At 66.0% G+C, this 902268-nt stretch carries 844 protein-coding genes, 15 tRNA genes, 2 other RNA genes and 4 pseudogenes (2 of these 865 running past the window's edge); 486 read left to right on the top strand and 379 right to left on the bottom strand.

Features of this window, described 5'->3' with window-relative positions; translation table 11 throughout:
• On the bottom strand, window positions 1-384 hold the beginning of the coding sequence (locus BR78_RS0104895) for a DUF3089 domain-containing protein (protein WP_029935321.1). Its footprint begins 720 nt before the window's first position; the window shows 384 of its 1104 coding nt (coding positions 1-384); it begins with the start codon at window positions 382-384; its stop codon lies beyond the left edge, outside the window.
• 242 nt (window positions 385-626) lie between these two features.
• On the opposite strand from BR78_RS0104895, the gene BR78_RS0104890 reads away from it, so the two are divergent.
• The 6 genes from BR78_RS0104890 (at window position 627) to BR78_RS0104865 (ending at window position 7810) form a co-directional block, all read left to right on the top strand.
• Window positions 627-2387, top strand: coding sequence for a DUF4153 domain-containing protein (locus BR78_RS0104890; RefSeq protein WP_231478156.1), 1761 nt, complete (start codon window positions 627-629; stop codon window positions 2385-2387).
• Between the two features lie 42 nt (window positions 2388-2429).
• Complete coding sequence (gene gatC / locus BR78_RS0104885; RefSeq protein ID WP_029935318.1) at window positions 2430-2717, top strand: Asp-tRNA(Asn)/Glu-tRNA(Gln) amidotransferase subunit GatC; 288 nt, start codon at window positions 2430-2432, stop codon at window positions 2715-2717.
• Entirely contained in the window at window positions 2714-4198 is a 1485-nt protein-coding gene (gene gatA / locus BR78_RS0104880; RefSeq protein ID WP_029935316.1) for an Asp-tRNA(Asn)/Glu-tRNA(Gln) amidotransferase subunit GatA, read from the top strand. The genes gatC and gatA overlap by 4 nt, the downstream gene beginning before the upstream one ends.
• A gap of 85 nt (window positions 4199-4283) precedes the next feature.
• Window positions 4284-5789, top strand: coding sequence for an Asp-tRNA(Asn)/Glu-tRNA(Gln) amidotransferase subunit GatB (gatB, locus tag BR78_RS0104875; RefSeq protein WP_029935314.1), 1506 nt, complete (start codon window positions 4284-4286; stop codon window positions 5787-5789).
• A gap of 98 nt (window positions 5790-5887) precedes the next feature.
• On the top strand, window positions 5888-7138 hold the full coding sequence (locus BR78_RS0104870; RefSeq protein WP_029935312.1) for a hypothetical protein: 1251 nt from the start codon (window positions 5888-5890) through the stop codon (window positions 7136-7138).
• A 66-nt stretch (window positions 7139-7204) separates the two neighbouring features.
• Entirely contained in the window at window positions 7205-7810 is a 606-nt protein-coding gene (locus BR78_RS0104865) for a peptidylprolyl isomerase (RefSeq protein WP_029935310.1), read from the top strand.
• Between the two features lie 42 nt (window positions 7811-7852).
• Here BR78_RS0104865 and BR78_RS0104860 read toward each other — a convergent pair whose 3' ends face one another.
• The 4 genes from BR78_RS0104860 to BR78_RS21585 form a co-directional block, all read right to left on the bottom strand.
• Window positions 7853-8509, bottom strand: coding sequence for a hypothetical protein (locus BR78_RS0104860; RefSeq protein WP_029935308.1), 657 nt, complete (start codon window positions 8507-8509; stop codon window positions 7853-7855).
• 38 nt (window positions 8510-8547) lie between these two features.
• Window positions 8548-9201 (bottom strand): hypothetical protein, encoded by a 654-nt coding sequence (locus tag BR78_RS0104855; RefSeq protein WP_231478154.1) that lies wholly within the window; start codon window positions 9199-9201, stop codon window positions 8548-8550.
• Between the two features lie 169 nt (window positions 9202-9370).
• Entirely contained in the window at window positions 9371-9643 is a 273-nt protein-coding gene (locus BR78_RS0104850; protein ID WP_051683188.1) for a DUF6894 family protein, read from the bottom strand.
• 93 nt (window positions 9644-9736) lie between these two features.
• A complete protein-coding gene (locus BR78_RS21585; RefSeq protein ID WP_156022218.1) occupies window positions 9737-9922 on the bottom strand; it encodes a hypothetical protein in 186 nt (61 codons plus the stop codon).
• 109 nt (window positions 9923-10031) lie between these two features.
• On the opposite strand from BR78_RS21585, the gene BR78_RS0104845 reads away from it, so the two are divergent.
• From BR78_RS0104845 to BR78_RS0104835, 3 genes are all read left to right on the top strand, one after another.
• Window positions 10032-10116 (top strand) — tRNA-Leu (locus BR78_RS0104845).
• Between the two features lie 62 nt (window positions 10117-10178).
• Complete coding sequence (gene tig, locus BR78_RS0104840; protein WP_029935302.1) at window positions 10179-11828, top strand: trigger factor; 1650 nt, start codon at window positions 10179-10181, stop codon at window positions 11826-11828.
• A 250-nt stretch (window positions 11829-12078) separates the two neighbouring features.
• Window positions 12079-13014, top strand: a complete 936-nt coding sequence (locus BR78_RS0104835; protein ID WP_029935300.1) for a glycosyltransferase family 2 protein — start codon at window positions 12079-12081, stop codon at window positions 13012-13014.
• On the opposite strand, the gene BR78_RS0104830 is transcribed toward BR78_RS0104835, so the two are convergent.
• On the bottom strand, window positions 12975-14288 hold the full coding sequence (locus BR78_RS0104830; protein ID WP_029935298.1) for a hypothetical protein: 1314 nt from the start codon (window positions 14286-14288) through the stop codon (window positions 12975-12977). The two genes, BR78_RS0104835 and BR78_RS0104830, sit on opposite strands and share 40 nt — an antisense overlap.
• Window positions 14289-14322: 34 nt before the next feature.
• Window positions 14323-15351, bottom strand: a complete 1029-nt coding sequence (locus BR78_RS0104825) for an SDR family oxidoreductase (RefSeq protein ID WP_029935296.1) — start codon at window positions 15349-15351, stop codon at window positions 14323-14325.
• A 413-nt stretch (window positions 15352-15764) separates the two neighbouring features.
• On the opposite strand from BR78_RS0104825, the gene BR78_RS0104820 reads away from it, so the two are divergent.
• The 3 genes from BR78_RS0104820 to BR78_RS0104810 all read left to right on the top strand — a co-directional run bounded on the left by BR78_RS0104820 (window position 15765) and on the right by BR78_RS0104810 (window position 18530).
• Window positions 15765-16397 (top strand): ATP-dependent Clp protease proteolytic subunit, encoded by a 633-nt coding sequence (locus BR78_RS0104820; protein ID WP_197021274.1) that lies wholly within the window; start codon window positions 15765-15767, stop codon window positions 16395-16397.
• 147 nt (window positions 16398-16544) lie between these two features.
• Window positions 16545-17810 carry an ATP-dependent Clp protease ATP-binding subunit ClpX gene (gene clpX / locus BR78_RS0104815; RefSeq protein ID WP_029935292.1) on the top strand — a complete coding sequence of 422 codons (1266 nt, stop codon included), beginning with the start codon at window positions 16545-16547 and terminating at the stop codon, window positions 17808-17810.
• Between the two features lie 120 nt (window positions 17811-17930).
• Window positions 17931-18530 (top strand): hypothetical protein, encoded by a 600-nt coding sequence (locus tag BR78_RS0104810; protein WP_029935290.1) that lies wholly within the window; start codon window positions 17931-17933, stop codon window positions 18528-18530.
• Between the two features lie 51 nt (window positions 18531-18581).
• Here the strand turns inward: BR78_RS0104810 and BR78_RS0104805 are convergent, their stop codons facing one another.
• Complete coding sequence (locus BR78_RS0104805; RefSeq protein WP_029935288.1) at window positions 18582-20309, bottom strand: M1 family metallopeptidase; 1728 nt, start codon at window positions 20307-20309, stop codon at window positions 18582-18584.
• 222 nt (window positions 20310-20531) lie between these two features.
• Here BR78_RS0104805 and lon point away from each other — a divergent pair, with 222 nt between their 5' ends.
• From lon to BR78_RS0104790, 3 genes are all read left to right on the top strand, one after another.
• Complete coding sequence (gene lon / locus BR78_RS0104800; RefSeq protein ID WP_029935286.1) at window positions 20532-22928, top strand: endopeptidase La; 2397 nt, start codon at window positions 20532-20534, stop codon at window positions 22926-22928.
• 133 nt (window positions 22929-23061) lie between these two features.
• A complete protein-coding gene (locus BR78_RS0104795; protein WP_029935284.1) occupies window positions 23062-23334 on the top strand; it encodes an HU family DNA-binding protein in 273 nt (90 codons plus the stop codon).
• Between the two features lie 87 nt (window positions 23335-23421).
• Window positions 23422-23496, top strand: a tRNA-Val gene (locus BR78_RS0104790).
• Between the two features lie 46 nt (window positions 23497-23542).
• Here BR78_RS0104790 and bla read toward each other — a convergent pair.
• Window positions 23543-24445: a subclass B3 metallo-beta-lactamase gene (bla, locus tag BR78_RS0104785; RefSeq protein WP_029935282.1), complete on the bottom strand. Its 903-nt coding sequence runs from the start codon at window positions 24443-24445 to the stop codon at window positions 23543-23545.
• A 196-nt stretch (window positions 24446-24641) separates the two neighbouring features.
• On the opposite strand from bla, the gene BR78_RS0104780 reads away from it, so the two are divergent.
• The 3 genes from BR78_RS0104780 to BR78_RS0104770 all read left to right on the top strand — a co-directional run bounded on the left by BR78_RS0104780 (window position 24642) and on the right by BR78_RS0104770 (window position 30110).
• The gene (locus BR78_RS0104780; protein ID WP_029935280.1) at window positions 24642-25523 is read left to right on the top strand and encodes a DMT family transporter; all 882 of its coding nucleotides are present in this window, start codon (window positions 24642-24644) and stop codon (window positions 25521-25523) included.
• A 230-nt stretch (window positions 25524-25753) separates the two neighbouring features.
• On the top strand, window positions 25754-27337 hold the full coding sequence (locus BR78_RS0104775; RefSeq protein ID WP_029935278.1) for a hypothetical protein: 1584 nt from the start codon (window positions 25754-25756) through the stop codon (window positions 27335-27337).
• Between the two features lie 82 nt (window positions 27338-27419).
• Window positions 27420-30110 (top strand): TonB-dependent receptor domain-containing protein, encoded by a 2691-nt coding sequence (locus BR78_RS0104770; protein WP_029935276.1) that lies wholly within the window; start codon window positions 27420-27422, stop codon window positions 30108-30110.
• A gap of 60 nt (window positions 30111-30170) precedes the next feature.
• Here the strand turns inward: BR78_RS0104770 and BR78_RS0104765 are convergent, their stop codons facing one another.
• Window positions 30171-30851, bottom strand: a complete 681-nt coding sequence (locus BR78_RS0104765) for a prolyl hydroxylase family protein (protein ID WP_029935275.1) — start codon at window positions 30849-30851, stop codon at window positions 30171-30173.
• 112 nt (window positions 30852-30963) lie between these two features.
• Between BR78_RS0104765 and BR78_RS21580 the strand changes: the two genes are divergently transcribed.
• The 5 genes from BR78_RS21580 (at window position 30964) to BR78_RS0104740 (ending at window position 34587) form a co-directional block, all read left to right on the top strand.
• Window positions 30964-31695, top strand: a complete 732-nt coding sequence (locus BR78_RS21580; RefSeq protein WP_029935273.1) for an ATPase, T2SS/T4P/T4SS family — start codon at window positions 30964-30966, stop codon at window positions 31693-31695.
• Window positions 31696-31711: 16 nt separating this feature from the next.
• Window positions 31712-31788: transfer RNA gene (locus BR78_RS0104755), tRNA-His, on the top strand.
• Between the two features lie 24 nt (window positions 31789-31812).
• Window positions 31813-32865 (top strand): Glu/Leu/Phe/Val family dehydrogenase, encoded by a 1053-nt coding sequence (locus tag BR78_RS0104750; RefSeq protein WP_037565959.1) that lies wholly within the window; start codon window positions 31813-31815, stop codon window positions 32863-32865.
• 409 nt (window positions 32866-33274) lie between these two features.
• A complete protein-coding gene (locus tag BR78_RS0104745; protein WP_029935269.1) occupies window positions 33275-33733 on the top strand; it encodes a carboxymuconolactone decarboxylase family protein in 459 nt (152 codons plus the stop codon).
• Window positions 33730-34587, top strand: a complete 858-nt coding sequence (locus tag BR78_RS0104740) for a sigma-70 family RNA polymerase sigma factor (protein WP_029935267.1) — start codon at window positions 33730-33732, stop codon at window positions 34585-34587. The genes BR78_RS0104745 and BR78_RS0104740 overlap by 4 nt, the downstream gene beginning before the upstream one ends.
• 61 nt (window positions 34588-34648) lie before the next feature.
• On the opposite strand, the gene BR78_RS0104735 is transcribed toward BR78_RS0104740, so the two are convergent.
• The 3 genes from BR78_RS0104735 to BR78_RS0104725 form a co-directional block, all read right to left on the bottom strand.
• Window positions 34649-35143, bottom strand: a complete 495-nt coding sequence (locus BR78_RS0104735) for a hypothetical protein (RefSeq protein ID WP_156022217.1) — start codon at window positions 35141-35143, stop codon at window positions 34649-34651.
• A gap of 177 nt (window positions 35144-35320) precedes the next feature.
• Window positions 35321-35497 carry a hypothetical protein gene (locus BR78_RS0104730; RefSeq protein ID WP_156022216.1) on the bottom strand — a complete coding sequence of 59 codons (177 nt, stop codon included), beginning with the start codon at window positions 35495-35497 and terminating at the stop codon, window positions 35321-35323.
• A gap of 101 nt (window positions 35498-35598) precedes the next feature.
• Window positions 35599-36429: an alpha/beta fold hydrolase gene (locus BR78_RS0104725; protein ID WP_029935261.1), complete on the bottom strand. Its 831-nt coding sequence runs from the start codon at window positions 36427-36429 to the stop codon at window positions 35599-35601.
• A gap of 217 nt (window positions 36430-36646) precedes the next feature.
• Between BR78_RS0104725 and ccmC the strand changes: the two genes are divergently transcribed.
• The 7 genes from ccmC (at window position 36647) to BR78_RS0104690 (ending at window position 41565) form a co-directional block, all read left to right on the top strand.
• Window positions 36647-37366, top strand: coding sequence for a heme ABC transporter permease CcmC (ccmC, locus tag BR78_RS0104720; protein ID WP_029935259.1), 720 nt, complete (start codon window positions 36647-36649; stop codon window positions 37364-37366).
• Window positions 37363-37494: a heme exporter protein CcmD gene (ccmD, locus tag BR78_RS21575; protein ID WP_156022215.1), complete on the top strand. Its 132-nt coding sequence runs from the start codon at window positions 37363-37365 to the stop codon at window positions 37492-37494. The genes ccmC and ccmD overlap by 4 nt, the downstream gene beginning before the upstream one ends.
• On the top strand, window positions 37491-37922 hold the full coding sequence (gene ccmE / locus BR78_RS0104710) for a cytochrome c maturation protein CcmE (protein WP_029935258.1): 432 nt from the start codon (window positions 37491-37493) through the stop codon (window positions 37920-37922). The genes ccmD and ccmE overlap by 4 nt, the downstream gene beginning before the upstream one ends.
• Window positions 37923-37935: 13 nt before the next feature.
• On the top strand, window positions 37936-39870 hold the full coding sequence (locus BR78_RS0104705; protein ID WP_029935256.1) for a heme lyase CcmF/NrfE family subunit: 1935 nt from the start codon (window positions 37936-37938) through the stop codon (window positions 39868-39870).
• Window positions 39867-40391 carry a DsbE family thiol:disulfide interchange protein gene (locus BR78_RS0104700; RefSeq protein ID WP_029935254.1) on the top strand — a complete coding sequence of 175 codons (525 nt, stop codon included), beginning with the start codon at window positions 39867-39869 and terminating at the stop codon, window positions 40389-40391. Before BR78_RS0104705 ends, BR78_RS0104700 begins: the two co-directional genes overlap by 4 nt.
• Window positions 40392-40516: 125 nt before the next feature.
• A complete protein-coding gene (locus tag BR78_RS0104695; protein ID WP_029935252.1) occupies window positions 40517-40915 on the top strand; it encodes a cytochrome c-type biogenesis protein in 399 nt (132 codons plus the stop codon).
• On the top strand, window positions 40915-41565 hold the full coding sequence (locus BR78_RS0104690) for a tetratricopeptide repeat protein (RefSeq protein WP_029935251.1): 651 nt from the start codon (window positions 40915-40917) through the stop codon (window positions 41563-41565). Before BR78_RS0104695 ends, BR78_RS0104690 begins: the two co-directional genes overlap by 1 nt.
• Window positions 41566-41603: 38 nt before the next feature.
• Here the strand turns inward: BR78_RS0104690 and ald are convergent, their stop codons facing one another.
• Entirely contained in the window at window positions 41604-42710 is a 1107-nt protein-coding gene (gene ald / locus BR78_RS0104685; RefSeq protein WP_029935249.1) for an alanine dehydrogenase, read from the bottom strand.
• A 137-nt stretch (window positions 42711-42847) separates the two neighbouring features.
• Between ald and BR78_RS0104680 the strand changes: the two genes are divergently transcribed.
• The 5 genes from BR78_RS0104680 (at window position 42848) to BR78_RS0104660 (ending at window position 46977) form a co-directional block, all read left to right on the top strand.
• Window positions 42848-43315: an Lrp/AsnC family transcriptional regulator gene (locus BR78_RS0104680; protein WP_029935247.1), complete on the top strand. Its 468-nt coding sequence runs from the start codon at window positions 42848-42850 to the stop codon at window positions 43313-43315.
• A 174-nt stretch (window positions 43316-43489) separates the two neighbouring features.
• On the top strand, window positions 43490-45415 hold the full coding sequence (locus tag BR78_RS0104675; RefSeq protein WP_029935245.1) for a potassium transporter Kup: 1926 nt from the start codon (window positions 43490-43492) through the stop codon (window positions 45413-45415).
• Window positions 45412-45921: a 2'-5' RNA ligase family protein gene (locus BR78_RS0104670; protein WP_029935243.1), complete on the top strand. Its 510-nt coding sequence runs from the start codon at window positions 45412-45414 to the stop codon at window positions 45919-45921. The genes BR78_RS0104675 and BR78_RS0104670 overlap by 4 nt, the downstream gene beginning before the upstream one ends.
• Before the next feature lie 55 nt (window positions 45922-45976).
• Window positions 45977-46053 (top strand) — tRNA-Met (locus BR78_RS0104665).
• A gap of 459 nt (window positions 46054-46512) precedes the next feature.
• Window positions 46513-46977: a hypothetical protein gene (locus BR78_RS0104660; RefSeq protein WP_029935241.1), complete on the top strand. Its 465-nt coding sequence runs from the start codon at window positions 46513-46515 to the stop codon at window positions 46975-46977.
• Window positions 46978-47193: 216 nt separating this feature from the next.
• Here the strand turns inward: BR78_RS0104660 and BR78_RS0104655 are convergent, their stop codons facing one another.
• The 11 genes from BR78_RS0104655 to BR78_RS0104605 form a co-directional block, all read right to left on the bottom strand.
• Entirely contained in the window at window positions 47194-47826 is a 633-nt protein-coding gene (locus BR78_RS0104655) for a hypothetical protein (protein WP_029935239.1), read from the bottom strand.
• 58 nt (window positions 47827-47884) lie between these two features.
• Window positions 47885-48883, bottom strand: a complete 999-nt coding sequence (locus tag BR78_RS0104650; protein ID WP_029935237.1) for a sterol desaturase family protein — start codon at window positions 48881-48883, stop codon at window positions 47885-47887.
• A gap of 128 nt (window positions 48884-49011) precedes the next feature.
• A complete protein-coding gene (locus tag BR78_RS0104645; RefSeq protein WP_029935235.1) occupies window positions 49012-49344 on the bottom strand; it encodes a 2Fe-2S iron-sulfur cluster-binding protein in 333 nt (110 codons plus the stop codon).
• A 77-nt stretch (window positions 49345-49421) separates the two neighbouring features.
• Complete coding sequence (gene atzF, locus BR78_RS0104640; RefSeq protein ID WP_029935233.1) at window positions 49422-51173, bottom strand: allophanate hydrolase; 1752 nt, start codon at window positions 51171-51173, stop codon at window positions 49422-49424.
• Window positions 51170-54769 carry an urea carboxylase gene (uca, locus tag BR78_RS0104635; protein WP_029935231.1) on the bottom strand — a complete coding sequence of 1200 codons (3600 nt, stop codon included), beginning with the start codon at window positions 54767-54769 and terminating at the stop codon, window positions 51170-51172. The genes atzF and uca overlap by 4 nt, the downstream gene beginning before the upstream one ends.
• Complete coding sequence (locus tag BR78_RS0104630; protein ID WP_029935229.1) at window positions 54766-55401, bottom strand: urea amidolyase associated protein UAAP2; 636 nt, start codon at window positions 55399-55401, stop codon at window positions 54766-54768. Before BR78_RS0104630 ends, uca begins: the two co-directional genes overlap by 4 nt.
• Window positions 55401-56222 carry an urea amidolyase associated protein UAAP1 gene (locus BR78_RS0104625; RefSeq protein WP_029935227.1) on the bottom strand — a complete coding sequence of 274 codons (822 nt, stop codon included), beginning with the start codon at window positions 56220-56222 and terminating at the stop codon, window positions 55401-55403. The genes BR78_RS0104630 and BR78_RS0104625 overlap by 1 nt, the downstream gene beginning before the upstream one ends.
• Complete coding sequence (locus BR78_RS0104620; protein WP_051683187.1) at window positions 56219-56662, bottom strand: CopG family ribbon-helix-helix protein; 444 nt, start codon at window positions 56660-56662, stop codon at window positions 56219-56221. Before BR78_RS0104620 ends, BR78_RS0104625 begins: the two co-directional genes overlap by 4 nt.
• Before the next feature lie 43 nt (window positions 56663-56705).
• Window positions 56706-57503 carry an ABC transporter ATP-binding protein gene (locus tag BR78_RS0104615; RefSeq protein WP_037565955.1) on the bottom strand — a complete coding sequence of 266 codons (798 nt, stop codon included), beginning with the start codon at window positions 57501-57503 and terminating at the stop codon, window positions 56706-56708.
• Window positions 57500-58315, bottom strand: coding sequence for an ABC transporter permease (locus tag BR78_RS0104610; RefSeq protein ID WP_029935222.1), 816 nt, complete (start codon window positions 58313-58315; stop codon window positions 57500-57502). Before BR78_RS0104610 ends, BR78_RS0104615 begins: the two co-directional genes overlap by 4 nt.
• A gap of 13 nt (window positions 58316-58328) precedes the next feature.
• Window positions 58329-59414 carry a putative urea ABC transporter substrate-binding protein gene (locus BR78_RS0104605; protein ID WP_029728740.1) on the bottom strand — a complete coding sequence of 362 codons (1086 nt, stop codon included), beginning with the start codon at window positions 59412-59414 and terminating at the stop codon, window positions 58329-58331.
• A gap of 263 nt (window positions 59415-59677) precedes the next feature.
• On the opposite strand from BR78_RS0104605, the gene BR78_RS0104600 reads away from it, so the two are divergent.
• The 3 genes from BR78_RS0104600 to BR78_RS0104590 are packed head-to-tail and all read left to right on the top strand — an operon-like array spanning window position 59678 to window position 63746.
• A complete protein-coding gene (locus BR78_RS0104600; protein ID WP_037565953.1) occupies window positions 59678-61237 on the top strand; it encodes an ATP-binding response regulator in 1560 nt (519 codons plus the stop codon).
• A complete protein-coding gene (locus tag BR78_RS0104595) occupies window positions 61227-62153 on the top strand; it encodes a response regulator transcription factor (RefSeq protein WP_029935220.1) in 927 nt (308 codons plus the stop codon). The genes BR78_RS0104600 and BR78_RS0104595 overlap by 11 nt, the downstream gene beginning before the upstream one ends.
• Before the next feature lie 3 nt (window positions 62154-62156).
• Entirely contained in the window at window positions 62157-63746 is a 1590-nt protein-coding gene (locus BR78_RS0104590) for a tetratricopeptide repeat-containing sulfotransferase family protein (RefSeq protein ID WP_029935218.1), read from the top strand.
• Window positions 63747-63813: 67 nt separating this feature from the next.
• On the opposite strand, the gene BR78_RS0104585 is transcribed toward BR78_RS0104590, so the two are convergent.
• Together BR78_RS0104585 and BR78_RS0104580 are read right to left on the bottom strand one after the other, a co-directional pair.
• Window positions 63814-64155 (bottom strand): UrcA family protein, encoded by a 342-nt coding sequence (locus tag BR78_RS0104585; RefSeq protein WP_231478152.1) that lies wholly within the window; start codon window positions 64153-64155, stop codon window positions 63814-63816.
• Window positions 64156-64252: 97 nt separating this feature from the next.
• Complete coding sequence (locus BR78_RS0104580; RefSeq protein ID WP_029935214.1) at window positions 64253-64588, bottom strand: hypothetical protein; 336 nt, start codon at window positions 64586-64588, stop codon at window positions 64253-64255.
• Window positions 64589-64866: 278 nt separating this feature from the next.
• Here BR78_RS0104580 and BR78_RS0104575 point away from each other — a divergent pair, with 278 nt between their 5' ends.
• The 3 genes from BR78_RS0104575 to BR78_RS0104565 all read left to right on the top strand — a co-directional run bounded on the left by BR78_RS0104575 (window position 64867) and on the right by BR78_RS0104565 (window position 69360).
• Window positions 64867-67302: a TonB-dependent receptor gene (locus tag BR78_RS0104575; protein ID WP_029935211.1), complete on the top strand. Its 2436-nt coding sequence runs from the start codon at window positions 64867-64869 to the stop codon at window positions 67300-67302.
• Window positions 67303-67476: 174 nt separating this feature from the next.
• On the top strand, window positions 67477-68343 hold the full coding sequence (locus tag BR78_RS0104570; RefSeq protein ID WP_029935208.1) for a sterol desaturase family protein: 867 nt from the start codon (window positions 67477-67479) through the stop codon (window positions 68341-68343).
• Between the two features lie 75 nt (window positions 68344-68418).
• Window positions 68419-69360, top strand: coding sequence for a Vgb family protein (locus BR78_RS0104565; protein ID WP_051683245.1), 942 nt, complete (start codon window positions 68419-68421; stop codon window positions 69358-69360).
• Window positions 69361-69638: 278 nt separating this feature from the next.
• Here the strand turns inward: BR78_RS0104565 and BR78_RS0104560 are convergent, their stop codons facing one another.
• Window positions 69639-70811 (bottom strand): alpha/beta hydrolase-fold protein, encoded by a 1173-nt coding sequence (locus BR78_RS0104560; protein ID WP_029728554.1) that lies wholly within the window; start codon window positions 70809-70811, stop codon window positions 69639-69641.
• Between the two features lie 320 nt (window positions 70812-71131).
• On the opposite strand from BR78_RS0104560, the gene BR78_RS0104555 reads away from it, so the two are divergent.
• Together BR78_RS0104555 and BR78_RS0104550 are read left to right on the top strand one after the other, a co-directional pair.
• A complete protein-coding gene (locus BR78_RS0104555) occupies window positions 71132-73147 on the top strand; it encodes a beta-L-arabinofuranosidase domain-containing protein (RefSeq protein WP_231478150.1) in 2016 nt (671 codons plus the stop codon).
• 253 nt (window positions 73148-73400) lie between these two features.
• A complete protein-coding gene (locus BR78_RS0104550) occupies window positions 73401-73937 on the top strand; it encodes a DUF1697 domain-containing protein (protein ID WP_029935201.1) in 537 nt (178 codons plus the stop codon).
• A gap of 53 nt (window positions 73938-73990) precedes the next feature.
• Here BR78_RS0104550 and BR78_RS0104545 read toward each other — a convergent pair whose 3' ends face one another.
• Both BR78_RS0104545 and BR78_RS0104540 read right to left on the bottom strand, forming a co-directional pair.
• Entirely contained in the window at window positions 73991-75238 is a 1248-nt protein-coding gene (locus BR78_RS0104545; protein WP_029728557.1) for a YdcF family protein, read from the bottom strand.
• Window position 75239: 1 nt separating this feature from the next.
• A complete protein-coding gene (locus tag BR78_RS0104540; RefSeq protein WP_197021273.1) occupies window positions 75240-77699 on the bottom strand; it encodes a TonB-dependent receptor in 2460 nt (819 codons plus the stop codon).
• A gap of 316 nt (window positions 77700-78015) precedes the next feature.
• Between BR78_RS0104540 and BR78_RS0104535 the strand changes: the two genes are divergently transcribed.
• From BR78_RS0104535 to BR78_RS0104525, 3 genes are all read left to right on the top strand, one after another.
• Window positions 78016-78231 carry a hypothetical protein gene (locus tag BR78_RS0104535; RefSeq protein ID WP_029728559.1) on the top strand — a complete coding sequence of 72 codons (216 nt, stop codon included), beginning with the start codon at window positions 78016-78018 and terminating at the stop codon, window positions 78229-78231.
• 108 nt (window positions 78232-78339) lie between these two features.
• Window positions 78340-79209 (top strand): alpha/beta fold hydrolase, encoded by an 870-nt coding sequence (locus tag BR78_RS0104530; protein WP_029728560.1) that lies wholly within the window; start codon window positions 78340-78342, stop codon window positions 79207-79209.
• A 31-nt stretch (window positions 79210-79240) separates the two neighbouring features.
• Window positions 79241-80128 (top strand): alpha/beta fold hydrolase, encoded by an 888-nt coding sequence (locus BR78_RS0104525; protein WP_029728561.1) that lies wholly within the window; start codon window positions 79241-79243, stop codon window positions 80126-80128.
• An 87-nt stretch (window positions 80129-80215) separates the two neighbouring features.
• On the opposite strand, the gene BR78_RS0104520 is transcribed toward BR78_RS0104525, so the two are convergent.
• Both BR78_RS0104520 and BR78_RS0104510 read right to left on the bottom strand, forming a co-directional pair.
• Window positions 80216-82996 (bottom strand): TonB-dependent receptor, encoded by a 2781-nt coding sequence (locus tag BR78_RS0104520; protein WP_029728562.1) that lies wholly within the window; start codon window positions 82994-82996, stop codon window positions 80216-80218.
• Window positions 82997-83333: 337 nt separating this feature from the next.
• The gene (locus BR78_RS0104510) at window positions 83334-84071 is read right to left on the bottom strand and encodes a GntR family transcriptional regulator (protein ID WP_029728563.1); all 738 of its coding nucleotides are present in this window, start codon (window positions 84069-84071) and stop codon (window positions 83334-83336) included.
• 251 nt (window positions 84072-84322) lie between these two features.
• Between BR78_RS0104510 and BR78_RS0104505 the strand changes: the two genes are divergently transcribed.
• The 6 genes from BR78_RS0104505 to trxB all read left to right on the top strand — a co-directional run bounded on the left by BR78_RS0104505 (window position 84323) and on the right by trxB (window position 98342).
• On the top strand, window positions 84323-86653 hold the full coding sequence (locus BR78_RS0104505) for a beta-N-acetylhexosaminidase (RefSeq protein ID WP_029728564.1): 2331 nt from the start codon (window positions 84323-84325) through the stop codon (window positions 86651-86653).
• Window positions 86650-89244: a beta-mannosidase gene (locus BR78_RS0104500; RefSeq protein WP_029728565.1), complete on the top strand. Its 2595-nt coding sequence runs from the start codon at window positions 86650-86652 to the stop codon at window positions 89242-89244. Before BR78_RS0104505 ends, BR78_RS0104500 begins: the two co-directional genes overlap by 4 nt.
• Window positions 89241-91802, top strand: a complete 2562-nt coding sequence (locus BR78_RS0104495; protein ID WP_029728566.1) for a glycoside hydrolase family 3 C-terminal domain-containing protein — start codon at window positions 89241-89243, stop codon at window positions 91800-91802. Before BR78_RS0104500 ends, BR78_RS0104495 begins: the two co-directional genes overlap by 4 nt.
• Before the next feature lie 40 nt (window positions 91803-91842).
• Window positions 91843-93762 carry an alpha-L-fucosidase gene (locus tag BR78_RS0104490; RefSeq protein WP_029728621.1) on the top strand — a complete coding sequence of 640 codons (1920 nt, stop codon included), beginning with the start codon at window positions 91843-91845 and terminating at the stop codon, window positions 93760-93762.
• A 394-nt stretch (window positions 93763-94156) separates the two neighbouring features.
• On the top strand, window positions 94157-97189 hold the full coding sequence (locus BR78_RS0104485) for a TonB-dependent receptor domain-containing protein (RefSeq protein ID WP_231478148.1): 3033 nt from the start codon (window positions 94157-94159) through the stop codon (window positions 97187-97189).
• A 181-nt stretch (window positions 97190-97370) separates the two neighbouring features.
• Entirely contained in the window at window positions 97371-98342 is a 972-nt protein-coding gene (gene trxB, locus BR78_RS0104480; RefSeq protein ID WP_025587477.1) for a thioredoxin-disulfide reductase, read from the top strand.
• Between the two features lie 80 nt (window positions 98343-98422).
• On the opposite strand, the gene BR78_RS0104475 is transcribed toward trxB, so the two are convergent.
• The 3 genes from BR78_RS0104475 to BR78_RS0104465 are packed head-to-tail and all read right to left on the bottom strand — an operon-like array spanning window position 98423 to window position 100208.
• Entirely contained in the window at window positions 98423-99211 is a 789-nt protein-coding gene (locus BR78_RS0104475) for a hydrolase 1, exosortase A system-associated (protein ID WP_029728623.1), read from the bottom strand.
• Window positions 99199-99939 carry a hypothetical protein gene (locus tag BR78_RS0104470; protein ID WP_025587475.1) on the bottom strand — a complete coding sequence of 247 codons (741 nt, stop codon included), beginning with the start codon at window positions 99937-99939 and terminating at the stop codon, window positions 99199-99201. Before BR78_RS0104470 ends, BR78_RS0104475 begins: the two co-directional genes overlap by 13 nt.
• On the bottom strand, window positions 99936-100208 hold the full coding sequence (locus tag BR78_RS0104465) for an acyl carrier protein (protein ID WP_025587474.1): 273 nt from the start codon (window positions 100206-100208) through the stop codon (window positions 99936-99938). The genes BR78_RS0104470 and BR78_RS0104465 overlap by 4 nt, the downstream gene beginning before the upstream one ends.
• Window positions 100209-100283: 75 nt before the next feature.
• Between BR78_RS0104465 and BR78_RS0104460 the strand changes: the two genes are divergently transcribed.
• The 13 genes from BR78_RS0104460 (at window position 100284) to BR78_RS0104400 (ending at window position 116194) form a co-directional block, all read left to right on the top strand.
• Window positions 100284-101780, top strand: a complete 1497-nt coding sequence (locus BR78_RS0104460) for an acyl-CoA ligase (AMP-forming), exosortase A system-associated (protein ID WP_025587472.1) — start codon at window positions 100284-100286, stop codon at window positions 101778-101780.
• Window positions 101781-101940: 160 nt separating this feature from the next.
• Window positions 101941-103137, top strand: coding sequence for a pyridoxal-dependent decarboxylase, exosortase A system-associated (locus BR78_RS0104455; RefSeq protein ID WP_037565943.1), 1197 nt, complete (start codon window positions 101941-101943; stop codon window positions 103135-103137).
• 101 nt (window positions 103138-103238) lie between these two features.
• Window positions 103239-103880, top strand: a complete 642-nt coding sequence (locus BR78_RS0104450; RefSeq protein ID WP_025587448.1) for an XrtA/PEP-CTERM system exopolysaccharide export protein — start codon at window positions 103239-103241, stop codon at window positions 103878-103880.
• Between the two features lie 10 nt (window positions 103881-103890).
• Window positions 103891-105402, top strand: coding sequence for an XrtA system polysaccharide chain length determinant (locus BR78_RS0104445; RefSeq protein WP_025587449.1), 1512 nt, complete (start codon window positions 103891-103893; stop codon window positions 105400-105402).
• Window position 105403: 1 nt separating this feature from the next.
• Window positions 105404-106411: an AAA family ATPase gene (locus BR78_RS0104440; protein WP_025587451.1), complete on the top strand. Its 1008-nt coding sequence runs from the start codon at window positions 105404-105406 to the stop codon at window positions 106409-106411.
• On the top strand, window positions 106408-108009 hold the full coding sequence (locus tag BR78_RS0104435; RefSeq protein ID WP_025587453.1) for a hypothetical protein: 1602 nt from the start codon (window positions 106408-106410) through the stop codon (window positions 108007-108009). Before BR78_RS0104440 ends, BR78_RS0104435 begins: the two co-directional genes overlap by 4 nt.
• Window positions 108010-108023: 14 nt before the next feature.
• Window positions 108024-109151 carry an AAA family ATPase gene (locus BR78_RS0104430; RefSeq protein WP_025587455.1) on the top strand — a complete coding sequence of 376 codons (1128 nt, stop codon included), beginning with the start codon at window positions 108024-108026 and terminating at the stop codon, window positions 109149-109151.
• Between the two features lie 5 nt (window positions 109152-109156).
• Window positions 109157-109999 (top strand): XrtA system polysaccharide deacetylase, encoded by an 843-nt coding sequence (locus BR78_RS0104425; RefSeq protein ID WP_025587457.1) that lies wholly within the window; start codon window positions 109157-109159, stop codon window positions 109997-109999.
• Window positions 109996-111060, top strand: a complete 1065-nt coding sequence (locus tag BR78_RS0104420; RefSeq protein ID WP_025587459.1) for a FemAB family XrtA/PEP-CTERM system-associated protein — start codon at window positions 109996-109998, stop codon at window positions 111058-111060. Before BR78_RS0104425 ends, BR78_RS0104420 begins: the two co-directional genes overlap by 4 nt.
• The gene (locus tag BR78_RS0104415; RefSeq protein ID WP_025587461.1) at window positions 111060-112259 is read left to right on the top strand and encodes a TIGR03087 family PEP-CTERM/XrtA system glycosyltransferase; all 1200 of its coding nucleotides are present in this window, start codon (window positions 111060-111062) and stop codon (window positions 112257-112259) included. Before BR78_RS0104420 ends, BR78_RS0104415 begins: the two co-directional genes overlap by 1 nt.
• A complete protein-coding gene (gene xrtA, locus BR78_RS0104410) occupies window positions 112256-113791 on the top strand; it encodes an exosortase A (RefSeq protein WP_025587463.1) in 1536 nt (511 codons plus the stop codon). Before BR78_RS0104415 ends, xrtA begins: the two co-directional genes overlap by 4 nt.
• Before the next feature lie 3 nt (window positions 113792-113794).
• Entirely contained in the window at window positions 113795-115687 is a 1893-nt protein-coding gene (locus tag BR78_RS0104405; RefSeq protein ID WP_025587465.1) for an XrtA/PEP-CTERM system amidotransferase, read from the top strand.
• Between the two features lie 222 nt (window positions 115688-115909).
• Complete coding sequence (locus BR78_RS0104400; protein WP_025587467.1) at window positions 115910-116194, top strand: antitoxin Xre/MbcA/ParS toxin-binding domain-containing protein; 285 nt, start codon at window positions 115910-115912, stop codon at window positions 116192-116194.
• A gap of 12 nt (window positions 116195-116206) precedes the next feature.
• Here BR78_RS0104400 and BR78_RS0104395 read toward each other — a convergent pair whose 3' ends face one another.
• The 5 genes from BR78_RS0104395 to BR78_RS0104375 all read right to left on the bottom strand — a co-directional run bounded on the left by BR78_RS0104395 (window position 116207) and on the right by BR78_RS0104375 (window position 122106).
• Window positions 116207-116635 (bottom strand): MAPEG family protein, encoded by a 429-nt coding sequence (locus BR78_RS0104395; RefSeq protein WP_029935183.1) that lies wholly within the window; start codon window positions 116633-116635, stop codon window positions 116207-116209.
• A gap of 62 nt (window positions 116636-116697) precedes the next feature.
• Window positions 116698-117681, bottom strand: coding sequence for an alpha/beta hydrolase (locus BR78_RS0104390; protein WP_029935181.1), 984 nt, complete (start codon window positions 117679-117681; stop codon window positions 116698-116700).
• 104 nt (window positions 117682-117785) lie between these two features.
• Complete coding sequence (locus BR78_RS0104385) at window positions 117786-119408, bottom strand: SEL1-like repeat protein (protein WP_029935178.1); 1623 nt, start codon at window positions 119406-119408, stop codon at window positions 117786-117788.
• Between the two features lie 129 nt (window positions 119409-119537).
• A complete protein-coding gene (locus tag BR78_RS0104380; RefSeq protein ID WP_029935176.1) occupies window positions 119538-120617 on the bottom strand; it encodes a 1,9-bis(guanidino)-5-aza-nonane synthase in 1080 nt (359 codons plus the stop codon).
• A gap of 262 nt (window positions 120618-120879) precedes the next feature.
• The gene (locus BR78_RS0104375; protein ID WP_029935174.1) at window positions 120880-122106 is read right to left on the bottom strand and encodes a type III PLP-dependent enzyme; all 1227 of its coding nucleotides are present in this window, start codon (window positions 122104-122106) and stop codon (window positions 120880-120882) included.
• Window positions 122107-122258: 152 nt separating this feature from the next.
• Here BR78_RS0104375 and BR78_RS0104370 point away from each other — a divergent pair, with 152 nt between their 5' ends.
• Genes BR78_RS0104370 through BR78_RS21570 form a run of 3 tightly spaced genes read left to right on the top strand, consistent with a single transcriptional unit; the run spans window position 122259 to window position 123573 of the window.
• The gene (locus BR78_RS0104370) at window positions 122259-123227 is read left to right on the top strand and encodes a threonine ammonia-lyase (protein WP_029935172.1); all 969 of its coding nucleotides are present in this window, start codon (window positions 122259-122261) and stop codon (window positions 123225-123227) included.
• Entirely contained in the window at window positions 123227-123406 is a 180-nt protein-coding gene (locus BR78_RS0104365; protein ID WP_029728626.1) for a hypothetical protein, read from the top strand. Before BR78_RS0104370 ends, BR78_RS0104365 begins: the two co-directional genes overlap by 1 nt.
• On the top strand, window positions 123406-123573 hold the full coding sequence (locus BR78_RS21570; protein WP_029728627.1) for a hypothetical protein: 168 nt from the start codon (window positions 123406-123408) through the stop codon (window positions 123571-123573). Before BR78_RS0104365 ends, BR78_RS21570 begins: the two co-directional genes overlap by 1 nt.
• 152 nt (window positions 123574-123725) lie before the next feature.
• Here the strand turns inward: BR78_RS21570 and BR78_RS0104355 are convergent, their stop codons facing one another.
• Window positions 123726-124382: an alpha/beta hydrolase gene (locus BR78_RS0104355; RefSeq protein WP_029728628.1), complete on the bottom strand. Its 657-nt coding sequence runs from the start codon at window positions 124380-124382 to the stop codon at window positions 123726-123728.
• 91 nt (window positions 124383-124473) lie between these two features.
• On the opposite strand from BR78_RS0104355, the gene BR78_RS0104350 reads away from it, so the two are divergent.
• From BR78_RS0104350 to BR78_RS0104315, 9 genes are all read left to right on the top strand, one after another.
• Window positions 124474-125550: a cysteine desulfurase family protein gene (locus tag BR78_RS0104350; RefSeq protein ID WP_029728629.1), complete on the top strand. Its 1077-nt coding sequence runs from the start codon at window positions 124474-124476 to the stop codon at window positions 125548-125550.
• The gene (locus tag BR78_RS0104345) at window positions 125547-126638 is read left to right on the top strand and encodes a cysteine desulfurase family protein (protein ID WP_029728630.1); all 1092 of its coding nucleotides are present in this window, start codon (window positions 125547-125549) and stop codon (window positions 126636-126638) included. Before BR78_RS0104350 ends, BR78_RS0104345 begins: the two co-directional genes overlap by 4 nt.
• Complete coding sequence (locus tag BR78_RS0104340) at window positions 126635-126970, top strand: 2Fe-2S iron-sulfur cluster-binding protein (protein WP_029728631.1); 336 nt, start codon at window positions 126635-126637, stop codon at window positions 126968-126970. The genes BR78_RS0104345 and BR78_RS0104340 overlap by 4 nt, the downstream gene beginning before the upstream one ends.
• Window positions 126971-127024: 54 nt before the next feature.
• The gene (locus BR78_RS20825; RefSeq protein WP_029935170.1) at window positions 127025-127450 is read left to right on the top strand and encodes a low affinity iron permease family protein; all 426 of its coding nucleotides are present in this window, start codon (window positions 127025-127027) and stop codon (window positions 127448-127450) included.
• A 78-nt stretch (window positions 127451-127528) separates the two neighbouring features.
• Window positions 127529-127801 (top strand): hypothetical protein, encoded by a 273-nt coding sequence (locus tag BR78_RS0104330; protein ID WP_029728633.1) that lies wholly within the window; start codon window positions 127529-127531, stop codon window positions 127799-127801.
• A 65-nt stretch (window positions 127802-127866) separates the two neighbouring features.
• Window positions 127867-127964: signal recognition particle sRNA small type (gene ffs, locus BR78_RS21235), an RNA gene on the top strand.
• A gap of 42 nt (window positions 127965-128006) precedes the next feature.
• Window positions 128007-129629 (top strand): DNA polymerase III subunit gamma/tau, encoded by a 1623-nt coding sequence (locus tag BR78_RS0104325; RefSeq protein ID WP_029728634.1) that lies wholly within the window; start codon window positions 128007-128009, stop codon window positions 129627-129629.
• The gene (locus BR78_RS0104320; RefSeq protein ID WP_029728635.1) at window positions 129626-129949 is read left to right on the top strand and encodes a YbaB/EbfC family nucleoid-associated protein; all 324 of its coding nucleotides are present in this window, start codon (window positions 129626-129628) and stop codon (window positions 129947-129949) included. Before BR78_RS0104325 ends, BR78_RS0104320 begins: the two co-directional genes overlap by 4 nt.
• Before the next feature lie 66 nt (window positions 129950-130015).
• On the top strand, window positions 130016-130327 hold the full coding sequence (locus BR78_RS0104315; RefSeq protein ID WP_049811806.1) for a hypothetical protein: 312 nt from the start codon (window positions 130016-130018) through the stop codon (window positions 130325-130327).
• Here the strand turns inward: BR78_RS0104315 and mtgA are convergent, their stop codons facing one another.
• Genes mtgA through BR78_RS0104300 form a run of 3 tightly spaced genes read right to left on the bottom strand, consistent with a single transcriptional unit; the run spans window position 130328 to window position 133068 of the window.
• A complete protein-coding gene (gene mtgA / locus BR78_RS0104310) occupies window positions 130328-131110 on the bottom strand; it encodes a monofunctional biosynthetic peptidoglycan transglycosylase (protein ID WP_081855601.1) in 783 nt (260 codons plus the stop codon).
• A 47-nt stretch (window positions 131111-131157) separates the two neighbouring features.
• A complete protein-coding gene (gene rpoH, locus BR78_RS0104305) occupies window positions 131158-132063 on the bottom strand; it encodes an RNA polymerase sigma factor RpoH (protein ID WP_029728638.1) in 906 nt (301 codons plus the stop codon).
• Window positions 132064-132114: 51 nt separating this feature from the next.
• Window positions 132115-133068 (bottom strand): RluA family pseudouridine synthase, encoded by a 954-nt coding sequence (locus tag BR78_RS0104300; protein ID WP_029728639.1) that lies wholly within the window; start codon window positions 133066-133068, stop codon window positions 132115-132117.
• 100 nt (window positions 133069-133168) lie between these two features.
• On the opposite strand from BR78_RS0104300, the gene BR78_RS0104295 reads away from it, so the two are divergent.
• From BR78_RS0104295 to BR78_RS0104285, 3 genes are all read left to right on the top strand, one after another.
• Window positions 133169-133492 carry a M67 family metallopeptidase gene (locus tag BR78_RS0104295; protein ID WP_331280228.1) on the top strand — a complete coding sequence of 108 codons (324 nt, stop codon included), beginning with the start codon at window positions 133169-133171 and terminating at the stop codon, window positions 133490-133492.
• Between the two features lie 112 nt (window positions 133493-133604).
• Complete coding sequence (locus BR78_RS21565; protein WP_156022210.1) at window positions 133605-133751, top strand: lmo0937 family membrane protein; 147 nt, start codon at window positions 133605-133607, stop codon at window positions 133749-133751.
• Between the two features lie 75 nt (window positions 133752-133826).
• Window positions 133827-134471, top strand: a complete 645-nt coding sequence (locus tag BR78_RS0104285; protein WP_029728641.1) for a histidine phosphotransferase family protein — start codon at window positions 133827-133829, stop codon at window positions 134469-134471.
• 162 nt (window positions 134472-134633) lie between these two features.
• On the opposite strand, the gene BR78_RS0104280 is transcribed toward BR78_RS0104285, so the two are convergent.
• Window positions 134634-135815, bottom strand: coding sequence for a serine hydrolase domain-containing protein (locus BR78_RS0104280; RefSeq protein ID WP_197021272.1), 1182 nt, complete (start codon window positions 135813-135815; stop codon window positions 134634-134636).
• A 223-nt stretch (window positions 135816-136038) separates the two neighbouring features.
• A tRNA-Arg gene (locus BR78_RS0104275) sits at window positions 136039-136115 on the bottom strand.
• Window positions 136116-136173: 58 nt separating this feature from the next.
• Between BR78_RS0104275 and BR78_RS0104270 the strand changes: the two genes are divergently transcribed.
• The 4 genes from BR78_RS0104270 (at window position 136174) to BR78_RS0104255 (ending at window position 138901) form a co-directional block, all read left to right on the top strand.
• Entirely contained in the window at window positions 136174-136923 is a 750-nt protein-coding gene (locus BR78_RS0104270; RefSeq protein WP_029728643.1) for a queuosine precursor transporter, read from the top strand.
• Complete coding sequence (locus BR78_RS0104265) at window positions 136923-137252, top strand: hypothetical protein (protein WP_029935165.1); 330 nt, start codon at window positions 136923-136925, stop codon at window positions 137250-137252. The genes BR78_RS0104270 and BR78_RS0104265 overlap by 1 nt, the downstream gene beginning before the upstream one ends.
• Before the next feature lie 71 nt (window positions 137253-137323).
• Window positions 137324-138151: an alpha/beta hydrolase gene (locus tag BR78_RS0104260; protein WP_197021271.1), complete on the top strand. Its 828-nt coding sequence runs from the start codon at window positions 137324-137326 to the stop codon at window positions 138149-138151.
• A 102-nt stretch (window positions 138152-138253) separates the two neighbouring features.
• On the top strand, window positions 138254-138901 hold the full coding sequence (locus BR78_RS0104255) for a glutathione S-transferase family protein (protein WP_029728679.1): 648 nt from the start codon (window positions 138254-138256) through the stop codon (window positions 138899-138901).
• Between the two features lie 27 nt (window positions 138902-138928).
• On the opposite strand, the gene purQ is transcribed toward BR78_RS0104255, so the two are convergent.
• The 6 genes from purQ to BR78_RS0104225 form a co-directional block, all read right to left on the bottom strand.
• Window positions 138929-139594, bottom strand: coding sequence for a phosphoribosylformylglycinamidine synthase subunit PurQ (purQ, locus tag BR78_RS0104250; protein WP_029728680.1), 666 nt, complete (start codon window positions 139592-139594; stop codon window positions 138929-138931).
• The gene (gene purS, locus BR78_RS0104245) at window positions 139591-139821 is read right to left on the bottom strand and encodes a phosphoribosylformylglycinamidine synthase subunit PurS (protein WP_029728681.1); all 231 of its coding nucleotides are present in this window, start codon (window positions 139819-139821) and stop codon (window positions 139591-139593) included. Before purS ends, purQ begins: the two co-directional genes overlap by 4 nt.
• A gap of 54 nt (window positions 139822-139875) precedes the next feature.
• On the bottom strand, window positions 139876-140655 hold the full coding sequence (purC, locus tag BR78_RS0104240; RefSeq protein ID WP_029728682.1) for a phosphoribosylaminoimidazolesuccinocarboxamide synthase: 780 nt from the start codon (window positions 140653-140655) through the stop codon (window positions 139876-139878).
• 179 nt (window positions 140656-140834) lie between these two features.
• Window positions 140835-141749: a DUF4349 domain-containing protein gene (locus BR78_RS0104235; RefSeq protein WP_049811815.1), complete on the bottom strand. Its 915-nt coding sequence runs from the start codon at window positions 141747-141749 to the stop codon at window positions 140835-140837.
• Window positions 141750-141872: 123 nt separating this feature from the next.
• Complete coding sequence (locus BR78_RS21560; protein ID WP_156022208.1) at window positions 141873-142022, bottom strand: hypothetical protein; 150 nt, start codon at window positions 142020-142022, stop codon at window positions 141873-141875.
• 106 nt (window positions 142023-142128) lie between these two features.
• Window positions 142129-142458 carry a UrcA family protein gene (locus BR78_RS0104225; protein ID WP_029728684.1) on the bottom strand — a complete coding sequence of 110 codons (330 nt, stop codon included), beginning with the start codon at window positions 142456-142458 and terminating at the stop codon, window positions 142129-142131.
• Window positions 142459-142574: 116 nt separating this feature from the next.
• Here BR78_RS0104225 and BR78_RS0104220 point away from each other — a divergent pair, with 116 nt between their 5' ends.
• The 3 genes from BR78_RS0104220 (at window position 142575) to BR78_RS0104210 (ending at window position 147590) form a co-directional block, all read left to right on the top strand.
• Complete coding sequence (locus BR78_RS0104220) at window positions 142575-143504, top strand: LysR substrate-binding domain-containing protein (RefSeq protein ID WP_029728685.1); 930 nt, start codon at window positions 142575-142577, stop codon at window positions 143502-143504.
• A gap of 67 nt (window positions 143505-143571) precedes the next feature.
• Entirely contained in the window at window positions 143572-145812 is a 2241-nt protein-coding gene (parC, locus tag BR78_RS0104215; RefSeq protein ID WP_029728686.1) for a DNA topoisomerase IV subunit A, read from the top strand.
• Between the two features lie 62 nt (window positions 145813-145874).
• Window positions 145875-147590: a putative bifunctional diguanylate cyclase/phosphodiesterase gene (locus BR78_RS0104210; RefSeq protein WP_443027666.1), complete on the top strand. Its 1716-nt coding sequence runs from the start codon at window positions 145875-145877 to the stop codon at window positions 147588-147590.
• Here BR78_RS0104210 and BR78_RS0104205 read toward each other — a convergent pair.
• Genes BR78_RS0104205 through BR78_RS0104190 form a run of 4 tightly spaced genes read right to left on the bottom strand, consistent with a single transcriptional unit; the run spans window position 147560 to window position 150450 of the window.
• A complete protein-coding gene (locus tag BR78_RS0104205) occupies window positions 147560-148750 on the bottom strand; it encodes a CCA tRNA nucleotidyltransferase (protein ID WP_029935161.1) in 1191 nt (396 codons plus the stop codon). The genes BR78_RS0104210 and BR78_RS0104205 overlap by 31 nt on opposite strands.
• Window positions 148738-149334, bottom strand: coding sequence for a CoA pyrophosphatase (locus tag BR78_RS0104200; RefSeq protein ID WP_029935159.1), 597 nt, complete (start codon window positions 149332-149334; stop codon window positions 148738-148740). The genes BR78_RS0104205 and BR78_RS0104200 overlap by 13 nt, the downstream gene beginning before the upstream one ends.
• The gene (locus BR78_RS0104195) at window positions 149331-149897 is read right to left on the bottom strand and encodes a DUF1285 domain-containing protein (RefSeq protein ID WP_029935157.1); all 567 of its coding nucleotides are present in this window, start codon (window positions 149895-149897) and stop codon (window positions 149331-149333) included. Before BR78_RS0104195 ends, BR78_RS0104200 begins: the two co-directional genes overlap by 4 nt.
• 31 nt (window positions 149898-149928) lie before the next feature.
• Entirely contained in the window at window positions 149929-150450 is a 522-nt protein-coding gene (locus BR78_RS0104190) for a GNAT family N-acetyltransferase (protein ID WP_029935155.1), read from the bottom strand.
• 141 nt (window positions 150451-150591) lie between these two features.
• On the opposite strand from BR78_RS0104190, the gene BR78_RS0104185 reads away from it, so the two are divergent.
• Complete coding sequence (locus BR78_RS0104185) at window positions 150592-150963, top strand: dihydroneopterin aldolase (protein ID WP_029935153.1); 372 nt, start codon at window positions 150592-150594, stop codon at window positions 150961-150963.
• 7 nt (window positions 150964-150970) lie between these two features.
• Here the strand turns inward: BR78_RS0104185 and BR78_RS0104180 are convergent, their stop codons facing one another.
• The gene (locus tag BR78_RS0104180; RefSeq protein WP_231478146.1) at window positions 150971-151627 is read right to left on the bottom strand and encodes a hypothetical protein; all 657 of its coding nucleotides are present in this window, start codon (window positions 151625-151627) and stop codon (window positions 150971-150973) included.
• Between the two features lie 402 nt (window positions 151628-152029).
• Here BR78_RS0104180 and BR78_RS0104175 point away from each other — a divergent pair, with 402 nt between their 5' ends.
• The 5 genes from BR78_RS0104175 to BR78_RS0104155 all read left to right on the top strand — a co-directional run bounded on the left by BR78_RS0104175 (window position 152030) and on the right by BR78_RS0104155 (window position 155124).
• Window positions 152030-152707 carry a TonB family protein gene (locus BR78_RS0104175; protein WP_029935149.1) on the top strand — a complete coding sequence of 226 codons (678 nt, stop codon included), beginning with the start codon at window positions 152030-152032 and terminating at the stop codon, window positions 152705-152707.
• A gap of 77 nt (window positions 152708-152784) precedes the next feature.
• Complete coding sequence (locus tag BR78_RS0104170; protein WP_029935146.1) at window positions 152785-153576, top strand: MotA/TolQ/ExbB proton channel family protein; 792 nt, start codon at window positions 152785-152787, stop codon at window positions 153574-153576.
• Window positions 153577-153665: 89 nt separating this feature from the next.
• Window positions 153666-154145, top strand: coding sequence for an ExbD/TolR family protein (locus tag BR78_RS0104165; RefSeq protein WP_029935144.1), 480 nt, complete (start codon window positions 153666-153668; stop codon window positions 154143-154145).
• 26 nt (window positions 154146-154171) lie between these two features.
• Window positions 154172-154597: an ExbD/TolR family protein gene (locus tag BR78_RS0104160; RefSeq protein ID WP_029935141.1), complete on the top strand. Its 426-nt coding sequence runs from the start codon at window positions 154172-154174 to the stop codon at window positions 154595-154597.
• 173 nt (window positions 154598-154770) lie between these two features.
• Window positions 154771-155124 carry a tetratricopeptide repeat protein gene (locus BR78_RS0104155; RefSeq protein ID WP_029935139.1) on the top strand — a complete coding sequence of 118 codons (354 nt, stop codon included), beginning with the start codon at window positions 154771-154773 and terminating at the stop codon, window positions 155122-155124.
• A gap of 184 nt (window positions 155125-155308) precedes the next feature.
• On the opposite strand, the gene dcd is transcribed toward BR78_RS0104155, so the two are convergent.
• The 5 genes from dcd to BR78_RS0104130 form a co-directional block, all read right to left on the bottom strand.
• The gene (gene dcd / locus BR78_RS0104150) at window positions 155309-155863 is read right to left on the bottom strand and encodes a dCTP deaminase (protein ID WP_029935137.1); all 555 of its coding nucleotides are present in this window, start codon (window positions 155861-155863) and stop codon (window positions 155309-155311) included.
• Between the two features lie 228 nt (window positions 155864-156091).
• Window positions 156092-158047, bottom strand: coding sequence for a sialate O-acetylesterase (locus BR78_RS0104145; RefSeq protein ID WP_029935136.1), 1956 nt, complete (start codon window positions 158045-158047; stop codon window positions 156092-156094).
• A 56-nt stretch (window positions 158048-158103) separates the two neighbouring features.
• On the bottom strand, window positions 158104-158544 hold the full coding sequence (locus tag BR78_RS0104140) for a cytidine deaminase (RefSeq protein ID WP_029935133.1): 441 nt from the start codon (window positions 158542-158544) through the stop codon (window positions 158104-158106).
• 20 nt (window positions 158545-158564) lie between these two features.
• Window positions 158565-159233: a hypothetical protein gene (locus tag BR78_RS0104135; protein WP_156022207.1), complete on the bottom strand. Its 669-nt coding sequence runs from the start codon at window positions 159231-159233 to the stop codon at window positions 158565-158567.
• Window positions 159230-159712, bottom strand: a complete 483-nt coding sequence (locus BR78_RS0104130) for a UPF0262 family protein (RefSeq protein ID WP_029935128.1) — start codon at window positions 159710-159712, stop codon at window positions 159230-159232. The genes BR78_RS0104135 and BR78_RS0104130 overlap by 4 nt, the downstream gene beginning before the upstream one ends.
• 81 nt (window positions 159713-159793) lie before the next feature.
• Between BR78_RS0104130 and BR78_RS0104125 the strand changes: the two genes are divergently transcribed.
• Window positions 159794-161290 (top strand): replicative DNA helicase, encoded by a 1497-nt coding sequence (locus BR78_RS0104125; RefSeq protein WP_029935126.1) that lies wholly within the window; start codon window positions 159794-159796, stop codon window positions 161288-161290.
• A gap of 251 nt (window positions 161291-161541) precedes the next feature.
• Here BR78_RS0104125 and BR78_RS0104120 read toward each other — a convergent pair whose 3' ends face one another.
• On the bottom strand, window positions 161542-164046 hold the full coding sequence (locus tag BR78_RS0104120; protein WP_029935125.1) for a calcium-binding protein: 2505 nt from the start codon (window positions 164044-164046) through the stop codon (window positions 161542-161544).
• Window positions 164047-164299: 253 nt separating this feature from the next.
• Between BR78_RS0104120 and BR78_RS0104110 the strand changes: the two genes are divergently transcribed.
• Both BR78_RS0104110 and BR78_RS20820 read left to right on the top strand, forming a co-directional pair.
• Window positions 164300-165577 (top strand): Hsp70 family protein, encoded by a 1278-nt coding sequence (locus tag BR78_RS0104110; RefSeq protein ID WP_029935123.1) that lies wholly within the window; start codon window positions 164300-164302, stop codon window positions 165575-165577.
• A gap of 124 nt (window positions 165578-165701) precedes the next feature.
• Window positions 165702-166559, top strand: coding sequence for a DUF1521 domain-containing protein (locus tag BR78_RS20820; protein ID WP_051683185.1), 858 nt, complete (start codon window positions 165702-165704; stop codon window positions 166557-166559).
• Between the two features lie 55 nt (window positions 166560-166614).
• Here the strand turns inward: BR78_RS20820 and BR78_RS0104100 are convergent, their stop codons facing one another.
• The 10 genes from BR78_RS0104100 to BR78_RS0104055 form a co-directional block, all read right to left on the bottom strand.
• Window positions 166615-167394: a phosphoadenylyl-sulfate reductase gene (locus BR78_RS0104100; RefSeq protein WP_029935118.1), complete on the bottom strand. Its 780-nt coding sequence runs from the start codon at window positions 167392-167394 to the stop codon at window positions 166615-166617.
• Entirely contained in the window at window positions 167387-167815 is a 429-nt protein-coding gene (locus tag BR78_RS0104095; RefSeq protein WP_029935116.1) for a DUF934 domain-containing protein, read from the bottom strand. The genes BR78_RS0104100 and BR78_RS0104095 overlap by 8 nt, the downstream gene beginning before the upstream one ends.
• A 120-nt stretch (window positions 167816-167935) precedes the next feature.
• A complete protein-coding gene (locus tag BR78_RS0104090; RefSeq protein ID WP_029935115.1) occupies window positions 167936-169570 on the bottom strand; it encodes a nitrite/sulfite reductase in 1635 nt (544 codons plus the stop codon).
• Between the two features lies 1 nt (window position 169571).
• Window positions 169572-169868, bottom strand: a complete 297-nt coding sequence (locus BR78_RS0104085; protein ID WP_029724791.1) for a DUF2849 domain-containing protein — start codon at window positions 169866-169868, stop codon at window positions 169572-169574.
• On the bottom strand, window positions 169865-170650 hold the full coding sequence (gene cobA / locus BR78_RS0104080; RefSeq protein WP_029935112.1) for a uroporphyrinogen-III C-methyltransferase: 786 nt from the start codon (window positions 170648-170650) through the stop codon (window positions 169865-169867). Before cobA (BR78_RS0104080) ends, BR78_RS0104085 begins: the two co-directional genes overlap by 4 nt.
• Window positions 170651-170860: 210 nt before the next feature.
• A complete protein-coding gene (locus BR78_RS0104075; RefSeq protein ID WP_029935109.1) occupies window positions 170861-172198 on the bottom strand; it encodes a glycoside hydrolase 5 family protein in 1338 nt (445 codons plus the stop codon).
• 117 nt (window positions 172199-172315) lie between these two features.
• Entirely contained in the window at window positions 172316-172618 is a 303-nt protein-coding gene (locus tag BR78_RS0104070) for a TFIIB-type zinc ribbon-containing protein (RefSeq protein WP_029935108.1), read from the bottom strand.
• Between the two features lie 4 nt (window positions 172619-172622).
• Complete coding sequence (locus BR78_RS0104065) at window positions 172623-173258, bottom strand: Bax inhibitor-1/YccA family protein (protein ID WP_081855670.1); 636 nt, start codon at window positions 173256-173258, stop codon at window positions 172623-172625.
• A gap of 90 nt (window positions 173259-173348) precedes the next feature.
• Window positions 173349-173564, bottom strand: coding sequence for a YdcH family protein (locus BR78_RS20355; RefSeq protein WP_231478144.1), 216 nt, complete (start codon window positions 173562-173564; stop codon window positions 173349-173351).
• 241 nt (window positions 173565-173805) lie between these two features.
• Window positions 173806-174006 carry a hypothetical protein gene (locus BR78_RS0104055; protein ID WP_029935104.1) on the bottom strand — a complete coding sequence of 67 codons (201 nt, stop codon included), beginning with the start codon at window positions 174004-174006 and terminating at the stop codon, window positions 173806-173808.
• A 129-nt stretch (window positions 174007-174135) separates the two neighbouring features.
• On the opposite strand from BR78_RS0104055, the gene BR78_RS0104050 reads away from it, so the two are divergent.
• From BR78_RS0104050 to BR78_RS21555, 4 genes are read left to right on the top strand one after another with little or no spacing between them, the layout of a single operon-like run.
• Window positions 174136-174435: an ArsR/SmtB family transcription factor gene (locus BR78_RS0104050; protein WP_231478142.1), complete on the top strand. Its 300-nt coding sequence runs from the start codon at window positions 174136-174138 to the stop codon at window positions 174433-174435.
• Entirely contained in the window at window positions 174432-174902 is a 471-nt protein-coding gene (locus BR78_RS0104045; protein ID WP_029935100.1) for an SRPBCC family protein, read from the top strand. Before BR78_RS0104050 ends, BR78_RS0104045 begins: the two co-directional genes overlap by 4 nt.
• Window positions 174903-174904: 2 nt before the next feature.
• Complete coding sequence (locus BR78_RS0104040; RefSeq protein WP_029935098.1) at window positions 174905-175660, top strand: DUF899 domain-containing protein; 756 nt, start codon at window positions 174905-174907, stop codon at window positions 175658-175660.
• Window positions 175657-175920, top strand: a complete 264-nt coding sequence (locus BR78_RS21555) for a hypothetical protein (protein WP_197021270.1) — start codon at window positions 175657-175659, stop codon at window positions 175918-175920. The genes BR78_RS0104040 and BR78_RS21555 overlap by 4 nt, the downstream gene beginning before the upstream one ends.
• Here BR78_RS21555 and astD read toward each other — a convergent pair.
• Window positions 175851-177266: a succinylglutamate-semialdehyde dehydrogenase gene (gene astD, locus BR78_RS0104035; protein ID WP_029935095.1), complete on the bottom strand. Its 1416-nt coding sequence runs from the start codon at window positions 177264-177266 to the stop codon at window positions 175851-175853. The genes BR78_RS21555 and astD overlap by 70 nt on opposite strands.
• Window positions 177267-177323: 57 nt before the next feature.
• On the bottom strand, window positions 177324-178676 hold the full coding sequence (locus BR78_RS0104030; RefSeq protein ID WP_029935093.1) for a protein adenylyltransferase SelO family protein: 1353 nt from the start codon (window positions 178674-178676) through the stop codon (window positions 177324-177326).
• Window positions 178677-178694: 18 nt separating this feature from the next.
• Here BR78_RS0104030 and BR78_RS0104025 point away from each other — a divergent pair, with 18 nt between their 5' ends.
• The 4 genes from BR78_RS0104025 to BR78_RS0104010 all read left to right on the top strand — a co-directional run bounded on the left by BR78_RS0104025 (window position 178695) and on the right by BR78_RS0104010 (window position 183124).
• Window positions 178695-179558 (top strand): alpha/beta fold hydrolase, encoded by an 864-nt coding sequence (locus tag BR78_RS0104025; RefSeq protein WP_029724441.1) that lies wholly within the window; start codon window positions 178695-178697, stop codon window positions 179556-179558.
• Between the two features lie 157 nt (window positions 179559-179715).
• Window positions 179716-180849, top strand: coding sequence for a glycosyltransferase family 4 protein (locus tag BR78_RS0104020; RefSeq protein WP_029935088.1), 1134 nt, complete (start codon window positions 179716-179718; stop codon window positions 180847-180849).
• A 66-nt stretch (window positions 180850-180915) separates the two neighbouring features.
• Window positions 180916-182319: an NAD(P)H-dependent flavin oxidoreductase gene (locus tag BR78_RS0104015; protein ID WP_029935086.1), complete on the top strand. Its 1404-nt coding sequence runs from the start codon at window positions 180916-180918 to the stop codon at window positions 182317-182319.
• A 109-nt stretch (window positions 182320-182428) separates the two neighbouring features.
• Window positions 182429-183124, top strand: coding sequence for a glutamine amidotransferase (locus BR78_RS0104010; RefSeq protein WP_029935084.1), 696 nt, complete (start codon window positions 182429-182431; stop codon window positions 183122-183124).
• A gap of 7 nt (window positions 183125-183131) precedes the next feature.
• Here BR78_RS0104010 and BR78_RS0104005 read toward each other — a convergent pair whose 3' ends face one another.
• On the bottom strand, window positions 183132-183563 hold the full coding sequence (locus BR78_RS0104005) for a DUF6766 family protein (protein ID WP_037565932.1): 432 nt from the start codon (window positions 183561-183563) through the stop codon (window positions 183132-183134).
• Window positions 183564-183624: 61 nt separating this feature from the next.
• The gene (locus BR78_RS0104000; RefSeq protein ID WP_029935078.1) at window positions 183625-184623 is read right to left on the bottom strand and encodes a 2-hydroxyacid dehydrogenase; all 999 of its coding nucleotides are present in this window, start codon (window positions 184621-184623) and stop codon (window positions 183625-183627) included.
• 93 nt (window positions 184624-184716) lie between these two features.
• Between BR78_RS0104000 and BR78_RS0103995 the strand changes: the two genes are divergently transcribed.
• Together BR78_RS0103995 and BR78_RS0103990 are read left to right on the top strand one after the other, a co-directional pair.
• Window positions 184717-185193 carry an SH3 domain-containing protein gene (locus tag BR78_RS0103995; protein WP_029724448.1) on the top strand — a complete coding sequence of 159 codons (477 nt, stop codon included), beginning with the start codon at window positions 184717-184719 and terminating at the stop codon, window positions 185191-185193.
• Window position 185194: 1 nt separating this feature from the next.
• Window positions 185195-185914 (top strand): class I SAM-dependent methyltransferase, encoded by a 720-nt coding sequence (locus BR78_RS0103990; RefSeq protein WP_029724449.1) that lies wholly within the window; start codon window positions 185195-185197, stop codon window positions 185912-185914.
• A gap of 1 nt (window position 185915) precedes the next feature.
• On the opposite strand, the gene BR78_RS0103985 is transcribed toward BR78_RS0103990, so the two are convergent.
• Complete coding sequence (locus BR78_RS0103985) at window positions 185916-187103, bottom strand: acetyl-CoA C-acyltransferase (RefSeq protein ID WP_029935077.1); 1188 nt, start codon at window positions 187101-187103, stop codon at window positions 185916-185918.
• Window positions 187104-187189: 86 nt separating this feature from the next.
• Here BR78_RS0103985 and BR78_RS0103980 point away from each other — a divergent pair, with 86 nt between their 5' ends.
• The 3 genes from BR78_RS0103980 (at window position 187190) to BR78_RS0103970 (ending at window position 189715) form a co-directional block, all read left to right on the top strand.
• Window positions 187190-187450: a hypothetical protein gene (locus BR78_RS0103980; protein ID WP_029724451.1), complete on the top strand. Its 261-nt coding sequence runs from the start codon at window positions 187190-187192 to the stop codon at window positions 187448-187450.
• A complete protein-coding gene (locus tag BR78_RS0103975) occupies window positions 187440-188198 on the top strand; it encodes a prepilin peptidase (protein ID WP_029724452.1) in 759 nt (252 codons plus the stop codon). Before BR78_RS0103980 ends, BR78_RS0103975 begins: the two co-directional genes overlap by 11 nt.
• Before the next feature lie 110 nt (window positions 188199-188308).
• Window positions 188309-189715, top strand: a complete 1407-nt coding sequence (locus BR78_RS0103970; RefSeq protein ID WP_029935076.1) for a coniferyl aldehyde dehydrogenase — start codon at window positions 188309-188311, stop codon at window positions 189713-189715.
• A 59-nt stretch (window positions 189716-189774) separates the two neighbouring features.
• Here BR78_RS0103970 and BR78_RS21550 read toward each other — a convergent pair whose 3' ends face one another.
• Entirely contained in the window at window positions 189775-190044 is a 270-nt protein-coding gene (locus BR78_RS21550; protein ID WP_156022206.1) for a hypothetical protein, read from the bottom strand.
• A gap of 19 nt (window positions 190045-190063) precedes the next feature.
• On the opposite strand from BR78_RS21550, the gene BR78_RS0103960 reads away from it, so the two are divergent.
• From BR78_RS0103960 to BR78_RS0103940, 5 genes are all read left to right on the top strand, one after another.
• Window positions 190064-190519, top strand: coding sequence for a MarR family winged helix-turn-helix transcriptional regulator (locus BR78_RS0103960; RefSeq protein WP_029935075.1), 456 nt, complete (start codon window positions 190064-190066; stop codon window positions 190517-190519).
• Between the two features lie 66 nt (window positions 190520-190585).
• Complete coding sequence (locus BR78_RS0103955; RefSeq protein ID WP_029935074.1) at window positions 190586-192664, top strand: malate synthase G; 2079 nt, start codon at window positions 190586-190588, stop codon at window positions 192662-192664.
• A gap of 105 nt (window positions 192665-192769) precedes the next feature.
• Complete coding sequence (locus BR78_RS0103950; protein WP_231478139.1) at window positions 192770-194914, top strand: autotransporter assembly complex protein TamA; 2145 nt, start codon at window positions 192770-192772, stop codon at window positions 194912-194914.
• Complete coding sequence (locus BR78_RS0103945; RefSeq protein ID WP_029935070.1) at window positions 194914-199152, top strand: translocation/assembly module TamB domain-containing protein; 4239 nt, start codon at window positions 194914-194916, stop codon at window positions 199150-199152. The genes BR78_RS0103950 and BR78_RS0103945 overlap by 1 nt, the downstream gene beginning before the upstream one ends.
• A 49-nt stretch (window positions 199153-199201) precedes the next feature.
• Complete coding sequence (locus BR78_RS0103940; RefSeq protein ID WP_029935068.1) at window positions 199202-200665, top strand: flavin-containing monooxygenase; 1464 nt, start codon at window positions 199202-199204, stop codon at window positions 200663-200665.
• Here BR78_RS0103940 and BR78_RS0103935 read toward each other — a convergent pair.
• From BR78_RS0103935 to BR78_RS0103905, 7 genes are read right to left on the bottom strand one after another with little or no spacing between them, the layout of a single operon-like run.
• Entirely contained in the window at window positions 200662-201876 is a 1215-nt protein-coding gene (locus BR78_RS0103935) for a flavin monoamine oxidase family protein (protein ID WP_029935067.1), read from the bottom strand. The genes BR78_RS0103940 and BR78_RS0103935 overlap by 4 nt on opposite strands.
• The gene (locus BR78_RS0103930) at window positions 201873-202328 is read right to left on the bottom strand and encodes a MaoC family dehydratase (RefSeq protein WP_029935066.1); all 456 of its coding nucleotides are present in this window, start codon (window positions 202326-202328) and stop codon (window positions 201873-201875) included. Before BR78_RS0103930 ends, BR78_RS0103935 begins: the two co-directional genes overlap by 4 nt.
• Window positions 202329-202330: 2 nt before the next feature.
• Window positions 202331-202831: a GNAT family N-acetyltransferase gene (locus tag BR78_RS0103925; protein WP_231478138.1), complete on the bottom strand. Its 501-nt coding sequence runs from the start codon at window positions 202829-202831 to the stop codon at window positions 202331-202333.
• Window positions 202832-202885: 54 nt separating this feature from the next.
• A complete protein-coding gene (locus BR78_RS0103920; protein WP_029935064.1) occupies window positions 202886-204841 on the bottom strand; it encodes an acetyl/propionyl/methylcrotonyl-CoA carboxylase subunit alpha in 1956 nt (651 codons plus the stop codon).
• Window positions 204838-205239: a hypothetical protein gene (locus tag BR78_RS0103915; protein ID WP_029728764.1), complete on the bottom strand. Its 402-nt coding sequence runs from the start codon at window positions 205237-205239 to the stop codon at window positions 204838-204840. The genes BR78_RS0103920 and BR78_RS0103915 overlap by 4 nt, the downstream gene beginning before the upstream one ends.
• A complete protein-coding gene (locus BR78_RS0103910; protein ID WP_029728766.1) occupies window positions 205236-205544 on the bottom strand; it encodes a DUF3088 family protein in 309 nt (102 codons plus the stop codon). The genes BR78_RS0103915 and BR78_RS0103910 overlap by 4 nt, the downstream gene beginning before the upstream one ends.
• Window positions 205541-206020: a hypothetical protein gene (locus BR78_RS0103905; protein WP_029935062.1), complete on the bottom strand. Its 480-nt coding sequence runs from the start codon at window positions 206018-206020 to the stop codon at window positions 205541-205543. The genes BR78_RS0103910 and BR78_RS0103905 overlap by 4 nt, the downstream gene beginning before the upstream one ends.
• Window positions 206021-206097: 77 nt before the next feature.
• On the opposite strand from BR78_RS0103905, the gene BR78_RS0103900 reads away from it, so the two are divergent.
• Entirely contained in the window at window positions 206098-206529 is a 432-nt protein-coding gene (locus tag BR78_RS0103900) for a DUF559 domain-containing protein (RefSeq protein ID WP_029935060.1), read from the top strand.
• 14 nt (window positions 206530-206543) lie between these two features.
• On the opposite strand, the gene BR78_RS0103895 is transcribed toward BR78_RS0103900, so the two are convergent.
• The gene (locus BR78_RS0103895; protein ID WP_029935058.1) at window positions 206544-208181 is read right to left on the bottom strand and encodes a carboxyl transferase domain-containing protein; all 1638 of its coding nucleotides are present in this window, start codon (window positions 208179-208181) and stop codon (window positions 206544-206546) included.
• A gap of 126 nt (window positions 208182-208307) precedes the next feature.
• Between BR78_RS0103895 and BR78_RS0103890 the strand changes: the two genes are divergently transcribed.
• The 4 genes from BR78_RS0103890 to BR78_RS0103875 all read left to right on the top strand — a co-directional run bounded on the left by BR78_RS0103890 (window position 208308) and on the right by BR78_RS0103875 (window position 212563).
• Window positions 208308-210380 (top strand): M13 family metallopeptidase, encoded by a 2073-nt coding sequence (locus BR78_RS0103890; protein ID WP_197021269.1) that lies wholly within the window; start codon window positions 208308-208310, stop codon window positions 210378-210380.
• Window positions 210381-210401: 21 nt separating this feature from the next.
• A complete protein-coding gene (locus BR78_RS0103885) occupies window positions 210402-211577 on the top strand; it encodes an SGNH/GDSL hydrolase family protein (RefSeq protein WP_037565926.1) in 1176 nt (391 codons plus the stop codon).
• Between the two features lie 124 nt (window positions 211578-211701).
• On the top strand, window positions 211702-212007 hold the full coding sequence (locus BR78_RS0103880) for a hypothetical protein (RefSeq protein WP_156022205.1): 306 nt from the start codon (window positions 211702-211704) through the stop codon (window positions 212005-212007).
• Window positions 212008-212011: 4 nt separating this feature from the next.
• Complete coding sequence (locus tag BR78_RS0103875) at window positions 212012-212563, top strand: hypothetical protein (RefSeq protein WP_029935050.1); 552 nt, start codon at window positions 212012-212014, stop codon at window positions 212561-212563.
• 1 nt (window position 212564) lies between these two features.
• Here the strand turns inward: BR78_RS0103875 and BR78_RS0103870 are convergent, their stop codons facing one another.
• From BR78_RS0103870 to BR78_RS0103840, 6 genes are all read right to left on the bottom strand, one after another.
• Window positions 212565-213713 (bottom strand): isovaleryl-CoA dehydrogenase, encoded by a 1149-nt coding sequence (locus BR78_RS0103870; RefSeq protein ID WP_029935048.1) that lies wholly within the window; start codon window positions 213711-213713, stop codon window positions 212565-212567.
• A gap of 10 nt (window positions 213714-213723) precedes the next feature.
• Window positions 213724-214077 (bottom strand): Rieske (2Fe-2S) protein, encoded by a 354-nt coding sequence (locus BR78_RS0103865; protein ID WP_029935046.1) that lies wholly within the window; start codon window positions 214075-214077, stop codon window positions 213724-213726.
• A 131-nt stretch (window positions 214078-214208) separates the two neighbouring features.
• Window positions 214209-215486 carry a homogentisate 1,2-dioxygenase gene (gene hmgA, locus BR78_RS0103855; RefSeq protein ID WP_029935044.1) on the bottom strand — a complete coding sequence of 426 codons (1278 nt, stop codon included), beginning with the start codon at window positions 215484-215486 and terminating at the stop codon, window positions 214209-214211.
• A gap of 121 nt (window positions 215487-215607) precedes the next feature.
• Window positions 215608-216645 carry a 4-hydroxyphenylpyruvate dioxygenase gene (gene hppD / locus BR78_RS0103850; RefSeq protein WP_029935042.1) on the bottom strand — a complete coding sequence of 346 codons (1038 nt, stop codon included), beginning with the start codon at window positions 216643-216645 and terminating at the stop codon, window positions 215608-215610.
• Window positions 216646-216708: 63 nt separating this feature from the next.
• Complete coding sequence (locus tag BR78_RS0103845) at window positions 216709-218055, bottom strand: FAD/NAD(P)-binding protein (RefSeq protein WP_029935041.1); 1347 nt, start codon at window positions 218053-218055, stop codon at window positions 216709-216711.
• A 15-nt stretch (window positions 218056-218070) separates the two neighbouring features.
• Window positions 218071-218337 (bottom strand): DUF6356 family protein, encoded by a 267-nt coding sequence (locus tag BR78_RS0103840; protein ID WP_029935040.1) that lies wholly within the window; start codon window positions 218335-218337, stop codon window positions 218071-218073.
• Window positions 218338-218439: 102 nt separating this feature from the next.
• Between BR78_RS0103840 and BR78_RS0103835 the strand changes: the two genes are divergently transcribed.
• From BR78_RS0103835 to mobA (BR78_RS0103790), 10 genes are all read left to right on the top strand, one after another.
• On the top strand, window positions 218440-220113 hold the full coding sequence (locus BR78_RS0103835; RefSeq protein WP_029935039.1) for an MFS transporter: 1674 nt from the start codon (window positions 218440-218442) through the stop codon (window positions 220111-220113).
• A gap of 53 nt (window positions 220114-220166) precedes the next feature.
• On the top strand, window positions 220167-220748 hold the full coding sequence (locus BR78_RS0103830) for an ANTAR domain-containing response regulator (RefSeq protein WP_029935038.1): 582 nt from the start codon (window positions 220167-220169) through the stop codon (window positions 220746-220748).
• A complete protein-coding gene (locus BR78_RS0103825; protein WP_029935037.1) occupies window positions 220745-221950 on the top strand; it encodes a CmpA/NrtA family ABC transporter substrate-binding protein in 1206 nt (401 codons plus the stop codon). Before BR78_RS0103830 ends, BR78_RS0103825 begins: the two co-directional genes overlap by 4 nt.
• 227 nt (window positions 221951-222177) lie before the next feature.
• A complete protein-coding gene (locus BR78_RS0103820; protein WP_051683242.1) occupies window positions 222178-223434 on the top strand; it encodes a nitrate/nitrite transporter in 1257 nt (418 codons plus the stop codon).
• Window positions 223435-223483: 49 nt separating this feature from the next.
• Window positions 223484-224683, top strand: a complete 1200-nt coding sequence (locus BR78_RS0103815) for an alginate export family protein (RefSeq protein ID WP_029935025.1) — start codon at window positions 223484-223486, stop codon at window positions 224681-224683.
• A gap of 226 nt (window positions 224684-224909) precedes the next feature.
• The gene (gene nirB, locus BR78_RS0103810; protein WP_029935023.1) at window positions 224910-227420 is read left to right on the top strand and encodes a nitrite reductase large subunit NirB; all 2511 of its coding nucleotides are present in this window, start codon (window positions 224910-224912) and stop codon (window positions 227418-227420) included.
• On the top strand, window positions 227417-227755 hold the full coding sequence (gene nirD / locus BR78_RS0103805; protein ID WP_029935022.1) for a nitrite reductase small subunit NirD: 339 nt from the start codon (window positions 227417-227419) through the stop codon (window positions 227753-227755). The genes nirB and nirD overlap by 4 nt, the downstream gene beginning before the upstream one ends.
• A gap of 157 nt (window positions 227756-227912) precedes the next feature.
• On the top strand, window positions 227913-230501 hold the full coding sequence (locus BR78_RS0103800) for a nitrate reductase (RefSeq protein WP_029935017.1): 2589 nt from the start codon (window positions 227913-227915) through the stop codon (window positions 230499-230501).
• On the top strand, window positions 230494-231273 hold the full coding sequence (gene cobA / locus BR78_RS0103795) for a uroporphyrinogen-III C-methyltransferase (protein WP_029935016.1): 780 nt from the start codon (window positions 230494-230496) through the stop codon (window positions 231271-231273). Before BR78_RS0103800 ends, cobA (BR78_RS0103795) begins: the two co-directional genes overlap by 8 nt.
• Window positions 231273-231788: a molybdenum cofactor guanylyltransferase gene (gene mobA / locus BR78_RS0103790; protein ID WP_037565924.1), complete on the top strand. Its 516-nt coding sequence runs from the start codon at window positions 231273-231275 to the stop codon at window positions 231786-231788. The genes cobA (BR78_RS0103795) and mobA (BR78_RS0103790) overlap by 1 nt, the downstream gene beginning before the upstream one ends.
• Here the strand turns inward: mobA (BR78_RS0103790) and BR78_RS0103785 are convergent.
• Entirely contained in the window at window positions 231785-232615 is an 831-nt protein-coding gene (locus BR78_RS0103785) for a LytTR family DNA-binding domain-containing protein (protein WP_029935014.1), read from the bottom strand. The two genes, mobA (BR78_RS0103790) and BR78_RS0103785, sit on opposite strands and share 4 nt — an antisense overlap.
• A gap of 140 nt (window positions 232616-232755) precedes the next feature.
• Between BR78_RS0103785 and BR78_RS0103780 the strand changes: the two genes are divergently transcribed.
• Window positions 232756-234684, top strand: a complete 1929-nt coding sequence (locus BR78_RS0103780) for a TonB-dependent receptor (protein ID WP_081855596.1) — start codon at window positions 232756-232758, stop codon at window positions 234682-234684.
• Window positions 234685-234687: 3 nt separating this feature from the next.
• On the opposite strand, the gene BR78_RS0103775 is transcribed toward BR78_RS0103780, so the two are convergent.
• A complete protein-coding gene (locus tag BR78_RS0103775; protein ID WP_029935012.1) occupies window positions 234688-235122 on the bottom strand; it encodes a GFA family protein in 435 nt (144 codons plus the stop codon).
• The gene (gene argJ, locus BR78_RS0103770; protein ID WP_029935011.1) at window positions 235103-236326 is read right to left on the bottom strand and encodes a bifunctional glutamate N-acetyltransferase/amino-acid acetyltransferase ArgJ; all 1224 of its coding nucleotides are present in this window, start codon (window positions 236324-236326) and stop codon (window positions 235103-235105) included. The genes BR78_RS0103775 and argJ overlap by 20 nt, the downstream gene beginning before the upstream one ends.
• Before the next feature lie 85 nt (window positions 236327-236411).
• Between argJ and BR78_RS21225 the strand changes: the two genes are divergently transcribed.
• The 3 genes from BR78_RS21225 to secA all read left to right on the top strand — a co-directional run bounded on the left by BR78_RS21225 (window position 236412) and on the right by secA (window position 240340).
• Complete coding sequence (locus BR78_RS21225) at window positions 236412-237041, top strand: energy transducer TonB (protein WP_197021267.1); 630 nt, start codon at window positions 236412-236414, stop codon at window positions 237039-237041.
• Between the two features lie 180 nt (window positions 237042-237221).
• The gene (locus BR78_RS20815; protein ID WP_029935010.1) at window positions 237222-237482 is read left to right on the top strand and encodes a hypothetical protein; all 261 of its coding nucleotides are present in this window, start codon (window positions 237222-237224) and stop codon (window positions 237480-237482) included.
• Between the two features lie 113 nt (window positions 237483-237595).
• Complete coding sequence (secA, locus tag BR78_RS0103755; RefSeq protein ID WP_029935009.1) at window positions 237596-240340, top strand: preprotein translocase subunit SecA; 2745 nt, start codon at window positions 237596-237598, stop codon at window positions 240338-240340.
• A gap of 163 nt (window positions 240341-240503) precedes the next feature.
• On the opposite strand, the gene BR78_RS0103750 is transcribed toward secA, so the two are convergent.
• From BR78_RS0103750 to BR78_RS0103740, 3 genes are all read right to left on the bottom strand, one after another.
• On the bottom strand, window positions 240504-241097 hold the full coding sequence (locus BR78_RS0103750) for a CC0125/CC1285 family lipoprotein (RefSeq protein WP_037565918.1): 594 nt from the start codon (window positions 241095-241097) through the stop codon (window positions 240504-240506).
• A 132-nt stretch (window positions 241098-241229) separates the two neighbouring features.
• Window positions 241230-241751: a phosphoribosyltransferase gene (locus tag BR78_RS0103745; RefSeq protein ID WP_029728618.1), complete on the bottom strand. Its 522-nt coding sequence runs from the start codon at window positions 241749-241751 to the stop codon at window positions 241230-241232.
• On the bottom strand, window positions 241748-242764 hold the full coding sequence (locus BR78_RS0103740) for an adenosine deaminase (protein ID WP_029728617.1): 1017 nt from the start codon (window positions 242762-242764) through the stop codon (window positions 241748-241750). The genes BR78_RS0103745 and BR78_RS0103740 overlap by 4 nt, the downstream gene beginning before the upstream one ends.
• 81 nt (window positions 242765-242845) lie before the next feature.
• On the opposite strand from BR78_RS0103740, the gene BR78_RS0103735 reads away from it, so the two are divergent.
• On the top strand, window positions 242846-243058 hold the full coding sequence (locus tag BR78_RS0103735) for a KTSC domain-containing protein (protein ID WP_231478135.1): 213 nt from the start codon (window positions 242846-242848) through the stop codon (window positions 243056-243058).
• Here BR78_RS0103735 and BR78_RS20345 read toward each other — a convergent pair.
• Window positions 243038-243225: pseudogene (locus tag BR78_RS20345) on the bottom strand (YjbQ family protein); the annotation flags it as partial. The gene BR78_RS0103735 and the pseudogene BR78_RS20345 overlap by 21 nt on opposite strands.
• Before the next feature lie 129 nt (window positions 243226-243354).
• Here BR78_RS20345 and BR78_RS0103725 point away from each other — a divergent pair.
• A complete protein-coding gene (locus BR78_RS0103725) occupies window positions 243355-243756 on the top strand; it encodes a hypothetical protein (RefSeq protein WP_029728615.1) in 402 nt (133 codons plus the stop codon).
• Between the two features lie 107 nt (window positions 243757-243863).
• On the opposite strand, the gene BR78_RS0103720 is transcribed toward BR78_RS0103725, so the two are convergent.
• The 3 genes from BR78_RS0103720 to moaA form a co-directional block, all read right to left on the bottom strand.
• Window positions 243864-243938: transfer RNA gene (locus tag BR78_RS0103720), tRNA-Asn, on the bottom strand.
• Between the two features lie 286 nt (window positions 243939-244224).
• On the bottom strand, window positions 244225-244992 hold the full coding sequence (locus BR78_RS0103715; RefSeq protein WP_029728614.1) for an NAD kinase: 768 nt from the start codon (window positions 244990-244992) through the stop codon (window positions 244225-244227).
• Window positions 244989-246002 (bottom strand): GTP 3',8-cyclase MoaA, encoded by a 1014-nt coding sequence (gene moaA, locus BR78_RS0103710; RefSeq protein WP_029728613.1) that lies wholly within the window; start codon window positions 246000-246002, stop codon window positions 244989-244991. The genes BR78_RS0103715 and moaA overlap by 4 nt, the downstream gene beginning before the upstream one ends.
• 81 nt (window positions 246003-246083) lie before the next feature.
• On the opposite strand from moaA, the gene BR78_RS0103705 reads away from it, so the two are divergent.
• Together BR78_RS0103705 and BR78_RS0103700 are read left to right on the top strand one after the other, a co-directional pair.
• On the top strand, window positions 246084-248066 hold the full coding sequence (locus BR78_RS0103705; protein ID WP_037565914.1) for a putative bifunctional diguanylate cyclase/phosphodiesterase: 1983 nt from the start codon (window positions 246084-246086) through the stop codon (window positions 248064-248066).
• Complete coding sequence (locus BR78_RS0103700; protein ID WP_029728611.1) at window positions 248063-248464, top strand: hypothetical protein; 402 nt, start codon at window positions 248063-248065, stop codon at window positions 248462-248464. The genes BR78_RS0103705 and BR78_RS0103700 overlap by 4 nt, the downstream gene beginning before the upstream one ends.
• 150 nt (window positions 248465-248614) lie before the next feature.
• Here the strand turns inward: BR78_RS0103700 and mfd are convergent, their stop codons facing one another.
• Both mfd and BR78_RS0103690 read right to left on the bottom strand, forming a co-directional pair.
• Entirely contained in the window at window positions 248615-252073 is a 3459-nt protein-coding gene (gene mfd / locus BR78_RS0103695) for a transcription-repair coupling factor (RefSeq protein WP_029728610.1), read from the bottom strand.
• A gap of 124 nt (window positions 252074-252197) precedes the next feature.
• Window positions 252198-252464 (bottom strand): FAD assembly factor SdhE, encoded by a 267-nt coding sequence (locus BR78_RS0103690; protein ID WP_029935004.1) that lies wholly within the window; start codon window positions 252462-252464, stop codon window positions 252198-252200.
• A 71-nt stretch (window positions 252465-252535) separates the two neighbouring features.
• Between BR78_RS0103690 and recG the strand changes: the two genes are divergently transcribed.
• On the top strand, window positions 252536-254596 hold the full coding sequence (gene recG / locus BR78_RS0103685) for an ATP-dependent DNA helicase RecG (protein WP_029728606.1): 2061 nt from the start codon (window positions 252536-252538) through the stop codon (window positions 254594-254596).
• Between the two features lie 89 nt (window positions 254597-254685).
• Here the strand turns inward: recG and BR78_RS0103680 are convergent, their stop codons facing one another.
• Entirely contained in the window at window positions 254686-255009 is a 324-nt protein-coding gene (locus BR78_RS0103680) for a PilZ domain-containing protein (protein ID WP_029728607.1), read from the bottom strand.
• A gap of 97 nt (window positions 255010-255106) precedes the next feature.
• Window positions 255107-256333, bottom strand: a complete 1227-nt coding sequence (tyrS, locus tag BR78_RS0103675) for a tyrosine--tRNA ligase (RefSeq protein WP_029728608.1) — start codon at window positions 256331-256333, stop codon at window positions 255107-255109.
• 62 nt (window positions 256334-256395) lie between these two features.
• On the opposite strand from tyrS, the gene BR78_RS0103670 reads away from it, so the two are divergent.
• Genes BR78_RS0103670 through BR78_RS0103650 form a run of 5 tightly spaced genes read left to right on the top strand, consistent with a single transcriptional unit; the run spans window position 256396 to window position 261858 of the window.
• Window positions 256396-256905: a DOMON-like domain-containing protein gene (locus tag BR78_RS0103670; RefSeq protein WP_231478133.1), complete on the top strand. Its 510-nt coding sequence runs from the start codon at window positions 256396-256398 to the stop codon at window positions 256903-256905.
• Window positions 256902-258098: an exo-beta-N-acetylmuramidase NamZ family protein gene (locus BR78_RS0103665; RefSeq protein WP_029935000.1), complete on the top strand. Its 1197-nt coding sequence runs from the start codon at window positions 256902-256904 to the stop codon at window positions 258096-258098. The genes BR78_RS0103670 and BR78_RS0103665 overlap by 4 nt, the downstream gene beginning before the upstream one ends.
• Window positions 258099-258134: 36 nt before the next feature.
• Window positions 258135-259310: a hypothetical protein gene (locus BR78_RS0103660; RefSeq protein WP_029934998.1), complete on the top strand. Its 1176-nt coding sequence runs from the start codon at window positions 258135-258137 to the stop codon at window positions 259308-259310.
• 35 nt (window positions 259311-259345) lie between these two features.
• A complete protein-coding gene (locus tag BR78_RS0103655; protein ID WP_029934997.1) occupies window positions 259346-260464 on the top strand; it encodes a DUF2336 domain-containing protein in 1119 nt (372 codons plus the stop codon).
• Window positions 260461-261858: a PAS domain-containing sensor histidine kinase gene (locus BR78_RS0103650; protein WP_029934994.1), complete on the top strand. Its 1398-nt coding sequence runs from the start codon at window positions 260461-260463 to the stop codon at window positions 261856-261858. Before BR78_RS0103655 ends, BR78_RS0103650 begins: the two co-directional genes overlap by 4 nt.
• A 39-nt stretch (window positions 261859-261897) precedes the next feature.
• On the opposite strand, the gene BR78_RS0103645 is transcribed toward BR78_RS0103650, so the two are convergent.
• Window positions 261898-262218: a hypothetical protein gene (locus BR78_RS0103645; RefSeq protein ID WP_029934992.1), complete on the bottom strand. Its 321-nt coding sequence runs from the start codon at window positions 262216-262218 to the stop codon at window positions 261898-261900.
• A gap of 151 nt (window positions 262219-262369) precedes the next feature.
• On the opposite strand from BR78_RS0103645, the gene BR78_RS0103640 reads away from it, so the two are divergent.
• Window positions 262370-263257 (top strand): LysR family transcriptional regulator, encoded by an 888-nt coding sequence (locus tag BR78_RS0103640; protein ID WP_029934990.1) that lies wholly within the window; start codon window positions 262370-262372, stop codon window positions 263255-263257.
• A gap of 3 nt (window positions 263258-263260) precedes the next feature.
• Here the strand turns inward: BR78_RS0103640 and BR78_RS0103635 are convergent, their stop codons facing one another.
• A complete protein-coding gene (locus BR78_RS0103635) occupies window positions 263261-264544 on the bottom strand; it encodes a citrate synthase (RefSeq protein ID WP_029934989.1) in 1284 nt (427 codons plus the stop codon).
• 25 nt (window positions 264545-264569) lie between these two features.
• The gene (gene gltX, locus BR78_RS0103630; RefSeq protein WP_029934987.1) at window positions 264570-266000 is read right to left on the bottom strand and encodes a glutamate--tRNA ligase; all 1431 of its coding nucleotides are present in this window, start codon (window positions 265998-266000) and stop codon (window positions 264570-264572) included.
• A 79-nt stretch (window positions 266001-266079) separates the two neighbouring features.
• Between gltX and BR78_RS0103625 the strand changes: the two genes are divergently transcribed.
• The gene (locus tag BR78_RS0103625) at window positions 266080-268209 is read left to right on the top strand and encodes a ComEC/Rec2 family competence protein (protein WP_029934985.1); all 2130 of its coding nucleotides are present in this window, start codon (window positions 266080-266082) and stop codon (window positions 268207-268209) included.
• 146 nt (window positions 268210-268355) lie between these two features.
• Here BR78_RS0103625 and lexA read toward each other — a convergent pair whose 3' ends face one another.
• The 7 genes from lexA to trpD all read right to left on the bottom strand — a co-directional run bounded on the left by lexA (window position 268356) and on the right by trpD (window position 274560).
• Window positions 268356-269045 carry a transcriptional repressor LexA gene (lexA, locus tag BR78_RS0103620; RefSeq protein ID WP_029934983.1) on the bottom strand — a complete coding sequence of 230 codons (690 nt, stop codon included), beginning with the start codon at window positions 269043-269045 and terminating at the stop codon, window positions 268356-268358.
• A 56-nt stretch (window positions 269046-269101) separates the two neighbouring features.
• On the bottom strand, window positions 269102-270286 hold the full coding sequence (locus BR78_RS0103615; protein WP_029934982.1) for a molybdopterin molybdotransferase MoeA: 1185 nt from the start codon (window positions 270284-270286) through the stop codon (window positions 269102-269104).
• Between the two features lie 279 nt (window positions 270287-270565).
• Window positions 270566-271234 (bottom strand): hypothetical protein, encoded by a 669-nt coding sequence (locus BR78_RS0103610; protein WP_443027665.1) that lies wholly within the window; start codon window positions 271232-271234, stop codon window positions 270566-270568.
• Window positions 271235-271281: 47 nt separating this feature from the next.
• A complete protein-coding gene (locus BR78_RS0103605; protein WP_029934980.1) occupies window positions 271282-272235 on the bottom strand; it encodes a PilZ domain-containing protein in 954 nt (317 codons plus the stop codon).
• A gap of 98 nt (window positions 272236-272333) precedes the next feature.
• Complete coding sequence (gene moaC / locus BR78_RS0103600; protein ID WP_029934979.1) at window positions 272334-272801, bottom strand: cyclic pyranopterin monophosphate synthase MoaC; 468 nt, start codon at window positions 272799-272801, stop codon at window positions 272334-272336.
• Entirely contained in the window at window positions 272798-273568 is a 771-nt protein-coding gene (trpC, locus tag BR78_RS0103595) for an indole-3-glycerol phosphate synthase TrpC (RefSeq protein ID WP_029934973.1), read from the bottom strand. Before trpC ends, moaC begins: the two co-directional genes overlap by 4 nt.
• Window positions 273565-274560, bottom strand: coding sequence for an anthranilate phosphoribosyltransferase (gene trpD / locus BR78_RS0103590; protein ID WP_029934972.1), 996 nt, complete (start codon window positions 274558-274560; stop codon window positions 273565-273567). The genes trpC and trpD overlap by 4 nt, the downstream gene beginning before the upstream one ends.
• A gap of 214 nt (window positions 274561-274774) precedes the next feature.
• Between trpD and BR78_RS0103585 the strand changes: the two genes are divergently transcribed.
• On the top strand, window positions 274775-275623 hold the full coding sequence (locus tag BR78_RS0103585) for an AraC family transcriptional regulator (RefSeq protein ID WP_231478131.1): 849 nt from the start codon (window positions 274775-274777) through the stop codon (window positions 275621-275623).
• 29 nt (window positions 275624-275652) lie between these two features.
• On the opposite strand, the gene BR78_RS0103580 is transcribed toward BR78_RS0103585, so the two are convergent.
• Window positions 275653-276237, bottom strand: coding sequence for an anthranilate synthase component II (locus BR78_RS0103580; protein WP_029934970.1), 585 nt, complete (start codon window positions 276235-276237; stop codon window positions 275653-275655).
• Window positions 276238-276361: 124 nt separating this feature from the next.
• Here BR78_RS0103580 and BR78_RS0103575 point away from each other — a divergent pair, with 124 nt between their 5' ends.
• Window positions 276362-276769 (top strand): hypothetical protein, encoded by a 408-nt coding sequence (locus tag BR78_RS0103575; RefSeq protein ID WP_029934969.1) that lies wholly within the window; start codon window positions 276362-276364, stop codon window positions 276767-276769.
• A gap of 148 nt (window positions 276770-276917) precedes the next feature.
• Here the strand turns inward: BR78_RS0103575 and trpE are convergent, their stop codons facing one another.
• Both trpE and BR78_RS0103565 read right to left on the bottom strand, forming a co-directional pair.
• Entirely contained in the window at window positions 276918-278423 is a 1506-nt protein-coding gene (trpE, locus tag BR78_RS0103570) for an anthranilate synthase component I (RefSeq protein ID WP_029934968.1), read from the bottom strand.
• Window positions 278420-280372, bottom strand: coding sequence for a peptidylprolyl isomerase (locus BR78_RS0103565; RefSeq protein ID WP_029934967.1), 1953 nt, complete (start codon window positions 280370-280372; stop codon window positions 278420-278422). The genes trpE and BR78_RS0103565 overlap by 4 nt, the downstream gene beginning before the upstream one ends.
• Before the next feature lie 115 nt (window positions 280373-280487).
• On the opposite strand from BR78_RS0103565, the gene tpiA reads away from it, so the two are divergent.
• On the top strand, window positions 280488-281240 hold the full coding sequence (gene tpiA, locus BR78_RS0103560; RefSeq protein WP_029934966.1) for a triose-phosphate isomerase: 753 nt from the start codon (window positions 280488-280490) through the stop codon (window positions 281238-281240).
• A 21-nt stretch (window positions 281241-281261) separates the two neighbouring features.
• On the opposite strand, the gene BR78_RS0103555 is transcribed toward tpiA, so the two are convergent.
• Together BR78_RS0103555 and BR78_RS0103550 are read right to left on the bottom strand one after the other, a co-directional pair.
• Window positions 281262-282623 (bottom strand): MFS transporter, encoded by a 1362-nt coding sequence (locus BR78_RS0103555; protein WP_081855595.1) that lies wholly within the window; start codon window positions 282621-282623, stop codon window positions 281262-281264.
• Between the two features lie 42 nt (window positions 282624-282665).
• Window positions 282666-284060 (bottom strand): leucyl aminopeptidase family protein, encoded by a 1395-nt coding sequence (locus tag BR78_RS0103550; protein ID WP_029934963.1) that lies wholly within the window; start codon window positions 284058-284060, stop codon window positions 282666-282668.
• 237 nt (window positions 284061-284297) lie between these two features.
• On the opposite strand from BR78_RS0103550, the gene BR78_RS0103545 reads away from it, so the two are divergent.
• Window positions 284298-286652, top strand: a complete 2355-nt coding sequence (locus BR78_RS0103545) for a membrane-bound PQQ-dependent dehydrogenase, glucose/quinate/shikimate family (protein WP_029934962.1) — start codon at window positions 284298-284300, stop codon at window positions 286650-286652.
• Here BR78_RS0103545 and BR78_RS0103540 read toward each other — a convergent pair.
• Complete coding sequence (locus BR78_RS0103540) at window positions 286637-287545, bottom strand: LysR family transcriptional regulator (RefSeq protein ID WP_029934960.1); 909 nt, start codon at window positions 287543-287545, stop codon at window positions 286637-286639. The genes BR78_RS0103545 and BR78_RS0103540 overlap by 16 nt on opposite strands.
• Window positions 287546-287642: 97 nt before the next feature.
• Between BR78_RS0103540 and BR78_RS0103535 the strand changes: the two genes are divergently transcribed.
• Complete coding sequence (locus BR78_RS0103535) at window positions 287643-288506, top strand: aldo/keto reductase family oxidoreductase (protein ID WP_081855665.1); 864 nt, start codon at window positions 287643-287645, stop codon at window positions 288504-288506.
• Window positions 288507-288508: 2 nt separating this feature from the next.
• Here the strand turns inward: BR78_RS0103535 and BR78_RS0103530 are convergent, their stop codons facing one another.
• From BR78_RS0103530 to rimO, 4 genes are all read right to left on the bottom strand, one after another.
• A complete protein-coding gene (locus BR78_RS0103530) occupies window positions 288509-289345 on the bottom strand; it encodes a hypothetical protein (protein ID WP_156022202.1) in 837 nt (278 codons plus the stop codon).
• A 68-nt stretch (window positions 289346-289413) separates the two neighbouring features.
• The gene (locus BR78_RS0103525) at window positions 289414-290808 is read right to left on the bottom strand and encodes a serine hydrolase domain-containing protein (protein ID WP_029934956.1); all 1395 of its coding nucleotides are present in this window, start codon (window positions 290806-290808) and stop codon (window positions 289414-289416) included.
• A 103-nt stretch (window positions 290809-290911) separates the two neighbouring features.
• On the bottom strand, window positions 290912-291592 hold the full coding sequence (locus tag BR78_RS0103520; RefSeq protein WP_029934955.1) for a hypothetical protein: 681 nt from the start codon (window positions 291590-291592) through the stop codon (window positions 290912-290914).
• Window positions 291593-291669: 77 nt separating this feature from the next.
• Window positions 291670-292998 carry a 30S ribosomal protein S12 methylthiotransferase RimO gene (gene rimO / locus BR78_RS0103515; protein ID WP_029934954.1) on the bottom strand — a complete coding sequence of 443 codons (1329 nt, stop codon included), beginning with the start codon at window positions 292996-292998 and terminating at the stop codon, window positions 291670-291672.
• Window positions 292999-293086: 88 nt separating this feature from the next.
• Between rimO and BR78_RS0103510 the strand changes: the two genes are divergently transcribed.
• On the top strand, window positions 293087-293491 hold the full coding sequence (locus BR78_RS0103510) for a DUF1761 domain-containing protein (protein ID WP_029724116.1): 405 nt from the start codon (window positions 293087-293089) through the stop codon (window positions 293489-293491).
• Here the strand turns inward: BR78_RS0103510 and BR78_RS0103505 are convergent.
• Window positions 293488-293853 (bottom strand): DMT family protein, encoded by a 366-nt coding sequence (locus BR78_RS0103505; protein ID WP_029724115.1) that lies wholly within the window; start codon window positions 293851-293853, stop codon window positions 293488-293490. The two genes, BR78_RS0103510 and BR78_RS0103505, sit on opposite strands and share 4 nt — an antisense overlap.
• A 36-nt stretch (window positions 293854-293889) precedes the next feature.
• Between BR78_RS0103505 and BR78_RS0103500 the strand changes: the two genes are divergently transcribed.
• On the top strand, window positions 293890-294654 hold the full coding sequence (locus BR78_RS0103500; protein WP_029724114.1) for an AAC(3) family N-acetyltransferase: 765 nt from the start codon (window positions 293890-293892) through the stop codon (window positions 294652-294654).
• Here BR78_RS0103500 and BR78_RS0103495 read toward each other — a convergent pair.
• The 4 genes from BR78_RS0103495 to serS are packed head-to-tail and all read right to left on the bottom strand — an operon-like array spanning window position 294644 to window position 298805.
• On the bottom strand, window positions 294644-295645 hold the full coding sequence (locus BR78_RS0103495) for a potassium channel family protein (RefSeq protein WP_443027664.1): 1002 nt from the start codon (window positions 295643-295645) through the stop codon (window positions 294644-294646). The two genes, BR78_RS0103500 and BR78_RS0103495, sit on opposite strands and share 11 nt — an antisense overlap.
• Before the next feature lie 12 nt (window positions 295646-295657).
• A complete protein-coding gene (locus tag BR78_RS0103490; RefSeq protein WP_029934953.1) occupies window positions 295658-296719 on the bottom strand; it encodes a M23 family metallopeptidase in 1062 nt (353 codons plus the stop codon).
• A gap of 47 nt (window positions 296720-296766) precedes the next feature.
• A complete protein-coding gene (gene surE, locus BR78_RS0103485; protein ID WP_029934952.1) occupies window positions 296767-297531 on the bottom strand; it encodes a 5'/3'-nucleotidase SurE in 765 nt (254 codons plus the stop codon).
• Window positions 297531-298805 carry a serine--tRNA ligase gene (gene serS, locus BR78_RS0103480; RefSeq protein ID WP_029934951.1) on the bottom strand — a complete coding sequence of 425 codons (1275 nt, stop codon included), beginning with the start codon at window positions 298803-298805 and terminating at the stop codon, window positions 297531-297533. The genes surE and serS overlap by 1 nt, the downstream gene beginning before the upstream one ends.
• A gap of 88 nt (window positions 298806-298893) precedes the next feature.
• Here serS and BR78_RS0103475 point away from each other — a divergent pair, with 88 nt between their 5' ends.
• From BR78_RS0103475 to BR78_RS0103455, 4 genes are all read left to right on the top strand, one after another.
• Window positions 298894-299352 (top strand): host attachment family protein, encoded by a 459-nt coding sequence (locus BR78_RS0103475; protein ID WP_029934950.1) that lies wholly within the window; start codon window positions 298894-298896, stop codon window positions 299350-299352.
• Window positions 299353-299573: 221 nt separating this feature from the next.
• Window positions 299574-299966 (top strand): hypothetical protein, encoded by a 393-nt coding sequence (locus tag BR78_RS20340; RefSeq protein WP_231478129.1) that lies wholly within the window; start codon window positions 299574-299576, stop codon window positions 299964-299966.
• A gap of 751 nt (window positions 299967-300717) precedes the next feature.
• On the top strand, window positions 300718-301185 hold the full coding sequence (gene dksA, locus BR78_RS0103460; protein ID WP_029724107.1) for an RNA polymerase-binding protein DksA: 468 nt from the start codon (window positions 300718-300720) through the stop codon (window positions 301183-301185).
• Window positions 301186-301294: 109 nt separating this feature from the next.
• Window positions 301295-301672 carry a PilZ domain-containing protein gene (locus BR78_RS0103455; protein WP_029724106.1) on the top strand — a complete coding sequence of 126 codons (378 nt, stop codon included), beginning with the start codon at window positions 301295-301297 and terminating at the stop codon, window positions 301670-301672.
• 120 nt (window positions 301673-301792) lie between these two features.
• On the opposite strand, the gene BR78_RS21220 is transcribed toward BR78_RS0103455, so the two are convergent.
• The gene (locus BR78_RS21220) at window positions 301793-301945 is read right to left on the bottom strand and encodes a YdcH family protein (RefSeq protein WP_081855594.1); all 153 of its coding nucleotides are present in this window, start codon (window positions 301943-301945) and stop codon (window positions 301793-301795) included.
• A gap of 169 nt (window positions 301946-302114) precedes the next feature.
• Here BR78_RS21220 and BR78_RS0103445 point away from each other — a divergent pair, with 169 nt between their 5' ends.
• Window positions 302115-302312 (top strand): YdcH family protein, encoded by a 198-nt coding sequence (locus BR78_RS0103445; protein ID WP_029724105.1) that lies wholly within the window; start codon window positions 302115-302117, stop codon window positions 302310-302312.
• 74 nt (window positions 302313-302386) lie between these two features.
• The gene (locus BR78_RS0103440) at window positions 302387-302845 is read left to right on the top strand and encodes a DUF1465 family protein (protein ID WP_029724104.1); all 459 of its coding nucleotides are present in this window, start codon (window positions 302387-302389) and stop codon (window positions 302843-302845) included.
• Window positions 302846-302957: 112 nt separating this feature from the next.
• Here the strand turns inward: BR78_RS0103440 and BR78_RS0103435 are convergent, their stop codons facing one another.
• From BR78_RS0103435 to trhO, 7 genes are all read right to left on the bottom strand, one after another.
• Complete coding sequence (locus BR78_RS0103435) at window positions 302958-303899, bottom strand: NAD(P)H-dependent flavin oxidoreductase (RefSeq protein ID WP_029724103.1); 942 nt, start codon at window positions 303897-303899, stop codon at window positions 302958-302960.
• An 84-nt stretch (window positions 303900-303983) separates the two neighbouring features.
• Window positions 303984-304508 (bottom strand): gamma carbonic anhydrase family protein, encoded by a 525-nt coding sequence (locus tag BR78_RS0103430; protein WP_029724102.1) that lies wholly within the window; start codon window positions 304506-304508, stop codon window positions 303984-303986.
• Between the two features lie 5 nt (window positions 304509-304513).
• Window positions 304514-304735, bottom strand: coding sequence for a hypothetical protein (locus tag BR78_RS0103425; RefSeq protein WP_029724101.1), 222 nt, complete (start codon window positions 304733-304735; stop codon window positions 304514-304516).
• A gap of 161 nt (window positions 304736-304896) precedes the next feature.
• Complete coding sequence (locus tag BR78_RS0103420; protein WP_029724100.1) at window positions 304897-306333, bottom strand: efflux transporter outer membrane subunit; 1437 nt, start codon at window positions 306331-306333, stop codon at window positions 304897-304899.
• Window positions 306330-309521 carry an efflux RND transporter permease subunit gene (locus tag BR78_RS0103415; RefSeq protein ID WP_029724099.1) on the bottom strand — a complete coding sequence of 1064 codons (3192 nt, stop codon included), beginning with the start codon at window positions 309519-309521 and terminating at the stop codon, window positions 306330-306332. The genes BR78_RS0103420 and BR78_RS0103415 overlap by 4 nt, the downstream gene beginning before the upstream one ends.
• Before the next feature lie 10 nt (window positions 309522-309531).
• Entirely contained in the window at window positions 309532-310683 is a 1152-nt protein-coding gene (locus tag BR78_RS0103410; RefSeq protein ID WP_231478128.1) for an efflux RND transporter periplasmic adaptor subunit, read from the bottom strand.
• A 327-nt stretch (window positions 310684-311010) separates the two neighbouring features.
• Entirely contained in the window at window positions 311011-311967 is a 957-nt protein-coding gene (trhO, locus tag BR78_RS0103405; protein ID WP_029934942.1) for an oxygen-dependent tRNA uridine(34) hydroxylase TrhO, read from the bottom strand.
• 287 nt (window positions 311968-312254) lie between these two features.
• Here trhO and BR78_RS0103400 point away from each other — a divergent pair, with 287 nt between their 5' ends.
• A complete protein-coding gene (locus BR78_RS0103400; protein WP_231478127.1) occupies window positions 312255-312884 on the top strand; it encodes a Crp/Fnr family transcriptional regulator in 630 nt (209 codons plus the stop codon).
• A gap of 9 nt (window positions 312885-312893) precedes the next feature.
• On the opposite strand, the gene BR78_RS0103395 is transcribed toward BR78_RS0103400, so the two are convergent.
• The 4 genes from BR78_RS0103395 to BR78_RS22105 form a co-directional block, all read right to left on the bottom strand.
• Window positions 312894-313628, bottom strand: a complete 735-nt coding sequence (locus BR78_RS0103395; RefSeq protein ID WP_037565910.1) for a prolyl hydroxylase family protein — start codon at window positions 313626-313628, stop codon at window positions 312894-312896.
• Between the two features lie 118 nt (window positions 313629-313746).
• Complete coding sequence (locus tag BR78_RS0103390) at window positions 313747-314691, bottom strand: RcnB family protein (protein WP_029724094.1); 945 nt, start codon at window positions 314689-314691, stop codon at window positions 313747-313749.
• Between the two features lie 120 nt (window positions 314692-314811).
• Window positions 314812-315315: a (2Fe-2S)-binding protein gene (locus tag BR78_RS0103385; protein ID WP_029934939.1), complete on the bottom strand. Its 504-nt coding sequence runs from the start codon at window positions 315313-315315 to the stop codon at window positions 314812-314814.
• A complete protein-coding gene (locus BR78_RS22105; protein WP_231478125.1) occupies window positions 315312-315497 on the bottom strand; it encodes a hypothetical protein in 186 nt (61 codons plus the stop codon). The genes BR78_RS0103385 and BR78_RS22105 overlap by 4 nt, the downstream gene beginning before the upstream one ends.
• Before the next feature lie 48 nt (window positions 315498-315545).
• Here BR78_RS22105 and BR78_RS0103380 point away from each other — a divergent pair, with 48 nt between their 5' ends.
• On the top strand, window positions 315546-316346 hold the full coding sequence (locus BR78_RS0103380; protein WP_029934937.1) for a DODA-type extradiol aromatic ring-opening family dioxygenase: 801 nt from the start codon (window positions 315546-315548) through the stop codon (window positions 316344-316346).
• Window positions 316347-316461: 115 nt separating this feature from the next.
• On the opposite strand, the gene BR78_RS0103375 is transcribed toward BR78_RS0103380, so the two are convergent.
• Window positions 316462-317235 (bottom strand): class II aldolase/adducin family protein, encoded by a 774-nt coding sequence (locus BR78_RS0103375; protein WP_029724091.1) that lies wholly within the window; start codon window positions 317233-317235, stop codon window positions 316462-316464.
• 144 nt (window positions 317236-317379) lie between these two features.
• Here BR78_RS0103375 and BR78_RS0103370 point away from each other — a divergent pair, with 144 nt between their 5' ends.
• The gene (locus BR78_RS0103370; protein ID WP_029934935.1) at window positions 317380-318303 is read left to right on the top strand and encodes a DUF3829 domain-containing protein; all 924 of its coding nucleotides are present in this window, start codon (window positions 317380-317382) and stop codon (window positions 318301-318303) included.
• 52 nt (window positions 318304-318355) lie between these two features.
• Here the strand turns inward: BR78_RS0103370 and BR78_RS0103365 are convergent, their stop codons facing one another.
• A complete protein-coding gene (locus tag BR78_RS0103365; RefSeq protein WP_029724089.1) occupies window positions 318356-319762 on the bottom strand; it encodes a helix-turn-helix domain-containing protein in 1407 nt (468 codons plus the stop codon).
• Window positions 319763-320028: 266 nt separating this feature from the next.
• Here BR78_RS0103365 and BR78_RS0103355 point away from each other — a divergent pair, with 266 nt between their 5' ends.
• From BR78_RS0103355 to BR78_RS0103320, 8 genes are all read left to right on the top strand, one after another.
• Window positions 320029-321555, top strand: coding sequence for an acyl-CoA carboxylase subunit beta (locus BR78_RS0103355; RefSeq protein ID WP_029934934.1), 1527 nt, complete (start codon window positions 320029-320031; stop codon window positions 321553-321555).
• 40 nt (window positions 321556-321595) lie between these two features.
• Window positions 321596-322129, top strand: a complete 534-nt coding sequence (locus BR78_RS0103350) for a hypothetical protein (RefSeq protein WP_029934932.1) — start codon at window positions 321596-321598, stop codon at window positions 322127-322129.
• Complete coding sequence (gene mce / locus BR78_RS0103345; RefSeq protein ID WP_029934931.1) at window positions 322126-322545, top strand: methylmalonyl-CoA epimerase; 420 nt, start codon at window positions 322126-322128, stop codon at window positions 322543-322545. The genes BR78_RS0103350 and mce overlap by 4 nt, the downstream gene beginning before the upstream one ends.
• Window positions 322542-323312 carry an enoyl-CoA hydratase-related protein gene (locus BR78_RS0103340; RefSeq protein ID WP_029934929.1) on the top strand — a complete coding sequence of 257 codons (771 nt, stop codon included), beginning with the start codon at window positions 322542-322544 and terminating at the stop codon, window positions 323310-323312. Before mce ends, BR78_RS0103340 begins: the two co-directional genes overlap by 4 nt.
• Window positions 323309-325441 (top strand): methylmalonyl-CoA mutase, encoded by a 2133-nt coding sequence (gene scpA / locus BR78_RS0103335; protein WP_029934927.1) that lies wholly within the window; start codon window positions 323309-323311, stop codon window positions 325439-325441. Before BR78_RS0103340 ends, scpA begins: the two co-directional genes overlap by 4 nt.
• On the top strand, window positions 325438-325785 hold the full coding sequence (locus tag BR78_RS0103330) for a hypothetical protein (RefSeq protein ID WP_029934925.1): 348 nt from the start codon (window positions 325438-325440) through the stop codon (window positions 325783-325785). The genes scpA and BR78_RS0103330 overlap by 4 nt, the downstream gene beginning before the upstream one ends.
• A complete protein-coding gene (gene bioB / locus BR78_RS0103325; RefSeq protein WP_029724082.1) occupies window positions 325782-326774 on the top strand; it encodes a biotin synthase BioB in 993 nt (330 codons plus the stop codon). The genes BR78_RS0103330 and bioB overlap by 4 nt, the downstream gene beginning before the upstream one ends.
• Window positions 326775-327150: 376 nt before the next feature.
• Window positions 327151-329157 (top strand): acetyl-CoA carboxylase biotin carboxylase subunit, encoded by a 2007-nt coding sequence (locus BR78_RS0103320; RefSeq protein WP_029934923.1) that lies wholly within the window; start codon window positions 327151-327153, stop codon window positions 329155-329157.
• Window positions 329158-329201: 44 nt separating this feature from the next.
• Here the strand turns inward: BR78_RS0103320 and BR78_RS0103315 are convergent, their stop codons facing one another.
• Entirely contained in the window at window positions 329202-330815 is a 1614-nt protein-coding gene (locus BR78_RS0103315) for an alpha-L-fucosidase (protein ID WP_029934922.1), read from the bottom strand.
• A gap of 214 nt (window positions 330816-331029) precedes the next feature.
• On the opposite strand from BR78_RS0103315, the gene BR78_RS0103310 reads away from it, so the two are divergent.
• Complete coding sequence (locus BR78_RS0103310; protein ID WP_081855591.1) at window positions 331030-331977, top strand: helix-turn-helix domain-containing protein; 948 nt, start codon at window positions 331030-331032, stop codon at window positions 331975-331977.
• 5 nt (window positions 331978-331982) lie between these two features.
• Here BR78_RS0103310 and BR78_RS0103305 read toward each other — a convergent pair whose 3' ends face one another.
• Together BR78_RS0103305 and BR78_RS0103300 are read right to left on the bottom strand one after the other, a co-directional pair.
• Window positions 331983-332996 carry an inorganic phosphate transporter gene (locus BR78_RS0103305; RefSeq protein WP_029724078.1) on the bottom strand — a complete coding sequence of 338 codons (1014 nt, stop codon included), beginning with the start codon at window positions 332994-332996 and terminating at the stop codon, window positions 331983-331985.
• A 10-nt stretch (window positions 332997-333006) separates the two neighbouring features.
• Complete coding sequence (locus tag BR78_RS0103300; RefSeq protein WP_197021266.1) at window positions 333007-334158, bottom strand: DUF47 family protein; 1152 nt, start codon at window positions 334156-334158, stop codon at window positions 333007-333009.
• 108 nt (window positions 334159-334266) lie between these two features.
• On the opposite strand from BR78_RS0103300, the gene BR78_RS0103295 reads away from it, so the two are divergent.
• The 4 genes from BR78_RS0103295 to BR78_RS0103280 all read left to right on the top strand — a co-directional run bounded on the left by BR78_RS0103295 (window position 334267) and on the right by BR78_RS0103280 (window position 336241).
• The gene (locus tag BR78_RS0103295; RefSeq protein ID WP_029724076.1) at window positions 334267-334668 is read left to right on the top strand and encodes a hypothetical protein; all 402 of its coding nucleotides are present in this window, start codon (window positions 334267-334269) and stop codon (window positions 334666-334668) included.
• Between the two features lie 386 nt (window positions 334669-335054).
• Complete coding sequence (locus tag BR78_RS0103290; RefSeq protein WP_029934918.1) at window positions 335055-335300, top strand: hypothetical protein; 246 nt, start codon at window positions 335055-335057, stop codon at window positions 335298-335300.
• 2 nt (window positions 335301-335302) lie between these two features.
• Window positions 335303-335737, top strand: a complete 435-nt coding sequence (locus tag BR78_RS0103285; RefSeq protein ID WP_025560319.1) for a CBS domain-containing protein — start codon at window positions 335303-335305, stop codon at window positions 335735-335737.
• Window positions 335738-335764: 27 nt separating this feature from the next.
• On the top strand, window positions 335765-336241 hold the full coding sequence (locus BR78_RS0103280; protein ID WP_025560320.1) for an aminoacyl-tRNA deacylase: 477 nt from the start codon (window positions 335765-335767) through the stop codon (window positions 336239-336241).
• Between the two features lie 63 nt (window positions 336242-336304).
• Here BR78_RS0103280 and BR78_RS22100 read toward each other — a convergent pair whose 3' ends face one another.
• On the bottom strand, window positions 336305-336526 hold the full coding sequence (locus BR78_RS22100) for a hypothetical protein (RefSeq protein WP_231478123.1): 222 nt from the start codon (window positions 336524-336526) through the stop codon (window positions 336305-336307).
• Between BR78_RS22100 and BR78_RS0103275 the strand changes: the two genes are divergently transcribed.
• From BR78_RS0103275 to BR78_RS0103265, 3 genes are all read left to right on the top strand, one after another.
• Window positions 336504-336872, top strand: a complete 369-nt coding sequence (locus BR78_RS0103275) for a YciI family protein (protein ID WP_025560322.1) — start codon at window positions 336504-336506, stop codon at window positions 336870-336872. The two genes, BR78_RS22100 and BR78_RS0103275, sit on opposite strands and share 23 nt — an antisense overlap.
• A 114-nt stretch (window positions 336873-336986) precedes the next feature.
• On the top strand, window positions 336987-338261 hold the full coding sequence (locus tag BR78_RS0103270) for an RNA polymerase sigma factor (protein WP_025560324.1): 1275 nt from the start codon (window positions 336987-336989) through the stop codon (window positions 338259-338261).
• On the top strand, window positions 338261-339664 hold the full coding sequence (locus BR78_RS0103265; RefSeq protein WP_025560325.1) for a hypothetical protein: 1404 nt from the start codon (window positions 338261-338263) through the stop codon (window positions 339662-339664). Before BR78_RS0103270 ends, BR78_RS0103265 begins: the two co-directional genes overlap by 1 nt.
• 202 nt (window positions 339665-339866) lie before the next feature.
• Here the strand turns inward: BR78_RS0103265 and virB11 are convergent, their stop codons facing one another.
• Genes virB11 through BR78_RS0103225 form a run of 8 tightly spaced genes read right to left on the bottom strand, consistent with a single transcriptional unit; the run spans window position 339867 to window position 347600 of the window.
• Window positions 339867-340859: a P-type DNA transfer ATPase VirB11 gene (virB11, locus tag BR78_RS0103260; protein WP_025560326.1), complete on the bottom strand. Its 993-nt coding sequence runs from the start codon at window positions 340857-340859 to the stop codon at window positions 339867-339869.
• A complete protein-coding gene (locus tag BR78_RS20805) occupies window positions 340856-341941 on the bottom strand; it encodes a TrbI/VirB10 family protein (RefSeq protein WP_029934914.1) in 1086 nt (361 codons plus the stop codon). The genes virB11 and BR78_RS20805 overlap by 4 nt, the downstream gene beginning before the upstream one ends.
• Complete coding sequence (locus BR78_RS0103250; RefSeq protein WP_051683181.1) at window positions 341941-342636, bottom strand: TrbG/VirB9 family P-type conjugative transfer protein; 696 nt, start codon at window positions 342634-342636, stop codon at window positions 341941-341943. The genes BR78_RS20805 and BR78_RS0103250 overlap by 1 nt, the downstream gene beginning before the upstream one ends.
• Window positions 342633-343430, bottom strand: coding sequence for a virB8 family protein (locus BR78_RS0103245; protein WP_025560318.1), 798 nt, complete (start codon window positions 343428-343430; stop codon window positions 342633-342635). The genes BR78_RS0103250 and BR78_RS0103245 overlap by 4 nt, the downstream gene beginning before the upstream one ends.
• Window positions 343427-344662, bottom strand: coding sequence for a type IV secretion system protein (locus tag BR78_RS0103240; protein WP_025560317.1), 1236 nt, complete (start codon window positions 344660-344662; stop codon window positions 343427-343429). Before BR78_RS0103240 ends, BR78_RS0103245 begins: the two co-directional genes overlap by 4 nt.
• Window positions 344659-347013: a VirB4 family type IV secretion/conjugal transfer ATPase gene (locus tag BR78_RS0103235; protein ID WP_029724066.1), complete on the bottom strand. Its 2355-nt coding sequence runs from the start codon at window positions 347011-347013 to the stop codon at window positions 344659-344661. Before BR78_RS0103235 ends, BR78_RS0103240 begins: the two co-directional genes overlap by 4 nt.
• The gene (locus tag BR78_RS0103230) at window positions 346992-347276 is read right to left on the bottom strand and encodes a type IV secretion system protein VirB3 (RefSeq protein WP_025560314.1); all 285 of its coding nucleotides are present in this window, start codon (window positions 347274-347276) and stop codon (window positions 346992-346994) included. Before BR78_RS0103230 ends, BR78_RS0103235 begins: the two co-directional genes overlap by 22 nt.
• Before the next feature lie 3 nt (window positions 347277-347279).
• The gene (locus BR78_RS0103225; protein WP_025560313.1) at window positions 347280-347600 is read right to left on the bottom strand and encodes a TrbC/VirB2 family protein; all 321 of its coding nucleotides are present in this window, start codon (window positions 347598-347600) and stop codon (window positions 347280-347282) included.
• 202 nt (window positions 347601-347802) lie between these two features.
• On the opposite strand from BR78_RS0103225, the gene BR78_RS0103220 reads away from it, so the two are divergent.
• Window positions 347803-348027 carry a hypothetical protein gene (locus BR78_RS0103220; protein WP_025560312.1) on the top strand — a complete coding sequence of 75 codons (225 nt, stop codon included), beginning with the start codon at window positions 347803-347805 and terminating at the stop codon, window positions 348025-348027.
• 88 nt (window positions 348028-348115) lie between these two features.
• Here BR78_RS0103220 and BR78_RS0103215 read toward each other — a convergent pair whose 3' ends face one another.
• The 3 genes from BR78_RS0103215 to BR78_RS0103205 form a co-directional block, all read right to left on the bottom strand.
• Complete coding sequence (locus BR78_RS0103215) at window positions 348116-349477, bottom strand: peptide MFS transporter (RefSeq protein WP_025560311.1); 1362 nt, start codon at window positions 349475-349477, stop codon at window positions 348116-348118.
• Between the two features lie 198 nt (window positions 349478-349675).
• The gene (locus BR78_RS0103210; protein ID WP_025560309.1) at window positions 349676-352417 is read right to left on the bottom strand and encodes a DUF5695 domain-containing protein; all 2742 of its coding nucleotides are present in this window, start codon (window positions 352415-352417) and stop codon (window positions 349676-349678) included.
• Window positions 352418-352425: 8 nt separating this feature from the next.
• Entirely contained in the window at window positions 352426-354786 is a 2361-nt protein-coding gene (locus BR78_RS0103205; RefSeq protein ID WP_025560308.1) for a S9 family peptidase, read from the bottom strand.
• Window positions 354787-354948: 162 nt separating this feature from the next.
• Between BR78_RS0103205 and BR78_RS0103200 the strand changes: the two genes are divergently transcribed.
• The 6 genes from BR78_RS0103200 to BR78_RS0103175 all read left to right on the top strand — a co-directional run bounded on the left by BR78_RS0103200 (window position 354949) and on the right by BR78_RS0103175 (window position 363323).
• Complete coding sequence (locus tag BR78_RS0103200) at window positions 354949-355659, top strand: FadR/GntR family transcriptional regulator (protein WP_025560307.1); 711 nt, start codon at window positions 354949-354951, stop codon at window positions 355657-355659.
• Window positions 355660-355753: 94 nt separating this feature from the next.
• Window positions 355754-358132 (top strand): glycoside hydrolase family 127 protein, encoded by a 2379-nt coding sequence (locus BR78_RS0103195; protein WP_331280226.1) that lies wholly within the window; start codon window positions 355754-355756, stop codon window positions 358130-358132.
• A 23-nt stretch (window positions 358133-358155) separates the two neighbouring features.
• Window positions 358156-359151 carry an Ldh family oxidoreductase gene (locus BR78_RS0103190; RefSeq protein ID WP_029725187.1) on the top strand — a complete coding sequence of 332 codons (996 nt, stop codon included), beginning with the start codon at window positions 358156-358158 and terminating at the stop codon, window positions 359149-359151.
• Window positions 359152-359198: 47 nt separating this feature from the next.
• Window positions 359199-360905, top strand: coding sequence for a DUF885 domain-containing protein (locus BR78_RS0103185; protein WP_029934910.1), 1707 nt, complete (start codon window positions 359199-359201; stop codon window positions 360903-360905).
• Between the two features lies 1 nt (window position 360906).
• Window positions 360907-362460: a family 43 glycosylhydrolase gene (locus BR78_RS0103180; RefSeq protein ID WP_025560303.1), complete on the top strand. Its 1554-nt coding sequence runs from the start codon at window positions 360907-360909 to the stop codon at window positions 362458-362460.
• Between the two features lie 332 nt (window positions 362461-362792).
• A complete protein-coding gene (locus tag BR78_RS0103175) occupies window positions 362793-363323 on the top strand; it encodes a dihydrofolate reductase family protein (RefSeq protein WP_197021265.1) in 531 nt (176 codons plus the stop codon).
• Between the two features lie 353 nt (window positions 363324-363676).
• On the opposite strand, the gene BR78_RS0103170 is transcribed toward BR78_RS0103175, so the two are convergent.
• From BR78_RS0103170 to BR78_RS0103160, 3 genes are read right to left on the bottom strand one after another with little or no spacing between them, the layout of a single operon-like run.
• Window positions 363677-364552 (bottom strand): hypothetical protein, encoded by an 876-nt coding sequence (locus tag BR78_RS0103170; RefSeq protein ID WP_029934908.1) that lies wholly within the window; start codon window positions 364550-364552, stop codon window positions 363677-363679.
• Window positions 364549-365727, bottom strand: a complete 1179-nt coding sequence (locus BR78_RS0103165; protein WP_025560300.1) for a M24 family metallopeptidase — start codon at window positions 365725-365727, stop codon at window positions 364549-364551. The genes BR78_RS0103170 and BR78_RS0103165 overlap by 4 nt, the downstream gene beginning before the upstream one ends.
• Window positions 365724-366953 (bottom strand): NAD(P)/FAD-dependent oxidoreductase, encoded by a 1230-nt coding sequence (locus BR78_RS0103160; RefSeq protein WP_025560299.1) that lies wholly within the window; start codon window positions 366951-366953, stop codon window positions 365724-365726. The genes BR78_RS0103165 and BR78_RS0103160 overlap by 4 nt, the downstream gene beginning before the upstream one ends.
• Before the next feature lie 71 nt (window positions 366954-367024).
• Here BR78_RS0103160 and BR78_RS0103155 point away from each other — a divergent pair, with 71 nt between their 5' ends.
• The 5 genes from BR78_RS0103155 to BR78_RS0103135 all read left to right on the top strand — a co-directional run bounded on the left by BR78_RS0103155 (window position 367025) and on the right by BR78_RS0103135 (window position 372655).
• Window positions 367025-367939 carry a dihydrodipicolinate synthase family protein gene (locus BR78_RS0103155; protein WP_025560298.1) on the top strand — a complete coding sequence of 305 codons (915 nt, stop codon included), beginning with the start codon at window positions 367025-367027 and terminating at the stop codon, window positions 367937-367939.
• 8 nt (window positions 367940-367947) lie between these two features.
• On the top strand, window positions 367948-368946 hold the full coding sequence (locus BR78_RS0103150; protein ID WP_025560297.1) for a 4-hydroxyproline epimerase: 999 nt from the start codon (window positions 367948-367950) through the stop codon (window positions 368944-368946).
• A 61-nt stretch (window positions 368947-369007) separates the two neighbouring features.
• Window positions 369008-369658: a GntR family transcriptional regulator gene (locus BR78_RS0103145; RefSeq protein ID WP_025560296.1), complete on the top strand. Its 651-nt coding sequence runs from the start codon at window positions 369008-369010 to the stop codon at window positions 369656-369658.
• A gap of 27 nt (window positions 369659-369685) precedes the next feature.
• Window positions 369686-371101 (top strand): amino acid permease, encoded by a 1416-nt coding sequence (locus BR78_RS0103140; protein WP_025560295.1) that lies wholly within the window; start codon window positions 369686-369688, stop codon window positions 371099-371101.
• Between the two features lie 48 nt (window positions 371102-371149).
• Window positions 371150-372655 (top strand): glycoside hydrolase family 27 protein, encoded by a 1506-nt coding sequence (locus tag BR78_RS0103135; RefSeq protein ID WP_025560294.1) that lies wholly within the window; start codon window positions 371150-371152, stop codon window positions 372653-372655.
• Between the two features lie 148 nt (window positions 372656-372803).
• Here the strand turns inward: BR78_RS0103135 and BR78_RS0103130 are convergent, their stop codons facing one another.
• On the bottom strand, window positions 372804-375608 hold the full coding sequence (locus BR78_RS0103130) for a TonB-dependent receptor (RefSeq protein WP_025560293.1): 2805 nt from the start codon (window positions 375606-375608) through the stop codon (window positions 372804-372806).
• Window positions 375609-375923: 315 nt separating this feature from the next.
• Here BR78_RS0103130 and BR78_RS0103125 point away from each other — a divergent pair, with 315 nt between their 5' ends.
• Window positions 375924-378830, top strand: a complete 2907-nt coding sequence (locus BR78_RS0103125) for a TonB-dependent receptor domain-containing protein (protein ID WP_029725177.1) — start codon at window positions 375924-375926, stop codon at window positions 378828-378830.
• A gap of 58 nt (window positions 378831-378888) precedes the next feature.
• Here the strand turns inward: BR78_RS0103125 and BR78_RS0103120 are convergent, their stop codons facing one another.
• From BR78_RS0103120 to BR78_RS0103110, 3 genes are read right to left on the bottom strand one after another with little or no spacing between them, the layout of a single operon-like run.
• On the bottom strand, window positions 378889-379695 hold the full coding sequence (locus tag BR78_RS0103120; protein ID WP_025560291.1) for a protein-L-isoaspartate(D-aspartate) O-methyltransferase: 807 nt from the start codon (window positions 379693-379695) through the stop codon (window positions 378889-378891).
• 4 nt (window positions 379696-379699) lie between these two features.
• Window positions 379700-379975 (bottom strand): DUF3175 domain-containing protein, encoded by a 276-nt coding sequence (locus BR78_RS0103115; RefSeq protein ID WP_025560290.1) that lies wholly within the window; start codon window positions 379973-379975, stop codon window positions 379700-379702.
• On the bottom strand, window positions 379975-380268 hold the full coding sequence (locus BR78_RS0103110) for a hypothetical protein (RefSeq protein WP_025560289.1): 294 nt from the start codon (window positions 380266-380268) through the stop codon (window positions 379975-379977). Before BR78_RS0103110 ends, BR78_RS0103115 begins: the two co-directional genes overlap by 1 nt.
• Before the next feature lie 353 nt (window positions 380269-380621).
• Between BR78_RS0103110 and BR78_RS20800 the strand changes: the two genes are divergently transcribed.
• The 4 genes from BR78_RS20800 to BR78_RS22095 all read left to right on the top strand — a co-directional run bounded on the left by BR78_RS20800 (window position 380622) and on the right by BR78_RS22095 (window position 386249).
• A complete protein-coding gene (locus tag BR78_RS20800) occupies window positions 380622-383918 on the top strand; it encodes a hybrid sensor histidine kinase/response regulator (protein WP_025560288.1) in 3297 nt (1098 codons plus the stop codon).
• Between the two features lie 546 nt (window positions 383919-384464).
• Complete coding sequence (locus BR78_RS0103100) at window positions 384465-384884, top strand: DUF4383 domain-containing protein (protein ID WP_025560287.1); 420 nt, start codon at window positions 384465-384467, stop codon at window positions 384882-384884.
• Window positions 384881-385957, top strand: coding sequence for a hypothetical protein (locus BR78_RS0103095; protein WP_029934907.1), 1077 nt, complete (start codon window positions 384881-384883; stop codon window positions 385955-385957). The genes BR78_RS0103100 and BR78_RS0103095 overlap by 4 nt, the downstream gene beginning before the upstream one ends.
• On the top strand, window positions 385941-386249 hold the full coding sequence (locus BR78_RS22095; RefSeq protein WP_049811504.1) for a hypothetical protein: 309 nt from the start codon (window positions 385941-385943) through the stop codon (window positions 386247-386249). Before BR78_RS0103095 ends, BR78_RS22095 begins: the two co-directional genes overlap by 17 nt.
• Window positions 386250-386253: 4 nt before the next feature.
• On the opposite strand, the gene BR78_RS0103085 is transcribed toward BR78_RS22095, so the two are convergent.
• Together BR78_RS0103085 and BR78_RS0103080 are read right to left on the bottom strand one after the other, a co-directional pair.
• Window positions 386254-387831 (bottom strand): FAD-binding oxidoreductase, encoded by a 1578-nt coding sequence (locus tag BR78_RS0103085; protein WP_029725172.1) that lies wholly within the window; start codon window positions 387829-387831, stop codon window positions 386254-386256.
• Window positions 387828-388808, bottom strand: a complete 981-nt coding sequence (locus tag BR78_RS0103080; RefSeq protein ID WP_081855589.1) for an alpha/beta fold hydrolase — start codon at window positions 388806-388808, stop codon at window positions 387828-387830. The genes BR78_RS0103085 and BR78_RS0103080 overlap by 4 nt, the downstream gene beginning before the upstream one ends.
• 996 nt (window positions 388809-389804) lie before the next feature.
• Between BR78_RS0103080 and BR78_RS0103075 the strand changes: the two genes are divergently transcribed.
• The 3 genes from BR78_RS0103075 (at window position 389805) to adhP (ending at window position 393780) form a co-directional block, all read left to right on the top strand.
• Window positions 389805-391115 carry a tyrosine-type recombinase/integrase gene (locus BR78_RS0103075; protein ID WP_029934904.1) on the top strand — a complete coding sequence of 437 codons (1311 nt, stop codon included), beginning with the start codon at window positions 389805-389807 and terminating at the stop codon, window positions 391113-391115.
• A gap of 178 nt (window positions 391116-391293) precedes the next feature.
• Window positions 391294-392685 carry an NAD-dependent succinate-semialdehyde dehydrogenase gene (locus tag BR78_RS0103070; RefSeq protein ID WP_029934903.1) on the top strand — a complete coding sequence of 464 codons (1392 nt, stop codon included), beginning with the start codon at window positions 391294-391296 and terminating at the stop codon, window positions 392683-392685.
• Between the two features lie 27 nt (window positions 392686-392712).
• The gene (adhP, locus tag BR78_RS0103065) at window positions 392713-393780 is read left to right on the top strand and encodes an alcohol dehydrogenase AdhP (protein WP_029934902.1); all 1068 of its coding nucleotides are present in this window, start codon (window positions 392713-392715) and stop codon (window positions 393778-393780) included.
• 95 nt (window positions 393781-393875) lie between these two features.
• Here adhP and BR78_RS0103060 read toward each other — a convergent pair whose 3' ends face one another.
• From BR78_RS0103060 to BR78_RS0103045, 4 genes are all read right to left on the bottom strand, one after another.
• Window positions 393876-394070 carry a hypothetical protein gene (locus BR78_RS0103060; RefSeq protein ID WP_231478121.1) on the bottom strand — a complete coding sequence of 65 codons (195 nt, stop codon included), beginning with the start codon at window positions 394068-394070 and terminating at the stop codon, window positions 393876-393878.
• Window positions 394071-394277: 207 nt separating this feature from the next.
• Window positions 394278-395078 carry a universal stress protein gene (locus tag BR78_RS0103055; protein ID WP_029934898.1) on the bottom strand — a complete coding sequence of 267 codons (801 nt, stop codon included), beginning with the start codon at window positions 395076-395078 and terminating at the stop codon, window positions 394278-394280.
• Between the two features lie 201 nt (window positions 395079-395279).
• Entirely contained in the window at window positions 395280-396092 is an 813-nt protein-coding gene (locus tag BR78_RS0103050; protein ID WP_029934896.1) for a universal stress protein, read from the bottom strand.
• A gap of 293 nt (window positions 396093-396385) precedes the next feature.
• Window positions 396386-396595, bottom strand: a complete 210-nt coding sequence (locus BR78_RS0103045) for a hypothetical protein (RefSeq protein WP_029934893.1) — start codon at window positions 396593-396595, stop codon at window positions 396386-396388.
• A 132-nt stretch (window positions 396596-396727) separates the two neighbouring features.
• On the opposite strand from BR78_RS0103045, the gene BR78_RS0103040 reads away from it, so the two are divergent.
• The 7 genes from BR78_RS0103040 to BR78_RS0103005 all read left to right on the top strand — a co-directional run bounded on the left by BR78_RS0103040 (window position 396728) and on the right by BR78_RS0103005 (window position 405460).
• Entirely contained in the window at window positions 396728-399382 is a 2655-nt protein-coding gene (locus tag BR78_RS0103040; protein WP_029934891.1) for a bifunctional acetate--CoA ligase family protein/GNAT family N-acetyltransferase, read from the top strand.
• Window positions 399379-400362: an NAD(P)H-dependent oxidoreductase gene (locus tag BR78_RS0103030; RefSeq protein WP_231478120.1), complete on the top strand. Its 984-nt coding sequence runs from the start codon at window positions 399379-399381 to the stop codon at window positions 400360-400362. Before BR78_RS0103040 ends, BR78_RS0103030 begins: the two co-directional genes overlap by 4 nt.
• Window positions 400363-400445: 83 nt before the next feature.
• Window positions 400446-400796: a response regulator gene (locus BR78_RS0103025; protein ID WP_051683179.1), complete on the top strand. Its 351-nt coding sequence runs from the start codon at window positions 400446-400448 to the stop codon at window positions 400794-400796.
• 54 nt (window positions 400797-400850) lie between these two features.
• On the top strand, window positions 400851-402749 hold the full coding sequence (locus tag BR78_RS0103020) for a PAS domain S-box protein (RefSeq protein ID WP_231478119.1): 1899 nt from the start codon (window positions 400851-400853) through the stop codon (window positions 402747-402749).
• Window positions 402746-403369: a response regulator transcription factor gene (locus BR78_RS0103015; RefSeq protein ID WP_029934880.1), complete on the top strand. Its 624-nt coding sequence runs from the start codon at window positions 402746-402748 to the stop codon at window positions 403367-403369. Before BR78_RS0103020 ends, BR78_RS0103015 begins: the two co-directional genes overlap by 4 nt.
• Window positions 403370-403426: 57 nt before the next feature.
• Entirely contained in the window at window positions 403427-404002 is a 576-nt protein-coding gene (locus tag BR78_RS0103010) for an NAD(P)H-dependent oxidoreductase (protein ID WP_029934878.1), read from the top strand.
• Window positions 404003-404203: 201 nt separating this feature from the next.
• The gene (locus tag BR78_RS0103005) at window positions 404204-405460 is read left to right on the top strand and encodes an MgtC/SapB family protein (RefSeq protein WP_029934876.1); all 1257 of its coding nucleotides are present in this window, start codon (window positions 404204-404206) and stop codon (window positions 405458-405460) included.
• A gap of 184 nt (window positions 405461-405644) precedes the next feature.
• Here BR78_RS0103005 and BR78_RS0103000 read toward each other — a convergent pair whose 3' ends face one another.
• Entirely contained in the window at window positions 405645-406253 is a 609-nt protein-coding gene (locus BR78_RS0103000; RefSeq protein ID WP_156022200.1) for a hypothetical protein, read from the bottom strand.
• A 269-nt stretch (window positions 406254-406522) separates the two neighbouring features.
• Here BR78_RS0103000 and BR78_RS0102995 point away from each other — a divergent pair, with 269 nt between their 5' ends.
• The gene (locus tag BR78_RS0102995) at window positions 406523-407326 is read left to right on the top strand and encodes a universal stress protein (RefSeq protein WP_029934873.1); all 804 of its coding nucleotides are present in this window, start codon (window positions 406523-406525) and stop codon (window positions 407324-407326) included.
• Window positions 407327-407515: 189 nt separating this feature from the next.
• On the top strand, window positions 407516-408445 hold the full coding sequence (locus BR78_RS0102990; protein WP_037565905.1) for a L,D-transpeptidase: 930 nt from the start codon (window positions 407516-407518) through the stop codon (window positions 408443-408445).
• Window positions 408446-408516: 71 nt separating this feature from the next.
• On the opposite strand, the gene BR78_RS0102985 is transcribed toward BR78_RS0102990, so the two are convergent.
• The 3 genes from BR78_RS0102985 to BR78_RS0102975 all read right to left on the bottom strand — a co-directional run bounded on the left by BR78_RS0102985 (window position 408517) and on the right by BR78_RS0102975 (window position 411161).
• On the bottom strand, window positions 408517-408690 hold the full coding sequence (locus tag BR78_RS0102985; RefSeq protein ID WP_156022199.1) for a hypothetical protein: 174 nt from the start codon (window positions 408688-408690) through the stop codon (window positions 408517-408519).
• Window positions 408691-408857: 167 nt separating this feature from the next.
• Complete coding sequence (locus tag BR78_RS0102980; RefSeq protein ID WP_037565903.1) at window positions 408858-410426, bottom strand: MBL fold metallo-hydrolase; 1569 nt, start codon at window positions 410424-410426, stop codon at window positions 408858-408860.
• 33 nt (window positions 410427-410459) lie between these two features.
• A complete protein-coding gene (locus BR78_RS0102975) occupies window positions 410460-411161 on the bottom strand; it encodes a VIT1/CCC1 transporter family protein (RefSeq protein WP_029934865.1) in 702 nt (233 codons plus the stop codon).
• Between the two features lie 58 nt (window positions 411162-411219).
• Here BR78_RS0102975 and BR78_RS0102970 point away from each other — a divergent pair, with 58 nt between their 5' ends.
• Both BR78_RS0102970 and BR78_RS0102965 read left to right on the top strand, forming a co-directional pair.
• Complete coding sequence (locus BR78_RS0102970; protein ID WP_081855588.1) at window positions 411220-411720, top strand: universal stress protein; 501 nt, start codon at window positions 411220-411222, stop codon at window positions 411718-411720.
• A gap of 40 nt (window positions 411721-411760) precedes the next feature.
• Window positions 411761-414325: a cation-translocating P-type ATPase gene (locus BR78_RS0102965; protein WP_029934861.1), complete on the top strand. Its 2565-nt coding sequence runs from the start codon at window positions 411761-411763 to the stop codon at window positions 414323-414325.
• Window positions 414326-414372: 47 nt separating this feature from the next.
• Here the strand turns inward: BR78_RS0102965 and BR78_RS0102960 are convergent, their stop codons facing one another.
• On the bottom strand, window positions 414373-414744 hold the full coding sequence (locus BR78_RS0102960) for a hypothetical protein (protein WP_029934860.1): 372 nt from the start codon (window positions 414742-414744) through the stop codon (window positions 414373-414375).
• Window positions 414745-414826: 82 nt separating this feature from the next.
• Window positions 414827-415300 carry a potassium channel family protein gene (locus BR78_RS0102955; protein ID WP_029934859.1) on the bottom strand — a complete coding sequence of 158 codons (474 nt, stop codon included), beginning with the start codon at window positions 415298-415300 and terminating at the stop codon, window positions 414827-414829.
• Between the two features lie 23 nt (window positions 415301-415323).
• Between BR78_RS0102955 and BR78_RS21210 the strand changes: the two genes are divergently transcribed.
• The 12 genes from BR78_RS21210 to ccoS all read left to right on the top strand — a co-directional run bounded on the left by BR78_RS21210 (window position 415324) and on the right by ccoS (window position 426332).
• Entirely contained in the window at window positions 415324-415998 is a 675-nt protein-coding gene (locus BR78_RS21210; RefSeq protein ID WP_081855587.1) for a DUF998 domain-containing protein, read from the top strand.
• The gene (locus BR78_RS22090) at window positions 415986-416162 is read left to right on the top strand and encodes a hypothetical protein (protein WP_231478109.1); all 177 of its coding nucleotides are present in this window, start codon (window positions 415986-415988) and stop codon (window positions 416160-416162) included. Before BR78_RS21210 ends, BR78_RS22090 begins: the two co-directional genes overlap by 13 nt.
• Before the next feature lie 242 nt (window positions 416163-416404).
• The gene (locus BR78_RS0102945) at window positions 416405-417064 is read left to right on the top strand and encodes an OmpW/AlkL family protein (RefSeq protein WP_029934858.1); all 660 of its coding nucleotides are present in this window, start codon (window positions 416405-416407) and stop codon (window positions 417062-417064) included.
• A gap of 134 nt (window positions 417065-417198) precedes the next feature.
• Window positions 417199-418470 (top strand): 5-aminolevulinate synthase, encoded by a 1272-nt coding sequence (hemA, locus tag BR78_RS0102940; RefSeq protein WP_081855586.1) that lies wholly within the window; start codon window positions 417199-417201, stop codon window positions 418468-418470.
• 72 nt (window positions 418471-418542) lie between these two features.
• Window positions 418543-420249, top strand: coding sequence for a cytochrome-c oxidase, cbb3-type subunit I (gene ccoN / locus BR78_RS0102935; RefSeq protein WP_051683175.1), 1707 nt, complete (start codon window positions 418543-418545; stop codon window positions 420247-420249).
• A 13-nt stretch (window positions 420250-420262) separates the two neighbouring features.
• A complete protein-coding gene (ccoO, locus tag BR78_RS0102930; RefSeq protein ID WP_029934852.1) occupies window positions 420263-420997 on the top strand; it encodes a cytochrome-c oxidase, cbb3-type subunit II in 735 nt (244 codons plus the stop codon).
• Window positions 420994-421158: a cbb3-type cytochrome c oxidase subunit 3 gene (locus tag BR78_RS0102925; protein WP_029934851.1), complete on the top strand. Its 165-nt coding sequence runs from the start codon at window positions 420994-420996 to the stop codon at window positions 421156-421158. Before ccoO ends, BR78_RS0102925 begins: the two co-directional genes overlap by 4 nt.
• The gene (ccoP, locus tag BR78_RS0102920) at window positions 421151-422086 is read left to right on the top strand and encodes a cytochrome-c oxidase, cbb3-type subunit III (RefSeq protein ID WP_029934847.1); all 936 of its coding nucleotides are present in this window, start codon (window positions 421151-421153) and stop codon (window positions 422084-422086) included. Before BR78_RS0102925 ends, ccoP begins: the two co-directional genes overlap by 8 nt.
• Window positions 422087-422093: 7 nt before the next feature.
• On the top strand, window positions 422094-423563 hold the full coding sequence (gene ccoG / locus BR78_RS0102915; RefSeq protein ID WP_029934845.1) for a cytochrome c oxidase accessory protein CcoG: 1470 nt from the start codon (window positions 422094-422096) through the stop codon (window positions 423561-423563).
• The gene (locus BR78_RS0102910) at window positions 423560-424018 is read left to right on the top strand and encodes a FixH family protein (protein WP_029934844.1); all 459 of its coding nucleotides are present in this window, start codon (window positions 423560-423562) and stop codon (window positions 424016-424018) included. Before ccoG ends, BR78_RS0102910 begins: the two co-directional genes overlap by 4 nt.
• Window positions 424015-426162 (top strand): heavy metal translocating P-type ATPase, encoded by a 2148-nt coding sequence (locus BR78_RS0102905; RefSeq protein ID WP_029934841.1) that lies wholly within the window; start codon window positions 424015-424017, stop codon window positions 426160-426162. The genes BR78_RS0102910 and BR78_RS0102905 overlap by 4 nt, the downstream gene beginning before the upstream one ends.
• Window positions 426159-426332 (top strand): cbb3-type cytochrome oxidase assembly protein CcoS, encoded by a 174-nt coding sequence (gene ccoS, locus BR78_RS0102900; RefSeq protein WP_025560204.1) that lies wholly within the window; start codon window positions 426159-426161, stop codon window positions 426330-426332. Before BR78_RS0102905 ends, ccoS begins: the two co-directional genes overlap by 4 nt.
• A 272-nt stretch (window positions 426333-426604) precedes the next feature.
• On the opposite strand, the gene BR78_RS0102895 is transcribed toward ccoS, so the two are convergent.
• Entirely contained in the window at window positions 426605-427141 is a 537-nt protein-coding gene (locus tag BR78_RS0102895; protein WP_156022198.1) for a hypothetical protein, read from the bottom strand.
• A 694-nt stretch (window positions 427142-427835) separates the two neighbouring features.
• Here BR78_RS0102895 and BR78_RS0102890 point away from each other — a divergent pair.
• From BR78_RS0102890 to BR78_RS0102830, 13 genes are all read left to right on the top strand, one after another.
• The gene (locus BR78_RS0102890) at window positions 427836-429071 is read left to right on the top strand and encodes an NnrS family protein (RefSeq protein ID WP_197021263.1); all 1236 of its coding nucleotides are present in this window, start codon (window positions 427836-427838) and stop codon (window positions 429069-429071) included.
• Window positions 429072-429237: 166 nt separating this feature from the next.
• On the top strand, window positions 429238-429867 hold the full coding sequence (mobA, locus tag BR78_RS0102885; RefSeq protein ID WP_197021262.1) for a molybdenum cofactor guanylyltransferase: 630 nt from the start codon (window positions 429238-429240) through the stop codon (window positions 429865-429867).
• A gap of 130 nt (window positions 429868-429997) precedes the next feature.
• Window positions 429998-432682 (top strand): nitrate/nitrite transporter, encoded by a 2685-nt coding sequence (locus BR78_RS0102880; protein ID WP_197021261.1) that lies wholly within the window; start codon window positions 429998-430000, stop codon window positions 432680-432682.
• A gap of 14 nt (window positions 432683-432696) precedes the next feature.
• Window positions 432697-436479 carry a nitrate reductase subunit alpha gene (locus BR78_RS0102875; RefSeq protein ID WP_051683172.1) on the top strand — a complete coding sequence of 1261 codons (3783 nt, stop codon included), beginning with the start codon at window positions 432697-432699 and terminating at the stop codon, window positions 436477-436479.
• Window positions 436476-438002 (top strand): nitrate reductase subunit beta, encoded by a 1527-nt coding sequence (gene narH, locus BR78_RS0102870; protein WP_029934827.1) that lies wholly within the window; start codon window positions 436476-436478, stop codon window positions 438000-438002. Before BR78_RS0102875 ends, narH begins: the two co-directional genes overlap by 4 nt.
• Before the next feature lie 11 nt (window positions 438003-438013).
• Window positions 438014-438712: a nitrate reductase molybdenum cofactor assembly chaperone gene (narJ, locus tag BR78_RS0102865; protein ID WP_029934824.1), complete on the top strand. Its 699-nt coding sequence runs from the start codon at window positions 438014-438016 to the stop codon at window positions 438710-438712.
• Entirely contained in the window at window positions 438709-439506 is a 798-nt protein-coding gene (gene narI, locus BR78_RS0102860) for a respiratory nitrate reductase subunit gamma (protein ID WP_051683171.1), read from the top strand. Before narJ ends, narI begins: the two co-directional genes overlap by 4 nt.
• Complete coding sequence (locus BR78_RS0102855; protein ID WP_051683170.1) at window positions 439503-440414, top strand: peptidylprolyl isomerase; 912 nt, start codon at window positions 439503-439505, stop codon at window positions 440412-440414. Before narI ends, BR78_RS0102855 begins: the two co-directional genes overlap by 4 nt.
• Entirely contained in the window at window positions 440414-440734 is a 321-nt protein-coding gene (locus BR78_RS0102850; RefSeq protein ID WP_029934819.1) for a hypothetical protein, read from the top strand. The genes BR78_RS0102855 and BR78_RS0102850 overlap by 1 nt, the downstream gene beginning before the upstream one ends.
• A gap of 12 nt (window positions 440735-440746) precedes the next feature.
• The gene (locus tag BR78_RS0102845; RefSeq protein ID WP_029934816.1) at window positions 440747-440956 is read left to right on the top strand and encodes a hypothetical protein; all 210 of its coding nucleotides are present in this window, start codon (window positions 440747-440749) and stop codon (window positions 440954-440956) included.
• Window positions 440957-441156: 200 nt separating this feature from the next.
• A complete protein-coding gene (gene ubiM / locus BR78_RS0102840) occupies window positions 441157-442326 on the top strand; it encodes a 5-demethoxyubiquinol-8 5-hydroxylase UbiM (RefSeq protein WP_029934814.1) in 1170 nt (389 codons plus the stop codon).
• A gap of 489 nt (window positions 442327-442815) precedes the next feature.
• On the top strand, window positions 442816-445089 hold the full coding sequence (locus tag BR78_RS0102835; protein ID WP_029934812.1) for a nitric-oxide reductase large subunit: 2274 nt from the start codon (window positions 442816-442818) through the stop codon (window positions 445087-445089).
• Window positions 445090-445153: 64 nt separating this feature from the next.
• The gene (locus BR78_RS0102830) at window positions 445154-446353 is read left to right on the top strand and encodes an NnrS family protein (protein WP_037565902.1); all 1200 of its coding nucleotides are present in this window, start codon (window positions 445154-445156) and stop codon (window positions 446351-446353) included.
• 2 nt (window positions 446354-446355) lie between these two features.
• Here the strand turns inward: BR78_RS0102830 and BR78_RS20330 are convergent.
• Window positions 446356-447110: pseudogene (locus BR78_RS20330) on the bottom strand (NnrU family protein).
• A gap of 306 nt (window positions 447111-447416) precedes the next feature.
• Between BR78_RS20330 and BR78_RS0102820 the strand changes: the two are divergent.
• Window positions 447417-448043: a NifU family protein gene (locus BR78_RS0102820; RefSeq protein WP_051683169.1), complete on the top strand. Its 627-nt coding sequence runs from the start codon at window positions 447417-447419 to the stop codon at window positions 448041-448043.
• Here BR78_RS0102820 and fixJ (BR78_RS0102815) read toward each other — a convergent pair.
• Window positions 448036-448647: a response regulator FixJ gene (gene fixJ, locus BR78_RS0102815; protein WP_029934800.1), complete on the bottom strand. Its 612-nt coding sequence runs from the start codon at window positions 448645-448647 to the stop codon at window positions 448036-448038. The genes BR78_RS0102820 and fixJ (BR78_RS0102815) overlap by 8 nt on opposite strands.
• The gene (locus tag BR78_RS0102810) at window positions 448637-450385 is read right to left on the bottom strand and encodes a PAS domain S-box protein (RefSeq protein ID WP_443027663.1); all 1749 of its coding nucleotides are present in this window, start codon (window positions 450383-450385) and stop codon (window positions 448637-448639) included. Before BR78_RS0102810 ends, fixJ (BR78_RS0102815) begins: the two co-directional genes overlap by 11 nt.
• On the opposite strand from BR78_RS0102810, the gene BR78_RS0102805 reads away from it, so the two are divergent.
• Complete coding sequence (locus BR78_RS0102805; RefSeq protein WP_029934790.1) at window positions 450379-450759, top strand: response regulator transcription factor; 381 nt, start codon at window positions 450379-450381, stop codon at window positions 450757-450759. The genes BR78_RS0102810 and BR78_RS0102805 overlap by 7 nt on opposite strands.
• Before the next feature lie 2 nt (window positions 450760-450761).
• Here the strand turns inward: BR78_RS0102805 and BR78_RS0102800 are convergent, their stop codons facing one another.
• The gene (locus BR78_RS0102800) at window positions 450762-451259 is read right to left on the bottom strand and encodes a hypothetical protein (RefSeq protein ID WP_029934789.1); all 498 of its coding nucleotides are present in this window, start codon (window positions 451257-451259) and stop codon (window positions 450762-450764) included.
• 98 nt (window positions 451260-451357) lie between these two features.
• Between BR78_RS0102800 and BR78_RS0102795 the strand changes: the two genes are divergently transcribed.
• On the top strand, window positions 451358-452092 hold the full coding sequence (locus BR78_RS0102795) for a Crp/Fnr family transcriptional regulator (protein WP_029934788.1): 735 nt from the start codon (window positions 451358-451360) through the stop codon (window positions 452090-452092).
• A 32-nt stretch (window positions 452093-452124) separates the two neighbouring features.
• Window positions 452125-453255 carry a copper-containing nitrite reductase gene (gene nirK, locus BR78_RS0102790; RefSeq protein WP_197021259.1) on the top strand — a complete coding sequence of 377 codons (1131 nt, stop codon included), beginning with the start codon at window positions 452125-452127 and terminating at the stop codon, window positions 453253-453255.
• A 675-nt stretch (window positions 453256-453930) separates the two neighbouring features.
• Here nirK and BR78_RS0102785 read toward each other — a convergent pair.
• Window positions 453931-454407, bottom strand: coding sequence for a pseudoazurin (locus BR78_RS0102785; RefSeq protein WP_029934786.1), 477 nt, complete (start codon window positions 454405-454407; stop codon window positions 453931-453933).
• Between the two features lie 186 nt (window positions 454408-454593).
• Here BR78_RS0102785 and BR78_RS0102780 point away from each other — a divergent pair, with 186 nt between their 5' ends.
• Both BR78_RS0102780 and BR78_RS0102775 read left to right on the top strand, forming a co-directional pair.
• A complete protein-coding gene (locus BR78_RS0102780; protein ID WP_029934782.1) occupies window positions 454594-456807 on the top strand; it encodes an adenosylcobalamin-dependent ribonucleoside-diphosphate reductase in 2214 nt (737 codons plus the stop codon).
• On the top strand, window positions 456783-458192 hold the full coding sequence (locus tag BR78_RS0102775; protein ID WP_081855582.1) for an alginate export family protein: 1410 nt from the start codon (window positions 456783-456785) through the stop codon (window positions 458190-458192). Before BR78_RS0102780 ends, BR78_RS0102775 begins: the two co-directional genes overlap by 25 nt.
• A gap of 204 nt (window positions 458193-458396) precedes the next feature.
• Here BR78_RS0102775 and BR78_RS0102770 read toward each other — a convergent pair whose 3' ends face one another.
• Window positions 458397-459266 (bottom strand): MBL fold metallo-hydrolase, encoded by an 870-nt coding sequence (locus BR78_RS0102770; protein ID WP_029934780.1) that lies wholly within the window; start codon window positions 459264-459266, stop codon window positions 458397-458399.
• Window positions 459267-459337: 71 nt separating this feature from the next.
• On the opposite strand from BR78_RS0102770, the gene BR78_RS0102765 reads away from it, so the two are divergent.
• The 3 genes from BR78_RS0102765 to BR78_RS0102755 are packed head-to-tail and all read left to right on the top strand — an operon-like array spanning window position 459338 to window position 460962.
• Window positions 459338-459652, top strand: a complete 315-nt coding sequence (locus BR78_RS0102765) for an ArsR/SmtB family transcription factor (protein ID WP_029934778.1) — start codon at window positions 459338-459340, stop codon at window positions 459650-459652.
• A 4-nt stretch (window positions 459653-459656) separates the two neighbouring features.
• Window positions 459657-460175 (top strand): rhodanese-like domain-containing protein, encoded by a 519-nt coding sequence (locus BR78_RS0102760; RefSeq protein ID WP_029934775.1) that lies wholly within the window; start codon window positions 459657-459659, stop codon window positions 460173-460175.
• 7 nt (window positions 460176-460182) lie between these two features.
• Window positions 460183-460962 carry a sulfite exporter TauE/SafE family protein gene (locus BR78_RS0102755; RefSeq protein ID WP_029934773.1) on the top strand — a complete coding sequence of 260 codons (780 nt, stop codon included), beginning with the start codon at window positions 460183-460185 and terminating at the stop codon, window positions 460960-460962.
• A 138-nt stretch (window positions 460963-461100) separates the two neighbouring features.
• On the opposite strand, the gene hemN is transcribed toward BR78_RS0102755, so the two are convergent.
• A complete protein-coding gene (hemN, locus tag BR78_RS0102750) occupies window positions 461101-462453 on the bottom strand; it encodes an oxygen-independent coproporphyrinogen III oxidase (RefSeq protein ID WP_029934772.1) in 1353 nt (450 codons plus the stop codon).
• Window positions 462454-462715: 262 nt separating this feature from the next.
• Between hemN and BR78_RS0102745 the strand changes: the two genes are divergently transcribed.
• The 3 genes from BR78_RS0102745 (at window position 462716) to BR78_RS21205 (ending at window position 466027) form a co-directional block, all read left to right on the top strand.
• On the top strand, window positions 462716-463126 hold the full coding sequence (locus tag BR78_RS0102745) for a hypothetical protein (protein WP_029934771.1): 411 nt from the start codon (window positions 462716-462718) through the stop codon (window positions 463124-463126).
• Between the two features lie 102 nt (window positions 463127-463228).
• Window positions 463229-465361, top strand: coding sequence for a TonB-dependent receptor plug domain-containing protein (locus tag BR78_RS0102740; RefSeq protein ID WP_037565899.1), 2133 nt, complete (start codon window positions 463229-463231; stop codon window positions 465359-465361).
• Between the two features lie 3 nt (window positions 465362-465364).
• Window positions 465365-466027, top strand: a complete 663-nt coding sequence (locus BR78_RS21205) for an energy transducer TonB family protein (protein ID WP_231478104.1) — start codon at window positions 465365-465367, stop codon at window positions 466025-466027.
• Window positions 466028-466200: 173 nt separating this feature from the next.
• Here the strand turns inward: BR78_RS21205 and BR78_RS0102730 are convergent, their stop codons facing one another.
• The 3 genes from BR78_RS0102730 to BR78_RS0102720 all read right to left on the bottom strand — a co-directional run bounded on the left by BR78_RS0102730 (window position 466201) and on the right by BR78_RS0102720 (window position 468790).
• Window positions 466201-466722: a helix-turn-helix transcriptional regulator gene (locus BR78_RS0102730; protein WP_029934767.1), complete on the bottom strand. Its 522-nt coding sequence runs from the start codon at window positions 466720-466722 to the stop codon at window positions 466201-466203.
• The gene (locus BR78_RS0102725; RefSeq protein ID WP_029934765.1) at window positions 466719-467363 is read right to left on the bottom strand and encodes a cytochrome b/b6 domain-containing protein; all 645 of its coding nucleotides are present in this window, start codon (window positions 467361-467363) and stop codon (window positions 466719-466721) included. The genes BR78_RS0102730 and BR78_RS0102725 overlap by 4 nt, the downstream gene beginning before the upstream one ends.
• 329 nt (window positions 467364-467692) lie before the next feature.
• On the bottom strand, window positions 467693-468790 hold the full coding sequence (locus tag BR78_RS0102720; RefSeq protein ID WP_231478102.1) for a fatty acid desaturase family protein: 1098 nt from the start codon (window positions 468788-468790) through the stop codon (window positions 467693-467695).
• A gap of 516 nt (window positions 468791-469306) precedes the next feature.
• On the opposite strand from BR78_RS0102720, the gene pdxH reads away from it, so the two are divergent.
• Window positions 469307-469882 carry a pyridoxamine 5'-phosphate oxidase gene (pdxH, locus tag BR78_RS0102715; RefSeq protein ID WP_029934761.1) on the top strand — a complete coding sequence of 192 codons (576 nt, stop codon included), beginning with the start codon at window positions 469307-469309 and terminating at the stop codon, window positions 469880-469882.
• A gap of 330 nt (window positions 469883-470212) precedes the next feature.
• Complete coding sequence (hemC, locus tag BR78_RS0102710; protein WP_029934759.1) at window positions 470213-471136, top strand: hydroxymethylbilane synthase; 924 nt, start codon at window positions 470213-470215, stop codon at window positions 471134-471136.
• Window positions 471137-471274: 138 nt separating this feature from the next.
• On the opposite strand, the gene BR78_RS0102705 is transcribed toward hemC, so the two are convergent.
• Together BR78_RS0102705 and BR78_RS21535 are read right to left on the bottom strand one after the other, a co-directional pair.
• Complete coding sequence (locus BR78_RS0102705; protein ID WP_197021257.1) at window positions 471275-471526, bottom strand: hypothetical protein; 252 nt, start codon at window positions 471524-471526, stop codon at window positions 471275-471277.
• On the bottom strand, window positions 471523-471660 hold the full coding sequence (locus tag BR78_RS21535; protein WP_156022195.1) for a hypothetical protein: 138 nt from the start codon (window positions 471658-471660) through the stop codon (window positions 471523-471525). Before BR78_RS21535 ends, BR78_RS0102705 begins: the two co-directional genes overlap by 4 nt.
• A gap of 1089 nt (window positions 471661-472749) precedes the next feature.
• On the opposite strand from BR78_RS21535, the gene BR78_RS0102690 reads away from it, so the two are divergent.
• From BR78_RS0102690 to BR78_RS0102665, 4 genes are all read left to right on the top strand, one after another.
• The gene (locus tag BR78_RS0102690; RefSeq protein ID WP_231478100.1) at window positions 472750-474462 is read left to right on the top strand and encodes a SulP family inorganic anion transporter; all 1713 of its coding nucleotides are present in this window, start codon (window positions 472750-472752) and stop codon (window positions 474460-474462) included.
• Window positions 474455-474907 (top strand): response regulator transcription factor, encoded by a 453-nt coding sequence (locus BR78_RS0102685; protein WP_051683167.1) that lies wholly within the window; start codon window positions 474455-474457, stop codon window positions 474905-474907. Before BR78_RS0102690 ends, BR78_RS0102685 begins: the two co-directional genes overlap by 8 nt.
• Before the next feature lie 1033 nt (window positions 474908-475940).
• The gene (locus BR78_RS0102670) at window positions 475941-476267 is read left to right on the top strand and encodes a helix-turn-helix domain-containing protein (protein ID WP_029934741.1); all 327 of its coding nucleotides are present in this window, start codon (window positions 475941-475943) and stop codon (window positions 476265-476267) included.
• 267 nt (window positions 476268-476534) lie between these two features.
• Window positions 476535-477431, top strand: coding sequence for a hypothetical protein (locus tag BR78_RS0102665; RefSeq protein WP_081855580.1), 897 nt, complete (start codon window positions 476535-476537; stop codon window positions 477429-477431).
• A 120-nt stretch (window positions 477432-477551) separates the two neighbouring features.
• On the opposite strand, the gene BR78_RS22295 is transcribed toward BR78_RS0102665, so the two are convergent.
• Entirely contained in the window at window positions 477552-477686 is a 135-nt protein-coding gene (locus tag BR78_RS22295; RefSeq protein WP_269320198.1) for a hypothetical protein, read from the bottom strand.
• A gap of 410 nt (window positions 477687-478096) precedes the next feature.
• Complete coding sequence (locus BR78_RS0102650; RefSeq protein WP_029934737.1) at window positions 478097-478579, bottom strand: NUDIX domain-containing protein; 483 nt, start codon at window positions 478577-478579, stop codon at window positions 478097-478099.
• A gap of 913 nt (window positions 478580-479492) precedes the next feature.
• Here BR78_RS0102650 and BR78_RS0102640 point away from each other — a divergent pair.
• Together BR78_RS0102640 and BR78_RS0102635 are read left to right on the top strand one after the other, a co-directional pair.
• On the top strand, window positions 479493-481241 hold the full coding sequence (locus BR78_RS0102640) for a sensor histidine kinase (RefSeq protein ID WP_197021256.1): 1749 nt from the start codon (window positions 479493-479495) through the stop codon (window positions 481239-481241).
• Complete coding sequence (locus BR78_RS0102635; protein ID WP_051683165.1) at window positions 481238-483427, top strand: putative bifunctional diguanylate cyclase/phosphodiesterase; 2190 nt, start codon at window positions 481238-481240, stop codon at window positions 483425-483427. Before BR78_RS0102640 ends, BR78_RS0102635 begins: the two co-directional genes overlap by 4 nt.
• 141 nt (window positions 483428-483568) lie before the next feature.
• Here BR78_RS0102635 and BR78_RS0102630 read toward each other — a convergent pair whose 3' ends face one another.
• On the bottom strand, window positions 483569-483982 hold the full coding sequence (locus BR78_RS0102630) for a response regulator (RefSeq protein ID WP_051683164.1): 414 nt from the start codon (window positions 483980-483982) through the stop codon (window positions 483569-483571).
• Window positions 483983-484614: 632 nt separating this feature from the next.
• Window positions 484615-485514 carry a hypothetical protein gene (locus BR78_RS0102625; RefSeq protein ID WP_051683163.1) on the bottom strand — a complete coding sequence of 300 codons (900 nt, stop codon included), beginning with the start codon at window positions 485512-485514 and terminating at the stop codon, window positions 484615-484617.
• A gap of 114 nt (window positions 485515-485628) precedes the next feature.
• On the opposite strand from BR78_RS0102625, the gene BR78_RS20785 reads away from it, so the two are divergent.
• Window positions 485629-488370, top strand: a complete 2742-nt coding sequence (locus BR78_RS20785; protein WP_051683162.1) for a YadA-like family protein — start codon at window positions 485629-485631, stop codon at window positions 488368-488370.
• A gap of 392 nt (window positions 488371-488762) precedes the next feature.
• On the opposite strand, the gene BR78_RS0102615 is transcribed toward BR78_RS20785, so the two are convergent.
• Genes BR78_RS0102615 through BR78_RS0102605 form a run of 3 tightly spaced genes read right to left on the bottom strand, consistent with a single transcriptional unit; the run spans window position 488763 to window position 491105 of the window.
• Window positions 488763-488990: a hypothetical protein gene (locus tag BR78_RS0102615; protein ID WP_029934723.1), complete on the bottom strand. Its 228-nt coding sequence runs from the start codon at window positions 488988-488990 to the stop codon at window positions 488763-488765.
• Window positions 488987-490432: a radical SAM protein gene (locus BR78_RS0102610; protein ID WP_029934721.1), complete on the bottom strand. Its 1446-nt coding sequence runs from the start codon at window positions 490430-490432 to the stop codon at window positions 488987-488989. The genes BR78_RS0102615 and BR78_RS0102610 overlap by 4 nt, the downstream gene beginning before the upstream one ends.
• The gene (locus tag BR78_RS0102605; RefSeq protein WP_029934719.1) at window positions 490383-491105 is read right to left on the bottom strand and encodes a prolipoprotein diacylglyceryl transferase family protein; all 723 of its coding nucleotides are present in this window, start codon (window positions 491103-491105) and stop codon (window positions 490383-490385) included. Before BR78_RS0102605 ends, BR78_RS0102610 begins: the two co-directional genes overlap by 50 nt.
• Window positions 491106-491234: 129 nt before the next feature.
• On the opposite strand from BR78_RS0102605, the gene BR78_RS0102600 reads away from it, so the two are divergent.
• The 5 genes from BR78_RS0102600 to BR78_RS0102580 are packed head-to-tail and all read left to right on the top strand — an operon-like array spanning window position 491235 to window position 493924.
• Window positions 491235-491576: an ArsR/SmtB family transcription factor gene (locus tag BR78_RS0102600; RefSeq protein WP_029934717.1), complete on the top strand. Its 342-nt coding sequence runs from the start codon at window positions 491235-491237 to the stop codon at window positions 491574-491576.
• Window positions 491573-491977: an arsenate reductase (glutaredoxin) gene (gene arsC, locus BR78_RS0102595; RefSeq protein WP_029934713.1), complete on the top strand. Its 405-nt coding sequence runs from the start codon at window positions 491573-491575 to the stop codon at window positions 491975-491977. Before BR78_RS0102600 ends, arsC begins: the two co-directional genes overlap by 4 nt.
• Window positions 491974-492480, top strand: a complete 507-nt coding sequence (locus tag BR78_RS0102590; RefSeq protein ID WP_029934711.1) for a GNAT family N-acetyltransferase — start codon at window positions 491974-491976, stop codon at window positions 492478-492480. Before arsC ends, BR78_RS0102590 begins: the two co-directional genes overlap by 4 nt.
• Window positions 492477-493211: an arsenical resistance protein ArsH gene (gene arsH / locus BR78_RS0102585; protein WP_029934702.1), complete on the top strand. Its 735-nt coding sequence runs from the start codon at window positions 492477-492479 to the stop codon at window positions 493209-493211. The genes BR78_RS0102590 and arsH overlap by 4 nt, the downstream gene beginning before the upstream one ends.
• Window positions 493208-493924: an aquaporin gene (locus BR78_RS0102580; RefSeq protein ID WP_269320197.1), complete on the top strand. Its 717-nt coding sequence runs from the start codon at window positions 493208-493210 to the stop codon at window positions 493922-493924. Before arsH ends, BR78_RS0102580 begins: the two co-directional genes overlap by 4 nt.
• A 65-nt stretch (window positions 493925-493989) precedes the next feature.
• On the opposite strand, the gene BR78_RS20320 is transcribed toward BR78_RS0102580, so the two are convergent.
• Window positions 493990-498486: an autotransporter domain-containing protein gene (locus BR78_RS20320; RefSeq protein ID WP_037565894.1), complete on the bottom strand. Its 4497-nt coding sequence runs from the start codon at window positions 498484-498486 to the stop codon at window positions 493990-493992.
• A gap of 123 nt (window positions 498487-498609) precedes the next feature.
• On the opposite strand from BR78_RS20320, the gene BR78_RS21530 reads away from it, so the two are divergent.
• Window positions 498610-499215 carry a hypothetical protein gene (locus BR78_RS21530; protein WP_156022194.1) on the top strand — a complete coding sequence of 202 codons (606 nt, stop codon included), beginning with the start codon at window positions 498610-498612 and terminating at the stop codon, window positions 499213-499215.
• Here BR78_RS21530 and BR78_RS21525 read toward each other — a convergent pair.
• The 5 genes from BR78_RS21525 to BR78_RS21910 are packed head-to-tail and all read right to left on the bottom strand — an operon-like array spanning window position 499212 to window position 501675.
• On the bottom strand, window positions 499212-499670 hold the full coding sequence (locus BR78_RS21525; protein ID WP_156022193.1) for a hypothetical protein: 459 nt from the start codon (window positions 499668-499670) through the stop codon (window positions 499212-499214). The two genes, BR78_RS21530 and BR78_RS21525, sit on opposite strands and share 4 nt — an antisense overlap.
• Before the next feature lie 10 nt (window positions 499671-499680).
• A complete protein-coding gene (locus tag BR78_RS0102560) occupies window positions 499681-500061 on the bottom strand; it encodes a hypothetical protein (RefSeq protein WP_029934695.1) in 381 nt (126 codons plus the stop codon).
• Between the two features lie 32 nt (window positions 500062-500093).
• Complete coding sequence (locus tag BR78_RS0102555; RefSeq protein ID WP_029934693.1) at window positions 500094-500594, bottom strand: hypothetical protein; 501 nt, start codon at window positions 500592-500594, stop codon at window positions 500094-500096.
• An 11-nt stretch (window positions 500595-500605) separates the two neighbouring features.
• Window positions 500606-501316 carry a hypothetical protein gene (locus BR78_RS0102550; RefSeq protein WP_156022192.1) on the bottom strand — a complete coding sequence of 237 codons (711 nt, stop codon included), beginning with the start codon at window positions 501314-501316 and terminating at the stop codon, window positions 500606-500608.
• Window positions 501313-501675, bottom strand: coding sequence for a LuxR C-terminal-related transcriptional regulator (locus tag BR78_RS21910; protein ID WP_029934689.1), 363 nt, complete (start codon window positions 501673-501675; stop codon window positions 501313-501315). Before BR78_RS21910 ends, BR78_RS0102550 begins: the two co-directional genes overlap by 4 nt.
• Window positions 501676-501967: 292 nt before the next feature.
• Between BR78_RS21910 and BR78_RS21905 the strand changes: the two genes are divergently transcribed.
• Window positions 501968-502504, top strand: coding sequence for an ECF-type sigma factor (locus BR78_RS21905; RefSeq protein ID WP_037566106.1), 537 nt, complete (start codon window positions 501968-501970; stop codon window positions 502502-502504).
• Here the strand turns inward: BR78_RS21905 and BR78_RS20780 are convergent.
• Window positions 502501-504951 (bottom strand): serine/threonine-protein kinase, encoded by a 2451-nt coding sequence (locus tag BR78_RS20780; RefSeq protein ID WP_029934685.1) that lies wholly within the window; start codon window positions 504949-504951, stop codon window positions 502501-502503. The two genes, BR78_RS21905 and BR78_RS20780, sit on opposite strands and share 4 nt — an antisense overlap.
• A gap of 346 nt (window positions 504952-505297) precedes the next feature.
• Here BR78_RS20780 and BR78_RS0102530 point away from each other — a divergent pair, with 346 nt between their 5' ends.
• The 3 genes from BR78_RS0102530 to BR78_RS0102520 all read left to right on the top strand — a co-directional run bounded on the left by BR78_RS0102530 (window position 505298) and on the right by BR78_RS0102520 (window position 511151).
• Complete coding sequence (locus tag BR78_RS0102530) at window positions 505298-506434, top strand: LacI family DNA-binding transcriptional regulator (RefSeq protein ID WP_231478094.1); 1137 nt, start codon at window positions 505298-505300, stop codon at window positions 506432-506434.
• 198 nt (window positions 506435-506632) lie between these two features.
• The gene (locus BR78_RS0102525; RefSeq protein ID WP_156022190.1) at window positions 506633-509500 is read left to right on the top strand and encodes a TonB-dependent receptor; all 2868 of its coding nucleotides are present in this window, start codon (window positions 506633-506635) and stop codon (window positions 509498-509500) included.
• A 151-nt stretch (window positions 509501-509651) separates the two neighbouring features.
• Entirely contained in the window at window positions 509652-511151 is a 1500-nt protein-coding gene (locus BR78_RS0102520) for a tryptophan halogenase family protein (protein ID WP_029934678.1), read from the top strand.
• On the opposite strand, the gene BR78_RS0102515 is transcribed toward BR78_RS0102520, so the two are convergent.
• Window positions 511148-512119, bottom strand: coding sequence for a cupin-like domain-containing protein (locus tag BR78_RS0102515; protein WP_029934675.1), 972 nt, complete (start codon window positions 512117-512119; stop codon window positions 511148-511150). The two genes, BR78_RS0102520 and BR78_RS0102515, sit on opposite strands and share 4 nt — an antisense overlap.
• A gap of 27 nt (window positions 512120-512146) precedes the next feature.
• On the opposite strand from BR78_RS0102515, the gene BR78_RS0102510 reads away from it, so the two are divergent.
• The 3 genes from BR78_RS0102510 to BR78_RS0102500 are packed head-to-tail and all read left to right on the top strand — an operon-like array spanning window position 512147 to window position 515486.
• On the top strand, window positions 512147-512824 hold the full coding sequence (locus tag BR78_RS0102510) for a DUF6445 family protein (RefSeq protein ID WP_029934673.1): 678 nt from the start codon (window positions 512147-512149) through the stop codon (window positions 512822-512824).
• An 11-nt stretch (window positions 512825-512835) separates the two neighbouring features.
• Complete coding sequence (locus tag BR78_RS0102505; RefSeq protein WP_029934671.1) at window positions 512836-514257, top strand: glycoside hydrolase family 30 protein; 1422 nt, start codon at window positions 512836-512838, stop codon at window positions 514255-514257.
• The gene (locus BR78_RS0102500; RefSeq protein ID WP_029934669.1) at window positions 514254-515486 is read left to right on the top strand and encodes an MFS transporter; all 1233 of its coding nucleotides are present in this window, start codon (window positions 514254-514256) and stop codon (window positions 515484-515486) included. The genes BR78_RS0102505 and BR78_RS0102500 overlap by 4 nt, the downstream gene beginning before the upstream one ends.
• A 188-nt stretch (window positions 515487-515674) precedes the next feature.
• Here BR78_RS0102500 and BR78_RS0102495 read toward each other — a convergent pair whose 3' ends face one another.
• The 4 genes from BR78_RS0102495 to BR78_RS0102480 are packed head-to-tail and all read right to left on the bottom strand — an operon-like array spanning window position 515675 to window position 519128.
• Window positions 515675-516451, bottom strand: coding sequence for an alpha/beta fold hydrolase (locus BR78_RS0102495; RefSeq protein ID WP_029934668.1), 777 nt, complete (start codon window positions 516449-516451; stop codon window positions 515675-515677).
• Between the two features lie 22 nt (window positions 516452-516473).
• Window positions 516474-516884 (bottom strand): putative quinol monooxygenase, encoded by a 411-nt coding sequence (locus BR78_RS0102490; protein ID WP_029934667.1) that lies wholly within the window; start codon window positions 516882-516884, stop codon window positions 516474-516476.
• A 27-nt stretch (window positions 516885-516911) separates the two neighbouring features.
• Window positions 516912-518279 carry an 8'-apo-carotenoid 13,14-cleaving dioxygenase gene (locus BR78_RS0102485; protein WP_051683160.1) on the bottom strand — a complete coding sequence of 456 codons (1368 nt, stop codon included), beginning with the start codon at window positions 518277-518279 and terminating at the stop codon, window positions 516912-516914.
• A 24-nt stretch (window positions 518280-518303) separates the two neighbouring features.
• Complete coding sequence (locus BR78_RS0102480; RefSeq protein ID WP_029934653.1) at window positions 518304-519128, bottom strand: VOC family protein; 825 nt, start codon at window positions 519126-519128, stop codon at window positions 518304-518306.
• Between the two features lie 630 nt (window positions 519129-519758).
• Between BR78_RS0102480 and BR78_RS0102470 the strand changes: the two genes are divergently transcribed.
• Entirely contained in the window at window positions 519759-522848 is a 3090-nt protein-coding gene (locus tag BR78_RS0102470) for a sensor histidine kinase (protein WP_156022189.1), read from the top strand.
• Entirely contained in the window at window positions 522845-523477 is a 633-nt protein-coding gene (locus BR78_RS0102465; protein WP_029934649.1) for a response regulator, read from the top strand. Before BR78_RS0102470 ends, BR78_RS0102465 begins: the two co-directional genes overlap by 4 nt.
• A gap of 146 nt (window positions 523478-523623) precedes the next feature.
• Here BR78_RS0102465 and BR78_RS20310 read toward each other — a convergent pair whose 3' ends face one another.
• Window positions 523624-524274 carry a TetR/AcrR family transcriptional regulator gene (locus BR78_RS20310; protein ID WP_081855577.1) on the bottom strand — a complete coding sequence of 217 codons (651 nt, stop codon included), beginning with the start codon at window positions 524272-524274 and terminating at the stop codon, window positions 523624-523626.
• A 101-nt stretch (window positions 524275-524375) separates the two neighbouring features.
• Between BR78_RS20310 and BR78_RS0102455 the strand changes: the two genes are divergently transcribed.
• The 10 genes and pseudogenes from BR78_RS0102455 (at window position 524376) to BR78_RS0102410 (ending at window position 532114) form a co-directional block, all read left to right on the top strand.
• On the top strand, window positions 524376-525401 hold the full coding sequence (locus BR78_RS0102455) for an SDR family oxidoreductase (protein ID WP_029934642.1): 1026 nt from the start codon (window positions 524376-524378) through the stop codon (window positions 525399-525401).
• The gene (locus tag BR78_RS0102450) at window positions 525402-525746 is read left to right on the top strand and encodes a hypothetical protein (protein WP_029934636.1); all 345 of its coding nucleotides are present in this window, start codon (window positions 525402-525404) and stop codon (window positions 525744-525746) included.
• 493 nt (window positions 525747-526239) lie between these two features.
• Window positions 526240-526875 carry a universal stress protein gene (locus BR78_RS20305; protein ID WP_231478089.1) on the top strand — a complete coding sequence of 212 codons (636 nt, stop codon included), beginning with the start codon at window positions 526240-526242 and terminating at the stop codon, window positions 526873-526875.
• A gap of 661 nt (window positions 526876-527536) precedes the next feature.
• Window positions 527537-527676, top strand: a pseudogene (locus BR78_RS22085) (zinc-dependent alcohol dehydrogenase); the annotation flags it as partial.
• Between the two features lie 134 nt (window positions 527677-527810).
• Window positions 527811-528188 (top strand): response regulator, encoded by a 378-nt coding sequence (locus BR78_RS0102435; RefSeq protein ID WP_029934626.1) that lies wholly within the window; start codon window positions 527811-527813, stop codon window positions 528186-528188.
• Window positions 528189-528371: 183 nt separating this feature from the next.
• Window positions 528372-530237: a PAS domain S-box protein gene (locus tag BR78_RS0102430; protein ID WP_029934624.1), complete on the top strand. Its 1866-nt coding sequence runs from the start codon at window positions 528372-528374 to the stop codon at window positions 530235-530237.
• Window positions 530234-530857 (top strand): response regulator FixJ, encoded by a 624-nt coding sequence (fixJ, locus tag BR78_RS0102425; protein ID WP_029934622.1) that lies wholly within the window; start codon window positions 530234-530236, stop codon window positions 530855-530857. The genes BR78_RS0102430 and fixJ (BR78_RS0102425) overlap by 4 nt, the downstream gene beginning before the upstream one ends.
• A gap of 53 nt (window positions 530858-530910) precedes the next feature.
• The gene (locus BR78_RS0102420) at window positions 530911-531195 is read left to right on the top strand and encodes a hypothetical protein (protein WP_029934619.1); all 285 of its coding nucleotides are present in this window, start codon (window positions 530911-530913) and stop codon (window positions 531193-531195) included.
• Window positions 531196-531293: 98 nt separating this feature from the next.
• Window positions 531294-531437, top strand: coding sequence for a hypothetical protein (locus BR78_RS21900; RefSeq protein WP_197021253.1), 144 nt, complete (start codon window positions 531294-531296; stop codon window positions 531435-531437).
• Window positions 531438-531448: 11 nt separating this feature from the next.
• Window positions 531449-532114, top strand: a complete 666-nt coding sequence (locus tag BR78_RS0102410) for an NAD(P)H-dependent oxidoreductase (RefSeq protein ID WP_029934617.1) — start codon at window positions 531449-531451, stop codon at window positions 532112-532114.
• A 72-nt stretch (window positions 532115-532186) separates the two neighbouring features.
• Here BR78_RS0102410 and BR78_RS0102405 read toward each other — a convergent pair whose 3' ends face one another.
• Window positions 532187-532534 (bottom strand): hypothetical protein, encoded by a 348-nt coding sequence (locus BR78_RS0102405; RefSeq protein ID WP_029934616.1) that lies wholly within the window; start codon window positions 532532-532534, stop codon window positions 532187-532189.
• Window positions 532535-532722: 188 nt separating this feature from the next.
• Window positions 532723-533385 carry an ATP-binding protein gene (locus tag BR78_RS0102400; RefSeq protein ID WP_029934614.1) on the bottom strand — a complete coding sequence of 221 codons (663 nt, stop codon included), beginning with the start codon at window positions 533383-533385 and terminating at the stop codon, window positions 532723-532725.
• Between the two features lie 150 nt (window positions 533386-533535).
• On the opposite strand from BR78_RS0102400, the gene BR78_RS20775 reads away from it, so the two are divergent.
• A complete protein-coding gene (locus BR78_RS20775) occupies window positions 533536-534084 on the top strand; it encodes a CC0125/CC1285 family lipoprotein (protein WP_051683159.1) in 549 nt (182 codons plus the stop codon).
• On the opposite strand, the gene BR78_RS0102390 is transcribed toward BR78_RS20775, so the two are convergent.
• The gene (locus tag BR78_RS0102390; protein ID WP_443027662.1) at window positions 534081-535103 is read right to left on the bottom strand and encodes a zinc-dependent alcohol dehydrogenase family protein; all 1023 of its coding nucleotides are present in this window, start codon (window positions 535101-535103) and stop codon (window positions 534081-534083) included. The two genes, BR78_RS20775 and BR78_RS0102390, sit on opposite strands and share 4 nt — an antisense overlap.
• Before the next feature lie 176 nt (window positions 535104-535279).
• Between BR78_RS0102390 and BR78_RS22080 the strand changes: the two are divergent.
• The 5 genes and pseudogenes from BR78_RS22080 to BR78_RS0102365 all read left to right on the top strand — a co-directional run bounded on the left by BR78_RS22080 (window position 535280) and on the right by BR78_RS0102365 (window position 540167).
• Window positions 535280-535985: pseudogene (locus tag BR78_RS22080) on the top strand (lysylphosphatidylglycerol synthase domain-containing protein).
• 66 nt (window positions 535986-536051) lie between these two features.
• The gene (locus BR78_RS0102380) at window positions 536052-536279 is read left to right on the top strand and encodes a hypothetical protein (protein ID WP_029934606.1); all 228 of its coding nucleotides are present in this window, start codon (window positions 536052-536054) and stop codon (window positions 536277-536279) included.
• Between the two features lie 42 nt (window positions 536280-536321).
• Entirely contained in the window at window positions 536322-536792 is a 471-nt protein-coding gene (locus BR78_RS0102375) for an Hsp20/alpha crystallin family protein (protein WP_037565892.1), read from the top strand.
• A gap of 110 nt (window positions 536793-536902) precedes the next feature.
• Window positions 536903-539482 carry a magnesium-translocating P-type ATPase gene (gene mgtA, locus BR78_RS0102370; RefSeq protein ID WP_231478088.1) on the top strand — a complete coding sequence of 860 codons (2580 nt, stop codon included), beginning with the start codon at window positions 536903-536905 and terminating at the stop codon, window positions 539480-539482.
• A 34-nt stretch (window positions 539483-539516) separates the two neighbouring features.
• Window positions 539517-540167 carry a BON domain-containing protein gene (locus BR78_RS0102365; RefSeq protein WP_029934600.1) on the top strand — a complete coding sequence of 217 codons (651 nt, stop codon included), beginning with the start codon at window positions 539517-539519 and terminating at the stop codon, window positions 540165-540167.
• Between the two features lie 73 nt (window positions 540168-540240).
• On the opposite strand, the gene BR78_RS0102360 is transcribed toward BR78_RS0102365, so the two are convergent.
• Window positions 540241-541065, bottom strand: a complete 825-nt coding sequence (locus BR78_RS0102360) for a universal stress protein (RefSeq protein WP_029934598.1) — start codon at window positions 541063-541065, stop codon at window positions 540241-540243.
• Window positions 541066-541249: 184 nt separating this feature from the next.
• On the opposite strand from BR78_RS0102360, the gene BR78_RS21895 reads away from it, so the two are divergent.
• Together BR78_RS21895 and BR78_RS0102350 are read left to right on the top strand one after the other, a co-directional pair.
• Window positions 541250-541615, top strand: coding sequence for a host attachment protein (locus BR78_RS21895; RefSeq protein WP_029934597.1), 366 nt, complete (start codon window positions 541250-541252; stop codon window positions 541613-541615).
• A 1-nt stretch (window position 541616) separates the two neighbouring features.
• Entirely contained in the window at window positions 541617-542564 is a 948-nt protein-coding gene (locus BR78_RS0102350) for a L,D-transpeptidase family protein (protein ID WP_037565891.1), read from the top strand.
• A gap of 1 nt (window position 542565) precedes the next feature.
• Here the strand turns inward: BR78_RS0102350 and BR78_RS0102345 are convergent, their stop codons facing one another.
• Both BR78_RS0102345 and ppsA read right to left on the bottom strand, forming a co-directional pair.
• Window positions 542566-543531: a 1-phosphofructokinase family hexose kinase gene (locus BR78_RS0102345; RefSeq protein WP_037565889.1), complete on the bottom strand. Its 966-nt coding sequence runs from the start codon at window positions 543529-543531 to the stop codon at window positions 542566-542568.
• Between the two features lies 1 nt (window position 543532).
• Window positions 543533-545977 (bottom strand): phosphoenolpyruvate synthase, encoded by a 2445-nt coding sequence (gene ppsA / locus BR78_RS0102340; protein WP_081855573.1) that lies wholly within the window; start codon window positions 545975-545977, stop codon window positions 543533-543535.
• Between the two features lie 136 nt (window positions 545978-546113).
• On the opposite strand from ppsA, the gene BR78_RS21520 reads away from it, so the two are divergent.
• Genes BR78_RS21520 through BR78_RS0102320 form a run of 4 tightly spaced genes read left to right on the top strand, consistent with a single transcriptional unit; the run spans window position 546114 to window position 551677 of the window.
• The gene (locus BR78_RS21520) at window positions 546114-547352 is read left to right on the top strand and encodes a glycosyltransferase family 4 protein (protein ID WP_197021251.1); all 1239 of its coding nucleotides are present in this window, start codon (window positions 546114-546116) and stop codon (window positions 547350-547352) included.
• A 10-nt stretch (window positions 547353-547362) separates the two neighbouring features.
• Complete coding sequence (locus BR78_RS0102330) at window positions 547363-548097, top strand: ABC transporter ATP-binding protein (protein ID WP_037565887.1); 735 nt, start codon at window positions 547363-547365, stop codon at window positions 548095-548097.
• 14 nt (window positions 548098-548111) lie between these two features.
• A complete protein-coding gene (locus BR78_RS0102325; protein ID WP_029934580.1) occupies window positions 548112-550466 on the top strand; it encodes an ABC transporter permease in 2355 nt (784 codons plus the stop codon).
• A 2-nt stretch (window positions 550467-550468) separates the two neighbouring features.
• Window positions 550469-551677: an efflux RND transporter periplasmic adaptor subunit gene (locus tag BR78_RS0102320; protein ID WP_029934578.1), complete on the top strand. Its 1209-nt coding sequence runs from the start codon at window positions 550469-550471 to the stop codon at window positions 551675-551677.
• Here BR78_RS0102320 and BR78_RS21515 read toward each other — a convergent pair.
• From BR78_RS21515 to BR78_RS20295, 3 genes are all read right to left on the bottom strand, one after another.
• Window positions 551674-551841, bottom strand: a complete 168-nt coding sequence (locus BR78_RS21515; RefSeq protein ID WP_156022184.1) for a hypothetical protein — start codon at window positions 551839-551841, stop codon at window positions 551674-551676. The genes BR78_RS0102320 and BR78_RS21515 overlap by 4 nt on opposite strands.
• A gap of 79 nt (window positions 551842-551920) precedes the next feature.
• Window positions 551921-553486 (bottom strand): MBL fold metallo-hydrolase, encoded by a 1566-nt coding sequence (locus BR78_RS20300; RefSeq protein ID WP_197021250.1) that lies wholly within the window; start codon window positions 553484-553486, stop codon window positions 551921-551923.
• 69 nt (window positions 553487-553555) lie between these two features.
• Window positions 553556-554086, bottom strand: coding sequence for an NUDIX domain-containing protein (locus BR78_RS20295; protein ID WP_231478081.1), 531 nt, complete (start codon window positions 554084-554086; stop codon window positions 553556-553558).
• A 246-nt stretch (window positions 554087-554332) separates the two neighbouring features.
• Here BR78_RS20295 and BR78_RS0102300 point away from each other — a divergent pair, with 246 nt between their 5' ends.
• From BR78_RS0102300 to BR78_RS0102285, 4 genes are all read left to right on the top strand, one after another.
• A complete protein-coding gene (locus BR78_RS0102300) occupies window positions 554333-554578 on the top strand; it encodes a hypothetical protein (RefSeq protein WP_029934576.1) in 246 nt (81 codons plus the stop codon).
• A 199-nt stretch (window positions 554579-554777) separates the two neighbouring features.
• Window positions 554778-554912: a hypothetical protein gene (locus tag BR78_RS22290; protein WP_269320196.1), complete on the top strand. Its 135-nt coding sequence runs from the start codon at window positions 554778-554780 to the stop codon at window positions 554910-554912.
• A 49-nt stretch (window positions 554913-554961) separates the two neighbouring features.
• Complete coding sequence (locus BR78_RS0102290) at window positions 554962-556242, top strand: glycoside hydrolase family 130 protein (RefSeq protein ID WP_051683155.1); 1281 nt, start codon at window positions 554962-554964, stop codon at window positions 556240-556242.
• A gap of 253 nt (window positions 556243-556495) precedes the next feature.
• Complete coding sequence (locus tag BR78_RS0102285) at window positions 556496-558220, top strand: bifunctional aminoglycoside phosphotransferase/ATP-binding protein (protein WP_231478080.1); 1725 nt, start codon at window positions 556496-556498, stop codon at window positions 558218-558220.
• A gap of 41 nt (window positions 558221-558261) precedes the next feature.
• Here BR78_RS0102285 and BR78_RS0102280 read toward each other — a convergent pair whose 3' ends face one another.
• The 4 genes from BR78_RS0102280 to BR78_RS0102265 all read right to left on the bottom strand — a co-directional run bounded on the left by BR78_RS0102280 (window position 558262) and on the right by BR78_RS0102265 (window position 562754).
• A complete protein-coding gene (locus BR78_RS0102280; RefSeq protein ID WP_029934572.1) occupies window positions 558262-558690 on the bottom strand; it encodes a universal stress protein in 429 nt (142 codons plus the stop codon).
• 278 nt (window positions 558691-558968) lie between these two features.
• A complete protein-coding gene (locus tag BR78_RS20770) occupies window positions 558969-561068 on the bottom strand; it encodes an ATP-binding protein (RefSeq protein ID WP_231478079.1) in 2100 nt (699 codons plus the stop codon).
• A gap of 222 nt (window positions 561069-561290) precedes the next feature.
• The gene (locus tag BR78_RS22075; protein WP_231478078.1) at window positions 561291-561857 is read right to left on the bottom strand and encodes a thermonuclease family protein; all 567 of its coding nucleotides are present in this window, start codon (window positions 561855-561857) and stop codon (window positions 561291-561293) included.
• 267 nt (window positions 561858-562124) lie between these two features.
• Window positions 562125-562754 carry a hypothetical protein gene (locus BR78_RS0102265; RefSeq protein WP_156022183.1) on the bottom strand — a complete coding sequence of 210 codons (630 nt, stop codon included), beginning with the start codon at window positions 562752-562754 and terminating at the stop codon, window positions 562125-562127.
• Between the two features lie 163 nt (window positions 562755-562917).
• Here BR78_RS0102265 and BR78_RS0102255 point away from each other — a divergent pair, with 163 nt between their 5' ends.
• The 16 genes from BR78_RS0102255 to BR78_RS20765 all read left to right on the top strand — a co-directional run bounded on the left by BR78_RS0102255 (window position 562918) and on the right by BR78_RS20765 (window position 577695).
• Entirely contained in the window at window positions 562918-563166 is a 249-nt protein-coding gene (locus BR78_RS0102255; protein WP_029934565.1) for a hypothetical protein, read from the top strand.
• Window positions 563163-564575: a radical SAM protein gene (locus BR78_RS0102250; RefSeq protein WP_029934562.1), complete on the top strand. Its 1413-nt coding sequence runs from the start codon at window positions 563163-563165 to the stop codon at window positions 564573-564575. Before BR78_RS0102255 ends, BR78_RS0102250 begins: the two co-directional genes overlap by 4 nt.
• Complete coding sequence (gene hxsC / locus BR78_RS0102245; RefSeq protein ID WP_029934560.1) at window positions 564572-565654, top strand: His-Xaa-Ser system radical SAM maturase HxsC; 1083 nt, start codon at window positions 564572-564574, stop codon at window positions 565652-565654. Before BR78_RS0102250 ends, hxsC begins: the two co-directional genes overlap by 4 nt.
• A complete protein-coding gene (locus BR78_RS0102240; RefSeq protein ID WP_029934558.1) occupies window positions 565651-566274 on the top strand; it encodes a peptidoglycan-binding protein in 624 nt (207 codons plus the stop codon). Before hxsC ends, BR78_RS0102240 begins: the two co-directional genes overlap by 4 nt.
• A gap of 356 nt (window positions 566275-566630) precedes the next feature.
• The gene (locus BR78_RS0102235) at window positions 566631-567038 is read left to right on the top strand and encodes a hypothetical protein (RefSeq protein WP_156022182.1); all 408 of its coding nucleotides are present in this window, start codon (window positions 566631-566633) and stop codon (window positions 567036-567038) included.
• 57 nt (window positions 567039-567095) lie between these two features.
• Complete coding sequence (locus BR78_RS0102230; protein ID WP_029934556.1) at window positions 567096-567584, top strand: helix-turn-helix domain-containing protein; 489 nt, start codon at window positions 567096-567098, stop codon at window positions 567582-567584.
• 4 nt (window positions 567585-567588) lie between these two features.
• Window positions 567589-569454, top strand: a complete 1866-nt coding sequence (locus BR78_RS0102225; RefSeq protein ID WP_029934555.1) for a ParA family protein — start codon at window positions 567589-567591, stop codon at window positions 569452-569454.
• A gap of 372 nt (window positions 569455-569826) precedes the next feature.
• On the top strand, window positions 569827-570729 hold the full coding sequence (locus BR78_RS0102220) for an AAA family ATPase (protein WP_037565884.1): 903 nt from the start codon (window positions 569827-569829) through the stop codon (window positions 570727-570729).
• Entirely contained in the window at window positions 570726-571217 is a 492-nt protein-coding gene (locus BR78_RS0102215) for a hypothetical protein (RefSeq protein ID WP_029934551.1), read from the top strand. The genes BR78_RS0102220 and BR78_RS0102215 overlap by 4 nt, the downstream gene beginning before the upstream one ends.
• Window positions 571217-571714 (top strand): hypothetical protein, encoded by a 498-nt coding sequence (locus tag BR78_RS0102210; protein WP_029934549.1) that lies wholly within the window; start codon window positions 571217-571219, stop codon window positions 571712-571714. The genes BR78_RS0102215 and BR78_RS0102210 overlap by 1 nt, the downstream gene beginning before the upstream one ends.
• Window positions 571714-572613 carry a CBASS oligonucleotide cyclase gene (locus tag BR78_RS0102205; RefSeq protein ID WP_029934544.1) on the top strand — a complete coding sequence of 300 codons (900 nt, stop codon included), beginning with the start codon at window positions 571714-571716 and terminating at the stop codon, window positions 572611-572613. The genes BR78_RS0102210 and BR78_RS0102205 overlap by 1 nt, the downstream gene beginning before the upstream one ends.
• 34 nt (window positions 572614-572647) lie before the next feature.
• Complete coding sequence (locus BR78_RS0102200) at window positions 572648-573349, top strand: DUF6602 domain-containing protein (RefSeq protein ID WP_269320203.1); 702 nt, start codon at window positions 572648-572650, stop codon at window positions 573347-573349.
• A 106-nt stretch (window positions 573350-573455) separates the two neighbouring features.
• A complete protein-coding gene (locus BR78_RS0102195; protein ID WP_029934542.1) occupies window positions 573456-574100 on the top strand; it encodes a hypothetical protein in 645 nt (214 codons plus the stop codon).
• Window positions 574101-574793: 693 nt separating this feature from the next.
• On the top strand, window positions 574794-575720 hold the full coding sequence (locus BR78_RS0102190; protein ID WP_029934541.1) for a HEPN domain-containing protein: 927 nt from the start codon (window positions 574794-574796) through the stop codon (window positions 575718-575720).
• A 413-nt stretch (window positions 575721-576133) separates the two neighbouring features.
• Window positions 576134-576697, top strand: coding sequence for an RNA polymerase sigma factor (locus BR78_RS0102185; protein ID WP_231478077.1), 564 nt, complete (start codon window positions 576134-576136; stop codon window positions 576695-576697).
• Window positions 576697-577695 carry a FecR family protein gene (locus BR78_RS20765; protein WP_051683152.1) on the top strand — a complete coding sequence of 333 codons (999 nt, stop codon included), beginning with the start codon at window positions 576697-576699 and terminating at the stop codon, window positions 577693-577695. Before BR78_RS0102185 ends, BR78_RS20765 begins: the two co-directional genes overlap by 1 nt.
• Here BR78_RS20765 and BR78_RS0102175 read toward each other — a convergent pair.
• Window positions 577686-579164, bottom strand: coding sequence for a hypothetical protein (locus tag BR78_RS0102175; RefSeq protein WP_231478076.1), 1479 nt, complete (start codon window positions 579162-579164; stop codon window positions 577686-577688). The two genes, BR78_RS20765 and BR78_RS0102175, sit on opposite strands and share 10 nt — an antisense overlap.
• Before the next feature lie 47 nt (window positions 579165-579211).
• On the opposite strand from BR78_RS0102175, the gene BR78_RS0102170 reads away from it, so the two are divergent.
• Complete coding sequence (locus BR78_RS0102170; protein WP_051683151.1) at window positions 579212-582148, top strand: TonB-dependent receptor; 2937 nt, start codon at window positions 579212-579214, stop codon at window positions 582146-582148.
• Complete coding sequence (locus BR78_RS0102165) at window positions 582142-584256, top strand: Atxe2 family lasso peptide isopeptidase (RefSeq protein ID WP_156022180.1); 2115 nt, start codon at window positions 582142-582144, stop codon at window positions 584254-584256. The genes BR78_RS0102170 and BR78_RS0102165 overlap by 7 nt, the downstream gene beginning before the upstream one ends.
• On the opposite strand, the gene BR78_RS20290 is transcribed toward BR78_RS0102165, so the two are convergent.
• From BR78_RS20290 to BR78_RS0102130, 7 genes are all read right to left on the bottom strand, one after another.
• Window positions 584227-585972 carry an asparagine synthase-related protein gene (locus BR78_RS20290; RefSeq protein ID WP_037565880.1) on the bottom strand — a complete coding sequence of 582 codons (1746 nt, stop codon included), beginning with the start codon at window positions 585970-585972 and terminating at the stop codon, window positions 584227-584229. The genes BR78_RS0102165 and BR78_RS20290 overlap by 30 nt on opposite strands.
• A complete protein-coding gene (locus tag BR78_RS21505) occupies window positions 585969-586673 on the bottom strand; it encodes a lasso peptide biosynthesis B2 protein (protein ID WP_231478075.1) in 705 nt (234 codons plus the stop codon). Before BR78_RS21505 ends, BR78_RS20290 begins: the two co-directional genes overlap by 4 nt.
• Window positions 586670-586795, bottom strand: coding sequence for a benenodin family lasso peptide (locus BR78_RS21500; RefSeq protein ID WP_156022179.1), 126 nt, complete (start codon window positions 586793-586795; stop codon window positions 586670-586672). The genes BR78_RS21505 and BR78_RS21500 overlap by 4 nt, the downstream gene beginning before the upstream one ends.
• A gap of 119 nt (window positions 586796-586914) precedes the next feature.
• Complete coding sequence (locus tag BR78_RS0102145; protein ID WP_037565879.1) at window positions 586915-587508, bottom strand: GntR family transcriptional regulator; 594 nt, start codon at window positions 587506-587508, stop codon at window positions 586915-586917.
• Between the two features lie 8 nt (window positions 587509-587516).
• Window positions 587517-588404: a phytanoyl-CoA dioxygenase family protein gene (locus BR78_RS0102140; RefSeq protein ID WP_029934524.1), complete on the bottom strand. Its 888-nt coding sequence runs from the start codon at window positions 588402-588404 to the stop codon at window positions 587517-587519.
• Window positions 588405-588415: 11 nt separating this feature from the next.
• Window positions 588416-589027, bottom strand: coding sequence for an acyl-homoserine-lactone synthase (locus tag BR78_RS0102135; protein ID WP_037565877.1), 612 nt, complete (start codon window positions 589025-589027; stop codon window positions 588416-588418).
• A 75-nt stretch (window positions 589028-589102) separates the two neighbouring features.
• Window positions 589103-589849 carry a LuxR family transcriptional regulator gene (locus BR78_RS0102130; RefSeq protein ID WP_029934520.1) on the bottom strand — a complete coding sequence of 249 codons (747 nt, stop codon included), beginning with the start codon at window positions 589847-589849 and terminating at the stop codon, window positions 589103-589105.
• A gap of 315 nt (window positions 589850-590164) precedes the next feature.
• Here BR78_RS0102130 and BR78_RS21890 point away from each other — a divergent pair, with 315 nt between their 5' ends.
• From BR78_RS21890 to BR78_RS0102070, 12 genes are all read left to right on the top strand, one after another.
• On the top strand, window positions 590165-590422 hold the full coding sequence (locus BR78_RS21890; RefSeq protein ID WP_197021249.1) for a transcriptional regulator domain-containing protein: 258 nt from the start codon (window positions 590165-590167) through the stop codon (window positions 590420-590422).
• Window positions 590423-590453: 31 nt separating this feature from the next.
• A complete protein-coding gene (locus BR78_RS0102120) occupies window positions 590454-590951 on the top strand; it encodes a DNA -binding domain-containing protein (protein ID WP_051683149.1) in 498 nt (165 codons plus the stop codon).
• 117 nt (window positions 590952-591068) lie between these two features.
• The gene (locus tag BR78_RS0102115; RefSeq protein WP_029934515.1) at window positions 591069-592007 is read left to right on the top strand and encodes an ArdC family protein; all 939 of its coding nucleotides are present in this window, start codon (window positions 591069-591071) and stop codon (window positions 592005-592007) included.
• A 50-nt stretch (window positions 592008-592057) separates the two neighbouring features.
• Window positions 592058-594100 (top strand): ParB/RepB/Spo0J family partition protein, encoded by a 2043-nt coding sequence (locus BR78_RS0102110; RefSeq protein ID WP_029934513.1) that lies wholly within the window; start codon window positions 592058-592060, stop codon window positions 594098-594100.
• A 231-nt stretch (window positions 594101-594331) separates the two neighbouring features.
• Complete coding sequence (locus BR78_RS0102105) at window positions 594332-595261, top strand: DUF2493 domain-containing protein (RefSeq protein ID WP_029934511.1); 930 nt, start codon at window positions 594332-594334, stop codon at window positions 595259-595261.
• A gap of 360 nt (window positions 595262-595621) precedes the next feature.
• Entirely contained in the window at window positions 595622-595945 is a 324-nt protein-coding gene (locus tag BR78_RS0102100) for a DUF736 domain-containing protein (RefSeq protein ID WP_029934509.1), read from the top strand.
• A gap of 154 nt (window positions 595946-596099) precedes the next feature.
• A complete protein-coding gene (locus BR78_RS0102095) occupies window positions 596100-596324 on the top strand; it encodes a helix-turn-helix domain-containing protein (protein ID WP_029934507.1) in 225 nt (74 codons plus the stop codon).
• Window positions 596317-596820, top strand: a complete 504-nt coding sequence (locus BR78_RS0102090; RefSeq protein WP_037565876.1) for a S26 family signal peptidase — start codon at window positions 596317-596319, stop codon at window positions 596818-596820. The genes BR78_RS0102095 and BR78_RS0102090 overlap by 8 nt, the downstream gene beginning before the upstream one ends.
• Window positions 596808-597389: a lytic transglycosylase domain-containing protein gene (locus tag BR78_RS0102085; protein ID WP_081855565.1), complete on the top strand. Its 582-nt coding sequence runs from the start codon at window positions 596808-596810 to the stop codon at window positions 597387-597389. The genes BR78_RS0102090 and BR78_RS0102085 overlap by 13 nt, the downstream gene beginning before the upstream one ends.
• A 220-nt stretch (window positions 597390-597609) precedes the next feature.
• Entirely contained in the window at window positions 597610-597969 is a 360-nt protein-coding gene (locus tag BR78_RS20760) for a hypothetical protein (protein ID WP_051683147.1), read from the top strand.
• A gap of 311 nt (window positions 597970-598280) precedes the next feature.
• A complete protein-coding gene (rlxS, locus tag BR78_RS0102075) occupies window positions 598281-600251 on the top strand; it encodes a relaxase/mobilization nuclease RlxS (RefSeq protein WP_029934499.1) in 1971 nt (656 codons plus the stop codon).
• Window positions 600252-600488: 237 nt separating this feature from the next.
• On the top strand, window positions 600489-601178 hold the full coding sequence (locus BR78_RS0102070; RefSeq protein WP_029934497.1) for an alternative oxidase: 690 nt from the start codon (window positions 600489-600491) through the stop codon (window positions 601176-601178).
• 369 nt (window positions 601179-601547) lie between these two features.
• Here BR78_RS0102070 and BR78_RS0102065 read toward each other — a convergent pair whose 3' ends face one another.
• A complete protein-coding gene (locus tag BR78_RS0102065) occupies window positions 601548-602921 on the bottom strand; it encodes a methyl-accepting chemotaxis protein (RefSeq protein ID WP_231478074.1) in 1374 nt (457 codons plus the stop codon).
• A gap of 574 nt (window positions 602922-603495) precedes the next feature.
• Window positions 603496-604155 (bottom strand): hypothetical protein, encoded by a 660-nt coding sequence (locus BR78_RS0102060; RefSeq protein WP_156022177.1) that lies wholly within the window; start codon window positions 604153-604155, stop codon window positions 603496-603498.
• Between the two features lie 270 nt (window positions 604156-604425).
• On the opposite strand from BR78_RS0102060, the gene BR78_RS0102055 reads away from it, so the two are divergent.
• From BR78_RS0102055 to BR78_RS22070, 13 genes are all read left to right on the top strand, one after another.
• Complete coding sequence (locus BR78_RS0102055) at window positions 604426-606459, top strand: conjugal transfer protein TraG (protein ID WP_029934490.1); 2034 nt, start codon at window positions 604426-604428, stop codon at window positions 606457-606459.
• A gap of 1 nt (window position 606460) precedes the next feature.
• Window positions 606461-606862, top strand: a complete 402-nt coding sequence (locus BR78_RS0102050) for a CopG family transcriptional regulator (RefSeq protein WP_029934488.1) — start codon at window positions 606461-606463, stop codon at window positions 606860-606862.
• Window positions 606859-607839, top strand: coding sequence for a P-type conjugative transfer ATPase TrbB (gene trbB, locus BR78_RS0102045; protein ID WP_029934486.1), 981 nt, complete (start codon window positions 606859-606861; stop codon window positions 607837-607839). Before BR78_RS0102050 ends, trbB begins: the two co-directional genes overlap by 4 nt.
• A gap of 3 nt (window positions 607840-607842) precedes the next feature.
• The gene (locus tag BR78_RS0102040; RefSeq protein ID WP_029934484.1) at window positions 607843-608172 is read left to right on the top strand and encodes a TrbC/VirB2 family protein; all 330 of its coding nucleotides are present in this window, start codon (window positions 607843-607845) and stop codon (window positions 608170-608172) included.
• Complete coding sequence (locus tag BR78_RS0102035; RefSeq protein ID WP_029934482.1) at window positions 608169-608441, top strand: VirB3 family type IV secretion system protein; 273 nt, start codon at window positions 608169-608171, stop codon at window positions 608439-608441. Before BR78_RS0102040 ends, BR78_RS0102035 begins: the two co-directional genes overlap by 4 nt.
• Window positions 608435-610870 carry a conjugal transfer protein TrbE gene (gene trbE, locus BR78_RS0102030; RefSeq protein ID WP_029934480.1) on the top strand — a complete coding sequence of 812 codons (2436 nt, stop codon included), beginning with the start codon at window positions 608435-608437 and terminating at the stop codon, window positions 610868-610870. Before BR78_RS0102035 ends, trbE begins: the two co-directional genes overlap by 7 nt.
• Window positions 610871-610875: 5 nt before the next feature.
• A complete protein-coding gene (gene trbJ, locus BR78_RS0102025; RefSeq protein ID WP_029934478.1) occupies window positions 610876-611601 on the top strand; it encodes a P-type conjugative transfer protein TrbJ in 726 nt (241 codons plus the stop codon).
• A 105-nt stretch (window positions 611602-611706) separates the two neighbouring features.
• On the top strand, window positions 611707-613014 hold the full coding sequence (trbL, locus tag BR78_RS0102020) for a P-type conjugative transfer protein TrbL (RefSeq protein ID WP_029934476.1): 1308 nt from the start codon (window positions 611707-611709) through the stop codon (window positions 613012-613014).
• A complete protein-coding gene (gene trbF / locus BR78_RS0102015) occupies window positions 613011-613775 on the top strand; it encodes a conjugal transfer protein TrbF (RefSeq protein ID WP_037565872.1) in 765 nt (254 codons plus the stop codon). The genes trbL and trbF overlap by 4 nt, the downstream gene beginning before the upstream one ends.
• Complete coding sequence (trbG, locus tag BR78_RS0102010) at window positions 613772-614719, top strand: P-type conjugative transfer protein TrbG (protein WP_037565870.1); 948 nt, start codon at window positions 613772-613774, stop codon at window positions 614717-614719. The genes trbF and trbG overlap by 4 nt, the downstream gene beginning before the upstream one ends.
• Entirely contained in the window at window positions 614712-615923 is a 1212-nt protein-coding gene (locus tag BR78_RS0102005) for a TrbI/VirB10 family protein (protein ID WP_029934471.1), read from the top strand. The genes trbG and BR78_RS0102005 overlap by 8 nt, the downstream gene beginning before the upstream one ends.
• Window positions 615920-616129, top strand: a complete 210-nt coding sequence (locus BR78_RS0102000; RefSeq protein WP_029934470.1) for a DUF2274 domain-containing protein — start codon at window positions 615920-615922, stop codon at window positions 616127-616129. The genes BR78_RS0102005 and BR78_RS0102000 overlap by 4 nt, the downstream gene beginning before the upstream one ends.
• Window positions 616130-616140: 11 nt before the next feature.
• Window positions 616141-616353 carry an AlpA family phage regulatory protein gene (locus tag BR78_RS22070; protein WP_081855564.1) on the top strand — a complete coding sequence of 71 codons (213 nt, stop codon included), beginning with the start codon at window positions 616141-616143 and terminating at the stop codon, window positions 616351-616353.
• Between the two features lie 338 nt (window positions 616354-616691).
• Here the strand turns inward: BR78_RS22070 and BR78_RS0101990 are convergent.
• The 7 genes from BR78_RS0101990 to BR78_RS0101960 form a co-directional block, all read right to left on the bottom strand.
• A tRNA-Glu gene (locus BR78_RS0101990) sits at window positions 616692-616766 on the bottom strand.
• Window positions 616767-616810: 44 nt separating this feature from the next.
• A complete protein-coding gene (locus BR78_RS0101985) occupies window positions 616811-618136 on the bottom strand; it encodes a PepSY-associated TM helix domain-containing protein (protein ID WP_029934469.1) in 1326 nt (441 codons plus the stop codon).
• Entirely contained in the window at window positions 618136-620106 is a 1971-nt protein-coding gene (locus BR78_RS0101980) for a TonB-dependent receptor family protein (protein WP_025561035.1), read from the bottom strand. Before BR78_RS0101980 ends, BR78_RS0101985 begins: the two co-directional genes overlap by 1 nt.
• A gap of 50 nt (window positions 620107-620156) precedes the next feature.
• Entirely contained in the window at window positions 620157-620570 is a 414-nt protein-coding gene (locus tag BR78_RS0101975) for a hypothetical protein (RefSeq protein ID WP_025561034.1), read from the bottom strand.
• Between the two features lie 54 nt (window positions 620571-620624).
• Window positions 620625-620972 carry a DUF952 domain-containing protein gene (locus tag BR78_RS0101970; RefSeq protein WP_025561033.1) on the bottom strand — a complete coding sequence of 116 codons (348 nt, stop codon included), beginning with the start codon at window positions 620970-620972 and terminating at the stop codon, window positions 620625-620627.
• Window positions 620973-621136: 164 nt separating this feature from the next.
• The gene (gene gyrA, locus BR78_RS0101965; protein ID WP_025561032.1) at window positions 621137-623881 is read right to left on the bottom strand and encodes a DNA gyrase subunit A; all 2745 of its coding nucleotides are present in this window, start codon (window positions 623879-623881) and stop codon (window positions 621137-621139) included.
• 109 nt (window positions 623882-623990) lie between these two features.
• Entirely contained in the window at window positions 623991-624593 is a 603-nt protein-coding gene (locus BR78_RS0101960; RefSeq protein ID WP_025561031.1) for a hypothetical protein, read from the bottom strand.
• A 202-nt stretch (window positions 624594-624795) separates the two neighbouring features.
• On the opposite strand from BR78_RS0101960, the gene BR78_RS0101955 reads away from it, so the two are divergent.
• The gene (locus BR78_RS0101955; RefSeq protein WP_025561030.1) at window positions 624796-626052 is read left to right on the top strand and encodes a hypothetical protein; all 1257 of its coding nucleotides are present in this window, start codon (window positions 624796-624798) and stop codon (window positions 626050-626052) included.
• 51 nt (window positions 626053-626103) lie between these two features.
• Here the strand turns inward: BR78_RS0101955 and BR78_RS0101950 are convergent, their stop codons facing one another.
• The gene (locus BR78_RS0101950; protein ID WP_025495035.1) at window positions 626104-626571 is read right to left on the bottom strand and encodes an Lrp/AsnC family transcriptional regulator; all 468 of its coding nucleotides are present in this window, start codon (window positions 626569-626571) and stop codon (window positions 626104-626106) included.
• Between the two features lie 181 nt (window positions 626572-626752).
• Here BR78_RS0101950 and BR78_RS0101945 point away from each other — a divergent pair, with 181 nt between their 5' ends.
• The 4 genes from BR78_RS0101945 (at window position 626753) to BR78_RS0101930 (ending at window position 629753) form a co-directional block, all read left to right on the top strand.
• Window positions 626753-628477, top strand: coding sequence for a sensor histidine kinase (locus BR78_RS0101945; RefSeq protein WP_025560574.1), 1725 nt, complete (start codon window positions 626753-626755; stop codon window positions 628475-628477).
• Window positions 628478-628484: 7 nt separating this feature from the next.
• Window positions 628485-629543, top strand: coding sequence for a polysaccharide deacetylase family protein (locus tag BR78_RS20755; RefSeq protein ID WP_025560572.1), 1059 nt, complete (start codon window positions 628485-628487; stop codon window positions 629541-629543).
• Window positions 629534-629609: transfer RNA gene (locus tag BR78_RS0101935), tRNA-Ile, on the top strand. Before BR78_RS20755 ends, BR78_RS0101935 begins: the two co-directional genes overlap by 10 nt.
• Before the next feature lie 67 nt (window positions 629610-629676).
• Window positions 629677-629753: transfer RNA gene (locus BR78_RS0101930), tRNA-Pro, on the top strand.
• A 259-nt stretch (window positions 629754-630012) separates the two neighbouring features.
• Here BR78_RS0101930 and BR78_RS0101925 read toward each other — a convergent pair.
• The 3 genes from BR78_RS0101925 to BR78_RS0101915 form a co-directional block, all read right to left on the bottom strand.
• Complete coding sequence (locus BR78_RS0101925; protein ID WP_025560571.1) at window positions 630013-631338, bottom strand: dicarboxylate/amino acid:cation symporter; 1326 nt, start codon at window positions 631336-631338, stop codon at window positions 630013-630015.
• 122 nt (window positions 631339-631460) lie between these two features.
• On the bottom strand, window positions 631461-631694 hold the full coding sequence (locus tag BR78_RS0101920) for a hypothetical protein (RefSeq protein ID WP_025560570.1): 234 nt from the start codon (window positions 631692-631694) through the stop codon (window positions 631461-631463).
• A gap of 172 nt (window positions 631695-631866) precedes the next feature.
• Window positions 631867-633240: a M28 family peptidase gene (locus BR78_RS0101915; protein WP_025560569.1), complete on the bottom strand. Its 1374-nt coding sequence runs from the start codon at window positions 633238-633240 to the stop codon at window positions 631867-631869.
• A 150-nt stretch (window positions 633241-633390) separates the two neighbouring features.
• Between BR78_RS0101915 and ettA the strand changes: the two genes are divergently transcribed.
• Together ettA and BR78_RS0101905 are read left to right on the top strand one after the other, a co-directional pair.
• Window positions 633391-635070 (top strand): energy-dependent translational throttle protein EttA, encoded by a 1680-nt coding sequence (ettA, locus tag BR78_RS0101910; protein WP_029934468.1) that lies wholly within the window; start codon window positions 633391-633393, stop codon window positions 635068-635070.
• A 25-nt stretch (window positions 635071-635095) separates the two neighbouring features.
• A complete protein-coding gene (locus BR78_RS0101905) occupies window positions 635096-635542 on the top strand; it encodes a hypothetical protein (RefSeq protein WP_025560567.1) in 447 nt (148 codons plus the stop codon).
• 82 nt (window positions 635543-635624) lie between these two features.
• On the opposite strand, the gene BR78_RS0101900 is transcribed toward BR78_RS0101905, so the two are convergent.
• On the bottom strand, window positions 635625-636425 hold the full coding sequence (locus tag BR78_RS0101900) for a transporter (RefSeq protein WP_029934466.1): 801 nt from the start codon (window positions 636423-636425) through the stop codon (window positions 635625-635627).
• Window positions 636426-636519: 94 nt separating this feature from the next.
• Here BR78_RS0101900 and BR78_RS0101895 point away from each other — a divergent pair, with 94 nt between their 5' ends.
• Window positions 636520-636984 carry a GNAT family N-acetyltransferase gene (locus BR78_RS0101895; protein WP_156022175.1) on the top strand — a complete coding sequence of 155 codons (465 nt, stop codon included), beginning with the start codon at window positions 636520-636522 and terminating at the stop codon, window positions 636982-636984.
• A gap of 41 nt (window positions 636985-637025) precedes the next feature.
• The gene (locus tag BR78_RS0101890) at window positions 637026-637673 is read left to right on the top strand and encodes a DUF3108 domain-containing protein (protein ID WP_025560563.1); all 648 of its coding nucleotides are present in this window, start codon (window positions 637026-637028) and stop codon (window positions 637671-637673) included.
• 60 nt (window positions 637674-637733) lie between these two features.
• Here BR78_RS0101890 and BR78_RS0101885 read toward each other — a convergent pair whose 3' ends face one another.
• From BR78_RS0101885 to BR78_RS0101870, 4 genes are all read right to left on the bottom strand, one after another.
• Window positions 637734-638120, bottom strand: coding sequence for a DoxX family protein (locus BR78_RS0101885; protein WP_025560562.1), 387 nt, complete (start codon window positions 638118-638120; stop codon window positions 637734-637736).
• A 114-nt stretch (window positions 638121-638234) separates the two neighbouring features.
• Window positions 638235-638513 carry an acylphosphatase gene (locus BR78_RS0101880; protein WP_025560561.1) on the bottom strand — a complete coding sequence of 93 codons (279 nt, stop codon included), beginning with the start codon at window positions 638511-638513 and terminating at the stop codon, window positions 638235-638237.
• Between the two features lie 109 nt (window positions 638514-638622).
• Window positions 638623-639099 (bottom strand): transcription elongation factor GreB, encoded by a 477-nt coding sequence (gene greB / locus BR78_RS0101875; RefSeq protein ID WP_025560560.1) that lies wholly within the window; start codon window positions 639097-639099, stop codon window positions 638623-638625.
• A gap of 32 nt (window positions 639100-639131) precedes the next feature.
• The gene (locus BR78_RS0101870; RefSeq protein WP_025560559.1) at window positions 639132-641138 is read right to left on the bottom strand and encodes a lytic transglycosylase domain-containing protein; all 2007 of its coding nucleotides are present in this window, start codon (window positions 641136-641138) and stop codon (window positions 639132-639134) included.
• Window positions 641139-641209: 71 nt separating this feature from the next.
• Between BR78_RS0101870 and dapA the strand changes: the two genes are divergently transcribed.
• The 7 genes from dapA (at window position 641210) to BR78_RS0101835 (ending at window position 650764) form a co-directional block, all read left to right on the top strand.
• The gene (gene dapA, locus BR78_RS0101865; protein ID WP_025560558.1) at window positions 641210-642091 is read left to right on the top strand and encodes a 4-hydroxy-tetrahydrodipicolinate synthase; all 882 of its coding nucleotides are present in this window, start codon (window positions 641210-641212) and stop codon (window positions 642089-642091) included.
• Between the two features lie 206 nt (window positions 642092-642297).
• Window positions 642298-644610: a TonB-dependent receptor gene (locus tag BR78_RS0101860; RefSeq protein WP_025560556.1), complete on the top strand. Its 2313-nt coding sequence runs from the start codon at window positions 642298-642300 to the stop codon at window positions 644608-644610.
• Between the two features lie 113 nt (window positions 644611-644723).
• Window positions 644724-645203: an SsrA-binding protein SmpB gene (gene smpB / locus BR78_RS0101855; protein ID WP_025495069.1), complete on the top strand. Its 480-nt coding sequence runs from the start codon at window positions 644724-644726 to the stop codon at window positions 645201-645203.
• Window positions 645196-645768, top strand: a complete 573-nt coding sequence (locus BR78_RS0101850; protein ID WP_025560554.1) for a DUF2062 domain-containing protein — start codon at window positions 645196-645198, stop codon at window positions 645766-645768. The genes smpB and BR78_RS0101850 overlap by 8 nt, the downstream gene beginning before the upstream one ends.
• A gap of 43 nt (window positions 645769-645811) precedes the next feature.
• Window positions 645812-647899 carry a M13 family metallopeptidase gene (locus BR78_RS0101845; RefSeq protein ID WP_025560553.1) on the top strand — a complete coding sequence of 696 codons (2088 nt, stop codon included), beginning with the start codon at window positions 645812-645814 and terminating at the stop codon, window positions 647897-647899.
• A gap of 90 nt (window positions 647900-647989) precedes the next feature.
• Window positions 647990-650371, top strand: coding sequence for a response regulator (locus tag BR78_RS0101840; RefSeq protein WP_025560552.1), 2382 nt, complete (start codon window positions 647990-647992; stop codon window positions 650369-650371).
• A gap of 39 nt (window positions 650372-650410) precedes the next feature.
• Entirely contained in the window at window positions 650411-650764 is a 354-nt protein-coding gene (locus BR78_RS0101835) for a response regulator (RefSeq protein WP_025560551.1), read from the top strand.
• Window positions 650765-650922: 158 nt separating this feature from the next.
• Here BR78_RS0101835 and BR78_RS0101830 read toward each other — a convergent pair whose 3' ends face one another.
• Window positions 650923-651546, bottom strand: coding sequence for a GyrI-like domain-containing protein (locus BR78_RS0101830; protein WP_025560550.1), 624 nt, complete (start codon window positions 651544-651546; stop codon window positions 650923-650925).
• 2 nt (window positions 651547-651548) lie between these two features.
• Window positions 651549-652265 (bottom strand): MOSC domain-containing protein, encoded by a 717-nt coding sequence (locus BR78_RS0101825; protein WP_025560549.1) that lies wholly within the window; start codon window positions 652263-652265, stop codon window positions 651549-651551.
• Window positions 652266-652285: 20 nt separating this feature from the next.
• Between BR78_RS0101825 and BR78_RS0101820 the strand changes: the two genes are divergently transcribed.
• From BR78_RS0101820 to BR78_RS0101795, 6 genes are all read left to right on the top strand, one after another.
• Window positions 652286-653074 (top strand): enoyl-CoA hydratase/isomerase family protein, encoded by a 789-nt coding sequence (locus BR78_RS0101820; protein WP_231478072.1) that lies wholly within the window; start codon window positions 652286-652288, stop codon window positions 653072-653074.
• Window positions 653071-653805: an N-formylglutamate amidohydrolase gene (locus BR78_RS0101815; protein ID WP_025560547.1), complete on the top strand. Its 735-nt coding sequence runs from the start codon at window positions 653071-653073 to the stop codon at window positions 653803-653805. Before BR78_RS0101820 ends, BR78_RS0101815 begins: the two co-directional genes overlap by 4 nt.
• 11 nt (window positions 653806-653816) lie before the next feature.
• Entirely contained in the window at window positions 653817-655538 is a 1722-nt protein-coding gene (gene ilvD, locus BR78_RS0101810) for a dihydroxy-acid dehydratase (RefSeq protein ID WP_025560546.1), read from the top strand.
• A 75-nt stretch (window positions 655539-655613) separates the two neighbouring features.
• Window positions 655614-656081 (top strand): hypothetical protein, encoded by a 468-nt coding sequence (locus BR78_RS21885; RefSeq protein WP_197021248.1) that lies wholly within the window; start codon window positions 655614-655616, stop codon window positions 656079-656081.
• On the top strand, window positions 656078-657484 hold the full coding sequence (locus BR78_RS0101800) for a bifunctional ADP-dependent NAD(P)H-hydrate dehydratase/NAD(P)H-hydrate epimerase (protein ID WP_025560544.1): 1407 nt from the start codon (window positions 656078-656080) through the stop codon (window positions 657482-657484). The genes BR78_RS21885 and BR78_RS0101800 overlap by 4 nt, the downstream gene beginning before the upstream one ends.
• Window positions 657475-658671: a class I SAM-dependent RNA methyltransferase gene (locus BR78_RS0101795; protein WP_029725311.1), complete on the top strand. Its 1197-nt coding sequence runs from the start codon at window positions 657475-657477 to the stop codon at window positions 658669-658671. The genes BR78_RS0101800 and BR78_RS0101795 overlap by 10 nt, the downstream gene beginning before the upstream one ends.
• Here the strand turns inward: BR78_RS0101795 and truA are convergent.
• Window positions 658661-659407 carry a tRNA pseudouridine(38-40) synthase TruA gene (truA, locus tag BR78_RS0101790; RefSeq protein WP_025560542.1) on the bottom strand — a complete coding sequence of 249 codons (747 nt, stop codon included), beginning with the start codon at window positions 659405-659407 and terminating at the stop codon, window positions 658661-658663. The two genes, BR78_RS0101795 and truA, sit on opposite strands and share 11 nt — an antisense overlap.
• Complete coding sequence (gene fmt / locus BR78_RS0101785) at window positions 659404-660303, bottom strand: methionyl-tRNA formyltransferase (protein ID WP_025560541.1); 900 nt, start codon at window positions 660301-660303, stop codon at window positions 659404-659406. The genes truA and fmt overlap by 4 nt, the downstream gene beginning before the upstream one ends.
• 52 nt (window positions 660304-660355) lie before the next feature.
• Between fmt and recR the strand changes: the two genes are divergently transcribed.
• The 4 genes from recR (at window position 660356) to BR78_RS0101765 (ending at window position 663719) form a co-directional block, all read left to right on the top strand.
• Window positions 660356-660952, top strand: a complete 597-nt coding sequence (gene recR, locus BR78_RS0101780; protein WP_025560540.1) for a recombination mediator RecR — start codon at window positions 660356-660358, stop codon at window positions 660950-660952.
• 45 nt (window positions 660953-660997) lie between these two features.
• Window positions 660998-661525: a peptide deformylase gene (gene def, locus BR78_RS0101775; protein ID WP_025560539.1), complete on the top strand. Its 528-nt coding sequence runs from the start codon at window positions 660998-661000 to the stop codon at window positions 661523-661525.
• 173 nt (window positions 661526-661698) lie between these two features.
• Window positions 661699-662964: a DNA recombination protein RmuC gene (locus BR78_RS0101770; protein WP_025560538.1), complete on the top strand. Its 1266-nt coding sequence runs from the start codon at window positions 661699-661701 to the stop codon at window positions 662962-662964.
• Between the two features lie 56 nt (window positions 662965-663020).
• The gene (locus tag BR78_RS0101765) at window positions 663021-663719 is read left to right on the top strand and encodes a tetratricopeptide repeat protein (protein ID WP_025560537.1); all 699 of its coding nucleotides are present in this window, start codon (window positions 663021-663023) and stop codon (window positions 663717-663719) included.
• A 6-nt stretch (window positions 663720-663725) separates the two neighbouring features.
• Here BR78_RS0101765 and BR78_RS0101760 read toward each other — a convergent pair whose 3' ends face one another.
• The 8 genes from BR78_RS0101760 to BR78_RS0101725 form a co-directional block, all read right to left on the bottom strand.
• Complete coding sequence (locus BR78_RS0101760; RefSeq protein ID WP_025560536.1) at window positions 663726-664430, bottom strand: META domain-containing protein; 705 nt, start codon at window positions 664428-664430, stop codon at window positions 663726-663728.
• Between the two features lie 215 nt (window positions 664431-664645).
• Complete coding sequence (locus BR78_RS0101755) at window positions 664646-665449, bottom strand: TrmH family RNA methyltransferase (protein WP_025560535.1); 804 nt, start codon at window positions 665447-665449, stop codon at window positions 664646-664648.
• 107 nt (window positions 665450-665556) lie between these two features.
• Window positions 665557-665829, bottom strand: coding sequence for an HPr family phosphocarrier protein (locus BR78_RS0101750; protein WP_029934460.1), 273 nt, complete (start codon window positions 665827-665829; stop codon window positions 665557-665559).
• Complete coding sequence (locus BR78_RS0101745) at window positions 665826-666233, bottom strand: PTS sugar transporter subunit IIA (RefSeq protein WP_029934455.1); 408 nt, start codon at window positions 666231-666233, stop codon at window positions 665826-665828. The genes BR78_RS0101750 and BR78_RS0101745 overlap by 4 nt, the downstream gene beginning before the upstream one ends.
• Window position 666234: 1 nt before the next feature.
• The gene (gene rapZ / locus BR78_RS0101740) at window positions 666235-667167 is read right to left on the bottom strand and encodes an RNase adapter RapZ (RefSeq protein ID WP_029934454.1); all 933 of its coding nucleotides are present in this window, start codon (window positions 667165-667167) and stop codon (window positions 666235-666237) included.
• Window positions 667164-667607, bottom strand: coding sequence for an HPr kinase/phosphorylase (locus BR78_RS0101735; protein WP_029934453.1), 444 nt, complete (start codon window positions 667605-667607; stop codon window positions 667164-667166). The genes rapZ and BR78_RS0101735 overlap by 4 nt, the downstream gene beginning before the upstream one ends.
• Window positions 667607-669181, bottom strand: coding sequence for a sensor histidine kinase (locus BR78_RS0101730; RefSeq protein ID WP_029934452.1), 1575 nt, complete (start codon window positions 669179-669181; stop codon window positions 667607-667609). Before BR78_RS0101730 ends, BR78_RS0101735 begins: the two co-directional genes overlap by 1 nt.
• Window positions 669150-669860, bottom strand: a complete 711-nt coding sequence (locus BR78_RS0101725) for a response regulator transcription factor (protein ID WP_025560903.1) — start codon at window positions 669858-669860, stop codon at window positions 669150-669152. The genes BR78_RS0101730 and BR78_RS0101725 overlap by 32 nt, the downstream gene beginning before the upstream one ends.
• A gap of 194 nt (window positions 669861-670054) precedes the next feature.
• On the opposite strand from BR78_RS0101725, the gene BR78_RS0101720 reads away from it, so the two are divergent.
• From BR78_RS0101720 to BR78_RS0101710, 3 genes are read left to right on the top strand one after another with little or no spacing between them, the layout of a single operon-like run.
• Entirely contained in the window at window positions 670055-671668 is a 1614-nt protein-coding gene (locus tag BR78_RS0101720) for a phosphoenolpyruvate carboxykinase (protein ID WP_025560904.1), read from the top strand.
• A gap of 39 nt (window positions 671669-671707) precedes the next feature.
• On the top strand, window positions 671708-672160 hold the full coding sequence (locus tag BR78_RS0101715; protein WP_025560906.1) for a hypothetical protein: 453 nt from the start codon (window positions 671708-671710) through the stop codon (window positions 672158-672160).
• A gap of 34 nt (window positions 672161-672194) precedes the next feature.
• Entirely contained in the window at window positions 672195-672548 is a 354-nt protein-coding gene (locus BR78_RS0101710) for a hypothetical protein (RefSeq protein ID WP_025560907.1), read from the top strand.
• A 16-nt stretch (window positions 672549-672564) separates the two neighbouring features.
• Here the strand turns inward: BR78_RS0101710 and BR78_RS0101705 are convergent, their stop codons facing one another.
• The 4 genes from BR78_RS0101705 to BR78_RS0101690 all read right to left on the bottom strand — a co-directional run bounded on the left by BR78_RS0101705 (window position 672565) and on the right by BR78_RS0101690 (window position 677128).
• Window positions 672565-673674 carry a GGDEF domain-containing protein gene (locus BR78_RS0101705; protein ID WP_231478071.1) on the bottom strand — a complete coding sequence of 370 codons (1110 nt, stop codon included), beginning with the start codon at window positions 673672-673674 and terminating at the stop codon, window positions 672565-672567.
• A 174-nt stretch (window positions 673675-673848) separates the two neighbouring features.
• Window positions 673849-675669 (bottom strand): DUF885 domain-containing protein, encoded by a 1821-nt coding sequence (locus BR78_RS0101700; protein WP_025560910.1) that lies wholly within the window; start codon window positions 675667-675669, stop codon window positions 673849-673851.
• A 16-nt stretch (window positions 675670-675685) separates the two neighbouring features.
• Window positions 675686-676135: an NfeD family protein gene (locus BR78_RS0101695; protein WP_025560911.1), complete on the bottom strand. Its 450-nt coding sequence runs from the start codon at window positions 676133-676135 to the stop codon at window positions 675686-675688.
• Between the two features lie 3 nt (window positions 676136-676138).
• Window positions 676139-677128, bottom strand: a complete 990-nt coding sequence (locus BR78_RS0101690; RefSeq protein WP_029725481.1) for an SPFH domain-containing protein — start codon at window positions 677126-677128, stop codon at window positions 676139-676141.
• Window positions 677129-677178: 50 nt separating this feature from the next.
• Between BR78_RS0101690 and BR78_RS0101685 the strand changes: the two genes are divergently transcribed.
• The 6 genes from BR78_RS0101685 (at window position 677179) to BR78_RS0101655 (ending at window position 682067) form a co-directional block, all read left to right on the top strand.
• Window positions 677179-677991 (top strand): HpcH/HpaI aldolase/citrate lyase family protein, encoded by an 813-nt coding sequence (locus tag BR78_RS0101685; protein WP_025560913.1) that lies wholly within the window; start codon window positions 677179-677181, stop codon window positions 677989-677991.
• Window positions 677992-678105: 114 nt separating this feature from the next.
• Window positions 678106-678453 (top strand): hypothetical protein, encoded by a 348-nt coding sequence (locus BR78_RS0101680; protein WP_025560914.1) that lies wholly within the window; start codon window positions 678106-678108, stop codon window positions 678451-678453.
• 85 nt (window positions 678454-678538) lie between these two features.
• On the top strand, window positions 678539-678661 hold the full coding sequence (locus BR78_RS22285) for a hypothetical protein (protein ID WP_269320195.1): 123 nt from the start codon (window positions 678539-678541) through the stop codon (window positions 678659-678661).
• A 63-nt stretch (window positions 678662-678724) separates the two neighbouring features.
• Window positions 678725-680182, top strand: coding sequence for an IMP dehydrogenase (guaB, locus tag BR78_RS0101670; protein ID WP_025560915.1), 1458 nt, complete (start codon window positions 678725-678727; stop codon window positions 680180-680182).
• Between the two features lie 161 nt (window positions 680183-680343).
• Window positions 680344-681528, top strand: coding sequence for an RsmB/NOP family class I SAM-dependent RNA methyltransferase (locus tag BR78_RS0101660; RefSeq protein ID WP_029934445.1), 1185 nt, complete (start codon window positions 680344-680346; stop codon window positions 681526-681528).
• Window positions 681529-681560: 32 nt separating this feature from the next.
• A complete protein-coding gene (locus BR78_RS0101655; RefSeq protein ID WP_029724178.1) occupies window positions 681561-682067 on the top strand; it encodes a tetratricopeptide repeat protein in 507 nt (168 codons plus the stop codon).
• Between the two features lie 157 nt (window positions 682068-682224).
• On the opposite strand, the gene rsmA is transcribed toward BR78_RS0101655, so the two are convergent.
• The 4 genes from rsmA to BR78_RS0101635 form a co-directional block, all read right to left on the bottom strand.
• Window positions 682225-683040, bottom strand: a complete 816-nt coding sequence (rsmA, locus tag BR78_RS0101650; protein ID WP_029934443.1) for a 16S rRNA (adenine(1518)-N(6)/adenine(1519)-N(6))-dimethyltransferase RsmA — start codon at window positions 683038-683040, stop codon at window positions 682225-682227.
• Window positions 683037-684041: a 4-hydroxythreonine-4-phosphate dehydrogenase PdxA gene (pdxA, locus tag BR78_RS0101645; protein ID WP_029724180.1), complete on the bottom strand. Its 1005-nt coding sequence runs from the start codon at window positions 684039-684041 to the stop codon at window positions 683037-683039. Before pdxA ends, rsmA begins: the two co-directional genes overlap by 4 nt.
• A gap of 16 nt (window positions 684042-684057) precedes the next feature.
• Window positions 684058-685362 (bottom strand): peptidylprolyl isomerase, encoded by a 1305-nt coding sequence (locus BR78_RS0101640; protein WP_231478070.1) that lies wholly within the window; start codon window positions 685360-685362, stop codon window positions 684058-684060.
• 155 nt (window positions 685363-685517) lie between these two features.
• On the bottom strand, window positions 685518-687833 hold the full coding sequence (locus BR78_RS0101635; protein ID WP_029934440.1) for an LPS-assembly protein LptD: 2316 nt from the start codon (window positions 687831-687833) through the stop codon (window positions 685518-685520).
• Between the two features lie 114 nt (window positions 687834-687947).
• On the opposite strand from BR78_RS0101635, the gene BR78_RS0101630 reads away from it, so the two are divergent.
• On the top strand, window positions 687948-688388 hold the full coding sequence (locus BR78_RS0101630) for a DNA polymerase III subunit chi (protein ID WP_029724183.1): 441 nt from the start codon (window positions 687948-687950) through the stop codon (window positions 688386-688388).
• Window positions 688389-688594: 206 nt separating this feature from the next.
• Window positions 688595-689017, top strand: coding sequence for a nucleoside-diphosphate kinase (gene ndk, locus BR78_RS0101625; protein WP_029724184.1), 423 nt, complete (start codon window positions 688595-688597; stop codon window positions 689015-689017).
• A 187-nt stretch (window positions 689018-689204) separates the two neighbouring features.
• On the opposite strand, the gene BR78_RS20750 is transcribed toward ndk, so the two are convergent.
• From BR78_RS20750 to BR78_RS0101590, 7 genes are all read right to left on the bottom strand, one after another.
• Entirely contained in the window at window positions 689205-690500 is a 1296-nt protein-coding gene (locus BR78_RS20750; RefSeq protein WP_051683145.1) for a M10 family metallopeptidase C-terminal domain-containing protein, read from the bottom strand.
• 162 nt (window positions 690501-690662) lie between these two features.
• Complete coding sequence (locus BR78_RS0101615) at window positions 690663-691979, bottom strand: sensor histidine kinase (RefSeq protein ID WP_029934438.1); 1317 nt, start codon at window positions 691977-691979, stop codon at window positions 690663-690665.
• 187 nt (window positions 691980-692166) lie between these two features.
• Entirely contained in the window at window positions 692167-692886 is a 720-nt protein-coding gene (locus BR78_RS0101610; RefSeq protein ID WP_029724187.1) for a response regulator, read from the bottom strand.
• Window positions 692887-692964: 78 nt separating this feature from the next.
• On the bottom strand, window positions 692965-693429 hold the full coding sequence (locus BR78_RS0101605) for an EF-hand domain-containing protein (protein WP_051683144.1): 465 nt from the start codon (window positions 693427-693429) through the stop codon (window positions 692965-692967).
• Between the two features lie 210 nt (window positions 693430-693639).
• Entirely contained in the window at window positions 693640-694413 is a 774-nt protein-coding gene (locus BR78_RS0101600) for a thioesterase family protein (RefSeq protein ID WP_029934436.1), read from the bottom strand.
• Window positions 694410-695894 carry a class I adenylate-forming enzyme family protein gene (locus BR78_RS0101595; protein WP_051683143.1) on the bottom strand — a complete coding sequence of 495 codons (1485 nt, stop codon included), beginning with the start codon at window positions 695892-695894 and terminating at the stop codon, window positions 694410-694412. The genes BR78_RS0101600 and BR78_RS0101595 overlap by 4 nt, the downstream gene beginning before the upstream one ends.
• 67 nt (window positions 695895-695961) lie before the next feature.
• Window positions 695962-697179 carry an MFS transporter gene (locus BR78_RS0101590; protein ID WP_197021247.1) on the bottom strand — a complete coding sequence of 406 codons (1218 nt, stop codon included), beginning with the start codon at window positions 697177-697179 and terminating at the stop codon, window positions 695962-695964.
• Between the two features lie 189 nt (window positions 697180-697368).
• Here BR78_RS0101590 and BR78_RS0101585 point away from each other — a divergent pair, with 189 nt between their 5' ends.
• The 3 genes from BR78_RS0101585 to BR78_RS0101575 all read left to right on the top strand — a co-directional run bounded on the left by BR78_RS0101585 (window position 697369) and on the right by BR78_RS0101575 (window position 702981).
• Window positions 697369-698589, top strand: a complete 1221-nt coding sequence (locus BR78_RS0101585; protein WP_029934424.1) for an acyl-CoA dehydrogenase family protein — start codon at window positions 697369-697371, stop codon at window positions 698587-698589.
• Between the two features lie 129 nt (window positions 698590-698718).
• Window positions 698719-699789 carry an acyl-CoA dehydrogenase family protein gene (locus tag BR78_RS0101580; RefSeq protein WP_029934422.1) on the top strand — a complete coding sequence of 357 codons (1071 nt, stop codon included), beginning with the start codon at window positions 698719-698721 and terminating at the stop codon, window positions 699787-699789.
• A 453-nt stretch (window positions 699790-700242) separates the two neighbouring features.
• Complete coding sequence (locus BR78_RS0101575; RefSeq protein WP_037566075.1) at window positions 700243-702981, top strand: TonB-dependent receptor domain-containing protein; 2739 nt, start codon at window positions 700243-700245, stop codon at window positions 702979-702981.
• 64 nt (window positions 702982-703045) lie between these two features.
• On the opposite strand, the gene BR78_RS0101570 is transcribed toward BR78_RS0101575, so the two are convergent.
• On the bottom strand, window positions 703046-704284 hold the full coding sequence (locus tag BR78_RS0101570) for a TetR/AcrR family transcriptional regulator (RefSeq protein WP_029934417.1): 1239 nt from the start codon (window positions 704282-704284) through the stop codon (window positions 703046-703048).
• 143 nt (window positions 704285-704427) lie between these two features.
• Here BR78_RS0101570 and BR78_RS0101565 point away from each other — a divergent pair, with 143 nt between their 5' ends.
• The 5 genes from BR78_RS0101565 (at window position 704428) to BR78_RS0101545 (ending at window position 709765) form a co-directional block, all read left to right on the top strand.
• Window positions 704428-705711, top strand: a complete 1284-nt coding sequence (locus BR78_RS0101565) for an acyl-CoA dehydrogenase family protein (RefSeq protein ID WP_029934416.1) — start codon at window positions 704428-704430, stop codon at window positions 705709-705711.
• A gap of 142 nt (window positions 705712-705853) precedes the next feature.
• On the top strand, window positions 705854-706939 hold the full coding sequence (locus BR78_RS0101560; RefSeq protein ID WP_029934414.1) for a Zn-dependent alcohol dehydrogenase: 1086 nt from the start codon (window positions 705854-705856) through the stop codon (window positions 706937-706939).
• Window positions 706936-707952, top strand: coding sequence for a phosphotransferase family protein (locus tag BR78_RS0101555; RefSeq protein WP_029934412.1), 1017 nt, complete (start codon window positions 706936-706938; stop codon window positions 707950-707952). Before BR78_RS0101560 ends, BR78_RS0101555 begins: the two co-directional genes overlap by 4 nt.
• A gap of 133 nt (window positions 707953-708085) precedes the next feature.
• Entirely contained in the window at window positions 708086-708853 is a 768-nt protein-coding gene (locus BR78_RS0101550; RefSeq protein ID WP_029934410.1) for an SDR family oxidoreductase, read from the top strand.
• A 126-nt stretch (window positions 708854-708979) separates the two neighbouring features.
• On the top strand, window positions 708980-709765 hold the full coding sequence (locus BR78_RS0101545; protein WP_029934409.1) for an SDR family NAD(P)-dependent oxidoreductase: 786 nt from the start codon (window positions 708980-708982) through the stop codon (window positions 709763-709765).
• Here the strand turns inward: BR78_RS0101545 and BR78_RS0101540 are convergent.
• The 6 genes from BR78_RS0101540 to BR78_RS0101515 form a co-directional block, all read right to left on the bottom strand.
• Entirely contained in the window at window positions 709762-710655 is an 894-nt protein-coding gene (locus BR78_RS0101540; RefSeq protein WP_029934408.1) for a PhzF family phenazine biosynthesis protein, read from the bottom strand. The two genes, BR78_RS0101545 and BR78_RS0101540, sit on opposite strands and share 4 nt — an antisense overlap.
• 14 nt (window positions 710656-710669) lie before the next feature.
• Window positions 710670-711554: an acyl-CoA thioesterase gene (locus BR78_RS0101535; protein WP_029724202.1), complete on the bottom strand. Its 885-nt coding sequence runs from the start codon at window positions 711552-711554 to the stop codon at window positions 710670-710672.
• The gene (locus BR78_RS0101530; protein ID WP_029934407.1) at window positions 711554-712663 is read right to left on the bottom strand and encodes an acyl-CoA dehydrogenase family protein; all 1110 of its coding nucleotides are present in this window, start codon (window positions 712661-712663) and stop codon (window positions 711554-711556) included. Before BR78_RS0101530 ends, BR78_RS0101535 begins: the two co-directional genes overlap by 1 nt.
• A gap of 123 nt (window positions 712664-712786) precedes the next feature.
• A complete protein-coding gene (locus BR78_RS0101525; RefSeq protein ID WP_029724204.1) occupies window positions 712787-713944 on the bottom strand; it encodes an acyl-CoA dehydrogenase family protein in 1158 nt (385 codons plus the stop codon).
• Between the two features lie 131 nt (window positions 713945-714075).
• Entirely contained in the window at window positions 714076-716103 is a 2028-nt protein-coding gene (locus BR78_RS0101520) for a 3-hydroxyacyl-CoA dehydrogenase NAD-binding domain-containing protein (protein ID WP_037565866.1), read from the bottom strand.
• 29 nt (window positions 716104-716132) lie between these two features.
• A complete protein-coding gene (locus BR78_RS0101515) occupies window positions 716133-717356 on the bottom strand; it encodes a serine hydrolase domain-containing protein (protein WP_029934405.1) in 1224 nt (407 codons plus the stop codon).
• A gap of 206 nt (window positions 717357-717562) precedes the next feature.
• Here BR78_RS0101515 and BR78_RS0101510 point away from each other — a divergent pair, with 206 nt between their 5' ends.
• Window positions 717563-719266 carry a class I adenylate-forming enzyme family protein gene (locus tag BR78_RS0101510; protein WP_231478191.1) on the top strand — a complete coding sequence of 568 codons (1704 nt, stop codon included), beginning with the start codon at window positions 717563-717565 and terminating at the stop codon, window positions 719264-719266.
• A gap of 128 nt (window positions 719267-719394) precedes the next feature.
• Here BR78_RS0101510 and BR78_RS0101505 read toward each other — a convergent pair whose 3' ends face one another.
• Window positions 719395-719682 (bottom strand): GIY-YIG nuclease family protein, encoded by a 288-nt coding sequence (locus BR78_RS0101505; RefSeq protein WP_029934404.1) that lies wholly within the window; start codon window positions 719680-719682, stop codon window positions 719395-719397.
• Window positions 719683-719684: 2 nt separating this feature from the next.
• Window positions 719685-721193, bottom strand: coding sequence for a glycerol kinase (locus BR78_RS0101500; protein WP_051683142.1), 1509 nt, complete (start codon window positions 721191-721193; stop codon window positions 719685-719687).
• Between the two features lie 225 nt (window positions 721194-721418).
• On the opposite strand from BR78_RS0101500, the gene BR78_RS0101495 reads away from it, so the two are divergent.
• From BR78_RS0101495 to BR78_RS0101485, 3 genes are all read left to right on the top strand, one after another.
• Window positions 721419-722525 carry an AI-2E family transporter gene (locus BR78_RS0101495; protein ID WP_231478190.1) on the top strand — a complete coding sequence of 369 codons (1107 nt, stop codon included), beginning with the start codon at window positions 721419-721421 and terminating at the stop codon, window positions 722523-722525.
• Window positions 722526-722568: 43 nt separating this feature from the next.
• Window positions 722569-722645, top strand: a tRNA-Asp gene (locus BR78_RS0101490).
• 81 nt (window positions 722646-722726) lie between these two features.
• Window positions 722727-722803, top strand: a tRNA-Asp gene (locus BR78_RS0101485).
• Between the two features lie 16 nt (window positions 722804-722819).
• On the opposite strand, the gene BR78_RS0101480 is transcribed toward BR78_RS0101485, so the two are convergent.
• From BR78_RS0101480 to BR78_RS0101460, 6 genes are all read right to left on the bottom strand, one after another.
• Complete coding sequence (locus tag BR78_RS0101480; protein ID WP_051683141.1) at window positions 722820-723245, bottom strand: DoxX family protein; 426 nt, start codon at window positions 723243-723245, stop codon at window positions 722820-722822.
• Window positions 723246-723302: 57 nt separating this feature from the next.
• A complete protein-coding gene (locus BR78_RS22065) occupies window positions 723303-723536 on the bottom strand; it encodes a DUF2842 domain-containing protein (RefSeq protein ID WP_037565859.1) in 234 nt (77 codons plus the stop codon).
• Window positions 723518-724072: a 5-formyltetrahydrofolate cyclo-ligase gene (locus BR78_RS0101470; RefSeq protein WP_029934397.1), complete on the bottom strand. Its 555-nt coding sequence runs from the start codon at window positions 724070-724072 to the stop codon at window positions 723518-723520. Before BR78_RS0101470 ends, BR78_RS22065 begins: the two co-directional genes overlap by 19 nt.
• Before the next feature lie 16 nt (window positions 724073-724088).
• Window positions 724089-724244: non-coding RNA, 6S RNA (gene ssrS / locus BR78_RS22360), on the bottom strand.
• A 56-nt stretch (window positions 724245-724300) separates the two neighbouring features.
• The gene (locus BR78_RS0101465) at window positions 724301-724603 is read right to left on the bottom strand and encodes a cell division protein ZapA (RefSeq protein ID WP_029724255.1); all 303 of its coding nucleotides are present in this window, start codon (window positions 724601-724603) and stop codon (window positions 724301-724303) included.
• Window positions 724603-724791, bottom strand: coding sequence for a hypothetical protein (locus tag BR78_RS0101460; RefSeq protein WP_029724254.1), 189 nt, complete (start codon window positions 724789-724791; stop codon window positions 724603-724605). Before BR78_RS0101460 ends, BR78_RS0101465 begins: the two co-directional genes overlap by 1 nt.
• A gap of 214 nt (window positions 724792-725005) precedes the next feature.
• Between BR78_RS0101460 and tkt the strand changes: the two genes are divergently transcribed.
• The 7 genes from tkt to BR78_RS20280 all read left to right on the top strand — a co-directional run bounded on the left by tkt (window position 725006) and on the right by BR78_RS20280 (window position 732651).
• Window positions 725006-726913 (top strand): transketolase, encoded by a 1908-nt coding sequence (gene tkt / locus BR78_RS0101455; RefSeq protein WP_231478189.1) that lies wholly within the window; start codon window positions 725006-725008, stop codon window positions 726911-726913.
• Window positions 726914-726962: 49 nt separating this feature from the next.
• Window positions 726963-727970 carry a type I glyceraldehyde-3-phosphate dehydrogenase gene (gene gap / locus BR78_RS0101450; protein ID WP_029934395.1) on the top strand — a complete coding sequence of 336 codons (1008 nt, stop codon included), beginning with the start codon at window positions 726963-726965 and terminating at the stop codon, window positions 727968-727970.
• 103 nt (window positions 727971-728073) lie between these two features.
• Window positions 728074-729264, top strand: a complete 1191-nt coding sequence (locus BR78_RS0101445; RefSeq protein ID WP_029934394.1) for a phosphoglycerate kinase — start codon at window positions 728074-728076, stop codon at window positions 729262-729264.
• Window positions 729265-729442: 178 nt separating this feature from the next.
• Window positions 729443-729510 (top strand) — tRNA-Ile (locus BR78_RS0101440).
• A 565-nt stretch (window positions 729511-730075) separates the two neighbouring features.
• Window positions 730076-731218, top strand: coding sequence for a slipin family protein (locus tag BR78_RS0101435; protein ID WP_037565855.1), 1143 nt, complete (start codon window positions 730076-730078; stop codon window positions 731216-731218).
• A 138-nt stretch (window positions 731219-731356) separates the two neighbouring features.
• Window positions 731357-732271 carry a class I fructose-bisphosphate aldolase gene (locus BR78_RS0101430; protein WP_029934391.1) on the top strand — a complete coding sequence of 305 codons (915 nt, stop codon included), beginning with the start codon at window positions 731357-731359 and terminating at the stop codon, window positions 732269-732271.
• Window positions 732268-732651 carry a putative quinol monooxygenase gene (locus BR78_RS20280; protein ID WP_029934386.1) on the top strand — a complete coding sequence of 128 codons (384 nt, stop codon included), beginning with the start codon at window positions 732268-732270 and terminating at the stop codon, window positions 732649-732651. The genes BR78_RS0101430 and BR78_RS20280 overlap by 4 nt, the downstream gene beginning before the upstream one ends.
• Window positions 732652-732655: 4 nt before the next feature.
• On the opposite strand, the gene BR78_RS0101420 is transcribed toward BR78_RS20280, so the two are convergent.
• A complete protein-coding gene (locus BR78_RS0101420; RefSeq protein ID WP_029724247.1) occupies window positions 732656-732874 on the bottom strand; it encodes a hypothetical protein in 219 nt (72 codons plus the stop codon).
• Window positions 732875-732989: 115 nt separating this feature from the next.
• Here BR78_RS0101420 and BR78_RS0101415 point away from each other — a divergent pair, with 115 nt between their 5' ends.
• The 28 genes from BR78_RS0101415 to BR78_RS0101275 all read left to right on the top strand — a co-directional run bounded on the left by BR78_RS0101415 (window position 732990) and on the right by BR78_RS0101275 (window position 757161).
• The gene (locus tag BR78_RS0101415) at window positions 732990-733664 is read left to right on the top strand and encodes an O-methyltransferase (protein WP_029728648.1); all 675 of its coding nucleotides are present in this window, start codon (window positions 732990-732992) and stop codon (window positions 733662-733664) included.
• Window positions 733665-733703: 39 nt separating this feature from the next.
• Complete coding sequence (gene thiE / locus BR78_RS0101410; RefSeq protein WP_029724245.1) at window positions 733704-734393, top strand: thiamine phosphate synthase; 690 nt, start codon at window positions 733704-733706, stop codon at window positions 734391-734393.
• A gap of 110 nt (window positions 734394-734503) precedes the next feature.
• Complete coding sequence (locus BR78_RS0101405) at window positions 734504-735517, top strand: L,D-transpeptidase family protein (RefSeq protein ID WP_443027661.1); 1014 nt, start codon at window positions 734504-734506, stop codon at window positions 735515-735517.
• Between the two features lie 6 nt (window positions 735518-735523).
• The gene (locus BR78_RS0101400; RefSeq protein WP_231478069.1) at window positions 735524-736126 is read left to right on the top strand and encodes a M23 family metallopeptidase; all 603 of its coding nucleotides are present in this window, start codon (window positions 735524-735526) and stop codon (window positions 736124-736126) included.
• A gap of 26 nt (window positions 736127-736152) precedes the next feature.
• Window positions 736153-736629: a GFA family protein gene (locus BR78_RS0101395; RefSeq protein ID WP_029724242.1), complete on the top strand. Its 477-nt coding sequence runs from the start codon at window positions 736153-736155 to the stop codon at window positions 736627-736629.
• A gap of 53 nt (window positions 736630-736682) precedes the next feature.
• Window positions 736683-737246 carry an elongation factor P gene (efp, locus tag BR78_RS0101390; protein ID WP_029724241.1) on the top strand — a complete coding sequence of 188 codons (564 nt, stop codon included), beginning with the start codon at window positions 736683-736685 and terminating at the stop codon, window positions 737244-737246.
• 123 nt (window positions 737247-737369) lie between these two features.
• A complete protein-coding gene (locus BR78_RS0101385) occupies window positions 737370-738191 on the top strand; it encodes an inositol monophosphatase family protein (RefSeq protein WP_029724240.1) in 822 nt (273 codons plus the stop codon).
• A 112-nt stretch (window positions 738192-738303) separates the two neighbouring features.
• Window positions 738304-738678 (top strand): NADH-quinone oxidoreductase subunit A, encoded by a 375-nt coding sequence (locus BR78_RS0101380; protein ID WP_029724239.1) that lies wholly within the window; start codon window positions 738304-738306, stop codon window positions 738676-738678.
• Entirely contained in the window at window positions 738669-739205 is a 537-nt protein-coding gene (locus BR78_RS0101375) for a NuoB/complex I 20 kDa subunit family protein (RefSeq protein ID WP_029724238.1), read from the top strand. Before BR78_RS0101380 ends, BR78_RS0101375 begins: the two co-directional genes overlap by 10 nt.
• The gene (locus BR78_RS0101370) at window positions 739202-740104 is read left to right on the top strand and encodes an NADH-quinone oxidoreductase subunit C (RefSeq protein WP_049811811.1); all 903 of its coding nucleotides are present in this window, start codon (window positions 739202-739204) and stop codon (window positions 740102-740104) included. Before BR78_RS0101375 ends, BR78_RS0101370 begins: the two co-directional genes overlap by 4 nt.
• Window positions 740097-741332, top strand: coding sequence for an NADH-quinone oxidoreductase subunit D (locus BR78_RS0101365; protein ID WP_029728651.1), 1236 nt, complete (start codon window positions 740097-740099; stop codon window positions 741330-741332). Before BR78_RS0101370 ends, BR78_RS0101365 begins: the two co-directional genes overlap by 8 nt.
• Window positions 741329-741538, top strand: coding sequence for a hypothetical protein (locus BR78_RS0101360; protein WP_029728652.1), 210 nt, complete (start codon window positions 741329-741331; stop codon window positions 741536-741538). The genes BR78_RS0101365 and BR78_RS0101360 overlap by 4 nt, the downstream gene beginning before the upstream one ends.
• Entirely contained in the window at window positions 741531-741890 is a 360-nt protein-coding gene (locus tag BR78_RS0101355; RefSeq protein WP_029728653.1) for a nuclear transport factor 2 family protein, read from the top strand. Before BR78_RS0101360 ends, BR78_RS0101355 begins: the two co-directional genes overlap by 8 nt.
• Window positions 741890-742561: a complex I 24 kDa subunit family protein gene (locus tag BR78_RS0101350; RefSeq protein ID WP_029728654.1), complete on the top strand. Its 672-nt coding sequence runs from the start codon at window positions 741890-741892 to the stop codon at window positions 742559-742561. Before BR78_RS0101355 ends, BR78_RS0101350 begins: the two co-directional genes overlap by 1 nt.
• Window positions 742558-742731 (top strand): hypothetical protein, encoded by a 174-nt coding sequence (locus BR78_RS0101345; RefSeq protein WP_156022173.1) that lies wholly within the window; start codon window positions 742558-742560, stop codon window positions 742729-742731. Before BR78_RS0101350 ends, BR78_RS0101345 begins: the two co-directional genes overlap by 4 nt.
• Before the next feature lies 1 nt (window position 742732).
• Entirely contained in the window at window positions 742733-744037 is a 1305-nt protein-coding gene (gene nuoF / locus BR78_RS0101340) for an NADH-quinone oxidoreductase subunit NuoF (protein WP_029728655.1), read from the top strand.
• Window positions 744037-746052, top strand: a complete 2016-nt coding sequence (gene nuoG / locus BR78_RS0101335; RefSeq protein ID WP_029934383.1) for an NADH-quinone oxidoreductase subunit NuoG — start codon at window positions 744037-744039, stop codon at window positions 746050-746052. Before nuoF ends, nuoG begins: the two co-directional genes overlap by 1 nt.
• Window positions 746049-747119, top strand: coding sequence for an NADH-quinone oxidoreductase subunit NuoH (gene nuoH, locus BR78_RS0101330; RefSeq protein WP_029934382.1), 1071 nt, complete (start codon window positions 746049-746051; stop codon window positions 747117-747119). Before nuoG ends, nuoH begins: the two co-directional genes overlap by 4 nt.
• Window positions 747116-747601: an NADH-quinone oxidoreductase subunit NuoI gene (gene nuoI / locus BR78_RS0101325; RefSeq protein ID WP_029934381.1), complete on the top strand. Its 486-nt coding sequence runs from the start codon at window positions 747116-747118 to the stop codon at window positions 747599-747601. The genes nuoH and nuoI overlap by 4 nt, the downstream gene beginning before the upstream one ends.
• A gap of 33 nt (window positions 747602-747634) precedes the next feature.
• The gene (locus BR78_RS0101320) at window positions 747635-748246 is read left to right on the top strand and encodes an NADH-quinone oxidoreductase subunit J (protein ID WP_029934380.1); all 612 of its coding nucleotides are present in this window, start codon (window positions 747635-747637) and stop codon (window positions 748244-748246) included.
• 106 nt (window positions 748247-748352) lie between these two features.
• Window positions 748353-748658, top strand: a complete 306-nt coding sequence (nuoK, locus tag BR78_RS0101310) for an NADH-quinone oxidoreductase subunit NuoK (protein ID WP_029724228.1) — start codon at window positions 748353-748355, stop codon at window positions 748656-748658.
• Window positions 748658-750748 carry an NADH-quinone oxidoreductase subunit L gene (gene nuoL / locus BR78_RS0101305; protein ID WP_029724227.1) on the top strand — a complete coding sequence of 697 codons (2091 nt, stop codon included), beginning with the start codon at window positions 748658-748660 and terminating at the stop codon, window positions 750746-750748. The genes nuoK and nuoL overlap by 1 nt, the downstream gene beginning before the upstream one ends.
• Window positions 750745-752322, top strand: a complete 1578-nt coding sequence (locus tag BR78_RS0101300; RefSeq protein WP_029934378.1) for an NADH-quinone oxidoreductase subunit M — start codon at window positions 750745-750747, stop codon at window positions 752320-752322. The genes nuoL and BR78_RS0101300 overlap by 4 nt, the downstream gene beginning before the upstream one ends.
• Window positions 752322-753767: an NADH-quinone oxidoreductase subunit NuoN gene (gene nuoN, locus BR78_RS0101295; RefSeq protein WP_029724225.1), complete on the top strand. Its 1446-nt coding sequence runs from the start codon at window positions 752322-752324 to the stop codon at window positions 753765-753767. The genes BR78_RS0101300 and nuoN overlap by 1 nt, the downstream gene beginning before the upstream one ends.
• Window positions 753768-753814: 47 nt before the next feature.
• Entirely contained in the window at window positions 753815-754465 is a 651-nt protein-coding gene (locus BR78_RS0101290) for a biotin--[acetyl-CoA-carboxylase] ligase (protein ID WP_029934375.1), read from the top strand.
• Window positions 754466-754476: 11 nt separating this feature from the next.
• The gene (locus tag BR78_RS0101285; protein ID WP_029934373.1) at window positions 754477-755259 is read left to right on the top strand and encodes a type III pantothenate kinase; all 783 of its coding nucleotides are present in this window, start codon (window positions 754477-754479) and stop codon (window positions 755257-755259) included.
• Window positions 755260-756894, top strand: coding sequence for a ribonuclease J (locus tag BR78_RS0101280; RefSeq protein WP_029934367.1), 1635 nt, complete (start codon window positions 755260-755262; stop codon window positions 756892-756894). It abuts the gene before it with no gap.
• A 3-nt stretch (window positions 756895-756897) separates the two neighbouring features.
• Entirely contained in the window at window positions 756898-757161 is a 264-nt protein-coding gene (locus tag BR78_RS0101275) for a DUF1467 family protein (RefSeq protein WP_029934365.1), read from the top strand.
• A gap of 359 nt (window positions 757162-757520) precedes the next feature.
• On the opposite strand, the gene BR78_RS0101270 is transcribed toward BR78_RS0101275, so the two are convergent.
• Entirely contained in the window at window positions 757521-759812 is a 2292-nt protein-coding gene (locus tag BR78_RS0101270) for a hypothetical protein (protein WP_081855559.1), read from the bottom strand.
• An 80-nt stretch (window positions 759813-759892) separates the two neighbouring features.
• On the opposite strand from BR78_RS0101270, the gene BR78_RS0101265 reads away from it, so the two are divergent.
• A complete protein-coding gene (locus BR78_RS0101265) occupies window positions 759893-760186 on the top strand; it encodes an Hpt domain-containing protein (protein WP_029934361.1) in 294 nt (97 codons plus the stop codon).
• A 341-nt stretch (window positions 760187-760527) separates the two neighbouring features.
• Here BR78_RS0101265 and BR78_RS0101260 read toward each other — a convergent pair whose 3' ends face one another.
• The 8 genes from BR78_RS0101260 to manD form a co-directional block, all read right to left on the bottom strand.
• Window positions 760528-761706, bottom strand: a complete 1179-nt coding sequence (locus BR78_RS0101260) for a vWA domain-containing protein (protein WP_029934359.1) — start codon at window positions 761704-761706, stop codon at window positions 760528-760530.
• A 9-nt stretch (window positions 761707-761715) separates the two neighbouring features.
• The gene (locus BR78_RS0101255; RefSeq protein ID WP_029934358.1) at window positions 761716-763113 is read right to left on the bottom strand and encodes a hypothetical protein; all 1398 of its coding nucleotides are present in this window, start codon (window positions 763111-763113) and stop codon (window positions 761716-761718) included.
• Window positions 763114-763150: 37 nt separating this feature from the next.
• Window positions 763151-763723 carry a CHAP domain-containing protein gene (locus BR78_RS0101250; protein WP_029934357.1) on the bottom strand — a complete coding sequence of 191 codons (573 nt, stop codon included), beginning with the start codon at window positions 763721-763723 and terminating at the stop codon, window positions 763151-763153.
• 60 nt (window positions 763724-763783) lie between these two features.
• Window positions 763784-764632, bottom strand: coding sequence for a DUF817 domain-containing protein (locus BR78_RS0101245; protein WP_029934356.1), 849 nt, complete (start codon window positions 764630-764632; stop codon window positions 763784-763786).
• A gap of 5 nt (window positions 764633-764637) precedes the next feature.
• The gene (locus BR78_RS0101240; protein ID WP_029724214.1) at window positions 764638-765063 is read right to left on the bottom strand and encodes a GFA family protein; all 426 of its coding nucleotides are present in this window, start codon (window positions 765061-765063) and stop codon (window positions 764638-764640) included.
• Complete coding sequence (locus BR78_RS0101235) at window positions 765060-765905, bottom strand: AAA family ATPase (protein ID WP_029934355.1); 846 nt, start codon at window positions 765903-765905, stop codon at window positions 765060-765062. The genes BR78_RS0101240 and BR78_RS0101235 overlap by 4 nt, the downstream gene beginning before the upstream one ends.
• Before the next feature lie 39 nt (window positions 765906-765944).
• On the bottom strand, window positions 765945-766610 hold the full coding sequence (locus BR78_RS0101230) for a DUF6975 family protein (RefSeq protein WP_051683140.1): 666 nt from the start codon (window positions 766608-766610) through the stop codon (window positions 765945-765947).
• A 226-nt stretch (window positions 766611-766836) separates the two neighbouring features.
• A complete protein-coding gene (gene manD / locus BR78_RS0101225) occupies window positions 766837-768048 on the bottom strand; it encodes a D-mannonate dehydratase ManD (protein ID WP_029934352.1) in 1212 nt (403 codons plus the stop codon).
• A gap of 77 nt (window positions 768049-768125) precedes the next feature.
• Here manD and BR78_RS0101220 point away from each other — a divergent pair, with 77 nt between their 5' ends.
• Window positions 768126-768896 carry a FadR/GntR family transcriptional regulator gene (locus BR78_RS0101220; protein WP_029934346.1) on the top strand — a complete coding sequence of 257 codons (771 nt, stop codon included), beginning with the start codon at window positions 768126-768128 and terminating at the stop codon, window positions 768894-768896.
• Window positions 768897-768946: 50 nt separating this feature from the next.
• Here BR78_RS0101220 and BR78_RS0101215 read toward each other — a convergent pair.
• Window positions 768947-769036 (bottom strand) — tRNA-Ser (locus tag BR78_RS0101215).
• A 124-nt stretch (window positions 769037-769160) separates the two neighbouring features.
• Here BR78_RS0101215 and BR78_RS0101210 point away from each other — a divergent pair.
• The 8 genes from BR78_RS0101210 (at window position 769161) to BR78_RS0101175 (ending at window position 777612) form a co-directional block, all read left to right on the top strand.
• Window positions 769161-770189 carry a lytic murein transglycosylase gene (locus BR78_RS0101210; RefSeq protein WP_029934345.1) on the top strand — a complete coding sequence of 343 codons (1029 nt, stop codon included), beginning with the start codon at window positions 769161-769163 and terminating at the stop codon, window positions 770187-770189.
• A complete protein-coding gene (locus tag BR78_RS0101205) occupies window positions 770173-771168 on the top strand; it encodes an SPOR domain-containing protein (protein WP_049811769.1) in 996 nt (331 codons plus the stop codon). Before BR78_RS0101210 ends, BR78_RS0101205 begins: the two co-directional genes overlap by 17 nt.
• Window positions 771169-771191: 23 nt before the next feature.
• On the top strand, window positions 771192-772352 hold the full coding sequence (locus BR78_RS0101200; RefSeq protein WP_029724818.1) for a D-alanyl-D-alanine carboxypeptidase family protein: 1161 nt from the start codon (window positions 771192-771194) through the stop codon (window positions 772350-772352).
• A 68-nt stretch (window positions 772353-772420) separates the two neighbouring features.
• The gene (locus BR78_RS0101195) at window positions 772421-773395 is read left to right on the top strand and encodes an AAA family ATPase (protein ID WP_029934344.1); all 975 of its coding nucleotides are present in this window, start codon (window positions 772421-772423) and stop codon (window positions 773393-773395) included.
• A gap of 39 nt (window positions 773396-773434) precedes the next feature.
• Window positions 773435-773860 carry a MerR family transcriptional regulator gene (locus BR78_RS0101190; RefSeq protein ID WP_029724880.1) on the top strand — a complete coding sequence of 142 codons (426 nt, stop codon included), beginning with the start codon at window positions 773435-773437 and terminating at the stop codon, window positions 773858-773860.
• A 10-nt stretch (window positions 773861-773870) separates the two neighbouring features.
• Window positions 773871-775673 (top strand): acyl-CoA dehydrogenase C-terminal domain-containing protein, encoded by a 1803-nt coding sequence (locus tag BR78_RS0101185; protein ID WP_029934343.1) that lies wholly within the window; start codon window positions 773871-773873, stop codon window positions 775671-775673.
• A 41-nt stretch (window positions 775674-775714) separates the two neighbouring features.
• On the top strand, window positions 775715-776191 hold the full coding sequence (locus BR78_RS0101180; protein ID WP_029724498.1) for a PH domain-containing protein: 477 nt from the start codon (window positions 775715-775717) through the stop codon (window positions 776189-776191).
• The gene (locus tag BR78_RS0101175; protein ID WP_025561124.1) at window positions 776188-777612 is read left to right on the top strand and encodes a PH domain-containing protein; all 1425 of its coding nucleotides are present in this window, start codon (window positions 776188-776190) and stop codon (window positions 777610-777612) included. The genes BR78_RS0101180 and BR78_RS0101175 overlap by 4 nt, the downstream gene beginning before the upstream one ends.
• A gap of 1 nt (window position 777613) precedes the next feature.
• On the opposite strand, the gene BR78_RS0101170 is transcribed toward BR78_RS0101175, so the two are convergent.
• The 4 genes from BR78_RS0101170 to BR78_RS0101155 all read right to left on the bottom strand — a co-directional run bounded on the left by BR78_RS0101170 (window position 777614) and on the right by BR78_RS0101155 (window position 782026).
• Window positions 777614-779026: a cell wall hydrolase gene (locus BR78_RS0101170; protein WP_049811599.1), complete on the bottom strand. Its 1413-nt coding sequence runs from the start codon at window positions 779024-779026 to the stop codon at window positions 777614-777616.
• A 189-nt stretch (window positions 779027-779215) separates the two neighbouring features.
• A complete protein-coding gene (gene cysK / locus BR78_RS0101165) occupies window positions 779216-780136 on the bottom strand; it encodes a cysteine synthase A (protein ID WP_025561122.1) in 921 nt (306 codons plus the stop codon).
• A complete protein-coding gene (locus BR78_RS0101160) occupies window positions 780133-781455 on the bottom strand; it encodes an MFS transporter (RefSeq protein ID WP_025561121.1) in 1323 nt (440 codons plus the stop codon). The genes cysK and BR78_RS0101160 overlap by 4 nt, the downstream gene beginning before the upstream one ends.
• Window positions 781456-781522: 67 nt before the next feature.
• The gene (locus BR78_RS0101155) at window positions 781523-782026 is read right to left on the bottom strand and encodes a hypothetical protein (RefSeq protein ID WP_029934342.1); all 504 of its coding nucleotides are present in this window, start codon (window positions 782024-782026) and stop codon (window positions 781523-781525) included.
• Window positions 782027-782200: 174 nt separating this feature from the next.
• On the opposite strand from BR78_RS0101155, the gene BR78_RS0101150 reads away from it, so the two are divergent.
• Window positions 782201-782545 carry a hypothetical protein gene (locus tag BR78_RS0101150; protein WP_025561155.1) on the top strand — a complete coding sequence of 115 codons (345 nt, stop codon included), beginning with the start codon at window positions 782201-782203 and terminating at the stop codon, window positions 782543-782545.
• Window positions 782546-782561: 16 nt separating this feature from the next.
• On the opposite strand, the gene BR78_RS0101145 is transcribed toward BR78_RS0101150, so the two are convergent.
• The 5 genes from BR78_RS0101145 to BR78_RS20745 form a co-directional block, all read right to left on the bottom strand.
• The gene (locus BR78_RS0101145; protein WP_025561154.1) at window positions 782562-783077 is read right to left on the bottom strand and encodes a glycine zipper 2TM domain-containing protein; all 516 of its coding nucleotides are present in this window, start codon (window positions 783075-783077) and stop codon (window positions 782562-782564) included.
• A gap of 135 nt (window positions 783078-783212) precedes the next feature.
• On the bottom strand, window positions 783213-783638 hold the full coding sequence (locus tag BR78_RS0101140) for a hypothetical protein (protein ID WP_025561153.1): 426 nt from the start codon (window positions 783636-783638) through the stop codon (window positions 783213-783215).
• The gene (locus tag BR78_RS0101135) at window positions 783638-784036 is read right to left on the bottom strand and encodes a hypothetical protein (protein ID WP_025561152.1); all 399 of its coding nucleotides are present in this window, start codon (window positions 784034-784036) and stop codon (window positions 783638-783640) included. Before BR78_RS0101135 ends, BR78_RS0101140 begins: the two co-directional genes overlap by 1 nt.
• 77 nt (window positions 784037-784113) lie before the next feature.
• Window positions 784114-784557 carry a hypothetical protein gene (locus BR78_RS0101130; protein WP_025561151.1) on the bottom strand — a complete coding sequence of 148 codons (444 nt, stop codon included), beginning with the start codon at window positions 784555-784557 and terminating at the stop codon, window positions 784114-784116.
• A gap of 70 nt (window positions 784558-784627) precedes the next feature.
• Complete coding sequence (locus BR78_RS20745) at window positions 784628-785017, bottom strand: STAS/SEC14 domain-containing protein (protein WP_025561149.1); 390 nt, start codon at window positions 785015-785017, stop codon at window positions 784628-784630.
• Between the two features lie 96 nt (window positions 785018-785113).
• Here BR78_RS20745 and BR78_RS0101120 point away from each other — a divergent pair, with 96 nt between their 5' ends.
• A complete protein-coding gene (locus BR78_RS0101120; protein WP_025561148.1) occupies window positions 785114-785746 on the top strand; it encodes a hypothetical protein in 633 nt (210 codons plus the stop codon).
• Window positions 785746-786816, top strand: coding sequence for a helix-turn-helix domain-containing protein (locus tag BR78_RS21160; RefSeq protein ID WP_025561147.1), 1071 nt, complete (start codon window positions 785746-785748; stop codon window positions 786814-786816). The genes BR78_RS0101120 and BR78_RS21160 overlap by 1 nt, the downstream gene beginning before the upstream one ends.
• Window positions 786817-786827: 11 nt before the next feature.
• Here the strand turns inward: BR78_RS21160 and BR78_RS0101110 are convergent, their stop codons facing one another.
• Window positions 786828-789140 carry an ATP-dependent helicase gene (locus BR78_RS0101110; protein ID WP_029934341.1) on the bottom strand — a complete coding sequence of 771 codons (2313 nt, stop codon included), beginning with the start codon at window positions 789138-789140 and terminating at the stop codon, window positions 786828-786830.
• A gap of 72 nt (window positions 789141-789212) precedes the next feature.
• Between BR78_RS0101110 and BR78_RS0101105 the strand changes: the two genes are divergently transcribed.
• The 4 genes from BR78_RS0101105 to BR78_RS21490 all read left to right on the top strand — a co-directional run bounded on the left by BR78_RS0101105 (window position 789213) and on the right by BR78_RS21490 (window position 792132).
• A complete protein-coding gene (locus BR78_RS0101105) occupies window positions 789213-789398 on the top strand; it encodes a hypothetical protein (RefSeq protein ID WP_025561129.1) in 186 nt (61 codons plus the stop codon).
• A 75-nt stretch (window positions 789399-789473) separates the two neighbouring features.
• On the top strand, window positions 789474-791114 hold the full coding sequence (locus BR78_RS0101100) for an inorganic phosphate transporter (protein ID WP_025561130.1): 1641 nt from the start codon (window positions 789474-789476) through the stop codon (window positions 791112-791114).
• A 68-nt stretch (window positions 791115-791182) separates the two neighbouring features.
• On the top strand, window positions 791183-791800 hold the full coding sequence (locus BR78_RS0101095) for a DNA-3-methyladenine glycosylase I (protein ID WP_025561131.1): 618 nt from the start codon (window positions 791183-791185) through the stop codon (window positions 791798-791800).
• Complete coding sequence (locus tag BR78_RS21490) at window positions 791797-792132, top strand: hypothetical protein (RefSeq protein WP_156022171.1); 336 nt, start codon at window positions 791797-791799, stop codon at window positions 792130-792132. The genes BR78_RS0101095 and BR78_RS21490 overlap by 4 nt, the downstream gene beginning before the upstream one ends.
• A gap of 7 nt (window positions 792133-792139) precedes the next feature.
• Here the strand turns inward: BR78_RS21490 and BR78_RS0101085 are convergent, their stop codons facing one another.
• A complete protein-coding gene (locus BR78_RS0101085; protein ID WP_231478068.1) occupies window positions 792140-792289 on the bottom strand; it encodes a hypothetical protein in 150 nt (49 codons plus the stop codon).
• Window positions 792290-792451: 162 nt separating this feature from the next.
• On the opposite strand from BR78_RS0101085, the gene BR78_RS0101080 reads away from it, so the two are divergent.
• Window positions 792452-793723 carry an MFS transporter gene (locus tag BR78_RS0101080; protein WP_025561135.1) on the top strand — a complete coding sequence of 424 codons (1272 nt, stop codon included), beginning with the start codon at window positions 792452-792454 and terminating at the stop codon, window positions 793721-793723.
• A gap of 105 nt (window positions 793724-793828) precedes the next feature.
• On the opposite strand, the gene rsmD is transcribed toward BR78_RS0101080, so the two are convergent.
• Together rsmD and BR78_RS0101070 are read right to left on the bottom strand one after the other, a co-directional pair.
• Window positions 793829-794368 (bottom strand): 16S rRNA (guanine(966)-N(2))-methyltransferase RsmD, encoded by a 540-nt coding sequence (gene rsmD, locus BR78_RS0101075; RefSeq protein WP_029934332.1) that lies wholly within the window; start codon window positions 794366-794368, stop codon window positions 793829-793831.
• The gene (locus BR78_RS0101070) at window positions 794368-795678 is read right to left on the bottom strand and encodes a pseudouridine synthase (RefSeq protein ID WP_025560770.1); all 1311 of its coding nucleotides are present in this window, start codon (window positions 795676-795678) and stop codon (window positions 794368-794370) included. The genes rsmD and BR78_RS0101070 overlap by 1 nt, the downstream gene beginning before the upstream one ends.
• Window positions 795679-795797: 119 nt before the next feature.
• Between BR78_RS0101070 and BR78_RS0101065 the strand changes: the two genes are divergently transcribed.
• Window positions 795798-796226, top strand: a complete 429-nt coding sequence (locus BR78_RS0101065) for a response regulator (protein WP_025560771.1) — start codon at window positions 795798-795800, stop codon at window positions 796224-796226.
• Between the two features lie 9 nt (window positions 796227-796235).
• On the opposite strand, the gene BR78_RS21485 is transcribed toward BR78_RS0101065, so the two are convergent.
• Window positions 796236-796394: a hypothetical protein gene (locus BR78_RS21485; RefSeq protein WP_156022170.1), complete on the bottom strand. Its 159-nt coding sequence runs from the start codon at window positions 796392-796394 to the stop codon at window positions 796236-796238.
• A gap of 107 nt (window positions 796395-796501) precedes the next feature.
• On the bottom strand, window positions 796502-797650 hold the full coding sequence (locus BR78_RS0101055) for an aromatic ring-hydroxylating oxygenase subunit alpha (RefSeq protein WP_025560772.1): 1149 nt from the start codon (window positions 797648-797650) through the stop codon (window positions 796502-796504).
• Window positions 797651-797707: 57 nt separating this feature from the next.
• On the opposite strand from BR78_RS0101055, the gene BR78_RS0101050 reads away from it, so the two are divergent.
• The 4 genes from BR78_RS0101050 to BR78_RS0101035 all read left to right on the top strand — a co-directional run bounded on the left by BR78_RS0101050 (window position 797708) and on the right by BR78_RS0101035 (window position 801593).
• Window positions 797708-799069 (top strand): AmpG family muropeptide MFS transporter, encoded by a 1362-nt coding sequence (locus tag BR78_RS0101050; RefSeq protein WP_025560774.1) that lies wholly within the window; start codon window positions 797708-797710, stop codon window positions 799067-799069.
• On the top strand, window positions 799069-799830 hold the full coding sequence (locus BR78_RS0101045) for a tetratricopeptide repeat protein (protein WP_025560775.1): 762 nt from the start codon (window positions 799069-799071) through the stop codon (window positions 799828-799830). Before BR78_RS0101050 ends, BR78_RS0101045 begins: the two co-directional genes overlap by 1 nt.
• Complete coding sequence (locus BR78_RS0101040) at window positions 799827-800327, top strand: DUF2939 domain-containing protein (protein WP_025560776.1); 501 nt, start codon at window positions 799827-799829, stop codon at window positions 800325-800327. The genes BR78_RS0101045 and BR78_RS0101040 overlap by 4 nt, the downstream gene beginning before the upstream one ends.
• Window positions 800328-800501: 174 nt before the next feature.
• Complete coding sequence (locus BR78_RS0101035) at window positions 800502-801593, top strand: serine hydrolase domain-containing protein (RefSeq protein ID WP_025560777.1); 1092 nt, start codon at window positions 800502-800504, stop codon at window positions 801591-801593.
• A 13-nt stretch (window positions 801594-801606) separates the two neighbouring features.
• Here BR78_RS0101035 and BR78_RS0101030 read toward each other — a convergent pair whose 3' ends face one another.
• The 15 genes from BR78_RS0101030 to purM form a co-directional block, all read right to left on the bottom strand.
• On the bottom strand, window positions 801607-802047 hold the full coding sequence (locus tag BR78_RS0101030) for a DUF6628 family protein (protein ID WP_025560779.1): 441 nt from the start codon (window positions 802045-802047) through the stop codon (window positions 801607-801609).
• Between the two features lie 71 nt (window positions 802048-802118).
• Entirely contained in the window at window positions 802119-803438 is a 1320-nt protein-coding gene (locus BR78_RS0101025) for a bifunctional folylpolyglutamate synthase/dihydrofolate synthase (RefSeq protein WP_025560780.1), read from the bottom strand.
• A gap of 173 nt (window positions 803439-803611) precedes the next feature.
• On the bottom strand, window positions 803612-804472 hold the full coding sequence (accD, locus tag BR78_RS0101020) for an acetyl-CoA carboxylase, carboxyltransferase subunit beta (protein WP_025560781.1): 861 nt from the start codon (window positions 804470-804472) through the stop codon (window positions 803612-803614).
• Window positions 804469-805275: a tryptophan synthase subunit alpha gene (trpA, locus tag BR78_RS0101015; RefSeq protein ID WP_025560782.1), complete on the bottom strand. Its 807-nt coding sequence runs from the start codon at window positions 805273-805275 to the stop codon at window positions 804469-804471. The genes accD and trpA overlap by 4 nt, the downstream gene beginning before the upstream one ends.
• Window positions 805272-806516, bottom strand: coding sequence for a tryptophan synthase subunit beta (gene trpB / locus BR78_RS0101010; RefSeq protein WP_025560783.1), 1245 nt, complete (start codon window positions 806514-806516; stop codon window positions 805272-805274). The genes trpA and trpB overlap by 4 nt, the downstream gene beginning before the upstream one ends.
• A gap of 87 nt (window positions 806517-806603) precedes the next feature.
• Window positions 806604-807245: a phosphoribosylanthranilate isomerase gene (locus tag BR78_RS0101005; protein ID WP_025560784.1), complete on the bottom strand. Its 642-nt coding sequence runs from the start codon at window positions 807243-807245 to the stop codon at window positions 806604-806606.
• Window positions 807245-807754 carry a GNAT family N-acetyltransferase gene (locus BR78_RS0101000; protein WP_025560785.1) on the bottom strand — a complete coding sequence of 170 codons (510 nt, stop codon included), beginning with the start codon at window positions 807752-807754 and terminating at the stop codon, window positions 807245-807247. Before BR78_RS0101000 ends, BR78_RS0101005 begins: the two co-directional genes overlap by 1 nt.
• Window positions 807755-807799: 45 nt before the next feature.
• Window positions 807800-808492 carry a lysozyme inhibitor LprI family protein gene (locus tag BR78_RS20735; protein WP_025560786.1) on the bottom strand — a complete coding sequence of 231 codons (693 nt, stop codon included), beginning with the start codon at window positions 808490-808492 and terminating at the stop codon, window positions 807800-807802.
• A gap of 23 nt (window positions 808493-808515) precedes the next feature.
• Window positions 808516-809190: an orotidine-5'-phosphate decarboxylase gene (pyrF, locus tag BR78_RS0100990; RefSeq protein WP_025560787.1), complete on the bottom strand. Its 675-nt coding sequence runs from the start codon at window positions 809188-809190 to the stop codon at window positions 808516-808518.
• The gene (locus BR78_RS0100985) at window positions 809187-809510 is read right to left on the bottom strand and encodes a DUF1049 domain-containing protein (RefSeq protein WP_025560788.1); all 324 of its coding nucleotides are present in this window, start codon (window positions 809508-809510) and stop codon (window positions 809187-809189) included. The genes pyrF and BR78_RS0100985 overlap by 4 nt, the downstream gene beginning before the upstream one ends.
• Window positions 809511-809730: 220 nt before the next feature.
• Window positions 809731-812019: a patatin-like protein gene (locus tag BR78_RS0100980; protein ID WP_025560789.1), complete on the bottom strand. Its 2289-nt coding sequence runs from the start codon at window positions 812017-812019 to the stop codon at window positions 809731-809733.
• Entirely contained in the window at window positions 812016-812714 is a 699-nt protein-coding gene (locus BR78_RS0100975) for an endonuclease/exonuclease/phosphatase family protein (protein ID WP_025560790.1), read from the bottom strand. Before BR78_RS0100975 ends, BR78_RS0100980 begins: the two co-directional genes overlap by 4 nt.
• A gap of 101 nt (window positions 812715-812815) precedes the next feature.
• Entirely contained in the window at window positions 812816-813175 is a 360-nt protein-coding gene (locus tag BR78_RS0100970; protein WP_231478067.1) for an MmcQ/YjbR family DNA-binding protein, read from the bottom strand.
• On the bottom strand, window positions 813172-813744 hold the full coding sequence (gene purN, locus BR78_RS0100965) for a phosphoribosylglycinamide formyltransferase (protein WP_025560894.1): 573 nt from the start codon (window positions 813742-813744) through the stop codon (window positions 813172-813174). The genes BR78_RS0100970 and purN overlap by 4 nt, the downstream gene beginning before the upstream one ends.
• Entirely contained in the window at window positions 813737-814831 is a 1095-nt protein-coding gene (gene purM, locus BR78_RS0100960; RefSeq protein WP_025560896.1) for a phosphoribosylformylglycinamidine cyclo-ligase, read from the bottom strand. Before purM ends, purN begins: the two co-directional genes overlap by 8 nt.
• Window positions 814832-814894: 63 nt before the next feature.
• Here purM and BR78_RS0100955 point away from each other — a divergent pair, with 63 nt between their 5' ends.
• Genes BR78_RS0100955 through BR78_RS0100940 form a run of 4 tightly spaced genes read left to right on the top strand, consistent with a single transcriptional unit; the run spans window position 814895 to window position 820457 of the window.
• A complete protein-coding gene (locus tag BR78_RS0100955) occupies window positions 814895-816172 on the top strand; it encodes a hypothetical protein (RefSeq protein WP_025560897.1) in 1278 nt (425 codons plus the stop codon).
• Complete coding sequence (locus BR78_RS0100950; protein WP_025560898.1) at window positions 816169-816774, top strand: chromosomal replication initiator protein DnaA; 606 nt, start codon at window positions 816169-816171, stop codon at window positions 816772-816774. Before BR78_RS0100955 ends, BR78_RS0100950 begins: the two co-directional genes overlap by 4 nt.
• Before the next feature lie 46 nt (window positions 816775-816820).
• The gene (locus tag BR78_RS0100945) at window positions 816821-818962 is read left to right on the top strand and encodes an RNA degradosome polyphosphate kinase (protein WP_231478186.1); all 2142 of its coding nucleotides are present in this window, start codon (window positions 816821-816823) and stop codon (window positions 818960-818962) included.
• A gap of 4 nt (window positions 818963-818966) precedes the next feature.
• Complete coding sequence (locus BR78_RS0100940; protein ID WP_025560900.1) at window positions 818967-820457, top strand: Ppx/GppA phosphatase family protein; 1491 nt, start codon at window positions 818967-818969, stop codon at window positions 820455-820457.
• A gap of 162 nt (window positions 820458-820619) precedes the next feature.
• On the opposite strand, the gene BR78_RS0100935 is transcribed toward BR78_RS0100940, so the two are convergent.
• Both BR78_RS0100935 and rnd read right to left on the bottom strand, forming a co-directional pair.
• Complete coding sequence (locus BR78_RS0100935; protein ID WP_029934326.1) at window positions 820620-820913, bottom strand: I78 family peptidase inhibitor; 294 nt, start codon at window positions 820911-820913, stop codon at window positions 820620-820622.
• Window positions 820910-822082 carry a ribonuclease D gene (rnd, locus tag BR78_RS0100930; protein ID WP_025560798.1) on the bottom strand — a complete coding sequence of 391 codons (1173 nt, stop codon included), beginning with the start codon at window positions 822080-822082 and terminating at the stop codon, window positions 820910-820912. The genes BR78_RS0100935 and rnd overlap by 4 nt, the downstream gene beginning before the upstream one ends.
• A gap of 94 nt (window positions 822083-822176) precedes the next feature.
• Here rnd and aspS point away from each other — a divergent pair, with 94 nt between their 5' ends.
• Window positions 822177-824015, top strand: a complete 1839-nt coding sequence (gene aspS, locus BR78_RS0100925; RefSeq protein WP_025560797.1) for an aspartate--tRNA ligase — start codon at window positions 822177-822179, stop codon at window positions 824013-824015.
• Between the two features lie 7 nt (window positions 824016-824022).
• Here the strand turns inward: aspS and BR78_RS22060 are convergent, their stop codons facing one another.
• On the bottom strand, window positions 824023-824187 hold the full coding sequence (locus tag BR78_RS22060; protein WP_231478066.1) for a DUF805 domain-containing protein: 165 nt from the start codon (window positions 824185-824187) through the stop codon (window positions 824023-824025).
• Window positions 824188-824307: 120 nt separating this feature from the next.
• Between BR78_RS22060 and BR78_RS0100915 the strand changes: the two genes are divergently transcribed.
• Complete coding sequence (locus BR78_RS0100915; protein WP_025560795.1) at window positions 824308-825081, top strand: polyphosphate kinase 2 family protein; 774 nt, start codon at window positions 824308-824310, stop codon at window positions 825079-825081.
• Here the strand turns inward: BR78_RS0100915 and BR78_RS0100910 are convergent.
• Together BR78_RS0100910 and BR78_RS0100905 are read right to left on the bottom strand one after the other, a co-directional pair.
• Complete coding sequence (locus tag BR78_RS0100910) at window positions 825078-825353, bottom strand: hypothetical protein (RefSeq protein WP_029934321.1); 276 nt, start codon at window positions 825351-825353, stop codon at window positions 825078-825080. The genes BR78_RS0100915 and BR78_RS0100910 overlap by 4 nt on opposite strands.
• Before the next feature lie 39 nt (window positions 825354-825392).
• Window positions 825393-826022: a carbonic anhydrase gene (locus tag BR78_RS0100905; RefSeq protein ID WP_029934319.1), complete on the bottom strand. Its 630-nt coding sequence runs from the start codon at window positions 826020-826022 to the stop codon at window positions 825393-825395.
• Between the two features lie 116 nt (window positions 826023-826138).
• Here BR78_RS0100905 and lipA point away from each other — a divergent pair, with 116 nt between their 5' ends.
• Together lipA and BR78_RS0100895 are read left to right on the top strand one after the other, a co-directional pair.
• Entirely contained in the window at window positions 826139-827071 is a 933-nt protein-coding gene (gene lipA / locus BR78_RS0100900) for a lipoyl synthase (RefSeq protein WP_029934318.1), read from the top strand.
• Window positions 827071-827568: a type II toxin-antitoxin system RatA family toxin gene (locus BR78_RS0100895; protein ID WP_029934315.1), complete on the top strand. Its 498-nt coding sequence runs from the start codon at window positions 827071-827073 to the stop codon at window positions 827566-827568. The genes lipA and BR78_RS0100895 overlap by 1 nt, the downstream gene beginning before the upstream one ends.
• On the opposite strand, the gene BR78_RS0100890 is transcribed toward BR78_RS0100895, so the two are convergent.
• Together BR78_RS0100890 and BR78_RS0100885 are read right to left on the bottom strand one after the other, a co-directional pair.
• A complete protein-coding gene (locus BR78_RS0100890) occupies window positions 827493-828029 on the bottom strand; it encodes a CinA family protein (RefSeq protein ID WP_029934313.1) in 537 nt (178 codons plus the stop codon). The genes BR78_RS0100895 and BR78_RS0100890 overlap by 76 nt on opposite strands.
• Window positions 828030-828067: 38 nt before the next feature.
• Window positions 828068-829210 (bottom strand): bifunctional 2-C-methyl-D-erythritol 4-phosphate cytidylyltransferase/2-C-methyl-D-erythritol 2,4-cyclodiphosphate synthase, encoded by a 1143-nt coding sequence (locus BR78_RS0100885; RefSeq protein WP_029934311.1) that lies wholly within the window; start codon window positions 829208-829210, stop codon window positions 828068-828070.
• A gap of 83 nt (window positions 829211-829293) precedes the next feature.
• Between BR78_RS0100885 and dusB the strand changes: the two genes are divergently transcribed.
• The 8 genes from dusB to BR78_RS0100845 all read left to right on the top strand — a co-directional run bounded on the left by dusB (window position 829294) and on the right by BR78_RS0100845 (window position 838891).
• Window positions 829294-830292, top strand: coding sequence for a tRNA dihydrouridine synthase DusB (gene dusB, locus BR78_RS0100880; protein ID WP_029934309.1), 999 nt, complete (start codon window positions 829294-829296; stop codon window positions 830290-830292).
• Window positions 830268-831365 (top strand): two-component system sensor histidine kinase NtrB, encoded by a 1098-nt coding sequence (locus BR78_RS0100875; protein WP_029934307.1) that lies wholly within the window; start codon window positions 830268-830270, stop codon window positions 831363-831365. The genes dusB and BR78_RS0100875 overlap by 25 nt, the downstream gene beginning before the upstream one ends.
• Window positions 831362-832804: a nitrogen regulation protein NR(I) gene (gene ntrC, locus BR78_RS0100870; protein WP_029934306.1), complete on the top strand. Its 1443-nt coding sequence runs from the start codon at window positions 831362-831364 to the stop codon at window positions 832802-832804. Before BR78_RS0100875 ends, ntrC begins: the two co-directional genes overlap by 4 nt.
• 70 nt (window positions 832805-832874) lie before the next feature.
• Window positions 832875-835130 (top strand): HAMP domain-containing histidine kinase, encoded by a 2256-nt coding sequence (locus BR78_RS0100865; protein ID WP_029934305.1) that lies wholly within the window; start codon window positions 832875-832877, stop codon window positions 835128-835130.
• Complete coding sequence (gene ntrX, locus BR78_RS0100860; protein ID WP_029934304.1) at window positions 835127-836506, top strand: nitrogen assimilation response regulator NtrX; 1380 nt, start codon at window positions 835127-835129, stop codon at window positions 836504-836506. The genes BR78_RS0100865 and ntrX overlap by 4 nt, the downstream gene beginning before the upstream one ends.
• 120 nt (window positions 836507-836626) lie before the next feature.
• The gene (gene hfq, locus BR78_RS0100855; protein ID WP_029934303.1) at window positions 836627-837118 is read left to right on the top strand and encodes an RNA chaperone Hfq; all 492 of its coding nucleotides are present in this window, start codon (window positions 836627-836629) and stop codon (window positions 837116-837118) included.
• 6 nt (window positions 837119-837124) lie between these two features.
• On the top strand, window positions 837125-838417 hold the full coding sequence (gene hflX, locus BR78_RS0100850) for a GTPase HflX (protein ID WP_029934289.1): 1293 nt from the start codon (window positions 837125-837127) through the stop codon (window positions 838415-838417).
• Window positions 838418-838498: 81 nt separating this feature from the next.
• Window positions 838499-838891: a hypothetical protein gene (locus BR78_RS0100845; protein ID WP_029934288.1), complete on the top strand. Its 393-nt coding sequence runs from the start codon at window positions 838499-838501 to the stop codon at window positions 838889-838891.
• Window positions 838892-839235: 344 nt separating this feature from the next.
• On the opposite strand, the gene mazG is transcribed toward BR78_RS0100845, so the two are convergent.
• Window positions 839236-840000 carry a nucleoside triphosphate pyrophosphohydrolase gene (gene mazG / locus BR78_RS0100840; RefSeq protein WP_029934287.1) on the bottom strand — a complete coding sequence of 255 codons (765 nt, stop codon included), beginning with the start codon at window positions 839998-840000 and terminating at the stop codon, window positions 839236-839238.
• Window positions 840001-840126: 126 nt separating this feature from the next.
• Window positions 840127-840477: a DUF3147 family protein gene (locus tag BR78_RS0100835; protein WP_029934286.1), complete on the bottom strand. Its 351-nt coding sequence runs from the start codon at window positions 840475-840477 to the stop codon at window positions 840127-840129.
• Between the two features lie 239 nt (window positions 840478-840716).
• On the opposite strand from BR78_RS0100835, the gene BR78_RS0100830 reads away from it, so the two are divergent.
• From BR78_RS0100830 to BR78_RS0100820, 3 genes are read left to right on the top strand one after another with little or no spacing between them, the layout of a single operon-like run.
• The gene (locus BR78_RS0100830; protein ID WP_029934285.1) at window positions 840717-841553 is read left to right on the top strand and encodes a chromate resistance protein ChrB domain-containing protein; all 837 of its coding nucleotides are present in this window, start codon (window positions 840717-840719) and stop codon (window positions 841551-841553) included.
• Window positions 841554-841564: 11 nt separating this feature from the next.
• Window positions 841565-842956, top strand: coding sequence for a chromate efflux transporter (gene chrA / locus BR78_RS0100825; RefSeq protein WP_029934273.1), 1392 nt, complete (start codon window positions 841565-841567; stop codon window positions 842954-842956).
• A gap of 29 nt (window positions 842957-842985) precedes the next feature.
• Window positions 842986-843693 carry a superoxide dismutase gene (locus BR78_RS0100820; protein ID WP_081855558.1) on the top strand — a complete coding sequence of 236 codons (708 nt, stop codon included), beginning with the start codon at window positions 842986-842988 and terminating at the stop codon, window positions 843691-843693.
• Window positions 843694-843795: 102 nt separating this feature from the next.
• On the opposite strand, the gene BR78_RS0100815 is transcribed toward BR78_RS0100820, so the two are convergent.
• The 7 genes from BR78_RS0100815 to BR78_RS0100785 all read right to left on the bottom strand — a co-directional run bounded on the left by BR78_RS0100815 (window position 843796) and on the right by BR78_RS0100785 (window position 849141).
• The gene (locus BR78_RS0100815) at window positions 843796-844485 is read right to left on the bottom strand and encodes a retropepsin-like aspartic protease family protein (RefSeq protein ID WP_231478065.1); all 690 of its coding nucleotides are present in this window, start codon (window positions 844483-844485) and stop codon (window positions 843796-843798) included.
• Window positions 844482-845249, bottom strand: coding sequence for an MBL fold metallo-hydrolase (locus tag BR78_RS0100810; protein ID WP_029934267.1), 768 nt, complete (start codon window positions 845247-845249; stop codon window positions 844482-844484). Before BR78_RS0100810 ends, BR78_RS0100815 begins: the two co-directional genes overlap by 4 nt.
• Window positions 845250-845538: 289 nt before the next feature.
• A complete protein-coding gene (locus BR78_RS0100805; protein WP_029934266.1) occupies window positions 845539-846318 on the bottom strand; it encodes a TatD family hydrolase in 780 nt (259 codons plus the stop codon).
• The gene (gene metG / locus BR78_RS0100800) at window positions 846315-847817 is read right to left on the bottom strand and encodes a methionine--tRNA ligase (protein ID WP_029934264.1); all 1503 of its coding nucleotides are present in this window, start codon (window positions 847815-847817) and stop codon (window positions 846315-846317) included. Before metG ends, BR78_RS0100805 begins: the two co-directional genes overlap by 4 nt.
• A gap of 52 nt (window positions 847818-847869) precedes the next feature.
• Window positions 847870-848361, bottom strand: coding sequence for a hypothetical protein (locus BR78_RS0100795; RefSeq protein ID WP_029934262.1), 492 nt, complete (start codon window positions 848359-848361; stop codon window positions 847870-847872).
• On the bottom strand, window positions 848358-848720 hold the full coding sequence (hisI, locus tag BR78_RS0100790; RefSeq protein WP_029724645.1) for a phosphoribosyl-AMP cyclohydrolase: 363 nt from the start codon (window positions 848718-848720) through the stop codon (window positions 848358-848360). Before hisI ends, BR78_RS0100795 begins: the two co-directional genes overlap by 4 nt.
• Window positions 848721-848892: 172 nt before the next feature.
• Window positions 848893-849141, bottom strand: a complete 249-nt coding sequence (locus tag BR78_RS0100785; RefSeq protein WP_029934260.1) for a DUF7218 family protein — start codon at window positions 849139-849141, stop codon at window positions 848893-848895.
• Between the two features lie 129 nt (window positions 849142-849270).
• Here BR78_RS0100785 and purF point away from each other — a divergent pair, with 129 nt between their 5' ends.
• Window positions 849271-850728: an amidophosphoribosyltransferase gene (purF, locus tag BR78_RS0100780; protein WP_029724647.1), complete on the top strand. Its 1458-nt coding sequence runs from the start codon at window positions 849271-849273 to the stop codon at window positions 850726-850728.
• Window positions 850729-850749: 21 nt separating this feature from the next.
• Window positions 850750-851460 carry an SDR family NAD(P)-dependent oxidoreductase gene (locus BR78_RS0100775; protein ID WP_025561279.1) on the top strand — a complete coding sequence of 237 codons (711 nt, stop codon included), beginning with the start codon at window positions 850750-850752 and terminating at the stop codon, window positions 851458-851460.
• A gap of 68 nt (window positions 851461-851528) precedes the next feature.
• On the opposite strand, the gene BR78_RS0100770 is transcribed toward BR78_RS0100775, so the two are convergent.
• The 4 genes from BR78_RS0100770 to BR78_RS0100755 are packed head-to-tail and all read right to left on the bottom strand — an operon-like array spanning window position 851529 to window position 856936.
• The gene (locus BR78_RS0100770) at window positions 851529-852680 is read right to left on the bottom strand and encodes a serine hydrolase domain-containing protein (protein ID WP_231478064.1); all 1152 of its coding nucleotides are present in this window, start codon (window positions 852678-852680) and stop codon (window positions 851529-851531) included.
• A complete protein-coding gene (locus tag BR78_RS0100765) occupies window positions 852680-853918 on the bottom strand; it encodes an SAM-dependent methyltransferase (RefSeq protein WP_029934255.1) in 1239 nt (412 codons plus the stop codon). Before BR78_RS0100765 ends, BR78_RS0100770 begins: the two co-directional genes overlap by 1 nt.
• A gap of 43 nt (window positions 853919-853961) precedes the next feature.
• Complete coding sequence (locus BR78_RS0100760) at window positions 853962-854996, bottom strand: 2-oxoacid:ferredoxin oxidoreductase subunit beta (protein WP_025560956.1); 1035 nt, start codon at window positions 854994-854996, stop codon at window positions 853962-853964.
• A complete protein-coding gene (locus BR78_RS0100755; protein WP_025560957.1) occupies window positions 854993-856936 on the bottom strand; it encodes a 2-oxoacid:acceptor oxidoreductase subunit alpha in 1944 nt (647 codons plus the stop codon). Before BR78_RS0100755 ends, BR78_RS0100760 begins: the two co-directional genes overlap by 4 nt.
• A 176-nt stretch (window positions 856937-857112) precedes the next feature.
• On the opposite strand from BR78_RS0100755, the gene BR78_RS0100750 reads away from it, so the two are divergent.
• The 7 genes from BR78_RS0100750 to BR78_RS0100720 all read left to right on the top strand — a co-directional run bounded on the left by BR78_RS0100750 (window position 857113) and on the right by BR78_RS0100720 (window position 864196).
• A complete protein-coding gene (locus BR78_RS0100750; protein WP_025560958.1) occupies window positions 857113-857607 on the top strand; it encodes an RNA pyrophosphohydrolase in 495 nt (164 codons plus the stop codon).
• A gap of 59 nt (window positions 857608-857666) precedes the next feature.
• Complete coding sequence (locus tag BR78_RS0100745; RefSeq protein WP_025560959.1) at window positions 857667-858560, top strand: DUF481 domain-containing protein; 894 nt, start codon at window positions 857667-857669, stop codon at window positions 858558-858560.
• Between the two features lie 225 nt (window positions 858561-858785).
• The gene (locus BR78_RS0100740; RefSeq protein WP_025560960.1) at window positions 858786-859994 is read left to right on the top strand and encodes a hydrolase; all 1209 of its coding nucleotides are present in this window, start codon (window positions 858786-858788) and stop codon (window positions 859992-859994) included.
• Complete coding sequence (locus BR78_RS0100735; RefSeq protein ID WP_025560961.1) at window positions 859991-861001, top strand: arginine N-succinyltransferase; 1011 nt, start codon at window positions 859991-859993, stop codon at window positions 860999-861001. The genes BR78_RS0100740 and BR78_RS0100735 overlap by 4 nt, the downstream gene beginning before the upstream one ends.
• A gap of 5 nt (window positions 861002-861006) precedes the next feature.
• Window positions 861007-862260, top strand: a complete 1254-nt coding sequence (locus tag BR78_RS0100730) for an N-succinylarginine dihydrolase (RefSeq protein WP_025560962.1) — start codon at window positions 861007-861009, stop codon at window positions 862258-862260.
• Between the two features lie 65 nt (window positions 862261-862325).
• Window positions 862326-862538, top strand: coding sequence for a hypothetical protein (locus BR78_RS0100725; RefSeq protein WP_025560963.1), 213 nt, complete (start codon window positions 862326-862328; stop codon window positions 862536-862538).
• A gap of 89 nt (window positions 862539-862627) precedes the next feature.
• Complete coding sequence (locus tag BR78_RS0100720) at window positions 862628-864196, top strand: pectate lyase (RefSeq protein ID WP_025560964.1); 1569 nt, start codon at window positions 862628-862630, stop codon at window positions 864194-864196.
• Between the two features lie 40 nt (window positions 864197-864236).
• On the opposite strand, the gene BR78_RS0100715 is transcribed toward BR78_RS0100720, so the two are convergent.
• Complete coding sequence (locus BR78_RS0100715) at window positions 864237-864935, bottom strand: hypothetical protein (protein WP_051683138.1); 699 nt, start codon at window positions 864933-864935, stop codon at window positions 864237-864239.
• Window positions 864936-865048: 113 nt separating this feature from the next.
• Window positions 865049-865125: transfer RNA gene (locus tag BR78_RS0100710), tRNA-Arg, on the bottom strand.
• Window positions 865126-865208: 83 nt separating this feature from the next.
• On the opposite strand from BR78_RS0100710, the gene BR78_RS0100705 reads away from it, so the two are divergent.
• Window positions 865209-865700 (top strand): hypothetical protein, encoded by a 492-nt coding sequence (locus BR78_RS0100705; RefSeq protein WP_025561239.1) that lies wholly within the window; start codon window positions 865209-865211, stop codon window positions 865698-865700.
• Here the strand turns inward: BR78_RS0100705 and BR78_RS0100700 are convergent.
• The 11 genes from BR78_RS0100700 to BR78_RS0100650 form a co-directional block, all read right to left on the bottom strand.
• A complete protein-coding gene (locus BR78_RS0100700; protein ID WP_037565849.1) occupies window positions 865697-867931 on the bottom strand; it encodes a fused MFS/spermidine synthase in 2235 nt (744 codons plus the stop codon). The genes BR78_RS0100705 and BR78_RS0100700 overlap by 4 nt on opposite strands.
• A 40-nt stretch (window positions 867932-867971) precedes the next feature.
• Window positions 867972-868511 (bottom strand): GNAT family N-acetyltransferase, encoded by a 540-nt coding sequence (locus BR78_RS0100695; RefSeq protein ID WP_029934243.1) that lies wholly within the window; start codon window positions 868509-868511, stop codon window positions 867972-867974.
• Window positions 868508-869044 (bottom strand): GNAT family N-acetyltransferase, encoded by a 537-nt coding sequence (locus tag BR78_RS0100690; protein ID WP_025561285.1) that lies wholly within the window; start codon window positions 869042-869044, stop codon window positions 868508-868510. The genes BR78_RS0100695 and BR78_RS0100690 overlap by 4 nt, the downstream gene beginning before the upstream one ends.
• Window positions 869041-870027 carry a porphobilinogen synthase gene (hemB, locus tag BR78_RS0100685; protein ID WP_025561284.1) on the bottom strand — a complete coding sequence of 329 codons (987 nt, stop codon included), beginning with the start codon at window positions 870025-870027 and terminating at the stop codon, window positions 869041-869043. The genes BR78_RS0100690 and hemB overlap by 4 nt, the downstream gene beginning before the upstream one ends.
• 18 nt (window positions 870028-870045) lie before the next feature.
• Complete coding sequence (locus BR78_RS0100680) at window positions 870046-871488, bottom strand: MATE family efflux transporter (protein ID WP_029934240.1); 1443 nt, start codon at window positions 871486-871488, stop codon at window positions 870046-870048.
• Between the two features lie 164 nt (window positions 871489-871652).
• Window positions 871653-874595, bottom strand: coding sequence for a valine--tRNA ligase (locus tag BR78_RS0100675; RefSeq protein ID WP_029934238.1), 2943 nt, complete (start codon window positions 874593-874595; stop codon window positions 871653-871655).
• Window positions 874596-874681: 86 nt separating this feature from the next.
• Entirely contained in the window at window positions 874682-875284 is a 603-nt protein-coding gene (locus BR78_RS0100670) for a hypothetical protein (protein ID WP_025561058.1), read from the bottom strand.
• A gap of 173 nt (window positions 875285-875457) precedes the next feature.
• Entirely contained in the window at window positions 875458-877488 is a 2031-nt protein-coding gene (locus BR78_RS0100665; protein WP_029725543.1) for a S9 family peptidase, read from the bottom strand.
• Window positions 877489-877544: 56 nt separating this feature from the next.
• Window positions 877545-878018 carry a DUF2497 domain-containing protein gene (locus BR78_RS0100660; protein WP_025561057.1) on the bottom strand — a complete coding sequence of 158 codons (474 nt, stop codon included), beginning with the start codon at window positions 878016-878018 and terminating at the stop codon, window positions 877545-877547.
• Between the two features lie 35 nt (window positions 878019-878053).
• Entirely contained in the window at window positions 878054-879640 is a 1587-nt protein-coding gene (locus tag BR78_RS0100655; RefSeq protein WP_029934234.1) for a TolC family outer membrane protein, read from the bottom strand.
• 14 nt (window positions 879641-879654) lie between these two features.
• Window positions 879655-880338, bottom strand: a complete 684-nt coding sequence (locus BR78_RS0100650) for a protein-L-isoaspartate O-methyltransferase family protein (RefSeq protein WP_029934232.1) — start codon at window positions 880336-880338, stop codon at window positions 879655-879657.
• Between the two features lie 162 nt (window positions 880339-880500).
• Here BR78_RS0100650 and BR78_RS0100645 point away from each other — a divergent pair.
• Window positions 880501-880574 (top strand) — tRNA-Cys (locus tag BR78_RS0100645).
• A gap of 77 nt (window positions 880575-880651) precedes the next feature.
• On the opposite strand, the gene BR78_RS0100640 is transcribed toward BR78_RS0100645, so the two are convergent.
• On the bottom strand, window positions 880652-881050 hold the full coding sequence (locus BR78_RS0100640; RefSeq protein ID WP_025561264.1) for a glycine zipper 2TM domain-containing protein: 399 nt from the start codon (window positions 881048-881050) through the stop codon (window positions 880652-880654).
• 222 nt (window positions 881051-881272) lie between these two features.
• On the opposite strand from BR78_RS0100640, the gene BR78_RS20275 reads away from it, so the two are divergent.
• The 5 genes from BR78_RS20275 (at window position 881273) to BR78_RS0100615 (ending at window position 885088) form a co-directional block, all read left to right on the top strand.
• Window positions 881273-881500: a hypothetical protein gene (locus tag BR78_RS20275; RefSeq protein WP_025561263.1), complete on the top strand. Its 228-nt coding sequence runs from the start codon at window positions 881273-881275 to the stop codon at window positions 881498-881500.
• Between the two features lie 75 nt (window positions 881501-881575).
• The gene (locus BR78_RS0100630; RefSeq protein WP_025561262.1) at window positions 881576-881851 is read left to right on the top strand and encodes a hypothetical protein; all 276 of its coding nucleotides are present in this window, start codon (window positions 881576-881578) and stop codon (window positions 881849-881851) included.
• Window positions 881852-882042: 191 nt separating this feature from the next.
• Window positions 882043-883482: a cysteine--tRNA ligase gene (cysS, locus tag BR78_RS0100625; protein WP_029934230.1), complete on the top strand. Its 1440-nt coding sequence runs from the start codon at window positions 882043-882045 to the stop codon at window positions 883480-883482.
• 218 nt (window positions 883483-883700) lie between these two features.
• Window positions 883701-884153, top strand: a complete 453-nt coding sequence (locus tag BR78_RS0100620) for a TM2 domain-containing protein (protein WP_025561254.1) — start codon at window positions 883701-883703, stop codon at window positions 884151-884153.
• Window positions 884153-885088, top strand: a complete 936-nt coding sequence (locus BR78_RS0100615; protein ID WP_025561255.1) for a D-2-hydroxyacid dehydrogenase — start codon at window positions 884153-884155, stop codon at window positions 885086-885088. Before BR78_RS0100620 ends, BR78_RS0100615 begins: the two co-directional genes overlap by 1 nt.
• Before the next feature lie 20 nt (window positions 885089-885108).
• Here the strand turns inward: BR78_RS0100615 and BR78_RS0100610 are convergent, their stop codons facing one another.
• Entirely contained in the window at window positions 885109-885432 is a 324-nt protein-coding gene (locus tag BR78_RS0100610) for a hypothetical protein (protein ID WP_029934225.1), read from the bottom strand.
• 124 nt (window positions 885433-885556) lie between these two features.
• Here BR78_RS0100610 and BR78_RS0100605 point away from each other — a divergent pair, with 124 nt between their 5' ends.
• Window positions 885557-887140, top strand: a complete 1584-nt coding sequence (locus tag BR78_RS0100605; RefSeq protein WP_029934223.1) for a class II 3-deoxy-7-phosphoheptulonate synthase — start codon at window positions 885557-885559, stop codon at window positions 887138-887140.
• A gap of 81 nt (window positions 887141-887221) precedes the next feature.
• On the opposite strand, the gene BR78_RS21480 is transcribed toward BR78_RS0100605, so the two are convergent.
• Window positions 887222-890521, bottom strand: coding sequence for a metallophosphoesterase (locus tag BR78_RS21480; RefSeq protein ID WP_156022169.1), 3300 nt, complete (start codon window positions 890519-890521; stop codon window positions 887222-887224).
• Between the two features lie 76 nt (window positions 890522-890597).
• Here BR78_RS21480 and BR78_RS21155 point away from each other — a divergent pair, with 76 nt between their 5' ends.
• Window positions 890598-891386, top strand: a complete 789-nt coding sequence (locus BR78_RS21155) for a hypothetical protein (protein WP_081855556.1) — start codon at window positions 890598-890600, stop codon at window positions 891384-891386.
• A 231-nt stretch (window positions 891387-891617) separates the two neighbouring features.
• Here the strand turns inward: BR78_RS21155 and BR78_RS0100590 are convergent, their stop codons facing one another.
• The 3 genes from BR78_RS0100590 to BR78_RS0100580 are packed head-to-tail and all read right to left on the bottom strand — an operon-like array spanning window position 891618 to window position 893073.
• Entirely contained in the window at window positions 891618-892007 is a 390-nt protein-coding gene (locus BR78_RS0100590) for a VOC family protein (protein WP_029934217.1), read from the bottom strand.
• An 11-nt stretch (window positions 892008-892018) separates the two neighbouring features.
• A complete protein-coding gene (locus BR78_RS0100585) occupies window positions 892019-892450 on the bottom strand; it encodes a DUF488 domain-containing protein (RefSeq protein ID WP_029934216.1) in 432 nt (143 codons plus the stop codon).
• Complete coding sequence (locus BR78_RS0100580) at window positions 892447-893073, bottom strand: lysoplasmalogenase family protein (protein WP_029934215.1); 627 nt, start codon at window positions 893071-893073, stop codon at window positions 892447-892449. The genes BR78_RS0100585 and BR78_RS0100580 overlap by 4 nt, the downstream gene beginning before the upstream one ends.
• Before the next feature lie 62 nt (window positions 893074-893135).
• Between BR78_RS0100580 and trmFO the strand changes: the two genes are divergently transcribed.
• Window positions 893136-894461, top strand: coding sequence for a methylenetetrahydrofolate--tRNA-(uracil(54)-C(5))-methyltransferase (FADH(2)-oxidizing) TrmFO (gene trmFO / locus BR78_RS0100575; RefSeq protein WP_029934214.1), 1326 nt, complete (start codon window positions 893136-893138; stop codon window positions 894459-894461).
• Here trmFO and BR78_RS0100570 read toward each other — a convergent pair.
• Both BR78_RS0100570 and BR78_RS0100565 read right to left on the bottom strand, forming a co-directional pair.
• On the bottom strand, window positions 894458-894934 hold the full coding sequence (locus tag BR78_RS0100570) for a histidine kinase (protein WP_029934213.1): 477 nt from the start codon (window positions 894932-894934) through the stop codon (window positions 894458-894460). The genes trmFO and BR78_RS0100570 overlap by 4 nt on opposite strands.
• Window positions 894935-894996: 62 nt before the next feature.
• On the bottom strand, window positions 894997-895671 hold the full coding sequence (locus BR78_RS0100565; RefSeq protein ID WP_029934212.1) for a squalene/phytoene synthase family protein: 675 nt from the start codon (window positions 895669-895671) through the stop codon (window positions 894997-894999).
• Window positions 895672-895773: 102 nt separating this feature from the next.
• Here BR78_RS0100565 and BR78_RS22055 point away from each other — a divergent pair, with 102 nt between their 5' ends.
• Genes BR78_RS22055 through BR78_RS0100550 form a run of 3 tightly spaced genes read left to right on the top strand, consistent with a single transcriptional unit; the run spans window position 895774 to window position 899245 of the window.
• Window positions 895774-897903 (top strand): TadE/TadG family type IV pilus assembly protein, encoded by a 2130-nt coding sequence (locus tag BR78_RS22055; RefSeq protein WP_051683137.1) that lies wholly within the window; start codon window positions 895774-895776, stop codon window positions 897901-897903.
• Entirely contained in the window at window positions 897900-898526 is a 627-nt protein-coding gene (locus tag BR78_RS22050; RefSeq protein WP_029724714.1) for a TadE/TadG family type IV pilus assembly protein, read from the top strand. Before BR78_RS22055 ends, BR78_RS22050 begins: the two co-directional genes overlap by 4 nt.
• Window positions 898523-899245: a TadE/TadG family type IV pilus assembly protein gene (locus BR78_RS0100550; protein WP_156022168.1), complete on the top strand. Its 723-nt coding sequence runs from the start codon at window positions 898523-898525 to the stop codon at window positions 899243-899245. Before BR78_RS22050 ends, BR78_RS0100550 begins: the two co-directional genes overlap by 4 nt.
• A 39-nt stretch (window positions 899246-899284) precedes the next feature.
• On the opposite strand, the gene BR78_RS0100545 is transcribed toward BR78_RS0100550, so the two are convergent.
• From BR78_RS0100545 to BR78_RS0100535, 3 genes are all read right to left on the bottom strand, one after another.
• On the bottom strand, window positions 899285-900697 hold the full coding sequence (locus tag BR78_RS0100545) for a pyruvate dehydrogenase complex E1 component subunit beta (RefSeq protein WP_029934206.1): 1413 nt from the start codon (window positions 900695-900697) through the stop codon (window positions 899285-899287).
• Window position 900698: 1 nt separating this feature from the next.
• Window positions 900699-901748 carry a pyruvate dehydrogenase (acetyl-transferring) E1 component subunit alpha gene (gene pdhA, locus BR78_RS0100540; protein WP_029934203.1) on the bottom strand — a complete coding sequence of 350 codons (1050 nt, stop codon included), beginning with the start codon at window positions 901746-901748 and terminating at the stop codon, window positions 900699-900701.
• Window positions 901749-901952: 204 nt separating this feature from the next.
• Window positions 901953-902268, bottom strand: the 3' portion of a protein-coding gene (locus tag BR78_RS0100535; protein ID WP_029724718.1) for an FtsB family cell division protein. It continues 2 nt past the right edge of the window; the window shows 316 of its 318 coding nt (coding positions 3-318); only part of the start codon is in view: it crosses the right edge, with 1 base visible at window position 902268; the stop codon is at window positions 901953-901955.

Raw genomic sequence — 902268 nt, 5'->3', positions numbered from 1 at the left:
GCCGACCGAGTTGAACGCGCTCGCCTGACCGCGCAGAAACAGAGCGGCGCGGTTGTTGGCGTCCATATTGTCGAGCGGGGCATTCCACGTCTTGGTGTCGAGGAACGAAGTGGGGTGGACGAAGAACACCGCGGCCTCGGGCTTTTCCGCGGGTTTGAAGCCTTCGGGAGTCCAGAGCGCGGGATTGCCGGGCTTGTCGGGGCGGGCGATCCACATATCGGCGCGGGCATAGGCAGCGCGATCGGGCGGCGGCAGCGCGACGGCATCGCCGGCCGGCACCATGAACTGGCGCATCAGCTGGACGCCATAGAAGCGATAGGCAAAGGCGGCGGCGAGCGCGAGCACGATCAGGACTGCGACGACATACAGGAACTTCCGGGCCAAGCGCACTCTCCATTGTGCGATGCAACATAAACGGGTGGCGTTGCAATCGCGTTCCCGTGGCGCACGCTTGTGCAGGATGCAACTGCGTTGACGGATGGCCGCAGCCGAAGAATGGTCCGGCCGGGGGAACGGATCGGCGATGCTCAGGAAAAGCTCAGCATTCGATCATGCCGCGGGGGCCGGTTTCCGCCTAGTCGCGCGCTTCAACAGGACGGAGATCGGCAATGCAGGGGGATGAAGCGATGACGGAGGCTAGCTGGGCAATGCGGCCGCTGATCCTCGGGGGGATCGGGCTTGCTGCCGGATTCGTGGTGCATCTCATCATCGGCGCCGGCTTCCACAACAATCTTTCGACGATGCAGGCCAGTTCGGCGACCGGCGTGGTGCTCGCGGCTGGGCTGACCGGCTTCACGCTCGAACGGCGGCTATGGTGGTGGTCGCTGCTGTTCGCGGTCGGGCTCGCCTTGGTCGGCGCGCTGGTGGTGGCGTGGAACGGCACGCCCGAGGACTGGAGCGTCGGCGAAGGCTGGCGGATGATCAGCCTGCTGCTCGCAGTGGCGGTCGCGGCGCCCTTGTTCCAGGCGGCGCGCGACGAGGGGACGCGGCGCTTTCCCTATCAATCGGTGCACGATCATGCCTGGACCAATGTGGTGCTGTGGTGCGCGTGCTGGGTCTTCGTGGCGATCGTCTTCGCGCTGGCGTGGCTGCTGGCGCTGCTATTCGACCTGATCAAGATCGATTTCCTCAAGGAGCTGCTCGAAAAGGACTGGTTTTGGCGTTCGCTGATCGGGCTCGCCTTCGGCGCCGCGCTGGGGCTGCTGCGCGAGCATGACGGCGTGGTGCGGCTGCTCCAGCGCGTGGTGGCGATGGTGCTGGCGGTGCTCGCGCCGGTGCTCGCGGTCGGGCTGGTGCTGTTCGTCCTGGCGCTGCCCATCACCGGACTGAACGCATTGTGGGAGGCGACCAAATCGACCACGCCGATCCTGCTGTTCTGCGTGGTCGGCGCGCTGATCCTCGCCAACGCAGTGATCGGCAACGCACCCGATCAGGAGCGGCGCTTCCCGCTGCTGCGCTACGGCGCGATGGGGCTGGCGGCAGTGATGCTGCCGCTGGCGGTGCTCGCGGCGGTCGCGATCGGGCTGCGTATCGGGCAATATGGCTTCACGCCCGAACGGCTATGGGCGGTGGTGTTCGTCGCGCTCGCCTGCCTGTGGGGAGCGGCCTATCTGGTGGCGCTGGTGCTGGGACGGCTCGACTGGGCGGCGCGGGTGCGGCCGATGAATCTGGTGCTCGCCTTCTTGGTGTGCGGCGTCGCGCTGGTCCTGGCGACGCCGCTGGTGAGCTTCAACGCGATCTCCACGCGTGACCAGCTCGCTCGGCTCGAATCGGGCAAGGTGACGCCCGATCAATTTGATTGGCGCGCTCTGGCGTTCGACTTCGGCGCGCCGGGGCGGGCGGCACTCAAGAAGCTGCAGACATCGGCGAATCCGGCCATCAAGACTCGCGCCAACGAAGTCGCCAAGGCCGAGCGGCGCTGGGACGTCAAGGACGCCAGCGAGGAAACCAGGAAACGCACCGAGGTGGCTGCCAACACGCGGACGCTGCAGCCGGGCCGCGCACTTCCCGGGGGACTGCTCGACGCGATCGGGGAGAGCTATAATTGCACGCGCCAGGAGAAATGCGGCGTGCTGCTGACCAGCGAAACCGAAGCGCTCGTGTTCACGGACTCCTGTTTTGCGGCGCCGGGTCCGGCCCCGACGCCCTCCGCGACGGCAGGAGGCAAGGGGCCGCTCCCGCCGCTCTTGCGTTTTGGTTGCCGGAATGGTGACCGTTATCATCTCGAAGACGGCAGGTGGAAGCAGGGGCCGGCCCCGCGGGCGGCGACGGAGGAAGACCTCAAGACAATTGCGGCCGGCTATGCCGCGCGCAATGTGGAGATCCGGGAAGTGCCACGCCGGCAGGTCTATGTCGGCGGCGTGCCGGTTGGCGATCCGTTCGAATAGCAATGCTTGAAGGGCAGGGGCGCGGATGCTAGCCGCGCCCTCATGTCCGTAGACACTGCAACCGTGAAGAAGGTGGCCAGCCTCGCCCGGATCGCGATCAGCGATGCCGATGCCGAGCGCCTTGCGCCAGAGCTCAACAACATCCTCGGCTGGATCGAGCAATTGGGCGAGGTCGATACGTCGGCCGTCGAGCCGATGACCGCCGTGATCCCCAACACGCTCCGGCTTCGCGAAGACGTAGTCACCGAGGGCCGGCAGCGCGACGCCGTCCTCCAGAACGCGCCGCAGGGCGAGCACGGCTTTTTCACCGTGCCGAAGGTGGTCGAATGAGCGACATCACCGATCTGGGGATCGCGCAGCTGCGCGACGGCGTCCGTGCAGGGACCTTCTCGGCGCGCGAAGTCGCCGATGCGTTCGTGGTCAAGGTGAGCAAGGCCAAGGCGCTCAACGCATTCATCGTCGAAACGCCGGACCACGCCATTGCCTCTGCCAAGGAAGCCGATGCCGCGCGCGCGGCGGGCGAGACGCTCAAGCCGCTCGCCGGCGTACCGATCGGCATGAAGGACCTGTTCGCCACCAAAGGCGTGCAGACCACTGCCGCGAGCCACATCCTCGAAGGCTTCAAGCCGGTCTATGAATCGACCGTGTCGCAGCGGCTTTGGGATGCCGGCGCGGGCATGCTCGGCAAGCTCAACATGGACCAGTTCGCGATGGGCTCGTCCAACGAGACCAGCTATTTCGGCAACGTGATCTCGCCGTGGCGGCGCGGGGGCGGGGACAATGCCCCGCTGGCGCCGGGCGGCTCCTCGGGTGGCAGTTCGGCGGCGATCGCTGCGCGGGTGGTGCCCGGCGCGACGGGTACCGATACCGGCGGCTCGATCCGTCAACCCGCGGCGTTCACCGGCATCAGCGGCATCAAGCCGACCTATGGCCGCTGCTCGCGCTGGGGCGTGGTGGCGTTCGCCTCGTCGCTCGATCAGGCCGGGCCGATGGCGCGGTCGGTGCAGGATTGCGCGATCCTGCTCGAGAGCATGGCGGGGTTCGATCCCAAGGATTCGACGTCGCTCGAATTGCCGGTGCCGAAATGGGAGGCGAACCTCTCGGGAAGCCTGCGCGGCAAGAAGATCGGTATTCCCAGGGAATATCGCGTCGACGGCATGCCGCCCGAGATCGAGGCGCTATGGCAGCAGGGCATCGACTGGGTGAAGGACGCCGGCGCCGAAGTGGTCGAGGTGTCGCTCCCGCACACCAAATACGCACTCCCGGCTTATTACATCATCGCGCCGGCCGAAGCCTCGTCCAACCTCGCCCGCTACGACGGTGTCCGTTACGGCCTGCGCGAGCTGGCCGAGGGGCAGAATCTTCAGGACATGTACGCCGCGACCCGCGCCGCCGGCTTCGGCGACGAGGTCAAGCGCCGCATCCTGATCGGCACCTATGTGCTCTCGGCGGGCTTTTACGACGCTTATTACACCCAGGCGCAGAAGGTCCGCACGCTGATCGCGCGCGACTTCGAGAACGCATGGATGGAATGCGACCTGCTGCTCACGCCGACCGCTCCGAGCGCCGCGTTCGCGCTGGGCGAGAAATCGGCCGATCCGCTGGCGATGTACTTGAACGACGTATTCACCGTGCCGAGCTCGCTTGCCGGGCTTCCGGCGATGAGCGTGCCGGGCGGGCTCGACAAAGGCGGGCTGCCGCTGGGCCTCCAGATCATCGGCAAGCCGCTCGACGAGCAAGGCGTACTCGACGCCGGGCTGGCGATCGAGCAGCGTGCCGGGTTCACGGCACGGCCGGAGAGCTGGTGGTAGGTGTTGCAGTGCTCCTGCGAAAGCAGGAGCCTAGGGGTGCTTGGCACTGGGTTCCTGCTTTCGCAGGAACACTGGGAAAGTTGATATGACCGAAACTAGTTACCGCATTCAGGGCGACACCGGCGAATGGGAGGTCGTGATCGGCCTCGAGGTGCACGCGCAGGTGACCTCCAACGCCAAGCTCTTCTCGGGCGCGGCCACAGAGTTCGGTGCCGAGCCCAACAGCCAGGTGTCGCTGATCGACGCCGCGATGCCCGGCATGCTGCCTACGCCCAACAAGGAGTGCATCCGCCAGGCGGTGCGCACCGGCATGGCGCTGGGCGCGGTGATCAACAAATATTCGCGGTTCGACCGGAAGAATTATTTCTACGCCGATCTGCCGCAGGGCTATCAGATCAGCCAGCTCTACCATCCGATCGTCGGTGAGGGGCGGATCGAGATCAGCCTCGACGAGAAGGACCCCGAGGCCTTCACCAAGGAAATCGGGATCGAGCGCATCCATGTCGAGCAGGATGCCGGCAAATTGATGCACGACCAGCATCCGACGCGGAGCTATGTCGATCTCAATCGCGCGGGCGTCGCGCTGATGGAGATCGTCAGCCGGCCGGACATGCGTTCGCCTGCCGAGGCGGGGGCTTACGTCAAGAAGCTGCGCTCGATTCTGAGGTACGTCGGCTCGTGCGACGGCAATATGGAAGAAGGATCGATGCGCGCCGACGTCAATGTCAGCGTGCGCAAACCGGGCGACGAGTTCGGCACGCGGACCGAGACCAAGAACGTCAATTCGGTACGCTTCGTGATGGCGGCGATCGAATATGAGGCGCGTCGTCAGGTCGAAGTGCTCGAGAGCGGGGGGCGGATCGTCCAGGAGACGCGGCTGTTCGATCCCGATCGCGGCGAGACGCGCTCGATGCGCTCGAAGGAAGACGCACACGATTATCGCTATTTCCCCGATCCCGATCTGCTGCCGTTGGTGCTCGACGACGCGTTCCTCGACGCATGCAAGGCGAGCCTGCCCGAACTGCCCGACGCCAAGCGCCGCCGCTACGAGAGCGATCTCGGGCTGAGCGCATACAATGCCGCGGTGCTGACGGCCGATGCCGAGACCGCGCGCTGGTTCGAGGCGCTGCTGGCCGAATCGGCGCGTGTGCAGGCCAAAGGCGAGCAGGAAGTCGCGCGGCCCGCGGCCAACTGGCTGATCTCGGACCTGTACGGGGCGCTCAATCGCCTCGGCAAGGAGCTTGGCGAGAGCCCGGTGAGCCCGGTGCAGGGCGCCGAATTGCTGGCACTGGTGGCCGACGGTACGATCTCGGGACCGCTCGCCAAGCAGGTGTTCGAGATCATGCTCGAGACCGGCGACAGCGCGCCGAAGATCGTCGAGGATCGCGGACTCAAGCAGACCAGCGACACCGGCGCGATCGAGGCTGTGATCGCTGAAGTGCTGGCGAAGAATCCTGGCCAGCTCGAACAGTATCGCGGCGGCAAGGAGGCCCTGTTCGGCTTCTTCGTCGGCCAGACGATGAAGGCGATGGGCGGCAAGGCCAACCCCGCGGTGGTCAACGAACTGCTCAAGAAGGCGCTGGCGGGCTAGGGCTCCGCGGGACTCGCCCCCGCGAAGCACTTTTCATTTCGGCACCGTTCCCATATCTTCGTGACTGCGCATGTGCGCAGACCGGGGGGAGGGGTTTGATGGCAGCTTTGGCGGAGGCGGAAGACGCCGCGGAATCGATCGGCAGCAATCTTGCCGAGGCTGTGGTCGGGCCGGTCGCGAGCTTCGCTTTCGGCCAGCTCCTTTCGGCGACCGGGATCACCACCGACAGCCAGGCGCAAATGAGCGCGCAGCTCGATGCGATCATCTCCGCCATCGCGACGCTGCAGACGACGATCGACGCGTTTCGGACCGCATTCGACAGCGCCATCACCCAGGTGAATTACGATGTGGTTGCGCAGCCGCTCGACGACCTGATCGCGACGAACGCAACGCTGGGCGGTCTGTTCAAGGATCTCGCCGACCGCGACCCCGGCGATACGGACGGCATCGCCAATACCAAGAAGCTGATCCGGGCCGAGATGGACAAGTCGATCGCCGACGCGCCTGCCACCTGGAACAACGCGCTGGCCGGTGCGGCGGGCACCACTTCGGTGCTGGTGGCCTGGAATCGCGTCGTGCACACGCATTATGAATTCTTCGGCCCGGATGCCGCCGGCGCGATCCAGAAGCATTGGGCCTATCTCGACAGCCAGCAGGCACAAGCGGTGATGCACTGCGTCGAATATCTCAACGACCAGGGGGATCACGATGGAGCGCTGCGGACGCTGGCCGACTGGCAAACCAACCGCACCGCCCAGCTCGGCTTGCTGCGCGGGATGCGCGACGCGGTGGACAATTTCCAGTGGGCGAATCCGACCGACAAGACGGTCTCGACGGTCTCGACACCGGTCAAGTCGCTGCCGCCCAATGTGGTGATCACCACCGTGCCCGACGGCGTCAGGATGTTCTGCCTGATCATCAGCGCATGGGTCCAGCACGGCGACAGTGACGATGTCAGCACCTTCAACGGCGGGCTGCCGCCGCTCGAAAGTGCCGTGCATTGGCAGACCGGCTGCTGGAACTGGAGCGTCATGCCCATTCCCGAATTGATCGACGCCCTGAATCACTTCGGGGGAAACGTCGGCGGCGGCGGTGCGGATTATTTCGCGGATGCCCTGAAGCAACATGGCTTCACTGTTCCCGACGGGGTGCGCCTCTGGTCCGACGTCACTCGCGACGCCTACGGCAATCCCCAGAATCAGGACGGCTATTACGGCACCCGGTCGATATTCGTCGACGGCGACAGCTGGTGGAACCCGTCGACCAATTGGGGCGACAATGCCTGCATCTTGTTCCAGCGGAGCCTAGATAGCGGCGAGGCCGACAATTATTGGTATGCCAACGCCTGACCCGGCGTTGCTTTCGCGTGATCTCGGCCTAGCATGTGGACAATTCGTCGCGAGGCAACGAAATCCATGCGCCACCTGGTCCTGATGCTCTTCTGTTTCCTCGCGTTGCCCTCCCTCGCGCAAGTCACGCCTGCGCCGGCGGCCAATCCGCGCGTGGTGCTGGAGACGAGCGCGGGGCGAGTGGTGATCGAGATCTATGCCGACAAGGCGCCGGTCACCGCGCGCAACTTCCTGCGTTATGTCGACCAGAAAAAGCTCGACGGGATCCTTTTCTACCGCACCGTGAAGGTTGCGGACCATTTCGGCTTCGTCCAGCTGGGCGTGCAGAACGCGCCCGCGAAAATGCTGCCGCCGATCAAGCACGAGCCGACCAGCCAGACCGGGATCAAGCATCTCGACGGCACGCTTTCGATGCCGCGGCTCGCGCCGGGCAGCGCGCGCGGCGAATTCACGATCATGGTCGGCGATCAGCCTTCGTTCGATGCAGATCCGACGCGCCCGGGCGACAATCTCGGCTATGCCGCCTTCGCGCGCGTCACGGAGGGAATGGACGTGATCCTCAAGATCTTCGACGCGCCGACCTCGCCGACCAAGACGCTTCAGGGCAGTTTCAAGGGCGAGGTTCCGGAAGCGCCGGTGAAGGTACTGAGCGCGCGGCGGGTGACCGCCTAAGCCGATTGCGGGGCGCCCGCGACGGGAGCGCCCCGCCGACCCTCAGGCGCGCTTTTTGGTGGTCATGGATTTGCGAGCGTTGCGCGCATATTCCTCGAAATTGCGCTTGAACACACCGACCAGCTCATCGAGCGCGGCGATCGAATCCTCACCTTCCTTGGGCGGGAACAGCTTGAGGCCGTTGCCGCCCCACGCCTTATATTCATAATCGATCTTCTGATCGTTGCCGAACTCGCGGAGCATGAACAGCGTCTTCAGCGAGCGGCCGTACATGATATGCTTCGAGTAGAAGACGTCGGCGACGATCAGCTCGGAATAGCAATTCGCGGTCGAATCCGAGCGCCGCGCCTTCACCTTGTTCATCGTCTTGCGCTCGATCGGAGTCTCGTGACGGACTACGACGGTGCCGGGCTTCAGATTGATCAATGCCTGAAGGTCCAGCGCCTGCAGTGCGTCGAGCTGCGAAGGGCTGTCCAGCGCGCTGGCGAGTTGCGCCTTGTTGCCGGCGTCCTTCTTGGCGCTCAGCGCCGCTCCGACGAGGCCGCCGAGCAATCCGGTGGTCGTAGAGTTCATCCGCTCGGCGGGCCAGATGTGAAGTTCGCAGGGCACTGCGGCGGTATCCTGCGCGGCCGCGCCGGGCGCGGCGAGCAATGCGGCGCCGCCGGCGAGCGTCGCTGTGAGATGGGCAAGCTTGATCATGATGAATCCCCCGTTGAAAAAATCGTGTGGTCGCGCGTCTACTTGCCGCGCTTGGCCTTGGCGGGCTTGTTCAGCGCCTCGGCGAAGCGCGTGAGATTTTCGACATAGGCGCTTTTCAGGTCGTTGCTCGCCGCCTCGCGATCGACGCCTTCCTTGGGCGGGAAGAGCCTGAGCGGCGTCTTCACCCAGCTGCCGAAGACTCGCACCGGCGTTGCGGCGGGTGCGACGCCGTCGCCGAAATCGCGGTAGCGAAGCGAGCTTTTGAGATAGCTGCCGTGGAAGACGTCCTGCTGCAGGAACACGTCGTCGACGATCAGCTCGGCATAGCATTGCGCGCCGTCGGTGGTGAGCCGTCCGGGCGTGGTGCGGATTTCGCGGCTGGTGAGCGGCTCGGCGTGGACGATCAGCCGGTAGCTGTCGCGACCGATGATTCCCTGCGGTTGGGCGCGGTCGAGCAATGCCGTTTGCGAGGCGGCACCAAGCGGGTCGGGCGGCACCTCCGGATAGCCATCGCGCCCGGTCACCGCGCCGTTGACGATGCCCCCGTGGATCCAGCCCTGATAGACCGAATTGAGCGGGCCGCTCGGCCAGACATGAAGCTCGCATCCGCCCGGAGGCGCTTCCTGCGCGCGCGCCGCGTTCGCAGAAAAGCTCGCGGCAACGACCGCGAGCAACAATACCCGTCGAAACACCCTGTTTGCCTCCCCCAAGGCTTGCCCCGCCGCGACTATATCCAGCCGGTCGAGTGAAGCAATCCCAGAGATGTCATGAGGCCGCGCTCACCGCGCGCGCTTGTCGAGATAGCGGGAGGCGGGGCCGAAATTCGGCGATGCGTCGCAGCCCAGCTCAGGTGCTTTTCTATCATGTGCCTTCGTGCCCCTGCACCGAGTCGTCCAGCTTGAGTTCGACGGCATCGCGGAACGGCAGCGTCGTGACGATGGAGCCCTGTTGATCGGCGATATCGATGCGCTCCTGCAGGTCGATCAGCCCGGCCGATCGGATTTCGTCGCTGAGGATCGAGCGGAAGCTTTCCTTGGCGCGCTCGCGAGCGGCATCCAGATCAGGAAAGTCCTCGCCCTCACGATCGGGAGTGACGCCGTAGCCGTTGATCAGGTTCAGATAATAATGCGCCATCGACCCGCTCTGCCCCTCGTTGCTGTGTGCGGTCGTGGTTCTTCACTTCGCCTGCGGTTTCACTGATGCCGTCTGCCACGCCCGTCGGCGCCACTAGGCCATCGGTTGCCCGGGAGCGACGTTCGGATCGCCACCGGGCTGGGGTGCGGGCACGTCGATATCGGGGGCAGGTGGGTGATATTCGGGGGGCGGAGTGGTCGGCTGGCCCGGCTGCGGCGTGCCGGGATTCTCCGAAGGCGCGGGCTCAGGCGTGGCGGGGATGGGGGGCTCGACGGGCATCAGGACTCTCCTTGTCTCGTGTTGAACGCGGGGCGCGGCGACGCAGTTGCTTCGCGGCTTGCCCCGGGGCCCATGACTGCTATAGAGCCCGCCGACCGGCGGTGCCCCTGCGGGCGTGGCGGAACTGGTAGACGCGCCAGATTTAGGTTCTGGTATCGAAAGGTGTGGGGGTTCGAGTCCCTTCGCCCGCACCAGCACCGCCGCTCTTGATCAGCGTCCCGGCGCCGCGATCCCATTCTAGTTGGAAGCCTGAAGAATGCAGACTGTCGAGACGTTGAACGAAGGCCTCAAGCGGGCTTACACGCTCAAGATCACTGCCAAGGACATCGACAAGAAGGTCGATGCCGAAGTGAAGCGGGTCGCCCCGCAGGTCCGCATGCCCGGCTTCCGCCCCGGCAAAGTGCCTGCCAACCTCGTGCGCAAGATGCACGGCGAGGCGATCGCGCAGGACGCGCTCAACACTTCGATTCAGGAAGGCGTGCAGAAGCTGCTCGTCGACCACAAGCTCCGCCCGGCGATGCAGCCGGCGGTGAGCCTCGAGGGCGATTATGCTCCGGGCGGCGATGCCGAGATCAAGATCGAGCTCGAAGTGCTTCCCGACGTGCCGACTCCGTCGATCGACGGCCTGAAGCTCGAGCGCCTCACCGTTCCGGTCGATGACGTCGCGATCGACGAGCAGCTCCAGCAGCTCGCCAGCAACCAGAAGGGCTGGGACGACGCGCCCGCCAAGCACAAGGCCGCCGAGGGCGACCAGGTGACGATGGACTTCGTCGGCAAGACCGCGGACGGCGTCGCCTTCGAGGGCGGCACCGGCGAGGGCATGGCGGTCGAGATCGGCTCGGGCCGCCTGATCCCCGGCTTCGAGGACCAGCTGATCGGGGTGAAGACCGGCGACGAGAAGACGATCAACGTCACCTTCCCCGAGGATTACGGCTCGAAAGATCTCGCCGGCAAGCCCGCGACCTTCGATCTCAAGATCACCGCGGTGAAGACCGCCGGCGAGACCAAGATCGACGACGATTTCGCCAAGCAGCTCGGCCTGCAGGATCTCGAGCAGCTCAAAGGCCTGCTCAAGGGCCAGATCGAGCAGCAGCTCAATGGCCTCACCCGCACCTACATGAAGCGCAAGCTGCTCGATCAGCTCGCCGCCGGCCATGATTTCCCCGTGCCGCCCTCGATGGTCGATGCCGAGTTCCAGCAGATCTGGCACCAGCTCGTCCACGAGACCGAGCATGAGGCCGATCCGGCCGCGGCGCTCGCCGAGCTCGAAGCCGAGCGCGACGATTACTTCAAGATCGCCGAGCGCCGCGTGCGCCTGGGTCTGCTGCTCTCCGAAATCGGCACCGCCAACGGCGTCGAAGTCTCGCAGCAGGAAATGAGCCGCCTGATTGCGCAGGCCGCGCAGCAATACGGCCCTGAGGATCGTCAGCGCTTCATCCAGTATGTCCAGCAGGAGCCGATGGCGGCCGCCCAGCTGCGCGCGCCCTTGTTCGAGGACAAGGTCGTCGACTTCCTGTTCGACAAGGCCGAGGTTAGCGACCGCGAAGTGACTCGCGAGGAGCTGGAAGCCGCGATCGAGAGCGACGAGGGCTTCGATACCGGCACGCACCACCACGATCACGACAACCACAAGCCCAAGGCCAAGAAGGCCGCCGCCAAGAAGCCGGCCAAGGCAGAGAAAGCCGCTGAAGAGCCCAAGGCCGAGGAACCGGCGAAGAAGGCAGCAGCCAAGCCGAAGAAGGTCGAGAAGGCCGATATCGAGCCTACAGCGCCCGGCGACGATCTCGTCGAGGCCGAGCCGGTGAAGAAGGCGGCGACGAAGAAGGCGCCGGCAGCGAAGGCCGAGAAGGCGGAGGAGGCTCCGGCCAAGAAGCCTGCCGCCAAGAAGGCACCCGCGAAGAAGTAAGTCCGATCGCGGCTTTCGTTTGACCCATTGTCACCCCGGCCTTGTGCCGGGGTCCACGGTGCCTCCAGGATCGGACTAGGGGCTCGATCGCTTCCATCGGCCTTGCGGTGGACCCCGGCACAAGGCCGGGGTGACGAAATTGAGAGAGCCCGTTATTCGTTGCGGATAGCGGGCTTTTCTTTGGCGTCTCGCCGCGCGCCCCGACCACAAAATTATCGAACTCGTATCGTTTCGGCTCTAAGGCAGCAGCATGACCGAGCCGCGCATTGCCGTCCTTCTCCCCTGCTACAACGAGGAAGCCGCGATCGCGCAGACGGTCGCGAGCTTCCGCGAGGCGTTTCCGGGCGCCACTATCTATGTCTACGACAATAACAGTCGCGATCGCACGATCGAAGTCGCGCGCGCAGCCGGCGCGATCGTCCGTAGCGAGCGGATGCAGGGCAAGGGCAATGTCGTCCGGCGGATGTTCGCCGATGTCGACGCCGATATCTATGTGATGGCCGATGGCGACGCGACCTATGATGCGAGCGTCGCGCCGCTGATGGTCGATCGGCTGGTCGGCGAGGGCCTCGACATGATCGTCGGGACGCGAGTGCACGAGGCGGCGGAGGCCTATCGCCGCGGGCATGTGCTCGGCAATCGCGCGATGACCTGGCTCTTGGCGCAATTGTTCGGACGCAGCTTCACCGACATCTTCTCGGGTTATCGGGTGTTCTCGCGGCGCTTCGTGAAGAGCTTCCCGGTGCTCTCGGCGGGATTCGAGATCGAGACCGAGATCAGTGTCCATGCACTCGAACTCAAGATGCCGGTGGGCGAGGTCGAGGCGCGCTATTTCGCGCGGCCCGAGGGTTCGGCTTCGAAGCTCAACACGTATCGCGACGGCTTTCGTATCGCGAAGACGATCGCGGTGCTCTACCGGATCGAGCGGCCGATGCTGTTCTTCGGCTTCATCGCCACGGTGTTCGCGATGATGTCGGTGCTGCTCGCGGTGCCGCTGGCGATCACCTGGTTCGAGACCGGACTGGTACCGCGCTTCCCGACCGCGGTTCTCGCGACCGGACTGATGATCCTCGCCTTCCTCAACCTGTTCACCGGGTTGATCCTCGACACCGTGGTGCGCGGACGTCGCGAGATGCGGCGACTGGCCTATCTGGCGGTGCCGGGACCGACTCTTCCCACGACATAACGTCCGGCAAGCAGCAGCGCCTCGACCGCGAGGAAGGCGAGCATTCCGTACACCAGGTAGGAATAACGGGGGAGCGGCTGGACGATCGCATAGGGCAGGGCCGCGCCGATTATGTAGGCCGCAAGCCATCCATAGCCGCGCCGGCGCCGAAAGGTCGCGGCGCCGAGTCCGAGCAGGCCGAAAAGGCTCACCAGCGACAGCAGGATCGAGGGGGCGTGGCGCCATTCCTCCCAGCCGGTGAAGTAGAACTGCCACGGCGAGGGGAAGAAGAACTGGCGGAGATGACGCGCGCTGAGCCTTGCGAAGTCGAGCGGATGCGCGACGATCCATCGCTCCGTCTCGGCGGCGAGACGACGCGAATAGGCGATTTCGCCCCCGTCGCGGGCGAGTTGGGCACGGGCTCCGGGGCTGTGATACGGATGAATCATCAGCATGCGCTCGACAAAGGTTTCGGCGGGCCTGTCGCCGGGGACGGCGGCGAGATGATTGGCGATCGCGATCTCCAGCCCGAAATTGCTGCGGAGTGGCACCGGCTCGCCGAGCATCGCGGCATTGCGCATCGCCCAGGGCACGACCAGCAGGGCGAGCGCGGCTGCGCATAGCCCGCCGAACTGAACCGCCCTGGCCAGGCCGAGCCTGTGCAGCGCGAACAGCCCCCAGCAGGCATAGATTCCCAGACCCGCCGCGGGGCTGACGAAGAAGGTCAGCGCGGCGAGCGCGGCCGCGAGCAGCAACGCACGCTTTTCGATACGGGCCCGCACGTTGAGCGCAAGCAACAGATTGAGGTTGAGCGCGGCGAGTGTCACGGCCGCGGCGCCCTCCCAATAGCGGAAGTCGATCGTCTCCTGCGGCTGAAACACCGGCACGAGACAGAGCAAGGCGAGTCCCCAGCGCACTGCCGCCGCGTCCATTTCGAGACGCAGGAAAAGCCGGCGCAGCAGCAGATAGCTCGCGAAGGTCTGGAGCAGCGACCAGCCGAGCAGCGCCAGATTGGCGGGAACGCTCAGCGGCCCGAACAGCCAGAAGATGAAGCCCGCGATGCCGGGGAGGAGCGGCAGCAAGTGCGCGGTCGGACCATAGCCTTCGTAATAGGCATCCGCGAATGTGCCGGTGCGCGCGATCGCGAGCGCGATCCGCGTGGCTTCGCCGCCGCCGTAGAAGCCAGTCAGCCCGTCGTCCCCAGCGTGGAGCAGCAGCAGACGGAGCGCCACTCCGCCGAGCAGCAGCAACAGCATGAAACGCCGTTCGTCGGAAATCGAAGATCGCGTTCCCATCGCGTCTGGATAGCGGGAGAGGGTGGAAAATGCCTTAGCGCCCGATCAACCCCAATGCGATGAGGCTCTCGGCGCTGGCGACGATCGCTTCCTCGCGGGATCGCGGCGTCCAGCCGAGCATGCGGCGCGCCTTCTCGTTGCTTGCGCTCGCCTCGATCCCCAGCCGCGGCACCGCCTCGCGCGCCAGCGGATTGAAGATCGCGAGCAGGCGGATCAGCCAATCGGGAAGCTCGCGTTTCGGCACCTTGGCAGCGGCGGGCCCCAGTCGCTCGCGGAGAACCATCGCCATCTGATGGAACGACATCGCCTCACCTTCGACGGCGAGGAAGCGTTCGCCGGCCGCAGCCGGATCGGTCATCGCGCGCAAATGGAGATCGGCGACGTCGCGGACGTCTACGACGCCGAGATAGAGCCGCGGAGTGCCGGGCATCTTGCCCTCGAGCATCGTCTTCACGAGAAAGATCGTGGTCGAGAGATCGCCATTCAGCGCCGGGCCGAAAATGCCGACCGGATTGACTACCGCCAGCTCCATGCCGTTGCCTTCGCGGGCAATGAAATCCCATGCCGCGCGCTCGGCAAGGGTCTTGGATTTCATATAGGGTTGCACCGCCGGTCCCTCCGGATCGGTCCAGTCGGCCTCGGTATAGGGGGTGTCGCGCTGGCCATGGCCATAGCCGATCGCGGCAAAGGACGAAGTGATCACGACTCGCTTGACGCCCGAGTCGCACGCAGCGCCCAGCACGCGCAAGGTGCCCTCGCGCGCGGGACGGATCAGTTCGTTCTCGTCTTTGGGCTGCGCCTGCGGGAAGGGCGAGGCGACATGGTGGACGTACTCGCAGCCTGCCACCGCCTCGGCCCAGCCGCCGTCCTTTTCCAGATCGGCGGAAAAGAAGGTGAGCCGGTCACCCGGATCCGCGCCCGCCGCGCCGAGCGTCGCCCGCACTTCGGGTTCGCGTGAAAGGTCGCGGACGGTGGTGCGCACTTCGTGCCCCGCCTCCAGCAGCTTGAGAATCACATGGGTGCCGACAAAGCCGGAGCCGCCGGTGACGAGAACCTTGCTCATGCGAAACGATGTGGGCGTAGTGGACCCGCCTTGCAATGTAGGATTTGGCGTGTTGCGGTTCCGCTGGCGCCAGACGCGGAGAAAGCGGGCCCAGCGCCGTCGCGATGGCGGCGCGCGGAAGGAGCCGGACCGACGCGTGATCGGCGCGAATAGGATGCGAAGCGGCCGCACAGGTGTCGCGTACCTGGCGCGTCACGGGTGCGTTGCTGAGGAGCGGCAGCGTAGCGCAGGAGAGGAGTGGAGCTGAAGGTGTTCGAAAACACCGCTACCGGGTCAACTTCGTCAGCCGGCATGCCCGTTCAAAGCGGCGCGTCCCTGCGTTCCCCCCTTGCGCCGCGCAGCCCGAGCGCCGATGTTGGGGTCCTGGGCAACCATCCAAGAGAAAATCCCGCATGCATCCGCTTTCCGGTCAGATGACCATTGATCCCGTTACCGGCGGTCTCGTCCCCATCGTTATCGAACAGTCGAGCCGCGGCGAGCGCAGCTTCGACATCTTCTCGCGCCTGCTGCGCGAGCGCATCATCTTCGTGACCGGCGGCGTCGAGGACCATATGGCCTCGCTGATCACTGCCCAGCTGCTCTTCCTTGAGTCCGAGAACCCGAAGAAGGACATCTGGATGTACATCAATTCGCCCGGCGGCGTGGTGACGGCCGGCATGGCGATCCACGACACGATGCAATATATCCGTCCGCGCGTCGGCACGGTCTGCATCGGCCAGGCGGCGTCGATGGGCAGCTTCCTGCTTGCATCTGGTGAGCCGGGTCTCCGCGTCGCGCTGACCAATGCGCGCATCATGGTGCATCAGCCCTCGGGCGGCGCGCAGGGCATGGCCTCGGACATCGAGATCCAGGCTAAGGAGATTCTCCGTATTCGCCAGCGGATGAATGACCTGTATGCCAAGTATACGGGCCAGCCGCTTGAGCGGATCGAGCGCGCGATGGATCGCGATACCTTCCTCGAAGCCAATGAGGCCAAGGAGTTCGGGATCGTCGACGAAGTGTACGACAAGCGGCCGCAGCCGACCGAAGAAGCAGCAGCTGCTTAAGATTATTGCATTATAAGCCGTGCGCGGGCGAGTCCCGCGGACGGACCGAACCGCCGGCGGGCGGTCGGAATATGGATTGCCGGACGGGAACCCGCGTGTAGGATGGCGGGTAGTGGCTACGCGTCCGGCGCGTAAAGGATGGATTGAATGACCAAGCTCAGCGGCGGCGACTCCAAGAGCACGCTTTATTGCTCGTTCTGCGGCAAGTCGCAGCACGAGGTGCGCAAGCTCATCGCCGGACCGACCGTGTTCATCTGCGACGAGTGCGTCGAGCTCTGCAACGACATCATCCGCGAAGAGACCAAGTCGGCCCTCGTCTCGAAGAAGGACGGCGGTGTCCCCACGCCGCAGGAAATCTGCGACGTGCTCGACGATTACGTGATCGGCCAGAAGCAGGCCAAACGCGTGCTCTCGGTCGCGGTGCACAACCATTACAAGCGGCTCAACCACGGCGCCAAGGGCGCCGATGTCGAGCTCGCCAAGTCGAACATCCTGCTCGTCGGTCCCACCGGCTGCGGCAAGACCTTGCTCGCCCAGACGCTGGCGCGCATCCTCGACGTGCCGTTCACCATGGCCGATGCGACGACGCTCACCGAAGCCGGCTATGTCGGCGAGGATGTCGAGAACATCATCCTCAAGCTGCTCCAGGCCTCGGACTATAATGTCGAGCGGGCGCAGCGCGGTATTGTGTACATCGACGAGATCGACAAGATCAGCCGCAAGGCCGAGAATCCCTCGATCACCCGCGACGTGTCGGGCGAGGGTGTCCAGCAGGCTTTGCTCAAGCTGATGGAAGGAACGACTGCCTCGGTCCCGCCGCAGGGTGGGCGCAAGCATCCGCAGCAGGAGTTCCTCCAGGTCGACACGACCAACATCCTGTTCATTTGCGGCGGCGCTTTTTCGGGCCTCGAGAAGATCATCGGCGATCGCCTGCAGGGCAAGTCGATCGGCTTCGGCGCCTATGTCGCGGCGCCCGAAGAGCGGCGTACGGGTGAAGTGCTGCGCCAGACCGAGCCCGAGGATCTGCTCAAGTTCGGTCTGATCCCCGAATTCGTCGGCCGCTTGCCCGTGATCGCGACGCTCGAGGATCTCGACATCGATGCCTTGGTCAAGATCCTGACCGAGCCGAAGAACGCCCTGGTCAAGCAGTATCAGAAGCTGTTCGACATGGAGGGCGTCAAGCTCGGCTTCAACGACGACGCGCTCATCGCGGTCGCCAAGAAGGCGATCGACCGCAAGACCGGCGCACGCGGGCTCCGCTCGATCCTCGAGGCGATCCTGCTCGACACGATGTTCGATCTGCCCGGAATGGACGGCGTCGACGAGGTGATGATCGACAAGGACGTGGTCGAGGGCCGCAAGGATCCGGTCCGCATCTACGCCAAGAAGGAAAAGACCGGCAGCGCCGCCTGACCTTTTGTTGCCAAAACACTGCACAAGCGGCCGGAAAGACGTCTTTCCGGCCGCTTTTGTTTGACCGACTCGCCCGCGAGGCGCACCATCCCCTCAGTAGAAGAGATGGAGAGGTGACATATGTCCGATGTAGCCATCCTCGATGACGAAGATCCTCGCGAGTATCATTCGCCGTTCGATCTGGCGCTCAACCCGGCCGCGCTCGAAACCTTCAAATGGCTGGTACTTGGGCATGTCTTGTACGCAATTGGCCTGGCGCTGGTGGTCTATTTCCACATCGACAACGGCGCGGTCTGGATCACGCCGCTGTTCGGCCTGCCCTTCGTATGGCGCGAGCGGCAGCATCGGTTCGCGGTCAAGGCGCTGGTGTTCTTCCTTGGCTTCACGCTGATGCACTATGTCGCGCTGATGACCGTCAGCGGGATGCGCGGCGACGAGGTGGGCTTCCTGCGCGGGTTCGTCGGCGGTGCCGTCGGCGGCGGCGGCGCGCTCTTGCTCTGCGCGATCTTCGGGCTGCTTCGCAAGGGATCGAGCCTCACTTTCGAGGCATTCGGCACGGTGCTGCTCGGTGCGGTGGGCAGCTTCTGCCTGTATCTGTACCTCACCACGGGCGCGACCGGTGATTCGTCCGCCAGCGACATCATCCAGCCGCTCAAGATCTACACGCCGTGGCAGATTGCCTTTGCCTATGTCCTGGCGAGGGTCCTCCGCCCAGTCTAGACGCGGGCACGAACCGCGCGCCGCAATGTGGCGGCGCGCGTCGGTTGAGGGTCATTGCTCGCCTTGCCTAGGATGCGCCTGCGCGGCCTCGACCGCTTCGGACCGCTTCAGGATGCGCGAGGCCGGATCGACCACGACATGCGCGTCCGCCGGGATCGCGATGCTGCCCTTGCCGCCGTCCATCGTCACCGTCTCGACCTTGTCATCGACCTGGACTTCGACTGGAAGCGGGAAGGGCTTGCCGCCGGGCGTTTTCCAGCGAAGCTTGAGCTGGTCGCCCTCGCGCGTCTCGATCAGTTCGGGGAGCGCGGCCTGGCGCAGATAGACGTCGAAGAACCAGGTCATGTCCTTGCCGGTCACCTGGTTCACGATCGTGATATATTCGGGCGTGGTGGCGAAGCGCGGCTGGAAATTGCCCGGCCTGGGATCGGGGCGGCCATAGACGAGGCGGCGCGTTACTTCCCAGAAGGCCTTGTCGCCGATCGTGTTCCGCAGCGTATGGAGCACCCAGGCGCCCTTGACGTAGATGTCGCCGCCGGGACCGCCTTTCTCCTCCTCATAGACCTCCTCCTCGGTCAGGATCCGGCCGGAGACGATGGGAGCCTTGTTCTCGATCTGGTTGCGGAATTTCTCCATCATCACCGCATAGCGCGCCTCACCCTCGCGCCAGCGGCCGTAGAGCGGCTGCATGTACTGGCCATAGCCCTCGTGGAGCCAGTAATCGTCCCAATTCGCGGCCGACATCTGGTTGCCGAACCATTCGTGCGCGAGCTCGTGCTGGAACAGCCAGTCGAAACCGGTCGCATCCTTGGCGTAATTGTTGCCGTAGGCGTTGATCGTCTGGTGCTCCATGCCGAGATGCGGTGTCTCGACCACGCCGAGCTTCTCGTCCGACCAGGGATAGGGGCCGACATTGGCTTCGAAGAAATCGAGCGTCGGTGCGAATTCGGCGAACAGGCCCTGCGCCTTCGCCTCGCGGCCCGGCAGATGCCAATAGTAGAGCGGGATCGTGCCGCCGAAGCGGCTTTTGTAGATGCCCTTGATCTCGACATAGGGCGCGACGTTGAGCACCACCGAATACGGGTTCGGGCTGCGTGCGCGCCAATGCCACGTCGTGCGGCCGTCCGGCAGCGTATCGATCTTTTGCAACACGCCGTTGGAGGGCGCCGAAAGACCTTTGGGCACGGTGATGTGGAGATCGACCTTGGCGGGCTCGCCGGCCGGGAAATCGAGGCACGGCCAGAACAGATCGCAGCCATAGCCTTCGGCGGTGGTCGCGATCCACGGCTTGCCCTCGGGAGTCTTCGCCCAGACGATGCCGTCGTCCCACGGCGCGCGCACCGCGACGTGGGGCGTGCCGCCATAGGTGATCCTGACCACCGCGCTGCTGCCGGCGGCGAGCGTGGAGGGCAAGGCGATCGTCAGCCGGCCCTCGGGATTGGACCAGCTCGTGCGGGCCAGAGGCTGGCCGTCGACGCTGATCGCGCTGACCGGCAAATTCTTGTCGAGATCGATCAGCAGGCGGCGCTGCGGCGCGGACGTGGCGAGCGTCAGCGTGGCGACGCCCTGCAGCGTCTGCGTATCGGGAAACACTTCGATCGCCAGATCGATATGCTCGAGGCGCAGGGCGGCCCGTTCGGGATCGATCGGGCCGCCCGAGGTCTGGGTGAGGGCAGTGATCGGCGGTTCGCCCGGTTTGACCTGCGCGAGGGCAGGCGAGGTCGCAAGCGCGAGGGCGGAAGCGGCGAGCAGCAGGCGAATGCGGATAGGTCTCTCCATCAGGCGCGCTCGACGGCGAATCCGCCGCCTCTAGCGTAGAATTGGGTTTGCCGTGGGCGGGTATAGCCAAAGCGCCGGCGTGCGCCACGCTGCGCCGTTTCAGCCGGGCCGCGCGGTGCTGGCAGCGGCAGTCCACAGGCAATCAATGTGCGGTGATTGATGCGGCTGGCGCAGGCACCATATATAGTGGAAAGTAAGGGCCGCTCGGGCCCAGGAGTATTCATGAAGCAGTCCTATCCCGTCCTGCCGCTTCGCGACATCGTCGTCTTCCCGCACATGATCGTGCCGCTGTTCGTCGGTCGCGACAAGTCGGTCGCCGCGCTCGAAGCCGCGATGGCCGACGACAAGGAGATTTTTCTCGTAGCCCAGCTCGATCCTGCCGAGGACGATCCCGGCCGCGAGGATCTTTACGACACCGGCGTCTCGGCAGAGGTGCTCCAGTTGCTCAAGCTTCCCGACGGCACCGTCCGTGTGCTCGTCGCAGGCAAGGAGCGGGGCACGCTCGAGACCGTCGACGAATCGGGCGCCTTCCTCACCGCTACCGTCTCGCCGGCCGAGGAGGCCGATGTCGAGGGTGCCGAGGTGCAGGCGCTGATGCGCTCGGTGGTCGATCAGTTCGAGAATTACGCCAAGCTCAATCGCAAACTGCCCGCCGAGACCGCGGTTCAGCTCGCCGAGCTCGACGACGCCTCGCGCCTCGCCGACGCGGTCGCCGCCAACATCGCGGTCAAGGTCGCCGACAAGCAGTCGCTGCTCGTCGAGAAGGACCCCCAGAAGCGCCTCGAGATGGTGTTCGCCTTCATGGAGGGCGAATTGGGCGTGCTGCAGGTCGAGAAGAAGATCCGCAGCCGCGTGAAGCGCCAGATGGAGAAGACCCAGCGCGAATATTATCTCAACGAGCAGCTGAAAGCGATCCAGCGCGAGTTGGGTAACGAAGGCGACGAGGGCGATGGCGACGAGGTCGCCGAGCTGACCCAGAAGATCGCGACGCTAAAGCTCTCCAAGGAAGCGCGCACCAAGGCCACTGCCGAGCTCAAGAAGCTCAAGACCATGGCGCCGATGAGCGCCGAGGCGACTGTGGTGCGCAATTATCTCGATGTGCTGCTGGGTCTGCCCTGGGGCAAGAAGTCGAAGCTCAAGAAAGACATCGCCGAGGCGCAGGGCGTGCTCGATCAGGACCATTATGCGCTCGAAAAGGTTAAGGACCGGATCGTCGAATATCTCGCGGTCCAGGCGCGCACCAATAAGCTCAAGGGGCCGATCCTCTGCCTCGTCGGGCCTCCCGGCGTCGGCAAGACCAGCCTGGGCAAGAGCATCGCCAAGGCGACGGGTCGCGAGTTCATCCGCCAATCGCTAGGCGGCGTGCGCGACGAGGCCGAGATCCGCGGCCACCGCCGCACTTATATCGGCTCGCTGCCGGGCAAGATCGTGACGAACCTGCGCAAGGCTGGCGCCTCGAACCCACTGTTCCTGCTCGACGAGATCGACAAGCTCGGCCAGGATTTCCGCGGCGATCCCGCCTCGGCGCTGCTCGAGGTGCTCGACCCCGAGCAGAACAACAAGTTCAACGACCATTATCTGGAGATCGACATCGATCTCTCGGACGTGATGTTCGTGTGCACGGCGAACTCGCTCAACCTGCCCCAGCCGCTGCTCGACCGCATGGAGATCATCCGGCTCGAAGGCTATACCGAGGACGAGAAGCTCGAGATCGCCGAGCGGCATCTGATCGCGAAGCAGATCGAGGCGCACGGGCTCAAGGAAGGCGAGTTCACGCTCACCACCGAGGGGCTGCGCGAGCTGATCCAGAAATATACGCGCGAGGCGGGCGTCCGGACGCTCGAGCGCGAGATCGCCAAGCTGGCACGGAAAGCGCTCCGGAAGATCCTCGAGGGCAAAGAGACCAGCGTCACGATCACGCCGGAGAACCTTCACGAATATGCCGGGGTGCAGAAATATCGCCACGGCCTGTCGGAAGAGGAGCATCAGATCGGCGCGGTCACCGGGCTCGCCTGGACCGAGGTCGGCGGCGAGCTGCTGACGATCGAGAGCGTCACCGTGCAGGGCAAGGGCGCGATCAAGACGACGGGCAAGCTGGGCGACGTGATGAAGGAGAGCGTGGAGACTGCGTTCAGCTTCGTCCGTGCGCGCGCCCCGACCTATGGCATCAAGCCGAGCCTGTTCCAGCGCAAGGACGTCCACGTCCACTTGCCCGAAGGCGCGGTCCCCAAGGACGGTCCATCGGCGGGTATCGGCCTGGTCACTGCGATCGTCTCGACGATGACCGGGGTTCCGGTGCGCAAGGACATTGCCATGACGGGCGAAGTCACTTTGCGCGGCCGGGTGCTGCCGATCGGCGGGCTGAAGGAGAAACTGCTCGCCGCGCTGCGCGGCGGCATCAAGACCGTGCTGATCCCGGGCGAGAACGAGAAGGACCTCGCCGAGATCCCCGCGAACATCCGCGAGGGGCTGGAGATCGTTCCCGTCACCCATGTCGACGAAGTGCTGCGGCTCGCGCTGACCGAGCCGCTCACGGCGATCGACTGGACCGACGCGGACGAGCTGGCGGCGCAACCGCCGGCGCATGTTCCAGGGATCGGCGACGCCGTTCATCATTGAACAGGCGTAACTTTTGGGGCGAAAACCGCCGCTGAGGATTTGACAGCGGCGGCGGTCGCGTGCTGACTGGCGCGCTCGGCTTGCCGCCGCGACTCATTTTTTCGATGCACTCACTCAGGGGGAAACCACCAGCATGAACAAGCAAGAGCTGATCGGGACGGTCGCCGACACCTCCGGCCTAGGCAAGGGCGACGCCACCAAGGCCGTCGAGGCAGTGTTCGATGCGATCTCGGCCGCGCTCAAGAAGGGCGACGAAGTTCGCCTCGTCGGCTTCGGCACCTTCTCGGTCAGCAAGCGCAAGGCCTCGACCGGCCGCAATCCGCGCACCGGCGAGGAAATGACGATCAAGGCGTCGAACCAGCCCAAGTTCAAGGCCGGCAAGGGCCTCAAGGATTCGGTCAACTGATCTGACGGGAAAGCAGGGCCTGGGGGCTGGACAAGCGCACCCCGCACCGCCTAAAGGCCCGCTTCCCGTTTTGGCCGAATGGCCAATGGGCGCGTAGCTCAGTGGTAGAGCACTGTGTTCACACCGCAGGGGTCGCAAGTTCAATCCTTGCCGCGCCCACCATGTAGAGAAGCCCGCCGGTCCCCGTGACCGGCGGGTTTTTTCGTGTCTATTTCGCCGGTGAGGCACGCTCCTGCGCCAGCCGTTCGTCGAGCGCCGCTGCGAAATCCTGGACATAGGCCCGACACGCACTCGGATCGATGAACGGATTGGGTTTCGATCCCTGGTCGAAGCGCCGGCGTTTCTCGGCTCCTCCCGACTGGCTCGGGTGCGCGGTGATCAGGATGTCGCAGGGCATGCGACGCACCGCCGCGAATGTCCGGCGGAACGACGCGACCAGCCACGCATGGTGGGGATTGGAAAAGCGATAGGCCGGCGGTGCCGCGGGATTGAGACTCGCGGCGAAGACGATCGTGCGGCACTGGCGGCCTTCGCAGCTTTGCCACGTCCAGCTCGTGCTTCCCCGGGTGTGGCCGGGCGTGGCCCTGGCGGTGACCGCCACCGCGCCCAACCTGATCCGCTCGCCGTCACGAACCGTACGCAGCCGCGACACGGCGGGGAAGGGCTCCAGCCAGCTCGCTTGTGCGTCCAACGGGTCGGTGCCGCCGCGCAGCACCGTCGCGGCGGCCGTGCCTGCAACAACGGTGGCCCGGCTGTCGCGCGCGAGGGCGGCGATGCCGCCGGCGTGATCGTAATGCGGTTCGGTGCTCAGAATGTACTTCACGTCCTCGATCCGGAAGCCGAGCCTGCGGATGTTCGCCTCGATCAACCGAACGCCCTGCGGCACCGCGCCGTCGATCAGGATCAGCCCGGCCCCGGTGTCGATCAGCCCGACATTGAGTCCCTCGAAGCCGACCAGGTAGAAATTGCCGAACACGCGGATCGGTGCCTCCGGTCCCAGCCATTTTGCGGCGCTTTCGGGAGCGATCGGGCGGAGCAACGGATCGTCGGCCTGTTGTGCGGGTGCCGCTGACGACAGCAGCATGGCGGCGAGCGCGGCTCGAATGGACATGTCATGATCTCCCTTTGCGCCGCAGGAATGATCGCAGCGGGGGCGGCGGCGCAAACCACCATTTCTCGCAGGAACCATTAGCCTGGCTCATGGCTCACCAGCGCAAGGTTCAAGGCGATTCGTGACAAGGTGGGGCGGTGGGTTGATGCTGCGATGCAGCGCATCTAAACCGCGAATCCTAGGTGGGAGGGACATCATGTTGTGGGCTGGCGCGACGATCGCGGCGGCGGCGTTTCAGGTCGGCCGCAACGCGCTCCAGCGGGGAATGATGTCACGCACCGGCCCATGGGGAGCGACTTTGGTCCGCTTCCTGTTCGGTCTACCGTTCTCGCTCGTCTTCGTGGCGGTCGCGTTCGCCTTTGCTCCCGATGTCGCGCCGCGCTTCGGCGCCGCCTTCTGGTGGCCGGCACTCAGCGGGGCACTAGCGCAGGTGCTGGCAACCGCAGCCTTACTCCTCGCCATGCACTATGCCGGCTTTGCGGTCGGGACGGCACTGCAGCAGAGTTCGGTACCGCTCGCCGCGATCGCGGGACTGCTCGTGTTCGGCGACAATCTCTCGCCGCTCGGCTGGTCAGGGGTAACACTCACTACCTTGGGCCTCGCGATCCTGGTCTGGCCGCGCCGGACCGGCGGACAGAAGCCGGTGCTGGGTGTAGGGCTCGGTGTCGCCTCGGGATTGCTCTTCGGGTTTGCGCTCAACGCCTTTCGCCACGCCGGGCTGCGGCTCGAGCCGCAGCACCCCTTCTTCGCGGCGATGGCGAGCGTTGCGATCGTGCAGGCCGTACAAGCCGGCACACTGATCCTTTATCTGCTCTGGCGCGATCGGCCCGCGCTTGTCGCAGTGATCACCGGCTGGCGCGTATCCTTCGGAGCGGGACTGTTCGGCGCGCTTGCCTCCTCGGGCTGGTTCTTCGCGCTCAACCTCGCTCCGGCGGCAGCCGTCCGCGCGTTGGGCGTGATCGAGATGCCGATCGCCGCACTTGCCGGTCACCGGCTGTTCCGCGAAGGACTCGGCTTTCGTCAGATGCTCGGCATAGTCGTCGTGACCATCGGGGTGGCAATGACCGCGCGGTTTTGATCGTGCCGGCGATGCAAGATTTCGCCTCGGGCCCGCCAGCGCACGCTCGTTGCGAGCCTGCAATAACGTAACTCGACTGTCATTTTAATGTCGCGCAAGTGTCTCCAAAATCTCGCCAACGAGTCACGCAAGCCTCCTAGCGCAGCGTTCGTGATCGACAGGGGGAACCGAGTCGATCCCGTCCATTCGCCCACACGCGCAACCCGGCATTCCGCCGGAACGGAGACTTTATGGCCCGCTTCCAACGCCTCAGCCTTATCCTGATGACCAGCTGTGCGGGGCTCGCCCTGTCGGCCTGTGACGGCGCCAACGACATCGCCTCGCCGGGGACCGGCGGTAACGTGATCATCAACAATCCCCCGCCGACTCCGGCACCGACTCCGACTCCGACGCCTACCGCCACGCTCGTAACGCCGGCCACGGGGTGCCCGACGATCGCGGATCCCCAGGGGTTGACCGATTCGGGCACGATCACCGGTCCGACCGGAACGTGGCGGGTCTGCACGCTGCCGGCGCGGATCAATGTCACCACCAATCTGCCGAAGGTCGCTGGCCTGCTCTATCGCCTCGGCGGCCGCGTTGACGTGGGCTCGGATCTCGGCGCCGCGGCGGTCGCCGGCGAGCGTAGCGTGACGCTGAACATCGAGCCGGGCGTGATCGTATTCGGCGGAACCGGTGTTTCGTGGCTCGCGGTCAATCGTGGCAACAAGATCAACGCCGCCGGCACGGCGACTGCGCCGATCATCTTCACCAGCCGTGACAACATCCTCGGCCTCAACACCGACAGCTCGTCGGGCCAGTGGGGCGGCGTGGTGCTGATGGGCCGCGCACAGATCACCGATTGCGCCGCACCGGGCGCGACGCCGGGCACGGTCGGCTGCGAGCGCCAGACTGAAGGCGCAGTCGATCCCGCACTGTACGGCGGCGCGACCAACACCGACAATAGCGGCCGCCTGAGCTATGTTCAGATCCGCTATTCGGGTTACGTCCTCTCGGCCGATGCCGAACTCCAGTCGCTGACCACCGAAGGCGTCGGCACGGGCACGCAGCTCGATCACATCATGTCGTTCAACAGCTCGGACGACGGTGCGGAGTTCTTCGGCGGTAACGTGAACATGAAGTATTTCGTGTCGGTTGGTGCCGAGGACGACAATCTCGATACCGATACCGGCGTGAAGGCGAACTTCCAGTATGTGCTGGCAGTCCAGCGTTCGGGCATCGGCGACGCCATGATCGAGGCCGATACCGACAATGCATTCGACGCGCAGAACCCGCGCCAGAATACCCGCGTCTCGAACGCGACCTTCATCCAGCGCTCGACCACCGGCGCCGATCTCGCTGCGATCCTGTTGCGCGGCGGCACCGACTATACGCTGGTCAACTCGGCTGTGGTCAGCCCGGACCTACCCTGCTTGCGCATCAGCCGCGCCAACACGATCCAGGCCGCCAATGCAGCTACGGACGAAGCCGGCCCGCCGATCTTCCGCTCGGTGGTGATGCAGTGCGCCACGACAAAATATCTCGGCGCGAACGGCGTTACCGCCACCGACGTGCAGACTGTCTTCGGAAGCGGCGCCAACGGCAACAACGACGCCTATACGCCGTCGTTCACCGGCGGCTTCCTCAACGGCGCCAACGAGAGCGCGGTGGCGGCCTTCAACGCAAGCACGCTTGGCGCGTTCTTCGAGGCCACCACCTTCATCGGTGCGGCACGCGCGACCGACACGTGGTTCCAGGGCTGGACCTGCAACAGCGCCACGGCCACGTTCGGCACCGGCAACAGCGGCGCCTGCACGTCGATCCCGACCACCTGACGCACGCATAATATGCATGGGGGCGGGACCTGGCTCGGGCTGGTGTCCCGCCCCTTTCCGATATGAAGATGGGGATATTGCAATGATGAAGCCGCTTCGGCTCGCCCGGCTGCTGGTTCTCTCGACGGCGCTCGTTGCGCCGGCTGTCGCGCGCGCGCAATCGACTCCGGCGGATCCGGCGGGCGGATCGGGCGCGCAGAATGTCGGCGATGCCGAGGTCACGGCCGATCCCCAATCGGCAACTGCGGCACCGGAGCAGCAGGTTGAGGAAACGCCGGAAATCTCGGTCCCAGGCGACGAGATCGTCGTCGTCGGCCGGCACCGTTCTGATGTCCAGCAGTCCGCGGCGCAGGTCGTGTCGGTGCTGTCGAGCGCCGACATCGCGCGGACCGGCGAGGGCGACATCGCGGGTGCGCTGAGCCGCGTGACCGGGCTCAGCGTCGTCGGCAATGGCTTCGTCTATGTCCGCGGTCTCGGCGACCGCTATTCGCTGGCGCTGCTCAACGGCTCGCCGCTGCCGAGCCCGGAGCCGCTGCGCCGCGTGGTGCCGCTCGACATCTTCCCGACCAACGTGATCGCCTCGTCGCTGGTCCAGAAGAGCTATTCGGCCAATTTCCCCGGTGAGTTTGGCGGCGGCGTCATCAACCTCACGACACGTGCGGTGCCGACGGAGAGCTTCCTCAATATTAGCGGCGGAGTGGGCGGCGATACGCGGACCACAGGGCAGCTCGGCTATGTCTATTCGGGCGGGGGCCACGACTGGACCGGCTTCGACGACGGTACCCGGCGGACGCCACCGGCCCTCCAATCGTTTCTCGCCAGCGGCAACCGGATCAGCGACCTGCCCCTTGCGCAGCGCCAGGACGTGGCGGCCCAATTGGTCAATGCGAACACTGCATTGCTGCAGAGCAACGACAAAATTCCGGTCAACTGGTCCGCAGGTATCACCGGCGGCACTGCCTTCGACCTGGGCGGCGCGCGGCTGGGCGTAATCGCCACTGGCGCCTATTCGAGCAAGTGGCGCACCCGCGACACGACGCAGCAGGCGACCGATTCGAGCGATCTCTCGACCAAGCGCTTCGATTACGAGCGTGTGATCACCGATAATCGCGTCGTGGTGAATGGCCTGCTCGGCCTCGGCCTCGAATTCGGCGAGCAGACACTGCGCTGGACCAACCTCTACATCCGCGACACGCTGAAACAGGCGCGGCTGGCGAGCGGGACCGATTTCACTTCGGGCGAACGCAAGCGGATGCTCCAGGACACCGCTTGGTATGAGCGCCAGCTGATCGACAGCCAGTTCGTCGGCGAGTTCAAGGTCGGCGACATGTCGATCGACACCCGGCTGGCTTACGCCAATTCGAAGCGGCGGGCACCGTTCGAGACCTCGATCGGCTATGTCCTGCGCGAGACCGGCCCCTTTGCCGGAAACTATCTCAACCGGTTGAACGCGGGTCTCGGCTCGGCGGACGTCACCTTCTCGCGGCTTAATGAGAATCTGTGGTCGGGTGGGATCGACTTCTCATATCGCGCTTCGCCCAATCTGACGGTGACCGGTGGCTATGCTTATTCGGACACCGACCGGACCTCGTCGCGCCGCGAGTTCCAGTTCCTCGCGCCCAGCACGCTGCCCGAGGGCGTCAGCATGCTGCGGCCGGACAATCTGCTCGGCGGCGCGATCATCCGCAATTTCGGGGTCGACCTCATCGAGACCACCGAAGGCGATCCCGCATTCAAGGCCAGTCTCACCAGCCACGCTTATTACCTCAAGGCGCGCGCCCAGTTTCTCGACAGCCTGAGCCTTGAACTTGGGGCCCGGTTCGAGACGGCAAAGCAGGCTGTCGCTCCGCTGCAGGTGTTCAATACGCCGAGCAATTCGGGTGCATCGAACAAGATCGACCGCGATTACTGGCTGCCCGCGGCGACGCTGACCTGGGAACTCCAGCCGCAGATGCAGGTGCGGCTGAGCGCCTCGAAGACGATCGCGCGCCCGCAGTTCCGCGAATTGCTGTTCCAGCAATATTATGATCCGGAGAGCAATCGGCTGTTCCGCGGCAATCCCTCGCTGCAGGATAGCCAGCTCTATAATCTCGAGGCGCGGTACGAATGGTATTTTGCGCGCGATCAGCGGATCGCGGTCGCGGGCTTCTTCAAGCGGCTCGACAAGCCGATCGAAGCCTATGGCAGCTTCATCGCCGAGGATCCCTTCACGAGCTATGCCAACGCCCCGCGCGCGAATCTCTATGGCGCCGAGGTGGAAGCGCAGAAGTATTTCGACGTCTGGGGTTCACGCCGCGCGGTGGTGATCGCCAACTACACCTATTCGAAGTCGAAGGTGCAGGTGCGCCCCGGCGACACCACGACGATCTACACGGGCAACGCCGCGAGCAACGTCCAACCGGCGTCGAACTATTTCCTCGATGGCCGGCCGCTGACCGGCCAATCCGACCACCTCGGCAATCTGGAACTGGGTCTGGAGGATCAGGACAGGCTTTCGCAGCAGACGCTGATGCTTACCTATGCCAGCAAGCGGCTCACCAGTCGCGGTCCGGGCCTGCTGCCGGACATCTACGAATATCCCGGGCTGCACCTCGATTTCGTGGCGCGGCAGGGGATCAAGATCGCGGGGGTGAACATGGAAGCCAAACTCGAGATCCGCAACATCACCGGCACCAAATATCAGGAATATCAGGAGAGCGGCGACAACCGCATCTACTATAACCTGTACAATGTCGGCACGAGCGGCACGCTGGGGCTGAGCATCAACTTCTGATCGGTTAAAAAGGGGGAGAGGCCTCCGGCCGGGCGAAAGCCCGACGGGGCCTTTTCTGCGTCACCAGCCCCAGGGGCGTTCGCGGAACCATTGGGTGATGACGTATTTGGTGCCTGCGCGGACCTTCATCGCGTGATGGATGGTCGAGGGATTGGGCGTCCCGTTGGCGCGCAGATTGTTCCAGGCGAGCACTTTGCCGACCTCGGGTTCGACCATCTTGTCGATCGCTTTGAATCGCGTCACGCCGCCAGCCTTGACCTGGTTCAGATAGAGCATCACCGTCCAGGTGCGCTGGCCCGAGACGCTGCAGAATTTCTCGAAGTCGGCGCCTGAGGGCTCGAAATAATCGGTGTGCGCCTTGAACTCCTGGCCGACCTCGTAACGCTGGCCCTGCATCGGCTCGGCATGTGCGGGATCGAGCCCGGTCAGTGCGATGATCCGGCGCTTCAATTCGATCACCAGCGGATCGTCGGCATCGAGATCGCAGGTCTCGCTGGTGCGGAAGGCATAATCGCCATTGGCGTCGGCGAGCGTCGAGGGGCGCCGTTTCGAATCGATCTGGAGCATCAGAAGCCGGCACATCTCGGGATCGATGAACTTCTTGCCGATGAACATCGCGACCTTGGGGTTGGGCACGCGCTGGACGCCGGGCTGGCGCAGGATGTGCTCGATCACGGGCTCGGACGGGTGGCCGGCGCCGAAATTGGGGACGGCGGGCGAAGTCTCGGTGAGGGTCTGCATCGCTGGCGATTCTGCCAAATTCGACGGCATTTCGCCAGTATCGTGCGTCCGCATCGCCTGTCGTAACAAAAGCGCAAGCAAGTCGTCACATATCGCAGGCACTCGACGGCGCATGGCCCTCGACGCGCAGCTCGAAGCCGAATTGCCGCGTTTCGCGGATCCCCATGCATTGGACGCGCTGGGGGTACCCGCGCGGCTCGCCGCAGCGATCGAGCGTGCGGCCGATCGGCTGACCGGCATGATCGCGATCGCCGGGCCCCGTGCCGAAGAAACCGCCGCGGCGCTGCATCGCCGGTTCGGAATTCCGCTGGGCGGTGTGATAGCAGACCGCGCCGCCGCCAATCTGGCGGTCGAATCCGCCGACCGGGGACTGGTGATCGCCTGTTTCGACGGCGGCGACGCAGTTGGCACCATTCTGACGCTCCGGCGACTGGCGAGCGACCGCTTCGCTCTGGCCGCGGCGCTGCGCCTCGTCATCGCCCAGCGAATCGCGCCCGGGCTGTGCCGCAGCTGCCGGCAGCCCGAACAGGCATTCGGATCGACCGCGGCGCTGCTGGGGCTCGATCCCGGCGCGATCCTGTGGTCGGCGCCCGGATGCGAGGCGTGCGGCGAGAGCGGGCGGGGGGCGGCGGTCCGAATCTTCGAGGGCGTCGAAGTCGATCCGGCGATGCGGCGGCTGATCTATGACGGTGCCGACGCGCCGCTGCTCGCTCGCCACGCCTATCTTTCGGCGCCCAATTTCGCCTCTGCTGCAAGGGCATTGGCGCGGGACGGCATGATCGCGCCCGAGGAAGCCGTCGGCGCATCGCGCAATGATCTTGCGCTTCGCGAAAGCCCTCGCTAAGCGGCCAACCTTCACGGCGACCGTAGTTCAATTGGTTAGAGCGCCGGCTTGTGATGCCGGAAGTTGCGGGTTCAAGTCCCGTCGGTCGCCCCATTCTCCATGGTCCGGAACTTTCCCTTGAAAACCGACTGGGGCTTCCCCGATTTCGACGAGCATGAGGGCATCCACCTCTTCACCGACCACGCTTCGGGGCTGAGCGCGATCATCGCGATCCACTCGACCGCGCTCGGACCGGCGGCGGGCGGGGTGCGCTTCTGGCATTATGCCAATTCGGACGCGGCGATCACCGACGCGCTGCGGCTTTCGCGGGGGATGAGCTACAAGAACGCGATGGCGAACCTGCCGATGGGCGGGGGCAAGGGCGTGATCCTCGCCGCCGAACCCGGCGCGACGGTGACCACTGCCCAGCTCGAGGCGTTCGGCCGCGCGGTCGAATCGCTGCAGGGCAAATACGTGACCGCCGAGGATGTCGGCATGTCCGAAGCGCGGATGAAGATCGTCGCGACCCAGACGAAGCACGTCTCGGGCCTGCCCGTGGCGGCGGGCAGCGCGGGCGGCGATCCCGGGCCGGTGACTGCGCGCGGCGTCTATCTGGGCGTCAAGGCGGCGGCGAAGCGTGGGCTGGGTGTTGATTCGATGAACGGCGTTCGCGTCGCGATCCAGGGCGTGGGCTCGGTCGGCGGCGGGCTTGCCCGGCTGCTGGCGAAGGACAACGCGAAGCTGGTGCTCGCCGACGTCAATGCCGAGCGTGCCAGGGCACTGGCGGCCGAACTGGGCGCCGAGACAGTCGATGCCGGCGACATCCTGACGCTCGATACCGATCTGTTCAGCCCCAATGCGCTGGGCGCGATCCTGACCGAGCAATCGATCCCGCGGATCAAGGCCAAGGTCGTCGCCGGCGGCGCGAACAACCAGCTCGCGACGCGCGTGGACGGGGCACGGCTGCACGACCGCGGCATCCTCTATGCGCCCGATTACGTGATCAACGCGGGCGGCATCATCAATGTCGGGCTGGAGTATCTCGGACAGGGCAACATGGCCGAGGTCCAGAGCCGGGTGGACAGAATCCCCGAGCGGCTGATCGAAGTGTGGGACGAGAGCGACCGCACCGGCGATCCCGAGAGCGAAGTCGCCGACCGCATTGCGCAGCGGCTGATCGGGCGCGGGTGATTCGCCTAGGCTTTGTAGGATTTGGCGCGCTTAACTTCGCACTTTTCCCGCGAATTGACTAAGAAAGTTGCGCGCGGGCGTAAGGATGTTGCGTGAGTACCGGGGGCGGTTTTGGACTTCACAGGTTCAAAGAGCGCCTCGGGCGTAGCCGGTGAAATCCAACATTTGAAGCCTGTCCATTTCCCCTCCCCGCAAGGGAGGGGCTAGGGGTGGGTTAGATAAAGGTCGGGCTCGATGCCCGGCCTTTTCTACATTCCATGCGGGTCGCTGGGCTCCCCCGGCCTTCGCCGGGGTCGCACCCACCCCCGACCCCTCCCTTGCAGGGAGGGGAGAAGAAAAAATCGCACCCCCCATGTCACATCCGCCGGCGCTGTCTCGTCATGTCTCCGTAACCCCAAGGAGACTGACCATGACTGCACGAATCGACCCCTTCGCCGCCGCGCCCGTCCAGATGAAGCTGTGGCTCGACGCGTCCCTCAAGATCGCACCGGCGATCGAGCATTCGCTGCTCGAACTGATCAAGATCCGCGCCTCGCAGATCAACGGCTGCGCGAACTGCCTCAACATGCACACCGCCGATGCGCGCAAGGCCGGCGAGACCGAGCAGCGCATCTATCTGCTGAGCGCATGGCACGAGGCGCCGGTCTATTCGGCGCGCGAGCGTGCCGCGCTGGCATGGACCGACGCGCTGACTCTGGTATCCACCGCCCGGGCGCCGCAGGAAGTGTATGAGGCCTTCGCCGCCGAGTTCACGCCGGAGGAGCAGGTGCAAGTGACGCTGATGATCAACGCGATCAACGGGTGGAACCGCCTCGCGGTCGGCTTCGACCTGTTTCACGATGCCAAGTCCACGGCGCAGGCCGCGTGACGGACGACGCGGCAGCAAGCTTCGATCCGCTGCGTCCGCGGCTGACCCGCATCGCCTATCGCATGCTGGGTTCGGTCGCGGACGCGGAGGACGTGGTGCAGGATGCGTTCGTCCGCTGGATGGGCGCGGACCGTACCGCGATCCGCGAGCCCGAGGCGTTCCTGCGCCGCGTGGTGACGCGGCTATGCCTCGACCAGCTCAAATCGGCGCGGGTGCAGCGCGAGACCTATGTGGGCCCGTGGCTGCCCGAGCCGGTGGTCGAGGAGGAAGACGAAGCCGACGACGTCACGCTGCCGCTGATGCTCGCGCTGGAGCGGCTCTCGCCGCTCGAGCGCGCGGCGTTCCTGCTCCACGACGTGTTCGGGCTGGGTTTCGACGAGATCGCCGAGACGATCGGGCGTGATCCCGCCGCGACGCGCCAGCTCGCCAGCCGGGCCCGGACGCATGTCCGCGCGGCGCGGCCGCGCTTCGAAATGCCCAAGGAACGCGGGCTGGAGATCGCCGCGGCCTTTTTCCAGGCATCGCGGAACGGCGATATGGCGGGGCTGCGTTCGCTGCTCGCGGACGATGTCGCGGTACATTCGGACGGTGGCGGCAAGGTCCATGCCGGGCTGCGTCCGATCTTCGGCATCGAGGACGTGACGAAGCTGCACGCCTCACTGACGCGTATCTTCGCGAAGGATATGTCGCAGGTGCTGCGCTGGGGGATGATCAACGGCCTGCCCGGGTTCGTCACGGTCGAAGCGGGGGGGCTGCTCCAGACGACCGCACTGGCGATCGAGGACGGCAAGATCGTCGGCATCTACATCATGCGCAACCCGGACAAATTGCGGCATCTGGGGGCGGTGCATTAGGGCCAAGGCACGTCCGCTATTGATGGATAGCGGACGTTTTCTCGTGCGCTGCCGTCAATGGCTAATGCATCGCGGCCGGCTGGTGATTCCCTTTCGCCGCGGCACGAAAGAAAGCCGCCGACATCAGCCAAAGCGCCGTGAAGAAACCGCCGAATGATAAAGCCCTCAACGAGCCATCCGGCGTGTTCGCGACCGACGGCGCGGTCGCTATGGCGATGCCGACCAATGCCTGCATGATCGCAACGCCGAGCATGGTGCGCGCCATGCCTTCGGCCCGAAACCAGGCGGCGAACCCGCCTATTGCTGCCGCCATGATCACTGCGAAAGAGCCGATGCCGGTGCCGTCATCGCGAACGATCGTGGTCCACACGGTCAGGAACGAGGACAAAAGCGCGACGGCTGCTCCCGTGCGATAGGCCAGACTTCCGCTCGCTCTTGCGGCGAGCTCATACAGCAGCAGGACTCCGCCGATCATTATACCGGCAAAGACGAAGCTGCCGATGGTCCAGTGCCATTCGTCGCTGATCTGCATCATCACCAGCGGCGTGAGCAGCAACGCCGAAGCCCCGGTCCAACGCGCGATCCGCCAATAGTCCCAAGCGCCTGCGCCGGCTCGTTCGCTCGATCCAATCATGTGCTCGCCTCCTGTTGGAATCACCCACTTGTCCTGGCAGGAGTCCGGATGAGCGGCATGAGCAGCGGGTGAGGAAGAAGTGAGCAGTTCGCTACCAACTCATTGCGGCTCGGTCGGCACCATATGTTCCGCGGCGTCGAGCTGGGCGCAGATTATGTGTGCCTGGAAGCGCTGAAGCTGGGTGCGAACCTGATCGATCGTCGCGAGGAGCTCGGCGAGATCGAGCGACATCGCAGTGAGGGCGGCCGCCGCGCGTGGATCGGGAGTGTCGATCATGTTGAGGTTCCTGATGGGCATCGCGCTACAACGCGCACAGTTCCGGCAGGATGCGTTCGATATCGAAACCCCTCCCCGCGGCGCGGGAAGGGGTGCACGATTCAGCCGCGTACGAAGGCGAGCAAGTCGGCGTTGATGATGTCGGCATGGGTAGTGGCCATGCCGTGGGGCAGGCCGGGATAGGTCTTGATCGAGCCATGCTTGAGCAGCTTGATCCCGATCAACGCCGCGTCGGCGATGGGAACGATCTGGTCGTCCTCGCCGTGGAGGAGCAGGACGGGGACGTCGATCTTCTTCAGATCTTCCGTGAAGTCCGTCTCCGAAAAGGCTTTGACGCAATCGTAATGCGCCTTGATGCCGCCCATCATCCCCTGGCGCCACCAATTATAGATCACGCCCTGATCGATCTTCGCGCCTTCGCGGTTATAGCCGTAAAAGGGGCCGGTCGGGAGATCGATGTAGAATTGCGCGCGATTGTTCGCCACGCCCGCGCGGATTCCGTCGAAGACTTCGATCGGCAGCCCGCCGGGATTGGCCTCGGACTTGAGCATGACGGGCGGGACCGCGCCGATCAGCACCGCCTTGGCGACCCGGCCGGCTTCGGCGCGCGCGACATAATGCGCGACTTCGCCGCCGCCGGTCGAATGGCCGATATGGATCGCGCCCTTGAGATCGAGCGCCGCGGCGAGCGCGATCACGTCGGCGGCATAGGTGTCCATCTCGTTGCCGGTGTCGGTCTGGGTCGAGCGGCCATGCCCGCGGCGATCGTGCGCGATCACGCGATAGCCGTGCTCGAGGAAGAACATCATCTGATTGTCCCAGTCGTCCGCCGAGAGCGGCCAGCCGTGATGGAAGACCAGGGGCTGGGCGTCCTTCGAGCCCCAGTCCTTGTAGAAGATCTCCGTGCCGTCGCTGGTGGTGATGAAAGGCATGGCCTTGGTCCTATGCTGGAGGTGCAGCCGGGCTAGGGCTGGCGGAGGTCCGTGCGCATCACCTGGATGCGAACCGCGCCAAGTCCTTACGGTCCCGTGACGAAAGCATGATGACAGTGATGACGGGGTGCAAGCGCAGAACTTGCAACCGGGCGTTTGCCGCGAACATCCCGGCGTAGATTCCGCGAGCGAAGGCGGCTATTGGCGAACGAACACCGTGATCCACGCTCTCGCCAATCCCACGCGCTTCCTCAAGCTCGCGCGCCCGCTGACGCCGGTCCTGTTCTGGGCCGGGGTGGCGCTGGCGCTGTTCGGCATATGGGGCGGATTGACCCAGACGCCGGCGGACTATCTCCAGAAGGAGAGCGTACGCATCCTCTACATTCACGTCCCCGCCGCGTGGCTGGGGATGGCGGGATGGAGCGGCGTGGCGTTCGCGAGCCTCGGCTATCTGATCTGGCGGCATCCGCTGGCACATATCGCCGCGCGCGCGACTGCGCCGGCGGGAGCGGTGTTCGCGGCTTTGTGCCTGATCACCGGTTCGATCTGGGGGCGGCCGACCTGGGGAACCTGGTGGGAATGGGACGGGCGGCTGACGAGCATGCTGCTGCTGTTCTTCGTCTACATCGCCTATATCGCGCTGGCCCGCGCCGATGCCGAGCGCGGCGGCGACGGACGCGTGCCGGCCTTGTTCGGGGTGGCGGGATCGGTGCTGCTGCCGATCGTGCGCTATTCGGTGGTGTGGTGGAACACATTGCACCAGGGGCAGAGCATCGGGCTGACCAGCTCGTCGATCGATTCCTCGATGCTGTGGCCGCTCTTCTTCACGATTGGCGGATTCACCTTGTTCTTCATGGGCGTCGTGCTGATGCGGATGCGGGCGATGCTCGCGACGCAGAAGGTCGAGGCGCGGATGCGGCGGATGGCGGCGCAATGAACCATTGGGCGTTCATCACCGCGGCCTATGCCGTGACTCTGCTCGGCACCGGCGGGCTGGCGCTATGGGCATGGCGCTCGATGCGCAGCGCCGAGGCGGCGGCGGATTCGCTGAGGCGGGAGCGATGAAGCCCAAGCATCAGCGGCTCGTGCTGGGGCTGCTCGCATTGGGCGCGGTGGCCGGTGCGGCGGGGCTCGCGCTGTCGGCGCTGCAGGACCAGGCCGCGTTCTTCTATGCGCCCGGCGACGTTGCGGGCAAGCCGGTGCCGACCGACAAGGCAGTGCGGCTGGGCGGCATGGTCGAGGCCGGGTCGATCGTGCGGAAGCCTGACGGCGTTTCGATGACGTTCGTGGTGACCGACGGCAAGGCCAAGGTGCCGGTGGCGTTCCGCGGCGTGGCGCCCGATCTGTTCAAGGAAGGATCGGGAGTCGTCGCCGAAGGGCGGTTCAACGCCGACGGCAGCTTCACTGCCGACAATCTACTGGCCAAGCACGACGAGCGCTACATGCCGCCGCAAGTCGCCGGCAAGATGCACAAGACCGAGACGCTGAAATAATGACGGGCTCCAAATGATCGCCGAGGCGGGACTTGCGGCCCTGTGGTTGGCGGCGGCGTTCGCGCTCGTCCAGCTGATGCTCGCCTGGGGCGCGGCGAAGCATCGCGAGAACGCCAATGTCGGCGCGCTGATGGTGGCGCTGCGGCGGACCGCTCTCGTGCAGGGTCTGCTGACGCTGCTCTCGTTCGGGTTGCTGATCGCATTGTTCGCGCGAAGCGACATGTCGGTGGTGCTGGTCGCGGAGAACAGCCACTCGCTCAAGCCGATGATCTACAAGGTGGCGGGCGCATGGGGGAACCATGAAGGCTCGATGCTGCTCTGGGTGACCGTACTCGCCATGGCAGGCGCGGGGGTCGCGGCATTCGAGCGGCGGCTGGCGGGCGGTACGCTGGCGGCGACCTTGGGTGCGCAGGCGGCGATCGGGCTGGGTTTCTATGCTTTCCTCGCCTTCGCATCGAACCCGTTCGTGCGGCTGAACCCGGCGGCCCCGGACGGGCAGGGGCTGAACCCGCTGCTGCAGGACCCGGGTTTGGCGTTCCATCCGCCGACCTTGTATCTCGGCTATGTCGGGCTCTCGGTGGCGTTCAGCTTCGCGGTGGGGGCGCTGTTGATGCGCGACGTCGGACCCGCCTTTGCCAAGGCGATGCGGCCTTGGGTGCTGGGCGCGTGGATCTTCCTGACGATCGGGATCACCGCAGGGTCCTACTGGGCCTATTACGAGCTCGGCTGGGGCGGCTGGTGGTTCTGGGACCCGGTCGAGAACGCGTCGCTGATGCCGTGGCTGGCGGCGACCGCCTTGCTCCATTCGGTGACCGTGCTGGCGACGCGCGACGGGCTGCGCGCATGGACGCTGATGTTGGCGCTGGTGGCGTTCGCGATGTCGATGATCGGGACGTTCCTGGTGCGATCGGGCATCCTGGTCAGCGTCCATGCCTTTGCCGTCGATCCGACGCGGGGCACGTTCATCCTTGCCTTGCTGGGCATCTATATCGGCGGCGCGCTGGCGCTGTTCGGCGCGCGGGTGGGGACGGTGACTCAGGGCTCGACCTTCCAGCTGGTCAGCCGCGAGGGCGCGCTGGTGCTCAACAACCTACTGCTCTCAGTGATCCTCGGCGTAGTGTTCATCGGCACGCTTTATCCGCTCGCGGCGCAGGCGGCGGGGGTGCAGCTCTCGATCGGGGCGCCGTTCTTCAACAAGGCGCTGGTGCCCGTGGCGCTTGCGCTGGTCGCGGCGACGGTGGCGGGGCCGCTGCTGCGGTGGCGGCGCGACAACCTGAATACGCTGGCGAAGCGCGTATTGGTGCCGACTGCGGCGGCGGGCGCGGCATTCGCATTGATCTTCGCGCTTTCGGGCGGGGCGCATTTCGTGCCGGTGCTCGGCATCGCCTTTGCCGTCGGGCTGGGCGTGGCGAGCGTAGTGCCGGTGGTTCGGCGCAACCTGCGCCGGACGCCGCTGCATGTCTGGGGCATGGTGATCGCGCATCTCGGCGTGGCGGTGAGCATCGCCGGCATGGCGGCGGACAGCGCGTTCAAGACCGAGCGGCTGGCGGCGATCGCGGTGGGGCAGAACGTCACCGTCGGGCCGTTCCGGGTGACGCTCGCCGATGTGCACCCGACGGTGGGGCCGAACTGGTCGGCACTCGAGGCGCGGCTGCAGGTGCGGCGCGGCGAGGGCGCGATGTTCGAGCTGTTCCCGCAGCAGCGCTTCTTCAGCACGCCACCGACCAACACCAACGAGGCGGCGATCAGCACGATGCTCGACGGGCAGCTCTACACCGTGCTGGGGCAAGGCGACGAACAGGGGCGCTGGCAGATCCGATTGTGGTGGAAGCCGTTCGTGACGCTGATCTGGCTGGGCGGCGGGCTGATCGCGCTAGGCGGCGCGCTGGCGCTGATCGGGCGGATTCGGCGCGAGCGACGGGCCGATGAGGCGGAGGCATACGCATGAGGCGGGTGCTGATCTGGGCGCCGTTGGTGCTGTTCGCCTTGGTGTTCGGGCTGGTCGCGAGCGGTCTGCTCAAGCCGGGCGACCGGACGGTGCATTCGGCAATGGTGGGCAAACCGCTGCCTGTGCTGACCCTGCCGGCGCTGCTTCCGGGCAAGCCGGGGGTGACCTCGACCGAGCTCAAGGGCAAGCCGCGGCTGCTCAATGTCTTCGCGAGCTGGTGCATTCCCTGCATCGCCGAGGCGCCGCAGTTGATGAAGCTCAAGCAAGCGGGGGTGGAGATCGACGCGATTGCGATTCGCGACACGCGGGAGGCGGTCCAGGCGTTCCTCGCACGCAACGGCGACCCCTATGCGCGGATCGGCGACGATCAGGCGAGCCGCGCACAGCTGGCGCTGGGTTCGTCGGGCGTACCTGAGACCTTCGTGATCGATGCCCAGGGGCGGATCGCGTACCAGCATATCGGCGATATTCGCGAAGAGCATGTGGCGGAGTTGCTGGCCCAGCTGGAGAAGGCGAAGTGAGGCTGCCTCATTCCCTCCGTCATCCCGGACTTGTTCCGGGATCCACGGTGCGGCGTGCGATGGCTTCTCTTGCTTTGGCCGTCGCCAAGCCGCGTGGTGGACCCCGGCACAAGGCCGGGGTGACGATGGTTTTTGTGCTGGCGTTGCTGCTGAGCGGGCCGTCCTTCGCCGATTCGAACCTCCCGCCGGCCGAGCTCGCCTACACCCAGCTTGCCGACCCCGCGCAGGAGGCGAAGGCCAAGGCGCTGATGGATACGCTGCGCTGCCTCGTCTGCCAGGGCCAGTCGATCGCCGACAGCGACGCCGAGATGGCGGGGGACATGCGCGCGCTGGTGCGGCAGCGGATCGCGGCGGGGGAGAGCCCCGGCGAGGTCCGGAAGTGGCTGGTGCAGCGCTATGGCGACTATGTGACCTATGATCCGCCGCTGAGCTGGATCACCGCGCCCTTGTGGCTCGCGCCGCTGGTGCTGCTCGGTCTGGGAGTGTTGATCGCCCGGCGCAATTTCGCGAGGCGTAAGCAGTGATGGGTTGGGCAATCCTCGCCGCGATAGCGTTGGGCGCGGCGTTGCTGTTGTGGCTGACCGGTTTTCCCCGGAAACTGTGGACCGTCGCGGCGACGGCGCTGACGCTCGGGGCAGCCGGCTATGCCTGGCAAGGCAGCCCGGGACTGGCCGGGCACCCCGTTTCCGCGGTTCAGGAAAGGGGGGAGGTCGATCCCAACGTCGTCGCGATCCGCGACGGGATGTTCGGGCGCTTCAACTTCACCTGGGGCTCGTTCGCGCGCGCCGACGCGATGACGCGCGCCGGGGCGCCCGACACCGCGGCGCGGGCGATGATCCTGACCGTACGGCAGGCGCCGGGCGACGTGGGTGCCTGGACATGGCTGGGCATCAAGCTCGCAGAGAATGATGGCAACCAGGTCTCGCCCGCTTCGAAATTCGCGTTCGACCGCGCGGCGCAGCTCGCCCCGCAGCATCCCGGGCCGCCCTTCTTCCATGGCCTTGCGCTGATCCGCGAAGGCAAGTTCGCCGAGGCGCGGCCGTTCTGGGCCAAAGCGGTGGAGCTGACCCCCGCGAAAGCGAGCTATCGGGGCCAGCTGGTGGGGCGGCTGTTTCTGCTCGACCGGTTTTTGGAGGCGAAGGCGGCCGAGGACCGAGGGCCCGCGCAGCCTTAACCCTGACTCCCCTCCCTGAAAGGGAGGGGATTTAGAAGTCAGCCAGCCCAGGCCTGGTACGGCAGGTCGAGATCGTCGGCAACGGCCTTGAACGCGATCTTGCCCTTGTAGACGTTGAGGCCGTTGGCGAGGTGCTTGTCGGCCTGCATCGCGCCCTCGGCACCGAGGTTCGCCAGCTTGAGTACGAAGGGCAGCGTCGCATTGTTGAGCGCGAAGGCCGAGGTGCGGGCGACGGCGCCCGGCATGTTGGCGACGCAATAATGGATGATGCCGTCGACTTCGTAGACCGGGTTGTCGTGGGTGGTGGCATGGCTGGTCTCGAAGCAGCCGCCCTGATCGATCGCGATGTCGACCAGCACCGAACCGCGCATCATCGTCTTGAGCATGTCTTTGGTGACCAGCTTGGGTGCCGCCGCGCCGGGGACGAGCACTGCGCCGATTACGACCTGCGAGGTTTTCACCGCCTCGGCGATCGCTGCCTTGCTGGCATAGGCGGTCTTGATCTGGCTACCGAAATGCATGTCGAGCTCGGCGAGGCGCTCGTTGCTGATGTCGTAGATCGTCACGTCGGCGCGCTGGCCGGTCGCCATCTGCGCGGCATTGATGCCGGAGACGCCGCCGCCGAGGATCGCGACCTTGCAAGGGGCGACGCCCGGCACGCCGCCGAGGAGTTCGCCGCGGCCGCCTTGTTCCTTCTCGAGATAGTGCGAGGCGACCTGGATCGACATGCGGCCGGCGACTTCGCTCATCGGCTTGAGCAGAGGCAGTGCGCCCGAGTTGGAGGTCACCGTCTCATAGGCGATGCAGGTGGCGCCGGACTGCATCAGGCCCTCGGCCTGCGGCTTGTCGGCGGCGAGATGGAGATAGGTGAAGAGCACATGACGCGGCTCGAGCAGCGCTATTTCCTGCGGCTGGGGCTCCTTGACCTTCACGATCATGTCCGAGCCAGCGAACACCGCCGCGGCGTCGGGAGCGATCTTCGCGCCGACCCTGGTGTAGGCTTCATCGGCGAAGTCGATGCCCATTCCGGCCTGCGTCTCGACCAGCACTTCATGGCCGGCATGGACCAGCTCGGCGACCGAGGCGGGCGTCAGGCCGACGCGATATTCGTGATTCTTGATTTCCTTGGGCACACCAATGCGCATGACATCTCTCCAGACTCGCTGTGTGGCGCGATAGTATCGCATGTCACGGGTGCGAATCTCTGCAAAATTCGGCACGTAATGTTGGCTTTGCGCAAGAATGTGCGGTATCAGGCATGAAAACGGGATTTTCATGCGCCATGGACCGTATCGATACCGTGATTCTGAAGCTGCTCTCCGCGGATGCGCGCGCGCCGGTAAGCCAGATCGCCGCGCAGGCGGGGCTGTCGCAATCGGCGTGCACGCGGCGGATCCAGGCGCTCGAGGGATCGGGGCACATCACCGGCTATGGTGCCAGATTGGGACATAGGCGGCTCGGCTTCCGGATCACCGCTTTGGTCGACATCACGCTGGGCACCCAGATCGAGGAGGATCTCGCCCGATTCGAGCGCGCGGTGGCGGAGATCGACGGAGTCGTCGAATGTGCACTGGTATCGGGCGGGCAGGACTACCGGCTCAAGATACTCGCACAGGATCTCGATGATTATGAACGGCTTCACCGCGAACATCTGGGGCGGCTGCCCGGCGTAGTGACGATCAACTCGAGTTTCGTGCTGCGCGCGGTGCCGACTCGTAGCGAGGCCGACGCGCTGTTCGCCGGCGCCTGACCGGGAACCGAGCGGGCCCTTGCGCGTCTGCATCAGGGTAACCATCTGTGCGGGTCGGGCCCGTTGCCAGCTTATGCTGCACGTGCTAACCGCCCGCGCACTTTTTCAGAACGAGAACACAGGTCGCATGACCAGGTCCGTTTCCCTTTTCGCGCGAACACCGCGACAGTGAACATCAACGCAAGCGGGCAGGCGGAAACGCTCCCGGCTCCGGACGAAGCGCACGGCGCGCATGCTCATGCCGCGGACGCGACCTGGAAGCTCGCGCTCGGCGCGATCGGCATCGTCTTCGGCGATATCGGCACCAGCCCTCTCTACGCCTTCCGCGAGACCTTCGCCGGCCACCACAAGCTCGATCTCGATACGATCCACATCATGGGCGTGATCAGCCTGATGTTCTGGTCGATGATGGCGGTGGTGACGCTCAAATACGTCACGATCATCATGCGCGCCGACAACAAGGGCGAGGGCGGGAGCCTGGCGTTGCTCGCCTTGATCTCGCGCAGCGCCAACCAGAAGCGCTGGACGCAGGGCATCGTGCTGCTCGGCGTGTTCGCCACTGCGCTCTTTTACGGCGATTCGATGATCACCCCGGCGGTCTCGGTGCTGTCGGCGGTGGAGGGCATCGCCATTGCCGCGCCGGGCTTCGCCAACCTCGTGATCCCGATCGCAGTGGTGATCCTGGTGATGCTGTTCTCGATCCAGCGCACCGGCACGGCGCGGGTGGGGGCGTTCTTCGGCCCGATCATGATGCTCTATTTCCTGGTCATCGCGACCCTGGGAATATTGAGCTTCGTCCAGACGCCGGAAATCCTCTGGGCGCTGTCGCCGACCCATGCGGTCCAGTTCTTCCTGCTCGATCCGGTGCGGGCATTCCTGGCGCTGGGTTCGGTCGTGCTGGCGGTGACGGGCGCGGAGGCGCTGTATGCCGATATGGGGCATTTCGGCCGCAAGCCGATCCGCGTCTCGTGGCTCTGGTTCGTGCTTCCGGCGCTGATCCTCAATTACATGGGGCAGGGTGCGCTGCTGATGCGCGACGGGGCGCCGGCGCTCACCAGTCCCTTCTACATGCTCGCCCCCGATGGGCTCCAGTTGCCGCTGGTGGTCCTGGCGACGATGGCGGCGATCATCGCGTCGCAGGCAGTGATCTCGGGCGCCTTCTCGGTCACCCAGCAGGCGATCCAGCTCGGCTTCGTGCCGCGGCTCCGCATCGAGCACACCAGCGCCTCCACCGCCGGGCAGATCTACATCCCGACGATCAACTGGGCGCTGATGGCGATGGTGATCCTGCTGGTGCTGTCGTTCCAGACCTCGTCGAACCTGACTGCGGCCTATGGCATCGCAGTCACCGGCGCGATGTTGATCGACAATTGCCTGCTCGCCGTGGTGCTGTTCGCATTGTGGCAATGGAAGAAGCGCTACGCGATCCCCTTGCTCGCCTTGTTCTTCGCCGTCGACCTGGCCTATTTCGCGGCGAACCTGACCAAGGTTCCCGACGGTGGCTGGTTCCCCCTGCTGGTGGGCTTCATCGTCTTCACGTTGCTCACCACCTGGGCCAAGGGCCGCAAGCTGATGATCGAGCGGCTGCGCGAGAGCGCGATGCCGATCAAGATCTTCATCGAATCGGCCGCGATCGCCGCCACCCGCGTGCCCGGGACCGCGGTGTTCATGACCTCGACGCCGGACGGCGTGCCGCATGCGCTGCTCCACAACCTCAAGCACAACAAGGTGCTGCACGAGCGGGTGATCCTGCTCACCGTGAAGATCGCCGACGTACCCTATGTGCCCGACGAGAAGCGCATGAAGATCGACGATCTCGGCAAGGGCTTCCACCGGATGATCCTGTTCTACGGCTTCATGCAGGAGGCCGATGTGCCCGCCGCATTGAAGCAGGTCAGCGCCTGCGGGGCCGAGTTCAGGATGATGGACACCAGCTTCTTCCTCGCGCGGCAGACCCTGCTGCCTTCGTCGCGGCCGGGGATGATGATCTGGCGCGAGAAACTGTTCGCGTGGATGCTGCGCAACGCCGAAAGCGCGATGGAATTCTTCCGCCTGCCGACCAATCGCGTGGTCGAGCTGGGGAGCCAGGTCGAGATCTGAGCGGCAACGCCCCCCTTATCGTCACCGCGCTGTTCGGGCGGCAGGACCAGGCATGGTTCGACGTGCTGCGCCGTGAGCATTATCCCCCCGAGCGCAACGTGCTTCCCGCGCATCTGACGCTGTTCCACCATCTGCCGCCGAGCGTGGCCGAGGAGCTCAAGCAGCGGCTCGGCGCGGAGACGCGGGGAATCCGCGCGCCGCGCGCGAAAGTCACGGGGCTGATGTCGCTCGGCGGGGGCGTGGCCTATCGGATCGAGGCGCCCGAGCTGGTGGCTATTCGAGAGGGACTATCGCAGGCATTCGCGGGAATGCTGATGCCGCAGGACGCGGGGCGCTGGCGGCCGCATGTGACGGTGCAGAACAAGGTACGGCCTTCGCTGGCCAAGGTCGTTCTGGGGGCATTGTCGCGCGATTTCCGGCCGCGCGAGGTCGAGATCGCGGGGTTGGCGAGCTGGTGGTATCGCGGCGGGCCGTGGGAACCGCATTCGCGGCATATGTTCGCTTGACCAGCGCACAGGGCCGACTTATGTCGCGCCCTCGCTTCACAGCGAGCCCCGCTGGGGCGGAGTAGCTCAGTTGGTTAGAGCACGGGAATCATAATCCTGGGGTCGGGGGTTCAAGTCCCTCCTCCGCTACCATTTCAGTTAAGTCATTGAAATTAATGACTTTTCTGAGGTGAGGGCTACCACGTCGGCCTCGTCTCGTAAATTAAGCCTCTGAAATATAGGGACTTTAGCCCGGAATCCGAGATCGATCGATACTTCGGAGCGAAGCCGGAGACGAGTTTCGAGGATGCGCTAGACTGGATAAGGTGGCCAAGAAGGCGAAGTTCACTAAAGCTGATTTCGACGTATCAGGAACACAGCGCCGGTTCGTCTATTTTGAGAGCGAGGCGCCCAAGGCAAATCCACCTCGGCTAGATTTCGCGAACGGGCAACTCGAAGCTTCAACGGGCGTAGCGCTTCATGGCGGGGAAGTTCGATAATTTCCGCTTCACTACGATCCTGCCTTATCCGACGCTCCGTTTCATGTTGTCCTTCGCTCGCGCTGCTGGTCGCAGCAGCGGCGTTCTTCCATGTCAGCGAAGGAGTTACATCATGAGTGACGACCCAACTGCCGATCGACCGGTGTCGATGAGCGATACACCGCCAAGCGATCAACCGACCAGCCAGGGCTCGAACTTCACGTGCGACGATCCTGGCCAGGAGACCGGCTCGGCAAACGGCCCAGCCCTTGCGCCGGAAGGCGGCTGGCTGGCGATCAATGGCGCCACCGATCTGTCGACCTGCATTGTCGGCCCTTCGGGCGCGAGCGTCTCGCAAATCTATGTGAGCAACCAGCCGACCCAGGACGATCCCTACAAAAAATACCAATATTGCGTCTGGGCCTATGGCCAGGGTCCCGCAGGGTTCGAGTCGGGCAGGCTCTGGCTCACCTTTACCGACGAGAGCGGAGCCAGTTACGATCTGAGCCTCTTCTCCTCCGATCCGGCCTGGCATTTCGTCGATTATGATTCGGACTCGCCCGGCATCACCCAAGTTTCGTGGCACTGGACGTACTGAGGCAGAAGCCTGTTGGACCGGCGGCGTGTCCACCTGCGCCGCCGGCAGGATGCGCCCGTCAGTCCGGCAGTGATGCTCGCGAAATACCGGGCAACATGAAGATCGATCGTGCTCTGGTCGTTCCCGGCAGACGGGTAGTCGTGCTGGTAGCCAGCTTGCGGTCGCTGATCCTCGCCACCACGTGCGGCTGGAGATCCCGAAGCGGGGCGAGCAGGATTATGAGCCCAGCAGGCTTTTCCTAAACAGCGCCTTGATCAGCCTGTCTTCAAAAATTCGCCCTATGGCATAGAGGACGGCGAACATCGCCGCGAAAATATAGGCGGCGGTGGGCGAGGGATTTTTACCTTTCTCGTCCTTGCCCTTGTCCTCTTTTTTGGGCTTTTCGGGTGCGGGCGCGCCCAGAGCCTTGTCTATCGGATTCATCGGCACGACGGTGTCCGTTTTGGCGGACTTTTTCGATGCGTCTGAAGCTTTCCCAGACTTGCCTGCGGCCGCGGTTGAAGGCTTTTCGAACTTGTTGATGGCCATCGTAAGCTGAGCAAAGCCCAGAAACAGCAGCGGCGCCAGAAAGCAGAACATCAGAATCCGGCTGCTTAGCTGATAACGCAGGACGGAGCCGCCTGCGCTCTCTTCGATCTGCAAGACGCCCGCATCGAAAACAGACATCTTGTCCTGGGCGGCCTGGTCCTTCTTGCGGAAAGTCAGCGTGTCGTTCTGCCGTTCGTGGCTGGTGCCAGGCTGGCGGAATAGGGGGGCGAGCTTGTCAAAGGCATCATCGCCCGATTGCCCGGGAGCGAGCGCCAGCTTGCCCCTGACGTGCCAGATCCAGTCGATGAAACGCGGACTCACATCATCTCCTTTGAGAGCATGACGAATGACTGGAGGGGGCGGGAGCAGAGCAGCTCGCTCACTCGGCCGGCACCGCCGCCGTCGACCGGCCAAATCGTTCCTTGCCAAATCGCTCCTTGAGCGTCTTCCAGCCCTCGGTGAAGGGATAGGTCATCGTCTCGCGGATCGACATGCGGCGACCACCTTCCATCCCCAGCAGTTCCGCTTCGCCGTCGACACATGTGCCGAACATGCGATCGATGATGATCCAGCTATTGGCATAATTGCTGCGGCTGGCTTCATAGTCCTGCGAGTGGTGCAGGCTGTGATGCTCGGTGGTGTTGAACAGGAAGCGCCACCAGCGCGGAGAGTTGAAACGGACATTGATGTGCTGGTACGTGCCGACCGCCAGACCGATGGAGCCGGCGAGCAGGGCGGCGCGCGGCAGGAAATCGAAGAATCCGCCGATGCCGAGTCCGATCAGGAATAGTTCGACCGGATTGCCGACTGCGCCTTTGTTGATGTTCAACTGAGTGATGTAGTGATGCGGCGCGTGGGTCAGCCACAACGGGTGCCAGTTATGCATCCCGCGATGCATCCAATATTGCCCGAAATCGAAAATGAACGAGATCAGGAAGGCCTGCACCAGCAGCGGCAGCCCGATGAACCACGCGAACTTGTCCCAGTCGAAGGAGTGCTGGATGGCTTCGATCGCGGCACCATCGCCGATATAGCCATCGACCAGGCGGAGCACCGTGTAGCCGAGCCCGACATAGAACAGGTCGGTGACCAATTCCTTCCAGGTCAGGCGCCAGCTCGCATAGCGCGGGTTCACCCATTCGAGCCCCAGCAGCAGCACCTTGAAGCCGATGCCGATGCCGATGGCGGTCGATGCCTTGGCGATGGAATTGGGCGCGTAGTACCAGAAGGCGATCAGCGCGAACAGCATCGTGGGCTGGAACCAGGTGAAGACAAATTGCTTCAAGGGGCCGCCCTCGACCCTGGGGATGTTCTCCCAGCCCACGGTTACCGGCGCCTGTGCTCCGATCACTCTCTTGCCGACGCGAATTCCGTCCATCTTGTCCCCGCGATCCGAGTGTCGGCTCTGGAATACCGGGAACCCCGCAGCGGCGGCATACGTCATCGGACGTATAAGCTCCCTGCCAAAGCCGGGGAGCGCCACCTAAGGGACGCATCGCGGCGCGATCACTCTTGCTGCGGAGCGATCGTCAGCCGGATTCCGCTCAGCGCCGCCGACGCCGGTATCTGGCACGACAGGCGCGAACCGGCCGCGCGATGCTCCGATCCGTCGAGCAGATCGTCTTCGTCCTGCGACATGGGGGGCAGCACCGCGGCGAAATCCGCATCGACATGGACGTGGCAGCTGGCGCAGGAGCAGCAGCCGCCACAGTAGGCCGGGATGTCGTCGATCCCGGACGAGCGGATGATCTCCATGAGCGACGTGCCGATGGCGCCATCGATCGTGCGGGTCTCGCCCGCGAGATCGACGACATGCAGCTGGATCGTCGCTTCGGTCATGCTCTCATTACTCCGTGCATGGGCGCGCGCTCCGGCCGGAACGCCGCCGGTTGATGTTTGGTACGTCCGGGGTTCGGCTATCGCTGGAGGTAGCGCCGCCATCCGCCGAGCGAAGTGATGTCCTCGGCATCGACGATCGCGCGAGGTTCCGCGACGAACCCCTTGACCAGGCTGCCGTCCTCCAGCGTCACCGTGCCGATCGCGAGGGGAGGAGGGACTTCGGCGACGAAGCTGCCGAACGCTGCCATGTCGAGCTCATAGATCTCGAGCGCGATCGGGGCGCCATCGCCGCTGTGCACGAGCGCGGGCTTGGGCGGCACGCTGTCCGCCATCGCATAGAGACGATAAGCGGGAGCAGTGCGGGCCTCGCCGACGAAGCGCGCGTTGCGGGAAGTCAGCTGCCAATGCAACGGCATGTCCTTCAGATGCGCACCGACAACGGCCAGTTTCACGGTTTCCATCCGTCCCTCCAGGTCGAGCGGCGGCAGAAGTGCCGGCGCGGGGAAAAGAGTTGTCGCCAGGTCGATCAGGCTGCGGTCGCAGCCGGCTGGGCCCATCAGCGTGACGCCGAAGCCGACGCCGCTGTGATACCGACCCGTCGGGACCGCGATCGCGGCCATGTCGAGCAGATTGACGAAATTGGTATAGGCACCGAGGCTCGCGTTGAGCGCGATCGGCGCGGCGAGCATCTCGGCCACGCGATAGCTGGTCGGGGCCGTCGGCAAGGCGAGCAGGTCGACGCTCGTCCACATTTCCTCCGCCGCGCGGGCGAGCTCGGCGAGACGATAGCTTGCCGTGAAGGCATCGACTGCGCTGTAGGCTCGGCCTTCCTCGACGATGCCGCGGACGACCGGATGGATCGCATCCGGGTCGTCACGAAGCAGGTCCCGGAGCGCGGCGGTCCGCTCGGCGACCCAGGGGCCGTTGTAGAGGAGCCGCGCCGCTTCGTTGAGCGGCGCCATGTCGATCTCCACCAGCTCGGCATCGAGGCCGGCCAGCGCCGCGTCGTAGAGGAAGCCGGATTCGATATCGCCGAACCAGGGGCGCTGGTCGACGCGCGGGACGCCGATACGGCGATGCGCGCGCGCTACGTCGTCGAACGGGCGCGAGAAGCTGTCCTCGCGATCGAAACCGGCGACGATGTGGTCGACGAGCCCGGCATCCTCGGCCGTGCCGGCGAAGACGGTGATGCAGTCGAGCGTCCGGCAGGCGGGGACGAGCCCGCGGCTGCTCCACCGCCCGCGGGTCGGCTTGAAGCCGACCAGGTGGTTGAAGGCGGCGGGCACGCGGCCAGATCCTGCGGTGTCGGTGCCGAGCGCGAAGGCGACCAGCCCGGCGGCCACCGCGACCGCCGAGCCGGAGCTCGATCCGCCGCTCACCCAGGCCCGGTTATAGGCGTTGCGTGGGACCCCGTAGGGACTGCGGGTGCCGTTGAGGCCGGTCGCGAATTGATCGAGATTGGTCTTGCCGACGGGGATGGCTCCGGCGGCGACAAGGCGTTCGACCACGGTCGCCGGCCGGGACGGCGTGTAGGCGAAGGCGGGACAGGCGGCCGTCGTATCGAGGCCGACGACGTCGATATTGTCCTTTACCGCGAACGGCACGCCGGCAAGCGGCAGCGTGTCACCGCCGGCGATCCGCACGTCGACCGCGGCGGCGGCCGAGCGGAGCGCGGCGGCATCGAAGCGGGATATCCAGACCGCGGGCTGGACGGCGTCGTAGCGGTCGAGGCGCCGGATGACGTCTTCCATCACCTCGGCGGCGGTGCGGCGACGCGACCGCACGTCGGCAGCTACGGCTGCGGCGGACAGGCGGTCGAGCGCAGTCATGCGCGGATCAGCGCCAGCATCGGCGTACCGGGCGTGACGCTTTGCCGTTCGGCGACATACAGGGCCGCCACCGTCCCGGCGGCAGGGCTCTCGAGCGGAAACTCCATCTTCATCGCTTCCATCACCGCGATGGTCTCGCCCGCGGCGACGACGTCGCCGGGCGCTTTCAACAGCTTCCAGACGCTGCCGCCAAAGGGCGACTCGACCAGCTCCGCGCCTTCGGGAAGCGCGATCGCATCGGCGGGTTTGTCATCGACCTCCTCGGTCAGGCTCGCGACACGATCGAACTCGCCACGCTGCTCCCATTCGGCGCGCTCGGCAGCGAAGGCGGCGTTGCGGCGCGTTTCGAATGCCGCGATCGACTCGGCATTCTCGGCAAGGAAAGCGCGATAGTCGGCGAGCCGGAATTCGGTTTCCTCGATCTCGATCGTGCGGCGGCCGAGCGGAAAGTCGCGGCGCCATTCGATGAGTTCCTCGTGGCTCACCGGGAAGAATCGGATCTGGTCGAAGAAGCGCAGCAGCCAGGGCTTGCCGTCGGTGAAGACGCCGTCTTGCCGCCAGGTGTTCCACACCTGGATGGTGCGGCCGAACAGCTGATAGCCGCCCGGGCCCTCCATCCCGTAGATGCACATATAGGCGCCGCCGATGCCGACGACATTGGGGGGCGTCCAGGTGCGCGCCGGATTGTATTTGGTCGTCACCAGCCGATGGCGCGGATCGATCGGCGTCGCGACCGGCGCGCCCAGATAGACGTCGCCGAGCCCGTAGACGAGGTAGCTGGCGCCGAAGACCGTGCGATAGACGTCGTCCGCGCTTTCGAGCCCGTTGGCGCGCCGGATGAACTCGATATTGTCCGGGCACCATGGCGCATCGTCGCGCACCACGGCCATGTAGCGCTCGATCGTCTGGTGGATCGCGGGATCGTCCCAGCTCAGCGGGAGATGCACGATGCGCGAGGGGATCGCGAAGTCGTCGAGTTCGCCGAGCTGATCCTCGATGACGATCAGCCGGTCGAGCAGCGCGTCTTCCTTGATGCGGACGCCGTCAAAATGGACCTGGAAGGAGCGGATGCCGGGGACGATGTCGAGGATGCCGGGCAGCTCCAGCGCGGCAAGCGCCGTCGTGGCGGCATGGACCCGCAGGCGCAGCTCGAGATCCAGGGTGATCGGGCCATATTCGACGAGCAGGTTGCGGTCACCCTGCCGGCGATACAGGACGCGCGGGCTGCGCCCCTGCGGCGCGCGCTCGGCCAGGACCGCATCCGATCCGCCGCCGGCGGTCTTCACCGAGGGACGGGCGGGACGGCCCTCGATCCATTCCTCCTCGGCCGCGCTCGCTGCATCTGCATCGGCGAGGCTGACGTCCTCGAACCGGATGCGGTCGCCCGGTGCGAGCTGGCCGACCTTCCAGAGATCGGCGGCGATCACCACGAACGGGCAGACGAACCCCCCGAGCGAAGGGCCGTCCGGGCCGAGGATGATCGGCATGTCGCCGGTGAAGTCGAGCGCACCGATCGCATAGGGATTGTCGTGGATGTTGGACGGATGAAGCCCTGCCTCGCCGCCGTCCCGGCGCGCCCAGTGCGGTTTCGGCCCGACGAGCCGAACACCGGTACGGTTGCTGTTATAATGGACGCGCCAGTCGGCCGTCAGGAACGTCTCGATATCCTCGGGGGCGAAGAAATCGGGCGCGCCATGCGGACCATAGAGCACGCGGATCGTCCAATCCGGACCGAAGGCCGGCTGTTCGATCACCCGCGGGCCGGGGATCACGGCGGGCGGATGCGGCGCCAGGTGCAGCGTGTCGCCTGCGAGCAGGCGGCGGCCGCCATGCCCGCCGAACTCGCCGAGATCGAAGGTGCTGCCGCTGCCGAGATAGGCGGGAATGTCGAGGCCGCCGGCGAACAGGATGTAGCCGCGCATGCCGCCGCCATTCACGCGGCCGAGGGCGAGCAACTGGCCTTCGGCGACCGCGACAGGCTGGTTGCGCGGCACCGGCTTGCCGTCAAGCGTGGCACCGAACTCGGCGCCGGTGAGGCAGATGCGCGTCGCCGTGTTGAACTGGAGCGTAGGGCCCGTCACCGTGACCTCCAGCCCGGCGGCCGCGGCATCGTTCCCCAGCAGCGCATTGCCGAGCCGGAAAGCGCGGGCGTCCATCGGTCCGGAAGGGGGCACGCCGACATCCCACAGCCCGATCCGTCCCGGAAAATCCTGCACGGTCGTGAGCGTGCCGGCAGAGCGCACGGAGACGCTGTGCGGATGATGCTCGACATGTTCGAGCGAGCGCGTGGAGACGTCGCCCGAAGTGAAATCGTCGGCGCGCGTCACGTCGCGCAGCCAGCGCAGGTTCGTCTCGATACCGGCCAGGCGGGTCGCGTCGAGCGCTGCCTGCATCGCCGCGACCGCGGCGTCGCGATCCTTCCCGCGCACGATCAGCTTGGCGATCATCGGGTCGTAGAAAGGCGAGACCTTCGAACCGCTCTCGACCCAGGTCTCGATCCGCGCCTCGGGCGGGAAGGCGACTTCGGTGAGCAGGCCAGAGGCGGGCCGGAAGTCGAGCGCCGGATCCTCGGCGTAGAGCCGTGCCTGGATCGACCAGCCGCGCGGGGCCGGAACGGGTGCATCGAGAAAGGCGTAGTCGCCCGCGGCACCGCGTATCATCCATTCGACGAGGTCGATGCCGGTCACTTCCTCGGTCACGCCATGCTCGACCTGGAGCCGCGTGTTGACCTCGAGGAAGAACCAGTCCTGCCGCTCGGCGTCGTAGAGGAATTCGACGGTGCCGGCCGAGCGATACCGGGCGGCCGCTCCCAGCCGCACCGCCGCATCGATCAGCGCGGCGCGGACGGGTTCGGGAAGATTGGGGGCCGGGGCTTCCTCGATCACCTTCTGGTTGCGGCGCTGGAGCGAGCAGTCGCGCTCGCCGAGCGCGGCGACGCGCCCGGTGCCGTCGCCGAAGATCTGCACCTCGACATGCCGGGCGCGGGGCACGAAGCGCTCGAGGAAGAGGCCGGCGTCGCCGAAATTTCCGGCGCCGAGCCGTGCCACCGCGGCATAGCCGTCGCGCACGGCCGCAGGGTCGGCGCACACGCGCATGCCGATACCGCCGCCACCGGCGGTCGCCTTGAGCATCACCGGATAGCCGATCCGCGCCGCCGCTTCGATCGCAGCCTCCGCGTCCGCCAGCAGCCCGGTGCCCGGCGCCAGCGGCACGCCCTCGGCCTCGGCGAGCGCGCGCGCGCTGTGCTTCAGGCCGAACGCCCGGATGTTGTCGGGCGTCGGCCCGATGAAGGCGATGCCGGCAGCCGCGCAGGCTTCTGCGAAGTCGACATTCTCCGAGAGAAACCCGTAACCCGGATGGATGGCGTCGGCGCCGGTCTCGCGCGCGGCGGCGAGAATGCGCGCGGTGTCGAGATAGCTTTCGGCGGCCGGGCCGGGGCCGATCCGCACGGCCACATCGGCTTCGGCGACATGGCGCGACGCTTCGTCGGCATCGGAGAAGACGGCAACCGAGCGAATGCCCATGCGCCGCAGCGTGCGGATGATCCGGCACGCGATCGCCCCGCGATTGGCGATCAGTACGGTGCCGAAGCTCATGCCGTCACGATCATGCGGACGGGCGTGGGATTGAAGCCGTTGCAGGGATTGTTGATCTGCGGACAGTTCGAGACGACGACAGTCACGTTCATCTCGGCGCGAAGGTCGACGGAAAGGCCCGGCGCCGAGATGCCGTCGACAATGCCGAGCGCGCCGTCCGGCGTAACGGGCACGTTCATGAAGAAATTGACGTTCGAGACCATGTCGCGCTTGCCGCGGCCGTCGCGCAGATTGGCCTCGAGGAAATTGTCGACGCAGCTGTGCTGCGCCTTGGTGTGATGGCCGTAGCGCAGGCTGTTGGACTCGCACGAGCAGGCCCCGCCGATCGTGTCGTGATACTCGACCGACGTGCCCGTGATCGTCATCATCGGCCGGCCCTCGCTGGACCGTAGCACGCTACCGGTCCGCAGGAAGATGTTGGCCTGCGCCGCGACCGTGTCCTGCGCGCTGTAGCGCTCGGCATCGTCGTCGGTGGCGTAGAGCAGGAAATCGACCGCCTGATTGCCCTCGAGGTCGATGATGCGGAGCGTCTCCCCGGCGCGCACGCGATGCATCCAGGGAGCGCGGGCAGCCACGATCTCGTCGTGGACCACCTGGCCGGCGAGGCCGGCGAAATGCGGATCGTTTTCCATCAGCGGCGGTACAGATCTTCGGTGTTGAGGAAGGCGCGGCGCCGTTCGGGCGTCGCGGTGCGGATCGGGTCGTCCGTCCCGGTGACGGGCCCGCGCCAGGCGGTGACGCGCAGCGGCGCGATGCTCCACGGCCGGTCGTCGAGAACATGCGGGCAGTTGGCGAGGACCAGGATCAGATCCATCTCCGCGCGCAGGACCAGCGAGCGCCCCGGCGTGAAGGGACCGAGATTTGGCACGATCGCTCCGTCGGCGGCGATCCGCACGCCCTTGAAAAGATTGATGCAGGGATGGACGTCGCGCCGACCCAGCCCATGTTTGGCGGCCCCGAGGAGCAGCCGATCGCGCGCATTGGGATGGGCGCCCGAGTTGCGGCCATCGCCATAGTGGCGCTGGTTCGAGGCTTCGTTGGAGGCTCCGCAAAAGGCATCATGGGTGCCGGCGTCATCCTGCTCGATACTGGCGAGGACGCGCCCCATGTCCGACAGCAGCAGACTGCCCGCCGACGGATAGGCGTCCCACTGGACCTTGACGGTATCGGCGATGTTGAGCCGTTCGGCCGGGTTGGCGGCGTTGAACAGCAGCAGCGATGTGCAGGCGTCGCCCTGGAGATCGATCAGGCGCAGTCGCGTGCCCCGCAGGAGAAGGCGGGAGGCATAGCCGCCGCCGGTGATCGTCTCTTCCCAGAGCAGGTCGTCGGATGTGACGCCCGGGGGCAGATCGTCGGCACGCGGCGGCAGGATCGGCATCGCCTCGACGACGGTACCGTCCATGGCGCGGGCGTGCGCGCGCGCGGCGCCCGGATCGGCAAGTGTCGCGCTCATGCCGTCTTGCCCCCTGTCTGCAGTGCGGCGCGTTCCTGCTCATGGAGCGGAGGCAGGAGTGCCGTGGTGGTGAAGAGCCGGAGCTGCTGCACGCCGCGCACCTTGCGCAGTGCATCGCAAAGGTCACGCAGCCGGACTGCCGGGCCCTGCACGAGCAGTACCTCGAGCGACTGGTCGTCCTCGAGGAAGACGTGCTGCGAGGAGATCACTTCCTTGAGATACTCGGCCTGGGTCTGCGCGAGCTGGTGGCGCACGCGCCCCATGTCGCCGCGATAGACCAGAGTGATCGTGCCGGCGAGCATGTCCTCGGGCCGTATGGCGGCGCCGTGCTCGGCGAGCTCGTTGCGGATCAGCTCGGCGATGAGCTGGGAACGCGACGGCAGGCCGCGTTCCTCCACCATCACATCAAGCTGGCGGGAGAGCTCGGCCGGCAGGCTCATGCTGAGCCGGGCCAAACTGGAGGGGGGAGCGTCGTTCACGGCATCACACCTGAAAGTTATTACTGATTCTGTCAATCGTAATACTGGACACCGAAACCTCGGGCGTGTCCAGCGGCAGCTTGTTCTTGAGCGGCAAGTCGTAGACCGCAGTCGCGCCGAAGCGGTGCGGTGCGTGCGGATCGACGCGGCGCTTGTCGAAAGCCAACACGCGCGTTCCGAGCTTGAAAGCTTCGATGATGTCGTGCGTCACCATCAGGACCGTGAGCCCGCGTTCCTCCCACAGTCGCAGGATGAGCCGGTGCATGTCCTGCCGGATGCCGGGATCGAGCGCGCCGAAGGGCTCGTCGAGCAGCAGCACGCGGGGGCGCGCCATCAATGCCTGGGCGATGGCAAGCCGTTGCTGCATGCCGCCCGAAAGCTGTGACGGATACAAATGGAGCGAATCGCCGAGACCGACTTCGGTCAGCATCGCCTCGGCTTCCTCGGTCGCGCGGCGCCGGGCGGCGCCGAAAAGACGCGCGGTGAAGGGCGCCTTCGCGCATTCCAGGCCGAACATCGCGTTGCGTAGCGCCGTCAGGTGCGGGAACACCGAATAACGCTGGAAGACCACGCCGCGATCGGGTCCGCATTCGGGAGGGAGGGGCGTCCCATCGAGCAGGATGTGGCCACGGCTGGGGGTTTCCTGACCCAGCGCAAGGCGCAGGAAACTGCTCTTGCCCGCGCCGGACGGGCCGACGATGGAGACGAAACTGTGCTCGGCGATGCCGAGATTCACGCGCTCGAGCACGATCTTCTCGCCATATTCGAGCCAGACATTGTCGAAGGCGAGGAGATCGCTCATCGCTGGGCCTGATGTGCCCATGCGAAGGCGCGGCGGCTCAGCTGCAGGAGCGCCATATCCATCACGATCGCGAGCAGTGAAATCCATGCGACATAGGGAATGATGATATCCATCGAGAGATAGCGGCGGACGAGGAAGATCCGGTATCCAAGCCCGATGTCGGAGGCGATCGCCTCCGCCGAGATGAGGTAGACCCAGGCCGGACATAGCGACAGGCGAAGCCCGGTGATCAGGCGCGGCAGTGCCTGCGGGAAGGCGACGCGCAGCGCGAGCTGCCAGCTGCTCGCACCCAATGTCTGTGCCTTGATCGACTGTTCCTGGGGGAGCGCCTGGACGTGGTCGGCGAGGTCGCGGATCAGGAACGGCGCGACGCCGACCACGATCAGCGCGACTTTCGCCGTCTCGCCAAGCCCGAAAACGATGAAGAGGATCGGCAGGAGGGCGATCGGCGGGATCACCGCGACGGTGGTGACGAAGGCGCCGAAAGTCGCGCGCGCCGCCGGCAGGACGCCCAATATCATGCCGACGAGCAGCGCCGAGAGCGCGCAGATGCCGAGCCCGAGACAAAGCCGCTCGAGGCTCACGATCGTATCCGCCCAGAAGATGATCCGACCGCTCAGCGGATCGGCCTCGAAGAGCAGCCCGCGCATCGCGTCCACCATCGCCGTGGGCGTGGGCAGTACCTTGTCCGAGGCATTGGCCGCGTGGCGAGTTGCGGAAGCGATCAAATAGGCGATCAGGGCCATTAGCAGCGGCAAGGTGCCGAGCAGAATTGCGCTGCGGCGGCTTGGCCTGACATTCACCCAGCGCATCGGAACGATCTCCTCAGAGCTTGCCCGCCGCAGCCTGTTCCATGAAACTCGGATCGAAGCGCAGCTTCACGTTTTTCGGGTCGCCGAGCGTCTTTCCGCCTGGAAGGCCGATACCGACCGCGTCGGCCGATTTCGCGCCCGAGCCGAACAGGCCCTTCGCAAAGCTGAAGTCACGCACCTTGATCATCGTATTGGCGAGCGCGGGCGCGTTGAGGGCGGCCACGGCGGTCTGCGGCGTGCCGTAGAGGTGGGTGGTGGCGAGCTGCGCATCGAACGCCTGCGGAGTCGATCCGGCCATCTTCGCCATTTCGGCACGAGCCGCGGCGCCGGCGGCATCCTTTCGCTGCATGAGCGTGATCGTCTCGTACCAGATACCGGCCAGCGCCTTGCCGAGATTGGGATTGGCCTTGAGCGTGGCGGTGTCGACCGCGAGCAGATCGAGGATTTCGGCGGGCACCTGATGCGAATCGAACACCAGCTTCGCGTTCGGCATTTTGGCGAGTTCGGTGAGCTGCGGGTTCCAGGTGACCGCGGCGGTCGTGGCGGGATTGGCGAAGGCCCCGACGATATCGGCGTCGGACGTGTTCACGGTCTTCACGTCGGAAAGCTGGAGCCCCGCCGTGGAAAGCGCGCGTGCCAGCAGATAGTGCGACACCGACAGTTCGACGAGATAGACGGTGCGCCCCTTGATGTCGGCCAGGCTCGACGCGTTCTTCAGGACGATACCGTCATTGCCGTCCGAATAGTCGCCGAGGATGATCGCACTCGTATCCTTGCCGCCGGCGGCGGGGATGGTGAGGGCATCCATATTGGTGACGGTGACGCCGTCGAGCTTGCCGGCGTTGAACTGGTTCACCGACTCGACATAGTCGTTGACCTGCACGAAGTTGATTTTGACGCCGTATTTGTCGGCCCACTTCTTTACGATGCCGGCTTTCTGGGCATAGGGCCACGGCATCCAGCCGGCATAGATCGACCATCCGATCGAAAAGTCATGTCGCGGCGCAGCATTTTGTTGTGCACCGCCACCGCATGAGGTGGTGAGAAGCATGGCTGCGGTTGCAACCGCCAAACCTGTTTTTGACATCCAGTTTGCCATGGCTTTTCCCCTTGCTTCGCGCCGTGCGCCCTGAAACCGTGGGTGCACACTGCCTCCGATATTACGTTTGCGCAATCCGGTAATAAAATATATATCGAGCCCATGGGACCTGCTACTTCATTTTGTGATGCTGCAATGCGTCATTTGGTCACTATCCAGACTGCCCTCATGGCCCGTTCGGTTCCCGGTATCCGGTCGGGAATCGGCACTCCGCCGGAGCCTCGGCTAGCGGACCTGCGGCGGCACCGGGTATAGGCTGCGCGATGGCACATGCCTCCCGAGGGATACTGTTAGGTGCGGCGGTCATCGTCGTCGGTCTGATCGGGACGTTGTTCATCATGGCGCGCGATGCGCGCCGAAAAGCGCGGCGGGAACGGCTGTACCAGACACAGATTCTGCAGGATGAGATCGCCGCTCACCGGCTGACCCATGATGAACTCGCACGCGCCAAGGGGGCCGCAGAGGCCGCCAATGCCGCCAAGACCCGCTATCTGGTCGCGGTGAGTCACGAAATCCGTTCGCCGCTCAATGCCATCTATGGCTACGCCCAGCTTCTCGAACGCGAAGACGCCATCCCGCCAGTCGAGGCAGGCAGTGTGATCCGGCGCTCTGCGGAGCATCTCACCAATCTCGTCGAAGGTCTCCTGGATATATCGCGGATCGAAAGCGGCGTGCTCAAGCTGCGGCAGGATGTGGTTCGCCTTCCTGCTCTTCTCGATCAGGTCGTGGACATGTTCCGCCTGCAGGCAGCGGCCAAGGGTCTTTCGCTCGAATATAAGGTCGAAGGCCGATTGCCGCCGTTCGTTCGCACCGATGAGAAACGGCTGCGGCAGGTCCTCATCAACCTGCTGTCCAACGCCATCAAATATACCGACAAGGGCGGCGCGACGCTGACGATCCGATATCGCAGCCAAATGGCCCAGATCGATGTCACCGACACCGGCATCGGAATCGCGCCCGAGGATCTGGAGAGGATTTTCGAGCCGTTCGAGCGCGGCAGTTTGCCCGATTCAGCGATGCAGCCCGGGATCGGCCTCGGCCTGGCCATTACCCGTGTGCTCGCGCGGATACTCGGCGGGGAGGTGACGGTGTCGAGCGAAGTCGGCCGCGGCAGCAGCTTTCGGCTCCAGATATTACTGCCCGAACCGATGGTCGCCCCAACCTGGGCGCCGGCCTATGAGCGCGTGACCGGTCATAGCGGAGATCGCAAGACGATCCTCGTCATAGACGACGATCCTTCCCAGCTCATCGTCGTGCAGCGCCTGCTGCTGCCGCTGAACTTCGTCGTTTTCGCAGCAACGAGCGGCGCCGAAGGGCTTGCGCTGGCCGAAAGCTGCGCTCCGGATCTGGTCTTGCTCGACATCCAGATGCCGGGCTGCACCGGATGGGAGATCGCTGCGCAGTTGCGCGCGGCCTTCGGCCGGTCGCTGCGGATCGTCATGGTTTCCGCCAATGCCCATGAGTATCGCGCGGGCGGCGACGGCCAGAGCCACCATGATGCCTTTCTTTCCAAACCGGTCGATCTCGACGCGCTGCTGGATATGGTCGGCCGGCAGCTCGGCGTCGATTGGATCGTCTCCGGTGACGGTGAGGTCGAGCACGCGGCGGGCCCATCTTCCGATGCGCTTCCCCCGGCTGCCGAACCCTATCTCGTGAGCCTGCGGCACCATGTCAAAACAGGGCATATCCGCGGCATCGAAAAGCTCCTCGTCGAGCTCGAGGCCGAAGTGCCGGACAGTGCCGGGACGGTTGCCGAAATGCGGCGACATCTGGACGATTTCGATCTGCGCGGCCTTGCCCGGAGGCTCGGCAATGGCGACTAATCCGGGGAGCGGAACGCGCGCGACGATCCTTGTCGTCGACGATACGCCAGAATCGCTCCGCTTTCTGACCAGCACGCTCGAGCATGCCGGAATGACCGTCCTGATTGCAGTCGACGGGCTCGCCGCGCTCGATCTGCTCGAACATGTCACGCCGGATCTGGTGCTGATGGATGCCGTGATGCCTGGACTGGACGGCTTCAAGACCACGCGCCGGATCAAGTCGGACAGCCGCTTCCGCCACCTGCCGGTGATCTTCATGACCGGACTGACCGAGACCGAGCACGTCGTGCATGGACTGGAGGCGGGTGGGGTCGATTATGTCCACAAGCCGATCGTGGTCGACGAATTGCTGGCGCGCGTATCCGTGCACCTCGCCAATGCCCGCGTCGCGCAGGGCAGCCAGCTCGCGCTCGACACCGCCGGCCGACCGTCCTTCGCGATCGACGATGCCGGGGCGACCATCTGGCTGACGCCCCTGGCGACTGCCACGATCGAGCGGCTGTTTCCCGGCTGGGCGTCGCGCGACGGCCGGTTGCCCGGACAGCTTGCCGCGGTGGTCGAGCACTTGCAGCAACCTGGTGTGCCGCCCGGCGCCCAGGCGTCGCTCAAAGTCGCCGAGAGTGCCGTGGAATGCACGTTCCTCCGCCAGAGCGGCGCCGACCAATGGCTGTTCAGGCTGACCGAGCGTCGCGAAGGGGACGCCGAGCGGCTTCTCGCCGAGCGCCATGGCCTGACGTCGCGCGAGGCCGAGGTCCTGGTCTGGATCAGCCGCGGCAAGCAGAATCGCGAGATCAGCGAAATCCTGCACATCAGCCCGCGTACCGTGAACAAGCATCTGGAGCAGATCTTCGTGAAAATGGGTGTCGAGAATCGTGCCTCTGCCACGGCGATCGCCGTCGCCACGCTCTCGCAATAGGCCATGACAGGAACGCCGCAGAGCATAAGGGAACCCCTGAGCGCAGCAGGGCGAGCCGTGCTGGAGGGTGGTGATTTTGCCGGGGTGCGCCGCCTGGCGGCGGTCCGCATGGCGGAGGCCTCCGGCAAGGCGGAAGCATATTTCCTGCTCGGCATCGCGGATGCCGAGGCTGGCCAGGTGCGGGACGGGATCCGCCAGATCGAACAGGCAGTGGCGATCGCGCCGTACGGCGAGTATCGCGCGCAACTCGCACGTCTCTATACGATGGTGCGCCGAGACGGCGATGCCGCCGCCACGCTCCGCGCCGCCGAGGCCGCGCCGCCTGCGGATGCGCTCGGGCGCGACACGATGGGATGCGTCTATGCGCGGCTGGGCGATCACGACGCGGCGCTTCCGCATTTCGTTGCGGCGGTCGATCTCGCGCCGGAGAACGACCAGTTCCGCTACAATCATGCGGCCACACTGAGCTTCCTCGGCCGCACCGAGGAAGCCGAAGCGGTGCTCGAGGTGATCCTCGGCCGCGCGCCGAACGATGCGAGAGCCCATCATCTGCTGGCCGGCCTGCGGAAACAGACCCCCGCACGCAACCATGTGGAGCGGCTTCGCACCGTGCACGACGGCTCGTCGCCGGGGCGTGACCGTCTGCTGACGGGCTATGCGCTGGTGAAGGAACTCGAGGACATCGGGGATGCGGAAGAGGCGCTCGAGTGCCTTGTCGCGATCAACGCCGCGCATCATGCCACGCTCGATTATGATTTCGCGCGCGACGCCGCGATCTTCGATGCGGTCGAAGTGGCATGGCCGCTTGTCATGCGGGCACCGGCCGGGGAGGGGGCAACCGAAGCGCCGATCCTCGTGATCGGCATGCCGCGCACCGGCACGACTTTGGTTGACCGCATCCTGGCATCGCACCCCGGGGTCGAGAGTGTCGGCGAGCTTCAGGCGCTGCCGCTCGCGTTCAAGGCCGCGGCACAGACGCGCAGCCGCAACGTCCTCGATCCCGAGACGATCCTGGCCGCGGCTGGCCACGACGCGAGCGCGATCGGCCGCAACTATCTGGCGCGCACGGCCCATCACCGGCGGACTCCCGCGCTGCGCTTCGTCGACAAGTTCCCGGGCAATTTCTTCTACGCGGGGATCGCCGCCCGCGCACTGCCGAACGCGGCGATCGTCTGTCTGCGGCGGAACCCGATGGATACGGTTCTCGCCAACTTCCGCAATTTGTTCGCGATCGGATCGCGTTACTATGACTATAGTTACGATCTTCTCGACATCGCCGCTTATTATGCGCGGTTCGATCGGCTGATGGCGTTCTGGCGCAAGGCGCTGCCGGGCCGTATCCTCGAGCTCAGCTACGAAGAACTGGTCGAGGATCAGGAGGGGGAGACCCGCCGGCTATTGGCCCATTGCGGGCTCGACTGGGCCGACGAATGCCTGAATTTTCACGCCTATTCCGGTGCCGTGTCGACTCCGAGCGCCGCGCAGGTCCGTCGTCCGATCTATCGGGATTCCGTGGCGCGCTGGCGGAAACATGCGGCGGTGCTGGCGCCGGTGCGCGCGTGGCTGGAGGCGCAAGGTATCGCCGTCGACTGAGCGGCTCACGGGTGACCGGGCCGGCGCCCGCGATCAGGCACCGGACCCGAACTCTACCGAAGCCGCCTCAGCGCGACGCCAGCTGGTTTGCCTTGGCATTGTTGGCGGCCGTCGCAGCGGCAATACGCGAGCGAATATTGGCGATCACGTCCGCATGGCAGGCTCGCGCCTGGGCTCCGAGTGCGAGATGGATGGAACTCATCCCCTCGCCGCAAACCCTGTTTGCCGCCCGATCCATTCGGATCGCGAGACGCTGCTGACCCTCGACGCTGGTAAGATCGAGCCCCCGCAAGTCGAGCACTGCGCTGTCTGCCGAAAAGGGATTTTCACGGGGTGCCGCGAAGGCAGGCGCCGCCACCATCAGCGCGGCGAGCGCCACTATGCCGATCTTCATCATCATCTCCTGCATCTGCTCTTCCTGGCGCTCTTCGGCGATCAGGTGACGACCAATTAGTGCCGGCCGGCAGTTATTGCAAGTATAATGCCTAGTATTACTAAATAGAAGATCAGTATGCGCTTACTATCAGGCTGGCGAGTTCGCGTCGCTCGCCCAATGCGCCTGGCGGCAGCACGACGATTTCGGTGCTTTCGCCCCCGGTCCGCGCATCGTCCAGCGTCACCGTCAGCGTGCCGTCATGGACGCTTGCCCAGTCGCGCGCCGTCGCCAGCAGCACTGTCGCGCGCCAGGAGCGGTTGCCTTCGACCACGAGGGGTTGGCCCGCGATCCGGACTACCACCGCGGCATGGGGACGACGACCGGAGATGCGGAGGCAGGTCGCATCGCCGCAATGGACAAGGCGTGCCTTCGGTGCGGCGGCGGCACTGTCTGGAATCGCAGTCATTGCGAGACCCAGGAACAAGCAGAGGGTTTCCGATGCGGGCCGGATCCGGGCGGAAGCAACCATCGCAGCCCGATACCGGGCCGGGCGTCGGGGCGGTATGGGCAGTTTGACGTAGAGCGTGCCGCTCGCGGATCGGCTTACGTCAAACGCCCCATGTCATGGGGGCGTTATTATCGTTTAGCGTATTCGTAATACGCGGAGGCTCAAAGCAAGCCGACGCACGGGAAGGGTGTCGAGAGGAGGCGCTCGGGATCACAAAAAAGCCAAGGGGACAGAAGATGAGCCGACTTTCTCGCAGGGGGTTGCTGTGCGCGACCGCGCTCATGAGCGTTGCGGGCACTCCGGCGCTGGCGCAGGAAGCGTCCGCTCCGGAACAGGAGGCATCTTCGGGCTCCTCTACTGCCGGTTCGAACGAGATCGTGGTGACCGGCAGCCGCCGGCGGACCACGCTCCAGGATGCCCCGATCAACATCAGCGCGGTATCCGGAGAGGCGATCGAGAGCCTGCGGCTCGACGACATCCGCGCGCTCGGCAACTTCACGCCGGGCGTCACGATCGCGGATACCGGCCCGGCATCGACGGGCGAGATCATTCTGCGCGGCATTTCGTCCGGCGACACCAGCGTCAATGGAGCCAATTCCAACAACGCGGTCGGCGTCTATCTCGGTGAGGTTCCGCTCTATCTGGACTTCAAGCTGATCGACATCAGCCGCGTGGAAGTGCTGCAAGGGCCGCAGGGCACGCTCTATGGCCTCGGCACGCTCGCGGGCGCGGTGCGCTATATTCCCAACCGGCCCGATACGGATCGCTTCTCGGTCGACGTGCATGGCCGCGGCTATGCCCAATCGCATTCGGATGATTTCAGCGGCATCGGCGATATCGCCGTCAACCTGCCGATCTTGAAGGATCATATCGCGTTTCGGACCGCGACGGGCTATTACAGCAACGCTGGCTTCATCGATTACAATTATCTGCTGAAGCAGCCCGGCGCCTCCGATCCCCAGCCGGTCCGGGCGTCGGGCGGCTCGACCGGCTCCCTTGGCGGCCCTGCCGACTATCTTGCCAATTTCAAGCGCGCCGAAGATGTGAACTATGAGCACACCTTCACCACGCGCAACCAACTGCTGCTCGAATATAACCCCAATATCAGGGCGTATCTCACCTACGCCCATCAGAGCACCAAGAGCGGCGGGCGTCAGGCCAATGGCGCCGGTGTGCTCGGCACCGGGAAATATGAAGGGCCTTGGCGCTACCTCGAGCCGTTCGATCGCAAGTCGGATCTCTTCTCGGCCGAGATTTACGTCAATCTTTTCAACATTGCGCAGCTTGTCAGCACCACGGCATACACGAAGCAGAACATCCAGAATACGGACGACAATACCGATCTGCTTCTCGATCTTAACTATGGTTATGAAGCATTTCCCGAGTTTTCCTCCTACGCGAACAACGATCGGAACTATAAGCAGCTCAATCAGGAGATACGGCTCGTCTCGACCCATGGCGGCCCTTTCAACTGGGTCATCGGTGGATTCTACAACCGCCTTGAATTTGACTCGAGCCGGCACGAATACACGCCGGGGTTCGCGCAATGGCCTGGATATTGGGGCGTCAATCGCCCGGACAATCTCGAATATATCTCGCAGGTCAATACCAAGGATGTTGAGAAGGCGGTTTATGGCGAGGGTACCTTGCACTTGACCAGCAAGTGGCAAGTGACGGGCGGCATCCGCTACTTCAAATATGACTCGAATGTCTCGGGCGGTTCCGCGCTGCCACTGCTGGGGAGCGGGGTCGATCCCTATCCGTCGACGACGATCCGCCCGAACCGGATCCGCAAGGGCGCGACCGGCAAGGACGGCGTGGTCTGGAAGGCGAACACTTCCTACAAGTTCAGCGACGATCTGCTGGCCTATTTCACTTACTCGACCGGCTACCGCATCGGCGGCGTCAACCGAGTGGTGCCCTGTATCCTGCCATTGCCGCCCGGCCAGAATCTCTGCGCGCTGCCCAATGAGCTGATCTATGGGCCGGACAAGACACGCAACGCCGAACTGGGCGTGCGCGCCAGCCTGTTCGACAAGCGGCTCCAGTTGACGCTCGACGGCTATCATATCAACTGGAACGGCGTGCAGGTGCCGAGCCAGACGGTGAACGGCGCGATCGGCATCACGGTGAACGGCGCCAAGGCCGTCTCGCAGGGTTTCGATTTCCAGGGCACGCTCAAGATCACGCCGAACCTGACCCTGCTCGGCACCTATTCCTATGTCGATGCGCATCTGACCGAGGATGTGGCGGGGCTGGTGGTCAGCCAGGGCGTTCGTTACGACGCCTCCGCGGGTGACAGGCTGCCCGGATCGGCAAAGCATTCGGCCAGCGGCCAGCTCATCTACAGCTATCCGCTGGGCGACGGGCGCAGGATCGAGGCGAGCTGGGCCACCGTCTATCGCGGCGACATCTATTCGCGCGTGGGGCTGCGCGGCAATGGCGAGAAGATCCCGGGCTACGTCACGCACAGCGCGTCGCTGAACTACATCAGTGAGCGCTTCGAGATCGGGCTGTTCGCAGACAATATCTTCGACAAATATGCAGTGACTGCGATCAGCAACGACATCTCGTCCTACAATCAGGTCCGCACCGATGTGGTCGAACGCTACTACGCCCGCGGGGTGCTGACGCCGCGTCGCGTGGGTGTCGACTTCCGCATTCACTATTGATCGACCGAGGCCGGCCCGTGCCCGTCGAAAGCAACCTGCTTGCGATCGACGGACGGGTTGGCCCCATCGCCGGGGCGCGCGCCGCTACGTTATTCGGCCACCTGCGCCTCCCGAGACGCCATCCTAAAGCGGTGCCGGGAGCCCTCCTTTCGCTGACGTGACCGGAGCAAGTCTATGAAGAAGATCCTGTTCAGCTACGTGCAGCCCGCGATGGTCGCGGCAATCCTGGTCTTCTGGGCATTCGTTCCCAAGGCATGGGTCGAAAACGCCGGGACGCTCACCATAGGCATAGCGCTCACGACGCTGTTCGTTCTGGGGCTCGAATGGCTCAACGAACGGCATGCCAGCTGGCGCCTGACGAAGAAGGAGTTCTTCACCGACCTCTTCTACATGGTGTTGAGCATGACGGTGATTGCGTGGGTTACCGCCCGACTGGCCGAAGAGCCGTTGATCGCAGCAAAGCACGCGCTGGGCATCACCACCGAATGGGCCATGCATCTGCCCTTCGTCGTGCAGGTGGTGCTGGTCGTCTTCCTGGTCGAGTTCGGCCAGTATTGGATGCACCGGCTGATGCACAATTACACGCCGTTCTGGCTGACGCACGCGCCGCACCATCACATCACCCAGCTGAACGCTATGAAAGGTGCGGTCGGCAATCCGATCGAATTGTTCCTGATCAGCCTCAGCGTGGTCGCATTGTTCGATCTGCCGCTGAACGCCTTGTTCTGTGCCTTCCACATCCTCTCCGTGGTATCGACGTTCGCGCATGCGAATACGCGGTGCGATCCGCCCCGGTGGTACGCGTTATTCTTCACGACGATCCGGAACCATAGCCTGCACCATTCGGTGGGGTATGAGGAAACGCGCTGCAACTATGCGAACTCGCTGATCCTGCTCGATCGCGTCTTCGGCACCTATCGCGACGGAGAGGCTGAGCTGGTGGGCCAGGACGAACGCCGGCGCCTGTCGATCCTGGAGCAGATGCTCTTCCCGTTCCAGTCGATGATCGCGAAGATCAGGGCGGGGCGAGGTTATGCCTGACTGCGCCCAACCGGGCCGATACGGATGGATGTCGCCCTCCGCTATTTTTGGATATCGATCTGGAGACGTTTCCTGATGATCATCGGGTGTTTGAACAGGAATTCGCTTCTCCTGGCGATCGCAGGGAGTCTTGCGCTGATATCCTCGGCCGTTTCCGCCCAGGAGGAGCGGGTGCTCACCGTTCCGGGATTCGCCGATTTCCTCGCGGTGGACGGATCGTCGGTCTGGATCACCAACGAGGGGCGGGTCGAGCGCTGGTCGAAGAAGCGCAAACTAGCGGAAGTCGCCATGTCGCGCCCTTGCGGCGCCATGGCGGTCGCGTTCGGCTCCTTGTGGGTCGCCGATTGCAAGGACGGGACCCTCAACCGGATCGACCTCAAGACGGCGCGGAAAACTGCCGTGATCGCCACCGGCATCGCCAATCCCAAGGGCGAGCTGAATGTCGTGGCTGGCGCCGGATCGGTCTGGGTGGCGAGTGACGACAAGGGCGTCGTCGCTCGCGTGGATCCGGCGAGCAACGGCGTGACGAACGCGATCCAGGTCGATCCCGGCACCTATTATCTGGCATTCGGTCTCGGATCGTTATGGGCCGTCAGTGCCGACCACCAGAGCCTGCAGAAGATCGACCCGCAGACCAATACGGTCGTCGGGCGGACCGCGCTGGGCCGGGAGCCCGGCTTCCTCGTCGCCGGCGAGGGTGCTGTTTGGGTTCAGGAGCAGGGAGACGGGACATTGGCCCGGATCAACCCCGAGACCGGAGATGTCTCCGGCCGCGTAAAGGTCGACGAAACGTTGAAATATGGGGATATCGATGCGGGCGGCGGCAAGATCTGGCTGCGCACGACCGCGGGCCAGACGTTCGTGGTGATCGATGCTGAAACCCTTGCTATCCGCGCGCGGGTCGGAAAGACGACCGGCAGCGGCGCCCTGCGATATACGCGGAAAGGTGTATGGACGACGTCGCACGACGTCCACACATTGTCCTGGTGGAGGAAGCCTGCCCGTATCGGGAACTGACACGCCTGGGATCAGGCTGCAGGTGTGGATCCACAGCCAATTGAGCGCGCCCCTCAGCCGAGAGCGCACGCCGATCGCTCCGCGCAGCTTCAATCTCCGAAATCGAGCACTACCTTGTGCCTACCGATCTGCGCACGGCTGCCCCCATGGTGATAGCGGAACGGCTGTTACCCACGCCTCCCAGAGAGCCGCCGCCGGATCATCTCGGCAACGAACGCCTCTTCCTGCCTCGCCGCGGAGCGATGTGGTGCGGTTTACGGATGCCCTCTGACGTTGCGTCAGTCTGTGAACAGCATCGGCGCCAACTCGCGCAAGCTTCGCCGCCATGACTGAAACTCATGCCCCGTGTCGGGCGACACATAGAAGGCGCTTTTGATACCGGCATTCCTGAGCGCCTCGGCATTCGCGCGCGGATCGACGCGGGGGCCGCCGGGAGGGCCGGCGCGGCCACCTTCGAGCTCGCGGCTGCCGAAGCTTACGAATGTCAGCTTGACCTTCTCCCTGTATCCCGGGGCCGCATTCACATCGTCCAACGACACGGTTCCGCCGCTCAGCAGGCCGATATACGCGAACTTGTCGAGGTTCTTCAGCGTGATCAGCCTGGTTTCGAACCCGCCCATCGAGAGGCCTGCCATGGCCCGGTGACGCTGATCGGGAAGGGTGCGGAACTGGCTGTCGACATAGGGGATCAGCTCGTCGAGGAGCACCGTCTGGAACGGCTTGATGTCGAAGCTGGCGAGTCCGCCGGGACCGCCCGGCCGCACGTCGTTGGTCATGCCGTAGGTCATGACGATGATGAACGGCCGTGCCTTCCCGGCGGCGATCAGATTGTCCATGATCAGATTGGCATGCCCCTGATTGGTCCAGGCCGTTTCGTCTTCGCCCCAGCCGTGCTGCAGGTACAGGACCGGATATCGGTCTCGCGGGTTCTTGCCGTAGCCAGGTGGCGTATAGACGAACGCTCGGCGGGGAGCGCCAGTGCTGGGCGAAGGGAACAGAATCTGCTCGACACGGCCGTGTGGGACGTCCTTGAGCGCATAGAAATCCGCGTCGTGCGCTGGAATCTCGATGCCGCTTTCCCACCGCCTCGATCCGAAGAAGTTCAGCGTGCCGGGATCGTTGAACGTGCCGCCGTCGACGGTCAGGCGATAATAATGGAACCCCTCGTCCAGCGGCCCCTCGGTCGTGCCCGTCCAGCTTCCGTCGCCAGCCTTGGTCAGGACCGTGCCGCCCCTGCCGCCGAGGCCCAGGCTCACCTTCACGCTTGTTGCGTCGGGTGCGACGATGCGGAAGCGGGCATAGCCTTGCGAATTGACCTGCGGATATTGCTGGCCCGGCTGGTTCAGCGAGGACGGCTTGAAATCTTCAGCGATCGCAGGAGGGGGCGTCTGCGATACCGCCGGTTGCGCTGTCAGGATGGCCGCAAGCAATGCGGCGAAAGCGATCTTCACGGTATTTCCTCCCCTAAAGCGCCGCCGGCGAGGCCGGTCAGAAACCTCAGATATTAGCGCTAACATTAGGCCCGGTTAGTTCGATAGAATCAAGCTGTTCGCTCTTGGAGCCGCCATCGTAGTCAACGATCGAGCAAGTCTTGCTCCACTTGCTCACACATGGTTGCTGCACTGACCGACGATGGCTCAAGCTTGGGCGCGAGCGGTTGTTCGCTCCAAGGCGGCCGGCTGAACGCGGCCGGCCAACAGGAGCGATACCTCCACTTTCTTCAAGCCACGCTACAACCCGTGCAAACAATTTTTCGCCAGCGAAAACAATTTTGGATTTCGCATCGCGTGTTATCTACATCCAGAAACTGCATCAGCGGGTGTCCGGCTCGAACGAGGAAAGAGGAATAGGCATGGATGGCCTTCGTACTGCAGTCAGGCGGCGTGAACTCACCCGCTGGCTCGCGATCTCCCCGTTCGCAGTCTGCGCAGGCACGGCCTCTGCACAGGATCAGGTCTGGAGTTACGACACGTCTCCGGTGTTCGGCGAACTCGGTAGGACGTCCCTACGCCCCGTAACGCCCAGTGCCCGCGGCTTTTCACTGGCGGAAGTGCACCTGCTCAACGGAGCGCTGCTCGACGCCCAGCGCGCGAACGTCGCCTATATGAAGCGGATCGATATCGACCGCCTCCTTCACACGTTCCGACTGAACGCCGGTCTGCCGAGCGACGCCAAGCCGCTTGGGGGATGGGAAGCCCCGGAGATCGAACTGAGAGGCCACTTTGCCGGCCACTATCTGTCGGCTTGCGCCCTGGGCTACGCCTCCACCGGCGATACCGAGTTGAAACGGCGCGGCGACGCGATCGTGGAGGAACTCGCCATCTGCCAGCGTGCCCTCGACGCAGGTGGGTATCTCAGCGCGTTTCCCACCGAGTTGTTCGACCGTCTGGCCAGCGGCAAATGGGTGTGGGCGCCGTTCTATACGCTCCACAAGATCATGGCCGGACTGCTCGACATGCATGACCTGGCCGGCAATCGAGCGGCCCTTCAAGTGCTGCTGGGGATGGCGACCTGGACCGACACCTGGACGGCAGCGCGCGACGAGGCCGCCATGCTACGGGTGATCAACCAGGAATTCGGCGGGATGAACGATATTCTCTATCGCCTCGCCGCGGTTACCCAGGATGCACGCTGGATCGCGGTGGGCGATCGTTTCACGAAGAAAAGCGTGTTCGAGCCGCTGTTTCACCGCAAGGATACGCTGCGGGGACTGCACATGAACGAGCATGTCGCACAAATCCTCGGCGCCGCCTCGCGTTTCGACACAACCGGCGACGTCCGCTTTCGCCAGGTGGCCGACTTCTTCTGGGACACGGTCGTCGAAGGACGGACCTATGCCACGGGCGGGTCGAGCAACAAGGAGCACTGGATTGTCGATTCGAACCGTCTGGGGTTCGAAGCGATGAAGGGCGACAACCATCAGGAATGCTGCTGCGCCTACAACATGATGAAGCTGACGGCGCAGCGCTTTGCCTGGCGGCCGGACGTTGCGCTGATCGACTATTATGAGCGCAACTTGCTCAATCACCGATTGGGGATGATCGATCCCAAAACGGGCATGACGGGGTATTTCCTGTCGCTCACGCCCGGTGCGTGGAAGACCAGGGGCACGGAAGATACGACCTTCTGGTGCTGCAACGGAACTGCGCTGGAGGAATTCAACAAGCTGACGTCGATGGTTTACGCCCAGGATGACGACGGCATCTTCGTGAACCTGTTCGTGCCCACGCGCCTCGAGACGAAATCGGGGATCAGACTACGCCAGGAAACGAGCTTCCCCGCGCAATCGCGAACGCGGCTGGTGGTGGAAGCCGGGAACCGGAGGGAATGGACCTTGCGCCTGCGCATTCCCGGCTGGGCCAGCAAAGACCCACGCGTGCTGATCAACGGCAAGCCGGCGGGCACCCCGGAGCCGGGCAGCTATCTGGCAATGCGCCGCAGGTGGAAGCGGGGTGACGTCGTCGATCTTGAGTTGCCGATGCGGATGACGCTCGAGAGGTTCAACGATCGCCCCGGCGTGGGCGCTCTGGTCTATGGTCCCGTGGTGCTGGCCCAGCAGTTGGCAATGGGATCGATGCCCCCGGCGCTGCTGACGACACAGGGGCCCGAGATGGCGAAGGTGTCACCGGTCGCGGTAACCGCCTTACCCGCAGACATAGCCGACCGGCTTCGGCCTGAACCTGCGTCTCCGCTGACCTTCACCGCTGACGTGAATGGACGGAATCTGCTGTTCAAACCGATCAGTGACAGCTGGGAACGGTACGCGGTTTACGCGCCGGTTGCCTGAGCCTTTGGACCGCCAGCTTCGCTGGTCCCAGTTCAGCAGGCCACGCTATGCGGTGGCCAGGTTAAAGGCACCAGAGCCCGTGATTTAGAACGTGGTGATCCGCGAGGGCAATGACGATAGCAAGGTTGCCTCGAGTCCGACGATCAGTCCCAGTCCGACGGCGATGTCGCACGTCGGGCGCGATCCCGTGGCGGCCGATGGTTCCCTTTCCGGCCCTTGGTCGATACCATCGTGGGAACCAGCGAGGGACTTCATGAACCGCTTCGTCGCCCTTATCCGAGCCATCGGCCCCGCGACGCATGCGAAGATGTCGATGCGGGATTTGACCGACGCGTGCCGGCACGCCGGCTTTGCCGATGCGAGAAGCTGGATCACCACCGGGAATCTCGTGCTGGCGACGGAGAAGACCGCGAAAGAAGCGGAGGTGATGGTTGGCGACGCGCTGCGGAGTTTCGGGCTCGCCAACGAAGTCGTGATCCGCACGCCGGACGAGCTCGCTGCCATTGTCCGGGCAGATCCCTTCCCGGACGCCGTGCGCGATCGCCCGAGCGAGCTGGCCGTGTGCTTCGTCAAGGATCCCGGCCGCGGATTCGACTGCCTCAATCCGCCCACGGGGCACGAAAGGCTCGCTCGTGTCGGCGGCGATCTGGTGGTGGACTATGTCGGACAGATTTCGAAATCGAAGCTGCTGCCAGCCGTGATCGAACGCCGGACCGGCGCCCGCCTTACCTTTCGCAACTGGAATACGCTCACCCGTCTCGCCGGAATGGCCACCGAACCGGCACGCTGACCTCGCCTCAAAGGCATCGGCACCATCAACCGCCGGGCGGGCCGATGATCGTTTCACGGATCGAGCGGATCGGTAGCTTCGACGTGGAATGCAATCCGCGCGGGCGTGAAGCGCAGACTGAACCGGTCGGGGCCTGGCGCAAGGCGGCCCGGCTCGACGCCCATTTCGCTGAGGTTGCGCCGGGCGAGTTCGGGGCCGCCGATATACTGGATCGTGCGGTGGTCCGAGACGACCAGCGCCGGCCGGTCGACGGGGAATCCGGCGGCCAGAAGCAGGCGGGCACAATTGCGCAGGTTGGTCGTGGTGTGGCGCGCGTGCGGCTCGATCAGGATGCGGTCGGCCGGAATGCCGTGCTCGGTGACGAGCAGCCGCTTCATTTCGACCGCTTCGTTGAACGGCGTGCGGTTGGGGTGGACGTTGCCGCCCGACACGATGATGAACGGCGCGAGCCCGCGCGCGAACATGTCGGCGGCGATCCGCATGCGGATTTGCCCCATGACGCCGGTGCGCGACTGGGCATCCTCGGGTCCGTGTCCGAACACCAGCAGCGCAGTATAGGGGCTTGCCCGCCAGTCGGTCCCGGCGACTGCACGCAAGGTCGCGGCGTTCTCGCCGCTCAGCAACGGACGATACCTGCCCGCCTCGGTGCGCTCGTTCATCTGGAGCAGCCCGACCGCGTAACGTAGCGACGGATCGAAGAAGAGATCGTCATCATGCCCCATTGCCGTTGTGGCGACGCCGTGCGCGGTCAGCACGTCGGCATATTCGGGTTTGGCGGTGTCGAAGATGATCGCATCGATCTTCGGATAGCGCGGGGCGGTTCCCTTGGCGTAGACTGCGATCACGCGATTGATGGCCGCGGTCGCCTCGCCCCATGCAGTGGCGATGAGATCCGCGTCGGCCAATGTCTCGTGTCGGGCAAAACGACCCGAAGGCCGCATCTGCCCGCCGACGAGCGCCGCGCCGAGGCGGCGATCGCGCATCAACAACCGCAGCCGGGCCTCAACCGCGGCGATGTCGGCATCGGTCCAGACCCAGGCATCGGCAAGGCATTGCGGCGAAGGGGTGCATGTGTCCAGCGGCACGCGCGCGACGCGGTCCGCAGCGAGCTTGCGAAGGACGGTGTCGCCGCGCAGCGCCTGCCCCCAGCCATCCGCCGCCCGCAGCATCGCGAAGAGCGGGAAGACCCGCGTCTCCAGTGAGTCCGCGAACGGCGCCGTGTAGCCTCGGGGATCTTGTGCGCACGCCGCCGCGGGCACGAAGGCCAACGCGACGGCGAGAGCGATGGCGGCGTGGCGCAAGCTACCAGCTCCGGCTCAGGATGAAGCGGAAGTTGCGGCCGAACAGCGGACGGCCATAGATCGCATCGGTCGCGCCCTGGCCGGCGAGCTGGTCTGTACGCGGATTGCCTTCGGTAAGGCCCTTTGCGTTGGTGAGATTGTCGCCGACCACTTGAAAGCGCCATGGTCCGTAGGTCACCGACGCGTTCGCGCCGAACGTCTGATAGGCCGGCAGCGCCGTCAGGTTGAACAGGTCGACATAGCGACGACCGACCCATTCGTAGCGGCCGGCGATCTCGAGCTCGCCCTCGCCGACGGGGAAGTGGACGGCGGGGCGGAGATTGCCGAAGAATTTCGGCTCGCGAATGATCTGGTTGCCGTTGACCGCGCTGGGATCCGCGCCCGACGTGTTTTCGAGGTTGCGATATTGCGGATCGGCGACGGTGATCGATCCGGTCAGCTCGAACCAGCGCAGTGGCGCGATCTTGCCATCGACCTCGACGCCCTTGACGATCGCCTCGCCGACGAACGGCACCGATTGATCGTTGCGCCCGGTCACCGGGTTGAACGCGACGAACGAGGCGTTGAACGGATCGAACTTGGTGTAGAAGCCCGTGACGTAGAGGTAATTGCGTCCGAAGCTCGCCTTGACGCCGGCTTCATATTGCCGCGCCTTGGTCTTGATGATCGTCGGGGCGGTGCTCGTCGTCACGCCGAGCTGCGGCGGCACCTCGAGATTGGAGACGCGGCCATAGGCGCCGAGATTATCGGTGAAATCATAGTTGAGGCCGACCGTCCAATTGGTAGTCGACGGCTTCAATTCGCGCGATACGAACGCGCCGGTGAAGGCGCGGGTGGCATTGTCGGCCAGCGTGGTCGCGTCGCCGAGATCGGCCTGGGTCGAAAGCAAGGCATAGCCGTCATAGTCGTACCATTCCTTGCGAACGCCCGCGTCAAGCCGCAACCCGCCGGTGATATCCCACGTATCGTTGGCATAGACCGCGACCATCTTCGCGTTGCCCTCGCCCTGGTTGAGCGTGGTGGTATAGCGCAGCACGCCGTTTTGGGTCACCGAGCCGAGCACCGCGCCGGTGGCCGAATAGGCGACGAGATCGATCGTTCGCGGCTTGCTGTGCACTTCGATCAGCATGTCCTGATAGACCTGCCGGCTGCTCACGCCATAAGCCGAGCCGTAGATTCCGGCGCGGATATCGTGCGTGCCGAAACCGGTCTCGAACTTGCGGGTGACGCTGAGGTCGGCCTGGCTCGAATAGAAATCGGCGTCGATCGCGCGATACTGGCCCGACATGACCAGCCCCGAGTCCGCGGCCGGGTCATAGGCCGTCGCGCCGTTGCTGCCCGCGATCGCATAACCCAGCCGCGAGACGCCGGCGCCGAACGCCGTGCGCGCCGCAGCGAGATAGCCCGCGGCGAAGGTGGTCGCGTCGGCCGGATTGGTGGTCGAGTAGAAGGCGTCGAAGCTGCTCTTGCCCTTGGTGAGGCCGAGCTTGCCGGAAACCAGCCAGCCGTTGAAATCGGCCTCCCAGTCCACGGCGCCGTTGAAGAAGCGCATATGGCGGCCGTCGGCGAGATCGCGGTTCAGGGTCTGCATCGCGCCCGCGCCGTCGCGATACCGGATGTTGACGTCGCGCAGCGCCGGCGAGTTCAGCGTGCCGGTGTGATAGTCGATGTAGCGATCGAGCGAGACCGATGGGTTGCGCGGATCGGCCACCGGGATCGGCAAGTAGAACAGATTGTGGTCGTTGACGTACATCGCCGAGATCTTGACGAAGCCATTGCCGAAATCGTGCTTCAGATTGGCGCGGATCTGCCCGCCTTTGTCGCTGGGGAAGCCGCTGTCGCGATAGCCGTCATGCTGGCGCAGGAAGCCGCCCACAGCGAACGTCGTCTGGTCGTCGATCGGGCCCGACTGCATCAGATCGAGCCGGTACAGGCCGGTGTCGCCGAGCGTCAGTTGCGCACGGCCGCGTGCTTCGGGCCCGCCGGTCACGGTGATGTTGTTGGCGATCGCCGCGGCGCTGCTCGCATAGATCGGCGCCGGGCCACCGCGGACGATCTCGACCCGCTCGGTCATCAGGTCGTAGCGGTTCATGCCCTCGCCGGAGTTGAAGAACACGCCGTCGATCTCGTGATACAGCGGCAGGCCGTCCTGCTGGAAGATGAGATAACCGCGGTCGGTCGGGATGCCGCGGACGCGCGTGATGTTCTGCACCTCGCCCCCCGTCGCCTCGACCTGGATGCCAGGAACGGTGCCGAGCAGGTCGGCGAAGTTCTTGGGCGCGATCTTTTCGACGTCTTCCCGGCTCAGGGAATTGATCGCGTAGGAGACGTCGAAGCGGCGCTGGGCGCGCGCGGTGCCGGTAACGACGATGTCGTCGGGCGAATCCACATCGGCTTCGGGCTCCGCCGCAGACGCGGCCGGCTGCGCCGCCTCCTGCGCGGCCGCGAGGCCGGGTAGCATGCAAGCCAGCGCGCATGCGGATGCGAGAAGCGACACTGCGTAAGTCTTTTTGCCCGAGACGTGCATTTTTCTTCGACCCCTTCTTAGGATCGGCTGCGGCTAGGGGGCCTTCACTACGGCGCGATGACATCGTGGACCCGAGCAAGGTTTTCCTCGGCGGTACGATGGAGGGAGCGGTCCGTTCCGCCGCATCGGCGCTCCGAAGTCTGGAGCTCGACGGATCGGCCGCGCACTTCGCCGCGAAACCTCCGCGCGCGTCCTTTGACTGTCACACGCACAGACTATGTTCCGGAGAGTGTTGGAGAGGGCGTTGGTGATGAGTGCTTTCAATCCGCTGTTCGCAGCGGAAGTAATCGACTGCGTAGCCCAAGGCCGCGCACCAACGGTACATGAGCTCTATGCGGTCGCGGAGCGCATCCGCCATGATGCCGGAATGCGGCCGATCTTCGGCTGGGATGGCGCTTCGAGCGGCCAGGAGGAATGCCTCCTCATTCGCGCCGCCCATGCCGCGCTATGCGGCACCACGCCCTAGCGGCAATCCCGGTTTTCGGCGTGGGCGGGTATTGGACGGACCCGCTCTTCACACGGAACAGGCGTCTGCGCTCGCCGTTGTTCCCGCCGGATGCAGCCAGGAGCCGTGATGCCTGTTCCCGTATTCCATTGCAGAACGAACGTCGGCGGCGTGGACGTTTTCTATCGCGAAGCCGGGCCGGCCAATGCCCCGGTCGTGTTGCTTCCCCACGGCTATCCCTGCTCCTCATACGAATTCAGGGACTATATGCGCCATCTGGGCGAAGACTGGCGGCTGCTCGCGCCGGACTTCCCGGGCAGTGGCCATAGCGCCACGCCCGAAGCGTTCGCTTATGATTTCGACGGCTTCGCGTCGTTTCTGGAGGCGTTTGCCGATACGCTGGGGGTGGGGCGTTTTGCGCTCTATCTCCACGACTTCGGCTCGCAGATCGGCCTTCGGCTCGCGATCCGCGATCCCCGCCGCGTCGCCGCGATCATCATCCAGAACGGCGATATCTATGAAGATGTGCTCGGGGCCAAATATGCCGGGCTCAGGGACATCTGGAAAATGGAGCGGCCGGAAGGGCTCCGCAAATTGCGCGAGTCCATCTCGAAGGATCATTTCAGAGACGAGTTTCTGAACGACGTCCATCCCGAGCTGGCCCAGCGGATACCGCCCGATCTTTGGGAGCTGCACTGGGCGCTGATGACGGAGCGGCGCCAGGAGATTGCCGCGGCCATCATCTACGACCTCAAGGACAATCTTGCGTGGTTTCCCCGTTATCAGGCCTTCTTGCGAGAGCATTCGCCGCCGGCGCTGATCCTGTGGGGCCCACAGGACGGCTACATGCCGGAGGAATCGGCGCGCGCCTATCTGCGCGACTTGCCCGACGCGGAACTCCACCTGCTCGATGCCGGGCATTGGCTGCTCGAGACCAGTCTGGAAGAGGCGGTCGATCTCACACGCGATTTCCTGAAGCGCGTCCACGATCGTGTCTGAGCCGAGGCAAGGGATCGAGAGGAGTCAGAACATGCACCCGGCGACCCGCCAACGACTTCGCCTTGCCGGCGGTACGGACCTGGCCTTTATCACGGCAGGTGACCCATCCAGCCCGGCGGTGCTGCTCCTGCACGGTTTTCCGGGATCGGCGGACTATTTCCGGGCGGTCGTGCCCGAACTGTCGCGGATCGCCTATGTGATCGCGCCGGATCTGCCTGGCTTCGGCGAATCGGACGTTCTGCCCGCACCTTCGTTTCCGGCCTTTGGCCAGGCCATTTCGGAGTTGCTGGACCGGCTCGCGGTCGGGCCGCGCTACATCTACCTTCATGATTTCGGCGCCCCGGTGGGGTTCCACATCGCTCTGCAGGCACCGGAACAGGTCCTCGGCCATATCATCCAGAATGCCAATGCGCATCGAACCGGGCTCGGGCCGCCTTGGGCCCCGGCGATGGACTATTGGTCGCATCCAGACCCGGAAAACGAGGCGGCTGCGACTGCGCATCTGACATTCGAGGGCGTACGCAACGGGTATCTCGGCGGGATGCCGCCGGACGTGGCGGCGCGTATCGCGCCCGAGATATGGGAGGAGGACTGGCGCGTGATGCAGCTGCCGGGCCGGATGGAAACGCAGCGGGCGTTGGTTGCGGACTATGGGAACTATGTTGCCGGGTTCGATGCCATCGCCCGATATCTTGCGCGCCGGCAGCCGCCTTCGTTGATGTTCTGGGCCCGCCACGATCCCTTCTTCGATCTCGCCGAGATCCAATCCTGGATGCAGGTGTTGCCGAGGATGGAAGCCCATGTCCTCGATGCCGGCCACAAGCTGCTCGAAACGCACGCGGCCGCCGCGGTACCGCTCATGGTCGACTTCATCCGGCAAACGCGACGGAGAGGCGAGCGAACGCAGGCGGGTGCGTGACGGCGCCTGCGCGCTCTCGGCCAGACCCGCCGTTTGGCGGAGTCACCTCCACCATCCGGCGGCGCGGCAGCCCGCATGCAGCTCGCGCTACATGCGGAAGGACAGGCTGCCCACGAAAGTACGCCCGTTCTTGTAGAAGGCCGAGGGCCGATCGGGCGTGCCGCTATATTGCAGATAGGTCTCGTCGAGCAGGTTCTGCGCCTGGACGCTGATCGTGACATTGTCGGTCAGCTTGAACGCGGCCGAGGCATCGAGCTGATTGTACGGCGCGACCATTTCCTGCGAGCCGAGGCGCCCGATCGTCCGGAAATAGGAAGAGCGATAGCTATAGCTCAGGCGCGCCTGGAACGGCCCCTTCTCGAAATAGGGAATGATGTTGACGGTGTGCTTCGAGAGATAGGGGAGGTTGAGGATCTCGGTCGTGTCGAGCGTCGTCGAGGTGCTGCTGTCCTGGTAGGCATAGTTCGCCTGGATGCCGAACCCGCCCCAGATCTCCGCCTGGCCGTGCACGAGTACGCCGTTGACCTTCGCCTTGCCGCCGTTGACCGGCTGCGACACGCTGTAGCGGTTTTCGAGCTGGCCGGTCAGCGAGTTGTAGAGCGTGACGCCTTCGCGGCGGGTGTTGACGATGTAGTTGGAAATTTCGCGGCGATAAAGCTCGAGCGAAAGCAACGCGCCGGGCGCCGGATAATATTCCGCCGTGACTTCGAAATTGGTCGATTCATACGGCTTCAGATTGGGATTGCCGCCGCCGGCATCGTAGGTGACGTCGTTCTGTGTGATCGAGGCGGCCAGATCCTGGTAGCGCGGCCGCGAGATCACCTTGGCCACCGCCCCGCGGAAGATCAGCTTGGGGTTGACCTCATAGGCGACGTTGAACGACGGTAGGAACTTCAGATAGTCGTTCGCAGTGCTGGTCGGCACGGGGCGCGGATTGGGATCGGTCAGCGTCGGCAGCGCCAGCGCATATTGCGAGAGGTTTTTGGTGTAGACGAGCCGTCCGCCGATATTGCCGCGCAGGCCCCCGCTCTCGAAGTTGAACTGGACGTAGCTCGCCGCGACCGTTTCCTTGACGCGGGTGGAGGCGCCCACCTTGTCCACGAGTGGCGAATTGATCGCATCGGCGAGGATGTCGATGACCGATTGCTCGGGCAGGTTCAGATATTGCGTCGCGCTGCCGCTGCCCCCCGTGCCGCTGAAGACGCCGTCGGGAGTCACCAGTGTCTCGACACCGAGCTCCGAACCGAGCCGCGACTGCTGGAGATACGTGTTCACGCCGCGCGCATCGACGCGGTTGATATGGTGGGTGAAGCGGCCGCCGATCAGCACTTGCGTGAAGAAGCCGCCGACGGGAACGGTCGCATCGAAACCCGCGAATATGTCGCTGTCGGTGGTGACGCTGTAATCGAGGCCGCCGATCTGCGCGGCGATCAGCGGCGACCCGTTCACCATCACCGGGTTGCCCTCGATCGTCGCGGGATTGTTGTTCGGGTTGGTGAAATAATTGGCCGGATTGGTGAGGTCGCCGACGAAATTCACATCCGCCGTGGTGGGGCTGATCGAATAGCTGAACGGCAGCCGGGTCTGTACGTTGAAGAGATATTCGGGATTCCGCCCGCCCGTCGCCTTGCTCCAGCCGCCGGCGAAGGACAGCTTGGCACCGTCGTCACCTTCCCAGTCGGCGAAGAAGTTGAGATTGTCGGTCTTGAGCTTCGTATGGCGAACGAGCGTATCGAGCTGTGCGCTCTGGCCGGTGGCGGCGCCGAAGCTGGCATCGGTCACCACGCCGTTCGAAATGGTCGCCGATTGGAGCACGTCGCCGGTCCACGCGCCGGGGATCGTGTACATCGACTGGCTGTAATTGTTGTAATTGCCTTCGATGTGCGTGCCGTTGAGCGTCAGCGTCAGGTCGCTCGACGGGCGCAGCTGGACGGTGCCGGCGACGCTGGCGCGTTTGCGCTGCTGCTGGAAATAGGCATAGTTGATGCCGAAGGGCGATGCCGCCTTGTCGAGATCGGCGAGCGTGCCGCCGGTGATCACCGCGCCCGGGTTCTTGAGCACGCGCTGGCCCGCGGCGTTCGTCGTCATGAACGGACTGCCGGAGCCGTCGGCATTGTCATAGCCGAAGAACTCGACGCCCGAGCGCACGAGATTCTGCTTGTCGTAAGTGGCTGCGATCAGGACGCCGAAGGTCTCGGCGTCGTTCTTCCAGCTGTAAAGGCCGGAGCCGCGGATGTTCCCCTTCTCGGCGCGATCATTGTACGAATAGCCACCCGAGGCGAAGATGGAGTTGGCTTTCAGCTCGAGCGGGCGGCGCGTGCGGACGATCACGGTGCCGCCGAGGCTGCCTTCCTCGATCCGCGCCTCGGGCGACTTGTAGACTTCGAGCCTGTCGACCAATTCGGGGGCGAGCAGCGAATAGTTGAAAGTGCGGCTGCTGGGATCATTGTCGTTCCCGCCCCAATCGGCCGAGGCGAGGCCGTGGCCGTCGAGCAACATGCGGTTGAGCGCGGGATCGGTGCCGAGGATCGCGACCTTCTCGCCCTCGCCGAAGCGGCGGTCGATGGAGACGCCGGGAATGTGCGACAGCGACTCGGCGACATTGCGGTCGGGGAACTTGCCGATATCCTCTGAGGAGATCGCATCCACCACGGCATTCGCATTGCGCTTGATCTCGAGCGCCTGGCGAAGGCTGCTGGCATAGCCGGTGACGACGATCTCCTCGCCGGCGGCATCGGGTCCGGCCTGGGCGGTGGTTTCGCTTGGCGCTGTCGTCGTGGGCGGCGCGGCGGGGGTCTGTTGCGCCTGCGCACTCGCGGCGAAGCCGGTCAGAGCGGAGGTCAGGAGGATCGTCTGTCGCAAACGCATCACAATATTCCCCTAAAAAACACGGACCTCGGACGTAATTGGAGGTCCAACTCCCGGTTGCCGATCGCATCGGCCTTGCCGCTTGCCACGATCCGGTTCGGGATCGCGAAAGCGTACCAATCGACATAACCAAAGCATACCATTTGGGCGACCAGGTGCCTTTTCCGTATGTCGCGATAATCGGGCCCTCTGTCGTGTTTTTGCGGCGTTGTGTCGCCTTCTGCATCGAAACGGAGAGAGGGTGGCACGCGATTGGGCCGTAAGAAGGTGCGACTTGAGAGCGAATGGTATAGTACCAAATCGACCAAGGTTGGCGGGCAGCGCCACGCCGCTGGATTTAGATGTCGCTGAGCTCCGCGACGAAATCATAGGCGTCGCCCCGATAATAAGAGCGAGTGACTTCGGCGGCGCGGCCGTCACGCAGAAACGCGCGCCGCTCGATCAGCAGGCCGGGGTGACCAGGATCCACGCCCAGCATCCGGGCATGTTCGCCACCGAACGGCACTGCCCGGAGCCGCTGCAGCGCGCGCACCGGGCGATTGCCGGCTTTTTCGAGCGCGTCGTACAACGAGTCCTGCACGACATCGACCGATGCTAGGCAGTAGCCGGCGATGGTCGAGAATTCGAGCGCCATCGGCTCGTCATCGGCATAGCGGATTCGCGCGAAGCGGAGCACCGGGGCGCCGGGCGACAAGCCCAGCATCATTGCTTCTTCCGGGTTCACCTTGCCGGGTGCGCGGGAAATCCAGCTGCTGCTGGCCTTGCGGCCGCGCGCGGCCATGTCTTCGGTGAACGAGGAGAGCTTGGAGAAGCTTTTTTCGACGCGCCCGGTGACGAACGTCCCCGCGCCGCGACGTCGAGTAAGCAAACCTTCCTCGACGAGCCCGACGATCGCCTTGCGGACCGTGATGCGCGCCACATTATATTCGACGGCAAGATCGCGTTCGGGCGGGATCGCATCCCCCGGAGCGAGGACATCGGAGCTGATCGCGTCACGGATGAGCTGCTGAAGCTGGAGGTAGAGCGGAGATGGGTTGTCTTCGCGGAAACGCCCGATCTGATCCGAGAATGCCATCAATCTTCCCCCACGGCGCCCCCGCGGCTCCCGCCCCTGGTCGCCGCGACGCTAACGCAACGCGCCCGCTCGAGCAATGGGATGGGTGTGGATTCATATTGGTATTCCTCTTTCCATTCTGGGGATATGGGGTCGCGATCGGACTTTCGTGGTCCAGGAAGGAGTGGGGCGGAAGGTGGCTATTGTGCCGCAGGACCCATATTGGTTACATCACCGGATCGCGCCTTCAGGGCGCCAGCGGGAGAAGCGTGATGCGGGTTGTTGGGGTGCTGCAGCTGCGCCGTGTCGGTTGGGCGGTGTTGCTGTTTGGTTCCCCTCTACTGGCGCAGTCCGCCGATCCGCTTCCGCTGACCCCGCTTCCCCAATCGATCGTGCAGGGGGCCGGCAGTATCACGGTGCGCGACGGGACCGTGATCGGCGTGGTGCCGGGCGACGCCGGTGCCGCCGCGGCGGCGCGCGTGCTGGCGGCGCATGTCAAGGTCGAGCGTGGGCTCACGCTGGCCACGCGTGAGGGCGAGGGTGCGATCGCCCTCGTTCGCGACGCATCGGTGCAAGGGGAGGAGGCTTATCGCGTCGTGGTGGACCCCCAGGGCATCCGCATAAGCGCTTCGGGCGATCGCGGTTTGCTGTACGGCGCGATGACAATTGCCCAGCTGCTCAGCCCCGATCGAGCTTTCGGCAAACCGGTCAAGGTGCCGGCGGTGACGATCGAGGATGCGCCGCGTTTCGGCTGGCGCGGGCTGATGCTCGATCCGGTACGTCACTTTCAGCCGATCGCATCGATCTACGCCGTGGTCGACCAGATGGTGTCGGTGAAGCTCAACACGTTGCACCTGCACCTCACCGACGACCAGGGCTGGCGCTTCGAGGTCAAGCGCTATCCCAAGCTTACCGAGATCGGCGGGTGGCGCACCCCCCCGTCGACCGGCGGCGCACCGGGAGCCAAGGTCGGCGGTTTCTATACGCAGGAACAATTGAAGGCGCTGGTGGCCTATGCCGCCGAGCGCGGCATCACGATCGTCCCCGAGATCGATCTGCCCGGCCACGCACAGGCGCTCGTCGCCGCCTATCCCGAATTCGGGGTGTTCGGCGATCGGCCCGAAGTTTCACACGATTGGGGCGTGAATCCCTATCTGTTCGATCCCGGCCCCAGGGGCGTCGCCTTCGTCAAGGAAGTGCTCGACGAAGTGATGGCGGTGTTCCCCGGCACGTACATCCATCTCGGGGGGGATGAGGCCGTCAAGGATCAGTGGGAGCGCTCTCCGCGTGTCCAGGCGCAGATCAAGGCACTGGGGCTCAAGGACGAGAACCAGCTGCAGAGCTGGATGATCGACGAATTCGGCAGCTATCTGGCGAGCAAGGGCCGCCGCCTGATCGGCTGGGACGAGATCCTCGAAGGTGGGTTGCCGCCTTCGGCCTCGGTGATGTCGTGGCGCGGCGAGAAGGGCGCGGTCGATGCCGCGAACCAGAATCACGACGTGGTGCTGAGCCCTGCGCCTACTTTGTATCTCGACAGCCTGCAGAGTGATCGCAGCGACGAGCCGCCCGGGCGGCTTTCGATCCAGACGCTCGCCGACGTCTATAAATACGAACCGATGCCCGCGGGCATCGATGCCGAGAAGGCGAAGCATGTGCTCGGCGCGCAGGGCAATGCGTGGAGCGAATATCTGGCGACTCCGTATCAGGTGCAGCACATGATCTTCCCGCGCGCCGCCGCGATTGCCGAGATCACCTGGTCAGCCAAAGAGAAACGCGATTTTATAGGCTTCCTCACACGGCTCGATCCGCAGGTCCAGCGCTGGCGCCGCTCGGGGGTAGAGGTCGCCGACAGCGCTTTTGCTGTTGGTTTCCATCTTCAGAGCACGCGGGGCGACGCGCTGCGCGCCAACCGGGCAAGCGTCGCGCTCGCGACGCAGGCGCCATATGGCACGATCCGCTACACGCTCGACGGCAAGGTCCCGACCGCGAAATCGCCGGTGTACAGAGCGCCGCTGTCGCTGAAACCGGGGGTGACGATTCAGGCCGCCGCATTCGATGCCGCGGGCAATCCGACTGCTCGGCCGCGTAGCTTCGACACCAGCCGCGCGGCACTGCTCACGCGGACCAGCTCTGAGCTGGTCGCCTGTCCGCGCGGCGCGTTCGGCCTGCGTGTACCGCTGACGTCGGAGGCGACGGAGAATGCGCCTGTGTTCAACGTCAATCTGTTCGACACGTGCAGCGCCTATCCGGCGGCTCCGCTCGACATGGCGAAGAGCTTCACGATCGACGTGGCGCGGCTGGCGCGGCATTACGGCCTCGCGCACGAAGCCAAGGCGTTGCGCGCGCATTTCAACGTGACCACGCATGGCGAGCTGGTGATCTCCGCACGCTGTATCGCTGCGGCTAAGGACAAGACGATCGAGCCGCTCGTCGTTGCCAGTTTCCCGCTGCCTGATCCGGAAACCGCCCCGACGCGGTTCAGCTTCTCGGGCACGTTGCCGGCGATGCAGGGGGACGCGGATTTGTGCTTCCAGTTCACTTCGCCGCTTTCGGATCCCTTCTACGCGGTCGAACGCGCCACACTGAGTGAGGCCGCGAAGTGAAAGCGCGCGCAATAGCACTGCTGCCCGCACTTCTTGCAAGCGTCTGCGCGGTTGCCGCGCCGCGTGAAACGGCAAAGCTCGACGGTGCGTGGGAAGCGCGGATCGATCCCGCCGACGCCGAGAATGCGAGGAAGCACCCGAAGGAGGCCCAGTGGTTCCCCGCGCATGTGCCGGGTAGCGTCCAGCAAGATCTGATCGCCGCGGGCGGCGTCCCCGATCCGTTCAAGGGGATCAACGAAGCGCCGATCCAATGGGCGGGGCTGACCAATTGGCAGTTCCGCAAGGTGATCGACGTGACTCCGGCTATGCTCGCGCGTGATCATGTCGACTTGGTGTTCGACGGGCTCGACACCTTCGCGAGCGTGACGGTGAACGGCAAGCACTTGCTGACTGCCGACAACGCCCATCGCCGGTGGCGCGTTGATGCGAAGACGGCACTGAAGCCAGGTCGCAACGAGCTGATCGTCCGCATCGCCTCACCGATCCGTACGCTCCAGCCGATGGTGCTGGCCGAGGCCAACCCGCTGCCCGGCGAATATGATTCTGCGTTCGGCGACGAGCCCAAGGGCAAGCAGACCTCGCCGTACATCCGGAAGCCCAAATATCACTACAGCTGGGACTGGGGTCCGCGGCTGGTGAATATCGGCGTATGGAGACCAGCGCGGATCGAGGCATGGGATGAAGCGCGGATCGATGGCTTCCGCGTCGATCAGGAAGCGCTCAACGATAGTGAGGCGCGGCTGGTCGCCCGCTGGCGGATCGTCGCCGGCGGTGTGGCCAACGTGACGCTGCGCGCGCGGGTCACCGGCCCCGACGGCAAGCAGGTCGAGATCAGCCGGGCCGCCAGCCTCGTCGCCGGCGAGAATTGGGTCAGCGCGCCGCTGACAATCGAGAAGCCGCAGCGTTGGTGGCCCGTCGGCTATGGCGCGCAGCCGCTCTATTCGGTCGAGGCGACGCTCGATGCCGGCGGCACGACCGAAGACCGGGTGACCCAGCGGATCGGGCTGCGCACCGCCGAATTCATCCGCAAGGACGGCAGTTTCGGTTTCAGGATCAACGGGGTGCCGATCTTCGCCAAGGGCGCGAACCTGATCCCGTTCGACAATTTCCCGTCGCGCGTCGGCGAGCCGCAGATGCGCCAGATCCTGACCAGCGCGCGCGACGCCAACATGAACATGATCCGCGTCTGGGGCGGCGGCTATTATCTCGACGATGCCTTCTACGCGCTCGCCGATGAGATGGGTCTGATGATCTGGCAGGACTTCATGTTCGGGGGATCGGTGACGCCGCCCGATGCAGCGTTCCGCGAGAACGTCCGGGTGGAGGCCGAGGAACAGGTCGAGCGGCTCCAGCCGCACCCCTCATTGGTCGGCTGGTCGGGCGGCAACGAAGTGCTGTCGGGTTGGGAGAACTGGTCCGATCGCAAGGCGTTCAAGACGCGAATCGGCGCCGACGCGCAGGAGCGGATCGGCACCAGCATGGCAGTGCTGTTCGATCGCGTGTTGCGCGACGCGGTGGTGGCGCGCGCGCCGGGGACGCCTTATTGGCCGGGCTCGCCTTCGAGCGACTATGAGGGCCCGACCGATACCGACAAGGACGGCGACCGGCATTTCTGGGATGTGTGGTCGGGATCGAAGCCGGTCGAGCGCTATCTGGATTCGTGCCCGCGCTTCATGTCCGAATATGGCTTTCAGGGAGTGCCCGATCTGTCGACGATCCGGGGCTTCGCGGGCAAGGGCCCGCTCGCGATCGACAGCCCGGTGCTCAAGGCGCACCAGAAGTTCCTCGCCGGCGAAGGCAATGCGCGCCTCCAGCTCTATCTCGATCAAAGGTTGCGCAAGCCGAAGGATTTCGCCGACCTTGTCTATCTGACGCAGGTCAACCAGGCGCAAGCGATCGATATGGCGGCGCGGCATCACCGCGGATGCCGTCCGGTGACCTTGGGCTCGCTTTACTGGCAGCTCAACGACACGTGGCCGGCGATCTCGTGGGCTAGCGTCGACTACAACGGCCAGTGGAAACTGCTGCACTACGCCGCGCGGCGTTTCTTCGCCCCGCAGGCCATCGTCGCCGAGCATAAGGACGGCGCCATGCGCATCGCGCTCGTGTCGGACGCGACCTTGCCGATCGCCGCCGAGTGGCGCGTCCGCGCGTTCGACATGGCGGGCAAACCGCTCGGCACGAAAGGCGCGGCGGTAACGCTCGAGCCGCTGGGGGCGCAGGAAGTGGCCAGCATCGCTGATGCCGAATTGTTCAACGGTGCCGAAACCACGGCCAGCTTCGCGGTTGCCGAATTGCTGATCGACGGGCGCAGCGTCTCACGCACGATCGTAGAGCGTGCCTTGCCCAGGGACATGGCCTATCCCGCCCCCGGATTGACCACGCGCTGGGAAGGCAAACGGGTGACGATTGCCGCGTCCGCCCTTGCGCGCGCCGTGATGCTCGATTTCGGCGATATCGCCGCGCAGCCGAGCGACGATGGCTTCGACTTGTTGCCCGGCGAAAGCTTGACGATCGACATACGCTCCGATGCTTCTGCCGCAGCGCTGAAGCACGCGCTGACGCTTCGAACCTTGGGACCGCAGCGATGATCCTCCCGTTCCTGCTCGCTGGTACCGAGCCCGATCCCGATGCGGTGGCCAAAGCGATCGCCACAATGACCGTCGAGGAGAAAGCGGCGCAGCTCCAAAGCACTGCGCCTGCCGACGCCGAGGCCGAAATCCCGGCCTATGATTGGTGGAACGAGGGCCTGCACGGCCTTGCGCGCAACGGCTATGCCACCGTGTTTCCGCAGGCGATCGGCCTAGCGGCGACATGGGATACCGCGCTGATGCAGCGCGTCGGCGACGTCGTGGCGACCGAGGCGCGGGCGAAGTTCAACGCGCGGCCAATCGGTGCCGACCGGCGGATTTACGAGGGGCTGACGATCTGGTCTCCCAACATCAACATCTTCCGCGATCCGCGCTGGGGGCGCGGACAGGAGACATATGGCGAGGATCCGTATCTGACGGGGCATCTCGGAATCGCCTTCATCCAGGGACTGCAGGGCCCCGATCCGGCGCACCCCAAGGTGATCGCCACGCCCAAGCATTTCGCGGTGCACAGCGGTCCAGAGGCCGGGCGCGACGGCTTTGACGTCGATCCGAGCCCGCAGGATCTGGAATCGACTTATCTGCCGGCGTTTCGCCTAGCAGTGACCGAGGGGAGGGCGCGGTCGGTGATGTGCGCGTATAATTCGATCCACGGCGTTCCGGTCTGCGCGCTGCCGTCGCTGATGATCGAGCGACTGCGCGGCGATTGGGGTTTTCGCGGCCTCACCGTCTCGGATTGCGACGCCGTCGCCAATATCCATCTGTTCCACCACTATCGGCTCGACGGCGCGGCCGCCGCGGCCGCGGCGCTCAAAGGCGGCAACGACCTCAATTGCGGATCGGCCTATGCCGCTTTGCCGCAAGCGGTAAAGCGCGGGCTGGTAACCGAGGCCGAGATCGACACTGCGCTGACTCGCGCGCTTTCGGCCCGCGCTGCGCTCGGCACCTTATTCGGCGCGGAAAGTCCGTGGAACCGGATCGCGCCGAGCGAAGTAGGTACACCCGCGCACCGCGCGCTGGCGCTGGAGGCGGCGCGCAAGGCGATCGTGCTGCTCAAGAACGATGCGAGCCGGCTTCCGCTCGCCAAGGGCAGTCGCATCGCAGTGATCGGCGCCGATGCCGATGACCTCAATGTGCTCGAAGCCAATTATCACGGCACCGCGGCCGATCCGGTGACACCGCTGGAGGGCATCCGCCGCCAGTTCGGCACGGCAAATGTGCGATATGCCCAAGGATCGTTGCTCGCCGATGGCGCGTCAGTAATGGTACCCGAGACGGCGTTCTCGGCGGAGGGCAGGCCCGGGCTGAAGGCCGAATATTTCGCGAGCCCCACGGTGACGGGCGCGCCCGCAATGGTGCGGCAGGATCGCCGGATCGATTTCAACTACACGCGCGCCGCGCCCTTGCCCGAGCTCGATGCCAAAGGCTTCGCGGTACGCTGGACGGGCGCGCTCGTGCCGCCCGGCCCGGGCCGCTACACGCTGGCGATCGACATCCCGGCGTGTTGGAAGGACTGTACGCGGCACGATGCCGTGCGGCTGTGGATCGACGGCAAGCCGCTCCATCAGGGGCCCCTCGGCAAGGCGCGTGTCGAAATCCCCTTCGTCAGCGATGGGCGTCATCACGATTTCCGGCTCGAGCTCGATCATTATGGCGAGGACGAAGGCATCCGACTGCTTTGGCTTCCCCCGGCGGAACCCCTCCTCGAACAGGCAGTCGCGGCGGCACGGGATTCGGACGTGGTGGTCGCCGTGCTTGGTCTGTCACCCGATCTCGAAGGCGAGGCGCTGCAGGTCAGCGTACCCGGCTTCGTCGGCGGCGACCGGACCGACATCGCATTGCCGCATGCGCAGCAGCGGCTGCTCCAGGCGCTCCGCGACACCGGCAAGCCGGTGGTGCTGGTGCTGACGAGCGGCAGCGCGGTGGCAGTGGATCCGGCGATGGCCGACGCGATCCTCGCCGCATGGTATCCAGGCGAGGCGGGCGGCACTGCGATCGCCGAGACGCTGGCCGGGCTCAACAACCCTTCGGGGCGCCTGCCGGTCACCTTCTACAAGGCCACATCGGATCTGCCGGCCTTCGTCGATTACGGGATGAAGGAGCGCACCTATCGCTTCTTCACCGGCACGCCGCTCTGGGGTTTCGGCCATGGATTGAGCTATACCAGCTTTGCCTATGCCGGGCTGGAAGCGAAGGGTGCGAGCACGGCCGCGCCGGTGGAGATACGCGTGACGGTGCGCAACAGTGGCGCGCGCGCGGGCGAGGAGGTCGTGCAGGCCTATCTGGTGCCGCCGGCGGAGAAGGGGGCGACGTTCACCGCACCGGTGCTCCAGCGCCAGCTGGTCGGCTTCCGTCGCGTGGCTCTCGCTCCGGGCAAGGCGCAGACGGTCCGTTTCTCCCTCGATCCACGCAGCATCAGCACGGTCGCGCGCGACGGAACGCGTCGTGTCGTGCCCGGTGCCTATCGGCTCTGGGTGGGCGGCGGCCAGCCCGGCGACGCGCCCGGCCAATGGGCCGACTTCACGCTGAGCGGAGACGCGCTGGAACTGCCGAAATAGTGAATCGGCCGAAATCTGCCCGATACTGAAGAGGATCCGCATGACCGAGCTTTCTCGTCGCAGCCTGATCGCCACCAGCCTGGCGGCGAGCGCGATCCCCTCGATCCCGGCATTGGCGCGGGCCGGCGCGGCGCCAAAGCCTTATGGCGCCGTACCGAGCCCGCGGCAGTGGCGCTGGCACGGCCGCGAACAATATGCCTTCGTGCATTTCTCGATCAACACCTTCACCGACAAGGAATGGGGCTTTGGCGATGAAGACCCCAAGCTGTTCAATCCGAGCGATTTCGATGCCGACCAGATCGTAGCGGCGGCCAAAGCGGGCGGGCTCGGGGGAGTGATCCTCACTGCCAAGCATCACGACGGCTTCTGCCTGTGGCCGACCAGGCGCACCGAGCATTGCATCCGCAACAGCCCCTACAAGGGCGGCAAGGGCGACATCGTCCGCGAGCTGGCCGATGCCTGCCGCCGGGCGAAGCTCCCCTTCGGCGTCTATCTGTCACCCTGGGACCGCAACCATGCCGAATATGGCCGCCCTGCCTATGTCGAATATTACCGCGCGCAGCTGACCGAATTGTGCACGCGCTACGGCGAACTGTTCGAGGTCTGGTTCGACGGGGCCAATGGCGGCGACGGCTATTATGGCGGCGCGCGCGAGGCACGGAAGATCGATGCGCCGCGTTACTATGACTGGCCATCGATCGTCGCGTTGGTCCACAAGCTCCAGCCCAACGCCTGCACCTTCGATCCGCTGGGCGCGGATATCCGCTGGGTGGGCAATGAGGACGGCGTAGCGGGCGACCCGTGCTGGCCGACCATGCCGAACAAACCCTATGACCAGAAGGAAGGCAATTCGGGGGTGCGCGGCGGCGCGCTATGGTGGCCCGCAGAGACCGACGTATCGATCCGCCCGGGCTGGTTCTACCACGCCGACGAGGATTCGAAGGTGAAGAGCCCAGAACGACTGGTCCGGCTGTACGACGAGTCGGTGGGGCGGGGGACCAACCTCAATCTCAACATTCCCCCCGATCGTCGTGGCCGGATCCCCGATCAGGACGTCAAGATCCTGAAATCCTTCGGAGATGCGATCCGCGCGACTTTCGCGCGCGATCTCGCGCAGGGCGCAGTCGCGCATGCCAGCCACAGCCGCGGCTCAGGCTTCGAGCCGGCGCGCGTGCTCGACGGCAACCGCGAGAGCTATTGGGCGGCTCCCGACGGCGTGACGGATCCGACGCTGACCCTCGACCTGAAGCTGGGCACGCGCTTCGACGTGATCCGTCTGCGCGAGTATCTGCCGCTGGGCATTCGCGTGACGCGCTTCGCCGTGGACGCGGAGATCGACGGCAAGTGGCGGACGCTGGCGGAGCGTGCGTGTATTTCGGCGCAACGCGTCATCCGGCTCGGTACGCCGATCGCACCGCGTCGCGTGCGGCTGCGCGTGCTGGAGGCGCCGGTTTCCCCGGCGATCAGCGAGTTCGCGCTGTTCCGGGCAGTCGCGCCGGAGCCGGTGCCGACGATCGTGTCGACCGATCCCAGCGTTCTCGACGTGACCCGATGGACGATCGTATCGGCTAGCGCGCCCGGCGCGGAGAGGCTGCTCGATAACGAGGCGGCGAGCATCTGGGTCCAGCCACGCCCGACGCGGGCGACGCCAGCCCGCGTGACCGTCGATCTGGGCGCCGATACGATTCTGGCGGGATTCAGCCTCACCCCTTCGCGCCAGGTGATGACGGATGCGGCCCCGCCCAAAGGGTATATCGCCGAAACGAGTCGCGATGGCACCAATTGGGAACCTGGCGCGAGCGGCGAATTCTCGAATATTGCCTATGCGTTGTCGACGCAGCGGATCGCCTTTGCCAGGGCGCGGGCCGCTCGATTCCTGCGATTGACCTTTGCCGAACCGGCGGTGCCGGCCGCACGGCTGGCGATAGCCGGCATCGGTGGGTTCATCGCCCCTCGCTGATTTCCTCGGCCGGCACTGTTTGTGAGGGGGCTTCGAGATGTCGAGGCCGCCTGCGGCTGCGCGCATGCATAATCCATCGTGCGGATAGGCGCCCAATATTGCCCTTGGTACGCTTATTCCGCCGAAAGCATAGCACCAAAGCGCTTTTTGGTATTGAAATGTCATTTCATATATGACAACTTTATTATGTTGCTGGCGCGTGCACATCGTGGCGCAATCACTCAAGGCTCGGGAAAGCCACGGTGGCTGCGGCAGGCTCGCGCCGGCGCCTGATCGATAGGTTCGGATCCGGCTGCAGATGGCCGAAGCAGAGGCCTTGCGGTTGGCGCCGAAAACGGCGTGCCGCGAGGAGCCAACGCATATCGACAGCCGATCAACATAAAGGGGTCACCGGATGTCACGTTTGAATCGATTGCTACTGAGCACGACCTGCTTTGCGGGTATGTTCGCGGCGCCTGCGATGGCGCAGGAAGCCGACACTCCGACCAGTGCCGCGGCCGCGCAGGACGAGAATGCAGGCGAGGTGCAAAGCGGGGACATTATCGTCACCGGCAGCCGCATCACGCGTCCCAACATGACGGCCGCGGCGCCGATCACCTCGGTCACTTCCGAATCGATCCGCGCCCAGGCGGCGGTGAACATCGAGGAAGTGCTCAACCGCATTCCGCAGATCGCGCCCGACAGCCAGCAGAATTATCAGGATTCGGACGGCCGCCAGCGCGTCAAGCTGCGCAATCTCGGCTTCGAGCGTACGCTGACCCTGATCGACGGCAAGCGCGTCGGCACGATGAACGGCGTCGACGTCAACATGATCCCGACCGCGCTGATACAGCGCGTCGACGTACTGACCGGCGGCGCCTCGGCGGTGTACGGTTCGGACGCGGTCGCCGGTGTCGTCAACTTCATCATGAAGAACGATTTCGAGGGCATCCAGCTCAACGCGAACTACAATTTCTACGCGCACGACAATCAGCCGGGCCTCGTTTCGCAGGTCGCCAGCCGATACGGCTTCGGGCAGCCCAGCCACGGCCTTGCCGTCGATGGCGGCCGCGTCGACCTGTCGTTGACTGCGGGCACCAAGCTGTTCGACGACCGCTTCCGCGTCTCCGGCTATGTCAATTATCGCAAGGGCGAACTCGTGCCCAACGAGGCACGCGAGACTGCGGGTTGCCAGCTGATCGAGAACGTCAAGGACGGCCCGCTGGCTTGCTCGACCTCGACCTACAGCTATCATGGTTACGTGTCGCCGCGGACGGGCGCCAATAACGGCAACCAATATGTCAACAATCCGGACGGCAGCCGCACTTTCGTCCCCTTTTCGGATGCAGTCGCAGCCAATCCCTATAGCGACTATTCCTTCCAGCGCGGGAACGAGCGCTGGAATGCCGGTGGCTTCGCGTCGTTCGAGATCTCGGACGCGGCGGAGCTCTATGCCAGCGGCATGTGGTTCCACGACAAGTCGGCCAATGGCTTCCCCGCGCGCATCTACAGCTACACTGCCTTCGGCTCCGCGCCCTATCAGGTGAACTGCAACAACCCGTTCCTCTCCGCCTCGCAGGCGCAGGTGATCTGCGGTGCGCAGGCCGGAACCAATGCAATGGTGCCGATCGAGCTGCGCTATCGCTTCAGCGGCGTGCCGGACCTCGAGGACCGCTATCTGAACGAGGGGCTGCGTATCACCGGCGGCGTCCGCGGCGATTTCGCCGAGGGCTGGAGCTATGATGTCGGCGGCGTCTATGCGCGCAACCAGCAGGACTGGAGCTGGTCGTTCCCGTCCGTCGATCGCGTCAACAACGCACTGAATGTCGTCAGCGTGGGCGGCGTGCCGACCTGCGCCTCGGGCGCGGCCGATGGCTGCCTTCCGCTCGATCCGTTCAGCTCGCGCTCGACCGTCAACAATAGCGCCGTGTTCGATTATCTGGTCCGTGACAGCTACGGCACCCAGAGCACGGTCAACAAGCTCTACAACGTCCTCGCGACGGTGCAGGGCGACCTCGGCACCTATGGCATCAAGAGCCCATGGGCGGAGCAGGGCGTGGCGATCGCGTTCGGCGCGGAATTCCGCGAAGACCGGCTCGAGGGCACTGCCGACCAGCTGTGGCGCGACAATATGGGCGGAACCGATCAGAGCCTTTCGCAGCATGTCTGGGAAGGCAATGTCGAGCTCCAGGTGCCGATCGCGCAGCACAAGCCGTTCGCCGACCTGCTGCAGTTCAACGGCGCGTATCGCCTCTCCAAATACAGCAGCAACCCGGAAAAGTTCTCGACCTGGAAGGCGGAAGCTCTGTGGGCGCCGATCCCGGACATCACCTTCCGCGGCTCGATCAACCGCGCCCAGCGCGCCCCAACCGTGGTCGAGGCGTATCAGGGCAGCAACATCAGCTACGACCGCATCACGACCGCGTATAACGACATCTGCGCACCCACGCGCGTGGGGACCACGACCGACCCGAATACGGGTCAGCAGGTTCCGGTCTATGGTGCTCCTCAGGCGTCGCAAGCGGTGTGCGCCGCTACGGGGCTGGCTGCCAACCTCTATGGCAGCCCCACGCTGCTGTGCCCGACCGACGTCGGATGCACGGTGCGCCGGGGCGGCTTCACCGTCGATCCGGAAACGGCCTATACCAAGACCTTCGGCGTCGTGCTGCGGCCGCGGTTCCTGCCGGGTCTGACGCTGTCGGCCGACCGCTTCATGATCGATCTGAACGACTCGATCGGCTATAACGACTACGATTATTTCTCGAACGGGTGCCTTGCCACCGGCAACGACTTCTTCTGCCGGATGTTCGTGCGCAACGCCAATGGCACGCTGTACAGCGCGCCGGCCGGCAATCCGTCCACCGGCTATCTCCGGGGCGGCACGACCAATTACTATAAGAGCAAGTCGCACGGCTGGGACTTCCAGGGCCAGTACGCGCTTCCGCTGGGCGGCGCGGGCCGGCTCGACTTCGACTTCATGGGCTCGCTGACCACCCTCGCGGGCGGCCAGGATTCGCCGATCCTGCCGAAGTATAATTGCGCCGGCTATTATGGCGGCGGCTGCGGCCAGCTGATCCCGAAATGGACCCATGCGCTCCGTACCACCTACACCACTGCCGACCAGTTCTTCAGCGCGTCGGTGAATTGGCGCCATCTGGGGCCGCTCACCAATGTGACGAACTCGGGCGATCCGGCGCTTGGCTGGACCGCGGCGGGCGAGCGGGCGACTTTCTACCGGATCGATCCCTACGACTATATCGACCTGGCGCTCAGCTTCCGTGTGAACAAGGCCTATTCGTTCCGGATCTCGGCGAACAACCTGTTTGACAAGACGCCGCCGATCCTGCCGAATTCGTACAATTACGGCCTGTCGCGCAGCAACACGCTGTCGGCGCGGTACGACTCGCTCGGCCGCCAGATCGCAGTGGGAGCGACGCTCAACTTCTAACGAACCCCAGGGGTCTCCCCCGATGGGCCCACCCCTTCCCCCGGGGGTGGGCCCTTTTTTATCGAGGGGCAGGCTTCACTCATCCACAGATTTGATTTGTCGGCGGGTGGGGAAGCGCAACCCATGTTGCGTCGGACGATGCCGACCCCCTAGATGCGGCAATACAGATTCTGGACACGACATGACCGCTACCCATTCGACTCGCATGCTCATCCTCGGCTCGGGGCCCGCCGGGCTCTCCGCCGCCATCTACGGTGCGCGTGCCGGCCTCGCGCCGATCGTGGTGCAGGGCATCCAGCCCGGCGGCCAATTGATGACCACCACCGATGTCGAGAATTATCCCGGCTTCCGTGAAGTGATCCAGGGCCCGTGGCTGATGCAGGAGATGCAGGCGCAGGCCGAACATGTCGGCGCGCAGATGCTGTGGGACACGATCGTCGAGGTGGATGTCAGCCAGCGGCCGTTCCGCATGGTGGGCGACAGCGGCACCGTCTATATCGGCGACACTCTCGTGATCGCCACCGGTGCGCAGGCCAAGTGGCTCGGGCTCGATTCGGAAGAGCTGTTGAAGGGCAAGGGCGTCAGTGCCTGCGCGACCTGCGACGGCTTCTTCTTCCGAGGCAAGAAGGTCGCGGTGATCGGCGGCGGCAACACTGCGGTCGAAGAGGCGCTCTACCTCACCAATCATAGCCACGACGTGACCTTGATCCACCGTCGCGACAGCCTGCGCGCCGAGAAGATCCTCCAGCAGCGGCTGTTCGCCAACGACAAGATCACGACCCTCTGGAACAAGAAGGTCGAGCGCTTCATCGATGGCGGCGGCGTTGCGGGCCTCGTCGGCATCGAGCTCAAGGACATGGTGACCGGCGAGGTCTCGACGCTCGAGGTGGACGGCGGGTTCGTCGCGATCGGGCATCATCCGGCGACCGAGCTGTTCCGCGGCCATATCGCGCTCGACGATGATGGCTATATCACCGTCGACAAGGGCACGACGCGGACCAACGTCCCCGGTGTGTTCGCGTGCGGCGACGTGATGGACAAGCATTACCGCCAGGCGATCACCGCGGCGGGCACCGGGTGCATGGCTGCGCTCGACGCCGAGCGCTTCCTCGCCGAGAGCGATTTCGAGCAGGTGGCCGAAGCTGCGGAGTGAGCCGAAAGGTTAGTAAAGGTTAGGCGAAAAACACTTCGGCAGCACCCGACGGTCCCACAGCCAAATGTTGAGATAGAAAATCAGAGAGCGGCGATAACCCGCTCGAATACCCAGTTTTTGTCGTCGATCGAGGCAAAGCTGTGGCTGGCGCTGTCGCGTTCCTCGATCCGCGCCTTTGCGCGCGCGGCGCCGAAGGCGGGCCCGCGCCAAGCGTCGTGGAAGGCGAGGGCGGTGTTGTCGCCCGTTGCCAGAAGGATGGTGACCGGCACCTCCGTCTGCGCGAGCGCGGCGGCAAGGCGGATGGGAAGGCCGTCGGGCTGCTGAAGTCGGTTGGCAGAAGCCTTGATCAAGCCACTGATCAACTTGCGAACATTCACGCCACCGCGCAGGAGCCTCAACCACTCCCGCGGGTCGCGCAGGCGCTCGGCGTACCGCGCCCGGATGGCGGCGGCGGGGGGCAGGTCGTCGGTCGGCTCGATCAGCCAGGGGTTGGCGAGAAGCAGCGCGTCCACGCCGGCCGCGGAGTGGAAGAATGCGAGCGCGGTGGCGGCATCGCAATTACCATAAGCGACGACGCGGGTGACGCCGGTCTGCGCGCGGAACGTCGCCGCAGCGGCGGCGAGGTCTTCGGCGCTGCTCTCGAAGCCCTGATTCTCGCCGGTCGAGTCGCCGATGCCGCGACGATCGTAGCGGAACACCGGGTGTCCGGCCTCGGCGACACGCGCGGCGAGTTGCGCCATGCCGCGATGCGCGCCGATGCGGATCTCATTGCCGCCCGAGACGATCAGCAGCCCGGTGGAGCCGGGGGCTTCGTCGAGCGTGCCGAACAGCGTCTCGCCGGCGCAGGGAAATTCGATCAGCCTTCGCATGCGCGCACCCATGCGGCGATGTCGTCGGCGAGCAAGGTCGCGAGCGCGGGATCGTTGTCGGGCTCGGCGCGGCGCCATAGCGGAGCGCCCGGCAGTCTGAGATCGGCGGGCTTTGGGTCACTTTCGAGCCGAACGGTGCGATGGGGGATTTCCGGCGCGTCGTCGCTGGAGAATGGCGTCTTGACCGTCAACTCGGTGAGGATGTCGGTGGAGATGAGATTGCCTGCGATCTCGATTGGTGGGTCTTCGGCGTCCTCGGGGAGGTTGCCATCGAAGAACCAGCAATCGCCGAGCCGCCGGGATGGGCCGATCTCGGCCTGTTTGATGCGGGTGAGTTCGCGGAGCAATTGCGCCCCTTCGACTGGTGCGAAATGCCAGCGGCCGAACATCAGGCCCAGCGCATCCAGCAATGTGCCGCTCCGGATCGAAGCCGCATAGGCTCGCCGCCCTTCCCGGTCGAAAACCTCGACGGCCGATGCATAGGCGTCTTGCATCTTCAGGATCGAAAGCGCGCGCAACGGCACGAGGCTTTCGCCCTGACCGGGAAGATCCGGCAGCGCGCTGGCTATCCCGCGCTCCGCAAGCGCGCGCAGGATCGTCACGACGAACGCCCGCGTACGATTGGCTTCCTCGAACAAGGGAAGCGCCGCGACTACGACCGGGCCGGTATCGGGACCGAAGCGAAGCATCGCCTCGCGCCCGCCGGCCCAGTCATAATGGTCGATCAACCGAGCGCCTTGTCGGCGGCGAAGCGAGCGAGGGCGCCGAAGGTCTCGAGCATCTCGCCATCGACTTCGTCGTCTTCGATCAGGATGCCGAGCCGGTCCTCGATCTCGGTGAGCACGCCCGCCACCGCAAGCGAATCGAGCTCGGGCAGCGCGCCGAACAGGGGCGTGTCCTCGTGGAATGCGCGGGCGCGTTCCTCGCTCAATCCCAACACGTCGCGCAGCACCCCGCGCACGGCGTCTTCAACCTCTGCGAACCCTTCGCGCTGCAATGCATATCCCCTGCGAGCGATTTTTCGCCTCCGTAAGGCTTGGCGGGTGCGCTGCCAAGGCTAAGGTCGGACGCGATGGTCCAGCTCGATCCCGTTCCGAAACCGATAGACGCGCTGCCGATGCGCGGCGCAGCGGAGGCCGTGGCGCTCGAGGATCGGGCGGGAACGCTCAGCTATGCCGAGCTGGAGGCGCGTGTCGGCGGTATTGCCCACGCGCTGGCGGGGCAGGGGCTGACGGCGGGGGATCGCGTCGCGACCTGGCTGCCCAAGACGCGGACGGCGTGCCTGATGCCGCTGGCGGCGCCGCGTGCGGGGCTGGTGCATGTGCCGATCAACCCGATGCTCAAGCGTGCGCAGGTGGCGCATATCCTCGCCGATAGCGGTGCGCGGATATTGGTGACCCAGGCGGCGCGGACCGCGGCGCTGGAGCCGGGCGACGTGCCTGCCGACTGCCGGATCGTCCCCGAGGAGGCGCTTGGCTCGGGCGATGTGCTGCCGCCCTCGAACGCCGATCCCGCTTCGTTGGCGGCGATCCTCTATACCTCGGGGTCGACCGGCAGGCCCAAGGGTGTGATGCTCAGCCACGCCAATTTATGGCTCGGTGCCATCAGCGTGGCGCATTATCTTAATATCAAATCTGAGGATCGTGTACTCGGCGTGCTGCCGCTTAGCTTCGATTACGGGCAGAACCAGCTCTTCTCGACCTGGGCCGCAGGCGGTCGGCTGATCCCGCTCGATTATCTGACCGCGCGCGACGTAGTGAAGGCCGTCGAGCGCCATGACGTCACCAGCCTCGCTGGCGTGCCGCCGCTATGGGTGCAATTGCTCGAGGCGGAATGGCCGGCGGACACCGCGGCTCGGTTGAAGCGGCTGACCAATTCGGGAGGGGCGCTGACGCCGCGGCTGGTGCGCGGGCTGCGCGCGCGTTTTCCCGAAGCCGATCTCTATCCGATGTACGGGCTGACCGAGGCGTTTCGCTCGACGTTTCTGGAGCCTGCGCTGGTCGATGCGCATCCGGAGTCGATCGGGCGGGCTATCCCCTTTGCCGAGATACTCGTGGTGCGGCCCGACGGCAGCCGTGCCGCGCCCGGCGAGACGGGCGAGCTGGTGCATGCGGGGCCGCTGGTGGCGCAGGGCTATTGGCAAGATGAGGAGCGCACCGCGCAGCGCTTCCGTCCGGCGCCCGAATTCGCCACAAGCGGGGGCATGGCGGTGTGGTCGGGGGACAATGTGGTGGAGGATGCGGACGGGCTGCTCCGCTTCGTCGGGCGCGACGACGAGATGATCAAGAGCGCCGGCAACCGGATCAGCCCCACCGAGATCGAGGATGCGGTGCTGAGCGGTGGCGAAGTGGCCGAGGCGGCGGCGTTCGGTGTCGCGGACGAGCGGCTGGGGCAGGCGATCGTGGTGGTGGTGCGCGGGGATGGCAGTCGCGAACACGATCTGCGCGAGCGGCTGCGGCGGGAATTGCCGAGCTTCATGCAGCCGGCGCGGTATGACTGGCGGGAGGAATTGCCGCGCAATGCCAATGGGAAATTGGATCGAACTGCGCTGAAGGCGGCGTTGCAATGATCGGGGCGGATCATGTGCTTTCTCCCCTCCCTGCAAGGGAGGGGATCAAGGGGTGGGTACACGGAAGCGAGGCTCGATGCCTCGTTTCCGTGTTCATTGCTGAACGCGCGGCTGCGCCGCGCACCCACCCCCGGCCCCTCCCTTGCAGGGAGGGGAGAGAATGAACCCCAAGGCCTTCGGCCCGATCCCGCCCGAGTTCCGGGACCTCGACGCGCTGCCCTGGCTAGACGAGACGACGCCCGCCTATGTCTACGACTTCCGCATCGTCGCGGCGCGCGCCGCGCGGTTGCGGGCAGCGCTGCCGCCGGGCGTGGCGGTGCATTATGCGATCAAGGCCAATCCCTTGCCGGCGCTGCTCAAGGCGATCGCGCCGCTCGTCGATGGGCTTGACGTCGCCTCGGCAGGCGAGATGGACCGCGCACTCGACGTCATGGCAGCAAGCGCGATCAGCTTTGCCGGGCCCGGCAAGCGCGATGCCGAGATCGAGCTGGCGATCCGCGCAGGGGTGACGCTCAACGTCGAGTCGGAGGCCGAAGGACAACGTGCGCTGGCGATCGGCGGGATGCTGGGCATGCGACCAAGGTTGGCGGTGCGCGTGAACCCCGATTTCGAGCTGCGCGGCTCGGGGATGAAGATGGGCGGGCGCGCCTCGCCCTTCGGGATCGAGGCGCAGCACGTCGCGGGATTGGTGAAGCGGCTGATCCTGGGCGGTGCCGAGTGGCGCGGGCTGCACATCTTCGCCGGATCGCAGTCGCTCGATACGCAAGCGGTGATCGAGACGCAGGCCGCGACGGTGGCGCTGGCGGCGCGGATCGCCGAGGAGGCGCACCGCGCGCCGCCTTTGGTCAATCTCGGCGGCGGGTTCGGCATCCCCTATTTCCCGGGCGACGTGGCGCTGGATATAGAGGCCATTGGCGCGGCGCTGGCGGGAGAAATCGGGAAGCTGCGCACCAGCTACGCAATCGAGCTGGGGCGCTGGCTGGTGGGCGAGGCGGGGGTGTACCTCGCGCGCGTGGTCGATCGGAAGGTGAGCCAGGGGGAGACCTTCCTGATCGTCGAGGGGGGGCTCAACCATCATCTCGCCGCCACCGGCAATTTCGGCACGGTGGTCCGCCGCAACTATCCGGTAGCGGTCGCGCACCGGATGCAGGACCCGGCGGAGGAGACCGTGACGATCGTCGGCCCCCTCTGCACGCCGCTCGACCGGCTGGCCGACCGGGTGGCGCTGCCCAAGGCGGCGGTGGGTGACGTCATCGCGATCTTCGCCTCCGGCGCCTATGGCGCCACCGCCAGCCCCGCGGCGTTCCTCGGCCATCCCCCGGTGCGCGAGCTGCTGGTCGGGACCGACCACCCCTAACGCTATCTTTACCTCTGAAGACCATAGCTTGCCCTGATCCAGACGGGGGAGCGGCCGAGACGTTGGCCGTGTTCGACCCTGTCGGGGGAGGGAGCTCGAGCATGTTTTTCACGTCGTTTGGCAGGATTTTGGCGGGACTTGGCGTCACTGCCGCTTTGCTGTCCGGGTGCTCCGGGGGGAGCCGACCCGAACTGCCGCCTGCGGGCGCCGTCGCAGGACGCGAGGCGCCGAGCGAGGAATATGTCATCGGTCCGATGGACCAACTCAACGTCTTCGTGTGGCGCAATCCCGAGCTTTCGGCAAAGGTGCAGGTGCGCCCCGACGGCCGCATCACCACGCCACTGATCAGCGACATGCCCGCCGTGGGCAAGACTCCGGCGATGCTCGCGGACGACCTCAAATATGCGTTGGGCGAATATATCAAGGATCCGATCGTATCGGTGATCGTCGAGAATTTCTCGGGCACGTATAGCCAGCAGGTCCGCGTCGTCGGCGCGACCGAAAAGCCGGCGTCGATCCCCTATCGCGCCAACATGACCGCGCTCGACGCGATGATCGCGGTGGGGGGCCTGAGCGAATTCGCCGCGGGCAACCGCGCGCGTCTCGTCCGCTACGACCAGCAGACCGGCAAGCAGCGCGAATACAAGATCCGTCTGGGCGACTTGCTCAAGAACGGGGATATCTCGGCGAACGTCCGCCTCGAACCGGGTGATGTGCTGATCATCCCCGAAAGCATGTTCTGAGGGCGCGGGCATGGGCAGTCTTTTCGACGAACTGCGCGTGGCGCTCCACGCGGTATGGATGCGGCGCTGGATCGCGCTGGCGGTGGCCTGGGGGCTGTGCCTCGCGGGCTGGCTGGTCGTGTCGCAAATGCCGAGCAGCTATGAATCGCGGGCGCGGATCTTCGTCCAGCTGCGGCAAATCCTGCCGACCGACGGGGGCGCTTCGGCGGCCGCGCAGCAGCGCGACATCGATCGCGTCCGCCAGACGCTGACTTCGGCGGTCAATCTCGACAAGGTCGTGCGCGGCACCGATCTCGCCAAGACCGTGTCGAGCGACCGGGATGTCGCCGATCGGATCGCGGGGCTGCAAAAGGCGATCAAGCTCACCGCGCAGCAGGACAATCTGTTCGAGATCGCCGTCACCGCGCCGAGCGGCAAGATGGCGCAGCAGATCGCGCAGAAGCTGATCGACATCTTCGTCGAGGAGAATCTCGCCGACGGACGCGATGCCAGCGGGCAATCCTTGCGCTTCCTCGACCAGCAGCTCGACGTGCGCCAGAAGGCACTGCAGGAAGCCGAGGCCAAGAAGGCCGATTTCGCGGCGCGCTATCTCGGTTCGCTGCCGGGTACCGGCTCGCTCAACGACCGCATCGGCGCCGCGCGCACGCAGCTTTCGCAGATCGAGTCGGACCTTGCGGCCGCGCAGAGTGGTCTCAGCGCGGTCAACGGCCAGATGGCGGGCACGCCGATGAACGTCGCAGGCCAGGGCGCCGCGGTCACCGGACCGGCGCGCGCGCGGCTCCAGGCGATCCAGGGCCAGCTCGCCGAAGGCCGCAGCCGCGGCTGGACCGACAGCCATCCCGACATGATCGCACTCAACAACCAGCTCGCTGCGGCACAGGCGGCGGCGCGCGCCGAGCCTGCCGTGAGCGGTGCGGCGGGGGCCAATAACCCGCTCTATCTCAGCCTCAAATCGATGCAGGCCGACAAGGCCTCGACGGTGGCGGCTCTCACCCAGCGCAAGAGCCAGATCGAAAGCGATCTCGCCCAGTTCGAGGCCAAGATGGCGGAAGCCCCGGGCGTCGCCGCCGAGCAGGGCCAGATCGACCGCGAATACCAGGTCCTCAAGGACCAGTATGACAAGCTTCTCTCGGACCGCGAGCAGGTGCGCATCCGCAGCCAGGCGCAGACCGAGACCGATGCGGTCAAGTTCAACGTCGTCGATCCGCCGACGCTGCCGCGCGCGCCGACTGCGCCCAACCGGCCGTTGTTGCTGATCGCGGTGTTGATCGCCGGCTTGGGCGGCGGCGTGGCCGCGGCCTTCGGGCTGGGCAAGCTGACCACGACCTTCTCGACCGCGTCGCGGCTGGAGAAAGCGAGCGGGATGCCGGTGATCGGATCGATCGCAGAGGTGCTGACCGCCGCGCAGATCGAACTGCGCCGCAAGCGACTGACGCTCTTCGCGGGGGGACTGGCGGGGCTGGTCGTCGCGTTCGTCGGGCTGCTCGGCGTCGAGTTCCTCCAGCGTGGCATGGGGGCCTGAGATGAACGACGAAACTCCGCGCCGCTATCGCGGCTCGCTGCTCGAACGGGCGGCGGAGCAATACGGCTTCTCGCGGCCGGTCATAGTGCCCGCGCCGATTTCGACGCCGGACGAAGAGCCGCTGACGCTGACCGTCCGCATGCCCGAGCCCGCGCCCGAGATGCCGGCGGTCGAACCGCGAGCGCCGCAGCTGCGTCGCGGTTTCGCGCCCGAGACGGTTGCCGAAGTCGAAGCGCCTGCGCCCCGGCCTGCACCGCGCACCGGCCGCCGGACCGCATCGATCGATCGGGTCGCGCTCCGCGAGGGCGGAATGCTCGTCCCCGGCGGACAGATCACTGCGATGGCGGAAGAATTCCGCATGGTGAAGCGCCAGCTACTGCTCACTGCACGCGCGGTGGCGGCGAAGGACGGTGTCAGCGCGGCCGATCGTGCGCGGATGATCCTCGTCTGCTCGGCGCAGCCCGACGAGGGCAAGACCTTCTGCGCGATCAACCTCGCACTTTCGATGGCGGCCGAGAAGGACATGGAGATCCTGCTGGTCGACGCCGATTTCGCCAAACCCGACGTGCTCGACCGGCTGGGACTGCGCGAGGGCCCCGGCCTGCTCGATGCGCTGGCGGGCACGGCGGACGTCGAGGACTGCATCGTCGATACCGATGTGCCGCAACTGTCGGTGCTCCCGGCGGGCACCAAGACCAACAGCGATACCGAGCTTCTGGCGAGCGATCGCGCCCGCGCGATCCTCGACGGGCTGGCCAAGGCCAATCCGCGCCGCATCGTGATCTTCGATTCGCCGCCCGCGCTGGCCGCGTCGCCCGCGGCGGTGCTCGCGGCGCAGGCCGGGCAGGTGATGCTCGTCGTCCGTGCCGATCGCACCAGCGAAAGCGACCTGCGCGAGGCAGTCAGCGTCCTCGACGGCTGCGAGCACATCCAGCTGCTGCTCAATTCGGTTTCGTTCCAGCCCGGCGGTCGCCGGTTCGGAAACTATTATGGGGAGGCGGGCGAGTGAGCCGGCTCATCATCACAGCCGCGGTCGCATTCGTCTGCGCGGCCACGCCGGCTACTGCCCAGCGCACGCGTGTGTCGCCTTATATCGAGGCGAGCCAGGTGCTCGTCTCGGATCTGAGCAATGGCGGCGACGTGCTGACCTATTCGACGGTCGGCGCCGGGATCGACGCGCAGGTGACTACCCGCCGCGTGGAAGTGCAGGTCAGCTACCAGTACGAACACCGCTTCGCCTATGACAAGGATCTGGCGGACGACTCGATGCACAGCGGCCTTGTCCAGGCGCGTGCGAAGATCACCCCCGAATTGACGCTCGAAGGCGGTGCCATCGCGACGCGTGGGCGTTCCGACATCCGCGGCGACGCCCTGGGCACTGCGCAGGGCAATGTCAGCAACAGCAGCCAGGTCTATTCGGTCTATGCCGGGCCGAGCCTCGCCACGCATGTCGGCAAGGTGTTCGCCAATGCCGCCTATCGCTTCGGCTACACCAAGGTCGAGACGCCCAATGGCGGCACCGGCGTTCCGGCCGGATCGCCGCCGCTCGATCGCTATGACGATTCGAAGGTTCATGTCGCCACCGCGAGTGTAGGCGTGAAATCGGGCAACGGACTGCCGGTGGGCGTCACGGCGAGCGGATCGTTCACGCGCGAGGATGCCGGGCAGCTCGACCAGCGCTTTGAAGGCAAGTTCGCTCGTGGTGACGTGGTGCTCCCGGTCGGGCGCGGCATCGCGCTCGCAGCGGGCGTGGGATATGAGAAGATCGAAGTCAGCCAGCGCGACGCGTTGCTGGCCGGCGGTTTGCCGGTGATCGACCGCAACGGCCGCTTCGTCACCGACCCGTCCTCGCCCCGCCGGATCGCCTATGATTTCGACGGCACCTTCTGGGATGCGGGCGTGATCTGGCGTCCCAGCCGCCGCACCTTCCTCGAGGCGCGTGTCGGCCGCCGCTACGGCTCGATGAGCTATACCGGTTCGGCGAGCTATCAGATCGGCCCCGGCAGCGGCGTGCAGATCGGCGTATACGACAGCGTCGAGACCTTCGGGCAGCAGCTCAACGGCTCGCTGACGCGGCTCCCGACCAGCTTCGTGAACACCACCGATCCGTTCGGCAACCAGTTCAGCGGCTGCATCTTCGGTACCACCGGTGCCGCGGCGGGCGGCTGCCTCAATCAGGTGTTCGCATCGACCGTCACTTCGGCATATCGTTCGCGCGGCGTGACCGGCGTCGCCGTACTCAACCGTGGCAGCACGCGGATCGGCGTGGGTGGCGGCTATGCCCGGCGCACCTTCCTCACGCCCCAGAGCGTGGGCGGGGTGAGCATCGACGGCACGTCGGACGAGAGCATCTATGCGCAGCTCTTCGCCTCGGGCGATGTCGGCCGCAACGGCTCGATCAGCACGAGCGTGTTCGGCAGCTGGTACAATAGCGATCTCGCCGGGGCCCAGGGCATTTTGGGCTATGGCGCGAACACCGCTTACACGCACATGTTCGGACCGCTCGGCGCGACTGCGTCGCTCGGGTTGTTCGGTTTCGACAGGGAAGGCGACTCCAACGCGACTGCGCAGGCGCAGGCGCTGGTGGGGCTGCGCTACGGATTCTAGAGCCGAGGCAAGCAATGTACGACGACCATTATGGACTGAGCGGCAGGCCGTTCCAGCTTACGCCGGACCCGCGCTTCTGGTTCGACACCGCGACGCATCGCAAGGCGATGGCCTATCTCGGCTATGGGCTGAGCCAGGGCGAGGGCTTCGTGGTGATCACCGGCGATCCCGGCGTGGGCAAGACCACGCTGATGGGTCATCTGCTCGGCGAGATCGACGAAGAGCGGCTCAACGTCATCAAGATCGTCTCGACCCAGCTGCGCCCCGAGGATCTGCTCCAGACCGTCTGCGCCGGGCTCGAGATCGATGCGAACGGCGCGAGCAAGTCGGCGATGCTGGCTGCGATCGAGCATGGCCTGCATGGCGTGGCGCGCGATGGCCGCCGCACCTTGCTGATCATCGACGAGGCGCAGGCACTGCCGGCGGAAAGCCTGGAGGAGCTGCGCATGCTCTCCAATTTCCAGGCGGGCGGCTATGCGCTGCTCCAGATCTTCCTGCTCGGCCAGCCCGAATTCCGGCTGACGCTGCACGACGGCAAGCTCGAGCAATTGCGCCAGCGCGTGATCGCGATGCACCATCTGGCGCCGATGGATGCCGATGAAGTCGAGCCTTATCTGCTCCATCGCCTGTCGTGCGTCGGGTGGCGCGGCAAGCCGCGTTTCACCAACGACGCGCTGGCGGCGATCCATCGCTGGTCGGGCGGCATTCCGCGCCGGGTGAACCAGCTCGTCGGCCGGGTGATGCTGTTCGGCGCGATCGAGCAGATCGACACCTTCGGCGCGCCCGAGCTGGCGGCAGTGATCGCCGATCTCGACAATGACGGTCCGGCACCGGTCGCGCGCGTCCGCAGCGATGCGTTCGTCGAGCCGCTCGAACTGCGCGACATCGCGCCGATGCCGATGGGCACGCCGACGCCGTCGGAGCCCGTCGAGGCGCGGCCGCTTCGTGCCGAAACGGTCGTAGAGACTGTGGCGCCCGTCGCCGAAGCGTCGCTCGATCGCCGCATCGCCGAGCTCGAGAAGCAGCTCCAGGAGCAGGATGCGGCGCTGCGTCGCGTCCTGACCCTGTTGGTCGACTGGGTCGAGAGCGGCGACGGCGATCGCCGCCCGGACCTGTCGAGCCTGCGCGGGCACGCGGCCTGACGAGCATGGTCGTCAACGGCCTTTCGGTAGATGTCGAGGACTGGTTTCAGGTCGGGGCGTTCGAGAAGACGATCGCGCGCGACGACTGGGATGGGCTCGAACATCGCGTCGAGGCGAACACCGATCGGGTGCTCGCATTGTTCGACGCGGCCGGAGTGCATGCGACCTTCTTCACGCTCGGCTGGGTGGCGAAACGCTATCCGGCGCTGATCCGCCGCATCGCCGATGCGGGGCACGAAGTCGCCAGCCATGGCTGGGCGCACCAGCGTGTCTTCACGATGGAGCCCAAGCAATTCCGCGCCGACCTTGCCGATGCGCGGGCGGCGCTGGAGGACGCCAGCGGCGCCGAGGTGATGGGCTATCGCGCGCCGAGCTTCTCGATCGATCGGCGCACGCCCTGGGCGCACGCCGAGCTGGCCGAGGCTGGCTATCGTTACTCCTCGAGCATCGCACCGATCCGGCACGATCATTATGGCTGGCCCGAAGCGCCGCGCCGCGCGTTTCGGCCGATCGCAGATGCGGGGCTGATCGAACTGCCGATCACCATCGCCAAGGTCGCGGGACGCGAGATCACGGCGGGGGGCGGGTTCTTCCGGCTGCTGCCCAATGGTGTGACCGACCGCGCGGTGCGCACCGCCAATGCGGGAGGTACCGCCGCGATCTTCTATTTCCATCCCTGGGAAGTCGATCCCGGCCAGCCGCGCGTCGCGAACGCGCCGCTCAAGTCGAGGCTGCGGCATTATGCCCGGCTCGGGGCGATGGCGGGCAAGCTCCGACGGTTGATCGCGACTCATGATTGGGGGCGGATGGATGCGATCGCCGCGCGCGAGGCGGAGCGGCTGCAATGAACGCGCCGCTGCTGACGCGCCCGCTGGGGTTGCGCGCCGCCGACCTGGGCGATGCCATCGAGCGCGCGCGGGTCGCTGCCTGGGTGCGCGATCACCCGGAAGCTACGCCCTTCCATCTGCCGGCGTGGAGCGTGGCGGTGGCGCGGGGTTGCCGGCAGAAGAGCCATTATCTCGTCGCCGAGCGCGGCAATGGCGACATTGCCGGGGTGCTGCCGCTGACCGAGATGCACTCGCCCTTGTTCGGGCGGGCGCTGGTTTCGGCGGGGTTCGGGGTCGGCGGGGGCATCCTTGCCGACACTGCCGCGACGGTGCGCGAACTGGCGGAGGCGGCATGGACGCTCGCCGGGCGGTTGAGCTGCCCGAGTGTCGAGCTGCGCGGCGGAGCGCTGCCCGGGCCGGACTGGCATGTCGACGACACGACCTATCTCGGCTTCGTGCGCGATTTGGCGGAGGATGACGAAGCCGAACTGCTCGCGATCCCGCGCAAACAGCGCGCCGAGGTGCGGCGGTCGTTCACCAACGATCTGGAGATCGTCACCGGGGAGGACGCGACGACGCACTACCGGCTCTATGCGGAGTCGGTGCGCAATCTCGGCACGCCGGTATTTCCGCGCACGCTGTTCTCCGAGGTCCTCAACGAATTCGGTCCCTCGGCGGACATACTCACCGTGCGCCACCAGGGTGCGGGCGTTGCCAGCGTGCTGAGTCTCTACTGGAAGGGCGTCGTCCATCCCTATTGGGGTGGAGGCGGCGACGCGGCGCGGGCGCTGCGGGCCAACGACGCCATGTATTTCGGGCTGATGCGGCACGCGCGCGCGCGCGGCTGCACGCGTTTCGATTTCGGGCGGTCCAAGGCCGGGACCGGCGCCGCGGCGTTCAAGAAGAACTGGGGATTCGAGCCGGAGCCGCTGACCTATTTCTCGCGCACTGCCGGCGGCGCGGTGCCCCGGAAAGTGAACCCGCTCGATCCCAAATACAGCCTTCAGGTAAAGGCGTGGAAGCGCATGCCGCTCTGGCTCGCCAACCGCGTCGGCCCGTGGATCGCGCAGGGGCTCGGCTGATGGGCGACGTGCTATTCCTGGCGCATCGCGTGCCTTATCCGCCCGATCGCGGCGACAAGATCCGCAGCTTCCACATGCTCCGCCATCTGGCGCGGCACCGGCGCGTGCATCTCGCCGCCTTCGCCGATGACCCGCGGGACATGGATCGGCCCGAACTGGCCGCATTCACCGCCAGCCGGGCGATCGTGCGGCGGAGGAAGTCGCAGGCAGTGGCGGGGGTTCAGGCGCTGGCGTCGGGGCGGCCGCTGTCGCTCACGGCGTTCGACGACGCGGGGATGCGCCGCGCGGTCGCGGACATGCTGGCGCGCGAGGATGTGGAGACGATCTTCGTCTTCTCGAGCCAGATGGCGCAATATCTGCCGGCCGAGACGCATGCCCGGGTGATCATGGATTTCGTCGACATGGATTCGGCCAAATTCGCTGCCTATGCCAAGGCTGCGAAGGGCCCGATGCGCTGGATGCTGGCGCGCGAGGCGCGGCTGTTGATGGCCTATGAAAGCATCGTCGCGACGCGCGCCGATGCCAGCTTGTTCGTGAGCGAGGCCGAGGCCGGCCTGTTTCGGCAGTCCACGGGCGCCGAGCGGGTGCAGGCGATCGAGAACGGCATCGACACCGCGCATTTCGATCCGGCGGCGGATTTCGCGCGCGTGGATGCGGGTGCAGCATTGATCGTCTTCACCGGCCAGATGGACTATCGCCCCAATGTCGAGGCCGTGACCTGGTTTGCCGAGAATATCCTGCCGCGGGTGCGCGCGACGCATCCCCATGCCCGTTTCGCGATCGTCGGCCGTAACCCCAGCGAGGCGGTCAAGACACTGACGAAGCGCGGCGATGTGATCGTGACCGGTGAAGTCGAGGATGTTCGGGGATGGCTCGCCGCGGCCGCCGTAGTGGTGGCGCCGCTCAAATTGGCGCGCGGCATCCAGAACAAGGTGCTCGAGGCGATGGCGATGGCACGGCCGGTGGTCGCTTCGAGCGCCGCGGCGGAAGGCATCGATCACAAGGGAACGATCGCGGCCGGCACCAGTGCCGAAGACATCGCGAATGCCGTGACGATGCTGCTGTCGGACCGGCGGGGCGCCGCCGAGCTCGGGATCGACGCCCGGGCGCAGGTAATGGCGCGATATGGCTGGGATGCACGGCTGGCGCCGCTCGATGATCTCGTCGGTCTGCCGGCACATCTCGGGCGGGCAGCATGACCGTCGCGATGCCCCGGATCGATTTTGCGCGGGCCGAAGCGTGTTTCGACGCACGCTGGAAGCGGCATGCGGCGATTCTCGCCGGAACATGGGCAGTGCTCCTGCTGCTGTTCCGCCGCGACGCAGTCGATCTTGCGACGATCTACTGGACCAATACCACTTTCGGGCACTGCCTGTTCATCGCCCCCGTGATCGGCTGGCTGGTCTGGCAACGCCGGCGCGAGCTCGCGATGGTACGGCCGCAAGGCTGGTGGCCGGGGCTGGCGCTGGTCGGCGCGGGCGGGCTGGGCTGGCTGCTCGGCGACGCCGCGGGCGTCGCGTTGTTCCGCCATGCCGGGCTGGTCCTGATGCTTCAGGGAGCCGCGGTGAGCGTGCTCGGGCCCAATGTGGGCCGGGCGCTGCTCTTTCCGCTGGCCTACATGCTCTTCCTCGTGCCGTTCGGCGATTTCCTCGAAGGGCCGCTGCAGGACATCACCGTCGCTATGGTGATGCCGCTGCTCCATTTGTTCGGCGTGCCCGCGAGCGTCGACGGGGTGCTGATCACTACGTCGAACGGCTATTTCGAAGTCGCGGAGGCGTGTTCGGGCGCCAAGTTCGTGATTGCGATGGTCGCGTTCGGCGTGCTGGTCGCCAATGTCTGCTACGTTTCGTGGACCCGCCGTGCGGCGTTCCTCGCGATGGCACTGGTCGTGCCGGTGATCGCCAACGGGCTTCGCGCTTTCGGGACGATCTATGCGGCGTGGTGGACCTCGGTCGAGGCGGCGACGGGGATGGACCATATCGTCTATGGCTGGGTGTTCTTCGCGGCAGTGATGGCGGCGGTGCTGGCGATCGGCTGGAAATGGTTCGATCGCGATCCCGATGCGGCATGGTTCGATCCCATGCGGCTGCAGGGGGCCGCGGGCGGGCGGGCCGAAGCATCCGTGACGGCATTGCTGGCGCTGATGGTCGCGAGCCTGTTCCTCGGCTGGTCGAGCCTCATCGCGGCACGCGCGGCGCCGCTGCCGGCCAAGGTCGAGCTGCCGCAGGTCGCCGGCTGGCATCGCATTGGGCCGAGCACCGTTGCGCCCTGGTCACCCCATTATCCCGGTGCCGATCATTTCCTGATCGGTCATTATGCCGACGGGCGCGGCAGGACGGTCGATCTCGCCGTGGCCGTCTATGCCAGCCAGCACGAAGGCAAGGAACTGGTCGGCTTCGGCATCGGCGCGATCCGCGAGAATGATCGCTGGGTGCGCATCGCCGATCTTCCGGACCTGTCGGGCGGCCATGCGCTGCGCATGACGGGGCCCGGGCGGGTGGAACGCGCGACGGTTAGTTGGTACCGCGTCGGCGATACGCTGACCGGGAGCGACAGCCACGTGAAATTCGAGACGTTGAAGACCAAGTTGCTGGGGGGCAATCAGGCCGCGGTGGCCGTCCTGGTGTCGGCCGAGCAGGGGCCGGATCAAGGCGCGCAGGCAGCGATCGAGGACTTTGTCGGCGCGCTCGGCCCTGTCGACGCGTTCGCCGACAGCATGGCCGGTCGCTAAGCGATGTGCGGCATTGCGGGGCTTTATTACCCCGCCATAGCGAAACCCGTGGATCCTGCCCGCATCGTGGCGATGCGCGACGCGCTGGCGCATCGCGGGCCCGACGGAGCGGGTGTGTGGACCGCGCCGGGCGTGGGACTAGGGCATCGGCGGCTGTCGATCATCGATCTCGAAGGCGGCGTCCAGCCGATGGCGACGCCGGACCAGGGCGTGGTCGTCACGTATAATGGCGAGATCTACAATTTCCGCGAAGTGCGCGCCGAGCTGGAGGCGAAGGGCGCGCGGTTCCAGACGGAGAGCGATACCGAGGTGCTGCTCCACGGCTGGCGGGCCTGGGGTCCGGGGATGCTCGAGAAGCTCAACGGGATGTTCGCCTTCGCCTTGTACGACGCAGAGAAGCAAAGCCTTTTCCTCGCGCGCGACCGGTTCGGCGTCAAACCTCTGGTTTACACCAAGCTCGCCGATGGCGGGGTAGCGTTCGCCTCTGAAATCAAGGGATTGCTCGCCCATCCGCTGTTTCGTCGGCGGCCCGATTTCCGCGCGGTCGAGGACTATCTCGGACTCGGCTATGTGCCCGATGACGCGTCACTGCTCGTCGGCGTCAAGAAGCTGCCTGCGGGGCACTTCCTGTTGCTCCAGCGCGGCAAGCGTATGCCGCAGCCGGTGCGCTGGTGGGATCTGGATTTCTCCAACCGCGCAACCGGAAAAACGCGCGATCTGGAGGCGGAGCTGGTCGAGCGGATGCGCGCGGCGGTGCGCGCGCGGATGATCGCGGACGTGCCGCTGGGGGCGTTCCTCTCGGGCGGGGTCGACAGCAGCGCGGTGGTCGCGCTGATGGCCGAGGCGAGCAAGGCCGCGGTCAAGACGTGCACGATCGGCTTCGACGAGGCCGGGCATGACGAGAGCGATTACGCCAGACGCATTTCGGAACGCTTTGCGACCGCGCATCGATCGAAAATCGTCGGTTCGGACGATTTCGCGCTCATCGACACGCTGGTCGCGGCGTTCGACGAGCCTTTTGCCGACGCATCGGCGCTGCCGACCTATCGAGTGTGCGAGCTCGCGCGCGAGACAGTGACGGTGGCGCTTTCGGGCGATGGCGCGGACGAGGCGTTCGCCGGGTATCGGCGTTACAAATTCTTCGCGGCCGAAGAGCGTGCGCGGGGCCTGTTTCCCGAGAAGTTCCGGGCGAACCTGTTCGGGACGCTGGGGCGGTTCTACCCCAAGGCCGATTGGGCGCCGCGGGCATTCCGCGCGAAGACCACCTTGCTCGCGCTCGCCGAGAATGGCGAGTTCGCTTACTCCAGGGCGGTAGGCGTCACTAGCCCCGAGCTGCGCGACCGGCTCTATACCAGCGCGGCGAAGCACACCCTCGCCGGGCATTCCGCCGAGCAGCGTTATGTCGACGCGATGCGGCGGGCGCCGGCGCGCGACGCACTCGACCGCGCGCAATATGCCGATATCCAGCACTGGCTGCCGGGGGACATTCTGACGAAGGTCGACCGCACCAGCATGGCGGTGAGCCTCGAGGCACGCGAGCCTTTGCTCGACTATCGGCTCGTCGAATTCGCGGCGACCCTGCCGCCGTCGCTCCGGATCAAGGCGGGGCAGGGCAAATGGCTGATGAAGAAGGCGCTCGAGCCGTGGCTGCCCAAGGACATTCTCTATCGGCCCAAAATGGGGTTCGTTACGCCGATCAGCGCGTGGTTCCGCAAGGCGCTGGCCGACGAGGCAGCAGCGCTGGCGCAGTCGCGCGTGCTGACGGGGACCGGCTGGTTCGAACCCGCGGCGATCGAGAAGCTGGCGGCCGACCACAAGGCCGGTCGCGCCGAGCACGGGCGGACCTTGTGGCAGCTGCTGATGCTGGAACGGAGCCTCGCGCGGCTGTTCGGCTGAAGTCCGCGACCGTCGGGAACGCGGAGGCCGGGGTTTCGCTGGCGCCTGCCGCTCCCCATATGACATCGATCGCTGGCAAGCAGTCCGTAGGCGCCAGCGGCTGAGAGACGATCGTGCTCCCGCTTACACAGAGCGGAGTCGTCTCATGGAACCTCACCACCTTTTGGCCCGGCACCACGAGAGACCTCTCGCGCCGTTTCATGACCCGAGAGGAAACCGCCGATGAGTGACGAGCCAGCTACCGGTCCGGATGGCGCCCCCAGTGAACGCAGGACCACCCCTTTCCGCAAGAAGTTTTCCAGCGTGCGTTTGCCCGCCGACAGCGCGGAACGGCAGGGCCGTGTCACCATGCTGGCATGGCGCCTGCTGGGCGGGCGCGACGAAGCGATGGCGTTCCTGAACAACCATGACGAAATGCTGGGAGGGCGTCCGCTGGACCTTGCGGTCGCCAGTGTCGAAGGCTGCGAGGCCGTCGAACGCGCGATCGCCGCGAAAGCGGGGGGCTGACACCCGCTTGACCTAGTGCAGCAGTGCGATTCCCGCATGCAGCGTCAGCGCGACGAGCGCGAACGTCGACAGCACGAAGAGGCCGAAACGCACCGCCACCTTGTTGAAGGTCGCCTGGACGAGGCTGTGAAGGATGCGCAAGCCGACATAGGCCCAGGCGATCCATGCATTGATGCCGTCGCCGCCGCCGAGCAGCGCCAGCGCGAGGCAGATCGCATAGAACAGCGTCGGCTGTTCCATCAGATGGATGTAATTGTGCGCGGGCCATTGCACGCGCTCGTCGACCATGCCGTCGAGGATGCCGGGGCGCCCGCCCCGCGCCTTCGACATGTCGATCCCGGCCTTTTTGAGCGCGGGCAGGCGGATCGCCATCATCCAGACGAGCATGACGAGCGACCAGGCGACGAGCGCCACGACAGGCGCCAGAATCTGGCTGTGCATTTTTCGGGTCCCCTCCGATTGTGATCCGAGGCTGCCGCAACCGGTTCGCGAATGCAACCGATCTAGTGCTTGGCTGTCCAGCGCGCGAAAAGGTCGGGCCAGAGGCGGCCGGGGAAATCGACCGGCAAGTGCAGCGCGCCGAAGCCGTGGCCGCCTTTTTCGAAGATATGTGCCTCGACCGGCACATTCGCGGCGCGGCATTTCTCGATCGTCACCAGGCTCTGTGCCACCGGCACGGTGCCGTCGTCCACAGCGTGGACAAGGAAGATCGGGGGTGTCCCGGAGGTGATCCGATCACTGGTTTCATAGCGGGCGAGGAGCGCGGGATCCTTGCTGTCGCCCAGCAGCATTCCGGACGAGCGGCTGTTGAGGCCCGCGGTGCTGAACGACACGACCGGGTAGACTAGCCCCGCAAAAGAGGGGCGTGCGCTCTGCCGGTCGACAGCGTCGATTGACGCATAAACGGGATCGGCATGCCCGACCGCGAGCGACGCGCCGAGATGGCCGCCGGCGGAGAAGCCGCAAATGCCGAGCTTCGCGGGGTCGATGCCGTACTTCGCCGCATTCGCGCGGATCAGCCGCATCGCACGCTGAGCGTCCTGCAGCGGCACATCGGCGCGATTGGCCCAGCCTTCGCCGGGCAGGCGATAGGCGAGGACGAAGACGGTGATGCCGTGCGGGGTGAGCGCCTTGGCGACATCGATGCCCTCATTCTCGACCGAAACGAAATTGTAGCCGCCGCCCGGGATCGAGAGGACCGCCCGGCCATCGGGTTTGGCCGGGCGATAGACGCCGACCATCGGTTCCGAGACACCGCGCAGCCAGAGCTCCTTGAAGCCACCGTTGATGGTGAAGTCGTTGGTCGGTAGCGGGCTGGGTGCCCCCGGCGGGGTACCGGGCCAGAGCTTGAAATGTTCGCGCGGGGGCCATGCGGCGGTGCCGGTGCCGAGAACATAGGGAGCCGGCGCATTCTGCGCGCGGGCGACGGCGGGAGCCAGCGTAAGCGCGGCGGCACTTCCGATCAGCGTGCGGCGGTCGATCGGCATGGCGGCATCCTCCCTGTTTTCGGGCGAACCTAGCGTGTCGGGCGTGACGGGCAAGGCGGTTGCGGCGAGCAGCTTAATCCTCCCCCTGACGGGGGAGGATTCGCTTAATCGCTCTTTTTCTCCAGCGCCGCGATGGCGCGGGGTGCGGTCTTGTGGCCTTGCAGCGCGGCGCGGCGGAGCAACGCGAGCGCCTTGGTCACGTCCTTGTCGCCGCCTTCGCCCTTGGCGAGCATCGCGGCGAGGTTGAACATGCCATCGGGATCGTCGCCGGCAGCACCGGCCTCGAACCACTTCCGGGCCATCGCCAGATCCCTGGGCACCATTTTGCCTTCGTAGAAATAGGTGCCCATCGCGACCTTGGCGGCGGCGTTTCCGCCCAGCGCGGCGGTCTTGTAGAAGCCCATCGCCAGCTCGGGATCGGCCTTGACCTCTTCACCGAGATCATAAGCGCGTGCCAGCGCATAGAGCGCGCCGGCATGGCCGTTGCGCGCCGCGGCCTGATACCAGCCGAGCGCGGCCTTGCGGTCCTGCGGCACGCCGTCCTCGCCCTCCCACAGGATGTCGGCGAGCGCGGCCTGCGCGCCAGGGTGATTGAGCTTGGCGGCCTGCCTGTACCACGAGACTGCCTTGGCCCCGTCGCGCGGTGTGCCCAGGCCTTCATTGTAGATGTCGCCGAGCTTCTTCGCACCGGGGACATGGCCGACCTTGAAAGCGCGTTCATACCATTCACGGGCTTCTGCCGTGTTTTTGGCCACGGGGCCGAAGCCGTTCATGTAGATATTGGCGAGAATCACCGCCGCCTCGCCCACGGCAGTGTTGCGATCGGGCTGGCGTGGATCGAACATCGGGGTTTCGTTCTGCGGATTGAAGGGCGCGGTCGCGGCCTTTTTGAGCCATTTGACGCCTTCCACCGGATCCGATTGCGGCCCCAGCCCCTGGAGCGTGATCTTGCCGACGAACAACGCTGCCTCGTCGCCGCCCTCGCGCATCTGGAGCTTGTTGGCGGCCTTGCGGAACCAGTCGAGCGCCTCGGCATAGCGCCCCTGATCGAACAGCGCGAAGCCCATCGGTAGCGTCCGATCGCGGCTGGCGATGAACGACCGCGCCTCGAGATAGCGCGCGTTCGCCGCCGCGACGCGCCATTCCGGGCTGGTCATCAGCGCGCCTCTTTCCGAATCGCCGCTGTTCGCCGCGATGAACCCGGTGTTGCCTCCGCTCGCGCTGGTGTCGCCGGCGCCGCGCGCATAGGCGCCGCGGCATGCTCCGATCGCGGATGCGAGGCTGTTCTGGTCGAGCGAGGCGGCAGTCCCTCCGTCTGCGGGAGTCTCGTCCAGGGAGCTCGGGCCGAAGCTGGTCGCCACATCGCTGCCTGCTACGTCGCGCACGCCGAAGCGCGATTTGGCAAGGTCCGGCAATGGCGAGCCGGGAGGCACCGAAGGCGGCGCGTTATAATCAGGGCTCCGGGTAGGCCTGGTCGGCAGATAGGCGCGGCTGGCCATCCCGGAAGCGCGCAGGAACGGATCGCGCGCGAGCACTTCGCAGGTGGAGGAGCGGGGGGCCTCGGCAGCGGGCATGCGCTGGCCGGTGACCCTGAGCTGGTCCTGATCGCCGGGCGTTTCGGATTGCGCCGGTGGTGGAGGCGCAGTCTGGGCATGGCCCTGCCCCGCGACCAGCAAGGCGCTTCCGAGCAACATCGTCCAGGGCCGATTCTGGCGGGCCAGCGTCATGAAGCACTCTCCCCGGTACTTGTTCTGCGGGAGGGCTATCATGGACCCGTCGGGGACGGAATAGAGCGGCCACACGGCAAAGCGGCCGGGGATCGCTCCCCGGCCGCTTCGTTTTTCCTTTGGGTCGGATCAGGCGAAGAGCTTCGCCCAGCCGCGCTTGGCGCGGTCCTTCCAGTGGCCGCGGTGATAGGCGTCCGAGGCGAGGAGCGGCATCACGCTGCCCGCTTCGGCGAAGACCATCTGCTCGATGCCGGTGTTGACCTTGCCCCAGCTCGCGGCTTCCTGCAGCGTCGAAGACGAGCAGGCGCCGTCGCGGACGTCGGCGACGGTGATCTGGACCGCGTATTTGTGCACCGCAACGTCTTCGTGGCCGAGGATCTCGGCGCAGACGACGGTGTCCTGGATGAAGTTCTTCGGCACGCCGCCGCCGATCATCAGCAGGCCGGTGGTGCCGGCCGCGATCTTGATGTCGGTCAGCTCACGGAAGTCGGCGACTGCGTCGATCATCACATAGGGCTTGCCCGCCTTGGCGGAATCGACCTGGTGCTTGACGAGACCGAAGCCGGCCGAACTGTCGACGAACGCCGGGCAGAAGATCGGCACGTCATGCTCGTAGGCGAGCTTGACGAGGCTGTTGTCCTTCTTGCCGTGCTCGACGAGATACTTGCCCATCTCGCGGATGAAGGCGCGCGACGAATAGGCGCCGGGCTCGAGTGATTCCGCGATCTCGAAGATCGTGTGATCGACGTTCTGGAGGTCTTCCTCGTCGATATACGTGTCGTAGATGCGGTCGATATAGAGCGAGCGCAGCGTATCGTCGTCGGGGATCTCGAGCGCCTGATAGTGCTTGTGACCAAGGCCTTCGAAGAAATCCATGTCGACGATGGTGGCGCCGGTGGCGACGATGCCGTCGACCATGTTGTTGCGCACCAGCTCGGCATAGAGGTCCATGCAGCCACCGGCCGAAGTCGAGCCCGCGATCACGAGGAAGATCGTGCAATCCTTGTCGGCCAGCATCTGGTTGTAGATGTTGGTCGCGCGGCCGAGGTCGCGGCTGGTGAAGCTCATGTCCGCCATCGCGTCGACGATCGGGCGCGCGTCGAACTTGGTGATGTCGATATGCTTGACCTGCTTCGACAGCAGCTCCGCCTTGCGGGTGTCGTTGATCGGCGGGTTCGCCGCGGCGGTCTTGGTGAGAGTGTCGGTCATGGGGATCTCCCAATCTTCATGGCCGTCGTCATTCAAAGGGGACGCGGAAACCCGTAAATCCCCCTCCCGCTTGCGGGAGGGAGTAGTTGCATTCTTCGGGTCGAAATGCCCCCCGGGCATTTCTCAATCATGCCGGGGGCATGATTGACCCGGAGAATTCAACCACTGGGAGGGTGCGACGTGGCGATACCATCCCCAACAGACCCTCCCCCGACCCCTCCCGCAAGCGGGAGGGGAGAAGAGGGCCGTTATGCCTTGGCAGTTACAGCTTGACGACGTTCGAGGGACGCGCGCGTTCCTCGGCCGGCTCGAGATAGAGCGAGGTCATCGGTTCGTCGTCGACGATCACCGTCTCGCCCGATCCGAAGCCGTTGAACGCCGTGCGCATGGCCGAGCCATAGGCGCCGAGCATGCCGATCTCGATATAGTCGCCCGCGCGGATATCCGCCGGCAGCGGGAACGGACCCGCCATGTGATCCATATCGTCGCAGGTCGGACCGTAGAAGCTGAACTCGACGTCGCGGGCGTTCGAATCCGGCTCGCGGAGGAGACGGACGGGGAAGCGCCAGCCGATATGCGCGGCATCGAACAGCGCACCGTACGCGCCGTCGTTGATGTAGAGCTCGTCGCCGCGGCGCCGTTCGACGCGTACGATGATCGAGCTGTACTCGGCGCAGAGCGCGCGGCCCGGCTCGGCCCAGAGCTCGGCCGAATAGGAAATCGGCAGGCTCTCGAACGCGCGGTGGATCGTCGCGAAATAATGCTCGAGCGGCGGTGGTTCCATGCCGGGGTATGACGAGGGGAACCCGCCGCCGACATCGATCACGTCGACGGTGACCGCCGCCTCGACGATCGCGGCGCGGACGCGCTCCATCGCATTGGCATAGGCCTCGGGCGACATTGCCTGGCTGCCGACATGGAAGCAGATGCCCAGGGCATCCGCGACCTGGCGGGCGGCCATCAGCAATTCCTTCGACTCGCCGGGGCCCGCACCGAACTTCGAGGCGAGGCTGAGCTTCGAATGATCCGACGAGACGCGCAGCCGCACGCAGAGCGTCAGGTCCTCGGCGCCCTTCGTGGCGGCGACGATCTTGTCGAGCTCTTCGAGGCTGTCGAGGCTGAAGACGCGGACGCCGTGCGTGAAATACGCCTCGGCGATCGCTTCCTCGGCCTTGACTGGGTGCATGAAGCAGAGCGTCGCATCGGGCAGCGTCAATGCGACGAGACGCACCTCGGCGATCGACGCGACGTCGTAATGCGTGACGCCGCTATCCCACAGGATCTGCAGCAGATCCGGCGAGGGATTGGCCTTCACGGCATACATCGAGCGGCCCGGGAACTTCTCGACGAAGAAGCGGGCGGCACGCGATGCGGCGTGCGGACGAGTCAGCGTTACCGGCTGAACCGGTCGCTGGCTGGCGATGTCGATACCGCGAAGTGCGGTCGATTGGGCCGACGCTAGCCCCAGCGCGCTATGGTGCTTGTGCAATTCAAGGGACCTCCAAATGCCTTGCGGCAAACATTGACGAAAAGCTGCCTTGCGGTTGGAAGTCCCATGGGGCAGCGGAAGGCGGCATTTAGGGACGAGGTCCCCCCATGTAAAGTGATTCGATATCCGGAAATGTACGGCGGGGATAAACTGTGACGATTGTACGACAGCCTACCCGGGCGGGGGTTCGCGACGCTGCGGCTAAGATTGCAGCAATCCTGCCGCAAACGCCTCTGCTGACAGCGGAAATTCGCGGGGTTCCGGTTTGCTTCAAGGCTGAATCGCTGCAGCCGATCGGCGCGTTCAAGATCCGCGGCGCGTGGCATCGGCTGACCGCGCTGGACGCGGAGGCGCGCGAGCGCGGCGTGGTGGCGTTCTCGTCGGGCAATCACGCACAGGGAATCGCCTGGGCGGCGAAGAGACTCGGCATTCCGGCGGTGATCGTGATGCCGGCTGACGCGCCGAAGGTGAAGCTCGACGCGACGCTGGCGATGGGCGCGGAGGTCGTGAAGTATGACCGCGCGACCGAGAGCCGCGAGAAGATCGCCGCGCATCTGGCGCATGCGCGCGGCGCGGCTTTGGTGCCGAGTTTCGACGACCCCTGGATCATCGAGGGCCAGGGCAGCGCCGGCATCGAGTCGATGACCCAGATGATCGAGATGAAGCTACCAGATCCGTCGAATGTGGTGGTGCCGTGCGGCGGCGGCGGGCTCGCGGCGGGGCTGGCTCTGGCGCTGCCCGATGCGGAAATAACCGTCGTGGAGCCCGAGGGCTGGGATGACATGCGCCGCAGCCTCGAAGCCGGGTGGATCGAGCCGGTGGGCGATAATCCGCCGCCGACGGCGTGCGATGCGCTGCAGACATATCAAGTGTCGCCGTTGACCTTCGACGTGCTCAGTCGGCGGGGCGCGACGGGCGTCGCGGTGAGCGAGGCCGAGATCCGGCATGCGCAGCGCTGGGCGGCGGCGAAGCTGCGGCTGGTGCTGGAACCGGGCGGATCGGTAGCGCTGGCGGCCTTGCTGGCGGGCAAGGTCGAGGCGAAGCCGGGATTGCTGGTGGTCCTCTCGGGCGGCAATGCCGATCCGGACGCCTATGCGGCGGTGCTGGGATCGAAGAACTGATGAAGGACAGACGGTTCGGGACGGTCGTCGCCAATGTGTTGAGCGTCGGCACGCGGGGGCTCGGCCTCTTCCTCTGGTATTTCCTGCGATTGATCTATCGCGGCGAGCCGAAGGTGATTGCGGGCTTTGCCGGCGTCGGATTGGCGATCGCCGCGCTTGTCTGGCTGATCGTCCGATGATGGATCCGCAACTCAATCCGCTGCTGCTGAGCATCGCGGTGATAGCGATGTTCGCATTGGTCTGGGGCGGTGTGCGCACCTGGCGCGGCGGGGATCGAACCAAGGGCGTGCTGATGGTGATCTGTGCGTTGGTGCTGCTGGGCAATCTGCTGATCTGGTCGCTATAGCTACCGGGACTCCTCTCCCGGCAAGGGAGGGGTTGGGGTTGGGTGCGAGCCGGAGGCGAGCTCTGCGGCGTCGATGAAAAAAAGGCCGGGATCGACCCGGCCTTTTTTCAACCCGCCCCTTGATTCCCTCCCTGCAGGGAGGGGAAGAAGCCTCAGCGGATCGGCGAGTTCGGATCGAGCCGCATGTCGAGATAGCGGTCCACCGAACCCATCAATTGCTCCATCTCGTGCTCGAAGAAATGGTTCGCGCCCGGGATCGTGTCGTGGTGGATCGTGATGTGCTTCTGCGTGCGCAGCTTGTCGACGAGCTTCTGCGTCGCGAGCGGCGTGGCGACTTCGTCGGCCTCTCCCTGGATGATGATGCCCGAGGAGGGGCAGGGCGCGAGGAAGCTGAAATCATACATGTTCGCCGGCGGCGCGACCGAGATGAAGCCGCGGATCTCCGGACGGCGCATCAGCAGCTGCATGCCGATCCATGCGCCGAAGCTGACGCCGGCGATCCAGGTGGTCGAGGCTTCGGGGTGGAAGCTCTGCACCCAGTCGAGCGCCGAGGCCGCGTCGCTGAGCTCACCGATGCCGTTGTCGAACGTGCCCTGGCTCTTGCCGACGCCGCGAAAGTTGAAACGCAGGGTCGCGAAGCCGCGGCGCTGGAAGGTCTTGTAGAGCTCCTGGACGATGCGGTTGTTCATCGTTCCGCCCGCATTGGGGTGCGGATGAAGGATCATCGCCACGGGCGCGCGCGGACGCGGAGCGGGGGCGAAACGGCCTTCGAGACGGCCTTCGGGACCGGGGAAAATGACTTCGGGCAATGTGGCCTGCCTTGAATTGGGTGCGCGCAGTGGAGCGCGGGGAGTTGGGCGCTATATAGGCAGCGCCCCCTCTTGCGCAATTGGAAGCAACTTGGCCGACCGTATCTATCTGGACCACGCCGCGACGACGCCGATGACCGAAGCTGCGAAGGCTGCGGTTGTCGAGGGGATGGCGCGCTGGGCGAACCCCTCCTCGCCGCATGCCGAAGGGCGGGCGGCGCGGGCGGCGCTGGAGGCGGCACGGGCGAAGATCGCCGCGGCCTATGGCTGGGCGCACGAGCTGGTGCTGACCTCGGGGGCGAGCGAATCACTGCACCTGGCGCTGACGCGATCCATGGCCGAACGCCGGCTGATCACCGCTGTGGAGCATGATTCGGTGCTTCGGCATTCGGAAGGAGCGAAGGTGCTGCCGGTGGATGCGAACGGCATTCTCGATCTGGAGGCGCTAAGGGGCGTGTTGGCAGGTGAGAGTCGCACCATGCTCTGCGCGCAATGGGCGAACAGCGAGACCGGCGTGCGCCAGCCGATCGCGGCGATTGCGGAGGTCGTCCATGATGCGGGCGGCATATTGCTCGTCGACGCCGCGCAGATGCCGGCGCGGGCCGACGACGCAGTGTTGCGGCATGCCGATCTGGTCGCAATATCGGCGCACAAGCGCGGCGGGCCGCCGGGGATCGGGGCGCTGCTGGTGCGCGACTTCGCTACGCTGCTGCCGATGGGCGGGCAGGAGAAGGGGTATCGCGCGGGTACCGAGAATTTGCCGGGCGCGCTCGGCTATGCCGCGGCGGTGAGCGAGGCCGAGGATCTCGCGCGGATGGCGCGGCTTCGTGCGGGACTGGAGGCGGCGATCCGCGACGCCGGTGGCGAAGTGGTGGGCGAGGCGAGCCCGCGCACGCCGCTGATCGGTGCCTATCGCATGCCGGGGGTGTCGTCGGCGGCGCAGCTCATCCGGTTCGATCTGGGCGGGATCTCGGTTTCGGCCGGAAGCGCCTGCTCGTCGGGAAGCATGCGGCCGAGCCATGTGCTGGGCGCGATGGGCTGGCAGGAACCCGAACTGCGCGAAGTGGTACGAGTGAGCTTCGGACGTTCGACAAGCGAGGCGGAAGTGGCGCGCTTCGCCGAGCTCTGGCGCAAGACCGCCGACGAAACACGGGTACGAGCGGCATGACCTATCTCGATTATCAGGCGACCACGCCGCTCGCGCCCGAGGCGCTCGCCGCGATGCTGCCCTGGCTGGAGAGCCAGTACGCCAACCCCCACTCCGCGCACCCGCCCGGACGCGCGGCGAAGGCTGCAGTGGAAGTGGCGCGCGGCGAAGTCGCCGGACTGATGCCCGAAGGCGGCACGGTCAACTTCACCAGCGGCGCGACCGAAGCGCTCAACTGGGCGATCAAGGGCACGACCGGGCCGATCGTCACGCTAGCGACCGAACATGCCGCGGTGCTCGACACGGTCGAGGCCGAGGCACGCAAGGGGCGTGCGGTCACCGTGCTGCCGGTGGGCAGCGACGGGCTGGTCGATTTTGCGGCGGCGCGCGCGGTGATCCGCCCCGGCACGGGGCTGGTCGCGGTCATGCTGGTCAACAACGAGATCGGCACGATCCAGCCGGTCGAGCGATTGGCCGAGCTGGCCAGGGCCGCCGGCGCGCGGTTCCTGTGCGATGCGGTGCAGGGTTATGGCCGCGTGCTGATCCCCGAAGGCTGCGATCTGGTCGCGGTGTCGGCGCACAAGGTTCATGGGCCCAAGGGAGTCGGTGCGCTGTGGATCCGCGAGGGCGTGACGCTCGAACCGCTGTTGCACGGGGGCGGGCAGGAGCCGGGTGGGCGCTCGGGGACGCTGTCGCCGGCATTGTGTGCCGGGTTCGGCGCCGCGGCGCGGCTCGCCAAGCAGCGGTTCGGCGCGGATCACGCCCATGCCGAGCAGCTTTTCCGGGCGGCACTGGCCCATCTCGGCGGCGACTGGACGCTCAATGGTTCGCGCGACGAGCGCTATCACGGCAATCTCAATATCCGGCGTGAAGGCCTGAACGTCGCGCGGCTGATGTCCGACCTGCGCGACATCGCCTTTTCGGCCGGGTCGGCCTGCGCGAGCGGGTCGGGGCGGCCGAGCCATGTGCTGCGCGCGATCGGACTGAGCGACGCGGAGGCGCGGTCGAGCATAAGGCTGGGGCTCGGGCGGTATACGACCGAGGAGGAACTGCTGGCGGCGCTCGACCGGATCACCGCCGCGGCGCGCGGCCAGAAGGTGGCGGCATGATCCGGGTGCGATTCGTCGCCGCCGATGGCACGGAGGGCCGGGAGGTCGAGGCCGAAGAGGGCGCGGTGCTGCTCGAAGTGGCGCAGAATGCAGGCCAGCCATTGGAAGGCACGTGCGAGGGGCAGATGTCGTGCTCGACTTGCCACGTCGTCGTCGATGCAAAAGATTACGCCAGGCTGCCGCGCGCGAGCGAAGAGGAAGAGGACATGCTCGACCTCGCCATCGGCGCGACGCGGACCAGCCGGCTGGCGTGTCAGATCGTGCTGACGCGGGATCTCGACGGACTGACGGTGCGGATGCCGCCCGAGCATCGCGACATGCAGGGACGCTGAGCGGACGATCGGTCCGTGTTGGAACGACGGGCGGCGGCCAGTCGTTTCGCTCCGATGACACGCCCCGGACTCCGGCAGACGCTGTACAATCTGGGCGGTCGCATATGCGATATCGGAGCGAACATAGCAGGCCACCCGGCGGCATTGGTCGGGGTGATCGTTTTCTGCATCGCCTGGTTTCTGTTGCCGCTCGGCGACAAAGCGACCGCCGTGCTGACCCTGGTGCTTTCGGTGCTCGCGATCACGCTCACCCAGATGGTGCTCAACCAGCAGAAACGGCACGAAATCGCGCTGCACCTCAAGATCGACGAATTGATCCACGCGATGAAAGGCGCACGCGACGAAGTGATGGGAATCGAGACCGCCAGCGAGTCCGAACTCGAAGCGTTGCGCATCACCGGCGACAAGGCTGAAGAGGTCCTCGCCAAGCGCCGCGGCAAGCCCGTGGTCACCACCGATTCGAACAGTCGCGGGGCTTGAGCGCGACGCGGAACAACGTCGCCGTTTCGGGATTGTAATGGCCTTGGGGTTCCCGCCCCGAGGTCAGGAGAGAGCCATATGAAAATTCTCACTCTAGTCGCAGCAGCCGCCGCCGCAGTTCTGGCGGTCCCGACGGCATCTGCCGCTACCGCCCCCGCACCCGGCGTCATATCGGTCGCCAGCTTTGCCGCCAGCGCGCCCGCCGTGCAGAGCGGGCGCTGGGAGCGCGAGCGCCGTTACGAGCGCCGCACCAACCGGCATCGCCGCGTCTATTGGCGGACGCACTGCACGCGCAAATGGCGCAACGGCCACCGCATCCGCGTCTGCCGCAAGGTACGCTATTGGCGCTGAACCTTTGGCGGGAGCGCCCAGGCGCTCCCGCACTTGCCTAAGCCACCGACTTTGCCCATATGCGCCGCGGGAGTCGGGCGGACGATGCCGTCGCCAACCCGGTCAGATCCGGAAGGAAGCAGCCGTAACGATTTCGTGTCGGGTCGTTCCGGCTCCCACCATTCCTTGAAGACGCAGAGCCCTCGGCCCGCTAGTCTGCCGCGCAATGTCTGATTCCTTCCTCGGCCTCGACGAACCGCCCCAGCCCAAGCAGGAGGCGTATCGCGTCCTCGCGCGCAAATATCGGCCGCAGACCTTTTCCGAGCTGATCGGGCAGGATGCGATGGTCACGACGCTCGGCAACGCGATTCGGCGCGACCGGCTGGCGCACGCATTCCTGCTCACCGGCGTCCGCGGGGTCGGCAAGACCTCGACCGCGCGGCTGATCGCCAAGGCATTGAACTGCATCGGGCCGGATGGGCAGGGCGGGCCGACGATCGATCCGTGCGGCATCTGCGAGCCGTGCCGCGCGATCGCCGAGGGGCGTCATATCGACGTGATCGAGATGGACGCCGCGAGCCATACCGGCATCGACGACATCCGCGAGATCATCGAGGCGTCGCGCTATTCGGCGGTCTCGGCGCGCTACAAGATCTACATCATCGACGAAGTCCACATGCTATCCAAGGCCGCGTTCAACGGCCTGCTCAAGACGCTCGAGGAGCCGCCGGCGCATGTGAAGTTCCTGTTCGCCACCACCGAAGTGAACAAGGTGCCGGTGACGGTGCTGTCGCGCTGCCAGCGTTTCGATCTTCGGCGGATCCCGGCGGAGAAACTGGCCGAGCATTTCGCGCGCGTCTCGGCGGCCGAGGGTGTGGAGGCCGAACCCGATGCGCTGGCGCTGATCGCGCGGGCAGCGGAGGGATCGGCGCGCGACGGCCTCTCGATCCTCGACCAGGCGATCGCCCATGCCGGGCTCGAAGGCCGCGGAGTGCGCGCAGAGGCAGTGCGCCAGATGCTGGGGCTTTCGGACCGCGGCGCGATCCGGACATTGTTCGGGCTGCTGCTCGCCGGCGACGCAGCGAGCGCGCTGGCGGCGCTGCGCGGGCAATATGACCTGGGCGTCGATCCGCAGGCGGTGTTGCGCACATTGCTCGAAACCGTCCACGGCGTGACCTTAGCCAAGCTCGGCACCGAGGCGACCGCCGGGCAATCTGCCGAAGAGCTCAAGGCGTTGCAGGACTGGGCGGCGGGGCTGTCCTTTCCGACTCTGCACCGGCTCTGGCAATTGCTGCTGCGCGGGCATGATGAAGTCGCCAAGGCGGCGCTGCCGATCGAGGCCTGCGAGATGGCGCTGCTGCGGGTGATCCACGCCTCACAATTGCCCGACCCGGGCGAACTGGCGCGACAATTGGCGAATGGAAGCGTCAGCGTATCCACACCCGCCGCCGCGACGGCGAAACCGGCTGAGCCGGCGATGCCCTCGAGCATCTCCGAGCTTGCCGCGCATCTGGAAGCGGGCAAGCGCTTCCAGCTTGCGCAGCAAGTGCGCGACTATTTGCGGCCGGTGCGGTTCGAGGGATCCGAATTCGAATTCGGCGCAGCGCGCGAGCTGCCGCACGACTTCATCCGCGAACTGGGCGCGGCGCTCCGCGAGACGACAGGGGTCAATTGGCGCCTGAAGTGCGTTGAAGACGCAGGCGCGCCGACCATCCGCGAGGAGCAGGCCGCGAACGAGGCCGCCGAACGCGCGGCGGTGCTCAATTCGCCCGTGGTCGCCGCCGCGATGCAGGCCTTTCCCGATGCCGAGCTGATCGGCTGGAACAATGTACGGAGTAATCAGGCATGAAGAGCCTCGAAGACATCATGGCGATGGCGCAGAACGTCCAGGACGAGCTGACCAAGGCGCAGGCGACACTCGATACGATCGAAGTCGAGGGCGTGTCGGGCGGCGGACTGGTCAAGGTGAAGGCGAGCGCCAAGGGGCGGATCATTGGCGTCGACATCGACGAATCGCTGCTGGCGCCCTCCGAGAAGGGCATGCTCGAGGATCTGGTCGCGGCGGCCTTCAATGACGCGCGCGCCAAGGCCGATGCGGCGTCTCAAGCGGAAATGTCCAAGATGAGCAGCGGGTTGCCGTTGCCGCCGGGGTTCAAGCTGCCCTTCTAAGTCGGGCCGAAGCGGAACAATCGCGTCCTCTTGCCGGTTTTTGGTGGGTCAAGAGGAGTGAGAGCCATGGTCGATCGAGTTGTTGAGCGTACCGATGGTACGACTTCGGAACGCGTCACCGAAACGGCGAGCGCACCCGGCGGCACCACGGTGATCGAGCGGCGCGGCAGCGGGGCCGGCCTGATTATCGGGCTGGCGGTTCTGGTGCTGGTGGTGATCGGCGCGCTGTTCCTGATCAATCAGAACAATCGCGAGAATGTGAAGACCGACGCGATCACCGAGGCCGCGAAGGACGTCGGCGGCGCGGCCAAGGATGTCGGCAGTGCTGCGAAGGATGCCGGCGGCGCCGCGAAGGATGCCGCCAAGAAGGCCGAATAGTCAGCGCAGGCAGGCGTCGAGCCCGTCTCCCGCTACGACGCCGATCCGCCGATTGATCGAATTGCCATAGCGCCGCGTGAAGCCCCTCGGGTCGATCGCGGCGCGTTTTTTCGGCAAGGGCAGCACCGCGGCGATCAGCGCCGCCTCGCGGTCGCTCAACTGCGAGGCGTCGTGCTTGAAATAACGCATCGCGCCGGCGTTGACCCCGTAAGTGCCGATCCCCGTCTCGGCGACGTTGAGATAGACTTCCATGATCCGGCGTTTGCCCCAGATGTGCTCGATGAGCAGCGTGAAATACGCCTCGAGGCCCTTGCGGAAAAAGCCGCCGCCTTGCCACAGGAAGACGTTCTTCGCGGTCTGCTGGCTGATCGTCGAGCCGCCGCGAATGCGCTTCTTGCCGGTGGCGTTGCGCGCGGCCGCGGCGGCGATCGCCTTATAGTCGAAGCCTCCATGCTGGCAGAAGCGCGAATCCTCGGCGGCGATCGCGGCCCGCGCCATGCTCGGATCGATGCGGTCGAGGCTCATCCAGCTTTTGGTGACGCCGTGACCGCCCACGGCATCGCCGATCATCGTGAAGGTGATCGGCGGGTTGATGAAGCGGAGCGCCGCGACCCAGAGCAGCGAGCCGATGAAGAAGGCGAGCACCGCCTTGACGATCCAGCCGAGGATGCGGCGCTTGAACGGCCTGCGGGCGCGCGGCGGCGCAGGCTCCGGCGCGTCGATGCGCGTCGTTACCTGCGGCGCCGGTGTATGCGCCAGATCGTCGTGCCGTTCGTCACTCATGCGGGCACGATTGGCGGCGCCGGTCGCTCAACGCAACCGCTTCGTCGTCAATAGGCCGCGAGCAGCCTTTTCTCGCCCGCGAGACGCATCATCGCCTTTTGCAGCTTCTCGAAGGCCCGGACCTCGATCTGGCGGACGCGCTCGCGCGACACGCCATAGACCTGGCTGAGCTCCTCGAGCGTCTTGGGATCGTCGGTCAGGCGACGCTCGGTGAGGATGTGCTTCTCGCGCTCGTTGAGGTCGTCCATCGCGTCCACGAGCATCTCGTGGCGGACATCGGCCTCCTGCGCCTCGGCCACGGCCTCGTCCTGGAGCGGGCCGTCATCCTGCAGCCAATCCTGCCACTGGCTCTCGCCATCCTCGCGCATCGGCACGTTGAGCGACGTGTCGCCGCCCATCGCCATGCGGCGGTTCATCGAGGTGACCTCCTCCTCGGTCACGCCCAGATCGGTGGCGATCTTGGCGAGATGCTCAGGGGAAAGGTCGCCATCCTCGAATGCGTCGAGCTTGGCCTTCATCCGGCGCAGGTTGAAGAACAGCTTCTTCTGCGCCGCCGTGGTGCCCATCTTCACGAGCGACCAGCTGCGCAGGATGAATTCCTGGATCGACGCGCGGATCCACCACATGGCATAGGTCGCCAGGCGGAAACCCCGGTCGGGCTCGAACTTCTTCACGCCCTGCATCAGGCCGATATTGCCCTCCGAGATCAGCTCGGACACGGGCAGGCCATAGCCGCGATAGCCCATGGCGATCTTGGCCACGAGTCGCAGGTGCGACGTGACGAGCTGCGCGGCCGCATCGGGGTCGCCATGCTCCTGGAAGCGCTTGGCGAGCATATATTCCTGCTCGGGCGCGAGGATGGGGAACTTCTTGATCTCGGACAGATAGCGGTTGAGGCTCGCCTCTCCGCCGAGCGCAGGAATCGTCGCGGGGACGTTGCTGCCATTTGCCATGATCAATCTCCCTTCACTGGGCGCAGCACCACATGGGTTGCGCCGCGAAAATCATACGATGAGCTTATTGAACAGTTCCTGCATGTCCGCAGGCATTTCGCTATCGAACGCCAAAGCGTGGCTTGTCACGGGGTGAATGAACCCGAGATGCGCCGCATGCAAGGCCTGCCGCCGGAAATTCAAGGTTGCCAAAAGAGCACGATGGGCGGGGCGGGTGCTCCCATAGACCGGATCGCCCAACAGCGGATGACCGATCGAAGCCATGTGCACACGGACCTGATGCGTCCGGCCAGTTTCGAGGCGGCATTCGACCAGGGCTGCTTCGCGAAGTTGACGAAGTTTACGCCAATGCGTGATCGCGTGCTTTCCCGAACCTTCGCGGACGACTGCCATTTTCTTCCGATTCGTGGACGATCGCCCTAGGAAAGTGGAAATCGTACCCTCCGAAGTTGACACTTTTCCCGCGACGATTGCCTTGTAGCGCCGGTCGATCGTATGCGCCTTGAATTGACGGGCCAGCCCCTCGTGTGCGCGATCGGTCTTGGCGGCGACCATCAGCCCTGACGTATCCTTGTCGATCCGATGGACGATCCCCGGACGCGCGACTCCGCCGATCCCCGAAAGCTGGCCGGCGCAATGGTGGAGCAGCGCGTTGACCAGGGTGCCGTCGAGATTGCCCGCCGCCGGATGGACGACGAGCCCCGCGGGCTTGTCGATCACGATCAGGTGTTCGTCCTCGAAGGCGATGTCGAGCGCGATGTCCTGCGCTTCGTTGTGCGCCGGGGTCGGATCGGGCACCGCGATGCTGAACAGCGCGCCGCCCGGGGTCTTTCTGGCGGGATCGCGGGCGAGGCCTTCGGGGCCGGTGACCGCACCGCTCGAGATCAGCGCCTTGAGGCGTTCGCGCGATAGGGTGGGAATGGCGTCGGCAAGCGCACGGTCGAGCCGCCAGCCGTCCGCGGCCTGTGCAATCCGCGCTTCGAGTGTAGTAACCCCCCGTCCCATTCTGTAGGTGTAAATGGGGATGAGAATACGCGTTTCAAGATCTGTACTGATCGGTATCCAACACATTTCCGCGGATGCCCACCCGCGCGAGGCCTGCGGATTGCTGTTCGGCGGCGCCGACGCGATCACGGATTGGCAAGCGGTTGAAAATGTAGCGGAAGAACCCGAGCGGCGCTTCGAAATCGCGCCCGGCGCGCTGTTCGCAGCGCTCCGCGCGGAGCGCGCCGGTGGGCCCGAAATCGTCGGTTACTGGCACTCGCATCCCAGTGGCGACGCGACCCCTTCGATCACCGACGCGGCAATGGCCCAGCCCGACGGCAAACTGTGGTTGATCGTGGCGCGGGAAGACGCGACGCTGTGGCGAGCGGAGGACCCGGCGCCGTTGCACGGCCGCTTCAGGCGGGTGGAGTTGAGCCTCGGCTGAAGGAATCGCCCGGGCTTCCTCGTCGCCTGCTCCTTTCGGGCAGGGTCGCCGGTGGCGTGGAACGTTTCGCCCCCGTGCCACGTTTGCTCTTGATAACATAAGGAGTTCTCGGATGCTCTGGACCATCGTCGTCATCCTGCTCGTGCTCTGGCTGCTGGGGTTCACCCTGCACATCGGCGCCGGCCTGATCCATATCCTGCTCGTCGTCGCGCTCGTCGTCGGGCTGATTCAGCTCTTCTCGGGGCGTCGCGTCGTCTAGGGCGGTGTACGGGCGCAGCTTGCAGCGGCAACGCGGCTGCGCCAAAGAGGCGCTGGGGTAACCGGAGCCATTTCCTTGAACATCAGCCCGACCGACTTTGCGAGCCTTTTGTGTTCAAGGCTTTGTCACGACCTGCTCAGTCCGGTCGGCGCGCTCAACAATGGTCTCGAACTGCTCGCCGACGAGCATGATCCGGAGATGCGCGCGCGCTGCCTCGAGCTGTTGAGCGAGAGCGCCAAGGCGTCGGCCAACAAGCTCAAATTCTTCCGCCTGGCGTTCGGTGCGGCTGGAGGCTTTGGCGAAACCGTCGACACGCGCGAGGCGCAGGCGGCGATCGAAGGACTGTTCGGCGACAATCACCGCGTGACGATCGGCTGGATGGTCGAGGATCCGGTGCTGCCCAAACAGGCGATCAAGGTGCTGCTCAATCTCGCATTGATCGGTGGCGACGCGCTGATCCGCGGCGGCCAGCTCGATATCGGCGCGGAGATCGTCGACGGCTCGATCGAGATCGTCGTGCGTGCCGACGGGCCTCGTATCGTGCTCGATTCGGAGCTGCGCGGGGCGCTGGCGGGCGGACAGGAAGACATGCCGGTCACGCCGCGCGCCGCGGCGGCGTTCCTGGCGCATGCGCTGGTGACGCAGGGCGAAGGGACGCTGCAGGTGAGCCCGCCGGATTCCGAAGTGCTGCTGTTCGGGGCGAGCTTCCGCGTCGGGTGACACCGTGCGGCTCGACTTCTTGGCAAGCCGTTGAAAATTGGCGCGCCGCGCAGGACAAACATAACGAACACGTGTCGCCCCCCCAATGCTCCTCCAGGAGCGCTCGCAGCCGCGGCAATCAGTGCCGGCTATGCTGTTCCAATTGCGAGCGCCAGCGCGCTCCTAAGCGGAGATCGGGGGATTCTCATTTGCGAAAAACGAGAACTGGTCGCGACCGGTAATCGCGCGCACCATGCGCTGATAGACGCCGAAACCAGCGCCATCGTTGGTCATGATCACCAGCGCGTCGCCTGTGGCCGGCTCAGTGCCGCAATAGGTGGCGCAGCGCCCGTCATTGTTGCCTTCGTGACCCACGCGACGTCCATTCGTCCCTTCCTCGATCTCGACACCCAGGCCCCACCAGTGAGGAACACCTTCGCGTACCGCAACTGCCGGCGTGGTCATCTCCGCTCGGGTAGTCTCCTTCAGCTCCCAGGGCGCGCGATCACGCCGGGGAGAGAGAAGCGTCATGAACCGGGCAAGGTCGGGCGCGCTTAGAACCAGGCTCGCTGAGGCGTTGGCGAACAGCACCCGTTTGGGAGGCGGCGATTTGGGATCGTTAGCGGCGCCAGCTCGGATCCAATCCGCCTGTGTCCAATCCTGCACGGGCTTGCCCCACTCCCGAGCCAACCCTCCGATGAATACGGACCAGTCGCGCCATCCCTGTCTTTTTGCCACCCGCCCACCAACGTGCCCCCAGGAAACGTTGGTGTCCTCCGTGTAAGCAGCGAAGGTCGAGCGCGTCATGCCCGCCGGTGCAAACAACATCCTACGCGCCAGCGCATCGAGCCCCAGGCCGGTGAGATGCTCAGCCACCAGCTGCAGCCAGAAGAGGCCTTCGCCGGAATAACCGAAGTGCGTGCCGGGCGTGAACCGCGGCACCAGGGAGGCCGGCTTGCTGTCTTCGCCCCAGTTGGGAAGGCCGGAGGTGTGGGTCAGCACATGACGCGCCGTGATCGTCGCGAGCGCCGCGTCGTCAGGCAGGTAGTTCGGACGCAGATAGTCGACGAGCGGCTTGTCGAGATCGAGGGTGCCGCGATCGGCGAGTTGCAGAGCGATGTACGCGAACACCGCTTTACTGATCGAGGCCGCCTCGAACATGGTGTCCTGGTTCAAAGGCTCGCCGCCTTCGATTTTGGTGACGCCCAAGGCGCGGACCCAGGCGGTCTTGCCACCCTGAACCAGGACGGCGCACAGGCCAGGAACACAGGCAGCGGCCATCAATGTTTTCAGATCGGCGTCAAATCCAGCGGGAACGGACCAATCGCGCACAGGCGGCCGAGCGCTTGCGGTGCCGGCCAGCATGAGTCCGGCTGCCCCTATCGCCCCGCCCAGGACAATCCGGCGGGTTGGACCGCAAGAAGAGACCATTGCTATTCCCCCACATGCCAAGAAAAGACGCAAACCCATTGTCTGGTGGAGGAGGTTAGCTGCATCGCGCCTGGTCGTCACTCCCGGCGTCAACTGCGCCGGCGGCAACGGGGCCGAAGCGTCTGATCGCCCGGAAGCGCCGGGATGAAGGAAATATTGGCGCGCCCGGTTGGATTCGAACCAACGACCACAGGCTTAGAAGGCATGTGCTCTATCCAGCTGAGCTACGGGCGCGCGCGGAGGCTCACCTAGCGCGGATTGCGCCACAGCGGAACCGCCATATAGTCGCGGCATGACTCAGGGGGACAAGGGGCCGGCGCCGATCGCCGCACGCGACATCGCCGGCGGGCATTTCCGCTATTTCGACTTCGTGATGGCCGCCTTCGTCACGATCCTTTTGCTCTCCAACGTGCTGGGCGCGGGCAAGGTCTCGCAGATCTGGCTGCCATTCTATGACGATTACTGGCCGTTCGGGGCCGGCATCCTGTTCTTCCCCGTCTCCTATGTCATCGGCGACGTGCTGACCGAAGTCTATGGCTATGCCCGCGCGCGGCGGGTGATCTGGGCCGGGACCGTCGCGGTGCTGTTCATGGCATTGATGTCGTGGGTCGTGGTGGCGCTGCCGCCCGCGCCGAGCTGGGGCAATCAGGCGGCCTATGAGACGATCTTCGGCCAGGTGCCGCGGATCGTGCTCGCTTCGGTCTGCGCCTTCTGGGCGGGCGAGTTCGTCAATTCCTATGTGCTGGCGCGGATGAAATTGTGGACCAGCGGCCGGATGCTCTGGACGCGCACGATCGGATCGACGATCGCGGGGCAGGGGATAGACAGCCTGATCTTCTATCCGCTCGCCTTCCTGTGGGCCGAGGGCTGGACCACGCAATTGGTGATCCAGGTGCTGTTCACCCAATGGGCACTCAAGGTGGCGTGGGAGGCGATCCTGACGCCGGTCACCTATGCCGTGGTGGGCTTCCTCAAGCGGCGCGAGGGCGTCGACGTCTATGACGAGGGGACCGACTTCACCCCCTTCGCCACCCGCGTCTGATGAGCCCGCTCCAGGCGACCAAATTCTGGCTGATCGACCATGTCGGCCTCGCCAAGGATGCGCTCCACGTTCATGTCGGGCTGCTGTTGTTCGTCGGCAGCGCATTGCTCTTCCGCTGGCCGGTCCGGAGCTGGAAGCCCTGGGCGGTGGCGCTGGCGGGCGCGTTGATCGGCGAAGCATGGGATCTGCGCGACAGCCTGGTCTACCACACCCGAATCGCGCTCTGGGGCAATTTCCACGACGTCTGGAACACGATGCTGTGGCCGAGCGCGCTGCTGCTGCTCGCGCGAACCACGCAATTATTTGGAAAGCCGGCACAACCTCGCTGATGCAATCGTCGCACTTGCGCAAAGATGCACATGCGTAACAATCTCGCCGGGAACAGGCGAGGAGAATGAAGGTGGCGGCGACCGAAGCGACGTTCGAGGGAAGCGGCGGGCTCAACATCTTCTACCGCGCCTGGGAGCCGGCGGACGCGCCGCGCGCCGTCGTCGTGATCTGCCACGGCGTCAATTCGCATGGCGGCCAGTATTTCTGGGCGGCGGAGCAGCTGGTGGCGAGCGGCTATGCGGTGTTCGCGCTCGATCTGCGCGGGCGCGGCCGTTCCGACGGCGAACGCTTCTATGTCGAGGATGTCGCCGATTATGTCTCGGATGTCGCCGGGACGATCGCGATTGCCAAGGCGCGTCATCCGGGGCTCAAGCTCTTCCTGCTCGGACACAGTGCGGGCGGCGTGACTTCGGCGAGCTATGTGCTCGATCACCAGGCCGAGATCGATGGTTTCATCTGCGAGAGCTTCGCCTTTCAGGTGCCCGCGCCGGGCTTCGCGCTCGCGGCGATCAAGGGGCTGAGCCACATCGCACCGCGGCTGGGCGTGCTCAAGCTCAAGAACGAGGATTTCTCACGCGATCCCGAATGGGTAGCGACGCTCAATGCCGATCCGTACATCAAGGACGAGACCCAGCCCGCCGCCACGGTGGCGGCCTTGGTCCGCGCCGACGAGCGGATGCGCGTCGAATTCCCGACGGTCACGCTGCCGGTGCTGATCATGCACGGCACCGCTGACAAGGCGACCGTGTGCCATGGCAGTGAGTTCTTCTTTGAGACCGCCGGATCGGCGGACAAGACGCTCAAGCTGTACAAGGACCATTATCACGACCTGCTCGCCGATCTGGGCAAGGAGGAAGTGATGGGCGACATCAAGGCGTGGCTGGAGGCGCATCTCTAGGCGGCTTCGTCAATATATTTCGAAGAGCCTGTCGATTTCCGGCTCTCTCCTTCGTCGTCTCCTGTGGCACCAAAGCCAATGGGACGAGCAAGGAGAGGGCATATGACCATCACCATCACCGCTTTTGAACGATCGCCTGACGGGGGCAAGGGACTGGCGCGCGACACGCGGGTGCGCTGGGCGCTCGAGGAAGCCGGCCAGCCGTACGAGGTTCGCCTGGTTTCGTTCGCCGGGATGAAGGCGCCCGCGCATCTCGCGCTCCATCCGTTCGGCCAGATTCCCACCTATGAGGAAGGCGACCTCACGCTGTTCGAGACCGGCGCGATTGTCTTCCACATCGCGGAGCGGTCCACGGGCCTGCTGCCCGAGGAGACGAACGCCCGGGCGCGCGCCATCATGTGGATGTTTGCCGCAGTCAACACGATAGAGCCGCCGATCCTCGACCTCCAGACGGCCAGATTCGCAGAAGGCGACAAGCCCTGGAGCGAGGAAAGGCTGCCATTGGTCATGGACCGTATCCGCGCCCGGCTGGAACCGCTGGCCACGCGCTTGGGCGACGCAGATTGGCTCGACGGTGCGTTCAGCGCGGGCGACCTGATGATGGTATCGGTGCTGCTCCGATTGAGAATGTCGGGCATCCTCGACGAATATCCGAACCTCGCCGCTTATGTCGCGCGTGGCGAAGCCCGTCCGGCTTATGGCCGCGCTTTCGCCGCGCAACTGGCGATCAACGCCCCGACACCCGCCTGATATTGTCCGGTGCGGGGTCGCCGGCGTTCAGGCGACTGCTTCGAGCAGTCCCTCGAACAGCCGGCGGCCATCGGTGCCGCCGTGCGCGGCTTCGATGCGGCGCTCGGGGTGGGGCATCATGCCGAGCACGTTGCCGCTCTTGTTGAGCAGCCCGGCGATGTTGCGCGCCGAGCCGTTGACGTCCTCGGCATAGCGGAAGGCGACGCGGCCCTCGCCTTCGATCCGGTCGAGCGTCTCGGCGTCGGCGAAGTAATTGCCGTCGTGATGCGCCACGGGGACGGTGATCGTCTCGCCGCTCTGATAGCCGCTGGTGAAGATCGACTGGCTGTTGTCCACCGTCAGCGCGACGTTGCGGCAGACGAAGTTGAGCCCCGAATTGCGCATCAGCGCGCCGGGGAGCAGCCCGGTTTCGGTGAGGACCTGGAAGCCGTTGCAGATGCCGATCACCGGTACGCCGCGCTCGGCGGCCTCGACCACGGCGCGGACCACCGGCGAGCGCGCCGCGATCGCGCCGCAGCGCAGGTAATCGCCATAGGAGAAGCCGCCGGGCAAAGCGATCAGGCCGATGCCCGAAGGAAGTTCGCTCTCGCCGTGCCACACCATGTGCGGGGCGGTCCCGGTCACGTCTTCCAGCGCAGTCGCGATGTCGCGATCGCAGTTGGAGCCGGGAAAGACGATGACCGCGGTCTTCATGCCCGTTCGACCCGATAATTCTCGATTACGGTGTTGGCGAGCAGCTTGCGGCACATCTCGTCGATCGCCTGGTCGCTGGTGTCGTCGGCGACTTCGAGCTCGAAGATCTTGCCCGCGCGGACGTCGTCGACGCCATTGAAACCGAGGCCGCCGAGCGCGTGCTGGATGGCTTTGCCCTGGGGGTCGAGGACGCCGTTCTTGAGCGTCACGATGATGCGGAGCTTCATGGCCGCGCCTATGGCCTCCCACGCGCCGTGCTGCAACCCGAAAGCTTGCGGAGCTTACTTGCCCCGGCGCTTGCGGTGGCTCTCGAGATCGAGCACCGCCGATTCCGCACCCTCCGGAAACAGGCCGAGCCGGCGCGCGACTTCCTGATAGGCCTCGACTTCGCCGCCCAGGTCGCGGCGGAAGCGATCCTTGTCGAGCTTCTCGTTGGTGGCGATGTCCCACAGGCGGCAGCCGTCGGGGCTGATCTCGTCGGCGAGGATGATCCGGGCATAGTCATTGTCCCAGATGCGGCCGAATTCGAGCTTGAAGTCGACGAGGCGGATGCCGATCCCGGCGAACAGCCCGGAGAGGAAGTCGTTCACCCGGATCGCCATGTCGGCCATGTCGTGCAGCTCTTCCTGCGCGGCCCAGCCGAAGGCGAGGATATGCTCGTCGGTGACCATCGGATCGCCAAGCGCATCGTCCTTGAAATAATATTCGACGATCGTGCGCGGCAGCGGCGTGCCTTCCTCGATGCCGAGACGCTTGGCGAGGCTGCCGGCGACGACGTTGCGCACCACCACTTCGATGGGGACGATCTCGACCTGGCGGATCAACTGCTCGCGCATGTTGAGACGGCGAATGAAGTGCGTGGGGATGCCGATTCCGCCGAGCAGGGTGAAGACGTGCTCGGAAATGCGGTTGTTGAGCACGCCCTTGCCGTTGATCGTGCCCTTTTTCTGCGCGTTGAACGCAGTCGCGTCGTCCTTGAAATACTGGATGAGCGTGCCGGGCTCGGGACCCTCGTAGAGGATCTTTGCCTTGCCTTCGTAGATCTGCCGGCGGCGTGCCATCTTGGCTCTTACCCCTGAAAAGCGTGGCCCCGGCGGCACGGAAAAGGACCGCACGGCAGCCGGGGCTCTGGAAGGCTCGGGCCTATACTGGATGCGGTGTTGCGGTGCAATCGCGCTTCGCCGAGTAACGGTTGTACCAGCGGCGGACATCGGCCCCGGCGAAGCGCGACTGTGGCGCGTCAACCTTCCACGGCAGCCGTCCGCGGCTTGCGGAACTGGCGGATCAGCAGCACCGGCAGGCCGATGAGGAGGAGCCAGGGCAGCAGATAGATCGCCAGCGACAGGACGAAACGCAGCCCGATCAGGAACACCGCGCCCGAACCCTGCACTGCCTCGCCGAGCTGCGCACCGACGCCTTCGGTCGTCGCCGAGGGAGCGATCGCGCCGTAATGGATGTCGAATTCCGACATCGCGACGCGACCCTGCAGCTCGCCCAGCCAGCTTTTGGCCTGGTCGAGCTCTTCCTGTGCCTGGGTGACGCTGCGCTCGGCTTCGAGCAGGTCGGCGGGTTTGCCCTGTCGCTTGCGCAACATCTCGGTGAGCCGCGCGACGAGCAATTCGCGCTGACGCACCCGCGCCTCGGTGTCGACGATCTGCTTCGAGACTTCGTCGGTCGCGATCTTCGCATTCTCGGTGCGACCGCCGGCTTCGGTGACGTCGTGTTCGAGGAGTATCTGGAAGCGGCGGGCCTCGGAGGTGGCGACGCGGAGCTTGAGCGTCGCCCGATTCGATTGCTCGTCGCCGATGCCGCGCTCCAGTCCGAGCAACTGGCACCGTGCCGGTCCCATTTCCTCGCACATGTCGCGGTGCGCGTCCTGCGTCGCAGCGATCTTGTCGCCGGGCAGCAGATAGGTGAGCGCATAGGCGTAAGCGAGCTTGGGGATCGTGATCGGCACTTTGGCCGGAGTGTCGGATTTCGCGGCGCCGGGGTTGCCGGAGCCGGCGACCACAGTGTCGGTCATCGCGCGCTCCGCCGGAGCGGTTTCCCCTGGCGCGAATGCCGTGACGGTCGAGTCCGGTTTGGCGGGATCAGAGGTTTCGGCAGAGCAGGCGGCGAGCGTCGCGGTTGCGGCGACGAGAGTGATAAAGCGCATGGGCATATCTCCTGCAACGAGGAGGATATGACATCACATGACTGGGAGAGACGTCAAGCCACAATCTTGCCATATTTATGGCGAGATTGTGGCGAAGGCGTCTGTGGGCCGGGGGAGCTGAAATCATGGGCGCATGTAGCGCCAGGGAGCGTCGTATTCGATCGCGTTCAGGCGCTTGAATGCGTGCATGATTCCTTTGAAAAGTTGCGCGAGGCCGACACTCACATGGCGATGCTGATCGGCCCAGACGGCGCTGTCATAGTCGTTCGACATGATGCTTCTCCTTTGGCGATGGCAGCGAAATTTCCGCTTAACCATCAGTCAGGCTTGTAAAAAAGCGAGCGGCGGCGCGCCGCTCGCAAGGGAACCGCCGGCGAGGTTATCGGGAGTCGGCGGTAACGGTGGATGCACTGGCGCGGGCGATCGCACGGGGGCGCTGCAGTTGGACGCGCGCCGCGGTGTCTGTGTGGCACCGCAGGCTCGCGGTGGACCTGATGAGCTGTCCGGTCGAATTCGCCGGCGGGCATACCTTCTCGACCGCGGCGTCGAGGCGGCGATCGAAGATCCGGCGATCCGCGGGTCGGGCGAGGTCGAGGTCGCTATGCACGACCCGCACAACCGGCGCGGACTGGCTCGATCGTGCATCCGCACCGGACAAAGCGGAAGCCGCGGCGGTAGCGGCAAGAGATAAGGCGATCAGGGCGTTCATGGCTCGTATCCTTGGTTTCGTGCCGTCTGCGGCAGCCCCGTCCATGTGCGCCCGGCAGGGCCGCGGCGCCAACAAATCGTTGGACTCGAGAAATAAGTTGGCCTTATGAATTGGGCATGCGCCAGATTCCCCCGCTCGCCGCCGTGCGCGTCTTCGAGGCCGCCGCTCGGCATGGCAATTTCACGCGCGCCGCCGAGGAGCTCGGAATGACGCAGGCCGCGGTCAGCTATCAGATCAAGCTGCTCGAGGAGCGGCTGGGGGCACCGCTGTTCGCACGCAGCGGTCGTGCGGTCGTGCTCAGCGACCTTGGCCGCCGGATCGCGCCGCAGATCACCGGCGCGTTCGACACGCTGGGCGATGCCTTCGCTTCGGTGCGGATCGAGTCCGAGAGCGTGATGACGGTCGCGGCGCCGCGCACCCTGGCCACCAACTGGCTGGCGGGACGGCTGGGCTCGTTCCAGCTTTCGCGTCCCGGGCTGGCGGTACGGCTGCTCGTGAGCGACGAAATGGTCGATCTCAATGCAGGCGACGCCGATGTCGCGCTCCGCGGCGCCCCGGGACCGATGCCCGGTCTATGCGCGCATTTTCTGATGCGGATGCCGGTTGCGCCGCTGGCGAGTCCGGCGTTTCTCGCGAAGCACCCGCCGCTCGAGGCCCCCGCCGATCTGCTGGGCTTGCCGCGAATCTCGCCCGAGGACGATTGGTGGGACCTCTGGTTCTGCCGGGCACTGGACGAAGACGTCGATCGCGCGCAGGCGTCCGGCATCCGGTTCGATTCGCAGGTGCTCGACGGCAACGCGGCGATCGCGGGGGGCGGCGTCGCGATCCTCAGTCCGCCGATGTGGCAACCGGCGATCGATGCGGGGCTGCTGGTCCAGCCGCTCCCGCATCACACCTATTACCGCAACAGCTTCTGGCTGATGTATGCCGAGAGCAAGCGCAATCTACCCAAGGTCCGGGCCTTTCGCGATTGGCTGCTCGCCGAGATCGCGGCGTTGGCGCACGAGGATATCCTCGGCACGTTCGTTCCGCCGGAAACGGGCTGACGCTGACGGGAACGCCTTGTGAACACCGGCTTGGCCTTGCGGGGCACTCCCTGCTATCCGGGTCGAGATGAGCCTCGACACCGAAATTCTCGAACCCTCCGGTCCCACCGACGTCCCCTTCGATAGCGCGCTGTCCGAGCGCTATCTGGTCTATGCGCTGTCGACGATCACTGCGCGCTCGCTGCCGGATGTCCGCGACGGACTGAAGCCGGTGCATCGCCGGCTCCTCTGGGCGATGCGGCTGCTGAAGCTCGATCCGGCGAGTGGCTACAAGAAGTGCGCGCGCGTCGTCGGCGACGTGATCGGCAAATATCATCCGCACGGCGATCAGTCGGTCTATGACGCGATGGTTCGCCTCGCGCAGACCTTCGCGCTCAGATATCCGCTGGTCGACGGGCAGGGCAATTTCGGCAATATCGACGGCGATAACGCCGCGGCCTATCGCTACACCGAGGCGCGGCTGACCCAGGTCGCGATCGACCTGATGGCCGGGCTCGACGAGAATTCGGTCGATTTCCGCCTGACCTATAATGGCGAGGAGGAAGAGCCCGAGCTGTTCCCCGGGCTGTTCCCCAATCTGCTGGCCAATGGCGCCGCGGGCATCGCGGTGGGCATGGCGACGAGCATCCCGCCGCACAATGCCGCCGAGATCATGAACGCCGCGGTCGCGCTGATCGACAATCCGCAGGCCAACGTGCTCGACCATGTCAGCGGACCGGATTTCCCGACCGGCGGCGTCGTCGTCGACAGCCCGGCGGCGATCGCCGAGAGCTATGCCACCGGGCGCGGCAGCTTCCGGGTGCGGGCGAAGATCGAGAAGGTCGTCGAGAAGGGCGGGGGCTGGCATCTCGTCGTCTCCGAGATCCCGTACGGTGTCCAGAAGGGCAAATTGATCGAGGGGATCGCCGAACTCATCAACGAGAAGAAGCTGCCGATCCTCGGCGACGTCCGCGACGAATCGGCCGACGATGTCCGCATCGTGCTGGAACCGCGCAGCCGCACCATCGATGCCGATACGCTGATGGAGAGCCTCTACCGGCTTTCCGACCTCGAAGTGCGCGTGCCGCTCAACCTCAACGTGCTCGACAAGCATCGCACGCCGCGGGTGATGAGCCTGCACGAGGCGATCGCCGCCTGGGTCGAGCACCAGTTCGTGGTGCTGCGCCGCCGTTCCGAGCATCGCCTCAGCAAGATCGCCGACCGGCTGGAACTGGTCGGCGGCTATATCATCGCCTTCCTCAACCTCGATCGGGTGATCGAGATCATCCGTACCGAGGATGAGCCCAAACCGGTGATGATGGCCGAGTTCCAGCTCACCGACCGCCAGGCCGAGGCGATCCTCAACATGCGGCTGCGCTCGCTGCGCCGGCTGGAGGAGATGGAACTGCGCCGCGAGCAGGAGGCGCTGCAGAAGGAACAGGCCGAGCTCGAGCTTCTGCTCTCGTCCGACGCGCGCCAGCGCACCCGGATGAAGCGCGATCTCGGCAAGATGATCGAACGTTATGGGCTCGATACGCCGCTGGGCGCGCGCCGCACTGCGATTCGCGAGGCCGGCCCGACGCGCGAGATCCCGCTCGAGGCGATGATCGAGCGCGAGCCGATCACCGTTATTCTCTCCCAGCGCGGCTGGATCCGGGCGATGCGCGGGCATGTCGAGCTGGCGTCGGCGGAGACGCTCAAGTTCAAGGAAGGCGACGGCCCGCTCTTCGCCTTCCATGCCCAGACCACCGACAAATTGCTGCTCGCGACCGACAATGGCCGGTTCTACACGTTGGGCGGCGACAAATTGCCCGGCGGGCGCGGCTTCGGCGAGCCGGTGCGGCTGATGGTCGATCTCGACGGCGAGCGGCAGATCGTCGCGCTGCTGCCGGCGAGTGCGTCGGCCAGGCTGCTGGTGGCGGCGACCGACGGGCGCGGCTTCGTGGTCAACGCCGCCGACGTCGTCGCCGAGACGCGCAAGGGCAAGCAGGTGGTGACGCCGCGGGCGGGCGCGCAGCTCAAGCTGGTCCGCCCGATCGCGCCGGGCGACGATGCGGTCGCGGCGATCGGCGACAATCGCAAGATGCTGGTCTTCCCGCTGGCCGAGGTCGCCGAGCTGGCGCGCGGGCAGGGCGTGCAGCTCCAGCGCTACCGCGACGGCGGCCTCTCCGATGCCAAGACCTTCCGCATGGAGGAGGGGCTGAGCTGGCCGATGGGCGGCGACAGCGGCCGTACGCGCAGCGAGACCGATCTGTCGGCCTGGCGCGCAGCGCGCGGCGCGGCGGGGCGGATGGCGCCCAATGGCTTCCCGCGCGACAACCGCTTCTAGATACGCGCGAAAAGCCTTTCGCTTCAGCCGGCCTTAACCAATTCCGGTTAGCCCCGCTTGCGATGGGATTCGGTAAGCTCAAGCCAGTTTCGGCCGTGCCTGTGGAGCTTGCTCCCCAGGGTGCGCTGGCGTGCGCCGACGACTTGCTCGAAACCGGGCTGATGCTCGACCTGCTGCCGGTGCCGGCCGTGACGGTCGCTCTCGAAGGCGGCAGGTTCCAGTTCAGCGCGCTCAATCGCCCCTTCCGCATGGCCGGGCTCGGCACTGTCGCCAGCGAATCGCCGCTGATCCGCCTGCTCGGCACCCAGCTTCGCCACTTCCTCGAATCGGACGAGGCTCGCCACGAAATCGCATGGCAGTTCGGCGAGGAAGTGGATTGCCGCTATTTCCGCGTCCTCTTCGCGCGCCACGACGGGCACCGCCGTACGCCGCGCTGCCTGGTCACGCTGGTCGATCAGACCTCAGAGTTGCGGACCGAGCACAGCCTGCGCCGCGAGATGGCGACCGACAGCCTTACCGGCCTGCCGAATCGCGCCGGCTTCAGCGACGAGCTCGAAACGCTCATCACCGCCGACAATGGCGAGGGTTTCGCGGTGCTCGTGGTCAATCTCGATCGCTTCAGCCGGGTCAATGCCTGCATGGGCGGCCTTGCCGGCGACGAACTGCTGATCTCGGTCGCGCGCCGCCTCAAGGGCGCGCTGCGCAGCCGCGACATCCTGTCGCGCATGGGCGGCGACGAGTTCGGCGTGCTGCTGCTGCTCGACGACGGGCCAGGCGACGCGCTGCACGTCGCCAAGCGCATCCAGGCGGCGCTCGCCACGCCGTTCAGGCTTTCGAGTTTCGAGATTCGCGTCGATTGCTCGATCGGCATCGCATTGGGTGCCGACAACAAGGGCGAACCCGAGGACCTGATCCGCCACGCCCAATTCGCGGTGAAGCGCGCCAAGACCAGCGGGCGGACCGAAGTCTATCACACACGCGCGTTCGACATCGCCCGCGAGCAGTTCAGCATCGAGACCGAGCTGCGCCGCGCGATCGAGAATGGCCAGATGACTTTGGCCTATCAGCCGATCTGCGACCTGGGTTCAGGCAAGGTCACTTCGTTCGAGGCGCTGGCGCGCTGGACCAACGAGAACGGTGTCGCGATCTCGCCTGACGAGTTCATTCCCGTTGCCGAGGAATCGGGGCTGATCATCCCGCTCGGCCGTTGGGCGATGGAGGAGGCGGCGCGGACGCTGGCGGCATGGGATGCCGCGGCGGGCGGCGACTGCGGCGTGAAGGTCGCCGTCAACCTGTCGGCGATCCAGCTCCAGCGCGACCGGATCCCGGAGATGGTCCAGGCCGCGCTCGAGCAATATGGCGTGTCGGGCACGCGCCTGACGCTGGAGCTCACCGAAAGCGCGATCGTCAGCGATCCGGACCGGATCAGCCGGACGATGATGGCGCTCAAGGATCTGGGTGCCACGCTGGCGATGGACGATTTCGGCACGGGCTATTCCAACCTCGCTTATCTCCAGAAGTTGCCGATCGACCTGCTCAAGATCGACCGCAGCTTCATCTCGGGCATGCTCGCCGATCGCGACAAGATCGCGATCGTGCGCGCGATCCTCAGCCTGGCGCAGGCGCTGGGCATGCAGACCACCGCGGAGGGGATCGAGACCAACGAGCTCGCCCAGACGCTCGCCGCGCTCGGCTGCACCTATGGGCAGGGCTATCTCTACGCGCGCGCGTTGCCGCCGGCCGAGGCCTATTCGCTGCTGGTCGCCAACCGGACCTGAGCGACTATCTCGTCGGCGAGCGCATTGACGCGTTCCTCGCCGGGAAAGCCTTCCGCGATCCAGCGATCCTCGACCGCGCGCAGTGCACGGGCGACGTCCGGGCCCTTGGCGAGGCCGCGTGCGACCAGTGCGCCGCCGCTCAGCGGAAGGCGCGGCGCTTCCCAGGACCTGATCTCCTCGATCTCGGCGAGGTCGCGGTCCGACAAGAGCAGCCGGTCGAGCGCAATCTCCCTGCCGAGCCGGTAAGCGAGGGGCTTTGGCGCGTCCAATGGCTCGCCCGTCGCCGCGACGAGACGCTTGCGCTCGGCGTTCGAAAGCTTGAGCCGCGCGCCGATCTGATCGGCGGACGCACCGTCGCGTGGCAGCACCGCCGCCAGCCGCCGGATCGGATCCGGCGCGATTCCCGTGGCGGTTTCGCGCTTGGCGACGTGCGCGAGCAAGTCCGCCGAAGTGATTTCGGGGAGGACCGGCTCGAATATGCCGCGCTCGATCATCAACCGCACGACTCGCACGGCGTCCTTCGTCACCAGCAACTTGAGCAGTTCGTCGCGGATCCGCTCGCGCGACAGCGCCATCAGGTCCTTCGCCCGGACCGTGCAGGCATCGAGCCCGGCAGGATCGGCCTGATCGCCGAATCGGGCGAGAAAACGGAAGAAGCGCAGGATTCGCAGATGATCCTCGGCAATTCGTTTGAACGGATCGCCGATGAAACGGACATGGCGCGCCTCGAGGTCGGCGAGTCCGCCGAAATAATCGAACATCTCGCCGGTTCGCGGATCGGCGTAGAGCGCATTCATCGTGAAGTCGCGGCGCGCGGCGTCCTCGCGCCAATCGTCGGTGAACGCCACGGTGGCGCGGCGCCCGTCGGTCGAGACGTCGCGGCGCAGCGTGGTGACTTCCACTTGCCCGCTTTCCAGCACCGCGGTGATCGTGCCGTGCTCGATGCCGGTGGGGATCGCCTTGATCCCGGCCGCCCTGAGCAGTTCCACCACGCGTTGGGGGGCGAGCGGCGTAGCGAGATCCACGTCCGAGACGGGAATCCCCAGCAGCGTGTCGCGTACCGAGCCGCCGACGAAGCGCGCATCGCCCAGCACTTCGACCAGCCGATCGAGTCCGAGCCGGTGCCGCCACTCGGCGTGCGGGAGCGTCATGCCGTCCATCGCAGCCTGCGCGAGAGATTGACGATCATTGCCGCGGTTGCCCCCCAAATTCGGCGTTCGTTCCAGAGTATCTCATAATAACGCCGCTCCTGGCCCTGATATTGCGCGGTCGCCTCGACATGATTGGCGGTGTCGAGCAGGAAGACGAGCGGGACCTCGAAGACGGCGGCAACTTCAGCCTCGGCGGGCACCAGCATCAGATCGGGCGGCACGACGCCCACGACTGGTGTGACTTCGTAGCCCGTCACCGTTCGGTACAGATCCGCAGTGCCGACGATCTCGACGGCGGAGGGGGGAAGGGCGATTTCCTCCTCGGCTTCGCGCAATGCGGCACCGACCGGGCCCTCGTCGCCGGGATCGATCCGGCCGCCGGGAAAGGCGACCTGCCCAGGGTGACGACGCATTGTCTCGGTGCGCTGGGTGAGGATGATTCCCGGCTCGGCGCGATCGGTGATTGCGATGAGCACCGCGGCGGGGTTGCCGGCGATGGCGGGGTCGAAATCGAAATGGTCGCCGGGGAGGAAGACGGTTTCCTCGCCGTGGGGAGCGTCGAGCGCGGCGCGCAGCCGCTCGGCGAGAGTCATGCCTGCACCTCCAGCGCGAAGAAGGCGCCGTTGCTCCATACGCCATGGGGTTCGCGGTTGTTGGCGAGCGCGATCCCGGCGAGCTCGTAATATACCGGGCGTGCGATCAGCGCCTCCAGTCCGCCGCGGACGTGGAGATAGGGGCGGGGGCCGTCCTCGCGTTCGTCGAATCGCAAGGGTTGGTCCGGGCCGGCAGTGACGAGGTCGCCGGTGTTGAGCCGGAAGGCCAGCTTCATCGCTTCGCCTTCGCCGTCGACCTTCATTTCGACTGCGATGAAGGGAGCGTCCTCGACTTCGATGTCGAGCTTCTCGACCGGCGTGACCAGCACGAAGCGGCCGTCGCCCTCGCGGCGCAGGATGGTCGAGAACAGCCGCACCATCGGCGCGCGGCCGATCGGCGAGCCCTGATGGAACCAGGTGCCGTCGCGGGCGATGCGCATCTCGCTGTCGCCGCAATGCCCAGGATTCCAGCTCTCGACAGGCGGAAGGCGATTCTCCTCGGCCAGCCGTGCGATCTCCGCGAGGGAGAGGCTGGCGAAATCCGGAAGCGGCGGTGCGGGCATCCAAGCTCGTTAGGCGAGCCCGTGCGTGCCCTCAAGCAGCTTGGCCGACGCGTGGGCCCAGCGCGCCCGCACAATCGGGCGCCTTGTCGCCGCGCGCGAGCAGCCGGTGCGGCTCGAAAGGGCCGGGCAGGCGCCAGCCGGCGGTGCGCTCGGCGGTGAAGCCGAAAAAGCGGCCATAATATTCGGGATCGCCGACCAGCATCAGCGAATCGCAGCCCTTGGCGGGACAATCCGAAATCGCCTCGAGCATCCGTTCCATCAGCGCACGGCCTATACCGCCCTGCTGGTGATCGGGCTCGACCGCGACAGGGCCGACCATCACCAACGGGACGATTTCGCCGTCGTCGCAGGCGAGTTCGACCGGCCAGCACTGGATCGTCCCGAGCAGCGCACCGTCGGCATCGAGCGCGGCAAAGCTCAGCTCAGGGACGGGAAGGGTACCGCTGCGAATCCGGTACGCGGTGCGCGTGCGTCGGTCCGGGCCGAAGGCGCGATCGAGCAGCGCCTCCACGGCCTCGGGTTCGACAGCAGCCAGCGGCACCAATGCGATCACGTCCATTCCCTGCAAGAAGCATCCGGCGACCTGCCGGGGTCGCGCGCTTTAGCGCCGCTGCGCGCGCACGCAAGGATTAATGGTATGGCGCCGGACACGTCCCATCACTAAGGGAGCGCGGTTTCCACGAAAGGCCGTTAATTGCGCGATTTGCTACAGCTCCAGGTGCACGACCTCGAAGTAGAGGTGCTGACCGGCATCTATTCCGAAGAGACGCATCTGCCGCAGCCGCTGCGGATCTCGGTCACCGCCGACATCGACATGCCCGAGCGCTTCGCCCCGGACACGCCGCTGAGCGCTTCCAAAAGCTATATCGATCTCAAGCATGCCGCGACCACGGCACTGCCTCGGGACGTGCACTTCACGCTGATCGAAGCGGTGGCCGAGCATGTCTGCGAGACCCTGTTCGTCTCGGACAAGCGAGTGCAGCGCGTCGAGGTCAGCATCGTCAAGCTTGCAATCGCCGAGCAGGGCGAATCGATCGGCATCACGATGGTGCGCCACCGGCGCTAGCCGAAGTTCAGGCGCAGGGGCCCAGCGCGCGCAGGACGAGTCCATAGTCTTGCCGCGCAGTCGCCGCATTGGCGGGATCGTCCGATTCGATGCTGCCGGCCGGCAACTCGCGCGGCAGCCCGCAGGCGAGGCGATACCAGAGCAAGGTGTTCGGTCGGGGCGGGCCAGCCGATTCGTCGACAATGTCCCCCAACGAGACAGACCATCGCGGCTGTTCGCCCGGACGGCGCAGAATCTGGAGCGAAACCGGCGCGCCGTTGGCGGTCTGCAGGAACACCTGGGTTTCGCCTTCGCCGGGGAGCGAGCCGGGGACGTGGAACGCATTGCCTACCCCGGTGATCGCCGGCGGCGCGTCTCCGGCGATCGTCTCGCGCACGATTCCGCGCACCAGAGTGTCGAGTTCGGGTGAAAAAGCGCGCTGACCGTCGAGGTTGGCGAGCTGGACCTGATCGGGCCGATTGGCGACTGCGCGGGCGAAAAGGAGCACGCGTTGCTTCTTGAGCTTGGGCTCGCGTCCGCGCTGGTCGAGCGGCAGGTCGACGACGTACCCGATTCTCGGCGCCACCCCGCCGGAGCCCCGAATCAGGGCCGTGACATCGGCCTCGACGTAGAATCTGGCCCGCCCCGGGACGACATTTGCGGCTTCGGGTCCTTTGATTCTCACAGCGCTGCGAATGCGCGCGTCGAGGATCAAAGGTGCGCCCAGAACTAGCCCCGCAACAGTGGCATAGCTGGGCAATACAGCAGCCGGAGATGCTTGGTTTTGCGTGGTTTGCGGGGCGGATTGGGCAGGCGCGGTTAAGGATAACGCGCAACAAAAAGCCATCAGGGATACGCGGATCATAGTCTTCCGTTACCGGATCGCCGCGTTCTTATACAGAAATAATTCCGTCATGGAGCGCCCGTAGGCACCGATTGTCCGACAAAGCGTTTGCGTACCCCGAATGCCCGCGATAGAGACTCGCGCTCTGCCGCACCGACGCAAGCAAGCGAACGGCGGACGAGCTTGTGCGCGGAACATTCCGGAGCCCAGGGTCGCATAAGATTAGAGGAGTGACGTTGCCGAATGGCTTACGCTGACCGGAATGTAAGTGGCAGCCGGTTCGTTGCGATCGTAGTCGTCGCAATAATCGTGGCTGGCATGGGATATGCCTTCGTCACGGGCTTGGCATACCAATATATCAAAAAGAAGGCGGAAGAGCTGAAGACCTTCGAGGTCGAAGAGCCACCGCCCCCGCCCGAGGAGGTTCCGCCGCCGCCGCCGCCGCCGGACAGCCCCGTGCCGCCGCCCCCGACTCAAGTCGTGGTGCCGCCGGCCCAGGTGCAGGTCCAGGTGCCGTCGCCGCCTATGGCTACCACCAATATCATTCCACCACCGCCGCCGATCACGCCGCCGGCTCCGCCTGCGCCTCCCGCGCCGCCGCAGCCGCCGGCACCGCCGCGCATCGCAAAGCCGCTCAAGCCCCGCACGCCTCCGGGCAGCTGGGTGACCAACGACGATTATCCGGCAGCAGCCATCCGCGCCGAACAGCAGGGAACGACGGGCTTCCGCCTTTCGGTCGATGCAGGTGGCAAGGTGACTGACTGCCAGGTGACATCGTCCAGCGGTTCGTCGACTCTCGACAGCACCGCCTGCTCGCTGCTGCGGCGCCGCGCGCGCTTCACGCCTGCAGAGGATGCGAGCGGGAACAAGATCCCGGCGACGTTTGCCAGCCGTTTCCGCTGGGAACTGCCGAAGAACTGATTGAGTGGCCGGCGCGCCGCTCCCCGGCGCGCCGGAGTGTGGAACAAGCGCTATCTATTTAGAGGAAAGAACCGACAATGCTCACCACCATTCTCGCCGCTGCGGCGCCCAAGGGCGACAATCCGTACGGCCTGCTCCCCGCGCTCCGTGAGGGCGGCCTTATCTCTCAGACGGTGTTCGGCATCCTGGTGCTGATGCTCTTCGTCTCGCTCTACATCCTGTTCACCAAGCTGTTCGAGCAGCAGAAGATCATGAACCAGGCCAAGCGGGTCCGCGCCGGCTTCTGGTCGTCGAACAGCCTGCGCGAAGGCGCGGCGAAGCTCGAGAAGAACTCGGCCTATCGCCAGATCGTCGACGACGGCCTGCAGGCGCAGGAGCAGTACAAGGAGCTCACCGATCCTGTCGAGGCCCATGACTGGCTGCACGGCTCGCTCGCCCGCTCGGAAGCGACGATCAACTCGTCGCTCGCCGGCGGCCTCGCGTTCCTCGCGACGACCGGCGCCACCGCGCCGTTCATCGGTCTGTTCGGTACCGTCATCGGCATCTACCGCGCACTGATCAAGATCGGTGCGGCGGGTCAGGCTTCGATCGACGCCGTCGCCGGCCCGGTCGGTGAAGCGCTGATCATGACCGCGCTCGGTCTGGTCGTCGCGGTTCCCGCCGTGCTCGCGTACAACTTCCTGCAGCGCCGCAACAAGGCGATCGCGGAGAACCTGAACGCGTTCTCGAACGACGTTCTGGGCTTCCTGGCATCTGACGGCCGCGTCCGTCCCGAAGTCAAGAAGGTCGGCGCTCCGGCAACCGGCGCCAAGCCGGCCGGCACCACCACGACCGCCGGCCAGGCCGGTGGCGTGCAGACCCGCGCATAAGCTGAAAGCATCGGGCCGCGCGCTCCGGCGTGCGGCCCTTCGCCGCAGGGTTCGCCCCGCGGCGAGTTAGAAGGATAGGATAACGCCCAATGGCGATGAGCGTAGGCGACAGCGGCGATGAAGCACCGATGTCGGACATCAACACCACGCCCCTCGTGGACGTGATGCTGGTGCTCCTGATCATCTTCCTGATCGCCGTCCCGGTGGTGATCCAGACGATCGATCTCGCACTTCCCAAGGTGCAGTTCGAACCGACCACCACCAAACCCGAAAATGTCGCGCTTTCGGTGACCGGTGCCGGCGGCCAGTGCCAGGTCTATTGGGGCATGACCCCGGTGGGCCACCAGGAGCTGCTCGACCGTGCGGTCGAGAAGCTGAAGAAGGAAATCGAGCGCCAGGGTGGCCCCAATGCCGCCGGTCTCGAGCTTCCCGAAGTGCACATCCGCGGCGACGTGAACACGCCGTATCGTTGCATCGGCGCCACGATCTACACGATGCAGATGGCTGGCTTCGTGAAGGTGGGCTTCATCTCGGAACCCCCCGCGGGCTCCGGTACCGTCCGCCTGTGACGCGCACCGTTTAAGGAGTTACTTCAATGGCAATGAGCGGTGGCCGCGACGACGGCGAACCGATGATGGAAATGAACACGACGCCGTTGATCGACGTCATGCTCGTGCTCCTCATCATGTTCATCATCACCATCCCGATCCAGACGCACGCAGTGAAGGTCGATCTTCCGCAGAACAGCAATCAGTCCGCGCCTCCGGTGGAGCCGCAGAAGAACAAGCTGTACATCGACGCGAACGGCAATGTGTTCTGGAACAGCGTGCAGATCGACGATGTGACGCTGCGTCAGTATCTCGATGCTTCGCTCCAGCAGGATCCGGAGCCCGAACTGCACTTCCAGCCCGATCCGCAGGCTCGCTACGACGTGGTCGATCGCGTGCTCGCGATCGTGAAGCGCGCGAATGTGAGCAAGCTCGGCTTCGTCGGCAACGAGCAGTATCGCAACGACTTCTAAAAGGCCGCGCTTCGGCGCTGCCCTGGAAACTTGGAAAGGCGGTCCTTTGGGGCCGCCTTTCTTTTTGCGCGTGCATTATACGCAATTGATGGAGTGCAACGAAAGTGTCATACAAGAGTCATTAAGATGTCACGGAATAGTAACCGTGGTGCAATGATCCTTGGAGGGATGCTATGCGTATTGGTTTCTATCTCCTTGCCGCGGCGCCACTTCTCGCGGCTTTGCCGGTCCAGGCGCAGGAAAACCCTGTCGGCAGCACCCAGATCGCCCAAGGCGATTATGCGCAGGCCGAGTCGAAGCTTCTCGCCGAGTTGCGCATCCATCCCGGGCGTCCCGAGCTGCTGCTCAACCTTGCCGCGGTCTATGCCAAGACCGGTCGCGCGGGCGAGGCGCGCAACCTATACACCAAGGTATTGAGCAGGGACGATGTGCTGATGGACGTGAGCGCCGATCAGACCGCCGGCTCGCATGCGCTAGCGCAACGCGGCCTGCGCCGGCTCGACGCGGTGCAGTTCAGCGCCCGCTGATTGACTGCGACGATTGTCGCTCTTGTTGGTGCGAGACAGCTTGCGTCCAACCACAACCGTCACCCCGGCCTTGTGCCGGGGTCCACGATGCATCAACGGTGGCCTTCGGCCTCTGGCCTGATGCCCGTCTCCCGGTGGATCCGGCACGAGGCCGGATGACGCCTCCTAGATCAAACGAGTACGTTCACAGCCGCGGCAACGTCACGCCGCGTTGGCCCATATATTTGCCCGCGCGATCGGCATAGCTCGTCTCACAGGGCTGATCGCCCTTGAGGAAGAGGAACTGACACGCGCCCTCATTGGCGTAGATCTTCGCCGGCAGTGGCGTCGTGTTCGAGAATTCGAGCGTGACATGCCCCTCCCACTCGGGCTCGAGCGGGGTCACGTTCACGATGATCCCGCAGCGCGCATAGGTCGACTTGCCGAGGCAGATGACCAGCACGTCGCGCGGAATTCGGAAATATTCGACGGTGCGCGCGAGCGCGAAGCTGTTCGGCGGGATGATGCAGACGTCGGTCTTGCGATCGACGAAGCTGTTCGCGGCGAAGTCCTTGGGATCGACCACGGCACTGTCGACATTGGTGAAGATCTTGAACTCGTCGGCGACGCGCGCGTCATAGCCGTAGGACGACAGGCCGTAGCTGATGCACCCCTCGCGCCGCTGCGCCTCGACGAACGGCTCGATCATGCCGGTGGCGAGGGCGTGTTCGCGAATCCAGCGGTCGGAAAGAATGCTCATGAATCCCCCTGAGGTGTTGCGTCCGGTTTCGCGAGAAGCACGGCGCTTCGCAAGGGGCTGGGCTGCATCGACCTGCAAATTCCTCTCCCTGCAACGGAGGGGTTAGGGGTGGGTAAGGAAAGGCCGGCTCGATGCCCGGTCTTTCCTTCATTCCATGCATCTCGATGGGCTCGCTGCGCTCGCACCCACCCCCAGCCCCTCCCTTGCAGGGAGGGGAGTGAGTTGACTCTACCGCACCGGCAATTCGAACGGCGTCGCGGGAAGGCCGGTGCCGTCGTAGAGATTGCAGATCGGGCTGTCGCCCCAGCAGAAACGCACGCGATCGGCAGCGCCGGTGCCCACCGCGACCAAAACGTCGCTTCCCGCGAGCGTGGCGGTGGCGAAACGGCAGCTGCCGGAAGCGGTGCCGCAGAGTTCGAAGCCGATCGGCTGCGCGGCGCTATACGTCACCAGCCCCTTGTCGGCGCCGGTGAAGCGGACGCGCACGACTGCGCCCTCGAACCGTGCCTCGACCGGCCAGGGGCCCGAGGGCGAGGCCTTGCCGCCATAGGTCAGCGCTTCGGCGCCGCGGGCGAGGCGGTGGCCGACATCGAGCTTGTTGGCCGGATGGATGTCGACGACGTCGCCGAGATCGACCGTCACTGCCAGTGCAGCATGCGCATCGGCGGCGACGGCACGGCGCTGCTCGTCACGGATTTGCGAGAAGCCGCTCTCGACCGGCTTGGGCACGCGCGGCCCCCAGCCCGAGAGCTGGGCGATGAGGAAGGGCAGGTCCGGTTTGCCGAACTGGCCGCGCCAGGCGACCATCATGCTGCCGAGCTTCTCCGCATAGCCATCCGGCGAACCGGCATTCGCCTCGCCCTGGTACCAGGCCGCGCCACGCAGGCCATAGGGTCCGATCGGCGCGATCATCGCATTGTAGATGCCCGAGAAGCCGGCGATCGCCTCCCACGGCGCATGCGGCGGACCGTCTATTCCCGCCGGTGCCTTGCGCCAGCGCCAGCCTTCGGGCCCCGCCAGCGGCACGCTGCTGCCGTCAGCGAAGCGGATCGCGCGCTGGTCGGCGGTGCCGGTGAGGCCGCCTTCGCCCCAGGTGTCGAGCACGCCCACCGCGATCACGTTCCGGCCCGCCTTGAGCGTACCCGGTGCGAGTGGATAGAGGCGCGGCACGCCCCAGGCGTACGTCACGCCCACCGGTACGCCGTTGACGAAGCTCGCGTCCATGTCGTCGGCGGGGCCGAGCGCGAGCGTGGCGCCCTTGGCCGTTTGCTCGGGTGTCAGCGTCACTTCGGTGCGGTACCAGAGCAGGCCGTTATACTCGGCCAGATCGGCGACGCCCCATTTCTCCCAAGCATCGAACGAAGGCAAAACGCGCCACTCGCCGGGTGCATCGGCCTGCCACGGCTCGGTACCGGCAGCATCGCCCGATTTGCCGCGATACCATGCCATCCAGCGCTCGCCGAACAACCTGCTCGCCGCGGCAGGATCGGCGCGATACCTGCCGAGAAGCGCAAGGTCCTGCGCCGCGGCCGGATCCTTTGCCAGCGCGCTTTCGGGACGCCAGGCGTCGATCGCAGTGCCGCCCCAGCTAGCGTCGATCAGCCCCATCGCCACTTTTTGCGTCGCGCGCAGATCGCGTGCCATGAAATAGCAAGCTGCGGAGAATTCGCGCACGGTGTCAGGCGTGGCCCGCTGCCACTGGACCGGCGTGGGGAACTGGCGCTCGGGGCTGAGGCTGGTCTTCTTTTCGATCGTCATCAGGCGAAGATCGGGATCGTTCGCCTTGCCGATCTCGCCCGCCGCGCCCAGCACGCCGCTGACCGGATATTCCATGTTCGACTGGCCCGAGCAGAGCCAGACGTCGCCGATCATGATGTCCTCGGCGCGCTGATTCTTGCCGCCGCGCGTGGCAGCGGAGAGCGTGTAGGGGCCGCCCGCAGGCATCGGCGGCAAGTCAGTGCGCCAATGCCCCTCCTTGTCGGCCCGCGTCAGCACCTTCCGGCCCCCGAGCGCCACTTCCACGCGTTCGCCGGCCGCCGCATCGCCCCACACCGCGATCGGCCGGTCGCGCTGGAGCACACCATGATCCTGGAACATCGGATGGAGGAGCGGTGCATCCTGCGCGAATGCGGGCGTGGCAAGCAGGATCGGCAGCGCGAGCGCGCTCCGGTACGTCGTCTTCATGGCGTCTCCTCCGTTAGCGCTACCAAAGCAGCCGGCGAAACCCTTGGCAACCCGGCTCAGGCGAGCCCGAGATCGGCGGGGCCGAAGGCGTGGGGGAGGAGTTCGGAAAGCTTGTAGATGGCGATCTCGTCGCCCGCCGCGCTCCCGCAATAGACGGGAATGTCGCGTCCGCCCACCTGCGCTGCTTCGTTGATCACCTGGCGGCAGCGGCCGCAGGGGCTCACCGGTGCAGTGTCGGCATGGCCCATCCGGCCGCCGATCACACCGATCGCCACTACGTCGCGGAAGCGGCCCTGGGCGTTGACCGTCGCCAGCGCCACCGTTTCGGCGCAGAGCGACAGGCCATAGCTGGCATTCTCGAAATTGGCGCCGGTGACGATGCTGCCGTCGCCGAGCAGCACCGCTGCGCCGACCGCGAAGTTCGAATAAGGTGCATAGGCATTCTTCGCCGCTTCGCGGGCGGCGATGATCAATGTGCGTGCGGTTTCGTCGTTCATTATATCGGTCTTTTCGATTGCTAGAATTCACCGGGCGGGGCGAGGACACCATTCGGCAACAGCGCGACGTCTCCCTTGCGGGTGCGCACGATCAGATGCTGCTCGCGAGTCAGGAGAAGTTCTTCGGGACTCGCGGGAAGCGGGATGCTGCCGACGCGCTTTTCGGCGCGAAGATCCACTTCCCATAACGCCCCCTCATCCAGGGTCAGATGGTGCAACCCGGAAACCACGTAAAGACGTCCGCGCCAGGTGAAGCCGCCGCGCACATTTCCCTGCGCGAGGATGGTTCGCCTCGCGGGCGTGACGAGGTAGAGGCTGCCACCCCATTCGCCGCCATCGGTGCCGACGATCCAGCCGCCCGACCAGGGAGCGAGCAACGAGACCGTGCCACCGCCTTCGCCGATCGGCAGTATCGCGGCGTCGGGGATCGGACCCTTCGGAGCGGGCAGAGCGATGCGACGCGCGCTTCCGTACACGACCGGCAGCGGGTCGAGCGGAGAAGCGGGCGTCAGGGCTTCGTCGGCCACTTCACCGCTCCACTTCGATTGCGGCCCGGCAAGCTGGTTCGCTGCTGAGGTTGTGGCACTCGTCAGCACGAGAGCCGCCGCTATCGATAGAGCCTTCATCGTCGTCGAATAGCAGGCGATCCGCAGTTCGGGAACGCGGCGCGGGGACCGAAGCGTGGTCACCCCTTGATGTGGAGCACGCAGATCAGCGTGAAGAGGCGGCGGGCAGTGTCGAAGTCGACCTGGATCTTGCCCTCGAGCCGCTCCATCAGCAGTTCGGCCGACTGGTTGTGGACGCCGCGGCGGGCCATGTCGATCGTCTCGATCTGCGCGGGCGAGGCATTGCGGATCGCCTGGTAATAGCTGTCGCAGATCGCGAAATAGTCGCGGATCGGGCGGCGGAAGCGGGCGAGGCCGAGGACGAGCGTCTCGAGGTGCGAATCGTCGGCGCGGTGAATTTCCAGCGCGAGCCGGCCTTCCTCGACGCGGAGATGCAGCTTGTAGGGCCCTTCATAGCCGTCGGGATGCTTGCGCTGGGGGGCGAAGCGGTTTTCCTCGAGCAGGTCGAAGATCGCGATGCGGCGTTCCTGCTCGATATCGGCCGAGCGCCACAGGATCGTGCGCTCGTCGAGCGTTACGTCTATGATGCGCGGATCGGCCATTGACGGCTCCTATCCGCTCATGCCCGTTATTCACAAGCGTGACGGTTGAAGCCGGAGGCTGCGTACGCGACTAGAGATCAAATGGCACAACCGATTCCCTTCCCCGCTCCCGAAACTCCCGAGGGCGTCAGCCTGCCCCAGAATATCGAGGCCGAGGCGGCGCTGCTCGGCGCGATGATGATCGACAATCGCGTCGCGGAGGACGTGCTCCAGAAGATCCGGCCGGAACATTTCTTCGAGCCGCTGCACGGGCGGATCTACGAGGCGATCGCCGCGATGGTCGGCGACAACCGGCTGGCGACGCCGGTGACTCTCAGGCCGCTGTTCGCCGCCGATCCGGCGATGAAGGAAGTCGGCGGCCCGGCCTATCTGGCCCAGCTCACCGGCAACCCGGCGAGCCTGATCGGCGCGCGCTCGTTCGCCGACCAGATCTACGACCTCGCGATGCTGCGCGCGCTGGTGACGGTGGGGCGGGATCTCGTCGACGGCGCGCTCGACACCAGCCAGGACATCAACCCGGCCAAGCAGATCGAGCAGGCCGAGATGAAGCTCTACGAAGTCGCCGAAAAGGGCGATTCGGACGCGGGGCTCAAATCGTTCACTCGCGCCGCGACGCTGGCGGTGCGGCAGGCCGAGAAGGCGATGAACTCGGGTGGCGGCATCTCGGGCGTCACGACGGGCCTCACCGATCTCAACGCCTCGACCGGCGGGTTCAACCGATCGGACCTGCTGATCCTCGCCGGACGCCCGGGCATGGGCAAGACCTCGCTCGCGACCAACATCGCGTTCAACGCCGCCAAGCGCTGGGCCGACGATCTCGAGGCGGGGATCCCCGAGGAGAAGTCGATCGGCGCGCCGGTGGCGTTCTTCAGCCTCGAAATGTCGGCCGACCAGCTGGCGATGCGTATCCTTTCCGAGCAGGCGGAGGTCGTCTCGGAGAAGCTCCGCACCGGGCAGATCAGCCATGCCGAATTCCAGAAATTCGCGCGCGCCGCGGGCGATCTCGAGCGGCTGCCCTTGTTCATCGACGATACGCCGGGCCTGACCATCGCGGCCTTGCGCACGCGCGCCCGAAGGATGAAGCGCCAGCACAAGATCGGCATGGTGATCGTCGACTATCTCCAGCTGCTGACCGGCAGCGCCAAGGCGTCGGGCGACGGCCGCGTGCAGGAAATCTCGGAGATCAGCCGCGGCCTCAAGACCTTGGCGAAGGAACTCAACGTGCCGGTGCTGGCGCTCTCGCAGCTGAGCCGCGCAGTGGAGAGCCGCGAGGACAAGCGCCCGCAGCTTTCGGACCTTCGTGAATCGGGATCGATCGAGCAGGACGCGGATATCGTGCTGTTCGTCTATCGCGACGAATATTATCACGATTTCAAGGCGCCTACCAAGGTACCCGACGGCACCGAGACCGCCGAGGAGCGGATGGCGTATGAGGCGTGGCAGGCCAAACAGCTCGAAGTGGCGAACAAGGCGACGGTGATCATCGCCAAGCAGCGCCACGGCGCGACGGGATCGGTGCACATGCGCTTCGACCGGCAGTTCACCAAGTTCAGCGACTTGGCGCACGAGGCATATTGAGGGACGAGTCGCGGGGCCGCTTGTTGGATTTCGCGCGCTTAACTTCGCACTTTTCCCGCGGATTCGCTCATAAAATTGCGCGGGTTGGAAATTTGCTTGCGCGCGCGGCGGCTGGGATCGACCGAGTCAAAGAGCGCGACCGGCATGCCGGACCGGGCGCTCAGCCAATCATGCGAAATCCTACATTACAAGCGACGTAAGCACTTCGCGACGGCCGGCAGTCAGCGCTGCCGGCCGTCCGTAGTGGCGTGTCAGAACAGGAAGTCCGATGCGTCGAGCGATCCGAGCTGGAGGCCCTGAAGGGTGAGATAGTTCGATGCGTCGAGCTGGATGCGGACGTCGCCTCCGACCTGGCTCGAATGCGCGAGAAGGTCGGCAAAGCCAGTGAACATCCCCGCGCCGAACTGGATCCGGTCGCCGCTGGCGGCGCCGTTGCCGTTGAAGTCGGTGATGATGTCGGCGCCGAACCCGGCGACGAAGGTGAACAGGTCCTCGCCGCCCGCGCCGGTCAGCACGTTCGCGCCGCTATTGCCTTCGATGAAATCGTTGAAGATCGATCCCTTCACATTCTCGATGCCGATGTAGCGGTCGCCTTCAGCGAAATTCCAGAAACCGACGCCGGCCCGAAGGCTTACCGCGACCCCGCCATAATCGCCGCTGAAATCGATGGTGTCGGTGCCGTTGCCGCCATCGAGCGTGTCGGCACCGATCCAGCCGCCGAGATTGTCATCGCCGTCATTGCCGAACAGGATGTTGTTGCCCGCGTCGCCATAGATGAGGTCGTTCCCCCACGAACCGCGAACATTCTCGATGCCCGTAAAGCTGTCGCCCTCGGCAGTGTTCCAGAAACCCTGGCCGGTGCCGAGATGCACCCAGATGCCGCCGAAAGACCCGTTATAGTCGATCGTGTCCTGCCCGCTGCCGCCTTCGAGGACGTCGGCGCCGGCACCCCCGCCGAGATAGTCGTTGCCGTTGCCGCCGTAGAGGAAATTGACCCCGGCATCGCCGTACAGCAGGTCGTTGAAGGCGGAGCCGCGCACGTCCTCGATACCAGTCAGAACGTCACCTTCGGCATCGTTCCAGAAGCCCTGCCCAACCGCCAGATTCACCCATACCGCGCCGGGCGTTGTTTTGCTGTTTTCGTTCAGGCTGTAATCGGCGATGTCGTGGCCGCTGCCGCCATCCAGGACATCGGCGCCTCCACCTCCGTCAAACACGTCGTTGCCGTCGCCACCGGACAGGATATTGGCGTTTACGTCTCCGGACATCAGGTCATTGAAGGAAGTGCCCACGGCATTTTCGATCGACGACACCAAAGTCTGGTCCAGCCCGTCATTCCTTGTAACCACGCCGCGACCAAGCATGATGCGAACGCCCATCGCGTTCCCCGCATAGGTTGCGGTGTCATTGCCCGCGCCGCCGCTCAGCGAGTCCAGATTGGCCCCGCCATGAAGGATGTCGTCTCCCCCTTCGCCAAAGAGGAAGTTTGCCCCGTCGCCGCCCCAAATCTCGTCATTGCCGTCCCCGCCGGCGAGCCGGTTGTCGCCATTGTCGCCGACGATGAGATCGTCGAAAGCGGATCCGTAGACATTCTCGAATTCGCTCACCGTATCGCCCGCCGCATCGCTCCACTGACCAATACCGGTGCTCAGGTCGATCCATATGCCGCCGGACGAGCCCCGATAGCTGAGCCAGTCTCCGCCGGTGCCGCCGATGAGGACGTCCGCTCCGCCGCCGCCTTCGATCGTGTCTATCCCGTCGCGACCTTCGATGCGGTTGACGCCGGCATCTCCGGTGAGCTCGTCCTGATGCGAGGAGCCGATGAGGTTCTCGATGTTAACGAGGTAGTCGCCGAGCGCCGCGCTGTAGCCAATTCCGGTCGCCAGACTGACGAACACGCCGCGCAGGCCGCCGGCCCCGGCGGCATGGCCGGTATAGTCGGCGGTATCGACGCCATCGCCGCCATCGAGGATATCCCCGCCGGCGCCGCCGCGCAGGAGGTCGTTGCCTGCCCCGCCGGTGAGACGGTTGGCCGCCGCGTCACCGAAAAGCTGATCGTTCCCGCTGGTGCCGATCACGCTTTCGATGCTGGTCAGTTGGTCACCCTGGGCGGCGCCCCCTTGGCCGACGCCGGTGGCCAAATCGACCGAGACCGCGTCGGTGCCACCGCTATAATCGGTAGTGTCGGTGCCGTCGCCGCCCTGCAGGGTGTCCGCCCCCGCGAGACCGCGCAGGACATCGTCGCCCGCAGTCCCCGTCAGGACATTGTCGCCGGCGTCCCCTTCGATGATGTTCTGCGACGCGTCTAAGGTGATGGCGACCGAGCGGGTCAGCACCGTCTGATCGGGCAAAGTCAGAGTGATGGTCGCCGCACGCGGCGCGTTGTCCGGGGTACTGGATGTGTTCACGAACGAGATGGCGCGAACAAGGGCCTGCACGGCGGCCGGCGACACCAGGTTCGTGCCGGTGGTGAACTGAATGGTGGAGCCTGAAAAGGCGCCGATATAGGTCCCGTTGAACCGCACCTCGCCATTGGTGTCCGAGAGCCGGACCACCGTGATCCCGCCCTGCGCGACAAGGGTGAAAAAGTCTCCTGCGCGACCGTCCACCAGCGAGAAGCTCAGCGAGCCTCCGCGAAAATCGCTGACCAGATTGGCCACCACCGTGTCCGGCGCGACCGAGGTGGCAAGATTGCCGATCCTGTAGGAGAAGGCGGCATCCTCTCCGCTGGCGCCACCGTTTAGGTCAAAGGCCATGAGATATCCTCCCAGAAGGTCGCAATAGGGTCTTTCGCCAGCTCGACTTTCAGCCGGAACCGCCGATCGACTTGGTCGCGCGTTTATTCGAACCGCATCGTGTAAGTGATTGATACGAGGAAGCGGTTGTCGTCCGCAAGCAATTGCGGAGACGTCGCGGCCGCCGCTTTGTCCCCTGAGCGGACAGGCGCCCCTTGCGCAGCGCCGGGATAGCCGGCCATAGGCGCCGCCTCGCTATCGATAGGACCTGGACGTGACCGCAACTGCCCTCGGGCTCGACTTCGGCACCACCAACAGCGTCGTCGCGCTCGCTGCCGCGGGCGAGGCGCCGGAGATGGTCGCGTTCGCAGGCCCCGAAGGCGTCAGCGCGGTGTTTCGCTCGGCCTTGTGCTTCTGGGAAGATGGCGGCGTAAAGGTCGAGGCGGGGCCCTGGGCGATCGCCGAATATCTCGAATATCCCGAGGGGAGCCGCTTTCTCCAATCATTCAAATCGGTCGCGGCGAGCAGTGCGTTCGAGCATGCTTCGGTGTTCGACAAGAGGCTGCGGTTCGAGGAACTGGGGCGGACCTTCCTCGCGAAGCTGGCGGCACATTCGGGCGGCAAGCTCGGCGCGCGGCCCGAGCGGATCGTGGTGGGGCGGCCGATCGAATATGCCGGGAGCCGGCCCGATCCGGTGCTGGCGCGTCAACGTTATGACGCGATGTTCGCGGGGTTCGGCGCGGAAGTCCATTATGTCTACGAGCCGATCGGCGCGGCGTTCAGCTACGCGAAGCGGCTGAGCGATCCGGCGACGTTGCTCGTCGCCGATTTCGGCGGCGGGACCAGTGACTTCTCGGTGGTGCGAGTCGATGCGCCGGGCGCGGCGCGGCGCTGCACCGCTCTGGGGCACGCCGGGATCGGCATCGCCGGCGACCGCTTCGATTACCGGATCATCGATCAACTGGTGCTTCCTTTGCTCGGCAAGGGCGGCAGCTATCGATCGTTCGACAAGATGCTCGAGATCCCGCCCGGCTATTTCGCCGATTTCGGCGACTGGTCGCGACTGGCGCTGATGCGCAACCGGCGGACATTGGAGGCGCTGCACAAGCTCCAGCGCTCTGCCGAGGACCCCGCCGCGATCGCGCGGATGATCGCGATCATCGAGAACGAGCTCGGCTACCGGCTGTACGACGCGGTGGGCAGGCTCAAGCGCGCATTGTCGAACGTGGCGCAGGCCGAATTCAGGTTCGAGGGCGGCGGCGTGAAACTCGCCACCGACGTGCGGCGCACCGATTTCGAGGCGTGGATCGCCCCCGACCTTGCCCGGATCGAGACGACCGTCGACCGGGCGCTCGCCATATCCGGAGTGACCGAGGCGAGCATCGATCGGGTGTTCCTGACCGGAGGTTCGTCGCTGATCCCCGCGGTGCGGGCGATCTTCGCGCGGCGCTTCGGCGAGGGGCGGATCGGGGACGGAGGCGAACTCACTTCGATCGCGCACGGACTGGCGATGGTGGCGCAGGAAGAAGACCTCGCCGCCTGGGCCAGCTGAGCGACGGGACGGGGCGGATGCGCGGCTAATCGAAGCGACTAGCGCGTCTAGTCGGAATGCGGAGCGCGCGGATCGGAGCGCGGGCGTAACGTCGCTCCTGTTCACCACCCACAGGGGACGCGACATGACCGCTATCGCTGCGAACACTGCTTTCTCGGGCGCATTCCAGGCGCTCGCCGCCGGATCGGCCTCGGCCAATTTCGTGCTCGCGGCGGGGATCGCGGGCAAATTGCTCAACCCCCTCGGCGCCGGACCCTTCGCCTCGTCCTGCTTCCCGCGCGGCTGGAATGTCGACGCGCGCTGCGGCGGCGAGACCCAGGCCAGCTGGACGGTGAAGACCGGCAGCGAGGGCAAGGCATCCATCGATCTGGGCGACGGCTACAGCCTGCAGCTCAACGAGAATAACAGCGAGATGACGATCACCAACGCCAATACCGGCGAGACCACCCGGATCTGGGGCGATCCGCATGTCGATGTGAACGGCCAGCACGTCTACGACTTCTGGGGGACGACCACCTTCACGCTCGACAACGGCACCAAGATCACGATCAACACCGAGCAGGGCCAGGGCAATCCGAACGTCTATTTCGCCAGCTCGGTGGCGATCACCAAGGGCGATCAGGCGATCGAAGTGACGGGGCTCAGCCAGCAGAAGCTGGGTGATCTCGAGATCAGCATGGGCAGCAACGGCCGCGCGCTCGATCGCGCCAACGCCGACGGCTTCGTGCTCCACGAGAATGACAGCGGCGCCGGCTGGCGCTCGGCCTATACCGGCGAGGTCGCGACGCAGGCCGATCTCAACCTGACCAAGCCGGGGCAGATCTTCGGCCCGGGATCGTCGGACGGCGAGACGCTCGCCGGGCTGAGCTTCCTGCTCGGCGCGTTCCTTGGCGGGGCGATGCTGTTCGGCAGCCTGGGTGTCGAAGCGCGCGGCGAGGGCGGGCGCAACTCGATCCTGCCGCGACTGCCGATCCTGTTCTGAGATTGGCTGGAGAGGATCGCCGGGGTCGCCGCAGAGCGGTTCCCGGCGATGTCGTTCAGAACGAAGGCTGGTCCACGTCGCCGTCGTTGACCGGCGTGTGGATGCCGCATTCGGTCTTGTCCCAGCCGCGCCAGCGGCCGGCGCGAGGGTCTTCGCCGGGCTTGACCACGCTGGTGCATGGCGCGCAGCCGATCGACAGATAGCCCTTCTCCACCAACGGATGGACGGGCAGATCGTGCTCCGCGAAATAGGCGTCGAGATCGGCGCGAGTCCAGTCGGCAAGCGGGTTGACCTTGAGCCGGCCGGAGGCGTCGGAGGTGTCGATCTCGAAGCGCGGCAAGGCGTTGCGGGTCTTCGCCTGGAACGCCTTGCGGCCGGTGATCGTCGCGTCGAACGCCGCGAGCCCTTTGGCGAGCGGCACGACCTTGCGGATCTCGCAGCAGCCGTCGGGGTCGAACGACCAGCGCAGTTCGTTGGCGTCCCGCGCGGCGAGCACTTCCGGATCGGGCCGGAGGTTGCGGAAGTCCTTGAGGCCGAGCCGGGCGACGAGCTGGTCGCGATAGGCGAGCGTCTCGGGGAAATGCCGGCCGGTCTCGAGGAAGAGCACGGGCACCGAAGGATCGATCGAGGCGACGAGATGGAGCAAGGCCGCGGATTCGGCGCCGAAGGACGAGACCACTGCGAGATCGCCGACCATATGGTCGCCGATCACCGCACGCAGCATCTCGTCGGTCGAGCTGCCGCGGAACATGTTGTTCAGGCGGATCGCATCCTGCTCGGTAAAGCGCGGGGCGAGGTCCAGCCGATCGATTTTCCGCGCCGTTGCCTCAGCCATGGCGGAGTTTCCAGACGGGGACGGCACCGTCCGCGGCGGTCTGATAGACATAGTCGTAGCGATTGAGCGTCGCGGCGAGCACGGCTTCGTCGATCGGGGCGGCGGGTGCGAAGCTGTCGAAGCCGCAACGGAGCATGAACAGCATCTGGTCGACCAGCACGTCGCCGGAGGCGCGCATCTCGCCCTTGTAGCCCGCCTCGCGCAGGATCTGCGCGCTCGAATAACCGCGGCCGTCGCGGAAGCGCGGGAAATCGATCTCGACGAGAGCGATGCGATCGAGATGCGGCAGGAGCGCGCGCGCGTCCTCGCCCGCTTCGATGCGGACCGCGGTGGCGTTCGACTGGCCGAGGAACGAGTCCAGCGTGACCGCCGGCTCCTCGTGGATCTCGTCATCGCGGAAGCGGAGGAGGGTGTCGGTCATGCCGCGTCTCCCCACCGTTCGTTTCGAGCGAAGTCGAGAAACCGAGAGGAAGGATTGCCTGGCCGTTTCTCGACTACGCTCGAAACGAACGGAGCGGGGGCGACCAAATGGCAGGTTGAATCAACCATAGAGCGCCTCCTTGAACGGCTCCATGCCGATGCGGCGATAAGTGTCGAGGAAGCGTTCTCCCTCCTCGCGGCGGGCGAGATAGACAGCGGTCGCCTTCTCGACGGCGTTGACGATGCCGTCCTCGTCGAAGCCGGGGCCGGTGATCTTGCCGAGGCTGGCATCCTCCGCGCCCGATCCGCCGAGCAGGAGCTGGTAATTCTCGGTGCCTTTCCGATCGACGCCGAGGATGCCGATATGGCCGGCATGGTGGTGTCCGCAGGCGTTGATGCAGCCGCTGATCTTGAGCTTCAGTTCGCCGAGATCGCGCTGGCGGCCGAGATCGGCGAAGCGCGTCGCGATCTTCTGCGCGACGGGGATCGAGCGCGCATTGGCGAGGCTGCAATAATCGAGCCCGGGGCAGGCGATGATGTCGCTGATCAGGTCGAGATTGGCTTCGGCCAGTCCGGCGTCGCGGAGATGCTCCCACACCGCACGGAGATCGGCTTTCCGAACGTGCGGCAGGACGATGTTCTGCGCGTGCGTCACGCGCAGCTCGTCGAAGCTGTATTTTTGGGCGAGGTCGGCCATCAGATCGATCTGGTCGGCGCTGGCGTCGCCCGGGATGCCGCCGATCGGCTTCAGGCTGATGTTGACGATCGCATAGCCCGGCGCCTTGTGCGCCTTGACGTTCTGATCGAGCCAGACGGCGAAATCGGGATCGGTGCGGTCGACGGTGTCGGCCAAGCCGGCCTCGAACGGCGGCGGCGCGAAATATTCGGCGATCCGATCGAGTTCCTTGCGGGGAACGTCCGTGCCGTTGGGCAGGATCGCCTGCCACTCGGCCTCGACCTGGCGCGTGAATTCCTCCTGGCCCAGATCGTGGACGAGGATCTTGATGCGCTGCTTGTGGATGTTGTCGCGGCGCGCCCAGCGGTTCCACACGCGCAGCGCGGCCTCGAGATAGCTGAACAGATTGTCCGCGGGCAGGAACGGGCGGATCAGCGGCGCGACGAAGGGCGTGCGGCCCATGCCGCCGCCGATATAGACTTCGAAGCCGATCTCGCCGGCATCGTTGGTGACGAGCTTGAGCCCGACATCGTGGAGGCGGATCGCGGCGCGGTCTTCCTCGGCGGCGGTCACCGCGATCTTGAACTTCCGCGGCAGATAGCTGAATTCGGGATGGAAGGTCGTCGCTTGACGGAGCAATTCGGCCCAGGGCCGCGGATCGGCGACTTCGTCGGCAGCGGCGCCGGCATATTGATCCGACGAGAGGTTGCGGATCGATTCGCCGCTCGTCTGGATCGCGTGCATCTCGACCGTCGCCAGCTCGGCGAGGATATCGGGCGCTTCCTCCAGCTTGATCCAGTTGTACTGGACGTTCTGCCGCGTGGTGAAATGGCCGTAGCCGCGATCATATTTGCGCGCGATATGGCCGAGCATCCGCATCTGACGGCTGTCGAGCGTGCCATAGGGAATGGCGACGCGCAGCATATAGGCGTGGAGCTGGAGATAGAGGCCGTTCTTGAGCCGCAGCGGCTTGAACTGGTCTTCGGTCAGTGCGCCCGAGAGGCGCCGCGCGGCCTGATCGCGGAATTCCTCGACGCGGGCGTCGACGATCGCCTGATCGTATCTGTCGTATTTGTACATGTCAGATCACCCAGCTGCCGGCATCGGGGTCGGCGGGTTTGAGCGTGAGATCGAGGCGCACGGTGGGGCCGAGCGCGCGGATGCGGTCCTTGATATGCGCCGGGCGCGGTCCTTCGGGGGTCGACACCGCATCGATCACATAAGCGGCGTTGACGCGGCGGGCGCCGATTTCCTCGGTGGCGATCGCCTCGCCGGTCTCGTCGACATCGACTGCGTCCTCGACATGGCGCGACCAGCCGGTGCCGGTCCACCACGTCACGTCGCCCGTGGCGAGATCGTTTCCGGTGAGCAGCTTCATGCGAGCGCCTCCGCAGTCTTGGCCCATGCGGCGAGCTTGTCCTCGGCATCGGCGAGCATCACGACTTCGCCGACGACGATGATCGCCGGGCTCCGCACCTTCTCGCGCGCGACCATCGGGCCGAGATCGGCGAGCAAGGTGCGCAGCGCCCGGCTTCCTTCGAGCGTGCCGCGCTCGAGCACTGCGACGGGCATGTCGGGGGCGACGCCGTCGGCCATCAATTTGTCGGCGATGTCGGGGCAGGTCGCGACGCCCATGTAGATGACGAGCGTGCGGCCCTTGCCGGCGAGGCCCGACCAATCCTGTTCGCTGAGGCCCTTGCATTGGCCGGCGACGAAGCTGACCGCGCTCGACCAGTCGCGATGGGTGAGGGGGAGCATCGCCTCGGCGGCGGCGCCCAATGCGGCGGAGATGCCGGGGATGACTTCGACCGGCAGGCCGGCGGCGCGCACGGCTTCGACTTCCTCGCCGCCGCGGCCGAAGATGAACGGGTCGCCGCCCTTTAGCCGCACGACGATCGCGCCGGTCTTCACATGCGCGATGATGAGGGCGTTGATCGCTTCCTGCGACAGCGTGTGGCGCGCGCGCTGCTTGGCGACCGAGATGCGGTGCGCCCGCGGAGCGAGATCGAGCACGCGCGGATCGACGAGCCCGTCATGGACCAGCACGTCGGCCTGCTTCAGCGCCTCGACGGCACGCACGGTGAGCAGCCCGGGATCGCCCGGACCGGCGCCGACGAGAATGACGCGCCCACGCGCGGAAGGATCGAGCAGAGATGCCATGGGAGGCAAATGGGCCGTGCGGGCCGGAGCGGCAACGGAGGCTTGTTTGGGACGCGAGTAGGGAAGCTTTCGCGAGCAACGATATCCTCCCCCGCCAGGGGGAGGTGGCAGCCGCAGGCTGACGGAGGGGGAGGATGCCAGAACGGACCGGCGTGCTTCCTCCCCCTCCGTCGCTTTCAGCGACACCTCCCCCTGGCGGGGGAGGCTGAATTATGCGGCGATCGGCTCGCCCACGCTGGCCAGCGCTTTCGCATGCGCGGTGATCACACCCCGCGTGCTCGCGTCGGTATCGAACACGCCGTACCAGCCCTGCGGCTCATGCGGGGGATCGCCGAGCCAGGCAGTGTCGCCCGAGCGGAAGCGGTGGTCGCCATGGAGCGCGCGGCCGGCACCGTTCCACGCCCAGAAGTTCGAACCGGCGATCGGGCCGCCGGTGCGCGCGCTGTTGAGCACTGCGTCGTAGATTTGCTGGTAATACAGGTCCTTGAAGTGTGTGCTTGCCTCTGGATCATAGCCACCGCCGTCGCGCGGATAGCCGAATTCCTCGATCACCAGCGGCTTGCCCAGCGCCTTCGCCAGCGCCTGATGCTGCTGGAGATATTCGGCGACCTTGGCCGTGGCGGCGGCATGCGTGCCGGGAATGTCCTTCGCGTCGACCCAGCTCCAGTTGAGCGGCCAGATATGGGCAGTGAGATAGTCGATCTCGGGAACGCCATGCGCCTTCCGGAAGATGTCGGCGCTGCCGACGCTGCCCATCAGTCCCTCGCTGCCGGTGGAGACGAGGTGGTTGCGGTCGATCGACTTGATCAGGCGGGCACTGCCCTGGACCCATGCATGATAAGCGGAGAGCAAAGGCGTCGCGGTGGCGAGGTCGCCGGCGGGGCGCGGCTCGTTGGCGAGCTGCCACGCCACGATCGTCGGGTCGTCGCGATAGGCGGTGCCGGTGATTGCATTGGTGCGGCCGACGATCTTTCGCACCCACGCATGATTGAGCGCGACTGCTCTGGGATTGGCGTAGAATTGGGCGACGGCGTTGGGGAAGGCGGGCCAGGGATGCGCGGGATCGTTGACGTCCATGTACTTGCCGGTGACGTAATAGAGATAGGTCATCATCCCGCCCGACCATTCCCAGAAATTGGTCAAATAGAGCACGGCCTTCATGTTCCGCTTCGCCATCTCGGCGAGGCAGAAATCGAGCCCGTCGAGCAATGCCGGATCGGCGGAATCGGGCCCGGCGCCGTGGAAGGCGGGCTTAACCGAGTTCTTGAGCGGCGAATCCTCGGCCGAGGCGGCGATGCGCAGGTTGGTGACGCCGGTCGCGGCGAGCGTGTCGAGCTCGCGCTTGAGCCGCTCGCGATCACCATAGGGAGCGTCGGCACCGAGCCAGGCGGCGTACCAGAGGTTGGCACCTGCGAAGCGATAGGGCTTGCCCCCGAGCATCAGCCGCGTGCCTTCCCGCCGGACGAAAGCGGGGGCAGCGCGGACCGGGAGTATGGCGGTCGTCGTAAGTGCCGCGGCGCCGCCGAGCATCGTTCTGCGCGTGACCATTGCTCGCTCTCCCGATCGTTGGAGCGTGACGATAGCGACGGCGGCCGGGCAAAGAAACGCCCGCCGCCGACGGATCGGCGACGGGCGAAGGTTGAAGGCTGTCCGGGGTAAGGGGGCCTAGTCGAACAGCTCTTCGAGGAAAGACTTGCGCTTCTTGTGCGGATAATGGCCGCCATGGTGGCGCTGGCGGTCGTCGTAGCGCGGACGCTCGTCCGACCAAGGCGTTGCCTGCGGCGCGGGCTGCGATTGCTGGGGCAGCACCGGCGCCGCCGACGTGGCGTTGCGCTCGATGATCTTGTCGAGCTCGCCGCGATCCAGCCACACGCCGCGGCAGCTGGGGCAATGATCGATCTCGATCCCCGAGCGCTCGATCGGCACCAATTTGGTGCCGTCGACGGGGCAAGTGAAGTTGCCGCTCATGCTGTTACTCCCGTTCGCCCATCAGCCCCAGCAGCAGCTGGAACATGTTGATGAGGTTCAGATACAGCGACAGCGCCCCCATGATTGCGAGCTTCTCGGCGGCCTGGCTGTTGCCGTAGACGAGATATTCGCTCTTCAGGCGCTGCGTGTCCCAAGCGGTAAGACCCGCGAACACCACGACGCCGACGACCGACAGTGCCATCTGGAGCAGGCTCGAGCCGAGGAACAGGTTGACCAGGCTCGCGCCGATCACTGCGATCAGGCCGACGAACAGGAAGGTCCCCATGCCGGTCAGGTCGCGATTGGTGGTATAGCCCCACAGGCTGAGGCCCGCGAACATCGCCGAAGCCGTGAAGAACGCCATCGCGATGCTGGTGCCGGTGAAGACGAGGAAGATGCTCGCCATCGACACGCCCATGATCGCGGCGAACGCGAAAAAGGCCGTGCGCGCGCCTGCCGTCGTCATCCGCTCGATCCGGAAGGTGAAAAAGAACACGAAGGCGAGCGGCGCCAGCATCGCCACCCACTTCAGCGGGGTGCCGAAGATCAAGGCGACGAGCGGCGGCGAACTGGCGACGAGGAGCGCGATCACGCCGGTGATGGCGAGGCCCAGCCCCATGTTGCGGTAGATCCCGAGCATGTGCCGGCGCAGGCCCTCATCGTAGCGGACCTGCGCGGCACTGGCGGCGCTGCGGTTGAAGGCGGAAAGATTGTCCACTGGTGGTTTCTCCTAGGCGTGGCGCGCGCGGCGGATCGCGCCGCGGGCGAGGCGGCGCATCTCGGCCGCGTCGGGGAAATGGCGGAACAGCCGGTCCTTGATCGCGAGCCGCTCCTTCTTGAGCCGGCTCAGGCGCAGGGGATCGGGAAACCGGCGAGCGAGCTCGCGGCGAATTTCGCGGTTGAGGATGCGGTGCGCGGCGATCAGCCGCTCGATCAGGGTATTCACATGCCACTCCATCGACAGTTACATCGATCGAGCCGGTCTCTCGGTGAGGGGTGGTGACGGACAGCCGCCAAACCTGCACCGAGCTAGCTCGATGCGGTCCGACATCACGGGGCTTCAGGTGAAGCCGCCGCCAGAGGGGCCCGGTCCCGCAAGACCAATCTAGGAGGACGGGGTTAGGGTTTCAATGCGCGGCGGCGCGGTCGATTGTAACGAAGTGTTGCTGGCGCCGGGCGGAAGGCCGCTATTTCTTCGGCGTGACCCAGACCGATACCGGCACCACGACCTTGCCGGGCGCCGGCTTGCCGATATCGACGCGATCCGCGGTGACGAGTTCGCCGCTCTCCAGCGTGAACGAGGCCCAGGGCTTGGGCATGCGGCCGAAGGTCAGCTTCTGAATCGGCTGGCCGGTGGTGGAATTCATGATCGTGGCGGTGACTGGCATGCGCGGCCGATAGCCCACCCAGGACACGACTGTCCACGCGCGTCGTGCGACGATACAATTAGCATTGACTAATTGATTAGCGAATCCTAATTGATTCGCATGATCCAGCCCAGCCCTATCGATTCCGTCATGCGCGCGCTCGCCGATCCAACGCGGCGCGCCGTGTTCGAGCGGATTGCCCGCGCGAAGGAAATCAACGTCGCCGAGCTGACCCGGTCGAGCGGCGTGACCCAGGGTGCAGTCTCGCAGCATCTCAAGTCGCTGAAGCTGGCAGGCCTCGTCGCCGAGCGGCCGCAGGGGCGGAACGTCTATTATCGCGCCAAGCCCGAAGGCCTGGCCCCGCTGTTCGACTGGCTGGACCATTACGAGGTCTTCTGGCGCGAACGCCTCGATACGCTGCGTAACCTTTTGAAGGAGATCGATCCATGAACGACGCCGCATTGCAGACCCGCGCCCGCGAGATCGTGGTCGACGAGGTGTTTCCCCACGCTCCTGAGACGATCTGGAAGACGTTGACCTCGGGCGAGTTGATGGCGCGCTGGCTCGGCATGGTGCCGAGCGACTTCGTGCCCGTGGCGGGCAACCGCTTCACGTATCAGACGACGCCGGCGGGCGAATGGGATGGCACGATTCACTGCCAGGTGCTGGAGGTGATCCCCAACGAACGCTTCGCTTATTCGTGGAAGGGCGGTCATGAGGGCAACGCGGGTTACGGCTCGCTGCTCGATACCGTGGTTACCTATACGCTGGAGGCGGCGGAGGGCGGCACGCGGCTGCACGTGGTCCATTCGGGCTTTGTCCTGCCGCGCAACGATACCGCCTATCGCAATATGAGCAACGGCTGGAGCACGGTCATCTCGCGTATCGCGGCGGTCACCGGCGAGCAGGAGCAGTGAGCATGCAGGAATTGCCGAAGAACCATCCCCCCGTGGTCGCACCGGAGGCATGGGAAGCCGCTCGCGCGGACCTGCTCGTCAAGGAGAAGGCGCAGACCCGTGCCCGCGACGCGCTGGCCGCCGAGCGGCGGCGGATGCCGTGGATGGCGGTCGACAAGGACTATGCGTTCGAGGGGCCGAACGGCAAGGTGAGCCTGCTCGATCTGTTCGCGGGCCGACGCCAGCTGATCGTCTATCGCGCGTTCTTCGAGCCCGGCGTGTTCGGCTGGCCCGATCATGCCTGCCGCGGCTGCTCGCTCGGCGCGGATCAGGTATCCAATCTCGCGCATCTGAACGCGCGCGACACCACGCTCGTCTACGCCTCGCGCGCGCCGCAGGCGGATATCGCGCGGCTCAAGGCGCGGATGGGCTGGGAGATGCCGTGGGTGACCTTGACCGATGACTTCGACAAGGATTTCGGCGTCGACGAGTGGCACGGCCACAATGTCTTCATCCGCGACGGCGAGCGCATCTACCGCACCTACTTCATCAATAATCGCGGCGACGAGGCGATGGGGACGGTATGGAACTATCTCGATCTGACTCCGCTCGGCCGGCAGGAGGTGTGGGAGGATTCGCCCGAAGGCTATCCGCAGACGTCGACGTACAAATGGTGGAACTGGCACGATAATTACGAAGCCGAGGCCGCGCCGGATCCCAAATGGGTCGAAGTGTCGGATGCCGGCGAGGCTGCGTTCCGCGCCGAAAAGACGTCATGATCGCGAGCCGGGCGGCCGACGCGCTCGCGCTGGCGGCGGCGCCGGGCTTTGCATTGATGGCGTTGCTCACAGCGCAGGGCGGCGGCGCGGCGGACATGCTCTGTGCGGCGGCGTCGCCCTTTGGCGGGATGGTGCCGATGTATCTGCTGATGAGCGTCGTCCACGCGGGCCCATGGCTGCGACGGTTCGCTCAGGCGTCGCGCAGCCCCAGCCCGATGGCGGCGCGCGCCTGTTCGGATTCCGACGAAACCACCGGATAAGCGCAATAGTCAGCGGCGTAATAGGCGCTGGGACGATGGTTGCCCGACCAGCCGACTCCCCCGAACGGCGCCGATGAGGACGCGCCGTTGGTCGGGCGGTTCCAGTTGACGATGCCGGCGCGGATATTTGCCCAGAACTGGTCGTAGAGCCGGGGATTCTGGCTGACCAGCGATGCCGACAGGCCGTAGCGCGTCTCGTTGGCCTCGGCGATCGCTTCCTCGAAGGTCGCCTTGCGGTAGATCTGGAGGACTGGGCCGAACAGCTCGACATCGGGCTTGTCGTTGGCCTGGGTCATGTCGATCAGGCCGGGCGTGATGAACGGCCGTCCCTCGATCGGGCGTTCCATGTGCTTGAGCGGGCGCCCGCCCATCGTCGAGAGCGCCAGGAAGCTTTCGGTCAGCATGTCGGCGGCGTCGTTGTCGATCACCGGGCCCATGAACGGAGCCGGATCGTCGTGCGGCTCGCCGATGATCAGCCGGCCGATCAGCTTGTTGATCTCGACCATCAGGGGATCGAACAGATTCTGGTCGACGATCAGCCGGCGCGCGGCGGTGCAGCGTTGGCCGGCGGTGGTGAAGGCCGACTGGATGACGAGCACCGCGGCCGAATAGAGATCGGGGGTGTCCCACACGACGATGGGATTGTTGCCGCCCATCTCGAGCGCGAGGATCTTCTCGGGCCGCGTCGCGAACTGGCGATTGAGCGCGATGCCGGTATTGGCCGAGCCGGTGAACAGGAGCCCATCGATATCGGGATGCGCAGCGAGTGCCTTGCCTTCGTCGGGTCCGCCGATCAGCAGGCGGATACAGCCTTCCGGGATGCCGGCGGCATGAAAGCAATCGACGAGGAACGCGCCGCTCGCAGGGGTCTTCTCGGAAGGCTTGAACACCACCGCATTGCCCGCGAGCAATGCCGGGACGATGTGGCCGTTGGGTAGGTGCGCGGGGAAATTATAGGGTCCGAGCACCGCGAGCACGCCGTGCGGCTTGTGGCGCAGCGCCAGCCGCGTGTTCATCGGCGCCTCGATCCGGCGCTGGCCGGTGCGCTCCGAATAAGCGGAGACCGAGATATCGACCTTGCCAATCACTGTCTCGACCTCGGTGCGTGCCTCCCATAGCGGCTTGCCGGTCTCGCGCGCCAGCAGATCGGTGAAGGCATCGGCCTTTTGCCGCACGACATTGGCGAAACGGCGCAGCGCCTCGATTCGGTAGGCGAGCGGGCGCGCGGCCCATTCGGCCCAGCTGCGGCGGGCGTGCGCGACTTCGACGTCGACGTCGCCGATCTTCTGGCGCCAGAGCACGGCACCCGTTGCCGGCTCGGTCGAGATGATTTCCGTTGCCGGCATTATGTTCTGCTTGCGTCCCCGGAAGAATGGCAATGCTCTTGCCCGAAATTGCCGACCCTAGGCAAGCGCTTCGCCCATTCGCCTGATCGCAGCGACCTTGGTTTCGAGCGGCGACCAGTCGTCGCGCTGGGCGATCGCGGCCCAGATGGCCTCGACTTCGTCGATCAGCATTGCGCAGGAAGCGGGATCCGACCAGTAAGCATGGTCGCGGGGCTTGCGTGCTTCGTAATGGGCGAGCTGCGCGCGGAGATCGGCGAAGGGTTCGCCGTAGCGCTCCGGGAGCGTGCCGCCGAACCCGTCGAAGAAGAAGCGGTCGATCGGCGCTTCGCTGGCGACCAATGCGGCCTCGATGGCACCGACTAGCGGGCGGTCGTGTTCCGGTCCGCGCGGCACCACGCCGAGCCGCCAGAGCATCGCGCCGGCCACCTCGCGCTGGAACGTTTCGGGGAACACTTCCATGGCTTCGATCAGCGGCTCTTCCTCGGCGATCAGGCGGAGCGAGCTGGCGAGCTGCATCACGTCCCAATAGATCGCTTCGGGCTGGCGGCCGAAGGCATAGAGACCGCTTTGGTCGAAATAGGCCGCGGTGAAGCCCGGCGCCCAACTCGGGGCGAAGCGCCAGGGACCATAGTCGAAGCTTTCGCCGGTGACGTTGATGTTGTCGCTGTTGAGCACGCCGTGGACGAATCCCGCGGCCATGAATTGCCCCGCCATGCGCGCCGTGCGGGCGGCGACGTGCGCGAGGAGGCGTTGGGGCGCGTCGTCGCCGGGCTCTTCGCCGTAATAGTGCCGCAGGACATAGCCGGTCAGACGCAGCAGGTTTTCGGTGTCCTGCGAGTGCGCAAGCCGCTGGAAGGTGCCGATGCGGATATGGCCGTGGTTGAGCCGGACCAGTACCGCCGAGCGAGTGGGGGAGGGCTCGTCGCCGCGATGCAGTTCTTCGCCGGTCTCGATCAGCGAGAAGGTGCGCGAGGTCTCGACGCCGAGAGCTTCGAGCATCTCCGTGGCGAGGATTTCGCGGACGCCGCCCTTCAGCGTCAGGCGGCCGTCGCCGAATCGGCTGTACGGCGTCTGGCCCGATCCCTTGGTACCGAGGTCCATCAGGCGGCCGCGGTCGTCGGTCATCTGGGCGAACAGGAAACCGCGGCCGTCGCCGATCTCGGGATTGTACACGCGGAACTGATGGCCGTGATAGCGCAGCGCCAGCGGCTGCTGCAGTGCGCCCGGCAACGGCTCGAACCGGCCGAAATGCGCGATCCATTGTTCGTCGCTGAGCCCGTCGAGCCCGACTTCGGCCGCCGCGCGATCGTTGCGGAAGCGCAGGATCGTCTGGGGGAAGCGGGCGGCGGTGACGGGATCGTAGAAGGCGTCGCCGAGTTCGAGGATCGCCTGTTGCGGAGTGAAGGCCATGCGGCGATATGGGGAGCAATGGGTGAGCGGCGCAACTACAGCGATGGCTATTGGTGGTCGAAAGACGGCCTGAGGCTGCATTATCGCGACTATCCCGGCGCCGACGACAAGCCGCCGGTGCTCTGTTTCCCCGGGCTGACCCGCAATGCACGCGATTATGCACCGCTGGCGGAGCGGATTGCGGGCGAGCGGCGCGTGATCCTCGTCGAGTTCCGCGGGCGCGGCGAGAGCGCCTATGCCAAGGATCCGATGTCCTATGTCCCGTTGACCTATCTGCAGGATGTCGAGGCGCTGCTGGACGAGCTGGGCATAACGCGCTTCGTCGCGGTGGGAACATCGCTGGGCGGCATCGTCACGATGCTGCTGGCGGCCACGGACGGCGGCAAGCTTGCGGGCGTGGTGCTCAACGACGTCGGTCCCGAGCTCGAACCCGGCGGGCTGGCGCGGATCCGCACTTATGTCGGCAAGGCGGTGTGGCACCCGACCTGGATGCACGCCGCGCGGGCGGTGGCCGAGAGCAACGCCGATGTGTACCCCGATTACGGCATCGAGGACTGGCTGCGCATGGCGAAGCGGCTGTACCGAGTGAACAGCTCGGGGCGGATCGTGCTCGATTACGACATGAAGATCGCCGAGCCTTTCCGCGTGCCGGGCAACGAGGCGGGTCCGGATATGTGGCCCACGATCGACGCGCTGAAGGGCAAGCCGGTGCTGATCGTGCGCGGCGAGCGCTCCGACATCCTCAGCGCCGAAACCGCGGCGAAGATGGTCGCGCGGGTGCCGGGCGCAAAGCTGGTGACGGTCGCCGGCGTGGGCCACGCCCCGACGCTCGACGAGCCCGAAGTGGTGACGGCGATCGGGCGGCTGCTGGCGAAGGCGTGAATCCCCCTCCCGCCTGCGGGAGGGGCTAGGGGAGGGTGAGTGGGGTGAAGGCGCTGATCGACAGCGTATTGCGCTGAACCCTCACCCCGGCCCTCTCCCGCAAGCGGGAGAGGGAGCGTGACGGACGCGGCCTGGAGCGTTAAGGCCAGCCCCCGACATGCCCATCCACATCCTCCACCTCCATTCGACCTTCAATCTCGGCGGCAAGGAATCGCGCGCCGTACGCCTGATGAACGCGTTCGGCGACAAAGCACGGCACACGATCGTCTCGGCGATGCCCGATCAGCTCGGCGCGCGCGATGCGATCGCCAAGGGGATCAAATACGAGATCGCGCAGAACCCGCCGCCGCTCTCGGGCCGCCCCTCGGTCAAGCGCTATGAGGAGATCGCGCGGTTCCTGCGGCGCTTCGATCTGGTGTTGACCTATAATTGGGGCGCGATCGACGGCGTGATGGCGGCGCGGGTGTTCGGCAAGGGATTGCCCCCGATCGTCCACCACGAAGACGGGTTCAACCAGGACGAGGCCGAGCGGCTCAATCCGGTGCGCAACATGTATCGCCGCATCGCGCTTCCGGCGGCCAATGCGCTGGTGGTGCCTAGCCAGGTGCTGGAGAAGGTGGCGCTCAAGCATTGGCACCAGCCGCCGGATCGCGTCCACCGCATCGCCAATGGCGTGGCGACGATGCGCTACGCGGACAAGCCCGATGCGAAATTGATCCCGCAGCTCCAGAACAGGCGCGAAGGCGAAGTGTTCATCGGCTGCGTCGCGGGCCTGCGCCCGGTAAAGGATCTGCCGCTGCTGGTGCGCGCCGTCGCGGGGGTGAACGCGCGGTTCAAGCTGGTGATCCTCGGCGAAGGCCCCGAGCGGCAGAACATCCTCGACGCCGCCGAGGCGATGGCGATCGAGGATCAGGTGATCCTGCCCGGTTTCCTGCCCGAACCGCATCGCTACATGGGGCTGTTCGATATCTTCGCGATGTCTTCGAAGAGCGAGCAGGCGCCGATTTCGGTGATCGAGGCGATGGCGGCGGGGTTGCCGGTGGTATCGACCCGGGTGGGCGACATTCCGGTGATGGTATCGCCCGAAAACGTGCCGTTTTTGGCCCCCCGGCACCATGAAGTCGATCTGCGCGACCGGATCGACACGCTGGCCAGAAACCCGGAATCGATGCATTATATCGGTGAGCAGAACCGTGCGCGCGCCCGTGCGTTGTTCGATGAAGCCGCAATGATCGCGTCCTATGCGCGGCTCTATGGTGCGGCAATGGGACGCCCTGACGCGCTGCAATAACGATTGCGGCTCGCTTGTTGGGGTGGTTGGCGCTAGCAAGCGCCGGAGTTTTAACCGGAGGCACATTTGTTCAAGGGTCTGACGCCTATCAGCTATAACGGCCGGGAAGTGTGGCCGTTGGTCGAAGGGGGCAAGGGTGTCGCGGCCACGAACCATGCGAGCGCAGGCGCCTGGGCGGCGGCCGGCGGCATCGGCACGGTCAGTGCGGTCAATGCCGACAGCTACGATGCCGAGGGGAAGATCATCCCGCAGGTCTACCGCGCGCTGACCCGGCGCGAGCGCCACGAGGAACTGGTCCAGTACGCGATCGAAGGCGCAGTGGAGCAGGTCAAGCGGGCGTTCGAGATCGCCGGCGGCAAGGGCGCGGTGAACATCAACGTGCTGTGGGAGATGGGCGGCGCGCAGCGCGTGCTCCACGGGGTGCTCGAACGGACCAAGGGGATGGTCGCGGGCGTTACCTGCGGTGCGGGCATGCCGTACAAGCTCAGTGAGATCGCGGCTTCGTACAACGTCTCCTATCTGCCGATCGTCAGCTCGGGCCGCGCCTTTCGCGCGCTGTGGAAGCGGGCCTATTCGAAGGCCTCGGAATGGCTGGCGGCAGTGGTCTATGAGGATCCGTGGCTCGCGGGCGGGCATAACGGCCTGTCCAATGCCGAAGATCCCCTGGTGCCGCAGGATCCCTATCCGCGCGTCCGTGACCTGCGCGCGACGATGCGCGAGGGCGGCATCTCGGACGACGTGCCGATCGTGATGGCCGGCGGCGTCTGGTATCTGCGCGACTGGAACGACTGGATCGACAATCCCGAGCTCGGCAAGATCGCATTCCAGTTCGGCACGCGGCCGCTCCTCACCCAGGAAAGCCCGATCCCCGAGGGCTGGAAGAACGAGCTGATGAAGCTGGAGGAGGGCGACATCCTGCTCCACCGCTTCTCGCCGACCGGTTTCTATTCGAGCGCGGTGCGCAATCCGTTCCTGCGCAGCCTCGAAGCGCGCAGCGAGCGCCAGATCGCCTATTCGACCGAGCATGCCGGGGATCACACCTTCCAGCTCGACGTGGGCGTGAAGGGCAAGAATTTCTGGGTGACGCGCAACGACTTGCTGCGCGCGCGCGAATGGTTCGGGCTCGGCTTCACCTCGGCGCTCAAGACCCCGGACAACACGCTCGTCTTCGTCAGCGAGGAAGAGAAGGGCGTGATCCGCAAGGACCAGGCCGATTGCATGGGTTGCCTCAGCCAGTGCCAGTTCTCGTCCTGGGCGGATACCGAGACCAATTCGACCGGACGGTTGGCCGATCCGCGCAGCTTCTGCATCCAGAAGACGCTGCAGGACATCGCGCATGGCGGACCTACCGACGAGAACCTCATGTTCGCGGGCCACGGCGCCTACAACTTCAAGCGCGATCCCTTCTATTCGAACGGGTTCGTGCCGACGGTGAAGCAGCTCGTCGACCGGATCCTGACCGGGGATTGATCTGGTCTTCGGACGTGGTGGCGAGCAGGTCGGTCCGGCATGGGCCGGCTTGCGCACAGCCAAGAAAAGCTGGGGTCGCGGCCAGCGTCGGCCCGTTTAGGCTGGCGCCATGAAGACCGGTCTGATCATCCGCCACACCCCTTACGAGGGCATTGCAGGATTCCGCGAGCCGATCGAGGCGGCGGGCTATGTCCTCGATCGCGTCGACGTCACCGATCCGGGCTTCTCCAGCCTCGATTTCGATGCTCCCGACCTGTTGCTGATGATGGGCGGGCCGATGGGTGTCTATGAGCGCGAGGCGCATCCCTGGATCGCGCATGAACTCGAGCGGCTTGCCGAGCGAATCGCGCGCGGGCTGCCGACCTTGGGGGTCTGCCTGGGCGCGCAGATGATCGCGGCAGCGATGGGTGCGGAAGTGCGGCCGGGTCCGGTGAAGGAGATCGGCTTCGCGCCGGTGACGCTCAGCGATCCGGGCGCGGATTCGCCGCTCCGCCACGTCGCCGGGGTGTCGATGCTGCATTGGCACGGCGACACGTTTGATCTGCCGGATGGCGTCGAGCTTCTCGCCTCGACGCCGTCTTATGCGCATCAGGCCTTCCGCCGCGGTCCGGAACTGCTCGCGCTCCAATTCCATGCCGAGATGGGCGAGGATCCGCGCTTCGAGGCGTGGATCGAAAATGGCCCGGCCTTTATCGCCGAGGCCGGCACGTCGCCCGAGCGCCTGCGCGGCGAGCATGACGTCCATGGCCGCGCGGCGGTGGCCGCTGGCAAGGCGATGATCAGGGAGTGGCTGCGCGGCCTCTGACGGTGGCTCAGGCAGCGTCTTCCTTCCCGCTGTCCACCACCGGATCCGCGCCGTGCCCGTGCGGCTTGGCGTGGCCATGGGTGCGCAGATAGCGATCGTCGAGTTCGTCGATGATCTCCTGGCCGCGGTCCACGCCGGCCTGGAGGCGGAGCAGCGAGTCGATCTTCGCTTCCATTCGGTCGTCATTCTCCTTCGACGAGGGCGATCCGACATAGAGGAAATAGGCCAGGCCCACGACCTGCCAGAGCAACTGCAGGAACTCGGACTGCCAGTTCTCGAAGGTGTCGCGGAGCATTTCATGGAGATAGCCCGAAGTTTCGACGGCCTGCCCGTGCTGGCGGGCTTCGTCGACATAGCTGCTCCAGCCAAACCACCAGTGCAGTGCGAACGACACGAGGAAGAAACCCAATGTAAGCCACGCATAGCTGTATTTCTTCATCGCGGTTCTCCTTTGCGGCGGAAAACCGGTTCGGAAGCAATGGGTTCCGCAGAACGCTAGTCTAGAGCCAACCGTCGAGCACCTGATCGGGCGGACGGTGCCCGTCGACCCAGGATCGGATATTGGCGATGACCTTGAGCCCCATCGCCTCACGGCCCTCGAAAGTCGCGGAGCCGAGATGGGGGAGCAGCACGACATTGTCGAGCGCGATGAGCCGCGGATCGACGGCGGGTTCGTTCACATAGACGTCGAGCCCTGCGCCGGCGATGCGGCCCTGGGTCAGCGCTACCACCAATGCTTCGGGATCGACGATCTCGCCCCGCGCGGTGTTGATTAGCCACCCCTGCGGCCCGAGCAGGTCGAGCCGCCGCGCGTCGATCAGCCCGCCGGTGTTCTCGGTGTGTGGCGCGTGGATGGTGAGGATGTCGACTGTTCGCAGCATCGCATCGAGATCGGCGTGCCACGTCGCGCCGAGCTGGGCCTCGGCGACCTCGGGGATGCGGTGGCGGTTGTGATAATGGATCGTCAGCCCGAAGGCGCGGGCACGCTGCGCCACCGCCTGCCCGATACGGCCCATACCGAGGATGCCGAGCTTCTTGCCGCCGATGCGGTGACCACGCATGCCGGTCGGGCGCCAGCCGGTCCATTCGCCCGATCGGACGAGCTTGTCGCCCTCGATCAGCCGGCGCGGCGCGGCGAGGATCAGCGCCATCGCCATGTCTGCGGTATCCTCGGTCAGCACGCCGGGCGTGTTGGTCACGGTGATGCCGCGCTCGCGCGCTGCCTTCAGGTCGATATGGCCGAAGCCGGCGCCGTAATTGGCGATCAGGCGGAGACGATCGGGGGCGGCGGCGATCAGCTCCGCATCGATCCGGTCGGTCACCGTTGGTACGAAGACATCGGCATCGGCCATTGCCGCGCCCAGCGTGGCACGGTCCATCGGACGATCGTCGGCATTGAGCACGGCCTCGAACAATTCGGCCATGCGCGCCTCGATTGCCTGCGGCAATGCGCGGGTGACGGTCACCCGGGGACGGGAAGGGCGCGCGGGCTGTGCCATTCAGGGCGGATTGGCTGGTGCCGAGGCCTCAGTCAACGGGTTGAAGCGTGGTATCCGCTCGCACTATCAGGGAACAGGACGAAGGGGGATCGAATGCGGCTTGCAACCTGGCTGGTGCTGAGCGTCGTGGCGCTGGGGCTGGCCGTGCCCGTCGCGGCGCAACGCAAGCCGCCTTATTGGGTGTCGATCGACGTCGACAAGGCCCATCTGCGCACCGGCCCGGGGCGCAACTATCCGGTAAGCTGGCTCTACAAGCGGCGTGATCTGCCGCTCAAGGTGCTCGATATCTACGGCGAGTGGCGCAAGGTCGAGGATCCGGGCGGCACGCAGGGCTGGATGCTGCGCAACTTCCTCGACGAGCGGCGCACCGCGATCGTGGTGGGTGGAGTCACCGAACTGCGCTCCGCACCACAGCTCGATGCGCATATCAACTGGCGGGTCGAGCCCGGCGTCGTCGGGGCGATCAGCAAATGCGCGGATAACTGGTGCCGCTTCGATGTGGGCGGCCGCACCGGTTATGTCGAACAGTCGCACATCTGGGGCGTCGAGCCCGGCGAAGTGCTGCGCTGAAGTGAGCCGCGACATCTATGACCCCGCCTTCGTCAAAGGCGTGTTCGATCGCTGTTCGGGCAAATATATCGCGTTCAGCTGGATTTGCTCAATGGGCTTCACCGAGCGATGGCGGCGGCAATGCGTCGCCGCGCTGCCGGAGCCGCCGGGCCCGAGCGGCTACGATCTGATGGCTGGGACGGGCGAGGTTTGGCCGCATCTCCTCAAGCGTTTCCCTGAAGTCGGCCCGATCACAGCTGTCGACATTTCCTCCGGCATGCATGCCCGCGCGATCGAGCGATTGCACCGGCACCGCGCGCATCATATCGGGTTCATCGAAGACGATGTTCTGGCGAGCGATTTGCCCGATGACAGTGCGGACTTTGTGATCTCGACCTTCGGGTTGAAGACCTTCGATGCCGGTCAGCATATGCGGCTCGCCGCCTTGATCGCGCGAGTGCTGCGGCCGGGCGGCAGCTTTGCGATGATCGAGGCGTCGGATCCCAGGGGCTGGTGGCTCCGGCCGCTCTATCTGCTCCACCTCAAGACGATATTGCCGCTTGTCGAACGGCTATTGCTTCGCGGCGCCCAGGATTTCGCGCTGATCGGCACCTACAGCACGCGTTTCGGGGATGCCTCGGGCATTGCCGAGATGCTGCGCGCCGAAGGGCTAGAGGTAGTCTTCAGCAAGCATTTCTTTGGCTGCGCGACCAGTGTGAGTGGTCGGAAGCCCGAAGCCTGATCTAGTCGAGCAGCTCCACTGCCATCGCGGTCGCTTCGCCGCCGCCGATGCAGAGCGAGGCGAGGCCGCGCTTCTGGCCGTTGGTCTCGAGCGCCGAAAGCAAGGTGGCAAGCACGCGCGCCCCGCTGGCACCGATCGGGTGACCGAGCGCACAGGCGCCGCCATGCACATTGAGCACGTCGTGGGAGATGCCGAGATCGTGCATCGCGATCATCGCGACGCAGGCGAACGCCTCGTTGACTTCGAACAAGTCGACGTCACCGATCTGCCATCCCGCCTTTTCCAGCGCCTTGCGCATCGCGAACACCGGGGCAGTGGTGAAGCGGGCGGGGGCGTGGGCGTGGGCGGCATGAGCGACAACGCGCGCTACCGGATTGAGGCCGAGCCGGTCGGCGACGTGCATCCGCGTCATCACCAGCGCCGCGGCGCCATCCGATATCGACGAGGCGTTGGCGGCGGTGATCGTGCCGTCCTTCGAGAAAGCCGGCTTGAGCGTCGGGATTTTCGCAAGGTCGCCCTTCGCTGGCTGCTCGTCGAAAGTAACTGTGATAACGCCCTTGCGGCCCTTGACCTCGACGGGGACGATTTCGCGGTCGAACGCGCCCGATTGCTGCGCCTTCTGCGCGCGTTGAAGCGAGGCGATCGCGAATTCGTCCTGCGCTGCCCGTGTGAACTGATATTCCTGCGCGGTTTCCTCGGCGAAGCTGCCCATCAGCCGGCCCGGCTCATAGGCATCCTCTAGCCCGTCCAGATACATATGGTCCTTGAGCACGTCGTGGCCGATTCGCGCACCGGCGCGGTGACGCAGCGAGAGATAGGGCGCGTTGGTCATGCTCTCCATCCCGCCCGCGACGAGCAGGTCGACCGAGCCCGCGGCGAGCGCGTCGGCGGCCATGATCGCCGCTTGCATCCCCGATCCGCACATCTTGTTGATCGTCGTCGCCTCGATATGATGTGGCAGTCCTGCCTTGAGCGCGGCCTGGCGGGCGGGCGCCTGGCCGAGGCCCGCAGGGAGGACGCAGCCCATGTAGATCCGCTCGATCGCATCGCCCTTCAGCCCCGCGCGCTCGACTGCCGCGCCGACTGCGGTGGCGCCGAGGTCGGTCGCGCCGGCGTCGGTCAGGCAACCCTGGAAGCTGCCCATCGGCGTGCGGGCATAGGAGGCGATGACGATATCGTCGGCGGACATTGTTTTCCTCTCGATTGTTGAGGGCGATCTAGTGATCCGTGCGACGGTTTGCAAAAGCCGTCGCCCTGCCCCAGGAAAGCTCCCGAATGACGCTCGTCGACATCCTCAAATGGGCAGCTTCGATCAGCGGCATCATCGCCTGTTTCATGGTCTCGCTCGATCTCGGCCGGCGCGTGACGGGCTGGGGCTTCGCGCTCTTCGTCGCTTCCAGCATCTGCTGGATCAGCGGCGCCTTCCTCTCCGACGACGAGCCACTCTGGACGCAGAACCTCGTATTGTTCTGCATCAACGTGTTCGGCGTCTATCGTTACCTGATCCGCAAGCGGCCGCCACGCGATGCCGATTGACGCCTGGCTGTGGCCGGTATTGCTCGGCGTGCTGGGGCTCGTCTTCGGCAGCTTCATCGCCACCGTGGCGATTCGCTGGCCGAAAGGCCGGTCAACGCTGCGGGGACGGTCGGAATGCGACGGGTGTGGCAAGGCACTGGGCGGAACGGAACTGGTGCCGGTGGCGAGCTTCGTACTCCAGCGCGGGCGGTGCCGGGGGTGCGGTGCGCCCATCCATCCCAGCCATCTGATTACCGAACTGCTCGGGCTGGCGATCGGGGTCGCCGCGGGAGTCGCCATGCCGGGCCCGGGCGGGGTGGCCGGTGCGGTGTTCGGATGGCTGCTGCTCGCGCTCGCGGCACTGGACCTTGCGGCATTCTGGCTGCCCAACCTCCTCACCGGATCGCTGGCCGCCGCGGGGCTGGCGACAGGAGCGCTCGGCATCCCGCCGGCGATGGACGCGCGGCTGATCGGCGGTATCGGTGGTTACGCCGCGCTGGCCGCGGTCGCGGCGGCGTATCGGCTGATCCGAGGGCGGCAGGGGCTGGGCGGCGGCGATCCTAAATTGTTCGGGGCGATCGGCTGCTGGCTCGGCTGGCAGGCGCTGCCGATGGTGCTGCTCGCCGGAGCGTCGATCGGGCTGGCGGCGGTGCTCGGCTTCGTCAGTGCGGGACGCAAGGTCACCGGGACAGACCGGATGCCGTTCGGGGTGATGCTGGCCGCCGCCGCATGGTTGGTGTGGCTTAGCCAAATGCTGAGTCAGGCATAACGCACGAATCCGTGTTCCTGCGAAAGCAGGAATCCAGGGTGACGAAGCGATGCGCCTGTGACTCTGGGCTCCTGCTTGCGCAGGAGCCCGGTTCGGATCACACAAATGCGATGAAGAACATTCTCGAACGTCAGCGTGCGGCCTTCTTGGCCGAGCTCCCTGTTTCGGTCGAGACGCGCAAGGATCGGCTCAGGCGCGCGATCGCGATGATCGCCGACAATGCCGGCCGCTTCTGCGACGCGCTCTCCGAGGATTTCGGGCATCGCAGCCGCGAACAATCGATGATCACCGACATCGCCGCATCAGTGGGGCCGCTCAAACATGCGCTCAAGCATGTCGGGCGCTGGTCGCGGAGCGAGCGCAAGCCGGCGATGTTCCCGCTGGGACTGCTCGGTGGGCGCGCGTGGATCGAATATCAGCCCAAGGGCGTGGTCGGCATCATCGCACCTTGGAATTTCCCGGTGAACCTCGTGATGAGCCCGCTCGCCGGAGTGCTCGCCGCGGGCAACCGCGCTATGGTCAAGACCAGCGAGTTCACCCCGGTGGTGGCCGCTCTGTTCGAGGAACTGGCGCCGCGCTATTTCGCGCCCGAGGAACTTGCCTTCGTCAGCGGCGGACCGGAGATAGGCAAGGCTTTCGCCGAGCTTCCGTTCGACCATCTGCTGTTCACCGGCGCGACCGGGATCGCGAAGCACATCCTCCATGCCGCCGCGGACAATCTCGTGCCGGTGACGCTCGAGCTGGGCGGCAAATCGCCAGTGGTGGTCGGGCGTTCGGCGAACGTCGCACAGGCGGCCGAGCGCGTGGTGATGGGCAAGATGCTCAACGCCGGGCAGATCTGCCTCGCGCCCGATTACATGCTGGTCCCCGAGGAGAAGGAGGCGGAGGTCATCGCCGGGCTGACCGGCGCGGCTTCGGCGATGTACCCGACCCTGCTCGACAATCGGGATTATACGGCGGTGATCAACGACCGGCACCATGCGCGGCTCCACGACTGGATCGAGGATGCGCGGGCCAAGGGGGCGGAGGTGATCGCGGTCAATCCGGCGAATGAGGATTTCGCGAGCTCGAACAGCCGGAAAATGCCGCTCCACATCATCCGCGGAGCTACCGACGACATGACGGTGATGCAGGAGGAGATATTCGGGCCGGTCCTGCCGATGCGCAGCTACGCCCATATCGACGACGCGATCGCCGAAGTGAACCGGCGCGACCGGCCGCTGGCACTCTATTATTTCGGCAGCGACGTGGCGGAGCGGCGGCATGTGCTGGATCGCACGATCTCGGGCGGCGTGACGCTCGACGACGTGATTTTCCATGTCAGCCAGGAGGAATTGCCCTTCGGCGGTATCGGCCCGTCGGGGACGGGTGCCTATCACGGCGAAGCGGGTTTCCGGACCTTCAGCCACGCGCGCAGCATCTACAAGCAGGCACGGCTCGACGTGGCGAAGCTGGCGGGGATGAAGCCGCCCTACGGCAAGGCGACGCAAGCCACGATCAAGCGGCAGATGAAATGATCGATGCAATCCTTTCCGGATTGGGCGGTCCACCGGAGCCCTTTCGGTGGATCGCGGCCCTAGTCCTCGTCGGGCTCATCGTCGCCTACGGGCTTTTCGAATTTGTCGTCGGCCTGGGCGCTCGCAAGCCATGGCACCGGCTCCAGCGCCGGGACGACGAGTAAAAAAAAGGCCGCCCCGAAGGACGGCCGTTTGAAAGTTTTAGGAGAGGATGCCTGAAAGGCCTGATCTTTCTGCAGTGCAGCGGGTGATGTTGCAAGTGCGAAATGATACCGGTACCATTGCAGAAAATGCAATCGGCCAACGTTGTCACTTGCAGCAAACGGCATATGGCAGCACGGTGCGGCTATGGCGAAGAAGCTGAAGCTCGACGAATTCCTGCCCTATCGTCTCTCGATCGCGTCCAACACCGTGTCGGACGCGGTGGCGACTGCGTATCGCACTCTATTTGGACTGCGTATTCCCGAATGGCGGCTGGTGGCGGTGCTCGCCGAAGGCGGCGCGATGAGCCAGCAGGCGCTCTGCGGCCGGACGCGGATGGACAAGGTGACCGTAAGTCGCGCGGCGATTGCGCTGGCCGAGCGCGGATTGATCCAGCGCGGCGCCAATCCCGAAGACCAGCGCTCGCACCTGTTGACGCTCTCGCAACAGGGCTGGGCGTTGTATGAACAGGTGGCGCCCAAGGCGCTGGAGTTCGAGGCGCGGATCTTCGCGACGCTTTCGGATCAGGAGCGCGAGCAATTGCGCGCGATGCTCGAACGGATCGAGGCGGCGGCGATCGCGCTCGATCGCGGGGTTGATTAGCGGCCGCGCGCCGGATACTCCGCGCATGCCCTCCCCAGGCACCGTGACGTTGCTGGAGGAGTTTTCATGTCTGCTTATCTCGATCGCGCCGGTCTGAAGGTCGCCGAAGTGCTCGCGCGCTTCGTCGAGACGCGCGTGCTGCCGGGGCTGGCGATCGAGGCGGATGCGTTCTGGGCGAGCGCGGCGGCGATTTTCGCGCGTTTTGCGCCGGAGAATCGCGCCTTGCTGGCGAAGCGCGATGCTCTGCAGGCCCAGATCGATTCATGGTGTGCGGCGGACCCGCGCCGCGCCGCCGATCCGGCCGCGCAGGAGGCGTTCCTGCGCGAGATCGGTTATCTCGTTCCCGAACCGGCGCCCTTCACGATCGGCACGCGGAACGTCGACGACGAGATCGCGCGGATGGCGGGGCCGCAGCTGGTGGTGCCTGCGCTCAACGCGCGCTTCGTGCTCAACGCCGCCAATGCGCGCTGGGGCAGCCTGTACGATGCGCTCTACGGCACCGATGCGCTTCCGGGCGCCGCCAAGCCCGGCGGATACGATCCCGAACGTGGGACGGAGGTGATCGCCAAAGCAAAGGCGTTTCTCGATGAGGCCGTGCCGCTCGCGATCGATTGGGCGGATGTCGTCTCGTTAGAAGAGATCGACCTGTTTCTGTGCGAACCGGAGAAGCTGATTCGGCGATCGAACAATGGTTTCCTCTTTCGGAATAACGGTCTCCATATCGAAGTGGTGGTCGATCGCATGCATCCGATCGGCCGCGACGATCCGGCGGGGATTGCCGACGTGCGGCTCGAATCGGCACTCACCACGATCGTCGACCTTGAAGATTCGGTCGCGGCGGTCGATGCCGAGGACAAGGTCGCAGCTTATGCCAATTGGCTCGGGCTGATGCAGGGCGATCTGGAAGAGCGGTTCGACAAGAACGGGCGGAGCGTCACGCGCCAATTGAACCCCGACCGTGGCGACCTGCCCGGACGATCGCTGCTGTTCGTTCGCAATGTCGGACATTTGATGACGACCCCCGCCGTGTTGCTCGCGGACGGACAGGAGGCGCCCGAGGGCATTCTCGACGCGATCGTCACCAGCCTGATCGCGCTCTACGATCTGCGCGGGCTCGGGCGTTTCCGCAATAGCCGCGCGGGCTCGATCTACATCGTCAAACCCAAGATGCATGGTCCGGAGGAATGCGCCTTCACGGACCGGCTGTTCGACGCGGTCGAGGATCTCCTCGGTCTCCCGCGCCATACGATCAAGGTGGGTGTGATGGACGAAGAGCGTCGGACCTCGGCAAATCTCGCGGCGTGCATCCACGCGGTGAAGGACCGCATCGCCTTCATCAACACCGGCTTCCTCGATCGTACGGGCGACGAGATCCACACCAGCATGCGCGCCGGGCCGATGGTGCCCAAGGCCGAGATGAAAGCGTCGGCCTGGATCAAGGCTTATGAGGACCGCAACGTCCGTATCGGCCTCGCTTGCGGGCTCTCGGGCAAGGCGCAGATCGGCAAGGGGATGTGGGCAGCGCCGGACCGGATGGCCGACATGCTCGCGCAAAAGAGCGTCCATCCTCAGGCCGGCGCGAACACTGCCTGGGTACCGTCGCCTACCGCGGCGACGCTGCACGCGCTCCATTACCACCGCACCGACGTGTTCGCCCGTCAGCGCGAAATCGCGGCGGAACCGGTCCCGGGTCTCGCGCCGCTGCTGACGATCCCGGTCGCGCAGGGCCGCAACTGGTCGCCCGAGGAGGTCGCGCATGAACTCGACAATAATGCCCAGGGCATCCTCGGCTATGTCGTGCGCTGGATCGATCAGGGGGTGGGGTGCTCCAAGGTCCCCGATATCGACGATGTCGGGCTGATGGAGGATCGCGCCACCCTGCGCATCTCATCGCAGCACATCGCCAACTGGCTGCTCCACAATGTGGCGAGTGCCGGCGATGTCGAGGCGGCGCTCCGGCGGATGGCGGTGAAGGTCGACGCGCAGAACGCCGGAGACCCGCTGTACCGCCCGATGGCGGGGCGCGAGGACGAGAGCCTCGCCTTCCAGGCCGCCCGCGCACTGGTCTTCGAAGGCGTGGCTCAGCCCAACGGCTATACCGAGCCGCTGCTCCATCACTTCCGCGCCCGTGCAAAGCACGGCTAGCCGCTGAATTTGCTCGCAAATCGCGCTTGGGGGGAGCCAAAGCCCCAATCGGTCGTTACGGAGGCGAGAGAGAGGGGCCGGGGTTCGCGGCTCCCGAGGAGGCGCGTGCGTAAAGGGGTTAGAGCGGTGTGGGTTGCCGCGCTGGCAGGGACAGCGCTCCTGCCGGCCGTGGCGTGCGCGCAAATCGCCAATCCCACGCCGGGGCAGGGTGCGCCGGTCTCGCCGCCGCGCGATACCACCGGGACCACGCCGCAGGATGGGACGATCGTCCCCGACGCCGAATTCGAGGCGGCACTGCCGAAGCTGAGCGACGACATCAACGCGCCGCTCGAGCCGATGAAGGACTTCAACAAGCCCGTGCCGGTGCAGCAGCCGACGCCGGGTGCGGTCACCGATCAGATCGAGAGCTTTCCGCCGCCGGCCGCAGAGGCGCCCGAATTCGCCCAGCCGCTGACGCCGCTCGCCGAGTTCAAGGTGGAACCGGTCAAGATCGAAGGCCTGGACGACGAGAAGGTCACTACGATTCGCTACACGACCGCAGTCGAGGGGCTCGATGCGATCGGGCTCAAGGACCGGTTCCGTGATCTTTCCGCGCTCGAGGACGGCGACGGCAAGGCCGCCAATGCCGCGATGGTCGCGGCACGAGCGCGGGAGGACGAACTGCTCGCGGTGCGGCTGATGAAGTCGCTGGGCTATTATGACGGAACCGCGATCTCGACGATCGAGCAGAACCCCAAAAATTCGGGCAATGTCCGCGCGACGATCACCGCGACGCCCGGCGAACTCTATCGTCTGAACAACATCGAGATCGTCAGCGGGCCCACCGTTCCCCCCGGGCTGCTCGACCGCGAGCTCAACCTCAATCCCGGCGATCCGATCCAGGCGGAGCGCGTGCAGGGTGCGGAGGCGAATGTGAGCCTGAGGCTGCCGCAGCAGGGCTATCCCTTCGTCAAGCTCGGCGACCGCGACATCCTGCTCGATGAGGAGACGCATCGCGGCGATTATACGTTGCCGGTCGATCTGGGGCCCCGCGCCGTGTTCGGCGAGATCGTCACCACGGGACGGCGCCCGGTGTTCGATGTGGAGCACATCAACATCCTGCGGCGCTACAAGCCGGGCAAGATCTATGACAGCCGCCAGGTCGACGATCTGCGCGACGCGCTGATCGCGACCAGCCTGTTCTCGGTGGTGTCGGTCGAGCCGGTGAAGACCGGCAAGCCGGGGCCGGACGGCACGGAAATAGTGAATTTGCAGGTGCGGCAGAATGCGGGGCGTCCGCGCACGCTCGCCGCTGAAATAGGCTACAGCACCGGCCAGGGCCTTCGCGCGGAGGGGACATGGACTCACCGCAACCTGTTCCCGCCCGAAGGCGCGCTGATCGCCAGCGCAGTGGCGGGGACGCAGGAACAGGGGCTTACCGGCACTTTCCGCCGTTCGAACGCGGGCCTGCGCGACCGGACCTTCCAGATCCAGGCGGGGATCAACCATTTGGATTATGCCGCGTTCGAATCCTACACCGGATCGGTCGCGGTGCGCTGGTCACGCGATTCGACGCCGATCTGGCAGAAGCGCTGGACCTATTTCTATGGCGGCGAACTCGTCGGCTCGAACGAGGACCAGTATAATTACAATAAGGCCGCGCGCGATCGCGGTACCTGGCTGATCGCCGCGTTGCCGACCTTTGTCGGCTATGACGCGTCGGACAATCTGCTCAACCCCACGCGCGGTTTCCGCCTCAAGGCCAATGTCAGCCCCGAGACATCGGTGCGCGGCGCGGCGCGGCCCTATGCGCGGCTGATGCTGGAGGGCACGGTCTACCGGCCGGTTTCGTCGAGCATCGTCGTCGCGGCGCGCGCGCGCGTCGGCTCGATACCGGGAATCGCGCGCAACGATCTGCCACCGTCGCGGCGTTATTATGCCGGCGGCGGCGGATCGGTGCGCGGCTTCGGCTATCAGGAACTCGGCCCGCGCTCGCCCGACGGCCGGCCGGTGGGCGGGCGCAGCCTCAACGAATTCGCGCTCGAGGCACGCTATCGCTTCGGCAATTACGGGATCGTGCCCTTCATCGATGCCGGGCAGGTCTATGAAGGGCTCTATCCGACGCTGCAGAACATGCGCTTCGGCGCCGGCATCGGCGGGCGGGTCTACACCAATTTCGGACCGTTGCGCGTCGACGTGGCGACGCCGATCAACCGCAAGCCGGGCGAATCGAAGATCGCGCTCTACATCTCGATCGGACAGGCCTTCTGATGGCGACCGAACCGCCCGAGGTCCCCGATCCCGACACGGCCGAGGCGCCGGTCGAGCGGATCGTGGAACGCCGGCCGGCGTGGCAACGCGTCGTCAAATGGGGAGCGATCGCGCTCGGGGTGGTGGTGCTGGCGCTGGGCGTGCTCGTCATCGGGATCAACACCCAGCCCGGGCGCGACTTCGTCACCAGGCAGATCAACCGGCTCGAACTCGCCTCGGGGCTCAACTTCCGGATCGGACGGATCGAGGGATCTCTCTTCGGCGCGATGGTCCTGCGCGACGTCCAGGTCCGCGACACCAGAGGCGTGTTCGCCACTTCGCCCCAGATCGCCGTCGACTGGCGGCCGTTCGCCTATCTACGCGATCATGTCGACATCCGCAGCCTTACCAGTCCCGAGGTGCGGCTGCTGCGGATGCCCGCGCTCAAGCCCTCGACCGATCCCAAGGCGCCTTTGCTGCCCGATCTCGACATCGATATCGCGAAGCTGGACGTCGCCCGGATCGACATCGATCCCGCGGTCAGCGGGCAACGCCATCTCGGGCGCCTGCGCGGCAGCGCACACATCAGCGGCGGCCGTGCGCAGATCGTTGCCGACGCCGCGACCATCGCCGCTCCGGGCGTGGCGGGCGGCGACACGGTCGCGCTCAGGCTCGACGCGGTGCCCGAGCAGAACAAGCTCGACATCGACATGCGCATGAATGCGCCGGTGAAGGGCTTCATCACCGGCCTGGCCGGGCTGGACCGGCCGTTGACGTTCAATCTGGGCGGGCGCGGGAGCTGGCGGAACTGGCGCGGGCAGGCCGCCGGGGCGCTGGGCGGGCAGAAGATCGCTGACTTGACGGTCGCTGCGCAGAACGGGCGCTTCCAGCTTCGTGGGCCGACCTGGCCGGGCGTGTACATGCAGGGTCCAGTCGAGCGGCTGGCATCGCCGCGGCTCGACGTGGCGCTCGACGCGGTCTGGGCCGATCGCACCGCGAACGGAGTGCTCAAGCTGCGATCGAGCGCCTTGTCGGTCGAGGCGAAGGGGCTGGTCGATCTCGGCCACAATCGCTTCGGCAACCTCAACGTCGATGCGATGCTGCTCACGCCCGGGGCGATCGCGCCCAATCTGCGCGGCCGATCGGTGCGCGCCGCGCTGGCGCTGGACGGGCCGTTCAACCGGCCGGTGGTCGACTACAAGATCACCGCGGCGGCGCTCGGCTTCGGCGAGACCGTGGTCGAAGGGCTTTATGCCGAGGGCAAAGCGCGCGTCGACGCCGATCGCATCCTCGTTCCGGTGCGCGCGCGCGCCGCGCGAGTGTCCGGCCTCAACGCGGCGGTTGGCGGATTGGTGACCAACCTGTCCGTCGCGGGAGACCTCGCCATCTCGGGCGACCAGATCCTGTCGGACAATCTGCGCCTGCGCTCGGATCGCGTCGATGCGACTGCGATCATCGCCGCCGACATGGGCAAGGGCCGCTACACCGGCGCCATCAAGGGCCGGATCAACAATTATGCGGTCAACGGCGTCGGGATCGTCGATCTCAAGACCGACGCCGAGCTCTTCGCGGCGCGTGACGGCGGCTGGGGCATTCGCGGGCATGTCGCTGCCGAAACGCGGCGGCTCACCAATTCCGGCGTGCGCAATTTCCTCGGCGGCAATGCGGTCGCCTCGGCGCGTGTCACGCTCGGACCCACGGGAGTGATCGCGGTCGAGGACATCCGCATGCGCGCGCCGCAGTTCCGGATCCTGCGCGGATCGGGACGCTATGATCCGGCCGGACCGATCCTGATCAACGCCGACGGTGTCTCCAACGCTTATGGTCCTTTGAGCGCGCGCGTGTCCGGCACGCTCAATGCGCCACTGATTCTGTTGCGCGCGAAGAAGCCGGGGCTGGGCGTCGGGCTGGTCGATCTCGAGGCGCGGATACGCGGCCGCGGCAATGCATATGCAGTCATCGCGAGCGGCGGCACCAATTACGGTCCGTTCAATGCCAATGTCCTGGTCCGCAACGGGCGGACGCTCGCCATCGACATCGAGAGCGCGCGCTTCGCCGGCATGGATATCACCGGTAACGTCCAGCAGACGGCGGCGGGACCTTTTTCAGGCCAGTTGCGCTTCCAGGGCTCGGGCGTAACCGGCAATGCCCAGCTCGCCGCGCAGGGCCGGTACCAGGCGGCGCAGATCGAGGCGCGCGCGCTCAACGCAGTGATTCCCGGCAATGCCGAGCTCACCATCGGGCGGGCGCTGATCTCCGCCAATGTCGTATTGACCGAAACACCGCAGATCGTCGCTGACGTTCAGGTCGCAAATCTCCGCAGCGGCCAGTTCGTCCTCAAGACCGCGCGTGCCAAGGTGAACTATCAGGGCGGCAGCGGCACGGCGCAGGCAGTCGCGACCGGATCCTCCGGTGTTCCCTTCCAGATCGCGGCCAACGCCCGGCTCTCGCCCCAGCAATGGCTGGTGGCCCTGCAGGGGCAGGGGAGCGGCATCCGGTTCCACACCGTAAATCCCGCGCGTGTCGCTATTGCGGGTGATACCTATCGGCTGCTGCCGACGCAGGTCGATTTCGATCAGGGCAGCCTGCGGCTGGCCGGCACTTATGGCGACGGCCTTGCGCTCCAGGCGCGGCTCGACAAGCTCGACCTGGCTTTCGTCAATGGATTCATGCCCGGCATCGGCCTGGGCGGGACGGCGACGGGAAGCCTCGACTTCGCCCAGGCCAGGCCCGATGCGTTCCCGAATGCCGATGCGCGGCTCGAGATCGACGATTTCACCCGTTCGAGCCTTGCCACCGTATCGACGCCGGTCGATGTCAGCCTCGTCGCAAAATTGCTTCCCGATGGCGGCGATGCGCGCGCGCTGATCAAGCGTGGGACCACGACGATCGGCCGAGTCGTCGCCACGCTACGGCCGCTGGGGCCGGGTGCCGGCAGCTGGACCGAGCGACTGATGGGTGCGCCGCTCTCAGGCGGGATTCGCTATAACGGCCCGGCGGCTGTGCCCTTCTCGCTGGCGGGGCTCAGCAACCAGCATCTGACGGGCTCGATCGGCATCGCTGCTGACTTCTCGGGACGGGTACACGAACCGGATCTCACCGGCGTCGTGCGCGGCGAGAATCTGGCCTATGGCAACGAGACTTACGGCACACGGATCACCAACATGCGGATTGTCGGCCGCTTCTCCGACGACGAGCTGATCCTTGACGAAGCCAACGGGCGCGCGGGCGAGGGGACAGTCACCGCGCAGGGCCGCATCGGCCTCTCCGCGGCCAACGGCTATCCGATGAGCCTGACCGCAGACTTCAAGAACGCCCAACTCGCCAAGAGCGATGCGTTGGGGGCGACCGCGACGGGGCGCATCACCATCACCAGGAACGCGCAGGTCGCCAAGATCGAGGGGCGGCTGGAAATTCCCGAAGCGCGTTACGAGATCATCCGTCAGGGCGCGGCCGAAATTCCCGAACTGACCGGGATCCGGCGGCGCAGCGAGCTGGTCGCGAACGGTCCGGTCAGGCCCGCCACGCCTGTCCGGGCGGGCAACGTCTTCGATCTCGACTTGCGCCTCGTCGCCGACAACCGCCTGTTCGTATCGGGCATGGGCCTCGAATCCGAATGGAGCGCACGGGTCTTCGTGCGCGGCACCACCGCGGCACCCGAGATTCGCGGAACGATGGAGATCGTCCGCGGCACCTACAGCTTCGCCAGCCGCCGGTTCGAGGTGACGCGCGGCAATATCCGCTTCCAGGGCGCGCAGCTCTTCAACCCCAGCATCGATGTCGAGGCGAGCACCACCGCCGAGGGGATCACCGCGATCATCGACATCTCGGGCACCGCGCAGCAGCCGCGGATCGCCTTCACTTCCTCGCCCAGCCTGCCGCAGGAAGAAGTGCTGTCGCGGCTGTTCTTCGGCACCAATGTGACCAATCTCTCCGCGACCGAGGCGATCCAGCTCGCCGCGGCGGTCAATTCGCTCAGCGGCTCGGGCGGCGGGCTCAATCCGCTCGGCAAGCTCCGCTCGGCGACGGGGATTGATCGGCTGCGCGTCCTCGGCGCCGATGATACCAGCGGGCGTGGCACTTCGCTCGCGGCGGGCAAGTACATCACCAGAGACATCTACATCGAGATCATCACCGATGCCCGCGGCTTCACTGCCACCCAGCTCGAGATCGCGCTCACCCGTTCGCTGAGCCTGCTCTCGCAGACCGCCTCGTTCGGCGGCTCGAGCGTCAGCCTGCGCTACTCGCGCGACTATTGACGCTACCCCCGGGTTACTTACAGTGCTGTAAGCAGCCCGGGAGAGGCGAATGACCGAACATTTCGACGTCGTGGTGGTGGGGGCCGGGATATCCGGCATCGGCGCGGGGTATCACCTGCAGGCCAACAGCCCCGATCGCAGCTATGTGATCCTCGAAGGACGCGATCGGTTGGGCGGGACGTGGGACCTGTTCCGCTATCCCGGCATCCGCTCGGATTCGGACATGTACACGCTGGGTTTCTCGTTCAAACCGTGGACCGATGCGAAGGCGATCGCCGACGGCCCCTCGATCTTGCGCTATCTCGACGAGACGGCGCGCGAATACGGCGTGGACCGGCACATCCGTTACCGCCACCGCGTCAGGCGCGCCGACTGGTCGAGCGACGAGGCGCTATGGACCGTGGTCGCGGACGTCGACGGCGCCGAAGTTACCTTCACCTGCGCCTTCCTGTTCATGGCCACGGGTTATTACAATTACGCGCAGGGCTATACGCCCGATTTTGCTGGGTTCGCGGATTTCAAGGGACGGATCATCCACCCGCAATTCTGGGCCGACGATGTGGACTATGCCGGCAAGCGCATCGTCGTGATCGGCAGCGGCGCGACCGCGGTGACTTTGGTGCCCGAGCTGGCGAAGCAGGCCGCGCACGTGACGATGCTCCAGCGCTCGCCCACCTATATCGTCGCGCGCCCATCCGAGGATAAAGTCGCCAACTGGCTGCGAAGCAAGCTTCCCGCCCGGGCCGCTTACGGCATCACCCGCTGGAAGAACGTGCTCCTCCAGCAATATTTCTTCCGGGCGATGCGCAAGCATCCGGACAAGGCGAAGAAGGCGCTCGTCGACATGGTGCGGCAGGAATTGCCCGGGCACGACGTCGATACGCACTTCACCCCGCGCTACAATCCCTGGGACCAGCGGCTCTGCCTCGTTCCCGATGCCGACCTGTTCGCGTCGCTGCGTGAGGGCAAAGCGAGCGTCGTCACCGATACGATCGACCGCTTCACTGCGAACGGCGTTCGGCTGGCCTCGGGCGAAGAGCTGGAGGCGGACCTCGTCGTCACCGCGACGGGGCTCGAGATCCAGCTGCTCGGCGGCATGCCGGTGACGATCGACGGCACGCTGTTCGAGCCGGCGAAGCACATGACCTACAAGGGCATGATGTTTTCCGACGTGCCCAATTTCGCGATCTCGTTCGGCTACACCAATGCGAGCTGGACGCTGAAGGCGGATCTGACCGCCAATTACGTGACCCGACTGCTCAACGCGATGAAGAAGCGCGGAATGCGGCAAGTCACGCCGCGGCTGAAGGAACCGGTGGAGGCGATACCTTTCCTCGAATTCACGTCGGGCTATGTCCAGCGCGCCGCGCCGCAACTGCCGCGCCAGGGCAAGCGGGCGCCGTGGCGGCTGCACCAGAACTACACGCTCGACGTGATGGCGCTGAAGTTCGGCGGGATCGATCAGGAGATGGAATTCTCCAATCCCGTGCTCGCGGGCCGCCGCGCCGCCTAGCCGAGCAACGCCTGCGCGGCGGCGACGCCGGTATTGTAGGCGCCGTGGACCGTCGAGAATTCGCCGTGCGAACACGCCTCGCCGGCGAAACGGATCCGCGGATCGATCGGCGTGGAGAGGACATGGCGCGCATCGGCCTTGCCCGGCAGCGCATGGCTGTAGCCGCCGAGGATATGATCGGCGCGGCCCCAGGCCGAGCCCGCGACGAAGCGCAGTTTCCTGCGCCAGTTGCTGCCGAGTAACCCGCAGAGCTCGCCCAGCGCGAACGCCGCGGCGCCATCGAGGCCTTCCCTCTCCAGCGCCCGCGCGCCTTCGCCGCCGAGCATGCATTCGACCACCGGGCGGCCAAAGGCGCGCAGCGTGTAGGTGCCGGTGGTCGCGCTGCGCGGATTGCCGAGCAGGTGCGCGTTCGCGTCGATTTCCTCGCCGTCGTCGAGCGTGAAGAAGAGCTTGTCGGCGAGGCCGAGCGGGAGTTCGGACGCGGCGTGGAGGATCGCGTCATGGCCGGGCAACCGGATCGCGCCGCTGGCGAGGACGTTGGTTGAGACCGTGACGATCGCGGCATTCGCCCCGATCGCGCCGCGCGGCGTCTCGATGCGAAGCTGTTTGCCCGACCCGTCTATTCCAGTGACCGGTGTGGCGAGCGCTATCGGCAGTCCCGCCGCGTGCGAGGCGACGAGCGCGCCATAGCCCTCCGCCACGCGCCAGTCGGTGTTGACCGACGCCTCGTCATAAGCGAGCCAGTCGGTGACCGACATCTCCCGCATCGGTACGCCGTTGATGAACCCCGACAGCGCGTCGAGATAAGGCGACCATTCGCTGTCGACCGGGATCAGGTCGGTGGCGCGGTCGCTCGACGGCGGAGTCCGCATCGCCTCCATGAAGGCAGCGAATGCGCTCCACGCCGCATTCTGCTCCTCGGGCGAGAACCCCAATGCGCGCCATTGCTCGCCCCAGCGCGGGCGCGAGCGATCGACGGTGAAGCCGCGCGCCTCGGCGATGGCGACCCACGGGTTTTTGGGCGCCGAATGCAGCCAGCCCGCGCCGAGATCGAGCGGCAGGCCGGCGACATGCACCGTATGCGCACGCCCGCCGAGCCGATCGCCGGCTTCGAGCAGCAGCACGTCCCTGCCGGCATCTGCGAGCGTGCGCATCGCCCCGGCTCCGGCCGCGCCGCCACCGATCACGACGATGTCGGCTTCGTGCCTCACGCCGCCGCACGGCTCCGCAGCAATGCCGAGCGCAGGCATTCGCAGACCAGTTCATCGCGCTGGTTGTGCATCTGGTGCCGCCAGGTGACGATCCCCTGGCCGGGCCGCGACTTGCTCGGCCGCAGCTCGGTCACTTCGGAAGAGGCGTGCAGCGTGTCGCCGAGGAAGACGGGCTTGGGCATCACCAGTCTGTCGTAACCGAGATTGGCGACGAGCGTTCCCGCAGTGGTGTCGCCCACCGTGATCCCGACCATCAGGCTGAAGGTGAAGGTGCCGTTGACGAGGATCTGCCCGAACTCGCTCGCCTTCGCCGCCTCGGCATCGATGTGGAGCGGCTGGGTGTTGTGCGTGAGCGTGGAGAAGAGGAGATTGTCGGTCTCGGTCACGGTGCGGCGCAGATCGTGCTCGATCCGGTCACCGACCTGCCATTCGTCGAAGAAGCGTCCGGCCATGTTCAGTCCCTCAGATGGAGTTTCATGCCAACATGGCTCTGGACGAAGCCGAGCCGCGCGTAGAAGCGGTGCGCCGCGGTGCGCGTCGCAGTGGAAGTGAGCTGGACCAGCTTGCAATCGCGCGCCCGGCATTGCTCGATAGCCCACAGGATCATCGCCTCGCCGAGCCGCTGGCCGCGCAGGTCGCCGGCGATCCGCACCGCTTCGATGAGTCCGCGCCACGATCCACGGAAGGACAGGCCGGGAAGAAAGCTCAGCTGCATCGTTCCGACGAGACGCCCGTCGCGTTCGGCGGCGACGAGGATCTGGTTGGGATCCGCGTCGATCGCCTCGAACGCGGTGACATAGCGCGGGTCGAGCGGCTCGCTGGGGTCCTCGCGATGGCGCGCGGTCTCGTCGTCCCAGAGCAGCGCGACGATGCCGGGCAGATCGTCGCGCGTCGCCGGGCGCATTGCCAGGCCAGCCGTCATTCCATTCCCGTCATGCTGAACTTGTTTCAGCATCCAACTCTCCATCTGGGTGGCGTCGCTTGCTGCACTATGGACCCTGAAACAAGTTCAGGGTGACGGATTGTTTCGGGCAGCGCGCTCCACCTTCACCAGTAGCGTGCCTTCGCTCACCTGTGCGTCCGCCGTGGCGTTGAGCTCGGCAATGATACCATCGAACGGCGCGACGAGGCCGTGCTCCATCTTCATCGCCTCGAGCGTGACGAGGCGCTGACCCTTGACCACCGTATCGCCCGCCGAAGCTTCAATGGCGGTGATGCGGCCGGGCATCGGGGCTAGGATCGCGCCGTCGGCAACACTTGCGCCCGCAGCCCCATCGGTGCGCTCGCGACGGAACAGGAAACTTTCTCCCATGTCCGTCACCAGTATCTGATCGCCCTTGATGATGGTCGACAATCTCGCCGACTTCTCGACGGGACGATGAAGCACATAGCTTTGACCGTCATGGCGCAGCCCGATCCGCATGCGTGGCGAAGCATTGGCGCGGAACCCGGCAAGGCTGCGCCACGCTGAGCCGGGATAAGGCCGGGGCTCCCGACGACTCTCGTAGCGCCAGAGCTGGACGGATTCGGCATCGCCCATCTCGTCATACAGCACCGCCATCGCGGCGGATTCGACCACAGCCTGGGAAGGTGTCCCCGGTCCGGTCAGGGCAGTCTCGTGCCGGCCGATAAAGCCTGTATCGAGATCGCCGTCCAGGAAATCGGGGGCCGAAAGGCAGCGCGCGAGGAAGGCCGCATTGGTCTTCACCGGCGCTATGATGGTGTTGTGGCAAGCCGTGCGCAGGGTTCGCGCGGCACTAGCGCGGGAGCCGCCATGGCTCACGATCTTGGCGATCATCGGATCATAGAAAGGAGAAATTTCGCCGCCAAGCGCGACGCCCGTTTCGATCCGGACGAGATGCTCCTCGCCGATATCGAAAAAATCGAGCCGACCAACGCTGGGTAGAAAATCCTTGGCCGGATCCTCGGCGTACAACCGCGCTTCCATCGCCCAGCCGTTGATCGAGAGTTCGTCCTGCCGCTTCGGCAATACCTCGCCAGACGCGACGCGCAATTGCCATTCGACCAGATCCTGCCCGGTGATCTCCTCGGTCACCGGATGCTCGACCTGCAGCCTTGTGTTCATCTCCATGAACCAGATGCGGTCGGCGCGCAGGCCTTCGCTGGCGTCGGCGATGAATTCGATCGTTCCGGCGCCGACATAGTCGACTGCCTTTGCCGCGCGCACCGCAGCCGCGCAGATCGCCTCGCGCGTCGCTTCGTCCATGCCGGGGGCAGGGGCTTCCTCGATCACTTTCTGGTGGCGGCGCTGGAGCGAGCAGTCGCGCTCGAACAGGTGGACGACATTGCCGTGGCTGTCGCCGAACACCTGCACTTCGATGTGGCGCGGCGACAGGATGTACTTCTCGAGCAGCACGCGATCGTCGCCGAACGACGAGGCGGCCTCGCGCTGGCAACTGGCGAGCGCGTCGTCGAAATCCGCGGCCGCATCGACGCGGCGCATGCCCTTGCCGCCGCCGCCCGCCACTGCCTTGATCAGCACCGGATAGCCGATCGCGTCGGCTTCGGACCTGAGCCGTTCGGGCGACTGGTCTTCGCCGAGATAGCCCGGCGTCACCGGCACCCCGGCGGCGATCATCCGCGCCTTGGCGGCATCCTTGAGGCCCATTGCGCGGATGCTTTCGGGCCTGGGGCCGACCCAGACCAGCCCTGCATCGATCACCGCCTGCGCGAAATCGGCATTTTCCGAGAGGAAGCCATAGCCGGGATGGATGGCCTCGGCGCCCGTAGCCTTCGCCGCGGCGATGATCTTCTCAGCCACCAGATAGCTCTCGCGCGCCGGCGAGGGGCCGATATGCACGGCCTGGTCGGCCTGCCGCACGTGCAGGGCCTTCGCGTCGGCATCCGAATAGACCGCGACCGTGCGGATGCCCATTGCCCGCGCGGTGCGGACGATGCGGCAGGCGATCTCGCCGCGATTGGCGATGAGAAGCGATTTAATCATTCGGGAAGCCCTAGCGTGGAGTTCATCGAGCGCCACCGAACGAAGTCGGGAAATGCCTTGCGCGCGGAGAATGCGGCAAAAAGGTCCGTAGCCTGCTTCAGGAGAATCCATTCATCCGCTCGAAGCACGATCTCGCCGGCTTTCGAGCGGATCTTCGCGCCGTCCGCATAGGGGCGGCGCCCGGATTCGGTGTGTGCACGCCAATGGCGGAGCGGCGAAACCTCGCGCTTTTCCACCACGCACCATGGGCGGCCGCCGGCGACCTGGAGGTAATTGCCCGCTTCGTCGGTGAGTGAAGCGAAGCTGAGACCGGGCGACGCGAGCGAAGTCACCAGATCGCGAATCTGGGCCTCGCTCGGCTGCGCGATCGGCGCCCTGCCTTCGCCTTCGAGGATCATGGATGCCGCTCCGGAAAGCCATTGCGCTCGGCGAGCGTGGCGAGCAACGCCTCGATTTCGTTGACGAAACCGCCCTCCCACACCAGCGCCGGCAGGTTCTGGTTCGCCTCGCCGATCGCCGCGATAACTGCCGCGCGTGGGCGCGGCCATGGCACGCGGACCACGTCGATACTGGCGGCGCGATCGGGAAAGGCCGCGAGCAGGCCTTCGATCGTCATGCAGTCCTTGCAATAGAAGACGCGTTCACCGCCCAGCGCGGGATCGGCGAATTCGTGCTCGAGCAGAAAGAGCGTGTCGCGGCTCATTGGCCGGGGCACCCCGTGGTGCGGCGCGACCAGGTAACGTTCAACACCTTCCACGCATCGTTCTCGCGGACGAGGTCGAAGTGGTTGACGCCGCAATGGACCACCTTGCCGTCGACCAGGAAGACATAGTCGCCCCAGGCCATCGCGATGTCGCCATCGACTTCGATCGCCGGACTGGGCATCCGTTCCTCGAAGCGCTCCGCACCCGGCTTAAGCGCGGCGGCAAAATCGGCCCAGCTGCGGCTGTTCACCATGGGCGTGCCGTCGGGCTTGTTGCCGGCGGCCGTGGCACGCCCCTCGGCGCGGACGAAGGGCAGCGCTGCCTGTCCGTCGCGCGCGGCGATCGCGGCGAACAGCCCGTTGATCGGGGCGAGCACCGCGGCCTCCTCGGAAGCGGGCGGGGGCAGGGCCGTGCCCTTCACGATCGGCGCGACGGGAGTGGTCTGGAGTGCGAGAAGAACGGGGAGAAGGATCATGGCTGGGCTCTTTCAATTCCTCCCCGAGCTTGTCTCGGGGAGGGGGACCATGCGAAGCTTGGTGGAGGGCAGGAGCGATGTTCAAGGATCGATCGCCAAGGGGAAATCGTCACGCCGTCCGGCAGAGTCGGGCGCGACGCCGCGCGATGAGCCTGCCGGAAGTGCTCCTCTGGCAAGTGCTCCGTACAAGACCAGGCGGCCTCAAGTTTCGACACGAGCATCCGACTGGTGGTTACAGTCTCGATTTTTACTGCAGCGATGCGTGCTTGGCGATCGAGGTTGATGGCGAAGCGCATGCGCGCGGCGATCGGCCGGACCGGGATTTGCGCCGCGACAGCTGGCTGGCCGCAAGCGGGATATCGACGTTCCGGGTGCCCGCTGCCGAAGTGCTTCGCGATCTCGACGGGGTCGTGCGCGGGATAGTGGCGGGGGCGCGTTCGCACCTGCCCCTCCACCACCCGGCTGCGCCGGGCGGTCCCCCTCCCCGAGACAAGCTCGGGGAGGAATAAGACACGCCCGGCCATCACATCCGGAACACGCCGAATGCCGGCCGGTCCGGGATCGGCGCATTGAGCGTCGCGGCCAGTGCCAGCCCGAGCACGTCCCGCGTCTGCGCCGGATCGATGATGCCGTCGTCCCATAGCCGCGCGGTGGCGTGCCACGGATTGCCTTCGTCTTCGTAGCGCTGGCGGATCGGCGCCTTGAACGCCTCGGCTTCCTCGGGCGTCCATTTCTCGGCATCGCGGTGCACCGTCGCCAGCACGCTCGCCGCCTGCTCGCCGCCCATCACCGAGATGCGGCTATTGGGCCAGGAGAAGAGGAAGCGTGGCGAATAAGCCCGCCCGCACATCCCGTAATTGCCCGCGCCGAAGCTGCCGCCGATCAGCACGGTGATCTTGGGCACCGTGGCGGTGGCGACCGCGGTGACGAGCTTTGCGCCATGTTTCGCAATGCCTTCGGCCTCGTATTTGCCACCGACCATGAATCCCGAGATGTTCTGGAGGAACAGCAGGGGAATGCGCCGCTGGCAGGCGAGCTCGATGAAATGCGCGCCCTTCTGGGCGCTTTCCGAGAACAGGATGCCGTTATTGGCGATGATCCCGACCGGCATGCCCCAGATATGCGCGAAGCCGCAGACCAGCGAGGTGCCGTAGAGCGCCTTGAACTCGTGGAACTCGCTGCCGTCGACGATCCGCGCGATCACTTCGTGCACGTCATACGGCGCGCGGACGTCCTCGGGGACGATGCCGTAGAGTTCTTCCACGTCATATTTTGGTGGTCTCGGCTCCTTGGTCCCGTTCGTGTCGAGCGAAGTCGAGACACGCTTCTCGACGTCGCTCGAAGCGAACGGAGAGGAGAGGTGCGAAACGATATCGCGGACGATCGTCAGCGCATGCTCGTCATTCTCGGCGACATGATCGACCACTCCGGACTTGCGCCCGTGCAGGTCGCCGCCGCCGAGATCCTCGGCACTGATCACTTCGCCCGTTGCCGCCTTCACCAGCGGCGGGCCGGCGAGGAAGATCGTTCCCTGGTTGCGGACGATCACGCTCTCGTCGCTCATCGCGGGGACATAGGCGCCGCCGGCGGTGCAGCTGCCCATCACGCAGGCGATCTGCGGAATGCCCTGCGCCGACATGTTCGCCTGATTGAAGAAGATACGCCCGAAATGGTCGCGGTCGGGGAACACCTCGGCCTGATGCGGCAGGTTCGCGCCGCCCGAATCGACGAGATAGATGCAGGGCAGGCGGTTGGCCTCGGCGATCTCCTGCGCACGGAGATGCTTCTTGACCGTCATCGGGTAATAGGTCCCGCCCTTCACCGTCGCGTCGTTGCAGACGATCATGCAGGTGCGACCCGAGACGCGGCCGATTCCCGCGATCATCCCCGCGCCGGGGACCTCGCCTTCGTACATGTCGCACGCAGCGAGCTGGCCGATCTCGAGAAACGGGCTGCCCGGATCGAGCAACCGTTCGACGCGTTCGCGTGGCAGGAGTTTACCGCGGCTGGTGTGGCGTTCGCGTGAACTCTCGGAGCCGCCCAGCGCCGCTTTCGCGACATCGGTGCGCAGCCGCTCGGCCAGCGCACGGTTGTGCGCGGCGCGGGCGCGAAATTCCTCTCCCTCGGGCGATACCTTGCTGTCGAGCACCGGAGCGCTCATTAGGGCATCCTTCCTGTCCTAGTTTTTCCCTGCCTACACCGCGTGTCGCTGCTTGGGAAGACTGGCGCGCGCGTTCGTGCGAGAGTAGCACGCTGCACGAACGGACTTGAAAGGGAGAGCCCGAACGTGACGACTCGCGCAGCGTTGTTAGCCCTGCTTCTGGCAACCGCGGCCTGCACGCCCGGAACCCCGGCCGACAACGGCACCGCGGCCACCGCGGGCACCGGCATCGGAATAGACGTCGCGGGGCTGAACAAGGGTGTGAACCCCGGCGACGACTTCGAAGAGCACGCCAATGGCGGATGGCGCGCGAAGACCGAGATTCCGGCCGACCGCTCGAGCGTCGGCGCATTCCTCGAGGTCTACAACAAGGCCGAGGCGAACAACGTCGCGATCATCCAGGCCGCGCTCAAGGCCAATGCCGCACCGGGCACCGATCAGCGCCGGATCGCCGATTGGTACAGCGCCTTCACCGATACCGCCACGATCGAGAAGCACGCGCTTTCGCCGCTGGGCGCGGAGATGGACGGGATCGCCGCGCTCGCGGACAAGAAGGCACTGTCGGCGATGCTCGGCGCCAATATCCGCGCCGATGTCGATCCGCTCAACGCGACCAACTTCCAGACCGGGAATCTGTTCGGGCTGTTCATCAGCCAAGCGCTGGACCGGCCCGACACCAATGTGCCCTATGTGCTGCAGGGCGGGCTCGGGCTGCCCGATCGCGATTACTATCTCTCCGACAAGCCGGAGATGGCGACGATCCGCAATCAGTATCGCGCCTATATCGGCAAGCTGCTGAGCCTCGCCAACATCACCGAGCCCGATGCCCGGGCGCAGCGCGTGTTCGACCTTGAGACCAAGATCGCGCAGGCGCATACCGACATCGTCACCAGCCAGGACATCCATAAGGCCAATAATCCGTGGAAGAAGGCGGACTTCGCGAGGAAGGCGCCGGGGATCGACTGGGACGCCTTCTGGTCCGCCGCGAGTCTCGGGCAACAGCAGGATTTCATCGTCTGGCATCCGCAGACCACTGCGGCGCTGGCGAAGCTCGTCGCAAGCGAGCCGCTCCAGGCGTGGCAGGACTGGCTCACCTTCCACCGTATCGACGACGTCAGCGCGGTGCTGCCCGCGGCATTCGATCAAGCACATTTCGAGTTCTTCAATCACACGCTGAACGGCCAGCAAAAGCCCCGCCCGCGCGACAAGCGCGCGATCGGCAGCGTCAACAACTGGCTCGGCGACGCGGTGGGCCAGCTCTACGTGAAGGACTATTTCCCCGCCTCGTCCAAGGCGGACATCCAGCATATGGTGAAGGGCATCCTCGCCGCGTTCGACAAGCGCGTCGCCGCACTGCCCTGGATGGCGGAGACGACAAAGGCGGAGGCGCGCAAGAAGATCGCGGGCATGCAGGTCGGGATTGGCTATCCCGAGACGTGGCGCAATTATGCCGGCCTCGAGGTCAAGGCCGACGATCCGGTCGGCAATCTGCGCCGCGCCGAACTCGCCGAATATCGCCACCAGCTCGCCAAGATCGGCAAGACGCCCGATCGCGGCGAATGGTGGATGACGCCGCAGACGGTCAACGCCGTCAACCTGCCGCTGCAGAACGCACTCAACTTCCCCGCCGCGATCCTGCAGGCGCCTTTCTACGATCCCGGTGCAGATGCCGCCGCCAATTACGGCGCGATCGGAGCGGTGATCGGGCACGAGATCAGCCACGGTTTCGACGATCTCGGCGCCAATTTCGACGCTACCGGGCGGCTGCGCAACTGGTGGACCCCTGCCGACATGGCGCGTTTCAAGGCAAGCGGGCAGGCGCTGGTCAAGCAGTTCAATGCCTATGAAGTGCTGCCGGGCGTGTTCATCAACGGCCAGCAGACCTTGAGCGAGAACATCGCCGACGTCGCCGGGCTCACCGCGGCCTATGAGGCGTATCACGCCTCGCTGGCCGGCAAGGAAGCGCCGGTGATCGGTGGGCTCACCGGCGATCAGCGCTTCTTCCTCGCTTACGCACAGGCGTGGCGCGAGAAGTCGCGCGAACAGACGCTGCGTGCACGCATCGCCACCGATGCCCATGCCCCGGCGCGCTGGCGTGCCCAGACGGTACGCAACCTCGACGCCTGGTATCCTGCCTTCAAGGTGCAGGAGGGGCAGAAACTGTTCCTCAAGCCCGAACAGCGCGTGAAGGTCTGGTAACAAGAAAAACGGGAGAGTGTGATGCGGGGGATGCGGTTTTTCGTCGCGGCTGCGGCACTGTTGCTGGTCGCGGCGGCGCCGGGCGGGGAGCGCTGGACGCGCGCCTGGACCGCCAGCATGTGGCAGGTTCAGGGCGATCAGGCGAAGACGCTCGAGAACGTCACGATCCGATCGGCGGTTCGCGTCGGTGCAGGCGGCCCGCAGCTCCGCCTGCGGCTCGCCAATGATTATGGCCCCGCGCTGACGATCGGCGCGGCGACGGTACGGCTCCCTGGTGGGCAGGCAGTGCGCGTGACGTTCGGAGGGACGGCGTCGGTGCGCGTGCCCGAGAGTGCGCCCCTGGTGAGCGATCCGATCGCGTTGCCGGTCAAGGCGTTCGACGTGGTGGAGGTTTCGCTGTTCTTCCCCGAGGCGACGCAGTTCAACACCGTTCACGATGTCGGCGGCCAGAAGACGCTGGTTTCGGCCGCGGGCGATCACACCACCGAGGATTTCGCGCCCGCCGAGCAATGGCGGCTGCGTCCGCTGATCGCCGGCCTCGACGTGCTGGGGGCGAAGCAGCGCCCGGTGGTCGTCGCATACGGCGATTCGATCACCGACAATGTCGGCTGCGCCAATGATGCGATGCCGCGTTGCCGCTGGGGCGACGTGCTCGGCCGGCGCTTCGCCGCAGCCGGGATGCCGCACGTCGTGATCACCCAGGCGATCTCGGGCAACCGCATCCTAGCCAACGGCACCGGCCCGAGCGCGCTGTCGCGCTTCGATCGCGACGTGCTGTCGGTGCCCGGCGTCAGCCATGTCGTGCTGCTCGAAGGGATCAACGACATCGGCAATTCGGGCCGCCCGGTGAACGGCGTCGCGCGCCCGGCGATCACCGCCGACCAGCTCATTGCCGGCTACAGGCAACTCGCGGTTCGCGCGCACGAGCGCGGGATCAAGATCTACGCGATGACGATCCTGCCTTATGAAGGCGCGGGCTATTCGACCCCTACGGGCGAAGCGATGCGCGTGCAGGTCAATAACTGGATCCGGACGTCGAAGGACTTCGACGCAGTGATCGACATGGAAAAGGTCGTCGCCGATCCCGCCAATCCGAAGCGACTCGCGGCGAACCTGCAGGGCGGCGACAATCTCCACCCCGACGGCCGCGGCGAGACCGCGATGGCCGAGGCGATTCCGTTGCACCTGTTTCGCTGAGGTAAATAGTTCTCAAGTCGATCGACGCAGATTGCCGCGTGCTTGATAATGTTGCGCGGCAGGCATACTAGTTCAACTACGAGAAGGGGGCCAAACAGGGGCCCCGGAGTCATGGGAGGTCCTTATGGCACGCTCCGTTGCTTTGCTTTTCGTTGTCTCGATGCTGCCGGTTTCTGCCCTCGCGACGGAGACATGCCCGCCGAAACCAAATAAGCCCTGCTTGAATGCGCCTCCGCCAAAGGGGCCGAGGACGGGTCCGGTCATTATTCCTACGGTCGATCAGTTCGCAAGCCGGGCCGAATTCCGCGCGAAGCTCCGCGAATATCAGGCCCGCAGCACCGCCGACTTGAAGGCGGGAAATATCAATAAAGCGACGCATGACAGTGAGATGCGCGCGATAGGCAATGCGCTGGGCCGGTCCGGAAACTGACGGTGTGTCTTCCGTCTACTTCCCGCTGATCCGCGAATTCTACGCAAGCGTTGCGTTCGGACTGGTCACGCTCGTGGCGCCGGCGCTGTTCGTCGCGGTCACGCTGGCAGCCGCGATGGCTTGGCTGGTGCGCGCGGCGGGCGCGCGCACCGGCTTCCTGCTTTCGTTCGTCTTCATTCTCGCCTTCGCGCTAGTCGGCGTGGTTTCCGGAGCGGTGGCGGGATGGACGCTGGAGGGGATCGTCGGCGCGGTGCTCGCCGCGGTGCTCGGCATGGTATCTTCGCTGCTGGCTTATCTCTTCGGCAAGGAAACGCTCAGGGCATGGCGCCCGGTTATCCCGCTGGCGATCGCCGCGTTGCTGATCTCGACTCTCGTCGGGCTGGTGCTCGGCGGATCGCGCCGAAGCCAGGTGATGAACCAGGCAGATTCGATCGCGCGCGAAAAGGCCGAGTTCGAGCGTGTCTATCTGCCCGTGGAGGCGCAGCGGCGCTCCGCGATCATGAAGCGGTGCATCGACGAGAGCGCGAACGCCACCGAGGCGGCGGACTGCGGCTAGCTCAGCCCCCCACCAATTCCCGTCCGATCAGCATTCGCCGGATCTCATTCGTCCCCGCGCCGATATCGAGCAATTTGGCGTCGCGCGCGAAGCGTTCGACTGGCCAGTCCTTGGTATAGCCGGCACCGCCCAGCGCCTGGATCGCCTCGAGCGATACTTTCACGGCGTTCTCCGATGCGAGCAGGATCGCCCCTGCGGCATCGAACCGCGTCGTTCGCCCCGCGTCGCAATTCCTCGCCACGGTGTAGACATACGCCCGCGCCGAATTGAGCGCGACATACATGTCCGCCACCTTCGCCTGCATCAGCTGGAAATGCCCGATCGGCTGGCCGAATTGCTTCCGCTCGCGCAGATAGGGGAGCACTACGTCGAGGCACGCCTGCATGATCCCGAGCTGGATCCCGGCGAGCACGGTGCGCTCATAGTCGAGTCCCGACATCAGCACCCCGACGCCGCCGTTGAGCGGCCCCATCACTTGCTCCTCGGAGACTTCGCAATCGTTGAACACGAGCTCGGCGGTGGGCGAACCGCGCATCCCCATCTTGTCGATCTTCTGGCCGATCGAGAAGCCGGGCATGTCCTTCTCGATCAGGAAAGTGGTGATCCCGCGGCTGCCTTCGCCGGTCTTCGCATAGACTACGAGAGTATCCGCGTAAGCCGCGTTGGTGATCCAGAATTTGGTGCCGTTGAGCACATAGCCGTTGGCGGTCTTCTCGGCGCGCAACTTCATCGAGACGACGTCCGAGCCGGCGCCCGCTTCGGACATTGCGAGGCTGCCGACATGTTCGCCCGAGATCAGTTTCGGGAGGTATTTGGCCTTCTGCTCGGGGCTCGCCCAGCGGCTGATCTGGTTGACGCAGAGATTGGAGTGCGCGCCGTAGGAAAGCCCGATCGAGGCCGAGGCGCGGCTGACTTCCTCACAGGCGACGACGTGTTCCAGATAGCCGAGTCCGAGCCCGCCATATTCCTCGTCGACGGTGATGCCGTGCAGCCCCAGCTCGCCCATCGCGGGCCACAGTTCGCGCGGAAACCAGTCCTCGGCATCGATCTTCGCGGCGAGCGGCTCGATCCGCTCCTTCGCGAAGCGCGCGGTGGTGTCGCGGATCATATCGGCGGTTTCGCCGAGGCCGAAATCGAGCGTGGGTTCCATCATCTTCCTCTCAGGCAGTCACGATCATGCCGTCGCGTACTGCTATCGGCCACGGCATTAGCTTGGCACCGACGCAAGGGCCACCCACGCATGTGCCGTCCTCGATCCGATACAGCGCGCCGTGCCAGCTGCACTGGATATGGCTGGCGTCAGGCGTGAGATACGCGTCGAGCTTCTGGGCGAGCGGCAAGGCCATATGCGCGCAGCTATCGACATAGCCGTGGAAAGCATCGCCCTTGCGCACGACGAAGCCGTGGAAGCGCCCGGCGCGCAATTCGAGCACGAAGTTGCGGGCGGTATCCTGGGGGATGAGGGCGAGAGGGCCCAGCGTGACGCCAGCGGGTGTGGTGGTGAGGCGATCCATTCAGATCCTCCCCGGAACGGGGAGGGGGACCATGGGCAGCATGGTGGAGGGGGCCTGCCGCAAAGGGTATCCCATGAGGAGAGCCCCCTCCGTCAGCGCATTGCGCTGCCACCTCCCCGCGCCGGGGAGGATCAAGGCAACACCGCTTTCGGAAATCCCTTCCAGGCTGCGTCGTAATCCGGCTGCGCCCGCTCCAGCGCGAACCGGGTGGGCCGATACGGCCAGCACGTTTCGACCATGAACGCCATCGTCCCCTCGATCTTGTGCGGTTTGAGGTCGGCGTTCGACGCACCCTCCCAGCTCGCCAGATCGGGCCCGTGCCCCGACATCAGATTGTGCAGCGAGAGCCCGCCCGGCGCAAAGCCTTCCGCCTTGGCGTCGTATGCGCCGGTGATCAGCCCCATCGCTTCGCTCATCACGTTGCGGTGGAACCAGGGTGGCCGGAACGTGTCCTCGGCCACCATCCAGCGCGGCGGGAAGATCACGAAATCGGCATTTGCGCGCCCCGGCATGTCGCTGGGCGAGGTGAGCACAGTGAAGATCGACGGATCGGGATGGTCGAAGCTCACCGTGTTGATCGTGTTGAACCGCGCGAGATCGTAGCGCCACGGGGCGAGATTGCCGTGCCACGCTACCACATCGAGCGGACTGTGATCGAGCGTCGTGGTCCACAGGCTGCCGAGATATTTCTGAACCACCTCCGTAGCCTCGTCGCGGTCCTCGAACCACGCGGAAGGAGTCTCGAAGTCGCGCGAGTTGGCGAGTCCATTGGCGCCGACCGGCCCGAGATCGGGCAGCCGGAACAGCGCACCGTGGTTCTCGGCGACATAGCCGCGCGCCTCGCCATCGGGTAGTAGCGCACGGAACTTCACGCCGCGGGGGATCAAAGCGATCTGGCCGGGTGCGATGTCGATGCGGCCCAACTCGGTGAGCAGCGTCAGCCGGCCTTCCTGGGGAATGAACAGCAATTCCCCATCGGCATCGACGAAGACCCGACCGGTCATGTCCTTGTTGGCGGCGTAGAGATGCACCGCGACGCCTTCGAGATCGGCGGCGTCGCGATTGGCCAGCATCGTCGTCATGCCGTCGATCAGGTCGGTCGGTTCGGCAGGGCCGGGGATGGGGTCCCAGCGCAGGCGATTGGGGGGCAGGGGCGCCTGCACGGTGCCGGGGGCGAAATTTGCCGCGCCTTCATAGCGCACGAAGGGAGGATGTTCGGCGGTCGGCCGCAGGCGATAGAGCCACGAACGCCGGTTCTCGTGCCGCGGCGCCGTGAAGGCGGTTCCCGAAATCTGTTCGGCATAGAGACCGAAGGCGGGTTTCTGCGGGCTGTTCCGCCCAACCGGCAGTGCGCCGGGCACGCCCTCGGTCGAGACATGGTTGCCGAAGCCGGGGAAGTAATCGGTCATGCAGGCTCCTCGGATTTGGGTGACCCTATCCCCATCCGTCATCCCGGCGAAAGCCGGGATCGCAGGCGAGAGGAACCTGCCGCACGAGACCCCGGCTTCCGGCGGGGTGACGGCTGGCGGCTCAAGCGTCGACCTTGATCACCCCACGCCGGATCTGATCCAGCTCGATGCTCTCGAACAGCGCCTGGAAATTGCCGTTGCCGAAGCCTTCATTGCCCTTGCGCTGGATGATCTCGAAGAAGATCGGGCCGAACATGTTCTCGGTGAAGATCTGCAGCAATATGCCCTCGTCGCCGACATTGCCGTCGATCAGGATGCGGTTCTTGCGCAGCCGTTCGAGGTCCTCGCCGTGGCCGGGGACACGCTTGTCGACCAGCTCGTAATAGGTCTCGATCGTGTCCTGCAGCTTCACCCCACGGGCGCGGAGGCGTTCGACGGTGTCGAAGATGTCCGGCGTGGTCAGTGCGAGGTGCTGGATGCCTTCGCCATGATATTCGCGGATGAATTCCTCGATCTGGCTCTTGTCGTCCTGGCTTTCGTTGAGCGGGATGCGGATGGCCTTGTCGGGGGCGATCATCGCCTGGCTGAACAGTCCGGTCGCCTGGCCCTTGATGTCGAAATACTTCTGCTCCTCGAAGCCAAACAGCGTCTTGTAAAACTCGCTCCACACCCGCATCTGGCCGCGGCGGACATTGTGGGTGAGGTGATCGAGCAGGTCGAGCCCGACATTGTTCTTCGCCTCGGCTTCCTGCCAGCCGGGGATCTCGGCCCAATCGGCGTAGAGGTCGATGCCGTCTTGAATGAAATAGAGATACGAGCCGCCGATGCCCTCGATGACGGTATCATCCTCGATGGTGGGCTTGGCGCCGTTCTCCAGCGCCCATTTCATCGCGGCTTCGGGATCGGCGACGCGGAACGCCATCGCGCTGGCCGAGGCGCCGTGCTCATTGCGGAACTGCGCGACGCGGCCGTCGGCATCGCGGTTGAGCATCAAATTGATGCGGCCCTGCTTGTAGCGCGTGATGTTCTTGGTGAGGTGCCGGTGCGTCGGCACGAAGCCGAGCTGCTCGAACTGGCGCGCCATCGCAAGCGGATCGGGCGAAGTGAATTCGACGAACTCGAAGCCGTTGAGGCCCAAGGGATTTGCAGGATCGGTCATGGCGCCGAAATACCCGCGCCGCAAGATAGTGTCAATTGATACTAACTGCGCTTGAGCACGGGACTAGAGCCCTTCGCCGCCAACCCAGTGCGCGTTGGAGAGGCGGCGGGCGACATTCCATGTCTGGGTGCGGATGTCGGGTACTGCGACAATCTCCCAGAATGCCCCTCGCGTCATCGGGCCGAGCGCATAGAGATCGGGGTTGGGCCTGCCGCCGGCGTCGATCGTCTGCCCCTGATTGTCGACGTCGATGCCGAGATGCGCCGCGTCGGGCCGGATCAGCCCTCGCGCGGCAAGCTTCTGGAGCAGCGGCTCTTCGGTGCGGGCGAGATCGCCCAGGGGACCGGTGCAATTGACGATGCGCTGGGCGAGCAAAGTCTCGATCGTATCCGCGCCGCGACGGCGGAGCTGGACATGGATGCCGTCGGCCTGCTCGTCGAATCCGAGCGTCTTGCCGGCGATCACTTCGAGCTGGCCGCGTTCGATCACCGCCATCAACCGGGCATGGACTTCGGGCGCGAGACGGTGGCGATGGACGTCCCACCATGGGCGCAGATGGCGGAGGAAGCGGGCGCGCTCGGCCTCGCTGGCATTGCCCCACATCGCCTGCGTGAAGGGTCGGAGCTCGTCGACCGCATTGCGCCAGCCGATCGCCTCGCCGCGGTCGCGCACGGTCTGGAGGAGGCGTGAGGCGGTGGTCGCGGGGCGCTCGTCGATCTTCTGCCAGTCGCTGGCCGGGGCATGGGCACGCGGCAGCAATCCACGCCGCGAGAGCGCGACGATTCTGCCCTTGAAGCCACGCGCATCGAGCAGCAGAACGACGTCGATCATGGTGAGGCCGGTGCCGATCACCAATACCGTGTCGTCGGGGCCGAGATTTTCGGGGACCGATGCGTGCCACGGATCACCCTTGTAGCGGTGCGTCGACAGTTTTTCGGGATCGAGCCCCGGCGGATCATGGGGCGGCAGATTGCCGACAGCGAGGACTGCCGCATCGGCTTCGAGCACGCAGTCGCGAAGCTGGACGGTGACGCCGCCGTTGAGATCGAGATCCTGGACCTCGTCCCGCACCAGCGTGAGCCGCCCGCTCGGATCCTTGAGCGCGGCTTCGAGCAGCTCGCGCAGATATTCGCCATAAGTGACGCGCGGGATGAAGGCGGCAGGCGCGTCCTGCACGCCGCGCGCTTCGAGCCAGCGGACGAAATGCGAGGGATCGTCCGGAAACGCACTCATGTTCGCGGCGCGGACGTTGAGGACGTGGCTCGGATGCGCCGCGCCGTAAGCGAGGCCGGTGCCCGCCACCGGCGCGCGCTCGATCAGCGTGGCGCGCGGGCCTTCGTGGCGGAGCAGGTTGATCGCCTGCAGCGTGCCCGAAAAGCCCGCGCCGATGATGGCGACGTGCTCGATCATGCCCCGCGCTCCCGCTCAGATTTCGTATTCGATCTGCCACTCGGGCTGCTGGAACGCCGGGCGCTCCTGCGAGAAAGCGGGCTGGCGCGCCTTCATCTGGCTGTAGAGTTTCTTGACCGTATCGCTCGCGGTACGGGCGAACAGGAAGGGCAACACCGCGTGCACCACGCAGGCCGCGCCCCCGAAGATCATGCTGAAGCCGAAGCGCGACGCGGTGGCGGCGTGCTCGCCATAGCTCTCGCCGACGCTGCGCGGGTGAGAGAGGAAGAAACGGTCGATCATGGCCGCTGCTTAGGCCGATGCGCCGCCGCTGTGAAGCGCAAGGGGCTTGCGGCCGCGTCGGCATGCGGTCAGTTAGCGATAACAGAACAAGGGGAGCGATTCATGGCCGAAGCAGCGGGGCAGCCCGACCACCACCAGGCGACGCAGAACGAGAAACTGGTGATCGCGGCATCGTCGCTGGGCACGGTGTTCGAATGGTATGATTTCTACCTCTACGGGCTCCTCGCCACCATCATCTCCGCCAAGTTCTTCTCGGGCGTCAACGAGACCACCGGGTTCATCTTCGCACTCGCCGCCTTCGCCGCGGGCTTCGCGGTGCGGCCGTTCGGGGCACTCGTGTTCGGCCGAATCGGCGATCTCGTCGGCCGGAAGAACACCTTCCTCGTCACCATGGCGATCATGGGCCTCTCGACCTTCACCGTCGGCCTGCTGCCCAGCTACGCCTCGATCGGCGTCGCCGCGCCGGTGATCCTGATCGTGCTGCGACTGGCGCAGGGCCTTGCGCTGGGCGGCGAATATGGCGGCGCCGCGACCTATGTCGCCGAGCATGCCCCCAACGACAAGCGCGGGCTCTATACCAGCTGGATCCAGACCACGGCGACGCTCGGGCTGTTCGCAGCCCTGCTCGTCGTGATCGGCACTCGCTCGATCATCGGCGAGGAAGCGTTCGGCGACTGGGGCTGGCGCGTGCCGTTCATCGTCTCGATCATCCTGCTCGGCGTTTCGCTGTGGATCCGGCTCCAGCTCAACGAGAGCCCGGTGTTCCAGAAGATGAAGGACGAAGGCACCACGTCCAAGGCGCCACTGACCGAGGCGTTCGGCCAATGGGGCAACCTCCGCGTCGTGCTGATCGCCTTGTTCGGCGCGGTCGTGGGGCAGGCGGTGGTCTGGTACACCGGCCAGTTCTACGCTTTGTTCTTCCTTGAGAAGACGCTGAAGGTCGATGGCTGGACGACCAACATCCTGATCGCGATCGCGCTGGCGATCGGCACGCCCTTCTTCGTCTTCTTCGGCTGGCTGAGCGACCGGATCGGGCGCAAGCCGATCATCCTCGCGGGCTGCGCGATCGCGGCGGCAAGCTATTTCCCGCTGTTCGGCATGCTCACCGAAGCCGCCAACCCGGCGCTTGCGCATGCACAGCGCGACGCGCCGGTGACCGTCACCGCCGATCCCGCCGAATGCTCGTTCCAGTTCGATCCGATCGGCAAGAACAAGTTCGATCGCTCGAGCTGCGACATCGCCAAGGCGTTCCTCGCCAAGCAGGGCATCGGCTATCGCAATGTCGAGGCGCCGGCGGGCACGACCGCCATGGTGCAGATCGGCGCGCAGCGGATTCCCGTCTATGATCCGCGCAAGGAAGTGCTGACCGAAGGCGCCGTCGCGACGATCGGCATCGCCGATTTCCAGGATGCGGCCAAGGCGGCGCTGGCGGAAGCCGGCTATCCGGCGAAAGCCGATCCCGCCGCGATCAACAAGCCGATGGTCGTGGCGGTGCTGACTGCGCTCGTGCTGCTGGTGACGATGGTCTACGGCCCGATCGCGGCGATGCTCGTCGAACTCTTCCCCAGCCGCATCCGCTACACGTCTATGTCGCTGCCATATCATATCGGCAATGGCTGGTTCGGCGGCTTCCTGCCGGCGACCGCGTTCGCGATGGTCGCGGCGACCGGGGACATTTACTACGGTCTCTGGTATCCTGTGGTCGCGGCGATCGTGACGCTGTTGGTGGGCCTCTTCCTGCTCCCCGAGACTCACAAGCGCTCGATCGACGATTGACCGGCGTCGCCGCGCGCCTGCATTAGGCGCGCGGCTCTTGGGAAAGTGCGTTCTTGCGGATCGTGATCGTCGACGACAGCGGCTTGCGCGCGACCGTGCTCGAGGAAGGGCTTCGGGACGCGGGCTATGACGATTTGCATGTCGTGCCGCCGCAGGGCGCCTTCGTGGCGAAGATCGAGCGGATGGCGCCCGACGTGGTGCTGATGGATCTCGGCAGCCCGAGCCGCGACACGCTGGAGGAGATGCTCGCGGTCAGCCGTGCGCTGGCCCGGCCGATCGCGATGTTCGTCGATCAGTCCGACGATGCGATGATCGGCGCGGCGATCGATGCCGGGGTATCGGCCTATGTCGTCGATGGGCTGCGCAAGGATCGCGTGAAGCCGATCCTCGATCTCGCGATCCGGCGCTTCAATGCCTTTGCCCGGATGCAGAGCGAGCTCGACGAGGCACGGACCGCGCTGGCCGATCGCAAGACGATTGATCGCGCCAAGGCGATATTGATGCAGACGCGCGGGCTGTCCGAGCCCGAAGCCTATACGCTACTGCGCTCGACCGCGATGAGCCAGAGCAAGCGCATCGCCGAGGTGGCCGAGGCACTGATCACCGCCCACAGCCTGCTCGGGGGGCAGCCATGACGCCGCTATCGATTGCCTTCCTCCCGCTCACCGACAGCGCGCCGCTGGTCGCCGCGCGGGCGAAGGGCTTTGCCGAAGCGCAGGGGATCGACCTCAGCCTGGTGCGCACCACGTCCTGGGCGACCCTGCGGGATCGGCTGGTCTACGGGCAGGTGCAGGCGGCACACATGCTCGCGCCGCTCGCCATCGCCGTGAATCTCGGCCTCAGCCAGCATCCCGCGGCCCTCTCGGCGCCGTTCAAGCTCAACGTCAACGGCAACGCACTGGTGATGACGCCCGAATTCGCGCTGGCGCTCGATCCGGAGCCTGCGACGCGCGTGCAGGATCCGGTGGCGACGGCGCACGACTTTGCCAATGCGATCGGGCTCTACCGGCGCAAGCCGGTGATCGGGGTGGTCCATCGCTTCTCCAGCCATGCGCTGATGCTGCGCTATTGGCTTGCTTATGCCGGCGTGGATCCCGACCGCGACGTGAGCCTGCGCGTGCTGCCGCCTTCGTTCATGGTCGAGGCGTTGCGGCTGGGCGAGATAGACGGATTCATCGCCGGCGAGCCGTGGAACAGCGTCGCGGTGGCCGAGGGCGTGGGCGAAATCATCGCCGCAGGCGTGAACATCTGGCGGCGCGGCGTCGAGAAGGTGCTCGCGATGCGTACCGACTGGATGGAGAACAATGCCGAAACGGTCGATCGGCTGCTGGTCGCGGTATCGCATGCCGCGGCGTGGTGCGACGATCCGGCGAATCGCGAGGAACTGGCGCAATTGCTCGAGCGGCCGGAACATGTCGGTCAGCCGGCCGAATGGATCATGACTGCGCTGAGCGGCCGGTTTGTGCTGCGCCGCGGCAACGCGCCGGTCGAGATTCCCGACTTCCTGTTGTTTCACCGCGAGGCCGCGGGCTTTCCGTGGCGGAGCCAGGCGCTGTGGATCTATTCGCAGCTCGTGCGCTGGGGGATGGTCAAGTCCGACGCCGCCATCGAGCGCCAGGCCGCAAACGTATTCCGGCCCGACATCTACCGCCGCGCGCTGGGCGGAGCGGGGCTGCCGATGCCCGGAGCGAGCATGAAGGTTGAAGGCGCGCTGGCAGCGCCGCTGCCGGTGGGTGCCCATCAGGGGGCGCTCACGCTCGGTCCGGACCGCTTCTTCGATGGCGCGGTGTTCGATCCAGACGATATCGGCGGATACCTTGCTGCACTTGCGCGCTAATCACAGATAAGTTTTTTGCACTTGCGAAATGTTTCTGGATGATGAACGTATGAACCGACACGCGATGTAGCGCGTCCATGGAGGGCTGGCCCAGCGCCGGGACGGCCTTCCCCAATATCATCAGCAAAGCCGCTGTCCGGTCCCTGCATGTGCATGAGGCCGGAGGCGGCTTTTTTCGTGCCCGCAAGGGCATTTGGGGAGTTCGGGCGATGAAGATTGCAGAACTGATGCGCGAAGGTTTCGATTATGCCGGGGGTGGCGCGGACGTGGATCCGCGGCCGGCCCGGGCGAAGTCGAGCTTCTGGGAATCGGGACACACGCCGACGTTGATCGCGGCGTTCCTTTATTTCGATCTGGCGTTCATGGTCTGGGTGCTGCTCGGGCCGCTCGCGCCGGAGATCGCCAAGACGCTGCACCTGACTGCGGCGCAAAAGGGACTGATGGTGGCGACGCCGACCTTGGCGGGGGCCCTGCTGCGCGTCGTCAACGGGCTGCTGGTCGATCGGATCGGACCCAAGCGCGCCGGGGCGATCAGCCAGGTCATCGTCATCGTCGGCCTGTTCGTCGCCTGGGTCATGGGCGTGAACAGCTTCGCCGGCACGCTAGCACTGGGCGTGATCCTCGGTTTCGCCGGGGCCAGCTTCGCGATCGCCTTGCCGCTGGCCAGCCGCTGGTACCCGCCGGAGCATCAGGGCAAGGCGATGGGCCTCGCCGGCATGGGCAATTCGGGCACCGTGCTCGCCGCCTTGTTCGCGCCGACGCTCGCCAAGCTCTTCGGGTGGAATTCGGTGCTGGGGCTGGCCTGCATTCCGCTGGCGATCGTCTTCGTCGCATACATGTTCATGGCGAAGGATGCGCCCAATGCGCCCGCGCCCAAGAACCTGACGGCCTATTTCCAGCCGCTCAAGACGCCCGACGCATGGTGGCTGATGGGCTTCTACGCGGTGACCTTCGGCGGGTTCGTCGGGCTGGCGGCGTCGCTGCCGATCTACTTCACCGACCGGTTCGGGCTGACCACGATCACTGCGGGCTATTGCACTGCGGCCTGCGTGTTCGCCGGATCGCTGGTGCGGCCGCTGGGCGGCGCGCTGGCCGACCGGATCGGCGGCGTGAAGGCGCTGTCGGCCGTGTTCGTCGTCGCGGCGCTTGCGCTGGCGGGGGTTAGCGCGGCGCCCACGGTGGCGAGCGCACTTGCCCTGTTCGTCCTCGCGATGCTCGCGCTCGGCACGGGCAACGGATCGGTGTTCCAGCTCGTCCCCCAGCGCTTCCAGGCCGAGATCGGCGTGATGACCGGGCTCGTCGGCATGGCCGGCGGCATCGGCGGCTTCTATCTCGCCTCGTCGCTGGGCTTCGCCAAGCAGCTCACCGGAAGCTTCTCTGCGGGGTTCCTGATCTTCGCAGGGCTGGCACTGGTGGCGCTGGCCGGACTGATCCTGGTCAAGGCGCGCTGGCGCTCGACCTGGACCAGCGGCGCGCGTATCTGAAACTGTGAGGGACGGGGGCCTGGCCTCCGTCCCGCATAAGGGGACCGACATGAAATTCACGTTGTTTACGGCGACCGCTTTGGTCGCCGCGGGGCCCGCTTGTGCCCAGGAGATCAAGCCGCTCGCCGAGGCGCGTGCCCGCTACGAGCATGTCGAGCAGGACGGGCTCGCCCAGGATGCCGAGGCACTCACGGTGCGGGTGCGTGCGGGCGTGCAAGCCTCGACCGGGCCGTGGACCGCACTGGTCGAAGCGCAGGGCACAATGGCAGTGATCGACGATTATTATGACGGGCTCCACGGCGCCGCGACGCGGCCGCTGGTGGCGGATCCGGAAAATATCGCGCTCTACCGCGCCCAGCTCCAGTACAAGACCAAGGCGTTCGCGGTCACGGCCGGGCGGCAGCGGATCGCACTCGACGACGAGCGCTTCGTCGGGAACGGCCCTTTCCGCCAGAATGCCCAGACCTTCGATGCGGTGCGGCTGGAACTGACGCCGCTCAAGGGGCTCAAGGCCGATGTCAGCTATGCCTGGGACGTGCGGACGATCTGGGGCGTCGAGGGCATCGGCGCGCGCCAACCGGGTATCGGGGGCGACAATATCTTCGCCAATCTGTCGTACGCGACGCCGGTCGGGACCCTCACCGGCTTTGCCTATCTGATCGATCAGGACGAGGCCGTGGTGCAGGGCTATCGGCTGTCGAACCAGAGCTATGGCGTGCGGCTGGCAGGCGCGCAGAAGCTGTCGGCGGCGGCGAAGCTATCGTACCAGGCGAGCTACGCGACCCAGTCCGAATATGGCCGCAATCCCAACGATTATCGCGCGGACTATTATCTGCTCGATGCCGGGCTGGAAGTGTCGGGGGCCAAATTGGGTGCGGGCTATGAAGTCCTCGGCGCCGACAAGGGCGTGGCGTTGACCTCGTTCCAGTTCCCGCTCGGCACCAATTTCAAGTTCCAGGGCTGGGCCGACAAGCTGCTGACCACTCCGCCGGACGGCGTGCGCGATCTCTACGGCAGCCTGGGCTATGGGTGGAAGGCGGCGGGGCCGTTCAAGGGCGTGTCGCTGCAGGCGGTCTATCATCGCTTCGAGAGCGACCGGCTGATGCGCCATTATGGCAACGAGCTCGATCTGCTCGCCAGCGGCAAATTGGGCAAGACGACGCTGTCGGTGCGCTACGCCGATTACAATGCGGACCTGTTCGCCACCGATACGCGCAGGCTGTGGTTGCAGCTCGATTGGGCGCTTTAATGCTGCAATGCAAAATTCGCACTTGAACTCGTTCGCGCGAATCAGCATCATGGCGCTGATCGGGCAAGGGCGCCCGAACGAGACATAGCTGCCGCTCCCAAGGTCGGGAACCGGTGGTGCATCGATCGGCAATTGCCGGTCAGGGTGAATTGGCAAGGCCGCCATGCAGGCGTCGGAACTCTCCGACGGCCCGCATGGCGGCCTTTTTGCGTTCTGGAGTTTGGGCATGGAGCTGATTGGCGAAGGCTGGACCGGCGAGGCGGCGGAAGGGGCACCCGAAGTGCCCGTGCGGCGCGAGCATCTGGTGGTGGTCGGCAACGGCATGGCGGGATGCCGTGCGGTCGAGGAACTGCTGGCGCGTGACCCGAACCGCTATCGGGTGACGATCTTCGGCGCCGAACCGCATGTGAACTACAACCGGATCATGCTGTCGCCGGTGCTCGCGGGCGAGAAGACCTTCGAAGAGATCGTGATCAACGGCCATGACTGGTACCGCGACAACGGCATCGAGCTGATCTCCAGCGACCCCGTGACGGCGATCGACCGCATCGGCAAGACAGTCACTTCGCGGAGCGGCCGCACGCTCGGCTTTGACAAATTGCTGATCGCCACCGGCTCCGATCCCTTCATCATCCCGGTGCCCGGCAAGGACCTGCCCGGCGTGATCAGCTTCCGCGACATGAGCGACGTCGACGCGATGCTGGCTGCGGCCGACAAGGGCGGCGACGCCGTGGTGATCGGCGGCGGCCTGCTCGGGCTAGAAGCCGCGCACGGGCTCAGCCTGCGCGGCATGAAGGTCACCGTGCTCCATTTGATGCCGACCTTGATGGAGCGCCAGCTCGACGAAGCGGCGGGATGGCTGCTCAAGTCGGCGCTCGAAGCGCGCGGCCAGACGATCCTCACCGGGGCAGACACTGCCGAGATCCTCGGCACCGACGCAGTCGAAGGCGTCAAGCTCAAGGACGGCCGGGTGATCCCGGCCAGCCTCGTGGTCATGGCGGTCGGCATCCGCCCGAACACCGCTTTGGCCCGCGAAGCCGGTCTCGCGGTCGGCCGCGGCATCCAGGTCGACGATCACATGGTGACCAGCGACGCCAATGTCCTCGCGGTCGGCGAATGCGTCGAGCATGCCGGGCAGGTCTATGGCCTCGTCGCGCCGCTCTGGGAGATGTGCCGCGCGCTCGCCGACGGGCTGGTCGAGAAGCATAGCGGCTACAAGGGCTCGGTCACGTCGACCAAGCTCAAGGTCTCGGGGATCGACGTCTTCTCGGCGGGCGATTTCTCGGGCCGCGACGGCGCCGAGGACATCGTCCTGCGCGACGCCAGCCGCGGCGTGTACAAGCGCGTGGTCGTCAAGGACGACCGCATCGTCGGCGCCGTGCTCTACGGCGATACCGCCGACGGCAGCTGGTATTTCGACTTGCTCAAGAAGCAGGAGGACGTCTCGCAGCTCCGCGACGTGCTGATCTTCGGCCAGGCCTTCGCCTCCGGAGGTGGGCAGGCGGACCCTAAGGCGGCCGTTGCGGCGCTCTCGGATGATGCCGAGATCTGCGGCTGCAACGGCGTCTCCAAGGGGCAGGTGGTCGCCTGCATCGAAAAGGGCGCATGCAGCCTCGATGCGGTGCGCACCGGCTGCAAGGCCTCGGCGAGCTGCGGCTCGTGCACCGGGCTGGTCGAGAATCTCCTCGCGCTGACGCTCGGCGACGAAGTCCAGGCCGGGCCGAAGACGATGTGCAAGTGCACGAGCTTCGGCCATGACGACGTCCGCCGCGAGATCGTCGCGCAGGGCATGCGCTCGATCCCCGAAGTGATGCAGAAGCTGCACTGGTCGACGCCCGACGGGTGCTCTTCGTGCCGGCCGGCGCTCAATTACTATCTGCTCTGCGCATTGCCGGGCGAATATGTCGACGACCAGCAGAGCCGCTTCGTCAACGAGCGCATGCACGCCAACATCCAGAAGGACGGCACCTATTCGGTCGTCCCGCGGATGTGGGGCGGGCTGACCAACCCCACCGAGCTGCGCGCGATCGCCGACGTGGTCGAGAAATACAATGCGCCGATGGTCAAGGTGACCGGCGGCCAGCGGCTCGACATTTTCGGGATCAAGAAGGAGGATCTGCCCGCGGTCTGGGCCGATCTCAACGCCGCCGGGATGGTCTCGGGCCATGCCTATGGCAAGGCGTTGCGCACCGTGAAGACCTGCGTCGGCTCCGAATGGTGCCGCTTCGGCACGCAGGATTCGACCGGCCTCGGCGTCAAGCTTGAGCGCGGCTTCTGGGGCAGCTGGATGCCGCACAAGTTCAAGATGGCGGTCTCGGGCTGTCCGCGGAACTGCGCCGAGGCGACGATCAAGGATTTCGGCGTGGTCTGCGTCGATTCGGGCTACGAACTCCATGTCGGCGGAAACGGCGGCATCCATGTCCGCGCGACCGACCTGCTGGTGAAGGTCGCGACCGAGGAGGAGGCGATGCATTACGCCGCCGCCTTCGTGCAGCTCTACCGCGAGGAAGCGCGCTATCTCGAGCGCACCGCGCCGTGGATCGAGCGGGTCGGGCTCCAGTACGTCAAGGACCGCATCGTCGAGGATGCCGAGCTCCGCGACGCGCTCGCCGCGCGCTTCTGGTACTCGCAGACCTTCAGCCAGGACGATCCCTGGGCCGAGCGCGCCTCGGGCGAGGAACGCGAACAACATGCGCACATGGCCGCATTCAAACCCCGTCTGGAGGAAATCGCATGATCGGCGAGTGGCTCGATATCGGCTGGCTGAACGAAATCCCCGTGCGCGGCAGCCGCACCGTGCCCGTCGACGGCGGCGAGGAGATCGCGGTGTTCCGCACCGGCGACAATCAGGTGTTCGCATTGGTCAATCGCTGCCCGCACAAGGGCGGCCCGCTGAGCCAGGGCATCGTCCATGGCCACAGCGTCGCCTGCCCGCTGCACAATTGGAACATCGCGCTGAAGACCGGCGAGGCGCAGGGCAACGACAAGGGCTGCACCCCGGTGATCCCGGTCAAGATCAACGCCGGCCGCGTGCTGATCTGCCGCGCGGGTGCGTTGAAGGCGGCGGCGTGAGGGTTTTCATTCTTGCTCCCCTCCCTTTTAGGGAGGGGCTGGGGGTGGGTGGCGAGCGTAGCGAGCCCCCCACGCTATCGGTATGCGCGTCGGACGGGGCATCGAGCCCCGCCCGACGCCACCCACCCCTAACCCCTCCCTTGCAGGGAGGGGAATAATGACGGCGATCCGCACCACCTGCGCTTATTGCGGCGTCGGCTGCGGCATTCTCGCGACGCGCACCGGTGAACGTTCGGTCGAGATCAAGGGCGATCCCGAGCATCCCGCCAATTACGGTCGGCTCTGTTCGAAGGGCACGCATCTCGGTGAGACGGTCGGCCTCGAGGGGCGGCTGCTTCACCCGATGATCGGCAATCGCCGGGCAAGCTGGGACAAGGCTCTCGATCTGGTGGCGAAGCGCTTCCGCCAGACGATCGCCGAGCATGGGCCGGACAGCGTCGCATTCTATGTCTCGGGCCAATTGCTCACCGAGGACTATTATGTCGCCAACAAGCTGATGAAGGGCTTCATCGGCTCAGCGAACATCGACACAAATTCGCGGCTGTGCATGTCGAGCGCCGTGACCGGGCACATGCGCGCGTTCGGCGAAGACGTGGTGCCGGCAAGCTATGACGATTTCGACGCAGCCGATCTGTTCGTGCTCGTGGGTTCGAACACCGCCTGGTGCCATCCCGTGGTCTATCAGCGCATCCGCGCGCGCTGCGATGCGGGCGCGAAGCTGGTGGTGATCGATCCGCGGCGTACCGAGACCGCCGACGAAGCGGACCTCCATCTGGCGATCAAGCCGGGTAGCGACGTCGCGCTGATGAACGGCCTGCTCGCGCATTGCCGCACCAACGGACTGATCGACGAAGCTTACCTGTCCCGCAGCGTCAGCGTACCCGACGACTTCTGGGACAAGGTTGGAGAGGGGAGCGACCTGTGGTCGGTGGCGCGGGCTTGTGACTTGCCGCCCGCCGACCTCAGGCGCTTCTTCGAATTGTTCGCCGCGCATCCACGCACGGTGACTCTGTTCAGCCAGGGCGTGAACCAGTCGCTGCGCGGCACCGATCAGGTCAATGCGATCGTCAACGTGCATCTCGCCACCGGCCGGATCGGCAAGGCCGGCGCGGCGCCGTTCTCGATCACCGGCCAGCCCAATGCGATGGGCGGGCGCGAAGTCGGCGGGCTCGCCTCGACGCTGGCGGCGCATATGGATTTCGCGGCCGAGAACGTCGCGCGCGTCGAGCGCTTCTGGGCGGCCCCGAGCATGGCCTGCAAGCCGGGCCTCAAGGCAGTCGACCTGTTCCGCGCCGTCGGCGAGGGCCGAATCAAGGCGCTCTGGGTGATGGCGACCAACCCGGCGGTGTCGATGCCCGACGCGGGGCGGGTGCGCGAGGCGCTGGCGGCGTGCCCCTTCGTCGTCGTCTCCGACGTGATCGCCGAGACCGACACGAGCAAATTCGCCCATGTCCGGCTGCCCGCCGCCGCCTGGGGCGAGAAGGACGGTACGGTCACCAATTCGGAGCGGCGGATCAGCCGGCAGCGGGCGGTGCTCGACTTGCCGGGAGAGGCGAAGCCCGATTGGTGGATCGTCAAGGAGGTCGGCCGGCGGATGGGCTGGCGGACCGCGTTCGCTTATGACCGGCCCGCCGAGATATTCCGCGAGCATGCCCGGCTCTCGACGTATCAGAATGACGGCGCGCGGCTCTTCGCGCTGCCGGGGCAGGCGGCGCTCGGCAACGCGGCCTATGACGCGCTCGAGCCGTTCCGCTGGGGCGGCGAGCCCTTTGCCGACGGTCGCTTTCCCACTGCGGACGGCAAGGCGCGGCTGGTGCCGGTTCGGCAGGGGCCGGTGGCCGAACCGCTGGCCAAATGGCCGCTGACGCTCAACACCGGGCGCTATCGCGACCATTGGCACACGATGACGCGCACCGGATTGAGCCCGAAACTCGCCCGGCACCGCGACGAGCCGCTGGTCGAGGTGCATCCTGACGATGCCGCGGAGCTGGGCCTCGCCGATCGCGGACTGGCGCGCGTGTCGACTCCGCAGGGCGACAGCGTGTTCCGCGTCACGCTCAGCACCGGCCAGCGGCGTGGCGAGCTGTTCGTGCCGATCCACTGGACCGACCGGCAATCGACCGGCGGGCGCACCGGGCTGCTGCCGCGGCCGCTGGTCGATCCGCATTCGGGGCAGCCCGGGTTCAAGTCGACTCCGGCCGCGATCGCGCCGGTGGCGGTCGAATGGCGCGGCTTCCTGCTCGCGGCAGGCGAAATCAAGCAGCCCGAGTGCCTGTGGGCGACGCGGGTGCAGGTCGCCGGGGGCGTGCTCTACGAAATCGCGGGTACCGGCGATCCGGCGCAGCTCGACGCGCTGCTGCCCAAGGGCGAGCGGGTCGAGGCAGTGGATCGCGCGCGCGGCTCGCGGCGGGTGGCCGTGCTGAAGGACGGGAAGCTCGCGGCGGCGCTGTTCGTCACGCGCGAGGGGCTGTTGCCGTCGCGCGAGTGGCTGATCGCGCAGATCGGCGAGGCCGCGAGCCCCGCCGTGCTGGCGGGCGCACCCCCGGGCGCGCGCGAGGATCGCGGGCCGATCGTCTGCCTGTGCTTCGACGTGGGACTCAAGACGATCGTCAGCGCCGTCGCCAGCCAGCAGCTGACCAGCGTCGAGGCAGTCGGCGCGGCATTGTCGGCCGGCACCAATTGCGGCTCGTGCCGCCCGGCGATCCGCCGGTTGATCGAGCAGAACAGGAGCGTCGCCAATGCATGAGGATGGCATCGGGCTGGGCGAGGTCTGGCTGGTCGGCGCGGGGCCGGGCGATCCCGATCTGCTCACGCGCAAGGCCGAGCGGTTGCTGCGCGCGGCGAGCGTGGTGTTCTACGACGCGCTGGTGGGCGAGGGCGTGCTGGCACTGATCCCCGATCATGTGCGCAAGGTGCCGGTTGGCAAGCGTTCCGGCCGGCATTCGAAGGACCAGGGCACGATCGACGCATTGCTCGTCGAGGCGGCACTGGCGGGCGAACGCGTGGTGCGGCTGAAGGGCGGCGATCCGTCGATGTTCGGGCGTTCGATGGAGGAAGTGGCGGCGCTCGCGGAAATCGGCGTGCGCGCGCATATTTGCCCGGGCGTCACCGCGGCCAGCGCGGCTGCCGCTTCGGCGGGCATTTCGCTGTCGTTGCGCGGACTGGCGCGGCGGGTGCAGTTCGTCACGGCGCATGCCCGCGCCGGCGAACCGCTCGATCTCGACTGGGCGCAGCTCGCCCACCCGGCCTGCACCACGGCATTCTACATGGGGCGATCGGCGGCGAGCGACATCAGCCGCGAGCTGATCGCGCATGGGCTCGATCCCAAGACGCCGGTGCTGATCGCCTGCGACGTCAGCCTGGCGAGCGAGCGCTGCCTGCGCACCCGGCTCGATCTGCTGCCGCTGGCGGTGCGGAGCGTGGCCGAGAACAAGCCGACCCTGATCCTCGTCGGTGAAGCGGTCCGCCAGAACGACGCGGCCGAGATCGCGCAGATCGCGGCGCAGGCGCACCGTTGATGCGCGTGCTCGGCGCGATCCTCGCCGGCGGCAAGTCGCGGCGGTTCGGTACCGACAAGGCGCTTGCGCTGCACGAGGGACGCTGCCTGATGGGGCATTGCATCGAGGCTTTGCGCGAACAAGTGGACGATCTCGTCGTCTGCGGGCGCGCGTGGCCAGGACTGGTATCGCTGCCGGATCGCCCCGTCGCCGATGCGGGACCGCTGGGCGGGCTGAACGCCGCTTTGCATTATCCAGGGTTTGATGCGGTGCTGTGCGTGCCGGTAGATGTTCATCCCTTGCCAGGGGACCTGCGACATATGCTGGAAGGCGGCGAGGCCAGGGTGCTGGCGTCGCAGCATGCGATCGGGTTTTGGCCGAGGCGGCTCGGGTCGGTGTTGGATGCGCATTTGGAGCGGGGCCATCGCGCGATCGGCGGCTGGATCGCGCATACCGGCGCGATCCGCCTGCCCGATGCGGCGCTGGCGCTGGTCAACATCAACACGCGCGCCGATCTATCGGCTCTCGCCGCCTAGATCCCGCGCGTCAGCGCGTCGATCGCATCCACATAGCGCCGCCCGACCGGCACCGTGTTGCCGCAGGAGAGGTGGATCAGCGCGCGGCCGGCACCGTCACGACAGACCTGGCGGACGTTGCGCGCGTTGATCACGGTCTGGCGGTGGACGCGAATAAAGCCCTGCGGCGCGAGGCGATCGGATAGCTCGCTAAGCGTCGCGCGGACGAGATGCGCGCGACCATGCGCGACGATCTCGCTGTAATTGCCCGCCGAGCGGATCAGCACGACATCGTCGGCACGAATACGGAGCAGCGGCGATTCGGGGAAATCGAGCCACTCGCCGGGCGCGGCCGGCGTCGGCGGGGCGAAGCTTGGCTCGAATCGCGGTGCGCGTGGCAGCCGCGCGAGATGCTGCTCCCATGCCAGCAGCACCAGCAGCATCGTGGTGCCGAACATCGCCACGCGGGGCAGGAAGCCCGAGAAATCCGGGGTCGGCGGAAGCCCGCAGCCCGGATCGACCGGGGCGGCGAGGATCTGAGTCGAAAGCGCATCGACGATCGCCACCGGGACAAAGGCGAGCGCGACCAGCAGCAGGCGCGAACGCTGGGGCGCCAGCATCATCTCGCGCAGCCGGTCGCGGAACACCCAGCCCAGGGTGATCAGCGCGCCCCAGATCAGCGTGACGGTGATATCGCCTTCGGGATTCGGCGCGGCCGAGCGGTGCGCCGGCACGCTTTCGTCGCCGCGCACGCCATAGCCGAGCAGGAACGCGAGGCCGGCCAGCACGGCGGCGCCGGTGCCGGAGATTTGAAGATCCGAAATCGACTCGCGGGGCCTCGTCGCCATGCGCGCACGATAGCGCGTGCATGCGCGCGCGCGAACATCCGTTCGTCACGCCTGCGTGACGTTCGTCCCAATCCGCTCCCGGAGGTGCCGCGCCCGGGGGCATCCGATCGGCCGAGGGGCGAACGAAAGGACTATGGACGATGCGTATTTCCCTCTGTTGTCTGTCGTTGCTCGCCACTCCCCAGGCCTTTGCCCAGCAGGCTCCGGCGCCGCAGGGCCGCGATGTCGTCCGCGCTGCCGATGACGCGTTCGGGCGCCGCGTGGGAGTAGAGGATGTCGGGCTCTACAGCGAGGCCGAAGTGCGCGGCTTCGATCTGCAGAGCGCGGGCAATTACCGTATCGAGGACCATTATTTCGTCCGCGCGACCGGGCTGCCGCTGACGCTGATCGACGGTACCGCGATCCGGGTGGGCGCCAACGGCCTGCGCACCGATTTCGCCGCGCCGTCGGGTGTGGTGCAATATGACCTGCCCGATGCCGCGCCGGGCACGCAGGGACGGATCGAGGCGGGCTGGCTGGGCGGCAGCGGGCCCGTGCTCGACGCGCGCTTGGCCACGGCCACGCCGGACGGCCGCCTTGGGATCGTCGGAAGCGTCAGGCTCAATTTCCTGCAGGACTATACCGACGGCACCGGTGGCGATTTCTTCACGGTGGGAATCGTCCCGCGCTGGTCGCCGCTGCCGGGCGTGAAGCTGACCGCGCTCTATGGCCGCACGTGGTTCGAACGCGGCGGCGATACGGTGTTCGCCACCGCCGACAATATGCCCCCTCCGCAAGTGGTGCGCGGCCCCGAACGCTCGCAGCCCTGGATGGAGCAACGCACCGAGACGACGCAGGCCGGGCTGATCGCCGACGTGGAGGCAGGAAGCGGCTGGCGGTTCGGTGCGTCGGCCTTCCTGTCGCGCGCCGACGACCAGCGGACCTATTTCAATCTGGTCCGCTTCCCCGCCGATGGCGGGCCGGCCGAGGCGATCTCGCAGGCGTTCGGCGACGAGCGCTTCCAGTCGATCTCGGGCGAAGTCACCGCGGCGAAGAGCTTCGCCACCGGTGCGCTGAACCACCGGGTGATCGCAATGGCGCGTCTGCGCGACAGCCGGGCGCGGACCGCACCCGGCACCGCGCTGCCGACGGTGCTCTATCCCGATGTCGATGCGCCGGTGGCGATACCGCGCCCCGATTTCGCAATCGATCCCCGGCGCAAGCGCGACACGGTGCGCCAATATGCGGGCGGGATCGGATATCGCCTGTCGATCGGCAGCGCTGCCGAGCTGCGCGCCGACGTCCAGCGCGCCGAATATACCAAGACGGTGCGCGCGCTCGAAGGCACCGAGCGGCGCGAGACGTCCCGGCCGTGGCTCTACAGCGGCTCGGTCACCGGCGGGATCACCTCGCAGCTGACGGCGTTCGCCAGCTATGCGCGCGGGCTCGAGGAAGCGGGCGTCGCCCCCGGCAATGCCGTCAATCGCGGCGAGGTGCTCCCCGCGGCGATCTCGCGCCAGGCGGAGCTGGGGGTCAAATATGTCATCCCGGGCGGCCCCGCGCTGATCGCCGGACTGTTCGACATTTCCAAGCCGCTGCCGGGCCTCACCGCCGACGGCATCTATGGCTATGTCGGCGAAGTGCGGCATCGCGGCGTCGAGCTTTCGCTGGCCGGCCCGATCACCGATCGGCTGAGCGCAGTACTGGGCGCGACCTATCTCGATGCCGAGATCAATGGCGAGCTGGTCGACAGCGGCGCGATCGGCGCGCACCCGATCGGCCGTCCGGACAAGATCGCGCTCGCCAATCTGACCTGGCGGGTGCCGGGGATCGAGGGATTGACGCTCGACGGCGGAGTCACTTTCCGCGGCGAACGCTACGCCAATCGCGCCAACAGCGCGACGCTGCCGAGCTACGCGGTCTTCCAGGCCGGGCTGCGCCAGCGCTTCGAAGTGGACGGCACGCCGCTGACGGTGCGCGCACGCGTGACCAATCTGTTCGACAAATTCGTGTGGAACGCGAGCAATGCCGGGCTCTTCACGACCAACAACAAGCGCGTGCTGACGCTGACTCTCACTGGGGAGATTTGAACGCTAGAGCCCGCGCGTACCCGGCCGGAACCGGTCATGGCGGGGGAGGTCGTCGCCTGCCTCCGCCCAGCCTACACGGCTGGCATAGAAGATATGGAAGCCCGGCATCACTGCGTCCGGCGCGTCGAGCGTCGCGATGCTGAAGTCGACGGTCTCGGGCTGGTGATCGACCTGCATCAGGAAGGGCGTGCCGCAGCGTGTGCAGAAGCGGCGGTGGCCGAAGTCGCTCGACGCGATCTTGCCGACCAGTCCGGCCCCTCGCGTGAAGACGAAATCGGCGACCGGCACGGTGGCGAAGGCCATCGCCGGGCTGCCGGAATTCAACTGGCAGGTGCGGCAATGGCACCAGCCGCCGTCGAACGGTTCGGACTTGAGCTGGTAGCGAACCGCCCCGCACAAGCACCCGCCTTCCATCGCGTCAGCTCCGATAATCGGCATTGATCGAGATATAGCCGTGCGTCAGGTCGCAGGTCCACACCGTGGCGCGGCCCTCGCCCAAGCCGAGATCGACGCCGATCTCGATTTCCTGGCCCTTGAGGTGCGCGGCGACCGGCGCCTCGTCATATCCGGCGACCGCGAGGCCGTCGCGGGCGACCTGGGTGGCGCCGAAGCGGATCGCCAGCCTGTCACGCTCGGCGGGTTCGCCGGCCTTGCCCACCGCCATCACCACGCGGCCCCAATTGGCGTCCTCGCCGGCCACCGCTGTCTTCACCAGCGGCGAATTGGCGATCGACATGGCGATGCGATGGGCGCTGCGATCGGACTCGGCGCCCTCCACAGTGATCTCGATCAATTTCTGCGCGCCTTCGCCGTCGCGCACGACGAGCTGGGCGAGCTGATGGCAGAGATCGGCGAGCGCGGCCCGGAAGGCATCGGCGCCTGCGTCCTCATCTTGCGCCAGCGGCGCGTTGCCCGCCTTGCCAGTGGCGAAAGCGAGGATCGTGTCGCTGGTCGACGTGTCGCCGTCGACGGTGATGCACGAGAAAGTCCTGGTGTTCGCGTCGTTTAGCGCGCGTTGCAGAAATTCAGGCGCAACCGCGGCGTCGGTGAAGACGAAGCCGAGCATCGTCGCCATGTCCGGCGCGATCATCCCCGAGCCCTTGATGATGCCGACCAGGTTGACGGTGCGCCCGTCGACCACCGCGCTGGTCATCGCCGCCTTGGCGAAGGTGTCGGTGGTCATGATCGTCTCGGCCGCGGCTTCCCAGCTGCACGGCTCGGCGGTGAAGGCGGCGGCTAGGCCGGCCTCGCTCTTGTCGATCGGCAGCGGCACGCCGATCACGCCGGTCGAGGCGAGGAAGACGTCCGAGGGATCGCAGCCGAGATGCCGGGCGGTGCGCGCGGCGAGGTTCTCGACTGCGGCGCGCCCGCGATCGCCGGTAAAGGCGTTCGAGTTGCCGGCATTGACCACCAGCGCGCGCGCCTGTCCCAATACCAGCGCCTTGCGGCACCATTCCACCTCGGGCGAAGGGCAGCGGCTCTGGGTGAGCACCCCGGCGACGCTGGTGCCTTCGTCGAGCGTGACGAAGGTCAGGTCACAGCGGTCCCAGGTCTTGTAGCGCGCGCGGGCGATACGCGGCGTGACGCCGGGGATGACCGGGAGGTCGGGGAAGGCGACAGGGGCGAGGGGAGAGCGTTCCATAAGCCTGCCATACAATGCTTGCTTCGCCACGCAATGCGAGGCCATCATGGAAAGGTGGGGACGGGGGACGACCATGGGGCCAGTGATGCTGTTGTTCGCGATTGGATTTCTTCAATCGACGGAGGTGCCCAAAGGCCCTTTGGCGACCCCGCTGAAGCCCAAGAGCCCACCGGGTAGTTGGGCCACAAATGACGACTACCCCTCTGAGGCAATTCGGAAAGAGCAATACGGTACACTGCACTTCACGTTGACGATCGATGCCACCGGTAGGCCAGATAGCTGCCATATTACCTGGACCTCAGGATTCGCGGAGCTAGATCAATATAGTTGTGCGATTTTCCTCAAGCGCGCCAAGTTCTATCCGGCGCGCGATGGTGCGGGAAAGCCGATTCGTGCGACTTTTTCGAGCACCTTCAGGTGGGAAATTCCCGGTGCACCGAAAGCACGGGATGTGCCGGGAATCGACTTGGTGGTGGAGGTGGCCAAGCTGCCGACTGGGTATGCAAGACCCGCGCTGACGCGCGTGCATTTCGCGAGGTCAGGCAAACCCGATTCCTGTCGTGTGGAGGCGAGCAGCGGCAACGCCGCGATCGACAAAGTGGCGTGCGAGCAAGTGATGTCTCAGTCGCCCGCGCCGAACGAACGCATCAATGGGGGCGGCATGCCCGATACGCGCATGGTGCAGGTAACGTTCGAGCCGACGGGTGCGAAGTGATCGGGACGGTCGATGAACAGCTGCAAGCGCTACGTCTGTCGCTCTGTCCGGGGGTGACGGCGAAGAGCCGAGGGTAGCGGGCTCAAGTGGAAACATTTCTGCCTCGCCAGCGCGCATTCCCCATTGGACGAACGGCACCCGGCACACTATGTCGCACGCTTCTGCCCTGAGAGAGCCGAATTGAACCTGTTGCTTCTCCTCACTGCGCTGCTCGCGAGCCTGACCGGCAACGGTTCGGGCGATCGCGTGGTGCGCCAAGTGCAGGGCGTGGCGGTGGTGCAGGCGGCGCAGGCGGCGGAGGCGGTGGCGAGCCGCACGCAGCGGGCGATCCCCGCAGTGCCGGCGCCGCGGCGCGTCGAAGCGCAACGGACCATCTGGCCGCAAAGCGAAAGCACACCGCTTCCCGCAACCTATCTGCCCTTCGAGCGTCGGCTCGAGTGAGGCTGTGCGCGGCGCGCTGAGGCGGCCGCCCTTTTTCGTTTTCGCATGACGCGGGTGCCCGGAGGACCGGCTGCGCTCGCCCGACAACCATCTTATTACGACAGGAATTCACCATGCTCGGCGGCCTTGCCAAGACCCTTTTCGGCTCCTCGAACGAACGCTACGTCAAATCGCTCGGGGCGATCGTCCAGAAGATCAACGCGTTCGAACCCGCCATCTCGGCGATGGACGACGCCACCCTCGCCAACCAGACGGTGTTGTTCCGCGAGCGGCTGGCGAACGGCGAGAAGCTCGACAGCATTCTCCCCGAGGCCTTCGCCACGGTGCGCGAGGCGGCCAGGCGCACACTCGGCCAGCGTCATTATGACGTGCAGATGATCGGCGGCATCGTGCTCCACCGCGGCGAGATCGCCGAGATGCGCACCGGCGAAGGCAAGACCTTGGTCGCGACGCTGGCGACCTATCTCAACGCGCTGCCGGCCGAGGGCGTCCACGTCATCACCGTCAACGATTATCTCGCCAAGCGCGACGCCGAATGGATGGCGCAGGTCTATGGCTTTCTCGGCCTCACCACCGGCGTGATCATCCCGAACCTGACCGATCAGGAGCGCCGCGACGCCTATGCCGCGGACATCACCTACGGCACGAACAACGAATTCGGCTTCGATTACCTGCGCGACAACATGAAGTATGACCGCGCATCGATGGTGCAGCGGCCGTTCGCCATGGCCATCGTCGACGAAGTCGATTCGGTGCTGATCGACGAAGCGCGCACGCCGCTGATCATCTCGGGGCCCACCGACGATCGCAGCGAGCTCTATATGGGCGTCGACGCGATCGTGAAGCAGCTCGTGCCCGTAGATTACGAAAAGGACGAGAAGCAGCGCACCGTGGTGCTGACCGAGGACGGCACCGAGAAGGTCGAGCGGATGCTCGAAAATGCCGGCCTGCTCCAGGGCGCCAATCTCTACGATTTCGAGAACACCCAGGTGGTCCACCACCTGAACCAGGCGCTGCGCGCGAACGTGATGTTCAAGCGCGACATCGATTACATCGTGAAGGAAGGCAAGGTCATCATCATCGATGAGTTTACCGGCCGCATGATGGACGGCCGGCGCTGGTCGGATGGCCTGCACCAGGCGGTGGAAGCCAAGGAAGGCGTCCAGATCGAGCCGGAGAACCAGACGCTCGCCTCGATCACCTTCCAGAACTATTTCCGCATGTACCCCAAGCTCTCGGGCATGACCGGCACCGCGGCCACCGAGGCGGCGGAATTCTACGACATCTACAAGATGAACGTCGTCACCATCCCGACCAATCTGCCGGTCGCCCGAGTCGACGAGGAAGACGAGTTCTACAAGACCACCGAAGAGAAGTTCGGCGCGATCGCCAAGAAGATCCGCGAGCATTCGGCCAAGGGCCAGCCGGTGCTGGTCGGCACCGTCTCGATCGAGAAGAGCGAATTGCTCTCCGAGTTCCTCAAGAAGGAAGGCGTCGAGCACGCCGTCCTGAACGCGCGCCACCACGAGCTGGAAGCGGGCATCGTCGCGCAGGCGGGCCGGCTGGGCGCCGTGACGATCGCCACCAACATGGCGGGCCGCGGCACCGACATTCAGCTGGGCGGCAACCTCGAATTCCGCATCCATGACGAGCTGGAAGGCATGGAAGAGGGCCCGCAGCGCGATGCCGCGATCGAGCAGATCAAGGCCGAGATCGCCGCCGAGAAGGCGCGCGTGATCGAGGCCGGCGGGCTGTTCGTGCTCGGCACCGAGCGCCACGAGAGCCGCCGCATCGACAATCAGCTGCGCGGCCGTTCGGGCCGTCAGGGCGATCCGGGCCTCAGCCGCTTCTATCTGAGCCTCGACGACGATCTGCTGCGCATCTTCGGTTCGAACACCTTGTTCGCCAAGATGATGCGCAACAATATCGAGGACGGCGAGGCGATCGGCTCGAAATGGCTGTCGAAGGCGATCGAGACCGCGCAGAAGAAGGTCGAGGCCCGCAACTACGACATCCGCAAGCAGGTCGTCGAATATGACGACGTGATGAACGATCAGCGCAAGGTCATCTACGAGCAGCGTGCCGACATCATGGATGCGGACACGGTGGGCGAAGTCGTGACCGACATGCGGCTGGAGACAGTCAATTCGATCGTCGGCGAGGCATGCCCGCCCAACTCCTATCCCGAGCAATGGGACGTCGCCGGGTTGAAGGAGAAAGTCTCGTCGATGCTCGCGATCGAAGCCCCGGTCGACGAGTGGATCCGCACCGAGGACGCGATCGGGCCCGAGCTGGTCGAGGAGCGCATCCGCGAGATGGCCGACGAGCACGTCAATTCCAAGGCGGCCGAGCTCGATTCCGAGACCTGGACCCAGATCGAGAAGTCGATCCTGCTCCAGAATCTCGACCATCACTGGAAGGAGCATCTCGCGATGCTCGATGCGCTGCGTCAGGTCGTCCATCTGCGCGCCTACGCCCAGAAGACCCCGCTCAACGAGTATAAGCACGAAGCCTTTGCGATGTTCGAGCGGATGCTCGCGAACATCCGCGAGGACGTGACCCGCACGCTCGCTTTCGCGCAGTTCCGCATGGCGCCCCCACAGGACCTGCCCGAGCTTCCGGACTTTCTGACCACGCACATCGATCCGCTGACCGGTCTCGACAATAGCGGCGATTATGACGGCGGCGCGGCGGGCATGGTGTTCAATCAGCTGCCGCCGCTGAGCATCCCGCAGCCCTCGGGCGAGGATCTCGGCACCGATCCGGCGCAATGGGAAGGACTGGTCAGCCGCAACGCGCCGTGCCCGTGCGGTTCAGGACTCAAGTACAAGCACTGCCACGGCGCCCTGACGGCGTAAAAAAGGAAAGCCCCTCCCTGCTTGCAGGGAGGGGTATGGGGTGGGTGCGCGCGTCTGCGCGCCTAAAAGAATCGTCTCGCTGAAAAGCAACAGTTGCGGCATCGAGCCGCGCCTGTTGCTAAACCACCCCTAGCCCCTCCCTGGAAGGGAGGGGGATAAGAGGTCAGCGCGTTTCGGGCATCCTGATCTGGGGGCCGAGGCGGTCGAGCACTTCGCGCGCGTCGAAGGCGCGGACATTGGTGCTCGGCTTGGGGCCGCGGCCGGTCACGATCTCGGCCATCGCCTCATATTGGCGGACGGTGCGATAGTCCCAGTCGCGGTCGCGCCAGAAGGGGTCGTCCCAGAACGGATCGTAGCTGCGCCAGCCCCAGCGCGGTCCGCGATAGAAGCGCCACGACGGGCTCCAATAGCCCCAGGGTCCCGGGCCGTAATATGGGCCCGGCGTGCGATAGGTGTCCGTCTTGGTCTCGGTGTCGCGCGTGACGAGGATGAAATGATCGAAGCCGCGCTGCACGGTGAGTTCGGCCGCGCGATAGAGCAGATAGCGCTCCACCGTCTCGCGCGAGGTGAGGCTGTTGCCCGCGAAGCTGACGCGGAAGCGGTTGCTCTCGATCTGCTCGTCCGAGAAGCCCATCCGCGACGAGGCGGTGGCGGGCTGATAGGGCGTCGCGGTCATGCACCCCGCGAGCGCGGCGCTGCCCGCGAGCGCTGCTGCCAGCGCCAGGATGCGCGGGCGTCTGGTTATGCTATTTAGCATGGTTCCTCCGGTAGTTACGGCGAGGGGCGGAGATGCCGATCGCAAGTCGAACGCGCACGGGACGGGAAAGGCTCCGCGGTGAAGACACGATGAATCGTGCGCCTTGGGCGATTGACGGAGGCTGAACGGCGGTCAGGCGATCCGCTCCGGGATTTCCATCGCCGCCTCGGTGAGTTTGGCGCGCGGCGCCATCGCCTCCCAGGGGAAGATGAACCAGTCCTTGGTCACGCTGCGGTCGATCGTGCGATGGCGATACTCGACGCGCTGGGCGGAGACCTTGTTGTCGATCAGCACGGCGAAGCGGATATTCGCGTCGATCGCGCCCTGCACGGCGAGCGCGGCGCGGATCGCGCCGATCGTGCGCCCGCTGTCGTTGATGTCCTCGACGAACAGGAGTTGGTCTCCGGCGCGGGTGCGTTCGGCGAGAACCGCGACGAGCGCCGCGCCGAACGAGGCGATGCCGGCCGAATGGTCGATCGAGACGAGCTGGATATCCATGCGGTGCGAGAGATACACGCCCGGCGCCAGCCCGCCGCGGCCGATGCCGACGAGCAAAGCGGGGCGCCAGCCCTCGGCCTCCATCGCGGCGGCGAGTGCCTCGATGCCCTCGACCATGTCGTCATGGCTGTAGGGGGAAAAGGTGATTTCGGTCACGTATGCGCGTCCACATAGGCGTCGAGCGCGGCGAGATGCGCCGCGACGGCATCGTCAGGCAAGAAAGAACCGAGGAAACTGTTGCGGGCGAGCGTGACGAGATCGTCGCGGTCGAGTTCGCGGCCCTTCGCGATCGCGCGATAATTGTCGCCGATATAGCCGCCGAAATAGGCCGGGTCGTCCGAATTGACCGTCGCGCGCAGGCCCAGGCGGAGCATGCGGTCGATGGGGTGCACGTGGATCGAGGCGACGTTGCAGAGCTTGACGTTCGACAGCGGGCAGACAGTGAGCGTCATGCCCGAGCGTGCAAGCCGGGCGACCAGGGCCGGGTCCTCGAGGCTGCGATTGCCGTGGTCGAGCCGATCGACATGGAGCAGGTCGAGCGCCTCGTGGACATATTCAGGCGGACCTTCCTCACCGGCATGTGCGACGCGCCTGAGACCCATCGCGGCGGCGGCCGCGAAAACGCGCTCGAACTTGGACGGAGGATGGCCAATCTCGGACGAATCGAGCCCGACCGCATCGATCCGGTCGATCCAGGGCTGGGCCTGGCTGAGCGTCTTGAACGCATCCTCCTCGTCGAGATGGCGCAGGAAGCAGAGGATCAGCTTCGACGTGAGGCCGTGCTTCGCCTCCGCCTCGGCCATGCCCGCGAGCAGGCCGTTGGCGACCACGCCGAAGGGGATGCCGCGATGCGTGTGGGTCTGGGGATCGAAGAAGATCTCGGCGTGGACGACGCAGTCGGCAGCGGCACGATCGAAATAAGCGAGCGCGAGGTCGCGAAAGTCCTCCTCGGTGCGCAGCACATCGGCGCCGGCATAATAGATGTCGAGGAAGTCCTGGAGGTTCGAGAAATCGTAGGCGGCCCGCACCTCTTCCACGGACGCATAGGGGATCGCGACATTGTTGCGGCGGGCGAACTCGAACATCTGCTCGGGCTCCAAGCTGCCTTCGATATGAAGGTGCAGCTCGGCCTTGGGCAGACCGGCGATGAAGGCGTCGAGATCGCTCATCGCCCGAGCATCGCAGGGGCGGGGGAGCGGCGCAAGGGACATGGGAGCGCGATCGCGCGTTGTTGCACCATGCCCTCGAGCGTGATCCGCGGATGGAAATATGACGAGGACGAGCAGCGGCTCGACATCCTTTTCGTCAGCGGCAAGCGCTACAGCTATCATGACGTGCCGCCGCGGGTTGCGCAGGGGATGCGCGAGGCATTCTCGAAGGGGAGCTATTTCAACCGCCGCATCCGCGATCACTTCGCGTTCACCGAGCATGGGGCGCGGGCGTCACTCGCCGATCAGGTTTAACGCGATCTGGCGCCGATGCAGGCGGCGGCGGTGTTCGAACAAATAGATGCCTGCCATGTGCCGAGCTCGAGACGGCCGCCGATCAGCGGAATCGCGAGCTGGAGGCCCGTGAGCGTCGCGCGGAGATGCGCGGGCACGTCGTCGGGGCCTTCGTCGTCATGCGCATATCAGTGGGGCTGTGTCGGCACCGATTCACGCGTCACGGGCTGGCGATTTCTTCGCGACGCGAAGGTCGTGCTATCGAAGCGCGATCTGGGCGAACGCTGTTCGGATCTAAAACTGCTGGGGTGATGAGAATGCCGACTGGGGACCGCGACGAATTCAACCTGCAAGAAGCATTCGAATATGCGCGGTCCACCATCCAGACATTGATTGCAATCAACGGAGGTGCGGCAGCGGCGATTATCGCCTTCTACGGGCAAGCCCTCTCCGCCGGCAAAGCGTCTGGCGCGGCGAAGGGCATGCTCGCGGATGCCTTGACGGCGTTCACTCTCGGCGTCGTGTTCGCGACACTTACATTGATCCTCGGTTATCTCACGCAGCGATTTTGGGGCGCGAACCATCCTTCCGACGCCGACACGGCGATTCGCGAGGGGGCGGCGAATGCGTTTAATGTTGTGGCGATTGCATGCGCGCTACTCGCCCTGGCCGCATTTATCGCGGGCTGCTTCTCGGCAAGGAACGCCTTCTTGCTCTGACGTTGGTCGACATGAACGAACCGCGAATGTCTAAACGCAAGTCTAAATGCGCCGTAGCCTGATGGCTGCAGACGCGCAAAAACTCCAGCTTTTCTGAGGCCTTGAAGTGGCTCCCCGGGCCTGATTCGAACAGGCGACCATTCGATTAACAGTCGAACGCTCTACCGCTGAGCTACCGGGGAATACCGTCTTCTTAGCGACCATGGCCGCTGCGGAGGCGCGCCTATAGCAGCGGGATTCGCGGAAAGGCAAGCCTTCTCGCGCGGCGGTCGTACAAGCATTGCAATGTAGGATTTCGAGTGCTTCAAAAGAGGTGCCGGGAGTGCTCCTCCCGGCTGCTCTTTGAATAGCCGGTATATTCGGACTCTCGATCCGATATCAGCTAAGTCGTTGAAATTGCTCGATTGTATCGGCGGCGAAAAGCGCGATTCCGCCTAACCTTTCCTAACCTTTGAACGCGCGCCGCAATCAGGCGATGAATTGTTCCATCGTTATGCGGTCGTCCAGGGCATGCTCGGGATCGAACAGCAGCGTGAGGTCGCGCATATGGTCGATTGCGACATCGACGCGAGCGACTTCGCGGACTTCGCGCTGATCGGCGACGGCGCTGACGGGACGCTTGTCGGCCTCCAGCACCTTGATGCCGATGCGGGTCTTCTCGGGAAGGATCGCCCCGCGCCAGCGCCGCGGCCGGAAGGGGCTGATCGGGGTGAGCGCGAGCAGCGCCGAGCCGAGCGGCAGGATCGGGCCGTTGGCGGATAGGTTGTACGCGGTCGAGCCCGCGGGAGTAGCCACCAGCATGCCGTCCGCGATCAGCTCTTCCAGCACGACGCGGTCGTTGACCGTGACTTCGAGCTTGGCGGTCTGGCGCGTCTCGCGGAGCAAGGAGACTTCGTTGATCGCGGGCAGCACGCATTGTTCGCCGCCGACCGTGGTCGCGGTCATGCTGAGCGGTGAGACCCGGAAGGGCTTGGCACGGGCGAGGCGCTCTTCGAGGCGCTCCAGCCGCCAATCGTTCATCAGGAAGCCGATCGTGCCGAGGTTCATCCCGAACACGGGAAGGATGCGGCGGCGCTCGAGCATCGCGTGGAGCGTCTGGAGCATGAAGCCGTCGCCGCCGAGCGCCACGACCTGCTCGGCCTGATCGAGCGGGACCCATTCATAGGCTGCGCGGAGTTCGTCCGCGGCGATTTGTGCCGGGGGCGTCGGCGAGGCGACGAGCGCGCGTGCGATCATCCGCCGGTGACGCTCATGTGACGCGCAACGGCAGGCGCCGAACCCGGGGCGATGCGGAAATCATGCGCGGCGGGCTTCAGGTCGAGCGCTTCGCTGATGCGTGCATCGACTTCGGCGAGCCCGCCGGTGCGGATCGCCTCGCGCAGATCGACCGAATCTTCATGGCCGAGGCACATGTGGAGCTTGCCGTCGGTGGAGAGGCGGACGCGGTTGCAGGTCGCGCAGAAATTGCCGGTGAGCGGCGAGATCAGGCCGAGCCGGGTGCTCGTTCCAGCGAGCCGCCAATAGCGCGCGGGGCCGCCGGTCTGGTAATCGTCGGGAGCCAGATCGAAGCGGTCGCGCAGGTCGGCGAGCACGCGCGGGAGCGGCAGGAAGCGATCGGCGCGGTCCTCGTCGATCTGGCCGAGCGGCATCGTCTCGATCAGCGTGAGGTCGTGGCCCTGCGCGCCCGCCCAGGCGAGCATCGGCGCGATCTCGTCCTCGTTGAGGCCCTTGAGCGCCACCATGTTGATCTTGACGCGCAGGCCCGCCGCCTTCGCCGCCGCGATTCCGCCCAGCACCTTGGCGACATTGCCGTGGCGCGTGATGTAGCGGAACCGCTCGGCGTCGCGGCTGTCGAGGCTGACGTTGATTCGCCGCATGCCCGCCGCGAACAGGTCCTCGGCATGCTGGGCGAGTCGAGTGCCGTTGGTGGTAAGGGTCAGCTCGTCGAGTCCGTCGCCGACCTGACGGCCAAGGCGGTGCGCCAGCTCGATCATGTCGCGGCGGACCAGCGGCTCGCCGCCGCTCAGCCGGATCTTGCGCACCCCGCGTGCGACGAAGCGCTCGGCGATCAGCGCGATCTCCTCGAGCCTGAGCAGTTCCGCGCGGGGCAGGAAGGTCATTTCCTCGGCCATGCAATAGCGGCAGCGAAGATCGCAGCGATCGGTGACCGAGATGCGCAGATAGGTGATCGCGCGGCCGTGGCGATCCACCAGCTTTTGGTCACGAGTGGCGAGGGCGCTTGCCATGACGCCCGGGGTAAGGCCTTGCACGCAGGCAAACAACCCTTGCGATGGCGGCGGGCACAGGTTCCCGCTATCGAGGGGCGAATGGATGACAATTTCACGATCGCCGACGCCGCCACCGCCACCGATACGCCGGTGTTCGTGCTTTCCTTCCGGCAGCGCGACGAAGTGGCGGCAGCCGCGGCCGGCGGAGGCTGGCGCGTCGTCGCGGCGCGGCGCCCCGACGGCCTCGAGCAGCGTTTCCTCGCGAGCGGGGCCAATGTCGCGGTTATCGATGCGCGCGGGGCGATGAGCGAAGGGCTCGACGCGACGAAGGCGCTGGGCCGGGTGATCGAGGCGCATGGCGGGGCGATGCTGATCCTTGTCTCGCAGAGCGACACGGTGCACATGCGGCATTTCTACGATGCGGGGGCGACGCATTTCCTTGGCAGCCCGATGTCGTCGGCGGCGATGGCGCATGCGATTCGCTTCGCGCAGCGCCATGTCGAGCGGCTTGCGCGGTCGAGCGGGCAGGGCACGGGTGCCGCCGAGCCGCTGGGATGGCGATTCGACCCCGAAATGCGATCGCTGCAGCTGACCCCCGGATTGGCCAATCTGCTCGGACTGAGCGAGGCGCCGGGGCTGCTCTCGGTCATGCGGCGCCTCGATGCCGACGACCGGAGCCTCGTCAAGGCGGCGCTGAAGCGACTGGACAGGCATCAGGGCTCGACTGCCTTCGCGCATGATCTGGGCGGCGTGGGGCGTGTGGTGCAGCACCTGCAGTTCGATTCGAAGAGCGGCGCGCTCCATGCGTTGGTCGAGGCGCTGGGAATCGCACCGGACGCCAGCGTTGCGGTGCGCGACGCGCTCACCGGCGCGCGCGATGCCACCAGCGCCCGGCGCTGGATCGATCGCGAGCTGGCGGAAGGCAAGTCGGTCGGCGCGATCCTGATCGGCCTCAATCGATTCGAGACCGTCAACACCGCTTATGGCCGCGAAGCGGGCGATGCCCTGCTGCGCGGCGTTTCGCGCAGGGTCGCCGAAGTGGCGCGCGAGCTGCTCGGGCGCGAGGCGATCGTCGCGCGGATCGGCGGATCGGAATTCCTGGTCGCGAGCCATGATGCAGGCGGCACGCGCCTCGCCGAGGCCGAGGCACGGCTGGAGGAGGCACTGAGCCGGCCGTTCGTGGCGGGCGGCGAGATCGCGCATCTGGGCGCGCGGATGGTCAGCGTGGCGAGTATCGCGGGTGACTCGGCGGGAAGCCTGTTGCGGCGCACAAGCGAGGCGCTGCTGGGCGACGCGGTTCCCGCCGAGCCAAACGCTCCGCCGATCGAGGAACTCGCCAACGATCTGCATCGCGCGCTCGAACGCAGCGAGATCGGCGTGCGCTTCCAGCCGCAGGTGGCCATCGCTTCGGGGCAGATAGTGGGTGTCGAAGCCCTGGCGCGCTGGCAGCACCCGCAGCTCGGCGAGATCGGAGCCGAGACGTTGTTCATGGCGGCGGAGCGCGCGGGGCTGGAGGCGCAGCTGAGCGATCATGTCCAGCGGCGTGCGCTCACGGGCGCCTCGCAATGGCCGTCGAAGCTGGGCAAGCTGCGGCTGTCGATCAACGTGACCGCGACCGATATCGCGCGCGCCGGATTCGCCGACAGCCTGCTCGGCCGAGTCGATGCCAGCGGTTTTCCCCGCGCGCGCCTGACGGTGGAGATCACCGAGAGTGGGATCATGGCCGATCTGACCGAGGCGGCGCGATTGCTCTCGCAGCTTCGTGCGGCGGGATGCCGGGTGGCGATCGACGATTTCGGCACGGGCTATTCCAGCCTTGCCTATCTGAAGGCACTGCCGCTCGACTATCTCAAGATCGACAAGCGCCTGAGCCACGACATCACCGGCGCCCATCGCGATCGGGTGGTGGTGCGCGGGGTGATCGACATGGCCCGGTCGCTGGGACTCGCGGTGGTTGCCGAGGGGGTCGAGACCGACGCGCAGCTCGATCTGCTGGCCAAGGAGGGGTGCCAGTATTTCCAGGGCTATCTGTGCGCCGAGCCGCTCGACGTGCCCGCGCTCGCCAACCTGGTGCAGGGATGAGCGATCCGCAGGACCTGACCGGCGTCTGGTATGGCCGCTATACGGCGGATCAAGACCATCAGGACAATGGCTTCATCGCGCTGCTGGAGGAATTGCACGGCGCGGTGACCGGTACGATCAGCGAACCCGACGAAGGCAGTGGCGGCATCCGGCGCGCGAGCGTGCGCGGCGCGCGCGATGGCGCGAGCCTGAGCTTCACCAAGCAATATGACGGCAGCGGCGGCTGGACCCATAGCGTCGATTATGCCGGGAACATCGATGCCGACGGCACGCTGGTGATGGGCGGCTGGGTGGTCGAGGGGTTCACCGGCGCGTTCGACATGACCCGCGAGAAATTCGATGCGGAGGCGCTGGAGAGCGAGGAGGACGTGGCGATCGTGATTGGCCGCCGAGCCTAAGGGCTCGAGGGGCGAGCTCGACCAGATTCGTCACCCCGGCCTTGTGCCGGGGTCCACTAAGCCTCCCGGAAATGCCTTGAAGCTCTTGCTCGGCCGTCGCCTCCTGGTGGACCCCGGCACAAGGCCGGGCGACGAGTGGTGGAACACTACTCAGCCCGCCGCCTTGGCGAGCCCTCGCGACAATTGCAGCGCGCCGTGGAGCCGCGCTGAGGGATTGGCCCAGGCGCGAGTGATCACCAGCTTCATGTCGGGGCGCAGCTTGGCGGTGCCGTCGAGCTTGTCGACATAGGCCAGCAGCCCGGCGACATTGGGGAACTTGTCGTCGTGGAAGCTGACCAATGCGCCCTTGGGACCGACATCGATCTTGGCGATGCAGGCCTTTTTCGCGTTGAGCTTGGCCTCGATCAGGCGGAGCAGATTGTCGGTCGGCTCGGGGAGCTTGCCGAAGCGATCGATCAGCTCGGCGGCGAATTCCTCGATGCCCTGCTTGTCCTCGACGTCGTTGAGGCGGCGATAGAGGCCCATGCGCAGATCGAGATCGGGGACATATTCCTCGGGGATCATGATCGGCGCGTCGACGGTGATCGAGGGCGACAGATCCTTGGGACGGATGTCGTCGCGCAGGCCGCCCGCCTTGGCGTCCATGATCGCTTCTTCCAGCATCGACTGGTAGAGTTCGTAGCCGACTTCCTTGATGTGCCCCGATTGCTCGTCGCCGAGCAGATTGCCCGCGCCGCGGATGTCGAGATCGTGGGACGCGAGCTGGAAGCCCGCACCCAGGGATTCGAGATCGGAGAGCACTTTGAGCCGCTTGCTCGCCGCTTCGGTCATCTGGCGCTCGGGCGGAGTGGTCATATAGGCATAGGCGCGGGTCTTGGCACGGCCGACGCGTCCGCGGATCTGGTAGAGCTGGGCGAGGCCGAACTTGTCGGCGCGGTTGACGATCAGCGTGTTCGCCGACGGGATGTCGAGCCCGGATTCGATGATGGTGGTCGAGACGAGCAGATCGTAGCGGCGGTCGTAGAAGGCCGACATCCGCTCCTCGACTTCGGTCGGCGCCATCTGGCCGTGCGCGATGACGTAGCTGATCTCGGGCACCTCCTCGCGGAGGAACTTCTCGATATCGGGGAGATCCGAAATGCGCGGCGTGACGAAATAGGCCTGGCCGCCGCGATAATGCTCGCGGAGCAGCGCCTCGCGCAGCACGACCGGGTCCCAGGGCATGACATAGGTGCGCACCGCGAGGCGATCGACCGGCGGAGTCTGGATCACCGAGAGCTCGCGCAGCCCCGACATCGCCATCTGCAGCGTGCGCGGGATCGGCGTGGCGGTGAGGGTCAGGACGTGGACGTCCGCCTTCATCGCCTTGAGCCGTTCCTTGTGCGTGACGCCGAAACGCTGCTCCTCGTCGACGATGACGAGGCCGAGGCGCTTGAAGTCGATCGTCTTGGCGAGGATCGCGTGGGTGCCGATGACGATGTCGATCTTGCCCTCGGCGACGCCTTCCTTGACCGATTTGGCCTCGGCGGCGGGAACGAGGCGCGAGAGCCGGCCGATCTCGATCGGGAAGCCCTGGAAACGCTCGACGAAATTGCGGTGGTGCTGGCGGGCGAGCAACGTGGTCGGACAGACCACTGCGACCTGCATCCCGGCCATCGCCGCGACGAAGGCGGCGCGCAGCGCGACTTCGGTCTTGCCGAAGCCGACATCGCCGACGATGAGCCGGTCCATCGGGCGCCCCGCGGCGAGGTCCTCCAGCACGTCGTTGATCGCGCGGTCCTGGTCGTCGGTCTCTTCATAGGGGAAGCGATCGACGAAGGCGGGGTAGCCACCATGATCGGGCTCGGCGACTTCAGCGGGGCGCGTGGCGCGCTTGGCGGCGGTGGCGATGAGTTCGCCTGCGATCTCGCGGATCCGCTCCTTCATGCGGCTCTTGCGGCGCTGCCACGCCTCGCCGCCGAGGCGGTCGAGCGTCGCGCCTTCCTCGCCCGATCCGTAGCGGCTCAGCACTTCGAGATTTTCGACCGGGACGTAGAGCTTGTCGCCGCCGGCATAAGAGAGCGCGACGCAATCGTGCGGCGCCTTCTGGACGGGAATCTGGGTCAATCCCTCGTAGCGGCCGATGCCGTGCTCGATATGCACGACGAGATCGCCCGGCGAGAGCGTGGCGAGCTCCTGGAGAAACGCATCCGTATTCTTGCGCCGCTTCGAACGCCGGATCAGGCGATCGCCGAGCATGTCCTGTTCGGTGAGGATCGCCACGTCGGGCGCCGTGAAGCCGTGATCGAGCGGGAGGACGATGAGGGCGATGCCCTTGTCGGCCGCGCCCAGTGCCTCCTGCCAGCTTTCGGCATTGTGGGCGCCCTTGAGCCCATGATCGGCGAGCAGTCCGGAGAGCCGCTCGCGCGCGCCGTTCGAGTAGCTGGCGAGGATCGGCTTGCGACCGTCTTTCCGCACCTTCGCGAGGTGGGCGACCACTGCTTCGTAAAGATTCGTGCCCCCTGCACGTTCGGGGGTGAAGTCGCGGGGCCCGTCGACGTGAAAGTCGAGGACAGTCGCCGATTCAGGTTCGTGGAAGGGCGTGGCGATGTGCACCGGGCCGTGATCGAGCGCTTTCGCCCATTCGTCGGGCGAGAGATAGAGCGCGTCGGTGGCGAGCGGGCGATAGCTGCCGGGCGCGGCCGATTCGGCGCGGACGCGGTTTTCCTGATAGTCCGCGATCGCCTCGAAACGCTGCTCGGCGGCACCGCCGGTGGCCGAATCGCGCACGAGCACGGCCTCGTCGGGCAAATGATCGAACAGCGTCTCCAGCCGCTCTTCGAACAGCGGGAGCCAATGCTCCATGCCGGCGAGGCGACGGCCGTCGCTGATCGCCTGGTAGAGCGGATCGCTCGTGGCATTGGCGCCGAACTTCTCGCGATAGCGGCTGCGGAAGCGCTTGATCGATTCCTCGTCGAGCAAGGCTTCGGAAGCGGGCAGCAGGACGAAACCATCGACGCGGCCCGTGGTGCGCTGGTCCTCGGGCGAGAAGGTGCGGACGGACTCGATCTCGTCGCCGAAGAAATCGAGACGGAGCGCCTGTTCGGCACCGCTCGGGAAGAGATCGACTAGTCCGCCACGGACGGCGAACTCGCCGGCGTCGTTGACCGTATCGACGCGGACATAGCCATTGGCCTGAAGCAGGGTGGAAAGCTTGTCGAGGCCGATCCGCTCGCCCGGGGCGAGTCGCGCGACGAGTTGACGGATGCGGAAGGGGGTAAGCGCGCGCTGGGTGGCCGCATTGACGGTGGTAATCAGCAGGCGCGGCTTATCGGCCTTGGTTTGGAGCGCGTGAAGCGTGGCGAGGCGCTCGGACATGACGCGCAGCGTGGGGCTGGCGCGGTCATAGGGGAGGCAATCCCAGGCCGGATAGCTGAGGATGTCGAGCTCGGGAGCGAAGAACAATACGGTCGAGGCGATCGCGCGCATCGCCGCCTCGTCGGGGGCGATGAACACCGCCGTGCTTCCGGCGCGCGCGAGGTCGGCCAGCATCCAGGGGAGGAAGCCGGTCGGGGCGCCTGAGAGCGTGAGGGGACGCGTGGCAGTGAGGATCTTCTTCAGTTCGGGCATTCTTGTCTCTGCTCCCTCTCCCCTTCGGGGGAGAGGGCTGGGGAGAGGGGCAGGGCGGAGAGGAAGGAGCATGCGGATGTGCCCCTCTCCCCGACCCTCTCCCCGCAAGCGGGGAGAGGGAGATTTATCTCGAAATCGGTACGTAGTTCAGGGTCTTGAGCGCGTTCATTATCGTGCCCTGGTAGCGTTCTGGGACGGCGGCGGTTCCCATCGCCCAAGCCATGATGTCGACATCCTGCTCCTCGAGCATGGCCTCGAACAGATCGATCTCGGCGTCGTTCCAGCCTTCGGCATGGGCATCGAAGAATCCGCCGATCAGCAGATCGGCTTCCTTGACGCCGCGATGCCAGGCGCGGAAGCGCAGGCGCTTGAGGCGATGTTCGCGATCCACAGAATCTCCAACGCAAATCGGCCGGCGGCGCTTTGAGCGACCGTCGGCTTCGGTGTAGGGCGGAGATAGACATGCGGCCGGACATTCTCAATCCACTGTTCGCGGAAGTCACCGCGCTGAAGGGCATCGGCCCCGGGCTGGCAAAGCCGTTGGAGCGGCTCGGGCTGGCGCGTGCGGTGGACGTCGCTTTCCATTTGCCGACCGGGTTCATCGATCGGGTGCCGCGCGAGGAACTCGACGCGGCGGACGCGGGGCGGATCATCGCGATCACGCTGACCGCAGTGAACTACCGCTTCGGCGGAAGTGCGCGGGCACCGGCGCGGGTACAGGCGGTTGACGCAAGGGGCAATTATGTCAGCCTCGTATTCTTCGGCGGCAATTCGGGTTGGGCGAAGAAGCTGCTGCCATTGAACGAGCCGCGTTTCGTCTCGGGCAAGCTCGAGACCTATGGGCAGGAATTGCAGATCGTCCATCCGGATCTCGTGCTGCCGCCCGAGGAGGCGCAGTCAGTCGGGCGCGAGGCGGTATATCCCTGCTCCGAGGGAATCACCTCGAAGCGGATCGCTGCGCTGGCGGCACAGGCACTCGAACGGGCGCCCGAATTGTCCGAATGGATCGAGCCGAGCCTCAAGGCGCAAAAGGGCTGGCCGGGCTGGCGCGAGGCGCTGGTGGCGATCCACGCCGATCCGGCCGACGCCAAGGCGCGCGAGCGACTCGCTTATGACGAGATTTTCGCCAACCAGCTCGCACTGATGCTGGTGCGCGGCGAGGCGCGGGCCAAGCGGGGGCGGCCGCTGGCGGGGGACGGGCGTCTGCGCGACAGGCTGCAGCTTCCTTATACCCCGACCGGCGCGCAATCGCGGACGATCCGTGAGATCGAAGGCGACATGGCGCAGTCTCAACCGATGCTGCGGTTGCTTCAGGGCGATGTCGGTTCGGGCAAGACCCTGGTCGCGACCATGGCGCTGCTGATCGCTGCCGAAGCAGGCGCACAGGGAGCGATGCTGGCGCCTACGGAGATTCTCGCTCGCCAGCATTTCGAGACGCTTACGCGAATGCTTTCAGGGCTGGATGTAAGAGTCGCGATCCTCACCGGGCGCGACAAGGGCAAGGCGCGAGAGGCGACGCTGATGGGGCTCGCCGACGGCTCGATCGACATATTGGTCGGCACGCATGCGATCTTTCAGGAAGGCGTGCGCTACAAGGATCTCGGGCTCGTGGTGGTCGACGAGCAGCATCGCTTCGGGGTCGCCGAACGGCTCATGCTCCAGTCCAAGGCCCAGGTGCCGCCGCATCTGCTGGTGATGACCGCGACGCCGATCCCGCGCACGCTCCAACTCGCGACGCATGGCGAGATGGACGTAAGCCGGCTCGACGAGATGCCGCCGGGCCGCGAGCCGATCGAGACCAGCGTGATCTCGGAGGATCGCCTGAACGAGATCGTCGAGGCGCTTGGCCGGCATCTTGGTTCGGGCAAGCAGGCATATTGGGTGTGTCCGTTGGTCGAGGAGAGCGAGAAGGTCGATCTCGCCGCCGCCGAGGAGCGCGCGGCGCAGCTTCACGCGCGTTTCGGCGATAGGGTGGGGCTGGTCCATGGGCGGATGAAGGGACCCGAGAAGGATGCCGTCATGGCGCGGTTCGCGAGCGGGGCGATCGGCGTTCTGGTGGCGACGACAGTGATCGAGGTCGGCGTGGACGTGCCCAATGCGACACTCATCGTGATCGAGCACGCCGATCGCTTCGGGCTGGCGCAGCTCCATCAATTGCGCGGGCGGGTGGGGCGGGGGGGCGGCAAGTCCCATTGCGTGCTGCTGCGCGGGGCCGGGCTGAGCGAAACTTCGCGCGCGCGGCTGGCGCTGATGCGCGATACCAATGACGGATTCCTGATCGCCGAGCGTGATCTCGAACTGCGCGGCGGCGGCGAATTGCTCGGCACGCGGCAGTCCGGCGAGGCGCAGTTCCGGCTGGCAACGCCCGAGATGATGCAGGCGTTGATGGTCGCGGCCAATGCTGACGCGAGGTTGCTGGTGGATCAGGACCGCGGACTCAAAACCGCGCGGGGCGAGGCGGCGCGGACAGCGCTCTATCTGTTCGAACGCGATGCCGCGGTGACGCTGCTGCGGGCCGGGTAGCTGTCAGTGCTCCTGCGAAAGCAGGAGCCCGGAGTCACAGGCGCATCGCTTGCCGCCCTGGGCTCCTGCTTTCGCAGGAGCACTGCGTATCACTTGCCCTTCAGCATGGTGGCGATGAGTTCGTAGTAAGTCGCGAGATCGATCGCTGGTTCGAACTGGCAGCCGAGCCGCCCGCCCAGCCACCAGCGGACTTCCGCGACGACGGCCCCCGCACCGGGAAGCACGACGCGAAGGCGGTCTCCGGTCTCGAACGGCGTCTCGCAGCGCGCCATCAGTCCGTGCGGCGAGATGTTCACGATCAGGAAAGTGAGCTGCCGCGCATCGGGGCCGAACGCCCGCGCACGATAATGCACGTCGTCGCGCATTGCCTGCCGGTCGTCGGCGATAGCCAGATTGCCGATGCTGAAACTCACGGGCGCCTCGCTCAAACCTTGAGGTACGGCTTCCCTGATATCGCTCTAGCGTGAATTCCGTTCAAACGAAGCTGCTTAACATAGACTTACGTGCCGATCAGGCAGGCACCAGAAGTCCGTGGCGCTTCTTGCCGAAGCTGACTTTCACTTGCCCGGCCACGGCGACCACGGCCATCGGATCGCCTACCGGCTGATCGTCGATCTTGATCGCGCCCTCGGCGATTTTCCGTCGGGCCTCACCCTTGGAAGGGCATAGCGCCAGGCCGACCAGCGCATCGACGATGTTGATGCTGCCCCCGGGCACCGTGAAGCTCGGCAGCGCCTCGCCGGCGGCGCCTTCCTCGAACGTGCGGCGCGCGGTTTCTGCGGCTTCCTCGGCAGCGGTCGCGCCGCGGCACATAGCGGTGGCGAGGTTGGCGAGGATCTTCTTGGCCTCGTTGATCTCGGCACCTGCGAGCCCCTCCAGCCGGACGATCTCCTCGAGCGGCAGATCGGTGAACAGCCGCAGGAAGCGGCCGACATCGCGATCGTCAGTGTTCCGCCAGAACTGCCAGTAATCGTAATGCGAGAGCTGATCAGGGTTGAGCCACACCGCGCCCGACATGGTCTTGCCCATCTTCCCGCCGTCCGCGGTAGTGATCAGCGGGGTGGTGACGCCATAGACCTCGGTGCCGTCGACGCGGCGCGAGAGCTCGATGCCGTTGACGATGTTCCCCCATTGATCCGAGCCGCCCATCTGCAGGCGGCACGCGGCACGGCGCGACAGCTCGAGGAAGTCGTAGGCCTGGAGGATCATGTAGTTGAATTCGAGGAACGACAGCGACTGCTCGCGGTCGAGCCGCAGCTTGACCGAGTCGAAGCTGAGCATCCGGTTGACCGAGAAATGCTGGCCGTAGTCGCGCAGGAAAGGAAGATATTCGAGCGCGTCGAGCCATTCGGCATTGTCGACCATCACTGCGTCGGTGGGCCCGTCGCCGAAGGTAAGGAAGTTCTCGAACACCGTCTTGATCGAGGCTATGTTGCCGGCGATCGTTTCGACCGTCATCAGCTTGCGGGCCTCGTCCTTGAAGCTGGGGTCGCCGACCTTGCCGGTGCCGCCGCCCATGAGGACGATGGGCTTGTGGCCCGCCTGCTGGAGCCGGCGAAGCAGCATGATCTGGACGAGGCTGCCGACATGGAGCGACGGCGCGGTGGGGTCGAAGCCGATATAGCCGGGAACGACCTGGCGCGCGGCAAGGGCATCCAGACCCTCGGGGTCGGTAACCTGGTGGATATAGCCGCGCGAAGAGAGCAGGCGGAGCAGATCGGACTGGAATTCGGTCATGATGCCGCGCCGCCTAGCATGGAGGAAGTGCCTTGGGGAGAGGATTGGGCAATGGGACGCTGGTGCCGCATCCCGATTTCGCGCCGGTCTCGGTGCGCGGTATCGAGGTGATGCTGGCGTGCGGTGGCGATGGCCGGTGGCTTGTCGAATATCGCGTCGAGGGCGCCGACGATCTGATCGCGCCACCGCCCGCGCGCCCGCAGCGTACGGACGAACTATGGAAGCACAGCTGTTTCGAACTGTTCGTCCGACCTGATCGCGGCAGCGGCTATTACGAATTCAATTTCTCGCCTTCGGGCGAATGGGCTGCCTATCGCTTCAGCGATTATCGCGCGGGCATGGTCGAGCTGCCGCTGATAACACCGGCGATCGAATGGTGGGGCGGCGAGATGCGCGCGGCGGTGGACCTGTCCGATCTTCCCGACGATGACTGGTGCGTCGGCATCACCGCAGTGATCGAGGAAGCGGGCGGCAAGCGCTCCTTCTGGTCGCTCGCGCACCCGCCGGGGAAGCCCGACTTCCACCATGAGGCTTGCTTCGCCTTCGAAGTCCCGGCAGCGATGCGCGCATGAAATTCGGCATCGATCGGCTGCTCGCCGACCCTGAACTCCGCAAGCCCCTCGAAGGCAAGCGCGTCGCATTGCTCGCGCATCCGGCTTCGGTCACCGCGCACCTGACGCATTCGCTCGACGCGCTGGTCGCGACGGGGCTCAACGTTTCGGCGGTGTTCGGGCCGCAGCACGGGGTGCGCGGCGATCTCCAGGACAATATGATGGAGTCGCCGGACTATACCGATCCGACCTACGGCATGCCGGTATTCAGCCTCTATGGAGAGGTGCGCCGCCCGACCGGCCAGTCGATGGGGACGTTCGATGTCATCCTGATCGATCTGCAGGATGTCGGCTGCCGGATCTACACCTTCGTGACGACCCTGCTCTACGTGCTCGAGGCCGCGGCGCAGCACGAGAAGCAAGTGTGGGTGCTCGATCGGCCCAACCCGGCGGGGCGGCCGGTGGAGGGACTGACCCTGTTGCCCGGCTGGGAGAGCTTTGTCGGGGCGGGACCGATGCCGATGCGGCATGGAATGACGCTGGGCGAGATGGGGTCCTGGTTCATCCATCACTTTGGCCTGGACGTGGACTATACCGTGATAGGGATGGAAGGGTGGCAACCCGAGACGGGGCCAGGCTTCGGCTGGCCGCCGGAGAGGCCGTGGATCAATCCGAGTCCCAATGCGGCGAATGTGAACATGGCGCGGGCTTATGCCGGAACAGTGATGCTCGAGGGCACCAATTTGTCCGAAGGGAGGGGCACGACGCGGCCGTTGGAGCTGTTCGGCGCTCCCGACGTGGATTCACGCGCGATTATCGCCGAGATGCGTCGACTGGCGCCGGATTGGCTCTCGGGATGCACGCTGCGCGACATCTGGTTCCAGCCGACGTTCCACAAGCATGTCGGGCAGCTCTGCTCGGGCGTGTTCATTCATGCCGAAGGGCCGCAATACGATCACGAGGCGTTCAGGCCCTGGCGGGTGCAGGCCCTGGGCTTCAAGGCGATCCGGACGCTCCGTCCGTCCTATGATCTGTGGCGCGATTTTCCATACGAATATGTCTTCGACAAGCTGGCGATCGATGTGATCAACGGCGGGCCCGGCCTGCGGGAGTGGGTCGACGATGCCGGTGCGAAGGCGAGTGACCTCGACACGATCACGCTGCCCGACGAAGCGGCCTGGATCGAGGCGCGGCGGCCGTTCCTACTGTATTGATTGCGTAAGGCAGGACGAGGGCTTAACGACCGCATCATGCTGGCGGGGCTGATTTTTGCGATCGAGGAGGCGAGCGACCGGCCGGGTACGCTCGTCGCGACGCTGCCATTCGGCGGCATGACGCTGCTCGAATATCAAGTGCGGCTGCTTTCGGGCGCGGGCGCGCAGCACGTTCTGGTGGCGGTCGGCAAGATGACGCCGGCGTTGCTCTCCGCAGTTCACCGCGCGAGCCGGCGTGATCTCTTCGTCGAGATCGTCCGATCGGCCGAGGAAGCGGCCGAGAAGATCGGCGAAGAGGCGCGGGTGCTGGTGATGGCCGACGGGCTGGTCACCACCGATCCGGTGATGGATCGGATGGGCAATGACGGTCCCGAGGCGCTGCTCGTCACCGACGATGCCGATTCTCCTGCCGCGATCGAGCGGCTCGACATGCGCGATTGCTGGGCGGGGGTGGCGCGGATCTCGATCGGCCAGCTCAGGCAAATCGCGCAGATGCCCGACGATTACGATTTCCAGTCGGCGTTGCTGCGCGTAGCGGCGCAATCGGGCGCTGACCATGTCCCGCTGACGGCGAGTTGGCTGCGCAGCGGTCACGCCGTCGAGCACAGCGCCGCGGGGCTGGCGGCGCGCAACACCGGGATCATGGCGGCGCTGACCGAGCGGCGGACCGACTGGGCGGATCGCTGGGTATTCACTCGGATCGCGCGGATGGTGCTGCCCGAGCTGGTCTCGCGCAACGTGCCCGGCTGGGGTTTGATCGGTGTGGCAGGCGTGCTCGCTTTGCTGTCGTTCGCAGCGCTCGCATATAATTGGGAGGGCACGGGGCTGCTCGTTTCGCTGCTCTCCGCGGCAAGCTTCGCGACGAGCGGCGCGATGGCGGCATTGCGCGGTGAGGAGCGACGCGCCCGGGCAATTGAATGGGCGCTGTTGGGGCTGTTCGGTGGAGTCGCGCTCGGCTGCGGCTGGATGGAGCGTGTGCGGCTCGACACGACCACGCCCTTGGTGCTGGCTACGGTGGCGCTGGCGGCGCAATTCCTGATCGAACGCGCGCCGTCGCGGCATCGGCGCTGGTGGGCGAGCCCGTCGGCGCATCTGCTGCTACTGACGCCGTTTGCGCTGGCCGGACTGATCCAGTTCGGGCTGGGCGCGGCGACGCTTTATGCTTTCATTACGCTGGCCGCGGCGGTTGAGGGTACCCGGGAAAAAGCTTAGCTTCGCTTTAATCACATTCCGCTAGTCAGAGGTCGATGTCGGATAACCCCGTCGACATAACCCACGGCGCCACCAGCGGCGCTCCTGAGCTGCTCGCGCGCGCGGCGGCTGCGGAGACGCGCGTCCATGACGGGCTGTCAGTAGCGATCGATGACTTCTTCCTGTCCGATGAGGGACGGCTCGACGAACGAACCCGCGCGGCGCTGTCGTTGCTGCTGCGGGCACTGGTCGAGACCGTCGAAGCCGAGATCCGCGAGAATGGCGCACGGCTGTTGAGCGAACGTGGGGAAGTCAAGCTCGCCGCGACGATCCTGCGGACCGAGGCGAGTGTCTGCGATCGGCTGTTCCGCTCGGGACTGCTGCGCGATCCGGCGCTGATGACCGAGCTCATGGCACGGGTGCGCCAGGACGCGATCGCCGCGGCGTTGCCGCTCAATGCGCCCGACGATCCCGAACGCCCCAGCCTGGTCAATCGATTCGTCCAGCACCCGGATCGCGCGCTGGCGAGCGGCGCGATGGCGGTGCTGATCGCCGAAAGCCGGCGGCGCGGCGATCCCGATGCGGGACAATTGACTCAGACCGACCTGCCCGCCGAGTTGCACTTCCGACTGGTCTGGTGGGTGGCGGCCGCCCTGCGCGAGCGCGTGAGCGAGGCAGCCGACGGCGCGCTGCCGGTGCTTGACCGGGCATTGTCCGACGCGGCGCAACGCAGCCTCGTCGCCTATGACGAGGGTGATCGGCTGGAAGCGGCGGCGATGCGCTTCGCCGCGGCGATCGATGCCCGGTCAGACGAACTGCCACGAATGCTGGTCGAGGCGCTGGGCGACCGGCGCATCGTCCTGTTCATCGCATTGCTCGCTCATGCATTGGGGGTGAGCTACCCGCTTGCCCGGGAGATCGTGCTCGAATCGAGCGCAGACCGGTTGTGGCTGGCGCTCCGCGCGCTCGACCTGAGTCGCGAAACCATTGCGCAGATCGGTTTCGCATTGTGCGAGGCGGACCCGCGCCGCGACGTCGAGCGCTTTGCCGATCGGCTCGACACGATCATTGCCGTTACCGGTGCCGACGCCCGCGATGCGATCGCACCATTCCGGCTCGATCCGGACTATCGGGCAGCGTTGCTGGCGCTGGCCCGCACGAGTGGCGCGGCATGAACGCGATCGATCGCTCACTCCCCGTTTCCTGCGGAAGGCTCGACCGTGAAGGCCGGCTGATCGACGCAGAGTCGCGGCTGGCCGAACTGAACCTTCGCGCCGGCGGTGAGCCGGGCGCACCGCTCGCGGTACCGCAGATCGCCACGCTGGCGCGGCTCGCGCAACGGCTGGGCATCGCCATTTCGCGCAACGTAGTCGCAGCGGACGGCGAGGATGATCTCGATCTGTGGGTTCGCGCCGAGCCCGAGGACGGCGGGGTGCGGCTCGAAGTGAGCGGATGGCGCCAGCGCCCGGCATGGCGCGCGATCGGTAACGAACTGGAGCGCGATGGCGACTTCTTCCGCTCGGCCGCCGACTGGTTGTGGGAGACAGACGCATCGCTGCGCATCACTTTCCTCTCGATCGAGGCCGGTGAGCGCTACGGATTCGATTCAAGCGAGATGCTCGGCCATCCGCTGACGCGCCTCTTTCATCTGGAACAGGACGAGAGCGGCAACCTGCCGATCCTCGACGCCGTGGCGGCGCAGGCACAGTTCGACGGACAGAAGGCCGAGATTCGCGGCACCGGGCGGATGGTGCGGCTCGCGGCGACGCCGCGTAGCGATCCCGGCGGACGTTTCGCCGGATTCGTCGGCGCCGCGCACATGCTCGAGGCGCCGCTGCCGCCCGAGCCGGGCCCCGACACGCCTTTGCCGGCGCCCGCGGCGGCCTTCGGCGGCTTTCCCGATTCGTTCAGCCAACGGCTCGATCGCGCGTTGCGCGGGCCGCTCGGCAAGATCATCGCCAATGCCGACAGCATCAGCGCGCAACTGGATGGACCGCTCAAGCCCGATTATGCCGAATATGCCAGCGATATCGCCAACGCCGGGCGGCATCTGCTGGGACTGGTCGAGGATCTGGTCGATCTGCAGGCGATCGAGCGCGAAGACTTCGCGATACTGATCGAACCGATCGACCTTGCCGATGTCGCGCGGCGCGCGGCGGGGCTGCTCGGGGTGCGGGCGGCGCAATCCGACGTACGGATCGACAAGCCGGCGACGGACGAGGGATTGCCGGTGACCGGCGAATTCCGTCGCGCGCTGCAGGTGATGGTCAATCTGATCGGCAATGCGGTGCGGTATTCGCCGCCGGGCGGGATGGTGTGGATCCGGCTCGAGCGCGAAGGCGGCATGGGCTGCGTGATCGTCGCCGATCAGGGCAAGGGCATCGCGCCGGAGGATCACGCGCGGATATTCGAGAAGTTCGGGCGCGTCGACGACAGCGAGCCGGGCGGATCGGGCCTCGGGTTGTACATCGCGCGGCGGCTCGCCCGGGCGATGGGCGGCGACATCATCGTCGATAGCGCACCCGGAATGGGCGCGCGGTTCGTGTTCAGGCTTCCCATGCGGAAGTGAGCGGGGCGCCCGCCGGGCTGGCCGGCGCCCCGTTCCCGTTTAGCGACGGCGGCAGACCGTCACGCGGCCCTGATAGCGCCGCCATTCGGTCCAGCAGACGCGCGAGCGGTGCCCGCGATAATAGCGTCCGCGGTCATAGCCACGGCCCCGATCCCAGCGGTCCCAGCGATCCCGATCGCCGCGATAGCGCCGGTAGTCCCGATAGCGCCGGTCGTCGCGATAGCCGTAGCCGTAGCCGTAATCCTGCACGGCGGCGCTGGCGCCGATCAAGGTGACCGGTGCCGCGCTGGCGGTCGTGGTGGCACCGGCGACGCCCGTGAACGCGAGCGCGGCGGCGGCGATGATCCTGACAATCTTCATCATGCTCTCCTGTCAATTCTCCCGCAGTGAAGGGAGAATAGGATCGCTGAGGCTTCGCTTTGCTGAATCACTTTGTAGTCTCCGGTACAGATTCGAGCGGCCTAGCGCTCGGGAACTGGCTTCAGCCATTAGAAAAGCTTATGCGAATGCGATGGTCCGCCCGCATTTGCCGCTCAATGCCCTGCGCGCGTTCGAGGCTTCCGCGCGGCATCTCTCTTTCACCCGCGCCGCGATCGAATTGTGCGTCACCCAGGCCGCGGTCAGTCATCAGGTGAAGGCACTGGAGACGCGACTGGGCGTGCAGTTATTTCGACGGCTGCCGCGCGGGCTCGCGCTCACCGACGAGGGCGTGGCCCTCCAGCCGGTGCTTGCCGAAAGCTTCGACCGGATGGCCGAACTGGTCGAGGGGATCGCCAGCGGCGAGGCCACGCAATTGCTGTCGGTGGCGGCAGTGGGGACCTTCGCGACGGGATGGCTGCTGCCGCGCCTGCCGGCGTTTCGCGCAGCGCATCCACGGATCGATCTGCGACTGTTCACCAACAATAACCGAGTCGATCTGGCCGGCGAGGGGCTCGATTTCGCGATCCGCTTCGGCGACGGCGCGTGGCACGCAACCGAGGCAGTGCCGCTGATGGAGGCACCGCTGACCCCCTTGTGCATCCCGGCGATGGCGCGGGAGCTTGGCGAACCGCGCGATCTGTTGGGAATGCCGCTGCTACGCTCGTATCGCGCCGATGAATGGACGCGCTGGTTCGAGGGCTTCGGAATCGCCGCGCCCACGCTCAAGGGGCCGGTGTTTGATTCGTCGCTGGCGATGGCCGAGGCGGCGATGCAGGGCGCGGGGGTGGCGCTGGCGCCCGCCTCGATGCTGGGGCGGCTCGTCGACCACGGCGCATTGATGCGACCGTTCGCGCTGGAAGTGGCGACGGGACGTTACTGGCTGACCTGGCTCAAGTCGCGAACGCCGAGTCCGGCGATGACGGCGTTTCGCGACTGGATAAGCGAGCAAATCCCCCTCCCTGGGAAGGAGGGGAGTTGACGGTCAGCGCTTGTCGACGGCGACGTAGTCGCGCTGGGTGGGGCCGGTGTAAAGCTGACGCGGGCGGCCGATCTTCTGCTCGGGATCCGAGATCATCTCGTTCCACTGCGCGACCCAGCCGACGGTGCGGGCGAGTGCGAACAGCGCCGTGAACATCGTCGTCGGGAAGCCGATCGCCGACAGGATCACGCCCGAATAGAAATCGACGTTCGGGAACAGCTTCTTCTCGATGAAGTATGGATCCTTGAGCGCCATTTCCTCGAGCTGGAGCGCGACCTCGAACACCGGGTCCGAAACGTTCAGTTCCTTGAACACTTCGCGCACGGTCTTCTGCATCACGGTCGCGCGCGGGTCGTAGTTCTTGTAGACGCGGTGGCCGAAGCCCATCAGGCGGAACGGATCGTTCTTGTCCTTGGCGCGTGCGATGAACTCGGGGATGCGCTCGGGACGGCCGATCTCGTGGAGCATGTTGAGCGCCGCCTCGTTGGCGCCGCCATGCGCGGGGCCCCACAGGCAGGCGATGCCCGCCGCGATGCACGCGAACGGGTTGGCACCCGACGAGCCGGCGAGACGCACGGTCGAGGTCGAGGCGTTCTGCTCATGATCGGCGTGGAGAATGAAAATGCGATCGAGCGCCTTCTCTACCACCGGGTTCACGACATATTCCTCGGCAGGGACGCCGAAGGTCATGCGCAGGAAATTGCCCGTGTAGGACAAGGAGTTGTCCGGATAGAGGAAGGGCTGGCCGACGCTGTACTTGTACGCCATCGCCGCGATCGTCGGCATTTTGGCGATCAGCCGGTGCGACGCGATCATGCGCTGCTTGGGATCGGTGATGTCGGTCGAATCGTGATAGAAGGCCGACAGCGCGCCGGCGACGCCGCACATCACCGCCATCGGATGCGCGTCGCGGCGGAAGCCGCGATAGAAGGTCGCGAGCTGCTCGTGCAGCATCGTGTGGCGGGTGATCGTGTTGTTGAAGCTGGCGAGCTCATCCTTGCCCGGCAGTTCGCCGTTGAGCAGCAGATACGCCACTTCCATGAAGCTCGAATGCTCGGCGAGCTGGCCGATCGGATAGCCGCGATGGAGCAGCACGCCCTCGTCGCCGTCGATATAGGTCAGGCCCGATTCGCACGAGGCGGTCGATGTGAACCCGGGATCGTAGGTGAACATGCCCGTCTGGGCATAGAGCTTGCGGATGTCGACGACGTCCGGGCCGACGCTGCCCGTGAGGATCGGGTATTCAACGTCTTTACCCGGAACCTGAAGCTTCGCGGTATCGCTCATACACGTCGTCCTTGTCTGGCCCGGATCAGGCGGGCTTGGTCATTTGATCGGCGATGCGGGCCAGGCTTTCCTCCCGCCCCAGCAATGCCAGAACGTCGAAGATGCCCGGAGAGGTTCGTCGCCCGGTGAGTGCGGCGCGCAAAGGCTGCGCGACGGCGCCGAGCTTGACCCCCGCATCGTCGGCGACGGTCCGTACCGCCGCTTCGAGCGCCTCCGTATCCCAGCTTCCGGCCGCGTCAAGCGAACTGTGCACTGCAGCGAGGAGCGCAGGGGCGTCGCCTTGCAGCAAGGCAGCCGCGCCATCGTCGAGATCGAGCGGACGTGTCCGGAAAAGGAACATTGCGCCGTCGGCGATCTCATTGAGATTCGCGGCGCGCGGCTTGAGCGAAGGCATCGCCGCCGTGAGGAGCGTCGATTGCGCTTCGGTGACTTCAAACGGCAGCCGCTTCGCGACCAGCTCGGCGAGGCGGGCATCGTCCGAGGCGCGGATATAATGGCCGTTGAGATTCTCGAGTTTCTTGAGGTCGAAGCGCGAAGGGCTCTTGCCGACTCCGGCGAGATCGAACCACTCGATCGCTTGCTCGCGGCTGATGATCTCGTCGTCGCCGTGTCCCCAACCGAGGCGGAGGAGATAATTGGACACCGCTTCGGGCAGCAGGCCGAGTTCGTCGCGATAGGCGTCGACGCCGAGCGCACCGTGGCGTTTCGAGAGCTTGGCGCCGTCCGCGCCGTGGATCAGCGGGATATGGGCGTAGGTCGGCTCGGGCCAGCCCATCGCGCGATAAATCGGCAACTGGCGGAAGGCGTTGTTGAGGTGATCGTCGCCGCGGATCACGTGCGTCACGCCCATGTCGTGATCGTCGACCACCACTGCGAGCATATAGGTCGGCGTGCCGTCCGAGCGGAGCAGGACCATGTCGTCGAGCTCGCTGTTGTTCACCGTGACCGGCCCCTGGACCTGATCATCGATCGTGACACTGCCTTCGCGTGGCGCCTTGAGACGGACGACGAAGGGCGCGCCGTCGGGCGCTTCGCTCGCATCGCGATCGCGCCAGCGGCCGTCATAGCGCAAGGGCTGCTTGTTGGCGCGCTGCGCGGCGCGCATCGTCTCGAGCTCTTCGGCGGTCGCGAAGCATTTATAGGCATGCCCATTCGCGAGCATCTCGCGCGCCACTTCGGCGTGACGGTTCGCGCGTGCGAACTGGTAGACCTCGTCGCCGTCCCAATCGAGATCGAGCCAGCGCATCCCGTCGAGGATCGCGGCGATCGCCGGTTCGGTGGAGCGCGCACGATCGGTATCTTCGATGCGCAGCAGGAACTTGCCGCCGTGATGGCGCGCGAACAGCAGGTTGAACAACGCGGTGCGCGCACCGCCAATATGGAGGAACCCGGTGGGGGAAGGCGCGAAGCGCGTTACGACAGCCTTGGCGGCGCCGGTATCAGATGTTGCGCTCAACCGCGCTTGCTCCCAGAGTTGAAAATCGATGGCCAGCTCAGCCGCCGAGGCCCCTAGCACGGGGTTGCCCGCCCTTCAAATGGGGGCGAGGGCGGCGCTTCGCCATGGTGTCGGCCCTATCGAGCGCTGGCTGGAGGCGGAGCGCGAGCAACTCGCATTGTGGCTGCCGGTGATGCTGGGGGCGGGAATCACCGCCTGGTTCGTGCTCCCCGACGCCGCGCGCTGGATCGGCTTCATCCTCGGCAACGTCGCACTGACGCTAGCGGCTATAGCGTTGCCGGGCGGAGGCAGGGTGCCGCGCGCGATCGCGATCGCCGGGTTGGCTCTCGCCGTCGGGTGCGCATCGATATGGTGGCGGGCCGAGCGCGTTGCCGCGCCCGTACTTGCGCGACCGGCGGTGGTGGCATTTGCGGGGCGCGTGGAGCACGTGGAACAATTGCCCGCGCGCGACATGGTGCGGGTGACCTTGGCGCCGCTCGATCACGCTGATCTTCCACCCAGGGTGCGCATCAATCTCCCTGCCGGAGACGCTCCGAAAGGGCTGGCGCGAGGTGCGATCATCAGGTTGCGCGCGCGTCTGATGCCACCGCCGGCGGCAGCGGTGCCCGGAGCATATGATTTCGCGCGCGTCGCCTGGTTCAGCGGGCTCGGTGCCACAGGCAAGGGATTCGCGCCGGTGGCGGTCGTCACGCCCGCCGCGGCGCCCGGAGAGGACCTGCGGGCGCGGCTTTCGGGACATATTCAATCGCGCATTGCGGGGAGTGGCGGCGGGATCGCGAGCGCGCTGGCGACTGGAGATCAGGGCGCGATTGCGGAAGAGGATTCAGAGGCAATGCGTCGCTCCGGCCTCGCGCATCTGCTCTCGGTGAGCGGCCTGCACGTCACTGCGGTGACTGCGGCGGCGATGTTGCTGGTGCTACGGCTGCTCGCGCTCAGCCCGACGCTGGCGTTGCGCTGGCGGCTGCCATTGGTGGCGGCCGGTGCGGGGGCGCTGGCGGCGATCGGCTATACCTTGCTCACCGGCGCGGAAGTGCCGACGATCCGTTCCTGCGTGGCGGCATTGCTGGTGCTGCTCGCGCTGAGCCTGGGGCGCGAGGCGATTACATTGCGGCTGGTGGCGGCCGGCGCTTTCCTCGTGCTGGTGTTCTGGCCCGAAGCGTTGGCGGGGCCCAGCTTTCAGCTCAGCTTTGCGGCGGTGACGGCGATCGTCGCGCTGCATGAGAGCCCGCGGGTGCGCGGCTGGTTCAAGCGGCGCGAGGAAACGCGGCGGCGGCGATTGCTGCGCGGACTCGGCTCGCTGCTGCTCACCGGGATAGCGGTCGAGCTGGCGCTGATGCCCATCGGGTTGTTTCATTTCCACAAGGCAGGCATTTACGGCGCGCTCGCCAACATCGTCGCGATCCCGCTGACCACTTTTGTGATCATGCCGCTCGAAGCACTGGCGCTGGTGCTGGACATGGCGGGGATCGGCGCGCCGGCGTGGTGGCTCACTGCCCGAGCACTGGATTTCCTCCTGTGGCTGGCGCATCTCACCGCCTCGGCACCGGGCGCGGTGGCGGCGCTGCCGGCAATGCCGGGCGGGGCTTACGCGCTGATCGTCACCGGCGGCCTGTGGGTTGCCCTCTGGCGGACGCGCGTGCGCTGGGCGGGTGCAGTGCCCTTCGCGCTGGGATTGGGCTGGGCATTGCTGACTCCACCGCCCGACTTGCTCGTCACCGGAGATGGCCGGCATCTCGCGATCCGGATGGCGAGCGGAGAAATGGCACTGCTGCGTGATCGAGCGGGCGACTACACCCGCGCGATGCTCGGCGAGAATAGCGGGGCGGAGGAGACCCAGCTTGCCTTGCTTTCCGACGTTCCGGGTGCGCGGTGCAGTCCCGACCTCTGCCTCGTCGAATTGGCTGCCGGCGAGCGCCGATGGCGGGTGCTGGCGACGCGGAGCGGTTATCTGGTGCCGTGGCGCGAGATGATCGCGGCCTGCCGTGTCGCGGATGTCGTCGTGAGCGAGCGTCGCCTGCCGCCGGGCTGCGCGCCGCGCTGGCTGAAGCTCGACCGCGACATGCTGATGAAGACCGGCGGCGTGGCGATCAATTTCGACGATGCCGATATCCGGACTGTCCGCGGCAAAGGCAAGCATCCCTGGCTCGATCCGCTGACGGTGCAGCCGCCATATGCGGCACGTCAAGGTGATCGAATTGCGATCCAATAGCGCAGGTCGCATCGATGCAACCTCCTTCCTAGGTTCGCCTGACGGGGTCTCAGCGGCAGGAATTCGCCGAGACGCTGATGCTCAAACTTCCTGCTCCAGCAGGTTGTTTATGTCGACGCGCTCAAGCGGAATGACCAGCCGACCCCTCAATAGCGCCGCAGCAGCCCTGCCAGCCGGCCCTGCACGCGCACCTGATTCGGGCGGTAGCGCTGGGCGCTATAGTCGCGATTGGCGGGGTCGAGGCGGATCATCGCGCCTTCCTTGCGGAAATATTTGAGCGTCGCTTCGGCATCGTCGATCAGCGCGACCACGATCTCGCCGTCACGCGCCACTTCGGTGCGGCGGATGAGGGCATAGTCGCCGTCGAGGATACCGGCTTCGACCATCGAATCGCCGGCGACCTCGAGCGCGTAATGCTCGCCCGAGCCGAGCAAGGCGGCGGGAACGGGAAGCATCGTCGCGCCTTCCAGCGCCTCTATCGGCGTACCCGCCGCAATCCGGCCGTGGAGCGGGATTTCGACCACGTCGTTGGCGGGGCTGGGGAGCGCCGGCTTTTGCGAAGTTGACGAAGTTGACGGTTCTATCGCGCGAGTCTTGGCCGGACCCTTCTTCGCGTCGCCGCGCTCCGGGATCCGCAGCACTTCGAGTGCGCGGGCGCGATTGGGCAGGCGGCGGATGAATTCGCGTTCCTCCAGCGCGCTGATCAGACGGTGCACGCCCGACTTCGACTTGAGATCGAGCGCCTCCTTCATCTCCTCGAACGAAGGCGAAACGCCGGTCTCGGCCAAACGATCGGCAATGAAGCAAATGAGCTCGTGCTGCTTGCGCGTGAGCATGCAATCCTCCTGTCCAGAACAGACAAGGAACGTTTACGCAATGTTCCGGCAGCTTGTCAAGCGAGGTCGAGGATTTCCACCGAGTCGCCCGCCTGTGCCGCGGGAGCATGGGGTTCGCGGAGGATCAGGCAGCCGGCCCGGGCGAGCGTGCCGAGCATCGAGCTGTCCTGGATGGTCGAGGCCCATGCCCGGCCGTCGCGTATTTCGGCACGCAGATAGTCGGTACGCTCGCCATTGGCGGCGAGCGGCTCGCCAAGGATCGCGGGCCGGGTCGCAGGGAGCGGATCGCGAGCGCCCGACAAATGCGCGACGAGCGGGCGAACGAACAGCAAGGTCGTCACGAAGGCGGAGATCGGGTTGCCGGGAAGCCCGAGCACCATCGCCTTGCCGAGCCGGCCCGCCATCAACGGCTTGCCGGGGCGCAGCGCGATTTTCCAGAAGTCGATCGTCGCGCCGGCCGCCTCGAGCGCGGGTCGGACGAGATCATGGTCACCCACCGATGCGCCGCCGCTGGTGACGAGCAGGTCGGCGTCGAGGCTGCGGAACGCAGCTTCGAGCACGTCGTGGCGATCGGGGAGGATGCCGAGATCTATCAGCTCGACGGGAAGGCCGGCGAGCTGGGCGGCGAGCATCAGGCGATTGGTTTCGGGAAGCTGCGCCGCGCCTATGGCGGACCCAGGAGGCACGAGCTCGTCACCTGTGGCGGCGATCGCGATGCGAACCTTGCGGCGGACATCGAGCGCACCATGGCCGGCAGTACCGGCGAGTGCGAGACGGGCGGGCGTGAGACGGTCGCCGACGCGAAGGAGCAGATCGCCCTCGGCGAAGTCGAGCCCGCGAACGCGGACGTTGCGGCCATGCGTGCGAGGGCCTTCGCCGGCCAGCGTGAGCGTGGCGCCATCGCGCCCGGCTTCTTCCTGGACCAACACGGTGTCGGTGCCCACGGGCAGAGGGGCGCCGGTGAAGATGCGGACCGCCTCGCCGGGTAGGACGGTGCCGGCGAAGGCGCGTCCGGCGGCGCTCTCGCCGATCACGCGCCAGGGACCGGGGAGGTCGACGAAGCGGATCGCATAACCGTCCATCGCCGAAAGGTCGGCGCTGGGCTGGGTGCGGAGGGCGTGGACGTCGGTGGCCACCCAGCGTCCGGCCGCGGCGGCGAGCGGGACGCGCTCGACTTCCACAAGCGAAGCCAGTGCGAACAGGCGCGATTGGGCCTCGGCGAGGGGGAGAAGTGCAGACATCGATAATAGCCATGTGCCGGGAAGCGGGCGGGGCGCAAGTCGGAGTTCGCGGGCGGCGTGCGTGATGTTGTTGAATCGACCGCTATAGTCGAGAGCCGTGCCATGCCCCCCGCAGATCTGCGCTCACAGCGCTCAAGCCTCTGCGTAACCCTTGAGCCCCCCGGGTGGGCCCCGGCACCAACCTGTCCCGAGCGCCTGCCTTGCAGGCAGTCGAAGGGGCCGGCGCGACGGTTGCGGATAGGGTCAACCGCATTCCCCGGCGCTGAATGTCGATTGGCCCTATTTCGAAGGGATCAACTCGCGCCAACGGGAGTCCAGCCTGGCCTGCGCGTTGTCGCTCTTGACCCGTGAGACGAGGGAAATGCCGCGCAGCTTGACGCTGTGGCCCGCGAGCAAACGGCCTGAAATCGTGTACCCGATATCATAAAGCGCCACATCCTGATGCGCCTCGCCGTCGACCAGAAAGCGGGTGGTGACCACGACCGGCAATCGCTCGTCGCCGCGGCTATTGTCCGGAAGATGCGCCGCCTCGCGCGTTTTCTTGAGGGCGCCCTCGAACCATCCGGCTTCGATTCGGGGCTCGCCGGTGGTTTCCGCAGGCGCGATATCCAGCGCGGTCGGGAACAATATCTTCTGGCTCTGGACAGATTGCTCGGCGGCGGCGGGCTTCAGCACCAGCGCACGTTCTCCACTATCGGCTGCCAGAAGCACCAGCGTAGCAGCGCGGGCGGAGGCCCGTTGCGCATCGGCGTTCTTCACCGCCTTGCTGTCGCTTCGCTCGCTCCAGCTATTCCACAGCGTCAGCGCCGAGATGATGATGGCTACTACCGCCAGCACTTCGCCCAGCGTTATCCACCGTCGCCGAATGGCTGCCGCCTCTGCGGCGCGCTCCTCTGTGTTCACATCGGCGTTAGCCGGCGTTGTCGGACGGGGAAGATCTTCGCTCACCGAAGTCGTTCCATCACCTGCGGCGTGAACCGTCAAGCGCGATACTCTCAGCCTGCGGACTTGCCGCCGGTGACCAGAGTCAGATCGTGCGGGCGGAGCGGAAGGCGGAACTCGCAGAGGATGCGGTTATGCGCGATCTCGATCACGTTTGCCGGGCCGCCGCCGATCTCGGGGAGCGAGACCCAGAGCTGGGCGCCGGTAGCGAAGGCGGCGCGGGTCTCGAGCTCGACAAGGTGCGCGGTGATGCCGCGGACGCGCGCATTCCACCAGCGGACGCCCTCACGGACGCTCGCCGGCGCGTCGAGGCGAATCGCGTGCTTGTCGGGAATCATCCCTTCGCCGGCGACGTCGAGCGGGGCGCGCTCGCCACCGGAATGCGCACGCTGGAGGTGACGAAACCACGGCATCAGCGTCTGCCAGCCGAGACCTTCGTCGAAGGCGATGCCGGCCTGGCCGTCCTGCGTCCAGCGGACGGTGCCGTCGAGCGGGCGAAGCGCGTCGAAGGTGAGCTGGACGGAGTCGCCCACGGCGAGCTCGAGCTTCGTGTCGATGCCGACGCCGCCCTGCGAGATGTTGCGCGTGCGGGCGTGCTCGACCTTGTTGCCGCTGCGGATCGACACGAGCTGGCGGATCTCGACGCGCGGCATGGCACGGCGCTCGGCGGGGAGGCTGGCGAGCGTTCGGGCGAGCGTGCTGATGATGTCCACGGGCTCGTCGAATACGAAGCCGGCCTCACCTTCGGCGCACCAATCGACCTTGCCGGCGACCGACTGGCCGCTCGCCATTTCGAGGTGCATCGGCTCGTCCTTCGCAAGCTGGGCGCCGAGCTGGAGCGTGGCACCGGCGGACGAGAGCCGTTCGAGCGAGCAAGGGAAGCGTTCGCAATCGCTGACGAGGAACGCTGCGTCGAAAGCGGCCTGCGCATCGGGCTGGCTGAGCACAGCGCGGGGCGGATCGGCGGAGAGCGAGAAGACGGTCGCGGACCTGAGTGCCTGAATCATTACTGTTTTTCCCACCCCGGTCGCGTGGGAAGACATTGCTTAAAGGGGTTGAAAGCCGGGTTAAGACACGCGGTTGTAGAATCCCTAACGGCGGATCCTCAGGCCGACCAATCGCCTGATTTGCCGCCCTTTTTCGAGAGCAGGCGGATATCGCCGATCACCATCGCCTTATCGAGTGCCTTGGCCATGTCGTAGAGCGTGAGCAATGCCACGCTGGCGGCGGTGAGGGCTTCCATCTCGACTCCGGTCTTGCCTTCGGTCGCGGCGGTGGCAGTGACGGTGACGCCGGTCTCGTCGAGGGCGAGATCCACCGCGACCCGAGTGAGCGGGAGCGGATGGCAGAGCGGAATCAACTCGGCGGTCTTCTTGGCCGCCATGATCCCGGCGATCCGCGCGGTGGCGAGGACGTCGCCTTTCTTGACGCTACCCGTGCGGATCGCAGCGGCCGCCTCGGGCGACATATCGACGCGGCCGGTGGCGACTGCCTCGCGCGCAGTGACGGGTTTGCCGGCGACATCGACCATCCGGGCAGCGCCGGTTTCGTCGAGATGCGTGAGGTCGGTCATCCGACCAGCGCCCGCGTCGCGGCTTCGACATCGTGCTGGCGCATCAGCGATTCGCCGATCAGGAAGCAGCGGATATCGTGTTCGGCCATCGCGTCGAGATCGGCGCGGTTGGTGAGGCCGCTCTCGGCGACGAAGGTGCAGTCTCTCGGAGCATGGCGGACGAGTTCATAGGTTTTCTGAAGATCGACTTCGAAGGTCTTCAGGTTACGATTGTTGACCCCGATAAGCCGCGACTTGAGCCGGAGCGCGCGTTCGAGCTCGTCGGCGTCATGGACTTCGACGAGCACGTCCATGCCCTGCTCGATCGCGGCGGATTCGATCTCGGCCATCGGACCGTCGTCGAGCGCGGCGACGATGATCAGGATCGCATCGGCGCCGATGCTGCGCGATTCGGCGACCTGCCACGGATCGACCATGAAATCCTTGCGGATCACCGGCAGGTCGCACGCGGCGCGGGCGGCGATCAGATAGTCTTCATGCCCCTGGAAATATTCCTGGTCGGTGAGCACCGAGAGGCAGGCGGCACCGCCGGCCTGATAAGCGCGGGCATGCGCGGGGGGATCGAAATCGGGGCGGATCAGGCCTTTGGAGGGGCTCGCTTTCTTGATCTCGGCGATCAGGCCATAGCCGCCGGCGGAAACCTTGGCGTCGAGCGCGGCCTTGAACCCGCGCGGGGGCGTGGGCTCGGCGTGGCGGGCGGGTGCGGTGCGGCGGGCGGCGACCTCGGCACGCTTGGTTTCGAGGATCTTGTCGAGGATCGTGCTCATGCGAAGGCGATCCAGCAATCGAGCAGCGCGTTGGCGAGCCCGGCGTCGATCGCCTCGGCGGCTTCCTCGACTCCGTCGACGAGTTTGTCGGCGCGGCCGGCGACCATCAACGCCGCGGCGGCGTTGAGCAGGACGGCGTCGCGATAGGCGCCGGTCTCGCCGAGCAGGAGGCGGCGCAGCGCGAGGGCATTATATTCGGGATCACCGCCGCGGATCGCCGCGAGCGGGTGGCGAGACAGGCCAGCATCCTCGGGAGTGATGCGCGTGGGCAAATTCGCGCAGCCGACATTGACGACGATGCTCGCGCCGGCCGTGGAAAGCTCGTCGAGGCTTTCCTCGCCCGAGACCACCGCGGCGGCCTCCGAACCGAGCTGGGTCAGCGCCTCGGCATAGATCGGCGCGTAATCGGGACGGGCGATGCCGATCAATTGGCGGGTGACGTGCGCTGGATTGGCGAGCGGGCCCATCAGGTTGAAGATCGTGCGGCGGCCGATCCGGCGGCGCAGCGGGCCGATCCGCGCCAAAGCGGGATGGTGATGCTGGGCGAAGAGGAAGGCGATGCCGAGCTCGTGCAGGCTCTCCTCGGCGCGCGCCGCGGCGCGATCGAGGTTGAGGCCCAATGCTTCGAGCGTGTCGGCGGCGCCCGCCTTGGACGAAGCGGCGCGGTTGCCGTGCTTGGCGACGGGAACGCCGCAGGCCGCGACGACGAGGCTGACCGCGGTCGAGACGTTGAGCGTATGGTGGCCGTCGCCGCCGGTGCCGCAGACGTCGATCGCGCCTTTGGGGGCAGTGATCGGGACAAGCCGTTCGCGCATCGCCCGCGCGGCCTCGGCGATCTCGATGCTGGTCTCGCCGCGGATGCTGAGTGCGATGAGGAAGGCTTCGATCGCCTCTTCGGAAACGGTGCCGTCGAGGATATCGGCGAACGCCTGTGCGGCGCTTTCGCGCGCGAGCGGCGAGGAAGGATCGGGAAGGAGCGTCGAGACAGTCACCACGCCTCTATCCCGACGGCGTGCGGCTGAGTCGAGCAAATCCTGATGGGGTGGGCCCAAGCGTGGCTGTGCAGGGAGTCGGAAAACCCAATACGGCCGATCGATCGCAACAACCGCAAGATCGGTCGAGCACGTCACGGCCGGGAACGGCTAGCTGGTGGCGCCACGGAGGAAGAGACACATGAAGGCGGCGCCTCGGAACTATCAGGCCCGAATGCAGCGCGTGCTGGATTATATCGACCAGCATCTCGACGGCGATCTGGACCTGGAAACGGTGAGCCGGGTCGCCGCCTTCTCGAAGTTCCATTTCCACCGGCAGTTTTCGGCGACCTTCGGATTGTCGGTACATCGCTATGTCCAGCTTGCCCGGTTGAAGCGTGCTTCGCACCGGCTGGCGAAGGACGCCCAGAGCGTCACCGAAATAGCGATGGATGCCGGTTACGACGCACCGGACGCCTTCGCCCGCGCCTTTCGGCAGAGGTTCGGGCAATCGCCGTCGTCATTCCGGAAATCGCCCGACTGGGCACCGTGGCTTGCGGCCTTCGGGCCATTGGACAATGCCAGGAGCAAGCTGATGCAGATTACCTATGAGCAAGACGACGTGATGATCCGTGACGTGCCGCCGACGGCGGTGGCGATCATGGAGCATCGCGGCGACCGGGCGACGCTCGGGGATACGATCCAGCGGTTCATCGCGTGGCGCAAGGCTGCCGGCCTGTCACCCGAGACGAGCCCGACCTTCAACATCTTCCGTTCGGAGAGGATTCCCGCGAACCCGGCCGATTACAGCATGGACCTGTGCATCGGCACCGACCGGCCGATCGACCCCGACGACGCGCAGATGAAGGCGGGCACGATCCCCGGCGGGCGCTGCGCGGTGTTGCGTGTCGTCCACGACACCCACAATCTGGAGCCCGCCGCGCTCTATCTCTATCGCGACTGGCTTCCTGCCAGCGGCGAGGAGGCGCGCGACTTTCCGATCTATTGCCGGCGACACTTCTCGTTCTTCCCGAACGCGCCGGCGCATGAAGTGGTCGTCGAACTGTTTCTGCCGCTGAAATAGAGCCTTTAGCGGCTGGCAGCCGCGACCCGCTATGCCAGCGCCTTGGCCTCGATTCCCGCCAGCCGCATGAAGTTCGCCAGCATCGCATGGCCATGCTCGGTGGCGATGCTCTCGGGATGGAACTGGACGCCGTGGATCGGCAGATCGCGGTGGCGGAAGCCCATCACCGAGGCATCGTCGGCAGTCGCGTTGACGATCAGGTCGTCGGGAATGTCCGTGACGATCAGCGAGTGATAGCGCGTCGCGATGAAGGGCGAGGGCAGGCCGGCGAACAGGCCGGTGCCGTCATGTTCGACCGGACAGGTCTTGCCGTGCATCAGCCCGCCGCGCACCACTTGGCCGCCGAAATGCTGGCCGATCGCCTGATGGCCGAGGCAGACGCCGAGCAACGGCTTCTTCAGATCGGCACAGGCGGCGACGAGATCGAGGCTGATTCCGGCCTCGTTGGGGGTGCAGGGACCTGGAGAGATCAGGAAGGCCTGGGCATTGCTGGCGATGGCGTCGCGCGCGGTCAGCGCGTCGTTGCGGACCACCTGCACTTCGGCGCCGAGCTCCATCAGGTAATGGACGAGGTTCCAGGTGAAGCTGTCATAATTGTCGAGGACGAGGATCATGCAGGTCCGGTTAAGGCGTTTTGCGCTTTCTCACAATTGTCTTGGCCCGGAATTGCCTTGGCGCGGCCATAGTGCGGCGGCAACGCTGGCGGCACTGGGGCGTTGACCCGTCGAAGGAGCTTGCATGATTTCCAGTCTGTTGTTCGCCGCGTTGATGGCGAGTCCGGCTCCGGCGCGAGTCAGCGGGCCGCAGGACGGACCGCCCAAGCGCGTCCGCTCGATCCTGCTCTACGGCGACGAGCAATGCCCCAAGACCGAGGATCCGGACGAGATCGTCGTGTGCGCCAATGCGGGGGAATCGCCCTATCGCATCCCCAAGCGCTTCCGCGACCAGCCCAAGGAAGGCCCGACCTCGAACGCGTGGACCAACCGAGTTGAGGCAGTCGAGCAATTCAACCGTGCCGGGCTGCCGAACAGCTGTTCGCCGGTAGGCACGGGTGGCCAGACGGGCTGCACCCGCGCGGCGATCCGGCAATGGTATCAGGAGCGGCTCGACGCCAAGGCGAAGGCCGCGCGAGAGACGGCGCCTTGAACATCCTCTCCCTCTCCCCTTGTGGGAGAGGGAAGGGGCCCGCTCGCGTAGCGAGTGGGAAGGGTGAGGGGGACGTGAGTCTCACTCCCCCTCACCCTTCCGCCGACTAAAGTCGGCTCCCTCCCTCTCCCACAAGGGGAGAGGGTCTTTATTGCCCGAAGCCGGGTTCGCTGGCCCTCGCGACCGCTTCGCGGGCGGCGGCGAAGAGGGCGCCTGCCTTGGCTTCGCATTCGCGCTGCTCATATGCGGGGTCCGAATCCGCGACGATGCCGGCGCCGGCCTGGACATGCATCACGCCGTCCTTCACCAAAGCGGTCCTGAGCACGATGCAGCTGTCCATCGAGCCGTCGGGCGAGAAATAGCCGACGCCGCCCGCATAGGGCCCGCGCGTCTCGGGTTCGAGTTCGGCGATGATCTGGCAGGCGCGGACCTTGGGCGCGCCGCTGACCGTGCCTGCGGGGAAACCGGCGAACAACGCGTCGAGCGCGTCGCTACCTGCCTTGAGCCGGCCGACCACGTTCGAGACGATGTGCATGACGTGGCTATAGAATTCGACGGTGTAGCTGTCGGTGACGCGGACGCTTCCCGCCTCCGCCGCGCGGCCGACATCGTTGCGGCCGAGATCGAGCAGCATGAGGTGTTCGGCGCGCTCCTTGGGATCGGCAAGCAGGCTGGCGCGGTTTGCCTCGTCCTCGGCTGCGGTCTTGCCGCGAGGGCGGGTGCCGGCGATCGGGCGGATCGTCACTTCGCCGTCGCGCGCGCGGACGAGGATCTCGGGGCTCGATCCTGTCAGCGCGAAGCCGGGCAGATCGAGATGATAGAGGAAGGGCGACGGGTTCACCCGGCGCAGCGCGCGATAGAGCTCGAACGGCGGCAGTGCGAACGGCGTGGTGAAGCGCTGGGCGAGCACGACCTGGAAGATGTCGCCGGCGGCGATGTAATCCTTGGCGCGTGCGACCATCTCGCCATAGCGGCCAGGTTCGAGCACCGGCGTGAGCGCGACTTCGGGCAGGTCGGCGCGGACGGGGGCGGGCAGCGGGGCGCTCGCCAGCCGTGCGGCGGAGGCGTCGATGCGATCGGCGGCGGCTTCGAGCAGCACTTCCGGATCGCGGGACGCATCGGGCCAGACCGGCGCGACGAGGAACAAAGTGTCGGCGAGGCGATCGAAGATCAGGATCACCGTGGGGCGCACGAACATCATGTCGGGGACGCCGATCGGGTTCGCCGGCGGGCGCGGTAGCTTCTCGACCAGTCCGACGGTCTCGTAGCTGAAATAGCCTACGAGGCAGGCGAGCGCGCGTGGCAGCTCGGCTGGGACATCCATGCGGCAGCGCTCGACAAGGCTTCGCAGCGCTTCCAGCGCGGGCTCGGCACAGGGCGCAAACGCCTCGCGGTCAGTCAGCCAGTGCGGGTTGATCACGGCTTCGCCACCCGTGGCGCGGAAGACCAGATCGGGGGCGAGCCCGATCAGGCTGTGGCGGCCGCGGACCGATCCGCCTTCGACCGATTCGAGCAGGAAATCGCCGCGGCCGGGCTCGATCAGCTTGAGCGCTGCCGCGACCGGGGTTTCGGTATCGGCAACCTGCCGGCGCCAGAGCAGGGCCGGGCGCCCGGCGGCGAGCGCCGACCGGGCGGCTTCGACGCCTTGGGTCACGATCCGCTGGCCGTCCCCGTGCGGGCCAGATCGGCGCGCAGCTGCTGGATCGCCTTTTCGTTGCGCGTCACCTTCATCTGATTGCGCACCGACTCGATGAACTGGCGGGCGAGTTCGCCACCGATCTGCGGGGCGATGTCGCCGCGCACGCGGGCCATGGCGGCCTGATCGCCGGCGGCGCTGTGCTGTTCGACCTGGGCGAGATAGACGACGTAATAGCCTTCGCGATTGGGGCCTTCGACCAGTTTGGCCTTTTTGGGCGCCATGCTGAACGCCATCTGGAGATAGGGCGCCAACTGGCGATTGAGCACTTCCGCGCGCTTGAAGTCGAAATCCTTGGGCGGCGGGCCCTTGGTGACACCGGCCTCGGTCAGCGCCTGCCGCATCGGCACGCCCTTTTCGAGCTGGGCGACCACGGCGGTCGCGACGGTGCGCGCCTTTTGCAGCGCCTGCTCGACCAGATAATCCTTTACGACGCTCGCGCGGATCTGGGCGAGCGGGCGCGCCGCAGCGGGCACGATCCGCTCGAGGCCGACCAGTGCGAAGCTGCCGTCGGGGCCGAGCGGCACGATCTGCGGTTCGTCGCCGGCCTGCTCGATGCCGAAGCCGGCGCGCATGACGGGGACGAGCAGCGGATCGGGCTTGTAGTTGGGATCGTCGGGATTGGTGCCGGCGGGGGTGAGCGCGGGGGTACGTTCGGCGACGAGCTTGGCGTCGGCGACTGCCTCGTCGAAGGTCTTGCCGTCGCCGATGCCGTCGTCGAGCGACTGGCGCAGCTGGGCGAGCGTGTCGGCGAGCTTGCGCGCGCCGATCTCGGCGGCGAGCTCGGTGCGGGCCTGATCGAGCGTCTTCGCAGCGATCGGCTCAATCTTCTCGACCTGGAGCAGGTGCCAGCCGAGCGGCGAGCGGACCGGCCCGACCACTGCGCCTTGCGCTGCGGCAAAGGCGGCGCCGGCGACTGCGGGCGCGGTCTGGCCGGCCAAAGCGGGTTTCTCGACGCCGTCGAAGCTGGTGGTCTCGAGACCCGCGGCGGCCGCGGCGGCGGCGAGCGTCTTGCCGCCCTTCACTTCGCCGGCGATGCGATTGGCGGTCGCCTGATCGAGGATCACGAGCTGGCGGATGTTGCGCTTCTCGGTTGCCGCGAAGCGATTGCCTGCCTTCTTGTAGGCATCGGCGATCTCGGCCTCGGTCGCGGCAGTGCGGGCCTTCAGCGCGTCGGGCTTGACCGTCGCGAAGCGGACGATGCGGCGCTCGGGCACCATGTAGCGTGCGCGCTTCGAATTGTAGAAAGTGGTCAGCGTCTTGTCGTCGGGGTCGGCGCCGGGATCCATCGCGATCGTCGGCACAAGGCCGACCGTGCCCATGCGCCGTTCGAGCAGCAGCGAGGCATAAGGCAGGACCACGCCGTCGGGAATCTGGCTGCCCAATGTCGCGCGGTTCAGCATCCAGTTGCTGTAACGCGTATTGGCGATGTCTTCGCGAAAGGCGATTGGCGAGATGCGGTTCTGCGACAGCAGATCCTCGAACTGCTTCTGGCTGAACTTGCCGTCGAGCCCGTAGAATGCCGGGTTGCTGGCGATCTCGCCGTCGACCAGCTTCTTGCTGACCTGCATCCCCGAATCCTGTGCGAACTGGACCATCGCGGCGCTGTTGATGATCTCGTCGAGCGCCATCTCGAAGCCGCCCTGCGCGAGGAACTGCTCCATCGTCACATTCTGCCCTCCGCGCTGGAGATTGCGCAGATAGATGTCGATCCGCTGGCGGACCTCGCGATCGGTGATCTTGTGATTGCCTACCTGGGCGACCACCGAGCCGCCGCTGCCGCCGGCCGAGGAGCGCACGCCGGTGATGTCGCCGGCGGCGAAGGCCAGCGCGATGATCGCCAGGAAAACGAACACCGCGATCAGGCCGAAGCGCGACTTGGTGAAGCGGCGGAAGAAACTGAGCATGAAGAGCCGTTCGAAAGAGGAAGTCCGGGGTGCTTTAGGGCGGCAGATCGCGGCCATCAAGCTTGTGCCGCACGGCGGGCTTGCTATCGGCGATGCAGCAACGAGGGAGAAGGACATGCGCCGCAAGCTGGTCGCCGGGAACTGGAAGATGCACGGGCTCAAGTCCCAGCTCGGCGAGATCGCGGCGATCGCGGCGGCGGCGCGAGAGAATCCGCGGGTGGACGTCGCCCTGTGCGTGCCGTTCACGCTGATCGAGCCGGCCGTCGCGGTGGCCGGCGCGATGCCGATCGGTGCACAGGACGTGCACGAGGCCGACAGGGGCGCGCATACCGGCTGCATTTCGGCCGAGATGCTGCTCGAATGCGGCGCCACGCTGACCATCGTCGGCCATTCGGAGCGGCGCGCCGACCAGCATGAGACCAGCCATGACGCCTGGGCCAAGGCGGCCGCAGCGCGGCGGCAAGGGCTCAAGGTGATCCTGTGCTGCGGCGAAACCGAGGCTGAGCACGATGCCGGCCGGGCCGAGCGGATCGTCCAGTCGCAGATTGAGAAGTCGTTGCCCGAAGGCGCGCATGGCGACTGGCTGACGCTCGCTTATGAGCCGCGCTGGGCGATCGGCACCGGCAAGACCCCGACGCTCGAGGAAATCGCCTCGATGCACGCGATCGCGCGCGCCAAGCTGCGCACGATGGTGGGCGACGCGGCCGACGGGATCCGCATCCTCTACGGCGGATCGGTGACGGGCGCGAATGCGGCGGACATCCTCGCGGTCGACAATGTCGACGGCGCGCTGGTCGGCGGCGCGAGTCTCACCGCCGGGAAGTTCGTGCCGATCATCGAGGCTGCGGCGGCAGTGAGCCGAGGTTGAGCTGTTCGTCGGGGAACAAGATTAATGTTTGGCAGACTGCCCGCCGAGAGTGAGGAAGGCAGTGCCGCTCGACAGCAGCGCCATCACGGCGCCGACCAACGCGCCGCCGTGGAAAGCTGCGATCAACGCAGGTCCGGCGCTGGCGATCACCGCGCCCGCAATCGCCGTGGCGATCAGGCCGCCGGTGCGTGCGATCGCGCTGTTGAAGCCCGAGGCGGTGCCGCCATGCGTGTCGTCGACCGAGGCGAGCACTGCGGTGGTGAGCGGGGCGGCGACGCTCGACATGCCGATCGCGATGACGAGGCAGCCGGGGAAGACCGAAGTCCAATAGGATGCGTCCTCGTCGACCAGGACGAGCAATGCGAAGCCGATGGCGACGACGAACGCGCCGATGGTGAGCGGCCAGCGCGGCCCCACCTGCGCCGTCACGCGCCCCATCACTCGCGACGCCAGCCCCATGCCGAGCGGCATCGGCAGCAAAGCGAGCCCGGCTTGCAGCGCGGTGTAGCCCGCCGCCTCGATCAGCACGAAGGGAAGCAGCAGCAATACTCCGCCCAGCGCGCCGTAGAGCAGGAAGGTGAGCAGGGTCAGCCCGGCAAAGGCGCGCGAGCCGAACATCGCGACGGGCATCATCGCGCGGGCGCCGCGGTGATGCTCGATCCACAGGAACAGCCCCGTGGCGAGCAGGCCGGCGGCGAGGCCGATCGCCACGGTGGCGTCGAAGGTGTGATGGCTCGACCAGAGCGTGAGCGCCCAGGTGAGCGCGCCGAGCGCGACCGTGGCGGCAAAGGCGCCCGGCAAGTCGAGCGGCAGCTCGCCCTCGGCGCTTTCCTCGACATATAGCAGCGCGATCAGGATCGCGGCGGCGGCCACCGGCACGTTGACGTAGAAGATCGCACGCCAGCCGATCGCGTCGACCAGCCAGCCGCCAAGCGGCGGGCCGACCGCGCCGGCGATCGCGCCGACTCCGGCCCAGGTGCCGATCGCCTTGCCGCGCGCTTCACCGGTGAACGAATGGCCGAGCGTCGCGAGGCTGTTGGGGAGCAGGATCGCCGCGCCGATGCCCTGCGCCGCGCGGGCGACGAGGAGCACGGTCAGGTCGCTCGCGAGTGCGCAGGCGATCGAGGCGAGGGTGAAGATCGCGATGCCGATGACGAGCAGTTTCCGCCGTCCGAAATGGTCGCCCGCCGCGCCGCCGATCAGCAACAATGCCGAGAGCGGCAGCAGATAGGCGTTGATCGTCCATTGCAGTTCGGCGGGCGTCGCGTGGAGATCCGCGCCGATCGCCGGCAGCGCGACGTTGGTGACCGAACCGTCGATAAAGGCGAGGCTCGACGCGAGAATGCACGCGACGAGAGTGAGCCTGGGGTGGGCGGCCTGCATGCGGCTGGCGATAGCAGAGGCATGCGGCGACGGGGAGGGGGCTCAGCCGGCGTAGCGGTCCTTCAGTACCTTCCACGTCGCGCGCAGGCTGACTGCCTCGGCGCCCTTCGGCCGGCCGGGCTTGGCCGAGCCGTTCCAGCAGAAGATGTCGAAATGCGCCCATTGCGCCTTTTCGGGCGCGAATTCCTTGAGGAACAAGGCGGCCGTGATCGCGCCACCGAAGGGGCCCTCGGCCGCATTGACCAGATCGGCGACGTCGGACTTGAGCAGATCCTTGTACGGATCGTAGAGTGGCATGCGCCACATCGGATCCGCCTCGGCCTCGGCGGCGGCGAGCAGTTCCGAGGCGAGCGTGTCGTCATTGGCGAACAGGGCCTGCAGGTCGGCGCCGAGCGCGACGCGGGCAGCACCGGTGAGCGTCGCGAAGTCGAAGACGAGCTCGGGATTGCTCTCGGCCGCCTTGGTGAGCGCATCGCCGAGGATCAGCCGGCCTTCGGCATCGGTGTTGCTGTTCTCGACCGACAGGCCTTTGCGGGAGATCATGATGTCGCCGGGGCGCGTGGCCTCACCGTTGATCGAATTCTCGACCGCGGGGACGAGCATGTGGAGGCGGACGGGCAGGCGGTTCTGCATCACCAATTCGGCGAGCGCGAGCGCGTGCGCGGCACCGCCCATGTCCTTCTTCATCAGCCGCATGCCGGCGGCGGTCTTGATGTCGAGCCCGCCGGTATCGAAGCACACGCCCTTGCCGATGATCGCGATGCGCGGATGATCGGGATTGCCCCATTCGAGCTCGATCAGCCGCGGCTCGCGGCCCTCGCCGGCGGCCTTGCCGACCGCCCAGAGCATGCCATAGCCCTTCTCGACTTCCTTGCCCTTCACGACGGTGAGCGTCGCGCCATATTCCTTGGCCAGATCGGCGGCGGCGGCCTCGAGATCGGCGGGCCCCATGTCGTTGGCGCCGGTGTTGATCCGGTCGCGCAACTTGAAGGTGACACCGGCGAGGCGCAGCGCCTCTTCCATCTTCGCGGGATCGGCGGTGAGCAAGATGCGCGGGCCAAGCGCCTTGTCGTCCTTCTTCTTGTAGCGATCGAATTTGTACTGGGCGGTCAGCCAGCCGAGCAGCGCCTTGCCGGGCTCGCGGCCGTCGACGCGATAGGTGCCCTCGGGCAACGTGTCGGCGAGTTTGGCGAGGCACCAGGGCGTGAGCCGCTCGACATTGGCGACCACGGTGACGACCGACCAGTCCTCGGGCCCGTCACCGGGCAGGATCGCGCTCGAATAGCCGGTGGGCACCAGTTTCTGCGCCTGCGCGGCAATGCGGTGGCGCGGCGGCTGCGCGGCGAGCCAGGCATCGAAGCCCTTGGCGTCGATCAGATGGATAGTGCGCGCGGGCTGGCCGCGATCGGGCTGAACAAGCGTGTTGAGATCAGGCATGGCCAGTGATCTAGGGGCGCAAGGCCGCCGCGCCTAGCCCCGGATTCAAGATGAATTTTTGTTCATTTCGGAACCGGTCTCCCGTCCGGCTGGTTAGCCCAGGGTCCTGACGCCCCAGCCTCAAGGGAGCGCCCCGTTCACGGGAGACTGCGTGTGACCGATGCTCGTGGCGATGCCGACGATCAGCCTCCGGTACGGAGCGAACCCCTTGCCAGCAGACGGCGTTGGGGTAGCTGGCTGTCGATAATCGCGGGCGTGCTCCTCGCTCTGATCGGGCTGATCCTCACTATCGGCGGGGCGTGGCTCGCGGTGCTTGGCGGGTCGCTTTATTACCTGCTGGCGGGCGTGGCGATGGTGGTGGCAGGCGTGCTGCTGATCCGCGGACGGATGCTCGGCGGCTGGGTCTATCTTGCGATCGTCGTGCTCAGCGCGCTCTGGGCGTGGTGGGAAGTCGGAGCCAATGCCTGGGCGCAGGTGCCGCGGGTGATCGCGCCGGTAGTACTGCTGCTCGAAGTGATACTGGCGATGGCGACGTTGAGCCGGCGGCAGGATCGCTGGCGGCTGGCGCTGATCGGCGTGGTCGCGGCCCTGGTGCTCACCACGGTCGATTTCTGGGTGGCGGCGGCGAACCAGCCCAACCCCGTGTTGGCGGCCTTGCCCGTAGCGGGCACGCGCGGGATGGGCGACCCCTCGAGTCAGCAGACCGGCGCCGACTGGCCGGCTTATGGCGGCACCACCAGCGCGCGGCGCTATTCGCCGCTGACCCAAATCAACGCGGAGAATGTCGGCAAGCTCCGGCGCGTCTGGACGATCCACACCGGCGATCTCCCATCCTCGCCGCAGATCCAGGGCACCTATGGCGCCGAGAATACGCCGCTCAAGGTGCGCGACAGCCTGTATCTGTGCACGCCCAAGAACATCCTGATCGCGCTCGATCCGGCGACTGGGAGGGAGAAATGGCGCTACGATCCCAAGGTGCCGGACAATGCGATCCCCTATACCGCCGCTTGCCGGGGCGTGGTGCATTATGCGGTGCCCGGAATGGCGGCGGACCAGCCCTGCGCCACGCGGATCATCGAGGGGACGCTCGATGCCCGGCTGATCGCCGTCGATGCGCGCTCTGGGCGGCTATGCGCCGATTTCGGCACCAATGGGCAAGTCGATACCAAGGTCGGGATGGGCAAGGTTCCCGACGGCTTCGTCTCGATCAATTCGCCGCCGACCCTGGTGCGCGGGATCCTCGTCACCGGACACCAGGTGCTCGACGGGCAGGATCGCTGGGCGCCTTCGGGGGTGATCCAGGGGTTCGACGCGCGCACGGGCCAATTGCGCTGGGCGTGGGACATGATGCGCCCGGAATGGAACGGCGCGCCGCCTGCCGGGCAGGAATGGTCGCGCGGGACGCCGAACATGTGGACGATGGCGAGCGGCGACGAGCAGCTCGGCCTCGTCTATCTGCCGATGGGGAACGCCGCGGCGGACTATTATTCTTCGCTGCGCCGCCCGCAGGAAAACGAGTTCGCCACTTCGCTGGTCGCGCTCGACGTCACTACCGGCAAGCCGCGCTGGCGCTTCCAGGCGGTGCGCAAGGACGTGTGGGACTATGATTTCGGCGCGCAGGCGACCCTGGTCGATTACAAGGGCGCGCCGGCCTTAGTGCTGCCCTCCAAGCAGGGCGACATCTATGTGCTCGACCGGCGGACCGGGCGGCCGCTGACGCCGATCGGCGAGATGAAAGTGCCCGGGGGCGGGGTTGAGCCCGAGCAGCGCGCGGCGACCCAGCCGGTGTCTTTATGGCATACGCTGCGCAAGCCCGACCTCACCGAGCGCGACATGTGGGGCATGTCGCCGATCGACCAGATGATCTGCCGGATCCAGTTCCGCAGGGCGAGCTATCAGGGGTTCTTCACCCCGCCCGTGACGAAGGGACATTCGATCGAATATCCCGGCTATAATGGCGGGACCGATTGGGGCGGTGTCGCCGTCGATCCGGCGCGCGGAGTGATCGTCGCCAACTACAACGACATGCCCAATTACGTCCGGCTGGTGCCGCGTGCCGAGGCCGACAAGCTCGGCTGGGCGCCGCGTGATCAGGCGCGCGGGAGGATCGGCGGCGCGGAGGGCGCGGGCGATCCGCAGGCCAACACGCCTTATGCGATCAGCGTCAATGCCGGCTGGCGGCTGCCCTTCACCGGTATGCTATGCAAGCAGCCGCCTTATGGCGGGATCCGCGCGATCGACATGGCGACGGGCAAGACGATCTGGGACCGCGCTTTCGGCGAGGCACGGACCAACGGGCCGTTCGGTATTCCCTCGATGCTGCCGATCACCATCGGCACGCCCAACAATGGCGGCGCGGTGGTGACCGCGAGCGGGCTCGTGTTCATCGCGGCGGCGACCGACAATCTGATCCGCGCGATCGACCTCAATACCGGCAAGACGGTGTGGAAGGACGTGCTGCCCGGCGGCGGGCAGGCGACGCCGATGACCTATGAGATGAACGGCAAGCAGTATCTCGTCCTCTATGCCGGCGGACACCATTTCATGGAGACGCCGGTGAGCGACGAAGTGGTGGCCTATGCGCTGCCGTGAGCCGGATGCGCCTTCACATAGTCGATGAAGGCACGCAGCGGCGCGGGGACGAGACGGCGGCCGGGATAATAGAGAAAGGGGCCGGGAAAGCTTTCCCACCAATCCTCGAGCACCGGGACGAGCGCGCCGCTATGGAAATGGGGGCGCAGCACGCCCTCGAACGAGGTGACGATCCCGGCTCCGGCGATCGCTGTGTCGATCAAAAGGTCGAACGCAGTGCTGAGACTGACGACCAAGGGGCCGTTGGGCTCGACGCGAACCGCCTCGCCGTCGCGGACGAATTCCCAGGCATGCAGGCCGCGATTGGCGAAGCGGCCGCGCAGGCATGCGTGCTGGAGCAAGTCGCTCGGGTGCCCGGGCGTACCGCGGCGCGCGAGATAGTCGGCTGAAGCACCTGCGGCGAAGCGCTGGACCCGCGGCCCGATCGGCACCGCGATCATGTCCTGCTCGAGCCTTTCGTCATAGCGGATGCCGGCGTCGCACCCCGAGGCGAGCAGATCGACGAAATTGTCCTCGGCGATGATCTCGAGCTGGATCTCGGGATAAGCAGCGAGGAAACCGGGCACGATCAGGGGAAGCACCAGCCGCGCCGCGATCACCGGCACGTTGAGCTTGAGCGTGCCGGCCGGCCGGTCTCGAAAGAGATTGACCACGTCGAGCGCGGCCTCGACTTCGTCGAGCGCGGGGCCGAGCCGCTCGAGCAAGCGGCTACCTGCTTCGGTCGGCGCGACGCTGCGGGTGGTGCGATTGAGCAGGCGGACGCCGAGCCGCGTCTCGAGCCTGCGTACCGCATCGCTGAGCCCCGATGCGCTGGCGCCGGTGGCGCGGGCAGCGTCGCGAAAACCCTTCGCGCGCGCTACTGCGAGGAAGGCGTCAAGGTCGCCGAGATCCATTGTGCGAAATTCCGTACAGCCTGTACCGATTGTGCCGGATTATCGCGCGACGATGCAAGGCTTAGATAAGCGGGGTCTCGATACAGGAGTGCAGATGATGTCCGATTTTCCGATGACCTGGCAACTGGGCGACCGCAGCGTGAACCGCGTCGGCTATGGCGCGATGCAGCTTGCCGGGCCCGGCGTGTTCGGCCCGCCCAGGGACCGCGATCAGGCGATTGCGGTGTTGCGCGAGGCAGTGGCCTCAGGCGTCAATCACATCGACACCTGCGACTATTATGGGCCGCACGTCGTAAACCAGATCATCCGAGAGGCGCTGTACCCCTATCCCGGTGACCTGATGCTCGTGACCAAGGTCGGCGCGAAGCGGGACGAGGCCGGCGCGTGGCTGCCGGCGTTCACGCCCGACGAGATCGAGGCCGCAGTGCACGACAATCTGCGCAACCTCGGGCTCGAGGTGATCCACGCGGTCAACCTTCGCGTGATGGGCGATGGCGGGCATGGGCTCAGCGAAGGCACGATCGCCCCGCAGTTCGAGCGGCTGGCGCGGCTGCGCGAACAGGGGCTGATCCGCCACCTCGGGATCAGCAACGCCACTGCGACGCAGATCGAGGAGGCGCGGGGGATCGCACCCGTGGTCTGCGTGCAGAATCACTATAATCTCGCGCACCGCGACGACGATGCGGTGATCGATTCACTGGCGGAGGCGCGGATCGCTTACGTGCCTTTCTTCCCGCTCGGCGGCTTCTCGCCGCTCCAGTCGGGCACGCTCGACACGGTGGCGCAGCAACTCGGGGCGACGCCGATGCAGGTCGCGCTGGCCTGGCTGCTCCAGCGTTCGCCGAACATCCTGCTGATCCCGGGCACGTCTTCGCTCGGGCACCTGCGCGAGAATCTGGCGGTTCGCGAACTGGTATTGCCGGACGACGCCGTGGCGACCCTCAACGGGATCGCAGGCTGAGGTCAGTCGACTGGCTTTACCTTGGGCGCGCACATTGCCAGCGCGCGATCGATGATGTGGACGAGGCGACGGCGGCCTTCGGCAAGGCCGTCGGCTCCGTCGCCGCGGTCGAGCGTCTCGAAGTTGAGATAGTCGAGCCCGTGCAACACCGCGTAGTTGGAGAGCGATCGATCGCTTTCCACGACGCGTTCCTGGACGACGTTGAAGTCGGCGGCGATCATTTCGTCGCGGCAGAAAGCGGCCGAGGGGTTGTCGCTGGTGCGGAAGGTGGCGAAGGCGACGGTATCGTCGTCGTCCCACGGCCAGGCGCGGCCGAGCGAAGGGCTGGGGCGCAGCATATCGTCGCAATAGCGGATCGAAATCACCCCGCTGCCGGGCGGATCGGACTTGTTGCAGCGCGATTCGCCGGTGTCGAAGCCGCGCGCATTGGTGTGGAGCGCGATGATCGGCATGCCGGGCGTCAGGTCGGCGAGAATGCGGCGGGCATAGCCGGGCAAAGCGGTATCGAAGTTGCGGTTGGGATCGACCGGACGGCCGTAATCGACTGCCCGATTCATCCGGGCGCCGTCATCGGCGATGCCGGCATCGACTGCGATCAGCGTGCCGCCATATTTCCGGACTGCCTCCAGCCCGGCCTCGAATCCGGCATTTTCATTGTCGTGCGGCACGAACCAGAGCGGGCCGCGGCGGTGACCCGCGTTTTCGATACGCCAGAGCCGCCACGCCGCACGCTCCTCGCGGAACTCGATGCGGCTGACATCGAGGCCCCGCCACTCAGCGGGATCGCGGTGGCGGGCGAAATCATCGTCCTGAACCGCCAGCGGGTCGACGCTGGTCACTTGCGTTGCGGAATCGCTCGGGCTGGCCAGGCTCAACCAGGCGATGCCCGAGAGGAGCGCGGCACGAATCAACGCGGCTGGACCAGGAACTGCTCGAATTTCCCCTGTGCGCCCGGCTCGGCATAAGTGATCGCGATCAGCCGCTTGCCGTCATAGACGATCTCGTAGTTGCGGTTGACGAAGCCGCCGCGCAGCCGCGGCTTGCCGAGCGGCGTGAAGCGTGCCGGATCGCCGAGCGGGGCGAGGCTGTCGTGATAGTCGGCAGTCGCCTGGGGCGTGAAATAGTAATTGGCGTCTTCGGTGAGCAACGCGCGGTCAAGCTTGCCGGTGCGCAACTGGTCGAACAGGTTCCGGGCGAGCGCGTCGCGCTGCTGATCGAGGCTGGCCACGGGCTGCGGCGGGGTGATCGGGTAGAAGAGATTGGTGATGTCGGTCGTGATATCGCCTGGCGCGCCGCCGAAATCGGCGTTGACCAGAGCGACCACTGCGAAGCGCTTTTCGGGCAGCACGAAATTCTCCGATAGGAAGCCGACGGCCTCGCCGCCATGCTCGACCACCGGCGTTCCTTCGCGCCTCCCCAATGCCACGCCGAGGCCGTAATGCGTGCCGCTGCCGTCGGCGAGCTTCACTTCGGTCTCCTGTGCCGCCCAATCTTCCGGCGAGAGGATTTTCCGGTCGATCCGGGCGATGTCCCATTTGGCGAGGTCGCTGGCCGACATGGCCAGTTCGCCCGCCGCCCAGAGCCATCCGTGCGCGGCGGGCTTTGCCGGACGCACGGGGCCGAGCGCGAAGCGGTGCGTGCCCTGCGGAAAGCCCTTTCCGACGGCATAATCCTGATCCATCGCCTGCATGCCGAGCGGCTTGAGGATCTTCTTCTGGAGATAATCGAGCAGCTTCATGCCCGAAGCCTTCTCAATGATCATGCCGGCGACGACATAGCCGGTGTTCGAATATTGCCACGCGGTCCCAGGTTCGAAATCAAGCGGCTTCTTCGCCCAGCGATCGAGGATCTGCTGCGGCGTGACCGGCTTCTCCATCGCCGCGAAATCATAGTCCTGCGGCCAGTAATCCTGAATGCCGGCAGTGTGGCTGAGCAGCTGGCGGACGCTGATCCGCTCGGCGCCGGTGATGCCGGGCACCCATTTCGAGACCTTGTCGTCGAGGCTGAGCTTGCCTTCATCCTCGAGCAGCAGGAGCGCGGCGGCGGTGAATTGCTTGGAGACCGAGGCGATCTGGTATTTGGCGTCGGCGCTGGTGGCCTTCATCCCCGGGCCTTGATCGCCATAGGCTTTGGCGAAGACGATCTTGCCGTCGCGGACGATCGCGACCGAGGCGGAGGGGACGCCCGATGATTTCAGCGCATCGGCGACGATCGTATCGACCTTGGTGGTTTCGGCGGGGGTGAGCTGCTGGGCGGCAGCCGGGGTGGCGACGAGCAGGGCGGCGAGCAGGGTGCGGAACATCGGGCCTCCGGAATGGACCGCCCGAGCTTAGGCCAGCCTTTCGGCGGCGTCATCCCGGCCGCTCTTTCGATGATGACCGGCAGCCTTGCCCACGGGGCATGGCTCAGGGGGCGAGCGGCTCACCCGGGAGCAGTGCGAGGCGCGGGGCATAGGTCCATGCCTCCGAACGAACGGCGCGCGCGAATGCGAGTGCGGGGTGATCGGCGCCGAGCAAAGCGGCGAGATCGGGCTTCGTATCGGCGGTCGCGACAGGAGCGATGAGCAGATAGGGCGTGGGCGTCTCGCCGATGCCGCGATACCAGCTCGCACCGGTGATCGGCCGGGCGAGCAATGCGGCCTCGAATCGCTTTGCGTCGGTCACGGCGATCGCGTGAACCTGCACGAGCGCTTGTGGCTTTCGCTGTTCGAGCGGCTGGGCCTGGCTGGCCTCGCGCCACAGCTCCCAGCCTTCGTTGCCGATCGCCGCGGCATAGGCCGCCGCGTTGGCGCGGAAGTCGGCGCCGTCTTCCTCGACGCGAGGGCGATTCGCGAGGCGCTCGGGCGTGGTGCCGAACGTGCCGTCGACAAAGGCGCCCGCGCGATCGCCGGCTGTCACGTACCAGGCGTACCAGACGAGCTTGTCGCCGATCCGGGCATGCCATTCGAGATGCTTGCGATACCCCGCCTCGAAGGCCGGCTTGTCGCTGAGCCTATAGGCATAGAGATGCGCGGTGCCGCCAGACTGCGCGGCCGCGGGAAGCGGCGCGGCGAGCATCGTGAGCGCGAGGAACAAGAGAGGACGCATCTGGATTCTCCTTCGCGCGGAGATCTAGGTCGAGATGCTCTGGAAAACAGCCCTCCGTGCCGATGAAGGGCGGAAAATCAGGCGAGCGGCACGCCGTAGAGATCGTGCTCGTCGGCATCCTCGATCGAGACGCTGACGATGTCGCCCTGCTTGAGATGTCCCGCGTCGCGCAGGAAGACCTCGCCGTCGATCTCGGGGGCGTCGGCCTGGCTACGGCCGGTCGCGCCGTCCTCGCCGACTTCGTCGATGATCACCTCGAGCGTGCGGCCGACCTTGGCCTGGAGCTTGGCGGCGGAGATCGCCGCGGTCTTCTCCATCACCCGGGCGTAGCGCTCTTCCTTGACCTCTTCGGGCACCGGATCGGGCAGGCTGTTCGCCGATGCGCCCTCGACCGGCTCGAAGCGGAAGGCGCCGACGCGGTCGAGCTGGGCCTCGTCGAGCCAGTCGAGGAGATACTGGAAATCCTCCTCGGTCTCGCCGGGGAAGCCGACGACGAAGGTCGAACGGACCGTGATGTCCGGCGCGATTGCGCGCCAGCCGCGCAGCCGCTCGAGCACCTTCGCCTCGTTGGCGGGGCGGCGCATGCGGCGGAGAACGGCGGGCGAGGCATGCTGGAACGGGATGTCGAGATAGGGGAGCACCAGCCCCTCGGCCATCAAAGGGATGACCTGATCGACATGCGGATAGGGGTAGACGTAATGGAGACGCACCCAGGGCGCGATCTTGCCGAGCTCGCGGGCGAGATCGGTCATGTGGGGGACGATTTCCTGCCCCTTCCACATCCGCGGCTCCTTGCGGATGTCGACGCCGTACGCAGACGTGTCCTGGCTGATGACCAGCAGTTCCTTCGTCCCCGCGTCGACGAGCTTCTCCGCCTCGCGCAGGATCGCGTCGGGGCGGCGGCTGACGAGATCGCCGCGCAGGCTGGGAATGATGCAGAAGGCGCAGCGATGGTTGCAGCCCTCGGAAATCTTCAGATAGCTGTAGTGGCGCGGCGTAAGCTTGAGCCCGGCATCGGGGACGAGGTTGACGTAGGGCGAGGGCGGCATCGGCGCTGCATCGTGGACCGCGCCGACGACTTCCTCGTACTGGTGCGCGCCGGTGACCGCGAGGACGTTGGGGAAGCGCGCGCGAATGACTTCTGCTTCCTTGCCCATGCAGCCGGTGACGATGACGCGGCCGTTCTCCGCGATCGCCTCGCCGATCGCTTCGAGCGACTCTTCCTTGGCTGAATCGAGAAAGCCGCAGGTGTTGACCAATACGATGTCGGCGCCCTGATAATCGGGGGACATCGCATAACCGTCGCTGCGCAGCTTGGTGAGGATGCGTTCGCTGTCGACGAGGTTCTTCGGACAGCCGAGCGACACCATCCCTATGCGAGGGGACTCAGGGAGTTTGGTTGCCATGATTGGCGGGCGACATAGGCTTTTTCGCGCAAATTGCTAGCCGGGGGTTTCCGAAGTACCTTCACGTTCCTGCAGGACAGGGGAGGGGATGATGCATTTTCATTGGATTGCGATCGTGCTGGCGGCGCTTGCTGGCTTCCTGGTGGGCGGACTCTGGTATGGGCCGTTGTTCGGAAAAGCGTGGATGAAAGCGCGCGGGATCACGCCGGAGAGCGCGGCCGGCGCCAACATGGCGCTGATCTTCGGCACGACCTTCGTGCTCAATCTGGTCGCGGCGTTCATGCTCGACCATCTCTATCAGACCTATGACGCGCCATTGGGGCTGCATTATTCGCTGGTGGTCGCGGCGATCATCGGCGTCGGCTTCGTCGCGACCTCGTTCGGCGTGAACTATCTGTTCTCGCGCCAGCCGCGGTCGCTGTTCTTCATCGACGCGGGCTATTGGATCACGGTCTATCTGGTGATGGGGGCGATCTTCGGTCTGCTGGCCTAGGTTGCGATCACCGGCGCCCGGAACAGGAAGAACGCCCCGGCCGCGATCAGCGCGAAGCCGATCAGATGGTTCACCGTGATCTTCTGACCGAGATAGAGGATCGAGAAGGCCGCGAACACCGCGAGGGTGATCACTTCCTGCATCCCCTTGAGCTGCGCCGCCGAATAGACATTGCTGCCCCAGCGATTGGCGGGGACGGCGAGGAGATATTCGGGAAGCGCGATCAGCCAGCTCACCAGGATCACGAGGATCAGCGGCACGGCTTTGAAGCGGAGATGGCCGTACCAGGCGAAGGTCATGAAGATATTCGAGACGATCAGCATGAGGATCGGCAGGATGTTGGCGAAGAGATTTGCTGGCATGGCGGAACCATCGCCGCGGCAGAATGAGGGTCAAGCATGAAAGTGACGAGTCAGGCCGAATTGGTAGCCCAGCTTCGCGCGCTCGGGGTTCGCGAGGGCGGTGTGCTGCTGGTGCATTCGAGCTTCCGTGCGGTGCGGCCGGTGGAGGGCGGACCACTGGGCCTGATTGCGGCGCTGCGCGCGGCGCTGGGGCCGGAAGGGACCCTGGCAATGCCCTCGGCTACCGGCGAGGACGATCTGCCTTTCGATCCCGCCACGACGGCCAATCGCGAGGATCTGGGGATCGTGCCGTCGCTGTTCTGGCAGCAGCCCGGGGTGGTGCGCAGCGCGCATTTCGATGCGGTGGCGGCGATCGGGCCCGAGGCCGAGTGGATCACGGGCGGCCCGTTCGTGTTGCCGCCCGCGGCGCCAGGAAGCGCGATCGACCGAATCCGCGAGGCGGGCGGCCAGATCCTGCTGCTCGGCGTGGGTCACGATGCCAATACGATGCTGCATCTGGCCGAATTGCTGGGCGGCGCGCCCTATCGCAGCGACTATCACTATACCCGCGCCGACGGCGTGCGCGTGGACTATGGCGAGAATGACAGCTGCTGCGAGAAATTCGCGCTCGCCGACGACTGGCTTCGCGCCGAGGGGCTCCAGTGCGAGGGGCGGATCGGCAACGCGGATTCCCGGCTGTTCGACGTGGAGGATCTGATCCGGGTGGCGGTGCCGCGCGTGCAGGCGGACCCTTTGGTCTTTCTGCATGGCTCCGAAGGCTGCGAGGAATGCGACGAGGCGCGGGAGAGCCTTAGCCGGTGATGATCTCGACGATCTGATCGCCGGCCATCAACGCCGCCGCTTCGGGCGCCTTGTGGCCATGGGCGACTCCATTGCGATAGATGCGCAGGCCGAGGCCGGTCTGGATCGCGGCGAGCGGCTTGCCGACTTCCTCGCCGCGCACTGGCCGCTCGGACAGCTCGACCTCGCCGTGGAACGAGGCGAGGTCCATCAGATATTCGGACAGATGCGGGCCCTGGCACGAGCTGGCGAGCAATAGCCCGGCGAAGCTGACCGGATTGACCACGGTGGTGGCACCGGCAGCGCGCGCGGGCAGCTCGTTATCTTCGTTGCGGACGATCACGCTGATCGGGATCGCGGGGGCGAGGTGACGGGCCGTGAGGGTGATCAGAATCGAGGTGTCGTCGCGGCCCGCGCATACGATCAGCGACTCGGCGCTTTCGATCCGGACGTCCTTGAGGATCTGGTCGCGCGTCGCATCGCCCTGGAGGACGATGCAGCCGCATGCCTTCGCGCCGGCTAGATTGCTCTCGCTGGTGTCGATCACGACGATGTGGCCCGGGTCGGTGCCGCGTGCGATCAGTTCGTCGACGGTTTCCGACCCGGTGGTGCCGTAGCCGGCGACGATGATGTGCCCGGAAAGGGTCCGCTGGATCACTGCCATACGCCATTTGTCCCAAGTGCGCTTGAGCACGAAATTATAGGCGGTGCCGAGGAAGAGCAGCACCACGAAGACGCGGATCGGCGTGACCACGAACGCGTCGAACATCCGCGCCGAATTGCTGACCGGCACGATGTCGCCATAGCCCGTCGTCGTGACCGAGATCGAAGTGAAATAGAGAATGTCGAGGAAGCTGACGTGACCGTCGGCAGTGTCCTTCAGCCCATCGCGTTCGATCCAGTGGACTCCCACGGCGAGCGAAAGCAACCCCAGCACGGCCAGCACCCGCCACGCGATCGACACCCAGACCGGGAGGCTCGACTTGCGCTTGAGCGTCGCGGGCGGGAGCATGGCCATTCGGGGCTAGCGCGCGGGCAGCCTCGATACCGGATCGACCGGCGTGCGCCCCTGGCGGATTTCGAAATGGAGTTCGGGTCGGTCGGCGAATCCCGAATTGCCGGAGAGCGCAATCATCTGGCCTTTCTTCACCGATTGGCCTCGCTGCACAAGCAATTGTCCGGCATGGCCATAGACCGTGGTGGTGGCATTGCCGTGCTTGACAATGACGAGGCCGCCGAGCGCCGGGACGTCGCTGCCGACATAGGCCACCACGCCGTCGGCGGCGGCAAGGACGGGCGTGTCGAGCGGGACGGCGATCTTGATGCCGTCGTTCCGCTCACCGCTCTTGCCGGGGCCGAAGCGCTTCACGATCGAGCCCTTTACCGGCCAGGCGAACAGGCTTGCCACACGCGTGACCGGCGTCGCGACCGGCGTGGTCGCAGGGAGCACGCGTGCCGAGGAGGCGGTCGGTTTGGCGGGCTTGGCATTGGCCGCCAGCGCGGGTTCGCCGCCGGTAAGGATGTCGTCGATGTCGAGATGGAAGCGTGCCGCGCGTTCCTCGATCGTCTCGGGGCGTGCGCTCGGGATCAACAGCCGCTGGCCGGTGCGCAGGATATAGGGTTCCTCGAGCGCATTGGCCGACACGACGTTCGACCATTGCACGCCGTAGGCGCGGGCGATCGCGATGCCGGTCTCGCCGCCGCGGACGAGGTGATAGCGGCCGCCGGGGATGCTGAGCCGTTGGCCCGGCTGGATGACGAAGGGGGCGGCGAGGTTGTTGGCACGGGCGATCGCCTCGGAGCCGGCACCGGTTTTGGCCGCGATCGAACGAAGCGAATCGCCCGATTGCACGACATAAGTCGAACTCGTCACCTGCCGCGCATCGGCGGTGACGCGACGCGCCTCCCAGGCAGGAGGTGGCGCGGGCAGCGCGCGCACGTCCTGATCGAGCGAACGGCGCTCGAATTGCTCCTGTGGCCGATTTTGCTCCGGCGCATCATAACTGCGCGCTTCGCGCCCGGCCTCAGCCGGTATGCAGCCCGACATCAATATGACGCCGAACAGCAGTGCCCCCATCCGGTGCATTGCGAACCCCCTCACCCCTGAAAATTTAATAAGGGAAACAGGGATGCTTAACAATAGACTGACTTGAGACTTTCCAGCGAGTTGCGGTGAGTGAGATCGAGGTGCAGCGGCGTCACCGTGATCCAGCCCTGCTCGATCGCCTCCAGATCGGTGTCCGGATCCGGCGTGTGTGGCAGCCGGCTCATCGCGAGCCAGTAATAAGGAAAGCCGCGCGGATCGACGCGCTTGTCGAGCCCGACCCGGCCATAATCGCGCAGGCCCTGCGCGACGGGCTTGATACCCCTTACCGCTTCGGGCGGGACCGGCGGGAAGTTGATGTTGACCAGGGTCCGCGGCGCCCAGGGCGCGTCGAGCAGCGGCTTGAGCGCGCGTTCGCCCCATGCCTCGGCAGTGTCGAACGGTACCTGATCGCCCATGCCGGTGTGCTCGTAGCGCTGGCTGAGCGCGACCGAACGGATGCCCGCCAGCGCGCCTTCCATCGCAGCCGAGACGGTGCCCGAATAGCTCACATCCTCGCCGAGATTGCCGCCACGGTTGACGCCCGAGAGGATGAGATCGGGCGGCGAATCCTTCATCGCCTCGGCGAGCGCGAACATCACGCAATCGGTGGGGGTGCCGCGTACGGCATAGCGGCCGTCGCCCATGCGGCGGACGCGGAACGGCTCGGTCAGGGTGAGGGAGCGGCTCTTGCCCGATTGCTCTTCGGCAGGGGCGACGATCGTGATGTCGTCGGAGATCGTCCGCGCGATGCGTTCGAGGACGCCAAGGCCGCGCGCGTGGATGCCGTCGTCGTTGGTGAGCAGGATGCGCATCAGCGCAGCGGTTCGAGTCGGTTGAGGCCGCCGAGATAGGGCTGGAGTGCTTCGGGCACCGCCACGGCGCCGTCCTCCTGCTGGTAGTTCTCGATCACGGCGACCAGCGTCCGGCCGACGGCGAGGCCCGAGCCGTTGAGCGTGTGGACGAAGCGTGTCGCCTTCTCGCTCTCGGGGCGATAGCGCGCGTTCATCCGGCGGGCCTGGAAATCGGTGCAGGTCGAGACGCTGGAGATTTCGCGATAGCGCGCCTGGCCGGGAAGCCACACTTCGAGGTCGTAGGTGCGCGCGGCCGAGAAGCCCATGTCGCCGGTGCAGAGCTTCATGCGGCGGAAGGCGAGGCCGAGCTTTGTCAGGATGTCTTCCGCGCAGGCGGTCATCCGCTCGTGCTCGTCCTCGGACTGGTCGGGCGTGGTGATCGAGACCATCTCGACCTTCTCGAACTGGTGCTGGCGGATATAGCCGCGCGTGTCGCGCCCCGCGGAACCGGCTTCCGAGCGGAAACAGGGTGAGAGCGCCGTGAAGCGCAGCGGCAGCATCTCCTCGGGCAGGATCTGCTCGCGCACCGTGTTGGTGAGGCTGACCTCCGAGGTCGGGATCAGCCAGCGGCCGTCGGTGGTCTGGAAGCTGTCCTCGGCGAACTTGGGGAGCTGGCCGGTGCCGAACATGGTTTCGTCGCGGACGAGCAGGGGGACGACCGCTTCCTCGAAGCCGTGCTCGCGGGTGAGCGTGTCGAGCATGAACTGGCCGAGGGCGCGGTGGAGCCGGGCGGCGCTGCCGCGCACGAAGGTGAAGCGTGAGCCCGACAGCAGCGCGCCGGTCTCGAAGTCGAGCCCGAACGCGGGGCCGATCGCGTCATGTTCCTTCGCTTCGAAGGTGAAGGAGGGCGGCGTGCCGCGCTCGTGGATCAGTGCGTTGTCTTCCTCGTCGGCGCCCTTGGGCACGTCGGCGAGTGGTAAATTGGGGATCGCAGCCAGCGCGCCTGTAAGCTCGGCGCCGACCGCTTTCTCCTCGGCGTCGATCGCCGGCATGCGCTCCTTGAGCGCGGCAACTTCTGCCATCAGGTCGGTGGGATCGTCGCGGCGTGCCTTGGCGGCACCGATTGCCTTGGAGACTTCGTTGCGGCGCGCCTGCGCCACCTGCGCCTCGGTGATCAGCGCGCGGCGGCGCTCGTCGAGCGCCAGCAGCTCGGCCGAACGCGGCGCCAGCCCGCGCTTCGCCAGTCCGGCGTCGAAGGCCTCGGGATTTTCGCGGATGAACCGGATGTCGTGCATGGCCGGGCGTATGGCTGCGCGCGGTGGCCTGCGCAACCCTGAGCCACGCGGCTGCGTTGGACAAGCGACGAAAACGAAGGAGAAGACGATGCTGGTTCCGCACGATACGGTCGTGGTGGTCGCGGATGGCCGGAAGATGCTGTTCCTCAGGAATGAAGGCGATGCCACCATTCCCAACCTGCGGGTCGAGAAGAAGGTCATCGACAAACATAATCTCGATCACAACGAGCAGGCGACCGACCTGGCTGGCGGATCGATGGGAACCCGCACCGCGGGCGCGCAATGGGGCGCGGGGAACATGGGCGAAGTCGATTTCCACCAACTCGAAGAGGATCGTTTCGCCGCGGAGACCGCCGAATTGCTCAAGAAGCGCGCGCTCAACAACGATTTCGAATCGCTGATCGTCATCGCGCCGCCCAAGACTCTGGGCGAGCTCCGCAAGCATTATCACAAGGAAGTGAGCGGCCGGCTGAAGGCGGAGATCGACAAGGACCTGACCGGGCACACCGTGCCGCAGATCGAGGAAGTGCTGCTCAAGATGGAGTAAAGGCCAAGGTGCCAACCCGTCACCCCCGCCCGTTCTGGCGGGGGGTGACGGGTTATGCTACAGCCGCGTCCTTCTTCTTGGCCAGACGCTTGCGCGCCACCAGCGCGGCGGCGGCGCCGCCGAAGAGGAGGATCATCGGCGGGGCGGGGACCGGCTCGGGGCCTCCCGATGAACCGGTCGAACCGCTCGAGCCGTGATGGCCGCTCGAACCGCCGCAATGCTTGCCCCATTTGCAGCCCCAGCCGCTCGAATTGCTCCAGCCGCTCGACGTGCTCCAATTGCCGCTCGACGACGTGCTCGACGATGTCGAGGAGGACGTGGACGAAGAGGTCGACGAGGAAGTCGAAGATGAGGTCGACGAGCTGACGCCGCTCGAAGTCGAGGTGGACGAACCGCCGGTGGACGTCGAGGTCGACGAGCCGCCGGTGGAGGTGGAGGTAGACGAGCCACCGGTCGAGGTGGACGAACCGCCGGTCGAGGTGGACGAGCCCCCCGACGAAGTGCTCGTGCCGCCGCTCGAAATCTCGATGTTGATTCCGCTGCTGCTGCCCGAACTGCTGCCGGAGCTGCCGAAGAAGCCACCGGCGAAGAAGCCGCCGCCGAAGCCGCCATAGCCGCCCGAACCACCGACCACGCCTGCCGCCGCGCTGCTTGCGGCCGCGACCGCGGGCATTTCACGCGGGGGAAGGGGGATGGGCGCGCTTTGCGCCACGACGACGACTTGAGGCGCTGCCTGAGTCGTGGTGGTCGTGGTCACGCGGCGAACGAGCTTTTTGCGCACGACGCCGGCGACCGGCCCCTTGCGGACGACTCGCTTCTTCGCGACCGTATATTGCTTGACCACGCTGGGCTGCGTCACGCGCTCTACGGCATAGACGCCGCCGCCACCGATGACTGCGCCGCCACAGGCACATGCGCAGAGTTTCGCCAAGGCCATGCGAACCGACATGATGTCCCACTCTTCCTGTTGCTGGCGCTCGCTCCCCACGGGACCGTCAGCAGCTTGTGCGCCCTCAATGACCAGGAAACGCAAAACAAACTATTAAGCGCAAGCGCGTCGAGGGCCGTTTACCGTGTTCCTGGACGTTTTTTCACCGTCACGACGCAGAGCTTATGGTTAATGTGCGGTTTCGGTACGGAATGCCGGAGCGCCGACGCCATACTCGTGAATGGAGATGGTTAAATTTGCCGAACGCGCGACTGTTGTTCAGCTGTTGCTAATTTCCTCCAAGTTACCGGGGATTAGGCAAAACGGCTGTCATAATAGCGCGCTTGTCTATGCCTTCGCGCGCAAGTATAGGGCATCCGGGCAAAAGGCAGTCGTCCAGCGGCTTGGCCACTGGGTGACCGGTGTGGAGAGTGGGGATGGCTACAGTATTGGATCGCTCCGACGAACCTGGGAAACACTTCCCGCCGGCGGCGAATGACGGTGACGACGGATACCGGCCGCACAACGACGAACCTTTCATGAATCCGCGGCAGCAGGAATATTTCCGCGAGAAGCTTATTGCCTGGAAGGACGCGATCTATCGCGAGGCCGCGGGCACGCTCAACCAGCTCCAGACCGACTCGCTGCGCGAAGCCGATCTCACCGATCGGGCGTCGAGCGAGACCGATTGGTCGATCGAATTGCGCACCCGTGATCGTCAGCGCAAGCTGATCGCCAAGATCGATGCGGCGATGCGCCGGATCGACGAAGGCGAGTATGGCTATTGCGAAGTGACCGGCGAGCCGATCTCGCTCGCCCGCCTCGAAGCGCGGCCGATTGCGACCATGACCGTAGAGGCGCAGGAGCGTCACGAGCGGAACGAGAAGGTTTCGCGCGACGAATAGCGGTTTCGAGGGGCGCGCGATTTTTGGTCGGCGCCCCTCAAATTTACGCTTTCGTCAGGGATTGATGCTCTAATTGCGCCAGATCAATTTTGGCGTTCGAGCAGCACCCATGGACCAATTCTCTACCGAAACCGTGAACGCGCTCTCGGCCGATGATTTCACCGGCCAGCGTACCGGCTCGCGCGACAGCCTGTTGCTGACCGCGCAATTCCGCGTCTTTGGCGACGACAAGGTCGTGCAGGCGCGCGTGCGCAATCTCTCGTCCGGTGGTCTGATGGCCGAATATGCGGCCCCCGTCGAAGCCGGTACGCCGGTCGAGATCGAAGTGCGCGGCGTGGGCTGGGTGAAGGGCCGGATCGCCTGGGCGACCGACGGCCGTGTCGGCGTCGCCTTCGACATCGAGATCGATCCGATGCTGGCGCGCAAGCCGGTGGGCAAGGGCACACAAAGTCGGCAATTCGCCAAACCGATCATAACGCGCCGCTGAGGCGTGATTCCGACTGCGATATCTCCGTGTATCTGACGCGTTGCCCAGCGTATCATGCTCGATATCGGGGAGACGCGGCCCCGAGGCCACAGCTCCCCGACAAGATATCGCGTCTCCGCGTTAGCGGCTGAGCTCCTCCTTGACGCGCAACTTCCGTTTCTTCAATTCCGCGATCAGCATCTGATCGGGAAGCGGCCGCTGCGACTCGACGGCGATCCGTTGATCCAGTGTCGAATGCTTGGCGTTGAGTGCCGCGAAATGCGCGTTCTGCATGGAAGCGTTCCTCCTTCGATTGGCGCCGGGGTCAACCAATAAATCACCTTTGCAGCCGCTTGTCGCCCCCCCTATTGAGCGCAATCGACAGCTTGCGGAAAAGGCGCGATGGTTCGTGGCGAGCTTTCGCGATCCGGTGCGGCGCGTATGCGTAAAAAGGGGGGCGGGAATGGACGAGAGCGAGACCCGGCGGCGGCTCGAGGCGCTACGCACCGAGCATCGCGACCTCGACATGGCGATCGACGCGCTGCGCGGCACCGGCTCGGCCGACCAACTCCAACTCGCCCGGCTGAAAAAGCGCAAGCTGCGGCTGCGCGACGAGATCACGCAGCTCGAAGATCAGCTGGTTCCCGACATCATCGCCTGAGCCTCCCGCGCCGGGACCAAGTGCCGCAATATTAAGCATTCAACTGTTGCGCCCATTATGGCACTCCATGCGGGATGACGCCGCAGGCAACCTCGACGATCCATCGCAAGCTGGTCGACTCACTCTATGTCGAGGCGATGCTGCTGGCGGATGAGGCGCGCGCCTATTTCGATGTGCTGGGGCGCGCCGAGCGCGACTCGCTCGAAGCATTGAGCCGCGTCACCTTCTCGTGCGAGTCGCTCAAGGTGACGACGCGGCTGATGCACATTATCGCCTGGCTGCTGACGCAGCGTGCGGTCGAGGCGGGCGAGCTCACGCCGGTCGAAGCCCTGTCGCCGTCGCGGCGGCTGGGCGAGGCGCCCGAGACCGATGCCGCCATCCTGGAGACGATGCCGGCACAGGCGCGTGCGATCATCGCGACCAGTATCGAATTGCATCGCCGCGTCGCGCGACTCGACGCCTCGCTCGACGAACCGGCCGCGGATGCGAGCCCCGCGCGCCGGATGCTCGAGAGACTATCGGCTTCCTTTTAAAGCAATTGCAGAGCACCGCGTGCTCCTGCGAAAGCAGGAGCCCAGAGTTGCGGGCGAGTCGCTTGCCGCCCTAGGCTCCTGCTTTCGCAGGAGCGCGTTCAGCGAACCCAGATCAGCGAAGCGCCGCCTTGGCCGCCGCGTACTCCGTCTTCAGCCGCTCGATCTTGACCGCGGCGGATTCCACCGCGGTCACTGCGCCGATCCCCTGGCCCGATCCCCAGATCTCCTTCCACGCCTTGGCGCCACCGAAGTTCATCGCGGTTGGATCGCTCTCGGGAAGCTTGTCGGGATCAAGTCCCGCCGCGACGATCGAACTGCGCAGATAGTTGCCGTGCACGCCGGTGAAGAGGTTGGAATAGACGATGTCGGCCGCCCGGCCCTCGACGATGCCCTGCTTGTACGCATCGATGGCATTGGCTTCGTCGGTGGCGATGAAAGGCGAGCCGATATAGGCAAGGTCGGCCCCCATCACCTGCGCGGCCAGCACCGCACGGCCGGTGGCGATCGCGCCCGACAGGATCAGCGGTCCGTCGAACCATTCGCGGACTTCCTGGACGAAGGCGAAGGGATTGAGCACGCCTGCGTGGCCGCCCGCGCCGGTGGCGACGAGGATCAGCCCGTCGGCGCCCTTCTCGATGGCCTTGTGCGCGAACCGGTCATCGATGACGTCGTGGAGCGTGATTCCGCCCCAGCCATGGACCGCATCGTTGAGCTCGGGCCGCGCTCCCAGCGAAGTGATGACGATTGGGACTTTCCATTTGGCGCAGGTGTGGAGATCGGCCTCCAGCCGGTCGTTCGAGCGATGGACGATCTGGTTGACGGCGAAAGGAGCGGAGGGCGCGTCGGGATTGGCGCGGTCCCATGCGGCAAGCTCCTCGGTGATGCGGTGCAGCCATTCGTCGAGCAGGCTCTGCGGGCGCGCGTTGAGCGCGGGGAACGAACCGACGATCCCCGCCTTGCACTGCGCGATCACCAGATCGGGCACCGAGATGATGAAAAGCGGCGAGCCTATGACGGGAAGCCGGAGGCGATCGAACAGCGGGGGAAGGGCCATGGACCAGTTTTGTAGCGCAACTCGAATGCCTGTCTATCCCACCGTCGGCGACGCTACGGCATGGCCGGGCGGTCGGGGACGGGATCAGTCGACTCGGCGAAGACCCTGCGCATAATCGCGCTGCTTTGCCGCGTAGAGCGCCGCCGAGGCTTTGAGCATCGCCTTCTGCATGTCGTCGAGGGGGCGGGTCGCTCTGGCGGGCGAACCGACGATCAGATGGCCCGGTGGGAAGGTCTTGCCTTCGGTTATGAGTGCGCCGGCGCCGACCAGGCAGTCCTCACCGATGACGGCGCGATTGAGGATCGTGGCACCCATGCCGATCAGCGTGCGGTTGCCGATCGTGCAGCCGTGGAGGATCGCGTGATGGCCGACAGTAACGTCCTCGCCCAAAGTGCATGGCGCGCCGGGATCCGAATGCAGCACCGCGCCATCCTGAACGTTGGTCCGCGCCCCGATCAGGATCGGGGTGTTGTCGGCACGGATCACGGCGCCGAACCAGACGCTGGCCAGTTCGGCGAGCTGTACGTCTCCGATCAGGTCGGCGCTCGGCGCGACCCAGGCATCGGGAGCGATTCGTGGCTGGAGGCCGCCGATTCCGTAGAGGGGCATCGCCCCTAGAAGAGCGGGGCGGCGGGCAGCTGCATCTGGAGCCCCAATGCCACCGCGAGGGCGACCGCGCCCATCAGGATCGCGAGCGTGGAGGATAGCGAGAACAGGCCCCAGCCGACCATCGTCACCATCTGGGAATTCGGCCGCTGCTCACGCCGGTTGCGTTGCATCGCGAAGAGCACGAACATCGCCAGCATCGCGTAAATGAAGATAAAGAACTCGACCACCGCGCCATACCCACCCGCAAAGATCCCCGCCCGCGTTGTTAGCGAGACAAGGTTAACGCTTCAATGCCGGGATTCTGCGGATCGCCGCATTGCAGCAATGACTGGCCTCGCGCGTGACGGCACCGCGATCACGGTGCGGCGGCCATGACGCCCAACTGGAACTAGTTGGCGACAGGCTCGCGCCGCGCCGGCTGCGGTGCCGTCTCCCAGCCGCCGCCGAGTGCGTTGAACAAGGCGACCTGTGCCTCGGCCAGCGCGGCGTTCGATTGCGCCAGCGAGGCGCGGGCGGTCGCCCGGTCGCGCTCGGCATCGATGCGCTGGAGCAAAGTGTCGCGGCCTGCGGTGAAGCGCAACCCGGCGATGCGGGCGGCGTTGCTCGCAGCGGTCTCGGCGCGGCGGAGCGCGACATTGCGCTCGATCTCGCCCGAATAGCGCGCGAGCGCCTGCTCGACCTCGCGCAGCGCGGTGAGCACGGTGCCGTCGAACGTCGCGAGCGAGCCTTCCGAAGTCGCTTCGGCCTGGCGCAGGCGGCTGCGTGCCTGCCCCATATTGGGGAAGCTCCAGCTGATCAGCGGCCCGAGCGAGAAGCCGAACGAGTCGGACTTGGCGACGTCGCCGATATTCTGCGCGCCGAGCGTGACCGAGCCGAGCAGGCGGATCGACGGATAGAGCGCGGCGGTCGCGACGCCGACCCGGGCGGTGTCGGCGGCGAGGGTGCGTTCGGCCTGACGAACATCGGGACGACGGGCGAGCAAAGCGGCACCGTCGCCGACCGGGATCAGCCCGCTGACCTGCGGCGGCACGGTGCATTGCGCCGCGGCGGCATCGGTCTCGGCCGGCGGACGGCCGGTGAGGGTGGCAAGCGCATAGAGCGCGGCGCGGCGTTCGGCCTCGAACTGCGGAACCTGCGAGCGCGCGCTTTCGGAGAGCACCAGCGCCTGATCGACATCGCGCTGGGTACCGCGCCCGGCCTCGAGCAGGCGCCGGGTGAGGCTGAGCGTCTGGTCCTGAAGCTGCACCGTCTCGCGCGCCACCGCGGCTTGCGCGGCGAAGCTGCATGCCTGGGCATAGGTGCGCGCGGTTTCGGCGGCGATGGCGATGCGCGCGGCGTCGAGCCCGGCCTGCGCCGCGGCCAGATCGCCCCGCGCCGCCTCGATCGAGCGTGATACCTGGCCGAACAGATCGACCTGATAGCCCGCGTCGAGCCCGACCTGGAAGAAGTCGAATTCGCTGCTCTGCACGCCGGGGAAGTTGACTGCGTTTCCGCCCTGGCGCTGGCGCGTGTAGCGGGCGCTGAGATCGGTGGTCGGCAGCCGCTGGTTGCGCGCTTCCGACAGCAAGGCGCGGGCGCGGCGCAGATTGGCCGCCGCTACGCGGATGTCGGTATTGTGCGCCAGCGCGTCGACCACGAGGCGGTCGAGCACCGGATCGCGGAACAGATGCCACCATTCGCCCTCGACGGCACTCGTCGAGACCTTTGTCACGCCGGGATCGACGAACGCCCCCGCCGCGGTCGGCGGCGTTGCGGGACGCTCATAGTTCGGGCCGACCGCGCAAGCCGAAAGCAGGCCCGCGGCGAGGATCGTCAGGCGCTTCATGCCGTGGCCTCCGTTGCAGGCGCTTCGGGCTTCTTGCGGCTCAGGCGTGCGCGCTGCTTCTCCGTCCAGCTCGCGAGCTTGCGGACCATGACATAGAAAGCCGGAGTGAAGAGCAGGCCGAAGAAGGTCACGCCGATCATCCCGAAGAACACCGCGACGCCCAGCGCCTGGCGGAGCTCGGCCGCCGCTCCGGTCGCGATCACCAGCGGCAGCACGCCGAGGATGAACGCGATCGAAGTCATGATGATAGGCCGCATGCGCTGATGCGCCGCCTGCTCGGCCGCCGCACGCGGTTCGAGACCTTGATCTTCCTCGCCCTGCCGCGCAAACTCGACGATCAGGATCGCGTTCTTCGCGGCGAGGCCGATCAGCACGACCAGGCCGATCTGCGTCAGGATATTATTGTCCATTCCCATCAGGTTCACGCCGAGGATAGCGGCGAGCAGGCACATCGGCACGATCAGGATCACCGCCAGCGGCAGCACGAGGCTCTCGTAGAGCGCGGCGAGCAACAGGAAGACGAACACCACGGCGAGGCCAAAGGCGATCAGGCCGGTATTGCCCGCCTGACGCTGCTCGAACGCAAGCTCGGTCCATTCGAAGCCCATTCCCTTGGGCAATGTCCTGGCGGCGAGCGCCTCCATCGAGTCGAGCGACTGGCCGGTCGAGAAACCGGGCTTGGTGTCGCCCATCAATTCGGCGGCTGGATAGAGATTGTAGCGCACCACGCGATACGGTCCGGCATCGTTCTTCAACGCCATCACCGCGCTCATCGGCACCATCTTGCCGGCGGCCGAGCGCGTCTTCAGCGTCTGGATGTCCGAGGCGTCGTTGCGATAGGCTGCGTCGGCCTGCGCCGTCACGCGGAAGGTGCGGCCCAGATAGTTGAAGTCGTTCACATAGGCCGAGCCCAGATAGGAACCGAGCGTCGAGTAGATGTTCGAGACGGGAACGCCCATCCGCTCGGCGCGGTCGCGGTCGACCTCGGCGGTGAGGCGCGGGGTGCCGACGTTGAACAACGAGAAGGCACCGGCGACTCCCTCCGCCTGGTTCGCGCCCATCATCATCGCGAAGCTCGCCTGCGCCAGCGCCTGGTAACCCTGGCCGCTGCGGTCCTGGATCATCATCTTGAAGCCGCCGCCGGTGCCGATGCCCGGAACGGGCGGCGGGGCGATCACCATGATGTCGCCGCCCTTGATCCCGGCCAGCGCCGGATACAGCGCTTGCTGGATTTCGTCGGCGCTCTGCTTGCGATTGGCATGCGGCTTCAGCGCGAAGAACACCACGCCTGCATTCGGTGCGGTCGAGAAGCTGGCGCCGTCGAGGCCGGCGAACCCGATCGAGGTCTGGACGCCGGGGAGCTTCATCGATTCCTTGATCGTTTCGCGCACCACGGCATCGGTGCGCTGCAGCGACGATCCGGGCGGCAGCGAGACCACGCCGATCAGATAGCCCTGATCCTGCGGCGGGATGAAGCCGCTCGGCGTGGCGGTGAACCGCCAGCCCACGACGAAGATCAGCGCGACATAAACCACGCCGACAATCACCAACATGCGCACCAGCCGTGCGGTGAGGCGGCTATATCTGTGCGAGAGCCAGGTGAATCCGGCATTGAACTTCTTGCCCGCGCGCCCGGGGAGCCCGAGCAATCCCGGCCGCGGTGCCTTGTCGTGCTCCGGCTTCTTGAGCACCAGGGCGCACAAGGCGGGCGACAGCGTCAGCGAGACGAATGCCGAGAAGACCGTCGCCGAGGCGATGGTGATCGCGAACTGCTGGTAGAAGGCACCCGAGATGCCGGGGATGAACATCGTCGGGATGAACACCCCGACGAGCACGAGCGAGATCGCGATGATCGCGCCGGACACTTCGTCCATCGTCTTGTGCGCCGCCTCGCGCGGGCCGATGTCTTCCTCTTCCATCAGGCGTTCGACATTCTCGACGACGACGATCGCGTCGTCGACGACGATGCCGATCGCGAGGACGAGGCCGAACAGCGACAGCGTGTTGAGCGAGTAGCCGAAGGCGAACAGAACCGCGAAGGCGCCGACCAGCGATACCGGGATCGCGATGATCGGGATCAGCGCGGTGCGCCAACTTTGGAGGAAGACCAGCACCACCAGCACCACGAGGATCAGCGCCTCGATCAGCGTGTGCTCGACTGCGCTGATCGATTCCGAGATGTACTCGGTGGGGTTGTAGTCGATCGAATATTTCATCCCCGCGGGGAAGCTCTGGGCGAGCGTATCGAGCTCTTTCTTCACGGCGTCCGCAGTGGCGAGCGCGTTCGATCCGGGCATCTGGAAGATGCCCATGCCGACGGCGCTCTTGCCGCCGAGATAGCCGTTGAAGCTATAGTCCTGCGCGCCGAGCTCGATCCGGGCGACGTCGCGCAGATAGGTCAGCCGACCCTCGGTATCGCGCTTGACCACGACCTTGCCGAATTCCTCGGGCGTGCTCAACCGGCCTTTGGCCTGGACGCCCAGCTCGAAGGCGGGGCTCGCCTTGCCATAAGGCGGCTGGCCGACGGCGCCGGCGGCGACCTGGAGGTTCTGGCCGCGGATGGCGTTGACCACTTCGTCCACGGTCATGTCGCGTGCTGCGGCAAGGCCGGGATCGATCCACACGCGCATATTGTAGTCGCGGCCGCCGAACGCCTGTGCCTGGCCGACGCCGGGCACGCGCGCGATCCGGTCGAGTACCTGCAGCGTCACATAGTTCGAGATATACGGGATCTCGAGGCTGTTGTCGGGCGAAGTGAAGAACACCACCATCAGGAAGTCGGGCGAGTTCTTGTTCACCGTGATGCCCAGACGGCGCACGTCCTCGGGCAGGCGCGGCTCGGCCTGCTGGACGCGGTTCTGCACCAGCACCTGCGCCTGATCGACGTTGGTGCCCTGATTGAACGCGATCGTGATCTGCGTCTGGCCGTTGCCGGTCGACGACGAGGTCATGTAGATCATGTTCTCGACGCCGTTGATCGCCTGTTCGAGCGGCGCAGCGACTGTCTCCGCCAACGTCTCAGCGCTCGCGCCCGGATACGTCGCGGTGACCACCACGGTGGGCGGCGCGATGCTCGGATATTGCGCGATCGGCAGCGAGGGATAGGCGATCGCGCCGACGATCACGATCAGGATCGACAGCACCGCCGCGAAGATCGGCCGCTCGATGAAAAAATGGGGGAATTTCATGGCGGAGACCTTAGCGGACAGTCGCCTGGCCCGAGGCCGGCTCCTGCGTCGGAGCGGTCGGCGCGGCTTGCTTGGTCGGATCGGCCTTGATCACGCCTTTGACCGGCTGGACAGGCGCGCCGGGCTGCAGACGACCGACGCCGGTGATGACCACGCGGTCGGTCGGTGCGAGACCGTCGCGGACGATGCGCAGGCCCTCCACCGTCGCACCGACTTCCACCGGACGCGGCACCGCCTTGTTGTCGTTGCCGACGACATAGACGAGCCGGCGGGTCTGATCGGTAACGATCGCCTCGTCGGGGATCAGCATCGCCTTGTAGGTGCCCGAGCCGAGCAGCCGGGCACGGCCGAACATGCCGGGCGTCAGGAAGCGCGTCGGGTTCTGCACCACAGCGTGGGCGCGGATCGTACCCGAATCGGGATCGACGGCATTGTCGAGGAACTCCATCCGACCGTTCCAGCGATATTCGCTCTCGTCGGCGAGCTGGATCTGGACCGGGTTGGCGGTGGTGCGCGAGGAGCCGCGCTCGCCGCGCTGATCCTGCCGCAGATTCTTGAGGTAGAAGCTCTCGGCGCCTTCGAACTCGAACCAGATCGGATCGAGCGACACGATGCGCGTGAGGATGGTCTGGCCGTCGGCGACCGAGTCGCCGATGCTCACCTTGCGGTCCGACATGCGGCCGCTAAACGGCGCGCGCACGGTGGTGAAGCTCAAATTGAGCTCGGCGTTGGTGATCGCGGCGCGGGCAGCGGCGAGATCAGCCGCGGCGGTGCGCTCGGCCGCGATGTTCGCCTCGAGTTCCTCGGTGCTGACGGCCTGCGCGGTTGCCAGCTTGCGGCTGCGCGCGGTGACCTGTCGGGCGTTCGACAGCGCTGCATTGGCGCGCGTCGCCTGCGCCTGTGCCTGTGCGAGCGCGGCGCGATAGGGGCGCGGATCGATCGTAAAGAGCGGCGCGCCCTGACGTACGTCCTGTCCGTCGCGGAAATGGATCGCAGTCACCACGCCGTTGACGCGCGGCCGGACCTCGACGTCCTGCGGCGCGACGAAGCGGCCGGTATAGTCGTCCCAGTCGACCACCTCGCGCTGGACCGGAGTCGCGACGGTTACCTGCGGTGGGGGTGGGGCAGGCGGGGCCTGTTCTCCACCGCATCCGGCAAGCAACAACAATCCTGCTAATACGTGCGCGCGCCTCACAGACGTCCCCTTTCTGCGGCGCAGCAATTAACGTTGTCAGCGGGGGTTGCAAGCAGATTCGTACCTATCGGTAGGAATTGTCTGAGATGAGCGTCCGCGGTGGAAAGGTCAGGCCCGGCGAACGCGCATGCGATTTTCGCCGACACCGAAAGCGTGACTCTCGATACCATCGATTTTCCCCAATCGGACCGCGAGGAATTGCGATCCTCACAGCATCAGACGCCGCGGCGACACAAAATCCGCACGCAGCCGAGACAAATTATTTTGTTCTGTTTCGGCGGAAGGGACTCGCCTTCAATCGGCGGAAGATACCGGCAGAACTGCGCCGACATGCGCCTCGCCGCGCGCTTCGGCGAGCAGCGCCTGGCGATGGCGCTCGGCATAGCGTTCGCGCTGCGCGTCGCTGCGTTCGTCATGGCAGGCGGGGCAGGCGACGCCTTCGACATATAGAGGCGAGCCTTGCGCTTCCTCGCTGACCGGCATGCGGCACGCACGGCAGAGCGCATGGGTACCGAGCTCGAGCCCGTGCGCCACCGATACGCGCTCGTCGAACACGAAGCATTCGCCCTGCCAGCGGCTCTCTTCAGCGGCGACGTTTTCGAGATAGGCGAGGATGCCGCCCTTCAGATGATAGACCTCGTCCAGACCTTCGGCCTTGAGAAACGCGGTCGCCTTCTCGCAGCGTATTCCGCCGGTACAGAACATCGCGATCTTCGGCTGCTTGCCTTCCTCGTGCCATTGGTCGCGATGTGTGCGTACCCATTCGGGAAAGTCGCGAAAGGTTGGCGTGCCCGGATCGATCGCGCCCGCGAAAGTGCCCAAAGCGACTTCATAGTCGTTGCGCGTGTCGATCACGATTGTTTCGGGATCGTCGATCAGCGCGTTCCAGTCCTGCGGCGCGACATAGGCGCCGACATCGACCAGCGGATTGATCTCCGGCTCGCCCATCGTCACGATCTCGCGTTTGATGCGCACCTTCATCCGGTGGAACGGCAGGGTCGCCGCGCGCGATTTCTTGACGTCGAGCGCCGCACAGCCGGGAAGGGTGCGAATAAGGGCGAGAACCCGATCGATCGCCGCGTCCGATCCGGCGATCGTCCCGTTGATTCCTTCCGGTGCCAGCAACAGCGTGCCCTTCACGCCCTGCGCGCGGCAGGCCTCGGCAAGCGAGGACTGGATCGCCGCGCAATCGTCGAAGCGCGTGAACTGGTACAGGGCGGCGACACAGATGGGCAGGGCGGCTTCGATCACGATCACTTTCCGGGTTGCGGCTGGGGCAATGGCCGGCGCGCCCCTAGCAGAAGCGCGCGCGTCCGTCATGCGGCGAGGCAAAAGGGCCGGTGCAGGCCGGGAAGTTTGATCGGGATCAACACGGGAAACTAAACTGCATTTGCGCCGTTTGACTGCTCCGGAAAATGTCAAAAGGAGCAATTCGCTTGCAGTCCTCTGGTATAGATCCCCTGGCGGGACTGATCAGGAAGCTCACATCGCTGAATGCGCTGGGCGACGAAGAAATTGCGGGTATTCGATCGCTGCCATTGAGGGCGCAACGCTTCAAGGCCGGTGCGACTATTGTCAGCAACGGCCAGCTGATCTCGGAATGCTGCCTGCTGGTGGAGGGTTATGCCTGCCGCCATAAGCTGGCGAGCGATGGCGGTCGCCAGATCGTCTCCTTCCACGTGGCGGGGGACATTCTCGATATCCAGCATCTGTTGTTCGAAAAGGCCGATCACAACGTCCAGGTGATCGCCGACGCCCAGGTGCTGTTCTTCCCGATGCGCGACTTCCGCCGGCTGATCCAGGAGCGGCCCGAGATCGGCAAGGCGCTGTGGCGCGATTGCCTTGTCGATGCGTCGATCTTCCGCGAATGGGTACTCAATGTCGGACGCCGCGACGCCAAGATGCGGATCGCGCACATGCTCTGCGAATTCGCTTTCCGGCACGAGGCCGCAGGGCTGGGCTCGCCCGATCGCTTCACTCTGCCGATGACGCAGGAGGATATCGGCGACGCCACCGGCCTGACTTCGGTGCACGTCAACCGTATGCTGCGCGCGCTGACCGAGGAAGGCGTGATCGCGCGGACCGGCCGCGAGATCCGCATCGCCGACTGGGAACGGATGAAGCAGGTCGCCGATTTCGAGCCCGACTATCTCCACCTTGCGGCATAGGCGGCCGCGTCAGGTTCCGGCGTTCTCGATTCCGCCGGCGATATAGGTCTGGACGTAATCCTTGATCCACGCCTCTTCGCGGAACCATTTGGTGACGATGTACTTCATCCCCTCCAGCACGCGCATGCCCTCGTGGAGCGTGTCGTAATTCGGGGTGCCGTCTGGGGTCATGTTGTTCCAGACGACGAGCAGCCCGCGCTTCGGCTTGAAGCGGATGCCGGCGCGCGGAAACCAGGTGGCGCCGCCTTCGGGCACGTCGTTGAGATAGGCCATGGCGGTCCAGGTGCGCTGGCCGCCGGTCTCCTTCATCTTGGGCCAATAGGCGCTCGATTCATGGAAATAGTCGCAATGCGCGCGGAACTGCTGGTTCACTGCATAACGCTGGCCCTGGAGCGTCTCGGCATTCTCCTCGGGAATGCCGAGCAGGTTCGCGATGCGCTGGTCGATCGCGAGGATATCGGGCGACCAGCGATACAGGTCCGAGCTGTGGCTGGTGCGGTATTCGGGATCTTCGCTCACCGCGAGCAGGGTCGACGGGCGCGAATTGGAGTCGATCAGGGCGATGAGCGCGTCGCATTCGGCGTCGCTCAGAAAATGGGGCACGGTGTACATCTGCGCCGTCTCGACCTTGGCGCGCCTGACGTCCGGGTTCGCTTCCAGCCGCGCCGAGACGTCGCGCCCGATCTTCGCGCGCGCCGGCGACGGGCCGCCCGAAACCCTGCCTTCGTTCTTGTTCTTGCTCACGGAGTGCGAAATCGCGCGGAGCGGCGCGATTTGCAAGCCGCTTGAACGACAGCTTGAACAACAAGGGACCCGGCATCGCTGCCGGGCCCCAGGACCTCCGATAAGGCTGCGGGCGTCCTTACCAGAAGATGTCGTAGATCACGTCGACCACTTCGCCGCTGTAGATGTCGACGAGCAGCGCATCGTTGTAATAGCGCACCCAGCGATAGGGGCCGTCGACCTCAGGCAGGCGATAATAGAACGGATCGTTGATCCAGTAGTTCGACGAGAACAGGATCGAATTCAGCGTGAAGCCGATCCCGAACCGGCGATAGCCGTACCCCCAGCCGCTCGGTGCGTAATAACGCGGCAGGCGATAGATGTTGCGGTTGCTGCTGCGATAGCCGCGCCAATCGTAGCGGCGGTCATTGCGCCACCTGCTGTTCCAGCTCCCGCGGTCGCGGTCATTGTTCCAGCCGCGGTTGCTGTCGTAGCGATTGCGGTCGCCGCTCCAGTTACGCGTCCGGTCGCGGTCGTTCCAGTCGCGGTTACCGCGGTCATACCGGCTGCGGTCGCGATTGCCGTCGCTCCAGCGACTGCGATCACGGTCGCCGTCGTTCCAGCGGCTGCGATCGCCGTCGCGGAACTGCTGGCGCTGCCGGTCGAACTGCTGCTGCCGGTCCACGTCCGGACGGCGCGTGCCGCCGTTCCACTGGCTGCGGTCGCCGGTCCAGCGGCTACGATCGCCGCTGTTGTTCCACCGGCTGCGGTCGCCGCGATCGCCGCCCCAGCGCTCGCGCTGCTGCGGGACCGCTTGCTGCTGTTGCTGCTGGGCCTCCGGGCGGCTCCAATTGCCGCGCTGACGCTCACCGCCGTTCCACTGGCGCTGCGGCCGCGCCTCCGGCGTTTCCTGGCGCTGCTGCTGGCGCCATTCGGCGCGGTTCTGGCGAACCTCGGACGATGGACTGCCGGAACTGTTCGCCGAGCGGTCGCGGCCGCCCCAACGCCCCCGGTCCTGCGCGAGCGCTGCCGGCGGGACCAGAGCCGTTGCGGCGATGATCGCCGCTAGCAAGGTCTTCTTCATCTCAACTTGTCTCCGTCGAGACCGGCAAGAGGCCGGGCTACAAGATAGGATTGGATTAGACTTCGCCGGATGAGCGGTTGCTGAATTGCAGAGAAAGGCGATTGAAAGAATTAAGAAAGATCATTCAGGCGCGGGTGTCTCCGGTTCGGGTCCGTTTGCCAGTGGGGCATCGCCACGCGCCAGTCGGGCGGCATCGGTGATCGCGCCGATCAGCCGCGGATAGATGCCGCAGCGGCAGATGTTCGGAATCGCCTCCTTGATGTCGCCCTCGCTCGGGTTGCGGTTGTTGCGCAGCAACACCGACGCCGCCATCACCACGCCGGGAATGCAAAAGCCGCACTGGACGATATTGGTGGCGAGCAGCGCCTGTTGCACCGGATGGCTGCGATCCTTCGAAAGGCCCTCGATCGTAGTGACGAAAGTCCCCTCGAGCGCGCCGATCGTCTCCTGACAGGCGAGCCGCAACCCGCCGTCGACATCCACGGCACATGCTCCGCAATCGCCGGTGCCGCAGCCATATTTGGTACCGGTCAGGTTGGAGGCATCGCGCAGCGCCCAGAGCAAGGGCGTGCGCGGATCCATCTTGTACTCGACCGGCTGGTTGTTGACGGTGAAGCGAGTCATTGCAGCGATGTAGCCGGAAACGGGGCGTTTCCGAAACCGGCATTGTCGCGGCCCGCTGTCCCGCCAATGTTGGATTTACCGGGCTTAACTTCGCACTTTTCCCGCGAATCGTGAACAAAAGTTGCTCGTCGATGGAATCTTGTTTCGTGCTTCGGTTTTTGGCTCGCGATGAATTCGGGCATGCCATGCGAGAACAATAGCAGAACATCGCTCTGTAGGAAAGCTTCATGATGACCTTGCCGACCTTCTTCCTCCCGCATGGCGGCGGACCCTGTTTCTTCATGGACCCCGATGGCGGCCCCGCCGATCCGATGTGGCAGCCGATGCAGGTCTATCTCGCCAGCCGCATCGACGGCCTGCCCGAGCGGCCCAGGGCGATCCTGCTGATCTCCGGCCATTGGGAGGAGGACCGGGTCACCGTCCATAGCGGCGGCGGCCAGCCTTTGCTGTTCGACTATTACGGTTTCCCCGAGCATACTTATCGCCTGCACTGGGACGCGCCGGGTTCTCCCGAAGTGGCGGCCCGCGCCAGGGCGTTGATCGAAGGCGCGGGTTTCCCCGTCGACGAGGAAAGCGAGCGCGGTTGGGACCACGGCGTGTTCATCCCGATGATGGTCACCGTCCCCGGCGCCGATATCCCGCTGGTCCAGCTTTCGCTGCGCAAGGACCTCGATCCCGCCGCGCACATCGCGATCGGCCGCGCGCTGGCCCCCTTGCGCGACGAAGGCGTGCTCATCGTCGGTTCGGGCATGAGCTTCCACAACCTCCGCGCACGCGGCCCGCAGGTGACGCCCGTGGCGGACGAATGGGATGCGGCCCTGGTCGATGCCGTGACCGATCCCGATCCTGCCCGCCGCGCGGAACGTGTCGCCGCGTGGGACAAGCTCCCCCATGCCCTTTTCGCCCATCCGCGAGAGGAGCACCTCCTGCCGCTTATGGTGGCGCTCGGCGCGGGCGGGGAGGGGCCCGCGGTGGCTGATTATCGCGACCACGTGATGGGCTGGGCGGTTAGCGGATTTCGGTTCGGCTAGTTCCACGGGCGCGTCAAAACGCGACTTGTACTCCTGCGAAAGCAGGAGCCCAGAGTGGCGAAGGATGTCGCTTGTGATCCTGGGCTCCTGCTTTCGCAGGAGCACTGGAGTGCGATTACTCCCGCCAGCTCCGGTCCGTCCGGTCGACCAGCCGCACCATCGCCGCGAAGTCCGCCGCGCCCGGGCCGCCGGGGACCTGCGCCATGTGCAGGTCGCGCTGGTGCACCGCGACGACTTCGTCGGACACCGTCAGCGGCTCGCCCATCCCCAGCGTCGCCACCTGGATCTCGCAGGCGCGCTGGAGCGACCAGTGCTTGATGAACGCCTCGGGCAAGGTCCGCCCCATCACCAGGATGCCGTGGTTGCGCAGCAGCATCACGCGCTTGTCGCCCAGATTGGCGAGGAGGCGCTCACCTTCCTCGTCGCGGACCGTCACGCCTTCGAAGTCGTGATAGGCGATCTGACCCGCGAAATTGCAGGCATAGAAATTGGTGGGGCGAAGGCCGCCCTCGACCGAGCTCACTGCCATGCCGGCCGTCGTGTGGGTGTGCATGATGCAATGCGCATCGGGGAGATGGCGGTGGAACAATGCGTGCTGGACGAAGCCCGCCCGGTTCACCGGATAGGGAGAGTCGCCGAGCTTGTTGCCGTCGATGTCGATCTTGACGAGGTTCGAGGCCTTCACTTCGCTGAAATGCAGCCCGAACGGATTGATCAGGAACGCGCCGTCCTGATCGGGCAGCTTCACGGTGATGTGGTTGTAGATCATCTCGGACCAGCCGAGCATGTCGAACACGCGGTAGCAGGCGGCGAGCTGCTGGCGCGCCTCCCATTCGGCATCGCTGACGCCGAGGGGGTTGCCGGCGTCTTGCTGAAGCGCAGTGGCCATCGATCCTCTCCTGTCTTTGGTTGCAATATGCCACGCATCCGGGGTTCGCGGCAACGGCGCACCCGTCGGCATCGATCCGGATCAAAATTGCCGCGAGTGCGTTACGCGTTCGCAACGACTGAGGGGATCTACCGAATGCGAGGGATGAAGCTGCGCCAGGGTGTCGCCCTGGCGGGATTGTTCATGCTGGGGGCCTGCGGCGGCTCGGGCTCGGGCGGCAGCGGAAACGGGTCGCTGGAGGCAGTGGCGACTTCGCCCGCCACGGCGGCCAAATTGAGCGCCTATACCCAGGCGTATAACGCGTTGCTCGAAACCTATGGGCTGCCGGCGACGGCGAAGGCCTACAAGGAGGCGCGCGTGGCCAGCCAGTCGCCGAGCGAAACCATCACCATCAGCGATGGCTGGCTCGAAAACGAAGCGGACAAGCTGAAGGCGGCGCGCGCGCTGCCCGGCGCGCTGGGCCCGGTCGACGCGGCAGCGGAGAAGCTGGATACTGCGCTGCAAAAGGTGCTGGCGCGGCTGAAGCCGCTTTATGCCTATTACAATACCAAGGCCTATCGCGCGGACGGGCTGAAACGCGGCAAGGCCGAAGACGCCCAGATGACGGCCGAATTCGACGCGGCGTTGGCGGCGATGGACGAGTTCAACGCCGCGTTGACCAAACAGCGCCGCGCCGGCGCCGAAGCGGAACTCGCCACGCTCAAGCAGAGCGGCGACACCGTCGCCTATAACACCAAGCTGGCGATGCAGCAGGCCGAAGATCTCGTCGGCCTGTTCGACAAGCCCGAGGACCTTCGCGATCCGGCGGTGTTCGCCAAAGGCGATGCGCTGGCCGGATCGCTGGAGAAACTGCTCGCCGATCAGCAGAAGGCGATCGCCGACGCCAAGGCCAAGGCGAAGGAACCGGTGGAGACGAGCCGCCTCAGCATCTCGGGGTTGGTGGTCGACATGTTGGGATCGATGATCGGCCAATATCGCCAGGTGAAGCAGTCGCATTCCGCCAACGACGCGGAGGCGATGGTCGATTCCTATAACCGGGCCGTGGGTCTGGCGAACGACATGCCTTGAGGCGTGGGGTGTGGGTGTTGCCCGTTCCCCTCCCTGCAAGGGAGGGGAGAGGCTAGCGGAACGCGTACGGGACGACGCTCCGCCGATCGGCATCGATCTCGATCACCGATCCTGCCGGCGGGAAGGCGCGTTGGTCGCAATCCGTCCGTGGGCAGATGCGGCACGAAGCGCCGATCGGCGTCGCCGCACCGCCCAGCCGGAGATCATCGGCATAGACGAAATCCGCCGCGTGCGTTTCCTCGCAGCCCAGCGCCACGGCATAGCGGCGGGCAGGACGCGCGTAGCTGCCCGATGGCTTGACCAGCCCCTTCGCCATCGAGACGTAGCGCGTCCCGTCGGGCATCTCCGCCAGTTGCACGAGGATGCGATCGGGGATCGCCACTGCCTCGTGCACCACCCAGAGCGGGCACGCGCCACCCAATGCCGCGAACTGGAGCCGCGTCGCCGAGTGGCGCTTGGTGATGTTGCCCGCCATGTCGACCCGGCAGAAGAAGAAGGGCAGGCCGGCGGCACCGGGCCGCTGGAGTGTCGAGAGGCGGTGGCATGCCTGTTCGAAGCTCACGCCGAAGCGCTGGCGCAGCCGATCGATATCGTGCCGGACCTCGCGCGCCCGGGCGCGGAAGCTGCCATACGGCATCAGCAGCGCACCGGCGGCGTAATTGGCCAGGCCGACGCTGAGCAATTCGCGCGAGGCCTGGCTCGCCAGCCCCGCTTCGGCGACGACATGGTGCATCTCGTTGGCGAATTCGTAGCGGACCAGCCGGTGCGCGAGCAGGAAGGCGCGGCTTTCCGGCGGGAGGCCGGAGTTGAGCGCCAGCGTACGCGCGGATTCGTCGAAGCGGCTGAGCTGGCTGCCGTCGCTGTCCTCGCCGATCACGCGGACGCCGTGCCAGCGGCGGAGGCGATCCTCGAGTGCCTGGCTCACCGGACCTTCGTCGAGCGCGTCGGCGAGCGCCTCGGCCGAGCGGTCGATCGCGTCGATGTAGTTGCCTTCCGCCTGGAACCAGTCGCGGACTTCCTCCCAGGGGAGCGGCGCAGCGTCGCTCGATCCGGTATCGAAGCGGTCGTCGAGGACGCGGAGCTGTTCCTGACTGCGGCGCCAGGCTTCGTGCACCGCGACGAGCCGGCGGGCGAGCAGGGGTTGCTGCTCCAGCCCGCGGCGAACGTCGGTTTCGCTCAGGGGATGCGCGGCGATGCTGGTGTCGGTTGCTGCGTCGATCGTGCGCAGCAGCGTCGAGGTTTCGGCCTCGGCGCCGATATCGGCCGCTTCCATCGGGAATTCGCGGGCGAGCGCGAGCAGCACGACATCGGTGATCGGCCGGCCGTTATTCTCGATTTGCGACAAATAAGGGACCGAGATACCCAGCCGGCCCGCCATCGCCGACTGGCTCAGGCCGATGCGGCGGCGCAGATCGCGTAAGCGGAAGCCTTCGAACAGCCGGCGGCGGGGAGTGCCCACTAGATTCCCCTCCCTGCAAGGGAGGGGTTAGGGGTGGGTGCGAGCGAGGCGAGCCCATCGACGCAGCTCGTAGGGCGCGACCCTGCGGGCCGCGCACCCACCCCCATCCCCTCCCTTCCAGGGAGGGGCGTGCTCTGAGGCGGGCGATGCGTGCCTATCATAGGCTGCAGCATATTCTGCAAACCCCTCCCCCGCAACTTTGCAACATTGCATTTGCGTGTTCGCGCATGCCCTGTGCAGAAGGCGCCACCTCTCGGGAGCCTGCAATGTCGTCGACGATCGAGGAATTAGAGCGCCGCCGCGCCGCCGCTCGCCTGGGCGGCGGGCAGAAGCGCATCGACGCGCAGCATGCCAAGGGCAAGCTCACCGCGCGCGAGCGAGTCGAGGTTTTGCTCGACCAGGGATCGTTCGAGGAGCTCGACATGTATGTCGAGCACAACGCCGTCGATTTCGGCATGGCGGACCAGATCGTCCCCGGCGACGGCGTCGTCACCGGCAGCGGCACGATCAACGGCCGCCTCGTCTTCGTGTTCAGCCAGGACTTCACGGTGTTCGGCGGCTCGCTCTCCGAGCGCCACGCGCAGAAGATCTGCAAGATCATGGACATGGCGATGAAGGTCGGCGCGCCGGTGATCGGCCTCAACGACAGCGGCGGCGCGCGCATCCAGGAAGGCGTCGCCAGCCTCGCCGGCTATGCCGAAGTGTTCCAGCGCAACGTGCTGGCCAGCGGCGTGGTGCCGCAGTTGAGCCTGATCATGGGCCCCTGCGCAGGCGGGGCCGTCTATTCTCCCGCGATGACCGACTTCATCTTCATGGTGAAGGATTCGTCGTACATGTTCGTCACCGGCCCAGATGTAGTGAAGACCGTTACCAACGAGATCGTCACGCAGGAGGAACTGGGTGGAGCGGTGACGCATACCACGAAGTCGGGGGTCGCCGATGTGGCCTTCGACAACGACATCGAGGCGCTGCTCGCGGCCCGCGACTTCGTGGACTTCTTGCCCGCATCGAACCGCGAGGATGTTCCCGAGCGGCCGTGCGACGATCCGTGGGACCGGCTCGAGCCCAGCCTCGACACGCTGATCCCGCCCAGCGCCAACCAGCCCTATGACATGCACGAGTGCGTGCGGAAGGTGCTCGACGAAGGCGAGTTCTTCGAAATCCAGCCGACGCATGCCGCCAATATCCTGATCGGCTTCGGCCGGATCGAGGGGCGCACGGTGGGCGTGGTCGCCAACCAGCCGATGGTGCTGGCCGGGGTGCTCGACATCAATTCGTCGAAGAAGGCGGCGCGCTTCGTGCGCTTCTGCGATGCATTCGACATACCGATCCTGACTTTTGTCGATGTCCCCGGCTTCCTGCCGGGCGTCGGGCAGGAGCATTCGGGGATCATCAAGCACGGTGCGAAGCTGCTCTTCGCTTATGCCGAGGCGACGGTGCCCAAGATCACCGTGATCACCCGCAAAGCCTATGGCGGGGCGTACGACGTGATGGCGTCGAAGCATCTTCGCGGCGACTTGAACTATGCCTGGCCTACCGCAGAGATCGCGGTGATGGGCGCGAAAGGCGCGGTCGAGATCATCTTCCGCGGCAAGACGCCAGAGGAAATCGCCGAGCGCACGGCGGAGTATGAGGCGCGCTTCGCCAATCCGTTCGTGGCGGCGTCGAAGGGCTTTATCGACGAAGTGATCCTGCCGCATTCCACGCGCCGCCGGATCGCGCTGGGGCTTCGCAAGCTGCGCAACAAGCAGCTTGAGAACCCGTGGAAGAAGCACGACAACATCCCGCTGTGAACGGCGCCGCGGCGGTGGCCGACTGCATGCAAGGATAGAGATGATCAGCTTCCTTTTCGCGCTGGCCTTCGGTGCCCAGACTGCCCCCGCGCCCGCTCCGGCAGCCGCTCCCGCCGCACCTGCGCCGGGCGTCTGGACTTTCCGCGAGAGCGCCGATCCGGCCCAGCCGAAAAGCTCGACCGCGGCCGTGCGCGCCGCCGACGGTTCGCGGCTGCTGTTTCGCTGCGACACCGTCAACGTACCGATCGTCTCGGTGCAGTTCATGCCCAAGCCCGCTGTCGCGGCCGGCGATGCGCGGATCGTCACGCTGACCCTCGACGAGGGAATGGCGGACATGACGTCGTGGCTGTTCCCCGGCAAAGGCGCCTATAACGGCGAGACCGCCGAAGTCTTCCTGATCGCCGAGGAGATCGCCAAGGCGAAGAAGGTGCGCCTCAGTTTTGCGGAGGGCGAGACGATGATCGAGCGGGAGTTTGCGGGCCCCGGCGGCGACGCGATGTTCCGCAAGGTCTACGCGACCTGCGGCATGCCCTATTCGATGCCGTCGGTCACTCCGGCGCCGAAGACACAATGAAGCTCGGCCGCCTCAACCATGTCGGCATCGCGACGCCTTCGATCGAGGCGTCGATCGCCTTTTATCGCGATATGATGGGTGCGGAGGTGATCCGCGCGCCCTTCGATTTGCCCGCTCAGGGCGTGAAAGTGTGCTTTGTCGATACGCCCAACACCCAGATCGAGCTGATCGAGCCGCTGGGGGAGGGGTCGCCGATCCACGGCTTTCTCGCGAAGAACCCGGCGGGCGGGCAGCATCATCTGTGCTACGAAGTGCCTGACATCCACGAAGCCAAAGCATGGTTCGAGGCGAAGGGCGCCAAGGTGCTCGGCGAGCCGCGCATCGGGGCGCACGGCACACCGATCTTCTTCGTGCACCCGAAGGACATGGGCGGCGTGCTCACCGAGATCATGGAGACGCCGAGGGACGGACATTGAGCGACGACACGATCCTCTACGCGCTCGACGGCGATGTCGCGGTGCTCCGGCTCAATCGTCCCGATGAGCTCAATGCCGTCACGCTCGACATGCTCGATCTGCTCGCCGCGTCGCTGCGCCGGGCAGTCGATGACGGCGCCCGCGCGATGTTGCTCACCGGCGAGGGGCGGGCCTTTTGCGCGGGAGCCTCGCTCAAGGAAGGCGCGGGCGGCGATCCGGGGGACAGGCTGCGCAACCATTACAACCCGGTCCAGCAGACCATGGCCGATCTGCCGATCCCGATCGTGACGGCGATGAACGGCCCCGCGGCGGGGGCGGGAGCGTCGCTGGCGCTGGGCGGCGACATCGTGATCGGTGCGCGCTCGTCCTATCTGTTGCTCGCTTTCGCCAATATCGGGCTGGTTCCTGATGCCGGCGCGACCTGGCTGATCGCCAAGGCTGCCGGAAGAGCGAAGGTGCTCGAAATGGCTCTGCTCGGCGAGCGCCTTTCGGCGCACGATGCGCAAGCGGCGGGATTGCTCACGCATGTGGTGGACGATGGTGTCGTGTTCGACACGGCGATGACCTATGCTCGCCGCCTCGCCGCGATGCCGACGGTCGCGCTCGGGCTGATCCGCAAGCAGGTCAAGGCGGCGCTGAGCGGTACACTCGAGGAGACGCTCGCGCTGGAGGCCGAGCACCAGTCGGTCGCGGCCAGGTCGCAGGATTTTCAGGAGGGCGTCGCGGCGTTCCTCCAGAAGCGCAAGCCGGAGTTCAAGGGCAAGTGAGCGACAAGCCGTCTCTGGATGTCTGGGCGAAGCTCGCCGCCAAGGAAGTGAAGGACGCCGATCTCACCTGGCACACGCCCGAGGGGATCGCAGTCAAGCCGCTATACACCGCCGCCGACGCGCCTGATCCCGGGCTGCCGGGCTTCGCGCCGTTCACGCGCGGGGTAAAGGCGACGATGTATGCCGGACGTCCCTGGACGATCCGCCAATATGCCGGCTTCTCGACCGCCGAGGAATCGAACGCCTTTTACCGCCGCAACCTCGCGGCGGGGCAGAAGGGCCTGTCGATCGCCTTCGATCTCGCCACGCACCGCGGCTATGACAGCGATCACCCGCGCGTCACCGGCGACGTCGGCAAAGCGGGGGTGGCGATCGACACGCTCGCCGACATGCAGATCCTGTTCGACGGCATCCCGCTCGATCAGATGTCGGTCAGCATGACGATGAACGGCGCGGTACTGCCGTGCCTCGCTTTCTACATCGTCGCGGCGGAAGAGCAGGGTGTGCGGCAGGACCAGCTCACCGGGACCATCCAGAACGACATCCTCAAGGAGTTCATGGTCCGCAACACCTACATCTATCCGCCCGAGCCCTCGATGCGGATCGTCGCGGACATCATCGCCTATACCGCCGAGCACATGCCGCGGTTCAACTCGATCTCGATCTCGGGCTATCACATGCACGAGGCGGGGGCGACGGCGGTGCAGGAGCTGGCGTTCACGCTCGCCGACGGCATGGCCTATGTCCGTGCCGCGATCGCCCGCGGGCTGAGCATCGACGAATTTGCCGGAAGGCTCTCCTTCTTCTTCGGCATCGGCATGAACTTTTTCATGGAAGTCGCCAAATTGCGCGCGGCGCGGCTGTTGTGGAGCCGGATCATCGCGGGCTTCGGCGGCAGCGCGCGTTCGCAGATGCTGCGCACGCACTGCCAGACTTCCGGGGTCAGCCTGCAGGAGCAGGACCCGTACAACAACGTCGTCCGCACCACGATCGAGGCGATGGCGGCGACCTTCGGCGGCACCCAGTCGCTCCACACCAACAGCCTCGACGAGGCAGTGGCGCTGCCGACCGACTTCTCCGCCCGCATCGCGCGCAACACCCAGCTGATCCTCCAGGAAGAGACGGGGATGACGCATGTCGTCGATCCGCTGGGCGGCAGTTATTATGTCGAGGCACTGACCAACGAGCTCTCCACCAAGGCGTGGGAGCTGATCGAGCAGGTCGAGGCACTTGGCGGCATGACCCATGCGGTCGAGAGCGGCATGCCCAAGGAGCATATCGAACGCGCCGCCGCCGCCCGCCAGGCCCGGGTCGACCGCGGCGAAGACGTCATCGTCGGCGTGAACAAGTATCGGCTCGCCGAGGAGTCCCCGATCGACATCCTCGACATCGACAACGCCCGCGTCCGCGCCGATCAGATCCGCCGTATCGAGAAGACCCGCGCCGATCGCGATGCGGGCAAGGCGGAGGAGGCGCTGGGCAACCTCCGCCGCGGCGCGACGGGGAACGAGAACTTGCTCGCGCTCTGCGTCGAGGCCGCGCGGGCGCGGTGCACGCTGGGCGAGATGTCGGCGGCGATGGAAGTCGCGTTCGGGCGGCATGCCGTGGGCGTCACGCCGATCAAGGGCGTCTATGGCCCCGCGCATGCCGAGGACAAAGGTTGGCTGCGCGCCGAGGAAGGGGTCGCCGCCTTCGAGCGCCGCCAGGGCCGCAAGCCGCGTGTGCTCGTCGCCAAGATGGGGCAAGACGGGCACGACCGCGGCGCCAATGTCGTCGCCAGCGCCTTTGCCGATCTCGGTTTCGACGTGGTTTCGGGGCCGCTGTTCCAGACCCCGGCCGAGACCTGCGCGCTGGCGCTCGAGAAGCAGGTCGACGTAGTCGGCGCGTCGAGCCTCGCCGCGGGACACAAGACGCTGATCCCCGAGCTGGTGGATGCGCTCAAGCAAGCGGGCCGTGCCGATATCAAGGTCGTCGCGGGGGGCGTGATCCCGCCGCAGGATTATGAATTCCTCCGCGCGCACGGCGTGCAGGCGATCTTCGGTCCCGGCACCAACCTTGTCAGCGCCGCCACGGAAGTGCTCAAGCTGCTCGGACACAATTTGCCCCCGATCGAAGAGGCTGCCGAATGACGGACGAAGACGAGCAGATGGCGCTCGACACGGGCGGCGGCGAGGCGCTGCTCTACGACTATTTCAAGCATCTCACCCAGCTGTCCCTGTTCTCGTTGGGCGGGGTGCTGGCGCTCGCCGGTTCGTCGCGTGACGGGCGGGCCCTGCTGATTGCGGCGCTGGTGGTGATCGGTTCGTCGGCGCTGATTTCATTCAGCGGCGCCGGCGAGATCGTTCGCACCCGCTTCCACGGCAAGCCGATCGCCAAATATCTCGATTTCTACCGCATCTCCGCGCCGCTTCTGCTCTCGCTGGGACTCGGTATCTTCCTCTATCTGTTCATCAAGACGTTGGGACCCGCATGACCCGTACCGACTGGACCCGCGACGAGATCGCTGCGCTGTTCGACCTGCCATTCGGCGAACTCGTCTTCCGCGCGCAGACCGTGCACCGCGAGCATCACGCGCCGGATCAGGTGCAGATGTCGACTTTGCTGTCGATCAAGACCGGCGGCTGCCCCGAGGATTGCGGCTATTGCAACCAGTCGGTGCATGCCGAGACCGGGCTCAAGGCGACGAAGCTGATGGACGTCCGCGCGGTGCTGCAGGCGGCGGCGCAGGCCAAGGACAACGGGTCGAGCCGCTTCTGCATGGGCGCCGCGTGGCGCAACCCCAAGGACCGCGACATGCCCGCCATCGTCGAGATGGTGCGCGGCGTCCGCCAGATGGGCATGGAAACCTGCATGACGCTCGGCATGCTGACCGAGAAGCAGGCGGCGATGCTCGCCGATGCGGGGCTCGATTACTACAACCACAATATCGACACTTCGCCCGAGCGCTATGGCGACGTGATCACGACGCGGAGCTTCGAGGAGAGGCTCGATACGCTGGAGCATGTCCGCGAGGCGGGGATCAACGTGTGCTGCGGCGGGATCGTCGGGATGGGCGAGACGCGCGGCGATCGCGTGGGCTTCATCCACGCGCTCGCCACGCTGCCGCGGCATCCGGAGAGCGTGCCGGTCAATGCGCTGGTGCCGGTGAAGGGCACCGTGCTGGGCGATATGCTCGCCGATACGCCGCTCGCCAAGATCGACGATATCGAGTTCGTGCGGACCGTCGCGGTGGCGCGGATCACGATGCCCGAGAGCATGGTTCGGCTGTCGGCGGGGCGCGAGAGCATGAGCGACTCGACACAGGCTTTGTGCTTCATGGCGGGCGCCAATTCGATCTTCACCGGCGATCGGCTGCTCACCACGGGCAATCGCGGCGATGACGCCGATGCTGCGCTGTTCGCCAAGCTCGGGCTTACACGGGCGGGGGGCGAGGCGAAGATTGCGTTCGAGGCAGCGGAGTGAGGCACGCGTTCGGCCAACCATTGCTATTGGTGGTGGCCGCAGTGGCTATCGCGACGCCGTTGAGCAGCGCGCGAGCATGCTCGATCATATGGAATGAGCGAGACGCCATTCGCCGCAGCGACGCGGTGGTCTGGGGAAATTATGTGCCGGGCGCAGAGCCGGGCTTAGGAACAATCGAAGTAACCCGGCGGGAGAAGGGGCCTAGAGAAAAAATCCTGCCGGTCTCTTGGGATGTAAGCTGGGTGAATGACGGGGCCAACTGCCCCGTCTGGCAGCCAAATGCGCAATACACGCACGGCAGATTCTTCCTCGTGAAGGCAGCCAATGGGACTTTCACGGTCGATGCTCAAACACCCGCCAAGAGGGCAAGCCGCTGATGTTCAAGAAGATCCTGGTCGCCAATCGCGGTGAGATTGCGTGCCGTGTGATGCGCACCGCCAAGAAGATGGGGATCGCCACCGTCGCTGTCTATTCGGACGCGGATGCGCGCGCCCCGCATGTGCTCATGGCCGACGAGGCGGTGCGGCTCGGGCCGGCGCCGGCGGCGGAGTCCTATCTCAAGGCGGAGCTGATCCTGCTGGCGGCGAAGGAGACCGGCGCCGACTGCATCCATCCGGGCTATGGCTTCCTCTCCGAACGCGAGAGCTTCGCGCGCGCCTGCGCCGAGGCGGGGATCGCGTTCGTCGGGCCGCCGCCCAATGCGATCGCGGCGATGGGCGACAAGATCGAGTCCAAGAAGCTGGCGAAGCAGGCGGGGGTGAACGTCGTCCCCGGCTATGTCGGCGAGATCGACGATACCGAGCATGCGGTGCGGATCGCCTCCGAGATCGGCTATCCGGTGATGATGAAGGCCTCGGCCGGCGGCGGCGGCAAGGGGATGCGGCTGGCCTATAGCGAGCAGGACGTCCGCGAAGGCTTCGAAGCGACCAAGCGCGAGGGGCTGGCGAGCTTCGGCGACGACCGCGTGTTCATCGAGAAGTTCATCGAGAGTCCGCGCCACATCGAGATCCAGGTGCTCGGCGACCAGCACGGCAACATCGTCTATCTCGGCGAGCGCGAATGCTCGATCCAGCGGCGGCACCAGAAAGTGGTCGAGGAGGCGCCGTCGCCCTTCGTGACGCCCGAGATGCGCAAGGCGATGGGCGAACAGGCCGTCGCGCTGGCGCGGGCGGTGGGCTATTATTCCGCGGGCACTGTCGAGCTGATCGTCAGCGGCACCGATACGACCGGCGCCGGTTTCTACTTTCTCGAGATGAACACCCGGCTCCAGGTCGAGCATCCGGTGACCGAGGAGATCACCGGGCTCGATCTGGTCGAGCAGATGATCCGTGTCGCTTTTGGCGAGAAGCTGGCTTTCGCGCAGGACGATGTGACGCTCACCGGCTGGGCGATCGAGAACCGCGTCTATGCCGAGGATCCCTATCGCGGCTTCCTGCCTTCGACCGGCCGGCTGGTGCGCTATCGCCCGCCGGTCGAGATGCGCGACGAGGACGGGGTGACCCGGGTCGATGACGGGGTGACCGAGGGCAGCGAGATCTCGATGTTCTATGATCCGATGATCGCCAAACTGGTCACCTGGGCACCCACGCGTGCGGCGGCGGCGGACCGGCAGGTGGCAGCGCTCGATCGCTTCCGGATCGACGGGATCGGCCACAATATCGATTTCCTCTCGGCAATCATGCAGCATCCGCGCTTCCGCGAGGGTGCGCTGACCACCGGCTTCATCGCCGAGGAATATCCCGAGGGTTTCGAAGGCGCGCCGGCCTCGCCCGGGCTGCGGCGCAAGCTGGCGGCAGTGGGGGTGGCGATCGACATCGAGCGCGCCAGCCGCGCGTCGCAGATCAGCGGGCAGCTCAACGGGCGTATCAGCGGCCAAGGCGATCGCGTGGTGACGATCGACGGCGAACGTTTCGCGCTGTCGCTGGAGAGCCTTGGCGGTGTCCAGCTCGTCCGCGGCGCGGGCGATCCGATGGAATTGATCGGACATTGGCGCCCGGGCGAGCCGTTGTTCGCGGTGCGCATCGACGACGAGCCACTCACCGTCGGCGTCGAGCGCAAAAGCGGGGCCTGGCGGCTGACCGCGCATGGCGCGTCGCACCGCGTCGAGGTGCTGCCGCCGCATGTCGCGCAATACCGGCATCACATGATCGAGAAGATTCCGCCCGATCTTTCGAAATTCCTGCTCGCGCCGATGCCGGGACTGCTCACCCGGCTCCACGTGGCGCCCGGCGACAAGGTGGAAGCCGGGCAGCCGCTCGCGGTGGTCGAGGCGATGAAGATGGAGAACATCCTCCGCGCCGAGCGGGCAGGGGTGGTGAAAGCCGCCAATTTCGGGCCCGGCGAGAGCCTCGCGGTCGACGCGGCGATCCTCGAGTTCGAATAGGTTTCGCGCGCTCTGTGCTCCGGCGAAGGCCGGAGCGCGAGTAGCTAGATCAACCCGCGGCCATCGATGCGGAGGACGGGAACGAAATCGTCGGGACCGCCGCGCGGTAAAGTCACCATCAGACCCGCTTCGCTTCGTTCGAACTTCACGCGTCCGCCACCGACCAGCTCCACCCGCTCGATCGCGGCATCCGGCAGCGCCGCCTTGCCCAGCGCGACGATCGTCACCGGCTGTTCGGGCCAGGCGAGCAACGCCGCATAGAGCGCGCCCTTCCGCGTGGTGAAGCGCACGTCCCCGGCAGTGAATTCGACCTTGCCTTCGTTGAACATGCCGCCGCCGACCTTGGTCGGGCCCTCGCCATAGATCCGCCACGGGCGCGAGCCGAAGATCGCTGCGTCGCCGTTGCGCTGCATCCAGCGCGTGATCCCGGCGACGATCTTCTCCTCCTCGCTATCGATCGTCCCGTCGCCGCGGACGGGGATCGACAGCAACAAATTGCCGTTCTTGGAGACGACGTCGCACAGCCGCTGAATGACCTTAAGCGCGGGCACGTACGATTTCTGCTCGTAGCGCGCGCGGTTGTAATGCCAGTCGCCGATGCAGGTGCAGGTCTGCCACGGCTCCTCGCGCAGCCGATCGCTGAAGCCGCGCTCGACATCGTCGACCAGCGCGGTGCGCTGATCGGCCGTGAGCTGCTTGGCGGTGGCGACGACCTCGACGCGGCCGTCGCGGGCGATGCTCTGCCGGTAATAATGCGCGAGCGCCTCGAGCCCGACATTGCCGAAAGGCAGGCCGAAATCGTCGAAATAGACCATGTCGGGCCGGTATTTCTCGACCAGGTCCTGCTGGCGGAGCAGCCATTTGGCGACATGGTGCGGGTTCTGGGGCGGGGCGGACTCCATCCACTGGCCGCTATTGGCGTCGTGCCAGTCGCGCATCGCCTTCGCGCTCTTGATCCCGTCGGGCGGGACCATCGCGGGACCGGTATAGAGCTCCTGCGGATCGAGCCCCTCCCACCATTTGCCTGCGCCATCCGCCTTGGTCAGCTTGAAGGCGTCGTAACGCTCGCCTGCCCGTGGACCTTCGGCGTCATAGCCATAAGCGGTCTGCCACCAGTGCCACGCATGCGCACTGTGATTGGAGACGGCGAAGCGCAGCCCGTTGGCGCGCGCGACCTTCTCCCAGGTGCCGATGATGTCGCGCTTCGGTCCGACGCGCAGCGTGTTCCACGCGTGATATTTGCTGTCCCAGGTGTCGAGATTGTCATGGTGGTTGGCGAGCGCCATGAAATAACGCGCGCCCGCAGCCTTGTAGAGCTTGACCAGATGCTCGGGGTCCCAATTCTCGGCCTTCCACGCATTCTCGATCTCGAGGAAGCCGCGGTCGGCGGGGTGACCGTAATGCTTGAGGTGGTGCTCGTAGACCGGGTTCCCCTGAAGATACATCTGGCGGCCGTACCAGTCGCCGAACTCGGGGACGCATTGCGCGCTCCAATGCGCCCAGATCCCGAACTTGGCGTCGCGGAACCAGTCGGGTACGCGGAAGGCGGCGACGAGACCGGCCCAGTCGGACGAGACCTCGGCGCCGGCGGGAGGGGCCAGGCTGGCAGCGCCCGCGCCCGCGAAGCTTCCGAGCGCCTGTCTCCGCGTAAGCCGCATATCCCTCACCTTTTTATGTATAAAAATCGTTTTCTAACGATATCGAAGGCGCGGTGCAGAGACAAGGTCTCGCGCACGTTCCGCGCCCGAGTGGTCCGCACCTAGGGGTTTCTGCCATGTTTCCACGGTTGGGGGTTTAATATAAAGGGCCCGTTAAGTAGCCGGAATCGCGTGCGTTCCTCGCAAGCATTCCTGCAATATCCGGAGCGCGTCTATGGGGGGCAGGCGGGGCATAGAGCCCGTGCGTTACTCGACTGCGGGGATAGCCCCCGCCGAACGTCATGAAACATGGTCGGATCGCGGGTGGCCCAGCGTCGCCGCATTGTTCGATTCCACGCCGATCGGGCCGTTCTCGACCTCGGCGGAGAACGTCTATCTCGACGGGATCGCGGTCTCCTATTCGACGGGCACCGCGCGCCTTCTCGAGCGGACGCCCGATCGCATCGCAGCGGATCGCATCGACATTCTCGGCGTGGGCGTGTTGCTGGAAGGCGAGATGCATGGCGTGGCCCGACTGCGCGAGTTCGAGGCGCGATCCGGCGAGATATTGCTGTTCGACATCGCCCAGCCGATCACGATGACCATGTCGATCGCCCGGTCGATCCAGCTGGCGATCCCACGCGCGATTGCCGAAGCGGAGCTGGGACCGGTGTCGGATCTGCACGGGCTCGTCATCGGACGCGAAGAGGCGGCCTTGTTCTACGCGCATCTGGTCAAGCTGAGCGAGGCGCTCCAGGCGATTGCCAGCGAGGATGCGCCGCGGCTTGCCCGGACACTGCTCGACCTGCTCGTGGTGGCGGTGCATGCCGCGGCGCATGCCGATCGTGATGCGCGGCCGCCCAGGGTCGGCATGGCGGCGCGGGCGCAAAGCGAGATCCGCGCCAATCTCGAATCCTCGTCGCTCAACGTCGCCAGCCTTTGCCGACGACTGAAGGTCTCGCGAAGCACGCTGCACCGGCTGTTCGAGGGCGAGGGCGGAGTGCAGACCTATATCCGCAACTGCCGGCTCGACGCCGCCAGGATCGCGCTGCTCGATTCCACCAATGACGAACGGATCGGGGCGATCGCCGAACGGCTCGGCTTCAGCGACGCCGCGCATTTCAGCCGGCTGTTCCGTGCGCGTTTCGGCGAGACCCCCAGCCAGTGCCGGGGCGGGCGCTAGGAGGGCTAGAAGAGCCGGGTCAGCGCGTAGAAGCCAGCGCCGACAAGCGCCGAGGCGGGTATCGTGATCACCCAGGCCATGACCACGCTCTGCGCTACGCCCCAGCGCACCGCCGATGCGCGGCGCGCCGTGCCGGCGCCGATGATCGAGCCGGTGATGGTGTGCGTCGTCGACACCGGGATCCCGAGCGCCGATGCCGAGAACAGGACGATCGAGCCCGCCAGCGACGCGCTGAATCCCTGGTGCTGCGACAGCTTGGTGATGCGCGAGCCCATCGTCTCGATGATCTTCCAGCCGCCGGTCATCGTGCCGAGCGCGATCGCGATATAGCAGCTGATCGCCACCCAATGGGGGACGTGGAACTCGCCGGTCAGATTGCCCGTGGAGTAAAGCAGCACGGTGATGATGCCCATCGTCTTCTGCGCGTCGTTGAGGCCATGGCTCAGCGAATAGGCGGCGGAGGAGAGGAGATGCAGCCCGCGGAAGCTGCGTTCGGCCGTGCGCGCGGTGGCGCGATGCAGCAGCCACGAGCTGACGAGCATGACGAGCATCGCCAGCAGCATGCCGAGCGTCGGCGACAATACGATCGCGAGAAGAGTCTTGTTGAGCCCGCCCCAATGGATGCCGGTCAGCCCGCCATGCGCCACGCCCGCCCCGATCAGGCCGCCGATCAACGCATGGCTGCTCGACGAGGGAATGCCCTTCATCCAGGTCAGCACGTTCCAGAACATCGCGCCGCCGAGCGCGCCGAAGATGACGGCGGGGGTGACGATGTCCTTGTCGACCAGCCCCTTGCCGATCGTCTCGGCGACTGCGTGCAGCGCGGGAAAGGCGATCGTCAGGAAATAGGCGGCGAAGTTGAATACCGCCGCGAACAGCACCGCCCGAACGGGTGACAACAGCCGCGTCGCGACTACGGTCGCGATCGAATTCGCGGCATCGTGCAGTCCGTTGAGGAAGTCGAACGCCAGCGCGACGGCGATCAGGCCGACGAGCAAGGGGAAAGCGAGTTCGTGCATGCCGCGGCGATCAGGCGTGATCGATGACGATGCCGTCGATCTCGTTCGCGACATCCTCGAACGCGTCGACGATCCGCTCGAGATGCTTGTAGATCTCGCGATCGACGACGAACTTCAGCGTATCGCTGGCGCCATATTCCTTGAAGGTTCGCTTCAGCCCTGCGGCGTGGATCTCGTCGGCATGGCCTTCCATCCTGACGAGGCGTTCGGTGAGCTCGTGCAGGCGGGCGCTGTTCTGCGCCACGTTGCGAAGCAGCGGCATCGCCTCCGCAGTGAGGCGCGCGGCATCGACGATGATGCCGGCCATGTCCTTCATCTCGGGCTGGAAGTTCTCGACTTCGTAGAGCGCGATCGCATTCACGGTGGCCTGCATCTCGTCGATCGAATCGTCGAGCGCGCCGATCAGGCTGGTGATCGCGCCGCGATCGAACGGCGTCAGGAAGGTTTTCCGCACGGTCTGGAGCACTTCGCGCGTGATATTGTCGGCGTCGTGCTCGCGCTCGATCACTTCGCGAATATGCTCCCTGCCGGCCGGCCCGCCTTCGAGCAGCCGCGCCAATGCGTCGGCCGCGGCCATCACGGTGACCGCATGCGCTTCGAACAGCTCGAAGAAGTTGCCGGTGCGGGGCAACAGGCGCTGGAACCAGGCAAACATCGGACCTAACCTCGATTTTTCGGCTACGGCGCCTAGCACGCCGATGCGCTGGGTTGCAGCTTTGAACTCGGACGCCCCGAACGAACGGATGAGATCGCGCAGATCGGGCTCTTCGACGGCGTCCGCCGCTTCCGAAAGCGTGAACCACCGCCGCTCGCGCTCCTGCTGTTCCTTCCAGCTGGGAAGCTCGCGCGTGACTGCGAGCGGGAAGACGTCGACGTCCATCATCAGCGATGCGCCGCTGCCGCGCCGCTTGCGATAGCGATACGAACCGAGCGGCGTCGGGCATACCGGGCCGACCACGCCGGCCTCTTCCTCGGCCTCCTGCGCGGCGGCGACATGCGGTGCCGCGCCCGACATTGCGTTGCCCTTGGGTATCACCCATCGGCCTGTGCCGCGCGAAGTGACCAAGAGGATGCGGACCGCGGCATCGGTTGCCGGGTCTTCGTTGCGATAGGGCAGGGCGGCGATCTGGCGAATGACGGAGTTCCGGGGCTGGCGGCACATCCGGCCGGTTCGCCGCAATGGCTCCAATCGTCTCGCAATTCAAGCGGGACCACGATATGCCCGACACGCTTCAGCCCCTGTTAAGACGCAGCGTTCCACAACCCGGCCATGAGCAAGCTCCTCACGATCCTGTTCCTCGGTGCTGCGACGATTGCCGCACCCGCCATCGCCGGCCAACGTCAGACCCCGGAGATGAAGCTCCAGAAGGTGCTGGACGGGCGCGTCGCGGGCAAGCCTGTCGACTGCATCAGCCTTTCTTCGGTGGGCAGCAGCCAGATCATCGAGGGCAAGGCGATCGTGTACCACGCCGGCGGGCGCCTCTACGTCAATGAACCGCGCTCAGGTGCGGACCAGCTCGACGACGATGTCATATTGGTAACGCGCACCTCCGGCTCGCAGCTGTGCAGCATCGACACAGTGAATCTCATCGATTCGGCCAGTCGCTTTCCGCGCGGCTTCGTGCAGCTCGGCAAGTTCGTGCCTTATACCCGGGTCAAGCGGGCCAACTGACTCGCCGGGATATCGGGCCACTCGACTCAAGTGGCGCGCGAGAATGCCGGCGCGCCGTCCAGATGCAGGTAAGCCTCGTCGCTTCTCAGCGGCGAGGCTCCCTGAAGGTTCCATCCGGTCGGTTGTCCGATCGGCCTAAGCCTTCAATCCCACTCATCTTGCGATCAAGTGGGTAATATCAACGTATCAATCCGCACAAGGTTCCATGACGGATTGTCAATGGCGGTCTCGTATCGGCTCCCGATTGGTCGAATCCGGCCTCGCTCCGTCCCATCGGGGGGAACCTGAGGGCACGCGGAACGTAACACTATTGCCGGGCTGACGCCCGTCGGGCGTCGTCTGTGCGAGCGTCGGCATCGGCGCCGCAACCGGCAGGCAGGCCGATCATGGAAAATCCAGCAAAGCCGCAACGAAGCCTCGCATTCCTTCTGCAGCGCGCGATCGAGGAGCGTCACGCGGCGGCGAATGCGCGTTGCCACGAAGCCCGGCTCGCCCACCGTGAACTCGCGCGCCGATACGTCGAGGAGGCGAGAGAGCTCGGCTCCAGCGAAACCGCTCAGCCGAGCCCGCTCGACCCGGCGATTCGTCCGGAGGTCAGCGATCCGCCGGCGACCAGGCACAGGAGTATTTGAAGATGCGTATACGCGACTGCATGATCCGCGAAGTGCGGATCGCCGATCCCGACGAGACGCTTCGCGAAGCGGCGTTGGCGATGGCCGACATCGACGCGGGCTTCCTGCCCGTGAGCGAGCATGACCGCATGATCGGAGTCGTCACCGATCGCGACATCGCCATCCGCGGCGTCGCCAAAGGCCTGTCCCCCGAGACTCGCATCCGCGAAGTGATGAGCGGCGAGATTCGCTATTGCTTCGACGACGACGACGCGGCGGATGTGCTCGACAATATGGCCGAGCTCCAGGTGCGCCGCCTGCCGGTTGTCGATCGAGGCAAGCGCCTGGTCGGCGTGGTGTCGATCACCGATCTCGCCGGATATGGCGAGCGGGCCCATGCCGGCGAGGCATTGAGCGAAATCGCACGGCCGAGCCCGGTCCATTCGCAGACGGTGTGACGCATCGCAAACCGAGAGGATTCCGCCATGACCATCGCACCCAAGCTCCGGCATTTCCTCGACAGCCAGCACGCGGTTTACGAGCTGACCGAGCATTCGCCGACGCTGTCCTCGACCGAGACTGCCAGGGCCGCGCACATTCCGCCGAGCTGCATGGCCAAGGCAGTCCTGCTCGACATGCCCGATCAGGAGCCTCTGCTGGCCGTCTTGCCCGCCGACCGCCGGATCGACATCGCGGATCTCCGCACCGAGCTCGACGGCAAAGCGCGACTTGCCGACGAGAAGCAGGTGGTCGAGATCTTCGACGATTGCATGCCGGGTGCGGTGCCGCCGCTGGGGTCCGGTTATGGCGTCGACATGATCGTCGACGACGATCTCGCCCGCGAGCCCGACATTTTCTTCGAAGCCGGCGACCATCGCTCGCTCGTGCACATGGAGCAGGCCGAGTTCCGCCGGCTCACCCGCAGCGCGCGCCATGGAAGCTTCGGCATGCTGGACGAATGAGCGGTCGATATTGCCGGCTACACCGGTGATCAGCACGATCGGTTTCGGCGTCTCGCGCAACGATCATTCTCGCGGCTCGGCCGATCGAACATGGAGCCAGCCGACTTCAACCTGCGCAATGCCCGCGGTGTTCTGCCTTCGCTTGGCCGAGCCGCGTTCAATCTGCCCCGTCAAAAAAAATTTCAGTGCATTGTCGATTCGCGACGACCCGGTTCGTCGTTTCGATGCCAGCAGGTAAGGCTGGCGCAAAAGGAGACGAACAATGCGTGTGATGGTGTTGGTCAAGGCGACCGAAGAGAGCGAAGAGGGCTTCGTTTCGACACCCGAAACGACGGCGATGATGGAGGCGATGGGCAAATTCAATGACGAACTGCGCAACGCCGGCATCCTGCTCGCCGCCGACGGCCTAAAGCCCTCCTCGGAAGGCAAGCGCATTGCTTTCGACGGCCCCGGTCGCACGGTCATCGACGGACCTTTCGCCGAGACGCGCGAGCTCGTCGCCGGCTTTTGGCTCTGGGAAGTCAAGGACATGGACGAGGCGGTCGCCTGGGTGAAGCGCTGCCCCAATCCGATGTCGGGACCGAGCGAGATCGAGATCCGGCCGCTGTACGAGATGGCTGACTGGCAATGAGGATCCGGGGGCCGGCGGTTGCGGAAATCGTGACCGTACCGGCAGCCCGGCGGCAATCGAGATTGTCGACCGCAGCCTGCTTGCCTGGCCTGTCGCTTCGGCCGACAAGGCGGCATGGCAGGAGGCGAAACGCAACAGACGATCGAAGCGGTTTTCCGCATCGAACGGGCCAGGCTCATCGCGGGCCTGGCCCGGATGGTGCGCGATATGGATCGTGCGGAAGAGCTGGCGCAGGATGCCCTGGTCATCGCTCTCTCCGAATGGCCCGGGACCGGCGTTCCCGCCAATCCCGGCGCGTGGCTGATGACCGCCGCCAAACGGCGGGCCATCGACGCGATCCGTCGCGACAAGATGCGCGCGCGCAAGCACGAGGAGATCGCGCGAGAGCTGGACGGCGAGGCCGACGATGCGGGCGTGATCGCGGCCATGGACGACGATCCCGGCGATGAGCTGCTGGGCCTCATCTTCACGGCGTGTCACCCGATACTTTCGGCCGATGCCCGCGCGGCGCTCACGCTGCGTGTCATCGGCGGCCTGACGACCGACGAGATCGCGCGCGCCTTCCTGTCGAACGAGACCGCGATCGCGCAGCGTATCGTCCGCGCGAAGAAGACGATCGGAAAGGCCGGGCTCGCCTTCGAAGTGCCGCGCGGCGCCGAACGTGCGGCGCGGCTCTCGTCGGTCCTCGAGGTCGTCTATCTCATCTTCAACGAAGGCTATGCCGCGACGGCCGGCGAGGACCTTGTTCGGCCGGGTCTGTGCCGCGAGGCGCAACGGCTGGGCCGCATGCTGGCGGTGCTGATGCCCGAGGACCCGGAAGTATCGGGTCTGCTGGCCCTGATGGAAATCCAGGCATCGCGCCTGCCGGCACGCACCGGGCCGGACGGTGCGCTCGTGCCGCTCACCGAGCAGAATCGCGCGCGCTGGGACCCGTTGCTGATCCGCCGGGGGCTCGACGCATTGGCCCGTGCGGAAACCCTCGGGGGCGCGGACGGTCCCTATGCGCTGCAGGCCGCGCTGGCTGCATGTCATGCGCGCGCGCGAACCGCCGCCGATACCGATTGGCCGCGCATCGCAGCGCTCTATGATCGGCTGCGCATGGTGATGCCCTCGCCGGTGGTGGATCTCAACCGGGCGGTTGCCCACAGCATGGCCTTCGGGCCCGAAGCGGGCCTGCGGCTGGTGGACGAGATTGCCGATGCCGCCGCCCTGCGCAATTATGCGCCCTTGCCCGCGGCCAAGGGCGACTTCTTGTTTCGGGCGGGGCGGCTGGCCGAGGCGCGATCCGAATTCGAGGCCGCGGCCAGGCTGACCCGCAATACGCGCGAAGCGGACTTCCTCCTTGCCCGCGCGGATGCCTGTGATGGCGCCGTGGCTCGCGTCGAATAATGACGCGCCGCTTCGGACTCGCGGCGGCGTTGCTCTGCGCGGTCGTATTGCTCTTCTTCTGGCCGGGTGTCGCGCATTATGACAGCGTGGCGCAATATCAGCAGGTCGTCTCCGGCGCATATTATGACTGGCATCCGCCGGCGATGGCGCGGCTCTGGTCGCTGTTCCATGCGCTCGGCTGGGCAGGGCAGGGGCCGATGTTTCTGCTCCAGACCGTGCTTTACTGGACCGGCCTCGGCCTGCTTGCGGCGGCGCTCGCCCGCAGTGGCGCGCGAGTCGCCGCGATGGCGGTGCTCGCGCTCGGCCTGTGGCCGCCCGTCCTGGGCTGGCAGGCAGTGGTCGTAAAGGACGGGCAGATGGCCGCCGCTTTGCTCGCCGCGACCGGCCTGGTCGCATGGCGACGGCTGCAGACGAAGCCGCTCGGGCAGGCCGGAACCGCGGCGGTGCTCGTGCTGCTCGTGTATGCGGTGCTCGTCCGGTCGAATGCCATCTTCGCGGTGGCGCCGCTCGCCGTTGGACTGTTGGCACCGTGGCGCTGGCGCGACTGGCGGTCGCGCGTCTTGCTGATCGGCGCGGCGACGCTGGCCACGCTCGCATTGTTATCCCCCATCAACCATGGCGTGCTCGGTGCCGAGGGGAGCGGCGTCGAGGCGACCCAGCCGATCTTCGACCTGGCCGGCATCGCGCACCGCGCCGGGCCGGATGCGGTGCCGTTGCTGCCGCCGGAGACGTGGCGGCAACTCGAAGCGCAGCGCTGCTTCTCTTCGATCCTGTGGGACATATTTTCGATCGGCAAGCGCTGCGATTTCATTCAGGACGGCCTCACCGGCCGGCCTCGCCGTGAGATCTTCTCAGCCTGGACGCGCGCGATAAGTGAGCATCCCGGCGCGTATCTGTCGCACCGGCTCGCGCACTGGAACGCGACGATGCGCTGGTTCGTCCCCTGGCACTTCCCGCAAGCGGTGCCGCAAGCCGAATCGCTGCCGAACACATTCGGGCTGGGTTCGCCTGGGCATCGGGTCGCGGGCTATGACCGGTTCGCCGGCTGGCTGGTGAACAGTCCCGCGGGCGCACCGATTCTCGCTTTGGCCGTGGCGCTGGCGGTGCTGGCGCTGGCGCGGCCCGCGCAAAGCGCCGCGCATGGTCTCGCGGTCCCGCTCGCGCTGTCGGCGGCGGCGATGGAACTGAGCTTTCTGGTCGTCAGTATCGCGATCGACTGGCGCTACCATCTCTGGTCGATGCTCGCGGCCTGGCTGTCCGCCATCCTGCTCGTCACCGAGCCGTTGCCCCGGCGCCGCGCACGGATCGCGCTGGCGGGGCTGGCGTTGATCGCGCTCACCACTCTCGGCGCGCGGCTGATGCTGCCGCCGGTCGGCGACGACTATGAAGCATTGATTCGCTGAGACAGCACCGCGATGCCTAGAAAGGGCCCACCGAGCAGCCGCAACAATGCGAGCAGTTCCGGAGCGGCGTCCATCGGTACGGCACCCCGGCCGAACTGCTGTGGAAAGAACGTCCGACACCTTTCCACTCCTGCCGCCACAGGAGAAGACGGCGAGCTTGACAGGCGGCCTCGCCGCCATCTCCGGTCGAGCATCGGCATTATTAGGCCAGCATCACCTCGGCGACGCGGCGCTGCCCGCCGGTGCGCGCGAGATGGACGAACACGTCCACGGTATTGCGGACATAATGGCGGACATCCTCGCGCCCGAGCTGGGTGCCGGCCTGAAGCACCAGCAATACGATCTGCTCGATAGCGCGCTCGGCCGAATCGGCATGGACCGACGTCATCGATCCCGGATGCCCGGTGTTGATCGCACGGAGGAACGCATAGGCCTCCTCGCCACGCAGCTCGCCCAGGATGATGCGATCGGGGCGCATGCGCAGCGAGGCGGCGAGGAGATCGGTCGCGCTCACGCGCGCCTCGCCCAGGCTCCCGCGCACTGCGAGCAGCCCGACGAGATTGTCGTGATGCTGGTGGAGCTCGGGCGTGTCTTCGATTAGGATCAACCGTTCCTCCGCGGGGATTTCGCGGATCAGCGCATTGAGGAACGTGGTCTTGCCGGTCGAGGTGCCGCCCGAGACGAGGATGTTCCTGCGCGCCCGCACCGCCGCGGAGAGCATGCCCGCGATGTCGCCGGAGTCGAGCATCGTCGCCAATCGGGCACCGGTCTCATCGCGTTCGGGGCGACGATGCAACGTCGCGTCGAAGGCACCTGCCGCGACATAATCGCCGAGCGACAGATCGGACGAGACGTGCTTGCGGATCGCGATCGCCATTGGCCCGCGCGTCGCGGGTGGCGCTATCACCTGCACCCGCGCGCCATCGGGCAGGCTCGCGGAGAGCAGGGGATGCTCGCGGCTGATCCCCTGGTGGGAGAGCGCGGCGATCTGGCGCGAGAGCCGTTCGAGCGTGGCGGCGTCGAGCGCGGGAGCGTCGTGCCGCTCGATCGTGCCGCCCAGCGTCTCCGTCCAGATCTCCTGCGGGCGATTGACATAGATGTCGGTCACGTCGGGCCGCGCGAGCATGCCGGTCAGCGGCGCCAGATAGGAGCGGAGATAGACCTGCCCCTCGCGCTCCGCCGCGGCGCCGCTCATCGCGCCTCGACGCCAGTGAAATCGAGGTCACGCGCGACGAAGATCGAGATGCTGGTCGCCGCCTTGACCTTGAGCGTCGGCCGGATCTGGTTGGGGATGCGGGTGATGCCTCCCTGTGATTGCGGTATGATCACCACCCCGGAGTCGACCGAGCGCGAGGCGAGGTTGACGCCGACATCGAGCGCCGATTGTAGGATGGCGCCGGCGAATCGCTCGAAGAAATGGCTGTTGACGCTGGCCCGGATACCGCCCCCGCCAAGCGTATCGCTGGCCGGCGAGCCGATTGCGATCGTCGCGCCATCGGGACGGATCAACCGGATCCAGTTGACCAGCATGCGGTTCTGGCCGGGTTCGGCATCCGAACGATATTCGCCGATCAGCCGGCTGCCGCGCGGGATCAGTATCCGGCTGCCGTCGAACCCGCGCACGTCACGCGACACGATCGCACGGGCGAGGCCGGGCCTGGTCGAATCGAGCGCGGTTTCGAGTACCGCGGGGATGAGCGTGCCCTGCGGCACCGTCGTCGCCTTGTTGGCGAGCACGCCCGCGCCCGTACGTGCGCCGGCGATGTTCGCGTTCGGTCCACCCAGCGGCGAGGCTGGGACGACGACACCATTTTGCCCGTTCGGCGTCGTCGCCTGGGGCGCGGAGCCGGTGGTGTCGATCACGAGCGCGGGCTCGGAAGTCGTGCGCGAGGGCGGCATCGGCGGCAGCGGCTGTTGCGGCACCGGCTGGGGAACGTAGACGACCTGTGGCGGAGGCGGCCGATAGGCGGGCGTTGCCGGCGCAGGCGCCGGCACTTCGCGGATCACGACTGCGGGAGGCGGGGCGGGTTCGGGCGGCACATAAAGCGACGGCGGCGGCGCGGGCGTCGTCACGAGATCCGCCGGGCGCGGGCGCACCGCCGGTGCGGTCAGCGCGCGCCGCCGCGCGTCGAGCACCGCGAACAGCAGCAGTCCGATCAGCGCGACGCCGAGCAGCAGCGCCCAGGCCGGCGGGCCGGATCGCGGCCGTGCGACCATGGGGAGAACCGTGGCTTCGCTGGTCGTGCGCGGATCGATCGAGGACGGCGCCGTCGCCATCAGCGACCTCCCTCGGAAACGCGTTGCGCCGTCGCGCTGTGGCGGTCGATGCGGAAGACGAGCTTCGCCTGGATGCTGTCGACCACCATCCATCCGTCGCGCATCATGCCGTTGACCAGCGTCTCCTTGCCCTGATCGTTGACCGCATAGATCGCCGGCAGCGTGCGTCCAGGCGGCCACTCGATATAAGTGTGGACGCCGTCGTCGTGCATGCCGCTGGGAAGGAGTTCCCGCGCGCCGCGCATCTTGTAGCGGCCGAGTTCGGCGCCGGATGCCGTTTCGGCCGGCACCGCGGCCGGCGAGGGGTAATGGAAGCGCAAGGCATAAGGCATGTCGGGTTGCGGCCCGGGCAGCGGCACCAGTTCGAACGAATAATGCCGCGCGTCGGTGACCACGGTCATGTTGGTCGTCACGTCCGATCGGACCGCCTTTACGAACAGCCGGTCGCCCCGGCGGTTCGCCGTCACTTGCCACGCGCCGCTGTCGCCGATCGCGACATTCTCGATATGCTCGTCGGGTGCCAGCTCGACCGTGACCTGGTAGCCCGGCGCGGCTTGGAGCGTGAACACTTGATCGGGGGTGTATTCGATCGACTGGAAGCGCGGATTGGGCGGGGCGGGCAGCGGTGGCGGCGCGGCCTGGGCGCAGGCGAACGACGGGGCGAGCAGCAGGACGGCGGCGGACAATATCTTCACAGCTCGACCTCGGGCTGGGCTGGCTGCGGTGCCGGACGCGGTGTCGCGGGCGCGGTGGGGACGAGCACCGGGACCGTCGCCTGCGGCGTCGAAACCGGAGTCGGCTCCGGCGGCGGCGCTGCCTCGGCATTTCGCTGATAGCGCGTCACTTCGAAGCCCAGCGGATTGACGAAACGGTCCTCGAGGCTCATCGGCTCGCCCGAATAGCGAAAGCGGATGACCGATACCCAGGCGCGCGGCGGTTCGGTGCGGCCGCCCGCGTCGCGCCGGATGGTGTCGAAACGGACCAACGCCGCATTCTGCCCCAGCGGCGACACGCTCTTCACCCGCGTCTCGATCACCGTCGTCCGCGGAAGCTGCGCCAACGGGCTGTCGGGGTTCGCCGCCTGGACGCTCGCAATATACGCCGTCCGGGCATCGCCTTGCGACCAGAGCGATACTTTCCGGTAATTGGCCTGCACTGCCGAGATATCGAAGCTCTCGCGCGCGATGACATATTGGACGAGGAAGGACTGGGTCAGCGCGGTATTGCCGCTCACCTGCTGGGCATCGAGCGGCTTGAGCGCCTGGACGAAACCGGTCTGTCGGTCGACGAGCAAGGTGTAGGGCTCGACGGTCTTGAGCGGAGTCAGCAGCATCAGCGCGAGCGCCAGCATCGCCGCCACCGCGACAGCGACGCTCGCGACGATCCACGCGGTGCGCCGCGACGCGCGCAGCGCGGTCTGCTGGTCTTCCGCCCAGCTCCCCGCCTCGCGATAATAGGCGTCGAGCGCCTCGCGCGATTTGTTCTTCATCCGTTATCCCTTCGGCCGGCGCTGGCGGACACGCGGCCTTGCGCGCGGCGGCGGTGGCTCTGCCCGAGCGGCGCCGGAGCGGGCGGCGGCATGTCGCGGCCGGATTCTCTGACGACGGTGGTCCTGGACGAACCCGATGCGGCGATCGCCTGCTGCGCCGCCGCCTCGCGCCGCTGCACATGCGTCACCGCTTCGGCCACGGCCGCGGCGCGCGAAAGCTGCGCTGCGGGTACATGTGTCTCGCGCGGCGGCCGGATCGACGGCGCGAAGGCCTCGCCGTCGCGCCATCCGGCGATCATCCGGGCCGGAGCGACGCGCCAGGCGGACGGTAGCCGGAAGCCGAGTACGAGCCGTGCCGCCATGCCGAGTCCGGCGAGCAGCGCCAGCGCGAAAGCCAGCGCAACCACCAGCAATTCGGTGGCCGCGCCGCCGCCGATCGACAGCTGCGCCTCGCGGCGGGCGATCAGATCGGCCAACCACGGCTCGAGCAGCGCCAATTCGACGCCGAGCAACACCGTCACGGCGATCGCGCCGATTGCCGCGGCGGCAAGCGCGCGAATCCAGCCTTCGAACAGGCTCCGCGTGCCTTCGAACAACAGGAACGCGATGAACAACGGTCCAAGCGCGAGTAGCAGCCCGGCGACCAGCCGGACCGAGGCGAAGCCGGCGATCGTCGCGGTGAGGAACACCAGCCGCGCCGTGCCCAGCGCGAAGGATCCGAAGATGTTCGGCGGCTCCTGCGGCACGGGCGTGACCACTTCACGCCCGTCAACGCCGGTGCGGACCGCTGCGGCGGGGCCGTTACCGAGCCGTCCCAGCTCGATCAGCGCGTCGTCCACCAGCTCCAGCCTCTCGCCGATGCCCCCGGTGGCGCCCGGCAACCCGGCCGGAGCGCCGATATTGGCGACTAGTTCGGCGGGTCCATGAAAGGCGACGTCATAGGCTAGCGTCCGATAGGCGGTCCAGCTGGTTGCCAGCGCAAGGACGATGCCGATCTTGACTAAGGCGAGCACGCCATCGCGCACTCCCGGCACTTCGCCGAATAGCATGCGATAGCCGAAAAAGGCGACGAACAGGGTCAGCGAGCCGGTGAGCAGCAGCGACAGCGGCGATCCCGGCGCGGAGAGCGCCAGATAGCCCTGGCTCCCGAGCGTCTGTGCCTGACAATCGACGAACGCCAGCACGCTCTGCAGGAACGCGCCGTCGGTGATGCCGGGGCAGGCGATGGTCATGCGACCTCCAGCAGCCGGGGCAGCCACTCCGCGGGATCGTCGCCGCTGGTGGCGCGGATCTCGTCGAGCAGCCGCACGGTGCGCTCGCGACCCGAGAGAATGGTCAGCATGTCGCGCTCGCCGGTCAGGTTGAGGCGGGCGACGACGCTCTCGTTGCCGTGCTTGATCAGGAAGCAATGCGCGTTGTCGGGCAAAGTGCGGATCAGCTCGAATTCGTGCGGTGTCAGCCCGAAACCATCGATGTAATCGGCGGCGCGTGCCTTGGGATTGGCCATGAAGATCTGCGTCGCCGCCTGCTCGATGATCGCGCTGGCGATGCGGCTCTCCAGCGCGTCTTGCGCACTCTGCGTGGCGAAGCCGACGATGCCGTTCCGCTTGCGGATCGTCTTCTCCCAATCCTTGATCCGCCGCACGAAGACGTCGTCGTCGAGCGCCTTCCAACCCTCGTCCACCACGATGATCGCGGCGGTGCCGTCGAGCCGCTCCTCGACGCGGTGGAACAGATACATCATCGCCGGGGTGCGCATCGCCGGATCGTCGAGGATCTGGGTCATGTCGAAGCCGACCGTCGCCGCGGTCAGGTCGGTCTCATCGCGCGCATTGTCGAACAGCCAGGCGCGCTCGCCTTCGCCCCACCAGGGCCGTAGCCGCGCCCACAGGTCCGCCGCGTGCGGCCGATGGCCGCCGCGGAAGAGTTCGGCAAGGTGGCGCAGGCGGCGCTGCTCGATCGGCTGATCGAAATTGGCATCGATCGAGTCCTTGATCCGGGCAACCTCCTCGATGTCGGCGCCGCCGGCGAGCAATGCGATCCAGTCGATCAGGAACTGGCGGTTGGTGGCGGTGTCGTCGATCTGAAGCGGATTCAGGCCCGACGGCGTGCCCGGGCGCAGCAAATCATAGCGTCCGCCGATCGCGCGAAGGAACAGCTCGGCGCCACGATCCTTGTCGAAGAAGATGATCCGCGGCGAGAATTTGCGCGCCTGGGCGAGCAAGAAGTTGAGCACTACTGTCTTGCCCGAACCGGATGGTCCTATGACCGTGAAATTGCCGAGATCGCCCTGGTGGAAGTTGAAATAATAGGGGCCCGCCGCAGTGGTCTCGAACAGGGTGACGGCATCGCCCCAATGATTTCCGAAGGCGCGGCCCTGCGGAAGGTTGTGTCCGCTCGCGAACCCGGCGAAGTTGCTGGTCGAGACTAGCCCACGGCGCGCGATATATTTGAAATTGCCGGGGAATTGCGCCCAGAATGCGGGCTCGAGCGCAATCTCCTCGCGCACTGCGATGATCCCCATGTCGGCGAGCACCGCCTGTGCCTCGGCCACGCCTTCGTCGACCTCGGCGGGGGTCGCGCCACGCACCGCGATCGTCATGTGATGCTCGCCGAAACCCGCGCGCCCCGCCGCGACATCGTCCTTGGCGCTCGACAGGTCGGTGCGCAGGCTCACCGCTTCGTCCTCGGCCGAGCGCATCCGCCGCAGCGCTAGGTTCATCTTCGACAATGCCGCCTGCCGCTCGACGAAGCCGAAGCTTTGCGCGATGGTCAGCTCGAACGGCAGCCGTAGCAATTCGTCGAGCATGCCGGGTGCGGTCTGGCCGGGATAGTCCTTGATCGAGATCAGACCAGTGAAGCTGCGCGGCAGGGCTCCCGTCGGGCCCAGCTCGATCGTCTCCTGCCCGAAACTGACGCGACGATAGGGAAGATAGGCGCCGAGATCCTGCATCGGCAGCAGCACCGGCCGCACTTCGCCATTGTACAGCGACGATAGGAATTCGAGCGGCTCGGAGCAGCTGCCCTGGGGCGTCTGATACACGCCGAGCAGTCGCGGTTCGTAGCTGCCGAGCGCGGCGAGCAGCGCGTCGCGGGCAACGTCGAGCTGGCGCAGCTCATGCCCGCTATCGGCCTCTGCCACGCTGCCGCGCAGTCGATCGAGCAGGCCGATCCGTCCCTGGAGGGGGCGGCGAACGAGCGTCAGGAACAGGTCGTTGACGTAGAGCCGCTTCTGCGCGAGCCGCGCCTTCCACGACGCGTCCAGCTGCTGCGAGAAAGCGTCCGGAAATTCGGCGGCGAGTTCCGCATCCACTTGTCGCCGGACGACGTGATTGTAGATCGCGAAGCGCGAAGACCCGATCGACTGGAGCATCGCGTCGCGGAGCCGCTTGCGATAGTTTATCTCCTCCGTGTCGGCGGTCTCGAACAACAGGCCGCGCAAGTGGAGCACCTGCATCAGTAGCCCGTCGCGGGTTTCGATCGTATGATCGTCGACGTGACGTGCATAAGGGAGATGCCGGCCGGCTGGCGCCTCGCGCCGCACGACTTCCGGATCGCGGGTCAGGGCCGGTAGGAGTTGCATCGCCAGATCGCATGGTTGCGGACGCGCGGGCATCGCCCGATCCGGGTGAGCCAAAGATCGAAGAAGCGCGGCTCGCGCAGGCAAAGGATTACCCCGGCGAAGTGAATGACCAGCGCCACCGCGATCGCCCAGGGAGATTTGAAGATCAGAAACAGTTCGGTGGCGATCACCGCATTGGCGATGAAATAGCTGTAGGTGACGCCGGCGAACATCTGCGGGCGGGTGAGCGCGACGAACAATTGGTCCCGTTCAAGACCATTCATGGCTTATTGCCCCAACTGGGCGGTGGACTGGATCCCGGCGACGATGCTGGCCGCACCGAACAGGATGAAGCAGCCGAGGATCACCGTGGCGCCATAACGCCAGTTGATCCGGCCGGTGAGCATCAGCAGCCCCACCGAAGCGACCGCGATCACCGCGACGACTGTGGCTATCGTGCCGAGCAACGTCCCCTCGAGCCAGCGAACCGCGGAGACGATCACGCCCGATCCGGCGGGATCCGCCAGCGTATCCTGTGCCGCCGCGACGCCGGCCCAGCCCACCGCAAGCAGGATTGCTGCCCGTACTGTCCAGCGGATCCAACGCATCTGTGCAGCCCCTCGTATTAATCCCGGCCATTTGTGCGTCATGAGAGCGCCCTTGCCAAGCCGCATGTAAGTCCCGCCCTCGCGCGGCGCGAGGTGTGTGGCTCGAATTGCTCGAATTGCCCGAATTGCCCGAATTGCGCCGCTGCGCTTGGAAACGGTCGTCACGACGACATCGAACGCGGCCTATATATAGGCGGTGACAGTGAAACCGCTGGCATTTCCTGCCGCCGCCATTGCCGACCAGCCCGGCCCGAGCCACTCGCAGGATCGGCAGGCGTTCGAAGCTGTCAAGATCGGCTTCTACCGATGCGAACATTGGTCGGACGGCGGTTCGATGGAGGAAGCAATCAGGAGGCTGGCCTACTCATGGGGTTGCCTGCTGGTGGCTATCCTGCTGCTTGTGCTGCTCTGGCTGCTGCTGCGTTGACATGTCGCCATGCCGGGTCCGAACGCGCGCCCGGTGCCGAATTGACCGCCGCTCGACCGCGACGCTGTGTTTCTCGACGCCATCCGCGTTAGCGCATTGCGACAGGATCGAGCAGATGCTGCATTGGCTTGCGGATCAGAAAGATCAGCAGCGCGCCGGCAAAGGCGATCGCGGCATCGAGCATCCAGAATGCGGCGTTGCTCATCTGGTCATAGAAGCTGCCGACCCAGCCCATCATCGTCGAGCCGACGAACAGCGACAGAAACGCCGCGCCCATCAGAGTCGAATTGACCTTCGCCGGGGCCGCCTGCGAGATCAATGCGAGCAGGATCGGCCAGAACCACATGAACGCGACGCCCATGCCGGCATAACCGGCGAGCGCCCAGAGCACCGATACCGCGCCATTCGAAGAGACGGCGCAGCCGGCGGCGAACAGCAACGCCGCAGCGCCGACAATCGCCGACCCGATCGCGATCTTGGTGATGTTGCCGGGTTCGCTTCCGCGCCGTGCCTGCCAGGTCCAGAGCGCCACCAGCGGGGCCGCGATGACGATGCTGGAAAAGGCGTCGATCGAATTGAACCAGCTCGCCGGCACCGTTCCGAACGGTGATTGGAGGTCGACATGCTGATCGACCCAGACCACGCCGATGTTCCAGATCATCGGATAGGCGATGTTCGCGGGAACGGTGAGCGCGATCAGCGCGAGCAATGCCCCTGTTTTGCGTCGCTCATCGGCTGTCATCGGGGGCAGAGCCGCACGATCGACGCGTTTCGGCCGGGGATCCGGCAAATGACGCTGGCCGGCAAGGTAGATGAGCAATGCGATCAGCATCACCGCTGCAGCGAGCGCGAAGCCCGCATGCCATCCGAACAGCGCCGCGACGCTTCCAGTCGCCACCGGGCCGAGTACCGACCCGACATTGATCCCGGTCGAGAACAGGGTGAACCCGCGCGCGCGCAGCGATTCCGCCTCGGGCGGATAGAGGGCTCCGACCTGCGCCGAGATATTGCCCTTGAGACAGCCCGAACCGAGGATCAGCATCACCAGCGCCATCAGGAAGGTCGTGTAGAATGACATCGCCAAATGGCCCGCGCTCATCAGCAAGGCGCCGAGGATCACGGTGCGCCGCGCGCCCAGCCAGCGATCGGCGAGCAGCCCGCCGAGGATGGGAGTGAAATAGACCAGGCCGCTATACCAGCCGAAGATCAGCGAGGCGAAGGCCTGGTTCGATATCGCCCCGCGGAACTCGAAGAGATGGCGCAGTTGCGCGAGCCCGAAGACCTGCGCCGCATGGTCGGGCAGCAGCAATTGCTTGACCAGATAGAGCGCTAGAAGCCCGGTCATCCCGTAATAAGAGAAGCGCTCGGCCAGTTCTGTCGCCGCGAGAAAGGCGAGCCCCTTCGGGTGGGCAGCGAGTCCGCCGCGCTTCGCGGCCGTGGCGTCACTCATCGTTTCCACCTCATTTGCGCCATGCGAGTTCCGGCGTGGTAGTGATTTCGGTCGGCACCTGTGTCAGCTCGGCACTGCGTTTGGGATCGCTCGTGGCGACCTGATCGACGAATCCCGAGAAGACACCGCGCGCGAATGATAGGCTGCGCTGTTCGACGGGTGTCCCATTTGTCGGTGGCCGAAGCGCGAAGACGCATTTCAGCGCGGGCTGAGTTTGACGATGGTCGGGGCGTTGCCGAGCGCGATGGTATAGCCGTCGCGCTCCTGCGTGCCCGTGGAGGGGGCGAGCGGATGGGCGCCTTGTGTCGTCATCTCGATTCGAAGCCGGGCTGTGGGCGTGGTCGCGGCCGCTGGATCCAGCGTCAACGTGATCGCGCCGTTGACCGGCGTGTACGTCACATTAGCGATCTTGCCTGCGTCGAGCGTGATCCACGCGCCTGCGGGAGCGACGAACATCCGCGATCGGGCGCCGTCCTTCGGCCGTACCTGCACGCCGTCCTTGCCGAGCGTCACGTCACCGCCGAAGCCGAGCCAGCCGAAGGTCGGGTCGTTGACGAGATAGGTCGCCGCGGTCAGCGCGTGGCCGTAAAACCCCATGCCGTAATCGCCGGTATAGGGATCCCATTTCATCATGTCGGGCCAGGCGTGGAACGCGGCGGACGAGAAGCCCTCCTGATCGATGTTGGTGATGCCGCCCATCATCCCGCCATACGCGACGCGCAGCAGATGCAGGTCGCTGGGGTTCTGGCGATAGGCGTCGAACAACGGGACTGCGTTCAGGGCCGAGCCGTAGTGGTGGATCTGGCGCTCGATCCGCGGATATTTGCCGCCATAGAGGAAGTCCCAGTAACGGCGGGCATTGCCGTTATAGCCCCAGCTCGGGATCGTCGGATCATAGCCGAGGATCACTTCGCGAGTGATTTCGGCCTGCGGCTGGTATCCGAAATAGCGCATCCACGCATAGACTTCGGGCTGGCCGGTCGAATCCCACGGCATCTCCGATCCGAACGGAAATTTGAGCGTGCGCCAGTGATCGGCGCGCTTCTTCATCAGCTTTTCCATTTCATCGGCTTCGGCGGTGAGGCCTTCGCGCTTCAAGTCCTTGAGGATGTCGACGAACACGTCGCCCTCCATCAGCCCGAACTCGGCATAATAAGGCGCATCGCGCATCATCGCGACGGTAGTGACGTAGGCCTTGTCGAGATACCAGCGCCAGTCATGGCGCTTGACCAGCCCCGGATGGTTGCGCGCGGTGCGATAGAGCACCCAATGGCCGATCGCGACGTGCGGGTAATTATAGGCGCGGCCGAGATCGCGCGCGTCCTTTTCCTTCCACGAGGTCCACGACTTCCATTTGTCGGCGTCCTTGTAGAGGTTCGGGAACTTGACCGGGTCGTAATAGAACAGGCTCTTCTTGACCGCGCCGGCCTGCGGGCCGTCGGCGACCTGGAGGTTGCCGACTACCGTTTCGGTCACCAGCCGTTCGATCTTCGCGACCTCGGCCGGATCCGGATTGTCGAGCTGCTTCATCGTCGCCGCGACCCAAGCGCCGCCGCCGCCTTCGTCACTCATCCCGGCGATCCACACGCGCGGCTCGACATCGACGATCTTCTTCGCCTCGATGTCGTATGTGAGGATAGCGGGTGAGCGGCCGAACGGGTCGTCCTTGCCTTCGAACCACTGCCTGGTCGTCGAAAAGCGGCCGAGATCGGCCATGGCCTGCTCGAGCGGCTTGGTCACGAAATAGCTGACCGTCTGTACCTGCCCGTCGGCATAAGTGAGGGTGAGGCGCGCCTGACCCCATTGCTTGCCGCGCACCGCTAGCCTGACCCAGCCCTTCTGGCTGCCGGCGGGCGTCGCCTCGACTGCGCCGACGGGCCAACTCTCGATCTTGCGGATTGCGCTCGGCGCTTTGACGAACAGGGTCGCCGATTGGTCAGCGGGGACGACATAGCCGGGTATGCCCACCGCGACCGGACGCTTGTTGGCGATCAGCGTGCTTTCGATCGCCCGGATCGACGGCGTCTGGGTCATCCGGACGCCGACTTCGATCGTCTGGCCCGGCTCGAGGGTGCGGCCGGTGGGCGCGTTCCACTGCTCGCCGGCATCCTTCCACTCGCGCCCGGCATAGCCGATGCTGTGGACGGTCCAGTCGTAAAAGCCCTCGGAGGTCTGGCCGCGCTGGCTCTTGTCGGTAAAGATCGAGTCCTTCGCCTCCCGCGGGTTCTTGAGCGGTGCGTAGGCCTCGAGCGGGCTGCCTTTCTCGGGAAGCACCAGCAGTGCCGGCCCCTGGCCGTTAAGGCGCGTGACCTGCAGATAGCCGGCGTCCCGGCCGATATAGGGGTCGACAAAGCTCGCCTCGGCATGCGCCTGATCGAGATTGCGGTCGGTGATGATGTTGTCGAACACCATCGGCATGCCGAGTGCGCCGATCTCGAACGGCTGTTTGGTCGTATTGGTGATGCGGAAGCGCAGCCCGAGCAACCCGGCTTCGTCGACCCAGCGGCGCTCGACCCTGAAAGGCGCGTCGCTGCCCATGCTTGCAGTGATGTCGGCCGCGGCGATCACCTTGCCCGTGGCGGGCAACAGCCGGATCGGTTTCCGCGCGTGCGCCGAAGCGAAGTCGCGCCATTCGCCGCCGGGCGCGCGGATGCGAAGGTTGAGGTCGCCGATATGGTTGTAGCCGTCGCCGGCGCGCTCGGGCTCGCGCGCGGTCGGCACGAAGCTGAACGCGGGCTCGGCGGCGGGCGAGAGGCGCGCGAGCGTCTGGGTGTCGCTGCGCAGGGCAATCTCGAAACTACCGACCTTGTGGGCATCGGTCTGGATGGGCGCGTAGACCGGCTTTGGCTGCTCCTGCGCCATCAGCGCCGGGACGCAGACCGCGGACGAGATGCCGGCGAGGAGCAGGGCCGCGGGGCCGAAGGTACGCGCGTTCAGCATGATGTCTCTCATTTCGTGGTGGCGCCAACGGCAGGCATGGCAGGTGCGGGGTCGGGGAGGGGCAGCACCGGGGGCTTCTCGTCGAGCAGATGGCGCGTGAAATAGTCGCGCAGCTTGCGCCAGAAGAAGGGCTGCGCGACCCTGTGCGTGGTATTCGGCAGGATCACGACATCGACGTCCCGGCCCGCGGTGATCAGCGCGTTGGCGAGGCGCATGCTCTCGGTCACTGGGACATTGTCGTCGATGTCGCCATGGATGAGCAGCAATTTGCCCTGCAGGTTCTTCGCCACTGACATGTTCGAGTTGCGCTCCCACACCGCTTCGTCGGGGTTCCCCATCGAGACTTCGGGCCACCACGCCTTGTCGAGCCGCAGGTCGTGGTTACCTGACGAGGCGACCGCGACCTTGAAGAACCCCGGTCGGCGCAGCACGAAACGCGCGGCGTCGTAACCACCCGCCGAGCCGCCATAGACGCCCACCCGGTCAGCATCGATATACGGGTAGCGGGCGGCCATCTGACGGATCATCGCGATATGGTCGTCTAGCCCGACCTCGCCGAGATTTTGGTATGCGGGAAGGCGGAAAGCCTGACCGCGGCGCGAGGTGCCGCGGCCGTCAATACTGACGACGATCGCGCCCAATTGCGCGACACTCCCGGCACCCGCCGTGATAGCGCCGTTCCAGCTGGTCGGCACGTTGGTGGTGGTCGGGCCGGTATAGACTGCATCAATGATCGGGTAACGCGCCTTGGGGTCGAAATTGGCAGGGCGCCAGATCATCCCGTGGAGCGGCGTCTTGCCGTCCGCGGCGACGCCGGTGAACGGCTCGGGCGGGGTATATCCGGTTGCGAGCAGCGCGCCGGCATCGGCGCGCGCAAGCTCGATGACGATGCGGCCGTCGCGCGCGTCGCGGACCACGGTGCGGGTCGGTACGGTCGGGCTCGACATCGCATCGATGAACCATTTGCCGTCGAATGACACCTCGATCTCATGATCGAGCGGCTCGGGCGTGAGCAGCATCGGCTGCTTGCCGTCGAGCGTCACTCGATACAGCGCGCGGTAATAAGGATTGCGGTCGCGCTCGCGCCCAACGCCGGTGAGCAGCAGGGTGCGATCCGCCGCGTCGACATGCGCGATATCGAGCACTTCCCAGTCGCCGCGGGTGAGCGGGATTCCGCCATCAGGGTCGTCGGGGCGAATGAAATAGAGTTGCGCCCAGCCCGAACGTTCGGACACGTCGAGCTCACCGCCGAGCTCCGGCGCCGGGCGCAGGAAGCTCGAAGTCACCGTGACGATCGGCTTGACCGCTTCGCGCGCAGTAACAGTCGATTTGCCGGTCTGCGGATCGGCCTGGTAGACGACGAGTTGCCGATAGCCGCGCTCGGTCCACTGAATCCGCGCCTTGCCGCCCGACCAGCCGAGATCGGGATCGGCGGGATAGAGCAGCGATTCGCTCGGCACGTCGAGCGTCACGATCGTCGCGCGCTTGCGCTTCAGTGCCTCCTCGACATCCACGGCGAAGCGCGTCGCCTGCGGCAGTTTCGCGGCGCCGGCGAGCGGGTACACATATTGAAAGCTGCGTGGATAATAGCTTCCCGGCGGATTTTCCTGCGTGATCGAAAGCCGTTCGACGCCGCGCGTGTCCAGCCGCCAGCTGAGGATGCGGCGGCTGTCGGGCGACCATATCACCGATACCGGCATCTTCGGCTCCTCGGTTCCCGCCTTTAGGATGTCGGCGAGCTGGGGAATGCCGCGGCCATAAGGCTGCTCGCGCGTGCCGTCGCGGGTGAGCGCGACCTCGCGTCCCGATTTCCGCTCGCGCGCGAACAGATTATAGTCGCGTGCGACGATCTCGAAGCGGCCATCGGGCGAGACCGCACCTTCGCCGTCAGGGGCGCCCTTCTTCGCCTCCACCAGCGCGCCCGCGCCGTTCAGCGTCCATTGCTTGTCCGCGACTCCGAAAGTGAGCGTGCCGTCTTTGGCGCTGTAATCGGGATCGTCGAGGCGCAGAGCGGCCGCATCGACTTCCTTGCTCGTCGCCTGCGCGAGCAATCGGGCCAGCTGCACTTCGTCGACAATCGAGCGCGATTGGCCGGTGACGAGGTCGAGATAACGGATCTGGCGTTTGCCCGCGCTGCCCAGCCGGTAGAGGATGCCCGTTCCGTCGCGGGTGAAGGCCGCGCGCAGATCGGCGTTGACGATCAATTTGTCGAGTTCGGGGCGCAAATAGCGGTCGGCACGTGCATAGCGGTCGGCAATCGTCGGTGCTGGCGACGTCGTCGGGCCGGCATTCGCGAGGAGCAAGAGCGGCGCCAGCGCGCGCGCGGCGCGGACCGACCCGTGGTGTCTCGAATCTCGACTGCGTTGCATCTGCGCCTCCCCCGGAAGGACATATCCACGGCAACGCGGTAGCTCAACAAAATTATACAGTATATTGTATGACGGATTGTATTTACATGGGCATGCGATAGCGTTGTCGGCGGAGAGGGAGCGGGATTGGCTGATTACGGCACCCATATCAGGAAGGGTTCGATGCTGCAGAGCAGCAGCGCCCAACGCCTCAAAGGGTCGCTCGCACAGCAGCTTGCCGTGATGATCCTGTCCGGCGAGCTGCCCGAGGGGCACATCTTCCCGAGCGAACTCGATTATTCCGAACAGATCGGCATTTCGCGTCCGGCGTTGCGTGAGGCATTCCGGATGCTCGCGGCCAAGGGGCTGGTCGATAGTCGGCCCAAGGCGGGAACGCGTGTCGCGCCGCGGCGCCAATGGAGCCTGCTCGATCCCGATCTGCTCGCCTGGCAATTCGAGTCCGAGCCGAGCCTCAAATTCGTGGTGGACCTTTTCGAGCTGCGGATGGTGGTGGAGCCGAGTGCTGCGGCATTCGCCGCCCAGCGGCGCAGCGAGGCGCAATTGTCGGCGATGCGCGAGGCCCTGGATGAGATGGCCCGGCACGGACTGGCAACCGAGGCGGGACGCTTTGCCGACCAGCGCTTCCACATGATCATGATGGAAGCGACACAGAACGATGCGATGATCGCGCTGGCGAGCTCGATCCTCGCGGCGATCGCCTGGACGACGATCTACAAGCAACGCAAGCGCGCGCTGCCGCGCGACCCGATCCCCGATCACCGCGCTTTGCTCGACGCGATCGCCGCGAGCGATGTCGAAGCCGCGCGCACGGCGATGACCGAGCTGGTCGGCCTGGCGCTCGCCGATACCGAAGTCTCGCTTCTCGACGACTGAGCCTTGCCGCCATTTCTGCGCTGCTCGTCACCCATTCGAGGATTGACGCTCCAGATCGTCAACAGTAATCGTATACGGTATTCAGGAGATTGAGATGCAGGACATGCGCGCTTCCCGCCGGGAATTGATGTTCGGAGCCGCAGCGCTGGCGATGGCGTCGCAGGCGGGGATCGCGCGCGCCGCCGGGGCGTTCGCGCCGAAGGGCGTCAAGCCGCTGCCGCTCGCCTCGGTCCGGCTGCGCCCTTCCGACTATGCCACCGCGGTCGAGGTCAACCGCAAGTATCTCCACCGGCTCAGCCCCGATCGGCTTCTGCATAACTTTCGCAAATATGCCGGGCTCGAGCCCAAGGCGCCGATCTATGGCGGATGGGAGAGCGATACGATCGCCGGTCACACGCTCGGCCATTACATGACCGCTCTGGTGCTGATGTGGCAGCAGACCGGCGATGCCGAGATGCGCACCCGCGCCGATTACATCGTCGACGAGCTCGCCGAGGCGCAGGCCAAGCGCGGCACCGGCTATGTCGGCGCGCTGGGCCGCAAGCGGAAGGACGGGACCGTCGTCGATGGCGAGGAGATATTCGGCGAGGTGATGAAGGGCGAGATCAAGTCCGGCGGGTTCGATCTCAACGGCTCGTGGTCGCCACTCTACACCGTGCACAAATTGTTCGCGGGGCTGCTCGACGTCCATGGCGCGTGGGGCAACAAGAAGGCGCTGGCGGTGGTCGAAGGGCTGGGCGGCTATTTCGAGCGGGTGTTCGCCGCGCTCACCCCGGCGCAGGTGCAGGAAGTGCTGGGCTGCGAATATGGCGGGCTCAACGAGAGCTATGCCGAGATGCACCAGCGTACCGGCAATCCGCGCTGGCTCAAGATGGCCGAGACGCTCTACGACAACCGCGTGCTCGATCCGCTGAGCAACCGCGAGGACAAGCTCGCCAATTTCCACGCCAACACGCAGGTGCCCAAGCTGATCGGGCTGGCGCGCATCTACGACATCACCGGCAACGAGAAGCGCCGGACCGCAGCGACCTTCTTCTGGGAGCGGGTGACCCAGCACCACAGCTACGTCATCGGCGGCAATGCCGACCGCGAATATTTCTTCACGCCCGATACCGTCGCCGATCACATCACCGAGCAGACCTGCGAGCATTGCAACACCTACAATATGCTCAAGCTGACCCGGCACCTTTATGGATGGCAGCCCGACGGCGCGCTGTTCGATTTTTACGAGCGTGCGCACCTCAACCATGTGATGTCGGCGCAGGACCCGGCGACCGGCGGCTTCACCTACATGACCCCGCTGATGACCGGCAGCGAACGCGGCTATTCGACGGTGGACGACGACGCCTTCTGGTGCTGCGTCGGCAGCGGCATGGAGGTTCATTCCAAGCACGGCGAGTCGATCTTCTGGGAAGACGATGCCGGCGGGCTGATCGTCAATCTCTACATCCCTGCCGACGCCAGCTGGGCGAAGCGCAATGCGGCGCTGACGCTGGAGACCAACTATCCGTTCGCGCCGGAATCGACGCTCACCTTCACCAAGGTCAAAGCGGGGCGTTTCCCGGTCGCGCTGCGCGTCCCGGGATGGGGGGCGGGCAAGGCGGTGGTCACCGTCAATGGCCAGCCGGCCACGCCCGTGTTCGAGCGCGGCTATGCCGTGGTCGACCGGCGCTGGAAGACGGGCGACACGGTGGCGATCGCGCTGCCGCTCGAGCTTCGCATCGAATCCGCACCGGGCGACGAGAACACCGTCGCCGTGCTGAGCGGCCCGATGGTGCTCGCGGCGGATCTCGGGTCGAAAGACGTGAAATGGGAGCAGGCCGATCCGGCATTGGTCGGCGCCGATCTGCTCGCGGGCTTCACTCCGAGCGACCCGCCGAAGGGCATTTACGCCACGCGTGGTGTGGTGCGGCCCGCCGATCTGCAGTTCGTACCCTTCTATCGCCAGTACAACCGGCGCAGCGCGACCTATTTCAAGCGCTTCTCGGAAAGCGCCTGGGCGGCCGAGGAGAAGGCGTTCCTCGCCGAGCAGGCGCGGCTGAAGGACATCGCCGCGCGTTCGGTCGACGTGATGTTCCTCGGCGAGATGCAGCCCGAGCGCGACCACAACCTCACCTCGGACATCTCCTATCCGGTCACCTATCGCGGCCGGCAGGGGCGCGATGCGCGTTCGGGCGGGTTCATCGAATTCACGCTCAAGCCCAAGGACGGCCCGCTGATCCTGCAGGCGACCTATTGGGGCGGCGAACGCAAGCGCGACTTCGACATCCTGGTCGACAATGTGAAGGTCGCCACGCAGACGCTCGACAATGACAAGCCGGGCAAGTTCTTCGACGTGGAATATCCGCTTCCCGAAGCGTTGACCAAGGGCAAGAAGGAAGTGCGGGTGCGGATCGTGCCGCATGACCGCAGCACCGCCGGTCCGATCTTCGGCGTCCGCCTGTTCACTGCGAAGCCGGGCGCGAAGATTTGAGCGAGGCCGCGGCCGGCGTTGCGATGACGCTCGACGAATTGCGCGAACTTGCCCGCGCCAAGCTGCGGGCGGCAGGGCTGGCCGGCGATCACGCCGACGCTGTGGCGGAGACGATGGTCGCGGGCGAGCGCGACGGCTGTGCGAGCCATGGCATCTACCGGCTGCTCGTCGCCGATCGCAGCATCCGCGCGGGCGTGGTGGCGCCTGATGCAGTGCCGGTGGTCTCCGAGCCGAAGGCGGGGCTGGTGCAGGTCGACGGCGGCGGCGGGTTCGCGCAGCTTGCCTTCGCGCGTGGGATGCCGGTGCTCGTCGAAAAGGCGCGGACGAACGGCATCGCGGCGCTGGCGCTCAACAATGTCGTCCATTTCGCGGCGCTGTGGCCCGAGGTCGAGGCGTTGGCGGAGCAGGGGCTGGTGGCGCTGGCCTTCACGCCGAGCCATGCCTGGGTCGCGCCCGCGGGCGGAACGAAACCCGTGTTCGGGACCAATCCGATCGCGTTCGGTTGGCCGCGCCCGGGGCGTGAACCTTTCGTGTTCGATTTCGCGACCAGCGCCGTGGCGCGCGGCGAGATAGAGCTGCATCGCCGCGAGGGCCGGGCGATCCCCGACGATTGGGGCTATGACGCCGAGGGGCGCAGCACCACCGATGCCGAGGCGGTGCTGAACGGCGCGATGCGCACCTTTGGCGGGCACAAGGGTTCGGCATTGGCGGCGATGGTCGAATTGCTCGCCGGGCCACTGATCGGCGATATGACAAGCGCGGAGTCGATCGCCGTCGACAAGGGCCGTGGCGGCTCGCCGATCGGGGGTGAGCTGATCGTCGCGTTCGATCCGGCGGGCTTTCTGGGCGGCGCGGTGCAGGCGCATCTCGAACGCGCCGAGGCGATGTTCGCGGCGATCGAGGGGCAGGGCGCGCGGCTGCCGTCGCAGCGGCGTTACGCCGCGCGGGTGCGCAGTCTCGCCGAGGGCGTGACCATCCCCGCGGCGCTGTACGCGGACATCATGGCGATCGGAGGGTGAGCGTGCAGGCTTGGCGCAAGGCAGGGATTTTGCTGGTAGGCGCGGCGATGCTGACGGCGGCGGCGCCGTTGCCTGGACCCGATGCGCAGCTTCGGAAACTGTACACCGAAGAATATGCGTGGCGGCAGCGCCAGCAGGCGCCGAATGAGGATAGCCCCAAGGACCAGAAGCTCGGGCTTCCCGACATCGGCCCCGCCGCGCAGGCCGAAAGGCTGGCGCGCTGGACGGCGACGCTCTCTGCTCTGGGCAAGATCGATCCGGCAAAGCTCTCGCCCGCCGAGCGAGTCAATTACGCGGTGTTCAAGGGACAGATCGAGGCGCTGCTGAACGAGCAGCAATATCGCGACTACGAGAAGCCGCTCAACGCCGACAGCAGCTTCTGGGGCGACCTCGCCGAATCCGCACGCGGCGATTTCGTGCGCGAGAAGGATTATCGCCGTTACCTGGCGACGCTGCGCGATATCCCGCGGTACTTCGACCAGCAGATCGTCAATATGCGCGCGGGGCTCAAGCGCGGCTTCACGCCGTCTCGGATCACGTTACAGGGCCGCGATGCGGGGGTGGCCAAGGTCGCCGAGGCGAAGTCGCCGGCGGATTCGCCGTTCTTCGCGCCCTTCTCCAAATTCCCGGCGGGCATGCCGGCGGCGACCCAGGCAAAGCTGCGCGCCGAGGGCGAGGCGGCGATCCGCGAGGCAGTGGTGCCCGCGCATGCGAAGCTGCTGCGCTTCCTGCGCGACGAATATATTCCCGGCGCGCGGACGGCGCTCGCGGCATATGACCTTCCCGACGGGCGGGCCTATTACCAGTCCAAGGTCGCCGAATACACCACGCTCGACCAGACCCCCGAGCAGGTCCATGCGATCGGCCTCGCCGAAGTCGCCAAGATCCGTGCCCGGATGCACGACGTGATGCAGCAGGTCGGATTCAAGGGCGATCTTGCCGCCTTCCTCAAGTTCCTGCGCACCGATCCGCAATTCTACGCGAAGACGCCGCAGGCTCTGCTCGATCGCGGGGCGTGGATCGCCAAGACCTTCGACGGCAAGGCCTCGAAATATTTCGGCCGGTTGCCGCGCAGCCGCTTCGCGATCATTCCGGTGCCCGACGACATCGCGCCCTTCTACACCGGCGGGCGCGGCGGGCCCGGCGTGTATCTGATCAACACGTACAATCTGCCGGCGCGGCCGCTCTACTCGCTGCCAGCGCTGACGCTACACGAGAGCGCGCCGGGGCATGCCTTCCAGATGCCGCTCGCGGCGGAGAACAAGGACCTGCCGGCATTTCGGCGCGACACCTATCTCTCGGTCTATGGTGAGGGCTGGGCGCTTTATTGCGAGGCGCTGGGCGAAGAGATGGGAATGTACCAGACGCCGTACGAGGTGTTCGGCATGCTTTCCTACCAGATGTGGCGCGCAGCACGGCTGGTGGTCGACACCGGCATCCATGCGCAGGGCTGGAGCCGCGAACAGGCACAGCAATTCCTCCACGACAATACCGCGCTGGCCGATCACGAGATCGAGACCGAAGTCGATCGCTACATCGCCTGGCCGGGGCAGGCGCTGAGCTATTACACCGGCGAGCTCGCGATCCTGAAAGCACGCGCCCGCGCCGAAAAGGCACTCGGCGCGAAGTTCAACATCCGTGCCTTCCACGACGCGGTGCTCGCGCTGGGATCGGTGCCGATTCCCGAGATCAACCGCCGCGTCGACCAGCTCATCGCCGAGGGCGGCAAGGGCCCTTACCCGGACGAGGAATGACATGAAGCGACTGGTTGCCCTCGCGCCGCTGCTGGCGGCGCTTCCCGGCGCGGCCTGCGCGCAGACCGCGTCCGAGACGGTGATCGCGAAGGGCAACCCGATCCTCGCCGACGGCCGTTTCTACACGACGGATCCGGCGCCGCTGGTCGATGGCGACACGCTCTACATCCTCACCGGGCGCGACATGGCCGAGCCCGAGGTCAACGACTTCATCATGCCCGAATGGCAGCTGCTGTCGACGCGCGATCCGGCGTCGCGGAAATGGCGGCATACCCCCGGCTTCATCCGGCCCGAGAATGTCTTCGCCTGGGCCGAGCCGGCGCGGGCCTATGCCGGGCAGATCGTCAAAGGGCCCGACGGGCGATTCTATTTCTATGCGCCGGTGCTCGAGAAGAACAGCGACGCTAAGGACCGCTTCGCGATCGGCGTCGCGGTGGCGGATCGTCCGACCGGGCCGTGGAAGGATGCCCACCCGTCGGGGCCGATCATCTCGCAAAAGCTGCCCGTTGCGAACAATATCCAGAATATCGATCCGACCGTGCTGCTCGACGACGATGGCCGGGTCTACATCTATTGGGGCACGTTCGGTCAGTTGCGCGGGATGGAACTCGAACGCGACATGATCACGCCCAAGGGACCGGAGAAGCGGATCGAGGGGCTGACCGGCTTCTTCGAGGCACCGTGGATCCTGAAGCGCAAGCTTGTCTATTACATGCTCTACGCCGGCAACAAGGCCGGCCCGGACAGCGCCTGCACGCCGGCGGTCTATCACGCCTGCCAGGCCTGGGGCACCGCGACTTCGCCGCTGGGGCCGTGGACCTATCGCGGAGTCGCGCTGCGCCCGGTCTCCTCGACGACCTCGCATGCCGGTGCCGTCGAATTTAAAGGCAAGTGGTACATGGTGTATCACACCGCCGACGCAGTGGGCGGCGGGCATTTCCGGCGCAGCGTGGCGATCGATGAAATGCAGTGGGACGACAGCGTCTCGCCCGCCGCGATCCGACCGGTGGTGCCGACCCGCGCACCGCAGCCCGCGCCAAAGCCGACGCGCAACATCGCGGGCTCGGCTTCGGCGGTGTCATCGAACGTCGTGCCGGTGCAATATTGGATCGCCGCGCTCAACGACGGCAAGGTCCGCGCCAACCCGCTGCCGCCGGAAATGTGGGGCACGTGGAACGGCAACAACCCGAAGCAGCCCTGGGTCGAATATCGCTGGGCGAAGCCGGTGACGGTCGACGGGTCGCGCGTCTATTTCTTCGCCGACCAGCCCGCCGGATCGGGGATCGGCGTCGCGCCGCCCGCGGCGTGGCGCCTCGAATATTGGGATGGTGCGTGGAAGCCGGTGGCCGGGACAAGCGGCTACGGCACGACGCCCGGCGCATTCGAGGAAGTCCGCTTCGCGCCGGTGACGACGCGCTGCCTGCGCATGGTATTCGACGCTTCGGGTAGCGGCCCCTATGCGGGGGTGGGCGTGCAGGAATGGGAAGTGCTCGCGCCGCGGCCCCGCGTGCCGGCGGCGGCAGGTGTTGCAGCCCCTGCCTGCGGGAAGAACTAGGGCGTATCGGGGTGGGTGCGCGCGTCGGCGCGCCCAAAAGAATCTCTGACCTGCCAGCAAAATGGCACCCGCTGGGGCATCGAGGCCGGTGCCACCCATCCCTGGCCCCTCCTAGAACGGAGGGGCGTTGAAAGTCGGTCCGTCATAGTATTGGGGTGACTGGCTTGGCCGTTGGTGCCGTCCGCTACGGAGCCGCGAAGATCGAAAAGCCGCCATGAGACGATTGAGGGGTTCTCAGTTTTCGATCCGTTGCGGATACTGAAGAAGACTGCGAAAGTCGCCCTGGAAGCTCTGTTTCAGAGGGTGTCAGGATGTCCATATCGGTACTCGACATGTCTATGTCCCTCGATGGCTATATCGCCGATGAGAACGACTATCTCGGGGGTGAGGACGGGGAGCGGCTGCACGACTGGGCCAAGACTGGCGACCTCGCGCGAGAGCTGGAGAATGAGATGGGCAAAGCCGGTGCCGTCCTTGCTGGTCGGCGGACGGCCGAGCTGATGGATCATTGGGGCGGTAGTCATAACGGCGCGCCCATTTTCGTCCCGAGCCACCGGCCGCCCGGCCCTGCCGCTCGTTGGGGCTACCCGCTGGTTACCTATGTCAACGACGGGATCGCCAGCGCGATGGAACAGGCGAAGGCCGCAGCCGGCGATCGGGAGGTGCAGGTCCGCGGTGGATACACTGCACAGCGGGCGCTTGAGGCTGGAGTGCTGGATGAGCTGAGAATCCACCACATACCAGTGCTGCTTGGACGCGGCCGCCGCATGTTCGACATATTGCCTCGGGAGATTGAGCTGGAAATTATCGGCGTCGTAGACACGCCGCACGCAACACATATCCGATACCGAGTTCGCAAATAGCCCCGTGCGAAGTCCGAAACCGACGCATCGCGGACATTCGCCATCACGAAATTCAAGGGACACCAGGTTGACACTGCCCCGTTTGATGCGCCCCGCTGCGCGACATCGAAGCGACCGCACGCGCGCCGTGTGAATCTCCTGGATCTGGTATGGATCCGTCCGACAATGTCAAAGAACCGGTTGCGAGACCGCCCACCCTGGGTGGAGAGCTCGACAACCTTTAAATTCAGTCATCCCGACTCCTTCGACTGCCTGCAAGGCAGGCGCTCAGGCCGGGCTGACGAGGGAATGAGGCAAGCAGACGAAATCCTACATTTCAAGACCCGAAACCGCGCCACATATTGCGCGCACGTTCAGCAAATCTCGGCAGTGCTCGTCGGGATCGGCCCCGGCGGCACGCGTGCCGGGTGCTTGTAGAAGGGGTCGCCGGGCAGGCGATGCCGCTCGCCATAGACAGCACGCAGCACCGCGGCGAGCGCCGGGTCGTGCCGGCGCAGATCGGTATCGGACAAGATGCGTACACCATCGACCACCGCGAGCTTGTTCGAGTTGAACCAGAATTGCGTGCCCTCGGCCCAATATTCCTGGACCGTGGTCGCGCCATATTCGCCGGTCCACAGGCCCTTGTCCTTCGCCGCGGCATAGGCCAGCTCGACCTGCGCGTAGAGCTCGGGATCAACCGCCTGCACGGCGTAGAGGATCGCATGCGAGAATTCGTGGACGAGGATCGTCTCGCCATAATATTTGGTGCCTGGGATCGCGAGCAGGTTCTCGGTCGCGGCGCTGGTCAGCAACCCGCCCATGCCGCGCGCGCGGCGGCCCCAATATTCGCGGTCGGTCAGCCGGCCGATCCGCATGTCATAGAGTTTGCGCTCGCACCGGGTGAGGCGGGGATCGTCGATCGCCGGCTTCTTCCAGTCGCGTTGTTCGGGGACGTCGGTAGTGAGTTCGTCGACTCCCATGACCATCACGCGCTGCCCGGCCCGCACCAGTTCGCGGGCGAGATCGGGACGGCGCGTGAGCATCGCCACTATCATCCGCCGCGCGACCTGCAGCGCCGCGTCGGGCACCGCTCGCGATGAGGATATCGGGACGCCGTTCGCGTCGATCGATTTGACGTAGAACGGGTCGAGCTTGAGCATCGCAGGCGGCGCGTCGATCGGCGCAGGCTTGCCCGCGCAACCGGCGAGCGAAGCGGCGGCCGCCAGCAGGGGAAGCGCACGCCTCATGCGAAGGGCTGGTCGAGCGAATGCTGCGGCTCGGTGAACCAGGCGGCGCCGGTCTCGGTCACATGCATATGGTCCTCCAGCCGGATGCCGAAGCGCTCGGGCACGACGATCATCGGTTCGTTCGAGAAGCACATGCCCGGCGCCAGCGGCGTGTGGTCACCGCGGACGAGATAGGCGGGTTCGTGGATCGCGAGGCCGATGCCGTGTCCGGTGCGGTGCGGAAGGCCGGGCAGGCGATAATCGGGACCGAGGCCGGCGCGTTCGAGCACGCGCCGCGCGGCGGCATCGACGCTCTCGCATGGCGCGCCCGGTTCGACAGCGTCGAAGGCGGCGGCCTGCGCTTCCTTCTCCAGCGCCCAGAGCGTGCGGATCTCGTCATCGACCGCGCCGAACGCATAGGTGCGGGTGATGTCCGAATGATAGCCGTCGACCGTGCATCCGGTATCGATCAGCACCAATTGGCCTTCCTCGAGCTGCTGGTCGCCGGGCAGGCCGTGCGGATAGGCAGTTGCGGTTCCGAACTGCACCGCACAAAATGTCGACCCCGCAGCACCCAGCGCGCGGTGCGCATCGTCGATGAAGCGCTTGACCGTGCTTGCGCACATGCCGGGCGCGAGGACGCCCGCCGCACGGCGGTGGACCTCGAGCGTCATCTGCTTGGCCTGTTGCATCAGCGCGAGTTCGGTCGCGGACTTCACCATGCGCAAACCGTCGATCACCAAAGCGCCGGAGACCGGTCGGAACGATGCGCGCAGCGGCTCGGACCAATGGAACGGCAGCAGTGGATCGAGCGCGAGCACGGCATTCGCCGCCAGCGCGTCTCCGATCAGCGCGAGCGGGCTCTCGTCCTCCTCCCACAGCAGCAATTCGGCATCGATCGCCAGTTCGGCCTCCAGTGATCCGCGCTCGAAAGCGGGGCAGAGGATCCACGGCTTGCCGCTGACGGGCAGCAGCATGGCCACCAGCCGCTCGGTCGGCGACCAGCCGATCCCGGTGAAATAGCGCAGGCTCGGCCCGGCATTGACCAGCAGGGCGTCGGCGCCGATCGCCGCCAGCCGCGCGCGGGCGCGTTCCAGCCGCGCGTTGCGCTCCTCTTTGCCGATAGGCGGGGCAGGGGAAGGCCATTGCTCCAGCGCGGCGAGTTCCGCCGCGATAGTCGAGCCGCCGATGGTCATGCGCGTCCTCCTTTGCCGCCGAATCGCTCGAGATCGAACGGCGTCAGATCGATGTGGGGATGGGTTTCGTTCGCCAGCGCCGCCACCAGTTCGGCAGTGATCGGTGCGAGCGTCAGGCCCAGATGCTGATGCCCGAAGGCGTAAAGCAGATTGGCCGCGCGGCGCGAGCGGCCGATTGCCGGCAGATAGTCGGGCAGGGTAGGGCGGGCGCCCATCCAGCGCGTGAAGGGCGGCCGCATCGGCAGGCCGAGTTCGGTGACACGGTGCTCCAGCCGTTCCCATTTGCGCGGGTCGGGCGGCGCGTCCGGCCGCCCCAGCTCGACGAAGCTCGCGGCCTGGACCGTGTCGGCATAACGCGTGACGATCATCGATCGATCCTCGAACACGATCGGGGGCAAGTCGGCGGGCCAGTGATCCGCGACGGCGCGGATATGATAGCCGCGCTCGGCGACGATCGGCGCGTGGTGTCCGGCGCGCTCGACCAGAGGCTTGCTGTGCACACCGGCGGTGACGAGCACCAGATCGGCTTCATGCCCGGGCACCCGCGCTTGCCCCTGTTCAAGGATCAGCGTGCCGGTCTCGCGCAGGATCTGGCCGCCTTGCTGGAGGATGTCGTTCTCGAGTGCGGCGGCGAGCAGATCGAGGTCGCTGATCTGGCCGGTCCCGGTGAAACGCAGCGCACCCGCGATCGGCGCAGGGATGACTGCGCGTATCCGGGCGATGTCTTGCGGGGCAGCGTCGTCCACCCGTGCCGTCCCGATGTCGGCGCTTAGCCACACCGCTTTGCCGGCCGCTGCCTGGGCCGTGTCGCCCCATATGACGAAATGACCTTCCGTCTTCACCAGCTGCCCGGCCCAGGGCGCGCGCTGCCACGCCGGGAGCGCCTCGGCGAGGAGCGCGCGCAATGCATCGCCGCCGGCACGAAAGCGATCGGGCCGTGCAGCAGCGAGGAAGCGCAACGCGAACGGAAGCCAAGTGCGCACGCCGTGTACCGGCAGGTCGAGCGCACCGCCTGCGGCGAAGCGCCGGCGCCAAGCCGAGCGCAGGCTCGCCATCGATGCCAGCGGCGCGACCTGCTCGGTTGCGATATGCCCGGCATTTCCCCACGACGCAGCATTGCGCATCGTACTGGATTCCAGCACGATAACCGCGTGCCCTGCGCGCAACAGCGCGGACGCGCAGGATAGCCCGACCACGCCGCCGCCAATGATCGTTATTCGCCTCAACCGGTTATCCTCTATTGCAACGCAAAAATCAGTATCGTATACGTTATTCGACTTCAAGAACGGGGTATATGATGACGATCGGTTGGAAGGGCGTTTTTCCCGCGGTGACGACTCAGCTGAGGGAGGACCTGTCGATCGACCTGACCGACACGCAGCGCGTAGTGGACGATTTGATCCGTGACGGCGTCACCGGCGTGATCGCGCTGGGAACGGTGGGCGAGAACAACTCGCTCGATTTCGGTGAGAAGGTCAGCGTGCTCTCCGCGATCGTCGAGGTGGTCAATGGCCGGGTCCCGGTGATCACCGGCGTATCCGAATATGACACGCGCCGCGCGGTTCGCTATGCCCAGGCGGCCGAGACGGCTGGCGCGGACGGCCTGATGCTGCTGCCCCCGATGGTCTATGTGCCCAAGCCGCACGAGATGGTCGCCCATTTCAAGGGCGTTGCGGACCAGACCGGGCTGCCGATCATGCTCTACAACAATCCGCCCGCCTATCGCTCGGTGATCGATAACGAAGTCCTCGAGGCGCTCAAGCCGGTGAAAAACATCGTCGCGGTCAAGGAATCGGCTCCGGACACGCGCCGCTTCACCGATTTCCGCAATGATTTCGGCGGTCGCTACGTGCTGTTCGCCGGCCTTGACGATGTCGCGCTGGAAGGCCTTTTCCTCGGCGCGCAGGGCTGGGTGTCGGGCCTCACCAATGCCTTCCCCAAGGAATCGGTCGAGCTCGTCGCGGCATTCGAGCGGGGCGATCATGCCAAGGCGCTCGAAATCTATCGCTGGTTCATGCCGTTGCTCCATCTCGATGCCGAGCATGACCTCGTCCAGTCGATCAAGCTCGCCGAGCAAGTGATGGGCCGCGGCTCCGAGCGCGTGCTGCCGCCGCGCTATCCGCTGGAAGGCGCACGCCGCGCCGAAGTGATCGCCATGGTCGAGAAGGCGGCGGCGACGCGACCCAGCCTGACCGTCGCCAAGGCCGCCTGACGCGCAAGATGCGGCACACCTTCTTCTGCATCGACGGCCACACCGCCGGCAATCCGGTTCGCCTGGTGGCTGGCGGTGCGCCCTTGCTCAAGGGTGCGTCGATGTCGGAGAGGCGGCAGGATTTCCTCGCCCGCTTCGATTGGATCCGCACCGGGCTGTGCTTCGAGCCGCGCGGGCACGACATGATGTCGGGCGGGTTCCTCTATCCGCCGACACAGCCCGATGCGGACGTCGGCATCCTGTTCATCGAGACCTCCGGATGCCTGCCGATGTGCGGCCACGGTACGATCGGCATGGTCACCTTCGGGCTCGAACACGGGCTGATCCAGCCGGCCGAGCCCGGAAAGCTCCGGATCGAAGTGCCCGCCGGCGTGATCGACGTGGCCTATATGCGTGAAGGCGATAAGGTCACCGCGGTGCGCATCACCAACGTGCCCGCTTATGTCGCGGCGCGCGGAATCCAGGTTGATGTCGAAGGCATCGGCCCGCTGTCGATCGATGTCGCTTACGGCGGCAATTATTACGCGATCATCGAGCCTCAGGGCGGCTATACCGGGCTCGACGATCTCGGCGCGTCGCGCCTGATCGACCTCAGCGGGCGCATTCGCGAAGCGGTGCGCGAAAAGTTCGAGCCGGTGCATCCGCTCGACTCCACGATCCGCGGTGTCAGTCACGTCCTCTGGGCGGACAAGCCGCGCGGGGACGGCGCCGACGGGCGCAACGCGGTGTTCTATGGCGACAAGGCGATCGATCGCAGTCCGTGCGGCACTGGGACTTCAGCGCGCCTCGCGCATCTCGCCGCGGCAGACAAACTCGCGGTCGGTGATCGCTTCGTCCATGAAAGCTATATCGGCAGCCGCTTCGTCGGCCGCGTCGAGGCGGAGACGCGTCTCGGCAATCAGCCGGCAATCATCCCGTCGGTGGAAGGGTCTGCGATCGCAACGGGCTTCAACACGATATGGATTGATCGTGCTGATCCATTCTGGGAAGGGTTTCAGGTTAAGTAATGCATCTGATTCCGCGCCGTTCATTCGAACACGGGCGCTCCCATTTGAAGGAGAGACGGTCATGAGTATCGTCGTACGTACGTTGGCCGAGCGCGTCTTCGAGATCGTGCGCGAGCAGATCGTGACCGGACAACTGCCCGACAATTTGCCGATCCGTCAGGATGCGCTGGCTACCGAGCTCGGCGTGAGCAAGATTCCTCTGCGTGAGGCGTTGGCGCGGCTCGAGCACGAAGGGTTGCTGACTAGCCACGCCAATCGCGGTTATTTCGTCCAGCCTATGTCGGCGGGACAGGTCGACGAGATCTATGTACTCCGGCTCGCCATCGAGCCGCCGGCCGCGGTGTATGCCGCCGAACGCGCGACCGATGCAGATCGGGCCGCCGCGATCCGTGCCTTCGAGGAGCTCGACGGCGCCGCGGCCAGCAACCTGGCTGAAGTCGCTGTGCGCAATCGTGATTTCCATACCGCATTGGTGCGGCCAGGTGGCCGTTTGCTGACCACTCAATTGGTCGAGCGACTGTCGATCCTCGCTGAACGCTATGTAGTTGCGCATCTGCAGCCCGCGGGACGCGAATCCCGCGCGCATACCGAGCATCAGGACTTGCTCGATGCCTGGTTGGCGCGTGACGGCGCCAAGCTGACCACGCTGCTCACCGGTCATATTCAGGGCACGCTCGACGATCTTCGTCAGCAATTCGGCTCAACGGCCTAGTCGACCAAAAACTCAGGGGGAAGCTGCATGTTCGGTCCGCGTAAATCGCTTGATTCAGTCACTAAGCACGCGGAGGGCCATGCACTCGCCAAGACGCTCAGCTGGCCGCATCTGATAGCCCTCGGCGTGGGTGCGATCGTCGGCACCGGCATCTACACTCTCACCGGCGTCGGCGCCGAACGCGCCGGGCCGGCGGTGATCCTCGCCTTTGCCATCGCCGGCGCGGTCTGCGCCTGCGCGGCGCTCGCTTATGCCGAATTGGCGACGATGATCCCCGCCGCGGGGAGCGCGTACACCTTCAGCTACGCTGCACTGGGCGAGAAGATCGCCTGGGTGGTCGGCTGGAGCCTCGTACTCGAATATTCGCTCGCATGCTCGACTGTCGCGGTCGGCTGGTCGGGCTATCTGGTCGGCTGGCTGCAGGCGGCGGGCGTGCACCTGCCGCCCGAGCTTCTCGCTGGGCCGCATGCGGGTGGGATCATCAATCTGCCTGCCGTGACCGTCGCGCTGAGCGTGATGGGGATGCTCGTCGCCGGCACCCGCGAGAGCGCCACACTCAACATCGTCCTCGTCGTCATCAAGCTGGTCGCACTAGGTGTGTTTGTTGCCTTCGCGCTCCCCGCGTTCGACGGCAGCAACCTCGAGCCTTTCATGCCCTATGGCTTCGGCTCGACCGAGGTCGGCGGAGAAAAGCGCGGGGTGATGGCCGCCGCGGCGATCGTCTTCTTCGCATTTTACGGGTTCGACGCAGTCGCCACGTCGGCCGAGGAGGCGAAGCGTCCCGGTCGTGACCTGACCATCGGCATCGTGGGTTCGATGCTGGTCTGCACGATCATCTACATGGCGGTGGCAATCGCCGCTGTGGGCGCGCTGCCGTACCAGCAGCTTGCCAATTCTGCCGAGCCGTTGGCACTCGTGCTGCGCACGCTGGGGCAGCCGGTGGCCGGGCATCTCATAGCGCTGGCCGCGGTGATCGCGCTGCCTTCGGTAATTCTCGTCATGATGTACGGCCAGAGCCGGATCTTCTTCGTAATGGCGCGTGACGGGCTGCTCCCGCGCAGCCTTGCCAAGGTCTCCCCACGCACCGGCGCGCCGACCCGGATCACGTTGATCACGGGCGCGGTAATCGCGGCAGTCGCCGGCTTCTTCCGCCTCGACGAGATCGCCGAACTCGCCAATGCCGGGACATTGCTCGCTTTCGTCGCGGTTGGGGCGTGCCTGATGGTGTTGCGGAAGCGCGCGCCCGATGCGCCGCGGCTGTTCCGTTGCCCCGCGCCTTATGTGGTCGGGACGCTGGCGATCCTCGGCTGCCTCTATCTGCTGTTCAGCCTGCCATCGGCGACGATCCTGCGCTTCATCGTCTGGAACCTGATCGGGTTGGCCGTCTACTTCGCTTATGGCTGGCGGCACAGCGAAGTGAAGCAGCGGGCACTGCCCGCCTGACCTGAGTTTCGAGTCTTAATTACTGTCCTAACGACAAGGAGTAGCCCCGTGCGACACCTGCTGACGGCGCTTGCCCTCACGACATCGCTCACCGGAACGGCGCTCGCCCAGACGCGCTTCGACGGCGTCTGGCTGTTCGACGATGCCGGACCCAATCCGGGCATCACCATGTTGCAGGTCGCCAGCGATGGCGACCGCATCACCGGCGCGGTGACCACGCAATGGTATGGTCCGGTGACGATGCAGAATGCGCGGCTCGACAAGGGCGTGCTCACCTTCGACGTGCGCAATCTCAACGACCGCGAGCATCCCACCCGCACGTGGACCGTGAAGCAGACGCCGAAGGGCGTGCGGCTCGAAGGGCAGATGTGGTTCTCCAAAATCGACGCGACGGGCCACCGCGGCACGGCGAAGCAGGCCGAGGCGCGCGCATTCCGTTTTCAGACGCTGCCGGCCTGGGCGGTGGTCGAGCAAGCGCCGCTCGCGCCCAAGCCGCCGATGGGATGGAGCAGCTGGAACAAGTTCGCCGACAAGATCGATGACAAGACGATCCGCGCGATGGCCGACGCGATGGTCTCCACCGGGCTGCGCGACGCCGGATATGTCTATGTCAACATCGACGATGGCTGGCAGGGGAAGCGCGGCCCCGACGGGCGCATCCGCCCCAATGCCAATTTCCCCGACATGAAGGCCCTCGCCGATTACGTACATTCGAAGGGGCTCAAGCTCGGCATCTACAGCTCGCAGGGGCCGCGCACCTGTGCCGGGTTCGAGGGCAGCTACGGTCATGTCCGGCAGGACGCGCAGACCTTTGCGGACTGGGGTATCGACTATCTCAAATACGATCTCTGCTCGGGCGAATATTTCTACGCTGATGCCGATACGGTGAAGCGCAGCTATGCCGAGATGGGTGCGGCGCTGAGGGCGACCGGACGGCCGATCGTCTATTCGCTGTGCGAATATGGCCGGTTCGACGTCGGCGCCTGGGGCCGGCAGGTCGGCGGCCATCTGTGGCGCACGACCGGCGACATCACCGACGATTATGCGACGATGGCGCGGATCGGCTTCGACAAGAACGGCAATCCCGAGCACACTGGCCCGAACGGCTTCAACGATCCCGACATGCTCGAAGTAGGCAATGGCGGCATGTCCGAAGTCGAATACACCACGCACATGACGCTGTGGGCGATGTCGGCCGCGCCGCTGCTGATGGGGCATGATCTGCGCCAGACGCCGCCCGCAATGCTCCGTCTGCTCGAGAACCGTGACGTGATCGCCGTCGATCAGGATGCGAAGGGCGTGCAGGGCAAGGCCGTGCGCAAGGATGGCGCGCTCGAGATCTGGTCCAAGCCGCTCGCCGATGGCTCGGTGGCGCTGGCGCTGTTCAACCGCGGCGACAGTGCCGCCAGGATGGATGCGCGTGCCGCGGATGCCGGCTTCGACGCGATCACCGCCGCGCGCGATTTGTGGCGCGGGAAGCCGGTGGCGGCCGATGCGCTGACGTTCGACGTACCGGCGCACGGCGCGGTGATGCTGCGCGTCAAGGGCAGGTAAAGGGGCTGCGGACGCTCCTCCAACGCCCAGCCGGGCAGTATGACGACGACCGATGGCGTGCCGCGCGCATCACGAACTCCCCTTCACAGAAAAAACGGGCCGCGGCATACGCCGCGGCCCGTCAAAAGTGAGAGGAGCGGGGAGCCCTCTAGAAACGGAAGCGTGCGCTGGTCTGGATCGTGCGCGCCTGGACCCGGACACCCACCGGGAGCGCGTCATAGGCGCCGAAATAGGAGTCGGCGTTGTCGTGCAGCAAATTGGTACCTTCGACACTCAATGTCAGGAACTTGAACGGCGTAAAGTTGATTGCCGCGTCGAGGCGCGAAGTCGCCTTGGTGTAGATCGAATAGCCCGGGTTCACATAATCGATATAGGTCTTGTACTTCGAGCGATAATTATAGGCGACGCGGGCACTGAACGTCGGCGTATCGTAGAGGAGCGCCACGTTGCCGGTATATTTGGACGTATAGGGCGCATCATATAGCCCCTTTACGTTCAGATCATCATCCCCATAAGCGAGATGGAGCGACGCTTCCGGGATATAGGTGAAATTCGCGTTGATGCCGAAATGCTTCGCAAAGCCGGGCAGGAAGTCGAAGAACGTATTCACCTGTCCTTCGAAGCCGAAGATCTTTCCCGGACCTGCGTTGCGCGGCTTGCCGACAATATACAGGCCGTCGGCGGCGAGTGGGTTGGGCGCCAGCCCGGGAACCGCCTCACGCTGTTCGGTGTAGAAGATGAAGCCGGTCTGGTTCTTCAGGAAGGTGCCGAGCGAGACCATGCCGCCCTTGCCCCAATAATATTCGAGCGAGGCATCGTAATTGTTTTCCTGGATCGCCTTGAGGTCCGGGTTGCCCGCATAGACCCGTCCCTGCGTCGCGGCATCGAGGATGTTCAGGGCCGAGCGCATGTCATAGAATTGCGGGCGCTGGACATTGTGCGTGTAGGAAAGGCGCAACTGCACCTTCGGCGTGAAATGCAGGATCGCCGTCGCGCTGGGCAGCAGGTCGACATAATTCGCCTTGCTGCCGGTCGGCATGTAAGCGACGCCCTGCGCATAATCAGGCGTGCCGTTCGGCAGGAATGCCTTCCACGCATAGCGTGAGCTTACCGCCGTGCCCCATGTGTTGGCATAGCGCAGGCCGATAGTGCCATCGACCGGGAAGGACGCATCGAAGCCGTAGTTGAGCTGGCCATAGGCGGCGAAGGTGCGTTCATGCTCCTTGAAGCTCTCGCCGGGATCGGTGGTCGCGGGCTGGGCAAGGGTCCAGTCGCGGCCGGTGAGGTCGGCCCCGTTGTTGATGATGTAATCCCGCATGGCAGTGAAGTTGTCGTACAGGCTGGCGCCGTCGAGATGGTACCAGGTCGGTGCGCCCTCGATGTCCGGAGTCGTCGAAGCGACGCTGATGCCGGTGGCGGCGCTCACCGCATTCATCGTCGGCGCGGTTGCCGTCGTGAAGTAGAAGGCATCGCGATAGCCGTAATCCCGCGCCATCGTGTGCTTCGTGAAGCGCGCGCCAAACTGCGCCGAACGCAGCAGGCCCGTGGCGCTGGTCTGAACGGTGATTTTGAGTTCCGACGCAAACAGCGTGTCATTGTTGGTGCCACGCTGATCGTGGATCTGGTAAAGTTTGTGACTGGCCGGATTGCCGATGTCGATGCCGGGGAAGGTGACGAAGGGGCCGCCGCCGGGAACGTTGGGCGAATTGAAATCGACATTCGCCACGGTCCCGCCGGTAAGACGGTTCTGACTCTGGACGAAATATTGGTTCATGTCGGACCAGTTATACTGCGTACCGAAATGGATCTGCACCTTGTCCGAGTTCCAATGGGTCTCGAAATTGGTGTTGTAGGTATCGCTCTTGGTCTTCTGATAGATGTTTAGCGGGCCACCCGGGACGCCTTGACCGCCAGTATTGGTGATCGTCACCGAGCGGATCGTTCCATCGGGGTTCACGATAGCGTCGCTGAACGAGCCCTGGTCGTTGTTGGTCTGGATGCGGAGATTGTTACGCTCGTCGTCCGAGCGCACCCCGAGATAGGAACCTTCGACCACGAAATCGAGATGCTCGTTCGCGCGCCACTGCCATGAAGCATTGAGCGACGGGCGCTTGATCGATCCCGATTCCACACCGTAGTTGATGGCATAGGGAATGAGTGTTTCCCGTAGAGGCGCCGGCAGCGTCAGGTTCGCGGGACTGCCGACAAAGAAGCCGATCTGCTGCGGCGATTCGCTGACGACGTAATTCTCGAAATAATTGTTCTTGGTGTAGGAGCCGTTGAGCAGGAAGCCCATTTCGCCGATCGGCGTGTCGAAACGTTCGGCGAGCAGCAGGCTGGCATATGGGCTTTTGGTATCGCCGAGATCCGAGAAGGTCTCGCGGAAGCTGCCGGCGACCGTCAGGCCCTTTCGCAGATCGAGCGGGCGGCGCAGCTCGACATTGACCGTGCCGGCGATGCCGCCCTCGACCTGGTCGGCGCTGCGGGTCTTGTAGACCTCGACAGACTTGAGCAGCTCCGCGGGGATGTCGGCAAGGTTGAGCGCACGCGAACCGGCAGCGCCGGCCTCGTTGCCATTGACCGTGGTTTGGACGTCGCCGAGACCGCGGATCGTGACGGCCTGGCCTTCGCCATGCGCACGATCGATCTGCACCCCGGCCACGCGCGCCAGAGCCTCGGGGACGTTGTTGTCGGGCAGCTTGCCGACGTCTTCTGAAACGACCGAATCGACGATCTGCTTGGCGTTCCGCTTCTTCTCGTTCGCCGAGTCGACGCTGCCGCGGATGCCGACCACGAGGATCTGGTCCTGCGAAGATTCTGCCGTCCCGGCCTCGTCCTGCGCCTGAACCTCCTGCGCCATTACCTGTGTCGCGGCCAGTGCGCCTGCCGAGACGGTGGCCAATGCCAGCGCCCGCGCGACGCCGCGAAAATTCATGCCGACCCGAATCTTCATCGTGTTTCTCCCCCTCTGCCGTTCTCGGCTATACTATATAATGTATACCATATGACCGAGTTTGCCGCTGTCAAGAGACTGAAACAGTCCTTCGGCGGCTGAGTGAGACAGGCGAAGTTCGAAGGCCGGGCTCCATTGGGCAGAGCTGATGGACTCTCCTGCGCGCTTCAAAGGAGATGGACCGCCCCTGTCCGCAGGGCGATGCCGAGCCGAGGTGAGCTGTGTCTCGCTCGTTACAATCTCGTTGCAAAACCCTTCGATCGCTGACATTGTATACCGTACACGATATCAAATATATGATGAAGGGGACGAGATATGCGGAAGCATTGTACATTGCTGGTCGGTAGCGCCGTGGCAGCCTTGGTCGCCTATAGCTCGTCAGCGGCGGCCCAGGGCGTCGACGAAGGCGCATCCCCTCAGGAGGCATCCCAGACCGAAATCACGGTCACCGGCACCCGGATCCAGCAACCGGGCCTGATCAGCACCAGTCCCGTCACCACGATCGACTCGGGCGAGATCCGCCTCCAGGGCGCGACGAACATCGAGAATGTGCTCAATCGGCTGCCCCAGGTCACCGCGGACGCCAACGAGAACGTCTCCAACGGGTCCGACGGCACCGCGCGAGTCAATCTGCGCAATCTCGGCAGCAACCGGAACCTGGTCCTGGTCAACGGCCAGCGCCTGCTGCCGATCCAGGCCACCGATGTGAACTTCCTGCCTTCGTTTCTGGTCGATCGCGTCGACGTGGTCACCGGCGGCGCCTCGGCGGTCTATGGTTCGGACGCGATTTCGGGGGTAGTAAACTTCGTGCTGCGCAAGGACCTGAACGGCGTGCTCGCCGACGTCCAGTACGGCTTCTCCAATCATCACAACGACGACGCGGCGCGCCGCGCCCTGATCTCCGCCAGTGGCTATCAGAACGCCTTGTCCTCACCGATCGACGGACAGCGCTTCGACGCAAATATCGCAGTCGGCAAGAACTTCGCGGACGGGCGCGGCAACATCATGGCCTATTTCGGCTATCGCGAAGTGCAGCCGATCACCCAGGCCGACCGCGACGTCTCCGCCTGCGCGCTCGATCCGACCAACAACAATACCGCATTCACCTGCGGCGGCTCGTCGAACAACGAGTTCGGGCTGTTCCAGCCGCTGACCGGCCCCAATGCCGGAGTCGCCTTCAACAACACCCGCGACGGCGCCAAGACCTGGGTGCCGTATAACAGCAGCTTCCGCTACAATTACGCGCCGCTCAACTATTTCCAGCGCAACGACAAACGCTACACCGCCGGCGCCTTTGCGCGGTTCGAGGCCGATCCCGCGGCCGAAGTCTATGCCAGCTTCATGTTCATGGACGACCGCACCAATTCGCAGGTCGCGCCTTCCGCGCTGTTCCAGGGCACGACCTATACGGTCAATTGCAACAATCCCCTGATGAGCGCGCAGCAGGGGCAATTGCTGTGCGGTGCGGCTTACGGCACTGCGGTGTCGCAGGACCTGTTCATCGGCTACCGCCCGGTGGCGGCGCCGGCCCGGCCGCGGCGCGACGACCTGCGCCACACCGATTTCCGCGTCACCGGCGGCGTCCGCGGAGAGATCGCGCGCGGTATCAGCTATGACGTAAACGGCCTGTTCTCGCGCGTGCTGTTCAACGAGAATTACCAGAACGACATCGATCCGGTGCGCGCCAATCGCGGGCTCCAGGTCGTCAATGTCGGCGGGGTGCCGACCTGCAAATCAGTGATCGATGGCACCGACAAGGCATGCGTGCCGCTCAATGTGTTCCAATATGCCGGCCTGTCCGCCGAATCGCTCGATTATATCTATTCGCCGACCTTCACGCGCGGGATGGACAAGGAGACGGTTCTCAGCGGCACGATGACCGCCGATCTCACCAGTTACGGCGTCAAGAGCCCCTGGGCCGATCAGGGCGTGGGCGCGGTGTTCGGCGTCGAGCATCGCCGCGAGAGCCTGGTCTTCCATGCCGACGCGCTCGCGCAGCAAAAGGGCACGCTCGAGGCGCGGGGGGCGTTCAACGTCACCGAGTTCTTCACCGAAATCCGCATGCCGATCTTCGAGAACCGCCCCTTCGCCGAGGAACTGACGCTGACCGGTGGCTACCGCTATTCGAAGTACAGCACCCGCGACGAAGGCATATCGACTTACAAGGGCGAGGTGGCCTGGGCGCCGATCCGCGACATTCGCTTCCGCGCCGGCTACAATCGCGCGATCCGTGCGCCCAACATCTCGGAATTGTTCGCGGCGCAGGGGCTGGGCAACATCTCGGCGCAGGATCCGTGTTCGGGGGCAACCCCCAGTGCCACCGCGGCGCAGTGCGCGGCCACGGGGGTGAGCGCGGCGCAATACGGCCACATCATCGAGTGTCCGAGCGAAGTTTGTGTGGCGCAGGGGGGCGGCAATCCGGCACTGCGTCCTGAACAGGCTGACACCTACACCGCGGGTGTCGTGCTCGCGCCGCGATTCCTCAAGCGCTTCTCGCTGTCGATCGACTATTTCGACATCAAGGTGCGCGACTACATCTCGTCGATCCCGGGATCGCTGACGATCAGCCAATGCATTGCCACCGGCGATCCGTTCTTCTGCTCGCTGTTCCACCGCGACCCGCGCACCGGCGTGCTGTTCGGCGAGCAGGGCTACGTCGTTTCGACCACTCAGAATACCGGATCGCTCAAGACATCGGGCGTGGACGTCGGCGCCAATTATGCGTTCGATACCGGGATCGGCGGGTTCAGCGCGTCCTTCATCGGAACCTGGCTCAAGGAGCTCCGCAACGAGCCCCTGCCGGGCCTCGGCAGCTATGACTGCGTCGGATTGTTCGGCCCCACCTGCGGCCAGCCGAGCCCCGAATGGCGGCATCAGGCGCGTATCAGCTGGTCGGACACCACCGACATCGCCTCGGTCTCGCTCAACTGGCGCTATATCGGCGGAACCAAGCTGACCAGCAACACCGACGATCCGTTCCTCGCCGGCCCCGCCTACATCCTCAACGCGAGCCTGCCGGCGTACAGCTATTTCGACCTGACGATGACGGCGAAGGTCCAGCAGAACGTCACCTTCCGCGTCGGCGTGAACAATCTGCTCGACAAGGATCCGCCGGCGATCGCGCAGGGACTGCTCTACAGCTTCGGCAACGGCAACACCTATCCGGGAACCTATGACGTGGCGGGCCGGACCTTCTTCATCGGCCTCAATGCGGAGTTCTGATATCTTGCTCCATTAGAAGCACCTGTTGCGCCCGAGGCCGCTGTTATGGCATTGCCGCTCAGCTGTCGGGGCGCGACGGATTGACGCGCTTGACTTGCATCGGGCCGTCCGCCGGCTTCGGCTTCGGCTCGACGAGTGCGTCGCTGCCCGCGCCCACGGCCCAACCGTGTGCGCCGATCAGCGGCACGAAACGGACCTCGCCCAGATCGTCCTGGTCGAAGATTTCATCGCCGAGCCTCGTCACGCGCACCAGCCGTTGCGAATCCGCCGGCCCGACCGGCATTACCAGCCGCCCGCCGATCGTAAGCTGGCGGCACAGTGGCTCGGGGATAGATGGGGCCCCGGCGGCGATCAGAATCGCGTCGAACGGCGCAGCCTCAGGCCAGCCATTGGTGCCGTCGCCATGGAGGATCTCGACATTGCCATAGCCGAGCGCCGCCATCCGCTCGCGTGCCAGATCTGCAAGCTCCGAATGACGTTCGATCGCATGGACCGTGCCGGCGATGCGGCTCATCACCGCGGCGGCATAGCCCGATCCCGCGCCGATCTCGAGCACATGGTCGCCGGGCTTGACGGCTGCCGCCTCGATCATATGCGCGACGATGAATGGCTGAGAAATGGTCTGGCCGGCCTCGATCGGGAGTGGCGTGTCCTCATAGGCGAATTCGCCCAGCGGCTCGGGGACAAAATATTCACGCGGAACTTCACGCATTGCGTCCAGCACATGCGCGTCACCCACGCCGCGCGCGACGATCTGGGTATCCACCATGACCCGGCGGAGGCTCGATGTCGCCGACATCGCCTGCTCCTGATCGAGATAGCGCCGAGTCAACGCGTGACGGAGCGAATGGTGGCCGCCTGCCACCTGCCTATTTCTCGCCGAACAGCGCCCGCAACTCGCTTTTGGCATCCTCGAGGACCTTGCGCCGCTTCTCGCCGAGATTGTCGCCCGCCCGATTGATGTAGAAGGTCAGCATGTTCATGGCCGATTGTAGCGGCGTGCCCTTGCGGCGCTTGCTGTGCTCGGCCGAGCGCTTGAGCGATTTCGCGATCTCCTTCGGATCGTCCCTGGTAAAGACAGATTCCTCGAGATCGAGCGCATTCGAATGTGCGGTAACGTCTTGCGACCATTTCCGGGCCGGCATCAGCCGTTGCCGTGCTTGCGGCGCGTTACCCAGCCCTTGCGCGCCGCTGCCGAACGTTGCTCGGGCGAGCCGGACCTTTGCGCCCGTCCGCCCCGTGAGGACGAGACATGCGTGTCCTTCTTGCCGCGGCCCGAGCCTGACTTGTTCCCGCCGCCGGATTCCTTGTTCACCGTCGCCCAGGCGCGGCGCTGGGCCTCGCCCTTGGGAACGCCGCGGTCCTCATAGCCTTCCTCGATATGCTCGGCCTTGCGCTTCTGCTTGTCGGTATAGCTGCTCTTGTCGCCCTGGGGCATTGTCCATCTCCGTTGACCCGGCCTGGCGGGAACGAGCGGGCGGTGTCATGGTTTCAACGGCCAGGCTGGCCAATGCCGTCAATCCCCTCGATCAGGTGGAATTCCATTGCCTGTCATTCGCTTCCAACGCGGCAACTTCGCAACCCGATCGGCATTGATCGAATAGACTTCCTTCCGTCGATTGATTTTTATGAATGCCGCAAAGGATAGGGAAATTGCATGCAAATCATCGAGACTATCGGCGCTCACCACATCTCAATAGTTCGCGCAACGACTGGGCTCTTGTCTTGCGGTCACGAGATTGGCGGCCTAAGCTCATAGGATAGGGGAGTTCTGGCCTGGGGAGGGGCCGAATGATGAGTAGCGCGGACACGTCCATCCGGGCGCCGATCGTCCTCAGCTTCGCCGCCAATCTTGCAATCGCGCTGCTCGTTCTGATCCTGAGCGGCGGTGCGATGCTGCATTTCAATGCGGCGGGTCCCTCGCTGCACACCGTGCTCGACACCAGCGTCGCTCTGACCGGCGTGCTGGTCGCATTGCTCTTCTGGGACATGAGCCGCCGCACCGATGACAGCTGGCCGCTATTCCTTGCAATCTCCTTTGCCTTCCTGGTGCTGGGCGAAGCGCTGCATGTCATGGCCGTGCTCGGCTGGCTCGGCGGTGGGGCCGGAGCGGATGTACAATTTCGCGCCGGAACCTGGGGCCCGGCGGGGCACTTGCTGCCGCTTGGGGTCGGCGCCGCACTCCTTCTACGGCATCGGCCCCGGTCTTTTTCCTGGCTGTTTGCAGCCGGGCTGGCCGTGCTCGCCGTCCTTCTGGCAGCATTCTTTCTGGTCGCTCCGCGCTACGTTGCGCCCGGCTTTCTCTGGGTCACGCGGCCGACGCTCATCCTCGTGCCGCTCCTCTGGGCGGCGGTCGGTTGGGCCTATTGGCGGCAGCGCGACGAAACCGAAGTCGCTCGTGCGGTCGTCCCGAGCGCAGTGATCCTGATGATCGCGCACGGCGTGATGCTCTATTCGCGCGCGCCGAGCGACGCGACAGCGCTGGTTGCGCACCTCGGCAAGCTGGTCGGCGAAGCGTTACTGCTGTTCAATCTGATGCAGATCGGCGCCGCGGACACGGTCCGACGGCGGCAGGCTGAGCGGGAGTTGCTGGCGATCAATCGCGATCTCGACGCGCGGGTCGCGGCGCGCGAGGCCGAGCAGCGGCAGAGCGTGCGGTTGATCGAGGCGATCGTCGAGAACAGCCCGGCAGTGATCTACGTGAAGGATCTCGCGGGCCATTATCTCATGATCAATCAGCGCTACGCGGACATCTTCGGTTTCGAGCGCGCGGCGGTGGTCGGCAAGACCGATCATGATCTTTTCCCGCCAATGATCGCGAACGGTTTCCGCGCGATGGATGAGCGTGTGGCAAAGGTCGACCACGCACTGACCGAGGAGGAAGTCGCGCCGCAGACTGACGGTCTGCACAATTATATCTCGGTGAAATCGCCGCTGCGGGATGAAACCGGCCGGGTTTACGCCATATTCGGCATCTCGACCGACGTCACCGAGCAACGGCGCGCCGAAGCTGCCCTGTATGCGAGCGAGCAGCGCAACCGGCTGATCGTCGAATCGGCGCTCGATGCAGTGGTGACGATGGACAGCGAAGGTCTCATCACCGGTTGGAGCCCGCAGGCGGAAGGGACATTCGGCTGGAGCCATGCCGAGGTGATGGGGCGGCCGGTCCACGAGACGATCATGCCGGAACGGTATCGCGACGCGCATAAGAACGGGCTGGCGCGCTATCTTGCCAACGGTGACGCGCGGGTACTGAACAAGCGTCTCGAGCTGACGGCGCTCCGGCGGGATGGGGAGGAGTTTGCGATCGAGCTGTCGATCACGCCGATCCGGATGGGTGAGGCGGTGACCTTCAGTGCCTTCGTTCGCGACATCACCGATCGCAAGCTCGCGGAAACGAAGCTGCAAGCGCAACGCGACCGGCTCCACTTGCTGGAACAGGTCACGCGCGCGATCGGCCAGCGTCAGGACGTGCAGAGCATCTTCCAGGTCGTTGTGCGCACGCTCGAGGACCGGATGCCCGCCGATTTCGTGTGCATCTGCAACTATGACCGCGTCGACCATCTGCTCGATGTCGCGCATGTCGGCGTGCGCAGTGCGCCCTTGGGCCAGGAACTCGGCATCGTCGAGAAGGCGCGGGTGTCGATCGACCGCAACGGGCTCTCGCGCTGCATCGCCGGCGAACTCGTTTACGAGTCCGATATCGCGGCGGTGGACTTCCCCTTCCCGGCGCGGCTCGCGCGCGAAGGGCTTCGTTCGCTGGTCATCTCGCCCTTGATGATCGAGGATGAGGTGTTCGGCGTGCTGATCGTGGCGCGGCTCGACACCGAGGCCTTTGTCAGCGCGGACTGCGAGTTCCTGCGGCAAGTGGGCGAACATGTCGCACTCGCGGCGCGTCAGGCGCAGCTTCGCGATCGCCTGCAACGGGCCTATGACGATCTCAAGCACACGCAGCAGGCCGTGCTCGAGCAGGAGCGGCTCCGTGCGATCGGCCAGATGGCAAGCGGCATCGCGCACGACATCAACAACGCGATCTCGCCGGTCGGTGTCTATACGCAATCACTGCTCGAACGCGAACTCGACCTGCCCCAGGAGGTCGGCGATTATCTGGAGCTGGTGGGGCGTGTCGTTCGAGACATTGCCGCGACCGTCGGGCGAATGCGCGATTTCTACCGGAACGATGGCGACGCAGAGCTCGAGCCGCTCGATTTGAACGATTTGGTGCCGCAGGTGGTCGAACTCACGCGCGCGCGCTGGAGCGACATGCCGCAGCGGCGCGGACAGGTTATCAAGGTATCGACCGAATTGGAGGCCGATCTGCCACAGGTGATGGGCAACGCGGCGGAACTGCGCGAAGCGGCGACCAACCTCATCTTCAACGCCGTCGATGCCTTGCCCGAAGGGGGAACCATCACGATCCGGACACAGTCACTGCCCCCTGAACGCGGCGGCAAGGTCCGCGTGCGGTTCGAAATCGGTGACACCGGCGCCGGAATGGACGCGGCAACGCGCGAGCGCTGTCTCGACCCTTTCTTCACCACCAAGGGCGAGCGCGGCACGGGACTCGGACTCGCGATGGTCCAAGGCGCGGCGCAGCGCCATGACGCGCGGCTCGACATCGACAGTGCGCCCGGCAAGGGCACGCGCATGCGGTTGGAGTTCGCGGCCAGCAAGGCGCGGAGCCGCCGCGTGCGGGCGGCGGCGACTTCCGAAGTGCGCCCGCTGCGCCTGTTGCTGGTTGACGACGATCCGGCGGTGCTCGCGTCGACCGAGATCGTGCTCAAGCTCAATGGCCACACGATCACTGCCGCCGACGGGGGACAGGCCGGTATCGATGCGCTGCGCGCCGCGCACGCGACGGGCGACAAATATGATGTCGTGATCACCGATCTCGGCATGCCTTATGTCGATGGCAATCAGGTCGCGCAGACAGTCAAGGAGCTGTTTCCGGAAACGCCCGTGATCCTACTCACAGGCTGGGGACGACAGATGGCGACCGGGGGCGAGGCACCCGCCCATGTCGATTTCATGCTGCCCAAGCCGCTCGAACTCGGCGAGCTGCGGCATGTATTCGCTCAGCTGGACTGACGCGGTTGGTGGTTGCGCACATGGCTGCGCAGCTTCGGATCGTTGGGAGCGGTGAACGGCATGGCACTACGAAACGGTGCACGAAACGCCGACAACACTCAGCGATCTCACAGCACACGCAACGGTCAAAGGGGCTCCAATATTCAAGATCGCGTTGCAAAGGTGATCCACCCTGTCTGCTCACCCTCATCACTGCCGGTTGCGTCGCCTCATGCTTCCCATTTCTTCTGCCCTGACAGCTCAGCCTATAACACACATGTAAGTGTTAATCATTATTTAACTTAAATGTTCGATTGTCATGGTGAGATTATCTTACTTTTATCTCTATTGCACCTCGACATGGCGCGGTGGCTTGGCGCCCTCCTTGCCGTCGTGCGGCAGCGAAGCCATGGAGCCCGAAAGCTGCCGTAGATTCAATTTTCGGCAGGTGCGTCTGAGCATCGGCATTCCGGTCGCGACCAGTCGGCCGGAGAAACGCCTTCTTCGGCAGGAAGTATGTTCTCCGAACGCGTTTTGCTTTAGATCGCGGCTGACGAGGGGGAACGCATGGATCGCTTAAGACTGTTCGGCTGGGCATATTTCCTGATGTTCGTCGCGGTAGTGCTGGTGGGCTATGTCCCGGGCTTCCATGATGCCGAGGGCAATCTGTTCGGATTGTTCAAGCTCGATTTCTATGACGACAGCCTGCATCTCGCATCGGGCATCTGGGCCGGTGTCGCGGCGTGGCGTTCGCGCGAAGCGGCAAGAATCTATTTCAGGATTTTTGGGCCGCTCTACTTCCTAGACGGCGTGCTGGGCCTGATCACGGGCAGCGGCTATCTCGATGGCGGCATCTTCCTGTACGGGCCACTCGACCTGTCCATGACCGTTCGCTTCTTCGCCAACCTGCCGCACCTGCTGATTGGCGGCTTCGCGATCTGGGTCGGGTACCGGCACGCCGCGCAAGGACGCGCGGTCCCGGCGTGAAGCGCCGCTGGCGCGTCGCCATCGGGCTGGCGGCGATCGTCGCGGCCACCGTCCTGATTCCGGTGGTCTATATCGAGGGCGGCTGCCGGGCACCCTTGCCGGGCGCCAGCGCCGGCACGCCCTACCGGTCGATTCTCGAACCGCGCGAGCGCCGACCCGAGGGGCGCACCTGGCTCACTTATCCCGAGTGGCACATCGTCTATGAAGCGGACAGCTATGCCCGCCATCTGAGCGTCGGTGCGCGGCCGAGCCGCTTCGCATTCGGAAGCCAGATCGCTAGTTTCTGGTCGAGCTATTGCACCGTAAATCGGCTGACCCGCGGCAGCGCGTCCGGTGGCGACGCCAAGGTGATGATCTACACGATCGGAATCAGTTACTCGGTCGAGCTTGGCGTCAAGGCGGCCTATGAGAACACGATCGGCCGCCTGTCTGAATGGCTCGGCGGGTGGCACAGCGCCGACGATCGTTACGCGGCCGCGGTGCAGACCCGCTACGGCGCGTTCATGCATGAAACTCCCTGGTACCGCTTCCCCTTCGGCGAAGCGCTCGCGGGCGTCTGGCGGACGCAGGAGCCAAACGCCTGGGGACGGCATTGGGAACGCCGGTTCGCCTCGAGCCTCGAGTTCGGCGTGAAGGCGGGCTATGCGAAGCTGATCGACGCGGCGAGTGGCGCGACGCTGGGTCGAGATGAACTGACCTTGCGGCTGGTCGCGCGCGGCAACCCTGCGCAGCTGACCGCAATCGACCGGCGGCTGAAAGTGGTGCGCGTGCCCGGTGCCGGCCTGGCCGTGCTGGAGGCGCCGCGTTATGCGCAATTCACCGATATCGTCGCGCGCATGGCGACGGCCGGCGCCAGGCTGGTGGAGATCGCCGGCAACGATGATATTTTCGTCACGCTCCTGCAGCGGAATGGGACGCCGGCGCCCGGCCCCGGGACAGTTCTGATGACGATGCCGGCGGCGCAGGCCGGGTGGCAGCGCGTGGGCGTGTCGGTGAAGGTTACACAATTGCTCGATCTGATTCGCACGGCGGCTGCGAGTGGCGCCGTGCTCGAGCATGTCTACGACTACTAGGCGCATCCTCCGCTTCGTCGCCCGGACGGCGGCGGTGCTCGCGGGTTGGGCGATCCTATTGCTGGCGATGCCATTCGTCGGGCCGAGTGGCCGCGATGTCGCCGTGATCGGCGATCGCGAACGCGCGATCCGCGCCGTTGCAGCGGCAGGGGGGCAGATCGTCAGCTTGCGTGGCCGCGTCACGCTCGCACGATCGTCGCATGCGGGCTTCGCTGCGGCGCTTTACCGGCGCGGCGCGCCCCTTGTGCTGGAGGGACGGATCGGCGCCGGTTGCGCTGCCGTGTTGCGCTAGCCGTTCAGCCCAGCGCCGGCGCGTAGCGAGCGTACCAGGTGTTGCTGAACAGGCCGTCCGGATCCCATTGTCGTTTGGCCGCGAAGAAGCCGCGGATTTCAGGATAGGCGCGGACGAGCTGCTGCGGCGTGTAATGGAGTTGGTAGGGGAGGAAGAAGCGGCCGCCTTCCCGCGCAGTGAGATCGATCAGGTCGCTCGTCAGACTGCGCATCCGTTCGGTGCCCGCCGCGTCGGTTGATTGGGTGATGTAGAGCACGACCGAGAATGCGGGTTTCGGCGCGTAGGAGAGCGCATTCGCCTCGACGCCGACGGCACGGATGGAGGCATTGACCAAATTGACTTTCTGCTCGCGAAAGAGAGCGCGCATGCCGTCGATGAAGGGCACGATGCGATCGCGCGGCACGAAATATTCGTGGAGAATGTCGGTTTCGGCGGGCAGGCTGTTGCGCAGATAGGCGACGCTGTCGTGCATCGGATCGTTCCTCGATACGAGGCAGGCTTCGCCGTCGCCCATCGCCTGGGCTCGCGTCACGGTGCAGCTTTCGAAGCGATGCTCCAAATTCTTCTCGGACCACCATTTCAGCGACTTGAAACTGTCACCCCGCTTGGAGAGATTGATCGTCAGGCGCCGGAGCTTTGTTGAGGCGACTTCGCTGAGCGGTGCCCGCGGGAGCAACTGATCCGCCGCGACCCGGCGGTAGCGGTAGACGATCGCTTCGCGCAGCAGCGAGCCCGGTGCGGTGGACAGGTGGACATAGCTGAGCCCGATCGCCGGATCGCCGGCGATTGCCGCAAAGGTCTCGGGAAAGGCCCGATAGTCGATCAGCGAGCGTTCCGAACGATAGATGTCATTGGGCACCACATCGAGCGTGGCGGAGAGGATGACGCCGAACAGGCCGTAGCCGCCGACCACATGGGCGAAGAGCTCAGGGTTCTCCGTGCGCGACGCCGTGATCACCCGTCCATCGGCGAGCATCAGCCGGATGCTGCGGAGTGATCCCATCACTGCGCCTGCCTGGTGGTCCATGCCATGCGCATTGACCGAGATCGACCCGCCCACGCTGAAGATGTCGGTCGACTGCATCGCTTTGACCGCAAAGTCCGGGTGGATGGCGCGCTGGATGTCGTGCCAGGTGGCGCCGGCATCGACCGTGACGGTGCGGCCGCCTCTATCGAGGCGAATGCCGCGCATTCCGCGCATGTCGAGCACCAGCCCGCCCTTTCGGAAAGCCTGCCCGCCCATGCTATGCTTCACACCAGCCGCGGAGACGGTGAGCCCATGCGCGCGCGCATAGGTCAAAGCCGTACGAACATCGGCTTCGTCCCGCACCGCCACGACGCCGGCCACGGTCGTGCGGCTGAGGCAACTCGCATCGTTCACGGTGCCGCCGCGCTGCGCCCAGTTAGGCTGGGCGGCGCTCGCTGCGTGCGAAGGGAGCGCGCCGAGATCCGGCAATACGCTGCCGCAATCCTTGGGCCCGATCGGGTCCGCAGCGAGCGGCAGGGTGTAGAGCGTCGTACCGCCTGCGGCCGCGGCGAGTGCGATAAGGGAGACGCCGATCAGCCATTTTTTGCGCGTCATGGTTGCCCCTCAATGGCTGCATCAAGTGCAGCGAGAAAATGGCCAGGATCCTCGATGTGCGGAATGTGCCCGACTCCGGGAAGGCGGATGAAATGAGCGGCGCGCGTGAGGCGCGACAGCGTTTCACCCTGCGAGATCGGGGTGGTCTGATCCGCTTCGCCCCAGATCAGGGATACGGGCGTGCGCATTGCAGCGACGGCCGCCGAGCGCCGGCTGGCGGCACCGTCATCGGTGTTGAATAGTTCGGGGAGCCATGCCGCGTAGGCCGGTGTAGTGCCGGGCCGGCGCATCGGCCGGCGCAGCGTCTCGAGCCAGCGATCGCCCGCTTGCTTGCGCGCCAGCAACGAGCTGAGCATCGGGCGAAGCGCCCATGGATTGGTGAAGCCCGTAGCCACGGCGAGTTCGGCGAGCGGCGGCTGGCGAAGGCCCCAGCTCGCCGGACGCGGCGCCGCATCGAAAGTGCCCAGCGCCGCGTCAACAAGCACAAGCTGGCGCATTTGCGCGGGATGGCGAAGCGCCGCCTCCAACACAGGGCCCGCACCATAGCTGTGCCCGACCGCTATTGCGGGCGCGTTTGGGGCTATGGCCTTCAGCACGGCGGAAAGCCGTTCGGCCTGGTCCACGCGATCGTAGCGCCGCAGTGGATCATGGGCGGAAAAGCCGAACGGCGGAAGATCGACCGCTATCACGCGATAACCGCGTCCGGCGAGGTGCTGCGCGACCTCGCTCCAGAAGCCGCTCCATCCCGCCGTGCCGCCGACCAGCAGAACCGGGCGGCCGCGCGGTGGGCCCGACGTCTGGATCGCGATCGTGCCGAGCGCGGTCGGGATCCACCGAGTGGCGGCAGGCGGGTCATCGACGCGTTCGCGATAGTCAGCCGCGCCTCGCAGCGCCGCGAGCAGCACAATGACGCTTGTGAGCGAGCCGATCAGGCTTAGCCTGAGAATGCTTGTCTTGTTTCTTTTGAATGCCCCCATGACGACTGCATAGCGAGCGGGAATTGCCGCGTCATTGTTTTGGCGGTGCCCGCTGACAGGCGGCGGCCAGCCTCCCGACCAGCCTAGTCATCCTTGGAGGGCACCTTTGCTCCCCGAGAACCCGGACAGGCAACATCCCAGGATGCGAGAGCGTCCCACCGTTCAGACGAGCGTCCGCTTGGCCAATCCTCTGCTCCAAAGCTGCCGGACCGCTTGCGGCCCAAAAGCCGTCACCAGGCAATTCAGATGAGCGAGTTCGTCGCGTTTAGCGGCGTTATCGCCTGCTCAAGACCTGTCACAACATGCCGTTAAAGCCGCGAAAATATGCGGGGCAAAATGTGGACGCGCTTCTGACCCGATCGTCCAGAATGGCGCGGTTGCGCCATTTTTCCGCTTTTAGGACGGTGCCCATTACGATCCCAAGCGACGCAATTTAGCCATGCTGGCCTGAGGCCGCTTCACATTCCGGGAGCCGCTTCCGTATTCCCGTCGCGAGCACCACCGTTGATCGCCTAAACATCGAAGAATCACATCTCGGCGCTCGATGATCAGCTGTCAGAGCACACCTAGCGCGCCGCCGCAGCCCTTGGCGGGCAGTTTGGCGATGACATCGCGGCGTTTCTCGGCCGCGAAATAGCGGCACAGTTGCGGGCCACCCTCGGCGTCGTTCTCGACCAGTAGATATCGCCCGACGGCCCGATCGTCAGCGTGGGAAGCGAGGCGACACCTGCGCCAATCGTCCAGCCATGTCCGACGGAATCCGAGGAGCTATTCCGGCCAGATGGCGAGATTTCATTTCAACATCAACGGCTAAGCCATTGAAAACGCTGGTGACCCCTACGAGAATCGAACTCGTGTTTTCGCCGTGAGAGAGATGCCTGAAAACGTCCTCGGAGACACTCGGAACGACGTTAAACCAATAACTTAGATGATCTTCTTCCTTGCAGATCTGACTGTGTCCGGCTAGTCTTATTAGACGAATTGGACGCCTGGCCCATGTCGCGCACCGTCGTCGAGAGCAGGATCCAGGACCGCACCGCCCGCGGTAACCTGGCCGTGCGCAACAAGCCCTATTGGCGGCAACTGAGCGAGGGCGCGCATATCGGCTACCGCAAGGGCGCCCGCAAAGGCACCTGGTTCGCCCGCTACTTCGATGTCCCGCTCGGCGCCTATGTGACCAGCGCGATCGGCGAGGCGGACGACCGGTGCGAAGCCGATGACGTCGAGGTCTTCACCTACAAACAGGCGTTCGACCGGGCACTGCGCTGGATCGAGCTCCAGACGCGGAACAGCGGCGCGCCGGCCGCAGTCGGCAGCGACCCCGACATGACCGTGGCGCAGGCGGTCCAGGCCTATATCGCACTGCGCGATGCGCGCAGTTCGTCGCGGGCGGGCAGAGCGATCAAGTCCGACGCCTCCTCGAGCCTCACGCGCTATGTGCTCGAGGACAAGAGGCTGCCGATCGTCCGGCTCGCGGCACTGGTCGAGGCCGATTTGCGCGGCTGGCAGCTGCGCTGCACGCGCAAGAAGCCCTCCAGCCTTCAGCGCGTCGTCAACGACTTCAAGGCAGCGCTCAATCATGCCTTCGCGATGCATCGCCGCGTGTTGCCCGCGGACCTCCCGACGGTGATCAAGTTCGGATTGAAGCTCGACGCGCCCGAGCTGCTGACGACCGCCGCCCGCGACAACCAGATCCTCAGCGACGACGAGGTCCGCGCGATCGTCGCCGCAGCCATCGCGCTCGACGAGGATTTCGGGCGGCTGGTGGTGCTGCTCGCCGCCACGGGCGCGCGCTTCTCGCAGATCGCGCGGATGACCGTCGCCGACGTCCAGCTCGGCCAGTCGCGCCTCATGCTCCCGCAATCGTTCAAGGGCCGCAAGCGCACCCTGAGCTATATCCGGGTGCCCGTCGGCGCGGACACGATCGCCGCGATCGAACCCGTCACCCGCGGTCGCAGTCCGTCCGCGCCGCTACTCGAACATTGGCGGCGGCGCCAGGTCGGGCCGATGCAGTGGGAGCAGGTGGATCGCGGTCCCTGGGCTTCGTCCTCGGCGATGCTACGGCCATTCCACCAGGCAGTCGCCGATGCAGGTCTCTCCAGCGCGATCATCCCCTATGCGCTGAGGCATTCGTCGATCGTGCGGGGCCTGCGCGCCGGTCTGCCGATCCGGCTGGTGGCAGCGCTCCACGACACCTCCGTCGCCATGATCGAGCGGCATTATTCGCGCTACATCACCGAAGGGCTCGACGAGCTCGTCGCCCGTGCGGTGGTGCCGATCGTCGGGAGCTACGCCAAAGCGGCGTGAGCAGGCCTGCCCGGATATCGGGCCGCGCCGCGCCGCGCCTGGGGCCGCCAGGATATCTTCTCATCGTCATGCCGGCCGATGGCGGGCAGGTCCGTAAAAACCACAATACAGGCCCTTGCCGGTTTGGGCGCACATGGCCGCCGACTTCCCCATTCACACGCGGGAAAAGGAGTGAGGCATGGCTTTCGCGACCACCAATCCCTATACCGGCGAGGTCCTCGAGACCTTTCCCACCGCCACCGACGACGAGATCCGCGAGGCGATCGGCCGCGCGGACGCGGCGTTCCTGGCATGGCGCGAGACCACGTTCGCCGAGCGCGCGCGGGTGATGCAATCGGCTGCCGACATTCTGCGCCGCGACATCGAGACCTATGCCCCGCTGCTCACGCTCGAAATGGGCAAGCTGCTGGGCGAGGCCAAAGCGGAGGTCGAGCTCTCCGCCGCGATCTTCGAATATTATGCCCGCAACGCAGAGGCGCTGCTCGCCTCCGAAAAGTTGCCGGTTGCCGATCCTGCCGAAGGCGAGGCGATGCTGGTATGCGATCCGCTCGGCGTGCTGCTCGCGGTCGAGCCGTGGAATTTCCCTTATTATCAGATCGCCCGGATCATCGCGCCCCAGCTGTCGGCCGGCAATACGATGCTGCTCAAGCACGCGGCCAACGTGCCGCAATGCGCGGCCGCCGTCGAGAAGCTGATGCTGGAGGCCGGCCTCCCCGAAGGTGCGTTCATCAACCTCTATGCCGCGCATGGCCAGGTCGAGCTGATCCTGAACGATCCGCGTGTTCACGGGGTGGCACTCACCGGCTCCGAGGCGGCCGGTGCCCAGGTGGCGGCGATCGCCGGCAAGGCGCTCAAGAAGTCGACCATGGAGCTGGGCGGCGCCGACGCCTTCATCGTGCTCGCCGATGCCGACCTCGACAAGACCGTGAAATGGGCGGTGTTCGGCCGTCACTGGAATGGCGGACAGGTCTGCGTCTCGTCCAAGCGGATGATCGTGGCGGACGAGATCTATGACGCGTTCCTCGAGCGCTACACCAAGGGCGTCGCCGGGTTGCGCATGGGCGATCCCTTCGATCCGGAGACGACGCTCGCGCCGCTCTCGTCGCAAAAGGCGGCCGATGATCTCAAGGACATGGTCGGCCGGGCCGTCGAGCATGGTGCTACCGCAACGCCCGTCGGTCCGGACGCGCCGAACCAGGGAGCGTTTGTCCAGCCCGTGATCCTCACCGATGTCGGCGAGGACAATCCGGCGCGTTACTGGGAGTTTTTCGGTCCCGTCTCGATGCTGTTCCGCGCGAAGGACGAGGCGGATGCGATCCGCATCGCCAATGATTCACCCTTCGGTCTGGGCGGCTCGGTGTTCACCCGCGACACGAAGCGGGGCGCCGATGTCGCGCGCAAGATCTCGACCGGCATGGTCTTCGTCAATCATCCGACGATGGTGAAGGCCGACCTGCCCTTCGGTGGCGTCCGCCGCTCCGGCTATGGCCGCGAGCTGCTCGGCCTGGGGATCAAGGAATTCGTCAACCACAAGCTGATCGATGTCGTCGACATCGACGCCGCGTTCTGACGCGCCACGAGGGAAGGAAATCTCGTCATGCTCAAGACCATGAAGGCGGCCGTCGTCCGCGAATTCGGCAAGCCGCTCGTCATCGAGGAAGTCGCGGTGCCCGAGGTCGGGCCCGGCCAGATCCTGGTGAAGGTCGCCGCCGCCGGCGTCTGCCACACCGATCTCCATGCCGCCGAGGGCGACTGGCCGGTGAAGCCGAAGCCACCCTTCATCCCCGGCCATGAGGGCGTCGGCCATGTCGCCGCGGTGGGGCAGGGCGTCACGCATGTGAAGGAGGGTGACCGCGTCGGCGTGCCCTGGCTCTACACCGCCTGCGGCCACTGTGTGCATTGTCTCGGCGGCTGGGAGACTTTGTGCGAGAGCCAGCAGAACACCGGCTATTCGGTGAATGGCAGCTTCGCCGAATATGTGCTCGCCGATCCCAACTATGTCGGCCACTTGCCCGCCAATATCGGCTTCGTCGAGATCGCACCGGTGCTCTGCGCCGGCGTGACGGTCTACAAGGGTCTCAAGGTCACCGACACCAAACCCGGTGACTGGGTGGCGATCTCCGGAATCGGCGGGCTGGGGCACATGGCCGTGCAATATGCCAGGGCGATGGGGCTCAACATCGTCGCGGTGGATATCGACGATGCCAAGCTCGATCTCGCCCGCAGGCTCGGCGCGCAGCTCACCGTCAACGCGCTCGACACCGATCCAGCCGCCTTCATCCGCAAGGAGATTGGCGGCGCACAAGGCGTGCTCGTGACCGCCGTCTCGAACAAGGCATTCCAGCAGGCGATGGGGATGGTCCGCCGCGGCGGTACCGTGTCGCTCAACGGCCTGCCGCCGGGCGACTTTCCGCTGTCGATCTTCGATACGGTGCTCAACGGCATCACCGTGCGCGGCTCGATCGTCGGGACCCGGCTCGACCTTCAGGAAGCGCTCGATTTTGCTGCGCAAGGGAAGGTCCACGCAACCGTGGCCACCGAAACGCTCGAGGACATCAATAATGTGTTCGCGCGGATGCACCGGGGCGAGATCGAAGGCCGCATCGTGCTGGACTTCGAGAATGCGCCGGTCTCGCAACCCGGGAAGCAGGCCGTGGCGGCCTGACCTGGTTCAGGCCCTGATGGAGCGCCGGCCATTCTACCTGGAAGAAGCAGCGACGGCTCGCCGGCTCGCGTAGTGCCGCCGCTTTCCGCGTGGCGTCAGCGCACCCGCTTTCTCGTGACCGTCCGCGACGCGCCGCAGATCGCGCAGATATCGCTCTGCCGTTCGAAGCCGTCGCCGCCGGCGAGCTCGCGCGCCGTCTGATTTGCCTGGCCCGGGGTGAGGTTCAATTTTTCCGCGATGCACCCGTCGCAAATCGGCTCCGGGGCGAGCCGTTCGATCAGGCCGCGCACGCGTAGCAATATCGTAGCTTCCCCCTGCATCCAGCACCTATGCGAGGTCCACGCGGAAGGGGCAACCTTCCCGAAAGGGAGGGCCGCCGGTTGCGAGGCCCTCGTTCCATTTTTCCGGAGCGCATTGCTCAGACATGACCGATCCGATCCGGCGTGGGCGAAGCAACGAGGGCCGCGGTCGGGTCCGGGTGGTCAACCGTGCGGCAATCAGTGCGCGAGGAACAGCGGGACCGGGCTTTCGTGGAGCATGCGCCGCGTGACGCCGCCCAGCACGGCCTCGATGAACGGGCTGCGACCAAATCCGCCCATTACGAGATAGGCCGCGCCGTTCGCTTCGATCTGCTCGAGCAGGATCGTGCTGGGTATGTCCAGTGCATATCCGATCGGGTGCACGACGGGTTTGACGCCGTGGCGGGAGAGATAGGCAGCGGCCTCCTCCACCGGAGTCTTGATGGAGCCGTCCTCGCATACCACGATCGTGACTGTGCTCGCGAGCTGGAGCAACGGCACCGCGGCGCGCAAGGCCTTTTCAGCTTCGACTGATCCGTCCCAGGCGATCATCGCCTGCCCACAGGCATCGAACCGCTGACACGCGCGCGGCACCGCAAGGATCGGACGCCCTGACTTGATCAAGACCTCGGTCGCCACCTCCTCCATGTCCGGATAGGCATCCTTGATGTCGCGGTTGAGGACGATCAGATCGGCGAGTCCTGCGGCCTCGCGAACGCTTGGACTGAGGAAACCGGTCGTCTGGATCCAGTCATAGGCGACACCCTCCACCTTGAGGCGCTTCTCCATCCGCGCGCGGTTCGCCGCTTCGCTCACCTGCTCGTCGCCGAGCAGCAGGGCTGCACCGCCGAGCGTCGCATAGTCGTCGACGGTGACCGGTTTGACGGCAACGTCGATGCAGGTGAGGTGGCCATCGAGCGCGCGGGTCACGTCCAGGGCGGCCTGGAAGCGGGCTTCCTGGCCAACGTCGTCATGCATGAGCACCAGAATGTTTTTCATCATTGCCTCCGTGCAAACTCGTCAGGCCCGCGAAATTATGGCGCGCTCGCACCCGCACCCATTCGCAATTGTCCGTAGTGAGGCGACGGCAGGTCGCGCGATACGACCGCGCCGCGGTTTGATGTGCGGCTGCCGTCGCCGCGCCCTGCCGACGGATGCGCTTCAGGTGCGCGGGCCGATCCCGTGTCAGATTTGCGCCGCTCAGTGGCTGAGCATCACCGGGACGGTAATGTCGTCAAGGAGATGGCGCGTCACGCCGCCGAAGAAGATCTCGCGAAATCGCGAGTGCCCGAAGCCTCCGGCCACGAGCAAATCCGCCTTGCCACGCACTGCGTATCCGCAAATCACCTCGGCGTCGTCCATGCCCTCGAATGAGACGCGATGAAGCTCGGGCATCAGGCCGTGACGGCTCAAATGCCGGCACACTTCTTCGCCAGCATCGGATTGGGCATCCTGATCGACGATGACGACATCGACCTTCGCACCTTGTTCGGCGATCGCGACAAGATCGTGCACGGCGCGGTTCGCCTCGGGCGACGGTTTCCATCCCAGCACGGCGTGCCTGACCGGCGCAAGGTCCATGTCGGGCGGCAGAATCACCGTCGGTGTGCCAGAGGCAAGGATCGAGGTTTCCAGCACGCGTCGACGCAACCATGGCGAGTCCCAGGCTTCCGAGGTCGCAACCAGGACGAGGTCGGCCAGTTGACGCCTGCGCCGCATGTCTCCCGCGAGCCATGCGACGTCGTCGTGAAGGCCGAATACCGACACCTGCGCGTGCGCGTCCGCGATCAGCGCCTCAATTGCTGCCACTTTGGCGCTGTCATCGCGGGCCAGCGCTTCCTCGGGCAGATACATCCCGCCGGCCGGAAGAAGCATCTCGGCAACGTACGGGCTTGGCGTGAGTGCCGCGATCTCGACATGGGCGCCGCGTGCCGCTGCGAACGCGAGAACCCGGTCCAGGAACGGTCTGGCCGTGGTTGCATTGTCAACCATCGCAAGAAGATCACGGATCATGAATGTCTCCATCTACCCGACGATTTCCGAGGATTATGCGCGGCTGCGGATGTGGCGCATTTGTGGAATCCCCGTACGGGGCCGGTGCTCCGGCGTGCAGACTGGCCGCTACAGATGTTTGAGAGCTAGCCTGCCGCATAGCTGCGTTCGCGGCCCGGCACGATGCCGGTGATTGCAAAGCGGTGCTATCCGGGCCCGCGAGCCGGAGCAGGGACGGCATATCAGGCACATTCGCACCGGCCCGCCAGCCGGTCGCGGCCCGGTCGATCCAGAGTGGTTTCCTCCGCTCGCCGTCAGGCAAACAGCGCAGGTTCGCCCTCGTCCGCGATCGGAGCCGGCACGGGCAGGTCGTGATGGCCCGGCGCCCGGTGATGATGCGAATGCCAGGCCGTGAGCGCCCATGCCCACCACAATCCGCTCATCGCCACGGGCCATTCGACTGCCCATCTGGCCATCTCGCTCCACGGCTCCGTCGCGCTGGCGACCGGGTAATCTTCGGCCATGATTTTCCTCCTGGGTCCGATGGTCCAGCGGTAGGCGGGACCGCGCGCACGCAGAATTGTGGGAATCCCTAATCGGAAGTTCTCCCGCCCGTCGGCAGATGGGCGAGGATCGTCCCTGTTGAGGAGTCCATCATGTCCGTGCGCAATCTCGAATTGCTGCTCCGCCCCCGCAGCGTTGCCGTGATCGGCGCTTCGTCCCGTCCGGGCGCACTTGGCCAGCGCGTGCTTGAGAACATCATCGACTCCGGCTTCGACGGGGCGATCTTCGCAGTCAATCCGAAACGCGTCGAGCTGGACGACGAATGGTGGGTGGTCTCGGTCGCGGATCTGCCGATGGCGCCCGACCTGGCAATCGTCGTAACACCTGCCGCGGCCGTGCCGGAGGTCATCGCCGAGCTCGGCGCCCGGGGCACCCGGCTCGCCGTCGTCCTGTCCGCCGGCTTTCACGATGCGCAGCTCCGCCAGCGGATGCTGGACGCTGCCCGGCCGCATCTGTTGCGGGTCGTGGGGCCGAACTGCCTGGGCGTGGTGCTGCCCCATGCCCGGCTCAATGCGACCTTTGCCCATCGCAATCCCAACCCGGGCGGGCTCGCCCTGATTTCGCAAAGCGGCGCCCTGGTGACTTCGATGATCGACTGGGCCCAAAGTCGCGCGGTCGGTTTCTCCGGCATCGTCTCGGTGGGCGACATGGCGGATGTCGATCTCGGCGATCTGATCGACCTGTTCGCGGCCGATCCGCACACCAGGACCATCGCACTCTATGTCGAGGGCATCACGCAGACCGCGAAGTTCATGTCGGCGGCGCGCGCCGCTGCCCGGACGAAGCCGGTCATCGTGCTCAAGGCCGGACGCTCCAATGCGGCTGCGGCTGCGGCGGTATCGCACACCGCGGCGCTGGCAGGGGCCTATGACGTGCATCAGGCCGCATTCCGCCGCGCCGGGCTGGTCAGCGTCGAAAGTCTCACCCAGTTGTTCGATGCCGCCCAGGTGCTCGCGGATCGCCCGCCACTCGAGGGCCGCCGCCTCGCCATCGTCAGCAATGGTGGAGGCCCCGGCATCCTCGCAACCGACGTCCTCCAGGCCACCGGAGGCGTGCTCGCGAACCTCGCTCCGGATACCATCGCGGTTCTGGATTCGGCCCTCCCGGCAGGCTGGTCTCGTGCGAATCCCGTCGACGTGGTGGGCGACGCAAAAGCGGAACGCTTCGCCGCCGCCGTGCGGACGGTGGCGCGCGATCCGAATGTCGATGCGCTGCTCGTCATCCACTGCCCGACGGCGCTCGCCTCGGGTGCCGAGATCGCCAGAGGAGTCGCTGCAGAACTCGCGGCGTCCGATTTCCCCCGCGAGAAGCCATTGCTCGCCTGCTGGCTCGGCGCGGGCAATGCGGACGCGGCACGGCCGCTCCTGAGCGCGCCCGGGACGCCGGTGTTCGACAATCTCGACGATGCAGTACGCGGCTTCGGCTATCTCATCGCCGCCGACGAGGCGCGTGTATCGCTGCTGCGCGCGCCGGCCGAGAGCGTCGCCGGAGGCTTCGATATCGCGCGCGCCCGGAAAATGATCGAAGCCGCGCGCGGCGAAGGGCGCACCTTGCTCACGTCGATCGAAGCCAAGTCCATTCTCGATTGCTTCGGCATACCGGTTGCGCGGTCGCGCTTCGCCGCCAGCGTCGCCGACGTCGAGGCAGCGTGCGCCGGGCTGCCCCCACCCTATGCAGTGAAGGTCGTCAGCCCGGCGATCGTCCACAAATCGGACCTCGGGGGTGTCGTCCTGGGCGTGCAGTATCCGCAAGCCGCAGCCGCGGCGGCGCTCGAGATACGCGAGGAGCTCGGTCGCTCCCTGCCTGGTGCAGCGATCACCGGATTCGAGATCGAGGAAATGGTCAGCATGCCGCATGGGCGTGAATTGTTTGTCGGGCTCGCCGACGACGCGCAATTCGGCCCCGTGATTGCCGTCGGCGCCGGCGGAGTCGATATCGAGCTGATCGGCGACCGCGTGCTGGGGCTTCCGCCGCTGGACGCCGCGCTTGCCAGGGACATGCTCGATCGTACGAGGATCGCGCGGCTCCTCGCGGCGCATCGGGGACAGGAAGCGGCGGACATCGACGCCGTGCTTGCAGTGCTCGAGGCGGTTTCGGCGCTATGCGTGGAATTTCCCGACATTGCCGAGCTGGATGTAAACCCGCTGCTGGTCGCATCCGAAGGCGTGGTTGCGCTCGACGCGCGCATCCGGATCACGCCTCAGCCGGCATCGTCGCGCATGGTGCTGCGTGCGGTGCCGGCCAAATGGTCGGCCGATCTCGCCACGCGCGACGGCGTGAAACTCCATGTCCGCCCGGTGCTGCCAAGCGACGAATGGGAACTCGCCGAGTTCTTCCAGCACGTCACGGCCGAGGACAAGCGGTTCCGCTTCCTCAGCGCGATTCAGGAGGTCGGGCATGACCGGCTCGCCGCGATGACGCAGGTCGATTACGATCGCTCGATCAATTTCCTCGCCTTTGCGGGTGATGGGACGCTGGTCGCCACCGCCATGATTGCCGCCGCAGGTGACAAGTCCCGCGCAGAGTTCGCGATCTCGGTTCATGCAGGATGGAAGGGCAGGGGCATCAGCTGGACATTGACCGAACACGTCCTGCGCTATGCCAAAGCGAACGGTATCCGCGTGCTCGAATCCCTCGAAAGCCGCGAGAACCATGCGGCGATCGCCCTCGAACGCGAATTCGGGTTCAGCACGGTTCCCTGTGACGACAGTCCTTCCGAAATGATTGCGCGCAAGGAGCTCGCTTGAGCCTGACCACGTCCAATCGGCAGGTCCCTGCGCGCGGCGATCATCGCGCGGCGGATGCCGTGCGCACCATCCTTTCGGCAGGACTCCGTAAACATCCCAATGTCGGTGAGGTTCGTCCCGGCCGAAAAGCGGGAAAAGAGGACATCGGAGGTGGAGATGAACAACGCGCTCATGCAGCTTCCGGAAGACCGCTGTGCGGCGGAGCGCAAGTTGCGCGTCCTTGTCGGCAGTTTGGGTCTGTGCGTGATCTTTCTGACCGCGATGGCCGGCGCAGTGCTTGCGGGACCGGGTTGATGGAGCCGCTTTCGCAACCCGCGCCATTCGTGCAGCCCCATCACCTCGTGGTGCTCGGCCATCCAGACCCAGGGAGCTTCACCGCCACGGTCGCGCAGGCCTATTGTGATGCGGTTCGGGCATGCGGGCATGAATGTGTGCTCCGCGATCTCTATGCTCTCAACTTCGATCCGCTTCTTGCAGCGGACGAACGTCCGGCAGGCGGATCCTTCAGGCCTTCTCCGGACATTGCGGAGGATCTCGAACTGCTCCGCGAGGCCGACGTGATCACCCTGGTGTATCCGATCTGGTTCGGCATGCCGCCGGCGATCATCAAGGGCTATATCGACCGGGTCCTCGGAGCGGGCTTCAGCGCGGCTGCCATCAAGCAGGGCGCGGTGAACCCCTTGCTCGCCGGAAAGCGATTGATGCTCTTCACTTCCTCGGCATCGACACGTCCCTGGCTCGAGGAGCAGGGCCAGTGGCTCGCGCTCCGACAGGCCTTCGAAACCTATCTCGAAAACATCTTTTCGCTCAGGGACTGTGGTCACACCCATTTCGATTCGATCGTTCCCGGCGTGAAGCCGCATTTCGTCGAAGAATGCCTTGCAGTCGTCGGCGAACGGGCGCGGGCGGTCTCGGCGGAAGTGCTCAGCGAGAAGCGTGCCCAACAGTCGCGGACGATCAGGCGGAGCGGCGCAGAGTGACCCAGATTCCGCAAGGGGTCCGCGACTCCGAAAGCAAGGCGCTATCGACAGTGACATCCACAATGCGAGACGACTCGCGTCCCATGGTGCTTCTTGTCGAGGACGAAGATGGCGTGCGCCGCTCCCTGCAGCTTCTCCTTGCCGGCAAAGGATATCGCGTGAAGGCGTTCTCCGCGGCGGAAGCGGCCATTGCCGACCCGGCCTCTCGCGATGCCGCGATTCTGATCGCGGACTATCGTCTGCGCGATAGCGATGGGGTCCGCCTGCTGACGGCGCTCCGCCAGCGCGGTTGGCATGGACGCGCCATTCTTGTGACGGGATTTGGTTCGAAGGAGATCGACCGCGCCGCACATGCTGCCGGGTTTGAAGCAGTGATTGCCAAACCGATGCGTCATCAGGAGCTGCTCGCGGCGCTTCGCTTGCCAACGGCCTGACGCGCCGCGTAACATGCGTAACGATGTCTGCATTCGCCGTATAAGCGCTCGCCAGTGACCGACACCGGCAGAGCCGAATTGGCGGCAGACCCGCGCCCTGGGCCGGAAAAGCGCATCGCGCGCTTTGGCCTGGCCGTACTCGCCGTGGCGACCGCGTTTGCGGCCCGGCTGGCGCTGGATCCATGGCTGGATGGCCGCACGCTCTATTTGCTGTTCACCGCCGCGGTAGTGGTCGTTGCGGTGTTTGCCGGCGCCTGGCCTGCCATCGTCGCCGTTGTGCTCGCGATACTTGCCGTCCAGACGCTCGGCGGGCCCGGCGGTACGATCGAGGTCATTGAGCTTATCGCCTTTGTCGCCACGTCCGCCGTGCTCATCTGGGCGGGCCATCAGATCAGCGGATTGCGCGCAATCTCGGGTCGGAGCGAGCGCACGGCGGAATTGAGGACCACCGAGGCGCAGAATCTGGCCGATGAGCTCAATCTGTTGATCGACGGTGCCGAGGGCTATGCGATCTACATGCTCGATCCCCATGGTCGCGTAGCGTTGTGGAACAAGAGCGCGGAACAGCTGAAGGGCTGGGCCACCGAGGAGATACTCGGGAAGCCGAGCGATCTCTTCTATCCTCCGGCGGCGCGGGAGAGCGGCAAGCCTGCGCAAGACCTCGAGATCGCGCGCACCGCCGGGCGGTTCGAGGAGGAAGACTGGCGCGTCCGCAAGGACGGCTCCGAGTTCCTGGCCCATGTCACGATTACGGCGCTGCACGGCGCCACGGGGGAACTGCGGGGCTTCGGAAAGGTCATCCGGGACGTCACCGAACAGCGCGCCTGGGAGCGGCAGTTGTCGGCGAGCGCAAACCAGTTCCGCTCGATCCTCGCAACTGTTCCCGACGCGATGATCGTGATCAACGACGCTGGCAAGATCCTGTCGTTCAGCGCCGCGGCGGAGCGCCTGTTCGGTTTCACCGAAGCGGAAGTGCGCGGCCGAAATGTCAGCATGCTGATGCCGTCGCCCGATCGCGAGCGGCACGACGGCTATCTCGACCGGTATCTCTCTACCGGAGAACGTCGCATCATCGGCACCGGTCGCGTCGTGGTCGGCGAGCGACGTGATGGTTCCACATTTCCCATGGAACTCGCGGTCGGCGAGGCGCTCACCGAGGGCGACCGCATCTTCACCGGCTTCATTCGCGATCTGTCCGAGAAACAGGCCGCCGACGAGCATATCGAGGCCTTGCGGGCCGACCTGATCCATGTTGCGCGCGTGAGTGCCATGGGTACCATGGCATCGACGCTGGCGCACGAGCTGAACCAACCGATCACCGCGGTCGCCAATTACGTGCGCGGCGTTCGCGACCTTCTTCTGCAGCCTCACGAGCAGGATTTTCCTATGATCATCGACGCGCTCGACGACGCCAAGAACGAGGCGCTTCGGGCAGGACATATCGTTCGCCGGCTGAGGGAATTCGTTTCGCGCGGCGAGGTCGAGAAGAGCGTGGAAGATCTGCCGGAGCTGATCGACGAAGCTTCCAAGCTCGCTCTGATCGGGGCAGCGGAGAAGGGCGTGAAGGTCAGCTTCGCGATCGATCCGCGCACGACGCCGGTGCTCGTCGACAAGGTGCAGATCCAGCAGGTGCTGGTCAATCTGATGCGCAATGCCGTCGAGGCGATGGAGCGCGCCAAGGTGCGTGAGCTCTCCGTGACCAGCATGCCCGCAGCGCAGGGCATGGCGCAGGTGAGCGTCGCGGACACCGGTCCCGGCGTCGCAGACGATATCGTCGAGAATCTTTTCAGCGCCTTCAACAGCTCCAAGAGCGAGGGCATGGGGCTTGGCCTATCGATCTGCCGGACGATCGTGGAGGCCAATGGCGGGCGGATCTGGATGGAGCCGCGCAACGGCGGCGGCGCGCTGTTTCACTTCACGATCCCGCTTGCGAAGCCGGAGGAGAACCAATGACCGAAACCAGGCTGATCCACATCGTCGACGACGAGGATTCCGTCCGGCGATCCGCCAGCTTCATGCTGAAAACATCGGGTTTCACGGTCCAGACCTGGCCTTCAGGCGTGGCGTTTCTAAAGGAGGTCCGTCATGTCGAGGCGGGCTGCATCCTGCTCGACGTTCGCATGCCGGAGATGGATGGTCTGACGGTCCAGCAGACGCTGCACGAGCGCGGCGTGACCATGCCGGTCATCATTCTGACCGGACACGGCGACATCTCGATCGCGGTTCGCGCGATGAAGGCCGGCGCCGTCGACTTCATCGAGAAGCCATTCGAAAAAGAAGTCCTTCTGGCTGCGATCGACGCCGCTTTCGAACGCCTTCACGCCAGCGGCGAGGTGAGCGCACGCGCCGAAGAGGCCGCCGTGGTGCTTGGAGCACTAAGCCCGCGCGAGCGCGAGGTGCTGGAAGGTCTCGCCCAGGGGCTGCCAAACAAGACGATCGCCTACGACCTCGGCATCTCCGCCCGCACGGTGGAGGTCCATCGCGCCAACGTGATGACCAAGCTGGGTGCACGCAGTCTTTCCGATGCGCTGCGGATCGCTTTTGCCGCCGGCCTTGGAGCTGAAAAGCCCTAGGCGGGTTCGCACATCTACGTATGGAGCTGCCCTCGATGCCTCAGCAGGTTGCGCAGCATGCGCAAGAATATCCTGATCATCGACGGCCATCCCGATCCCGACCGCGGGCGCTTCATTCACGCCTTGGCCGATGCATATGCCTCCGGCGCTGCCGACCGCGGGCACGATGTGCAGCGGGTCGAGGTCGCGGCGCTCGATTTCCCGATCCTTCGATCACGTGGCGATTGGACCAATGGCACTCCCGTCCTGGCCATTCGGGATGCGCAGGAAGCGATCCGCTGGGCAAACCACATCGTCTTTTTCTATCCATTGTGGCTCGGCGACGTGCCGGCTCTGCTGAAGGCGTTTCTGGAGCAAGTAGCCCGTCCGGGTTTCGCGCTGGAGCAGGGTACCATGCCGAAGCCGCTGCTCGGAGGCCGCTCTGCGAGGCTCGTGGTGACGATGGGAATGCCCGCCTTCTTCTATCGCTTCTATTTCGGCGCCCACAGCGTGAAGAGCTTCGAGCGCAACATCTTGAAGCTGGCCGGAATCAAGCCTGTGGAGCACACGCTGATCGGCGGCGTCGAGGGCGATGGCGAGATGCGCGAGAAGTGGCTCGATACGATGCTGAACCTCGGAATGGCTGCCGCTTGATCTTCGGCACCGGCGTAGCCGCGCGCGCTCGCGAGTTTCTGCACTCCGCAGACGCGTCGCTGTGCGACCCGGCCAAAGGCCCCGTTCACGCCCGCCGGGCGCGCCAATGGCCAGGAACCGGCGTGCAGCATATGAGTCGGTGCCGCCACCAGTTCGCCCGCCCGGACACCGTTGCGTCCCATCAGCGGAGGATCGCCTGAGATGTTCCCGCTGCCCTCCTTCCTGCCGGGTATGGCCCTGGCCGTCGCCATCGGTCTGCTGATCGGCTTCGAGCGTGGCTGGCAACAGCGCGACGAGGCACCGGGGCAGCGCGTGGCAGGTGTCCGGACCTTCGCGATGCTCGGCCTGCTCGGCGGTCTTGCGGGCGTTGCGGTATCCGGGCCCGTTCAGTGGATCGCGGTGCTGGCCAGCGGCGGCGCGGCGGGCGCGCTGTTGGTCGCCCACGCGATCGAGATGCGACAGGAGCGCACCGTCAGCGCGACCGGGGCCATCGCGGCGCTCACGACCATGTTGCTGGGGTCGCTCGCATCGACGGGGCATCACGCGCTCGCCGCGGCCGCAGCGGCCGCGCTCGTCGCACTCCTCGCTGCCCGCAAGCCGCTCCACGCGCTTCTCCAGCAAAGCTCCGAGGAGGACGTGCAGGCGCTGATCCGTCTCGGGCTGGTGATTTTTCTCGTTCTGCCGCTTCTGCCGGACGTCGGATTGGGCCCCTATGGCAGTCTCAACCCCAGACGATTGTGGTTCGTCGTCGTGGTGATCGCCGCCATCTCCTTTGGTGGCTATGTCCTGACGCGATGGCTCGGCGACAAGCATGGGGGGCTTTTCGCGGCGGGCGTCGGCGCGCTGGTTTCGTCCACGGCCGTCACCCTGGCCTGCGCCCATGCGATCCGGCGCCGGGAGGGAGACGCCAATCAGGCAGGGATTGCGCTGGCGTCGGCCATAATGCTCATCCGGACGGTGATTCTTGTCGTCCTGTTGGCGCCAGGCGCACTCCGAACCGTGTTGTTTCTCGTCGGTCCGGCCCTGCTGGTATCGGTGATCGCCGCGATCATCCTCGTCTCGATCGCCGCGACGTCCGAAAGCGTCACCGCCAGGGCATCGCAGCGGCCGCCAGGACTTGCCACTGCGCTCTTCTTCGCGGCGCTTGTCGCGGCTGTCACACTCGCGGCCGCCTGGCTCGATCATCAGGTCGGCCGGAGTGGTGCCGCGGCGGCCATCGTGATCGGGGGCATGGTCGATGTCGATTCGGCGATAGCGGCGATCGGCGGGCTTCCCGCTGGCGCATTGTCACCCCGGCTCGCTGCGCTGGCGATCGCCGCGCCGGTTGCGTTCAACACGCTGCTCAAGCTCGGGCTGACGCTTGGGATCGCGGGTTGGCGATCCGCCCCATGGGCGGCGCTGGCCCTGCTCCTGCCGAGCCTGGTAATCGGAATCTGCGCGCTGGCCGTTCTGGCCTAGATGTCCGGATCCGACGATGGCTGCTCCTGCGGCGCCTCATCGGGCCGGTAGCTCGGGTCCGGTGGACAATTGAACTCCGGTGTGCCGCGGGTTGGCTGCTCGACCGGACAATCGATCCGCGGCGCTTCCGCAGGAGCGTGGGGATCGATCGTGTCGGGTGCGGGTCCCAAGGGTTTGTGCGGCATCATTCGTCTCCGTGGAAATGAAACGCCAGCAGGAGCATGGCGGCAGGAAAGAGGATCAGCCACGGCGCGGCGAGCCAGATCAGCGCCGGCCAGAAGAGCTGCAGAAAGATGGGGATCGCGAGCAACCCGTTGAGAGTGAGCAGCAGGCGGAGTCGCCCGTCGAAGCTGGGCGCAAGCAACAGCATCGCGAGGCTCATATAGATATAGCCGAGCAGGTCGATGACGGTCATCGGTTGCCGGAACGAACAGCAACCGACGATTTCGAAGCCGGTCCCGGTGCCTGACAGCTCGCGGGGCAGGACCACGCCGAGCTGGCTGACGTACACGACGCTCACCAGACCCGCATAGAGCAGCGCGAAGGAGAGTGCGGAGAACCGCCAGATCCGTTGCGATGGGGAGGCGTGCACACATGCCGCGACGAGTGCCAGCACGAAGCACGGCGCCAAGACCAGCGAAGGCGCGAAGATCAGGAAGCGGTCGAGCGGCGTCGGCAGCATCCCGGCAACCTGCAGGATCTGCGCTACCCCATAGGCAATGCTCGCCGCACAGGCGGCACCCGCCGATATCTTGCCGAATTGCGACATCACTTTCTCCAGCGTGCCGGACATGGATGCGCGGCGCGGCGGAAAGGATCGATTGGGAAAGTTACGAACCTCCGCGAGTTCATCGGCATCGCGTGGGGGATCGGGGACATCCGTAGGTACTGGAGCGCGGGCTCGAGTCCGAGATGCCTCATTCTCCATCGCGACCGATCGAGCATTGGGACCAGCCGCGCCTGAGCCAGGCCATCATCCCACGCCGCGCGCGTCCGTAACATTCCGCATGTCGCGTGCCGGCCGGCGCCCATAGCCTCGCCACATTTCCAAGGGAGGCGACGATGAAGAATGTGCTCGTTCTGATGCATCACGATACCGGCCAGGAAGCGCGTTTCCAGGCGGCTCTCGATCTCGCGCGTGCCCTCGATGGGCACCTGACCTGCGTCGACGTGGCGGTCGTGCCGGTTCTCGCGGCGGACTTCGCGATGAGCGGGGCCGCAGACGTTCTGGCCGCGGACGAACAGGACCGCGAACGGCGCAATCGCGCGCACATGGAGCCGCGCCTCGCAAGGGAGGAGGTACCCTTTACCTGGCATGACACGACAGGGTTCCTGAGCCCTTGCATGCGCGAGGCAGCCGGGCTCGCAGATCTCATCGTGCTCAACCGGGAACTCGGGCAGGTCGCATATCCCGACATGCGCGCGCTCGTAGGCGAGGTCGTGATCAAATCCGGGCGGGCCGTCGTGGCTGTCCCCGAAAGCGCGAGAGGCTTTGATGCATTCGGTCATGCGCTGATCGCCTGGGACGGCTCACCCGAGGCGGAAGCGGCACTTCGGGCCGCTGTACCGCTCCTCCGGAAGGCGAGCGCCGTCACGATCCTCGAGGTCGCAGACGGCTCGGTAAAGCAGCCGGCAGAGGAAGCCGCCGCCTATCTGTCGCGCCACGACATCAGGCCTGTCGTTCGTCGCGAGAGTGCGATGGTCGACATTCCGAGCACGGTCATCCTCGATGTCATCGATGAAGTCGAGGCAGCCTATCTGGTGATGGGTGGCTTCGGTCACAGCCGCTTCGTCGAGGCCGTTTTCGGGGGAGTCAGCAAGCGCATGCTCGACGAGTGCCCGGTCCCCCTGTTTCTGGCGCATTGAACGTCCGGGACGCAAGTCGGATGAGCGCCCGATTCCGGTCCGGCCGAAGGCCGCCGGGACCCGTGCCGCCTCCCGCCCCGGACCGGTGTCCGGCGCGTCGTTTTACCATGAAGGACTGAATTGATGCTGCCCTCGGGTCCACGTCATCCTCTCGCGAGAGCGCGGCCATCGTCAGGGCGCAAAGCGTTCATGGCCGCGCTGCTCGCCGTCTCGACGGTGAGTGGTGCCGCAGCGCAGGTGTCGCTTCACGAGGGCACCGTTATGGAAGCAGTCGCGCGGCTAAAGCCCGGCGAGTTTCTTTGGGCGCCCGAGATTGCGCCGGAGGGCCCCGTGTTGCTCATCGTCAACCGCGCTACCCAGCGCGCGATCCTCTACCGAAACGGCGTGCCGATCGCGATTTCGACGGTTTCGACGGGCCGCGATGGCTACCAGACGCCAACCGGGATTTTCACGATTCTGCAGAAGCACGCGCGCCATTTCTCGACGATCTACGACAATGCGCCCATGCCCTATATGCAGCGTCTCACCTGGCAGGGGGTTGCGCTCCACGCCGGCGAACTCCCCGGCTATCCCGCCTCGCATGGCTGCATCCGCCTGCCGCTCGAGTTTGCCCGGCTTCTGTACGGCGTCACGCGCCTGGGGATGACGGTGATCGTTACTGACCGCGCGGCCGTGCCACGGCTGGCGCCGACCGCGAACCTCCTCGGCGCTGACGAGGGCGCGGCGTCGGAAGCCCCGGAGTGGCACCCCGAGCGCGCGTCCGAAGGTCCATTGTCGATCGTCGTCAGCGGTGGCGATCGCCGCGTTGTCGTGCTGCGCAACGGCGAGGTGATCGGCTCGGCGCCGGTGGTGATCCGCGGCGCCGTCGCGGGAACGACGGCCTATGTACTACGCGCGGTCGATGCCGGCGGCTATCACTGGTTTACGGTGATGCTTCCGGGGCGGACGCCCTCCGGTGCGCCCGTCGCTGACCTTGGGGATCGCTTCAGCGCCGACCCCGATTTCCGCAGACGCGTCGCCGGGTTGCTCGTACCGGGCACCACCGTGATCGTGACCGCGGACTCGCTGCGCAGCGGCGCAAGCCCGATTGCGCTGATCGAGAGCGAAGCGCCACGCTAAAGCTGCCGGTTCCGGCGGTGACGGCACGGCAGCGCCGCTGCGGAGAGGCGAGGATGCGCGCGACCGCCGATTCAAGGCTGCGACATTGCGATAACCAGCACCCAGAAGTCGTCGAGCAGGACCGCCGCGACACGAACCAGCATCCACAGCAGGACCAGAAAGAACACCCATGCGAACGCGGCGACGAGCCGGTTTGGATGCGTCAGCCCCTTGCGAAGATGGTGATGGGGGGATCGGATGCGCATGGTCTCGCCTGCGTCACCTGCCGCCGGCTCGCGGGCCGGCATGGCGGATCCGGCGGTGCCGGTCCCTGGCAAAGGCATCGAGTGCGTACATGGGCATCTCCTCGATTCGCCACTCGGGCGAGCATGGGGAGGATTCGCGTTCCGGGGAACTTTTTCGCCTGGGAAGGTTACGGATGCCCGGACGCCTCCTGTCCGCGAATGGCCCGCTCCGCTGCCTCGATCGCGCGCCGGCGCGCCGCGTCCGACGGCAATGCGCGCAGCCTGTATTCGAGCGACGACACGAAGGCTCCATAACGGTTGCGCCAGTCTTGCGGCGCCACCAGATCGGCCGCCTGGGGCCGGGGCTCGCCGATACGCCGTGCCGGCGAACCTTTGTCGAGGCGGAATCGTTCGCCGAGCATCGGCACGAGTGGCTTCGGCAGACCCGGAATCTCGCTCGCATCGGCGGCGAGCCGGTCGAGCGCGGGGATTTCGCCGTGGTCGAGGAACAGGCTGCCGGCCACCGGCGCACGCCTTTCCAGCCATCGCAACAGGCCGGCACGGTCGGCGTGCGCCGAATAGGCATCCACCGACATGATCTCGGCGCGAACCCGGATGTCGTACCCCATTATCCGGACGGTCTCCGACCCCGATTGAAGTACCGCGCCCAGGGTGCCGCGCGCCTGGTAGCCGACCAGCAGCACGGTCGAATTGGCGCGTGGCAGGTTGCGCACCAGATGGTGGCGGATACGCCCCCCGGTGCACATCCCCGAGCCGGCGAGGATGATTGCGCCGGAGACGCGGTTGAGCGCCCTGGACTCGTCGACGGTAGAGGTGAACTGGACATGGGGATCGTCGAACGGGGAAGGGCTCTCGCCGTCGTCATATCGCCGATAGGCGCGAGTCACGCGGTCAGCCAGCGGCGAGTCGACGAATACCGGGCTCGGCCGAAGGCGCCCCGATGCGAAAAGCGCGACAAGGTCGCCGAGGACTGCCTGGGTACGTTCCAGAGCAAAGGCCGGGATCAGCAGATTGCCACCTTTTGCCAATGCCGGCTCGACGCAGGTGGCCAAAATCTCGCGACGTTCGGCGAGCGAATAGAGTTGCCGGTCCCTGTCGCCATAGGTGGCTTCGCAGATCAGATGATCCCACCTTTCCGGGGGCGCCTGCGGCTCGATGGCGTCCGCGGCCGCCGTGCCGATATCGCCGGAAAACAGAAGATGCTGCCCGCCGGCCCGGACCTCGACCGACGCCGAACCAAGGATGTGATGCGCATCGCTGAACCGTAATTCCACGCCCGGTGCGATTTTCGACCACAGACCGTAGCGTAGTGTCTCGACTTGCTCGACCGTCCGCTCGACGTCACGATCGTCGTAAAGCGGTTCGAACGCCGTCAGCCCGGCGCGATCAGGCCGGCGGTTGCGCCGTTCTGCATCGCTGGCCTGAAGTCGGGCGGAGTCGGCGAGCAGCGGCGCGAGCAGCTGGCCCGTGGGCGGCGTGCACCAGATTTTCGCCCGACAGCCGTTTCGTGCCAGTACCGGCAGTCGCCCCGAATGGTCGAGATGGGCGTGGGTGAGTATGATGACGTCGACCTTGCGCGGGTCGAACGGCAAAGGCTCGTGATTGAGCGCCTCGAGACTGCGCGATCCCTGGAACAGGCCGCAATCGACAAGAATGCGCTGCGCGCCCGCGCGCAGTTCCATGCAGGACCCTGTCACGGTGCCTGCCGCGCCGTGGAAAGTGAGTTCAAGCGTCATGATTGCCTTTCCGGGTATGGGCGAGTGGATGCTCTAGATGCTCGTGCCGAACAGCAGCCCCACACCGGCAGTGAGAGCCATGGCGAAAGCGCCCCAGAAGGTAACGCGTACGATCGACCGCGCCGGCTTCGCGCCACCGGCGAGCGCGCCGAGCCCGCCGAGCACCGCGAGGCACAGCAGCGACGTGAGGGCAACGCTCGCCGCCAGCATTGCGGATGGCGCCAGCAGCACCGAGAGTAAAGGTGCTGCCGCGCCGATACTGAACGTCGCTGCGGAGGCGAACGCCGCTTGGAGCGGACGCGCAGTCGAGATTTCGGAGATCCCGAGCTCGTCGCGCGCATGGGCGCCAAGCGCGTCGCTGACCATCAGCTGATCCGCGACCTTGAGGGCGAGCCTGCGATCCAGCCCGCGACGCTCATAAATCCCCGCAAGCTCTTCCCGCTCCAGCTCCGGCTGCTCCGCGAGCTCGCGGGTCTCACGGGCAAGGTCGGCCTTTTCGGTGTCGGATTGCGAGCTGACCGAGACATATTCGCCTGCCGCCATCGACATCGCGCCAGCGGCAAGTGCTGCCACGCCGGCGAGGAGCACCTGCTCCTTCGCCGCGCCGGATGCGGCGATGCCGACGATCAGGCTGCCCGTCGACACGATCCCGTCATTGGCGCCGAGTACCGCCGCGCGAAGCCATCCGATCCGCGAGACTGCGTGCCGCTCAATATGCCGCTTCAATCTGGTCATCGGCGCATCATGCCATCGCATGCTGCAGGAGTGACTACGTAACCTACCGAGGGGCGGCATGGCGCAGCGGCGCTACGACGGCCCGGTGACTCCCGGGGGCATCAGGCCGCCGACGGAAGCAATTGGGGAGAGCGCCATGTATCGCAGCATCCTGGTACCGGTCGATCTCGACCAGCCCAGCTCGTGGCAGAAATCATTGCCGACGGCGGTGACACTCTGTCGGCACTTTGACGCCGCGCTCGCGCTCGTCACGGTCGTTCCCGACTGGAACCTCATGCTGGAGGCGCAATGGTCGCCGATCACGTTTCAGGAATTCGTGGACGTCGCCGCGGCACGGCTCGCCTCGCTCGCGGGCTCGGTCACCGACATCACCGGTGTCGATCATCATGTCGCGACCGGCAGTGTCTATCGCGGCGTTCTTGCGGTGGCCGAACGGATCGGGGCCGACCTCGTCATACTCTCCTCGCATCGCCCGCAGATGAAGGATTATCTTCTGGGGGCGAATGCGGATCGGGTCGTTCGCCATGCGCGCTGCTCGGTGTTTGTCGTACGCGATTGAACGGGCCGTCGCACGGGCAAGCAGGAAGGACGATGTAGCTATGAAGAGTGCCGCAAAGAGCCCGGCGCCGCATCCCGGGCTCAGCGCGCGCAACGCCTCGCTGCGGCTCGCAGCCGAGGGCCCTAACGAGCTACCCCGCCAGGGCGGACGCACGTTCCTGGCGATCGTCCTCGAGGTGTTGCGCGAGCCCATGCTGGCACTGCTCGTAGCGGGCGGCATCGTCTATCTGGCCCTCGGCGACCTTGCGGAAGCGCTGATCCTGATCGCGCTTGCCGGCTTCTCGGTGCTGATCACCGTGGTCCAGGAGTCGCGCAGCGAACGCGCGCTGGAGGCGCTGCGCGACCTGGCGAGTCCGCGCGCGTTGGTGGTGCGCGATGGCGAGCGGAAGCGCATTCCGGGGCGCGAGGTGGTGCGCGGCGACCTGGTGGTGCTTGCCGAGGGAGATCGGGTCCCGGCCGATGGCTGGGTGCTCGAAAATGACAGTTTGTACCTCGACGAATCGCTGCTGACCGGCGAATCGGTTCCTGTTCAGAAATCCGGGCTCGCCGTCGACCCGCCGGCCGGGCTCCCCCGGCCGGGCGGCGGTGCGCTTCCTTATGTCTTCTCGGGCACGCTGGTGGCCCGTGGCAGCGGGCTCTGCCTCGTCGCGGCGACGGGCCTGCGAAGCGAGATCGGCCGGATCGGCCAGTCGCTGGCCGGCCTCGAGACTGCCGCACCCCGGCTCTATCGCCAGACCCGGCGCCTCGTGCTGGCCTTCGCGGCCGGGGGTGCCGCGGCTAGCCTGCTCGCCGTCCTGCTCTATGGGCTGTTGCGCGATGCCTGGCTCGAGGGCGCGCTTGCGGGGATTGCGCTCGGCATGTCGATGCTGCCCGAGGAATTTCCCGTCGTCCTGACCGTGTTCATGGCGATGGGGGCGATGCGCATGTCGCGGGTTCGCGTGCTCGCCCGGCGCGCCGCGGCGATCGAAACGCTGGGCTCGGCGACGGTGCTGTGCACCGACAAGACGGGGACGCTCACCCAGAACCGCATGACCGTCGTCGAGCTTCGATTGCCCGACGGCAGCAAATTCGAGGGAGGCGGCGAGACCGCCTTGTCGGGGGATTTCTGGCAGCTCGCCGAGCTCGGCATTCTCGCCAGTGTGCCGCAACCGTTCGATCCGATGGAGATCGCCTTTCATGACCTTGCCGGCCGCGACGGGACGGCCGACCTGCCGCGCCGCCAGGAGCCAGGCTGGGACCTGCGCCACCGCTATCCGCTCGATCCGGGCCTGCTCGCGGTCTCGCATGTCTGGACCACAGGCGAGCCCGACGGAGATCAGGTGGTCGCCACCAAAGGGGCTCCGGAGGCGATCGCCGAGCTGTGCAACCTCGACCTCGCCGCGCGCGCCGGGATCGAGGTCGCAGTCGATGAGATGGCCTCGCAAGGACTGCGCGTGCTTGGGGTCGCCGAAGCGCAGTGGCACGGGGCGGGGCTGCCCGACACCCAGCGCGGCTTCACCTTCGCGTTCCGCGGATTGGTCGGGCTGCAGGATCCGCTCCGTCCCTCGGTCCCGGATGCCGTCCGGCAGTGCCGCAACGCCGGCATCCGCGTGGTGATGATCACCGGCGACTATCCCGAGACTGCCCGCGCGATCGCTGCACGTGCCGGGATCGATGGGGGCGAGGTCGTGACCGGCGCGATGCTCGCGTCGATGAGCGACGCGGCGCTTGCGGCAAAGGTCATGGAGATCACGATCTTCGCGCGGATCATGCCGGAACAAAAGCTGCGGATCGTCGAGGCGCTCAAGGCTCGCGGCGAGATCGTCGGGATGACCGGCGATGGAGTGAATGATGCGCCGTCGCTCAAAGCTGCGCATATCGGGATCGCCATGGGTGGCCGTGGCACCGACGTCGCGCGCGAGGCTTCGTCGATCGTGCTGCTCGACGACGATTTCGGCTCGATCGTCACGGCGATCCGGGTCGGGCGGCGGATCTACGACAATCTCAGAAAGGCGATGGGTTTCATCGTCGCCGTGCATGTGCCGGTCGCGGGATTGGCGTTGATGCCTCTGCTGTTCGGCCTGCCGGTTCTCCTCGCCCCCATACATATCGCGTTGCTCGAGATGATCATCGATCCCGTTTGCTCGCTTGTGTTCGAGGCCGAGACCGAGGAAGCCGATGTCATGCGCCGGCCGCCGCGTGCGCCGACCAGCGCGCTGCTGTCCGGTGACCTGATCATATGGTCCGCAGGACAGGGCCTGTTCGCTTTTGCTTCGGTCGGAGGTCTGGTTCTCTGGTCATTCTTCAATGGAACCGGAGAGCTGGCATTGCGGTCGACGATGTTCTTCGCGCTGGTCGGCGCAGTTCTTGCCCTGGTGCTCGTCAATCGGTCCTTCTCCGCGTCGATCGCGAGTGCGGTGCTGCGCCCGAACGCCGCTTTCGCCACGGTAGTCGCGGTGATCTTCCTCGTGCTTGCGCTGGCGCAGTTCGTACCGGCCGTGAGCGCGGTGCTCCGCTTTGCGCCGCTCGGCGCGGGGCAGGGAGTGGCCGCCGTGCTTGCCGCGGTGTTCGTGCTCCTGTTGCTCGAAGCGATCAAGCGGCGCCGGCGGATCAACTGGACTGCGTGACCCGGGAGTATCTTCTCCCGACTCCGGCTCGGCCAGTCCCGCGATATTCAGATCAGATCGAGCGCCGCGCGCGATACGATTTCGAACGCGAGCGGAGTGCCGTCGCGCTCGGTGACCGTCACATATTCGCCCTCCCGGAGCGGATGCGTCTCGAGGTGGAACAGCGGCTCGTCATCCGCGTCGCCCGGCGCGTAGGAGAAAGTCCAGCCCTTTCGCTTGTGGACCAGATAGCCGGTCATTTCAGGTGCATCGGGCCAGGAGCGCAGCACGGTCGCACGGTCCGGCCTTCCGGCAAGCGCCTCCCCGTCTATGATGTCATGGACGTCGAGCGGCACGCATAGCAGATAGCAATGCTCGCGTGAGCCATCGGGGAAATCGCGCGTGCGCGCAAGGTCGAGGCGGATCATGTACCAAGTCATGACCAGATAATCTGCAGTCCGAGTGCGGCCGGGCCATCGGTTATGGTACGTAGCGGTAACGACACGGTCTGGCGTCGCTCTCTCATGCCGGGCCTCGCGCCTGATCGCCTTCGGGGCCTGCTTCCATTTCGATCTCGAGCAGGCGAATGCGACTGACGACGGCCACGAAGAAGGCGGTGGACCAGCCGAGCAGGATCACCCCGTTGGCGCCTTCGATGGCGCCAAGCACGCGCCAGCCGGGCGCCAGCACGATATCGCCATAGCCGATGGTCGCGTAGGTGGATGTCGAGAAGTAGAGCGCCTCCTCGAGGCTGCGCAGCGCCCCGCCGACGACATAGAGTGCCGCATAGGCCCAGATCTCGATTGCATGCAGTACGAACAATCCGAACGCTGCCGTGACGATGCCGATGCCGTCATGGAGATGGACGTTGACGCGCCGGCGCTGGGACCGGTGGCGGCGCAAAAGCATCAGCATCAGCGTCAAGCCCGCGAGATGGATGCCGATCGTCGCGGCCGCCATGATGCTGGCGAGGAAGAGCTGGGCAAGAAGGGACATAGCGCGAATATGCGTGTCGGTGCATGCCTGCCCATGCGGCGTTCTACGTAGCGAGAGAGAAGAACACTTGCGGCATGGGCGCGCAGCCGCTCCCCGGATCCGGCGCCATGGTGAGCGCCATGGTCGCCGTGACGGATATCGCTCTCCGTGCCGCCTGCTGGCATTCGTACATCTACGCAATGCACATGCCGGATGCCCGGTGCAGCAGGGGTGCGCCTCACGCCCCGGAGCCGAAGATGCCGAGAAGATCGTTGCCCGGTTGCGGCGTTCTGTCGTCGCTGGTCTATGTGGTTGCCGACATTCTAGGCGCTTCCAGCTGGGAGGGCTATGGTTACGCTTCGCAATCGATCAGCGAACTGAGCGCGATCGGCGCGCCCTCGCGATCGCTCGTGCTGCCGCTGGCGCTTGCATATGATGCATTGCTGCTTGCCTTCGGGCTCGGCGTTTGCGCATCCACCGGGCGTGCGCGCGCGCTGCGGGTCACGGGCGCGTCATTGATTGCCGTCGCGGTCTTCGGCCTGATCGCAAGCTTGTGGTTCCCGATGCACCTGCGCGGCGGCGAGCAGAACCTCTCCGACGGAATGCACATTGCCCTGACCGCGATGACGGTATCGTGCATCGTCCTCGCATGGCCTCCGCAGCAAATACGGCCGGCAGGCGCTTCCGCGTCTACACCCTTGTCACCTTGCTGCTGGTGATGGGGTTCGGGGCGTTGGCGGCGCTCGATGGGCCTCGTGTTGCCGAAGATCTTCCAACGCCCATGCTGGGGATCAACGAGCGCATCAGTGTCGGGGCCTATCTGCTATGGGTGATCGTGCTTGCGCTGGCGCTGCCACGTCCCGGGCACGAACGCGCCCGGTAAGCCCCAACCACGCGCGCGCGATTGAATCGCTGCCCGTTCACGTCGGATCTGGCTTTTGCGCCGGAGCGGAAGGCGTGCGCGACCCGCATGGGGCAATGCCGTCGAAGGCAAAAGCGCCGGGGAACTGACATCGCCCGTTGGTCCCCGTCCATTCGAGAAACCCCGTAGGGGAAGATGCGTAGAGCCGCGTTCGCGAGGGTCGCATAGGGGCCAGCCCGCCAAACAACATAACGGAGTTGGTCATGAAATTTGTCGTAGCAACAGGCGTTCTGGCAGTGACGATTGCGGCGGCCGTGCCGGCGCGGGCGCAGGTGGAGGCCGGCGACGTGCTGGTCCGTGCGCGCGCGATTCTCGTCTCCCCGACCGAGGAATCGGGTCCGGTCGCGCCGGGGTTTCCCACCGGTTCTGTGGGTGTTTCGGACCGGGCCGCGCCCGAGCTCGACTTCACCTACATGCTGGCCGACCATATCGGTGCCGAGCTCATCCTTGCAACGACCAAGCACGATATCAGCGGCCGCGGCGCGCTGTCGGCGCTCGGCGATGTCGCCAGCACGCGCGTGTTGCCGCCGACGCTGACGCTGCAATATCATTTCGCGCCCAGGTCGCACGTCCGCCCTTATGTCGGTGCCGGAATCAACTACACCACTTTCTATTCGTCCGATGCCAGCCGTTCGCTCGAGGCGGCGATCGGCAAGACCGATGTCAGCCTGAAGGACAGCTTCGGCTACGCGTTGCAGGCGGGCGTGGACGTCGATCTCGGACGCCGCATATTCCTCAACTTCGACGTCAAATATCTCGACATCGACACCAGCGCGCGTCTGACCACCGGCGCGGCGGTCAACCGTGTCGACGTCAGTCTCGATCCCATCGTGCCCGCGATCGGCATCGGCATGCGCTTCTAGGCGGAGGGCCCGGGGGCCGGGGCGGGGCCGAGGCGCCTCCGCCCCGGTCGCCTCCGGCAACTTCCATACGGGAACTCCACAATAACCCTGCGCGCCGGGGTTTCCTATCGCCGGAGCGAACGGGAGGGCATCACGTGCAGTACGACCAGCTATTTCGAGACGCGATCGACCGGGTCCATGCCGAGGGCCGCTACCGCGTGTTCATCGACGTTTTGCGCAACAAGGGCGCCTATCCCAATGCGCGCTGCTTTGCCGGGCATAACGGCCCGAAGCCGATCGTCGTGTGGTGCTCGAACGACTATCTCGCGATGGGCCAGCACCCCAAGGTGATCGCGGCGATGGAGGAAGCGCTCCACGACGTCGGCGCGGGCTCGGGCGGCACGCGCAACATCGGGGGCAATACGCATTACCATATCGAGCTCGAGCGCGAGCTGGCCGACCTGCACGGCAAGGAAGGCGCTTTGCTCTTCACGTCGGGCTATGTCTCGAACGAAGCGACGCTCTCGACGCTCGCCAAACTGATGCCGGGCTGCATCGTCTATTCGGACGAGCTCAACCACGCTTCGATGATCGCGGGCATCCGCAATTCGGGCTGCGAGAAGCGGGTGTTCCGGCACAACGATCTCGCACATCTCGAAGAATTGCTCGCCGCTGACGATCCCGGCGCGCCCAAGCTTATCGCGTTCGAGAGCGTCTATTCGATGGATGCCGATATCGCGCCCATCGCCGAGATCTGCGACCTCGCCGACAAATACAACGCGTTGACCTATCTCGACGAGGTCCATGCCGTGGGCATGTACGGCGCGCGGGGCGGCGGCATCTCCGAACGCGACGCGGTCGCCGACCGCATCACCATCATCGAAGGCACGCTGGGCAAGGCATTCGGCGTGATGGGAGGATACATCGCTGCCGATCAGGTGATCGTCGACGTGATCCGCAGCTATGCGCCGGGCTTCATCTTCACCACGTCGCTGTCGCCGGTTCTGGTCGCGGGGGCGCTGGCGAGCGTGAAGCATCTCAAGGCATCCACCGCCGAGCGCGAGGGGCAGCAGGAGGCAGCCGCGAAGCTCAAGGCGCTGATGACCGAGGCCGGTCTGCCGGTGCTCCCCTCGACCACGCACATCGTGCCGTTGATGGTCGGCGATCCGGTCAAAGCCAAGAAGATCAGCGACGTGCTGCTCGCCGAATACGGCGTCTACGTCCAGCCGATCAATTATCCCACAGTGCCGCGCGGCACCGAGCGGTTGCGCTTCACCCCCGGCCCCGCGCATGACGAGGCGATGATGCGCGAACTGGTCGGCGCGCTGGTCGAGATATGGGGCCGGCTGGAGCGCCCCCTTTCGACGGGCGCGCCGCACCGGCCGACCTGGCCTCCCACGCCGGCCGACCAGCGTATCGCCGCCTGAACGGCACTGTCTCAACCCCGCACAGCCTGCCGGACGGCCCCGCGAGAGGCTCGCCGCTCAGTGGAGTAGAATATGGAAGACGACATCCTCTTACGCAGCGGTGCCTGGCTGTTCGTGGCGATCGCGGCCGTGTTCGCCGCCGCCGCCGCCGCCGATACTGCCTTCGCGATCCATATGGGCGTCGCGGCGGCGGCAGCGACGCTCACCGCATTCGTGTCGATGCGCGGGATCAGCCTCCTGCCGACGCGTTCGGCAGATGCGCGCGCGCTCGAGCGCTATGACGACGAAGTCATTCGCTGGGGCGTGATCGCAACCGTATTCTGGGGCGTCGTCGGCTTCCTCGTCGGGATCGTGATCGCCGCGCAACTGAGCTTTCCGTTGCTCAACCTGCCGACCGAATATACGACGTTCGGCCGTTTGCGGCCGCTCCATACGTCGGCGGTGATCTTCGCCTTTGGCGGCAATGCGCTGATCGCGACGAGTTTCTACGTCGTCCAGCGCACCTGCCGCGCCCGGCTGGCGCTCCCCGGCCTCGCCCGCTTCGTCTTCTGGGGATACCAGCTGTTCATCGTGCTCGCCGCGACCGGCTATGTGCTCGGCGTGACCGAGGGCCGCGAATATGCCGAGCCCGAATGGTATGTCGATATCTGGCTGACCATCGTCTGGGTCGCCTATCTGGCAGTGTTCGTCGGGACGATCCTCAAGCGGTCCGAGCCGCACATCTACGTCGCCAACTGGTTCTATCTCGGCTTCATCGTCACCGTGGCGATGCTGCACATCGTCAACAACCTGTCGCTGCCGGTTTCCTGGGTCGGCTCCAAATCCTATTCGCTGTTCTCGGGCGTCCAGGATGCGCTGACCCAGTGGTGGTACGGCCACAATGCGGTCGGCTTCTTCCTCACCGCCGGCTTCCTCGGCATGATGTATTATTTCGTGCCCAAGCAGGCCGAGCGACCGATCTACAGCTATCGGCTGTCGATCCTCCACTTCTGGTCGCTGATCTTCCTCTACATCTGGGCCGGTCCGCACCATCTTCACTACACCGCGTTGCCCGACTGGGCACAGACGCTCGGCATGGTGTTCTCGGTGATGCTGTGGATGCCGAGCTGGGGCGGCATGATCAACGGGCTGATGACGCTCAACGGCGCGTGGGACAAGGTCCGCACCGACCCGATCATCCGCCTGATGGTCTTCGCGCTCGCCTTTTACGGGATGAGCACGTTCGAAGGCCCGATGATGTCGCTGAAGAGCGTCAACTCGCTCTCGCACTACACCAACTGGACGATCGGCCATGTCCATTCCGGCGCGCTCGGCTGGAACGGCATGATCACCTTTGCGGCGATCTACTATATGACGCCGCGCCTCTGGGGCCGCACCCGTCTGTACTCGCTTCGGATGGTCAACTGGCACTTCTGGTGCGCGACGCTGGGCATCGTGCTCTATGCCTCCTCGATGTGGGTGGCGGGCATCACCCAGGGGCTGATGTGGCGCGAATATGGCGACGACGGCTATCTCGTCTACTCATTCGCCGAAGTCGTCCAGGCGATGCATCCCTATTATGTGATCCGCGTCGCGGGCGGCCTGCTCTACTTCGCCGGCGCGCTGTTCATGGTGTGGAACGTCTGGATGACGATTGCGGGCAAGCTCCGCCAGGAGGCGCCGATGGCCGACGCCGCCTTCGATCCGGAACGCGACCGTCCGCTTCCCGCCCGCGGCGCCGCGAGCGCCTTCCCGCAACCTGCGCTCGCCGACGGTCCCGTGTCCGTCGCGGCCGAATAAGGAGCTGTGACCGATGGCAAGCATCGTTCAAGGCCATAAGAAGATCGAGCGCAACGTCACGCTGCTGGCAGCGCTCGCTTTGGTCACGGTCGCGATCGGCGGCATCGTCGAGATCGCGCCGCTCTTCTGGATCCAGTCCACGGTCGAGAAGGTAGAGGGCGTCCGGCCCTATACCCCGCTCGAGCTCGCGGGGCGGAACATCTACATCCGTGAGGGTTGCTATAGCTGCCACAGCCAGATGGTTCGGCCGTTCCGCGACGAAACCGAGCGCTATGGCCATTACAGCCTCGCCGCCGAGAGCATGTTCGACCACCCCTTCCAGTGGGGTTCGGAACGTACCGGTCCCGATCTGGCGCGCGTCGGTGCCCGTTATTCGGACGAATGGCACGTCCAGCATCTCAAGGACCCGCGCGCGGTCGTGCCTGAATCGATCATGCCCCCTTATGCCTTCCTCGCGCAGCGCGATCTCAAGGGAGGCGACATGGCGGCGCATCTGAAGGCGCTGCGCGCCGAGGGAGTACCCTATACTGACGAGGATATCGCCAAGGCCGCGCAGGACGTGCAAACCCAAGGCTTTGGCGATGGCGACACTGCGGATCTCGCCCGCCGCTATCCCAAGGCGCAGTCGCGCGACTTCGACGGCGATCGCGGCCGGCTGACCGAGATGGACGCGCTCGTCGCCTATCTGCAGGGGCTCGGCACCCAGGTCGACTTTCCCGCCGCAGCGGCACGCGAGCGCGCGAAATGAGCTACGACGAGCTTCGCCACGTCGCTGACAGCTGGGGACTGGTCGTCATGGCCGTCGTCTTCCTGGCGCTCGTCGCCTGGCCCTTCCTTCCCGGTTCGGCGCGCGGAAACGACCGCGCCGCCGCCAGCATCTTAGAAGACGAGGATAGCATCGATGGCTGAGAACAAGCGCATCGACGAGAAGACCGGCACCTCCACGGTGGGGCACGAATGGGACGGCATCGAAGAGCTCGATACGCCGATGCCGCGCTGGTGGCTGTGGACCTTCTATGCGACGATCCTGTTCGCGATCGTCTATTGCATAGCCTTCCCGGCGTGGCCGATGATCCGCGGCGCGACTGAAGGGACGCTCGGATGGACGAGCAGGGGGCAACTCAAGACCGAGCTCGCCGCCGAACGCGAACGCCGCGCACCGGTGATGCGCGCGCTCGCCGCGACCCCGATCGAGCAGCTTGCGGGCAATCCGCAGCTGTTCACCGCCGCGGTCGAAGGGGGACGATCGGCCTTCAAGGTGCATTGCGCGGCCTGCCATGGCGCGGGCGCGGCGGGCAGCAAGGGCTACCCCAATCTCAACGACGACGATTGGCTCTGGGGCGGCGACCTCGCGGCGATTCAACAAACGCTCGAGCACGGTATCCGCCAGCCGGGAGATGACGCGACGCGCCAGTCGCAGATGCCGGCGTTCGGACGCGACCAGATGCTGAAGGCAGAGGAAATCGAGGACACGGTTTCCTATGTCCGTTTCCTCTCGGGGCAGGAGCGTCCGAACGCCTCCTCTCAGCGGGGCGCGAAGCTGTTCGCCGACAATTGTGCGGCGTGCCACGGGACCGGCGGGCGCGGCAATCGGGAGATCGGGGCACCCAACCTCGCCGACCATATCTGGCTCTATGGCGGAGATCGCGCAGCGCTGACCGACACGATCACCAACGCCCATGGCGGGATCATGCCCGCCTGGGGCAAGCAGCTCGACCCCGTGACGATCAAGATGCTCGCTGCCTATGTCCACGCACTTGGTGGCGGCGAAGCGGGCGGCGCACCCAGGCCTGCGACAGACGCGGTGCCGGCCGCTGGCGCGGCCACTGCGAAGTGATCATGCCGTGAACGCTCCCACAGAAGTTGGTTCTTCGCGCTTGTTCGAGGCGCGGCGCAAGGTGCTGCCCAAGGCAGTCAAGGGGCCGTTCCGCCGCTTCAAATGGGCGGTGATGGTACTCACGCTGCTGATCTACTACGCGACGCCGTGGCTGCGCTGGGACCGCGGCGCCTGGGCGCCCGACCAGGCCGTGCTGGTCGATCTCGCCCATCGCCGCTTCTACTTCTTCTCAATCGAGATCTGGCCGCACGAATTCTATTATGTCGCCGGCTTGCTGGTGATGGCGGCGATCGGCCTGTTCCTCGTCACCTCGGCGGTGGGCCGCGCATGGTGCGGCTATGCCTGCCCGCAGACGGTCTGGACCGATTTGTTCCAGCATGTCGAGCGGCTGGTGGAAGGCGATCGCAACGCCCAGCTCCGCCTTCTGGCGGCGCCATGGGGCCCGAACAAGCTCGCCCGCCGGGCAACCAAGCATGCGATCTGGATCATGATCGCAGTCCTCACGGGCGGCGCATGGATCTTCTATTTCGCCGACGCGCCGACGCTGGCGCGCCAGATCGCTGAGGGCACGGCGCCACTCGTCGCCTATACCACCGTCGCGATTCTTGCGGCCGCCACCTATGTGCTTGGCGGCCTGATGCGCGAGCAGGTGTGCCAGTTCATGTGCCCGTGGCCGCGGATCCAGACGGCGATGATGGATGAGCGCTCGCTTACCATCACGTACAAATTCTGGCGCGGTGAACCGCGCACGCGCGGGCTCAAGCGCAGCAAGGCCGCGGAAACGCATCCGGTCGAACTGCTGCAGACCGGCGACTGCATCGATTGCAACGCTTGTGTCGCGGTCTGTCCCACCGGCATCGACATTCGTGAGGGGCCGCAGATCGGGTGCATCACTTGCGGCCTCTGTATCGACGCCTGCGACGACGTGATGATACGCGTCGGCCGCGAGCCCAAGCTGATCGCATACGCCACTGAACTCGATGCGCGTGCCGAGCAGGCTGGCGAGGCGCCGGTGCCGCCGCTGCGCCGGCTGCTGCGCGCGCGGACACTCGTCTATTTCACGGTGTGGTGCGCCATCGGCGTCGGCATGCTCGTGATGCTCGAAGGCCGTACGCGGCTCGAACTCTCGGTGCTTCAGGCCCGCAATCCCCTGTGGGTGCGGCTCAGCGACGGCACGATCCGCAACACCTATCAGATCAGGATCCGCAACCTCGAGGCGCGCCCGCGCGAGGTGGAACTGACCATGTCCGGCGTGGCTGGCACGATGTGGCCGGAGAGCGTGGATCGCAAGGACGCCGGCCGGAGCGTGCGGTTCCGCGTCGATGCCGACAAGGTCGCCAAGGAGCGGCTTTTCGTCGCTGCGCCCGAAGCCGGCCCGCAGCGCAGTGACATACGCTTTACGATACGCGCGCTCGACGGGGAGGGTGAAAGCGCCTCGACCGCGAACGCCTTTGAACGCCCGGAGGCGGGACGATGACGCGACGTTTTACCGGCTGGCACATGGCCGCCATTCTCATCGGGTTCTTCGGCGTGGTGATCGCCGTCAATTTCGTCATGGCGACAAGCGCCGTGCGCACTTTTGGCGGCGCAGTCGTCGACAATAGCTATGTCGCGAGCCAGCGCTTCAATGGCTGGCTCGGCGAAGCCCGTGCCCAGGAGGCGCTGGGCTGGCGGCTCGAAGCGCAGGGAGCGGAGAGCGGCGCGTTGGTCGTCCGTCTGAGCGGGGAGGGCGGGCCGATCGAGGGTGCGGTGGTGACGGTCGAGGCCGAACACCCGCTAGGCCGTTTGCCGGGTCGCAGCTTCGCGCTCGGCGCGCTTGGCGCCGGCCGCTATTCGGCCCGGCATGCGCTGGCTCCCGGCCGCTGGCGGATGCGCATTGCCGTGCGTGCCCAGGGGCATGACGCACGCTTCCTCAAGGAAGTGCGGTTGTGAATGCGTCGTTATCAGTTCGCGCGGCGGCGCCGCTTGCCGGCACCGACCTCGTCGTCGACGGGCTGCGCTGCGCGAGCTGCATCGCCAGGCTCGAAGGCGGCCTTCTGTCGCTCGAGGGCGTTGTCGAGGCGCGCGTGAACTTCACGACCAGACGGCTTGCCGTCGCCCACGAGGCCAGCCTCGATGCCGATGCGCTGATCGCCGGCATCAGGCGTCTCGGCTTCGAGGCACATGTCCTGGCCGATGCCCAGGCGGCGGGTTCGGATAGAGAGAGCAAGCGGCTGGCCCGCGCCCTTGCAGTGGCATCGTTCGCGGCCATGAACGTGATGCTGTTGTCGGTGTCGGTATGGTCGGGAGCCGACGGCGCCACACGGGCGCTGTTCCATTGGCTGTCGGCGTTGATCGCGCTGCCGGCGATCGCCTATGCCGGCCGCCCGTTCTTCGAAAGCGCCTGGCGCGCCTTGCGGCAGCGCCGCACCAACATGGACGTCCCGATCAGCATCGGCATCGTGCTCACCTGCGCGATGAGCCTCTATGAAACCGCGGTCGGGGGGCCGCACGCCTATTTCGACGGCGCGGTGATGCTGATCGCATTTCTGCTTGGCGGCCGGCTGCTCGACAGCGTGATGCGCGAGCGTGCGCAGGACGCCGTGACGTCGCTGCTGCGCAAGCTTCCCGACGATGTTCGCGTTCTTGGGGAGGGGGGCGAGGTACGCAATGTGCCCATCGTGCAAGTCCTCCCCGGCATGCGCGTGCTGATCGCTGCGGGGGACCGCATCGGCGTCGACGGTGTCGTCGAGGCCGGCACCAGCGACATCGACCGCAGCATCGTCACCGGCGAGAGCGCGCCCGAGCGCGTCGCGCCGGGGGGCACGGTATTGGCGGGCACGATGAACCTGACCTCGCCGCTTCACGTCCAGGTTTCCGCCGCTGCAACGCACACCGTTATCGCCGACATCGCGCGGCTGATGGAAGCCGCGGGACAGCACAAGTCGCGGTATGTCCGTCTCGCCGATCGCGCCTCGCGGCTCTATGCGCCGGCGGTGCACCTGCTGGCTGCGCTGAGCTTTACCGGATGGCTCATCGCGGGCGCCGGATGGCATGAGTCGATGCTGATCGCGGTGGCCGTGCTGATCATCACCTGTCCGTGTGCGCTCGGCCTGGCGGTACCGGTTGCGCAGGTGGTCGCCTCGGGCGCTCTGATGCGCGGCGGCATTCTCGTTCGCGACGGTGCCGCGCTCGAGAAGCTCGCTACGGTGGACAGCGTGCTGCTCGACAAGACCGGGACAGTGACGCTCGGCCAGCTGACGCCCGTCGACGGCATGCCCGGGGAGCCCCTGCACCGGCGTGTGCTGCTCGCGCTGGCGCTTGGCACGCGCCACCCGCATGCGCGCGCGATCGTGGCTGCGCTCGAGGCCGAGGGTGTCGCCCCCGTGATCCTGAGCGAGCTGCGCGAAGTGGTCGGCAGCGGGGTCGAGGCCATGGTGGACGGCCGCCGGGCTGCGCTCGGACGTGCCGACTGGGTTGCAGCCGAAGTTCCGGTTGCATCGGCGGAGGGTGTCAGCACCTGCTTCGCCTTCGGTGCGGAGCCCGGCGTCCGCATCTATTTCACCGATGCCGTCCGCTCCGACGCCAAAGCCGCCATCACCCGGCTGCGCAAGCTGGGTCTCGACGTGCAATTCGTCTCTGGCGACGCATGGGCCGTCGTCCGCGTGCTTGCAGCCCAGCTCGGAGTGTTCGCGCGCGCGCGGATGTCGCCGGCCGACAAATATGGCGCGGTGTCGCGGCTCGAAGCGGCTGGAAAGCACGTGTTGATGGTCGGCGACGGCGTCAATGACGGGCCGGCGCTTAAAAGCGCGTCGGTCGGCATGGCGCCGGCGGCGGGCAGCGATGTCGGCCGTCAGGCGGCGGATGTCGTCTTCTTCGGGGATCGGCTCATGCCGGTGCCGATTGCGGTGTCGTCCGCGCGGCGCACGATGCGGATCGTACGGCAGAACTTCGTGCTGGCCATCGGGTACAATGTTCTTGCCGTCCCGCTTGCTATCGCCGGCCAGGTCACGCCGCTGGTCGCCGCACTCGCCATGTCGGGTTCCTCGATTCTCGTGGTGGCGAACGCGCTGCGTCTCAAGAGCGCCGCACGATGAGCATCGTCGCCGTTCTCATCCCGGTCGCGCTGCTGCTCGGCCTGCTCGGTCTCGGCGCATTCTTCTGGGCATCGTCGAGCGGGCAGTTCGACGATCTCGACGGCGCCGCGCTGCGCATCCTGATCGAGGACGAATCCATGCCTCCGCGTCCCGGGTCGCGGCATGATTAATCTGGCCAGATCCATCGCGGTGTCGGCTGCGGTCGCGCTGGCTATCCCCGCGGCGCCTGCCGGCGCTTCGCTCGCCGGGCTGCCGACGATGGCGCGTTGGTGCGGAGGCCATGGCTCGCCGGCGATGCCCAGGCCGGCGCGGGATCGCGACGATTGTCCCGCGGCGTGCCACGCAGCCTGCACGCGATCGACACGCGAGGGGCGGGGTCGAAACGGGCGATAACCTGCCGGAGCGATCCCCGGCGATTGTCCGGGAGCGGTTGCGGTTCGGGCTACGGGATCACCGGGGCATAGCGGGCAATGGCTGAGTTGCGCCGCGGAAGGCGGGCGAGCACCGAGACTGCCTCGGCGTCGACGCGGCCTGCCAGCTGTCTCCGCAAGGACTTGATGTCGCATACGAAGCCGCGATTATCGAGCGCGGCATTGAATGCGTCGGAGCCGTAGCCAAAGATCGACGCAATCGCGCCATACGCCATGTCGAACATCTCGGCTTCGATGTTGAACGCGCCCGGCGTGTCGGTGTCGATCCAGTCGATGCCACAACCGAAGCCTTCGAGTTCATATCCACCTTCGGCGCAGCGGATGACTCCGTATCCCCCTTCATTGCCGGGCACCGCGACCGCGGTCACGCATTCGACAGCCTGGGTAGGGCGGCTCGCGCGGGCCGGGGCGCTATCAAGAGGTACGATCGCGAGGCGATCGAACACGACGAGCGTGTGGTTGCCAAGCGCGATAGACCGGCCATTGCACCCCGCGCGATCGCGCCCGACGGGAAGGATCAGGATCTCGAGACCATCGAGCGGAAGCATCGTGAGTCCGTCCGTCGGGGGCAGGGACAGCCTTTTGTGGGGCGAGACGGTCGGGGCGGGGCAGGGAAACGTTCCGGACCGGTTCTGTGCGAGGATGGCGTAGCTTCCCGGCGCGACGCGGAAGCCATCGTCCTGTCTTTCGAAGAAGCGCACTACGCCTGTCCCTCCGGCGTGCCCGCGGCGCGGGCGGGGAGCGTCGGAGGACCTGGGGCGCGAGCGGGCGCAAGCAAGGCCCAGGTCGACGCAGGCATGAATTGGTTCCCGGCGCATTTTCTGGCGTGGCGAGTCCACATGGGGCCGGTTTGGGCCGAGGCGACGTACCCTGCCTTGATCCACCTCAAATGCGGTGCGTGCGGCCGGCCTCCGGGGGGGCAAGCCTCTGGCCGAACCCCCGCGCCGTTGGTACCAGGCAGGTTCCCGGCGTTTTCTCACCTTTGGGTCCGACCGGGCGCCGCCGGATGATCCTGTTGTCGCTGGCCGGGCAGCTTCCTATTCAGGTCAGCAGGCAGCGCGAGGCGGCATGGAACAGAGCTTGGCGACCGGGTTTTTCCTTCTTTCGGATCGGGGGATGGCATCCCTGCCGTGCCCGCGAGGCGGATCGTCTTGCCCGCACGCACCTCTTGATGCGCGGTAATGGTATGACGGGGAATGGGGCGTGTAGCGCTGTTGACCGCCCCGGCGTGCGGATTGCCGCATGAACCGGAGCCGCGCCCGCATGACGATGCGAACGACGGCGCAGATCGTTCGAGAGTATCGCGGCCCGGCACTATTCAGTTTCGGGTTCCGCCCGTTCTTCCTGCTTGCCGGCATCTTCTCGGCGCTCGCGGTTCCCCTGTGGATCACGGCGTTGGTGAGCGGCGGCACATTCGCGGGTACCGCTACGCGCGACTGGCACGTACACGAGATGCTCTTCGGCTATGCGCCGGCGGTCGCGGTCGGCTATTTGATGATCGCCGGAGCGAACTGGACCGGCCATTATCCGGTCGCGGGCCGTCCATTGATGCTGCTCACGGGGCTCTGGTTCGCCGGGCGGGCCGCGATCCTGGTTGCGGGAATGGACAATCTCGTTGCCGCAAGCCTCGACGCGGCTTTCCTTCCTGTTTTCGCAGGGACGCTCTGGCGCGAGCAGATCGCGGCGCGCAACGGTCGCAATCTCGTTCCCTGCATCGTGGTGACCCTTCTGGGCGCGGCAAATCTCGGATTCCACTTGCGTGGGCTCCATCCGGTGGCGGGCGCGGCATCCGAACGGGCCGCCATAGGGGCGATCATGCTCCTCATCGCGATAATGGGAGGCCGACTGGTACCGAGCTTCACGCGCAACTGGATCGCGCACCACAAGGGCGGATCCGAGCCCGCTCCCTATGACCGGCTCGATGCCGGAGCCGCAATCCTCACGGCGCTGTCGCTGGCTGCGTGGCTCGTTCTGCCGACCGAGCCGCTCACCGGCGTGCTCCTTGGTCTGTCCGGCCTGGGCCTGTTGTTCCGCCTTTGCCGCTGGCGCGGTTGGGCAGCGTGGCGCGAACCGCTCGTCTGGGTCCTGCATCTGGGCTATCTGTGGCTCGGCTGCGGGCTTCTGCTGCTCGGCTTCGCAATCTGCGCGCCCCAGATGATCCCTTTCTCGAGCGCGATCCACGCGTTGACCTCGGGCGCGATCGGCGTGATGACTCTGGCGATGATGACGCGCACCACGCTCAGCCATACTGGCAGGCCACGCCGGGTCGGCCGGGCAACGGTGTCGATCTACCTGCTCGTCAATGCCGCCGCGCTGTTGCGGGTGCTGGCACCGATGCTCGGTAACGCGCAGTTCTATATTCTCGCAGTTTCCGCGGCCCTGTGGAGTGGTGCTTTCGGGCTCTTCGTGCTGGTCTATGGTCCGATGCTCGCAGCGCACAGGGCCGCCTCGGTCGGCCGGCAGGGGGAAGCAAAGTGAGGGGAGTCGGCGACCGTTCCGCGCGCCGGTGCGATCTGAAGAGGCAGGTTTTGAACCACCGCCGACGGTCGCATGGGACGCAGGCGCAACGAAGCATCTCCGTCCGCGCCCTTCATGATTCCCCCGCATTTTCTCGACAAATCGGCATCGCCGATACGGCCCTCCTGTGAAGTGCGGCTCGGAGAGCATCGCTGTTGCTGTCCTGGCAGGAGGTGATGGCAACAGGATCGGAGGGCGCAAGCCACTCCGGCTGCTCCGCGGAAAATCGCTGGTCGAACGCGCTGTGGCCGCCGCGCGAAACTGGGCAAGCGACGTCGTCGTCGTCGGTCGCGACGCGGGCCAGGGCGGCGGCACTGGCGCCACCTTCCTGCAGGACGCTCCAGGAGCCGATGGGCCGATCGCCGGTCTCGCCGCAGCGCTTCGCTATGCGAAGGACGCGGGACACGGCGCCGTCCTCGCAATTCCATGCGACACGCCCTTCCTCCCGTTGAACCTCGCGTCGCGGCTTTCGATGGCGATTACGCCAGAGGCCGGCGCGGCAATTGCGTCGAGCGTCCTGTTGCACCCCTCGTGCGGGCTTTGGCGGGCAAGGGCTTTCTTCGCTCTGGGGCCCTATCTATGCGCCGGCCGCCGCTCGCTGCACGGATTCGCAGAGAGTGTGGGATTTGTGCCTGTCGAATGGACGAGTGAACCGTTCGATCCGTTCCTGAACATCAATACCGCCGCCGACCTCGCAGCAGCAGAGTCGCTTCTGGGCGATGCGTCAATTGATCCAACGCAATTCGGTCGGGACTAGAGCTCGAATATTGCAGAACGGGTTGTAACCGCCGGTAAGAGCGTGCATTGATCTGCCAGCGACAAGAACGACCGGTGAGGGCGACTTGAGCGAAAGGGCGACGGATCCACACCCACAAGGTGCTGGTCAGGTGCTTTGGACAAGCACCGCCGCGTTCACTGTCTGCTTCGCTGTCTGGACAATCTTTTCCATCATCGGTCTGGGGGTCAAGGACCGCCTCGGTCTGTCGGAGACCGAGTTCGGTCTCCTTGTCGGTACGCCGATCCTGACCGGATCGCTCGCGCGTGTGTTCCTCGGGATTTGGGCGGACCAGCTTGGAGGCCGCCGCGTCTTCGCGGGCGTGATGGTGCTGGCAGCGATAGCGACTTTCCTGACGTCGTTCGCGCAGACCTATGGTCAGCTGCTCGTCGCGGCGCTCGGCGTAGGTCTGGCTGGCGGCACTTTTTCCGTCGGCGTGACCTATGTTTCCAAATTCTATCCGCCTGGCAAGCAGGGGGCGGCGCTCGGCATCTTCGGTGCCGGCAATGTGGGTTCTGCGGTCACCAAGCTGTTGGCGCCGCTCGTCATGGTCGCGATGGGGTGGCAGGCGGTCGCGCAGATCTGGGCGGCTGCGCTGCTCGTCATGGCGGTGATCTTCCTGCTGCTTACCCGCGAGGATCCGGAGAGCGTCGCCCGGCGCCGCGAAGGCCGAACCGCTCCGGTGATGGGCAACCAGCTGGCAGTATTGAAGAACATTCAGGTCTGGCGGTTCGCGCTCTATTATTTTTTCGTCTTCGGCGCCTTCGTCGCGCTGGCGCTGTGGTTGCCGCGTTTCCTCATGGGAGTCTACGGACTCGACGTGAAGACCGCCGGTATGCTTGCGGCCTTCTACTCGGTGCCGGCAAGCCTCTTCCGCATCTATGGCGGCAGGCTTTCCGACCGCTACGGCGCTCGGGCGGTCATGTATGTGACCTTCGGCGTGTCGGTCGTCTGCACCTTCATGCTTTCCTACCCGCCGACGACGTACATCATCGAGGGCGTTCGCGGGCCGATCCGCTTCCACACCGAGATGAGCCTGATCCCCTTCCTGGTGACGATCTTCGCGCTCGGCTTCTTCATGAGCCTGGGCAAGGCTGCGGTGTTCAAGCACATCCCCGCATATTATCCGAACCATGTCGGAGCGGTCGGCGGCCTGGTCGGCATGGTGGGCGGCATCGGCGGATTCGTCCTGCCGCTCACATTCGGCGCGCTGAACGATCTGACCGGTGTCTGGACGAGCTGCTTCTTCCTGCTCTTCCTCCTGGCGGCGGTAGCGCTCGTCTGGATGCACTTCGCGGTTCGCCAGATGGAACGCACGGCATCGCGCCGGGGCGCCGAAGCGGAAATCGCGGAGCTTCCCGAGATGCAGGGGCTCGGCGAGCCCGGTGTCACGGTGCCGCCGAGGCGGGCGGGGCCCATCGCCGACTGGCGGCCCGAGGATCCGGACTTCTGGCGGGCGGGCGGGCGTGCCGTCGCGCGCCGCAACCTCTGGATCTCGACTTATTGCCTGTTGCTCTCCTTTGCCGTCTGGATGGTGTGGAGCGTCGTCGTCGCGCGGCTTCCCGGGATCGGCTTCGCCTTCACCACCGATCAGCTGTTCTGGCTGGCGGCGCTCCCGGGGGTCTCGGGCGCGACATTGCGGATATTCTACGCGTTTCTCGTACCGGTGTTCGGCGGGCGGCTCTGGACGACGCTTTCGACAGCGTCGCTGCTGATTCCGGCCTTCGGGATCGGCTATGCGGTCCAGAACCCCGATACCCCCTATCTGATCTTCCTTGTGCTGGCGCTGCTATGCGGCTTCGGCGGTGGCAATTTCGCTTCCTCGGTCGCGAATATCAGCTTCTTCTTCCCCAAAGCGGAGAAGGGCAACGCGCTGGCGATCAACTCGGGTCTCGGCAATCTCGGCGTCAGCGTGATGCAGTTCCTCGTGCCGGTCGTGGTGACGATGAGCCTGTTCGGTGCGCTCGGGGGGCAGTCCCAGACACTGGCAGACGGCACGTCGGTCTGGGTGCAGAACGCAGGCTTTGTGTGGGTGCCGCTGATCCTGGCGGGGACGCTTGCCGCCTGGTTCGGAATGAACGATATCCTGAGCGCCAGATCGTCGTTTGCGGACCAGGCGACGATCTTCGGGCGGATCCACACTTGGATCATGTGCTGGCTCTACACCGGCACCTTCGGCACCTTCATCGGCATGTCGGCGGGTTTCCCGTTGCTGTCGAAGCTCGTCTTTCCCGAAGTGGACGCACTGCGCTTCGCCTTTGTCGGACCGCTGATCGGCGCCCTCTCGCGTGCGGGCAGCGGGTGGATTGCCGACCGGATCGGCGGCGCGAAAGTCACGTTCTGGGTGTTCGTCGCCCAGATAATCGCGACGGCGGGGATGATCTGGTTTCTCCAGGCCGAGAGCTTCAGCGGGTTCTTTGCAATGGTGCTGCTCCTCTTCTTCGTCAGCGGCATCGGCAATTCCTCGACCTTCCAGATGGTGCCGGCGATCATGCGCAGCGCGATCGATCGCGCGATGCCCGGGCAGAGTGCGGAGGCGCGTCGAATCCAGTCCGAACGCGAATCCGCCGCGGTGATCGGTTTTACCTCGGCGATCGCCGCCTATGGCGCCTTCTACATTCCCAAGGCCTATGGTTCGTCGATCGCGCTTGCGGGCAGCGCGATTCCCGCTCTGTGCGGCTTTCTCCTCTTCTACCTGAGCTGCGCGGCGCTGACCTGGCTGGCCTATGGCGGTCCGCGCGGGCTCTTGCGCACCATGGAACCCGCCAGGATCGTACCGCCCCCGGTCGCCGTCTGAGTAAAGGACCAAGGATGAGCCATTTCCTCGATCGCCTCACCTATTTCCGCAGGGCAAGGGACACCTTCTCGGATGGTCATGGCATCACGACGAACGAGTCGAGGGATTGGGAGGACGCCTACCGAAAGCGCTGGTCGGCCGACAAGATCGTGCGCTCGACCCACGGCGTGAACTGCACCGGCTCGTGCTCGTGGAAGATCTACGTGAAGGGCGGCATCGTAACCTGGGAGACGCAGCAGACCGATTACCCGCGTACGCGCCCCGATCTGCCCAATCACGAGCCGCGTGGCTGCCCGCGCGGGGCGAGCTATAGCTGGTATCTCTATTCCGGCACGCGCATCAAATATCCGCTCGTGCGCGCACGGCTGATCCGTCACTGGCGCGAGGCACGCAAGACAATGGCGCCCGTGGCCGCATGGAAGGCCATCGTCCAGGACGGCGACAAGCGCCGCGACTGGGTGTCGCGGCGCGGGCGCGGCGGCTTCGTCCGCGTCGGCTGGGACGAAGTGACCGAGATCATCGCCGCCGCCAACGCCTACACCATCAAGGAATACGGGCCCGACCGGATCGCCGGCTTCTCGCCGATCCCGGCGATGTCGATGATCTCCTACGCTGCAGGGAGCCGCTACCTTTCTCTCATCGGCGGCAACTTGCTCAGCTTCTACGACTGGTATTGCGATCTGCCGCCCTCGTCGCCCCAGACCTGGGGCGAGCAGACCGACGTGCCGGAGAGCGCGGACTGGTACAATGCCGGTTTCCTGCTCGTGTGGGGCTCCAATATCCCGATGACGCGCGCACCCGATGCGCATTTCTATTCCGAAGTCCGGTATCGCGGCGCCAAGAGCGTCGTGATCGCCCCCGACTATAACGAAGCGGCCAAATTCTCCGATTTGTGGCTCCATCCCAAACAGGGGACCGATGCCGCGCTCGCGCTTGCGCTCGGCCATGTCGTGCTGCGGGAGTTCCACGTCGACCGGCAGGCGGAATATTTCGACGATTATACGCGCCGATATTCCGACTTTCCTCTTCTCGTGACGCTGACCGAGCGCGACGGCCGTCTCATTCCCGACCGGATGCTGCGCGCCGCCGATCTGCCGGGCGCGCTGGGGGAGACCAATAACCCCGACTGGAAGACCGTCGCCTTCGACGAATTGTCGGGCGAACTGGTCGCGCCGCTGGGCTCGGTTGGCTTTCGGTGGGGCGAGCGGGGCAAATGGAACCTCGAGGACAAGGACGCGACGGGCCGCGAGGTGAAACTGCGCAAGACGCTGGCCGGCCATGAGGACGCGATCGAACCCGTCGCATTTCCCTATTTCGGCGCGACCGCACCCCATGATTTCGTCGCTACCGAACATGACGAAGTGCTGATGCGCCATGTTCCGGTGAAGACGATCGCGACGGCCGGAGGAGGCAGCGTCAAGGTCACGACCGTTTTCGATCTTTTCTGCGCCAATTACGGCGTCGACCGCGGCTTTGGCGGCGAGAATGTCGCGAAGAGTTACGATGACGACCTGCCGTTTACGCCAGCCTGGGCGGAAAAGGTGACCGGGGTTCCCCGCGAGGCGATCATCCAGGTCGCGCGCGAATTCGCCGATACGGCCGAAAAGACCAGGGGCCGCTCGATGGTCATTCTCGGGGCCGGGCTCAACCATTGGTACCATATGGACATGAGCTATCGCGGGATCATCTCGCTGCTCGTGATGTGTGGCTGCATCGGTCAATCGGGCGGCGGATGGTCGCATTATGTCGGCCAGGAAAAGCTGAGGCCGCAGACGGGGTGGACGCCGCTCGCCTTCGCGCTCGACTGGAATCGGCCGCCTCGCCACATGAACGGCACCAGCTTTTTCTACGCGCACACCGACCAGTGGCGGTACGAGACGCTCAAGATGTCGGAGATCCTCTCGCCGGTGGCCCCGGAAGGCGACTGGTCGGGGAGCATGATCGACTTCAACGTGCGCGCCGAGCGCATGGGCTGGCTGCCTTCGGCACCGCAGCTGGAGACAAATCCGATCGAGCTCGGCCGCCACATCAAGGAGACCGGAGCCGATGCCGCGACGGTAGTCGCCGACGGAATGAAGTCGGGCGAGCTGAAGCCCTCGAATCTCGATCCCGACAATCCGGTCAACTGGCCGCGCAATATGTTTTTCTGGCGCTCGAACGTGCTCGGCGCGAGCGGCAAGGGGCACGAATATTTCCTCAAGCACCTTGTCGGCTCGATGCACGGCGTGGTCGGCTCCGATGAAGACCGCGAGCGCATCGAACAGCCGCAGGACGTCGTCTGGCGCGACGAGGCGCCCGTCGGCAAACTCGATCTCATGGTCAACATCGACTTCCGCATGTCGACGACCAGCATCTATTCCGATGTCGTGCTGCCGACCGCGACCTGGTACGAGAAGCACGACCTCAACACCTCGGATATGCACCCGTTCATTCATCCGCTGTCGGCGGCGGTGGACCCGGCATGGGAGGCGCAAAGCGACTGGAACATCTTCCGCGCGATCGCGAAGAAGTTCTCCGACGTGGCGCCCGAGGTACTGGGCGTCGAGCACGATGTGGTGCTGACTCCGATCCAGCACGATACGCCGGCCGAGCTCGCCCAGGCATATGCGCCCAAAGACTGGCTCAAGGGCGAGTGTGAACCGATCCCGGGCAAGACCATGCCGTCGGTCACGCTGGTCGAACGCAACTATCCTGAAACCTTTGCGCGCTTCACGTCGATGGGCCCGCTGCTCGAGCAGCTTGGCAATGGCGGCAAGGGAATCGGCTGGGACGCCGCACACGAGGTCGGCCTGCTGGGAGACCTGAACGGGCGCGTGCTCGATGGCCCCACTGCCGGCCGGCCGAAGATCGACACCGACATCGATGCTTGCGAGACGATCCTGATGCTCGCGCCCGAGACGAACGGCGAGGTCGCGATCAAGGCGTGGGAAGCGCTTGGCAAGGCCACGGGCCGCGATCACCGCCATCTCGCCGAGGGCAAGGAGGAGGAGAAGATCCGCTTCCGCGACGTCGTGTCGCAGCCGCGCAAGATCATCTCCTCGCCCACCTGGTCGGGGCTCGAAAGCGAGAAGGTCTGCTACAATGCCGGCTACACCAACGTCCATGAGCTGATACCGTGGCGGACCCTCACCGGCCGCCAGTCGCTCTACCAGGACCATCACTGGATGCGGGCGTTCGGCGAGGGGTTCGTCACCTGGCGGCCGCCGATCGACACCAAGACGGTGCTTCAGGTGATCGGCAAGCTGCCCAACGGCAATCCCGAGATAATGCTCAACATCCTCACCCCGCACCAGAAATGGGGGATACACTCGACCTATACCGAAAACCTGATCCTTCTGAGCCTCAACCGGGGCGGGCCGACGGTCTGGATCAGCGAGGACGACGCCCGATCCGCGGGGATCGCGGACAATGACTGGATCGAGGTGTTCAACGTCAACGGGGCGCTGACCGCGCGCGCGATCGTCTCGCAGCGCATCATGCCCGGCTCGGCGATCATGTATCACGCGCAGGAGAAGCTGGTGAACACGGTCGGGTCCGAGATCACCGGCCAGCGCGGCGGCATCCACAATTCGGTGACGCGCATCAACATGAAGCCGACGCACATGATCGGCGGCTACGCCCATCTTGCCTATGGCTTCAATTATTACGGCACCGTCGGCGCCAACCGCGACGAGTTCGTGATCGTTCGCAAGATGAGCAAGGTGAACTGGTTCGACAAGCGGGCCGACGACGCCGCCAATGTCGAAGGCGGCACCGCGGATTGGGGTACCGGCACCAGAGTGGAGGCAGCAGAATGAAAGTGCGCGCACAGATCGCGATGGTGCTGAACCTCGACAAATGCATCGGCTGCCATACCTGCTCGATCACCTGCAAGAACGTCTGGACCAACCGCGAGGGCATGGAATATGTCTGGTTCAACAATGTCGAGACCAAGCCGGGCATAGGCTATCCCAAGGACTGGGAGAACCAGGAGCGCTGGAAGGGCGGCTGGGTCCGCCGCAAAAACGGCAAGATCGTACCGAAGCAGGGCGCGAAGTGGCGCATCCTCTCCAAGATCTTCGCCAATCCGCACCTGCCCGAGATCGACGATTTCTACGAGCCCTACACCTTCGAATATGAGTGGCTGCAGGCCGCGCCCGAGCTCCAGGCCCAGCCGACCGCGCGGCCCCGTTCGCTCGTCACCGGCGAACTGCTCAACAAGATCGAATGGAGCGGCAATTGGGAGGACATGCTCGGCGGCGAGTTCGCGAAGCGCAGCCACGACTATAATTTCGAAGGCGTCGAGAAAGAGATCTACGGCGAATTCGAAAAGACGTTCATGATGTACCTGCCGCGGCTGTGCGAGCACTGTCTCAATCCGGCTTGCCTCGCCTCCTGCCCCTCGGGAGCGATCTACAAACGGGCGGAAGACGGCATCGTCCTGATCGACCAGGAGAAGTGCCGCGGCTGGCGGATGTGCGTGTCGGGCTGCCCCTACAAGAAGATCTACTACAACTGGTCGACCGGCAAGTCCGAGAAGTGCATCTTCTGCTATCCGCGTATCGAGACCGGGCAGCCGACGGTCTGTTCGGAGACATGTGTCGGGCGCATCCGCTATCTCGGCGTCGTCCTCTACGACGCCGACCGGATCGAGGAGGCCGCGTCGGTCGAGGATCCCAGGGACCTCTATCCCGCGCAACTGAACGTCTTCCTGAATCCCCACGACGTCGCGGTGCAGGAAGCGGCGCGGCGCGACGGCGTGCCCGAGCAATGGCTCGAGGCGGCGACCCGCTCGCCCGTCTACAAGATGGCGATGGAGTGGAAGGTCGCGTTCCCGCTCCACCCCGAATATCGTACCCTGCCGATGGTCTGGTACGTGCCGCCCTTGTCGCCGATCCAGTCGGCAGCCGAGGCGGGAAAGATCTCGGCGAAGGACGGGATGCCGGACGTGCGCTCCCTGCGCATCCCGCTGCGCTATCTCGCCAATCTGCTCACCGCCGGCGACGAGGCGCCGATCGCAGAGGCGCTCGAGCGGATGCTGGCGATGCGGTCCTATATGCGCGCGAAGACTGTCGAGGGGCGCATCGACGATTCCATCCCCGAACGGGTGGGCCTCGACCGCGCGCGGATGGAGGAGATGTACCGGATCATGGCGCTCGCGGCCTATGAGGACCGGTATGTGATCCCGACCGCACATCGCGAGTTTGACGAGGACGCCTATGTTCTGCGCGGCTCCTCCGGCTTCGCCTTCCGGGAGAACACCAACGGCGCCACCAGGGTCAATCTGTTCGGCGGCGCCAAGCGTACGCCCCGCAAGCCGATGATGGACATCCCGACGTGACGGCGCGCCCGATGCAACGAACGCTGCGCGCATTGGCCGTGCTGCTCGGTTATCCGTCCGAAGAGCTTCAGGCGCACATATCCGAAGTCCGCGAGGCGACGGCGCTCGAGGGAGCGCTGCCAGGCTCCATCCTTGCGGGAATGGAGCCATTGCTGCGGCGTCTCGAGGCCTGGGATCTGCTCGATCTCCAGTCGGAATATAGCGAGCTCTTCGATCGCGCCCGCAAGCTCTCGCTCCATCTGTTCGAGCACGTCCATGGCGACAATCGCGAACGCGGACAGGCGATGATCGATCTCGGTCAGCAATATCTCGACAGCGGCTTCTTCCTCGAAGGCGGGGAGCTTCCCGATTTCCTGCCGGTGTTCCTCGAATATGTCTCGTGCCTGCCGCCTGCCGAAGCGCGCGAGATGCTCGCGCAGCCGGCGCACGTCTATGCCGCGCTTGCCGAGCGCATGGACAAGCGCGAGACGCCCTATGCGGCCGTCTTCCATGCGCTTGTCGGACTGGCGGGCGGCGCGCCCGATCTGGAAGCCCTCAGCGAACTTCAGGCGCGCGAACCCGATGAGGATCCGGCGCAGATGGATCAGGAATGGGAAGAGGCGCCGGTGACGTTCAACGCCACGGCGGCGCATGAAATGGGCGGGCCGACCGGCGTCGTCGCGAAGATCAGGGCGGCGAACCGGGCAGAAGCGAAGGAGGCGGGCCGATGAACGACTTCATCAATCAGCTGGCGTTTGGCTGGTATCCCTATCTGGCGGTCACGGTGCTGGTCGTCGGCAGCGTCCTCCGCTTCGATGCCAACCAGTACAGCTGGCGCGCCCAGTCGAGCCAGTTCCTGCGCCGAAAACAGATGATGATCGGTTCGAACCTCTTTCACCTGGGCATTCTCGTGCTGCTGGGCGGCCATTTCGTCGGGCTGCTGACTCCGGTCACCGTCATCGACCGGCTCGGCATCGGGCATGACTTCAAACAGGCGGCGGCCTTGATCGTTGGCGGCATCGCGGGCGTCGCCGCCTTTGTCGGTTGCTCGCTTCTCCTGCACCGGCGCCTGTTCGACGCGCGGATCCGGCGCAGTTCCTCCTGGGGCGACATCCTCGTGCTCGTGCTCATCTGGCTGCAACTCACGCTGGGCATCCTGACTACCTGGTGGACGATGCAGCATATGGACGGCAGTGAGATGCTGCGCTTCATGAACTGGGCGCAGGGCGTCCTGACGCTGAATCCGGGAGCGCCGGAGAACATCCGCGACGTGGCGCTGGTCTACAAGCTTCATATCATCCTCGGCCTCACGCTCTTTCTGATCACTCCGTTCACCAGGCTGGTGCATATCTGGAGCGCGCCGATCTGGTTCCTGCTGCGGCCGGGATTCCAGATCGTTCGCTCGCGCACGCCGGTGAATCGCCCCAATCCCTCGCCAACACGGGGCCCGGCGGGCGTCGCGCCGAGCTATGGCGGGACGACGGTGCTGCGGCAGATGTCCGAGAGCGGGCAGGAGGGCGCATGACCCGGCCGCTGGACGTCATCAACACCGGCGACCCCGCGCAGCGACGGCCGATGCCGGCGGTCCCGAGCGGCTGCGCGAGTCACGGTTGCGGCGGACCCGAACCGGTGCTTCCGCCACCGCCGAGCTTTGGTGAGGTGCGGGTCAATGGCATCGAGATCGCGCCCGAAGCCATTTCGCGCGAGATCCAGCATCATCCTGCACCCGACGCCGAAACCGCCTGGGTCGAGGCCGCACGCGCGCTGGCGGTGCGCGAGTTGCTGCTGCAGGAGGCGCGCCGGCTCGGCCTCGAGCCGGAACCCGAGGAGGACGAGGCGGGTCGTACCGAAGCCGAAGACGATGCTCTGGTCCGGCAACTGCTCGAGGCGCAGGTAACGCCGGAACGTGCAGGCGAGGCGGAATGCCGGCGCTATTATGATGCCAGTGTCGAGCGTTTTCGCACACCGGAGCTGTTCGAGGCGGCGCATATTCTGATCGAGCCCCAGGGCGAGGAGGAAGCCGCCTGGCATGCCGCCGAGGCGCGCGCCCGTACGATTGCGCAGGAGGTCGCCGACGACGCGGCTGCCTTTGCTGCCGCGGCGCGCGAATTTTCCGGCTGCGCCTCCGCCCGGCAGGATGGATCTCTGGGGCAGATCCGGCGCGGCGAACTCGTTCCGGCCGTGCAGGCTGGCCTTGAAGCGCTGGGCGAGGGGACCACGGGCCGTGAACCGATCCGTTCACGCTTTGGCTGGCACGTTCTCCGGCTGCAGCGGCGGATCCCTGGACGAACACTCCCCTTCGAGATCGTTCAGCCCAAGATCGCGGACATGCTCGAGGCGCGCAGCTGGTCCGTCGCCGCGGGGCGCTACGTGGCGGCGCTCGCTGCACGGAGCCATGTCGAGGGCGTTCGCATCGAAGGGGCTGGCAGCTGATGCCGATGCTCGGCGACATCCTCGCATCGGCGCGCGACGCCGCCGGCCCGTTCGAGGCCTGGCTGCGCGGAGCAAACCCCGAGGCAGCCCGGCAAGTGGCGGAAGCGGCGGCGGGGGAAGGGATGAGCCCGACCTCCTTCGTGCGGGCCGCGGTCGCCGACTTTGCGCGGTTCGCGGATGCGGACGACTGGGCCACGCTCACTTCGGCAATCCGCGACGACGCGGACCCAGGCACCGTATGCCTTCTGGGCATGGTTCAGTGGCGCTTGACCGTGCCCGCCTGCGCGCATCATTCTGCCGGCCGCAGCGAAGCGGTGTGAGAGGAAATCGCGATGAGCGACAAGGACCGGGATGCCGTGGCTGATACGCCGCTCAACCCTGCGCTGAAGCGCACCACCGACACGACCTTCAATACCGATCGAACGACGCCTGCACCCATCGAGACCGCGTCGGCGAGCGGAAGCGAGGGAAAAGGATGGCCACTGATATGGCTCATCGTCGCAGCATTCTGCATCCTGCTCACTGTCTATCTCGCGATCTGAGCTCCGGCTGATCGAGGTCGTGCCTCGAGCAACGCTGGTGTCCCTTGCGAGATCTGACGTCTGATCGATTGCTCCCGCGGATCCCGTACTTCCCGGGCGGCCGCCCTCTTGCTGGCGGCGACGCGTAGCATATCAGATTTGATTCAGCGCATTTTGGCCTTTTCAGGTTCGCGCCAGGCTCCGGTGAAAGGGAGCGCAAGATGGAAGCCGACATCGTCATCGTTGGAGGCGGCCCCGCCGGGCTGAGCCTCGCCGCGTCGCTCTCGGGGAACGGTCTCGCCATCACCGTGGTCGAGCGTCTGGCGCTGGAGAATCTGGCCGACCCGCCATTCGATGGCCGCGAGATCGCACTGACTCGCCGTTCGAAGCGCATTCTGGATGAACTGTGCGTCTGGCAGCGGTTCCCGGCGACCGAAGTGGCCCCTTTGCGGCGGGCCGAGGTGCTGAATGGCGCGTCGCCGGTCACGCTCGCGTTCGAGCGCGGCGGGCGGATCGAGGGCGTGCTGGGCTGGCTTGTGTCGAACCAGCGTATCCGGCGCGAATTGTACGATGCGGTGGTTGCACGGCCAGACATCCAGATCCTCGCCGATACCGAGGTGGTGGCGGTACGTTCCGGCGCGCGACAGGCCGAAGTCGGGCTCGCGGATGGACGCACGCTGCGATCCCGCCTCGTCGTTGCCGCGGACTCGCGCATGTCGCCGGTCCGCAACATGCTGGGGATCGACGCGCAGATACATCATACGGGCCGGTCGATGCTGGTATGCCGCATGGAACACGAACGCGACCATCGCCGCGTCGCGACGGAATGGTTCGATCATCACCAGACACTGGCCCTGCTCCCGTTGAACGGGCGCACTTCCTCTGCGGTCGTCACGCTGCCGTCACGCGAGGCTGAACGCCTCGCCGGCCTCGATCCCGAGGCGTTCAACGGGGAGATGGGCCGGCGGTTTGGCTGGCGGCTGGGGGAAATGCGGCTGATCAGCACACGGCATGCCTATCCGCTTGCGGTGACGTGGTCGCACCGCTTCGTCGCGCAGCGCGCCGCGCTCGTCGGCGACGCCGCCGTGGGCATGCACCCGGTGACCGCGCATGGTTTCAATCTGGGACTGCTCGGCGCGAACGGTCTCGCAAGGGAGATACTTCGTACCGCCAGCCAGGCCGCGGATCCCGGCAGCACGCGCGGCCTTCGGCGCTATGAGCTTCTTCACAAGCTGGCGTGCCGTCCGATCTACGACGGCACCAACGGGATCGTGGGGCTCTTCACGCGCGAGGATCCCGTCTCGCGCGTCGCGCGCTCGGCGCTCCTGCGGGCGGCCAGGCGGCTGCCGATCGCGCAACGCAGCGTCGCGATGCTCCTGGCACGCCGCTGACCCGGCAAACGGCGGCCGGTTGCTGCCGGAGAGGGCGTTGGTCAGCGCGATCATCACAACTGGCCGTGGCAGGGACATGTGAAGCAGGGTCGTTCGGTCCCTGCGCGGCACGGTCCAAAACGAATCAGCTCGACGTAAGAGCCCCGGGGCCCGGGCAGCGTACGGACGCGCTTCGTCTTTCCGGGATGTTTCACCCCCGCGCGTATGCCCGCGACGGGGACTGGTGACCCGCGCAGGATAGGGGCAAAGATACGGCGGCGCTTTTCGCACATACACCATCACGACATGCGCGAGGATCCCGTGGCGAGCCAGGTCCCGGAGCCGATTTGATGCAGGTCAAATTCGCGAGCGGTATACGCTGGCGCACGCCGGGCAGCAAATCCGGGCTTTCCCCTCCGGTGCGTACCCTAGGTCGCGCTCCCGAATGTCCGGCGATCGGGCGAATTCCTATGCCCGAGCCTCCTCAAACCCTGCGTGGGGGCTAAGACGATGAACTCAAGGAAGCTTTGGCTGTGGCTGGGAGGGATATTCCTGCTCTCGTTCGCAGTCCTCGGCCTCATCGGCCGGGAAATCTACGTGAAGGCACCGCCGGTGCCCGAATCCGTTGCGACGACGCGCGGCGAAACCCTCTACACCAGGGCCGACATCCAGTCCGGCCGCGAAGCCTGGCAGACGCTCGGCGGCATGGAACTTGGCTCTGTCTGGGGACATGGCGGCTATGTCGCGCCCGACTGGGGCGCCGATTGGCTCCATCGCGAGTCGATGGCCCTTCTCGACATCTGGGCGAGGAAGGACGAAGGCAAGCCCTTCGCGCAGCTCCGCTCCGAGGAGCAGGCTGGCCTGAAGGAGCGGCTCAAGAATGAGCTGCGGACCAATCTCTACGATCCCGCCAACGGAACCATCACCGTCTCGCCGGAGCGGGCTCAGGCGATCCGCCAGATCGCGGATCATTATGCGAAGCTCTTCAGCAGCGACCCCGCGCTCCGCGCGCTCCGGATCGACTATGCGATCCCCGAGCGCTCGCTGAGGAGCGACAAGGATCGTGCCAATATCGGCGCCTTCTTCTTCTGGACGGCCTGGACCAGCGTCACCAATCGGCCAGGCGAGACGATCAGCTACACCAACAACTGGCCGCACGATCCGCTGGTCGGCAACACGCCTTCGGCCTCGCTTGGGATGTGGTCGATCGCAAGCGTACTGTTCCTGATCGCCGGTGTGGGCTGGCTCACCTGGTACCAGGCGCGTCATGGTGAGGAGGAACATGCGGTCGCTCCTGCCAGGGACCCGCTGCTCGGGATGAAGCCGACGCCGTCCATGAAGGCGACGACGAAATACTTCATCACCGTTATCGGCCTGTTCCTGACCCAGGTATTGCTGGGTGCAATCACCGCACATTACGCCGTCGAGGGGCAGGACTTTTACGGCGTCGCGATCTCCGACGTCATCCCCTACGCGCTCACCCGCACCTGGCACACCCAACTCGGCATCTTCTGGATCGCCACCGCGTGGCTCGCGACCGGGCTCTACGTCGCGCCGATGCTGTCCGGGCACGAGCCCAAATTCCAGCGGCTTGGCGTGAATGTGTTGTGGGTCGCGTTGCTGGTCGTCGTGATCGGCTCGTTCGCCGGTGAGTGGATGGGCATTCAGCAAAAGCTCGGTCATGGCGCGAACTTCTGGTTCGGCCATATGGGCTATGAGTTCGTCGATCTCGGCCGCTTCTGGGCGATCCTGCTGTTCGCCGGACTGATGATCTGGCTGACCCTTGTCGGCCGTGCGCTCTGGCCGGCGCTGAAGACTCCCTCGGAGAGCCGCGGGCTCATCGGCATGGTGTTCGTCTCGACGGTCTGCATCGGCCTGTTCTTCGGCGCGGCATTGACCTGGGGCCGTCACAGCCCGTTGTCGATGATCGAGTATTTCCGCTGGTGGGTGGTCCATCTCTGGGTCGAGGGCTTCTTCGAAGTGTTCGCGACTGCAGTGATCGCGCTCATCTTCGCGGGGCTCGGGCTGGTGCGCGCCCGTGCGGCGAACACGGCGGTGGTCTTCTCGACCGCGGTGTTCCTGACCGGCGGCATTCTCGGCACGCTCCACCACCTCTACTTCTCCGGTACCACCACGCCGATCATTGCCTGGGGCGCGATGTTCTCCGCGCTCGAGGTCGTGCCGCTGTCGTTGCTGGGCGTCGAGGCGCTTCACAACTACCGGATGACCAAAGCGGCGCCCTGGGTTCAGACCTATAAATGGCCGATCCTGTTCTTCGTGGCGGTGTCGTTCTGGAACCTGGTGGGCGCGGGAATCCTCGGCTTCTCGATCAATCCGCCGATCTCGCTTTATTATATCCAGGGCCTGAACATGACGGCGAGCCACGGCCATGCCGCGCTCTTCGGCGTGTACGGAATGCTCGGAATCGGCCTGATGCTGTTCTGCCTGCGCACCGCATTCCGCGAGGCGGCCTGGTCGGACGCGATCCTCAAGCCGACCTTCTGGGCGCTCAACCTCGGGCTGGCGATGATGGTGTTCCTGAGCCTCGTCCCGTCCGGCCTGTACCAGGCCTATCACAGCGTCACCAACGGCTTCTGGTATGCGCGCTCGCCGGCTGTCGTCCACAGCCAGACCATGGAAACTCTCGTCTGGTTGCGTGTGCCGGGCGACATCGTCTTCGGCCTGGGAGCGATCCTGCTGGCGCTGTTTCTGGCACGGCTGCTGCTCGTGCGCGGAAACCGCGGCGCACGCTACCCGCGGCCGGAGCTGGTGCCAGCGGAGTGAGAGCACCAGGGGGCCGGCTTTCCAGGGGAGCCGGCCCCATTTTCTTCAAGACAGGATTCGAGCAATGAACGCCCACGGCCAGACGCACCAGGATTCCAGGCGGATCCCTCCGTTCCTGCGAGGCGGGTTCCGTCCCTTCTTCCTCGGCGGCGCGGTCTGGGCGATGGTCGTTGTCGCGCTCTGGATACTGGCGATGGCAGGCAAGCTCGCATTGCCGACCCATTTCGATCCGCTCGCCTGGCACCGCCACGAGATGCTGTTCGGCTATCTGGGCGCGATCATCGCCGGCTTCCTCCTGACCGCTATTCCCAACTGGACCGGGCGACCTCCCGTCGCGGGGAGCAGGCTCGCCTGCCTGGCGGCGCTCTGGCTCCTCGCGCGCGTGGCGATTCTCTTCTCGACCATCACCGGCGCGGTGCTCGCGATTGCGCTCGACGTCGGGTTTCTCGTCCTGCTTGCGGTCATGGCGGCGCACGAAGTGCTCGCCGCCAAAAACCGGAACCTGCTGGTCGTCTTTGCCGTCAGCCTGTTCGCCGTTGCGAACGCGCTGGACCATGTCGAAGCCTTGGGCGTGGGCGTACCTGCCGGGCTCGGATGGCGGCTCGGCTTCGCCATTGTCCTGCTTCTCGTCTCGCTGATCGGCGGACGGATCATTCCGGCCTTCACGCGGAACTGGTTGACCAAAGCGGGGGAGGGCGGGCGCCTTCCGCCGCAGATGAACCGCTTCGACATCGCCGCGCTGGCAGTGACCGTGGCCTCGCTGCTGGCCTGGGCAGCTTTGCCCGACGCTCGGGTGAGCGGCGCGCTGCTGATCGCCGCCGGCCTTCTGCAGACGGCTCGCCTCGCACGCTGGTCCGGGCTGCGGACCTGGCGCGAGCCGATCGTCCTTATCCTGCACATTTCCTATGCGTGGCTGCCGCTTGGACTGCTGTTGCTCGGTGGAAGCTATTTCATCTGGTGTATTCCCGTCTCGGCCGCGATGCACGCACTGAGCGCGGGCGCGATGGCGTCGATGACGCTGGCGGTGATGACGCGGGCAAGCCTTGGCCATACCGGCCGCGAACTGCGTGCGGACGGGTGGACGCAGGCAATCTACGCACTGGTCACCGCAGGCGCGGCGCTTCGCTTCGCGGCTCCGATGCTTCCGTTCGACTACGGCTCCACGATCGCTGCCGCGGGCACGCTCTGGGGGGCTTCCTTCCTCCTCTTCGTGCTCGCTTACGGGCCGAAGCTGCTCGGGCCGCGGCCAGATGGAAAGCCGTGATCTCAGCCGAACGCGATTTTGGGATCGGGGCCGAATAACCAGGGATGCAGCCAGAGCAGCCCTGCATAGAGCCCGCTCCCGAAAGCGAGGGTGCCGGCGAGGTCGCCCCTGCGCCAGCGCGCGCGTGCGCGGCCACCGGGCAGTGCGGCGAAGGGGAACAGGCTGGTGCGCTGCGCCAGCACCCCCCATTGCGTTCCCAGGGCGCGGCGTTTGCGGCGGTCGACGATCGGCATTGCCAGCAGCGCGAAACCACCAAAGCCGCCGAACATGACGACGGAAACGAGATCGCCGTTGGGGACGACGTGCGCGAACGCCCAAAGCGCGAACGCCCACAACAAGGGGTGCCGCGTGATCGCGACGATGCCGGGGCGGGCGGGGTCGAACTTCCTGCCGCTGAAGCTGATCGACAGGGGGTTGGGGCAGATCGCGCCGCCTGCCAGCAAAAGGAAGGCCGGCAGCATGAGCGCGATCGGTGCATAATATTGCCAGATCGCGACGTCCCACAGCGGAAGGAACGGTGCCCGTGCAGCGGCGCTGAGCAGCCAGGCGAGAAGGGCCAGCGAGAGCAGGAATAACCGATGAGATAGCCGCGCTCTCCCAGATGCGCTGCCAGCCATGCCCGTATAGCGGGTCGGGCAGGGATGCTGTGGCTGACCAGAAACGCCGCGAGCGCCGCAATGAACTCGAGCACGTTACCTCCCACAAGGTGATCGCTGGTGCGAAGCCGGGGCTCCGGTAGCCACCCTAGGGGCAACATCCCAGTTTGCCGAAGCGATTCCCGGGCGCATTCCGCAACTCTGACCGACATGGCCCAGGAGCGTGACATGTTTCCGACCCGACATGCACTCACTTCGCGCGAGATAGCAGCCGTTTGGCCGACGGCTACGCTGCTGGCGCCGCTACCGGCCATCGATTTTGGAACGGTGGGGGCCGGCCATTTGCACTACGGCCTCGTCGCCCGGCGCAGATCCTTGGCACGGGTCCGCCGCTTGTGGTCCAGCCTTTCAGCGCTCCTGCAGACGCGCCTGTTCCAGCCACGACCGGCGGGAGTGGACGGCGCGCGATGAGCGCCATCGAATTCGAGTCGACACCAAATCCCGACGCCCTGCGCATCCTGCCGGGTCGCCGCCTGTCTTTCGGGCAGCCGCGCCAGTTCACGAAAGCACAGGCCGCTGCCGACCCGATCGCGGCTGCGTTGCTGGCGGTCGATGGCATCGCGCGCGTGCTCATCGGCGCGGACTTCGTGACGGCGGTGCGCCTGGACGCGCGATGGACCTGGGACCGGTTGCGCCCCGAGCTCGCTTTCGCCTTGTCGGACGCGCTCGAGCGCGATCGCGAACCCGCGGCGCCGGCACCTTCGCCCAAGCCTCAAATAACGGGCGAGATCGAGCAGCAGATCGAGGATGTGCTCGATCGCTGGGTACGGCCATTGCTCGCGGCCGATGGCGGCGAAGCGGTCCTCGTGCGCTTCGATCCCGCCGACGGCACCGCCTGGGTGCGCATGGACGGCGCCTGCGGCGGCTGCCCGTCGGGAAGCATCACGCTGAAGCGCGGCATCGAGCAGTCGATCCGGCGCTGGGTTCCGGAAGTGACCCGTGTTCTTGCCGCGGAGCCAGAGCAGGTTCAGGACGCCGATCCGAAGGCCAGGTTCCGCCGGTGGATCGCGGAAAAATGGGGCGGACCTAGGTGAGCCTCGCGATCATCACCATCCGCACGAGTTCCGAAAGCGTACGCGCATCCATCTTGGTCATGACGTTGGCCCGATACACCTCGACGGTCCGCGCGCTGATATCGAGGTCATAGGCAATCACCTTGTTCGCCTTGCCCTCGATCAGCCGCTCCATAACCTCGCGTTCGCGCCCCGACAGAGTTGCGAGACGCCGCTGTACCTCGTCACGCTCCCGCTCGATCTCGTCGCGGTTTTGCTGGCGGGCCAATGCCGTCCGCACGGCGATCAGGATCGCTTCGTCGCTGAACGGCTTTTCGATGAAGTCGGACACCCCGGCATGGAGCGCCTGGATCGCCATGGGGACATCGGCATGGCCGGTCACGACGATCACCGGATCGGCCACCCCCATCGACTTCAATCGCGCGACCAGTTCGAGGCCGCTCATCTGCGGCATCCGCACGTCCGTGATGATGCAGCCATGCTCCATGGTGGGCACGGCTTTCAGGAACTCGACCGCAGTCTCGTAGGTGCGGGTCGCGATCTCCGAGCATCCCAGCAGGAAGGACAAGGAACTGCGAACACCCTCGTCGTCATCGACCACATGAACCACCGGTTCACTCGGCATCGTCAAGCTCCTCCTTGCTCACGCTGGGAACGGTGAAGCCGAAGACCGCGCCGCCACCCTCATTCGCTCCCGCCCAGATCTTCCCCCCATGCGCTTCAACGATCGTGCGGCAGATCGAAAGCCCGACGCCCATACCCGTTCGCTTCGTGGTGACAAAGGGCTGGAAGAGCTGATCCGCCACGTCGGGCCGGATGCCCGGGCCGGTGTCGGATACAGTCACAACAGCCATCTGGTCGTCGTCGGGGGCGACGTTGATCACAAGCTCGCGACGATCGGTTTCGATCATCGCGTCGACGGCGTTGCGGATCAGGTTCAGGATGACTTGCTGAATCTGCACCTTGTCGACCAGCACCAGATCGATCTTCGGTTTGAAGTCGATCCGGACATGCACGCCAAACTCCTTGGCACCAACCAGTGCGAGCGCAGCCGCTTCCTCCAGCAACTTGGGCAGGCTCTCCAGCCGCCGCTCAGTTTCGCCGCGCGAGACGAAGTCGCGCAGCCGGCGGATGATCTCGCCGGCGCGCAGGGCCTCGCTGGCGGCGAGCTCGACGGCTTCGGCGACTCGTTCCTGCGGCACCTGCTCGCGCTTGAGGAGCATCTTGCTTCCCGAGAGATAATTGCCGATCGCGCTGAGCGGCTGGTTGAGCTCGTGTGCCAGCGCCGACGCCATCTCGCCCAATGCGGTCAGGCGGGAGACATGCACCAGTTCCGTCTGCAGTTCCTGCAGGCGCGTCTCCGTCTGCTGGCGCTCGGTCAGGTCGCGCACGAAGCCGGTGAAGAACCGGCCCTGCGTGAGCTGCATCTCTCCGACCGCAAGTTCCATCGGGAAAGTGGAGCCGTCCTTGCGCTCACCTACGACGACCCGCCCGATGCCGATGATGCGCCGCTCACCGGTGCGGTAGTAGCGCTTGAGATAGCCGTCATGCGCTTCGCGGTAGGGCGACGGCATAAGCATGCTGACATTGCGGCCGGTGACCTCTTCCGCAGTCCAGCCGAACTGGCGCTCGGCGGTGCCGCTGAAGTCGCGGATCAGGCCCTTCTCGTCGATCACGATCATCGCGTCCGGAACCGTCTGAAGGATCGAGGTGAGATGGGCTTCGCGCTGCTCGAGCTCGCGCGCGAACGCCATTTCGCCGCCGCGGGCGCGCTTCAGCCATTCGCCACCGGCGGCGACGACGCTGCCGACGCCGACAAAGACCGCTGCCCCGACCCAGTCGCCGGGCAGCAAGTCGCCTGTGAGCGAATCCGCCGCAAGCCCTGCGGCGGCACCGACCAGCGTCGCGAGCAGTCCTGGCCAAAGTCCGACAAAGGCCGCTGCGACCACGCCTGGCACGAAGAAGATGAATGTTGCTCTATGTTCGAGCAGTGGATCGAGGCCGAGGCGTGCCGCAAAGCCGAGCCCCATCACGGTGACCGCGATGAGCTTTGTATGGAACGCGCTCACGCGCCGGGACATCAGCAGAGGAGCGCGGGGCTTCAACGCGGGTCTGAAGGCATTGTCGGCATCGCCGCCGCCTCCGGTGCGTACCCTAGGATGAAGACCCAAATTTTCGCTCCCGACCGGTCTGCCTAGATTGATCGCGACAGTTGCTGTGGAGCGAGTGCCGCAGCAGCACGGAGAATTCAACATGATAGCGCCTCTCATCGAACTTGCCGCGCAGCGGGTGCGGGACCGCGGCGCGAGATGAGCCGGGACGGGCGGCGGTTTCGCCGGCGTTTTGGAGAACTTAGATGCCAAATCCCATAGTCCTTCTCGTCGACGACGATCCCGCGGTGAGAGCCTCGATTGCATTCGCGCTGGAGATCGAAGGATACGACGTTGCTGCGTTCGACAGCGCCGAGGCACTTCTCGCCACGGATCATGCATCGCGTCACATCTGTATCGTGCTCGATCACCGGCTGCCCGGCCTGGATGGCCTCACGCTGCTGGCTACGCTGCGCGCGCGCGGCGACGCGGCGCCCGCCATCATCATCACCAGCAATCCGCCCCAGCGATTCTGCCGGCGCGTCGCCGATGTCGGCGCACGGCTCGTCGAGAAGCCGCTGCTTTGCGACGAGCTCGTCGCGGCGGTGCGGGAGATCGCCGGCACGGGAGGCACGCAATGCCTCTAATGTCATCCGGCAGGGTACATCTCGACCGCCGAAAGCGATCGCAGATTGCCACACGAGCAGACAGGGCCCTTGCTGAACCGCTTTCCCGCGGCAGTGTCCACCAGGCAGAGATGATTCCGCAGGGCCTGCCTCTCCTCCGCCAGCCATCCGCCGCACGCCGTTACCTGGCGCACCACCGTGCAATGCTGTGCTGCGGCGATCTCCTCGAGCCTCGAGGTCAGGAGGGCGCGCCCCGGCGCGGCGCGGCTAAGCTCGACCGTCAGGAAATTGTCGACAAGCATGACGCGCCCAAGCCTTGTGCACTCCTCGATACGATAGCTGGTCATGCCGAAAATGCCGCCGTCAGGCGCGCGCAGCCCCAGCAATTCGCCCGGCTCGCGGCAGCTTGCCACGAATGCCGTCCAGAGATCCGGGGGAACTTCGGGGGCGAGCGTGCGGATCAGGGCATAGACCTGCTCCGCATCGTCGGGCCCGATAGTTATGACCGCGAAATAGGACATGTGTCTGATCCGGTTGGTGCTTCCCGTTTTCTTGTAAGCAACCGGCAAGGTCGCGCCTTGACCTGCCTCACTTTTGAATGATCCCCGGGGGAAACTACATGCAAGTGCGCAATCTGGCCGCCGCGGATCCGCATCTCGAGGGCGATCATCCGTGTTTCGGATGTCCCGTCCGTGAGCTGGCGGTGTGCAACACGCTCGCGCAAGGCGAGCTGGCTGCCTTTCGGACCAGCGGTTCATGCAGGCATCTCGGGGCCGGTGACCCCTTGTGCTGGCAGGGCGATGAAGCCACGCACGTCTACACCGTCACACGCGGGGCGCTCCGCCTCTCGAAGCTGCTGGTGGACGGGAGGCGGCAAGTCACCGGCTTTGCGTTCCCCGGAGACTTTCTGGGTGTGACGATGGAGGATGAGCACCCCTTCACGGCCGAAGCGGTCTGCGAGGTCGAGCTCTGCCAGTTCAGCCGGCGCCGTTTCGACGCTTTCGTCGATTCGCACCCCCATATGGAACGGCGCCTCTATTCGGCGGCGGCGAGCGAGCTTGCGGCAGCGAGGGACCAGCTCGTCCTGCTTGGCCGCAAGACCGCCACCGAACGGCTCGCCAGCTTCCTCCTCGAAATGGCCCGGCGCAGCGATCAAAGTCCTGGCGAGCCGCTCCGGGTGATGCTGCCGATGCCCCGCAACGACATAGCCGATTATCTGGGATTGCGGATCGAGACGATCAGCCGCGAGCTCGGGGTGCTCAAGACCAGCGGCCTGGTCCGCATGATCGGCGTGCATGAAATCTGGATCCTCGACCGGCGTGGGCTCGAGCAGCGTTCCGCAGGGGGGCAGTGAGGCAGATCAAATTCCCGTGGCGGGTCTCTTAATTGATCCTGCGCAACCCGCCTTCTCCTGAAGCGCGCAGAGAGAAGATCGCATCTGGACGAAAGGTTGCGAACATGAACAAGAATATCCTGCTGTCGGCAGCAGCCGCAGTATTTGCGTTGGCCGGGCCGACAACCGCCGCATCTGCCCAGGACCACAGTGCGCATACCGGCGGCGGTGCGCCCGCAGCCGTTGGCGACGTCGTACGTGAGGCAACCGACCTTCCTTCCGCGCTACAGCGCAGGAACCCCGAGACCGTTCGCGTCAACCTCGACACGGTCGAGGTCACCGGGAAGCTCGATGACGGCACGAGCTACCATTACTGGACCTTCAACGGGAAGATCCCCGGGCCGTTCGTCCGCGTGCGCGTTGGCGACACGGTCGAGGTCACGCTCAAGAACGCGGCCGACAGCGTCATGATGCACAATGTGGACTTTCATGCTGTGACCGGCCCGGGCGGCGGGGCGGCGGCGACCATGGCGGCGCCGGGTGAAAGCAAGGGTTTCACGTTCAAGGCGCTGAACCCGGGCCTCTACGTCTATCACTGCGCAACGCCGATGGTCGCGCAGCATATTGCCAACGGCATGTACGGCATGATCCTCGTCGAACCCGCCGAGGGCCTGGCGAAGGTGGACCGCGAATTCTACGTGATGCAAGGCGAGATCTACACCGATCAGGCGTTTGGCGCGAAGGGCGAGCTCAACGAGAGCATGGACAAGCTCCTCGCGGAAACGCCTGAATTCTACGTGTTCAATGGCGCGGTCGACGCACTGGCGAAACACCCGCTGAAGGCGAAGACCGGCGAGACGGTGCGGATCTTCTTCGGTGTGGGGGGCCCCAACAAGACCTCGAGCTTTCACGTGATCGGGGAGATCTTCGACCGGGCCTGGCCGCTCGCGTCGCTGACTTCAGCACCGATCACCGACGCGCAAACGCTTTCTGTTCCGCCAGGCGGCGCGGCGGTGACCGAGTTCAAGCTCGACGTGCCCGGCAAGTTCGTCCTCGTGGATCATGCCCTTTCGCGCATGGAGCGCGGGCTCAAGGGCCTGCTGGTCGTGGAGGGAGACCCGCGACCCGATACCTTCAAGCCGCATCAGGCGATCGACCCGAACGTCAAAACCGGCCACGAGTAGATTACCCAGATCGGGTGAAGCAGACGCGGCGGCAGCGATCCCTTCGCTGCCGCCGTGTTACGTGCGGGACATTATTGATCGAGGCCTGTCGGCTCGCCCGCCGCAACTCCCCGGCAGCCCTGGTGCCAGGGTTCGGGCCCTATGCGCCGATCGCCCGGCGGCCCCGCCCGGGCGCGACGTGCTTCGAGCCGGTACCTTGTCCGGTCCATGACGTTCGGTCCGGCCGACGGGCAGGCAACCTGCGAACAGATGCTGCATGTGCGGTCTCCCCCTTTGCCGGCGGAATGCACCGGTCGTGCCTGCGCGACCATAAGACGAACACTGCAGATCCTCGCGCGAATCCAGTCGCAAGATCAGTTGAACCCGGCGTTCAGAAGGTGCGGGGAATCCCTCGGCGGACAATCCTCACATCGCGCCCGTCGTGGCGGGAATGCCAGCCCGCGCTGAGCACCGCACGCCGGGCACAATGGGATCACCGGCAACCATTGTCAGGCGTGTTGGCTGGTGGTCGAGGAGGGCAAGGGCCGACCGCACCCATGGATGTCTCCGGCGGCAGGCCGGCCCTGCGCCATCAACGGAATCCGGGTGAAAGCCTATTCGTTCCCGCGGCGTGCCCGCGCGAAAAGGGGCACCGTCCGAGGACGGTGCCCCTTTTCTCTCCAGCGACGGCACGTTTCAATGCACGCCGGCGAGCAATCCGGTCATTACCTGCTTCGCGCGGCCCGGGAGGCTCACCGCTCTGGCCTGCGCCAAATTGACGGGGGTCCCCACGACCACGACCCCGACCATGCCCATGCTGACGTGCGGAGCGCACCGGAAGCCGTAGACCCCGGGCTTGGTGAAGGTCACGGTGAGCGGCTTGTTCATCTGACCCTTGAACGGTTGCGCGCCGGCCGGAACCATTCCCGGAATGCTCTCGGCATTGTGGCCCATGTCGTTCGGCTGGAACGTCACGCTCTCGCCCGGCTTGATTCGCAGGATGCTCGATTCGAACACCATCATGCCCGCTGCGCCCCGGTTGAGCATCTTGACCGCATAGGTCTTGGCGGGCGGCGCAGCCGGCGCCGGCGCGGACCGGCCGAGCCCGAGGGCTGCCGCTGGCGCAGCAATGGCGATCGCGCCAGCCGCGAGCAGAATTGTCGGAATACGCATGAGAAACCTCCATTTTTCGCCGGTCGGACGCAGGCGCCTCCGGTCGCCCGAACGGGATATGCCAGCCCACGTCCCGGCAGGATGAGGTGCATCAAAACGCCGCCGCCTGGTGCGCATTTGAGATAGATCAAATCGCTCTCCCCGCCGCCCGTCACACTGGGCGTGACGCAAGCGAAGGGGATGATCATGGAATTCGAGAATGCTCTCGCCGAGGAGATCTGGACCGCGAAATATCGTTTCCAGCCGGCGCCGGACGAGGGAGACGCGACCATCGATGAAACGATCGCCCGTGTTGCTGCGGCAGTTGCCGAAGTCGAGCGCGAGGAGGTTCGCGCGCTGTGGCGCACCCGCTTCGAGGATGCGTTGCGCGACTTCCGCTTCATCCCGGCCGGTCGGATCCTCGCCGGCGCCGGCACCGAACGGGCGGTCACGCTCTTCAACTGCTTCGTGATGGGAACGGTCCCCGACAGCCTCGACGGCATTTTCGAGCATCTGCGCGAAGCTGCGGTCACGATGCAGCAGGGCGGCGGCGTGGGCATGGATTTCTCGACGATCCGCCCCGCGGGAAGCGCGGTGCGCGGCGTGGGGGCGGAAGCCTCGGGCCCGCTCAGCTTCATGGACTGCTGGGATGCGATGTGCCGCACGGTCGAATCGGCCGGCCAGCGGCGGGGGGCGATGATGGGCTGCCTCAGGATCGACCATCCGGATATCGAAGCCTTTATCGATGCCAAGCGTGATCCGTCGCGCCTCCGGAACTTCAACATCTCGGTGCTGGTGCCCGACGCCTTCATGATGGCGCTCGCGGCGGACGGCGAATGGCCCCTCGTCTTTGACGGCCGGACCTGCCGAACCGTGAAGGCGAAGGCGCTTTGGGAGCGGCTGATGCGCGCGACCTACGAGACCGCCGAGCCGGGCGTGATCTTCATCGACCGGGTCAACGAGGCGAACAACCTCGCGCATTGCGAAACGATCAGCGCCAGCAACCCGTGTGGCGAGCAGATGCTTCCGCCTTATGGCGCATGCCTGCTCGGCTCCATCAACCTCGCCAGGCTCGTGGATCGCCCGTTCGCGGAGGATGCGGCGCTCGACGAAGCGGCGCTGGCCGAGCTCACGCAAACCGCTGTGCGCTTCCTCGACAACGTCATCGACCTCTCGCGTTATCCGCTTTTCGATCAGGAGACCGAGGCCAAGGCCAAGCGCCGGATCGGGCTGGGGATCACCGGACTGGCCGATGCGCTGCTGTTCTGCGGTGCCGCCTATGGCACCGGCGAGGCGGTGGCGCTCACGAGGCAATGGCTTCAGGTGATCAAACGCGAGGCCTACCGCACCTCCGCGCGCCTCGCCGGAGAGAAGGGGACCTTTCCGGTCTATGACGAAACCATGCTCGATCGGCCCAATCTGGCGTCGCTCGATGCGGAAACCCGGGCGCTGGTCGCCGAGCACGGCCTGCGCAACGGGTGCCTCACGTCGATCGCCCCAACGGGGACGACCTCCTTGCTCGCGGGCAACGTCTCTTCGGGAGTCGAGCCTGTCTTCGCCTATTCCTATACCCGGCGACTCCGGCAGCCGGACGGCTCGACGCGTGAACAGGCGGTCGAGGATTATGCCATGCAGGTGTGGCGGCGGGAAAAGGGCGACATCCCGCCGCCCGAGACGCTCTTCGTCAGTGCCCAGACACTGACGCCATCGGATCACCTGACAATGCAGGCGGCGGCGCAGGCGCTGATCGACAGCTCGATCTCCAAGACCGTCAACTGTCCGGAAGACATCAGCTTCGAGGCCTTCGCCGACATCTATGTCGAGGGCTATCATCTGGGCTGCAAGGGCCTCACGACCTACCGCCCGAACGCTGTCACCGGATCGATCCTGCGCGTCGCCGCGCCGGACGCGAGCTCCGCGATCGTCGAGGAGCCGCCGCTCGAGCCGCGCCTCGAAGCGCTCGACGGCACCACCTACAAGCTGCGATGGCCCGATAGTCCGCATGCCGTCTACGTCACGATCAACGATCTGGCGGCCGGGGATGCGCGGCGGCCGTTCGAGATATTCGTGAACTCCAAGAATATGGAGCATTATGCCTGGACGCTCGCGCTCACCCGGATGATCTCGGCGGTGTTCCGGCGCGCGCGCGATGTCTCCTTCGTCGTCGAGGAATTGAAGGCGGTATTCGACCCACGCGGCGGCGCCTGGATGCAGGGGCGCTATGTCCCATCGCTTCCCGCGGCGATCGGCGGGATCATCGAGCGGCATATCGGTTCGCTCGAGGTGCCGCACGAACAGCACAGACCTGCGCCCGCGCCAATGGCGATCCCGCAAAACTGTCCGCAGTGCGGCGCGCCAGCCCTGATCAAGACCGAAGGCTGCGCCAATTGCCTCGAATGCGGCTTCTCGAAATGCGGATGAATGCGAAGGCCAGGCTTTGCGTCTCGCGGCTGCTCGCCGCCTGTGGCGTACTTGCGCCCTGCCAGGCGATTGCCCAGCAGTCGCAGCCGCCCGCCTTCAAGCCCGATCGGACGGCAGAGGACTACAGCTACCTCAACGACCGGAACAAGCGGGCGTCTGCGCTCGACCGGATCAAGTTCGTGCCGGTCGCGCACGAAGGGGATGTCTATGCCAGCTTCGGCGGCGAGATCCGCGAGCGGGCGGAGACGATCGATCGCCCGTCCTTCGGCGTCGGCGGACGCGAGGCGGACAGCTATATGTTGCAGCGAATCCTTCTTCACGCGGACGTGCACCTGGAGTCCGGTCTTCGCGTCTTCGGCCAGCTCGGCGCCGAAAAGGCATTCGGCAAGCAACTTCTGTCACCGCCGGACGAAGACCATCTCGACGTGCAGCAGCTCTTCGTCGAAGTGAAGCCCCGGCCTCAGCTCGCGATCCGGTTGGGGCGTCAGGAGATGGCGTTCAATACGAGCCAGCGCTTCGTCTCTTTCCGCGACGGCACCAATGTGCGCCAGAATTTCGACGGCGCACGCGTGACGCTCACGCTGGGCCGGCTGAAGCTCGACGGCTTCGCAGTGCGTCCGGTCAGGCTCAGGCGCGGCATATTCGACGATGCCGGGAACCGGCAACAGGCGTTCGGCGGAGTCTATGGCGCGCTTGGCCTCGATTCGCGCCGCTCGACGACGATCGATGGCTACTGGATGTATCTCGACCGCGATGCCGCGACTTTCGGCGGTGTATCGGGCGAAGAGCATCGCCACAACCTCGGGCTGCGCAGCGGCGGCGGCGTCGGCAAATGGGACTGGGATGTCGAGGGACTGCTGCAGCGTGGCACCTTCGCGGGCCAGGGCATCCGGGCCTGGGGCTTCGCGGCGGATATCGGCTATACGGCACCGGGCCACTGGAGACCGCGGCTGGGCCTGCGCCTCGATTCCGGATCGGGCGACCGGCGCGCAAGCGATTCGACGCTCGGCACCTTCAATCCGCTTTTCCCCAAGGGTCCCTATTTCAACGAAGCCAATGTGACGAGCTTCGCCAATCTGGTGGCGTTGCGTCCGAGCGTTCGGGTGCAGCCCGGTCGGATCCTGTCGCTCGAGGCAGCGACGCAGTGGAAGTGGAAGGAGGCGCGCGGCGATGCCGTCTATCTCGGCCCGGCGGCGCCGCTCGCCGGCACGCGGGGCGGCCCGCGCGGGATCGGGCAAGTCAGCACCATCGACGCAACGCTTCAGCTCGGGCGCCATTGGAACCTGCGGGGTTATTATCTGCATCACAGCGCCGGGGAGGCGATCGAAGCGGCGGGAGGGCACGCGATCGATTTCGCGATGGCGAGCGCGCAGTTCCGGTTCTGACCACTGCTGGCCGTCTGCCGTGTCCGCGCACGCGAGGATATGATACCAGGTCGTGAATCCATAAACGACCGCTATCGTCACGGGGGCTGAACGTCCGAGATCGGGTGGTGAGCCGTCCGTCCGCTACCTGGCAATTGGGTGCGGAAAGCTGACGTAACCGAGCGCCGCCACTTTCCCAAAAAGGATGGTCGAACGGTACAATCCTCACTCCGCTTTCCACTTCACCGGAATGCGGAGGTAAGTGATGCCGTTAGCCTCCGCCTCGTCGAAGTGGCCCGCCCGAATATTGACCTGGATTGAGGGCAGCAGCAGTTTGGGTACAGGAAGTCCAGCGTCACGCTGCTCACGCATGGTTACGAAATCACTTTCGCTCACGCCGTCATGGACATGGACGCTTGACCGGCGCTGCTCACCCACAGTCGTCTCCCAGCGATAATCATCGCGGCCCGGCGCCTTGTAGTCGTGGCAAAGGAACAGCCGCGTCGCATCAGGAAGCGCAAGCAGGCGGCGGATCGAACGATAGAGCGTGCGGGCGTCCCCGCCGGGGAAGTCGGCGCGCGCGGTGCCATAGTCGGGCATGAACAGCGTATCACCGACAAACGCCGCATCACCGATCAGGTAGGCGACGTCAGCCGGGGTGTGGCCGGGAACGTGCAGCACCTCGGCCTCCAGCTCACCGATCGCGAAGCGGTCTCCATCCTCGAACAGTCGGTCGAAATCCGAACCGTCCGTCTTCAAATCGTCCATCGCGAACACGGGACGGAAAATCTTCTGCACGTCGCGGATATGCGCGCCGATGCCGACCCATGCCCCGGTATGAGCCTTGATGAAGGGCGCGGCCGACAGATGATCGGCATGGGCGTGAGTTTCCAGCACCATCGCGACCCGCCAGTCATGATCGCGCGCGAAGGCAACCATCCGCTCGGCCGAGCGCGTGTCCGCGATACCGCTCGCCATTTCGAAGTCGAGCACCGGGTCGATCACCGCCGCTGTCCGCGTCGCGGGATCGCCGACAAGGTAGCTGATCGTGTTGGTCGGCTCGTCGAAGAACGCCTCGATGAAGGGCTGGGTCATGATTTCCTCCATTACCTCTTGCTAATATATTAGAATTTACTACATAAGCAATATCTAATGGAGTGGTGAAGATGCTCAAACCGCCGATGGACTTGGCGACATTCGAGGCGAAGGCCGGGCAGGTTGCCGACACGCTGAAGGCGATTGGCAACGCGCGACGGCTGATGCTGCTGTGCAAGCTGGTCGAGCATGGCGAAGTGACGGTCGGCGATCTGGCGCGCGATGTCGGCCTATCGCAATCGGCCTGCTCGCAGCACCTCGCCAGGATGCGCGACGAAGGCCTCGTCACCTATCGGCGGGAGAGCCAGACGCTTTGGTACGCCATCGCGGACACCCGCGTCGAAATGCTGCTCGCCACCCTCTACCAGCTCTACTGCAAGGATTGATGCGATGACGCTTGCGACCCTTTCTCCCGCCGACACCCGCGCCGCGATCAATGCGGGCGCCCGCCTGGTAGATATTCGCGGGACCGACGAACATGCGCGCGAGCGTATTCCCGGCGCGATGAATGTGCAGCTCGACCGGATCGGCGATCTACCGCGTGACGGTCGCCCGATCGTCTTCCACTGCAAGTCGGGCATGCGCACTGCCGCCAATGCGGCGCAGCTTGGCGCGGCAGCGGGCGGCGCCCCGGCCTATATCCTCGAGGGCGGGATTGATGCGTGGCGGCAGGCCGGTCAGCCCACCGTCGCCGATCGGTCGCAACCGCTGGAAATCATGCGGCAGGTGCAGATTACGGCGGGTGCGCTGGTGCTGACCGGCGTGCTGCTCGGCCTGTTCGTCGCCCCCGGCTTCTTCGGTCTCTGCGCGTTCGTGGGAGCCGGACTGATGTTCGCAGGGATGACGGGATGGTGCGGCATGGCCAACCTGCTGCGTGCCATGCCGTGGAACCGTCGCGCGGCTGACTGAGGCGATCATGGACACCGCCACCATCCTTGCCACGCTCGTGTCGGGGGGCGTGATCGGGCTGATCCTCGGCTTGGTGGGCGGGGGCGGGTCGATCCTTGCCGTTCCGCTATTGATCTATGTCGTCGGCATTGGCTCGCCGCACGCCGCGATCGGGACCGCCGCAGTCGCCGTTACGGTCAATGCGCTCGCCAGCCTCATCGGCCATGCCCGCGCCGAACGGGTGAAATGGCGGTGTGCAGGCGTGTTCGCGGTGTCGGGCATGATCGGAGCCGCGCTGGGCGCGGAGCTGGGTAAGACTTTTGACGGCAAGCGGCTGCTCATCCTGTTCGGGCTGCTGATGATCGGCATTGGTCTATCGATGCTGCGCAAGCGCCGCACGGCAGAAGCGCCCGATGTACGACTGACACGCGACAGCGCCGCGATGCTGCTTCCGCGATTGGTTCCGATTGGGCTTGCCGTCGGGCTTGCCGCCGGTTTCTTCGGGATCGGAGGCGGGTTCCTGATTGTGCCGGGGCTGATTCTCGCAACCGCGATGCCATTGCCCTTTGCCATTGGCACGTCGCTGGTGGTCGTCAGCGCGCTCGGGCTGACTACCGCCACTTCCTACACTCTGTCTGGGCTGGTCGATTGGCCCTTGACCGTGCTGCTGGTCACGGGCGGCGGCGGTGGGACGATTGCCGGTATCGCGCTGGGCAAGCTTCTCGGCACGCGCAAGGGGCTGCTCGAACGTGGCTTTGCTGCCGTGGTGATCGCGATCGGGGCCTATATCACTACGTCATCAATTTAGGGTCGCGATCCTCCCGAATGAATCCGGGTCGGGAAGATCGCGCGGAACGAAGGGCTGCTTCCGGCGGCTCTGGATGTACGCCTGAACGTCCGTGATCGGGGGGCGTTAGCGGCCGATCCGCTTTTATAAGTCTACACCCTAGATGGCGCGCGAGTGCCGGACCGGCCCCTGGCCCAGATATTGGTCGAAAAGGGCCGCGACCACGCGAACCAGCGGCCGGGCCTCATAGGGCATCTCGAGCACATTGCCGCGCACCGTGGCGAGCCCGTCATGCACGATCTCGCCGAGCCCCGCGGCGCTACCGATGACCTCGCGAGCATCGGCGCCGTAGCGGGCGCAAACCTGGTCGAGATCGACGCGATAGTCGCACATGATCCGTTCGATGATCGTGGCGCGAAGCCTATCCTGGCCCTCGAATGCGCAGGCTTTGGCCACGGCCGTGCCATGCGTCTCCACGCGCTTCTGATATTCGCCGATCAGGACCGAATTCTGCACATATCCCTGCGGCAGCCGTCCGATCGACGAGGCGCCAAAGCCGATGAGCGTCTGGCACGCGTCGGTGGTATAGCCCTGGAAATTGCGGTGCAGCCGGCCTTCGCGATCGGCGCGCGCCAGATCGTCTTCCGGGCGAGCATAATGGTCGAGGCCGATGCGGACATAGCCGGCATCCTGTAACAACGCAGCGATCGCCTCCGCCTGTGCGTGGCGTTCGGCGCCATCGGGCAGCACGGCCTCGTCGATCTTGCGCTGGTGGATCTTGAAACCCGGAACATGGGCATAGCCGAAGACGGCGAAGCGATCGGGCAGGAGCGTAAGTGACTGGGCGACGGTCTCGACACATGAGTCCACGCTCTGGTGGGGCAGACCGTAGATCAGATCGAAATTGACCCCGGCCACGCCCGCATCGCGCAGACGCTCTGTCACTTCAGCGGTTTGTTCGAAGCTCTGGATCCGGTTGATGGCGCGCTGCACGACGGGATCGAAGCTCTGCACGCCGAGGCTGGCCCGGGTGACTCCGCCATGTGCGAGGGCTTTGATCATCATGCCGTCGAGCGTACGGGGATCGAGCTCGATCGCGACCTCGCTGTCGCGGTCGATGCGAAAGGCGCCGCGCAGCCGATCCATCAAGTCCATGAACTGTTGCGGCTGCATCAGGCTGGGCGTTCCGCCGCCGAAATGCAGGTGCCGTGCGGGCAGGGCCTCGACCATCGCCTTTTGTGCCCAGGTGATCTCGTCGTGGAGCGCGGTGAGATAGCGCGTGATCGGTGCCTCGCGCGCGGTGATCGTGGTGTGGCAGCCGCAATACCAGCACATCGACCGGCAGAAGGGGACGTGCAGATAGACCGAGACCGGCTCCGCCACGGGCAATTGGCCCAGCCAGCGCGCATAAAGCTCCGGCGTCATGCCGGGTCCGAAATGCGGGGCGGTGGGATAGCTGGTGTAGCGCGGCAGCGGCCGGTCCGCATAGCGCGCGACGATCTCGGGGGTCACGTCCGGGCTCCTCATGGTCTCGCCCGGCCCTCTAGCCCAACCGTGGCGCGACTGCGCCTCGGGTACGGACCGGATGTGGCCACACCGTATTTTCGGGCGCCGCGCGGCGCGCCTATTGCCGCCTCGATCGCGAACCGGCGCTCGTACGGTTTGCGGGCGGAGACGTCGGATTGCGAGTGGAAAATGATGTGGATCACCGCCCGGACAAGACCCTGGCGCTACATCGACAGCGCGGGCATCCCGTCCGCACCGGAGGCAAGAGATGCGCGTCGCTGGACGCTCCAACGGGCTGACTGCCGCCGTCTGGCTGGCAAGTCTCGCGTTGTTGCTGCGAGCAGCCTTGCCCGGCGGCTTCATGTTGAACCCGGCCGATCACGGTTGGGGCGTGTCGATCGCATTGTGCGCGGGCACCGCGACGATGGCGACCGATTCAACGCATCTCGAGGAAACGCGCGGCAAGAGCGACGCGCCGCACAAGGCGGATACGGTCCCTTGTGCGTTCACTGGCCTGCTCATGCCGCATCTGGCGCAATCTTCCGCGCCGGGATCCTGGTTTCCGGCGTCGGTCGCAGGAACGCCCCTGGCCGGGCCGATAGCGACGCATCAGGCCGCACCGGCGCGAATGCCGGCGCCGCCGCCGCCCAGCCAGGCGCCGCCGACGCAGCCCGCCTGAACTCTCTCCATCGCATGGCCTGCCTTTCGGGTGCTCGCGCGCCCGGGGATCCGTGCGCCTCGACGACCTGGCGCCTGCCGCCGCAATTTTCCGAGACATGCAATGCACCAACGTCCCATTCGCGCACGCCTTCTTCTCACGGCAGTGCTGCTCATCCCCGCTCCGGCGCTCGCGCAAGAAGCGACGGCGCTTCCCACCGTCGACGTGACATCGACGGCCGGTGCTGACACCGGCGAGACCCGCGCGCCCGAACAGATTCTCCGCGACGCGGTCCGTACCAGCGATACTGCCGCAATCCTCCGCGAACTGCCGGGCGTCAGCGCCTTCGATGCGGGCGGCGTGGCCAGCCTGCCGACGATCCGCGGGCTCGAGGCGGACCGTATCGCGATCCTCGTGGACGGGATCAAGATCGACGATGTCTGTCCGAACAAGATGGCCCCGCCGCTCTCCTTCACCGATCCGCAGACCATAGCCTCCATCACAGCCTTGACCGGCGTCACGCCCGTTAGCCTGGGCGGCGACACGATCGGCGGTGCGATCAGCGTCGAGACGCTTGGGCCCCGCTTTGCCGCTTCGGGCGCGACACTGCTCGCCGGGCGGGCAAGCGCCTTCTATCGCAGCAACGGCAACGGCGCAGGCGGGGCTTTGTCGCTGACGGCGGCGAGCGACGCGCTGAGCCTTACCTACAACGGCTCCTATACCCGGTCGGAAAATTACCATGGCGGCGGCGATGGCGTGGTCCGCGCGTCGGAATTTGCCAAGACCGACCATGCGCTGGCGTTCTCCGCGCTGACCGGTGCCGGGCAACTGGAGCTCAGAGCCGGAATCCAGCGCGCGCCGCGCGAAGGCTTCACCAACCAGTATATGGATATGACCGACAACCGGTCATGGTTTGTCAACGGCCGCTACAAGGGCGTGTTCGGCTGGGGCGACCTCGACCTGACAGTGCATTATCGCGACACCGATCATGAGATGAACTTTCTCGAGGACAAAGGCGGCATTGCGAACGGCGGCATGCCCATGCTTACCGAAACGCATACGGCCGGCTATACGCTGAAACTGCGGTTCCCCGTTTCCGCGCGCGATACCATCGGCGTCGGCAGCGAATTTCACCATCAGTGGCTGAACGATTATTGGCCGCCCGTCGCCGGCAGCATGATGATGGGACCGAACCCTTATGTGAACATCAACGGGGCGAAGCGCGACCGTCTGGGAAGCTATCTCGAATGGGAACGCCACTGGAATGGACCGCTGTCGACGGTAGTTGGGATCCGCAACGACCAGCTCTGGATGAACACCGGCGATGTCCAGCCATATTCTACCGGCATGATGAGTATGGCCGATGCGTCCGCCGCGACGGCCTTCAATGCGGCCGATCACGCGCGCCACGACAGCAACTGGAGCGGCAGTGCGCTGGCGCGCTATTCGCCTTCGGATCGCCTGGTGCTGGAATTCGGCTATGCGCACAAGGTGCGCTCGCCCGCTCTCTATGAGCGCTACAGCTGGGGGCGCGGATCGATGTCGAGTCGCATGATCGGCTGGTTCGGTGACGGCAATGGCTATGTCGGCAATCTCGACCTCGCGCCCGAGCGGGCCGACACGCTGAGCGCGGCATTGCGTCTGGCCGGCTCCGGCGATCGCGGCTGGACGCTGCGGGTGGCGCCGTTCTTCACGCATGTCGCGGACTATATCGATGTCGTGAAACTCAGGGACCTGACCGACGGGATGGGAAAGCCGACCGGCTTTGCGCAGTTGCAGTTCGCCAATGGCGAGGCCCGCTTCTACGGCGTCGATGTTTCCGCGACGCTGCCGCTTTGGGACAGCAAGCGCGCCGGGAGCGCGGCGATTTCCTTCGTCGGAAGTCTGGTCGAGGGCGACAACCTCGCCGATCGCGGTGCTCTTTACCACCAGATGCCCGTCAATGCGAAGGTCAAGCTCGTGCACAGGTTGGGTGGCCTGCAAAGCCACATCGCGTTCGCCTTGGCGGCTGACAAGACCCGCGTCGATGTGACCCGCAACGAGCCCGAAACGCAGGGCTATGCGCTGGTCGATCTCGGTGCGAGCTATGGCTGGAACGGGATTCGCCTGAGCCTCGACGTCGAGAATCTGCTCGATACCGCCTATGACCTGCCGCTCGGTGGGGTGTCGCTCGGCGACTATAAGGCGACGGGCCTGGTGCGCCCGGTGCCGGGGCGCGGCCGAAGCGTCAATCTTGGCCTGAGCGTGGAGTTCTGAGCCATGAAACTGCTCACGCTCACGGACCGCTTGTGGGGGCTCGGGATGACCACCGCGGTCTATGGCGCCATCGTGCCGGCGATGTTCCTGCTCTCGGCAGGTATCGGTCCTGCGCCGGCCCGGTCCGGGGCGCTCAAGACCTTCGACGTGGCGTTGCCCAAACCCGCCCCGGAACGCGCTCCGAGACCGGCGGAGCGCAAAAAATCCGTCGAATCCATTATGGCGGCGGACCGGCCGGCACTTCCGGAACGACCTCTCCCGCCGGCACCCGCGGCGAATAGCGCAAGCAACCGCGCCGTGCCCGAACCCACCACGCCGGCTGCCGCTCCGCCAGTGCCTCAACCGGCAACCCCGGTGGCCGCACCAGCGGCGCCCGGCCGCAGCGCTGACTCCGCATCCGCGCAGCGGATCTACGCGGCACGTCTCTGGGCGCATATTGCCGCCCGGCGGCCACCCGGGATCCGCATCGAAGGTACCGCCATCGTCGCATTCGCCGTGACGCGGAGTGGTACACTCGAGAATGTGTCGCTCGGCCAATCCAGCGGCAACCCGATGCTTGACCGCCTCGCGACACGTATCATCCGGCAGGCCGCACCATTTCCCGCGCCGCCCGCGGAACTGACCGACGAGCAACTCCGCTTTACCATACCGTTCAGCTTCCGCTGAAGCGGCGGGGACGCGGGCAGCGTCCTGGCGGGTCCGGCAGAAGAAGCAGCCGGACAAATTGATGCGGCGCAAACGGTGGCGGCCAGACGTGTCGTGCCGCGCGTCGGACAATCACGCGGCGGATCTTCCCGGGCGCGCGACCGCGTGGCGGGCGCCCTTTTGCGGCCGGGGCATCAGATCTTCCCGCGGGCCGGCAGGGGCGCACCCTCGAGCAGATCCTCGATGAACAAGCTGAGCAAGGCGGCGCGCGAGCCAACGCCTGCCTTGGCGTAGGCGCGCGTCAGTTGCGCGCGGATCGTTCCCGTTGCGGCAGAACGTAACCGCGCGATCTCCGCGATGTCGCACCCCTTGAGCGCGAACAGCGCCACATCGGCTTCCGCGCCGGTCAGCCCCCACGCCGCGAACCGCCGGACAATCAGATCTGCCAGCGCGCCCGACGCGGCCGCCAACGCGTCGTTGCGGCGCTGCGCTTCGGCCATCATCGCCCTGAGATGCCATGCACCGAAAACGACGCCGGCGACGAGCGCTACCGCGACGAGACCTTCCACCACGATATGGGCGGTCAGGCCTCCCAGGCGCAAATCGGCAAGTGCGTCGGCGACGAAGAATATCGCGGCCACCGACTGGAGCGCGACGATCGCAGCGATCGCCCATCTCTGGCCCTTGTGGTTCTCGCGGATTGAACGGCGCATCATTCCCGTCTCCGGCGCGGCGGCCAGGGGAGCATCGCTCCAATGATCTGGGGGCCAGCGCGCCGGGTCTCGAAGATCACACCCGCCAGGTGGAGCGCGATCAGCACGTAGAGCAGGTTCACGGCGATCTCATGCGCTTCGGTCAACGTGCCCTCTTCGTCTTCATGCTCGCCCCGACCGTCGTGCCGGGTGGACACCTTCGTGGCGGAAAGGCGTTCCATCGGCTCCGCCTGACTCTCCCGCCCGGAAATCGCGTTTCCTGAAAGCCCCGATGGTGGCGAGAGTGCGATGCCGGTCGCGACGATGACCGCAAGGCAGCTCCACATCGTATAGACCATCAGCGCACCGAGCGGGTTGTGCGACGCATGGATGGTATGGCGCCCCGCGGCAATATCGCGGATATGCGCCAGCGCGCGCGACGGGCTGGGTGGAAAGGCCGAAAAGCGCGCCTGTGGCGTGCCGACAAAGCCCCAGAGCAGCCTGAGCGCGAGCAGGCTTGCGAGCCCAAAGCCGACCCAGACATGCGCCGCTGAACCTTCTTCGGTAACGAGTGCGTTCGCGATCACCGCGGCGACAGTCCCCCAATGGGCGATGCGCACAAGCGGATCCCAGCGTCGTAGCAGGGGCGCTCTGTTAGCGTTCATTGCCTTGCTCCTCTCGCGCACAGTGCCCGCCGGCAGGGGAGGGGTGCGGCCCTGCGATTTTCGGAACGGCGACCGCTGCGCCCCGCTCGGGCGGTGGCGCGGCAAATTTCGAGCGTTCGGCGATCGGGAATGTCCAGCGCATTTCGAATGTCCTCCTGATACCGCAACTGGTCTCTGGATGGGGCGCCGCCATTGTCCTGGCGCTTACCGCTGCCGAAATAAGCGCCTGCTGACGGGCTGCCTGTGGGGCGGCGCCGTCGGGATTTCATGGCCCGCGCCGGACCGGACGAACGGCAGCAGCGACCTGTTCGCATGTGACGGGGCGCACTTCAGCCGCGGGACCTTCCTTTCATGGTATTGGTGGCAAGGCGCCGGACAAGCTGACCGAGCGAGGGATAATCCGCTCGCGCGTAAACAGAGTCCGGCCCCAGCGCCCGGGAGAGGCGGCGATTGGCCTCCGCGAGCGAATGATAAGGCAGGCTGGGAAGCAGATGATGCAGCGCGTGAAAGCGCAGCCCGACAGGGGCCCACAAGCCAGCCAGCACCCCCCGCGCGACATTGGTGCTGTCGAGGAACTGCGCGGTAATCGTCAATGGCCCACCGTCATTCTCCCATAGATGCGCAACCAGCGTGCGCATTTGGTTGAGCACAGCGACGCCCGCGAGGACACTCATCGCGATGAGGAACGACCTGACCGGCAGCATCCCCGTTGCCAGCGCCGCGATGATCGCCACCGCCACGAGGCTCGCCCCGAACTCCTGCCAGAACCATTGTCGCGCGAAGGCCCCCTCGGGCGCGCGCCGCTCGAACCTGGGATTGATCTGCAGGCCCGAGAACCGCGCGACCAGGATACGCCGGAGCGGAGGCGAAAACACCGAAAGCGGCCCAAGAATTCCGAAGCGTAGCAGCAGCGCCGCCGGCATCAGCAGCGACACGAGGAGGAAAGCGGGCAGGGTCCACGGCTTCATCAACGCCAGCGGAAGATATTCGGGATCCCGGATCGTTCCATAGCGGGTGCGGGTATGATGGATGATATGGATGCCTTCGTACATGAAGGACGGCAGCAGGGTCGGAATGCCGAGCAGGACATTCCACGCGACGCGAAACCCGGGCAGCCTCCCGGGCTGCAAATGGGTGATCTCGTGGATGAAGAGCGTCGCCCGGTAGAGCGCAAGTATCGCGGCGACGCCGCACAGGAAGGCAGCCGGGACGGAGTGCACCAGTATGGCGGCCGCCAGTGCCGAATAGCCCAGCACCGCGGAACCGAGAAAATCGCTCCAGTAGAGTAGCGGATCGGGTTGCTGAAGATCCCGCGTCACTTCCGCCGCCGTCTTCAGTAGCGCCCGGTCGTCCGGGACGCCGGACAGGCGAACGGTGCTTGCGGCGCCTGGCGCCCGCTCGGCAACCACCTTGTAGTCGTGATTCACTGGGTACCTCGCATCGATAGTTCTTGAGCATTCGGCGCAGGCGTTACTGGAAGGTGGCCCGGCGCCTCCGAAACTGCCGGGATCAGGGTCCGGGACCATCGGCGCGCCTGTCGAGTTGCTGGTATCGGTCGGGCTGGACCAGCGGTTCGACAGGCCCGCGTCCATCGTCGCAAGCGGTGGGGACGCAAGATCGCAGTCCTGCACCACCGGTGCCGTCTTCAAACCTGCAGCCTGGGTACAAACCCCACCTCCTGGTCTCGCATCGGCCCGCTGCCGTGCGAGAGTCGTTCGCTATGGACCGCTGCTGCCCGGCCAAATTGGTAAATTTACGGATGGAGGCGTCGCTCCCTTCCTCCCCCCAATCGGCCAGCGACGCGAGCCGGTGCGGAGCGCGCCCGGCGATCCCGGCGCGCTCCGCGCAACTGGGGAATCTCCGCGTTGCGGAGGGATTTCATCTCCCGAATATGCCGCACGTCTCCCGTCACCCCGATGGTGTACAACCAGGACCCCTGAACCATGATCGCCGACCCATTCGAGCTTTTCGCGGCCTGCTATGCCGAGGCAGCCGCTGCCGAACCAGATGACGCGAATGCGATGGCCCTCGCGACCGCGGGCCCGGACGGCCAACCTTCGGTGCGCATGGTCCTGTTGAAGGAATATGGCCGGGAAGGCTTCGTATTCTACACCAACTTCGCGAGCCGCAAGGCACGCGAGCTTGAAGACGGCAAGGCGGCGTTGCTCTTCCACTGGAAATCAATGCGACGGCAAGTGCGGATCGAAGGCGATGTTCGCAGGGTCAGTGACGCGGAGAGCGATGCGTATTTCGCCTTGCGGGATCGCGACTCGCAAATTGGCGCCTGGGCATCGGATCAGTCGCGCCCGCTCGACAGCCGCCAGACATTCGAGGCGCGCTTCGAGGCAGCGCGCATGCGCTTCGCAGGGAAGGTGGTTCCCCGCCCGCCGCACTGGGGCGGATATCGTGTCGACCCGGTGGCGTTCGAGTTCTGGCAGGATCGCGCCCATCGGCTGCACGAACGCAGGATATTCACCCGGGCGGGCAGGGGCTGGTGCGAAGGGCTCCTCTACCCGTAACCGCATTTCGCGGCGCACCGAGAGATCCTGTTACCGGACAAGGGCCGCAGGGCCACGGCGGTTTCCTGCGCGCAATGGGTGAGTCAGGGTCTTCCAGCGAAAGGGATGTCTGGACGGCTCGCCTTCGATAGAGGCTCGATCCGGGCTTCGCAGATATGCGCCTGCCGCTCGCAGTGGCGCAGTCCAGCGAGATCGTAGCCAATCCGCCGACTGGCCGCCACAGATCGCTATCGCCTTGTGCTCGCTGCGGAGGCAGGACGGCCGGGCCGCCAGCACCGCGATTTCTGGGCTCCGCACCTGAACCATTGCATCTGCCCGCGTGCCCGGCGCATGGCGCGAACCATGTCGAGGTTTCGCATTGGTTCACGCGGGTCGCCGCTCGCCCTCACGCAAGCCAATATGGTGCGTGATGCACTGATTGCAGCACGCGCTGTCGCGCCGGGTGATATCGAGGTCGTTCCCATCCGCACGACGGGGGACAAGATCCAGGATCGCGCGCTTGCCGAGATTGGTGGCAAGGCGCTGTGGACCAGGGAGCTCGACCGCGCGCTGCTGGCCCGTGAGATCGACTGTGCGGTGCATTCGATGAAGGACGTCGAGACGGTTCGTCCCGAGAGCATCGCGATCGCGGCGATGCTCCCCCGCGCCGACGTTCGCGATCGGCTCGTCGGCGCCGGTTCGATCGGTGCGCTGCGCGAGGGAGCGGTCGTGGGCACGAGTTCTCCACGGCGCGCGGCGCAGCTGCGCAGGCTCCGCCCCGATCTGAAGATCGTGCTGTTCCGCGGCAATGTCGATACGCGGTTGGCCAGGCTGGCCGCCGGTGAAGTCGATGCGACCCTCCTCGCGGCGGCGGGGCTCGAGCGCCTGCGACGGCATGACGTCGGCACCGCGATTCCCCTTGATGTGATGTTACCTGCTCCGGCACAGGGGGCGATCGGCATCGAGTGCCGCCGCGACGATCCGCTTGTCCATGCGATGCTGACGAGGATCGACCACCTCCAGACGCACGCCTGCGTGCTGGCCGAACGCCGGCTGCTAGCCGCTTTGAACGCCGATTGTCATTCGCCGGTCGCGGCGCTTGCGACCATCGAGGGCGCAATCATGACGCTCAGGGCCGAGTTGCTGTCCGAGGACGGCGCGGAGCATATCTTCGCCCAGGACGCCGGTGCACCGTCCGATCAGGAACTGCCGGTAGCCGTCGCGCGCGGCCTCTTGTCGGGCGCGTCGGCCGAAATACGGCGGCTGTTCAGCTGACGCGGCGGCCGCAGGGACCCGCGGGTCGTTGCATGGCAAAGGCTGAACGACGGTTCCGGGTGGATCCCATGCGCTGTTTCCCGAGATTGCGATGGTGGGCCTCCGGGGCAACCCGGTGCGCCGGAGCGCCGGGAAAAACTATGGGTCCCCAACGCCGGGTACGCCATCCACTCGAAGGTCCGAGATCGGATACATCCGCGTGGACCGATATGCATCGACTGCCCGCGTCATGCGATCGCGCTGATCGATCCACCGGGCGGCGTAGAACCGCGCCCGCTCGATCGCCTCGTGCATCGCTGCCGACATTTCGGCTACCGGTGCCGGCAGGCCGTGGTCGTCGTCCACCACGTCCGGCAACGCCCCCGCACGATCCCGCGGATTCGATCTCATTTTCCCTGGGACTTCTCGTCGCGCGTGCGTGCGGTCTCGGCGTTGGCTCTGTCGTGCGCTCTTCCGCCGGCGATGATCACTGCAAAAAACAGCCCCAACAAAAGCGTGGAGATCAAGACGATGCCCGCGATCATCCTTTGCGTGCCTGCTCGTTCGCCGGGGCCGCGTGTGTGGCGGGCAGCGCGTCAGCATTCCTCCCGCCGCCGATCGCCGCGTGTTGGGTCCGCTCAACATTGAATGTCCCGGCCGGGCAGCGGTTGCGCATGCCGCGTCCGAGAATCGCCCAGACGGATCGCGGCGCGCTCCGCTCGGATTCGATCGGCTTTTTGGTGCCCGGCGATGCAGGGCGCGAGTCTTCGCGCATTCGCCGGGACGGACGATCACCGTGCTTCGGATCGAAAGGGGTCAAGACCTCAGGCACCGGCACCCTTTGGAGTGCGCGCCGCGCCGAACGGAGAGCGCATTTCGGACGGTATCAAGCACGCCATCACGCGCGACCTCCCGGCGCGGGCTGAACGCGGGGAACGCAGTGCGCCTTCTCGTCACGGGCCGCCTGCTCGAGCGCGTAGCCGAGCTCGAGCATCAATTCGGCGGCTTCACCGGCGGACAGATCGACGACGAACGCCGTCTTTTCCGATCGCGCGTCGATCGTAATCCTGCGGCTTCCATCCGCTTTCGGGTGCGACCGGGGGTGAAGATGCCAATGGCCCGATTGCTCTTGTCGAGGCTCCCCGCAGACAATTCCAAGGCGAGGGCGTTCGACCTGCCGACGGCGCCCGGGAGCTATAGATGCCTTGCTATCCATCGCCACACCTCCCGAAGGAAACCGGGGAGCGCACAAATGGCTCTCCTGTCAGAACTGTTGTATCACACATCTTTATCATGGTATAAAGCGGTATGTTGATGTATAAAACATCATAACAAAGCAGGGGAGAGCCTTGTGGGAGTGATCACCTCTGCGAAAGTGCCGCCCGCGCGGGCGATACAGGGCCCCGGAAAAATGGGGCTTGCCGCGCCGGAGGGGGCGTCGCTGTCGACGATCTCGCGCCCGGAGGCCTTTGGCAGACGGGTGTGCGGGATGATCGGCATGCTGCTCAAACCGGTTGAAGCGCCGGGGGAGGCCTGGATTGATTTGATTGGAGCGCCTGCTTCCACGTCGGGGGCCGCACACAGGGTGCGGCTGCGCGTGGCAACCTCCCGGCCCGAGGAACGGCGCAACGGGCGTGTCGCGCGGGATGGTGTCGGGCCGGAATGTGCAAACCATGCTGCCTAGGGTTTTCCCGATCGAGTTCACGCCAAAGCTGTTCTCGGTTCTTCGCCAGGGTTATGACGGGCGCCGGCTGAGGGCCGATATTGTCGCGGGCCTTACCGTCGCGATCGTCGCCCTGCCGCTGTCGATGGCACTGGGGATCGCGAGCGGCGCTACGCCCGACAAAGGTTTGATTACCGCGGTCGTGGCCGGCCTGCTCATTTCGGCGCTGGGCGGCTCCCGCGTACAGATCGGCGGGCCGACCGGCGCCTTCGTCGTCATCGTTTTCACCGTGATCGCACAGCATGGTTATGACGGACTGGTACTTGCGACATTGCTCGCGGGCCTTATCCTGACGATCGCCGGATATTTGCGGCTGGGCCGTCTCGTAAAGTACATACCCCATCCCGTGGTGACGGGGTTCACCGCCGGGATCGCAGTGATCATCGCTTCGAGCCAGGTGAAGGACTTTCTCGGCCTTCGAATGAGCGCCGTGCCAGCGGACTTCCTGCCGAAATGGGCTGCCTATCTCCATGCGATCGGGAGTCTGAATCCGGTCGCCATCGCCGTCGGAGCCGCCGCGCTTGCGACGATCATCATTCTGCGCAGAACGGCGCCGCGCATACCAGGCTTTCTGGTCGCGGTGGTCCTTACCTCGATCGTCGTGGCTGCGCTCTCGCTTCCGGTCGACACGATCGGGTCGCGTTTCCCGAACATGGCGACGGGCATGCCCCTGCCGCACTTTCCGTCCTTCTCGGTCGAGAAGGTTCAGCAGGTTCTGCCCGCTGCCTTCACGATCGCGTTCCTCGCGGGCATCGAGTCATTGCTGTCGGCTGTCGTTGCGGACGGGATGACCGGCTTTCGGCATCGCTCCAATCAGGAAATGGTCGGGCAAGGGGTGGCGAACTTCGCCTCGGCCCTTTTTGGTGGACTTCCGGCGACGGGGGCGATTGCGCGCACCGCGACCAACATCAAGGCGGGCGGTCGCTCACCGGTCGCGGGTGTGTCGCATGCACTGTTCCTCCTCCTGTTCATACTCTTCGGCTCGAAGCTGATGGCGTTCGTGCCGATGGCGGCCCTTGCCGCCATCCTGTTCATGGTTGCCTGGGGCATGAGCGAACGCCGGCACTTCCTCGGCTATCTGCGGATGCCGAACGGCGACCGCATCGTTCTCCTGCTGACATTCGCCCTGACGATACTTGTCGATCTCACCGTGGCGATCGGCGTGGGGGTCACGCTCGCTTCGCTGATCTTCATGGCGCGGATGAGCTCGACCGTGGAGATCGGCGCCGGCTTTGACGGGGAGGACGAGGACCTGCACCAACGTGACGCGATCCCCCCGGGCGTCGAGGTGTTCCGGATGAGCGGGCCGTTCTTCTTTGGCGTGGTCGGTGGACTGATGGACACCTTCCGCGCGATGGGGCAGCAACCCCGTGCGATCATCCTCAGGATGCGCCTGGTGCCCATGATCGATGCGTCCGGGGCGACCGCGCTCGAAGGTCTTGTTGACGAAGCGCGGCGGGCAGGCATCGATGTGATCCTGTCGGGTGTGCAGCCGCAGCCGCAGGAGATGCTTCGGCGTGTGCATCTGGGCAACGGCAATGGCCGGGTCCGTTATGCGGACGACTTCGCCGGCGCGCTGCAGCTCGCGCAGATCGCCGTCGGCGGGGACACGCGAGATGCGTGACGATCGCTCGCTCATCATTGTCGAGGATGACGCGCCATATGCGAATGTGCTGGCGCGCTCGCTGGAACGGCGGGGATATCGGGTCAGGATCGCAGCCGATCCGGGCGCGGTCGCGAAGCTCCTGGACGAAGACGCGTTCCGCTACGCCATCGTTGACCTCAATCTCAACCCGGCTTCCGGACTGCCTTGCATCGAGGCACTGCGCAGAGCCAATGCGGCGACGCGCATCCTCATGGTGTCGGGCTTTGCCAATCCGGCAAACGCAGCCGAGGCGATCAGGCTCGGCGCCTGTGGCTGCCTCGCAAAACCGGTCAGCAGCGACGACATCGAGGCCGCGTTCCTGGGTGCGTGGCCAGTCGCTAACTCCCGGAGCACCTACGCTGACGACGTCTGCGATCTGTCTGCCTCCCCGGCTGCGGACACGGCCGGGAGTGACCGCAGATGACTGCGGCCCGGGTCTGCGGTTCGACCTGGCCGGGCTCCGGCTGCGACGCCAAAGCGCGGCGCGAGGCGGGCTGCGAAGCAGGCCGCTGTCCGAAAATCGTGCGGCGCGCCGGGCGCGGCTTTGACGGCGCCCGCGAAGCGCGCCGGCGCGGTGCCGCGCGATGAGCGGCCGGCCGTCGCGGCGCGGTTTCCTGGTCGTCATATTCGACCGCGAAGCCCGGACCTTCTCGGTCGAGGGACCGATCTGGAGCGAGAAGCCGTGCCGGGACGCCGTCGCGAGGACGCGCCTCGAGGGACGGGACGTCGGCTATATCCGTTATCGGGACGGGGCGGCCTGCGAATGGCGTCGAAGCGCAGCGGAGCGCTTCCGGCGAGCTTCGAAGTACCGGAGAGTGGCGATGGGCGCGATCCTTGGCACCGACCTGCGTAGCCCGGGATAGGAGCACATATGGACGAGGATTTCCGCGAAGCGGCGCGTGATTTCTTGCCGGCCGGGGACGCTGGAGCGCGGCCGGCCATGCGAATGGCAAGTCATCGCGGCCTGGCACGCGCTTGTTCGCCGGTGTTGCCGCTGGCTGGGGCACGGTCGCCGCCGGGGCCGGACTGCGCTGGTGACTATACTGGCGTGCGAACCTTGTCGCGGCCGTCACCAACCACATCAGCATTCCCGGTCGGGCGACATCCGACCGCTTGTGCCCGAGCTTCCAATCCTGGCCTTTGAAGGTGCCTGAACGTGTCACGACGAATCGATTTGAAACCGACCCTCCGCAACAGCGAACTGTATCTGAACCGGAGCAGGGCATGCCTCGAAGAGGCGAGCGCAGCTTCGCTGCCGCGCGTCAGGGAGCGCGCGTTGCGAGCCGCGACCGCCTGGCAAGAAATGTATGACAAGGCTCTGCTGTCCGAGCAGCGCTCGAGCCGCTGAGGCGGCGCCATTTGTGGCAGGAGTGCTGTGCGAAACATCTTTATCGTGGTATAAATAGCTATATTGATGCGTCATATATCACTTCATTGCGTCCGGGAGCGCCGCCAGAATGATCACCTCTGCACAGATGCGAGCGGCCAGAGCGATGCTCGGCCTCGATCAGAAGGGGCTCGCCGAGTTGGCGGGGCTGTCGCTGCCGACGATCCAGCGCATGGAGGCATCAGGCGGGCAGGTGCGCGGGATCATCGATACGTTGATGAAGGTCGTCGAGGCCCTGGAGGAAGCGGGGATCGAGTTGATCGGCGAAAACGCTCCCTCTGCCGGAAGCGGTCGGGGGGTGCGTCTGCGCGAGGCGGCGTCCCGATCCGGTGAACGGCCCGGCGGACGCGCCGGCCGCGAGGGTGTCGTGCCGAAGACGGCGAGCCATGCCGGCTAGGACGTTGCTGTTCGAAAGCACGCCCGGCCCGCTTTCGGTTCTTCGCGAAACCCGTGACAGGCCCCGGTCCGGAGTCCGTGTCACCGCAGCTCTGACGGTCGCGGCCGGCATCCGGTTGCTGTCGGTCGCTGATCGCTGGCCGACCCTGGCTGAAACGGATGTGGCCGCGCACGTGCGGCGGGTGGCACTTGCGCGGGTGCGATCTGCTGATCTTGCTCTCGGCATGCAGACTTGTCCCGCTATCGAGGAAACCGGGAAACTATCCCGATGACCGACGGCTACGCGGGGCTCTGGCCGGGTTCGTGGTTTGACGGCGATGCGCTGAGTGTCGCCGACAGCGAGGTGCTGCACGCCTGCGGCTTCGCATCCGGTCTTCAGCTGACTCCGAAGCGTGGAGCGCCATATCTGTCCGAGTTTGGCGATACCCGGGCACTTCATTTCGATCATCGCACCATCCAGAGCGAGATGAGCATCAGCAATCCGCTCGACCTGGCTCTGGACTATACGAGAGTCATGATGGGGTTCCTGCTGTTCAACCCCAGGCCCGCGACCATCGACATGATCGGGCTCGGAGGCGGCTCGCTGGCGAAATACTGCTACTACAAGGTGCCCTCGAGCGTCGTAACCGCCGTTGAGATCGATCGGGACGTCATTGCACTCCGGGGCCGTTTTCTGATCCCCGAAGATTGCGGCCGCTTCAGGATACTCTGGGGTGATGGCGCCGATTATGTCCGGCAGAGCAGGCGACAGGCCGACGTGCTGCTTGTCGACGGGTTCGATATGGACGGCCAGCCGCCCGAGCTGTGCTCCCAGGACTTCTATGATGATTGCTACCGGCATCTCGCACCGGGCGGCATTTTTGTAGTAAACCTCTGGGAGAAGCATCGGCTCTGCAAGAGCCGGATCCGGAGAAGCTTCGGCGACGAGGTCGTGGTCGTTCAGACCGAATGCGGAGACAATCGTGCCGTGTTCGCGAGAAAAGGTGGCAGCCTGGCGCAATTCACCGACGACGCAACCGGGCTGATGCATGGCGAGCGTCACGCCAGATTCCTGCCTCAGGTCGCACGACGCATTCGCCACCAGATGCTCCGTCGGGACCTGATCGGGCAAGCGGCCGAGGCTATCCGATCCTCCGCGGCAGACACCGGTACGGCATCACGCTAGCCCTTGCCGTTCGGCGCAAGCCTCGCGCCGTGGTGCCTGAATCGCGTCTCGCCCTCGATATCTCCGAGCGCCGTTCGCGGTCGGAGGGGCCGCGCATCATGCGCGAGCCCCGACCGGAGCTCACATCTGGCTTTGCAGGAAGACCACGGTCGCTCCGAACAGCAACGTGATCAGAAAAAGCCATATTCCGATGACGGCGCGGCTCGGCCGCGGGTCGCGCGGCGGTAAAGGATCGCGATTGACGATCGACGACATTGAATGTCTCCCAATGATTGGGGACCATCTGATCCTCACAGCGGCGGTGCCGGAATCCGGAAATTCACGGATGCATGGCGGCATCGTGTGCGCGAAGCAGCTGCAAGGCCCTGGGCATCGCACCGCGCGTCTCGCGCCGGTGCGTACCGCCGCTCCGGGTCCGTGACGATAGCCGGCGGAAGGCCCGGTAAAGCCAGGCTCGAGCCCATTCTGTCGAGCTTCGCTTCGATCCCGGCCGAGATTGGGGGAAACCGGACGCGCGCTGGCGCAAGCTTCGCCCGTTCCGATCGACCAATCCGTAATCCTCGTCCTTCCGGGCCAGTATGAGGACCCCGGTTGCCGATGTAGCGCGCCAAATCCCTCTCCCACTTGCGGGAGGGACATCCGCAACGGCGCGGGGAAGGGCGACCCTACCGGCAGAGCTGCGCTTCGAGCCGGTCGAGCAACGGCTGCTGGCTCGCAAGCATCACCAGGCGCGCTTCGGCGATGGTTAGCCAACATGCGCGATCGATCTCGGGAAACGAGACCAGCCTGCCGCCGCGTGGCGGCCATTCGAGACGAAAACGGTTGCTCGTGATTCGGGAAACGTCGAGTTCCTGCTCGAGCGCGAATACGTGAACCACCTTGCCCCCGGCTTGGCGGATTTCACCCAGCGGGGCGGGCGTTCCGTTGAGACGAATGCCGAGTTCCTCTTCCGTCTCCCGGCGCGCGGCCGTGAGCATATCCTCTCCGCTTTTGATCATGCCTTTGGGGATTTGCCAGCCGCCGATGTTCTTGTTACGCCAGAAGGGTCCACCCGGATGCACGAGAAGCACCTCGGTCGCGGACGAAAGTCGCCGGTAGAGAAGGATCCCGGCGCTCGCGGGTGGGCGGGAGCTTTTCGGCTTCACCATGGGAGCGGCATTCCTTCCCGTGCGCCCCTGACCGGGTGCGCCAACTCCGTATCTGTGCTCTCGCGCGTACCTGGTACCGGGTCGACAGGCGTCCCGGCCTCGCCTGCAGTGTACGCCCGGCTCGAGATTGACCCGCGAGAGCCTGTCAGCCGATCGCGCGCGTCTCGGCTTCATCGCCGGGAGATGTCGCCCCCCGCGCGTCGTCGGGGACCGGATCCTCCGGCAACCCCCGGTCCGGCACACAGGTGTCGGGTTGCGGTGGTGCAAATTCCGGCGCGGCCCGCGCCGGGTGATCCGGCGGCTCGCAAGGCGACTCGGCCGGGCTTGGCGTCAATCCGGGGTCCGCAGGAAAGATTGGCGGAGGGGAAGGCATCGTGGCGGTTCCTTGTCCTGCGCTTGCCTCGAAAGGGTGTGCGCCAGGTCTGCCTTCACAATGTGCCGGGCCCTCCAGAGGCGCTATCCGCAATCCTACGCAGTAGCATGTGGCGGCTCACCCTCACGGTCAGCGCGCCGGCCGTGATCCGGCGCATCCGGGAGGCCATCCACCTGTGCTCGCGCATCACGTGAAGCCCGCACCTGCAGACGCTCGCCCGCGCGCCCGGCATCACAATAGGGTGCCCCTGGACAGGGGTAGCCACCATCCCGGCGTCGCCTGAACGCTTCTGGAAAGGCGTCCCCAAAACCGGCCGTCGTGGCGATTTGCTACTATAATGGAGTGATTGGGCTCTCGCGTATGAGCCATGGGGGCGTGGTCGTGTCGACAGGATTGGGAGCGCTATCGTCGCAACTGGCGTCGCCATCGCTTGCCCCCTCAACTGATGGGCAGCCGCGACTTGCGGTTCCCGAGTCCAGACTGCGCTACCTGAAGTTCGAAGCTGCCCTGTTCGTTCTGCTCATCGCGACTTTCGCCGCGGTGCTCTTCAAGAGCACGATCGTCGATCGGCGATTGGCCATCGGGCCGACGGCCGCTGCGCAATATCCTCACTATGTCTACAGCGATCTGACCTCCGGCGGGGCATCAACCGTCACGGCGGCGGCAACGCCCCTGGCATGGTCGTGCCGTATCAGCGCCGGCTATGCCTATCCTTTTTGCGGTTATGGGCTGATGCTCGACAAGCGCAACGTCGGGCAAGGGCGCGATTTGTCGAAATTCGCCAAGGTCAGGCTGACTCTCAACTATCGCGGCCCTTCCGACACGCTCAAACTGGCGCTCAAGAACCGCAGAGTCCGTGATGGCAAGGCGATCGCCGGTGAAGATGCGCAGCCGAATGCACTCGAGTTCAAGGTGCTGCCGGGCAGGCAGACGATCGAGCTCAACCTCGCCGATGCGATCGTGGAGCCGTGGTGGGCAGCGGCACACGAGGCGGGCGACCCTTCGGCGGCAACCCCGACCATCGACAATGTCGTGGCAATCGATCTGCAGACCGGGGCCGGCCTGCGGCCCGGCCATCATGCCTTTCAAGTCGAGGCCCTCGAATTCGAGGGCAGCCTGCTCTCCACCGAACAATGGTATCTGCTGATCCTCGGCTTCTGGACGATGCTGGCGGCGATACGGCTCGCCTATCGCACGCTAAGCCTCAGACGCCGCCTGGCGAGGAAGCAGGCGCAACATCTGGCCGAGGCGCGGATGATGGAGGCGGCGAGGGCCGCCGCCGAGAGCGCGAGCGAGGCCAAATCCCGATTCCTCGCGAACATGAGTCACGAGCTTCGCACGCCCCTCAATGCGATCCTGGGCTATGCCCAAATCCTGCAACTGGCTCCGCTGGGTGCGCGGCATCATGACGCGGCGCGGACGATCCAGGCCAGCGGAGAGCATTTGCTCACGCTCATTGGCGACATTCTCGACCTTTCCAAGATCGAGGCTGGCAAAGTCGAGATCGCCCCCGCGCCGCTCGACCTGCAGGCAATGGTCCGGAGCGTTGCGGAGATGATGCGCGTACGCGCCGAGGAGAAGCAGCTCCGTTTTGCCTGGTCGATCGCCGTCGACGTACCGGCCCGCATCGAGGGCGACGAGAAGCATCTGCGACAGGTACTGATCAATCTGGTGGGCAACGCCGCGAAGTTCACTGAAGTGGGTCAGGTCGTCTTCAGCGTCGGCCTGGTGGAGCGCGCCAATGGCAATGTCCGGCTGCGCTTCGAGGTCCGGGATACCGGGCAGGGGATCGCGCAGGACGAGATGAGCCGCGTTTTCGCGGCGTTCGAGCAGGCCGGAACCGCCGGTACCCGTGCGAGCGGCACCGGTCTGGGGCTCAGCATCAGTCAGCAACTGATCGAACTGATGGGAAGCCGGATCGAGGTCGAGAGCACGCCAGGCGAGGGCAGCCGTTTCTGGTTCGATCTCGATGTGCCGCTCGCCGAGAGCGGTGCCATTTCATACCGTTCCGGATCGGCTGGCGAAGCCGACGGGTCGCGCGCCGCGCATGGGGCGGCTGTCCTGATTTCGCCGCCGCCCAGCCCGCCGGCGAGCCTTCTCGAGCCGTTTCGGCGCCCCGCACGCGCGGGCAACATGCGCGCCGTTTGCGCCGAGGCCGAGCGGCTGATTGGCCGCGACGCCGCCTATGCCGCGTTCGGCGAGCACGTGCTCGCGCTTGCGCGCGGCTACCAGTCCGCCGCCTTGCTCGACCTGATCGAGCGCCCGTTCCGCGAAAGAGTCGAAGCGTGAGCAATCTCGATCTGTCCTTCCGCTCGGCGAACGAAACCATTCTGATCGTCGACGACAACCCCGTGAACCTTGGCGTCGTTGTCGGCCGCCTCGAGCAGCAGGGCTATGACGTGCTCGTGGCGCTCGGTGGCGAAGAAGCGCTCACACGCGCCGAGTTTGCCAGTCCCGATCTCGTCCTTCTTGACGTGATGATGCCCGGCCTCGACGGATTTGAGACCTGCCGGCGCCTGAAGGCCAATCCCCTCACGACCCATATTCCCGTCATCTTCATGACGGCGCTCGGCGACCTGCGCGACAAGGTGGCGGCGTTCGAGGCGGGTGGCGTGGACTATGTATCCAAGCCCTTCCACTTCGAAGAGTTGCTCGCGCGCATTGCGACTCATCTGGCGCTCAAGGCAGCGCGGCAAAGCCTAGCCCTTCAGAACAGCTTGCTGACGCAGGAGATCGCAGCGCGCGCGGAAGCCGAGGCAAAGCTGCGCGTATCCGAACAAAGCTACCGGCGCCTGTTCGAGACCGCGGGCGATGGCATCCTCCTGCTGGATGCCGATTCGGGCACGGTCGTCGACGCGAATCCGCGTTTTCTCGCAATGACGGGCCAGCCACGCGGCGCGTTGAGAGGACAGGCAATCGAAGCGCTACCCGGCATGTCGGTCTTCGCCGACGCTGCGTCCATGGCCGAGTTGCGTCATTCGGGTACGCTTCGCCGCGACGAGGTTACGCTCGCCGCCGCAGACGGCTCGGAGCTGTTCGTCGATCTGATCGCCTCCTCGTGTGAGGTGGCAGGTCGCAGCCTGGCACAATATAATCTGCGCGACATAACCGACCGCAAACAGGCCGAGGCACACATCCGCTACTTGGCCCTCCACGATGCGCTCACCGGACTGCCGAACCGCACCATGTTCTTCGAGCGATTGAGCGCCGAGCTTGCCCGCGCGCGGCGCAGCGGCGGGGCCAGCGCCCTGCTGGTGATCGATCTCGATCATTTCAAACAGGTCAACGATTGTCTCGGTCATCTCGTCGGCGACCAGCTGCTTCAGGAGGTTTCGGCGCGCCTGTTGCAGTGCCTGCGTGCGGCTGACACTGCGGCGCGCCTCGGGGGCGACGAGTTCGTCGTAGCTCTGGCCGATATCGGCACGCGGGAACGCGCGGACGAAGTAGCGGCGCGGATCCTTGAGGCACTTGGCGCCCCCTTCGATCTTGACGGGCAGGTCGCCCATATCTCCGGGAGCATCGGCATCAGCCTGTTCCCCGAGGATGGCGACAGCCCGCGCGCCCTGCTGCAGGCGGCCGACACGGCGATGTACGGCGCCAAGAAGGGTGGCCGGAACACCTGCGTGCGCTACACCCATCAGCTCGACGTGCCGGGCGAACGCTGGCGCACGCTATCGCAGGACGTCCATGGCGCCTGCGGCCGCGGCGAATTCGAGATCTATTATCAGCCGCAGATCGACCTCGAAGACGGCCGCGTCGTCGGCATCGAGAGCCTGATCCGCTGGAATCATCCGCGCGAGGGACTGATTTCGCCTACGGTCTTCATTCCGCTGCTCGAGGAACGCGGGCTCATGCTCGAGGTCGGCAGCTGGGTGCTGCACGAAGCCTGCCGTCAGAACGCCGCGTGGCAGCGGAGCGGACTCGCTCCGGTGCGGATTGCCGTGAATCTCTCGGCGCAGCAATTCTATCGCGGCGACATCGTTCGCACAGTGCGGGCAGCGCTTGCCGGGGCTGCTCTGGAACCGTGCTGGCTCGAACTCGAGCTGACCGAAAGCCTGACACTGGACGACAGCGAAGCGACGCTGCGGATCATGAACGAGCTCAAGGAGATCGGGGTCGCGCTCTCGCTCGATGATTTCGGCACGGGATGGTCGTCGCTCGGCTATCTCAGCCGCTTTCCGCTTGACCGGATCAAGATCGACCGCAGCTTTGTTCGCGATATGGGAAGCCATGAGGGCACGGCCGCAATCGTCAGCAGCATTCTCGACCTCGCGCGTACGCTCGGCCTCGATTGCATCGCCGAAGGCGTAGAGACCGAGGAGCAGCGCGACCGGCTTCGCAGCAAGGACTGCCCAAGCATGCAAGGCTTTCTCTTCAGCGAGCCGGTGCCCGCCGCAGAGATGCTCTGCATCCTCGAACGCGGTGCGCGAACCGGTCCGGGCGCTATCGCAGCCGCGTCACCGGAAAGGGCGTGATAATCCTCAACCGACAGTCAGTCACGCCGGTTCGCCAGGTGTGCACGGCTGCTCTTCGGGGATGCCCGGCGTCTTTCCTCACGGCGTATCCGCCTGGTCTCGTGGTTGACGACGCTTCGCCTTCGGTAAACACGGTCGGCCTCATATCAGTCCCGGTTTTGCGATGAGAAGGGTGGGCCGGGTCTGGATCAGGCGCTTGGCCGTTTCGATCAATTTCTGCTCTGGGACTGGTTTGGTCAAAAAAATGGCCCCGTCGACTCCGAACGGAAGGTCCGAACCAACCTCGCCGCTGAGGTAGATGACCGCTATGGCCGGGTTCGAGGCGCGTGCACGCCGGGCCACGTCGAAGCCGGTCGTTCCCTCGCGTAGATTGATGTCGGTGATGAGCAGATCAAGCCGGGAGGCGTCCCGCTCGAGTATATCATACGCGTGTTCGTCGGTTCTGGACCAGCGCACTTCAGCGCCGTTTTCCTCCAGGCAGGTATGGAGGATCATCCCGATCAGGGGCTCGTCTTCAACGACGAGGATGTGCGAACCTGACAGAGTGCCTGTCACGAGGCTGGTATGGCGGGAGGTACGAGCTCTCGTCTTTCCTTAAAACGCATACACCCATTCCACTCGGCCCCGGCTCCGCCGGGAGGCACAACGTGGTCCATTGGCGCGGGTTCCCCGGCGCGGCGATTGCTGGGCCAACTTCTGCTCGATCGCGGTCGCTACGGGCAAGCGCAGATACTGTCTCCCACCCGGGTGACCGCCATGACGAGTCCGCACGCCCGTGTGGACGACGGGCGTGGCGACTATGGCTGCCTGACCTGGCTGTCGACCTTTATCATCAAGGGGGCAAGATTGCCGCGGCCGCGATGTACGGCAATGCGGCAACAAGGTCGTGGTCGTGCCCTGGTTGGAGCTGGTGGCCGTGCAACCACCACCAATTATGTGTGCCGAATTCTCACGCATTGTCGGAGCGGCTGCTGACTGAATATATCCTGCCGAGGGGCTCGGCACCCAGTGAGCGATAGCGCCGAACAGTCGCCGCGCTCAAAAGAGGTCATTCGTTGAGGCCGCCTGCGGCACGGTGCTAATGCTCACACCCACGGGTGGGCGCGCGCATACCGGTCCGATGCAACATCTATCGGGCGCCATCACTCTCGTGCAGCCGCAGATCCGCATTCGCTTCTACAGTGCGTTCAAAGCCGTGACATCGGACAGGTTTCCCGCTCCTTTGCCAGAATAGCGTCGGCAAGGACTGCTTGATGCGCCATCTGGCTGGCGACCCACGTCCTGAAGCTCTCCAGAATCCCTTGATCGACCGACCGCAGCCCGCCTCGGCCATCGGTGGTGAGCCAGCGTTCGCGTTCGGCATGCGCCATCAGATTGCCGATGTGAGCGCGCGAGACGCGGAACCTCCGCGCCAGATCTCGACAGGAAAGCGAAGGCCCACAGCCCGGCGGCGCGAAGGCGGTAGCGATGACGGCGGTCAGCACGAGATAGCCGCAGTCCCGCGTAGTGAAATGCTGCACACAGGGGTGTGGGTCGAGCAGGTTGCCATGCGCGAACACGAAGGCGGCGGAGCGATAGACGAGTTCGTTCTGCAGCCCGGGATCGGCTGCGAAGACCGATGCGCGCGATTGCGGCAGATCCTCAAGCGCATCGGCGGCCCGGAGGAAGGCGAGGGGCGAGCGCACGATCGCACCGGTGAGCGCCGGCAGAGGGGCGAGGGCGCGCGCGCGCTGCCCTTGAAGGCGCTCGATGGAAAGCAGCGATCCGGCGCGGAGCCCGGCAACGACGCTTGCGGTCTGGCGCGGGCCGAGGCTCCTCGTCGACTGGAGCAGGCCCAGTGTCGGCGGCGGACCGCCATGGTGCCGCCACGCCTGATAATGGTAGATGAGCAGGAAGCTCACCATATAGCGGCCAACCTGGTTGAACAGCTTGAGCGTCGGCCAGTCACCGCCGTCGGGCGCGATCATTTCACCACAATAGTCCGCGGTAGCCGCGATCAGCCGGGTGTCGGCAAGGAAGCGGGCCGCGCGCGCTTCAAAAGCGGCGAGCGGCGGAACGACCGAAACGCGCTCAAGCGTGGAATGCAATTTTTGGACTCCTTGCCGGGGGCGGCTGCGCAGTATCAGATTTGCCGCAACTGCGAAGCAGGTTGAACCCGCAATTTGCGCGGGAGGCTGGGTGGGGAGCAAAGGGGGATTGGCATGATCGACGAGCGGTTTACCGGCCGAAAGGCCCGGCTGTGGGCACGCGCTTCGGCGGGAGCGACGGCGGTGGCGACGGCGCTTGCGCTGGCGACGCCGGCAATGGCGCAGGAAGTCTGCACCACGACGCCCGCTCCAGGTCCGACGCCGACGGCGAGCGGCGACGGCGCACTTGCTTGCGGCGAAGGTGCGAACGCGCAGGGCGATCATGCGACCCGGGTCGGCAATAACGGCCTTGCCTACACCGACGGGACCAGCATCGGCTACAACACCTATGCCGGCACATCCGCCGTCGCGATCGGCAGTGCTGCCTCGGCAGCGTATCGTTCGGTCGCGATCGGGGGGTGGGAGGACTCCAACAACAACGGCGTTCGTGACCCTGGCGAATATACCTCCGCGTCGGGGATAAACTCTACCGTAGTCGGAAGCGGAATCACCTCGAATTCCTTTTATACGACCGCGGTCGGCAGCAACGCAGTGATCGGCCAGATGTGGGCAAGCGCATTCGGGACCGGCGCAACTGCTTCCGGAGAGCGATCGACGGCGATTGGCAGCTCGAGCCAGGCGACCCAGTTCGGGGCAGCTGCGCTCGGTTATCAGGCGCAGGCGCTCGGTAGCGATTCGCTGGCAGCAGGCAGGTTGGCTCTTGCGCAGGGAGATCGTTCGCTTGCGCTGGGCCTCTCCTCGTTTGCGGAAGACAATTATGCGGTGGCGATCGGGCAGTACGCCGATGCCGCCGGGACTTCCTCGATCGCGATCGGAGCTGGCGCCCGCACCGCCGACAACTGGGGCATCGCGATGGGCGACAGCGCCAACTCGAACGGCGGCATCGCCATCGGTACCAGCACGAGAGCAGGTGGGAGCGGTTCGGTCGCCCTGGGCGGTTTGTTCGACCTCAACGGCAGCGGCACCATGGGGGCCGAGGATTTCACGATCGTTGCCGACACCGGCACGGCCGTTGGTGCGGCGTCGCAGGCGAGCGGGGAATTCTCCTCCGCATTCGGGCTGGGGGCTCGGGCCAGCGCGACCTACTCGGGCGCCTTCGGCTATCTTTCCCAGGCTAGCGCAGTCGAAGCGCTGGCGTTCGGCCGCGGCGCCAATGCGTCGGGGATCGGCTCGATCGCGCTGGGCTCGGGATCGGTGGCGGGCGCAGACTATGTCGTCTCGGTCGGCAGCACGCTCCAGCAGCGCAAGATCGTCTATGTCGCCGCCGGAAGCGTGACGGCAGGCAGCACCGACGCGGTCAATGGCGGGCAGCTCTACGCGACCAACCAGGCTGTGGTTGCGGCGCAGACCACCGCCGACACCGCGCATGACGAGGCCGTGGCGGCGCAGAATACCGCGAACGGCGCCGTAGTAGCCGCAGCGACCGCGCAGGGAACCGCCGACAATGCGCTTTCGGTCGCGAATGGCGCGGCATCGGCAGTGATCACGGCGCAGACCACCGCCGACACGGCCGCGGCGGCTGCAGCGACGGCACAGGTCCAGGCGAACACCGCCGTCTCCGCAGCGGCGACCGCTCAGGGCAGCGCAGATCACGCGCGGACCGAAGCCGCGGCGGCGCAGGATACCGCCAATACCGCCGTGGCCAATGCCGCGGCGGCGCAGGCGCGTGCCGACTTCGCCGTAACCGAGGCGACGACCGCGCGGAGCGAGGCCGCGACGGCGCAGGCAAGGGCCGATGCGGCACACGACCTCGCGCAACAGGCGGTCTCAAGCAACGCCGTGACCGCTCAGACCGCGCAGCTCGCTCTCGATAACGCGGCCAACGCCCAGACGGCGGCGGATACCGCCAAAGCGCGTGCCGACGCCGCGCAGCAAACCGCAGACGGCGCCAGGACAGACGCGCAGGTCGCGCGGATGGTTGCCGACAACGCGATGACCAACGCCGCCGCGGCGCAGACCATTGCCAACCAGGCATTGGCGCGGACCGAGTACGTGGCGGTCAATGGTAGCGGCGCCAAACCAGCCGCGACCGGTGCCAATGCGATGGCGCTGGGGAGCGGTGCCAAGGCGAGCGGCGACAATGCCGTGGCGCTGGGCAACGGCGCGGTGGCGGAGAATGGCGCGGCGGTCGCGATCGGCTATGGCAATCGCGCATCGGGTGCGGGCGCGGTGGCGATCGGCGATCCCAATGTGGCGACCGGCCGTGGCGCGGTCGCGCTCGGGGCAGACAACAGCGCGACCGGCACCGGCGCAGTGGCGATCGGCGCGGACAGCGCGGCTAATGGACAATCGGCTGTGGCGCTCGGCTATGGCGCCAGGGCGCAGGCGGCGGGAGCGGTGGCGATTGGCGAAGGCGCCGTGGCGAGTCGCACCGGCCAGGTCGCGCTCGGCAGCAGCAGCTCGACCTATACGTTGTCGGGTATCGCCTCGAGCGCGAGCCGGGCGGCGCAGTCAGGCGATCTGCATTATGTGACCTCTGACGCCTCCGGCAACCTTGCGCTCTCCGATTTCGGGCCCGGTGCGCTCGCCCAGCTCGACCGGCAGATGAGCCTCGACCGGCGCGAGATGCGCCAGGGCATCGCCACGGCGGTCGCTATCGGCGCCGCGCCAATCCCGTCCGAGCCCGGGCGCACCAGCTATGTGCTCAACGGCGCGACCTATCGTGGCGAGCAGGCGGTGGGCGGCGGCGTCGCGCACCGGCTCAACGTCGAGGATCCGGTCGCGCTCACTGCAGGCTTCTCCTATGGCGGGGGCAAGAACACCGCTGTGCGTCTAGGCGTGGCGGGCGAGTTCTGACTCTATCGCCCGCTCTGTTCGGGGCCGGATCGTGGCTGAATCGAGCGTTAGCTCGAACACAGCTTGCGAAATAGGGAGGATGTGGGGACTCGAAGCAGATATGGGTCCGGTGCGGGTAGGCGCTTCCTATGTCGGAAGTTTCGGGTCGCAGTGGCGAGATCACGGGGTGCGCGCGACAGTCAGCATCAGATTCTGATGCACGTCTCCAGCGAGTGCCGAGGCTTCTTGGCACTCGCTATGGTGTGTCGTCCAGAGCTGGCTTCGTTGACCGAAGCCCGATGTTCCGCTGCCGGCCCATGAGCTGCCGGACAGGAATGCGCCCTCATTGCTGACGTTCGACTGGCCTCGACGCGTTACCGAGAGCTGCCATCCGTTCGAGCTTTGGCGCAACCTCAAGTTTCGCGATCGTTTGCCTGTCGAAGCAGCCACTTTCCCCAATGGAACATGCCAAATCCGATCGCGAACGGAATGCCACCGACCACCAGTGGCAAGAGCAGAACGGAAGGTTCCTGGAATACCATTCCCGCTCCCATGACGACGATCACCAGCGAGCACAGCCCGCTACAAGTCATGACCAGGATACCCACGCCGAGCAGCAGGCCGCCAAAGAGCTGGCTCATCGATCGGCCCTCGCGCGCGCAAGCACTCCCGCGCCCTCGGCACCCGGGCGGTAGAAGCTGTTATAGGTGTCGAACGGTATGATCTGGCCCTCGGGAGTGACGAAGTGGACGCAACTGCGCTTCACTGTCGCCAGGTCGAAATTGTACCGGTCCAGGAACTGCAGGATCACTACCCGGAAGCTGTTGGCATAGCCCAGGTCCTCGGGAACCAGCGCCTGGGGCAGGCAGCACAGGACGCCGGCGAGCTTCTCCTCGGTATTGCACTGGGTGGTGGCGAGGCTCAGCAGGTCGAGGATCGCCTGGCGCAGTGCCGGATAGGCCTCGTAACTGATCGTGTTCGGCCCCTGCAGGATCAGCTCGCGCGGCAGCAGCGAGGTGATCGGCGTCACCGTTCGACCGTCGCGCAGGCCATAGCCAATGCAGATCTGGTCCGGATTGCACGGTAAGGGGATCATGTCCCCGGCGTCGAACACGCCTGCCTTGGCAACTTCCCGCCGGATCTGGCTGAGAAGCATGCGGTTGGCCTTGCCGTCGAAGCCCTCGTTGCGCCCGGCGTCCTGCACCGGCTGGAAGGTGACGCCGCGCACACAGGACCATTCGAGCGCGTGGCTGACGATATCGGCGATCTCGCCGTCATTCACCCCACGCTTCACCACCGCGACGAGCGTGGTGGACAGGCCGACGCGTTCGAGCGCCTCGAGCGCCGCGCGGCGGATGCGCGAGAGGCGCGCACCGCGCAGGTTGACGAGCGCATCATCGTCCAGGCTGTCGAACTGGAGATAGACTTCGAGCCGCGGGGCGTAGCTGGCCAGGCGCGTCACGAATGCCTCGTCCTGCGCGATCCGGACACCGTTGGTGTTGATCATGACGTGGCGGATCGGACGGCGCTTCACTGCGTCGAGTATCTCGAAGAATTGCGGATGCAGGGTCGGCTCGCCGCCGGAGAGCTGGACCAGGTCCGGCTCACCCTCGCTTTCCACCAGGGCATCGAGCATGGTCTCGATCGTGGCGAGCGGCAGGTGGCCGCCATGCAGGTCCTCAGCGTCGGCGAAGCATACGGGACATGCGAGATTGCACGCCGAGTTGATCTCGACGATCGCGAGGCAGCTATGCTGCTCATGGTCGGGACAGAGGCCACAATCGAACGGGCAACCGGCCTCGGTGCGCGTCTGGGTACGCAGCGGCCGATCGCCGGGCTTCAGCCAGTCCTTCTGCGATCGCCAATAGGCGAGATCGTCGCTTATCAGCGTCTTCTGGACACCGTGCACGCGGCAGCGCTTTAGATAATAGACCTGCTCGTCCTCGATGATCACCTTCGAGGGAACCGTTTCCAGGCAGGTCTCGCACAGACTCGTGGTCTGGCCGTGGAAGATATAGGGCGCCGCCTTGCGGTCAGGCGACAGCTGGACGGGCGCGTCCGCGAGCGATCCAGAGGAGTGCATAGACGCTGAGTCCGATCATCACGAAGTGGAATATGTTGAACGGGCCGATGAGCCTTGGATAGGGCTTGAGGAATTCCCAGGCAAATCGCTGCACCGCGTAGAACAGCACGAAGGCGTGAAAGCCATGTTGCGTCGCCCAGCGGCGCTCCCGCGCTAGGGCGAGCCAATAGACGGCGAGGAACGCTGCCATGGCGAGCGATTCATAAACCTGCACGGGGTGCCGGGCGATGCCGTCTCCGAGATCCACGGCCCAGGGCAGGCTCGTCGCGATACCGTAGGTCTGGTCGGCCAGGCCGGCGAACAGGCATCCCCAGCGCCCGACGATAATCCCGAGCGCCAGCGGGATGACAAATGGACCGCCGGTAGAGCCACGGACGCCGCAAGCCCATTTCCACAGCTCGACCGCGACGATCGCGCCGGCAAGGGCGCCGGCGATCGAGTGCGACAGGACCGGATGCGCGTCGCGGAGCGTATTCAGCGACCCCAGCAACCAGGCGCCGATCGCACCGCCCAGTGCGAGGCTGATGAAATATCCCGGCGCCGTCTGGCGGGCGAGACCTTCGACGCTCGTGCGACGCCGGCGATACACCCAGCGCGCGCCCAGGAACGCAGCAATCCACGCCGCGAGGTCGCCGACATAATGATACCAGGGTGCGGCGGCGATATGGATCACAGCTGTCGTTATCACGGATCGCGAGCGCCGCGGAACCCGTGGCACGCCGGATTCAAGCCGCAATCGCAATGCTTCGACTGTTCTCGAACTATATGGACAGCCCGACAACTATTCGATAATCATCGAAGAATGTTGAGCCCACTCGACGCCGTCGAATCGCTTGCCGCGCTTGCCCAGGAGCATCGGCTCGCGGCGTATCGCCTGCTTGTCCAGGCCGGCGACCTCGGACTTTCCGCCGGGTCGATCGCCGAGCGGCTCGGCCTGCCGCCAAGCTCGCTCTCTTTCCACCTGACCCACCTGGTGCGCGCCGGCTTGATCGAGCAGCAGCGCCAGGGGCGCTCGCAGATATACCGGGCGAATTATGTGGCGATGATCAGCCTGATCGATTTCCTGACGGAGAATTGCTGCGGCGGTGCAGCCTGCGGGCCCGCCATCGCCTGCGCGCCGGCAACTCGGGAGGACGCCGCATGACCGACGTGACCATCTGGCATAATCCGGCGTGCGGCACCTCGCGCAACACGTTGGCGATGATCCGGGCGACCGGCGTGGAGCCGACCGTCATCGAGTATCTCGAGACCCCGCCGTCGCGCGCCAGGCTCGTCGACCTGATCGCCGCCGCCGGGCTGACGCCGCGCGCCTTGTTGCGGCAGAAGGGCACGCCCTATGTCGAGCTCGGGCTCGACGATACGAACCTGGGCGACGCGGCGCTGGTCGACGCGATGCTCGCGCATCCAGTCCTGATCAATCGCCCCCTGGTCGAGGCGCCACTCGGAACACGCTTGTGCCGACCCTCCGAAGTCGTGCTCGAGATCCTGCGCGATCCCTTGCCGGCCGATTTCGTCAAGGAAAACGGCGAGGTCGTGCGCGCATGATCGTGCGCGACGCCAGCCCGAACGATGCGGCCGCGATCGCCGCGATCTACGCGCATCATGTGCTCCACGGCACTGCGACCTTCGATACCGAGCCCCTGCCCGTGGAGAGCTGGCGGCAGAAGATCCTCGAGATACGCTCCAGGGGCTGGCCAATCATCGTGAGCGAGCAAGACGGTGCCGTCACCGGCTATGCCTATGCGACGCAGTTCCGCGACCGCCCGGCCTATGCCGCGACCTGCGAGAACAGCATCTATGTGGCACCCGATGTGCTCGGCGGCGGGATCGGCACGGCGCTGCTGTCCGCGTTGGTCGAGCGTGCCAGCCAGCGCGGCTTCGAACAGGTGATCGCGGTGATCGGCGGCGGCGAGCCGGCCTCGGTCGCGCTCCACGCCAAGCTGGGCTTCGTCCATGCCGGGCGCATGCGCGGTGTCGGCCGCAAGTTCGGGCGACTGCTCGACACCGTCTATATGCAGCGTACGTTGCCTGGAGGTGCCGCCGCATGAGCGCGCTCCCCAATATCGATCCCGCCTTTGCTGACCCGTCGCTGTCGCGGGTGCTCGATACCCCCTGTATCGCGTCCCATTCGCCGCGCATCTTGCTACTCTATGGGTCGCTTCGCGAGCGCTCCTACAGCAAGCTGCTGATATTGGAGGCGGAGCGGCTTCTGCAGGCCTTCGGGTGCGAGACGCGGGTGTTCGATCCCGCCGGCCTGCCGATGCCCGACAGCGTCGCCAGCGACCACCCCAAGGTTGCCGAGTTGCGCGCACTCTCGCTCTGGTCCGAGGGGCAGGTCTGGTGCTCGCCCGAGCGGCACGGCGCGATCACCGCAATCCTGAAGGCACAAATCGACTGGCTGCCGCTGGAGGATCGCGGCATCCGGCCTACCCAGGGGCGCACGCTCGCCGTCATGCAGGTCTCCGGGGGGAGCCAGTCGTTCAACGCGGTGAACACGCTACGCCTGCTCGGTCGCTGGATGCGGATGATCACCATCCCCAACCAGTCGAGCGTGCCCAAGGCCTATTCCGAATTCGACGACGCCGGCAGGATGAAACCTGGCCCGCTCTACGATCGCGTCGTCGATGTGATGGAGGAACTGGTCAAGTTCACGCTGCTGACCCGCGGCCGCAGCGCATATCTGACGGATCGCTATTCGGAGCGCCGGACAGAAGGCCGGCGCCCGGCGGGTGCCGAGCATCTTGCCGCCCTCTCCGAACTGGCGGCCACCGCCAAGTGACCGCGCCGCTCGCGCGTCGCCTGCTGGCCGAGGGCTTCGGTTCGGCCATGCTATTCGCGGCGGTGATCGGGTCCGGAATCATGGCGGAGCGCCTGGCGGGCGGCAACGTCGCCTTGGCGCTCCTGGCGAACAGCGCGGCGACCGGCGCAATGCTGTTCGTGCTGATCACGATCCTGGGCCCCATCTCCGGCGCCCATCTCAACCCGGCGGTTTCTCTCGTCATGGCGATTCGCGGCGCGCTCGGGTGGCGCGACATCGCGCCCTATGTGCTGACCCAGCTGCTATGCGGCATTGCCGGGGCGTGGCTGACGCATCTCATGTTCGAGGTCCCGATACTGCAGGTCTCGACGCACATGCGGACCGGGCCGGGACAATGGGCCGGCGAGGCCGTCGCGACGTTCGGACTTGTCCTCACCATCCTCGGCATCGCACGACAGCGGCCGTCCCTGGTGCCTGCTGCTGTCGCGCTGTACATCACCGCCGCCTATTGGTTCACCTCGTCGACCAGCTTCGCCAACCCCGCGATCACGGTTGCGCGAAGCCTTACCGACAGCTTCTCCGGCATCGCTCCGCGCAACGTGCCGATGTTCATCCTCTTCCAGCTCGCCGGGGCACTCCTGGGCGCAATGGCAGTGAATGTGCTGTTTCCGAAATCCTTCGCGAGGGAAGGTGAGCGGCCGCTTTATCCGGGCGCGCTCCCGAAAGCGGACTGACTGCAAACGGCCCGCTTCCAGCCATCGGATATCGATCGCCCCTGCGAGATCCAGCCCGCCAACGATCAGAAAGCGATACTCAAACTCGCTTTGGCCCCGTTGTCGCTGGTTTTGGTCCCCAAGGCACCTGAATAGCGAATGGCGACCGATGTCCCGGGCGCCACGCGCCAGCCGAGCGAGATCTCCGCTAACCCTGCATCCTTTGCCAGTGGTGCGCCCGCTATGGTGAACGGAGCGCTGCCGGCGAGCCGCATCTCCGATAGTGAATCCGTCGCGTCAAAGCGGTGCTGCCATCCGAGCGTGAACCCGGCCACGATTGGTCCTGTAATGGCGGTCGCGCCCTTGAAGCCCAATGTCGACGCGGTCGTGGTTCGGCTGTGGCGAGCGACGGTTAGCGCCGCGCCGCCCCCCTCGGTGAAGGCATCGGCCTGTACGCGGACGCTGGAGACGCCAGCAAAGGGTTCGACCCAGCCCGTCCCCAGCGGCACGCGGTATCCAAGTTCGCCGAAGCCCTGCAGGGTGCGGGCATCGTAACGTCCGCGCAGATTATCGGCGAAGCCAGGGAAGGTGACCGAGCGCGCGGCGTCGATCTTCGACCAGCTATAGGCCGCGCCGGCGCGCAGTTGGACATTGCCGAAGCCGCCGCCGACATAGCCGAGCAGGTGATAGGATTTGACGTCGGCATGGCTGGCGCGCGCGTCGATCCCGAAGTTGCCGTTCGAATAGCCCCCGGCAAGGCCGGCGCGCAGGCCGCTCTCGCCCAGCGCCAGGTCCGTGCCGATCAGCACGCCCTTGGTGTCCCGCTCGAGCGTCGCGGCATTGCCGTTCCCACCGGTCGCACCCCAATTGCCGATCGCCTGCATCCAGGCGCCGGCTCCGCCTTCGGCTTCGGTAAGACGATTGAGCGCGGCCATGCGGGGGAGCCGCGAATCCTCGACCAGCGCGGTGAGGACGCCTGGATAGATCTCGCCCGACAATGCATCGAAGGCGCCTTGGGCTTCGCTTTCGGTCTGGAGGTCGAGGATCGCCGCCTTGATCGACGCGGCGTTCGCCGGTCCGTCGACCGCGGCGGCCACCGCGGCCTGGTTCGGCGTTCCCGCAACCGAGATGAACGAGGCGAGCTGCGCGACATCGAGATACAGCGCCTCGCCTTGTCCAATGCTCTCGAAAACAGGCACGAGCCCGACGAACAGGCTTTGCCGAGCGAGTCCTTCGAAGATGATGCTGCCGCGAGTGATCGGCGCGAAGCGCGAGAGGAGGATCTCGTATCGATCGCCGATATGGTAGCGCCCGGCGACTTGCTTGACGAAGGCGATATGCGTGCCGTCGGCGAGCACGAAGCTGTTGCCGTCGGAATCGATCCGGCCGGCACGGCCGGCTGTATTGGGATCGAGGCCGATGGTCAGGATGCCGCCCGAGCCCTGAGCATAGGTTCCAGCGCCGACGCTCGAATCCATGTCCACCAGCAGGCTTCCCGTCCCGCCTTCGGAAGCGATATGAAGACGGCCGAAGCTCGCATTCGCGCCGCCGAGCAGTTCCACGACACCCTGTCCGGGAAGGAAGTCGGGCCCGGCGATGCGTCCCCCGATATAAGTGTCGGAACCACTGGTCCAGCTCGAGCCCGTGCCCGAAAGCGTCACGCGAGACGGCGCGTCGCCGAGGCTGCCGATATTAGCTCCGCTGCCGGTGAGCAGCCGGCCGCTATTGGTGACTTCGATCGTCCCGGCGGTCATGTCGAACAGGCCGCCCAGCACTGCGAATTGCGAGCCGGCGCCATCGACGCTACCGAACGCACTTCCGCCCGGTGCTTCGCCGCCGAAGGCGACCTGTCCGTGCAGCGTGACTTGTCCGCCGCCCGAAGCGGCGATTTCGCCGGTGCTGCCCACGCCCTCGCCGAACCTGGTCACGGCCTGGTCGGAGCCGAGTTCTATCGCCCCGCCGGCGAGGACGCGGACGAAGCCCGATCCGCCCGCGGTTCCGAAAATGCCCGCGCCGTCGAGCCGGACGACCGATCCGGCACCATCGGCCTCGAGTGCGCCCGCCGCGTTCGCGCCAGCGCCGATGGTGATGCCGCCGGTGCCGGTCAGCACGCCGCCGTTGTGCGCGGCGATACCGCCGGTGCCGCCGTTCGTCCCGAGCGTGAAGTTGCCATGGGTTTGGGCGAAGGTGGTTCCCGCTCCGTCGATAATGAGGGAGCCCTGGCCGGCATCGCCCAGCGTGAAGGCCTGGTCGGTGAGGTGGACGACGGCGGTTGCGCCCCCGGTCAGCTTGATCCGGCCGTTGCCGGATTCGCCGAGCACGATCGCACCCGTCTGCGACCAGCGCGTGCCCGGGCCGTCGACACCGAGCGCGCCCTCCGCACCATTTCCCACGCCGATACGCAGCAGGCCCTTGCTCGCCAGTTCGCTGCCGCTCGTCACCGTGGCCTCGGCACTGCCGGCGTCGATGCCGAGGTCGAGCGACCCGGCATTCCCCCATAGAGCGCCGTTGCCGAGCGAAACCGCGCCGGCCGCCCCATCGCCCACCGATACGCCGACCGAATTGATCACAGCCGTGCTCGCCGTCAGCGAACCGAAGGTACTGCTGCCCGGAATACCCGCGGCGCGATATCCGATCAGAGCGATCCCGCTGAAGGTCAGCGTGCCGCTGTCGATCACTTCGATGATGCCCGTCCCGCCGAACGCGCCGGCATAGGCCTGGCCATCGACCGTGAGGCTCGATCCCGCGCCGGTCACGACGACCTCGCCGTCCGAGCCCAGCCCGACGCCGATGCCGGTGCGGGCGTCGGGATTCGAGGCCCTGACGGTGCCGCCGCCGGCGACGCGCAGCGAGCCGGCGCCCGCGTCGAGCAGGAGCGACTGGTCGCCGGGGTCGATCGCCATCGCACCGCCGACGCCGAGATTGCCGCCGATCGTTACCGTCGATCCGCTATCCACCGTCGTTCTGCCGGTGCCATATTCGCTGCCCAGTGCGACGCCGCCAGCGGCGGTCCAGGCCGACTGATTGGCCAGGTCGATCGAACCGGTCGCTCCCGCGCTGCCCAGGACGACCTCGCCGCCGGTCTCGAGAGTCGATCGGTCGAGCGATACCGCGCCGTTGCTCGCCAACCCGTCGGGGTTGTCGGTGCCGACGCCTCCGAACCCGCCGACCATCAAATTCCCGGCGACCGAGAAAACGGCCTGATCGGCGAGCGCGACCGATCCCGTCCCCCCGATGGCGCCGATCAGCGCGGTGTCGCCGAACCGCAAGGCCGACATCTGTCCCGACACCAATACCGAACCGACCGATCCCGCCCCGATGCCGATCGTGCTCTGGCTCGCAGCGGCGGTGACTGCGCTGCCGCCGCTGATCGTCAGGCTGCCTTGCTGGCCCGCTCCGAAATAGCCGCCCACGTGCAGGCTGCCGGACAGCGAGGCGCCGGACACGAGGTCGAAAGCCGCGGAACCCGATCCGCCCGTCATCCCGATGATCAGATCCCCGGCAGTGATCCGCGATCCGGTGAAGACGCTGAGCGTCGCGGCGCCCCCGCGCGCGCCGATCACCACCTGCGTCGCATCCAGGTCGCTGAAGTCGGACATGCGGAGCGTACCGGTGGCGCCAAGGAGCCCGGCCATGACTGCATAGGCCGAGTTCCACGTCCCGCCTGACATCGTCACCTGGCCGTCCGATCCGGCGCCGAAGCCAATGACGGAAGGCACGAAGGCCTGACTGGTGATCAGGGTGCCGCTGATGTTCAGGATGCCGCGGCCGGTGACTCCGGTTTCCTGCCCAGTGGGACCCGACTCGCCGCCAACCTGGACGGTAAGGACCGTCGCGGTGCCTCCGACGTCGAGTTCCGCAATGCGATCGTCCGGCCCGCTATGGTTTATGCGAACCGTGTCGGCGGTGAGCTCGCCAAGATAGGCCTGCAACCGACCTGTGTTGACGGTCAGATCGTCCATGTCCCACTGCGCGGCGAGCGCCATGACATTGCCCACGCCGCTATCGGCGTCGCCGAGGCGCACATCGCCGCTCAGCACCGTCGATGCGATGTCGAGATTGAGTTGCCCTTCGCCGCCTGCGATGCCCAGCGACAGGTTGCCGGTTTCGATCCGCCCGCCGCTCGCGGCGGAGAGTACGCCGCGGCTGCCGCTGCCGACGCCGGCGACGGTGCCGACGGATCGCCACGCGCCGGTCACATTGACCGTGCCGGCGCCGCCATTCGCGCCGATCGTATCGAGCGGCCGGCCATCACTGCTGCCCGAGAAGAACAGCGAGCCATCGACGTTCAGCACCGCGTTCGAATTGCCGGCGGTCCCGACGAGTACGCGATAGACGCTCTTGTCGCCGGCTTCGGTCGGCGCGTTCGACGAACTCGCATCATTGTTGACGATGATCGTGTCGGCGGGGGCGGGTGCGCGATTCTCGTTCCAGTTGGCGGGATCGTCGAAGTCGGTCGATGCAGATCCGTTCCATGTCACGCTCTGCGCATGTGCTGGCGCGGCAATGCCGGCGAGCACGGTCGTGGCCAGAAGCGCAGTGGCGAGGCGGGGCGGGGGGACGAACGCACGGCGGTACGACATGGCGGGAACTCCGATCGAAGATTCTCGCGGTTTGACTAGGGGACCCGCTCGGGGCCCGCGTCATGCAAACGCATGACGGCAAGCCACTGATATTGCGCAAGACCTGCCCCGCAGGAGACGCCCATGCGCACACCATTTGCTTTTATCGCCCTGATGTGTGCCCCCGTGGTCCAGGCGCAGGTGACCGCGACGTCGGTACCGCCGGTTTCCAGTCCGCCGATACCGGCCGATCGTCCGCCAGCGGATGCGCAGCTTCAGACGACCCGCGTGAACGTGCAAAAACTGCCGTCGAGCGCAGTTACGCTGGGACGACCGTTTGGCTGGACGGAGCCGGTCCCACTGGCAATGGCGGGCACTGCGTTGGCCATCTCACGGGGCCGGCCGATGTCGTCGCTTCCGTGCGGGGTGTTCTACGACATGGTCGATTTGTCGATGGCGCTGGCGCGGGGCTTCCATCTGGCCGGGTACAGCGCCGATGCGTTGCCACAGGGAAGCGACAGGGCGGACGAGATGCCGGTGCTGGAGGCGATCGCGATCGACGCCGCGGGCAACGACGCGACGACCGATCTGCCGAGTGCGATCGCAATCCGCATCCGCCCGCCGGTGGTTACCCTGCGCGCTGAGGCGGGAATGACATGCGGTTCGGCCTATCGCCTCTCGATGACGCTGGAGGGGCCGGCGGGAATCGAACCGTTCGACTCCGCGCGCCCGCCAGAGCCGCGCCGCTAGGGCACGCGTCCGGACGGCGGGAACTTGCTGTAATGGGCTCGAACCGGAGAGAGCGCCACCCCCGCTCGAGCGGCATCGAACACGACTATTCCCTCGACGATCACATGACCGCGCTCGACGTCGCCCGGATCGGGAAAGAGCCGCAATGCGTCGGGCGTGCCCTCGGCAAAGACGGCGCGTGTGACGCGGATTGGCTGGTAGAAGGCGCGCCTGTATCCGGAAGCCTGCCGCTGTTCGATCGATATCAACAGGCATGATGGCGGACGACAGCCCGGCTGCGCGGAGAGGTAGAACAGGCCACTGTGCCGCGTTCCCAGGAACAGCGCAGGCGTCAGGCATGGGCCGGCCACGTCGCAGGTCCGCTTCAATGCGTCCTCCGGACCCGGCCGTGTTTGCGGCATACCCGAAAGCGGCGGCGCGGCGACGAGCAGCGCGTAAGCAATGAGCGGGTGCATCGCCACCCTGTCAGCGTTTGTGGACGATCAGCGTGACGCCGTCGATCGACAGGTCGAGCCGCCTCGGATCCTTGGCCCGCTCGATCAGGAAGCCGTTGCCCGGGCGCGCAGCAATGATCGCGTCCGAGGCCGCCGTCAGCGCGATCTGGACGGTCGGTACGCGCGGATAGTCGCACGAGATCTCGACCAGGTTCTTCGCTACGCGCTTCACCGTAATGACGACGCCCGATTGCGATCCGCCACGCGTGTCGGCGACGACATCGCCCTCATAGGTTCCCGCGACAATTCCGGCGAGATCGACCGCGTGTTGCGCATGTAGTGGAGCGGGAGTCGCCGAAACTCCGACGGGGATCAGGACGAGGGCGGCGAGGGGCAGGATGGAGCGCATCATTTTTCTCCTTGAGAACGCGTGGCGCCGCACCCTCAGCGAGCCCGGAAATGGACATTGGGGATGACCAGCCGCTGCTCGATTCCGTTCGCGCGCACCGCCTGGACGACCAGCCGCGCCGTGTCGCTGTCGGCAGTGAGCCAGGTCTGATCGGCGGGGACCACCACTGTGATCCGCGTGTCGCTCCAGTCGAGGATCTTGAGCTGGGCGCCCGTCGATCCGGCGGCCTGGGGAAACAACCCCACGATGCTGAGCGCTCGGCGCTGGTCGAATCCCTTGCCCGAGATGACCAGGGTCATGCCGTTGCGAAGGGTTACCGGTGCGCCTCGGCCATTGACCTGAGCGATATAGGACCCGTCCGGGAGATCGACGAGATGATGCATGCGAGCGCGGAGCCGCTCGGCCGCGCGCGGGTCGATCGGGCGCGAGACGATGTCGCGCAGTCCGCCGTTGGATAGCCGCGCCTGTGCGTTGGCGGTGTGGCTCGTCAGCGTCAGGACGAGTACCGCCGCGATCGTCAGGGGCATGAGGGGCATCACCGCGCCCCTCAATTCACCGGACGACGCGGCGGATAGGGTCGGCCGGTCAGCGGGTCGATTCCCGCAGGCCCGTTGATCCGCAGCCGAACGCTCAGGCCGCCCCAACATGGGCGTGGGAACCGGCGATGGTCGAGGCCCATGCTCTTGGCGAACAAGGGAGTCGTGATGTTGTAATCCTGGGCCAGCGCCGGCGGGCCGTTGTTGTCGCGCGCCCAGCCGCCCATCTCGCTTTGATAGCCGGCGGGCACCGGCACCTTCTCGCGGATCGCCTCCACCAGATGGAAGCCGTTCGCGCGTATGGGACGCAAGTCGATCGTCGCGCCGACGCCATATTCGCGGCACTCGTGCCCGGGAACCGTAACACCGGAAAATTCCGCATAAAGGTTCGGCGCGGGCCCGATGACATTACCCGTGCCGGGGGCGCGCTTCACTGTCCATCCTGCCGGCTTTTGGAACCGGATCATGCTCTCGGGGATATGGGTGAGCTCGATCGTCTCGTGCCGGACCGGGACCGACGACGGGGGCATGCCCCGCGATGTCAAGATCTTCGCCTTCGCTTTGGGAGTTTGGGTGGATTGGCCCGCCACTCCGAACGCGCTCGCGAGCGAAAATATAGCGATCAGCGGAAACATCTGCATCTCGAAATTCCTTTCCCGGTCTTCTGCAGCGGCGGCGAACGGCGCGTCATCCGTTCGGATGACGGAAGCGTTTCTGCTCAAGCGGCAAGCACCATGCGGACCAGATCCGCCTGCCGGTGTGCGCCCGATTTGTCGAAGATGCGCTGCAGATGCGTGCGCACGGTGGTGCGCGCGACGCCGAGATGCGCCGAGGCCTGGCGCAGCGAGGCGCCCGCGCATAATGTTTCAAGCAGCCGCGCCTCGGCGGGCGTGAGCCCGAACCGCCGGGCGAGGCTGGACAGGCGGAACGCCCGATCGGCGCCGGGCGGGCGCAGTGTCGCGATCACCTGGGCCACGCCCTCGTCGCTGCGCAGCGGCACGAGCTGGACTTCGAGAGCGGTGTCGGCCTCGCCGACCCGAAGAGTCCGGCTTGCCGCGCCGCCGGCCAGCACGGCGCGCATGGCGGTCGCAAGCTTATGGGCGCCACGCGCGTCAGATGCGGACAATCTGCCAAAGACCAGCTCAAGCGGCATGCCCGGTCCTAGCAGTGCGCTTGCCGCGGGGCTCGCAAGCACGAGCCGGCAGTCACCGTCGAGCAGCAGGATCGCCGGTGCTTCTTTCGCGACGCAAGGAAGCTGCCCCGCGATCGACGGAGTGGCGGCGCTCGGAGCATCACTGGCTAGGTCATTGCAAAACCGGTACATCATCGAGATCCCTTTCGAGCTGGTCGCTTCGCAAAAGGAGTCTCGGAATTTGGCCACCGATCCGGACACAGCAGGCGCAAAGGATTTCGCGTCGGCCGGCATTGACGAAGCGCTCTATGCCGATTTGCACCGTGTCGCGCGCCGTGAGCGGTTCCGCGCGGGTCGTCCGGACACGCTCCAGACCACGGCAGTGCTCCACGAAGCCTATGTCCGGCTCGCCGCGCGATCGGCTTGGGAGAGCCGCGACCATTTCCTGGCCGTCGCCGCCACCACGATGCGCTACGTGCTCGTCGATGCGGCGCGCGCCCGCCTTGCGGCGAAGCGTGGCGACGGCGAACGGGCGATGCCTCTCGATGCGGCAGGCGACATGGCGATGGACGCGGAAGACCGCCAGGTCGTGAAGCTCGGCGAGGCGCTCGAGGCGCTGGCATGCTTCGATCCCGAGCTCGCCCGGCTGGTCGATTGCCGGTTCTTCGTCGGTATGACCGAAGACGAGATCGCGCGCGTCCTGGCGATCAGTGACCGCACCGTGCGTCGTCGCTGGCTGCAGGCGCGCGCCTGGATCTACCAGGAAATGGCCGACTAGGATCCGTCGGCGCGCGCCCTCGCGAGCGCGGAGCGCAATCCGGGAATGCTCCTGGTGAACGGATCTGCAGGTGCGCCGAGCGTCCTGAACAGCACCTCGGCCGCGTCGAGATCGCGCGCCGCCTCGTCGAACCTGCCTTGAGCCTGGTCAACCTGCGACCGGGCGCGCAGATACACGCCGTAGAGAATGCCCTTGGTGCCGAGCGGCTTGAGGCCGGGCTCGGCCGAGGCGAGCAGCGCCTGCGCCCGCGCCGGTTCGCGTTGGTGTGCGTAGCCTTCCGCCAGCGTCATCGCCGTCATCAGCGTCACCGGCGCCGTCGCCCCGGCGAACTGGACCGCCATGTCATGCGCCTCGACCAGTATCGGCATCGCCTTGTCGACCTGGCCGAGGCCGAGCCGGGTACGGCCCACCTGCAGCAGATCGGCCGAGAGGGCCATCGATGGACCGTAGAGCGCGCGGCGCAGCTCCGCGGCCTTCTCAAAGGTGGCGAGCGCAGCTGGGTGATCATCCTTTCGGGCATACCAGCCGCCGCGCAGCTGGAGCAGCGAGATCGCCATCGGCGTGCGCTCCTGCCCGAAGCGCACGACCACGCGCTCGCCCCGCTTCAGGATCGCGTCGAGCTCGTCGAGCCGCGACGCCTCGACCAGATGCACGCCGAGATTGTTGTAACGGATCAGAAGCTTGCGCGGATCGCCGGCATATTCGGCTTCGGCCTCGGGTAATTGCCGGTTCAGGATCGCGATCGCTTCGTCGCGCCTGCCGCGCTGACGCAGGATCTGCGCGCGCGCCGCCCCCGACTCCAGCCGCTCCTTGCGATACCGGTCGGGATCGCTGGCGAAGATGGCATCGGCGTTGTCGAGCAACCGGGTCGCTTCGTCGAGCTTGCCCGTCGCACCCTCGACCGTGCCCAGTGTCATCTCCAATCGTGCCTTTGCGGCCGGATCGTCGTTGCCGACGCCCTTCTCCAGCGCGGTGGCAAGGAGTGTCTGTGCGCCGACGATGTCGTTCACCTGCAAATAGAGCTCGGCAAGCGCCACGACTACCGGCGCCGTTTCGGGTGAATGCCTGCCGAAGCTCTGGATCAGCCGCGCCGCACTGTCGTTGAGCAGCTCTTTGGCTGATTCCGATCCGCCCTTGCCGAAGTCCTGGGCGTTGCGAAACATCAGCGAGACCGCCTCGTTGACGGCTTCGGCCTTGCGCGCCTGCGCCCGGGCAAGGTCACGCTCTGCGGCGACGCGATGCGCCTGGAACGCAAAAGCACCGGCGCCCGCGATCAGTGCGAGCATGATCGCCGCCGCTGCCGCGGTCGCGCCGCGATGCCGCCGCACGAAGCGGCGGAGCTGGTAACCGAAGGTGCCGCGCCGCGCTTGTACCGGCTCGAAGCGCAGATGGCGGCGGATATCGTCGGCGAGGGTGGCGACGCTGGCATAACGCGTAGCCGGCTCGTGCCGCATCGCCTTGAGCACGATGGCGTCGAGGTCGCCCGCGATGCGCGAGGCCGGTACGGGCGATCGCCCCTGCCGCACGGCGGCTCTGCTCGGCGGCTCCGGCTCGTCGTTGATCATCCGGGTCAGCTCGGACGAGGAGGTCCCACCCGGACGCCGCCACGCACCTTCGCCTGCCAATAGCTCATAGAGCACGCCGCCCAGCGCATAGACATCGGTCGCAACTGTCGCCTGGTCCCGGCGGAACTGCTCGGGTGCGGCATAGTCGGGAGTCAGCATCGCCTGGGTCAGCGTCTGGCCCGGTGCCGCCTCGTCGAGGATCTTCGCTATGCCGAAGTCAAGCAGACGCACGCGGCCGCCGTCATCGACCATGATGTTCGCAGGCTTCAGGTCGCGGTGCACGATCAGGCGGCTATGAGCGTAGCTGACCGCGTCGCACACCTCGAGCATCAGCCGTAACCGCTCCTCGATCCTGGCATGCCGGCCGGCACACCAGGTCGTGATCGGCTCTCCTTCTACATATTCGAGCGCGATGTAGGGACGCCCGTCGCGTGCTACGCCGCCGTCGATGAGCCGCGCGATCCCGGGGTGCTCAAGGCCGGCGAGCATGCGCCGCTCGGCATCGAACTGTGCCAGCCTCTCGGTCGCTTCGGGCCGTAACAGCTTCAGCGCGACATGTTGCGCGAACCCGGCGCCGCTGCGTTCGGCGAAATAGACCTCGCCGGTACCACCGCGCCCGATCAGCCGGACGATCCGGAATGCGCCGACGCTGTCGCCGGCGTTCAGCGAGCTATATTCGACAGGTGCCGGCGCCCGGTCTGCCGAAGTGCTTTCGAACAGGCCGCTGCGGCCATGCGCCTCCAGCATCGCTCGGACTCGCTCCCGCACGAAGGGATCGAGCGCCATCGCGTCGAGCGCCTCCTCCCGGCCTTCGCTCTTCTCTACGAGGCGGTCGAAAGCGTCGCGGATCGTTGCCCATTCGGAAGAGGTTGGTTGGCGCATATCTTCGGCTTTCGGGAAGGGCCATGTGCGGCGACGGTAACCGCGCGCACCTCCGATGGGAATGGTAAGCAGGCTGCGATGGTGAGCGCATCGGGGGGAAGGCAAGTCAGAGCCCGATTCAACGCCGGCAACAGGTCGATACCGTTCGGGGCCTCCCCGGTTGGAACGGCAGCTGTCGTCGGTCCGCCACCGGAAAGCGGACGGGCGGCTGACGGCCCGAAAGCCGCCATACTCCCTTGAGAGACGCGCTTCGTGTTGACCCATGGCTTGCCGGCCGACTGCTCTGCCGCCGGCAGCGTTATCCAGCGCGCCGACAGCAGAGCGGGTGACGGGACGCAATAAGCTATTGTCGTTCGCCCGCGGCCTGTGTCACCCCACGCCGCCGATGAGCAAGGAATGCAACTTGGGCGTTACGGGCGAGACAAACGCGCTTGAGCCTGGCCGAACGGCTCGCCCGACAATCGACGATGTCGCTGCGTTGGCCGGGGTCGGGCGGGCTTCGGTGTCCCGTGCACTGAATGATCAGGCCAACGTCAGCGCCCGCATGCGCGAGCGGGTGATGCAGGCAGTCAAGGCCCTCGACTACCGCGTGAACCCCCAGGCTCGCAGCCTGGCCAGTCGTAGCGGCAAGGCGCTTACGTTGATCAACTGTACAGCGTTCGATGCCGATCCCAACTCCTACTATTTCGCTGCGCTGGAACTTGGCGGCCTGCGCGCCGCGGCGATTGCTGGTTTCGAATTGTCGACGCTCAACATCGACGTGGACGACCCGTATCGCAGCGAGAAGGTGATCGAGCTTTTCGAATCAGGACGCAGCGCGGGAGTGATCCTGGCGCCGCCCCTGTCGGACGACTCCGCGCTTGCTGCGGCGCTGGCCGAACGCAAATGTCCGGTCGTGTGCGTTTCGCCCAGCGACGCGGTCCGCGAGATATTGCCGGGCGTTGGTTTCGATGAGGCGGGGGCAGGCGAGGAAGTCGGGAAGCTGGTTCTGGCGCACGGTCACCGGCGGTTCGGATATCTGCTCGGCATTGAGGGGCACCTTTCGGCCGAGAAGCGTTTTGACGGCTTTCTGCGCGCGCTCGCACAAGCCGGACTGGGCGCCGAGGCGGTCACGCCGCTACGCGGGAATTTCAGTTTCCGTTCGGGCGTAGAGCTGGGTCAGGGGTTGCTGGACAGCGCCACGCGCCCCACTGCGATCGTCTGCGCCAATGACGACATGGCGGTCGGCGCGCTGTTCGCGGCACACCGCATGCACCTCGTCGTGCCGGACGATATTTCGATCGTCGGCTTCGACGATGCTCCGATCTCCGCGCATATATGGCCGCCGCTAACCACCGTACATCAGCCGATCCGCCGGATCGCCGCTTCGGCGGTGGAGCAGTTGGTCGAGATGCTGCTGCGCGGGCAAGCGCCAAGGCCGCGGTTCGAAACGATCGGCTATCATCTCGTCGAACGCGAATCGCTGGCGACGGCGCGCGACTGAGAAGCGCTACCGGGGCGCGCTGTCTCCCGAAAGTCTCAGTAACCGATGAACCTTGTTCCCCACGAACTTTGTCATTGACACCGTTGACGCATGCCCCGTAGCAAACTGGAAGCGCTTCCAGTCCGCTTGGGCCGGGGCCGTAACGATCGCAAAGATCGGGCACGCAGGTCCAACAGAGGCCTAACAGGGGAGAAGGATATGGGCCTGAAGGGGCGCTTCGGTCGCAATGACCGCATCCGCATGCAGTTCGCACTGACCGCCTCGGCGCTGGCGATGGCCACCGCGCTGCCGACGATCGCCCGCGCGCAGGAAGCCGCGGCACAGGACGATCAGGCGGCGGACACCACGAGCAGCGAGGATATCGTCGTCACGGGCCTGCGCGCCGGCCTGCAGAATTCGATCAACACCAAACGTGACGAGACCTCGATCGTTGAGGCGATCTCGGCCGAGGACATCGGCAAGCTTCCCGACGTCTCGATCGCCGAGTCAATCGCACGCCTGCCCGGTCTCGCGGCGCAGCGCGTCAACGGGCGCGCCCAGGTCATATCGATCCGCGGCCTCGCGCCCGACTTCACCACCACCCTGCTCAATGGCCGACCGCAAGCGAGCTCGGGCGACAATCGGGCGGTGGAATTCGACCAATACCCTTCCGAATTGCTCTCGAGCGTCGTCATCTACAAGACGCCCGACGCGGCGATCTCGGGCATGGGGCTTTCGGGTACCGCGGACCTCCGCACCGTCCGCCCGCTTGCGTTCGGCAAGCGTGCGATCGCGCTCAACATCCGCGGCGAGAAGACCGAGGGATCGAAGCTCAACGACGACGTCCGCAACTGGGGCGGCCGCGCCAGCGTGAGCTATATCGACCAGTTCGCCAACGGCACGTTGGGCATCGCGATCGGCTATGCGCACCTCGACAGCCCGTCGCAGAACAAGCACTTCAAGGCCTATGGCTATGAATCGTTCGGCGGGGTCAGCCCGACGACGGTGCAGCCGGCCGCCGCGGCCGACGCGCTGCTGCTCAACGGCCAGGAAGTCTTCGCGACTTCGCGCCTCAACCGCCGCGACGCTGTGATGGGCGTCATCGAATGGCAGCCCAGCCCGATGGTCCATTCGACCCTCGATCTGTTCTATTCGAAGTTCCACCAGGAAGAGACGACGCGCGGTGCGCAGTGGTTCTCGAACGGCTGGGCGGACGGCGCGACCTTCACCGGCGTCACCACCGCGGACCGCGGCGGATCTCTGATTGCGACCGGCGGCACGCTCAACCGCGGCGTGCCGATCTTGCGCAACGACTTCAACAAGCGTGACGACGAGATATTCTCGGCGGGCTGGAACAACGAGTTCCAGATGGACGATCGCACCCGGTTCATCGCCGATCTTTCCTATTCGAAAAACAAGCGCACCGAGCAGATCCTCGAAACCTATGCCGGCTATGGCCGCGGCACCGGAGGAGTCACCCCGGCCACCCCTGACGTCGGCCGGACCTTCGACACGATCGGATTCGAAGTCCCCGAGGACGGCTTCCCGACTTATGCCGAGGGCCTGAACTATGCCGATGCCGCACAGGTCTCGCTCGGCGACCGCGCGCCTTGGGGCGGTTGGGGGCATGACGGCGCGATCCGCTTCCCCGATGTCGAAGAGAGCATCTGGGCCATCGACCTCAAGCTCGACCATGAGTTCGATGGTCTCCTCAGCAAGATCACCGGCGGCGTGAACTTCACGCGCCGGGAGAAGAGCAAGCGCGTCGACGATTTCGACCTGTTCCTCAAGAACGGCCGCCAGCAGGTGCTGGTCGATCCGGCCGATCTGGTCGAGCCGACTTCGCTCGGTTTCACCGGTTTCGGCAACGTGCTGAGCGTCGATCTCGAAAGCGCGCTCGACAAATATTGGGACCGCGCACCGATCCTCGACGCCAATTATTTCGACAAGAACTGGGACATCGAGGAAGAGCTGCTCACCGGCTTCATCAAGGCCGATTTCAAGGCGGGGCCGGTGCGCGGCAATATCGGCGTGCAGGTGGTCGAGCAGCGCCAGAGCTCGACCGGCGTGGTGATCAACGGGCTCGAGCCCGGCCAGCCGATCGTGCCGGTGCTGCGCACCGCGGGCGAGACCTATACCGACGTGCTGCCCAGCCTGAACCTGATCTGGGAGCTGGGCGGCGGGCATCGCCTGCGCCTGGCAGCGTCGAAGACCATGGCGCGCCCGCGCATGGACGAGATGCGCGCCAATGTGACGCCAGGGTTCAATTCGCTGGTGTGCAGCGGGCAACCGTGCGTGGCGGGCCAGACCGTCAATCCCTGGTCGGCATCGGGCGGCAATCCCAATCTCAAGCCATGGCGCGCCGATGCGCTGGACGTCGCCTATGAGTGGTACGTCAACAAGACGAGCTATTTCTCGATCGCCGGCTTCTACAAGAAGCTGCACAGCTACATCTACCAGCGCACCGACATATTCGACTTCTCGGGCATCCCGCTGCCGACCACCGCATCGGCGATCCCGGCCGGCGTGGTCATCAGCCCGCTCGGCCAGATCACTTTGCCCGCGAATGGCAATGGCGGGACGATCAAGGGCGTCGAGTTCAGCGGCGCGTTCGACTTCGGCACCGTGGTCGACGCGCTCAACGGCCTCGGCGTTATTGGCAGCCTGTCGCTCACCGAGTCCGATCTCAACCCGGCGGACAATGGCCAGGAAGTCCGCATTCCAGGTCTTTCGGGGACGATCTACAACATCACCGGCTACTACGAGAATGGCGGCTTCCAGGCGCGTGCCAGCTATCGCTATCGCTCGGCGTTCAAGGGCGAAGTGGTCCAGCTCTTCGCAACGCGCGGCCAGACCGAGATCCTCGCCGACCGGCAGGTCGATGCGCAGATCGGCTACACGTTCGAGAGCGGGGCGCTGGAGGGCTTCGGCGTGCTGTTCCAGGTCAATAATCTGACCGACTCGCCCTATCGAACCCGGCTCGGCCTCGACAGCGGCGGCACCCACACCGCGGATGGCAGCTCGCTGCTCGAGACCTATGAGAAATATGGCAGGCAGTTCCTGCTCGGGTTCAACTACCGCTTCTAGCGTTCACCCGGACCCCTCCGGGACCATAGCGGGGAAGCGCGAGTAGAGCCTCATGCTTCCCCGTTCTTTTGAACAGGGCGCGTGCTTGCCAACCCGGTCGGCAACCTGCGACATCCGGCGGCAGGCGCGAACCAGAAGGCGCGGGAGAGGCATGCAGCAGCTGAAGCGGATATTGATCGTCGGCGGCGGATCGGCCGGCTGGATGACGGCTGCCTTGCTCTCGCAACTCTTCCAGGGATTGTACGAGATCATTCTCGTCGAATCCGAGCAGATCGGCACGATCGGCGTCGGCGAGGCGACGATTCCCGCGATCAAGAAATATAACGAACTGCTCGGGCTCGACGAGAACGAGTTCATGTCGCGCACCCAAGGCAGCTTCAAACTGGGGATCCAGTTCGTCGACTGGTGGCGCCGCGGCGAAAGCTACATCCACGGCTTCGGTGTGATCGGGCAGGATCTGGGTTGGCTGCGCTGCCACCAATATTGGCTCAAGGCACGCGCAGCAGGCGGGGGATCGGACTTTGCCGCCTATTCGATCAACACCGCGGCGGCGCTCGCCAACAAATTCATGCGCGCCGACCCCAAGCTGGCGGAATCGCCGATCGGCCATATCGCCCATGCCTTCCACTTCGACGCGGGCCTCTATGCCAAGTTCTTGCGCGGCTATGCCGAAGCGCGGGGCGTAAAGCGGCGCGAAGGCAAGGTCGCCGGCGTCGCGCTGCGCAGCGAGGACGGTTTCGTCGAATCGGTGACGATGGACGATGGCGAGGTGATCGCGGCGGACCTGTTCGTCGATTGCTCGGGCTTTCGCGGACTGATTATCGAGGAAGCGCTCGCAACCGGCTACGAGACATGGAGCCAATGGCTGCCCTGCGACCGCGCGATGGCGGTGCCCTGCGCGCGGACCGAGCCGTTCACTCCCTATACGCGATCGACCGCGCGAACCGCCGGCTGGCAATGGCGCATTCCGCTCCAGCATCGCGCCGGCAACGGCCATGTCTATTCGAGCGCCCATATCGACGATGCCGAAGCCGAGGCGCAACTGCTAGCCAATCTCGATGGCGCGCAACTGGCCGAGCCCAACCGCATCCGCTTCACCACCGGCAAGCGGCGCAAGACGTGGAACAGGAACTGCGTCGCGATCGGGCTCGCCTCCGGCTTTCTCGAGCCGCTCGAATCGACCAGCATCCATCTGATCCAGTCGGCGATCATCCGGATGGTGCGGCTGCTCCCCGATGCAGGGTTCGATCCAGCGACGATCGCCGAATTCAATCGCCAGACCGACTTCGAATATGAGCGGGTCCGCGACTTCATCATCCTGCACTACAAGGCGACTGCCCGCGACGACACGCCCTTCTGGCGCTATTGCCGCGACATGGAGGTGCCCGACACGCTCCAGCGAAAGATCGATCTGTTCGCCGCCAATGGCCGCGTGTTCCGCGAGGATGACGAGCTGTTCACCGAGGAGAGCTGGATCCAGGTGTTCCTGGGCCAGGGCGTGATCCCGCGCGGCTATGATCCGCTGGTCGACATCAAGAGCGACGCGCAGGTCGCGCAGTTCCTCGGCAATGTCGAGAACGTCATCGGCAAGTGCGTCGCGGTGATGCCGGGCCACGCCGATTATGTCGCGAAGACGTGCCCGGCGGCCTAGCCTTGCAGCTTGGCGAGCAGCGCCTCGCGCATCCGGGCGAGATGCTGCGGCTCCGTCGCGCCGAGAATGCCCCGCGCCTCTGCCGGCAGGTGCGCACCGGGATCGCCATCGGCGAGGAAGACATAATGCGCGAACATCGCCTGCCACGCGCGGCGCTGGTCGGAAGGAAGGCCGCGGACCGTCATCAGCGCGTGCATCATCGCGTCCCACGGCGTGCCGGGAAGCGCGGGTGCGGGATCCCACCAATAGTTCACCAGCAGGTTGAAGGCATCGAGCGCCTCGACATGGTGATACCATTGATAGGGAATGTAGAGCGCGTCCCCGGGTTCGAGTTCAGCAGTCTGCGCGGCCTCGAGTGCTGTGACGAAACGCGGGTAACGATCCAGATCGGGCGCGGTCAGGTGGACCATGCTCACCTGCACGCCGGCGGGGGTCGGGTTGAACGGACCCATATAGAGATTGCCCACCTGTTCGGGCGGGAACAAGGTGAAGCGCCGATGCCCGGCGACAACGCAGGCGATGTTCTCCGACGGATCATGGTGGATCGCGACCTTGGCGGCGTTGCCGATCCACAGCCGCGCGGGAACCTCGGGCGGCAGCAGCGGCATGCCATGCGCCTCGGCAAAGCCGGGGAAGTTTTCCCGCGCGCTCAGCCCCTGCAGCGCGAGCGCATCGGTGCGCTCCTGAACCAGCCGGTCGAGAAATTCTGGGAGCGGCGCCTGCTCGGGCGTGAAGTTGCGGGAGCCGATCGTCGCGCCATAGTGCATGCGACCTTCGATCTCGGGCGGCGCGCGCATGAATTGCACGGGCTTCGGCGCGGCCATCGCCGCCAGATATGCCGACGCGTCGGCCGCGCGGACCACCGGCCAGTCGCGCACCAGCCCCTTGAGAACCGCGGGTTCTCCAGCGGCGCGTATTTCCTGGAAGCTGGCGGGAGTGACATCGTGCCAGGCGCGGATGGAATGCATTGCGCGAGCCTATCAGGGGAGCGGAGAATGGAGCAACGTTCGATCCGTGTCGATCACGTCGGCCTCGAACGCGAGCCGGTGGTGGTCGTCGAGAATTTCGCACCCGATCCCGAAGCGCTGATCGACGCCGCCGAGGTGCTACTTTTCGCGCCAATGGGGGAATATTATCCGGGCATTCGCGCACCGGTGATGCCGGCCTATTTCGAGGGGCTCGCGCCGGTGCTGACGCCTGTGATGCGCGAGGTGTTCGGTGCGCAGGAACGGATCGGCTTCACCCGCGCACTCTATTCGATCGCGACCACGTCGCCCGCCGAGCTGACGCTCGCCCAGCGCATCCCGCATATCGACGGCGTCGCCGAGGGGATGATCGCGATCCTCCATTATCTGGCGCGAGAGGACCAAGGCGGCACAGCCTTTTATCGCCACCGCTCGACCGGGTTCGAGACCGTCGATGCCGCGCGCCATCGCCGCTATCTCGACGCGCTGCGGGACGACTTCACCGCGCATGGTGAGCCGGAACCCGCCTATATCGAGGGCGATACTGCGATCTTCGAGCAGATCGCCTGCTACGACGCGGTGTTCAACCGCGCGCTGATCTATCGCAGCAGCCTGCTCCACTGCGCCATGCTGCCCAATCATATCGCGCTGCCCGGCACGGCGCGCGAAGGGCGGCTGACCGTGGCGAGCTTCCTGCGCGTGCAATGAGGAGAGAGAAGATGCGTGTCCTGATCGGATTTGCCGCGCTCGCGCTGGCCGGCTGCGCGCAGGGCGAGCGGCCCGCCGGGGGCATTGGCGCGGCGCCTTCGGTCGAGGTCTGGCTGACGCTGCCCGACCAGTCGGCGCTGCTTGCGCGGCAGGCGCCGATCGCGTTGCAGCCGGGCGCGGCGGCGAGGGCGATCACCGTCGATCCGGCGCAGCGCTTCCAGGAGATGGTGGGGTATGGCGCGGCCATCAGCGATGCCTCGGCCTGGCTGATCCAGCGCAGGATGACCCGCGAGCAGCGCGACGCGCTGCTCGCCGACCTGTTCGGGCCGCAGGGGATCGGCTTCTCCTTCACGCGCGTGACGATCGGCGCATCGGACTTCTCGCGCAGCCATTACAGCTATGACGATCGGCCCAAGGGCGAGCGCGATCCCGAACTCACGCATTTCTCGATCGCGCCGGCGCGGGCCGAGGTGCTGCCCACCGTCCGCGCTGCGCGTGCGGTCAATCCCAGGCTCGCGGTGATGGTCTCGCCGTGGAGCGCGCCGGGCTGGATGAAGACGACGGACTCGCTAATCAAGGGGACGCTCCGCGACGACGCTTACCAGCCCTTTGCCGCCTATCTGCGCCGCACCGTGCAGGATTTCACCAGGGAGATCGGCCCGGTCGATTATCTGAGCATCCAGAACGAGCCCGATTTCGAGCCGGAAAACTATCCCGGCATGCGGCTGAGCCCGGTCCAGCGGGCCCGCGCGATCGCGCTGCTCGGCCCCGAGCTGGAGCGCTCGGGGCTGCCGACGCGCATCCTCGACTGGGATCACAACTGGGACCTGCCCGAACAGCCGCTAGGCGTGCTCGCCGATCCCGCCGCCTCGCGTTACGTGGCCGGGGTGGCATGGCATTGCTACAAGGGTGACGTGTCGGCGCAGAGCGTGGTGCGCGGCAAGCATCCCGACAAGGACGTGTTCTTCACCGAATGCTCGGGCGGCGAATGGTCCAAGGCCTGGCCCGACAGCTGGGCATGGACGATGCGCAACCTCGTGATCGGCGCGCCGCGTCACTGGGCGCGCGGCGTGCTGATGTGGAACCTCGCGCTCGATGAGAAATACGGGCCGCATCTCGGCGGCTGCGACAATTGCCGCGGCGTGGTGACGATCGACAGCAAGACGGGCGCGGTCACCCGTAACGTCGAATATTACGCGTTCGGCCATGCCAGCCGCTTCGTGGCGCGCGGAGCGCACCGCATCGCGTCGGACACGAGGCCGGGCGGCGTCGAGACGGTCGCCTTCCGCAATCCCGACGGCACGCGGGTGCTGCTCGCCTTCAATGCCGGCGCGCAGGCTGAGACAGTGACCGTCCAGACCGATGGCGGGCATTTCGCTTATCCGCTGCCGTCCAATGCGGCGGTGACCTTCCGCTGGCGCGGGGTGCGATGACGCAGGGACGCGCCGCGGCCGCCTTCGTACCGGTCACGGCTTTGTTCTTCGCCTGGGGCTTCATCTGCGCCAACAACGACCCGCTGATCGCCGCGATGCGCGCGATCTTCAGGCTTTCCTACACCGCCGCGTTGTTCACGCAGATCGTCGCGTTCCTCGCCTTCGCGACGATGGCGCTGCCGGCGGCGGCGCTGCTCGCCCGCTGGGGCGCGCTGCGCATGATCCTCGCCGCGCTCGCTACGATGATCCTCGGCTGCCTGATCATCCAGATAAGCGCATGGGCGCCGCATTTCCTCCTGGTGCTCGCCGGGCTGTTCGTGCTGATGACCGGGATCGTCGCACTGCAGGTGGCCGCCAATCCGCTCGCCGCAATGCTGGGGCCGCCCGAGCACAGCCATTTCCGGCTCACGCTCGCGCATGGCTTCAATTCGCTAGGTGTGGTCTGCGGGGTACATTTCGGCGCGCGGCTGGTGCTGGGGAGCGCGGGACTGACGCCGGGCGCGACGCAAATGGCGGGCATTGCCGCGGTCAATCGCGCGTTCCTGATCATCGCCGCGCTGGTGGCTGGGCTTGCGCTGCTCGTCCTGCTGGCGCGGCGGCAGATCCTGGCAGCGCCCATCGAGGAGTCGCGGCCAGCGCGCATCGCCGATGCGCTGCGATCGCGCCCGGCACTGCTCGGCGCCGTCGGCATCGCGCTTTATGTCGGTGCCGAAGTCGCGATCGGCAGCATGTTGATCCTCCATCTCGCGTCGCCCGATGTGTTGAACCTCAGCCTTGCCGGCGCGGGCGCGCATGTCGCCAATTTCTATTGGGGCGGCGCCTTGGTCGGACGGTTCGCAGGAAGCTGGGCATTGCGTCACTTCCCCGCCTCGGCATTGCTGGCAGCGGCCGCCGCGATGGCGCTTGCCTTATGTGCCGCGGCGCTGGTGCTGCCCGGACCCGCCGGCGCCTGGTGCCTGCTGGGGGTGGGTCTGTTCAATTCGGTGATGTTCCCGGCGATCTTCTCACTCACGCTCGAACGATCGGACGTCTCGGCATCTGCCACTTCCGGCCTATTGTGTCTTGCGATCGGCGGCGGCGCTGTGCTTCCTCTGTTTTCGGGCCAGATCGCCGACCATTTCGGCCTGCACTGGAGCTTTGCCGTTGCGCTCACCGCCTACACCTATGTTCTTGCATTCGCGATGACGGGTCCGGTTACACCACCAGACGGGGGCAGGGGAACCGGGTAGCAGACGGGCTTAAATTAAATTGCGAATGGGGTTCTGTTGGCGGGCAGTGTTTAGTCTTCCGTTTCGCGCCCCAAGAGCGGTCATTCGGCGACCTGGGCGCTAATCCCCAAAGCCGCCGTTAATCGGCGACGGCCCGGCTGGCTTGCACCCTATGGCAACGACCTCGCACCAGCCTTGCCTGCCTGAGTTCACTGCGCGGGCTTTGCCGTGGCGCGCGCAGCCGCCTCCTCGATGAGCGCGACGACAACCTTGGGATCGGCGACATAGACCGCATGGCTGCCGGGCACTTCACGGATCGTCGCGCCAGCCCGCTGCGCCATACCGCGCTGGCCTGCGGGCGGGATGACATGATCATCCTGCGGCACCAGGAACCAGCTAGGCCTGTTCTTCCAGGCCGGCGCGCTGATCTTGCCTTCTAGCGCCTTCGCGCCCCAGGGCTGCTGCGAGTCCGCCATGAACCGCGCCGTGTCCGGCGCCACATCGGCGGCGAAGAGTGCAGGGAATTTCGCCTTGTCGAGCATCAGCATGCCATCTGCGCTCGGCACGATCGGCAGGGCCGGCACGCCAGGCGGGGCGCTGGCGACGATCGAGGAAACTGACTCCCCTGCGTCCGGCGCGAAGGCGGCGACATAGACGAGCGCGGTCACCTTCGGGTCCGATCCCGCTTCGGTGATCACCACCCCGCCATAGCTATGACCGACCAGCACCACCTTGCCGGTGATGGTCGCGAGCACGCGCCTGGTGGCCGCGACATCGTCTTCGAGCGACGTGGTCGGGTTCTGCAGGACGACAACCTCGTAGCCGTCCTTGCGCAGGATCTGGTACACGCCGGCCCAGCCCGATCCATCGACAAACGCGCCGTGCACGAGGACGATGGTCGGACGCTTGCCGTCGTCTCCGGCGAAGGCGGGCACCGGGTTGGCGGCGAGGCTCGCGGAGGCGAGCGCTGCGAGTGCCTTGTTCATCTTGGGATCTCCGGTTTCGCGGTCAGGGACGGTTGTTCAGAATCTGCATCCGCATTGCCTTGACCGGCCCATCGGCGAGTTCGGGCAGACGCGCGAACCAGGCCTGGACATGCGGAGTGCGATTATGCGCTTCGAAATCCGCCTGGGTGGCGAAGATTTCGTAGAAGATGAAATGGCCGGGCCGCTCGCGATCCTCCTGGAGGAAATAGAGCAGGTTGTTGGGCTCGGCGCGGACCTTGGCGACGAGTGGCATCGTCGCCTCGCGCAGTGCGTCCTCCTTGCCCGGCTTGGCCTGGACCTCCGCGACCACCGCATAAGCGGTGGTGGGGATGTCGGCATAGCGGATGCCGGCATGATCCTGCGCCAGCGCGGGTGCGGCGGGTGCCGCCCCGCCAATCAGCGCGGCCAAAGCAAAGCGGATGGGAAAGCGCATCTTGCATCTCCTTTTTTTTGGAAGCGGTCAGTCGGCGTCCGCGACCCAGTTTCCGTGGAAGCCGGGCGGGACGATGTGCGGTATCCGGATGCTGGCGAGCGGCGGCGCTTCGAAGTCGCGCGCGTCGAGGATCGCCAGGTCGGTGGTGCCGGCCGCGGCGTCGATGACGAAGCCCATCAGCCAGCCCCCATCCTCTTGCGCCTCGGCATGCGCCGGCACGAAGATGAATTCGCAAGGGTGGCGGTCCGGACCGAAATCGTGGGCTTGGCGCGTGCCGTTCACGAGGTCTTGCTTGAACAGGCCGGTGCCGAGGAACGGGTCGACCATCGCCATCGTATAGGCGTAGCGATAGGGCTGGCCGAGCCGGCGCTCGTCGCAGCGTGGGAATTCCTGCGGCGCCGGATCGAGCGTGGTTCGCGTCACCGTGCGCCCCACCGGGTCGATCGTCCAGCGCTCCAGGCTGCATCGCTCGGAATCAGGCCCCGAGGTTCGCCGCCAGAACATCTTGTCATGGACGATCAGGTCGAGAACCACGCTTCCGTCCGCCGCGTCATGCGCGTTGACCGCATGGAAGACGAAACACGGATCGAGCGGGCACCAGACGACATCCTCGGCCCCGCCGTCGCGGGGCAGCAAACCTACGTGCGCCTCATGATTCTCGTTCCAGCGATAGGGGAATTGATAGCCCGATATCGCCGCGGTGAGCGAGAAGGTGACAGGCAGGTCGAGAAGGATCGCGAACCGGCCGGTAAAGGCGAAGTCGTGGATCATCGGGCCGCTTCGCACCGGCACCTTCACCTCGCGGCGTACCGTGCCGTCCGGGCCGATCACCAGATAACGGATCGTGCCCCATTTGGCCGCGTCATAGCTGACCGCGAGCATCTCGCCGGTCAGCGGATCGATATGCGGATGCGCGCTCAGCCCGCCATGCAGCGTGCCCGCGAAATCGGTGTAGCGCTCGGTCTCCAGCGCCTCGCCGATCACTACCGGCGTGCTGCCCGCCTCGATCAGCCCGAACGTCGTGCCGCCATAGCCGATGACATTGGTGTTGACCGTGTCGAACAGGTGGCGCGGCCCCGGTGTGCGTTCCTCGTCGAGCGCGTCGCTGACCGCGTTGGAGCGGATCCAGCGGTTGCGGTACCAGAGCGCCTTGCCGTCCTCGATGCGGATGCCGTGGATCATGCCGTCGCCCGCGAACCAGTGATGCCGGCTCGGGTTGGGATGCATGGGATTGGGCCCCATGCGCAGGTACCGGCCGCGCAATGCGGACGGGATCGTGCCGACGACCTCGAGATCCTCGATCGTCAGCTCCTCGCGCATCGGCGTGTTGACGCCGGTGATGTACGGCGTGTCCTCCGCACTGACCGAGCGAGAGCCAAAAAGCGAACCGAACATCGTCTGGTCCTTCTCGATCGGGGCTTAGGGGCGTGCGACCAGGCGTTGCCGCGCCGCGCGGGCATTGTCGAAGGTGCGCTTGACGGGGCCAAGTGCCTGGACGAACTCGAGCTGCTCGCCCTCGGGGCCTTTGCAGTAGATCAGCCGCCAGCCGTTCGACTTGCCCTCGGTGATCGGATTGGAATTGGTCTCGAGCGGGGCCGCCTGACGCTGGGCTTCGCTGGTGACGGTGACGACACGGTTGGCGCGGACCTGCACCATGCCGCGTCGCGCCGATTCGGCTTCCAGATCGTGGATGAACTGGTTGAAGTCGACATCGTCGCGGATGTGGAAACAGATGTGCATCATCCGCGGGAAAGCGGGGCTCATATGGTCGAGCGGCTCGGCGAAGCTCTTCGGGCCTCCCAGCGGCTGGTCGGCATCGCGATATTGCAGCAGCTCGATCACGACATTGTCGAACTGGACGAAGCGGACGTCGAGCCGTTGGGTGCCGCCCTTGAGATCGGGCACGCCGATCGTGCGCGGATTGACCCCGCGCGCCCGGGCCTCGATCTCCTGGTCGGTCAACAGTGTGTTGTGGATGCGCTCGCCCTGGAAGTCGCCATCGCGCATCACCTCGGTGCCACCCAGCACCTCGGTGTAGAAGGTAAAGGCGCGCTCCATGTTCTGGACAGTCAGGCCGAAATGCTGGACCCCCTGCAGCCGCATGCCGAGCGAGCTCGCGCCCGCCTCCGCCGCGACTGCCGGCACGACGCCGCCCGTCGCCAGCAAGCCGGTCATCGCCAGACCGCCACCGGCCTGCAGCAGTTCGCGCCGGTCGATCCCGGCGTCTCCCATCTTGTCGGTCATATTTTTCTCCTTGGGTGCGGACGGCAAGCAATCACTCGCGAGATCGCGTCTTGGGCGGGCACGAACACCGGTGTGCGGTTTGTCCGGACGCCTGGGTCAAGGATGGCTGGCGCGCCGCGTGCCGCCTATGTCTGATGGGCGATGCCGGGATCACACTGACGTGTCATCCGTGTCGGGCAGGACCACATGGCGGCGGCCAAAAAATCTCGCGTCGACTGAGTAGGCGCCCGCTCCGGTCAGGACGAGTGAAGCAGCCGTCACTGCATGAACGATGACTAGCATTTGCGGGGCGCCGGCCGGCACATAGAGCGCCGCGACCAGTCCGACGGACGCCGATGCACGAACACCAACGCCGACGCACAGAGATGCGCCGATCAAGACAACAAGCGCTTGGCACCAGGAAGGCGCGGCGGGGGCAAGCAGCACGCTTAGGATAGCCGACCCAGCGACGGAGAATCTGAGCAGCAAGAGTCCGGCGCCGACGATCCCGGCAGGATAGAATGGAGGCATTTCGCTTGATGCGGCCAACCGCTGCTAGCAGTCATTTCCAAAGGTGTTAGAAAAAACTCGCCTGAATGGGCGTGCGTGAAGGCGCCCGGTGCAGAATACGTCCGGCTTTGGGGGGTAGGCGTGTCGCTGTGGTTGAGAATCGCGCTGATAGGGCTGCTTGCGGTGGCGGGTGTATTGCTTGCACCGACGGCCCATGCGCTCGATCCGACGCGCTCCATCCTGCAGATGTATCATCGCACCTACACGCGGGATGACGGGGCTCCGACCGACGTCAGGTCTATCGCGCAGACCCCGGACGGGCACATCTGGATCGGTACCGACGACGGGCTCTACAGGTTCGACGGGCAACGTTTCGACCGCTTTTCGCCGAAGCGACTGGCGAAGGGCGGTGTCTCCGTTGTCAAAGCGACGCGCGCCGGCGATCTTTGGGTCGGGTACTCCTGGGGCGGACTTTCGCGCATCCGCGGGTCGCAAATCGTCCATTTCACCTCGAAGCAGGGCGGGCCATCCGGCGAGGGCACGTCCAATATCCTGATCTCCCGCGACGGGGGGGAAGCCTGGGCCGTCGTGGGGCGCCGCCTTTGGCGCCGGACGGGCGGCAAATGGCGCCAGCTTCTCCCGGACACCCAAGTGTACAGCGCAGCGATCGCTCGCGACGACGTGGTTTGGATAAAGAACTTCGACAGCGTCTTCTATTGTCGGCCTCGCGGTGGATCCTGCGCCCGCGCCCCGGGCTATGCGGGCAGCGGCATGAGCCTGGCGCAGGATCGCGCGGGTCGGGTTTGGACGGCCGACCTTGATCGCCCCGGGCGGATGTATCGGCTACCGGAGATCGCCAACGTGCCGGATGAGAAGCTCCCGCCACGCGAATATGGCGCCACCGTCTCTGCGCGCATCGCCGGCTCCATCTTCATCGACCGCGACGGATCGGTCTGGAACATCAACGGGACCAACGGCCTCTTGCGCGCCAGGTCGGCGCTCAGGGACGGTGCAAGCGTCATGGACCTGGACGCGTACACGGCGGCCGACGGTCTCACGCATAACATGGCAGGGCGGATCTTCGAGGACCGCGAGGGCAGTATCTGGGTAACGACCAAAGCCGGGCTCGACATGTTTCGCTCCGCCAATGTCGTGATCGAACGAACCATCCCCGTGGGGGCAAACCGGTTCGGGTACAGCGCCGGTCCAATTGGGAACCTGCTGTACATTCACGCGAGCACGGCCATCGACAATTCCGATCCCTTCGGCAGTGCACGCGGTCCTCTTTTCAGGATGTTGCCCGATGGGTCGGTCGAGCGCGTCATCGACAACATCTGGAGCGTGAACCGGTTCGCCCAGACCGACGACGGTTCGGTCTGGATGGCGTCGCTATGGGGGCTGTTCCGCCAACAAGGCAACCGCTTCGTCGACGTCGCTCGGCCGCCGGGCGGTGAGACTACGACGATGGTATCCGTGGTCTCGCGGCCGGAAGACGGCCTATGGGTATGGCAGCGCGGAAACGGAGCGTGGATATTGAACGGGGGGCGGTGGCGCCGCGACTCCACCATGCCTTCCGCTCAGACCGCCGGTTACATCCAATTTGCCGATCCTGGGCGCGACGGCGCCACCTGGATGGCACGTGGAGATCCCTACGCACTGATGCGGCAGGATTCACGGGGCTTGAAGCAGTTTCCCGAGGCCGATGTCGGCATCGGCCCGATACGGGTGGTCTCTCCCGGTCCAGACGTCGAATATGTCGGTGGCGAGCAAGGCCTGGCGGCCTTCGATGGCACGCGTTTCCACCGGCTTGGAACAGATCGCGTTCCCGAGTTGGCACGCGTATTCGGCGTGGCGGCGGCTGGCCGCGATCTGTGGGTGCTCGCTGCATCCGGAATCCTCAGGTTCGATCGCGAAGAGGTGGCGAGAGCCATGCGCGATCCACGCGCGCCGGCGCCGATGTTCGAACTTTTTGACGAGCTCGACGGCTTGCCGGCGGCTGCCACTCCAACGCAGCAATCCGGATCCGTAAATACCGTGTTTCCGCGTCCCGACGGACGCATCGTGTTCCTGACGGGGGCTGCCGTCGTCTGGATCGATCCAGGGAACCTGTTCCGAAATCGGGTGCCGCCGCCAGTGGCGATCCAGGGGCTGCGGGCCAACGGGCATGATTATGATGCGCCAAGAGACCTCAAGCTGCCCGAGGGCACAAACAGTTTGGAAATCAATTATGCCGCGCTGTCGTTCGTTGAACCGCGGCGCGTTCGCTTCCGTTACAGGCTCGACGGTGTCGACGATGGCTGGATCGATCCGGGGACGCGCCGCCAGGCCTTTTACACCCGTCTGGGGCCCGGGACGTATCGCTTCCAGGTTATCGCCGCGAACGATGCGGGCGTTTGGAACGACAAAGGGGCAACGCTGAGCTTCACGATCGCGCCGACCTTCCTGCAATCGGTGTGGTTCAAGCTTCTACTGGCCTTGGTTCTGGCATTGCTTGCATGGGGCGCTTACGCGCTGCGTCTGCGGCAGGAGACGGCGCGAATCCAGGGGCGTTTTGACGCCCGAATTGCCGAGCGCGAGCGGATCGCACGTGAGCTGCACGACACTTTGCTGCAAGGTTTTCAGGGTTTGATGCTCCGGTTCCAATCGGTAGCGAATGTGCTGCCTGCCGGCGGGGAAGCGCGTGCCAAGCTCGATGACGCGCTCGAACGCGCGGACGCAACACTCGTTGAAGGACGTGAGCGGGTGCGCGAGCTGCGCGCGCCGATGAGAGCGGTGGATCTGCCCCAGGCAATCGCGGACGCGGCGGCTTATAGCATCCCTGAGGGTGGCCCGCGATTTCAAGTGATGGTCGAAGGTTGGGCACGGGATCTGCGCGCCGACGCGTGCGAAGAGGCCCTTTCCGTTGCAACCGAGGCGCTTCGTAACGCAGCCCGGCATTCTGGCGCCGCACTGGTCGAGGCGCTGGTGAGCTATCAACGCAGCGGTCTGACCGTGATTGTCCAGGACGATGGCAAGGGCATTGAGCCGGCGCTTGTAAACAGCGGTTCCCGCGAGGGGCATTACGGCCTCGTCGGGATGCGTGAGCGCGCAGAACGTATTGGTGGCCGCCTTGCCGTGCGAACCCGGGGCGGCGCGGGCGTGGAAGTCTCGCTCTTCATTCCGGCCGCGCGCGCCTTCAAGGATCACGCCTCACGCTTTCGCTTTTGGCGGCAGACCGGGACTGCATCATGACTCTCAACATCGCGCCTATACGCGTTCTCGTCGCCGACGATCACGCGGCGCTGCGCGACGGCGTTGCCGCCATCGTCAGTAACGAGGCCGACATCACGATTGCTGGCGAGGCCGCAAATGGCGAGGAGGCAATAGCCGCTTTTCGCAATCTCCGGCCTGACATCATGCTGCTCGACCTGCAAATGCCGGCGCTGGGCGGCCTGGAAGTTATCAAGGCGGTTCGCGAGGAATTTGCCGGCGCGCGCATTGTCGTCCTGACCACCTATGAGGGGGACGTTCAGGCATTGCGCGCGCTGAAGGCCGGTGCCTCGGGATATTTGCTCAAGACGTCGCTTCGTAAAGAACTCCTCGAAGCGATTCGCGTTGTGCATGCAGGCCGCCGTTACGTTCTGGCGGAAGTGGCACAAGAGATCGCAATTCATGCCGCCGAGGATCCGCTCACCACGCGCGAGGTCGAGATCCTCGGCATGGTCGCCGAAGGGAACGCCAACAAGGTCATCGCTCGCAGGCTGTCCTTGTCTGAAGATACGGTGAAGGCGCATTTACGAGCCATCTACTCCAAACTCGACGTCAATGACCGCACCCAGGCGGTGACCGTAGCCCTGCGGCGAGGAATCATCGCTCTTTGAGTGGGGTTACCGCAGCTATGTCCGCTTTCGCGCTTCGGCGGCCGAAATCTGCCAGTCCGCAAGCGGCCCGAAAGCCGCCGTTCGTTCATCTGGACGCTGCGCGATTGTCACGACCGGCATTTAAGGACTTTCCCGATCAGACCGCTTCAAAGTGAGGCTGTGGGCGAACCGCGGTTCCAGATTGGGGCCTGGTCCTCGGCCACTAGCGTCCGTGGCTGGATCAGGCTCGCGATGACCGGCGTCAGCAGCTCGACGAGCAGCCCAGGCTCGGCCTTGGCCAATGGCTCGAGCTCGAGCATCTGGCGCATCATCTGCACGCCGGCGACGACCGCGAGAAACAAGGCCGCCCGTTCCGAAGCATGGTCGCCCGCGATCGCCGCGATGGCGGTCGCGTGATGCACCTGGGCGATGCGTTCCCGGGCGATCCGGGCGGCGGTTTCGCTGGTTGTCGAGCGGAACAGGATGAGGAAACCGTCGAGCGGCGTCTGCCCCTGCGTAGTGACGCCGACGAGCGCCTCGGCAAAGGCCCGTGGCAGGTCGGCCCGGCCGAGATTGCCCTCCGACAGGATGATCGGGTCGCGCATGCTGTCGGTCACCACCTCACCGAAGAGGCCTTCCTTCGATCCAAAATAGCGCCCGATCATCATTGCGGTGACACCAGCAGCCTGGGCGATGCCCCGTAAGCCGGCGCCATCATAGCCGTGCTCGGCAAAGGCCTTGCGCGCCGAGGCGAGGATCGCAGCGCGGGTCGCATCGGCTTTCGCAGCACGGCCGCCGGCGCGAGGGTCAGTTTTCACGATACACCTGTAGACTCATTCATAAAGATCGGTATACGATTGTAGATGCAATCCGCGTCGGGCGCCAGCGCCGACCGCGGAAGTGGTCGACTGGAGAAAATATGAACGGCACTGTGCTCGTGACGGGTGGCACCGGCTTTATCGCGCAATATTGCATCCTGGCGCTCCTCGATGCTGGCTACTGCGTCAGGACCAGCGTCCGTTCGCTGGCGCGCGAGGGGGAAGTACGCCGGCATCTGAAGATCGGTGGGGCCGAGCCCGGCGATCGTCTCTCGTTCGTACGGACGGACCTGAGTACGGATGCAGGCTGGACGGAAGCCGCCGCGGGATGCGTCTATGTCATACATGGCGCCTCGCCGACTCCCTCGGGCGATCAGGTGACCGAGAAGGACTGGATCGAGCCCGCAGTCGACGGCAACCTCCGGGTGCTGCGCGCCGCGCGCGATGCGGGGGTCCGACGCGTCGTGCTCACCTCCGCGTCCGGCGCGATCGTTGCCGGCCACAAGCCGCGAAACCGGCCCTTCGACGAGACCGATTGGAGCGATCTGACGGGCAAGGTCTGGCCTTATCAGAAATCGAAGACCCTGTCCGAACGCGCTGCCTGGGACTTCATGGGCCGCGAAGGCGGTGATCTCGAGCTTTCCGCAGTGAACCCGACCGCCGTCATGGGGCCGGTGCTCGGCAGCGAATATTCGCACTCGATCCGGCTCATCAAGAATCTGCTCGAAGGGCAGCCTGCCCTACCCAGGATCAACTCGGGCTTCGTCGACGTTCGCGACGTGGCGGACCTGCATCTCCGCGCGATGCTCGATCCGGCTGCGAAAGGCGAGCGCTTCCTGGCCATTGCCGGCGACAGCATGTGGATGATCGACGTCGCGAGGGTGCTGCGCGAACACTTGGGCGACGCGGCCACGCGGGTCACCACGCGCGTCGTGCCGAACTGGCTGGTCAGGCTCGGTGCCCTGCGCGATCCGGTCATGCGCGGCATCGTCCCCCTCCTGGGCGTGAACCTGAATACGACGAGTGAAAAGGCGAAGCACCTGCTGGGCTGGAAGCCGCGTTCGCGCGAAGAGGCAATCGTCGCGGCCGCCGAGAGCCTGATCCGGTTAGGCCTGGTCAAGGGCTGAATGACGGGTTTGGCGACCGAGTACGTGGCGGTCAATGGTAGCGGCGCCAAACCAGCCGCGACCGGTGCTAATGCGATGGCGCTAGGGAGCGGTGCCAGGGCGAGCGGCGACAATGCCGTGGCGCTGGGCAGCGGCGCGGTGGCGGAGAATGATGCGGCGGTCGCGATCGGCTATGGCAATCGCGCATCGGGTGCGGGCGCCGTGGCGATCGGCGATCCCAATGTGGCGACCGGCCGCGGCGCGGTCGCGCTCGGGGCGGACAACAGCGCGACCGGTACCGGCGCAGTGGCGATCGGCGCGGACAGCGTGGCTAATGGACAGTCGGCTGTGGCGCTCGAGTTCTGACTCTATCGCCCGCTCTGTTCGGGGCCGGATCGTGGCTGAATCGAGCGTTAGCTCGAACACAGGTTGCGAAATAGGGAGGATGTGGGGACTCGCGGACATGACTTCGACCGGCGCCTGCGCTAGTGGGCCGCCAAGGAAGCTCGTCCTCGGCCCACCTGATCCTGGATTTGGCCCGGATCTCAACGTGCTCCTCAGGATCGTGCGTCTCAATTCCGGATGCCGGGAAGTTGAACCAAAAGCACGGCTTGGCGGGACAGCGGCAGACGGCGGCTGTCCAGCAAGTTCCACTCGGGAGCGGACTGTCAGCTGACGGGCCGGAAGCAGCTGGGCCGCTACGCAAGTTGGCGCCGTCGTCCGCAACCCAGCAGGATGCGCGCTTCCAGGCGGCACTGGACCTTACCCGGGCGCTCGATGGACATCTCGGCTGCATCGACGTGTCCGTCGCCCCCGCCTTTGTCTGCGACTATGCGATGCCGGGGGCGAAGCCTTGCTGATGGCCGACGAGCAGGTGCGCGAGCAGGGCAATCGCGCGCAGATGGAGGCGCGTCTCAAGACCGAGGGCGTCTCCTATGACTGGGCCGACGAGACCGGCTTTCTGAGCCCCACCGTGTGCGATTCGGTCGGCCTTGCCGACGTCATCGTCCTCAACCGCGAACTCGACACCATCGCCTATCCCGATATGCGCGACCTGGTCGGCGATGCGGTGCTGCGGACGGGCAAGCCGATCGTGGCAGTGCCCGAAGCGGGGCGCGGCTTCGACGTTTTCGGCCCGGCGCTGATTGCCTGGGACGGATCGCCCGAAGCCGTGGCCGCGCTCCAGGCGGCGACGCCGCTTCTCGCCAAGGCGCGCAGCGTCGCCATCCTCGAGGTGGATGACGGCTCGATCAGACTGCCCGCCGAGCATGCCGCGGGATATCTGTCGCGCCATGACATCAAGCCGATGATCCGGCGCGAGAACAGCCTGATCGACCTGCCGAGCACAGTCATCCTCGACACGATCGGCGCGACCGGCGCGACCTGGCTGGTGATGGGCGGGTTCGGCCATAGCCGCTTCGTCGAGGCCTGCTTCGGTGGCGTCAGCAGGCGCGTGCTCAAGGAATGTCCGGTTCCACTGTTCCTTGCGCATTGAGTTCGAAGCGAGGCCGAGGCCGGGAGCCCCCGCCTTGCCTTAGCGCCGGAACGAGACGGCGAGCAGCGGCATCACGACCGGTAAAGTGAGGAGCCAGGGCGCCGCCACCCAGATCAGTGCAGACCAGAAGAGCTAAAGAAAGATGGGCACCGCCAGCAAAGCGTTGGTGATGAGCGATCAACGCAACAGCCCAGCGTCCCCAGTGCCAGCAGCAGCAAATGCGAAGCTCATATAGGTGTAGCCGAGCAGATCGACCGCGGTCATCGGCTCGCGAAAGCCGCAATAGACGAGATGCGCATAGCCTTGGCTGGTGCCGGAAATGTCGCGCGGGATGACGAATGGCCTTGCGGGGCGGCTCCTCCATCCACTCGGCGCCCGAGCGCAGCATAGGAACCTCGATCGTCGCCAGCTCAAGCTTTCGTACCGAGTGGCCGCGGGTGCCGGCGCCCGTCGCATAGGCATCCGCCAAGGCGTGGACGAAACGGCCGCGGTCCGCGTCGGAATAGCCGTCGATGAGGAGGATGTTGCGCTTGCCGGCGAGGCTGAAGCTGCGCCCGCGGCGGCGATACGTAAGACTCCCAATCGCTGCACCCGACCTGGACCCGTAGCCCGGTTCCGAAGCGCGCGACGTGCGACGCGGCGGGAGAAGAAGATGGAGAAGATGCGTGCCGCGGTGGTCCGGCGGTTCGGCCAGCCCCTCGAGATCGAGGAGCGGCGGATCCCGCGGCCAGGACCGGGGCAGATCCTCGTCCAGGTGCATGCGAGGGCGTTTGCCACACCGATCTCCACGCCGCGCAGGGCGCGGGCACGTGCGCCGACCTTGCCGAGGCGATCAACGGCGTATTCCGGCGGCTCGAGGCGGACGATGTCGACGGCCGGATCGTACTCAGCTTTTTGAATCTCGCGACCCCCGCCTTGAAAGAACAACCTTCGAAATGACTGACTCACGATATGCCAATGGCGCGCGGCCATCGCTCCTGCTGGTCGAGGACGACAGTGCCGTTCGCCGCGGCCTGCAATTGCTGCTGCAGGGCCAGGGCTTCGACGTGCGCGCCTTCGCCTCGAGCCGCACGGCCCTCGCCGATGCGGCGAAGGTCGGGGCGCAGTATCTCGTCATCGATTATCTGCTGGCCGACATGGATGGTGTCGCGCTGCTCGGCGCGCTCCGGGCGCAGGGCTGGAATGGTGTCGCGGTGCTGATCACTGCCTTTTCATCGCCGACCTTGCGGGAAACAGCCTCGGTCGCCGGATTCGCCACGGTGCTCGACAAGCCCTTCCGCGACGATGACCTCCTTCGTGCGTTGCGCAGATAGCGGGCAGAAGCAATTGGGAGCGAGCAAATCTCCGGCGAACCCGCTTTCGACGTCATGACGGAGCTGAAACATCCCGTGGTTTCGACACTGGACGAAGCGTGGCAATATCCGCAACGGAAACCGGGTATACGACTCGCCGGCGCAGACTCGCCTGCGCCGGCGGTCGGTCGCGCTGGAGCGGCCATGACGATGGGTCAGGACAGGGTACGACGGCGATGGCGCGGCTTTGGCGTCGCCATCGCTGCGATCGCCGTCGCCGCGCTGATGCGGCTCGGCCTCGATCCGTGGCTGGGAGCGCGTGCGCCATATCTGTTCTTCACCGTGGCGGTGCTTGTCGCGGCCATCTTCGGCGGCGCCATGCCTGCGGTGCTTGCAGCGGGCTTGGCCATGCTCGGCGTGTTCATCCTCTATTGGACGGATAGCGTCGTGCCCGAATTGCTCGCCTTCGCGTTGGCTTCGGGAATCATCATCTGGGCAGCGGGCTATGTGACGCATCTTCGGCGCCGCGCTAGTGCAGACGCTACGCAGGCGGTGCTTCGCGCGGCACGGGCCGACCAGCTCGCCGACGAACTCAACCTGCTGATCGATGGTACCGCCGGCTATGCGATCTACATGCTAGATCCGGACGGATTCGTGACGCTCTGGAACAAGGGCGCCGAGCGGCTCAAGGGCTGGACCGAAGCCGAGGTGATCGGCAAACATTTTTCGATTTTCTACCCGGAGCCCTCGCTCGATGCGGGCAAGCCCGCGGACGATCTTGCGCGCACGCGCGCCGAAGGACGGCTGGAGGAGGAAGACTGGCGACTGCGGGAAAATGGTTCCGAGTTCCTCGCCCATGTGACGATGACCGCGCTCTACGGCCAGGACGGGGTGCTGCGCGGATTCGGCAAGGTGATCCGCGACATCACCGAGCAGCGTGCCGCCGAGCGCAAGCTGAGCGAGGGCGCAAACCAGTTCCGTTCGATCCTCGCCACCGTTCCCGATGCGATGGTCGTTATCAACGAGCTTGGCGAGATGCTGTCCTTCTCGTCGGCGGCCGAGCGGTTGTTCGGCTATGGCGAGGAAGAGGTCGTCGGCAAGAATGTCAGCATGCTCATGCCCTCTCCGGACCGTGAACAGCATGACGGCTATATCAACCGCTACCTCGCCACCGGCGAGCGGCGGATCATCGGACGCGGCCGGAGCGTCATCGGATTGCGGCGCGACGGAAGTACCTTCCCCATGGAGCTCGCGGTCGGAGAGGCGATCACCGATGGCGCGCGCGTGTTCACCGGCTTCATCCGCGACCTGACCGAGCGCGTCGCCGCCGAAGAGCGGATCGAGGAGCTGCGCTCCGGACTGGTCCATGCCGCGCGCATCAGCGCGATGGGCACGATGGCGTCCACGCTTGCGCACGAGCTCAACCAGCCGATCACCGCGGTGGTCACCTTCGTGCGCGGGGTCCGCAATCTCATTCGGGAAGGAAATCCCGACGATCAGGCGATGATCGAGGAAGGACTGGACGAGGCGTTTGACGAGGCGCTGCGCGCCGGGGGCATTGTCCGGCGGCTGCGCGAGTTCGTGTCGCGGGGCGAGGTCGGGAAGTCCGTGGAGGACCTGTCGTCGCTCGTCGAGGAAGCCGCCAATCTCGCGCTGATCGGCGCACGCGAGCGCGGCATCGAAACCCGATTCGCGCTCGACACGCACGCCCGGTCGGTGCTTGTCGACAAGGTCCAGACGCAACAGGTGCTGATCAACCTGATGCGCAACGCCATCGAAGCGATGGCTGACTCGCCGAAGCGCGTGCTGACAGTTACCAGTGCGGCCGACGAGCCTGGTTTCGTGCGGATGACTGTCACCGACACAGGTCCGGGCGTAGCGCCGGACGTTGCCGAGAACCTTTTTCGAGCCTTCAACAGCACCAAGCCAGCCGGCATGGGGCTTGGGCTCTCGATCTGCCGCACCATCGTCGAGGCGAATGGCGGGCGGATCTGGATGGAGCCCGGACCGGACGGGGGCACCAGCTTTCATTTCACACTGGTCCGGGCTGACTCGGAGGCGCTGGAATGAGCGACAAGCCGCTGATTCATATCATCGACGACGAGGACAGCGTCCGCCGGGGCGCAAGTTTCTTCCTGAAGACGTCCGGCTATGCCGTCCGGACTTGGGAATCGGGCGTGAGCTTCCTGAAGGAGGTCCGGCACGCGGAGACGGGCTGCATCCTGCTCGACATCCGCATGCCCGAGATGGACGGCCTCGAGGTGCAGCAGCAGCTCAACGAACGCGGGGTGACGATGCCAGTGATCGTGCTCACTGGGCACGGCGATGTCGGCATCGCGGTGAAGGCGATGAAGTCCGGGGCGATCGACTTCCTCGAAAAGCCGTTCGATACCGACGCGCTGCACGAGGCCATCCAGCGAGGCTTCGAACAGCTCAATTCCGAGAAGGACGTGATGGTGCGGGCCGCCGAGGCCGAGGTCGTGCTCGGCGCGCTCAGCGATCGCGAGCGCCAGGTGCTCGAGGGTCTTGCCGAAGGCTATCCCAACAAGACGATCGCCTATGACCTCGGCATCAGTCCGCGTACGGTCGAAGTGCATCGTGCCAACATCATGACCAAGCTCAGGGCTCGCAGCCTGTCCGAGGCGCTGCGCATCGCGTTCGCGGCCGGTATGGGCGAGGGACGGCCATGAATTCGACCGAGCCGTGATGTTCGGCAGGAGATCCGCACAGGCGGATCGATAGCGTGGACGCATTGGTCGCTGGCATCCGTTTCCCGGAGTATCTGCCTGGGCTGGCGCTAGCCGGTGCAATCGGACTGCTCATCGGCTTCGAGCGGGGCTGGGAGCTGCGGGAGGAACCCGCCGGCCAGCGCGTAGCGGGCATCCCTACCTTCGCCATGCTCGGTTGTTCGGCGGGGTGCCCGGCATGGTGGGGCGCCACCGGCCTGTCGCTCATCGCCTGCGCTCGCACGGTGATCGCTCTCCTTGCCGGATATGCATTCGACATGTGCCAGAGCCTGATGGGCTGAATGGGCAGCAAGCGGGCCGCGGTAGCGATAAGTATAGAACCGTATGTCGGTCCGGCGCACAGCCGATAGGCTCGACCCAGCAATTTATGGAGGGTTCGATGACCCAGGACCTACGCATGGTTCCAGGCAGGATTGCCGGGTTCGGCGCGCGCCAGCCGCGCATCGCGATTGGTGGCCTCGGTCTCGCCTCGGTCGTGCTGATCGAGTTGGCGCTGATGCTGGCCAGCCACACCCCGGCTTGAGGAACGGAGCGATGAGCAGTGAGACTCCGATCCGGCATCTGATCGTGCTGGGGCACCCCGGTCCGGAGGGTTTCAGTCATTCGGTGGCGGCCGCCTATGGCGAAGCAGTGCGGGCCTGCGGACAGCAGCCGGTTATGCGCGATCTCTACGCGCTCGACTTCGATCCGCGGCTCAAGGCAGCGGAACGGTCCGCAGCGGGAAAGGGTATCCCGGGCGACGACGCGCGCATCGAGCTTGAACAGCTCCGCGACTGCGCGGTGGTTGCGCTCGTTTACCCGATCTGGTTCGGCATGCCGCCGGCGATCATCAAGGGCTATGTCGACCGGGTGCTGGGCAGCGGATTCGCGGCGCGCAACCTTATGGAGGGAACGCCGTCGGACCTGCTCCATGGCAAGCGGCTGATCCTGTTCACGTCATCGGCCTCGACAAAGCCCTGGCTCGAGGAGCAGGGGCAATGGCTCGCCCTGCGCCAGGCGTTCGACGTCTATCTCGAGACGATCTTCGGCTTCAGCAGTGTCGAGCACGTCCATTTCGACGCCGTCGTCGAGGGAGCCAGGGAGCGCTATGTCGACGAGTGCCTTGCGCGGGTTGACGAGGTCGTCCATGGCCTCTGTGCCGAACTGCTCCATGAACGCCGCCATGCGCGTTTCGAGAGGCACCGGGCGCTTCACGACTGAAATCGGCCGCCGCTACCGCGCCGCCAGCTGCGCGTCGTACTCTGCGATGCCGGCGGCGACGCCTGCTTCGGTCTAGAGTCTGCGCTCCTCTTCCCAGATCGAGCCGGCAGACCCGTCCGCTTGCGCCAGCGCGAGCGCCTGGACTCGCCGGGCGTTGGTGCGGTCCAGCGGCGAGGTGCCGATGGTCTCGTAGATCGACACTGCTTCCGTCGCCGCTTCGAGCGGCAGGCGCTCGAGCCTGAACTCGCGGGCAAGGTCGGAGACGTGGCGGAGCGCATGCGCGAGAGAGGCCTCGTCGCATACGGTGCGGGCCAGATCTGATGCCAGCATGTAGAATTCCAGTGCTGCTGCCGCTTCGCCTTCGCCTCGGGCGCCGCGCGCGCGATGCAACGCTTCCTCAACTTGCGCTTCGATCGTCATAGAGGGGGAGCTGTCGCGAGGAGGGCGCTCCTCGCGCATGGGCAACCGGACAGCCTCAATGGCCCGTCCCCGAGACGGGGCATCGTCCAGCTGCGTTCGTCCCCGCGCACTGTTATTCTACCCACCAAGGCGATGGATCAATCGATATGACGTTATGCCGATTGCAGTGAATGCGCTAGCGGCAGCGACTACCTGTGCAATCGGAGCAGGCTGGGCAGGTCGAGAACGATGACAGTGCCCCGTTCCGGTGTGCTGCGCAGGTGCAACCGCCCATGCAACGATTCGACAAAGCCGCAGACCTGCTGGAATCCGGTGCCGTTCGCGCCATCGGTCGCCGGGCGCGTCAGCAGCGCGTGGCAGTCGCTGCGCGACATGCCCGCGCCGGTGTCCGCGACGATCAGCCGCACCCGACCTCGGGCCGCGCGCAACCGGATGCGAATCGCGCCGGGGCGGGTGAATGCATGGCAGGCATTGGCCACCAGTTCGATGACGATGTGATCGAATTGCTCCGGCACGACGCGAATCGCCGCAAAGCGCTCACCGAGATCCAGGGTGAGCCGGGTGTCGCCGTCAGCGATCGTGCGCAGCAGCGGTTCCAGCCGCCGGAGACGCGCCGCGAGATCGAGCCTTTCGGGACGCGCGCCGCTGTCCGCCGCCAGCAGGCTGGTCGTAAGCGCATCGCCGCGCTCCGCAGCGTCGCCGAGTGCCGCGAGTATCTGGCTGCGTCGCGGTTCCTCGGGCGCGCTATCGAGCAAGTGCCGCGCGGAGGCGATTGCGCCAAACAGGTTGCGCAGGTCGTGCGCGCGGTGGCGAAGGTCAGTGTTATGGGCGGTTGCAAGCAAGCTGGGCATCTCGGCTCCCCTCGAAGTTCGCCCGAACCTCTGACGGACCAGCGACGATTCGAATCCGCAACATCCCGTAGCGCGCTCGTCGTGGATATTGCGGATCGCGCCTAAAAGTCTGCCGGCTAGCTTCGATGTCACGACCGGAGACAAGATGCCATGCCGATCCGCCACACGCTGCCTGCGATCCTTCTGATGCTTGCCGGATGCGTCCAGACGCGCCTCGCCTATGTGCCCGAGGGGCAGTCAGATCGCATGGGCTATGCCGAGGCGCCGATCGGGCCGAAGCGGTTCCGGGTGAGCTATTCCGGTCCGAAGGGGACGCCCATCGCGCAGCTGGACCGGCTTGCGTTGCGCCGTGCCGCCGAGCTCAGCCTTTCCAGAGGCTATGACTTCTTCGCGCCAGGCGACCGGCTGGTTTCGCGCGGCGTCTACGTGCTGCCCGGGCCACAAGGCGCGTGGGCCACCTATCGCGGCGGGTTCGGCGACTGGCGCCGCTTCTGGCGCTTCTACTGCCTTGGCCAAGGCTGGAAGGGTTGTGAGGAGGATCCGCTCTGGCCTTCGCGCGTGCGGCTGCTCGAACGCGTGGAGGTCGCCTACACCATCGATCTGCTCGAAGTGGCCAATTCCTCTCCCGTGGCGGTCGATGCGGCGCGGCTGCTGGCGCTGCATCGTGCGGAAGACGTCCGTCGGACGAGACGACCCTAGGGTACGAGCACAGCGGCGCCTTCCAGCGCGCCCGAACGCAACGCCGCGAGCGCAGCCCCGCCCTCAGCCAGGGGGAAAACTGTCGTATGCGTCCGCACCGGCACCCTTGGCGCGACCTCAAGGAACGCATGACCGTCTGTCCGGGTGAGATTGGCAACCGACAGGATCGATCGCTCTCCCCAGAGATCGGTATAGGGGAAGGAAGGGATGTCGCTCATATGGATGCCCGCGCAAACGACGCGCCCGCCCTTGCGCACATGGCGCAGCGCCAGCGGCACGAGTTCGCCCGCGGGCGCGAACAGGATTGCCGCGTCGACAAGGTCGGGGGGTGTCTCATCAGTGCCCCCCGCCCAGGCGCAGCCCAACGTGCGCGCAAAGGCCTGGGCCCTGGCGTCACCGGGCCGGGTCAGGGCAAGGACCTCGCGCCCCTGCCAAAGTGCGACCTGAGCGATGATGTGCGCGGCCGCGCCAAAGCCGTACAGTGCGATCTGCGCCGCTTCACCCGCCATCGTCAGCGCCCGATAGCCGATCAGCCCGGCGCAGAGCAGTGGCGCCGCCTCGACATCGCCCAGGTCCGGCGGGATCGGCAGGCAATAGCGCGAGTCGGCGAGGATATGGCTGGCATAGCCGCCATCGCGCGTGGCGCCGGTGAAGACCGGCGAGTCGCACAGATTCTCGCGATGCGAGCGACAATAGCGGCACCGGCCGCACGTTTGCCCAAGCCACGGGACGCCCAGCCGGTCGCCGACCGCGACTCCTTGCACATCCTGGCCCAGCGCCAGAACGCGTCCGACGACTTCGTGCCCAGGCACCACCGGGTAGGACGCCGAGATCTCGCCGTCGGCGACGTGCAGATCGGTGCGGCACACGCCGCAGGCGAGGACTTTGAGAAGCACCTCGTGTCCGGCCGGCGCGGCATATTTGCGCTCGACCCGGTTGAGCGGCGCGCCGGCACGCTCGATCTGCATCGCATAGCCCTGGATCATGCCGAGATCCTGCGGCGTCGCGTGAAGGCGCAAAATAAGGGATATTGCGAGGCGCGGCCGCATCGTCGGCGGCATAGCTGCGTTCTGGAGGCAGAGCATGGCGCAGCCGCGTGACAACACAGAGGATGTGACTGATCCTCCTCCCGGAGCAGGATGGGACTGGCTGTTCGCGCTGGTCGCTGCTGCCGCCTTGCTGGTTGTTGGCCGCGGTGGTGCTTCAGTGCGGCACCTACGCCGCCGTCGCCCTTGGCTGGTCGGCAGTCCTCAAGCGCGCGGGGCATCCGGTCCGGCTGGCGCGCCTCCTGCGGGTCGCTCTCAGCAAGCTGTTCGCTGACCAGGTCATTCCCAGCGCGGGCATCGGCGGCAATGTCCTGCTGATCGACCGGCTGACCGCGCTCGGCGCGCCACGTGGTGCCGCAGTGGCGACGCTGCTCGTCTCGCTTGTCGGCTATTATCTCGCTTGCCTTGTGGCTCCATGCGCGCGGCAGCAGGCCGTTGCCGCGTCGGATCGAGTCGATCGGAATCGTGCGCACCTTGTTGCGTGCGTTCGGCGAGGCGGCCAGGCATCTGATCGCGGACAGGCGTCTGATCCTCCGCGTCGCCGGTTGCAATGCCGCCGTTTTTCTCGCCGACGGCCTGACGCTGGCGGTCTGCCTTGCCGCACTCGGCCAGCCGTTTCGTGTCGCGACTGGTTTCATCGCCCTCATGATGGCGTCGATCGTCGCGACCCTGGGGCCCATTCCGATGGCTCTTGGCAGCTCCGGGGCGAGCTCGGTCGCCATGCTGACCGTGCTGGGGGTCTCCCTCGAGGCCGCCGTCGCGGCGGCGCTTCTGCTGCGAAGCCTCACTTTGTGGCTACCGCTGGCACCAGGCCTCATCCTCATTCGGACGGGGCCAGGCGCACCCGGTAAGTAGTGTTCCCAATCGAGCCCTGCTTCGGTCCGGCACTAGCATTCGAGCAGCCCAAGCAGGGAGACGAAGATGGCGATCGACCATGTGCTGCGGACCTGGCCCTATGACCCGGCCGGCATCATCGCCTGGAGCGCGGCCGCGACGCAGCTGCCGCTTCTCGCCGGTCTTGGCTGGTGCGAGGCACTTCGCGATGCCGTTCCCCCCAGCCGGCCTCCGGCCGTTGAGGCGGGTGCGACGCACGAGCTGATCGTCCCGCCGCCGATCGAGGACGAGGGCGAGCATGCCCTGTTCGCCTGACCATCCGTGCTTGTGGCGCAATCCGCGAAAGGAGTGAGTCCCATGAATGACCTGACCCCTGCTCACACGGCGCGCCGCGCCACGGGTGCACCGCTCGGCTGGCTTCGCACCGAGATCGATCGCCTGTTCGACGATTTCGGCCCGGCGCGCAGCCTGTTCAACTTCGGCTCGCTGGCGCCGGTGCCGGCGCTCGAACTCTCCTCGGGCGACAAGGAATATCGGTTGGCCGCCGAGCTTCCCGGGCTGACCGAGGCCGATGTCGAGATCAGCGTGGCGGATGGCATTCTCACGCTCAAGGGCGAAAAGCGCGAGGCCGAGGAGCATAAGGAAGCCGGCTATCTGATGAGCGAGCGGCGCTACGGCAAGTTCGAGCGCCGCATCGCGCTACCCGAGGATGTCGATGGCGACAGGATCGAAGCTACCTTCGCCAAGGGCGTTCTGACCGTCACCCTGCCGAGGAGCGAACAGGCGCACGACCGCGCCCGCAAGATCGCCATCAGCACGGCAGGCTGACTGCGATGATCGGCTCCGCCCGCGCGGACCCGCCGCGCGGGCCTGGAGAAGATCCCGACCGGGCAGCGTCTTCCGCGACGCTGCCCGGTTCACCACCTTGCTGGTGGGCAGTGCCCGAGGCCACCCTCCTGGCCGGTCTGTCCACCGGCGGCGCGGGGCTTGCGACCGAAGAGGCCGCCGCGCGCCTCAGGCTTGGCGGGCCCAACAAGCTGCGCGACGACGAAGGCGTCTCGCCGGCGCGCCTGTTCCTCCGGCAGTTCGCGAGCCCGCTGGTGCTGATCCTGCTGTTCGGTGCCGGCGTGTCGCTGGCGCTCAGCGAATGGGTCGACGCCTCGATCATCCTCGCGATCGTGCTGGGGAGCGCCATCCTCGGTTTCTGGCAGGAATATCGCGCTTCACGGGCCGTGCTGGCGTTGCGCGACCGGCTTGCGCTCAGCGCACGGGTCGTGCGCGACGGCGTCGAGCGCATCATTCCCTGCACCGGGATCGTGCCGGGCGACCTGGTGCTGCTCTCGGCCGGCAATCTCGTACCAGCCGATGGGCGTATCCTCGAGGCCAATGATTTCCTCGTGACCGAAGCCGCGCTTACCGGCGAGTCGCTGCCCGTGGAGAAAGCGCCCGGGTCGGCAATGGCGGATGCCACGGTGGCGGCGCGGACCAATTGCGTGTTCATGGGCTCCTCGGTGCGCTCGGGCAGCGCCCGCGTGCTGATTGTGGCGACCGGGCCGCGCACGCTCTATGGCGCGATAGCGGCGCGGCTCAGGCTCGATGAACCCGAGACCGACTTCGCGCGCGGCATCCGGCAGTTCGGGGGGATGCTGCTGCGGGTGATGATCGTGATCGTGCTCGGTGTGCTCACGGTCAACCAGCTGCTCGGGCGCCCGGTCGCAGAGTCGCTGCTGTTCGCGGTCGCGCTCGCGGTCGGCCTCTCTCCCGAGCTTCTCCCCGCCATCGTCAGCATTACGCTTTCGGCCGGGGCCCGCCATCTGGCCCGAAGCGGCGTGATCGTTCGCCGGCTGGAGGCGATCGAAAATCTCGGCAGCCTGGACATATTGTGCACCGACAAGACGGGCACGCTGACCGAAGGAACCGTCTCGCTGGCGGATGCCCTGGACTGCGCGGGGCACCCATGCCGCCGCGTCCGTGAGGCAGGCTATGTCAATGCCGCGCTCGAGACCGGGATCGCCAATCCGCTCGACCAGGCGCTTTGCGCCGCGGCCGAAGCCGAGCATTGGACCGCCGCCGGGCTCAGCAAGCGGGGCGAGATTCCCTATGATTTTGAGCGGCGGCGACTGAGCGTCCTGGTCGAGGATGCGGGCGGCGGCGTGCGGATGGTCACCAAGGGAGCGGTCATCGACATATTGTCCGTCTGCACCGCGTTCCTGCCCCCGGGTGCCGACATTGGCCGGCCGCTCGACGAGACGATGCGCGCCGCGCTCGACGCCCGGTTCCGGGCGCAGGGCGATACAGGGTTGCGGCTGCTGGGCGTCGCGGAACGGCGCTTTCCCGCGACGGACCGGCTCGATCGCACCGACGAGCACGACATGACGTTCCTCGGCTTCCTCGCTTTCGTGGACCCGCCCAAGCCGGATGCGGCCAAGGCGCTCGGCGATCTCGAGCGGCTGGGAATCGCGGTGAAGATCCTCAGCGGCGACAACCGCCATGTGACGGCCCATGTCGCCCGCGCCGTGGGCCTGGGCGAAGCGACGATGCTGACCGGGAGCGAGATATCGACGATGTCCGACCGCGCCCTTGTCCATCATGCGCGTCGGACGCAGCTGTTCGTCGAGATCGACCCCGAGCAGAAGGAGCGAATCGTTCGCGCGCTTCGCAGCGCCGGTCACGCAGTCGGCTATCTCGGCGACGGGATCAACGACGCTCCGGCGCTCCATGTCGCCGATGTCGGTATCTCGGTCGAGGGGGCCGTCGACGTCGCGCGCGAGAGCGCCGATATCATATTGCTCAGGCGAGACCTCGACGTGCTTCGCCAGGGAGTCGCGGACGGCCGCCGTACCTTCGCGAACACCCTCAAATATATTGCCATCACCACGAGCGCGAATTTCGGCAACATGGTGAGCATGGCGATGGTGACGCCGCTGCTGCCTTTCCTGCCGCTCCTGCCCAAGCAGATCCTGCTCAATAATTTCCTTTCCGACCTGCCGTCGATGGCGATCTCGACCGATCGCGTCGATCCGGAGCAGGTCGCCAGCCCGCAACGCTGGAACCTGCGCGAAGTGCAGCGCTTCATGATCGTCTTCGGGCTCGTGAGCTCCGCCTTCGATGCGCTCACCTTCGTGCTGCTGCTCATGGTGCTGCACGCCGACGCGCCGTTGTTCCAGACCATGTGGTTCCTGGTGTCGCTCCTGACCGAGCTCGTCGTCGTGCTGGTGGTGCGCACGCGTCGGACGGCTATTCGAAGCCGACCGAGCGCGACCCTGTTATGGAGCAGCGTCGCGGCGGCGGGAATGGCGCTGCTGCTTCCCTACAGCGACGGCTTCGCGTCGCTGTTCGGCCTGGTTCCACTGCCGCCGCTGATGCTCGCTGCGGCGATCGCGATCGTGATCGCCTATGCCGCGGTAACGGAGGCCGCGAAGCGCTTCTTCTTCCGGCGGCGGCGCGTCCCGGCCGGTACGCAACACTCCTTATTCCCCCGGAGGAGGCCCAGTCCGAAGCTCGGTGGCGCAGGGTAGTGAGGCCCTGCCACCCTCAGCGAGGAGAATGGCGATGAAGACCGACAGCCAGTTACAGAAGGACGTGTTCGACGAGCTCAGCTGGGCTCCCGATATCGAACATGGCCATATCGGCGTGACGGCGCGCGACGGCGTGATCACGTTGAGCGGGCATGCCCCCAATTATGCGATGAAGCTCGCGGCCGAGCGTGCGGCGCGGCGCGTGCACGGCGTCAAGGCGGTCGCGCAGGAGATCGAGGTGCGCTTCGCGAGCGATCCGAAGACCTCGGACGACGAGATCGCGCAGCGCATCGTGCACATGTTCGCCTGGAATGTGAGCATCCCCCACGACAAGATCCAGGTGAAGGTCGAGAAGGGCTATGTGACGCTCACCGGCGAGGCCGAGTGGAACTATCAGAAGCTGGCCGCCTGGCGCGCCGCCAGCCAGATTAACGGCGTGCTCGGCGTGATGAGCAACATCACCGTGCGTCAGCGTCCCACCGCCCATGATGTTCGCGAGAAGATCATCGCCGCGCTCAAACGCTCGGCGGAAGTCGATGCCACTGCGATCGAGGTCAGGGTCGATGGCTCGACCGTGAGGCTGGGCGGCTCGGTCCATGGCTGGAACGAACGCCGGGTCGCGGAACAGGCCGCATGGGCGGCTCCGGGCGTGCTGTCGGTCGAGGACAATATCGTTCTTGCCTGAGTTCGTTTCGGGACCACACGAAAGACCCCGGAGGCGATACCTCCGGGGTCTTTTTGCATCCGGACCCGAAGCATCAGTGCGACAGGAGCACCGGGAGGCGCACCTGTCCCAGCAGTCCCCGCGTGACGCCGCCCAGCACCGCCTCGCGCATGCGCGAATGGGCATAGCCGCCCGCCACGAGGACATCGGCGCCCACCTGGACGGCGTAATGCTCGAGCATGTCGGCGGTGCTCGACCAGTCGCCGGGCGGCGAGACATGGACGCTTGGCTTGAACCCGTGCCGGTTAAGGTGGCGCTCGACCTCGACGACATCGGGCCGCGTGCCGGCTTTCGCATCCTCATCCACCAGCATCACGTCGATAGCCGCACCCGGCTCGGCCAGCGCGACGAGATCATGCACTGCCCGGTTCGCCTCGCGCGAGGGCTTCCAGCCCAGAACCGCACGATGGATCGGCCCCAGCGGCCGCCCGGCAGGCATGATCAGGAGCGGTGTCCCGGTCGACAGGAGCAGCGTCTCGAGCACGCGCCGATGCAGCCAGGGCACCTCCCAGCTGTCGGGACCGCCGACGAGGATGAGATCCGCCATCGGACGGCTCAGCCGAAGGTCATGCGGTACCCAGGCGATATCGTCGCGCAGGCCATAGACCTCGATCGGGCATTTGGCCTCCGCGATCGAGGCGCGAACGGCGGTGAGCCGGGCCTCCTCTTCCCGTTGCAGGACCTCGTCCGGGACATAGAGCGCGCCGAACGGCGCGAGATCGGCGGCGGCAAGCGGGCCGGGCGACAGCATCGCGACCTCTCCACGCGCTCCGGAGCGCTCGGTGAATGCGACGGCAGCCTGGAGGAAGGAATCCGCAGCACTGCTGTTGTCGATGACGATCAGTAGATCCTTGATCATGATACGCTCCTTTCGAAGCGTCTATCGAACCTTGGACGGAACCGGTTTGCGCTTGGGAATGTCCCGTAGCGAAGCTCGAGCGCCCGACCGACAGTACGGGACTTTCCGCATTCGAACTGAAGATGCGCCAGCGCATGCCGGTGCCATGGCCATCAGGGCCAGCTTTTCAAATGGAGGCGGGACGATGCTCATTCCCCATGGCGCGCTGGTGCTGGTGCTCGACGGCGCGCACGTCCAGCTGCTGCGCAATCGCGGCAGGGACACCGGCCCGGATCTCGAGCCGGTCCCGAGCGACCGGCTGCGCCGCTGCGGCACGCGCGCTGACCGCCATGATGACCGGGCGCGCGTGCGGGACGTGATCGAAGCGGTCGACCCGCTGCTTGCCGCCGGCACCCCGCTGATCCTCGTGGCGCCGCCCGACCTGCTCGGCGCGATGCGCTCGGAGCTGCCGCCGCAAGCGCGCCGGCATGTCATCGCCGAGATCGGCAGGGACCTGGCGGGATGCGCCCCGCACGAGCTCGCGGAGCGTCTTCACCGGGCGCCCGCCTGAGATGAAGGCTCAAAGGCTTCTGGCGTGCGCTGTCGCCGCACTGGACCTCGCTTGCGCGGTTCCGGCGCTGGCACAGGAAGGGTTTCCGGGCGGCTCGGTCGTGGCTGCGGTCGAGCAGCTCAAGCCGGGTGAGTTCCTCTGGCTTCCCGAGATCGCACCGGACGGTCCGATCCTGCTGATCGTCAGCGTCGCCAGCCAACGCGCCATTCTGTACCGCAATGGCGTGCCGATCGCAGTGACCACCGTATCGACCGGCCGGCAAGGCTATCGCACGCCGACGGGCGTGTTCACGATCCTCCAGAAGCATGTCGAGCATTTCTCGAGCATCTACGACAATGCGCCGATGCCTTATATGCAGCGGCTCACCTGGAAAGGCGTCGCCCTCCATGGCGGCCAATTGCCAGGCTATCCGGCGTCGCATGGCTGCATCCGCTTGCCCCACGCATTCGCCAGGCTGCTCTATGGCGTGACCGCGCTCGGCATGACCGTGATCGTCACCGACGCGCCTGCCTTGCCGCGGCTCGCGCCGACGCGCGATCCTCTGCCTATGGCCGATTCCGCGCGCGGTGGTGCCCAGTGGCATCCCGAGCGCGCCCTTTCCGGGCCGCTCTCGATCATCGTCAGCGGCGCCGACCGCCGCGTGGTGGTGCTGCGCGACGGGCGGGAGATCGGCGCGGCGCCCGTCGAATTCAGTGCGCCCGTCACCGCGACAAGCGCCTATGTGCGGCGGACCGATGCCCAAGGCCGGCCCGTCTGGCTGGCCGTGCTGCCGGGCGAGGCGACAGGATCGAACGATGCCGATCCCGACTGGAGCCGTTTCCGGGTCGATCCGGCGTTCCGCTCGGCGGTGGCCGCGGCGCTGGTGCCGGGGACCACGGTGGTGGTCACACCCGATTCGCTGGCGCCCGGTGCGCCGGTGGATCTGCTCGATGCGGAACCGCCGCGCTAAGCTAGCCTATGGCTTCTGCCATCAGGCCAGGCGCCGCCCCGTCGATCTCGCCGCCGAACAGGCGCTCGACATCCTCGCGTGACGCGAGCGACGTCCCCGGCGCCGTGAGTGCGGCTGCGCCGGCGGCGATGCCGAGGCGAACGGACTGCTCCAGCGGCCAGCCGCGCGAGAGGGCAAGCGTCACGGCCGCCAGCATCGAGTCGCCCGCGCCGACGGTGCTGCGCATCGACACCGGGATCGCGGGAAAGCGCGTGGCGCTCCCAGCGGTCGCCAGCAGGGCGCCGCGCGCGCCCAGCGAGACGAGAATCGCGCGCGCGAACCCGCGATCGATCAGGCTTCGGGCCGCCGCTTCCTCCTCGGCTTCGTTCGGCAGGCTCCTCGCGACAAGCGCTTCGAGCTCGCTGAGGCTGGGCTTGAGCAGAAGCGCGTCGAGCGAAGCGCATCGGGCGAGCGCAGGCCCCGAGCTATCGAGCAGCAGCTCGATGTCCAGCGAGCGGCAGAGTCCGCCGAGCATCAACAGGAAGGTTTCGGGCGTACCCGGCGGCAGGCTGCCGCTCGCGACCAGCCAGCGCGGGCGCGGCTGAAGCTCCGCCAGCAGCTCGAGGCAGCGTGCCTGCTCGCCTTGGGAGAGCTCTGGTCCCGGCAGCACGAACCGGTACTGGCGACCGCTGGTCTGCTCGTCGACAGTGAAGCTCTCGCGGGTTGTCCCGGCGATCGCCACGGTGCGGACGGGCACGCCGGCGCGCTCGAGCAGCCCGGTGATCCGCGCGCCCGACGCGCCGCCCGACGGATAGAGTGCCACGGCCGATCCGCCGAGCGCATGGATCGCCCTGGCAACGTTGATGCCGCCGCCGCCCGGATCCTCGCGGGGCCCGGCGCATCGCAGCTTGTGGCCGGGTTTGATGGTCGCGGTCGAAGTCGTCACGTCGAGCGCCGGATTCATGGTCAGTGTCGCGATTGCCGACATGTCAGCCTCTCGCCTTCTCGGCGTCGGCGACGATCTTCAGCGTCGGGACGAAGCTGTCGGGATTGAGCGAGATCGAATCGATCCCGTGCTCGACGAGGAAGCGCGCAAAATCGGGATAGTTGCTCGGCGCCTGGCCGCAGATTCCTACAGGGATATGGGCAGCCTGCGCCCGGCCCAGCAGGTCAGCGATCAGCATCGTCACGGCGGGATCGCGCTCGTCGAACAAAGGCGCCAGCAATGCCGAATCGCGATCGACTCCGAGCACGAGCTGGGTCAGGTCGTTCGATCCGATCGAGAAGCCGTCGAACAGCCGGGCGAATTCCTCGGCGCGAACCACGTTTGAGGGAATCTCGCACATCATATAGAGCCGGAGCCCGGCCTGACCGCGCGCCAGCCCGTTCGCGGCCATCGCTTCGAGCACGCGGTCCGCCTCCTCGGGCGTGCGGCAGAAGGGGACCATCACCACGACATTGTCGAGGCCGATCACCTCGCGCACCCGCTTAAGGGCGCGGCACTCGAGCGCGAACCCCTCGCGATAGCGTTCATGATAATAGCGCGACGCCCCGCGAAAGCCGAGCATCGGGTTTTCCTCGCCCGGTTCGAAGCCGGCGCCGCCGAGGAGCGAGGCATATTCGTTGGTCTTGAAGTCGCTCAACCGGACGATCGCGGGATGCGGCCAGCATGCCGCGGCGATCCGGGCGATCCCCAGCGCCAGGGTCGAGACGAAATAGTCGGCCGGATCGGCGAAGCCGCGGGTCAGCCGGGCGATCTCACGGGCGTCGCGCGGCTCTGTCACCGCCTCGGGATGGACCAGCGCCATCGGATGGATGCGCACGAGATTGGAGATGATGAACTCCATCCGTGCCAGGCCGACACCCTTCGCCGGGAGCCGCCACCATTGAAAGGCCGCGTCGGGGTCGGCGAGATTGATCATCAGCCGGGTGCGGGTCTCGGGCAACGCGTCGAGTGCGACCGCCTCGGAAGCGAAGGGCAGCGCGCCTTCGAGCACGCGGCCGACGCCCCCCGATGCACAGTCGAGCGTCACTTGCGCGCCTTCGGCCAGCCGCCGGCTCGCGTCGCCGGTGCCGACCACGGCGGGGACGCCGAGCTCGCGGCTGACGATCGCGGCGTGGCTGGTCGGACCGCCATGGTCGGTGACGATGCCGGCGGCGCGGCGCATCACCGGCACCCAGTCCGGATCGGTCATCTCCGTCACCAGGATCGCGCCGTCGCGGAACCGCTCGATATCGGCGGCGTCGCGGATGCGGCACACCTCTCCGGTGGCGATCGCCTGACCCACCGCGGCACCGGTCGCGAGCACTTCGCCCTTGCCTTCGAGGCGCCAGCTCCTGAGTTTGGCCCCGCCGCGCATCGACTGCACGGTTTCGGGCCGTGCCTGGACGAGGAAGAGCTCGCCCGTAACGCCGTCCTTGGCCCATTCGAGATCCATCGGCCGGCCGTAATGCGTCTCGACTGCCACGGCCCAGCGCGCGAGCTCGAGCACTTCGGCGTCGCCGAGTACGAACGTGTCGCGCACGGCGCTGCGGGTCCGCACGATCTCGGTTCCGCCGCCCGCCTTGCGATAGCGCATGCGGCACGCCTTGGCGCCAAGGGTGCGCGCGATGATCGGCTGCTTCGCGTGGTCGTCGAGCAGCGGCTTGAAGACGAGATACTGGTCGGGATCGACGCGACCCTGCACGACCATCTCGCCAAGACCCCAGGCGGCGCTCACCGTCACCACGTGCGGAAAGCCGGTCTCGGGATCGAGCGTGAACATGACGCCGGAGCCGGCAAGGTCCGAGCGCACCATCTGCTGCACCCCGATCGACAGCGCGACGGCGCGGTGGTCGAACCCCTTGGCCTCGCGATAGACGATCGCGCGGTCAGTGAAGAGCGAGGCATAGCAGCGCCGGCAGGCCGCGAGCAGCGCGTCCTCGCCCGCGACGTTCAGGAACGTCTCCTGCTGGCCGGCGAAGCTCGCGTCAGGCAAATCCTCGGCGGTCGCGCTCGATCGCACCGCCACAGCGAGCGTCTTCCGGCCGCTTTGCGCGCAGAGCGCGCGGTAGCCGCGTCGGATCGCATTGCTGACCGCGTCGGGCAGCACTGCATTCTCGATCGAAGCCCGGATGGTGCTTCCGGCTTCGCGAAGCGAGAGCGAACCCGCGCGCCAGGCAAGCATTGCTGCGTCGATTGCGGCGTCGAGTCCCGCCTCCGCGATCGTTGCCCGGTAGGCCGCCGCTGTCACCGCGAAGCCACCGGGCACGCGGACACCAGCTGGCCGCAGCCGCTGGATCATCTCGCCGAGCGACGCATTCTTGCCGCCCACCCGCGCGATGTCGCCGATGCCGACATCCTCGAAGTTGAGCAGCAGGGGTTCTGCGTCCGCGGACGCAGTGGACGATCGGGCCTCGTGGTCCGGGCGGACGAGAAGATCATGGTCGGTCATGCGGGACAGCATCGCGCTCGCTGCCGCGAACGCGATACGGGATTGTCCCAAGCGCCACGCTGTCCGGATAATCCCGTATCCTGACAGGCGCGCGTTGCCGGTAGTCTCGCTCCCGATCCATTCATGGGAGGCCAGGATGCGGGCAGTTCGACGCGACGCCATGGACAATGCGGTGCCGCTGGAGGCGCCGGCGCGCATCGCGCTGCTCGGCAATGCGCTGCCGCGCCTGTGCGGGCTCGCGACCTTCACCAGCCATGTCCAGGACGCGCTGGTGTCGCGCTTCCCCGGCATCGTCGTCGACCATTATGCGATGGTCGACCCGGGTCGCAGCTATCGCTTCCCGCAATCCGTCACCGGCACGATCGATCAGGAGGAGCCGGCCAGCTATCGCGCCGCCGCGCGCCAGATCGTGGCGAGCGGGGCCGAGCTCCTCTGGGTCCAGCACGAGTTCGGAATCTATGGCGGCCCGGCGGGCGCCTGGCTGCTCGAACTGCTGGATGCGGTCGACTTGCCCGTCGTGGCCTCGCTGCATACCGTGCTCGAAGCGCCGAACGACGACCAGCGTCGCGTGATGGCGGCGCTAACCCGTCGAGTTGCCCGCTTCATCGTCATGGCCGAGCGCGCGCGAGCGACGCTTCGGCATATCTATGGCGTGGCGTCCGAGCGGATCACGGTCATCCCGCACGGCGTTCCCGCCCGGCGATACGAGGAGCCGGCGGCGGCGCGTGCGCGGCTCGGGCTGGAGCGGCGGCCGACGATCCTCACCTTCGGGCTGCTCTCGCCCGGAAAGGGGCTCGAGGCGATGATCGCGGCGATGCCGACGATTCTCGAACAGGCGCCCGATGCGCTCTACCGCATCGTCGGCGCGACCCACCCGCACCTCGTCGCCCATGAGGGGGAAGCCTATCGCGAACGGCTCCAGGCGCTCGCGGCCGGGCTCGGCGTCGAGGCGCATTTGCGTTGGGATGCGCACTTTCTCGACGAAGCCGCGCTGCTCGACTGCATCGCCGCGGCCGATGTCTATGTGACCCCCTATGGCAATCCGGCGCAGATCACCTCGGGCACGTTGTCCTACGCGTTCGGGCTCGGCAAGCCGATCGTCTCGACTCCCTATGTCCATGCCGCCGAACTGCTCACGGACGGCCGCGGGCGTCTGGTCGGGTTCGGCGATGTTGGCGGACTGGCGCATGCGGTGGGCGAGCTGCTTGCCAATGAGGATGCGCGCCGCGCGCTTGCCCACCGCACCTCGCGCGAGGGTCAGGCGATGACTTGGCGGCATATGGTCGAGCGCTGCGTCGCATCGTTCGAGCCGCTGCTTTCCCGCGTCGAAGCCGTGCCGACGGCTTCGGATCCGGCCGAAGCGCTCGCGGCCTAGGCGTGACCGAGTGGCCGCGCCGGGCGAATCCTCCGCCGCGCGGCGGGACGTGTACCGCGTCGAGCAGCTGACCAAGGTCTATGGCAGCGGCGACAATGCGGTCCATGCGTTGCGCGGCGTGGATTTCACGGTCGCCGAGGGCGCGATGCTCGTGCTGCTCGGTCCCTCGGGGTCGGGCAAGTCGACCTTGCTCAACATCCTGGGCGGGCTCGATCATGCCAGCGCCGGCCATGCCTGGTTCCATGATCGCGACCTCACCACCTTCGGCGACGACGCGCTCACCGAATATCGCCGGCGCAGCATCGGCTTCGTGTTCCAGTTCTACAATCTGGTCGCCTCGCTCACGGCGCGCGAGAATGTCGCACTGATCACCGAGATCGCCCAAGCGCCGATGGACCCCGCAGAGGCGCTGGCGCTGGTCGGGCTCGAGTCGCGGCTGGACCATTTTCCGGCCGAGCTTTCGGGCGGCGAGCAGCAGCGCGTCGCGATTGCGCGTGCGATCGCCAAGCGGCCGCAGGTGCTGCTCTGCGACGAGCCGACCGGTGCGCTCGACAGCGAGACCGGCACCCTGGTCCTCGCGGCGCTCGATCAGGTCAATCGCGAGCTCGGCACGACCACCTTCATCATCACCCATAATGCCGTGATCGCGGACATCGCCGACGAAGTTCTGATGTTCGGCGACGGGCGCATCACCGGGCGGCGGCACAATGCGGTGCGCAAGGCGCCCGGGGGGCTCAGCTGGTGAGATCGCGGTCGACCATGACGGTCAAGCTGCTGCGCGACCTCTGGCGCTTGCGTGGCCAGGCGGTCGCGATCGCGCTGGTGATCGCCGCAGGCGTCGCGACCATGGTGATGGCGGTCGGCCTGATCGACTCGCTGAGTGCCACCCGCGCGGCCTATTATGACCGCTACCGCTTCGCCGACATCTTCGCGCCGCTCGTGCGTGCGCCCGAGCCGGTAATGGCGGCGGTGCGGCGGATTCCCGGCGTCGGCTCGGCGGACAGCCGGATCACCGCACGCGCGACGCTGCAGGTGGAAACGGTGGCGGAGCCGGTGTCGGCGCGGGTGCATTCGCTGCCAGGAGCGAACGGCGACGCGCTCAACCGGCTCGTGCTGCGGCAAGGCCGGCTTCCCGATCCTCGCCACGCAGACGAGGTGGTGGCCAATGAGGCGTTCGTCGAGGCAGCGGGTCTGGCGCCCGGCGCCCGCATCGGGGCGGTGCTCTATGGCAAGCAGGTGAATCTGCGGATCGTCGGCACCGTGCTCTCGCCCGAATATGTCTATGCGATCGGGCCGGGCTCGATCTTCCCGGACAATCGCCGCTCGGCGGTGTTGTGGATGGGCCGCGCACCGCTCGCCGCCGCGCTCGACATGACCAATGCGTTCAACGACGTGCTGGTGCGTACTGCCCCGGGCGCCAATACTGTCGAGGTCGAACGGCGGATCGACCTGGTGTTGCAGCCCTATGGCGGCGTCGGCGCCTATCCGCGCGCGCTCCAGGTCTCGGACCGGTTCGTCTCCGACGAAATCGCGCAGCTCTCCACGATGGCGCGGCTGATGCCGCCGGTATTCCTGCTGGTCGCGGCGTTCCTGCTCAACATCGTGCTGGCGAGGCTCGTCGATACCGAACGCGAGGTGATCGGGCTGCTCAAGGCCTTTGGCTTCCCGGCGCGCGCCATCCTGTTCCATTACGTCCAGCTCGCGACCCTGCTGTCGCTGCTTGGGCTGGCGCTCGGAATCGCGCTTGGCATATGGCTGGGCCATGGCATGGCCGGCCTTTATCAGCGCTTCTTCATCTTCCCGTTCCTGACCTTCCGCACCAATCCGGGCGTCTATCTCATCGCCGCGGCCGGGACGCTCGTGCCCGTGGTGCTCGGCGCTGCCACGGCCGTGTGGCATTCGGCCCGCCTGACGCCGGCTGCGGCGATGCGCCCCGAGGCGCCCGCCGATTACTCGGGCCGGTTGGTCGCGCTTCTATCGGGTGCGCTTGGGCGCGACGAGCCGAGCAGGATCATCATGCGGGGGCTGCTTCGCCGCCCGCTGCGCTCGGCGCTCACCATCGTCGGCCTGGCGGCTGCGCTGATGCTCTATGTGGCCTCGCAAAGCCCGATGGGCAGCGTCGACCGGATGATCCATCTCGGCTTCGACGTCGCGGACCGGTCCGACCTGGTGGTGGCCTTCGCCGAGCCGCGGGACGCGCGTGCGCTGCATGAGCTGCGGCGGATCCCCGGCGTGCTCGCGGCCCAGCCCTTCCGCGGCGTCGGCGCACGGCTGAGGGCAGGCAGTCGCGAGGTGCGCGAGGGCCTGTCGGGCAACGCCGCCGGCGCAACGCTGCAGCGCTCGGTCGATCTTACAGGCGTCACGGTCGATCCGCCGCCGCGCGGCGTGATCCTGACCGGACGCATGGCGCGCGATCTCGGCGTCGGCATCGGCGACCGGGTCGAAGCCGAGGTGACCGAGGGACGACGGCCGGTCCTGACGCTGCCGGTGGCGGCCGTGATCGACAGCCCGTTCGGGAGCGCCGCCGCGCTCGAGCGGCACACGCTCAACCGCCTCCTCTATGAGGGCGATACGCTCTCGGGAGCTTTTCTGACCGTGGACCCGGCCGCGCTGCCGCGCATCTACGAGCGGCTCGAGGCGAGCCCGATGGTGGCCGGTGTCACGGTGCGCAAGGCGACGCTGGTTGCGATGCAGGAGATCATCCAGGGCAATTTCGCGATCCAGACCTGGTTCTACACCGCGCTTGCGGTGCTGGTGGTCATCGGCGTCGTCTACAACAGCGCCCGGATCAGCCTTTCGGAGCGCGCGCGCGATCTTGCCTCGCTCCGGGTGCTCGGTTTCCGTCGCGCCGAGGTGGCCTTCGTGCTGCTGGGCGAGCAGGCCGTGCTGCTGCTCCTGTCGCTCCCGCTCGGCATCTGGGCCGGGTACGAGCTCTGGCACTATCTGATTGGCCAGTTCAACACCGAGCGGCTGACTATTCCTTTCTATGTGGATCCGCGCGTGCCGGCGCAGGGGGTGCTCGTCATCGCGGCGGCCGCAGCGGTGACCGCATTGCTCATCCGCCGCAGGGTCGACCGGCTCGACCTTGTACGCGCGCTCAAGACGCGGGAGTGACCATGACACGCAGGATCATCACCGGCCCAAGGCTGATCGCCGCGCTCGTACTGGCGGTGCTCGCCGGCGCGCTCGTCGTGCGAATGCGCGCGCCGGCGGTCGAGGTCGAGCTCGCCCAAGTGACGCGCGGGCCCATGACGGTGACGATCGACGATCTCGCCGAGACCCGCGTCCACGATCTCTACACGCTGTCGGCACCAGTCACCGGCGAGCTGCTGCGCGTCCCCTTGAAACCCGGCGCTCCGGCGATCGCGGGCGAGACGGTGCTGGCGCGTCTCAGGCCGATTGCGCCCGGGCCGCTCGACGCACGGAACCTCGCGCAAGCCGAGGCGACGGTTCGCGCCGCCACCGCACAGGCGGCTGCAGCAGGCGCGCAGGTCGAGGCGGCCGCGGCTGCGGGAACCCTTGCCGAGCGTCAACTCGCGCGAGTCGCGACGCTGCGCGATCGCGGCTTCGTCGCGCACGCCGCGCTCGACGAAGCGCGTGCCGCGCGCGACCGTGCCCGCGCCGCCCACGCCGCTGCGAGGAGCGCCGCAGCTGCCGCGCGCCAGCAGCTCGAAGCGGCACGTGCCGCTTTGATCCTTCCCGCCAGCCAAGCGCTCGGCCGCGGCATAGTCGATGTCCGCGCTCCGGTATCGGGCGCGGTGCTCACCGTGCCGCAGGAAAGCATGCGGGTGGTCGCCGCGGGCACGCCGCTCGTCACCATCGGCGATCCGGCGAAGATTGAGCTGGTGACTGATCTGCTCTCCGAGGACGCGGTCCAGGTGCGCGAGGGGGCAGCGGTGTCGATCAAGGACTGGGGCGGTCCCCGTCCGCTTGCAGGAAAGGTCCGGCTGGTCGAACCCTATGGCTTCCTCAAGATCTCCGCGCTCGGGGTGGAGGAGCAGCGCGTCAATGTCGTCATCGACCTGGCGGAGCCGCGAGCAGCCTGGGCCCGCCTCGGCCATGGATTTCGCGCGACGGTCAGGATCGCCACCTGGAGCACGCCGGATGCCATGCGGCTGCCGATCGGCGCGCTGTTCCGTGGTACCGCCGGCTGGAGCGTGTTCCGCGAGAAGGGCGACGGCAGGGCGGAGATCGTGCCGGTCAGGATCGGGCACATGAACGACGACTGGGCCGAGCTGCTCGGCGGGCTTGGCAAGGGCGACAAGGTCATCCTCCATCCGGGCAAGGACGTGGTCGAGGGGGTGCGGGTCCGTGCGCGGCGCTAGGGCTGCGACAGCGCGATCACGAACACCCAGAAATCCCGCGCGAGCGCGAGGACAAGGCGAACCAGTACCCAACCGAGAAGGACGACCAGCGCCCAGGTGGCCACGGCTTCCACATGGCGCTTCCGACCGCGCTCAGTCGACGGGACCGGGTTGCGGCGAGGCATGTTTCCCTCCCTGGCGAGGCGTCAGGCGCCTCCATGGGCGGAGCTTCGTCCGGAAGCCATGCGTATGCACTACGGAAGGTTACGCACGTTCAGCCCTGCGCGATCGCCTGTTCTGCTGCGGCGAGCGCGTGGCGGCGCGCGGCATCGCTCGGCAAGGCACGCAGCCGTTCCTCGAGCGAGCTCGCGAAGGCGGCGTAGCGATTGCGCCAGTCATCGGAAGCCAGCAGCGTCTCGGCATCCGCGCGCGGTTTGCCCGCGCGCTGTGCCGGCCTTCCGGGCTCGAGGCGGAAGTGCTCGCCGAGCCGGGGGACAATGGGATGCGGCAGGCCGGGGAGCAGGGCGGCGTCGGCGGCGAGGCACTCAAGCGCAGGCTCCTCGCCGTGATCGAGGAACACCGTCCCCGTACAGCCCCTCGGGCACCCAGGAAGCGGAGCAGCGCGGCATGGTCGGCATGCGCCGAATAGGCGTCGATCGTAGCGATCTCGGCGCAGACGCGGATGTCGCTGCCCGAGATCCGCACCGTCTGTGCGCCCGACTTGAGCACGGTACCGAGTGTTCCCCGCGCCTGATAGCCGACGAACAGGACGGTGGATTCCGCCCGTGGCAGGTTGCGGACGAGGTGATGGCGGATACGCCCGCCGGTGCACATGCCCGAACCGGCGAGAATCACCGCTCCGGGGATGCGGTACAGCGCCTGGGACTGGGCCATACCCGTGGTGAAGCGTACGTTCGGGTGATCGAACAGCCGCGGTGCGCCGGGACTCGCGCAGCGGCGATAGGCGCGGGTGATCCGGTCGGCGAGGGGCGAATCGATCACCACGGGCACCGGCTCGAGGCGCCCGGTGTTGAACAGCGCAACCAGGTCCTCGAGCAGGATCTGGGTACGCTCCAGCGCGAAGGCGGGGATAAGGAGGTTGCCGCCGCGGCGCAACGCCCGCTCGACGATTCCGGCGAGCTCCTCGCGGCGTGCCTCGGGCGTGGGCACGACGCGGTCACGGTCGCCATAGGTCGCCTCGCATACGATATGGTCGAACGGGCCTGCGGCATCAGCTAGCATGCCGGGATCGCCGGCGGCCTGGCCGATATCACCCGAAAAGAAGAGGCGCTTGCCCTCGGCGCAAAGCTCGAGAGAGGCGGAGCCGAGAATATGCCGGGGGTCGTGAAAGCGGATTTCTACACCCGGCACGATCTCTGCCCATTTGCGATATCCCAGGCCTCGCGTCCGTTCGACCACGTGCCGGACGTCCTCGCGGTCATAAAGCGGCTCGAAGCGCGGAAAGCCCGCCCGGTCGGGGCGGTCATTGCGGCGCGCGGCGTCCTGTGCCTGGATCTGGGCGGCATCGTCGAGGAGCGGCTTGAGCAACTGGCGGGTCGGCGGCGTGCACCAGATCGGGCCGGCATAGCCTTCGCGCGTCAGCAAGGGCAGCCGTCCGGAATGGTCGAGATGCGTGTGGATCAGGATCACCGCGTCGAGCGCCCCTGCGTCGAAGGGGAGCTCCTCATGGTTGAGCGCCTCGAGCGAGCGCGAGCCCTGGAACAGGCCGCAGTCGATGAGCAGGCGGCGCCCGGACGTCCGGAGCTCCATGCAGGATCCGGTGACCGTGCCTGCGGCACCATGAAAGATCAGATCCAGCGGCACGGGCATCATCCTCGAGCAATTGTTTGTCCCGGAAAGCCTTGCCGAGCGGCGCGCGCACCTGAATCCGTACTAGCCCTATGCCGCCATCGGCTCAGGGCACAAGATCGCGGAGGCGCTTGAGCAGCGGCCGCTGGCTTGGAAGGATCGCCGCTTCCGCCTCGTGCAGGAAAGCCAGCGCGCGGCGTCGATCTCGGGGAAAAGGTGCATCCGGCGGCTGCGGGGCGGCCATTCGAGCTCGAACAGATTGCTGCGAACCGTTGCAGGATCGAGATCGCCGGCAAGCGCACATGCATGGACCTGCTTGCCTCCGGCTTGCCGAATGGTGCCGAGCGAGAGGAGGCTGCCCGCGAGCGGCACGCCGAGTTCTTCCTCCGCTTCGCGACGCGCTGCCACCTCGGGTGTCTCGTCCGGCTCGATCAAACCCTTGGGGATCTGCCAAGCGCCTTGGCCCTTGTTGCGCCAGAAAGGTCCGCCAGGGTGCACGAGCAGCACGTCGAGACCCTGCTCCCCTTGCCGGTACAGCAGCACGCCGGCGCTTTGCTCCACCATCGTTCGACCCTTTCGCGCCGTGGGCCGATCATCCTCGATTTCGCCCCCGCGCTGCAAGCCGCCCTAATGCGGGCCTTTACGCAGTGCTCCGATAGTGCCGCGGCGCCAATCTGGTCCCTCGGGATCCCTGCCCGGAGCTTCGGGGCGGCGGTGGAGGCGCCGGGTCGGCAGGGGCGATCGACAGCCGGCTGCTCTCGGCGCGCCTGATCGGGGGGGCGGTCATGCCGGGGCCGACCGCGCTCGGGGTCTTGGCCGCGGTGCTGTCCTTAGGGGGATGCGGACGAGGGAGTGCTGAGAGCCACGATGTTGGTCTCGCTTGTGGGGACGATCCTGGATCTGGTGCTGGCGAACCGGTCCTTCTCGGCCTCGCTCGCGACTGCGCTGCTCAGGCCGAATCGCGCCTTTGCCGCAGTCGTGCTGATCGCAGCGGCAATGCTCGCGCTCGCCGAGGTCTCGCCGGCGGGCGGATTTGCCCGGATTCGAGGCACTCGACTGGCGCCACAGGCTGGTCGCGCTCGGCACGGCGACGCTCGTGCTCCTGATCCCTGAAGCAGCAAAATCCAGCTGGCGTCGCGGACTGGCCGAACGAGGCGGCATTCCCGCTGCTGCGCAGGCTGACCGAGGGATGGGGCAGGTGCGCTGCCCACGGGCACCTGCGGACGCGCATCACCGATCCGGAAAGAACCGTATTCCGCGCAGGGGAGGCAGCAGCGATCCTGCTACGACCACATGCACAAAGGAGGCTCACATGGCTCTTCCTCCCGACACCGATTCCTCTCGCCCGGATCAAGTGCGTGACCGGCGTGCCATAAACGGCGTCTGGATGCTGGTCGCCGCCGTCCTGATGTTCGTCGCGCTCGCGTTCGCCCGAAGCCTCGGCTGAGGATCTCGCCGGTGCGGCGCGAACCGACCATGCAGGCAGGAACGAAAGGGTGAAGCCCGGCGACATCCTGCTGCGGCCGCAGCCGTCGCGTGTTGTCCTGCGCCCCTTCGTTCCGGCGGAAAATGGCGGCATGCCTCATGACGGGCGCGCGCGGGTCGAGCGCATCCTGGAGCGCGTGCTCGGCCTGACCGAGCAGGATCTCGAGCAGGAGCTGGCCCGGGTGCTGACGAGTCTTGCCGACCGGCACCGCAACGTAAAATGCGTGCTGCAGCGGCGCTTCTACGACATTGTCGAGCCGCACGCGCGTGGCCGGTCGGTCAGCGGCGACCAGATGCTGCTCGCGGGTGCCTATTTCACCGAGGAATATTCCTTCGAAGCCGCAGCGCTGTTCAATCCCGGCATCGTCCTGCACCCGGATCAGGAAGGCGTGCCCGCGGAGTCCGTCAGGATCGTCCTGTCGCTCCGCGGTGTCGGCGAGGGGCATATCTCGTCGATCATCTTCCGCACCGGGGTCTTCGGGGCGGACGGCCAGCTCACGCTCGATCTGCCGAGCCGCTGGGCGACCTCGCCGCAGATCGAGACCATCCCCGGCGGTGCGCCCGACGATCCCGGCGTGCGGCTATTCTATGGCGGACACGACGATCTGTCGGAACTCGTGCTGTTTCCGGTGACCTATCGTCAGCGTCACGGCATCGAGGATCTGCGGCTGGTTCGTTTCGTCGAGGACGACGGTCACGTGACCTATCTAGGCACCTACACTGCGTTCAGCGGCGAGGCGGTCCGCCAGGAACTGTTGCGAACCCGCGATTTCGTGAGCTTCGACCTCAACGCGCTTACGGGCAAGCTCAGCGCGACCAAGGGCATGGCGCTGTTTCCGCGGCGAATCGATGGCCGCTACGCCATGCTCGGGCGACACGACCATGAGAATATCTGGCTGCTAAGATCCAACGAGCTGTACCAGTGGGAGAACGGCGACGTGATAGCCTCGCCGCGCTGGCCCTGGGAGTTCATCCAGCTGGGCATCTGCAGCCCACCGATCGAGATCGACGAGGGCTGGCTGTTCATCTTGCACGGCGTCGGCCCGATCCGCAGCTATTGCCTGGGCGCCTGTCTGCTCGACAAGAAGAACCCGGCAAATGTGATTGCGCGTTCGATCGAGCCGATCGTCCGGCCCTCGCCCGAGACGCGCGACGGCTATGTGCCGAATGTTGTCTATAGCTGCGGAGCGCTAGCGCTCGGACGCACCCTGCTTCTTCCACACGGTATAGCCGACAGCTTCACCGGCTTCGCAAGCTTCTCGATCGACGAGCTGCTCGCCACCATGCGCTGAGCCATGCGATGCAGGCGCGAGCCGGTGACCGGGACGAGACGGCTCCTTGCCCGCTGGAAACGACGCTCTGACGAAGGCTGTGCGACTTAGGAAGTTCAGAGGTCAAGCGAGCGATTGTCCCGACGGCGTTGGCGATAACAGTCGTGCTCTCATCCGCTAGGTAACATTCCCAATGGGGGGTGCCGCTCCTCCGAACTAGCCTCAAATAGATCGCACGGGTCAGGGCCGCGTGACGAGCGTCCGGGGGGCTCCGGTGAGTGCCTCATCCGGTCAGCAGCGCGACCTTTTTGCTGTTCGGGTGGACTCCCCGGGGCGGGTGCGCGTCCGGGCCGGGCTCGTGCGGTCACCCGGAAAGGCGGTAACGATGGCCATGGAAGACGTGACGTGCGTACCCGATGACGCCAACTGCGCCGGGCAGGCCGCGCTGCCGGTCGGCGAAGCCCGCGATGCGGTCGACGTCGCCGGATTCCTGGCAAGCGGCCGCGCGTTCGGGCCCGAGGGCCCGGTTTGCCGTATCGATACCCATGCGGCATCGATATTCCTGACCGGCAGGCGGGCTTGGAAGGTTAAGCGCCCGGTCGCGCTTGGCTATCTCGATTTCACGACGGTGGAGCAGCGTCGGGTAGCCCTCGAATCCGAGTTGCGTCTAAACCGGCGCACGGCGCCCGACCTCTATCTGGCATTGCACCCGATCACCCGGACCTCGGACGGGATGCTCAGCATTGGGGGGGAGGGCGAAATTGTCGACTGGGTGCTGGAGATGCGACGCTTCCCGGACGGCGCGCTGCTCGCCGAGCAAGTGGAGCTGGGACCGCTTGCGCCGGGGCTGCTTGCCGCGCTGGTGGACCGGATTCACGCATTTCATGCGGCCGCCGAGATCGTCGACGGGGAACCGGCTTCGGCGAGGCTGCGGCATGTCATCGTCGGCAATGCGGACCGGTTCGCCGCCTATGCGGCGCATCTCGATCTACATGCCGCTGCCGAGGTCCTCGCCATGCAGCGCGACCGGCTCGATCTGCTGGCACCTCTGCTTGACCGACGCGGAAGACATGGCCGTGTCCGACATTGTCACGGCGATCTGCATCTCGCCAATATCGCGATGATCGAGGGTGCGCCAGTGCCGTTCGATTGCATCGAATTCGATCCCGAGCTGGCCTGTATCGATGTGCTCTACGATCTGGCGTTCCTGATCATGGACCTGTGGCATCGGGATCACCATGATGCCGCCAACCAGGTGTTCAATCGCTATCTCGATCTCTCTGCCGAGGATGAGGCGGGCGCGCCTTTGATGCCGCTGTTCCTCTCGGTGCGCGCGGCAGTGCGTGCCCATGTCTGCGCCGAACGCGCATCGCGGACCGGCACACGCGACGATACGGCGCTTGCCCATGACTATCTGCGTCTCGCCGGTGAATTGCTCACGCCGGTCGCACCGCGGCTGGTCGCGATCGGCGGCCGGTCGGGAACGGGAAAGTCGACGCTCGCGCTGGCGCTGGCGCCCGCGATCGGCGCGCCGCCGGGCGCGCGTATTCTGCGCACCGATGTGCTCCGCAAACGGCGCGCGGGCGTTCCGCCGGAGGCGCGGCTTCCGCGGAACCATTACACCCCGCAGTCGTCCCGCGAGGTCTATGCGGACCTCGCGGCTACCTGCGAGACTGCGCTTCGCGGCGGCGCGTCGGTGATTGCCGATGCCGCCTTCCTTATGCTGGAGGAGCGGCGGGGCATCGAGGAGGCGGCCGCCGGCCGCCGTGTCACGTTCACCGGCCTCTGGCTGGAGGCGGGAGAAGCGGTCCGCTGCGCCCGCGTCGCGGCGCGCGAGCGTGATGCCTCGGATGCGGACACGGCTATCGTCCGATTGCAGACCCGTCGCTCCTGCGGCCCGCTCGAGCGCTGGCACAGGCTGCGGGCGAGCGGGCCCCCCGAGCAGGTACGCGCTTCTGCCGAGCGCCTGCTCAAGCCCGATGCAGGCTGTCGGGGCTGACTTCTCGTCAAGCTTGCGCCGACTGCCGCTGATTTCCAATCTCAAGGCACGACGATGACCGGGACGGGCGCAAGCGACACCAGCTTCTGGGAGACGCTTCCGAGCAACAGTCCCGTGAGACGCCCGCGTCCGCGTCGCCCGAGGATCAGCATTTCCGCATCACGCGCGGAATCGAGGATGGTCTCGGCAGGATCCCCCCATGCGGCGATGCGCTGGACGCGGGTAGCGCCGTTCTTGCGGGCGACGGCTTCGGCGTCGTCGAGGAGCGCGGCGGCGTCTGCGTCGAGCGCTGCTCCGAGATCGCCTTCGGCATGCGCGAGTCGTCGAGCCTCCGCAGGCCCGAGACCAGATCCGACGGTCAGCAGCCGAAGCTCGGCACCGATGGCTTTGGCGAGCGTCGCGGCGAGGGCGACCGCACGGGCGGCGGGGCCCGACCCGTCGGTCGCGACCAGAATATGCTTCGGGGGCATCGACAGCACTCCTTGGTGGAAGGAGCACAAGGGCTACGCCCGCCGCGTAGTCGTCACGATCCGGTAATCTCCCATGCGCCGTGGCCGCAGCCTGCCCGACTCCCCAGCTGCTCCGGAACCGCGATCCACGCGCCCCTCGCCGCGGCTTCGGTGCGGAGATTCCCGGATAAGCGCCTGTCGCTGCGATACGTTCAAGCATGCAAACGCTATTGCCCGTGTGCGGATGTCTCTCCGTTCAAGGCCTGCGTGTGCGCCGCGCCGCGTGAGCGCGGTTGGACTCAACCAGAGGATGCTTCGTCATCGCGCATAATCTGCGCCAGTGCCTGGGCAAGCTCAGTCTGTTTGAAGGGCTTGTTCAGACGCGGAAGGTCGGGTGCGACGTCATCGACATCGGCATATCCGGAGACAAGCAGGATCGGCAGGCCGGGCCGGCTCTGTTTCACCAGACGCGCGAGCTGGGCGCCGCTCATTCCCGGCATCACATGGTCGGTGATCATCACGTCCATCTCCGTTCCGCCCTCAATCAAGCTGCGGGCCTCCACGGCGGAACTTGCTTCGGTGACCGAGTACCCCAGTTCCTGCAGCATATCAGCGATAGCCAGCCTCAGGGCGGGCTCATCGTCGACGAGCAGCGCTCGGCCCACGCGCACCGCAGCGGGCGCGGTCTGGACAGGTTCCGGGCTTGCCGCAAGGGGCTCGTTGGCCACCGGAAGCCAGAGGTCGACGCGGGTGCCGAGGCCAGGCTGACTTTGAATGTCCAGCCCCCCGTGCAATTGGGCGGCGAGGCCGTGAACCATGGATAGGCCAAGGCCTGTGCCTTTGCCGATTCCCTTGGTTGAAAAGAAAGGCTCGACGGCCCGGCGCTGCGTTTCTGCATCCATTCCCATCCCGGTATCGGTCACCGAAATCACGACATAGTGTCCGGGGGGCAGGGCCGCCTGTCGGTTCTCCTCCTCCGTCCGTTCCGCAACGGCAATAGTCAGGCTGCCTCCGTCGGACATTGCGTCGCGCGCGTTCACGCAAAGGTTAAGGATTGCCATCTCGACCTGATTTGCCTCGGCGCGCGCGGGCGGAAGCCCATCTGGCAGGTTCACCTCCAGGCGCACCTGTGCTCCTACTGAGCTGGCCAGAAGGGCGTGCATGCCACGTACGACGGCCGCAATGTCGACCGGACCGGGCTTCAATGGTTGTCGTCGCGCGAACGCGAGCAAGCGCTGTATCAGCGTCCGGGCACGGTCGGCCGACTGCAGCGCACCCTCGATCAGCCGTCTCTCGCGCCCGGTGAGGTCGGTGCGCCTTGCGATCAGGTCGAGACTCCCGATGACGGGCGTGAGCAGGTTGTTGAAGTCATGGGCGACACCGCCCGTCAACTGACCCATGGCTTCCATCTTCTGGCTTTGACGCAGCGCCTCTTGCGCCAGTTCGCGCTCCGCCATGGCCACGTCGACCCGCTGCTCGAGCATGCCGAGATGCCGCGCCTCCGCGTTCTGGCGTTTCGCGCGCTCTTCTTCGAGATCGGCGAGTGTTTGCCCGCTACGCAGAGCAAGCCAAAGAAGTGGAGTTATGGTCATCACCACAAGCAGCGCCATCGCGGCACCGAGTTGCAGGAGACCCGACGTCGCGGCCTCGACCAGACAATATCCCACGAGAGGTGGAAGCAGGCCGAAAAGGAGTTGGCGTCGGGTTGTCCGGCCCGCGGGGCCTTCCAGCATGATCGCGCCGACCCACCCGCCTTCCCTTTGCGAAAGGATCGCTGCAATTGCCAGGGCCAGCACCGACACCGCGGTATTGGGCGCCATCGTCCGGAAGATGCGGAGCTCTCCGATATCCTCCGCGCCATAGGCTTGGCCGAGAAGGGCGAGGATGGACAGCAGAAACGCGCCGGCCGCGGCGACGTCGCTATGGCGCGGGCGCGCAGCAAACCAGGGCAGGTAGGTAATCCCGAGGAGGATCAGCGAAATTGCGGTACCGAGTGATCCGCGTCCCGGCGTCGGGGCTGCGCCGAACAAGTGATGCGCGATCCACGGGCTCAGCAGGTCGTTGTTGCGGAGGAGTTGGTCGATGAACGCTGCCGCACCCAGGACCATCACCGCAGTGCCCAGGATCAACGCAGCCTTACGCGAGTCTGCGGTGCGGGCGAACTGGGCTACAGAAAGCGAAAGCAGGCCGAACGCGGTCAGCGGCGACATCGCGGGCGCACTGCTCTGGATCGAATAAAACGCAGAAACACCGGTGGCGTAGCCGATGAGCGCCAGCGCAGATATCAGGAAGGCTATTGCCGTAGCCCCCAAAGTCCAGCGATTCAGCGTTGCTTTGATTGCCGTCTCCTCTGGCCCGAGACTACTGATATCCCGTGCTTTTGTCGAAGCGATACGCAAGTAGCCCCAGCGTTTAAAGTGGCCGGGGGCGCAAACGAGAACGACGCACGTTTGTGTGTGCCTGTGTTGCCGTAAGACACGTCGGCGGATCTCGCTTGTCTTTGACCCGTCTGCACCCTGCCCGGACGATTAGTTGAAAACCTCCTCGGCGGCCGACATGGGGCGCACGGTTGCCTGGCGAGGCCGATCGTCGCGGATTTCAGTCCGTCCGCTCTATCGATGTTATCTCCTGAACGGCTCGCAGGCGATGCCATCGCCGTCACCATCCATATGAGCGCCGTAGCCCGGCGTCCCACGGTGAAGGGGGGCAGCGCCCGCACGACGAGCCTCGGCGCAATTGCGATAGCTCCAGCCCGTGACCGCAGCGTTCGGCGCTGAGCCGACGTTCTGGGCGCGCGTTGTACCGGTTGAAGCCCGGACGGCTTCGCGTGGCTTCGCGACATTGCAATCCTTGCCGACCAAACCGAACTGGTCCCAATCAGAACGATAGATTGCGTGCCCGCCGGCAAGCTGGGCACAGGATAGATCTACCCCATCGACCTTTACCCGCGCCAGCGTTCGGTCATAGTGGTCTCGCCCCTGTCGATTAATCACCGCCGTGCCGCGAGACAGGGCCTCCAGCGCCCGCCTCGAGGCCAGCGGGTCGCCGGGCGCGCAATCGCGGCCTTCCTGGCAGTGGCCCGGCAATTCCGGCGCATCGATACCGATCAGGCGAATGATTTCCTTGCCACAGCGTAGCGTGTCGCCATCCACGGCCATCAGCGTGCAAGCCAGGACAAGAAAAGACATGGGGATCACCTTTGGTCACCGGCGTTAATATCGCGTTGCCGCCGCTTCGGCGGTCCTGGCGCGTTAGGTATGCATCGACGCGAAGCCATCGGAGAATGACCTGATCGAACGGTAGCTGCCGGGCTCGAGCGTTTTCCTGCGAATGCAGGTCTCGAGGCGCGTAGCTGCCAACCCGCATTGTCCGGTTATGACAGCGCCGCCGAGCCCTGGCGCGCGGCCTCGACTCCCGCTCGCGACGGAGAGGCGGAGTATCCGGCAGGGCGTCGGCTAGGCGTCCGTTTCGTCCTGGACCGCGTTTTCGATGGGGGTATCCGTGTCGCGGTGCGGCACGGCCTCGATCTCCGCGGAAGGTGTCGCTCCGGATGCCCGGCGGGCGAGCGCGGCAGAGCGTCGCTTGAGAGCCTCGAGACGCTCGTCCGCGTCACTCGCTTCGTCACCCGCCTTGATCGCCACGGCCAGATAGCGTCCCGCTGCGGCTTCCGGCTCGAAATAGGCGACCTCGGCGTCGAGGCCTTCGGTATCCGCCGTCTCGATGGTGCCCGCCGCCAGCATGTCGAAGCCGCCGCATTGGTCGAGCTTCCTCCAGCTGAAAGCCCGCGTCAGCGCGTCATAGCAATTCTGGCTGTAGACCATCGCACCGGAGAGACCCTCGGTACGGGCCACCGCCGCCAGGTGCCGGCTGGCCATCTGAATGCTAGCCGCGCTCAGCGGGGCAACGGGCGCGGGGGTCGGCGTCGCCATCGTCTCGATCTGGTTGGTGAGCGAAGGAGACGCGAAGGATTGCGCAGTCTTGTCCTCTTTGGGGGCGGAGCACATTGCGACCATCGCCACCAGTCCGATGACGCCGACTACGACGATGCATCCCGTATCGGCATTTCTGGATTGCGGTTCTGCCATCGACTTGTCCCCCGGGACCAAGACTAGGGCGGTGATGCTCGCCAGACAATAACGACTGTCGGCGGGTCTCATGCATTCCGGCGAGCTTGTGTTCTTTCGGGATGCGTAAACCCTTGTTGCACTGGTCTCTTACGACTAGCATTGTTCTCGGGGAGACGGGCATTTGGGGGTGTCGGCGACTTTCACGATTGACGCGACCTCGCGCGAGGTCGCGCTTGTGGCGGCGGACTGGATACCGCGCTTCTACCCGCTTGTCGCCATTGCCACCGCGGGCGACCGCGTGACGCTGCGTTCCGATCATTTCGACGCGGCTCGACTGGAGGCGATCTGGGCTTCGGCCCTGGCGAACGAGCAATTGCATGCGCGCGCCTCTGCCATGCGGCGGGCAGCGTTCGAGAGCCTGAGACGATGACGTTCGTTCCGCTCAGGATGCGCGCAGTGGGGGAGGGCGGTGTCCTCTGCGTCCACGATATCGGCCACTTCTTTCGCGCCGACGCGCCATTCATGACGCGGCTCGCCGGAGACCAGCTCACGTCACAGGATCGCACCTTCCTTGGCGACCACGGGCATCTGGTCGACGCGGCGGACGCACTTGGACATGCCGCCTATCTCTATGGTCTTGCCGAACGCGCTGCCCATGCCGGACCGCTCGATTACCTGATCCTCGTGCCGACGTTGCGCTGCAATCTCAGCTGCAGCTATTGTCAGGTGTCGCGCGCCGGCATCCATCAGCCCGGGTTCGACTGGAGCGAGGCGACGCTCGATGCGGTGCTCGCATTGCTCGACGGCCTGCCGGGCGAGCGGATTAAGATCGAGTTCCAGGGCGGCGAGCCGACCCTGCGCGTGGATCTGTTGCGGGCGGTGATCGATCGCTGCCGGCGCTTCGCCGAGCGCCAGTTCGTCGTCTGCACCAATCTACAGGTGCTCGACGACGATATCCTGGCGCTATTCGACGACCCGGAACTCTTTATCAGCACCTCGCTCGATGGCGACGCGTTCACGCACCAGCGCCATCGCACCGGCACCGCGGCCAGCACAGGGCAATTCCTCGACAATCTCGATCTGGTGCTCGCACGCTATGGCCCCGGGAAGATCTCTGCGCTGCCGACGATCGATCCGTTGGCGCCGCCCGACATCGATGCGCTGATCGACAGCTACGCCGCGCGCGGCCTCGACAGCATCTTCTTGCGCCCAATCAACTATCAGGGCTTCGCCCGCAAGCGGCACAGCGCTTCGCGGGAGCAGTCCGGCGGCTGGCGCGCCTATCATGAGCGCTTCGTGCGCGCGCTCATCGCCCGGAACTGGGCGGATCGCAGCCGGGTGCTCGAGGAGACCTACACCAGCATTTGCCTGCGCCGGATCTTCCAGCCGGGCGCGGACAGGCATGTCGACCTGCGTAATCCCAATCCGCTGGGGCATGACTATGTCGTCATCGACCATGACGGTGTGATCTATCCATCCGACGAGGCCCGGATGCTGTCGCGCTCGGGCGTGATCGACCTCGCGATCGGCGACGTGCATTCGGGCTGGCAGAACGCGCGGCGGGACCTGCTCAACCGCCACAACGCCAATTTCGACGACCCGGCCTGTCAGCGCTGCGCCTACCAGCCCTTTTGCGGCCGCGACCTCGTCGACGATCTCGCGCGCTATGGGCGGATCGACAAGCCGCGGCTGGAAACCGAATTCTGCCGCCGGCACCTCCACCTCTTCGATTTCCTGTTCGGGCTGATCTACGAGGACGATCCCGCGGTGCGCTATTCGCTCAGCCGCTGGCTGCGCCTCGACGGCACGCCGGATGCTCTTGGCACGGTGCACGCATGATCGAGCTTACGCTTCCTGCGGTGGCCGAGGCGTCGGAGCCGTTCGTCACGCGGTTGCGGGCAGGGCGCTGCGACGTTTCCGGAAATGACGATTCCCTGTTGTGCGGAGAGGATGACGCGGGCGTAACCTTTGCCGGAGCGCACGGGCTCCTCGCGATCGACGGGCTTTCTGCCGCCGATCTCGATGGCGACGTGGTGCTTGTCCAGCCCGATGGCGGCCGGATCGAGCGGCTGCTGCGCGCGGGGTCGCCGCACAACACGCTGCTCGTCACCGAGCGTTGCGACCAACTCTGCGTCATGTGCTCGCAGCCCCCAAAGAAGACCCATGTGGACCGCTTCGCCTTGCTCGAGCAGGCGTGCCTGCTCGCCGAACCGGACATCGTCATCGGCATCTCGGGCGGCGAGCCGACGCTCTACAAGGATGAACTGCTCGGGATGATCGAGCGAGTGCTCGCACAGCGCCCCGATCTCGCTTTCCATGTCCTCACCAACGGCCAGCACTTCGCGCAAGAGGATATCGAACGACTGCGCGATCCCGTCTACGCCCAGGTCCTTTGGGGTATCCCGCTCTATGCCCGCGCGGCCGCGCTCCATGACGCGATCGTCGGCAAGGCCGGCGCTTTCGCGCGACTGGAAGAGAGCCTCGCGCATCTTTTGCTGAGCGGGGCGCGGGTGGAATTGCGTACGGTGCTGCTCAGCGACAACCTCGCTGCCCTACCGGCATTGGCGCGCTATATCGCGACCCGGCTGCGTTTCATCCATGCCTGGTCGATCATGCAACTTGAACATGTCGGTTTCGCGCGCAATCGCTGGGCAAAGCTCTATGTCCCGCACAGTCAAGACTTCGCACCGGTGGCGGCCGCGCTCGATCATGCAAAGCTACACGGCGTGCCCGCGCGCCTGTTCAATTTTCCCCGCTGTACGGTGCCGCGGCCCTATCGCTACCTCGCCGCCGCCTCGATCTCCGACTGGAAGCGCAAATATGTTCCCGCGTGCGACGGCTGTACCGAGCGGGACGCCTGCACGGGCTTTTTCGAGTGGCATCCCGACAGCGCAACCGAGGGAGTTCATCCACTATGAGGCGAGCCCGCTTCCTGATCCCGAGCCTCTTTGCCGCGGGCTTCGGCGTCCATGAGGATTTGTCGGCGACCACGGTCCAACTGCTGTCGAGCGGCAACGGCGACCCGGATCGCCAGACCCTGTTCGACATCTTCAAGCAGGGGCACATGGTGACCCTTGCCCAGCATCGCAGCCACAGCAGTCATCGCAGCCACAGCAGTCACCGCTCGGGCGGCGGCGGTCACTATAGCCACATGAGCCATACCAGCCACCGCTCGAGCACCGGTGGCTATGATGGAGGCTATTCGTCGCCGGCCTATACGACGCCTGCCCCTTCACCGACGCCGGCACCACCGCCTACGCGTTACGTTCCGCTGCGTAGCGCACAGCCCGGGGAGGCCACTCCGCCGCGGTCCGATGCACTCCCCGCGCTGAGCGGCCGGACGGAACGGTTCAAGGCAATCGTGAAGCGCGTGCAGATTGGGTTGCTCGCCCAAGGATATTATGACGGGGCGATCGACGGGATTGTCGGGCCCGGGATGCGTGCCAGCATTCGTAAGTTCCAGAAGGCGCGGGACTTGCCCGTCACCGGAACGATCACGTCCGAGGTTCTCGACGCGTTACGCGTGTCGAGCGAGTGAGTGGCCCGCCAGCCTTCTCGCAAGGGTGACTGCTATTCGGCCGATTGCGGACTAGCCGCTTACAGTCGTGGGGTAGATAAGCGGACATTTTGAAGCGATAGGATTGACGGGGGCGGATCAACAATTGGGGGAACGCGATCGGTCTCTACCTGCGCGCGATTGGCCGAATCGCCATTCACCCCATCGGTCGTTGATTTTTACCAAAGTGAACTGTCCGCATTGTAGCCAAGTTTGCCCTGTGCGACGCTCGTCGCTTCTGGCCAGACGCGAGCGGCAGAATGCAATTAGCACGGCGCGAGTGGTTGACCACGGCGCCTTAACGTATATATTAACTCCAATGAAGCGAAGGCGAATCGATGGCGCCGCAGGGCTATGTGCAGCGGTTTACCGGCGGGATACAGGTTAGACGCGCGATCTACCTACGTGAGCGCGAATGGGCTGTCCTTATAGACCCGACCTTGGTCGATCTTCGCGCACGAGCCCGGCTGGAGAGCCTGATGCAGCATTATTGCGATCATGGGCCAATCGACATGAACGAGAAGATGTTCAAGTTCCTTGAGCATTTCAAAGCCGAGCGCCGACAGGTGCGGTTGGAGGAATTCAAGGCCGGGGCCGTCCGGCTGTTCGGCTTCGGCGCCCTGCACGCGAAGACGGCGTCGTTCTTCGTAACCGGCATGGACGCCGCGAAGAAGCAGGCGAAGGCCGATCGCACGTTGCTCGACAGCGCCGGCAAGGAAGCGATCCGCCTGAGCCAGATAGTTTGAACGATCTTTCCGATCCGGGCTCCTGCCTTTGGATCCGAACGAATGGAGACAGCAACGATGGTGCAGGATACTGCGCGAAAGACCCGTGGGCGTACGGCCCAGGCCGAAGAGAGCTATGAGGTCATCAAGGCGCAGGAAGACCTAATTGTGGATGTGCAGACCGGCATCGCGCGCGCGCTGCGCGAGCGCGGCCTCAAGCAGATCGATCTCGCAGAGAGGCTCGGCGTATCCCAAGCCCGCGTCAGCCAGATGTTCGGCGACGGAGCGCACAATCTCACGCTCAGAACACTCGCCAAAATTTATTACGTCCTTGGTGCGCGATGCCAGCTTGTCGAAGCGCCGGCCAGAAACGCCACGTCGGTCGCGGATGCCACCTGCGATGTGCCGACCGACACACCGACCGAACCAGTCGAGCTCGGCCCGGAGCAGGCGCGGTATCGCTTCCATCGTCCGGCCTCGGCGGTGCAGCTTGCAGCCAAGGCCAAGTTCGTGGTGCGCCGCGGCTGCGCGGCTCGGCCGCCGCTACTCACCCAGCACGCGGCATAACCCGATGCACGTCGTCACCTTCTATTCCTACAAGGGCGGCGTCGGCCGGACGATGGCGCTCGTCAATGTCGCGTTCGGCTTCGCCCAGGCGGGCAAGCGCGTGCTGCTGGTCGATTTCGATCTCGAGGCGCCCGGATTGCCGAGCTTCGATGCGTTTGCGGAAGCCAGAGGTCAGCGTGGGATTGTCGATCTCATTGAACAATATCGTGCGACCTCGACCGCGCCGGACATCGCGGATTTCGTCGTGCCCTGCGTACACCGAGGCCAGTCGATATGGGTGATGCCAGCGGGCGACAGTGGCGCCGCCAACTACACCGAGCGACTGAACGCGATCGACTGGGAGCGGCTGTACGACGAAGAGGAGGGCTATCTTCTCCTCGAGGATGTTCGACAGCAGTGGGCGGATTTCGAGGATCACGGGTTCGACTACGTCCTCATCGACAGTCGCACCGGCCACACTGATGTCGGCGGCATCTGCACACGCCATCTGCCCGACGCCGTCGCGATCATGTATCTCCCTAATGATCAGAACGTCGACGGGCTAGTACCGATCGTCCAGGGTATTCGGGAGGAATCGAGCGAGCGAGCCGAGCCGATCCACCTTCATTTCTGTCCTTCGAACGTGCCCTATGAATATGACGAGGACGGTATCCTCAAGGAGCTACTCGACAAGGCGAGCCTGAAACTTGGCTACAATGACGACATCGATCAGCCGGCGACGACGATTCACCATCGGACAAGTTTGGAGTTGTTGATCAAGCCGATCATCGCGATCGGCAAGCCGGGTGCATTGCTTGCCAAGGAATACAGCGATCTCCTCACAGCAATCGCTTCGCGCAACTTTGATGACCGCGACGGTGCGTTGCTTGCGCTGACAAAGATGCCTGAACGTTACAGGCGCGCGCGCGGCGCAGGCCGCGACAAGTACCGGCTGACGATCGTCAAAGATGCATCCGAGATTCTGCGACGGCATTCGAACGATCCGGACATTGCTATGGCGGCCGGCGAGATGTTTCATTTCGCGGGCGAATTTGAACGCGACATCGCCGCACGTACGATCGCCATCGAGCATGGAGCGGCAACCGCTCGGGCGTTCATGTCGCGAGGAGTGTCACGTTTCAACACCGGCCGTCGCGAGGAAGGTCGCGAAGATATGATCTCGGTGCTCAAGTCGCACGACGGGACCATCTTCGAGTTCGGTCCCGCGATGCAGGTGCTGATGTCGGATCTGAAACCTGAATCGATCGCGCTGGCAGACGAGTTGTTCCAATCGGCTAGCACGCCGATCAAGGTGAAGCAGCTCCTCGCCCAGATCCTGATGGCCGATCGTGAGAAACTGTCGCTCGTTGCAGACAAGTGTCTCGAATACGCCGATGATCTAGACCTGCGTCGAAAAGATCGCTCGGCCTTTCTCAATACCGCCCAGCTGGCGCTGATTGGCTCGCAGCGGTTTGCAGAAGCACTGGCAATGGCCGAGAGGCTCGAAACTGCCAGCACAAGTCGCGAAGGCAGACTGGCCGCTACATTTAATCGTGCGATGGCGGCATGGGGGAGCAGCGGCTCGCCCTCGGTCGAACTGTTCGGAGCGGTCGACGCCTTGATCGTAAGCGGCAGCGAAACCGATGCCAACGCCCATCAGTGCTTCGCGCTAGTGCACAGTGTCCTTGGCCGCTCGAGCCACGCGGCAGCCGAACTGGTTACGGCGGAGCGACGCCTCGTAGCGTCAAGCGGACCCGTTTTTAGCTGCTGGCGATATCTCAACATGTCGGAAGAGGATTTCGAGGCCGACCTGAATGAGATGCGCGCGACGCTCGAACGCGGTGACGCCCTAATGCCGCCATTCATCGCTAAGGCGACATCAACAAATTGAAACGCGGCCAGCGCGTCCTAGATTCATATTGCGAGGGCGGTGATTCCATGCGAAGTCGCCGTCAAGCGGAACTTCCAAGCTAACCAATGCTTAGGGATTCCATCTTATCCGTGGCCACGAAGGAGACCGAGAATGGTACACGAAACCGGAGCTGAAGACTAAGCGACGCTTCGAGGTCGCACCTTTTCGGAAACGACCAGCCCGGCGAGCGATCGCCGGGTTTTTTTTGGCCGGCATCCCGTAGCTCAAGCTCATTCCGCCGCAACGCTCTGAAAACGCAAAACTTAATATATAACTAAATTTTTCTGCACGCGGATCTTGAAACTGCTCAGACCCCCCTGTACATAACTTATATGTTAAGTGAGGTGTCTGATGGCTGACTACGACGACTTGCCGCGAGGCATTCACGTGCGCCGTGCGCTGCCCGACAACAGGCTCGGGGAGTATTGGGACGCGATTGTCGTCCCCGAGCACGTGCGCGAGCGGCTGCTTGCCCATGCAGTTCTCAACTACACGGTCCGCCCGCGGGTTTCGCGGGCCGAACTCCCGCTCCACGGCGTCATCCTGATGACGGGCGCACCGGGAACCGGCAAAACCTCGCTCGCACGTGGTCTCGCCCACCGTGTCGCGCTCGCCTTCCCCCGCCAGCGTTTCACCTTGCTGGAAGTCGAACCGCACTCGCTGACTAGTTCGGGTATGGGCAAGACGCAGCGCGCGGTCACAGACTTGTTCTCGAAGACGATCGCGGAAGCCGCAGCGACCGGGCCGACGATCGTGCTGCTCGACGAGGTCGAGACGCTCGCCGCCGACCGGTCGCGAATGAGCCTTGAGGCCAACCCGATCGACATCCACCGCGCGACCGATGCGGTGCTCATCCAGCTCGATGCCCTCGCTGAGCGCTATCCCCACCTGCTGTTCGTCGCCACCAGCAACTTCCCCGAAGCGCTCGACAGCGCCTTCACGTCGCGCTGCGACTTGGTGATGACCGTACCGCTGCCCGATGCTCCAGCGCGGCTCGAAATCCTCAAACGGTGCCTAAGGGCGCTCGGCGCCGCCTATCCGGCGATAGGCGGGCTTGCCGACGAACTTGGACTCGCCACCTGCGCTGCCGCGGGCAACGGACTTGATGCCCGCGCGATCCGCAAGGCGGTGGCGAACGCGCTGGCCAGCAATCGCGCGGTCGCGCTCGACCCCGCCAGTGTGACCATCGCGGATCTGATTCTCGCGCTGCGCCAGTCGGTCAGCGAGCGCACTGCGCGCACGGGGGTCGCATGACCGTCTATCGCCGCACCGTCACGAGCGTCCCGACGCGCAGCGCCGACGACAGCTGGCGCGTTATAGTCGATCTCCTCGCCGGCACTGGGCAGAGCGCAGCGCGCGACGAACTCCTCTCGGTGAGCGGCGTCGCCTCGTCGATCATCGCGGACATGGCCCCGCAGCACTCGGCGATCGTCTCGACGTGCAGCGGGCCGCGCACCCGCATCTATTGCGTCTACGACGATGATGCGCTCGACGCCGACACCGCGGATGAATCGCGGCTGCCGCACAACGCGGTGGAGGGCGACTGGCGCGTCTCCCTGCCCTGCCTGGGCGATGACCTCAGCTGGGTGTCGGCAGCGCTCGCCGGGCTGTCGAGCCGAATCACCGCGCGCGACGCCAGCGACAAGGGCGCCACCGACACTTCTGAGAGCGCATCGATGGACCAGTCCGCAGGCGCCGCGAGCGGGGTGATGGACATTGATCTCAAGGGGTTGTTCAGCTGATGACCAGCGTTACCGTCAACACCTATACGCACTCGGTCACCTATGTAACCGACAACATCCTCAAGAGCCTGAAGGATATCGTGCGTATGGCAGGGCTCGACCCGGCGTCGTTCGCCGCCGACTGGTCGTCCAACCACCGTGCGATCAGCACCTGGCTGTCGTCGGGCCACCTCACCAAGGTGATGCTCGACATCTATCACCCCGCCACCAACGCGCTGATCATCCGGTGGGAGATCGAGGTGGTTTACGGCTACACCGGCGACGGCGGGTTTTACACCGACACCGAGCAGCTGCGGTTCCATATTCGCAAGGCCGGCGTCGCGCCGACCGACGCGAAATACGACCTGACCCTGCGCCGCAAGCAGGGCGCCCCGCCCGTCGAAGGCTGGGGCTCCGCGACCGCGCGCAGCACCGAAGGTTTCGTGCGGCAGAGCCTAGGCTCGACGATCGAGCACAATGGGCTGGGCGCTAACGCCGCTTACTGGAGGAAACCGTGATGCTGACCATCGACGATGCGTTTCGGAAGTTCAAGAGTCGGCTAGAGCTGAACGATCGCGAGCAGGCCAATGCGTCTGTGCGGCAGAATGAGGTGCGCGACTATCTGGCTGCCAAATTCTCGATTGAGCGCAGCTTCCTGACCGGATCCTACAAGCGCCACACCAAGACGAAGCCGCTCAAGGACATCGATATCTTCTTGCAGCTTGGCAAAGCGGAGCGTCACTACCGCGACAAATCGCCGGACACCGTGATCGACGCCTTCTACGACGCCCTTGTCGAGAAATACGGCACGGCCGCCGTGCGCAAGCAGACGCGCAGCGTCAACGTCGACTTCGGAGTGGTCGCCGATGCCGAGGACAACACCGACTATCGTATCGTCAGCGTCGATGTCGTACCCGCATTCGCGTGCGATGACGACTACGAGATCCCCGACCGCGACAAAGGGACGTGGATCCTCACCAATCCCGAAACGCATGCCGCCAAAGCCACGGCTGCGCACCAAGCGCACTCGTCCGAATGGAAGGGTATCGTGCGCATGGTCAAATATTGGAATAACAACCCGAAGCACCGCGAGAAGGCGGTCAAACCGTCGTTCCTGATCGAGGTCATGGCGCTCGAATGCCTGCACGCGCCATGGGGCGGCAGCTTTGCCTATGAGCTGCAGGCATTCTTCCAGACGCTGGCCGATCGCATCGACGATGTGTGGCCCGACCCGGCTGGACTCGGACCGCCGGTCAGCGACTGCATGGACGCGAACCGCCGCGCCCGGGCGCGCACTCTCCTCGCGACGGCGAGCCGCGATGCGTCGCAAGCGATCCGCCATGCACGCGAAGGTCGTGGCGGGGACGCGCTCAAGGCGTGGCGTGCGCTCTTCGGCCCCAAATTCCCGCTGTCGTAGAGGAAAAGACCCGATGACTTGGTCCTTGAACAAGATGCTCGCTAGCCTTCACGCCGACATCGAGCGCAGGTTGCAGACGGTTCGCGACACGATCGGTCACCCGGGCGTGCTCGGCGACGGCAGCGAGGCGATCTGGCTCGAGTTGCTCGAGCGCTATCTGCCAGAACGCTACAGCGTCGCCCGCGCGCACGTGATCGACAGCCTCGACAATATCAGTCAGCAGATCGACGTAGTTGTGTTCGACCGCCAGTATACGCCGTTCATCTTTGTGGTCGAAGGCCAGAAGGTCATTCCGGCGGAAAGCGTATACGCTGTGTTCGAGGCCAAGCAGGTCGCCAACGCCGCGCATGTAAAATACGCTCAGGAGAAAACTGCATCGGTCCGGCGGCTGCACCGCACCTCGTTGCCCATCCCGCATGCCGGCGGAACGTTCGCCGCCAAGCCGCCGATCCGGATACTCGGCGGGTTGCTTACCCTCGACAGCGATTGGTCTCCCGCATTCGGTGACGCCGCGGAAAAGGCGCTAAAGGCAGATGTCGGTGACGGTGTGCTCGATCTCGGCTGCATCGCCAGCCACGGTCATTTCGTGCGCGGGGGCGACGCTTTCACCTTTTTCCCCGAAGCGAAGCCGGCGACCGCGTTCCTGTTCAAGCTCATCAGCATGCTTCAGTTCAGCGGCACGGTCCCGATGATTGACGTCGACGCCTACGCGCGCTGGCTGCAACATAGCGACTGACCGCCACGGGGACGGCATCGCATGCGAGTAACCGATTGCCACCTTAGTCCGGTTTCCCTACCGCCCAAGGAGGGTATCGTTGCATCTTGAAGGTGGCCATATTTGCATGAGCATCGGAGCAAAGGAGACTGGTAACGAGCCAAGTCCTTTCTTCGACGACAAGATCCCGCAAAGCGCCCGTTATTTCGACGTTTTTGAAGCATATTGTGTTGCGGTACTTGGCTTCGCTCACTTTGCGGAAGCTGGTGTGTCCGGGGCGTCCACCAATTATGGCCCCGCGGATCTAGCGCGCTTCGATTGCAAGCAATCTCCCGCATGCTGGCTTTGGCGGCCCTACATCACCGTTTCGGCCATCAGTCACAATGCCCGATCCGAACACATCGAAATGGGTCGCCTCGTCGCCTGCCAGCCGGACGTCGACGCGGTTTTGGGCCTCGGCGCGGTTAGTCATCTTCTGCAATCCTTCGGTCAAGCACTCGCGACGGCATTCTTCGAGCAATGTCGAGAGGAGGTTGAGCTTAAATTCGGAGCGGACGTCACCGGATGGCCCCACGTCTGGAACTTCGGCCGGACCGTTCGCAACGCTATGTCGCACGGCGGCAAGATCCACTTCCAGAACCCCGGAGCATCGCCCGTCAGTTGGAAAGGACTGACATACTCTGCCGCTGACAATGGACGGCAGATCCTGCACTCCGACCTTTGGCCGGGCGACATATTCGATCTCATTATCGAGATGGACTCTTACCTCTAGATTGTTGGCAGCTGAGCATTCCGCCTCTATCCTTTACAATAAGGTCACCACCTTGGGTCCTAAGTCCAAGAACACCGACCACACGCTGATTCCCACATTCATTGCACACAAGCACGCGTCAAAAGCCTGCGCCTAAGTCCCCTCCTGATGCTGTCGCATGATGCACGAGGACAGCGGCTGCCGTGCGCGATCCAGTTGAAACGCATGTCCGCTTTCGGGAAGCGCGAAGGCGAGGCTGAATGAGGATTAGGGCGCGTAGCGGACGTTTCGCGCCATAACCGTTATGTCGCGAAAATGCGTTCTGCCAGTCCCGTCCGAGCTCCACCCCGATTAAGGCTTCGGAGGTGTCGGCGGTCGACCACGTGGACTTCACAATACGATCGCGATCGCAGGGCCGAGATCTCTTGAACACGGGGATCGTTTGAACGCGGGGATCAGCGGAGCGTGCTCTGCCGACTTCTGCGAAGCCGGCAGGGTCCGCCAGCTTTTTTTTGCCGCGTGGCACACTCGCGCGGCCGGGGGGCGCGGCGGCGGCTGGCCCACAGGCCCGCGCGCACGCCGCCGCGACGGCCGGCCTCTCGCGAGAGTGCGCCTTGTGGGCCGCGCCTGCGGTGCGGCGGCGAGGGGAACATTGTGGAAACAGGTGCCCGCTGTTACGACTTTGATGGGGTAATGAGGAAGTAGCCGCGAACGATGCGTAACGACGTCGATCATCTCCCGACGACCCAGCAGGACGAGCTCGTGCGCGTTGTCGCGACGCTGCGCGAGGAGTTCTCCCGGGCGATCGCGATGGCCACCCAGCCGTGGAAGAAGAACGGCAAGATCCTCAAGATAATCCTGTTCGGATCCTATGCCCGCGAGGACTGGGTCGATGAGCCTGAGAACGGCTATCAGTCCGACTTCGATCTGCTGGTGATCGTCAGCCATGAGGATCTGACCGACATAGCGGACTACTGGTACGTCGCGGAGGATCTGATCCTGCACGATGCGGCGGTTGGGCGGCCGGTAAACATCATCGTGCATACGCTGAACGAAGTGAATCAGGCGCTCGAGCGGGGCGAGTATTTCTGGGTCGATATCGCCCGGGATGGCATCGCCCTGTACGAGTTGCCGAACCACGCGCTGACCGCGCCGAAGCCTTTGAAGCCGGCCGATGCGGTCGAAATGGCAGTGGGGTATTTTAATACCCAGATCCGGGCAACTGATCGGTGGATGAAGCTGGCCCTCGTGTCACAAGCCGAAAGTGATGCGGACGGCGATTGGGTACGTAACGCCGCGTTCAATTTTCACCAAGCGACTGAGACCGCTTACGCCTGCTTTCTTCTCGTATGGACGCTCTATTTCCCGCGGTCGCACAACATCAAGTTCCTGCGCTCGCTGTCGGAGGACAAGGATCATCGGTTGGTTGCCGCATGGCCGCGGGCGACGCGTATGGATCGACGCCGGTTCGAACTGTTGAAGCGGGCTTATGTCGAGGCGCGCTATTCCTCGTCCTATGAGATCGCTGCCGAGGATCTGGACGCGATTGCTGTGTCGGTGAAGCAGTTGCGCGATGTCGTCGAGCAGCTTTGCCGAGAGCGGCTGGATCAATTGCGGGCGGAAGCCGGGATTGCGAATTGAACGAGAGGCGGCGGGCGTTCCAAGGCTCGTGAGATCAGCATCGGGCGATGCTGATCTTCAGCTGTGCGACGCGGGATCTGTCCGCTGACGCTACTTTGCTCCGATTTGGATTAGTCGACGCTTGCGCGACTTGCATTGTGCCGGGCGAATCGTAGGATTCGGGTGCGCCGGTATCCGTCCGGCGCCGAGGCGTGAGAACCTCGTCTGAAAGCGTTATAGCCGGTCATGCGTGTGGCCGGGTGGCCCATGTGCATGTCCAAGCCGCTTGCGGCCAAAGACATGGGCGCATGTACTTTCAGACATGTTCTCATCACCCGGCTGTCGCCGGCCTGCCTCGAAGCGGAGAGGCGGCTGGTGGACGGTTCGGCGAATTTCCGACTTCTGGAGGGGCGGCGCCGCCGCCCGGGCCCGGCGTGAGCGGCCGGCCTGTGGCGCGTGCCGGGGAAGAGGCGGGCGAACCGCTTGCCGCGGGCGAGACGGGGGACGCGGCCGAGGACGTGGCTTCGCTGTACCGCGCCGAGGGACCGCGGCTGCTCCGCTTCTTCCGGCGCCGCACGGCAAATCCGGAGGAAGCACGGGACCTGGTCCAGGAAAGCTTCTCGCGGATGCTGGGGGCAGGGGCGGGCGCCGGGCTGATGCGGCCCGAGGCCTATCTGCGGCGGATCGGCCAGAATTTGCTGCGCGACCGGGCGAAGTTCGCGGTGCGGCGTTCGGCGGCGCTGCATATGTCCGCCGACGACGCGGTCCTCGCCGGATTGGATCAATTCCGCCTGCTCGAGACGCGCGATTTGCTTGACCGGCTGGAGCTCGCCATGCTGGAGCTGCCGCAGGAAACGCGGGAGGTTTTCATGGCGCACCGTGTCGAGGGCCTGACCTATGCCGAGATTGCCGAACGAACCGGCCTCACGTTGAAGCAGGTCGAGAAGCGTATCGCGCGTGCCATGCTGGATCTGAGCGACCTCCTCGGCTCGCGCTGATGGCATCGGAATCCGACGAGGCGGTGCGGGAGGCAGCCGCCGAATGGTTTGCGCGGATGCGGGCGCCCGATGCCGGGCGCGACCGCCGTGCCTTCGAAGCCTGGCTTGCCGAGGATTCCCGCCACCGGCGCATGTACGAACGCATGCGCGTGACCTGGGCGCAATCGCGTCTCGTCACGCACACGCCGGTCGGCCAGGCTTGGGAGGGGCTGCCACCGAGGGCCCGTTCGCGGAGCATCCCCTGGGGCTATGCGATCGCCGCGAGTATCGCTGCGCTTCTGGTCGTCGTGCTGCTGCTTGCCCATCGCGCACCGACTGGCGGGCCTGGTTCTCCGGGGCAGGAGATCGCCTCGCAGATCGGCATTCGCCATGTCCGGCTCGCGGACGGCACGCGCGTCACGCTCGACGCCGGAACCAGGCTGGCCGTGCGCTTTGTGGCGGGTGAGCGTCGGCTGATATTGCGCGCTGGCAGGGCGCGCTTCGAGGTCGCGCGCGATACCGCACGCCCCTTCATCGTGGCGGCCGGCAACCGCGAAGTCGTGGCCACGGGCACGACCTTCGACGTCTGCCTCGTAGCCGGCCGGATCGAGGTCGCGCTGCTCAGCGGCAGTGTCGATGTGCGTGGCGCAGGCGCGAGATTCCCGTCGCCGGTGCTGGCCCGTCTCGCGCCGGGGCAGAGCCTTGCACTCGATCCCGGCGCTTCGCGCGTCGCGCCCCGTCCGTCGACGCCGGACGATCTCGGCTGGGTCTGGGGGATGTTCGACTTCGACGGGGTGCCGCTGCGCGAAGTGATCGCCACCGCCAATCGCTATTCGACGCGGCACATCGCGCTCGCCGACCCGACGCTCGGCGAACTGAAGGTCACAGGCGGCTTCAAGGTCGGCGATCCCGCTGCGCTCGCCGCCGCGCTGGCGGCGGCGTTTGGGCTACAGGTCCAGGAATCGGCCGATGGCGAGCTCGTGCTTCGTCGCCTGCGCCCGGCGTCCGCTCAGAAATAGGTCGCCACGAAGTCGGCGAGCGTATCCGTCAGTCCGGCTTGCTGGATATGCTGGAGTGCTCCGGCGGAATCGGCGCCGGCGAAGGTCACGGCCTTGGCCTTGAGGCCCGGAAGTGCCGCGAACCTGGCGTTGGCGAGTTCAAGCGGCCCAAAACCGTTCCAGTCAGCTCCGCGTGCGATGGCCACCACGAGGCGGAACGCCTCTTCGTCGCTCACGATGTTCGAAAGCGGGGCATCGAGCGCGGGCGCGCCGGCGGCGAAGGGGTTCGATATATCCCATTGCGAACTGGACGCGCGCGCAAGGTAATGGGCGAACAAGCGGCCGAAGAGACCGGGCGCCCCGGCCAGAGCGGTGACAAATTCCGGTGCCTGCGGACCCTGTTCGAGGATCCAGTCGACAAATTCCTTGTAGTTGCCCGTCGCGAATGCCTCGCCAAGCTCCGCCACGATTGCGGCGAGGACATGCGCGGGGTTGCGAAGCTCGACATAGGGGACTGCCACGCCAACGGTTTGCGCATGCGCGAGCAGCAGGGCCCGTACCCGCACCCGCGTTCCGGGCTTCAGGCCATCGAGGAGCCGGGGGTCGCTCGTGGTCAGGGTCGAGACCAGCGTCGCATGGGTATCGTCGGCCGTCTTCGCATCGAGGAATTGTTTGACGATCAACGCGCGGATCGAGGGTTCCTTGCGGTTCGCCAGTGCGAGCAGGAACCGGCGGGCGTTCTTTGCCGCATCGGGCTGGGCGCCCTCGATCGCGCCGAGGAGCTTCGCAATCAGCTGGGGCATCGCCGCCGCGTCGAGATTCTCGGTCTCCTGATCGACGATGAGCTTGATGTCTCCGAGCTGCGAACCGGGAAAGAAATTCGGTCCGTCGAGCCGGTCTACGATATTTTGTACCAGCACCGAGGTTTGTCGGATGGGTTTCGACAGAAATTTCTGAATGGCCTCGGAAAAGACGAACCGCGCTTCCTCCGCCGTGACCTTGTGCCCCGAGGGATGCGCCGCCTTGTTACGCTGTTTGTTGAGTTGCTCGAGAATGTCCGCCTCGAGCTGCGTGATGATTGCCGCCGTCTTCATTTGTTGGACCAGCGACAACTCGAAGACTTTCTGGGCCGATGCCAGCGGCTCGATGGCGGCGGAAACCGCCTTGGCCGCTGAATTGACCGGAGCCAGCGCCAGCAAACGCTGCCGCAGCCCTTCGAACAGGGCGGTGTGCACCAGCACCACGCAGCCGCGATAGGCTCCTGCGCCGTAGCAGACCATCGCTTCACGCAGATAATCGCGGATTTCGGACTCGGGGACGGTCGCGAGCAATTCCTCCATATCGGTCAAGCCCGCCATCCAGTCCTCCTTGTATGATGGCGCCGCCGCGCCTCGATGCCCGCCTGCCGCAGCATATTCGCGCGGCTGCGTACATGGGCGCCGCGGAAATATTTGGTTCGTGCCGGGGGGAATTCCCGTCGCTGTCGTCATGCACCCCATCGAGACCGCCGCGAAGGCGGCCGGCTGGGGGAGAGACGATGCAAATCCGGACGTTCAAGACCTTGTTCCTGACCGGCGCCGCACTGACGCTGTGCGGGACGCTGCCGGCGGCGGCCGGCTATCAGGCGCGGAGCTATGATCTGCCCGCCCAGCCGCTCGGCGATGCGCTGCGGACGGTCGCGCGCCGTTCGGGCCAATCGATCGTCGCGCCCACCGGGCTGGTCGCGGGCAAGCGCGCGCCCGCGCTCAAGGGCGACTTTTCCCCCGAGGCCGCTGTCTCCCTGCTCCTCGCGGGCAGCGGCCTCGGTCCCCGCCGGGTCGGAGACGCGCTGGTGATCCAGCGCGCGGATGCCGAAAGCGCGCAAGACGCCCAAGGCACCGGGGAGGGTGCCGGTGACGCGGCGATCGTCGTCACCGGCACCCGTATTCGCGGGCGCGCGCCCGCGGGGGCGTCGGTGATCACGCTCGACCGCACGGCGATCGACCAGAGCGGCTATGCGACCGCGCAGCAGATATTGCAGTCGCTTCCGCAGAATTTCGGCGGCGGGCCCAACGAGACGACCGCGGCGACGGCGCGCGGCAACGCCGATTCGAACACCAGCTATGGGGCGGGCATCAATCTGCGCGGGCTCGGCGCTTCCTCGACTCTGGTGCTGCTCGACGGCGAGCGGCCGCCCATGGCCGGCGTCTCCGGCATCTTCACCGATCTATCGATGATCCCGGTGAGCGCCATCGAGCGCATCGAGGTCCTGCCCGACGGCGCCTCGGCGCTCTATGGATCCGATGCGGTGGCCGGGGTGGTCAACATCGTGCCGCGCAGCCGCTTTCGCGGGGCCGAGATGGCGCTGCGCTACGGTCTTGGCGACGGCGTGCGCGAATTCCAGGGCAGCGCGATCGCCGGCACGCGCTGGTCGAGCGGCCAGGCGATGCTCTCCTACGAAGTTTATTTCCGCAGCCGGCTCGCCGCGGAGGACCGTCCCTATGTCAGCGAGGATCTCCGCCGCTACGGGCTGGGCGACTATCGCGGCGCCGCCGGCGTGCCCGGCACGATCATCGCGGGCGGACGGCGGTTCGGCATCCCTGCCGGGCAGGACGGCACTGCCTTGCGGGCAAGCGACTTGCTTCCCGGGCAGGTCAATCTGCGCGACCGCTATGCCGGCTCGGATATTCTGCCGCAGCAGGCGCGGCACGCCGTATTCGCCAGCGCCCGCCAGTCGCTGGGCGATCTCGAGCTCCATGCCCAGGCGCTGTTCGGGGATCGCCGCTACGAGGTGCGGCGCCCGACCGCACGCAATGCCCTGACCCTGACCGTTCCGGTCACCAATCCCTTCTATGTCGATCCGATCGGCACGCGCCAGCCGGTGCAGGTCGCGTATAATTTCGGTCAGGATCTCGGCGCCGAGCGCGGCCGCGGGTTCAGCCAGGCGCTCGGCGCCACGCTCGGCGCGGATCTTGCTGTCGAGCGCTGGAATCTCGCCTTCGGCACCACCTATGGCCAGCAGAGCGAGGGGCTGACGGTCGATAATCTCGTCAACACGGCGCGGGCCGCGCTTGCGCTCGCGGACACCAGTCGCGCGACCGCGCTCAACCTGTTCGGCGACGGCAGCGCGAACCATCCCGCGACGCTCGACAGGATCCGCGGCACGCTCACCAGCGGCGGCCGCTATCGGCTCTGGGCGTTCCAGCTGCGCGGCGACGGGCCCCTGTTCGCGATGCCGGCGGGGGATGTCCGGCTCGCGCTGGGCGCCGAGCACCGCCGCGAGCGCTATGTGAGCGATCCCGCGGGGTTGGACATCACGACGGCCGCGCCGATCGTGTCGACGGCCAGCGCATTCCGGGGCGTGCGCAACGTCACGGCGGCCTATGCCGAACTGGCACTCCCCTTGTCGGATTTCGACCGCAAAGGGTTCGGGATCGGCCGGCTGGATCTGTCCGCAGCCCTGCGCGGCGAGCGCTACGAGGGCATCGGTGAGACCGTCAATCCCAGGGTAGGGCTTTCCTGGGCGCCGGTGCGCGCGCTGCGGCTGCGCGGCAGCTTCGGCACCGCCTTTCGCGCGCCGGGTTTCGGCGATTTGCGGCAGGATGCCAGCACGACCGTCTATTTCGCCTATCCGGTACCCGATCCTTCGGCACCCGGCGGTGTGACCAATGCGCTGATCGTCCGCGGCAACGATCCCGATCTCGGTCCCGAGCGCGCCGCCACCTGGACCGCCGGCATCGACCTGCGGCCGGAGGCACGGTCCGGCCTGCACGGCCAGCTCGGCTATTTCGGGATCCATTATCGCGACCGGATCGTGAACCCGTCCTCGGCGCTGCTCACTTTCTTCACCAACCGCGCGGTCTATGCGCCGATCATCCACGTCAGCCCCGATCCCGCGGCGGTCGCCGCTTACTATGCCAGTCCGTTTTTCCAGCCGCTGACGGCGATCCCTGCGAGCGCGATCAGCGCGATCGTCGATGCGCGCACCCAGAATCTCGCGTCGCAGCGTATGTCCGGGCTCGACTTCGACCTCGGCTACCGGTTCGCGCTGGAGGGCGGCGGCGCCGAAATCGGGATGAGCGGCAGCTATTTGCTGGATTTCCGGCAGCGGCTCACGGCGACGGCGCCGTCGATCGCGCTGGTCGACACCATCGGCAATCCGCCCGATCTGCGGCTGCGCGGCCGCGCCACGCTGAGCCTTGGCGGGTTCGGCGCGGCGCTGTTCGCCAATTATGTCGATGGCTATGTCAATGCGACCAGCGGCGCCGCGAAGCCGGTCGGGAGCTGGCTCACCTTCGACGTGCAACTGCGCTACCGCATCGGCGAGGGGGGCGGTCGGCCCGGGCTGTCCTTCGCGCTCAGCGCCACCAATCTGTTCGATCGCGCGCCGCCGCGAACCGCCTATCTGCTCGGCACCACGACAATCGGCTATGACGTCGAGAATGCCAGTCCGCTCGGGCGCGTCGTGGCGCTCCAGGTCAGCACGCGGTGGTAAGGCGGCTGGCAGGCGCGGGGGCGGCGGGGCTGTTGTTCCTCGCCGCACCCGCGTCGGCGGAAGAGTGCCGGTCGCGCCTGCTTCCGCCGGCAGCGGCGGCGCCGGGACCGAAACGGACGATCACCGCCGGGGATCTGATCGAGCTGCGCGATTTCGGGATTGCGATCGACATGCCCGGCGGCGATCCGCCTTTCTCCCTGTCGCCAGACGGCAGGCACCTCGCCATGCTGCTCCGGAGCGCGAGCGTCGCTGCCAACAACTATTGTCTGGGGCTGCTCGCAATCGATCTGGAGACGCGTGCGGTGCGGCTGCTCGATGTCGGTGGCGAGCCGACCCTGATCCTCGCCGACATGCACGGGCTCGCCGATCAGGGGACCGGAGCATTCGACGCGCTGCGCCCGCTCTGGTCGCCCGACGGGCAGTGGCTCGCCTATCAGCGCCGCATCGGCGGCGTGACCCAGTTGTGGCGGGTTGCCGCCGCGGGCGCCGCCGCCGAGCAGCTCACCCACGGCGCGAGCGATATACGCCGCTTCGCGTGGACGGCCGACGGGCAGGGTCTGGTCTTTGCGGTGCGCGGAGGCATCGCCGAGGCTCGGGCCGCCTTTGCTGCGGAGGGCGACGCGGGATATCTTTACGACACCCGCTTCTGGCCGCTCTCGGGTGACCGGCCCGAACCTCCCGCCAATATTCCGCTCGCATATTTCACCTACGGTCCCGGGAATGGCGCGGTGCGCGCGGCGAGCGCCACCGAGCGGGCGCTGCTCCTGCCTGCGGCCGATCCGCGCTTTCCCGCCGGCACATTGCTCCGCGCAGAGAGTGGCACGGGCGATCTCGCCTGGGTGGCGCGCCGGGCCGGATCCTATCTCGGCCCGCAGGCGCTCGGCGCGCGCGTGTCGGGGAGGCTATTCGCTTGCGCGGCGGAGGCGTGCGACGATCGCATCATCGGATTATGGTGGTGGCGAAAGGGCGAAATCCTGTTCCTGCGCGACTGGGGCACGAGACGCCGCGGCGAAGTCGCGTTGTTCCGCTGGCGGCCGGGAAGCGCTCCGGTGTCGCTGTTCCGGACGACCGATCCGTTGAACGGGTGCCTGCGCCAGGGCGGTGCCTTGCTCTGCGGGCGCGAGGCGGCGGGACAACCGCGCCGGCTGGTCCGCATCCTGCCGACGGGCGAGACGGCGCTGGTCTTCGATCCCAATCCGGAATTCCGCCGGGTCGCGCTCGGTCCGGCGACGCGCCTTGCCGCCACCGCCTTGGATGGCGCGCCGGCTTTCGGCGATCTGGTGCTGCCGCCCGACCATCGGCCGGGGCAGCGTCATCCCTTGGTCGTGGTGCAGTACAATAGCCGCGGGTTCCTGCGCGGCGGCACCGGCGACGAATATCCCGTCCACTTGCTCGCCGCGCGCGGCTATGCGGTCCTGAGCTTCCAGCGGCCGACGCCCGCCGCCTATGGGACGCCGTCCCCGAACCATCTCGCCTATCAGAAGGCGAATATCGCGGGCTGGGCCGATCGCCGGCGCGTATTCTCGGCACTGGACCGGCTCGTCGATGCGGCGCTTGCGACCGGCGCCGTCGATGCAGACCGCATTGCCATCACTGGCCTGAGCGACGGAACGGCCACGGTGCAATGGGCGCTGCTGCACAGCCGCCGCTACCGGGTGGCGGTCATGAGCACCTGCTGCGAGGATCCATCGACCACCGGCTTCGCCGCCGGGCCCGCCTTCGCCGGGGAAACGCGGGGCTGGGGCTATCCCGCGCCGGGGGAGAAGGATCCAGCTTTCTGGCGCGAATATTCGCTCGCCCGCAATGCAGGCCGGGTCGAGGCGCCGATCCTCGTCCAGGCCGCCGATCGCGAATATCGCCTCGCGCTGGAGACGGTCGCCAGCCTCCGCGCCGCCGGCAAGCCGATCGAGCTCTATGTCTTTCCCGACGAATATCACATCAAATGGCAGCCGCGGCACCGCCGCGCCGTCTATGAACGCGTGCTCGACTGGCTCGATTTCTGGCTGCTGGACCGGCAGGATCGGAACCCTGCCAAGACGGCGCAATATGCCCGCTGGAAGATGCTGCGCGCCGGGGCCTCAGCCGAGGCGTCCCGACCAGCTCCGTAGCCATGCCTCCACCGAGACCAGCCGAAGCAGGCGGTTGGCGAGCAGATTGGAGATGCGCGCCTCATTGCCGAGCAGGGCTTCGATCGCGGGAAGGTCGAGCAGGCGCTGTTCGGCGAGGCAGCCGCCCAGCAACAGGTCGCGCACAAGGTCGCGATTGTGCACGAAAAGCCCGTGGGAGAAGCCGTCGAACCCGCCCTTGGTGCCGCGCGCGAGAATGGCGGCAGGGAGAAGATCCCGAAAGGCCGCGCGCGCGACGGCGCGGTTCTGGCCGTCCCGGCACCAGAGCCAGCTCGGAACGGCGAGGCAGGTCTCGACCACGGGCTGCGCAAGCAGCGGAGCAAGGACGGGGGCGGTTTCGGCACGCGCGACCCATTCGAAATGGCCCTGCATCAGAACCAGCAGCCGCGCATAGGCCTGCACCCCCGGCAGCGTGCCCGGCGGCGCGGGGAGCCAGGGATGGGCGGGCATCGGCTCGAGCGTACGGACGTCGGGCGCGAGCAGCGAGACGTCGTGCGGCCAGGGGCGCGGACGTCGGCGCAACCAGCGGCGCACCACGTGGCGCAGCGCGTCGGCGCGCGAGGCGCCGGTCATCCAGGCAAGTTCGTTCAGCGTCGCGAGAAAGCCCCCAACACCTTCGCACTGCAGCCGGTCGAGAGCCGGCGCGACTGTCTGGAAATACCAGAGCACATTGTCCCCGCCGCCGCCCGACACAAAGGCATCGCAGCCCATTTCGGCCGCGGCGGCGAGGCTGGCGCGGTCCACCGCCTGCGCGAAGGCCCGGGCGCTCGGGCGTGGCAGTGCCGCGGCGTCGGAGCGTCGAAGGTCCACTGCCTGCCGGTCGAGCGTGACGCTCCGCCATGGAAAGCCGAAGTGTTGCGCGACTTTGCGGGCATAACCGGTCTCGTCGAGATCGGCGTCGCCGCCCCGCACCGTCACGCACCGCGCGTCGCGCCGGGCGAGGTGCAGCGCGGCGGTCACTACGGACGAATCGACCCCGCCCGAGAGCTCGCTCAAGGGCCGGTGGTGATCGGTGGTGAGCCCGCGCACCGAAAGCGCGATCGCCTCCCGCACCCGGCGCCTGGCTTCCTCGAAAGCCGGCGGATCACGCCATCCCGCCGCGAAGCGGTACGGCGACCATAGAGTGTCGACCTGCAAGTGCTCCTGCGTCACTGACAAGGCGGTGCCGGGCAGCAGCTCGGTGATGCCGGCGAGCGCGGTGCGGGCGGTGCGGCGGCCGACGAATTGCAGTTCCGACAGCACTTCCGTCCAGTCGATCGCCAGCCCGGTCGCTCCGGCGTCCTGGGCGCGGCGCGCATCCGAGGCGAGCACCACGCCCTGTTCCGCGGTTGCGATATAGCAGGGCAGGGCGCCCGATGGATCGCGCAGCGCGATCACACGGTCTTCGGCTGCGAGCAGCGCGACATAGCTTCCCCAGAAACGATCGACGAGCAGGGCGCCGCCCGAGGTCACCCAGGCCCTGGCTGTCGGCTCGGGTACCTGGCGCAGCATCGCACCGCTACAGTCGAACAGCCGTCCCCAGACGATCCCGAGCCCATGGGGCAGGATCAGGACGGGTCCCGCCGCGGCGCCGTGAAACGCGAGGCCCGGCCGCGATCCGGTCGCGTCGAGCGCGAGGCGCGGCGCCAGGCCGGTCGCTGCCAAGGGCGCCGGGTTCCGGGCGCGCGCGAGGACCGCCACGAAGCTGTCGCGTCTCATAGGACGAGGATCGGCGTGAATGCACGGACATGGTCGACGTCGTCGTTCAGGATCTCGGTCTCCGACTGGAGCCAGCAATGCGCCCGGAACGGATTTGCGATCACGCCGAAAACCGCGCGGGCATCGCTGCCGCGGCGATGGAGGAAATCCAGCATCGCGAACGAGGCGGGGAGGCAGTCGCCTTCGAGCGCGCGCGGGCCGCGCGCGAACTGGAAACCGAGCGCGAAGGGCCGCGGCGGCAGGGGGGTGCCCGGCCGCGCGGTGCGCGCGTGCGCGATCAGACCGTGCAAGCCATCGGCGCGAAGCCGGCGGCGCGTCCGGTAGAGGCTCGCATGCGCGCCGGTCCATGCCCGGAGGGCGGCAAGCCGCGTCGCGGGTGCGGACGCCTTGGGGAGCGACCGGGTCGGTATTGCCAGATTGACCGGCTGAAGCGGTACGGCTGCGACAGTGGCGCGAAGCAGGCCGGCCTCCACGAGCAGCGGAATCGCGGGCGGCGCGTGATCGGCACGGCCGCCGCTTTCGAGCCATGCGCGGAAGGAAGCCGACATCGTGCCGGGCAAGGCGAAGTAGCGATCGTGCCGGACATCGAGAAAGAGCACCCTGTCCGATGCGACGCAGAAACTGACATGCGGAGCGAGTTCCCAGCCCATGACGCGCGCGAGGCGCCGACGGCACAGGGCCGCCGGCGCCGATTGCGTCAATCCTCGTCGGAAAGACCGGCCGCCAGAAGGCCCACGCCGACGATGTCGGTCTCGGGGATCGGGAAGCCCTGGGTTTCGGCGGTTGCCGCGCCGAGGTCGATCAGTTGGTCCTGGATGGTCATGATCGTCTCCTTGTCCGTCGCGTTGGAATCGCGACAGCCCAAGAATCCGCCTCCCGAACGCGTATCCGAAGTTTATACGTTGAAAATATGCAGAATGTTTGGAGTGCTGCGGTGCAGCATCAATCGAGGGCGCGGTAGCGCGCGCGCAGGATCTCGGGGACTGCGGCGATCCGCCGGCGATGATAGCTGCCGAGCAACGTGCGCAACCGGCGCAGGTCGGCATCGAGCAGGTCGGCCAGCTCCTCGCCCAGATCGGCGAGCACCAGCGCCTCGGCCCGGCGTGCCGCATGCAGCCGGTCATTGGCGGCGGCGACGGCGCGGTGCAGCTCACGGTTGGGTGCCGCCGCGGCGATGGCGGCGAACAGCGCTTCGGTGATTTCGGCGAGATGCGCGTGGAGCGGCGGCTCCGGCAGAAACGCCGCGTGGGTGCGGCGGCTGGTCCGAAGCGCGAGCAGCACGAGCTGATAGCTCCAGTCATAGAGGTCGCGCAGGTCGGGTTCGCTCAGGATCGGAACCTGAAATCCGTCGCTGGTCGTGACGAGCATGTCCTCGCCGGCGAGGCGGTGGAGCGCGTCGCGCACCGGGGTGATGCTGGCCGCGAGCTGGGCTGCATGGCCGGCGGGATCGATCCGGGTTCCCGGCAGGATCGCGCCCCGGCGCAGCAACTGCTTCAGCCCGCCATAGACGCGATCAAAGACCGGAGCCGCGTTCATCACCAGCCTCAACTGCCTTCGTCCCGCGCGACGCGCGCACGATAGTCGGCGGCCATCGCGGCCTGATCGGGACGAAGCGCGTCGATCGCGCCAAGGCGCTCGGGGAGCCGGTCCTGCAAGAGGATCGAGGGACATTGCCCCTCATAATTGCCGAGATTGGGGCGATGCTGGCGATAGCCGACCAGACCGGCGAGCTCGGGCGGGAAGCTGCGTGCGACCGCGGGTGGATAGGCGAGCCATTGATTCTCGTACGGCTTGAGCCAGCCCAGACAATAGCTGACGATCATGCCGCGGCGCACCGCGTTGCTCCGATTGGCGCCGGCGCCGTGCAGCGTCGAGCCGAGGAACAACAGCGCATCGCCGGGATCGAGCTCGGCGGCAAAGCATGCCGACGGCGTGGCCTCCTCGAGCGCACGGGCGCCATGGCTGTCCGGATAGAGCAGCGTTGCGCCGTTGTCCTCGGTATAGGGCGTGAAGGGCCACATCACATTGACGAGATATTCGACCTCGCCCTTGGCACTCGCCCACATATCCTGATCGCGGTGCGGGAACTGCCGCGGCGCCCCCGGGTGGATCGCGATCGCTTGCGTGAGGTTGAGCTGGATCGTGTCGCACCAGGGCGCCAGGATCCGCTCGACGATACCGAGCACCAGTGCGTGCTGCACGAAGGCCGCGGCATGCGGCGACCGCGTCAGCAGGCTGCCGATCCGCTTCGTCCGCTCGCCGTAAAAATCGCCCCGGCAGAAGAGCGCCTTGTCGAGAGCGCCGCGGAGGTCGGCGTCGAGCGCGGCGACTGTCCCGGCCGGCTGCAGCCGCGGGACGATGCAATAGCCATGCGCGCGAAGCGCGGTGGCATAGTGGTCGACGGAATCGTCGCACGAAATTGCCGTGGCCATGGATCTGCTCCTCATGCGGCGTTACGACGCCCGGCATCGGCCAGTGTCGTCATGGGAAGGAGTCCCGAAGCGCGCAGCAACGCCGGCGTCTCGGAGTCGATGAACATCTGCAGCGCGCCGAGGCCGGCGCGATCCGGTTCGCCGAGCAGGGCGCACCGCCAGCCAAAGCCGAGGATTTGCTCGAGCCAGCCGCGCTCGGCGACGCCGGTATAGGAGTCGATGCCCGTAAGCAGCGCGTAATCGGCGAGTGCCGCCACCAACGTATCGCGCACGCGCCGGCGCTCGGCGGCGCTGAGGTCCCGGTCCAGACAGAAGCGGGTGATCTCGCGGATTCGCGGTCCCCGCGGTATAGGCCCGGCGCACAGCTCTGGGAACATACTGTCGAGGATGTGCGGGCGCTCGGTCTCGAGCAGACGGGCCGAAGCGAGATGCGCGCCGGCCGTGTCCGTGAGGATCAGATAGGTGGCGTGGGGGTCGTCGAACTGGTCGATCTCATACTGCCCGGCGAGGACCGGGACGTCCCATTGGAGCAGGTCGATAAAGACGCGCTTGCGCGCCGCGAACATGGCCCGAAACGCCTGGGCCTCGCCGGCGGAATCGCCAGGGCCGATCAACAGATGCATGGTCCGTCTTCCCTTGTTGCCAAGGCGAAAAGCAGACCAGATCGAACCGGTACGCCATATACCGCAAAAGGGGGATCAGCTGTCGAGCACCTCGCCGAACGAGATGACGCCGTCATAGAGCGCGCGCACCGCGAGCTGCGAGCGCTTCTGGATGCCATAACGCTCGCGCGCTTGCTTGAGATGCTGGCGAACCGTCTCCTTGCTCAATCCGAGGATCCTGCCGATTTCCCAGTCCGTCTTGCCCCGCGCCGCCCAGATCACGCAGTCGCGCTGGCGCGCGGTCAGCCGCAGCGGCCCGCCGCTCGGACCATCGGGAAGCATGAGGCGCCGCGCCGTCTCGAACGCGCAGACGCCGATAAGCTGGGCGACCGGCAGCCAGTCGTCCGGCACATCCTCCGCTTCCGACACTGCGAAGGAGCAGGAGCCGCGCGATTCCCCGGGAACATGTGCCGGGACGGTGAAGCCGTTGGCGATCCCCTCCCGGCGCGCGCGCTCGAGAATCTCGAAATCCGTGCCCCCGAGCCGGATCATCGCAGGGACATGGGCCCACCGAAATCCCTTGGTGGTGCGGTGGCAGGCGCGGTGCACCGGGTCGAGGCGGCCGAACCGGTTCTCGTCGAACCAGCTCGAAAAGGAGAGCGGATAATTGTGCAGACGCAAGGAAGGGCCCGGACCCTCCGCCGTGTCGACATGGTGCATCAGCGCGAAATAGCGGAAGCCCATGGCGCTGCACGCTTCGCCGAGGACATCTTCCAGATCAGCAACCGCTTTGAGATCTTTGGTCCGGTGCTCGAACTCCTGCGCCAACAATAGTCTGTGCATCTCAGCCTGCCGCGACCGCAGGGGCGTCTTCCAGTCCGCTTTGCCCGCGCGTCGTCCCATTTGTGCGCCCGGCGGGGACCTCTCATGATCCCGCCGGCACGCGTTACGCAAGACGAGGATAGACTAATAGTTTGGCATAAGTATTTCCAACGCCTGTGCGCTGCAACATTACCAAATCGGTATCCCCTTTTCGGGGGAAGGCGGCAGACTCGTTTTTATGTTCTCTGGACGCTTCGCTTTCAGGGAACGTGCCCATGATTTGTCCCGCTCGATCTTTCTCTTCATTTGACGGGAACGGTTTGTCCCGGGGTCACCATGGCGTGTACCCCGCGAACGCCTGACGGCGCTGATCCCGCGGCGTATGCGTGGATGGCCCGGCTCGATCGTACTGGCTGGGCATGGGAATGGCTGCGCCGCGATCCGGAATATGAGGGGATCGCAACCGGACCGGTCGCGCGCGAGGCGCGCGCGATCGTGTTGCCGCAGACGCCGGGCGATCCCGCACGAGGGTTGCTCTTTCGCCGAGAATCCGGCCCTTCCGGCCAGCGAAGCGCGCATCTTCTTTGGATGTAGCGCCGACCCGCACGTTCTCCCTTGCGAGGCCGTGCCTGGCGCGACCGACGATCGCGATCTGATGCGCATGGGGTGTTTTTCCGCCGTGCTGCTCGGGGAGGATCCGGGCGAGCAACTGCTCTTGTCCGATGGTCTGCACAATTTGCGGCTGGAAATCCGGCAGGGTACGCTCCTCGCCGGGCCGGTGCGGCTCCGCATCCGATTCGAAGGCCTGACCGCTCTGGACGCGCCGCTGCTGACCTTGCGGCGCCTCGTCGCCTTTCACAGACTCGGCCGCATGCCGCGGCAGCTCTTCCCCCGCGACCCGCGGGTCGACCGGGCCATCCTGACGCTTCGCGCATGGGACGCACATTGCGCTGGTGCCGGCCAGCGCGAGATCGCCGCGCTGCTTCTGGGCAGCCCGCGTGCCGATAGCGACTGGCAGGGGCCATCCGACTATTTGCGCTCAAGGGTGAAGCGGCTGCTGCGCGCGGCGCGCGCGACAGTGCGCGGGAATTGGCGCCGGCTGCTGCGCGATCCCCGCAGTTAGGTCCCGGTTCGGCGGACGCGGACGCCCGGGGCTGGAGTCCGTGGGCGGCGCCGGCTCCTGTGGACCGGCGAGATGCCGGGGAGAGTGTCTCTTCGCCGCTGGTCCAGGAGACCAGCCATGGCCAGTGCTTCCCGCGAGGGTCTTTACACGCAGATCACCAGCCGCATCGTTGCCGAGCTGGAGGCCGGCACCGTGCCCTGGGTCCAGCCCTGGGCCTCGGCGGCCGCGCCCCCCGGTTTGCCCCGCAATGCCGCGACGGGGCGGCCTTATTCGGGCATCAACATCCTTCTCCTTTGGGCGGCGGCGATGGACCACGGCTTCCCCGCGCAGCGCTGGCTGACCTTCCGCCAGGCCATGCAGCTCGGCGGCAATGTCCGCAAAGGCGCGCACGGGACGATGGTCGTGTTCGCCGACAGGTTCGTGCCCGAGCGCGAAAGGGAGCGGGCACGTGCCAGCGGCGGCGAGCCGGTTCCGGTGCCGTTTCTCAAGCGGTTCACGCTCTTCAATGTCGCCCAATGCGAAGGGCTGCCTCCAGATGCCGGTGCCCTCTCGGAGGGCGGAGCGCCACCCGCTCCGCGTCTCGATCTCATACTTCCACGGATCGGGGCGCTGATTGCGGCGAGTGGCGCCCGCCTGCGGATCGGCGGCGACTGCGCCTTTTATGCGCCGATCGACGATCTCGTCATGGTGCCCCCGCCCGAGGCGTTTTTCGATTCCGTGAACTGGCACCGCACTGCGCTGCACGAGCTCGCTCATTGGACCGGTCACAAGTCCCGGCTCGATCGCGACCAGCGTGGCCCGTTCGGATCGGCGGGTTATGCGCGCGAGGAGCTCGTCGCCGAAATGGCCGGCGCATTCCTTTGTGCCGCACTCGGCATCGAGCCGACCGTGCGGCATGCCGACTATCTTGCTTCCTGGCTCGCGGTCCTCCGCCAGGATAGCCGGGCGATTGTCCGCGCCGCGAGCGCGGCATCCCGGGCGGCGGCGTTCCTGCTGGCCTTTGATGTTCAGGGTGCGGGCGCCGGCGCAGAGGAAGAGGAAGCAGGAGGTCCATGACGGGTTGAGACTGGCGAGAGAGCTTGCCGGGCCCGTCATGGAGAAGTCCCATGACCAGGATTCAGTTGCGCCAGGCCGAAGGCATTCCCTTCAACCGGCTTGTCCTCAGCCAGGCCAATGTCCGGCGCGTCAAGGCCGGCTGTTCGATCGAGATGCTTGCGGAGGACATTGCGCGCCGCGGCCTGCTTCACTCGCTGAGCGTTCGCCCGCTGCACGACGCCGACGGCGCGGAGACCGGCAACTATGAGGTGCCCGCTGGCGGGCGGCGCTACCGCGCGCTGGCGCTGCTGGTTTCGACCAAACGGATGTCCAGGACCACACGCGTGCCCTGCATCGTCAAACCCGCCGACGCGCCCGACAGCGCAGCTTCGGACTCGCTTGCAGAGAATAGCCAGCGCGAGCCGCTGCATCCGCTCGATCAGTTCCGCGCCTTCCGCGCGATGCGCGAGGCAGGCCAGCCCGAGGAGGATATCGCCGCACGCTTCTTCGTAACGCCGGCCGTCGTGCGGCAGCGGCTGCGCCTCGCCAGCGTCAGCCCGGTGCTGCTCGACCTCTATGCCGAGGATGGCTTGTCGCTCGAGCAGCTGATGGCCTTTACCGTCACCGGCGACCACGAACGGCAGGAACAGGTCTGGAATGCAGTCACGGCGGGCTGGTCGAGGGATCCGGCGACGATCCGGCGGATGCTGACCGAGGGCGCCGTACGCGCCGCGGATCGCCGTGCCCGGTTCGTGGGCATCGAAGCCTATGAGGCGGCGGGCGGCGCGGTGTTGCGCGACCTGTTCGACGACAGCCATGGTGGCTGGCTGCAGGATCCTGCATTGCTCGACCGGCTCGTCGGCGAACGGTTCGCCACCGAAGCGCAGGCAATCACCGCCGAGGGCTGGAAATGGATCGAGGCCGCGCCCGAATTTCCTTATGGTCATCATCTGGACATGCGTCTGCTGCAGGGCACGCACGCCCCGCTCGATGAGACGCAAGAGGCCGAATGGGAAGCGCTTCGCCAGGAGCAGGAGGCGCTCGAGGCCGAATGGTCCGACGCCCCCGAACTGCCCGGGGAGGTCGATTCCCGCCTCGGCGAGATCGAGTCGGCGCTGGAAGTCTTCGAGAACCGGCCGTTGATCTACGACCCTCAGGAAGTGGCCCGGGCCGGTGTGTTTGTCTCGATCAGCAGCGCCGGCAGCCTGGTCGTACAGCGCGGCTTCGTCCGGCCCGAGGACGAGCCGGCGCCGGAGGCCGAGGCAGGCGAGGGGGCCGATGCCGAAGCGGGAGAAGCGCCGCAAGCCTCCCAGGACGGCACGGATCCCGAGCCAGTCGAGGATGACGATCCGCTGCGTCCGCTGTCCGACCGGCTGCTCGGCGAGCTCTCCGCCGCGCGCACGGTCGCGCTGCGCGATGCGCTTGCCCGGTATCCGGTTACTGCCTTGCGGGCGGTCGTGCACAGCTTCTGCCTGGCCTGTTTCTACGTGCCCGCAGGCGACGCCTGTATCGAGGTGGTCCTGCGCCGTCCCGGTCTCGCTGCCCAGCCCCCGGGGCTCGCCGATACCGCCCCGGCCCAGGCGATCGATGCGCGGCATGCCGAATGGGCGTCGCGCCTTCCCGACGACGATCGCGACCTTTGGGCGAGGCTCTCGACGATGGAAGTTGCCGAGCTTCTCGAACTGTTCGCGCATTGCGCATCGCTGAGCCTCAATGCCCAGATCGAGCAGGTCAGCCGCTATGGCGACGGGCGAATCTCCGCGTCCATGCTCGAGCGGCGGCTCGATCAGGCGGCCCGCATCGCCGAGACGGTCGGGCTCGACATGGCCGCCGCGGGCTGGGTGCCGACGGTCGATTCCTATCTCGGCAAGGTGCCCAAGCCCCGCATCCTCGAGGCGGTGCGCGAAGCCAAAGGGGACGCGGCCGCCGACCGTATCGCTGGCCTGCGCAAAGCGGACATGGCTGACGAGGCCGAATCGTTGCTCGCCGGGACCGGATGGCTGCCAAAGGCTTTGCGCGGTGCCGGCTATGGCGTCGGCGGCGAGGCCGGTGATCCCGGTGCGGAACGAGCGGACGCGAGCGAGGGACAGCCCGAGTTGATCGCTGCCGAGTGAATCCCTGGGCCCGGCGCTTCGGTGCCGGGCCTTTTTCATGGCTGGGCATCCAAGCTTGCTGCAGCCGCGCCGGCCGCAAAGGGCTTGCTGGCGCAGTGCCCCCGGCGCCGCAATGGCCGGTTCGGCCATCCTTCGCTGCGCTACGGCCCTGCGGATGCGGTGCCGGGAGCGCCGCGCCGGTCCGCGCGCCAGCGGCCGCGAGTGGCGCGGCCTCAGCCAGGGACCAGACCAATGACCCAGATGTTCGACACCGATTCCGAAGCGGAGCCTGCCGCCTGCGCGACCGCCGTTCTGCTCGAGGAGCTTGCCCGGTTCGGCTATCGTCCCTTTTCCGACGAACCCGACCCCCGGCCTTTGCCGGCCCCGGAACGGGCGGCGGGGGCGGTCGCCGACATGGCCGACGCGCTGGTTTCGACGCTGCAGGAGACGCGGCTCGAAGACGATATCGAGGACCTGCTCTGGGCGCTGGCCAATCTCTTTCACCGGGCGGAAGCCCGGATCCAGCGCCTGCTCGATGACAATGCGGACGCGCAGCGTGCCGCGCAGCGCGCGCAGGACGGATCCGAAGTGCGCTCGGTCGAGCTCGAGCGGATCACTGCCGAAGGCATCAGCCTGGTCGAGCGGCGCAACGCAATGGAGTTCCTGCGCGACTGCGCCACGGCGCAGTTCGCGCTCCACACGGGCAGCGCCTGGTTGCCCCGCACGGGATCGCTCGTGCGCCGCCGGACCCTGACCGCCGCGATGGTCGACAGCCGCGAATTCCTCCTCGAGCAACGCCGGGCGGCGCGCGAAACGCTCGTGCCGCGCGGTACCCGCATCGCCTTCACCGGAGGTGTCGATTGCGGCGATCATCAGGCTATCTGGAAGGCGTTGGACCGCACGCGGGCACGCCATCCCGACATGGTATTGCTCCATGGCGGAACGCCGACGGGTGCCGAGCGGATCGCGGCGTGCTGGGCGGACCAGCGCGGGGTCGCGCAGGTCCTGTTTCGTCCCGACTGGAAGCGGCATGGCAAGGCGGCGCCGTTCAAGCGCAACGACCAGCTGCTCGAGTGCTTGCCGGTCGGGCTCATCGTCTTCCCGGGCTCCGGCATCTCTGCGAATCTCGCCGACAAGGCACGCATCATGGGCATCCCGCTCTGGCGGTTCGATCGCGGCTGACCCGATGCCGGGACGGCACCCGTCGAGCGCGGACCTGCCGCCCCATGCATCGCCGGCTTGGCGGATCGGGCGCCACCCTGACATCTCCCATCGGTCATCCACTCGCCATCCCGGCCCCGATCGATGGCCGAATGACCGGGACCGGCTGCGCCTCGCGCGGCTTGCCGCAACCGGCGCGGCCGCACTTTCTTCCCCTGCCGGGCCTGCGGCCCGGCATTCCTCGCGAGGCAAGAAAGCTTGCCGCGCCGGTCCTTCGCGTGCGCTGCGGCCCTTTCGGGTGCGGCGCCGCGCGCCCCGGTCCTGCTCCGAGCCATCGAGGCCGCGATGGGCGCGGTCTCGACCAAGACAGGAGTGACGGACATGGCGAATATCGGTTCCTTCAAGAAGGTCGGCGGCGAGTATCAGGGTGAGATCGTCACGCTTTCGGTGCAGGCCAGGGGCGTTCGGATCGTTCCCGAAACCAATCGCGCCAACGAGAATGCGCCCGACTATCGGGTCTATGTCGGCCGTGCCGAGATCGGTGCGGGCTGGAAGAAGACCTCGGCCGAACGGCGCGACTATCTGTCGCTCAAGCTCGACGATCCGAGCTTTCTCCAGCCGATCTTTGCCAAGCTCTTCGACGAGGACGATGGCGAGAACGCAACCCTGACCTGGCAGCGCCCGCGCGTTAGCGCGAACGACTGACCGGCCTCCCGCCCGGGCATTGCCCGGGCGGGATGGTTTTATCGGCGGGGGTCGAAATCGGAGCCCCCTCGAAAGCGACCCTGCGCAAACCTGCGCGCGGGTGCGATTTCGCCGCAGCCGGCAGCACTTTCGTTGCCGAATGCGGGAGTTTTTCATGGACGACGCCAATACCCGCGCCGCCGAGGCGAGGCTGGGCAGCCCCTATCTGGATACCAAGCAAGCGGCCCATCATCTCGGCCTTTCGGTACGAACGCTCGAGTTCATGCGGAGGAAGCGCAAGGGCCCCCCGTTTCGCCGCCATGGCGGCCGCGTGCGCTACCATATCGACGAGCTCGACAGCTGGTCGCGCGGTGCCGGGCGGAGCAGGCTCCATGATTGAGCGCTGCCGTCTTTTCGTCGCCACGGGCGGCGCGGGTGCGCTGCTGGCGATTCCGATCCTGGCGGATCCCCAACCGAGATTTGTCTGGAACGCTTCGGCGAGCACGCCGCCCGGGCTGTATTGGGTGCAGCCCGGCCGCCTTCCGGCGCGAGGCGACTGGGTAGTGCTGTACACGCCCGAGGGGGTGCGCGCGCTTGCTGCGCGCCGTCATTATCTTCCGGCAAACGTCCCTCTGGTGAAGCGCGTCCGTGCGGTCGCCGGCGACCGGCTTTGTGCGCGGGAGGGGATCGTGTCGGTGGGTGGCGTGCCCGTCGCGCGCCAGCGAAGCCGCGATCCAGGTGGGCGGATATTGCCGCACTGGCAGGGTTGCCGCACGCTGCGGAGCGACGAATATCTCGTCCTTGGCGATGCGCCGGACTCGTTCGATGGCCGCTACTTCGGACCGGTCCGCGCGGCGAACCTTCTCGGCAGGGCGGTGCCGCTGTGGCTGCGCTGACGCGCTTCGCGCTGCTGGCTACGATTGTCCTCGCCGCGCCGGCAGCGGCCCAGGCGAGAGCCAGCTGGGACGCCGAGATTGGCACCGCTTCGCTGCGCTTCGGCGTCCCCGAAGCCTGGATCCGAACGGTGATCCGGCTGGAGAGCGGAGGGCGTAACGAGCACGCCGGCAGGCCGATCCGCAGCCCGAAAGGCGCGATGGGGTTGATGCAATTGATGCCCGGCACTTGGCGGGACATGCGCCTCCGGCACGGGCTCGGCGGCGACCCGGATATGCCGCTCGACAATATCCTCGCCGGCACCGCCTATCTCCGCTTGCTGTACGACCAGGTCGGCTATCCCGGCATGTTCGCCGCCTATAATGCCGGCCCGGCACGCTATCTCGCCTGGCGTCGGCGAGGAGTGCCGCTGCCGCCGGAGACCCGGGCCTATCTGGCCGCCGCGGTCGCGATGTTGAAGGACCCGGAGATTGCGCCGGTTGCCCCGCCGCCGGGCACGCGCGATCCGTCCTGGCGGACCTTGTTCGTGCTGCTGGGCGGACAGGGGCCGGACGAAAGCGGCGCGCCATGAGGAGAGCGGGGAGGGCACTTGTCGAGAAGTCCCAGCATGACGGGCGGCGGCACGGCTGTGCAAGGATCGCGGGCCCCTCCAAAATGCTGGCGCATTTTGGTTCCTCCCACGCCCGCTCCGCGGCGCCGCGACCTGCGGTCGCAGCGTCCCTGACAGCCGCGCCGCCGCCCGTCTCCGAAACGCCGTCTTCGATCCTGAAGACGCAGTCACGGAGGCGGTCATGCTTGCTCTTTCAACGATCCGGCACAGCGAAGCCGATGCCTATCCGGGCCTCGTCGCGGGGCTCAGGACCGAGTTCCGCACCGACAATGTCGAGCTTGTCGCGGCATTGTTCCTCGATGCCGAAACCGACGATTTTCGCTGGGACAGCCGGGTCGCCGAACGCGGTCTCGGGCCTTGTGAAGATGTCGAAGAGGCGGAAACGGCGCTTGATCGGGTCGCGATTCTGGGAATTCTGGCCGGTCGCTGGTACGCCGCTTGCGCCTGCATCGATGGCGAGGGAAGGCTCTGGGCGATGCACGGCTGCACCGAATATGTGCACCGCCGCGACGCCGAGCGGGCGTATCTGGCAATGGCCTGAGGCCTTGGCAAACAACGGCGACGGGCGGCGCGAGACCGGCGCCATCCGTCCGTTTTTGGTGTCGCGGTGCAGCTGGACAGGTCCCGGCGAGGGGCGCGGTAACCGTAGATCGGGGTGGCATGGAAGGGGAGCAGGGGAAGGCAAGATAAAGCAATGGCGCCATTCCTGCGGACGGCGCCATAACACTCTGTCTGCACATCTTTTTCTCGGACGGGCAGTAGCGCCATCGCTTCGTCGATGGCGCCAGACGCCGCGCCGTGCCCCGGAATGCGCCCATTTCGATGGCGCCATGGATCCAGAGGCGGCGAGCGATGCCGCAGGATGATCCGTTCGAGCCCCGCCTTGGCCGGATGCGCGCCCGTGGCGGCAAGCGTCAGGCCCGATTCCTCAACCGGATACTCGCCGCCGCCAACCTCGCGCGTGGTGGGGCGCCTGGTCCGGCCGGCCGCAAGGGCTTTGCCGGCGGCAAGATCGGTAGAGGTGTCGGGATCGGCCGCGTGCTCGTCCAACGCGACCGGCTTGCGGCATTCCGTGCGCGGCGGGCCATCGTCAAATCGAGGATCGTGCGGTTGGCTGGAAAGGGGGCTGCCAATGCACGCGCGCATCTGCGGTACCTTGGGCGCGACGGCACGACCCGCGAGGGCGCGCCTGGCACGCTCTATGGAGCGGATGCCGATCAAGTCGATGGCAAGGCCTTCCTGGAGCGGGGCGCGGGCGACCGGCACCAGTTCCGGCTGATCGTCTCGCCGGAGGACGGCGATCAATATCCTGACCTCAAGCCAGTGATACGGCGGCTGATGCAGCAGATGGAAGAGGATCTGGGGACTCGCCTCGAATGGGTCGCCGTCGACCATTTCAACACGGGTCATCCGCATAGCCATGTGCTGCTCCGCGGAGTCGACGAGCAGGGCAAGGATCTGATCCTCGCGCGCGACTATCTCGCATGCGGCATTCGCGAACGGGCAGGCGAGATTCTCGACTTCGATCTGGGGCCGAGAACCGACCGGGAAATCGAGGGCCGCCTCCGCGCCGAAATTGACCAGGAGCGCTTCACCAGCATCGACCGGCGCCTGCTTGGTGCAGCAGTCGATGGGATCGTCGGGGCTGCCGCTACCGATCCCTTCGAGCAGAGCCTTCGCTCGGGGCGTCTTGCCAAGCTTGCGCGCATGGGGCTCGCCGAGCCGATCGGGGCAGGCAGGTCTCGGCTTGCGCCGCAGTTGGAAGCGACTTTGCGGCAGATTGGTGAACGGGGCGATATCCTCAAAACGTTACAGGGCGCGCTGAAGGAGGCGAGCGTCGCCCGCGCGCCATCGGACCTTGTGCGGTTCGATCCTGATTCCTCCGCGCCGCTCATCGGCGCAGTCATTGCCCGCGGCTTGTCCGACGAGCTGCGCGACCATCATTATCTGGTGGTCGACGGGATCGACGGTCGCGCCCACTATGTCGATATCGGGCGGGGCGATCCGGAAGCCACGATCGGACGGGGCATGATCGTTCAGGTCCAGGCGGTACGGCCCGAGGCGCGTGCCGCCGACCGGACGGTGTCAGCAGTCGCTGGCGCCAACAAGGGCATCTACTCGACGGACGCGCACCTCCGCCACGATCCCGGCGCGAGCCTGAAATTCGCAGAAACCCACGTGCGCAGACTGGAGGCGATGCGGCGTGCCGGCGTTGGCGTCGAGCGGCGCCCGGATGGAAGCTGGTCGATCCCGGCCGACCATGTGGAGCGCGCCGCTGCCTATGAGGCCCGGCTTGCCCGGGATCGCCCCGTGCAGGTCTCGTTGCTCTCGCCGCTACCGCTCGATCAGCTCGCTGGCCATGATGGCGAGACATGGCTTGATCAGCGATTGTCCCACGGTCGCTCCGCCACGGCCCGCGAGGCTGGCTTCGGCGCACAGGTCCGGCTTGCGGAGCAACGTCGCCGTGGTTGGCTGATCGATGAAGGCCTGCTCGACCCGGGCTCTAACCGCCCGCTGGATGTCGAGACGCTTGCCGTTCTTCGCCGGCGTGAGCTCGGTCGCATCGCTGGCCAGTTGTCCCGGACATTGGGATTGCCCTTCGTGGAGGCGCGCCGCGGCGATCGTATCGAGGGCTTCATCGACCGGAAAGTCCAGTTTGCCAGCGGTCGCGCTTACGCCGTTCTGTGTAAGTCGAAGGAGTTCACGCTCGTGCCATGGCGTCCGAATCTCGAGCGGGCGCTAGGCCGTTATGTCAAAGCGCGCCTCAACGGCCAGGGCATAGATTGGTCCGTTGCCGCCCCTCGCGGTCGGACGATCAGTTGAGCATGCCACTGGGCAGAAGCACGAGAGGGGGGTGGCCCCGATAGGGAAGGTTCAGGAACGGCGGTGCCTCAAATTCGGAATTCAAGCTTTCCGCAGGCCATTGACCGCCCTGAAGCGCCTACTTCCGGTAGGGCCCTTAGGGTGGGTGCGGTAGGGACAACATCCAGATTTCGCCTGCCGGTCCCGACTAATAGATGCGGCGGTGCAACATAAATGCGCCACCGGAGACCCCAGACAATGACCGCACCTTTCATCGACCTCAGCGTCCACCATCAGCCCAAGGGCCTGTCGGACCGGGTCGCCTTCGGCTTCACCAAAGCGCTGCGCTGGTGCGCCGACACCTTCTTTGCGGAACGCTATGGCCATCGCGCCGTCGTGCTCGAAACGGTCGCCGCGGCGCCGGGCATGGTCGGTGCCACGATCAATCATCTCGCCTGTCTGCGCCGCATGGTCGACGACAAGGGCTGGATCAAGACGCTCATGGATGAAGCCGAGAATGAGCGGATGCACCTGATGACCTTCATCGAGATCTCGAAGCCGACCTGGTTCGAGCGCGCGGTGATCATCGGCGTCCAATGGGTGTTCTACCTGTTCTTCTTCGGCCTGTACCTCGTCAGCTCGAAGACCGCGCACCGCGTCGTCGGCTATTTCGAAGAGGAAGCTGTGATCAGCTACACCCATTATCTCGCCGAGATCGACGAGGGGCGCAGCGAAAATGTGCCGGCACCAGAAATCGCGAAGCGCTACTGGGGTCTGCCCGAGGACGCGACGCTGCGCGACGTGGTATTGGTTGTTCGAGCTGACGAAGCGCACCACCGCGACGTCAATCACGGCTTTGCCAACGAGCTTGCGGGCTTGCCGACGGGTGCCATCGCCCAATGCCCACCGCATCAGGCGCTCGAGCCGATCTGGAAGAACGCGGCCTGAGGCTAAGGCATGCAAGGAGGGCAGGAGAGGGACGCATACTGCCGATCCTGTCGCTCGTCAGCGAGGCAGCGATTCCTGCCTCACTCGAGTTCGCGCTTTTGCCGAGAGGTTTTCCGGTGGCGGGCGGGTTGGCGACAGCCGATCCGCCCGCCACCGCTGTGCTGCTTGTCGGCTGGGCCCAAGGCGACGGGTTTGGTTTGCTTGGCCGGGCTCCGTGCGGACCCGGGGACTTGGCCACTGGCGATCAGCCCTGGCCACAAAATCATCTCCCCGCATGGTGCGATTAGATGTTTGCGATCGTGAACGAACATGAGGGCGTCGCGGAACCCACTGCGAGGCCCCCGTTTGGCCTGGTCTGGGCCGGTTCGGTTAGAAGGAGGCCCAGTCGCTCTGCATGCTGCCCTTGCCGCTGGCGCGCGCAGCCTGGGAGAGCGATTTAACCGGCGAGACATAGTTGGAGGGGGATGCCTTGGCGGGCCTGAATCCCACCGGCTGGGCCGCCGGCCTAGGCGCAGGGCGCCCTTCGTCGCCGACCGTGAACTGTGCTGCCTGCTCGGCAAGCGCCGTCACTTCGGTGCTGAGGTTGCGCGCCGCGGCCGAGGTTTCCTCGACCATCGCGGCGTTCTGCTGGGTTGCCTGGTCCATTGCGCCAATCGCGGTGCTGATCTGGGTGATTGCGGTCGACTGCGCCTGGTTGTCGGTCGCCATCTGGCCGAGCAGCTCGTGAACCTCACCGACATCGCCGGAGATATGGGCGAGCGCGCCATCGACTTTCTCGACCATCGCCACCGCCGCAACGATGTCGGTCTGGGTGGCGGTGAGCTGATCGCGGGCGCGTCCGGCCTCTTCCTCGGCGCGCATCGCCAACGCCGAAACCAGGTCGGCCACCACCGCGAAGCCGCGACCCGCTTCGCCGGCGCGGCCCGCCTCGACCGCGGCGTTCATCGCGAGCACGCGCGTCTGGAAGGCGATCTTGTCGAGGCCCTCGATCACGCTGTCGATGCCCTTGGCGCTTTCGCTGACCCGAGTCATCGCCTGCACCGCCTCGTCGGCGATACCGCGCCCGTCCGACACGGTCGAGATGGCGCCGTCGGCGCGCTCGACTGTGCGGTTCGCCGCGTTGGCAGTCGCCTTGAGGCGGCTGTCCATCTGGGTGATGGCTGCCAGGGTTTCCTCGAGGCTTGCGGCATTGGCTTCGGTACGGCGCGCCAGGTCCTCTGACGCCTGCGCGATCTCGCCTGAACCCGTGCGGATCGCGGCGGTCGTTTCCAGCACCGAAGCGATCAGCGCACGCAGGCTTGCCAGCGCCGCATTGAAGTTGGTCTTGAGCTCGGCATAGGAGCCGGGGAAATTGGCTTGGATCTCCGCGGTGAGGTCGCCGTGCGTCAGCTGCACGAAATGCTCGCCCAACGTGCGGACGACATCCGCCTGCTCGGCGGCGTGACCCTGCTGCTCGACCGCCGCGTCACGGAAGGTGAACATCGCCTTGGTCATTCGACCGACGCAGTCCTTATAGTCGGTATAGGCGATGGGGGTGGCGAGGTCGCCTGCGGCCAGCCCCTCCATCCGGAGGACTGTGTTCACATAGGGAACGCAAACCGCCTCGCGAAAGCGGTGTGCGAGCAGCGCGGCGGTCGCGAGCAGCGCGGCCTGGATGCCGAATGTGATCCAGCCGGGTCCGAACAGAGAGACGATTATGGCGAGCGCCATCAAGCCCAGGAGCGAGCTGAAAGCCACGAGCATCTTGAGTCGGATCGGCGCGGTTGCTTCAAACCATTGCATGCTCAACGGGTCCTTCGATGGAAGCCGGAAACGACGCCTCCGGATACGCCGGGAGGTTCGCACAGGCGGTCGCAATCGCAGGAATTCGGCCGCTGTCGGCATTATAGAAGGACGGCGGGAGCAAGGCGGGCAACCCGGGAGCCGGAGATCCTCAATGCGGCCGGGCGATCGACGGAAATGTCAGTGAAATAAAATACTTGGCGGTCAGAAAAATTTCGGAAATATTTTCGCCTCTGACTCGCTGGAGGAGAGCCTGGCCCGCAACGGACGGGTGGGAACAAGCCGATGCTGGTTTGTCGGATACCCCGACCGCTCTGTCCGCGCTCCGCGAGTGAGTCCATGACGGCCGGTCGCCATCCGCCTCGGTTCGCCTCCCGGCCGCAAGAAGTGGTGGAATGCGAGAGGGGCGGCTGGAAAGCTGGCGTGAAGCATCCCGAGATCAAGTGCTCCCGGTTTCAGGGCTGAACTGGTGGACGCTTTCGGAAGTTCAGTTTGGGCCGCCGCACCATCTGGCTTGGCGGCCCGGTTCGCATCTTCAGGTCGTCGGCGTGGTTGCGACTGCAGGCGTGGGGACAGGCGTTGCCGCAGGGGCAGCCTGTACCGGAACAACCGGGGCGGCGGTGTTCACCGGCAGCGCAACCGGCAGCGCCTCGGCGGTGAACGCTTTGAGCTCGCGGCCCTGCGGGATCCGTGCGCTCTTCCCCGTGATGAACGCAGCGAACACGCCGGCGACCACGACGCCCCCGACGGTGGCGACGGTGTTGCCCTCGCCTTCCTGCCGGTATTTGCCCGTGATCGGGATACGACGGCCATTGAGTTCGAGATAGCGCAGCTCGATCTCCATCTTGCCGGATTTGCCGAACGCGCCCTTGCCCGTCTTCCACGTCACCTCACCGAACGCCGGTGTGCCCTTCGGGATCACGATCAGCTCGCCAATCATGACGTCGTGGTTCAGGGTCAGGCCGAATTTGTGGCCCGCCTCGATCCGGCCACCCTTGGTGGTCAGTTCCTCGTTCATGCTGACCATGACTTCGGTATTCGCCGGCAAGGAGATCTGGCTCACTACAGCGGGTCGCTCGACGGCCTGGATGGGCACCGGCTGAGCCATTTCCGGCATGGCTGGCGCGGTCTGCGCAAAAGCAGGCGCAGACGAGAGAATGGTGCAGGCGAGTGCGCCCGCAAGAATTGCGTTCATGATATCCCCCAAACAAAGAGCTGCCCCCGCAGCTTTCTCTTGGCTATCACAGTTTTATCTAAACTCAACGCAGTCTCGACGCTGCGCTGCAGCGCCGGGCAAGCACATCGACGCGGAGCGAGGGACGCAACTGGGCGCGATGGCAGCGCAATACGCAAGTTTCGCGGTACAAACGTAGGTTAGCGTAGATACGCGCTGTCCCGCCCCCAGCTATTTGGCGGCACATTGACGGCATCGCCGGGAAAGAACTTCCCGGCGCGGGAGCCGTCCATGACGCCCACAAAGCTATTGATCGGTCAAATCCTGATTGTGCTCGCGATTACGCTCGCGGGCGTCTGGACGGCTACCCAATGGGCCGCAGCGATGCTGGGCTATCAGGCGGCTTTGGGCACGCCGTGGTGCGTACTGTTAGACATTCCAGTCTACCGTCCGTGGCAGCTCTTCGCCTGGTGGTACCATTTCGAGGCCTATGCGCCGCACATCTTCGACCGCGCGGGTGTGCTGGCCGGGGCGAGCGGCTTTGTCGGCTGCGGCGCGGCAGTCGGCGGGTCGCTCTGGCGTGCGCGCCAGGCGCGGCAGGTCACCACTTATGGCTCGGCGCGCTGGGCGAACAAACGCGAGATCGCGCGCGCGGGCCTGTATGGCGATGCAGGCGTGTTTCTCGGTCAGCAGGACGGCCGTTATGTGCGCCACGCCGGACCCGAGCACGTCATGGCGTTCGCGCCGACGCGTTCGGGGAAGGGCGTCGGTCTCGTCGTACCGACGTTGCTCAGCTGGACGGGATCGACGGTCGTCCATGACATCAAGGGCGAAAACTGGATGCTGACTGCCGGGTGGCGGTCGCTCTTCTCGCACTGCCTGCTGTTCAACCCGACCGACCCGCGCTCGTCGCGCTACAATCCGCTGCTGGAGGTCCGGCGCGGCGCCGACGAGGTGCGTGACGTCCAGAATATCGCCGATATTCTGGTGGATCCCGAGGGTGCGCTCGAGCGCCGCAACCATTGGGAGAAGACCAGCCACGGTTTGCTGGTCGGTGCGATCCTCCATGTCCTCTATGCCGAGGAAGAGAAGACGCTGGCGCGGGTCGCGACCTTCCTTTCCGATCCCCAGCGGCCTTTCGTGGCGACGCTGCGCCGGATGATGGAGACCAACCATCTCGGCACCGCCGAGGCGCCGCGGGTGCATCCGGTCGTGGCGTCGGCGGCGCGCGAGGTGCTCAACAAGAGCGAGAATGAGCGTTCGGGCGTGCTCTCGACCGCCATGTCCTTTCTCGGCCTCTACCGCGATCCGATCGTCGCCGACGTGACCTCGCGCTGCGACTGGCGCATCGCGGATCTGGTAGAGGGGGCGCAGCCCGCCTCGCTCTACCTCGTCATTCCGCCCTCGGACATCTCGCGGACCAAGCCGCTTGTCCGGCTGATTCTCAACCAGATCGGCCGGCGGCTGACCGAGCGGCTGGAGGGGCAGGGCGCTGCGGGCGGCCGCCATAAGCTGCTGCTGATGCTCGACGAGTTCCCGGCGCTCGGCCGGCTCGATTTCTTCGAGACTGCGCTCGCCTTCATGGCCGGCTATGGCGTGCGATCCTTTCTGATCGCCCAGAGTCTCAACCAGATCGACAAGGCTTATGGCGAGCACAATGCGATCCTCGACAATTGCCATGTCCGCGTCGCCTTCGCGACCAACGACGAGCGGACCGCGCGGCGCCTGTCGGACGCGCTTGGCACCGCCACCGAGCAGCGCGCGATGCGCAACTATGCCGGCCACCGCCTCGCGCCATGGCTCGCCCATGTCATGGTCAGCCGCCAGGAGACCGCGCGCCAGTTGCTGACGCCGGGCGAGGTGATGCAGCTCCCGCCGGAAGAGGAGTTGATCCTCGTCTCGGGATTGCCCCCGATCCGGGCGCGCAAGATCCGGCATTATGCCGATCCCAATTTCACCACCCGGCTGCTTCCGGCACCGGCGCTGATGCCTGGCAGCTATGCGGACGTGCCGCCGCGCCGGGAGGACGACTGGGCCGGCGCGAAGGGCGCCTCGGATGCTCGGCTCGCCGCCGCCGCGGATGACTGCGAGGACCTGGCTGCCGACGAGGGCGGCGTCCAGCACGAACGCCATCCCGGCCTGCCGCAGGAGCAGCCAGCGCCGCCGGCACCGCCGGTGCAGCTCAAGCTGCTCGGCCTCGACCAGGAGGATGGCGATGCCGCCGCGGATCAGCGGACCATGGACCGGGTGCGCGCCCTCACCACCGTCCAGCGCGCGCACGGTCTCAATGCGGGTGCGCGCCAGGACCTGCTGCCGGACTTCTGAGATGAAACCGCGGCACCATCTCTATTTTGACGAGGGCCTGACCGCCGAGCTCGAGGCGCTGGCGGCAAAGCCGGGTACCTCCAAGTCCGCGATCGTCTCCGATGCGCTGCGTGCCTATCTCAAGCGCCGCGGCACCCGCGAGCTCGACGATATGCTCAAGGTCCGGCTCGACCGGATCGGCGCCGAGCTCGGCCGGCTACGCCGCGATCTCGACATCCAGCTCGAGAGCTTCGCGCTGTTCGTGCTGTGGCAACTGACGATCCAGGCGCCGCTCCCCGAGGCCGATGCCGCGGCGCGCGCCATCGGCCGGGACCGGTTCGAGGCATTCATCGCCGAAGTCGGCCGCCGGATTGCCGACGATCGCCGTGCCTTTGGATCGGCGGAGGGGGAGGGCTGCCAATGATTGCCCAAGCCGATGACCGCCGACGCGCGATGCTCCAGACTGCCATGGGGCCGGGGATCGCGGCCGCGCTCGGCGATCCGCGCGTGCTCGAGATCATGGTCAATCCCGACGGCGCCCTCCGGCTCGACCTGTTGGGTGAAGGCAGGGTCGATACCGAGTTGCGGGTCGAGCCGGAACAGGTCGAGCGGATCATCCGGCTTGTCGCCACGCATGCCCGTACCGAAGCGCATGCTGACGCGCCGATCGTCTCGGCGGAGCTGCCCGCGCACGGCGCTGGCGGCGGCGAGCGGTTCGAAGGCGTGCTGCCGCCCGTCACGCGCGCGCCCTGCTTCTCGATCCGCAAGCCGGCCACTCGGCTCTACACGCTCATGGATTATGTCCGCGACGGCATTTTGTCGGAGGAAGGCGCGACGTTGCTCGCGCTGGCGGTCCGCGAGCGCCGCAGCGTCCTGGTCGCCGGCGGCACCAGCTCGGGCAAGACCACGCTCGCCAATGCACTGCTCGCCGAGATGGCAAGCCTGGATGAGCGCGTCATTCTGATCGAGGACACGCGCGAGCTGCAATGCCCCGCGCCCGATACCGTCGCGCTTCGCACGCGGCCCGGCATCGTCACCATGGCAGATCTCGTCCGCTCGACCCTGCGCCTGCGCCCCGACCGCATCATCGTCGGCGAGATACGAGGCCCCGAGGCGCTCGACATGCTCAAGGCCTGGAACACCGGCCACCCCGGCGGCATCGCGACCGTCCATGCCAACAGCGCCGCGGCCGCGCTCTTCCGGCTCGAGCAGCTCGTCCAGGAAGCGGTGGTCACTGTCCCGCGCCGGCTGATCGCCGAGGCGATCGACCTGATCGTGTTCATCGCGGGCCGCGGCGCTGCGCGCCGCATCGAAACCATCGCCGCGCTCGCCGGGATCGACCCCGACGGCAACTACGCGATCCGCGACTTCGCTCCCTTCACGCAGCCCCAAGGAGACTGAACCATGTTCCGTTCGATCCCGCTCGACCGCCGCGCCGCGCCCTGGCTCGCCGCTTGCGCGATGCTCGTCTTTGCCGGCGCCGCCCAGGCCTCGGGCTCGGGTATGCCCTGGGAAGAGCCGCTCCAGCAGGTGCTCGAGTCGGTGCAGGGACCGGTCGCCAAGATCGTCGCGGTGATCATCATCATCACCACCGGCCTGACTCTTGCCTTCGGCGATACCGCCGGGGGCTTCCGCCGTCTCATCCAGATCATCTTCGGCCTCTCGATCGCCTTCGCGGCCTCGAGCTTTTTCCTTTCCTTCTTCTCCTTCGGCGGCGGGGCGCTGTTGTCATGAACGCGGCCGGCCAGCATATCGACGGCTTCGAGGTTCCCGTCTTCCGCTCCTTGACCGAGGCGATCCTGCTGGGCGGCGCGCCGCGCGGGCTCGCCATCATCAACGGCACGCTCGCCGCGGCGGTGGGGCTCGGGCTCCAGCAGTGGTTGGCCGGCCTCGCGCTCTGGCTGCTGGGCCATAGCCTCGCGGTCTTCGCCGCGCGGCGCGACCCCGAATTCCTGCCCATCCTGCTCCGCCATCTGCGCCAGAAGGGACGCCTCGCATGCTAGCCTTGCGCGAATATCGCAGCCGCGCCGACCGCCTGGCCGACCATCTTCCCTGGGCGGCACTGGTCGCGCCCGGCATCGTCCTCAACAAGGATGGCAGCTTCCAGCGCAGCTTCGCGTTTCGCGGCCCGGATCTGGAAAGCGCGACCGACGCGGAGCTGGTCGCCATCGCCGCCCGGACCAACAATGTCCTGCGCCGCCTCGGATCGGGCTGGGCCCTCTATGTCGAGGCCGAACGGCGCCCGGCGCCTGGCTATCCGGCGAGCGATTTTCCCGATCCCATGTCCGCGCTGGTCGATGCCGAACGCCGGGACGCGTTCGAGGGCGGCCGCGCGCATTATGAGAGCCGTTATTATCTGACCCTGCAATATCTGCCCGAGCCCGACAGCACCGACGCGGCCAGTCGGGCGGTGCTCGAGGGCGGGGAAGGGAAGGGCCGGGACTGGCGCGCGGCGCTGGCCCGGTTCGCCGGCGAGACCGACCGGATCGGCGATTTGTTTTCGGCGCTGCTCCCCGAGATGCGCGCGCTCGACGATGCCGGCACGCTGACCTATCTGCACGGCACCATTTCGGAGCGAGCCCACCGGATCGCGGTACCCGAGACGCCCCTCTATCTCGACGGACTGCTCGTCGATACCGAGCTGACCGGCGGGCTCGAGCCGATGCTTGGGCCGACGCATGTCCGCACCTTGACCGTCGCCGGCTTTCCGGGGCTTAGCCGCCCCGGGCTGCTCGATGCGCTCAACCACCAGGACTTCGCCTATCGCTGGGTCACGCGCTTCGTCGCGCTCGACAAGGGCGAGGCGACACGGGCCCTGACCCGCATCCGCCGGCAATGGTTCAACAAGCGCAAGTCGGTCACGGCAATGCTGCGCGAGGTGATGTACAACCAGCCGGCCCAGCTCACCGACAGCGATGCCGACAACAAGGTCGCCGACAGCGATGCCGCGCTCCAGGCCCTTGGCCAGGATCATGTCGCCTTCGGCTATCTGACGGCCACGGTGACGGTGACGGACGTCGACCGCACGGCGGTCGAGGCCAAGGTTCGCGCGGTCGAGCGGATCGTCAACGGCCTCGGTTTCACTTGTCGGCGCGAGACCGTCAACGCAGTCGAGGCCTGGCTGTCGAGCCTGCCCGGCCATGCCTATGCCAATGTCCGCCAGCCTTTGGTTCACACGCTCAACCTGGCGCATCTGATCCCGCTCTCCAGCGTCTGGGCAGGCCCCGAGCGCAACGTGCATCTGGACGGTCCGCCGCTCCTGTATGCCGACACGAGCGGCGCGACGCCGTTTCGGCTCTCCACCCATGTCGGCGATGTCGGCCATATGCTGATCGTGGGGCCGACCGGCGCGGGCAAGTCGGTGCTGCTCGCGCTGCTCGCCTTGCAGTTCCGGCGCTATCCAGGTGCGCAGGTTTATGTCTTCGACAAGGGCCTGTCGGCGCGGGCGGCGGTGCTGGCCATGGGCGGCGCACATCACGCGCTCGGGCTCGGCAGCGATGCCGGGGCCACGATCGCCTTCCAGCCGCTGCGGCGCATCGATCGCGCCGAGGAACGCGCCTGGGCTAGCGAGTGGATCGCCGCCTTGTTCGCGCATGAGGGCGTCGCGGTCACGCCCGAACTGAAGGACATGCTCTGGTCGGCGCTCTTGAGCCTCGCCAGCGCGCCGGTCGAACAGCGGACGCTGACTGGCCTCGCGTTGCTGCTCCAATCTTCGGCGCTGCGCGCCGCGCTTGCGCCTTATACGCTCGAAGGGCCTTATGGGCGGCTGCTCGATGCCGCCGAGGACGACCTCGCGCTGGCTGGCCTCCAATGCTTCGAGACCGAGGCGCTGATGGGCCAGCCGGGCGTGGTCGCGCCAGTGCTCCATTATCTCTTCCACAGGCTGGAGGCCCGCTTCACCGGCCGCCCGACCTTGCTGGTGCTCGACGAGGCCTGGATCTTCCTCGACCACCCGCTGTTCGCGGCGCGCATCCGCGAATGGCTCAAGGTCCTGCGCAAGAAGAATGTCGCGGTCGTCTTCGCGACCCAGAGCCTCGCCGATATCGCGGGCTCGGCGATCGCGCCGGCGTTGCTCGAGAGCTGTCCGCAGCGGATTCTGCTGCCCAACGATCGCGCGGCCGAACCGCAGCTCCGGGAGATCTACCAGCGCTTCGGCTTGAACGACCGCCAGATCGAGCTGGTCAGCCAGGCCACACCCAAGCGCCATTATTATCTCCAGTCGGCGCAGGGCAACCGCCTGTTCGAGCTTGGTCTGGGACCGCTGGCACTCGCGCTCTGCGGCGCCTCCGACCCCGACAGCCAGAAGCGGATCGACGCCGCGCTGGCCGAGGGGGCCTTCGATCAGTTCGCTGCCCGCTTCCTCCAATCCGCCGGTCTGGATTGGGCGGCCGATATCCTGACCGGCTCCGCCTCCATCTCATCGAAGGAGTGAGTTCCATGTCCCGCTCGTTTGCCCCGCTGCTCCTGCGCGCTGCGTTTCCCGTCGGAATCGCGGCGCTAGGCATTCCCAGCCTCGCCGCTGCCCAGATCACGGTGTTCGATCCGACGAACTACAGCCAGAATTTGTTGACGGCGGCGCGGACGCTCCAGCAGATCAACAACCAGATCCAGTCGCTGCAGAACGAAGCGGCGATGCTCCGCAACATGGAGCGCAACCTCGCGCGCACCGACTTTCCCGATCTCGCCGGGCTGGTCTCTAGGATGAAAGCGGTCGGTGCGCTGATCCAGCAGGCGCAGGGCATCGCCTTCCGCACCGGCCAGGTCGATCAGCAGTTTCGCCAGCTCTTTCCGGACTTCGATGCCCGGGTCGGCGCCAGCGCGGTCGCAGCCCAGGCCAAAGCCCGGCTCGACACGGCGATGGCGGGCTTTCGCCAGACGATGAAGGTCCAGGCCGATGTCGCCGAGAATATCGAGGCGGACGCGGCAACGCTCGCCAGGCTGTCGGAGAAGAGCCAGAATGCGGTCGGCGGGCTGCAGGTCGCCCAGGCGACCAACCAGCTCCTCGCGCTCGCCGCCAAGCAGCAGTTCCAGATCCAGCAATTGCTGGCCGCGCAGTTCCGCGCCGAGGCGACCGATTCCGCGCGCCGCGCCCAGGCCGAGCTCGACGCGCATGCTGCCACCCGCAAATTTCTCGGATCCGGCACTGCCTATTCGCCGCGCTGACCTCTCCCCGGCGGCGTTTCCCCCCGTTGCCGAGCGCCGCAGGGCGCTGCGTTGCCCCCGCGCACGCGTCCTGCGGCACCCAATGCGCCTTGAGGATGCACCATGATGAACGACCTCAATGTGATCGACCGCTTCCTGGCGGACTTCAGCCGCTATATCGACAGCGGTTTCGGGCTGCTCGGACCGGACGTCGGCTTCCTCACCAGCGTGCTGATCGCCATCGACATCACGCTTGCCGGGCTGTTCTGGGCGATGGGCGGCGAGACCGACGTGCTCGGCAAGCTGCTGCGCAAGATCCTCTATGTCGGCGTCTTCGCGTTCATCCTCAACAATTTCTCCCGGCTTGCCGAAATCATCTTCCGCTCTTTCACCCAAGCCGGCCTGACCGCAGCCGGGGGCACGATGACCGCAGACCAGTTGCTCCAGCCGGGGCGTCTTGCGGGTGCGGGTTTCTCGGCGGCCTGGCCGCTGCTCGATCAGGCCACGGAACTGCTCGGCTTCACCAGCTTCTTCAGCAACTTCATGACGATCATGGTGCTCCTGATCGCCTGGGCGATCACCATCGTCGCGTTCTTCGTGCTCGCGGTCCAGGTCTTCATCACCATCCTCGAGTTCAAGCTGACCACGCTCGCCGGGTTCGTGCTGGTGCCGTTCGCCCTGTGGAACCGGACCAGTTTTCTCGCCGAGCGCACGCTCGGTTCGGTGGTGAGTTCGGGCATCAAGGTCATGGTGTTGGCCGTGATCATTGGCATCGGCTCGGGCTATTTCACCGAGTTCTCCGAGGCGGTGACAGGCACCGAGCCCGACCTCGGCCAGGCAATGAGCCTCGTCCTTGCCAGCCTCACCTTGCTCGGCCTCGGCATCTTCGGACCGTCCGTCGCTTCCGGCCTGGTCGCTGGCGCGCCCCAGCTCGGTGCAGGCGCAGCGATCGGCACCGCTGCCGCGGTGGCCGGCGGCGCAATGCTTGGCGGCGGCGCCGTGGCCGGCGCCGCCCGGATGGCTGCCGGCGGCGGGCTGGGCGCGATCCGGGCGGGAACCGCCATGGGGAGTGCTGCCTCGACCGCATACAAGCTCGGCCAGAAAACCGCGGGCTCGCCGAGTGTCGGCGCCGGGCTTTCCGGCGTCGGCACCGCTGCCGCCGGTGCCATGCGCCAGCGTGCCGGAGCGGCTTTGGGCCTGGGTCAGGCCGCGGAGCGCGGGCGCAACGCTGCCTGGAATGCTGGCTCGGTCCGCTCTGGGCCGTCGCAACCGGGCTCCGAAGGGCAAAGCGGGGCCATGCCCGGCTGGGCGCGGGATCTGCGCGCCGAGCAAACCGCCCGCCACCACCGCCACATGGCGCTCCAGACAGTGAAGGAAGGCGATCGCGGCGGCGCCTCCGCCACCCCCGACATCAAGGAAAGGGACGAAGGATGAAGTTCCGAAGGAACAGCCAGCGTTTTGGGCGCACCCCCGAACCCGAGACGGCGTATCAACGCGCGGGGCAATTGTGGGACGAGCGGATCGGTTCGGCGCGGGTCCAGGCGCATAGCTGGCGGTTGATGGCCTTTGGCGGGCTCGGCCTGGCGGCCGCGCTATCTGCCGCTTTGGTTTGGCAGTCGATGCAGAGCCGCGTCGTCCCCTATGTCGTCGCGGTCGACAATCTCGGCCAGGCCCAGGCGGTCGCGCCCGCGGACGCTGACTACGAGCCGACCGATCCGCAGATCGCATGGTTTCTGAGCCGCTTCATCCAGGACATACGGTCGGTGTCGCTCGACCCGGTGCTGATGCGGCAGAACTGGCTGCAGGCCTATGACTTTGTCACCGAACGCGGCAACGTCCAGCTCAGCGAATATGCCCGTGCCGCCAGACCGTTCGAGCAGGTCGGCGAGAAATCGGTGTCGGTCCAGGTAACGAGCATCGTGCGCGCTTCGCCGAGCTCGTTTCAGGTGAAATGGATCGAGAGCGCTTTCGCCCGCGGCAGCCTCGCCGGCACGACCCGCTGGACCGCGATCCTCACGATCCGGCTGCGTCCGCCCAAGACCGCGGACCTGCTCCGGCGCAACCCGCTCGGCCTCTATGTCGATGCCGTCGACTGGAGTCGCGAGCTCGATCCGCCTGTGCCGTCCGCGTCAGGTCCGCCAGCCACTCCAGCTGCGGTGCCACCCCCCGAACCCAAACCGGAGTCCGTGCAATGATCCGCCATCTCCTGCCCATGCCCGGCCTGATGCTGGGCGCCGCCGCTTATGCCCAGACCGCTCCGCTCCCGACACCGACGCCAGCCGCAACGCCACCAGCGCACGTCGCCGCGCCGGCGCCGACCCGCATATCGGATCCGGTGCCCGTCGCCCCGCCTCGGACATACCGCCTGCCGGCTGCCGCCGGACGGGTTGCTCAGGCGAACCGCAACGCGACCCGCGAGCCGAGCGCCGCCGGCTATCGCAACGCAGTGCAGATCTACCCCTATGCCGAGGGAGCGCTCTATCGCGTGTTCGCCGCGCCCGAGCGTGTCACCGACATCGCGCTGCAGCCGGGCGAGGCGCTGGTCGCGATCGCGGCGGGCGACAGCACCCGCTGGACGATAGGGGACACCAGCAGCGGCCGCGGCGAAGGCAAGCGAACGCATATCCTGCTCAAGCCGTTCAGTGCCGGGCTCGCGACCAACCTCGTCGTGACCACCGACCGGCGGAGCTACCATCTCGAGCTGGCGAGCACCCAGGCCACGGCGATGGCCGCGGTGTCCTGGATCTATCCGGCGGACACGCTGATCGCGCTGAGACGCGAGGCTGCCGCGGCAGAAGCTGCGCGGCCGGTGGCAGCCGGCGTCCCGCTCGAAGCGCTGCGCTTTGCCTATCGCATCAGCGGCGACCATCCGGCCTGGCGGCCGCTGCGCGCCTTCGACGATGGCCGTCAGACCTTCATCGAATTTCCGGCCGGCATCGCCCAGGACGAGGCGCCACCCTTGTTCGTGATCGGCCCCGACGGCACGGCGGAGCTGGTCAATTATCGCATGGCCGGCCGCTTCTACATCGTCGACCGGTTGTTCGCCGTGGCCGAGCTCCGGCTCGGCGGCAAGAAGCAGCGGATCGTCCGCATCGCGCGCGACGATGGGCGCGAGCCGCGGGGAGGACGCCATGACTGAGTCGCCTGTCGAGGCCGAGGCGATCCCATTGCCGGAGCCCAAGCGCGACCCGGAAGCACTCGTGCTGCGCGCCAGGCCGCGGCGGGTCGTTCGCTTCCGGCGCGGCGTGATCGTCTGCGCGGCGCTGCTCGGCTCGAGCGCGCTCGCCGGCATCGCCTGGCTGGGCCTCAAGCCGATCCATTTCACGCCGGGAGTAACCGCGGAGGGGGACGCCAATCCGCGCGCGCGGGTGCCGGACGATGCGCTCGGCAAGGCGCCCAAGGGCTATGGCGACATTCCGCAGCTCGGGCCGCCGCTTCCTGGTGATCTCGGTCGCCCGATTCTCGAGCATCAGCGCAGTCTTGCGCGGTCCGCGGGCTCGACGGACGACGCGGCGGCACAAGCCGAGGCGACCGAGCGTCAGCGCTTCGCCGCCGAACAGAAGGCCGCGCGTGAGACAGGCGTCTTTGCCGAAGTCGGCCGGTCGGGGCAAAGGGTCGGCGCTGCCGACCCGGTAGCGGCGATGGCTGCGTCGCCACCCGCTCCGGCATTTCCGCTTCCCGATCCGAACGCCCCTGCGCCGAAGCAAACCTTTCTGGAGCACCGTGCGGACGGTGCGACGGTCGATTCCGGACGGCTCCAGCCGGCGGCCTCGCCGACGGTGCTCAACGCCGGCAGCGTGATCGCGGCCAGTCTCCTCACCGGGCTCAATTCCGACCTGCCTGGCTTCGTCATCGGTCAGGTCACCCAGCCCGTATTCGATAGCGCGACCGGAAGGACGCTGCTCATCCCCCAAGGCGCGCGGCTCCTCGGCCGCTATGATTCGGTGGTCGCCTTTGGCCAGACGCGTGCGCTCGTCGTCTGGCAGCGCATCCTGATGCCTGACGGCAGCTCGATCGCCGTCGACAATCTCCCTGCCACCGATACCCAGGGCTATACCGGGCTTTCGGACAAACTCGACCAGCATAGCTGGCAGGTGCTGAAAGGGGTTGGGCTCTCCACCTTGCTCGGCGTCGGCACCCAGCTTTCGCTGGGCAATGACGAGAGCGATCTGGTCCGGGCAATACGCGAGTCCGCCCAGCAGAGCGGCGCGCGCGCCGGCGACCGGCTCGTGCAAAAGGCGCTTGACGTCCAGCCGACGATCAAGGTGCGGCCGGGCTGGCCCCTTCGCGTTATCTTGCACAAGGATCTGGTGCTCGCGCCCTGGACCGGAGTGCGGCCATGACCGGCCTTCGGCTCGCGAAGCTGCCCGACCGCACGCCGGCCCGGCTGACGATCTCGATCACGCCCGAACTGCACCGGCGCCTGCAGGACTATGCCGCGGCCTACGCCGAATCCTATGGCGTCGAAGAGCCGGTCACCGAGTTGGTGCCGGCGATGCTTGCCGGCTTCCTTGATGCAGACCGCAGCTTCGCGCGCCGCAAGAAATAGGGGAGGGTGTTGTGCCGATCCAAACCGAGAGAAGTGCGCGTCCAGAGATCTTCCCGATCAGTGTTCGCATACCGCAGGCAGTGGCAATGACCGGGTTTAGCCGGTCGCGGATTTATGAATTGATCGCGTCCGGTGAGCTGCAGATCGCGAAGGATCGGCGGTGTACCTTCATTCTGGTCGAAAGCCTCAGGGCGGCAGTGGAGCGCAGGCTGGTGGCGCAGTGATTTTCCTGCACCGGGAGTGTCGGCACTGGCGGGTCCTCTATTTGAGTGATGCGCCATCCTACCCGCGCGCAGCAACCGCCGTCCCTGCAGGGCGCCACCCGCTGACCAAGCGCTTCAAAAAGTTGTGGTGCGTGTCGCCTGCTGAGCTTCGCTTCAGTTGCGTTCAAAGGAGCTGCGGCGAATCGTCGCAGGTGGAGCGTCATGCGAGCATGGTATTGCGACACCATCCCTCACGTTCCGTCCGACGATATCCGGCACGATCCGAAAACGCATATTAGACGAAAATTAGACGTGTTGCATTTTGCAACTCAATTTTCAAACTAAGTGCTTGAAAACATTGGTGACCCCTACGAGAATCGAACTCGTGTTTTCGCCGTGAGAGGGCGACGTCCTAACCGCTAGACGAAGGGGCCATGTGCTGCGGAAGGCGGGCAATTAGGGGGAGCTTGCTCATCCGTCAAGCACGTATCGGCACCAGACCGAGCCAGCGCTGCGCGACAGGCCAGCGGGGAAGCAGCAGGCGGTCGCACATCGCCGCCAACACGAGGGTGGCGCCGAACAACGGCATCGCCATCGCAAGCAATAGAATCGCGCCGATCAGCAGCGGCCCATAACGCGGCCGCGACAGCGGAACGGGTGCGCCCAGCGAGCCGTCCGGACGCCGGCGCCACCACATCACCACACCTGAAGCCGACAGGGTAGCGAGAAGCAACGCAGTGAGCGTGCCGAGCAACTGGTTGGCGACTCCGAACAGCGTGCCCTCATGTGCGGCGATTCCATAGCCGACCGCGCGATCGAGCCAGTGGCGCTCGGCGAAGTCGCGGCGGGAGGTGAGGGCGCCGCTGCGGCCGTCCACCGTGATGCTGGTGCGCAACGGCCGATTGGCGGCATCCGAAGTCACGGTCCACGCCGTGCCCCTGGCGGCGGGCGGCGCGAGAAGCACCGGCGGGGCGATGCCGAGCGGATAGACGGCCGCCACGACGCGATCGAGATCACCGCCGAGCGCCGGCGCGTGCGGCATCGTCATCCCTTCATGCTCGGCATGATCGCCCAGCATCGCGTTGCGTGCGCCGGTGGGCCAGTCCTGCGGTCCGTCGAGCGTCCCGGTGATTGCACGCACGTCCTTGAAATAGCTCCCCCAGAATTTGGCCCAGGGCAGCCCGGTCGAGATCAGGAAAAGCGCCAGCACCGCCACCCAGATCCCCGACACGGCATGCAGGTCGCGCCAGAACAGCCGCTTGCCGCCGCGCAGCCGCGGATAGAGCACGCCGCCCAGCCCCCGCGTGCGCCGCGGCCACCAGAGATAGAGCCCGGTCAGCAGCATCGTCACTGTCCAGCAGGCGGCGATCTCGACCAGCCAGCTCCCCGGATTGCCCGCGCGGAACGTGCCGTGCAGGTCGGAGATCACGCGCATCGGCCGTTCGCTCTCGGTCTCGGTGCGGAGGACGCGCAGGCGATACGGATCGACATAGACGCGCGTCTCGCGGCCGTCCCTGCCGAGGATGACGCGCGCCGCCTCGCCCGGTGCTTGCGGAAGCTGATATTTGTGCAGCACCGCCCCCGGAACCGCGGCGAGCGCGACTTTCACTTGCGCATCGGCGCTCGCTCGCGGCCCCGACGGCGTCAACGTGTCGTACGGCCGCTCCAGCCACGCTTCGATCTGCGGTTTCCACAAATAGATCGTCCCCGTCGTCGCGAGCCACAGGACGAAGGGCATGCAGAACAGCCCGGCATAGAAATGCCAGCGCCACACCGCATTGTACCAGCGCGCGCTCGTCGCCATCAGAACGCCGCCCGCACGCCGGCAAACACGCTGCGCCGTTCGACCGGGTAGAAGATCGCGCTCGCCGGTGTGTATTGCACCACCGCTGAGATATCCCCCGCCGCCTTGCGGCCGCCGAGGTTGCGCGCATCGGCGAACAACGTGAAGCGCTCATCGACCCGCGCCTCGGCGCTCAGCACGAACAGCACATAGCCGCTGGTGCGGAAGCTGTTGGCATAGTCCGCCCAGCCGCCGCGCGGCGTCCATTCGATATTGGGCGATACGTGCAGCGCTTCGCCGCCGAGCCGCAACTCGGCGCGGTAGAGATGCTCGGGGACCACCGGCAGGCGATTGTCGCCAAACTGGGCGTCGTCCCGGAAGCGGAAGTCACTCCACATATAGACCTGCCGCAGCCGAGCCCATGTGGCGAGATCGAGATCGAGCCCCAGCTCGACGCCCTGATGCCGTGTCTTTCCGGCGTTGAACGTGGCGGCGGGGATCGTCGGTGGCGCGATATTGTACTGGAGCAGTTCGCCGTCGAGATCCGCGCGATAGACGCTCAGATCGAAGCGCAACGGTCCGATCCTGCCGCGCCCGCCAATCTCCGCGGTCCAGCCGCGCTGTGCATCGAGCGGCACGAAGCTCGAGATCTGGGCAAGCTCGATAAAGCCCGGCAACTCGTGGCTGCGGCTGAGATTGGCGTAGAGCTGCACATTGCGCACCGGTTCGTAGAGCAACCCGAGCTTGGGCGAGAGCTGATCGAAGCTGGCACGGCCGCTCGCTATGGTCGGGAAGACCTGGTCCTGCCGCCGCAGCCCCGAGGTGTAGACTGCGCCTGCGATCAGCGTCAGCGCCGGCACCGGGCGCACGCGCGCCTCGGCATAGGCGTCGATCGTGCGAGCCTGCTGGTCGGCCGCGAAGGTCTTCGCGCCTTGCTCGCCGTTCACGTTGACGAAGCGGCGCGAGGCGATGTTGCCGAACCGCGCGGTCACGCCGGCGGTCAGCCCGAGCGCGCCGAAATTCTGGTCGAGCCGGGCATAGCTGCCCCAGTCGAGCGATTTCTGATCGATCACCTGATAGATCGGGTGATGGAGCTGTTTGGCGCTGAGGAACAGCCCGACATCGAGATTGCCGCTGCCGATCGCGATGCTCGTGCGATTTTGCAACCGCAGCGAATCGATGTCGCGCGCCTGATCTCCGACGGAGCTGCCGGTTTGCGGGGTGCTGGTCACCTGCGCATAAGTCAGCGCGCCGGGCAGCTCCTGCCGGATCGTCTGCGCGCTCGCGTAGAAGCGCGTCTCGACGCTCTCGCTCAGCCGCAGCCCGACATTGCCGTTGACTCGCAGTGCCTTGCGACGGGCATGATCGCGATCGCCGTCCGACCGGTCGCCGGCGATCGCCAGCCATGCGTCGCCGCGCGCATCGGCAAATCCCGCGCTCGCGAAACCGCGCAACGTGTCGAAGCTTCCGCCGTCGACGCGCAAATGCACGCCGTTCGACGAACGCCCGGTCGGCGTGACGCCGTTGATCGCGCCGCCGAGCGTCGAAGCGCCGAAGCGCAGCGCGTTCGCTCCGCGGAACACCTCGACATGCTGGAGGAAGGCGGGATCCAGCTCCTGGAAGTCGCCATTGTCGTCCGCGAGATTGATCGGCACACCGTCCTGCAGCAGCGTCAGCCCGCGCATGTGATAGCCGCGGCTGATCCCAGATCCGCGGATCGACAGGCGCACTTCCTGCCCGAAGCGCGGCTGGGCATAGACGCCGGGCGAGAAAGCGAGCGCGTCGCGGAGCGAGACCGCGACCTTCTCGTCGAAATCGCTGGCGGAGACGACATTGGCGCCGCCCGGCGTCTCGCCGACGCGCTGGATGGCTTCCTCGACCAGCCGTTCGGCAGTCACGACGATCTCGGTGTTGGAAGGCGCTTCCTGCGCCGCCGCGGGCACGGCCACGAGCAGCGGTGCGCCGAACGCGGCGCGAAGTATCAACGACATGATGGTTTTCCTCGACTGAACGAACAGCGCGCGCAGAGGCGCAGACGGCGTCAGGCGAGGAGGGGTGGGCCGGTCGAGAGCGGAGGCGGGGCGGCGAGGCCGCGGCCGGGGAAAGCCAGGAAAGCGGGGAGGGCCGGCGCATCGGCCTCGGCGGTCGGCGGCACCACGACGGGCAATGCGGCCAGCGTATCGGCCGGATGCGTAGCCGCTGCGAAGGCACAGGGCTGGTCCGGCGCGGGCTTGTGCTTCGGAGCCTTGTCGCCCAGCGCCGTGGCCAGCATAGCCTGGGCCTCGGCAGGCACGACGTGACTCACGCCGCTGCACCAGTTGAGCGTCACGCCATGGGCATTGGCGACCGGCATCCAGCCCGCAGGCACCAGCAATCGCAGCATCAACGCGCACGCCACGAGGAACAGCGCCATGCGCCGTCCGCTCGAATGCACGATGGAGCTGCCGGATTTCATCGCGCGGGCCTTCGCGCAGTTGGTCCGCCGCGGCAAGTGGACATTTTGTCCGCTTCAGCCGGTAACAGGGAGCCGCAGGCTGCCGTCGGGCTCGTAATGCAGCTCGCTATAGGCGGTCACCGCATCGAGCGGCAGCGGCCCATAGATATGCGGGAAGAGCTGCCCCCCGCGCGAGGCTTCCCATTTCACGGCCTCGCCCAACGCCTCGAGATCGACCGCGGCCAGCCACAGCCCATCCTGCCCGGCGAAATGCTTGTCGATCGTCTCCTGAAGCTGGGCCTCGGTGGAGAGGTGGATATAGCCGTCGGCCAGATCGACCGGCGCACCTGCGAAGCTGCCGTCGCGCTCTAGCGCGATCATCTGGTCGGCGGTGAGTACCTTATAGGCGATGGAATCGGGCATGCTTTCCCTCTTGGTCTCAGGCGACTACACCGGCGTTACCCATATTGTTCCCCGGCGAAGGCCGGGGCCCAGTATCGATGTCCCATGAGGCGCGCTGCCCGGCCAATTTCGACCGCGCTGCAACTGGGCCCCGGCCTTCGCCGGGGAACAGCATGTTGCCAATCTTACTGCCCGTCCTCGGGTCCCGCGGCCAGATCCTCGCTCGTCGTGGCATCGGGCGTCGGCTCGCCCGCAACCGCGCCATCGGCAAGGTTGACCTCGGCCTCGTCCTCGCTCTCCTCGATCCGCGCGGCCGAGACGACATGCTCGTCATCGGCGACGCGGAACAGGATCACGCCCTGCGTATTGCGCCCGGTGACGCGCACCGAGCCCACCGTGGTGCGGATCAATTTGGCCTGATCGGTGACCAGCATCAGCTGCTCGCCATTATGCGCCGGGAAGCTCGCCACCACCGGGCCGTTGCGATCCGAGCTTACGATGTTGGTGATGCCCTGGCCGCCGCGATTGGTGCGGCGATATTCGTACGCCGAGGTCCGCTTGCCATAGCCGTTCGCAGTGACGGTGAGGATGAACTCCTCGGCATCCTCGAACTCCTTCATCCGCTCCGGCGAAAGCGTGACTTCGCGGTCGCCTTCCTTCCACGGCGCGGCCTTGAGGTAGTCCTCGCGCTCCTGCGGCGTCGCGTCGAAGCCGCGCAGCACCGAGAGCGAGATGACTTCGTCGCCCTCGGCCAGCCGCGCACCGCGCACGCCGGTCGAATCACGGCTCTGGAACTCGCGCACGTCGGTCGAGGCGAAGCGGATCGCCTTGCCCTGCTTCGTCGCGAGCAGGACGTCGTCCTCCTCGGTGAGCAGCGACACGCCGATCAGGCGGTCCTCGGATCCCTCCTCGAACTTCATCGCGATCTTGCCGTTGGTGCGGATATTGGCGAACGCATCCATCGAGTTGCGGCGCACCGAACCCTTGGCCGTCGCGAACATCACGTGGAGATCGCCCCAGGCATTCTCGTCCTCCGGCAGCGGCAGCACGGTCGAGATCGTCTCGCCGGTCGCCAGCGGCAGCAGGTTGATCATCGGCCGTCCGCGCGTGGCGGGCCCGCCCTCGGGCAGGCGCCACACCTTCATGCGATAGACCTTGCCCTCGGTCGAGAAGAACAGAACCGGCGTGTGAGTCGACGTGACGAACAGGTGCGTGACCGCATCCTCATCCTTGGTCGCCATGCCGGCGCGGCCCTTGCCGCCCTTGTTCTGCGCGCGGAAGGTGTCGAGCGGCGTGCGCTTGATATAGCCTTCCATGGTCACGGTGACGACCATGTCCTCGCGCTCGATCAGGTCTTCGTCCTCGATCCCGTCGGCGGCGGCGGCGATCTCGGTGCGGCGCGGCGTCGCATATTGGTCCCGGACCGCGGTCAGCTCCTCGACGATGACTTCGTAGAGCTTGGCGCGGTTGCCGAGGATCTCGAGCAGTTCGGCGATCGTCTCGGCGAGCTTGGCGAGTTCGTCGCCGATCTCGTCGCGGCCCAGTGCCGTCAGGCGATGGAGGCGCAGATCGAGGATCGCGCGAACCTGCACTTCGCTCAGCCGATAGCTGTCGCCGGAGACTTCGGTGTCGATCGCCTCGACGAGGCGGATATACGGTGCGATCTCGGCGATCGGCCATTCGCGGGTGAGCAGCCGGTCTCGCGCGACGGCGGGGCTCGGCGAGCTGCGGATGATCTTCACCACCTCGTCGAGATTCGTCACCGCGATGACGAGGCCGAGCAAGATGTGCGCACGGTCGCGCGCCTTGGCGAGCTCGAACTTCGAGCGCCGGGTGATGACCTCTTCGCGGAACTTGACGAACGCCTCGATGATATCGCGCAGGTTGAGCAGCTCGGGGCGCCCGCCGCGGATCGCGAGGATGTTGGCCGGGAAGGAGGATTGCGCCGGCGTGTTCCGCCAGAGCTGGTTGAGCACGACTTCGGGAGTTGCGTCGCGCTTCAGGTCGATGACGATGCGCACGCCTTCGCGGCTCGATTCGTCGCGAATGTCGCTGACGCCTTCGATCCGCTTTTCCTTGGCGGCCTCGGCGATCTTCTCGACCAGCGCGTTCTTGCCCTGCTGGTACGGAATTTCGGTGAGTACGATCGAGCGCCGCTCGCCGCGCTGCTCGGTGGTATGGCGGCTGCGCACCATGATCGATCCGCGGCCGGTCTGATAGGCCGAGCGGCAGCCACTGCGGCCGAGGATGATCGCGCCGGTCGGGAAGTCCGGACCGGGGACGATCTCCATCAGTTCCTCGAGCGAGATTGCGCCGTTCTCGATATAAGCGAGGCAGGCGTTGATCACTTCGCCGAGGTTGTGCGGCGGGATGTTGGTCGCCATGCCGACCGCGATGCCGCCGGCGCCATTGACCAGCAGATTTGGGTAGCGCGCGGGCAGGACCGTCGGCTCGCTTTCCGAGCCGTCATAATTGTCCTGGAAGTCGACCGTGTCCTTGTCGATGTCGTCGAGCAGGGCCGAGGCGACTCGGGCGAGCCGCGCTTCGGTGTAACGCATCGCCGCGGGCGGATCGGGATCCATCGAGCCGAAATTGCCCTGGCCGTCGATCAGCGGCACGCGCATCGCCCAATCCTGGGCCATGCGCGCCATCGCGTCGTAGATCGAGCTGTCGCCGTGCGGGTGATATTTACCCATCACGTCACCGACGAGGCGGGCAGACTTGCGATAGGCGCGGCCGGCGACATAGCCGCCTTCCTGCGCGGCGTAGAGAATGCGGCGGTGGACCGGCTTGAGACCATCACGAACGTCAGGGAGGGCGCGCGCCACGATCACGCTCATCGCGTAATCGAGGTACGAGGTCTTCATCTCGTCGACGATCGAGATCGGGGTAATATCGGAAGGGTCGGCGAGCAGGGTCTCGTCGGTCAAAGGATCATGCTTTCGGAGTTTGTTACGTTACATGTGGCTCTAGCGTGCCCGATACCACCTGCCAACCCGCGCGTGCGCGTGTACGCGCGCGTGAGGCATGGATTTGGCTTCAGCTCAGCGTGACGCCGCAGGCGGCCGCGACGGTCATTGGATTGCCGACCGGCAGCGACGCGAGCATCTCGTCGCCCAGCGCCTTTACGAAGGCGCCATCGCTGGCCAATCCGCGCTTCTTGAGAGCATCGTCGGTCATCTTGTCGGTCAGCGGCGTGAGCGCCGCCCTGATCTTCGTCAGCTGCGAATCGCTGCCGGCCTTGGCGATCTCCTCGGCGGCGCCCTGGAGCACCGAAAGTGTGCCGAAGCACAGCATGTCGCGGCGGAAGGGGTCGCTCGGCAATCGCGCCGGCGCGGGGCTGCGCGCGATCGGAAAGCGCTTGTCGCAGAGTGGGGCGAGCGTCTTTGCCTGCTCGGGTGTGAGCGCTGCGTCCTTACCCACCTGCTCGGAAAGCGCGTTGAGCTGGTCGAAGAACGAGCCGGCGCCAGGCTTCGCCTTGGCCGATTGCATCGCGAGATAAGTAAATTGCGAGGTCAGCTGCAGCGGCGACTTGCTCGACGAATCCACGATGGTGACCGCCTGCGCGCAGGTCATGGCGGCCTTGGCGTTGTCGGCATACAATGTGGCGGTCTGGAACATGAGCGCGAGCACGGTCAGCATGAAACGAACTTCCCCCCGGTAAACCGGGCCAGTTTAAGCGGTATTGGCGATCGAACGCCAGTCGCGGAACGATTACGGGCGTTCAATCGTCGTTCAGGGCGCGCTTGCCATCGCTAACTCATCTGCGTCCGCTTGAACGGCGCGCGGCAGACATTTACAGGGGCCGCCGACCAGTATGCCGTTCCCACGAGGAGAGTTGTACATGAAGTTCGTTTCGAAGCTCGCGCTGGCCGCCGCGCTGACGCTGGGCGCCTCCGCTGTGGGCATCACGCCGGCGCTGGCGCAGAAGGCGGACAAGAAGGCGGAACCCCAGCTCAAGGTGAGCGACGCGTTCCGCAAGGCGGCCGTTGCCGCGGAGACCGCGCTGAAGGCCAAGGATCTCGCCACCGCGGATACGCAGCTCACCGCTGCCGAAACCGTCGCCGCGAACGACGATGAGAAATATTATTCGGGCTTCCTGCGTCTCCAGCTCGAACTCGAGAAGAAGAACGAAGCGGGCCAGATGAAGGCGCTCGGCGCCCTCGCCAGCAATCCCAAGACGCCGCCCGATCGGGCCAAGGTCTATGGTGCGATCTACAATTACATGGTCGGCTCGCAATATCTCGCCCAGAAGAAGCCGGCGGAGGCCATCGCGCCGCTGCTCAAGGCGCGCGAGCTTGGATCCACCCAGGAAGATCTCCCCGTGCTGCTCGCCAACGCCTATGCCGCCACCGGCAAGCCGGTCGAATCGATCGGCGAAGTGAATCGCGCGATCCAGGCGAGCAAGGCCGCGGGCCGCAAGCCGCCGGTCGATTGGTACAAATTCGCGATCCCGCGCGTGAACGCCACCGGCGATCGCGCCGCGATGGCCGATTGGCTGAAGCGCTACATCGCCGAATATCCCACCGTGCAGAACTGGCGCTGGGCGATCCAGGTCTATCGTCAGGGCGCTCCGGCCACCGGCAAGACCGAGAAGATGAACCTGTACCGGCTGATGCGTGCCACAAATGCGCTGGCCGATCGCGGCGACTATGCCGATTACGCCTTCGCCGCGCAGCAATCGGGCCTGCCTTGGGAAGCGGTCGCGGTGATCGACGAGGGCCGCAAGTCGGGCAAGATTCCCGCTGCCGACGCCGATGTGCAGCGCACCTACACCGCATCGCAAACCGCGGTGAAATCGGAAGGCTCGCTCGAAGGTCTCGCCAAGCAGGCCGCGGCCGGCAAGGACGGCAAGACCGCGCAGCAGACCGCCGACGCCTTCCTCGCATCGGGCAATTACGCTCGCGCGCTCGAGCTCTACGATCTGTCGCTCCAGAAGGGCAGCGTCGATGCCGACGAAGTGAACCTCAACCGAGGCGTCGCGCTGCGTGCGCTCGGCCGCAAGGACGAGGCGCGCACGGCCTTCCAGGCGATCAAGGGTGCACATGCCAATCTGGCGCTGCTGTGGCAGGCCTCGATCGACTTCCCGCCGCTCGCCTGAGCGAAACGGCCAGTGCAAACAGGGAAGGGGCGGCAGCGATGTCGCCCCTTTTCACATTTCGGGAACGGGGACGCCCGGCAGCGCCTTCGACGTGCGAATCGTCAGCGACGTCTTCACATGCTCGACATTGGGCGCGGTGGTCAGCTTGGTCGTCAGGATCTGCTGGAAGCTCTGCAGATCGGGCGCGACGATCTTGAGGATGAAGTCGATTTCGCCGTTGAGCATATGGCATTCGCGGACCTCGGGAATGTCCGCCACCAGCTGCTCGAATGCGCGCAAATCGCTCTCGGCCTGGCTCTTGAGGCTCACCATCGCGAAGACGGTGAGGTTGTAGCCCAATGCGGCCGGATCGAGCGCGGCGTGATAACCGCTGATCGCGCCCTGCTGCTCGAGCGCGCGCACGCGGCGCAGGCAGGGCGGCGCAGTCAGCCCGACACGCTCCGCCAGCTCGACATTGGTCATCCGGCCATTATCTTGCAGCAGCCCCAGGATCCGTACGTCGATATCGTCGAATCGCATGGGTTCGTCTCTTTCATTGTGGATTCGTTGCATGCAGGGGTTGCTAGACTATAAGATAATTACAACGCAACGCAATTGTCCCACAATGCGACGTGCCGAAATGGACTGTATCTAGGGCCTCCCCTGAGCATTAAGAATTTATTGAAGGCGCACTTCCGCGCCGGGGGATCTTGGCAGGCGCGTGCGCTTCGACGACACTCTCGAGACCGTGCTAGCGGCTGATTTGGGTACGCCTTATGGCGTCCAGTCGGCGTGGCGCCAGCTCGTCGATCTGATCGGTCGCCGCCGCGTGCCCCCTGCCACGAGGGCGATGGCGACTCTGCGCGCGATCAGGAGCGAAGTGCCGAGGCAGGTGCGTGTCGCCAGCGCGCGCGCGCTCGAATTTTCCAATCCACCGGCACCTTTGGTGCGGCTGTTTGCGCGCGATGATCTGCCGATCGCGATTCCCGTGCTGCGTAGCGCCCGGCTCTCGGCGTCCGAGTGGATCCAGCTGCTTCCCGACCTCACCCCCGCCGCGCGAACGATCCTGCGCAACCGGCGTGATCTGCCGCCCGCGGTCCAGCGTGCGCTCGAAAGCTTCGGACCGGTCGATTTCGTGCTGCCGAACGACGCCGGGGTTTCGGAAACCGGTGTCGAGCACGCCCGCGTGACAGAAGTTGTGGATAGTTCTGCCGGATCGATTGCGGAGGCGGAGCCGGACGCGCAGAACCTGACAATGGACCACAGCGAGAGGATCTCGGCCGCGGCGTCCCGGGACGCGCTGGCACGGCCGGCCGCGCAACCGGCGCGGATCGAGGACGAGGGTCCGTTCGAAATCGCCGAGGTCGTCGCGCGAATCGACGCGTTCTGGCGCAATCGCGAAGAGGCGGGCCCCGTGCCGACGCCCGCGCCGCCAGTCGTCGAGCAGTTCCGCTTCGAAACCGACGAGAAGGGCGTGGTCCGCTGGGTCGACGGCGTCAGCCGTGCGGCGGTGATCGGCCTTTCGCTCGATCTGCTGGGGATCGACGGCTCGCAGATCGACGGCATCGCCGCGGGGGCGTTCCGTCGCCGCGCCGGCTTCTCCACCGCACGGATGCACATCGAGGGCAGTTCGGATGCCGCCGGGGACTGGCTGATTTCCGCCATCCCGGTGTTCGATCCCGCCAATGGCCGCTTCACCGGCTATCGCGGCACCGCCCGTCGCCCGCGCACCGACGAGCGCGCGGAGCCTGTGCGCGTGCCGGTCGGCTCGCCCGCCGAATCGCTGCGCCAGCTCGTCCACGAATTGCGCACGCCGACCAACGCTATTGCCGGCTTCGCCGAGATGATCGAGACGCAGATGCTCGGCCCCGTCGCCGGGATCTACCGCGATCGCGCCAATGTCATCCGCAGCCAGGCGCGTGAGTTGCTCGGTGCGATCGACGATCTCGATCTCGCCGCCCGGATCGACAGCGCGGCGCTGTCGCTGGTCCCCGGCCGGGTGCCGCTGCGCCCCCTGCTCGCGACGATCGCCGACGATCTGGCGGCGTTGCTGGAGCTGCGCGGCTCGATGATCGCCTTGCCGATCGAGGACTTGACCGTCGCCGGTGATCGCCGCGCGGTCGAGCGGTTGCTCGCGCGGCTGATGGCGACTTTGGTGTCGGCCAGTGCCCCGGGCGAGCGGATCGGCGTCAACATGGCGCTGGAGAGCGATCAGAAGGTCGCAGTGGCGATCGATCGTCCCCGGGCGCTCGCCGATTATCCCGGCGATTCGGTGCTCGGCATCGACGACGAACGCGAGGATGCGACGCTGCTCGGCACCGGCTTCGCGCTGCGCCTCGCCCGCAATCTCGCGCGCGAGCTCGGCGGGAGCCTCGTGATCGAGCCGTCGATCTTGACTTTGCGGCTCCCCGCCGCCGTAACCAGCCAGGTGGGCCAGGCGATCTGAACTGACGGTGGGGGACCGCCACTCCGGCACGGGCTATCGCCCGCCAGCACCGCTGCCCGCCACGCTGGTGCAGTGGCCCGAGAGCTTCGGCACGCGCTTCACGGTCTTCGTCGATACCGAGGAAGAGTTCGACTGGAGCACCTCCTTCAGTCGCGACGCGCGCGGCACCGGCCACATGGCTGCTATGCCCGAAGCGCATGCTCGCTTCGCCGCACACGGCGTCCCGCTCACCTGGCTGGTCGACCACCCCATCGCCACTTGTCAGCGCTCTGCCGAGATATTGCGCCGCCTGATCGAGGATGGCCGTTCGGCGGTCGGCACCCAGCTCCATCCCTGGGTGAACCCGCCTTTCGAGGAAGAAGTGAGCCTCCGCAACAGCTTCGCAGGCAACCTTCCCGCAGGGCTCGAAGAAGCCAAGCTGGCTGTGCTCACCGATGCCATCGCCTCGGCCTTCGGCAGGCGCCCGCTAATCTATCGCGCCGGGCGCTACGGTGTCGGCCCGAACACCTTCGCCGCGCTCGCCCGGCTCGGCTATCGCGCCGATAGCTCGATGCGCGCGCGCTACGATTACAGCCCGGACGGCGGCCCCGACTTCGCCGCGATCCCCAACCATGTTTTCCGCACCGGCCCGGATGGGTCGATCGTCGAACTACCTTTGACCACGGTTTTCACCGGCGCGCTCCGTCGTGGCGGTGCCAGCCTCCATCGCCGGCTGGGCAGCCTGCCGCGCGGCCGCGGCATCGCCGCGCGCCTCCACCTTCTCTCACGCGTGGCGCTGACGCCCGAGGACATGCCGCTCGACGATGCGCTCGAAGCAGTGCGGATAGCAGTGGGCGAGGGGGTGCGTGTGCTCAATTTCAGCTTCCATTCGCCCTCGGTAGAGCCCGGCCACACCCCCTATGTCCGCGACGTCGCCGACCTCGCGGCCTTCTATCGCTGGTGGGATGCGGTCTTCGCGCTGCTGGCGCGGCTGGACGTTGCGCCGGCATCGCTCGCCGAGCTGCTCGACGCGGCTTGCGGCGCGGCCCCATCCTCCGCTACTGCCGCGGGCGCTGGGGGCCTGTAGCTCAACGGTTAGAGCTGGCCGCTCATAACGGCTAGGTTGCGGGTTCGAGTCCTGCCGGGCCCACCAGCGCCTGCCGCAATAGTTCGCCAGGTGCCTTGTGCCCCGGTTCGCGAAGCTCTAAGCGGCCCGACGTCGGGGAGTGGCGCAGCCTGGTAGCGCATCTGGTTTGGGACCAGAGGGTCGCAGGTTCGAATCCTGTCTCCCCGACCACTTTCCCAAGCACTTGCATTGCGACCCCTCTGGTGGGCGGTCTTGCGGCATGATGCGCCGCTTGCAATGTAGGATTTCGTCTGGCGCAGTAGGGCGCGGCCGCAGACGCCGCCGCTCTTTGAACCTGGTGCAACAATCAGCCGCTTGCGCACGAAAATTTCGGCGTTGCGTAATTTTATGAGCGAATCCGCGGGAAAAGTGCGAAGTTAAGCCGGCGAAATCCTACAGGCACGTGCGAATCGGCAGTCTTCGGGCCGCATCAATCCGGATCGCTTTCCACGGCCGCTGCGGCCGGCAATTCGTCCGGAACCCCGTTCAGCGCCCGCGCCAGCCTGTCGCCGTCCAGAGCGCCCTCCCAGCGCGCCACGACGATCGTCGCAACGGCGTTGCCCATGAAGTTGGTCAGGCTGCGGCATTCGCTCATGAAGCGGTCGACACCCAGGATCAGCGCCATCCCCGCGATCGGCACCTTGGGCACGATCGCCAGCGTCGCGGCCAGGGTGATGAAGCCGGATCCGGTCACTCCGGCCGCGCCCTTCGAGCTCAGCATCGCCACGCCGAGCAGCGCGATTTGCTCGCCCAACGTCAGCTGCACCCCCGTCGCCTGCGCGATGAACAGGGCCGCCAGCGTCATGTAGATGTTGGTGCCGTCGAGGTTGAACGAATAGCCGGTGGGCACCACCACGCCGACCACTTCCTTGTCGCACCCCGCGCGCTCCATCTTCTGGATGAGGGCGGGCAGGGCGGCCTCGGACGAGGAGGTGCCGAGCACGAGCAGCAATTCCGCCTTGAGGTAGCGGATCAGCTTGAGGATCGAAAAGCCGTTGAGCGCCGCGACCGCCCCCAGCACTCCCAGCACGAAGATCAGGGCAGTGAGGTAAAAGGTCCCCACCAGCGCACCGAGGCTCAACAGGCTGCCCAGCCCATATTTGCCGATCGTGAAGGCCATGGCTCCGAAGGCGCCGACGGGCGCCGCCCACATCACGATCGTCACCAGCCGGAACACCACGAGGGCGACTCGCTCGAGCATGTCGGTAACCGCCCGCGCGGGCTCGCCGACCAGTGCCAGCGAGACGCCGAACAGCACCGCCACGAACAGGATCTGGAGGATCGACCCGCTGGTGAACGCCGACACCAGGGTCGTGGGAATTATAGAGAGCAGGAACCCGGTGACGCTGGTCTCGTGCGCCTTTTCCTCATAGCCGTGAACCGCCGCCGCGTTGAGCGTGGACGGATCGACATGCATTCCGGCGCCTGGCTGGACGACATGCGCGACGACGAGGCCGACGATCAGCGCCAGGGTGGAGAAGAACAGGAAATAGGCAAAGGCCTTGGCCACCACGCGCCCCAGCGCCGCAAGCTGGCGCGATCCCGCGATCCCGGTCACCACGGTGAGGAAGATCACCGGCGGGATGATCATCTTGACGAGGTTGATGAAGCCCTCGCCGAGCGGCTGCAGGCTCGCCCCGAATGCGGGCCAGAACGCCCCGACAGCGACTCCGGCGATGATGCCGATCAGCACCCAGAAATAGAGCAGGCGCCAGAACGGCTGCCTCTGCCCGTGCTCCGCTCTGATCGGCCCCATCCCAATTCCCTTCGCGCTTTGTCTATGCCGGTCGCGGGCCCGCCCCAAATGGAAAAGGGCGCCCCCTTGCGGGAGCGCCCTTCCTAACTCTCAGCTCCGGCCCGTTCGAGCCGGAACGCCGATCAATGCGCGTTCGCCTCGGCGGCGTCGGCCTTGTTCTCTTCGACGTCGGCAGCGTTCTCGAGCACGTCCGCGGCGGCGGCGTTCGAGGTGTTGTCGGCGGCGTCGTCATAGATCGCGGCGTTCGCCTCGTGGCTGTCGGCGACGTTCTCGGCAGTGGTGTTGGTGGTGCCGCCGTTGCAAGCCGCGAGCGACATCAGGCCGGCGGTCGCAGCAACAATGAGGATCTTCTTCATGTGGGTTGCTCCCATGGAACATTAAACGTTTCGCACCCGGCCCGAATGCCGACGCGAAGGTGCTGAAATAGCGGTCGTTGCGTCTCCGTCAATCGCAAATGCGTCGAAACGCAAAATTTCTGCCACTTTTTTGCCCGATTTCGGACATTCGAGCGCCTTGACGCTACGGCGGTCAGTGCGCGGCGGGCGCCACCTTGCCGATATCCGCGGGCGCATTTGCGACGATCGCGAGCAACGCCGTCCACGCTGCCACATTCTGGCGCAGCTGCTCGGGATCGATCTTGTCGAGCGTGTCGTCGGGCGTGTGGTGATAATCGAAATAGCGCAGCCCCGATTGGCCGAGGTCGATCCCCGCGACGCCGGTGCGCAGCACGGGCCCGACATCGGTGCCGCCGCCCGCATTGGCCCGTCCGCGTGAAATGCCGAGCGGAGAAAGCGCGATAGCGAGCCGATCGCCTACGGCCTTGGCGCTCTCGGGCAGGTTGGTCTCGAACTTCCACACCCGATCGGCGCCGAAATCCGATTCCGATGCGAAGACGTGGCGCTCGCCGGCATGCGCCTTGGCATAGGCTTCGCCGCCGAACCCGCCGACTTCCTCGGCGCCGAACCAGACGACGCGAATCGTCCGGCGCGGCTGACCGGCGTCCATGATCCGCTTCGCCGCCGCGGTGGTGATACCCACGCCCGAGGCGTCGTCGATCGCGCCGGTGCCGAGATCCCAGCTGTCGAGATGCCCGCCGATCAGCACGATGCCGGCGCCGGGATCGCTGCCTGGCACATCGGCGATGACGTTGCCCGATTCGGCTTCGCCCTTGAATTCGGGCGTGACGAGCAGCTTCAGCCGCACCGGCCCGCGCTTGAGCAGCCGTTCGAGCTGGTCGGCGTCGGGGAGCGACAGCGCCGCCGCCGCGATCGGCTTCACGCCCGCCGCCCAGTTGGTCACGCCGGTGTGCGGATTGCGGTGATGATCGGTGCCGATCGAGCGAATCAGGATCGCCGCCGCGCCCTTTGTCGCCGCCGTGTTCGGTCCCGTGCGCCGCGCACCGCCGAACGTGCCATATTGCGAGCCGTCCTGCGTCGGTGTCATCGAATTGCTGACGAAGACGATCTTGCCCTTCACGGCTTCCGCTGGCGCGGCCTCCAGATCGGCGAGCGTCGGGAAGAAGGCGACGTCCGCCTCGACGCCCTTGGGCCCCGTCGATCCCGAATTGCCGAGCGCCGCGATCGCCAGCTTCTGCGCCGAACCACCCAGCACTTCGGCTTTTTCCTCGCCGCGCACCCAGAGCGGCATCCTGAAGGTTTCTATATGGACGTTCTGGAAGCCCAAGGCGGTCAGCTTCCGGACCGCCCAGGCCCGTGCCCGCGCCTCGGCTTCGGTCGCCGCCAGCCGCTGACCCACTTCGGTGGTCAGCCCCTCGGTGATCTCCCAGGCGAGATCGTCCTTGAGCGCCGCGTCGCGCAGCGCGACCGTGTCGTGCGTCTGGGCCAACGAGGGAAGGGGAAGGGCGAGCGCGGCGACGGCCGCGAGCAGGATGCGCTTGGTCATGGAATGGGTTGCTAGCCACCCCCGCAACATTTGCCAATGGCTTGCGTGTTTCCTTTTTGTTTCCATCTCGGCCGCGTTGCCATTTGGTGCTTCGATCGCTACATCGCCGCCAAACTTCCAGCATCCCAGATACCCATCGGAGACCCTATCGTGGCCGCCCAATACGCCTTCGTCATGAAGGACATGACCAAGACCTTCCCCGGCGCCCCCAAGCCGGTGCTGTCGAACATCAACCTGCAATTCTATCAGGGCGCCAAGATCGGCATCGTCGGCCCCAACGGCGCCGGCAAGTCGACGCTGATGAAGATCATGGCCGGCGTCGACAAGGATTTCACCGGCGAGGCATGGCCCGGCGAGTATATCACCGTCGGCTATCTGGAGCAGGAGCCCCAGCTCGATCCGACCAAGACCGTGCTCGAGAACGTCAAGGAAGGCGCGCGCGCGACCGCCGATCTGGTCGATCGGTTCAATGCGATCTCGGCCGAGATGGGCGATCCCAAGGACGATACCGATTTCGACGCGCTGATGGAGGAGATGGGCGATCTCCAGGCCAAGATCGACGCAGTCGACGGCTGGACGCTCGACAACCAGCTCGAAGTCGCGATGGAAGCCCTGCGCTGCCCGCCGAGCGATTGGCCGGTCGAGAATCTCTCGGGCGGTGAGAAGCGCCGCATCGCGCTCACCCGGCTGCTGATCCAGAAGCCCTCGATCCTGCTGCTCGACGAACCGACCAACCACTTGGATGCCGAAAGCGTCGAATGGCTGGAAAACCACCTCAAGGAATATCCGGGCGCGGTGCTGATGATCACCCACGACCGCTACTTCCTCGACAATGTCGTCGGCTGGATCCTCGAAATCGATCGCGGCAAGTATTTCCCGTACGAGGGCAATTACTCGACCTATCTCGAGAAGAAGTCGAAGCGCCTCGAGCAGGAGGAGCGCGAGGAGTCCGGGCGGCAGAAAGCGATCAAGGACGAACTGGAGTGGATCCGGCAGGGTGCCAAGGGCCGCCAGACCAAGTCCAAGGCGCGTATCGCCAAGTTCGAGCAGCTCGTCGAACAGCAGAAAAACCGCACGCCGGGCAAGGCCCAGATCGTCATCCAGGTGCCCGAGCGCCTCGGCGGCAAGGTGATCGAGGTCGAGAACATCTCCAAGGCCTATGGCGACAAGTTGTTGTTCGAGAATCTCTCGTTCACGCTGCCCGCGGGCGGCATCGTCGGCGTGATCGGGCCCAACGGCGCCGGCAAGTCGACTCTTTTCAAGCTGATCACCGGTCAGGAAACCCCGGACAGCGGCACGATCGAAATGGGCTCGACCGTGCGCCTGGGCTATGTCGACCAGAGCCGCGACCATCTCGATCCCTCGAAGAATGTCTGGGAGGAGATTTCGGACGGGCTCGATTACATGAAGGTCAACGGCCACGACGCCTCGACCCGCGCGTATGTCGGCGCGTTCAACTTCAAGGGCGCCGACCAGCAGAAGAACGTCGGCAAGCTCTCGGGCGGCGAGCGCAATCGCGTAAACATCGCAAAGATGCTCAAGCGCGGCGGCAACGTCCTGCTGCTCGACGAACCGACCAACGACCTCGACGTCGAGACGCTGGGTGCGCTGGAAGAGGCGATCGAGAATTTCGCAGGATGCGCCGTGGTGATCAGCCACGATCGCTTCTTCCTCGATCGCCTCGCCACGCACATCCTCGCCTTCGAAGGCAACAGCCATGTCGAATGGTTCGAAGGAAACTTCGAAGCCTATGAGGAGGACAAGCGTCGCCGTCTGGGCGATGCCGCCGATCGGCCGACGGCCCTGTCGTACAAGAAGCTGACGCGCTGATGACGATCCGGGCGTCTGCGGTCTGATGGCTCGCAAGGCGCCCGGCTTCGGCGATACGCTCGGCCGCTGGCTCGTCAGCGAAGGGCTGGTATCCGACGAGCAAGGCCCCGGATCGCTCGCCAATGTGGCGCAGGTGCGCGCGCTGCTGATCGCGGCGGCCCGCGAGCGTCGCGCCGTCAGCTATTCCGAGCTGCTTGGCCAGCTGGGCCATCGCTTCACTCGCCCAAAAATGCGGGCGGTGTGCAAGACGCTCGATGCGATCGACTCGGCGGGTGTCGCTGTCGGCGAGCCCAATCTGGCAGTGCTGGTGGTCCGCGAGGCCGATCGGTTGCCGGGGCAGGGCTGGTGGGTCGGCGCGCGCGAGGCCTATGGCTATCAGGGGGAATGGACCGGGCCGAATGCGGCCGCTCTGGTCGCGCGGCTGCAGGCGCAAGCCTTCGATTATTGGGACGCGAAGAAGCGACCCGGCTAACCGCTCACCTGCATCGATCCGCACGCAGATCCCGCTCGCGGCCCAGAATATGCCCGCTTTGGTCAAGCGGGCTGACAACCGCTCAGAAGCGGTGCGCGATCCCCAGATACAGCTCCATGTCCGGGCTGGCCGCATTCAGCCCCGCGACTGCGCCCATGTCGAACTGGGCGTCGTCGCCGGGCTGCCAGGCGAAGGACAGGCTCACCAGCTTCCGGGTCACATGGCCCGCAGGATCCTCGTCGCGCACTGCCTCGAACTCGAGCGCACTGCTCACGCGCGGGCCGAGTGCGGCGCTGAGGCCGATCACGCTGCCATAAGCGAGGTGCCGCCCGTGCCGGTCGCTATCCACCGCGGCGTCGATCTCGGGAGTCACTGCGATGGCGATCGTGTCGCTCAGGCTGTAGCTGAGCGGCACGACAAGCCCCGCGCCCCAATCGCCCGCGCCGATCGCCGCGCCGCCGGTGGGCAGCGTGGCATAAGGCATGATCGCTGCCGAGAGGCCCGACCCATCGGGGTGCGAAAAGTTGCGGCGCACCGCCAGGCTCACGTCGCCCGTCCCCGAGCTCCGCACGGTCGAACCGGTCACGCGGTCCCGAGTGCGGACGGCGCCGAAAGCGGTCCAGCCAGCCTGGATTTCCATCGTCCCGGTCACGCCGTAGCGGAGGAGGAGATCGCCCGCGGTCCAATTGTCTGTCCGTTCGCTTCCATCCTGCTCGCGTGACCAGTCCACACCGCCGAGTTCGACGACGAGATGGCCGGAATCGACAATGCAGGCAGGTGTGCCCAGCCCGGGCCGGTCAGGGCAGAGCGGGCGCAGATCCTGCGCCTGGGCGCTGCCGACGCCGGCGAGCATGGCGACAATCAGTCCGGAAAGATGCTTCATCCCTCTCTCATAGACGCTCCGGGGAGGGCAGGGTATTTGATTGGGGAGGGCGAGGCCTTGACGCCCCATGCCGACCGCTGATCTATCCACCTTCATGTCCCGGATCGATTATCAGCGCTGGACAGGACCGATCGCGGAAGCCGCAGACCCGTTGCTCGGGCTCTGTACTGCGGTGTTCGACGAATTCGATCCGGCCTATCTGCTCGGCCGGCTGCCGCGCATCGCCGATCCCGATCTGTGGCTGGCGATCGAAGGCGGTGAATGGGCCGGCTTCAAGCTCGGCTACCGGCGCGGCGATGCATTGCTCTATTCGTGGCTCGGCGGCGTCCATCCGCGGCTGCGCGGACAGGGGGTGGCGTCGCAGCTGATGGAGCGCCAGCACCGGCACGCCGCGGCGGCAGGCTACCGCTTCGTCGAGACGCGCACCCGTACCGCCAACAATCCGATGATCCTGCTCAACTTGCGCCACGGCTTCCACGTCGCCGGCTTCGAAGTCGACGCACACGGGGTTGCCGTGGTCACCCAGCGCAAGGCGCTAGAAAGTGCGTTAGCTCGGTAAAACACGCTGGACCGCCGCGCTGCGCTGGCTAGAGTGCCGCTATGCTTCTTCTCGCACTGGCGGCACAGGCCGCGCTCCCCGCCGTGGACGGCACCCGTCTCCAGCCCGGTACCGTCTGCTACGCCATCGCCCGCGGCGAGACGGTGATGGGCGCGACGCTCCAGACCGTGCAGGCGACCAGCGCCAATGGCGCACCCGCATGGGATGTGGTCGTCCACCAGCGTGTCGGCGACAAGTTCGACCTGCGCGATCATTTCGTGCTGCGGCAAAAGGATCTGGCGCCGATCGCCTTCGACAGCCGCAAATCGGGCGTCGAGCATGTCCGCGTCGTTTATGGACCAGGCAAGCTGGTCACCGCGCGGCCCGGCGCCGCGCCGGTCGAGATTGCGCTCACCGGTCAGGTCTGGGAGGGCAATCTCTGGGGGCTTACTTTTGCCGCGCTGCCGCTGAAGGAGGGCGCGCATTTCGAGCTGCCCTTCTACCAATATGACAAGGGCCTCGGCCGCTTCAGCCTCGACGTGGTCGGCAGCGAGAAGGTCGGTGACCGCGACGCCTGGATCGTCGAGACCAGCCTCGGCGGCGATCGCAAGGTCCGCTACCTGATCGGCAAGGCCGACCATGCCGAATTGGGCTATGCCGGCGGCGGCTTCGCCCAGCGGCTGGGTGGCGATTGCAGCGGCATCCAATGATCCGGACGCTGCAGGCGGAATGACTGCGCTCCGCCTGCAGCTGAACCGGTAGTCGAAGCTTCAGCTCCGATTGCGCGTCGCGTCGACGCTCCACGGACCCGCACCCGCGGCGGCGAGATAGAGGAAGATGAAGGCGTAGAGCAGGGCGGCCTCGCCTTGGTTGACCGACGGGAAAAAGCCCTTGGGCGCATGCACCATGAAATAGGCCACCGCGCACATGCCCGATGCGATGAACGACACCGGCCGCGTGAAGAAGCCGATCAGCAGCAACGCCCCGCCCACCAGCTCGATCACGCCCGCCGCGATCAGCATCGGCGGCAGTGGCGGCGGCACCGGGAAGGGCGGTAGCCCCAAGAATTTCGACGTGCCGTGATGCAGGAATGTAAGCGCCGCGGCGATGCGCAGCACGCTCAGCAGGGGGCCGGACCAGCTTGCGGGAATGGGCATTGCGTTCCTCCTGTGACGGCGGGCGATCACGCCGTTTCACAAGCGGAACCTTTCACGCCGGCGGCGCTGAATCAACCGGTGCCGGTGAAACCCAGTGTTTCCCGTTTTCCTGCGTCAGGCGGTGAAGCGTTTGGTGAAGCCCTTGGCCTGCTTCTCGCCCTCGGCAGAATAGGCCTCGACATTGTCGACCCGCGCCAGCGGCGTGCCTTCGTGGCATCCCTCGATCAATTTGGCGACGGTGTCGTCATCGCCGGAAACGAGGATCTCGACGCGCCCATCCCTCACGTTGCGCACCCAGCCGGTAAGGCCGGTGCGTTGCGCCGTGCGCACCACCCAGTCGCGATAGCCGACGCCCTGGACGCGGCCTGAAACCAGTATACGCTGTGTTACCATAATCCCCACGCTAAACCCGGACCCGAACGCGGGCCTCGTCGCCTGTCTAGCACGGACCGTCGAAAGACGAGGGGACTGGCGATTCGGTTCACCGCATCCGGGGCACGCTTCAGGGGTAAGTTACAGCAATCACTTCATATTCGCGCTCACCGCCGGGCAAGGTGACGCGTCTGAGGTCGCCCACTGCGGCGCCGCGCAATGCCCGCGCCAGCGGCGCATTCCATCCGATCAGCCCTTTGCCGGCGTCAGTCTCGTCATCGCCCACCAGAGTCAGTTGGCGATGATTGTCGTCCTCGTCGGCGATGGTCACCGTCGCGCCGAAGAACACCCGGCTGCGGTCCTCCTGCCTTGCCGGATCGACGACCTTTGCCGCCTTCATGCGTCTCGACAGGAAGCCCAGCCGCCGGTCGATCTCGCGCAGCCGTTTGCGGCCGTAAATATAATCCCCGTTCTCGGAGCGATCGCCATTGCCTGCGGCCCACGAGATGGTCTCCACCAGCCGCGGTCGCTCGGTCGCGAACAGCGCGTCATATTCAGCCTTGAGGGCGGCATATCCGGCAGGCGTAATGTAATTGGGGCGGTCCATGTCAGCGTTCTAGCGCGAAACGCCAGGAGAAATCAGCCCGGCCGGTTCTTGCCGAGATACCAGCTCATGTTCGCCGGTCCGCGCGAACGGGCATGCTCGGGGTTCATCAGGTCATAGACCACGGCATTTTCGAGGACGCGTTGAACATAGTTCTTGGTCTCGAAGATCGGAATCTGCTCCACCCAGCGCACCATATCGCCGCCCGGCAGCCGCGGATCGCCATAAGCGCGGAGCCATTTGTTCACATTGCCCGGCCCGGCATTATACGCGGCCACCGCCAGCGGATAGCTGCCATAGAGATTGAACATCCGCTGGAAATAGGTCGAGCCCAGCTTGATATTGTAGTCGGTATCGGTGGTGAGCGAGTCCCGATTGTAGCTCAACCCCAATTTGCCCGCCGTTTCCGCCGCGGTGCCGGGCATGAGCTGCATCAGCCCGCGGGCGCCGGCATGGCTCACCGCGGCCCGGTCGAACTGGCTTTCCTGCCGCGCGATGGCGTGGACGATTGTCCAGTAATCGCGCTGCGATTCCGGCACGCGAACCGAGGGATATCCCGCCGCGGTATAATCGGACAGGCCGTTCTCGAGGGCACTGCGCCCGACCATCACCCCCAGATCGGGTCGTCCGATCGTACGGCTGAGCTCCGCCGCGAGCACATGGTCGTTGTCGGTAGCCGCGTCGCGGGCGATCTGGCGGATGAACATCCCCTGCGAGACGCGATCGCCCATCGTCCCGAGTAATTGCGCCGCGCGCACCGTCTCGCGCCGATAGAAGGCATCGCGCGCCTCCGGGGCCGCGACGCGCGTATCGAGCGGCGGCGGTCCTTTCAACGCGCGGCCCACCCGCTCGGCGGCGAGCTGGCCGTAATAGAGATCGGAAAAGCCCGCGGCCCGGCTGAAATAGTCCTGGGCCGCGACCTGATCGCCGGCGGCCTCCGCCGCCCGCCCGGCCCAGTACAGCCCCTTGGACTGGGTGGTCGGCGTCTTGGAGCCTCGTGAATAGCGCTCGAACATGCCGATCGCGTCGCGTGGCCGTGCGAGGTTGTAAAAGGCCGTGGTGCCCGCCAGCCAGGTGAGGCTGGTATAATCGTCGCGCTCGCCCAGTGGCAGTTCAGCGATCACCGTAGTCGAGGGAAAGGCATCGTCGACTTGGCTTGCGATCTGGTAGGCAAGGCTGGGTTGGTTGTCGGACGAAGCGCCCCGTGCCGCCAGCAGCAGCACTTCATACCACGCCTCGGCATCGCCCGGATAAGACGTCAGCCGCGGCCGCCCAGCGAGATAGGAACGCATCGCCGGGCTCTGGCCGGTGTCGCGCAGCCAGCGCGCGCGATCGGCGATATAGCCGGGATCGCTACGGCCGACGTCCAATGCCGTCGCGCCCTTGAGCGCGGCATCCGCCGCCCTGGTGCGGAAGGCGATCCGGGCCTCGAAGATCGATCGCTTCGAGGGGGACACGAAGGCGAGCTGCCGCACGGCGGTGCTGGTCGCATTCTTCCACAACAGCATGTCCATCCGCGCGTCGTGATCCGCCGGCGTCAGCGCCGGGAAGAAGCCCGACATCAGCTTGCTCTCGTCGGAGGCCCGCAGGGTCCCCGAGCGCCACGCTTGACGCGCTTGCTCATTGGCCTCGGCGCGCCTGCCCGACGCCGCCAGTGCCTCGGCATAGCGCAGGCGCCCGGCGGCAGTCAGCGGCGGGAAGCGCTCGAAGAAGCGCATCACCAGCGCGGGTGCGTAGCTCCCGCTGTCGAGTACCGTCTCGGCCGCCGCGCGCCGGCTGGTCTCGCCCGGCCAGCCAGGATGCGCGAGCATGAAATTGGCATAATCGGTAAAGGGCCAATTATCGGATTGCTGGAGCCGCTTCCATTCGATCAACGCATAGGACAGCGGGTCTGACTGCGCATAGCTAGCCTGCGCCGGCGATGCCGCATTTTGCAGCGCTCCCGCAAACGCGCGGATTTGGTCCTGCGAGAGCTGCGACGAAACCGCGACCCCCGATACTCCAGCGAGCAGCACAGCGCTCTTGATAAACGACCCGAGCATGCTGGACATCATACGGAATCGCCGACTATCTGCCAGTCCCGATCTCGGGACTTTAGAAAGATTTTCACGCCATGTTCTCCGGGTCGATTCCCGCGCTCGTCACGCCATTCCGTAACGGCGCCTTTGCCGAGCAAGATTATCGCGATCTTGTTGAATGGCAGATTGCCGAAGGTTCGGCCGCGCTCGTGCCATGCGGCACCACCGGCGAGGCGGCGACGCTGACCAAGGACGAGCATTTCGAGGTCGTGCGCGTCTGCGCCGATCAGGCGAAGGGCAGGGTGCCCGTCCTCGCCGGTGCCGGCTCGAACGATACCCAGGTCGCCATCGCCAATGTCCATGCCGCCAAGGCTTCGGGTGCCGATGCGGTGCTGATGGTGCCGCCTTATTACAATCGCCCGAGCCAGGAAGGCATTTTCCGCCATTTCGAAGCGGTGGCGGAAGCGACCGATCTGCCGATCGTGCTCTACAACGTCCCCGGCCGCACCGTGACCGACATCCAGCCCGCCACGATGGCGCGGATCGCCCAGGCCTTCCCGGAGCGTTTCATCGGCGTCAAGGATGCCACCGGCCAGCTAGGCCGCGTCTCCGAGCAGCGCGCCGGCTGCGGCAAGGACTTTATCCAGCTGTCGGGCAATGACGAGACTGCGCTGGCTTTCAATGCGATGGGGGGCACGGGCTGCATCTCGGTCACCGCCAATGTCGCGCCGCGGCTCTGCGCCGACTTCCAAACCGCCTGGGCCGCGGGCGACAATGCCCGCGCGCTCGAACTCCACGACCGGCTCTATCGCCTGCACATCGCGATGTTCACCGATGCGTCGCCCGGCCCGGTCAAATACGCGCTGGGAAAGGTGCGCCCCGGCTTCCCGGGCGACCTTCGCTTGCCGATGACGGAGGCCTCCGAGGCGAGCCGCGCCGAGGTCGACGCGGCTTTGGCAAGCGCCGGGCTGATCTGACCGCCGCTTCCGCGGCACGGCTCCGGTTGCAAATCATGCACCGCGGGTTGCAGCAAACGATGCGCAACCGTCACAATCCCATCACAATCCGGGCCTAGCGGCCCGCTCAGGGAAAATAGTCCTTTCGCGAACGCCGGCCGTCCATGCTCATCGAGCATCGGGCAAGGGCTGCGCGCGTCCGCGAGCCAAAGAACAAGATTGGGGAAATGATGAAATCCGTATATGCCCGCCGCGCCCTTCGTTCGGGAGTGGCCGTCGCCGCGTTGTTCTACGCCGGCACTGCCTTCGCGCAGGACACCGCCGCACCTGCGGCTGACACCGAGAACGGCGACATCGTCGTCACCGCGCAGCGCCGCGAGCAGCGGCTGGTCGACGTGCCGGTTTCGGTGGCGGTGGTGCAGGGCGAGCAGCTTCGCGACTTCCAGGCGGCGGGCGACGACACGCTCTCGCTCGCCGGTCGCATCCCCGGGCTCTATGCCGAGACGACCACCGGCCGCATCTTCCCGCGCTTCTACATCCGCGGCCTTGGCAACATCGATTTCTACCTCGGCGCCTCGCAGCCTGTGTCGATCATCCAGGACGACGTCGTGCTGGAGCACGTCGTGCTCAAGTCGAACCCGGTCTATGATCTCGACCGCGTCGAAGTGCTGCGCGGCCCGCAGGGCTCGCTGTTCGGCCGCAACACCACTGCCGGCATCGTCAAGTTCGACACGATCCGCCCGAGCGACACCTTCCAGGGCCGCGCCACGATGTCGGTGGGCGAATATGGCAGCGCCAATATCGATGCCGGCTTCGGCGGCCCGATCGTCGACGACCTGCTCTCGTTCCGCGTCTCCGGCCTCTACCAGCACCGCGACGACTGGGTCGACAACACCTATACCGGCCCGAGCTTCGACGGTACCCGCGGCAGCTTCAACGCAATGGGCGGTTTCGACGACCGCAACCTGCGCCTTCAGCTCCGTTTCACCCCGACCGATCGCCTGACCTTCGACCTTTCCGGCCACGGCCGCTGGTACAAGGGCAGCTCGACACTCTTCCACCGCGGTGCGCTGGTGAAGGGCTCGAACAGCGTCGAGAACGAGCCGCGCGACCGCGTCACCTATGACGAGGCGATGGACAATCCGCAGGCATACGACACCTATGGTACGTCGCTCCGCGCCAGCTACGATTTCGGCGGCGCGGTGCTGACTTCGATTTCGGCGTGGGAAACCACTTCGGGCTATAGCCGCGGCGACACCGATGGCGGCGCTGCGACCTTGTTCGCGGGCCCGGCATTCTACGGGCAGTCACAGGGCAATGTCCGTGCGCTCGACCAGTTCAGCCAGGAGCTGCGCCTCGCCAGCCCCGGCACCGGCCGGTTCAACTGGCAGTTCGGCGGCTATTATTTCGATTCGCGCGACACCACCGATTTCTACCAGCGCCGTTATTTCCTCACGACGCCGTTCAGCGGGACCAACGCCAACAGCAACAACCCCAATAACTGGGTCCGGCTGCACAACATCAACACCAGCTGGGCGGCGTTCGGCCAGGCGAGCTACGAGGTCGTCCCGAACCTGACGATCACCGCCGGCGCGCGCATCACCAATGACAGCAAGAGCACGCGCCTGCTCAAGACCGCCGATACGGGAACGGGCGCGGTCACCTATACCGGCCGCCGCTTCGTCGAGCTCGAAGACACCAAGGAGAGCTGGGACGTCAGCGCGCTCTACAAGCTCGGCGACAATGCCAGCCTCTATGCCCGCGTCGCCAAGGGCTTCCGTGGCCCGACGATCCAGGGCCGTTCGGCAGTGTTCAACTCGGACTTCACCACCGCGGATTCGGAGACGATCCTGTCGTGGGAAGCCGGCGTGAAGGGCGCGTTGCTCGATAACCGCGTGCGTTTCAACCTGAGCGGCTTTTATTACACGGTCGACGACATCCAGCTCAACGCCAACGACGTGAACGGCAACGGCGTGCTGCTCAACGGCGACAAGGCCAAGGCCTACGGCGTCGAGGCCGAGCTGGACATGCATCCGATCCAGAATCTCGCGCTCTCGCTGGGCGGCAGCTGGCTGCACACCGAGATCGACGACCAGAATGCACTCGCACAGGTCTGCGTCCTCGGCGGGGTGGTGGTCTGCACCGTCAACGACCCGACGGTCACCATCCCCGGCCGCGGCGTCTTCGCCCGGATCGACGGCAATCGCCTGCCCAACGCGCCCGAGTACAACCTCAACGTCGCGGCGCGTTACGACGTGCCCGTCGAGGGTGACGGCAAGTTCTTCGTCTCGACCGACTGGAACCTGCAGGGCTTCACCAGCTTCGTGCTCTACGACACCAAGGAGTTCACGTCGGACGGCAACTTCGAGGGCGGTCTCAAGATCGGCTACGAAGGCAATGGCGGCGAGTGGGAAATCGCGGCGTTCGCCCGCAACATCACCAACGAGAAGAACCTCAAGGGCGTGATCGAGAACTATATGGCCGCGGTGTTCAACGATCCCCGGGTCGTCGGCATCTCGTTCAGCACCCGCATGCGCTGATCGCCCGGGGCAAGATCGAAAGGGAGCCCGGCAGCATGCTGCCGGGCTTCTTGCGTTCCTGCCGCAGAGGGCGCTTCCCTTAAGCCCATCGGCCCCCTACATGCGCCCCTCTCATGGCCCGCCCGCACGCCCATTCCGAAAAGGTAAAGACCGTCGCCGAGAACCGGCGCGCGCGGTACGATTATTTCATCGACACGGTGTACGAGGCGGGCATCGCGCTCACCGGCACCGAAGTGAAATCGCTGCGTTTCGGCGAGGGCTCGATCGCCGAGGCCTATGCCGAGGTCAACGATACCGGCGTCTGGCTGGTCAATTCGAACATCCCCGAATTCAGCCACGGCAACCGCTATAATCACGAGCCCAAGCGGCCCCGTAAATTGCTCCTTCATGAGCGCGAAATAAACAAGCTCCACGGTGCCGTGGCGCGTGAGGGCATGACGCTCGTTCCGCTTTCGATCTTCTTCAATGCAAGGGGTCGTGCCAAGGTCGAACTCGCGCTGGCGAAGGGCAAAAAGACGCATGACAAGCGGGACTCGATCAAGGAACGGGATTGGAAGCGAGAGCAAGGCCGACTCCTCCGCGATCGTGGTTGAGCGGGGGCTGGGCCCACGCTTCCGCGCCTGGGTCGATCGCAACCTGCCGACCCGCGAGAGTTTCGAATCGAACCGCTGGCTGAAGCCGATCGCGCACCGCATCCTGCATTCCTCGCTGTGGCGGATGACGCGGCGCTCGATCCCGCGCGGCGTGGCTTTGGGCATGTTCACCGGCATCCTGATCCCGATGGGCCAGATCCCGGCGTCCGCGGTGCTGGCATTGCCGTTGCGCGCCAACGTGCCCGCGGCCGCGCTGACCACCTTCTTCACCAACCCGTTCACGACGCCGTTCCTGCTCGTCCTCTATTACAAGATCGGAAGCTGGACGCTGCATCTGGGCGGCACGACCGCAGCGGCGGCGAGCACCGCAGCCGCCGATGCCGGCTGGCTCCACTGGCTCGCCGCGGACGTCGGCCTGCCGACTGCCGTTGGCATGGCGATCTGCGCCGTGCTTGGCGGCGTGCTGGGCTATTGCGTCACTGCATTGGGCTGGCGGCTCTGGGTCGGGCGCAAGTGGCGCAAGCGTTCAGCCGAGCGCGCGGCGCGGCAGATTGACGCGGCGTAATAGCCGCTTAAGACAGCGCCTTTCTCTTTTCGAAGGGCCGCCCATGCGTCTTCCGCTTCTCGCCACCACCTTCCTCGCCGCACCTGCTCTGCTCGCCGGCTGCGCCAGCGGCGAAGCCCCGCCGCCCGAGGTCACCCAGGCTGCGCCCCTATCGCAGGCTGCGATAGCGGTCGCCCCCGCCGTCGCCACGCCGCGCCCCGAGATCGGCAATTACGGCTTCGACGAGGCCGGGATGGACAAGTCGATCGCCCCCGGCGACGATTTCTACGGCTTTGCCAACGGCACCTGGGCCCGGACCACGCCGATTCCGGCGGACAAGTCGAACTTTGGCGCGTTCAACGTGATCGACGATCTGTCGAAGCAGCGTACGCAGGAAATCCTCGAGGCCGCCAGAACCGACCCGAATTCGAAGATCGGTGCTGCCTATGCGACCTATCTCGACACCGCGGCGATCGACGCCAAGGGGCTCGCGCCGATCCAGCCCTGGCTCAATCAGATCAAGAGCGTGAAGGCCAAATCGGGCCTCGCGGCGCTCTACGCACAGGCGGATCGCAACGGCGTGCGCGGCCTGTTCGGCAGCTATGTCGGCCAGGACGACAAAAATCCCGAGGTCTATGCGCTCAATCTTTCGCAGGGCGGCCTCGGCATGCCCGATCGCGATTATTATCTCTCGAAGGACGCCAAGCTCGTCGAGACGAAGGCGGCGTATGAGAAGCACCTCACCAATGTCCTGACGCTAGCCGGCGAGCCCAATGCCGCCGCCCGCGCGAAAGCGATCGTCGCGTTCGAGACGAAGATTGCGCAGGCGCACTGGACCCGCATCGAGAGCCGCGACGCGAACAAGACCTACAACATGATGACGGTCGCCGATCTCGCGCGAAAGGCGCCGGGTTTCGACTTCAAGGGCTATTTCGCCGGCATCGGTGCGCCGGTGACCAGCGTGATCGTCGCCCAGCCGAGCGCCGTGACCGGGATCGCCAAGCTCGTTCAGACGACGCCGATCGGCGTGCTCAAGGATCAGCTTCTCGTCCGCAGCCTCGACAATTTCGCCGACGTGCTCCCATCGGCCTTCGACAAGGAGCAGTTCGCTTTCTACGGCACCACGCTCTCCGGCACGCCCGAACAGCAGGTCCGTTGGAAGCGCGCGGTCGAATTCACTACCGGCGCGGTATCGGACGAAGTCAGCAAGGCCTACGTCGCGAAGTATTTTCCTCCCGCGACCAAGGCTGCCGCGGACGATCTCGTCAAGAACGTCATCGCCGCGATGGACCGCCGCATCGACCAGCTCGATTGGATGGCGCCCGAGACCAAGGTGAAGGCACACGCCAAGCTCGCCGCGTTCACGCCCAAGATCGGCTATCCCGATCAGTGGCACGATTATTCGAATCTGCAGATCACGCCGGGCGACGCTTATGGCAACAATGTCCGCGCCAACAACTGGGCGCACGAGGATCAGGTCTCGAAGCTCGGCCAGCCGATCCGGCGCTGGGAATGGGGCATGACGCCGATGGAAGTGAACGCCTATGCTAATTTCGGCATGGTCGAGATCGTCTTCCCCGCCGCGATCCTCCAGCCGCCCTTCTTCGATCCCAACGCCGATCCGGCAGTCAATTACGGCGGCATCGGCGCGGTGATCGGCCACGAGCTCAGCCACCATTTCGACGACCAGGGCGCCAAGTACAACGCCGAAGGACGCCTCACCGACTGGTGGACGCCCGCGGACGTCGCGGCGTTCAAGGCGCGCACCGACGCGCTGTCGGCGCAGTACGATCAGTATGAGCCGCTGCCGGGCATGCATGTGAAGGGCGCGCTCACGCTGGGCGAGAATGTCGCCGATCTGGCCGGCCTCACCGTCGCGTACGACGCCTACAAGCATTCGTTGGGCGGCGAGGGCGCGCCGGTGATCGACGGCACCTCGGGCGATCAGCGCTTCTATCTCGGCTGGGCGCAGGTCTGGCGTCGCAACTATCGCGAGGCGAATCTCCGCCAGCGCCTGCTCACCGATCCGCACAGCCCGTCGCAGCAGCGCGCCTGGGTCGTGCGCAATCTCGATCCCTGGTACTCGGCGTTCGCGCCGGCGCCGGGCAACAAGCTGTTCCTGACGCCCGAGCAGCGCGTCCGGATCTGGTAATCGCCAGGCTCCCCTCCCGCTGCGACGGGAGGGGAGGGCTACCGATACTGGCGCTTGACCCGCGCCTGCGTACCGAACATCGGTAGCGTCATGGCGACCCTGCCCAACCCCGCACCTGGCCGGAGACTTATGCCGTTGATGGCATCGGTGGTCGCCGGCTTCATCGCCGCCGCGCTCGTTCTGCTGACGCTCAACGATCGCGCGGTCGCCATCGGCTTCGCTGCTGCAGGTATTCTCGTCGCAGGGGTGCTTCTCGGTGCGCGTAGATTGCTCCACAGCGAAGACGTCGCCGAGATGCATGTCGACTGGGCTGTCGCGCAGAGCCTCGCTGCCGCCTCCGACGATGCGCTCGCCGTCACCGATCGCGCCGGCCGGATGGTCTGCGCCAATGCCCGCTACGAGATATTGTTCGCGGGCTGGCCGACGCCGCCGAACCTGCCGGTAAGCGATGCCGCCATCGCCGATCTGGGCACTGCCGCGCGCGCCGCATGGCGCGACGGCGAGGCGCGAGTCGAGAATGTCCAGGTGTTCGGTGCGCCCGTTTCCGCGCGCGTATCGCGCGTCGGCGACGAATCGCTCGTCTGGCGCTTCGTCGGCATCCAGGCGCTCGATCTTGCCGCGCAGGTCGAGGCGCTGATCGACGGCCATACCGGCGAGCGCCTCGCCGCCGCCGGCATCATGACGGTGATGGTGACGCCCGAGGGCCGCGTCCGCGCCGCCAATCGCGTGTTCAAGGCGCGGGCAATGGGCTCGCCCGAGGCACCTGCCGAGGGCCGCGACTTCACGCGCTTCCTGATCACCGATTCGATGGGGCTCGTCCGCTTCGAGCGCGAAGGGCTCGACGGTAATCCGCTCCGCGTTCTTCAGATCCCGTTCCTCGATGGCGAGGATTCGCCGATGCTCGTCGCCTTGCTCGACGAGGAGAATCTCAACCTGCCATCGCCCGCGATCGGCGCGAGTGCCTCCGCGCATGTCCGCTCGCTGATCGCAATGCTGCCCTCGGGACTGGCGCTGGTCGATCGCGACGGCCGCTTCGTCAGCATGAACGACGCGTTCGTCCGCGCCGCGCGGATCAACCCCGCCGCGCCGCCGCTCTATCCGATCGATCTCGTCGTTCGCGAGGACAAGGGTGCGCTCGCTGATGCAGTTCGCCGCTTCGCCGGGGGCGCCGCCCAATCGGTCGAGATGACGGTTCGCTTCACCGACGCGCCCGAGGAGCCGGTCGCGCTCACCATCGCGGGCGCGCGCGGGCTCGGCGATGCCGCGGTGCTGATCAGCCTTAAGGATTCGGGCGAGGAGGGGAAACTCAAGCGCCAGATCGCCCAGGCCACCAAGATGCAGGCGGTCGGCCAGCTCGCCGGCGGTGTCGCGCACGATTTCAACAATATCCTGACCGCGATCATCGGCCATTGCGATTTGATGCTGATGCGCCACTCGCCCGGCGACAGCGATTATGACGACATCCAGCAGATCCGCGCCAACTCGAACCGCGCCGCCTCGCTGACCCGCCAATTGCTCGCCTTCTCGCGCCAGCAGACGCTGCGTCCGCAGGTTCTCCAGCTCCCCGACGTCATCTCGGAAGTCTCCAACCTCCTGAAACGCCTGCTCGGTGAAACCGTTCGGCTAGAGGTCAAGCACGGCCGCAATCTCGGCCCCGTCCGCGCCGATCCCGGCCAGCTCGAACAGGTGGTCGTCAATCTCGCGGTCAACGCCCGCGATTCGATGCTGGCCGCCAATCCCAATGGTGGCGGCACGCTCACCATCGCCACCGCCTGCGTCGCGGCGGCCGAAGTCCGCCAGATGGACGACGACGTGCTTCCCGTCGGCGACTATACCGCGCTGCGCATCACCGACACGGGGACTGGCATCCCGCCCGACATTCTCGGCAAGATCTGGGAACCGTTCTTCACCACCAAGGAAGTGGGGAAGGGGACAGGTCTCGGCCTGTCGACCGTCTACGGCATCATCAAGCAATCGGGCGGGTTCATCTTCGCCGACAACGTCCCCGGCGGCGGCGCCGAATTCACTATCTACCTGCCGGTCCACGCCGCGCCCGAGGCCGTGGTCGCCAAGGCGCCGGTCAAGCCGCGTCAAATCGATCTATGGGGATCGGGCACGATCCTCCTCGTAGAGGACGAGGATATGGTCCGCGCCGTTGCCGAGCGTGCGCTCACGCGCCAGGGCTATACCGTCGTCGCCGCCGAGAATGGCGAAGCCGCGCTCGAGACTCTGGAAGGCATGGGCAAGCCCGACTTGCTGATCAGCGACGTGGTCATGCCCTCGATGGACGGGCCCACGATGGCGCGCCACATCCGGACGAAATATCCCGACCTGCCGATCCTGTTCATGTCGGGCTATGCCGAGGAGCAATTGCGCAAGTCGATCGACCTCGACAATGTCGCTTTTCTCCCCAAACCCTTTTCGGTTCAACAGCTTGCCGAAGCGGCACGCGACGTTCTCGCTGCGAAATAATCTCTTGGCGGCGACGATATTTCCTGCAAAGGGCCGGATATGCCCGCCCCCCGCCGTGTCCTGATCGTCGAAGACGAACCCTTGATCGCGATGATGCTCGAGGATTTCCTCGACGCGCTCGATCGCGAAGTCGCCGGCACCGCCGACGATGTCGCGGGTGCGCTGGCCCGGATCGAGGCGGGCGGAGTCGGAGCGGCGATCCTCGACGTCAATCTGCGCGGCGGCGAACAGAGCTGGCCGGTCGCGGCCAGGCTCGCCGAGCTCGACATCCCCTTCATCCTCGCGACCGGCGGAGCGGGCGACACCATCCCCGAGACCTGGCGCGGCCGCCCGATCCTCTCCAAGCCCTTCACGATGGACGGCGTGGAAAAGGCACTCAACGGGCTGGATTGAGGATCGCTTTCCTGCGCGGGCGCCCACGTACTTGTCGACGGGCGGCCCAAAATGTCGCCGACGTCCGGCGACAGCTTCAGAAAGCCGAGATGAGGCTTCGTGGTGCCGTCACATCTTTGACGTAGCTGAGCGACCTCCGCTTTCATTGTCGCAGACATTCAGTTCCGCCGCACGGGTTGGCGGATCACGGTCTTGAGTTTCCCCGGCAGTGTCTTGCGGGGATCGCTGAGATAGATTTCATGATGCGGGCCCGCGAAATCGTAGCCGCCTGAAGGCATGATATCCCCGTGTAACGCCGCAAGCAGCGGTCCTTCGTCGTCATAGCTGCCAACGTGCAACGCCTGGAGGCAGAGGCCTTCCTCCAGCCGGCCCAGCCTCAGGCTTTCAGGAAGGGTGCCGATTTTTTCCCGTGCCCTGATCCTGGCACTCTGGAAGATCTCGTCATCCACGTAGTCGGGCACCATGATCATCATGGTCCAGTTCCATTCGTCCTTGCGCCTGGCAGTGAAGCTTTCAGGGCTGGGAGCGGACCAAAGTCCCTCCAATGGCGTCACGACGAAGTCTTCGCCTTTCGCCTTGCACGCGAACTTTATGGTATATGCCGTCGCGTAGAGACTTTCGACGGCCAGCTTATAGGCCGGAGCTCTGTTGGGGTCGCCATTGCCATCCACCATGACGTAGGAAACCGCCGGCGCATGCACCGGTATGAACCGGTTGAGCGGAGCAGTGAAGAGAGCCTTTCTGGTCTTCTTCAGGTTCAGTTTTTCCGTCCGGATCGACATCGTCAGTCCACCAACCGCACCGGGTCCCCCGCTCGGATCAGCCCCGGCCGCGCCGGGGTAGCATAGACGCCGTACGCATTGCCGAACTGCTGCGCGACGGTCCGAAGCACGCGTACGTCCTTGGCGGCGGTGTCGGGGTCGATCGTGATCAATGCGCAGCGTGGGATCGGATCGGCCATCTGCACCACTGCGCCGCCCTCGCCATCGCCGAACGCCAGGCGGAGCCCCCGCCATTCGTTCACGGGCAAGTCGCTTTCGACGACGATGTTCGCGCGGAAGCGGCGCGGATCCAGCGCGCAACCATGGACCGCCTCCACCTTCGCATGGCTCGCAGTCGTGACGATCGAGATCGGCATCGAATCATAGATTCCGCGTGCGACCTGGATCAATCCGATCGGTTCGCCCGCAGCCGTCTCGAGATGTGCGTGGAGCAGGGGATCATGGAGCGACACCGCCTTCCCGTCGGATGTGTCGACCAGCACCCCCGAGGTCTTGGGTGCGTCTGGATCGGAAAAGCGCGCATGGTGCAGCACCATCGCCGGCACTTCGCGCGCGGTCAGCCACGGAAAGCGCGTGCCGTTGGCTTTCCGCAAGAAGGCATATTGCCGGTCGCCCTCGATGCCTTGCCAATCGACTTCGGCGACTGCGAGCTTCTCGCCTGCCATCGACTTGACGGGAAAGCGGTTGAGTGCCGCGACATGGCCGACGATGCGGGTCATGGCACGCGAGCTATCGGGCAATGTCCGACACTGCAACCCGTCGACGTGACAGCGGCGACGCGATCGGGCAGAGCCCGGGCATGATCCACTGCACCCGCGATGGCGCCATCGCTACCATCGCACTGGCGCGCCCCGAAGCGAAGAACGCGCTTCCCACCGCCGCCTGGCACGCGCTCGCCGAGGCCGCACGCGGCGTGGGTGATGCCCGCGCCGTGATTCTTCGCTCCGACGTCCCCGGCATCTTTTCGGCCGGTGCCGATGTCCGTGAGTTCGAGGCGCTTCAGTGCGACCCAGCCCTTCGCGTCACTTTCCGCACTGCGATGCGCGATGCGATCGAGGCGATCGCCGCGCTCCCCATGCCGGTGATCGCGGCGATCGATGGCGGCTGCTTCGGCGCGGCGGTGGCGTTGATCCTCGCCGCCGATATCCGCGTCGCCGGCAATCATGCCGAGTTCGCCGCTACGCCCGCGCGGCTCGGGCTGGGCTATCCGCAGGAGGACGTCGCCCGACTGGCGGCGAAAGTAGGGCAGGGCATGGCGTCGCTGTTGCTCTTCACCGGCGACCGGATCGTTCCCGAGGAAGCCAAGCGCATCGGCCTCGTCGAACTGCGGTCGAAAAAGGCGGGCGAAACCGCAACCGCGCTCGCCACCGCAATCGCCGGCAACGCGCCCGAAGCCGTCCGCCTGCTCAAGCGCGCGTTGCGCGGCGGCGGGGGACTCGATCAGGCATTCGACGACGCGTTCGGCAGTGCCGAGTTCGCCGAAGGTCTCGCCGCCTTCCGCGAGCGCCGGAAGCCGCTCTACCAATGAACGAAATCGCGGAGATAATCGAAGGAAAACGGCAGGATATCCTGCTGCTCTGCGACCATGCCTCAAATGCGGTGCCCGCCGATATCGACCTCGGTATCGAGCCCGAACTGCTCGATCTCCATATCGCCGTCGACATCGGCGCCGGCCCGCTCACCCACAGCTTGGCCGCGCGGCTCGATTGCCCGGCGATCCTCGCCACCGTCTCGCGGCTCGTGATCGATCTCCACCGCGAGCCCGATCACGTCAGCCTGATTCCCCATCGCAGCGATGGTCACCTCGTCCCCGGCAACGACACCGTCGATCGCGCCGCGCGCATCGCCCGTTTCCATGCGCCCTATCATCGCCTGCTGGCGCGCCGCGTCCGCACGCAACGGCCTCGACTGATCCTCTCGATCCACAGCTTCACGCCGTGCCTCGAACATGGCGGCACAGATCGCCCCTGGCAGGTGGGCGTGCTCTACAATCGCGACGCCCGTGCCGCGCGCCCGGCGATCGACTATTTCCGCGCCGAAGGCTTCGTCACTGGCGACAACGAGCCTTATTCGGGCCGCCTGCTCAACGCGACGCTCAACCGCCACGCCGAGGCGAACGGCATCCCGTCGATCGCGATCGAGGTTCGCAACGATCTGATCCGCGATCCCGCCGGGGTCGAGCGATGGAGCCAGACGTTAGCCGGGCTGGCATATTCTTTGCGCAATAGTCTTGCGTCAAACGCCCCTCCCGCGACATAGGCTTGCGCATCATGACAAACCGATTCGACAAATCCCGCCTGCCCAGCCGCCACGTTTCCGTCGGGCCCGAGCGCGCTCCCCACCGCAGCTATTATTATGCGATGGGCATCCCCGAAGAGGATATCGCCAAGCCCTTCGTCGGGATCGCCAGCGCCGGCAACGACAGCGCGCCGTGCAATACCACGCTCGATTTCCAGGCCGATGCCGCGCGCGAGGGCGTGATCGCCAATGGCGGCATGCCGCGCCGATTCAACACGATCACCGTTACCGACGGCATCGCAATGGGCCATCAGGGGATGAAATCCTCGCTGATCAGCCGTGAAGTGATCGCCGATTCGGTCGAGCTCAGCGTCCGAGGCCATTGCTACGATGCGCTCGTCGCCTTTGCCGGCTGCGACAAGTCGCTCCCCGGCATGATGATGGCGATGCTCCGCCTCAACGTGCCGTCGATCTTCGTCTATGGCGGGTCGATCCTGCCCGGCCGCTTCCACGACAAGGACGTCACCGTCGTCGACGTGTTCGAGGCGGTCGGCAAGTTCGCCGCGGGCAATTGCCCGCTCCACGAGCTGACTGCGCTCGAGAAAGTCGCATGTCCCGGCCACGGCGCCTGCGGCGGCCAGTTCACTGCCAACACCATGGCGTGCGTGGGCGAGGCGATCGGCCTGTCTTTGCCCAATTCGAACATGGTACCGGCGCCGTACCAGTCGCGCGAGCAGATCGCCGTCGCGGCGGGACATCAGGTGATGAACCTGATCGAGCGCAACCTGCGCCCGCGCGACATCTGCACCCGCGAGGCGTTCATCAACGCCGCGCGCGTGGTGGCGGCAACCGGCGGCTCGACCAACGCCGCGCTCCATTTGCCGGCAATGGCGAGCGAAGCGGGGATCGAATTCGATCTTCACGACGTAGCAGAAGCATTTAAATCAACACCTTACATCGCTGATCTGAAACCGGGTGGAAGGTATGTCGCCAAGGACATGCACGAAGCCGGCGGCGTCTACATGCTGATGAAGACGATGCTCGCCGGCGGATTCCTCGACGGCGATTGCATGACCGTGACGGGCAAGACGCTGGGCGAGAATATCGACCAGGTCACGTGGAACCCCGACCAGAAGGTCATTTATGACGTCAAGACGCCGCTCTCGCCCACCGGCGGCGTGGTGGGTCTGCGCGGTAGCTTGGCCCCCGAGGGCGCGATCGTGAAGGTTGCGGGCATGCACCGCCTCCAGTTCACCGGCCCCGCGCGCGTGTTCGATTGCGAGGAGGAAGCGTTCGAGGCGGTCGAGCACCGCAAGATCGAAGAAGGCGAAGTGATCATCATCCGCTACGAAGGCCCGAAGGGCGGCCCCGGCATGCGCGAGATGCTCTCGACCACCGCCGCGCTCTATGGCCTCGGCATGGGCGAGAAGGTGGCGTTGATCACCGACGGGCGCTTCTCGGGCGCCACGCGCGGCTTCTGCATCGGCCATGTCGGCCCCGAAGCGGCGGAGGGCGGCCCGATCGCGCTGGTCGAGAATGGCGACGTCATCCGCATCGACGCCGAAACCGGCACGATCGACCTCGACGTTCCCGAGGACGTGCTCGCCGCGCGCCGCGCCAAATGGCAGCCGCGCGTCAACGATTACCAGTCCGGCGCGCTGTGGCGCTATTCCCGAACCGTCGGCCCTGCCTATAAGGGTGCAGTGACGCATCCGGGAGCCAGCGCCGAACGCCATGTCTACGCGGATATCTGAAGCGAATCTTTCTCCATCATTCCCTCTCCCGCTTGCGGGAGAGGGAGGGAGCCGCGAAGCGGCGGAAGGGTGAGGGTGAGTAAGGGCCGCATGTTCGCCGCTCGCCTCCCGCACACACCCTCACCCCGGCCCTCTCCTGCAGGCGGGAGAGGGAGCGCTGCGCTTCTGTGGACGCTGCTCCTCGCTGCGTGCGGCTCCCCGCCGGTCGAGAACGCGGCCGAGCCCGGGCACGCACGCAACCAATCCGCCGCTACGGCCCAACCCGAATCCCCCAAAATCGACTGCGCGTCCCCCGGCGATACCGATCTCGCCCCCGCCTGCACCCTCGACCGCACCGAAACCCCCGACGGTGTCATCCTCACGCTCCGTCATCCCGACGGCGCCTTCCACCGGCTGCTGATCACGCGCGACGGCCGCGGCGTGATCGCCGCCGATGGTGCCGAGCCGGCAAAAGTGACGCCACTTGGTCCCGATCGCATCCAGGTCGAACTCGGGGGCGCCCGCTATCGGCTTCCCGCCACCGTGCGCGGGCGATCGCAATGATCCCCTCCGGGGCTCCGATCGTCACCGCTGCCGAGATGCGCGCAGCGGAGCAGGCCGTATTCGCCAGCGGCGTAGCGCAGGACACGCTGATGGAGCAGGCCGGCGCCGCGGTCGCCCGCGAGACTGCGCGCTTCGCCATGGGCCGGTCGATCCTGATCCTCGCCGGCCCCGGCAATAATGGCGGCGATGCGTATGTCGCCGCACGGCTCCTCAAGAATGACGGTCATGACGTCAGCCTCGTCGCCACCGGTGCGCCTGCGACGGGTGCCGCCGAGCGGATGCACGCGCTGTGGCATGGGCCGACCAGCTCGCTCTACGCCGCCCGCCCGCGTCCGGTGCTGGTCGACGGGCTGTTCGGCACGGGCATGACACGCCCGCTCGAACGCGGCCTGGCCGCCGTGTTCGCCGATCTGTGCAGCCAGGCCGAATTCACGCTGTCGATCGATCTTCCCTCGGGGATCGATACCGACACCGGCGCCGATCTCGGCGCGCCGAGGGGCATCGACGTTACGCTGGCGCTCGGCGCGCTCAAGCCGGCGCACGTCCTCGACGCCGGGATCGAACGCTGTGGCACGGTGCTGCTCGCCGATCTGGACATCCCGGTCGATACCCGGTGTCGCACGGTCGCGCGTCCCCAACTCGAAGCGCCGGGCGCGCACAGCCACAAATACAGCCGTGGCCTCGTCGCCGTGATCGAAGGTGCGATGCCCGGCGCCGCGCGCCTTGCCGCCCGCGCCGCGATGGCCGGCGGGGCGGGCTATGTCGTGCTCGCCGGCGATCGTCCGTGGGGCGACGGTCCCGACGCGCTCGTCCGCCGCGAGGTGCGCAGCGCCGAGGACCTTACCGAATTTCTCGGCTGGGACCGTATCGACGCCGTCGTGCTCGGCCCCGGCCTCGGCCGCGACCGCCGCGCCGAGGCGTTTCTCCGCGCCGCCTTCGCTGCCGACAAGCCGCTGGTCCTCGACGGCGATGCGCTGACCCTGCTCGGCACCGGCGCCGCACGCTGGCTCGAGACCCGCGCCGCGCCCACCTGGATCACGCCGCATTCGGGCGAGTTCGACCGGATGTTCGCCGGAGAGGGCGGCAGCAAGATCGATCGCACGCTCGCCGCTGCCGCGGAGACTCGCGCCACGATCGTCCACAAGGGCGCCGACACGGTGATCGCTTCGCCGAAGGGAGACGTCCGCGTTCTCGCCGGCGCCTCGCCCTGGCTCTCCACGGCGGGGACAGGCGATGTCCTGGCCGGCCTGCTCGCCGCGCAGATCGTGCAGGGCGGGAAGGGGGTGGCCCCCGCCGAGGCCGCGACCTGGCTCCACGCCCGCGCCGCGCAGCTTGCGGGACCGGCGCTGATCGCCGATGCACTGGTCATGCGTATCCCCGGGGCGATTTCGGAATGCCTGTGAACGACGACGAAGTGCTGCGGGTGGCCGCGCGCGGCGATGGCGTCACTGCGGATGGCCGCCATATCGCTTTCGCCGCGCCGGGCGACCGCGTCACGCCTGAGGGAACGATCGTCCCCGGCCGGCATCACCAGACGCCGCCCTGCAAGCACTTCCCCGAATGCGGCGGCTGCCAGCTCCAGCATCTCGACGATATCAGCTGGTCGCAGTTCATCGCCGATCGCATCGCCGGCGCACTGGCCGCGCAGGGGCTCGAAGCGGATATCCGCGCGCCTCTGCTCTCGCCGCCCAACACCCGCCGCCGCGCTACGCTCCACGCCGAACGCCGCGGCCGGCAGGTGCGGCTCGGCTTCACCCGGCAGGGCAGCCATGAGCTGATCGACGTGGAGGAATGCTGGATCCTCGCTCCCGAGCTGTTCGCATTGGTCGCGCCCTTGCGCGGCATGCTGGCGGCGCTGATCCCGGGGACGCGGCGGATCAACGTCCATCTCGCACAGACCGATCAGGGACCGGACGTGCTGATCGACGGTCTCGAAGCCGAGGGCCTTGCCGCGGCCGAGGCACTGAGCGCCTTCTCGCACCGCCATCACCTCGCGCGCCTGTCGATCGACGAGGGCTTCGGCCCCAGCGCGCGCTACGAGCCCGAGCCCGTCACCGTCACGCTGGGCGGCGTCCCGGTACCGTTCCCGCCGGGCAATTTCCTGCAGGCCACGCCCGAAGGCGAGGTGGCGCTGGTGGCGGCGGTGCAGGAGATCGCCGGCAAGGCGAAGGCAGTAGCCGATCTCTTCGCCGGCCTCGGCACCTTCACCTTCGCTTTCCCCAGGGCCAAGGTCTACGCCGCCGAAGCTGCGCGAGACCCGGTCATGGCATTGAAGGCCGCGGCGGGGCAGGCGGGACGCGCGGTCTTCGCCGAGCATCGCGATCTGTTTCGCCGTCCTGTCACTGCGGGCGACCTTTCCAATTTCGATGCCGTCATCCTCGATCCCCCGCGTGCCGGCGCTCGCGAGCAGGTCGCCGAGATCGCCAAATCCGCCGCGCCGCTCGTCGCCTATGTTTCGTGCAATCCCAGTACTTTTGCGCGGGATGCGGAGATTTTGTGTAAAGGTGGCTACCGTCTCGACTGGATCCGGCCGGTGGGCCAGTTCCGCTGGTCGACCCATGTCGAGCTCGCTGCGCGGTTCAGTCGCTAGGATAGTCCGCGCGCACGAAAAACAGCCCATCGGGCGGCGCGTTTAGCCCCAACCGCGAACGGTCGCATGCCTCCAGCGCCTCGCGCAGGTCTCCCGCGTTCCATTTGCCCTGGCCTACCAGGCCGAGGCACCCGACCATCGATCGCACCTGGTGGTGGAGGAACGAGCGCGCCGAGGCGTGGACCAGCAGCCGGTCCCCGTTGCGCGACACGTCGAGCCGGTCGAGCGTCTTGACCGGGCTCTCGGACTGGCAATGCGCCGAGCGGAAGGTAGTGAAATCGTGCCGCCCTACCAGCAATTGCGCCGCCGCGTGCATCGCCCGGGCATCGAGCTCGCCCGGAATCCGCCACGCCAGCCCCTTCTCCCAGGTCAACGGGGCGCGCCGGGTGACGATGCGATATTCGTAATGCCGCGCGAGGCACGAGAAGCGCGCGTGCCAGTCGTCCGCCACCCGGACGCAATCGAGTATCGCTACCGGATGGGGCCGCAGCCGCGCGTTGAGCGCCTCCATCAGCCGGAAAGGCGTGATCGCCCGGGCAATGTCGATATGCGCGCGCATGCCCAGCCCGTGCACCCCTGCGTCGGTGCGCCCGGCCGCATGCACCACCGCCGTCTCGCCGGTGACCGCGAACGCCGCATCCTCGATCGCCTGCTGGACGCTGGGGCCATGGTCCTGCCGCTGCCAGCCCATGAACGGCCGGCCGTCAAACTCCACGGTGAGCGCAAACCGCGTCAAAGCCGGGTGCCCACGGGGATCGTAAAGCCGCGTAACAGCTCGGCTGACGTCATGACGCCACGCCCCGCGCGCTGGACGAGGATCGGGCGGATCGCGCCTTCGCTGCAGGCGATCGTCAGCTGGTCGTCGATCACAGTGCCAATCTCCCCGCGCTCCGCGAGAACCGCGGCGGCATGCACCCGAACCCGCTCGCCATGTACTTCGAAGAACGCCCCCGGTGCCGGGTTGAACGCGCGCACTTGCCGCTCCACTTCGTCCGCCGTGCGGGTGAAATCCAGCCGCGCCTCGGCCTTGTCGATCTTCGCGGCATAAGTGACGCCATCCTCGGGCTGCGGCACTGCCGGATACGCATCGACATCACCCAATACCTCGACCATCAGCCGCGCGCCCATCGCGCTCAGCTCGGCGGTGAGCTCGCCCGCGGTCTTGTCGTTTACCGGCGTTCGTCCCTCGAGCCGCACCGGCCCGGTATCGAGCCCCGCCTCCATCTGCATGATCCCGACCCCCGTCTCGGCATCCCCGGCAAGGATCGCCCGCTGGATCGGCGCCGCTCCCCGCCAGCGCGGGAGGAGCGAGCCGTGGACGTTGAGGCACCCCAGACGCGGCGCCTCCAGCACCGATCTCGGCAGGATCAACCCATAAGCGGCCACCACCGCCACATCTGCACCGAGCGCCGCAAACGCCGCCTGGGCCTCGGCATCGCGGAAGGAGAGGGGCGTGCGCACTTCGATCCCCAGTGCCTCGGCGCGCGCATGCACCGGCGATGGCGCGGTTTTGCCCCGGTTCCCGCGCCGCGGCGGCTGGCTATATGCCGCCACGACGTCGTGCCCAGCCTCAGCCAGTGCGTCGAGCACGGGGACGGCGAATTCGGGGGTTCCCATGAAGATGATCCGCATGCTTCCCTCTCGCCGCTTGGCAGGGGCGTGCGCAAGCCCCTATGTCTGATGCATGGCATCCCCCGAAATCGAGGCACTGACCCAGGCGCTCTCCCGTCTTCCCGGGCTCGGCCCGCGCTCGGCGCGCCGCGCGGTGCTCCATTTGCTCAAGAAGCGTGAGACGGCGCTCGATCCCTTGCTCTCGGCGCTCACTGCGGTCAGCCGCCGCCTCAGCACCTGCGGCATTTGCGGCAATGTCGACACCAGCGATCCCTGCGCGATCTGCGCCGATCCGCGCCGCGACGCCCGCGCGCTCTGTGTGGTCGAGGAAGTCGCCGATCTCTGGGCGCTCGATCGTTCGCGGCTGTTCCCCGGCAAGTTCCACGTGCTCGGCGGCCGTCTCTCGGCGCTCGAAGGCGTCCGCCCCGAGGATCTGCGCGTCGACAGCCTCGTCCGGCGCGTCGCCGCCGGCGGGATCGACGAGGTGGTCCTCGCGATGAACGCCACGCTCGATGGCCAGACCACCGCGCATTACCTCGCCGAACGCCTCGAAACCTATCCGATCCGCATCACCCAGCTCGCCCACGGCCTGCCCGTCGGCGGCGAGCTCGACTATCTCGACGAAGGCACGCTCGCCCAGGCACTCCGCGCGCGGCGGCCCGTAGCGTAATTTCCCACCCTTGCGGCGGAGCGGGTCGCGAATTAAATCGGCGGCATGGCTCTGTTACCCATCGTCGAAGTCCCGGACCCGCGCCTGCGCCTCATCTCCCAGCCCGTCGAGGAGGTGAACGACGAACTGCGCGCGCTGATCGCCGACATGTTCGATACGATGTACGACGCCCCCGGCATCGGCCTCGCCGCGATCCAGGTCGGCGTGCCCAAACGCGTTATCGTCATGGATCTGCAGGAGGAGGAAGACGAGGAGGGCAAGCCGATCCGGCAGCCGCGTGTCTTCATCAATCCCGAGATCCTCGATCCCGCCGAGGAGCAGTCGGTCTATACCGAAGGCTGCCTGTCGATCCCCGAGCAGTTCGCCGATGTCGAGCGCCCCGCGCGCTGCCGCGTGAAATGGCTGGACGAACAGGGTGCGGCGCATGACGCGCTGTTCGAGGGCCTGCTCGCCACCTGCATCCAGCACGAGATGGACCATCTCGAGGGGATCGTCTTCATCGACCATCTCTCACGCCTCAAGCGCGACATGATCCTCAAGAAGCTCGCCAAGGCGCGGAAAGCCGCGGCCTGATCTAGTCGTCACCCCGGCCTTGTGCCGGGGTCCACCATGCGGCTGGGCGAATCCGTCGAGCTTCCAGCCTTTCCATGACGGCACCGTGGATCCCGGAACAAGTCCGGGATGACGTAGCGGGTTGCTCCCAAGTGCTTCCCCCGCTAAGTTCGCCTTCTGTTCCGGAGGCGCATTTGGACTCGCTCGCTCTCATCGCAATCGTCGTCGCGTTGCTCGGCGGCCTCGCGCTCGGCTGGTTCCTCGGCTCGCGCGGTGTCGCGGAGGCCCGCGCCGAACGCGACAAGCGCGAAAGTGACTTCAAGGCGGCAATCTCCGATCTCAACCGCAAGGACATCGAGCTCGCCACCTTGAAGGCCGAGACCAACGGCCTCGAAGCACGGTTCGCCGAACTCGCCGCACGCGCGCTGGGCGAGGCGCAGGAAGCGTTCCTCAAACGCGCCGACGATCGCTTCAAGCAATCCGAAACGATGGCGGGGGAGAATCTCAAGTCGCTGCTCCAGCCGGTCAACGAACGCCTCCAGCGCTACGAGGAAGGCGTCGCCAAGGTCGAGGCGGAGCGCCGCAACGCGTTCGGCGAACTCAAGGGCCAGATCGAGCAGATGCGGATCGGCACCGAACGCGTCAGCACCGAAGCCGCCAAGCTGGTCAATTCGCTGCGCAACGCGCCCAAGTCGCGCGGCCGCTGGGGCGAGCAGCAGCTGAAGAACGTGCTCGAGACCTGCGGGCTCGCCGAGCACACCGATTTCGAGACCGAAGTCAGCGTCGCGCACGAGGAGGGCGGCCGGCTTCGCCCCGACGCGATCGTCCGTGTCCCCGGCGGCCGCGCGCTGGTGATCGACGCCAAGGTCTCGCTCAACGCCTATCAGGACGCTTTCGGCGCGGTCGACGAGAGCGAGCGCCATATCGGCCTCGCCGCACACGCCGCCTCGATGAAGGCGCATATCAACGCGCTCGGCAACAAGGCCTATTGGAGCCAGTTCGAGGACGCACCCGATTATGTGATCATGTTCGTTCCCGGCGAGCATTTCCTCTCCGCGGCGCTCGAACATGATCACACGCTCTGGGATTTCGCGTTCGAGAAGCGCGTGCTGCTCGCCACGCCGACCAACCTCATCGCGATCGCGCGCACGGTCGCGGCGGTGTGGCGTCAGGAGAAGCTCGCCAAGGAAGCCCGGCAGATCGGCGAACTCGGCAAGGAACTCTACGATCGCCTCGCAAAGGCGCTCGGCGACCTGCGGGTCGTGGGCAGCGGTCTCAACACCGCGGTCAAGAATTTCAACACCTTCGCGACCAGCCTTGAGACGCGCGCGCTGGTCAGCGCCCGAAAGCTCAAGGACCTCAATATCGAGACCGGCGCCCGCGAGATCGAGACGATCCCACCGGTCGAGCTCCTCGCCAGCCATGCCGGCGAGGCCGACCTGTCCGAGGCCGCAGAGTGAGCGAGACGTGACGCCGCCGGATTGATAGTCTGTTGGCGAACTGGGGGAGGTTCGTCATGATTCGAATGCATTGGCTCGCGGCGCTGGCGCTGATCGCGGCAAGCCCCGCGCTGGCGCGGCCGGCTCAGGACACTCCGGAACAGGCCGCGCGCAATGCAAAGCTGGGCGAAGCGCTCGTCGCCATCGACTCGAAGAAGCCGGCCGAGGCAATCGCCATCCTTCAACCTTTGCTTGCCGATTATGAAAAGATCTATGCTGGCGAGAAGCGCAGGATCTACTGCAACCAGACCCCGAAGCAGACGATGATACACCTGCTCGAGGCTACGCTCACGAAGCAGGACGCGATCGCGATCGAGCCCGGCTGGTGCACGGCGCTCTGGGCCCAAGGTTTCGCGCTGATCGATCTGAAGCAGGTCGACGCTGCGGTGCCCTTCCTCGAACGCGCCGTCTCGCTCGCGCCGGCGCACCCGCATTATCTTTCCGAGCTGGGCTATGCCTATCAGGCACAACGCAAGTGGCAGCTTTCCTATGATACTTTCCAGCGCGCCGCCGCCGGCGCCGCGATGGAGGAAGACGATCAGCGCAAGAAATCGCTCCGTCGCGCCTGGTTCGGGATGAGCTATGCCCGGATCGAGCAAGGCCGCCTCGACGAAGCCGAGAAGCTGCTCGGCCAATGCCTCGAACTCACGCCCGACGACCAGAGAGTGAAGGACGAGCTCCAGTACGTCCGCGATCAGCGCAAGAAGACGAGCTGAGTTGGGCTAGCGCCGCCCGGCCGGTGCCAGCGTCAAACGGCCGCCCTGTGCGTTGGTCAGCACCAGCTTGCCGCCCCGGTTGCGCGTGACGCTGAGCGGCTCGCCGAGGATCCGCAGCACGGTGCTTTCCTGCACGTTCTGCGCCCGCTGCGCGCAAGCCATCCGCGTCGTCGCGAGCGGTCCCGCGGTGAGCTTCCCGCGCTGGAAGCGGAAGCTGCCGTTGAAGTTGTTGCAGCTCGCATTTCCGCTGATCCGCTGGCCGCTGAACGTCACCCGCGGGTTGGTGCGCGGCGCCACCGGGCGTCCGTTGATCGCTTCGATCTGCCAATCGCCTTCGAGCGAAGCGGCGGCGGGGTTGGGCCGCCCGGAGAGCACCTCGCCGCCGCAGCCGCGCAGCGTGCGTCCGCCGAGCGTCACCGTCACGGTGTCGTGAAACGTGCGGTCGCTCATCCCGTCGCTGCATTCGACATGCGTGATGTCCACGGTCATCCGGCGCGTCACATAGCGCTCGCCGTTGAAACCGACGATCGGCCGCGGCCTGGCGACGCTGACGGCGCGACCGCCCGCGGGCTGGTAGCGGATCGTCGAGCCGTCGATCGTCAGTGCCCAGAAAGGCTCGGTCCCCAACGCGCGATAGGGCTGGGCATTCGACTGGGCGAGAGCGGGAAGGGCGATCAGCGTCAGCAGTCCGGCGGCGGCAATCTTGATCACGACATATCTCCCTATTTGCGGCCTTTCTGCCGCCGCGCGGCTGAACCGCGCATGGCCGTAACGATCGGCTGCCGTTCAGGATGCTCGCAATGTAGGATTTGCTGTGTCAGTCTCATGCCGGCTCTTTGACATCGTCCGGATCTGTCGACAAACTCTCGCATGAATATTACGTGCCCGCGCAACGAAGTTTCACGATTCGCGGGAAAAGTGCGAAGTTAAGCCGCGCGAATCCTACTCAGCACCTCATACGCCATCACCGCCGTCGCGACTGCGGCGTTGAGGCTGTCGGCCTTGCCGAGCATCGGAATCTTGACCAGCAGGTCGCATTCCTCGGCCATGAAATCGGGCATGCCCTGCGCCTCGTTGCCGGTGAGCAGGAAGGTCGGCGCCTGATAAGCGGGCGCCTTATAGTCGTGCTCGGTATCGAGGCTGAGGCCCACGAGCTGGCCCGGCCCCGAGCGCAGCCACGGCACGAACTCGGCCCAGCTCGCTCTGGCCACCGGCACCGTGAACAGCGCCCCCATGCTGGCGCGCACGGCCTCGACCGAGAAGGGGTCGACGCAGTCGTCGATCAGGATCAGCCCGCCCGCGCCGACCGCGTCGCCGGTCCGCAGGATCGTGCCGAGATTGCCCGGATCGCGCAGCCGCTCGGCGACCAGCCAGATCGGCGCGGCGTTCCGGTCGAGGTCGGCCAGCCCGACCGCGAATTCGGGATAGACGCCCACCACGGCCCCCGGATTGTCCTTGCCGGAGAGCTTGGAGAGGATGGCGGCATTGGTCTCGATCGCCTCGCCGCCGGCCGCCTCGGTGGCCTCGACGAGCGCCCGGACCAGCGGGTGACCGGCCATGTCTCTGGCGAAGAACAGGAACTCGGGCAGCCGCCCGGCCTCGCGCGCCTCGGTCAGGATGCGCAGCCCCTCGGCAAGGAACAGTCCCTCCTCCCGCCGGTGGCGCTTTTCGCGCAACAGCCGGACGCGCTTGATCAGCGGGTTGGAAAAGGCGGTTATCTCGCGGGGCATGGCAGGAGGCCTAATGGCTTAAGTGCTCCTGCGAAAGCAGGAGCCCAGGATAACAAAGGAAATCGCCGGCGGCTCTGGGCTCCTGCTTTCGCAGGAGCACGGCACGATCACTCTTCGCCGAAGCGCGCCTCGACGAGCTCCGCCAGCGCCTGCACCGCCTCGTGCGCGCCGTCGCCCTCGGCGCTGATCGTGATCGTGTCGCCCTTGGCGGCGCCGAGCATCATCAGGTCGAGGATCGAAGTGCCCGAGGCGCTCGATCCGTCCTTCTCGACGATGAGCTCGACCGGGTGACCGGTGGCGAGGGTGACGAACGCCATGCTCGCGCGTGCGTGCAGACCGCGGCGGTTTTCGATCATCACGGTACGGGTCGCCCGGCTCACGCGGCGGCCTCTCCCAAAACCTCGGACGCGACGGTGATATATTTGCGCCCGGCATCGCGCGCGGCGGCGACGGCTTCGGTCACCTTCATCGTCTTGCGCGCGCTGCCCAACCGGATCAGCATCGGCAGGTTGATTCCGGCTATCACCTCGACCCGGCCTGCCTCCATCAGCGAGATGGCGAGGTTGGAAGGCGTGCCGCCGAACAGATCGCTCAACACGATCACCCCGCGCCCTTCGTCGACGCGTGCGATCGCCGCGGCGATGTCCGCGCGGCGGGCCTCCATGTCGTCGTCGGGGCCGATGGAGATCGGTTCGATCCGCTCCTGCTGGCCCACCACATGTTCCATCGCGACCACGAACTCCTCGGCGAGTCGTCCGTGTGTCACGAGCACCAAACCAATCATCTCAAACTCCGCCCCCTGATATGGTCACCGGGGCCCCCTCCAGCGAGTCCTGCGGCGCGGTCTGCAAATCGCGGTGAGTCACCGTGGGCGAAAATCCCTCTTCACGCAACCGCCGCGCCATCCGTTCGGCGACGTGGACCGACCGATGGCGGCCCCCCGTACACCCGAATGCGGCGGTAACATATGCCTTTCCTTCAGCCTGATAGCGAGGAAGCAGCAGGAGCAGCAACGCCTCGATCTGCGCCATCGCCTGTCCGTAGGCGGGATCCTCGGCGATATAGGCCGAGACGTCGTCGTCGCGGCCTGTCCCGGGACGAAGCGATTCGACCCAGTGCGGATTGCGCAGAAATCGCATGTCGAACACCAGATCGGCGTCGCGCGGCAGCCCGCGCGCAAACCCGAACGACGTGATCGTCAGCACCGTCTTGCCCAGCCCGTCGCCCGAGAAGGTCGCACGGACCTGTTGCTGCAGCTCGTTGGACGAGAGCGTGGTGGTGTCGATCAGCCGATTGGACCAGCGCCGCAGCGGCATGAGCAGTTCGCGCTCGCGGGCGATGCCGTCGCTCGCCGGGCGGTCCTGCGCCAGCGGGTGACGCCGCCGCGTTTCCGAATAGCGGCGCTCGAGCTCCGATCCTGAGCATTCGAGGAACAGCGTGCCGACATGATGGCCGTCCTCACTCAGCTTCTTGATGCGACGGACGATGCTCTCGGCGTCGAAGCCGCGAGTCTGGGTGCCGATGCCGAGCGCGAGGGGACGCTCGTCGTCGCCGTCGGCGCCTTCGCCGGGCGGAGTATCGAGCAGCCGGTTGAGCAGAAGAAGCGGCAAATTGTCGACTGTCTCCCACCCCAGATCCTCGAGCGTCCGCAATACGGTCGACTTGCCGGCACCCGACATGCCGGTCACGAGTAGGATGTGTTTGGGCCGACGACTCACCGTGCCCCCTGCTTGAGGGCCAGCTCCACCTTGATCGGCGCCGAAGGCTCGAGCGCTGCCAGTGCCAGCACAGGCACGTCGATCCCCGCGATGCGCCGCGTCCGCGCATCTTCGGGGAAGCGAGGCGGGGCATCGAGAATGACGATAAGAAGGTCCACGGGGACGCGCTCCACGCTGGGCATTTCGATAATCCCCAGTCCGCGCACTTCGATCCGTCCGGTGAGATGCGCCGGAGCGCTGGCCAGCAACGCCTTGTCGTTGCGGTGGCAGACCACCTGCCCGTCGGCGACCAACGCAGCACCGCGATCGATCAGGCGGAGTGCGAGATCGGATTTGCCCTCGCCCGAACGGCCTTCGATCAGCACCGCGCGTCCGCCGATCGCGACGCAGGCGCCGTGCACCGTCTCCGAAGAGACTTCCGGAAGCCGGATCTCCGGCATCAGTCGCGCTCCACGAGGGGCAGGCGCACCACGAATCGAGCTCCGCTCAATCGATCTTCTCTCGTTTCCACTGAAATGCTCCCCTGATGGCCTTCGACGATGGTGCGCGCGATGGCAAGGCCTAGCCCCGAATGCTGACCAAAGGCTTCACTTTGGGGACGGACCGAGTGGAATCGTCGGAAGATCGCCTCGTGCGCCTCCTCGGGCACCCCCGGGCCTTCGTCCTCGACTCGCACCACCAATGTCTCGCGGTTGGTCACGGCCGAAATCGTGATCAGGCCGTTCGCGGGCGAGAAGGAGACGGCGTTCTCGATCAGATTCTCGAACACGCGTTCCAGCCGCGCGCCTTCGCCGAGCACGATCAGCGGCCCGTTCGAGCGATGATCGAAGACGATGCGGATGCCGTTCGGGAGCCCGCGGGTCTCGCGCTGGTCGAGCAACGCCTCGATCATCGCGCCGACGTCGACCGGCTCGAACGTGGCGCGGCTGAGCTGTGCGTCGAGCCGTGAGGCATCGGAGATGTCGGTGATCAGCCGGTCGAGCCGGTGGACGTCGTCGCGGACGATCGCCAGCAATTGTTCCTGCAGCTCGGGATCCTTGACCTTGGAAAGCCCTTCCACCGCCGAACGCAGCGAGGCGAGGGGGTTCTTGAGCTCGTGCGTCACGTCGGCCGCAAAGCTCTCGGTCGCGTCGATCCGGGCGCGAAGCGCCTGGCTCATGTCCGAGAGCGCCCGGGCGAGCATGCCGATCTCGTCGCTCCGCTCGGGCAGGCGCGGCACGACCACTTCGCGCGCGCGCCCGAGCCGGACGCGCACGGCGGCCCGTGCCAGTCGGCGCAACGGCCGCACGATCGTCCGCGCGAGGAACAGCGAGAGCAGGATCGAAAGCAGCGAGACGATCGCCAGCACCACGCTCAACCGGAAGCGCTCGGAGCGCACGGTCTGGGTGATGTCGCGCGCGTTCACCGTGGTCATCACCACGCCAAGCTGCGTGATCGGCGCCGCGGCGGTGATGACGGGCGTACGGTCGGGTGCGCGCCAGACGGTGGCGGGGGTGCCGTGCGTCTCGCGGGCGGTGCGGACGTCGGGCCATTCCATGCCGCCGTCGCGCGGTTTCTCGCGATAGAGCGGCGCGCGGTCGGCGCCCACGACCGTGTCGATCGCTGCGTCGAGGAAGCGGGCGGTGGACTGGTTGAACGGATCCTTGTCGGGATCGCGCAGGACGAAGTTGCGCAGCCCCAGCTCATGGCTGTCGGTGATCAGCTTGCCGTTCTCGTCGAACAGGCGGACGCGGGTGCCCGTATCGCGGGCGAGGCTGAGCACGAGCAGGTCTCGGCGTTCGGGCGTGGCCGAGGCGACGGCCTGTGCGATCAGCCGGACTTCGCCGCGCGCCTGTGCCACCCGGCTGTCGACGATCCGGCTGCGATAGGAATCGAGATAGAAGAAGCCGCTGCCGAGCAGTGCCAGCGCGAAGATGTTGACCGCGAGAATCCTCGGCGTGAGGCTGACGCGGTTCGACCATTTGAGCGCGAGGTCGCGCTCGCTATTCGTCCGAGAAGCGGTAACCGGCGCCATACAGCGTTTCGATAGCATCGAACTCCGGATCGACCTGCCGGAATTTGCGCCGCACGCGCTTGATGTGGCTGTCTATGGTGCGATCGTCGACATAGATGTCGTCCTGATAGGCGGCATCCATCAGCTGGTTGCGCGTCTTCACGATGCCCGGGCGCTGGGCGAGCGTTTCGAGGATCAGGAATTCGGTGACGGTCAGCGTCACGTTGGTGCCGCCCCAGGTGACGCGATGCCGCGCCGGATCCATCGTCAGCCGTCCGCGTTCGAGGATCTCCGCCGGCTCCTGCGGCTCGGCGCCCTCGGCGGCAGGCTGCGCCGCCTCGGTGCGGCGCAGGATCGCGCGGATGCGGGCGATCAGCAGCCGCTGGCTGAACGGCTTGGCGATATAATCGTCCGCGCCCATCGCCAGCCCCAGCGCCTCGTCGAGCTCGTCGTCCTTGCTGGTGAGGAAGATCACCGGGATCGCGCTTTTCTCACGCAGCCGCCGCAGCAGCTCGAGCCCGTCCATCTTGGGCATCTTGATGTCGAGCACGGCCAGGTCGGGCGGGTTCTCGATCAGCGCCTTCAACGCGCTTTCGCCATCCGAATAGACGCGGGTGAGGAACCCCTCGGTCTGGAGTGCGATCGAGACGGAGGTCAGGATGTTGCGGTCGTCGTCGACCAGCGCGATCGTGGCGGTCATGCGGCCGCTCGGGCGTTGCTGAAATGCATCACGGCGAGGGGTAGACCAAAGTTCTCGCCCGCTCAATCGGCTGACAACGTTTACTCGGATTGACCCCTCCGCCGCTGCCTGCGTAAGGCGGCGCAATAATATTACCCGTCGCGGAAAACGCGGGGGTTTCCTGCCATTTGGCAGGATGGAGATGGAGGCAAATTGTGACCAAGCGCACCCCGCGCCACGGTCTCGATGCTCAGGGCATCGCGACCGGCGCCACTATATTCTGGAATCTCGAGACCGCGCCCCTGGTGGAGCACGCCGTTCGCCGCGGCGAGGGCAAGCTCACCAAGGACGGACCGCTGGTCGTCGCGACCGGCAAGCACACCGGCCGATCGGCCAACGACAAGTTCATCGTCCGCGACGCCTCGACTGAGAGCACCGTCTGGTGGGGCAAGACCAACAAGGCGATGAACCCCGAGCACTTCGCCGCGCTCAAGGCCGATTTCCTCGCAGAGCTGACGCGGCGCGAGACCTTGTTCGTCCAGGACCTCCATGGCGGCTCGCAGCCCGAGCACCGCGTCAATGTCCGCGTGATCAACGAACTCGCCTGGCACAGCCTGTTCATCCGCACGATGCTCGTCCGGCCCGAGGAAGGCGCGCTCGACGGTTTCGCGCCCGAATACACCATCATCGACTTGCCGAGCTTCCGCGCCGATCCCGATCGCCACGGCACGCGCGGCGAGACCGTGATCGCAGTCAACCTGTCGGAGAAGCTGATCCTGATCGGCGGCACGGCCTATGCCGGCGAGATGAAGAAGAGCGTGTTCGGTCTGCTCAACTATCTGCTGCCGCCCAGGGGCGTGATGCCGATGCACTGCTCGGCGAATATCGGCCCGGACGGCGATACTGCGGTGTTCTTCGGCCTGTCCGGCACCGGCAAGACGACGCTGTCGGCCGATGCCAGCCGCACGCTGATCGGCGACGACGAGCATGGCTGGTCGGACACCGCGGTCTTCAATTTCGAAGGCGGGTGCTACGCCAAGATGATCCGCCTCTCGCCCGAGGCCGAGCCCGAGATCTTCGCGACGACGAAACGCTTCGGCACCGTGCTCGAGAACGTGGTGATGGACGAAGAGAGCCGCACGCTCGATCTCGACGACGCCACGCTCGCCGAGAACAGCCGCGGCGCCTATCCGATCGACTTCATTCCCAACACGTCCGAGCACAATCTCGGCCCGGTGCCGAAGAACATCATCTTCCTCACCGCCGATGCCTTCGGGATCATGCCGCCGATCGCGAAGCTCACGCCCGAACAGGCGATGTACCATTTCCTGTCGGGCTATACCGCCAAGGTCGCCGGCACCGAGATCGGCGTGACCGAGCCCGAGGCGACTTTCTCGACCTGCTTCGGCGCCGCCTTCATGCCACGCCATCCTTCCGAATATGGCAATCTGCTCAAGGAGCGGATCGCCAAGGGCGGCGTGAATTGCTGGCTGGTAAATACTGGCTGGGCAGGAGGCATGGCCACCGAGCCGGGCATCAAGCGGATGCCGATCAAGCTTACCCGCGCTCTGCTCAACGCAGCGCTCGACGGCAGCCTGAACCATGTCGCGTTCCGCATCGATCCGAATTTCGGCTTCCGGGTTCCGGTCAGCGTGGCCGGCGTGGATTCCGCCGTGCTCGATCCGCGCGAAAGCTGGGCGAACAAGGCCCAATATGATGCGACCGCGGCGAAGCTCGTAGACCTGTTCAACGAGAACTTCGCCCAATTCGCCGATCATGTCGACGAAGAGGTGCGACAATCGGCGCCCCGCGCCCCGCTTCCCGCCTGACTTGCCCGGTCATCGATCGGGTCTTTATGAGCCCGATCGATGACCGATTTCTCTCCCCGCCTGTTCGCCTCCGATGCCGAGATCGTCCGTCTCGGCGAAGGGCTGCTCGCATGCAGTCTCGCCAAGGAGGACTGGACGCATGAGGCGCATCTTGCCACCTGCCTGTACTTGCTGACCCGGCGGCCCGATGTTGACCTTGACGCGGAGATCGCCGGGATCATCTCGCGCTTCAACGAGAGCGTCGGCGGCGTGAACGACGACGAGGGTGGCTATCACGATACGATCACCCGCGCCTATCTGGCGGGTGTGCGGCTGTTCCTGCGCGCGCATCCCGAAGCTGGGCTCGCCGAGCGGGTCAACGCGTTGCTGGTCTCGCCGGTGGGGCGCCGCGACTGGCCGCTCGGCTTCTACAGTCGTGAGCGGCTCTTCTCGGTGGAAGCGCGCCGCGGCTTTGTCGAACCGGACCGTGCGCCGTTGCCGGCAATGTGCTAACGAGTCGCGGCAGCGTTCACCCAGGAGGTCCGCGATGAGCATATTCGATGGTATTCTCGGCCAGGTCACCCAGAACGTCGATATCAAGAACCTCGCCGCAAAGATCGGGCTCTCGCCCGAGCAGGTCGAGTCCGCGGTCAGCGCGCTGGCCAAGGCGCATCCCGAACCGGGCGACACCGCGCAGGGCGCCGCCTCGGCAACGGGTCTCCCGCTCGACAAGATCCAGGAGATCATCGGTCATATCGGCGGCGAGGGCGCGCTGGCCAATTTCGCGTCGCTGCTTCAAGGGCAGGCGGGCGGGGTCCTCGGCGCGCTAGACAAGGACGGCGACGGCAATCCCATCAATGACGTGGGCAACATGATATCGGGCCTGTTCGGCAAGAAGTGACGGCAGCCGAATGGCGTCAGGCGACTGCCCTATGGTCGCCGGGCGCGTCTTCTCGCTTGCAGAAATGCGCGCGACCCTTGCCGCCGGTCTTGGAGCGGTAGAGCGCCGAGTCCGCGCGGGAAAGCAGGCGTTCGAGGTCGCGGCCGGCATCGGGCATCATCGCTATGCCTATGCTGGCGGAAATGCTCATGCTCGCGCCGTCGATCGCGTAAGGCGCACTCAGTTTCTTGATGATCCTGCGCGCGAGCATCTCCGCTTCGCCATTTTGCGCGACGCCCGCCTGGAGCACGACGAACTCGTCGCCGCCGAGACGGGCAACGGTATCCTCGGCTCTTACCGTCGCTTCCAGACGCCTGGACACCTGTTGGAGCAGCGAGTCTCCCGCCGGGTGGCCGTGATGGTCGTTGATCGCCTTGAAGCCGTCGAGGTCGATATAGTGGACGGCAACGTTTTCCCCCTTGCGCAAGGCGTGGACGACGGCATCCTGAAATCGGTCGCGCAGCAGAAGCCGGTTTGCCAGCCCTGTCAGCGCGTCATGCTTGGCCAGCTGCGCCATATCATGCTCGATCGTGTGATGTTGAACCGCTGACCGATAAAGGTGCCCCACGCTCTGGAGGCTGAGGGTGGTGATCATTGCAAGCAAAAGCGCCTGAATGGCGAAGAGCTGCGTATGGAGCATCGCCCCGTGATTGCTGAATGCGTGCGCGGCGAGCGCGGCTATTGTCGGGACGGTCGCGAGCAGCAGGCTGACGATGCAAATCCGCGGCCGTACCGAGGTGCGCGACACGACGCCGGCTCCGAAGGCGAAGACGAGGCTCACCGTGATGAGGTGCATGAGCGGCTGGTGATAGGTGAGCGCCCGAACGTTCAGTCCGGCCAGCAGCAGCGCAAATCCGCAGGTTCCGATCGCGTAACGTAGCTCCCAGCGCTTGAGCTGGTTGAGGGAAGCGGCGGCACCGGCGCGTTTGAAGGCCTGCATCGTCCACAGGCGGGCTGCGGTGAGCAGCACGGCGGCGGCGGCCAGCGCGCCGATGATAGGGTCGTGCCATTCAAATGCAAAAAGGGTTGCGATCGCCACGAATACGAAGGCCAGTCCAAAGACGGGCAGGCGCATGTCGAACAGCATGTCGACAAAGTCGCGATAGACGCGCTCTGGTAGCGGGGTGGCCAGATGCCTGGCGCTTCGGCGCCGATCCCGCGGCGCATATTGATCCGACCGTCTCATGCCCCGATAGTGGGTCATCTCCCTTAAAGCGGTGTACACACCTCCCTCAGGCGTTTTACGAAGGTCGCCAGAGTCTTAGCCCTTCCGTGCGGCGACGAACCGATCGACCACGTGCCCCAGCACCGTCATCGGCACATTGCCGCCGAGCACGAGCGCGTCGTTGAAGGCCTTGAAGTCGTAGCGTGGCCCCAGCGCCGCCCTGGCGCGGTCGCGCAGTCGGTTGATCTCGCTGTGCCCGACCTTGTAGCCGCACGCCTGTCCCGGCCACGAGCAGTAACGGTCGACTTCGCCACTGACTTCCTCGACCGACGACCCGTTGGCAGTGACGAACCAGTCGATCGCCTGCTGCCGCGTCCAACGCTTGGCGTGCAGCCCGGTATCGACCACCAGCCGGCACGCGCGGAACCCCAGCGACTGGAGATAACCGAGCTTCTCGGCCGGATTGTCGGCATAGACCCCGAGCTCGTCGGCGAGTTGCTCGGCGTAGAGCGCCCAGCCTTCGGAATAGGCGTTGAACTGGAGCAGGCTCCGGACAAGCGGCAGCTTGAACGTATATTCCCCCTGCCAGACATGGCCGGGGATCGCTTCGTGATAAGCGAGATCGGGCAGGCTGAACCGCGTGTGCAGGCTCGTCGTGCGCAGGTTGATCCAGAACTTGCCGGGAACGGTCCCGTCGATCGAGCCGGGGCCGCCATAGGCGCCGGGTGCGCCCGGCTCCTCCTCGGGCGGCATGCGGCGAACCTCGACATTACCCTTCACCAGCGTGTTGAACGCCTGCGGCATGCGCGCGCGAATGTCGGCGATGCGCGTGTTCAGCAACTTCATGATCTCGGCGCGACCGGGATCGCCTTCGGGGAAAGTGAAGCGCGGGTCCTTGGCGAGCGCTTCCATCCGCGCGCCGACGCTGCCCTGGCTGTAGCCCTCCTTCTTGAGGATGGTGTCCATCTCCGCCTGGATCGCGCGGAGCTGGTCCATGCCCATCTGGTGGACTTCGTCGGGAGTCATCGTAGTCGTGGTGCCGGCGCGTAGCGCCCAGGCATAATAGGCCTCGCCGTCGGCGAACTTCCAGACTCCGGCGTCCGCGGTGGCGCGCTTGCGATGGCGTTCGAGCTCGGCGATCTGCCGGTCGAGTGCCGGGGCGATCTTGTCGTTGGCGAGCATCCAGGCGCCGTTGCCGAAATCGCCTTCCATCCCGGCGGTGCGATTGGCCAGCGACGTGACCAGGCCCCAGCCGGCGGTGTTACCGCCGCGCGCGAGCTTCAATTGGTTCAGGTTCTTGTCGAGCAGGAAGTCGGGGGCGATCACGCCCTTCGCGGCGGCGATCTTGAGCCGCTCGGTCTCGCCGTCGAGCTGATCGGCATAGGATTCGAGCCGGTCGAGATAGGCTTCGGCGTCCTCGCGGGTTTTCACCTGATGATCGGTGTCGAGCATCCGCGGCACATCGATATAGGCGCCGACATTCTGCGCCACCACATAGGGCGTGTTGCGCCAGCTGCCGACGGCGACGTCGCCATAGCCGAAGCCGAACCCCTCCAGCCCGCTGCCATAGGAGGCCTGCACCACTTCGACATTGGTCCGCATCACCGGGCTCAGCGCCGCGGCGTCGAGCCTGGCCAGTTCGGCGAGCGTCTGGCGAAGATGCGCGACGATCTTGCGCTGCCCCTCGGGCGATCGATCGGTGAGCTGGTGCTTGAGCGACGCGCGCTTGTCCTTGTCGATCCCCAGCGACGTGGCGTTTTCGGGATAGAGTTTGAGGAACGCCTCGGCAGTGCGCGTGAGCAGCGCGTCGGCCGCCGCGTCCGCATCGGCGAACAGTGCAGTCGCTTGAGCGGGCAGGGCGGAAGCCGCAAGGGTGCCGGCGGTGCCGAGCAGGAGCTCGCGGCGAGTGGTACGCATGGTCATTCCTTGAAAATCAGGCGATCACAGGCTCGACGGTGAGCGACGTCCCGGTTGCACCGACGATCCGGACATGGCTGCCGATCGGCGTATCGGGGCCGCAGGCGAGCCATTCGCCGTCGCCGACACGGACCTTGCCCTTGCCGGCGACGATCGGCTCGACGACGGTCACCACTTCGCCGATCAGCCGTGCGGCGCGATCGTTGAGCAGCGGGTCGGCGCTCGCGACCGGGTTCCGGGCATACCAGCGCCGCCCGATCGCCACCGCCGCCGAGGTCGCGACGATGAACACCGCCACCTGGAACAGCACTGCGAGTTCGGGGATGATCAGCGTGACCACCCCGGTCAGCGCCGCGCCGGCAGCGACGAAGACGAGGAAGATCCCCGGCATCAGCAATTCGGCGATCGCGAGCACCGCGGCGAGGATGAGCCAGGCGAGCCCGGGCGTGGCGAGCAGCGCGTCCATCGCTCAGTCCTCCTTCGTGCCGAAGGGCGTGGGGCGCGCGCGCGGCGCAGGCGTGGCGGGCGGCGCGGGCGGCTGCGGATTGCGGCCGAGCGCGTCGCGGGCGAGCTCGCCGATCCCGCCCAGCGTGCCGATCAGCTGAGTCGCCTCGACCGGGAACAGGATCGTCTTGGCGTTGGGCGAAGTCGCGAACTTGCTCACGGCCTCGACATATTTCTGCGCGACGAAATAGTTGATCGCCTGGCTCGATCCCTTGGCGATCGCGTCCGACACCAGCTCGGTGGCCTTGGCTTCGGCTTCTGCGGAGCGCTCGCGCGCCTCGGCATCGCGGAATGCGGCTTCGCGCCGGCCCTCGGCCTCGAGGATCTTGGACTGCTTCTGCCCCTCGGCGCGCAGGATCTCGGAAGCCCGCGTGCCCTCGGCCTCGAGGATGTTGGCGCGCTTCTCGCGCTCGGCTTTCATCTGGCGGCCCATCGCGTTGACGATGTCGGCGGGCGGGCGGATGTCCTTGATCTCGACGCGGGTGATCTTGACGCCCCATGGCGTGGTCGCGTGATCGACGACGTTGAGCAGCCGCGCGTTGATCTCGTCGCGCTTCGACAGCGTCTCGTCGAGGTCCATCGATCCCATCACTGTGCGCAGATTGGTCGTGGTGAGCTGGAGCAAGGCGAGATAGAGGTCGGACACCTCATAAGCCGCCTTGGCGGCGTCGAGGACCTGGAAGAACACCACGCCGTCGGTGGAGATCATCGCATTGTCCTTGGTGATGATCTCCTGGCCGGGGATGTCGATCACCTGTTCCATCATGTTCACCTTGCGGCCGACGCGATAGAAAAAGGCGGGGTAGAAATTGAGCCCGGGCGCCGCGACCGCCGTGAAGCGGCCGAAATATTCGATCGTATATTGATAGCCCTGGGTGACGATCTTCACGCTGGAGAAGAGGTAGAGCAGCACCACCGCGACCAGCACGATCAAAAATACGTTCAGCACGTCCATCCCCCGACTCCCCTCGCAATTCCGCTCCCTTGCTAGCATAGAGTCGCGCCATGACCACAGTCTCACTGGCCCCGCGCACTGCGCTGTTCCTGCCCGCCTCCAATCCGCGCGCGATCGCCAAGGCGAGGGAATTAGCCGCGGACATGGTCATCCTCGATCTCGAGGACGCCGTGCGTGACGATGCGAAGGCCGAGGCGCGGACTGCCGCCGTAGCGGCAGCGGGCGAGGGGTTCGGCGATCGGCTCTGCGCGATCCGGGTCAATATCGCCGACTCCGCCGAATTTGCAGCGGACCTCGCCGCGGTGACCCGCTCGGCCTGCGACTTTGTCGTGTTGCCCAAGGTCGAAACGGCGGCACAGGCAATCATGCTTACGCGTGCTACCAGCAAGCCGTTGCTCGCCATGATCGAAACACCGGCGGGAGTGCTCGCCGCTGCCGCGATCGCCGCGGTTCCGAGGGTCGCCGGGTTGATCGCCGGCGTGAACGATCTGCGCGCGACGCTCGGCATCCCCGCGGATGGGGGCCGCGACGGCCTTGCCCTCTCGCTCCAGACGATCGTGCTGGCCGCACGCGCGAACCACATCTGGGCGCTCGACGGAGTCTTCAACGCCCTCGACGATCCCGAAGGGCTCGCCACCGAATGCCGGCACGGGCGCATGCTCGGTTTCGACGGCAAGTCGCTGATCCATCCGAACCAGATCGAGATCGCCGCCGCCGCCTTCGGTGCGAGCGAAGCTGAACTGGCCGAGGCACAGGCTTTGATCGAGGCCGCCACTGGCGGCGCCGAGCGCTTCGGCGATCGGATGATCGAGGCGATGCATGTCGAGCAGGCGCGGGCGCTGATCGAACGGAACCGGCGCTGATCTCGGGGATTTTCCGCTAGCTGGTTTTAGGGGAGGATTATGGCGAAATCTCAAACGCTCTCCCAAGGTGACTTTATACCGGAGCTTCGGACGCTGCACGAGCAGGTACTCGAAATGATCGACGAACTTGAAGCTGTATGCGGACGTCCGGCCCCGGAAGAGGCGGCCTTGGCGGGATTGCGCTATCGGCTGACGCGCACCAGCAGCGCGCGGCGCAAGCTGATCGAGACGCTCTGCGCCGAATTGCAGATGACGCTTCCCGCGGACGAAATTGCCCCCATCCGCGCGCTCCGTGAGTCGAACGTCGTCGCCATGACGTCGTCTTCGGATCACATCGGCACGTGGAGCTTGCGCGAGATCATGAAGGATTGGGCAGGCTATTGCCATGCGTCGCAGCAGATCCGCCGCTCCATGCGGGATCAGGTCGAATTGGAGAAGTCGACGCTCTATCCGTATCTATGATCGGGTAAACGGCTCCGAAACCATCTTTTCTCACATGATCTGAATATCATCGCCGCATGATGCAGATATCCGAGGAGGTGTCGAAATGGACCGTCGCAGCGAGGAACAGCCGCAGGAGCGCCGCGAGCGCGCCGATCGCCGGCAGAATGCCAATCCCGATTATGCCCATGAGGAGCGCCGCAAGCGCGAACGCCGCGCGCGGCACTAGCAGTTTGCCCTGACCGCGGTTACATGGGCCGCCAACCTCCGACTCAGGACTTTGGCGCACCCCATGGATATCCCCCTCGGCCTCACCTTCGACGACGTCCTTCTCTATCCGGGCGAGTCCGAAGTCCTGCCGAGCATGGCCGACACCCGCACCTTCGTGACGCGCAGCCTCGCGCTCAACATCCCGATCATCTCGTCGGCGATGGATACCGTCACCGAAGCCGACATGGCGATCGTCATGGCGCAACTGGGCGGCATCGGTGTCCTCCACCGCAATCTCGACGTGGAAGAGCAGGTCGAGGCGGTCCGCGCGGTCAAGCGCTATGAGAGCGGGATGGTGGTCAATCCGATCACCATGGCCCCCGACGGCACGCTGGGCGAGGCGCGCGCGCTGATGGAGCGCCACAAGATCAGCGGCATCCCGGTGGTGGAGGCGAGCGGCAGGCTTGTCGGCATCGTCACCAATCGCGACGTCCGCTTCGCCGAGAATCCCAGCCAGCCCGTTTCCGAGCTGATGACGCATGACAATCTCGCCACCGTCGCCGCCGGCGTCGGCAAGGAAGAGGCGCGCCGCCTGCTGCACCAGCGCCGGATCGAGAAGCTGCTGGTGGTCGACAACGACTATCGCTGCGTCGGGCTGATCACGGTCAAGGATATCGAGAAGGCGGTCAACTTCCCCAATGCGACCAAGGACCCCGCCGGCCGCCTCTGTGTCGCTGCGGCGACAACGGTAGGCGACAAGGGCTTTGCACGGACCGAGGCGCTCGTCGATGCCGAAGTCGATCTCATCGTCATCGACACTGCGCATGGCCACAACAAGGATGTCGGCCGCGCGGTCGAGCGGGTGAAGAAGCTCTCGAACCGCGTCCAGGTCGTGGCGGGCAACATCGCCACTGCCGAGGCGGCCAAAGCGCTGATCGGTGCGGGCGCGGATGGCCTCAAGGTCGGCATCGGCCCAGGTTCGATCTGCACCACGCGCGTCGTCGCAGGCGTCGGCGTGCCGCAGCTCACCGCGGTGATGGACGCGGCGTCGGAAGCGGCGAAATCGGGCGTACCGGTGATCGCCGATGGCGGGCTTCGCACGTCGGGCGATCTCGCCAAGGCGCTCGCCGCGGGCGCATCGACCTGCATGGTCGGATCGCTGCTCGCGGGCACCGAAGAGGCGCCGGGCGAGACCTTCCTCTATCAGGGCCGGGCGTACAAATCCTATCGCGGCATGGGTTCGGTCGGTGCAATGGCGCGCGGTTCGGCCGACCGCTATTTCCAGCAGGACATCAAGGACCAGCTCAAGCTGGTACCCGAGGGCATCGAGGGCCAGGTCCCCTTCAAGGGCAGCGCGCGCGATGTCGTCCACCAGCTGGTCGGCGGCGTGAAGGCGGCGATGGGCTATGTCGGCGCGCCGACGATCGCCGAATTCCAGAAGAAGGCCAAGTTCGTGCGGATCACCGGCGCGGGCCTGCGCGAAAGCCATGTCCACGACGTGACGATCACCCGCGAGGCGCCGAACTATCCAACGCGCTGAGCCTGGCCGCCGCAATTTGAGCTTCCAATGTAGGATTTCTTCTGCTTCGGGTTGGCAATGCGTTGCGCGGCAAATCTCGGCCTGCTTTTCGAGCGCGCGATGATCTTCGATCCAAAGTTTACGAATGACACGCATCTCCCGCAACTTTGGGATGCTTTCAGGTGACTCCCGCAGCCCGCAGCCAGGCGGCGATCGACCTGCTCGACCGGATCATTGCGGCGGCGCGCGATCAGGGTGCGGCGGCGGACACGCTGATCGCGCGCTGGTTCGCCGAGCGCCGTTATGCCGGATCGAAGGACCGCCGCGCCGTGCGCGAACTGGTCTACGACGCCATTCGGCTGTGCGGCGAGCGACCTGAAAGCGGCCGCGCGGCGATGCTGGCGCTGGTCGCCGCGCGGCCCGGGCTGGCGGAGACGTTCGACGGATCGCCTTACGGTCCTGCGGCGATCGAGGCCGGCGATTCCGTCGCCGTGCCGGGCCATGCGCCGGGCTGGCTGATCAAGAAGCTGCGCGCATCGGATATCGGTATCGAAGAGCAGGCCGCGCTGCTGGCGCGGGCACCGCTGGATGTGCGGGTCAATACGCTCAGGACGTCGCGCGATCGGCTCGTCGCCACGCTCTCTGGAGCCGAGCCGATCGGCTTCGCGCCCGATGCGCTGCGCCTGCCGCATGATACGAGGGTCGATCAGCTTCCCGAATATGCCGCGGGCGAGTTCGAAGTGCAGGATGCGGGCAGCCAGCTGGTCACGCTCGCCGCCGGTGCGCAGCGCGGTCAGCATGTCGTCGATCTCTGCGCGGGCGGGGGCGGCAAGACGCTCGCGCTCGCGGCGTCGATGGCCAATCACGGCAGCATCCTTGCGTGCGATGTCGATCGCGGCCGCCTGCAGCGCCTCCCCGAGCGCGTAGCGCGGGCAGGCGTGACGATTGCAGAAACGCGGCTGCTGAACCCCAATCGCGAGGCCGAGCAGCTTGGCGACCAGGCCGCGCGCGCCGATATCGTCCTCGTCGATGCGCCTTGCTCGGGAACCGGAACCTGGCGCCGCAATCCGGAGGCGCGTTGGCGGCTGACTCGCGAGCGTCTCGACAAATTGGTCGCGACGCAGCGTCACATCATGGGGTTCGCGGCGGAGCTGGTGCGCCCGGGTGGAGCCTTGGTCTATATCGTCTGCTCGGTGCTCGACGATGAAGGCGCGGGGCAGGTGCAGGCGTTTCTCGATGTGTATCCGGGCTGGACCGCACAGGCTCTGACGCTGGGCGCCGGCACGCCCCGCGGTGCGGGAATCCGGCTCACGCCGCTAACGGACTCGACCGATGGCTTTTTTGTCGCGAAGATGATCCGACCGTGATAGCCGTACGCGCCTCAATTTTGGAGATTTTCATGCGGATCACTGCGATTTCGGCCGCCGCCGCGTTGATGGTGCTTTCGGTCTCGACGTCGTTGATGGCCCAGCGTCCCGACGATCAGATCGATCCCAAATCGCTCGCGTTGCTCCAGGAAGGCCGCGCCGCGCAGGCCGCCGGCAATCTCGACGGTGCACAGGACGCGCTGGAAAGCGCGCTGGCGGTGGATCCGCGCAATCGCGAGGCATTCCTCGTGCTCGCCGAGATCGCACGCACGCGCAATCTGCCGGGCAAGGCGATCCGTCTGTATCGTGAGGCGCTCGCACTCGAGCCCAATGATCTCGCGGCGCTGCGCGGGCAGGGCGAGGCATTGGTCGCCAAGGGCGCGACGACGAAGGCGCAGGAGAATCTCGCCCGGATCAAGACGATCTGCAACGGCGCGTGCAACGATGCGACCGTGCTTGCCGCGTCGATCGTGAAGGGGCCGCCCGCGACGGCGACTGCGCAGGCCGAACCGACCAAGCCGGTGCCGGCAAAGCCCTGACCGCTTGCAATGTTGGATTTCGCCCGCTGGGATTAGCAAGCGGGATCTCCGCCGCTCTTTGAACCGACTCATTTTGCGAAGCTCCAGGACGGATCGGCATTTGGCTCTTCCCCTCCCTTGCAGGGAGGGGAGTCAGTTTGTTGAATGTCGATGCGTCCTAGCCGAGCACCCGCGCCAGCGCGACGAACTCTTCGACCGTCACCGTCTCGGCGCGGCGGCTCGAATCCACGCCCAGCTGCTCCATCGCCTCGATCGCGCGAGGCACGCCCTTGAGGCTCTGGCGGAGCATTTTCCGGCGCTGCCCGAACGCGGCGGCAGTCAGCTTTTCGAGCGTCTTCAATTGCACACCCTCGGGCGCCGGTGCGGCGACGATATGGACTACGGCCGACATTACCTTGGGCGGGGGCGTGAATGCCGATCGGTGGACGGTCATCGCGATCCGCGGCGTCGAGCGCCACTGCGCCAGCACTGCGAGCCGGCCATAAGCCTCTGAACCCGCGGGGGCGACGATCCGCTCGGCGACTTCCTTTTGGAACATCAGCGTCAGGCTCGCCCACCACGGCTCCCACGCCGCCGATAGCCAGCCCACCAGCAACGCCGTGCCGACATTGTAGGGCAGATTGGCCACGACATGCGGCTTGCCCACGAATAGCGCCGGTGCATCGACCTCGAGCGCGTCGCCTTCGATCACCTTCAGCCTGCCGGGAAAGTACTCGCCCAGTTCGGCTAGAGCAGGAATGCACCGCCGGTCGCGTTCGACTGCAGTGACCGAGGCGCCGGCCTCCAGCAGCGCGCGGGTCAGCCCGCCGGGGCCGGGGCCGACTTCGAAGACCTCGGCACCGGCCAGATCGCCCGGCACCCTGGCGATGCGGGCGAGCAATTGGTGGTCGAACAGGAAATTCTGCCCCAGCGCCTTGCTCGCGCTGAGACCGTGCCTGCGGATGACCTCACGAAGCGGCGGCAGCTCGGTCACTGGGCGGGCGCGGTCGCTTCCACCCGACGCTCGGCCTGCGCGGAGGCCATGCGGATCGCGGCGATCATCGCCCCGGGATTGGCTTCGTCACGCCCGGCGATGCCGAAAGCGGTGCCGTGATCGGGCGAGGTGCGGACGATCGGCAAGCCCAGCGTGGTGTTCACGCCATCGTCGAAATGGAGCGTCTTGATCGGGATCAGCGCCTGATCGTGATAGAGGCAGAGCGCCGCATCATAGCCGGCGCGGGCGCGGGCATGGAACATGGTGTCGGCGGCGAACGGCCCGACTGCGTCGATCCCTTCGGCGCGCAACTGCTCGATGGCGGGCGCGAGGATATCGATTTCCTCCCGGCCGATCGCGCCGCCCTCGCCGGCGTGCGGATTGAGCCCGGCAAAGGCAAGGCGGGGCCGGTCGATACCGAAATTGCGGTGAAGCCCGCGCGCGGTAACCCGCGCCTTGGCCAGCACCAGCTCGATCGAAATGAGATGCGGTACATCGGCCAGCGGCACATGGACGGTGATCGGCACCACTCGCAGCGTCGGCCCGGCCAGCATCATCACCGTATTGTCGCCGGCGACGCCGCAGCGTTCGGCGACGAACTCGGTTTGCCCGGGATAGGTGAAACCGATGCGATAGAGCAGCGCCTTGGAGACCGGACCGGTGACCAACGCGCTCGCCGCGCCCGAACGCGTCAGCCCGCAGGCCATTTCGAGCGATTGCAGGGCGCAACGCGCGCCATCCACGTCGGGAGTCCCGGGCGTGACGTCGCCCGCATCGCCTACCGAGACGATCGGAAGCGCATCCGCAAAGGCGGCTTCCGCTTCGGCAGGATCGCTGATCAGGGCGATGGGACCGTCCCACACCTTTTGGACTGCGCGGGGATCGCCGACCGCGAAGAAGGGCGCGAGCGAATGCAGTTCGCGCGCATTCCACGCCTTGGCGGTGATCTCCGGGCCGATTCCGGCGGAATCGCCCATGGCGATGGCGAGCGGGGTGGTCATCCGCTCGCCGCGCACCTCAGCGATATTCGACCAGCGCGTCGCGGCGCAGGTCGCGCATCATGCGCTGGGCGCGCAGGTTGGTGCGTTGTTCCTCGATCTGGTTCTGGACCTGCTCGACCGATGGCTCATACGCTTCCTTGGGGTCGTCGCGACCGCACAAAACGAGCACCCGGACGCCGTCTTCGACCGATCCGAACGGCTGAGTCACCTGACCGACCTGGAGTGGCAGGATCATGTTCTGGAGCGCGGGCGGCAGTTCCTTGATCGCGATGCCGTCGCGATCGACGACTTCCGCGCTCTGTGCCTGGGCGACATTGGCGACGTCGCCGCATCCCTTGATCGCGCGCGTCGCGGTGGCGAACTCGCCGGCTCGCGCCGTGGCGGCCGCTTCCGTGGTGCCCTTGGGGAAGGTGATCGCGATCTGGCGCAGGCTCAGCTTGGCGTCCTTGGGATCCGCAGTCAGCACCTTGCGCTTCTCGGCGAGGTACAGGATCGAGAAGCCGGTGGGCAGCTGGATCGGGCCGGCGACTTGGCCGGGCTGCATTTCCTGCGCGGCGCCGGCAAGCTGGTCCGGAAGCATCGCCGGACGCACCCAGCCGAGATCGCCGCCGACCGACTTGGTCGACGCCTCCGAATAGGTCTTGGCGAGATAGTCGAACGGAGCGCCTTCGCGCATCTGCTGGATCATCTTCTGCATGCTCGCATGAACTTCCTGCGCGCGATCCGGCGTGGCGTTCATGTAGATTTCGTAGACGTGATATTCGTCGCTGCCCTTGGCCGCCTTCATGCGATCGATCATCGCCTTCACTTCGGCCTCGCCGACGTTGATGTTGACGCGGCGGCGCAGCAGGCGGTTCCAGGCGATGTCAGCCTCGATCTGGCGGCGGATGGTGCGCTCGGACGCGCCGATTTCCTTCAGCCATGCGCGCATCTGCTCGGGCGTCTTCTGGAAATTCTTCGAAACCCGAGCGAAACTCTGCTCGATCTCCTTCGGATCGACAGTGATCTCGTTGGCCTTGGCCTCCTGGACCTGGAGCGTCTCGTCGATCAGCTGGCGCAGCATCTGAAGCTTCAGCTGGTCGCGCTCCTCGGGCTTCAGGTTGAGCTTGCTGATGCCGATGACCATCGCCATGCGCTGATCGACGTCGGTGCCGGTGATCACCGTGTCGTTGACGATCGCAGTGGGCTTGCGGATGTTGGGATCGCTCTTGCCGAAGAGCTGGAAGTTCGCCGGAAGATCAAGCCCGGTAGTCGGCACCTGCTGATCGGGAACGGTCTGCGCGATCGCAATCGATGCGACACCGGCCAGGCCGAACGCCAAAATAGTCTTGCGGCCGAAGCGAGCCGCCTTTGCAACACCCATGTTCACGTGGAGCCGTACCCTCATCCATCCCGGGGAGATCGTGGCGCATACTCGCCAATTGTGCCTGAACCAAGGCTTGACGGGATTCGGATCACGCCCCGTCGGGCGACACGCTAGCGCCCCAGATTCTTGAATGCCAGCGACAAAAGATAGCTGTTGCCTCGCCGGGCGTCCCCGGTCGTCTCATAATCGCGCTTCCAGGTGACGCCGAGACGAAGGCAGTCATCCTCATAGGTGATCCCGAGCCTGTGGCGTACGGGATCGAAACCGTCGGCCTGCGAAAGAATGTCCTCGTCGCGATTGGTAAGGTCGACGAGGAGAGCGCCCGACACCGACCAGAAGCGGGCGATCTGGACCCGCCCGCCGATCCGGGCCTCCTCGCGATCCTGCAGATCCTCGAGCCTGGCGTCGATATTGCGATTGAGGCGGAGATACCCGACCTGGAAATAAGTGCTTCTCGAGCCGACGGTCGCGTCGATCTCGTTGCGCCGAACGGCGAAGGTGTCCTTGTCGATCCGGTAGCGGTGCGTGAAGCTCACGAAATCGCGGAAGCGGACCACGGTGCGCCCGACGATGTCGGATACGCGGTCGGTCAGACCGGTACCGTCGGGGAAGATCGTCGGCCGCGAGGTGAGGCGGTAGCTTTGCCCCACATTCGCATCGACGCTGAACCCGGGCAGATACAGCGAATAGTCGACGCCCCAGGTGAAGCGGGTCGAATCCTCGAACCGGTCATAACCGGGGAAGCGATTGAGCGCGAAAAGGTTGGAATCCTCGAGGTCGACCGCACGCGCATCCTCGTTGGGGACGGCGAGGTTTTCGAGCTTGGGCGCGGCGACGATCTGGATCCGCGGCGTGATTTTCTGGGTGCCGCCGAGGAACTCGCCGACGAACGGCCATTTGACGTCCACAGCGGCCGCCGCGATGCCCCGGAAGTGGAAGCCTTCTCCGCCGCGATAGCTGGGGACGAGCGTCGATAGCGTGTCGTCGGTGTTATAGGCGTCTACCCGGCCATAAGCAGTGAAGGTGACTTCCTGGCCCCAGTTGGTGAGCTTGCGCAGGTCCCAGCGGGCGCTGGCGAAGGCGCGCTGCGAATCCTGGCCGTCCGAACGCCCGATCGCCAGCGTGTTGAGCTGGAACTCCAAGCGCCCGCCGAGCAGGCCCTCGTCCATTCGCCGGCGATAGTCGAGCTCGGGCAACACGAAGGGCTGGAGGCCCTGCCGCTCGCCGACGCGCAGCGTCTGCACCGCCCAGGCATTGATCGAGAAATAGCTGTCCGGATCGATGCGCTCGACCCGCACATTGTTGCGCAGCCGATCGTCGCGCGAGATGTCGTAGCGGCGGAGGAAGGTGCGATCGGTGGTGAGGCGAATCGAGGCGCTGGCGCTCCATTCAGGCGAGAACTGGAACCGGCCCGCCGCGTCGAGATAGCCGCGAAAATTATTGCTCGACGTGGCGGGCGTAGTCGGCACCGTGAGGTCGTCGGCGCGGCGGCTGTAGGTGCCGTACCCGGTCACGCGATAGGCGCCGAAGCTCTCGACCGCGCGATACTCGCCCTGCAGCATCGGCAGTGCTTCGGTGAACACGCGCGGCGTGATCGTCAGGTCGCGGTTCGGCGCGAGGCTGAAGAAATAGGGAAGGGCGATCTGAAAGCCGTTGGTGCGATCCAGTCGCACGTCGGGCGTCAGGAAGCCATCGTCGCTGGTGCCGCCCGCCGGATGCGAGAAGACGGGAAGCGGGATCGAGGCGAAGCCGAACACCGAGATCCGCGCGCCGGTATAGCGGATGCGCTTCTTGGTCGGATCATAGACCACGCGCCGGGCGGTGATCTTCCACGAGGGCTCTTTGGGGCAACCTTCCGAATCGGTCACCGCGCACGGCGTATAGGCCGCATTCTCGACCGTGATGACGCCATTGTCCCGATGCCCGCGCTGGGCGGCGATCCGGCCGCCCGCCTCGAGCACGACGAGCATGTTCTCGACTGCGCCGTCCTTGAGCGTGTCCGTCAGCTCGATATGGTCGCCATAAGCGGCGTCGCCCTCGGGATTGACGATGACGATGTTGCCCTCGGCGACGACCTTTCCGGTCTTGCGGTTCCAGACGATCTTGTCGGCGCGGAGGCGATCGCTGCGACGGTACAGCCGGACGTCGCCGCTCGCGGTGACGACGTCGTTCTCATAGTCATAGTCGAGCTGGTCGGCGTTGAACTGGACTTCGTCGGGGTTGGTCGAGGTCGCCTCTGTTGAGGGCGGCGGCACCTCGACGGGGCGGTCCTGCAGGTTCGCGGCGGGTATTTCGACGGTTTGCGGAGAGACGGGCTGGCTCGCGGACGCCTCGCGCGGGTCGGCAGTCTCCTGCGCCCGCGCCTGCGCCGCGAGGCACAGGCCGAGCGCGGCCGAGAGCAGCAGTGCCTTGCGCGAAACGACCATTCCCACCTTTATCTTCACTCCCGGGCACACGGCACCGCCCGCCCTATCGCAGCGGTTGCGGCATCGCAACGTCACGTGCGTTGGCCCGAACGCGCGGAACCGCTAACAGGAGCCATGCAAGTCGACTTCTATCATCTCACCAGATTGCCTCTCGAACGGGCATTGCCGCAGATCGCCGAGAAGGTGCTCGCCACCGGCGGACGGCTGGTAATCGTGGCGGGAGAAGAAGGCCGGCGTGCCCAACTCGATCAGTTGCTGTGGAATTATGCCGCGGAGAGCTTCCTGCCGCACGGCCAGGCCGGTGGCGAAGACGATGCGCGCCAGCCGGTGCTCATCGCCGCGAATCCCGAAGCGGCGAACGGCGCCCGCAACATCGCGCTGGCGGACGGCATCTGGCGCGAGGAAGCACTGGGCTTCGACCGCGCCTTCCATTTCTTCGACGAGGAGCGGATCGCCGAGGCGCGGGCGGCGTGGAAGGGGCTGGCCGATCGCGACGGCGTTGAACGAAATTATTGGAAGCAGAACGACGCAGGGCGCTGGGAGAAAGCCGCCTGAGCCCGCGAAAGGTTAGTAAAGGTTAGGCGATCGACATGTTCTTCGCATGTGCGACCACGGTCAAAGAGCGGCGCCCCGTGCCGGGCGCGAGCCGACTTCAGCAGACGAAATCCTACATTGCAAGTCGGCCTCGGCTTGCATCCGCGGCGCCCGGGGACTAGGGAGCCGCGACTTTTCCACAACCCAAATACAGGAGCCGCACGGCCATGGCCGCGACCCGGACCTTTTCGATCATCAAGCCCGATGCCACCCGCCGCAACCTGACCGGTGCGGTCACCAAGATGCTCGAGGAAGCCGGCCTGCGCGTCGTCGCTTCGAAGCGCATCCAGATGAGCCGCGAGCAGGCCGAGGGCTTTTACGGCGTCCACCGCGAGCGCCCCTTCTTCAACGATCTGGTCGAGTTCATGATCTCGGGCCCGGTCGTGGTGCAGGTGCTCGAAGGCGAGAACGCCGTGCAGCGCAACCGCGACGTCATGGGCGCCACCAACCCCGCCAATGCCGATGCCGGCACGATCCGCAAGGAACTGGCGGAATCGATCGAGGCGAACTCGGTGCACGGTTCGGATTCGGAAGAGAATGCGGCGATCGAGATCGCCTTCTTCTTCAAGCCCGAAGAGATCGTCGGCTGATTTGCCGCCGCTCTTCGGAGCGGTCGCGAGATAGGAGCGCCGGTGGGGCCATAGGCCTCGCCGGCGTTTCTGCGTTCGCAGAACCCAATTTCGTCTTCCCGGCGAAAGCCGGGATCCAGAGCCACGAGCGACGCTGCAGAGAAACTCTGGGCCGCGGCTTTCGCCGGGGTCACGGAGGGGGCTTTTTCTAGAGCAGGAAATCGGAGCCGTAGAAGTTGAACTCGCCATTCACCTGGAGCTGGAAATCGGCGACACCGTCCCCGTCGGCGTCCGCGAAGATGAAGGTATGGCCGCCTACCTTCTCGTAGCGCAGCTGCCCAGCGGTGCCGGTGAAGGCGTTCGCGCCGAGGAAAGTGAAATTCTGGTTGCCGGCAAGGAGCAGGTCGGCGTCGATATTCGTCACCGAGATGCGATCGCCCTGGCCCCGGCTGAAGTCGAAGATCATGTCCGGGCTGCCCACGCTCGAATCGGCGAGCGCGTCGAAGCGGAACACGTCGCTGCCGGCGCCGCCGAGGAACTGGTCCACTCCGGCGCCGCCGACCAGCGTGTCACTGCCGGCGCCGCCGTCGAGCAGGTCCGCCCCGTCGAGCCCGAACAACGTGTCGCCGCCTTCGCGGCCGGCGATCGTGTCCGCATTCGTCGTGCCGGTGATCGTGTTGCTGGAGGGGGTGCCGGTGAAGCTCGATTCGGCCGCGGCGTTGGACACCGTCACGGCGAGCGTCTGCGTGACGATGTTGGTGCCGTCGGTGGCGCGCACGACGACGTCATAGACATTGTTGCCGCCGGCATCGGCCGGCGCCTCGTAATCGGGCACGGCGCGGAAGGACAATAATCCGTTCCAGGGATTGATCATGAACAATGCGGCGTCGGCGCCGCCGGCGATCGCATAAGGCGTGTTGACGAGAGCCTCCGGATCGACTGCGGCGATCGTCGCGACGACCAGGCTGTTCTCGGAGATCGTCACCGATGCCGAAGCCGCTCCGCCGAACGAAGTGAAGCTCGGCGCTTCGTTGGCGTTGTAGACTCGCACGGTCAGCGCCTGTTCGTCGCTGTCCACACCGTTGCTGGCGGCAACGACGACTTCGTAGCGATTGTCCCCGTCCGCATCGGCGGGCGCCTCGTAATCGGGATCCGCATTCCAGGCGAAGCGGAGCACGCCCGAGACCGCATCGATCTCGAAGCGAGCGGCATCCGCGCCGCCGACGATCGAATAGGCGATGCCCGAACCCGCATCGCCGGTCGCTTCGACGCGCGTCAGATAGCCGATCTGATTCTCGGTCCAGACGAGATTGGCGGCATCGGCTCCGTTTTCGGAAGTGATCGTCACGGTCTCGTCCATGGCGAGCGTGCTGACCCCCGCCAGCTCCGGCATGTCTTGTTCCGGACGGGAGGCCATCTTGCCGCCGTTGACGGCGTCGTGCCTGAGAAACGCCTTCAGTCCAGCTGCAGGCATCGTCGAAGCGAACCAGTCATACGTGACCATGATCACACTCTCCCTTGCAATCGAAGAGACGCATGCTCACGAAAACTTGTTGCCGATTTATGAACTGGCACAAGATCGATCATCTGGTTTTCTTTGTGGCGCGTAGGACGGTAGCCAATATTCAAGATCTCGTCATTCGCAGCCAAGTGTAATGGTCGCGGATCAGCTCCGGGGAAGCGTGATCGTGGCGGTCAGGCCGCCGTCGACGCGATTGGCCAAGGTGATATCGCCGCCAGCGTCGGCGACGATCGCACGAGCGAGGGCGAGGCCGAGGCCGATGCCGCCGGTGTCGCGGTTGCGCGAAGTCTCCAGACGTGTGAACGGATCGAAAACCGCGGCCAGCTTGTCGGCCGGAATTCCGGGCCCCCGATCCGCCACCTCGATTGCCACCGTCTGTTCGCCCGGCAACAGCCTCACCCGCGTGCCGCCGCCATATTTCACCGCGTTCTCGATCAGGTTGCGCACCGCGCGGCGCATCAGCGTAGGGCGCAGGTGCATCTTGAGACGCGGCGCTTCCTCGAACTCGACCTCGTGATCGAGCTCGCGGAAATCGTCGACCACCGCATCGATCAGCGCCGAGAGATCGACATCGACGGGCGGCTCGCTCGGACGGCCGAGGCGCGCGAGCGACAGGATGTCGTCGAGCGTCCGGTTCATCTCGTCGATCGTGTCGGCCATGCGATTTCGGTCGTCGTCGTCCTCGACCGATTCGATGCGGACGCGAAGCGCCGCGAGCGGCGTACGCAGATCGTGACCAATCGCGCCGAGCATGCGATCCTTTTCGTCGAGCATCGCATTCACACGCAGGCTGAGGACGTTGTAGGCGGCGATCACTGCGCGGACGTCGCTGGGGCCGCGCTCCTCGAGGGGAGCGGCACCGTCGCCGGGGCGGAAATCCTGTGCGGCGCCGGCGAGCGACCGCAACGGCTTGGAGATGCGGCGCACGATCCACATCACCGGGAGCAGGATGATCGCATAGAGGATCAGAGTCTGGAACAGCAGGGCCGCGATCAGCCGGCGGTCGGCGCGCGACCAGGGGGCGTTGATAGTGAGCCAGCCCTTTCCGGGCTGCTCGATGGCGATGACGAGCACGGTTCCGCCGCGCACGCGCCCGCGATTCTCCTCGGGCGTGGCCGGACGGAGGCCGGTGTCGATCCTGCCGAAGGGAATGCCGACCTCGCTCAGCTGGCGGCGCAGTTCCTCGGCGACTTCGTCACGCCGCTCCAGTCCGGGCGAAACGGGGTCGGCGGCGACGCGGCGCACGCGACCGCGATCCGGGGAGAGCGGGCGGCCGGACGTCCTCTCGCGCTCGAGCGAGTCGACGATGCGGGTGATCGCCGGGCGCGTCGCCTGGGCGAGGCGGAACTGCGTACGATCGCGCAAGGCGATTGCGAGGTTGATTGCCTGGGCGGTGAACAATGCGACGGCGATCAGCAGCGCCATCTGCCCGGCGAGGCTCTTGGGGAGGAGGCGTTTCATGACCCCCATTCGCAAAGCCAATTTCCCCTCCCTGCAAGGGAGGGGCTGGTGGGTGCGCGCGTCTGCGCGCCCAAAAGACTCACTCGCCGCGCAGCAAGTGCGCCGGCCGGGGCATCGAGCCCCGGCCGGCGCATGACCCACCCCTTGATCCCCTCCCTTGCAGGGAGGGGAGAAAGAAGAGCGCTTCTCAAAGCCGCGTCACTTCGGCGGCGAGGGTGTAGCCGCCGCCCCAGACCGTCTTGATGAGGCTCGGATTCCTCGGATCAGGCTCGATCTTCTTGCGCAGGCGGCTGACCTGATTGTCGATCGCGCGGTCGAAAGCGGCCGCTTCGCGGCCCTGGGTCAGATCGAGCAGCTGGTCACGGGTGAGGACCTGGCGCGGGCGCGTGACCAGCGCGTGGAGCAGGTTGTACTCACCGGTGGAGAGCGGGACCGACACGCCCTCGCGATCGACCAGCGCGCGTTCGCCGGTCCTGAGCACCCAGCCTGCGAAGGCGAAGCTGCCCGTCTCCGGGGCATGCTGCCTGGCACCGCCGGCGGTCCATCGGCGGAGCACGACCTTGATTCGCGCGGCGAGCTCACGCGGAGAGAAGGGCTTCACGACATAATCGTCGGCGCCCATTTCGAGTCCGACGATGCGATCGGTCTCTTCGCTGCGCGCGGTGAGCAGGATGACGGGAGTCTCGCTGGTCTCGCGGATATGGCGGCACAGGCTCAGGCCGTCCTCGCCGGGCATCATGATGTCGAGGATGACGAGATCGATCGCATAAGCCGACATCCGCGCGCGTGCGCCCTCGGCGTCGCCCGCCTGCGTGACGCGAAACCCCTGTTTGGTGAGGTATTGCGCGAGCGGCTCGCGGATCGACCGTTCGTCGTCGACGAGGAGGAGATGAGAGGCTTCGGACATGATGCGACCGTAACAACTCCAGGGACGAAAAGAAGTGCCGGGCGGCGAGAGGAGGGATGCCGCCCGGCCAGGCAGGAGTCAGTTGGCGTCGGGCGCGGCGCCGCCGCGGCGCTCCATCATGCCGCGCATCCGCGCGCGTGCGGCATCGCTTTCGGCCTTGTCGATCTTGCCGTCGCCATTCGTGTCGAGACGGTCGAAGCGCCTGGCGGCCTGTGCCTGCTGCTCGGCGAGCGAGATGGCGCCATCGCCATCGGTATCGGCACGGCCCATCATCCGGCCGCCGCGGCCTTCGCCGCCGCCGGGGCGCTCGTCCTTGCTGATCTTGCCGTCCTTGTTGGTGTCGAGCTTCGCGAAGCGGGCGTCGGTGTCGGCGAGCAGCTCGGCCTTGGTGACGACACCGTCATTATTGACGTCGGCCTTGCCGAAGAAGTCGCCGCGCATCGGGCGATCCTGGGGAGCGGCGGGGACGGGGGTTTCTTGCGCCGCATAAGCGGCGCCGGCGAGCAGCGAGGCGCCGAGCAGGGCGGCGAGGGTCTTCTTCATGACGAAACTCCAGCATGAGAGCGGCCTCTGCCGCGACTGGCATGTCTTTTGGTGGACGGCTGTCGCAGGGGTTTGTCACGGCGGAGAGAAGTTGTCGCAAATTGTCGCCGGAGCTGTCGATGGCGCGCCAGGTTTGCCAAATCTGTTCCCCGGCCTTCGCCGGGGAACAATGGGCCTCAGCCAAAAATGGCTACGCGTTCTCGTTGTGGCTCAGCCAAAAATGGCGACGCCCTGCATCGCTTCGGCCACCGGCTCGCCGGCGGCGTTCCAGATCGCCATGCGCTGGCTCGAATAGCCGTGATGCGCGGTATCCGCCCGGGCGTGGAGCAGCCACCAGCCGTCCTGCGTGGCGGGCTCCGGAGTCAGGAAGTTGATCTGCCAATTGAGCGAGCTGAGCGGAGTCTGGCGCTCGGAAGCGAGCTTGAACGCGCCGGGAGGCAAGGCGTCGCCGATCGCCATCAGCTCGACCATCGGGTGCAAGCCTTCATGGGCGCGGAGGCGGGCCCAGCGGAGCCATTCGGCGGAACCGAGATCGTGCTTCGGGTCCCATAGATTGAAGTTGCCGGTGAAGAAGGTCTCGGGCCCGGTATGGAGTTCGGCGTCGGGTGCGGGCGGAGCGACCGGGCCGCGCGGCGCTTCGTCATGCGCGATCGCCGAGGGGAGCTCGGCCATGAACACGTAGATTGCGCGCAGCCCGAGCCCTGCCTCGGACGTCACGTCGGACTGAATGAAAGCGGCGTTGCGGCCGCGGCGGAGCTTGGTCGCAGTGACGGTCACGGCGCCGGCCAGCGGGCCGATGAACGCGACCTGCGCCGAGCGGAGCGGCGGCAGATCGGGCTCGTGATCGAGCGCGGCCTGCAGCGCGAGCGCGGCCGAGAGGCCGCCGAACGCCGTGCGGCCCTGCATCCAGTCGGTGGGGATCGTGGTGCGGAATCCGGTGTCGGCACGCTCGGCGGCGGCGAGGATGTCGGCGATCGGGGTCATGCGTATTTGTCGCGCAGCGCGCGCTTGAGGACCTTGCCGATCGCGTTGCGCGGCAGTTCGTCGACGCGGCGCAGATCGGTGAGGCGCTGGGTCTTGCCGAGCTTCGTATTGCACCAGGCGAGGATCTCCGCGGGCTCGCCGCTGCCGACATAGAAGCCGACCGGAGTTTCGCCCCATTGCTCGGAAGGCATGCCGACCACGGTGCAATCCGATACGTCTGGATGCTGCGCCAGCACCGCCTCGAGGTCCGAGGGATAGACGTTGAATCCGCCCGAAATGATCAGATCCTTCTTGCGATCGAGCAGGATCAGGAACCCGTCCTCGTCGAAGCGGCCGATATCGCCGTGGCGAATGAAGCGGTTGCCGGATTCGTCGTACCAGGTCGTGGCATGGGTGGCGTCGGCGCGGCCGTGATAGCCGGTCATCATCGCGCCCGAGCGGCCGACGACTTCGCCCGTCTCGCCCGGCGGCACTTCGCGGCCTTCGTCGTCGATCAGGCGGATGTCGTGGCCTTCGATCGGTTTGCCGACGGTGTGGAGCTTGTCGGGATGTGCGTTGCAGACGAGGATCGTGGTGCCGCCACCCTCGGTCATGCCGTAATATTCGACGAGCAGACCAGGCCAGCGTGCCAGCACGTCCGCCTTGAGCGCGGCGGAGAAGGGCGCGCTGGTGCAGGTCTTGAGCGTGAAGCTGGAGAGGTCGAAGCGGTCGAACTCGGGATCGGCCATGATCCGTTGATACTGGACGGGGACCAGCATGGTGACGCTGCCGCGATGCTTCTCGGCGAGCGTCAGATAGTCGCGCGCATCGAACCTCGCCATCAGCACTACCGTGCCGCCCCAGCCGAGCGTGGGGAGGAAGCTGACCAAAGTCGTGTTCGAATAAAGCGGAGTGGCGACCATCGTCACGGCTTCGTCGAAACCGGGAGGCGCGCGGCTGATATGGACCCAGCGCATCGCATGCGGCTGGACGATTCCCTTGGGCGTTCCGGTGGTGCCGGAGGAATAGATGATGTTGAACGGGTCTTCGGGGGTGACGATCGCCGGGGCGGGGGTGCCGTCGCCGAGCCAGCCGTCGAGGTTTTCGAGAGCGACCTTGCGGACGGGAAGGTCGATGTCGTGCGCGGCGTCGTGGAACAGGATCGGCGCGCCGCAATCCGCGACCATCGCCGCGAGCTGGTCGGGCGTCGCGGAGGGGGCGAGCGGCGCCGCGACACAGCCGGCCCGCAGTGCGCCGAGGAAGACGAGGCCGTATTCCAGTGAATTGGGCCCGAGGATCGCGACCGCCTGGCCCGCCTCTACCCCATCGCGCTGGAGCGAGAAGGCGATCCGGTCCATCATGCGGTCGAGCGCCGCATAGGTGACGATGCGGCCGCCGAAGATGAGCGCGGGCTTGTCGCCGCGCTCGCGCCCATGCGCGCGGATGAGATCGGGCAGCGGCGCGAAGTCGCTCGCGAGCATCGTCCCGGCGGTTGGTTCCATGTCCCCCATATGCCCCGAACGCTAACCGACCGCCGACACGAACGCCATACGCAAGTTTCGAAAACGGTCAGTCGGCAACGGACACCTCTTTCACCCGCGGCACGACGCGCAAGACGACGATCAGCAAGGCTGCGAGCGCTAGAGTGGCGGCGAACACGAAATTGCCGGCGGGAAAGCCCCGCTCGGCACCGAAGGCGAGCGCCTGGCTGAGCATCAGCGGCGCGAGGATCAGCGCGACGCTGTTGAGGCTGGCCATGCCGCCCTGCAGCGCGCCCTGATGCTGCGCGTCGGTCATGCGCGAGAGCAGGGCGTTGATCGAAGGATAAGCGAGCGCCTGGAACGCACTGATCGGGATCAGCGCATAGACCATCCAGCCCTCGCGCACGAAGACATAGCCGAGAAAGACCGATCCGCCCGCGAGGATGCCGAGCACTACGGTTCTTTCCTCGCCCCAGCGCTTGATCGCGCGGCCGGTGACGAGCGTCTGGACGAGCGCCATCGCCAGCCCCGAAGCGGCAAGCGACCAGCCGATCGCCTCTTCGTCCCAGCCGAGCGCGATCTCCGACCAGAACGCCCAGGTGGAGGGATAGACCATGTGCGCGAACTGCCAGAGAAACGCGGCGAGCAGCAGCCAGCCTGCATTTCCGGCGTGGAGCAAGGGCCTGAATGCGGCGAAGACGTGCGCATTGCCCCAGCGGAACGCGCGGCGGCGCTCGGGGAGCATGGTCTCGGGCAGGGCGGTCAGGATCCACAGCGCGTTCAATCCGGCCAGCACCGCAGCGGCGATGAAGGGCGCGCGGGCGCCGAGACCCGCCAGCAGCCCGCCCATCGCGGGGCCGAGGATGAAACCGATCCCGAACGCCGCGCCCATCAGCCCGAAGGTGGCACCACGTTTTTCGGGCGGCGTCACGTCGGCGAGCACCGCGTTGGCCGGCCCGTAGGAAGCGCCGGCGACTCCGGCAATCATCCGCCCGACGAACAGCCACGCGATGCTGGGCGCCGCGGCCATGAAGGCATAATCGGCGGCGAAGGCGAGCATCGAGAAGAGCAGGACGGGGCGGCGGCCGAAGCTGTCGCCGAGCGTGCCGAGGATCGGGCCGGCGAAGAACTGCGTGACGGCATAGGCCGCAAGCATATAGCCGCCGATCCGCGCCGCATCCTCGAGGCTGACATGCGCCAACTCGACGATCAGGCGGGGGAGGACGGGCATGACGATGCCGAAGCCGATCGAGTCGATCAGGATCGCGGACAGCACGATCGGCACCGCGCGGTGGTGGAACTGCATCGGCTTCCCCTTTTCGCGCCTCTTTTGGCGGAACAATAGGGGTACGTCAAAGGCCTATCTACGCGTCACCCCGGCCTTGTGCCTCGGTGCCGGCAATGGGTCTGCCCGCCCTTTGTCGCGAAGCCCGCTTGACGCGGGCGTCACCATACCGCAGTTTCGAATCGAGCCGAGTACGGTAGGGAGAGGATGATGGCGACCGCACCCGAGATCGACGCGCCGGCGGATTCGCTCGACGCATTCCGCGCGCAAGTCCGCGCATGGCTGGCGGCGCATTTCCCGCCTTCGCTCAAGGGCAAGGACAATGCGATGTCGGCGGTCGAGGGGCCGCACGCGAATTCGCCCGAGGAAGACGCCTGGCAGCAGGCGATGGGCGAGAAGGGTTGGGGCGTGCCGACCTGGCCCAGCGAATATGGCGGCGGCGGGCTGAGCCGTGCCGAGGCGCACGTGCTGCAGGAGGAAATGGCCCGGATCGGTGCGTGGAATCCGATCGGCGGGATGGGCGTGATGATGTTCGGGCCGACCTTGCTCGAATATGGCAGCGAGGCGCAGAAACGCGAGCATATCCCGCCGATCGCCAAGGGCACGGTGCGCTGGTGCCAGGGCTATTCGGAGCCGGGCGCGGGATCGGACCTCGCCTCGCTCCAATGCTTCGCCGAGGATCGGGGCGACCATTATGTCGTCAACGGCCAGAAGACCTGGACCAGCGGCGGGCAATGGGCCGACAAATGCTTCATGCTCGTCCGGACGGACAAGACGAAGAAGCATGAGGGCATCACCTTCCTGCTCTGCGACATGGACACGCCGGGCGTCGAGGTGAAGCCGATCCGCCTGATCTCGGGATCGTCGCCGTTCTGCGAGACCTTCTTCACCGATGTGAAGGTGCCGAAGGCCAATCGCGTCGGCGAGGAAGGTCAAGGCTGGACGATCGGCAAGAGGCTGCTCCAGCACGAGCGTTCGAGCCTGTCGGGCGGCGGCTCGGCGGCGGGACGGATGTTCGCCGGCGCGCCGCTGGGGCAGCTCGCCAAGAAACATGTCGGCGTGGACGAGCAGGGGCGGATCGCCGATGCCGATCTGCGCACCCGGATCGTCCGGCACGAAATGGACCTGCGCGCCTTCATGCTGACGCTGCGGCGCGCCGCCTCGGAGGCGAAATCGAACCAGGGACCCTCGGCCGCTACCTCGATCATGAAGAACGTCGGGGCGCGGATCATGCAGGAACGCTCCGAGCTGCTGATCGAAATCCGCGGACTCGCCGGGCTCGGCTGGGAAGGTGATGGGTTCGAAGAGGATGCGCTCAAGGACGTGCGCGCCTGGCTCTTCGGCAAGGCAGTGTCGATCTATGGCGGGTCGAGCGAAATCCAGAACAACGTGATCGCCAAGCGCATCCTGGGGATGCTGGATCATCAGTGAATAGGAAAACCCTCTCCCGCTTGCGGGAGAGGGTTGGGTGAGGGTGAGTCGGGGAAGGGCCGGGCGTGCATTGCGCTGAACCCTCACCCCGGCCCTCTCCCGCAAGCGGGAGAGGGAGAAGGGGAGTTTATGGCCGTACTGACCGAAGAACAGACGATGCTGCGCGACATGGCGCGCGAATGGGCGGACAATGAATCGCCCGTCACCGCCTTCCGCAAGATGCGCGATGCGGCGCCGGCGGAATTCTACGACGTCGAAGCATGGCGCGCGCAGGCCGAGATGGGCTGGGCCGGGATATTGATTCCCGAGGCACATGGCGGCGCGGGAATGGGCTATCTGTCGCTGGGTCTCGTGCTCGAGCAGCTCGGCCGCAACCTCGCCGCGACGCCACTCGCCGCAACCGCCGCGGCGACGAGCGCGCTGATCCTCGGCGGCTCGGAGGCGCAGCAGGCCGAATGGCTGCCGCGGATCGCCGCGGGCGAGCTCGTCGCCGCGCTGGCGGTGGACGAAGCGCCGCGATTTGCGCCCGAGCGCATCGAAGCGCGGGTCGAGGGCGGCAAGCTCACCGGCATCAAGCAGTTCGTCGCCGAGGGCGACAGCGCGCAATTGTTCGTCGTGGCCGCCATGGACGGGCTGTATCTGGTCTCGGGCGAAGAGGGAGTCACCCGCAGTCCGCGCAAGCTCACCGATTCACGCAGTCATGCCGAAATCCGGTTCGACGGCGCGCCGGCCGAAAAGCTGGAAGGCGGGACGGATCTGCTCACCCAGGTCACCGACCGCGCCGCGGCGGCGCTATGCGCGGAAATGCTCGGCATGGCCGAGGCGGCATTCGCGCAGACCAACGACTATCTCAAGACGCGCGTCCAGTTCGGGCAAGTGCTCGCCTCGTTCCAGGCGCTCCAGCACCGCATGGCGAAGATGTTCACCGAGCTCGAGCTGATGCGATCGGCGGTGGAAGGCGCGCTGGAGGCGATCGATTCCGGCCGGGCCGATGTCAGTCAGGAAGTCAGCCTCGCCAAGGCGGTGGCGGGGGAGACGCTGCATCTCGTCAGCCGCGAGATGGTCCAGCTCCATGGCGGCATCGGCATGACCGACGAGCACGACGCGGGCTTCTATCTCAAGCGCGCGCGCGTGCTCGAGGCGATGTGGGGCAACGCCGCCTGGCATCGTGACCGGTTTGCGCGGCTGGGCGGTTATTGATCGGCCGCAGGTTTCTGGGCTGCGAGCCCATTAAACCTGTTGAGTTGACTAAGGGCTGAGCCTCTCTTCGTCATCCCCGCGAAAGCGGGGACCCATCTCCCGAGCGAGCGGCAAAATGCACCGGCGCGATTGTGGATAATGCTGGAGATGGGCCCCCGCTTTCGCGGGGGTGACGCGCTTTGACATGAGTCCGACACTCTTCGCCTCACTTTCGGTTTCGCTCGAAACGAACGGGAGAGGTTGCTGCGGCACGCTCAAGCGTCTTGCACGCCTGCTTTCTGAAAGCTGGCCTACTGTAGCGCGCCTGCCTCCCGACTGGTGCAATCGGGCAACACCTGAGAGCCAGTCCCGCTTTGCAACTTTTGTTATGCTTGACGGCCTCTGGGGAAAAGGCTGTATTTCGAGGGTAGGGTATGGAACCGCAAAGTGTTCCGGCCCGTGGTGGGAGAGATGATGATGCGGTTACGCCTTATGTCGGCCTGTGCGGTTCCGGCCATGATCGTGGCGCTCGCAGTGCCCGCTTACGCACAAGATACCCAGGACACCACGACCGAGGCCGACCAGCAGAGCGGCGGTTATGATGCGAACGAGATCGTCGTGACGGCGCAGGGCCGCGCGCAGGTGCTCGCCGACGTGCCGCTCGCGGTCTCGGCGATCAGCGCCGAGACGCTCCAGCAATCGGGCGCGAACGACATTCGCCAATTGAACCAGGTGGCGCCGTCGCTGCTCGTCTCCTCGACCGGCAGCGAGGCCAATGGTTCGGCGCGTATCCGCGGCATCGGCACCGTCGGCGACAATCCCGGCCTCGAAAGCTCGGTCGCGGTGTTCATCGACGGCGTCTATCGCTCGCGTTCGGGCATTGGCCTCAACGAATTGGGCGAGATCGACCGGATCGAAGTGCTGCGCGGGCCCCAGGGCACTTTGGGCGGCCGCAACGCGTCGGCGGGCCTGATCCACATCTTCAGCAAGGCGCCTGCGCCGACCTTCTCGGCGGGTGCCGAAGCCACCTACGGCAATTACGATCAGATCCGCCTCTCGGGCTATCTCAACACGCCGCTGGGCGACACGCTCGCCGCGCGCGTGGACGGCGTCTACGTGAAGCGCGACGGTTTCTATCACGATGTCGTCAACGATCGCGACATCAACGATCGCAACCGCTTTTTCGTGCGCGGGCAACTGATGTTCGAGCCGTCGAGCGATCTTTCGATCCGGCTGATCGGCGACTATACCAAGCGCGACGAGGAATGCTGCGCCGCAACCTATGTCAATCGCAGCATGAACCCATATATCGGCGGGCTCAACGATCCGGCGCAGAACAGCATCATCCGGGTGCTGGGCGCGTTGGGGCAGCCCGCGGCGGCGTTCACCGAAGGCTATAGCCGCGACATCTACGTGACCCCCGGCCGCAGCTACAAGGGCACGACGGAGGACTGGGGCGCATCGCTGCAGATCGACTGGAATCTCGGCGGCGCAAAGCTGACTTCGATCACCGGCTATCGCGACTATTCGAGCGATCAGGGATCCGACACCGACTATAGCTATGTCGACATCCTCTATCGCGCCGCGGACGGCAATTCCGCACGCAGCTTCAAGACCTTCAGCCAGGAATTGCGGCTCCAGGGCACCGCGTTCAACGAGAAGCTCGACTGGCTGATCGGCGGCTATTACGCCAACGAGGATCTCGAGGTCACCGACAACCTCCGCTTCGGCAATCAATATGGCCGCTTCGCGACGTGTCGCCTGATCTCGGGCGGCGGTCTGGCGGGGCTCTATTCGCCGACCTCGGCGGGGTGCCTCGCGGCGCGTCCGGCGGCATTCGGCGCCGCGTCGCCGCTGATCTATGCGGCGATCGACCGGCTCGACGGGATCAACAATCGCGGTTCGACGCTCGACGTCTATAACCAGAACAGCCGAAACTGGGCGCTGTTCACGCACAATATCGTCCATGTCGCCAAGGGCTTGGATCTGACTTTGGGCCTTCGCTACACCAATGAGCGCAAGAAGTTCGACGCGACCTTCGGCAACGACAATGTCGCCTGCGCGCAGAACCAGGCATCGATCCTCGCCTTGCGCGCGAACGCGGCGCTGACCGCGGTGGTCGACGGCATCCTCGGCCTTTCGTGCCAGGGCAATTCCACTTCCGAGCTCAACGGCGTCTCGATCAACGACGAGCGCAAGGAAGACGAATTCACCGGCACTGCGGTGATCTCGTACAAGGCGACCGAGGATCTGCTGCTCTACGGCAGCTATTCGCGCGGCTACAAAGCGGGCGGCTTCAACCTCGACCGCTCGGCGCTCAAGGTGCCGATCCTGCCCTTCGGCGGGCAGGCGGGCGCACAGGCGCTGGTGCACAATCTCCAGTTCGATCCGGAGACCGTCAACGCCTTCGAGATCGGCCTAAAATATTCGACCGGTCCGTTCAGCCTGAACATCGCCGCGTTCCGCCAGGAGTTCAAAAACTTCCAGCTCAACACGTTCAACGGCACGGTCTTCCTCGTCCAGAACGTCAATGGCTGCAGCGACAATCTGAACGGCGGCGATCGCGACCAGAGCAAATTCCCGACCGCAAGCAACTACAATGCCGCCGCCGGCACCACCGGATCGTGTGCCGCGGACAACGTCACTTATGGCGTGCGCTCACAGGGCGTCGAACTCGAGGCCTCGCTGGTGCCGCATCGCGACATCCGCGTGGGGCTGGGCCTGACCTATTCGGAGACGAAATATCGCGACCAGCTCGTCGGCACCGCCGCCGGCGCGCCGCTCGATCAGGCGCTCCGGAAATTGCCGGGCGACAATCTGTCGAACGCTCCCGAGATCGTCGCGACCGCGTCGTTCGCGTGGACGCCGGACATCGGCAGTTCGGGGCTGAGCGGCCTGCTCTATTTCGACAGCCGCCTGACCGACGACTACAATACCGGCTCGGACCTGTTCCCGCAGAAGGAGCAGGACAGCTATGCGGTCTTCAATGCCCGCATCGGCATCCGGGGCAAGGATCAGCGCTGGGCGCTCGAATTCTGGGGGCAGAATATCTTCAACGAGAACTACACCCAGGTCGGGTTCAACTCGCCGTTCCAGGAAGGCTCGGTCGGCGCGCCCTTCACCGATCCGCAATATCCGGGCGGCCGGCAGATCTTCTCGGCCTTCCTGGCCGAACCGCGGACTTATGGCGTGACGGTGCGTTCGCGCTTCTGAACGCGTGCGGGGGAGCGGCCGGTCCGCTCCCTCTTCTTCACCCTGGCGGCGAAAGCTGCCGGCGTCAGTCCTTGAGCACCCGATCGTCGAACAGGCCGTAAGCAAGCGTCGAGGCATAGAATGCCACGGCCTTTTCCCGCGGCATCGTGCTCGCCCATTTGCGCATGTCGAAGGCGGCGTTCTGGAGCGCCATCAGCGCCTGCGACGCGACGAGCGGGTCGATCGCGCGGATCGAGCCTTCGGCGATGCCGTCCGACAGCATGCCTGCGAAGCGGCGGGCGATGCGGTTCGAACGATCGATCATCGTGGTGCGCACGCGCGGTGGGAGGCCCGACAGCGCGGTGGTGCGGAGCAACGGACCGCGCTCGGAGAATTGATAATCGAGCAAGGTCGCGACGGTGCTCTCGAGCCGTTCCCAATGGCTGCCTTCGTGGCTCTCCGCGAGGCGCTGGGCGTCGGCGATGATGTCGAAGCTGCGCTTGTAGCAGGCGATGACCAGCTCGTCCTTGGCATCGAGATGGTGGTAGAAGCTGCCCTTGGTGACGTTGAGCTCGGAGGCGATGCGCTGCACCGAGGCGCCGCGATAGCCGAGTTCGTTGATCAGCCGCGTGGCGGCGAGCAGAAAGGCCTCGCGCCCCGGCTCGGGCTCGTCATGCTCGAGGTCGAGCAGTTCGGGCGCCCAGCCCTGTCCGGGCGCGGCGATGCCCGATCGGAACACGTCCATCAGCCGCGCCTCGACGCGCGGATATTCGTCGACTTCGTAGCGCGGCAGCCACGCAGTGAGCCAGAAGGTGTTCTCGAGCAGCACGTGCGCGCGGGCGCCATGGAGGTCGGTCTCGGCCCGGCTCGCGCCATTGCCCCAGAGGCTGCGGGTCTTGCGGAAGATGTTGCGCCAGCCGGTGAGGAGCTGGCCCTTCATCGGGTCTTCCATCGCGCGCAGATCGGAGAGGATCGCGAAATCGCGCTCCTCGCCGCGGCGGATGCGGGCAAGCCGCTCCATGTTGATGTTGAGATAGCGCGCGACCCGCGCTTCGGGCGTCGGCGCCTCGAGTGCGGCGTCGAGCATCGCATCGAGCCGCTCGAGCGTCTGCTCGAAGGCCGCTGCGGCGAGGTCTTCCTTGCGCTTGAAGTAATAGGTGACCGAAGTCGTGTTGAGCCCGACGCGTCGCGCGACGTCGGCGAAGGTCATGCCCTTCGCGCTCTGCTCGTTGATCGCGTCGGCGGCCGCGGCGAGGATCGCATCACGCTTCGCCTGGAAGCGCTTGGTGCCGCCGCCGCTCTCGATGTTCCCGGGTGCATTCATTGCAATCCAGTCTAGCGATTTCGTGGCGCAGCCAAAGCGTTTTTTGAAGATGTGTGTCCTGATTTTTCTCTACGCTCGGCCCCTTTACCGAATATGCGGTACGCTCTAGGCAGGGGCGGATAACCGAACTGGAGGGTGCTGCGATGGACTTCACGCTGAGCGAGCGGGAAACCTGGTTCCGCGATCGGGTGAAGGCGTTCATCGATGGCGAGATCCGCCCGCGCGACGCCGATTATCGCGCGCAGCAGCAGGAGGGCGACCGGTGGAAAGTGCTCCCGGTGATCGAGGAGATGAAGGAAAAGGCGAAGGCCGCCGGGCTGTGGAATTTCTTCATGCCGCCGCATTCCGGCGGACCCCAGGTCGACGACAGTTTCGCCTTCGAGGGCACGCAGCTCAGCAACCTCGAATATGCTTTGTGTGCAGAGGAGATGGGACGGCTCGGCTGGGCCTCGGAATGCTTCAATTGTTCGGCGCCCGACACCGGCAACATGGAAGTGCTCCATCGCTACGGCACCCGCGCGCAGAAGGATGCGTGGCTCAAACCGCTGATGGAGGGGGATATCCGATCGGCCTTCCTGATGACCGAGCCGGCGGTCGCCTCCTCCGATGCGACGAACATCGAGACGCGGATGGAGCGGGACGGCGATCATTATGTGATCAACGGGCGGAAATGGTGGTCCTCGGGGGTCGGCGATCCGCGCTGCAGGATCGCCATCGTCATGGGCAAGACCAGCCCGGAGGCTTCGCGGCATTCCCAGCAGAGCCAGATTCTGGTGCCGCTCGACGCGCCGGGCGTGCGCATCGAACGGATGCTTTCGGTTTTCGGGTATGATCATGCGCCGCATGGGCATGGCGAAGTCGTGCTCGAGAATGTGCGGGTTCCGGTGGAAAATGTCCTGCTCGGCGAAGGCCGCGGATTCGAGATCGCGCAAGGGCGGCTCGGGCCGGGGCGGATCCATCACTGCATGCGGACGATCGGCGTGGCCGAGGAAGCGATCGCGGCGATGGCGAAGCGGCTGGTGAGCCGGATCGCGTTCGGCAAAAGACTCTCGGACCATTCGGTGTGGGAGCAGCGCATCGCCCGCGCTCGCATCGACATCGAGATGACGCGGCTGCTCTGCCTCAAGGCGGCGGACATGATGGACAAGGCCGGCAACAAGGCCGCGCAGCTCGAGATCGCGATGATCAAGGTGCAGGCGCCGACGATGGCGCTGCAGATCATCGACGACGCGATCCAGGCGCATGGCGGCGCGGGCGTATCGAGCGACTTCGGACTGGCGCACGACTGGGCGGGAATCCGAACGCTGCGCCTCGCCGACGGGCCGGACGAAGTCCACAACCGGGCGATCGCGCGGGCGGAGTTCGGGAAATACGGGGACTTCAAGGCAGATCGGGTGAGCAGCGGCGAGATCGGCGTGAGCCGCTAGCAGCGAAAGTGTTCCCCTCCCGCTTGCGGGAGGGGCAAGGGGAGGGTGCGACGGGGAGGTTCGCGCGACTCGCGCACGTCAGACCCTCCCCCAACCCCTCCCGCAAGCGGGAGGGGAGCAGAGACGGATAGCGGGAGGAGAGATGAAAGCAGCCGTATTGTTCGAAGCCGGGAAGCCGCTCGAGATCACCGAAGTCCTGGTCTCCAAGCCCGGCCCGCGCGAGGTGTTGATCCGCACCGTCGCCTGCGGGGTGTGCCGTTCGGACCTGCACTTCGTCGACGGCGCGTTTCCGCATCCGGTGCCGACGGTGCCGGGGCACGAGGCGGCGGGCGTGATCGAGGCCGTCGGCAGCGACGTCGCGCATCTGAAGCCCGGCGATCACGTCATCACCTTCTTTACGGTGTTCTGTGGGGCCTGCGAGATGTGCGTAACCGGGCGGCCCTCGCTCTGCATCGATCCGTCGACCCGGCGCCCGGCCGATGCCGAGCCGCGGCTGAAGCTCGCCGACGGAACGCCGCTCGCACCCTTCCTCAATCTCTCCGCCTTTGCCGAAATGATGCTGGTCCACGAGAATGCCTGCGTGGCGATCAGCAAGGAGATGCCGCTCGATCGCGCCGCGTTGCTCGGTTGCGCCGTGATCACCGGCGCGGGCGCGATCTTCAACGACAGCCGGGTGCGGCCCGGCGAGACCGTCGCGGTGATCGGCGCGGGCGGGATCGGGCTGGCGGCGATCAATGCGGCCAAGATCGCCGGCGCCGGACAGATCCTCGCGATCGACCCGATGCCCGAGAAGCGCGAACTCGCGATGAAGCTCGGCGCTACGGGAACGCTCGATCCGAGTTCGGAGACCATCGTCAAGGATGTGCTCAAGCGCACCAACGGGGGCGTCCACTACGCGATCGAGGCAGTGGGACGGCCCAACACCGCCGAACTGGCCTGGAACATCCTCCGCCGCGGCGGCACCGCGACGATCCTGGGAATGATCGCGCCGGGCAACAATGTCAGCCTGCCGGGGCCGACTTTCCTGACCGGCAAGAAGATCCAGGGATCGCTGCTGGGCTCGACGCGCTTTCCGATCGACATGCCCCGGCTGGTCCAGATGTATCTCGACGGACTGCTCGATCTCGACACGATGGTCGCCGAGCGGATCAGGCTGGGAGACGTCAACGCGGCGATGGAGAAGCTCCGCGGCGGGCACAGCGTGCGCTCGGTGATCGAATTCGCATGAGCGACATGGACGAAACCCGCCTCGGCGAGTGGCTCGCGGCGAACGTCGCCGGCTTTGCCGGGCCTTTCGCGATCGAGAAGTTCGCAGGCGGTCAGAGCAACCCGACCTATCGCATTGATGCAGCCAGCGGATCCTATGTCCTGCGCCGGAAACCGTTCGGGCCGATATTGCCCTCGGCCCACGCGGTGGAGCGCGAGCACCAGCTGATCGCAGCGCTGCACCCGACCGGCTTCCCCGTCGCGCGGCCTTATGGGCTTTGCGAAGATGCCGAGGTGATCGGCGCGCCTTTCTACATCATGGAGATGGTCGAGGGGCGGACCTTCTGGGACGGCGCGCTGCCCGACATGGGGGCGATTGAACGAACCGCCGTGTACGAGGCGATCGTCGACACGCTCGCGGCGCTGCATTCGGTCGATTATGAAGCGGTGGGCCTCGGCGAATATGGCAAGCCCGGCAATTATTTCGAGCGGCAGGTGGCGCGCTGGTCGAAGCAATACCGGATGAGCCAGACCGATGACCTGCCCGAGGTCGAGAAATTGATCGAGTGGTTGCCGCGGACGGTGCCGGCGCAGACGCGGACGAGCATCGTCCATGGCGACTTCCGCATCGACAACATGATCTTCGCGCCTGCGGAGCCGCAAGTGCTGGCGGTGCTCGACTGGGAATTGTCGACGCTCGGCGATCCGCTGGCGGACTTCTCCTACTTCCTGATGAGCTGGGTGACCGAGCCCGAGGGGCGTTCGGGCGTGAAGGGCCTGACCGGGCCGACGACCGGCATTCCGACGATCGAGGCCGTGGTCGAGCGCTATTGCGCAGCCACGGGCCGCGACGGGGTGCCCGACCTCAACTGGTATTTCGCATACAACCTCTTCCGACTCACCGGGATCGTCCAGGGGATCAAGAAGCGGATCATCGAGGGCAACGCGTCGAGCGACCAGGCGGCGAAGACGGTCGAGCGGCTCCCCGGGCTGGCGGCATCGGCATGGCATTTCGCGCGGGAGGCAGGGGCGTGAGCCAATTGCCGTCACCCCCGCGAAAGCGGGGGCCCATCTCCTGCCTGCGCCACATGCATGACAGGGGTAGATACATTTGGCTTCTCTCCGAGATGGGTCCCCGCTTTCGCGGGGATGACGAAAAGGATTGAATATGACCGGGCTATTCGACCTTGCCGGCAAAGTGGCGATCGTTACCGGGTCGACCAAGGGTATCGGCAGAGCGGCGACCGAGGCGCTCGCGGCGCATGGGGCCAAGGTCGTCATATCGAGCCGCAACCAGGATGCGTGCGAGGCGGTCGCGGCGGAGATCGACGCGCGGCACGGGGCCGGGACGGCGCTGGCCGTGGCTGCCAGCATTTCGGACAAGGCGGCGCTCGAACATCTCGTCGCGGAGACCCGGCGTGCGTTCGGGCGCATCGACATACTCGTCTGCAACGCCGCGTCGAATCCCTATTACGGGCCGCTCGAAGGCATCGCCGACGAACAGTTCCGCAAGATCCTCGACAACAACATCCTCTCCAACCACTGGCTGATCCAGATGGTGTCGCCCGAGATGCGGGCGCGGAAGGACGGGTCGATCATCATCGTCTCGTCGATCGGCGGATTGCGCGGGTCGCCGGTGATCGGGGCGTATAATGTCTCCAAGGCCGCCGATTTCCAGCTGGCGCGCAACTACGCGGTCGAGTTCGGGCCGGACAATGTGCGCGTGAACTGCATCGCCCCCGGGCTGATCAAGACGGACTTCGCCCGCGCCTTGTGGGAGGATCCCGAGCGCATCAAGGTGACCAATTCGACCACGCCCTTGCGCCGCATCGGCGAGCCGGAGGAGATTGCCGGCGCGGTGGTCTATCTGGCGAGCAAGGCCAGCGCGTTCATGACCGGGCAGGCGATGGTGATCGATGGCGGCGTGACGATCTAGCCGTCATCCCGGCCTTGTTCCGGGGTCCACGGTGCCGCGCGCAAAGGACTGGAGCCTCTTGCTTCACACCCGGCTGCGTGGTGGACCCCGGAACAAGTCCGGGGTGACGAAAAGGGAGAGGGCAGCATGCGATTCAAGGACAAGGTCGTCATCGTCACCGGCGCGGGATCGGGGATCGGGCGGGCTACCGCGCGGCTGTTCGCCGAAGAGGGTGCGCAGGTCGTCGCCGCCGACCTGAATGAGGCGGTGCACGAGACCAATGCCGGACGGGACGACATGCTCGCCGTACAGATGGACGCAGGCGACGAGGCCGATGTCGAGCGGCTCGTCGCCACTGCCTGCGATCGCTTCGGCGGGCTGGACGTATTTTACGCCAATGCCGGGATCTCGGGCGGGGCTTCGGGAATCCTCGACTCCACCGTCGAGCTCTGGACCGAAGTGCTGCGGGTCAACCTGATCGGCCCCGCGCTGGCGATCAAGCATGCCGCGCCGCGGATCGTCGAGCGCGGCGGCGGCGCCATCCTGTGCACCGCCAGCGTCGCGGGCCTGCGATCGGGCGCGGGCGGGCCGGCTTATTCGGCGAGCAAGGCGGGAGTGATCAACCTCGTCCAGACCGCCGCGCAGCAGCTCTCGACCTCGAATGTGCGGGTCAATGCGATCTGCCCCGGGCTGATCGAGACCGGCATGACCGCGCGCGCGTTCGAATATGCGCGCGAGGTGGGCAAGGAGGACAAGCTCGGACGGCTCAACCCCTTGCGGCGCGCGGGCGCGCCCGAGGAGATCGCCCGCGTGGCGCTGTTTCTCGCCAGCGACGAGGCCAGCTATGTCAACGGTCAAGCCTGGGTGGTGGACGGCGGGCTCTCCTCGAGCCATCCGGTGACGCGGCAGGAGTTCGGCAAGCCCGCTTTCTAGAGTGTCGCCTCGCCGCGCAGGACGGGCACGCAGTTGCCGCCGACGCTGGCGCGGATGCCGTCCGCGGTGCGCCATGCGCGGAGACTGAGGCTGCTGGTACGGCCCAACTCGACGCCCTGGACCGTCTCGAAGCGTGCCTCGTCATCCCCGGTAAGCGACAACAGCAGCGCGGCGAGCGTGGCGTTGGCGCTGCCGGTGGCGGGGTCTTCCCAGGTGCCGGAGAGCGGCGAGAACATGCGGGCGCGGATGCGATTGCCGTCACGGGCGTAGAGGAAGATCGAGAGGCGGTCGCCGGCGCCGAGATGTTCTTCGGCGACGCTGCGATAGGTCGCGACATCGGGAAGCGCGCGAGCGAGCGCCTCGGCGGTGACCTCGACCAAAGTGAAATCGACGCCGACGCTGGCGCGGGTGGGAATGTGCGAGCTGGTCACCAGATCGGAGGCGGCGAGGCCGATGCACGGGGCGATCGCCTCGACGGGCAGCGTGCCGAGTATCTGGAGCGGCTGCGGCGCGTCGATCTCGGCGCCGGTCGGGTGGCCTTCGGCGTCGCGCTCGATGCGGATTTCGACGAGGCCGGCGATCTCCTCGAAACGGAGCACGTCGCCTGCCTCGGGGCGCAGGCCGGCGAGGACATAGCCGGTGCCGACATTCGGGTGGCCGGCAAAGGGCATTTCGGCAGTGCGATGGAAGATGCGCACGCGCGCGGTGTTGGCGGGATCGGCGGGCGGCAGGACGAAGGTCGTCTCGCTATAGTTCATCTCGGCGGCGAGCGCCTGCATCTCGGCGTCGCTCAATCCCTCGGCAGCGGTGAACACCGCGAGCGGATTGCCGCCGAAGCGGGTGTCGGTGAACACGTCGAGGGTGACGTAGGGGAAGCTGCGCGTCGTCATGCGCCGCCTTTTGCTCAACCGCGGTCGTTGCGCAAGCGGATCAGGCCTTCCTGTGCGACGCTGGCGACCAGGCGGCCGTCGCGGCTGTAGATCTTGCCGCGGTTGAAGCCGCGCGAATGGCCGGCCCAGGGGCTGTCGGTGGTGTAGAGCAGCCACTCGTCGAAGCGGAACGGCTCGTGGAGCCAGATCGCGTGGTCGAGGCTGGCGGTCTGGACCTCGCCGGTCATCCAGCTGACGCCGTGCGGGAGCAGGCAGGTGCCGAGCAGAGTCATGTCGCTGGCATAAGCGAGCATCGCGCGGTGGAGCGCGAGATCGTCGGGAAGCGGCGCGACGACGCGGAACCAGCTGTGCTGCTCGGGCGCCATCTTGTCGGGGGCGAACCAGTTGCGCGGGTTGACCGGGCGGATCTCGATCGGGCGGGCGCGCAGGAAGAAGCGGCGGAACTTCTCGGGGACCTGGTCGCGGATCTGCTCGCGCAGCTCGCGTTCGGAGCGGAGCGTGTCGGGATCGGGGACGTCGGGCATCGCGTCCTGGTGGTGCAGGCCTTCGGCGGGCGACTGGAAGCTCGCCGTCATGTTGAGGATCGGCTGGCCCTTCTGCATCGCGACGATGCGGCGATTGGCGAAGCTGCGGCCTTCGAAATCGCGGACGACGCGGTAGATGATCGGGTAATTCTCGTCGCCCGGGCGCATGAAATAGGCGTGAATCGAGTGCGCGACCTTGTCGCCGTCCACCGATCGCTGAGCGGCCTGGAGAGCCTGTGCGACAACCTGCCCTCCGAACACGCGGCCGACGCCGCCGGGAAGGCGGGGGCCGCGATAGAGATCGGTGTCGATCTCCTCGACGTCGAGGAGGGTGGAGAGCAGCTGGACGAGCTCGGCGGGAGTAGGTTCAGGCATCAATATCCCGCCGCCTGCGCCAGCGCGCTGGCGTGGAAATTGGCGTCGCCGAACAGCTCGGCGAGGACACGCGCCCGCTTCATGTAGAAGCCGATATCATATTCGTCGGTCATGCCGATGCCCCCGTGCATCTGGATACCTTCTTGCACTGCCAGCGTGGTGGCGAGACCAGTCATCGCCTTGGCGACCGAGACCGCGTCGGTGGCGCGCTCGTCATTGGCGTCGAGGAGCTGCTGTGCCTTGAGGACGGCGGCGCGGGCGACTTCCATCTCGCTGTAGAGATGCGCGGTGCGGTGCTGGAGCGCCTGGAAGCTGCCGATCAACTGGCCGAACTGCTTACGTTCCTTGAGGTACGACACCGTCATGTCCATCGCGCCGCCGCCGACGCCGAGCAATTCGGCCGACGCGCCGGTGCGTCCGGCGGCGAGCAAGCGGGCGAGGGGGGCGGCGCCCCGATCGACTTCGCCGACCACTGCGTCGGCATCGACTTCGACGCCGTCGAAGGTCAGGCGTGCGGCGAGGCTGGCGTCGGCGAGACGCTGCGGATCGGCGGAGAGACCCTTCGCGTCGGCAGGTACCGCGAAGAGGGTGGTGCCATGATCGGTCGCAGCGGCGACGAGGAGCAGATCGGCGACGTGGCCATGCGCGACGAACTGCTTGGCGCCAGTGAGGCGGAAGCCATTGCCCGAACGCTCAGCCTTCATCGCGATCTTGCCGTCATGCTTGGCGCGCTCGTCGATTGCGAGCGCGGCGACGATCTCGCCGGCGAGAATGCCGGGGAACCAGCGCGCGGCGTGCGGCGTGCCCTTGAGCGCTTCGACCGCGGCGACGGCGGTGGTGAGGAAGGGCGAGGGCGACAGGTTGCGACCGATTTCCTCGAGCACCACCCCTGCCTCGACATGGCCAAGGCCGAGGCCGCGATCGGCTTCGGGGATCAGGATGCCGGTGAGGCCGAGCTCGGCGAACTGCTTCCACAGATCGCGCGAGAATCCGGTGGCGTCATCGGCGTCGCGGAGCGCCCGCATGTGGCTGACGGGAGCGTGCTCGGCGACGAAGTCGCGCGCGGTGTCGTGGAGCATTTGCTGTTCGTCGGTGAGGTAGAGGGGCATTCAATTCTCCCTCTCCCCTTCAGGGGAGAGGGCCGGGGAGAGGGGCAGTCTCTCGCGCCGACCCATGATTGTTTGGAGACTGCCCCTCTCCCTAACCCTCTCCCCTGAAGGGGAGAGGGAATTTCAGCTCGGCAATTCCAATATCCGCTTGGCGATGATGTTGAGTTGGATCTCGGATGTACCGCCCTCGATCGAATTGGCCTTGGTGCGCAGCCAGGCACGCGGCGCGGCACCGTGGTTCGAGGCTTCGCTTTCCCATTCGAGCGTGTCGGAGCCGCCCGCGGCCATGATCAGCTCGTGGCGCGTCTTGTTCAGCTCGGTGCCGTAATATTTCATCATCGAGGGCTGGGCGGGATGCGCGCGCCCCGTCTTGAGCTCGTCGATGAAGCGCTCGGACATCGCCGCGAACGCTTTCGAACGCACTTCGAACAGGGCGATCTGGGCGCGCAGGATCGGGTCGACTCCGCGGCGCGCAGCTTCGATCAGCGGATCCTCGCCGCGACTGGCGAGGCCCATGCCCGAGATCATCTCACGCTCATGGCCAAGCAGATATTTGGCGACGTCCCAGCCCTTGTTTTCGTCATGGACGCGATTGGCCTTGGGCACCTTCACATTGTCGAAGAAGGTCTCGCAGAAGGGGGAATAGCCGCTGATCAGCAGGATCGGTTTGGTCGACACCCCTTCGCTGGCCATGTCGAACAGCACGAAGCTGATCCCGCCTTGCTTGCTGGCCTTGTCGGTGCGGACGAGGCAGAAGATCCAGTCGGCCTGATCGGCATACGACGTCCACACCTTCTGGCCGTTGACGATATAATGGTCGCCGGCGTCCTCGGCCGAAGTGGCGAGCCCGGCAAGGTCGGAGCCGGCATTGGGCTCGCTATAGCCCTGGCACCAGCGGATCTCGCCGCGGGCGATCTTCGGAAGATGTTCGAGCTTCTGTTCCTCGGTGCCGTATTTTAGGAGCGCCGGTCCGAGCATCGAGATGCCGAAGCTGTTGAGCGGGTTACGACATTTTAGCCGGGCCATCTCCTCGCGGAGGATCTTGGTCTCGGCCGGGCTGAGGCCGCCGCCGCCATATTGTTTCGGCCAGTCGGGAACGGTCCAGCCGCGCGCGCCCATGCGGTCCATCCAGAGCTTCTGGTCGGGATGTGCGTAGACCGGGTTGCGACCGCCCCAAGTGGCGTCTTTCTCGCTGCGCATCGGTGTGCGCATGGTCGGTGGGCAGTTTTCCTCCAGCCATGCGCGGGTTTCGGTGCGGAAGGTTTCCAGATCCTCTGCCATTTCTTTTTCTCTTGGCCCTCTCCCGCTTGCGGGAGAGGGTTGGGTGAGGGTGAGTAGGGGCGGGGTCGAGAGTGCATTGCTCTTAACCCTCACCCCGGCCCTCTCCCGCAAGCGGGAGAGGGAGAAACGTATCACTTGTTAAACTTCTCGCCCTTTTCGGCCTTTTCGCGGAGTAGGGGGGCGACTTCGAAGCCGTGCTTCTCGAGGCCGGCGACGATCTTGCTCAGGCCCTCGGTATCGGCCCAGAACATCGGGCCGCCGCGATAGACCGGCCAGCCATAGCCGTAGATCCATACCACATCGATGTCCGACGCACGCTGGGCCTTGCCCTCGGCGAGGATCAGCGCGCCTTCGTTAACCATCGGATAGAGCGTGCGCTCGATGATCTCTTCCGTCGTCACCTCGTGCTGAGGCGTGCCGGTCTTCTTGCGGAAATCCTGGATGATCTCGGCGACGCGCGGGCTGTTCGAGGGATTACGCTTCTCGTCGTAATCGTAGAATCCGGCGCCCTTCTTCTGACCCCAACGGCCCTCGGCGGCGAGCGCGTCGCGGATGCTTTCTATGCGGGTGGGATCGCGGTGCCAGCCGATGTCCACCCCGGCGAGGTCGGACATCTGGAACGGACCCATCGGCATGCCGAACTCGACATGGACGCGATCGATCTGCTCGGGCGTGGCGCCTTCCATGAGGAGCTTCATCGCCTCGACCTGGCGCGGCATCAGCATGCGATTGCCGATGAAGCCGTGGCACACGCCGGCAATGACGGCGATCTTCCTGATCTTCTTCGAGACCGCCATGGCAGTAGCGAGCACGTCATCGGCGGTCTTCTCGCCGCGGACGATCTCCAAAAGCTTCATCACATTGGCCGGCGAGAAGAAGTGGAGACCGAGCACGTCCTGCGGACGCGAGGTGCTGGCGGCGATCTCGTCGATATCGAGGTACGAGGTGTTCGAGGCGAGGATCGCGCCGGGCTTGCAGATCTTGTCGAGCTTGCCGAACACGTCCTTCTTGACGTCCATGCTCTCATAGACCGCCTCGATGACGAGGTCGCAATCGGCGAGGTCCTCGAGGGCGAGCGTCGGCTTGAGCAGGCCCATCGCCTGATCGACCTGCTCGGGCTTGATCCGGCCCTTGGCGGCCGAGCCTTCGTAATTCTTGCGCATCACGCCGGTGCCGCGGTCGAGCGCTTCCTGCTGCATTTCGACGATGGTGACGGGAATGCCGGCCGAGAGGAAGTTCATCGAGATGCCGCCGCCCATCGTGCCGGCACCGATCACGCCGACGCGCTTGATGTCGCGCAGCTGGATGTCTTCGGGAATGCCGTCGATCTTGCTCGCCTTGCGCTCGGCGAAGAAGATGTGGCGCTGCGCGGCGGACTGGACGCCCATGATCAGCTTCATGAAGTTCATCCGCTCGGCCTGGACGCCTTCGGCATAGGGGGTGCCGGCGGTCTTCTCGATCAGGTCGATGATCGTGGCGGGCGCCTCGAAGCCGCGGAAGCGCTTGGCGTTGGTCTTGCGGAAGGCGTCGAACACGGCCGGATCGACCGTGACCGGGCGCTCGCTGGAGCGCGATACGGGCTTGCCGATCACTTCATTGGCATAAGCGACGGCATCTGCAAGCAGGCTGCCCTCACCCGCGAGGCGATCGACGAGACCGGCGTCCTTCGCCCTGGCGGTTGGGACGGGATCGCCCTTGGCGGCAAGCTCGAGCGCAAATTCGACCCCCGCGACGCGCGGCAGGCGCTGGGTGCCGCCGGCGCCGGGAAGGATGCCGAGCTTCACTTCGGGCAGGCCTAGCTTCGCCGAGGGGACGGCGATGCGATAATGACAGGCGAGCGCGACTTCGCAGCCGCCGCCCAGCGCGGTGCCGTGGATCGCGGCGACCACCGGCTTGTCGAGCGCTTCGATCTGATCGAGCAGCACGGGTAGCGAGGGCTCCTGCATCGCCTTGCCGAACTCGGTGATGTCGGCGCCGGCGAAGAAGGTCTTGCCCGCGCAGGCGATGACGACGGCCTTGATGCTGTCGTCGTTCTTCGCTTCCTCGATCCCGGCTTGCAGGCCCTGGCGGACCGCGGCGCCGAGCGCGTTCACCGGCGGATTGTCAGAGGTGAGGATCAGGACATCGCCCTGGCGGCTGGTGGTGATGGGGGACGTCATTGGTTTCTCCATGTTTTGCGGTGCGCGGCTCAGGCCAGCGCGGAATAGATCAGGGTCTTGAGTTCGCGGCGGATCGGGTAGCGCATCGATGGGGTGAGCTGCGTCATGAAGACCATGTGGATCCGCTCGACCGGATCGACGAAGAACGCGGTCGAGAACATCCCGCCCCAATAATATTCTCCGACCGAGCCGGGGACGAGCGTCCGCGCGACATCGGTGGTGATCGCGAAGCCGAGCCCGAAGCCGGTGCCGGCGTTGGTCGCCTCGCTGAACAAGGCGCGCGACATCGTCGCGAGGTCCGAACCGCCGGGGAGGTGGTTCATCGTCATCAGCTCGATCGTCTTGGGGCTGACGAGACGGACACCGTCGAGCACGCCGCCGTTCAGGCAGAAGGTGCAGAAGCGGTGATAATCGAGCGCAGTAGAGACGAGGCCGCCGCCGCCCGAGATGAGCTTGGGGAAACGCGACCAGGCCGAAGCGTCGCCACGATCGTAGAGGACGCGCTTGCCGCTCTTCTCGTCGAACGCCCAGCAATCGGCGAGGCGGTCGATCTTGTCGGCGGGAACCTGGAAGAAAGTATCGTGCATGCCGAGGGGGCCGAGGATGCGCTCGGCAAAGAAGCGATCGAGCGAGATGCCCGAGACGCGCTCGACCACGGCGCCGAGCACGTCGGTCGACACCGAATAATTCCATTCCGCTCCAGGCGAGAATTCGAGCGGGAGCTTGCCCAGAGCCGCGACGAACCCGTCGAGGGTCAGGTTTCCGTGCCAGTTCTCCATCTTCGATTCGCGATACGCAGCATCGACATGGGTGCGGTTCTGGAAACTGTAGGTGAGGCCAGAGGTGTGCCGGAGCAGATCGATCATCCGCATCGGATCGGCGGTGGGCGCGGTGGTGAAAGGCTCGCTTCCGCCACCGCCGGCATAGACGCCGGGGCCCTTCAGCTCGGGAAGGACGTGGTGGACGGGGGTGTCGAGCGCGACCTTCGCCTCCTCGACCAGCATCATGAAGGCGAGACTGGTGATCGGCTTGGTCATCGAGGCGATGCGGAACAACGTGCCCTCATCGACCGGGGCACCGCCTTCGCGCGCCGGCCCCTGGTGCGAGAAATGCGCAATCTCGCCGTCGCGGGCCAGGAGCAGCTGGGCATGGGGCAGCTTGCCCGAGTCGAGATAGCGCTCCTTCACGAACGCATCGATCCGCGCGGTCCGGGAGGCCTCGAATCCGTAGCGTCCGGGCCGTGTCATGTGCATCGGGAGCGACATACCTCTCGTTCGAATCCGGTCAGGCGCACCTTATCCGTGGTGCGCTTCCCCTATTGCCTTGAGCGCGACATGAATCAACACTAACGTTGCTTGCGGCGGGGCAGCGATGCCCAAACCCAATGTTCAGAAATTATATGGAGAGACTTGGCTTGGCCCCCGATCCGATTGTCCCGCTCGACCCCGCCTGGCCCAAGATGTCGCTGGAGCAGACCAAGGCATTGCTCACAGCGCCGGGGGCGAAGTTCGAGATGGAGGCCGTGGAGATTCGCGGCGTGCCGACGCGGGTGTGGAAGAACGCACCCCCGTCGCTGCGGGTGCTGGCGCAGATGGTGCGGGCGTACGGCGCGCGCGAGTTCACGATCTACGAAAAGGAGCGGGTGACCTTCGAGGCGAATTACCGCGCGACGGCGCAGATCGCACACCAGCTCGCCGTGATGGGCGTGACCAAGGGCGACCGAGTCGCGCTGGCGATGCGCAATCTGCCCGAATGGCCGGCGATCTTCTTCGCGGCGGTGAGCATCGGCGCGATCATGGTGCCGCTCAATGCATGGTGGACGGGCGGCGAACTCGAATATGCGATGAAGGATTCGGGCGCCAAGGTCCTGTTCGTCGACGGCGAACGGCACGAACGGCTCAAGCAATGCTACGAACAGCTGCCCGACCTCGAACGCGTGGTGGTGAGCCGCGCCAAGGGGGCATTGGAGGATCCGGCGGTGGCGCTCGAATCGCTGATCGGCGAGACGAGCGGGTGGGGCGAGCTGGAGGATGTCGGCTTCCCCGACGCCGAGATAGCGCCCGACGACGATGCGACGATCTTCTACACCAGCGGCACCACGGGCAGCCCCAAGGGGGCGCTGGGAACGCACCGGAATTTCGTCACCAACATCATGTCGAGTGCCTATGTCGCGGCGCGGACGATGCTCCGTCGCGGCGAGACTCCGCCGGCGGTGCCCGAGCCCAAGGTGATGCTGCTCGTCATCCCGCTCTTCCACGTGACGGCGTGTTCGGCGGCGATGATGGGCGCAGTCGCGTCGGGATCGACTCTCGTGTTCATGCGGAAATGGGAGCCCGAGCTGGCGATGGAGATCATCCAGCGCGAGAAGGTCAACGCCACCGGCGGGGTGCCGACGATCGCCTGGCAATTGCTCGAACATCCCGCGCGAGCCAGCTACGATCTCTCGAGCCTCGAGAATATCGCTTACGGTGGCGCGCCCTCGGCACCTGAGTTGGTCAAACGGATCTACGAGGAGTTCGGCGCGCTGCCCGGCAATGGCTGGGGGATGACCGAGACCACCGCGACGGTGACGACGCATTCGGGTGAGGACTATCTGAGCCGGCCGACCAGCGCGGGACCGCCGGTGGCGGCGGCGGACCTCAAGATCATGACGGTCGAGGGGGACCGCGAATTGCCCGTCGGCGAGGTAGGCGAACTATGGGCGCGCGGGCCGATGGTGGTGAAGGGCTATTGGAACAAGCCCGAGGCGACCGCGGCGACGTTCGTCAATGGCTGGGTGCGCACCGGCGATCTCGCGCGGCTCGACGAGGACGGGTTCCTCTACGTCGTCGATCGCGCCAAGGACATCATCATCCGCGGCGGCGAGAACATCTATTCGAGCGAAGTCGAGGACGTACTCTACGCGCATCCGGCAGTGACCGATTGCGCATTGGTCGGCATGCCGCACCGGACCCTGGGCGAGGAGCCCGTGGCGGTGGTGCACCTCGCGCCGGGAAAGAGCGCGACCGAGGCCGAGTTGCAGGATTGGGTCCGCGCGCGACTGGCGGGGTTCAAGGTGCCGGTACAAGTACGGTTTGCGACCGACGTGCTGCCGCGGAATGCGCAGGGGAAGATCCTCAAGACCGATCTGCGGGCGTTGTTTGCGGGAGAGGCGGCGGCTTAGCCACCACCTTCGTCATCCCCGCGAAAGCGGGGACCCATCTCGTGCGCCCTCCTGCTCCACCACGGCGGTATTCGCGGCACCCCCGGGGAGATGGGTCCCCGCTTTCGCGGGGATGACGGAATATTGGTTCAGCGGTTGAGGTCGAACCACAGGTCGCGCCAGTCGGGGTTGGATTCCTCGATCAGCGCGACCTTCCATGCTCGGCGCCACTTCTTGATCCGTTTTTCACGGACGATTGCGTCCTCGATTTCCTCGTGGAACTCGACATAGACGAGATGGAAAATCTCGTGCTCGGTAGTGAAGCGGCTGCCTGTGCGGTTGCGATGCTGCCAAACGCGTTGCGCGATGTCGGCAGTAACGCCGGTGTACAGCGCGCCGTTTTTTCGATTGGCCACGATGTAGACGTAGCCGCCCATCGTCACCTGCGCCCTTGCGGCGAGTTCGGGAGATGGGCCCCCGCTTTCGCGGGGGTGACGATGCTTTGGACGGCCTTGCTCCAGCCTGTCAGTCGTTGCTCTCGCGCCTCGGCGCCGATCTCGGGCTCAAACGTCGTGCCCGGGCCGCGCATGACGGCCGCCTCTTCCAGCCCGCCGAACAGCCCGCATCCCACGCCCGCGAGCATCGCTGCACCCAATGCGGTGGTTTCGGCGAAATCGGGGCGGTCGACGGGCACGCCGAGCATGTCGGCGAGATCCTGCGCCATCCAGTCGTTGGCGATCATGCCGCCGTCGACGCGCAGCCGCGCCCAATCGGCGCCGTCGGCGGCGAAGGCCTCTTTCAGATCGTGACTCTGGTGCGCCATCGATTCGAGCGCAGCGCGGACGATGTGGGCGCGGGTGCTGGCAAAGCTGAGGCCGGAGAGCGCGCCCCGCGCTTCGGGCTCCCACCAGGGCGCGCCGAGTCCGCTCAGGGCGGGAACGAGATAAACGCCTCCGTTGTCGGCGACCGAGCGGGCGAGCGCCTCGGTCTCGGACGCGGTCGCGATCAGACCGACCGAATCGCGGAGCCATTGGATAAGGCTGCCGGCAACGAACACCGAACCCTCGATCGCATAAATGCGGCGGCCGCCGAGCTGCCACAGCACGGTGGCGAGCAGGCGGTTCTTCGAGGCGGGCGGGGCGGTACCGGCGTTGGTGAGGACGAAGGCGCCGGTGCCATAGGTCGCCTTGGTATCGCCCTTGGCGAAACACGCCTGCCCGATCGTTGCTGATTGCTGGTCGCCCGCGAGACCGCAGATAGGGATCTCGCCTCCGAACAATTTGGTGACGCCGAAGCGGCCGGCGCAGTCGACTATCTCGGGGAGGGCATCGTGGGGCGCGGAGAACATATCGAGCAATCCGTCGCTCCAGCCGCCCGAGCCCAGGCCCATCAGCAAGGTGCGTGAAGCGTTGGTGGCGTCGGTGATGTGGAGGCCGCCGGTGAGGTTCCAGACCAGCCAGCTTTCGATCGTGCCGATCGCGAGGCGATCGCCGGCCTCGCTGAGCTGCGGCCAGTTTTCCATAGCCCAGGCGATTTTGGTGCCGGAGAAATAGGGATCGAGGAGGAGGCCGGTGCGGGCCTGTACACCGGGTTCCTCGCCCGCCTCGCGCCATTGGCGGCACATCGCCGCACTGCGCCGATCCTGCCAGACGATAGCCGGAGCGAGGGGCTCGCCGGTCGACTTGTCCCAGAAGACGATTGTCTCGCGCTGGTTGGTGATGCCGATCGCGGCGATCTTGTCGGCGCCGCCGGCCTTGTCGACCATCGCCTGGGCACAGGCCAGGCTGCGGGACCAGATCTCGGCAGCATCGTGCTCGACGAGGCCGGGACCGGGATAATGCTGGGTGAGTTCGGCGGCGTGCGTGCCGACGCATTTGCCCGACGGCTCGAACAGCATCGCGCGCGTGGAAGTCGTGCCCTCGTCGAGCACCAGCAGGAGTTCGCCCATGACGGCAGCCTAGCCCGGATTGCAGCCCGCGCAACTGGCGTTGCTCCCGCCTCGCGCGGCTCCTAGAAGCGAGGAGAAGGAGAGAGCAGGGTGGACGATCAACCCCGGGCGATGGGCGGTGGCAGCGAGAGCGAGGGCGGCATCCCGCCTGCGGCGCCGCGCCAACCCTTGCTCTCGCCGGAAGGTCAGGAGAGCCTGGGCGACGGGCTGAAGCGCGACCGGTTGATGGCCGCATTGGCGCTGATGATCGGCATCGGGCTGCTGTTTCTCATTCCCTTCGCGCTGAAGGAAGGATCGCCCTTCTTCCTGCCGCTCACCGCCGCATTGGTGATCGCGATCGCGCTGGTGCCGATGCTGGAGTGGCTCGAACGCCACCGCATGCCCGCGCCGCTGGCTGCCCTGGCCTGCGTATTGCTCTTTCTGATCGCCGCGAACATCGCGCTCGCCTCGATCGTGGTGCCGGCGTGGCAATGGATGCAGCGGCTCCCCGAGAGCATTCCGCAGATCCAGCACAATCTCGAGCCGCTGATCCGCTTCTATTCGAATCTCGAACGCTTCGTGGACCGGACGCTGACCAATTTCGCCTCGGCACCGGCGCGGCAGCCGGAGACGATCGCAGTGGCCCCGCCGCGATCGCTGCTCGACCTGTTCACGACCTCGGCACCGTCGGCGCTGATCGAGATGTTCTTCGCGATCCTGGTGATCTATTTCTTCCTCTCGGGCTGGACTCGGCTGCGGCGCAACGCGATCACCCGGCGTGCGAGCTTCGGCGGCGCGATGGCGACGGCGCGGGTGATCCAGGACGTGGTCGACGATACCTCGGCCTATCTCGGCACGATCACGCTGATCAATGTGACGCTGGGGCTGATCGTCGCGGGCGCGCTGTGGGCGATCGGCATGCCGACGCCGTTGATGTGGGGCGGCATCGTCGCGTTGCTCAACTATATTCCGTATATCGGCCCGGTGATGGCGGCGTTGCTGCTCGCGGTGGGCGGACTGATGAGCTTCGCCGATATCTGGTGGGCGCTGCTGCCCGCCGCATTGATGATCGGCGCGCACCTTATCGAGGCCAACGTCGTTACCCCGTTGATCGTGGGGCACCGGCTGACGATCAGCCCGATCCTGATCCTCGTCTCGCTGAGCTTCTGGGGATGGGTGTGGGGCACGCCCGGCGCATTGCTCGCGGTGCCGCTGTTGATCATCATCCAGACCGTGCTCAACGCCGCGGGCAAGCCCGATATCGCCGGATTCCTGTTCGAACACGGCACGTTGATCCGTCATCCGGGGGAAACACATACGCACCGGCGGCAAAGTCGCGACCAATCCGGTTGACACCCCCCCAAGCCGGGGTTAGTGGCGCCTCCTCGCTTCGAGAGCGGGTGTAGCTCAGTTGGTTAGAGCGCCGGCCTGTCACGCCGGAGGTCGCGGGTTCGAGCCCCGTCACTCGCGCCACGCGGGATCCCTTATGGGGTTCCCTGTTGGTCAATCGAAGCGGTTTCCTATCTGCGGCATGCGTCGCCCCGCCTGGATCAAGCGGGTGTAGCTCAGTTGGTTAGAGCGCCGGCCTGTCACGCCGGAGGTCGCGGGTTCGAGCCCCGTCACTCGCGCCATGCCCTTATGTGGATCTCAGCGGCGTCCGCCGAACATCGCGTCGATCGAATAGCGGCCCGCGCCTAGGGTTGCGAACAGTAGTCCGAAGAGAATCAGGCTCGTCGCGGGGAATGCGCCGCGGATGCCGAGCCTGGCATCGACCATCGCCACCGCGACAGCGAAGTTGATCGCACAGACCAGCCCGGCCCAACGGGTGGCGAGGCCCAGCACGAACGCCACGCCGCAGGCGAACTGCGCCCAAACCGAGATCAGCGCCATCCATTTTGGCTGGGGGAAGCCGTGCGCGGCGAGGAATCGGGCGAATTCGGCCATCCGCGCGGCGCTCTGGATATTGTCCCAGACGCCCCAGATCAGAAACGCGCCGATGACGAGGCGGGCCAGCAGCAATGCGGCATCGGAATAGCCCGCGAAACCCGCGGTGCGACTGCGCCTGAAAGCCATGATTCCTCCGCTACCGAGCGCGTACCGCTAGCGCGATTTTGCGAACCTTGCGACCGCTCAGTTGCGGGGCAGGCGCCAGTTTCCGGTCTCCATCCAGCGGAGCAACGGCTTGAGCGGCGTGATCCAGACGATGCCGAGCACGACGTAGATCACCAGCTGGACGAGGATCGGCAGCGCGCCGATCTCCGCCGAGAAGCTGGCGACCAGCACCACCCAGACGAGGATCAGCAGCAGGATCGCGAGCATGCCCGCGGGCTTACGCCAGCTCGCCTTCACTTCTCCGCGTGCCACAACATGCCTTCCTCGGTGATGATCGCGTGCAGCGGCACGTCCCAGATGTCGGCGGGGATAGCAGGGACTTCCTGCACCGACCATGCCACGCCGACGCGCCACGCCGCCTCGTAGCGGGCGAAGGCGCGATCGTAATGGCCGGCACCCTGGCCGAGGCGATTGAGACGACGGTCGAACCCGACCAGCGGTGTTAGAATGACGTCGGGCTCGACCTCGGGACTGGCGGGATCGGGCTGGCGCAAATTGAACGGGCCGTCGACGAGCGGCTCGCCGAGCTGCCAGGCGAGGAAGCGGATCGGCATGGCGCGATCGACGACGAAGGGTAAAGCGAGCCGGCACCCGGCTGCTGCTGCTGCTGCTGCGAGTTGGGTCGGATCGGCTTCGCTGCCGACAGCGCAATAGGTTGCGACGGTCATGCCTTCCCGGATGCGTTCGACAAATGCTTCGGGCGCGAGAATGGCTGTCGACGATTCGGCGGCGAACTGGTCACGATCGGCGCGGAGCCTGGCGCGGAGCGCGGGCTTGTCCAGAATCATGCGGGAAGGATGCGGTGGCGGGACCGCCATGGCCGTTTGCCAGAATATCCTCTGACGCCTGTTACGTCAGGTGGGAACCATGTGCGACAGACCAGGATCTGCACAGGGACAGCTCCCATGGATGATGAATAGCCTCAGGGATAATGCCAAGGCTCGTACCGGGCAGTGCCCGCCGTGAATGCATTTAGGGTGGCCGGCGCAGAGAAGCAACCGCGCCTGCGCGCGATTTCAGGCCTCGGCGGCGTCTTCTTCCAGCGCGATGGCTACGGCTTCGAGCCGATCGGCGATCCTTTCGAGCAATACCGGCGAGACGCCCTCGGGCGGATTGCGCTGCACTTCGTCGACCATGTCGGCGAGAATCAGCGCGAGATAGACCAAGGTCCGCTCGGCATTGAGCCCACCCGAGGCGCGATGCGCGGTGACGGCATGTTCCTGGAGGATCGATTCGAGATGGCGCAGATGCGGCTCGTCGCCTTCGCGCGCGGCGACGGAATAGGTACGTCCGGCGATGGTGAGGTCGATATCGGCCATTACTCGGCTTCCACGTTCGACGTTTCGCGGGCGATCAGCGCATCGAGCGAGGTCACTGCCTCCTCGATCCGCGCGCGCAGTTTGGCGTGACGGCTGGCGAGACGGGCAGTGGCGTAAGCGCGCGCGGCCGCTGCTGCCTCGATCCGCGCGAGCGCCTGTTCGATCCGGTCTGCAGGGCTTTCGGCCATGACGTATCGATTAGGCAGAGCGAGCGGGCGCGGCAAGGGTGCATGCGCCGAACAGCCCACCGAATTTTCGAGAGCGGTCAACGGCTTTGCCGAACCGAGCCCGTGGAGCGGTTGACGCGCGGGCGTGTGCGTCCCAAAGGCGTCCGCGACCAGCAGGGGAGTCCAAGTGTCCGCATCCTTCAGCGACTGCGCCAATGCCATCCGCACGCTATCGATGGACGCCGTGGAGGCCGCCAATTCGGGGCATCCCGGCATGCCGATGGGCATGGCCGACGTCGCGACCGTCCTGTTCCAGAACTATCTCAAATTCGATCCGGCCGATCCGCACTGGCCCGACCGTGACCGTTTCGTGCTGTCGGCCGGCCACGGGTCGATGCTGATCTATTCGCTGCTCCACCTCACCGGCTATGCCCGGCCGACGCTGGAGGACATCCGCAACTTCCGCCAGGTCGGCAGCCCTTGTGCCGGCCATCCCGAGAATTTCGAACTGGCCGGAGTCGAGGCGACCACCGGGCCGCTGGGGCAGGGCGTGGCGATGGCGGTGGGCATGGCGCTCGCCGAGCGGCACCTCAATGCGACTTTCGGCGAGGCTCTGGTCGATCACCGCACCTGGGTGATCGCCGGCGACGGGTGCCTGATGGAAGGCATCAATCACGAGGCGATCGGGCTTGCCGGGCATCTCAAGCTCGGGCGGCTGATCGTGTTGTGGGACGACAACAAGATCACCATCGACGGCGCGGTCTCGCTCTCGTCGAGTGAGGATATTCCGGCGCGCTATGCGGCGACCGGCTGGCATGTCGTCGAATGCGACGGGCATGACGAGGCGAGCATCACTGCGGCGTTCGACGCCGCGCTTGCCGACGATCGGCCCTCGCTGGTCCGCTGCCGGACGATCATCGGCAAGGGCGCGCCCAACAAGCAGGGTTCGTCCAAGGTGCACGGCGCGGCGCTGGGTGCAGACGAAGTCGCGGCGGCGCGCGAGACCTTGGGTTGGCATTATCCCGCTTTCGAGGTTCCCGAAGATATCCGCGCGGCATGGCTGGCGGCGGGGAAGCGCGGCGCCAAACCTCATGCGCAGTGGCAGCAGCGGCTGGCAAGCGACAGCAATCGTGCGGCTTTCGAGAAGCGCGGCAATGTCTCGTCCGACTGGCTGAAGCCCTATGTCGACAGCCTGCTCGCCAATCCGCAGAAAGTCGCGACCCGAAAAGCGTCCGAGATGGCGCTCGAGGCGGTCAACGTCGCCTTGCCCGAGACGATCGGCGGCTCGGCCGACCTCACCGGTTCGAACAACACGCTGACCAAGGGGCTCAAGCCGCTTACCGCGTCCGACTATTCGGGCCGCTACGTCTATTACGGCATCCGCGAATTCGGCATGTCGGCGGCGATGAACGGGATGGCGCTGCACGGCGGCGTGATTCCCTATGGCGGCACCTTCCTCGTCTTTTCCGACTATGCCCGGCCGGCGATCCGGCTCTCGGCGCTCCAGCGGACGCGTGTCGTCTATGTGATGACCCACGATTCGATCGGCCTCGGCGAGGACGGCCCGACGCACCAGCCGATCGAGCATATGATGAGCCTGCGGGTGATGCCCAATCTCGATGTCTATCGCCCGTGCGATACGATCGAGACCGCAGAATGCTGGGCATTGGCGCTGGAGAAGACCGACGGGCCATCGTTGCTCGCGCTCTCGCGCCAGAATTTGCCACAGCTCCGCACCGACGGCGGCGAGAACCGCTCCGCCAGGGGTGCCTATCGCCTGCTCGCGGCCGAGGCCGAGCGCAAGGTGGTGCTCATCGCTACCGGCTCCGAAGTCGAGATCGCGGTCGCTGTCCGCGGGGAACTGGAAGCGCGGGGAATCGGCGCGGACGTGGTGTCGATGCCGAGCTGGGAACGTTTCGACGCGCAGGATGCCGCCTATCGCGACGATATCCTTCCGCATCACGTGGTGCGCGTCTCGATCGAGGCCGGCACGACGATGGGTTGGGAGCGCTACACCGGGATCGCCGGGCTCCGCTTCGGCATCGACGGGTTCGGCGCGTCCGGACCCGCACCCAAGCTCTACGAGCATTTCGGTCTCACCGCCGCGGCGATCGTCCCGGAAATCGTGGCGGCGCTCGGCTGAGCACCCATATAGCGAGCCGAACGGCTCAGATTTGCAGGAGTGAAGCGATATGACGAAGGTTGCGATCAACGGTTTCGGACGCATCGGACGGCTGGTCGCGCGCGCGATCCTCGAGCGTCCCGACAGCGGGCTCGAACTGGTCACGATCAACGACCTCGCCGACGCCAAGTCCAACGCCTGGCTCTTCTCGCGCGACAGCGTCCACGGCAAATATCCGGGTACGGTGACCGCCAACGGCAACGACCTCGTCATCGACGGCAAGCGCATCAAGGTGACTGCGGAGAAGGATCCGGCGAACCTTCCGCATGCCGAGAGCGGCGTCGAGCTGGTGCTCGAATGCACCGGCTTCTTCACCGATCGTGCTTCGGCGCAGAAGCACATCGATGCGGGTGCGAAGAAGGTGCTGATCTCGGCGCCGGGCAAGGGCGTCGACCTGACCGTCGTCTTCGGCGTCAACCACGACAAGCTCGAGGCCGGCCACACGATCGTCTCGAACGCATCGTGCACCACCAATTGCCTGGCGCCGGTCGCCAAGGTGCTCAACGACAGCGTCGGCATCGAGCGTGGTCTGATGACCACGGTCCACGCCTACACCAACGATCAGAAGATTCTCGACCAGATCCACCCGGACCTGCGCCGCGCGCGCGCTGCGGCGATGAACATCATCCCGACCACCACCGGCGCCGCCCGCGCGGTGGGCGAAGTGCTCCCCGAATTGAAGGGCAAGCTCGACGGCTCGGCGATCCGCGTTCCGGTTCCGGACGGCAGTCTGGTCGACCTGACCTTCACGCCGAAGCGGGACACCACGCGCGAGGAGATCAATTCGATCCTCAAGGCGGCGTCGGAGAGCGGCCCGCTCAAGGGCGTGCTGGTCTATTCGGACGAGCCGCTCGTCTCGATCGACATCGTCCATACGCCGGCATCGTCGACGGTGGACAGCCTCGAGACCGCGGTGATCGACGGCAAGCTGGTCCGGGTGGTCAGCTGGTATGATAACGAATGGGGCTTTTCGAACCGCATGGTCGACACCGCCTCGGCGATGGCGAAGCTCAACTAATAGGACGTCACCCCCGCGAAAGCGGGGGCCCATCTCCCAACCGTGCCGCGAGCGGGACCCGCACGAGATGGGTCCCCGCTTTCGCGGGGATGACGAGGTTAATATGGCCCGCGCTTTCAAAACGCTCGACGACATGGGCGACGTCACCGGCAAAAGAGTGCTCGTCCGCGAGGATCTCAACGTCCCCATGGCCGATGGCGGGGTGACCGACGACACCCGGCTGCGCGCCGCGATATCGACTGTCGCCGAGCTGGCCGACAAGGGTGCCAAGGTGATCGTGCTCGCGCATTTCGGGCGTCCCAAGGGGCAGCGCGATCCGAGCATGAGCCTTGCGCTCGTCACCAAGCCGTTCAGTCAGGTGCTCGGGCGCCCGGTGCGATTCATCGACGATCAGGACGCCGCCGGCGTGATCGAGACGATGGCCGATGGCGAAGTCGGCATCCTCGAGAACACCCGCTTCGATCCGGGCGAGGAGAAGAACGCGCCTGACACGATCGAACGGCTCGCCGCGTTGGGCGATCTCTACGTCAACGATGCCTTCTCGGCGGCGCACCGGGCGCATGCCTCGACCGAGGGACTGGCGCGCGAGCTGCCGGCCTTTGCCGGTCGCCAGATGGAGGCCGAGCTCGATGCACTCGACAAGGCGCTCGGCAATCCCGAGCACCCGGTCGCGGCAGTCGTGGGCGGGGCCAAGGTCTCGTCCAAGCTCGATGTGCTGCGGCATCTCGTCGAGAAGGTCGATCACCTGATCATTGGCGGGGGCATGGCCAATACCTTCCTCGCCGCACGTGGCGTGAATGTCGGCAAGTCACTGTGCGAGCACGACCTGACCGGCACTGCCGAGGAGATCCTCGACGCGGCCGACAAGGCGAACTGCACCGTCCATCTGCCCTATGACGTGGTGGTGGCGAAGGAGTTCAAGCCCAATCCTCCGACGCGCACGGTCAACGTCCACGAAGTCGCCGCGGACGAGATGATCCTCGATGTCGGCCCCGCCGCCACCGAGGCGCTGGGCGACGTCCTCAAGAATTGTCGCACGCTCGTGTGGAATGGTCCGATGGGGGCCTTTGAGACGCCGCCGTTCGACGCCGCCACGGTCGCGCTGGCGAAGACCGCCGCGGCGCTGACAAAAGAAGGTTCGCTGGTCTCGGTCGCGGGGGGCGGGGACACCGTCGCAGCGCTCAACCAGGCGGGGGTCGCCGGAGATTTCAGCTTTGTCTCGACCGCCGGCGGCGCCTTTCTCGAATGGATGGAAGGCAAGGAACTGCCGGGCGTTGCTGCACTGCAGCAATAATCTGCTGGACTCGTTGCGCGTCCGGTATTAGAGGCGCCGTCCGTTTTGCCATTTCGGCGGGGCTCGTGAGACCCCCCGGGCGCGGCCGGCGTACCGGATCCGTGTTCCATGGCTCAGCGGACCTGGCATGGTAGCCACTTGGTTTGGGTCCAAGCTCGACGGTTCGATTCCGTCCCACTGGATAGCTCAGATGGGTAGAGCAACAGACTGATAATCTGTGTGTCGCGGGTTCGACTCCCGCTCCAAACTGGCCTGAAACGCCAGTGCCCTTTGCAAGGCACTCCATATCGGGGAGGCCGGCGGGGCGTTCCTGCCGAGGCGAAGCGTTCGCGCTGAACCGAGGCAACCGGTGCCCGGCTCTGCGCCGGCGAGGATACCGGCAGCGCGCGGAGGGTGTGCGGCATCAGTATCGGGAGTGGCGCCGCCCGCTCGCCGCGCTGATGCCAGACACCCTGCAATACTGCCTCAATCGCCGGCCCGCACGGCTATCGGTCGAACGCCTCGCCGGCCGACCTATTTCAGCCCATTCCCCAAATCGTCGTGCCGGACTTGTTCCGGCATCCAAGTAGCCGCACTCGATGGGCTGGATGCTCCTGGTTCTCGATGGCGGCTTGGTGAACCCTGGAGCAAGTCCGGGGTGACGGGATATTATGGACTTCGGTCGCCCGACTCACATCATGACTTAAAGATATCGTTATATGTTGCGTTGCAGCAAAATAATCGTTGCAATCGTTACTTTACCGATCTAACGCCCGCCTCCCGCCGCGAGAATGGGCTTGTGGCGTGTATGAGCAAGAGAGGAGGACCGGCGATGATGAAGACTGTTGTGATCGCTGAGAACCAGCGCGGCCTCCTCATCAAGGATGGCCGCGTCATCGATATCCTGTCCCCGGGCCGCTACCGGCTGTGGGACTGGCTGAACCGCAAGCGCGTCGAGATCTTCGTCGCATCGGGCGTGTTCGCTTCGCCGCGGGCGGAGATCGTCGAGAAGCGCCATCCGGAGCTCGCCGAAGGCAATTTCGTCTCGGTGCGGCCGCAGGAAGGCCAAGTCTCGGTGGTCTGGATCGACGGCCGCGCCGTGCTGATCGTCCGGCCGGGCCAGGCAGTGCATGTCTGGTGCGCGCTGGACAAGGTGACAGTCGACACGTTCGACGTCACCGGCACGGCGCGGCTCGACAAGCGCCAGCTCGTCGCGTTCGAGAAGGCGGCAGTGGTCGGACCGGCAGCGCCGGCGCCGATCGCCACGGTCGCGGTTTCGGAAGCGGAGGCGGGCCTCGTGTTCCTCGACGGCGAACTCGTCGAGACATTGGGCCCGGGCCGCTACGGCTATTGGCAGGTCGGCCGCAAGGTGACCTCGAAGACGCTGGACACCCGCCCGGTGCCGCTCGAGGTGACCGCGCAGGAGATCCTGACGCGGGACCGCGTGTCGCTGCGCGTCACCCTCACGTCGTTCGTCCAGGTGACGGACGTCGAGAAGGCGGCGCTCTCGACGCCGGATTACCAGGCGTATGTCTACAAGCTCGTCCAGTTCGCCGTCCGCGAGGCCGTGGGCGGACGGACGCTCGACGAAGTGCTCAACGACCGCGTGTCGGTCGACACGCAGATCGTCGACCATGTCCGGCGCGAGCTCGGCGACATCGGGGTTCGGGTGACCGAGCTCGGGGTCAAGGACGTGATCCTGCCGGGCGACATGCGCGAGCTGATCAACAAGGTGGTCGAGGCGGAGAAGGTCGCGCAGGCGAACCTGATCCGCCGGCGCGAGGAGACTGCGGCGACGCGGAGCCTGCTCAACACGGCGAAGCTGATGGAGGACAATCCGACACTGCTTCGCCTGAAGGAGCTCGAATCGCTCGAGCGGGTCACCGAGAAGATCGGCCGCATCGACGTGCATGCGGGTTCGGCGGGCTTGAACGCAGTGCTCGACCAGCTCGTGAGCCTCAAGCCGCGCGATTGACGGGAGGGGAGTCGGGAAACCGGCTCCCCTTTTCGCCGTGAGCGCCGGGCCGACTGGCGCTGTCTGCCGTTGTCAGGCTTCCGCAGGTGCGAAGGGCTGGCTAGAGCCGCCGCATAGGGACCTATCCAAGGGGAAGTCATGAGCATCACGCCCGCAGTCCGCGCAATCCTTGCGAACTACGAATCCGACAATCCCGGCGTGAAGGCCAATCTGGCCCGCATCTTGATGCAGGGGCGGCTGGGCGGAACGGGCAAGCTGATCATCCTGCCCGTCGATCAAGGCTTCGAGCATGGCCCGGCGCGGAGCTTCGCGGTCAATCCGGAGGCCTATGATCCCCATTATCACTTCCAGCTCGCGATCGAGGCCGGGCTTTCTGCCTACGCCGCGCCATTGGGGATGATCGAGGCGGGTGCCGACAGCTTTGCCGGGCAGATCCCCACGATCCTCAAGGTCAACAGCTCGAACAGCTGGGCGACGGGCATCAACCAGGCGGTCACCGGCGGCGTCGACGATGCACTGCGGCTCGGCTGTTCGGCGATCGGCTTCACCATCTATCCGGGTGCGGACGACGTGTTCGAGATGATGGAGGAGATCAAGGAGATGCGCGCCCAGGCGGCATCGGTCGGCATCGCGACGGTGATCTGGTCCTATCCGCGCGGCGGCAAGCTCTCCAAGGAAGGCGAGCTGGCGCTCGACGTCGGCGCCTATGCCGCGCACATGGCGGCGCTGCTTGGTGCGCACATCATCAAGGTCAAGCTGCCGAGCGCGCACATCGAGCAGAAGGAAGCGGTGAAGTCGTACGAAGGCACCGACTGGTCGGCACAGTCGGACCGAGTAAAGCATGTCGTGAAGAGCTGCTTCAACGGCCGCCGGATCGTGGTTTTCTCGGGCGGCGCCGCCAAGGGCGAGGACGCGGTCTATCAGGACGCGCGGGACATTCGCGATGGGGGGGGTAATGGTTCGATCATTGGCCGGAACACTTTCCAACGCCCTCGTGCGGATGCGTTGGCGATGCTCGAAAAATTGATTGGTATCTACAAGGGCGCGGAATGAGCGTCGCGCGCCGCCCGGTGCTCGCGGGCCTCGCGCTCGCGATGCTGGGCGGCCGCGCCATGGCGAAAGGAAGCCTGGTGGAAGATCCAATACCGTTCGGCATGATCGGCAAGATGAAGGCGCAGCCCGGCAAGCGCGCCGAGCTGATCGCGATCCTCAATTCGGGCACCGGCACGATGCCCGGATGCCGCGCCTATCTGATCGCCGAGGACGTGAAAGACCCCGACGCGATCTGGATCACCGAGATCTGGGACGATGCATCGAGCCACAAGGCATCGCTGCAGCTCCCGGCGGTACGGGATGCGATCGCCAAAGGTCGCCCGCTGATCGCCGGATTCGAGATCAGTGCCGAGACGCGCCCGGTGACGCGCCCCGCCTGAGAGCTCAATTCGAAAGCGGGACCGGGTCCGCTGCCATTGCCGCCATGACGTCGGGCACGGTCGACCCGACGACCACTTCATGATCCTTGTCGTACGAGATCACGCCGACATCGTCGCCGGCGAGGTTGATCGTCGTGACGGTGCGCACCAGCGACAGGTTGACCAGGATCGGATCGCCGTTGATCGATTTGAGCAACAGGAAGCGGGGTTTGTCAGAGGTCATTCGATCAGCTCCGTTCGTCGCCAGCAGTCTCGCCGCTGGGCGTAGAGTACCGTTATAGCGGCATCGCGGGTCCGGTGGGGCGTTGAGCGCCGGAATGAGGCGAATGGAGATTGTCATGGACGATCGGACAGTAGGCAGCAGGCAAGTCGACGCCTTTATCGAGGACAAGCTCCTCGCCCGCGATCCGGCGCTCGAAGCCGCGCTGCGCGCCAATGCCGAGGCCGGACTTCCGGCGATCGACGTCTCGCCCGCACAGGGCAAGCAGCTCCAGCTGCTCGCACGGATGACGGGTGCCCGGCGGATCCTCGAAGTGGGCACGCTGGGCGGTTACTCGACGATCTGGCTGGCGCGTGGGCTGCCGGAAGGGGGGCAGGTGGTGACGCTCGAGCTCGAGCCGCATCATGCCGAAGTCGCCGCCGCCAATATCGCCGCGGCTGGGCTCACCGCGCGCGTGGATATCCGTATCGGACCCGCCATCGCGACGCTCGACGCGATGGTTGCCGCGGGGGAAGCGCCCTTCGACCTGGTCTTCGTGGACGCGGACAAGCCGAGCAACCCCGCTTATCTGCGCGCCGCGCTGGCGCTGTCCAGGCCGGGTACGGTGCTCGTGTTCGACAATGTCGTCCGCGACGGCACCGTGCTGGATGCGGACAGTGCCGACCCCAGCGTGCAAGGCACGCGCGCGCTTTACGACGCGATCGCCGCCGAACGCCGAGTCGATGCCACTGCGATCCAGACGCTGGGCGCCAAGGGCTGGGACGGATTCCTCATCGGCATCGTCGATGCCTGACGCGTTTCGCTTTGCGACGAGACGCGCTAGGGCGGGCGCATGATCGACCAAGACGACGATGCCCTGCCGCCGCTCGGCCCCGAATTCGCCGCGCAGTTCCAGCGCGATGACCGGCGGCCCGCCTGCCAGCTCTATCTGATCTCGCCGCTCGATACTTCGGGCGGGTTTGCCGACCGGCTGGCACGCGCGCTCGATGCCGGGCCGGTGGCGGCGTTCCAGTTCCGGGTGAAGGGCATCGACCAGCATGCGGCGGTGGCGCTCGCCGAGCCGCTTCAGAGGATTTGTGGTGATCGCGACGTCGCGTTCCTCGTCAACGACAGCATCAGCCTCGCCAAGCGGCTGGGCGCCGATGGCGTGCATCTGGGGCAGAGCGATGGCGACCCGCGCGAGGCGCGTTCGGTGCTCGGCCCCAATGTGCAGATCGGCGTGACCTGCCACGACAGCCGTCACCTCGCGATGGAAGCGGGCGAGGCGGGCGCCGACTATGTCGCGTTCGGCGCATTCTACCCGACCAGCACCAAGGAAGTGCGCCACCACCCCGATCCCGCAATCCTGAGCTGGTGGTCGACGATGTTCGAGCTGCCGAGCGTCGCGATCGGCGGCATCACCCCAGCCAATGCGCGGCCGCTCGTCGAGGCAGGAGCGGACTTCCTCGCAGTGTCGGCTGCGGTGTGGGGCGGCGACGAGGCGGCAGCGGTCAAGGCGTTCAACGCAGTGCTCGCGGGCTGAGGCCCCAGCCGCATTCCATCTTCGTCAGGGCCAGGTCCGACTCGCATCCGGAAACAAGCGGAGAGTCGGTTCGTTCTTCCGACCGACATATGTTGGTCAGGAGCTTGTCTTTGCGTACAAAATTGTTTGCGGCCGCCTGCATTGCCGCGATCGCCTTGACACCGCTCGCGGCGCAGCCCGAGGGCAGGGCGGCAAGGGCCAGGCCCCCGATCGACTGGACGATCATGCACGCGCAAGTGATCCTCGACTCGCTCGGCTTCTCGCCCGGGATCATCGACGGGCGCGAGGGCCAATCGCTTACCGCAGCGCTCAAGGCGTTCCAGTCGACGCGCGGGCTCAAGACGAGCGGCAAGCTCGATCGCGCCACGCTGGGCGCGCTCCACCAATATCGCGAGCGGCGCCCGACGATGCGCGTGACGCTCGATCCGGCCATGCTCCAGGGGCCATACGTCAACCCGATTCCCAAGGACCCCGAGAAGCAGGCCGCGCTTCCTTCGCTCGGCTATACCCGCCCGCTCGAGAAGCTGGCCGAGATGTTCCACACCACGCCGGAAGTGCTGGTCGAGCTCAATCCCGGCGGCGGGACGATACGGGCCGGCGCGACCTTCGTCTTCCCCAATGTGCTGCCCGCCTCGCGCGATTATGCGAGCGACCTCAAGCCCGAATGGCGCCAGACTCTGACCGATCTCAATGTCGATGCGCGCCAGCCCGCGGGCGATCACATCGTCGTCGACAAGTCGGAGAAGGTGCTCAAGGTCTTCGATGCCGACGACAGACTGGTCGCACAGTTCAGCGCGACGATGGGGAGCCAGCATGATCCGTTGCCGATCGGCACGTGGAAAATCAATGTGATAGATACCAATCCGAAGTTTCATTATAACCCAGACCTGTTCTGGGATGCGAAGAAGGACGACGAGAAGGCGATGCTGCCGCCGGGGCCGAACGGACCGGTGGGCGTGGTATGGCTCGATCTGTCCAAGGAGCATTACGGCATCCACGGCACGCCCGAGCCGCAGAACATCGCGCGCACCCAGAGCCATGGCTGCATCCGCCTGACCAATTGGGACGCGGCGCGGCTGGCGCTGATGGTCAAACCGGGCGCCGAAGCCGTGTTCCAGGAGTAAGGGTCCGTGCTAAAGCGGCTGACCATGGGGGTGGGGATCGTCTTGTTTCTGGGGTTGGCTGCGCTGGCGTCGATGATCCGCATCGTGCCGACGCCGCCTGCGGCGCCAGCGCGACAGATCGCGAATGCGCCTGCCCCGGCAACGCCCGGTGCATGGCGGCATCCGATGCTGCTGGTGCCGGTGCAGGGCGTGACCCGCGACAAGATCGTCGATACCTGGGGACAGTCGCGCGCCGATGGCGCCCGGACGCATCAGGCGACCGACATCGTGGCGCCCGGCGGCACTCCTGTGGTCGCGGCGGCGCCGGGCAATGTCGAGAAACTCTTCTACAGCGAGGGAGGGGGAGGGATCACGCTCTATGTCCGCTCGCCCGATCGGCAATGGAGCTATTATTACGCGCATCTCGAACGCTACGCACCCGGCGTGGTCGAGGGCATGCCGGTGCGCACCGGTGACTTGCTCGGCTATGTCGGTGATACCGGGAATGCGGGGACGGGAAATTTCCACCTCCACTTCGCCATGGCGCACATGCAGCCGGGCGACGGCTGGTGGAAAGGCCAGCCGGTGAACCCCTATCCGCTGCTTGCGGGGCGCAGCAACGCGCCCTAACCTCAAGGCAGATACAGGGAAATGCGATGCAGGGCGGGTGCAATTGCCGATATGTCCGCTTTCGGCTGACGTCGGCGCCGATCTTCGTGAACGGGTGTCATTGCCGCGTCTGCCAGCGTGAGACGGGGTCGGCGTTCGCGATCAACGTGATGATCGAGGCGGACCGGGTCGAGATACTGAACGGCGGCGAGCCCGAGATCGTCGTCACTCGCTCCGGCACGATGGCGACGCGTTCGGCGCGCTGCCCGCGCTGCGGCGTGGGCCTGTGGGGAACGCATCCGGACTTCGGCGATGCGATCCGCTTCGTCCGCGGCGGCACGCTCGACGAGCGGGTGATGCCCGATGCGCATTTCTTCACGGTGACGCGCCACCCTTTGGTCCAGGTGCCCGACGACGTTCGGAGCTTTCCCGGGCTGCCGGAGCCTGAGGATCCGCCATTGTGGGACGAAGAGGCGCAGGGGCGAGTCGATGCCGCGATGGCCGCGTGCTTGCCCGAACGCTGATGCATCGCTAAAGGCCCGGCCTTCGCTCTTTCTCAGCTTACAGGTCTCGATCCATGAAGATCAGCGGCGTGGACATCCGTCCCGGCAATATCATCGAATATGAAGGCGGCATCTGGCGCGCCGTGAAGATCCAGCACACCCAGCCGGGCAAGGGCGGTGCGTACATGCAGGTCGAGATGAAGAACCTCATCGACGGCCGCAAGAACAACGTCCGCTTCCGCTCGGCGGAGACGGTCGAGCGCGTTCGCCTCGACACGGTCGATTTCCAGTTCCTGTTCGCCGACGGAGACACGCTGACCTTCATGGACAAGGTGAGCTACGAGCAGATCACGCTGCCGCGCGACCTGCTCGGCGATGCTGCGGCCTTCCTGCAGGATGGCATGGACGTGGTGATGGAGCTTTACGACGAGAAGCCGATCTCGGTGCAATTGCCCGATACGATCGAGGCGACGATCGTCGAGGCCGACGCGGTGGTGAAGGGCCAAACCGCCTCGTCGAGCTACAAGCCGGCGGTGCTCGAGAACGGCGTCCGCGTGATGGTCCCACCGCACATCGCCGCGGGAACCCGGATCGTCGTCGACGTATACGAGCAGACCTACGTCCGCCGGGCGGACTGATCCTGATTCTCCCTCTCTCCGCTTGCGGGGAGAGGGTCGGGGAGAGGGGCCTGAGCCGCGCCTTTCCCGTACTGCCCCTCTCCCAACCCTCTCCCCTGAAGGGGAGAGGGCTATAGGTGTAATATGGTTTCCCATTCCGGCATCATCACCGTCATCGAGCGCGCCGTCCGCAAGGCGGGGCCGCGGCTGCGGCGCGACTTCAACGAGGTCCAGCATCTGCAGGTGAGCCGCAAGGGGCCGGCCGACTTCGTCAGCCTCGCCGACAAGCGCGCCGAGGACACGCTGATCGAGGAGCTCCAGAAGGCGCGACCCGATTGGGGCTTCCTTGTCGAGGAGCGCGGCGAAATCGCCGGCGATCCGAACAAGCCGCGCTGGATCATCGATCCGCTCGACGGCACGAGCAACTTCCTCCACGGCATCCCGCATTTCTGCATGTCGATCGCGGTCGAGGATCCGATGGGTGCGCAGGGCAAGCCCGAGATCACGCATGGGTATATTTACCAGCCGATCACTGATGAGAGCTTCTGGGCCGAAAAGGGCAGGGGCGCCTGGCTGCAGGACCAGCGGCTGCGCGTCTCGGCGCGCCGCGATCTTGCCGACGCATTGATCGCGACGGGCATTCCGTTCCTCGGCCATGGCGATTTCGTCGAGTGGAGCCGGATTTTCGGTGCGGTTGCTCCGGAAGTCGCCGGCATCCGCCGGATGGGCGCCGCGGCGCTCGACCTCGCCTGGGTCGCGGCGGGCCGGTTCGACGGTTATTGGGAATCGCATCTCCAGCCCTGGGACGTCGCGGCCGGCATGCTGATCGTGAAGGAGGCCGGCGGCTTCGTCACCGATTTCCGCGGGCAGGATCTGGCGCGCGAGCGCAACCAGTTCCTCGCCGCCAACGACGTGCTGCATTCGAAGCTGCACAAGCTCGTCGCGAGCTCGCTGCGGAATAAGTAACCTGCCGGTGAACGTCACTTATTGCGAGTGATTCTCACACGTTCCGACCCTTGCCGCACTGGGTTCACAGTCCTAGAAGCCCCCCAAGATTCCGCATCCGCGAGAAGGCACTTTGGTCGATCTAATCGAATATCTGCCGATCCTGCTGTTCCTCGGCGTGGCACTGGTGCTTTCGAGCGCCTTCGTGTTCCTGCCGATGCTGGTAGGCCGGCTCACCGGCACGCATCAGCCGACGCCGGAGAAGCTCACCGAATATGAGTGCGGCTTCCCCGCCTTCGAGGATTCGCGCAGCCAGTTCGACGTGCGTTTCTACCTCGTCGCGATCCTGTTCATCGTCTTCGATCTCGAAGCGGCGTTCCTCTATCCCTGGGCAGTCAGTGTGTTCGACCTCGGCTGGACCGCGTGGATCTCGATGATGATCTTCATTGCCGAGCTCGCGCTCGGACTGGTTTATGCGTGGAAGAAAGGTGCGTTGGAGTGGGAGTAGAACTCAGCCCTCCGCTGCCGGGGACGCTCCCCAATGTGGCGTTCCTCGACGACATCAATGCCGAGCTCGGCGACAAGGGCTTCCTCGTCACCTCGACCGAAGAGCTGTTCCAGTGGGCTCGCACGGGTTCGCTGTGGTGGATGACCTTCGGACTGGCGTGCTGCGCGGTCGAGATGATCCACGTCAACATGCCGCGCTACGACATGGAGCGCTTCGGCGCCGCGCCACGCGCGTCTCCGCGCCAGTCGGACGTGATGATCGTCGCGGGCACGCTCTGCAACAAGATGGCCCCGGCGCTGCGCCGTGTGTACGATCAGATGTCCGAGCCGAAATACGTGATCTCGATGGGGTCGTGCGCGAACGGTGGCGGCTATTACCATTATAGCTACAGCGTCGTGCGCGGCTGCGACCGGATCGTGCCGGTGGACATCTATGTCCCCGGCTGTCCGCCGACCGCCGAGGCCCTGCTCTACGGCGTGATGCAGCTCCAGCGTAAGATCCGCCGGATCGGGACGATGGAACGGTGAGGGCACCGGCTCCGAAATGTGCGCCCAATGACGGCGTGATCGATGCGGCTGCGGCCGTGCTCGGCGACATGCTGGTCGAGAGCAAGGACGCTGTCGGCGAGATTTCGCTGACCGTGAAGCGTGAGCGCCTCGTCGAGGCGATGCTGGCACTGCGCGACACGCCGGGCCTCGAATATCAGCAGCTGAGCGAGATCGCCGGTGCCGATTATCCGGCGCGGCCCGAGCGGTTCGACGTGGTCTATCAATTGCTGTCGTTCACGCAGAATCGCCGCATCCGCGTGCGGGTGACGACCGACGAGGACGCGCCGGTGCCGAGCGTGACGGGGATCTGGCCGGTCGCCGGCTGGCTCGAGCGCGAAGTCTACGACATGTACGGCGTGCTGTTCGACGGGAATACCGACCTGCGCCGGATCCTGACCGACTATGGCTTCGTCGGGCATCCGCTGCGCAAGGACTTCCCGCAGACCGGCTATGTCGAATTGCGCTACTCGGAAGAAGCCAAGCGCGTGGTCTACGAGCCGGTCAAGCTGGCGCAGGACTTCCGCAACTTCGATTTCATGAGCCCGTGGGAAGGCGCGGCCTATGTGCTGCCCGGTGACGAGAAGGCACCGCCTCCGCCGCCACCCGCTCCGGCGCCCGCACCGACGCCGGCCCCCGTGGTTTCGCAGCCCGAGGCCAAGGGCGCGCCGACGCCGCTGACTGCCGACGAAATCGTCAAGGGCGATGCGCCCGCGGCGAAGGCCGCCAAGCCGCGTGTCCGCAAGCCCAAGACCACCGAGAGCACGGCCGAGAGCGGCGCGGGCAAGCCGGGACCCGAAGCCGGTCCCAAGCCCGCCGACCCCGATGTCGTGAAGAAGCCGCGAGCATCGCGCGCGAAGAAGGCAAACCCGGATGGCTGAGTATCTCGACGAGATCGAAGGTCGCACCGACGCCGGCAAGCCGGAGCCGGGCGATACCCAGATCGCCAACTACACGATCAATTTCGGCCCGCAGCATCCCGCGGCGCACGGCGTGCTGCGCCTCGTCACCGAGCTGGACGGCGAGATCATCGAGCGCATCGATCCGCATGTCGGCCTGCTCCACCGCGGCACCGAGAAGCTGATCGAGTACAAAACCTACACCCAGGCGCTGCCCTATTTCGACCGGTTCGACTATTGCTCGCCGCTCAGCATGGAGCATAGCTTCGTACTCGCGGTCGAGAAATTGCTCGATCTCGAAGTGCCGTTGCGCGGCCAATATCTTCGTGTGTTCTTCGCCGAGCTGACCCGCATCTGCAATCACATGCTCAACCTCGGGTCGCATGTCATGGACGTCGGCGCGATGACGCCGAACCTGTGGCTGTTCGAGATCCGCGAGGATTGCCTCAACTTCTTCGAGCGTGCCTCGGGCGCGCGGATGCACTCCAATTATTACCGCGTCGGCGGCGTCCGCCAGGACGTGCCCCTGAAGCTGCTGACCGACATCGCCGATTGGCTCGACAATCGCCTGCCGCGGCTGTTCGAGGATGCGATCAGCCTCGTCGCGGAGAACCGCATCTTCAAGCAGCGCAATGTCGACATCGCGGTGGTGGGCCGCGAGGACGCGATCGCCTGGGGCTTTTCGGGCCCGATGATCCGCGCCGCGGGCATTCCCTGGGATATCCGCCGCCAGCAGCCCTACGACGTGTACGACCGCATGGAGTTCGACATCCCCGTCGGCACACGCGGCGATTGCTATGACCGGTTCATGGTGCGCGTCGAGGAAGTGCGCCAGTCGGCGCGGATCATGAAGCAATGCCTGAACGAGATGCCCGACGGTCCAGTGCTGACGCTCGACCGCAAGGTCGCGCCGCCGAGCCGCGGCGAGATGAAGCAGTCGATGGAAGCGCTGATCCATCACTTCAAGCTGTTCACCGAAGGCTATCACGTCCCCGCGGGCGAGGTTTACGTCGCGACCGAGAGCCCCAAGGGCGAGTTCGGCGTCTATCTGGTGAGCGACGGCACCAACAAGCCGTATCGCTGCAAGGTCCGCCCGACTGCGTTCAGCCATCTCCAGGCAATGGATTTCATGTCGCGCGGCCACATGCTCGCCGACATCACTGCCATCCTGGGCGCGATGGATATCGTGTTCGGGGAGTGCGACCGGTGAGTGAGTTCCTGACCAGTAGCAACGGCAAAGCGGTTCGCGCGGCGCTGCTGCTTGGATGCACCGCCGCGTTGTCGGCAATTCTCGCGGGATATCTTCCGGTTGGGGGTTGGGTGAACGATATCGCCGCGTTCGGCATCGTGGCGTCTGTGTTGATCAGTGCGTGGCTCTCGACAACCCAGGGCAATTCGAGTGTGGCGAATGGCTGACGCACAGCAGATTCCCGCCGCCAACCGCATCGCCACCGCGCACGCGATGATCGAGCGCTACAATGCGCAGGACGCCGACGGTTACGTCGCGCTGATGACCGAGGGCGCGTGCGAGGCGACTTATCGCGGCGCGGTGCTGCGCGAGGGCCGTGAAGGCGTGCGTTCGGGGCTCAAGGCGATTTTCGCCGAATTCCCCGGCAATCGCGCGGAAATCCTCACGTCCTACGCGCTCGGCGATACCGTCGTGCTGCACGAGAAGGTCGCGCGTTCCCCTGAGGCAGAGCCGTTCGAGGTGATGTCCATCTATTCGTTCTCCGACGACAAGGTCGATCGGGTGGAGTTCATTCGCTGATGGCTGACGCCCCACAACTTCCCGACGAGGCCGAGACCCGCGCGCGCTGGGGCGCGTTCGCGTGGACGGCCGAGAATGCCGAGAAGGCCAGGGAAATCCTCGGCCGCTATCCGGCGGGCCGGCAGATGTCGTGCACGCTCCCGTTTCTCGATCTGGCCCAGCGGCAGGTCGGCGCGGAGACCAATACGCAGGGCTGGCTGCCTGTGCCGGTGATCGAGTTCGTCGCGCGCGAGCTGGAGCTGCCGTACATCCGCGTATTCGAAGTCGCGACTTTCTACACGATGTTCAATCTCGTGCCCGTCGGCCGCTATCACGTGCAGGTCTGCGGCACGACGCCGTGCATGCTGCGCGGGAGCGACGACGTGCTGGCGGCGTGCAAGAGCCGCGGCATGCACAAGGGCCATACCACCGCCGACGGGATGTTCACGCTGACCGAGGTCGAGTGCCTGGGCAGCTGCGCCTCGGCGCCGATGGTGCAGATCAACGACGATAATTACGAGGATCTCGATTACGACCGCACCGTCGCGATCCTCGATGCGCTGGCCAAGGGCGAGCAGCCCAAGACCGGCACGCAGGAACCGGGCCGACACACCGTCGAAGCCGCCGGCGGCACCACCAACCTCACCGCGATGGTGACCGAGAACCACGATTATCGCGGGGAATGGGCATGAGCCAGGACACCAAGAACCTGCTGTTCGTCATCCTTGCGGTGATCGGGGCGCTCGTGATCGGCGGCTGGGTGCTCAAGATCGCCTTCAAGCTGCTCGGGATCGTGATCCTGATCGGCCTTGCGGTGGTGGCCTATATCCTGATCCAGAAGATGGTGGGGCGGGGGCGCTAGGATGCTGCAGGACAAGGACCGCATCTTCACCAACGTCTACGGCTTCCAGCCGTGGAACCTGTCGGCTGCGCTGAAGCGCGGCGATTGGGACAATACCAAGGGCCTGATGGCGATCGGGCAGGACACGATCATCGACCGCATCAAGGCCTCGGGCCTGCGTGGGCGCGGCGGGGCGGGCTTCCCGACCGGCACCAAATGGTCGTTCATGCCCAAGGAGCCGCGGCCCGACCGGCCCAATTTCCTGGTGATCAATGCCGACGAGTCCGAACCCGGCTCGTGCAAGGATCGCGAAATCATCCGCCACGATCCGCACAAATTGATCGAAGGCGCGCTGATCGCCGGCTTCGCGATGCGCGCCCGCGCCGCGTACATCTATATCCGCGGCGAATATATCCGCGAGGCGGAGACGCTCTTCGCGGCGGTGGCCGAGGCTTATGACGCGGGCATGCTCGGCAAGAATGCCGCGGGCTCGGGCTATGACTTCGACGTCTTCGTCCATCGCGGCGCCGGCGCCTATATCTGCGGCGAAGAGACCGCGATGCTCGAAAGCCTCGAGGGCAAGAAGGGCCAGCCGCGGCTCAAGCCCCCGTTCCCGGCGGGTGCGGGCCTCTATGGCTGCCCGACCACGGTCAACAACGTCGAGTCGATCGCGGTCGTCCCGACGATCCTGCGGCGCGGGCCCGAATGGTTCGCGAGCTTCGGCGCGGAGAACAACAAGGGCACCAAGCTCTTCCAGATCAGCGGCCATGTGAACAAGCCGTGCGTGGTCGAGGAAGCGATGAGCATCCCGTTCCGCGAGCTGATCGAGAAGCATTGCGGCGGCATCCGCGGCGGCTGGGACAATCTGCTCGCCGTGATTCCGGGCGGCTCCTCGGTGCCGCTCGTCCCCGCGGCGCAGATCATGGACTGCGCGATGGATTTCGACGGACTGCGCGGCGTCGGCTCGGGCCTCGGCACCGCGGCGGTGATCGTCATGGACAAGTCGACCGACATCGTTCGTGCGATCTCGCGCCTGTCCTACTTCTACAAGCATGAGAGCTGTGGTCAGTGCACCCCGTGCCGCGAAGGCACCGGCTGGATGTGGCGCGTGATGGAGCGGATGCGCACCGGCGACGCCGACATCAGCGAGATCGATACGCTCTATCAGGTCACCAAGCAGGTCGAAGGCCATACCATCTGTGCGCTCGGCGATGCTGCGGCCTGGCCGATCCAGGGCCTGATCCGCCATTTCCGCCCCGAGATGGAGCGGCGGATCAACGAACGCAGCGGCACCGGCGAGGCGTCGATGCAGGAAGCAGCCGAATAATGCCCAAGCTCAAAGTAGACGGAATCGAAGTCGAGGTGCCGCAGGGCGCGACGGTGCTCCAGGCTTGCGAAGCCGCGGGCAAGGAGATTCCACGCTTCTGCTATCACGAGCGGCTGAGCATCGCCGGCAATTGCCGCATGTGCCTGGTCGAAGTGAAGCCGGGGCCGCCCAAGCCCCAGGCTTCGTGCGCGCTGCCCGCCGCCGAGGGGCAGGAGATCCGCACCGACAGCCAGATGGTGAAGGCAGCGCGCGAAGGCGTGATGGAATTCCTGCTGATCAACCATCCGCTCGATTGCCCGATCTGCGATCAGGGCGGCGAGTGCGACCTGCAGGACCAGTCGATCGCCTATGGCAAGGGCCATAGCCGCTACACCGAGAACAAGCGGGCGGTGACCGAGAAGTACATGGGTCCGATCATCAAGACGATCATGACCCGCTGCATCCAGTGCACCCGCTGCGTCCGTTTCGGCGAGGAAGTGGCCGGCGTGGACGAGATCGGCGCGATCTATCGCGGCGAGGACATGCAGATCACGACCTATCTCGAAAAGGCATTCAAGAGCGAGCTTTCGGGGAACACTGTCGATCTCTGCCCGGTGGGCGCGCTGACGCACAAGCCGGTGGCGTTCGAATACCGCCCCTGGGAGCTCAAGCGGAACCTGTCGATCGACGTGATGGATGCCGTGGGCACCAATATCCGCCTCGACAGCCGCGGCCGCCAGGTGATGCGCGTGCTTCCGCGGATCAACGAGGACGTCAACGAGGAGTGGGCGCACGACAAGACCCGCTATCATGTCGACGCGCTCGTCCGCCGCCGGCTCGACCGTCCGTTCATCCGCAAGGGTGGCAAGCTGGTCGAAGCGAGCTGGGACGAAGCGTTCGATGCCATCGCCGCGGTCAATGCGGGCTCCAGCGTCGCGGCCATTGCCGGCGACCTGCTCGATGCCGAGACGATGTACGCCGCCAAGGCGCTGCTCAGGGGGCTCGGCTCGGAGCTGATCGAGAGCCGCCAGACCGGCATGGACTATGACGTATCGAGCCTCGGCGCGGTGGCGTTCAACCCGACCATCGCCGGCGTCGAGGATGCCGATGCGATCCTGCTGATCGGCAGCAACCTCCGCTGGGAGGCGCCGCTGATCAACACGCGCGTCCGCAAGGCGATCAAGAAGGGCGCCAAGGTCTTCGCGATCGGGCCCGAGACCGATCTCACCTACAAGCTCGAATGGCTCGGCAACGATCTTTCGCTGCTCGGCAAGCTGCCCGATCAGGTGGCGCAGGCGTTCGACGGCGCGAAGAAGCCACTCGTCATCGTCGGCCCGGGTGCGCTGGGTGCGGGCTTCGGCGCGGCGCTGGCGCTGGTCGAGCCGATGAAGCTGGTGCGCACGCTCGAGGACGGTACTGCCTGGAACGGCTTCGGTGTTGTCCATATTGCCGCGGCGCGAATGGGCGCGCTGATGTTGGGCTTCGCGCAGAAGGGCGGCATCGCCGATATCGTCGCGGCGAACCCGAAGCTCGCTTTCTTCCTCGGCGCCGACGAAGTCGATTTCGACAAGTTCGCGAACAGCTTCAAGGTGTTCGTCGGCCATCACGGCGACAAGGGCGCGCATCATGCCGATGTGATCCTGCCGGGCGCGACCTATGCCGAGAAGGCGGGCACCTATGTGAACCTCGAGGGCCGCGTCCAGCGTGCCGAACGCGCGGTGTTCGCGCCGGGCGACGCGCGCGAGGACTGGTCGATCCTGCGCGCGCTCTCCGACAAGCTCGGCCGCACGCTGCCGTTCGACAGCTTCGACGAGCTGCGCGCGGCGATGGCGTCCGAAGTGCCGGAACTGGGGCGGGAGGGCCTGGTGACCTTCGCGTGGAAGGCGCCCAAGCTCGCCGCCAAGGCCAGCGGCCCGGTCAATTATCCGATCGCCGATTTCTATCTGACCAACGCGATCTGCCGCGCATCGCCGACGATGCAGCGCTGCTCGGCCGAACTGGTCCATGGCGAAGACTTCGCGGAGGCCGCGGAATGACCGCCTTTTTCCAGAACACCATCGGTCTCCCGTTCGGCTGGGCGTGGTTCGTCGCGACGATCGTCGGCATCCTCGTGATCGCATTGCCGCTGATGCTGGCGGTGGCGATGATCATCTATGCCGACCGGAAGATCTGGGCGGCGATGGCGCTGCGGCGCGGCCCCAACGTGGTCGGCCCGTTCGGCCTGCTGCAGAGCTTCGCCGACGGCCTGAAGGTGTTCCTCCAGGAAACGATCATCCCGTCGAGCGCCAACAAGACTTTGTTCCTGATCGCGCCGATCATCACCTTCACGGTCGCGCTGATCGTGTGGGCGGTGGTGCCGTGGCAGGCGGGCGTGGTGCTCTCCAACATCAATGTCGGCCTGCTCTACATCCTCGCGGCTTCGTCGCTCGGCGTGTACGGGATCATCCTCGCAGGCTGGTCGTCCAACTCGAAATACCCGTTCTATTCGGCGATCCGCGCCGCGGCGCAGATGGTGTCGTATGAGGTCTCGATCGGCTTCGTCCTGATCTCGGTCGTGCTGTGGGCAGGGACGTTCAACCTCGGCGGCATCGTAGAAGCACAGAAGGGCCATGTCTTCGGTGTGCTCAATGGCTTCGGCTTCAACCCGTTGCTGTTCCCGATGGCCGTGGTGTTCTTCATCTCGTCGCTCGCCGAGACCCAGCGCGCACCGTTCGACCTCACCGAGGCCGAGTCCGAGCTCGTCGCGGGCTATCAGACCGAATATTCGTCGATGAGCTTCGCGCTCTACTGGCTCGGCGAATATGCCAACGTGCTGCTGATGTGCACGCTTAACGCAACGCTCTTCTGGGGTGGCTATCTCGCGCCGCTCGACATGCCATTCCTCGGCTTTTTCCCGAACATCGTGGTACCGGGGATCCTCTGGCTGTTCGCCAAGATCCTGTTCTTCTTCTTCGTGTTCAGCTGGGTGAAGGCGACGGTCCCGCGCTATCGCTACGACCAGCTGATGCGGCTGGGCTGGAAGATCTTCCTGCCGCTGTCGCTGATCTTCGTGTTCCTCGTTTCCGGGTACCTGATGTGGGCCCGGGTTGGATTCGCCGCATGAGCATCGCCCAACTCGTCCGATCCTACACCTTGTGGGAGTTCATCAAGGCGCACTGGCTGACCTTGCGGTACTTCTTCAAGCCAAAGGCGACGATCAACTATCCGTACGAGAAGAACCCGATCTCGCCCCGCTTCCGCGGCGAGCATGCGCTCCGCCGCTATGCCAATGGCGAAGAGCGCTGCATCGCGTGCAAGCTGTGCGAGGCGGTGTGCCCGGCGCTGGCGATTACGATCGAGGCCGAGCCGCGCGACGACGGCAGCCGCCGCACGACGCGCTACGACATCGACATGACCAAGTGCATCTATTGCGGGCTCTGCCAGGAGGCGTGCCCGGTCGATGCGATCGTCGAAGGGCCGAACTTCGAATTCTCGACCGAGACCCGCGAGGAGCTGATCTACGACAAAAACAAGCTGCTCGCGAATGGCGACCGCTGGGAGCGCGCGATCGCCGCGAACCTTGCCGCCGATGCACCGTACCGTTAAGCGCACCGCAATCGTCAGGGGCCGCCAGATTCCGTGATCCAGCTTCTCGCCTTCTATCTGTTCGCGATCGTCGTCATTGCCTCCGGGGCGATGACGATCCTGTCGCGCAATCCGGTGCATTCTGTGCTCTGGCTGATCCTCGCATTCTTCAACGCGGCGGGGCTGATGGTGCTCGCGGGCGCCGAGTTCATCGCGATGCTGCTCGTCATCGTCTATGTCGGCGCGGTCGCGGTGCTCTTCCTGTTCGTCGTGATGATGCTCAACATCGACTTCGCCGAGCTGCGCGCGGGTGTGATGCGCTATGCCGCGATCGGGTTGCTGCTTGCGGTGGCACTGGTTGCCGAGATCATCGTCGCCATCGGGGCCTATAGCGCGGGCGGGTTGCAGCTCGGCCGCCGCATCGCCCCGATCGACGCGGGCATGCCCAATATCGAGGCGATCGGGCAATTGCTCTACACGCGCTACCTGTTCGTGTTCGAAGGCGCCGGCCTCGTGCTGCTGGTCGCGATGATCGGCGCGATCGTGCTGACCTATCGTCAGCGCAGCGACGTCCGCCCGCAGAACATCAACCGCCAGATCAACCGCCGCGCCAAGGACGCTACCCGCAACATGAACCCGCCGGTCGGGCAGGGGGTCGAGCTGTGATCGGCGTCACCCATCAAAACCCGTTCGCTTCGAGCGCAGTCGAGAAGCGCTTGTCCGTCGCCTGCCCCGGTTTCTCGACTTCGCTCGAAACGAACGGAATCCGGGCATGATCGGCGTCACCCATTATCTGGTCGTCTCGGCGATCCTGTTCACGCTGGGGGTGCTCGGCATCTTCATGAACCGCAAGAACCTCATCGTCATCCTGATGGCGATCGAGCTCATCCTGCTCGCGGTGAACCTCAACCTCGTCGCCTTCTCGGCGGCGCTGGGCGATCTCGTCGGGCAGGTCTTCGCGATGTTCGTGCTGACCGTCGCCGCCGGCGAGGCCGCGATCGGGCTCGCCATTCTCGTCATCTACTTCCGTAGCCGGGGCACGATCTCGGTCGACGACGTCAATCGGATGAAGGGCTGATGTCGCCGATTCTCCTCATCGTATTCCTACCGCTCGCTGCGGCGGTGATCGCCGGCCTGTCGAACAAGGCGTTCGGCAGCGTGCTTCCCAAGGCGCTGACCACGGGCGCGCTGTTCGTCTCGTGCGCTCTGTCCTGGCCGATCTTCATTCAGTACCTGCACGGCGCGGAGCAGACCGTAGTGCCGGTGCTCAACTGGATGACCTCGGGCACCCTGCAGGTCGAATGGGCGCTGCGGGTGGATTCGCTCACTGCGGTGATGCTGGTCGTGATCACCAGCGTCTCGGCGCTCGTCCACCTCTATAGCTGGGGCTATATGAGCGAGGACCCGGATCAGCCGCGCTTCTTCGCCTATCTCAGCCTCTTCACCTTCGCGATGCTGATGCTCGTGACCGCGGACAATCTGGTCCAGATGTTCTTCGGCTGGGAAGGCGTGGGTCTCGCATCCTACCTCCTGATCGGCTTCTGGTTCCGAAAGCCGTCGGCAAACGCCGCGGCGATAAAGGCCTTCGTGGTCAACCGCGTCGGCGATCTCGGCTTCATGCTCGGCATCTTCGGCACCTATCTCGTGTTCGGCACCGTCTCGATCAACGAGATCCTCGCCGCCGCGCCCAACATGCACGGCTCGACGATCGGCTTTCTGTGGTTCCGCGCGGATACGATGACCGTGCTCTGCCTGCTGCTGTTCCTCGGAGCGATGGGCAAGTCGGCGCAGCTCGGCCTTCACACCTGGTTGCCCGACGCGATGGAAGGCCCGACCCCGGTTTCGGCGCTGATCCACGCCGCGACGATGGTCACCGCCGGCGTGTTCATGGTCTGCCGCCTGTCGCCGATGTTCGAGACGAGCCCGGTGGCGATGGGCGTGGTGACCTTCGTCGGCGCCGCAACCTGTCTGTTCGCCGCGACGGTCGGCCTGGTGCAGACCGACATCAAGCGCGTGATCGCTTATTCGACCTGCTCGCAGCTCGGCTACATGTTCTTCGCCGCAGGCGTCGGCGCTTATGGCGCGGCGATGTTCCATTTGTTCACGCACGCCTTCTTCAAGGCGTTGCTGTTCCTCGGCGCCGGCTCAGTGATCCACGCGATGCACCATGAGCAGGACATGCGCTTCTATGGCGGCCTGCGTAAGCACATCCCGCTGACCTTCTGGACGATGATGTTCGGCACGCTGGCGATCACCGGCGTCGGCATCCCCGCGGTGTTCGGCAACCCGACTGCGTTCGGCTTCGCCGGCTTCCACTCGAAGGACGCGATCATCGAGGCCGCCTGGGCCGCGGGCGTTCCCAGCGCCTTCTGGGTCGGCGTGTTCGTAGCCCTGCTCACCAGCTTCTATTCGTGGCGCGTGGTCTTCCTGACTTTCTACGGCACGCCGCGCTGGGCGGGTTCCGAGCATATCCAGCACGCAGTCCATGATGCGCATGGCCATCACGATCATGGCGAAGTGCACGACAATGCGCCTGCGCAGGAAGATGCGGGCCATGCGCCGACCGCGCACGAGATCCTGCACGATCAGCCGCACGAAGGCACGGCGGGCTATCATCCGCACGAGAGCCCATGGGCGATGCTGGTCCCGCTGATCCTGCTGTCGATCGGCGCTATCGCCGCGGGCTTCGTCTTCCACGGCTTCTTCATCGAAGCCGAAGAGGGGGCGCATTTCTGGAATGGCGCGATCGCGTTCGACGCGCATCTGATGCACGCGATGCATGGCGTTCCGCTGTGGGTGAAGCTGTCGGCGACGATCGCGATGCTGCTCGGCTTCGGAGGCGCCTGGTACGCATACATCAAGCGGCCCAGCTTCGCCGGCGCCGTCGCGGACAACTTCCGGGTGCTCTACACCTTCCTGCTCAACAAATGGTACTTCGACGAGCTCTATAACTTCCTGTTCGTCCGCCCCGCATTCGCGATCGGCCGGCTGTTCTGGAAGGCGGGCGACGAAGGCACCATCGACCGCTTCGGACCCAACGGCATCGCCCGTCTGGTTCAGCTCGGCAGCGTCGGCACGGCGCGTCTGCAATCGGGATATCTCTACACTTATGCCTTCATCATGCTGATCGGTCTCACCGCCGCGCTCACCTGGGTGATCGCAGGATGACCGGTTTCCCGATCCTCTCCATCATGCTGGCAGTGCCCGCGATCGCCGCGGTCGCCTGCCTGTTGTCGAGCGCACAGGGCGCCCGCTGGATCGCACTGGCCGCGACCCTGATCGATCTGGCGCTCGGCATCTGGCTCTGGGCCAATTTCGATCAGAGCGCGGGTGCTGCCCAGTGGCAGTTCGTCGAGCATGCCCGCCTGTTCGGCATCGGCGGCGTCGATTTCGCCTGGGCGCTGGGCATCGACGGCTTCGCGCTGCTGCTGATCATGCTCTCGGTCTTCCTCATGCCGATCTGCATCGGTGCGAGCTGGGTCGCGATCGAGAAGCGCGTGCCCGAATATATGGCGGCGATGCTCGCCACCGAGATCCTGATGATCGGCACCTTCGCCGCGCAGGACCTGCTGCTCTTCTACGTCTTCTTCGAAGGCGGCCTGATCCCGATGTATTTGATCATCGGCATCTGGGGCGGCGCGAACCGCATCTACGCGTCGTACAAATTCTTCCTCTACACCTTGCTCGGTTCGCTGCTGATGCTGATCGCGATGATCGCGATGCTGCTCAATGCGGGCACGTCCTCGATCCCCGAGCTGATGGCGCACGACTTCCCGGCGCAGTGGCAGACCTGGCTGTGGCTGGCCTTCTTCGCCAGCTTCGCGGTCAAGATGCCGATGTGGCCGGTCCACACCTGGCTTCCCGACGCGCACGTGCAGGCGCCGACCGCGGGTTCGGTGATCCTGGCGGGCGTGCTGCTCAAGCTCGGCGGCTATGGCTTCCTGCGCTTCAGCCTGCCGATGTTCCCCGAGGCATCGGCCCAGTTCATGTGGCTGGTGTTCGCGCTCTCCTGCGTCGCGGTGGTCTACACCTCGCTGGTCGCTTTGGTGCAGTCGGACATGAAGAAGCTGATCGCCTATTCCTCGGTCGCGCACATGGCGATCGTGACGATGGGGCTGTTCGCCTTCAATCAGCAGGGCGTCGAAGGCGCGATGATGGTCATGCTCGGCCACGGCCTCGTCTCGGGCGCGCTCTTCCTCTGCGTCGGCGTGATCTACGATCGCCTCCACACCCGCGAGATCGACCGCTACGGCGGGCTTGCGATCAACATGCCGCGTTACGCGCTGCTGTTCATGGTCTTCACCATGGCCTCGGTCGGCCTGCCGGGCACCAGCAACTTCGTCGGCGAGTTCCTCGGCCTGGCCGGCATCTACCAGGTCTCGACCTGGACCGCTTTGATCGGCACCAGCGGCATCATCCTCGGCGCGGCCTACATGCTGTACCTCTATCGCCGCGTCGTGTTCGGCGATCTGACCAAGGACGATGTCCGCGCGATGCCCGATCTCAGCGGCCGCGAGCTGTGGCTGCTCGCCCCGATCGCCGCGGCGGTTTTGTGGATGGGCGTCTACCCTGAGAGCTTCCTCAAGCCGATGCGGCCCGACGTCGAGCGGCTGGTCGAGCGGATGAGCCGGGTGATGCCTGCGGGTGACTCGCAGCCCACCGCCGGCAAGCCTGCGCCCGCCGCCGGGCACGGAGAGGAACATGCTGCCCCCGCCGCCTCTGCGCACGGGGAGGCGCACTGATGAGCTATTCGATGCAATTGATGATGGTCCTGCCCGAGCTCGTGCTCAGCCTGGGCGCGATCCTGCTGATGCTCGTCGCCGCATGGGGCGGGCAGAATTCGACGAAGCTGGTGAGCTGGGCGTCGATCGCGGTGCTGATCGGCGCGGGCATTTCGCTCGCGGGCCCGGCTTCGGCGGGCGGTGAAGCGTTCGGCGGGCTCTATCGCCCGGATATGTTCGCCGCCTTCGCCAAGGCGCTGATCTTCTTCGCCGCCGCGGTCTCGATCCTGATCGCGCCGCGCTTCTTCCAGACCAGCTCGGGCGACGATCTGCGTCCCGAATATCCCGTGCTGATCCTGCTCTCGGCGGCGGGCATGGGGATGATGGTCTCGGCCGGAGACTTGATGAGCCTCTATGTCGGCCTCGAGCTGATGAGCCTCGCCTCGTACGTGCTGGCGAGCTTCATGCGTCGCGACACGCGCTCGGCCGAAGCGGGCCTCAAGTATTTCGTCCTCGGCGCGCTTGCCTCGGGCATCCTGCTCTACGGCATCAGCCTGGTGTACGGCTTCTCGGGGACGACGCTCTTCGCGGGCATCGCCGATGCCTATGCCGGCGGTCGTTCGATCGGCCTGATGTTCGGCCTCGTCTTCGTGTTCGCGGGCCTCGCGTTCAAGATCAGCGCCGTGCCGTTCCACATGTGGACGCCGGACGTCTACGAAGGCGCGCCGACGCCGGTGACGGCGTTCTTCGCCTCGGCGCCCAAGGTCGCGGCAGTGGCGCTCGCCACCCGCGTCGCGATCGAGGCGATGGGCCCGGCGATCCATGATTGGCGCCAGATCGTGATCTTCGCGGCATTGGCCTCGATCATCTTCGGTGCCGTGGCGGCGATCGGGCAGACCAACATCAAGCGGCTGCTTGCGTATTCGTCGATCAACAATGTCGGCTTCGCACTGATCGGCCTCGCCGCCGGCGGCGAGGCGGGTGTTTCGAGCGTGCTCTATTACATGGCGATCTACGTCGTCATGACGTTGGGCAGCTTCCTGATCGTGCTCCAGATGCGCGGGCCGGATGGTCAGCCGGTAGAGACCATCGCCAGCCTCTCGGGCATGTCGCGCAACCGGCCGGGCCTCGCGCTCGCCTTCGCCATCTTCATGTTCAGCCTGGCGGGCATTCCGCCGCTGCTGGGCTTCTTCGCCAAGCTGCAGGTGTTCGTCGCGGCGGTGCATGCCGGACTGTTCATCTTCGCGGCGGTGGGTGCCGCAGCCTCGGCGATCGGTGCGTACTATTATCTCAAGATCGTCAAGACGATGTACTTCGACGAACCGGCTGAAGCCTTCAGCGGCAGGACCGATCCGGTCGAGGGTGCGTTGCTGGTTGTCGCCGCGGCGGTGATTTCGCCGCTTGGCTGGCCGCTGCTCGGCTATCTCGAGATTTTCACTGCATCGGCCGCGAAGGCGCTGTTCTGACCGCCACGATCCGAACCGTCGCCGAGACGGGCTCGACCAATGCCGATATGGCCGAACTCGCGCGGAACGGCGCGAGTGAAGGCTTGTGGCTCCGCGCCGAGCGGCAGACATCGGGCAAGGGCCGGCAGGGCAGGACGTGGGACTCACCCGCAGGCAATCTCTACATCTCGACTCTCGTCCGTGTGCGTGCGGGGGAGCCTTCGCCCGCGACGCTGGCCCTGGTCGCGGCGGTGGCGCTGGAGGAAGCGGTTTCGCTGTTCGGCGTGCGGCCGATGCTCAAATGGCCCAACGATCTGCTGGTCGACGGCGCCAAGCTCTCGGGCATATTGCTCGAGCGCGTCGAGGACGCAGTGATCATCGGTTTCGGCGTCAACCTCGCGCATCATCCGGTCGATCTCGACCGTCTCGCCACCAGCGTCGCCGCCCACGCCCCCGCGCCGGACCCGCAGGTTTTCGCCGAGACGCTCGCCGAGATTTTCGCGCGCTGGCTCTCGCGCTGGCGCGACGGCATCGCGCCAGTGCGCGACCGCTGGCTCGCCCGCGCCCATCCGATCGACACGGCACTGACGGCGCGGCTGGCGGACGGCAGCTCGGAGGACGGGCTGTTCGGCGGCCTCGATGCGCAAGGTGCGCTCATCCTGCGCTTGGCCGGCGGCGCGACCCGTGTCATTCACGCTGGCGACGTGTTCCTGCTCTGAAGGGAAGGCAAATGCTGCTCGCCGTCGATGCCGGCAACACCAATGTCGTCTTCGCGCTCGTCGAGGACGGCGAGATCCGTGCGCGCTGGCGCATCGCCACCGATCCGCGCCGCACCGCCGACGAATATGCCGTATGGCTGAGCCAGCTGCTCAACCTCGAGGGCTATGACCGCTCGGTCGTGACCGGAGTGATCGTCGGCACCGTCGTTCCCCGCGCGTTGCACAATCTCCAGGTGCTCAGCAGCAAATACTTCAAGACCGAGGCGGTGATCGCCGGGCAGGGCAGCGCCGATTGGGGCTTCCAGCTCGATGTCGAAGAGCCCGGCAGCCTCGGCGCCGATCGCGCGCTCAACATGATCGCAGGCCATGCCCGGCACGAAGGCGACCTCATCATCATCGACTTCGGCACCGCGACCACCTTCGAATTGGTCGATTACAGCGGCGCCTATAAAGGCGGGATCATCGCGCCGGGCATCAACCTGTCGCTCGACGCCTTGGTCACCGCCGCGGCCAAGCTCCCCCGCATTGCCATATCCGCGCCCGAGAAAACCAGCGTGGTCGGGCGCAATACGGTCGACCAGATGCACATCGGCATCTATTGGGGCTATGTCGCGATGATCGAGGGTCTCGTCGCCCGGCTCAAGGCCGAGGTGGGACGCCCGCTCAAGGTGATCGCCACCGGCGGACTGGCGGTGCTCTTCGAAAAGCATACATCGGTCTTCGATACCATCGAACCCGACCTCACCATTCAGGGGTTGGCCATGCTGTGGGAACGCAGCCAGCAAGGAAATTAAGTGACTCCAGGCAACGAACTCCTCTTCCTCGCGCTCGGCGGCTCGGGCGAGATCGGCATGAACGTCAATCTCTATGGCACGCAGGGCAAGTGGCTGATGGTCGATTGCGGCATCACCTTCGGGGATGCGAACTATCCGGGCGTCGACGTGATCCTGCCCGATCTCCAGTTCATCGAGGAGCGGCTCGACGATCTGCTCGGCATCGTGCTGACGCATGGCCATGAGGACCATATCGGTGCGCTGCCCTATCTCGCGGGCGATCTCGGCGTGCCGCTCTATGCGACGCCGTTCACTGCGGGGCTGATCTACGGCAAGCTCGAGGAAGAGGGCATCACCGACAAGGTCGAGCTCAACGTCGTCAAGGAGGACGGGCCGTTCGATATCGGGCCGTTCACAGTGACCTATACGCCGCTCGCCCATTCGATCCCCGAGGGCAATGCGGTGCTGATCGAGACCCCGTATGGCAAGGTGTTCCACACCGGCGACTGGAAGCTCGACGACGCACCCGCGCTGGGCGGCGCCTCGACCGCGGCAGAACTGACCGCGATCGGCGACGAGGGCGTGCTGGCTTTGGTCTGCGATTCGACCAATGTGTTCAACCCCGAGGCGTCGGGTTCGGAAGCCGATGTCCGCAAGGGGCTCGACGAGGTCGTCGCGGCGATCAAGGGCCGGGTGCTCGTCACGACCTTCGCCTCCAACGCCGCGCGGCTGCAGACGCTGGGCGAAGTCGCCGAGGATACCGGTCGCCAGATCTGCGTCGCGGGACGCTCGCTCGACCGGATCCTCCGCGTCGCCAAGGCGACCGGCTATCTGCGCGACTTCCCCGAGACGATCGACTTCGACACGGCGATGAGCCTGCCGCCCAACCAGGTGATGATCGTCGCAACCGGCGGGCAGGGCGAACCGCGCGCCGCGCTCAACCGAATCGCCGAGGACACTCATGTCCTGAAGCTCCATGCCGGCGACACCGTCGTCTTCTCGTCGCGCCAGATCCCGGGCAACGAGATCGCGATCGGCAAGATCATGAACACGCTGGCCGGCAAGGGCGTCGAGCTCATCACCGACCGCCAGGCCTTCGTCCATGTCTCGGGCCATCCGGGGCGTCCCGAACTGGCCGAGATGTATCGCTGGATCCGCCCGGAGATCATCCTGCCGGTGCACGGCGAAGTGCGGCACATGCACGAGCAGGCGCGTTTCGCGAAGGAGCAAGGGATCCGCCAAGCGATCACGCAGGTCAATGGCGACATCTGGAAGCTCGCGCCGGGCAAGCCGAAGCAGGTCGGCCAGGCGCATGCCGGACGGCTGGTGCTCGACGGCGACGTGATCCTGCCGGCCGACGGCACGACGATCAACGAGCGGCGGCGGATCGCGCTGTACGGCCAGATCTCGGTCGCGGTCGCGATCCAGGGCGGACGGCTGAAGGGCGCGCCGCAGATCCGGGTGCAGGGCGTGCCGGTCGAGGAGGACCGCGACGCGTTCCTCGAAGAGGCCGCCGAAGCTGCGGCCGAGGCGGTGAAGAAGGACGGCCGCGACATCGAGAAAATGCGCGAGAGCGTGCGGCTGGCAGTGCGCCGCGCGGCGGTGCGCTTCACCGGCAAGAAGCCGGTGGTCGACGTGCTGGTCGTGGAGCTCTGAGCCATGCGCTGGCAGTCGATGCTCGCGATCTACATATTGTTCTGGGCGTTCTCGGTGTTCCTGGTGCTGCCCTTCGGGGTGCGCACCGCGCAGGAAGCAGGGGTTGAGCTCGTCCCCGGCCAGGCCGAGAGCGCGCCGCACGGCTTCAGCCCGAAGAAGATCGCGATCCGCACGACGATCGTCGCGAGCATCTTATTCGGCCTGTTCTTCCTCAATTACGTCAACGGCTGGGTGACAGCCGACATGCTCGACTGGGTCCATCGGTAGGATTTCGCGGGCTTAACTTCGCACTTTTCCCGCGAATCGTGAATAAAAGTTGCGCGTTCGAGCAAGAAAATGACGTGACGCGCCAAGCCTGATTCCACACTGTCAAAGAGCCGACAGCGAGGCTGGCATACCAAATCCTACATTGGAAGATCGAGCCAGAACAACACCTCTCCCCTTGATAGGGGAGAGGATAGCGTAGCTTGGCAGCTTGCTGCCTAGCGAAGATTGGTGAGGGGTAGAGCGAGGCGCAGCCTCGCGCGGCTTCTGCGAAGCCGCTCACCCCTCACCCAGCTCCGACTAAGGCTCTTCGAGCCTAAGTCTGCGCAACCCTCTCCCCCTTGAGGGGAGAGGGGAAGGGTTCAGGTGCGCAGGCGCTCGATGGCTTGGGCGAGCGCGACGTAGAGTTTGCCCATGTCGGACGACAGCAGGGTTACGCCGAGGGTCGAGCCGTCGCGCAGCGCGAGGATGTGGCGCAGCATCGATTCGAAATCGTGGATGTAGCGATTGACGTGTTCGCTGAACGCCGGGTCGGCATCGTAGAGGCGTGCGATCTCGCGCGTGTCGCCCGGTTCGAGCAGGCGCACTGCGCGCCGCGTGAACACGCCGCGATCGCCCTTGAGATAGGCCGCCCAGGCACTGTCGGTGACTTCGGCGGAGAAGGCTTTGGCGATGTCGATCGACGCGGAGTTGAGCGCCTCGATCAGCAAGGTGGTGCGGCGCGCGAAATTGTCGCTGTCGGCACGTTCGCGGTCGACGCGCTCTTCCTCGATACGCGCTTCGATCCGGGCGGTGGTGTCGGCGAGCGCCACCATCTGTTGGGTGAGCCGCTCAGAAGCGCGCGTCGCGGCGGTCACGGCCGCTTCTGTGCTCTCGGCCAGCTCGGCCATTTCGCGGCGGACCGTGGCGTCGACTGCGCGCTTGAGCGCGGTGCCGCTGGCTTCCTCGAGCGCGGCGGTGGCGCCGGGAACGATCGTGGCGAGCGACTCGCGGGCATGCGCGGCGGCGGCGCTCGCGGTCTCGCGCACGCTCACCAGCGCATCGACGAGCTGCGGCGCCGCGGTCTCGGCGAAGCGGCGGGTGGTCTCGATGGTATCGTCGACGATCGCGCCGAGCGACGCCGCCTGTTCGCTGCCGGTGGCGAGCGTTTCGAGCAATGAGGCTTGCGTCTTGGCGAGCGTATCGCGCTGCTGCGAGACGACATCGGCGATCGCCTCGATCGCGTCGTGCGTGCTTTCAGCGGCAGTGACGAGCGCGAGCAATTCGGGCTTGGCGCCCGCGACGACCTTGCGGCTCGCGCCGATCCGCTCGTCGAGCCGGGCGAGCGCTTCGGGAAGCGTCTCGTCGATCTCGCGCGCCGAGGCGTCGAGCGCCGTGAGCAGGTCTTCGGACGTGCCGATCGCCTTGCGGGCGAGCTGATCGCCGGTGCGCAGCGCTTCCGCCATCGCCTCCATCGAGCCGTGGAGAGCGCTGACCGATGCGGCCAGCGACTGGGTGCGATCGGTGCCGGCCGCGTGGAGGATCTGGAGTTCGCGATCGAGCCGGTCGACGCCGGAGGAGAGGCCGGCGAAGAGCACGTCGCCGCGGCCCTGCTCTTCGGCAAGGCGCGCGCCGATGCGGCCGATGGCTTCCTCGATCACCGCCATGCGCTCGCCGAGCGCCTCGGCACTGTCGCGGCCGGCACGGTCGAGCGCGGCCTGATTGGCGCTGAGCATCGCGAGGATCGCCTCGCCTTGGGTGGCGATGCCCTTGCGGGCCTCGTCGACCGCGCCGGCGGCACGATCGAGCACCGCATCGACGGCGACCGACATCTGCCCGGTGACCTGCTCGAGCCGCGAGCTGGCCGTCTCGCTGGTCGCTTCCATGCGGGAAATGTGCGCGGCCAGCCGCTCGGCGGCGCCACCGGCGATCTGATCGGCCTCGCGGCCGCGCTCGGAAAGTGCGGTGAGCTGGGTATCCAGCGAGGCGGCGCGCTGGCTGGCGAGCAGGCCGGCGGCATCGATGCGGCTTGCCAGCCCGTGCATTTCCTCATGCGCCTTGGGCAAGGTGGTCAGGATGATCTCGAAGCGCTTCTCGGCCTGATCCATGGCCTCGCCGAACGTGCGGATACTGCCGTCCATCAGGCGCGCCTTCTCGCCGACCATGCCAGCGGCACTCTCGACGCGTTCGGCTGCGCGTTCGCCGAGAGAGGCGAGCGCAGTGGTGTGCTCGGCGAGCGCGGCGCGGTTTTCGGCGATGCGGGCGGAAATCGTCGCCATCGCCCTGTCGAGCGCGGCGGCCTCGCTGCGCATCGCGCGGGCAGTGGCATCGAAGCGGCGGGCCTCCGAGCGACTCGTGCGCATCGCGAGCATGTAGAGGATGCCGATCAGCGCCGGTGGGACACAGAGCGCTGCAATGAGCTGGATGAGCGCAACCGGCTCCATGCCCTGCTGAAAGGCGGGGAGCGCGAGCCAGCCCATGCCGATGAACCAGGCGGCGACGGCGAGCCATGCCAGCGCGGGAACGAGCCAGGCGGTATTGCGCCGCGGCTGTTCATCCTCGTCGAAAGCGAGATCCTCGAGCGGTCCCGGCAGTGCCGAGTTGTCGGAAAGGACGAGCTCTTCGTTGCCGTTGGACGGCTCGATGGCGACCTGCGCGGTGTTTCCCCCAGTCATGGGCGAACTGTACCATGTTTGGACGTTTCGCCAAATATCGCGGCAACCAAGAATTAAGCCTCTTCGGGGTAGCCCAGGGCATGGCATATGATCCCGGTGCAATCGATGCGACGCTGGCGGCAGCAGTGGGGGACGAACCCGTGCTGATCGCCGAGCTGCGCGAATCCTTCCTCGACAGCGTCAAGCGGTGTGTCAGCGCGATGAAATCAGCGGAAGGGCCCGATGCCTGGGCGGCGGCGGCGCTGCGGCTGAAGGGACTGGCGGCGAGTTTCGGCGCGGTCCGGTTGATGGCGCTGGCCGCCGAGGCGGTGAACGGCCCCGCGCAGGACAGCGCGATGCTGCGCCGGCTGCACCGCGCGATCGACAGGTTGTAAGGCACTCCTCGCCATCCAGGCGAATGCCTGATCTCGTGCTGCAAGCCGTTCGCGCCATCGCTTGAGATCCCGGCATTCGCCGGGATGACAGATATTGGCCGTATCGACACCAGCCATACTTCCCTCGCCCCCTGCAAGGGGGAGAGGGTTGCGCAGACTTAGGTTTTGCGAAGCAAAGCCTTAGTCGGAGCTGGGTGAGGGGGTGCGGCCGCAAAGCGGCCGCGCGGAGCACCGCTCCGCCCCACCCCTCACCAAGCTGCGCTAGGCAGCAAGCTGCCAAGCTTCGCTATCCTCTCCCCTATCAAGGGGAGAGGGAGTTTTAGGTCGAATGTCGATATGTCCTAGCGCTTCCGGCTCAACTCGCGCATCGCGGCGTCGAGGCCGGCGAGCGTGAGCGGATACATCCGGTCCTGCATCAGCTCGCGAATGATCCGCACCGACTGGGTATAGCTCCAATGCGCCTCGGGCAGGACATTGAGCCAGACCGCGGCGGGATAAGTGTTCACCAGCCGCTGCATCCAGACGCCGCCGGCTTCCTCGTTGAAATGCTCGACCGAGCCGCCGGGGTGGCTGATCTCGTACGCGCTCATCGAGGCGTCGCCGACGAAGATGAGCTTATAGTCATGGCCGTATTTATGGAGGATATCCCAGGTCGGGGTGCGCTCGGTGAAGCGGCGGCGATTGTCCTTCCACACGCCTTCATACGGGCAATTGTGGAAATAGAAGAATTCGAGGTTCTTGAACTCGCTGGTCGCGGCCGAGAACAGCTCTTCGCAGAGCTTGACGAAGGGATCCATCGAGCCGCCGACGTCGAGGAAGAGGAGGAGCTTGACCGCATTGTGGCGCTCGGGGCGCATATGGACGTCGAGCCAGCCCTGTTTCGCCGTGCCGTGGATCGTCGCGTCGATATCGAGCTCGTCGGCGGCGCCTTCGCGGGCGAAACGGCGCAGACGGCGTAGCGCCACCTTGATGTTGCGGGTGCCGAGCTCCTTCGTATTGTCGAGGTTGCGGAATTCGCGCTGGTCCCAGACTTTCAGCGCGCGCTTGTGCTTCCCTTCGCCGCCGATGCGGACGCCTTCGGGATTGTAGCCGCCGTTTCCGAAGGGCGAGGTGCCGCCAGTGCCGATCCACTTGCTGCCGCCTTGATGGCGCTCGTGCTGCTCGGCGAGGCGCTGCTTGAGCGTCTCCATGATCTCGTCCCACGAACCGAGCGACTGGATCGCAGCCATTTCCTCGGGCGTGAGGAACTTCTCGGCGATCGCCTTGAGCCATTCTTCGGGGATGTCGGCGGGCGCGACGCCGTAATGGGTGGCGATCCCCTTGAAGACCTTGGCGAAGACCTGGTCGAAACGGTCGAGCAGGCCTTCGTCCTTCACGAAGGTGGCGCGGGCGAGATAGTAGAACGCTTCAGGCGTGCGCTCGATCACGTCGCGGTCGAGCGCCTCGAGCAGGACGAGATGCTCTTTGAGGCTCGCCGGGATGCCCGCGGCGCGCAACTCGTCGAGGAAGGAGAAGAACATGCCGCCCTTCTAGGGCTGGCGCTCGTACAGCGTCCAGTGGGTGCCTGACATGCCATGGGCACGCGCTTCGGCGATCGGGGCGTAATATGTTCCGCAGAGCGCGATCCGGCGTGGCGGCTCCTCGCCGCGGAACCGATCGGCGAAGAAGAAGCGTGCGGCTGTGCAATCGGCGAGCTGGACCTGCAGCGGATAATGCGAGGCGGCGGCCGCCGCCTCGAGCGTCGCGATGCCGGTCTCGCGGTCGAGAAGGAGGCGGGTGCCCCGTGGCGCGCGCGCCTGCATCGCGCGGATCGCGGCGCCGGGATCGCCGCGGCGATTGATCGCGAGGTCGATGTCGAGCGCGAGGCTGGCCGCAGTGATCGCGGCGAGCGTGCCGCCCGCCAGCCAGCGCTTCCAGCCGCCGGCGCGCCAGCCCAGCCAGATAAACTCGGCGATCAGGATCAGCAGCGCGATGCCGACGAGGAGATAATAACGCGGGTGCGCGACATTGCCCGGGCGGAGAAGCACCAGGACCAATGGGAAGGCAAGGATGGCGAGGCGGTGAAAGGCGATACGCGACACGCCGGCGGAAGGGGCGAGGACGACCAGAGCCGGGATGAGAACGAACCACCAGATGCTCACCACCGGCAGGCCGACGATATACTGCACGAGCTCGGACACGCCGTGGAGCAGTCCCATCGTGTCGTAGGGATCATAGCGGCCGAACTTGAAGCCAGTGCGGGCGGCGGCGGCGCCGAGGATGATCGCGGCGACCAGGCCCAACGCGATGGCCGAGGGCAGGAAGAGCCTGAGGGTGCGATTCACGGCGACCTTGAGTCCATCACGCTTCCACAAAGTGAAGAACACCCAGCCGGCGATCGCACAGACGCCGAAGAACATGATCAGCTGCGAAAAGGAGCCGAGGAAGAAGCAGATCGCCAGCGCGAGTGCCGGGCTTCGCTCGGCCTCCCCGGCGAGCCAGCGATCGGTGAGCAGGATCGCCATGAGCAAAGCGAGCGACATCGGCGCATAGCCCCGCGCCTCGGAACCCAGCGTCACCAACGCCGGTGAGACCGCGAAGAGGAGGGCGGTGATCAGTCCCAGCGCCGGGCCGCGGCGTGCGCCGATCATTGCCGCTACGAAGATCGCCAGCGTGCCGGTAACGATCGACAAGGCGCGGGCGAGCAACGGCGGCGCGTCGAAGCCGACCAGCAGCAGCCATAGCGAATTCAGGTGGTGGTTGTTGTCGTGATTGATGTTGAGGAAGATTGCGAGCGGGGTGCCGGCATCGTGCGCCTGCTTCGCCGACCAGGCCTCGTCGAGCCAAAGCGCGCCCTGCGCACCGGCGATGCGGAGCGCGAGCCCGAGCACGACGATCGTGCTGAGCAGCCACCAATATCGCCTGTCGGCACCCTCAGCCCCCGCCATGGCGCCTTTCATGCTTCAGTGACCGGGTCCGCACAAGTCAGCGCGCATAGGCGTCGATCAGCGAGCCGACATAATCGGGCTGGCGACTGCTCAGCTCGGCGGCGGGGCGGGCGGGGCGGATCGCCTTGCCCGCCGCGGGATCGGGGGTGCCGTAGATGAAGCCGTGCGCGGGATAGATCGAGCTGCCGAGCCCGTTGGTGTCGCGGTACCAGACCTTGACGAGGCTCCAGTCGCCGCGCTCGGAGACGTCGAACAGGGTCACGTCCTGTTCGGCATGACCGCGTTCGCCATCGAGGCGCGACCAATTGGCGTGGGTGACCATCAGCACGCGCTTGTCGACGATCCGGCTGACCACGGCGACGTGGCCGAGGGGAAGACGGGTGCTCTTGGAAAAAGCGAGGACCGCGCCGATACGCGGTTTGCGGCCGCGCTGGTAGCGGCCGTCGGCCTGATCCCACCAGGTCCATGCGTCGCCATAGATCTGGATGCCCGACGCCGCACGCGCGAAGGGAACGCACTGGCCGACATATTCGAGGAGCGACTGCGCCTGCACGGGTGCGGCGGCCAAAGCCGCGGCGACGAGCGCGATCGGAAACGCAAAACAACGCATACACGGGCACCGTAACGAGTACCCCCCATCTCGACGTATCCACGAGTGGTTAAAATTGCGTTAACTGCGATTCCCGCGCCCGTGCACTGCCTCGACCAGTACGAACGAGATGATCATCAGGAGGTACCACGCACCGAGTTTGGCGGGCGAGACGAGCTCCCAGCCATCCTCCTGCCCCGGATACATCCAGGCGCGCGAAAAGGTGCCGACATTCTCGGCGAGCCAGATGAACAACGCCACGAGAAACCAGCCGAGGAGCAGCGGCATCCAGCGCTCCTCGCGCCACACCGTGAAACAGACGCGGGTGCGCCAGAAGAGCAGGGCAGTCGCGGCGAAGAGGCCGAGACGGATATCGGGCAGCCAATGGTGCGCGAAGAAGTTGACGTAGATCGCGGCCGCGAGGAGCCAGCTGGTCCAGCGCGGCGGGTAGCCGGGGAAACGAAAGCCGAAGATCCGCCAGACGCGTGCGATATAGCTGCCGACGGCGGCGTACATGAAGCCCGAGAAGAGCGGTACGCCACCGATGCGGAACAGGTTCGCCTCGGGATAGAGCCAGGATCCGTGGGCGGTCTTGAACACTTCCATCACCGTCCCGACCACGTGAAAGGCAAGGATGACCTTGGCCTCTTCGAGGCTTTCCAGCCGGAAGACGAGCATGCCGACCTGGATCAGCACCGCGCCGATGACGAGGAAATCGTAGCGCGCCAAGCCCGCGTCGGCAGGATAGAAATAATGCGTGCCCAGCAGCAGGGTCAGCAGCAATGCGCCGAACAGGCAGGCCCAGCCTTGCTTGAAGCCGAACAGCAGGAATTCGTAAGTCCACGCGCGCCAGCCCGGGCGTGGTTCGAACGCCTCCAGCCGCGCGCGGACGCGGGCGAAGCGAGTCGCGCCCTGAGCCGGCGGCGGCATCGAATTCAGGACTTGGCGACGGGCGGTGGCGGTTGGCGCGGAAAGCGTTCGAGCGCCGGATCGATCATCGCCCAGGCGGGCGCGTCCTCGATCCAGATCGCGACTTGCGGCGCGAGATCGTTGGGCGCGTCGAGGAAGCCGAGGCGAATCGTGCGGAACTGCGGCCGCGCCGAGGATTGGCCCATCACCGGCGTGCCGCATGCGGCGCAGAAGCTCTGAGTCAGTGTGTTGCCACTCGCCGCGGTGTAGGCCGTGGTCGCGAGTTCGCCTGCGATCGCAAGGTCGTCGGTCGCGAACATCGCGTTGGTGGTGGGCGAGCCGGCGGCGATCTGCTGGCACTGGCGGCACCAGCATTGGCGCACGGTGACGGCCTCACCGCTGATCGTGGCGGTAACGGCGCCGCAGGCGCACCGTCCGGTGTAGCGCGTCACTTGCTCTGTCTCCGGCTCATGAAGGCGAGGCGCTCGAACAGCATCACGTCCTGTTCGTTCTTGAGCAAGGCACCGTGGAGCGGCGGGATCGCCTTGGTGGGGTCCTTGTTCTGGAGCACGTCGAGCGGCATTTCCTCGTGGAGGAGCAGCTTGAGCCAATCGAGCAACTCGCTGGTCGACGGCTTCTTCTTGAGCCCGGGGACCTCGCGGATGTCGTAGAAGATGTCCATCGCCTTGCCGACCAGGATCTTCTGGATGCCGGGGAAGTGGACGTCGACGATCGCCTGCATCGTCTCGCGATCGGGGAATTTGATATAGTGGAAGAAGCAGCGGCGCAGGAACGCGTCGGGCAGTTCCTTCTCGTTGTTCGAAGTGATCACCACGATCGGCCGTTCGGCGGCGCGCACCGTCTCCTTCGTCTCGTAGACGTGGAATTCCATGCGATCGAGCTCCTGGAGCAGATCGTTGGGGAATTCGATATCGGCCTTGTCGATCTCGTCGATCAGCAGGACGGGGACCTGCGGCGCAGTGAACGCCTCCCACAATTTGCCCTTGCGGATATAATTGGCGATGTCGTGGACGCGTTCGTCACCCAATTGTCCGTCACGCAGACGGGCGACCGCGTCATATTCGTAGAGGCCCTGCTGCGCCTTGGTCGTCGATTTGACGTTCCACTCGATCAGGGGGGCGCCCACTGCCTTGGCGATCTCGTAGGCGAGAACGGTCTTGCCGGTGCCGGGCTCGCCCTTGACGAGCAAGGGGCGACGGAGCGTGACGGCCGCGTTGACGGCGACCTTTAGGTCCTCCGTCGCGACATAGCTTTGGGTGCCTTCGAAGCGCATGGCGCTCTCGTAGAGGGGCATGGCGCCCCGGCGCAAGCTTCAGGCGCGTGCGCGGGCGCTCGCGCGGGCTTCGAGCAGGTCCCAGAGACCGCGATGCTGGGCAAAGACCTGTTGCGCGCCGAACAGCATCGCGCGCTCCATCGACGCCTCGCGGGCGAGGGCATCGACGACGCTCACTGTTTCCTCGGCGAGAGGGAGCGTCGAGACGGGGATGGTCATTCCAAGCCGCTTGGCGACGGCATCGAGGACTTCGCGGATCGTAGCCCAGTCGATCGCCAGTGCCAGCGCCGCACCGGCGGCGCAGCCGGCGCGGTCGGACTGGGCGAGCATGTCCAGCGCATGACGCTGCGCATGCGCCGCAGCTTCCGATTCGGCATGGCCGGGCGTGCTAGGAAGCGGGCCGGCGGCGGCGACGATGCGGACGAGATAGGCGCGCTCGGTGGCAAATGCGTCGGCGGCGGCCTCCAGCCAGTCGCGCTCGAGCGAGACGCGGGCATGGTCGAGCGCATAATCGACCAGGCCCGGATGACGGCCATGGAGCACGCAAATGAAATGGGCGGCGTCGGCAAGGTCGCGCAGCGGCTCGAGATTCTCGGCGAGACCCGCGAGATAGGGGTGATTCGCGCTGCCATCGGAAGCGACGAGCGATCCCATCGCTCCCCATGTGCCACCGAGACGGGCGATCTGTGCGGTGTCAAACGGCATTATGCCCCCAAAATCCCTGAGCTGCCGGAAACACCGACACGCTCCCTATGCAACTCGGGGATATACCGAAGCACGTAAATACGTGGTTGACGGTGAATTTACCTTTCAGTCGCGTCTGGAATCGCGAAAGAGCTCATATGCCCCTGCGAAAGCAGCAATACAGAGTAATGAAGTACTAATACCCTGAGCCTCTACTTTCGCTGGAGCATTGAACGCAGCTCGTAGTTTACCAGCTCCACATAGTCCCGTCTTCGAGCCGATTCACAGGAAGATAAGCACGCTTATACTCGTGCTTCGCGGCAAGCGCCTCGTCGATATCGACGCCGAGTCCGGGCTTGTCGCCGGGGTGCATCAGGCCGTTCGAAAGCGAATATGCGTGCGGGAACACCGCGTCGGTCTCGGCGGTATGGCGCATATATTCCTGGATGCCGAAATTGGGGACCGACAGACCGAAATGGAGCGCCGCGGCCATGCTCACTGGCGAAAGATCTGTCGCGCCGTGGCAGCCGGTGCGGACCTGATGGAGATCGGCGAGGCCTGCGATACGGCGCAGATGCGTGATGCCGCCGGCATGGACCACGGTCGCACGGATATAGTCGATCAGCTGCTCCTCGATGAGCTGCTTCGCGTCCCACACCGAATTGAAGATCTCGCCGACCGCGAGCGGCGTGGTGGTATGCTGGCGGATCAGGCGGAAACCCGCCTGGTTCTCGGCCGGAGTCGCATCCTCGAGCCAGAAGAGGCGATACGGTTCGAGATCCTTGCCGAGACGGCCCGCCTCGATCGGAGTCAGGCGATGATGGACGTCGTGGAGCAGATGGACGTCCCAGCCGAGTGCATTGCGTCCCTTCTCGAACAATTGGGGCACGTGGCGCATATATTTCGAGGTCGACCAGACCGTCTCGTCGGGAAGCGATCCCTTGGCGGGCTCGTAATAGAAGCGTTCGCCCGACACGCCGTAGGTGGCGGCTAATCCGGGTACGCCCGATTGAAGGCGGACGGCCTTGTAGCCTTGCTCGAGATATTCGTGCGCGCGCTCGATCGTTTCGGCGATGTCGGAACCGTTGGCGTGGCCATAGACCATGCAGCCTTCGCGCGCGGCACCGCCGAGCAGCTGATAGACCGGCATGCCGGCGAGCTTGCCCTTGATGTCCCACAGGGCCATGTCGACCGCGGCGATCGCGCTCATCGTCACTGGGCCCCGCCGCCAATACGCGCCCTTGTAGAGATATTGCCAGATATCCTCGATCCGGTGCGCGTCGCGGCCGATCAGGCAGGGGATGACGTGATCGGTGAGGTAACTCGCCACCGCCAGCTCGCGGCCATTCAGCGTCGCATCGCCGATGCCGTATGCGCCCTCGTCGGTCTCGATCTTGAGCGTGACGAAATTGCGGCCCGGACAAGTGACGATGACGCGCGCGGAAGTGATACGAGGCAAGGGTAGCTATTCCTTAAAAGTGGTCAGGCCAATATCCCCTTGTGATGGGTGCCCTGTCAACCTAGGGTGAGGATGTTATGAAGATCACCGGCAAAAAGCTGTACCAGCGGGTGGCGGCTTCGATCACCGAGGCGATCGAGGCGGGGCGCTGGTCGCCCGGCACGCGTCTGCCCGGCGAGCGCGACCTTGCCGAGGAATATGGCGTCAGCCGGCCGACGATCCGCGAGGCGATGATCGCGCTCGAGATGAAGGGCTGGATCGAGGCGCGGCATGGCTCAGGCCTCTACGTCACCAAGCGCGATCATGGCACCGCCCAGCGAGAGGACGCACTCAACTTCGACGTCGGCGCGTTCGACCTTACCGAGGCGCGCATCCTGTTCGAAGGCGAGGCGGTCGCGCTGGCGGCGGTATCGATCACCGACGAGCAGCTCGACGAGCTCGACCAGCTGCTGGTCGAGATGGCGGCCGACGATTCGAACGAGCCATCGGTGATGGACGCCGATCACCGCTTCCACCTCGCGATCGCCAATGCGACGGGAAATGCCGCGATCCGCAGCGTGATCGAATATCTATGGGAACTGCGCACCAAATCGCCGTTGTCGGCGAACATGTTCGCGCGGGCAAAGCGCGGCGGCATCACGCCGCGAGTGGAGGAGCATCGCCCGATCGTCGAGGCGCTCCGCGCGCACGATCCGCACGCCGCGCGCAGTGCGATGCGCCGGCATCTGCGCGGCGTGGTCGACGATCTGCTCGCAGCGACCGAACTCGAAGTGATGGAGCGCGCACGCAGCGAACTGGACGCGCGGCGGGACAGTGTCGCGCGCCGACTGAAGATCGGCTCGGCCTGAAGATATCGCAGTTGGAATTGGCCTGACCAATCCCATTGTACGGCGGCCTTTGGCGGAGAGGGTGGGATTCGAACCCACGGTGAGCTTGCACCCACGGCGGTTTTCAAGACCGCTGCCTTAAACCACTCGGCCACCTCTCCGCTGCCGCCCCCGCTATCGCGCTCCGCGGCGGCGCGCCACAAAATCTTGCTCGGTTGCCGACTTGAGGGGCTTCATGCCTGCGGTTTGCTGTGGCACAAAACCCATATGTTGGCTTTGCGTACGATGCTCGGGAAGGTGGCGGCTCTGGCCGTTGCCGTGGTATTGGCGACCCCGGCGGCCGCGCCGGCGATCGCGCAGGACGAAAGCGGCTTCCAGGCCTATCTCCAGACGCTCGCACGCCAGGCGATGGCCGAAGGCGTGAGCCGGCGCACCGTCGACCGGGTCATTCCGACGCTCACTTATAATGCCCGCGTCGTCGAGCTCGACCGGCAGCAGCCGGAAACCCGGCCCAATGCGCCGATCTCTCCGTTCGAGCCCTATCGCCGCCAGCATGTCGACGCGGCGCGGATCGGGCAGGGTCGCAGCGCCTATCAGCGGCAGCGCCCGCGGCTCGCGCGGATCGAGCGCGAAACCGGCGTTCCCGAATCGATCATGGTCGCGATCTGGGGGCACGAGACCAACTACGGGCGCGTGATGGGCGGATTCGATTTGCCGCGCGCATTGGCTTCGCTCGCTTATGAGGGCAGGCGGCGTGCATTGTTCGCCGAAGAGTTCATCGCGACGCTCAAGATGATCGATCGCGGCGTTCCCCGCGAGAAACTGGTCGGGAGCTGGGCAGGCGCGTTCGGCGGGCCGCAATTCCTGCCGAGCGTCTATCTGCGGCTCGCCGTGGATGGCGACGGGGACGGGCTTGCCGATATCTGGAGCAGCGAGGCGGACACGCTGGCGTCGATCGCCAATTACTTCGTCAATGCCGGCTGGCGCCCGGGGCAGCCCTGGGGTGTTGCAGTGCGTGTGCCGGACGGGTTCAATCGGGCGGCGATCGCGGGACGCACTACCGCACCACGCTGTCCGCGCGTGCACGAGCGCCACAGCCGCTGGAAGACGATAAGCGAGTGGCGCGCGCTCGGGCTGACGCAGCAAGGCAAGGGCTGGCCCGCAGACAATGTCCAGGCGACGTTGCTCGAGCCCGACGGCCCTGGAAAGACCGCCTATCTGCTCACCGGCAATTATCGCGTGATCCTCGACTATAATTGCTCGAATTTTTACGCTTTGTCGGTAGGCCTGCTCGCCGATGAAGTCGAACGCTAGCGCAGTCGCTGCTCTTCTCCTCCTCGCCGGATTCGGCGGGGGCCGGAGCCATGCCAATGTCGGACCCGAGCTTGCCGGCTCGATTGCCGCGCAGAGCTGGGGGCAGCCCATGCCTCTGGCAGCTGCGTTCGCCGTCGTTCCCGACGGGCAGGCCGCGCCGGGCGCGAGCTATGCGGTTCCGGGCGCCGCCACGTCCAACCCGCGCATCGACTATGCGCCGCCGCCGCCCGCGCAGGACAGCTATGCCGACCCGACCGCGAACGCCACGGGACCGCGCGGCTCATCGCAGCGAACTCCGGGCGAGCAGCGTTACGACGAAGTCGGCTACGCCGGCATCGGGTTCGAGGATGCGGCCATCACCGGACTTCATGCCTCGCTCGCGCCGGATACGCTCGTCGAAGTGACTTCGCTCGAGAACGGCAAGACCATCGTGGTGCTGATCACCGGGGCGATGGCGCCCGGAACGCGCGGTCCGATCGACCTCTCGACCGGCGCTGCCCGCGCGCTCGGCCATGACGGCGCGGGGCCGATCGCCGTGCGCGTGCGGAAAGTCGCCGCCGGTCCGGGTGACCTGCTCGCGCTCCGCTCGGGCCGCCCGGCGGCGGCACGACCGGATACGCCGCCGATCCTGCTCAATGCGCTGCGCAAGCATCTGGGCGCGCCGCAGATTGCGGCCGCGCCCGCACCGGCGACGGTCAGGCCCGCCGCGCCGCCACGTCCGGCCGTATCGCGCCCCGCGCCGGCGCCGCGCCCCGCGCGTCCGCCATCGGGCCGCGGCTTTTACGTTCAGGTCGCCGCACTTTCTAACGCCAGGAATGCGCAATCGCTTGCACAGAGGATGGGCGGCTTCGTAAAGCAGGGCGGAGGGCTCCATCGCGTGCAGCTCGGCCCCTTTGCGACACAGCGGGAGGCGGATGCTGCGCGGGCCGGGGCCGCACGCGCGGGTTATGGGGACGCGCGCGTGATCGCCGTCAACTGAGTAACCCGGGGACCCGGACACCGATGAACAAGCTTTTCGCCGCCTCGATCCTGGCCCTCGCCGTCGCTTATCCCACCACCGCGCAGACGCCGCCCTTCGATACGCCGGCGCCGATCGCCTATATGGAGGACCTGTCCTCGGGCGCGGTGCTCTATGCCAAGGACGCCGATCGCCGCATCCCGCCCGCGTCGATGGCGAAGATGATGACGGTCTATGTCGCGTTCGATCTGATCAAGCAGGGCAAGCTCAAGCTCAGCGACACTGCCGAAGTCCGCCCCGAGACGTGGAAGAAGTGGCATTCGCAGGGCTCGACCATGTTCCTCGCGGTCGGCGAGACGCCGCGCGTCGAGGATCTACTCAACGGCATCGTCACGCTGTCGGGCAACGACGCTTGTGTCGTGCTTGCGGAGAAGATCGCGGGCACCGAAGAGGCGTTCGTCAATCTGATGAACCAGCAGGCGAAGAAGCTGGGCCTCACCAACAGCCAGTTCGGCACCTCCAACGGCTGGCCGGACGAAGGGCGCACCTTCGTGACTGCGCGCGATCTCGCGCATCTCGCCAAGGCGACGATCCAGGACCATCCGCAGCTCTACAAGCAGTTCTACAGCCGCACTTCCTATACCTGGGGCAAGACGCTGGGCGCCGGTGAGGCGATCACGCAGGGTAATCGCGATCCGCTGCTGGGCCGTGTCCAGGGCGCCGACGGGCTCAAGACCGGGCACACCGACGAGGCGGGCTATGGCTTCACGGGATCGGCCGAGCAGAATGGCCGCCGTCTGGTGATGGTCGTCGCCGGGCTGAACACTTATGGCAACCGCGCCGAGGAATCGGTGCGCTTCATGCAATGGGGCTTCCGCGCATGGAGCCCGCAGCCGATCGCGTCGAAGGGCAAAAGGATCGGCGAAGTCGAAGTGCAGGGCGGGGGATCGGGCAGCGTCGGCGTCGTCGCGCCGCGCGATCTCAACGCGACCATACCGGCGGGCACTTCGCCCAAGATGACCGGCAAGCTGGTCTATCTCGGTCCGGTCAAGGCGCCGATCAAGGCAGGCGATCATATCGCCGATCTGATCGTCGAGACCCCCGGCATGCCCACCCAGACGCTGCCGCTGGTGGCGGAGGCGAATGTCGGCGAGGCGGGGTTCTTCCGGCGGGTTTGGCTGGGGCTGACTTCGTTCTTCGGCTAAATGCCGCAAGCGCCCGTGGCACGAGATCCCGGCTTTCGCCGGGATGACGATTGGTGTCTAAATCCCCCATGCTCATCGGCAACGAATCCGCGCGTGATGCACTCGCCGCTGCGATGGCCAGCGGCGCGCTGCATCATGCCTGGCTGATCGCCGGCCCCGAAGGCGTTGGGAAGGGGGCGTTCGCGCGCATCGCCGCGGCGCGGATGCTCGCCGAAGCCAGCGAGCCGCAAAAGCTCAGTCCCGGCTGGGAAGTTCCCGAAACCAGCCAGACCGCGCACCTGATCGCCGCGGGCGCGCATCCGGATTACCGCGAGCTTGTGCGACTGCCCAAGGATGCAGCCAAACCCGACGAGGCGCTCGCGCGATCGATCACCATCGCGCAGGTGCGCAGCCTGCAGCCTTTGTTCGCGACCAAGCCGTCGCTCAGCAATCGTCGTGTCGTCGTCATCGACTCGATCGACGATCTCGAACGCGGCGGGGCCAATGCGCTGCTCAAGAATCTCGAGGAACCGCCGGCGGGGACGATTTTCCTGCTGGTGAGCCACGCGCCGGGTCAGTTGTTGCCGACGATCCGCTCGCGCTGCCGGTTGCTGCGGTTCGAGCCGCTGCCGTCCGAACAGGTTGCAGCGATCCTGCGGTCCGAACTTACCGATGCCAGCGCAAGTGAGATCGAGGCGCTGGTGCGGGCCGGCGAAGGCTCGCCGGGCCGGGCGCTGGGCTTTGCCGGGCTCGATCTCGCCGCACTGGAGGGCGACATGGCGGCGCTTGCCGAGACCGGGGACCCGTCCAACACAGTGCGCTCGCGGCTCGCCAAGCTGCTCGGGGCGAAAGCCGCGCAGCCGCGTTACGAGGCATTCCTGCACCGCTCGCCGAGCTTCATCGCCGAGCGTGCGCGGAAGCGATCGGGCGAGGGGCTGCGCACTGCGCTCGACGCCTATGCCGAGGCGCGCGAACTGGCCGGGGCCGCGACCGGGCTGTCGCTCGACGCGGGCGCCACGGTGTTCGAGATGTCGGGGCTGATCGCACGGTTGGCGCCGCGCTGATCGCTTGACGTTCACGTAAAGGTAAAGCATAGAGCGGGCATGCCCGCTGCCGCCTTTCCGATCGAGGCCCTGGCGCCGATCGAGCCGCGTCCCGAACAGGACGCCTTCTCCATTTCCGATTTGTGCGCTGAGTTCAGCGTGACTCCGCGAGCGCTGCGCTTCTACGAAGACGAGGGACTTATCGCGCCCGAGCGGCGCGGAACCCAGCGCATCTATTCGCATGCCGATCGCGCGCGACTCGCCTGGATCCTGCGCGGCAAGCGTGTCGGGTTCAGCCTTGCCGAGATCAAGGAGATGATCGATCTCTACGATGTCGGCGACGGCCGCCGCATCCAGAAGCAAGTGACGCTCGCGCGCTGCCGCGACCGCATCGACCTGCTCGAAAACCAGAAGCGCGACATCGACGCACACATCGCCGAGCTCCAGCAATTCGTCGAACTGCTTACAAGCAGCGACAGCCACTGAGGAACCTGAAATGCCGCAATATACGCCGCCCGTGCGCGATACGCGCTTCATCCTGGACTCGGTGATCGGGCTCGAGCGCTACGCCAATTTGCCCGGCTTCCAGAATGCGACGCCCGATGTGGTCGAGGCAGTGCTGGAGCAAGGCGGCCAGTTCGTCGCTGAAGTGCTGTTCCCGATCAACTATTCGGGCGACCAGCAGGGCTGCACGCGCCACGATGACGGCAGTGTCACGACGCCGGATGGTTTCAAGGAAGCCTATAACGCGTTCGTCGAGAGCGGCTGGGGCACGCTGAGCGCGCCCGAGCAGTTCGGCGGGCAGGAGATGCCGCACGTCGTTTCGACTGCGTTCCAGGAATATATGATCTCCGCCAACATGGCCTTCGCCATGTATCCGGGGCTCACCCACGGCGCGATCGCGGCGCTGCTGGTCAAGGGCTCGGACGAGCAGAAGGCCAAGTACGTTCCGAAAATGGTGTCGGGCGAGTGGGGCGGCACGATGAACCTCACCGAACCGCAATGCGGCACCGATCTCGGGCTGATCCGCACCCGCGCCGAACCCAATGCCGACGGCAGCTACAGCATCACCGGCACCAAGATCTTCATCTCGTCGGGCGAGCACGACCTGACGAGCAACATCATCCACCTCGTCCTCGCCAAGACGCCAGGCGCGCCTGAGAGCACCAAGGGCATCTCGCTGTTCGTGGTGCCCAAGTTCATGGTCGGCGACGACGGCTCGCTGGGCGAGCGTAACGCAGTGACCTGCGGCTCGATCGAGCACAAGATGGGTATCCACGGCAACTCCACCTGCGTGATGAACTATGACGGCGCCAAGGGCTGGCTGGTCGGCGAGGAGATGAAGGGCCTCGCCGCGATGTTCATCATGATGAACGCGGCGCGTCTCGGCGTGGGCCTGCAAGGGCTCGGCGTCGGCGAGACCGCCTATCAAAACGCCGTGCAATATGCCGAGGACCGCCGGCAGGGCCGTGCGCTGACGGGGCCTGCCGAGCCCAACGAGAAGGCGGACACCCTATTCGTCCATCCCGATGTCCGCCGCATGCTGATGGAGGCCAAGGCGCAGACCGAGGGGCTGCGTGCGCTCTGCCTGTGGGGCGCATTGCAGGTCGATCTCGAACACGCCGCGGCAACCGAGGAGGAGCGCCAGCTCGCCGCCGACCTGGTCGGGCTGCTCACGCCGGTGATCAAGGGCGTCGGCACCGATATCGGCTACAAGGTCGCGACGGATGCGCAGCAGGTCTATGGCGGGCACGGCTACATCGCCGAATGGGGTATGGAGCAGTATGTCCGCGATGCCCGCATCTCGATGATCTACGAAGGCACCAACGGCGTGCAGGCGATGGATCTGGTCGGCCGCAAGCTTGCGATGAACGGCGGGCGTGCGGTGCAGGCGTTCTTCAGGCTGGTGAGCGAGGAAATCGCCGCGGCAAAGGGCGACGAGAAGCTCAAGGGCTTCGCTGAGGCGCTGGAGAAGGCACTCGGCCATCTCCAGGGCGCGACGATGTGGCTGGCGGCGAACGGCTTCCAGAACCCGAACCATGTCGGCGCGGGCGCTTATCCGTACATGCAGCTCACCGGGACAGTCGCGCTGGGCCTGATGTGGCTACGCATGGCCAAGGCGGCGGCAGAAGCGCTGGCGGCCGGCGGCGAGAATGCGAAGTTCCTCGAAGCCAAATTGGTCACTGCGCGCTTCTATGCCGAGCGCTTCCTGCCCGATGCCGGCGCGCTTCGGCGCAAGGTCGAGAGCGGCAGCGACGCAGTGATGGCGCTCGACCCGGAGATGTTCCGCGCGGCGTGAAGCCGCTTGAGCGCCGGGCACGGGCATAGCATGGTCGGGCGATGAGCCTGACCATCGTGCCTCTGCAGCCCATCGAACGCGGCCAAATGAACGTCATGCGCGCACAAGGCGCGGTGATGGCGCTCGGGCTGATCGTGCCCGCGATCATCGCCGAAGTGGCGTTGGCGGACAGGCTCCCGCTGCACGGGGCGATTGCGGGTGCAGCGATCCTCATCGGCATCTGGCTGGCAGTCATCGCGCCGCCGCGGCGATGGCGGCATTGGGGCTATGCCTTTACCGGGCGCGAACTCCATGTCGCGCATGGCTGGTGGACGCGCGTGCATACGATCGTGCCCGTGACGCGCGTCCAGCATATCGACGTTGCACAGGGTCCCTTCGAACGCAGCTTCGGCGTGGCGCGGCTGATGCTGCACACCGCCGGCACCGATCAGACCGTGGTCACGCTGCCCGGCATCAGCCGCGCCACTGCCGAGGAAGTGCGCGACGCCATCCGCGAACGGATCGGCAGCGCTGCGTGAGCGACGATACGCCGCACCGGGTGCATCCAGGCACGATTGCCATCGGCCTGGTCAAATCGGCGCCGTCGACGCTTCTCGCTTTGCCGGCGATGCTCGCGTTCGGCGGCGAGTTCGGGATCGGCAGGGTCGTGCTGCTGACGTTCGCCGGCATCGCGGCGATGGCGTTCTTCACCTGGCTGGGCTGGTGGCATCTGACCTATCGCCTGACCGACGACGAGTTCGTGATCGAAAGCGGCGTGCTCCATCGCAGCCGGCGCTCGATCCCGCTCGAGCGCGTGCAGGACGTCTCGATCGAGCAGAAGCCGCTCGCGCGGCTGTTTCGGCTCGCACTGGTGCGGATCGAGACGGGCGGCGGCGACAAGGACGAGGCCACGCTCGACAGCGTGACGCTGCGCGAGGCGCACCGGTTGCGGCTGGCGTTGCGCCGCGCATCGGTCGCGATGCCGGTCGAGGCACCCGTCCCCGAGGTCGCGGAGGCAGAGCCGCTGTTCGCGATGCCGCTCGAGCGCGTGCTGCTCTATGGACTGTTCAACTTCTCCCTGGTGTGGCTCGCGGCGATCTTCGCGTTACTCCAGACCGCAGACCAGGTGATCGCGTTCGACTGGAAAGAGCTCGTCGGGATCGCCGGACGCGAAGTGCGCAGCCATTTGACCGTGACGGCCGGGCTGACCGTTCTCGCACTGGCGCTCGTGCTGGGCGTGGTCGCAGGCGTCGCCCGGACCGTCACAAAGGAATTCGGCTTCCGGCTCGACGCACAGGACGGGCGCTTCCGGCGCGTGCGCGGACTGCTGACGCGAAGCGAAGTGGTGATCGTCAAGGCGCGCGTACAGCTGGCGCTGGTCCACCGCGCGCCGATCAGCGGGCGGCTCGGCTGGCAGAGCCTCGAATTCCAAACGCTGGGCGGCAGCGACGACAGCTCGGGACGGCAGGAAATGGCGCCCTTCGCGCGCGACGACGAGATCGCGAAGGTGATCGACGCGGCGGAGCTACCGCGCTTCGAGGCCGACGCGCTGACTCCGGTATCGCGCGGGCATGTGCTGCGCGTGGCGTTGCGGCATGGACTGCCGGTTATCCTGGTCTTCGCGGTCGCCGGCGCATTCTTCCCTTTGCTGTGGCTGGGACTGGCGCTCGCGCCGCTTCCGGTCGGGCTCGCGTTGCTCCAGCGACGATACCATCGCTACGGGCTGCGGGAGACCAGCGCCCAGGTGACGCGCGGCGTGTTGTCGCAGCGCGACTGGATCGTGCCCTATCCCGCCATCCAGACGATCTCGGTGCGACGGAGCTGGCTGCAGCGGCGGCTCGGGCTCGCCACCGTGACGATCGACACAGCGGGGGCAAAGGGCCTGCACCGACCTGATATCGCCGATGTCGCCACGCCGATCGCGGCAGAACTGGCGCAGGCGCTGATGGCACGCGCCTGATCTAGTTTTTCGGCGTGGGCGTGGGGGTGGGAGATGCCTTGGGCGCCGCGAGCGTGAAGCTCACCGACGGCTTGAGGGTGGTGGGTGCCGGATCGGTCTTGCGACGCACCCCGGCCAGCGGCGGCGGCCCGGCCACCGCCGATTTCGCGTCAGGGAGTGGAGTCGCCACCGCGACGGGCTGCGCCACCGCGACCGGGGCCAGTGCCGGCGGCTGGACGCGCATGCACTGGAGCGGGCTGGGGCGTTTGAACTGCTGGCAGTTCCACAGGGCCTTGGCATAACCCTGCGCCTGATCGCGCAAATAGCTGAACGACATCGCCGCGGTCTGTGCGGGCGCAGCGGGGAGCTTGGCCGGCTTCAGCTTGGGATCGGTCCACGCCATGAACTTGCAGTAGAGTCGCTCGCCGCACGTCTTGATCGCCAGCGCAGCAAAGGCGTCGGCGTTCATCTTCTTGTCGAGCACGACCAGAAAATGGTTCGCGTCGAGCCCGGCGCCCACCGGATTAGGCACCGCGCTGTCGGGGATCGTCGCGGGATCGATCAGCGAGCCGTCGCCTTGCAGCGCCGCTTCGAGCGGGTTGGTCTCGTCGCCCTGGTGGACGCTCGACAGGCGCGCCATCTTGGGGATGTTCGGCTCGACGCCAGCGTAGCCGCGGTTGAATGCGGGCGGCGTGCCCCACCAGCCGGTCCAGCGGAAGAAGAGGTGGGTGTCGACGGAAGTGATCTTCTCGAGGCTGGCGCTCCAATAGGGCACCACCCAATTGGTGTGATAGTGCGTGGCGTGGCCCACGGCACGATAGACCGAGCCGTTCAGCGCCATCCGCGCCACGTCGCGCGCGCGCTGCCAGGCGGCAGGGCTCGGCGAATAGCGCAGCATCGCGCCGTCGCAGGTGAAGGTGAACTGGCAGCCGGTGCTGCGCTCCGACCCCTGGAAGACGACGCCGCAGATCGTCTTGGGGAAAGCGGGGTGGCGCATGCGATTGATGATCACCTGCGCGACCGCGCGCTGCCCTTTGGCATCGTCGCCGGCCTCGTAATAGCCCGCCGCGGCGAGGCAATCGACTGCGCGTGCCTGGCTGTCGGCGGCGCCCGAAAGGTGGAAGGCGCGCGCGGCCGGGTTGGGCAAGGTCGAGAAGGGGATCGCGGCATTGATCTCGCGCGCGTCCTCGGGTGCGACTTCCTGCAGCTTGATCGGCTCGACCGGCGGGAGCTCCTGCCTGGGAACGACCCGCTTCGAGATCACCACCGGCGGGCGCTTGTGCACGACGACGCGTTGCGTCTTCGACACGAGGAGCACCGGCACCGCCATCGCCACCAGCGCGAGCAAGGCGACGAAGATCCGCAGGTAAAGCGGCGCGGCGGGACGCCGCGGTTCGGCCTGCGCAAACGCGGCCTCGCGGGATTGCATGAGCATCCGCTTCGCTCCCGCTCAGCCCTGCCGCACGCGTGCGGGCGGGACGAACATGATCGCAGGACGGCGGACGGACAAAATGCTGCTCCAGAGGCGGGGTCGCCGCCCATAACGCAGAAGGCGCCATGATGGAACCATTGCGCCGTCGAAACGCCGCAATGGTCCGATGATCCGCTTTTCCGCTGCGCCGTGTCAGCTCTCGGGCAGGAACTCCGGAACGCTCAGATAGCGCTCGCCGGTATCGTAGTTGAAGCCGAGCACGCGGCTGCCCTCGGGCAGATCGGGCAGCTTCTGGAGGATCGCGGCGAGCGTCGCGCCCGACGAGATGCCGACCAGCATGCCTTCCTCGCGCGCGGCGCGGCGGGCCATGTCCTTGGCGACGCCGGCATCGACCTTGATCACCCCATCGATCGCGTCGGTGTGGAGGTTCTTAGGCACGAAGCCTGCGCCGATGCCCTGGATCGGGTGCGGACCGGGCGTGCCGCCCGAGATCACCGGCGAGAGCTCGGGCTCGACCGCGAACACCTTGAGGTTGGGCCAGCTCTTCTTGAGCTTCTCGGCGACACCGGTGATGTGCCCGCCGGTGCCCACGCCGGTGATGATCACATCGATCGGCGAATCGGCGAAGTCGCTCAGGATTTCCTGTGCGGTGGTGCGGGTATGCACATCGACATTCGCAGGATTTTCGAACTGTTGCGGCATCCACGCGCCCGGCGTGGTCTCGACGATCTCCATCGCGCGTTCGATCGAGCCCTTCATGCCCTTTTCGCGCGGCGTGAGATCGAAGCTTGCGCCATAAGCCAGCATCAGGCGGCGGCGCTCGAGGCTCATGCTCTCGGGCATCACCAGGATCAATTTGTAGCCCTTGACCGCGGCGACCATCGCGAGGCCGACGCCGGTGTTGCCGCTGGTCGGCTCGACGATCGTGCCGCCGGGCTTGAGATCGCCCGAAGCTTCGGCCGCCTCGACCATCGCCAGCGCGATGCGGTCCTTGATCGAGCCGCCCGGATTGGAGCGCTCGGACTTGATCCAGACCTCGGCGCCGGGGAACAGCTTCTGCACGCGGATGTGCGGGGTGTTGCCGATCGTGTCGAGGATCGTGTTCGCCTTCATGTCGTCATCTCCTTGGGAGGCACTTCGAGGTTGGCCGGAGGATCGAAGGTGCGAGCCCGCCTGAGTTCGGGGAATAGCTTGGCCCATAGTATCGTGACAAGGATCGCGCCGATTCCGCCGCCGATCACCGCGGCCAGCGGGCCGATCAATGCGGCGAGGAAGCCCGATTCGGCCTCGCCCAGCTCGTTCGAGCCGGAGATGAAGAGCGTCGAGACCGCACCGACGCGGCCGCGCATCTGATCGGGCGTGTAGAGCTGGATCAGCGACTGGCGGACATAGACCGACACCATGTCGGCGGCGCCGAGCACGAACAAGGCAGCGAGCGAGAGCAAGACGGCGGGGGCGAAGTCGTGGCCGATCGCCGAGGGGCCGATCAGCCGGATCAGCAGGGGCGCCGCGGCGCCGAACACCATGGTCGCGGCCCCGAAGACCGCCACGGCGAACAGCATCTTCTTGCCGACCTCGGTCTTGAGCGGGCGCCACGAGAAGAAGACGCCGATCATCACCGCACCCAAAGCCGGGGCGGCGCGGAGGTGGCCGAGGCCTTCGGAGCCGACCTGGAGGATGTCACGGGCATAGACCGGGAGCATCGCAGTGGCGCCGCCGAGCAGCACCGCGAACAGATCGAGCGAGATCGCGCCGAGCACGAGGCGATTGCGGCGGACATAATGGAGGCCGTCGATCATCTGCGCCCAGGGGCTGCCGGTGAACTTGATGCTGGTGCGCGGGACCGGCGAGATCAGCAGCATCATCACCAGCGCGAGCGAGAACAGTCCGGCGGCGACGAAATAGGGGACCGAGGCACCCGCAGCGTAGAGATAGCCGCCCATCGCCGGGCCGATCACGGTGCCGATCTGCCACGAGACCGAGCTCAGTGCGATCGCAGTGGGAAGGCTCTCCTTGGGCACGAGATTGGGGGCGAGCGCACCGAGCGCGGGACTGGCGAATGCGCGGGCGACACCCAGCAGCGCGGCGATGCCGAACAAGGCGGGGAGGGTGATGGTGCCGGTCCAGGTGAGCCAGCCCAATGCCAGCCCGCACAATGCCTCGAGCCCCAGCGCCGCCCGCGCGATCCAGCGGCGGTCGATCCGGTCGGCGAGCCAGCCCGCGAACAGCGACAACGCCAGCAGCGGCAGGAATTGCGCCACGCCGATCAGCCCGAGCTGGAAAGCGGCCTGCTTGATCGTCATCGTCTCGCGGGCGATGTCGTAGACTTGCCAGCCGATCACGATCACCATCGCCATCTGGCCAAGCGTGGCGGCGAAACGAGCCACCCAGTAAGCGCGGAAATTGGCAATCGCGAAGGGATGGATCGGCATGCCGCGCTCTTGGCGCTTCCGGCGCGGCACTGCAACGGCGGATTGCCCGGCGATCATATAGTCCGGGTCAAGCGGGCAGCTTGATTCCGCTGAACAGGGCCTCGCGGATCTCCCATGCCTCGGCGGCATAGCTTTCCGGCGTCGGACCTTCGCGCGAGCCGTCGGACTGGACCGGGAGCAGCGGGATGATCTCGACCGCCTCGGCTTCCAGACGGGTACGGATCCGCCGCATCAGCCGGGCGAGGCCGCGGCGATAGGTGTCCCAATGCTCGGCGGGGTGCGCGGCCTGCCAGCGGGCGACCTGCTCGCGATACTCGGCCATCAGCGCCGCGGTCTCGACGCTGGCCAGCGCCGCGCTCTGCCGGGCATGCTCACGGCGATCGCGCATCATCGGGCCGTAAACTGTCGATTCCATCCGCGCGAAATGAAAGAGCAAGTCGCGAGTGAAGGCCCAGCGTTTGTCGATCATGGTGTCGCCCTGCGCCGGGGGCGGACCCGCGGCGAAAAGCTCCACCGCGTCGACGTTGGCGAGGATGCGGCAATGTTGGGCAAGCAGGCGATCGACGGACATTCGGGGACGGTACTCCTGGCTCCCCTTTGACCTTCTGGTAGCGGATTGCGCGTAAATCCGCGGCTCCGGGGAAGGCCGTAATGGTGTTGCTACGGAAGGTGCCGCAGGCACTGCGCAAGCACGCGTTCGCGGCATCTTGCTGCACTGCGGCATAAGGCCTATATTCCCCCCGTCATGTATCTCAGCGACTCAGACCAGACCGCGCCGAGCGGCACCGTGCCGACTCTGTTCGAAGCCATTGTCCGCACCCGCTGCGTCGAGGCGACCTATAACGGCGGCCGCGTGATCCTCGCCCCGCACGTCGCCTTCACGCGCCATGGCGAAGTCTATGTCGGCGCCACCACGATCGAGCGCGACGGCGTGCCTCCCAAGGAGGAGAAGCTCGGCCTGTTCAAGCTCGCCGGCCTCGGTGGATTCACGCTGGCCGATCGCGGCTTCACGCCCAGCAACGTCTTCGATCCCGCCGACGAGCGCTTCGCGGCCGAGACCCTGCTCGCGGTGGAACGCACCGCGGCCTGATCCCGGCCACAAGGCTTCAGCGGCAGCGCACCTGCTGGTTGCGATCGATCGACGCACCCGCCGCGCCGCCGGCGATCGCGCCGAGCAACGTTCCCACGGTGCTCGAGCGGCGGCCGGCGATGACGTTGCCGAACAATCCGCCCGCGGCCGCACCGACGATCAGCCCGGTCGTGCCGTCGCTGCGCTTGCAATAATAACGCCCGTCCTCGCCGCGATAGACGCGCTCGTCCTGCGTGAGCACCCGCTCCTGGTAATTGCCCGAGCGATAATAACGCGAGGCGTCATAATCCTCGTCGTCATCGTAGCGCGGATCGTACGAGGAGGGGCGCGACGACGCGCGCGAGCGGCGATAGCGATCCACTGCCGCCTGATATTGCTCATATTCATTGTCGAAGCGGCGCTGCGCGGCGTCGAAGCGCGCTTCCTCGTCCTGGTACGAGCTGCTGCCGTAGCGCGTGCTGGTCTGCGCCGAAGCGGGTGCGGCGACGACGAGCGCCGCAGCGAGGGCCGCGAGGCTGGTGATGGTCTTCATAAATGTTCTCCTCCAATGCCGTGATACGGACGGCGACTCCGAAACGTTCCGGCAATATGCGTGAAGCGGGACTGAACGTGAGGCGACATGCTCGAAATCCATGCGCTAAATTGACTCTTTTGGCCGAAACGCGATTCATTGCGCAACTTTCTTGCGCGGCGGCGTGGGCGGCGCATTGAGCACGGCAAGCGCGAGGCGATAATCGAAGCGGTGGCGCGTGCCGACCGGCTTGCCCCGATAAAAGCGCGGGCTGGTGATACCATGAATTGCGCGCTCCATCGCCTGGCCGAACGCCTCGTCATAGCCCATTTGCAACGCGACGTCCCAAGCGGCGGCGAAGCTTTCGGCGCCGGGCCGATCGCGGAGAGTATAGGCCGATTGCTTGGTCATGCCGACAGCGCGGGCGGCGTGGAGCACGGTGCCCATCACGGCCAGCGCGGCGATGAAATCGCGCTGCCGGCGCTCGGTCCAGCCATTGTGACGGACGCGAGCGAGCGCGACGGGCGTGAAGGCGAGGGGATCGGGCTCGGCTTCGGACGGAGCGGGCGGAAACTCAGGCATTAGCCGAACCCTTTGGCGGCGCGTTTGGCGCGGTGGGCCAAAGCGAGTGCCAGCCGTGCCTTGGCCATCCCATGGCAGGCGGCATCGACGCGCGCGAGTTGGGCCGAATCGAGACCGCCCCGACGCAGGACGCGGGTGGCGAGGGCATCGGCTTCGGCCTCCTCGACCGCGCGCCGCCACGCCCGCGAGAAGGCGCTGCGCCGGCCAAGGTACTTGCGGAAGCAGGTGACGGCGTGGGCGCTGGCGCCGATGCTGGCGGCTGCGGTGCGGACGTCGCCGGTGTGGAGCAGCATATGGAGGAAGGCGCGCTGGCGTTCGGTCGGCCAATCGGGATGGGGGGCAAGCTTGAGCGCGGCGAACGGCGCGGGGCGTGCGAAAGGGGAAGGCGACTCGGTCATCGACGAGTCTATCCCAGACGAAATCCTACATTGGAAGCGATTTTCGGAACGAATGGCGAACGTCGTACGAGGCGGGATCAACCGGGGCAGTTCTGCCGAAGAAAATCGATCCCCTCGGCATAGGCGTTCGCGGTCTCGCCATCGGAGAAGCGGAGGAAGATGCGGGTGTTGTCGGGCTTCTTCGCGACGAGCTCGATCCGCAACAGATCGTCACGACGAACCTCGGCGATGCTGCCCCAGGCGATGCGCCAGTTGCGCTCGGATTTGGCGCCGGCGTTGATCTTCTCGGTCGGCGTGGTGAATTCGGTCTCGCAGCGGCGGAGCGTCTTGCTGGTGCCGATGGTGCGAACGAGCAGCGAGGTCTTCTTCAGGTCGTCGCGCGCATGGGTGACGGTGATCTCGTCGTGCGGCGCGGCCAGCTCGGCGTCGAGCGCCTGCTGGACGGCCTCGACGCTGGGCGGCGTCTGTGTTTGCGCGGCGGCGGGCGCCGCGGTGAGAATGAGAAACGTGGCGTGGATCATGTTGTGCTCCCCCGAGATCGGTCGGGTGGTAGCATGCTGCGCCGGGCTTGCCAGCGGCTGAACGGGGCGCTCAGCGGGGGCGAGGCTCGTCGGTGTGGCGGAGCAGCCATTCGCGCGCGTGCGCGGCCTCGTGGCGCTCATAGACTTCGTAATGCACCCCGGGGATCACCGCGCCTTCGATCCGGCTGACCGCCCGGACCCAGCCGGCATCGGCGACGATCGCGACGCGCTCGATCTGGCGGATCATGCGGAAGACGAGGGTGAGGTGTTTGAGTTCCTCGGCGATCGCCGAGAGCGAGATGGAGGGCGAGCCGCGGACATCGGCGAGGACGTCGAGCTGCGGCATGTCGTCGAGGATCGCGGCCATGCGATCGAGCGCGGCGAAGACATCGGCGGCGGCGAAATGCCCCTCGGCGACGATCTCGATCGCGCGGGGAGAGAGGGGGGTGATGGTTAGCATGGGGTGAGAACGCGCCAACTGTTTCGCGTGTGCCAACCCCTTGCGTTTAATTTTTTCATCCTCTAATGAGGGCGAGAAAATTAAACGGAGCCTGCCATGCCGGCGTTCAGTACGTTAGTTGTAGATGGGCGAGTGATCGTTGATCGCAGGCTTGCGGACTGGGGACTTGCCGTAGAACAATTCGTGGCCATCGCGGACGTTGCTCGTCGGTGGGCTGAGGACGCTGGTCCGCTGATGCCGCTGAATGCGCCCGGGACACTGGCCTATATCTACGGCGTCAATGAGCTGCGTCGGCAACTGGTCGGCGGTAATTGGATCGTTGATCGCACCTGCGGGATTGAAGCCGTCGTTAATCGAGAGATCGGGATACGGATCGGATATCAAAATGTCGATGTCGCCTGCGACCAAGTTTTTGCTCCAACCCCACGTTCTGCGAAAGGGAGCGCGGCTGAAAGTATGTGCGGCCCAAACCTCTTCGAGTACGCCGGGATTGATGTTGGGCCACTTACAGGCGTCAAGCAGGACGGAATCCCTACTTACTACGTAATGGTCGGCGAGGACGGTCGCGTTGAACTGTCTCACCCTGTAATCAAGGATGGGGCTTATCGTCATTTCCATGAGCGAATTTTTATCAGTGGTCCGGCGGAAGATTGGGCAGATGAAATTGATCCCGCGAACGCTCCGATGAGCGACTTCGACGTGGCTGTTTCGTTCAAAAACGGCATGTAATGTTTAGTTCCGATCGGTTTAAAGTGGCTCGTCAGCGGCGCAAGCTGACGGGGAAGTCCCTTGCCGAGTTGGCAGGCATTTCAGCCGTGACTCTCTCAAAAATTGAAAACGGGCACCAGCCTGAGCCGGAGATTGCCGAGAGAATTGCCCGCGCTTTGGGGTATCCCGAGTCCTTCTTTACGATGGGACCAGCGGATGTTCCCGAAGAGGATACGGTCAGCTTTCGCAGTTTAAAGAAGATGAGCGGCGCCGAGCGAGGTGCAGCGCTTGCCGCTGGTGCTTTGGGCATCGAATTGTATCGGTGGATCGAAACTAGATTTAACCTGCCTGAACCGGATCTGCTTGATCTTAGTAAGGAAAGAAACCGACCGGAGGTCGCCGCTAGAATTCTACGGCAGCACTGGAGAGTTGGTGAGCGGCCGATCGGCGATGTTCTAAAACTCCTTGAGTCCAAGGGGATTAGAGTGCTTTCGCTATCTGAAAACACTCGAAACGTCGATGCTTATTCTTTTTGGTACAATGAGCATCCTTATGTATTTCTCAATCAAGAGAAAACGGCTGAGCGATCGATATTCGATGCTGCTCATGAGCTGGGACATCTTGTTTTGCATTGTCACGCGGGTGCGCGCGGCGAACGCGGCGCTGAGATGCAAGCTGATCGCTTTGCATCGGCGTTTTTGATGCCTCATGAGGATATCATAAGCCAACTTCCGAGTTCTATTACGACAAGCCAGATAATTAAAGCCAAGGCACGCTGGAAAGTTTCGGCGATGGCCTTGGCCTATCGATTACATAGTCTAGAATATCTCTCGGAATGGAATTATCGATCGATTTGTATTGAGCTCGGGCAGTTAGGCTATAGAAGCGGAGAGCCGGTAGGTATTGAGCGCGAGACATCAACAGTAATGGCAAAAGTTCTTAATGCGCTATGGAGCAAGCGCTTAACAAAATATGATATCGCTAAGGACTTGGGCGTCCCCATTGATGAGATAGAAACTCTAATCTTTGGCCTCACGGGTCCTTCGATGCGAGCGTCGAGTCAGGGTGGTCTTAGCCTCGTCCGAGCCTAGAGTTAACTCGCTTAGTCCCCCACACTCACGAAACTATCCATAACCCGCTTCCGCCCGGCGACCTCGAAGTCGATCTCGAGCTTGTTGCCCTCGATCTCGGCGATCAGGCCGTAGCCGAACTTCTGGTGGAACACGCGCAGCCCCACCGACAGGTCCGCGCGCGGTTTGGCGCCGAAGCTTACCGCGCTCGCGTGGCTCTCCAGCACCCGGGCCGGTTCGCGCGAGAAGGTGCGGCTGGTGAAGCTGCCGCCGGGGTTCTTCGCGTCGATCCCCGCGGCGCGCTGCCAGCCGGGGCCGCGGCCGGTGCCTCTTCCCACATCGGAAAAGGGGTCGGCGCGCTCGGACCAGTTGGCGCGCCATAGCGATTCGCCCCCCGACATGGTGGTCTCTTGCTCGACATGCTCGCCGGGGAGCTCGGCGACAAAGCGGCTGGGGAGGCTGCTGGTCCATTGGCCGTAGATGCGGCGATTGGCGGCGTGGAGGATCGTCGCGCGGCGGCGCGCGCGGGTGATCGCGACATAGGCCAGGCGGCGCTCCTCTTCGAGGCTGGCCAGCCCGCCTTCGTCGAGCGCGCGCTGCGAGGGGAAGATGCCTTCCTCCCAGCCGGCGAGGAACACCGTGTCGAACTCGAGGCCCTTAGCGGCGTGGATCGTCATGATCGTGACCTTGGGCTCGTCGGCCGAGGCCTCGTTGTCCATCACGAGGCTGACATGCTCGAGGAAGGCAGTGAGCGACTCGTACTCCTCCATCGCGCGGACGAGTTCCGACAGGTTTTCGAGCCGGCCGGCGGCCTCGGCGGTACGATCGGCCTGCCACATCGCAGTGTAGCCACTCTCGTCGAGGATGATGCGGGCGAGCTCGGGATGGGGGAGAGTGTCGCCCATGCTGCGCCAGCGGGCGATGTCGCCGATGAGATTGCCGAGCGAGCGGCGCGCCTGGGGGGTGAGCTCGTCGGTGTCGAGGATGCGGGCGCCGGCGGTGGTGAGGGGAAGGCTCTGCGCGCGGGCGAACTGGTGGACCTTGGCCAGCGCCTTGTCGCCGAGGCCGCGCTTGGGGACATTGACGATGCGCTCGAAGGCGAGGTCGTCGGCGGGCTGGGCGACGACGCGGAGATAGGCGAGCGCGTCGCGGATCTCGGCGCGTTCGTAGAAGCGGAAGCCGCCGATGATGCGATAGGGCAGGCCGATGCTGATGAAGCGCTCTTCGAACTCTCGCGTCTGGTGCTGCGCGCGGACGAGGATCGCAGTGTCGTCGAGGGAAAGGCCGCCGCGCTGGAGGCTTTCGATCTCCTCGCCGACGCGGCGCGCTTCCTCGGGGCCGTCCCAGATGCCGAGCACCTTGACCTTCTCGCCCTGGTCCTTCTCGGTCCACAGGGTCTTGCCGAGGCGGCCGCCATTATTGGCGATCACGCCCGAGGCGGCGGCGAGGATGTGCGGGGTGGAGCGGTAATTCTGCTCGAGCCGGATCACCTTGGCGCCGGGGAAGTCCTTCTCGAACTTGAGGATGTTCTCGACCTGCGCGCCGCGCCACGAATAGATCGACTGGTCGTCGTCGCCGACGCAGCAGATGTTCTTGCGCTCCTGCGCGAGCAGGCGGAGCCAGAGATACTGGACGCTGTTGGTATCCTGATACTCGTCCACCATGATGTAGCGGAAGCGGTTCTGATATTGGGATAAAATCTCGCGATCAGTCTTGAGGATCACGAGCATGTGGAGGAGCAGGTCGCCGAAATCGCAGGCGTTGAGCGTGCGCAGGCGGTCCTGATAGGCGGCGTAGAGCGCCTGGCCCTTGCCGTTGGCGAAGGCTTCGGATTCGCCGGCATCCACGTCGGCGGGGGTGAGACCCTTGTTCTTCCACTGGTCGATCAGGCCGGCGAGCTGCCGCGCGGGCCAGCGCTTCTCGTCGAGATTGGCGGAGACGATGAGCTGTTTCAGGAGTCGCAGCTGGTCGTCGGTGTCGAGGATGGTGAAGTTGGACTGGAGCCCGACCAATTCGGCGTGGCGGCGCAGCATCTTCGCGCCGATCGCGTGGAAGGTGCCGAGCCACGGCATGCCCTCGACCGCGTCGCCGACAAGGCGGCCGACGCGCTCGCGCATCTCGCGCGCGGCCTTGTTGGTGAAGGTGACCGAGAGGATTTCGCTCGGATACGCCTTGCGCGTGTAGAGCAGATGGGCGAGCCGGGCGGTGAGCGCGGCGGTCTTGCCGGTGCCGGCGCCGGCGAGGACGAGCACGGGGCCTTCGGTGGTGAGCACGGCTTCGCGCTGGGGCGCGTTCAGGCCCCGCAGATAAGGGGCGTCGTCGGGGGCGGGCGCGGGGAGAGTCATTGGCGAACAGGTAGGGAACGCGCGCGTCCGGAGCAAGTTGCTTCGCAGCGGCCGGGCGGCTAGGGCGGGGTTATGTGGCGTAACCGGAAATTGAGGCTGGGCATCGTGCTGGGGATCGCCGTGATCGCGGCGTTCGTGGCGTGGCGGACCAATCAGGCCGAGACGCGCAAGCCGCCGTGCGAGCCGGGGCGGCACGAAGAGAAGGACGCCAGCGGCAAGGTGATCAAGGTCACTCGGACGACCTGTTTCGAGAACTGACACCGGCCTCGGCCCACAGCTTTGTGGCGGCTGTGTCATCACTCTGTCACGAACGAGAGTCAGGCCCGCTGCATCATGGCCACACTCGCACTGGACCAGGCCCCGGCGGCTGACACGCCGCAGCCTTCGCGATTCGACTACAAGACCCACCCCATCGCCAGGCTGCTGTTCGCAGTGCTGCTGGCGGGCGGATTGGCCTTTGCGGGGTGGAACGTGCTCACCGACACGCGCGGCGTGGGCGAGGAGCTTGCGCTCGGGGTGTTCGCCTTCCTCGGGCTGGCGCTGCTGATCGCCTTGGGGTTCGAGTTCGTCAACGGCTTCCACGACACCGCCAACGCCGTCGCGACGGTGATCTACACCAATTCCATGCCGGCGCATTTCGCGGTCGTCTGGTCGGGCTTCTTCAACTTCCTCGGCGTGATGTTCTCGAGCGGGGCGGTGGCCTATTCGATCATCACGCTGCTGCCGGTGGACCTGATCCTCAACGTAGGCTCGGCGGGCGGATTCGCGATGATCTTCGCGTTGCTGCTCGCCGCCGTGCTGTGGAACCTCGGCACCTGGTATGTCGGGCTGCCCAACAGCTCGAGCCACACGCTGATCGGTTCGGTGCTCGGCGTCGGCTTCGCCAACCAGCTGATCCAGGCGGGATCGCGCGGCGGCACCGCGGGCGTCGACTGGAGCCAGGCGCAGAAGGTGCTTACGGGCTTGTGGATGGCGCCGCTGATCGGCTTCGGCGCGGCGTTGCTGCTGCTGTTCGTGATGCGCGCGGTGGTCCGCCGCCCTGATCTCTACAAGGCGCCCGAGGGCGACAAGGCGCCGCCGCGCGGCGTGCGCGCGCTGCTGATCTTCACCTGCACCGCAGTCTCGTTCAGCCACGGCTCGAACGACGGCCAGAAGGGCATGGGGCTGATCATGCTGATCCTGATCGGCTGCGCCCCCACCGCTTATGCGCTCAACCGTACGCTGCCGGCGAGCGCCACTCCGGCCTTCGTCCAGACCGCCAACACCGCCACCGCCGTGTTCGACGCCCATAGCCGCGGCGTCGAGATGTCGACGGACCAGGCGCGCGCGACGCTCACCAGCGCGCTCCAGCAGCGCAAGGCCGATACGCCGCAGGTGTTCGGCGCGCTGGAGAGCCTGTCGCGCGACCTGAGCGGCCGCGTCGCCGGCTATGGCTCGCTGAGCAAGGTGCCCGCAGAGGCGACCTCGAACGTGCGCAACGACATGTATCTGGTGCTCGACACCACGCGGCTCGCCACCAAGAAGCCGGGCGCGTTCAACGAAAGCGAGGCGGCGGCGGTCAAGGAATTCCAGACCAAGCTGGAGGCTGGGACGCGCTTCATTCCACTGTGGGTGAAGATCGTCGTCGCGATCGCGCTGGGCCTGGGCACGATGATCGGCTGGAAGCGTATCGTGATCACCGTCGGCGAGCGGATCGGCAAGCAGCACATGACCTATGGCATGGGCGCGACCGCCGAGCTGGTCGCGGCGGCGACGATCCTCAGCGCCGACCGGTTCGGGCTGCCGGTATCGACCACGCATATCCTCTCGTCGGGCGTGGCGGGCGCATCGGTTGCCAACGGGCAAGGGTTGCAGGGCCGTACGATCGCCCAGCTTGCCGCGGCCTGGCTGCTGACCTTGCCAGCGGCGATGGCATTGTCGGGCGGGCTCTATTGGCTGATGCTGGTCGCGGTCAAAGCGTACGGGCTGAGCTGAGGTTCGATCGGGCCGGCGACGGACGTGGCTCTTGCGGACCTATGAGCTGACTTGATAGCCCGCGGATCATGACGCAACTCATCCCCGGGCCCGACGGGCGGCCGCGCTGCCGCTGGTCCGCCGCCGCACCGGAATTCATCGCCTATCATGACACCGAATGGGGGTTTCCGGTCGGCGACGACCAGCGACTGTTCGAGAAGCTCTGTCTCGAAAGCTTCCAATCGGGCCTGAGTTGGCGCACCATTCTCGCCAAGCGCGAGAATTTTCGTGCGGCGTTCCTCGGCTTCGACTTCGAGAAGGTCGCGCGCTTCACCGACGCGGACGTGGAACGGCTGCTCGGCGATTCGGGGATCGTGCGGCATCGCGGCAAGATCGAGGCGGTGATCAACAACGCGCAGCGGGCCTGCGAACTGGTATCGCGCGAGGGCTCGCTCGGGGCATATCTCTGGCGGTTCGAACCCTCCGCCGACGAACGGGCCGAGCCGCAAACGGTGTCGACCTCGCCCGCTTCGACCCGATTATCGAAGGCGTTGAAGGCGCAAGGCTGGAAGTTCGTCGGGCCGACCACGGTCTTCGCGTTCATGCAGGCGATGGGGCTGCTCAACGATCACGCCGAGGGCTGTGCGATCCGGGCGGAAGCCGATCGCGCGCGGGCGGTCTTCACCCCACCGGGAATCGCCCCTTGACCCTTCCGTCGGCCCTTCTGGAGGATGCGCATCGTGGCGAAGGACGCGGGGCCGGGAGGATCAGCAGCGCTCACCCGGTCTGTGCTCAGGCCCGCGAGCGGCATCTTGTGCATTTTGTGCATTTGCAGGCGAAACGATTGATCGATCGCGCCCATCCGCTCGAGGCATTCAGCATCGGTGGCGGCGGGCGGCAGCGCGGTTTCCCGAGCAAGCGCCGTCTCGAGCGCGCGGATCGGCGCGGCAATGGCAGCGTTTACGGCCACGTCTGGTTCGGCAGTGATTTGTGCCGGAACGAGCGCAACCAAGACGGCAGTGACCTGCACGAGCATTGATTGCGCGTTAAATCCGTTCGCAGACCTTCTCGACTGCGTGCGCGGCGATTTCGAGGCTGAACTTCACGCCCCCCGTATCCGCGCGGAGATCGGCGCGGACGTGATCCATCGGATTGTAGAAATGGACCAGCACCCCCGCGCTCAGCGCCAGGAGCATCGCGAAAACTAGCCTGCGTCCTGCTGACTCGCGCATGGCCGACTCCCTAATTCCGGTGCTGCGATGGTGGGCTTTCGATACAGGAACGAAACTGTCGCGGCGATGAACGGGGCTCCCCAAGCCGGTGCTTCCTTTCTAGGAAGGTCTGGAGAGAGGAACTCCATGGCCGCTACACCGATCGCATCGCATCGCCGCATCCTGTTCGCCAGCCTGGTCGGCACGTCGGTCGAGTTCTACGACTTCTACATCTACGCCACCGCCGCCGCGCTCGTATTCCCAGCGCTGTTCTTCCCCGGCTCCGATCCGGCGCTCGCGCAACTCGCTTCCTATGCGAGCTTCAGCGTCGCCTTCTTCGCGCGGCCGCTGGGCGGGCTCGTCTTCGGGCATTTCGGCGACCGGATGGGCCGCAAATCGACGCTGGTCGCATCGCTGATGCTGATGGGCATCTCGACCGTGCTGATCGCCTTCCTGCCGACCTATGCGATGATCGGCTGGGTGGCGCCGGCCCTGCTGTGCCTGTTGCGTTTCGGGCAGGGGCTGGGACTGGGCGGCGAATGGGGCGGGGCCTCGCTGCTCGCGGTCGAGAACGCGCCGCCGGGATGGGCCAATCGCTACGGCGCCTTCCCGCCGCTCGGCGCTCCGGTGGGATTCATCTTCGCCAACGGCTTCTTCCTGCTGCTGGGGGCTTTGCTCAGCGACGACCAGTTTCGCGAATGGGGATGGCGGCTGCCCTTCCTCGTCAGCGCGGCTTTGGTGGGCCTGGGGCTGTGGGTGCGCATCACGCTGACTGAGACGCCGGCCTTCGTCGCCGCGCAGGAAGCGGCGCCGCCGCCGCGCGTGCCGGTCGGCGAGCTCTTTCGCGATCACTGGCTGCCGACGCTGGCGGGGACGGTGGGCACCGTCGCCTGCTTCGCATTGTTCTACATCGCGACGGTGTTCATCATCGGCTATGCGACCAAGGGCCTCGGCTATGATCGCGAGACGTTCCTTGGCGTGGAGCTGGTGGCGATATTGTTCATGGCCGCGGGAATCTGGATCGCATCGAGCCTCGCCGACCGCAGCAGCGCCGCGCGCGTGCTCGCGATCGGTTGCGTCGCCACGGTCGCGGTGGGGCTGTCGATCGGGCTGTTCGTCACTGCCGGCGCGCTGGCGAGCCTGTTCCTGTGGCTGGCGGGCGGGCTGTTCGTGATGGGCTTCGTCTATGGGCCGCTCGGCGGCTGGCTGCCGAGCCTGTTCCCCGCGCGGGTGCGCTATACCGGCGTGTCGGTGACCTTCAACCTCGGCGGGATCATCGGCGGCGGACTCACCCCGCTGATCGCCGCGAAGCTGGCGGAAAAAGGCGGGCTGACGCTGGTCGGCTATTACCTCGCCAGCGCCGCGGTGCTGAGCCTGGTGGGGCTGGCGCTGGTATCGCGGAAGAACAGGCTGGCGTGAAATGCGCAAACTGCTGCCTGGTGCTCCAGCGAAGGCCGGAGCGGCGGGTCATGCAGCGCTTCGCTCTCCCGCGCTCCGGCCTTCGTCGGAGCACGGGGGTGCATTTCAGGCTTTACGCAGCAACGTCAGTCGGGCCTTGCCGTGGACGCGGCTGGTGTCGATCTCGAAGCCGGCGACTTCGATCTCTTCGTTCTTTGCCGTCTCGATGCTGATCCACGTTGCCGGACCGGTCCAGCCGAGGCGGGCGAGCTTGTCGAGCGCGACCACGCCGGCGCCGGTGCCGTAGGGCGGGTCCATCAGGATCAGGTCGAGCGGCTTGATCGCGGGGCCGAGCGCGAGTGCCGATGTCGGGCGGACTTCCGCACCCTTTGCCCCCAGCTTTGCGATATTGGTCTTGAGAATGTCGAGCGCGGTCTTGTCCTGCTCGACGAACAGGCAGGAGGCGGCGCCGCGTGACAAAGCCTCGAGCCCGAGCGCGCCCGAGCCGGCGAAGAGATCGGCGACGGCGAGATCCTCGAAACTGCCGACCCTGCTCGCGAGCATCGAGAACAATGCCTCGCGGGTGCGATCGGCGGTGGGGCGCGTGGTGTCGCCTTTGGGCGCGGCGAGCGGACGGCCGCGCCATTCTCCGGCGATGATCCGCATTATTTCCGCGTCCTCGGCGGGCGTCCCGGCCTGGCGGGCTTGCCGCGACCTCCGGCCGGGCCCTTGGTGGGCGGACGCGGACCGCGGGGCTGCCCGACGATGTCGCCGGCGCGGGGCTCCTGCTGATCGCGATGCGCCTTTGCGCGCGCGGCACGGGCCGGCTTGCCGACGGGTTTGCTGTCCTCGCGCGCCGGACGATCGGTGCGCGGGGCGGGCGTGGTGCGTGGCGTGAAGCGGCTATCGCCCCGGGGCTGCGGACGGCTGTCGTCGCGGGCCGGGCGCTCGGGACGGGTCGAGGACTTCGTACCGGACTTGAAACGAGTCTCGCCGCTCGCCGGTCGACCTTCCCTGCGCGGGGCGCGATGCTCAGTTTCTGCCGGCCCCTCGCTCCGCGCAGGCGGCGTGGCGCGCGGCGTGAAGCGTGGGCCCGTGGGCGCGACGGGCGTGGGCTTGGCCGGTGCGCGGCGGAGGCGGCGATCGGGTTCCTCGACCGACTTGGCCTTGGGCGCGGGCGGCGCGACGCGGGCGCGGACCGAGAATTGCAGGTTCGACGCGGTCTTGCCGCCGCCGGGCTTCGAGAGAATTGTGCGGAAGGTGATCAGGTCGTTCTGACGGATCTCGTCGACATCGCCGGGGGGCAGATCGCCGAGATAGAAGGGGCCGTAGCGCGTGCGGATCAGGCGGCTGACCTCGAGCCCGAGATGCTCGAGCACGCGGCGGACCTCGCGGTTCTTGCCCTCGGTCAGAGTCATCTCGATCCAGACATTGGCGCCGGTGCGGCGCTCGATATTGGCATTGATCGAGCCGTAGCGGACGCCCTCGATCTCGACGCCGAGCATCAATTCCTCGAGCTGGGGCTGGCTGACCTGGCCGTAAGCGCGGGCACGATAGCTGCGCTCGACGCCGGTGGCGGGAAGTTCGAGCTCGCGCTTCAGCTCACCGTCGGTGGTGAGCAGCAACAGGCCTTCGGTATTCAAGTCGAGCCGGCCGACCGGCATAACGCGGGGCAACCCTTCGGGCAGGCGGTCATAGATGGTGGGGCGGCCGGTGAAGTCGCGTTCGGCGGTGAGCAGGCCGGCGGGCTTGTGATAGCGAAACAGGCGCGCAGGCGCAGGCTCGGCGACGGGATCGCCGTCCACTGTCACACCGTGGAGCGACGTCAGCAGCGTCGCGGGCGTGTCGAGCACCTTGCCGTCGAGCGCGATGCGGCCTTCGGCGATCATGCGCTCGATCTCGCGACGCGACGCGATTCCTGCACGGGCGAGCAGCTTCGCGATGCGCTGCGTTTCGGGGGGCTTGGATGGGGGCACGGCGGCGATATAGCGATTATGCTCCGCTCGGCAAAATCATTGCGGCGCGGAAAGCATTTTCGCGCGTTGGGAGCGACTTGCGGGGGCCTTGGCGCTTCGCCGCGGAAGAAAGCGGTGTAATGTTGTTCGTGAAGAAGAAACGGCAGATCGAGCGGATATTGCTGGTGGAAGATGAGCCGCTGGAGGCTTTCGACACCGAGCATCTACTGAATGGCGAGGGCTTCGAGATCGTCGCGACGGTCGATTCGGTCGCCGATGCGTTGATAGCGATCGAGGGTGAAACGGCGATCGACCTGGTGCTGGTCGATGTCGGGCTTGCCGACGGCAGCGGAATCGAAGTGGCGCGGGCGGCGCAAAGACGTGGTGTGCGGGTGCTGTTCGTGACGGGCAACTGCCCGGGAGAGGCGCGCGGGCTGGCGGTGGGGTGTCTGTCGAAGCCCTATCCGCAGCGCGACCTGCTGGCGGCCATCGCGGCGGTCGAGGCGGTGATCGGGGGCGGGAAACCCGGCAAGCTGCCGGGCAGCTTCAGCCTGTTCGGCGAGGACTGAGTCCTGAGTTCAAAAGCACAGGACGCAGGTGGCGTAGATCGCGCCCCACAGGAAGACCGATGCGGTCATGGCGATGAGAATGCCGACTGCGGGAGGCAGGCGCTTCTCGCTCTGATTCCTGGCGACGCGCGTTGGGATGGGCGTGTGCGGGATGGGCGTGTGCAGCATGGTGCCCAAGTTAAGCGAAGAGGCATGCGTCCGCGAGCCGGGAACTTACCGAACCGGGTTCTTCCGGAGGCCAATGCCAGAACAGGACCAGGACGCCGAGCCACGCGTCAGGGATCTTGCGCAGCGCCCGACGCGGCCAGCTGTGCCTCGACCGCATCGTGGAACCGGCGGATGCCGCGCTCGAGTGTGCCGAGAGTGAGCCGCTCGATCGCTCCCGAGGCGAGCCCTTGCTGGCCGAGTTCGCAGGCACGAAAATCCTCGGCCGCGAAGACTGCCCCGTCGAGCAGCTGCCAGCTCTTCTCCCAATGGGCGCGTGCCTTGTCGGTGGCGGGGGGCTCGGGGATGAGCATGAAATCCTCGACCAGCACGCGATCGGGCGCCTGGGGCATCAGCACCATCAGGTTGATATAGTCCGGGCTGACGACGAGCACCGTGCCGGGAAACATCTGATAGGTGTAGGTGATCGCCGAACGCAGCATCGCCCAGTCGCTGGAGGACAAGGCCGCCAGCGCGGCTTCGCGGCCGACCGCGGAGCGCTGGTGCGGGCCGATGCTGTCCGCGGTCGAGACGCCGTCCTTGAAGAACGGGGCGATCGTGTCGGCGTGGAGGCGCTGAATATGATAGCCTTCGAGGAAGGCGTCCATGACCAGCTTCCAGTTGGCGCGGACGTCGTGCGTGCGGCGGCGGAACAGATGCTGGCCGGCAAGATCGAACGCCTCGAAATCGCGTGCGAGCGTCTCGGCCTCGCCGAAATCGGCGGTTTCGTCGAAGGCGAACCAGATCAGCCCGCCTGCTTCATGGGTGGGCAGGCGCTTGAGGCCGTGTTCGGCCTTGTCGAGGCCCGGGAAGGCATCAGGGCGCGGCAGCCCGGTGAGGCGGCCGTCGAGCGCATAGGTCCAGGCGTGATAGGGGCAGACGAGCCGCGGCGACCGGACCGCCTCGCATCCCTCGACGAGCCGCGTGCCGCGGTGGCGGCAGACGTTGAGGAAGACATGCGCCTGACCCGCTTTGTCGCGGGCGATCAGCAGCGGCTTGCCGAAGCCGTCATGCGGCACCGCCATGTTGTTTTCGGGCAGCAGCGCGGATGGGGCGATGACCAAGGGCACGCGGGAGAAGATGCGATCCTGCTCGGCGGCATGGCGAGCCACGCTGGTGTAGGCGGACGCATCGACATGGGTGATCGCGCCTTCGTCGCTGCTCCCGCCGCGGGCGAGCTGGGCGGCGAGCGCGAGTTGGCCTTCAGTCGGCGCGTTCATCCTTCCTCTCCGCAACTTTTCGGCTAGTGTCGCGCGGAAGGCGAGAGGGAGCAAGGGATGGCGGACGGGGCGACACTGGAGGAAGGCACGCGCGGCGGCTTCGTCGCGACCATGGCGCCCTATTTTCGCCCGCGGCCCATCGCGGCGCTATTGCTCGGCATATCGAGCGGCTTCCCGCTGGCACTGTTGCTCGGGACGATGACCTTCTGGCTCGCCAAGGTCGGCATCGACAAGAAGACCATCGGCTTCGCGATCGGGCTGACCACGCCGTACACGCTCAAATTCCTATGGGCGCCCTTGGTGGACCGGCTCAAACTGCCCGTCCTCACCAGCCTGTTCGGCCAGCGCCGGGCATGGCTGTTCTTCGTCCAGGCACTGCTGTTCGCATCGGTGTGGATGCTCGGCGCGAGCCAGCCCGAGCTGCATCTCGGCCTGTTCGCTTTCTGGGCGATCGCGACGGCATTTCTCGGCGCGACGCAGGACATCATCATCGACGCGTACCGCATCGAGATCCTTCCCGAGGACGAACTTGCGCACGGCACCGCGAACAACCAGTTCGGCTATCGGCTCGGCGCCTTCGCCGCGGGCGTGGGCACGATCGCGATGGCCTCGCCCGAAGGGCTCGGGCTGGGCTGGGCCAAGGCCTATGGGCTGACCGGCTTCTGCGTTCTGCCCGGGCTTCTCGCAGCGCTCTGGGCCGGCCGCGGACTGCACGACCGGGTGCTGAGCGCGGAGGGGCGCCAGTCGATCGGGCAATGGCTCCAGTCGACGCTGATCGGGCCGTTCCGCGAATTCCTGATGCGGCGCGGCGCGGTACTGATCCTGTTGTTCGTTCTGGTCTACAAGCTCGGCGACGCGATGGGGCAGTCGATGCTCAACCCAATGATCGTCGAGTTGGGCTTCAGCGATACCGAGTTCATCGCGATCAACAAGGTGATCGGCTTTTGGGGACTGATCGTCGGGACCGCCCTCTCGGCGCCTCTGCTCGCATGGCTAGGCATGGGCCGGGCGCTGTTCGTATCGGGCGTACTGATGATGGTGAGCAACCTGACCTTTGCGATCCTCGCGTCGCAGGGCCATTCCAACCTGTGGCTGACGATCGCTGTGGCGACCGAGCAAGTGACCAGCGGGCTCGGCCTCACGATCTTCGTTACCTATCTCTCCGGGCTGTCGAGCCTTGCCTATACCGCGACGCAATTCGCCCTGCTCTCGTCGCTCGCGGGTGTCGGACGAACCTGGCTGTCGAGTCCCGCGGGGATATTCGCCGAGCAGCTCGGTTGGGTCGGATTCTGGATTATGACGACTGTCGTGGCGCTGCCCGGCATGGTGCTGCTGTGGTTCCTGTGGCGGAAGGGCTTCGTTGTCGAGAGCGTGCGCAAGGCGCGGGCAGGCGCAGAGGCCGTGGAGCCCAAGGCCTGATGCCGTTCCTCGTCGTCATCGGGCTGCAGGTGCTCTGCATCGTCCATCTCATGCGTACCAGGCGCAATCCGCTGTGGCTCACCGCGCTGATCTTCCTGCCGGTGGTCAGCGCGCTCGCCTATCTGATCGTCGAGGTGCTGCCGGGGCTCGGCAGCAATCGCCACGTGCGCACCGCTCGCGCCAAGGCGATCGAGACGATCGATCCCGAGCGCGAGCTGCGCGGCGCGCGCGATGCGCTGGGGCTCGCCGACACCGCCGCGAACCGGCTCCGCGTTGCCGATGCGCTGGCGGCGCTCGGGCGGCACGGCGAGGCGGTGCCGCTGTACCGCGAGAGCATCGCGATGACTCCCGGCGAGCCCGATGTGCGCAGCCAGGGCAAATTGGCGCGCGCATTGTTCGAGACGGGGCAGGCGACCGAGACGCTGGCGTTGCTCGATGCGATCCCGACGCCGCTGGGGCAGAGCGAGCAGGACCGCCAAGCGCTGCTCCGGGCGCGGACGCTCGATCATCTCGGGCGCAAGCAGGAGGCACTCGACCTCTATGCCGACATCGTCACGCGCATGCCCGGCGAGGAAGCGCGCTGCCGCTATGCGGGGCTGCTGATCGAGCAGGGCTGGGAACGCAAGGCGCTGGTCGTGCTCGAGGAAGTCGAGGGGCGGATGAAGCGACTGAGCCGGCACCAGCGCGCGGCCGATGCGGGCATGTATCGCTGGGCGGGCGAGGCGCTGGCCGGGCTGCGAGCGAAGGGAGTCGGGCAATGAGGCGCTGGATAATCGCGCTTGCCGTGTTGCTGGTGGTTGCCGGCGGCGGATGGCTGTGGGGTTCGCCCTATTGGACGTTGTTGCAAATGAAGAAGGCCGCGGAGGCGGGCGATCTCTCGGCCCTTTCGGCGCGAATAGACTATCCGGCGGTGCGCGCGGACGTGAAGACGCAATTGCGCGAGCGGCTGGACCGTACCGAAGGCTCCGCGCTCGACCGGCTGGGCGCGGCGATCGCCGAGCGGTTGGCGGATCCGGTGGTCGATGCGGCGATCACGCCGGAAGGCATGCGTGCGCTTTTTGCGAGCGCCGCGGTGGCGCGGGCGGCCCGGCCGAGCCTGACGAGCGGGGACCCGGGCGACATGCGCGTGCGACGCGACGCACTGGGCCGGTTCACGCTGACCTCGGCGAACGGGTCGGGGCCGGAAGTGGTGTTCGAACTGCAGGGGCTGAGCTGGCGGGTGACGGCGGTGCGTTTGCCGGCAGGGCGACTGCTGTAGGACCGGCTTGCGCGGGCCGCTTCCGGTGATCGCGGCGCTCGGCCGAAGCCTTCATAGACGTCGAAGACGCCCGAAACGCAGCGTGCTGAACCCGATCGGTGTCTCGCGTTCTTGACATCGACTACGCATGTAAACAAAATCTCGGCATCGGTGTCACCGATGCGGGGAGGAGGCATGATGCGTTTATTCGGCGGGGCATTTGCAGGCGCGCTGGCGCTGATATCGAATCCGGTCGCGGCGCAGTCCTACCACGACATCGCGGATCGATATCGCGATGCCGAAAGCTTCAACGGCGTGATGCTGGTCGGCACCGGTGGTCATGTGGAGGCAGTGGAAGGGTTCGGCAGCGCGGATACGGAACATGGTGTGCCGATGATGCCCGAAACCCGTTTCGAGACCGGCTCGGTTTCCAAGTGGATCGCGTCGATCGTGATCCTCAAGCTGGTGGACCAGGGCAAGCTGAAGCTCGATGCGCCGATCAGCGCCTATTTGCCGGAGTATCGCCCCGATACCGGCGCCAGACTCACGCTGCGGCACCTGATGAGCCATTCGAGCGGCGTGCCCAATCAGCTGCTCGAAGCGCGCAAGGATCCGGCCGCTCGCGGTATCGAGCTCGATCAAATGGAAGCGGTACGTCGATATGCGAGCGCGGATCTCGCGTTCGAGCCGGGCACCGCCTGGGACTATTCGCACTCGAACTGGGTACTCGCCAAGGCGGTCGTCGAACGCGTGACCGGACAATCCTACGCCACATTGGTCGACCGGCTGCTGGTCCGGCCGCTGCGACTGAAGAACAGCGGCGTCTATCGCGGCGATTCGAGCCGGGTACCGGGCATGGCGGCCGGCTATGAGCGGCTTGCCCCTCAAGCGGAGCGCAAGCCGAACCCGGTTCCCGACTTCATGGCGATGGCGGGCGGTTTCTACACCACCGCGCCGGACCTGTTCCGGATCATGAACGCCGTACTCGACGGCGGCTTTCTGCGCCCGGCGTCGCGAGCGGCGCTGACGACCACGATCATGCCCGACCAGCATTATGCCCTGGGCGGGCGCGTGCGGGTGGAGCGGATCGCGGGCAAGGATCGGGAAGCGGCGTGGGAAGACGGTTCGAACGGCGGCTTCCGGATGCTGGCCCGGCGGGTTCTCGCGGACGGCCATACCGTCATCATCTTCACCAACGCCAAATTCGACTATGCCCGGTTGGGAACGCTGGGCACGGAACTGCTCGATCGCAGCTATGCTTCCCGGGAGCAGGCTCGCTTCGAATAGATGCGCCTTCTCGCTAGCCGCCCGCCGCTTCCTCCAGCGGCAGCGCGAGATCGGCGAAGGCATTGGCCAGCGCGTGGGCGGTGAAGCCGATGCTCGCGGCGTCGCGGACGCCGAGCAGGTCGGCGAGCAGCATGTTGGCGCGCGCCGGCTGGGTGCGGATGCGGCCGATCACTTCGAGCAGCATCGCCTCGGGGCCGGTCATTCGCGCGCAACACCAGGGCGCGATCTGGATCGGCCCGGACGAGGCTGCCGACATCTCGGCCATCAGCGCACGGAGCAGCACCAACGGGCGCTGGAAGCCCTTGCCGAATGCCGTGACGAACGCGTGCGCCGTACAGGCATCGTGGAGTCCGTGCGCGCCCATCTGCCGGATGCCGAACAGCAGCAGCCGGGCGCCGGCATCCTCGGGCTGGAGCGCGGGCAGAGCGGCGGCAAGGGTATTGGAAGCGGACATGAACGACTCCCGCGTGGACGATGCGGAATTGTCTTCATTTCGCTATTGCAAGTCAATCGCAATAAACCGCTTCAGTCGGGCAGTTCGTCGTTTGCCTCGAGCGCCGTGCCGGCGAGATAGAGCGAGCCGAGGATCAGGACGACCGGGGACATGCCGGCGTCGGCGCGGATCGCCGCCAGCGCCGTGGGGAGGTCGGCAGCCTCGCTGCCGGCCAATCCGGCGAGACGCGCGCGCCCGGCGAGGTCGGCGGGTGCGTGATGCGGGTGACCCGGTACCGGAACGGCGGTGAGCGATCGCGCGATCGGCGCGAAGCGTTCGATCATCGCATCGGCGTCCTTGTTTTCGAGCATGCCGAGGATGAGATCGATCGGACGGCCATCGGCCACGCGCGCGGCGGCGATGCTCACGGCCTCGGCGGCATTGGCATTGTGGCCGCCATCGAGCCAGAGCTCGGCGCCGGCGGGCAGCAAAGCGGTCAGCGGCCCGGGCGACAGACGCTGCATGCGCGCGGGCCAGCGTGCGTTGCATGCGGCGGCGGACAAAGCAGCGTCCGGGAGGGCCAGAGCGCGCTGGTGCCGCAGCATGGCGATGGCGAGCGCGAGGTTGGCGGGCTGGTGCTGCCCGGCGAGCGCGGGGAGGGGCGTGGTCACCTCGCCTTGGCCGTCGCGATAGTGAAGCGCATCGTCGCGCGCCTCGAACGACCAGGCCTGGCCCTCGACGATCAACGGCGCGGGGACGGTTCCGGCGAAGCGATCGACCACGTCGGCGATGTTCGCGGGATAGGCCATCGTCACCAGCGGCACACCGGGCTTAGCGATACCCGCTTTTTCCGCAGCGATTTGCGGCAACGTGTCACCAAGGAACGACTGGTGGTCGATCCCGAGCTGGGCGATCGCCGTGACGGCCGGGTTCGGAACGACATTGGTCGCGTCGAGGCGGCCGCCAAGGCCGACTTCGACGATGCACGCGTCCGCAGGCGTGCGGGCAAAGGCGAGAAAGGCAGTGGCGGTGGTCACTTCGAAGAAGCTCGCGCCGATATCGCCGCCGGCGTCGAGCACCTCCTCAAGCAGTGGCGCGAGCTGTGCGTCGGCGATCAACGTGCCGGCGAGGCGGATACGTTCGTTGAAACGGACGAGGTGCGGGCTCGAATAGACATGGGTGGTGAGCCCGGCGGCCTCGATCGCGGCGCGCAAAAAGGCGCAGGTCGAGCCCTTGCCGTTGGTACCGGCGACATGGAGCACCGGGGGCAGGCGCAGGTGCGGGTTGCCGACGCGCGCCAGCAGCCGGGCAATGCGCTCGAGGCCGAGGATGTCGGCGCCCGGGGAGAGCCTGCCGAGGCGATCGAGCTGGCGCTGGACGGCGGGGTCAGTGGAAGTCGCGAAGTCGGGCATCTACTCCCTCTCTCCGCTTGCGGGGAGAGGGCCGGGGAGAGGGGCATGGACGAGAGTTGGCCGCACTGCCCCTCTCCCCAACCAGTTCGTGGTCAACATCGCCCCGCGATGTTGAGGTTGTGCCGGCGGCACAACCGACCCCGAACTCCCCTGAAGGGGAGAGGGAGCTTTTGTCACGCCGCCTCTTTCGCGTCGATGAGCAAGCCGATCAGGCGGCCGAGCACGTCGCGCAGGTCTTTGCGGTGCTCGACCATGTCGACCAGGCCGTGATCGCGATAATATTCGCTGGTCTGGAAATCGTCGGGCAGTTTCTCGCGGATCGTGTTCTCGATCACGCGGCGGCCGGTGAAGGCGAGCGTGGCGCGCGGCTCGGCGATCTGGACATCGCCGAGCATCGCATAAGCAGCCATCACGCCGCCCGAAGTGGGGTCGGTGAGCACGACGATATAGGGCAGACCGGCGTCGTGTAGCATCTCGATCGCCACGGTGGTGCGCGGCATTTGCATCAGGCTGAGGATGCCCTCCTGCATGCGCGCGCCGCCCGAGGCAGTGAACACGATGTACGGCGCCTTCGCGGCGATCGCGGCCTCGACGCCGGCGATGAACGCCTCGCCCACCGCCTGGCCCATCGATCCGCCCATGAAGGCGAAGTCCTGCACGCCGATCACTGCCTTCTGGCCGAGAATCGTGCCGCTGGCGTTGAGGAACGCGTCGGGCTCGCCGGTCGATGCGCGCGCCGCCTTCAATCGCGCCGGATAAGGCTTCTGGTCGCGGAATTTGAGCGGGTCGTCGACGACTCGGGGGCTGGCCAGCACCGTGTAGCTGCCCTGGTCGAACAGATATTCGAAGCGCCGTGCCGGGCCGATGCGCTCGTGATGGTCGCAATGCGGGCAGACGTAGAGATTCTCCTCCAGTTCCTTGGAGAAGACCATCGTCCCGCACCCCTTGCACTTGTGCCAGAGATTGTCGGGAGTCTCGCTCGTCTTGGTGGTGACATAGGCGAGGGCGTTGCGGACGCGGCTGATCCAGCTCATGCGACTTCCTTGGGTGCGGCGAGCGCCGCGGAGAGGGATTGGATATAGGCGCGGACATGGCCCGGCGCATCGGGTCCGTGCTTGCCAACCAGCTCGACGATCGCCGAGCCGACGACGACGCCATCGGCGACACGGCCGATTTGTGCCGCCTGTTCAGGGGTGCGGACGCCGAAGCCGACTGCGATCGGCAGGTCGGTGGCCGCCTTGAGCTGCGCGACGGCGGTCTCGATCGACGCCTGTGCAGCCTGCTGGAGCCCGGTGATCCCCGCGACCGAGACGTAATAGACGAAGCCCGAGGCGCCGCCCAGCACGGCGGGGAGGCGCGCTTCGTCGGTGGTCGGGGTGGCCAGGCGGATGACGTCGAGGCCGACTTCACCGCAGGGGGCAAGCGTGTCGGCCTCCTCGGGCGGGATATCGACGCAGATGATCCCGTCGACGCCGGCATCGACCGCTGTCGCCGCGAAGGCGGCTGGGTCGGGCCGCGTCATCGTGTTGGCATAGCCCATCAGCACCAGCGGAACCTGCGAGTGGCGATCGCGGAAGGCGCGGGCGATCGCGAGCACGTCGGCAGTGCGCGTGCCGGCGCCGAGGCTGCGCAGGTTCGCGGCCTGGATCGCCGGGCCGTCGGCCATCGGATCGGTGAACGGCATGCCGAGCTCGATCACGTCGGCACCGCCCTCGACGAGCGCGTCGAGGATATCGGCGGTCGGCCCGTCGCCTGCTGTGACGAAAGTGACGAGCGCTGCGCGGCCCTGCTCGCGTGCCGCGGCGAAGGCGTTGGAGAGACGATTACGCGCGCTCACAGCTCGAACCCCAATGCGTCGGCGACGGTGAAGATGTCCTTGTCGCCGCGGCCTGAGACATTGACGACGATGATCTGATCCTTCCGCATTTCGCGTGCCTTGGCAGGCACTGCTGCCAGTGCATGCGAGCTTTCGAGCGCGGGGATGATGCCTTCGAGGCGGCAGCAGAGCTGGAACGCTTCGAGCGCTTGCGTGTCGGTGATCGGGAGGTAGTCGACACGCCCGCTCTCGTGGAGCCAGCTATGCTCGGGGCCGATGCCCGGATAATCGAGTCCCGCCGAGATCGAATGCGCCTCGGTGATCTGGCCGTCTTCGTCCTGGAGCAGGTAGGTGCGATTGCCATGGAGGATGCCGGGGGTGCCGCCGGTAAGGCTGGCGGCGTGCTCGCCGGTCTCGATCCCCTTGCCCGCTGCCTCGATACCTAGCATCGCGACATCCGGATCGTCGAGGAAGGGGTGGAACAGGCCGATCGCGTTCGATCCGCCGCCCACTGCGGCGATCAGCAAGTCGGGGAGGCGGCCCTCCGCCTTGAGGATCTGCGCCCTGGTCTCGGTGCCGATCACGCTCTGGAAGTCGCGGACGAGTTCGGGATAGGGATGCGGGCCCGCGGCGGTGCCGATGATGTAGAACGTGTCGTGGACGTTCGCGACCCAGTCGCGCAGTGCCTCGTTCATCGCGTCCTTGAGCGACTGCGAGCCGCTGGTCACCGGCTGGACCTCGGCGCCGAGCAGCCGCATGCGGAAGACGTTGGGCTTCTGCCGCTCGATATCCTTGGCGCCCATGAAGATCGTGCAGGGCAGGCCGAAGCGCGCCGCGACCGTGGCGGTGGCGACGCCGTGCTGGCCCGCGCCTGTCTCGGCGATGATCCTGGTCTTGCCCATGCGGATCGCGAGCAGGATCTGGCCGATGCAATTGTTGATCTTGTGCGCGCCGGTGTGGTTGAGTTCCTCGCGCTTGAAATAGACCTTGGCGCCGTGTCCCGCGGGCGCGCTCTCGCGCAAGGCCTCGGTCAGGCGCTCGGCATAGTAAAGCGGGCTGGGGCGGCCGACATAATGTTCGAGCAAGTCGTCGAACTGGGCCCGGAAGGCGGGATCGGCCTTGGCCGCGCGATATTCGCGCTCGAGATCGAGGATCAGCGGCATCAGCGTCTCGGCGACGAAGCGGCCGCCGAACTGGCCGAAATGCCCGCGCTCGTCGGGCAGATTGCGCAAGGAATTGGGCAGGGTAACAGTGTCGGTCATACGGGTCTCACGGGATCGAGTGCGTTCGCTGGCTTCGGGCAAGCGATCAACGCCATCGGAATCCGACGCAGACAAAGGCGGAGGGCCTCAACATTGCGCCACCGCTTGGAGGAATGCCGCGATCTTGGCAACATCCTTGACGCCCGGCGCGCGCTCGACGCCCGAGGAGACGTCGACCAGCCGCGCGCCAGTAACGTTCACCGCCTCACGGACGTTGCCGGCATCGAGCCCGCCCGACAACGCCCAGGGCAGGGGCTGGGGGATGTTCTCGAGCAGCTTCCAGTCGAAACGCAGGCCCATGCCGCCGGGAAGGGTCGCCGTGTCCGGAGTCTTCGCGTCGTAGAGTATGCGATCGGCGGCACCGCGATACGCGGCGGCCTGACCGATATCGGTGCTGGTCTTGACCGCCACCGCGGCCCACGTCTCGACCGTCGATGCGAAGCGTTTCAAGGATGCGGCGCGCTCCGGCGTCACTTTGTGCAGCTGGATAGCGTCGAGTTCCGCCGAGGTGACGGCGTTGTCGATCAGTGCATTGTCGGGATCGACGAATACGCCAACGATCTTCACGTGCGATGGAACTCGCTTGGAAAGCGCCATTGCCTGATCGAGCGTGATATTGCGCGGGCTCGGCGGGAAGAAGACGAAACCGACATGGGTCGCCCCGCCGGCGATCGCCGCGTCGAGCGTTTCGGGCGTCGAAAGACCGCAGATCTTGGCAGCGACGGGCATCAGAGATCCTTGACCAGCACGTCCATGAACAAAGGCGGATCGAGCGGGATCGGGAAGTCGCGCTTCTCGCCGGAGACGCGATAGCCACGCCGTTCGTAAAATTCGATCAGCTTCCGGCGCACGTCGATCACGGTCATCTCCATGCGGCGCGCGTGGAAGGCTTTGCGCGCCGTGTCCTCGGCCGCGGCGACGAGTTGCTTGCCATAGCCACCCGTCTGCAGCGTGGGATCGATGCACAGCAAGCCCAAATACGCGAGCCCGTCGCCGCGATTGCTCACCTGCACGCAGCCGATGGTGGCGCCGTTCTGCTGCGCGACCAGCAGGCGCTGGGCGGGATCGTCGACGATAGCAGCGAGGGTGGGAATATCGGTGCGCGCGCCCTCGATCAGGTCGGCTTCGTGCGTCCAGCCGCCGCGCGCAGTCTCACCGCGATAAGCGCGCTCGATCACCGGGTGGAGCGCAGGCAGATCGTCGCGCATGGCGACGCGGATCGTGACGCTGTCTAGCATGGCCGCGCTCTGTCGGACGCGCGCGCGGCTTTGGCAAGGGGCAGGCTATTGGTTGCCGGCGACCCAATTGTTGGCGGGCAGGAAATTGTCGCTCAGGCCGTAATTGCCCTTGCAGTAGCGCTTGCACCCGGCCGAGGCGATGGCGTCGATCCGAGTGACGTGGCCGGTCTTGTCGCGCGTGAAATTGAAGTCGATCCGGCACGCCCCCGCGCTCCAGCTCGATTTGACGGGCGAGATGCGCGTGGCAACGGCGCCGGCTTCGCTGTCGTTGGCCGGCAATTTGCACAGCTCCTCGCCCTCGCGATCCCGGATCAGCGCGAAGTCGAATGCGTTGCCGTCGATATGGGTGATCGTCAGCGTCGCGACATCGGCGGTCTTGTAGCTCGCCTCCCAGGTCTCTTCGTCGAAGTTTTTGAGCGAGTCGCGTTGGTGTGTGTAGTCGGTTTCGACGGCGGCCGGGTCGCAGCGCTTCGCGCAGCGGGTGCGCAGGACCTGCTGCCAGTCACGCTGCTGACTACGGAAGCTTTCCTTGTCGAAAAGCTGGGCGAGCCGCGCCTTGTAGAGCGCGGCGACCTCGCCATCGAGTTTCGACAGCTTGGGGCTGGCGCAGATCGTCTTTTCGAGCGGGTGGCTGGCCTTGGCACAGTCGAAGCTGGCGGACTGGAGCGGGGTTGCGGCATGGAGGCCAAACCAGGCGAAGAGACAGGCGAAAAATCCCAAACTCGCAGTCCGCAGCATTGCCGGTCCCCCAATTTAGTCCGCTATAAGGTCGCCTCTATCTCGCGCGCGGCCATGTCCGGGTCCTGCGCCTGCGTGATCGGCCGGCCGACCACGAGGATCGAGGCGCCGGCATCAAGCGCGGCACGCGGCGTGACCACACGTTTCTGATCGCCCACCGTGCCGTTCGCCGGGCGCACGCCGGGGACGACGAAGAAGCCGTCGTGCCAGAACTTCTTCGCGGCGGCGACTTCCGCGCCCGAACAGACGATGCCGTCGACGCCCGCCGATTTGGCGAGTTCGGCGAGGCGGACGACCTGCTCGTGCGGATCGGGGCTGAGCCCGATCGAGACCAGATCGCGGTCGTCGAGGCTGGTGAGCATCGTCACCGCCACCACCTTGGTGCCGCTGGGCGCAGCCGCCTTGGCATCCTCGAGCATTGCACGGCCGCCCGCGGCATGGACGGTCAGGATGGCGGGCTCGAGCGGACGCAAGGCCTGAATCGCCTTGCCGACGGTATTGGGAATGTCGTGGAGCTTGAGGTCGAGGAAGATCGGCAGCCCGATCTCGGCCATCTCGCGAACCCCTTGGCGGCCATTGGCCATGAAGAATTCGAGACCGAGCTTGATCCCGCCAACATGGTTGTGGACGCGCTGCGCGATCGCACGGGCGCGCTCCATGTCCGGCGTGTCGAGCGCGACATAGATACGCGAGCTCATGATCGGGGATCGGCGATCAGCGGGAGGGCGGAAGGCGAGGCGTCGACCGCGGGCTCGGAGGGGGCGACCGCGCGCAGATCGGCAAGCGCGCGCTCCAGCCCCGCGAGCCGCTGACGTGAGCGCCAGCGCAGCGCCTGGAAGGCAACGAGCGAGGGCAGCAAGCCCAAAAGGAAGACGAGGATCAGCAGCAAGGGAAGGCTGAAATCGGCGACGAGGCCACCCCAGAGCCGAATCTCGACGCGCTCCCCGCCATTGTAGATCACGAAGGCCGCGACGAGGCCGCCCAGCAACAGCCAGAACAGAACCTTCAGAAACCGCATGCCTCTCCCTTCCTTGCCAGCACGTAACAACTCTAGGCTGGAGCCTGCGCGTTGCCAACTCTCCCTCTCGCATTGCCTTCCCTTCGTCACCCCGGCCGCAGTGCCGGGGTCCACCGGGAGGCTGGCGACGGACAAGCGAAATGAGCGATTTTGTGTGAGGCACGGTGGACCCCGCCCAAGGCCAGGGTGACGGAGATGGCCATCCAGGCCTCGCTACGGATTAGCCGATCTCTTCGCGCAACTCGGCGAACAGGCCGGGGATCGCGGTCAGCCGCGCCTCCTCCTCGTCTAGGATCGCGTGAAAGGCGCCACGCTTGATCGTCGCGATGCGATCCTCGGTCAGGCGGTCCTCGAAGGGCAGTGCCGAGAGGACGATGTCGATCAGCCGGTCGACGCCGTGAAGACGGCCCCAGAGATAGTCGTTCTCGCGATAGGCACGGCTGAAGAACGCCCCGAAATTGTTGAATTGGATTCCCTTCAAGCTCGCTGCGGCACCGCCCGAGCGGATCGCGCAGGCGTCCTCGGGCGAGATGCGGTCGACGCGGATCGGATCGAACTCGTCCATGCCCTCGCCCTGGAGCAGGGGCAAAGTGGCGATGTCGAAAAAGGGAAAGCCGAGATGCGCGAGCAGCATCGGCCGGCGCAGGTCCTTCGAAAGCGCACTGAACCCTTCGGACAGCCGCGCGTCGGTGGCCTGATCGAGCGCCTTCAATTGCATCCGCTCGGCGAGCAGATCGAGGATCGGACCGGCGTCGTCAGTCATATCGCGCACCGCGCCGCGCAGATCGGCGAAAGTGTCGGAGCGCTTGAGCTCGAGATAGGCGGCGAGCGATTCGTAGATCGCCTCGCGCATCGGCAGCAATTCGACATGCGAGCTGGGCAAATCGATCTCGGTCAGCCGCCGTGCGAGCAGCCGGAGGCGGCGGATGCGGAAGCCGAGATCGTGGGCGCGGAGGAATTCCAGGGTTTGCGGGCTCGCTCCGTTCGACTGCGTGGCACCGAAGCGATCGGCACCGCGGGACTGCACTGCATGCGCGACTGCCTCGCGGATTTCGCGCAGCCGTTCCGGGCCATGGCGATCGCCGATCGTGTAGAGCAAGCGCGAGATGCGATCGATCGCGCCGTCGACCTTGAGCAGCCCGTAAGCGGTGTGGCCATAGCCCGCCTTGGCCGCCGCAGCGACCTGCGCGCGGCGGCGCCAGCCCGCCAACCGCTTGGGGGTCGGATAATCGAGCCACAAGGTGTAACCGAACAGCGCTTCGACCTGCGTCTCCACTTCCGCGCGGATCTCGGCGACGATCGCGAGCATGCGCTCGATTCGGTCCGACCGGCCCGAGATCGCCTCCAGATTGTCGCGGATCGGCTGCTCGCGTGGCAATTCGGACAACGCCCCGATGATCGTCTGGAAGAAGCCGGGCTTTTCCTGCGGCGTGCCATAGAAATCGAAGCGCATGCCCGGCGCGGGATCGATGAAGACGAAACGGCGATCGATCTGCCGACGGGCGGGGCGTTCGCGCAATGCGTCGATGGCGGGGCGAAAGGGGGCGTTGGCGAGCACCGAGCCGTCGATCAGGATCGCCTTTTCGGCGCGGTTGTCGGACCATTGCTGGGGCAGCATGCATTCGAGGAACGCGTCGCGATCGGGCCAGGCGGTGCCGCGCTCGGCGAGGAAGCTGTCCATCTCCTCGACCGTGGCGGGCGGGAAGGCGCCGGGGAAACTCGACGTCGCGCGCGCGGCGAAGGCAAGACCGGGAGGTTCGGCGAACGACGCTCCTTCATCGCCATGATCCGAGAAACGAAAGACGAGCCGATGCTCGGTCTCGATCACGTGCGGCGGCGAATTGAGGCGGAGCTCTTCGGCATGACCGCGGAAATCCGTGACGGTGACGAACAGGTCGAGCGGCTGGCCCGCGGGCAGCAGACGCTTGTAGCGCGGGCCCTTCGCCATCGCATCGAAGGCGTCGAGCAGCATGCCGAGCAGGCGCTTGCCGCCGAACGGAGGCTCGAACCAGCGCGAGCGGACGAAACGCTCGAGCTTGAGCCGCACTTCCTCGCGCGCGACGGGGTCGACGGTCTCGTCGATCGTCTTGCTGCGATTGGCGACGATCCACGCGATCGGGGTCGCCCAGATCTTGGCGAAGCGATGCGAGGGCGCGTGGCGCGGCTCGAGCAGCGCTTCGACATCGGCCTGCCCGATCCACATGTCGGTGAGCGGATCGAGCGATTCGCCGGTCGAGATCGCCTGAGCGAGGAAAATCGCGTTGATTCCGCCGGCGCTGGCGCCCGAAAGGATATCGACCAGCACGCGGAGATTGATGCCGGAGGCGGCGCGGATCTCGTCGAGCAGCTGGCGATAGACGCCATTGCCTTCCTCGCCTTCGCGCGCGGCGCAGCTGGCACGAGCGAGCCGCCAGATCTCCTTTGTGATGCCGTGCATGTAGACGGCGAGGCTGATCCCGCCATAGCAGACCAGCGCCAGCCGCAATTCCTTGTCGCGGGTCTCGCTCATCCGGCGGGCCGGATCGTCGCCCAGATGGGCAGATGGTCCGATGCGGTACGCGCGTTCAGGCTTTCATGGACTCCCGATGCGCCGATCGCGAGATCGCGGCTGACCATGATGCGATCGAGCCGCGCCATCGGGCGGCGAGCATGGAAGCTCTTGCCGGTGGCGGCGAAATCGAAATGCTGGGCGAAATCTCGCAGGCACCCGTTTTGCGGGCTCCATTCGTTGAGGTCGCCCATCAGCACGGTCGGATATTGCCGCGCACTCGCTTGGAGGTGCGCGATGATCGCGTGCGCCTGACGCCGCCGCCAGAGACCGGAGAGATCGAGATGCATGCCGACGACGCGCAGCATTTCGCCGCGCACCCGGACATCGGCCATCACTGCGCCGCGGGGCTCGAGCGCAGGCAAGTGGATCGCCTCGCAATCCATGACCTGCGCTTCCCGGCGCACGAGCAGCGCATTGCCGTGCCACCCCATCGATCGCGCACGCATGCCGAAGGGGATCGCTTTCCAGTCGCCATGTTCGGCGAGCAGATGGTTGGTGAGCACGGCCTCGCGCGGGCCGAAGCGGCGGTCGGCTTCCTGCAGCGCGATCACGTCGGCATCGATTTCGCACAGCACCTGCAGCGTCCGTTCGGGCCTGCGCCTCCGATCGGTGCCGATCGACTTGCGCATATTGTAGCTGGCGACCTTGATCATGTGCGCCCCTTATCGCGGGGCTGAGGGGGAATGGGCAAGGGCCTGGCTCGAATGGGAAGCGACTATGGGGAAGAGAACCCGGGAGCGGGGCAGCCGTTCCGTCAGCGCCCGCCGGCTTCGAGCAGGCGGCGCGGCGCGGCGAGCTCCCAACTGCGCGCGATGCGATCGCCGACATGCGCCCAGTCGGTATCGTCGTCGCCGACCGCGAGGCCGACCCATTCGGCACGGAAGTAGGCGACCCGCGAGTAATTGTCGGGTGCCGCCTCGATCAGCATCCGGGCTTCCTCGGCATCGGCGGTCTTGACTGCGACGATGGTGCGGCCGTCGCCATGATGATCGTGGCGGAACTGGGCGAACATCTTGCCGGCGACGAAGAAGGTCGCCTGGCCGTGGCTGACGCGCTCCTCGGCCTCGGGCAGGTCGAGCGCGAGCGCACGGACCTGTTCGAGCGGGGAAGTCATTGCCTCAGCCATTCGGCGACAACCCGGGGATAGAGGCGATGTTCCTCGGCGAGCACGCGCGTGGCGAGGCTGTCGGCGGTGTCGCCGGGCAGCACCGGGACCTCGGCCTGACCGAGCAATTTGCCGCCGTCGAGCTCCTCGGTGACGATGTGCACCGAGCAGCCGGCGAGCGCATCGCCGGCGTCGAGGGCGCGCTGATGCGTGTCGAGGCCCTTGTATTTGGGCAGCAGCGAGGGGTGGATGTTGACGATCCGGCCCTGCCAGCGCGCGACGAAATCGTCGGAGAGGAGGCGCATGTAACCGGCGAGGGCGATCGCCTCGACGCCGGCTTCGCGCAGTGCGGCGTCTATCTTCGCTTCATATTCGGCTTTGGGCATACCCTTCGGAGACTGCGCGAAGGTGGCGACGCCCCGCTCGCCTGCCCAGGCGAGGCCGGGCGCTTCGGGCTTGTCGCTCGCTACGAGCGCGACTTCGTAAGGGCAGTCCGGCGCGCGCGCGGCCTCGACCAGCGAGGCCATGTTCGAGCCGCGGCCGGAGATGAGGATACCGAGCTTCTTGCGGCTAATCATTGTGCGTGGCGGACCATGCCTTACGGGCGCTCCAGGTTTCGACAGGTCCGAACACGGTGCAGCCGCGTTGGCCTTCTTCCACCACGCCGACGCGGAACACGGTTTCGCCCGCCGCCGTCAGCTCCGCGGCGACGGCTTCCGCATCCTCGCCGGCGACCGCTGCGACCATGCCGATTCCGCAATTGAAGGTCCGCGCCATTTCCTCGGGCTCGATATTGCCCTGCGCCTGCAAGAACGCCATCAGCCGCGGCAGCGGCCAGGCTGCGGCGTCGATCCGCGCGTGGCAATTTGTGGGCAGCACGCGCGGGACATTTTCGAGCAGCCCGCCGCCGGTGATGTGGGCGAGGCCGTGGATCGTGCCCTTGCGCAGCTGGGGCAGCAGGCTGGCGACATAGATTCGAGTCGGCGCCATCAGCGCGTCGATGAAGATCACTTCCTGATCGAAGACTGCGGGCCGATCGAGCTTCCAGCCTTTGTCTGCGGCGAGTCGGCGGACGAGCGAGAAGCCGTTCGAATGGACGCCGGTCGAGGCGAGGCCGAGCAGCAGGTCGCCGGGACGGATCGCGCTGCCGTCGAGCAACTGGTCGCGCTCGACCGCGCCGACGCAGAAGCCGGCGAGATCATAATCGCCCTCGGCATACATACCCGGCATCTCGGCGGTCTCGCCGCCGATCAGCGCGCAGCCGGCCTGACGGCAGCCCTCGGCGATCGAGGCGATCACGCGCTCGGCGGTCTCGGGCACGAGTTTCCCGCTGGCATAATAATCGAGGAAGAACAAAGGCTCCGCGCCCTGGACGATCAAATCGTTGGCGCACATCGCGACCAGATCGACGCCGACTCCGTCATGCGCATCATATTCGATCGCGAGCTTGAGCTTGGTGCCGACGCCGTCGTTCGCCGCGACGAGCAAGGGATCGGTGAAACCCGCCGCCTTTAGGTCGAACACTCCGCCGAACCCGCCCAAAGCGGCATCGGCGCCAGGGCGACGGGTGGATTTGGCAAGCGGTCCGATGGCGCGCACCAGCGCGTTTCCGGCTGCGATCGAGACGCCCGCCTGGGCGTAGGTATAGCCTTTGCTTTCGGTCATGCGATGCCGCGTAGCCATTCCGCGCTTGGATTTCCACGCCCGCTTCGCCAAAAGGGCGACCGCATGCAGCTGTCCCGCATTTCGCTCACCATCGGATTGACCGGCGCGCTCGCACTTGCAGGCGCCGGAATGGTCGTCGCGCAAGGAGCGGGCGGAGGCGCCAGCGCGGTGCCGATCGACGCCTCGGGCAGCTTCGAAGTCTCGGGCGTGCAAGTCGACGTGAAGGGCAAGGACGCCGATGTCGCGCGACAGGGCGGCTGGCGGCTCGCCCAGCGCAAGGGCTGGGAAATGCTCTCGGAGCGGCTCACCGGCAAGAAATCCACGCTGGGTGATTCGGCACTCGATGCGCTCGTCACCGGAATCGTCGTCGAGCGCGAGCAGATCGGGCCGACGCGTTACATCGCCCGGCTCGGTGTGCTGTTCGATCGTGCCAGGGCCGGCGCGCTCCTCGGCGTGTCGACCGCAGTGACCCGCTCGCCGCCGATGCTGCTGGTCCCGCTCGAATTCTCGGGCGGAGTCGGCCGGGTGTTTGAGCGCGAGACCGCCTGGTCGCGCGCGTGGAATCGCTTCCGCAGCGGCGGCAGCACGATCGACTATGTCCGGCTGCGCGGCACCGGCCCCGACGCGATGCTGATCAACGCCGGCCAGACGCTGCGCCGCGGGCGCAACTGGTGGCGCACGATCCTCGATCAATATGGCGCGTCCGACGTGCTCGTCGCCGAGGTGCAGCTCCGCCGCGAATATCCGGGGGGCCCGATCGTCGCCGTCTTCGCCGCCAATCACGGTCCCGATCGCCGTCCGATCACCAGCTTCGCGTTGCGTGTCGACAATGGCGATTCGCTGGATGCGCTGCTCGACGCGGGGATCGTGCGGCTCGATCAGGCGTATCAGAAGGCACTGGCGTCGGGCGCGTTGCGCACCGATTCGCTGCTCGCGGTACGTCCGCCGACGCCCAAGACCCCCGAACAGCTGGCTGCCGAAGCCGCCGCAGCGGCCGCCGCAGCCATGGCTACGCCGGACCCGAACGCCAGTAGCGCAGCGACGGCGAGCTACACCGTCCAGGTCGAGACGCCGAGCGTCGCGGCGCTCAACGCCTCCGAATCGGCGGTCCGTGGCGTGCCCGGAATGCGCTCGGCAGTGACCACGAGCCTGGCGCTGGGCGGCATTTCGGTGATGCGCGTATCCTATGACGGTTCGCTGGCGAACTTGCGTGCGGCACTCGAGGCGCGTGGCTGGCAGGTGCAGGAGGGCCCCGGCGTGCTGCGCATCCGTCGCGGTGGTGGGAGCGCCCCCGCAGCCTCGCCGACGCCCCAGAGCACGGGGACACCGGCGGCGAAATGAGCCAGCTGCGCCTGCCGCTGGGGCTGCCGGAAGCGCATGAGACGGAGTTCCTTGTCGGCGAATCGAACGCCCGCGCCGTCCACCAGCTCGAACATTGGGCGACCTGGCCGGTGATGAGCGCGTTGCTGGTGGGACCGCGCAAATCGGGCCGCAGCCTGCTCGCCCGGATCTTCGCCTCGAAAAGCGGCGGAAGGATCTTCGACGATGCCGATCGCGCCAGGGAAGCCGACGTCTTCCACGCCTGGAACCAAGCGCAGCAGGAGCACCGCCCGCTGCTGATCGTCGCGGAGGCCGCGCCACCGGTCTGGGAGGTCAAGCTGCCCGATCTGCGCTCACGGCTCGCGGCCTCGCCCTTGCTCGAGCTCGGCCCTCCGGACGACGTGCTGATGCCGCAATTGATCGAACGTGCCTTTGAACGGCATCTGCTCCATGCCAAGCCCGAGGTGGTCGCCTGGCTGGCGAAGCGGATCGAACGCAGCCACGTCGCGATCCTGCGCGTTGCGGATGCATTGGAGTGTGAATCCGACAACCGCCTGTCGATACCCGCAGTGCGCGAGGCGCTCGCTGCGAACGGTCTCATAACCGCAACGGACGACCCCTAGGGCCATGACCAAGGCAGCAACCAAGCGGGCCGAAGAGGGACCCTTGATGATCGATAGTCCGGGCGAGCCGGTAAAACGCTATTTCAATCGTGAGCTGAGTTGGCTCGCCTTCAATCGCCGCGTGATGGAAGAGGCGTGCAACCCCGCGCACCCGCTGCTGGAGCGACTGCGCTTCCTGTCGATATCGGGCTCGAACTTCGACGAGTTCTTCATGGTCCGCGTCGCCGGACTGATGGGGCAGCAGCTCCAGAAGGTGGAGGCACATTCGGCGGACGGGCGGACGCCCAGCCAGCAGCTCGCCGCGATCTCCGAGGAAGCCGAGATCCTCGCCGACCGGCAGCAAAGCGTGTGGAACGAGATCCGCGCGCAATTGAGCGAAGTGGGCATCCACGTCCTAGAATCTAACGAAATCGAGGGGGAAACCGAGACTTGGCTCGAAAGCCATTTCCGCGACCAGATCTTCCCGATCCTTACCCCGCAGGCGCTCGATCCGGCGCATCCGTTCCCGTTCATCCCCAATCAGGGATCGAGCGTGATCTTCGATCTGATCCGCCGTTCGGACCGGGAGCCGGTGCGCGAGCTGGTACTGCTGCCCACCGCGCTCAAACGCTTCGTCCGCCTGCCCGGCGAGCCCGCGCGCTATGTCGCGGTCGAGGCTGTGCTCAAGCATTTCTCGCATCTGCTCTTCCCCGGCTATGCCGTGAACGGCGCCGCCGCCTTCCGTGTGCTGCGCGACAGCGACATCGAGATCGAGGAAGAAGCCGAGGACCTCGTCATGACCTTCCGCTCGGCGATCAAACGCCGCCGACGCGGCCGCGTGATCCGCCTCGAGATGGAGGAGAGCATTTCCCCCGAGCTGGAAGCCGTGCTCAAGGAGGAACTGGGCGGCAGCGAGGCCTTGCTGACCGAGACCGGCGGCCTGCTCGGGGTCGGCGACCTCGCGACCTTGGTCGAGGAAGATCGCCCGGACCTCAAGTTCACACCCTATTCGGCGCGTTTCCCGGAGCGGATCCGCGAATATGGCGGCGATTGCTTCGCGGCGATCCGGGCGAAGGACATTCTCGTCCATCACCCTTATGAGAGCTTCGACGTGGTGCTTTCGTTCCTCGGCCAGGCCGCGAGCGATCCGGACGTGGTCGCGATCAAGCAGACACTCTACCGCGCAGGCAAGCAGCCCGCCGTCATCAACGCGCTGATCGCCGCGGCGGAAGCGGGCAAATCGGTCACCGCGGTGGTCGAGTTGAAGGCGCGGTTCGACGAGGAGCAGAACCTCTATTGGGCCACTGCGCTCGAACGCGCAGGCGTGCAGGTCGTCTATGGCTTCATCGACTGGAAGACTCACGCCAAGGTCTCGATGGTCGTCCGGCGCGAGGGCAACGGCTATCGCACCTACTGCCATTTCGGCACGGGCAATTATCATCCGATCACCGCGCGCATCTATACCGATCTGAGCTTCTTCACCGCAGATCCACGGGTGGGTCGCGATGCGGCGCAGCTGTTCAACTACGTCACCGGCTATGTCGAACCCGCATCGCTGGAGCTGCTGCACATCAGCCCGCGCGGCCTGCGCAACGAGCTGGTCGCGCTGATCGACGCGGAGATCGCGCATGTTCGTGCCGGCCATCCCGGAGCGATCTGGGCGAAGATGAACTCGGTGGTGGATCCCGCGGTGATCGAAAAGCTCTATGAGGCCAGCGCCGCGGGGGTGGAGATCGATCTGATCGTCCGGGGCATCTGTTGCTTGCGACCCGGCGTTCCCGGCCTGTCCGAGAACATCCGGGTCAAATCGATCGTCGGGCGCTTTCTCGAGCACAGCCGGATCTGGGCGTTCGGCAACGGCAAGGGATTGCCGAGTGACGGCGCGAAATTGTTCATTTCCTCGGCCGACTGGATGCCGCGCAACTTCGATCGACGGGTCGAGTTCATGCTGCCGATCCTCAACAAGACGGTGCATGATCAGGTGCTCGATCAGGTGATGGTCGCCAATCTGCTCGACGACGAGCAAAGCTGGCAGCTCCAGCCCGACGGGCGCTATGTCCGGACCGAGGAAGGCGCCACGCCATTCAACCTGCACCGCTATTTCATGACCAACCCCTCGCTTTCCGGACGCGGCGCCGCGCTCGAAAAGCGCAAGCCGGTGCCGAAACTGTCGCTCAAGCGTCGGCGCGGGGCGAAGAAGGAACATTGACCTGATGGCCACGCTTCTCCGCAAGCCGGAGCAACGCACCGTGCCGGCGAAGGCCCGCGTGGCGATCATCGACATCGGATCCAACTCGGTGCGCCTCGTGGTCTATGACGGCGCGGCGCGGCTTCCCGCGGTGCTGTTCAACGAAAAGGTGATGGCCGGGCTGGGGCGCTCGCTGAGCGACACCGGTGCGATCGACAAAGCGGGGCTGGCGCGGGCGCGCGCCGCGCTGGCGCGCTTCGCCGCGCTCGCCCGTGAGATGCAGGTGAGCGAATTGCGCACCGTCGCCACCGCCGCGGTGCGCGACGCTTCCAATGGCGGCGAGCTGATCCGTGCGGCCGAGGCACTGAACCTCGAGGTCGAATTGCTGTCGGGCGAGGAGGAGGCAATGGCCTCGGGCATGGGGGTGCTCTCCGGCATCCCCGAGGCCGATGGCGTGGTCGGCGATCTGGGCGGCGGCAGCCTCGAACTGGTGCGCGTCGTCGCCGGGACGGTCACCGACCGCGTGTCCTTCCCCTTGGGCGTGCTGCGGCTCGGTGTGATTCGCGCCGAAGGCAAGGGCGCGCTGGATCGTCGGGTCGCCAAGCTGTTCGCCGATTCAGGCTGGAGCGGGCGAGGGAAGGGGCTGCCTTTCTATCTGGTCGGCGGATCGTGGCGCGCGCTCGCCCGGCTCGACATGCACCGCACCGGCTATCCGCTGCCCGTAGTACACCAATATCCGATCGCGCTCGATCGGGTCGGCGACCTGCAGCGTATCCTCGCCGAGATACCGAAGACCGAGCTCAAGGCGATCCCCGACATCTCCAGCGCGCGTATCCCGACCTTGCCCGACGCGACGGCGCTGCTGCTGAGCGTGCTCAGGCATTTGGGGAGCAGCGGCAGCCTGGTATCGGCATACGGGCTGCGCGAAGGATTGCTCTATCAGCGGCTCACGCCGGTACAGCGCCTCGAAGATCCGCTGATCGCCGCGGCGCGTGACGAAGGCGAGCGCTCGGGTCGCTTCCCCGAACATGGCGACCTCCTCGACGCATGGATAGCGCCGTTGTTCGACGATGCGCCCGAGCTGGCCCGGCTGCGTCACGCGGCTTGCCTGCTCGCCGATGTCGGCTGGCGCGCCAATCCCGAGTTCCGCGCCGAACGCGGTATGGAGATCGCGCTGCACGGCAATTGGGTGGCGATCGATGCGGCGGGGCGGGCGATCATGGCCCAGGCGCTCTACACCGCGTTGGGCGGCGGGCTTGGCTGTCCCGAGGCGCTCGGCCAGCTGGCGGACACCGAGTCGTTGGCGCGGGCACGATTATGGGGCCTGGCCATCCGGCTGGGACAAAGGCTGAGCGGCGGCGTCGCCGCGCCGCTCAGGCGATCACGCGTGGCGCTGGAGGCGACGCTCACCTTGACTCTCGATCCAGAGGACGAGGCGCTGTACGGGGAGGCAGTCGAAAAGCGTCACAAGGCGCTGGCGCTGGCGTTCGGCAACGAACCGGTACTCGAGGTCTAGCGATGCCTGGCACGCCCCTCCCTGCAAGGGAGGGGATGGGGGTGGGTGCGAGCGAAGCGAGCCCCTTCGGGGCGTTGGCGAAAAGAAAAGACCGGGCATCGAGCCCGACCTTTTCTACCCACCCCTAACCCCTCCCTTGGAGGGAGGGGAATTGCCGCAGTCTCAGCCGCAGTGGGCGCGGACGATCTTGCCCTTGTCGTCGAGGTCGAGGTTCAGACGGCTCTCACTGAAATCCATCGTCACTGCCATTCCAGGCGAGATCCAGCGGACCGTCCTGGCACCCGAGAGCCGCATCGCTTCCTTTTCGACTGCGGCAGTGCGGGTCTTGCCGATCAGGCTATCCAGGCCGTCGGCGACGCACTTGCCGGGGGGCGGAGGCGGCGGGCCTTCGGGCGCGCTGTCATAGTGGCAGCCGGCGGTGGCCAGCAGAGTGAGCGGGAGAATCGCGCGGATCATGACGGCTCCTCGGTTCGGGTCATCTTGAGCTTACCGTTGCGGACCGTGAACCCGAGCTGACCCTCGACGAGCTCGAGTGCGTCGCGGCCGAACTGTTCGAAGCGCCAGCCTTCGAGGATCGGCAGATCCTTGCGCACGCCGGCAGCCAGTGCCTCGAGGTCGTCCGAGCGGGCGAGCAGGCGCGCGGCGACGTTGATCTCCTTGGCGCGGATCTTGAGGAGCAGCTTGAGGAGATCGGCGACCAGAGCGCCGTCCTTGCCGAGAGCGGGCTTGCGGTCGTCGCGCGCAGGCAGTTCCTCGGTCGACATCGGCCTGGCGCTCTCCAGCGCGGCCATCAGCCGTCCGCCGATATCGTTGCCACCCCAGGCGGGGGAGAGCCCGCGGACGCGTGCGAGATCGGCCTGCTTGCGCGGCGGCGTGCCGGCGAGATCGGCAAGCGTCTCGTCCTTGATGATGCGGCCGCGCGGCAAGTCCTTGCCCTGCGCTTCGAGCTCGCGCCAGCGGGCGAGCGCCTTGAGGCGGCCGAGCACTTCGGGCTTGCGGCTGGAGACGCGGACGCGCTGCCACGCCTGATCGGGATCGTTGCGGTAGTTCTCGGGATCGGCGAGCCGTTCCATCTCCTGGTCGAGCCACGCGCCGCGGCCGGTTTTCCGGAGCTTCTCGAGCATCTTCGGGAAAATTTCGGAGAGATAGGTGACGTCGCAGATCGCATAGTCGATCTGGCGCTTGTCGAGCGGGCGGCGGCTCCAGTCGGTGAAGCGCGCGCCCTTGTCGACAGTGATGCCGAGATAGGTGTCGACGAGGTTCGAATAGCCGATCTGCTCGCCCTGGCCGAGCGCCATCGCCGCTACCTGGGTGTCGAACAGCGGGTGGGGTGTCTTGCCCGTGAGGTTATAGACGATCTCGATGTCCTGGCCGCCGGCGTGAAAGACCTTGAGGACGTCCTCATTGTCCACCAGCAGATCGAGCAAGGGCTGCATGTCGATCCCGCCCATCGGATCGATCGCCGCGGCCTCCTCATCGTCCGCGATCTGGATCAGGCAGAGTTCGGGCCAGTAACTGTTCTCGCGCATGAACTCGGTGTCCACGCAGATGTACGGCTTGTTGGCGAAGCGCGCACAGAGATTGGCGAGGGCGGCGCTGTCCTCGATCAGACCATGGATATGCATCGGGGGCCCATATACTGGTCTTCGGGTTGACAAAAGGGTGCGTGAGGGGAAAGCGCACGCCACTGTTGATCCCTCACGCAAAAGTTGAATCTCGATGCACGCCTATCGCTCGCATACCTGCGCCCAGCTCCGCGCCATTAATGTCGGCGAGGAAGTTCGCCTGTCTGGCTGGGTCCATCGCAAGCGCGACCATGGCGACCTCGTCTTCATCGACCTGCGCGACCATTATGGCATCACCCAGATCGTCACCGACGTCAGCGGCCCCGCCTTCGCGGTGATCGAGTCGCTGCGCGCCGAATCGGTGATCACGGTGACCGGCAAGGTGATCGCACGTGACGCCAGCGTGGTGAACCCTAACCTGCCAACCGGCGAGATCGAGGTCCGCGCTGCCGAAGTGACGGTGCAGAGCCCGGCGCAGGAGCTGCCCTTGCCGGTGTTCGGCGACGCCGAATATCCCGAGGATATCCGCCTGCGCTATCGCTTCCTCGATCTGCGCCGCGAGCGGCTCCACAAGAATATCCTGCTCCGCTCGAACGTCATCGCATCGCTGCGCCAGCGGATGATCGGACAGGGCTTCACCGAGTTCCAGACGCCGATCCTGACCGCGAGCAGCCCCGAGGGCGCACGCGACTATCTCGTCCCCAGCCGCGTCCATCCGGGCAAATTCTACGCGCTTCCGCAGGCGCCGCAGATGTTCAAGCAGCTGCTGATGGTCGCCGGGTTCGACCGCTATTTCCAGATCGCGCCCTGCTTCCGCGACGAGGACGCCCGCGCCGACCGCTCGCCGGGCGAATTCTACCAGCTCGATTTCGAAATGAGCTTCGTCACGCAAGACGATGTTTTCGCGGCGATCGAGCCGGTACTCCACGGCGTGTTCGAGGAGTTCGCCAATTGGGAAGGCAAGGCGCGCACCGTCTCGCCGCTGCCGTTCAAGCGCATTCCGTACCGCGAATCCATGCTCAAATACGGCAACGACAAGCCCGATCTGCGCAACCCGATCCTGATCACCGACGTATCGGAATTCTTCAAGGGCTCGGGCTTCAGCCGCTTCGCCTCGATGGTCGAGGGCGGCGACGTGGTCCGCGCGCTTCCCGCGCCGAACACGCACGAGAAGAGCCGGAAGTTCTTCGACGACATGAACAGCTGGGCGCAGTCGGAAGGCTTCCCGGGCCTCGGCTATGCGACGCAGAAGGACGGCGTGTTCGGCGGCCCGATCGCCAACAACCACGGCCAGGAAGGCATGAAGGCGATCGCCGAGGCGATGGGCCTCGGCCCGAACGACGGCATCTTCTTCGCCGCGGGCAAGGAAGCGCAGGCAGCCAAGCTAGCCGGGCTCGCACGCACCCGCGCCGCTGAGCAGCTCGACCTGATCGACCAGAGCCGCTTCGAATTCTGCTGGATCGTCGACTTCCCGATGTTCGAATATGACGAGGACGCGAAGAAGATCGATTTCAGCCACAACCCGTTCAGCATGCCGCAGGGCGAGCTGGAAGCGCTGGAGACCAGGGACCCGCTCGATATCCTTGCATACCAGTACGACATCGTCTGCAACGGCGTGGAGCTGAGCTCGGGTGCGATCCGGAACCATCGTCCGGAGATCATGTACAAGGCGTTCGAGATCGCCGGCTACACGCAGGAAGAGGTGGACACCAATTTCGCGGGCATGATCAACGCCTTCAAGTTCGGCGCCCCGCCGCACGGCGGCTCGGCCCCAGGTGTCGATCGTATCGTCATGCTGCTCGCCGACGAGCCCAACATCCGCGAGGTCATCGTTTTCCCGATGACGCAGAAGGCCGAGGACCTGATGATGCAGGCGCCGGCGTTCGTGAGCGACAAGCAGCTCAAGGAACTGAGCATCCGCCTCGCGCCGCAGGTGGCGGCGGATATTGCGAAAAAGGATGTCGCCGCCGCTGTCGATCCGGCGGCGGGCTGAGCGATCGTCAGTCCATGCGCCCCGGTTCAGGCCCGAAGCGGTTCGGACCGGGCGTACCTTGGCCAGTGAGCAGCAGGATCAGATACCCCAACACCGCCAGATAGAGGAGGTTGTTGAGGAATAGCAGGCCGGACAACCCGAAATCGGGTTCCGACGCGGAGAAGCACTGCATCCGCGCGTCATGCTCTCCTGCATCACCGGCAGAAACACCACGGTCATTCCGTCTCGATACGCGCCTGATTGCGGGATCGCGCTGATCGGCTGTACGTTCGTCGGCGAACCAGGAGGCGGGATGGCGATCGATCTTTCGGACTATGAGGCCGGCAAAGCTTTCGACGGCAATTATGAAAAGGCGCTGGCGAAACTGCAGAAGCGACTGAGCCACATCCAATACGCGCATATCGTCCACAAGCGCCGCGCGATCATCGTGTTCGAGGGCTGGGACGCGGCGGGGAAGGGCGGGATCATCCAGCGGCTCACCGCCGAATGGGACCCGCGCTATTTCGAGGTCTGGCCGATCTCGGCGCCGACGCCCGAGGAACTGGCGCATCACTTTCTCTGGCGCTTCTGGCGGCGGCTGCCCGCACAGCACAATATCGCGGTGTTCGACCGGAGCTGGTACGGGCGCGTGCTCGTCGAGCGGGTGGAGGGCTTCGCGAAGGAGGCCGAATGGCGGCGCGGCTTTGACGAGATCAACGATTTCGAAGCGCAGCAAATCGAGACCGGCGCGACTTTGGTCAAGGTTTTCGTCCATGTGACGCAAAAGACGCAGGACGGAAGGCTGCGCGATCGGCTCGAACATCCCTGGAAGCGCTGGAAGACGGGGCTCGACGACTATCGCAACCGGGCGAAGCGGGCGGACTATCTGGAGGCGATGGCCGAGATGTTCGAGCGGACGAACACGAAGCACGCGCGCTGGATCGTGGTGGACGGCAACGACAAGAAAGCAGGCCGGATCGCCGCGCTGACCGCGATCGCGGACGCGCTGGAGGCGAAGGTCCCTATGGAGCCGCCGGCACTCGATCCCGAGGTGGAGAAGGTGGCGAGGAAAGCGCTCGGGCTTTAGGGTTTTATCGCCTTGCAGGTGACTGTTTGCCTGAGCTGGGCCCGAAGCGGCTTCTCGCTTAGCATGGCTAGGAATACGGCGGATCGAGAGGCGATCCCCGTGTCGCGGCAAGCATCCTCCATCGCCGCTTTCATTTTCGTCGCAGCATCCTTCGCATTTTCGGTAGTGGTCAGGATGAGCTGATATCGACCTTCGCCCTGCTGCGTGACAGCCACGACATTATCGGATGCGCCGGCAACCTGAATCGCGAGGGCAAGAAGGGAAAACAGCATCCCGCCAGTTGAACATCGCGAACCTCGATGCACAAGTCGTCATGCCGGCGCGAATTCGCCCGCATCGTCCATCACGTGGAGCACACCGTCGCGGATCGCGAAATAGGCGCCGTGAATGGTGAGCGTGCCCGCGGCCTCGCGCTCGGGAATGCAGGGGAAGGTGCGCAGATTGGCGATCGAGACGCGGACCGTCTCGAGTTCGAGAGCGCGGATCGCTTCCTCGCCCTCGCCATGTTCGGCGACGACGCGGTCGCGCGCCTCGTCCAGCATGTCGACCCAGTGCGCGATGAAGCCGCCGGCGCCGGGCGCCTTGCCCTCGAAGCGGCGGGTGAGCGCGGCATGGACGCCGCCGCACGCGCCGTGGCCCATCACCACGATCTCGGGGACTTCGAGCTGGGTCACCGCGAATTCGAGTGCCGCCGAGACGCCGTGGCGGCCGCCACCCAGCTCGAAGGGCGGGACGAGATTGGCGATGTTGCGGACGACGAAGATCTCGCCGGGCGACGTATCGAAGATCTGCGCGGGATCGACTCGGCTGTCCGAGCAGGCGATCACCATCACCTTGGGTGCCTGGCCCTCGGAGAGTTCGTCCCAACGGTCACGCTGATGGCCATATCCGGTCTGGCGGAAGCGCTGATAGCCGGAGAGCAAGTCGCTGAAGTCGGTCATGGCGGCTCCATAACGCTTCCATGGCGTTTGCGAACCCCGTTCGCGTTCGCGGACTGCAAGCAGGGATGCTTGCACGGTTGTTGTGCCTGCACGCGCGCATCGCTATCTGGCCCGTCATGAACGAGATGTCCCCGCTGCCGCGCCCGGAACGTGTCCGCAAGCCCGACTGGATCCGCGTCAAGGCGCCCACTTCGGAGGGCTTCGCCGCGACGCGCGCGCTGATGCGCTCGAAGAGCCTCACCACGGTGTGCGAGGAAGCCGCCTGTCCGAACATCGGCGAATGCTGGTCGAAGAAGCACGCGACGGTGATGATCCTGGGCGACACCTGCACGCGCGCCTGCGCCTTTTGCAACGTCAAGACGGGCATGCCGCGCGCAGTGGACCCGATGGAGCCACAGAACGTCGCGGACGCCGCTGCGCAGATGGGGCTCGAGCACATCGTCATCACGTCGGTGGACCGTGACGATCTGCCCGATGGCGGCGCGAAGCAGTTCGTCAAGGTGATCGAGGCGATCCGCAAGTCGAACCCGACCACGACGATCGAGATCCTCACCCCCGATTTCCGCAACAAGCACGAGGCGCCGATCGAGATGATCGTCGCTGCGCGGCCCGACGTCTACAACCACAATCTGGAGACCGTGCCGAGGCTCTATCCGACGATCCGCCCTGGCGCGCGTTATTACGCGTCGCTGCGGCTACTGGAGACGGTCAAGAAGCTCGATCCGTCGATCTTCACCAAGTCGGGCATCATGCTCGGGCTCGGCGAGGAGCGGCTCGAGGTCCATCAGGTGATGGACGACATGCGCTCGGCCGACGTGGATTTCCTGACGATGGGCCAGTATCTCCAGCCGACTCCGCGCCACACCAAGGTCATCGAGTTCGTCACGCCGCAGGCGTTCGGTTCCTATGGTGCGATCGCCCGCGCCAAGGGTTTCCTGCTGGTCGCCTCGTCGCCGCTCACGCGGTCGAGCTATCACGCAGGCGACGATTTCGCGAAGATGCGTGACGCGCGGGCGGCCAAGCTGGCGAAGGTGACGGCTCAGGCCTGATGCCCAAGCACAGCGAGACGCGCGCGCTGCCCTATACGCCGGAGCAGATGTTCGATCTGGTCGCCGATGTCGGCCGCTATGGCGAGTTCCTGCCCTGGGTTTCGGCGGTGCGGGTGCGCTCGAACAGCGACACTCAGATGGTCGCGGACCTGATCGTGGGGTTCAAGGGACTGCGCGAAAGCTTCACGTCGCGCGTCGAGAAGCAGCGGCCGGGGCATATCCGGGTCGACTATCTCGAAGGGCCGCTCAAGCACCTGAACAACGACTGGAAATTCCGGCCGGACGGGAAGGGCGGATGCCTGGTCGATTTCTGCGTCGACTTCGCGTTCAAGAACCGGGTGTTCGAGATGCTCGCGGGGCAGGTGTTCGATCGCGCGCTCCGGAAGATGATCAACGCGTTCGAAGAGCGCGCGGCGCGGCTTTACGGCGATTCGGCGGGTTCTTCCGAGGCGACTGCGCCCGGCATCAGCAATTCGAGCGCGCACAGCGCCGCCTGAAGCCGCACGCCGGCACGCCCGTTATCTTCAAAATGGCGCGCATCGGCGACGATGTGCTGCGGATCTGCGCCGCGCTCGGCCTGCGCGAACACCACGGTGCCCACCGGCTTCTTCTCGCTGCCGCCATCGGGACCCGCGATTCCGGTGATCGCCACCGCGACATCGGCGGTGCTGCGCTTCAGCGCGCCCTGTGCCATGCTCCACGCCACTGCGATCGACACCGAGCCGAAGGTTTCGAGCACGTCGGTGCTGACCTTGAGCACTTCGGTCTTGGCTTCGTTCGAATAGGTGACGAAGCCTGCGTCGAACACGTCGGACGAGCCGGGGATCTCGGTGAGCGCGGCACTGACGAGACCGCCCGTGCAGCTTTCCGCCACCGCGATCCGGCGGCCGACGGCGCGATTGGCTTCGAGCACGCGGCGCGCGGCATCGACGAGCTGGGGCGGGAGAATCGTGTCCATGGCGAGGCCCTGTGCCACCGAGATGTTTCGAACGCGAGTCAGGCGTTGTCCGCAGGTAGTCGCACCGTGGCGATCGCCTGTGCGGCCATGCCTTCGCCGCGCCCGGTGAAGCCGAGCCGTTCGGTGGTGGTGGCTTTGACGCTGATCCGGGTGACGGGAAGCCGCAGGATCGCCGCGATGCTCGCGCGGATGCTGTCCCGATGCGGGCCGATCTTCGGCGCCTCGCAGATGATCGTCAGGTCGATGAAGTCGATGATGCCACCCTGCGCGCCGATCAGCCCCGCGGCATGTTCGAGAAAGCGGGCTGACGCGGCGCCGCCCCATTGCGGGTCGCTCGGCGGAAAATGCATGCCGATATCGCCGGCGCCGATCGTGCCGAGCACCGCATCGGTGATCGCGTGGAGCACGACATCCGCATCGCTATGCCCCGACAGGCCCTTGTCATGGGGAATGCGGACGCCGCCGAGCCAGAGTTCCTCGCCCTTGGCAAAGCGATGGACATCGAAGCCTTGCGCGGTTCGGACCTGCATCGCGGCGGCATGGCGCGCCTCGGCGGCTGCGAAATCGGCGGGGTGCGTGATCTTTTCCAAGGCGATGTCTCCGGGGACCAAGGCGACTTCGCGTCCGAGCGCGCGGACCATCTGCGCGTCGTCGGTGGCTTCGCGGTCGGCGGGCCACATGCGGTGGGCTTCGCGGATCGTGGCGGTGTGGAAGGCCTGCGGAGTCTGAACGCGGACGAGCCCCTCACGCGGCACCGTTTCGCCCAACGCCTCGCCGCCGCGCGCGAGCGTGTCGGCAACGGGGAGGGCGGGGAGGACACCTTCATGGCTATCGAGCGCCGCGAGGAGTGCATCGATCACCGCGTGCGACAGAAAAGGGCGGGCGGCATCGTGGATCAGCACGCGATCCGCACCGATCGCCGCAAGGCCATTCGCCACCGACTCGCGTCTCGTGGCGCCGCCGACCGCGAAGGCGACTTCGCCCAGCGCGTCGGCCAGTGCCGTTTCCTGCCCTTCGCCGATCACCACCAGCACGTCGTCGATCGCCGGGTGCGACGATAGTGCCGCATAGCTATGCGCTATCATCGGCTTGCCGGCGAGCCGTGCGAATTGCTTGGGCACGGCGCTTCCCGCCCGGACGCCCCGTCCGGCGGCAACGATCAGTGCAGCGGTCTTTCCCATGCAGGCGCGGGTAGCGGGGAAGCCCTGCCTTGCCAATCCGGGCTTGTGTCGCTAGGCGTCGCTGCCTATTTTTCAGGCAGGTCATGCGCGAACTCGCTCCCATTCAGATCGGCCCCGTCGGGGTCGAAGCCCCGGTGCTGCTCGCGCCGATGACCGGCGTGACCGACTTGCCGTTCCGCCGGGTCGTGCGACGCTATGGCTCGGGGCTCAACGTCACCGAGATGGTCGCCAGCCAGGCCGCGATCCGCGAGACGCGCCAGTCGCTGCAGAAATTCGCCTGGGATCCGATCGAGGATCCGGTGTCGATGCAGCTCGTCGGCTGCACGCCCCATGAGATGGCCGAGGCGGCGAAGCTGAGCGAGGATCGCGGTGCCGCGATCGTAGACATCAACATGGGATGTCCGGTCCGGAAAGTGACCAGCGGCGACGCAGGATCGGCGCTGATGCGCGACCTCAAGCTCGCCGCGTCGCTGATCGAGGCGTGTGTGAAAGCCGTCTCGGTTCCAGTCACCGTCAAGATGCGGATGGGTTGGGACCATGCCAGCCTCAACGCCCCCGAACTCGCGCATATCGCCGAGGATCTCGGCGCGAAGATGATCACCGTCCACGGCCGTACCCGCAACCAGATGTACAAGGGCTCGGCCGACTGGGGCTTCATCCGCAATGTGAAGGACGCGGTGTCGATCCCGGTGATCGCCAATGGCGACATCTGCGGAATCGAGGATGCGCGTACGGCGCTGGTGCAATCGGGTGCGGACGGCGTGATGATCGGGCGGGGTGCCTATGGCCGCCCTTGGATCCTGCGACAGGTCATGGACGCACTGACCGGCAAGCCGGAACGTGCTGAGCCCACGCTGGATGAACAATATGCCGTGATCGTAGAGCATTATGTCGACACGCTCAGCCACTATGGCAACGAAGTCGGCGTCAACATGATGCGCAAGCATATCGGCTGGTACACCAAGGGCATCCATGGCTCGGCCGAGTTCCGCAACAGCGTCAACAAGCAGGCCGATCCGAGAATCGTGCTCGACATGCTCGCCGAATTCTACGCGCCATGGTCTTCGCGCGCGGCAGCCTGAGACGCGCCAGGCCGGAACCGGTAAAGGGTCCCGGCTTTGGCGAACTGTTCGCGGCGCTGCCCGTCGCCGTGCTGGTGATCGATCCCGATGGGCGCATCGCCCATGCCAATTCGGCCTGCGAATTGCTGCTCAATCACAGCGAGACGACGATGGTGGGGCAGCCCTATGACGCGGTGCTGCTCCCGCCGGCGGACTATGCCGACCGCCGCGACGGCCATGGCTTCGCGGCATTCGACATCGAGATCGAGGCGATCCGCGGCCCACGCATCCGCGTCGATTTCGTCGAGACCCTGGTCGCCGACCACCCCGGCTGGCGGATCGTCACACTCCACCACGCACCGCAGTCGCGCCGCGTGGCGCAAGGCGCCGAACGCACCGCCGGGGCTCGCGCGGCGGTAGGTGCCGCAGCGATGCTGGCGCACGAGATCAAGAACCCGCTCTCGGGGATCCGCGGCGCGGCCCAATTGCTCCGGAGCAGCGGCGAGGATGAGGAGCTGACCCAGCTGATCACCACCGAAGTCGACCGGATCGTCACGCTGATCGACCGGATGCAGGACTTCACCGACACGCGCCCGCTCAAGCTGGAACCCACCAACGTCTATCCGTTGCTCGATCATGCGCGGCGGGTGGCGCTGGCGGGGTTTGCGCGCGGACTGGCGATCGAGGAGCGGTTCGATCCTTCGCTGCCGCCGGTGCGCATCGATTCGGACGCGTTTCTGCAGGTACTGCTCAATCTGCTGAAGAACGCCGCCGAGGCGCTGGGCGATACGCCCGAACCGCGGATCACGCTGGCGACCGCCTATCGCCACGGTATGTCGGTGAGCGACGGCCCCGGCCGCCCGCGCCAGCCGCTGCCGATCGAGATCCTCGTGACCGACAACGGCCCCGGCGCACCCGTGGACATCGCCGAGCACTTGTTCGAGCCGTTCGTCTCGGGCAAGCCGGAAGGGAAGGGACTGGGGTTGCCCTTGGTAGAAAAGCTGGTCCGCGACATGGGCGGGATCGTCCAATATGCCCGCGAACGCGATCCCGAGGTCACGGTGTTTCGCATCCTGCTGCAGAGGGCGTCGTGAGCGGTTCGGTCCTGATCGTCGACGACGACAGCGCCATCCGCACCGTGGTCGCCGCCGCGCTCAAGCGCGAGGGGCATCGGGTGACGACCGCAGCGAGTATCGCCGAACTGCGCCGCGCGCTGGCATCGGAAATGCCCGATGTGCTGGTGACCGATGTCGTCCTGCCTGACGGCAACGGTCTCGATGTGGCGGCAGGCCTCGCCAGCGAGCATCCCGAGCTGCCGATCATCGTCTTCTCCGCACAGAACACGCTGGCGACGGCTGTGCGCGCGACCGAAGTGGGCGCGTTCGACTATCTGCCCAAGCCGTTCGACCTCGACGTGCTCGCCCAGGCAGTGCGCGGCGCGATCGCGCGGCGGCAGCGCCAGCCGACCGAGCTGGCCGAGGCCGAAGTCGGGGGCGGTCCGTCGCTGATCGGCCGTTCGCCGGCGATGCAGGAGGTCTATCGCGTGATCGCGCGGGTGGTTTCCAACGACCTGACCGTGCTGATCTCGGGTGAGTCCGGCACGGGCAAGGAACTGGTGGCGCAGGCGATCCACGACATGGGGCCGCGCCGCCGCGCGCCGTTCGTGGCGCTCAACATGGCGGCGATTCCCCGCGAGCTGATCGAAGCCGAATTGTTCGGGCACGAGCGCGGCGCCTTCACCGGCGCGGCCACGCGCGTCGCGGGCAAGTTCGAGCAGGCGGCGGGAGGCACCTTGTTCCTCGACGAGATCGGCGACATGCCGATGGACGCGCAGACCCGGCTGCTGCGCGTGCTCCAGTCGGGCGAGTTCACCACCGTCGGCGGCGCGCGGACGATCCGCGCCGATGTCCGTATCGTCGCGGCGACCAACAAGGATCTGGCGCAACTCGTCCAGACCGGCCAGTTTCGCGAGGATCTGTTCTATCGGCTCAACGTCGTGCCGGTAAGCCTGCCGGCGCTGCGCGAACGCCGGCAGGACGTGCCCTTGCTCGCGCGCCATTTCCTCGATCGCGCCGCCGAGGCGGGATTGCCGCGCAAGCAGCTCGGCAAGGACGCGGTGGCGGTGCTCGAAGGGTTCGACTGGCCGGGCAATGTCCGCCAGCTCGAGAATCTGATGCGCCGCATCGCCGCGCTCAGCCGCGACGAGTGGATCGATGCCGATGCGATCCGCCGCGCGCTGGGCGAAGCAGGGAGCTTCCAGCCCGAGTCGCGCGACGCCGGGATCGATGCGGCGGTGCGCGCCCGGCTCGAGCGGATGGCGATCGAGGAACCGCGTGCGCTCGACGACGGCAGCCTCTACGAGCGCATCATCGGCGAAGTCGAACGCCCGCTGATCGAGGCGATGCTGGCGCGTCACCAGAACAACCAGCTCCGCGCGGCGCGGGCGCTGGGGATCAACCGCAATACCCTCCGCAAGCGGCTCGATACGCTGGGGATCGAGATGGGTGCGGATAGATCGGACGGTGCCGCTTAGCGACGGTTTGTGACGATTAGCCGAAAATTATGTGTTCTTTCGGCCACAATCTCGTTGTATCCAAGCAACGATGGATGCCGTGACCGAGCAGTTGACCGAAGCCGCACCGCGCAAGCGGCGGTTGAGCGTCACGCCCGCGGTAGAGGCCGGAGTGCTCTTCGCGGCGATTGCGATCGCCATCATCAGCTATTTCGTGATCAGCGGCGAGCGCTCGCCTGAGCGATTGCTTTCGCCGCCGCTGGTCGCGTTGCTACTCGTTGCCAACCTCCTGCCGGGCGTGGCGCTGCTGGTGCTGATCGGCCGCCGCGCCGCGCGCCGCCGCGCCGCCCTCTCCACCGCCGGCGGGGAGGGGAGGTTGCACGTCCGTCTCGTGGCGATCTTCTCGGTACTGGCGAGCGTGCCGACATTGCTGGTGGCGGTGATCGCGTCGCTGCTGTTTCAATACGGCGTCGAATTTTGGGTCTCGGATCGACCGAGGAGCATGATCGAGAATGCACAAGCGCTGGCGCAGGAATCGTACCGGCAGCTTCTCGGCTATGTCGATCGCGAGACCGTCGCCATGGCGAACGACGTTGCGGCTGAGCTGGACGAATCGCCGCCTGAGAGCATCAAGTTTCAGCAAGTCTTCGCCACGCAGGTGTATCTGCGCAGCCTGTCCGAAGCGATCATCTTCACGGTCTCGCCCGACGGGCAGATCCAGACGATCGCGCTGGTCAATCCTTATGAGCGCGACCTCGAGAAGGATATCAATCGGGACGCGCTGAAACAGCTGGCGCAGGGTAAGGCGAGCGTCGTCGAGGCGCAGGGCGACCGGACGCGCTCGCTCACTCGGGTTCCCGGATCGAGCAATCTCTATCTCTATGCCGGCCGTGCCTCCGACCTTGGCGGAATGTCGGCGCAGACCCAGCGCGCCGCGCAGGTGTTGGCCGATTATCGCGCGCTGGTGACGCGATCGCGGTCGCTCCAGCTCCAGTTCAATCTCGCATTGCTCGTCCTCGCGCTCCTGATCGTGGGCATCGCGGTCCTCGTGGCTTTGCGCGTCGCGGACAGGCTGGTACGCCCGGTAAACGAACTGGTGGGCGCAGCGCGGCAAGTGGCCGGCGGCGACCTGACCGCGCGCGTTCCCGAACGCAATTCGAAGGACGAGCTTGGCGTGCTCGCCGGCGCATTCAACCAGATGACCAACCAGCTGCAAGGCCAGACCAACGCATTGGTCACCGCCAACGCTCAGCTGGAGAGCCGGCGCGCGCTGATCGAGGCAGTGATGTCGGGAGTCTCGGCCGGCGTCATCTCGATCGGAGCCGATCGAGTGGTGCGGCTGATGAATGCCTCGGCGTTGGCATTGCTCCGGCGGACCGAGGAGGAATCGGTGGGCAAGCCGCTCCCCGAGATCGCACCCGAGCTCGACGCCTTGCTCGACAGTCCCGAGCGCGAGGCCGTGGCGCAAGTCACTGTCGGCGGCGAGGCGCGGACGCTCGCGGTCAAGATCACGTCGGACGAAGCGGGGCAGGTGCTCACCTTCGACGACATCACGCAGCAATTGCTCGATCAGCGCCGCGCCGCCTGGTCCGACGTGGCGCGGCGGATCGCGCATGAGATCAAGAACCCGCTGACTCCGATCCAGCTCGCCGCGGAGCGCCTCCAGCGCCGCTACGGCAAGCAGATCGAGGGCGGGGAGGGCGTGTTCAGCCAATTGACCGGCACGATCATCCGCCAGGTCGGCGACCTTCGCCGCATGGTCGACGAATTCTCGTCCTTCGCCCGCATGCCCAAGCCGCTGTTCCGCCGCGAATCGCTGCTCGACATCGCGCGCCAGGCGATGTTCCTCCACGAAGTCGCGCACCCGACGATCCGCTTCGAGCTCGACTCGCCCGAGGATCCGCCGAGCCTGGTCAGCGATCGCCGCCAGATGGGGCAGGCGCTGACCAACGTGATCAAGAACGCCGTCGAGGCGATCGAGGCCCGCGGGGAGGGCGAGGCGCTGCCGCAGGGCGAAGTGGTGCTCACGATCCGCAGGGAGGACACGCATCGCATCCTGCTGACCGTGGCCGACAACGGCGTCGGGCTGCCAGTGGAGCGCGACCGTATCGTCGAGCCCTATATGACGACGCGCAGCCGCGGCACCGGGCTCGGCCTCGCCATCGTCAAGAAGATCGTCGAGGAGCATTTCGGCACGATCGCCTTCACCGACCGCGACGGCGGCGGCACCGTCGTCACCATCTGTTTCGATACCGAAGCGCTCGAGAAGCTGGCGCTCCAGGACACCCAGACCGAGGCCGCCGATCCGCGGCCGGCGGCACTTACCAGAACCGGAAAATCCCAATGAGCCTCGATATCCTCGTCGTCGACGACGAACGCGACATCCGCGAGCTGGTCGCGGGCGTGCTGGAGGACGAAGGCTACGCCACGCGTGGTGCCGCCGACAGCGACGCGGCACTGGAAGCCATTGCCGAGCGCCGGCCCAGCCTGGTGCTGCTCGACGTGTGGCTCCAGGGCTCGCGGCTCGACGGGCTCGAATTGCTCGACGAGATGAAGCGGCGCGATCCTTCGATCCCGGTGCTGGTGATCTCAGGCCACGGCAATATCGACACCGCGGTCGCCGCGATCCGTCGTGGCGCAGTCGACTTCATCGAAAAGCCGTTCGAGGCCGAGCGGCTGCTGTTGCTCGTCGAGCGCGCGACCGAGACCGAAAGGCTGCGCCGCGAAGTCGTGTCGCTGCGCGCCTCGGTGGGACGCGAGAACGACCTGACCGGCAATTCGACGGCGATCAACACCGTGCGTGCCACGTTGAAGCGCGTCGCCTCGACCGGCAGCCGCGTGCTGATCAGCGGCGGCCCGGGCGTGGGCAAGGAAGTCGCGGCACGGCTGCTGCATGGCTGGAGCCAGCGTACCGCAGCGCCGTTCGTGATCGTGAGTGCCGCGCGGATGACGCCCGAGCGCGTCGAGGAGGAATTGTTCGGCGTGGAGGAGGGGGGCGATCTCGTCCGCCCTGGACTGCTCGAACAGGCACATGGCGGGACTTTGTTCCTCGACGAGATCGCCGACATGCCGGTGGCTACGCAGGCACGGATCCTGCGCGTGCTCACCGACCAGAGCTTCAGCCGGGTGGGCGGCACACGGATCGTCAAGGTCGATGTTCGCGTCGTCTCCGCCACCGCGCGCGACCTGATGGCGGAGATCGCCGCGGGACGCTTCCGCGAGGATCTCTATTACCGGCTCAACGTCGTGCCGGTGCTGATCCCGCCGCTCACCGAGCGCCGCGAGGACATCCCCGTGCTCGTCGAGCATTTCGTCGCGCATTATGCCAGCGAGCGCCGCGTGCCGACACCCGAAGTCGCTCCCGACGCGATGGTTGCGCTGCAGAGCTATGAATGGCCCGGCAATGTCCGCCAGCTGCGCAACGTCGTCGAGCGGACGGTGATCCTCGCCCCAGGAGACCGGATCGGGCGGATCGACCTCGATCTGCTGCCCCCCGAAGTGCTCGGCAAGCCCGGCGATATCGGCAACGGCGTCGGCGCGAATGCGATCATGGGAGCGCCGCTCAAGGAAGCGCGCGAGACCTTCGAGCGCGAATATCTGCGCGTCCAGATCCGCCGCTTTTCGGGCAACATCTCGCGCACCGCGAGCTTCATCGGAATGGAACGCTCGGCGCTGCATCGCAAATTGAAGCTGCTCGGCATCACCGAGACCCGCGAGGAATAGGTTGGACGCGCGCGCCCTGAACCAATAGACTGCACTTCCGCGCCGGGGTGGCGCGGCATTCCGACGCCGGGAACCGGCGCGACGCGGGACAGAGCCCGCCAAGAATAGAAGGAAACCACCATGGCCGAGAAGCAGACCTCGCTTCAGGACCTTTTCCTAAACTCGCTTCGGCGCTCCAAGGTGCCGGTGACGATGTTCCTCGTGAAGGGCGTCAAGCTCCAGGGGATCGTCACCTGGTTCGACAATTTCTCGGTGCTGCTCCGCCGCGACGGCCAGTCGCAGCTGATCTACAAGCACGCCATCTCGACGATCATGCCCGCCGGCCCGGTCGACCTCGGCGCACTTCTCGAAGCGGCGGGAGAATTCCAGCACAAGAACCCGGTCTTGCAGGAAATTTTCCTGAATGCCGTCCGGAAACAGCAGGAAAACGTCACGATGTTCCTGGTGAACGGCGTGATGCTCCAGGGCCAGATCGCCGCGTTCGACCTGTTCTGCATGCTGCTCCAGCGCGAAGGCATGGCGCAGCTCGTCTACAAGCATGCGGTGTCGACCATCCAGCCGGCACACCCGCTCAACCTCGCCGAGGAAACCACTGCCTCCGACGGCGATTGAACGGCCATGTCCACCGGTTTTGATCGTGACGCCGACGAATTCTCCCGCGGCGCGCGGGCGATCGTCGTCTATCCCGAGATGGGCGGCAGCTCACGCGACGCCGAGGCGCGTCTGGAGGAGACTGCCGGCCTCGCTGCGGCGATCGGCGTCGAAGTGCGCGAGAAGCTTTCGGTCAAGCTGCGCCAGCCCAAGCCGGGGACGCTGATCGGATCGGGGCAGGTTGATGCCATCGCAGAAACCGTTCGAGATCAGGAACTTCAGCTCGCCGTTTTCGATGCGGCCTTAACACCGGTGCAGCAGCGCAACCTCGAGACAGCGCTCGGCTGCAAGGTGATCGACCGCACCGGCCTGATCCTCGAGATATTCGGCGAGCGCGCACGCACCGCAGAGGGCCGGCTCCAGGTCGAACTCGCGCATCTCGACTATCAGGCAGGCCGGCTGGTGCGCAGCTGGACGCACCTCGAGCGCCAACGCGGCGGCTTCGGCTTCCTCGGCGGCCCGGGCGAGACCCAGATCGAAGCCGACAGGCGACTGATCCGCGACCGGATGGCGCGGCTGCGCAAGGAGCTCGACCAGGTCAGCCGCACCCGCACGCTCCACCGCGACCGCCGCCAGCGCGCACCTTGGCCTGTCATCGCCCTGGTTGGTTATACGAACGCCGGAAAATCTACTATTTTCAATCGCTTGACTGGTTCTGACGTCATGGCGGAGAATCTGCTCTTCGCCACGCTCGATCCGACGCTGCGCCAGATCTCGCTGCCGGGCATCGACAAGGCGATCCTGTCCGACACGGTGGGCTTCGTCTCCGAACTGCCGACCCAGCTGGTCGCGGCGTTCAAGGCGACGCTGGAGGAAGTGGTGTCGGCGGACCTGCTGATCCACGTCCGCGACATCGCGCATCCGGACAGCGAGGCGCAGCGCGCCGATGTCGAGAAGGTGCTCGGCGAGATCGGGGTGGCCGAGGCGACGCCGCGCTTCGAGGCGTGGAACAAGCTCGATTTGCTCGACGACGAGCATCGCGGGCAATTGCTCGAGGATGCCGGCAAGCGCGAGGACGTGATGCCGATCTCCGCAATGACCGGAGAAGGAGTCGACGCCCTGATCGAAACCGTCGCGGCGCGCCTGACCGAGGGGCATCGCCGCTACACGATAACGCTCGATCCGGCCGACGGGGCGGGGGCGGCGTGGCTCCACCAGCATGGCGAGGTGCTCGAACAGCGAGTCGAGGACCAGCAATCGGTCTACGAGGTGCGGATGGCGCCGCGGGACTATGAGCGGTTCGAGACGCGCCGCGCCTGACGCGGCCATCCCCAAATTGGTTTTGATGCCGGAACGTTTGTGCTAAATCCGGCGCGGGCGGGGGAATGTGGAGTGATGCCCATGAAGATCCTTCCCTTCCTTACGATCCTTTCGCTTGGCGCCACCGCCTTCGGCACTGCCACCGCCGCGCAGGCACAGCCGGGCTGGCGCACCGTCGGATACAAGACGGTGAGCCGCGGCAGCGATCGGGACACCATCATGCTCCGCGGCAACATGCGCGACCGCCAGATCCGCGTCTGTGCGCTCAATCGCCCGATCCACTTCACGCGCCTGACCGTGCGGTTCCAGAATGGCGGCGTCCAGGATCTCCCGGTGCGCCGGATCCTCAATGCCGGCACCTGCACCGTGCCGCAGACGCTCAACGGACGGCGCCGCAACATCGCTTCGATCAACATGGTCTATTCGCGTTTTGCGCCGGGTACGTTGCCGATAATCCGGGTTCAGGCGCGCTGAACCACGCAATTGTCGATTCCCGACTCTGCACGGCTGAACGCGGACAACGCGGAACATGAGAACGCGGTTTTGCGACGCAGGGCGGATTGAAGCGGTTTCCCAGCGGAAGTGGGAACAAAGTCCAGCCGAAGTTGACACAAGCGAGCGTGCGGGTTCCGCGTTCACGGAGACCGCACGCACATTGTCGTCCTGGCGAAAGCCGGGGTGACGGATGTCATGCTTCTGTCTGGTCGCCCGGGCATTCGCCGGGATGACGAGGGTTCACGAGTCAAAGAGCGGCGGCTTGCGGCCGGCGCCGGCCAGTCGAGCAGACGAAATCCTACATTGCAATCGGTGCGAAAGCCTTATCCGCGCTTGGCCTTGACCCACAGCGCTTCCTTGCCGTCGAGATCGAGCCCGGCGAACGCTTCGCCGGCCTCGGCCTCCATTGCCCTGAAGCGGCGCTCGAACTTGGCGTTGGCGCCGCGCAGCGCGGCTTCGGGGTCGACGCCTTGCTTGCGTGCCCAATTGACCATTGCGAACAGCAGGTCGCCAATCTCTTCCTCCCGCTCCTCGTGCGTCGCCGCGGCTTCGACTTCGGCGAGTTCCTCGTCGATCTTGGCGCGAGCCCCGGTGGCGTCGGGCCAGTCGAAGCCGGTGCGCGCGGCGCGCTTCTGGAGCTTCTCGGCGCGGAGCAAGGCGGGAAGGCCGAGCGCCACGCCCTCCAGGGCACTTACAGCCCGTGCGCTTTCGTGCCCTTTTGCGCTTCGTTCCGCCGCCTTGATCTGTTCCCACAGATGATGGCCACCCTCGGCCTGCCCGCGGAAGATGTGCGGATGGCGACGCTCCATCTTGTCGCTGATCGCGGTGATGACGTCTGCCAGCGCGAAATGGCCGGCTTCCTCCGCCATGCGGCTGTGGAACACGACCTGGAGGAGCAGATCGCCAAGCTCGTCCTTGAGCTCGGCCAGGTCGCCGCGCTCGATCGCGTCGGCGACCTCATAGGCTTCCTCGATCGTATAGGGCGCGATCGTTTCGAAGGTCTGGACCGTATCCCATTCGCAGCCGGTCTTCGGATCGCGCAGCCGCGCCATGATCGCGACGAGGCGCTCGATATTCGGAGAAGTCATGCGGCGGGGGCTCTCTCGGACTGAAACGGGTCGAATCCACTTTAGCAAGAATGACGGATCCGCGCAGATAAAAGCGCTGACAGAAGGTCGCGACCCGTTTCGAGCAGCGCCAGATTTCGGCGGATTTCAGAGCTGCAGGCCGATCCGGGGAGCGATCCAGGTCATGCCGGCATACAACATGATGGTCAGGCAACAGCCGGCGACCAGCGCAACCCAGAACCCGACGCCGTGCCGAAGCAGCGCCGGGATGACGAGGAACATCGGCAGCGACGGCAGCACGTACCAGAAAGTGGCGCCGGCGTGCAGCGCCATGTTCTCGGCGTCGGGCTTTTCGTGCCAGAGCCAGATCATGCCGAGCACCGACACCAGCGGCAGCGAAGCGATCAGCGCGCCGAAACCGGGGTAGCGCCTGGCCATTGTCGAGGCGGCGGCGATCAGGACACCCGAGATCAGCGCCTTCAAGATCAGATAGACCATGTGTTCGATCCTTCGGTCGTGCGGTCGCGGACGTCTGTCGCAGCGCAGGGGTTCGCAGCGCGCGAGCTGGTACAACGCCGGAACCAAGGGCAAGGTCAACAGCGTCGAGAAAGGGAGGCGCCCGCGGCGCTTGACACAGGACGAGTCGCAGGCTCACTTTGAACAGATGGGGAATGCGGTCTCCCCACGAGGCGTCAGCCGAAGCATCGCGTCCTGATTTCGATTTGAAGGGACGCATCATGCCTGTTCAGAATTCGATCGCCATCGACAAGCTCGTCCGTCTCGTCGGCACGGCGAACGCGCCCGCGATCGTCGACATCCGCCCGGACGAGAGCTTTGCGGCGGATCCCCGCTTCATTCCCGCAACGCTGCGCCGCCGGGCGAGCGAAATTGCCGGCTGGGCCGACCAATTCGCAGGTCGCAACGTGATCGTCGTCTGCGATGACGGTCTGTCCGCCAGCCAGGGCGCTGCCGCCTGGCTGCGGCATTCGGGGGTCTCCGCAGAGGCGCTCGAAGGCGGGTTTGCCGGGTGGCGGGGCGAGGGGCTTCCGCTCGTCCCCCAAGCGCCGCTCCCCGCCCGGAACGCCGACGGAAGGACCGTCTGGGTTACGCGGGCGCGTCCCAAGGTCGACCGCATCGCCTGCCCATGGCTGATCCGCCGCTTCGTCGACCCGCAGGCGGTGTTTCTCTACGTGCCGCCCTCCGACGTGCTCGACGTGGCCGCGCAGTTCGGCGGTGCGGCCTTCGATCTCGAAGGCGATGGCGTATTCTGGAGCCATCGCGGCGAGCGCTGCACCTTCGACCTGATGGTGGAGGCGTTCGGACTGGGCGGCATCGAACCGCTGGCCCATCTCGCCACGATCGTACGCGGCGCCGATACGGGGCGGCCGGAGATCGTCCCGGAGGCCGCGGGATTGCTGGCGGCGTCGCTCGGCCTGTCGCGAATCTACGCCGACGATCTCGAGCAGCTCGAGGCGGGCATGGTCCTGTACGATGCCTTTTACCGCTGGTGTCGCGATGCGCGCGGCGAGACGCACAACTGGACCTCGCACAAGCCGGCCAAGGTGCGGGCGTGACCGCAGCGACCATGGCCGCTGCCGTCCGCGCGAAGCCGCGCCCCGCCGCCGTATCGCTCGCCGAAGCCTTCTGGGTCTGGCTGCGGATCGCCGCTTTGTCCTTTGGCGGCCCCGCCGGCCAGATCGCGGTGATGCACCGCATCCTCGTCGAGGAAAAACGCTGGATCGGCGAGGAGCGGTTCCTGCACGCGCTGAACTATTGCATGCTGCTGCCCGGTCCAGAGGCGCAGCAACTCGCCACCTATATCGGCTGGCTGATGCACAAGACGCGCGGCGGCATCGTCGCCGGCGGGCTCTTCGTGCTTCCCGGCGTGGTTTCGATCATGGTCCTCAGCTGGATCTACGTGTTGTTCGGCGCACTGGGCTTCGTGTCGGCACTGTTCTTCGGGCTCAAGGCCGCGGTGCTCGCCATCGTGGTCCACGCCGTGGTGCGCCTGGGCAAGCGCGCGCTGAAGAACAATGTCATGCGGGGTCTCGCGGCTCTTGCCTTCGTGCTGATCTTCTTCCTCGGCGTGCCGTTCCCGATCATCGTGCTGGGTGCGGCGCTCATCGGCTATTTCGGCGGGCGGGCGGGAAGGGCGGAGTTCCGCGCCGGCGGCGGACATGGCGCGAGCGGCGGTGTCGTCGTCGCGGATTCCGAAACCCTGCTCGGCGAGGAGCTGCCGGCGCATGCCCGCCCGACGATGAGGCAATCGCTGCGCGTGGCGCTGATCTGGCTCGCTCTGTGGCTCGTCCCGGTGGCCGCGTTGCTCCTCGCGTTGGGGCCGGACAATGTGTTCAGCCAGATCGCGACCTTCTTCTCCAAGATGGCGATGGTGACCTTCGGCGGCGCCTATGCGGTGCTCGCTTATGTCGCGCAGGAAGCCGTGCAGTCCTATCATTGGCTCAGCCCCGAGGAGATGCTCGATGGCCTCGGCATGGCGGAAACCACGCCGGGGCCGCTGATCATGGTGCTCCAATATGTCGGGTTCCTCGGCGCCTATCGCGATCCAGGACTGCTTTCGCCGCTCGTGGCCGGCACGCTTGGGGGATTGCTCGCGACCTGGGTTACCTTCGTCCCGTGCTTCCTGTGGATCTTCCTCGGCGCGCCGTTCATCGAGCGGTTGCGCGGGAATGCGGCATTGGCCGGAGCGTTGTCGGCGATCACCGCGGCGGTGGTCGGCGTCGTGCTCAACCTAGCGATCTGGTTCGCGATCCACAGCATCTTCCGGGAGGTCATACCGTTCGCGGCGGGCCCGGTGCGTTTCGACATGCCGATCGTCGCGAGCGTGGACCTCTGGGCGCTGGCGCTCTCGGCAGCCGCGGCCATCGCGATCTTCCGCTTCAATGCCGGAGTGCTCGTCACTTTGGCGACGACTTCAGCCGTCGGCGTAGCCCTGCATCTCGCGGGGCTCATCGGCTGACAGACGCATCGACGGGATGGGAGGACAGAATGACGCAGATCGACCGACGGGGACTGATTGCGGTGGCGGCAGCCACGGGCGCGGCGAGCAGCCTGCCCAACATCGCCGCCGCTGCTCAGGCGTCCAGATCTGCGCCGCCTGCCAGGAGCTTCACCGCGCAGCCTTTGCCTTTCGCACCGGGGTCGATCGCCGGCTTGTCCGAAAAGCTCCTCGTGAGCCACCACGACAACAACTATGTCGGCGCGGTGAAGCGGCTGGGATCGATCGCGACGCAATTCGCCGCTCTCGATCCCGCGACGACTCCCGGTTTCACGATCAACGGATTGAAGCGCGAGGAACTGATCGCCTGGAATTCGATGATTCTTCACGAACTCTATTTCGCCAGCCTGGGCCAGCCGTCACCGCCGGGCGAGCCGCTCTCGACGCTGATCGAACAGAGCTTCGGCAGCTTTGACCGATGGGCGGCGGAGTTCGCCGGCATGGGAAAGGCGCTGGGCGGCGGATCGGGCTGGGTTCTGCTGGTCTGGAGCCATCGCGACAGGTGTCTCGTCAATCAATGGGCGGCGGATCATACGATGACACTTGCCGGTTCAACGCCCATATTGGCGCTCGACATGTACGAGCACGCATATGCGATCGATTATGGCGCCAAAGCGGGCGCTTATGTCGACGCATTCATGAAAGCCGTGAACTGGTCGTCGGCCGATCAGCGTGTGAGAAGAGCCATCGCGGCGTAAGTCGTGTTCGAACCGGGTGAGGAGTGGGCTCGCGCGGTGCGCCATTGATGAGAATATAAGAACGATAATATACATTATGTTAAATATAGACGAGGCTGCGGCTCAGGTTTCGTCATCCCCGCTCTGCCGCCTGCGCCGAGGCGCGGAATCCGCCGGCGCAGTCGTGGCGTCGCTGCCTTCGTCGCTCGCGCCGGCCTTGGGCTCGAGAATCAACGTCTTGTTCTCGACACGCCAGCTGTGCAGCCGCGACAGGAAGTTCATGCCCAGCACGTCGAGGTCCCCGAAATTCTCCGAGACCACCACGCCGAGATCCTCGGTTTCGAGCGGCCCGATCGCGAGCCGCTGGATATTGCCGCGGCGCGCGGCGACGCTGCCATTGGCGGTTTCGATGATCACCGGCAGGCCATTGCCCGCTTTGATGTCCGCCGCCGCCGCGGTGCGATCCGAGATCGCAGTGATCGTCGCGCCGCTATCGATCAGCATGCGCCGTTCGACTCCATTCAGCTCGACGCGTGCCCAGAAATGCCCATCGGGCGCCATGCGAATGCGCACGGTCTTGCCGTCGACCTGCTGATCGTCGATCCCGAGCTTGGCCGAAGCCGACGCGAACAGTGCGCCGAGTTCATGACGATGCGCCACCGCGAGTACGGTCAGCCCGATGATCAATGCCCAGCTGACCAGCGAGCGCACAACGAAGCCGAACGATAGTTTCCGCACCGAAAGCGCGCTGAGGACGAGCACGAGCACGCCCACCAGCCAGATCAGGTCCATCGTGTCCCAGGAGGAACTCACGCTTGTATCTCCAGCCCGTCATAGCCTGGCTCGATCCCTTCGGGCAGCTCGGCGGCAAGACCGACATAGTCCATCGAATGATCCATATGAACCAGCGCGGAGCGTTTCGGGCCCAACTCCCTTATCCATTCCAGCACCTCGGCGAGATGCGGGTGCGTCGGATGTGGCGCGCGGCGCAGCGCATCGACCACCCATACGTCCAGCCCGGTATAGAGCGCGCGCATTTCGCTCGTCATTTCATGGAAGTCTGTAGCATAACCTATTGATTTATCGTTATTATCGAACCGCAGGCCAGCCGAGGTGATGCCGCCGTGCGGCTGGTCCGTCACGGTGATCCGGATGTCGCCGATCGTGAACGCGTCGGGCAGCAGCGCGATATCGACAGTCGGGCGATAAAGCGCCCGGCCGAAAAAGGCATAATGGAACCTGGTCTGGAGCTGCTCGAGCGTGAAGGGCCGCGCGAAGCCGCGCACCGGTTCGCCCCCCCGGGCATGCATGAGCTGACGCAAATCGTCGATGCCATGGGCGTGATCGGCATGATCGTGCGTCCAGATCACGGCGTCGACATCGGAGATATCGGCAGCGAGGAGCTGCGCGCGCATATCCGGGCTGGTGTCGACGAGGATCGTGGTGGTTTCGGTGGTGACGAGCACCGAGGCGCGGGTGCGGCGGTTACGCGGGTCGTGGGGGTCGCATGCCCCCCAATCGTTGCCGATCCGCGGCACGCCGGAGGAAGTGCCCGAGCCGAGGATGCGGATCTTCATTCTTGGCTCACACGAAGACGCAAAGGCGCAAAGAAGAAGGGGTTCACGCGGAGGCGCGGAGGCGCGGAGCTTGTAGACTGCTGCGCTAGCGGCGTTCGCTCAAGGCTTTCAGAATGTCCCGCCGCCGACGCGGCGCCCCTTCTCGCGCAGCGCAGCCCTATCTCCGCGCCCCCGCGCCTCCGCGTGACCCCCTTTCTACTCTCTTCGTGCCTTCGTGCCTTCGTGTGAGCCCATGCTGGGCCCCGGCGTCTGCCGGGGTGACAGTTGGGGGTTTGGAGGGCCTTGGGACTCACGCCAGCGTCTTGGCGAAGAGCTTGTGGAAGTTCTGGCGAGTGGCTTCCGCCAGCGCCTCGGGGTCTTCGCCGCGTAGCTGGGCGAGGAAGCGGCACGTGTCGGCCACGAAGGCGGGCTCACCCGTCTTGCCGCGATGGGGAACCGGAGCGAGGAACGGCGCGTCGGTCTCGATCAGCAGGCGGTCCAGCGGGAGGCGGGCGGCGGTTTCCTGCAGGTCGCGCGCATTCTTGAAGGTCACGATCCCCGAGATCGAGACGTAGAGCCCGAGCTCCAGCGCGATATCGGCGAATTCGCCGCTCGCGGTGAAGCAGTGGATCACACCGGGGAAGGCGCCCTTCCCCATCTCGTCGCGCAGGATTTCGGCGGTGTCTGCCTCGGCATCGCGGGTATGGACGATGATCGGAAGGCCGGTCTCGCGCGAAGCGGCGAGATGCGCGCGGAAGCTGTGGCGCTGGCGGTCACGGTCCGAATGGTCGTAATAATAATCGAGGCCGCTCTCGCCAATGCCGACGACGCGCGGGTGCCGGGCGCGCTCGACCAGTTTGGCGGTGTCGACATCCGGGTGTTGGTCGGCTTCGTGCGGGTGGATGCCGACGCTGGCCCAGACGTCCGCCTCGCGCTCGGCCACGGCGATGACGTCATCCCACTCGTTCTCGCGTGTCGAGATGTTGAGCATCGCCACCACGCCGGCGTCGCGGGCGCGCGCCAGCACTTCGGGCTGTTGCTCGCCGAGGCCCTTGTAGATCAGGTGGCAATGGCTGTCGGCCAGTCTCACGCGTCGCTCGCCTGCAATTCCAGTCGCGGGAAGATGGGGCTTGGCGCGGCGATGCGGAAGTCCTCGTCGTCGGCCGAGGGGAGCTGGATCAGCATCTTCCCCGCCGAGGTCGGGATCACCGGCAGGATCGTGGTCGCGAGGTGGCGGATCGCACGGAGCAAGGTGCGGAGCACCGCATTCATCCGCTCGGGATCGGTCTTCCGCAGCGCCCAGGGGGCCTGTGCATCGATATATTGGTTGCAGGCGAACACGCCGGTCATCCACGCCTCCACGCCCTGGCTGAGCGCGAGATCGTCGAACGCAGTGCGGAAAGCGGCGCAGGCGACGTCGACTTCGGCGAGAAGGACGGCGTCGGCCTCCTCCGCTTTGCCCTCGGGCACATGGCCCTCGCAATTCTTGGCAATGAAGGCGAGCACGCGCTGGGCCAGATTGCCGAAGCTATTGGCGAGATCGGCGTTCGCCCGCGTGACGATCGCCTCGTCGCTGAACGTGCCGTCATTGCCGAAGCTGACGTCACGCAGCAGGAAATAGCGCAGGGCGTCGACGCCGTAGAGCGTGGCGAGTTCCATCGGATCGACGACGTTGCCGACCGACTTGGACATCTTTTCCCCGCGGTTGAGCAGGAAACCGTGGCCGAACACCTGTTTCGGGAGCGGCAGATTGGCCGACATCAGGAAAGCGGGCCAATAGACCGCGTGGAAGCGGACGATGTCCTTGCCGATCAGGTGGATATCGGCGGGCCAGAATTTCTCGAAGCGCGGCACGTCGTGCGGATAGCCGGCGCCGGTGATGTAGTTGGTCAACGCATCGACCCAGACGTACATCACGTGATCGGGCGATCCGGGCACCGGCACGCCCCAATCGAAGCTGGTGCGGCTGACCGAGAGATCGACCAGCCCGCCCTCGACGAAGCGCAGGATCTCGTTGCGGCGCGATTCCGGGCGGATGAAATCGGGGTTGGCCGCGTAGAGGTCGAGCAAGGGTTGCTGGTATTTCGAGAGCTTGAAGAACCAGGTTTCCTCGGCGGTCCATTCGACCGGGGTGCCCTGCGGCGAGAGCTTCACGCCCCCTTCCCCTTCGGTCAGTTCCTTCTCTTCGTAGAACGCCTCGTCGCGAACCGAATACCAGCCCTCGTAGCGATCGAGATACAAGTCGCCGGCGTCCGCCATCGCCTGCCAGATCGCCTGGCTCGCGGCATAATGCTCGGGCTCGGAAGTACGGATGAAACGATCGTACGAAATATCGAGAACGTCTGCCATTTCACGGAAATAGCTGGACATTTCATCCGCCAGCTCGCGGGCTTCGATGCCGCGGTCGCGCGCGGTCTTGACCATTTTGAGGCCGTGCTCGTCGGTGCCGGTCTGGAAGAAGACGTCGCGGCCGTGCTGGCGCTGATAGCGCGCGATCGCGTCGGCGGCGATCATCTCATAGGCATGGCCGATATGCGGACGGCCATTAGGATAGTGGATTGCTGTCGAGATGTAGAAGGGATCGGCCATGCGCGGGCTTTAGGAGCGGCAGCGGATGGGGGCAACCTCCCCTGCCGTGCAGCTAATCCCCGCACAGCCGCCGCCCGGCAGCATCGCGCATCGCGGCGGCTTCGGCAGCGGATTCGCTCAGCCGCGTGGCTTCGAGCCCGGTGAACGACGCGCGGCGCGCGCAGAGCTTCTTGCATGCGTCTGGGAGCGCGCCCGGGAATTTGATTCGGTCGCCGTCATAATGCGCGTCGAAATTGCACCCGTCCTTGCCGAGTTCGATCCGCAACGTCTCGCCGCTTCGCTCGACAGTGCCTGCGCCGCTGCAAGTGATGCGATCGCCATAATCGACATAAGCGCCGATACGGTAGGCCGAGCCGGAGCGGACGACGCAGATCCGATCGGTGTCGCGGGCGTAGAGGCCGGTGAGGTCGCTGTCGTCGGGATCGCGGACAAGACCCCGCTCGATCGCCGCGGTCTCGAGGTCCTGCGGTTGCTGGGAATTGCCCCCTTTTCCACCCGAGCAGGCGGCCAGGGCCAGCAGGAGCAGCGCTAGCGCCGCCCTCATGCGTCGCGCACCAGCCTGCCGTCCTCGATGCGGCGGAAGAAGCAGCTGCGCTCACCGGTATGGCAAGCAGGGCCGGCGGCCTCGACCTTGAGCCACAAAGCGTCCTGGTCGCAATCGATCCGCGCTTCGACCACGCGCAGGACATGGCCCGAGGTTTCGCCCTTCTTCCAGAGGCGGCCGCGGCTGCGCGACCAGAAATGCGCCTCGCCGGTCGCGAGGGTCGCCGCGAGCGCCTCCGCGTTCATGTGCGCGAGCATGAGCAATTCGCCGGTCGCAGCGTCGGTCGCGACCGCGGTGATCAGGCCGGCGGAATCATATTTGGGGTCGAGCGTCAGGCCCGTGTCGCGTTGATCGGTCACGCACGAGGTGTAGCGCCTGCCCTCCCCTTCGTCACCCCGGCCTTGTGCCAGGGTCCACGCAACCACGCCGGGTGCCATAGAGGCTCAAGGTCACCGCCCGCCTCCCGGTGGACCCCGGCCCAAGGCCGGGGTGACGGTTGAAGCTCGGGGCTGCGGCCCGCCTCACGGAAGGTCAATGCCCGCGTATCGCGCCGATCAGCTCGTCCTTGTCCATCTTCGAGCGGCCCTCGATGCCGATCTCCTTCGCCTCGTCGTAAAGCTCGTCCTTGCTGCGGTTCTCGAGATGGGTGCCGCCCTTGTCGAGCGTGCCCGCCTCTTCCGCGTTGGCGATTCGCGCCGCCTTTTCCTTCGAGGCGCCGTCGTCGCGCAGCTTCTCGTAGAGTTCGTCGTTCTTGATCTGCGATCCGTGATCCTTTGGCATGGGAAGCTCCTTTCGCCTTGAAAAACCGGCGAAACAGCCCCGCGGTTCATTTCCTTGTGACAAACCGGCGACAAATCGCGGCGAAGTGCCTATATGGGGGCCAAGAGTTCCCAACCCCCTTGAGGGCTGATGCTTACCACACACCCGTTCGATGACGACAAGCTGCGCGAAGAGTGCGGCATTTTCGGTGTTTCCAACTCCGAGGGCGCCGCCGCGCTCGTGGCGTTGGGGCTCCACGCGCTCCAGCACCGCGGCCAGGAGGCGGCCGGCATCACCAGCTGGGACGGCCACCAGTTCCACACCCATCGCGCGATGGGTCATGTCGCGGGCAATTTCGACCGCGACGACGTGATTCGCAGCCTTTCCGGCAATACCGCGGCGGGCCATGTCCGTTATGCCACCACCGGCGACACTGCGATCCGCAACGTCCAGCCGCTCTACGCCGAGCTGGCGAGCGGCGGCTTCGCGGTGGCGCATAACGGCAATATCTCGAACGCGATGCGACTGCGGCGCGATCTCGTCCGGCGCGGCGCGATCTTCCAGTCGACCAGCGATACCGAGGTGATCATCCACCTCGTCGCCACGTCGCAATATCGCACGCTGATCGATCGGTTCATCGATGCGCTCAAGCAGGTCGAAGGCGCTTATTCGCTGATCGTGATGACTCCGGAGGGCATGATCGCCTGTCGCGACCCGCTCGGCATCCGCCCGCTCGTGATGGGCAAGCTCGACGATTCGATCATCTTCGCCTCGGAGACGGTGGCGCTCGACGTGGTCGGCGCCGAATATGTCCGCGACGTCGAGCCAGGCGAGCTGGTGATCGTCAAGGGCAGCGAGATCAGCTCGCACAAGCCTTTCCCGCCGGTGGCATCACGGCCCTGCATCTTCGAATATGTCTATTTCTCACGCCCCGATTCGATCAGCGACAATCGCTCGGTCTATTCGGTGCGCAAGGCGATCGGCGCGCAGCTGGCGATCGAGTCGCCGGTCGAGGCGGATCTCATCGTCCCCGTTCCCGATTCGGGCGTGCCCGCGGCGATCGGCTATGCCCAGCAGAGCGGCATTCCGTTCGAGCTCGGCATCATCCGCTCGCATTATGTCGGCCGCACCTTCATCCAGCCGGGCGACAAGGTCCGCCACCTTGGCGTCAAGCTCAAGCACAATGCCAATCGCGAGCTGATCAAGGGCAAGCGCGTCGTGCTGGTCGACGATTCGATCGTCCGCGGCACCACGTCCCTGAAGATCGTCCAGATGATGCACGAAGCGGGCGCCGCCGAAGTGCACATGCGGATCGCCTCGCCGCCGACGCGGCATTCGTGCTTCTACGGCGTCGACACGCCCGAACGCGCCAAGCTGCTCGCAGCCAAGCTCGACGTGGGCGGGATGACCGATTTCATCCATGCCGACAGCCTCGCCTTCATCTCGATCGACGGGCTGTACAAGGCGCTGGGCGAGGCGCACCGCGCCGATATCCACCCCAAATATTGCGACGCGTGCTTCACCGGCGAATATCCGACCACGCTCACCGACCAGGACGAGCTCCAGCCGGTTGACCAGTTCGCGCTTCTGGAGGAACGGGTCGGCTGACCTGATTCACCCGGAGTTCGAATGACCGACAAGCCCCTCGCCGACCAAGTCGCGCTCGTCACCGGCGCAAGCCGCGGCATCGGTGCCGCAACAGCGCTTGCTCTGGGCAAGGCCGGTGCGCACGTCGTGCTGACCGCGCGCACCGCCGGCGGACTCGAGGAAGTCGAGGAGGCGATCTACACAGCGGGCGGCTCGGCGACGATCGCGCCGATGGACCTGACCGAGAATGAGAGCGTCGCGCGGCTCGCCGCTGCCGTGTCCGAGCGCTGGAAGGCACTCGACCTGCTCGTGCTCAACGCCGCGTCGCTGGGGAGCCTCAGCGCCGTCCCCGCGATCGACTTCAAGGAATTCGCCAAAGTGCTGACGCTCAACGTCACTGCGCAGGCGGCGATGCTCGCGGCGTTCGATCCGCTGCTGAAGGCAGCGAAGCGGGCGCGCGTGCTGGGTGTGACGTCAAGTGTCGGACGGACGCCGCGTGCCTATTGGGGCACCTATGGCGCCTCCAAGGCGGCGTTCGAGAATCTGCTGCTCAGCTATGGCGAGGAAGTCCGCCATATCAGCGGCGTGCGCGTTGGTGTGGTCGATCCCGGCGCGACCCGGACCAAGATGCGCGCCCGCGCCTTTCCGGGCGAGGACGCGACGACGGTGAAGCCGCCCGAAATGGTGGCGGAGCGGATCGTGGCGCTGGCGGTTGCCGGGTTCGAGACCGGGCATTTCGAGCGGGTGGAGTAGAACCGCAAAGGACAGACGGGCGACGTATCGCTCCCCTCCCGCTTGCGGGAGGGGGACATGAGGGCTGGTTATTTGGCCGTCGCCGCGAAAAGCTTGTCGAGGAACGCCGTTCTCGCCAGCCCGTAGTCGCGGTCGCTAGCTTTGTCCGCCGCCGCCGACACTGCGATCACCGTCTTGGTCTTCGGATCCACCCGGATCGTCTGGCCGAAAATGCCCTGCGCGCCGAAGCGGCCTTGCGGATAGGTCCACCATTGATAGCCATAGCCGCGGCCCGGCACGCCGATATCGGCATGCGGGCGCGTGGAGTCGGCGAACCAGTTGGCGGGCACTACGCCCTTGCCGCCTTCCAGCGCGAGTTGCCCCATCCGGGCATAGTCACGCAGCGACACCGACAGGCAGCAGCCGCTGACCTCATGCCCCGACGGGTCGACCATCCAGAAGGCGTCCTGCTCCATCCCGTACGGCCGCCAGACCTTCTCGCTGAGATAGTCGGCGAGCGGCTTCTTCGTCGCGCGCATCACCAGCACGCCGATCAGATTGGTTTCGCCGGTCTTGTAGACCCATTTCGATCCCGGCGCGGTCTCGCGCGGGAGCTTCTTCATGTAATAGACCGTGGGGTCCTCGCCCGCCGGCACCGCCTCGAGGAACATCCGAGCGACGTCCGACTTCGCGTCGGTATAATCCTCGTTCCACTTCACGCCCGACGTCATGGTGAGCAATTGCGCGATGGTGACGCCATCATAGCCGCTGCCGGCGAGCTCGGGGATGTACTTCGTCACCGGTTCGTCGACCGATTTGATGTAGCCGTCCTTGATCGCCGCGCCGACCAGCGTCGAGGTGAACGACTTGGCGACCGAGAAGCTGGTCCAGCGCCCTTCCCTGCCATAGCCGCGCGCATAGCGTTCGAGCCGGATCTTGCCGTCCTGCAGGACGATCAGCCCCGAAATGTTCTGGCTGGCGATGAAGGCGTCCAGCTCGGCGTCGGACATTCCGAGCGGCTTGCCCGCGGGGAGCGCACGGACCTTGCCGCCGGCCTTGACGACATGGCCGGGGAAGATCTTCTCCATGTGGGGGAAATTAGCGTCACGCTGGGCCTGGCTCCAGAACAGCACTTCGGCACCGATCTTGCGGAGACTATTGGTGTCCTGAGCGCTCTGCCCCGTCGCGGCACCCGCCATCGTTGCGAGCGCGAGCGCACCCGCCAGCATCCAGATCTTCATCACCCCTCCTTGACCAGCGTCGCCTGGACGACGTCTATGCCGCCGCCGCGAAATCCGCCTTCGCAATACATCAGGTAATAGCGCCACAGAGCGACGAAGCGCGCATCGAATTGCGCGGGCAGTTGGCCGGCGCTTGCCGCTGCCTCGAAATTCTCGCGCCAGCGCTTGAGCGTCTCGGCATAATCGAGCCCGAAATGGAACTGATCGCGCCAGTCGAGGCCGTTGTTGGCGGCAAGACGCCGAAACTCGCTCTCGCGGATCAGCAATCCGCCGGGGAAGATGTAACGCTGGATGAAGTCGACATTGCCGGCATAATCCTCGAACAGCGCGTCGTCGAAAGTGATGATTTGCAATGCCGCCCGTCCGCCGGGCTTCAGCGCGCGCGCGATCGCGGCGAGATAGGCCGGCCAATATTGGCGCCCTACCGCCTCGGCCATCTCGATGCTGACCACCGCGTCGTAATGGCCGGTGACGTCGCGATAGTCGGTCAGCGCGAAGCTGGCGCCGTCCATGCCCGCGGTGCGCGCCTCGGCCCAGGCCTTTTGCTCGGTCGACAGCGTGATGCCGTGCACGCGCCGCCCGGCTTTCACTGCCAGCTCGACGAACGAACCCCAGCCGCAGCCGATCTCGAGGATCGCATTGCCGGGCACCGTGGCGGTGCGATCGAGCATCGCCTGGAGCTTGGCCCGTTGCGCTTCGGCGAGCGTGCTTCCGGCCGTGGCGAACAGCGCGCTCGAATAGGTCATTCCCGCGTCTAGCCAGGGGCGGTAGAAGTCGTTGCCGAGATCATAATGGAACTGGATGTTCCGCCGCGAGCCGCCCCGATGATTGCGCCGCAGCCAGTGCCATAGGCGTTTGGCGAGCCGCCAGGGTCCGGTGGCCCGTGCCGGCCGCGCCAGTCCGGCGCGATTGCGGCTGAACAGGGCGAAGAGCTGCACCGGATCGGGGCTGGCCCACTCCCCGGCCGCCCACGCCTCGTACCAGCCGATCGACCCGCTCAACGCGAGCCGCAGCAGCGCGCGCCAGCTGCGCAGATCGACCACCGCAGCGGGACCGTCCACCCGCCCGCCGAGCAGCCGCGCGCGGCCATTGGGCAGCAGCAGCTCGAGGCTGCCCTCGGCTATGCCGCGATCGAGCCGGTCGAGCTGGCGATGGAAAATGCGCGCAAGCAACGCCAGCGGGCCGCCCCCGCGTGTCGCTCGCTCAGCGCGCCCCCGTTCCCGCGTCGTCGCGTTCATTGCGTCCTAAATGCATGCTGCGGCAGCATCGGCAAGCAACTTCTCAGAGCGCGTGCGGCGCCTTGTCGACCATCCACGTCTGGCCCTTGGCGACGAGCTTCTGGAGGTCGGGCTTCTTGCCTTCGCTCGCCGCCTTGTTCTGCGCGACCACCGCGCTCTCGAAGGTCGGCGCGGGATCGTCGTAGAGCACGCCCAAAGCCATCGGGAAGGCGCCGAACGGCATTTCGACGAGCATATGCGCGATCGCGCGGTTGGCGGTGTTGTGCACGATCACGCCCGCGGCTTCCCAATCGCCGTCGACCACGTCGACCACCTTGAGCGTCAGCCGCTCCATGTCGAGCGAAAGCCCCTTGGTGCCGCCCGCGAACAGCAAGGGTTTGCCGTTGTCGCACCATAATTGGTTGGAGACTGCATTGGGCTTGGCAGTGAAGGGCTCGAACACGTCGTCGTTATAGACGATGCAGTTCTGGAAGATCTCGATGAACGCCGCGCCCTGATGGGCATGCGCCGCCTTGAGCACTTCGGGCAGCCTTTTGTGGACATCGATCCCCCGCGCGACGAAGCGCGCGCCGCTGCCGAGCGCGAAGGCGCAGGGCTTGGCGGGATGATCGACCGATCCGAACGGCGTGGAGGGCGAACGCGTGCCCTCGCGGCTGGTCGGCGAATATTGGCCCTTGGTGAGGCCGTAGATCTCGTTGTTGAACAGCAGGATCTGGCAGTTCAGATTCCGTCTGAGCAGATGCATCGTATGGTTGCCGCCGATCGACAGCGCGTCGCCGTCGCCGGTGATGATCCATACGTCGAGATCGGGATTGGCGAGCTTGACCCCCGTCGCCACCGCCGGCGCGCGGCCGTGGATGGTGTGGAAACCATAGGTCTCCATGTAATAAGGAAAGCGCGACGAGCAGCCGATGCCGCTGACGAACACGGTGTTCTCGGGCGTGGCGCCGATCTCGGGCATGGTGCGCTGCACCGCCTTGAGGATCGCATAGTCCCCGCAGCCCGGGCACCAGCGGACCTCCTGGTCGGTTTCCCAGTCCTTGGGGGTGCTGGGGCGGATGGTGGTCAGTTCGTTCATGGATTCACAGCCTCCGGGCTGGGCAGCTGGGTGTCGTCCGGGCCGAGTTCCTCGGCGCGGTCGCTGTTCAGATGGCGCGCGATCGCCGCCTCGATCTCGGCGATCGTGAAAGGCTGGCCCGACACCTTGTTGAGCGGCACCGCGTTGACGAGATATTGGTCGCGCAGCACCGTCTTGAGCTGACCGGTGTTCATTTCCGGCACGAGAATGTGCTCGTAACTCCTTAAAAGATCGCCGAGATTTTTCGGCATCGGCCAGATGTGGCGGAGATGGACATGGCTGACGTCGAGCCCCTTGGCGCGGGCGCGGCGGACCGCGGTGGCGATCGGGCCGAACGTCGAACCCCAGCCGACCACGACGAGCTTGCCGCCCGGCTGGCCCTGCTCGACGGCCTGATCGGGCACGTCGATGCCGAGCACCTTGTCGCGGCGGACGTCGGTCATCGCCTGGTGGTTGCCGGGGGAATAATCGATATTGCCGGTGCCCAGCGCCTTTTCGATCCCGCCGATGCGGTGAAGCAGACCCGGCGTGCCCGGCTTGACCCAGGGGCGCTTGAGCTTCGCGTCGCGCGCATAAGGCAGGAACTTCTCGCCCTCGGCGGGAAGTTCGGTGTGGAAGGCCACCGGGAACGGCGCGTAGCCGCTCATGTCGGGCACTTTCCACGGTTCGGCGGCATTGGCGATATAGCCGTCGGTGAGGAGCATCACCGGAGTCATATATTGCGTGGCGATGCGCACCGCCTCGATCGCGACGTCGAAGCAATCGGCGGCCGAGCGTGCGGCGAGCACGGGCATAGGCGCGTCGCCGTTACGGCCGTAGACGGCCTGATAGAGGTCCGACTGTTCGGTCTTGGTGGGAAGCCCCGTCGAGGGCCCGCCACGCTGCGAATTGACGATCACCAGCGGCAGCTCGGTCATGATCGCAAGGCCCATCGCCTCGCCCTTCAAGGCGATGCCCGGGCCCGAGGATGACGTCACGCCGAGCGAGCCGGCATAGCTGGCCCCCAGCGCCGAGGCGATCGCGGCGATCTCGTCCTCGGCCTGGAAGGTCGTGACACCATATTCCTTGAAGCGGGCGAGATGGTGGAGAATCGCCGAGGCGGGCGTGATCGGATAGCCGCCGAAGAACATCGGCAACGCCGCCAGCTGCGCCCCGGCCACGAGGCCTAGCGAAATCGATTCGGCGCCGGTGATCGTGCGGTACAGCCCGGGCTCGGACGGCGCGGCCGCGACGTGGCGCTGCGAAATGCCCATCGCGCCCAGTTCAGCGGTCTCGCCATAGGCATGGCCGGCGTTGAGCGCAGCGATATTGGCCTCGGCCAGCTCGGGCGCCTTTGCGAACTTGGCCTTGAGCCAGTCGACGATCGGCTGGCGGTCGCGGTCGAACATCCAGAGCGCCAGACCCAGCGTCCACATGTTCTTGCAGCGCAGCGCTTCCTTATTGCCCAGCCCGAACGGCTTCACGGCATCGAGGGTCAGCTGCGAGATGTCGAGCTTGAGCAATTGCCATTTGCCGAGGCTGTCGTCCTCGAGCGGGTTCGCGGCATATTTGGCCTTGTCGAGGTTGCGCTGGCCGAACTCGCCCTGGTCGGCGATGATCAGCCCGCCGGGCTTCAATGCCTCGACATTGGTCTTGAGCGCCGCGGGGTTCATCGCGATCAGCACGTCGGGCTGGTCGCCCGCGGTGTCGATCTCGGTCGATCCGAAGTTGATCTGGAACGCCGAGACGCCGAACAAGGTACCCTGCGGCGCGCGGATCTCGGCGGGGAAATCCGGGAAGGTGGCGAGGTCGTTGCCCGCCAGCGCGGTCGCCAGCGTGAACTGGCCCCCGGTCAGCTGCATGCCGTCGCCGGAATCGCCGGCGAACCGGACGACGATCGCTTCAGGTGCGGGATTGGCCGATGCCTCTTCGGGCGTCAGCTGATGGGCGGCAGTGGCCATGGCCGGTCTATATTCCTGCGGTTTGTCTATCGTTGCTAATGCTCTACGCCTCCCTTGCGATAGGCCCAAGGTAGAAAATGCCGCCGGTCTTGCAACGACTGCTTTGCGAGAGGCGTCCCGGTGCGAGAATCGAGGCTGCGTGACAGGCGCCGGGCGGACGCGCTAGGGGGCAGGCCATGACCGATATCGCCTCCCTTCCCTATCGTCCCTGCGCCGGCGTGATGCTGGTCAATCGCGACGGCCGCGTGTTCGTCGGGCAGCGGCTCGATTCGGTGCTGGAGGCGTGGCAGATGCCCCAGGGCGGGATCGATCCGGGCGAGGATCCGCTCGATGCCGCGTGGCGCGAGCTGTGGGAAGAAACCGGCGTCGCACGCGAACATGCCGAATTGGTCGCCACCGCCCCCGAAGAACTCGCCTATGACCTGCCGGAGGACCTGGTCGGCAAGGTGTGGAAGGGCAAATGGCGCGGCCAGCGCCAGCGCTGGTTCCTGTTCCGCTTCACCGGCGAGGACGCACACGTCAACATCGCCACCGCCGAGCCCGAGTTCCGGGCATGGCGCTGGGCCGACCCCGCCGAGCTGCCGGACATCATCGTCCCTTTCAAACGAGACCTTTATCGCCAGCTCCTCGAAATTTTCGCGAAAGAGCTGGAAACGATTCGTCCGGCGTAACGATCAATCCGTCGCGCGTTGCCCTTTTGATGCCCTATTAATCTGACTAGGGGGGCTGCATGCGTGCCCTGCTCCTCGCCCTGCCGCTGCTGCTGGCCAACACCGCAGCCGAAGATCCCGTCATTCCGCCGACGATCAAGTCGATGCTCGATGCCGCGATGCAATCCGGCAGCGAGGGTGACGTCGCGGTCATCGTCAAATATGCCAGGAACGCGGATCCGGCGAGCGCCGACCTCGTGGTCAAGACCGCGACGGACTGGCGCAACGATCGTCTCGCTCAGGCCAACAAGAAAATCCGCGAGGCGGATTTCTTCGATCTGGTGAAGGGCCGCGCCGAGCTGGGCGGCTATATGAGCACCGGCAATACCGAGAATGTCGGGCTCACCGCCGCGATCGAAGTCAAGCGCGAGGCGCTCGAGTGGCGCCACAAACTGCGCCTCCAGGCCGATTATCAGGAGAGCCTCGGCCTGGTCACGCGCGAGCGCTATCTCGCCGCCTATGAGCCCAACTGGAAGTTCGACGACCGCGCCTACATGTACGGCGCCGCGCAATATGAGAGCGACCGCTTTTCGGGCTTCTACGACCGCGTTTCGCTGTCGAGCGGCGCAGGCTACAGTGCTATCAAGTCGCCCAAGGTAAAGCTCGATCTCGAACTCGGACCGGCATACCGCCTCACCCGCTTCATCGACGACAAGACGGAGAGCAATCTCGCGGCGCGCGGCAGCATGGATTTCGGGCTGAAGCTTTCGCCGAGCATTTCGGTGACGCAGAATGCCTCGGCCTATCTGCAGGACGCCAACAGCACGGTATCGAGCCGCTCGGCGCTGCTGGCCAAGCTGTTCGGGCCCTTTTCGGCGCAATTCTCGTACACGCTGCAATATGAAAGCACCCCGCCGATCGGGCGCCAGACCACCGACACCACCAGCCGCGCGGCATTAGTCGTCGATTTCTGAGGGCATGGTAAATCCTCCCTCGCGAAGCGGGGGAGGTGGCGTCGAAGGCGACGGAGGGGGCTTGGCCGCAAGTACATCGCCCGCGGCTACGCCCCCTCCACCACTTCGTGGTCCCCCTCCCCCGCTAAAGCGAGGGAGGATTAGGGGGTCATCCATGCCCGGCGTGCATGAGAGCACAGCGTTCGCCGGGATGACGGCAATAATATTTCGCGCTACGAGCCGGGGATGACCGGGCTTTCCAGCATCGAGCAGGCGGCAGTCGAGCGTGTGGCGCAGGCGCCGATGCTCGCGCGGACCGAGGCTTGGACCGCGATCAACAGCGGCACCCGCAATCTCGCTGGACTGGCGACGATCGCCGACGCGCTGGCCGACGCCTTCTCCGCGCTCCCCGGGCATCTCGCATTGGTCGATCCCGCCCCGGCGGAGAGCATGACGTCGGACGGCCGCGTCGAGTCGATCGGGCATGGCCGACATCTCCATCTCGCGGTGCGCCCCGAGGCACCGATCCAGATGCTGCTCACCGGTCACATGGACACCGTGTTCGGTGCCGACCACCCTTTCCAGACCGGTCGCTGGCTCGACGACGGCCGCTTCAACGCCCCCGGCGCCGCTGACATGAAAGGCGGGCTCGCGCTGATGCTTGCCGCGCTCGAGGCAGTCGAGGCGAGCCCGCTCACCGCACAACTGGGCTATGAGGTGCTGATCAACTCGGACGAAGAGACCGGCTCCTTCTCCTCGCGTGCGCTGATCGAGGGCGCCGCGCGCGGCAAGGTCGCGGCGCTGACCTATGAGCCCGCCCTTCCCGACGGCACGCTGGCCGGCGCGCGCGGCGGCACCGGCAATTTCTCGCTCGTCGTCCATGGCCGCAGCGCGCACGCCGGGCGCAACCCCGACGATGGCCGCAACGCTCTGGTCGCCGCGGCGGCGCTGGCGGTGCGGCTGGCCGAGGCGAAGACCGCGGGTCTCACAGTCAATCCGGCGCGGATCGACGGCGGCGGGCCCAACAACGTCGTCCCCGACCTCGCGATCCTGCGCATCAACTTCCGTCCGCGCGACGAATGGAGCATCGCCATCGCCAAGGCCGCGATCGAGCGTGCCGCGAGTGACGTCATGGCGTCGCACGACGTCCGCGTCGAAGTCCATGGCAGCTTCAATCGCCCGCCCAAGCCGCTCGATTCCAGCGCCGAACGCCTGTTCGGACTGGTGCGCGACGCGGGCGCGGATCTCGGCATTCCGGTCGCGTGGAAAGACACCGGCGGTGTCTGCGACGGCAACAACATCGCCGCTTGCGGCGTCCCCGTGGTCGACACGATGGGCGCGCGCGGCGGCGCCATTCATTCAGCGGAGGAATTTCTGATCCCCGAAAGCCTGCCCGAACGCGCCGCATTGTCGGCCGTCACGATCCTGCGCATCGCCAATGGTGCGTTCGCATGAGCTTCCGCATCCGCGCCGCGCGCGACGAGGACCTCCAGCCGCTCTACGAGATGGCCAAGCTCACCGGCGGCGGCTTCACCAACCTGCCTCCCGAAAAGGATGCGCTGCGTGCCAAGCTGGTCCGCAGCCACGCCGCCTTTGCCCGCGACGAGGATGGGCTGTTCGACGATCTGTTCGTGCTGGTGCTCGAAAATGCCGAGACCGGCGAGGTCCGCGGCACCTGTCAGATCTTCACGCATGTCGGCCAGCACTGGCCCTTTTACAGCTACCGCATAGGCACGGTGACCAAGCACAGCCAGGAGCTCAACCGAACTTTTCGCGCTGAAATCCTCAGCTTGGTCAATGACCTTGAGGGTAGTAGTGAAGTCGGCGGACTGTTCCTCCACCCCAATGAACGCGCCGGCGGGCTCGGCATGCTGCTCGCCCGCAGCCGCTATCTGTTCATCGCCCGGCACCGCGCGCGTTTTGCCGAGCGGGTGCTGGCCGAATTGCGCGGCGTGATCGACGAAGCGGGCGGCTCCCCCTTCTGGGACGGCGTCGCGGGACGATTCTTCGGGATGAACTTCCAGCAGGCCGACGAATTCAACGCTATCCATGGCAACCAGTTCATCGCCGATCTGATGCCCAAGCATCCGATCTACACTGCGATGCTCCAGGAGAGCGCACGTTCGGTAATCGGCCTGCCCCATCCTTCGGGCCGCGCCGCGATGCGGATGCTCGAAAGCGAGGGATTCGCCTTTGAGAACTATATCGACATCTTCGACGGCGGCCCGACCATGACCGCCCGTACCGACCTGGTCCGCACCGTGCGCGACGCGAAATCCGCGAGGGTGACTCAAATCGCGGCAGGCGGCGAGCCCGTGATGCTCGCATCCGGGCGGCTGGCGAACTTCCAGGTGTGTTTCGGCAAGGCGACGGTGTCCGAAGACGGCGTGACGATCGATCCGGGCTCGGCGGCGATCCTAGGCGTGTCGGCAGGCGACGAAGTGCTCCATGTCGCGCGGTGAGATCGATGCTCGTTGAGATCAACTTCGACGGCATCATCGGCCCAAGCCACAATTATGCCGGCCTCAGCCCCGGCAACCTCGCCGCGACGCGCAACCGCGGACTGACCGCGTACCCGCGCGCCGCAGCGCTGCAGGGGATCGCAAAAATGCGCGCGAATCTGCGCCTCGGGCTGGCGCAGGGGATCCTGCTGCCCCATCTGCGCCCCGATCATCGCTGGCTGGCCAGCCTCGCCACCGATTATCCCACCGCCGCTCCACATCTGCAGGCGCAGGCCATGTCGGCATCGGCGATGTGGGCCGCCAACGCCGCGACGGTCTCGCCCGCGCCCGATACCGCCGACGGGCGCTGCCACCTGACCGTCGCCAATCTCGCGACGATGCCGCATCGCAGCCACGAAGGGCCCGGCACGCTGGCGCAACTCCGCCTGGCCTTCGCCAACCCCGCTTTCGCGGTGCACGCGCCCGTCCCTCCGCCCTTCGGCGACGAAGGCGCGGCCAACCATATGCGCCTCGCCGCTGCGCACGATGCGCCCGGTGTGGAGGTATTCGTCTATGGGATCAGCGGCGGTCCCTACCCTGCCCGCCAGCACCCGGACGCTAGCTACGCCGTCGCGCGACGTCATGGCCTCGACCCGGCCCGCACCTTGTTCGTCCAGCAATCGGAAGAGGCGATCGCCGCCGGCGCCTTCCACAACGACGTCGTCGCAGTCGCCAATGGCCGCGTGCTGTTCGCGCACGAGCATGCCTTTGCCGACAAGGAACGTTTCTACGACGATCTCCGCACTGCGCTGCCCGAGGTCGAGATCGTCGAGGTATCCGCCGATCAGGTCAGCCTCGCCGACGCCATCGCCTCCTATCTGTTCAATGCCCAGCTGGTGACCCTGCCCTCGGGCGAAACCGCGTTGATCGTTCCCGAGGAGACCCGCGAGACGCCGAGCGTATGGGCATGGCTTCAGGCGCATGTCGCGGGCAACGGCCCGATCCGTCAGGTTGAGGTGGTCGACGTCCGCCAGTCGATGGCCAATGGTGGCGGCCCGGCCTGTTTGCGGCTGCGCGTGGTAGCCGATCCCGCCACGATCGATCCACGCTTCCTCGTCGACGACGCGCGGCTCGATCTGATCGCATCGGTAGTCGAGACGCATTGGCCCGAGGCGATCGATGCCGGTGCGATCGGCGATCCGGCGCTGGTCGCCCGCATCGAGACTGCGCGCCGCGCGCTGCTCGAAGCGCTCGGAACTGTCGAATTAATTGACAGGTAAGCATATTCGTTAATGCGGGAATCGCGGATTTCCGGGCTTGGCCCGGCGCTTGCTTCATATTCGGCATGTTCGATCGGGTCCGCCGCCTCTTCACGATCAAGACCAAATTCGAGGCCTATCTCGTGATCTACGGGCTCGGCACCGGCGCGGTGGAGCGCGGGATGCACTATCTCGATCGCTTCCCCGGCTTTGGCGGCAAGATGCTGTTCGTGCTCTGCCCGATCGCGGTGTTCATGGCTGGCGCCAAGATCCTGGATACATTCGACGTCCCGCAGTGAAGCCGCACTGCCGACTCCAACAATTGCTACCGGTGTCATTGCTGCTTTGCTAAGCCTCGCTTGATAAGAACAGGCGAGGAGTCGGGTGCATGCGGGCGTTGCTTCTGGGATGGGCTTTGGTGGCGAGCATCGCCGCGCCGGCCGTTGCGACTCCCGACAAGGCGGAAGTCGCCGCGACCATGAAGCGCGCGACTCGTTTCATGGTCGAGAAGGTCGCCACCAAGGGCGGCTATGTCTGGTCCTATCTGCCCGACATGTCGCGGCGCTGGGGCGAGATGGAAGCCTTCCCGACGATGATCTGGGTCCAGCCGCCGGGCACCGCGACGATGGGGCATCTCTATCTCGACGCGTACCATGCCACGGGCGACGCTTATTATTACGAGGCGGCGAAGAAAGCCGCTGATGCGCTGATCGCGATCCAGCAGAAGAGCGGCGGCTGGCATTATTTCGGCGATTTCGCCGGCGAGGCCTCGACGAAGCGCTGGTACGACACGATCGGCAAGAATGCGTGGCGGCTCGAGGAATTCCAGCATTATTGGGGCAACGCCACCTTCGACGATGCCGGCACCTCCGAAGCGATGCAGTTCCTGCTGCGCCTCTATGTCGAGAAGCGCGACGCGAAATATCTGCCCGCGCTGAACAAGGCGCTGAACTTCGTGCTGGAGAGCCAGTATCCCGTCGGCGGCTGGCCGCAGCGCTTCCCGCTCAAGAGCGAGTTCAGCCATCATGGCAAGCCCGATTACACCAGCTTCATCACTTTCAACGACGATGTCGCCGGCGAGAACATCCAGTTCCTGCTCTACGCCTGGCAGGCGCTGGGCGGCGACTCTCGGGTGCGCGACGCCATTGTCCGGGCCATGAACGTCACTCTGGTGACTCAGCAGGCGAAGCCGCAGGCCGGCTGGGGGCTGCAATATACGCTCGACCTCAAGCCGGTGGGCGCGCGCACCTACGAGCCGACCGCATTGGTCACCCACACCACCGCTGCAAACGTCAAACAGCTATTCCATTTCTATCGCCTCACCGGTGACAAGAAGTATCTGGCGCGCGTGCCCGAGGCGCTCGACTGGCTCGAATCGGTCAAGCTGCCCGCCGATCAGGTGAAAGGCGGCCGCGCCTATCCCACCTTCATCGAGATCGGCACCAATCGCCCGCTCTATGTCCACCGCCGCGGCTCGAACGTCGTCAACGGCGAATATTATGTCGATTATAACCCCGCCAACACGATCACTCATTACAGTTCGACGCGGGCGATCGACGTCCCCGGCCTGCGCCGCGAATATGACAGACTGATCGCTTCCGATCCGCAGGCGATCGCCAAGGATTCGCCATTGCGCGCTCCACAGCCGCTGCCGCGCTATTTCCTCGTCGAGGAGCAGGCGACCTCCGATCTCAACACCGAGAAAGGGGCACGATCGCCCGAAGCGCTGGTCAAGTCGCTCAATGCCGCCGGCTGGTGGCCGACCGAGCTCAAGGCGACAAGCAACCCCTATGCCGGCGACGGTTCGCCCACCCCGACGCCGGGCGATTTCAGCCGCATCAAGGTCGGCGACGCGACCGACACTTCGCCCTATGAGACCGATCATCCGGTCGTCGGCATCTCGACTGGCACGTACATCGAGAACATGAAGGTGCTGATCGGCGCGCTGAGGCGATAGCGCGCATCTGTCCGCCCTGCCGGGGCGAATCTGCGCCGCTTCAGCGCGCAGTCCGCTTGAACCGCATCTCACCCTCGGCACGATGGAGTATCAGCGAGTCCCCAACGATCTCGGCGGGTGTGTCGCTTAGGTCGATCACGCCGAAATCGTTGGGAGTCAGCGTGAAGTTGGCCACGCTTCCCGCTTTGGCATCGAGCGGCAGGCGGCCGGATTGCAGGCGATAGGACGCCCAGCTGAACGTGACGAAGCGTGGAACGCGCCGCTCCCCGTCCGGAAGCGTCCACGGCTCCCCCGCCAGATAGGAATCGAGCGGTTCGCCGCTGTCGAATTCGATCCTGAGATCCACGCCCGCCACGTCGTGGCCGTTCGGCGCCAGCACGCGTATCGCGAAAGGCTTGCCGGGTGCCGCCTCGATCTTTGCCGGGGTGATCGTCGGCGCCACCGGGCGTGGTTCGCTGGTCAGTGTGATGCGGTTGCCGGCAGCCTTCCACCGCCCCTGCGCGCGCTCGTCCAGCGCCCCGACCGTCAGGCCGTACAGGAAGGTGCCGTCTTCATCGAGACGAATCCCCGCGACGAGCTCCATCTGCGAGAGCACATATTCGCCTGCCGGTGACGCAGTGGCAGGCGCGTCGGCCGCGCGCGGCACCTCTTGCGCCTGCGCCAGCTGGCCCATGCAGGACACCGCCGCGATCGCCGCGCAGCAATCGCACAATCCGCGCCTGAATCCGAAAATGTTCATGTCGCCCCGATCGCCGCAAAGGCCGATAACGGCCTCCCGGCGATCCTATCCCCATGCGCGGCAGCCGGAAACATAAAAGCCCCGGCAAGCTTCTGGCTTGCCGGGGCTTTTAATGGCGCGCCCGGAACGATTCGAACGTCCGACCCTCAGATTCGTAGTCTGATGCTCTATCCAGCTGAGCTACGGGCGCGCATTGGAGGCGTGCTGATAGAAGCGACTTTCGAGGAACGCAAGCCCGTTGCGTGCGGTTTTCCACAAGCATAGAGCACGACCATGCGCAGCCTGCCCTTGTTCGCCGTGATTGCCCTAGCGGGCTGCACCCAGAGCCCCGACGCCTATCCTTCGCTGCTGCCGCGGCCGATCGAGAGCCAGAGCCTCGCCGAGCCCGAGCGCCCGGCGCAGGTCGCGACGCCGGATGCGGCGCTCGACGCGCGAATTGCCGAGTTCACGGCGTCGTTGACGACGGGAAACCGGCAATTCGCCGCCGCTGCGCAGGAGGCCGAGGTGAAGGTGGCGGTGGCGCGCGGGGTTCCCGAAGGCTCCGACGCCTGGCTCGACGCGCAGACGGCGCTCAGCACGCTCGAATCGCTGCGCGCGCCGCTGCTGATCGCATTGTCCGATCTGGAGGCTATCGCGATCGAACGCGGCAAAGCGGGGCAGCCGCCTTATCCCGCGCTCGATTCGGCGATCACCGCCGCCGACGCAATGACAACCGCGCAGGGCGACCGGATCAAGACGATCGAGGCCGCGCTCGCCGGCGCCTAGTCGTTCGCCAGCGAAGGATTGAACGCGCGCATCACCGGCACCACCGAAGCATAATCGTCCGTCCAGGGCGTGAAGCCGGGCCTGGTCGCCAGTGGAAACCATTGCGGATCATTTGCCGTCAGCCGCGCCAGCGTGCCCGCATCGCGCGAGAGCGCGATCCAGTCCGAAATGCTCGCTTCGTCGCGCGCCTCGAGCGCGCTCGGCTGATAGACGAGCCGCGCGGCATGCCAGCCCCCGTGCGCGGCCGCACCCGCGACGACAGGCGCCAGCGCGAGGAACCGGTTGGAGATATGGACCAGCAACAGCCCGTTGGGCGCGAGCGCACGCGCATAGGTCCCAAACGCTTCGGTGGTCATCAGATGCATCGGCACTGCATCCGACGAGAAGGCGTCGAGCGCGAGCAGATCGAGGCTCGCCGGCGCGGTCTCGGTGAGGCGGATGCGTGCATCGCCCACGGCGATCTGGGCCTGGGGCGCGCATTGCCGGAGGAAGGTGAACCTGCCCGAATCGCGCGACAAATCGACCACTTCGGGATCGATCTCGTAAAAGCGCCACTGCTGCCCCGGCTGCGCATAGCAAGCGAGCGTGCCGGTTCCGAGCCCGACGACGCCGATCCGCGCGGCTGGCCCGAACAGCGCCGGCGCCGCCAGCATGGCGCGGCCGACACCCGATCCGGGCACATAATAGGTCGTCGGCAATCGCGAGCGCGCCCCCTTCAGCTGAATGCCGTGCAGCGTCGTGCCGTGCGCGAGCCGCCGCTCTTGGGGCTGCTCGCTTACCGTGTAGACGCCGAAATAGCTGCGCGTGCGGTCGCCACTTAGCGAAATGTCGATCGCGCGATACCCGCCGAACAGGAACAACCCGCCCGCGAGCGCGACGAGATAGGGGACGCGCCTGCCGGTCGCGATCAGGCCCACCGTCGCAACTGCGAGGAAGGCGATCTGCTCGTGCAGCTCGCCGAGCACGCCGCCAGGGTTGGCGAGGCCGATCCCGACGAAGATCGCCACGAGGAATACAGCCATGAGGATCTTGATCCACAGACCCTCGCCCTGCCACAGCCGGGCGAGCGCGGAGAACAGGAAGGTCTGCGGCATCAGCGCGCCAGCGGCGAGGATCAGCAGCGGATATTCATAGGTCCAGTCGAACAGCACCGGCGCGATCAACCCGGAAAAGACCCCGCCCAGCGCGCCGCCGACCGACATCGCCAGATAAAAGCCGGTCAGCCGATCGGCCGCCGGACGCAGCCGATACATGCACGAATGCAGTGCCACCGCTACCACGAACAGCAGGACGAGCCCGATCAGCGCGTTTAGATAAGCGAGCTTCTGGTGCCCTGCGATCAGCGTCGCGCCGAACAGCAGCACGATCAGGGGCGCGAATTTGGCGAGCAGGTCGGGAATGATATCACCCTCCCGGAACGCCACCGAAAAGCTCAGCAGATAGAGCCCCAGCGGCAGCACCCAGAGCATCGGCATCGCGACGATGTCGGTGGTCAGGAAGGTGGTCGTCGCGAGCATCAGCCCCGAAGGGACGAAGGCGAGGATGATCCAGTGGAGCACGCGCAGCCCGCCCGCGGGCGGGCTATGGTGCGCGACATGCGGCTCCTGCGGGGCTTTCCGGGGCAGCAATGTCGCGCAGCCGGCGACGAGTACGAACACCAGAGCATAGCCGATCGTCCAGAGCAGGCTCTGTCCCTTGAGCGCCAGGCCCGGCTCGACGATCAGCGGATAGGCGATCAGCCCGCCAAAGCTGCCGATATTGGAGGCGGCATACAGGGCATAGGGGTCGCGCCCGCCGCTCGCGACGCTGTACCAGCGCTGGAGCAAGGGCGCCTGCGCCGAGATCGCGAAGAACAAGGGACCGATCGACGCGCCGAACAGCCAAGGCACCCAAAACGCCGGCTCGGCATCGGCGGGCAGCTCCATCGCGGTCAGCCCGATCGGCAACCACAAGGCCGCGGCGGCGAGCACCGCGAGATGGATGCTGGCCTGCATCCGCACCGGCACTCGCCCCAACCAATGCGCATAGGCATAGCCGCCGAGCAGGAGCGCCTGATAGACCAGCATCGCGCTGTTCCACACCGCCGGTGCGCCGCCGAGGCGCGGCAGCGCCATCCGCGCGACCATCGGCTGGACCAGGAAGAGCAGGAACGATCCGGCGAGGATGGCGACGACGAAGAGCCAGCGGAACCGAGTCCGTGGCGCAATCGCCTGCTCAACCGCGTCCGCCATGCAATTCTCTCCCCTGCGAACCGCCTGCACCGCCTCCGATTTAGACGGGATTAACCGCGGGCCGCGCGATGCGATAGGTGACGTGCGGCCGCAACCGCTCGATCGCGCGCGGATGGTCGAAATCGTCCTGCGGCGCGCGGACCATGCCGAGCCGCTCCATCAGCCCCCAGCTGCGGACATTCTCGACCGTGGTGATCGCAGCGATCGTCGGTACGTCCAGATTTGCCCAGCCCCAATCGAGGCTCGCCTGCGCCGCTTCGCGGGCATAGCCCTGCCCCCAATATTCGCGCGCCAGCCGCCAGCCGATCTCGATCTCGCCTTCGATCGGCGTGTCCTCGGCGCCGGGCTTGAGCCCGCAAAAGCCCAGGAACGCGCCATCTGCGCGCCGTTCGATCGCCCAGAAGGTGAAGCCGTTCGTGTCGAGGATCGCCTGCATCCGATCGATCAGCGCATCGGTCTCGTCGCGCCACAGCAATGGGCCGAGCGTAGCCATGACTCGCTCGTCCTGCCCCATGGCATGAAAGGGCTCGCGATCGGAATCGCGCCAACCGCGCAGGATAAGGCGTTCGGTCTCGATCATGCCGGCCGGTCGATCGCATAGACGATCATCGCGCCGAACGGGTCGCCGGCCGGATATTCGGGATGGTGGAAGTCGAGATCGGCGCGGCGCCGCATCCCCAGCCGCTCCATCAGCCCCCAGGAACGCGTGTTGGATTGCGTGGTCCACGCCGCGATCCGCGGACGATCGGTATTCGCCCAGCCCCAGGCGACGCTCGCTTCGGCCGCCTCGCGGGCGATGCCCTGCCCCCAATGCGCCTCGCCGATCCGCCAGCCGATCTCGAGCTCTTCGGGCACCGGAGTGCCGGCATGCCCGCCGATCCGCACGCCGCACACGCCCGCCAGCGCGCCACCGTCGCGCAGCTCCACTGCCCACATGCAGTGGCCGAAACGCGCCTGCTGATCGATCATGCGGTCGATGATCGTGTCATGCTTCGCCCGGGGGACCGGCCCGCCGAAATGCTCCATCATCGCCGGCGTGTTGGCGAGTGCGTGAAACACCGGCTTGTCCGTCTCGCGCCACGGCCGCAGCCGGAGCCTTTCGGTCTCGATCACGCGCCCAGCAGCCGCGCGGCGAGCGGCGCGTGATAGGTGAGCACGCCTGAGCAGCCGGCGCGCTTGAACGCCATCAGCGTCTCCATCACCAGCGCCTCGCGGTCCCCCGCCCCGGCTGCCGCCGCGGCTTCGATCATCGCATATTCGCCCGACACCTGGTACGCAAACACGGGCACTTCGAAGGCATTCTTCACACGGACTATGATGTCGAGATAGGGCAGGCCCGGCTTTACCATCACGCTGTCCGCGCCCTCGGCGATGTCGAGCGCGACTTCGCGCAGCGCTTCCTCGGCGTTGGCCGGATCCATCTGATAGGTCTTCTTGTCGCCCTTGAGCAGCCCGCGGCTGCCGACCGCGTCGCGGAACGGGCCGTAGAAGGCGCTGGCATATTTGGCGGCATAGGCCATGATCTGGACGTTGACATGGCCATTGGCCTCCAGCGCCGCGCGGATCAGCCCCACCCGCCCGTCCATCATGTCCGAAGGCGCGACGATGTCGGCCCCCGCCTCGGCCTGGACCAATGCCTGGTCGGTCAGCACCGCCGAAGTCTCGTCGTTGAGCACATAGCCGGCCGCATCGACGATCCCGTCATGGCCGTGGCTCGTATAGGGATCGAGCGCGACGTCGGTCAGCACGCCGAGATCGGGCACCGCATCCTTGATCGCGCGGATCGCGCGACACATCAGATTGTCCGGATTGAGCGCCTCGCGCCCGTCGTCGCTGCGCAGCCCCGCCGGCGTGTTCGGAAACAGCGCGACACAGGGAATGCCCAGCGCCGCCGCTTCGCGCGCGCGCTCGGTGATCGCCTGCACCGACCAGCGCGAAACGCCGGGCAGCGACGCGATCGGCTCCTCCACGTCGCCTTCGGTTACGAATAGCGGCCAGATCAGGTCGGCGGGGGTGAGGACGGTCTCGGCGTGCATCCGCCGGCTCCAGCCTGCGGCTCGGGTACGGCGGAGGCGAAGTGCAGGGTATTGGCTCATGGCCGCGCTGATGCGCTCTCAGCCGGTGGGTTGCAAGCGTCCGGCGGGCTCGGTGGTGGCGAGCGCCTGCTCCTCGGCCTCGCGCGGGCGGATCATCGCGCCCTTGCGCCAGTCTCCCCATCGGAAATAGGCCGCCGCAAGTCCCAGCGCCGCTGCCGATCCTACCGGGAAGCTCCACCACAGAGCATCACCGCCGAGCAGCGGCTCCAGCCCGAGCGCGAAGCCGATGCGGATCGGGTACAGCGCGACGATCAGCGCGATCAAAGGCGCCCACACCGCGCCGTTCGCGCGCACCGTCGCGAAGATCACCATGGTCATGCCGAACAGCACGAAATTCCAGCTCGCGATCAGCTGGATGTGCCGCGCGATCGGGATGGCGGGGCTCTCGCCGCCGAGGAACAGCGCCATCACCGGCCGGTCGAACAGCAGGACGACACCCACCATCGCGCCCGTGATCACGCAGTTCCAGAGCAGGCCGGCACGCGTGATCCCGTTGACCCGGTCCCACGCGCCGGCACCGATATTCTGCGCCGCCATCGCGCTGACCGCCGCGCCGATCGCCATCGCGGGCATCTGGATATAGGTCCAGAGCTGCTGCGAGACGCCATATGCCGCAGCGGTATCGACTCCGAGCCGGTTGACCAGCCCGATCATGGTGAGCCCGCCCAGCGACATCACCAGCATCTGCGCACCCATCGGCAGCCCCTTGGCGACGATCGTCCGCATCAAATCGCGCTCGGGTAGCAGATAGCGGAACTCGCGCCCGCGCAGCCGGATCGGCAGGTCGCGAATGTAGAGCGTCGCGAGCAGCCCTATCGCCGCGACATGGTTGGCGATCAAGGTCGCGGTCGCCGCCCCCGCGATCCCCATCCGCGGCACCGGGCCGAGGCCGAGAATGAACACCGGGTTGAGCCCCGCATCGAGCAACACGCTCAGGATCATGAACCAGAATGGCGTCATGGCGTCGCCCGATCCGCGCAGCCCCATCATCAGCAGCACGAGCAGCATCGATGCGGGGATGCCGAGAAAGATCACCCGCAGATAGGCGAGCGCCAGCGGCATCGCGTCGCCCGGCGTGGCGAGCAGCTTCAGGATGTCGGGCGCGAACAGCCAGCCCAGTATCGCCATGATCAATGCCCCGCCCAGCACGAGCCCCACCGCCGATCCGAACGCCCGCCGCGCGGCATCGAGGTCGTGCCGGCCGATCGCCTGCCCGATCATCACCGTCGCCGCCATGCCGAAGCCGAACACGGCGCCGAAGGTCAGGAACATGATGATGTTGGCATTGGACGTCGCCGCCAGCGCGCTCTCGCCGAGGAAGCGCCCCACCCACACCGCGTTGATCGAGCCGTTCAGCGACTGGAGGATGTTCGAGCCGAGCGTCGGCAGCGCGAACAGCATCAGCGTCCGGCCGATATGGCCCTTGGTGAGATCGCGGCGTTGGGGAGCTCCACCCGCCATGGGTTGTCCTTTTTCTTCACCCCTCCCTTTCAAGGGAGGGGCAAGGGGTGGGTTGCGCCGGACGGGGCTCGATGCCCCGTTCGACGCTCAATGCGGCAGCCGTGGAAAGGCTCCCTTCGGTCGCACCCACCCCCAGCCCCTCCCTTCCAGGGAGGGGAGCGATCCTAGCCCAACCGCGCCAGCGCCGCCGCGAGCCGCTCGGCTTCGGCCGCCTTTTCGGCATGGTCGGCCCGCGCCTTCTCGACTGCCTCGGGCTTGGCGCGCTCGACGAAACTCGGATTGTTGAGTCGGCCCGCGAGCCCGTCGCGCTCCTTCTCGGCCGCGCCGATCGCCTTGGTCAGGCGTGCGCGCTCGGCTTCGAGGTCTACCACTCCGCCAATCGGCATTGCGTATAGCAATCCGTCGACGGTGACTTGCAGCGAAGCCTCTGGCTTGCCCTCCATTGGCTCGGTCAAGCGTGTGATGTTCACTCGGGCCAGGCGCTCCAGCGCGGACGCGTTGCCGATCAACCGCGCCTCAGCCGCATCGTTCTTGTCGACCTGATAAAGCGATAGCTTCGCCCCCGGCGGCACATTCAGCTCCGTCCGCGCCGCGCGGATCTCGCTCACCAGCCGGATCAGCCAGTCGATCTCCTTCGCGGCCTCGGGATCGAGCGCCCGCGCGTCGGCCATCGGCCATTTCGCGACGATCAGCTCGTGCTCGCGCGCGCCCATCTTCGACCACAATTCCTCGGTGATGAAGGGCATGAACGGGTGGAGCATCACGAGGATCTGATCGAGCACCCAGCCCGCCACCGCGCGGGTTTCGTCTGCCCCGGCGCCCGTCGCGGCCACGCCGCCCTCGCCCTGGATCACCGGCTTGATCAGCTCGAGATACCAGTCGCAGAAACGGCTCCAGGTGAATTGGTAGATCGTGTTCGCCGCCTCGTCGAAGCGCAGGTCGGCGAGCGCGAGGTCGAGCGCCTGCACCGTCGCGACGGTCTCGGCGACGATCCAGCGATTGACCGCCAGTTCGGCCGCGGGCGGCTCGATCGTGGTGCTCGCCCCGATCCCGTTCGACTGGCAGAAGCGCGCGGCGTTCCACAGCTTGGTCGCGAAGTTGCGATAGCCTTCGATCCGGCGCTCATCCATCTTGATGTCGCGTCCCTGGCTCTCCATCGCCGCCATGAAGAAGCGCAGCGCATCGGCGCCATATTGGTCGATCAGCCCCAGCGGATTGACGACGTTGCCCTTGGACTTGGACATTTTCTGCCCGTCCGCGGCGCGCACCAAACCGTGGAGATACAATGTCTTGAACGGCACTTCCTTCATGAAGTGCAAACCCTGCATCATCATCCGCGCATCCCAGAAGAACAGGATGTCGAAGCCCGAGATCAGCACGTCATTGGGGTAGCGGCCGCCCAATTGCTTATGGACACCCCTCCCCCCGTTCGTTTCGAGCGAAGTCGAGAAACCCTGTCCATCGCCCGCCAAATGCTTCTCGACTTCGCTCGAAGCGAACGGGGTGGGTTGGACATCCGGCCATCCAAGGGTCGCGAACGGCCACAACGCCGAGGAGAACCAGGTGTCGAGAACGTCGGAGTCCTGCACGATATAAACCGTGTCGTTCGTCGCCCGCGGAAAGCGATCATCGACTACGATCTTGTATTGGTCTCCATAGTGAGCTTGAGCAGCCGCGATTGCATCGGCTTCCGTTAGCGCAACAAAAGGTTCGTTTTCAGAGCTGATAGCTTCCGTGAGTGATCCATCTGCGTTGATTTGATGGTCGATGTAGCTGACCAGCCCGTGCTCATCTCGCTTCGGCCCAAACCACGCCGGGATCCGATGCCCCCACCACAACTGCCGGCTCACGCACCACGGCTGGATGTTCTCCATCCAGTTGAAATACGTCTTCTCCCAGCTCTTCGGCACGATCTTCGTCGCGCCCGAGCGCACCGCCTCGATCGCCGGCTTGGCCAAGGTCGCGGCGTCGACATACCATTGGTCAGTCAGCCACGGCTCGATCACCACGCCCGAGCGGTCGCCATACGGCGTCTGGATCGTGCGCGGCTCGGAATCGTGCGCCTCGCCGTCCTTGTCGACATAAGGAACGAGGAAGCCCTCGGCCTTGAGCCGCGCGACCACCTGTTTCCGCGCCTCGAACCGGTCGAGCCCGAGCAGGTCGGCCGGGATCAGCCCGTCGGCGGTCTGGGTGATGTTCGCCTTGGCATCGAGCATGTTGAGCATGTCGCGCGCTTCGATGCCGGCGCGACGTCCGACCTCGAAATCGTTGAAATCGTGGCCGGGCGTGATCTTCACCGCGCCCGAACCGAGCTCGGGATCGGCATGGTCGTCGGTAATGATCGGAATCAGCCGCCCGGTAATCGGCAGCCGCACCTTCTTGCCGACCAAGGCCGTATAGCGTTCGTCGCTGGCGTTCACCGCCACCGCCATGTCGGCGAGCATCGTCTCGGGCCGCGTCGTCGCGACCTGGATGAAGCCGCTGCCATCCTCGAGCGGATAGCGCAGATGCCAGAAATTGCCTTTGACTTCGACCGTCTCGACTTCGAGGTCCGAGATCGCCGTGCCGAGGCCGGGATCCCAGTTCACCAGACGTTTGTCGCGATAGAGCAGCCCCTGCTTGTGCAACTCGACGAACACTTTCAGGACGGCTTTCGAAAAGCCCTCGTCCATCGTGAAGCGCTCATTGGCCCAGTCCATCGAGCAGCCGAGCCGGCGGAGCTGCTGCGTGATCTCGCCGCCGCTCTCTTCCTTCCACTCCCAGACCTTCGCGACGAATTCCTCGCGGGTGAAATCGGTGCGCTTCTGCTGCTTCTGGTTGAGCTGCCGCTCCACCACCATCTGCGTCGCGATGCCGGCGTGATCGGTGCCGACCACCCAGCGCGCGTCCTTGCCCTTCAGCCGCGCGTGGCGGACGAGGACGTCCTGCAGCGTGTTGTCGAGCGCGTGGCCGATATGCAGGCTGCCGGTCACATTGGGCGGCGGATTGACGAGCGTCCACGGATCGGCGCCGGGCCGCTCGGGCGCGAACAGGCCGTTTGCCTCCCAATGCTGGTACCAGCGGGTTTCGATTTCGGCGGGGTCGAAGGTCTTGGGGAGTTCGCTCATATCGCGGCGGCTCTACCGGGGCCTCGCCAAAATGAAAAGGCGGCCCCGGATGGGACCGCCTTTCCTTGCGCGGAGCGCCGCTGCGCTCAGATCATGTCGCGGTCGGGTGCCTTGGCCGGTGCGGGCGCCTTCGACGGCGCTGGTGCCGGTATGGCCTTCGGCGCAGGCACCGAGACCTTCACCACGGGCTTTGCCATCGCCGAACAATCACCCGAGCTCTGCGAGACGACCTTGGGCTGCGCCGCGCTGCCGTCGGAGATATACTGGACCGACTGGGTGCAGCTGCCGTTGCCCGTCGTGGTCGAAGTGAACGAATAGCGCACGGTGCCCGCGGGCAGCTTGCCGAGGTTCACGGCCTCGAGCTTGCCTGAGGCGTCGACCGGCTGGCTGGCAAGCATGCGCGCCTGTTGCATCATCGCCGCCATCCGCCGATCCATATCGGCGAAGACCTGGTCGAAATCGGCGAAGGGCGACGCCATCGGCTGCGCCAGCACGATCGGCACTGCGATCCGCTGCACCGCCGGCACCACTGCGATCTGCGGCGGCTTGTCGCCTGCATAGCGGATATGCGCCACCGAGCCGTCGGGCAGCGCCACCTTCATCACGTGCATTTCCTGCGCCAGCGCCGCCCCGCCGGTCAGCGCGGCGAGACCGAGCCCGGCAAGGGCCAGTTTGGAGATCGAACGCATGATACTCATCCTCGCTCGAAGGGTTGAACTGCGGGGCCGAAAACTATTCCGCCAACCTGAACGCAGGATGAAATTCGTCGTCCACCCGCCCACCGTGCTCCTGCGAAAGCAGGAGCCCAGGGTTACAGGTGACGTCGCTGTGGCTCTGGGCTCCTGCTTTCGCAGGAGCACCGCTACTTCGTATATTTCCCCAGCCAGCCCAGCACTTCGCCATACCATTGCATCGAGTTCTTCGGCTTGAGCACCCAATGGTTCTCGTCGGGGAAGATGAGGAGCTTCGACGGGATCTCGCGCCGCTGGAGCGCCGTGAACGCCGCCAGTCCCTGGGTATAGGGGATACGGAAGTCCTTCTCGCTGGTGATCACCAGCTGCGGAGTCTTCCATGCCGTCACATGGTTGACCGGGTTCCATTTCTCGAAAGCCCCGGGGTCCTCATAATAGGCTTTCCCGCCATGCTCCCACTCGTCGAACCAGAGCTCTTCGGTTTCGTAGGCCATGGCGCGCGCGTCGAACACGCCATCATGCTGGACGATGCATTTGAAGCGGTCGGGCCACTGCCCCTCGATCCAGTTCATCATATAGCCGCCATAGGAAGCGCCGAGCGCGCAGGCATTGTCGGCGTCGAGATAGGCGAACTTGTCGGTCGCGGCCTTGAGGCCCTTTTGCAGATCCTCGAGCGGCCAGCCGCCCCAATTGTTGCGGATCGCGTCGCTGAAGGCCTGCCCGTAGCCGGTCGAGCCGTGGAAATCGACCGACACCACGGCATAGCCCGCACCCGCGAACACCGCGGGGTTCCAGCGATACGACCAGCTGTTGTTGCTCGATCCCTGCGGTCCGCCATGGACGATGAACGCGATCGGCGCCTTCTTTCCCTCGGCGAGCGAGGCCGGGCGCACCGCATAGCCCCAGACAGTGTCGTTGTTCGCGCCCTTGAAGCTGAACCGCTCCACCTTGGGCAAGTCGATCCCCGCGAGCTTGGCGGCGTTCACCGAAGTCAGCCGCTCGGTCTTCTTGCCGGTCAGCCGGTAGAAATCGTCGGGCCCGGTCAGGCTGTTCATGCTGAACACCAATCCGCTTTTGGTCGGCACCACGGCGGAAACGGCGCCTTCCTGCGTCAGCCGAGTCACCTTGCCGCTGGTCGGATCGACGCTGAAGATCGGCTCTTCCTGCGTGTCCTGCGCGGTCACGTAGATCGTCCTCGAATCGGGTGCCCAGGCGATCGAGGCGACCGAACGGTCCCATGCCTCGGTCAGCGCGCGCACTTCACCCGTCGCGAGGTTTCGGAGCATCAGCACCTGGCGATCGGCTTCGTAGGTCGGCCGCTTCATCGCGAAATATGCCAGCCATTTGCCATCGGGCGACGCGGTCGGGAGATTGTCCATCCCGTCATTGTCGGCCGTGAGGTTCACCGGCGCGGCGGAGCCGTCGGCGGGGGCCGCGAAGATGTCGAGGTTGGTCGAGAGCGGCTCGGTCCGCCCGGCTTCGCGCAGCGCGAAATAGACGGTCTTGCCGTCCGCCGACCAGCTCAATTCCTCGCCGCCGCCAAACGGCTTCGAGGGGGTGTCGCCGTCGAGGCTCGCCGCGATCGGCACCGCGGTCACGCCTTCCTGGCGGAGCGGCACGACGAACAATTGCGAGCGCTCGCCATTCGCCCATGTGTCCCAGTGCCGCACGAACATCTTGTCGAAGGTTCGCCCGGATCCCGCATTCGGATCCTTCTTCTCCATCGCCGGCTCGATCGTCGGCGCGCCGGGCTTGCGATCGGCCCAGACCAGGGCCCGGGTCCCGTCGGGCGAGAGCTTGACGCCGCTGAACCCGCCTTTTGGCGTGAACCACGCCCTCGCCGCGCCGCCGGTGATCGCCACCGACTGGATGGAATCGACGCCGCCCTTGTCCGACTGGAAGAAGACCGTCGCGCCGTCGGCGGAGAATTGCGGCCCCGTCTCGTTGACGTCGGCCTCGGCGACCAACTTCTCGGGCAATGCCCCCTTCTTGCTCAGATCGAGCCGCCACAGATCGTAACGCCCGCGATTGGCGGCGAGGTCGGTCTCGCGCTGCTGCCAGACGAGCCACTTGCCGTCGGGCGAGACGGCAGGCGCACCCACTCGCGATAGCGTCGCGACGTCCTGGATGGTGAGGTCTCGCGCCAGAGCAGGCGCGGCGGCGGATGCGAGCGCTGCGCCCGCGAGCAGGAGATGCTTCATGGGCGGGAGATAAGCAGATGGTTGCGGGCGTTACAATCGCCCGCGACTGCGAAAAGTCAGTTCCGCCCGGTGATCCGCGTGATCTCGCGCGCCACCATCGCCTCGACGATCTGCGGAAGATTGGCGTCGAGCCAGTCGCGCAGCATCGGCTTGAGCATCTCGCGCACCAGCCCTTCGAGCGTATCCGAACCGGCGACGTCGGGTTTCACCACCATCCGCGAAAGCGCCTCGAGCGGCCCGCGCGTCGCCTCGACGGCGCGTTCCGAGAGAATCGGTTCGGGACGCCTAGCGGGTGCGGACTTCTCGGCACCCGAGTGCGCCTCGGCCTCATCCTCGACCGGCTCGCGCAGTTCGAGCACGGCCTCGCCCTCGGGATCCTCGTCTTCGACCTGCGGCGTGCGTGCCGAGGCGGTCGAGGCGCGGCCGCGGCGGGTACGCGAAGCCACCGCCGCATCGCCTTCTTCGGCGATGATGCGTTTGATCGAGGAGAGGATCTCCTCCATCGACGGCTCGGTACTGATATCCCCCATAGCCGACACGTCTCCTGTGGCTGACTGTGGTTAAATCAGGGATTTCCAGGCGTGGTGTCAACCGATCGCTGCAACAAAGGATCCAGCGGGGTGCTGGTCACCGTCGCGCCCTGCGCCGGCGTGCCGCTGGTCGAGGTGCTCGTCCCGACCGGCTTCGGGCCGTCGGCCCAGTCGCTCCAGCGGCCGCGGACGCGCTCGTAATTGGCAGCCGGATCGTAGAGCGGCCCGCCTTCGAGCCCAAGGTCCTTGGCCTCGGCGCGGCCCATCGCCGCGAGCAAAGTGAAGCCCGCGACATAGGCGTCGCGCTCGGCAGTGACGTAGTTCACCTGGCTGTTGAGCAGTTCCTGCTCGGCGTTGAGGATGTCGAGGATCGTGCGCGTGCCGACGCTGTTCTCGGCGCGGACACCTTCGAGGCTGAGCTTGTTGGCCTCGACCGCGACGCGCGACGATTCGATCACCTTGAGCGAGCTGTCATAGGCCGCGAAGGCCGAACGCGCCTGCGCGATCACACCACGCTCGGTGAGCGTGACCTGCTCGATCGCGGCGCCTTCCCGCGCCCGCGCCTGGCGGACCTGCGCCGCGGGGCGCCCGCCCTGGAAGATCGGCAGCGTCACTTGCGCGCCCAAAGTCGTCGCGAAACCATCGCCTTTCAGGCCCGAAGCCGCCGCCTGGCTGCCGACCGAGCCGAGGTAATTGTAATAATCCCCGCCCACGCCGACGCTCACTTGCGGCAGCCGGCTCGCTTTGGCGACGCTGACGTCATAGCGAGAGGCATCACGCGCCAGCTTGGCGGCTTCGAGGAACGGATTATTGGCGAGCGCAGTCTGCTCGGCAGTGCCCACGTCATCGGGGAAGTTAGGCAGGGTCGGCGGCGCGGCGAGCACGCCCGGGGGCGTGCCGACCACACGGATATAGGTTTCGCGGCTACCGATCAGCCGTGCCTCGGCGGTGCGCAGCTGGCTCTGCGCCAGCGCCAGCCGCGCTTCGGACTGGGCGACGTCGGTACGCGTCAGGTCGCCGACTTCGAACCGGTCGCGCGTCGCCTGCAGATTGACTTCGAGCACGCGGACATTCTGCTGGTTGAGCCGCACGATCGCTTCGTCACGCAGCACGTCGACATAGGCCGTCACCGTCTGGGTGAAGACATCGGCCTCGGCGCCGCGCAGATTGGCCTGCCCCGCCTCGACGCGAGTCTCGGCCGCCTTGACCGAATTGCGCACCGCGCCGCCACTGAACACCGGAACCGACAGATCGAGCCCCAGCGCGCCGCGCCGGCTCGGCCCGAAGGTCGCGTCGGTATCGTACAGGCTGTTGCTGACCGACCCCGTCGAGCTCACGCCCGGTCGCCCCTGCGATTTCGCGATCGGAACATTCTCGTCGTTCGCGCGCTGATTGGCGCGCTCGCCGGCAAGATCCGGATTGGTGTTGTACGCCTGGACCAGGGCGTCGCGCAGCGTGGTGGTCGGCTGCGCGGCCGGGGCCAGCGCCGGAGTCGCGCCCGGCGGCGCGGTCTGCACGCGTACCGGTGTCGAAGTGCCGCTGCGCGTGGTCGTGGTCTGCGCGGCGGCAGGCACGGCAAGCGCGGTCAGGCTCACGCCCAGGAGGAGAGAAGTCAGTCGCATCAATCTCTTCTTCTTCAGAAAGTGAAGGTCCGTAGGCGTCGGAAACCAGGCAATTCAGCGCATTCGATATCTTGAAAGTCGATCAGGCCGAAGCCCCCTTCGGTGCGGCGGCCGGCGGCGAGCCGCGTCACCCCGCGGTCGATCACGCCGGTGAGCACGCGCCCACCCGGCCTGACCTGCGCGATGAGTGCCTCGGGAAGCTGCTCCACCGCACCGTCGACGATCAGCAGGTCATAAGGTGCCCCCGCGGACCAGCCGGCGTTCAGCGCCCCTTGCACGACTTCGACCTTGCCCTCGCCGGCAAGCGCCCCGCGCGCGATTTCGACCAGCGAATCCTCTTCCTCGAGCGCGACGACCGATTTGGCCAGCAGCGCGAGCAGCGCCGCGGCATAGCCCCCCGCCGCCCCGATCAGCAGGACATGATCGTCGGCGCGCACCTGCGCCTCGGTCAGCAGCCGCCCGGTGGCGAGCGGCGAATTGTGGCGGCGCCCGCCGGCGAGCGGCAACAGCGTGTCGCGATACGCGAGACCCCGATGCTCGGGCGGCAGGAAATTTTCGCGTGGGGTACGCGCCATCGCCTCGACCACGCGCGAGTCATTGACTGCGTTGGTCCGCAGCTGGCTCGCGACCATCGCATGGCGCATCGCTTCGAAGCGGTTCGCTTCGACGGGCGCGGGATCGACCTGAAGGGTCATCATCACTCCGGCTCTGTCGCACAACCGTATTAGTTGCGCAATACACTTGTTGACGTTGCTGCGCTTCTATCGCGCTGCAGCGTCGCCGCCAAGCGAGGCCGGGATCATTTTGAAACTATGTTGACAGCGCCACACCCCTCGCGCATTTCGCGCCCTCGCTTTCGAGGCCCGATGGCGGAGTGGTGACGCAGAGGACTGCAAATCCTTGCACCCGGGTTCGATTCCCGGTCGGGCCTCCAGCGCTTCCAGCACGATCGGAACGAAAAGGGCGCCCGCTTCGCAGCGGACGCCCTTCGTGTTTCGGCTTGCGCGCCGCTTAGCGGCGACGGCTGCGGCAATCGCCGCCGTCCACTTCGCGGCCGAGCAATGCGCCGGCGCCCGCGCCGATGATCGTGCCGGTGGTGCTCCGGCCCCTCCATGAGCTGCCGCGGCCGATCTCGCCGCCCAGCAGGCCGCCGGCAACCGCGCCGAGGATGGTCCCCGTGGTGCCGCTCGAGCAGCGGCGATAGCCGCGGTTACGATAGCCGCGATAATCACGACGATAGCCGCGATCCTCACGATAGCCGCGGTCGCCGCGATAGCCGTCGTCGCGATAGTCGCGATAGTCGCGCTCATAATAGCCACGGCCATAATCCTGCGCGGCGGCGGGGGTGGCAGCCATTCCGCCGAGGGTGACGGTCGCGGCGAGCGCGGCGGTGAACAGGGACTTGATCATTTCATCCTCCTTCGGGGGCCTTGGTTGCCTCCACATGCCGACTCCTCTGCCATGCCGGACATGCAATGAGGCTGAATGCGTCCGTTAGCCGCCGTTCATCGACTGTGGCTTTTGCGTAACTCAACGGCGAAAAAGCACGCCTCGTCGCGTGCGTTCCGACCCGGATACGGAACAAGGCCTGAATCCGACTCGTTTTCGCAGGCGGTTACCGGGAGACGACGAATGTATGATTTCGGCATCCGCCAGGCGCATACCGGCTATCGCATCGCGTATCGGCCGCAGGAGACCAATCATTGCCCCGGCTGCGGCCGGTCGCACTGGATGATCGGACGACTTACCGCCGAATGCGCCTTTTGCGGTACGGCGTTGCCGCTGATTGCCGGCGGCTTGTCGGGCAACGGCGTTGCTCGAACCCATACGGCGCCGGCGCACTCTCCGCTCGCGGCCTGACGCATCCGCGCTACCCGGAACGCGGCTTGTACGCGCGCGTTGCATGTCGCGAGACCCGCGCCAGGAGCAACCGCAATGACCGACCTATCCGTGACTTCGCCCGTCGAGCGAATCGCCCGCGCGATCGCCGCGGAGGCACTCAGCATCAATGGTGAAGGCGGCGATCCGAGCGTAGGCATCGCAGTCGACGCCGTCTGGGAACAGGAGGTCCCCCGCGCGATGGCAGTACTCCGAACATTGCGCGAGCCAACGCCCGAGATGGTCGAGGCCGGCCGCACCGCGGGCGGCGATCCCGCCCAGGTCTGGAACGCGATGGTTCGTGCCGCGATCGGCCAGGAAGAGACGGTGTGAACTAAATCTCCCTCTCCCCTTCGGGGAGAGGGTCAGGGAGAGGGGCAAGCGCGATGCACCCTCGGCACCCCCCTCTCCCCTGCCCTCTCCCCGCAAGCGGGGAGAGGGAGAAGTGATAGCCTGTTCGCCCATCGTCACCCACGCTTTCGCCGGGATGACGGGACAAACCAGAGCCGCTATGGCCCGTCGCCATGTCCGCCCCCCTCACGCTCTATAACTCCCTCACCCGCAGCCTCGAGGCGTTCCAGCCGCTCGATCCCGCCAAAGGCGTCCGCGTCTATTCCTGCGGCCCCACGGTCTACAATTACGCCCATCTCGGAAACCTGCGCGCTTATGTCTTCACCGACACGCTGAGCCGGGTGCTGACGTGGAAGGGGTACTCCCTCACCCACGTCATCAACATCACCGATGTCGGCCATCTGACCAGCGACGCCGATGCCGGCGACGACAAGATGGAAGCGGCGGCGAAAGCCCAGGCCAAGAGCATCTGGGACGTCGCCGCGCACTACACCGCGGCGTTCAAGGCGAACATCGCCGATCTCAACATCCGCGAGCCTTCACGCTGGTCGGTCGCGACCGATCATATCGGCGAGATGATCGACTTCGCGAAGAAGATCGCGCCGGAACATTGCTACGAGCTCGATACCGGCCTCTATTTCGACAGCACCACTGTCCCCGATTACGGCAAGCTCGCCGGATCGCAGGACGATACGCGCGAGGGACGGATCGAGGCGGTCGAAGGCAAGCGCCACCCGCAGGACTTCGCGATCTGGCGCAAGTCGCCCCCCGGCGAGCAGCGCCAGATGGAATGGGATTCCCCCTGGGGCAAGGGCGCTCCCGGCTGGCACCTCGAATGCTCGGTGATGAGCCTCAAATATCTCGGCGCGCCGTTCGACATCCACACCGGCGGGATCGATCACCGCGAGATCCACCATCCCAACGAGATCGCCCAGAACCAGGCCTTTTGCGGCTGCCCGGAAAACGCTGGCTTCACTGGCGCGCATTTCTGGATGCACAACAATTTCCTCGTCGACCGCGGCGCCAAGATGTCCAAGTCGAAGGGCGGCTTCACGACGCTCCAGTCGTTGATCGACGCGGGCGTGCATCCCCTCGCCTATCGCCTGCTCTGCCTCCAGGCGCATTATCGCAGCGAGCTGGAATTCTCCGCCGAAAACCTCGCCGCCGCGCTCACGCGGCTCAAGCGGTTGGTGATGTCGGTGACGGCGCTCAAGGCGAAGGCCGAGGGTGAAGGCACCTCGCCTCAGGCATGGCTCGATCGGCTCGATGATGCCGTCGCGGACGATCTCAACACCCCGAAGGCGTTGCCCATCCTCGACGAGTTGCTCGCCGAGAAGAAGCTGTCCCCCGCCGACCGTCTCGCCGCGCTCGCCCAATTCGACGCAGTGCTCGGCCTCAACCTGCTGAACCTCACCCGCGAGGAGCTGCGCGTCCGCCCGGCCAATGCGACTCTCACTCCCAACGAGATCAGCGACCGCCTCGTCGAGCGCCAGCAGGCCCGCGTGGTGAAGGATTTCCAACGCTCCGACACGATCCGCGACGAACTCGCCGCCGCCGGCGTGGAAGTCATGGACGGCGATCCCCTCGGCTGGGACTGGAAACCGGCGCTTTAATTCCTCCCCCTCTCCTCCTTACCGTCACCCCCGCGAAAGCGGGGGCCCATCTCGGGGAGAGGCCACGGGTAATCACGGCTGTGTCGTATGCGGGATGTGCAGGAGATGGGCCCCCGCTTTCGCGGGGGTGACGGGGTTATACGGAAAAGAGACGCCCACCCCCTTGCGTTCCCACCCCCGCCTTCGCCAAAAGCGGCAGATCAACACGGGGTAGTAAAATGCGGGGACAGGTACTCGGCGTCGATCGCACCAGCGGGGAGGGCCAGATTTCGGGCGAGGACGGCCATCGCTACACGTTCAGGCCGGACGACTGGAGCGACGCCAGGGGCCCGGCCGTGGGCGCGCGGATCGATTTCGCGATCGAGGGGACGCGCGCGCTGCGCATCTTCCGCCTGCCCGATTCGGACACCGCCTCGGTCGGCGCGGCCCGCCAGGCGCCGTCCAACGACCGCAACAAATATGTCGCCGCCTTGCTCGCTTTCTTCTTCGGCGTGCTCGGCATCCATCGCTTCTACCTCGGCCGGAACGGCAGCGCGGTGTTGATGATCGTCATTTCGGCGACCATCGTCGGCCTGCTCGTCACCAGCGTCTGGGCGTTCATCGACACCGTCCGCTATCTGATCATGTCCGACGCCGAGTTCGACCACCGCTACGCCCGCCGCTTCGCCTGATGAAGGTCGTCCTCCCCGCGCTTGCCCGGCCGCTGATCGAGCCGCGGCTTCCCGCGGGGCTGGACGTGCACTGGTTCGCCTCCGCCGACGAAGCCGCGGAGATGGTCGCCGATGCCGATATCGGCTGGGTCGACATCAACAAGCCGCCCGAATGGGCCCGCGCCGTCGCTGCGGGGCGCAAGCTCAAATGGCTGTCGACCATCTATGCGGGGCTGGATCGGCTCGACAAGGCGCAGCTCCTCGCGCGCGGCACCCGCGTCACCAACGGCAGCGGCGTCAACGCGCACACCGTCGCCGAATATGCCGTGATGGGCGCGCTCGTCGCCGCCAAGCGTTACGACCAAGTCGTCCGCATCGCCGACACGCGCGAATGGCCGTTCGACGCGCCCGGCAAGCTCGAGCTGTTCGAGACCAACGCGCTGGTCATCGGCTACGGCACGATCGGCCGCCTCATCGGCGAGCGCCTCGCCGGCTTCGGCGTCACCGTCACCGGCGTCACCCGCACCGGCGCTCCCGGCACGATCCAGCCCGACGCATGGCGCGATCGCCTGGGCGAGTTCGACTGGGTTTTCCTCGCCGCCCCCGCGACGCCGGAGAGCCGCGCGATGATCGGCGAGGACGAGCTCAAGGCGATGAAGCCCTCGGCGTGGATCATCAATGTCGGCCGCGGCGAGCTGGTCGATCAGGACGCCCTGATCGAGGCGGTCACCAAGCGCCGCATCGCCGGCGCGTTCCTCGACACCGTCACGCCCGAGCCGCTACCGCCCGAGCATCCCTTGTGGAGCACGCCCAACATCATCCTCTCGATGCACCTCTCGGGCCGCAGCCAGACGCGCATGTTCGTCCGCGCCGCCAATCTCTTCGTCGAGAACCTCCGCGCCTTCCTCGAAGGCCGTCCGCTCCAGAACGAAGTCGATCTCGCCGCCGGCTACTGACCCGGCTTCGCCACCGCCGGCTATTGAGCCGGCTTCGTCATCGCGAACAATTTGTCCCAGAACGCGTCCCGGAGCAGATACTCCATCGCCTTGCCGTCGCTGCGGTCGTCGGGGCAGCCCGCCTGGTAGGAGAAGGTCCGCGACGCCATCTCGTCGCTCACCGCGCGCGCGAAGTCCGGCCCCAGCCGCCGCGTCAGCACCACCAGCATCGCCCGCGCCGCTTCCGATCCGAAAAGCGCACGCGGATCGGCGACATATTCGGAATCGCCCTTCTCCTGCTCGGCTTCCTCGTCGAGCATGAACTCGCGGTCGAGTTCGTCGTCGATAGCGTGCACGCCGTCCATGGCCGTCTCCTTCGCGGCATCAACGCAAGGCCGCGCACTTCGGTCCGGGCCGCCAAACTTTACCCCGCCCGGGTAATTTTCCCGCTTGCCATCATTTACCCCATGGGGGTAAGGCACCCGCATCATGACGACGCTCGCAGGTTCCAAGATCCGCCGCTTCCGTGAGGAACGCGCCCTTTCCCGCGCCGCTTTCGGCGCCTGGTTCGACACCCCTGGCTCCACAGTCCAGGGCTGGGAGGAGGACGGCAAGCGCGCCTCCGCCGCCGTGCTCAACCAGATCGCCGCCAACGGCATCGCCCACCACCAGGACTGGTACGTCCATGTCCGCAACCTGGAGCAACCCATGGGCTGGACCCCCGACAGCTGGACCCAGGCCGAGGCCCGCCAGCTCCCCAATTACCCCGACAAGGCTGCGCTGGACGCCGCCACGACGCAGCTCGCCAACTATCCTCCGCTCGTCTTCGCCGGCGAGGCGCGCGAGCTCACCACCGAGCTCGCCCGCGTCTCGCGCGGCGAGGCCTTCCTGCTCCAGGGCGGCGACTGTGCCGAGAGCTTCGCCGAGTTCCACCCGAACAACATCCGCGACACCTTCCGCGTCATCCTCCAGATGGCGGTGGTCCTCACCTTCGCGTCGAAGCTTCCCACGGTGAAGCTCGGCCGCATGGCCGGCCAGTTCGCCAAGCCGCGCAGCGCCGATACCGAGACGATCGACGGCGTCGAGCTCCCCAGCTACCGCGGCGACAACGTCAACGACATCGCCTTCACCCCCGCCGCCCGGATCCCCGATCCGCAGCGCATGGTGCAGGGCTACAGCCAGTCCGCCGCGACGCTCAACCTGCTGCGCGCCTTCGCCACCGGCGGCTATGCCAATCTCCACCAGGTCCACAAATGGACGCTCGACTTCATGGGCCGCAGCCCCTGGTCGAAGAAGTTCGCCGACGTGGCGGACCGCATCGGCGAGTCGCTCGATTTCATGGAGGCGTGCGGGATCAACCCCGACACCGTCCCCCAATTGAAGGGCACCCAATTCTACACCAGCCACGAGGCTTTGCTCCTCCCCTATGAGCAGGCGCTCACTCGGCAGGACAGCCTCACCGGCGACTGGTACGATACCAGCGCGCATTTCCTGTGGATCGGCGACCGCACCCGTTTCGAGGGCAGCGCGCATGTCGAGTTCCTGCGCGGCATCGGCAATCCGATCGGGATGAAGTGCGGCCCCAGCCTAGAGCCCGACGCCCTGCTCCGCCTGCTCGACACGCTCAACCCCGCGCGCGTCCCCGGCCGCATGACCCTCATCACCCGCTACGGCCACGACAAGATCGAGAAGGGCCTCCCCGCCCTCGTCCGCGCGGTCAAGCGCGAGGGGCATCCGGTGGTGTGGAGCTGCGACCCGATGCACGGCAACGTCGTCAAGGCCGCCAACGGCTACAAGACCCGCCCCTTCGAGCGCATCCTCGCCGAAGTCCGCGGCTTCTTCGCCGTCCACCGCGCCGAGGGCACCTTCGCCGGCGGCATCCACGCCGAGATGACCGGCCAGAACGTCACCGAATGCACCGGCGGCGCGATCGACGTCACCGAGCAGTCGCTCGCCGACCGCTACCACACGCACTGCGACCCGCGGCTGAACGCGGGGCAGTCGCTGGAACTGGCATTCCTGCTGGCGGAGATGCTGAATGCGGAGATGGCGGAGCGAAGGAAGGCGGCTTAGATGGACATATGTGGCGGCGAACGCATGACCATGATCCGGAGCTAAGGGCGGTCACTCTTTCTAAGCTGCATGCCCATCGCTCTAGTTTGGCAGCACCCGCGCCTCTCCTCCGGGCTGGATCCCAAGAATAATGGTCACTCGGACGTAGAAATATTCCCGATCGCGAGAAGGCTGGAGCATTCTACCTCTGAGTGCTCGCAGTCGCTCTATATACTGGATCTCTCGTTTCTCACGGCCGTTAATTCTCCAAATAAACGAGCTATGGCGAAACAAGCTGAGCAAGTTACCAATGTCTTGTTCCCTTTCGAAAACGTTCCAAAGCGCTTCGTGGCATTGGTCAAATAACACCCCCCGGCGCTCGTTGTGTGCGAAATGATAGGCATCGATAAGGCGAATTTTGTCTGCTGCGGCAAATGGCGCATCTAGTGGATGGAGCTTCGCCAAATTCGCAATGGCCCGCGCTCCATTGTAGAAATCCCCCTCACGGCGCGCACGATCCACCACCTCACGCAAAAGACGCCGAGCTTCTTCGAAATCTTGGCGATTTTCAGCTTCGTCAGATAGGTTAAGTGCAATGTTATTTGTTGTTATTGCAGATTTTTGACGATCACTTTTGGCTCTCAGGGCTGTAAGCTTCGCAACTCGCGCGTTGGAATCAGCGATCTGGGTTGCCACAATCGATTCGGCTTGGAGCGCAAGTGCGGATTTCCGATCTATTGCAATACAATCGCGCGCGACACGCTTTGCGTCGTCTGCTTTGCTAAGCGACCTGTATGCAAGGGCCAGATTCAGCTTGGCGCTCTGGCGCTGATATTGAGATAGATAATTATAATCAAGCGCCTCGAGTGCATCGCGGACCTCCTCCAAATTGTTCGTCATGCGCAGAGCGCGCGCCCTTTCATACTGAAGTATTGTTAATTGGCGTTCGCGATTTTCTTTTGGGATAAGATGCATTGCATCATCGCATAGGGAAAGTGCGCCCCTATAATGACTACCATTGCTTAAGCATTCAATAAATGCAGAGGCAAGGGCAACTGCGGTATCAATATTATCCGACGATTCATCCTCTACCGCACGCCTGAGATATCGAACAATCAGAGTGTTAGCATTTACTATTTCGTGCATTGGGCACAAGGAGTTGCTTGCGCATCTTCCCGCTCGTGAGCCAGAAATTTTTCCTTTATTCCAACCTTCACCAAAATACAGCGTCAGCAATTTCCGATCGAGAGACCGTACTTCAGCCTCGCTAAGTCGGCTACGAACGTATTCCCGGACCGGTCGGGGCACGACGAGCGCCTTTGAGGTTGCATTCTCTTCCGCGCCAAGGGCCATAAGTGGGGCACTGTCAAGCAGGGCGCGACTGGTAAGATCGATCGCATGAGCAGGCCGAAAGGGTATTGGACCATTCAGTCGAGCGATTTGAGACAGTTGTTCACCTGCGGGCAAAGCAGCGATTGCCTTCAGCAAATCAAATGCTCGTTGTTCCGCCAAGTCGGCTGAAGCCTCGAGTTCCCCGACGGCGCTAACAAGTGCTTGCGGCGCTAAAACTGTCAGCGCCGTTGAGCCAAGATCACTGTTAGCGCTGAGCAGATCGTCTAGTGAGGTCACCTCCAATTCGCGCAGAGCGTTGTCTATTCGGGACGGGACGCCGTCCGTGAGACGAAAAATCTGACTGACCTTCTCCGGCTTGCTCAGCGCGTCGCCTGCCTGATCGCTGTCGCGTAGGTAGATTGCGACGTCTGCCTCATCGAGCGCCTTAAGCTCCGCAACCACAAACTGGGGCCCATTGCGCGGGGGCCGTTGCGCTCGAAGCAACACCTTCGTGCCGCTCGCAAACTCCGTAAGGATTTTAGCTAGCGCTTCGATATCGTGTTCGACCGGCATCTCGCCTGGCGCTGTGGAACGACCAACAGGAACATCGTTGAATAGAACATAGGAAGGGCCGACCGTTGAAATGTTCTCGCAAAGCGTTTCAAAACTTGCACCGAAGCGTGTTTGGGAATCATTGAGAAACTGTTCGCGAGTTTGGTATTCTGATAAATCAAAGCGGTAAGTCTTCATACCAATTTCGTTGAAATGAGCCTGGACCGCCGACAGAAATCCATCTTCACCCATACCCCAATCAGCCGCAATCCAAGCGATGCGAGTATGCTCCAGTGCACCGGCCACTCGATGGAGTTCTAGCCGTCGCACAGATCTATGAGCGGGTTCATTCGAAATGAAATATCTGATCTTTTCCAATTCACTCGCAATATTCGCTGCGGACCGCTCTAGCGTTACCGAAGGCGTGCTTTCGTTAATCGAGGTACTGGCCGATTTCTCATTGGCATCGGTGCGCGGATAGCGCTTCGTAAAGGACACGCCATCTTTTAGACCGAGTGCGATATCAGGCGTGAGATCCTGACTGCCATCTCTAAGTTTAGTCAGCACCCGTGGCCAGACGGTAATTTCGCGGTCGTTACCCTTGTTGAGTAGACAATTAGCCGAATAGCCTTGGATTCGTTGAGTATTCCTGTCTGAAAGATATTCTAAACCGAACAGCGCCGAAGCCTGAGCGTTCCGGCTCTCTCCTCCGCCCCCACGGGAAACCGTTGCAAAATCCTGTTCGTGCATATGACCGAACAGATGAAGATCAAATCGACCTGGAGGGTTTATGTCACTTCTCCAATGATCGCGAGCCTCTGGATGTAGCCAATCTGTTGGGTGGTGCGTCATCAGTAAATTGCCGTCGTTCTGATTGCACCATTCATCTGCATCTTGATCCGTAACTGCAAGCAACTGACGCACATCAACCGCAAGAGAGCCTTGAAAGTTGCCCTTGGCGAGGTGAAGCCAAGTGGAATTCAGGGCGACAATGCCAACGTGCCCAGCATCGAACGCAATTCGATAACTCGCGTCGCCGGGCATGACGCCATCCTTCATTGGTAGCGCGTGGCGACCGCTTTTAATCTGGAGGGCGCGCCAGTCGCGGTACGCTGCAAACGCGGCTTCAATAACGCTCGTTTGTTTAAATGCAGATCCATCGAAAAGCCCGTTTCGCAATACCTCAGCCTGCCAATAAGGTTGGAGCATAACCGCATCTAGCGGCGCCGGCCAAACAAGATCGTGATTCCCTGGAACTGTCACGAGAGTCGGAGAGGCCCCTAAAACTCTGAAGCGATTCCACAACTCCTCCAGAACTTGATCTAGTCGATCAAATTCCTCTCTTTGCGCTTGCTGCGTCAAATCTCCGGAGAAAAGTACCGCGTCCCACGGACCTGTGCTCTCAAATAGTCTCGAGAGGTCGTCTAAAAACTTCGTCTTGAACCGAGGCCACAACCAATCTTGGGTGCCAACGCCTACGTGAAGATCGCTTAAATGAAGCCAGCGGAAACCAGTCAAGTCGTATACCCCCTATTTTGCGATATGACTCAAGCCAGCCCTTTCCTACAAGCTTCAAAAATGCGATGTTCTCTATATGTTCGAGTCGCAGCCACCACCGGAGGACCCCGCCCTCCTCCTCCGCTTCACCCCCGTCCCCCTCGCCCGCACCCGCGCGAGCGGCTGGACCGCGGAGCGGCAGGTCGCATTCATCGCCGCGCTCGCGCGCACCGGCGTGGTGCGGGCCGCGGCGGCGTCGGTGGGGATGAGCGCGCGCTCGGCCTATGGCCTTCGCGCCCGCGCCGCGTGCACCGCCAACCGGCTGGTCGATGTCCCGCTTCCGCCCGATCAGCTCGCCGCGTTCGGCCCCGGCTGGACCTTCAGCTTCGCGCATGCCTGGGATCTCGCGCTGCGCCACGGGCTCCAGCTCCAGATGGAGGCGGCGCTGCCCGCGTCGATCGAGCCCGAGCGCGAGCCGATCATTCGCCGCGGGATGATCGTCGGCTGGCGCGAGAGGTTCAACACTCGGGTCGCGATGAACGCGCTGGGTGCATGGCGGCGCTACAATGAAGGCGCCGCGTACGATCACGAGCTGCGCATCGCGGAACGCACCCACCACCTCGCCATGTCGCTCGAGGCGCTCTTCGAAAAGGGCCCGGCGGAATGGCCCAGCCCGGCGCAGCTCAACGCCTCGGTGGGATGCGCCTGCTGCGGCAAGGTGCCGCGCGATCCGCCCGATGGCGAGGGGCCCGACGGGTTTCGCCGTTTCGGCCTGCTCGATCCCTATGGTCCCGCCGACCGGCCGCCGCGCCCCGCCGCCGAGCAGGATCGCGAGCTGCCGCCGCCGCGCCGGCCGCGTCCGATGCCGCGGATCACCGGGTTATGAAATTGCGCGCGCCCGCAACTTTTGTTCACGATTCGCGGGAAAAGTGCGAAGTTAAGCCGCGCAACTCCTACAAAGCGGGCGGTGCAGGGGCGGTGCAGCCGCGCTGCAACAAAGTGCAATATGCCTGTAACACAGCGCGTCCAGTGCCGCTCGTGCCGGCGTCAGGTCCCCTCCTTCCGCGCCGGCTCTCCCCGAACTACGGGGCGGCTCCGGCCGCCCCGCCTTTTCGCCTCATTCGGGCCGGTGGGACACCGCCTCGATATTGGTCCCGTCGGGATCGAGCACGAAGGCGGCGTAATAATCGGGATGGTAATGCGCGCGGATGCCCGGGGCGCCGTGATCGGTGCCGCCTGCCGCCAGCGCCGCCTTGTGGAACGCGTCGACCTGCGCGCGGCTGTCGGCGGTGAAGGCGATATGCGTGCCCTGCCCCACGGCCTCGTTGTCGCCGATCCAGAAGAACGGCTTGCCGTCCTTGCCGTATCCGATCGCGGTGCCGCCCGCCTCGGTCTGTTCGGGGGTGACGCGCATCAATTCGGCCACGCCCAAGGGGGCGAGCGCGGCGGCGTAGAAGGCGCTGGATCGCGCGAGGTCCGAGACGGCGAAACCGACATGGTCGAGCATGGCATCACTCCTCAGGGAAAAAGGTCCACGATTTCGGCGCCCTCGCCCTCCGCCGCGAGCAGCAGGGTGCGGTGGCAATGTTCGGGGTTGCGCTCGAAGCAGACGAGGGCGCTCGGCTTCTCCGCGGCGAGCGCGCGCATCTGCGCCGCCTCGGCCTGCGCCTCGGGCAGCCCGAGCTGGGTTTCGTACACCCGCTCCAGTGTCGCGACGTCGCCCTTCTTGGCCGCGTCGCGCCCCGGCTTGGGGGTGCCGAGATTCTTGAGGAGGACATAATCGATCCCCGCCTCCTTCAGGCTGGCGGCGAGCACGTTCTTCGAGAAGCCCGGGCGTCGCGAGAGCGGGACGGCGCGCACGTCGATCACGCGCTCGACACCGGCTTTCTGCAGCGCCGCGATGAACTCGGCCATCGTCGTCGCCTCATAGCCGATCGTGAAGATCCTCATGTCCGCAGGCTCCGCACCACGCCCCAGGCGATCAACGCCTGTCCGGCGAAATAGGTCGGCCAGATGAGCAGCCCCGGCAGCGGATTGCCCGCCCATTGCCCTATTCGCGCGAAGAGGAGCATGTCCGAGATGACGAAGAGCAAAGCACCGAGCTTGACTGTCCAAAGCGGAAAGCGGCTTGCCCATGCAGCCCCGCACATCGCGCCGAGGGCAGTGGCATACAACAAGACCCCGGGCAGATCAGCGGCCGGTATCACGAGCGAAGCGGGCGCGGCGCCGACCAGCGCCGTCACGATCAGGACCTGCAGAATCGGACCGCTCCGGTTGCGCAGGTACAGCGTCGCCGCGACGACATGCCCGGCAAGGAAGGCGACTGCCCCGATCGTCAGCCCATGCGTCTCGAGCAGCACGTCGCCGACCGCGCCCAGCGCCAGCGCCGCCGCGATCAGCCAGCCGTCGGTCGACCGCGCCTGCAATGCCGCCCAGAGCGCGAGCAGCCCTACCCCGGCACCTTTCCAGATGACGTCGACCGCCGGCGCGACGGTGATCCAGTGCGTGGCGTAATAGCTGCCCCCCGCGATCAGGGCGGCGAGGAAGAGCAAGCGGGCGGCACGGGTCTCCATGCGCCGAGCATAGCAAGGCGGCAGGCTTTGTCATGGGGCCCGCATCGGGCTATGCGGCCGCCGTGACTCATGACATCCACATCATCGGCGGCGGCCTCGCCGGCTCCGAAGCCGCATGGCAGCTCGCTCAGGCCGGGCACAAGGTAAAGCTCTCGGAAATGCGCGGCTCGGGCCATATGACCCCCGCCCACCACACCGACAGCCTCGCCGAGCTCGTCTGCTCCAACTCGTTCCGCTCGGACGATGCCGAGCGCAACGCCGTCGGCCTGCTCCATCGGGAAATGCGCGATCTCGGCTCGCTGATCCTCACCCAGGGCGACGTGCACAAGGTTCCCGCCGGCTCGGCGCTGGCCGTCGACCGCGACGGCTTCTCGGCCGGCGTCACCGCCGCGCTCGAGGCGCATCCCAACATCTCCATCGTCCGCGAGCGGGTGGACCAGCTCCCCGCCGAAGGCCTTACGATCGTCGCCACCGGCCCCCTCACCGCGCCCGGCCTCGCCGAGAGCATCGGCTCCGCCACGGGCAAGGAAGCGCTCGCTTTCTTCGATGCGATCGCCCCGATCGTCCATTTCGAGAGCATCGACTTCACCACCGCCTGGTATCAGTCGCGCTGGAACAAGATTGGTCCCGGGGGCTCGGGCAAGGACTACATCAACTGCCCGATGTCGAAGGACGAGTATCTCGCCTTCCACGCCGGCCTGCTCGCCGGCGAGAAGACCGAGTTCCGCGAGTGGGAAAACGTCCCCTATTTCGAAGGCTGCATGCCGATCGAAGTGATGGCCGAACGCGGCGTCGATACGCTCCGCTACGGCCCGATGAAGGGCGTCGGCCTCGATGATCCGCGCACCGGGCGCTGGCCCCATGCGGTGGTCCAGCTCCGCCAGGATAATGCCTCGGGCACCCTGTGGAACATGGTCGGCTTCCAGACCAAGCTGAAATACGCCGCGCAGGTCGAACTGTTCCGCACCATCCCCGGACTCGAAAAGGCCGAGTTCGCGCGGCTGGGCGGCCTGCACCGCAACACCTTCATCAAGTCGCCCGAGCTGCTCGATCCGACATTGCGGCTCAAGGCACGCCCGAACATCCGCTTCGCCGGTCAGATCACCGGTTGCGAAGGCTATGTCGAAAGCGCCGCGATCGGGCTGCTCGCAGGCCGCTTCGCCGCCGCCGAACTCGCCGGCCGGACGCTCGCCCCCCCGCCGCGCGAGACTGCCCTCGGCGCGCTGCTCGCGCACATCACCGGCGAGGCCGAGGTCGAGACCTATCAGCCGATGAACGTAAACTTCGGGCTGTTCCCGCCGATCGAGGGCCGCTCGAAAAAGGCCGATCGCAAGCTGATGTACACCAGCCGCGCCCGCGCGGCGTTCAGCGGCTGGCTGCCGGCCTAGTCCTCGGCCTCTTCCTTCGCGGGAGCCGCGGGACACACGCATCGCGGCCTGGCGCCGGGACGCGCCTTGGGTGCGGTGGCGAGGAACTCGGTGCGGCTCAGGGCGCCCGATTTGTCGGCATCGGCGCCGGCGAACTTGGTCGTGGTCTTCGCCGCCCATTCCTCGAAGTCGAGCCGCCCGTCATGGTTGGCGTCGAGCTTCGCATAGGCTTTCCGCCGCGACAGGAGATATTCCTCGCGAGTCACCGCGTCGTTGCGGTCCTTGTCATAGCGATCAAAGCGCTTCTGCTCGCGTGTCTTCGCGGTGGCGCCCGGCGCCTCCGGGGGAAGCGGGTCTTCGGCCGCGGCTGCCGCAACGTGTGCCGCCGGCGCGCCGGGCAGCTTCACAGGTGGTGCGGCGGAGCCGCGAAGCAGGAACAGACCAGCGAGCCCCAGCACCAGTGCCGCACCCGCGCCGACGAAATAGCGCCACATCGAACGTCTCCCCCGAGAGCCGGAGGAAACAAGCTACGCGCGTCACGCGCACTGGCAAGCCCCTACCTGCCGGTGAGGCGATGCCAGAATAGCCGGCCGACCCGGTGCGGGGCGCCGACAGGCGGCGCCTCGCCTGCCGGCACGCGCAGATCCAGTCGGGCCAGATGCGCGAAAGCCCCAAGCACCCGGCCGTTGCGGCTCCAACGTCTCGACAGGGCCTCTTTCAGCAGCGGCGCAGCGATGTCGCGCGCTTCCGCGGCCTCGTCGGGCGCCCGGAGGTGGCGCGCTAGATCGGCCAGCGCCCAGCCCTGCCCCGCCGCGGCGAGCGGATCGCTCGGCGCGGCGCCCATCGCCGTCCCGGCCACTACGAACAATCCCCCGCGCCCTTCGCCGAATCGTCGCAGAGCGTCGCGATCGAGCGCCTCTTCCTCGACCAGCACTTCCCATCCGTGCACGATCGGTACCAGCGAGGCGCCACGCACGCCTTTGGGCAGCATCTCGCGCGCCAGTGCCTGCAGCACCGGCTCCGCCGGAGCGGCCTCGCTGTCCAGCCTGGCCAGCGCCTCGCGCCACCAGGCGAGCCGCAACTGGCCCAAAGCGGGTTCGCGCGTCGTCCGCAGCAGTTGCGCCAGCGCGTCGTCGAGCGCGAGCAGCGCCTCCAGCGCGGCCCGTCCCGCCCGCGGCGCATAAGAGAGCGCGAGCGCGCGTTCCGGATTTCCTCCCGACGCTCCGGTCATTCCCGTGGCGCCCATAAGCCCGGTGTTAACCAGCTCGTTTTATGGGGTGTTAGCTGTGCGGGCGGCATGATGCCGCGTTGATCGGGGACCGGGGTCGCAAAGATGGTGGGCAAACGGCATAGCCTGGCGCAGGCAGAGGCGTTCCTGACGAGGTTCGCCCGCGATACGCGTGCCAACACGCTGGCGATCATGACAATGGCATTGATTCCTCTCGCGGGGATGGTTGGCGGCGGTATCGACATCAGCCGCATGTACATCGTCAAGACGCGCCTGCAACATGGTTGCGACGCCGGCGCGCTCGCCGGCCGCAAGGCGATGGGCGGCGGCAACTGGGTCCAGACCGTCAACGGTGACCCCAATTATCCCGAGAACACGGCCAAGAAGTTCTTCGACGCCAATTACAACAAGGACGCCTATGGCGTCGATCCGAATACGGTCGTCAAAACCTTCACCCAGTCCGCCGGCAAAGTGACCGGAACGGCATCGGCGACGGTGCCGATGACGTTGATGCGCATCTTCGGCAAGACCAACGAGACGCTCAGCGTCACTTGCGACGCCGAAATGCGGCTGCCGAACACCGATGTGATGTTCGTGCTCGATACCACGGGTTCGATGAACTGGTGCCCGAACGGCGACAGCAGCTGCAACGGCAATGCGAACTCGCGCATCGCCGCGCTGCGCACGGCGGTGAAATGCTTCTATCAAATCGTGGCGCGGCTCGACGTACCGGATGTCGATTGCGATGGCGACGAGCCGAGCGGCGGCACGGGCAGTCAGGTGCAGATCCGCTTCGGCTTCGTACCCTATTCGACCAATGTGAACGTCGGCAGGCTGTTGCCCAACGACTATTTCGTCGACAGCTGGACGTATCAGACGCGCGTGCCGCACCTTGCCGTTCCGCCCCAGAAGACCGAGACGCGCTGGGAAAGCTATGGCGGTGGCTCGCTTACCCAGAGCGACTGCCTCAAATTCATGAACAACCAGTCCTTTGGTTCCTTCACTCCGACTCCCGCCAATTCGGGCGGCCCCGCCCCTACACCCACGATCGAGTCGAGCTTTCCGAGCGACGGATCTGCCACTGATAACACCTCGAACGGCGAATGGGGCTGGTCATCGGGATCGAACTCGACCGAGAGCTGGGGCAATGCACCCGACCGCTCGACCGGTGGCAGCGACAACAAGAAGAGCTGCCGCCGCAAGAAGACGACCAAGACTACCTATTATGAGGAAAAGTTCGCAAACTGGACTTATGGCGCGCTTCCGGTCGACGTTAGCGGGCTCAAGGCCGGTGGCAGCAGCTGGAACAACAGCTTCACCATGCCGAGCTCGACTGCGGATCCTGATACGCCTTCGATCGCGGATCCCGTGACCGGCATCGGTGGAAAGGACATCCCGCAGGCGACGATCACCTGGTCCGGGTGCATCGAGGAGCGGTCGACTCCGAACGACGTCACCGATTACGATCCGATCCCGACGGATGCGCTCGATCTCAACATCGATCTGGTGCCGTTCGACGACGAGTCGCGTTGGAAGCCCGCATTGCCGCAGCTGATCTTCACGCGCGCATCCACCGACGGAGCAGAGTATAACGCGACCAGCTGGCCCGGTTCATGGTATGGAACCGCGGGGTGGAACAACGCCACTTCAAGCGAAACCACGCCAAACGACTACAGAAATGGTTCGAGATTCTACTGCCCCACGGAAGCGCGCAAGCTCCAGACCTGGGCGAGTGCGACGACGTTCCAGAACTACGTCAACTCGCTCAATCCGGACGGCAATACCTATCACGATATCGGTATGATCTGGGGCGCGCGCCTGATGTCGCCGACCGGCATTTTCAGGAACGAGAATGCCACCACGCCGAATGGCGGCGAGATCGAGCGGCACCTGATCTTCATGACCGACGGCGACACCAACGCGAACGACAACGATTATGCCGCTTATGGCCTGCCGTTCTTCGATCATCGTCAGACACCGGCGAACCCCACCAAGCCGCAGCTGGACGATCAGGTGAATCAGCGGTTTCTCGCGGTCTGCAATTGGGTGAAAAACTCGAACATCAAGCTCTGGGTGATCAATTTCGGCGAAGGGCAGGCCCAGGAGACCGTGGATCGGCTCAAGGCTTGCGCGAGGGACGGCGGAGAATATTTCGAGGCGACGGATTCGGTCGGCCTGCAGCGCACCTTCAAATCTATCGCGGACCAGATCTCGCAGTTGAGGCTCACCAAGTGATCTGCCCCGTTTCACACCTGCGCCGGATCGCCCACGACGAGCGTGGCGCCACCATCGTCGAGTTCGCGATCGTGGCGCCGGTGATGGGGCTATTGCTTCTCGGCGCATTCGACGTGGCGCACACGCTCTACATGCGCGCAGCGCTGCAAGGCGTCGTGCAGAAAGTCGCGCGCGACGCGACGCTTGAGTCCGGCCTCAGCGGCGCGACGCAGACCGCGCTCGACGACAAAGTGAGGAACCAGATCAAGACACTCGCCAACAACGGCACCGTCACGATCACGCGCCAATGGTATCGCAACTACGCGCAGGCTGCGAACTCCCAGTTCGAACCCTATACCGACACCAATCACAACGGCACCTGTGACGGCCCACAGGGCCTCACGCCGGGCGAACCCTATGAGGATTCCAACGGCAACGGCAGATGGGACGCGACGGGTGGCAACCTCAATCAGGGCGGCGCCAAGGATGCGGTGCTCTACACCGCGGCGGTCACCTATCCGCGCTTCTTTCCGCTCAACAATTTCATCGGCGGATCGAGCACGACCACGGTGAGAGCCCAGACGATCCTTCGCAATCAGCCTTATGGCGATCAGGGAACGCCCGCGGTGAGGAGCTGCACGTGAAGCACGGACTTACATTGTTCCGGACGGTCGCGCGGCGGTTCGGCCGCGACACCAGCGGGTTGGCGCTGCTCGAATTCGCCTTTTCGCTGCCGATCCTGCTGACGATGAGCCTCACCGGCGCGGAACTGACCAACTACATCATCACCCGGATGCGCGTCAGCCAGATCGCGCTTCAGCTCGCCGACAACTCCGCGCGCATGGGTTCGGGCAGCCAGCTCGAATCCAAGAAGGTCTATGAGAGTGATATCAACGACCTGCTCATCGGCGCCAATTTCCAGGCGGGCGAGCTGAACTTATTCGCTAATGGGCGCGTGATCGTATCGAGCGTCGAGCCGCACCCAACGACCGCGAACAAATACCGGATTCGCTGGCAGCGTTGCCAGGGCATCATGACCAGCTGGGCATCGAGCTACGGCACTCCCGTCACGGCGACCAGCGTAGACGGCGTAGGCCCTGGCCCCACCAGCCGGCAGATCATCGCGCCGCCCGATGGTGTCACCATGTTCGTCGAGGTGCGCTATCGATATCAGCCACTCATCAAGACTTCGCTGTCGCCGACGAGCGAGATCAACGAAGTCGCCTCGATGATGGTTCGCGATCGTCGCGATACGAGCGACGACAGCAAGATCACCGTCAATGGCGTCGAGCAGAACAATCCCAACCCGCAGCATCCGAACGGTGTCTACAAGGTCAGCGGCGTCACTGCCTCGACTTGCTGACGCGCCGACGGGGGCACCCCAGGCGCCCCGCCCCCTCGCTCATCCTTTGTACGTCACCTTCTTGACGGCCGCGACCACGCGCGCGGCGTCGACCAAAGCGAGCTTCTCGAGATTGGCCGCATAAGGCAGCGGCACGTCCTCGTTGGTCACGCGCAGCACGGGCGCGTCGAGGTCGTCGAAGCCCCGCTCCATCGCCACCGCCACGATCTCCGACGAGATCGAGCAGACCGGCCAGCCTTCCTCGACCACCACCATGCGGTTGGTCTTCTTGAGGCTCTCGAGCACGGTCGTGGTGTCCAGCGGTCGCAGCGTGCGCAGATCGATCACTTCGGCATCGATCCCCTCGCCCGCCAGCGTCTCGGCCGCTTCGAGCGCGACGCCCACGCCGATCGAATAGGATACGATCGTCACGTCCTTGCCCGCGCGCACGATCCGCGCCTTGCCGATCGGCAGGATATGATCGTCGAGCTTGGGCACCTCGAAGCTGCGGCCGTACAGCAATTCGTTCTCGAGGAAGACAACCGGATCTTCCGAACGGATCGCCGCCTTGAGCAGTCCCTTGGCATCGGCCGCGTCATAGGGGGCGATAACGATCAGACCGGGGACGCTGGCATACCACGGACCGTAATTCTGGCTGTGCTGTGCGCCGACGCGGCTCGCGGCGCCGTTGGGGCCGCGGAACACGATCGGGCAGCGCATCTGGCCGCCGGACATGTAGTTGGTCTTCGCGGCCGAGTTGATGATGTGGTCGATCGCCTGCATCGCGAAGTTGAACGTCATGAACTCGACGATCGGCTTCAGCCCGCCCATCGCCGCGCCCGTGCCGACGCCGGCAAAGCCATATTCGGTGATCGGCGTGTCGATCACGCGCTTGTCGCCGAACTCTTCGAGCAGGCCCTGCGTTACTTTGTACGCGCCCTGATATTCGGCAACTTCCTCGCCGATCACGAACACGCGCGGATCGGCGCGCATTTCCTCGGCCATCGCGTCGCGCAAAGCCTCGCGGACGGTCGTCTTGACCATCTCGGTGCCTTCGGGGATCGCCGGATCGGAGACCGTCGCCGCCTTGTTGCTTGCGAGCTGCGAAGTGCCGCTCTCGGCCTTTTTCGGCGCCGGCGCCTCGGATTCTTCCGCTTTCTGCTCGGTGGCCGGCGCTTCGGCCTTCGGAGCCTCGGCCGGGGGAGCAGGCGTCGGTGCGGAGGCATCCTCGCCTTCGCCCGCTATCGTCGCGATCACGGTGCCGACCTTCACATTGTCGGTGCCCTCGGCGACGACGATCGACGCGATCGTGCCTTCGTCGACTGCCTCGAATTCCATCGTCGCCTTATCGGTCTCGATCTCGGCGAGGATGTCGCCCGACTTCACCGTGTCGCCTTCCTTGACGAGCCACTTGGCGAGCGTGCCCTCTTCCATGGTCGGCGAGAGTGCCGGCATCTTGAGTTCGATCGCCATCTCAATAGGTCTCCACCAGCACGTCGGTGTATAGTTCCGCGGGGTCGGGTTCGGGGGTCTGCTCGGCGAAATCGGCGGATTCGTTGACTTGCCGGCGGATCTCCTGCTCGATCGGCTTGAGATCCTCTTCCTTGACGCCGAGCTTTTCGAGTTCGCGCTTCACTGCCTCGATCGGATCGGACTTCTCGCGAACCGACTGGACTTCCTCACGGCTGCGATACTTGGCCGGATCGGACATCGAGTGGCCACGGTAACGATAGGTCTTCATCTCGAGGATGATCGGGCCCTTGCCCGCACGGACCCAGGCGAGCGCCTCCTCGGCCGCGCCGCGGCAGGCGAGCACGTCCATGCCGTCGACCTGGATGCCGGGGATGCGGAAGCTCTCGCCGCGCTTGTACAGTTGGTCCTCGGACGAGGAGCGATTGACGCTGGTGCCCATCGCGTACTGGTTGTTCTCGATCACATAGATGATCGGGAGCTTCCACAGCTCGGCCATGTTGAACGATTCGTAGACCTGGCCCTGGTTCGACGCGCCGTCGCCGAAATAGGCCATCGCGACGCCGCCGTCCTCGTTATACTTGTGCGCGAAGGCGAGGCCGGTACCGAGCGAGACCTGGGCGCCGACGATGCCGTGACCGCCGTAGAACTTCTTCTCGGTCGAGAACATGTGCATCGAGCCGCCCTTGCCGCGGCTGATGCCTGCGCCGCGCCCGGTCAGCTCGGCCATGATCACCTTGGGATCGATGCCGTAAGCGAGCATGTGGCCATGGTCGCGATAGCCGGTGATCACCGAGTCCTTCTCACCGTCCAGCGCCGACTGCAGGCCGACCGCGACGGCCTCCTGGCCGATATAGAGATGGCAGAAACCGCCGATGAAGCCGAGCCCGTAGAGCTGCCCGGCCTTCTCCTCGAAGCGGCGGATGAGCAGCATCTGCTTGTAGAATGCGAGCAGCTCCTCCTTGGAGGCATTGTACCGCTCTGGTTCGTCGGGTCGTTCGCGGTTCGGTACCGCAGGTTCAGTGGACGCTTTGCGTGCCGGTGCTTTGGCCACAGGAAATCCTTATGCCCTAGGATAGGTCTGCGCGGGCCTATAGGCGCGTTTCCGGCCCGGACGCAACGTCAACGCGCGGCAAAGATCGGCGTTCATTCCGCGCGTTGCGCAAACGACACGCTTCCGTGCGCGCGAACGCCGGGATGGTAAAATGGGATACCAATTATCAGGTTGCCGGGCATCGCGAACCGCAGCCGCCCGCGACTATTTGTCGAGCGGAACGATCACTTCATCGGGGCGCGCCACATTGAGCTCTTTCCGCACCAATTCATCGACCATGTCCGGATCCGCACCGCGTTTGGGATCGAGCAAGTCGACGCGGTTCTTGAGCTCCGCCCGCTTCTTGGCCAGCGCGGCATATTCCAGATTCTTCTGCGCGAGCTCGACCTTCAGCTCGCGCGCCGCGACGATCCCCGTCGGCCCCAGCACCGCGTTATAACCGAAAAAGCCCATGGCGATCAGCACCCCGGCGGGGAGGCCCGCGCGGCGGAGAAGCGTATTGATTGGAGAAGTGCGCGCC

This window comes from Sphingomonas sp. UNC305MFCol5.2, from assembly GCF_000712135.1.
In the GTDB taxonomy this organism is placed as follows: Bacteria; Pseudomonadota; Alphaproteobacteria; order Sphingomonadales; family Sphingomonadaceae; genus Sphingomonas.
The sequence above is the reverse complement of the archived record's forward strand: the minus strand, read 5'-3'. Positions and strand labels throughout refer to the sequence as shown.

What these genes read in the sequence shown, in the direction of transcription:
- BR78_RS0104890 (WP_231478156.1), top strand. Translation starts at nt 627, where the DNA reads ATGACGGAGGCTAGCTGGGCAATGCGGCCGCTGATCCTCGGGGGGATC.
- gatC (WP_029935318.1), top strand. Translation starts at nt 2,430, where the DNA reads ATGTCCGTAGACACTGCAACCGTGAAGAAGGTGGCCAGCCTCGCCCGG.
- gatA (WP_029935316.1), top strand. Translation starts at nt 2,714, where the DNA reads ATGAGCGACATCACCGATCTGGGGATCGCGCAGCTGCGCGACGGCGTC.
- gatB (WP_029935314.1), top strand. Translation starts at nt 4,284, where the DNA reads ATGACCGAAACTAGTTACCGCATTCAGGGCGACACCGGCGAATGGGAG.
- BR78_RS0104870 (WP_029935312.1), top strand. Translation starts at nt 5,888, where the DNA reads ATGGCAGCTTTGGCGGAGGCGGAAGACGCCGCGGAATCGATCGGCAGC.
- BR78_RS0104865 (WP_029935310.1), top strand. Translation starts at nt 7,205, where the DNA reads ATGCGCCACCTGGTCCTGATGCTCTTCTGTTTCCTCGCGTTGCCCTCC.
- BR78_RS0104860 (WP_029935308.1), bottom strand. Translation starts at nt 8,509, where the DNA reads ATGATCAAGCTTGCCCATCTCACAGCGACGCTCGCCGGCGGCGCCGCA.
- BR78_RS0104850 (WP_051683188.1), bottom strand. Translation starts at nt 9,643, where the DNA reads ATGGCGCATTATTATCTGAACCTGATCAACGGCTACGGCGTCACTCCC.
- BR78_RS21585 (WP_156022218.1), bottom strand. Translation starts at nt 9,922, where the DNA reads ATGCCCGTCGAGCCCCCCATCCCCGCCACGCCTGAGCCCGCGCCTTCG.
- tig (WP_029935302.1), top strand. Translation starts at nt 10,179, where the DNA reads ATGCAGACTGTCGAGACGTTGAACGAAGGCCTCAAGCGGGCTTACACG.
- BR78_RS0104835 (WP_029935300.1), top strand. Translation starts at nt 12,079, where the DNA reads ATGACCGAGCCGCGCATTGCCGTCCTTCTCCCCTGCTACAACGAGGAA.
- BR78_RS0104830 (WP_029935298.1), bottom strand. Translation starts at nt 14,288, where the DNA reads ATGGGAACGCGATCTTCGATTTCCGACGAACGGCGTTTCATGCTGTTG.
- BR78_RS0104825 (WP_029935296.1), bottom strand. Translation starts at nt 15,351, where the DNA reads ATGAGCAAGGTTCTCGTCACCGGCGGCTCCGGCTTTGTCGGCACCCAT.
- BR78_RS0104820 (WP_197021274.1), top strand. Translation starts at nt 15,765, where the DNA reads ATGACCATTGATCCCGTTACCGGCGGTCTCGTCCCCATCGTTATCGAA.
- clpX (WP_029935292.1), top strand. Translation starts at nt 16,545, where the DNA reads ATGACCAAGCTCAGCGGCGGCGACTCCAAGAGCACGCTTTATTGCTCG.
- BR78_RS0104810 (WP_029935290.1), top strand. Translation starts at nt 17,931, where the DNA reads ATGTCCGATGTAGCCATCCTCGATGACGAAGATCCTCGCGAGTATCAT.
- BR78_RS0104805 (WP_029935288.1), bottom strand. Translation starts at nt 20,309, where the DNA reads ATGGAGAGACCTATCCGCATTCGCCTGCTGCTCGCCGCTTCCGCCCTC.
- lon (WP_029935286.1), top strand. Translation starts at nt 20,532, where the DNA reads ATGAAGCAGTCCTATCCCGTCCTGCCGCTTCGCGACATCGTCGTCTTC.
- BR78_RS0104795 (WP_029935284.1), top strand. Translation starts at nt 23,062, where the DNA reads ATGAACAAGCAAGAGCTGATCGGGACGGTCGCCGACACCTCCGGCCTA.
- bla (WP_029935282.1), bottom strand. Translation starts at nt 24,445, where the DNA reads ATGTCCATTCGAGCCGCGCTCGCCGCCATGCTGCTGTCGTCAGCGGCA.
- BR78_RS0104780 (WP_029935280.1), top strand. Translation starts at nt 24,642, where the DNA reads ATGTTGTGGGCTGGCGCGACGATCGCGGCGGCGGCGTTTCAGGTCGGC.
- BR78_RS0104775 (WP_029935278.1), top strand. Translation starts at nt 25,754, where the DNA reads ATGGCCCGCTTCCAACGCCTCAGCCTTATCCTGATGACCAGCTGTGCG.
- BR78_RS0104770 (WP_029935276.1), top strand. Translation starts at nt 27,420, where the DNA reads ATGATGAAGCCGCTTCGGCTCGCCCGGCTGCTGGTTCTCTCGACGGCG.
- BR78_RS0104765 (WP_029935275.1), bottom strand. Translation starts at nt 30,851, where the DNA reads ATGCAGACCCTCACCGAGACTTCGCCCGCCGTCCCCAATTTCGGCGCC.
- BR78_RS21580 (WP_029935273.1), top strand. Translation starts at nt 30,964, where the DNA reads ATGGCCCTCGACGCGCAGCTCGAAGCCGAATTGCCGCGTTTCGCGGAT.
- BR78_RS0104745 (WP_029935269.1), top strand. Translation starts at nt 33,275, where the DNA reads ATGACTGCACGAATCGACCCCTTCGCCGCCGCGCCCGTCCAGATGAAG.
- BR78_RS0104730 (WP_156022216.1), bottom strand. Translation starts at nt 35,497, where the DNA reads ATGATCGACACTCCCGATCCACGCGCGGCGGCCGCCCTCACTGCGATG.
- BR78_RS0104725 (WP_029935261.1), bottom strand. Translation starts at nt 36,429, where the DNA reads ATGCCTTTCATCACCACCAGCGACGGCACGGAGATCTTCTACAAGGAC.
- ccmD (WP_156022215.1), top strand. Translation starts at nt 37,363, where the DNA reads ATGAACCATTGGGCGTTCATCACCGCGGCCTATGCCGTGACTCTGCTC.
- ccmE (WP_029935258.1), top strand. Translation starts at nt 37,491, where the DNA reads ATGAAGCCCAAGCATCAGCGGCTCGTGCTGGGGCTGCTCGCATTGGGC.
- BR78_RS0104705 (WP_029935256.1), top strand. Translation starts at nt 37,936, where the DNA reads ATGATCGCCGAGGCGGGACTTGCGGCCCTGTGGTTGGCGGCGGCGTTC.
- BR78_RS0104700 (WP_029935254.1), top strand. Translation starts at nt 39,867, where the DNA reads ATGAGGCGGGTGCTGATCTGGGCGCCGTTGGTGCTGTTCGCCTTGGTG.
- BR78_RS0104695 (WP_029935252.1), top strand. Translation starts at nt 40,517, where the DNA reads ATGGTTTTTGTGCTGGCGTTGCTGCTGAGCGGGCCGTCCTTCGCCGAT.
- BR78_RS0104690 (WP_029935251.1), top strand. Translation starts at nt 40,915, where the DNA reads ATGGGTTGGGCAATCCTCGCCGCGATAGCGTTGGGCGCGGCGTTGCTG.
- ald (WP_029935249.1), bottom strand. Translation starts at nt 42,710, where the DNA reads ATGCGCATTGGTGTGCCCAAGGAAATCAAGAATCACGAATATCGCGTC.
- BR78_RS0104680 (WP_029935247.1), top strand. Translation starts at nt 42,848, where the DNA reads ATGGACCGTATCGATACCGTGATTCTGAAGCTGCTCTCCGCGGATGCG.
- BR78_RS0104660 (WP_029935241.1), top strand. Translation starts at nt 46,513, where the DNA reads ATGAGTGACGACCCAACTGCCGATCGACCGGTGTCGATGAGCGATACA.
- BR78_RS0104650 (WP_029935237.1), bottom strand. Translation starts at nt 48,883, where the DNA reads ATGGACGGAATTCGCGTCGGCAAGAGAGTGATCGGAGCACAGGCGCCG.
- BR78_RS0104645 (WP_029935235.1), bottom strand. Translation starts at nt 49,344, where the DNA reads ATGACCGAAGCGACGATCCAGCTGCATGTCGTCGATCTCGCGGGCGAG.
- atzF (WP_029935233.1), bottom strand. Translation starts at nt 51,173, where the DNA reads ATGACTGCGCTCGACCGCCTGTCCGCCGCAGCCGTAGCTGCCGACGTG.
- uca (WP_029935231.1), bottom strand. Translation starts at nt 54,769, where the DNA reads ATGAGCTTCGGCACCGTACTGATCGCCAATCGCGGGGCGATCGCGTGC.
- BR78_RS0104630 (WP_029935229.1), bottom strand. Translation starts at nt 55,401, where the DNA reads ATGGAAAACGATCCGCATTTCGCCGGCCTCGCCGGCCAGGTGGTCCAC.
- BR78_RS0104625 (WP_029935227.1), bottom strand. Translation starts at nt 56,222, where the DNA reads ATGAGCGCGACACTTGCCGATCCGGGCGCCGCGCGCGCGCACGCCCGC.
- BR78_RS0104620 (WP_051683187.1), bottom strand. Translation starts at nt 56,662, where the DNA reads ATGAGCCTGCCGGCCGAGCTCTCCCGCCAGCTTGATGTGATGGTGGAG.
- BR78_RS0104615 (WP_037565955.1), bottom strand. Translation starts at nt 57,503, where the DNA reads ATGAGCGATCTCCTCGCCTTCGACAATGTCTGGCTCGAATATGGCGAG.
- BR78_RS0104610 (WP_029935222.1), bottom strand. Translation starts at nt 58,315, where the DNA reads ATGCGCTGGGTGAATGTCAGGCCAAGCCGCCGCAGCGCAATTCTGCTC.
- BR78_RS0104605 (WP_029728740.1), bottom strand. Translation starts at nt 59,414, where the DNA reads ATGGCAAACTGGATGTCAAAAACAGGTTTGGCGGTTGCAACCGCAGCC.
- BR78_RS0104600 (WP_037565953.1), top strand. Translation starts at nt 59,678, where the DNA reads ATGGCACATGCCTCCCGAGGGATACTGTTAGGTGCGGCGGTCATCGTC.
- BR78_RS0104595 (WP_029935220.1), top strand. Translation starts at nt 61,227, where the DNA reads ATGGCGACTAATCCGGGGAGCGGAACGCGCGCGACGATCCTTGTCGTC.
- BR78_RS0104590 (WP_029935218.1), top strand. Translation starts at nt 62,157, where the DNA reads ATGACAGGAACGCCGCAGAGCATAAGGGAACCCCTGAGCGCAGCAGGG.
- BR78_RS0104585 (WP_231478152.1), bottom strand. Translation starts at nt 64,155, where the DNA reads ATGCAGGAGATGATGATGAAGATCGGCATAGTGGCGCTCGCCGCGCTG.
- BR78_RS0104580 (WP_029935214.1), bottom strand. Translation starts at nt 64,588, where the DNA reads ATGACTGCGATTCCAGACAGTGCCGCCGCCGCACCGAAGGCACGCCTT.
- BR78_RS0104575 (WP_029935211.1), top strand. Translation starts at nt 64,867, where the DNA reads ATGAGCCGACTTTCTCGCAGGGGGTTGCTGTGCGCGACCGCGCTCATG.
- BR78_RS0104570 (WP_029935208.1), top strand. Translation starts at nt 67,477, where the DNA reads ATGAAGAAGATCCTGTTCAGCTACGTGCAGCCCGCGATGGTCGCGGCA.
- BR78_RS0104565 (WP_051683245.1), top strand. Translation starts at nt 68,419, where the DNA reads ATGATCATCGGGTGTTTGAACAGGAATTCGCTTCTCCTGGCGATCGCA.
- BR78_RS0104550 (WP_029935201.1), top strand. Translation starts at nt 73,401, where the DNA reads ATGAACCGCTTCGTCGCCCTTATCCGAGCCATCGGCCCCGCGACGCAT.
- BR78_RS0104540 (WP_197021273.1), bottom strand. Translation starts at nt 77,699, where the DNA reads ATGCTACCCGGCCTCGCGGCCGCGCAGGAGGCGGCGCAGCCGGCCGCG.
- BR78_RS0104535 (WP_029728559.1), top strand. Translation starts at nt 78,016, where the DNA reads ATGAGTGCTTTCAATCCGCTGTTCGCAGCGGAAGTAATCGACTGCGTA.
- BR78_RS0104530 (WP_029728560.1), top strand. Translation starts at nt 78,340, where the DNA reads ATGCCTGTTCCCGTATTCCATTGCAGAACGAACGTCGGCGGCGTGGAC.
- BR78_RS0104525 (WP_029728561.1), top strand. Translation starts at nt 79,241, where the DNA reads ATGCACCCGGCGACCCGCCAACGACTTCGCCTTGCCGGCGGTACGGAC.
- BR78_RS0104520 (WP_029728562.1), bottom strand. Translation starts at nt 82,996, where the DNA reads ATGCGTTTGCGACAGACGATCCTCCTGACCTCCGCTCTGACCGGCTTC.
- BR78_RS0104510 (WP_029728563.1), bottom strand. Translation starts at nt 84,071, where the DNA reads ATGGCATTCTCGGATCAGATCGGGCGTTTCCGCGAAGACAACCCATCT.
- BR78_RS0104505 (WP_029728564.1), top strand. Translation starts at nt 84,323, where the DNA reads ATGCGGGTTGTTGGGGTGCTGCAGCTGCGCCGTGTCGGTTGGGCGGTG.
- BR78_RS0104495 (WP_029728566.1), top strand. Translation starts at nt 89,241, where the DNA reads ATGATCCTCCCGTTCCTGCTCGCTGGTACCGAGCCCGATCCCGATGCG.
- BR78_RS0104490 (WP_029728621.1), top strand. Translation starts at nt 91,843, where the DNA reads ATGACCGAGCTTTCTCGTCGCAGCCTGATCGCCACCAGCCTGGCGGCG.
- BR78_RS0104485 (WP_231478148.1), top strand. Translation starts at nt 94,157, where the DNA reads ATGTCACGTTTGAATCGATTGCTACTGAGCACGACCTGCTTTGCGGGT.
- trxB (WP_025587477.1), top strand. Translation starts at nt 97,371, where the DNA reads ATGACCGCTACCCATTCGACTCGCATGCTCATCCTCGGCTCGGGGCCC.
- BR78_RS0104475 (WP_029728623.1), bottom strand. Translation starts at nt 99,211, where the DNA reads ATGCGAAGGCTGATCGAATTTCCCTGCGCCGGCGAGACGCTGTTCGGC.
- BR78_RS0104460 (WP_025587472.1), top strand. Translation starts at nt 100,284, where the DNA reads ATGGTCCAGCTCGATCCCGTTCCGAAACCGATAGACGCGCTGCCGATG.
- BR78_RS0104455 (WP_037565943.1), top strand. Translation starts at nt 101,941, where the DNA reads ATGAACCCCAAGGCCTTCGGCCCGATCCCGCCCGAGTTCCGGGACCTC.
- BR78_RS0104450 (WP_025587448.1), top strand. Translation starts at nt 103,239, where the DNA reads ATGTTTTTCACGTCGTTTGGCAGGATTTTGGCGGGACTTGGCGTCACT.
- BR78_RS0104445 (WP_025587449.1), top strand. Translation starts at nt 103,891, where the DNA reads ATGGGCAGTCTTTTCGACGAACTGCGCGTGGCGCTCCACGCGGTATGG.
- BR78_RS0104440 (WP_025587451.1), top strand. Translation starts at nt 105,404, where the DNA reads ATGAACGACGAAACTCCGCGCCGCTATCGCGGCTCGCTGCTCGAACGG.
- BR78_RS0104430 (WP_025587455.1), top strand. Translation starts at nt 108,024, where the DNA reads ATGTACGACGACCATTATGGACTGAGCGGCAGGCCGTTCCAGCTTACG.
- BR78_RS0104425 (WP_025587457.1), top strand. Translation starts at nt 109,157, where the DNA reads ATGGTCGTCAACGGCCTTTCGGTAGATGTCGAGGACTGGTTTCAGGTC.
- BR78_RS0104420 (WP_025587459.1), top strand. Translation starts at nt 109,996, where the DNA reads ATGAACGCGCCGCTGCTGACGCGCCCGCTGGGGTTGCGCGCCGCCGAC.
- BR78_RS0104415 (WP_025587461.1), top strand. Translation starts at nt 111,060, where the DNA reads ATGGGCGACGTGCTATTCCTGGCGCATCGCGTGCCTTATCCGCCCGAT.
- xrtA (WP_025587463.1), top strand. Translation starts at nt 112,256, where the DNA reads ATGACCGTCGCGATGCCCCGGATCGATTTTGCGCGGGCCGAAGCGTGT.
- BR78_RS0104405 (WP_025587465.1), top strand. Translation starts at nt 113,795, where the DNA reads ATGTGCGGCATTGCGGGGCTTTATTACCCCGCCATAGCGAAACCCGTG.
- BR78_RS0104400 (WP_025587467.1), top strand. Translation starts at nt 115,910, where the DNA reads ATGAGTGACGAGCCAGCTACCGGTCCGGATGGCGCCCCCAGTGAACGC.
- BR78_RS0104395 (WP_029935183.1), bottom strand. Translation starts at nt 116,635, where the DNA reads ATGCACAGCCAGATTCTGGCGCCTGTCGTGGCGCTCGTCGCCTGGTCG.
- BR78_RS0104390 (WP_029935181.1), bottom strand. Translation starts at nt 117,681, where the DNA reads ATGCCGATCGACCGCCGCACGCTGATCGGAAGTGCCGCCGCGCTTACG.
- BR78_RS0104385 (WP_029935178.1), bottom strand. Translation starts at nt 119,408, where the DNA reads ATGACGCTGGCCCGCCAGAATCGGCCCTGGACGATGTTGCTCGGAAGC.
- BR78_RS0104380 (WP_029935176.1), bottom strand. Translation starts at nt 120,617, where the DNA reads ATGACCGACACTCTCACCAAGACCGCCGCGGCGAACCCGCCGATCAAC.
- BR78_RS0104365 (WP_029728626.1), top strand. Translation starts at nt 123,227, where the DNA reads ATGAAGGACAGACGGTTCGGGACGGTCGTCGCCAATGTGTTGAGCGTC.
- BR78_RS21570 (WP_029728627.1), top strand. Translation starts at nt 123,406, where the DNA reads ATGGATCCGCAACTCAATCCGCTGCTGCTGAGCATCGCGGTGATAGCG.
- BR78_RS0104345 (WP_029728630.1), top strand. Translation starts at nt 125,547, where the DNA reads ATGACCTATCTCGATTATCAGGCGACCACGCCGCTCGCGCCCGAGGCG.
- BR78_RS0104340 (WP_029728631.1), top strand. Translation starts at nt 126,635, where the DNA reads ATGATCCGGGTGCGATTCGTCGCCGCCGATGGCACGGAGGGCCGGGAG.
- BR78_RS20825 (WP_029935170.1), top strand. Translation starts at nt 127,025, where the DNA reads ATGACACGCCCCGGACTCCGGCAGACGCTGTACAATCTGGGCGGTCGC.
- BR78_RS0104330 (WP_029728633.1), top strand. Translation starts at nt 127,529, where the DNA reads ATGAAAATTCTCACTCTAGTCGCAGCAGCCGCCGCCGCAGTTCTGGCG.
- BR78_RS0104325 (WP_029728634.1), top strand. Translation starts at nt 128,007, where the DNA reads ATGTCTGATTCCTTCCTCGGCCTCGACGAACCGCCCCAGCCCAAGCAG.
- BR78_RS0104320 (WP_029728635.1), top strand. Translation starts at nt 129,626, where the DNA reads ATGAAGAGCCTCGAAGACATCATGGCGATGGCGCAGAACGTCCAGGAC.
- BR78_RS0104315 (WP_049811806.1), top strand. Translation starts at nt 130,016, where the DNA reads ATGGTCGATCGAGTTGTTGAGCGTACCGATGGTACGACTTCGGAACGC.
- mtgA (WP_081855601.1), bottom strand. Translation starts at nt 131,110, where the DNA reads ATGAGTGACGAACGGCACGACGATCTGGCGCATACACCGGCGCCGCAG.
- rpoH (WP_029728638.1), bottom strand. Translation starts at nt 132,063, where the DNA reads ATGGCAAATGGCAGCAACGTCCCCGCGACGATTCCTGCGCTCGGCGGA.
- BR78_RS0104300 (WP_029728639.1), bottom strand. Translation starts at nt 133,068, where the DNA reads ATGGGACGGGGGGTTACTACACTCGAAGCGCGGATTGCACAGGCCGCG.
- BR78_RS21565 (WP_156022210.1), top strand. Translation starts at nt 133,605, where the DNA reads ATGCTCTGGACCATCGTCGTCATCCTGCTCGTGCTCTGGCTGCTGGGG.
- BR78_RS0104280 (WP_197021272.1), bottom strand. Translation starts at nt 135,815, where the DNA reads ATGCTGGCCGGCACCGCAAGCGCTCGGCCGCCTGTGCGCGATTGGTCC.
- BR78_RS0104270 (WP_029728643.1), top strand. Translation starts at nt 136,174, where the DNA reads ATGACTCAGGGGGACAAGGGGCCGGCGCCGATCGCCGCACGCGACATC.
- BR78_RS0104265 (WP_029935165.1), top strand. Translation starts at nt 136,923, where the DNA reads ATGAGCCCGCTCCAGGCGACCAAATTCTGGCTGATCGACCATGTCGGC.
- BR78_RS0104255 (WP_029728679.1), top strand. Translation starts at nt 138,254, where the DNA reads ATGACCATCACCATCACCGCTTTTGAACGATCGCCTGACGGGGGCAAG.
- purQ (WP_029728680.1), bottom strand. Translation starts at nt 139,594, where the DNA reads ATGAAGACCGCGGTCATCGTCTTTCCCGGCTCCAACTGCGATCGCGAC.
- purS (WP_029728681.1), bottom strand. Translation starts at nt 139,821, where the DNA reads ATGAAGCTCCGCATCATCGTGACGCTCAAGAACGGCGTCCTCGACCCC.
- purC (WP_029728682.1), bottom strand. Translation starts at nt 140,655, where the DNA reads ATGGCACGCCGCCGGCAGATCTACGAAGGCAAGGCAAAGATCCTCTAC.
- BR78_RS0104235 (WP_049811815.1), bottom strand. Translation starts at nt 141,749, where the DNA reads ATGCGCTTTATCACTCTCGTCGCCGCAACCGCGACGCTCGCCGCCTGC.
- BR78_RS21560 (WP_156022208.1), bottom strand. Translation starts at nt 142,022, where the DNA reads ATGTCGAACGACTATGACAGCGCCGTCTGGGCCGATCAGCATCGCCAT.
- BR78_RS0104225 (WP_029728684.1), bottom strand. Translation starts at nt 142,458, where the DNA reads ATGAACGCCCTGATCGCCTTATCTCTTGCCGCTACCGCCGCGGCTTCC.
- BR78_RS0104220 (WP_029728685.1), top strand. Translation starts at nt 142,575, where the DNA reads ATGCGCCAGATTCCCCCGCTCGCCGCCGTGCGCGTCTTCGAGGCCGCC.
- parC (WP_029728686.1), top strand. Translation starts at nt 143,572, where the DNA reads ATGAGCCTCGACACCGAAATTCTCGAACCCTCCGGTCCCACCGACGTC.
- BR78_RS0104210 (WP_443027666.1), top strand. Translation starts at nt 145,875, where the DNA reads ATGGGATTCGGTAAGCTCAAGCCAGTTTCGGCCGTGCCTGTGGAGCTT.
- BR78_RS0104205 (WP_029935161.1), bottom strand. Translation starts at nt 148,750, where the DNA reads ATGGACGGCATGACGCTCCCGCACGCCGAGTGGCGGCACCGGCTCGGA.
- BR78_RS0104200 (WP_029935159.1), bottom strand. Translation starts at nt 149,334, where the DNA reads ATGACTCTCGCCGAGCGGCTGCGCGCCGCGCTCGACGCTCCCCACGGC.
- BR78_RS0104195 (WP_029935157.1), bottom strand. Translation starts at nt 149,897, where the DNA reads ATGCCCGCACCGCCGCTTCCGGATTTCGCCAGCCTCTCCCTCGCGGAG.
- BR78_RS0104175 (WP_029935149.1), top strand. Translation starts at nt 152,030, where the DNA reads ATGGCTTACGCTGACCGGAATGTAAGTGGCAGCCGGTTCGTTGCGATC.
- BR78_RS0104170 (WP_029935146.1), top strand. Translation starts at nt 152,785, where the DNA reads ATGCTCACCACCATTCTCGCCGCTGCGGCGCCCAAGGGCGACAATCCG.
- BR78_RS0104165 (WP_029935144.1), top strand. Translation starts at nt 153,666, where the DNA reads ATGGCGATGAGCGTAGGCGACAGCGGCGATGAAGCACCGATGTCGGAC.
- BR78_RS0104160 (WP_029935141.1), top strand. Translation starts at nt 154,172, where the DNA reads ATGGCAATGAGCGGTGGCCGCGACGACGGCGAACCGATGATGGAAATG.
- BR78_RS0104155 (WP_029935139.1), top strand. Translation starts at nt 154,771, where the DNA reads ATGCGTATTGGTTTCTATCTCCTTGCCGCGGCGCCACTTCTCGCGGCT.
- dcd (WP_029935137.1), bottom strand. Translation starts at nt 155,863, where the DNA reads ATGAGCATTCTTTCCGACCGCTGGATTCGCGAACACGCCCTCGCCACC.
- BR78_RS0104145 (WP_029935136.1), bottom strand. Translation starts at nt 158,047, where the DNA reads ATGAAGACGACGTACCGGAGCGCGCTCGCGCTGCCGATCCTGCTTGCC.
- BR78_RS0104140 (WP_029935133.1), bottom strand. Translation starts at nt 158,544, where the DNA reads ATGAACGACGAAACCGCACGCACATTGATCATCGCCGCCCGCGAAGCG.
- BR78_RS0104130 (WP_029935128.1), bottom strand. Translation starts at nt 159,712, where the DNA reads ATGGCCGATCCGCGCATCATAGACGTAACGCTCGACGAGCGCACGATC.
- BR78_RS0104125 (WP_029935126.1), top strand. Translation starts at nt 159,794, where the DNA reads ATGGCACAACCGATTCCCTTCCCCGCTCCCGAAACTCCCGAGGGCGTC.
- BR78_RS0104120 (WP_029935125.1), bottom strand. Translation starts at nt 164,046, where the DNA reads ATGGCCTTTGACCTAAACGGTGGCGCCAGCGGAGAGGATGCCGCCTTC.
- BR78_RS20820 (WP_051683185.1), top strand. Translation starts at nt 165,702, where the DNA reads ATGACCGCTATCGCTGCGAACACTGCTTTCTCGGGCGCATTCCAGGCG.
- BR78_RS0104100 (WP_029935118.1), bottom strand. Translation starts at nt 167,394, where the DNA reads ATGGCTGAGGCAACGGCGCGGAAAATCGATCGGCTGGACCTCGCCCCG.
- BR78_RS0104095 (WP_029935116.1), bottom strand. Translation starts at nt 167,815, where the DNA reads ATGACCGACACCCTCCTCCGCTTCCGCGATGACGAGATCCACGAGGAG.
- BR78_RS0104090 (WP_029935115.1), bottom strand. Translation starts at nt 169,570, where the DNA reads ATGTACAAATACGACAGATACGATCAGGCGATCGTCGACGCCCGCGTC.
- BR78_RS0104085 (WP_029724791.1), bottom strand. Translation starts at nt 169,868, where the DNA reads ATGAAGCTGCTCACCGGAAACGATCTCGCCACGGGCGACGTGACGTGG.
- cobA (WP_029935112.1), bottom strand. Translation starts at nt 170,650, where the DNA reads ATGGCATCTCTGCTCGATCCTTCCGCGCGTGGGCGCGTCATTCTCGTC.
- BR78_RS0104075 (WP_029935109.1), bottom strand. Translation starts at nt 172,198, where the DNA reads ATGGTCACGCGCAGAACGATGCTCGGCGGCGCCGCGGCACTTACGACG.
- BR78_RS0104070 (WP_029935108.1), bottom strand. Translation starts at nt 172,618, where the DNA reads ATGAGCGGCAACTTCACTTGCCCCGTCGACGGCACCAAATTGGTGCCG.
- BR78_RS0104065 (WP_081855670.1), bottom strand. Translation starts at nt 173,258, where the DNA reads ATGCTCGGGATCTACCGCAACATGGGGCTGGGCCTCGCCATCACCGGC.
- BR78_RS0104055 (WP_029935104.1), bottom strand. Translation starts at nt 174,006, where the DNA reads ATGCCAGTCACCGCCACGATCATGAATTCCACCACCGGCCAGCCGATT.
- BR78_RS0104050 (WP_231478142.1), top strand. Translation starts at nt 174,136, where the DNA reads ATGCGCGCGCTCGCCGATCCAACGCGGCGCGCCGTGTTCGAGCGGATT.
- BR78_RS0104045 (WP_029935100.1), top strand. Translation starts at nt 174,432, where the DNA reads ATGAACGACGCCGCATTGCAGACCCGCGCCCGCGAGATCGTGGTCGAC.
- BR78_RS0104040 (WP_029935098.1), top strand. Translation starts at nt 174,905, where the DNA reads ATGCAGGAATTGCCGAAGAACCATCCCCCCGTGGTCGCACCGGAGGCA.
- BR78_RS21555 (WP_197021270.1), top strand. Translation starts at nt 175,657, where the DNA reads ATGATCGCGAGCCGGGCGGCCGACGCGCTCGCGCTGGCGGCGGCGCCG.
- astD (WP_029935095.1), bottom strand. Translation starts at nt 177,266, where the DNA reads ATGCCGGCAACGGAAATCATCTCGACCGAGCCGGCAACGGGTGCCGTG.
- BR78_RS0104030 (WP_029935093.1), bottom strand. Translation starts at nt 178,676, where the DNA reads ATGGCCTTCACTCCGCAACAGGCGATCCTCGAACTCGGCGACGCCTTC.
- BR78_RS0104025 (WP_029724441.1), top strand. Translation starts at nt 178,695, where the DNA reads ATGGGTGAGCGGCGCAACTACAGCGATGGCTATTGGTGGTCGAAAGAC.
- BR78_RS0104020 (WP_029935088.1), top strand. Translation starts at nt 179,716, where the DNA reads ATGCCCATCCACATCCTCCACCTCCATTCGACCTTCAATCTCGGCGGC.
- BR78_RS0104010 (WP_029935084.1), top strand. Translation starts at nt 182,429, where the DNA reads ATGAAGACCGGTCTGATCATCCGCCACACCCCTTACGAGGGCATTGCA.
- BR78_RS0104005 (WP_037565932.1), bottom strand. Translation starts at nt 183,563, where the DNA reads ATGAAGAAATACAGCTATGCGTGGCTTACATTGGGTTTCTTCCTCGTG.
- BR78_RS0104000 (WP_029935078.1), bottom strand. Translation starts at nt 184,623, where the DNA reads ATGGCACAGCCCGCGCGCCCTTCCCGTCCCCGGGTGACCGTCACCCGC.
- BR78_RS0103995 (WP_029724448.1), top strand. Translation starts at nt 184,717, where the DNA reads ATGCGGCTTGCAACCTGGCTGGTGCTGAGCGTCGTGGCGCTGGGGCTG.
- BR78_RS0103985 (WP_029935077.1), bottom strand. Translation starts at nt 187,103, where the DNA reads ATGTCCGCCGACGATATCGTCATCGCCTCCTATGCCCGCACGCCGATG.
- BR78_RS0103980 (WP_029724451.1), top strand. Translation starts at nt 187,190, where the DNA reads ATGACGCTCGTCGACATCCTCAAATGGGCAGCTTCGATCAGCGGCATC.
- BR78_RS0103975 (WP_029724452.1), top strand. Translation starts at nt 187,440, where the DNA reads ATGCCGATTGACGCCTGGCTGTGGCCGGTATTGCTCGGCGTGCTGGGG.
- BR78_RS0103970 (WP_029935076.1), top strand. Translation starts at nt 188,309, where the DNA reads ATGAAGAACATTCTCGAACGTCAGCGTGCGGCCTTCTTGGCCGAGCTC.
- BR78_RS21550 (WP_156022206.1), bottom strand. Translation starts at nt 190,044, where the DNA reads ATGCCGTTTGCTGCAAGTGACAACGTTGGCCGATTGCATTTTCTGCAA.
- BR78_RS0103960 (WP_029935075.1), top strand. Translation starts at nt 190,064, where the DNA reads ATGGCGAAGAAGCTGAAGCTCGACGAATTCCTGCCCTATCGTCTCTCG.
- BR78_RS0103955 (WP_029935074.1), top strand. Translation starts at nt 190,586, where the DNA reads ATGTCTGCTTATCTCGATCGCGCCGGTCTGAAGGTCGCCGAAGTGCTC.
- BR78_RS0103945 (WP_029935070.1), top strand. Translation starts at nt 194,914, where the DNA reads ATGGCGACCGAACCGCCCGAGGTCCCCGATCCCGACACGGCCGAGGCG.
- BR78_RS0103940 (WP_029935068.1), top strand. Translation starts at nt 199,202, where the DNA reads ATGACCGAACATTTCGACGTCGTGGTGGTGGGGGCCGGGATATCCGGC.
- BR78_RS0103930 (WP_029935066.1), bottom strand. Translation starts at nt 202,328, where the DNA reads ATGGCCGGACGCTTCTTCGACGAATGGCAGGTCGGTGACCGGATCGAG.
- BR78_RS0103925 (WP_231478138.1), bottom strand. Translation starts at nt 202,831, where the DNA reads ATGCTGAAACAAGTTCAGCATGACGGGAATGGAATGACGGCTGGCCTG.
- BR78_RS0103920 (WP_029935064.1), bottom strand. Translation starts at nt 204,841, where the DNA reads ATGATTAAATCGCTTCTCATCGCCAATCGCGGCGAGATCGCCTGCCGC.
- BR78_RS0103915 (WP_029728764.1), bottom strand. Translation starts at nt 205,239, where the DNA reads ATGATCCTCGAAGGCGAAGGCAGGGCGCCGATCGCGCAGCCGAGCGAG.
- BR78_RS0103910 (WP_029728766.1), bottom strand. Translation starts at nt 205,544, where the DNA reads ATGAGCCGCGACACGCTCTTTCTGCTCGAGCACGAATTCGCCGATCCC.
- BR78_RS0103905 (WP_029935062.1), bottom strand. Translation starts at nt 206,020, where the DNA reads ATGATCCTTCTCCCCGTTCTTCTCGCACTCCAGACCACTCCCGTCGCG.
- BR78_RS0103900 (WP_029935060.1), top strand. Translation starts at nt 206,098, where the DNA reads ATGTTCAAGGATCGATCGCCAAGGGGAAATCGTCACGCCGTCCGGCAG.
- BR78_RS0103895 (WP_029935058.1), bottom strand. Translation starts at nt 208,181, where the DNA reads ATGAGCGCTCCGGTGCTCGACAGCAAGGTATCGCCCGAGGGAGAGGAA.
- BR78_RS0103885 (WP_037565926.1), top strand. Translation starts at nt 210,402, where the DNA reads ATGCGGGGGATGCGGTTTTTCGTCGCGGCTGCGGCACTGTTGCTGGTC.
- BR78_RS0103880 (WP_156022205.1), top strand. Translation starts at nt 211,702, where the DNA reads ATGGCACGCTCCGTTGCTTTGCTTTTCGTTGTCTCGATGCTGCCGGTT.
- BR78_RS0103870 (WP_029935048.1), bottom strand. Translation starts at nt 213,713, where the DNA reads ATGGAACCCACGCTCGATTTCGGCCTCGGCGAAACCGCCGATATGATC.
- BR78_RS0103865 (WP_029935046.1), bottom strand. Translation starts at nt 214,077, where the DNA reads ATGGATCGCCTCACCACCACACCCGCTGGCGTCACGCTGGGCCCTCTC.
- hmgA (WP_029935044.1), bottom strand. Translation starts at nt 215,486, where the DNA reads ATGACCGATTACTTCCCCGGCTTCGGCAACCATGTCTCGACCGAGGGC.
- hppD (WP_029935042.1), bottom strand. Translation starts at nt 216,645, where the DNA reads ATGACCGATCCTGCAAATCCCTTGGGCCTCAACGGCTTCGAGTTCGTC.
- BR78_RS0103845 (WP_029935041.1), bottom strand. Translation starts at nt 218,055, where the DNA reads ATGATCGAGCACGTCGCCATCATCGGCGCGGGCTTTTCGGGCACGCTG.
- BR78_RS0103840 (WP_029935040.1), bottom strand. Translation starts at nt 218,337, where the DNA reads ATGATCGACCGTTTCTTCCTCTCTCACCCGCGCAGCGTCGGCGAGAGC.
- BR78_RS0103835 (WP_029935039.1), top strand. Translation starts at nt 218,440, where the DNA reads ATGGCCGAAGCAGCGGGGCAGCCCGACCACCACCAGGCGACGCAGAAC.
- BR78_RS0103825 (WP_029935037.1), top strand. Translation starts at nt 220,745, where the DNA reads ATGACGCCGCTATCGATTGCCTTCCTCCCGCTCACCGACAGCGCGCCG.
- BR78_RS0103820 (WP_051683242.1), top strand. Translation starts at nt 222,178, where the DNA reads ATGCGCGAAGGTTTCGATTATGCCGGGGGTGGCGCGGACGTGGATCCG.
- BR78_RS0103815 (WP_029935025.1), top strand. Translation starts at nt 223,484, where the DNA reads ATGAAATTCACGTTGTTTACGGCGACCGCTTTGGTCGCCGCGGGGCCC.
- nirB (WP_029935023.1), top strand. Translation starts at nt 224,910, where the DNA reads ATGGAGCTGATTGGCGAAGGCTGGACCGGCGAGGCGGCGGAAGGGGCA.
- nirD (WP_029935022.1), top strand. Translation starts at nt 227,417, where the DNA reads ATGATCGGCGAGTGGCTCGATATCGGCTGGCTGAACGAAATCCCCGTG.
- BR78_RS0103800 (WP_029935017.1), top strand. Translation starts at nt 227,913, where the DNA reads ATGACGGCGATCCGCACCACCTGCGCTTATTGCGGCGTCGGCTGCGGC.
- cobA (WP_029935016.1), top strand. Translation starts at nt 230,494, where the DNA reads ATGCATGAGGATGGCATCGGGCTGGGCGAGGTCTGGCTGGTCGGCGCG.
- mobA (WP_037565924.1), top strand. Translation starts at nt 231,273, where the DNA reads ATGCGCGTGCTCGGCGCGATCCTCGCCGGCGGCAAGTCGCGGCGGTTC.
- BR78_RS0103785 (WP_029935014.1), bottom strand. Translation starts at nt 232,615, where the DNA reads ATGGCGACGAGGCCCCGCGAGTCGATTTCGGATCTTCAAATCTCCGGC.
- BR78_RS0103780 (WP_081855596.1), top strand. Translation starts at nt 232,756, where the DNA reads ATGCGTATTTCCCTCTGTTGTCTGTCGTTGCTCGCCACTCCCCAGGCC.
- BR78_RS0103775 (WP_029935012.1), bottom strand. Translation starts at nt 235,122, where the DNA reads ATGCCGATTATCGGAGCTGACGCGATGGAAGGCGGGTGCTTGTGCGGG.
- argJ (WP_029935011.1), bottom strand. Translation starts at nt 236,326, where the DNA reads ATGGAACGCTCTCCCCTCGCCCCTGTCGCCTTCCCCGACCTCCCGGTC.
- BR78_RS21225 (WP_197021267.1), top strand. Translation starts at nt 236,412, where the DNA reads ATGCTGTTGTTCGCGATTGGATTTCTTCAATCGACGGAGGTGCCCAAA.
- secA (WP_029935009.1), top strand. Translation starts at nt 237,596, where the DNA reads ATGCTCGGCGGCCTTGCCAAGACCCTTTTCGGCTCCTCGAACGAACGC.
- BR78_RS0103750 (WP_037565918.1), bottom strand. Translation starts at nt 241,097, where the DNA reads ATGCTAAATAGCATAACCAGACGCCCGCGCATCCTGGCGCTGGCAGCA.
- BR78_RS0103740 (WP_029728617.1), bottom strand. Translation starts at nt 242,764, where the DNA reads ATGAGCGATCTCGACGCCTTCATCGCCGGTCTGCCCAAGGCCGAGCTG.
- BR78_RS0103725 (WP_029728615.1), top strand. Translation starts at nt 243,355, where the DNA reads ATGCCGACTGGGGACCGCGACGAATTCAACCTGCAAGAAGCATTCGAA.
- BR78_RS0103715 (WP_029728614.1), bottom strand. Translation starts at nt 244,992, where the DNA reads ATGATCGCACGCGCGCTCGTCGCCTCGCCGACGCCCCCGGCACAAATC.
- moaA (WP_029728613.1), bottom strand. Translation starts at nt 246,002, where the DNA reads ATGGCAAGCGCCCTCGCCACTCGTGACCAAAAGCTGGTGGATCGCCAC.
- BR78_RS0103705 (WP_037565914.1), top strand. Translation starts at nt 246,084, where the DNA reads ATGGATGACAATTTCACGATCGCCGACGCCGCCACCGCCACCGATACG.
- BR78_RS0103700 (WP_029728611.1), top strand. Translation starts at nt 248,063, where the DNA reads ATGAGCGATCCGCAGGACCTGACCGGCGTCTGGTATGGCCGCTATACG.
- mfd (WP_029728610.1), bottom strand. Translation starts at nt 252,073, where the DNA reads ATGCCCGAACTGAAGAAGATCCTCACTGCCACGCGTCCCCTCACGCTC.
- recG (WP_029728606.1), top strand. Translation starts at nt 252,536, where the DNA reads ATGCGGCCGGACATTCTCAATCCACTGTTCGCGGAAGTCACCGCGCTG.
- tyrS (WP_029728608.1), bottom strand. Translation starts at nt 256,333, where the DNA reads ATGACCGAATTCCAGTCCGATCTGCTCCGCCTGCTCTCTTCGCGCGGC.
- BR78_RS0103665 (WP_029935000.1), top strand. Translation starts at nt 256,902, where the DNA reads ATGAAATTCGGCATCGATCGGCTGCTCGCCGACCCTGAACTCCGCAAG.
- BR78_RS0103660 (WP_029934998.1), top strand. Translation starts at nt 258,135, where the DNA reads ATGCTGGCGGGGCTGATTTTTGCGATCGAGGAGGCGAGCGACCGGCCG.
- BR78_RS0103655 (WP_029934997.1), top strand. Translation starts at nt 259,346, where the DNA reads ATGTCGGATAACCCCGTCGACATAACCCACGGCGCCACCAGCGGCGCT.
- BR78_RS0103650 (WP_029934994.1), top strand. Translation starts at nt 260,461, where the DNA reads ATGAACGCGATCGATCGCTCACTCCCCGTTTCCTGCGGAAGGCTCGAC.
- BR78_RS0103645 (WP_029934992.1), bottom strand. Translation starts at nt 262,218, where the DNA reads ATGAAGATTGTCAGGATCATCGCCGCCGCCGCGCTCGCGTTCACGGGC.
- BR78_RS0103640 (WP_029934990.1), top strand. Translation starts at nt 262,370, where the DNA reads ATGGTCCGCCCGCATTTGCCGCTCAATGCCCTGCGCGCGTTCGAGGCT.
- BR78_RS0103635 (WP_029934989.1), bottom strand. Translation starts at nt 264,544, where the DNA reads ATGAGCGATACCGCGAAGCTTCAGGTTCCGGGTAAAGACGTTGAATAC.
- BR78_RS0103625 (WP_029934985.1), top strand. Translation starts at nt 266,080, where the DNA reads ATGGGGGCGAGGGCGGCGCTTCGCCATGGTGTCGGCCCTATCGAGCGC.
- lexA (WP_029934983.1), bottom strand. Translation starts at nt 269,045, where the DNA reads ATGCTCACGCGCAAGCAGCACGAGCTCATTTGCTTCATTGCCGATCGT.
- BR78_RS0103615 (WP_029934982.1), bottom strand. Translation starts at nt 270,286, where the DNA reads ATGTCTGCACTTCTCCCCCTCGCCGAGGCCCAATCGCGCCTGTTCGCA.
- BR78_RS0103605 (WP_029934980.1), bottom strand. Translation starts at nt 272,235, where the DNA reads ATGATTCAGGCACTCAGGTCCGCGACCGTCTTCTCGCTCTCCGCCGAT.
- moaC (WP_029934979.1), bottom strand. Translation starts at nt 272,801, where the DNA reads ATGACCGACCTCACGCATCTCGACGAAACCGGCGCTGCCCGGATGGTC.
- trpC (WP_029934973.1), bottom strand. Translation starts at nt 273,568, where the DNA reads ATGAGCACGATCCTCGACAAGATCCTCGAAACCAAGCGTGCCGAGGTC.
- BR78_RS0103585 (WP_231478131.1), top strand. Translation starts at nt 274,775, where the DNA reads ATGCAGCGCGTGCTGGATTATATCGACCAGCATCTCGACGGCGATCTG.
- BR78_RS0103580 (WP_029934970.1), bottom strand. Translation starts at nt 276,237, where the DNA reads ATGATCCTCGTCCTCGACAATTATGACAGCTTCACCTGGAACCTCGTC.
- BR78_RS0103575 (WP_029934969.1), top strand. Translation starts at nt 276,362, where the DNA reads ATGATTTCCAGTCTGTTGTTCGCCGCGTTGATGGCGAGTCCGGCTCCG.
- BR78_RS0103565 (WP_029934967.1), bottom strand. Translation starts at nt 280,372, where the DNA reads ATGCTCAGTTTCTTCCGCCGCTTCACCAAGTCGCGCTTCGGCCTGATC.
- tpiA (WP_029934966.1), top strand. Translation starts at nt 280,488, where the DNA reads ATGCGCCGCAAGCTGGTCGCCGGGAACTGGAAGATGCACGGGCTCAAG.
- BR78_RS0103555 (WP_081855595.1), bottom strand. Translation starts at nt 282,623, where the DNA reads ATGCAGGCCGCCCACCCCAGGCTCACTCTCGTCGCGTGCATTCTCGCG.
- BR78_RS0103550 (WP_029934963.1), bottom strand. Translation starts at nt 284,060, where the DNA reads ATGCCTGATCTCAACACGCTTGTTCAGCCCGATCGCGGCCAGCCCGCG.
- BR78_RS0103540 (WP_029934960.1), bottom strand. Translation starts at nt 287,545, where the DNA reads ATGGATCTCGGCGACCTTGACGCCTTCCTCGCAGTAGCGCGCGCGAAG.
- BR78_RS0103535 (WP_081855665.1), top strand. Translation starts at nt 287,643, where the DNA reads ATGTCCGATTTTCCGATGACCTGGCAACTGGGCGACCGCAGCGTGAAC.
- BR78_RS0103525 (WP_029934956.1), bottom strand. Translation starts at nt 290,808, where the DNA reads ATGTTCCGCACCCTGCTCGCCGCCCTGCTCGTCGCCACCCCGGCTGCC.
- BR78_RS0103520 (WP_029934955.1), bottom strand. Translation starts at nt 291,592, where the DNA reads ATGCGTCCTCTCTTGTTCCTCGCGCTCACGATGCTCGCCGCGCCGCTT.
- rimO (WP_029934954.1), bottom strand. Translation starts at nt 292,998, where the DNA reads ATGGCAACCAAACTCCCTGAGTCCCCTCGCATAGGGATGGTGTCGCTC.
- BR78_RS0103510 (WP_029724116.1), top strand. Translation starts at nt 293,087, where the DNA reads ATGATGCATTTTCATTGGATTGCGATCGTGCTGGCGGCGCTTGCTGGC.
- BR78_RS0103505 (WP_029724115.1), bottom strand. Translation starts at nt 293,853, where the DNA reads ATGCCAGCAAATCTCTTCGCCAACATCCTGCCGATCCTCATGCTGATC.
- BR78_RS0103500 (WP_029724114.1), top strand. Translation starts at nt 293,890, where the DNA reads ATGAAAGTGACGAGTCAGGCCGAATTGGTAGCCCAGCTTCGCGCGCTC.
- BR78_RS0103495 (WP_443027664.1), bottom strand. Translation starts at nt 295,645, where the DNA reads ATGCTCCCGCCCGCGACGCTCAAGCGCAAGTCGAGCCTCCCGGTCTGG.
- BR78_RS0103490 (WP_029934953.1), bottom strand. Translation starts at nt 296,719, where the DNA reads ATGCACCGGATGGGGGCACTGCTGTTCGGCGTCATATTGATGTCGGGC.
- surE (WP_029934952.1), bottom strand. Translation starts at nt 297,531, where the DNA reads ATGCGCATCCTGCTCACCAACGACGACGGCATCCACGCGCGCGGCCTT.
- serS (WP_029934951.1), bottom strand. Translation starts at nt 298,805, where the DNA reads ATGCACGACATCCGGTTCATCCGCGAAAATCCCGAGGCCTTCGACGCC.
- BR78_RS0103475 (WP_029934950.1), top strand. Translation starts at nt 298,894, where the DNA reads ATGCTGGTTCCGCACGATACGGTCGTGGTGGTCGCGGATGGCCGGAAG.
- dksA (WP_029724107.1), top strand. Translation starts at nt 300,718, where the DNA reads ATGGCTACAGTATTGGATCGCTCCGACGAACCTGGGAAACACTTCCCG.
- BR78_RS0103455 (WP_029724106.1), top strand. Translation starts at nt 301,295, where the DNA reads ATGGACCAATTCTCTACCGAAACCGTGAACGCGCTCTCGGCCGATGAT.
- BR78_RS21220 (WP_081855594.1), bottom strand. Translation starts at nt 301,945, where the DNA reads ATGCAGAACGCGCATTTCGCGGCACTCAACGCCAAGCATTCGACACTG.
- BR78_RS0103445 (WP_029724105.1), top strand. Translation starts at nt 302,115, where the DNA reads ATGGACGAGAGCGAGACCCGGCGGCGGCTCGAGGCGCTACGCACCGAG.
- BR78_RS0103440 (WP_029724104.1), top strand. Translation starts at nt 302,387, where the DNA reads ATGACGCCGCAGGCAACCTCGACGATCCATCGCAAGCTGGTCGACTCA.
- BR78_RS0103435 (WP_029724103.1), bottom strand. Translation starts at nt 303,899, where the DNA reads ATGGCCCTTCCCCCGCTGTTCGATCGCCTCCGGCTTCCCGTCATAGGC.
- BR78_RS0103430 (WP_029724102.1), bottom strand. Translation starts at nt 304,508, where the DNA reads ATGCCCCTCTACGGAATCGGCGGCCTCCAGCCACGAATCGCTCCCGAT.
- BR78_RS0103420 (WP_029724100.1), bottom strand. Translation starts at nt 306,333, where the DNA reads ATGAAGCGCCTGACGATCCTCGCCGCGGGCCTGCTTTCGGCTTGCGCG.
- BR78_RS0103415 (WP_029724099.1), bottom strand. Translation starts at nt 309,521, where the DNA reads ATGAAATTCCCCCATTTTTTCATCGAGCGGCCGATCTTCGCGGCGGTG.
- BR78_RS0103390 (WP_029724094.1), bottom strand. Translation starts at nt 314,691, where the DNA reads ATGAAGAAGACCTTGCTAGCGGCGATCATCGCCGCAACGGCTCTGGTC.
- BR78_RS0103385 (WP_029934939.1), bottom strand. Translation starts at nt 315,315, where the DNA reads ATGACTCGCTTCACCGTCAACAACCAGCCGGTCGAGTACAAGATGGAT.
- BR78_RS22105 (WP_231478125.1), bottom strand. Translation starts at nt 315,497, where the DNA reads ATGCCCGAATTCATCGCGAGCCAAAAACCGAAGCACGAAACAAGATTC.
- BR78_RS0103380 (WP_029934937.1), top strand. Translation starts at nt 315,546, where the DNA reads ATGACCTTGCCGACCTTCTTCCTCCCGCATGGCGGCGGACCCTGTTTC.
- BR78_RS0103375 (WP_029724091.1), bottom strand. Translation starts at nt 317,235, where the DNA reads ATGGCCACTGCGCTTCAGCAAGACGCCGGCAACCCCCTCGGCGTCAGC.
- BR78_RS0103370 (WP_029934935.1), top strand. Translation starts at nt 317,380, where the DNA reads ATGAAGCTGCGCCAGGGTGTCGCCCTGGCGGGATTGTTCATGCTGGGG.
- BR78_RS0103355 (WP_029934934.1), top strand. Translation starts at nt 320,029, where the DNA reads ATGTCGTCGACGATCGAGGAATTAGAGCGCCGCCGCGCCGCCGCTCGC.
- BR78_RS0103350 (WP_029934932.1), top strand. Translation starts at nt 321,596, where the DNA reads ATGATCAGCTTCCTTTTCGCGCTGGCCTTCGGTGCCCAGACTGCCCCC.
- mce (WP_029934931.1), top strand. Translation starts at nt 322,126, where the DNA reads ATGAAGCTCGGCCGCCTCAACCATGTCGGCATCGCGACGCCTTCGATC.
- BR78_RS0103330 (WP_029934925.1), top strand. Translation starts at nt 325,438, where the DNA reads ATGACGGACGAAGACGAGCAGATGGCGCTCGACACGGGCGGCGGCGAG.
- bioB (WP_029724082.1), top strand. Translation starts at nt 325,782, where the DNA reads ATGACCCGTACCGACTGGACCCGCGACGAGATCGCTGCGCTGTTCGAC.
- BR78_RS0103320 (WP_029934923.1), top strand. Translation starts at nt 327,151, where the DNA reads ATGTTCAAGAAGATCCTGGTCGCCAATCGCGGTGAGATTGCGTGCCGT.
- BR78_RS0103315 (WP_029934922.1), bottom strand. Translation starts at nt 330,815, where the DNA reads ATGCGGCTTACGCGGAGACAGGCGCTCGGAAGCTTCGCGGGCGCGGGC.
- BR78_RS0103310 (WP_081855591.1), top strand. Translation starts at nt 331,030, where the DNA reads ATGGGGGGCAGGCGGGGCATAGAGCCCGTGCGTTACTCGACTGCGGGG.
- BR78_RS0103305 (WP_029724078.1), bottom strand. Translation starts at nt 332,996, where the DNA reads ATGCACGAACTCGCTTTCCCCTTGCTCGTCGGCCTGATCGCCGTCGCG.
- BR78_RS0103300 (WP_197021266.1), bottom strand. Translation starts at nt 334,158, where the DNA reads ATGTGCCGCCAGCCCCGGAACTCCGTCATTCGCCAGATCGCCGCCCTG.
- BR78_RS0103295 (WP_029724076.1), top strand. Translation starts at nt 334,267, where the DNA reads ATGAGCAAGCTCCTCACGATCCTGTTCCTCGGTGCTGCGACGATTGCC.
- BR78_RS0103290 (WP_029934918.1), top strand. Translation starts at nt 335,055, where the DNA reads ATGGAAAATCCAGCAAAGCCGCAACGAAGCCTCGCATTCCTTCTGCAG.
- BR78_RS0103285 (WP_025560319.1), top strand. Translation starts at nt 335,303, where the DNA reads ATGCGTATACGCGACTGCATGATCCGCGAAGTGCGGATCGCCGATCCC.
- BR78_RS0103280 (WP_025560320.1), top strand. Translation starts at nt 335,765, where the DNA reads ATGACCATCGCACCCAAGCTCCGGCATTTCCTCGACAGCCAGCACGCG.
- BR78_RS0103275 (WP_025560322.1), top strand. Translation starts at nt 336,504, where the DNA reads ATGCGTGTGATGGTGTTGGTCAAGGCGACCGAAGAGAGCGAAGAGGGC.
- BR78_RS0103270 (WP_025560324.1), top strand. Translation starts at nt 336,987, where the DNA reads ATGGCAGGAGGCGAAACGCAACAGACGATCGAAGCGGTTTTCCGCATC.
- BR78_RS0103265 (WP_025560325.1), top strand. Translation starts at nt 338,261, where the DNA reads ATGACGCGCCGCTTCGGACTCGCGGCGGCGTTGCTCTGCGCGGTCGTA.
- virB11 (WP_025560326.1), bottom strand. Translation starts at nt 340,859, where the DNA reads ATGAGCGGCGCCGCGGCGGAGCGCGAGGGGCAGGTCTATCTCCGCTCC.
- BR78_RS20805 (WP_029934914.1), bottom strand. Translation starts at nt 341,941, where the DNA reads ATGGCGACGGCGCCGTCCTCGATCGATCCGCGCACGACCAGCGAAGCC.
- BR78_RS0103245 (WP_025560318.1), bottom strand. Translation starts at nt 343,430, where the DNA reads ATGAAGAACAAATCGCGCGAGGCGCTCGACGCCTATTATCGCGAGGCG.
- BR78_RS0103240 (WP_025560317.1), bottom strand. Translation starts at nt 344,662, where the DNA reads ATGACCATCGCCTGCCCCGGCATCACCGACGGCGCGTTCCTGCAGAGC.
- BR78_RS0103235 (WP_029724066.1), bottom strand. Translation starts at nt 347,013, where the DNA reads ATGCAACTCCTACCGGCCCTGACCCGCGATCCGGAAGTCGTGCGGCGC.
- BR78_RS0103230 (WP_025560314.1), bottom strand. Translation starts at nt 347,276, where the DNA reads ATGAATGGTCTTGAACGGGACCAATTGTTCGTCGCGCTCACCCGCCCG.
- BR78_RS0103225 (WP_025560313.1), bottom strand. Translation starts at nt 347,600, where the DNA reads ATGCGTTGGATCCGCTGGACAGTACGGGCAGCAATCCTGCTTGCGGTG.
- BR78_RS0103215 (WP_025560311.1), bottom strand. Translation starts at nt 349,477, where the DNA reads ATGAGTGACGCCACGGCCGCGAAGCGCGGCGGACTCGCTGCCCACCCG.
- BR78_RS0103210 (WP_025560309.1), bottom strand. Translation starts at nt 352,417, where the DNA reads ATGCTGAACGCGCGTACCTTCGGCCCCGCGGCCCTGCTCCTCGCCGGC.
- BR78_RS0103205 (WP_025560308.1), bottom strand. Translation starts at nt 354,786, where the DNA reads ATGCAACGCAGTCGAGATTCGAGACACCACGGGTCGGTCCGCGCCGCG.
- BR78_RS0103200 (WP_025560307.1), top strand. Translation starts at nt 354,949, where the DNA reads ATGCTGCAGAGCAGCAGCGCCCAACGCCTCAAAGGGTCGCTCGCACAG.
- BR78_RS0103195 (WP_331280226.1), top strand. Translation starts at nt 355,754, where the DNA reads ATGCAGGACATGCGCGCTTCCCGCCGGGAATTGATGTTCGGAGCCGCA.
- BR78_RS0103190 (WP_029725187.1), top strand. Translation starts at nt 358,156, where the DNA reads ATGACGCTCGACGAATTGCGCGAACTTGCCCGCGCCAAGCTGCGGGCG.
- BR78_RS0103185 (WP_029934910.1), top strand. Translation starts at nt 359,199, where the DNA reads ATGCTGACGGCGGCGGCGCCGTTGCCTGGACCCGATGCGCAGCTTCGG.
- BR78_RS0103180 (WP_025560303.1), top strand. Translation starts at nt 360,907, where the DNA reads ATGAAGCGACTGGTTGCCCTCGCGCCGCTGCTGGCGGCGCTTCCCGGC.
- BR78_RS0103175 (WP_197021265.1), top strand. Translation starts at nt 362,793, where the DNA reads ATGTCTATGTCCCTCGATGGCTATATCGCCGATGAGAACGACTATCTC.
- BR78_RS0103170 (WP_029934908.1), bottom strand. Translation starts at nt 364,552, where the DNA reads ATGAGGCGTGCGCTTCCCCTGCTGGCGGCCGCCGCTTCGCTCGCCGGT.
- BR78_RS0103165 (WP_025560300.1), bottom strand. Translation starts at nt 365,727, where the DNA reads ATGACCATCGGCGGCTCGACTATCGCGGCGGAACTCGCCGCGCTGGAG.
- BR78_RS0103155 (WP_025560298.1), top strand. Translation starts at nt 367,025, where the DNA reads ATGACGATCGGTTGGAAGGGCGTTTTTCCCGCGGTGACGACTCAGCTG.
- BR78_RS0103150 (WP_025560297.1), top strand. Translation starts at nt 367,948, where the DNA reads ATGCGGCACACCTTCTTCTGCATCGACGGCCACACCGCCGGCAATCCG.
- BR78_RS0103145 (WP_025560296.1), top strand. Translation starts at nt 369,008, where the DNA reads ATGAGTATCGTCGTACGTACGTTGGCCGAGCGCGTCTTCGAGATCGTG.
- BR78_RS0103140 (WP_025560295.1), top strand. Translation starts at nt 369,686, where the DNA reads ATGTTCGGTCCGCGTAAATCGCTTGATTCAGTCACTAAGCACGCGGAG.
- BR78_RS0103130 (WP_025560293.1), bottom strand. Translation starts at nt 375,608, where the DNA reads ATGAAGATTCGGGTCGGCATGAATTTTCGCGGCGTCGCGCGGGCGCTG.
- BR78_RS0103125 (WP_029725177.1), top strand. Translation starts at nt 375,924, where the DNA reads ATGCGGAAGCATTGTACATTGCTGGTCGGTAGCGCCGTGGCAGCCTTG.
- BR78_RS0103115 (WP_025560290.1), bottom strand. Translation starts at nt 379,975, where the DNA reads ATGCCGGCCCGGAAATGGTCGCAAGACGTTACCGCACATTCGAATGCG.
- BR78_RS0103110 (WP_025560289.1), bottom strand. Translation starts at nt 380,268, where the DNA reads ATGCCCCAGGGCGACAAGAGCAGCTATACCGACAAGCAGAAGCGCAAG.
- BR78_RS20800 (WP_025560288.1), top strand. Translation starts at nt 380,622, where the DNA reads ATGATGAGTAGCGCGGACACGTCCATCCGGGCGCCGATCGTCCTCAGC.
- BR78_RS0103100 (WP_025560287.1), top strand. Translation starts at nt 384,465, where the DNA reads ATGGATCGCTTAAGACTGTTCGGCTGGGCATATTTCCTGATGTTCGTC.
- BR78_RS22095 (WP_049811504.1), top strand. Translation starts at nt 385,941, where the DNA reads ATGTCTACGACTACTAGGCGCATCCTCCGCTTCGTCGCCCGGACGGCG.
- BR78_RS0103085 (WP_029725172.1), bottom strand. Translation starts at nt 387,831, where the DNA reads ATGACGCGCAAAAAATGGCTGATCGGCGTCTCCCTTATCGCACTCGCC.
- BR78_RS0103080 (WP_081855589.1), bottom strand. Translation starts at nt 388,808, where the DNA reads ATGGGGGCATTCAAAAGAAACAAGACAAGCATTCTCAGGCTAAGCCTG.
- BR78_RS0103075 (WP_029934904.1), top strand. Translation starts at nt 389,805, where the DNA reads ATGTCGCGCACCGTCGTCGAGAGCAGGATCCAGGACCGCACCGCCCGC.
- BR78_RS0103070 (WP_029934903.1), top strand. Translation starts at nt 391,294, where the DNA reads ATGGCTTTCGCGACCACCAATCCCTATACCGGCGAGGTCCTCGAGACC.
- adhP (WP_029934902.1), top strand. Translation starts at nt 392,713, where the DNA reads ATGCTCAAGACCATGAAGGCGGCCGTCGTCCGCGAATTCGGCAAGCCG.
- BR78_RS0103055 (WP_029934898.1), bottom strand. Translation starts at nt 395,078, where the DNA reads ATGAAAAACATTCTGGTGCTCATGCATGACGACGTTGGCCAGGAAGCC.
- BR78_RS0103050 (WP_029934896.1), bottom strand. Translation starts at nt 396,092, where the DNA reads ATGATCCGTGATCTTCTTGCGATGGTTGACAATGCAACCACGGCCAGA.
- BR78_RS0103045 (WP_029934893.1), bottom strand. Translation starts at nt 396,595, where the DNA reads ATGGCCGAAGATTACCCGGTCGCCAGCGCGACGGAGCCGTGGAGCGAG.
- BR78_RS0103040 (WP_029934891.1), top strand. Translation starts at nt 396,728, where the DNA reads ATGTCCGTGCGCAATCTCGAATTGCTGCTCCGCCCCCGCAGCGTTGCC.
- BR78_RS0103025 (WP_051683179.1), top strand. Translation starts at nt 400,446, where the DNA reads ATGGTGCTTCTTGTCGAGGACGAAGATGGCGTGCGCCGCTCCCTGCAG.
- BR78_RS0103015 (WP_029934880.1), top strand. Translation starts at nt 402,746, where the DNA reads ATGACCGAAACCAGGCTGATCCACATCGTCGACGACGAGGATTCCGTC.
- BR78_RS0103010 (WP_029934878.1), top strand. Translation starts at nt 403,427, where the DNA reads ATGCGCAAGAATATCCTGATCATCGACGGCCATCCCGATCCCGACCGC.
- BR78_RS0103005 (WP_029934876.1), top strand. Translation starts at nt 404,204, where the DNA reads ATGTTCCCGCTGCCCTCCTTCCTGCCGGGTATGGCCCTGGCCGTCGCC.
- BR78_RS0103000 (WP_156022200.1), bottom strand. Translation starts at nt 406,253, where the DNA reads ATGTCCGGCACGCTGGAGAAAGTGATGTCGCAATTCGGCAAGATATCG.
- BR78_RS0102995 (WP_029934873.1), top strand. Translation starts at nt 406,523, where the DNA reads ATGAAGAATGTGCTCGTTCTGATGCATCACGATACCGGCCAGGAAGCG.
- BR78_RS0102990 (WP_037565905.1), top strand. Translation starts at nt 407,516, where the DNA reads ATGGCCGCGCTGCTCGCCGTCTCGACGGTGAGTGGTGCCGCAGCGCAG.
- BR78_RS0102985 (WP_156022199.1), bottom strand. Translation starts at nt 408,690, where the DNA reads ATGCGCATCCGATCCCCCCATCACCATCTTCGCAAGGGGCTGACGCAT.
- BR78_RS0102980 (WP_037565903.1), bottom strand. Translation starts at nt 410,426, where the DNA reads ATGACGCTTGAACTCACTTTCCACGGCGCGGCAGGCACCGTGACAGGG.
- BR78_RS0102975 (WP_029934865.1), bottom strand. Translation starts at nt 411,161, where the DNA reads ATGACCAGATTGAAGCGGCATATTGAGCGGCACGCAGTCTCGCGGATC.
- BR78_RS0102970 (WP_081855588.1), top strand. Translation starts at nt 411,220, where the DNA reads ATGGCGCAGCGGCGCTACGACGGCCCGGTGACTCCCGGGGGCATCAGG.
- BR78_RS0102965 (WP_029934861.1), top strand. Translation starts at nt 411,761, where the DNA reads ATGAAGAGTGCCGCAAAGAGCCCGGCGCCGCATCCCGGGCTCAGCGCG.
- BR78_RS0102960 (WP_029934860.1), bottom strand. Translation starts at nt 414,744, where the DNA reads ATGACTTGGTACATGATCCGCCTCGACCTTGCGCGCACGCGCGATTTC.
- BR78_RS0102955 (WP_029934859.1), bottom strand. Translation starts at nt 415,300, where the DNA reads ATGTCCCTTCTTGCCCAGCTCTTCCTCGCCAGCATCATGGCGGCCGCG.
- BR78_RS21210 (WP_081855587.1), top strand. Translation starts at nt 415,324, where the DNA reads ATGCCTGCCCATGCGGCGTTCTACGTAGCGAGAGAGAAGAACACTTGC.
- BR78_RS0102945 (WP_029934858.1), top strand. Translation starts at nt 416,405, where the DNA reads ATGAAATTTGTCGTAGCAACAGGCGTTCTGGCAGTGACGATTGCGGCG.
- ccoN (WP_051683175.1), top strand. Translation starts at nt 418,543, where the DNA reads ATGGAAGACGACATCCTCTTACGCAGCGGTGCCTGGCTGTTCGTGGCG.
- ccoO (WP_029934852.1), top strand. Translation starts at nt 420,263, where the DNA reads ATGGCAAGCATCGTTCAAGGCCATAAGAAGATCGAGCGCAACGTCACG.
- BR78_RS0102925 (WP_029934851.1), top strand. Translation starts at nt 420,994, where the DNA reads ATGAGCTACGACGAGCTTCGCCACGTCGCTGACAGCTGGGGACTGGTC.
- ccoP (WP_029934847.1), top strand. Translation starts at nt 421,151, where the DNA reads ATGGCTGAGAACAAGCGCATCGACGAGAAGACCGGCACCTCCACGGTG.
- BR78_RS0102910 (WP_029934844.1), top strand. Translation starts at nt 423,560, where the DNA reads ATGACGCGACGTTTTACCGGCTGGCACATGGCCGCCATTCTCATCGGG.
- ccoS (WP_025560204.1), top strand. Translation starts at nt 426,159, where the DNA reads ATGAGCATCGTCGCCGTTCTCATCCCGGTCGCGCTGCTGCTCGGCCTG.
- BR78_RS0102895 (WP_156022198.1), bottom strand. Translation starts at nt 427,141, where the DNA reads ATGCTTCCGCTCGATGGTCTCGAGATCCTGATCCTTCCCGTCGGGCGC.
- BR78_RS0102890 (WP_197021263.1), top strand. Translation starts at nt 427,836, where the DNA reads ATGAACCGGAGCCGCGCCCGCATGACGATGCGAACGACGGCGCAGATC.
- BR78_RS0102875 (WP_051683172.1), top strand. Translation starts at nt 432,697, where the DNA reads ATGAGCCATTTCCTCGATCGCCTCACCTATTTCCGCAGGGCAAGGGAC.
- narH (WP_029934827.1), top strand. Translation starts at nt 436,476, where the DNA reads ATGAAAGTGCGCGCACAGATCGCGATGGTGCTGAACCTCGACAAATGC.
- narJ (WP_029934824.1), top strand. Translation starts at nt 438,014, where the DNA reads ATGCAACGAACGCTGCGCGCATTGGCCGTGCTGCTCGGTTATCCGTCC.
- narI (WP_051683171.1), top strand. Translation starts at nt 438,709, where the DNA reads ATGAACGACTTCATCAATCAGCTGGCGTTTGGCTGGTATCCCTATCTG.
- BR78_RS0102855 (WP_051683170.1), top strand. Translation starts at nt 439,503, where the DNA reads ATGACCCGGCCGCTGGACGTCATCAACACCGGCGACCCCGCGCAGCGA.
- BR78_RS0102850 (WP_029934819.1), top strand. Translation starts at nt 440,414, where the DNA reads ATGCCGATGCTCGGCGACATCCTCGCATCGGCGCGCGACGCCGCCGGC.
- BR78_RS0102845 (WP_029934816.1), top strand. Translation starts at nt 440,747, where the DNA reads ATGAGCGACAAGGACCGGGATGCCGTGGCTGATACGCCGCTCAACCCT.
- ubiM (WP_029934814.1), top strand. Translation starts at nt 441,157, where the DNA reads ATGGAAGCCGACATCGTCATCGTTGGAGGCGGCCCCGCCGGGCTGAGC.
- BR78_RS0102835 (WP_029934812.1), top strand. Translation starts at nt 442,816, where the DNA reads ATGAACTCAAGGAAGCTTTGGCTGTGGCTGGGAGGGATATTCCTGCTC.
- BR78_RS0102830 (WP_037565902.1), top strand. Translation starts at nt 445,154, where the DNA reads ATGAACGCCCACGGCCAGACGCACCAGGATTCCAGGCGGATCCCTCCG.
- BR78_RS0102820 (WP_051683169.1), top strand. Translation starts at nt 447,417, where the DNA reads ATGAGCGCCATCGAATTCGAGTCGACACCAAATCCCGACGCCCTGCGC.
- fixJ (WP_029934800.1), bottom strand. Translation starts at nt 448,647, where the DNA reads ATGCCGAGTGAACCGGTGGTTCATGTGGTCGATGACGACGAGGGTGTT.
- BR78_RS0102805 (WP_029934790.1), top strand. Translation starts at nt 450,379, where the DNA reads ATGCCAAATCCCATAGTCCTTCTCGTCGACGACGATCCCGCGGTGAGA.
- BR78_RS0102800 (WP_029934789.1), bottom strand. Translation starts at nt 451,259, where the DNA reads ATGTCCTATTTCGCGGTCATAACTATCGGGCCCGACGATGCGGAGCAG.
- BR78_RS0102795 (WP_029934788.1), top strand. Translation starts at nt 451,358, where the DNA reads ATGCAAGTGCGCAATCTGGCCGCCGCGGATCCGCATCTCGAGGGCGAT.
- BR78_RS0102785 (WP_029934786.1), bottom strand. Translation starts at nt 454,407, where the DNA reads ATGCGTATTCCGACAATTCTGCTCGCGGCTGGCGCGATCGCCATTGCT.
- BR78_RS0102780 (WP_029934782.1), top strand. Translation starts at nt 454,594, where the DNA reads ATGGAATTCGAGAATGCTCTCGCCGAGGAGATCTGGACCGCGAAATAT.
- BR78_RS0102775 (WP_081855582.1), top strand. Translation starts at nt 456,783, where the DNA reads ATGCGGCTTCTCGAAATGCGGATGAATGCGAAGGCCAGGCTTTGCGTC.
- BR78_RS0102770 (WP_029934780.1), bottom strand. Translation starts at nt 459,266, where the DNA reads ATGACCCAGCCCTTCATCGAGGCGTTCTTCGACGAGCCGACCAACACG.
- BR78_RS0102765 (WP_029934778.1), top strand. Translation starts at nt 459,338, where the DNA reads ATGCTCAAACCGCCGATGGACTTGGCGACATTCGAGGCGAAGGCCGGG.
- BR78_RS0102760 (WP_029934775.1), top strand. Translation starts at nt 459,657, where the DNA reads ATGACGCTTGCGACCCTTTCTCCCGCCGACACCCGCGCCGCGATCAAT.
- BR78_RS0102755 (WP_029934773.1), top strand. Translation starts at nt 460,183, where the DNA reads ATGGACACCGCCACCATCCTTGCCACGCTCGTGTCGGGGGGCGTGATC.
- BR78_RS0102745 (WP_029934771.1), top strand. Translation starts at nt 462,716, where the DNA reads ATGCGCGTCGCTGGACGCTCCAACGGGCTGACTGCCGCCGTCTGGCTG.
- BR78_RS0102740 (WP_037565899.1), top strand. Translation starts at nt 463,229, where the DNA reads ATGCACCAACGTCCCATTCGCGCACGCCTTCTTCTCACGGCAGTGCTG.
- BR78_RS21205 (WP_231478104.1), top strand. Translation starts at nt 465,365, where the DNA reads ATGAAACTGCTCACGCTCACGGACCGCTTGTGGGGGCTCGGGATGACC.
- BR78_RS0102730 (WP_029934767.1), bottom strand. Translation starts at nt 466,722, where the DNA reads ATGATGCGCCGTTCAATCCGCGAGAACCACAAGGGCCAGAGATGGGCG.
- BR78_RS0102725 (WP_029934765.1), bottom strand. Translation starts at nt 467,363, where the DNA reads ATGAACGCTAACAGAGCGCCCCTGCTACGACGCTGGGATCCGCTTGTG.
- pdxH (WP_029934761.1), top strand. Translation starts at nt 469,307, where the DNA reads ATGATCGCCGACCCATTCGAGCTTTTCGCGGCCTGCTATGCCGAGGCA.
- hemC (WP_029934759.1), top strand. Translation starts at nt 470,213, where the DNA reads ATGGCGCGAACCATGTCGAGGTTTCGCATTGGTTCACGCGGGTCGCCG.
- BR78_RS0102705 (WP_197021257.1), bottom strand. Translation starts at nt 471,526, where the DNA reads ATGAGATCGAATCCGCGGGATCGTGCGGGGGCGTTGCCGGACGTGGTG.
- BR78_RS21535 (WP_156022195.1), bottom strand. Translation starts at nt 471,660, where the DNA reads ATGATCGCGGGCATCGTCTTGATCTCCACGCTTTTGTTGGGGCTGTTT.
- BR78_RS0102685 (WP_051683167.1), top strand. Translation starts at nt 474,455, where the DNA reads ATGCGTGACGATCGCTCGCTCATCATTGTCGAGGATGACGCGCCATAT.
- BR78_RS0102670 (WP_029934741.1), top strand. Translation starts at nt 475,941, where the DNA reads ATGATCACCTCTGCACAGATGCGAGCGGCCAGAGCGATGCTCGGCCTC.
- BR78_RS0102665 (WP_081855580.1), top strand. Translation starts at nt 476,535, where the DNA reads ATGACCGACGGCTACGCGGGGCTCTGGCCGGGTTCGTGGTTTGACGGC.
- BR78_RS22295 (WP_269320198.1), bottom strand. Translation starts at nt 477,686, where the DNA reads ATGTCGTCGATCGTCAATCGCGATCCTTTACCGCCGCGCGACCCGCGG.
- BR78_RS0102650 (WP_029934737.1), bottom strand. Translation starts at nt 478,579, where the DNA reads ATGGTGAAGCCGAAAAGCTCCCGCCCACCCGCGAGCGCCGGGATCCTT.
- BR78_RS20785 (WP_051683162.1), top strand. Translation starts at nt 485,629, where the DNA reads ATGATCGACGAGCGGTTTACCGGCCGAAAGGCCCGGCTGTGGGCACGC.
- BR78_RS0102615 (WP_029934723.1), bottom strand. Translation starts at nt 488,990, where the DNA reads ATGAGCCAGCTCTTTGGCGGCCTGCTGCTCGGCGTGGGTATCCTGGTC.
- BR78_RS0102610 (WP_029934721.1), bottom strand. Translation starts at nt 490,432, where the DNA reads ATGCACTCCTCTGGATCGCTCGCGGACGCGCCCGTCCAGCTGTCGCCT.
- BR78_RS0102600 (WP_029934717.1), top strand. Translation starts at nt 491,235, where the DNA reads ATGTTGAGCCCACTCGACGCCGTCGAATCGCTTGCCGCGCTTGCCCAG.
- arsC (WP_029934713.1), top strand. Translation starts at nt 491,573, where the DNA reads ATGACCGACGTGACCATCTGGCATAATCCGGCGTGCGGCACCTCGCGC.
- BR78_RS0102590 (WP_029934711.1), top strand. Translation starts at nt 491,974, where the DNA reads ATGATCGTGCGCGACGCCAGCCCGAACGATGCGGCCGCGATCGCCGCG.
- arsH (WP_029934702.1), top strand. Translation starts at nt 492,477, where the DNA reads ATGAGCGCGCTCCCCAATATCGATCCCGCCTTTGCTGACCCGTCGCTG.
- BR78_RS20320 (WP_037565894.1), bottom strand. Translation starts at nt 498,486, where the DNA reads ATGTCGTACCGCCGTGCGTTCGTCCCCCCGCCCCGCCTCGCCACTGCG.
- BR78_RS21530 (WP_156022194.1), top strand. Translation starts at nt 498,610, where the DNA reads ATGCGCACACCATTTGCTTTTATCGCCCTGATGTGTGCCCCCGTGGTC.
- BR78_RS21525 (WP_156022193.1), bottom strand. Translation starts at nt 499,670, where the DNA reads ATGCACCCGCTCATTGCTTACGCGCTGCTCGTCGCCGCGCCGCCGCTT.
- BR78_RS0102560 (WP_029934695.1), bottom strand. Translation starts at nt 500,061, where the DNA reads ATGATGCGCTCCATCCTGCCCCTCGCCGCCCTCGTCCTGATCCCCGTC.
- BR78_RS0102555 (WP_029934693.1), bottom strand. Translation starts at nt 500,594, where the DNA reads ATGCCCCTCATGCCCCTGACGATCGCGGCGGTACTCGTCCTGACGCTG.
- BR78_RS21910 (WP_029934689.1), bottom strand. Translation starts at nt 501,675, where the DNA reads ATGCGCGCCGTGCTGGCCGGCGGCGCGGCAAGCCGGACTCTTCGGGTC.
- BR78_RS20780 (WP_029934685.1), bottom strand. Translation starts at nt 504,951, where the DNA reads ATGCGCCAACCAACCTCTTCCGAATGGGCAACGATCCGCGACGCTTTC.
- BR78_RS0102525 (WP_156022190.1), top strand. Translation starts at nt 506,633, where the DNA reads ATGGGCCTGAAGGGGCGCTTCGGTCGCAATGACCGCATCCGCATGCAG.
- BR78_RS0102520 (WP_029934678.1), top strand. Translation starts at nt 509,652, where the DNA reads ATGCAGCAGCTGAAGCGGATATTGATCGTCGGCGGCGGATCGGCCGGC.
- BR78_RS0102515 (WP_029934675.1), bottom strand. Translation starts at nt 512,119, where the DNA reads ATGCATTCCATCCGCGCCTGGCACGATGTCACTCCCGCCAGCTTCCAG.
- BR78_RS0102510 (WP_029934673.1), top strand. Translation starts at nt 512,147, where the DNA reads ATGGAGCAACGTTCGATCCGTGTCGATCACGTCGGCCTCGAACGCGAG.
- BR78_RS0102505 (WP_029934671.1), top strand. Translation starts at nt 512,836, where the DNA reads ATGCGTGTCCTGATCGGATTTGCCGCGCTCGCGCTGGCCGGCTGCGCG.
- BR78_RS0102500 (WP_029934669.1), top strand. Translation starts at nt 514,254, where the DNA reads ATGACGCAGGGACGCGCCGCGGCCGCCTTCGTACCGGTCACGGCTTTG.
- BR78_RS0102495 (WP_029934668.1), bottom strand. Translation starts at nt 516,451, where the DNA reads ATGAACAAGGCACTCGCAGCGCTCGCCTCCGCGAGCCTCGCCGCCAAC.
- BR78_RS0102490 (WP_029934667.1), bottom strand. Translation starts at nt 516,884, where the DNA reads ATGCGCTTTCCCATCCGCTTTGCTTTGGCCGCGCTGATTGGCGGGGCG.
- BR78_RS0102485 (WP_051683160.1), bottom strand. Translation starts at nt 518,279, where the DNA reads ATGTTCGGTTCGCTTTTTGGCTCTCGCTCGGTCAGTGCGGAGGACACG.
- BR78_RS0102480 (WP_029934653.1), bottom strand. Translation starts at nt 519,128, where the DNA reads ATGACCGACAAGATGGGAGACGCCGGGATCGACCGGCGCGAACTGCTG.
- BR78_RS0102465 (WP_029934649.1), top strand. Translation starts at nt 522,845, where the DNA reads ATGACTCTCAACATCGCGCCTATACGCGTTCTCGTCGCCGACGATCAC.
- BR78_RS0102455 (WP_029934642.1), top strand. Translation starts at nt 524,376, where the DNA reads ATGAACGGCACTGTGCTCGTGACGGGTGGCACCGGCTTTATCGCGCAA.
- BR78_RS0102450 (WP_029934636.1), top strand. Translation starts at nt 525,402, where the DNA reads ATGACGGGTTTGGCGACCGAGTACGTGGCGGTCAATGGTAGCGGCGCC.
- BR78_RS20305 (WP_231478089.1), top strand. Translation starts at nt 526,240, where the DNA reads ATGGCCGACGAGCAGGTGCGCGAGCAGGGCAATCGCGCGCAGATGGAG.
- BR78_RS0102435 (WP_029934626.1), top strand. Translation starts at nt 527,811, where the DNA reads ATGACTGACTCACGATATGCCAATGGCGCGCGGCCATCGCTCCTGCTG.
- BR78_RS0102430 (WP_029934624.1), top strand. Translation starts at nt 528,372, where the DNA reads ATGACGATGGGTCAGGACAGGGTACGACGGCGATGGCGCGGCTTTGGC.
- fixJ (WP_029934622.1), top strand. Translation starts at nt 530,234, where the DNA reads ATGAGCGACAAGCCGCTGATTCATATCATCGACGACGAGGACAGCGTC.
- BR78_RS21900 (WP_197021253.1), top strand. Translation starts at nt 531,294, where the DNA reads ATGACCCAGGACCTACGCATGGTTCCAGGCAGGATTGCCGGGTTCGGC.
- BR78_RS0102410 (WP_029934617.1), top strand. Translation starts at nt 531,449, where the DNA reads ATGAGCAGTGAGACTCCGATCCGGCATCTGATCGTGCTGGGGCACCCC.
- BR78_RS0102405 (WP_029934616.1), bottom strand. Translation starts at nt 532,534, where the DNA reads ATGACGATCGAAGCGCAAGTTGAGGAAGCGTTGCATCGCGCGCGCGGC.
- BR78_RS0102400 (WP_029934614.1), bottom strand. Translation starts at nt 533,385, where the DNA reads ATGCCCAGCTTGCTTGCAACCGCCCATAACACTGACCTTCGCCACCGC.
- BR78_RS20775 (WP_051683159.1), top strand. Translation starts at nt 533,536, where the DNA reads ATGCCGATCCGCCACACGCTGCCTGCGATCCTTCTGATGCTTGCCGGA.
- BR78_RS0102380 (WP_029934606.1), top strand. Translation starts at nt 536,052, where the DNA reads ATGGCGATCGACCATGTGCTGCGGACCTGGCCCTATGACCCGGCCGGC.
- BR78_RS0102375 (WP_037565892.1), top strand. Translation starts at nt 536,322, where the DNA reads ATGAATGACCTGACCCCTGCTCACACGGCGCGCCGCGCCACGGGTGCA.
- BR78_RS0102365 (WP_029934600.1), top strand. Translation starts at nt 539,517, where the DNA reads ATGAAGACCGACAGCCAGTTACAGAAGGACGTGTTCGACGAGCTCAGC.
- BR78_RS0102360 (WP_029934598.1), bottom strand. Translation starts at nt 541,065, where the DNA reads ATGATCAAGGATCTACTGATCGTCATCGACAACAGCAGTGCTGCGGAT.
- BR78_RS21895 (WP_029934597.1), top strand. Translation starts at nt 541,250, where the DNA reads ATGCTCATTCCCCATGGCGCGCTGGTGCTGGTGCTCGACGGCGCGCAC.
- BR78_RS0102350 (WP_037565891.1), top strand. Translation starts at nt 541,617, where the DNA reads ATGAAGGCTCAAAGGCTTCTGGCGTGCGCTGTCGCCGCACTGGACCTC.
- BR78_RS0102345 (WP_037565889.1), bottom strand. Translation starts at nt 543,531, where the DNA reads ATGTCGGCAATCGCGACACTGACCATGAATCCGGCGCTCGACGTGACG.
- ppsA (WP_081855573.1), bottom strand. Translation starts at nt 545,977, where the DNA reads ATGACCGACCATGATCTTCTCGTCCGCCCGGACCACGAGGCCCGATCG.
- BR78_RS21520 (WP_197021251.1), top strand. Translation starts at nt 546,114, where the DNA reads ATGCGGGCAGTTCGACGCGACGCCATGGACAATGCGGTGCCGCTGGAG.
- BR78_RS0102325 (WP_029934580.1), top strand. Translation starts at nt 548,112, where the DNA reads ATGACGGTCAAGCTGCTGCGCGACCTCTGGCGCTTGCGTGGCCAGGCG.
- BR78_RS0102320 (WP_029934578.1), top strand. Translation starts at nt 550,469, where the DNA reads ATGACACGCAGGATCATCACCGGCCCAAGGCTGATCGCCGCGCTCGTA.
- BR78_RS21515 (WP_156022184.1), bottom strand. Translation starts at nt 551,841, where the DNA reads ATGCCTCGCCGCAACCCGGTCCCGTCGACTGAGCGCGGTCGGAAGCGC.
- BR78_RS20300 (WP_197021250.1), bottom strand. Translation starts at nt 553,486, where the DNA reads ATGCCCGTGCCGCTGGATCTGATCTTTCATGGTGCCGCAGGCACGGTC.
- BR78_RS0102300 (WP_029934576.1), top strand. Translation starts at nt 554,333, where the DNA reads ATGTTGGTCTCGCTTGTGGGGACGATCCTGGATCTGGTGCTGGCGAAC.
- BR78_RS22290 (WP_269320196.1), top strand. Translation starts at nt 554,778, where the DNA reads ATGGCTCTTCCTCCCGACACCGATTCCTCTCGCCCGGATCAAGTGCGT.
- BR78_RS0102280 (WP_029934572.1), bottom strand. Translation starts at nt 558,690, where the DNA reads ATGCCCCCGAAGCATATTCTGGTCGCGACCGACGGGTCGGGCCCCGCC.
- BR78_RS22075 (WP_231478078.1), bottom strand. Translation starts at nt 561,857, where the DNA reads ATGTCTTTTCTTGTCCTGGCTTGCACGCTGATGGCCGTGGATGGCGAC.
- BR78_RS0102265 (WP_156022183.1), bottom strand. Translation starts at nt 562,754, where the DNA reads ATGGCAGAACCGCAATCCAGAAATGCCGATACGGGATGCATCGTCGTA.
- BR78_RS0102250 (WP_029934562.1), top strand. Translation starts at nt 563,163, where the DNA reads ATGACGTTCGTTCCGCTCAGGATGCGCGCAGTGGGGGAGGGCGGTGTC.
- hxsC (WP_029934560.1), top strand. Translation starts at nt 564,572, where the DNA reads ATGATCGAGCTTACGCTTCCTGCGGTGGCCGAGGCGTCGGAGCCGTTC.
- BR78_RS0102240 (WP_029934558.1), top strand. Translation starts at nt 565,651, where the DNA reads ATGAGGCGAGCCCGCTTCCTGATCCCGAGCCTCTTTGCCGCGGGCTTC.
- BR78_RS0102235 (WP_156022182.1), top strand. Translation starts at nt 566,631, where the DNA reads ATGGCGCCGCAGGGCTATGTGCAGCGGTTTACCGGCGGGATACAGGTT.
- BR78_RS0102230 (WP_029934556.1), top strand. Translation starts at nt 567,096, where the DNA reads ATGGTGCAGGATACTGCGCGAAAGACCCGTGGGCGTACGGCCCAGGCC.
- BR78_RS0102225 (WP_029934555.1), top strand. Translation starts at nt 567,589, where the DNA reads ATGCACGTCGTCACCTTCTATTCCTACAAGGGCGGCGTCGGCCGGACG.
- BR78_RS0102220 (WP_037565884.1), top strand. Translation starts at nt 569,827, where the DNA reads ATGGCTGACTACGACGACTTGCCGCGAGGCATTCACGTGCGCCGTGCG.
- BR78_RS0102215 (WP_029934551.1), top strand. Translation starts at nt 570,726, where the DNA reads ATGACCGTCTATCGCCGCACCGTCACGAGCGTCCCGACGCGCAGCGCC.
- BR78_RS0102210 (WP_029934549.1), top strand. Translation starts at nt 571,217, where the DNA reads ATGACCAGCGTTACCGTCAACACCTATACGCACTCGGTCACCTATGTA.
- BR78_RS0102205 (WP_029934544.1), top strand. Translation starts at nt 571,714, where the DNA reads ATGCTGACCATCGACGATGCGTTTCGGAAGTTCAAGAGTCGGCTAGAG.
- BR78_RS0102200 (WP_269320203.1), top strand. Translation starts at nt 572,648, where the DNA reads ATGCTCGCTAGCCTTCACGCCGACATCGAGCGCAGGTTGCAGACGGTT.
- BR78_RS0102195 (WP_029934542.1), top strand. Translation starts at nt 573,456, where the DNA reads ATGAGCATCGGAGCAAAGGAGACTGGTAACGAGCCAAGTCCTTTCTTC.
- BR78_RS0102190 (WP_029934541.1), top strand. Translation starts at nt 574,794, where the DNA reads ATGCGTAACGACGTCGATCATCTCCCGACGACCCAGCAGGACGAGCTC.
- BR78_RS20765 (WP_051683152.1), top strand. Translation starts at nt 576,697, where the DNA reads ATGGCATCGGAATCCGACGAGGCGGTGCGGGAGGCAGCCGCCGAATGG.
- BR78_RS0102175 (WP_231478076.1), bottom strand. Translation starts at nt 579,164, where the DNA reads ATGACGACAGCGACGGGAATTCCCCCCGGCACGAACCAAATATTTCCG.
- BR78_RS0102170 (WP_051683151.1), top strand. Translation starts at nt 579,212, where the DNA reads ATGCAAATCCGGACGTTCAAGACCTTGTTCCTGACCGGCGCCGCACTG.
- BR78_RS20290 (WP_037565880.1), bottom strand. Translation starts at nt 585,972, where the DNA reads ATGAGACGCGACAGCTTCGTGGCGGTCCTCGCGCGCGCCCGGAACCCG.
- BR78_RS21500 (WP_156022179.1), bottom strand. Translation starts at nt 586,795, where the DNA reads ATGACCATCCAGGACCAACTGATCGACCTCGGCGCGGCAACCGCCGAA.
- BR78_RS0102145 (WP_037565879.1), bottom strand. Translation starts at nt 587,508, where the DNA reads ATGAACGCGGCTCCGGTCTTTGATCGCGTCTATGGCGGGCTGAAGCAG.
- BR78_RS0102140 (WP_029934524.1), bottom strand. Translation starts at nt 588,404, where the DNA reads ATGGCCACGGCAATTTCGTGCGACGATTCCGTCGACCACTATGCCACC.
- BR78_RS0102135 (WP_037565877.1), bottom strand. Translation starts at nt 589,027, where the DNA reads ATGCATCTGTTGATCGGCCCTGGCGATTCCGCCGGCGAGGCCCAGGCG.
- BR78_RS0102130 (WP_029934520.1), bottom strand. Translation starts at nt 589,849, where the DNA reads ATGCACAGACTATTGTTGGCGCAGGAGTTCGAGCACCGGACCAAAGAT.
- BR78_RS21890 (WP_197021249.1), top strand. Translation starts at nt 590,165, where the DNA reads ATGGCGTGTACCCCGCGAACGCCTGACGGCGCTGATCCCGCGGCGTAT.
- BR78_RS0102115 (WP_029934515.1), top strand. Translation starts at nt 591,069, where the DNA reads ATGGCCAGTGCTTCCCGCGAGGGTCTTTACACGCAGATCACCAGCCGC.
- BR78_RS0102110 (WP_029934513.1), top strand. Translation starts at nt 592,058, where the DNA reads ATGACCAGGATTCAGTTGCGCCAGGCCGAAGGCATTCCCTTCAACCGG.
- BR78_RS0102105 (WP_029934511.1), top strand. Translation starts at nt 594,332, where the DNA reads ATGACCCAGATGTTCGACACCGATTCCGAAGCGGAGCCTGCCGCCTGC.
- BR78_RS0102100 (WP_029934509.1), top strand. Translation starts at nt 595,622, where the DNA reads ATGGCGAATATCGGTTCCTTCAAGAAGGTCGGCGGCGAGTATCAGGGT.
- BR78_RS0102095 (WP_029934507.1), top strand. Translation starts at nt 596,100, where the DNA reads ATGGACGACGCCAATACCCGCGCCGCCGAGGCGAGGCTGGGCAGCCCC.
- BR78_RS0102090 (WP_037565876.1), top strand. Translation starts at nt 596,317, where the DNA reads ATGATTGAGCGCTGCCGTCTTTTCGTCGCCACGGGCGGCGCGGGTGCG.
- BR78_RS20760 (WP_051683147.1), top strand. Translation starts at nt 597,610, where the DNA reads ATGCTTGCTCTTTCAACGATCCGGCACAGCGAAGCCGATGCCTATCCG.
- rlxS (WP_029934499.1), top strand. Translation starts at nt 598,281, where the DNA reads ATGCCGCAGGATGATCCGTTCGAGCCCCGCCTTGGCCGGATGCGCGCC.
- BR78_RS0102070 (WP_029934497.1), top strand. Translation starts at nt 600,489, where the DNA reads ATGACCGCACCTTTCATCGACCTCAGCGTCCACCATCAGCCCAAGGGC.
- BR78_RS0102065 (WP_231478074.1), bottom strand. Translation starts at nt 602,921, where the DNA reads ATGCTCGTGGCTTTCAGCTCGCTCCTGGGCTTGATGGCGCTCGCCATA.
- BR78_RS0102060 (WP_156022177.1), bottom strand. Translation starts at nt 604,155, where the DNA reads ATGAACGCAATTCTTGCGGGCGCACTCGCCTGCACCATTCTCTCGTCT.
- BR78_RS0102055 (WP_029934490.1), top strand. Translation starts at nt 604,426, where the DNA reads ATGACGCCCACAAAGCTATTGATCGGTCAAATCCTGATTGTGCTCGCG.
- BR78_RS0102050 (WP_029934488.1), top strand. Translation starts at nt 606,461, where the DNA reads ATGAAACCGCGGCACCATCTCTATTTTGACGAGGGCCTGACCGCCGAG.
- trbB (WP_029934486.1), top strand. Translation starts at nt 606,859, where the DNA reads ATGATTGCCCAAGCCGATGACCGCCGACGCGCGATGCTCCAGACTGCC.
- BR78_RS0102040 (WP_029934484.1), top strand. Translation starts at nt 607,843, where the DNA reads ATGTTCCGTTCGATCCCGCTCGACCGCCGCGCCGCGCCCTGGCTCGCC.
- BR78_RS0102035 (WP_029934482.1), top strand. Translation starts at nt 608,169, where the DNA reads ATGAACGCGGCCGGCCAGCATATCGACGGCTTCGAGGTTCCCGTCTTC.
- trbE (WP_029934480.1), top strand. Translation starts at nt 608,435, where the DNA reads ATGCTAGCCTTGCGCGAATATCGCAGCCGCGCCGACCGCCTGGCCGAC.
- trbJ (WP_029934478.1), top strand. Translation starts at nt 610,876, where the DNA reads ATGTCCCGCTCGTTTGCCCCGCTGCTCCTGCGCGCTGCGTTTCCCGTC.
- trbL (WP_029934476.1), top strand. Translation starts at nt 611,707, where the DNA reads ATGAACGACCTCAATGTGATCGACCGCTTCCTGGCGGACTTCAGCCGC.
- trbF (WP_037565872.1), top strand. Translation starts at nt 613,011, where the DNA reads ATGAAGTTCCGAAGGAACAGCCAGCGTTTTGGGCGCACCCCCGAACCC.
- trbG (WP_037565870.1), top strand. Translation starts at nt 613,772, where the DNA reads ATGATCCGCCATCTCCTGCCCATGCCCGGCCTGATGCTGGGCGCCGCC.
- BR78_RS0102005 (WP_029934471.1), top strand. Translation starts at nt 614,712, where the DNA reads ATGACTGAGTCGCCTGTCGAGGCCGAGGCGATCCCATTGCCGGAGCCC.
- BR78_RS0102000 (WP_029934470.1), top strand. Translation starts at nt 615,920, where the DNA reads ATGACCGGCCTTCGGCTCGCGAAGCTGCCCGACCGCACGCCGGCCCGG.
- BR78_RS0101985 (WP_029934469.1), bottom strand. Translation starts at nt 618,136, where the DNA reads ATGGCGACGAGCGCGCGCTGGTACAATGCGGTGTGGCGCTGGCATTTC.
- BR78_RS0101980 (WP_025561035.1), bottom strand. Translation starts at nt 620,106, where the DNA reads ATGTCGTTGATACTTCGCGCCGCGTTCGGCGCACCGCTGCTCGTGGCC.
- BR78_RS0101975 (WP_025561034.1), bottom strand. Translation starts at nt 620,570, where the DNA reads ATGAAATCCGGCAGCTCCATCGTGCATTCGAGCGGACGGCGCATGGCG.
- BR78_RS0101970 (WP_025561033.1), bottom strand. Translation starts at nt 620,972, where the DNA reads ATGCCCGATTCCATCGCCTATAAGGTACTCACCGCCGACCAGATGATC.
- BR78_RS0101960 (WP_025561031.1), bottom strand. Translation starts at nt 624,593, where the DNA reads ATGCTGACCGTGCTCGCGCTCATGTTCCAGACCGCCACATTGTATGCC.
- BR78_RS0101955 (WP_025561030.1), top strand. Translation starts at nt 624,796, where the DNA reads ATGAAGTTCGTTTCGAAGCTCGCGCTGGCCGCCGCGCTGACGCTGGGC.
- BR78_RS0101950 (WP_025495035.1), bottom strand. Translation starts at nt 626,571, where the DNA reads ATGCGATTCGACGATATCGACGTACGGATCCTGGGGCTGCTGCAAGAT.
- BR78_RS0101925 (WP_025560571.1), bottom strand. Translation starts at nt 631,338, where the DNA reads ATGGGGCCGATCAGAGCGGAGCACGGGCAGAGGCAGCCGTTCTGGCGC.
- BR78_RS0101920 (WP_025560570.1), bottom strand. Translation starts at nt 631,694, where the DNA reads ATGAAGAAGATCCTCATTGTTGCTGCGACCGCCGGCCTGATGTCGCTC.
- BR78_RS0101915 (WP_025560569.1), bottom strand. Translation starts at nt 633,240, where the DNA reads ATGACCAAGCGCATCCTGCTCGCGGCCGTCGCCGCGCTCGCCCTTCCC.
- BR78_RS0101905 (WP_025560567.1), top strand. Translation starts at nt 635,096, where the DNA reads ATGGCTCGCAAGGCGCCCGGCTTCGGCGATACGCTCGGCCGCTGGCTC.
- BR78_RS0101900 (WP_029934466.1), bottom strand. Translation starts at nt 636,425, where the DNA reads ATGAAGCATCTTTCCGGACTGATTGTCGCCATGCTCGCCGGCGTCGGC.
- BR78_RS0101895 (WP_156022175.1), top strand. Translation starts at nt 636,520, where the DNA reads ATGTCCCGGATCGATTATCAGCGCTGGACAGGACCGATCGCGGAAGCC.
- BR78_RS0101890 (WP_025560563.1), top strand. Translation starts at nt 637,026, where the DNA reads ATGCTTCTTCTCGCACTGGCGGCACAGGCCGCGCTCCCCGCCGTGGAC.
- BR78_RS0101885 (WP_025560562.1), bottom strand. Translation starts at nt 638,120, where the DNA reads ATGCCCATTCCCGCAAGCTGGTCCGGCCCCCTGCTGAGCGTGCTGCGC.
- BR78_RS0101880 (WP_025560561.1), bottom strand. Translation starts at nt 638,513, where the DNA reads ATGGTAACACAGCGTATACTGGTTTCAGGCCGCGTCCAGGGCGTCGGC.
- greB (WP_025560560.1), bottom strand. Translation starts at nt 639,099, where the DNA reads ATGGACCGCCCCAATTACATTACGCCTGCCGGATATGCCGCCCTCAAG.
- BR78_RS0101870 (WP_025560559.1), bottom strand. Translation starts at nt 641,138, where the DNA reads ATGCTCGGGTCGTTTATCAAGAGCGCTGTGCTGCTCGCTGGAGTATCG.
- dapA (WP_025560558.1), top strand. Translation starts at nt 641,210, where the DNA reads ATGTTCTCCGGGTCGATTCCCGCGCTCGTCACGCCATTCCGTAACGGC.
- BR78_RS0101860 (WP_025560556.1), top strand. Translation starts at nt 642,298, where the DNA reads ATGATGAAATCCGTATATGCCCGCCGCGCCCTTCGTTCGGGAGTGGCC.
- smpB (WP_025495069.1), top strand. Translation starts at nt 644,724, where the DNA reads ATGGCCCGCCCGCACGCCCATTCCGAAAAGGTAAAGACCGTCGCCGAG.
- BR78_RS0101845 (WP_025560553.1), top strand. Translation starts at nt 645,812, where the DNA reads ATGCGTCTTCCGCTTCTCGCCACCACCTTCCTCGCCGCACCTGCTCTG.
- BR78_RS0101840 (WP_025560552.1), top strand. Translation starts at nt 647,990, where the DNA reads ATGGCGACCCTGCCCAACCCCGCACCTGGCCGGAGACTTATGCCGTTG.
- BR78_RS0101835 (WP_025560551.1), top strand. Translation starts at nt 650,411, where the DNA reads ATGCCCGCCCCCCGCCGTGTCCTGATCGTCGAAGACGAACCCTTGATC.
- BR78_RS0101830 (WP_025560550.1), bottom strand. Translation starts at nt 651,546, where the DNA reads ATGTCGATCCGGACGGAAAAACTGAACCTGAAGAAGACCAGAAAGGCT.
- BR78_RS0101825 (WP_025560549.1), bottom strand. Translation starts at nt 652,265, where the DNA reads ATGACCCGCATCGTCGGCCATGTCGCGGCACTCAACCGCTTTCCCGTC.
- BR78_RS0101820 (WP_231478072.1), top strand. Translation starts at nt 652,286, where the DNA reads ATGTCCGACACTGCAACCCGTCGACGTGACAGCGGCGACGCGATCGGG.
- BR78_RS0101815 (WP_025560547.1), top strand. Translation starts at nt 653,071, where the DNA reads ATGAACGAAATCGCGGAGATAATCGAAGGAAAACGGCAGGATATCCTG.
- ilvD (WP_025560546.1), top strand. Translation starts at nt 653,817, where the DNA reads ATGACAAACCGATTCGACAAATCCCGCCTGCCCAGCCGCCACGTTTCC.
- BR78_RS0101800 (WP_025560544.1), top strand. Translation starts at nt 656,078, where the DNA reads ATGATCCCCTCCGGGGCTCCGATCGTCACCGCTGCCGAGATGCGCGCA.
- BR78_RS0101795 (WP_029725311.1), top strand. Translation starts at nt 657,475, where the DNA reads ATGCCTGTGAACGACGACGAAGTGCTGCGGGTGGCCGCGCGCGGCGAT.
- fmt (WP_025560541.1), bottom strand. Translation starts at nt 660,303, where the DNA reads ATGCGGATCATCTTCATGGGAACCCCCGAATTCGCCGTCCCCGTGCTC.
- recR (WP_025560540.1), top strand. Translation starts at nt 660,356, where the DNA reads ATGGCATCCCCCGAAATCGAGGCACTGACCCAGGCGCTCTCCCGTCTT.
- def (WP_025560539.1), top strand. Translation starts at nt 660,998, where the DNA reads ATGGCTCTGTTACCCATCGTCGAAGTCCCGGACCCGCGCCTGCGCCTC.
- BR78_RS0101765 (WP_025560537.1), top strand. Translation starts at nt 663,021, where the DNA reads ATGATTCGAATGCATTGGCTCGCGGCGCTGGCGCTGATCGCGGCAAGC.
- BR78_RS0101755 (WP_025560535.1), bottom strand. Translation starts at nt 665,449, where the DNA reads ATGCCCCGCGAGATAACCGCCTTTTCCAACCCGCTGATCAAGCGCGTC.
- BR78_RS0101745 (WP_029934455.1), bottom strand. Translation starts at nt 666,233, where the DNA reads ATGATTGGTTTGGTGCTCGTGACACACGGACGACTCGCCGAGGAGTTC.
- BR78_RS0101735 (WP_029934453.1), bottom strand. Translation starts at nt 667,607, where the DNA reads ATGCCGGAGATCCGGCTTCCGGAAGTCTCTTCGGAGACGGTGCACGGC.
- BR78_RS0101730 (WP_029934452.1), bottom strand. Translation starts at nt 669,181, where the DNA reads ATGGCGCCGGTTACCGCTTCTCGGACGAATAGCGAGCGCGACCTCGCG.
- BR78_RS0101725 (WP_025560903.1), bottom strand. Translation starts at nt 669,860, where the DNA reads ATGACCGCCACGATCGCGCTGGTCGACGACGACCGCAACATCCTGACC.
- BR78_RS0101715 (WP_025560906.1), top strand. Translation starts at nt 671,708, where the DNA reads ATGACCGATTTCTCTCCCCGCCTGTTCGCCTCCGATGCCGAGATCGTC.
- BR78_RS0101710 (WP_025560907.1), top strand. Translation starts at nt 672,195, where the DNA reads ATGAGCATATTCGATGGTATTCTCGGCCAGGTCACCCAGAACGTCGAT.
- BR78_RS0101705 (WP_231478071.1), bottom strand. Translation starts at nt 673,674, where the DNA reads ATGCTGTTCGACATGCGCCTGCCCGTCTTTGGACTGGCCTTCGTATTC.
- BR78_RS0101700 (WP_025560910.1), bottom strand. Translation starts at nt 675,669, where the DNA reads ATGCGTACCACTCGCCGCGAGCTCCTGCTCGGCACCGCCGGCACCCTT.
- BR78_RS0101695 (WP_025560911.1), bottom strand. Translation starts at nt 676,135, where the DNA reads ATGGACGCGCTGCTCGCCACGCCCGGGCTCGCCTGGCTCATCCTCGCC.
- BR78_RS0101690 (WP_029725481.1), bottom strand. Translation starts at nt 677,128, where the DNA reads ATGGACGTGCTGAACGTATTTTTGATCGTGCTGGTCGCGGTGGTGCTG.
- BR78_RS0101685 (WP_025560913.1), top strand. Translation starts at nt 677,179, where the DNA reads ATGACCACAGTCTCACTGGCCCCGCGCACTGCGCTGTTCCTGCCCGCC.
- BR78_RS0101680 (WP_025560914.1), top strand. Translation starts at nt 678,106, where the DNA reads ATGATCGACGAACTTGAAGCTGTATGCGGACGTCCGGCCCCGGAAGAG.
- BR78_RS22285 (WP_269320195.1), top strand. Translation starts at nt 678,539, where the DNA reads ATGGACCGTCGCAGCGAGGAACAGCCGCAGGAGCGCCGCGAGCGCGCC.
- guaB (WP_025560915.1), top strand. Translation starts at nt 678,725, where the DNA reads ATGGATATCCCCCTCGGCCTCACCTTCGACGACGTCCTTCTCTATCCG.
- BR78_RS0101655 (WP_029724178.1), top strand. Translation starts at nt 681,561, where the DNA reads ATGCGGATCACTGCGATTTCGGCCGCCGCCGCGTTGATGGTGCTTTCG.
- pdxA (WP_029724180.1), bottom strand. Translation starts at nt 684,041, where the DNA reads ATGACCACCCCGCTCGCCATCGCCATGGGCGATTCCGCCGGAATCGGC.
- BR78_RS0101635 (WP_029934440.1), bottom strand. Translation starts at nt 687,833, where the DNA reads ATGGTCGTTTCGCGCAAGGCACTGCTGCTCTCGGCCGCGCTCGGCCTG.
- BR78_RS0101630 (WP_029724183.1), top strand. Translation starts at nt 687,948, where the DNA reads ATGCAAGTCGACTTCTATCATCTCACCAGATTGCCTCTCGAACGGGCA.
- ndk (WP_029724184.1), top strand. Translation starts at nt 688,595, where the DNA reads ATGGCCGCGACCCGGACCTTTTCGATCATCAAGCCCGATGCCACCCGC.
- BR78_RS20750 (WP_051683145.1), bottom strand. Translation starts at nt 690,500, where the DNA reads ATGGTCACGTATGACTGGTTCGCTTCGACGATGCCTGCAGCTGGACTG.
- BR78_RS0101615 (WP_029934438.1), bottom strand. Translation starts at nt 691,979, where the DNA reads ATGAAACGCCTCCTCCCCAAGAGCCTCGCCGGGCAGATGGCGCTGCTG.
- BR78_RS0101610 (WP_029724187.1), bottom strand. Translation starts at nt 692,886, where the DNA reads ATGTCCGAAGCCTCTCATCTCCTCCTCGTCGACGACGAACGGTCGATC.
- BR78_RS0101605 (WP_051683144.1), bottom strand. Translation starts at nt 693,429, where the DNA reads ATGAAGAAGACCCTCGCCGCCCTGCTCGGCGCCTCGCTGCTCGCCGGC.
- BR78_RS0101600 (WP_029934436.1), bottom strand. Translation starts at nt 694,413, where the DNA reads ATGACCCCGATCGCCGACATCCTCGCCGCCGCCGAGCGTGCCGACACC.
- BR78_RS0101595 (WP_051683143.1), bottom strand. Translation starts at nt 695,894, where the DNA reads ATGGAACCAACCGCCGGGACGATGCTCGCGAGCGACTTCGCGCCGCTG.
- BR78_RS0101590 (WP_197021247.1), bottom strand. Translation starts at nt 697,179, where the DNA reads ATGCAGTTCCACCACCGCGCGGTGCCGATCGTGCTGTCCGCGATCCTG.
- BR78_RS0101585 (WP_029934424.1), top strand. Translation starts at nt 697,369, where the DNA reads ATGGCGACCGCACCCGAGATCGACGCGCCGGCGGATTCGCTCGACGCA.
- BR78_RS0101580 (WP_029934422.1), top strand. Translation starts at nt 698,719, where the DNA reads ATGGCCGTACTGACCGAAGAACAGACGATGCTGCGCGACATGGCGCGC.
- BR78_RS0101575 (WP_037566075.1), top strand. Translation starts at nt 700,243, where the DNA reads ATGATGCGGTTACGCCTTATGTCGGCCTGTGCGGTTCCGGCCATGATC.
- BR78_RS0101570 (WP_029934417.1), bottom strand. Translation starts at nt 704,284, where the DNA reads ATGAATGCACCCGGGAACATCGAGAGCGGCGGCGGCACCAAGCGCTTC.
- BR78_RS0101565 (WP_029934416.1), top strand. Translation starts at nt 704,428, where the DNA reads ATGGACTTCACGCTGAGCGAGCGGGAAACCTGGTTCCGCGATCGGGTG.
- BR78_RS0101560 (WP_029934414.1), top strand. Translation starts at nt 705,854, where the DNA reads ATGAAAGCAGCCGTATTGTTCGAAGCCGGGAAGCCGCTCGAGATCACC.
- BR78_RS0101555 (WP_029934412.1), top strand. Translation starts at nt 706,936, where the DNA reads ATGAGCGACATGGACGAAACCCGCCTCGGCGAGTGGCTCGCGGCGAAC.
- BR78_RS0101550 (WP_029934410.1), top strand. Translation starts at nt 708,086, where the DNA reads ATGACCGGGCTATTCGACCTTGCCGGCAAAGTGGCGATCGTTACCGGG.
- BR78_RS0101545 (WP_029934409.1), top strand. Translation starts at nt 708,980, where the DNA reads ATGCGATTCAAGGACAAGGTCGTCATCGTCACCGGCGCGGGATCGGGG.
- BR78_RS0101540 (WP_029934408.1), bottom strand. Translation starts at nt 710,655, where the DNA reads ATGACGACGCGCAGCTTCCCCTACGTCACCCTCGACGTGTTCACCGAC.
- BR78_RS0101535 (WP_029724202.1), bottom strand. Translation starts at nt 711,554, where the DNA reads ATGCCTGAACCTACTCCCGCCGAGCTCGTCCAGCTGCTCTCCACCCTC.
- BR78_RS0101530 (WP_029934407.1), bottom strand. Translation starts at nt 712,663, where the DNA reads ATGCCCCTCTACCTCACCGACGAACAGCAAATGCTCCACGACACCGCG.
- BR78_RS0101525 (WP_029724204.1), bottom strand. Translation starts at nt 713,944, where the DNA reads ATGGCAGAGGATCTGGAAACCTTCCGCACCGAAACCCGCGCATGGCTG.
- BR78_RS0101520 (WP_037565866.1), bottom strand. Translation starts at nt 716,103, where the DNA reads ATGACGTCCCCCATCACCACCAGCCGCCAGGGCGATGTCCTGATCCTC.
- BR78_RS0101515 (WP_029934405.1), bottom strand. Translation starts at nt 717,356, where the DNA reads ATGCACATGACACGGCCCGGACGCTACGGATTCGAGGCCTCCCGGACC.
- BR78_RS0101510 (WP_231478191.1), top strand. Translation starts at nt 717,563, where the DNA reads ATGTCGCTGGAGCAGACCAAGGCATTGCTCACAGCGCCGGGGGCGAAG.
- BR78_RS0101505 (WP_029934404.1), bottom strand. Translation starts at nt 719,682, where the DNA reads ATGGGCGGCTACGTCTACATCGTGGCCAATCGAAAAAACGGCGCGCTG.
- BR78_RS0101500 (WP_051683142.1), bottom strand. Translation starts at nt 721,193, where the DNA reads ATGGGCGAACTCCTGCTGGTGCTCGACGAGGGCACGACTTCCACGCGC.
- BR78_RS0101495 (WP_231478190.1), top strand. Translation starts at nt 721,419, where the DNA reads ATGGCCGCATTGGCGCTGATGATCGGCATCGGGCTGCTGTTTCTCATT.
- BR78_RS0101480 (WP_051683141.1), bottom strand. Translation starts at nt 723,245, where the DNA reads ATGGCTTTCAGGCGCAGTCGCACCGCGGGTTTCGCGGGCTATTCCGAT.
- BR78_RS0101470 (WP_029934397.1), bottom strand. Translation starts at nt 724,072, where the DNA reads ATGATTCTGGACAAGCCCGCGCTCCGCGCCAGGCTCCGCGCCGATCGT.
- BR78_RS0101465 (WP_029724255.1), bottom strand. Translation starts at nt 724,603, where the DNA reads ATGGCCGATATCGACCTCACCATCGCCGGACGTACCTATTCCGTCGCC.
- BR78_RS0101460 (WP_029724254.1), bottom strand. Translation starts at nt 724,791, where the DNA reads ATGGCCGAAAGCCCTGCAGACCGGATCGAACAGGCGCTCGCGCGGATC.
- tkt (WP_231478189.1), top strand. Translation starts at nt 725,006, where the DNA reads ATGGACGCCGTGGAGGCCGCCAATTCGGGGCATCCCGGCATGCCGATG.
- gap (WP_029934395.1), top strand. Translation starts at nt 726,963, where the DNA reads ATGACGAAGGTTGCGATCAACGGTTTCGGACGCATCGGACGGCTGGTC.
- BR78_RS0101445 (WP_029934394.1), top strand. Translation starts at nt 728,074, where the DNA reads ATGGCCCGCGCTTTCAAAACGCTCGACGACATGGGCGACGTCACCGGC.
- BR78_RS0101435 (WP_037565855.1), top strand. Translation starts at nt 730,076, where the DNA reads ATGATGAAGACTGTTGTGATCGCTGAGAACCAGCGCGGCCTCCTCATC.
- BR78_RS0101430 (WP_029934391.1), top strand. Translation starts at nt 731,357, where the DNA reads ATGAGCATCACGCCCGCAGTCCGCGCAATCCTTGCGAACTACGAATCC.
- BR78_RS20280 (WP_029934386.1), top strand. Translation starts at nt 732,268, where the DNA reads ATGAGCGTCGCGCGCCGCCCGGTGCTCGCGGGCCTCGCGCTCGCGATG.
- BR78_RS0101420 (WP_029724247.1), bottom strand. Translation starts at nt 732,874, where the DNA reads ATGACCTCTGACAAACCCCGCTTCCTGTTGCTCAAATCGATCAACGGC.
- BR78_RS0101415 (WP_029728648.1), top strand. Translation starts at nt 732,990, where the DNA reads ATGGACGATCGGACAGTAGGCAGCAGGCAAGTCGACGCCTTTATCGAG.
- thiE (WP_029724245.1), top strand. Translation starts at nt 733,704, where the DNA reads ATGATCGACCAAGACGACGATGCCCTGCCGCCGCTCGGCCCCGAATTC.
- BR78_RS0101395 (WP_029724242.1), top strand. Translation starts at nt 736,153, where the DNA reads ATGCAGGGCGGGTGCAATTGCCGATATGTCCGCTTTCGGCTGACGTCG.
- efp (WP_029724241.1), top strand. Translation starts at nt 736,683, where the DNA reads ATGAAGATCAGCGGCGTGGACATCCGTCCCGGCAATATCATCGAATAT.
- BR78_RS0101385 (WP_029724240.1), top strand. Translation starts at nt 737,370, where the DNA reads ATGGTTTCCCATTCCGGCATCATCACCGTCATCGAGCGCGCCGTCCGC.
- BR78_RS0101365 (WP_029728651.1), top strand. Translation starts at nt 740,097, where the DNA reads ATGGCTGAGTATCTCGACGAGATCGAAGGTCGCACCGACGCCGGCAAG.
- BR78_RS0101355 (WP_029728653.1), top strand. Translation starts at nt 741,531, where the DNA reads ATGGCTGACGCACAGCAGATTCCCGCCGCCAACCGCATCGCCACCGCG.
- BR78_RS0101350 (WP_029728654.1), top strand. Translation starts at nt 741,890, where the DNA reads ATGGCTGACGCCCCACAACTTCCCGACGAGGCCGAGACCCGCGCGCGC.
- BR78_RS0101345 (WP_156022173.1), top strand. Translation starts at nt 742,558, where the DNA reads ATGAGCCAGGACACCAAGAACCTGCTGTTCGTCATCCTTGCGGTGATC.
- nuoF (WP_029728655.1), top strand. Translation starts at nt 742,733, where the DNA reads ATGCTGCAGGACAAGGACCGCATCTTCACCAACGTCTACGGCTTCCAG.
- nuoG (WP_029934383.1), top strand. Translation starts at nt 744,037, where the DNA reads ATGCCCAAGCTCAAAGTAGACGGAATCGAAGTCGAGGTGCCGCAGGGC.
- nuoH (WP_029934382.1), top strand. Translation starts at nt 746,049, where the DNA reads ATGACCGCCTTTTTCCAGAACACCATCGGTCTCCCGTTCGGCTGGGCG.
- nuoI (WP_029934381.1), top strand. Translation starts at nt 747,116, where the DNA reads ATGAGCATCGCCCAACTCGTCCGATCCTACACCTTGTGGGAGTTCATC.
- nuoK (WP_029724228.1), top strand. Translation starts at nt 748,353, where the DNA reads ATGATCGGCGTCACCCATTATCTGGTCGTCTCGGCGATCCTGTTCACG.
- nuoL (WP_029724227.1), top strand. Translation starts at nt 748,658, where the DNA reads ATGTCGCCGATTCTCCTCATCGTATTCCTACCGCTCGCTGCGGCGGTG.
- BR78_RS0101300 (WP_029934378.1), top strand. Translation starts at nt 750,745, where the DNA reads ATGACCGGTTTCCCGATCCTCTCCATCATGCTGGCAGTGCCCGCGATC.
- nuoN (WP_029724225.1), top strand. Translation starts at nt 752,322, where the DNA reads ATGAGCTATTCGATGCAATTGATGATGGTCCTGCCCGAGCTCGTGCTC.
- BR78_RS0101290 (WP_029934375.1), top strand. Translation starts at nt 753,815, where the DNA reads ATGGCCGAACTCGCGCGGAACGGCGCGAGTGAAGGCTTGTGGCTCCGC.
- BR78_RS0101285 (WP_029934373.1), top strand. Translation starts at nt 754,477, where the DNA reads ATGCTGCTCGCCGTCGATGCCGGCAACACCAATGTCGTCTTCGCGCTC.
- BR78_RS0101275 (WP_029934365.1), top strand. Translation starts at nt 756,898, where the DNA reads ATGCGCTGGCAGTCGATGCTCGCGATCTACATATTGTTCTGGGCGTTC.
- BR78_RS0101270 (WP_081855559.1), bottom strand. Translation starts at nt 759,812, where the DNA reads ATGACTGGGGGAAACACCGCGCAGGTCGCCATCGAGCCGTCCAACGGC.
- BR78_RS0101265 (WP_029934361.1), top strand. Translation starts at nt 759,893, where the DNA reads ATGGCATATGATCCCGGTGCAATCGATGCGACGCTGGCGGCAGCAGTG.
- BR78_RS0101260 (WP_029934359.1), bottom strand. Translation starts at nt 761,706, where the DNA reads ATGTTCTTCTCCTTCCTCGACGAGTTGCGCGCCGCGGGCATCCCGGCG.
- BR78_RS0101255 (WP_029934358.1), bottom strand. Translation starts at nt 763,113, where the DNA reads ATGGCGGGGGCTGAGGGTGCCGACAGGCGATATTGGTGGCTGCTCAGC.
- BR78_RS0101250 (WP_029934357.1), bottom strand. Translation starts at nt 763,723, where the DNA reads ATGCGTTGTTTTGCGTTTCCGATCGCGCTCGTCGCCGCGGCTTTGGCC.
- BR78_RS0101245 (WP_029934356.1), bottom strand. Translation starts at nt 764,632, where the DNA reads ATGCCGCCGCCGGCTCAGGGCGCGACTCGCTTCGCCCGCGTCCGCGCG.
- BR78_RS0101235 (WP_029934355.1), bottom strand. Translation starts at nt 765,905, where the DNA reads ATGCGCTTCGAAGGCACCCAAAGCTATGTCGCGACGGAGGACCTAAAG.
- BR78_RS0101230 (WP_051683140.1), bottom strand. Translation starts at nt 766,610, where the DNA reads ATGCCGTTTGACACCGCACAGATCGCCCGTCTCGGTGGCACATGGGGA.
- BR78_RS0101220 (WP_029934346.1), top strand. Translation starts at nt 768,126, where the DNA reads ATGAAGATCACCGGCAAAAAGCTGTACCAGCGGGTGGCGGCTTCGATC.
- BR78_RS0101210 (WP_029934345.1), top strand. Translation starts at nt 769,161, where the DNA reads ATGCTCGGGAAGGTGGCGGCTCTGGCCGTTGCCGTGGTATTGGCGACC.
- BR78_RS0101205 (WP_049811769.1), top strand. Translation starts at nt 770,173, where the DNA reads ATGAAGTCGAACGCTAGCGCAGTCGCTGCTCTTCTCCTCCTCGCCGGA.
- BR78_RS0101200 (WP_029724818.1), top strand. Translation starts at nt 771,192, where the DNA reads ATGAACAAGCTTTTCGCCGCCTCGATCCTGGCCCTCGCCGTCGCTTAT.
- BR78_RS0101195 (WP_029934344.1), top strand. Translation starts at nt 772,421, where the DNA reads ATGCTCATCGGCAACGAATCCGCGCGTGATGCACTCGCCGCTGCGATG.
- BR78_RS0101190 (WP_029724880.1), top strand. Translation starts at nt 773,435, where the DNA reads ATGCCCGCTGCCGCCTTTCCGATCGAGGCCCTGGCGCCGATCGAGCCG.
- BR78_RS0101185 (WP_029934343.1), top strand. Translation starts at nt 773,871, where the DNA reads ATGCCGCAATATACGCCGCCCGTGCGCGATACGCGCTTCATCCTGGAC.
- BR78_RS0101180 (WP_029724498.1), top strand. Translation starts at nt 775,715, where the DNA reads ATGAGCCTGACCATCGTGCCTCTGCAGCCCATCGAACGCGGCCAAATG.
- BR78_RS0101170 (WP_049811599.1), bottom strand. Translation starts at nt 779,026, where the DNA reads ATGCTCATGCAATCCCGCGAGGCCGCGTTTGCGCAGGCCGAACCGCGG.
- cysK (WP_025561122.1), bottom strand. Translation starts at nt 780,136, where the DNA reads ATGAAGGCGAACACGATCCTCGACACGATCGGCAACACCCCGCACATC.
- BR78_RS0101160 (WP_025561121.1), bottom strand. Translation starts at nt 781,455, where the DNA reads ATGCCGATCCATCCCTTCGCGATTGCCAATTTCCGCGCTTACTGGGTG.
- BR78_RS0101155 (WP_029934342.1), bottom strand. Translation starts at nt 782,026, where the DNA reads ATGTCCGTCGATCGCCTGCTTGCCCAACATTGCCGCATCCTCGCCAAC.
- BR78_RS0101150 (WP_025561155.1), top strand. Translation starts at nt 782,201, where the DNA reads ATGTATCTCAGCGACTCAGACCAGACCGCGCCGAGCGGCACCGTGCCG.
- BR78_RS0101145 (WP_025561154.1), bottom strand. Translation starts at nt 783,077, where the DNA reads ATGAAGACCATCACCAGCCTCGCGGCCCTCGCTGCGGCGCTCGTCGTC.
- BR78_RS0101140 (WP_025561153.1), bottom strand. Translation starts at nt 783,638, where the DNA reads ATGCCTGAGTTTCCGCCCGCTCCGTCCGAAGCCGAGCCCGATCCCCTC.
- BR78_RS0101135 (WP_025561152.1), bottom strand. Translation starts at nt 784,036, where the DNA reads ATGACCGAGTCGCCTTCCCCTTTCGCACGCCCCGCGCCGTTCGCCGCG.
- BR78_RS0101130 (WP_025561151.1), bottom strand. Translation starts at nt 784,557, where the DNA reads ATGATCCACGCCACGTTTCTCATTCTCACCGCGGCGCCCGCCGCCGCG.
- BR78_RS20745 (WP_025561149.1), bottom strand. Translation starts at nt 785,017, where the DNA reads ATGCTAACCATCACCCCCCTCTCTCCCCGCGCGATCGAGATCGTCGCC.
- BR78_RS0101120 (WP_025561148.1), top strand. Translation starts at nt 785,114, where the DNA reads ATGCCGGCGTTCAGTACGTTAGTTGTAGATGGGCGAGTGATCGTTGAT.
- BR78_RS21160 (WP_025561147.1), top strand. Translation starts at nt 785,746, where the DNA reads ATGTTTAGTTCCGATCGGTTTAAAGTGGCTCGTCAGCGGCGCAAGCTG.
- BR78_RS0101110 (WP_029934341.1), bottom strand. Translation starts at nt 789,140, where the DNA reads ATGACTCTCCCCGCGCCCGCCCCCGACGACGCCCCTTATCTGCGGGGC.
- BR78_RS0101105 (WP_025561129.1), top strand. Translation starts at nt 789,213, where the DNA reads ATGTGGCGTAACCGGAAATTGAGGCTGGGCATCGTGCTGGGGATCGCC.
- BR78_RS0101100 (WP_025561130.1), top strand. Translation starts at nt 789,474, where the DNA reads ATGGCCACACTCGCACTGGACCAGGCCCCGGCGGCTGACACGCCGCAG.
- BR78_RS0101095 (WP_025561131.1), top strand. Translation starts at nt 791,183, where the DNA reads ATGACGCAACTCATCCCCGGGCCCGACGGGCGGCCGCGCTGCCGCTGG.
- BR78_RS0101085 (WP_231478068.1), bottom strand. Translation starts at nt 792,289, where the DNA reads ATGCTCCTGGCGCTGAGCGCGGGGGTGCTGGTCCATTTCTACAATCCG.
- BR78_RS0101080 (WP_025561135.1), top strand. Translation starts at nt 792,452, where the DNA reads ATGGCCGCTACACCGATCGCATCGCATCGCCGCATCCTGTTCGCCAGC.
- rsmD (WP_029934332.1), bottom strand. Translation starts at nt 794,368, where the DNA reads ATGCGGATCATCGCCGGAGAATGGCGCGGCCGTCCGCTCGCCGCGCCC.
- BR78_RS0101065 (WP_025560771.1), top strand. Translation starts at nt 795,798, where the DNA reads ATGTTGTTCGTGAAGAAGAAACGGCAGATCGAGCGGATATTGCTGGTG.
- BR78_RS21485 (WP_156022170.1), bottom strand. Translation starts at nt 796,394, where the DNA reads ATGCTGCACACGCCCATCCCGCACACGCCCATCCCAACGCGCGTCGCC.
- BR78_RS0101055 (WP_025560772.1), bottom strand. Translation starts at nt 797,650, where the DNA reads ATGAACGCGCCGACTGAAGGCCAACTCGCGCTCGCCGCCCAGCTCGCC.
- BR78_RS0101050 (WP_025560774.1), top strand. Translation starts at nt 797,708, where the DNA reads ATGGCGGACGGGGCGACACTGGAGGAAGGCACGCGCGGCGGCTTCGTC.
- BR78_RS0101045 (WP_025560775.1), top strand. Translation starts at nt 799,069, where the DNA reads ATGCCGTTCCTCGTCGTCATCGGGCTGCAGGTGCTCTGCATCGTCCAT.
- BR78_RS0101040 (WP_025560776.1), top strand. Translation starts at nt 799,827, where the DNA reads ATGAGGCGCTGGATAATCGCGCTTGCCGTGTTGCTGGTGGTTGCCGGC.
- BR78_RS0101035 (WP_025560777.1), top strand. Translation starts at nt 800,502, where the DNA reads ATGATGCGTTTATTCGGCGGGGCATTTGCAGGCGCGCTGGCGCTGATA.
- BR78_RS0101030 (WP_025560779.1), bottom strand. Translation starts at nt 802,047, where the DNA reads ATGTCCGCTTCCAATACCCTTGCCGCCGCTCTGCCCGCGCTCCAGCCC.
- BR78_RS0101025 (WP_025560780.1), bottom strand. Translation starts at nt 803,438, where the DNA reads ATGCCCGACTTCGCGACTTCCACTGACCCCGCCGTCCAGCGCCAGCTC.
- accD (WP_025560781.1), bottom strand. Translation starts at nt 804,472, where the DNA reads ATGAGCTGGATCAGCCGCGTCCGCAACGCCCTCGCCTATGTCACCACC.
- trpB (WP_025560783.1), bottom strand. Translation starts at nt 806,516, where the DNA reads ATGACCGACACTGTTACCCTGCCCAATTCCTTGCGCAATCTGCCCGAC.
- BR78_RS0101005 (WP_025560784.1), bottom strand. Translation starts at nt 807,245, where the DNA reads ATGCCCGTCGCTGCCAAGATCTGCGGTCTTTCGACGCCCGAAACGCTC.
- BR78_RS0101000 (WP_025560785.1), bottom strand. Translation starts at nt 807,754, where the DNA reads ATGCTAGACAGCGTCACGATCCGCGTCGCCATGCGCGACGATCTGCCT.
- BR78_RS20735 (WP_025560786.1), bottom strand. Translation starts at nt 808,492, where the DNA reads ATGCTGCGGACTGCGAGTTTGGGATTTTTCGCCTGTCTCTTCGCCTGG.
- pyrF (WP_025560787.1), bottom strand. Translation starts at nt 809,190, where the DNA reads ATGAGCTCGCGTATCTATGTCGCGCTCGACACGCCGGACATGGAGCGC.
- BR78_RS0100985 (WP_025560788.1), bottom strand. Translation starts at nt 809,510, where the DNA reads ATGCGGTTTCTGAAGGTTCTGTTCTGGCTGTTGCTGGGCGGCCTCGTC.
- BR78_RS0100980 (WP_025560789.1), bottom strand. Translation starts at nt 812,019, where the DNA reads ATGAGCGAGACCCGCGACAAGGAATTGCGGCTGGCGCTGGTCTGCTAT.
- BR78_RS0100975 (WP_025560790.1), bottom strand. Translation starts at nt 812,714, where the DNA reads ATGATCAAGGTCGCCAGCTACAATATGCGCAAGTCGATCGGCACCGAT.
- BR78_RS0100970 (WP_231478067.1), bottom strand. Translation starts at nt 813,175, where the DNA reads ATGACTTCCCCGCTCGAACAGGTCCGTGCGCTCGCGCTCGACCTGCCC.
- purN (WP_025560894.1), bottom strand. Translation starts at nt 813,744, where the DNA reads ATGATTAGCCGCAAGAAGCTCGGTATCCTCATCTCCGGCCGCGGCTCG.
- purM (WP_025560896.1), bottom strand. Translation starts at nt 814,831, where the DNA reads ATGACCGAAAGCAAAGGCTATACCTACGCCCAGGCGGGCGTCTCGATC.
- BR78_RS0100955 (WP_025560897.1), top strand. Translation starts at nt 814,895, where the DNA reads ATGCAGCTGTCCCGCATTTCGCTCACCATCGGATTGACCGGCGCGCTC.
- BR78_RS0100950 (WP_025560898.1), top strand. Translation starts at nt 816,169, where the DNA reads ATGAGCCAGCTGCGCCTGCCGCTGGGGCTGCCGGAAGCGCATGAGACG.
- BR78_RS0100945 (WP_231478186.1), top strand. Translation starts at nt 816,821, where the DNA reads ATGATCGATAGTCCGGGCGAGCCGGTAAAACGCTATTTCAATCGTGAG.
- BR78_RS0100940 (WP_025560900.1), top strand. Translation starts at nt 818,967, where the DNA reads ATGGCCACGCTTCTCCGCAAGCCGGAGCAACGCACCGTGCCGGCGAAG.
- BR78_RS0100935 (WP_029934326.1), bottom strand. Translation starts at nt 820,913, where the DNA reads ATGATCCGCGCGATTCTCCCGCTCACTCTGCTGGCCACCGCCGGCTGC.
- rnd (WP_025560798.1), bottom strand. Translation starts at nt 822,082, where the DNA reads ATGCATATCCATGGTCTGATCGAGGACAGCGCCGCCCTCGCCAATCTC.
- aspS (WP_025560797.1), top strand. Translation starts at nt 822,177, where the DNA reads ATGCACGCCTATCGCTCGCATACCTGCGCCCAGCTCCGCGCCATTAAT.
- BR78_RS22060 (WP_231478066.1), bottom strand. Translation starts at nt 824,187, where the DNA reads ATGCAGTGCTTCTCCGCGTCGGAACCCGATTTCGGGTTGTCCGGCCTG.
- BR78_RS0100915 (WP_025560795.1), top strand. Translation starts at nt 824,308, where the DNA reads ATGGCGATCGATCTTTCGGACTATGAGGCCGGCAAAGCTTTCGACGGC.
- BR78_RS0100910 (WP_029934321.1), bottom strand. Translation starts at nt 825,353, where the DNA reads ATGCTGTTTTCCCTTCTTGCCCTCGCGATTCAGGTTGCCGGCGCATCC.
- BR78_RS0100905 (WP_029934319.1), bottom strand. Translation starts at nt 826,022, where the DNA reads ATGACCGACTTCAGCGACTTGCTCTCCGGCTATCAGCGCTTCCGCCAG.
- lipA (WP_029934318.1), top strand. Translation starts at nt 826,139, where the DNA reads ATGAACGAGATGTCCCCGCTGCCGCGCCCGGAACGTGTCCGCAAGCCC.
- BR78_RS0100895 (WP_029934315.1), top strand. Translation starts at nt 827,071, where the DNA reads ATGCCCAAGCACAGCGAGACGCGCGCGCTGCCCTATACGCCGGAGCAG.
- BR78_RS0100890 (WP_029934313.1), bottom strand. Translation starts at nt 828,029, where the DNA reads ATGGACACGATTCTCCCGCCCCAGCTCGTCGATGCCGCGCGCCGCGTG.
- BR78_RS0100885 (WP_029934311.1), bottom strand. Translation starts at nt 829,210, where the DNA reads ATGGGAAAGACCGCTGCACTGATCGTTGCCGCCGGACGGGGCGTCCGG.
- dusB (WP_029934309.1), top strand. Translation starts at nt 829,294, where the DNA reads ATGCGCGAACTCGCTCCCATTCAGATCGGCCCCGTCGGGGTCGAAGCC.
- BR78_RS0100875 (WP_029934307.1), top strand. Translation starts at nt 830,268, where the DNA reads ATGGTCTTCGCGCGCGGCAGCCTGAGACGCGCCAGGCCGGAACCGGTA.
- BR78_RS0100865 (WP_029934305.1), top strand. Translation starts at nt 832,875, where the DNA reads ATGGATGCCGTGACCGAGCAGTTGACCGAAGCCGCACCGCGCAAGCGG.
- ntrX (WP_029934304.1), top strand. Translation starts at nt 835,127, where the DNA reads ATGAGCCTCGATATCCTCGTCGTCGACGACGAACGCGACATCCGCGAG.
- hfq (WP_029934303.1), top strand. Translation starts at nt 836,627, where the DNA reads ATGGCCGAGAAGCAGACCTCGCTTCAGGACCTTTTCCTAAACTCGCTT.
- hflX (WP_029934289.1), top strand. Translation starts at nt 837,125, where the DNA reads ATGTCCACCGGTTTTGATCGTGACGCCGACGAATTCTCCCGCGGCGCG.
- BR78_RS0100845 (WP_029934288.1), top strand. Translation starts at nt 838,499, where the DNA reads ATGAAGATCCTTCCCTTCCTTACGATCCTTTCGCTTGGCGCCACCGCC.
- mazG (WP_029934287.1), bottom strand. Translation starts at nt 840,000, where the DNA reads ATGACTTCTCCGAATATCGAGCGCCTCGTCGCGATCATGGCGCGGCTG.
- BR78_RS0100835 (WP_029934286.1), bottom strand. Translation starts at nt 840,477, where the DNA reads ATGGTCTATCTGATCTTGAAGGCGCTGATCTCGGGTGTCCTGATCGCC.
- BR78_RS0100830 (WP_029934285.1), top strand. Translation starts at nt 840,717, where the DNA reads ATGCCTGTTCAGAATTCGATCGCCATCGACAAGCTCGTCCGTCTCGTC.
- chrA (WP_029934273.1), top strand. Translation starts at nt 841,565, where the DNA reads ATGGCCGCTGCCGTCCGCGCGAAGCCGCGCCCCGCCGCCGTATCGCTC.
- BR78_RS0100820 (WP_081855558.1), top strand. Translation starts at nt 842,986, where the DNA reads ATGACGCAGATCGACCGACGGGGACTGATTGCGGTGGCGGCAGCCACG.
- BR78_RS0100810 (WP_029934267.1), bottom strand. Translation starts at nt 845,249, where the DNA reads ATGAAGATCCGCATCCTCGGCTCGGGCACTTCCTCCGGCGTGCCGCGG.
- metG (WP_029934264.1), bottom strand. Translation starts at nt 847,817, where the DNA reads ATGGCCGATCCCTTCTACATCTCGACAGCAATCCACTATCCTAATGGC.
- BR78_RS0100795 (WP_029934262.1), bottom strand. Translation starts at nt 848,361, where the DNA reads ATGAGGGCGGCGCTAGCGCTGCTCCTGCTGGCCCTGGCCGCCTGCTCG.
- BR78_RS0100785 (WP_029934260.1), bottom strand. Translation starts at nt 849,141, where the DNA reads ATGCCAAAGGATCACGGATCGCAGATCAAGAACGACGAACTCTACGAG.
- purF (WP_029724647.1), top strand. Translation starts at nt 849,271, where the DNA reads ATGCTTACCACACACCCGTTCGATGACGACAAGCTGCGCGAAGAGTGC.
- BR78_RS0100775 (WP_025561279.1), top strand. Translation starts at nt 850,750, where the DNA reads ATGACCGACAAGCCCCTCGCCGACCAAGTCGCGCTCGTCACCGGCGCA.
- BR78_RS0100770 (WP_231478064.1), bottom strand. Translation starts at nt 852,680, where the DNA reads ATGAAGATCTGGATGCTGGCGGGTGCGCTCGCGCTCGCAACGATGGCG.
- BR78_RS0100765 (WP_029934255.1), bottom strand. Translation starts at nt 853,918, where the DNA reads ATGAACGCGACGACGCGGGAACGGGGGCGCGCTGAGCGAGCGACACGC.
- BR78_RS0100760 (WP_025560956.1), bottom strand. Translation starts at nt 854,996, where the DNA reads ATGAACGAACTGACCACCATCCGCCCCAGCACCCCCAAGGACTGGGAA.
- BR78_RS0100755 (WP_025560957.1), bottom strand. Translation starts at nt 856,936, where the DNA reads ATGGCCACTGCCGCCCATCAGCTGACGCCCGAAGAGGCATCGGCCAAT.
- BR78_RS0100750 (WP_025560958.1), top strand. Translation starts at nt 857,113, where the DNA reads ATGACCGATATCGCCTCCCTTCCCTATCGTCCCTGCGCCGGCGTGATG.
- BR78_RS0100745 (WP_025560959.1), top strand. Translation starts at nt 857,667, where the DNA reads ATGCGTGCCCTGCTCCTCGCCCTGCCGCTGCTGCTGGCCAACACCGCA.
- BR78_RS0100740 (WP_025560960.1), top strand. Translation starts at nt 858,786, where the DNA reads ATGACCGGGCTTTCCAGCATCGAGCAGGCGGCAGTCGAGCGTGTGGCG.
- BR78_RS0100735 (WP_025560961.1), top strand. Translation starts at nt 859,991, where the DNA reads ATGAGCTTCCGCATCCGCGCCGCGCGCGACGAGGACCTCCAGCCGCTC.
- BR78_RS0100730 (WP_025560962.1), top strand. Translation starts at nt 861,007, where the DNA reads ATGCTCGTTGAGATCAACTTCGACGGCATCATCGGCCCAAGCCACAAT.
- BR78_RS0100725 (WP_025560963.1), top strand. Translation starts at nt 862,326, where the DNA reads ATGTTCGATCGGGTCCGCCGCCTCTTCACGATCAAGACCAAATTCGAG.
- BR78_RS0100720 (WP_025560964.1), top strand. Translation starts at nt 862,628, where the DNA reads ATGCGGGCGTTGCTTCTGGGATGGGCTTTGGTGGCGAGCATCGCCGCG.
- BR78_RS0100715 (WP_051683138.1), bottom strand. Translation starts at nt 864,935, where the DNA reads ATGAACATTTTCGGATTCAGGCGCGGATTGTGCGATTGCTGCGCGGCG.
- BR78_RS0100705 (WP_025561239.1), top strand. Translation starts at nt 865,209, where the DNA reads ATGCGCAGCCTGCCCTTGTTCGCCGTGATTGCCCTAGCGGGCTGCACC.
- BR78_RS0100700 (WP_037565849.1), bottom strand. Translation starts at nt 867,931, where the DNA reads ATGGCGGACGCGGTTGAGCAGGCGATTGCGCCACGGACTCGGTTCCGC.
- BR78_RS0100695 (WP_029934243.1), bottom strand. Translation starts at nt 868,511, where the DNA reads ATGATCGAGACCGAACGCCTTATCCTGCGCGGTTGGCGCGATTCCGAT.
- hemB (WP_025561284.1), bottom strand. Translation starts at nt 870,027, where the DNA reads ATGAGCCAATACCCTGCACTTCGCCTCCGCCGTACCCGAGCCGCAGGC.
- BR78_RS0100680 (WP_029934240.1), bottom strand. Translation starts at nt 871,488, where the DNA reads ATGGCGGGTGGAGCTCCCCAACGCCGCGATCTCACCAAGGGCCATATC.
- BR78_RS0100675 (WP_029934238.1), bottom strand. Translation starts at nt 874,595, where the DNA reads ATGAGCGAACTCCCCAAGACCTTCGACCCCGCCGAAATCGAAACCCGC.
- BR78_RS0100670 (WP_025561058.1), bottom strand. Translation starts at nt 875,284, where the DNA reads ATGCGTTCGATCTCCAAACTGGCCCTTGCCGGGCTCGGTCTCGCCGCG.
- BR78_RS0100665 (WP_029725543.1), bottom strand. Translation starts at nt 877,488, where the DNA reads ATGAAGCATCTCCTGCTCGCGGGCGCAGCGCTCGCATCCGCCGCCGCG.
- BR78_RS0100660 (WP_025561057.1), bottom strand. Translation starts at nt 878,018, where the DNA reads ATGGGGGATATCAGTACCGAGCCGTCGATGGAGGAGATCCTCTCCTCG.
- BR78_RS0100655 (WP_029934234.1), bottom strand. Translation starts at nt 879,640, where the DNA reads ATGCGACTGACTTCTCTCCTCCTGGGCGTGAGCCTGACCGCGCTTGCC.
- BR78_RS0100650 (WP_029934232.1), bottom strand. Translation starts at nt 880,338, where the DNA reads ATGATGACCCTTCAGGTCGATCCCGCGCCCGTCGAAGCGAACCGCTTC.
- BR78_RS0100640 (WP_025561264.1), bottom strand. Translation starts at nt 881,050, where the DNA reads ATGATCAAGTCCCTGTTCACCGCCGCGCTCGCCGCGACCGTCACCCTC.
- BR78_RS20275 (WP_025561263.1), top strand. Translation starts at nt 881,273, where the DNA reads ATGTATGATTTCGGCATCCGCCAGGCGCATACCGGCTATCGCATCGCG.
- BR78_RS0100630 (WP_025561262.1), top strand. Translation starts at nt 881,576, where the DNA reads ATGACCGACCTATCCGTGACTTCGCCCGTCGAGCGAATCGCCCGCGCG.
- cysS (WP_029934230.1), top strand. Translation starts at nt 882,043, where the DNA reads ATGTCCGCCCCCCTCACGCTCTATAACTCCCTCACCCGCAGCCTCGAG.
- BR78_RS0100620 (WP_025561254.1), top strand. Translation starts at nt 883,701, where the DNA reads ATGCGGGGACAGGTACTCGGCGTCGATCGCACCAGCGGGGAGGGCCAG.
- BR78_RS0100615 (WP_025561255.1), top strand. Translation starts at nt 884,153, where the DNA reads ATGAAGGTCGTCCTCCCCGCGCTTGCCCGGCCGCTGATCGAGCCGCGG.
- BR78_RS0100610 (WP_029934225.1), bottom strand. Translation starts at nt 885,432, where the DNA reads ATGGACGGCGTGCACGCTATCGACGACGAACTCGACCGCGAGTTCATG.
- BR78_RS0100605 (WP_029934223.1), top strand. Translation starts at nt 885,557, where the DNA reads ATGACGACGCTCGCAGGTTCCAAGATCCGCCGCTTCCGTGAGGAACGC.
- BR78_RS21155 (WP_081855556.1), top strand. Translation starts at nt 890,598, where the DNA reads ATGTTCGAGTCGCAGCCACCACCGGAGGACCCCGCCCTCCTCCTCCGC.
- BR78_RS0100590 (WP_029934217.1), bottom strand. Translation starts at nt 892,007, where the DNA reads ATGCTCGACCATGTCGGTTTCGCCGTCTCGGACCTCGCGCGATCCAGC.
- BR78_RS0100585 (WP_029934216.1), bottom strand. Translation starts at nt 892,450, where the DNA reads ATGAGGATCTTCACGATCGGCTATGAGGCGACGACGATGGCCGAGTTC.
- BR78_RS0100580 (WP_029934215.1), bottom strand. Translation starts at nt 893,073, where the DNA reads ATGGAGACCCGTGCCGCCCGCTTGCTCTTCCTCGCCGCCCTGATCGCG.
- BR78_RS0100570 (WP_029934213.1), bottom strand. Translation starts at nt 894,934, where the DNA reads ATGTGGCGCTATTTCGTCGGCGCGGGTGCGGCACTGGTGCTGGGGCTC.
- BR78_RS0100565 (WP_029934212.1), bottom strand. Translation starts at nt 895,671, where the DNA reads ATGACCGGAGCGTCGGGAGGAAATCCGGAACGCGCGCTCGCGCTCTCT.
- BR78_RS22055 (WP_051683137.1), top strand. Translation starts at nt 895,774, where the DNA reads ATGGTGGGCAAACGGCATAGCCTGGCGCAGGCAGAGGCGTTCCTGACG.
- BR78_RS0100545 (WP_029934206.1), bottom strand. Translation starts at nt 900,697, where the DNA reads ATGGCGATCGAACTCAAGATGCCGGCACTCTCGCCGACCATGGAAGAG.